Origin of the sequence: Sedimentibacter sp. zth1, from assembly GCF_017352195.1 — a bacterium.
GTDB lineage: Bacteria > Bacillota > Clostridia > Tissierellales > Sedimentibacteraceae > UBA1535.
In genome coordinates, this window is sequence record NZ_CP071445.1 from 1,557,127 (window position 1) to 2,479,872 (window position 922,746).

The following is a 922,746-nucleotide window of genomic DNA, read 5'->3' on the forward strand; positions in this document are numbered from 1 at the left end:
GAGCACTCCATATATATCTACAATCCAATGTAATATTGTGTAAAAGTCATCATATGAAAATCTAAGTGTATGAATATTATTTTTTCCATACATAACTTCTATGCTATCTTTATTAATAATGAAGGATTTGTGTGCTGATATATTTCTCCATTGATTTGTCGATACTGAGAATATTGGATCCTCAAGAAATAATTTTGTATCACTTTTTACTATTCCAGCAAAACTACTTATTAATTGACCAAAGTCTAATTTTGAGTTATCGGTAATAGATTGACGAAACTTAAAGTTAACAAATTTATCAAGTAATATTAATCGAGGTTTAAAACAACCTTCTAATATCTATCAATAACTTTAAAATAGTAACTTATTTTATCCCTATCTGAAAATTTTTTGTAATCAGGTTGTGTCAAAAAATTTATCATCCATTTCATATCTGTATTGGATATTTCATTAAATGAATCAGCCAATACTTTGATTATTTTTTGTTTATCTATATTCAAACAGTCTTTATAAAGATTAAATGTCCAATCAAACAGTTTTAAATATTCAGGTTTTGTGCAAAATTTTATGTAATTAATTATCTCGGTTCTCAATATTTCTTTGTTCTTTTCAAAAACCATCTCATTTGAAAAATATTTTTTAAGTTTTGTATTAATTAACTTATTCCAGTCATCAATCGAAATTTCATGATTAAAGGGTAAATTATCAAATATTCTTTTTTCCATTATTTCAACTCCTTTATTAATTTCGCCTAACGGTCTTGTGTTCACGACGTCGCTGAACCGGACATCATAGCTAGACCATCTTGGCGGTGCTCGCACCCGGTGAAGTGATGTGGTCTGACTAGACCACTGCTTGACTTTCTTCCTTGACTCTCATACTCGCTGACGTTCCCTCAAGACCCAAAGCGTAAACATGTTGTTATATGTTTAAGTTTCCATCAGCTCCAAAGACTTACCCTAACATCTGTTTATCTAAATAATCTAATATTTCTTGTATTATTTTATCTTGTACTTGATTACCTTCAATAACCAAATCACAAGTTGGTTTAACTGTTTTTAACATTTCTAGATAACATACTCTACCATAATTCAAATAACATCTTATATCATCCAATATATCTTTGTTCAAAGAGTTTTCATGATCTCTAAGTAATCTTCTAGACATTGCCACATCTAATGGCGTATCTAAAAATATTGAAACATCTATGTAATTACCAATATCATCTTTGACATAAGAAAACGGATAATCTAATAATATCCATTCAAGTGTTTTTTCAGAAGATATTATTTCTTTTATATCATCAATTAATGGAGTTAATATATATTCACTATAATCTGCCCCTCTTTGAACCCAATCAATTATTTCCTTTGGACAATCAAAGTCATATTCATCAAAATGTAATGAAATAGAATTAGGTAGTATTTCTTTCAATTTTTCTATTATTGTAGTTTTACCACCACCTGAAACTGCTGATATTGAAAGAACTATAGGTTTTTTCATATTCATTTTTTCCTCTTTTCTAGATATACTGTTAAATTAATGTAAGAATTTATCAATCCATATTATAATAAATAAACATAACCACATTAAAAGCGAAGACTCTGCTCTGATATGATGGAAACTGTTTCATATAACGTCTATGTGTTCACGACGTCGCTGAAACGGACCCACCTGACTTTCCGTCTTGGCGGTGCTCGCACCCGGTGAAGTGATGTGGTCTGACTTGCCCCTTGAACGTTCCCGCTAAGACCCGAAGCGTGAACATGTTGTTATAAGATGTGACGATTATTTTTCTCTATATCATTCGTGCAATATAACGGTTGTGAAGTATATACTTCTATAAAATACAATAAATTAAAATAATACTTCTACATTAAATGCATCCTATTATTTAATAATTTATTACTTGTCTCAAATAAATCCGAAGCAAGTCTAACAACTTTATCTACTTTATCTTCCCATGCCTTTTCATATTTCACATATTCACACTCGAATATTTTCTGTGACAATTCATTGACAATTCTATATGCTGCCATTGAATGGGTATTATCGGGATTACTATTATCTGCTTCTCTAAGTATATCCCTTATTTTTTCATTGTTAGGCCAATATATCAATTCCACTAGCTTGGCCCGATATTCCAAATCTACGCTTTCTATATCTGAGTATATTTTCTTATCAAAAGCATGTTGTGCCTCATGCTTTAAAAATGAAATATTGAATTCATTGCTTTCTACATCATATAAATTACTTACGCAACATAAAATCCCATCTTTGCCAGTCCAACCTCCAGTTCCAGTCATCCCAAAGGAAATAAAATCTAGCCAACTTCTCGATATGAACCCATCCATCATAATGATTGTGTATAATTCTATCCCACTTGGCAGTTCTACTTCATACGTTACTTTTGTAGAGCTTTTCCAAATATATGGCCCCCAAAAACCTTGTGTATCTCCACCTAGATATTCATAACCTTCTCTTTTCACTATCTTTTCTATTTCACATTCAATATATGAATCCTTAGGCAAATCTGATTTAGAGCCGCAGTACATCCATAATTCTTGAAAGAGCATTTTTTCAGCATCTTCTTTTAGAGTATTCAACCAAAATACATTTCTATAATAGTTTTGATAAATTCGGTCTAACTTACCTAGAATTTCATTATCTGTTCTTTTATAATATTCGCTCTTTTCAAAAATACTTATGTACTTCTCATATAAATCTTTCTTATCAGGAATTTGACTGAGATAATTCGTAGCTTCATGTAATTGCCCTTTCCATAAATAGGACACAAATTCATGCTTATTAAATATGTTCATGATATGATCCCTCCTAAATGTACTTACTTATCATTCTTCCAGTGATATAGATGCTGTATACTTAGTTCTCATTTTATGCTTTTATAAAACAAAACCCTATAGCACAACTCTGATATCGCCATGTCTTATAACGGTCTTGTGTTCACGACGTCACTGAACCGGACAACAATAGCTAGACCGTCTTGGCGGTGCTCGCACCCGGTGAAGGGATGTGGTCTGACTTGCCCTATCAACGTTCCTACTAAGACCCGAAGCTTGAACATGTTGTTATAGGATCGTAGTTACAATCCCCCTTGAATTTGCTTAATAAATTTATTCAAACCAGGTTTTACAGGAGGACTTATATTATCAGGGATATCATTAATATCAAACCATTTTAAATCTAATACTTCAGACTCTTGTAATTTAAGTTTCCCTTCAAATTCAGTGCTTATGTAAACAACATCAATTATATGTACAATATTACCATCAGGATAAACACGACGTAATTCTGGACCTGAAAACACGTCAAATAACTTCATTGATAATACTTTCAATCCAGTTTCCTCAAACAATTCTCTTTTGGCAGTATCTTCTACCTTTTCACCTAATTCCGTATGTCCGCCAGGATATCCCCAGCAACCATTATCTCTTCTTTGTTGTAAAAGTATTTTATTATCTTTATATACGATTACACTTGCTCCACAACTTTGAAATTCTTTACTCATATGTTCTATTCCTCTTTTATTTATCTTTGTTTTATATCTTTTTCAAACTCCATATTAAATAGCCACATTATAACTATGTCCTATAACTACTCCTTTCACGACCCAATGGTTCGCTAAAGTGGTTCATATTATGTTTATTACGTATGAAAGTTTCGTAATTTATATATTTTTATACTTATTTTTTATACTTATTTCTTTGCTATTCTATCTATCGGGCTTACTATTTTCTTTAGGTCTTTATTTGTTACATGAGTGTATATTTGAGTTGTTTTTGTACTAGAATGTCCTAATAATTCTTATATATATCGTATATCTGTGCCATATCCTAGTAAATGAGTTGCAAAAGCATGTCTTAATGAATGAATTCCTACATTTTTTAAAGGACACCAAAGAGTGACATATAAGTTTCCCAGAGACTAGCTGTAACAAGACTGAAAGTACTAGCTATAACAGCACCTACAAAGACTAACTCTAACAAAATAAAATCGACTTCCGCAAGCTGACTTAGAAGAAAAAAGAATAATCTTGCTTTCAAAGCATTGTGGAGCATTGCTAAGAATTGTACAAAGCAAAACGAGCGTTTTAAGCCAATTAGTCTTGCTTTAAAAACTCAACCCACGCATTTGGCTTATATGAGTGAAGCTGAAGTTACAATTCTTAATGCACAAACATAGCTAAAGAAAAAAAATTATTCTTTCCCTTTAAAGCACATCCAAAGAATGGCATAAAATTTTTAATGTATAATTACTGTACTATTTTCACCATCCCAAATAACTACGTTATTAAACGCTTCACTTATAAATCTTACAGGAACTAAAATTCTACCATTTAATACAGTAGCACACACATCCATTTTTTTCTCAACACCATTAATTAAAGCAATATCATTATTAGACACTACAGATACTATTGTTTCACCATCAGTAATTGTAGCAGTAGATGTTTCTTTATCATAATCTACATAGTAACCTAGTTATTCAAAAACTGCTCTTATCGGCACTAAGGTTCTTCCATCTACCACAACAGGAGCTTGTCCCGTACTTGTAAAATCTATATAGCTATCTCTTAGCTTGATATTTATACCATCAGTTGTCTTATTTCTAATTAGATTTGACTCATTTTCAGCAAACTCATTTAGATATTCATAATAATTTTTATAAGCCTTTGGATATGTATATAAACTACATGGAGTGTGGTTTCTTCTAAAAACTTTATCTGTAAGCATATAATAATCATATCTTATTCTACCTCTTACATCTGGTATAGGATCATCCCAAGTAACATCAAGATTAAACCAGTACCCTCCTAAATTTACCATATTCCATGAATGACTTGCAATTTTGTTACCAGTATCAGCCTTACCTACAACATATTTAACAGGCACATTAGCTAAACTTAACATCCTATAGGTCAATAAGGAATATGCTTGGCAAACCCCAGTACCTTCGTCTAACATTTCTTTTATGTAATAATTTTTGTATGATGTATCATATCTGTAATTTTTTACTATATAGTCATGTATTGCCTTTACCTTTTCATGTGCATACATATCATCAGTTATAATTTGTGATAAAATTTCATTTATCTTTACATTATCCTCCGCTTGATTCAAATACATTTCAGAGTAATTAAAAGACGACCTTACATAAATTACATATTCTCCACTAGCCATAGTTGCGTTAACAGACCAGCTTTTTCCTGTAATAATGTGATTAATGTATACGTCATTTAATTCCCTTCCTGCTGAAAAACTACTAATTACTTTATTAACCTCAAAAAAGTTTTTTGTTGTTAAAGGAATATTTATTATTACATTTAAATCTTCTTTAAATGACAATGCTTTATTTATTAAAAAGTTTTTATATTCTTCAATACTATTTACTACAGGATAGTTCATTTCGTTAATGTAAGAAAAATAATATTCTTCATAGGGACTAAATATAATTTCTATTACATCTTTATCTTCATAATTAGCCTTATAAAATGTAACATCAGACGTAGTTAAGGTAAATAGCGCTAATTTACTATCATCCTCTGCCAAAAAAACATCCTTCATGTCATCAATTAACTCTCTTGTTTTTTCAACATTTAAATCAGTTGGCTCAATCAAATACAAAACTTTAAAGTCATTTTTTCTTTCTCTATCCTGACTTATGATATACTGGATTAGCTCGTCCTCATTTTTTGCAATTTTGTAGCTACTATAATCCTGAGATGAAAAATAATAGCTATTATAATTATAGTCTAATGCAAATACATTTAAATTAGAGCATAGTAGCATAAATATAGCTATATAAATTACTACAATTTTAATTTTATCCTTCATAATTTGTCTCGCTTTCATAAAAATATTATTTATTTTGGTGTTTAAAAAATAATCAGTATTAATATTTTTTTATTATCCGAATCAATATTTACTAAAGGATAATCATAATAATGTCCATCTTTCACTTGTACTTTAGTATACTTTTTAGGTCTTCCTTCTCCAAAATCTTCCTATAATTTAGCTATTGCTTTTTCTTCTTGGATTCTTCATATATCTCTCAAATTTTGCAACTGCTAACATGGCAGTTAAAATTAACTTTTCAGTAGGCATACTATCTACATGCAAATATTATTAAAATGTATTTACCCATTATTTATATAATTATACCAAATATTATTATGTCATTCAACTTTAATACTATTTATCAATTTAATCAAGTCATTCTTTAACTACAAAATTTATTGGTTCCTTCAAGAACTCGCTATGCTTTTTTTGTTTTCGCCTCATAGTGTCGTGTATATAATGCTTAACATCAAGGTTTTTATATACTTAACTAATTCAGCCACATAAATTATATCCTATTTTTCTTCTTGCAGTTTATTAATTAAATCAACTGGACTTATAACCTTGTCCATTGTTAATTTTATTTCTTCATCATAATATTTATAATTACTTTCAATAATTTTACCTGTTTCATATGCCTTAGGGAAAAATTCCTCAAAAGTTATATCAGGCTTTACTTGACACGCTAAAGCATAAGCACCGGCAACATAAGGAACAGACCAACTAAATCCCCCGTTTATATATACTGCGTAATCCTCTTGTCCTGACGGTGCTGCTGTGCATCTAAAATCCATTGGTATATATAAATTTTTACAATTTAAAACTGTTTTTGCATTACTCATCCAAAATATACCCGGACAACAATCATTAAAATCATTACCATTTGTCATTGGTTTTCTACCCATACCAACCATTTTAACATTATTGTAATTCATTCGAGTAGTTAGTGTTGCTATACCATTTTCCTCAGCTAACTTAACAGCTTCCTGAAATTCATCATAACCTTTTTCAGTATTACTAAAGCCTAATGAAATTGATATAACTCTGATTTTCCTGTTTTTAGGTAAAGTTTTATTGATTTCTATTATCTTTTTTATATCATTTGCAGTATATGTATAATCATATATATAATTATTATTTTCGTCATAATCTCCAAAATGACCGCTAATATAATATAAGTCCGCTTCGGGAGCAACTCCAACACTTTTTCCTACAGCTATAGATGCTACCGCAGGACCGTGCATACTTGAAGTATGTTCTCCGTATTTCATATCTTTATATTCTTCATAATATTTCAATCTGTCCTTATATTCTATATGGTCTACCAATAAGCATTGGTCTATTATAGCTATACCTACACCCTTTCCTGTTATACCTTTTTTATGCAATTCTCTAACGTTTAATCCTGGGTCCTTATACAGTTCCATAATTTTATCAGGATCAAACCCTTCAGGTAGCTTATCAGGCCATACGGTTTTGGAATCAAATGAAGCATACAACAAATCATCTACTCTATCCATAAGATTATCCGAACTAAGATTACTGCTTCTCACGTCCAATGCCCACTGTCCATATTTATCATTATGAGGTAATGATGTAGTATCTTTAAAAAGTTTAGTATAATCCGCCACACCTGGTACTCTCTCAATAGATATTACAGGCACTTCTGATGCTTCATTTACTTTGCTATTATCACTGCATGCTGTCACATTAACAATTGAAAATGCTAAAATAAAAATACATACTATAAATTTCTTAAAACCTTTTTTCATATCGTCCCTCCAAAATATTTATAATGCTATTATACCACATTTTGGATAAATTGTTAACTGTTCGTTTTAAATATTGTATCATAATTCAATATTTAAAAATTAGTATTTACATTCCTATAAATTTAGAATATATATTGTCATTTTTTGTCTCATGCGTAATTTTGAAAATTATACAGTCTTTTTTATTTTTAATAATATCGCTTTCAATTTTTAAAACAGTTGATTTAGTTTTTTCATCTAAACCAGCTTCAATTTCATCTAAAATTATTACTGATGATAACTGATATTTTAATAACAATTTAATCAGTAACAACTTCTTACGCTGTCCACCTGAAAGTGAATGACCGTTTTCTTTTATCTCCATTATTTTACTGTCAAATCCAACTAATTTCTCCATCTCGTCTAATTGTAAATCTGTTATTTCTTGTCCTGAGATAGCTTCAATATAATTTTTAACGTTATCATTTAATATAATTTCATCTTGGTCAACATAGAGTATTTGATTATTTAAGCAACTTAATTTTATATTATTTAACAATACTCCATTCAGAAGAATTTCTCCACTTTTAGGTGATAATAAACCCGTAATTAACTTTACAAATGTTGATTTACCACCGCCATTAACACCTGTAACTCTAACTACGTCTCCTTTTTCAAAAAAATAATTTTTTTGGTTTATATTATTTTTATTATTACCTTCATAATAAAAACTAACATTACTAAATTCTATATTTTCTATAGGTCCTATTTTTTCCTCACCAAAACATTTTTCCATATTAAGTATATTGTCGACATTTTCAAAAGATGGAATCATTTTAATTAAAGCATATATTGATGATTCTAAATTCTGACTTGTATCTAAAACCATATTTGATACGAACATATAATAAATTATATCTCCAAATGTTGAATTTCCCATTGTCATAGATAATATAGCCGCTATTGTAACAGAAACAACCTGATGAAATTCTGAAATAAGGTTTTTAAGGAATATTTGAATTTTATCTGCTTTTAGTGAAGTATTAATAAAATTCCATAAACTATTGTTATTTTTTTTAATAAAATAATCATTTAATTCATTAGTTTTTGCTAATTCTATAGCATCTATATATTCATTAAGAGTTTTATTGTCTTCTTTCATTTTTTTGTTTACTTTCATTGATGCATTTGATATAGGCTTACGTGAAAACATTGATATAAAAAAGCCTATTATAGATGCAGCAAGTAATACTATTGTTAATTTTAGATTTAAGCACGACGATACAATTAGAAAAACTACAATTAATAAAATATTTGCAACTATATTAATACTGTGACAGGCAATACCGCTATACATATTAAGAGTATCCATATACAGAATATTTTTTAGCTTTTCTTTACCAATAAGCATTAGTTTTTCATAACTTGATTTTGTTATAGCATTACATACATCTTCTCTTAAATTTTGCAATATTTTACCACCTAAAATATCTAAGGACATATAACGCCCCATATCAACAAAATTATAAATGAGTAAAAACAACGCATAAATCAGTATACAATATATCAAAAATAAATAGGATTGTCTGGTTTCAACTTCTGTAATAATCCACCTCATAAAAAGTGGTAAAAACATTTGAATACAAATTAAGATAAAAATAAAACATATACTTATAAATAATTCTTTTTTATTTTTAGTCAAAAGATTTTTTGAAAAGTTTATAAATCTGCTAATTTGAATCATCCTCCCCAAAATATAATTATAAAATTAACACTATTAGTACTTTAACTTGCTATTTTTTAATGTTAACTTTAGCATTAGATTACTTCAATATTATAAGGCAATTTACTATTGTCAATAATTGTTTGAATCATCTTAGCAACATCAACATAACTAAACAAATCTTCATTATTATTCATTTTTCCATTTTTTGCTTTCTAAAAATATTGTAACATTTTGACACTAAATTATCAATTTTTACATAAATATATAAGTTGGAACTATATTAAATAATAATCGTCTAATATATATAAGAGGTGATAAGTTTGAAAATAAATAAAGTTTTTATTGCATTAACTGTATTTTGTTTAGTTTTAATAGTAGGATGTTCAAATAAACTTATTAATGAAGGAAATAAAATAATAGTAGAAAAAAGAGTCAGTGAAGCCAATGAATATGAACCATTTAATGAAATAAACGATAAAGAAAAAGTACAAAATGTTAAAGACATCCTTGATAAAATCAAGTGGAAGAATATAGATGTAGATATGGTTCGTCCTGCTGATTATATATTTTATTTTAAGGACTCCAATGAAATTTCTGAAGCAAAGGGGTTAACTTACAACCTATGGAAAAGTCCAAATAAAGATAAGATAGAAATTTCTATTGACTTTGAAAGTAAATATATTCAATTAGACAAAGAAAAATCAGAAGAATTGTTTCAAATTATTGTAGGTAAGAGTTTGTCAGAAATAAAATAAAATTTCAAAAATATACAATGGGAATCTCTTCTTGAGACTCCCATTCAAAATGTCTTCATATCAACACTATTCTATAACAGAACCTTTACTATAAGCTTATTAAACTCATCAACACTAATCCCTTTCATTTTCTAAATCTTCCACAATATCCACATTATTAATTCTTCTTTGTTGTATTTAAATAATTCTTCTATTTTTCTCAACTTATAATCATTTGTAGATTCAGCAATATTTTAACAACTCGGCTGTCATATAAAATACAGCTAATTCACAAACTTACTCTTCCTTAATGAGCTGAAGCAACTTTTCTGCTTTTTCAATGTCTATTTGCTCAATATTCATCGTCTGAGTGGAATTACTTGTATTTTGGTGAATTTGTGAATTTAACACATTACCGTTAAATATGTTAGTTGTATAATTTCTTTCATTTGCAGTTTTTGTATCTTCAAAGGATTCCAAGTTTTTGTCTCAAAATTTTTAATTTTTAGTTTTCTTGCAACATTGTATGCTTTTCTTATATCTACACCTTCAATCTTTACTCTGAAATGAATATAATAATTTCTTATAACGTTTGGTTTGCCGAAGTGCTCCAGCGTTACAGGTGGCTTGTTTGCTGATTAAGATAGCTCTTATCTTAATCAGACAAGCTAACGACTCGGTTAGCTGAGGCATGTGCTTTGGCTTTTAATTCAGCTTATATCTGTACATAATCCAAAATTATACTTATTTTGTTGGGTTCATTTTCTTTTTAAACAACACTATTTTAACAGAAGCATCCATATATTCCTTTACGATGGTATATCCAACTTTTTTATAAAAATAATGATTTCTCTTCTTATCCGCAGGGGTTTCTAAAGTCCAAACTGTTGCGTTAGGAAATTGACTTTCAATAAACTTAATAGCTTCTTGTCCAATTCCTTTATTCTCATAATCCGGTAGCACACAAATCCCCCCAAGAAAATAAGTACTATCATGATTATCTCTAACAATAATATTACCTACTATTTGATTATCACAAATTATTTTGTATGTTATCCTGTTCAAAACGATATTGGTCATGCTTTCTTTAGAATGATTATATCCAGGACATTCCCCATATTTGACATAATCAGCATAGAAACTTTGATTTTGTACATCAATCAATTTATCAACATCATCGACTGTTGCTCTTATAAATTCAATTTTCATCATACAACTTCCTTTCATCTAATGTTATTTTTTATCAATATTTAACAATTCCACACTTTACTTGATTACGAAACTAAAACTTTTATAAACATACTCTTTCAGCTAACGTTTGGCATTTGCGTGGAGCGACAGCGCAACCAGCAAGGTGTTGTTAGTGGAAGTGGCATATTTACACTACACTTTATTCGTTAACTATACCCATAAGAGCATTTATTTTTGTTCGTCATATATGAATATTGTATACTAATAACTGAATTATTAAAGAATTTAAATATTTGATTAACTATTTATTATTAGTCTAATCTTTAGCTATTGATATTAAACTCACTATCAGTTAATCCATAATAAAGTTCGTTCCAGTATTTTCCTTGATGATAAAAGACTTCTCTCCTCAAACCTTCCTTAACACATCCTAATTTCTTTAACATTGTCTCTGAAGCTACATTTCCCTCAACCAAAGCAGCATTAAACTTATGTAATCTACGTTCATTAAATGCATAGTCTAGCAATAACTTCATTGCTGCTGTTCCATATCCTTTACCACGGAAATCATAATTTATTCTCATACTAATACTAAACCTTCCATTTCGATCATTAATGTTATCTAAACCGATTCCACCAATAACCTCACCTGAAAGAGTTTCGATTACAAAACCAATATTTTTGGAATCATTTTGATGTGTACTGAACATTTCTTGGTCATGTGCTTCTGTTGTTGGCAACTCCATCTCACATTCAAGGAAAAATTGTGCTTCACTATCAAAGCGATCAAAATAGCACTCTTCCCAATCCTCTGACTTTCCAGCTCTTAAACGAACAAGATCGTTCTGCCAATAATACTTTGAGTAATTTGGTGTTTTCATATAATAATCCTCCTATTTAAAAAGCATTCTCAATTCATATTATAATATTGAGTTTTATAGCTCGTCCTTATTTGATTAACAATATCTTATAACGTGTATTAATTAACAAATTAGTGCGGAACAAAAACTTTTATCAATATGCCATTTCCACTAACGTTTTGTGTTCACAACATTTTATCATCGGACATCATAGCTTGTCTGTAAAGTAAGATGATGAAATGTGGTACAGACTTGCCCTATCAACGTTTTTCAAAACACCCTTGCGTGAACATGTTGTTATAGGAAGTAGTAATGTCTTTTACACCTATAATTCTTCGTTTATATACACATTACTTTACTATACTTTCTAAAAAATAATTTATAGAACTATAATATACATTTATAACATCTATATTTTTCTTTAACATCAAAACCTACATTTAACGCTAAATTTAGCTCATCAGTACAATCTTCATCAACAAAATATAAAATTTCCTTTATAGACCCAAATTCATTATATAGTTGTACAAACATTTCATTGATTAAAACATTTTCAATTCCTTTATTTTTATATTCTTTATCAATAAATAAACCAACAACTTCTGATAAGTCTTTGTCAGTTTTAGTAAAAATACTCGCATAAATTTTATCATCATTCCTAAAAGTAAGTATTAGGAATCTATCTATATCATTTTTCAAGTTTTTACTATCATAATACATTTCCGAAGGTATAGCATGTTTATCATGAAATATAGCATATTCCTCAAAATTATCTATACTAACTTTATATACGCAATCATGCTTATGTTTCGGATGTAATTTTAAATTATATAAACTAGTAACAATACTAGATTCAATACATTCTATATTCTTTTTCTTAAAACATTGGTTAGCATTTTTATTAGAAAATGGTACACCTATTAATAATTCATATCCAACTAACTGTTTTCTTATGTAATCAATCATTTCTTCAGCTATTTGATCATAATTCTCGCTTATTAGAAAATATGTTGTTTGTGCATATTTTTCATTACATTCCCAAAAATAAATACAAACTCCATATAATATATCTTGATGATAATAAGCTACTATATTCTCATTGTCTGCATCAATAGCTTTTTCAATATCCTTTTTAATCTCTTTCATTGAGTTTCTTCTTGGATAACTAGCATGCGAATTATTCTGACTTAATTCCCATACAAAATTAAATACTTCCTCGAATCTATGAATTGTTTTTATCATTATTAATCTCTCTTTATCATAAATTTTAAATTTCTATTTAATTTATTATTCTCTAATACATAATTTTATGAAATTATATATTACGAGTCTTCTAAAAATAATTCTCATAGAACAACCCATATATCACTATTTCCTATAACGACTCTGTGTTCACTCTAACCCACAAAGCCCTTCTCTATAGAGAGTGAATGTTGGCAATACTCTGTTATATGATGTTAAGCACAGAAACAACCACTACAATAAAAATTATTATAATATCATACAATGTTATTACAATGCTTTTTATTGTGCCTTAATCCATTCATCATAAAATTCACTTATTGACTTATATCTTTGATTTCTATCATTGTTTACTGCTTTCTTTGCTACATTGAACAATTTTTGTGAAGCACTCCAGTGCTCTATATTGCGGTTACTATTACTTCCTAATAATTCAAATGCAACTGCTCCCATAGTGTATACATTTGTTATTTCATCAATAATTGCACCCTTTTGAAATTCTTCTGGTGACATAAATCTTGATGAACCCCACATTCGCCCCATTGTATTAATTAAAGGAGTTTTTTTGTAAAAATCGATATCACAGATTGTTATATTGTTAGTTTTAAAATCATACATTAAACTGCCATCATAAAAATCTACTGCAACATATTTTCTTTTAGCTATCAATTTATGAAAATCATATATTTTTTCTAAACTATCAAGTTTATACTTTAAATCCAATAAGTTAAATTTATAATTTGGAGAACTGGGATGTATGTATTTGGGATATTTGTAAAAATCCCAATGAGCATGTAGACTTTCCCCTTCTGCCCATTCATATATTGATACATAACCTTTAGTTTTCTCATAGTGCTCAATTAACTTAACTAAATTAGGATGTTGAATATCTTCATATATAGATACTGATTTTTTCATCCTATCAATTGCATCTTCGTACTTACCATCATAATCTACAGTAGGTGCTCCAGCATATTTAATAAATAATTTTTTATTACCATCCTTAATTCCAAAACAAATATTTCCTGAGTCTTGTTGGTCAAAAGCACAGAAAACTTCTCCATATTCTCTTAACCACTCAAAGTCATAATCTTTCTTTAGTTCAATTTTAATGTTATCAATTTTTTTAATTATCTTGTCCAAATATACCCTCCAATTGTTTAGTCTTTCAAACTTAGTTAATAAAAATAGTGCTTAATTTCATATAACGTTCTGGATTTGCGACGTTTCGTTATCGGACAGTAATAGATTGTCCTAAGACAAGATAATGGAATGTGGTGCTGACTTTCCTCTTGACTTTACATCTAAGCACCATTGAGTGAGCATGTTGTATAAGATGTGGCGATTATTTCATACTAATTATTATTTATAGATAATTCAAAGTATTAACAACATCAAATAATCCACTTTCTTCTAAGAAATTTGATAGCATTCCAGTATGCCCAGCCCCAATCAATAAAAATATTCTTTCATTTTTATTTTCAACTAATTGAGCTAAACGAGCGAATATAATCAGATTTCTTTGATACCACCAAGTTAACCATCCCATTCCCACATAATCATTATTCAATCCAATTCTAGCCATATTTACATATTGTTCATGTGTGTTTTTTATAGATTCTTTATCGTTAAATGAACGTAATATCTCTGTGATTGTAATATCTTTACCATATGAACAATTATCCGAACTAAATAGTTTCAAATACTGTGGTTGCTCTTTTTTAGTAAAATCATATACATCACTAATAGAATTAATTGATGCTCCTCTTTCCATCCAATCTACAGCATATATCTTATCATGTTCTAAAGCTTTTGCTAATCTAAACGCAATCTGCTGAGTTTCCGACATTTTTAGTTCGGCTTTTCCATTAACATAATTGGAGTAACTCTCATTTATTTTATCACTATATTTATATTCAATCTCAACAGCAATTTTTGTAGGACTAAATTTTTTAATTTTATCAACAAGTTGTATTATCTCCTTTTGTCGCTTGTCGCTTGCTAAATCAACAACATTTGTGTTAAATAAATCTTTAAAACTTGCCATATGAAATGTACCTAATATCATTATTTTTGATTTACTCATTTTAGAAGTCTCCTATAATTTAGATTTTTCTTATTAAATATACTTATTATTAGTCAATTATTAGTTCTAAAAAAATTACCACGTTATGGCCATTTTCTTATAATGTCTCTGCGTTCACGCCATCACTAAACCGGACACCATAGATAGACCACTTGGAGGTGCTCGCACCCGGTGAAGGGATGTGGACTAACTTTCCACCTGATGTTACATCTAAAGCACCCTTGTGTGAACGCGTTGTTATATGCTGTTTACTACACACCTACAACGCATCTTGAAAATTCATCCTGTATACCCTACGTTTTTAACAAAAGCATAGTAACTACTAGTTTTAAAAAATTTACAAAATATTTTTTCAAAATAAGTAAATTAATTATTTTTTCTTTTTACGATATATGTTTTATCTTAATAAATATTTCTCCGGCAACCAATATTTCATTAATTCGTTTGAAATATGTAATGCTTCTTCTCTACAATATGCTGAAACCGAAATCATTAACCCATTTTTACCACACCAACCTCCACCCATAGGTTCAAATACTGTAATTGTAAAACTATCATAATTATTATTGAAAAAAATACGTCCATATACATAGCGTAGTATTTTATTTCCATTCGCTCTTCAAAATTCCGTATACAACATGATTAACAAAAACTCCATTTAGAAATTCTGCATCTCTTATAGTTCCTTCATTTGTAAAGCCCAATCTCTCTGGTATAGCTCTACTTTTCAAATTTTTCTCTGCACATCTAATTTCAATTCTATTTAAATCTAAATCTTCAAGTGCATAATCAACAAATTTCCTACATACCTTTGTCATAATACCTTTTCCTACATATTTTTCAGCGAGCCAATATCCTATACTTGTTGATTTACGTATCCAATCAATTTTATGGTATCCTATAGCACCAGCAAGTTTTTTTCTGTAAAATATTACAGCTTGAAAACCATCATTTGATGCAAATTGCTTCATGCTAGCTTCAACAAATGCCTTTGTATCTTCAAAACGGTTTGTATCAACCCACGAAAGCCATTTTCTTAAGTGACTTTTATTTGCACTTATTACATCAAATAATTCTTTTGCATACTTACTCTCAATTAATCTTACTTCTATATCACTATCAATTACACACTTAAACATCTTTTCTTCCTCCTTGTAATCACGTATCTTTTAATGAGCAATCCTCAAAAGCTAACCCCAATATTGAACTTTCGTCTAACGGCTTTGTGTTCACGACGTTCTATCATCGGACTATATAAGGTTGTACCTAAAATAAGATGATAAAATGTGGTGCTAACTTTCCCTATCGACATTCTCACTAATCACACTTGTGTGAACATTTTGTTAGAGGATGGTATTATATCACTCTTAATATCTTTCTTAAATTAAATTTACTATACCAATAACACCAAACATAGCCAATCCTAAACTTGCAGCACAAATAGAAGGAACTTCATAAAACCACTCTTTTTTAATGGCTCTTAAAATCCATCCAATAATTTGAAATATAACAGGATTAAGAAATACAAACCAAATTGGTACATTTAGAAACTTCATAATTATTGTATAACAAACGATTATTGTAGGAACAAGCATTAAAACTAAGTATAGTACAAAAAATGGTATTTTAACTACCTTAAATGCCTTTGAAATAGTTCTATCAGCAAGTTCAAAATTATTATTTTTCATTATTTCTTTATAAATTATAGGAATTACACAAATAAAAGTATGTATAAAAAAACCTCCCATTGCTCCTATAAATATTGATAATTTTAAGATATAACCTGTTATTTCATTATGTATACTAATTTGATTTCCCAACGATATAATTCCCATGCTATACATAGGTACAGCAAACATTGCAATAATACTTGATGATATAAAACGCCAATTCGGCATCTTCTCCCAGTTTGAATCTAAAATTTTATTTGATCCACACTTTTTATTATCTTTTCCTTTAATATCTAATAGCATATCAGCTATGGCACATAGTATACCACCGACTATTCCAATAACAGATAAAATTATATTCATATTATTTTCACTCCCTATCATATTATAAATAATCAATTGAAGCATTATTACTTATATTATAAAAATTTTACATTTAAATTACGCTATTATTGACCTCAAAGTTATTCTCTGTAATGATATAACTCTTTCATCTAACGTTTCTGCGTTCACGACATTCCCCAGCATTACAGGCAGTTCTCAAAGCTTAGATAGCTCTTATCTTAGCTTTGAGGGCTACCGTCTCGGTTAGCTGGGGAATGTATGACAGCTTGTCCCTAGAGTTCCTGACCATCCCCAAATGAACGTGAAATGTTGTTATATGATGAAGCAGTATCACACTCCAACACCTTTCTTAAACTAGTTTTTAGTAAAAAAACATTTTCTACATTCAATCTCTATTCATCTTCACATATTGTTAAATTGAGTTACAAATAATATTCTGTACATTTCATGTTATGCTTATAATAAGTAGTTACTGTTCCTTTTTTATAAAAACAAAATACGCAATGGTAATCACACCTATCAGGCATAAACATACTGATATCATGTTTGCAAATCCAATATTTATTATATAATTTTCTTCTAAAAAACTCCCTAAATGAAACATAAAGCATATTCTTGCTATTTTAGGAATAACTTGTGCTATTAGTGATGTAATGAGCAAAGAAAACAAGCCCAAAATCACCTCAATTGAACCAATAATAAAACCTGTTTTTTTCATACTATCCCTCCTATTATATTAATATCTTCATAACTTAGATAGCTCCTATCTTAGGTTGCAGAGCACCGACTCGGTTAACTGTGGAATGTGGTGCTGACTCACTTTCCGATGACTTTGCCTTTAAAACTAACATCAAACTGAGCTTTCTCTCTAGGCACCTTTGCTTGAACATATTGTTAGATGATGTATAAACCTAATATTCTCATAACATATGTAACTGCAATATTTCTTGAAATCGTTTGTTTGTGCTGTCCAATATCTATATCTTAAATAAATGACAAATATAACTTATATTACTATCAACCCAATATCCACTCCTACGAATTACCTAACTACATTTTATTATGTTAATAAATTAGATAAAACCACAAATATAAATAAGCTACCCCTTTTTTTGAGCTAGTATACCATACCAACTTATTCTATCGAAATCTTTATCAAAATTACCAGTTTTAGCTTCATTTTTATGAAAACTTGACCATAAATAGTCAACATCAAAACATTTCTTTATGATAAATCCATTCTCTTTTAACACCTTTTCATATACTTTATATTCTAAAGGATAATAAGTAGGTGAATTAACCAATACTACTCTTTCATTTTTCCCTAGTATATCTGTTGATGTAGCAAAAACAAAATCTACAGAATTATCATCATGCCAATTATATATTAAATATAAACTAGTATGTTCTTCTTTTGTCATAACTAACGGATCTCTAACACTAAAAATTGGCTTTTCAGATAAAAGTTTGTCCCAATTCCTAATATCAATATATAATAATCCATTACTATTAAGTTTACTATATATTGACTTAACAAAAGATTCAACATCAGTATTATTAATATGAGGCAATGAATTTCCTGTTGATATAATACAATCATATGTTCCATCTAAATTATTTTTAAGGTTTCTAAAATCTGATTCGAATAACTCCACGTCATAACCTTCATTACTAAAGTTATCTTTTGCCTTATCTAATAATATCTTACTTAAATCTGAACCCGATACCTTATATCCTAATTTTGCTAAAGGTAAAGTAGTACCACCTGCACCAATTGAACAATCATGTATCGTGGTAATATTATACTCATTAAATACTTCCTTATAAAATTTCAAAAACTTATCTTGCTGTTCTTTTGACATATTTTGATTAAATAATGCTGGTGTTTCATATAAATTCATAGTTACCCCCAATTATACTATTATTTAATAAACAACAGAATTAATCTGAAATTTATTCATTTATATCTAAAACTAAAACCAATCTTTCATTAAAGTAAATACATATACAAAACTCATTATCAGTAATAAATATTGCCTCACCATAACCAGAAAATTTCATATAACGTCTCTGGTATAATAAAGTCATAGCAAAAAACTATGCTAATTCATATCTAATTCATGTTCTGGCTGAATAAAGAAAATCATTCTTGTATACAATCATTCAACCATTGAGTCATGAATAAACTCATAAGTTATTGTATAGAAATTCAACTCTCGACTTTGTCTAAGTCATAAGGTATTATATTTATTGAATAGGATGGTAGATGTTAACGTCCTTGGGAGCCTTTTATAAGGCAATACCTGTAACTACAGACAATCAATCCATTCAATGAGGATTTATGATTTTAGCTGGTTGGGAGCTGATAAGCTATACCCGAATAACGTGCCAGGTTGTGTACTCATTGCTATTTATGGATACCTATTCGAAAGGAGCTTTCTATGTTTAATTTTAATAATCGTAACTATATCTCCGTTGGTATTGATGTTGGTTCAACTTTTAGTTTTATGTCTATTGTTGATAACAACGGAAACATTATTTTGAAACCTTTTAAAATACTACATAACAGTATAGATTCTCTTGAACGTGCTATTTCTGCAATAAAAAAAGCAGAAGAGTCACATTCCATGAAATCACACATTTTCCTGGAATCTACCGGAATCTATCACTTTCCGCTCTTCTGCTTCCTGAATGAATCAGGATTTGAGGCCCATATTATTAACCCTCTCATCACTCATTCTATCAAAAATTCAGGAATAAGGAAAGTAAAAAATGATAAATTAGATTCTATTGGCATCGCTAGACTTGGTTTATCTAACAATTTAAAAACCTCTGTTATGCCTGTTAAGCTTGTTTTAGAGCTTCGTAGCTTAGTTCGTAAACATTATGACATTATGGATCAACGCTCAGCTCATATTAATAAACTAAAAGCGGATTTACATACTGTTTTTCCTCAATACCTTAATATTTTCTCAGATGTTTGTGGTGTTACATCTCGCATGATTTTAAAGAATTATTGTACTCCTGATAAAATATTAAGAGCGCATAAATCATCTTTGATTGAAAAAATATCTAAATCTTCTAGAAAAGGTATTTCAAAAGCTACTCAATGCTACGAAAAACTTTCTAACGCAGCAAATGCAGCCAAAACCTTTGGTTGTAATATTGATAGTGTGTATTTCAATATTTCTTTAACTATTGACTTAATCGAATATTTAGATACTGTTATTGAATCTATTTTAAATCAAATAAATTTGCTTGTTGATAAGCATAAATCCGAAAAGTTTATTAATCAAATTCATTTGCTAGATTCAATTTCTGGTGTTGGTTTTTTATCTGCTGTTACCATAATGTGTGAAATTGGTGATTTTAGTGCTTTTAAGAACCCTAAACAGCTGTTTGCTTATTTTGGTATGGATCCTGAAGTTAACCAATCAGGCAAATTCAATGCTACTGAAATGCATATGTCTAAGCGTGGTTCACGTATCGCTAGACGTGTTGTTTTTGCTATTGCTTTGTCTAATATACATTCTACAAGTAATGGTAAAGCTATTAATCCCTATTTACAAGCTTATTACCGAAAGAAAACTGAATCTAAACCTAAAAAGGTTGCTATTGGTGCTGTTATGCACAAAATCTGTAATATCATTTTTGCAGTGCTACGTGATGAAAAATCTTTTGAACTTCGTTCTCCAGAAACTCATATTAGTAACTACAAACAATCATTACAGCTACTTGCTGCATAATTATTAAATCCTTACATAAAGTTTTAATTGTTTTTCAAGCAATTCATTGTTTGGGTTTATTAAGGTTACACTTTTTTAGCTAAACAATATTACTAAACTTTTTTATTTTTCTTGTTGACTTTTACTAGCTGGTCTGTCTTCACGACGTTCCTGAACCGGACCCCATAGATAGACCGTCCTGGCGATGGTCACACCCTGTGAAGTGGTGTGGTCTGACTTTCCTCTTGACGTGTCGAGTAGACGAACCCGACACCCTTTCTTTTTAAGGTTTTCTTAAAGTAAAAGGTTACTGTCTGTTCGCCCCTCTCGGAACCGTACGTGCCCTATTTAGGCATACGGCTCTTCATATAAAACTTTATAGTTCTACCATATGTTTACACAAATCTTTGGACTTGGAATATATGCTTCCCATATTTTTTCAAATATATCATAAGACATGCTTTTCTTTTGATGTCTTCTGTTTAATCTTTTGTAGCATTGGTATTTAACATATCCGTGGAATTTCTTTATTCCTTTGATATTTCCACTTATCCCATAGTAGTTATAGTGTCCCACCAGTTTTCTTTTCAAGCTTTTCATTATTGTATCAATAGGTTTGTGCATTACTTCTTTTAGCCAACTTTTCGCATTTTGCCTTTTTACTTTTAGCTTTTTCTTACTTGTGTTGATATGCACACGATATTTACCATTTTTTGTTTTTCCATTTACAAATGTAAATCCGAGAAAATCAAAATTTTCTTTTGTTCCTCTATGTTTTCCGAATGGTATTATCCTTGTCTTTTCTATTGCTACTTCTAATCCAAATGTTTTCAATCTCTCTATTAGCATCTTGTATACTTTTTCCGCTTCGCTTTCTGCTTGAAACTGTATTGCAAAGTCATCTGCATATCTCACCAGATACGCTTCTCCATGCAGTTTTGGTTTCACCGACTTTTCAAACCATATATCTAATACATAGTGTAGGTATACATTTGCCAATACTGGTGATATATTTCCACCCTGAATTGTTCCTTTGTCACTTTCTACGTATTTCATGTCTTCCCATATTCCTGCTTTTAGAAATCTTACTATATATCTAAGAAAATTCTTATCTTGTATATCGTGTTCTAAAAATTTCATTAGCCATCCTTGGTCTACATTGTCGAAAAAGCCTTTTATATCACAGTCTAGTATATAGTTTACGTTTTTGTGCATTATCGTATTGTTTATCATTTTTATTGCTTGATGGCAATTTCTGTTTGGTCTAAAACCATATGATATATCAAGAAATCTTGGTTCATATACTCCATTCAATATTTCTGCCATTATTGTTTGTACTAACTTATCTTCATATGACAGTATTCCTAATGATCGCATTTTTCCATCGCTTTTTGGTATCATTACTCTTCTTGTGGGTTTTGGTTTGTATCCGAACTTCTTCATTTTTTCTAGGAGAATTTTTATATTATCTTCTAGTTGTTCTGAATATTGTTCTTTTGTTACTCCATCTATTCCTACTGCTTTTTTCTTGTCCTGTTTTTCATGCACCTGTTTTAAATTTTCTTCATTTACATAGTGCATTAGTGTTTGCAGTTTTGCGTGTTTTATTGATAGTTCTTTTATTTCTTCTTGTATCTTTCCCATGTGTTTATTTAACCTCTAGTGTCTTTCATGTGTTACTTTCCGAATTGTCTTACATGCTAATCCCTTTGCTCCATAGACTTTCATCTACTTCTTCACTACTATGAATTAGTCCGACTTCTTGCAGCTCTTAAGACTTCTTTGGTTTTCTACACCTTATGCCATCCTTATCTGTTTTTGTTATTCAGAAAACTACAAGACCTCCCAGGTACGCTTAATATACCTTGTTTGCTCGCCATGCTCTCAGACCCCGGTGAAATTTCCATAACCTTGCCTTTATCGGTTATTTCTTTTTGTCTGCTGTCAGAGGAATGACATCGACTTTCACTTATCGGACTAACGAGGCTCTATCACTTCACGCTTTCGCATTACGGCTCTCAAACTTTCTTGCCTACGCTTAAACCTTACGTCACCGCTTCGGCTCCAAGGCTAGATACTGGCTGTTGGCTAAACTTTACCAGGCTAGGAGTTTCACCTAGCTATATATTAAACGCCGAACTGGCGCACTCCTCTAAGACCCTTGCGTGAACATGTTGTTAAGTGATTTTAAGATGCATACTTTTACTCATTATTTATCTCATTATTTCTTCTTCAACTCTATAAATCCATTCTGATACCAAATAATTAAACAAATCATTCTGTTCTATTTGTGCAGCATGTCCACATTTATCCATGCAAATATATGTCACTCTTGAATATTTATCTAATATTCTATAAGCATCTTTATAACCTACTGTGTCATCTTGTCTACCTGTAATGATTAGTGTCGGCTTATTATATGTACCTGTAAAATCATCCAAACTAACTTTAGTCAAATTATTTACTGCAAACAATTTATTTAAAAATTCATTATTTGTCTTAGCCATTGCACCATATAAGTCAGTTTGAATTAGAGCATCAATATTTTGTTGTATTGAAGAATCAACATTTTTTACTACTTCTATTTTTCTATCAACATCACATATTTCCATCTCTTTGATAATTAGTGGAGTTAGAAGTAATAATCCATCTACTTTGTCAAATCTATTATTTAATATATATCGAGATAAATATCCTCCAAAAGAATATCCACCTAAAACATACTTTTCTTCACCCATTAGCTCATCAACAAAGCCTAACATTGTTTTAAGTACATCATCAACACTTTGAATATCATCTCCAATTTCAGTATCTCCAACGCCAAGATGATCAACATAAATTCTCTTCCAATTATCTTTTTTCTCTAATATAGGCTCCATATATTTTATCATAGCAGTCATATCATTTGTGAATCCACTAAAGAATATTATTGGTCTACCTTTTCCCATTATTTCATAGTTTATTTTTGATTTTCCTACGTTTAATTTCATAATTCCCTCCACTTTTATTTTCATCATTTTTAAATTGAAAAATTTTTATATACTGATTTCACATAACGTTTTGCTTCTGCGACGTTCAGAATACATGCCTCTCAAATATACCGCTTTCTTTTGGTATGTGTTCTGAATGTGGTGAGTGCTCTTTTTGCGAACCCTTGCGAAGAAGCTTTGTTATGTGATGGAAAAAGACGGAAGCTTATAGTAGCCATATCTTTAGCCAATTTATCTAAAATATATACTATTTATAACATAAGAATAGATCATTCTCCATATTTATATAAAATAAAACGGCCATTCTTCGCTATAAATTAGGACTTATATCTTCCAAATCTTTTTTAGTTGTTTGGACCAATATTTACTTGGTAATATCATTACCGCTTTCGTTTGTGTCGGCAATACCAATACCGGAAACCAATTTAATTTTAGATATCTTGCAGGCAAATGTTTTCTGTGAACCATAATTGTAGTGTAAAATACTGCTATATTACTTGTAATTAATTTTGGCACCTGAACATTGTATAGAGCAGTCGTTTCATCAGTAATAGCATCTGTAAATATTTTTAATTTTTCATCTTCAATTTGTTTGTTTTTAAGTGCATATAAGCTATTTGCAACTTTTGATAATTGATTAACATGTTCATTAAAATAATAATCTTCACTAAAAACAATACCTGCAGGAGAATCAAAAATTCCAGGTTGAAAAAGAGAAGCATTAGCTTGTACAATACGCCCATAAACTATTTTACCTTTGTTAATTAATAGCTCCTGTTCATCATATATACATTCAAATCTACTATCATCATTCTTTTTAATCCAATTAGGTTTTTTTAATTTATTGTATCTTCTATCAAAATAATTGAATTTTAATTTTCGTTCTTCATAATTTTTTCTACATTCACTGATTATATTTTTCATCTAGCAACAAATCCTCCATAATATAAAAGTATTTATAATAGCTTCATCTTTAAAATATAACTTATATGATATTGTAAGCCTAGGTCCCAATTATATATCCGTGTTCCAAATATTTAAATATTAATTTAATTAATATTAATAAAAGAAAATATCCTATAATAGATATTATTTTGTAAAATACATTATCTTTATATGGTTTTATTTTATATTTTACTTTTACAATAGATTTTTCTATTAGTTGACAATAGCTAAGATTAAACTCCCAATAACTCTTGCATGATGGGCATCTATATAATATAAATTGTCCATAATTTAATACAGATATAAGTCTTAGTTTTTTTCTATCTGAGTATGCTGATCCTGTACAAATATCGCATCCTTTACCGGTATTCTTATATATTTTAATCACTTCCATCCTTTTAATTTATCATAATCTAACGTAATTAAATACTTATAGTATGACTATCTATTACATCATAAGTAAATTCTTTTAACCAAAGGGATTAGACTAAACAGTTATTCCCTCTAAAAAACAACCCAAGTTATGTATTCTGTCATTAGTCTTTTTCTTTCACATAACGTTCTTGTGTTTCCGATGTTCATCCAGCTCAGAAACTTCAACTTTCTGTTAATGTAAAGCTGGTGAATGTTGGAAACATATTGTTAGGCGATGGAATCAATGGAAGCTACCAATAGCCATATCAAAAGAGCGTTAATTAGATTTATGATGCATCATTTAACAATCTGCTTATCACCTATCTCCATACTGTCAACATTAAGAAGTTCTATTTTCATATATTGTATACCTTCAAGTGAATTATCTTCATCATTCACAATTTGCCAGTCATAGTATATACTATAATAACGACTTTCCATATCATGTGTCAAAGAGTCTCCGTCAAAATCGTATAAAACAGCAATATATGGTATGTCTGGCCAAACAGACCACTTTGTACGTTTACCAGAATCCCAACTCTCTTCTCCACCTGCACTTGTAGTACGTTCAGAGGTAATATAAACATCACATGTTAAAAACTCAAAAGCTTTATTAATCTCATCATCAAAACTAGGTTGATTGCGTATTTGTTCACAAAATAATACTTTCAATGCTTCTTTATCACGTTCTGTGAAACATCTTATAATTTCTTTTGACATTTGATCTATCTTTTCACTTTCTTCATTCATCAAATCTGTAAGCTGTGAACTTCTGACAGTTTCAAGTGCCGTTTGTTCAATTTTTTTTCCTCCCTCATTGATAAAATCTTTTACATTTGAACAAGACGTTAACAAAAAAACAATTACAAGTGGTAATACTATTGATAAACTTTTCATTCTAAAAGACATACTCTGAACTCCTTCATTTTAAATAGGTAAAGTAACTATTACATGACAAATTTTCTTCATTTATGATGTTCTACCATCCGTTCTATTATTTTTTTCTTGTGTAGATAAACTATTTTTTCTGTGTTCATATACTTTTTCTATAAGTTCCTCGAGTTCTATAAAAACATAATTGATTCTGTCGCCTAACGTTTTTGATTTCTTACGATGGTATTAACCTTACCATCGACCAACTACCGAGTGATAGATTTTGATTTCCGTTTTATCAAATGTACTAAAAAACCAATATAAATAACTGCGATAATAAACATAGCTGAAGAAATCATTAGAGATATTGAGTTTTCATCATTAGAATTTGTAATTGACGCTAAAACATTATTAATATAGTGATAGCAAATCGGCAATATAATATTGTTTGTTTTTATAACCAATATAGCTAATATCAGACCTATTACCAATGCATAAAGTACCTGAATAATAGTTGATTCTAAACTTTTTCCATTAAGAGTATTCATGATATGTGGAAGTGTGAATAAAATACAAGACCCAAATATAGCCTGATTCATACCTTTATGTAGAAAATTTCGTATTACAATTCCACGAAAAACAGTTTCCTCTACAAAAGCTACTAAAATCATATATACTATAAAATATACTATTTCAATTAACCCTATATTTCTATTAATACCTGCAAACAATGGTAATAAAGCAAGAATAAATAATGGTATAAAAATAATTATATTATCTTTATTTAACTTTGTTATGGAATTAAAGCCATAATAGGACCAAAGTTTTTTCTTAGTTATAACTACAATTAGTGTCAAGCTTACAACTAAAAATCCTGCAAAAAAAGTTATTTTACTATCTATCTCTGCAACAATCGAAACCATTCCTGCTATAAATAGCACAGTCAAAACACTAAAGGTTACCAATAAACTGCTTATATATGGATGTCTTTTAGAAAATGATTCTTTTTGTAACATAATATTCCCTCCAATTTTATTTATTTCTAATAACTTAGTTTTTACTTTATAGTAGTCCTTAATAAATCCGCACATAGACACGCGGTCTTTCGTCCGATTTCAGCTAACGTTTCGTATTTCCGACTTCTCTGAGCTGGGCCCTTCTCCACATGCGGTGCTCGCACCCAGTGAAGAGATGTGCGAAGCAAACGGAAATATATTGTTATCAGATGTTACCTCACTCATCTGCGAAGCTAATCCCTAACAAATTTTTGTCTGATGCGTAAATGTTGACTTGTTCGTATTATTTTTTGACAATGAAAAAGGAAACCTAATAAGATTACCTTTTAATAGTTATGATGTTATTCATCTTTTTCAATAGTTTTTGTTCCATCAGCAGTAATCCTTATAGTATAACTATAAAGCAACTCCTTATTATTATCTATTAAACCATAACTTAAGTCAACTTCCTTTAATCCACCAGAAATTAAAAAATGTTCATATGTTTTTCCTTTCTCCCAAGTATAATTTATACTTTCTTCATCAAAAACATGAAAAGTCCTAAAATTAGATTCTCCCATGAACATTAGCCCACTGATATGAAGATAAAATTTATAGCCTTCTGGTATGTTTTCTGGTATGGTAAAAGTTAACAAATCTTTGACTGGGTCATAATTTACTGATTCATAAAAATCATCCTTGATGTTTTCATTTTCAGAATATGTAGAAGCTAATATCATTCTAGTTATTATAGTTGCTATTATTGCAATCAATAAAATAGTTACTCCAATTTTCTTCTTTTTTGTATTGACAAGTGATAAAATTCTTTTTTCAAACTTCTCTTTCCTCCATAAACTAATTGTTAATACTATTTATATGATGAATTATTTATTAATAACACAGATGATTACTCTTATGTAATATTAAATGTAAGTATTTAGTTTAATCATGTAATACTTACATCAAATATCATGTGTATTAATATGAAAGAAATAAATATATTATTCTTCTAAGAAATCTTATCTTTTCCTTATTTAGTTTTAAATGTACAGGAGGTAATGTCGGCAACAACCTGTTATGCGAAGTATGATACGGAAGTACTCGTTATTAGCTTAAATCTTCTATGTCAATAAACACTTCAACAAATACTTGTATTGGTATTTCTTGACCACTATTATCTGCCACAACTATGTCGTAACAATAAACTTTTCTTAACTGGTCAAATGAGTTCTTATCTGGTGCTTCTGTAGTTCCGTAATCCTTTATAGTAAAATCATCAACACTAAGCTCATTTAGTATATCTAAGAATGATACTGACCCTTCTGTAACTAAACTATCTAGTTTTACTAAACTATCTTCATTAGTAAAATATTCTGTTGCTACATAAGTTACAACATTCCCATCACTATCTAATGCCTCAATTAAATTAACTATGTCTAATTGAGTAAAAGTAAAACCTTTATCAACTTTGCTTTTTAACTGAAAATCCTTAATTCTATCTACTTTCATAGCAGTTCCAACATATGTTTCTAATTCATCAATGTATATTTGTATACTTGAATCCCAATCCGAATAACCTGGTGTAGGATTTGGTCTACTTTCCTCATCAAAGGAATTATCAGTTAAATCTGGTGTTATTAGTCCAATACTAATTGCTATATCTTCATCTATTTGTCCTAAATCTACCAATTTTTCAACTAAGCTAATCTCGTCATCTTTTGTTTGCATCATTAATGCCAAATAACTTGTTTTTGCCAATTGATCTCTATAAAATGTACTAGTAACAAGTTCATTATAATCCTCATCATTTATAAGAGATTGGTTCATACAAAACTTTAAGGATTGCTCCCATTCAAAATCTCCTGCTGTATCACTGTAACCTAATGCTCTTAATATGAAGGTCATATATCCTCTGGCTGATATTATCTCATCAGAACTGTAAGTTGTCGTACTAGTACCATTGGTAAGTTTCTCATGATACAAATATCCAACATAATCATCTGCCCACTCAGGTACATCAATAAATGGATGTAAATATTTCTTATCTTGAGCCTCTTGTTCTGCACCAATTAATCGTACAAACATTATTGCAGCTTCAATTCTAGTTGGCTCTCTATCTAATTCAAAGCCCGAATCTGTTCCTTTAAAAACTCCAATTTCTTTTAATCTTTCTGCATAATCCTCATATAAACTTGAGGCTTGTACAATAGTTGAAGTGAAGAATAATGTGACTAAAATTAAACACACAATAACTAATAAACTAAAACTCTTAACTATACTTTTCATAAATACTTCTCCTTTAATTTTTTAATAACTAGTATTATATTTCGCATAACGTTCTTTTGTTCTCGACGTCACTGAACCAGGCCCCCAGAGATTCTCTTCCTAGGCGGTGCTTGCACCCGGTGAAGGGATGTACGTAGTAAACGGGAATATATTGTTAGAAGATGTAAATTACAGTCTTGACTTCTGCTTCCTAGCCTACTTAAAACTACGTTGAAAACTTGCAAACTCATCGTTCATTAACTCAGTCATTTGAGTAAAATCAATATGATAATTAGCTTTAAATCTTCTATCAAGAATAGTATCAATACTTGCTTTGTTTGATGCCATCACATATTCATACTTACGACTACTAGTCCAAATACGCTTTAATTCACTTCTATCACGTTCACTAATAAAATCTAGACACATACATTCGTCTAAACTTCTCCTTTGAATTTCTTTACACGATTCTTCAAATTCAACAAACTCTTCCCAAAATGTAGATTGAATAACATGATTTATAATTCTTGTTCCTCCAAAACATAGAGATAATTCTATAATTTTACCAATGACTGAAACCACAATAGATGGTTTCTTGTAATTGTCCCTATTTTGAGCTGCAACTGCTGAAGGTCCAATCTCAGTTAAAAATACTTTTTTGTAATTTGCTTCTATTAGTCCATCTATAAACAATCTTTTTCGTAGTCTGGAATTAAGATCATCTACAATATAAACAACCAGAGGGTTTGGTCTTAAGCTTTTACTCAAAAAGGAACGTTTGGTCGTTTTAACGATACTTTTAATTGCTGGCATAAAAACCTCTGGATCATCGAAAATATTTACTGGCTCTAATGGATATATTTTAGGAAGTTCACTTGAGAAATGATCTTCAAATTTATGAGTTTCCCAATTACGTCCTTCAATTTTTGTTAGTACATAATCTTTGGTTAGTATGTAATAATCTATTCTTTTCATTTCTATTCTCCTTCAAAGTTATTAGCTCACTCACATTAGTATCTAGTAATTTATTTCTTCTAACGGTCTTGTGTTCCCGACGTCCCTGAACTGGACATATTAGATAGACTTCTTGGTGGAACTCCGTTCCCGATGAAGGGATTTGGTGCTGACTTGCCCTATCAACGTTCCTCTAAGCCCTTGCGTGAACATGTTGTTAGGTGTTTGATTGATGTTCAGCTTCAACGGCTATACTTTTACATTTTATTTTCTCTTATTATATGTTCATAATAAAATACAGAATTGTAACTAAACAAAAAAGTAATATAAAAGTAAATTTTTCTTACGTTTAAGATAAAACTCCCTTATATTAAGTGAAATTCATTTTTATACTTTCATAACACAAAATGGATAGTAATAAACTTTCTTATCTATTTTTTATTATAAACCATTTTCTATTATTTTTATATAAATATTTACAATTAAATATAACTATTTCTACTTTTACAACTATTTATATTCGTTAAATATTATATAACTTTTCAAATAAGCAAACACACATGAATTTAACAGTTTTATAAAATAATAAATAAAGCATTTGATAAAATTCTATTTTTACGTAAAATTTATTATTTTATGAATAATAATAAATTGTTATGTCCAATAATGTAGTTTTTAATATGTTTACTTTATAAATTGAAACCTGTATAATTAAATATATATTAATATAATAAAGAGGTTTTACATTTGAATTTGGTGTTTCTCTATCGTCTGGAAATTTTAAAATAACAAACACGTCAACAACAATAAATGTTAGTTCTAGTTTAATAGGTGACGGAGGAAGCGATAGAACAGTATACAGTATCACCCTTTACAAAAAAATAGGATTATTTTGGTCTTCACAAGGAACCAATACTTTTAATGTAGGAGAAAGTGAAAGCGCAACATGGACAAATTTAACTGCAAATGGTACATACTACATATACATGTCAACACCAACTGTTTCATCAGCAGGAAAATACATAAAAGGAAGCGGAACAATTTCAAATTTTGAAGAATTATAAAATTTATAAAAATAAATTATTAAAAATGGAGAAAATATGTTAAGAAATAAAAAAGCAATAATTATTTTAGTAATATTAATAATTGTAATATCATTAATAAAATTAAATCCTTTCACCAAAAGTGCTCAAGCAAATAAAGACCATTTAATTAACAGAAGTGAAAGCATTAATTTGAAACCATTTTCAACTATTACAAATTATATTACAAATAGTGATAGATACAACAAAAGTACAATATTAAAGTTTTTTGTTATCAATTTGGTCTTTTACTTACCAATAGCATTCTTTTTAGGATTATCTAACTTTAACAAACCAACTAACTTCTTAATAATAATTCTTTTACCAATTGCTATAGATTTATTACAGGTTGGATTTAAAATAGGAAGATTTGATATAGATGCTATCTTGTTAAACATTCTAATTTCACTTATCATATTTTGCTTAGTTAAAAGAATTAAAATTTCTCAAACATAAATACCTTTTCTAATGATTTTAGTAAAATATTAAATATGTTTAGAGGTTTTACTTTTCTGCAACTGTCAAACTTAAATTCTTATTATAAATCGTTTTTCACTATTTTTATATCAAAATTTCCAGTCAAATATAACTACTATTACTTTTAAAAAAACAACTGATTTATATTCATTAAACATTATAAACCTTTCAAACAAGCAAACACATATTCCTCAATATAACATTCAGACAATGGTTCGGTACATTAAGCATCACGTTATAGTCTCAACGTTAATAAAAAGCTATGCTTATCAATAACTTTCTCTGCAATAACCTATAAACTCTAATTTATTCTTTAGATACTGCAATTGCTATATATAACCCAAAAACTTTTATGCTTACAATACTATCCATGTAATGAACATCAATCTTTCACATAACGTCTCTTTGTTCATGACGTTTCTCAAGCTCAGAAGGAGGTGCTCATGCCCTGTCAAGGGCTAATGCACCGACTGTCGCGACACGCTTAGGTTGAGGAATGTATGGAGGGCAATTCCCAAGAAGAATACCCTGTCCACAATGAATGTGAACACATTGTTAGATGATGGAGTGATATCACTCACCAACGCCTTACTTAAAAGGTTTCCTTAATTACTACTCACCTTTATATTCTATTAATCATTAAAATATATATTTGATGATTTAAAAATAACACACTGTATATTTCGTGTTATGCTCATAATCAGACTCTTATGAGCTTATGGTGATTATGTTTAACAGTTTAGCTTTAGGGAATAAATCGGTCAGCCATTGTTCTATTTTCCTTTAAGAACCTATCCTCCATAGTTTAGGCTTCATGGTACCATTGCTATATTTCTTGAAGAATAAGTAAAATTCATCTTCATCGAATTGTCCATTCTTTATTAAGATTTCCTGTTTTTTATTTGCCAGTTCGACTAAATATCCAGTCTCTATATATCCATTATTAGCATAAAATTTTTTGCGTCTTAATCTTTGTTTAATGTCTTTTGCATCCTTAACGCATCTTTCAATAGATATAATAATTTTATTATCAGTATGTAATGATTGTATTTTTTCTAAAATACGACTGCCATATCCCTTCGACCGAATGTTTTCATCAACTGCTAAAAACATTATAAACGTCAGGTTTTTAATTGTAGCCATATAAACAAAGCCGCATAGGGTTTGCTTATCATGAAAGGATATAAATTCAGTGTTCTTCATCTTTGCCATTATAAGCATCAGCCAAAAAGGCATACGATCTTCTTTAAGAAAAGAGGATGTATAAATTTCCTTTGTTTTTTGTTTCTCTTTGCTTTTTCCGGTGACGGTTTCAACTCTTAAATCCATATTTTTTACCCTCCTATTATAGTATTCGCTTGCTTTATTGCAAAACTCTGATTATATAAATAATCTTCACTAACTGGATATCAATCTATTTCTAATAGTGCTTTTAAAGTGTGTCTGTATTGACCTCAGAGTTGTTTATCTGAAATGATATCACTCTTTCATCTAACGGCTCTGTGTTCACAACATTTTATCATCGGACCACCAGTGACTTTCTCCCCTGGGCGATGATGAAATGTGGTGCTGACTTGCCCTATCAACGTTACTCTAAGCACCCTTGCGGGAACATGTTATTAGCTGTTGGAGCAATATCACTCTCCATGACTTGCACAAAACGCTTATCTATAAAAATCTTTCTATCATCTGATTTTATCCATATTCACATGTTATTAAATAATTATTAATTAATTAAAAATATATTTTATATACTTCGTATTATGCTCATAATCTCTATTTATTCTTTTTTTTCAATAACTATATATGCTTGGCCTGAATTTGAAGAATCTCCCATTTCACAGGCTGAAATCATTTTCACACTCCATCCCTGTTCTAAATAGGCATTAACTTCATCTAAACCATCATTGGGTTTCAGTCCTGACCAACTCTTTACCCATACTATTTTTTCCATCTCATATCCTCAAATTATATAAATAATCTTTCCATTTTGCATATCTATAATTATCACCTTGCTACATTGCTAAGATTAAAGTGCTCCAGTAGCTTGGAATTTTACTGCCTACTTTACAATTCAATTATTTCTTACAGATGATAAGAAACACACTAGACTCATCCACTTCTTGGACATGATAGGGATATCCCGACTGCTCACCAATTTTCTGAAAATCCTCGGGCGAATGGGTCATTGCCTTGAAACCATCTTGACAGACAATCACACCATTTTGGGTCTTGGTATAATCGATTTTTCCCAAAAGTCCCTTGAAAACCTGCTCCTCAAACCATTTGAGGCGAAAATTCCAAAATTTATCGCTGTAACTGCTAAAAAAAACCATTCCTCCAGGCGCTAATGTTTCAAGAATTTTGTTAATAACGGTGGAATCAGCACGCATGGCAGATAACCCGTTTTGCAGACACAAAATGACATTAAAGAGCTTAGAAAATTCCATCTGATGAATATCCATCACAACCATACTGGCGTTGGTGTGGTCTTTGAGATACTCCCTGCCCAACACAACGCTATCCTCCGATATGTCCATACCGACTATGGAGTTACAGTGGGGAGCCAATTTCCTAACAATACGACCGTATCCGGCGCCAAGCTCCAAAACGCTTTGTGTCTTTGACAGATTTTTCTTGACAAAATCTATCTCCGCTTGCAGATACTGTTTGACGCGAAGAATTTGAGTTTCATACACCTGAAACAATTTTTGAGCACCTAATTTTTCAGTATAGTAATTGTTCATATTTCTTATCCTCCTTGTAAATTAAAATCAAATGAATATTCTTATTTGCATTGAAACTGAATTACGGTTATTTTAAGTCTTAAACTATTGTGTTTTTATCCTACTACCGGTGAATTATGTTGAAGTAAAACTTTGTAAGACCTAACCAACAAAATAATTATAGCGGTTGGTACAGAATTGCAGAATCTGCATACCAGAAAGGTGGGTAATTGACAAATATATAAGTTGCCCATTAAAATAACTGCTAAAAAAAACAAGTGCAGTTATAGAAATATCTCGACATTCCCCAGCGTTACAGGCTGTTCTCAAAGCTTAGATAGCTCTTATCTTAGCTTTGAGGGCTGCCGACTCGGTTAGCTGGGGAATGTATGAGGGCTTGTCTCTTAAGTTTCCGACCCCACCCGAATGAACGCGAACATGTTGTTAGATGGTGTTTTACCATCAGCTACAACGTTAAACCCAATAAATATTTAAATCTTTTATAATAAAAAATTTGTTTTCTTTCACAATCAGCCTACTATATTGAATTATAATTTCTTATATAAATATAATAATAAGTCATCATCAACAAAAACATCTCTTCCTGGTTTTACCTCAACATTGTTATACATTAGTCCATTCCCATCAAGCATATATCCATTTTCCGTATATAGTCTTTGCGCACTTCCATAATCTTTATAAAGACCAACTCCAAGACCTATAAATTCATACTGATTAGCAGCATATTTCTCACATTCATCTATTAATTTTTTTCCAATACCTTTTCTTCTGTACTTTGATATAACAATTAAATCATTTATTTCTGGAATATTTTTTTCAAGAAAATAAGGATATAATGAACTAAATAATAAATTTACATATCCAGCTATCTCATTATTTATTAGTGCAATAAATGTTATTCGTTTTCCTTCTACATTCTCTTTATAGCATCGTTTAATATAATTCTCAAAATTCCCGTCACATCCAATTGGCTCATTATAAGCAGTCACAATTGAACTTATATCATTTTCTTCTATCTTTCTAATAAAAATCATACTCTTTCTCCCATAATATAATTTATACACTTCAATATCTGCTCTATAGTGTTAAAGATCCAAAAACCTGCCTTAGTAATCCTTTACGCAAAAACTGTGTTACAAGAAAGGACGGACGCAATTGACTTAAATCCGCAGCAACTTAGAGTTTATAAAGATTGCGAATAACCTAACCTTATACTAAGTTTTTATTAACTTCGGGTTTTATCTATACTTAACTACTATAAAGTTATTCTGACTCATAATTTCTAAGGATACTACAGCATCTGAAATAGTTTTTCTTTTTGCTCTATTCCATACTTTAGAATTTCCCACAAATCCTCTACGGCATCTGGTCCATAACTTTGCATGTACGCGATATGCATATAGATAGCTCCATTCCATATCATATCTATTTCATCTGCTGTTATTTTTTTTTCTCCATAATATCCATGCAAAAATGCTTTTGCCAAATCAAACTTATAATACATTTCATGAGTTTTCTTATTAAAATCAACAAACTGCATTATAAAAGGCCATCCTAAATCAATATACTTTGGTCCTATACCAGAATCATCTAAATCAATGAATATGACTTTTCCTTCTTTATTCAATAAGGCATTATGTGGACCAATATCAGTATGAATAAAGCACTGTTTATATTCTTTGAAATTAGGTAAACTATCTAAAATTGCGTCATACTCTTTTTTAAACCTACGCTCCGAAAACCATTCGTGAAATACTTTTTTCTGCATCTCACTATCAAATGAACAAAGATAATTAAAATCTGAAAATTCATGTAATTTAGCCACTGACTGTCCTAAAGCAAACTCATCTTCCTCAGTTTCTTGCAATTGTCTTCCTGAAACATATTCCATCACATAGAAATAATATTGCTCGTCTTTTATGTATGCATTTCCATCAGGTAGATATATAAGTTTTGGAGCAAGTCCTTTTAGGGTTCCAAGATACTCATGTGCTTTAGTATTTCCTATGACTACCTTTTCTTCTATATCATCACGGGGTATTCCTTTCAGTATAATCTCACCGTTTTCAGTAACAACTTTACAAACAATCCTTCTTCCATTGCCATTATAGCTATTTATTATTTTCGGTTTGTGAAAGCCCCATTTCTTTAGTATTCTATATATTGATTTCATTACTATACCTCCATTTTACCATTAGTTCATACATATAATCCTTGTTCCCATTATCAAATATATATACTCCGAAGCCTATCACTGACTTATATCGTAACATGATGGTACATAAACGCTTGGTCTTTCGTGTAACGTTCTTTGTGTTCACGACGTTTCTCAACCTTTAGAAGGAGTTGCTCATGCCCTGCCAAGGGCTAATGCAACGACTGACGCGACGACTGACTCGGTTAGCGAGAAGGTGTGGCGCTCATTGCCCTAGGCTTCTCATGCCCCAGAGCGCCCTTGTGCAAATACAGGGTTAGGTGATGCCCCAACAGCATTTTGAATTTTTATTAAGATTTCAAAAACAACTTAGAGAATCGTTTTGAAAAAAGTACTTATTTAATTAAATTATAATGATACCAGTTTATACTGATATGACCAATTGCAAAAATTATGCTGAATAAAATCAGCAAATAGTGTTGTTCTAATAATCCTGTAAATAAAAATAAACACACTGGAATGATTGCCATTGGAATCGGTATGATGACCGTATCGTACAAATAACAATATTTTTTACCCTTTACATAATATCGAATCCAGAGTAAATAATACAATGCAAGTAGTACAATTGTGCTAAAAATCCAAAAAACTCCTAATGTTACCGTTTTAAAACCAAAGGTATAACTTCCAACATCAAAACTTAAGAAAAACCAAGAACCCACTTGTCCTACTTTTTCTAAGGTATTTAATATCCTGCTTTCTTCTTTAATATCTTTTGGAGCATCCTTTGGCTGAAAAAATAGAAACAATATATTAGGAAAGAGTATTGCTAATGCAAGCATAATCCCCCAAAATGCAACAGTTATCATTCTGCTAACCTCCTACATAAATTATAAATATCTTTACTTTTCAATATATCTTTCATGCTTAACAAAAATATATCATATTTTAATTTCCCACAAATCACTACCCCGATATTGGGGTTTCACTTAACGTTTAGCACTCAAGACGCCCTTGAACCTTAGTCAGACCTTGTTTGGTGAAAGGATGTGCTTTGGCTTCTGCGAAGGCTTGACCATTTATAGCCAAAGCGAACTTGAGTGCATTGTTAGTTGAAGTCCGTCGCTACATCCTTTATATTACTACTTAATAAATTAAGCTAAACTTTGTCCTTAAATATATTTCATATTCTATAACTCAAATGTGTTTTCAATAACTCCTGGCAACAATTCGTAAATAGATTTCCCGATTTTCTGTTCAAAATAATTTTTTATCGCAAATGTAGACTTCCACCTTGGTATTGTATATTCGTTTATTCCACCTCTTATCGCAATGTCCACTAGCCTTTTTTCTATCAAGGTAAAACCACTGTGTAATGATGTATAATCGCATAGTTTAATTAATTTATCGTAGTCTGTTTCTTCTGTTTTTGATAAATAATCTACTATAAAATCATGTTCTTCTTCTGTACCATTCCACTTTCCAACTATAATTACTTGGCCTTCATGCATAAATGCCGTATGACTCAAACAAATTCTTCCAACCAAATCATATCCTTTTTCAACAGCATAATTGTATCCTTCAATGTTGTGTCTCATCCCATTTGCACCAAATCTTCTTCCTATATCATGCAACAACCCTAGAATATATGCTAACTCTGAATCCATGTTAGGAGTTTGTTCAGCTATTAATTTAGCTGCCTCCGCAACATATAATGAATGGTTAACCCACGGCGTAGGATTCAGCTTCTCAGCTTCCATTAGTATTAATTTTGCATCCTCTAAATTTGGAACCCCTTGTCCAATACAATTTTTCATTTAATAAATCTCCTCGTTATTTAATATATAATATTTTTAAACCCTTTTGGTCTAGAACTCTGTCTCATAGGATTTCAACTAACGGTCTTTGTTCACGACGTCGCTGAACCGGACAGCAAGAGCGAGGCCGTCTTTGCGGTGGTCACACCCGGTGAAGGGATGTGGTCTTACTTGCCTACTTGACGCTACTTCTAAGACCTTTACGTGAACATATTGTTATAAAATGGAGTATTATCACACTATAATACTTTCTTAAACAATTTTTAATTAAAAAATCATAACCTCTAATTTCTGCTATATTCATACGATGTTAAAAATTATATGTTAAATATTACATCTACAATCTTTGATGAACATTCTTTGGGTGTTAATTTAAAAGTATCCAGAGTTAAATCATAACCATCTTTTGGAAATAAATATTGATATGATGCTTCTGCTGAACCAATACATCTATTTCTTCGTTCATCTTCCCTTCTAATTAATTCTTTTAAAGGGCATGTTATATGTATTAAATAAACTTTATATGATTTTAAAGTTTCTATAAGTTGATTAAAAATTCTCTTGCTAGTAATTACATGGTCAATAATAACACCTTGATTTATAGCTAGCATTTCAATAGATTTATCACAAAGTTTTAATGATATTTCAAAAACATCATCTTCATCTATTGCTTCATCTATTGTCATTTTAAGAAAATCATCTATAGAAATTACACTATATTCTTCATGCTTTACATCTTTTATATATGCTTGTAAAGCCTTTGCTATAGTTGATTTTCCACTACTTGATGCTCCATTAAGCAATATTATTTTTTTATTCTCCATATAAAATATTCTCCTTAAACCCAAATTTATATATTACATTAACTATAAATAGCCAGTACACATTTTATTGACCTCAAATCTTCTCTCTGAAATGATAATACTCTTTCTTATAACGTCTCTTTGTTCACTGACGTCACTGAACCGAACACAAATAGCTAGACCATCTTGGCGGTGGTCATACCCGGTGAAGTGATGTGGTCTGACTTGCCCTATCAACGTTTCCACTAAGACCCTTGAGTAAACATATTGTTAGATGTAGGACTAATGTAAGCTACTTGACTATCATTCATATTTTTAATTATTTTATAATTTTATCAACTTTATATTATGTTCATAATGTGCGGCTTTTCATTTTTTGTAAATAAGTTATTATTCCTTCATCATCTTGATTGTTATACGTATAACCGAGACAATTCCCCACTTGATTTGCAAGTTTTCTAAACAAATCACAAGCATTAAAAACGCAATCCCAAATATTCTCGTAATCACCATTAGGATACACATTTGTATATTGCTCATACAAATCAGTCGAGAGGTATTTTTTAAAATACTTACCCATTTTACCTGTAGAAACGTTAAAACTGTTTTTTGTTCCTATATACCACGAAACCATATCGTTTAATTCAGCACTGATAATATAGTTATACATTCCCATAGCATATGGAAGTTCATCTCTCACAATACCTTTTGCCACGTTCTGCATACACCAAAAAAAATTATTACAACACGAGTAGTAAAATAGTTCATCTGGTGGTTTTACAATATAGTCATTGTCACTTGCTGGTGGAAAACTTGGAAGAATACCGTCCTTATCTAAAAGAACAACAGTTGCACTATCATTTTCAATAAGTTCTAACTTAACATTTGGTATAAGTGTTAAATCTATTCTATTTCCATCTGTAAACAGCATCTGCCAATTAAAATGACCGCTACCATCGGGATAGCGCATTGCCTCCGGCATTTGTAAAATTAATCTTTCTCCAAATATGTCTATCCAATTATTATTTGATGTGAAAGATTCAAAATCAGTTACGACAAAAACAATATCAAAATCCATATATTTATCTTTTGGAGCATTTGGATTAGCACGCGAACCGTTTAGATAAACAGCACGCACTCGTACATCTGTCTTTGCAAAATTAAGTATTAGATCAAACATTTCTTGCTCAGTTCTCATTGTAATACCTCCTCATTATATAAATACTCTTTGCTAACTTGATAGTTAAATACTCTAAACTTATTTAATTTATTCCTAAAAATACACTTTGAAATTACATTAGTCTTTCATCTAACGTTCTGGTGTTCACGACGTTTTATTAACTGACAGTCAAAGGTTGTCCTCAAAGTAGATGATAAAATGTGGTGCTGACTTACTCACTTGACGTTACCCCTAGGCACCCTTGCGTAAACATATTGTTATGTGATTAAATCATTAGCATACATTATACATTCTAATAATATATAATAACGCACTCATACACTATTTTATTTAATTGTTTATATGGTTTTTTTATAAGTCTTAAATATCCGTTTGGATATAATAGTATTTCATTTTCTGATCTATTGGCAACACTATTGACATAGACTCCTATAGTATCTTTACTAACATATATTTTTAATAAATTTTCATGTAAATTATATGGTTCTTCACTTTTAACTATATCTAATGTCATACTTGTACTAATAAATCCACGTTCTAAAGTTGGTATCCCTTTTTTATTATTTTCTATTAATTCTTCTATAAACTCATCACAAACCAATCTATATACAACTATATTATCTGGTATTCTTGGTGCCATGCATAGTACTGCAGCCAATACATGTGCAGTTATTTTATAAGATTCTAGTATATCATTTTCATCATTATTTCTAAGATAAATATTTATATCCTTATATAAATATCCACAATACCCCTCAAGACATATGTCTACAAATGTTGATTTTCCTATTTTTTTCATGTTGTGCATATTAGATTTATAGTTTTTTGACCATTCTCCATAATGAACAAACCCCCATTTTTTGCATTCTTTATTACTTTTGAATTCTAAATAATCATCGTAACTAATATTGCATGATATTTCACCATATTTTATTGAATCAAAAATTTCTATTATTTTATTCATAAACTTAGACCCTTCATAATATCTATCAACCTTTGGAGATTTTTTCACATAACGGCTCTGTATTCACGACGTCACTGAACCGGACACCATAGCTAGACCGTCTTGGCGGTGCTCGCACCCGGTGAAGGAATGTGGTCTGACTTGCCCCTTGAACGTTGTCGAGTAGACGAACTCGACACTTCACTCTTTTATGTTATTTCTCTATAAAAGGTTACTGTCTGTTCGCCCCTCTCGGAACCGTACGTGCCCTATTTAGGCATACGGCTCTTCATATAAAACTTTATAGTTCTACCATATGTTTACACAAATCTTTGGACTTGGAATATATGCTTCCCATATTTTTTCAAATATATCATAAGACATGCTTTTCTTTTGATGTCTTCTGTTTAATCTTTTGTAGCATTGGTATTTAACATATCCGTGGAATTTCTTTATTCCTTTGATATTTCCACTTATCCCATAGTAGTTATAGTGTCCCACCAGTTTTCTTTTCAAGCTTTTCATTATTGTATCAATAGGTTTGTGCATTACTTCTTTTAGCCAACTTTTCGCATTTTGCCTTTTTACTTTTAGCTTTTTCTTACTTGTGTTGATATGCACACGATATTTACCATTTTTTGTTTTTCCATTTACAAATGTAAATCCGAGAAAATCAAAATTTTCTTTTGTTCCTCTATGTTTTCCGAATGGTATTATCCTTGTCTTTTCTATTGCTACTTCTAATCCAAATGTTTTCAATCTCTCTATTAGCATCTTGTATACTTTTTCCGCTTCGCTTTCTGCTTGAAACTGTATTGCAAAGTCATCTGCATATCTCACCAGATACGCTTCTCCATGCAGTTTTGGTTTCACCGACTTTTCAAACCATATATCTAATACATAGTGTAGGTATACATTTGCCAATACTGGTGATATATTTCCACCCTGAATTGTTCCTTTGTCACTTTCTACGTATTTCATGTCTTCCCATATTCCTGCTTTTAGAAATCTTACTATATATCTAAGAAAATTCTTATCTTGTATATCGTGTTCTAAAAATTTCATTAGCCATCCTTGGTCTACATTGTCGAAAAAGCCTTTTATATCACAGTCTAGTATATAGTTTACGTTTTTGTGCATCATCGTATTGTTTATCATTTTTATTGCTTGATGGCAATTTCTGTTTGGTCTAAATCCATATGATATATCAAGAAATCTTGGTTCATATACTCCATTCAGTATTTCTGCCATTATTGTCTGTACTAGCTTATCTTCATATGACAGTATTCCCAATGGTCGCATTTTTCCATCGCTTTTGGGTATCATTACTCTTCTTGTGGGTTTTGGTTTGTAGCAGAACTTCTTCATTCTTTCTAGCAGATTTTTTATATTCTCTTCTAGTTGTTCTGAATATTGTTCTTTTGTTATCCCGTCCACTCCTACTGCTTTTTTCTTGTCCTGTTTTTCATGCACCTGTTTTAAATTTTCTTCATTTACATAGTGCATTAGTGTTTGCAATTTTGCGTGTTTTATTGATAGTTCTTTTATTTCTTCTTGTATCTTTTCCATGTGTTTATTTAACCTCTAGTGTCTTTCATGTGTTACTTTCCGAATTGTCTTACATGCTAATCCCTTTGCTCCATAGACTTTCATCTACTTCTTCACTACTATGAATTAGTCCGACTTCTTGCAGCTCTTAAGACTTCTTTGGTTTTCTACACCTTATGCCATCCTTATCTGTTTTTGTTATTCAGAAAACTACAAGACCTCCCAGGTACGCTTAATATACCTTGTTTGCTCGCCATGCTCTCAGACCCCGGTGAATTCTCCATAACCTTGCCTTTATCGGTTATTTATTTTTGTCTGCTGTCAGAGGGATGACATCGACTTTCACTTATCGGACTAACGAGGCTCTATCACTTCACGCTTTCGCATTACGGCTCTCAAACTTTCTTGCCTACGCTTAAACCTTACGTCACCGCTTCGGCTCCAAGGCTAGATACTGGCTGTTGGCTAAACTTTACCAGACTAGGAGTTTCACCTAGCTATATATTAAACGCCGAACTGGCGCACCCCTCTAAGACCCTTGCGTGAACATGTTGTTAGAAGATGTAGTTATTTGTCCCTATATCTATCCTTAATTTTTTCATATAAACCAGTTTCTTTCATTTCTTTTAAGTTTTTTGATTGTTGTTGTATAACTCTTCTAGTAGTATAATTTACTTCTTCCTCTATAGTTTTTTTGATTGATTTTTTAAAAATTATTTCTTTTAAAGTTTTATTTGGATTAATAATTAATAAATTTTTCGGTGTATAAACTGTACAAATTGCCATGCCTAAATACATTGTAATAATAATAAATTTATCATATTCTTTTGTAACAAAACTATAACCACATACATTTGAACTACATTGTTGTATTAGCTCCTGTGGTATGTTTAAGTCTTCAAAAAAGAAAACAAAATTCTTTATTTCCTTTGTTATAATTGGAACTTGATTATTTTTAAGATTGTTAAGATATGTATTTAATATTTTTTCATAACTGATAAATGTTTCTTTTATAGTATCATTCATTTTCTCTAGGGAATTTAAAACATATAAATCATCATAAAGTACTCTCCAATTTAATGAAAAAATATATTGATTTGTATCATAGTCAATCTTTTTTATTTTATTTTGTGAATCTAAAATTTTATTTGCATAAGTAGTCTCATAATTATTAAAGAATTTTTCACATTCTGCACATAACATTGGTTTCTTCTCGCCATCTTGATAAATATCTTTTATACTAAAAATATTTCTAAATCGTGTATTTGGATGAGATTTAATACGTTGATATACAAGTCGTGGCACGATATGACTATTTCTTAATTCTATATTCTTTTTTTTGCATAAAGCACATTTTCCAACAGTTTTCTTTTTACTCATTACTCTAAATCTCTCTTTCATAATAACTATTTCTTCTAACGTTACCGCAGTTCACGACGGGCACTCCTTTATAATAGTTTAGTTCATATACAACAAAAACCTTAATCAATACAAGTTCACTGTAACTAACGCCTGTCTGTAAAATGTCGTGTTAGACGATGTTATTACAACTTACATATCTTCACCAAATACATAAAATGCACCTAAATCAACAGCACCAACAGGATATCCGTATACATGAAAAGTTATTCCTTCTAATCTATCTTTCTTATCATCACTAACTATTGAACCATTATAGTATATATCAATATTGTCAGAAATAAAGTTATTAGTTATTACTTGTGGTACTATTAGATCAATTATATATGACTCATATTCAATATCAGGTTTCGTTATATCTTTCAAATTTTCATCTACCAATTCCAATATATTAATATTATCTTCAAACCTAACCGATTTTATATCTTCTTCAACTTTTTCCATAATCTTAAATACATCCCACTCTTTTCGATACATCAACGTATACTTTGTACTATTATGTTCTTCATAATACACTATATTAATTGAATATATATAGCCATTTATGTCAAAATATACATTAAAATCATCTATGTATAGTACCTTATCACGTACATTAACCTTTTCTGTTAATTCAACAAACGAAAACTCTAAATAAGGTGTTTCATTTATATATTCCCTAATTACATTAATATCATCATCATCTAATTTATCACTATTACAGCATGTTAATATACTTATTACTATCACTACTATCAAAAACAGTAAAACTTTTTTATATCTCAACATCCCTTTTCTCCTTATATATATTTATAATTTAATAGTTCTATAATAACTAAATGTCGTCTAACGTCTTGCGTTCACGACGTTCCCCAGCTTTACAGGCAGTTCTCAAAGCATAGATAGCTCTTATCTTAGCTTTGAGGGCTGCCGACTCGGTTAGCTGGGGAATGTGGTGCTGACTTTCCCTATTGACGTTCCTCCATGCACCCTTGCGTGAACATGTTGTTAGATGGTGTCTTCGCCGTAACCTTTGAATTCTTGTATATATAATTAATTTTTAATTCTTAACATTATTTATTTTCTGTATTTTGCCAACGCAATATAACTTCATCAATACCCAATTCGTCAATTCGATTCTCCGCTAAAAATTTCCACAAATAACGCAATTCAATATTTTCTTCTTTATATTCTTTATACAACTTTTCATTTTTACCATCTTTTATTACTGCATTATAAAACTTAACATTTTCATGATTACGCGACTTCAATGGATAAAAATAAGAATCTGCTATATTCAATAATTTTATGGCTATTTGTAATTCTTTTTCTATTTGACTTAACTGTTGTACTAATTCTTCATTTGATAGTTTATCCCATTCACCAACAACATTTGAACTAACATTAACTGCTTCATCAATTACTAAATCTGCTTGTGCAATAATTCCTATCTTTCTTAAGTCATCCTCTTTTTTATTTTCACTAATATTAATTATAAATCCAATATTGACTAATAACGATATTACTAAAAAAATACTTATTATTTTTTTCTTCATACTTTACTCCTAATAAATTAAAACAAAAGATTCACTTTCTTAAACAATACCTAACTTCTTTATCAAAAAAATAAACACTTGCTTGAAGAAGATGTCATCTAACGTCCCTTTGTTACTGACGTTTCTCAGCGTTACAGGTGTTCTGCAACCTTAGATAACTCCTATCTTAGGTTGCAGGGCACCGACTCGGTTAGCTGAGGAATGTGGTGCTGACTTCCCCTCTGCTGGCTCAACTACTTGGACTGACTTTCCAGCTGACGTTCCCCTAGCACCCGTAGCTGTAACATATTGTTATATGCTTTTTTTCAACCATCTTTCTAACTTAACCATGACGTATCCAATTAATGTTCTGCTTGTGATATATTCTTTTCTGTTATCCCTTAACTTTTTAAACTTTCCACTCTTCTGCTACTTTAAGTTTAATTTTAACAATATACTTAGATTCCCACTTATAAAATTTAAATGTTTGTATATATATTTATTTCACGTACTACTTGTGATATATCCTTTTCTGTTATCCCTTTACTCATTAAACCTTCCCACTCTTCTGTATCTTTAAGTTTCATTATAATTTCTTCATATCCCATTCCTAAGTCTTCACCATATTCTTTATCAAATACCTTTTTAAAAACTTCGGCTATTGCAAATGCTTTATTAATATCTAACTTTATCGTATAATTATATGTTATATGTGAAATTGCAATGTATGTATTCCAACCCTTTGTTGTTATACTCCATTTATCATTATCTTTTTTTACTATTTCCTCATTATGTAATTCTTTCAAAATGTCTTCTACCAAATCAATTTTTATATTTAATATTTCGCTTATGTCCCTCGTTGTTGTATTTAATAATTTTGTACTTAATATTTGTATAACTTCCAACTTATTTTTTTCTAATAATCCACCTAGATAATCAATTATACATTCAACATTACCCATTAAATCTGGTAATACCTGAGGTACTGTTGTCGTAGTATACCATCCTCTTTTTTCACTCCATGCCGCCATTATACCAATGTCTTCAGTACCTTTATCTTTACAGATTTGCTGTATTGAACTCAACACAACATCTTGTCCTCACACATTAGGTGCACAAAGTTGTGCCTCTTCTTCCTTCTCAATATTATCTTTTTCAAGTTCAAGCAATTTTAATTTTAATCTGTCAATTTCACTTCTAATTTCTAATGCTTCCTTACTCATATACTTAGATTCCCCCTTATAAAATTTAAATTTATATATATATTTATTTTAAGACAATAAATTTAATGCTCTGAAATGGTTGAACAAATTGCATATAACGTCTCTGGTATAATAAAGTCATAGCAAAAAACTATGCTAATTCATATCTAATTCATGTTCTGGCTGAATAAAGAAAATCATTCTTGTATACAATCATTCAACCATTGAGTCATGAATAAACTCATAAGTTATTGTATAGAAATTCAACTCTCGACTTTGTCTAAGTCATAAGGTATTATATTTATTGAATAGGATGGTAGATGTTAACGTCCTTGGGAGCCTTTTATAAGGCAATACCTGTAACTACAGACAATCAATCCATTCAATGAGGATTTATGATTTTAGCTGGTTGGGAGCTGATAAGCTATACCCGAATAACGTGCCAGGTTGTGTACTCATTGCTATTTATGGATACCTATTCGAAAGGAGCTTTCTATGTTTAATTTTAATAATCGTAACTATATCTCCGTTGGTATTGATGTTGGTTCAACTTTTAGTTTTATGTCTATTGTTGATAACAACGGAAACATTATTTTGAAACCTTTTAAAATACTACATAACAGTATAGATTCTCTTGAACGTGCTATTTCTGCAATAAAAAAAGCAGAAGAGTCACATTCCATGAAATCACACATTTTCCTGGAATCTACCGGAATCTATCACTTTCCGCTCTTCTGCTTCCTGAATGAATCAGGATTTGAGGCCCATATTATTAACCCTCTCATCACTCATTCTATCAAAAATTCAGGAATAAGGAAAGTAAAAAATGATAAATTAGATTCTATTGGCATCGCTAGACTTGGTTTATCTAACAATTTAAAAACCTCTGTTATGCCTGTTAAGCTTGTTTTAGAGCTTCGTAGCTTAGTTCGTAAACATTATGACATTATGGATCAACGCTCAGCTCATATTAATAAACTAAAAGCGGATTTACATACTGTTTTTCCTCAATACCTTAATATTTTCTCAGATGTTTGTGGTGTTACATCTCGCATGATTTTAAAGAATTATTGTACTCCTGATAAAATATTAAGAGCGCATAAATCATCTTTGATTGAAAAAATATCTAAATCTTCTAGAAAAGGTATTTCAAAAGCTACTCAATGCTACGAAAAACTTTCTAACGCAGCAAATGCAGCCAAAACCTTTGGTTGTAATATTGATAGTGTGTATTTCAATATTTCTTTAACTATTGACTTAATCGAATATTTAGATACTGTTATTGAATCTATTTTAAATCAAATAAATTTGCTTGTTGATAAGCATAAATCCGAAAAGTTTATTAATCAAATTCATTTGCTAGATTCAATTTCTGGTGTTGGTTTTTTATCTGCTGTTACCATAATGTGTGAAATTGGTGATTTTAGTGCTTTTAAGAACCCTAAACAGCTGTTTGCTTATTTTGGTATGGATCCTGAAGTTAACCAATCAGGCAAATTCAATGCTACTGAAATGCATATGTCTAAGCGTGGTTCACGTATCGCTAGACGTGTTGTTTTTGCTATTGCTTTGTCTAATATACATTCTACAAGTAATGGTAAAGCTATTAATCCCTATTTACAAGCTTATTACCGAAAGAAAACTGAATCTAAACCTAAAAAGGTTGCTATTGGTGCTGTTATGCACAAAATCTGTAATATCATTTTTGCAGTGCTACGTGATGAAAAATCTTTTGAACTCCGTTCTCCAGAAACTCATATTAGTAACTACAAACAATCATTACAGCTACTTGCTGCATAATTATTAAGTCCTTACATAAAGTTTTAATTGTTTTTCAAGCAATTCATTGTTTGGGTTTATTAAGGTTACACTTTTTTAGCTAAACAATATTACTAAACTTTTTTATTTTTCTTGTTGACTTTTACTAGCTGGTCTGTGTTCACGACGTTTCTCAACCTTTAGAGGGAGTTGCTCATGCCCTGCTAAGGACTAATGCAACGACTGTCGCGACGCGCTTAGGTTGAGGAATGTGGTGCTGACTTTCTTCGTGCTGGTTTTTCCTTCTTTTGACTTACTTTTCAGCTGACTTTCCCCCAGCACCCTTGTGAGAACACATTGTTAGACGATTTGTTTTATTTATCTTCTCGTCTAACTATAACATCTTCTTTTTAACCTATCTATTAGTTTTACACAAATCTTATTTTTTCCAAACGATAATGCCTTTCATCATCTAATTTCTTCATACCATTTAGATGTGTATATCCCATTTTAATATAAAATTCATATGATGTAATTGATGCAGGTACCTCTACCCTCTTAGCTCGTTTAAAAATTTCATCACTTTCTAATGTTTCAATTAATTTTCTTCCTATGCCTTTACCATGAAATTCTGGCTGTACAAAAATTGTTCGAAGCATACTTTCATCTTCTTTTCCCCAAAAGCTATGAATAGCACCGCAACCTACTATTTCTTCATTAATACAAGCAACATACATATGTGCCATGTTTGAAATACTATTAATTTTTTCCGGAGTATAAATATCTCTTAATCTTTCCATTTCTTCTTTTGTATAATCTTTTATATTCACTTCCATAAAATTTCGACATACAATTTTTGATACTTTCTCAAAATCTTCTTGCGATATTCTTCTGATATTAATTTCCATGAATAAACACCCCTCTTTAAAAGTATATATATAACCAAATAGAATCAATACAACTATTACCTTGTATTCTAATAAATCTACTCTGAAATAAATAAAGCAATTTCGTCTAACGGTCTTGTGTTCACGACGTCACTGAACCGGACAGCAAGAGCTAGACCGCCTTGGCGGTGGTCACACCCGGTGAAGTGATGTGGTCTGACTAGACCCCTTAACGCTACTTCTAAGACCCTTGCGTGAACATATTGTTAGCTGTTGTAATGATATAAACTTCTTGACTATCATTAATTTTTATAATTCCTAAAAATACTTAAATAACTATCAATTAAATATTAAACCCTTAATACTATGTCAATAATCTATAGCAAATGGCTTTACATTCTTATAATATTTTATATATCGAAACTTCCCAGTACAAAAGAAATATCACTCTTCAAGTTCTTTTTTAATTAGTTCGTAAGCTTTTTTCAATGCCTCTTCTGCTGGAACTTCATAATCAGGCATAACTGGATCTCCAGCTTTAGTCTGATCAATTCTATACCATCTTTTTAATGATACTCCCAACCCAATATGAGAATTTGGCAAATCAAAACATAATAAATCGCCAAAACTATCTGGTGAATTTCCAGAAGGTTCTCCAATCAAAGTACCAAGACGATTGTCCTTCACAAGCATAGCAAAATCCATCGCTGCACTGTAAGTCCATGTATCGGTCAGTACATAGAGTTCACCATCAAATAGTGGCTCCGATTTTTTATTCTTAATAACAATATCCCTATTTTCTAATGTATACCACCCTAATCTTATATCCGAATCCCAGCTATTGTATTGATTAATGCTCATATAGTTGAAAAATTCGTTTGCGACACTAGAATTGCCCCCACCGTTTCCACGAAGATCTACAATAACATTGGGGATACCCTTTTCCTTGACTTGTGTGAAAAAATCCTTCACCTGCAGCTTGTATTCTTCATTATAGTTACATTGTTTAAGCGTAAATATTCCAATGCCGTTTTCTACATCAATTTCATAATAAACCCACTTGTATTTTTCATTGGATTCTCCACTCATATATGGAATAAAGTTATAATCAAAATCTACTTCTTCACCGTTTATCTCAAATGTAAATGTGACCCCTTGGGATACATCAATATCCGCTAACATTAGGTTAATATCAACAATATACATACTTCTCAAAAATTTCTTTTCTATATAAAAATCGAATTCGTATGAGCTATGCTTCTTGAAATTATCAAGAACGGTTTCAAACAATACACCATTTATTTTCACAGGAGCTCCATACTGTTCAATCTGTGAAAAATCGTCAATCACACGAAAATCATTATTGTATACAACAAATGTATGTCCGTCGTGGAATAAGGAGAGCATCTCAGAACAAGCTTTGTAAAATTCTAATACACTCACTTCCTCCTTTATACCATTTCTTATTTCTATGTACTTTTCTTCTACATTGACAATGATATTATTGTCTTTCTCTGACCATAAAGGATGTCTATTTTGTAATTTCTCATATAAAAAATCCAGGTCTTCAAGTGCTTCTTTTTTCGATAATGTTTCTGTTATCGCCATCGTTTTCTCAAATGCTCTAACAGTTTGACGATATGGGTCTATGAACAACTTATAATATCCAAGTAGTATCCCTCCCATCAGTATTAGACCTGCTAGAATATAAGTAATTATTCTTATTGATTTTCTTTTAAACATTATCTTTCTCCTTTATACTCATTAAACTTAGAATTTTCTAAATAATCTTTACTAACTTAATTTCTATTTTGTTAAATCTATATTATATACTATTTGACCCTAAAACCATACTCTGGAATTATATCATTCTTTCAGCTAACGTCTCTGTGTTCACGACGTCGCTGAACCGGACATCATAGATAGACCGTCTTGGCGGTGCTCGCACCCGGTGAAGGGTTGTGGTCTGACTTTCTTACTTGACGTTACACCTAAGACCCTTGCGTGAACATGTTGTTAGCTGTTGGAACAACATAACCTTCTCACTTGACTTTCAAAAACTATTTATTTTTCTAAAAGCACTATTGTTTCTAAACATTTATCATTTTCACCAATAGGTAGCAAATCATTTGGATCAATCTTCCCAATAATTTCTTCTTTAATTTGACTACCTACAATATTAAACCCTATTGATTTACAATAATCTGTATACTGTTCAACTGAAGAATATACCGCATTTTCATTGACAAGATATTCATAAGTTAAACTATCTTTTTCAAAAAACAATTCGATAACTGCAAGCTTTCCACCAGGTTTTAAACATCTATATACCTCTGATAACAGTTCTCTGTAGTTATTTATATTATTTAATAGATTTCCGCAAAAGGCATCCACACTATTATCCTTAAATGGTAATGACTTGTCCAAATCAATATCAAAAACATAAAATCTATTATCGTTATTTGCTTCAACATGGGCGTTAATAATAGATTTACATGCATCTGTTGCTATGAAAATGCTATCATCTTTCAAAAAATCAAATACTGGTGAAAAATAACCTGATGGACCACTTGCTAAATCAACAATTACACCATTTGACTCAGTAATATGTTCAAAGAAATATTGAAAACCATTTGAATATGTTTTTTGTCTTTGATTGATGTAGCGCTTTTTCATATTTAAATCTATCTCTTCATCAACAATGTAATTATCAAGAATTACAGACCATTCAGGACGATCATTATTGTCTTTAATAAAGCAATATTTATTTTGTTCTTTTGTAAAAAATATATTGTCATTTAATATAGATTCTATTACTCTCATAAATCTTTCTCCTTTTATATTAAATGTTTACACTAAAAAACATCCACTTTCAAGTTCTATGAATATTCTATAGTTGATTAAAACAATTTAGATTTTCAATATAATTACTATAAAAACGAACTCTGAAATTATGTTGTTCTTTCAGCTAACGTCCCTTTGTTACTGACGTTTCTCAGCGTTACAGGTGTTCTGCGACCCTAGATAACTCCTATCTTGGGTTGCAGGACGCCGACTCGGTTAGCTGAGGAATGTGGTGCTGACTTTCTCACTGCTGGTTGTCCTACTTGACTTGCTGTTCCAGCTGACTTGCTCTCTAGCACCCGTAGCTGTAACATATTGTTAGGTGTCGTACTTCATATACCACAATGACTATCTTAATATTAACATTAATTCTTCTAAAATTTTAGCTCTATTAAATGCTTCCCTTAAAAATTCGTCTGCTGATATATGTATATACTCCCAGTTCATGACTTCTATACCAATTGAACCTTTATAATTTGTCACTTCAATATTTCTCATGATCTTATTCCAATCAAGAGTTCCATCAAACGGCAATCCATGTTGAGCATGTTCGCCATTATTATCATGTAAATGTAATGCCATCAAACGTGAACCATACTCAGCTAACATATCATAGTCTTCATAACGGCGAATGTGATGTCCACTGTCATAACAAAAACCTATACGTTCAGATTCTACTTTCTCTAGCACTTGTTTTATATTTGCAAGATTTCGTAAATTTTCAAAAGCAACATTAATTTTATGTTTTTCAGCTTTCTCTGCAATTTTATTTATTCTATCTAATCCCAATGCATTACATTTATAATCTTCGTTCGGCAAATGTATAACCACTGTTGGAATCTCAAATTCTTCACATTCCAATATACATTTTATATAACAATTTAATAAAGCTTCACCATCTATATTATCCAACCAAAGGTTATTCTGATTTTCTACTGGTGCATGAATATTTTCTACAAATAATCCATTTTCTCTAGCAATTTGTGGTCCTTTTCTGTAGTTATTCCATCCATGTATATCACGACCAAATCCATTACTCCACCATAGCATGACACCATCAAATCCCGCTTTCTTTATTAATCTATAACGCTCATCTATTGTTAAATCATAACCAAACCAATCATATATTGATATCATAAACCTTTTCCTTTCTAGTGTCTTCACTACTTATCATAATGTGTTTTAATTTACTTCACTGAATCTTCTTCAAGTGAAGTATGTCACCTAACGTCCCTATGTTCTCGATGTTTCCCAGCTCTACAGGTGGTCTGAGACCTTAGATAACTCCTATCTTAGGTTTCAGGGTACCGACTCGGTTAGCTGGGGAATGTGGTGCTGACTTTCCCCTTGACGTTACTTCTTTAGCACCCGAAGCGTGAACATGTTGTTAGGTGTTGGAATGATAACACTCACTATCTCTATTGCATACTCATTTATTTACTATTCTTTATACTTAATACCTTTTCAATATTCTTATATGCTATTTTTTCTGCTTCCTCTTCTGTAAAATCCATTTGATTTAATATATCACAATATCTCTCATATATATTTTCCGTTTTACAAAAACGTACTTGCGGGTAATCAGTTGCAAAGATCAATCTATCAACACCAAAATTACGTAACACTCTATTTGCTTGTTCTATTCCATATAAATTAACTAATTCAGGTAGAAATGTTGAAATATCTACATACTCACATCCTCCTAATGCATCAATCCATCTATGTCCTCCCATATGGGAAATTATAAATGTTGCATCTGGAAACATCTTAGTTATATTTTGTATACGAGCAGGCTCACATAAATCATATTGTTGATAACCCGAGGGATAAGAATGTATCATGATAGGAATATTTAAATCAGCAGCTTTTCTGATAACCGGAACCATATCCAATGAATCTATATAAATTCCTAAATTAGATGGATGTAATTTAATTCCTCTTAATCCATATTCCTTAACTGCTTTTTCTAACCACCATGGTCCCATATCATAAAAATATCCACCGGAACTAAGTACATCTGCAAAAGCTATGAATTTATTAGGATAATTTTTCATTAAGTTTCCCAACCATTCATTAGTTTTATTTGCATCCCAATAATATGTACCACCCTCATTGATTGGTACTACTATAGATTTTTCAACATTATATTCTTTCATAATATCTAAAAACTCTTCGACATCAGCATGTCCCCAAGTTTCAGGCTCATATTGTTTTTTTAATTTTAATGATTCAGGTGGTAATAAATGCATATGTCCATCTATCTTTTTAATTTTTTTCCAATCCATATTTACCTCTTTTACTATGTATAATATTTATTTATATCATTACATCTAAGTTTTTAATACGACCAATAAGTCTATTCTCTGAAATGTTATCATTCTTTCACCTAACGCCCCTATGTTCACGACGTCACTGAGCCGGACATCATAGCTAGACCGTATTGGCGGTGGTCACACCCGGTGAAGGGATGTGGTCTGACTTTTCCACTTGATGGCACTTCTAAGACCCTTGCGTGAACATGTTGTTAGATGATTGTACAATATCAAATCTTCATGAGTAACCTTATTATTAAAAATTAATTAATTCTATATCCAAATTTATAATTTCACAGTCTTCTAAAAACAACTTCAAATCTTCTGTTGTATCAATTTTAGTCAAATCATCATTTAAAATAAAACTTCCTGAAACTGCTACAATGTCATTGTCATACGGAATAAAATTCACTATAACACTATACTTATCATCGTATAAATATAAATAGGTTGTTTCCTCCTCTACTCCTTCTATAACAATACAATCGTTATATGTTAAAAAAGATGTGGCTATAAGATTATTAACTCCTCCTAAACCATTCAGTCGTGAAGATAATGCATTAGAAAACCTATGTCCCATTATATCCTGTAACTCTTTAGATATTTTTATATCTCCACATACTTCATTTAAAATTGCATCTTCTAAACCAACTATTTTAAAAATTGTATTAGGCAAACTATAGTCTAAGCTTGCAATATCTTTAGTAATAGATTGTATATCTACATTTGCAGAATTTATTAATAAATATTCCTCACTTTCTGCTAGATAGTCTAATTTATTTGCTACTGATAAACCTTCCTCTTTTAATACTAAAGTATTCTTATCACTATTAGAACAGGCTACTGCAAATAACAGCATTATTACAATACATAGACCACATAAACCCACAACTTTTTTCATAATATCCTCCAATATTGTAAACTACTAATTTTAATTAAATTTATTCTTACTATAATCTTAAATATATGCTATATATTGACCTATGAGTTAATCTCTGAAGTGATATTGCACTTTCATCTAACGCCCCTATGTTCCCGACGTTTCCCAGCGTTACAGGTAGTTCTGCGACCCTAGATAACTCCTATCTTGGGTTGCAGGACACCGACTCGGTTAGCTGAGGAATGTGGTGCTGACTTGCCCTCTGCTGGCTTGTCTGCTTTGACTAACTGTACCAGCTGACGTTCCCTCTAAGCACCCGTAGCTGTAACATATTGTTATCTGTAGGTCAATATAAATCTTTACTATTTATTCACGTACCTTAATTCTCTATCTTATTCATCATAATTTTATTTTATATAAGACATATCGCTCATCTTTCTTATTAACCTTTTTCCTGAATCATTTAATATTAAATACGAAACTCCACCTGCTAAACCAAATACTTCAGCTTTATTTAGCACTTCAATTTCCAATCCCAAAAACATCGTGTTAAATACACTTAATAAATCTCCATGCGATACAATGATTATTACTTCATCTTCACTTTGCATAATTTCTGTAAAGAAAGGTTCTAATCTGTTCCATTCATCTCTACGACTTTCTGCGTCTGAAAATAACCTATCATCAACAGTCTTTTCTTGTACTTCTACATTTTCTTTTAACCATTTTACAGATTTGCCACAACATTTCCCTAGGTTTCTCTCTCTTAATTCCTTTTTTAATATAGGAGTTACTTCTATGTGTTGTCCAACTATTTCAGCTGTTTGCTTTGCCCTAGTTAAGTCTGATGAATACATTTTAATTTTCTGATTTTTTAATTCTTCTTTTAAATTTTCACCTATTTTATGTGCTTGTTTTACTCCTAATTCTGATAATTCCCAATCTGTCCATGAACCAACCATACCGTTTGTATGATGTATTGATTGTGTGTGTTGCACCGTAATAATTTTTTTCATATGCATCTCCTCATATTAAATTTTCTACATAACATTTATTACTGTTTATGTAGCTGTTGTACTATCAAATTGCTATTAATATTAATTCTCTGAAATTATATTGTTCTTTCAGATAACGCCCCTGTGTTCACGACGTCGCTGAACCGGACATCTTTAGCTAGACCGTCTTTGCGGTGGTCACACCCGGTGAAGGGATGTGGTCTGGCTAGACCACTGCGTGACTTACTTTCCTGACGTTCCACTCGCTGACTTTCCCTCTTGACCCGAAGCGTGAACATGTTGTTATATGATTCAAACGCAAATATTTTTTATAGAATTAAAGTAACCTTTCCATATATAATAGAAAAACTCTAATTTCAATATATTCAAGCCATAATAATATCTAAAGTAATTTATTATCTAATTTAAATTTCAAATCTTCTATAATACTTATATTAGATGGACTTATATTTTTAGGTAAATTATTTACATCAAAAAACTTAATATCTTTTGTTTCTATTTCATGTGTTAATAATTTACCAGTAAAATTTCTAGTATAATATGCTATACATATAAAATAAACTTCATCCCCATTAGGATATATATAATGCTGATTACTTCCAGAATATATATTAAATAATTTAAGATCTTCTATAATAATACCTGTTTCTTCTTTAACTTCTCGTTTTGCGGTTTCTTCAACTGTCTCTCCAATTTCAACTGTTCCACCTGGCAATCCCCACATATCATTATCACTTCTATGCTGCAATAAAATTCTATCACTTTCATCAAGAACTATAGCTCCAGCCGTACTAAGAATTAATGGTATATGTCCTACTATTTTTCTTAAGTCTGCTATATAATCTGACATTTTCATCATTCCTTTCCTTTTTTAAATTCATAGATATATAAATAAATGACCCTCTTACTTAGCCAAAACTACCAAAAAGCGTTTGTTTCATATAACGGTTCTGTGTTCACGACGTTTCCCAGCGTTACAGGTGTTCTGCAACCTTAGATAGCTCTTATCTTAGGTTGCAGCGCGCCGACTCGGTTATCTGGGGAATGTGGTGCTGACTTTCCTTATTAACGTTTCCCTAAGCACCCTTGCGCGAACATGTTGTTATATGATGAATGTATGGTTCCCACATAGATTGGCTTATTTCTTTTTTTAGTTACATAATTTCCAAAATACCGTACCCTCTCCATACTCATCCGTTTCCGTGTCTCTTATCTTTATATCAATTTTAAAATACTTTGTTTTATCAAAGTTTTTGGGCATTTGAATCTGCATTAAATAACCACACATACTTTGATGATATCCTTCTTCTAGTCCAGTATACTCATTTACTTTATTAATTTCATATACTTCTACCTTCTCATTATCAATAAATACATCAATATCACTTTTTACTAATTTAGGACTAATATCATTTAGATTTCTTTGTTTTAGTTTATCATTTTCTTGTTTATTTTTTGCTCTATGTAAACTCATTGGTCTAAAGTATACTGTTAGTGCTGGAAAAGCACCTTGTATTCGAAAAACATTTATTGCATAAACTTCTAATCCATCAATACAAGCATTTATCTCTACATCTTCTAATAACGGTAAATTCCACACCCAATATTCTAGAAATTTAACTGAATAATCTTTTACAATTGCTAATAAATAATCTAATCCTTTTTCAACTATTATTGTATATTTCCCATATTGATCTGTTTTTGTTTTACATATATCTTCAAAATTAGAATTCATTAAAAAAACATCAGCATTTTCTAAAGGAACTTTATTTTTATCAGTAATAATGCCACTTAATTTTACATCTTCTTTATTCATATTTACTACCTCTTAATTCTCCTAAATTTATTCCATACATTTTTCATATAACGGTCTTGTGTTCACGACGTTTTAGCATCAGGCATACAGTGGTTGTCCCTTAAGTGATGATAAAATGTGGTGCTGACTGGCTTAATTGGTATTACATCTAGGCACCCTTGCGTGAACATGTTGTTATATGAAGGATGGTGCTAAACTTCATAGACTATACTATAATAATTTATATTTAATTAAATATCATAACCTTTCATACCACCTAATAATATCATTAAATAATTCAATGTCTCACTTTCGTCATAGTCATATCTAATACTACCATCTAAAATCAAAGATATTATTGGCAAAACTAAATTTATGTTTAATACAACCGAATTATTTTCTAATAAATCTATGTAATCGTTTGATAAAAAATCTAAATCTTCAATAATTCTTTGTTTTGTTTTTCTTTTTTTATCTTTATAACTAGACTTATTATATTTATTGTCATCAATAAAGAACCATTGTCTACTATAATCCTTTACCTTAATATAAGTTTCGCAAATGAAATTATTGTAATAAATATCTTCAATCATAATGATTTCATTTCCTTTAAAAATATATTGATATGATAAATAGTATAAAAGTGCTCTTTCAGTTGGGGTTAAATCAATTACTATATCTATAGCATTTTTTATTATTATATCTTCATTAGACATCTTATTTTTTATAGCTACATCCATTTGTAATGAACTAATCTTTAGAAAACCCATTACATATGAAGGTTCTATAACATGAATATTTTCTACCTTATTGAAAGCTGCTTCTATTTGTCTTAATTTATTCATATTTGACTTCTTTACATTATTACTAGTAAGATCACAGCATACTAAAATATAATAATCTAATAAATTACTACCATAGCTATTTTGTGTATCTAATGCCTGCGCTTTTATTTTAGGTAAATAGTTAGCATCTTTTAAATCATCGTTTGATTTTATTTGAAAACAGATGTATTTAGTATTATTTTTGTAACTTAGTCTAACAACAACATCAGTTCCTTCATCTTTAAAACCTTGAATATCATAAGTTATAGTTCTATATTTGTTATATTTACTTACAATATCATCTATTTTAACTTTAATTCTTGGACATAAGTCTGTATTGTGTTTTAAACTATAAAATTCTGTAGTTTCGTCTTCTCTCTTAAATTGCATAAAATAATATATTAACTTTTTCATATAGTAATGCATTTTACACCTCATTCAATAAGAATTTCTTTAAATAATAATTTATAAATGACCTACCTTGGATTACTATTTATAGCACCATCTTTCAGATAACGGTCTTGTGTTCACGACGTTTCCCAGCGTTACAGGTGTTCTGCGACCCTAGATAACTCCTATCTTGGGTTGCAGGGCGCCGACTCGGTTAGCTGGGGAATGTGGTGCTGACTTTCCCCTTGCTGGCTTGTCTACTTTGACTAGCTATCCAGCTGACGTTCCCTCTAGCACCCGAAGCGTGAACATATTGTTATATGTAGTTGAAAACTCACACTAAAAAACTTCAGCAACTTTTATCAAATCATTTTATATGTTCTTTACCATTCTATATTAATTTTACCTTTAGCGTTTTCCCCTTTTAAAACAATTTTCATCTGGTTATCACTACTTTTTAAGTTTAAGGTAGTTCCAAAAGTATATATTTGAGTATTCCCAGACTCTGGATTTTCTTTCTTTAGTTTTTCAAGTTCGCTTTTATATTCTTCTTCTGTTATTACTATTTCTTCTAGCTTATTGTTTTTAGAATCTCTAAATTCTAATGTTAATGTACCTTCTGTAATAATATATTCAATATCAAATTTATACGATTTATTCTTTTTAACTACAAAACTTCTTATATCTTCACCATCTAATAATTCAAATTCCATCTTTATGTTTCCATACTCTAAATCTTCTTTAATTTCTTTATGGTTAGCTATACTTTCTATCTTAATTTCTTTATCAATTACACTACAACCAGTAACTAATACACTTATCAATAAAATGTATAATACATATTTCATTATTTTCAATCTAAACATCTCCTTTCGTTTTGCGTACTACATTTTTATTCTATAAATTTAGTATATCCTCATAGAAATACTCTGGTATGAGTTTTCAATTGCATATAACGTTCTTGTGTTCACGACGTCGCTGAACCGGACAAAAAGCTAGACCGTCTTGGCGGTGGTTACACCCGGTGAAGTGATGTGGTCTGACTTTCTTCCTTGAACGCTCCCGCTAAGTCCCTTGTGTGAACATATTGTTATGTGTTTAGGTTATATCACTCTACAAAGGCTATCTATAACAAATCCAACCTTGTTCTGTAACTATGTGACCACGTTGGAATATATCCCGATTTTACTGCAACACGTTGAGAAATAACATTTCCACTATCTGTATTATAATATGGTATTTTTCCACGATTTAAAACTTCAATAGTTAACATATTTACCATTGTAGTTGCAATACTATTTCCTCTATATGAAGGTAAAACATCAACATTAATCTGCCATAAATCATCACATTCAGCTACAGCACTTGCAATACCAACTATTTCATTTTCATACTTTGCTATTACTGCTAAATGTTCTGTGTGAAAACTATTAAGATCATACTGTAATGCATAGTTGAATCCTTTATGTTGATAAAGTTTTGATATATCATCCTTTTCCACAAACTCAAATAGAAAACTATCACTCTTGTGAAGCAAATAAATACTATTTAAATTAGGAAGATAGTATGGATTAATACCATATACAAATGGCATATTTAATACTTCATATCTTGTTTTTCCTTGAAGTTTGTCACGTAATAAAGGTAAAATATTAGATGTAGCATTAATAACAACACCATTTCCAAATGTAATCATTTCTAATCGAGGATTTCTAAATGGAAATGGTCATCTACCTTTTAATTCTTTTGCTTCTGTAAATATTAAATCATCTTTTAAAAAATCTTCTGGTTCACAATTATAATCTACTGCTAGTTGGTTATATACCTTTTGCAGCATTTCTTTTCTATCCATATATACTCCTATATTACAAATAAATTTTTATTAATTCGTAACCTTTAAAGTCACATTAAATATTTACTCTAAATTCATTCTCTGAAATGATATAACCTTTTCACATAACGCCCCTTTGTTACTGACGTTTCTCAGCGTTACAGGTATTCTGCGACCTTAGATAACTCCTATCTTAGGTTGCAGGGCACCGACTCGGTTAGCTGAGGAATGTGGTGCTGACTCTCCCCTAGCTGGATTGACCATTTTAACTTTCTCATTAGCCAGCTGGCGCTCTTACGGGCACCCGTAGCTGTAACATATTGTTAGGTGCTGTTGGATTATTCAGCATTAAAACCTCACATAAGTATTATAACTTTACCAGATTAGCCTATACCAATATGTAATTTTCTAAAATACAGAGTTTTTATCATTCTAGAAAATCATATAATATACTCCTACCGAAATAACCTTCTAAGCAAACTTCCTGTTGTTATTGCTATTAGTATTACTCCTATGAACATTTGAGCAAAACTAACTAATTCTGAACCTATACCTACTGCTTCCATATTCCCATACCCAACTGTTGTAAAAGTCATCATAGAGAAATAGAGACAATCCCAAAAGTCAGAAATAAATACTCCCCAATCTGTTTCAAGTATCTGTCCAATACTTGTGGGTAGATGATACTCAATAGTATATATATCTGATACTTTTAGACCATCTAACATATAAACAATCGAACTCGAAACAATAAATATTAAGGAAGTTATTAAACCATTCCACCACTTCTCTCCGTACCCACAAGAAATACTAGCTAAGAAAGATGAAAACTTCTTGAATCCCTTTAAAATCTTATGTCTTAACTTTTTAGCAATAAAATAATGTTCACCATATTCTGATTCTAACCCATTCAATTTAAACTGATTAGCTATTGAGAAATATGTTTCAGCGTTACTCTTATAATCAGAAATCGTTTCTTCGTTAAGTAAATTTATAGCTATTTTAAGATCTCTTATCTTCTCTACTATGTACAACTCATTGAACCATCTTGGTGTTTTGTATCTTTCTTGTTCCCTCATAAAATCATTTAAAATTTTATCTCTTAGAAATTCTTTAATGTATTCTATATATTCTATTATATTGGATAAATTTTTAACCTTTTTGATTTGCTTTAAACTTGGAAAGACTGTAAATTCGTTTAAAACTGCAGACAAAGTTGTAAAATCCGAATTATCAAAACTAATGTCAAAATAATCATATGGCTTAATAAACTTTGCATTTGTTAAGCGAGTTTTATTCTTAAAACTTACCATTTGAAAAGACACCCTTTCAAACAAAGAGTCTCTTAAATTAATATTATTGAATTCAACTGCTAACATTTCTGAATCTATTATTTTAAGATTTTTTATATCACCACGCTTCTCAATCTCCGGTTTAATAATATTTGAATCTTCATCAAAATCATCTGAATCTAAACCTGAGAAGGGGTAATCATTAGTTACTTCTATTTCAAAAAAACTAGATGATAGAAATTCACAATTTAAAAGTACCGAATTAAAATCACATACATAAAAAATACAATTCTTGAAGCTTACATTCTTAAATATAACTTTATCAAAAGAACAATACTCAAATTTACAATCAATATATTTAACATGTTGAATGAACATATCCTTATAACTACATTTACTATATCGTATGTTATTAAAAGTATGTTTTAAAATCGGTTTAGAAAATGTTTTGTCTGAGTAAATTGTACTATATGGTTCCAATCTATCTCCAAAGATTTCTTCAATTGATTTATTTGATTCCATTTATGGTTATTCTCCTATTCTAAATGTTATTCTCTGTAAAGCATCCATAGTCATTCTAAAATGCAATATTTCTTACATTTTTAGTTTGGAACTTTCCTACATTCCTATTATACTATTTACAAAGACCAAAAGGAATACCCCGTAATGAATAATCCAATTGCACTTAACGCCTCTGTGTTCACGACGTCGCTGAACCGGACTTACTTGACTAGACCGTCCTGGCGGTGGTCACACCCGGTGAAGGGATGTGGTCTGACTTGCTCCCTTGAACGTTACTACTAAGACCCTTGCGTGAACATATTGTTAGGCGCAGTGCTTATGACCTTAGTACGTGCTCTAAATTATATTGGTAATGGTTGTTTTTTATAATTATTTTCCATCATATTATAGTGTTCGATATGACCAGTTTTATCAAATATCAATTTAAACATATTGATATAACTATTTATAGTATCTGTCTCATTACACAAAATAAAATCATCATAAACGTCATGTGAACTATCATTAATGCAAGACAATAAAGATTTGCAAATTATTTTTTCCTCGCCATCAAATTCATCAACTAATTTCTCATAATTTAAACATCCTATTATATTGAAGTAATATTCCAATATCCTTCTCATAGTATTAAAAACTGTAACTCTCCCATCTGAATAGCTATCAAACACATCTTTCCATAATAGCTCATATGTAGTCTTTATAGGATTTTCTTCAAATTGCTCGATATTTGACACTCCATCCTTTTTCTTTATTATCCAATAGGTTTCATCATTTGATTTATTTTCTCTACTACCTCTATAAGTAATCTCTTTGTAGAAATATACATTGTGTGTCAATATTAAAATTTGTTTTATTCCGTTTAAATTACCTAAACAATCCTTTATTATATTTTTAACTAAAGTACTAACTGTAAATAGAACATTACTTGTGTTTTGCAAGTAAAAAATACACAATGTAGCTTCTTTTTTTTGCATAGTGCACTTGCTACAAATTTATATATTATTTTTGATTAGTTAGTGCTTGTGCAAGCCTGTTGCTTTCACCTGGGAAAGAAACAATGCTCGCATGATGCACAAGTCTATCAATCAAGGCAGCAGTAAGTTTTGTATCTCCAAAAACCGATGACCATTGACCAAACTCAAGGTTTGTAGTTACAATTATACTTTGCTTTTCATAACATTCTGATATTACATTAAACAATAATTCTGATCCTATTTTATCAAATGGTACATACCCAACTTCATCTAAAATTAACAATTCATTTTTCTTCAATCTGTTTCTAAATTGACGTATGTTACCCTGATTATATTTATATACTAAAGTTTCAACGAGTTCAGAAACCCTAAAAAATTGTACATTTAGTCCTTTCCTGCAAGCCTCTATTGATAAGGCCGTAGCCATATGTGTTTTACCAGTTCCTACGTTACCCATTAAAACTATGTTTTCCTTATTTTTTATCCATTCTAATGATATTAATCTTTCTTTGTTACATGTTGATGGAAAGATTATTTCGTCAAATTTATATCCTTCAAATGTTTTAATTTGAGGAATATTTGATGTTTTTAATAATTTGCTAAGTTTAGCTCTTTTTCTGCCTTCTATTTCAGCATTTAAAACCTCATAAATATATTCTTTTTGCTTAGTTGTACTAGTTTCAATTAAATCATCTATATATGCTATTTTTAACTGTTTACATATATCCTTTATTGCTTCATTATTCAACACTTACACCTCCATGTGATAATTTATTATATTTGCATAAATTTATTGATGATTCTTTTATATCCTTTGGAGTGTAATTTTCATTTATATCACTTTTGTAAATTCCACTATGTTCAGAATTATCGTATAAAGCAGCGGTTATCGTTGAAATACTATTGTTATGATTATATTGTCCTATACATACTGATATGTCCTTGATATTGTATACATTTAACCAATTAATACAGGCTGATATTCTTTCTTTTCGAACATCTAAATTTTCTATGCTTATATATTCTTTTAGTTCTTTTGGTAACATCTTTGTAAATTGTGAATGTATTACACTTCTTGGCTTTTTACTATATCCTTTAAATACTTCTATCCATGGAACCTCATGGATTTTATCTGTATATGGTCTTGGTATTGATGTAATCATGTTATATTTTGTGTCTAATATATCTATTTTGTCCCATGTAACCTTTACAGGAAGGCTTGTACCTATATTGACTCCAAATATCTTTATATCTGTATTATCTACCTTGATTTCACCGTATTTATTAACAGTTTTACTTTCTAATCTATATATTTCATATTCTGTATCTGGTAACTTTTTTAAATTCTTTTTATCTTCTTCCCATAATTCATGTATCTTTTGATCTTTTGCGTAATGTACACGTTGCATATCTTTTTTAGTTCTCTTATCAAGTTCATTTTCCAATGTTTCAAAGCTTTTAAATATTGGTATTGGAACACAAAAATTTCGTCTTACATATCCACATTTATTCTCTACATTTCCTTTTTCATTTCCAGCTGCTGCATTGCAAAATATTGATTTAAAGCCATAATGACTTTTAAATCTTAAAAAGCTATCGGTTAATATTCTTTCATCACCTTTTTGTATTTTTACTACTGCTGCTGATAAATTATCAAACCATATTGACTGAGGCACACCACCTGATTTCTTAAATAGCTTTTTTAATCCTTCTAAAAAACACTCTTGGTTTTCTGATGGAACTGGTTGTACAAAAGCATTATTGCTATATGGATAGCTTAATACCAATACTTTTACATCGACAAAATTTGCTTCCTTACTAACTTGCATTGTGTAAAAATCAACCTGTGCTTCTCCTGGTTCATGTTCAAGCCTTTCATATGACGGTGAACTTTCAATTTTCATTAATGCTTTAGTTTTTTCTACATAGGCACATACTGTTCTATATCCACCTTTAAATCCATGTTCATTACATAATCTATTATATATTGCTTTCGCTGTATGCCTTTGCTTTTTAGGTACTAATTTATCTTCATTTAACCATGTATCAACTATTTCTTTGTATGGTTCCATTACTGGTGATTTTTTTGTTCTCTTTTTTATTGGCTCATTCCAATTATCTTTATCAGCATATTTTTTTGCTGTTCTCCAATTAATATTTAGCTTTTCTTTAATTTGGTTAATATTTAGGTCTTCAAATTCTCTTAAATATTTGATATAATCTTGTTGAGGCACTTTTAACATCCTTTCGTTCTCCTTCGTTAGTTCTTATCAAACATAACGATAACGGATTGTTTGGTTGTTAGCAAGTGTCTTTTTTTAACATTTTATACTATGCATTTTTAGGCGGCTATACTGTGTACTTTTATTATGCCATAAACACATTACTATCTAAACTACAAATTGGGTCGTCGATAACTACTACTTTTTCTCTAGTTTGCCCTGAAGACTCTGTACTACCTTTAATTAACTGATAATAATATAAAAACGTAATAAATCTATATTCTCCTTCACTAAGTGTCTCTTTAGCATTTGAACCATCTTCTCTAACAATTTGATAATATCCTATTTCTGATGATTCTCTTAGTTTAAAACTTGTAAAACCGTTAAGTAATAATATATTATTAATCTCATTAACAGTGTGAGTAACACTAGTTATTTCAGATTCTTTACTTTTTATTTCGCTTGAAATTTCTTTACTCTTTTCATCTAATTGTTTCTGCTTAGATTTTATCGATAATATTCCAGTTTTCTTTCCAGATATTTTTTTATTATAGCTTTCTATATCACTTTTCAATTCATTGTTTATAAACTTCCAAACCTGTGAGGTAAGTTTTAATTTCTCATTGTTTAAATTATTAAATAATTCATTATTTTTTACAATTTTTTCATTAATTTGTTTTACTATTAAGTTAAATTCTTTACAACCTTCTCCTAATGATTCTAATTCAATTAGAACACTTGGATTACTAATCTTTTCATCTATTTTATTTATATTATTTTTATATTTTTCTTCAATAATCTTTAAAATACTTTTAATTTCCTTATTATCATTTATTAAAATAAATTTCTTTATATACTCTATTATTTGGTTTACACAAGTTTGGTATGTTTCTTTAAAAGTAACTAATTGCTTACACTGAAGTTCATAAGTTTCATCAAAATACTGTTCAAAAAAACTATTTAATTCATTTGTGTCGACGCTATGTTGACAGAAAGGACACTTACTTTCACTATTCTTTAAATATGTAATACCTTTTCTAACCCAATCACTATTATTTAGTTTATTTATTAAATCTCCTATTTCTATATCTTGTTTACCTACAATCACTTGCTTTAATTTCTTATCATTTTCTAACTCAATAAGTTTTCTAAAATCAAGTTCCTCTTCCAATTTTTTTAATTCTAATTCTTTATTAAATAAATTGTCACTCATCTTATATAAATTTTCAAAAGTCAATAATTCTACACTATCATCTATTTTATCAAAACATTTATGAAAAAAATCTACTTTTCTTCCTATGAAACCTGTAAATGAATTTTTAAAGACATCCTCATATTTTTTCTTAATACCCCAACATTTTTTAATCATTTCATTTTCACATTCTTGTATTTCTTCTTCTAATTTTTTAATAGATTTTTTATAACTTTCTACTTCTTTATTAACATTTTTAAGTTCTAAAGTTTTATTCTCTATTAATTCTTTTGCATCTTTTGTGTTTTTCCCTAAAGTAAAAATACCTTTAATTTCTGAGCTTTGAGTAAAATTTTGAGAAACAAAATCCCTATTATAAACTAATGCTTCAACTTTATTTGGACTCCAATCAATATTACATCCTGTATAATAACTTTCATCTGCAATTACTTTTGATATTGTAGTTTTACCAGAGCCATTACTACCATATATATAATTTATCTTAACTGGATTAATTTCAGTTTCATTGGAGTAACATGCTGTTTTACTCAATTTAATTTTTTTAATCATATTAATTGTTCTCCTTTAATTTATCTCACATAGTTTGAACTAGATATTAAGCATTTCGCCTAACGGTCTTGTGTTCACGACGTTTCCCAACGTTACAGGTAGTTCTCAAACCTTAGATAACTCTTATCTTAGGTTTGAGGGCTGCCGACTCGGTTAGTTGGGGAATGTATGAGGGCTCGTCCCTAGAGTTCACGTTCCTACCCGAATGAACGTGAACATATTGTTATATGCTGGAATCAATGGCGGCCCTAATTACTCACTCAAACTACTTATTACTAAAAAATATTTCTTTTATGATTATTCTCTATCTAAATTTTACTATTAATCAAATAATAATAACTACTAAATAATTAGAATTTTATATACTTATTAGTTAATATATTTTTCAAATCCACTACCATATATACACCACATAATTATTCCCCATACCAAACCTGCCAAAGGCCATATAATAATTTGAGTTATAATTGCTATTGTACTTTCAAAAAAAGGTGATATTATAGCTATCATTGTATTTAAGCCCCAGAATAATATTCCATAAATAGATATAAAACTTTTCCTTATATTCTTAATATCACAAAATTTACGTTCATTTAATTTTTCTAAATATGACCATTCTAACCTTCCTATTACTATTCCTAATAAATAAGCTACTATTAATTTTATGATTGATTGAACAATAAATAATTTTATGTTCTCATTAATATATTTATTTATAAATTCTAAGACAACCAGTAAAAATAATTGAATTGGTATTATTTGTTTTAAAGGAAACCCCACAAACATATGCCACTTCATTGTTCTCTTTGATATTTTGTTCCATTTTGAATCTACTTTTCCCATTTTTATACCTCCAAATAACATCAATTCTTTAATTATAGTCTATAATTATATGCCATTTATTCTTGCATATAACGGTCTTGTGTTCACGACGTCACTGAACCGGACACCATAGCTAGACAATCTTGGCGGTGCTCGCACCCGGTGAAGGGATGTGGTCCGACTTTCCCACTTGAACGTTCCTACTAAGATCCTTGCGTGAACACGTTGTTATAGGGAGTTTCCGTTGACTGCATAACATCTACTTTAAATATTAATTATTTATACTTTTTTAAAATACTATGTAAATTTCTTACTACAATATGGTCTCTACATGTAAGTTTATGATATATATAATCCCTTAATTCTCTACATATAAGGTAAGTTTTAATTCCCAATTTTTTTGCTCCATCACAATTTGTAATGCTGTCATCAACAAAAATAGCTTCTTCTGGTAATATATTTAATTCATTTAATGCAGTTTCATACATTAATTGATTTGGTTTAGTTACTCCTATCAAAGATGATATAACAAAAGATGAAAAGTAGTCTCTGAACCCCGCTTTAATATAAACATTCTCTAATGATGGCCATGCATCCGATACTACTGCTAATCTATATTTATTATTTAAAATTGGTAAAACATCGTAAACATCATCAAAAAATTGATATTTGTCATAGTTATATACTAAATCCTTTGCTATATATTCTATATCTTCATTATTCAAATTAAGTTCTGGTAAATTTTCAAAGAAAATTTTATAATATTTAAGGAAATGATAATATTCATCTTCTTCTGTTTTTATTAGTAACTGCTTAGACATATAATCCCCAGCTTTTGAAAAAGCTTTATTTACTTTTTTTGTTAATTGATTAAATATTTTTTTATCTACCTTACTAAAAAAATTTGGTGTAATAAACCAATGACCAGTTCTTGGTCCATTTAACACTCTACCAGAATCAATCAAAATACCTTTAATACTCATTTTATTTTCCCCTTCATTATATCTATATTAAAAATATTCAAACAATTTCTTAAAAAGACCCCAAAAATAACACTACAATAATGGATATTTCCTATAACTACTCCTTTCACGACCCAATGGTTCGCTAAAGTGGTTCATATTATGTTTATTACGTATGAAAGTTTCGTAATTTATATATTTTTATACTTATTTTTTATACTTATTTTTTATCCTTATTTTTTATACTTATTTCTTTGCTATTCTGTCTATCGGACTTACTATTTTCTTTAGGTCCTTATTTGTTACGTGAGTGTATATTTGAGTTGTTTTTGTACTAGAATGTCCTAGTAATTCTTGTATGTATCGTATATCTGTACCATATTCTAGTAAATGAGTTGCAAAAGAATGTCTTAATGAATAAATTCCTACATTTTTATTTATATTAGCTTTTATACAAGCTTTTTTAAATATTTTTTGGACTGAGCGAACTGATAGATGCTCAGATTTATCTGCACCTGGAAAAAGCCAATCTTTAGGTCTGTATAACTTAAAATATCTTCTAAGTTCATTTAATGTTTCCTGTGCTAAAATTGTATATCTATCTTTATTACCTTTACTATCTTTTACAAATATAGTCATTCTGTTGCTATCTATATCTGAAACTTTAAGACTAACCACTTCGCTTACTCTTAAACCACTAGAATATACTACATATAATATAGTTCTATGTTTTTGATTTGTAACCGAATTTAATATTTTAGTTACATCTTCTTCACTTAATACTTTAGGTAATGGTTTTACAGTTTTAGGTCTTGGAAAGTTTTTAAATTCAATATTCTTATTAAGTATATAATTACAATACAGTTTTATTGCACTATATGCTTGAGTAGTATATGAGTTTGAATTGTCCTTAATATTCATTAAATAATACATGTAATTCTTAATATCTTCTACTGTTACTTCATTAAGATCTTTATTTAAGAACTCCTTAAATCTTTTTATGTGAGCTTTATACGCTTTTTTAGTTGAATTACTATATCCCTTTATTGACAGTAATTGATCAAAAGAGTCTACACATACCTCAAACTCATTATTAATTAAATTACGGTTAATAATATTATTAGGTACAGTCCACGTTCTATCATATGAATTATATTTTCTACCTTTGATATTCCTAACAACTTGTACTATTTTTTCATCATATTTAAACTTTAATTGTAGCCGATCACCCTCTTCTGTGCAAAATATCTTCATATCAACACTCCTCATATATTCTAAGTATATGGTATAATTAATTTAATATTATGTTTAACATATAATGAACAGCATTTTTTCAAAATACCTAAATTAAAAATGAGTATAATTTTACCATTAAAATACACAAAATATTTCAAATATCCTCACTACACACTTTTGTATATATTTGGGGTTATTGTAACATTTTAATACAAATTATGCAATAGTTTTTCGTTTTAAGCCAATTAGTCTTGCTAAAAAACTTATCCACGTATTTGGCTTATGCGAGTGGAGCTACAGTTACAATTCTCAATGCGTAACATAGCTGAAAAAAGGAAAATTATTCTTTCCTTTTTTAAAGGCCCCCAAAGAATGACCTATAATTTCTTTCAAAGACTAGCTATATCAAGACAAAAAAACTAGCTATAACAAAACTTACAAAAACTAACCCTACCAAAATAAAATCGACTTACGCAAGGCTGACTTAGAAGAAAAAAGAATAATCTTGCTTTCAAAGCATTGTGGAGCATTGCTAAGAATTGTACAAAGCAAAACGAGCGTTTTAAGCCAACTAGTCTTGCTTAAAAACTCATCCCACGTATTTGGCTTATGCGAGTAGCGCTGCAATTACAATTCTCAATGCGCAACATAGCTGAAGAAAGCAAATTATTCTTTCCTTTTTTTGAGGACACCAAAGGATGACATATAAGGTCTTACAAAGACTAGCTACATCAAGACAAAAAAGCTAGCTATAACAAAACTTACAAAGACTAACCCCACCAAAATAAAATCGACTTCCGCAAGGCTAACTTAGAAGAAAAAAGAATAATCTTGCTTTCAAAGCACTGTGGAGCATTGCAAAGAATTGTACAAAGCAAAACGAGCGTTTTAAGCCAATTAGTCTTGCTAAAAAACTTATCCACGTATTTGGCTTATGCGAGTGGAGCTACAGTTACAATTCTCAATACGCAACATAGCTGAAGAAAGCAAATTATTCTTTCCTTTTTTAAAGAACACCAAAGTATGACATATCAGTTCTTGCAAAGACTAGCTGTAGAAAGACCAAAGATACTAGCTGTAACAAGACCTTAGTAACTAGCTACAACAATACTATAGATATATCTATAACAAGCCCACAAAGACTATCTACAACAATACTATAAACCTATCCATAGAATAACCCCAACGCCTAGCCTTAACAAAAAAAGAAAGCTTCTTGCTAAAAAGCAAGAAACCTCCTTCGCCATAATTTTTATAATAAAAACCATGTCTTCACTAATCTATGAAAAGCTATTCATCTTCCCCCCAGAAATATAAACAAACTCTTTTTATTCTCCCCCATGAGTTTCTTTATACGCATGAATAACTTTTTCCGCCATATTCATTGGCATCTCATCATATCTTAAGAATTCCATCTCAAAACTTCCCCTCGCATGAGTCATACTTCTCAAATCAATTGCATATGTGTACATCTCAGCTTGCGGTGCCTCTGCATGAATTATTTGAGTACCGTAGTTTGTTGGATCCATACCTAATATTCTTCCACGACGTTTATTCATATCCCCCATAACATCGCCCATATATTCATCAGGTATTTCTATTTCAACCTTTGCAATTGGCTCTAAAAGCACTGGCTTAGCTTCCTTCATACCTTTTTTAAACGCTAATGAAGCAGCAATTTTAAACGCCATCTCGTTTGAGTCAACATCATGATATGATCCATCATACAATACAGCTTTAACATTAACAACTTTACATCCAGCTAAAACACCTTTGTCTAAACAATCTCTTAAACCTTTCTCAACAGCAGGAATATAGTTACGCGGTACACTACCACCAAATATTTCTTCTGCAAATTCAAATTCTTGATTTGAAGGTTCAAATCTAATATGAACATCACCATATTGACCAGCCCCACCAGATTGCTTTTTATGTTTCCCTTGAACATCTGATTTGCTTTTTATTGTTTCTCTGTATGCAACCTTTGGACTTGTCAATTCTATTTCAACTTTAAATAAATTCTTAAGTTTATTTTTAATTACTTCCAAATGCATATTGCCCTGACCACCTAATACTAATTCCTTAGTTTCAATGTTTCTTTCATGGCTAAATGATTGGTCTTCTTCAGCTAACCTATTAAGTCCTATTCCAACTTTTTCTTCCATATCTTTAGACTTAACAGATGCTGCCATAAACAATGATGGCTTAGGTAATTTAACAGAATCAAACACAATAGGGTTTGATTTTAATGATATAGTATCTCCGGTTTTAAAATGTTGCAACTTAGAGACAGCTCCTATATCTCCAGCAGTTATTTCGCTTGCTTCTATTTGTTCCCTACCTCTTAAAAAGAATACCGAACCAACTCTTTCAGACTGTCTTGTACTTGCATTATATATTTCCATATCTTTTTTTAGTGTTCCTGAATACACTTTAAACAAGTTAATTTTACCAACAAATGGATCAACTATAGTCTTGAAAACGTATGCAGAGAGTGGATCAGAAGAATCTACTTTTCTCTTTTCAGTAACCTCATCGTTATGTCCAGTTACTTCGCTTAAATCTTCAACACTTGGCAAATACTCTATAACCATTTTTATTAATTCTCTAACACCAATAGTTTTTTGTGCAGATGCTACAATTATTGGAACAATTTCTCCCGACAATATAGCTTTTCTTAAACCATCGTGAATTTCTTCATCACTAAAAGCTTCTCCTGCAAAATATTTTTCCATCATTTCTTCATCAGTTTCAGCCACTGACTCCATAAGCATATCTTTTAATTCTTGTGATTTTGCTACTGCATATTTAGGTACTTCACCCTTTACACACTCTTTACCATTGAATATATATCCTTCAGCTGAAATAACATCAACATATCCACAAAAACTTGTTTGTTCCCCTATTGGAACAGAAAATGGAACAACTTTTTTACCAAACTTTTCTCTTAATTGTTCTAGTATCTTATCATAACTAACGTCTTCTTTATCAAGCTTATCTAGTAATATTACCCTTGGGATCTTCCTGTCTTCTGCATATTTCCAAACCTTTTCAGTCCCCACTTGAACTCCTGAAGTCGCATCAACAATTAAAACAGCACCACTACATACTCTCAATGCACTGTATACTTCTCCTACAAAATCGAAATAACCAGGTGTGTCAAAGAAATTTATTTTAGTATCGTAATACTCTATTGGTATAACTGATGTTCCTATAGAAAATTGTCTGTCCTTTTCTTCTTTGTCATAATCAGAAACAGTATTTCCTTCTTCAACCTTACCCATTCTATTTGTAGCTTTAGTCATGTATAAAAGTGATTCCATTAAAGTTGTTTTACCACATCCTCCATGTCCAAGTAATGCCACATTTCTAATCTTGTCAGTACTGTAAGTTTTCATCAAAATGTTCCTCCTATTTTATTTATGCTTTTATTTATTTTATAATAACATTTCATAAACTTCAAGTATTTTTAGAAAACGTTATCATCAATATGTAAAAAAAAAGTTAAATGATTTTTATATTGTCGAATAATATCATTGTATAAACTTTTTTTAATACTTTATTTTGTTTTGCTTTCAATTTTACTATTTTTATTATGTTTAGACATTTTATCCTTAGTATCTTTTTTAATACATTTTCCAGTAAAAGTAGCTCCCTCTTCCATTGATAATGTGTTTACAATTATATCTCCATTAACAACACCAGTTTCTTTAATATGCATTTTTCCGTTACAATTTACATTTCCATCTATCTTACCAGAAATGATTATATTTTCACAATTGATATCACCTTTAATATACCCACTTTCGCCTAGATAAAGAGACTCCGAAATCACTTCGCCCATTACTTTGCAATCCAACCTTATACAATCAATAGAAGTGAATTTACCTTCTATTTCAATACCAGTTGAAACAATAGTATCTAATTTTTCCAAATTAAATGATTTGGTAGCAGAACTTAACTTCTTCATAATTATCCTCCTAAATCTATTTTAAGTATTCTTCTATTGTTAATGGATCAATAAATTGTCCATAATAATGTATTTCAAAGTGTAGATGCGAGCCATAGCTTAAACCTGTATTTCCCATAAGCGCTATAACATCTCCTTGTTTAATTTTCTCTCCAACCGTTACATATCTTCTTGATAAGTGTGCATATCTTGTTCTAAATCCATATTTATGTTGTATTGTAATATAGTATCCATAACTTGAATTATAAGTCGATTCTATTACCGTTCCATTACCTGCTGCATATATTTTTGAACCAATATTATTTGCTATATCAACACCCCTATGAAAACGACCCCATCGTGGTCCAAAGTAGGATGTTATTCTACCGTATGCTGGAAAATTAACGGGCATATCTTGATAATATTCTATTTTATCTTCTACATCTGTTTGAAGCTCAGCTATTTCTATTTTAAGTTTATTTATATCGTTTAGCAACTTTCCATTATTTTTTTCAATATTACTTTTTTCACTAGTAATATTACTTGTATATAAAGCAACACTATCGTAATCACTTTCTTTAGTAGGTATTGTTACACCTCTAATTGTTCCAGCCCTTGAGGAAGAACTTGGTGTTATATTCGCAGTTATATTTTTGTTATTATCTACTTTTGCATCATCTTTAATACCAACTTTTTCTTTTATATTATCAATTGATTTATGTAACTCAATTAATTCATCCTTTGATTTTAATATTTGATTTGTCTTCTTTTCCAATGACTTCTTAAGTGCAATATTTTCATTATCTGTTTCAACTTTTTGAGACTCAATTGCTAATAACTTTATAGTAATATTATTCAACTTGTCATTTAAGCAAACGTTTTTTTCATTTGAATTATAAAGCGCAAATAATAAAGTCACAAATGAAATTATAATAACTGGAATAATACCATACACTAAAATTTTTGGTACAGTTAATTTTATAGGCTTTTTAGTTGTTTGAAAAATTATGAAATGAAATTTTGTACCTTTATATTTTTTAGATTTCGAAATATTTTTCTTTAGCATAAAATCACCCTACTTAGTTTATATATAAAATTATATATTATTTGTATATATTTTACAATGATAAATTTGCATTTAAAAATACAAAAATACCCACACAAAAAAGACTATATTTTTATTATAGTCTTTATGTAAGATAATTTTTATTTTACAGTTGCTTTTTCTTTATATTCTTCTAATGCTTTAGCAAGTTGTGCTGGGCAAGAAGTTGATTTTTTACCGCATTTTACATTTTTAAACTTTTCTATAACTAAATCTATATCCATTCCATCTACTAAAATTGATATTCCTCTTAAGTTTCCTATACATCCACCTACAAAGCTAACATCAGTCAACTTATTGTCTTTTACATCAAATGATATTTCTCTTGAGCATACACCATGCGTCTTATATCTATACATTATTCAATCTCCTTTTAGTACTTAAACATGTTGAAATTATACACAAAAATTGTCGAAATTTCAAGAAAAATTATTGTTAATCACAAAACTAGCAAGCACTTTTTTTATTAAATTTCAAACTAATAGTTTTACTATTAGTTTATTCTTTAATTATCAAATTCTTCAATTTCTTTCGTTATTTCATCTTGAATAATTACTGCCTCACCATGTTTAGCCATTGAAATACAAATCAGAGCCAAAATAAAAGCTATAACCGAATAAACAAATAGATGTGAATAATTATTGGTAAAATCATGAATTAATCCAAATAATGGTGGACTTATAATAGCTGCTGAAGCTGAAAAGAAATAGTAATATCCTGTATATTTACCTATTCTAGAGCTTTTAGCTATTTCTAAAACCATAGGTAATGAGTTTATGTTTACACATGCCCAAAAAAACCCTGCCAATGCTAAAAGTACTCTTATGATATTTATATCATTAATCATTATTTGTACTGAAAATATGAGTATTATTCCTATAAGCCCAGTAATTATTGTTTTCTTCCTACCTAATTTAGTACCGATTATACCTGCAGGTATTGCGCCAATAACTAGTGCCAAAGAAAAAAAAGTTAATGTTATTGAAGCGATTCCCGGTGTAATATTCAATACATTTGTTGCATAAAGAGTAAAATATGTTTCTATTGCATTGTAACCTACAAACCAAAAGAAAATGGCAAGCAAAATACATAATAAGCTTTTATTTATGCTTTTTTTATCGGAAAGTTCTTCTATCTTTTCTTTTTGCTCTAACTTAATGCGTTCTTCCTTACACATAATAATTGGCTCATGTACAAAGAAGTATAACAAAAGCCACGCTACTATCATTACTATGCTACAAAACATAAATGGTGCTTTCATTCCACCAATATCAAGTAAAATTCCTCCTACTAGAAATGCCAATACTCCACCTACACCACCCATAAGATTTATAACTCCATTTGCTTTCGACCTAAGTGGTGATGGTGTAACATCGGGCATTAGTGCGATAACAGGTGATCTCCAAGTACTCATAATAAAGTTAAAAATGATTACCAATCCCATTAATGCATATAATGATTTAGTCCACGGTATAAAATTAAATAATATTGCACATATTGGTATTCCAACTAAAATATAAGGTAATCTTCTACCACGTTTTGTTACAGTTTTATCACTTAATGCACCAAACAATGGTTGAAATATTACAGCAAAAATATTATCTATTGCCATAATTATACCTAAAAGAAATGTTGATGAAACGTATTTGTCAAGTATTAACGGTACATTTGCATTGTATACCGACCATGCAAGACTTGATGCAAAAAAACCAAATCCAATTAAAAATGTGTTTTTGTAATCTAGCTTTAATTCACTTGCTTTTGTTTTAGTAGACATAAAATCCTCCTAAAAAGTATTATTTACAATATTATACTTTATATAGAAGGATTGGACAATGCATATATTATATATATTTGATATATGTTCACTAAATACTATGAAGCAAATTCGATTATTCTTTTTCTAATTATTTCTTTAAAATCTATCATTTTTTCGTTTCTACCATTTAAGTAAAAATCATAATTATACAGCATACTTGCAAGCTTTATAATGCAATCCATAGCGCTATTTTCAACCCCTAATTCTCGTGATAATATCGACAACGGAACTAAGCCAGTTTGTATGTCTTCATAAATATATCTATTATGAATAGTTGTAGGAGCCAATACTTCAGTGTATGCATGGTTATTTTGAAGTGCTTCATACAACGTATCACCTTCTGTTCTGTATATTTTATTTAACCATTTCACAGCTGAATCAGTTTGAATTCCAAGCAACCTTGCAACAGTAACCCTTTCTTCATCAATCTTTTCTAAAAATAATGCAACTGTTGGAGAAATACCTTGCTTATAATGAGAAAAAGTATTTTTTTCTTCTATTCTTGCAATATTTAATATTACTGGAACAGGATGAAATATAACTCCCAAATTTGTTAGTCCTGTTTCTAACACTGAACTTGCTGGAACAATGACATTAAAATATTTTTTTAATAATTTACAAACCTTATTTGTATCTTTTGGATTATGAGCAGCTACATGAAGTTCCTTCTTTAGTGAATAAACTCTGCACAAGCCATTCTTTATTAATCTGCACGTATAAACTAAAGTGTCTGCTTCTGCAAGTATTATATCTTCTTTTAAACCATTTTGCTTTAGTATACTCATAAAATAATGCGTACCTAATGTTCTACCAGGATTTAATACTACAATTTGCCCTTGCTTCAAAAAAGGTGCAATTTGTTCTGCAATATCTGTATGAGCATTAGCTGGTGTTGCTACCATTATCAATTCTGCATCTTTACATGCTTCTGCTATGTTTGATGTTAATAAATGTATCTTCTCCTTAAAATCATAAATTCCCATTAACTCAATTCCACCATATTTTTCAATTTCATATAAAACTTCTGGATTTCTGTTGTATAAAGCGACTTTACACCCTTTATGTGTAAAGTACGATGCGAATGTTTGACCACCATTTCCTGCACCAATAACAGCAACTTTCATTATATTCCTCCTTTATTAATCTAAATTTCCGTTCGATTTAAGTTCTTCTATTCTCTCTCTTTCACATATATTCCTACCCAATTTTTTTGAAAATGCAACACATTTGCCATCTTGAACACGTGTTTCTAGAATGCCTCTAATTTTTTTATTTTTTACTATATGAGGAGCATCTAATATACCTCTTTTTATACAATCTGATAATACAAAAGCATTTGCTAATGGGTCATCATAATCTTTATAGAAATTACATATAAATTCTTTTAAATAATTTGCTTCTTCTATAAGTTGTTTCTTTCTCTCAATTATTTCAGGATTTATAGTTAAATCCAAATGATCGTTTACTACATTTCTAAGTACACCTCTAACAATCTTGCAACTTTCTATAATGTTATCAGGTGTGGCAGCATGCTCTGCTTCATTAAAGCCAACAACGTGTACAATATGTGGTCTTATATTCATAGATAAAAACGTAGTTGCAGCCAATTGTCCTTTTGCTACATCTAAATCCGGTGAAAGGTAGTTAAGTCCAGCTCTTACTTGCCTAAATATATTGAAATTCTCATCTTTTAATGATTCAACCAGTTCAACCATAGCAAGCACTCTTGCTAAATCCATAGAAAAAGATAGTGTATTTGGTGTGTTAAACATATATTGTGCTATATAATTTTTAACACCAAATTTTTTAGCATTATATGACGATACATATGCCATGAAAACTGACATAACATCGTGGGCATCTCTTAGCGACCAGTGGTGTGGCTCATTTATTTCAACTGTTATATTTTTTTTACCATGATATGCTATAAGTCCTTGCGCTTCTTTTATAGATATTTCTACTTTTCTATTTCCTCTACCATCAAGTTCATTGTACCAACATAGGGGAATCGCACTCCACGCATTATCCAATGTTTCAATCAATAAATCTGCCATTTTAAAAACATCTGCTGTTCCGCTATAGCTTCTGATTAAAGGAAAATTTCCATGCATTGTTGCTTCTTTAAGCTTAATAAAGTCTTCCTTATTTCTTAGTGGCACTCCACCAGCTCCATCATTAACTCTATCCATATTTTCTTGGTTGAAATAGAACTGTTGTGTATTTTGATCTGGACCTAGTGATATTACATCTAATACTTTAGCTTCAGCAATTTTTTTGATTCCATCTAAAGTATCTTCATATGAAGGTAGTCCAAAGTGATGTCTTAAAACAGGATATGGATATTTTTCATTTATCCTATCTACAATATTATTTTTATAGTTAGATGAGTTATCATCTTTTTGAGTTCCTTTCAAAAAGCAAACACAATCATCTATATCATCAAATCCATCCGATATATAATCAAAAAAGTTGAATTTTCTTGCTACATCAGCAACCGGCTTAGTTCCTCCAAAGCACCATCTAATATCACTTAAGTCACTATTATTTCTAAATTTCTCTATTTCTGATAAAATTTCAAGTGCATTATTTGGTGTCAATCTATAACTAAGCGCAATAATATTTGGCTTGATTTCTAAAATTTTTTGATACAAATAGCTTATATCTGTGGCGGGGCCTAAAAAAATGGTTTCATAATCTTGCACCCTCGCAATACTTAAAAAATTTATTATTCCAGCTACGTGTACACAATTTCCAATTGATGCACCTAATATTACTTTTTTATTCATAAAATCCCCTTAAAATTTATTTTTTGGACAACAAACTTAACTATACTTTTATAGTTAGAGTTATATTTTATTAGTTTTTGTTTTTTTACGAAAAAATTTAGACTAGCTCTATATGTAATATTTTATCCAAAGATCAGTTATAATATAAGAAAATTAATTATAATTATATGATTTGTAAAATTAGTTAGTTTTTTAAATTTTATTATTTTTTAAAGAAATGTCAATATATATTTTTTAAAAAACGGAATTATACATATAATTCCGTTTATCTTTTAATTTTGGGTTTTATTCTCATAATATAATAATTTATAAATACAGAAAATGCATAATCATAAATCAAAAATCCTACTTCTCCAAGAACTATTACCCACCAAAACAATTTAATCATTACAAACTGTTTTAGTACAAAATATAATGTAATTGCTACAGCATTAAAGAAAATAAATTTTAACAACAACTCGACAAAAACATTTTTTCTGTTATTATACACTAATTTTTCAATAGCATATTTAACAATACTGTATAATCCAAATAGTGAAATATAAGTAATAATTTCAATTTTATCTGTTGTCAATAAAAATCCTAAAATACACGAGGCAATGTAAAATACAATACCACTTTTAACACCAAATTCAACTATTACTATTCCAACTATCAAAGCCGCAATTCCAAAAAGTAGCAATGTGTTTGTTTTAATAATTGAAGAAATTATTATAAACATTTGATTCAATGCAAGTAGCACACCTAGATATGCAATATTCTTGCTTTTTAGCAACATGAAATTAAATCTCCTCCCATACATTCACAACAACAATCTGCCAAAATAAGATTTGCACAACAATTACAATCCGAATGACCGCCTCTGTTATAATTATATGAATTAGTTTGATATGCTCTTTGCATATTCGATATTTGATTTAAATAGTTTGCATACTCTCCATTGCTTGGCTCCATCCTATTGGCAGTTTTAACAAATTGCAAACCTTGTACAGTTGAACCTAAATTCACATAGCAAACTCCCATCAAATAATTCCATTCCGCATTTCTTATTTTTGTACTATTTAATATATTTATTGCTTGCTTATAATTACCAACACTAGCATATTGTCTCGCAGCTTGGAATTCATTATTATTAGAATTTTCATAACTATTTGAGTTTGAGCTATATGAACTACTACTGTATGAATTATTATTACTTCCTGCGTTCGTAAGCTCATCATAAGCTTGTTGTACTTCTATAAATTTTTCCTGTGCAAGTTCCTTTAGAGGATTATTAACATGCATATCAGGATGATATTGCTTAGCTAGTTTCCTATATGCAGCTTTTATTTCATCCTTTGATGCTCCTCTTTTTATACCTAAAACCTCATATGGATCTTTCATTTGGTTTCTCCTCATTATTAGCTTTTTTCTTAAGTTTACTCATAATACCTGATAAAATAATATTATCTATAATACCTTTATCTTTTATTAAAGGAAGTTTGTCTATTTCTTGATGCAAAAAAGATAAATTCAACAACATTGCATCATTAGCAAAACTATCAATATTTTGTTCCTTATTAAATTTTATGTTTAAAAATGGGTTGTATGAATTATTTTTTTTGTCTGTTTCTACATCAAGATAAGCATCTAAAATATATATATACTTACCAAGGAAAAAACCCACATTTCTTAATATTTTCTCCCAGTTATCATTCTTATATACCATTAATTCGCCCATCAAGTAACCAAATTCATTGGATACATCATCTATATTATCACAGTTTTTCTTTTCTAATTCTTGCAAATTATCGAGCGACTTTTTAATAAATTTTTGCTTTTCTTCATATAGCTTAACTGTTTTATCAAAATTATGATTTATAAGCTTTGAAAATACTAATGATTTAAAGTCTTTTTCATCTATCCAATTATCCTTACAATTATAATAGGCAAGCATAATATTCATAGCTGCAGCATAGTCTGTTATTTCATTTTGAATAATTAGTTGCTTTTCAATTGGGTGAGTTATGCATCTTTTTTTCTCTGTCCTATCCTCAACTTCATACAATGAGCTAAGTATAAGTATAAGAAATGTCATATCATAATTCAATGTAAGTCTTGACAAATTAGAGTAGTTTTTTTTCATATTCATACAAAGACCACAATATAGACCTTTGTATCTATAATACTCTCTAAATTTTAATTCCATTTTATTAATATTTACATATCCAAACATATTTGCTAGTTTATTAATTCCTTTAATTTATTTAATGTAAAATCAATGTCATCTTTAGATACACCAATATTTGTTACAAACCTATATTCGCAATCCTCGATTCCATTTATTTTTATTCCATTTTTAAGAAATCCTTCAATAAGTTTTTTTTCTTTAATAATATTTTCACTCATTTCAAAGTATACCATGTTTATATCTAACCTATCATATTTAACATTTATACCATCAATCCTAGATAACTCATCAGCCAAATATCTTGCGTTTTCATGGTCAACACTAAGTCTATCTACCATGTCATTTAAAGCGATAATACCAGCAGCTGCAATTATACCGGCTTGTCTAAGTCCTCCGCCCATAAGCTTTCTATTTTTTCTTGCTTTATCTATAAATTCTTTGCTACCAGCTAACATTGAACCTATAGGCGCTGCTAGTCCTTTTGACAAACAAAACATTATTGAATCACAATTTTTAGTTATTTCTTTTACGTCAACATTAAGTGATGCAGCAGCGTTAAAAACTCTTGCTCCATCCATATGTATATTTATATTATGCCTATCTGCAACTTCTTTTATTTGCTTAAGATTTTCTATGCTAACCACACTACCACAGCCATGTGCTTCTTCTACACAAATTAATCCAGTAGAAGGCATATGAATATCATTAGGTCTAATATATCTTTCAACAGTTTTAGAATTCATAGTACCATTTTCACCTTCTATTGTTCTTAACTGAACACCAGCAATAACTGAAGATGCTCCTACTTCATGCATTACTATATGTGAAGATGCTTCTAATATAACCTCATCACCTCTATTGGTGTGAGTTAAAAGAGCTAATTGATTGCCAAATGTTCCACTAGGAACAAACAAGGATGCTTCTTTTCCAACCATTTCCGCTGCTAATTTTTCTAGCTTTGCTACGGTTGGATCATCACCATATACATCATCTCCAACAATTGCATTTGCCATAGCATTTCTCATTTCAATAGTTGGGTTTGTTACAGTATCACTTCTTAAGTCTATAATTTTCATAACATCCTCCAGAAAAACATTTCGTTTGTTTAAGTATATCACTTTTTAGTGTTTTATTGCAATATTATAATATAATTGTATTAATTTAATATTAAAAAATTATTAAAATTTATGAAAATATATATGTAAAGGGTACGAAAACTTCGTACCCTCTTTATCTTTATGAACCTGTTGATTTGTAATGTTTGAGTCCTATTTTCCAAAATATAAGACTTGGAATCAAAAATACTATTCCCATAATTGGTGTAAACATATTTATAATGTTATCTGTTTTATTTAATAAATACATTAGTGGATAATATTGGACACAAGCAAGTGGAATTACATAAGTATAAAATTTAAGCACTCCATCGCCGTAAATTGACATTGGATATTTCCCAAATTCTCTACTACCATCTGTAAATATGTTCATAAATTCCAATCCTTCAATAGTAAAAAAGCATATTGTAGCATAAATTATGTACAACCCAGCAAACATTGCTGTTCCACCAACAATCATAAACAGTATTATCAATATTTTGCTAATACTCCATACTATATCTATAGTTAATATAGCATATATTAGCATAATAATAGCTTGCAGCAATCTACCAATCCTTGTTATTTCAATTTTAGATGCCAAAACTTGAAAAATTAAGTTTTTAGGTCTAACTAACATCCTATCAAATTCACCATTTGATATAACAGAAGAAAATAAATCAAATGCCCTAAAAAAACACTCTGATAATGAAAATGCCATCAAAACAATTGAAAAGCACAATAATATTTCGCTAAAAGTAAAACCATTTACTGAATTAAACCTGTCAAACATAAAGTACACACCTAAGAACACTGTAAAGGTAGTTAAAAACTGACCTATAGTAGTCAAAAGAAATGAAACCTTATATTCCATCATACTTTTAATATATATACTTAAATATTTTATATATAGCCTCATAATCTAACCTCCTTGTACAACAACTTTTTTCAATGCTATGCTAAGAAGCATTTTTCCAAAAGCGGTCAATATAACTATCCAAATAAATTGCAATACAATAGAATTAATTGCTTCCATACCGGCTATATTACCTGAATAAATTCTGAATGGTATGTTTTGCATACAACCCCAAGGAGATAAAGATATAACATGCTGTACTTTTTCAGGGAAAAAAGGTATTGGAATAATTGCTCCTGATAAGAATTCAGTAATAGATATTGCAAGCATTCTAATTCCTTGAGCAGATATCATAAAAAAAGTTGCAATATATATAAGCATACAATATGACAATACTAATAAAAATGCAAATAACATTGAAATAAAAAACATTATTAAAGTACTCGCATTGCTTATTATTGTCAAACCATATGGTTTAGGTAGTATCATAGCAAATATCAGAATAGGAATACACCTAAGTATAACTTTTGCTAATCTTATGGCAGCATTTTTGGCAAACCACATGTTGTATAAATTCATTGGTCTGCATAATTCATATGCTACATTGCCACTTTTAATATCTGAAAATATAGTATTGTCCATCAAATACACAAAAAATAAAGCTATAGTTGATTGTTGTAACCATATGTATGAAGTAAGCTCATGAAATTTCATGGGAAAATTATCTGGATTTTCTTTATAAAATGCTGAGAAAATCAGCATCTGCATTATACCCCAAAAAAACTGTGTTGCAACTCCGGCATACGCAGCAGCTCTATATTGTAAGCTATACTTAAATCTCATTTTAAAGAACGTTAAATACTTTTTCATATTTTATATTCCTCATACAATTTAACTATCATCTCATCAAGTGAATTAGAAGTTTTGTACTGCTCTTTCATTTCTTCAAGAGTTCCGTCTAAAAGCATCTGCCCTTTACCAATTAAAAGTATTCTTTTTGCAAGTGCATCAATATCCTGCATATCGTGGGTTGTTAAAATTATTGTTGTATTTCTTTCTTTGTTGATAGTATTAATGAAATTTCTAACTGCAATTTTTGATACAGCATCAAGTCCAATAGTCGGTTCGTCTAGAAATAAAATTTTAGGATTGTGTAAAACTGAAGCAACTATTTCACATCTCATACGCTGACCGAGTGATAACTGTCTTGCAGGTGTTTTGATTATTTGTTCAATATTCAAAAGTGTAGAAAGGTTGTTTAGATTATCTTTATAAGTTTTTTGTGGTATTTTGTAAATGTCTTTTATAAGCTCAAATGAATCTATAACAGGCACATCCCACCAAAGCTGTGAACGTTGCCCGAAAACTACTCCAATTTCACTTACATGCTTTACTCTTTCTTTATATGGAACACGTCCATTGATTATACATGTTCCGCTATCAGGTGTAAGTATACCTGCCATAATTTTTATGGTACTACTTTTACCAGCACCATTTGGACCTATATAGCCTACAATTTCACCATCATCAATTTTAAAGCTAATATTACTTAATGCTTTAACAATTTCATAATCTCTTTTAAATAGTGATTTAGTAGCCTCCTTTAGTCCTGAATTTCTTCTGTGCACTTTAAATGTCTTTGTAATGTTTCTTAGTTCAATCATAAAATCTCTCCTAATAAATATTACAGCCGCTTAAATAATTTACCACTAAGCCTTAAATAAGTCAATATTATTTTATAGAATTTACTAATTTTCATATAAAAAAAGCTGCTTAGCAGCTCTCCTAATTTTTATTTTCCGAAAATTTGTATATGATGAAAAAGCCAACTAACAGCGATAAAATGCTTATTAAAAGTTCATTTCCCGTCGATGTCCCTGGATATATATATTTAAGCGAAGCTAATACAAATCCTATGATAACTAAGTATGTTTGCAATGGATATTTTTTTAATACAAATCTTATAATCTTGGCAGTTATAAATATTCCGATGATTATTCCAAGACACATTGGAAGTAAAAATTGAATTTGCAAAGTATGTATTGCCATAAGTGTTGGCTCGTATAATCCTAAAATAAGTAACATATATGAAAAACTAATACCTGGAAGAATGAGTGGTATTGCTAAAAAAATACTAACTAGAAATAATATAGCATAACCCAACAATCCTTCTGTTTCTACACTAAACATATCCTTTGGAATTTGCTCAACCAATATTACACACAGTAAGCCTATAATTGGATATACAAACATTTTTGGTTTGACTTTTTTTATACCTGCTGATTTAAATAAAAGAGGAACACTTCCTAGCACAGCTCCCATAAATAAATAAAGCATTGGTATTTTATATGTATTGTAAATAAGTAGAACTGGTTTTGAAAAAGCTAAAACGCCTATCACACCACCTATTGCCACAGAAGCCAATATTTTTATATTTTTTTTAGGGTCTTCCAAAAAAGTATCAACAGCAATTATTAGCTTATAATAAATACCAAAAATTATAGCAACAGTTCCACCACTGACACCGGGAATAAGCATTGATACCCCAATAATTAATCCTTTAATCATATCAGATAACATATATTCTCCACCTATGCCTTTTTTATAAATAATATGTTCACATAATATTATAAATTACTTTTAGTTTAATAAAGTATAACATGCAATAAATATCTATTGCAAGTATATTTAATTAATGTATTATTAAGATTTTATTTGAAATAATAATATTAAAATAATAAAGGAGATATATTATGATTTTATTAAAAGACAGTAAAACAAAAGATAATCTAATGCGAGCTTTTGCAGGTGAAAGTCAAGCAAGAAATAGATACACATTCGCAGCCTCACAAGCAAAAAAAGAAAATTTCGCTATGATTGAACATTTATTTACTTATACAGCTAATCAAGAAAAAGAACATGCTGAAATTTTTTATAATTTTTTAAAGGAACTTTCAGGTCAAACTATATTTGTTGATGGAGGATATCCTGTTGATATTTACCCAACAACACTTGAACTTTTAAAAACTTCTCAACATAACGAATATGAGGAATGGAAAGTGGTTTACAGCGATTTCTCTAAAATTGCAAAAGAAGAAGGATTTATTAAGATATCCGAGGTATTTGACAATATAGGTAAAATTGAAAAAATTCATGGAGATAGATTTGGAAAATTTGCAAATTATTTAGAAACAAGAAAAATATTCGAATCGTTTGCTGAACAAAGCTGGATTTGTTTAAATTGCGGAAATGTCCATGTTGGAAAAACTCCTCCAGAGATTTGCCCAGTATGTAATCATCCAAAAGGGTACTATATTAGAATTGAAGAATCACCATTTGAGTAGTTAAAGAAATGCTCCAAAAGCTTAATTTTATGTTTAAATTAGCTTTTGGAGCATTTTCACAATTAATAATTAACGTTACTTTTGCCTTTTCCTCTTTCAAGTATAGACGATTGTACATTGGATATATTATTTAAAACTTCTTTTTCGTCTAATGTTAATTTTCCTTTATACTTTATAAATTCTCCCTCAATCATTGTATATAACACATTTTCAGAATTAGAACTATAAAGTATTGAAATAACAGGATTATAAATTGGGAATGTATTTGGTCTATTCAAATCCCATATTATTATATCTGCATCTTTTCCTTCTTTTATTTCTCCGGTATTGAAAGCAAGTGCTTTATGTCCATCCATAAGGTGCTTCCAGATATCCTTGATTTTAAAACTTTCAGAGTCATTGTTTATAAATTTACCATTTAGTGCAAATAATCTTGCTTGTTCAAGTGGGTTAAGTGTATTTGAGCTTGCTCCACCATCAGTTCCAAAACTATAGTTTATCCTGTCATGATATTTATATATATTTCCCTCACCCATCGCAAGTTTCATATATGTTTTTGGACAGAATGCAAAATATGTCTTATCATTTAGATATTTTATATCATTTTCTTCTACCCATAACCCATGAGCTACTATTGTATTTATATCAAAACCACCGCTTTCATATAAAACTTCAAATGGTGTTTTTTTAGTCTGATCTAAACTTGTATCAACTTGTTCTTTAGTTTCTGAAACGTGTAAATGAATTCCTACATTTAATTCTTTTGCTGTATTAACTATCTCACTTAAAATTTCACCAGGACATGTATATGGTGCATGCGGTCCAAGTCTTAAATTTACTCTACTTGAAATATTTCTGTTTTTACTGATAAATTCTTTAGCATTTTGTAGCTGTTCTTTATAATTTGGGGCTAAGCCAAAAATAGTTGATGCTAAGTCTATTCTGATTTTTGAATCCATTGCTGCTTTTAAAACTGATTCCTGTCCGAAATAATGGTCTGCAAAAGCTGTAACACCATTATTAAGCATTTCAAGTATGGCTAATTTTACTCCATTGTATATATCCTCTGGTTGAAGTTTACTTTCATAAGGAAAAATTTCTTTGTTAAACCAATCATCGATAGTTACATCTTCAGCTATGCCTTTAAATATATTCATAGCAGCATGAGAATGCAAATTTACAAGTCCTGGTGAAACATAATAAGTAGAACAATCAATAATCTCACATGAATCATTATTATCAACATTCTCACAACATAAATTAAAATTATTAGTATCTATAATTTTAACTATTCTACTATTTTCTATATATATGTCTTTATTTTTATCTACTGTTGCATCATTGTTTATAATATTAGAATTTTTTAAAAGTATTTTTTTCATCTTTCCTCCATAATTAGTTATGTAATCAATTAATATATTATACCCATGTATTTTAATATAATAGTATTTATTATTAAAAAAATTATTTATTAGCTTGCTTTGACGTTTAAAAATATTCTAAATTTTATTTAGTTATAATTGATAATAAATGACTTGAGACTCCAAACATAGAGCTATCACACTCAATTTCTCTCATGATTTCAAGATAATTATCTAAATATTCTTTTGAGTTGATTTTTTCATCAAATCTATCAACTATTCTATTGATTCCTTCTACGTTTATTATTTTTTTACATTTAAGTCCTGTAGTCTCAACCTCATTCTTAAACTCATTTGCTGTATGAAAATAGCCGAAAGTAAAATGATTATTATATCTATTATTAAAGCAACCAGTTTTTAATGCTTCTAGAGCAGACTCTTTAAATTTTTTATCATCTACTTCTTTTACTTTTATAAAATCCATTATTGCTGAGTTTTTATGTATAAATACAGCAAATATCTTTCCGTCATCTTTTAAAACACGCTTTGCCTCAATTAATACCTTCCTTCTTTCTTCATAGCTTTGTATATGATATAACGGACCAAATAACAACACATAATCGAACGATTTATCATCAAATTCAATATTTGTTGCATCTCCAACATCTATAGAACCTAGTTTCACTCCAGTTTTTTGTTCTTCTTCTCTTGCTTGTTGAATATGAAGAGGTACAATATCCCTTAGATGAACGCTTAACCCCATTTTAGCTAGCCAAAATGAATAATAACCAGCACCTCCACCCATATCTAATACGCTTTTTTTATTAAAATCTATGTTTCTTACTAAAATATCCTTAGTTCTTTCAAATTCAAAGCTACACCTAGTGTATCTATCTTTTTCTCTTCCCAAATTGTAATAATCAAAAAAATCTTTATTTGGCATGATATCACCTCATTTATATAGAAAAAGTGCAATATATTTATACTATACTACACTTTTTACGTCTATTAGTTTACTTTTTCAAGTTTTATACCTGTTTCGATACCATTTAAGTTTTGAACCTCGAAACTTGTATCATCAGTTTTTGTTATTTCTATTGCCAATGTTTCAGATTTGATGAAATCTGTAAATATGTCTACTGCATTAGATATTTCTTCATTTCCATTGAAGAAAATTTTAATATTATCCATCATTTCATATCCATTAGTCTTTCTCATTTGCTGAATCTTAGATACAAACTCTCTCGCATATCCTTCATCTATAAGCTCTTTAGTTAAGTTAGTATCAATAATAACAAATAAATTGTTAGACATTTCAACATCATAACCCTCTTTTGCAGCAATTCTTATATCTAACATATCTTCTGTTATTTCAATTTCATTGCCACTAACTGCCATGTTATATACATTACCTGCTTGAACTGTAGAGATTATTTCCTTTGTATCTGCTTTTAATAGTTCTTGTGCAAATACTTTTACATCTTTACCTAATTTAGGTCCGCAAGTTTTGAAGTTTGGTTTTATAGTAAAGTTTATATATTGATTTAAGTTCTGTTCAAATAAAACTTCCTTCACATTCAATTCTTCCATAATAAGTGGTGTCATATCAGAAATTAATGCTTCATATCTACCATCTATATAGATTTTTTGAATTGGTTGTCTAACCTTGATTTTAGTAGTTTCTCTTGACGCTCTACCAAGCTTAACTAAATCTCTTACAAGGTCCATTCTCTTTTCAACATTCAAGTCTATTACTTCTTCATTAGCTATTGGATAATCAGCTAAGTGAACTGATTTTTCTCCAGTTAAATCTCTATATAATTCTTCAGCTATATATGGAGCAAATGGAGCTACAAGTTTTGATACTCCAACAAGAATTTCATAAGTTGTCACATATACTGATTTTTTATCTTCTGTTAATTCAGTTGCCCAAAATCTTCTTCTTGAACGTCTAATATACCAATTTGATAAATCTTCATTAATAAAGTCTTGAATTGCTCTTACTACTTTATTCAAGTCAAATACGTCCATGCACTCTTTAACATACTTAACTAAATTGTTGTATTTAGAAATTATCCATCTATCAAGCTCCGGTCTATCCTTTATTTCAACAAAGAATTCTCTTGGATCTACATTATCGGTATTTGCATATAGTGCAAAGAATGTATAAACATTTTTGATAGTTCCAAAGAATTTACTCAAAACTTCTTTTAATCCGTCTTCGTCAAATTTTGTTGGTGACCATGCTGGTGATACATGTAATAAGTACCATCTTAAAGCATCAGCTCCATATTTATCGAATAATTGAAATGGATCTACACCGTTTCCTTTTGATTTAGACATTTTCTTGCCAAATTTATCTAGTATCAAGTCATTTACTAAAACTCTTTTATATGGTGATACGCCTTTTACAAATGTTGATATTGCAAGTAATGAGTAGAACCATCCACGAGTTTGATCAATACCTTCACAGATAAAATCTGCTGGGAACATTTCATCAAAGTTTTCTTTGTTTTCGAATGGATAGTGCTGTTGAGCAAATGGCATTGAACCACTGTCAAACCAACAGTCAATTACATCTTTAACTCTTGTCATTGGTTTTCCACAATGAGGACAAGTTATATGAACATCATCAACAAACGGTCTGTGCAATTCTATATTTTCATCTATGTTTTCTATAGCTCTTTCAGCTAATTCTTTTCTTGAACCTATACTATCTACATGACCGCATTCGCATCTCCAAATTGGAAGTGGTGTTCCCCAGTATCTACTTCTTGATACAGCCCAATCATTTACATTTTCTAACCAGTTACCAAATCTTTTTTCTCCAACAAAATCAGGATACCATTCAACTGTTTTGTTGTTTTCAACAAGATTATCCTTTAATTTTGTCATTTGAATATACCAGCTTGGTTTTGCATAGTATAAAAGTGGAGTTTTACATCTCCAGCAGTGAGGATAATTGTGAAATACAGTTTCTTTTTTAAATAACTTGCCTTGCTCTTTTAACCAAATTAAGATATCTTTATCAGCATCCATAACAAACATACCTTTCCAAGGTGTTTGTGTAAACTTACCGGTATCATCAACTGGTTGTAAAACTGGTAAATTATATCTTTTTCCTGTGTTATAGTCATCTTCACCAAATGCAGGAGCTGTATGAACTATACCAGTACCATCTTCAGCTGTAACGTAATCTGCACATGTTACAAAAAAAGCTTTTTTATCAGCTTTTACAAAAGGCATAATTTGCTCATACTCAACAAACTCTAAGTCTTTACCTTTCATTTCTTCAAGTATTTCATAATCTACTTTTATAACTTTTTCAAGTAATGATTTGGCAAGATATAATACGTCGCCTTTTTTATCTTCTGTATCTGCTAATTTAATTTTAACATATTCCATATCAGCATGTACTGTAAGTGCAACGTTTGAAGCAAGTGTCCAAGGTGTTGTTGTCCATGCTAAGAAATATTCATTTTTTCCAACTAATTTAAACTTAACAAATGCTGTTGCAGTTTTTATTTCCTCATAGCCTTGTGCAACTTCATGAGATGCAAGACCTGTTCCACATCTAGGACAGTAAGGTAATATTTTATGTCCTTCATACATTAATCCCTCTTTAAAGAACTTATTCAATATCCACCAAACTGATTCTATATAGTTGTTGTCAAGTGTGATATATGGATTATCTAAGTCAATTAGATATGCCATACGCTCAGTCATTTGTCTCCATAATCCGCTATATGTGAATACTGACTCTCTACAATTTTCATTAAATTTATCTATGCCATAATTCTCTATATCTTGTTTGTTTTTAAGTCCTAATTTTTTTTCAACTTCGATTTCAACGGGAAGTCCATGAGTATCCCATCCGGCTTTTCTTTTTACCTGATAGCCCTCCATTGTTTTGAAACGGCATACAGAATCTTTTAAAGTTCTTGCTATAACATGGTGAATTCCCGGTCTACCATTGGCAGTTGGTGGTCCTTCATAAAAAACAAACTGCTGTTTATCTTTTCTTGTTTCAACTGCTTGATGTAGTAAATCTATATTTTCCCAGTAATTTGACATTTCTTTTTCATATTCGTTATATGGTAATTTTGATATGTCTTTAAATAATTTCATTTTTTCCTCCTATTATATATTATTATTATGCAATAAAAAAACTCCTTCATCCAAAGGGACGAAAGAGTTATATTTCCGTGGTACCACCCAAATTATACAAAACCTTAAATTTATAGATTTTGTATCACTCAACTTTATAACGATTTTCACGTAGTTTCTTACTACTATTTCAGAAACTAAGCTCATGGATGATTTTCATTATACTTAAAATTATAATCTCACACCAAAATGATTATTTCTCTTGAATTCGCTATATAATTACTATTCCAATCATAGCCTAAAATATTAATTTATATTCTAAAATAATACACCATTATTTACTAGCTGTCAAGATATTTTTTTGATTTTAGAATATAATTTTCGTAAATTTGGTTAATATATTATTGTTCTTTAGATGTAGATGAAAGGATTGATGACAATGGCAAGTAGAAATAAGTTAATTGTACCAGAATCAAAACAAGCTCTTGACATGTTAAAGATGGAAATAGCATCTGACATAGGATACACTCCTCCAAGTGATATGAAAGATAAAATGTATCCAGCACTAGTTAACGGTCTCGCAGTTAAAGAAATGGTAAGAATGGGCGAAAAAATGATAACCAACAATAAACCCTCACAATTTAAAGCACAAATAAACAAAGACTTTCATAATTTAAAGAGATAAACTGTTATTTGTTCAATAATTAGTTTATAAAAATGTTACGAGCATTGCTCGTAACATTTTTACATATGATAAAGGAGAATATTATGATTTATCAAAATAATTCGTTTTGGCATCAAACTACTTCATATAGAAATTTAAATACTAAAAATATTAGTGGCAAAAAATTTGATGTATTAATTATAGGTGCTGGTCTTTCAGGGTTAAATACTGCTTTTTTACTTATGAACAAAGGATTAAACATTGGAATCATTGACTCTACACATATAGGCTATGGGGTAAGTGGCTACTCAAATGCAAAAATAACTATACAGCATAATCTTATATATGATTATTTAATTCGCAACTTTGGTATAAGTACTGCTAAAAACTATTATAAAGCTAATTTAGATGGTTTAAATTTTTATAAAAATATAATTTACAATCTTAACATTCCATGTGATTTTCAAGAAGATTTTAGTGTTGTATACTCAAAATACAATGAAAAAGTATATGATTTAAAATCAGAAAAAGAGGCTTATGATGCAATTGGAATAAAATCTAATATAATTGATATTTATTCAATGAATTTTCCTATATCATGTGGATTAGAAGTACCAAATCAATATAAATTTAATCCGTTAAAATATTTATACTCTTTAGCTAATATTTTAAATAAAAACAATATAGACATTTATGAAAATACTAAAGCAATAGATGTTTGTTTAAATGAAAATCCTCATAAAATAATAACAAACAATGGTGACGTATTTGCAAACAAAGTAATCATTGCAACACATTTTCCACTAAAAAAATTATTAGGCTTATTCTTTATAAAACAATCTCAAGAAAAATCATATATTATTGCTTGTAAAACAAATACAAAACCATTTGATGGAATGTATATAAATATTGACAAGAACATAAGGTCTATTAGATTTCAAAAAAATATCAAAGACAGTATTTTACTTTTAGGAGGATGCAATCATCCAGTTGGAAAACCTAATAATGAAGAAAACGCATATAAAAAATTAGAGGATTTTTTGATTAAATATTTTTCTAAACATGACATACTTGCAAAATGGTCTACACAAGATTGCATGTCGCACGACCGAATTCCTTTTATAGGTCCAATAAGCAAACTGTATAAAGATATTTATGTAGCAACTGGCTTTAGCAAGTGGGGTATGACAAACTCTGCAGCGTCAGCTATCATAATAAGCAACATGATTTTAAATAATAACATCACATATTACGAAAACATTTTCAACCCTTATAGGCACTTGAATATCAATGCTACATCTGTTTTTAAGATTGGTAAAGCAAGCTATAATACACTAATAGGTTATTCAAAAAAATTGTTATTGCGTTCTAAAAAAGAAGTACTTGACTTAAAAAATGGTGATGGTACTATAATAAATTCTGGTATAACAAATATTGGCGTATTCCTTGATGACGAAGATAATTTTCATTGCATAAAACCTGTATGTACTCATCTTGGTTGCTCACTTGAATTCAACACTGAAGATAAGACTTGGGACTGCCAATGTCATGGCTCAAGGTTTGATATATTAGGTCATGTAATAGAAGGTCCAGCCACTAAGTCCCTAAAGTATGCTAAAATCAAAAGAAGTGATATATTATAATAAGAAGTTACTATGTAACTCTACTAGGGGATCAATGTCCTCCTTCGACATAAAAACACCTACTTCATTATTTTACTAAATTTAAAGATTTTGCAGTATCTCTACTAACAATATTATTTGAAATTAATTTTTCTATCAACAATTGTCCATCTTTTGTGTTTGTTTGTAAAAATTTTATAGTTATTTCAGCCATATCATTATTTGATAGTGTATTTTTATTATCTATATCTATACCCAAGCTTTGTACAAATGTCAATGTTTCATCATATTTAAAATCCACATCTTGCTTATATCCTAAATTTTCAAGCAATACTTTTACATACTGCTTATATGTCAAGTTACTAAGAGGCATAAAATTATTATTAGTGTCACCTATAAAGCCTACGCCTGGATTATCCTTTAAAAATGCCATAATATTTATTCCTTGTTTCCAACTATATCCTTTAGATTCATTAAAATTATTTTGACCAGAATAAGACAAAGCTTGTTCCTCTAACCCATTCATTCTAAGAACAATTATTGCACTTTGGATTCTAGTAGATGTTTTATTTGCATATTCTAATGTTATACCATTTCCATTTCCTTTGATCAAACCAAGCTTACCTAGAATTTTTAACTCATCACTTACAAATGGATATTTTCCTTCTTTATTTATTAATGTATAAAGATTATCTTTTTTAACAACTATCATATTGTTATTAAAAGATACTATTTCATCCCAATTATAATCTACTATAATATTTGAATTACAGTCAATAATTCCCCATTTAGAATCTTTTTTTACTGCAAAATACTTATCACCAAGCAATGCAATTTCATCATAAACATTATCAACAATTGTTTCCCCATAATTGTTGATAACTCCCCATTTATCATCTGTAAGTACAGCAATATATGGTGAATTTATATAACTTTTATAATTTGTGTACTCTATATTATTTAAAAAGTTACCATTCTTATCGATGATTTTATAACTACCTTCATTTTCTTTTACAACTGCTACATCTTTAATAAATAATGATGCATGTATATACTTGCAATCAATAATCAATTTCCCTGATTTATCTATAAATCCCCACAACTCATTTAACCTAACAGGTGCAAGATTCTCGTTAAATAATTTAGTATTTTCCCATATAGGCGAAGAAATCACATGACCAGTTTTGTCAATATATCCGTATAGCTGCTTATCACCAATTTTAGAAACTGTAAATATACTATTATTTATTTGACTAATGTAATCCCACTCTGCATCGATTATCTGATTATTTTCAGTGTTTATCACACCATATTTACCATTTAAAATAACTCTTGCTGTTCCGTCAACAAATTTTTCAACCCAGTCGTAATTTAAATCTATTACAACTTCACCGTTTTTATTTATATATCCCATTTTACCGTTTGAAGAAACTGAACATAATTCATTTGAAAATTGTCCTACACTATCCCAAACAGGTTGTATAACCACATTGCCTTGTTTATCAATAAATCCCTGCTTATTATCATTATTTGAAACCTTAGCTAATCCATCTACAAAAGGTTCAGCTTTAGTCCATAATGGTTTTATAATTATATCGCATTTTTTATCTATATATCCATACAATCCATACATATTAAATACAGCTAAATCTTCGTTAAATTCTAGTCCATAGCTAAACTGAGGATTAATAACCATTTCACCATCAATATCAACAAATCCATAAATATTTCCTTTTTTAACTAAAAACAATCCGTCAGACAGCTTTCCAATTTCAGAGTAAAGTGGATTGCAAATTAAATTGCCATCGTAATCCATAAGGCCCCACAGTCCATCCTTTTTTATTTTTATGGGTTCTTCCATGTTATCAGGCATATCAATTTCATCAAACCAATTGTATTCAACTCCATAAACACTTGTCACACATATAACGAGCATTAGACCTAATATTATAAAAAATCTATTTAATTTTTTCATAAAAGTCTCCTTTATTGATAGTTTGTTTAGCTCAATATAACATTTTGTCTGCTAAAATTCAACATTTTTCTTAATAATTAAATTAATTTATTTTTTTTGTTTAAACTTCCATTTATGTGGTATAAACTATATGACAACAAAATAGTTTTAGCAATTAAAATATAAAATGAGTTTTAACTTCCCCCCAGAATTAAAACTCATTTATTTTTTTATATTTAATTAAAAATGTTTACAACTTATATAAAATCTTTATGGTGATTTGCGACATATATTATCAATATCAAGTTTATTTAATTAAGCTTTTACAAGCTCTAACAACATGCTTTGCTAAAACTGATGTTGTAACAGAGCCAACTCCAGCTGGGACTGGTGTAACCATACTTGCAATTTCTAAGCATTCATCAGTTCTTACGTCTCCACATAGTTTTCCTTCATCATCAACATTAATTCCGACATCTATAACAACTGCATCTTCTTTAACAAATTCTTTTAAAACCAACTTAGCCTTACCTATTGCTGCTACTAACACATCAGCTTTACTAGCTACTTCAGATAAATTTTTGGTTTTTGAATGACAAATTGTTACTGTTGCATTTTTCTGTAACATTAACAATGCTTGAGGCTTTCCAACAACCATTGAACGACCTAGTACTACTACATTTTTACCTGTTAAATCAACATCATAATAATCTAAAATTTCCATAACTGCTGATGGAGTACATGGAGCAAATCCAGTTTTATCTCCTTCAGTTACCTTTGCTACATTTACAGGATTAAAGCAATCAATATCTTTATTAGGATCTACAATATATTTGATAATACTTTCGTCAAGTTGTTTAGGCAATGGTCTAAATATAAGTATCCCATGAACAGTTTCATCACTATTTGATAACTTTATTTGTTCAATAAAATCATCTTGGCTAATGTCTATAGGCAATGTTTTAACACCAGTTAAAATTCCGCATTTTGCCATTCTTTTTAAAGCTCCTCTTTCATAGGCAATATCATCTTCTCTTTCACCTACTCTAATAATTTGAAGCTTAGGTTGTATACCACTACTATTTAAATTTCGAACTTCTGATTTAACATCCTCAGTTATTTTATCTGCAACTGGTTTTCCTTTTATAAGTATGCCCATTTTTTCCTCCTCAATTGTTCAATACAAATTGTATCTTTAAAATTTAGTTAGATAAATAGAAAGTTGCAATGCAACCTTCAATATTATTAAAAAATTCAAATAAAATAAAGCACACTTCAAACTAGATTATGTCTAATTCTAAGTGTGCTTTATAAGCTTAATTAAAACTTGCTACTGCTTCTATTTCAACTAATACATTTTTAGGCAATGCACTTACTTGAACACAAGCTCTTGCTGGAAAATAATCTTTGAAGAATGTAGAATATACTTCATTAACGTCAGAAAATTTTGACATATCAGTAATAAATATGTTTGTTTTTACAACATTGTCAAAGTTCAATCCTACTTCTTCTAATATAGCTAAAATATTTTTCATGGATTGCTCAGTTTGACTTTTAAATGTATCTCCTGCAACTTCTCCTGTAGCTGGTACAACTGGAATTTGGCCAGATATGTATAATAAATCTCCAGTTCTTACAGAATGTGAGTAAGGCCCTATTGCTTTAGGAGCATTATTGCTATTTATCATTTTATTGCTCATTTTATAACACCTCTTTCTATTTTTTCAATTACAATTATATAGTATAGTCTAAAAAATAGCAAGATTGAAAACTTTATATTTTATAATATTTTCTATTATATAAATTTCTCGGGAAATATCACATATTTTGTAATTAATTGAATATACTTTTTAAGTCCTCTCTTATCCTGCACATCAAATCGTTCATTTATTGTAAAGAAAAAGAGCTATTGCTCTACTGAATATATCAATATGGCAATAGCTCTAAATTTTATTAAATTATTCTACCATTTCCGCATTTTTGAAAATCCAATTGTCCATTCTTGTTCTTTCAACGCCTTCGACCTTAGCTTCATCAATTACGAACTTGTTAGTATAGTAGTACATTGGCATTAATATATAATCATTCATCAAAACACTTTCAGCTTTTTTATAAGCAGCATCTTTTTCTTTTCCTGTTGTAATCATTGCTTCTGCTATAGCTTCATCAAACGCTTTATTTTCAGGATTAAGAATTTTATCATGAGGTGCAACTACTGGTTGTTCATTCCATCTCCATTGACAGTCATTATTTCCAGAATAAGAAGTATATAGATCAAGCATAGTCATTGGCTCTGGATAGTCACCTAACCATCCACCTCTTGCTATATCAAAATTACCATCTCTTCTAGTATCTTGGAATACTGCCCACTCTTCATTAGCTAATTCAACGTTAATGCCTAAATTATTTTTCCACATTTCCTGTAAAGTTTCAGCTATTTTTTGGTGGTCTTCATGTGTATTATAGATGTATGTTATTGTTGGGAAACCTTCTCCATTTGGGTAACCAGCATCAGCTAATAATTGTTGAGCCATTTCTATACTTGCTTTATTTGGATCAATATCAAATTCAGTAACACAATTTCCATTTTCATCCAATGTTCTACAAGAACTACCATCTGAGTAATAAAGGTTCGATGGTATAATTCCAGTTGCTGGTAATTCGCCACCTTTTGTTACTTGCTCACATATTTGCTTTCTATCTATTGCAAGTGTAAATGCTTTTCTAACTCTAATGTCATTCATAGGAGCTTTATCGCAGTTGAACATAGCATAATATGTAGCAACTTGTGCAGTAATATGGAAGTTAGGATCTTCAGCTTGTAATCTTGGAATTTCATCTGAAGGAATTAAATCATTAACTTGAATATCTCCAGCTTGATAAGCATTAAGTGCAGTTGTAGATTCTGTAATCATATCTCCCTTAATACCTGCTAAATTAACATTTTTGGCATCGTAGTAGTTTTCATTTTTCTTTAATTTTATGTGCGAACCAATTTGGTATTCTTCAAGAACAAAAGGTCCATTGCAAATATAGCTCTCAGGGTTTTTATCCCAACCTTCACCATATTGTTCAATTATATCTTGTCTAACTGGCATGTAAGTGTAGAAAGATACCAAACTTGGAAAGTATGAACATGCATTTTCTAAAGTAACTTCTAATGTTTTCTCATCTAAAGCTTTAACTCCAACTTCGTCAGCTGAACATTTTTTATTTAAATAGTTCATACCATTTTTTAAGTATGGTGCCATAATAAATGAATATTCTGATGAAGTTTCAGGAGCACAAACTCTCTTCCAAGCATACTCAAAATCTTGAGCTTTTACAGGTTGACCATCAGACCATTTTATATCATCTCTTAAGTGGAATGTATAAACTGTACCATCGTCTGAAACCTCATATTTCTTTGCTTGACCAGCTATCATACCTTCTCTAGTATCAATTAATAAACCTTCAAATGTATTTGCTATAACGTGTCCTCCATCAACAGCATTATTTAATGCAGGGTCAAAAGTTTTTGGTTCTGCGCCAATATTCCATTTTAAATAAGTTGTGCTCATTTCTTTTCCACAACCAACTGGCAATGCCAATAACATTGTGAATACAATTAAGATTGCTAATATTTTTTTCATTTTATTCCTCCCGTTTTTTTATATAATTATATAATAAGCATACGCTTACATATCTAAATGACATGCAACAAAGTGATTAGAACCTATATCTCTTAATGCAGGTGTTTCTTCAGCACACTTTTCCATTGCATATTTACATCTAGTTCTAAATTTACAACCAGATGGTGGATTGAGAGGACTTGGAACGTCACCCTCTAAAACTATTCTTTTAATTTGCTCTGATTTATCTGGATCTGGCACTGGAATAGATGACAACAATGCTTTTGTATATGGATGTTCAGGATTATTATATAATTCACTCTTATCTGCTAATTCAACTAAGCTTCCTAAATACATTACTCCTACTCTACTGGATATATGTTTAACCATTGATAAATCATGTGCAATAAACAAATATGTTAATCCAAATTCACTTTGCAAATCTTCTAACATATTAATAACCTGTGCTTGTATTGACACATCAAGTGCTGAAATCGGCTCATCACAAATAACAAACTCAGGATTTACCGCCAATGCTCTTGCTATACCTATACGTTGCCTTTGACCACCACTAAATTCATGTGGATATCTACTTGCGTGATCCTTGCCTAAACCAACCTTATGCAATAGTTCGAATATTCTCTCTTGCCTTTCCTTGCCTGAAGCAAGTTTATTTATATCAAGTGGCTCTCCAATGGTATCAGCTACTGTCATTCTTGGATCGAGTGATGCATACGGATCTTGAAAAATCATCTGCATTTTTTTTCTGTATTCCATCAGCTGTTGCTTACCCATTTTTGCGATATCAACACCCCTGTATAATATTTCTCCAGCTGTTGGTTCATAAAGTCTTATAATTGTTCTTCCAGTAGTTGACTTACCACAACCTGATTCTCCAACTAAACCTAATGTTTCCCCTTTATTTATAAAAAACGTAATATCATCTACCGCTTTAATATATTCAATTTTAGCCCCTAAAGCGCCAGCTCTTTTAACAAAATATTTTTTCAAATTATTAATTTCAATTAGTTTTTCAATATTAGCCATTTACTTTTACGCCTCCTTTTTGACCTTCGTACTCTTTATTAAAAGGTGCATCCTTATGTAACAACCAGCACATAGCTTGGTGATTAGGATTTTTTTCATCTACAAAATAAGGTGGTTGTTTTTGAGCGCAAATTTTCATGGCATAATCACATCTGCTAGCAAATGGGCATCCAATAGGCGGATTTAATAAATCCGGTGGTGTACCCTGTATTGGAAGTAATCTGATTTTTGTGTCAGTACTTACTCTAGGTATGGACTTTAATAATCCCATAGTATACGGATGCATAGGGGAATAAAAAATATCTCTTTTACTACCTTGTTCCATAATTAATCCACCATACATTACAACGATTCTCTCACATACGTCAGATACAACTCCTAAATCATGTGTTATTAATATAGTGGATGTATCAAACTGCTTATTCAATTGCTTCATAAGTTCCAAAATTTGTGCTTGAATAGTTACATCCAAAGCAGTTGTAGGCTCATCTGCAATAAGCAATTCCGGTTCACAAGAAAGTGCCATAGCAATCATAGCACGTTGTCTCATACCACCACTGTATTCGTGAGGATAATTTTTAATTCTTTTCTCCGGATCAGGTATTCCTACAAGTTTAAGCATTTCAATAGATTTTTCTTTCGCATCTTTTTTAGATAAATTTTGATGTTTCAATATAGATTCACTTATCTGATTTCCAATTGTAAAAAGCGGATTTAGCGCTGTCATTGGATCTTGGAAGATCATTGCTATATTGTTTCCTCTTATATCCATCATTTCTTTATTTGTTTTTTTGACAAGATCTTCACCTTTAAATAATATTTCTCCTCCAACTATTTTACCAGGATACAATAATAATTTCATAATAGATAAAGATGTAACACTTTTACCACTACCACTCTCTCCTACTATACCTATAGCTTCAGATTTGTTAACGTGAAAGTTAATTCCTCTTATTGCTTTTACTTCACCAAGATGAGTAAAAAAAGATGTCCTTAAATCTTTCACTTCTAATAATTTTTCAGTCATATTATCCACCTCTTTCTACTTTCTAAGTTTAGGGTCTAAAGCGTCTCTTAGACCATCGCCGAGTAAATTAAACGCTAATATTGTTATTGATATTGCAATTGCTGGGAAGAATAATTGGTATGGATAAGTTAAGAATGACGATAATGCATCATTACATAATTTACCCCATGAAGCCATTGGAGCTGAAACGCCAAGTCCTATAAAGCTTAGAAAAGCTTCAGTAAATATAGCTGCTGGAATTTGCATTGTTATAGATACCATAACTGGTCCCATAATATTTGGTACTAAATGTCTTAACAAAATCCTTTTAGTTGAAGCTCCTATAGTTTGTGCAGCTAGTATAAACTCCTGTTCTTTTAAGCTTAGCACTTCTCCTCTTACTAGCCTTGCCATACTTTCCCAATAAGTAAGTGACATAGCCAAAATTATTGTCCAAATTCCTGTATCATCCAATAAAACTGCTAAAAGAATAACATATAGTAACATAGGAATAGAACTAATAGTATCAACTATTCTCATCATTATATTATCTGTTCTTCCACCGAAATAACCAGATATTCCTCCATATAGTACTCCTATAAAGAAATTCATTATAGCTGCTGCAATACCAACTGTTAATGATATTCTAGCACCATATACTAATCTAATAAACATATCTCTACCAAGTGAATCAGTACCTAATTTATAAGTTTTATTCCATACAGTTTTTGCTACTGAAATCATTTGATCATTACAATATATATTACTCCTTGATATATTTTCAACTCTCTGTTCTTCTTTTATAACATCAATCGAAGAATCATGTCTTGCTTTTTTCTTGATTTGTATTAGTTCTTTCTTTGCTAAATAATATGGACTGTAATCAACAACTACTGTGTTGTCTCCAACCTTGAACTCATACATTCTATTTTCTTTATCGTCCAATATTACTTGCGCCATTTTTATAAGCTTTCCATCCTCTGTTATCTCTATAACTCTATTTTCATTGGTTACATATATAAAGTTACCATCACCTAAATCATAAATTTTAAGTCTCGGCGGTGTATTTGCAAATTCAAGAACTTGATCTGTGTATTTTATTGGCCATAAAAAAGGTACAATTATTGCTATCAAGAGTATAAGCACAATTATAGCTAAAGAGAAAACTGCTACTTTATTAAGCTTTAATCTTCTCCAAGCATCCTGCCAATATGTAAGGCTGGGTCTTTCAACTTTTTCTGCGTTTTTCTCGGATTTTTCTAATAATTCCCACATAATATATACTCCTATTCAAATTTTATACGAGGATCAATTATTACATATACAATATCTACTATTAAAACTGCTACAACTAAAAACATTGCAAAGAATACTGTAACGCCCATTATAACAGGATAATCTCTATTCGTTATACTTGTAGTAAACAATTGACCTATACCAGAAATACCAAAAACCTTTTCAGCAACAAATGATCCAGTTAATATACTTGCAATCATTGGTCCTACATAGGTAACTATCGGTATTAGAGCATTTCTAAGTGCATGTTTCCCTATTACTACTTTCTCTGATATTCCTTTTGCTCTAGCTGTTCTTATGTAATCTTGCTGTAAAACTTCTAAAACAGATGATCTAGTAAGCCTTGTTACATATGACAACGAAAACATTCCTATTGCTATAGCAGGTCCTATATATCCTTTCCAACTACTTACTCCGTAGGATGGCACTAGACCTAACTTTCTATTAAATATATATATAAAACCAGTAGCAATAACAAAGCTTGGAATTGTAGCCCCTAATGTAGCCAATACCATTGCAATTCTATCAAAAGCTTTATTCTGCTTCAATGCTGCAATAATCCCAAATAGAATTCCAAAAATAACAATTCCTATTATAGCCGCTCCACCTATCCTTGCTGAATATGGAAATCCCGCTTCTATAATTTTTATAGTTTCTACCCCACGCTTTTTAAATGAAATACCAAAATCACCGGTCACAAAATTTCCTAAATATTTTACATACTGTACAATGAATGGCTTATCGAACCCATACTGTTCATCAATGGATTGCCTTACTACTGGATCCATTGCACGTTCACCTGCAAAAGGATCCCCTGGAAGGTTGTGCATTAAAATAAATGTAATAGTCATTACAAACCAAATTGTAATTATTGCTGAAAATATTCTTTTTAAAATATACCTTGTCATTTAACTCTCCTTTCTGTACTCTTATGTTTATACGTTATCTATATATATTTATTAAACAAGCTTTATTATTATTACTTAATTTTTAATTGTATTATGTATAATAGCATATATGGAAAACGTTTCTATACTTATATTTTAACCATATTTTCAGAAATGTCAATTCAAAAATATGAATTTAAAATACAATTTTAGTAAATTTCCTGACTATTATATGTGATTTTTTGTTGATATATTCTTGTATTTTTATATAGTATAAATTAAATACCTTATTTTATACATTTTCCGACATTTTTCAACATTATTCAAACTTTAATTTAAATATGCAGTATGCTTTTGTCGATATTTGTATATTTATTAATAATTATTCTAAAAACATACTCCAAAATAGGAAAATAAAAAAAGTTCTAATTAACATTTAGATTTTTAAATCTCTATTAATTAGAACTTCTTATTTATTTAATAAATTTTTATTATTAATTTATTCAATGCTACTCAACCGTAACAGATTTTGCAAGATTTCTTGGCTTATCTATGTCACATCCCTTTTGCAATGCTGCATAGTACGATAAATATTGTGCAGGTATAATTGAAACTAATGGTGATAATATTTCATGCACATTATCAACTATAATTTGGTCAGTATCTGTACTAATTTTTTTCATTGAGATAATCAATGTTTTAGCACCTCTAGCTTTTACTTCTTTGATATTGCTTCTTGTATTTAGATTTATTGACTCATGAGTAATAATTGCAATAACCGGAGTGTTTTCTTCTATAAGTGCTATAGTACCATGTTTTAACTCGCCTGCAGCAAATCCTTCAGTTTGAATATATGATATTTCTTTTAACTTCAATGCCGCCTCTACACAAACAAAATAGTCCATATGTCTGCCAATATAAAAGCAACTTCTTTGACCAACTAAAAATTCTTTAGCTAAATCTTTATATATATCAGCGTTATCACACAAAGATTCCATAACATTAGCCGCAATACTTAACTCTCTAAATATATCAATACCTAAGCTATTATAAATTAGGGTAGATAATATAGACAAAACGGTAATTTGAGCTGTATATGCTTTTGTAGAAGCAACAGCTATTTCTGGTCCTGCATACAACAATAATGTATGATTTGCTTCTCTTGATAAAGTTGAACCTTTCACATTTGTTAAAGCTATTGTCTTATAACCCATTTTCTTAACTTTTACCAAAACAGCTCTACAATCAGCTGTCTCACCACTTTGTGAAATAAATAAGAATAATGGTTTCTTACTTAAAAGTGGCATATTGTAAATAAATTCGCTTGCTATTATAACCTCAGCAGGCTTTTGAGCTATTTTTTCTAATAACTGTTTTCCTACTAGACCTGCATGGTAACTAGTACCACATGCAATAATATATATTTTATCTGAATTCTTAACATCACTTAATATATCTTTGTCTACTATAGGTTTTCCATTATCATCACTATATTCGTTCATAATCCTTCTTACAACAAACGGTTGCTCTTCAATTTCTTTCATCATGTAATGAGGATATACACCTTTTTCTATATCTGCTGTATCTATATCTGCTTTATAAGATTTTTTATCAACTTTATTTCCATATATGGTGTAAATTTCTATTTTATCTTTTGTAATTTTAATAAATTCTTTATCATCTAATTCATAGAATTCATTGGTAAGTGATATCATTGCCATAGCATCACTACCTACCATATTAAATCCCTTTCCAATACCCACTAATAACGGGGACTTATTTTTCGCAGCATATATTATTTCAGGATTCTCATTATCCAATATAGCAAGTGCATATGACCCTTTGATTTCACTCATTGTATGTCTTATTGCTAAATCGACATTTTCACCATTATCTACAAATTTTTGTATAAGTTGTACTACCGTTTCAGTATCAGTATTACTTTCAAACTTAACATTTTTCAAATATTTACTTCTTAAGTATTCATCATTTTCTATAATGCCGTTGTGTACAAGTGTAAATCGCTTGCTACAACTTTGATGTGGATGAGAATTTATTTTATTAGGTACACCATGTGTAGCCCATCTTGTATGTCCAATACCAATATTTGATTTAGCATTATTATCTATTATTTTTCTCAAATTTGCTATTCTACCCTTATCTTTAAAAACTTTCACTCCATCTTCATTTATGACTGCTATACCAGCAGAATCATATCCTCTATATTCAAGTTTTTCCAGACCGGATAGTATTATTTCTTTTACATCTTCATATCCTACATATCCAACTATTCCGCACATTTTACTTCTCCTTAAATTAAATATTATAATACTAAAATATCTACATATTATCATTATATGTAGCTTTCTCACATTTTTGTAATTTTATTTAATCATACTTATAGGATATAATGCTCATGATTTTCATATTGTTCTTTTAGTTACCTAAAAGCTTTGGTGAAAATCTAACGACCAAGCATGCCGCAGAGTACCCGCCGAATTTTCGAATTTCTCTGTCCTCGTCAACTTAAATAAGTTCAGGCGCTTATATATTAACTAATTAAACCTCCTAATTTATCTTTATTTTACCTAACGTTATAATTAAAAAATTACTGTAGTCTATTGACTACAGTAATTTTAACATAAACATTGCTAATTGTACATAAGATAATTTGTAAACTATCTTAAAAAAAACAGAGAAACACCAATAATTAAAACTAATACAACAAGAAGTGCTGGCAACAACGCAACAAATCCAGCTATAATCAAAGCTAACATATCATTTTTTTCAAGTTCAATTTTCTCTGGTGCATTTTGCATATTAACTCTTGTTGCACTAAGTACCTTTTTAACTTTATTATTTCCAAACATTATTTTGTCCTCAAATGACAAGCTACAAAGTGACCCTCTTCATATTCTATGAACTCAGGAGTAACTTTTTTACAAATATCCATACACTTAGGACATCTCGTATGAAATTTGCATCCCTTTGGAGGTTTTATAGGGCTTGGAATATCACCTTCAAGTAATATAGCTTCTTCTAGTTTATTATCTGTTGTTGGTATAGCTGACATTAATGCTTCTGTATATGGGTGCAATGGGTTTGAGAATATTTGTTCAGTATCAGCCAATTCAACTATATTACCTAAATACATTACACCTATTCTATCGCTAATATATTTTACTACGCTTAAATCATGAGATATAAACAAATATGTCAATTCCTCTTTTTCTTTTAAATCAAGCAGCAAGTTAATTATTTGTGACTGAATCGAAACATCAAGTGCGCTAACAGCCTCATCACATACCACAAATTTAGGTTTTAACGCAAGTGCCCGTGCAATACCAATTCTTTGTCTTTGTCCCCCAGAAAATTGATGCGGATAACGATGTAGCATATATCCTGATAAACCACAATCTTCCATTACGTTCATAACATAATTCTGCATTTTATCATCATTCTTTTTAAAGAAACCATGTGCCATTAATCCTTCGCCAATGATTTGTCCTACTGTCATCTTAGGATTTAATGATGAATATGGGTCTTGAAAAATTATTTGTAAATCCTTTCTTAACACTCTAATTTCATTGTATTCAAGCTTAGCTAAATTAATTCCAATATCTAGGTTTTTCTCATATTCATCAAATTTTGGATTTTTATCAAATCTTCTTTTTTCTTCATTTATAAGTTTTCTGTTTAAATTAATAATTTCCTTTTGTTCATCTAGTTGTCTATTTAATTTTACTAATTCCTTCTGTTTTGCTGTATCAAGTGAATTTTTAAGCTTTACTATCTGAAGTTTAGCCCTATATTCTTCCAAAAAATATTTAGCTACCTTTTCTACGTCTTCATCAATTATAAATCCACCTATAATATTAGTTATATCTAGAAACAGTTCTTTACTTTTCTTTCTTTTCTCCTGCAAATTATATATAACATCATAATTATTAGGGCTTTTTTTAATATCATCTTCTAATTTTAGTCTTTCTTCTTCAAGCATATGATGCTTGTGTATTTCATGCTTAATATTTTTTAGTAATTCTTCTATATATTTAGGATGAAATTCCTCTATTGTTCTTCCATAGTACATTGTTCTACCTGATGTTTGAGGATACAATTGTAGTAAAACACGTCCAAACGTCGATTTCCCACATCCACTTTCACCAACAAGTCCTACTGTTTCACCTTCAAATATGTCAAGTGTTATTCCATCATTAGCTTTAACATTTAATCTTTCCTTTTGAAATAATTTCGTTTTCTTAACAGGAAAATATTTTTTCATTTCGCTTATGCCTACAAGAACTTTTCTATCTTCCATTTTTTCTATCCTCCTTATTAGGGTAGAAGCATCTTATGCTATGATTTTCCTCTACATTTAATAAAGCTGGTTCACTTGTTCTACACCTTTCTGTCGCATATTGGCAGCGAGGTGAAAATTTACATCCTTTTGGTAAATCAAGAGGATGTGGAACAGAGCCCTCTATTGCCTCAAGTCTTTCGTCTTTTTCTGTATTCAATCTTGGAATAGATTTCATCAACCCTTCTGTATAGGGATGTGAAAAATTATTTTTACCAAAAATAGTTCTAACTGGTGCCATTTCTACAACTTCACCACAATACATAACAGCTACATTATCAGCCATCTGATTTATTACTCCTAAATCATGAGTAATAAATAGTATTGATGTTCCTTTTTCTTTTTTCAAATCATTCATAAGTTTTAATATTTGAGCTTGAATAGTTACATCAAGCGCAGTTGTAGGTTCATCTGCAATTAGCAAATTCGGTTTGCATGCTAGGGCCATTGCAATCATTACCCTTTGTCTCATTCCACCTGATAATTGATGTGGATACTGTTTTGCAACACTTTCTGGATTTGGTATTTTTACATCGCTTAATATTTCAATGGCTTTTATATATGCTTCTTTTTTCTTCATATTTTGATGTATCATGAATGACTCACCAATTTGTCTCTCTACAGTAAAAATAGGATTCAAACTTGTCATAGGTTCTTGAAATATAACTGAAATATCATTACCACGAATTTTGTACATTTCATCAAGGCTTAGCTTGGTTAGCTCTGTATTCTTAAACTTTATACTTCCACTTTCTATATATCCATTACCATCAAGTAACTGTAATATGCTCATTGCAGCAACACTTTTTCCGCTTCCGCTTTCACCAACAACTCCTAAAGTTTTACCTGTTTCAACACTATATGATACTCCATTTACAGCTTTAACAATACCACGTTTAGTTTCAAAATATGTATGTAGATCTTTTATTTCTAACAGTGCCATTTTTTACCCTCCTATCTATCATTTGATTTTGGATCTATGGCATCCCTAAGTCCATCACCAATCATATTTATACTAATTGTACTTAACGCAAGCGCTATTGAAGGAAATACCCATCTCCACCATAAATTAGCAATAGTATTGGATGATTGTGATGCAAACAACATATTACCCCATGTTGGGTTAGGCTCTAAAATACCAAAACCTAGATATGATAATGAAGATTCAGTTAACAGTGAAGTTGCGTACGATAAGGTTGCATTTACGATAACAATTGTTATTACATTCGGTAATATATGTCTAAAAATAATAACACGCTCTTTTATTCCAGTAGCCTTGGCAGCTAATACAAACTCTTTTTCTCGTTCTGATAAAATTTGACCTCTTACCAGACGTGCCAATCCACTCCAACCTAGAAAACCGAGCAACATCATTATCAAATAAACTCTTTGCTGCTCTGTTAATCTATTACCAATAACTACTGATAAAGTCATAGCAAGTGGCAAAAATGGTATTGCACCTACAATTTCAGCAAATCTCATTAGAAGATTATCAACCTTTCCACCATAAAAGCCTGCAAATCCACCTACAATAACCCCTATAATAACTTGTATGCAAACTGCTACAAATCCTACAGTAAGTGTTAATTTACCACCAGCCATAATTCTTGTAAAAACATCTCTTCCATATTGATCACTTCCAAGTAAATAACCTTTCAAACCCCATGTAGTTACATTCCCATTTGCATCAATTCCATAACTTTGAAAGTAGCCTGTCTCTATATTTGCTAATTTAATTTCCCCTTTTTTTACTGAATTCGGGATATCAATCTGTCCATAGTTATTTCTTCCCCATCCATAAGCTTTGCCATTAGAAGCAATTGCAATGAAATGAGAACGTCCCCCTTGAACTGACACTATATCGGTTGACAAATCGGCAGGTACATCCATCAGGTTATACATTGGATTACCCCAAACAGTTATTTTGCCATTATAGTCCAAAGCACACGCAACATTATCAGTTGCCGCAATATCTTTTATATTTGTTAAATCGGGACAGTTTAAATTAGAAGGTGTTTCAGCACCTAAAACTCTAACAGTTTTGTCCTTTAGCAAAAGTATGACGTTGTCAGTACTAAGCTCAATTTTATCAATATTTCCTTGTATTTCAGGTGGTATAGTATATTGGCTTAACGAACCTAAAAAATTTATATTACCCCATATATACATAAATCCATCCTCATCCAATACAACAGAATATTGATAACCTGCAGATACTTGTTTGATATTTGTTGCTCCTTCAATTAAATCTGGTATTTTATTAAGTGAAAACCTATTTGCAGACCATGTCATAGCTTCACCATTCTCTGTTATTGCTAAAATATGATTTTGCCCTGCCGAGGCTGATCTAAATTTATATTGACTTGGATTATTTTTGTTCAAAGCTTCTTGTAGTCTTTTATCTACTTTACCCCAAGTATATAGCTCCCCATCGTTGTCAACTCCAACTCCAAATGTTGAACCACCGCTTATAGTTTTAACATTACCGTTAAGTTCTTTTGGAATTTTCATCATATTAAATCCAGGTGATATATCCTGTTGTGTTGTATCTTGAAAAGTAATATCAATTGGAAATACGACAGATAAAACAAAACAGCTTAGAAAAACTAATATAAATATTACTAATGCTACTACAGATAATTTTCTGTCAAAGAAATTACTTACAGCGGTTCTAAAAGGACTTTGCATTTTCTCTTCTTCAAATACAGACATTTCAACATGGTTATTTCCCAAAAACATTCCCTTAAATGTATTAGAAATTAATTTTAAAAATCCGCTTTTTTTATGCTTACTCTTATTATCCATTTATTTCCTCCTTATGATAATTTTACTCTTGGATCAACTAACAAATAGCTTAAATCCATGATTAAATTTCCTGCCAAAGCCAAGATTATATAAAACATATTCATAGTGAGACACAGAGCAAAATCTTGATTTCTTAAAGATTGAATCATAATTTGTCCCATTCCGTTATATAAGAATATTTGCTCAATAATTATTGAGCCACCAAATATACCTACAAACCACCATGTAAATATAGTTACAACAGGAATAAGCGCATTTCTAAATGCATGTGAGTATATAACTACCTTTTCTCTTAATCCCTTTGCTCTTGCTGTTCTAATAAAATCCATCCTTAAAACATCTATCATCGCACCACGTACATATCTAGTAATACTAGCTAGCGAAAATAATGTCATTACTAACAAAGGTAATAGCATGTGGTGAAGTTTATCCCAAAATAATCTTATACCATGAAAATCAGCTCCAGCAGTTGCCATACCACTTATAAAGAAAATAGGAGTCTTAATTGCAAAAAAATATATGCATACTAAAGCTATAATGAATGAAGGCAAACTTATACCAATAACAGTTAGAACTTGCACTGTATTGTCATATACTGAATACCTTTTGATAGCTGTCGTGATACCTAGAGGAATAGTTATTGCAAAAACCAAAATAAGATTTAGTATATTTAATTTTGCCGTATTCAATAAAGGAAGTTTAACAACTTCCGCAACATCCTTCCTATATATTGATGAGTATCCGAAATTGCCTGTTAACATTTTACCCATCCATTTACAATACTGCACATATACTGGTTTATCAAAGCCCAACGTTTTACGTGCGTTTTGGTAAGCTTGTTCAAATTTCGCTGGATCTTTTGCCGCTAATTCTTGATCAACCATCATTTTAGCCGGATCTCCTGGCACTAATTTATACATTCCAAATAATATAATGGAAAGTATAAAAAATACAAAAGCAACATAAATTAGTCTTTTTATTATATATTTTGACATATTTTCCTCCTTGTATTGTAAAAAAGGTGATAACTGGACACACATTGTGTTCTGCCCAACTACCACCCAATTTATACTCTATATAACTATGAGCGATTAGACTATTCTTCTACATTTGCATATAAAATTGCATATCTGAAAGTCCAGAAAGAATCTGCATCATAATTTTTAAGTTTCTTAGAGAAGAATGCATGATATTCATCTGAGTATAATGGAACATCTGGAAGAACTTCGTTCCATCTCTTTTGGAAATTATACCATTTTTCTGAATATCCTTCTTTGTCGCTTGGTTCTGTTTCTCTCATTTTTTTAGCACAACTCATTAACTCATCATCTCTAATATAATTACAGTTTGAAATACCCATATATCTGTCTTCAGTGTTGTATGAGTAGAAAGGATCGTAAACTGGACTGAATCCTGTAGCTAAGTTCATCATATTATATATTCTTTCTGGAACATCACCATATAAGTTGTCTAGTAACACTGGAAACTCAACTGCTGTTTGTTCATATGACATACCTATACTTTCCATATTTGCAGGTAACATTGTTGATAACAAATCAGAAACTGGATTGTTAGTAGTTGCTAAGTGTTTAATTAATAATGGCATCAACTCTCCATCTACCATTTTATGACGTATTGTATCAGTTCCTTTAACAAATTCATTACCTTTTTCATTTAATGTCCAACCATCTTCAATAAGAAGCTCTTCAGCTTTTGCTATATTGAGTGCGTATTTATTAAATTCTTTTCCTATCTTTGCTGCATTATCTTTATACATCCATTGTGCAACACCATAAGCACCATTAACTGTTGAAGCATATCCACCTGAATATTGTCTAGCAAACTCTGGAACGTCTAAACAGTGAGCTATAGCTTGACGTACTTTAATAAATTGGGTAGGTCCAATATCGCATATAAATGTAATCTTTCCATATCCACATCTTGGGAACGTTGCACATTGAATACTTCCATTATCAACAGCATCTAATCCAGGAAGAATACCATCCTTACCACCTACTTTTGATAATATATCAACATCACCTGCTACTAATTCATCAATTTGAGTTGCTGCATTTACCTTCTTAATTACTATTTGAGCTATCTGAGGTTTTTGTCCGTTATAGTCGCCCTTGTAATTAGGGTTAGCCTTTAATATAGCTATCTTAGTTGTCTGATCCATTTTGTCAAGCATATAAGGTCCACAAGTTACTTTTGGATTATAACGATATCCAGTATCAGTATCGCTTATAGTTTTTTCCAATATTTCTGTAGTAAATTCGCCTGTAATTTTAGCACCATCGCCTTCATCTTTAACATCAGCATTTGGAGCTAATACTTTTATTGGCGTTGGTGAAACACTTGCTAGTACTTCATCATAGAAATAAGGTAATTTTTCAGCCTTAACTACAACTGAGAATTTATAATCGCCTAATAATCTAACGCCTGTAAACACTTCGCTTACTTGACCTTCTTCACTATCTTCAGGTCTTTCGTTAAATTCGTCATAGCCAACAAAATCAATGTAATTTGATGTATCAGCTCCCATATCTGCAACTTCTGGATGAGACATAAATAAAATTGAGAATACATAATCTTTAGCTTTGATTTGAGTACCATCACAATAAGTTAAATCATTATTGATTTCAATTTCAAATGTTTTTGTTCCATCATTATTTTTAATTGCTTTTAAATCTTTTACTACTGTGGTGTCAACACCATATGCAGCTGTTTCTCTTTGAAATCCAATTGTTCCATAACCATGAATTAAGTCTTTTACTAAAGCATCTTGTGCATTATTTCCCCACATAGATGTGAAAAAATCTCCACTTAATTCAGTTGTACTACCTAGAGTAATGCTACCTGAAGGTCCTTTATTAACATCTTCGTCGTTGTCTTCATTGTTGCCTTCATTGTTGCCTTCATTTTCCCCTACTTTAGATTCACCAGAATTAACTGGTGGTGTTTCTTCATCTTTTTGACAAGCAGTGATGCTAAGCAATAATGTTAAAACTAAAATGCATGCTAAAATTTTTTTCATTAAATATAACCCCCTAAAAATTTTTTTAGTCTTATTAAGACTTTTAAAAGTTTTGTTATGTATATATATTACTAAGATGTTCTATTTATTACTATGAATATAATACTATATATTACTTATATATACAACAAAGTATTTATATATATATACTATTTTCTAGACGTTTACCCGTTTTTACGATATTTTTTGTATAATTATGTCAGTTATCGACATAATTATCTAAGTATTTACATTATTTTAATTTTGATTATTCATACATTTGTACAACAATTTAATGGCAATAAAAAAGTTGCTACGCAACTCCGCTAGGGGGACCTATGTCCCCCTTCGGCGTAAAAATGCCTACTTCATAAGCATTTTTACTGAGCCCCCCCCTTAAAGGCAAGGACGTCCCGTCCTTTGCAATCCTCGTTTTTTATATACTAGAAGTAAAACTTTCCTAGTATATAAAAAAACTACAGTTTCTTTTGAAAACTATAGTTTAATGTAAAAAAATCAAAAACAGACTTGAAAATATTACTATTACAAATAACAAAGCAGGAATTAATATAATAAATCCCGAGATTAAAAGAGCCAATAAATCATTTTTTTCTAATTCTATATTTTGTGTTATATTTTCTTGTTCTTTTTTTATATTTAAAATTCTATCCAGCTTATTTTTAAATATCATTCTTTTTACCTCTCATATGGCAAGCGACAAAATGATTCTTTTCATATTCTATAAACTCTGGAATAACATTTTCACATATTTCTTTGCAATGAGGACATCTTGTATGAAATTTGCAACCATTTGGTGGATTAATAGGGCTAGGCATGTCACCTTCGAGTAAAATCATATTATCATCTTTACCATCCGTTGTTGGAATAGAATCTATTAATGCTTTAGAATAAGGGTGAAATGGATTTTTAAACAATTCTTCTGAATCGCATAGTTCAATTAAATTTCCTAAATACATTACACCTATTTTGTCGCTAATATATTTTACTACATTTAGATTGTGTGATATAAATAAATATGTCAACCCTTCTTTTTCTTTTAGATCTAATAATAAATTGATAATTTGTGATTGTATAGAAACATCTAAAGCACTTACTACCTCATCACATACTACAAATTTAGGTTTAAGCGCCAATGTTCTTGCTATATTAACTCTTTGTCTTTGTCCTTCTGAAAATTGATGTGGATATCTATGTAGCATATATCCTGATAATCCACAGTCCTCCATAATCTTCATTATATATTCTTGCATTTTATCATCATTTTTTTTAAATATTCCATGTGCTAGCAATCCTTCACCAATTATTTGGCCTACTGTCATTCTTGGATCTAATGATGAGTGAGGATCCTGAAAAACTACTTGTAAGTCTCTTCTTAATAATCTCATTTCAGAAGATGTTAATTTTGCGAGATTAATTCCATTATCCAAATTATTTTCATATTTCTCAAACTCAAGATTCTGAGTATATTTTTCTTTTTCCTTATTTATTAGCTTTCTCATTTCCTTAGAAATTAATTGTTTTTTATTATATAAATCAATCGTTTTTTTTATGTTTTTTGTATTTTTGCTATTAATTATATCTTTTAATTTTACCGCATGTAATTTTGCTTTATATTCTTTTAAAAATAGTTGTGAAATATAGTCTATATTGTCTGCAACTATAAAGCCACCAATAATATTTGTTATATCTAATAATAACTCTTGCTCTTTTTTGTTAATTTCTCTTAATCTAATTATATGATTGTAACTAGCTGATAATTTATTTTGTTTCTCTAATTTATTTTTATTTTCCAGTAATTTATTATATCTATTTATCTCAGTTTTCAAATTTTTTAATAATATTTTAATATATTTAGGATGAAGTTCTTCTATTGTTTTACCATAATACATAGTTCTTCCTGATGTTTGTTTATATAATTGCAAAATAGTTCTTCCAAACGTAGATTTACCACACCCACTTTCTCCTACAATTCCTACTGTTTCGCCCACGGAAATATTTAGCGAAATATTATCTATTGCTTTAAAATTAATTTTTTCCTTATAAAGCATATGTAGTTTTTTTACAGGAAAAGTTTTAATCACATTATTTATGCTAATTAGTGTCTTATTATATTTCATCTTTTCTTTGCTCCTTGTCAGGATAAAAGCATCTAATTTTATGATTATTCGAAACAGTTACTAGTGGTGGCGCTTCTATTTCACATTTTCTTGTAGCATATTGACATCTAGCAGAAAATTTACAACCTTTTGGTAAATGCATAGGATGAGGAACAGAACCAGCGATTGAATCAAGTCTATGTTTTTTACTTGTATTCAATTTAGGTATTGATTTTATCAACGCTTCTGTATATGGATGACAATAATTTGTATTGCTAAAAACTGTTTTTGTTTCTGCCATCTCAATTACCTCGCCACAGTACATAACTGCAATGTCATCAGCCATTTGATTAATTACACCTAAATCATGTGTTATAAACAATATTGATGTACCTTTATCTTTTTTTAATTCATTCATAAGTTTAAGGATTTGCGCTTGTATGGTTACATCCAATGCCGTAGTAGGTTCATCTGCAATAAGAAGGTCTGGTTTACATGCCAAGGCTATTGCTATCATAACTCTCTGTCTCATTCCAACCGACAATTGATATGGATACTGTTTTATTACAACTTCAGCATTTGGTATTTTAACATCATGTAACATTTCTAAAGATTTTTTATTGGCCTCTTTTCTGCACATGTGTTGGTGTATGATAAATGATTCTGCAATTTGTTTTTTTATAGTAAAAATCGGGTTAAGACTCGTCATAGATTCTTGAAAAATAACTGAGATTTCATTTCCACGAATTTTACACATTTCATCTATAGATAACTTGGTTAATTCTCTGCCCTTAAACTTAATGGTTCCGCTATTTATATAACCATTATCATCTAGTAATTTTATTATACTCATTGCAGCAGCACTTTTACCACAACCAGATTCACCAACAATCCCAAGAGTTTTACCTTTTTCAATCGAATACGAAACTCCATCAACTGCTCTTACTGTACCTATATCAGTATCATAAAATGTATGCAAATCCTTAATTTCCAGTAATGACATTTAATATTAACGCTCCTATCTATTTTTTGTTTTTGGGTCTAATGACTCATTCAAAGCCTCTCCTACAACATTAATACAAATAGTACAAATTGATAAAGCCAATGCTGTAAATAGCCATCTCCACCAATATGTTACTATAATATTTGAGGAATTAACTCCAGTTAGCATATTTCCCCATGTTGGATTTGGATCAAGCACACCAAAACCTAAATAAGATAATGATGATTCCATCAATAGACAACTTGCATAGGATAGTGTTGCGTTAACAATAACCAAATTTAACACATTTGGCATAATATGTCTAAATATTATAACTCTATTCTTTATACCCGTTGCTTTTGCAGCTAATACAAACTCTTTTTCTTTCTCCACCAATATTTGTCCTCTTACTAGCCTAGCTAAGCCACTCCACCCTAATATTCCAAGTATAAACATTATCATTATAATCCTTTGTGTTTCTGAAAGTCTATTGCCAATTACTACTGTTAAGGTCATTGCAAGAGGAAGGAATGGTATAGAACCAACTATTTCTGCAATTCTCATCAAAATATTGTCAACGTGTCCACCATAATATCCTGCCAAGCCACCTATTAATATTCCTAATACAATTTGAATAATTACGCCAACTGCTCCTACAGTAAGTGTAACTTTACCACCCGAAACTAACCTAGAAAAAACATCTCTACCCAATGCATCTGTTCCCATCAAGTATCCTTTTAATCCCCATGTTGTAACATTTCCATTAATATCAACAGCATAATTTTGAAAATATCCCGAATAAACTACTTCTATTTTACTTTTCCTATTTTTTATGTTAGCTGGTACATGTGTTTGATTGTAGTTTTTTCTTCCCCACGAATATACTACACCTCTTGCGTCTATAGCATTAAAATGTGATCTGCCTCCTGATATTTTAACTATATCTGTAGCAATTTTTTTGGGTATATCTAATATTTCATACATTGGATTTCCCCAAACATATACTCTACCATTGTCTTTCAAAGCTGCAACAGCATTATCAGTAGCAGCTATATCAACAATCCTTGATAGTTTTGGCATATTACTATATGAAGGAGTTTCAGTACCTAAAACCCTAACTGTTCCGTCTTTCAATAAAACTATAATATTATCTGTATTGACTGCAACTTTTCTAACATGTCCTTGAACATCTTCAGGAATTGTATTTTGATTTAACAGTCCAAGAAAATTAGTGTTACCCCAAATATACAATTTACCTTCTTGAGTAACAGCAACAGAAAATTGATATCCAGCCTCAATTTGTCTTATATTTTTTTCATTTTTAAGTTCTAGTGGAATTATATTCAAATTAAATCTGTCTGGAGCCCAAGTTACAACTTCGCCTTCCGCAGTTACAGCTAAAATGTGATTCAATCCAGCAGAAACAATTTTATAACTAATATCACTTTTAGAGCTTTCTCGAAGTAATCTCGTTAGCTTTGAATCCAATTTACCCCAAGTATACATTTTTCCTTCATTATCTAATCCTACTCCAAATGTTGAGCCCACTCCAATCGACTTAACTTTTCCATTCAATTCTTTTGGTAAATTCATTATGTTGTATCCAGGTGATATATTTTGCTGAGTTGTATCTTGAAAACTAACATCTAATGGAAATATAGCAGACAATACAAAACAAGCTATGAAAATTGACATAAAAACTAATACAGAAATAATTGCCACTCTATTTTCAAGAAATTTTTTCAATGCTGTCATATATGTACTTTGCATTTGTTCTTCTTCCATTATAGACAGTTCAACTGTGTTATAGCCTAAAAACATACGTTTTAATGAGTTAATTATTAACGTAATAAGATTATTATTTTTATTTGCCTGTTTATTCACTATTCATCCTCCTATCACAATAATTTAACACGTGGATCAACTATCATGTAACCTATATCCATCACTATATTTCCTAGTAGTGAAAGAAGAATATAAAACATATTAATCACAAGTACCAAAGAATAATCCTGTTGCTTTAAAGAATCTATCAAAATTTTGCCTATGCCATTCCATAAAAATATATTTTCTATTACTATTGAACCGCCAAACATTCCTACAAACCACCAAGTAAAAACTGTCACTATAGGAATTAGCGCATTTTTAAAAGCATGTAAATAAATAATTATTTTCTCACTTAATCCTTTTGCTCTTGCTGTTCTTATAAAATCCTTTTTCAATACTTCTATCATGGCTGCCCTAACATATCTAGTAGTACTGGCTAGCGATGTAAAAAACATAACTATTAGTGGAAGAGCCATATGGTGTAAAGAATCAAGTCCAGCTTTAATACCTGTATATTGTTTTCCTATAGTCTTCATTCCATTGATAGGAAATATATGTAGCTTTACGCTAAATATATATATGGCAATTAATGCAATAATAAAAGACGGTATACTAACACCAATAACTGTTATTAGTTGAATAGTATTATCATATTTAGAATATCTTTTAACAGCAGTTGTTATACCAAGTGGTATTGATATTAAAAATACAAACACAAAACTAACTAAATTTAATTTTGCAGTATTAATTAGTGGTTGTTTAATAATTTGTTTTATCGGTTGTCTATATTGTATTGAATATCCAAAATCACCATGGAGCATTTTTACCATCCAGTTTGCATACTGACGATAAATAGGCTCATTTAATCCTAATTTCTCTCTTGCTTCTTGATAAGCCTCTTCATATTTTACTGGATCTTCATTCATTAAATCAATATCTATAATTGAACGAGCAGGATCACTTGGAATCATTTTAAAAACTCCAAATAAAATCACAGATAACATAAAAAAAACAAAGATTAAATACACTAATCTCTTTATAATATATCTAAACATCTATGCCTCCTTATTTTATGCTACTCATCTAAATATGCATAAAGTATAGCATATTGAAAAGTCCACATTGAATCAGCATCATAATTTTTAATTTTAGTACTATAAAACGCATGACATTGATCTGAGTATAATGGAATATCTGGCAATAACTCGTTCCATCTTCTTTCAAATTCTAACCACTTTTTAGAAAACTCTTCCCTATTATTAGAAGATGTTTCTCTTAAATTTTTAGCTAATCTAAACAATTCATAGTCATTTAAATAGTTATTATTATATAATCCTAAAAATTCTTTGTTAGGATTATATCTATTGTACGGATCAAACATTGGATTGAATTCAGTTCCTAAATTCATCATATTGTATTGTCTATTAGAAACCTTGCCATATAAATTGTCTAATAAAACAGAAAAATCCACAATAGTTCGCTCATATTTCATACCTACAGCCTCCATATTTGGAACCAGCATAGAAACTATTAATTTTGATACCATACTATCAGATACAGTCAAGTGTTTTATGGTTAAAGGCATAAGTTCTCCATCAAACATTTTAAAACGCAATTTATCTTTTCCTTTAACAAAACTATTTCCATTATTATTTAGAATCCAACCATCCTCTATCAGTAATTCTTCTGCCTTTTCCAAATTCAGCGTATATTTATTGAACTCTTTTTCTATAACTTCTGCATTATCTTGGTACATCCATTGAGCTAATCCATATGCAGAATAAATTGTTGATGCATAGCCACCAGAATATTGCCTTGTAAACTCTTGTGAATCTAAGCAATGTGCAATAGCTTGTCTGACCTTTACAAATTGAGTTGGTCCTAAATCGCACACAAATGTTAAATTCCCATATCCATTTCTAGGAGAAGTAGAATATGATATTAACCCTTCATCTACAGCATTCAAAGCAGGTTCAATATTTTCTATTCCACCAATATTAGGAAGAATATCAACTGTACCTGTAATCAACTCATCAATTTGGTTAGAACATGTAGTTGGCTTAAGTATTATTTGTCCGATTTGTGGCTTTTGACCATTGTAATCACCAATAAAAAATGGATTATTTTTTAGTATTGCTGTTCTAGTAGCAATATCGAAACTATCTAGTTGATATGGTCCACATGTTACTTTGGGCATATATCTATAACCTGTTTCGGTATTCAAGACTGTTTTATTAATTACATCTGTTGTAAATTGACCAGTTATTTTAGCTCCATTCCCATAATCAACAATGTCTACATTTGGTAAGAAAATATGCATTGGAGTTGGCTTAACAGCAACTAAAGTTACATCATAATAATATGGTAACTTTTCAGCCTTTATTGTTAATGAAAATGTATAATCATCAATTAATTTTACTCCTCTAAAAATGTCCGTATTGCCTTGTGAATAATCATCATATCCAATGAAATTAACTCCATATGTATTGTCTAGACCTAATTTTTTCACTCGTATGCTTGAACTAAATAATATAGTAAATACATAATCTTTAGCACTAATTTTTGTATTATCATTCCACATTAGATTATTGTTTATAGTAATTTTGTATGTTTTTGTCTTATCTTCATTTTCAGTAGATACTATTTCTTTAACTACTGTTTCATCAATTCCGTATTCACCTGTTTCTTTCTTGTATGTAACAATTCCATATCCGTGTATTAAATCCTTAACTATTGCATCTTGAGCGTTATTACCCCAATTAGATGACCAAAAATTACCTGTTAATTGTGTATTACTACCTAATGTGATGCTTCCACTTACCTCTGGTTTATCCTTCTCCATTTCGTAATTTATTGAAAAATCTGAGTTATTGATACTTGATGCATTATCTTTATTATTATTTATGCAACCGCCTAAAATAATTACTAAAACTAATGTAAGAATAAATACTAAAACTTTTTTCAATCAATATACCTCCAAAATTTGTGACAAACTCATAAAATCATTTTAAATACGTATTTATATATAAATATAAGCACGTATTTTTTACATAATATCACAATATTCTGCAATTTGCAACATTACCATTGCATAATATACATTTTTCGTCTTTTACATTCAATATAAAAAAACAACAAAATTTCAATAATACTAATACAACAATAAAATTTTTTCTATAATTTTAATTAAAATATTAAGATAAACACATCAGTATTTTTCAATACTTACAATTACTACTAATTTATAGATCTAATTTTACATATTTTTTTTAAACATCATATATTTTACACATATATATATATAAAATTTGGTTACTATAATAGTATATTATTATAGTAAATAAATTGTCGAATAAAATTTAATTATAAATTTTTTTATACTTTATTGAAAAATGGTTAATTAAAAAATTAAAAGAAGTTTTTTCTAATAAGACATTTATTTACATGATTAAAAAGTTTAATCTTACAAATAATAATATCATAACTTAAAGAAAGGAGATAAATATATGAATACAGGATCAAACAATATCGTAGTTCCAGAAGCTAAGCAAGCTCTTAACCAAATGAAAACAGAAATAGCTAACGAATTAGGTTTAGCTAATTATGAATCAATGGATAAAGGTAACTTAACAGCTAGACAAAATGGTTATGTTGGTGGATACATGACTAAAAAGTTAGTTGAAATGGCTCAAAATCAAATGAGCGGTAAAGGAACATATTAATTCATTATTTTACAAAAAAATCCGAGGCGTAAACGCCTCGGTTTTATATATTTATTTTACTTTTTTTAATTCTTCAATAAATTGAGGTATTACTTTATGAACATCTCCAACTATTGAAACATCTGCTACTTCAAATATTGGTGCATATTCATCTTTATTGATTGCAATTATGAAATCAGATTCTTCCATACCTGCTAAGTGCTGAATTGCTCCAGAAATACCACATGCTATATAAAGATTTGGTCTAACAGTTTTTCCTGTTTGTCCAACTTGTCTATCTTTATCAACCCAACCAGCATCAACTGCTGCTCTTGAAGCAGAGATAGTTCCACCTAATAAATTTGCTAATTCCTCTAACATTTTAAAGTTCTCTGGTTTTCCCATTCCTCTTCCACCAGATACTAGAACTTTTGCATCTTCAACATTCATTTTTTCTTGAATTAATTTTATTACTTCAAGAACTTGAACATTTATGTGTTCTTTTGGAATGTTTATTTCAATTTTTTCAACATTAACCTTGTTATCCTTATTATATTCTGCTTGTTTCATAACACCTGGTCTAACTGTTGCCATTTGTGGTCTATGTTCTGGACAAGCTATTGTCGCCATGATATTTCCACCAAATGCTGGTCTTGTCATCATTAGATTATTATTTTCTTCAACATTTACGTCAAGTCCTGTACAATCTGCTGTCAAACCAGTGTGTACTCTTGCTGAAACTCTTGGAGCTAAATCTCTACCAATAGCTGTTGCACCAAACAAAACAATTTCTGGTTTGTATTTTTTTATAACTTCAAACATTGAATATGCATATGGTTCAGTCATGTAAGTGTCTAAAACTTCATTTTCTACAAATATAACGTTATCTGCTCCATGATAATTTAGCTCTTTTGCCTGTTCATCCATTTTATATCCTAATAAAACAGCTGTAACAGTTGTATTTATAGCACTTGCTAATTCTTTTGCTTTGCCAATTAGCTCTAGTGATACTTTTTGTATTTCTTTATCTCTTTGTTCAACAAAAATAAAAATACCTTTGTAATCTGTTAAATTCATCTTTTTACCTCCACTAAAATTAAATTAATTAGATTAGTCATTATACTTATACTAAATGTTTTTCCTGTAAAGCATTGACCAAAATGCCAGCTGCTTCTTTAGCATCAACATTGTTGTAGACTTTTCCTGCTTGTTTTGCTTGTTTTGTAAATGATTTTTTAACTCTAGTAGGAGAGCCTTTTAAGCCAATATTTGTAGTATCAACTGTTATATCATTTAATGTAAACAATTTTACTTGTTTTTCTCTATATGCATCAAATATTCCTCTTGGTGTCATATATCTTGGTTGATTCATTTCAGCTAATGCAGTTATTAATACAGGCATTTTAGCCTTTAAAATATGGTGTCTATCTTCATATTGTCTTTTTACTGTAACATATTCGCCTTCTACCTTAATATCTTCTGCATAACTAATATTTGCTAATCCTAAATGTTCTGCTATTTGTGGTCCAACCTGAGCTGTATCACCATCAATAGCTTGTCTTCCTGTAATAATTAAATCATAATCTAAGTTTTTAATTGCTGCAGCAATTGTTGTAGAAGTAGCCCAAGTATCTGCACCACCAAATGCTCTGTCTGAAACCAATACAGCTTCATCAGCACCCATTGCCAATGCTTCTCTTAATGCAACATCTGCTTGTGGAGGTCCCATCGATATTGCTGTAACGTGAGCTCCTATTTCATCTTTTATTTTTAAAGCAGCCTCTAAGCCTGCTTTGTCATCTGGATTTATTATACTTGGCACGCCATCTCTAATAAGTGTATTAGTTTTTGGGTCAAGCTTAACTTCTGTTGTATCTGGTACTTGTTTTACACAAACTACTATATTCATAGTATTATCCTCCTTATTTTCCTTAATAACTTTTCCAATTATTTTAACATACTAGAACTAATAACCATTCTTTGTACTTCTGAAGTACCTTCGTAAATTTCAGTTATTTTTGCATCACGCATCATTCTTTCAACTGGATACTCTCTTGTATAACCATATCCACCAAATAATTGAACTGCCTTAGTTGTTACAAACATTGCAGTTTCAGCAGCAAATAATTTAGCTGTAGCAGCATCTACTGAATAAGGTTTCTTAGAATCCTTTGTTACAGCAGCTTTATAAACTAATAATCTTGCAGCATCTACTCTTGATTGCATATCTGCTAATTGGAATTGTGTATTTTGGAATTTTGATATTGATCTGCCAAATTGTTTTCTTTCTTTTACATATTTAACAGTTTCATCAATTGCGCCTTGAGCAATACCAAGTGCTTGAGCAGCTATACCAATTCTACCGCCATCTAATGTTTTCATTGCAATTTTGAAACCTTGGCCTTCTTTTCCAATTAAATTTTCTTTTGGAACTATACAATTTTCCATTATTAATTCACAAGTTGCTGAACCTCTAATTCCCATTTTGTGCTCTTCTTTTCCTACAGAGAATCCTGGGAAAGTTCTTTCAACTATAAACGCTGATATTCCTCTTGTACCTTTTGATTTATCTGTCATTGCCATTATTATGTATACATCTGCATAAGAAGCATTAGTAATGAATATTTTACTTCCATTTAATACATAATGGTCTCCTTCAAGTACTGCTTTTGTTTGTTGACCAGCAGCATCAGTACCTGCGCCTGCTTCTGTAAGTCCAAAAGCTCCTACATATTTACCATTAGATAATGGTACTAAATATTTTTGTTTTTGTTCTTCAGTACCAAATTCATTGATTGGTGCAGCACAAAGTGATGTATGTGCTGAAACGATAACTCCTGTAGTACCACAAACTTTAGACAATTCTTCAACTGCTAAAATATAAGTTAAGTAATCTGCACCTTGGCCACCATATTCTTTTGCAAATGGTATTCCTAAAAAGCCATATTTTTTCATTTTATCCACTGTTTCAACAGGAAATCTTTCTTGTTCATCGACCTCTTGTGCTAATGGTTTAACTTCATTTACAGAAAATGATCTAAATAATTCTTTTGCCATTGTCTGTTCTTTGCTTAATTGAAAATCCATAATCTCACTCCTTTAAATTTTTTACCTATATTTCTTTGCCCTCTAAACAAAACTACGACACTACAACATATCCTATTTTTAGTCGAATATTGCTTGTAAATGTCTATTTTTTAACAATACAATATTATTATAACCTATTTAAAAAATATTTCAAGTCAAATAAGAAATTTATATGTGTATTTTATTTAATTTAATTCACTTATTTACAATTCTACACTTTAAATCTTAAATTTGATATCTTTGTATAAATAAAAAAATATACTTCTCTTATTATAAAATTTAAAGTATATATTTCTATAATAATTGAAGTATATTAAAATGAAGAAGAATGATTTATATGCAATTATTTAATCTGCTCTTGTTTTAATGCTTTAACCATTGAAATGCATGCAAACACCATTATAAATATAAATGGAAACGCTGCAATAATTGATATAGTTTGCAATGGTTTTAATCCGCCCGCTATTAATAAACCTATTGCTAGAGATGATTGAACTACACCCCAAACTATTTTTTTGCTGTTTGGTGGATTTAAATTTCCATTAGACGATAACATTGATAATACAAATGTACCTGAATTAGCTGATGTAACGAAAAATGTACAAATCAACACTATTGATATAATTGATAATATCGAACCTAAAGGATATTGTTCCATAACAACAAACAATGCTGTTTCTGGTGCTGCAGTTATACTAGCTAATATTTCTGTTGATAATACACCTTTAATACCTAAGTCAATTCCAAGTGTACCAAATATTGCAAACCACACCATTGAACCTATAGCTGGGGCTATAACAACACCCAATATAAATTCTCTAATTGTTCTACCTTTTGATATTCTTGCTATAAATGCTCCTACAAAAGGTGCCCAAGCAATCCACCATGACCAGTAAAAAATTCTCCATTCGTTTACCCAGTCATTGTCGCCATAGGTGTTTGTATAAAAGCTATCGCCAAAAAAGTTTCCTATATATTGTCCAATTCCATTTGTAAAGCTATCTATCATAGCAAGTCTTGGACCTACAATTACTGCTACTACCATAAGTCCAAACGCTAAATATAAATTCATATCTGAAACCTTTTTAATACCCTTTTCAACTCCAGCTACTGCTGACCATATATAAATAACACTAAATATAACTATAATAATTATTTGAATAAGCAATGTTTCTGGTACACCAAACAAATAATTAATTCCACTATTTATTTGCTTAACTCCCAAACCAAGTGATGTAGTAACGCCTGCTACTGTAGCAAAAATAGCTAATATGTCTATACATTTACCTAGTGGACCATTTACACCTTTTTCACCTATCAATGGCTCAAATATACTACTTAATAATGCTGGTTTACCTTTTCTATATTGAAAATATGCAAGAGCTAAACCAATTACACTGTAAGTTGCCCAAGGGTGAATACCCCAATGCGTAAATGAAGTTCTTATAGCAAAATCTGCAGCTTCAGGAGTACCTCCCTCCATGCCGAGTGGTGCTACAAAGTGAGATAATGGTTCTGCTATACCCCAAAACACTAGTCCAACTCCCATACCTGCTCCGAATAACATTGCAAACCAAGAAACAGTTTTATATTCAGGAACAGAATCATCTGCACCAAGCTTTATTTTTCCGTACTTACTAAATGCTATAAAAATACTGAAGATAACAAAGCCTGTCACAGAAAGTAAATAACTCCATCCAAAATCAACAGTTAAAATCGAAAATATTTTATCTGAAACCACTGTGAAGCTATTTTTAAATAAAATGGACCAAATTGCTATTATTGCAGTTAAAATTAATGAAATAATAAACACATAATTTTTCTTTTTTTTATTGATATCGTTTTCACCCAATAAATAGTCCTCCTTTATATTAAGGATGATTGATATAAATATCAATCATCCTTATATTAATTTTAAATTCTAACTTTGAAAACAGTTTGTTCTGTTATATCTGTAGCAAGTGCATCCAATGCAACTTCTACTCTGTGATGTCTTAATTTAAATTGCTCTTCTTTTGTTGTACTTGGATCTCCAAGTGGATAAGGTATAGATATTGTTGGTACAATTCTATTTGAACCAACAGTTTTAGCTACAGGCAATAGATTACACATTATAACTATTGGGAATCCTGCTCTTTCAAATTCTTTTACCATAGTTGCTCCGCAACGTGTACAAGTACCTCATGTAGAAGTCATTATAATAGCATCTACATTATCTTCTTTTAACAACGGAATTATTTCTTTTGCCATTCTTTGTGCCTCGGCTTGTGTTGTACCAGTTCCAACTGTAGAATAGAAGTAATCATGTAATTTCCCAAATTTACCTTCTTTTTCGTATATCTTCATTGAATCAACAGGTACTATTACATCTGGATCAGCATCAGCTGCTGCTGGATCAAAGCCTGCATGTATTGTTTTAAACTCTCCTGAAACTAAATCATCCATTTTAGAAATATTATATCGTCCCCATCTAGTTGCAGATGCTGATTGTATTCTATCAGGGTTATCTATTGGTACAATACCACCAGTTGTGACTAAAGCAATTTTCGACTTTGATAAATCCTTAATTGCTGGAGCTATTGAAACTCTATCTAATTTAGGCATTGGCAATTCTGAAACAAAAGGTCTACCATTGATTTTATTCAAAAACATTTCAACTACTCTATCTGCTGCTATAACTTTAGTATCTAGCCATACTTGATGTCTAATACCTCTTTCGTAGTAACCTTCTTCGTTTGGTCCTAATACTTTTTCACTATTTAATAATTTGTTTGCAATTTTAGAAAGTGACTCGATATCTTTTCTCATTTTAGCGGCACTATTGCCACCTATCGTGATATACATATCCTTTTTAAACATTTCTACTCCAGGATTTTCGATGTGCATAGATGTTATAACTGGAACGTTAAACTCCTTCTTAACTGCCTTGCATATATGTCCACACGCAACACCGTATCTACCAGCTTGGAATGCTGGACCCGCCACAAATATATCAAAATCTACTTTTTTAAGAAAATTTATGATAGTACTTATAGCTTCTTCTGTATTTGAACCTATAAAGTTATCACCACAAATAATTGTGTGTGTAACTTCCGCATCCAATACTTTATTTAGTTGAGTCGCAGGTCCAACTAAGCCTTCAACTATTTGTGGTTTGTAATCCGCCTTGTCTTCTCCACCTATTTGTCCGAAAAATTGATTTAAATACATAACTGCTTTTTTCATTATAACACCTCCTTAAAATTCCTTCATTGTTTTTGTTGACCAACCTATTACTTGGTCACCACAGAACATAGCATTGTTTTCCATAACAATTGAACCGTCTGATCTAACTGATGGTCCTAGTAATTCATCGTTAGCCCATCCACCTGACAAACCATCTCTTGCTAGAGCTTCAAGTTCTCCTAATACTAGTGGCATAGGAGGTAATTCAATCAACTCTGAAACATTTCCACAAGAAACAATAGCTGTTAATTTTTCATCTAATGATACAAGAGGTTGTGACTGACCATCTCTACCTGTACATTCATTAGTTATACCAACTGTTTTTACTCCTGCATCCTCTAAAGCTACTATACAAGCAACAAAGTCAGCATCTGGATTACCATATCCCTCTTCCGAAACTATTGCTCCATCCGCACCTAAGCTTTTAGCTATTTGTGCTACATACATTGCAGACCTATTTTTTTGATCTAAGGCAACATTTAAGTTTGACATTATTACACCTAAGAAATTAAGTGTTTTTCCATGTTCTTGATATAATCTTTTTATAACTGGTGTGTTTTGAAAGTCATAAGTAGACCATTTTGAAGAACAAGGCATGAAACTACCTGAAACTAATGCACCATCTAAAACCTCGTTTGGATGCATAAATGTTGGCAACATATGATTAGCATCCCAACCATAAACTAAATCATTGTATCCCATATCTTCCATTTGTGACTGTGGTTGCATAACATATACTACTGATGGTAATTTGTTAGTTTTTTCATTTCTTTTTGTAACCGGTTCTAACTCATAAACCTCTTTATCCTCTGGCTCTAAGTCTTTTACACAATTTGCTATAAATTCAGCTAATTTATGTCCTGCTAATCTCAAAGCTTTATTCGTTTTTTGCTGTTCTCTTTTTTCAAAATCTTCATCTGTGTCAGCAACTAAGACTATATTTTTCAGTTGTGAAAAATATGTATATTTAGCGCCTTCACCACCCATATCTATTAGGCCATCTTGAAAACCTCCCCAGTGTTTACCTACAACTAAAACGCTGCACTCTTTAAGAGCATGTGCAACTCCATTTCCAGCTTGAGATAATTCTCCAGTATAACCTGGAAATAATGCTCTACCATCTAATTTAACTCTAGGCTCTATCGCCTCTTTTACTGGACAAAGTCTAACCATATCTCCTGGTTTTACTATAAACAAATCTGCATCAGTTATATGTTCATCTTCTCTAACAAAATCCAACGCTTCTTGTTTGTTGATTGTTAAAACACCATTTTGGAAAAATGTTTTTTGACCAAACATAATATCTTTTACATGAAAATTACCAATTTCTAATTTCATCACTTGTCTCCTCTCTATATTTTATAGATTTTATAATTAAATAAAATACAATATAATTTATTTATATTTAAATTATAGCATATGTTTATTTTTTGTCAATCATAATTATATTATAATCGTGATTATTTTTTATTTATAATTACCTTATAAACAATATATGACTATGTAAATAATTATTAAATTTACTTGATATTGATAAAAATATCAACATAAATTGAAGTACAGCATTCTACATAAAAATATTCCTCTTTCGTCTGTTTACAAATTTTTACGTTTGTATTTTTACCAAGGAAGAGTTTTTCTATACATATTTATACTTAGTTTCTTATAAGATTTACATATTGCTTTTATTTTCAGCACATGTTAATATTTTATAAAAGTAAATTTTTTAAGGAAGTAATTATGGAAAATTCGAATAAAAATATACAAAAGAAAAGGATGATGTCTTATTTTATTTCTGCAACCAATGGAATCATTGAAAAAGAAGGAATGGAGGCAGTTACTATAAGAAAAGTAGCTACAAAAGCTGGATATAATAGTGCAACACTATATAATTATTTTGATAATCTTAAGCACCTAATATTTTTTTCTTCTATTAGACATTTAAGTGATTATGCTAAAGAATTACCTTTATATCTGAAGCAAGCAAAGAACCCACTTGATGAGTGCTTAAAGATTTGGGAGTGTTTCTCAAAGCATTCATATGCAAACCCAACGGTTTATCAACTAATATTTTTTGGAGGCTTTTCATCTAAAACTGTAAATAATAGTATTGAAACATATTATGATATTTTTGCGGATGAAATAAGTGAAGAAATTATAGATTATATGCCCATGTTATTGGAAGACAACCTATATGAAAGAGATTATATTTCACTTAAGAAGGCATTATCTGAAACTAATATAACAGAAGAAGATATTAGAAGTATTAATGAAATGAATATACTGATTTATAGAGGAATAATGACCGATATGAAAACTAATATTACCAATATTTCGGTAGAAGATGCTGTTAAAAAAACACTTAAATATATAATTAGGACTTTAAAGGCTTACGATGTTGATATTTCTTGTTTGGATGTAGAAAAATACAATTAATATTTTTATATATTAAAATAGAGCAACTAAAATGTTATTTTTCTAATTTTAGTTGCTCCATTATTTTATTTTTCTCTATCAAGTAAATATTTGCAAAGTTCTACTAGCATTTTATTTCTTTCTCCAAAGCAACTTAGTGCATCTATTGCTTCGTTAGTTAACTTATGCTGCATTTGCTTTGATTTTTCTAATCCAATCATTGTTACATAAGTTTTTTTGTTGTTTTCATCATCACTACCAATAGGCTTACCTAGTTTAGCTTCGTCACCTTCAACATCTAGTATATCATCTTGTATTTGAAAAGCTAAACCAAGTTTATCTGCAAACATTTCAATTTTTTCTAATTCTTCTTTCGATGCTCCACCAAGTATGCCACCAACAACTGCACTTGATCTAATAATTGCACCGGTTTTATATCTTTGAAGATATTCTAGACCATTAACATCTTTGATACTATCTTCACAGAACATATCAACTACTTGGCCGCCTATCATTCCTTCTGTTCCAGCGGAGTTCGCTATTGTATAAATTGCTTTTAGTGCAATTTCTTTGTCTATATCACTATTTAAGCTATATCTCGACATTACTTCAAATGCCATATTTAGAAGGCCATCACCAGCAAGTATTGCTGTTGTTTCTCCGAATTTTTTATGGTTAGATAATCTTCCTCTTCTATAATCATCATTGTCCATAGCAGGTAAATCATCGTGAATTAACGAATAAGTGTGTATCATTTCCATCGCACACGCAAAAGGTAATACTTGTTCACTATCACCAGATAGCATTTCATTTACTCCAAGCATTATTATTGGTCTTAATCTTTTACCACCTGCAAATAGGCTATATCCCATTGCTTCATAAATGATTTTCTGTAAATTTTCATTGTTTGTACAATTTTCTTTCAATGCTTGTTCAACTGATTCTACCTTGTTGTTTAGCCATAAATTAAAATTCATTTCTTCACCTTCATAATATTATTATTTGTGTAGTATAGGAGATATTTTTTTGTATATTAACAATGTTATCGTAGAAACTATTATTCCTTTTAAAAGGTTAAATGGAACTACTGCATATAACACCAATGTTTTTAAATCTACTATATATTTATTTATAGCATGCCCCATATCAACAAATGATTGCAATGGTGCTCCATATACTCTCGAGTATACTGGCAATAACACTGCATAGTTTAGAATTGCTCCAACTATCGTTAATGTTAATATACCCGTTACAAGTCCAATTATAGCACCTTTAAAAGTTTTATGCTTTTTATAAATTATAGCTGCTGGCATAACTAAAGCACAACCTATAAAAAAGTTTGACACCTCTCCTACTCCAGCTGTCACTGTTCCGTTTAGTACAAAATTAAGTAGCATTTTTATCAATTCAATTATCATACCTGCTATTGGTCCTAATGCGAATGCGCCTACTAATACAGGTATTTCACTAAAATCGAATTTGTAAAACGTTGGTGCAAATGGAAATGGAAATTCAAGTAGCATAATAACCCCTGCTAAAGCTGCCAATACACCAATTTTTGCTAACGTTTTTATGTTAGCCTTTCTTATTTGCTCTGTTCCTTGTTTCATCTCTTCCTCCAATAATTTAGATTGTCAGAGGCAATTTAAAAAACCCCTGAAAATCCTCAGAGGCTTAAATTTGATAGATTAGAGTAATACTAAAACATATTATTTATAATCCTCTACCATCCAGACTGTACTGTCGGTATTGGAATTACACCAATTCAGCCGTTAGGCTCGCAGACTATAACTGCCGGTCGGGACTTTCACCCTGCCCTGAAGATATTATACTAATATTATAGCATTATATTATTTTTTGTAAAGAAAAATTTACAATTTTCTTTTTATAACAATTTATTTATTCTTAAATCGCTTAAAGATATACTTGGAACTCCAAGCACTCTTTCTTTTATATATGTTCCATGGCAGTCTGAACCACCTCAAATCATTAATCAGAAACGTTGGTATGAATATGCATATCAACTTTTATCATATTTACTCCTTAATCAATTAGTATGTCTTCATTTATTTTAGTATAAAATTTTTCTTTTACCTTATCATATTCTTTTGTTTCAGAAAGTATCCACATTAATTTTGTCACAGCAGCTTCTATAGTCATATCATATGCCTGTAAAACCTTATAGTTATTTAAAGCTTTCATTCCTACCTCGTAGACACTCATATCACTACCTTCTAAAGCAACTTGTGTTGCAATTACAACTATCTTACCTTTACTTGTTAATGTTCCAAGCTTGTCCAAAAAATTTCTTCTATCATTAAATGGTATCCCACCTACACCATAAGATTCGATAACTACACCTTCATATTTTTCACCTATATAATCTAGTACATCTGGATCCATACCAGGCACAAGTTTCAATAAAAATATGCTAGGATAAATATCATTGAAAAATTTAACTTCTTTATCAATTTCTTCATTTTTTGTAAATCTAACTATCTCATTATTGTTTATATAAGCAGCATATGGATAATTGATAGATTCAAAAGCACTATAACTTTTTGAGCGTGTCTTTCTTGCTCTTGTTCCAATTATTGCTTTACCATCAAACACCACATATATACCCCTACAATCACTTTCCACTACAAATCTAAAACTATCAACCAAATTTTTCTTTGCATCAGTACCTTCTGCTGTGATTGGTTTTTGAGAACCTGTTATAATAATAGGCTTGTCTAAATCTTGAATAAGATATGATAGTGCTGAAGATGTGTAAGCCATTGTGTCAGTTCCATGTGATATAACAAATCCATCATATTTAGCATAGTTTTCTTTTATTGCATTTACTATTATCAGCCAATATTCAGGCTGTAAATTTGTACTGTCTATATTTAATACCTGTATTGTATCTACTTTACATATTTCTTTTATTTCTGGTATATATGAAATTAGTTCCTCAGATGTTATAGCGGGAGCTAATCCTCCTCCACAATTCTTTGATGCTATTGTTCCACCAGTTGCTATCAATAAAATTTTTTTCATTTAAAAATATCCTCCAAGAATATACTTATTCATTTATAATTTTTTTAAAATCAGCTGGCAAATCTGCCTTTACTGTAATTCTTTCTTTTTTTATAGGATGAGTAAAGCTCATTTCACTACAATGCAATGCTTGCCTGTTTATTAATAGACTCTCTTTGTTATACAAGCTGTCTCCTACTATTGGATGTCTTATATGCTTTAAATGTACCCTTATTTGATGTGTTCTGCCTGTTTCAAGCTTGATTTTCAATAATGTCATATCTCTAAACCTATCTACTACTTCATAATGTGTTATACACTCTTTTCCAGAAGCATCTACAACTCTCATTATATCATCTTCTTGTAATCTAGCAATAGGTGCATTTATTGTCCCTTTATCTTGAAGTATAGTACCTTCACATATAGCATAGTAGTACTTATCAACTTCATTTTTCTTCATTTGCTTTGATATTTCATTGTGTATATATGAATTTTTTGCAATAATAACTATACCTGATGTATTCATATCAAGCCTATTTACAAGTCTTATTTTTGCTTTTATATTTTTGCTATCGAAATAATATCTTGCTCCATTTGCAAGTGTATCATCAAAATGAGATTTTGTAGGATGTACTACCATGAAGGGGGGTTTATCTACAATAAGTAAACTTTCATCTTCATACAAAATTTTTATAGGTATGTTTACAGCATTATATTCGTCAACGCTATCGTCTTCAAAAAAAATTGTTAATTCATCACCTATATATACTCTTTTTCTTAACTTTATAGGCTTACCATTTAGCAATATTTTATTGTTTGATTCAAGTCTAACTGTTAGTCTTCTAGAAAAATTTAAATTGTCTATTAATATTTCCTTTACACTTTTATCATTTTCTTGTATTGTATAGTTAAGACAATTATCGTTATCTATATTGTCATTCATAAAAAATTTGCTCCTTTAGAACTTTATTTAAACGTATATATTTTCTAATTTATAATATAATATAAAAATCACAACATGTAAAGAGGTTAGTATGGATAGAATAATAAATTGTTTACCAAACCTTGAAAAATATTCGAAGAAAATAACTAATGATTTGATCACTTCGCTTATAACGGAAGGCTTTCAGCCTTATAAGGGTTTTAATGAGAATGCTGAATTGAATATTACAATCGGTGGAGATGGTGCTTTTTTGCATGCAGTTAGAGAAAGTGGTTTCTCCCAAATACCATTCATTGGTATAAATACAGGTAATCTTGGATTTTTTCCTGAGATAACACCTGATAATGTGCATAATTTTATTGAACTTTACAAATGTGCTAGATATAAAATCAATGAAATTAGCATAATTGAATGTATTGTTTATACTGATAATACTGTTACAACTACCTACGCCGTAAATGATATTGCAATAAAAAGAAGAGATATGAAAACTGCACATCTAGATACTTATTTTAATAATAATTATTTACAAACGGTAAGCGGTGATGGAATAATTGTTTCTTCTCCACTTGGTAGTTCAGCGTATAATTATTCTGCTGGTGGTGCCTTAGTTTATCCATCACTTAGAACACTTCAAATAACACCACTATCTCCACTAAGTTCTAATGCATATAGGTGCTTAAACAGTAGTATCATAGTACCTCCAGAATTTGAGGTTAAAATAGTACCTGAAACCAGTAAAAACTACGTTACAACATTAGTTGCTGATGGTGTTACTTATGATTTTGAAGGAGTAAAATCCATTTTATTTTTTACATCCGCTAAAACCATAAAACAGCTTACTGTTGGCGAATATAATTATTGGAATGTTATTAAATCTAAGCTATTATAATTATATTTTTTACAATATGAAACCTCACTTTTTCAAAAAATGAGGTTTGTTTTATATATTTTTTTAATTGCTTATTTCTTATGATTATCTTCATGAAAATAATTATAAACAACTTTTGCAATTGCTATATTCATCGTTGGTGCTTTTACTAATTCATTTTCTGTTTTTTTACTTATTTCATTAACAGAACCAAAATACCTTAAAAGACTTATTTTCCTCTTTTCCCCAACACCCTTTATATTATCAAGCTCCGACTTGAATACTGTTTTATCCCTTAGGTTTCTGTGATAGTTTATAGCGAATCTGTGTGCTTCCTCTTGTATTTTCCAAACAAGCTTATAAACTTCACTTGTTCTTTTTAGCGGTATTTCCACACCTTTATATAAAAGTCCATTGGTTGTATGTTTATCATCTTTAACCATGCCGCACACAGGTATATTTAATCCAAAATTTTCAACTACTCTTTCTGCAATTCCAGTTTGTCCTTTTCCACCATCAATTAACATCAAATCCGGGATTTTATTAAAGCTTCTTTCACCATCTGTACTAAGCCCTCTATTTAATCTTCTTTCTAAAACTTCTTCCATACTTTTATAATCATCCGGTCCAATGACAGTTTTTATTTTAAACCTTCTATAATTACTCTTGCTAGCCATACCATTTTCAAACACAACCATTGAGCCTACTGATTCTACTCCCTGAATATTTGAAATATCAAATGCCTCAATTCTATATGGAGCTTCTTTTAATTCCAATAAATCTTTCAGTGCTTCAATGGCAATTTTACTATTTTCCATTTCTTTTTTTATTCTAGCACTACCCTTTTCAAGTACTTCAAGTGCATTTTTCTTGACCATTTTAACAAGCATATTTTTTTCACCTTTTATAGGTGTTTTAATTGTAACTTTGTTTCCTCTTTTTTCTGTTAGAAGATTTTCAAATAATTCTTTTTCGTCTACCTCACACTCTAACAGTATTTCTTTAGGTATATACACAGTACCTGTATAAAATTGAGTTATAAATGATGTAACAATTTCTTCTCTTGTTTCGTTTTCTATGTTTGTTAACAAGAAATGCTCTCTACCCATAATCTTGCCGTTTCTTATAAAGAATACTTGCACACATGCTTCCTCTATGCCTATTGCTGTTCCAATAACATCTTGGTCAACATTAGTTGTAGCCACATCAATTTTTTGCTTTTCGTGTATAATTTCAACTGACCTTATTTGGTCTCTGTATTTAGCCGCAAGTTCAAAGTCTAAGCTTTTTGATGCATTTATCATACTTTCTTTTAAAGTTGATATGATATTTTCTCCACCACCGTTTAAGAAACCTATAACTTTGTCTACTTCTCTTCTATATACATCCTTATCTACAATGCCCATACAAGGAGCAGCGCATTTATTAATATGATAATTTAGACATGGTCTTTTACACTTTTTTGTTCCATTCAATGACATATTACATTTTCTAAGCTTAAATAAATTTCCTACAATTTCAATTATTTCACTCACCGCATAATTGCTAATATATGGTCCATAATATTTGCAGCCATCTCTTTTTACTTGCCTTACCTTCATAATCCGAGGATACATCTCATTTGTTGTAATTTTTATATATGGATACTGTTTATCATCTCGTAATAAAGTATTATACTTAGGCATGTATTTTTTTATAAGATTCGCCTCAAGTATAAGCGCTTCTACCTCAGTATCAGTCATAATATATTCAAAATAATTTATATTTTTAATCATATTCTCAATCTTTGTAGAATGATTTCTTGATTGAAAATATTGTCTCACTCTCCGCTTTAAATTTTTAGCTTTCCCAACGTATATTACATCATTAAAACTGTTTTTCATAAGATATACGCCTGGGTTATCTGGTATTTTTTTTAGTTCTTCTGGTATATTAAAATTATCCAAATTTTTCACTCCTAAAAATAAACTATCGAATATATTATAACATAGCATTTACATATACAACAAATATAATCGCATAAATTTTAAGCTCATAGATAATTTCTATCCATGAGCTTAAATATATATTAAAAAAAATTGGGTTGACTAATTATTGTGAAATATTCATATTTACTACAAGCGCTCTTTGCCCACATAAAGGTTTATCTTTGCTAATCCCTATAAAATCCTCATTAAATGCTTTGTATATACTTGCACTTATATTAAATTCTGGTAGTTTACCAACTATTTGACCATTTTCTAGTAAAAATGACATTTGTACAGGTGAAGCAAAATTACCTTCGTTTGTACAATCTCCACCAGACATCAAAATTACTAGAACAGCTTTTTTGTTTTCTACCATCTCTTTTAATGTTTTATCAGATGGTATAACTGACATATTTACAGCACTTATAATTGGCACATCATCGTAATCTCCACCTGCAGCTGCAGTATTTTTTATATTATATTTTTTGCTATTTTTTTTGTCAGAAAAACCAGTCAATATTTTACCATTTTCAATTAGATTGAATTTATCTCCTGCTAAGACACTTCCTTCTTTATCAAAAAATGGTGTACATATATTATCATCTGTCCTATCTACAAAAAGTGTAAAATCATCACTGAATACTTTTTCACCTATTTTACTATTGAACATTGATGTTTTAGTACCAATTGATTCTCCATTTAATGCTTCATAAAACTTACCTGCAACTTGTTGAAATTGTACTATAACTGGCATCTTTTCTTCACTTGGCAAATCAACTTGCTTATTAAATGCTTTTAGTTGATTTCTTGAATCACTCAATATTTTATCCACATCAAGCTCTCTACCTTCATATAATATTCCACTATCGAATACGTTTACAGAATCAACATGTTTATAAATCAATTCTAAAGTAACGAAACTATCTTTGTTTATGTATTCTAATCCACAGTCATTTTTCAAAATACTTGTAACTTCATTAAATTTAATTTTATTGAAAAATATAAATTCTTTGAATTCTTCTCTTAAATTTTTCAAAATATACTCTGATTTTTCTATAAATTTAGCTTGGTCTAGATCGGTATTTCTCAAATCACGAGACCTTTTTTTATCTTTTTCTGGTTCGAATTCATATGGAATTTTTAAGCTTAAATTATTTATTGCTTCTTTCCATGTTTCTTCTGTTGGTTCTCCTAATGTACCTGCAACTCCAATAAAGCCATTGTCATACACACGACAACCAGATTTTTTTATATTTTTATTTCTAATTGAATCTACTTTTGACTGTGTTACATTTAATGCTGTTTCACAAGTTATAACTTGATATAATTCTTTTATCATCACTAGCCTCCTATTGAACATTTATATTATTAACACGTACATATGGTCCACCAAAACCTACATGCAATGGGTACTGTTCCATTTTACCGCAACCGCCTGTTACAAATGAAAGTATTTCATACTCTTTAGACAAGCCGTCTATTTCGTGCAATGTTTCCATAACGTTTCCTGTTATAACTGCAACTTTGACAGGCTCTGCTATTTTCCCATCTCTAACCATATATGCTTTTCTTGGCGCAATAGTAAATGTTGACATCCCTGAGCCATGCGAAATATCATCTATATATATTCCTTCTTTTACTCCCGAAATTAATTCTTCTTTAGTCATATCCCCGTTTTCTATATATGTGTTAGTCATTCTAACTATTGGCTCAAACTCAAAATTCATTGCTCTTGCATTGCCTGTTACTTTTTCCTCTAAATCCGAAGCAGTATAAGCACTATGTAAACGTCCGGATAGAACTCCATTTTTTATTATGTAATTTTTCTTAGCCTTACAGCCCTCATCATCAAATGGAACATATCCAGCACCTGTTATTGTTCCAGTATCTATGATATTTAAAATTGATGATCCTACCTTAGTACCAATAGCCCACTCTTTCTTCATTGTTTCATCACCTATCATAAAATCCGATTCACTCTTATGTCCAAAGCTTTCATGTGCAAACACACCTGTTGTAATTGGTGATAGAATACATGTATAAATACCTGGCTTTATTGGTTTTGCTTCTTTTGCATATTCTATATCACTCTCAATTCTTTTAACCAGCATTTCACTAACATCTTCTATATCATCAAAGCACTCCTTAGTAAAACTGTAATTTCCTCTAAAAGGTAATCCATTTTCTGTTATCGTATATCCAATTGCTACACCTATGTACTGACTATCAAAAGTAACATCTGTTCCTATACTTGAAATTATTTGTTTTTTAGTATAATTATCTGATAAATAAACAGAGTTTGTTTTGATATCATTATATTTTTCTAAAATTGGTAAATAGCTTTTTACAAGGTTTAATTTTTTCTTGTTTTCTACGTTAGAAATATTGTTGCTTTTATATTTTAAGCATATTTCATTGTTTATCTCCAAAGCCTTTACAACCTTATTATTTAAAATATTATGATTTTTTGTTGCCATTTGTGACAATGTATCTATCTGTTGTTGTATACTTTCTAAATCTGTAGTTGCACTATAATACCATTTGTTACCATCATATATACGTATCATAGCTCCCCTGTCTTTTTTTGTTTTGTTTTGTACTAAAACACTATTTTTTAAGTTGATTTCTGTTGTACATACCTCTTCAATACGCACATCTGTAAATAAGTCTTTTGGAAATTTATACATATTACCCTCCTAAGTTTTTATATTAAACTTGATAGTTTACAGCCTGTGAAGTAAATAGTTCGTAATACAAACTGTCTGTTTTCTTCATAAGATTTGCATGACTATCAAAGTCTTTAACTTCTCCACCATCAATTATTAAAATTTTATCACAGAATACACTACTTGACATCCTGTGTGATATATATATTGCTGTTTTATCACCTACTAAACTATTGAAATTTTCGTATATTTCTGCTTCAGCCAATGGGTCTAATGCACTTGTCGGCTCATCAAGTATAATAAGAGATGCATTTTTATAAAGTGCTCTTGCTATTGCAATTTTTTGAGATTGTCCTCCAGACATCTCAATACCCTTCTCATCATATGCTTTACCAAATTTAGTAGATAATCCTTCTTTTAGGCTCTTTATTTTATCTTCCAAGCCAACATCTTTGATAAGCTTCATAACTCCATCTACATCTGAATTTTCAATATTACATGTTATATTTTCATCTATACTGAAATTAAGTAATTTATAATCTTGAAATACTGTTGCTATATTGTCCATATAGCTATCATAATCATAATCAAAAATATTAATACCATTTACATAAACATTTCCACTACTAGGTTTATATAACCTACATAATATTTTTATAAGTGTAGTTTTACCTGCTCCATTTAATCCCACTATAGAGATTTTGTCACCTTTGTTAATTTCAAATGATATATTGCTTAATATAATTTTATCTGATTTTGGATAGCTAAATGTTATATTTTCAAATTTAATTGAGTTTATACTTCCCTCGAATTTCATCTTGCCTTCTTGTTCTGTTTCATTAGGTAAAGACATAAATTCCATAAAAGGATCTAAATAACTTAAATTCTGAAAAACTGTAGCTATATTTGTTCCTAATTCAATGATGCTTTTTGAAAAATTTATAGCACTAGAAACATACATGGTAAATGAACCTATACTAATTTTTGCTCCAAACTTATCTGTTATAACTCTTAAACCTACATATCCATAAGCAATAGCTGCCTGCAAATCATTAACTACTGCAAAAAGTCCCATCATCTGACCTAACTTTTTGTAGAATTTTGTAAACCAAGCATTTATTTCTTTGTTATAATATGTAACTTTATCAATAAGCATTTTGTTCATATTGTACAATCTTATATCCTTATGATACATATCATTAAATCCAGTTTCAAAATAAACCGAATATTTTCTATTTACTGGTATTATTGTTTGAAAAAATTTCACTTGATAGTTTGCAAATGACATATATATAAATACAGAAATTGCAACAGTTACTAATAAAATTAACACAAACACTACACTCAATGTCATCATAATTGCAGCTAAGCCTATTAGTGTAAATATGTTTTTAAACAAACTTGTTAAACTAAGTATCAAACTTTCCATTACACCTTGATTGTTTATTGAAAATACTGCTCTTTCCTTTAAATCAAGATAGTATGGATCTTCAAGATATGAATATTCTACATTCATTATTTTTTTACCCATCTCTTGATTTAATTTGTTTTTAATATAGATGCTCTTAACGTCTAATAATCTTTTCATTAGATTTTGTAAAAATGTTAAAAATAAATTTGATAATACAATCAGCCCGCCATACAAAATCAACTTATCTACTACACAATTTCCTATCAATTCATCTACCAAAAACTTAGGTAAAATAACATTTATAAATACCTGCGAACTGCTTATAAGCGTATTACACAGAAGAATAAATATATATGAATGAGACACTTTCCATGATAATGAGAAAAACGTTTTTAATTTTTTTATGTTATTCATTTGCAATAGCCTCCTTTTGATAATATTTACCTTGAACTGTGAACATTTCATAATACTTACCCTTTTTATTCATCAATTCTTCATGATTTCCATACTCAATTAAACACTTACTATCAAACATTGCTATTTTATCGCAGAACTTAGTGCTTGCAAGTCTATGTGATATGTACAAAGCTGTTTTCCCATGAATCAACTCACTAAAGTTTTCATATATTTCTGCCTCTGCCAATGCATCAAGTGCTGCAGTAGGTTCATCCATTATAACCATGTTTGCATTTTTATATAATGCTCTTGCAATAGAAAGTTTTTGCTTTTCTCCACCTGAAAGGTCAGTACCATCTTCATCAATGATTTTTGACAACATCTGGTCTAAACCTTTTTTATATGACAGTGTTTTTTCTTTTAGTCCAACCTTAGCTAGTGCGTTCAACACCTTATCTTCATCGATATTTTCAGAAGTACATGCAACATTTTCTTTTAATGTAAATGGTAAAATATTTACATCTTGAAATACTACGGAAAACATGGAGAATAAAGCTTTTTTACTGTATTTTTTAATGTTAATTCCATTTATTAAAATTTCACCATCAGTTACATCAAACAGCCCTGTCATAAGCTTTACAAGTGTTGTTTTTCCAGCACCGTTTATCCCTACTATTGCAAGCTTTTCACCTTTATGAATAGTAAAATTCAAGTTTTCAAATATATAAATATCTGTTTTAGGGTATTTAAATGAAACATTTCTAAATTCTATCTCAAGTGTCTCATTTACCATTGCCTTCACATCTCCACCCTTTTCACCAAGATCTCCATCCATAAACATATGGAAATCATTTGCATACTGTCCTTCATTGTATACAGCAGTAACATCCTCAACTAATACCTTAAGCATTGCCGAAAGTGACGTGATTGCTACCAAATACATTGTAAAGTCTTCTATAGGAAATCCTTTCGCTGTTTTATAAATAAGTATCCCATAAACAAGAGCATCACTAATCAGTAATGATATCAAACTTAAAAATCCTAAAAAGAACTCTCTATTTTTTATCATTTTATTAATTCGCACAAAACCGTTTATTTCTTCATCATAATTTTTTATAATTCTGTCTTTGAAATTGTAAACTCTTATGTCCTTTCCAAAAGCAAAGTCATGTGTAGTTTTATAATAATAATTCATTCTTCTTTGTGAATGAGCCAAATCGGCTTTTCTTTTATAGGTATATGACTGAATCTTTCTTCTGACAAATATTAGAACAAATACGTTCAAAAATAACCCTAGTAAAATAAACACGTTTAATCTTCCTATAAAAATTATCAGTGTTAGAATTGCAAGTATACTTGCCGGTGTTTCAAATAATTTGTGATAAACAAGCTCTAAACCATTTGTGTTCCCAGAGCAGGCACTCATTGCCCTGTCATTTTCCTCAAAAAATTTAGCATCTTCAATATATTTATAGTCCATACTTACTACTTTATCAAATAAATCCCTAAGTAAATTTATCCTAAGATAAGTTATTTTAGGATAAGAATAATCCTGCAATATTGTTTTCAAAAATCCAAATAAACCTGCTGCTATAAAGTAACCAGAAACAATATAAATAACATTTATTATATTCGTATCAATTCCTTGTAATAATTCCCTAATTAATACTTTTGGTAAAATTATGGCAAAGAAGGGATAAATAAATGCTATAAGTGTAAAAAATGCAAAATAAACATAAAGCATCTTATTTTCCTTAGAAACATATTTAAGCATCCTTTTAATGGTTTTAAAAACCGGGTAAGAACTTAATTTCTTCATATATCATACCTCTACAATTTTTTTTAATTCTTCTACAAGAGACAATATCTTTTTGTCATTTACTTCATAATAAATTCGCTTACTTTTATTTGTATCAACAATAACATTTACAAATTCAGAGTTTAACAAAGAATTTATGTGATGTGAAATTGTTGCTGGAGTTAACTCTAATTCCTTTGAAATCTCTTGCAAATATTTTGGTGTTCTTTTAAGACTTCTTAATATTTTAAACCTTGTTATATCCGAAAGCGCCTTTAAGTCTGTTACTATTTTTTCGTCACTGTATAAGTTCTTAGTTAATTTAGTTAACTCAAATAAATAAATTCCGCAAAACGAAACAATTTTTTCTTCATTTACTCCAAAATTTCTGATTGAAAGTTCATTAAATCTAAAAATTGAAATATAAACTTCTATTTCATTATAAACTAATTGTAATGGCAACAAATCCTTTATATATGTATTAAATATATTTTCTTCTTTAATTTCAGTATATATTTTTTCATAATCTTCTTTTATAAGGAAAAAATATTTTTCGCATACAGGTGCAAATTCAGTTATCATTTCTGTAAACATCCTTATAAATTTATACCTGTCAATTGATAAGCTTATTACATTCATTTTAATGTTGTCATCGTACCCAATTTTATTAAGAAATCTTATTACATCATCTGTTTTACTGAAATCATATGATACGCTTTTATCATCTTCATCTAATTCATTTATACCTTCATTGAAAACATTTATAAAAATCTCATCAATTAATTCATCAGTTATTTTCTTAGTACTTACATCTAAAAACCTTAAAATAAGCGAACGAACTATATCATCACTACTACTACTTTCATTATACATATCATTTTTTAAGAATTGTGTGAGTTGAACATATTTTTTATTAAATACAGGTGTAATTTCATCAAGGACAGCATTTTTATACATAACATACTTGTCAAAATAATCTGTCATTGCTACTTCATCCAAGCCAAATTTAGCTGAGTATTTTATAACTTTTTCTTCTGTATTTTGAAAATATTCAACTATAGCATTTAAAGCTTCATATTTCCAATTAGGTAAATCCTTTACTAATATTTTTTCATTCATAATTTTCCTCCTGTATATATATTATATCTACCGTGTTATATGTTGTCAATAAGTTTTTTATTGTTTTTATATATTTTTTATATTTATCTGTTATATTAGATGTTCGTCTAATATAATAAAAAGGCATAGTATGAAATTAACTTATACTATGCCTTACTAAATATTATATTAAGTCTTGAAATTTCAAGGTTATTCTTCAGAGTCATAAATTGTATGAACTTCTTTTGAAAAATTCCCATTTTCATTATAAACATATAATGGTGCATCAAACTTTAATTCTCTATTTGCGTTTTTTGAAGCCTGAATTATAACCATGTTTGGCTTATCATTAATATGCGGATGAATAAATCTGATTCTCTTTGGTTCTAATTTATATTGCCTAAGCAAACACATAATATCCACAAGTCTATCCGGTCTATGTACCAAATAAAACTTACCATACTGTTTTAAAAGTTTGCTGGCGTTTTTTATAACATCTTCAAGAGTACACAGTATTTCATGTCTTGATATTGCCTTTTGATCTGTGGGGTTTACTATGCCGCTATTTCCTAATTTATACGGTGGATTTGATGTAACTATATCAAACGAGTTTGGTTCTAAATATTTTGTAACTTCTTTTAAGTCTATGTTTAATATTTCTATTTTATCCTGTAAACCATTAATTTCAATACTTCTTTTTGCCATTTCTGCTACTTCTGTTTGTATTTCCACCCCATATACTTTGTCTACATGTTTTTTTGCATACAAAATCAAAGGTATAATACCTGTTCCTGTCCCCAAATCAACAGTTTTTGCTCCTCTTTTTTTGTCACAAAAATTAGCTAGTAGAACAGCATCCATGCCAAAACAAAACCACTTTTTATTTTGAATAATTTTAAGTCCTTTGCATTGTAAATCTTCTATTTTTTCATTTTCTTTTAATATGATTTTTGCCAATATTATAATTCCTATCTATATAAATTTTATATTATTATAACTTAATTATTTTCAAAAAACAATTATATCATTGTATCTCTTGTAAAAAAATATTAATTATTATATTGACATATTTATAAAATAGTTATATCATAATAATATCATAGTTATGAAAGGAGATACTATATGTTTGATGTTTATGATTTATGTGTAAAATTTATAGAGGAAAATAGGCAATTACCTTACTGCAAAACTGATGATATGGGAAACAGTTTGCTATTAAAATACTGTTCATGGTGTATATTAAAAAATGTACCTAATGATTGTTTTAACACAAGTATAGAAAATTTCTTCAAAGAAACCATCGAAGGTAAAGGTGATGCTTTAACTAAAATTCTTTCAGATAAAAATAGCGAAAATAAAAAAATTCAAATTGAATTTCTATACTCAAAGATTGATTACATAAATGAATTCAAAAAGTATGACATTAATACACCTGTTGATGAACAAAAAAGAAAAAAACAATTAGAACTTATAACTCAACCCTTAATACTTAATCGTATAATTAATGTTAGTATAGCTAAAACTACACCAATTAAGTATCATATAAGCTCAACTGATAAAAATATTAGAATGTTTTATTTTAAAAATTTTGGTGTATTTATTTCAGTTGGTATTGACTTTGATTTAGCAATAGATGAAAAGCATACATTTAAAGAATATATAGAAGTGTTTAAGGCATTGTCTGATGAGTCACGCCTGAAAATAGTTATGGAGTTGAGTAAAAAGTCCCTGACACCTGTTCAATTATCGGATAAGGTTAATATTACATTGTCAACTATAAACCATCATATAAAAAAGCTTTGCGAATGCAGAATAGTATCAATGAAATTAGGTGATAAAATTCAAAAGGGAATACAGTATAACTTGAACACAGAATATTTTATAAATTTTTTAAAGGAGGTAATAAATGAAATATCGTAACTTTTTTATATTTATGATAATATTAATATTGATTAGTGGATTAACATCATTGATAAGCCCTATCCTTTTAAATTATTGGATGTCTGATGCAGTGGGTTTTACTACTTCAAGAATAATAATATTATTAGGTGCACTATTGTTATCACTAGTATTACAGTTGGTTTTTATTTATTTCAGAGAAAAATTCGCTAAAAATTTTAATATTAAAAACTGTAAATCAATGCTTGAAAAATATTTTCAACTCTCCTACGATAAAATAAATGATGAAGGCCCTACAAACCTTGTAGAAAGAATTGCTCAGGCTGTAAATAATATTTATGCGTTTATGACTGGTGATTATATTAAAATATGGTCAAGTATATTGGTCATGTCTGTTATTTTAATTATAATTTCTTTTCAAAGTCTTTTGATAACTACTGTTATGCTACTTATTATTCCAATAAATTATTTTGGGTATAAAGCATTAAATAAGGAATTAAGTAAACGTTCTAAAAAATTACAAGAACAGTGTGCTAGTGGGTGGCAACAAGTATTTTCTTTTGTAGGTCAAACTGATTATTTAAAACAATGTGCAACATATGATGAGATTATATCACAGCTTAGCCCTTCTTTAAATAATATTTATGGTAGTATGAAGGATGTTAATGTATTTGCACAAAGTGCATCTAGTCTAATTTCTTCAATCAACGGTATTGTAAGAACAATGGTACTAGCATTAGTTGTTTATCAATTTGCAAGCTCTAATACATCTCCAATAACACTTGTATTATTTACTATTGTACTTCCAATGTATTTTAACAATGTAAGTATAATAACTAATGCAAATTTAAGCAAAAGGGATATGAAAATTTCTCTAGATTTACTAAAAGAATGGGACAATTGTCTTGAACCTGATGGAGAAAACACTATTAAATCAATAGATACTATCGATTTTGATATAAAAGAATTAGCTATCAAGGGTAAAAAACTTTCAAAAGATATAAAAGAACATTTTGAAAAAGGAAACGTTGTTTGGATTAAAGGAAAAAGTGGATCAGGTAAATCCACGTTATTAAAACTTTTACCAAAGTTTAGAGAAGCATCAACTATATACATAAATGGTGAAAATATAAATAGTATCACCAATGCTTCGTTGAGAAGCAAATTAGACTATCTATCACAAAATGTTCCAATTATTAAAGGAACACTGAGAGATAATTTATTTTTCAACAAAGAATACAGTAAAGAAATTGAAAACCAACTTATAAACGAGCCTATAATTGCTAGTATTTTGAAAGATAAAAGTTTAGATGATAAAATTTTAGAGGGTGGAAGCAATTTATCTGGTGGTGAAAAGCAAAAAATTGCTATTGCTCGAGCTTTGTATGATAATGTTGACGTTTTAATACTTGATGAAGTTACGAGCAATATAGACAAGAAAAGTTCTGATGAAATTTTTAAGCAAATAATGCTTGCTAAAAATGATAAAATTATATTTATTATATCACATGATGATTTACCAAAGTCTTATGCAACAAAATTCATTGAAATATAACAAAATAAATAAAAACAAGGTATAGTTATTATAGACTATACCTTATTTTTATATTTATTTTAAACCTTTAAAGAATTTGCAGATTTATTAAATACTATCATTAGAAAGCTATATAAAAAAATGTCGAAATTAATTGAAAAACGATTGCATACATGGTAAAATATTCAAAACATATAATTTATTGTTCAAAATAGAAAAAATTCGAGAACAGTAAGAAAGGAAGGCTACAATGAAAAGTTTAAAATCAAAATTAATTTTAAGTATTTTGCTGATAGTTATTGTTTCATCATTAGTAACCGTATCAATTGTATTATTTGAGAGTAATGAATTAACTCAGAGTACCATTCAGACACAGCTATTAACAGCTGGAAATAATATGATGAAGCAATATCTTGATGATCAATTTGGCTATTTGTGTCTTTCTCGTGAGGGCGAGATGGTGGATGAATTTTCTAAACCAATTGAGGGAAGATATGAATACTTAGATACTTTATCTCAGAAGATGGATTTAGTTGCAACTATTTTTTGCAAAACAGGGAAAGATTACACAAGAATTTTGACTACAATTAAAAATGATCAGGGTGAAAGAGCCGTTGGAACTATTTTAAATCCAACAGAAGTAGCATATGAAGAAGTTTCAAAGGAGAATACATACTTTGGGCAGGCAGATATACTTGGTGAAAAATACATAACAAAATATGAACCGATGTATGATAAGAACAACGAAATGATTGGTGTTTATTTTGTGGGTGTACCAATGACAACGGTACATTCCATTGTAGATCAAGGAATGAAATCTACAATAAAAATAATTATTATATCAATAATTGTGGTATTAATTATTGCTACTATTATCAGTTATTTTGTGGCTACGTCCATTGCAAAACCAATTGAAAAAGTAACTGTTGCTGCAAAGAAAATTGCCAATGGCAATTTTGATGTGGAGCTTTGCGTGAAGTCACAAAATGAAGTTGGACAGCTAGCAGAAGCTTTTCAACTTACTATTCAGCAATTAATCAATTATCAAGGATATATTGATGAAACATCAGATATTCTAAACGAAATTTCAAAAGGAAACCTACTAGTTAAACTAGAAAAAAATTATGTTGGTCAATTTAAAAAGCTTAAGGATAATATGGAAAAACTGCTTCAAAGTTTAAATTTTACGTTAATACAAATCAATCAATCAGCTGATCAAGTTGCATGCGGTTCTGAACAAGTATCCGTTGGTGCACAAGCACTTTCACAAGGAGCAACGGAGCAAGCAAGTTCAATTGAGGAATTGTCAGCCTCCATTACTGAAATTACAGCAGAGATTAAGGAAAACGCAGAAAATGCCAAGTCAGCAACCGACATGGCAGAAGTTGCAGGGAAAGAATTACATAGCAGTAATGAACAGATGAAAGATATGCTTCATGCTATGGAACAAATCACCTTTAAGTCAACTGAAATTTCAAAAATCATTAAAGTAATTGATGACATTGCATTTCAAACAAATATTCTTGCTTTAAATGCTGCGGTTGAAGCCGCTCGTGCAGGTTCTGCAGGTCAAGGGTTTGCCGTAGTTGCAGATGAAGTGAGAAACCTTGCTGGAAAATCAGCAGCAGCAGCAAAAAATACCACTGCACTGATTGAAGAAACCATTGTAGCTGTCGAAAACGGGTCCACAATTGCAGATAAAACTGCACACTCATTGGAAACAAGTGCACAAATAACAAGTGACTCAGTTACTCTAATTAATAAAATTGCGGAAGCCTCCGACCATCAAGCTATTTCAATTGCACAGATAAACCTTGGCGTGGAACAAATTTCATCAGTTGTCCAAACAAATGCAGCTACATCTGAAGAAAGTGCTGCAGCAAGCGAAGAATTATCGAGTCAATCTAATATTTTGAAAGAGCTAATTTCTAAATTCAAATTGAAAGAAACGGATGATTCTGAGGATATAGAAAAAAAGCACTAAATTTTGAAGAATAAAAGCTGAATTTAAGGTGAAATCATGTGTTATTCAGAAACATATATACAAATAGAAAAGTTATTTAATAAATATGGTTTGGAAAAATTGATTAAAGAACCAAAGCAAGTAACAGGTGGATTGATGCATAAAATGTATCAGATAATTACAAAACATAAAAAATATGCTGTTAAAGAATTAAATCCTTCTGTAATGCAAAGAAATGGAGTTAAAGAACATATAGTTAATTCCGAACGAATAGCAAAAGCTCTTGATAAAATTGTACCTGTAATAACTGCCATGCAATTTAATGATAATCCGTTATTAATGTTGGATGGACAGTATTATATGATATTTGAATGGGTAGATGGAATGTCAATATTTCCACCCCATATATCTTCAGAAAACTGCATAAAGATGGGAACCCTGCTAGGAAAGATGCATACAGCGAATATTATAATTCCTGGTATGCATAAGGAAAAGAATGAAACAGAAATATATGAATGGGATAAATATTTATTATTAGGACAAGAAATAAGTGCAGAATGGGTTCATGAATTATCTGAAATGATAGATAAATTAAAAAAGTGGAACAAGGAGTTTAATGAAGCTTGCAATTTGTTAAGTGGTTATTTAGTACTTAGTCATAGGGATTTAGATCCAAAAAATGTTATGTGGAAAGATAATAATCCATACATTATTGACTGGGAATCTGCCGGTTATGTTAATCCATATCAAGAGTTATTAGAAATGTTAAATTACTGGGCTAATAAGGGTAACGGTGAACTAGACAAAGATAAATTTGATGCACTATATAACGCATATATAACAATTGCCGGAAGTTGTCAAGTGAATTGGGAAATGGTACTTGCAAGCGGATTTGGTGGCATGCTTGGTTGGCTTAATTATAGCTTTAAACGATCATTGGGAATTGAGAGTACGTCTTTAGAAGAAAAGGAATTAGGAACAGAACAAGTATTTGGTACAATGAAGGCACTAAGGCAGTATGCACAGAATACAGTTTTAGTAAAAAATTGGTTAGATTGAAATATAACAAACTAAATAAAAACAAGGCATAGCTTTTATAGACTATACCTTGTTTTTATATTTATTAATCTCTAAATTGTGAATTATAAAGGTTAGTATATACACCATTTAATTTCATCAAATCTTCGTGAGTTCCTCTTTCTTTTATTCCTTCATCACCAAATACTATAATTTCATCTGCATTTTTTATAGTAGATAATCTATGTGCAACAACTACAGTCGTTCTCCCTTTGCACAATGCCTCTAGTGAGCTTTGAATCATTTGCTCTGTTGCATTATCTAGTGCTGATGTTGCTTCATCAAGTATAAGAATTGGAGGGTTTTTCAAAAACACTCTTGAAATACTTATCCTTTGTTTTTGACCACCACTAAGTTTAACTCCTCTTTCCCCTATGTATGTATTGTAGCCATACTCAAGAGTCATAATATAATCATGTATATTTGCTTTTTTCGCTGCTTCAACAACTTCTTCTTCTGTAGCGTTTACATTTCCATAAGATATATTATCAAATATTGTACCCGTAAATAAAAATACCTCTTGTTGTACAATACCAATGTTTTTTCTTAGGGATTCTCTTGTCATATCTGCAATGTCTATTCCGTCAATCATAATTATACCTTCGTCTATTTCATAAAACCTTGGAATTAAGTGGCATAGTGTAGTTTTTCCTCCACCAGAAGGTCCTACAAGAGCTACCGTTTTCCCGTTTTCTATATTTAAGGTTAAATCATTTAATATATTTTTATTGTTACCATACGCAAATGTAACATCATCAAATATAATTTGACCTTTCAAAATTCCTACTTCTTTAGCATTTTCGCTTTCTTCTTCAGGCTCTTCACTCATGATTTCCGTAAACCTTTTAAAACCTGTCATACCAGATTGATATTGCTCAATAAAGCTAATTAGTCTTTTTATTGGTGTAGAAAACATTCCTATGTACAATAAATAGGCTGTAAAATCTCCAAAATTAATTATTCCTTTAAAATAAAATATTCCACCACCAGTAAGCACAGCTAAAATCAAAAAATCCATTATGAACTTTGTTCCTGTAAAAAAATCTGCCATAACTTTGTAAGCTTTCTTTCTTGCTCTTCCGAAGGCATTATTGCCCTCTTGAAACTTATCTATTTCATAATCATAATTATTAAAAGCTTTTGAAACTCTTATACCAGAGATACTATTTTCCAAGTTAGCATTTACTTCACCTATTTTAACTCTTGTATTCATAAATGCTTCGCTCAGCTTAATTCTTTGCTTCATTGAAAACCATACAAGTAATGGTATAAATGCAAATATTATAAGTGTTAAAGGTATATTTATTCTGCAAAGCAATATAAAAGAACCAATAATCATAACACCAGATATAAATAAATCCTCAGGACCATGATGTGCAAGTTCAGAAATTTCCTTTAAATCATTTATTACTCTTGACATAATTGTGCCTGTTTTATTTTCATCAAAATAGTTAAATGGTAGTTTTTGAAGATGAGTAAAAATATCTTTTCTCATACTTATTTGCATTTTTACTCCCATAACATGTCCATAATAGGTTATGTAATAATTTAAGCCAGCTTTTAAAATATAAATAGCACCTAAAACTACCAACCAAGTAATTAAAAGACTAAAGTTTTGATTTGGTACATAATCATTAATAATATTTCTTGTAATAGTTGGGTACATCAAATCACATATTGACACTAAAAAAGCACATATCAAATCTATGATAAAAATAGATTTAACAGGCTTATAATACGATATAAATTTCTTAATCATTCTTTATAAGCTCCTTAAAATTTGTGATATATAAATAAAAATAAAAACTAAGACACTTTTATAATTACTACAAAAGTGCCTTGATTTTAAATAAATTAATCTATTTTTGTTCTTCTTCTTCGTCAGAATATTCTTCTTCCATCAATTCATCAAATACTTTTGCAACTTTTTCATATTCTTCATCAGATTCTATAGAAATTAAATCTATTTCACCGTCTTCAGTTTCATTTATCCCATATAAGTAAACTTCACCATCTTCTGAATCAATATCATTTACCGGAATTAAAGCAATGTATTCTTTTTCTTCTACTGGGAATATTCCTATAACTGCACACTCAATCTCAGAACCGTCTTCTAATGTTAATGTCATTATTTCAAAATCATCATCACAGCAATCGTCATCACCACAGTTGCTTCCACAGTTACAATTTTCTTTTTTATCGCTCATATCAATATCCTTTCTTAATTAGCCCTTGGCATTATTGTATATATTTATGTAATATTTAATTATTTATGAATTAAATAATTAATAATGCTAATCGTCAATTTCCTAGAAAAATCATATCAATAGCAAATAAATAATATACTAACAAAACTTTATCAAAGAACTAGTTAAAAAGCAAGGTAATTTTTCTTTTTAACTGAAATTATATTATTATAATACTACAAAAAATTGCAAAATATCTCATATATAAATATTTATAAAAACTTTTTAAATATCATATATTTTAGAATATTTATCTTTTAGGTAATTAACATAATACATAGCATTAAAATCCTCACCTGTTGCTATTTTTAAAATTTCTTTAGGATATTTTGTTGCACCATACTTATGTATTTTTTCCTTAAGCCACTCATTGATTTCTTTAGTAGTACCTGTTGACAATGCCTTTTCTATATCTATATCATTTTTCATTTTGTCGTATATTTGTGAAGCATATGCTGAACCTAAAGCATATGTTACAAAATATCCAAATGAACCATCTGACCAGTGCATATCTTGAAGAACACCAACTGCATCATTTGGAACATCAATTCCTAAATAATCCTTGTACATTTTGTTCCAAACTTTAGGTAAGTCACTAACTTCTATTTCATTATTAAATATCATTTTTTCTATATCATATCTTATCATTATATGAAGTGGATATGTTAACTCATCAGCTTCAGTTCTTATAAGAGAATTTTCAACTTTATTTATAGCCATAAAGAAATCCTCTAATGTTGTATCTTTAAACTGTTCTTTGAAAGTTTCTTTCAATTTATCAAAATGATTTATCCAAAATTCCTTACTTCTTCCAATGATATTTTCATAAAATCTCGATTGAGATTCATGCATTGCCATTGATGCTCCACCACCGCTAAATGTTTCATCATACTCTGGATTAACCTGTTGCTCATATGTTGCGTGTCCTAACTCATGTATAGCTGAAAAAACACTTGAAATAAGCAAATTTTCATAATAGTGGTTTGTAAATCTAACATCTCTTGAAGAAACTCCAGATGTAAATGGATGTTCACTTTCCTTCATCAACCCTCTATCAGTATCATAGCACATAACTTGTTGTATATAATCACAGAATTTCTTTTGATCTAACTTAGGATATACCTTTGATTCAAAATTATCATTATAAGCTAATTTTTTAGCTGTAACTTTTTTTACAAAAGGTACTAATTCTTTTTTTAGTAAATTGAAAAACTCATCATATTCTTTTGTAGTATATCCATGTTCATATTGGTCTAGTAAAACATCATATCCCTTAAGTTTATCTGTTTCAAGATATTTTGTATATTTTTTCATAAACATAACTATTTTTTCTAAGCAAGGTTTAAAAATACTAAAATCACTATTAGTTTTTGCTTCTACCCAAATATTTTGACTATTGGAAGTAAGTATTTGAAATTCAATATACTCGTTCATAGGTATTTTCTTAATTTTATCAATACCATCTTTTACTTCAATTATTTCATGTTTTAATACTTCGTCTAATTTATCTTTATTGTCAAATAATTCATTTACTACATTTGTATATTCTTCAGATGTTTCAAACTTATATGATTCTTCAGATAAAATACCTAAATATTTACCTCTCTCTTCGAAGCAACCTTTAGGAGCTTCTGTGGCAGAATCCCAACCAATCATCCACATTGCATAACCATATGCTTTAATCTTTTTTCTTAATTCTTCGTACTTTTTTAATAACTCTTTCATTTTTGCCTCCTTATAATTATCCTGGTAACTTTATACATATATATTACCATTAATAAAAAGATACTGCAACAATTATAATATTGCATATATTGTGTCATATATCGTGATAAATTGTCATTTATTGTAACACATATAGCAATGCAATATTATTTATTGTAACATATAAATTACTTGCATTTTAATATCTGTTATTGTATACTTTATTTGTAATTTAAAAAAAATAGAAATATAGGAGGAGTTTAATATGGCTCTTGTAACATCAACTGAAATGTTTAAAAAAGCATACGAAGGTGGATATGCTGTAGGTGCTTTTAATGTTAATAATATGGAAATAATACAAGGTATTGTAGATGCAGCAAAGATAGAAAAGGCACCAATAATTCTACAGGTATCTGCAGGAGCAAGAAAATATGCAAGTCCAATATATTTAAGAAAATTAGTAGAAGCTGCTGTTGAGGACACTGGTCTTGACATCGTTCTTCACCTCGACCATGGTGATAGCTTTGAAATATGCAAAGACTGTATAGATGGTGGTTTTACATCTGTTATGATAGATGGTTCTAAATTACCTCTTGAAGAAAATATTGCACTGACTAAAAAAGTTGTAGATTATGCACACGCAAAAGGAGTTGTTGTTGAAGCTGAACTTGGCAAGCTTGCAGGAGTAGAAGATGCTGTTAAAGTTAATACTAAAGATGCTACTTATACTGACCCACAAGAAGCAGTGAGATTTGTAAAAGAGACAGGAGTTGATTCTTTAGCTATTGCTATAGGAACTTCTCATGGAGCATATAAATTCAAAGGTGAACCAAGTCTTGATTTTGATAGATTAGAAACAATAACTAATCTTTTACCTAATTTTCCATTAGTTTTACATGGTTCTTCATCAGTACCGAGGGAATTTGTTGACTTTTGTAACCAATATGGAGGTAAAGTACCAGGAGCTCAAGGTGTACCTGAAGAAATGTTAAAAAGAGCATCTAAATTAGGTGTTTGCAAAATAAACATTGATACAGATTTAAGACTTGCAATGACAGGTTCTGTTAGAAAAGTATTATCAGAACATCCTGAAGAATTTGACCCTAGAAAATACTTAGGACCTGCAAGAGAAGCTATAAAAAATATGGTACAACATAAAATTAAAGATGTACTTGGTTGTAGCGATAAAAGATAAAAATAAGATATTATACAAAAGATTACACTTAGTTAAGTGTAATCTTTATTTTTTATTCCTCTTGAAAACTATCTTTGAGCTGTATAATTTGGTACCATGTAGCAGGGTCTACTGTACCTGTTATAGGTATTGCGAATCTATCCTGTATTTGACGTACTGCTTTATCAGTCTGATTATCATATACACCTGTAACTTTAACAGGTGAAACATAATCAGTATTTTCTGATATTAGTTTTAGGTATTGCTGTATTAAAGTAACTTTAGGGTTAGATAAACCTAAAAACAATACATATCCTGGATAGATATCAACATACTCACTCATTGTTTCAGGAGGTATGCTGCTGTATATATCATCATATACCTCTTCAAGTTTTCTGAAATTTTTAAGATCTACAATTCCATTAACTTCTAATCCATATTCCTTTTGAAACTGCTTTACCGCATTTTCTGTTTTTTCTCCAAATATCCCATCAATTGTAACAGGGTCTATATTATCATTATAAAAACTGATAAAATCTAAATAGTACTGTAATGTTTTAACTTCTATTCCATAAGAACCAAGCTGAAGCTTATCTGCAAATGGTCTATATAAATCTGTTACACTTATACCCTCTGATGTTAATTCGCCTAATTCTTTAACTGCTGTATATATATAGTTAATTTTGTACCATGTAGACTTACCAACAATACCATCTGGGTTAAGATTAAAAATCTTTTGAAATGTCTTAACTGCTTCTTCTGTTTTCGGTCCATATACTCCATCTTCTTCTACTTGCGGTATTGCAGGATAATTTTTACCAATCCTGTTAAGCTTAACCTCTATAGTTGCTACATCATTACCTATATCTCCAAGTCTTAATATTGTACCCGGATATGATTCAGTATCCTCTGATACAGGTGCATTCTCAACAATCTCTATGTCATCACCATAATAATTTTTTAATATATCCAATGCAGATTTTCCCTCTTCAGCTAAAGGCACTGTTCCCCATTGTGATAATCCATCACATTTTACTTTTACTCCATCACAAAACGAAGTAAAGTATGGCTCTATTGAACCCTCTTTTCTAATATAGTTATTAAATAATTCATCGGATTTTATACTAATATTTCTGAATACATCTCTGTCTTTCACAAATGCCTGATCAAATGCTGTGGAATTGGTTATATCAAAATCATATCCTTGGTTTCTATACCATTCTGTATAGATTCTATTAAGTGCATAATTAATAATTACATATAGATTTGCATCTATAGAACTATCTGGCCATGTAGGATATATTTCACTTGATGCTACATTTTTTACATACTCTGGAAATGGGACAGTAATGTTTTCTACGTTCGGGTCATCTGGATTTCCTAAATGTACAACTATATCCTTTGGTATAATAGGTTGTTCTGAAACAGTCACAATATTCACACCCTTCTATAATATATTGGCTGCATTATTATTGGTTGAATAGATGCTATACCCTCAAACACCTGTATTTCTTTGTCTGTAATTAATTTATATCCATCAGCTTCAATATCAGCTTTATATGTGTAAAATGGAGTTGCATTTCCCGGAGTTAATGATAAATCAGCTGTAGGAGCATCCACAAGTATAATTCCGGTTTTACCGTTTTCATCTGTTAAAACCTCTTTTACATAATATATATCATTATTTAATTGCCTGCTTATTACAATTCTAGCATTTTCAATAGGCAAATTTCCTCCTGCTGTTGTTACCTGAAAAATTATTCCACCCTTACCACTAAGCAATTCTTCTAACTCTAATTCATTCTGCATCATTTCTTCATCATTAAGCTTATTTATTAATAAATCACTATTTTTTTTCATTATACTTCCCCTCTGATTAATATGATATATTAATTAACTACAATACATATAACCTATTCAACATTAGGAGGTTCTGTTATTGTTCCTGTTTTAGCGTCTATAAAAGCTAGCCAGAAACCATAGTCTCCGTCGAGATTATTGTTTTTGTATGACCAGTTTTTAAAGCCTGTCACTCCCTTGTAAGGCTGTTCATCACGTGTAAATTTTCCCGGAATTCCATAAACGAATTTCGTTATATTATTATTTTCGCTATATATTCCAAAAAGATAATATCCATGCTTCTGCATTAGATACTGGCATGTTGTAACGTGATTTGCTAATGGATATGGATAATATGTAGAAATTATCTGATTAAAATATGGCAGGAATCCTTTATAAATGCTTCCTTCATCGTAAATAACCTTCCACCATTTTATGCTTTCTATATCATTTGCCAACGGATTAATATTATCAAAACCCTCTAGCAAATCAAATAATTTTTTTTCATATTCATTTCTATACATTCGTTCATTCACTGTTTTTCTATTTGGAATAGCTGTATTTTGTACTGTTTGATAATACGAACTTCCTTTAATCGCGTTTGATTCAACACATTCATCATTGTAGCTTTCTTCGCATTCGCATTCATTTTTTTTATTAGCACATTCATCATCAAATTTTATTTCATCACGCACTTCTGTGTTTTCATCAATAATATCTTCATCACTTTCAATATCAAGTAAAACATTTAGCTGTTTAACTTGAGCAGACATAAATACAGGTGTATATAGCACAACCTTACCCTTGCTTACTATGCCGCAAATATTAAAGTTTTCTATTGGCTCATCCTTGCCATTTAAAAGAATATTTTTTTGCAACTTTCCTCTTTTGTTATTTATAGGACCAATTTTTATCTTTTCTTCTTTGTTTTTAAATAAGAAAACCTCGCTTGATTCTTTTACATCCCCTAAATTTTCAACATTAACAGTTATTGTACCTCTGTTTCCTCTCATGTCTAATTTCACATAACCTTTGCCAGTACATGATTTATCTGAGGATTCAAAAAATTTCATTATTCTATAATTTTTATTTTTATTCAAAAGAAACCTCCCATATATTTAGTTGAAAATGTATCATTAATATATATGCGAGGTGAATTTATATTATTCTAAAATAGTATTATTCTATCTGTTAATAATAAATATGTACTTGGTTATAGCAAAAAAGATAGAAATAAGATATTATGCAAAAGATTACACTTAGTTAAGTGTAATCTTTTATTTTTTAATATTCTTGATAACTATCCTTGAGCTGGATAATCCGATACCATGTAACAGGACCTACCGTACCTGTTATAGGTATTCCAAATCTATCCTGGATTTGACGTACTGCTTTGTCAGTCTGAGTATCATATACACCTGTAACTTTAACAGGTGAAACATAATCAGTATTTTCAGATATTTGTTTTAAGTATTTCTGTATTAAAGAGACTTTTTCGTTAGATAAACCTAAATACAATACATATCCAGGATAGATGTCAACATACTCACTTAATGTTTCAGGAGGTATGCTGTTATATATCTCATCATATACCTGTTCAAGTTTTCTTTGATTTTTAATATCAACAATTCCGTTAACTTCTAGTCCATATTCCTTTTGAAACTGCTTTAATGATTTTTCTGTTTCTTCTCCAAATATTCCATCGATTTTAACAGGGTCTATATTATCATTGTAGAAACTGATAAAATCCAAATAATACTGTAATGCTATAACTTCTATTCCATAAGAACCAAGCTCAATTTTAGTTGCAAATGGTCTATATAAGTCTACTATACTTATACCCTCTGTTGTTAATTCACCTAATTGTTTAATTGCTGTATATATATAGTTGATTTTGTACCATGTAGCCTTATCAACAATACCATCCATTTCAAGATTAAAAATCTTTTGAAATGTCTTTACTGAATTTTCTGTTATTGGTCCAAAAACTCCATCTGGTTCTATTTGAGGTATTTCGGGATAATTTTTACTGATCCTGTTAAGCTTAACCTCTACAGTTGCAACATCATTACCTATATCTCCTAGTTTTAATGGTATGCCTGGATATGAACTGGTCTCTCCTGATATAGGTGCATTTTCAACAATTTCTATATCATCACCATAATAATACTTTAATATATCCAATGCAGATTTTCCCTCTTCAGCTAATTGTACTGTTTCCCACTGTGATAATCCATCGCATTTTTCCGTTGTGCCGTTACAATACGAAGTAAAATATGGCTCAACCGAACCCATTTTTCTAACATAATCATTAAACAATTCATCAGCTTTTATACTTATATTTCTATATATTTCTCCATCTTTCACAAATACCTGATCAAATTCTGTAGAGTTGGTTATATCAAAATCATATCCTTGGTTTCGATACCATTCTGTATAAACCCTGTTTAGTACATAATTAATAATCACATGTAAATTTGCCTCTATCGAACTATCCGGCCAAGTAGGATATATTTGATTTGATGCCACATTTTTTACATATTCCGGAAATGAAACAGTAACATTTTCTGCTTCCATATCATCTGGATTTCCTAAATGTACAACTAAATACTTTGGAATAATAGGTTGCTCTAAAGTCATAATATTCACACCCCTCTATAATATACTGGTTGCATTATTACTGGTTGAATAGATGCTATACCCTCAAACACCTTTATCTCTTTGTCTGTAATTAATTTATACCCATCAGCCTCAATATCAGCTTTATATGTGTAAAATGGAGTTGAATTTCCCGGAGTTAATGATAAATCAGCTGCAGGAGCATCAACAAGTATAATTCCAGTTTTACCATTTTCATCTGTGTAAACCTTTTTTACATAATATATATCATTATTTAATTGTCTGCTTATTACAATCATAGCATTTTCAATAGGCAAGTTTCCTCCTGCTGTTGTTACCTGAAAAATTATCCCACCCTTACCATTAAGCAATTCTTCTAACTCTAATTCATTCTGCAACATTTCTTCATCATTAATCTTATTTATTAATAAATCACTATTTTTTTTCATTATACTCCCTTCCGATTAATATAATATATTACTTAACTACAATATATATAATCTATTCAAACTTAGAAGGTTATTGATGACATACAATTTTGCCCGTAATTACATATATTTAGTTTAAAATGTATCACTAATATATATGCGAAGTATATTTACATTATTCTAAAATAGTGCTATTCTACCCGTTAATAATAAATATAATGAAATAAAAGCTAATGCTACTAATACTATTAATATTGCTATATCTCTATTATTGCTAAAATAAATTTCATTATGATCTTTTTTACCTTTAATATAAACTAAAGTACCAGGAAGATAAAATAATGCTGTAACTCCTAATCCTATTAACCCACTTGCATAAATAAGCCATATACCGTATATTGTACCGATAAGTCCAATTATTTTTGAAGAAAAAGTTGTTCCATAGTCTTTTTTTAACTTATTTCTATTTAGAGAAATTTTAAAGTAATACATTGCACTTAACAAGTAAGGTATTAAAATCATACTTGTTGATATTGAGTAAAAAACCTGATATGTTGAAGAGCTAAAATATGTTATTATCAAAAATATCTGTACTATACTATTAGTCAAAAATATTGAAAAAACAGGAGCACCATTTTTGTTTTCTTTTGTAAATATTTTGGGAAATGCACCTTTTTTCGAGGCTTCATATGGACATTCAGTTGCTATAATGGTATAACCTAAGGTTGCTCCTAACAAAGATATTATTACACCTATATTTACTAATGCGGCACCCCAACTACCCACTACACTTTTAAGTACCCCAGCCATTGGTGGATTAGATAATCCTGCTAATTGACTTCTATCTAATACACCCATACTTAGAACCGCAACTAAAATATAAATTGTTAATACGCCTAAAAAAGCTGTTATGGTTGCTTTACCAACATCTGAAGAATACTTAGCTCTTCCTGAAATAACAACCGCTCCTTCAATTCCTACAAATGACCATACTGTTGTTTGAGAGGTAGCTCTTAATTGATTTAAAAATGACATATTACCTGATTCACCCCAAAAATCTTTTATAAAAATATTCCAGTCAAACGCTTTTAGAAAAATCAATGTTACAATAAATACTAGTATGGGAACAATTTTACTTATAGTTATAACTACATTTATTGAAGTTGCTTTTTTAACACCCTTTAATACAAAGTAATTAACTATCCATATAAGAATTGAAGCACATACTATGGATATTAAATTATTACCTTTCCCAAATATAGATATAAAATATCCAATGCTTGCGAAAAGCAATGTAGCATAAGATACAATTGCAAGCAAAGTACTAAGCCAATAACCCCAAGCCGAGTTAAACCCTACATAGTCTCCCCATCCTTCCTTTGCATAACTATATATTCCTCCAGTAAGCTCTGGTCTTATTCTATTAAGATTAAAAAAACAAAGTATTAAAGCTTGCATTCCTATACCACATATTAACCATCCTATTAATACTGCACCAGTATTAGCTCCTTTACTTGCCATATCACCAGCAATACTAAAAACGCCTCCACCTATTGTAGCACCTATTGCAACCGCTGTAAGTTGTATATAATTAAGTCCCTTAGAATTTGTTGTTTTTTTATTTTTATTAGTCACGCATTAAAACCTCCAATGTTTTTCATTTTGTCAGAATCATGTTATTGACTTAGTATTCCATTTTTACGAAAAAAAATAACAATTTAGTATACTAAATTGTTATTTATATAATTCTTCAGCTATTTTTGCAAAATCATAAATCGTTAATTGCTCAGCTCTAATACCTGGATCTATATTTACATTTTCTAATGCGTTTTTAACTTTTTCTTTTTCTATTTTCAAATTACTACTCATAGAATTGTGAATTGTCTTTCTTCTCTGTCCAAATGCTGCTTTAATAACAGCAAAAAGTGCTATTTCATCCTTAACTTCAACTCTTGGTTTTTCCAATATATCTATTGTTATAACTGCTGAATCGACCTTAGGTCTTGGCATAAACACTGTGTTAGGTACAATCAAAGATATGTGTGCATCTGCTCTATATTGAACTGCTAAACTTATTGCTCCATAATCTTTATTGCCTGGTTTTGCACTAAGTCTTTGTGCAACTTCTTTTTGAACCATAACTGTGATACCTGATATATTTATTTTATCTTCTAGAACCTTCATAATTATTGGAGTAGTAATATAATAAGGTAAGTTCGCAACAAGTTTAACTTTCATACCTTTAAATTCCTCTTCAATTAATCTATTTACATCAACCTTCATAAAATCGTCGTAAATAATTTTAAGATTATCATAACACAAGGTTTCAAAATGAACATCTTTTAAACTTTTATCTATTTCAATTGCTATTACCTTTTTTGCTTTATTGCAAAGTCCTTGAGTTAATGTTCCAAAACCAGGTCCTATTTCTATTACTCCAGTATTATCGTCAATACCTGCTGCATCTACAATCTTATTGATTATGTTTCCATCTATTAAAAAATTTTGACCAAGACTTTTGCTAAATTCGAAGCCATGTCTATTAAGTATTTCCTTCATTATTCTTGGTGAATATAATTTCTTTTCATCCATTGACTATACTCCTATTTCCTCATCGTTGATCTCAGTTATAGCTGTCTCAAGCTCATCTCTTATTATACCATAATTATTTAATCTTTTTACAAATTGCTTTGCACTGCAATAACCTATGCCTATCATATCTCCAAGCTTTGCTCTTCTTTTTGAAGCATTGTCGTTACCAACAAGCTCATAATATATCATATCATCACTTTTAAACTCAGTTCTACCATCTGTTACTTCTGCTCTTGCATTAGCTAATGCTTCTCTAATAACATCAGGAGTAGCATTTTCAACACCTATATTACCGTTTTTATTTGCCTTATTCCTTGGTATAAATGCATGCTTGCAATTTTTAACCTGTGAAGATACAATATTTCTGATTTTTTTGCCAGGAAAATCTGGATCTGTAAGTATTATAACACCTCTATTTGCAGAAGCTGTTTTTATTAAATCAATCGTTTTTTGTGTCAATCCAAGACCGCTTGTTGCAATTATTTCTGCATCTACTGCTCTTTTAACAGCTGAAATATCGTCTTTTCCTTCTACAACTATTATTTCCTTTATCAAAATTATATCCTTTCCTAATTAATCTTAAACAATCTTTTAAAATTACTATTAGTTTTATTTACTACCTCATCGTAGCTAACACCTTTTATCTTTGCAATTTCCTCAGCCACGTATTTAACTAAGGCGGGCTGGTTTCTCTTTCCTCTAAATGGTTCGGGAGCTAAATATGGAGAATCTGTTTCTATCAAAAGATGCTCTAAAGGTATTTCAAAAGCAACTTTTTTTGATACTTTAGAATTTTTAAATGTTACAGGTCCACCTAATGAAATAAGAAATCCCATTTTTATAAACTCTTTAGCTAATTCAATATTTCCAGAATAGCAGTGCAAAATTCCTCTTGCACCACTATAATGTTCTTCTTTCATAATATTAAATACATCCTCATGTGCATCTCTATCATGTACAATATAAGGCATATCTAATTGTTTTGCTAATTTAACTTGTTCTCTAAACCATTTCCTTTGATACTCTCTTGGAGAATTATCATAGTAGTAATCAAGTCCAATCTCACCGATAGCAAGCACCTTTTTATTTAAAGCGTACTTTTTATATAATTCTAATGTTTCCTCATCCATTTTATCTGCGTCCTCTGGATGAGTACCTACAGCTGCATAAATCATATCGTATTTTTCTGATAATTGTATGGATCTTTCTGATGTTTTAACATCACAACCAGGATTCAAAACTAGTTCAACACCATTCTGTTTAAGCAAATTTATTAGTTCATCCCTATCTTCATCAAATTTCTCATCATCTAAATGTGCATGACTATCAATTAACATTTACTTTTTTACTTCCTTTCTTTGCTTCTTCTTGTTGCCTATTTTAACTTTTGAATATTTTTCTACTAATAGTAAAAAATCATCATATTCTTTGTTTCTTTTACACAATAATTCAATAACATTATGTTTAGTATATTTGCTTTTGTATGTCACCTTAATCTTAAATTTTTCTATTCTATTATCTGTTGGTAATTCGATTTTATCGATATCACTCCAGCTTATAACGGTCGAATTCCTATAAATACCTATATTTGATACTTTAGTTTTTGCAGAAAGAGGGATATATAGTACTATAAAGAAAAACAACGTAAGTGCTATTTTTAATGATTCTAAACTAAAAAATCGATTCTCTCTAAACAAAGAGCCTAACGCTAAACCACTTAATGTTAGCATTAAAAACAATAAAACACCACATATATTTCTCATACTACTGTTATCATTTGTCAATGAAACAACATCTATAGGATTTAATTTTTTGTATTTATGATTCTTGATAGCAACTGATATTAAATAGTAAGTAGCACCAGCCAATGCTAACATAAAAAACAACGACATAATTTTCTCCCCTCAACTTATTATATAATTTTTCTATTTAGCTTATTTTAGCTCCACTTGCTAAATCTTCTAATGTAGAAACTAAAGTTAATTTTTTGCCCTTTGTAGCTGCTAAAACCATACCTTGAGAATAAACTCCTCTTAATGTTACTGGTTTCAAATTATATACCATAACCACTTTTTTACCTATTAAGTCCTCAGGCTCATAGTATTTAGCTATACCTGAAACAACCTGTTTTGTTTCTTTTCCAACTTTTAATTGTAAAACTAACAATCTATCTGCATCTGGGTGTTTCTTAGCCTCTACTATTTCTGCTAATTTTAATTTCATTTTATCAAAGTCATCTATTGTTATCATTCCATCTTCAAGCTCTTCATTAACTTCTTGATTTGCATTTTTTACTTCTTTTTTGTTTTCTTCCACTTTCTTTACCTCATTTTTTTTATCTTCATTTATTCCTAATTTTTGATGTATTTCTTCTAATTTTTTAGCAGTATCTATTCTAGCAAATAATATTTCAGGTGTACCAACTTTTCCACCAACTACTGTTCCATCAAATGTTGAAATAGAATCCCAATCATTTTTATCAGAATTAATTTGCTTAAATATTTTATCTGATGTTTCCGGTAAATATGGTTTTAATAATGCTGCAGCAATTCTTATAGACTCAAGTAAATTATATAAAACAGTAGCAAGTCTATCCTTTTTAGATTCGTCTTTTCCAAGTATCCAAGGAGTAGTTTCATCTATATATTTATTGCTCCTTCTTAGCAGGTTGAAAATTTCATCAATTGCATCAGAAACCTTTAAATCATCCATTTTTTTCTCTACTCTTTTTGGAGTTTCTAATGCTAAATTAATTAATTCATCATCTATTGCCTCTTTTTGAGTCGGTGCTAAAATTTCACCATTAAAATATTTTTTGACCATTGTAACTGTTCTATTTACTAAGTTTCCTAAAATATTAGCTAAATCCGAATTAATTCTTTCTATCAATAATTCATAGCTTAATATACCATCATTTGCAAAAGGCATTTCATGCAATACATAATATCTAACTGCATCTACCCCAAACAATTCTACTAAATCATCTGCATAAATTACATTTCCTTTTGATTTACTCATTTTTCCTTCACCAACAAGTAACCATGGATGACCAAATATTTGTTTTGGAAGTTCTTCGCCAAGAGCCATCAACAGTATTGGCCAGTATATTGTATGAAATCTTAAAATGTCTTTACCTATCAAATGCACATCAGCAGGCCAGTTTTTCTTGTATAAATCACTGTGATTTCCATTAATATCATAACCCAAAAATGTAATATAATTACTAAGTGCATCAATCCATACGTAAACAACATGTTTGTCATCAAATGACACTGGTATACCCCAGTTAAATGAAGTTCTCGAAACGCATAAATCTTGTAATCCTGGCTTTAAGAAGTTATTCATCATTTCATTTTTTCTTGATTCTGGTTGTATAAATTTAGGATTACCCTCAATGTGTTTTATTAATCTATCAACATATTTACTTAGCTTGAAGAAATACGCTTCTTCCTTGGCTTTAGTTACTTCTGCGCCACAATCAGGGCATTTACCATCTTTCAATTGACTCTCAGTAAAAAATGATTCACAAGGTGTACAATACATTCCTTCATAATGTCCTTTGTAAATATCTCCTTGGTCATAAAGTCTTTTGAATATTTGTTGCACCTTTTCAACATGCATTTTATCTGTAGTTCTAATAAATTTGTCATAACTTGTATTCATAATATCCCAAATTCTTTTTATTTCACTTGTTACATTATCAACAAATTCTTGTGGTGTTATACCTGCTGCTTCAGCTTTATCTTGAATTTTTTGTCCATGTTCATCTGTGCCTGTTTGAAAATAAACATCGTAACCATTTAGTTTTTTAAATCTCGCTATACTATCAGCTAGAACTATTTCGTAAGTGTTTCCTATATGTGGCTTTCCTGATGTATATGCAATTGCTGTTGTGATATAATATTTACCTTTATTCATAATATACTCTCCTTATAAATATAAAAGTCTCTTAGCCTTTTGGCTAAGAGACGATGTTATCGTGTTACCACTCTTAATTTGTGTGCATCTCACAATACACACCTTTGTAAGTTTTAATAAACCCAGTAATATAACGGTTACAACCGTAATACCCTACTTATTTTCAGGCATTATGCTCCAAGTCCATCTTCTTTGTAAACTCATCCGCTGATTTTCACCAACACAGCTCTCTAAAGGACTTATTTACAAATACTCTTCTTTTCAAAGCATGCTATTATATTCTTATAAAGACTATACATAAAAATTCATATATTGTCAATACAAATTTTACATTTTATCTTCTTTATTGTAAAAAATATTTCCTATTTATTATAACTCTTTTTTAACACAATATTTTTTTGTTGCAATTTTGTAATATTTGTTTTATTGTACGTCTGCTTTATGATTGTTGCTTTTAAAAAATTTATATGATATATTATCTCTAGAAAGCTAGGTGATATGTTTGAAACTAACAAATATTCAAGACAATGTACAAAAAAATGCTGATGCAATTGCAAGTGTGTTAGGTGTTGATGTTACTGTTACTGACAATAATTTATTTCGTATTGCTGGAACTGGAAAATATAATAATCATATCGGTGAACAAGTAACCAATGATGGAGTTTTTGCACATTGTTTAGTTAATTGCGTTCCTTATGTAGTACGTAATCCTAAAGAGGATAAAGTATGCAAGTCTTGTAGTAAAAAAAATTGTGATGAATATGCGGAAATAGTTAGTCCAATTATTTATGATAAAAGAGTTTATGGCATTATTGGGCTAATAGCTTTTAACGAGGAGCAAAAAAGAGTTTTGTTAGGAAACGAAAAAAATATAATTGCTTTTCTTAACAAAATGGCTAATTTAATAGTTAGTCAAATTATAGACAAAGAAAAATCTAACGAAATAAAGTTGTTGATTTCTCAACTACAAACCGTAATTAATTTAATGGATAGCTCTGTAATAATCACTGATAGTAGAGGAAATATTAATTATTACAATAAAAAAGCAAATAATCTTTTTCATATTAGTTCATATAATCATAAGCATATAGATAAGATTCTTTTGAACGTTGATATTGATAGCGTTTTCAAATATAAAAAGAAATTTACAAATAAAGATTTCAGCTATAAAAACAATGATTTATATTTGAGAGGTATCATTAACTCAAAAATATATTACAGTGATGCTAATAAAAATATAGAATCCGTTGTATTTTTTATAGAAGAATTAAGTCAGTTTATATCATCTGCAAGAAATATTATTTCTACAAACATTGTCACAGAATTTGATAATATAAAATATGTGAGCGAGAAAATGCAAAATGTTGTTAATCATGCAAAAAAAGCTTCAAGAACTGACTCAACTGTACTAATAACCGGTGAAAGTGGTACAGGGAAAGAGGTTTTTGCAAGAGCTCTGCATTATGATAGCAATAGAAAAAAAGAGCCTTTTGTAGCAATAAATTGTAGTGCAATACCTGAAAATCTTTTTGAAAGTGAACTTTTTGGCTACGAAGAAGGTGCTTATACAGGTGCCCTAAAAGGAGGTCATCCTGGCAAATTTGAACTTGCACACAAAGGAACACTACTCCTTGACGAAATAGGTGATATGCCTCTTAACCTACAACCTAAGTTATTAAGAGTTCTTCAAGATAGTAAAGTAATGAGAATTGGTGGCAATAGATATATAGATGTAGATGTTAGAATAATTGCATCAACAAATTGTAATCTTGAAAAAAAGGTTCAGAACAAAGAGTTTAGAGAAGATTTATTTTATAGATTGAATGTTATCCCCATTTTATTACCACCACTAAGAGATAGACCGGAGGATATTACTTTACTTGCTAACTTTTTTACCAATAAATACTCTAGCAAACTAAATAAATCTGTTATGAGAATCAATGAGGATGCTTTAGATTTAATAAAGAAATATCCATGGTATGGCAATGTTAGGGAGTTAGAAAATGCTCTAGAATATGCTGTTAACATGTCTGATAAAACCTATATAGATATTGATAGCTTGCCTATAAAAATAAAAAATTTTAGTAGTTTCAGCTGTTGTTCAAACCATTTATATAGTGAAAATATATATACTATTGATGAATTAGAAAGAAACGAAATAAAAAAAGCTATAAAAATATATGGTTTTAGTACAAATAGTGTAAATATAATATGTAAAAAGCTTGGTATTAGTAGAGCTACCTTTTATAGAAAAGTAAAAAAATATAACATTATTTCTAATCAAATTTTAATAAATGATTAATCACAATTAAATTTATTTTTATTAATATAATACTATGATATTATATTATTTAATGGAGGTATAGTTTGGGTACTTTTTTTGGAATATTATTGTTTATACTTGTAATGGGAATTGCATTGAAAGTAGGAGTTTTTGCTGTTAAGGTTATTTTTACTATCATTGGTGCTATTGTTGGAATAGGAATTATTATTTCACTTTTACCTCTTGGTATAGGTATTGGAATATTTCTATTAATTCCAGCAATTATATTTGGAATTATATCATGCATCTTTAAATGTATTAAATTTATATTATAAAGTATAATATAGTTGCCGTTAATTGTATAATTAACGGCAACTACTCTTTATAGTGTTATATAGAAACTTTTAGATTAATAATTTAATTGCATAACAGATGCCATTATTCCTCTTTCTCCATGTTGACCTCTATGCGAATAAAATAAATCCATATTACATTTTGTACATAATTTCATATTTTCAATATTTGTTTTTTTAACACCACTCTTAACTAATAAATATTCATTTATAGCCCACAAATCAATATATTTTTTACTGCCTTTACCATACATAAAATCCTTATATTTTTCATCTACATTTATAAATAATTCTGCTACATCTATATCTACCTCAAAGCAATATTGACTTAGTGATGGACCAATTCCAACTATTATATCCTCAGGTTTAGAATTATAATTATGAACAAATACATCAATCATATTCTCGGCTATTTTATATAATGTTCCTTTCCAACCAGCATGTGCAACACCAATAATTTTAAGTTTTGGGTTGTAAAAAAACAAAGGTGTACAATCAGCATGAGTTGTTACTAAAGCAATATTTGATTCGTTTGTGATTAATCCATCTATATTTTCATAGTCTCTTTTTTTTGTTACCCCTTTGCCCTTGTCTTTATTTGTAACTATTCTAATATTGTTGGTATGAGTTTGAGCTGTTGTAACAAAATTATTTATATCTATATTCACTGCTTTCGATAATATTTCATAATTTTTAAATACATTATCGAATTTATCATCTGTTCCAAATCCTAAGTTTAGTGATGCATAGCATCCTTCACTTACACCACCTACTCTAGTTGTAAAGCATTGAAATAATTCGCTGTATGGCTCAAGTATAGGGAAAGTTAAATATTTAATATTATTTTTAAAATGCACAGTATATGACATATTGACCTCTTCATAATTTTTTGGGATAATATTTATTATATACTTTTTTTCTATTTTATGATATATTATATTCATTATTACTAGAATTTTTTACTATCAAATGCATCAAAAATATTATAAAGGAGTATCTATTTATGCGCGATTATGTTATTATAACAGATTCAACAACTGATTTAACACAAGAGATGATTGATGAGCTTGATATACATGTCATACCAATGGAATTTACTATAAATGATAATAACTATCTAAATTATGCAGATGGTCGAGATATCAGTTTTAGTGATTTTTATAACATGCTTAGAGATAAAAAAAGCTCAACTACTGCACTTATCAATACACAAAGATTTATAGATATATTCGAACCATATATCAAAGATAACAAAGATATTATATATATTTGTTTCTCATCTAGTCTAAGTGGTACATATAATTCTTCATGTATTGCAGTTCAAACATTGCTAGAAAAATATCCTGATAGGAAAATTTATAGTGTGGATTCTCTTTCAGCATCAATGGGAGAAGGTCTTTTAGTTTATCATGCAGCCCATAAAAAAATGGAAGGTTTTAGCATATATGAAGTAAGAGATTGGGTACTAGACAATAGACTTAACATTTGTCACTGGTTTACTGTTGATGATTTATTTCATCTAAAAAGAGGCGGAAGGGTCAGTTCTACTGCTGCAGTTGTAGGTTCTATGTTAAGTATTAAACCTGTTATGCATACTGACATTAACGGAAAACTTACAGTTGTTGACAAAGCAAGAGGAAGAAAGGCTTCTCTTAATGCATTATTAAAAATGATGCAAGAAACTTGTATAAATCCAGAAGAACAAACAATTTTTATAAGCCATGGAGATTGTTTAGAAGATGCAGAATTTCTTGCAAAAAACGTTAAAGAAAAACTTAATGTTAAAGATATAAAAATGAATTATATTGGACCAGTAATTGGTACACACGCTGGACCTGGTACAGTTGCATTATTTTTTTTAGGAACAGAACGATAGATTATAGCAATTATAAATTATTAATTAATACTAAAGGGTATATCATTTATTGATGATATACCCTTTAAATCTATATATTTAAATCCATTACTTTTTTAGATTTTTCTAGTGCTTCCTTAGTTTTAACTTCTATTAACATACTTAAATTATTATCGTATGCAAATTTAATTCTTTGCATTATATCAATATCACCCTCGAAAAGAACCAAATGATCACTTTTAATATTAGCATCATGTAAATGCATATGTTTTATTTTATCTTTGTTTTGAAGCAGAATTTTTTTATCTAAATAGCCACTTTTATAATCATGTCCAACATCCCACGTCAATTTAACATTATCATAAATTATAGATTTTTTTATTATTTCTTTCGCAAATGGCAACATAAAATTATTACTATTTTCAATACATACAGTAACACCACATTTCATTGCTTTTTCAGCTATAATCGATATACTGTATATAAAATTCTTAACATACTCATCGCAATATTTTTCATATATATAAACCTTCTTATCAGGTAACGTCATAAAGGGTCCTTTGTTGATATGCATATTAATTAAATGTATATTAGAATTTTTACACCATTCAATAGTATCTAAAAACAAATTCAAATATCCTTGCCTAACACATTCATAAAAAGAACCAATATCAGCATCATCTGGCATATGCATGGTAAAATAAATATTGTTGCTCTTTGCCAAATCTTTAATAAATTGACTATCTACACTATCTATCATATTGTAAGGGAAATTCATATTCAACTCTATAAAGTCAAAATTTAATTTATTGCATAATTCTATATTTTCTTCTATTGTACTAAATTCTACAAGAGAAGGCATACCTATTTTCATATACACACCTCTATAAATATTTTTTTAAGTCAAATTATCTGATAGTTGCTTACTATATTCACCAATAACTACTCCTACAATCATAGATAATATAAGCATTATTTGAGGAGTTAATGGTACTGAATCAACTAATCCATGTATCAATGTCATAGCTAATACCAATGATATTAACTTATTAAATTTATTATTTTTATCTATCTTGAATTTTTTATAAATGCTAACAACCAGTTTAAATATTGATACAACAAATATTAAAAATCCCAAAAGACCTGTTTCCATAAAAATTTGCAAATATATATTATGACAATGCTCAATATAATGTGTAATTGTTGCACTATAAGTCGATGTATACTTAAAAAACGTACCAAAACCAATACCAGAAAATAAGTTATCTTTTATTATATTAATGCTAGTTTTCCATAATTCAAACCTATATGCCATAGAACCATCACTAGATATCTTTGAGATATCCGCCCTGCCAGTTCCACTTATATTGTCAGCTATAAAAAGAAACACTGTAATAATAATAATATATTTAAAATATTTTTTATCTGTAAATATTCCCACTATTATCAATGAACCAATCAATGATACCCAGCTTGTCCTTGAAAATGTAAAAAATAAACATAATATTGACAAAGGTAAAGTAGCATTCTCCAACATTCTAATATCTTTAGGTCTATCATTGGTTGTCATATTTGTAACTATACACAATACAACTAAATTTATATAAAATCCATACACATTTGGATTAAAAAATGTTGAAAACATTCTTTTATCAATCTTATATTGCGATAAATCAACCCACTTAGCAGGCATAATTACATTTGGATTAACCATTTGAAATATACCAATTGCATATGTTATTAATGATACTATATAAAAAATCTTTAATAATTTATCTTTGTCTATTGTATTATAATTTTTTGAAACATATATAACGATTATTATACATATTGTTATTATAAGCAAAAAAAACGTTGAAATAAGCTTATATTGTGACAATATTGTAACTATTATATACCAAAAAAATATGACACTTAAAACTTTGTTTTGTTTTAAATTTTTGACTCCAAAAGCTTTATTATTAATAATATTTCTAATAAATAACACAATGACGAAAATATACGCTAAAGGTGCAAATAATACTGACATTATTAACAGCAGAAATATTGTGTTAATTTTTTTCATAATTTACCAAATCCTAATTAAATTTAACTATAAACGTACTACCTTCTCCGATTTTACTTTCAACATCAATTGAAGCTCTGTGAGAATTAACTATCCACTTAGCTATACTTAAGCCTAAACCCGTTCCACCAAATTTTCTATTTCTCGCTTTATCGCTCCTAAAGAATCTATCAAATATTCTTTTTTGATCATCATTTGATATTCCTAAACCTGAGTCCTGTATATACAATACTTTTTTATTTTTTTCAATACTCAACTTTACACTGACAAAACCTTCTTCAGTATATTTGATCGCATTGTCTACTAAAATTACTACTAATCTTCTTATTTTATCATAGTCGCCTTTTATTATAACATCGTCTTGTATATCTGTCACCATTTTCAAGTTTTTATTTTTAGCCATTATATCCATATTATCCGTTACATTTTCAACAATTTCAGTTAATGATAATTCCAACCATTCCATCTTAGTTTCATTTGCATCAACTTTTGCTAAAGTTAGCAATTGATCTATAAGGTTAGCCATAACTTGTGTTTCGGAATACGCATTATCTAACCACATTTCATTTTCTATAATTGTTCCTTCTTCATCAGACATCATAACATCAAGATTTGTTTGTATAACTGTTAATGGCGTTCTAAGTTCATGTGATGCATCAGCAATAAATTCTTTCTGTTTATGCCATGTTTCTTTCACTGGTTTAAGAGCTTTACCTGTGAAAATATAACTTATTGTTAAAAGTAAAACTAATGCTATAGCCCCAATCAACAATAATACTGTTTTTAAGAACATCCAAAAATAATTTTCACCCTCTGAATTTTCATATATCTGTATAACTCTTGGAGTGCTTAAACTAGCAATATATTTTGTATATATTCTATATGTTTTTCCATCAATATCCTTTCTGTTATAACTATCTTTTTTTTCTGCTAAAGATTCTATTGCAAAATCAATGATGTTTTTAACTATACCTTCATCCTCACCTTTAACATGCAGTATATTTAATGATTTATCATAAGAAATATAATTAGACCTTAAATCCTCTTTGCCAAAATATAAAATTCTAGACTGTAATGCTTTATATCTTGCATTAGTTATTAAATCTTCTATTTTTATAGGATCATTGTTGTAAATTTGCACCTTTATTGCTTCCTGCTCCATTATTTTACGTGTTTGATCCTCGTATACTATTTTTGTTATAAAATATATACCTGATATAACAAATATCATAAAGAATGTTAGAGCTATACCCATATATACAGTTAGCTTTATGTGAAGTTTTCTAAACATATATTAATACCTACTTTTCTTTTAACATATAACCTACACCACGGACTGTTTCAATTTTAGCTCCAGTATGATTTAGTCTTTTCCTAAGATGGTGCACATATATTTCAATATTGCTTTCTAAAATATCTGATTCAAGTCCCCATATTCTATCAATAATTTGCTCTCTAGTAAAAACTTGCTTAGGTTTTTTGATAAACATCTCCATAAGCATAGCTTCTTTTAATGGTATTTTGAACTCACAATTATCCACATATAAAAGATAGTTTTTCACATCATATTTAATACCTTCAAACTCATATATTTCACCTATAAATTCTGTGTTTTTTCTTCTAGAAAGTGCTTTCACACGAGCAATAAGTTCCTTTGTTGCAAATGGCTTAACCAAATAATCATCTGCACCCTGCTCAAGTCCAAATACTCTATCATCTATTGTATCTTTTGCCGTTAGCATTATAACCGGAGTTTTATTTCCAGCTCTTCGCATTGTTTTTAATATTTCTATACCATTTGTACCTGGCAACATTATATCTAAAACTATAACATCATATATATCTTTTTTAGCAAGTAGTAATCCTTCATCACCATCATTGGCTATATCTACATTTATCTTTTGTTTAGAAAACAAAAAATTCAACGCTTGAGTTATTTTCACTTCATCTTCTACTATCAACACTCTCATAAAGTTACTCCTTTTATCTAATTTATATTTATCCATTATAATAATTATATAACCTTTTACTTAATTATCTCTTAACACATGTTAAAGTATACATCAATTAGTACTTGAATACAACATATGTAAGTACACATCAGAGTATAAAATATTATATTAGTCAAACACCTTTGTTTAATGTTATAGGATAAAAATAAAACATAAGTGGAACTTTTAACAGTTTTTAACGTCTATATATTATATATATCAAATTATACAATTACTATTGTAATTAATAATGAAAGGAAAATATTATGAATAAAAAATTAACTAGAGGTATAGTATCTGGACTAATAATGCTAACAAGTATGTCAGTTGCTTTTGGAGCAGGTACAAAATTTGAAATTAAAGCTACTATGGATAGCGGAGTTACTATTAAGTACAAAGATGAAGTACAAAAACTTGTTGATGTAAACGGAGTTACAAAAGATCCAATTATGTACAATGGCACAACATATGTTCCAGTTAGAAGTATAGGTGATATTGTGGGCTTGGATGTTGATTGGGATAAAGAAACTAGAACTGTATTATTAGACGAGAAAATTACTGTTTCTTTAGAGAACGATTCACTTGAAGACATAATGAGTGCTGTGTATAGCGGTGTAAAAAGTGATTTACCAATGGTTGCAAATACTCCTGTTACAGATGAAAACGTAAAATACTTTTTAGGAATTGAATCATTAAATGGAGCTGAAGCATTAGCATCTGAAGCTATGATAGGTTCAATACCACACTCTGTTGTTCTATTAAGAGCACCTGAAGGCTCTGATATTGAAGCATTAAAGAAAGAAATAAAGGAAAAAGTAGACCCTAGAAAATGGATTTGTGTAGGTGTTGAAAGAGATGAAGTAATAGTTGATAATATAGATAATGTTGTAATAATGATAATCCAAAATAGAATTGCAAATGAAATTCATGAAAGTTTTTTAAATTTAAATAATGAAAATCAATAAAAAATTAGCAATAATTATAGGAACAGCAATTATCCTGCTTGTAGGGATGTCTTTTATTTTAAGCAGAAATAATAACTCATTAGAAACAGATGATATGGAAATGAATTCCGATGGAATATATGCAGTTGACGGCAACTACTTTAAATCAATATATCCACTTAATGAGAAGTCTGTATTAAGAGCTGCAACTTATATGAATAATTTGCAAGAAAAATATTTGTCATCAAATAATAAAGTGTATTATGCTATAATTCCAGACAAAACTTATTATGATACTTCATCATCGTATGATAAATTAGATTACGACAAAATGATAAGTACGCTTAATCAAAGCATTGATAACATGGAATATATTATATTAAAAGATTTACTTAGCCTAGACGATTATTATAAAACTGACAACCATTGGAAACAACAAAATACCATTGATGTAGCAAACAGGATTGGTGAAAAATTAGGTTTTGAAATTAGTGCAGATGATTTTACCATAAATTCATATACGGAATTTGGTGGAATGTACGCAAAATACATCACTAATTCTGAAAAGACAGAAGAACTACAATATTTGGTTAATGACCATATCAAAAATGCAACAGTTGAAAATTATCAGAAGAAAGATTTTACAAGTGTTTATGATGTAAATAGTTTAAAGGGTGATGTACCATACGATATTTATTTATCAGGTGCTACTCCTTTTTTAACAATAACAAATGCAACACAGCAAAACGGAAAAGAACTTGTGATTTTTAGAGATTCATTTACAAGTAGCTTAGCACCTTTACTTGTTAGCGAATATAGCAAAATTACTCTTATAGACACAAGATATATCATGAGCCCGTTACTTAAGGATTTCATTGAATTTAATGAACAGGACATTTTATTTCTATACAGCTCAGCTGTTATAAATAATAGTAGTATGCTAAAATAAATAATACAAAATAACTTCAACGATACCTCCATATTTATTAGGATTCCTATTTGCATAGTTGTCATTATTAATTTTATAGTATATAATTGGACTACCAGTAGGTCCGGAGCATATGTAAGACTAATGGGATTAATAAATATTATATCAACTTTGAATAATTCAATTTATATTAATACTATGGAGGTTTATATGGATAATTATTACCAAGAATTAATCTGCTTGAGAAGAAAATTGCATTCCATTGCAGAAATTGGTTGGTTAGAAATTGAAACAACTATTTTTTTATTAGAATATCTTGAAAAACTGGGATTTAATATCCAGTATGGCAGGGAAATACACAGTGAAAGAATAGAATTACCAAACAAAAAAATGTATAAGCAGGCTTATGAAAGCAATAAAAATCTATACAATGAAAAATACAAAGATATTTTTGATGGTTATACAGGTCTTATAGCATCTTTTAACACAAATACTCCGGGAAAAACAACCGCATTTCGCTTTGATATTGATGCACTTGAAATAACAGAATCTCAAGATTCGGAACATTTTCCTTATAAAGAGGGCTTTGCTTCAAAAAATACTAAATTCATGCATGCCTGTGGACATGACGGACATATGGCTATTGGATTAACATTGGCACATTGGATTGCAAATAATTCAAATGATTTGTCAGGCAACTTTATTTTTATTTTTCAACCAGCTGAAGAAGGAGTTAGAGGAGCTAAAAGTATACTAAACAAAGGTGTTTTACCTAAAATTGATTATTTATTTGGAATGCATATTGGATTAGGTATGAAAGAAAATTACGTAGGTGTTGGTACAATAGACTTTTTAGGTAACGAAAATATGCAAATAAAATTTAGCGGCAAATATTCACACGCTGGTAACAAACCAGAAGATGGATGCAATTCACTACTTGCAGCAGCTTCAGCATCTTTAATGATGCACTCCATTACACAATATAGTTCTGGTATAGCAAGGGTAAATGTTGGTACATTTACTGCCGGTAGACAAAGAAATTCAGTACCTGGTGAAGCCGTTTTAGGAGTTGAAATACGTGCAAATAAAAAAGAAATTTTGGATGACCTCATTATTAAAACAGAAAATATTGTAAAGGGTGCTGCTATTTCATTTCAAAATGACTACAATATATCCTACTTAGGTCATTCTGATTGTTATAATCACGTTAATAAAGATTTGGCATGCTTTATTGAAAATATATTATTAAAGAAAAACATTAATGTACAAAAATACCCGTCTTTTAATGCCTCTGAAGATATAACTTCAATAATGAATTTTGTTGAAAACAATGGTGGAAAATCTATACATATGTTATTCGGAGCAAAGTTAAGTGCAAGCCATCATAACAAAAAATTTGACTTTGATGAAAATGTGTTAAAACTAGCATTTGATAGTTTCACAGAAATTGTGAATAATTTTTCTTTAAAACAGAAGTAGGAATTTAAATAGGTGTTAAGGAAACGCGTTGATTTCAACGCGTTTTTGTTGTTGTGGCTTAAGCATAATGAAAAACGATACTTTTTATTAGAATCCTTAATAAAAAGTATCGTCTCTATTTGTATATAAAATATGTATAATTTGTTTCACTTAAAAACAATTTATAGTCTAGTTATAATTTATACATGTAATAAGCCTTTAAATTTTTCAGAAAAATCTACATTTGCATAATTGTTATTATACTCTTCTTTCTTCCATTCAGGCCAATCATTAATCACTTTCTCAACATAAGTAGTTAAATCTTTTATATTTATTTCCTTTTCTGTATTATTATTACTATTCAATAACATTGTAGTTGACATAATATACTCCTTTATTTTTATTATAATTTTATATTATCATTTAACAATTTTTGGAATGAATCAAATGCTAACATTTCAAACTCAATATAATTTAATACAGGCAATGGATTTCTTAAATTTGCTGTTTCACTTTCCCATTTAATTCTATTACCACTATTATCTTTTCTTTTTCTAGGATATGATAAAGCGGATGCCATAGAAAAAAGTTCAATATATTTTCGTGGACCCACTCCTCTAAAATGTAAAAACTGAACTTTATTCTTTTCATCTTTAGACATAGTTATCTCATTTTTATAAAATTCTAAAGCTTTACTTTTAGGATATGGTTCAATATATATAACTTTCTTAATACCTGCTGCAATTATATGTTTTGCACAATTATGACATGGAAATGTGGTTACATACATACTTGCACCTCTACAGCTAATATTATTTCTTGCACACATTAACAAGGCTTCCATTTCACTATGCACTACCCGTCCATATTCTGTAAGGTCTCCTATTCCAGACTGTTTTAATTTTTTAATATTATCATCATTAACATCTAAACCTAAGCTTCCTAATACCTTATTTATAATTTTCTCTTGTTCTTTTTTATTGGGATCATAACCTAACATATAATCTCTACCGTTTTCATCATCTATATACTTGCCATTTTCCATTTTATTCCAGTATAGTCCGCCTTCAAATTTAGGACAATCATTTACTCCCGAAGCTAGTATTTCTTTATCTTTTGTTACAACTGCCCCAATTTGTCTTGATAAATCTGCCGACCTTAATGATGTGGAATATGCCATAAACATCGCATACTCTTCAAACGTAGGAGTAATAAAAGGATTACCAAATAATAAATCTAAAAGTCTAAAAACAGTACTTTCGAGTTCATTACTAGAATCAGACACATGTATAAAATAATCAGAATCTTGAAATGCGTCTCTAGTCTTTTGCCCATATTCTATTCCCTCATTATCATCGCGATTAAGTAATCTTAATGCTTGGTCATCAGTCATTCCCTTACGATTTGTTAAATATGATTTTCTATTTTTATAATCATCAGTTACACCAATAAGATGAAACCCAGATGTATATATTTTCCTTAAAAAAGCAACTTCCTTTGGATGTTTGATTGAATTAATTATATAAGCAACTCTAGCTCTTGGGCTAGTATCTTTTGTACTATTATCACTATTTTTTACTCTATTTAAATATATTTGATAAACTGCCCCCTTCATTAAAATTGTTTCATCTTCTTCCCGTAGCTTATCTCCTATATTCATATATTTTGATATTCTTTCATATTCATTACTATCTGTGAGCGTTGGATTTTTATCAAATGTAGAAATAACATCTTTTGATACTTTAATTTCTTCAACACTATATTTAAACTGTTTTAATTTATCACTAAGTAAAGAAATAACTTTGCTAACATCTGTACCAACTGCACTTATTATACCTATTACTAATTCACTATTATTAGGTTTATCAAACATAATGTAACATACCTCACACTTATATATTACTATATTTATTTATAGTTTCAATAGATGAATTTTATCATTATTGTATATTTTTGTCAAATTTTTGGATTTGTTCAATATTACCTAGTATTAAGATTATATTATCAACGAATAATTCATTATAGATAAAATTAACTGTCTAATATTATTGCTTATTGTATATTGTACTTTATAACTCTATAATAATGTACAAAATGAAATTTCAAATATCGTCATACGAAACAGGAACCTGTTTTTATAACTAAAAATGGATATGGTGATTTAGTAGTTATGAGCATTGAAACTTATAAAGTTATGCTTGATAACCTGTCAATTGGCTTAACAATAGATTAAGCTGAAAATGAATACAAAATCAATAGCAAAGCAATTGACGCAAAAGAAGCACTATCTACTCCAAGGAGAAAGTACTTTGAATAAATATAATATATTTTTAAAAACGCTACCAAACCAAACTCTAGAAAAAATAATTTTCAAATGTTAAAAACGATTAACGTTCCATTTGGTACAAATGTTTAAAGTAAAAAAAGAGTTTTAAGTGCAATGTTTGAGCACAGCGAGTTTTGCACTTTTTCTTTTTTGACTTTAAATACAATTGTCAAAGGGTTTAGTTTGTTTTTAATATTGAAATTATTTTTAACAATAGATTATGCTAGCCAATATAAAAACTAACTAAAATTAGCTTTGAAAAACAGCTTTACTAAACTTTAAAATTAGCTCAAAAACTTATAGATTTGGTGATAACTATCCAAAAACTAGGTATTAAAAAAAGCACTGATAAAAATCAGTGCCTTTAGTATTTAATTTCTTTTTATTACATCATTCCTGGCATTATGTATTCGTATATCAAATGGTGTTTTATGTTAACTTATATGTTGTTATGTGCACGTAGTTTTGTATTATATGCATTATGTAGATTTAATTTATGTTATTTGCGTTAGCATTTTGTTAGCATTATATTAATATATATGTGTCGAGAATAACCGAGTTTCTATAAAAGAAAAAAAGATATAGAACTTCAATCTATATCTTAATTTATTTAAATTATTAATAATACCAGAGTTTGTGCTTCTTTCATCAAATTCCATCAAACATTCAATAAAAATTTTTTTAATAAATACACAGAAAGATCTCTCAGCACTTTACCAGTCTTCCTCATCATAAGGTAAAATTATAAAGTTTCCATTCTCTGTAACTCTATAATATTTATCCGTTTCTGTATCTACCATAAGTATAGGAATAACACCACTCTCAAGAACAGTACCGTCGATATAGTAGTGCGATTCACCGTCATAATATATATCATGAAACCTTGGGTCTTCTGAAATAACTTCGGTTCCAATATGGCCAGCTACGATTTTATAGTTATCATAAAATTTTCCTGTTTGGGCTGGATATTTTTCTGTAAAAGTGAAATCATCCGTTGCCCATTCCCACATATCTCCAGCTTCTTCCTCAACTCCAGCATGTACAAATATTATGTTACTCTCGTAAAAAAAATAATACCTTGGAAGAGTCATCATCCACTGGACATACCTATCTTCTTTTGCCTCATCGATATTGTCTTCACTATGCGAAAAACGATCGGCCGCAATAGGCCATCTACCACAACAAGCCATGTCTTCATGATTTCCCATTAGAGCCATACATTTATCCACTCCATATTTTCGCTGTAGTTCTATTATCTTGTCTAAAACTCCATAGCTATCCGGACCACCATGAATATAATCTCCAAGTAAAATGAGTTTCGTATTATTTTCTATAAGATGTGTTTCTATCAAAGATAATGCATAATCAAATTCTGAAATACATCCATGGATATCTGACAAACAATAAATTTTCATTAAATCCTTAACCCCCACTTTAAATAATAATAACGGTTTATATATATCATTTTTATATATTTTCGCATTAATTAATAATATCTATCAATATACCATATTCTCTCTTACATCAATAAATAAAATTTCTATTACTATATAATAAAACTGATAATTATTCATTAATAATTCTTGCTCTTGCCAACCTTTTTGCTCTATTATCGATTATTTCAATTGCATTACATAAAAAATTATGGATACTACCCATAGCAAGTATTTTTTCTGTATCAGTTAAATTTTTCAATTTCTTTTGAGTATATGGTAGCTTTACATTTTTTAATGGAGAAAGCTGAACAAAGTTTTTCCAACCAACTTCTCCAATGCCAAAAGAATCAAAATAAGCAGGATTATTTCCCATATTAAACTTTTCGTTAGTAGCACCTGAATTCAAAAAATAATTTCTTATAGCCTCAAAAAAAACATCTGGAAATTCATGATATGTATAATTTTTAACGTATTGTAAATATGGGTTTACTTTCATTCCTTCATAATCTTTCCTAGGTTTTATGATTGGCATAAAATTTGCGAAAGTGTGATATTTTTTGTAAAAGAGTTCAAATTCTTCATTGCTCACAATTTACACATCCCATTTTTAACCGTTATTTTTTAATAATATTTTTGCAATAAGCACTGCGTGATCTGGATATCCTTTTGCAATTTCCCAGTTTTTCTTGTTAGGGTTTTTTACAAAAAATTCCTTTCCTTTGTAAAATCTTAAAAAGTCCCATTTGTATTCTATATCTTTTGTAAAATAATTACTTAGCAAATGGTCATATTTGTTTATGAAATATTCATTTTTTTCAGGTTCCTCTGCTTCACATTCGGTGCACTTTGCTCCAATCGATGATAAATTTCCTGTAGCTGTATATAATGAAATTTTTTGTCCACTTTCTTTATATACAAAGTTCCTGATTTTTTGAAAATTATGCTCAATAGAATCCTTATCTTTATATATTTCTTCAATCGTTTTCTCGTTTTCAACTTCATTACCAAGAATTCGTGAATTGTTAAAATCGCCGACAACAATCACATTATCAATTGTTTTTATGTATCTAGTCAGTTGCTTATACTGCTCAAATCTTTGTGATTGTTCAAGCAATCTTTCCTGCCTATTTGACGAGTTCGATTTTTTACAATCGATTCTAATTCTTGTTCCAATTACCGAAATTTCTTCTGATTTTATTTTTATTTTTATTTCATAAAAATCTGGAAAATCTTTCCCTGTGTCAGGATTTTTGATTTCATTTTCCATTTTTACAAGTTCAATACCACATTCTTTTTTTACTCCGATGCATATACCATTTTGATGAGGATAATAAGAACTTTCAAACACAAAATATCTTTTCTCTAGTATATTCTTTAGATCACACCAACCAATTGATTTAACAAATTCTGTTAGTACAAAGATATGGGGATTTTTATCGAAAATCTCATTTGCAATTAAATTTACTGGAATTATATAATTATGTGAACCCGTTCTTGCATTTATATTCCATTCAAATATGGTTAATGAATCTTCCGTTGTAATTGTTTTACGTAAGTTATTAGCTACAAGCTCAAGAATTACATCAATAACTTGCGATATATACAATCTTTTGCCACAACTATCTTGTAGCATATTCTGTATATCGAGAATTTTATCATAGATTTCCTGCCTTAAACTAACTGATGTGGATTTTGCTTCAATACCCTTCTTATCAGAAAACAGTTTTTTAATTACATTATCCCATTCAACTTTTGAAATATTAGATGAATTTTCTACAGCTAATCCAACTATATAACCCGATGTAATCTTATCATTTTTATCGAAAAAGTGCTTTTTGATAACTCCAATATTCTTTTTCGCTTCTTCCTTCATTCTTACTTTGAGAATCATCTCATTGCCTCCGTAGTATTTTTAACTACACTTAGTATATGTTTGCTACGCTATTTTGTCAATAGTTAATTTGCAATCCATAAAAAAAGTGAGCGACAAAGACTTCTCCTTGCCGCTTCTTGTATTAATTATAGATTAAATTGGTACTCACGGCCTCCATAGCGACGTTGCGGATGGTGTTCATTTTACCTACACACGCCATTTGCCCGATTGTCATTAACTGATTATACTGTTTGATATATCGCAGGTGTCTCTGTAACCATACGCCCACTGGATTCTGTTTTTCATCAGGTAGTGTTATACAAGGCAGATAATATTCACCTTGTTTTTCGTACCAAAGACCGTTCTTTTCATCGTAAATGTACTTTTCTTTATAAGTTTCTCCAGATAGAGATTTTTTCCACAACAAACATCCTATGCAATCAATGCACTGTATACATTATTTATTGATTTCATATCAACTTTTGTTAGCATCTTAAAAATTCGCATTAAAAAACCGCTGAATTTCAGCGGTTTTAATCTTTTATTACATCATTCCTGGCATTATGTATTTGTATGTCAAGTGGTGTTTTATGTTAACTTATATGTTGTTATGTGTAGATAGTTTTGTATTGTTTGCATTATGTGAATTTAATTTATGTTATTTGCGTTAGCATTTTGTTAACATGCTTGTATATTAGTTTATTAAATATCCCTGTCTATAATTTTACATATTTTATAAAATTATTCTCAATACTATTTAATATATTCAAGCATACATTCTTTAACATTTGTGTTTTTTGGATATTTTATAAAATCTCCTTCATTATATTAACAAAGGTATTTTCAACAAAAAATTTGACTTCGTCAAAGTCAACTCCCCTACCCCTCAATCTTGAGGTGTAGTTTTTTTCGTTTGTATTTTTTCTTTTTCTTTAATTTATTGTATTATCTTACTTATGAGTAAATATTCTATTAAACAACTTTTCAATGATAACTGGATAGCATTTAAATCTTCATATCCCTAATATACGCAATGTTTTGTAAAGAAGTTGATAAAATGCTTTCTTGCGGTGATATTTATAAATATGGTAAAGTATACAAATGACAATTAGGTATTATTGCTACTTGCATATTTTAATGCTTCTTTTAGAGTTAAAGATATTTCCATATCTGTTGCCATGAAAGGATGTCTTATTTGAAAAAACATATTATTACTTGAAAGTGAATGGGACTGAATATATTCTTTTTTAAAATTAACAATATAATCAGAAACTATTTTACTAATAGGTTGTATATTATATGTCAAATAGTAATTTGTGTCTGGCATATCTTCAATACTATAAAATACAGGATATTGTATTTTATTTTCATCATCTTGCTTACAAGGCTTATCGCTAATAAAAGCTGATTTAATAGATCCCCATTTTTTATCACTTCTAATAAGCAAAATATGAACGCAATGATTTTTAGGAATTTTTAATGTAATTATAGACTCAGGTATTTCATCATTATTTTCCCTTAATTCTGTTTCCATGATCATAATACTTTCTAAACAACGATTGGAATTATAATTATAAAAATTTGGGATTGACTTTTGAAATACTATTTTTCCTTTATTCTTAATATGCATAACACCATCAATATTTTGTTGATTTGGGGTATGCAAAGAAAGATGGTGGTTATTATTTTTTTTATCATAATCTATATAACAAGCACCACTTGGTTGGATTTTTAATATTCTAACCAGTGAAATAAATCCTTGATCATTTTTAACGCAAAAAGATATAGTTTTATTCATAAAAACTCCTTTCTCATGGTTGTGTATTGTGATATAAGGTATCTATTGATAGCAAGCACAAAACCACCCAAAGATACACTCTGAACATTTAGCATAGTTGTATTATACTATATTCAACACAAAGCCTTCCATTAATTAATTCCATCACTAATTAACAATTTCTGCAATCTGCCAAACTCTATCCAAATAGTCTATAAAATCAAATAATCCAACCCCTCACCAATCGGTGTAAAATTCGGATTATTCCTCTTTGATGAACCTGAGAGGAATCGAACCCACGGTACATGCCATTGAGGTCATGTGTTTTATATGGTATCACCGTTTCTTTTTTTGTTATATTTTTCAAAGATGTCGTTTGTCACCTTATTTAACACGATATATTAAAAAACATTTAACAATTACAGGAAATAGTCAATAGTTATAAGTAACACAAATGTCACTAAACCTCCTAACGAAAAGTATAAACCTCTTTTGTAGGTTTTGAATTTTAAATCGCATATCTTAGCACATATATAAATTTGTGACAAAATATCATTGATGTAATCATCTTCACTTGTATTATTTATTTTTTCTAAATATTTGTCATAACTTGAATTAGTTGCTATAGAAGAAAAGCAAATGATAGATTCGGAACATATTTTCTGGCTATTATCCAATTCTTTCATATTAGTTTTAGGAATAAGAGTACGGACGAGGTTATATCCACCATAAAGCGAAGCACCTACCGATATAGCAATTAACAATAAAAACAAAATATTCCCGCAAGAAGGAGTATTAATTTTCTTTGCAAATCTCTATTCTATTATATTTAAAATAAGCTTAAAAATCAAATTTATTTTACAACTTACACAACTTACAATGTCCATTCAAAATGTGCCCTAATTCATGAAGTATAATAAAACGAGTAACAAATATTCCTAGTAATTTAGCTTTCGCATCATCTATTATTTTACTATCAAAAATTTCTATTTTTCCTTTTTTAAAAAAGGCTCTTTCATACGATATTTTTTTGAGTTCATCTTCTTCATTTTCGAAGTTAAATGCCTGAAGCATAGCATTCTTATCTTGCTCCATCACTTTTGTAAAATAGTCATAATATAATTCTATTACCCCACTAGTATATATAATCTTGTACCTTTAACTATTTAAGTTTATTTGATATAATATTTATCTGTTCAAACATTTGCATCTTAGATTTGTCTCCTCCATAATAATAGTATTTCTTTAAATAGTAATCAATTTCTAACCATTTATGTGTCATAATTACTTCAAAAGCCTTGTCTGCTTTTTTAACATTCATATTTTTCTTTATGTCTATGATTAATCCTGAAACCAAAATTCCAAAAGTATATGGAAGTAAGAGTAAGTAAACTAAATTTGATAAATTAGTTTTACTAAAATTTTTATAATAGTCGTAAATACTCATATCAATTGTATCATTAGGCATATTCTCTAATAACATTTTACCTTTTTCGTGTGCAAATTGCACTATAGAATCAGTAGCTATATTTATAACAAAAAACATTACAATACTACACAGTGTAAATATAATTATTGCAGTTTTAAATGCATATATTAACTTATTATACTGATAATATGGTGTACCAAAAATTAGTACAATATATAATATAATACTTATCGAAGCAGTAACGGAAGTTATTAGAGGCATTTTTTCAAATATGAATCCCCACATAACAATACTATCTATTTGAGATTTATCAAATAAATTAGGTATATTTACACAATTTCCATGAACAAAAACTGATAACATTATAACTACAAATATAATTAATCCTAAGAAAATAAGCAATCCTTGCATAGTTGACATTAGAACGCACAATACCTTCAAAGTAATTAAATTTTTTTGTATAGAGAAATAGACAGATACAAAATATATACTTGCATAACAAACAACTATCCAAATTAAGCTATTACCATAATATTTCATAAAAACTTCGTCCATAGATATACATAAAATTACATTTACTACTATAGCAACACAATCACTAAATTGATAACTTCTCATTTTTCTATCATTTGTTTGCTTTTCATCATCCAAAGAATAAAATTCTAGCATTTTAATTTTTTTGTGTCTATTAATTAGTCTATATCCAAAAATAATACATGACATAATAACTGATATAATATAGAAAATTTTACTTTTAATAAATACAAAAAAAATAGTTGATAGAAAAAATAAAATATAAAATAATTTAATGCTATTTGTATAAAATATTTTATCAATTACTTTTTTCATGATTGTTCCTCCTTAGGCTTATCTAATAGTAAGTATATTAGTGGTAATTAATGTCCATTACTTTAATCAATAAAGATATAACCAAATTAAAGTTATTTATATATCTTTTACCATATTTGGACAGCTGTTAATATAATTGCTCTTTTGAGAGTGGTATGTTGTCGCTCAATGCGTTTATTCATAAATCAAACGTTACTGTAGTTTACTGTTATGGAACAAGCAATCATAGAATCATTATTCCATACAGCTTTAATATCTTTTGTATGATAAAATTGATTGATAACGGTAAGCTTTTGTATGTTTATAATGTAAGAACAAAACTAATTATGCCTACATTCGATAAACAAAAAAATGTATAAAAGAATTATTAAGAGATATTGCTGTATTATCAAGAAACAGTTTCAAACTTAATTGTCTCTCTTTACTTGCCATCTACATTTTGTCAGAATTTATATGACACTTCAAACCTGTCCCAAAGTACTTTTAATAAGTATAATCAACAAAATATATTATTTGCTTTATATATAATGGTTTTTTTGTGTTAGCATTTTGTTACATACAAATAATTTATATTGAAATAGTTTTTTTACACTTCTGTTTGAACTTGTCCAAAAATATGTTCAATTTCATCTTTAATATTTGATATTTCATCTAAGTATAAAATGCTCAAGTTTTTGACAGCCCTAGTGGTTGCAACATAAAGTAAATTTCTTGCTTTTTCTATTTTACTTCCTTCACCTGACTCTGAAACCTCAAAATAACTTTTAAATAATTTGCTAAAATACTCATTGTCTCTATTAAATTGATTTTTCATTATTATAATAACATTATCAAATTCTAATCCTTTAGTTCCATGATATGTATGGTAAATAACCTTATCTTTTCTCTTTGATATAATATAATTATACCACAAGTCAAATTCATCAATATTCAAATTTAAAAATTCTTCAACTTTCTTCCTGTCTTTTTTAACACCATCATCATTATCTTCGTCTGTTTGAAACAACTTTGTAAATATTGTCTCTTCAATTTTTTTATACGAGTTATTCTCTTTGCCTATATAGTAATCTATACATATATCATAATTTTTATCTCCCTGATTATATAATTTAAATATATTATAGATATATTCTTTTAATGATTCTCCACTAATTTTTTTAAATTTATTAATCAACTCTCTTAGCAATTCAATATTTAAAACTTTGCATACATCTAAATAAATAATTTCATAAACCATTGTTCTATCATCATTTATTTTGTTTCTAAAGTCTATAATTTTAAAAATTAAATTCTGAACAACTCCTAATTTTTTAGTATCTGTACTTAAGAGTTCTTGACTTAAATTTTTATAATTTATTCCCGTTCTATAATAGTTAGATAATTCAAAAAAATTATAAATATTTTCAAAGCCACTTTCTTTGGCTACTACTTTATTAGTTAGAACAAAACAATGCAATTGATTTTCCTGTGTAATATTCCACTTTTCAATATGTTTATTTATAAACTCTTCTACTGTAATATTAGTATTTGCATAAAAATTGACACTTCCTCCAGTAAAATTATCATATATCGATTCTTGTATTAAACCATCATTTCGAACTTTATTAGCAACTTCTATTATTTCATTCATTGACCTTCGGTTATACTTCTTTTGTATTTCGCATAGATTTTTATTTATTACTGTAAATTTATCTCCAACTCCTGTATTATAAATATTTTGTTTTAAATCACCATAATATCCTATAAATACTCTATGATTAATTGTTTTAGAAAAATCATCTAATAAACTAAGTGTTGTCACAACTTTATAATCAGTGTCTTGATATTCGTCTACTAATATAAATGGGTATTTATCACAAATAATATGTTTTAACAAATTATTTTGATTTACAAGATTATATGTATATTCTAATAAAGTATCATGGCTTATACACATCTTATCCAATCTATCAAAGTTGTAACGTGCATCATATTTAATTTCATTTAATTTTTTATCATCAATTTTAGTTACAGTTTCTTTATACCTTTTAATTCTAAACAAACAATCAACTACTTTTTTGAAATGTTTTTTATTATCTAAAATACCGTCAAATTCTTGCATTATAGATTTAAAGTTCTCTTCTATAACATCTGCTAATTCATTTTTACATTTGTAATATAAATCTTTTTTGTCAACCATTACATCAAGAAACTTTAATCTCTTTTCTTCATTTAATTTTTTATATTTTTCAGCCCACTTCTCTGTTTGCAATGCATTTTTTTTAAAATTAATTTCCTGGTTAAGTTTTTCTTTATGAATTTGAACAAGCTGTTTTTGATATGGCTTAATGATATCCCAAACTATTACGTGTATCGTTGAAACATCTACTAAACTTGTATTTCCAAGTCTTCCTTTAATTTCATTAGTCGCTACATTTGTATATGTAATACATAAAATTTTTTGATTATGTGCCTCAAGCTCTTTGTTATTTTTTTCTATAATATATTTTAATGTTTTTATTAACGTGTATGTCTTGCCTGCACCTGCTCCTGCATCAAATACAATGCTTTGTCTTTTATCTACACAGTCAAAAATATCTATCACTATATTATCTTCTTTTTCTTTTTTATCTTGTGATATTGATAAATTATTATAATTCACCTATTTACCCCCTAACCTATTTTCAAGAAATTTAAACCCATCTACTATATATTTAGGTAATTTAGGAATATTTTCATTGCTTTCGCACGTTAAAATATTATATAGTAAGCTATTAGCAAACCTGCTTTTTGAATTAGATAGCTTTACTTGCAATTTATATGAATTATTAATTAGTCCACCATTTTTTATAATATTCTTATATATGTCAGGTTTAATATCTTTTAAAACATTATTTAATATTTTATTATCACTATTTGTTAAAATAAAAGCTTCCTCAAAACTGGTTGAATAATATCCCTTTATACGATTTTTTTGAAATATTATTTTTAAATTATTTAGTTCTATATACCCACTTTTAACAATATCACATAATTTTTCTTTATCATAAAAAAATTTTATAGTTTCATTAGTTGTTATCCTACTACATAATGTATTAATTTGTTTATAAACTTCTGGAAAACCTTCTTCACCTTTTTCTTTTTTACTACGCTTAATATCTATATCTGTAATAATTAGCGATGGTACATTTAATATATCAATTAATTTTGCATATACCTTTGCATGTGCACCATCTATCAAGAAAGCAGAAATATAATATTGATTTAATTTAGAATTTTCATCAATGTAATATTGTAATAATGTATATTCGGTTATTCCTTCTACAAAAATAACAGCATCTGAAAAAAATAGTTCTGATACCTTATATTTTATGTGCTTTTTCAAAAAGTTTAATTCATACTTTGTTATCTTTTCTTCATCTTCAGATTTAAAATCTATATCTATAATTTTATCATCATTTAGGCTTACTGACTTTGCTATACCATCAACTGTAGTAATGTAATTTATATTATTGAATGTATTTCCTGAGTGTATTTTACTGTTTAAAATATGTGATGAATGAGTAGTTATAATTATTTGACTATTTACATGTTTATTTTTGCTTTCTAATAGGGCTGATATCATATCATCAATGTATTTAATAAATTGTTCCTGCATTTGAGGATGCATAAACGTTTCTGGTTCTTCAATTGATATTAAATTTACCTTGCTATTAAAAGATGATTCTGGATATTTTTCCATATAAGTAATTATGTCAGCAACTATCATCATTAAATGTGTATAACCTAATCCAAATTGCTGTTCTGGAATATTATTGTTACCTTCTACATACTCATACTTTATAACACTTTGAATTAGCTTTTGAAATGTTAAATCCGACTTTAACAATACCTTGCATTTTTCACTTAAAATAACTTTACTTAAAGATTTGTTAATGTCATCACTATGATTCTTTTTTATATCCTTAGATAACTTATTGTTAATTTTTAAAATTTCATCATCTAATTTATCCACAATTTTTTCATCAATAATTATATTATATCTATATTCAATAATTTTTTGAAATGCTTTTGATAAGCAATTATTATTTTTAATATTAATAGCTTTTATGGGTGTTAATTCTATTAATTTATTTAAACTAAAGATATTTCTTTTTTCATTAGCTGAATTGTAGTATACGGTTTGAAATTCTGTCTTATTTATTAAATACAAAAATCTATCGAATTCCTGGCTTTTATAATCTTTGGCTAAAAATTTTTCTAAATCTTTTATATATATTTCACTATCTTTTACTTCATACTTTACAATAATTTCTACTTCTGATTTTTTTACATCTTCTAATGACATAAACGGAATAATGTTTGTTACTAAGTCTTCATTGTTGTTATCTATTCCAATTATTATTACAAATTTTAAATATGGACATGAAATAGCGTCAATCTCTTTAAAATCATGTTTTTTATATTTTTCTAACAAATTCTTGAGATAATTAAAATTAAAATCTTCTGCTTTAAATTTAGTTTCATTTATAAGTTTGTTTAAAGCTTCAGTAACAGTTGTTTTACCGCTATTATTCTTTCCAACTATAAGAGTAGTTTTTTGTGCGATATTAACTTTATTATTTACAGCTGTGCTTTTTTTATAGTCCTCTGCATCAATAAACTCAATAGTATTATCTTTATCTATTTCTCCAAATTTTCTAAAATTAATAATAGATAAGCTCTTTAAATACATAGTTTTCCTCCAAAATAACAATTCCAATAATTTTTTGATATTATATTACATATTATACCATTTATTTTCCATTTTACAAGGAATAAAGGTAAATAAATGTATTTTTAATTTAGTATAGCTTAATTAATAATTTAACGTTAGAAAAATTATATTTTAAAAACAATATACAAAAAAAACTCAGAACTAATCATTAAAGACATATTTCTGAGTTTTTGCTTTTAGGGTGTATAACAATCTATACTTGATTGTTATACCATATTATATAATTAATAATTTTAAAAACAGTGTTTTTATTATCCTCTACCTAATCTTCTTTTCTGAAGTTTTTTCCATATATTTCTACACGTCTTGCACAAATCAGAATCAAATTTCAAAAACTCTATAAGAACAACATTATCAACAAGATCTAATGCATCTTCTATATTTTCATTATTTCTTACAATATTATCAATTTTTTTAAGCAATTCTTTCTTTTTATCTTCAGGAAAATTTTCTACAATTGGTAACATGATATTTCCCATCTCACCAGGCAGAATTTCAAGCACACCACCACCATAACTCCTACCACATATTTCGGTAAATGCAAAAGAAATACTGTTATAATAAGAAAGAAGTAATGTTTCTGCATCCACCTCTTCATTTAACTTCATACGATGCATCGTATCCGTTGAAATTGCTTCACACTTATTTAATACAAACTTCGGATATAAGTTGTTACGTCTTAAGAAAAATGCATCTGGTATCCAGATGGAAGGTACTATATACCATCTATCTCTAATAGAGCATTTGTATCCTTTATCCGCATCATTATCTTCACCTAATTTAATATACTCTGTATGCCTTAAAGCATACTCTCTAAAAGGTTTTGAAGGAAATACTACTAATCTAGCTTTTTTACCATTATCATCATTTTTCTTCCAATCTGATTTAGTAAAATATATCCCGTGCGCATGAGAACTTCTTCCAATTAAAGGAAGTGTTACTTCATCAAGTTGATATATTTCACTTGTTTGTTTATCAACAGAAAAATAGTCATTGTTACCTGTTGTAACACCTACATTGATAGTACCAAAACTAGAAAATGATGCAAACCGCGCATCTTTTTTTATTTGCTGTATTGCCTTTATTTCATCAGATGTAGTAAAATATTTCGTCCATTTCTCCTTAACATGCTGCATTTTTTGATATCCATTAGAATGCAAGTCTAATGAGGCAAAATCATCTAAATCATTTATTTCTACTATTCTTATACCTTTTTCTTCACCACCCTTTTCTCCAACAAATACAATCACCTCTTGCTCTATTTCAGGAAATACAAGCTTCTCAAATGTAATTAGAGTAATTCTTGAATATTGATTCGATAAAAATAATCGTAAGTCCTCAGCATATGCTACTTGCAATATTTCTGCAGGTATTACAAATGCTATTCTTCCTGTTTCATTTAACATTTGTGTACAAGCTACCAAAAATCCAACCCATACATTTACAAGTTTATTTGACTTCATTCCATGAGATGTAAGAATACATGATAAACTTTCACGTTGTTCTTCTGAAAGATATTGATAACGAATGTAAGGAGGGTTTCCTAAAATTAAATCATATTTTAAAGATTTATAATTCTGATTATAAAAATCAAAAAAATCATTATTTATAATATCTACATTCATATATTTATTATATTTATTATATTTATTTTTTACCTTATGCGCTTCCTGTGTATCCAATTCTATAGCTGTAAATTTCTCAACTTTTTTCAAAAAATTCTTTTCCTTCATACTATCAAGAAACACACCATCTCCACAACTAGGCTCTAAAATCTTTGATATATTTTCGGCAGCAAAAAGATCTACCATAGCATTTGCTAATTGCAATGGCGTATAATATGCTCCTCTTAACTTTTGCTCTGTATTATCTTTTTTTAATTTCATTGTCTTTAATCATCCTTTAAGAATTCAAGCCTATATACTTTATTTATATTTATTTCAATTGATTTAATAAGTTTAATTTTTTTTCGTTCAAGTGTAGTAACAACACTTTTTTCAGGTTTTTTTATTAACTGCTCATTAATTTTATAAATCTCTCGTGTCTCTTTTACAACAATATCATATATTTCTTTTTGCTCTGGAATATTAAAATCTAGTTCAACAAACGGTAACATTTTCAAAACATCACCACCACGAGCAAAATAACCACCTTCAAAATCACTACCTATAATCTGTAATATGCGTTCCGTGTGTAAATTTGTAAGCCATGCTTGAATATACTCTAACTCATACGGACTATCTTCTTTAATAGTTATGGCACAATATCCTGCTGTACCTCCAACCGATATTAACATATTCTGAGTATCATATGCATACATAGGAGCTTTGCTCATAATTCCAACAATTAGCTTTATTCTATTAGCAAATGATGAAAGATGCTGATTCCTGCCATATTGATACCAAGTATCAGCTGTTGCATAAGGAACTTTTCTTTTCCCTTGTGGTGCTATTCCTCGTGGTACAAGATCATCATAATTATCAAGTAAATATTTGTATGTACCGCTATATTTAGTTTTTATTATATCTTGAGCAAATAAATGCCCATTAACATCATATGGAAATATAATCCATTTATCGGTTTGCAAGATACTATAAGTATTTAATCCCTTTTCGCTTTTTTTAACAGGTTTAAAATATGGTCTTAATATATCTTTTTCAATAGTATAAGTCTTATTGTTTTTAAAAATAGTAAATGTATTTTCATCTTCCTGCAGAACATTTTCTAATGAAAACCAATATGTTTTATTAGTTTCTGCGCTTGTTTGAATTCCTCCAAAAATATCAACATATTTTGTAATTGAAACAGCAACATTATCTAATTTCTTCAATAAATTCAAGAAATCAAAATCAGTAGTCAATCTCCAAGGATATTCATTAAGTATAGTGCTTTTTAATACAACAGAACAATTCTCTTCTCCCGACCATAATGCTGCGGAGGACTTTACCTTTGCATAATTAAATTGTTCACAAATCTGTTTTTGCATTAAAATAATTGAACTATAAATTGTTTTGTCAGCAAAAAGTTGTGCATCACCAAAATCATCTAATGAAACCAAAAACTGATTTGTCGATATAAGCTTTCTCAACTTTTGACCAGCTCCAATTTTAAAGAACTTATTAGGAATAATGTAACAAACATATCCTCCATCTATAACTTTTTGAATAGATCTTTCTACAAAAACAAAGTATTTATCAAACTGCTTATAAGCAGTTTGATAACTTTTTTTGTATAAATCAAATTCAAGTTGAGCTAGAAGATTATGCATACCTTCTGTATTTACGTATGGAGGATTTCCAATAATAGCATCAAAAGATTTACCACCATTAATTAAATTCCAATCAAATGGTGCAATTTCAATCAATTCTTCATTTGAAACATTCATCTTTGCTAACTCATTACTGCTAATTAATGAATTACCATAAACAATATTATCATCAATATTAGGTAATATTGGTGAACAAGATTCTACAGATGGATTTGATTCATCCTCTATAAGTTTAATTAATAATGAAAATTTCGCAACTTCAACAGCATGAATATCTATGTCTATACCAAAAATGCACGAAGATAATATTCTTTTTTTATCCTCTAGCGGTAATTTTTTGCGCCCTGAATCTAATTCAATCAAATAATCAGGCTGATTTATCTTGTACCACTCTATACAATACTGTATCAAATAATTATAGGCTTCCTCCAAGAATATTCCAGACCCACAAGCAATATCCGCAATTTTTAATTTTTCCACTTCTTTTGGTGCTTTTCCTGAACATAATCTACTTAAAGTTTTTTCGACCATATATTTGACAATTTCAGTTGGAGTAGTTACAACTGCTCTATTAACACAATCTTTCTTCTTTTTCAGGATAATTGTATCATTATCAGAAATAGATAGTTGTTCTGTTAAAAATGCCTCATATATTTTTCCAAGTAAGTTTGGCTCAATAATATTAAACATATATGGACTTTGAGGATAATAAAGGCTTATAATAATATCAATAATAATTTGGTTATTTAGATCAAAAATTATATTTTCACCTTCAAATATTCCAGAATTATATCTTCTATCTGCTAAACGGAAAAGTTCCTCTAATTTTATTTTTACCTGTTCACCATTAATTGTGTCCTTTAATTTATGATATAATGGTAAATTTCTGTCTTCACATATTCTCAAAAAAACAATTTGATTTATAAACTCCTGTACCACATCATTAAGCTTTCCTATTGAACGATATTTTTCAGATGTACTGTATAAATAATTACTTAATGATAATCTCCAGTTGTTAATTTGCTCTAAAAATAAATCGTCAACTTGTTTTTTATGTCTTTCTGAACAGATAAAATTATTTACACAAAAGTTATCAAAAACACCATTATAGATATTATCACGAGATAAAAGCTCTTCTATTTCATTAAATTTACTTGAGTATTCGCTATAGTGATATTTACGATATAACGCTACAGAGCAATTATCGTTTATTTCCGGAACATAAGTAGTATCATACACAATTAAATATTCAAAATTTGTTAGCACAACTATCTTATGATTTGCATTCCAGCCATACTTTCTTGCTTGAAATGCCGATTCAAATACTTTACTAATATCAACTGCCGGTTTCTTTGCTTCAACAAAAAACTTTGTAACTCCCTTCAATGTTAATGAGTAATCTGGTCGGTCTGTTTCAGTTGAATAATTCTCAACAATAACTTCCCTATATTGAGGAGGTAATGCTTTTTCGTTAGATACATCCCATCCCAACAGTTTAAGCAATGGATCAATATATTCAATCCTGCAAGAATGTTCATTATAATGCTTATTAGCGTCATGATAATATTCAAGATTTTCTTCAAACTTTCTAGTCAGACTTTCAATCTGTTCTATTTTGTTCATTTTTTATCTCCATTCTTACATTTTCTAGCATCGTTTGGCTTTTCTGCATCTTTTGGAAGTACCCATAAATTAGCCATTTTAGTTGCACCTTTTATTCTGCCTTCTGAGCAAAGAATCTGTACACGCCTACGTGTTATTCCCCATTTATTAGCAGCATCCTGTGCCGTCATATACTCCATTTTTGCACCTTCCTTAATATATACATTTATGAAAAATTATAATATAAATCATTATATTCTATATATCGAACAATTACAATAATTACTTTATGAATCATAAAATTATCAACACTTTTTTGATAATTAAACACATTTCACTTATATATTATAACCCTGAATACAAATGTGAGAGGTCTCTATTGCATAGAGAACCCCTCGCGAGGATCATAAAATTTGGAGGAAAATAAAATGTGTAAAAAAATAATTTGTGAAGTATGTGGAAACGAATTTGACAGTTCAGAAATTAATGAGTTTGATGGTGAAATATTATGTGACGATTGTTATGATGAGCTAACTGTAAATTGCTCTATTTGTGGTAAAACTATGCTTAGAGAAAGCGCCATGGAGCATAATGACAGGTTTTTCTGTAATACTTGTTTTAATAATAACTATAGGTATTGTACTGAATGTGATGAAGTAATTCCCTTATCTGAAATTTATTATTATGAGGATGAACCTTACTGTAGAAGTTGTTATAATAAAATTGATTATTACATAAAAGACTATAACTATAAACCAGAGCCCATATTTTTCGGTGATGGAAATAAATATTTAGGTGTAGAGCTTGAGATTGACGAAGGTGGAGAATCTGAATACAATGCTCAGCTTATTCAAGATATTGCGAATAATAAAGATAGCCATATATATATTAAGCATGATAGTTCATTAGATGAAGGCATGGAAATAGTTACTCATCCAATGACACTAGATTATCATAAAAATAATATGCCATGGAAAGAAGTGCTTGAAAAGGCAAAAGATCTTGATTATTCAAGTCATTATACAGAAACTGCCGGACTTCATGTACATGTTAATAAAAATTTCTTTGGTTCCTCCATTGAAGAACAGGATGAAAGGATTTCAAGGGTTCTATTCTTTGTTGAAAACAACTGGGACAAGATAGTATGTTTTAGCAGAAGAACGGAAGATAATATTAGGCGCTGGGCTTATAAATATGATATTAAAAGCAATCCAAAGGATGTATTAGACAAAGCTAAAAGAAACAGTTCAAGATATACATGTGTTAATATTACAAATATTAGCACCATTGAATTTAGAGTATTTAGAGGAACTCTAAAATATAATACACTCATAGCCACATTACAATTCGTTGATGAAATATGTAATGTGGCTTTTTCTATGTCTGATAAAGAAATTCATAATTTGACATGGAATAAATTTATTAATAGGTTAAACCCATATGCGGTTCCAGAATTAATTACCTATTTAGAAGAAAGAAAATTATATACAAGGAAAGTAGGTGTTAAATAATGTGTAGCTTATTTGGAATTTTAAATTATACGAAAAACTTGAATAAGGAGCAAAAGAATATTATTTTAAAGGTATTAGCAAATGAATGTGAAGTTAGAGGAACAGATGCTACAGGTATATCTTATAATTTTAATAACAGACTTACTGTATTTAAAAGACCTCTACCCTCTCATAAAATTAAGTTTAATGTACCTCAAGGTGCAAATACAATAATGGGACATACTAGATTAACTACACAAGGGTTAGAAAAGTACAACTATAATAATCATCCATTTGTGGGTAATTGTAATAATACTAAATATTCATTAGCACACAATGGCATTATCTATAATGATGAACAGCTAAGAAGACAATTCAAGCTGAAAAATACCCATATTCAAACTGATACATACATAGCGGTTCAATTAATAGACAACCATAAATCTCTTGATTTTAAGTCAATAGCTGATTCAGTTGAACAGCTAGAAGGATATTTTACATTTACTATTCTTGATAATGAAGGTAATCTATACATCATCAAGGGTGAAAGTCCATTAGCTCTATATCATTTCAAAGAGTATGGATTTTATATTTATGCTTCTACCGAAGAAATACTTACTAAAACCCTAAAAAGACTTGGCTTAAATAAACTTAAATACAATAAAATAGAGCTGTTTCAAGGTGATATTTTAAAAATAGATACTAAAGGCAAAAAAGAAATGTCTCAGTATACTCCTAATGAGACATTAAGTTTTCCTAGTTGTCCATATAAATATTATGATGATTATGACAATAACAACACTAGTGATAGTGATAGTATTGAGTGTAGTTATTACAAGCTAATAATTGAATATGCTAGAAGTTTAGGCTTTACAAAGAAAAATATTGATTTACTTATGGATACTGGTTTTGAGGTTGAGGATATAGAAGAATTACTAAACGATCCTAACGAGCTATCTATGTATATTGATTGTTATTACTGTAAGTAGGAGGTAGACATGCATAGTAGAATATTTGTATATAGCAAGAATAATAAGATTAAGAAATCTAATATAACTACAAGCAGCTTTAATGAGCATTGGTTTACTAATAATATAGCTGATTATGTAGTTAATAGCAGCCTACACGAGGATATTAAATGGTTAAAAGCTACACTTAATGATTTACCTATAGATGTCGATATTGATAGAAAATATATAATATCTCATGATGATTTTAAAACTATGTATTTTAAAGATAAATATAACAAATTCATTGAATTATTAGTAAAAAAGAAGGATGATATAACACTTGATAAATTTTCTAGTAGTAATATATACATATTTAATGACCTATGGCAATTAAACAATCTATATAATGATAAATACAGCTTCTACTTTTGTAATGAAGGTATTGAGTTGTTGACTATGGATGAATTTGTTAGAAAAATGGAGGATGATTGCAAGTATTATATAATAAAGACATTTGATTATCATTTTTAGCTATTGTTAAATTATAGAAAATATTGTAAAATAATTTTAACAATACTTTTAATAATCAATTTTATATTTATGGAGGATGAAATGTTTTTTAAAAAACAAAATTATGTAAAAGTTTATTCTTCGCCTAACTCAAATGAACAATTCGGTCTAATAGCAATTAATGGTAAAATCAAAGATGCATTACTAACAAAATTTAATGAAACATATCAATCTCAGGGAAGTTACTTTAATAATGGTGGAAAAGCATCCGATAAATGCATGCGTTCCATTTTAGCAACTGGAACAGGAGCATTAGGTTTATCGTCTGCAGCATCAGGCACACTTTTTATGGCTACTGTTAATCCTGCTACATTAATGACTTTAAGAAATGGTGTTGGTAGTGCTGTTATGGGTTCAGGTGGTATTGTAGCACAAGCCCCTTTTATTCCTATTTCGGGTGCTTTAATGCCTGTTGCAGCACCTTTACTTGCTTATCAAGCTGTTTCAACCATAACGATTATGCAACAATTTGAAACGATTAATGAAAAATTAGCTAATATAGAAAAAACACTAAACAGAATATTACATAGATCCGAAGCAACTTATATAGGAGAAATAATATCTTCTAGTGCTCGTTTAAATTCAATTGAAACAGAATACTCACTAACAAATTATTTTTCTCAAGATATGATAATAAGATTAACCTTTATTGAAAATACAATAAATACAGTTTTTGAAAGATATAAATTTTTATATGAATCACTAGGTATTAATTCTAATCTTTTATCTGAAGATATAGATATTATGCAAACAGATGCAATAATGGTAACTATATTATCTATATTAGATCTTAGAATAGATACTTTAAGAATTAAAATTTCTCTACAAGAAAATCCTGGTTTTATGAAAATATTAACTGAACAACTAATTGAAAAAATTGAACGTTATAAAATATTATGGAGCAATATTGAGCAAAGTCCTAAAAAAATACAAGAAATTACACAATCAATGTCTCAAACCATAAATAACTTAAATTGGTGGAAAAAACAGATGCCAGGATGGATTGGTGGCAATAGAAAACTTAGAAAAGAAAGTGAAAAAAATATTTTTGAAATTAATCAAAAGAATATGTACTCTAATACTGAAGAAATAATTAATGGTGCTAAAGAAGCTATAAATATTGGTAATAATTTATTAGACCAGGCACAACAAAAACAACAAATGCTTTTATATTGGGAAGATTTAAACGGAGTTCACTCTTACTATACAAATGAAATATCAATAAGTTAAATATATATCTAGTTTAATAAAGTTTTCCCAAAAAGGTATACCCATATGAAACACAAAATTTAAGTCTCAATAGAGTTGAATTACCAATTTTGGAACGTCCCAAAGGAAATTCATACCCAATTGGGACTTTTTTATTTAAAGTAAAGGAGATAATTTGAACAAATGAAAATCGGTTATGTAAGAGTTAGTACCTTAGAACAAAATACCATGCGACAAGAGATAGCAATGGAAAAGTTAGGTGTTACCGAATTATTTATAGATAAAATTAGCGGTAAAAATACTGATAGACCTGAACTTAAGAGGTTACTTAATTTTGTTAGAAAAGGTGATACGGTAATAGTCGAAAGTATTAGTAGGTTTGCTAGAAATACTAAAGACTTATTAGAGCTTATTGAAATATTAAAATCTAAAGACGTTGAGTTTGTATCTGAAAAAGAAAAAATAGATACCACTACTCCAACTGGCAAATTTATGCTTACTATATTTGGAGCTGTAGCTGAACTAGAAAGAGACTATATTTTACAACGTCAACGCGAAGGTATTGAAATAGCAAAAAATGAAGGTAAATACAAAGGTAGAAAAAGAATTGAAAAAAGCAATTTGAACACTCTACTCAATAAAGTTAGAAACGGTGAAATAACTGCTACTAAAGCAATAAACATATTAAAAATTAGTAAAAGTACATTCTATAGAAGATTAAATGAGCAATAACACTTTCTTTGAACGTATGGAGGAATTAAAATGATATATGAAAATAAAAATAATGAAACATGCAAAAATAACGAACACGGCAAGCGTATTAATTTAGTATCTGTTAAACTTGTTAAAGAAAAAAGTATTAGTTATCTTCCTAGGGTAATATCTTGTCCTAGTGATGTAGCTTCTTTATTTTCTAAATTTATCGCTGATAGTGATAGAGAACAATTTATGCTTTGCTGTCTAAATACAAAAAACCAACCAACAGACATATCAATTATTAGCACTGGATGTCTAGATAGCACAGTTGTTCACCCAAGAGAAGTTTTTAAAGTTGCAATACTTAGCAATTCTGCTTCAATAATTATCGCACATAATCATCCTTCCGGAGATACAGAACCATCAAAAGAGGATAAATGTATAACAAATAGAATAAATGAAGTCGCAAAAATACTTGGTATTCGACTAATAGACCACATTATAATTGGTGACTGTAGCTATCTTAGCTTTAAAGAACATGATATTTTATAAAATATATATTTAACATTACAGTAATATAAAACTTAAGAAAGGATGTTAAATATGTTTAATCAATATGATGATATACTAACTGTTGAAGAAATGTGCGAAATATTAAAAATAGGTAAAAACAATGCTTACAAGCTTTTGAATCAAGGAATTATTAAAGCATATAGGAACGGTAAGAATTGGAGAATACCGAGAAAATCAGTAACTGAATATGTAGAAAAATCAATATTGAAGGTATAGGGAAAATCCTATACCTTATTTTTATGAGATTTTATATTTTTAAAGTTAATCATAGCTTTTATTACCTTGAGGACTTCTTCGATAGATTCTTCATCCATTGAATTTAAAAGTATATGTATTGCATCCATACTTTTGCTTTTATTTTTAAGTTCTAAATTAATTTGAGGTGCATCAAAATCGAATAAATCAATTATTTTAATATCAAGTGCCTTAGCAATTTTATCTAATGTATCAATAGTAGGCTTCTTATTACCACGTTCTACTTGTCCAAAAAACGTTGGAGACAAATTAGCACATAAGGCAACATGCTCTTGGCTTAAATTTTTAGATTTCCTTATATTTCTAATATGCTCACCTAACAGTATAGCAATATTTTTATCATCCATGTTAACCACCTCAAATTAATTGTAATAATACTTTAAATTTAAAACAAATAACTATAGTTGCTATTATTTTTATTTACTATAGAGTTGACAAATTTATAATATTTTTCTATAATTATGATGTTATATTACAATATTTTCATAAGAAGGAGGTAAGATGGAAATATTTTTTTATATAATATGGATTATTTTAAGCATTTGGGTCTGTTATATATATCACAGCCTTTTCAACGTAATATATTTTAGTAGTAAAGGTTGCCTAACAGAGATAGTATTATGTGGTCTTGTGGGCTTTTTAATAACAAAGCTTGCATTTAGTAACCCTTATATCTTAATAGCAACAGTAATTGTATTATTAATTTTAACTTTTAAAAGAAAGGCAAAATAAGTTAAATTAATATATATAGCTTTACTTCTTTTTATAATTATTTGCTCCATATTACTAATGACTTAATATTTACATAAAAATAATCAACAATAGATTTAGGACATAAAGTCTTTTACTTTATCAAATTTTATCAAAAAAACGGAGGAAAAAATGAAAAAAATAACATTATTAAGCATATTAATGATTATGCTTTTTTTATTAACATCATGCTTTAGGGAAAAAATTACATTAAATACAACTTTGTCAGAAGAAGATCAAAAAGAATTAGATAAAATTTTAAGTGAAACAAAAAATAATACAGAAAAAAATGCTGATGAAACAAATACTGAAGACAACAAAGAAATATATGAATTGGGAGATACAATACAATATACTAATTTTGATATCTCCATAAATGAAATAATTCTGAATGAAAACATAATAACTATAACATTTGGATTTACGAATAAATCACAAAATCCTATTAGCTTTGATTTATATGGATATATTAGTGCTTATCAAGATGGAATATCACTTGACAGAATATCCATAGAAAACGGAAAGGAAGATTTCACATTTACTAAAATACAAACAGGCAAAACTGTGCCAATTTATGTTTCTTATGAACTAAGAAATTATACTAGTTCTGTCGAAATTGAATTTAGTGATGATACCACAAAAAATACTGTTATATTTGAAGATTTTCCAGAGCTTAATGATATTTTAGGTATATGTGATTTCTACGATGCCACTCTAGGAGACCTTGTTCAAGTATTTGGAGAAGATTATACGATATCAGACGAATATTATGATGGGGGAAAAATAGTATCATTCAAAGACATATCAGTTTTCTTCTTCATAGACGGATTTGTCGAAGATATTACAACTGCAAAAGTTACAGCTGCTTGCGGCAATGATGGTGTTAATATTTTAGGTGATGCTGTCGTAGGAATGAGTTCTGAAGAATTATCAAGTGCATTAGGATGTCAAATTGAGCCAATAGCTGAAAGCAATCCGGCTACTGGTCAAGATGAAGTATATTGTTATTTACCATTAGATGATAATATTACACTTATAATTTATTTTGATTCTAACAATACAAGTATTTCTGCACGTTGTCTATATAATTAGCTATATTGGCATGAATAAATAAAGAGTTGTTTCAATTTATTATGTATAAGAATGGAGATAAATCATGACTAATAATGAAAATGATAATAAAAGCATCGAAAACACAAAAATTGCATCTAACGAAAATATAAATGAAAATGTTAGCAGCAATGAAGCTGAAACTACTAAATCAATACAAGAAGAAATTAAAGAAACATGGAATGGTAATGATTTAGATGAAGAAGAAAGAACACCAAGGAATATATTACTATCAAGGATTCAACTAATTACATTTGCCATAACAATAGTTTATTTCATTAAAGATATATGGGCTTTATTTACAGGTAATTTTGATTTAATTAATTTAATTGTCTTAGTGATTAAATTAGAAGTTTGCGGCGTAATTGTTGAGTTTATACTTAAAACTATTGTGTTTGCTTATTTTAAAGTAACAGGAACAACTAAATATAATAGACCAAAGGGTGAAAAGATAAGCAAAAAAAGAATAGCCTTATACATTATATTAGTTCTTTTCATTGTAGGATACCTAAATATACCTCAAAACTACGAAGCTAATCTTACAGGTGTTTATTATACTGAGTATGGAAATGAACAGTATGTATGTGTACATATTCTATTTGAAAACACATCTTCTAAACCTATAAAATTTAATGATTGTATGGCTATTGAGCTTTATCAAAATGATGTACAACTAAATCATGTCAGAGAAATATCTCATGGCAACAAATTTTATGATTTACCTGTCTTAAATAGAAATACTGAAATCGGGAAAGAAGAAAGCATTGATGTATTTTTATTGTATGAAACTAGGAATGTGGATATGCCTATAGAAATGAGTATTGAAAAAATTTCTGATCTATTAGGTCTTGATACACACGAATTGACTATAAATTGGAATGACATTGAAGTTATTCAGTAGCAATTAAAATAAAAAGTAAAAAATGGAGAAATCTATTATAAAGGAAAACTACTTTATAAAGGTGAATTTAAGGACAGTCAATATCACGGCAAAGGAAAACTATATTTTAAGAATTCTACTCAGTTAATGTATGAAGATAATTTCAGTTACTAAAAATACAATGGAAAAGGTACGTTGTATAATAAAACTGGCAATATAGTTTACTCTAGCAAATGGAATATGGGTGATGTTGAATAAGATTTGCTTAAACAATATATTTTACTAACAGCTATTAAAAATTCAATATATAATTTAGAGCATAGTCATTTGACTATGCTCTGTTATTATATAAACAATAAATTTTTGGTATGCCAATTTACTATATTAACTATCTCTAATAATGTAAGGTAGTTGCATTCTTATTTTTTGTATATTTTTATGGTTGACAAGTTAGAATTCGAATGAAGTTCTCTTTATCTTTTACAGATTAAAATTCATTGAAATTTAAACATATTTATTTAACTTGTCAAACTTTTATCTTGTCTTTTGCATTATATACCCCAAACCCCGCACAGATAATGACAACAAATTTACTACAAATTATTTTTTATGTTCAAAGTGTAATAATCAGTTTTAATTTATTATAATTCACTTAACAATTAAATAGGTAAAAATGTCGGACAAAATTCGAACTTTACTTGCTACTGTTTTCTTTCCCTTATATATTAGTATACTTAAATTACCATTTATTCCAATATTACTGTACTCATTCATCATTATACTATATATAATATTATATTTATATACTATTATATTGTATTATAAAAAAACATACTATCATTAACTATAAAATAATTTTATTTACTAATATGTTAAAGCTTTACAAATTAAAAAGGAGGTTTTATAAATGAATAGAAATACTAATAATGATTCAAAGCTTTCTATAAGGCTAAACGATGAAGAAACACGTAAATTTATATATGCACTAGAAGCTAGTAATCTATCAAAGAGTAATTATGTTAAATCAAAACTATTTAGTGATAGCCCAACAAATAGTCTATCTTCACAGCTTATACTAGCTATTAATAATTTTATTAGTGAATATAATACTTTTAAAAAAAAAGATAAATCTAATAATAATTTCACTAATACTGATATTGCGCTTAAAGAAGTAATTCATATTCTTGCTCAAAAATAATTGGAGGTTATATACAAATGGCAAAAATAATAGTTAATTCTGGTGAATATAATAATGATGATGCTATAGAAAATGTTATCAATTATGATATTAATTCATCTTATACAAATCAAAACCTTGTTGGTAGTAACAATGTTCTAGATATTGACGTTGAATCTATGGTCGATACTATGAAAATGACTCAAATTTGCTTTAATAAGACAACGGGAAGACAAATACATCATATAGAACTTGGCTTTAAAGAAGAAAGCATATCCTCTTATGAGGCTTATTCATATACAAAAAAAATTAGTGAATTTATTGGACAAACACATCAAAATGTATTTGCAATACATAAACGTACTTATAATAAAAAAAATTATGTACATGCTCATATAGCAATCAATCCTATAGGCTTTAGAGATGGAGCTGTATTTGAAGGTAAAAGAAAAAATTATGCAGAGATTGCTGATATACTTAAAGATTTACTTGATGAAGAAGTTACAGTTATATTTAAAGGTAACAAGGATAACATCATATGAATGTTATCCTAAGTTTGTATAATTAAATTGACTGAATTAATAAAAATAGCCATCTAAAAAATCTTTTAAAATATTAGCATAATCGCTATAACTTTCACTATTTTTACATTTTAATTCTTGAGACTTAATGCATAATTGCCTAAAACCTGTTCCATAAAAGTCATTCATTAATTCATCAAATGTACAAATTTTATAATTAAAATTGCCATTCGTCATTTGAATTATATTTCTAAATAGTGAAAGATTTTTTTTGTCATCAAAATATGAATTTAAATATTTTTTTATATCCTTATTGCATTTATAATCGGTATAATTAATGCTAAAGATATTATTCATAATTGATTCATCTTCATATAATGCCGAATTCCAGCCCTCATTATTTATATAATATTCTTTGCTTCTATCATATATGTAATCTAAAGTAAAGCTTTCAGTCAAAACATTGTATATTTTTTCAACACGTTTTTTAGGATACATTGTATTTATAATACTTATATACAATGCATTGTATAATGGTATGTAAATTTTTTCATAAAAACTAAAGATTTTTCTTATTCTATCTAAATTAAGATTATGATTACTATAAAAATCAGCTTTTAAAAAATCTATTACTTTATAAACTAAGTATGAATTATCAAAAACGTTGGGCAAGTTTAATATAGATTTTATACTATAAGCAACATTATATTTGAAAATTTCACTTTCATCTTTAAATTTATCTTCAATATTAAAAAAAACTGAAAAATCATAAAAATAATTATATATTCTCTCAAAATAATACAAATCTGTAATTTTTTTAGTATTCCTTCTTAATAATAAATCCTGACAATCATTGGTTACATAATAAAGAAAATTAAATGGGAATTCTATTATATCGTTTATCCAATTAACTTTTTTAAATTTTGAAATAATAATTCTCTTATAGCTCATTTCTAATAAAGTATATATGTATATATTAGATGTAATATTATAAATAGTTTTTTTGCATTTAGTGTTCTCATCTTTAAAAAAATTCTCTATTTTTTTCTTTAATAATTTTTTTAAAAGTTGATATATTATTTTCAAGCATTTTTTTATTTAAATCAAAATCATCATTTTCTTCTTTATATTCTTTCCTATATTTTTTATATGAATCATGTAAAGTAATTTTATTTGTATAATCATTTTTTTTAAGGGTAAACATCAATTTTAAGTTATTATAAGAATATTTATTCATAATATCCATAAAATAATTAAATTCATATGGTGAATTTTTGTACAATGAATTAAATGCTAAACTACTACATATCATATCATTACACTCATTATTAATTTTATCACATAAATCTTTTTCACTATTCAAATTTGATTCTACTTTATATTTTTCCCTTACATCTATACCGAAATAATCCTTAATACAATCTAAATTATGCTGAAAATCACAATTTAGATCAAATAATCTATCTATAAATTTTTCATTTAATGGAGATATATAATTTTCCATGTTTATTTAACCTTTATTATAATATATTTTTATATACATTACTATACTTTATTTTTACTTATTTTACAAGCATTTTTTAGGATTTTAAAACTTATATATTACTATTATAATGTTCTTATATACTAAAAGAAAGGATAATATTTATGGAACTTACAAAAGAGGTAACACTTTTTTCATTTAATTTAAACGCTAAAAAAAAAGAAATAGGAGGTAAATACATTTGTGAAGAGTTAAAAACTGAAATCAAAAAATGGAATTCAAAAATTCCTGTATATATTTCAACTCAAACCGGTACTGGAAAAACTACTTTCATTTTGAATGATTTACTAAAGTTTTGCATAACTAACAACAAATCAATGCTACTATTAGTTAACAGGCAAGCACTAAAAACATCTATAATGAAAGATATAAAAAAAGCAAAAATACCAAATAAAAATAAGGTAATAAAATATTTGCCTGATAGTAAATTACATTTAATTAGCGATATATCACCAAATATAAAAATTTCGACCTATCAACAACAAATATGTGATTTGGTATGTAAAAAAGATTTATGTACACCCTATGATTTTATTGTTATGGATGAGGCGCATTTTTTCTATTCTGATTCTCTCTTCAATAGCAGAACAGAGTATTTGCTTAAAAAGCTTATTACTAACAATTATAATGCAGTAAGAATATATATTTCAGCTACACCAGAAATATCATTTGATTTAATACACTCGTATGAAACCATAAAAGCAGAAACAGAATTGTCATGTAAAAATATTAGACTTGACAAGATGAGTACTAACGCTATTACTTATAACAACATAGCTGAATTTTACAATAAAATCTTACTCGATATTTTCAATATTAATGACTATTGTAAAACTTGCTGCGAATATTTTAGTTATAAAGAACATTGCCATGAAAAAGAGACATGTGAAAAATGCAGATTTAATCCACACAATAGAGAATACTCCGACGTACCTTTTTTACCATATCTATTGTATACAAGACCTAGAAATTATGATTATTTAAATCCTTATAGTTTTGGTGATAAAAATGAACTAATTAAAATAGTTAAAACTGTAATAGAAAAAGGGAAGCGTTTTTTAATCTTTGTAGACAGTAAAGCTATTGGAAATGAGTTAAAAGATGCATTAGGGAGTAATGCTGTTTTTATCGATAGTCAATCAAAATTTGAAGGGAATGAAGGAAACTGTGAATATAAAGAAATCACAGAAAATAAAACATTTTCGTCTAAAGTACTTATAACTACAGCAGTAATGGATAATGGCATAAGTATTGATGATTACACAACGTCTGACATAGCTATTTTTTCAACCGATATAATAACAACAATACAATTTATAGGTAGAGTAAGAGTTACGGAGAAAAGTAAAGTAAATATATATATACATGACTACAGCAAGGACGAATTAAATAAAAAATTAAATTATTATTACGAATTATACAAACTAATAGATACACACAAAAAGAAAAAATGCGATATTGACTATTTATATGATTATGCAAATATTGAATTGCTACGTAATCTTTTTTACCATGATAACAATAAAAGTTATATCAATAATATAGCTGCAAAAAAAACTAGTATTGATATTACTTTTTTAAAAAATTTAGTACTCATAAAAAACAGCAGCGATGAGAATATATATGCACACTATCTTTTAGATGCTATGTGTATATCGGGAGATAAGTTACAGCAAATTGAAACAGAAGATCAAAAAATGATAAAAATAAATGAAATTTTAGCAAGAGAAGAGAGTGCAGAAATACCAAATGAAAATCTCAACAGTATTCTTGATTCATTTATTAAAATTTTGGGACCTATGAGTAAGAAACGTAAAGATAGACCAATCGCATACATAGAAAGTTATATCAATAAATATTCTGATAAGATCTCGTACAGTTATAAAAAGATTAAGGACGGACGAAAAGAAACAGGTATAAAATTTATTAAAAAAATTACTGATTAGAATATAAAAAACATTTGTTTCGCACTATTTTAATTATAAAACTACGGAGGAAATATACAATGAATGCATGTTCAACAGAAGAGTTACTCAAAAACAGAGAAATTTATAATTTTAAAACAAAAGAAAACAAAAAATCAGGTTACTATGTTATATATAACGGTTTTGATAAAAAGTTACAGAAGGTGGTTGACAATGGATAGCCTATTCATGGGTAGAATGCGCTTATTATACCCAAGGTGTAAAAGGTTCAATATATAAAAAATTTGCGTCTTACGAAGAAGCTTACAATACAATATGTAGTTGCAATAATATCACTATACTACACTAATTATCAAGAACGTAAAACTTAGCATTAATAGTTATATACTATAATATTGAAAGTATTAAACATAATAATGCTAACGAACTCATAAGATCAAAATATGAAGGAGGATGCATTTATGCATATTAATGATTTACCAGACATACTAACTGCTAAGGCTATAGCCAATTTTTTGCAAATAAGTCTTAGGAAAGCTTATAATTTGATGGATATACAACCAAAAGCAGGCGGATTACCTTGCAAAAGAATAGGTAAATGCAAGAGAGTCCTTAAATCAGATTTAATCAAATGGCTAAAAGCCAATTAATACATATGGCGAGCTTAAGTACAAGCTCGCCTTTAATTTTTAAGAAAGGATAAAGATTTATGAATGGTCATATATATAAAAGAGGCTCTACCTACACCTATGTCATTGATTTAGGAAGGGATCCTATAACAAACAAAAGAAATCAAAAATCTAAGGGTGGATTCAAAACTAAAAAAGAGGCTAACGCTGCACTATCTCATATATTAGCAAGCTACAATGAAGGTACTTATATAAATGAAACTGATATGACACTTGCTGAGTTTTCTGACAAATGGATAAAATTATACTCCAAGACAGGTAATGTCAAAATAAGTACTGTTAGAGTAAGACAACATGAGATTAACAACGTTAAAGCTTACTTTAAAGAAGCAAAAATGAAAGATATTACAAGCTTAATGTATCAAGATTTTCTGTTATATTTATTATCTAATTTTGCACATAATACTTTAACTGGTATACATAGAACTGCTAAAATGATATTTAAAAAAGCAATAGAAATGAGATTAATCTTAAATGATCCAACTCAATATGCTAAAGTTCCAAAGAAAGTAAAAACAGTAGAAGAACTTGAGCATGAAACTGAAATACCTAAATATTTTGAGAAAGAAGAACTTAATGAGTTTTTAGAGCTTTCTAAGCAAGATATTAGCCCTCAAACCTATGTAATATTTCTAACACTCGCATATACTGGAATACGTATCGGTGAACTATGTGCCTTAAAATGGAAGGACATTGACTTTACAAGCAAAGAGATAAGTATATATAAGACTTATTATAATCCTGTAAATAACACTATAAATTATACGCTATTACCACCTAAAACAAAAACATCTAAGCGCAAAATACAAGTTGATGATATAGTTATTGAAGCTCTAAGAAAGCATAAATTACGTCAAAACGAGCTCAGACTTCGTATCACATCATGGCATAAGGAGAATTTTGTATTTACTAAGTTTATCAATTATCCTGGATATCCAGAGACACCAAAGCAAATAGAAATTGTAATGGATAGAATTATTAAGAAAAACGGACTGAAGAAATTAACTCCACATGGATTAAGGCACACACATGTGTCACTCTTAGCTGAGGCTGGTGTTGGGTTAAAAGAAATAATGGAACGTTTAGGTCATAAGGATGACGAAACAACTACTTCTATATACATGCATGTAACTAAGGCAATGAAGACAGAAGCAAGTACTAAATTCAGTAAATTAATGAATTCAGTATAAAATGTTAGCAAGTTGTTAGCAATATAAAGGCTATAATTCATCAATTCATGAACACGTTTATTTTAACGTGTTCTTTATTTTTTCGAATTATACTTGAAAATATTTTTAAAGTCTTGAACATATTGAATTATCTATTGTACATTGATTTTTGTTAGCAAAATTATATCTATGCAACAAATATAAAACAATTAATTTAATACAATCAAAACAAATAAATAATTTTCAATACTCTCATCAACATTTAATGCTAACAATGCATTGTTAGCAAATCAATGCAAATAATATAAATTTTTATGAAATGTTAGCAAATTGTTAGCAAATGAAAATTTCCACAAAAAAAAGCGCTGAATTTCAGCGCTTTTTATCCTTTATTACATCATTCCTGGCATTCCGCCACCCATTGGAGGCATTGCAGGTTCATTTTCTTTTGGTTCTTCTACTACAGCTGCTTCTGTTGTCAATAACATTGATGCAACACTTGCTGCGTTTTGTAATGCTGAACGAGTTACTTTAGTTGGATCAACTATACCAGTTTCAATCATATCAACATATTTTTCAGCCAATGCATCAAATCCATAGCCTTTTTTACTTGCTTTAACTTTTTCAATTATAACTGAACCTTCTAATCCAGCATTGATAGCTATTTGTCTTACTGGCTCTTCCAATGCTCTTTTTATAATTTGAGCACCAGTTCTAGCATCTCCAGTTAATTCTTTAACTACTTTATCAACTGCAGGTATTACTGATACTAATGCTGTTCCACCACCAGCTACTAAGCCTTCTTCAACTGCTGCACGAGTTGCGTTCAAAGCATCTTCAATTCTTAATTTTTTCTCTTTCATTTCAGTTTCTGTTGCTGCTCCAACGTTAATAACTGCAACTCCACCTGTTAATTTAGCTAATCTTTCTTGTAATTTTTCTTTATCAAATTCTGAAGTTGATTCTTCGTATTGAACTCTAATTTGTCTAACTCTTTCGTCAAGTTGCTCTTTCTCTCCAGAACCACCAACTATTGTAGTGTTTTCTTTATCTATTTTAATTGTAGATGCAGTTCCTAACATTTCAAGAGTAGCATCTTTCAATTCATATCCTAATTCTTCAGATATAACTTCTCCGCCTGTTAAAATTGCTATATCTTTAAGCATTTCTTTTCTTCTGTCACCAAATCCAGGAGCTTTAACAGCTATACAGTTGAATGTTCCTCTTAATTTGTTTACTACTAATGTTGCTAATGCTTCCCCATCAACATCTTCTGCTATGATAAGTAATGATTTTCCGCCTTGAACTATTTGCTCAAGAACTGGTAAAATTTCTTGAATATTAGAGATTTTTTTATCTGTTATTAATATATATGGATTATCTAATATAGCTTCCATTTTTTCTGTATCAGTTACCATATATGATGATAAATATCCTCTATCAAATTGCATACCTTCAACTACAGATAAGTCTGTTCCCATAGTTTTAGATTCTTCAACAGTTATAACGCCATCTTTCCCAACTTTATCCATTGCTTGTGATATTAATTTACCTATAGTTTCATCTGATGCTGAAACTGATGCAACTTGTGCTATATCTTCAGATGTTTCTACTTGCTTTGATAATCCTTTTAATTCTTCAACTGCTACTTCTACAGCTTTATTGATACCTTTTTTTATAATCATTGGGTTAGCACCAGCTGCTACGTTTTTAAGTCCTTCTCTAATGATAGCTTGAGCCAATAATGTTGCTGTTGTAGTTCCATCACCTGCTATATCATTTGTTTTAGTTGCTACTTCTCTAACAAGTTGAGCACCCATATTTTCAAATGGATCTGATAATTCTATTTCTCTTGCTATTGTAACTCCATCATTAGTAATCATTGGAGAACCAAATGATTTTCCTAATACAACATTTCTTCCCTTAGGTCCTAATGTAACTTTTACTGTATCTGCTAATGTGTTAACGCCTTTTTCCATAGCACGACGTGCTGCTTCATCAAATTGAATTAATTTTGCCATTTAAATGCACCTCTTCTTATAATTTTTATTCTACTACTGCTAATATATCTGATAATTTTATTACAATTAATTCTTCACCATCAATTTTAACTTCTGTTCCAGCAAATTTAGAGAAAATTACTTTGTCTGCAACTTTAATTTCATTCTTTTTCTTATCATCTGAAGTAATTCCTGCCCCAACTGCTAAAACTTCTGCTATTTGTGGTTTTTCTTTTGCAGTACCTGTCAATACAATACCACTTTTAGTTTTTTCTTCAGCCTCAATCATTTTAATAACAACTCTTTCACCTAATGGTTTAACGTTCATTTAATTACCTCCTAATTTATAAAAATATAATATAATTTAAACAGTTTTATTGTTTTATTAGCACTCAATGTATACGAGTGCTAACACTATATATAATAACCATTTGCGCTTATGTAATCAATATCGATTATAAGCAGTTTAAAGCAATTTATCTCCGATTTTAATATTATATACATAATTTTCTCTGCAATACATTAATTTTCATTTAATTTCTTTGATTTGCTTTAATTTATATATTATATAAATATCTATTTTATATATTTTCCAAATATTAAATACTACTTACCTATATCATTCTCTCTTGCATAAAAAAATAGATATTGTTGTGCATAGCCTGATAAATCCTTAAATTTATTCTCAGCAAATTTTCTAATCTCTAAATCCTTTGCTGTATTTGGCACATAAAGTGTTTGCATAACTCTTCTTACCCATACATCAACAGGAAAGGTAGCAAATTGTTTCATTGAAAATAACAAAATACAATTTGCTACCTTATCTCCTATACCTTTATATGTTTTTAAATATTCTAATCCTTCATCATATGTTTTGCTTTTCAGATTGTATACAATATCTTTATCCTGAATTATTTTTTGTGAAGCTAAAATAATTCTTTCTGACCTGAATCCAGCTTTACATTCTGCCACCTTTTCAACATCTGCATTTGCTAATCTTTCTATACTCGGAAATGAGTAATATTTCTTGCTATTATATTCTTGAATGAAATCACCAAATTTTTTACTTAAATTCGATATTACCTTCTTTATCATAGGTATTCTATTGTTTGCTGAAATAATAAAAGATATAATCATTTCATACTCTTGTTGATTTAATATCCTTATACCTGTTCCAAATTCTATAGCTTTTTTCATTATATCATCATTATTTAATTTACTTTTAATTTGTGAATAATCTGTATCAATATCAAAATAATCTTTCCAAATTTCATTAAAATCTTCTTTATTAGAATTTTTTATTATTATTTCATCATTTAATTTTGAAACATTTATTACACGTTTATTCGCTACTATGGTGTAGCTATTGTCTAGCTCTTTTTCCCACCTAAACGCTTGACCACACTCAAATATGTGCTTCGGTTCGAAATCTGATTGTTCGCTAATAATTAATCTGTCACTTTTTTCTTGTACTTTCATCTATATCACCTGATTTATTGTAGTATTCTAATATTTTAAAGCACTTACTAATTCTTTATATAATTTGTTAGTAACTATTATTACCAACGACTAAAATAAATATATACTATATTTTAATATTTAGAATATATAATGTCAAATTTAATAAAGTTGTCTCAATTTTATATTCAATCTCAATTTGATACTGAATTTTGTTTCATTTTGAGACTAATATAATAAATATATGTAATTTACAATGTTTTATAATTGGCATATATTTTGCAATTATATATTTAATAAAACTTTGGAGGTTAACATGGATATTAAAGATAGTATATTATTCATATTAAATAATGAAATTAAACCAGCAATAGGTTGTACAGAACCCGTTGCAATTGCACTTTGCGCTGCAGCTGCTTCATCTTGTATAAAATCTAAAAAATTTGATGAAGTAGAAACTTATTTAAGCTCTAACATTTATAAAAATGGTATGAATGTTGGTATTCCAAACACTTCTGATATAGGGCTTGATGTTGCTACTGCTCTAGGTGTTGCTAAACAAGACTATTCAAAAGGATTGCAAATATTAGGCGAAATAGATGATAATTGTAGAGCAATTGCAAAAGAACTTGTTGATGACAAAAAAGTGTCTGTAAAAATTGCTGATATGAGTAAAAAAGTATATATAAAAGTTATCGTTAAATCAGAAGATAACATTGCTGAAGCTATTATTGAAGATAAACACGATAACATCACAAGTATTACTTTAAATGGCAAAGTAATATTAGAGAAAAAGCAAACACAATCATCATCAGCTACAACAGGAGTACCAGATAGTTTCTTTGACTCTTCAATTATGGATATAATAAATGCTATTGATGAATTGGAATTTGAAGATATTAAATTCTTACTTGATGGAATTGCAATGAATTTAAATGCTGCTGAAATGGGGATGAGTGAAAAACTAGGTATTGGAACTGGATATGCTATGAAAAAAAGCATGGACAAAGGTGTTATGTGCAATGACTTAGCTAACCAAGCAATGATGCTTACATCAGCTGCTTCTGATGCAAGAATGTCAGGTAAAGTTATTCCAGTTATGAGTTCTTCAGGAAGTGGAAACAACGGATTAACTGCTATATTACCTTTAGCTGCTTATAAAAAGACTAACCCAAAAACTAGCGATGAAAAAATGGCTAAATCATTAGCAATAAGTCATGTTATCACATCATATGTAAAACACTATATAGGAAGATTATCTCCTCTTTGTGGTTGTTCAATTGCTGCTGCAACAGGCTCAGCAAGTGCTATCACATGGTTAATGGGTGGAAACTCTACACAAATTCAAGGAACTATTAAAAACATATTAGCTAATCTATCAGGAGTTATATGTGACGGTGCTAAACCTGGCTGTTCGTTAAAATTAGGTACAGCTGCTGCTGCTGGAGTACAATCTTCATTATTTGCAATGCAAGGTTTCTATGCTTGTAAAAACAATGGTATAGTAACAGGTAGTGCTGAACAAAGTATTAAAAACTTAAAATCATTAAGCAATAATGGTATGGATAATGTAGATAAAACTATAATTGATATTATGCTTGCTGCAAACAATTAACTTTAGCTAAAAATATTTAAAATATTTTTATATAACACCTATTCTAAGGATTCCCCCATTCTTAGTAAATTAGGCAAACTGAAAGCTATTGATATTAATAAATGTCAATAGCTTTTTTATTTAGAATTCTTTTTTATTGCAAATACGTATTGATATCAACATTGATATAATCAATAACACCAATGCTACTATCGGCAATATATAAAGAAGACTGTCTATATTTATAGATTGTAAATTTTGAATATACGATGGCGTATCTTTAAATAATTTTGAAAGCATAACTATCATAAATGTAGGAATTAAAGCAATTACAATCATAATATATCTCCCTTTTTCTACACCATATTTAAAATTAAATGGTAGTACAATTGATAAAAACACAACTGACAAACTAAACAATGCAACTACTCCTATTATACTATCTTTATTAATTGCTATATCCATAAAACAATATCCTACTATATTTATTATTAGATTAACAACTAAAGCAATAATTGAAAATATCCCCCCTAAATAATATTTAGATATAACTAAATCATTTCTTGAAATTGGCATTGTAAGTCCATATCTATCAAAATTAGATCTTTCATCATAGGCAAGTGCTGTGCTAGGAAGCATGACAAACAATATAGAAATCACACCCATGAATATACTTAAATCCTTGTTTGAAAAACTTATTACGAAGTTCATCACTAATATAAGTATTAAAATTTTAGATTGTTTTTTTAAATTAATTAAATCCTTTATAATCAAACCCTTCATATTATTTAGACATCTCCTTTACATAAAATAACATAATATCTTCTATACTTGCTTTATCAATAACTCCATCACATTTTAGATTGTTTTTATATACTAAAGCTTCAACTCCAAAACTATTTTTTCTATATCCTATAACTAGAGATTTATCAATATTTTTAAATACTTCCTTTGAACATTTTAGCAAACCGTATTTATTTGTTAATTCATCCTTTTCTTCAGTAAACATGATTTTACCCTCATGTATTAATGTTATATAGTCGCACACTTTTTCTAAATCACTAATTATGTGAGAAGATATAAATATTGAATGATTTTCATCTTGTATAAATTGCAAGAATATTTCCAATATTTCATCCTTTACAATTGGGTCAAGTCCACTTGTAGCCTCATCTAATATTAATAATTTACTGTCATGGCTAAGTGCTACTGTTATGGACAGTTTCATTTTCATTCCCTTTGAAAAATCTTTTATACTTTTATCTAATGGAAGTGAAAAATCTTTTATGTATTTATAAAACTTCTTTTCATCCCATGTTGTATATATGTTTTTCATTATAATATTTACATTTTTTGCTGTTACATTTTCGGGAAAGAAACACTCATCTAAAACTACTCCAATATTTTCTTTGACAGCATCTAAATCCTTTTTATTATCTTTACCCAAAACATTTATGCTTCCAGCATCTCTATTAATCAAATCAAGTATTAACTTGATAGTTGTCGTCTTACCAGCACCATTTTCTCCTATAAATCCCATAATGCATCCTTTAGGAAGATGTATATTAATATTACTTAATTCAAAATTTTTATATTTTTTTGACACATTTTTTAATTCCAATGCATATCCCATAATCAATCTCCTTCATAAATTGTTTTAAACATTTCAATCAGCTCTTCAAAACTAATATTACACAAGTTTGATTTTTCAATAATTTTTGACATTTCTTCCTCTATGTATTTGAGAGCTTCTTCTTTTATTAAATTAATATTTTTAGCTGCAACAAAGCTTCCTTTTCCCGTCACAGAAACTATAAAGCCTTCTTTTTCAAGCTCTTCATAAGCGCGTTTTGTTGTTATTACGCTTATTCTCAATTCTTTTGCAAGTAACCTCATTGATGGTAAGGCATCATTATCCTTGAGTTCTCCAGAAATTATGCATGCTTTAATCTGAGAAACTATTTGTTCATATATTGGTTTATCACTCGAGTTACTAATTAGAATATTCATTATTTTTTTCACCTTTAATATATATTGTATATATACAGTATATACAATATTACACCATTGTCAATAGTTTATTTATATAATTTTAAATATTTTTTACACTCTATATCAAGTAAATATGTTTGAATTTACACAACTCAACTAACACTTGAGTGGATTTTTATGAAACTAAAGCATTGCTTGCTTTAATTTTTTTACACATTGTGGTAGTCTTTTACTATAAGTTAATGCTTTATCGATAGAGTAAATAATAACACGAGGAGATAATTTATGTTTCAAACAAAAACAGTAGGTAGAAAAATATTTGAACTAAGAAAGGAAAAAAATATAACACAAATGGAGCTTGCTGATTTACTAGGAGTAAGCTATCAGGCGGTAAGCAATTGGGAAAGAGGAAACTCAATGCCAGACATTTCAAAATTATCTGATTTATCTAGAATTTTAGGTATAAGTATAGATGATTTGTTAAATGATGAAAAATCATCTACCATTATTAAAAATGTAATTGGCGGAACAGAGGAAGAATACATAAAAGAAAATGAAGTTTCATTAGATGAAATCAATGATATTGCACCTATATTAAAGCCTAATCAAACTGAAAAAATAGTTGATAAAGTAATTGAAAGTAGCAATGAAAATTTTAAATTTGAAGACATAGTTGCAATAGCACCAAACTTGGATGAGGATTTTCTATATACTTTAATTAAAAATTGCATAGATACAGCTACATTAGAAGATGTACTATCCATAGCTCCATTTCTTGATGAAGATGATATTGACGAATTAGCTATTGGTCTTTTAGACGCCGACAATGTAAATACTAAAATTGTAGTGAGTTTAGCACCTTTCATGACTGAGGATGGATTAGATACTATTGTAAACAAATATAGTGATAAGATAAATATAGAAGCTATTGCATGCTTTTTAGATGAAGATACTGTAAGTGATTATGCAAAAAAGATGTATAATTTAAATGAATTTGATAAAATCATAAAAATTGCATGCTACATGGATAGTGATGATGTTGCTGAATTAGCTTTAAAAGCTGCTAAAGATGATAATATACATTTTGTAACTACAGTAGCACCATATATAGATGATGAGGATGAACTTCATGAAATTGCAAGCATATTGGTAAAAAAGCATGGAATTAGCGGTATTAAGGGTATCATGCCTTTTCTATAAAATTTTTAATATATGTTAAATTATTTTCACTCTAAAAAGCACAGGAATTAGCCATTCCTGTGCTTTTGTCGATTTAAAAACTATATTTGTTGGTTTATATTTAATACTAACAATAATGTTATAAACTATCTGCTAACCAAAAAAACTTTATCCAATGCTTTAGTTTTCTTAAGTGCTGTAACAAGCAAAGCACCTATAATTGTTCCGCCAAATGTGCTTATAAAAAATGGTATAACATATAAAAATAATGATGCTTCTTTTCCCATTATTAAAGTAGCTACAGGATATGCTAATATCCCACCAATAATAGATGTTCCAATAAGTTCACCCAGATATACCAAAGGTAAATTTTTAAAATATTTATACATCAATCCACACAAAAGTGCACCACACATACTACCAGGGAAAGCTAACAAAGAGCCTGTACCAAGGAGATTTCTGATAAGACTTGTTACAAATGCCACAATTACATTGTATACAGGGCCTAAAAAAACTCCCCCTATAATATTTACAAAATGCTGTACTGGAAAGCATTTAGATGCTCCAAAAGGAATAGAAAAAGGAGAGCATACAACAGCAACAGCACATAACACGCCTGCAAAGGCTAATTTCTTTGTACTAATTTTTTTCATTACATAATCCTTTCTAAGTAAATATTAAATTTTTCTCTAATTATCATTATGAATTCTGTTATTAAGCTAATGATAATTTTGAAATCATTTTATAATATTAAATTTATGTATAATGTTTTTATTATTTTCAGTTTTTAATCTCTACTTTTTCACCAGATAAGATTTTGTTTGTTGTTCTCATAGCACACATTTTTCCACACATAGTACATGTATGTTTTTCAGAAGGTTTTGCACTTTCATAGTATTCTTTTGCTTTTTCTTTATCAAGAGCACATTCGAACATATCATCCCAGTCTACTCTTCTTCTTGCATCACTCATTTTATAGTCTATTTCTTTTGCACCTGGTATTCCTTTTGCTATATCTGCCGCATGTGCCGCTATTTTTGAAGCAATTATACCTTCTTTAACATCATTTAAGTCAGGTAATCTCAAATGTTCAGCAGGTGTTACATAGCATAAGAAGTCTGCACCGTTTGCAGCTGCAATTGCTCCTCCAATAGCTGATGTTATATGGTCATAGCCCGGTGCAATATCAGTTACTATAGGTCCTAATACATAAAATGGTGCGTTATAGCAAAGCTTTTTCTCTAATTGCATGTTTGCAGCTATTTCATTCATTGCAACATGTCCCGGTCCCTCTACTAGAACCTGAACATCTTTTTCCCATGCACGTTTTGTTAAATTCCCTATTTCTATAAGTTCAGCTATTTGTCCAGCATCTGTACTGTCGTTTATACAGCCTGGTCTTAGAGCATCACCTATACTTATTGTCACATCATATTCTCTCAATATATCAAGAACTTCATCATAGAACTCATAGAAAGGATTCTCATTTCCTGTCATTTCCATCCATGCAAATAGCAATGATCCACCTCTTGATACTATATTTGTCAATCTTTTTTGTCTTTTAAAAGCTTCTATAGCTCTTTTATTAATACCTGCATGTATAGTTAAAAAGTCTACACCTTCCTTTGCATGTGCTTCTACAACTCTTAAAAAATCCTTTGCAGTAATATCAAGCAAATCCTTTTCAAGATATCCTACAGCATCATACATAGGAACTGTACCTATCACAGCTGGAGAAAATTCTATCAATTCTTTTCTAAATTTATTTGTCTTTCCGTAGTTACTCAAATCCATTATAGCAGCACAGCCATGCTCTACAGCTAGCTTAGCTTTTTTCATTTCTAGTTCATAATCCATTAAATCTCCTGAAATTCCAAGATTAACATTGATTTTTGTTCTTAATCCTTTTCCGATTCCTTCAGCAGACAATGATTTGTGATTAATATTTGCAGGTATACATATTTCACCACAAGCTACCTCTTTTAATATATACTGAACATCAACATTTTCTTTCTTTGCAACCAATTCCATTTCAGGTGTAATTATACCTTTTTTAGCCGCTTCCATTTGTGTTTTATAATTTCTCATTTTTTCACCTTCCTATTTGCAGACAAACTTTCTGACCTACCATTGCTTTTAACCTATCAACTATTTCTCTATGAGAAATGGGTTATGGCATAAAAAAATCCTCACTGTTTTACAGGAGGATTAACATCACAAAGCTATATGTTTTGGCTCCCTACGACAGTATTAACTGACAGGTTCTAAGGGTCAGGTTTTATCCTTCTCAACTAAATTAGTTCCCCTGCAAATCTTTATTTTATTTTTACAAGTTCATTGTATCTCATAAGTCAAACATTGTCAATTGATTACAGCATCTATTTTATTCAAGTAACTCTATTGAAAAATATATCATATCATCTTCCGTTATTTCATTGCCCTTGTTAATTTCAAGTTCTTCAGGCGTGAATTTGCCAAATGCGTACCTTTCAATTGCTTGTTTCATATCTTCATCGCCCTCTTTTATTAGAAATTCGGCACACACCTTTATCCATCTCCAATCCTTCGTAGCAACCAACGCTTTTGCTACTTGTTTAAATGAAGATTTTCTTTCTGGATAAATATTATCATCTATATCAATTAAATCAATATCATCTATATCTATCGCCCCATATTTATTACCAATCTTAAACAAAAATGTATTATAAATTAAATAACATCTAATATTTTCTGTATCTAATATAGTTTGAATGCTTTGTTTTTCAAACTCACCTCGAATTGTTCTACTTTCAAGTTGTTTTTCATTATTGGAATTCTTAAATGAAATAAATGTCGTAATTCTAGGAAAATTATGAATTGCATACTCAATCAAAAAGCTATCACCTAAGTCAGTTTGTATAATTTCTTTTCTTGTATTAATATCTTCATCAAACATATGCTCAATTGAATACTTTAGACAAAAATAGAATATTACAGCCAGAATAAACAAAACAATTAGTATTATTATTAAGATTTTTCCTATGATTTTTTTATTTAGCCTCAATATATATCACACCTTCCATCTATTTTTCATTCTCCAACATATTAAAGATAAAATTAATATAATTATTTCTTATAGTAATGCTTTGATTATATGTAAACTTTTCACCTTTTAACAAAGGCCATCCAATTCCATAATAACTATCATTTGTATATTTATTTACCTTTTCCCTAAAAGAATTTCTATTATCAGAACCAACTAGATTTGTTACAAAATTAGTAAATCTAAATCTTGAATTCGGTATTTGATTATAAAATTTTTTCATCAACAGAGCTATTGATGTTGATGGATTAATTTTTTGGTATATATTAACTGCATCAACATCTGCATATAAATCAGTCATAGAAAAACTAGAATTATCATTACCAATAAGTTTGTTAAATTCATTGCTTATTTCAATACTATTATTTGAATTTGATGTTTTAACTTTTATTTCAAGCATAAGTGTTTGTAAATCTCCTGCCCAGCCTGACAAATCATCTATATGATATTCGGGCATAAACTTAGAAGCTAATTTTGTTTTTGTGTTGTAACCATCATTCAAATTTGATTTATAAATTAATCCAGTTAATGTAGCAGCTAAATGTGTTATTTCTATTTTATTATAGTCAGCATCTGTTATAAACATACTATTGCCATCACTTGCATGTTTGAAGTATTCAGCAACTTTAGGATTTTGTGTTTCAACATAATTTATAAAATCATAATCTATTTTTCCTCCAGCTAGATCCCACTTATTTATGCAATAAGCAGAATTAAATTGCCTAATATACATACATAACAGCCAATTAGTATCAATATTTTTGTTAACACTGTAACACTGTGCTAATGTATTAAGTGAACCAATATTTTTAAACAAAGTACGATTGAGATTAGGATCTGAAATATTTGAGTTTAGTCTAACATTATTTATACTTTTCAGAAATTCCTCTTGCATAGAAATTTCTGTTCCATTAGTTGGTTTCTTTGTAATAAACGCAATATTTGATTGATTTAAGTCTTGTACAGCAGCACTACTTACATACTTGCTACTAGTTACAGATGCTATTTTTTCTCTCAACTCTTTTTTTGTTAATGATTTGTTTCTGTATATATTGCCACCCCTTGCATCTTCCGCCTTTTGATGTGCAGCCTCCATAGCCTCAGTATCTCCGCGTTTTTTTGCCTCTATATATTCATTAGTAGCTTCAACTATCTGTGCTTGTGCTTCATCTGACCTATCACTGTCGCCCTCTTCCCAATGTCCAGTAGGGTCAGTGTACATTATTGGTTCATTATGGCAATATGTGTATACATTCAAGCTAAGTGGGTCATTTGGATTTCCTGTGTATGTATCCTCTGTTATAAACCTTGCTATCTTACTATCATAGTATCTTGCATTTAGATAATATAGGTCTGTTTCCTTGTCATACTGATATCCTGCATAGGTTATGTTGTTATTTACATCCCCTGTTTGACTTATTATATTACCAAATGCATCATAGTCATATGTACCTTTAACTTCTCCGTTTGGTGATATAAGTGCTGTAACATCTCCGTGAGCATTGTACATATAGTAGTATTCTTCTGATGTACCATTTTCCTCTACTAATCGATATAGTAGAGTTGTACCATATACATTCTTTGCTAGTTGATTGCCTGTACTATCTGTTTCAAGTATAACCTTATCAGCCTCGTAAAGATAAAGTGTTGTATTGTTTTCAACTGTCTTTTCTACCCTATAATCCTCTGCATTGTAATTGTATGTGCTTGTTGTACTGCCTTCTTTTAACATTACAAGACGATTGAAATTGTCATAACTGTATAATGTAACATCGTTTGAGCCTGTTCCTTGGTCTGTGTTTTTGACAATTTCAAGTCCAAAACTTGGCATGTTTTGTATGTCAGTAGGTGTATTTGCATCTGTAATTTTCATGGTGCTTTTTATTTTACTTTTTAAGTTACCGTTATTGTCATATTTATATATTGTTTTTTCTGTCTTTTTATCTGATAGCTTTGTTTCTGCGGATATCAGCCTGTTTTGTTCATTGTATATATAGCTTGTGCCTGTTAGGTTTTCTCCTGCTGCCACTATTTCTGTTTTTCTATTACCTGCTTTATCAAAGCTATAGCTTGTTATCTTACCATTTGGCTCTGTTACTTTTTCAAGCCTGTTTAGGCTGTCGTATTCATATATTGTTGTTCCATCATTTGTTGTCTTTGATGTTTGGTTCTCTGCTGCATCATAGGTATATGTATAGCTTTGTAGAACTGTTCCATCTGATTTTAGGTTTCTAAGTTTTTTAACTTTATTATCCTTGTAATATGTATATGTTTCTTTTGTTCCTTCTGGATATATTATACTTTTTCTGTTCCCATTTGTATAGTAGGTATATTTTGTTATTTTATCTCCAGTTTTTACACTATATAAACGTCCTACTTCGTCGTATGTTTTTTCTGATATATTCCCCTTAGGGTCTGTTGTTTTTTCTACTATATATCCTGATATATTGCTAGGTATATCATACTGATATATTGTTTGTCCTATCACTGGTACTGTCTTAGCTGTTACTCTATTTTGCTCATCATATACTCTTGTAGTTGTACCTGTAGAATCTGTCATTGTAAGTAAATTCCCGTTATTGTCATAGGTATAGCTTTTTAACTCACCATCTGCATTTTCACTAAGTAATCTACCAAATATATCATAGGTATAGGTTGTTTTTTTATTTTTTCATTAACATTTATTATCCTGATATTAGCTAATTTAGCTTGTTATACAAATGAGGGTATTAAAAGCTATTAAAGCAATAGTTTTTAACACCCTCATTCTTTTTATTTAGTTAAGAATTTCTCTGTCCCAACTGAAACATAATTAACTTAATAAATAAATTTTTATTGAATTTTCATTTCTAAATAGCTAATCATATTTTGTATACTCATTTCAAGTTTTTCTTTAGATAAATAATCTGGCAACTTTCCATCTTCTTTGTAATCGTCTGAAACAATAATAGGCTTATTAGATATTTCTTTCAATACTTTTATCATCTCGTTTTGTATATCTATTTTCTTATATAAATTTAAACTTAGAGATTTTAACGTATCAAGAATAGCATTAATAATTCTTAAAATAGTATTTGTATCCAGAAACTTCTTTTTCTGAATTAATTGATCTATCATAAATTGTATAGCTTCATTTTCTTTCATACTAACAGAAATATCCCCGTATCTTTCTATATTTTCAGCAAGTAATTTATTATTTAATGCCTCGTTTATTTTTCTTGCTAAACTCAGTTGCATTTCCTTAAGCCATTCGTATTCCAATAATTTCGAAACATTTAAAGTTTTATAAAATTCATATTCTCCTTCACGAATCATATGAAAATGGCTACCACCATATTTAATAAAAATTTCTTTAGCTACTACAAAATCCTTATTATACAATTTAAATTTCTCCTTTTTATTTTATTGCTCTCCAAATTTGCCCATCTTTAATAAACTTAAATCCTTTATCTAATAAAAACTTAACTTCTTTTACATAATAACCAGTTGCATTATACGGACTATGTGATAAAATAAAGCTTTTTCCTTGCTCTAATTGTTGCAATAGGAATTTTTCATTAATTTTCCACATATTATTTTTCCCAACCACGTCAACTATATTGTCCCAGTTTTTAAGTTCAAAATATGTTGCACCCCTTTGCCTAGCTATTTTTACATAAGAAATTCCATCTTGGCAATATTTTCCTAAAACTACTTCTGTTGAATTTGGTATGTTAGTAGCTTGTTTGGCTAAGTCGCTATATACCCCGCTTCCAATAGCATTACTACCTATATCCATTAACAAAGAAGCTTGTAATCCTGCTATCAATCCAGGCTCCAAACTATTAAAAAATATATTTAATAATCGATGTTCATCTTCTACATAGTAGCTGTATTCATTATATAATGGCTCAAGTGTTTCATATATTGGTTTGTTCCAAGGCATTGCTTCCGTTGTTGTATGAGTGGTTCTATATTTCCCCTGAAGCCTCTTTACTTCTTCACTGATAATTTCATAATCAAGTATTGATGAAACAGGTATTACATTATTACTATACTTTAATCTTTTGTTAATATTATCATACAATTCATTGTCCCAATTAGCCCAACCTACTCCATTTTTTCTTAATTGATCAAGTGATTTAAATCCATTAGCACCAATAAACATACCTATTTTTTCTAATGTATTGTTTGAATGTTTACCTGGAACTTCTTTGTTATAATTTTCTAAAACTTTTAATTTTCTAATTCTTTCCCATTGATCTTTTTCAATGTATTCATAATCAGAAATATTATATTCTATATCTACAGCTTGGTAAAATCTTTTATTCATAGTTATAAGAGTTGACTTATTTGCATTTTTTTTATCCTCTTCTCTTATAGAATTAGCTGCAGCCTGAATTCGTTCTCGTTCCTCCTCTGTTGTAGCTTTAAAATATGCATCTGTTAATTCAATTATTTTTATTTGCGCTACATCTGATAATTCACTGTCCCCCTTTTCCCAATGTCCAGTAGGGTCAGTGTACATTATTGGTTCATTATGGCAATATGTATATACATTCAAGCTCAACGGATCATTTGCATTACCCCTATAACTATCCTCTGTTATAAACCTTGCTATCTTACTATCATAGTATCTTGCATTTACATAATATAGGTCAGTTTCCTTGTCATACTGATATCCTGCATAGGTTATGTTATTATTTACATCCCCTGTTTGACTTATAATATTACCAAATGCGTCATAATCATATGTTCCTTTAACTTCTCCGTTTGGTGATATAAGTGCTGTAACATCTCCATGAGCATTGTACATATAGTAGTATTCTTCTTCTGGTGATGTGCCATTTTCCTCTACTAATCGATATAATAGAGTTGTACCATATACATTCTTTGCTAGTTGATTGCCTGTACTATCTGTTTCAAGTATAACCTTATCAGCCTCGTAAAGATAAAGTGTTGTATTGTTTCCAACTGTCTTTTCTACTCTATAATCCTGTGCATTGTAATTGTATGTACTTGTTGTACTGCCTTCTTTTAACATTATCAGACGATTGAAATTGTCGTAGCTATATAGGGTTAAATCTTGTGATCCTGAACCTTTGTCTGTACTTCTGATAATCTCAAGTTCAAAGCTTGGCATGTTCTGTATGTCAGTAGGTGTATTTGCATCTGTAATTGTCATGATGCTTTTTGTTTTACTTTTTAAGTTACCGTTATTATCATACTCATATATTGTTTTTTCTGTCTTTTTATCTGATAGCTTTGTTTCTGAGGATATCAGCCTGTTTTGTTCATTGTATATATAGCTTGTGCCTGTTAGGTTTTCTCCTACTATCACTATCTCTGTTTTTCTGTTACCTGCTTTATCAAAGCTATAGCTTGTTATCTTGCCGTTTGGCTCTGTCACTTTTTCAAGCCTGTTTAGGCTGTCGTATTCATATATTGTTGTTCCATCACTTGTTGTCTTTGATGTTTGGTTCTCTGCTGCATCATAGGTATATGTGTAGCTTTGTAGAACTGTTCCATCTGATTTTATATTCTTAAGTATATGAACTTTGTTATCCTTGTAATATGTATATGTTTCTTTTGTTCCTTCTGGATATATTATACTTTTTCTGTTCCCATTTGTATAGTAGTCATATTTTGTTATTTTATCTCCAGTTTTTACACTATATAAACGTCCTACCTTGTCATATGTCTTTTCTGATATATTTCCCTTAGGGTCAGTTGTTTTTTCTACTATATATCCTGATATATTGCTAGGTATATCATATTGATATATTGTTTGTCCTATAACTGGTACTGTCTTAGTTGTTACTCTGTTTTGCTCATCATATGTTCTTGTTGTTGTACCCGTATTGTCTGTCATTGTGAGTAGATTCCCGTTATTGTCATAGGTATAGCTTTTTATCTCACCATCTGCATTTTCACAAAGTAATCTACCAAATATATCATAGGTATAGGTTGTTTTTTTTCTGTTTCTATCTACCTTGCTTTTGAGCAAACCATCTGCTCTATATTTATAGCTTTCTGTTTTGCTCGCATTATTTATTCCATTAGGATCTATTTTCTTTCTAAGCTTATTCATTGCGTTATATACATAGGTTGTTACGTTTCCGTTTCCGTCTGTCTGGGTAAGCATATTGCCATTATTGTCATATGTATATGTGGTTGTTTCACCTAATGGATTTATTACGCTTTTAAGTCTATTTTCTGCATCATATCTGTATGTTGTAATATTGTATCTTCCATCTGTCTTGGTTGCAACGTTACCTCTGTTATCATAACTTTGTCTTGTTATATGACCTTCTCCATCTTCTATATATGTCTGACGAAGGTTTTTATCATAGCCATATTCTGTTACATTATGTAATGCATCATATACTCGTATCTGTGCATTTGCATTGTTATATTCCATTTGTCCTATAACTGTTCCTGTTGCATCTATAGTCTCTACTAGTCTGTTTATTCCATCGTACACATATTGAGTTGTATTGCCTTGATAGTCGGTTTCACTTATCTTGTTACCGTTAGCATCATATGTATATGTTGTTGTCTTATTTTTCCCACTAACATTAATTGATGCTGATTTTAGCTGATTTAGCTCGTTATATGTGTAATTTATTGTATTACCATTTCCATCTGTTTCATATGTTTTGTTACCATTTGCATCATAACCATATGATACGGTTATTCTTTCACTTGATGCTTCATTGCGTGTAGTATTTGATGTTTGTCTATTTAGAAAATCATAGGTATATTCATTTATCTTTTCAAGGCTATCTATTGAATACATAAGGTTTCCTGATTCATCATATTGAAAAGCAGTTGTTTTTGATGGATGAGGATCTGATTTAGTGTTATAATCATCTGGAGTTTTAACATATGCTACTTTATCAAAAGCATTCCATTTTGTTATTGTAATATTACCCATACCATCTTTTGTTTCTGTAACTCTTCCTAGTAAATCATATTTTGCACTACCTTTTTGTTTTCCGTTAACATAACTACTCAATAGGTTTCCTGTGCCATTATATGTATATGATATTTCTGTTTCATCACTGTATGTCTCTTTTACTTTTTGTCCAAGTCCGTTGTATTCATATTTTACAAAGTATGGTAGGTTATTGTTCTTTGATTCAGCGTCTTTTGTAGTTTCTAGTTGTCCTGATAATGTATATGTATTTGTTGTTCCATAACCTGTATATATTTTTTCATCATCAGTAATACCTGTTCCAGCTGCAAATCCCATTGCATCAAGTTTTTTTGTTATATTGCCAAGTATATCATATTCATATGCTGCAATAACGACTCTTGTCAAGTCCTTTGTCCAGTTATATGTTATGTTATTCATATTCCACTTTTTAAATACGACAGCTTTTGTCTTGATTCTGCTCATTAAATCATATGTATACTCTGTTCTTTCCATTGAGTTTATGTCTGTACCAACTACATTTTTAGGTGAAACCTCTGCAACTTTTCTTCCTGCTAGGTCATATTTAACTAGTGATGTGTTATTTTTTGTATCGACAAGCTTTATGAGATTACAAAGTAAGGACGTATATATCATGCTTAATTGTTTATTTTGCATAATATATACGTCCTTAAATGTATCTCTCACATAAAAGGTACGTCCCTAAATGTGATACAGCCCCTTAGAGAAAATCCCAAGGCGACTGTGACTGTGTTACTGGAAAAGATGGGGATTACGCACTTTCGCCTTTTCAAAGTTGTGCACATAATAAAACCAGTTTCTCTTTGACAGTTGCTTCACTTCAATTAGTTGTTCTCCATCAGGTTTTTCGCCTATCCTGGAATATATTATGCCGCGACTTTCATCCATGATTGACCACATTGTAAAGTTAATAGAATCGCGACTACTTGCAATAACATCAACCCCACTTTTATACAAAATTTCTATGTGGCTAACCAATTCGTTGGGGATCGATATGGTCTCATAGACCATACCGATATTGACGGTCATGTTGTATTTATCTTCCTCATGAAGGGGATCCTTTTGAATGACTATAGCGTCATAATCTAGTTCAGAAAGAACGTCAGCAACATATGATAATTCAGCAATATTTGATTTTAAGAACTTATCCATTTTGTTGTAACTTGGAGCCAATAAGAAAAAACCTCCCTCATAAATAACCAACAGAACTATAATTGCTATAACTATTAGTACAACTATCGAAACAGAACTAATTACACTTTTTTTGATTATACTCATTTTATAACCCCCTCATTGTACCAGTTTATTCCTAATTCAAAAAGCAATTTATCAGCTTTTTCATTGTCCCAATTTTTAAAACCATGTTTTAAAAAATGGTTGACCGAAGAACCAAACTTCATCCATGATTGGCTCATGCCGGCTGCTGCCGCAAGGTAGCCATATGTTATATTTCCAACTTGTTCGACTGTCACTAACTTTCCATTAAGAACCATTTGCGTGCTATAGCCCCAGAATGGTATGCCAAGAGTCTGCTCCCAATGATTGACATCACCCTCACGATATTTTAGGTTCCAAACCCCTTCGTTGCCAACTTTAGACCTAAACCAAAAATTTTTCCCACTGTGTGATTCAAAATCTCCCACGTCTCTTAAGAGTGCATTTTCAACTGGCGTAGAAATGTCACGATACAGCTTTCCGCCTATTCTTGAAGCGCCAACACCTGCGTTCTGCTCATCCTTTGTCAGTAGGTAGTTTAAGATAAACTGATTCTGAATTAAGAGTAATGTCTTTGCTGAGGAATCTATCCATTGATTCGTGAGCATATAACTAGTGCCACCAGATATGTTTACAACAAACCCATCATTAGTACCATTGAGTTTTCCACCGCTGCCAACATAAATCCTGTTGATAATGCCAGTATTATTAACCTTTACAATACTATTTGAGCCAGTAAATATATTGCTGACAACGCCAGTATTATTAATGTTAGAAGTGCTTTTCCCTGTACTTATGTTACCAATGGTATTAATATTGGTAATTGTGCCAATACTGCCGTTGACGATATTACTTATGTTTGCAATCGTGCCAGTATTGTATATGTAACTGATACTACCACTATTATTGATTGTGCCAACAGTGCCGCTACTGATGTTACTTATGTAATTGATAGTGCCGCTGTTGTTTACCGTTCCAATCGTACCGCTGTTAGTTATTGCAGAGGTAGCGCCAGTCAATACGTTCACCGTAACGATTGTACCACTGTTGCTTACTGTTGTTGTATCGTTGACAATCACGGTTTTTGTGGTATTGCCGCTACTTACAATGATCGAATTGCCGTTACCGCCACCTGAGTAACCAGCAGAAGTTCGGATGGCATTGGCCGCTTCATTGGCAGCTTTCATAGCTGCTATATTTCCTGCTGCATTGGCGGCATTCCAGTCTTTTGTAAGTTGCTCTAACTGCTTAATTTGAGAAGCTGTCAGATTCGCCTGATCCGTTGGCGACACATAATACCCTGAAGGATCCCAATACCTAATAGGATTATTAACACAATATGTATACAAGTTAAGACTTAACGGATCATTTGGATTTCCTGTATAGGTATCCTCAGTAATAAACCTTGCTATCTTACTATCATAGTATCTTGCATTTACATAATATAGGTCAGTTTCCTTGTCATACTGATATCCTGCATAGGTTATGTTATTATTTACATCCCCTGTTTTGCTTATTATATTACCAAATGCGTCATAATCATATGTTCCTTTAACTTCTCCGTTTGGTGATATAAGTGCTGTAACATCTCCATGAGCATTGTACATATAGTAGTATTCTTCTTCTGGTGATGTGCCATTTTCCTCTACTAATCGATATAATAGAGTTGTACCATATACATTCTTTGCTAGTTGATTGCCTGTACTATCTGTTTCAAGTATAACCTTATCAGCCTCGTAAAGATAAAGTGTTGTATTGTTTCCAACTGTCTTTTCTACTCTATAATCCTGTGCATTGTAATTGTATGTACTTGTTGTACTGCCTTCTTTTAACATTATCAGACGATTGAAATTGTCGTAGCTATATAGGGTTAAATCTTGTGATCCTGAACCTTTGTCTGTACTTCTGATAATCTCAAGTTCAAAGCTTGGCATGTTCTGTATGTCAGTAGGTGTATTTGCATCTGTAATTGTCATGATGCTTTTTGTTTTACTTTTTAAGTTACCGTTATTATCATACTCATATATTGTTTTTTCTGTCTTTTTATCTGATAGCTTTGTTTCTGAGGATATCAGCCTGTTTTGTTCATTGTATATATAGCTTGTGCCTGTTAGGTTTTCTCCTACTATCACTATCTCTGTTTTTCTGTTACCTGCTTTATCAAAGCTATAGCTTGTTATCTTGCCGTTTGGCTCTGTCACTTTTTCAAGCCTGTTTAGGCTGTCGTATTCATATATTGTTGTTCCATCACTTGCTGTCTTTGATGTTTGGTTCTCTGCTACATCATAGGTATATGTATAGCTTTGTAGAACTGTTCCATCTGATTTTAGATTCTTAAGTATATGAACTTTGTTATCCTTGTAATATGTATACTCTTCTTTTGTTCCTTCTGGATATATTATACTTTTTCTGTTCCCATTTGTATAGTAGGTATATTTTGTTGTTTTATCTTCAGTTTTTACACTATATAGACGTCCTACTTCGTCGTATGTTTTTTCTGATATGTTTCCCTTAGGGTCTATTGTTTTTTCTACTATATATCCTTATATATTAGATGAAACCTCTGCAACTTTTCTTCCTGCTAGGTCATATTTTATTAGTGATATATTATTTTTTGCATCTATTGTTTTTACAAGGTTACCCATAATCTAGCATTCAATAAAAAATAAAGACGTAAATATTTTGCCAAAATTATTTATTCAGCATAAATTTACGTCCTCATTTAAGTACAAATTTATATATAATTTTTCTTTTATTAGGTATATAAGAAATTATTTACAGGACCATTATATAATGTTGGTTCACAGTCTACTATCCCAAGTATATACAGTAGTTATAAATTTATGTAGTTGTACAGTCCCACCATTTTCTTTGCATTTCATAATCTTACTAATTTGTATCTATTTAACCCATTCTGCAATTCTTTCTCCCTCTTTAAGATTTTCTCTTTTATAATGAAATACAGTACCAAATCTATATTCTATTTCTTCTGCGACAATAAAATGTTTTTTAGTTACATTACGCAAATGTATATCTTCTATTACACATATTACTAAATTACTTCTATCATAATCACATTTTGCACGAAGTTCTTCTTTTTCAGACTCAGTAGCAAATCTAAAAGAAACATCTGAAATAGAAAGAGGACAAGAAATATATTCTGTTTCTTTAAAGATAATTTCTACGCTGTGATGATATGATAAATCAAAGTCACCAATTATTGTAAGCACACCACCTTCATCAACACTTGATACTCTAAAATCAAAAATATTATTCAACTCTAAATTTTCGCACAAAAAATTTAACTTTTTTTCTTTAAATTCTTTGCTCTCTATATTCTTTATGCTCTCTAAGTTTTCTTTGTTATACATTTATAAAAAACTCTCCTATTTAATTATTATTAATATTTTTAGCATTTTTTCTTTTTATGGAAACACTGGCACTGTTGGTAAAAGCCATTGAAATGTTGGAATAGGTGGTATATTTGGCATTAGCATAAAATAAAACTGACTATCATAACTCTCATAATTTCCACCAGTATCTTTCATAAAATATCCTCCATAAGGTTTAATATAATAATTCACTTTATTATCACGTAGTATACCTACCCTACTATTACCATTACCTAAATTCTTCACATAAACAACTTCTCCTATTGGTCTTTGTAAAAATTGAATCAAAGATAATGTATCATCTAACGTTGTATCAAAAAAAGCCTCATTTGAACCGCCAATACCAGTACCATTTCCTCCAACATTGTTATTATCATTATCGTCATTATTATTTGTAGGATCTTGCATTGGTATATGTGTTTCATTCCAATCTCGGTCATTATAGAAAGGACTATTTTCCCTACCAACGTTTTCTTTAACCCAAGCACCATCTTGTTTAAGATACCACTTACCATTTCCAGACCTTCGCACCCTCACCCTATAAGTCCAACCTTTTGAAGAATTACTACCAGCCGGAGCTCTTTTAGATGGTTCATGACACCATATTTCCCAATTTCCTTGTTCATTTGTCCATTTAAATCTGTATCCTACACTGAAATTAGAATCTGATTTAAATATATTTTTACAACCAGCTGGTACTCTAGATAATATGTCTTCAATTGTTGGATTTGCAAGTCCTTCAAAGCATCCAATAGGACCATTTCCCGTTATTACTGTTCCAAATCCTGCGAAATAATACATATTAGAATTTAATCTTGCACTATTTATGCTAATAAAAACTTCATTTTGTGAATAAGCTTGAACTATATTAGTTGATTTTCTAGTTATATTCACCATTTTAGAGTAATTTAAATCTTGTTTAGCAGCATTACTAACATACTCACTATCCATAATATAATCTAATTTATTTTTTAACGCTTGCTTTGTCAACGAACTGTTGTTAAGTATGTTTCCTGCTCTTGCTTCTTCAGCTTTATTATGAGCATCTATCATCCCCTGTTCGTCTCCACGTTTTTTGGCAGCTATGTATTCTGCAGTAGCCTCTGCAATCTGTACCTGTGCTTCAGGAGATAACTCACTGTCCCCCTTTTCCCAATGTCCAGTAGGGTCAGTGTACATTATTGGTTCATTATGGCAATATGTATATACATTCAAGCTCAACGGATCATTTGCATTACCCCTATAACTATCCTCTGTTATAAACCTTGCTATCTTACTATCATAGTATCTTGCATTTAGATAATATAGGTCAGTTTCCTTGTCATACTGATAGCCCGCATAGGTTATATTGTTATTTACATCCCCTGTTTGACTTATTATATTACCAAATGCATCATAATCATATGTTCCTTTAACTTCTCCATTTGGTGATATAAGTGCTGTAACATCTCCATGAGCATTGTACATATAGTAGTATTTTTCTTCTGGTGATGTACCAATTTCCTCTACTAATCGATATAATAGATTTGTACCATATACATTCTTTGCTAATTGATTGCCTGTATTATCTGTTTCAAGTATAACCTTATCTGACTCATACAAGTAGAGTGTCGTTTCTCCGTTTATTGTTTTCTCTGTCCTGTAGTCCTCTGCGTTATAATTGTATATGCTTGTTGTACTGCCTTCTTTTAACATTATCAGACGATTGAAATTGTCGTAGCTATATAGGGTTAAATCTTGTGATCCTGAACCTTTGTCTGTACTTCTGATAATCTCAAGTTCAAAGCTTGGCATGTTCTGTATGTCAGTAGGTGTATTTGCATCTGTAATTGTCATGATGCTTTTTGTTTTACTTTTTAAGTTACCGTTATTATCATACTCATATATTGTTTTTTCTGTCTTTTTATCTGATAGCTTTGTTTCTGCGGATATCAGCCTGTTTTGCTCATTGTATATATAGCTTGTGCCTGTTAGGTTTTCTCCTACTATCACTATCTCTGTTTTTCTGTTACCTGCTTTATCAAAGCTATAGCTTGTTATCTTACCATTTGGCTCTGTTACTTTTTCAAGCCTGTTTAGGCTGTCGTATTCATATATTGTTGTTCCATCACTTGTTGTCTTTGATGTTTGGTTCTCTGCTGCATCATAGGTATATGTATAGCTTTGTAGAACTGTTCCATCTGATTTTAGGTTTTCAAGTGTTTTAACCTTATTATCCTTGTAATATGTATATGTTTCTTTTGTTCCTTCTGGATATATTATACTTTTTCTGTTCCCATTTGTATAGTAGGTATATTTTGTTGTTTTATCTCCAGTTTTTACACTGTATAAACGACCTACTTTGTCGTATGTTTTTTCTGATATATTCCCCTTAGGGTCTATTGTTTTTTCTACTATATATCCTGATATATTGCTAGGTACATCATACTGATATATTGTTTGTCCTATCACTGGTACTGTCTTAGCTGTTACTCTATTTTGCTCATCATATATTCTTGTTGTTGTACCTGTAGAATCTGTCATTGTAAGTAGATTTCCGTTATTGTCATAGGTATAGCTTTTTAACTCACCATCTGCATTTTCACTAAGTAATCTACCAAATATATCATAGGTATAGGTTGTTTTTTTTCTATTTCTATCTACCTTGCTTTTGAGCAAGCCGTCTGCTCTGTATTTATAGCTTTCTGTTTTGCTTGCATTGTTTATTCCATTAGGATCTATTTTTTTTCTAAGCTTATTCATTGCGTTATATACATAGGTTGTTACATTTCCATTACCGTCTGTCTGGGTAATCATATTTCCATTATTGTCGTAGGTATATGTGGTTGTTTCACCTAATGGATTTATTACGTTTTTAAGTCTATTTTCTGCATCATATCTGTATGTTGTAATATTGTATCTTCCATCTGTCTTGGCTGCAACGTTACCTCTGTTATCATAACTTTGTCTTGTTATATGTCCTTCTCCATCTTCTGCATATGTCTGACGAAGGTTTTTATCATAGCCATATTCTGTTACATTATGTAATGCATCATATACTCGTATCTGTGCATTTGCATTGTTATATTCCATTTGTCCTATAACTGTTCCTGTTGCATCTATAGTCTCTACTAGTCTGTTTATTCCATCGTACACATATTGAGTTGTATTGCCTTGATAGTCAGTTTCACTTATCTTGTTACCGTTAGCATCATATGTATATGTTGTTGTCTTATTTTTCCCACTAACATTTATTGATGCTGATTTTAGCTGATTTAACTCGTTATATGTGTAATTTATTGTATTACCATTCCCATCTGTTTCATATGTTTTGTTACCATTTGCATCATAACCATATGTTGTTGTTATTCTTTCACTTGATGCTTCATTGCGTGTAGTATTTGATGTTTGTCTATTTAGAAAATCATATGTATATTCATTTATCTTTCCAAGGCTATTTTTTGAATACATAAGGTTTCCTAAATCATCATATTGAAAAGCAGTTGTTTTTGATGGATGGGGATATGATTTAGTGTTATTATCATCTGGAGTTTTAACATATGCTACTTTATCAAAAGCATTCCATTTTGTTATTGTAATATTACCCATGCCATCTTTTGTTTGTATAACTCTTCCTAGTAAATCATATTTTGCACTACCTTTTTGTTTTCCATTTACATAACTACTTAATAGGTTTCCTGTGCCATTATATGTATATGATATTTCTGTTTCATCACTGTATGTCTCTTTAACTTTTTGTCCAAGTCCGTTGTATTCATATTTTACAAAGTATGGTAGGTTATTGTTCTTTGATTCAGCGTCTTTTGTAGTTTCTAGCTGTCCTGATAATGTATATGTATTTGTTGTTCCATAGCCTGTATATATTTTTTCATCATCAGTAGTACCTGTTCCAGCTGCAAATCCCATTGCATCAAGTTTTTTTGTTATATTTCCAAGTATATCATATTCATATGCTGCAATAACGACTCTTGTCAAGTCCTTTGACCAGTTATATGTTATGTTATTCATATTCCACTTTTTAAATACGACAGCTTTTGTTTTAACTCTGCTCATTGAATCGTATGTATACTCTGTTCTTTCCATTGAGTTTATGTCTGTACCAACTACATTTTTAGGTGAAACCTCTGCAACTTTTCTTCCTGCTAGGTCATATTTTATTAGTGATATATTATTTTTTGCATCTATTGTTTTTACAAGGTTACCCATTGTGTCATAGAAATATCTAGTAGTATTGTTGTTTGCATCTGTTGATGTTTCAACCTTACCATTCCATGTATAGGTTTTTGAAGCTGTAACAGTCATTGTTTGACCTGAGCTGTTTTTTCCTGTAGTGCTTGTAGATAAAAGTCTATCTAATATGTCATAATTATTCACAGTAACTGTTCCATCTGGTTGTGTAATGCTTTTTATATTACCATTTTTATCATAGCTATATTTGGTTGTAATGCTTTTTAGGTTATCGTCTTTATAACTTTCTCCAAAAATATCTCCACTTCGTACATAGTTTGTAACAACAGTAGGTTTTTTCATATAGTTATATTGATATTCTGTTTCTTTTGTCTCAATGATTAATATATATTTAGTTTCATTGTCTATAATTTCATCAACAATAGGCTTTTCTATATTAGTAGGATAAACTATTTGTTCTTTAATTTTAGAATTTATCACATATCTAATTTCTTTACTTATGTTGCCATTAACATCATATTCAAAGGAGCTTTTTTTACCATCAGAACCAGTTTGTTCAATGATACGGTCTTTATCATATTTTGATAACGTGTAGTATGTATCATTTGTTACTTCATTAAGTTCAACAAGCTGTTTTCCTATCTCTTGCTTGAGTATGTTTCCATTTTTATCATAACTAAAGTTTGTCCATGAATATTTGATATTTCCATCTTTTATCGAAACTGGTGTCCAAATATCACTTACATTACCCATACCATCATAGTTATATATTGTACTTGCACCATTTGCTGAAATTTCTTCCTTAACTGTTCCATCATAATTGTATATTGTTTTAGTCTTTGTAAAATCAGGATATTGCTGTTCTACAACTCTTCCTGCATAGTCGGTTATTGTAATGGTAGTTGACTTTGATTGTCCATCTTTATCATAGTATATTATGTCTGTTTTTTGACTATTACCATTAAGTAATATACTATAGCTAGTTTCTGATAATAGTATTTCAACAGGAGATTGCTTAGTCATATCTTTAAAATATACTTTTGTAGGTCTGTTTAATACATCATACTCGAATCTATAATATGCATTATTAGGCTTTAATTCACTAATTTTGTTGCCAAATTTATCATAGGTATATTTTGTTTTATTGCCTAAAGCATCTTCAGTGTATTCCAAATAACCGTTGTCATACCATTTATATTTTGTACCTATCAAACCAGTATATTGACTTGTCTGCAAATTGTCCTTATCTGCCTCATATTGCTCAGGTGTAACCTCCAAAATCTTATACCCAGCATTGTCGTATACTATTCTAGTTACTCCGCCATCTGGATGTTTTTCTCTTATTATATTTCCATTTTTATCGTAATCCCAACTGATTACTTCTAACTTTGGCGATGTCTCTTTTGTCTTCCACCCAATTTTATTATATTCATATGTTGTAATATCACCAGTCTTATTCTTATAGGTTTTAATATTACCGTAATTATCATATGTGTATGTTTCTGTATTTCCTATTGGATCTGTTGTACTTTTTAAAAGACCTCCGACATTACAGCTAAAAAGCTGATTTGCTTCTGACTTGGTATAATATTCATATGTTGTTATTGCAAACTTATTATTATATGTTGAATCAGAATTTTTATCATCATACTCATCTGTACCATTTAAAGGTTTTACCTTTTTTAGTAGAAGTTTTTTTGTTTCGCTATCATAAATATAGAAGGTTTTATGTCCTACTTCATTTATTTCCTTAATAAGATTATTTTTCTCATCATAAAAAAACTGTTTTTTACTCTTATTAGGGTCAGTAATTTGGTCAGGATTTGTTATACCTGTAATATTACCTTTATTGTCAACATCAAATAAGGTCGTATTTCCATTTCTGTCTATTTTTGATTTGATATCTCCATAATGATTAATATTAGAATTAAACCAATAGCTTGTTACCTCTGAACGTCCTTCAGGATCTTGAACTCTGATTGTATACATAGCAACATCAAATTCATATGTCCATTTTTTGTTTTCAGAATTTGATATTGTTGTTCTTCTATTTGTTACATCATATGTGTATACCCACGTTTCACCTGCTGCATCGATTGTCTTACAAATTTTATTTTGTGCATCACCCATATTGTGACTATATTTTAAGGTTTGGAACACATGAGCATTGCCATCTATTAGTTTTGTAAGATATTTTGATGAATCATACTCATATTGTAATGTTTGACTATTTGGGTCTATTACCTTAACTAGCAAATTTTTATAGTTATATTCGTATATAACCTGTCTTAACTCAGGGTCAGTGATACTTTTCAAGAGTCCATTTGTAGGATAGTATTCAAGTTTATATTGTCTTCCTACTGTATCAACTATATTATCTATTTTTCCATTTTGATAGTTTATAGAAATTCTGTTTCCATTTTTATCTTCCATAGATGTCATATAACCATATTCGTTAAATCCATATTTGTATTGGTCCTTCGTATATAATATACTTGAATTAGAAAATTTTACATATGAGGCTCTTGTTCCTTCTGGAACGTATTTATCTCCATTTCTATTAAATACATGTGTACTTCCATCTGGCAGACAAATATATACAGTGTTTTCGCCACCATAAGCTCTTCCTTCAAATCCAAAGGTCCACCCTCTACCTAACATAGTAGGTTTCTCGTCTCTTGAGTTATATGTTCTACTGAAATTCACTTGAAAACCTGGAGCAGGAATACTCATGTCTGTACATGTAACTGAATAATTTCCTGAAGCTGGATTTACTCCACCTTCTCCATAATGGAATCTTTCCGCATTTCTTGCTCTTTCATCCATTGTATACCATGTATCTTGACTTCCTTCTCCTGAACCCGCAAGAATATCATCTCCAGCACCAAGACCGTTATATGTATCTGGTAAAGTCTGGGGAATATTTGTCAAAGTAGCAAATGCATCAACTCTACCCTCAGAGCCAATAATGTATTTTAGTGCATCACATTTTACTACATTGTTTATAATTCTTTCTTTTATTTCGTCAATGCTACTTTGAGGGAGATAACTTTTTGCAAGAGCTGCAATTCCAGATACATAAGCAGCTGATACTGAAGTTCCACTATAATAGTCATAGCCTTGCTCTGGTATTGTGCTTAATACACTTGTACCTGGAGCGGCAACATCCACGTTAATTCCTCTGTTTGAAAATGTAGCCAAAATTCCCATACAGTCTACTGCACCTACTGAAATTACGTTTGGAATATCAAAACTTGCAGGGTAAACAGGAAAATATTTGGAATATCCTCCTCTATTTCCAGCTGCGCATACGAATAACATGCCACTATCAGCCATTGCTTCCTTAAGTGCAATATTATTATCTGTACCACCAAAGCTACAGTTAATAATATTTACACCCATATTTTTTGCATATTCTATTGCTTCAATTGCGTCACTGGTATATCCAGTGGTAGCATTAATGAACTTTAACGGTAATATTTTTACTTTTGGTGCTACACCCACTACTCCACTGTTATTTGCACTAGCAGCAATTATACCTGCAATATAAGTACCATGAACATCTTCTTCTGGTGAGGAATACACAGTATTCATATCATCACTAAAGTTCCATCCATTGATATCATCAATGTATCCATTGCCATCATCATCTATTCCGTTTCCAGGTATTTCTTTTTGATTTACATAAACATTATCCTTAAGGTCAGAATGTGTAATGTCTATTCCGCTGTCTAACACACCAATTACTACATTTTCACCTGTTGATAGATCCCATGCATTTAATGCATTAATGTCAACAGTACTTCTGCCAATCTTTCCTCTTACCTCTTGACCACTGTTTAACAAACCCCATTGAAGTAAAAATTTCTCATCAGTTGGTGTACTGGTTATTGTAAGCGGGTAGTTTGGCTGTGCGTATTCAACATTAGGATCTTTTTTTAGCTCTTCAATTACACTGCTAATGTCATCTGTTTTATCAATTTCTAATATACTAATACGCTTTGACTTAAAATTCTTTTTCTCAATAAACTTTTTAAGCTTTAATTTACTTTTTATATTATTGTGCATTTTAGAATTACTAGATTCACTTTTGTATTTAATAATTATATCTGTTTTTTCATTAGACCTTTGTGAATCAAGAGCAACTATTTTTTTAGTCATTTCATTTTTTTCATGACTAACATTTTCTGCAAATACATTTGGTGCACATGTTACTTGAGCTACTAAAATAGCAACGGTTAAAATTTTAGCTATTATTTTTTTGAATTTACACATATTATCCCCCTCTTATTGTTGTATGCTTACATTGTAATTTATTTGGCTAGTACATTTTTTCTTTCCAACAAACTTTATACTATTAATAATACCTGTCATTTCTCTTACACTTTTATTCTTAACAAAAATAGTAATATAACAAAGGTTATCTTTATTTTCAACAATTATCTGCATATTGTTGTCTTTAAAATAAGTTGTAGTAGTATCCAGCTCAGGTGTAAATTCACATACATCAACTAAGACCAACTCATCTGTATTAATAGCTATTGTCATTTTATATTGATTAATATCTTTTACATTAGATACAGGCATCATAATCGAAAATTCTTCCCCTTCATCAATAGTTACTTGTAGAGGAATATTTTGATTGTACATTAGTTGCTCAGTCCACTCACTAGTTTTAAATGTATTTAAAGCTCTTATCCTAAATGAATGAGTCAAATAACGACCTGCTTGTAATATATTTATACTTGATTCTTCGGTTGTAGCAACAATTACTCCATCCATTTCAATCTCATATTGTGATGCTCCTTTGGATGTATCCCATTTCAACTGTATTCCTCCATCTTCCGCATTTGATACTATAAGATTTTTTGGCGTCGAAATATCTGTAACACAATATACAGTACTGCCCCACGGTCCTTGTCCTACTGTAGTCAATGCTCTCACTTGGAATTGATATAAGGTACCATTTGTTAGTCCATCTATAGTAATTGTAGAATCTGTAGTTGTATAGCTATTACCACTGGAATCCTTTACTTCATAAGAAATAGCATCTTTAACATCATTCCAATCAATGCTAATTGCAGCACCGGTAGTAGTTAAACTATTTTTACATAATATATTTATAGGTGCACCAGGTAAAGCTTCGTTTGTTGAGGCAGATATTGATTCACTCCAAATACTTGACCCTGATTCGTTATATGAACGAATTCTGTAACTACGTGTTGTTTTCGGAGGAATATCAAAATCATGATATGCATTTGAGTAAACTTTTACAATTTTATTATTTTCAATTTCTACCTCATATCCTTGTGCATTAGCTACATTATTCCAATTTAATTCAATAGCAAATTCTGTTGCATTTATATTTTCTAGTATAGGAGCTTCAGGAATTGCCTGAGGTCCTGAAAAAGATATTTCGTGCGACCATTCTCCCAGTATATTTTGCTCATAATCAAGTACGGCAGCAACTCTAACTGCATAAAATGCTTGTGGAGTTGTAGCTATGCTAATCATAGGTACATCTACATTTTGAGATTGTCCACCATTTATTTTCACCATATATCCTTTAGCATCTTTTACTGAATCCCATGAAACTACTATTGAACCTTGGTTAATCTTTGAAGGTTTAATATTTTGCGGTATACTTGTTATTTCTCTTTTTGTTGTAATTGTTATAGATTCACTCCATTCACTATAGCCACTTTGATTGCCCGCTCTTACTGAATAGTTGTGAGTTGAATTATCCAATAATGACGAATGTATAAATGTAGTATTTGGTCCAGAATAAATTATTACGCCATCAGCAGATAATTCGTATATATTTGCCACATCACATTTACTCCATTGTATAGTAACAATATTTTGTCCAGAAGTTCCTAAAACTTGTGAAGGAGCAGTAGGAATGGCTTTTACTGTTACAGGATAACTCCAACCACCTTCTCTTTCATCAAAAAGTGCTCTTACTTTATACGTATGAGGTTGAGTCAAACTTGAAACAGAGTCAATATATGATGTAGTTATAGCCGATGTAGTAGTACAAGTTGCATTATCAATTTCTATTTTATAACTTGATGCATTTTCAATACTATTCCAGTTAATACATATTGCTGCGCCCTCTACATTACCAGTAATTTCAGGGGCATCTGCTACTCTAGGTAATAGTTTTATACTTTGTGGTGCTGCATAGCCACTATCCCCACCTTCGTTGACAGCCATAATTTTGACAACATGCTCTGATTCAGAGGCAACTGAAGGATCAAATGAATAAGTATATTCAGGTATACTTATTCCTCTTATTTCGTTTCCATCTATATTAACAACATATGAATCAGCATTATTCACTGAATTCCAAGAAATATTAATTTTTGTTTGTGTTGCAGTTAGTTCAATTCCATTAGGCATAATAGGAGCACTAGAAATTGTTTTTATAGTAACAGGTGTACTCCATTTACCATTATCAAATATATTTCTTGCTCTTATGCTATAAGTGTGAACACTTCCAGGGGTTAATCCATTATGCTCAAAATTAGTATTTAATTCTGTATTGTATATCTTACCATCACACTTTATATCATAGCCATTTGCACCATTTACTTCATTCCATGAAACTTGAGTATATGTATTAAATCTATTGAATTTAATTCCATCAGGAATGGTAGGAGCTTCACCTTTAGTTTTTTGAGTAATTTTTGCCACTAAGACTCCAGATTCATTTGAAGCAATAATTTCATAAGTATATGTTGTGTTTGGTGTAAGTCCAGTATCAAGAAATTTATTATCAGTTATTTTATCAGCTATAACAACGCCATCTCTCTTAATTATGTAAAATTTTGCTCTTGCACTTTGCTCCCAAGAAAGAGTGATTTGTTTATCCTTAGCAGAAGATCTTAATTGACTTGGAGCATCAGGAGGTGCAATTTTAGTACTGAATACTTTTTCTGCTATACCAGATGATTTGACTCCATTGCTATTAATAGAACAAACTTTTACAGTATATTGAGTTTGAGCATCCAATCCTGAAAAACTATAACTATTGGTATTAATTTCATTTGATTCATTTATTAGATTATCACCTTTGTATAAACTGCATTTATACAAAACTGAATTAGGGTTATTATTTTTATCCCATGTAAATTGAACGTTATCAAATGTTACATTATTAATAACAATATTTTTTGGTATATTTGACGATGTATAAATTATTGAAGGCTCACTCCACTCTCCTTCATTAGTCCATTTTGTTGTATCGTAAGGGTTATTGGTGTCGCATACATTAAAACATCTAACAGATAACAAATACTGTTTATTAGGTAAAGTAAACGGTATATTAATTTTGTTAGTTTGAGAATATTGTTTCTGTTGTTCATTTATTAAAATTTCATAGCCTACTGCTTCTGACTGAGCTGTCCAACTCAAATTTATATTGGAAGACTGTAAAGCAGCTTTCACTCCTAATACTTTTGATGGTCTATTAGGTGTGGTAATAACATCAAGAGCAGTTTCACTCCAATTCCCATATGTAGTTAAGTTTGATTTCCCTCGAATTTTATACCTATAAGTTTGATTAGTTAATAAACCTGTATCAGTATATGAGGTTACCATAATATTATCTATTTGTTTTGTTTCAGTTACAGAGCCATTAACTACGGTTTCTCTTAATAAATCATATACATAAGCTCCCTGCGAAGAATTCCATGTTAAGCTTATTGAATTATTTGTCTTATTTGTGCAAGTTAACCCTACCGGAGCTAATGGTGTTGTTTTAATGCTTGCTTCTTGACTTACAGCTTCAGTACCGTTTTCTCTGTCTCTTGCATATACGATAATTTTATACTCTGTGTTACCCGCTAAATTAGTCGCTGTGATAGTCTTTGACGGAAGTTGTATCCAAACAGCGTTTTCAGATAATGTCCCATTGCTGGATAAATATTTATTACCAACCTTTATTTTATATAATATATCAATAGGGTTCGCATCTGAAATATTTATTTTTATTGAGTTATTGTTGCCTGCTATAAGGCTTGTTGACGGAGCTTGAGTCTTTGTAGTAAATGTACTGTTAAATGGAGAAGATATATTGCCCTTTATATCTCTTGCCTCCACCTTATACGAATATTTAGTAAGTGGAGAAAGATTACCTATACTATAGGAACTATGGGAAGGTAACCACCCCGTTACATTAGAACCTACAGTATATCTATACTCTATTGGTGCTGATATATCATTTGCAAAAACAGAAATATTTGCACTATTATATGTAGTAGATACTGAGCATTTATTTATAACAGGTGCTTCAGTATCAACCCTAAATAATTTTTGTACAACGGCTGCATATCCTGAGTTAGGCAAGATTATTCCACTATCAGTATCATCAGTGATTCTAACCTTAACAGTAATTGTATTTATTCCTTGCTTTAGTTTTGTAGCGTCAATGCCTTTACTAAAAGTAACAGTTTTAGTTGATTTAGTATCATGTACAATTTCACTATTTTCATTTACATATATAGGTGGTTTTGGAATTATAAGATCGGGTATTTCAGTTATACTATTAATTGAATATAATGCTTCACTAAAAGCTAATTGGCCAATTGAATATAATGCTGAACCAGGTGGTGAAGGCTCATTTACAATGTATTCACATAAAAGTGTACTATTATCATTATCACTAACATCTATTTGTAGTTTAAAATCTGTATCCTCACTACCTAATGTAGTATTATAAGATAAGTTTCTTATAGTAACAGTAGGGGGATTGTAACAAGAAGCACAGTTTTGAAGTTTGACATAATATCCTTTATCAACTTTTTCACCACATATTGCACATACTTCATAAACTCTATGCCCCTTTTCTGTATGGGGACCATATTCACGTACGAATTTGTGATGTAACCCTTCTATAGGTGGTAAGGGTGTCACATAACTTACTTTTTGTACAGTTGTAGATGTTCCGATTGGGTTATAAGCATAAGCAGTTTCTGCAAATGCACCTTGTACAAAATTAATTTGAATAATAATACAAAGTAAAACTATAAGCAATTTTTTTATTCTTTTTTTCATATTAAACCTCCTTAAAAATATCTGGTAACTAAGAGGATATTGATCCTCTAATTTTTAAACTTTTATTTAATATATTTTTAATTATTACAAAATAGCCGAAAAAACAACAAAAATCAACAAACTAACAAAGTTAATTATATTGTATATTTTTTACTTTTTCAACATATATTGTTAGACGGTATTCGACTTTATTCGACACTATTATACTTATTTTACATGTTTTAACACCAAATATCATAATTCAATTCACACTAATCTTCTTACTACTACAAATTTTGAAATTGCAAGCATATTGGTAAAAAGGCACAGGAAATAGACATTCCTGTGCTTTTTATCGTTTTTTTTACATATTCATAATTTTTGTCATTGTTTATATAATTATTTCCATAAATGTTATTGTTTGTAGATGTGTTTTATGATATTATGTTATAAATTGTATATTTCTGTCATATGCTACAAAACAAAAATTTAAATTGTAGATATTTGTGGTGGTAAAAGCAGAGCACGGACAGAATAGAAATATTCTATTACATTGTGAAGGGGTTAAAAATGAAGAAAATTTTAATGAAAATTTATATTTTTATATTAGTTGTTATTAATAGCTTATCGACTGTTTTATTTGCTTTATCATTTATAGGTATTATTGATAATTTAACTAAAAATAATTTTATATTATTTAGAAAAAATTTAATATTTTTAATATGTATCGTAGTATTTCAAATTATAACAGGTTATATATATTCACGACAAAAAAACAAATATGTTGCGCATACTGTTATATCTCTAAAATCTAGACTAAGTGAAAAAATATTTGCATTATCAATTACAAGTTTTAATAAAAAAGAAATAGGCGAATATATATCATTTTTGTTTAATGACATAAACATGCTTGAAAAAAACTACATCATGCCAAAATTTGAGCTTTTAGAAAAAATTGTACTTGTTGTTTTATCTATTACAGGAATAATAATAATCAATCCTTTATATTTGATAGTTTTAGTTGTTATTTTAGCTCTTTCTGTACTAATTCCTTTTGCATTAATGAAAAAAGTAGAAATTAGAAGTAAACACGTCAGTAAAAATAATGAATTAGCTACAACAAAATATCTTGAAATATTGAATGGTTTTAAAATCATAAAACATTGGAATTTAGAAAATAAGTTTTTAAGCGAAAGTAATGACTATGTTAAAAAAATGGAATACTCTAAATTATCACTAAACAACTATTCAATTTTAGTTAATAGTAGCCTACAGTTTATGTTGAATTTTTTAATAGTTGCAGTTTTTGGATTAGGAGGAATACTCGTATCTAAAAATTTAATAACTGTCGGAATGATATTTGCTTTAACAAATTTAATAACAAATGTAACTAATCCATTTATGTCATTAATGATGCTATTTAACCAAATAAAATCCGTAAAATATATAAAAGATAAATGCAATAAGATTTTGTCTGAAGAATACGTAGAGGGTAAACATTTATTTAAAAGTGAAGAATTTAATTCTTTACAATTAAAAAATGTATCTTTTAGTTATCCTACTTCAGAAATTGAAACACTAAATGATATTAATTATACTTTTGAGAAAGGTAAGAAATATGCTATTGTTGGTAAAAACGGAAGTGGAAAAAGTACTATAGTCAAAATTTTAGCTAAAGTACTTGATAATTATACTGGCAATATATATTTTAATAACACTTTATTAAATGAAATTGATGAAAAAGATTATTTTAATAGAATCGGTTATATAGACCAAGATCTTTATCTTTTTAATAAATCCATTGAAGAAAACATATTTATTAAGGGAAAAGAAAATACAAGCGTAAATGAAGAAATTAAAGATAATCTATATGATGTATTTAATATAGATAAGATAAATTATGATTGCTCTAATTTAAGTGAAGAAAATAATAACTCGAAATCTTTATCTGGTGGTGAAAAGCAAAAAATAATAATTATTAGAGAGTTGTTAAAGAATATAGATATTTTATTAGCAGATGAACCAAACTCGGCTTTAGATAAAAAAACATCAAAAAATTTAATAGAGACCTTTGTAAATATTGAACCCCTAACAGTTATAATGATTACACATACAATAAATGAAGATTTAAAAAAATTTGATAAAATATTAGTTATAGAAGATGGAACTATAGAAGAATGTGGGACATATGAAGAACTTTTATTAAACAAGGAATATTTTCATGAACATGAACAAGTTAATGCTAATGAATTAAATAGTTAGTATATACAAGTTGAATTTCGACTCTTTAAGCACAGGAAATAGCCATTCCTGTGCTTAGTTTTAATCAAACATTATTTTTCCAGTACCTACAAAATCCATATGCATAACACATTTGTTTTGTCCACCGAATAATGTATTCATTCCAATACCCAAATGGAATGTGCCATACATTTTTTCATCTAAAACCTCATATCCAATTAATTCAGTAACATTTTTATTCATACCAATCCCTAATTCACCAATTATATTACCATTAGGAGGTAATTCTTTTAAAAATCCGTTAAATTCGTTTGAATCTGATGATATAATTTTTCCATTTTCAACGGTTAATATAACTTTTTCAACTGTAAAATCATCATCCAAATAAAGTTTATCAAAATATATTGTTCCGTTTGTTTTATCTTCTATAGGAGCTATGCTTATCTCTCCACACGGTAAATCACCATCCCCAGCATCAACAAACCATTTCCTATTATCAAGTGATAATTTCAATTCACAATTTTGGCTTGTTTTTATGCATACAGATGATTTATTTTTTATACTTTCTACTTTTTGCAGGCATTCTTTTTTTAGTTCATCATAATCAATGTTGTATGCATTTGTCATTTTTTCAATAAACAATTTGGGTTCTATATTTGATTCCTTTGCCAACTGTTCTGTGGGTATTCTAATCTGAACAAATTTTTTCATATCACTTAACACATCAAATGTTTTAGACATATACTCTCTATATAAATTAAACTTCTCTTTACTTAAGTTTTGTGAAGGAATCACAGGTTTATACATACAAATGTCAATTATAACATCAAATCCTTTAAATAAATTATAGTATTTTTCATTGTAACAAGTTTCTTTTGCAACATTAAATACATTACAATTGGTTTCTCTGGATTGTTGAAATTCAAAAGGTGTAGCTCCTAACTTGGATACCTTACAACTAAAGTTGTGTAAAACATCTCTGTCCTTATCATCTCCCCAGAAATGTAGCAGTACAAGTTCTCCTTCTTTGATTTCAATAGCTTTTACTAGTTTTTCAATTATTAAATTATTAAATTCTATCATTATTTTTACCTCAGCCTTTCGTAAATTCCATCTTCTCTTTTAAATATTTTTTCGGCAATCATTTCACGCCTGATTGTACAAAAATCATCATTATAATCTGCTATAATTATATTTACTTCTCTTTCTGCATATTTTTTTCCTATTTCAAATGCTAGGGCAATTTTTTCTAATACAATTAGCTTTTTCTTACGTTGCACCGGTATTACTTTAAGCTTGCCATACTCAAAGAAATTTTCTATAACTTTTTTTCTGTACTGCTCTTCCCTTTGATTTTGCAAATTCTCTTCTGATGCTTCTTCTTTAATTATATCTATAATTGAATGCTTCAAAACATCTTCATTTATTGAGTAAACAGTATAATATTGTTCTTTACGAGATTGAACTATATTTGCATCCTCAAGTTTCTTTAAGTGAAACGAAATAGTAGATGGAGTGAGCTGTAATCTTTTAGATAAAAGCTCAACATACATTGGTTCTTTTATTAGACATTTAAGTATCAACAGCCTTGATTTATCTGACAAACATTTAAATAATTTTATTGAATCAGCTTCTGTCATATTAATTTTCCTCCATTAATTTTTTAAATATATTTCTCAATTCATCTGCTACTGATAGTTTTACTTCTTCGATTACGCTTTCGATTACAGCATTATTCTTTTTTGCCTTTTCTAATTTAGCTCTCCATGAAGCAGGTATTTTGTCAAATATTTTTAGATATGAAATGCAAAAATCATTATATTTTTCTTCTTCTGATAAAATCTTTTTATTATTGATTTGTTTTTCTGTAGCAGTAACCATTGTAGTAAAAATATCATAGATATTAGCTTTTATTTTTTCTAAATCAGCCTCATCCTTTCTGTTATCCTTAATCAGGTTATCATGCTTTATAATACATTCTTCTTTTTTCTTAATTACAATTCCTGTATAGCTTTTTATTAAGTCTTCTAAATTTTTCAATTTAATACCTCCTCTATTTCCTATATTTTATATTATAATTATAAAATTAAAATATGTCAATCTATTTTTATGTTTATCTAATTAAATATTTTATAATATTAATTACTTATATTGTGATTTTTTAGAGCAATTAAGGATAAAATATACTAATAATAAATTATCAGGAGAAAATAAATGCCACAAAAATGTTACTTTAATGGAGATATAATAACTTTAGAAAATGAGATGTATGCAGACTATTTACTAATTGAAAATGATAAGATAGTTTGTGTTGGTGCTAAAAAAGAAATAGAAAAATATATATATAATGATGCAGAAATGATTGATTTACAGAAAAAAACACTAATGCCTGCTTTTATAGATACGCACAGTCTTTTTTTTGAGTACGTGTTTTCACTTTTATATGCTAATCTTTCAGATGCCGAAAGCTTTGATGATATTAAAAAATTACTAATTTCATATAAAGAAGATAATCATATAAAAGATGGAGAATGGATAATTGGAAGTAATTATGACGATGATTTTTTAAAGGAAAAGAAACCTCCAACTGCTAAAATATTGGACAGTATACTTCCAAATAACCCTGTAGTTCTTCAGCACCAATCTGGGTATTCTGGAGTGTTAAATTCAAAAGCATTAGAAATATTGAAAATAGATAAAATAAATGATGGTTTTTTAAAAGAGGAACAGTTCACTGCAAACCTTCAGAAAATTCCTATACCATCTATTAATGATTTTAAAAATGCTATATTAAAGGTACAAGAAAAATACGCGAGCTTTGGTATAACTACCATGCAGGAGGGAACGTTGGTTGACTCCATGGATAAGATATTAACTCTAATAATACAGGCTAAACTATTAAAGTTAGACCTTGTAGGATATATTGACATTAAAAACGGTAATAAAATTTTAGAAAAATTTGATGAAAGTATAAAAAAATATAATAACAGATTCAAAATTGGTGGATATAAAATATTTTTGGATGGATCTCCACATAATAAAACCGCCTGGATGCTTGAACAATATAAGGATACTGAAAATCATAACGGTAAGCCTTATTATAAGGACTTTTCATTGACTATAGATTTTAAAAAAGCAATATCTGACAATATGCAAGTATTAGCACACTGCAATGGTGATGCTGCAGCTAAACAATATATTGAATGTTATAAGAAAGCATTTAATTCTTCTAAACGCAAACATAACATTAGACCTGTCATAATTCATGCTCAACTACTAACAGAAGAACAATTAATAGAAGCAAAAAAATTAGATATTATACCATCATTTTTAGTTGCAAATATATTTTATTCGGGAGATATATTAATAAAAAATTTTGGGCTTGAAAGAGCGAGTCAAATTAATATAACAGGTTCAGCAGTCAGAAATAATGTGTTATTTACATTTCATCAAAATCCTCCTACAATTGAAATTAATATGTTAGAAACTATTTGTTATGCTGTAAACAGAATAACAAAAGAAGGAAGAATACTGGGCGTTAATCAAAGAATAACACCTTTAGATGCTTTAAAAGCAGTTACAATAAATGCGGCATATCAATATTTTGAAGAAAATATAAAGGGAAGCTTAAAGCACGGTAAGCTTGCAGACTTAGTCATTTTAGACAGTAATCCCCTAAAGGTTGAATACAATAAAATCAAAAATATAAAGGTTCTTGAAACTATCAAAGAAGGGAAAACTGTTTTCAAGCTTTAGTATAAAATAAAGGGAGATAAGTCATTACACCACTTTTCTCCCTTTTACTATTTATATATTATTTATAATTTAATTGATTCTTCCTCTAAGTTTAATTCATTAGTAACTACCTTTATAGCTTCTTTCATTGTTTCTTCTTCAAAAGGATTTTTCAAATTAGCAAGTTTTAGTAGTTCAAAATATCCCTTGCTTCCTCCAGCTTTGCATAATTCATAATAATCATTCCAAGCTTTTTCCTTGTCTTCCTTCATACGACCGTATAATTCATAAACACAAATTTGTGCAAGCGCATAATCAATGTAATAGAACGGATATAGAAAAATGTGTTGCTTTTGCATCCAAAATCCACCATTTTCTAAAAACTCATTTCCATCATAATCACGCCATGGCATATACTCTTTTTCTAATTCTCTCCATATTTCACGTCTTTTCAATGCACTCATATTTGGTATTTCATATATCTTATGTTGAAATTCATCAACGCAAGCTATATAAGGTATAACCATTATACTATCAACAAGATGTGAGTAATAATATTTGTCAACACTTTCACCAAAGAATTCTTTCATCCATGGATACGTGAAAAATTCCATTGCCATTGAGTGTATCTCGTTTATTTCACTCGTTGAGTAACAGTTATTAAATATTTTTTGTGTTCTCATTGCAGTAAATGCTTCAAATGCATGGCCTGCCTCGTGTGTTAGAACATCTATATCAGCACTCGTTCCATTGAAATTTGAAAATATAAATGGAGCTTTATATTTTGGTAAAGCAGTACAATATCCTCCAAGGTGTTTATTAGGCTTTGTCTCTAAGTCAAACAACTCATAATTTACCATAAAGTCAAAAAACTCTTTAGTTTCACTGGAAAGTTCCCTGTACATTTTTTGAGCCTTGGTAACTAATTCTTCTCTATCCCCTATAGGAATTGCATTTCCATCTGTAAATAATATTTTTTCATCATAATACTTTATTTCATCTATTCCTAATCTATCTTTTTGCTGTTCAATCAGTTTTTCGCAAACTGGAACAACATATTTTTTAATATTATCTCTAAACTTTTTAATATCTTCTGGCTTGTAATCAAATCTATTTCTTTGAAGATATGCAAGTGTTGTATAATCCTTGAATCCTAATTTTTTAGCCATTTTAGAACGATTACGCACTAGCTTATCATAAATTTCATCAAGACGAGGTGATACCTTTTGATATAAACCAGCCCATGCACAATATGCCTCTTTTCTTTCCTGTCTATCTATACTTTCCATATGTTTCAAAAGCCCATAAAAATTACATTCCTCTCCTTCAAATGTAGTTTTACATGCAGCGGCTTCTTTAGAATATTCTGTACAAAGGTTGTTTTCTTTGATTAAATTCACAATAACTCTATTTTTCATAGTGCTTAAGGATGCTTCAGTAATTCTAAACATTTGACTACCAAAATCTTCTTCAAGTTTTTCTCTATATTCAGAATTTATTAAAACCTTATTTAGCTTTTTAAGTAACATCATTGTTTTTGGTAATGTATTATTGAAAAATTTCATTTCATCTTCATAAAATTTATCCGTTGTATCAATATTATTACGTATGCTTGACAGCATATATGAAGTTATAAAATCTAACACACTTTCTTGTGAATCCAAATAAATTTGTTTAAATCTGTCATATGATTTTGCTTTTTTTAAATCTTTTATTAAGTAATTAAAATCTATTTTCAATTCTTTTATATTAGGTCTGATATAATTGATTTGATTAAATTTGTTCATTATACATACCTCCAAGATTTTTTCAGAAAATATATTTTATGTAAATATTATATTTTAATGTATTATTTTCTATTTATAATTTTATATGCTATACACATCAATGTCAATCTACATTTTTTTATATACTAATTTATCAAGGTCTCTTTTTAATTCGTTAACATTTTGATATCTTTCATCTGCATCGTATTTAACTGCCTTAATAATTATTTTTTTTAAGTCTTTACAAATATTAATATTAAAAATATCAAATACACAATCATTGCTTTTATTAAACTTAGGCATTTCACCAGTTAATAATTTATATAACGTAATCCCTAAGCTATAAATATCTGACCTATTATCTATTCTGGTACTCTTATCGTAATTTTTATATGTAACTCTGCCACAATTAAGCTGCTCGAAATCACTGCAAATTGTATTTACATTTTTAAATACTAGTGTTTTAGTCACCGTATTATTATTATCGCAAACATTAGTATCCTCTTGGTTTTCTTGATAATTGATACTTTCAAGCAATTCTGTATGCTCACTTTTATTATTATCAATATTTAGATTTCTTTTGATTTCTAATCTATTGCAAACATTAAACATTGAGCGTTGTTCTGGTGGAGAATATCCCATTGTATACCCTACAATATTTGCTGCATTGCTAAATAAAAGCGAAACGTTAAAATCTATCAAGCAAATATTATCGTCATTAGTTAACATAATATTTGCTGGTTTTATATCACTATGAATAATTGGAATTTGCATACTGTGTAAATAGTCCAATGCCTCACATAACTGTATTCCCCACTTTATTACTTTTTTTTGTGGAAATCTCTTCCTACATTTCAATTCTTCACAAAAGCTTTTTCCTTCTATAAAATCCATTACTGTGTAAAATTTATTTTTTTTTTTAATAAAATCGTAAACCTGTGGTAAGTACATATGCCTTAAGTTTTTAAGTATATCAACCTCTGCACGATCATTAAATTTATTATTTACATTATTCTTTATTTCTTTAATTACTACATATTTTTCTAATCTAGTATGATATGCTTTATATACCGTGCCACTTCCACCCGAACCAAGCAAGCTAATTATTTTATATGTGTCATTAAAATAGTTATCTTCAATTATCATTGTATCTCCTTATATGCAGCTTATAACACAAACTGTGATATTATCATTTTCTTTTCTTTTTTTCACTAAATTAATAGATTTCATTATTTGTTTTTGAATTTCGCTCTCATTTTTTAACCTTTTATAATTAAATACTTTATATAAATTGTAATCACTAAATTTGTGTATAAGTCCGTCAGTACATAATAAAAATACATCATGTAGTTTATTTTGTCCAACTAAAAACATCGGCTCAATTTCCTTAGTCTGTCCTAGACATTGTAAAAGTATATTGCTATATTTTTTTATATTTTTTGAATTATTGATGTTTGAGGCTGCTAAATTATGATCGACTGTAAGTTGTAGGATTTTATCCGAAATTTTATACACTCTGCTATCTCCAATATGAGATAAATAATATTTATTGTCTTTAATTAATATAGATGATAATGTTGTACCTAGTTTTACATTATTTTCTTGTCCATATGTATAAATGCATTTATTTATTCTGTTTATTAAACACCTTAATTCATTTATGATTTGGTTATCTGTAAAAGCGTTTTTTATAAAATCAAGATTGTCATCAAACCACTTAGAAAATATCTCAACAGCAATTTTGCTTGCTTTTTCTCCACATTCCAAGCCACCCATACCATCACAAATAACACATAACACTATGTGTTTGTCATCTATATTTATTTGTTTAATGCATAATGAATCCTCATTTGTGCTTTTCACAGTTCCTTTGTCTGAATTAAATGAAATTATAAAATCCATAGTAACTCCTCTAATTTCTAATTTAGTATAATTTAAATATAAATTCTTCATTGGACAATGTAAAAGTCATATTATGCTTTAGTTTAATTTTTTCTTCGTTTGTAACCTGCCTATTTCCCACGTAGGTATGATTTTTAGAATTATTATCCTGTATATAATAATCATTCTCAATTTTTATTATATCTGCGTGAGTTCTACTAATAGTACTATTATTCTTTATAACATAATCTACATAGTTTACCTCTTTACCTAGCTTAAATAAATCTTTGCTTATATATATTTTCTCATCGTTGGACATTCTAATAATGTATGGTGTACTGTTTATCCCACTATTTAACGAATCCAAAAATATTGTATCCTCTGAAAAAGATTCAAGTGAATTTTCATCAATTTTTTGAACTTCTATCTCTTTAACTTTTTTAAATGCTTTACTTTTCTGGCTTTTCAAAAGATTTATATTATTGTTAATCTTGTTCTTTATAACATTTATACTTAAAATATTAGGATATTTTTTTGCTTTTTTATCAACTTTATTTATTTTTTTATTACTTTTTTTATTGAACTCTGGTGCAGGTATTGCAAAACTAAGCTTTTTGTCTAAAGATTTTCTTGCTTTTATAATTTTACTCTTAGAATCTGTAACAATTACATCATGAATTATTTCGCTTTTATTTAAATTTTCATTTTCTAAGTTAATTACATTATTTTCCTCATTTATTTCATCATCTAATCCTTTAATAAATTTTGACAAATCCTTTAATATAAGCACACTTTCCGAGTTCAATAAATTTAAGATTTTAGATATATAAGTAGTATTCTCATTTAGCTCAAGCTTTGCATTAAATAACAATTCTTTTATAAAATATTTTAAATCGATTTTTTTATTTTCTCCCTCGATAGGTAAGCAAATAAATGATAAATCTAAACTTGAGACATCTATATAAATATAGTTCTTGTCCCATATCAAATGATTACTTGAAATTAAATAATCTTCTATTTCTACCAAAGTATTTATAAGGCTTTTCAGAATTTTAAGTGCCTTTTTTTTATTGATCTCGCTCTCTAAAAATCTTGATAGTGATATTTTTGAACTAACATTATATTTATAAAAGCTTTTTTCATCTATGCTTGAATATGTAACGTCAAGTAGTCCAAATATCTTATTTGACGTAAGCATCATGTGTTCGACATTATCAATTCTATCATCAGGCTGTATTTCATATGCTAAATTAATATAACTACTATTGCTTTCCAACGCAAAATTATATTTTTCCACTACGTTTCCCCCTATTTTTCAAAATATTTAAGTGTTATTGTTCTCCAACTAGATTTTAATACAGCACCAACACCATTTTTATTAAATGATTTTGCACCATTAAATTGTGGCTCTATAATAACACTTTCATTTTTATCTATATATCCCCAAAGCTTATCTATTTGTACTGGTGCAAGTCCACAAGAAAAAGAATGTGCATTTTGATATGTTGGATTTATAACTGTTTTGCCATTTTTATCAATAAATCCCCACAACCCATTTATTTTAACTGCTGCATATTCTAAACTATTAACAAAAAAATCTACATCATCGTATATAGGTTCCGTTATTTCTTTTCCATAACAGTCTACTAGCAGGTATTTGCCATTTTTATTTAAAAACAACAGTTCACACCTTGACGCATAATTTATATTGCTAACCTTAACTCCGTCATATGTATTATCTGTTACATCCTCAAATTTAGTGTTTATAATTTTATATTTATCATCCATTTTTACTACTGCAACTCCGTCATTGAATGAAGTTGCATAATCATAAAACTCGTGCATTTCATTGAATTTTCTATCAACAAACCCATATTTACCTTTTGCTTTAACTAAAGCGTATCCTTCTTTTGAAAAAGTACCTAAATATTCATATGTATTGTCAGGAGCAAGCCGTTTAAATCCATTTTTATCTACATAGTAATACTCACCTTCAAGTTTTACTGGTGCAAGCCTTAACTTTTTATCATTGTCAAAAATATTGATAAACTCAAATTTTGCCTTTAATACTACACAACCATTTATATTTAATATCCCATATTTTTCACCCTTCTTAAATACTGCGCATCCATTCTTAAAATCAGAAATATAAGTATAATAATCATAACCTAAATCATACTTCCCTCTAAGCGACTGCAATTTATTATGTATAACATCCTTGTCTACTGCATTGTTCAAATTTTCTTTATACCACTCAATTGCCCTATCATGCTTATTGCAGTCAACATAATAATCTCCAAGCATAACAATCAACTCATCGGTAGAATTTTCATTCATTAGCTGTTGACAATACTGTTCAAAAGAGTTATACATTGATGCACTTTTATACACATTTAATATATTTAATTTAATATTATAGTCATTAGGTGAAAGCTTTAATGCTTCTTTATAACAATTTAATGCTTCAATATATATTTCCTTTTCCATATAATTTTGTGCATTTTCAAGTAGCAAATTATATTTATCATGATTTTTTTCTCCACTTTCAATTACAAAACCCCATGAAAATATTATCATTAGTATAAAAATTATTAGCACAACCCTCTTCATAAAATCCCCCTATAAATTAAATATCAATGTTATATATGTTCCAACTGCAATAAATGGTGCAAATGGCACTGAATCTTTAGACTTGATTTTTTTCATAATAATCATAACTATTAATACAATGGATGATATTATTAGAGATAGCAACATACAACTAAATATTTTTCTAATCCCAACATAAAAACCAACTACACCAATAAGCTTTATATCACCCATTCCAACAGAACCTCTCATAAGTGCATATGCTAATAAAAAACAACCACTACCTACTAAAAGACCTAAAAAAGATAACAGTAAAATAGATTTATACACCTCTGTGTTTAGCAAGCATTCAATCACTAAAAATCCGCACCTAGCTACCAACATTATCAAAACGTATTTATTTGGGATAATTTTTGTTTTATAATCATGAAAAGCTGTTATTATCAGCATGTTTAGTAAAAACAAATATTTACAAATTGTGATGTATCCATAACCAACATGCTTCATAAGAAAAAAACTTAAAACATTAAATATTGTACATATAAAGTATTTCATCAATTATTCACCTCAACAATACCATCACTATAATAAAATTCTATATCAAGGCTATCAGCCTTTAATTCTTTTTTAATTTGTTCAACAATTTTTTGTATATCTTCTGATTTAACCAACGCTGACTTTTGTATTACTATAATAACCTTGCATTTAATATTTTTACTGCTTGATGGATATTTAATTCCATCTGTCATTACTACGGAATCTATCTTTTTTATATCTTCTAGCGCTTTGTTGCAATAATGTTTAGCCTTATTTTTTATCGTATTAAGCTTTAACTCACCATTTTCGCAATACGATTTCATTTCAGTATTCATTGAATGAACGTATGTATATATGCTTTTATTGTTATCATAAAAATCTAAACCTACTGGTATTCTAACTGTAGCTAGTGACCTTTCATTTTTAATTATATTTATAAATTCATTTGTAGTTCTTTCTCCACCATAATCCCAAATATTTATAAAGCTTTTACCAGAATCTTTATTATCATTTACAATTAATTCATTTTCACCAAGATTCGATTGCCATCCAAGAGTTGATGCATTAAGCTTATATACAAAATCTTTTTTAGGGAATAGTGGTATATCCAATTTCATGCTGTATATTACAGTTATATTTATTGTTTTACCATCGCAAAACAAAGTTGATAAATCAAAGTTAAGTCCATCTACTCCATTTATTACACCTAATTTTTTTAAGCGTTTATCAGCAGACAAAGATTCTGTTTCGATATATTTTTCAACCATTAGTTTACTCATCGGAGAAGCTATAAATTTTGATATAGCATAATCCGCTATCTCATTTTTTGCTACTAACAAAAAGCCTCTTAGCACAGCATTAGGATCTTTAAAATATTCCTCAGCCTGTCCTATCATTGATAATGCAGATGCATCAATATTTTCATAAGATTTTTTGATAGTTTTAGCTGCATCTTCATATTTTTCAAATACACCAATAGCATTATCAAATGAATCTAACTTTTCATCTTCATAGGACAAATCTATTTGACTAACATTTTTTTCTTCATCTTGAATTACAGTGATAAATTTTACTGCCTCACTAATTAATTCATCTGTGTTGTTTATAACTTGGTTTTTTTCAGTTACATCTCTATTGAAACCAAGCTTATTTGTTATATAGCTGTATTGCGACATTTCACGCGCTACTTGGTTTATAGAATGCTGTATAATAATTTGAGTCATAGCAAATTTGCATAAAGATAATACTGAAATAAATCCAAATATAAAAATAACCAATACAATAGAAGCTTCTACCGTTAATGAACCTTTATTTCGATTTTTAATCATTCATTTTCACCATACCTTAAATCCTTAATATCCAAAAATATCTTTACATTCTATATAATATTTGTTTTCTTTTAATGGATTATCAAATATTTTGCTATTCATCAAAGTTGTTCTTACACTAGTTTTAGTCTTTATTGTTATCATAGTATACGAATTTTTTAACCTAAAGCTTGGAGATAGTGCATTATTGGAACAAACTAAGTTTAGCTTTATCAAATCACACATTCTAGCAATATATGCTTCATCCTTACCTACTGATAGACCCGATATCAAGAATAACTTTACATACTCTTTATAACTCATAGTAATTGCATTGATACCCTTTGTATTATTAGTTTTAGATAAACCTGTACTATTTTCCGAACTTTTAGAACTAGAATAATTTATAGAAACTTTTTGAGTAAATTCATCAATTATTTTATTTGCCTCATTTTTTATATCACCTTTTATATTATAAAGTTTATTTTTTGCAGCTGTTTTCAAATCATTGTAACCATTCAATATAATTTGATTTTTAACTTTTGTACACAGGTCGGTTATATAATTTGAAATTATATCCTCAATTTCAAATTTAAATGTTGACATGTCATTATCTATTTTAGACATTGCACTATTTATTTTTTCTTTAATACTTTCTAATTCATACTTAACAAACTCATCTAATGCTATAAGTTTAATTTGTTTAATAAAGCTTTCCTCTTCACTTTCTATGCTATTTCTTAAATTTTTGTATATATTATCTAAATCAGCTAATATATCATTCGTTGGGTTTACAACATTTGTAGTAATAATTAGGTTGATTTTTGCTTGAATAGGAGCTAATAGCATATTTGTGACACTTTTTGATAAATCATTTGCCAAGCTATCTGCATACTCATCAATAGCCATATTTAGTTCTTTTATTTTATCGTCACAATAATTTTCAGATAACTCTATAACTTTATTGGAAATATCATCAAGGCATTTTTCAACCATTGATTTAGCAACCGTTACCGTTACTTCATTAACTATTCCACTTGGTTTTAAAATCCAAGTGGAAAATGATTTGTATATTACCACATTTTCTCCATTCATAAGCCTTGTTAAATCAATAGCTGTTTCGCCCATAGCTAAAGCAATCATTAATACATTTTGCACAATAGGTACACCAAAACCTGTCCAACCTGCTAGCGCCAATGCTGCTGTCAACGTCCAAGCTTTAATTTCAGCATCTGTATAAGCATAAATAGTATTTAGTACAAACCTCATGCCATATATAGTTGCTGATGTGTATGTTACATTTCTGTTTGTTTTTTCACCTATTTGCCCCCACAAAATGTATTCTAATTCATTTCTATACAGGTAATTATTATCTTCATTTATATTTATTCCACTTAAGGTTTTTTCCGATATATCATTGTTTCCTTTATTGGTAGTATAGCAACTAAACATTTCTCCCATATATTCTGAAATATATAAATTATCTCTTCCATCTTCTCCAAGCTGTGAAAAGAAATTGCCTATACCCTTTAAAGGAGATAATGATTCCTCTATGTTTTCATCTTGTTTCTCAACAAAGTTTTTGCTTTCACTATTTTTGCCTACATTTAAATTTTTATCTATGTTTTCAGTCATAACAATTTCATCGTCTTGTTGGCTTAATAACAATACCGTTGCCAAATCATTGTATATTTCGCCTTCGTTTGGTACCTTATGGTCTTTAATAGAATTATTTTCACTATCCTTTTTATATTGTTCGACTGATTTATTTACAGTAGATAAAAGTGTTTTCTTTTGTTTATTTACTTCTTTTTCTGTAGCTTTTGTACTTTCTGTTAAGCTATGGGTACAATTTTTTGATAAGAATTTATAAAATTCTTCGTTTTTTATAGATAAAATATTTTTATCATTGAAGCTTTGCAATGTTGGAATATAAAATACATCTTTTAGCACTTGATTAGATTTTTCATCTATTTGCTCTACATTAATAATATTGTTTATATTTATATATTGTTCAAATTTATCCATTGCATTAGCAATATTTTTGTACCCAATAGAGTATTTGCAATACTCTATTTTCTCTATAGTATCTGTATATAAAGCATAATATGAATAATTTTCATCTATTTTATCAATTAGGCTTTTTATTTGATTTTCCTTTAGACAACTGGTTAAATCGTTATATTGCATCATTAGATTTGTTTTTATATCTCCATCTGACAATTCATTCAAAGCATTTTTCCACTCAACAGCACTTTCTTTAAGACGAGGAATTTCTTCACTTATTAATTGTTCTAAATTATCATCTACAGTCTTTGCTTTATCTTTTATTTCAACTGCTTGATTATATTTTATTGATAAATATTCGATTAAATCGTTTATATTCTTATTAACTATTTCTTTACAATTACTCTTTTTATGCTTTAAATCATTTACAAATGAATTAATATCTTCTATAGCATCATTTAAATAATTTATTAAATCAGAGTAGTTCTTTCGTTCCTCCTCCAAAGCATAATTTGGAAGTGCTATGTAATCTATATTATCCTTAATTGCCTGCTCTTTTCTTTTTTCTTCTTCTACTCTATGTATTTCTATTAGCATATCTTCATATTCGTTAAATTTACTACCTAAAACACTGTTATAAACTAAAATTAAATTAATTATTTCAATATTATCAACAATAGAAAAATAGTAGTCAATTATTTCATTTACATTGGTTTTATCCTTTTTATTATTCAGTAAATCAACTATTGTATATGTATTATCCTCTAAATAATTTTTTATTTGTGAATAAGATAATAAAACATCATTTTTTGAGTAGTTGTTTTCATATTTTAAAGACTCATTTTTGTATACGCCAACTATCAACTTATTTATATCATTTATTCCTAAAATATTGTCTATACCACTGCTTGCCTCATTTACAAAATCATTAATGCTATAATTATTAAATTGATCTTCTAAAATATTATATTCTTCTATTGTATTAAATGTATCTTCACAAAGAGTTTGAATATCAGTAAGCGCAATATCATAGCCAGATTTTTTCGACAAAACATTCTGTTGACTTGGTACTTCTTTAAATATACTTATTTTATTTAATAAATTTTCTCCGACACTGATAGGGCCTCTATATTTCATATACTCTATTATTTGCCTTTCCATAACCTCTGTATTATATATTTCGCTACCAATAACGCCATTGGCATCAAAATCTATACACGTCATATCTATTAAATTATTAAATTCCAATTCATCCTCATTATTAATTAGATTTTTGATATCCTCAATTATGATTTTTGTATATGAATCATCATCACTTATCTCCAAATTCATAGAATTAATTGTATTTTCATAATATTTGATCAAATTATTTGAAAGTTCCTCATCATTTGCTGAAATTGCCAACAAACCATATACATCATAAAGCACTTTTTCATAAGCGGTTAAGGAGGTATTTAGTGTCAGGTTTGTGGCATCAGCTACCATCGCTTTAGCTCCATATATTCTAATAGCATCAACTGCAATTAGTGCAAATAGTAATGTTGGAATTAAAATCAGACTCAAAAAAACAGTTACCGAGCCATTATTTTTATAAAATATTTTCATTTTGACCCCCGAAATCAAAAAATTTAATCTGTTATATCCTTTATTTTTTGATAAAATACATTAACCTTATCCTTCAAATGCAACTTGACTAAAAGAAAATTAACAGCATCAAATGCTAAATCTGTATTTCTAATAAATTCTACTGAATCTGTGGCATATGTTGTTGATACAACCCTTCTGTTAACATTATTATTTATTCCTACAATTTTAACAAAGCTAGGTAGTAGAAAACTATAATCAATACTTACCATAACCTTTGTGGCTAACCCGTCTCTTTTGGCTTCAATATGTGGTTCTATTTGACCACCATTTAGTACTGCATATTTGCATACTAAATCTTTCAGAGTTTTTTCTAATTGTTCAAAATCATCTCTTTCTCTATTTATTAAGTATCTATACGGATTATGTTCACTATATATGTCATCCAGCGTGCTTTTTTCTATTTCTTCGCTTTCATCCAATATCAACTTCTCAAACCCAGGAAAATTTATTATTTTACATACACTCTGACCTATTATTTCAGCTTGAGAATACATTATACTTTGCTCAATTTGTAACAATGCCATATATATTAATATAAAAACAACTACTATAACTATTGGCATAACAAATGCTGCTTCAACAATTATTGCACCACTATTATTTTTTGTTTTTTTTACCTTCATATTTTATATATTATTACTCCTTTATTTAAAGAGATTAGAGGACTTTATAAGTCCTCAGGTTGAATTTAATGTGTTTAAAGTAATTCATCTGCATCTGTATTGATAACTCCAAATATTTTGTTTATTAATTTCATTAATTCATTTCTAAATATGATTATTACTGCAATTAAAATAATTATTATTAATAGTATTGCAATAACTTCTGCTGCTCCTTTTTCTTCATGAATTAATCTGTTTACTCCATTTTTAGCTTTTAGATATGTAGCTAATGCACAATTTTTTAATTTTTTTAACATTCTTTTTTCCCCTTATTTGATTAATTTTAAATACTTGAAAATATTGGTACTATTATAATCATAAGTATTGCTATAAGCATAATTCCTACTGGTAGCATCAACTTTTGACTTGCCAACTCACCTTTTATTTTTACATTTGATTTCTTCTGCTGCCAACTTTCATCTGCCATATTTTTAATAAGATTAACTGTTTCACTACTTCCCTTTTGCATATTTTGAATAAGCAAAGATGTAAATTTTCTTATTTCTTTGTTATTGCATCTATCTCCGAAGTTTCTATAAGCTTGTACCTCACTTATTCCATTGTCTATATCATCATTCACTCTCTTCATTTCTCTAAATAACAACCCTTCATCACCATTAGAGATCAAAGTCCATGAAGATCTAACCGTCATACCCGCATTCATTAAAAGCACTAATTTTGATAGTACGTTAGGAAAGTCACCAAACAACTCCTCTTTTTTCCTATTTACTTCACTTTCTATTTCATAATCTAAATAAATAACTATAAGTACTATAAACACTATTGCTAAAAATGCTAAACTAAACTCTTTAGAAACAGCTCCTATAAAAAAAGATATTGGCAATAAAGTTAAAACATATGTAATCTTTGCTCCTACTGTTACATAATAATAAAACTCCGCATATTTTTCACCCTTGATTCTGCATATTTTTTTTGTTTTTTTTACTGCTATACTTGATTCCAAATTGAATTTAACTATATCCATAACTCCAAATCCAATAAAAAAAATATTTGACATAAAATACTCATTTTTTTTCAATGCATCCAATGCCGCATTATATTTTTTATTATACTTTAAATAAATTATTATCCAAACTATTGATAGAACTGTACCTAAAACTAACATTGCATACTGAAAAATACTAACCTCTACAAATATTTTCAATCCCCCCCTAAACCTTTATATCCGTTATTTTTTTACCTAAAAAAAATGCTATAATTAAAATAACCAAAGCTATTAATCTAGTTACAATGTTTGATATATTCTGTGTTGAAAATGTGCTATCACCGAGCATTCGCAAAGACAGTACCATGACAAAGGGCATAATACACATAATATAAAATTCCGCTTTTTTTTGAGCAATGGAAGTTCTTATTTCCATTTCAATATCTATTTTGTCGTTTATAATTTCTCTGGTTTCTAATATTATTTTGCTTATATCTCCACCTGTTCTGTTACATGATTCAAAAATGCTTGCAAAGCTTTTAATATCATCTATATGACTTCTTTGAGCAAAATCTTCTAAAATATCTTCCATATTAATTCCATTAATTATGCTTTTTTTGATAATTTCTATTTCTCTTGTTATATCTGCATCATTGCCATATAGAATTTCCATATCATCATAAGTATCTATAAAAGCATCATGTGTATTTTTACCTGACAAATATGATGAAGATAACGATTCTAGAAAATCTTTAAATTGAAGCAACAATTTTTTCTTTCTTTTCTTAATCAAATAATTTTTATAGGGCTTAATCGAGAATAAGCCTGATGGTATGCTAATAAGCATGCTTAAAATTATACTCTCAAAAAATATCGTAAGAACTACAAAAGCCAATAAAAATCCTATGCAATAACCTATAATATAATCAATATATTTCATGTGATATAAATCATAATCTACCTTATAAACTTTAGATAACACCCTTTATACCTCCACTTATATCTTTAGATTGAAGCCAGCGACATTTAGCTTTGAATAATTTAAAAATTCATTTTTTGTTCTAGTTAATTTTCCAAATACTATATCTTCAGAGTTATTTTTATCTTCAACAAATTCATATATAGGATTTAGTACAATATTTCCGTCATTTATACCGCATACTTCACTAATTTCAACTGTTTTTCTTGTCTTGTCTCTCATCCTAGATAAATGTATTATGATATCTATACTAGATGCAATTTGTTGTCTAATCGCAGCTAATGGCAACCCATCCGCACCTGTCAATACCATGGTTTCTAAACGACTAAGCATGTCCTTTGAAGAGTTTGCATGCCCTGTAGATAAAGAACCATCATGTCCTGTATTCATTGCTTGAAGCATATCTAGTGCTTCACTTCCACGAACTTCGCCTACTACTATCCTTTCAGGTCTCATACGTAATGCCGATTTTATTAAATCTCTGATAGTAATTTGTCCTACTCCAGAAGTATTAGAATTTCTGGTCTCAAGTCTTATTAAATTATCAATATTTTTAATTTGCAGTTCTGCTGAATCTTCAATTGTAATTACTCTTTCTTCTTTTGGAATATAATTTGATAATGCATTTAGAAACGTGGTTTTTCCAGAACCTGTTCCACCACTTATGAATATGTTATATTTTGAAATAACTAAAAGTTTTAGAATTTGTGCAATTTCTTCTGTTATTGAATTATACTGTATTAATTTTTTAATTGTCATAGGATTTTTTGAAAACTTTCTTATTGTAATTGTAGCTCCATCTATAGCGATAGGTGGTAATACAACATTAACTCTTGAACCATCAGGTAATCTTGTATCTACTATTGGGTTTGCTTGATTTACTTCTCTACCAGCCTTTCCAACTATCCTTTGTATAATATCATTAAGTTTTTCTGCGCTTTCGAATTTTTCATTTATTTTAAATACTTTACCGTTTTTTTCTATAAATATTTTATCTGGACCATTTATCATTATTTCAGTAACATTTTCATCACTCAGAATATTGTCTAAAACACCAAATCCTCGAATTGAATTAAAAATATCATCTATTACTTTTATCCTTTCTGATATAGACATATAATTATTTTTAAGTTGTACACTATCTCTAACACTATTTTCAATTATTATTCGCAGTTCTTCATCACTTACTGAATTCAAGGTAATTTGCTTGTTTATTTCTTCTCTAATAAAATTTATAAAGCTATTTTTGTCTACCATTTTACATTCACCTCTATTTGCACAAGCTATCAAATATAGGATTATTTGATAATAGCTCTGCTAATTTTTTTGATGAAATATTTTTGTATTCTTCTAAATATCCTAAGATAGTTAATTCTTTCATATCCTTTGCATTAGCCATCTCATCTTTAAAAGTATTTTTATCATTAATTTTGTTATAAATAATGCAACACTTACTCATGTAATTTTTATCATTTATGTTTTGAATTAAGTTAATTGAATTTACTATACTACTGAATTTAGTGTTACACTGCTCTGTAGGAATTTTTGAAAAGATTATATTATCAGAAATGTCTAATAAATAATTGCATGTAGGATTTATTTGATAATCTATATCAATTACAATATAGTCATAATTTATATACTTCAATACATTGTTGATAAGTATTTCGATATTTTCTTTTGTAACTTCGTTTCGTTCTAAAGAATTTTTGCATGATGAAATAAAATATACATCTGATTTATCTCTTTTAACCGTACTTTCTATTCTCGTACTTATATCAACATTATTACTTTTTATAGCGTAAATAATATCGCTTAAATTAAATTTTCCTTCTGCCTCAAAAAAGCATTTAACGGTTGGGAAAGATTGCAAATCCAGATATAATACTTTGAAATTTTTACTTAGTTTAATTGAAAAGGAAGAAGCAAGGGTTGATGTTCCTGAACTACTATCGCATGACATGAATGTTATAACCCTAGTAGCAATGTTGTTAGTTAGATTAGTTTTAATAATTGTATATTTTTCAGAATAATAATTTAGAATTTCTTTATATATTAAGCTGATTTTTTGATATTTATAAATTTGATTTTGCCCTGCTTCTTTCTTACTCAAAGTATCAACCAAATTAATAAATACCACATCTTTATTAATGTCTTCTAAATTTTCTAGCATATGTTCCTGAAGTAATAACACTTCATATTCTTTGTTCTTTTCATTATTTTTAAATGATTCTTCATTAGAAAATATATGAATTTCAACCTTATCAGAAAAATTATTATTCATACACTCAAAAAATCTATTGGCATAGACTTTATCAGAATCAATCATAGCAATTCTAATTTTCATTAAATCCCCCCGAATTTTATTCCAAATTACTTATTTATTTCCCAGAAAATACTATATTTTTATTTATTGTAACAATTGTTAATAGCTTTTTCAACAATAATTAAACATTTTTATATAAAATGCTAATTATTGTTGAAATATCTTGTCTGTTTTTGTTATTTATTGTCGTAATAAAGAGTATTCCTCTTTTGTATAAAATTGATTTGATTTTAAGTATTTAGGAATATTTTGAGAAATTCCGTTTATTAAAATATCAGCATATCTGTTTGCAATTTCAATTGTATAAACATTTTCATCCACATTAAGTTTGCCAATACATCTAAGTCTAATTTTTAAACTATTATCCAAATTAGCTATATCAAATAATGTCAAGAATCTTCTACATCTACCTTTAAAAGCAATTTCAGGGTCAAGATTGTCTAAATCATTGTTAGTAAATTCAAAATCAATGTTTAGCCATCCATCCTCCATATATATGTATGACTGACAAAACTCTTCAACGTATTCTCTATTCTGACTTGCTCGAGATATTCTTGAGAATTCTTCTAATTCATCGATAAAAGTTAAGTATGATTGCTTGTCCAAAGTTTTTATTTTAAAAGTTTCACTTGTATGATTATATATACTTTTTAATATTTCATTTTTTGAATCTAATACTGCTAGGTTACATTTTATATTTTCAGTATTTGAATTATAATTAAAATCATCACTTTTAAATGCACTTAAATTCCTGGCTAATAAAAAAGCACTCATAATACCATGATTATATTCTTCAAAATTTTTGCTACACTTTAACACTCGTGGAATACACTTAACCATAATTAATTTTGTTTTTATACTTTTTCTTATTTCTTCAATCTCTACATCAGTAAAATTTTCAACCTTGAATTTTTCAATATTAAAATTAATATGTTTTGTACTATCTTCTTTACATTTAATATCAAAGTATTCGATAAGGGTTTCGTCAACATTAAACTCAATTTCAATTTTAGTTGCCAAAATATCAACGAAACTATTAATAAACTGTTGCTGAATATTATCAAATCTAAAATTGAACATACTATATGAATTTATACCATAGTAAGGTAATATTTTTTTCATACTATTATTAATTTTATTAATCTTTTTTATTGGATAACCTAAATCATGAGTGATAGCAGCTATACACCTAACTGAATCAGCTAATTTTTTTTGTGCTTCGACTGTATTACATATTCTAGTTATATCGGGAAAATAGTCTAAAATATTTAGATTTTGCAACATTTGCTTAACTCCATATATGTCTTTATTGTCATCTTGAGATTCCAATTTCAATTTAATAAATTCATCATTTGAATATATGTATTCACCCAAAAAATAAACCCATAAGCAATGAAGGGTATGATCTCTATAAAAAGAATCTGATGCAAATATAAGTTCTTCAAATTCAACAAATTCATCAAAATATTTAAACAAATCATCATAACCGTCTTTGTTACTATCTATAAAAGACATAGCACTTTCAAATAACTTTTTCCAAAGTTTTGATGCAACTTGTATTTTTTCATTCATATTTACACTATCAATTAGGTTTATTATTAACTTTGAAATAATATTTTTGTCTTCTGTTCTATTTTTTAAAAATTCAATATCATCACACTTTATTTTTTGTAAATAATACTCCATTACAATTTTTTCGTTTATTAGCTTTCTCATATATTTACTCTCCTTAGGTAAAAATATAAAATCCGACCTTATTATACAATATTTGTAATGTAATTACAATATAAGTATATATTGCTTTATTTATTGTCGATAATATTATTAGCCCATATTCCAGATTTTATGAGTATAAATCCAATTGTTGCCTTTATAATATCCGATGATAAAACTATTGCATAAAGCACTTTTATATTTAACGATGTAAAACGTGTTAACACATAAGCTAAAGGTAAATTTATAACACATATATACAAGCTATCAAAGCAAAACGTTAAAATTGTTTTTCCTCCAGAACGCATTGTAAAATATGCCCCATGATTAAATGCTTGCAAAGGTAATGATACTGCATATATCCTCAAAAAGCTTGTAGCTAAGTTTCTTACTACCCCTTCGGTTTTATATATATAAGGTATATAACTAGCTGCAATAAATAATATTGCACCTATAACTACATATAAAGAAACACTAAAAAATATAAGCTTTCTATCAGTATCCTTAGCTTTTTCAATTTCACCAGCTCCAAGTTGTTGTCCAACGAGTATTGATATTGCACTACCTAAAGAAAACAAGATAACTAAAAATAAATTAGAAACCGTACTTGATATATTAAATGCAGCCATAACATTAAGTCCTCTAACAGCATAGCTTTGAGTGATTCCGGCAGAACCTATTGAAAACATCATTTCATTAATAAGAAGTGGTGTTCCTGTAATCAGAATTTTCTTTACTATACTCCATGGAATATATAAGCTTTTATATACTTTATAAAAAAACACAAATTTGTCATCATTTTTATGAGATACTATAACTATATATAGCATTTCAATATATCTTGCTATAACTGTTGCAATAGCTGCGCCTTTAACTCCTAATGTAGGAAAACCTAAATATCCAAATATAAGAACGAAGTTTAAAACAAGGTTAACACCTATTGATATTGTACTTCCTATCATAGGAAGCATTGTTTCCCCAGCTTCCCTAAGTGTTGTTGAATAGCTTTGTGAAATCATAAAAGGAACAAGTCCCCAAATAAGTATCTTCAGATATTCCTTAGCATACGTCAATGTATGCAATGAATTTACAACACTATCACTACTTTCTGTTATATAAAGATTTATTAAATTTTCTCCAAAAATAATAAACACAAATGTTACTATAACACATGCTATTGCGCCAAGAATCATTTTAAATCTAAAAGTGTACTTAACTCCATCATAGTCTTTATTTCCGAAAAATTGTGCTCCAAAGATTGAAGCTCCAGATATACAACCGAAAATTGTTAAATTAAATACAAAAATAAGTTGATTTACTATTGCTACACCTGACATTGGTTCTGTACCAAGTCTTCCTACCATAACATTATCTATCAAGTTAACAAAATTAGTTATTCCCTGCTGAATCATAATTGGTATAACTAACGCAATCACCATTTTGTAAAAATCTTTATTGCCAATATATTTTTTCATATAATTATTTTTTCTCCTATTATTAACTTTTTACCTATCATTCAAGTTTCTTTGCCCATCCATTATTTTTATAAAATAGAAATGATACTATAGCTGATGTAGTCCATCCAATAGGCCATGACATCCAAATTCCATTTGTTCCAAAATAACCAGATAAAACAAACGCCAGTACAACCCTTAAAATTAAATCTAAAAATGTTGAAATCATAAACTGTTTCATAGAACCAGCTCCTCTTAAAACACCATCCGACATAATTTTGACTGCAATAACAATATAAAATGGTGATACAATCTTTAAAAATGAAACTCCGACATTTAATGCTTCTATGCTACTATCATCCATAAACATGCTTATCATTTGATTACTAAAAATAAAAAAAGCAATAAAAAATGGAACAACAACACATATCACAAGTAACATCGCTGATTTGAACCCTTCATAAACTCTTTCGACCTTTTTAGCCCCCATGTTTTGAGCCGTAAAATTAGATAATCCACTTGCAAGGGTAGTAATTGATGTTATTGAAAAAGTATTAAGCTTAATAGCTGAAGAATAACCTGCTATAACAGCTGAACCAAAACCATTTACTATAGATTGTATAAATATATTTCCAATCGAAATGAAACTTTGCTGTAAAATACTAGGAATAGCAACTATGCTAATTTTTCTTAGCATTGACAATGAAAATACTTTGTATTTTTCTTCACACTTTATACTTGTAACCCTTCTTCTTAATGTTATCATTGCTAAAATTGACGATATTCCTTGTGCAACAAGAGTTGCTATTGCAACACCTGCTACGCCCATTTTGAACTGAATAACAAAAATCAAATCTAATATGACATTTCCAACTGAAGAACCTATTAAAAGATATAGTGGTGTTTTTGAATCTCCCAATGCTGTAAAAATACCAGTACATACATTGTAAAAAAATAAAAATATTAATCCTGCTATGTAAATTTGTAAATATAATAGTGAACCGCCAAATATATTGTTTGGTGTATTTATTGCTTTCATCATAGGAACACAAAATACTAATCCTAATATTGTTAATATTGTACTCAATCCTAAACATGTAAAAAAAGTTGTTGAAACAGCTGTTTTCATATTTTTATAATCTTTTGCGCCAAACAAATTTGAAATTATAACTGAACACCCTATATTGCAACCTATTGCAATTGCCATAAAAATCATTGTTATAGGATATGAAGCTCCTACTGAAGCTAACGCATCCTCTCCAGCAAATTTACCTGCAATCATTCCATCAGCAATATTGTACATTTGTTGAAACATAACACTAATAAGCATTGGAATTGAAAACTTCCATAAAATCTTATTGGGTTTTCCTACTGTCATATCTGTAATCATTGTATCTCCTTTATACTGCGTTTAAAGTAATAAAGGCATTATATTTAATTTAATTAAATACAATGCTACTTATTTTATACCTTATATGTTTTTTTGATTTTCTATTTGTTCTTTTAAATCAGATAAATAAACCCATCTATCCATTTTAAAATCTAGTTGAACTTGTAATTTGTCTTTTTCATTCATTAAATCCTGTAATTTTACATAATCAGTTGAATTTTTGGACATTTGTTTACCTATATCTTCTATTTTTTCTTCAAGCATTGATATATCATCATCTATCGTTTCATACTCTCTTTGCTCTTTAAAAGTAAACTTTAGCTTTTTAGGCTTTTGCTGATATTCTTGCTTGCTTCTTTTTTCATCTTTTACATTTACATCAATTTGAGTAGTCTTTTGAATTAATTCTTTTTCCTCGTGGAAGTCAGAATACCCACCATTATAAAGCTTAATTATGCCATTGCCTTGAACCTCGAATATTGCATTTACTACTTTATCAAGAAAATATCTATCATGGGAAACCGTTATAACAGCCCCCTTAAACGTTTCTAAATAATCCTCTAATATGGTTAATGTTTGAATATCCAAGTCATTAGTTGGCTCATCTAACAATAAAACATTGGGTGCACTAACTAAAATACTAAGTAAAAATAATCTTCTTCTTTCTCCACCTGAAAGTCTACCAATTACATTATATTGTAAATCAGGTGTGAATAAAAATTTTTCTAGCATTTGTGAAGCAGATATTTTACCATCAATCGTTTCTATATATTCAGCTATATTCTTAATATAATCAATAACTTTTAGCTTCAAATCCATTTCCTTTGATTCTTGTGAAAAATACCCTAATTTTACCGTTTGACCTATTTCTACATTACCACTATCAGGTTTCAATCTTCCACTAATAAGATTTAAGAAAGTAGTTTTACCTGCACCATTTTGACCTACTATACCAATTCTTGCATCTTTTGTGATTGTAAATTCAAAGTTTTCTACAATATTTTTATCGCTAAAACTTTTACTAATATTATTTATTTCAATAATTTTTTTACCGAGCCTTGAAGAGACAGAACTTAAATCTACTTTATCATTAACTTGAATCAACGGTTTATCTCTTAATTCCTCAAATCTCTCTATTCTAGATTTGCTTTTAGTGCCTCTTGCACGAACACCTCTTTTTATCCATTCGAGTTCTTTTCTCAATACGCTTTGACGTTTTCTTTCACTAGCTTCATCAAAGTCTTCTCTCATAGCCTTTAACTCAATAAATTTATTATAATTTCCATCATATGTATATAAATTTCCTTTGTCAAGCTCAATAATCTTATTGGTTACTCTATCAAGAAAATATCTATCATGTGTAACCATAATTATTGCACCATTAAATTTTTTTAGATATCCCTCTAACCATACTACCATGTCATTATCTAAATGATTTGTTGGCTCATCTAATATTAGAAGTTCACATGAATTTACTAATGCACTTGCTATTGCAACTCTTTTTCTTTGACCACCTGATAATAGACTAACTCTTTTGTCAAAATCGGTCATTCCCAGTTTTGTAAGTATAGTTTTAGCTTCATACTCCTTTAAATTTTTTACTTCATTGGATGTATTAAAGAAAACTTGCTCTATAACTGTTAAGTTTTCATTGAAAACAGGATTTTGAGGAAGATAAATAACTCTATCTCCTTGTTTTTTTATAATCTCTCCAGAATCCGAATCTTCCACATCCGCTAATATCTTTAAAAGTGTTGATTTACCAGTACCATTGATACCAATGACACCGATTTTATCACCCTCATTTATATACAATGTTACATTTTCTAATAGCTTTTTATCACCATAATTTTTACTTACGTTATTTGCTGTTAATATCATTTTTAACCCTTCAATTTCTAACTTTTTTTATTAATCTATAATACCTAAAATATCCATCAAATATTCTGCATTTAAACTTGTAACTTTAGTATTATTTATCCAATGATTACAGCCACAATAATCAAGTAATACACATTGGGGAACAAACCCTATTCTTTTTGCTAACCATCCACCAGATAATAAATTTGCTATACATGAAACTCCTATTATTCCAATATTTTCGCAAGCAAAATCATTACTTTTGAACAAACTAGATGCATGATTAATAATGTAAACCTCTATATTTTGTCCATTTGCCATGTTACAAATCTTATTTATTTGACATCTACTACTACAGCCTTGGCACTTGAAGCCATACTTACTAGAAGTAGACTTGCAATCATTATTATATCTCATACAACCAGGAAGAAAAATCATTTTTTTATATGTTTTTATGAATTCACTTCTATATACTTCATTCATCAATTCAGCACCTACCATATTAAAATAGTATTGGAGCTTTGGTTTGCTACAAAATATAATATCCTCCATATTTTGATGTTCTTTTATTACATCATTTATGTATATATCTAAATTTGGTAAATATTCATCTAACACTGGAGAACAAATAATAACCATTTTTTCAACACAAATACATGATTTTTTTATGAAATTTTCTACTTCATCTTTATCTAGATTTAAAAAGTACATGTAAAAAGCTTCTAGCCTAATACATTCCTCAAAAAATTCATCGGATATAATTAAATAATCAATTAACTTTCTGAAATTTTCAATGTTATAATCTATTTTAATTCTAGATATATTAAACAAGTTATGAGTTAATACTTTTCCTTTTATATTATTTCTAGTTTTCTTATTTAATAATTTAAAATTGTATACTTTTTTTAATTTTTTTAAATAGTTTGCCTTCTTAGAATCAATACCTACAGCAAAATTAATATAATTATCCCACAAAACACCTATTAATAATACATCCAAACCATACTCTTCTATAGTCCTTGGCTTTTCAATAGAACTTATTTTTTGAAATGTTACATAATCATCAAGCTCATCTCTAAACATAATTAAAACCTCGTCTATTACATTTTTAGAAATAGCTTTTATTTTCTTATAATAACTACTGCTGTTTGATTTATCCACTAACAAATTATATATTTCTTTATCACACATTTTTACCACCAACAATATAATTAATCTACTACAAATAATATATTAATTAGACAATATTTGCAACTAGTGAATAACTTATATTTTTACACGTTTGTTAAATTTTTGCTAATGTGCTTTATGAATAATGCACTTCTAAATGCACACGATATAATATAATTTACTTTAATATCAAGCTTTTCTATTTTCATTATAAAAAAAGCTTGACATCTTTTTAACAATGAATTACAATTAGACTATAAAGATTGTTAATTTTATAACATTGTTTTGAAAATTAAATTTTAGGAGGATATATTATGTCAAGATTTACATTACCTAGAGATTTATATTACGGAAAAGGTAGCTTAGAAACATTAAAAACATTAAAGGGTAAAAAAGCTATAGTTGTAGTTGGTGGCGGTTCAATGAAACGCTTTGGATTTTTGGACACTATAGTTTCATATTTAAATGATGCTAATATAGAAGTTAAGTTATTTGAAAATGTTGAACCTGATCCATCTGTTGAAACAGTACTTAGAGGTGCTGAAGCAATGAAGGAATTTAACCCTGACTGGATAATTGCAGTGGGAGGCGGTTCACCAATAGATGCTGCAAAAGCAATGTGGACTTTTTATGAGTACCCTGAAACAACTTTTGAAGACTTAATTACTCCTTTTAATTTTCCTGAGTTAAGACAAAAAGCAAAATTTATTGCTATACCATCAACATCAGGAACAGCAACAGAAGTAACTGCTTTTTCAGTTATAACTGATTATGCTAAAGGAATAAAATATCCATTGGCAGACTTCAATATTACACCTGATATAGCTATAGTAGACCCTACACTTGCTGAAACAATGCCTCAAAAGCTTACTGCTCATACTGGTATGGATGCTTTAACACATGCTGTAGAAGCTTATGTTTCTACTCTTAATTCACCATTTACTGATCCATTAGCTTTAAAGGCTATTGAAATGGTATTTGATTATTTACCAGCATCTTATAATGGTGATATGAATGCTAGAGAGCAAATGCACTATGGTCAATGCTTAGCTGGAATGGCATTCTCAAATGCGCTTCTTGGTATAGTTCACTCTATGGCACACAAAACAGGTGCTGCATTCTCTACTGGACATATTCCACATGGATGTGCAAATGCAATATATTTACCATACGTTATTAAATTTAATGCAAAGTGTGCTGAGCAAAGATATGCTGACATAGCTAAGTTTGTAGGATTAACTGGAAATAATAATGCAGAACTTATTAATAACCTTTGTGACAAAATAGATAACTATAATGCTAAATTCAATATTCCTAAAACATTAAAAGAATTTGGAATAGTTGAAGAAGAATTCAAACAAAAAGTCAAAGAAATATCTGAACTTGCTATAAGTGATGCATGTACTGGTTCAAATCCTAGAGCTATAACAACAGAAGAAATGGAAAAATTATTTAACTGTATTTACTACGGAACAGAAGTTAATTTCTAAAATATAAATATAAATAATCAAAAAAACAAGGAGTATGTTATTATACTCCTTGTTTTTTATTAAGAATTTAATTCATTTGCTCTTTCTACACATTTTACACAGCCTTCATCTATTATACTGTATAAATTTTTCTCATCAAATACCTTTATTGATTCTATTGTTGTTCCTCCAGGAGAACAAACCTGTTTAATTAATTCTTCAGGTTCCTTGCCTGTTTTTAATACCATTTCCGCGGCACCTATAAATGTTTTTGCTACTAATTTTTTTGCAACGTCTTTATCTACTCCCATATTTTCAACTGACTTTGCTATACAATTAATAAAATAGTATACATAAGCTGGAGAACTTCCATTTGCAGCAATTATATTGTTCATTTGATTTTCCGGTATAACTGCAACTTCCCCCATATTTTTAAATATGTTCATAATATTTTCAAACTCATTGTCATTAACATTCTGTGTTTTTGAAAATGCACATGCACCACAACCAATAAGTAAAGGAGTATTAGGCATTATTCTAATAATTTTTGTTTCATCTCCTAAAAATTTTTGTATATATGATGTTGATATTCCAGCTGCTATTGTAATAATGATTTGATTTTGAGGTCTGTTTTTAGCTTCTTTTAATTTAGCTAATAGACTTTCATATACTTGTGGCTTTACAGCTAATAATACTATTTCGCAATTTTCAATAATGCTTTGTTCTGATGGTAACACAGTATAGCCTTTAGATTTACACAAATCAATCTTTTCAGGCATTATATCAAAAATTGCTACTTCTGTTTTGTCAAAGGCCTTGCAATTAACTGAACCATCTATTATTGCTAAGCCCATATTTCCAGCTCCTATTGAACCTATTTTATACATAATTCACCTCTTAATAATTTTTATCGATATTTACTTCCAATAAACTAAATTATATTACTTGTTTATTAAAAAATCAACAAATAAAGCCTATTGCTGATAAAATGTAACACTATAGTAATTTTGTTTTACTAAAAACATGATATAATGACTTTAATAAACAAAAACAAATGATTTTTAAAAATAAAGTAAATTGAAAGGAGTATATATGAACAAAAACAACAAAAATTTTTTAAACAACTTTAAAATTAAATGCATTTCAGGAGTATTAACAGTATGTATTGCTACTACAGTACTTATCTCATCTCCAGAACAAATTGCTTATGCTAATGACTCAAATAGTATAAACATATATATAAATGGTCAATTATTAAATTCAGATGAATCTGCTTTTATTTCAAATGGAAGAACATTTATTCCACTTAGAGATGTTATCGAAACATTAGGTGCAAATGTCAGTTGGGATGAGGTAAACAGAACTGTTACAGTAACAAAAGATACATCTAACATAAAATTATACATTGATAATAGACTATTTAGCTATGTTGAAAACGGTATCACTAAATATGATGTAAGTGATGTTGCTCCACTAATTAAGAATAATCACACTTACGTTCCACTAAGGTTAGTTGGAAATGCTTTAGGGTTAAATGTATCATGGAACGATACTACTAAAGAGGTAAGTGTAAAGGATAGCTCTAATCCTAGTATAACTAATTTTTTTGATATAAAAATAGCTGATATTGAAAATGGACAAGTACTTACCGATATAACAAGATTGTCTTTAATTGGTGCTGAAACATTGCCTAAAAATGCAACACAAATAAAATATTTGTTTATAAATCCGACTACAGGTGAAGGAAAAATAGTAGCTCGTTCAACAAGTATTAGTAAAGCTACTACATTTATACCAAACATAGATATTCAAGGCAATGGTATTTTAGCTGCAGTTGTATGTGATGCCAAAGGAAACTTTTTAGCTGGAACTTGTGTTAATACATCTGTAAAAGTTAATTCTAATGTTTCTATTTCAGGCTTAACTAGTGGACAATCTATTAATAAAACTGTTCCATTGTCTGCAAACTTAAATTTTAGACCAACTGCAATAAAATATGAATTTACATATCAAGATGGAAGTGTTTATACTACTGATGAATTAGATCCATATGGAACATATAACTATACTCCAAGTATCCGCAGAAACGGTACACTATCAGTTAGAGTATTGGCTATAGACAAAAATGAAAAAGTTTATACAAGTGATTACACAAATGCTACTATTGCTATGGTATCAGTACCTTCAAATCCATATGTAGCTTTAAAAAAGATTAAAACAAGCAATGTTGGAAAAATACCTGTTAATTTATCTATCTCTAGAAATTTTGATGTTGATACAACTCAGTACTACGCACAAAATGTTGATACAGGAAAAACAATTTTATTAAAAGAAGTTGGTTGGGGAGATTATCAATGGTTTCCAGGTCCAGATATGGCTGGTAACTGGGAGATTTATGTAAGAGTAGTTAATTCAAAAAATAAAAAAGCATACTATTCTAATTCTATTAAAGTTGCAGTACCAAATACGACAAGTATCATATTAAGTGGTATTGGTCCTGACCAAGTTATAACTGGAACAATGACTATGAATGCAATATGCAATGTTAATATAGAGGATGTTTCTTATGTCATAAGCAATCCATATAATTATACTGAGAAAGTTATGGGTACTGAAACAAGTGTTTCTACAAAGGTATCCTATACACCAAACTATATTAATGAAGGTAAAAGATATATTCAAGCAATAGCAAAAACTACTGATGGTAAGGTTATTAAATCTGAAAAAGTAGCTATTAATATTTATCTTGGAGAACTATACGGCTCCAAACCTATAACCGTAAAGACTAACTTTATAAATTATGTTACTCCAATGGCACTTAAAACTCAAAAAGAAAATGGTATGTCTGCTGCACTTCAAGTTGCTCAAGCAATTCTTGAAACAGGTTGGGGACAAAGCGTACCAGTTGACAAGTACACAGGACTTTTATCAAATAATCTATTTGGAGTTAAAGGAACTGGTAATGCTGGTTCTGTGCTTTGTAGTACATGGGAAGAATATTATGGGACAGTTTATCGAATAGATGACCACTTTAGAGCTTATAAAAGCACGCAAGATAGTTGGAATGACCATAACAACCTATTACTTAGAGCTTCAAGATATATACCTTATACTGAAGTAATGTTTGACAGTACATCAGGTGCATATGCCCTTAGACGATGTGGATACGCAACTGATAGTGGTTATCCTGGAAAGCTGATTTGGTTAATTGAAAGATACAATTTAGACAAGCTTGATAACCAAAAAATTTAAAAACTGTTATCGAAAAGCAAGTACAGAATTCGGTACTTGCTTTTTTACACATTATATCTAATAGATTCTTTTATATGTTTTTTATCTTTTTTTCTGTACAATATTTCACTATTTTATTTCATAACTCTTTTTATACAACGGAAAAAGTTTATTAAATATTTTATCAAATATTTCTGAAAATAATTTTTTATATATTGCATGTTCGTCCATGTCTGGTATAAATTCATCCTTTATATGCACCATCTCTTTTATTGCTTCATCTATATCTTTAAAAACTCCTTTAGAAACAAATGCAACCATTGAGCTACCTAAACCACTTGCCTCATAAGTTTGTATCCTTCTTACAGGCAATCCAAACATATTTGCAGTTATTTGACATATCTCATCACTTTGAGAACCTCCACCTGCAACATATAAATATTTAACTTTTATTTTGGCACGTCTTTGTAAAGTATATAATCCATCCATTAAGGCAAAATTTATACCTTCTATTATAGCTCTATAAATATGTTGTCTTGTATGTTCATCCGAAAAACCAATAATAGCACCACGAGCCTTTGGCATTACAACACCTGGTGTGAAATAAGGTTGAAAAACTAGCCCATTGCAACCTGGTTTTATTTCCTTTAACCTTTTATCAAGAAGTTTTTCAGCTTTAATTCCCCTTTGCATAGCTTCCTCAGCTTCTTTTGCAGCAAATTCTCTTTTAAACCAAGATATCAACCAGTAACCACGATATATTTGCACCTCTGGATTATATGAATTTTTTACAACAGACGGATAAGCTGGTATAAAAGGTAACGGTTCCATATAATAATTTGTTGTTAGCTGAATAGTTGCTGTTGTTCCAAAGCTTATTGCTGCTTTTTCTGGTTTTGAGCATGATAATCCTAGCGTTCCACATCCTTTATCTGAGCCTGTTGCAATAATAGGAAGACCTACCTTTATACCTGTTTGTTCACTTGCCTTTTCAGTTATTAGTCCAACTAAATCTCCTGGATCAACTAAATCACAAAGTTTACTATCATCAATATCAAATATACATCTTTTTATGTTTTTCTTTTTCATCCATTTTTTAGTTTTACAATCAAATGGTATATGTCCTATAAGACTTGCGGTTGAATCAATAAATTTACCTGATAAATGATACATAAAAAATCCAGATAAGAATAAAAATTTATATGTTTTTGCCCAGATTTCAGGTTCATTCACCTTAATCCAATTACAAGCAGATACCTTTCTTTGCAATTTAACGGCTTCAAGCATACCGATTGCAGTAAAAGACAATTTTTCTATAGCAGTTAAAGGTTTTAGACCTTCAGCTTCCCTTTTATCTAGCCATAAAATCACATCTCTCAATGCATTTCCATCTTTATCAACACAAACACATGTATCTCTAATACATGTACAAGTCACAGCAACAATGTCGTCCCAAAGCTCTGCACTTTTTTCTTTAAGCTTTAAACTAACTTCACAGAGATTTTTCCAATAAAAATCTGATTCTTGCTCAGCCCAGCCAGGATTTTTAGAAAAGTAAGGTTTTACATGCTCCTTTTTTGCTTTACACAAAATGTCGCCTTTACTGTTTATAAGCATTGCTCTTGTGCTCTGTGTTCCTATATCAAAAGTTAATACTAATTGCATTGAAATAACCTACCTCTCATATATCAAGATTGCATGTAGCTGTTATATTGCATTCCGAACATAAATGTTATTTAGTATTATCTCTATATTTCAGGTAGTCTATGCATTTCATAAAAAAAGTATTAATAAATATTTATATTAATACTTTTTTCTATTCTATTCAAATAATGATTTTTTTATCTGCTGTAAATTAGGTGGTAATTCTCCTATTATTGTTTTTCCGGTCATATACGATACTGGATCTACTGCATTTTTAAAATATAGCTTATAAGCATGTAAAAATTGAGTTGTAAGTTTAAATCTTTGCTCAACCTTTCTATTTACACTACTTCTACCATATTTTACATCACCTATAATTGGATATCCTGCATTTGCAAGATGAACTCTAATTTGGTGTGTTCTACCCGTAACTAACTCAACCTCTACTAAAGTATAGCCATCTTTATATTGCAACGGTCTAGCTATTGTTTCCATTATCTTTCCGTCTTCGTCATCCATAGGTACAACCTTAACTAAATTTCTATTTGTATCCTTTTCCATCTTATCTTTTAAAATAAGCTCTTTTTTTAGGTTTCCTGCAACTATTGTCAAATAATATTTGCTTACATATCCTTTTTCTCTTATCATTAAATTAAGTGATTGCAAAGAATTATTATTTTTTCCAAACAAAACAAGTCCAGTTGTATTTCTGTCAAGTCTATTGACTGGTGATGGTACAAAGGTACGCTCTAATCTAGGTACATAATCACCTTTTTGTATTAAATATGATATAACTTGATTTGCCAAATGATTCTTCTTTTCAGTAGAATCACCATGTGTTAGCAACCCAAATGGCTTTTCTGCGACCAATATATTTTCATCCTCATATGCTATGTTGAACTGCTTTTTCGCTCTTACTACTTTTTTGCTTTTAGTTAACTTATCCATCTCCTCTTCAGTTATATAAAGGCTTAATTCATCACCTTCAAAAAGCATTGTTTCAACTTTACCTCTTTTGCCATTAATTTTTACATCTTTTCTAATAAGCTTGTAAATATAGCTTAGAGAAGCATTTTTTAAATATTTTTTTAAAAATCTATCTAGTCTTTGATCTCTTTCATTGCTACTAATTACTAATTTTATCATGTTGATATTATATACTAAAAACCTACAAAAAAATAGTCGGTATTTGTATTTTTATATATTTTTGAAATTTTATGTTGATTAATTTACTAATAGTTTAGTATACTATTCATATATTACGTGATAAAAAGGTGAATAAAAATGAATATTGGCGATAAAATTAGAAACTTAAGAAAAGAACGTGGTTTAACTCAAGAAATGATAGCAGAACATTTTAATCTATCTGCTCAAGCGATTAGCAAGTGGGAAACGAATCTTGCATACCCTGATATAACTCTTGTACCATCTATTGCTTCATTTTTCAATATATCTGTTAATGAGCTTTTTGATTTTGATACAACAGAAATTGAAGCTGAGGTTATGAAAATTGTAGATAATAACTCGAAGTTTAGAGATAACGCTCCAGAAAAAGCAGAAGGAATTCTAAGAGAAGGTCTTAAAAAATACCCTAACAATGAAATTTTATTAAACAATCTTTTGTATGTTCTTCATGGTGATAAAACAAATGAAAAAATTGAGATAGCTAAAAAACTTATTCAATATACAAAGGATGATGAAATAAAATACGATGCTATTAGAATTCTTGCTGGAACATATTTTGATTTAGGAAACGACACTATGGGAGAATATTTTCTGGAGCAAATTCCTGAAATATATTTTTCTAAACTTGAATTGGATGCTTTATATTTAAAGGGTGATGACAAAAAACGTGCTACAAACTTACAATTATTTTTATCAATTGAGCAATCAATTGAAATGATAAGCTGTTTAATTGAAATAGCTAATAAAAGCAATGATAAAAAGCAAGCAGACATAGAATTTAATAGAGGATTAAAAATTATCGAAAGCTTTAATCCTGTTGATGAAAAATATAAAAATGCATATAATCATTTAAAAGAAAACTTTATAAAAAATAATTCTTTAAAAAGATTTTAAATTAAGTGCTCAAAAGGAGGTAATGTATACCCTCCTTTTTTTGTAATTTGTTCCCTATTAATTTTATCTTATCATTCCATATTTAAGCCTTATTCTGTCAAGCTTACGTATCATTGGGTTTGACAATACATATAAGAAAAACACAGTTGCTACTGCGTGTACCGTATCATATGGTACTCCTGATATATATACTGATATAAGGGATGCTTTAGTTATTCTATTTGATACCATTACAAGAGATGCAAAGTTCATTAGAAACCCATATACTAAATATGTAATTATAAATCCAAATATACATAGAGATATTTTGTTTTTTTTAAGTATTCCCTTTCGCTGAAGAACACCTGCAATAAACCCTATAATACCAAGACTAAACATTTGCCACGGCGTCCAAGGTCCTTGTCCAAAGAAAAAATTAGAAGTAAATGCTGATGTAGCTCCTACTAAAAATCCTGATTCTGCATCAAATGTTACCCCTGAGATAATTGTTATAGCTATCATTGGTTTAAAAGCTGGCAACATAAAAAATATTGACCTTCCTAGAACAGATATTGATGATAAGCAAGCTATAACTATTAGTTCTCTTGCTTGTGGCTGTCTATTTTCAAAAACCATAAAAAAGGGAACTAGAATATATACAATTATCAACAAACTAATATAGTAATATTTTCTATCATCTAAATATGTTATTCCAATCCACATTGTTAACGGTATAAGAATTGAAATTATTATAAGACATACTATAGTTCTTTTATCTAAAGTTTTTTTATCATACATGCCTTTGTTTAACTGAGGTTTTGTTTGCATAATTTTATAACATCCTCCACTGTAACTCCATTGTTAAATATATGTCTAGACATCCTATTAGCAAAAGTTGTATAAAAACTGTTACCAGAAAAAAATTTACCAGAAGTATTAGTTGCAACTATACTACCATTAAAGAACAATGAACACATATCTGCATATTCAGCACAAAATTCTATATCATGGGATACCATAAGTATTGTTGCTCCCTGTGCTCTAAGCTTTTTGAGTATATCTGCAAATTTTATTTTAAAGTGACTATCTAAAGCTTTAGTTGGTTCGTCAAGTAGTATTATCTTAGGCTTTAGAAGCATTACTTTCGCAAAAGCAACTTTTTGCTGTTCTCCACCACTTAAATCATATGGATGCATGTTCAATAATTCTTTAATTTCCATAAGATCTATTATCTCATTTATAATTTTATCATCAGAAACCATCTCATATAGTTCTTCTCTCACAGTCATTTCAACAAATATTGATTGTGGATTTTGAGGCAAAACACCTAGATTTTCATTAAATAGTTCTTTATCTGTATATTTTTTTATATTTTTTCCCTTAATTTTTACCGTACCTCTGTATGGTTTATTTATTCCAGAAATTATAGACAAAGCGGTACTTTTACCTGTACCATTTCCTCCAGCCATAGCATAAATCTGTCCTTTAGCGACTTTTAGTGACAAATCTTTTACTACATCAGGCTCATTTTTTTCATATCTAAACCATACATCTTTAAGATCTATTACTATTTCTTCACTATTAAAATCAACTTTTTTCGCTTCAATACTTCTTTTTTTTATTTCTTTATCTTTAAATAATTCATTAATCCATATTCTACTTTCTTTAACTGTTAGTGGATAATCTATAGTTTGCAAATTGTTTTGTACCTCTGCACATATTCTTATTGACGGTGGCATTGCACAAAACATATCATGGTTAAGTTCTTTTAGCTTTTTACCTGTGTTTTGAGGAGTACTATTTACAATTATTTTTCCCTTATCCATAACCACTATTCTATCACTTATTGGAAACACTTCTTCCAGTCTATGTTCAGATAATATTATTGTCGTTCCTAAATCACGATTTATTTTCTTTATAGTATTAAGAAAATCTCCTGCCGCTATTGGATCAAGTTGAGAAGTAGGTTCATCAAGAATTAGAACAGAAGGTTGCATAGTCATTATGGCGGCTAAATTTAAAAGTTGTTTCTGTCCTCCTGATAGTTCATTAACATTTTTCATAAACCATTCTTGTATTCCAAAGAAGCTAGCCATTTCTGCTACTCTAAGTCTTATTTTCTTATTATCATATCCAAGGTTCTCTAATCCAAATGCTAATTCGTGCCAAACCTTATCAGTTACTATTTGGTTATCTGGATTTTGAAGCACATAACCTATTGCTGATGTTTGTTCTCTTAAATCTACATTTCCCAAAATTCTATTTTTAAAATATATTAATCCATGTTTTTCGCCATATGGAGCAAGGCTTGGTTTTAAACTTTTTAGTAGAGTGCTTTTTCCACATCCACTTTTTCCACACAATGTTACAAATTCACCTGATTCGATTGTCAGATTTATTTCATTTAATGCCCATTTATCCTGTTCAGGATAAGCAAAGCTTAAATTCTCAATCTTAAACGCTTCCATCTAATTTCCTCCACTATGTCTATTACAACAGGTATTATGCAAAACAATGCGTAGCTAGTATATGTAAGCACGCTTTGTAAATTTTCAGATGATATTACTATGCTAGGATAGAATCTAATTTTTCCACATCCACTATATATCCCAATTAAAAATGTAACAACAAGACAAAGTGCTAAAGCAGTAAATTTTTTATCCCTTGAATCAAATCTAAAATTTGAAAAGTTTGTCCTACCTTTTAATCCATATCCTCTTGCCTTCATACTATCTGCAGTTTCTACTCCATTTTCCAATGCCCATGTAGTCATCACAGAAAGTATTTTCAACCCATATCTTGACCTTTGAATGATGTTCCCATTTGAAACATCTCGTCCAATTGATTTTTGAGATTTCGATATTATTTTTATTTGTGATTTATACTTAGGAACAAATCTTAATATCATAGACAAAATTAATGACATACCTGGTATTATCTTTCCAAAAATATATATAAATTTATCCGAAGTCATTATTTTATTGTAACAGCTAAACCACATTATGACCGATACAAGCATAACCGAAGTTGAAATACCATATACTATTGATTCTAAAGTTAAAGGATTACCGGAACTAAAATATGTTAAAATTGTAACTCCTTCATGTACAAACAATGGATTAGCTATAGCAGAAATTACAAGTATTGGAATTCCACATAATAAATTAAATTTAACAGCCTTTTTACCATTTAGCTTTATAGAATATATAAATGCTCCTATAAAAGATATTGTTAAAAAAACAGGATGCATGCAAAACATGCTTACAAGTATGACAAATGTGAAATACCCAAAATTTAATATTGGGTGATATGTACTAAATGCATCCTTCATTTATTTTCTCCTCATATTATTTATTTTGTTTATTAAATTACTCTTCAGATTTTTCAGACTTATCTGGTTTTATAAATTCAGCTCCTACATCCCTACCCAAGTCACAAGTATATACCCATTCAACTATATCTCCGTCTTTTAATACATATCTGCTACATCCATAGTTTGGAACCCATCCATTTACTTTATATATCCATCCACTTAATTCTCCACAGTCAAATTCATAAAGATTTGCTATTCCCTCTATATAATTTGAATTATATATTGGTGTCATTACAAACTCCATATGAATTTTGTTTCTTTTCATTTCTCTTAAAAGGATGTTGAAAACAGATTCTCCTTCGTAAAATACTACTTCAGTTGAAGGAAATATTATCCCATCGTCAGGAACAATATCTGTTTTATCAGGATTTAACTTATCTTTGTTATCAAGTATAGTTTCACACGATACAGATAAAGTACATTTCAATTTTTTATCTGCATTTATAACTGCATCTTGCCACTCAACAGGAGCGGGCTTACCTTCTGGAACAGGAGATGTGTTATATTCATCCATACCTGTTTTTTCATTAATAACAATTTTTCTTTCATTTTCCTGCTTGTTTTCTTTAATAACTTGAAACATACATGCTATACATATGATTAAAAAAGCACATATAATACCTATCCATATTTTTTTATTTTTCATTTATATTCTCACCTATTAATTTTCAATCATTCTAAATATCATTCCTGCTATTTCTTCTCTAGTAGCATTTCTTTCAGGATAAATCTCCATTTCATCATCAGGAATATATCCATATTTTACACACGCTGCAACAGACTCAATAGTCCAGTCAGCACATTTTATGTAGTCTGTAAATTGGCACATTATATTTATTATTTCATAGTTTTCCATAGACATATTTTTTCCTAAAATTTCTGCTGTTCTTGCAATCATAAGTGCAGCATCTTGTCTTGTAACATTATTATTAGGTTTAAATACTTTATCAGAATATCCGTTTATTATTCCCATCTGATGTGCTGCTCCAACGTATCCTGAAAACCAATCAGAATCTTTTACGTCTTCAAAGGTTTCAATTTCAATTTCTTCAAGACATAAAGCTTTAGCTAGCATTGTTGCTAATTGAGCTCTCGTAACATAACCCTTTGGATTAAATGTATTTTCATTAAAGCCATTAACTATTCCTTTAGCATTAAGCCCAATAATTGCTTCCTTCTCTGAACTACTATCTATATCTGTAAATTTATTTTTATATTCAATCTTTGGTTCTGTATTTTTTTTAGGTAATACTTTTTCTTCGTATTTTTTTTCGACATCACTCATATCATACAACGATGTCTGTCCTTTTAAAAAACGACTGTAGGCAACCATCGCATACATACCTTGATCTGTAGCCATGCCATCAATACCATATTCTTTTACATGCTTAAATCCTCCTGTTTCAGGTATATAAAAATCATCTATGATATTTGATACCACCCAACTTCCGTTTTTCTTTACAAATCTATCGTCAATTTTAGGATCTATATTAAGTTTACAAAGTGCTACCAAAACTTGATCTGCACTTTCAGAGTTTTTATTTCCCCAACTTTCAAATCCACCATCATTATTCATTTTGTTAGATAAAACAACTAAACCTCTATCTACAGCATCTTTTACTTTTTCTTGGTCAACATAATTCGCAAGAGATTGAAGAACCATAGCAGTAACATCGGTATCTGGATTGCTCTCTCCCATAGACCATCCTCCACCATTTATTTCCTTGCTTAGTATATGATCTACAAGTTTTTGCCTTGTAGTCACATTTTTTATATTGCCTGTATTTGTAACATCATAATTTCCACTATCTAACGCAATAAGTCCCCACACAGCTCCATTTATACCTTGCCATACAAGGTTATCAAATTCAGCCAATTTTTCAGTCAAATCGTATCCTCCAACATTTGTAGGATCTTTGCCAAGAGCAGTAAGAGTTAACACAGCTCTTGAATATTCTGTATACTTTCTTTTATGCAAGATACCATCATTTTCTTCAAGTTGTTTAACTAAGTTATTATAGTAATCATCATAATATTTCTCTGGAACTTCTATTCCAGCTCTAATTAATGATATTATTGTCCATTCTCCAAGTGTTTCATCATTTTTAAGTTTTTTAGCACAATCAAGCACATATTTAGCAGTATTCTCTATGACTTTATCTAATTCAACAGAAGGTTCCTTTATCTGCACTGCATATATAGGCAATAATGAGCTTATTACTATGCTTAACATCAGCATAATACTCAATATTTTTTTTATGATTTTCATCTTCATTCCTCCATTTTTTATTTTCTTTCTCTTTTATTTTTTATGTGATAGTTTACCTATCTTTTTTATATACGCGGAGTTACGTAGCAACTTTTTTATGATACAACTAAAACACAAATCTGTTTATTCACAAAAAAAACAGCTGTTTTCCATTTACTTATAAAAACAGCTGTTTAATACTCGCTATTATAATCTATTTTAGTCCATGGAAAATAGAGTATGTATCAAAATTATTAGGCTGTGTCTGACTTAGCTTTATTAATTTCTCCATCTTATTGCTTAGCAATAGAATTACAAAATTAATTTAGCATTACAGTGACCGGCTCGCAGAGGATTTTCACCTCTTTCCATTTAATTGAATACGTAATTTGTATTCAAACCTATATAATAGATATTTAATTGTTATATATTTACTTAAAATCCTACCATTACATTATATATGTACATATATTAATAGTCAAGTCATAGATTTGTAGAATTTTCTTAATACATAAAAAATAATGTCAAGATAATAAATATCCCAACATTACTTTTAAAAATCTATTTACTATTTAGTTGTAAGTCTTTGAAAAATTACAGCTACTTCTGCTCTTGTTGCTGTTGACTTAGGATCAAATTTATTTCCATCTTTTCCTTGTATTAATCCTAAGGATTGTATTAATTTAACACTATCTTCTGCCCAAGAACTTATTTCTTTTTCATCTGCAAAATCTTTTGGTTCCTGTGTTACATCTTTGCTAAGCATTTCAACATAGTTTGCTAATATAACAGACATTTCTTCTCTAGTTATATCTTTATTTGGTGCAAATGTATTACTACTCTTTCCACTAACCAACTTATTATCTAATGCCCATCTAATATATGGTGCATAGTATTCATTTTGTGATACATCGCTAAATCCTGTTGCTGTATAACTTGTATCAGCCTCTGCTAATCTTCCTAAAACTGTTACAAACATTCCTCTTGTCATTGACTGATTAGGACTAAATTCATCATCTGTTGATCCATTGAACAAACCTTTAGAATAAACATAGTTTATTGCTTCCTTCGCCCAATGATTTGCTATATCCTCAAATGGCTCATATCCAACAGCATAATATGATAAATGTTCTGTTTCAAATTTAACTGTTTTTGTTTTGCTATCATATTTACAATCTCTAATTGTTTGAATATTTCCATTATCATCTATATAGTGAATAACTATTTTTTCTGGATTTTCATTGGCTTTTAGAATATATGGAATTCCTAATTTTATCTCATAATCATCAAATCTTGATATTTTTTTATTTCCTGATGATATGTTAAAATCAAATACTGGTCTATCTCCTACTATAGTTTTTGCTACTTCTTTTAATGTTTCTTTTTCAACATTCGCTACACTAATTGATATCTCTGATGATTTCGACTGATTCAATATTGATTTTAATGTTTCTTTATTTAATGTTATTTCTGCTAATTGAGATGATATCTTTATTTCATCTACATTTTGCTTTTCTGCTTCTTTTAGTGCTTTTACTGGCAACTTAGCTTCTACTTCTTTAGCTTTCGAATCAGATTTAGCATCTATTGTTACTACTGTTTTTGTATTTTCACCTGCTTTTTTAGCTGCTTCTACAACACTAGTTATAGCTTCTGTTAATTCTTTTTCTGTTAATGTTGCTGTTGCTTTTCCATCATTGTCTACTTCTGCTTGTGTTGTTGCTGTAACGTTAGCTGTTTCTTCGATTACTGTTGCCTCTGTTATTGTAGTTGAACTACTGTCTTCAACCCAACTATCCATGCCTTCTTCTTGTGTATATTCACTTGTATAATGCCATACTATAGCATCACCATCTTTTAATATTTGTATTGAATATCCATCTATATTTTCATGTGTTCCATTTATCGAATACAACCATCCTGAATTCTTTCCATTATCAAATTCAGCAAGTCCATTTATTGATGATATGTATGTTCCATTATCTTTTGTTGTAAATGGTATATTTTCTTCAATCAATATTTTATCTGTCAAGTATTTTACTGTTGAATCTTTTGGAACTTTGTATGTCTTTTGTGGTATCCATATTTCTTTTGAGCATTGCTGTCCAGATTTATGCTTTTTATCACCTATTAATGTAAATGTAACTGTTATTTCTTCTGTCGGTGTTGGTTTTTCAGTATCATCTTTACTCAATACTACAAATACATTCTTAATGCTATGTGAAATGCTATCTTCTTCAATAATTTCAAAGCTTCCCAATGCATCCTTATAACCCTCTTTTGAGGCTACATAGTTGTATATTCCAGCTTTTAAATCAAATGTATTTTTTGTTATCTCATTTATTTTTTCTTCATTACTGTTTTTCAAAACTACTATTGCATCACTTGGATTAACAATAAAGTTTACAGGACTACCTTCTGCATCTTTTTTGTCAATTGCAAACATATAACCAGAGTCATTTTTGTAGTACATTGTTCCATTTGAATCTGAAATTATACTACTTATACAATAATTCTGTTTCTCTTTTTCTGGAATATATAATTCACTGATTATTGGAGTTTTATTACCTTCAAAATCTTCAAGAACTACTATGCCACCTGGAGTTTTATTATATGTAAAATAAACATATATTTTTTCATTATCTGCTTCATCATATGCTGTTGTCAAAAGCGCTGAAGATTGCACATTCGCTGGTAATTCAGCTTCATATATTGGCTCTAATGATGTTGCGTTTAATACACCTATAGCACCCGTATTGTCAGCATTTACTGCTCCTACATACACTCTGTCATTAAATACAACTGGTGTACTTGTGCTTTGTGTAGCATTTATTGATATTTTACTTGATTTTGCAGTGCTCTCATCAAATAATCCATCATTATTTATTTTTATTGAGTAAAGCTTTCCATTTTTAGTAGTAAAATAAAGTGTACCATTAGTAGTAGAAACGCATGAGCGTATAGCTCCATCTGCTTGATAGCTATCTATTGTCTCTCCTGTTAGAGCATTCACTGACAATAATAATCCATCATCATTTCCATATACAATAGCATCTGATACTGCTAGTGCGCCCGCCCAATAATATCCTTTGCCTTCACTTTGATTTTTCCACTTCAAGCTTCCATCCTCTGCTGATATACAGAAGTAATATCCATTTGTACATTCCCTATCTTCTGAAGTACCCGCGTATACATATCCTTCATTGTATAAAATAGGTGTTGCTACATCATGTCCATCTGCAACTGCTTTGCTTACCCATTTTGATTTCATAGAAACTGTATCTACTGCTTCTACTATACCATTTTCAAATGCAACAAATACTGTTCTATCGCCGTATGTAATATAAGTATTGTATGCTGCATTTGACGATAATGAAATTTTTTCTATTATATTACCGTCTTTATCAAACTTAACTAATTCATTTTTTATTACAACCCATATAAAATCTTCTGCAATAATAATGTTGCTAGAATTTTCAGTCCAATTACTTGTCAACTTACTTGACCATTCCAAATTTGCTTCACCTGAAACTCTTGGTGTATTGCAATTGACAATAGCCATATTGTTTAATGTTCCTCTAAATGACGGCCATTCAACTGTTACTTCCTCTTGTTTTACTTTAACAAACTTAATTGTATAGGTTTTTTCATTATCATTAACATTTGTTGTTATTTGTACTTGTTCATTATCTATAACTGATATAGTTTTTTCTTCTTTATTTTCTAAAACTTCACCGTTTAATTTCATTGTAGCTGTAGGATCTACAAGAATTGCACTCAAAGAAATTTCTTCTTTAGTATCTAATATTTCAGCCTCAACTATATCCTCATTACTTGGAACTTTTAATTCAACTCCATCAATATTAATACTATTCAATAAATTAGTATACGCCTTTATTGTTATTTCCATTGGGTATTCATATTTAATATATGGATATCCGTAATTATTACTTTCTAAAACTGCTGTAATATTTACTTTAACATTTTCACTACCAAAATCAGGGCGTTTTTTTAATGATAAATTTGAACTTAAATATTTTGATGATTCTCCATAATATAAACCATTAAAACTAATGTCAACTGGCATATTGAATCCATTTTCATTGAATAAAAAGCTACCATCTGATAAATATGCTACACTATCCGGTCTTTTCATATTTACCATAACAGCATCTAAAGATGTATTTTCACCTTTGATAAATTCGCCAATTTTTTCAGATGCTTTTTTTAACATTAAAAGCTCATTTTCTCTATCTGCTTCTGTTTCAGCTTTAATTGTACCACTGAATGTCTTTACAAGCACCTTTCCAGATTCAACATGTGATAATGTCAATGTAAATATAACTGGTATATCTTCTTCTCCCATTGATGGACGTTTTACAGTTGCTATTTTAAATGCAGTCCCGCCACTCACATTTATACCAGTGTCTACTTCCCAAGTACCTTTCACTTTTCTATCTTCTGGAAGATTAAGCTTTAATTTTTTATTTTTAATATTATTAATATCAAAACTTCCACCTGCTGCATCTATAATTGTGCATTGTTCAAGTGCTTTCTTGAAATCTGCATTTGTAAGTTCTGTTTCTTCTTTTGTTAATGCTATAACATTAAGCTTAAATAATTTTGATAAAACCATGCTACTTCCATCTTTAGATATTGATAAAGTAATAGTTACTTCCTTATTTCCATCTTCAAATGAAGGTCTTGATACTATACTTTCAGAATATTTATATAAAGATGGCTTTACAATTTCTTCATCTGTACTTGTAAACTTCCAATTATAACTTGTATCTTTTCCTTCTAATTTGAATGGCATTTTTACAGATTGTGCATCAAATACTGTTTCATCTTTATTTTCAAGATAACACGCATCTAAAGCTCCTTGAAGCTCTTTCTTTAGTGCATCACTAGAAGATTTATCTAAGGCTTTTATAGCAACCTCAAAATCTCTTGTCACAAAAATATCTGTATCATCATCAATAAGCTTGAGAGTTATAGCTATTTTTTTATCACCATCTTCAAATGAAGGTCTATTAACCTCAGCTCCTATATTATAAGTATTTACATCAAATGATACTAAACTACTTTTACTACTCCACTCAGTTGTATAATTACTACTATAACCTTCTTTTTTTAATTTAAAATCTTCAGTTATAGAATTTTTATCATTATCATCATAACTTAAAGTAATAAACTTATCATTTGTAACATAATTAGTATCAATATAACTATTTAATTTAACTTTTACTTCTTTTTCTTCTTTTTCCTTTAAAAACTTTTCTAATTTTTCATAAATCTCTACAATTTTATTTCCATTTACAATTTTACTTTTTCCGTTTTCACTTAAAGTACTGTAAATATTATTAAGACTTTCTATTTTTCCCTGTTCTAATAAAATATTCTCATCTGTTGTTGGAAGTAAAGCTATTTCATCTTCTAAATATTTTTTACTTACAACTACAATTTTATAAACGCTTTTAGCTTTTGGTGTAGAATAACTATATTTTTTTCCATCTTCAACTTCTATTTTAATTGTTCCACAGCCATTTGTTAAAGCTATATCTTTAGTACTTCCACTAGTTATTTTACTGCTATTAACACTAAGCTCTGCACCTGTATTTTCAAGTATAGGGGTTACTGTTACAGTATCAAGTGTTTTATCTGTTACACACTCATACTCTAATGTATTTTTATCAAATGTGATTTCAGCACTTGATAATTTAAGACTTGATAAGTATGCATTATATGCTTTAATCGTTAAATTTAATTCTACTTGAACTTCATCTACCTTATCAGGATAAACTAAACTTTTTACTTTTGCAGTTAAAGTCACAATTTTATCGTCTTCACCTTGATTAGGTCTCTTTGAAAGTTTAAATCCTGAATACCCATCAATACTAACAAATGATTTATCAGATGATGAAATCCATTGAATTTCTACATTATCATCAGACTTTTTAGAAGCATAGTTTCCTGTATTCCATCTTATTGTACCATCTGCATTCACCTTAGCATAGAGCGCTTTTTCAAGATTCTTTGTAACAGCATCCACTGATGTATTTTCGTTTTTAATACCATCAAACAAATTATCTTTTATAGTATTAAGATTATTTTTTTCTGCTAAAATATCTTCGTTTGATATTGGAATAACTGTAAATTCAAATGTCTTTTGAACTGTAGCACTTTTAATTTGTTTATGTGTTATATTAAGTGTTATAGTTATTATTTTAGGATCTTCTCCAACATTAGGTCTTTCTATAATTATTTTACCTTTACCGTTACTTGCTTCTGCTATTAAATTATCACTTGATGTCCAAGTATAATTATAATCATATTGTTTACTTGTATCAGTAGGTTTATTTTTAACTATCTTAATGTCTGATTTTACTGTGCTTGAGTTTTCTCCATCTGCATATTCAATATCAGTTTTAGTTAAAATCTCTTTAACTAAATCTATTGCTGCATTTTTTTCATCATCAGTAAATTTTTTTATTGTTAAAGTAAACTCTTTTGTTGCTGTAACTTCTTTATTTTCTTTATTAGTTAATGTAAGTGTTACTATAACTGTTTTATCAACACTTTCGTCTCTATTTACATAAGCATATCCGCTTGTATTCATAATATCTATAATTTTTTCATCACTTGAGGACCACTTATAGCTATATTTAGAACCATAGCTTTCTTTATTTAATTTTATTTTAGGTGCAATTATATTATCAAAATCTAAAAAAGTACCATTTTCATAATCTAAAATTGCTTTTTCATCTGTATAATTTAAAGATAAATAGTTATCAAGCTCTTTTTGCAAGATAAGATTTATATTAGCTTCAATTACTTCTTGCAATTTAGTATTAAATTCAATAAGTTTTGCACCATTTGAAATTTTTGCTTTATTTGTATCATCTAACTTGTTGTACTGTACTAAAAGTTTTTCAACATTATCTTTTTGCGCAAATATAACTTCATCTGTTTCTGTAATATCAGGAAGTTTAGCTATTTCATCTTCTAAAAATTTCTTGCTGACTATTACAATTTTATATGTTTTTGTCTGAGAAGAATCCTCTGATGAAATAGTAATATCTGTTGATCCATCTACTAAACTTACAATATGTTGTTCATTTGGATTAACTATTTCCTCATTAATTTTAATTGTAGCACCTACATTTTCAGGTGTAACAGTTATTTTAGCTTCATTTAAAACATTATCCGTTAGTATGTTATATGTTGTAGCTTTACTATCAAAAGTAAAATCAACACCTTCTATTGTAATACTTTTTAAATTTGGATTTATAGCCTTTAGTATTAAGTCTAAACTTACTTCATTTCTGCATAATTTTTTCAAATCTTCATTATTAGGATAAATTTCAGCGTATTTACCTAAAAGCTGACTTGTAAAGCAAGTTTTAAAGGAAATGTTTGTATCCTTATCAGGTCTTTTAGATAATTTCATAGTTACTTCACTAAAATATCCTGAAGGGTCAAATTTATAGCTATCCTCTGTATCATATGGATCACTTGGATTTGGAAACAAGTCATCAGGTTTAAATCCAGTTCCTGTTTGTGCCTTATAATCATAACCCCAAACTAATTTACCATCTTTTTCGTAAACACAATATATGTCATTTAGATTATTTGCTATGTTGTCTTTATCTATGTTATTTCCATCATTTATTCCTTCCCATATATTTGCCTTTACTTTTTCCATCAATGCAATTTCTTCATCAATTTCAACTTGTGTAAGAGGTGCTATTGTAAATGGTATTACTTTTTCAACTGAAACTCCTTTTTTTGTCATTGTTATTGTCACATTAGCTGTTTTTTTATTTTCACCAATATTTGGTCTTACAACTCTTGCAACATAATTAACAAATCCACTTTTAAAAACCTCAAAGCTAAATAAAGATGGATCAGAGCTTTCGTGTGTATAAGTAACATCCTTTGGTATTTGTCTTCTTATATCAGGAACTTTAAAATTATATCTTACATTGTTATTTTTATAATCTTCCTGTAAGCTTATTGAGCTATCTTCTATGGCTACATATTCACCGAATTTTTCTATAGTAAAATTTTCTTCTAAGATTTTACTCAATTCTGCTTTAATGATATCTGTTTCATTTCCTGAAACTGCCTTTATAGTAATTGGAACAATCTTTTCAACTGTAATTGGATCATCACTAAAACGATATTTAAATGTTGCAGTAAGACTGGCTTCAGTATCCTCTGTTGGAATTGTAACATTTCCTTTGTATCCGTCTAGCGAGTTGCCCTCAATTTTTATAAGGTCACTATTAGATTCCCAAGTAATCCATGATTTTTTACTGCCTATTTCACTAGGTAAAATAAGCTGTGTTTTAACATTTTGCAAATCTACATTCTCATTTTTTATAGCATCCTCAGTCAATAAGTTTACATCTTGTTCAGTCATAAACTTAATTATCTTATCATTATCTAATGGAATAACAGCTATAATAGCGGACTCTTGTTCAACTGTATTTAGATTAAATTTAAAATTTACATTTACTTGTGCCACTTTGTTGTTTGTATTAGATGTATTGTCATACCAATTATCTATGTTTCCATTTGCACCAATGTATATAACAAAGCTACTTTCTTCTGAACCAATATTGTTTGCTGAAACAAATTCTACTTTAACATCACTTCTACCTTTTTTAGCAAGTGTAGAATTTAATAAAGTTACAACATTTATATCAGTGCCATATACAGGATGAATAGCACTTAAACTTTTAATAACATTTTTTAAATCAGTTTCTGTTTCTTCTAAAGTATAAGGTTTTACCTGTAATTTAAATTCTTTATTTACAGAAGCAAAGCCTTTTTTTATTGTAGCAGTAAGCGTAACTTCCAAATTTTTATCAGAAGGATATGCTGGCCTATTTACTACTCCATTTGATGAAATTATACTTTCATCTGAGCTTGACCATTCTATGATAGTTTTTCTGCTTTCACCTCTATTAACAAGTTCAAGCTGATCTATTGCTACTATATTTTCATTTATATTTTTTATTGTTAATAATTCTTTATCAGCATTAACTACTGCTAAATCAGCATCTATTGCTCCACCGCTTGTAACTTTTACAACAGCATATGGACGTGATATTTGTTCCTTACCGTTTACCACATTTTTAGATGTAGCTGATAATATATATGTACCTGCTTTATCAAAAAAGATTTCTGCAATTCCTTCACTATTAGTAGAACTACTTGTTTCTATTGTTGCTTTATTAACATTCACAACAGATTTTATTATTTTCGCACCATTAACAGGACTAACATTACTTGATAAATCACCCATTGAAGCATCATCTTTTAACAATTTAACTTCAAATGGCGTATTTATTGCTGTTTCATACTCAACATGCTCAAAATACGAATATACTGTATTAACACTACCATAATAAATAGCATAAAATTCAATACTATCCCCTGGTTGCACTATATATTGGTTGGCATTAGCCCCTGTAGATGCATCAAGCATTGGAAGTTTCCCGTTAACTCTAAACATCCAATATACATCTTTGCTATTTTTGTCAGGGTAACCATTAATTTTAGATATCATATCTATGCCATCAACAGTTGCCACCTTTTTCAAAACATCATATGCTGTCTCTCCCTGAGTAAAATTAATTGTAGTAGATGATACATCTGTTTCACCAATTCTTTCTACTCTTATTGTTGCAGTTTGTGAACTATTTGCAACTTCCGATGCCATTGCCTCGTATGTACTACCTGGTAAAAAACCACTAAATACCATACCAAGCACAAGCATCATAACAATAATTCTTTGTATTGCCTGTTTTCTCAATTTCTGTCTCTCCTTCATAATTATTAATTTATTATTTATATAAAAAGGCTTAACCTTAAAATATCGCAGTCTCTCACATAAATTTGGTTCTCGTTCACCCTAAAAAACAGGGTGCAGATCTCTTGACCTACCAACCATTTTCTTTTGAAAATGGGGTTAGGGCATAAAAAAAAGGGCTGTAGCAAAATTGCTACAGTCCGTATTTACTGTATAAGTAATAATGAGTAGACGCACTCTACCCTAATAGCTACCAATTACCCGTTGGACTATGTTATATTCTATGCAGGTCTTCTGGCTAACGACTCATCATCTTTTTCACCTTCCCAAGGTTAACACCTCAGTGGTATATTTGCTTAAGCAAAATTTGAAAAAGACTCCTCGTATACAGCGGCGGGACCGCATCGGATTTTCACCGATTTCCCTCTTAGCCACCAATATATGGTGGAACATAAAATATTTATTAATTTGTCAAATCAATGCTACCATCTTTAGAAATGATTGTCAACCTTCATTTTTAATTATTTATTATAAACTAAATTCTTTTCCACATCATCATAATTTGTACACTGCGCTATAAACCAATCGTAAATTCTGCTAAAAGCATTGATTATTACAGTTATAAATGATATTATAGTATATACGTATATACTATTTAGTTTTATAATCATAATCCTTAAAAAAGAATTTAATAACAGTCTATAGACTTATACCCTACAATTATTTGTAAGGTTATTACATAACAACACCTATACAAATAGGTGATTACATAAATAAGACATTTTAATATACAAATTCGGAGGAGAATAATTATGAAAAAATCGCACAAATTTAACGTAAAAGATAAAAAACTTGCAACAAAATTATCCATATTTATTGGAACTTTAACAATTGTTATCTTTTTCATTATGAACTTCTTTTCACTCACGGTTAGCGGAAAACACTTAAGACAGTCAATTGACAGAGAATTTACCGGTATGTGTAATCAGAATGTATTGAAAATTCAAAACATTTTAGATGGCTGTTCTTCTATTGCTAATTCTACAAGTGACAGTTTACAAGTTATGTATCAATCGAATGATACAATAACTTTATCGGAAGGAGACACAAAAGCACAATATATCAGTAAGGTAAACAAACAACCTTTATCACAAAGCAGATATGATGCAGAAAATGTACTATTAAATGCAATCTGGTCAGCCGTTGAAGATAATGAAGGTATAGTAGGTGCAGGTGTATTCTTTGAACAAAACGCTTTTGCAAAAAATATAAAAGAATATGCTCCTTATGTTATGGAGGAAAACGTTACTAATAGAACAGTTGATCGTTATACATATAGTTATTTTAAAAATAAAGACTATTATGTAGATGCAAAAGCAAAAGAAACTATGAATTTTAGTGATGCGTATGTGGATTCAAACGGAATTGCAATGTTTTCTGTTTCATATCCTATTATTTATAATGGTCAATTTAAAGGTATAGTGCTTTTGGACTTAAAAAGCGATATTTTCAATATAATTGATATTAAAAACAATAACTATAAGTCAATGTATGTAAATTTATTGAATAATAATAATAATATTCTTTACAGTACTCATACAAGTGTTATCGGAAAAAATTTCAATGAAACTGTTGACCAAAACACTTTCAACAATATTACTGGTGAATTAAAAAACAAATCGCACTTTTCAATTGAAACAAGCAGTGGAAAAGATAAAAAAACAAGATTTTTTACCCCTATTAATGTGGGAACGGAAACTTGGTGGGTGCAATCTGCCCTTTTATCAAGTGAGTATAATTCATTTATGTCACTAATGACAATAGTGATGATTGTTATTTCAGTAACATCTTTTGTAGTATTGATTGTAGTTATGGTTATACTTCTTAAAAAAATGCTTAAACCTGTTGATGCAATAGTTGAAGCAGCTAAAAAGATTGAGCGTGGTGATTTGAATATTGAACTTGAAGTAAAATATCAAGATGAGATTGGTATTTTATCATCTACGTTTAATGAAATGGCTCAAAACCTTAAAACAATCATTAAAGACATTTCCTATATATTGAATGAAATGTCTAAAGGTAATTTACAAATAGAAAGCGAAAATATAAAATATTACGTAGGTGATTATAAAGCCATTATTAATGGAATAAACACAATTACTATGAATTTAAATTCTACTTTAAATGAAATTAATATAGTTTCAGACCAAGTAAATTCAGGAGCGGAGCAAGTATCATGTGCTGCGCAGGCTCTTTCACAAGGTGCAACCGAGCAGGCATCTTCTGTTGAAGAACTATCAGCAACAATGACAGAAATTACTGATAAAATTAAGCATAATGCAGAAAAGGCTGGAACAGCAAATACTCTTTCCCAAGAGGCAGGAAATGAAGTTGTTATTAGCAATCAAAAGATGAAAGAAATGTCATGTGCTATGTACGATATTAAAGAAAAGTCCACTGAAATCGGAAAGATTATCAAAACAATTGATGATATTGCATTTCAAACTAACATACTTGCCCTTAATGCAGCAGTTGAGGCAGCTCGTGCAGGTTCAGCAGGTCAAGGCTTTACCGTTGTTGCAGATGAGGTTCGTAACCTCGCACAAAAATCTGCAGAAGCCGCAAAAAATACTACTATTTTGATTGAAGATGCTGTTGAAGCAATTGAAAATGGTTCAACTCTTACAGAAGAGGCAGAAAAGGCTCTTATTATAGTAGCAGAAAAGACAGGTGAAGTGAAAGAATTGATAAATGAAATTTCTAATAATTCACAGGAACAAGCAAATGGTGTTGAACAAGTATCCTTAGGTATTGAACAAATTTCAGCTGTAGTTCAGACAAACTCTGCTACCTCTGAAGAAAGTGCAGCAGCTTCAGAAGAACTTTCTGGACAATCCAATATGCTTCAAGAACTTTTTAGACAGTTTAAACTTCGTTAATATTAATGCCACGTATTTAAACAATTAAAAATTTACGGACAAGCTATAAAACATACTTAGAGCTTGTCCGTTTCTACGCAAAAAAAAAGTAGCTTTTACAAGCTACCCTTCTCATTATTAAAAAATACTTTAAATATATTTAGAAAATCTTCATATTTTTCTGATAAACTCTCTGGGTGCCATTGAACACACAATATATTGCCATCCTCTGATTCAACTGCCTCAATAATTCCATCTTTTGATTTAGCTGAGATTTTTAAACCTCTGCCTACAATTTTGATAGCTTGATGGTGAAATGAATTCACTCTAACAATATCTTTTTTTAATATATTGTGAAGTAATGTATCCTCTAATATTTCTACATCATGATACAATAAATCATTGCTAATGTTTGACGGACTATGTCCATTAACATCCTTTAACTGTTTGTATATATCCTGATATAATGTTCCACCCATAATTGCATTAATAAATTGGCATCCTCTGCAAATACCTAACAATGGTATCTTGTTTTCAATTGCCTTTTTTATCAAAATAGACTCTGTTAAGTCTCTGTCTGGGCTTAATCTACCAAGTTCCTGTATTGGCTGTTCTTTGTAATATTCAGGATTTATATCCTCTCCACCACTTATAATTAACCCATCAACTAAATTTAAATACTTATCTAAAACCTTTTCATCACTTGTTATTGGAATAATAATAGGTATATAACCCATCCTTATAACTGCTTTAATGTAGTCATAGTCTAGACACATATATGGATTGTTATTTTTATTTTCAATAAATGATGTTACTCCTATTTTAAAATTCAATCTGCTCACCTCATTATGTAAATATTTCTATTATTTTAACACATATTGATGTGGCTGTAAATAACAGTATTAAACAAATTTCTACTCAAAAATCTGAATTAATTTCTACTGTATTGGTTAAAACAAATAAGGCAACATAACAATCAAGTGTATTGATTAGTTTACTGGTTGCTGTTCTATTTATTCTATAGCATTTTTTATAACATTTTTTGTTTTTTTGTATATATTTGAATTAAAGTTTTATAATAATATCAATATATATTAGTCCATACATGAAAGGATAAAGAATGACTTTACAAATGTGTAATATACCAAAGAAAGCTGAGGAAAATAGATGCATATTGCTATTATTGATAATGAAAAAACTTCTAGAGAAGAGTTAAAGCTTTTGTTGCAAGAATGTGTACCTTCTGCAACTTTATTTACTGGTTGTAATGGTGAGGACGCTCTATTATTGCTTGAGAAAGAATCTATCGATGTACTTTTTTTGGACATACAATTGAATGATATTAATGGAACGGTTTTAGTTTCTCTAATTCAACGCGGATATCCAAATATTTTAATTATATTTGCAACTGCCTATGAAGAATATGCTGCAAAAGCTTTTGACCTTAATATTACTGATTATATTACTAAACCTTTTAGCAAGAAAAGATTGGAACAAACTATCAAAAAAATAATAAAAGCAAAATTAAATAGAAAAGAATTACCATTGGAATTCTATAATAATCTTCACAATCATAAAATAAGTGTGCAAACAGATAGAAAGATTGTTATATTAGATATAAAAAATATAATTTTCATTGAAACATGTATGCGAAATTTAGTTATTCATACAACTAATGGTGATTACTTAGACACTACGTCATTAAATTATTATGAAAAAAGACTGGCACAACATTCTTTTTACAGAACACAGAAAAGCTTTTTAGTAAACCTAAATTATATAGAAGAAATTGTTCCATGGTTTAATGGTTATGGCGTTAAAATGAAAGGTATTAAGGATAAGATTTTACCAATCGGTAGAAGTCAGTTAAAAGTACTCCGAAAAATCTTTGCATTTTAGGCAAACGTTTTTACGTTTTACGCTTATATAATTACCTCTTAAACCAAAACAAGTCCTCTTTTTAATATTTTATATTATAATATAAAAAAAAAGGAGGACTCATTATATGATTAGTTTTTTTATTTGTTTATTCATTCTTATAGCAGGTTACTTTTTATATGGTAAATTTGTTGAAAAATCATTTAATCCCGATGCTCGTTTAACACCTGCAACAGTTAATGCAGACGGTACAGATTACGTTAAAATGCATCCTGCAAAAATTTTCTTAATTCAATTATTAAATATTGCAGGACTTGGGCCTATTTTCGGTGCAATAATGGGTGCATTATGGGGACCACAGGTTTTCTTATGGATTACATTTGGAACAATTTTCGCTGGTGCAGTTCATGATTACTTGACTGGTATGATTTCTATGAGACATAATGGAACTACTCTATCAGAATTAGCTGGTATTTATTTAGGAAACATCATGAAGCAAGTAATGAGAATATTCTCAGTTGCATTACTAGTACTTGTTGCAGTTGCTTTTTCAACTGGACCTGCTGGACTGTTATCAATGCTAACTCCATCTGTTCTTAGCCGTAACTTCTGGTTAGTAGTTGTTTTAATTTATTACTTTGTTGCTACTTTTGTTCCTATTGATAAAATAATAGGAAAATTGTACCCAATATTTGGAGTATGCCTAATTGTAATGGCTTTAGGTGTTGGTAGTGGAATCCTATTAAAGGGATATCATATACCAGAAATAAGCCTTACTAATCTTCATCCAAAAGGCACTGCTGTTTGGCCATTTATGTTTATAACAGTTGCATGTGGTGCTATTTCAGGTTTTCATGCTACTCAATCTCCACTAATGGCTCGTTGTATAGAAAACGAAAAATATGGACGTAAAATATTCTATGGAGCAATGGTTTGTGAAGGTATTATAGCTTTAATATGGGCAGCAGCCGGAGTTGCTTTCTATGAAAGTACTGGTGGATTGCTAGAAGCAATAACTAAATTCGGCGGTCAAGGTGGTGTTGTATATGAAATATGCAAAACATTACTTGGACCTATAGGTGCTGTAATTGCAATGATAGGTGTTATAGCATGTCCTATATCTTCTGCGGATACAGCTTATAGAAGTGCTCGTTTAACTATCGCTGATGCTTTTCATTTAGAGCAAAAGTCTATCAAAAACAGATTAATTATTACTGTTCCATTATTAGCTGTTGGTGCTTTCTTGACACAAATTGATGTTACTGTTATTTGGAGATATTTCTCTTGGTCAAACCAAACATTAGCAATGATAGCTCTTTGGATTGCAGCTGTTTATCTATGTGTTAACAAAAGTAAATACCTGATAGCAGCAATACCAGCAACTTTCATGTCTGCCGTAAGCTGTACTTATATACTTATGGCTCCAGAGGGATTCAAGTTATCAGCAGCAATTTCATATCCTATAGGTATAATTTTTGCAGCTGCTTGCTTCACAATATTCATGGTATATGGAAGAAAAAGAAAAGTAGATATAGTTCAGCCTATATTTAATAAATAGACAAGAACTGTTTAACAATAACTCTTTAAATTATTATAAACAAAAAAGTCATTCAAAGGATGGCATAATAGGGAAATTTTAAAAAAGCAAATAAATTCAAGACTGGCAAACAAATCGGTTGAAACTTTATTATCTGAAGCAAGCCCTATAACGAGTAAATCCCATAGTACCTTCAAAAAGTACTATGGGATTTTTCTACACATATAGAAATTATCTTGCTATTCTAAAAATTATACTAATCAGATTACTACGTGCAAATTGCTAATTTTAATTTAATGATTTTCGTATATTTTTTGCACATAGCTTAAATGCTAATGCACAAATTGCAAGAATGATTACTGCGTAGAGGGCAATTCCGCTCCAGCTCGATGTATGGTTGATGATTTCAGTCATTCCCTTATATGCCCAGTAAAACGGACTCCACATAACTGTCCAATGCCATTTCGCACTGCAAAGTTCATAAACCAAAACTGATGCAAGCATCGGTACCATTAAAATTTTAATACTTCCTGCCGCCTCAATAAAATCGGAACTTGCAAGACCTATTGCAAAAGCAACTATGATGGATAACAGTCCAGCGGATAGTATCATTATCATCATTTGCAACCAATTGATTTGAGCCATTCCCAGCACCAATAGAGAAATAACAGAACTAAAAATCAAAACCAAAAATCCGATAATACTTTTTGAAAGGATATAACTTGTTTGCTTCATCGGAGTAACATTTGCTGCCCTGATTGTTTTATCAGCCTTTTCGTCCACAAGTCCTAAAGCAATAACCATAGCAGAAATAATGGTAGTCATAAGCAATAGTGCCACAGACAAAGACAGCTTTAACGGAGATATTTTCTCATTAAAGGTAAGAAAGGATAATCTGCTGCCACCACCTGCGGTAACCAGACCATCAAGCTCATAAAGACTGTTAATAAGTTCTGCTGTTTTGAGCCCATTTTCCGATTCGTTTCCCTGAGAAATAAGCTCAATTCCGCTTTCAGCCTGAACCATTCCGATTACTTCATCACGTCTAAGCACCCGTTCTTCAACAGCCTTAATATCATCATAAACCTCTACTTTTGCGTAGTTCTCCAAGGTTCCAATATAGTCGCTGCCCACAGATGTATGCACTGCAAGCTGTAAGGTGCTATCATTTATACCCGGCGATACAAGCACAATGATAATCGCCAGCAAAATAGGTGCAAAACCAATCCACAAAGCCATCGGATCTTTGAGAACAATCTGTAAATCTCTCCTAAATACACTGAATACTTTTTTCACAAGTTGCACCCCCTATATTCCTAAAATCTTTTTGTATCGTTTATTAGCCAAAAGGAACAAAACTATCGCGCCTATGACCATGCCCACGTTTGATAATAAAACAAATGCTACATCTGTTGTAACAAGCAAGGTTTCCTTAATTGCTTCAATCATATAGTAGGTTGGTAGTATTTTCATCCATGTTGGAGAAAAACTTGGTAATAGAAAAGTCAGTGCAGGTAGCATTAGTACTATCATAACAAGCATTATGATTCCAAATGATGCCTTAATGTCCTTAAAATAGCTTGCTGTCAATAATCCTATGGTACATGATAAAATAGTTAAGCTGAGTGCTGTCAATATAAACAGCGGATAATTGGGATGTGTTCCCATTACGGGAATTGCAACAACAAGTGTGGACACTAAAGATGTGGTCAGTACCACCATGATTTTACTTATCAGATACTGACTTGTTTTTGTGGGTGATACCGCCGTTGCCTTGATAAGCCCCTCGGATTTATCAATAGAAATATAGGCAATCAACACCATCATTCCCATAAGACCATTCATCAGCACAACTGCCAGCGGAATCATATTTTGACGGTTGTTGAGTGTTCTGGGAGTTTCAAGAAAACGAACATTCTGATTTGACATTTTGTCAATGAGAAGTTCCATATTTACTTTTCCGTGTACCGAAGCAATAAGATTTTTGTAGCGGTCTGTTTCCGTGCCAAACAAAACAGTTTTATAATAATCAAGACCGTCATCACCGTACCACATAACACTACCGATATATTTTTTAGCATAAGTAACTCTTAACATATCATCAAAATTATCAACAAAATATTTCATTTTGGTATTTTTACCGGTTTCACTGTCAAAATAGCGATATGTTTCCAGTGTAATGGTCTTCTTGTCCGTATAGATTTTTTCTGTTTTTTCCCCTGTTATGTCGTCGTAATATACAATTGTTGCTGGTTTTAGTTTTATGGCAAGATCTTCTGTCCGTTCTAGACGACACTGGCCGATTTCCTTTTGTAATGTATTTTTGTATTGCGTTTCGGTCATATCCATAAAAATAACTTCTTTTACAGAAAACTTTGGTTCTATAGGCACAACCAGAAGCAATACAGCAAGCAGTATAATTGCAATTATAATTTCCATATAAAAATAGAAACCACGAGAGGCAATTTTCATTTCCTTGCAATAGTTACTCCACACTTTCATCTGATGTCAGCCCCTTTCCTGTAACCTTGATAAAGATTTCTTCAAGAGTCGCTTCCTTGGAATGCATTGTAATAATCTCACAGTTGTTTATTATCTCGTTCAGCCTTGCCTTTTCCTCTTTAACTGCCGGTGCAAGATTTTCTTTTTTTACGATACCGTTTCCTATATACTCAACCTCAATGGTCTTTTCGCCATACTGCAATTTAAGATTTTTAGGTGAGTCTATAAGCATAATTTTGCCATCGATGATAAACGCAACTCTATCGCAAAGCTCTTCGGCAATGTACATATTATGTGTTGTCAAAAATGCTGTTGTACCTTTGTCACATTCTTTGCGAATAATATCCTTTATACCTGCTGCAATTGCAGGATCAAGTCCTGTTGTTGGCTCGTCAAGAAACCACAATTCAGGTTTATTGATAAGAGAGCGTGCAAAAGTCAAGCGATGCTTCATACCCTTTGAAAATTCGCCTACCTTTTGTTTTTCCTTACCTTTCAAACCCACCATTGCAATCAATTCTTTAACGTCACGGGTAGGAACATCATACAGCTTTGCATAATAACGTAAATTTTCCTCTGCTGTAAGCTTTGAATAAAGGTTTGACTGCTCAAAGGATACCCCGATTTTGTTAAATCTCCTTTTATCCTCTTTAGAAATGTCATAACCGTCTACAATCACCTTGCCCTTTTGCAACGTCAACAATCCTGTCAGGATATTTTGTGTTGTGGATTTGCCGGCACCAGACGGACCAAGAAACCCAAAGATTTCGCCCTTTTTCACTTCAAAGCTTACATCGCTAACTGAGTAATGCTCATCATTGGAATAAGAGTGATAAAGATGCTCAACTTTAATCATAATAATTCTCCCTTTTTATTTAATTCCGTTTAGCAGGATGCCAACGGCTAATGCACTGAACTGGTCAAAATCTTTTTCACTAAATTCAAATTTATGGTTTTTATTTAACGATCCTATATACTCAATAATTGTAAGATTAATATTGACTATAAGCATAATAAAAAGCTCTGTCGTAATGCCTTTTCTTATTTCACCTTTTTTAATAGCTTCATCAATAAGAGGAATAATCCATGTATATATATTTGTCTGTGGCATTTGTTTCATTATTTCTGAAAATAACGGTGTATCTTTAATTTGAAGTATAGAATTAGCTATTTTGCAAGCATCCTCATTTTGCACCGCAAAGCGAATACCGCCTCGATAGAGTGATTTTAACAATTCCTCTAAGTTATTGTTGCTAACCTTTTCAAATTCTTGTTGTAAATATTGTAGCTTTTCATTGGCTATCTCTACTATGATATATATAAACAAGTCTTTTATACCCTCGAAATACTGATAAAAACTGCCTGTGGCAATACCTGCCGACTTGACAATACGATTTACGCTTGCATTTTGAATACCATACTGAGCAAACTCTGAAATAGCCGCTGCTTTAATTTTTTGTTTCTTTTCATCTTTCAAATTTAAAAATGTATTTTTAGGCATATATTATCCCGTCCTTTATGAATGTGAATTCTTATTCACATTATATTGCTTTTACCTTTATTTGTCAATACAATTTAACAGCATATAATTTACTTGACTTTGTGATAAAGTTGTTATACTATAAATAATATCGAAAAGAAAGGGCAAGGTTGAAAATTAAATATGTGTACTCGCTTACTTTTTAACAACAATAGAATTCGCTAAATAGTTATATTTATTTACAGTATATAACTCCACAAAATTCGGGGTTTATTTAGTGCGTCTTTATTGTTTGTTACGATATAAGATATGGTGTAACCATATATGTATGTAACTTTTGTTAGAAAGGTAGGCTATTTTTATGCCCAAAAATAAAATTTCACGATATAAAACTGCCATAAGTTTTTTATGGCAAACGATAAAACCTCATAAAAAGCTGTATTCTACAGCCTCAATTATTTCGCTTGCTTTGGTCGGCACAGGGCTTTTAAAGGCAAGAGTAACACAGCTACTCATCGATAACGCAAAAAGCAGCAGTCTGCAAATAATAATTGTTTCGCTTGCACTGTTTTTAGTTCTTATTGCTGCCAATATGACACTTTCATATTTCAGCGGAATATGCGTTTCACGTCTTGCTGCAAAATCAGGATATGATTTGAAGCACAGGATATCAGATATACTGCTTCATGCAGAATACGGCGAACTAATCAAACTTCAAGCGGGAGATACATTGAAAACGGTAAACTCAGACACAGCGACTGTATGCGAATTTATCGGCGGCGATTTAATCGGATTATTTTCGCAATTCACAATGGCTATTGGTGCGCTTATTTATGTTCTGTGTGCTAATCCACTGCTTGCACTTGTTACCTTTGCATATACCCCTATTGGAATGTTTTTCACTTTATCACTGAATAAAAAGATGAACGTGCTATATCCTATTCGTGCAGACAGTGAAGGTCTAGCATTGTCGGTAACCGAGCAGGTTCTATCTCAGATTCCTGTAATAAAATCCTTCATAGCAGAAAAACAGATTAGAGAAAAAGTTGCAAATGAATACGAAGCAGTTTACCAAACCGATATTAAAATATCAAAATGGAGTGCTCTCATGCAAACAGCATGTTCCTCCACCTCAATGATGCCTCGAATTATATATCTGATTTTTGCAGGATTAATGTCGGCAAACGGATATTTATCCGTAGGTGTATTACTTTCTGTGTTTGATTTGCTGGATTTCATAATCGGACCAACTGTCTACATGCCGTTTTTACTTAACGGTTTAAACCGTAGTATTGCTTCAATGAACCGAATATCAAAGTTAACAGAATTACCTCAAAAAAATCAAATTACACAAAATAATAGCAGTGATGTTCCAAGTATAAAGCTCTACAATATTTCTTTTTCATACAATGAAGGTTCACCAATAATATCCAACTTGTCTTTTGAGCATACAGGCACGGGAATAATTGTACTATGCGGCAAATCGGGTAGTGGAAAGACAACATTACTTGATTTAATTGCTGGGCTTTATGAACCCGACAGCGGTGTGATTGAAACAAACGGTAATATTTCTGTTGTTTCTCAAGATACATATCTATTTGATGATAGCATTATCGAAAATGTGCGTATTGCAAAACCAAGTGCAACAGATGATGAAGTAAAATATGCTCTGTCACTTGCTGGTGCAGATAACTTTGCTGATGTGAAAAATACTCCGAGCGACCTTTCTGGGGGGCAAAAGCAACGTATATCTCTTGCGAGAACAATACTAGCAGATACTGACATTTGGCTTCTTGACGAGCCGACAAGCGCACTTGATGCCCAAACTGAAGAAATTATTCTCAGGACAATTAAGGCTGTTTCGAATAAAAAGTTAATACTAATTTCAGCACATCGACAGTCGCTAATCAACATTGCTGAAAGGAAAATTAATATATGAAAAAATTATTTAAAAATTTCAATTTACCGATATTAACTCGATCAATAGCTCTTATGGGAAATAGAAAGAATATATTTGTTGCTTTCATTCTTGGTTTTTGTGCTGTTGAATTGTGCTGCACAGTTCTTTATACTATTGGAATAAAAGGAGTTATCAACGCCATAACAGAGATGAATCTGAAAGCATTTTGGGTACCAATGAGTTTCATCATAGCAAACCATCTGCTTTGGTGGACCTATGCGCCAATTTCGTCCTATGTAACTGGAAAGATATCTAAAGGTACAATGCGTAATTTCAAAAGCGATTTTTGCGAACATATTGTGCGACTTCCGATGCGTTATCATGACAACAAACCGACAAGCGAACTGTTGTCAGTGCTTTTAAACGATACTGCTTGCCTTTCAAAAGTATATGATTGGAGCCTTTTTCAGGTGCTTAGAAGTGCTACAGGAGGAATAGGAGGAATTGTTTTAATGGCAGCAATTGACTGGCGATTTGCAATTGTAGTTTTCTCACTTGGTACAATTTCCATGTTGATTTCCTCACACTTTTCTAAGAAGCTTGAAGCAATCGGCAAAGAGCAACAAGAGCGACTTGCTAAAACAAGCACAGATGCATATGAGCTTATACGTGCGGCAAAAACTATCCGTCTGTTTCATCTTGAAGCTAACAGACAAACAGAATTCGCCAATATTGATCATAATGAAGCTGCTATTAAAACAAAAGGTGGTAAAATCAACGCAAAAATGAATTCAGCAATATCTCTTTTCAATACGCTTTCTTATGTCACAGTATTATTTATCGGGGCGATTTTTGTACATTATGGTCTTTCTGACTGGGGAACAGTTATTGCGCTTCTCAAACTTAAAGGTACTTCTGATATGTTATTTGTTGAATGCGGTCAGTTTATGGCAGGTATGCAAACGAATGTTGCAGGGATCAAGCGTGTCTTCGAGATAGCAGATACGGAAGAAGAAAGCGAGATATATTCAAAATCTTGTGATATCCCTATACTTAAAATGAGTAATATTGATTTTGATTATGAAGATGGGTTTCATGTATTGCAAAAATTCAACCTCTGCCTTGAAAGAAATACATTTACTGTACTGGCAGGTGAATCAGGTTCTGGAAAAAGCACCGTAATGAAGCTAATACTAGGTCTGTACGCACCAAACAGCGGAACAATATTTACACAAAATGCTGATAATTTACGTAGTCTTACAGCATATGTTCCACAAGAACCTACACTTTTTCGTGGTACAGTTTATGATAACATTGCGTTCGGTAATTCCAATGCAAGTGAAGATGAAATCATTTCAGTAGCAAAAATGGCAGGAGCAGATGAATTCATTAGAAAACTTGGAAATGGATATCAAACTATTTTGTTTGATAACGGTGCAAATCTGTCAGGTGGTCAAAAACAAAGGATTGCTATCGCCCGTGCGCTTATTAAAGGTGCTTCAATATTATTACTTGATGAAATTACATCAGCACTTGATAAAGATATGGAGGTAGCCGTTATCAACACGATTAAGAATATAAGCAAATATAAAACTGTATTGTTTATTACCCACAATCCTGAAATCGTAAAAGATTCTGCTCATATTGTTACCATTAATCCATAAAGCAAGGACATTCTATGCTAAATTAAGAAAATTATAAATTTATCTAAAAAAGTAAAAAAATAAATTAATGTAAATACTCATCTAAATTTAGCTTATTAATATCAAAAATGTCTGTAAATATATGATTTTACAGACATTTTTTTATCTGCTAGCGTATCCCCTGATGGCTTGTCTTCAGTAACAAAATAAGCAAATGACTCTGCCATATATTCTTCTACATTATTTTCTTATTTTTATAAAACAATCATGTAAGCCTGTTGAAATGTCTTGAATTGTTCAAACTATTTTACTATTCTTACATACAAAGTTTCATTTTTGATATAACTATAATATCTAATATTTTTGCTTTCTAAAAATGGTAGTAATTTATCATTTATTACAGCTCTATCAAGCTTCCACGTAGTAATTATGTATATATCTCCATCGCTTTTTAAAACACGTATACATTCATTTACAATTTTTTCAATAACATCAGATAAATGACCAATTGCATTGTACATAACTATTGTGTCAAAACTAGCATTGTCAAATCTCATATCTGTTGCATCCATTTTTTTAAATACTATATTAGAATAACTATGTATTTCTTCTAGCAACCTATTTTCATCAATATCAATACAATTTACACACTTAGCGTATTTAGATGCTGTAATTGAAAACTCAGCACATCCACACGCTACTTCTAGTACTGATTTGTTATATAATGATTCATAAATACTCTTTGTAACTTTTTCTACAGTCTTCATGCTAATAACCCTCGTATACATTTTTAACAAATATCTATTATTCAAGATTATTTAAATTATCAAACAAATTGTTAAATGATTATTGTCTATTACATAACCGTATGACATTCTTTATTCTCACCAAATTCTAACAAATAACACTTTGTTAGTTCTTCACTATTTATCATAATATACCCTCACAATCTTAAATATGTTTAACTTTAAATTAAAATTCAGTATGTAATCTCCTGTTAAATAAATTATTGATGACTGTTTCTGCATTAATATTATTAAAAACAACATTATAAACACCTTCAATTATAGGTAAATCAATATTAAGTCTATCGTTCATGTTAATTATTGCTTTTGCTGTATATACTCCTTCAGCCAATTTATTACTCGTTTGGTTCTTCACGAGTTGTTCTCCATACATGCGATTTTGACTATAAGTTGAAAAAACAGTTGCTTCATAGTCTCCTAAATGTGAAAGTCCATAAGCAGTATCACTACTTCCTCCTAAAGCTTTTATAAGTCTTGATACTTCAACTACTCCTCGACTCATTAATGCTCCTTTTAAACTTGATAAATTTAACCCATCTAACATTCCTGCTGCTATACCAATGACATTTTTAACTGCTGCACCTATTTCAACTCCTATAATATCTGAGTTTTTGTAAAAACGTATTAAATCAGATCCGAAATTTTCTATAATTTCATCCATGCATTTATTATTTGCACTTGAAACAACCATGCAATTGGGAATATTATTAGTAAAATCTTGAACATGTCCAGGGCCAACCCAAACACAATAATTTAGCTCTTCACCCAATACATCTTCCATTACTGATGATAATCTCATTCCTGTTGATATTTCTATACCTTTCATATTCAAAATAAATAATTTATCTTTATAGTCAAATTTTAAAATTTTTTCAGCTAAGTTTCTAAGATTTTGGGCACTAATAGCAATTATAATTATTTCAGATTGTTTGATTGCATACTCCAAGTCAAATGTAAACTTAACATTAGTGAGTTCTACATATTCATTGTGGTTTTGTTCTATCAATTTTTTTAATTGCTTTGATCCACTTCTTCCCCACATTAATACATTATGACCAAGCTTCGAAGAATACCATGCCAAAAAGCTTGCCCATCTACCACATCCTAATATTGATACTTTCATAAAAAATATTTAGTATAAATTGTTTATACTATTCCTTTCTTAATCATTATATATTAAATTATACAAAACACAGAATTTTATATAAATAGTAAATATAGATTAATTTTACCACATATATACATAATACAGTATATGTTTTTTTATATCAAGCTTCTGTCATACTATATAATAAATAAAAATTTCTTTACCATTCTCTATAGAACATCCTTGTAATACATCAATAGCGGATGAAGCATACCTTGCTCATAAAGCTTGTCTATTTCGCTAACATTCATCCACTTTGCGTTAATCACTTCTTCTTTTTGTAGTATCAATTCAGGACAATCTTCACCAATATCAAACATCCAAACATCGTAAAAATCCTGGCTATCCTCACGCAAAATACTCTTGACAATTTTACCTGAATATTTGTACAAATCAACCCCCAATTCTTCTTTAACTTCTCTAATTGCTCCTTGTAAGCTAGTTTCACCCGCAAGAACAGAGCCGCCTGTACACTCCCAATATTCAGGATAGTTTTTTTCTGGATGACGCTGTGACATTAAATACTGACCCTTACTGTTACACACCCATATACTGACTACAAGATGATATAGCCCGTTTAGAATAGGCTGTCCACGCCTCAGTGTTAAGTTTGTTTTGTTTCTTTGTTTATCATATAAATCCCATAACTCACCTACGAATGGAAAAGGAGCATCCTTAAAATTCATAATGTACCCATCAGCAATTTGCTCTATTTCTTTACGGTGTATTTCAGAATATTTATCATAAATCCCGTAAACCTTCATACCTGCACTTTTTGAACTTTTAATTGCAGGTAATACATCTTCAAAAACAATACAATCCTTTGGATTAACGCACAGTTTTTCAGATGCAAGTAAAAATACATCGGGATACTCCTTACCACGAGAAACATCATTGGTTGAACACATGACATCAAACAACTCAAAAATACCGTTATTTTTTAATGCTGGTTCATATAATTCCTTTGGCAATCCTGTTGCAACTGCTAATTTTATCCCTGCGGATTTCAACTGTTCCAAATACTCTTTTGCATAATATGTCAGATTAATATTGTGACTGTATTCATATATTGCCATTGTATTCCACTCGTCAACAATATCATCTACTTTTTCTTGAAATCCAAACAACTTAATGGTATATTCGGCAGCTTCTTCAAAACTACGAGCGCATATCTCATTAATATAGCCTTCGGGTACACCATACCCTCTCTTTGCCAAGAATTCAATATCAATCTTTTCCCAAACATCCATTGAATTTAACAAAGTTCCATCCAAATCAAAAATAGCAGCTTTGAAATCTATCATATTAACCTTCCTTTCGTAAACAAGGCAGTGTCAAATAGACACTCCTACTTTTCTTTATCTTCCTCTATGAGATTTAACTACTTCGTTTTAATTATAACATATATTAATATATCTCAATAGAATCTTTAACAAAATGAAAATTCTCTAAAACTACAGTCTTAGAGAACACTTAACCTAGTAGAGAATCACTATCCACGCAATAAAAGAGTTTCTCATTATGCGTGAGATAACAATGGAAACATTAATTTATTATCTACAAAAATATTTTCCTTGCTTGAAAATACAAATAGTGTAGTATCATCCTCCTGTAAAAGAGTTGGTCGACAGTTTATAATTTCCTTAGGTGAAAATCCAAATACAACGTTTGTAATATCATCGCTTGCAGTAATAGCTAAAATATCATTTATATCACTTTCTCCATCGCAGAAAATATCAAAGCAAATTAAATTTTCATTATCTTGCATTGCGATTACAACAGCATCACAATCTTCAACATAGTAAACATATTCTTTCATAAACTGTAAACAGTAAAACATAAGTAAGCCTACATTATCAACCATTGGTAAAACAGAAAACGGATTGGAATTTTTGTACTTTTCAAATAACAATTCTCTGTCAATCGTACATGACATATCAAGTTTTCTAACAACTCCTTTTTTTGGAGTTATAGATATTTGGTATTGGTATTCATGTGCTTTTACAAAGCCAAATTTAGGATAAAAGTCAAGAACGGTGTCGTTTGCAAACAAATAAATTGCATCACACTTATCTTTCCATTCTTCCAGTACTTTTTCCATCAGCAGACGAGATAGCCCTTTGCCCCTATACTCACTATCTGTCATAATTGTTCCAAGTTGAATATATTGCTTTTTCTCATTTTTCCAAACAGTGTCTATAATGTTTACAGACACATTAGAAACAACACGCTCGCCATCTATAAGAACATAGGGAATATATTTCTCTGTCCAATAGTCATTTTGATACCAATTTTTAAAAGACAATCCAAAGGTTTTTTGAGCTAACTTATCAAAGCTCTGTCGTACCTTTCTGTTTTCTCTAATATTATCATCAAACATATATCCTGTTCCATTTATATAATATTGCATATTACCCTCCTCGTGTTATATCTAGTAATGTCCCGTAGGTTCTAATTATAAAAAAATATATTCAACGTATTTTCTAATTTTTCAAACTACCACTATGATATAAAAGGACTGCACATAAGTCTATAGCAGTCCTTTTGTTATTTTTATTTATTAATAATTTTAAACACTTGCATAATATAATTCATTAAAATATTCATTATTTTTTAACATGTCATCAAAATTACCCTGACCTATAATCTTTCCTTCCTTGAAAGCTATTATTTTCTCAAAGTTTTTGATAGAATTTAGGCGGTGAGCTATTACTATTACTGTTTTGTATGATAGTAAATGCATGACATTTTTCATTACATTTTCTTCAGTTATATTGTCTAAAGCCGAGGTTGCCTCATCAAGTATTACTATATTCGCTTCACTAAACCATAGTCTAGCTAATGCTAATCTTTGTCTTTCACCACCAGAAAGAACTGTTCCTCTTTCGCCTAATTCCGTATCTAAGCCATTTTCAAGTTTGCTATATAAATCAAATAGTTCTACTTGCTCTAAAACATTTTTTACATACTCAATATCTATGTCTTTATCAAATGCAAGATTTTCTCTTAGTGTTCCATCAAAGATTGGTGATTCTTGAGATATGTATGCTATGTTGTCATAATAACTATTTAAATTTACCTTAGATAAATTATAATTATCTACCTTTATATTACCACCGCTTGGTTTTAATAGTCCCACCAATAGTTTTATCAAAGTTGATTTTCCTGAGCCACTTTCTCCTACTAGTGCTACACTTTGACCACTTTTTATATTCAAATTAAAACCATCAAATATAACTCTATTTTCATATAAAAAATTTAGACTACTAAATGAAATATCACCTTTTAAGGTTTTAATATTTTCTCCTCGTACAAGTTGAATATCTTCTTTTTCATCCAAGAATTCAGTGTAACGCTCAAATGCTGTTTTGTCTAATTTGTATTGTACAAACAAAACATTAAATATAGCAATTGGAGTGTATGCATTGTCTACCAATGTTATTAGCGCAACAACTTTTCCTATACTTAATAAATTTGTTTTCCATCCATATACTATTATTGCTATCTTTATAAAAGTAACCAACAATGCAAAAATTGAAAAGAAAGCCTCATGAATAAGTGTCATCTTAACCTTTGAATTTACAATTTCTTTTTTTGCTGTTGTTGCTTTTTCAATCTCATATTTAAATCTTTTATTTATCCTAAACACAAGCATTTCCATGAAACCACGTACTAAATAGTGATTCATTTGTTCTTCATTAGATAAAATTCGATCCTTAATCTGGTACAATACCTTTAATAGTAAGTTTGTAACTATAAATACTATTACGTATCCTACCAATATTGTAAACATGATAGTTTTATTTATTTTGTATATAAATATCATACTAAACAATATTGATGGTATAAGCTCTCTAACTAGGCATAATGCAAAATCAAATAAAATGCCACTGCCAGCATAAGCACCATTTTCAATTTTTTGCACTAGCTTACCAGTTCCCATAGTTTGATAAATCTGATAATCAATTAAACTAATTTTATTTAATGCCTTTAACTTTAAATCTAAAAATATTCCATGCTCAAGTTTGCGTCCTGGATACTCATCTATATAATTCAATATATAAAATACAACTAGAACCGCTCCATAGACTGCGATAATTTTCACCGTCAATGAACCACTTTCAAAGCTGTCAATCAGATATTGAAAGTAATTTGCATTAAAATTATTTAAAAATGCCAATAAAATTCCTGACAATAAATAAACACATACTAATAACTTGTTTTTCTTTACTATTTCTATTAAATATTTCATAACTGTACTCCTTGTCTTCCTTTGATTAATTTTTTATATTTTAATTATCAAATTCAGCACAGTTGTGATGTTAGCAAGTTAATATTTTTAAACCTCAGTACAATCTGCTAACAGATTACATCAACTGCACTGAGTAGTTACCTCGTTTTATTCTCATATCACACTCACATCCTCATAATTATAAATTGCTTACATTATTATACATTGTTTTTTAATTAATTACCATGTTTTTGTTAATCTACTTTCAAGCACTCAATTATTGTTTGTTTTGATATTATCTTATATCCAATAACTGATACGCTTATTGACAATATAAGCATAATTGGTACTACAATTAAAATAGGTAAAATCGTAATTTTTAAAGTTAAAAACCACAACATATTACATGCAATTTTTACAATAAAATAAATAAGACCTAAACCAATTGTCATTGTCATCAAGCATGTAGATATAAAATAACAAACACCTTCGCCAATTAACATTTTACATACTTGTTTTTTTGTCATACCAATACATTGTAGCAATGCCAATTCATGTCTTCTTGAAATTAAAGAAGTAATTACTGTATTTACTAAATTAGCTAAACCTATCGTTGCTATTATAATAGTTAATATTGCTCCTACACCTAAAAAAGCATTTTTAACACTCATAACTTCTGCTTTAAATGTTTCTCTCGACTGATAGCTATAATTAGGATTTATGTTTTTGCAATAATTTTCTAAGTATCGCTCCATATCTTGTTTATATCCTTCTTCAACATTTAGCAAAAGGTATAAATAATTACTTTCATCAAATATATTATTAAAATGGTTTTGTGACATATAAACATTAATAGATAGTGAATTGCTATATCTGCTTGATATATTGCCATCTATATTTCCAATTGCCATTACTTCAAATTCTTTATTTTTTATAGTTATTTTATCTCCAATATTATAATAGTGCAGAGTACTATCAAATAAAAAAGGTTCTATAATAATATAATTTCCACTATTCCACTTGTCTAAATCTATACACCCATTAACTATATTGATTTTGGATAATTGAGAGTTTTCTATACCATAAACTTGTGTATTTATATTTTTATTGTATTCAATAATACTGGTCAAATCTTTTTCTAATGTTTCGTCAATTTTATCTGATTCAAAAAATTTATTAATATTATTTTTAAGTTCAATATCATATGGAGTTTCATAATCAACAAACCTTATACTACTGCTATCCTTTATACCCTCTTGAAGTAAAACAGCATCAATAGAATCTCGTGTTATTTTATCCTTGTTTTCGGTTTGAATATTAAAACTATTAGCATCATATATTAAGTAATCACAAACTAGATTTTCATTTACATATTTATCAATATCAAAACTATTAGTAATTACATATGTACAGTTTAATATAACTAAACTCAATGACAGCGAAACAATAACTAAAAATGCTCTACCTTTGTTTCTAAAAACATTTGAAATTGACAATCTATATAGTTTGTTTTTACCAGATTTTCTTGTAGGCTTTACTACATCGATATCAGCTAAAGTAAGTGCTTCCATGGGACTTGCTTGCGAAGCAATTTTCAATGGTTTTTTAACACTTATCATTACTGTAAAAAATGAAAACAACGCTGACACAATAAATATCAAAGGATTTATAGATATTTTACAAACAGAAACATCAAATGATTTCATAACTATAGGAGTAAGATACACCCCTACTATATATCCTAAAATCAATCCGATTGTTATACCTATAATACTTATTCTATACGCTTGTTTCCTAACTATTTTTTTTATTTGTTTTGATGTAGTCCCAATGGTTTTTAATAAGCCATAGTACTTGATATCATTGTATATTGATATATAAAATACATTAAAGATAATTAGATACCCGCAAAACGCTATACATGAACCAGCTAGTATTATCCCCAGTATAACTTCAAAAGTAATGTTACTATCATCATTTAGATAAGCATAATTTATTTTAGTTTTGATTTTAGAAAAATCTAGTTTTGATTGACTTTCAAGATTAAACAACTTTTTTTCAAAATTTCTAGTATTATTAAATTTAATATCTAAACAGTATCGTCCAACCAAATCATTTTCATCATTACGTTTATAATTAACTAATTTTTTATCTAAGTACTCTCTAGATACTAAAATCTGACCAGTTGGTGCTAATACATCCATATCCCAATAACCTGATAACACAAATTCATCCTTAACTAATTTATCACCTAAATAATAGCTTAGATTTATCTTTTGACCTATTTGGGGATTATTGAAACCTAAGCATTTTAATGCATTGGCATCTAATGCTATTTCATTAAACATATTTGGCATTTTACCTATACTAGGATATACATATCCAAATTCAGCATTTTTTTCGTCCATATATCTTATTTCACACTCATAAGTTTTTAATTCTTCGTTTGAAGCTAAAGCAAGAGGAATTGAATATCCATACTCTTTTATAATTTTTTGATTTTTGATTTGTTCAAACTGTTCCTCAGATATATTATCAATGCATATATGTGCACTTGTGCCAATTTGTCTTAAAGTAACATCCTGCATAGAACTTTTCATACTAGTTCCTAGTGTAATCAATGAAGTAAACAATATGGTTGTTAAAACAATTCCGATAATAGCAAAGATATTTCTTAACTTTTTAGATTTATAATATGAATTAGATACTTTGTCTAACATATTTTTATCTTTAGAAGTTTTCTTCATCTTTTACACCTTCTCCAACCATTAGCTTTCCATCTTCAATTCTAACTATACGGTCTGCCATTTTTGCAATTTCTTCATTGTGTGTAATCATGACAATTGTTTGATTGAATTTTTCACTTAATTTTTTCAATAAAATCATAACTTCGTAGGTTGTTTTTGAATCCAAATTACCAGTTGGTTCATCTGCTAAAATTATTGCTGGTTTAGTAGCTAGAGCACGTGCTATAGCAACACGCTGTTGTTGTCCACCTGATAAATTATTAGGCAGATTATTAGTTTTAGTTTCTAATCCTAAAGTTTTAATTATTTCATCAATAAACTTTTTATCGGGAACTTTACCATCTAATTCAATCGGTAATACTATGTTATCATATACGTTTAAAGTATTAATTAAATTATAATTTTGAAAAATAAATCCTATATTTCTACGTCTAAATACAGTAAGTTCATCACTTTTAAGGTTATATATATTCCTTTCATTTATTCTAACCGAGCCATCAGTTGGAATATCTAATCCTCCTAACATTTGTAAAAGTGTTGATTTTCCACTTCCTGATGTGCCAACTACTGCAACAAATTCACCTTCATCTACAGTAAAACGAACATTATCAAGAGCTTTAACTAAATTATCTCCTTGTCCGTAATATTTTTTTAAATTGTGTGTTTCTAAAACATACATTTTAAAACCCCCTTTTCTAGTATATATGGATGTTGAATATATTTTATTTTACCATATATTTACACATCGTACAATAAATTAAACTACAGAATATAAAAAACTGGTCAAAGCAACCACAATTGCCTCAACCAGTCATATATTTTTACTATTCTATTTCTAATTATCGTTTGGATTTATTACAATTTCCCCAGACTTTTCAAGAGCAATTTTTGCAACAACCGGTCCAATAATTGAATAAATAAATGTAGAGCATAATATAACAACACGAATTTGAGGTGCATATTCAGGAATAACATTACCTGCCGCTACAATTAATCCCAATGCAACTCCTGCCTGTGGCATAAGAGTAGGACCTAAATACTTACATATTTTATCCTCCTGTTTCGCAAGTTTACCTCCTGCCCAAGCACCAATACATTTTCCTATAACACGCATTACAACATATACTAATCCTATTACGCCAATTCCTTGTAAAGCAGAGATTTCAAAACCAGCTCCAGAAATAACAAAGAAAATCATAAAAATTGGTGGACTAAAAGAATCCGTTATCTTAACAATACTATCAATTTCTTTGAAAATATTTACTAACACACCACCAAGAGCCATACAAGCCAATAAAGGTGATCCGTGTAATACATTTGCTGACCAATAAGTGAATAAAATAAAAGCTATAATGATACACAATCTGTTTGATGACTTTCTAAACCATCTAAACATTAACTTCATTATAATACTTGCAACAAACCCTATTATAAATGATATAACTATTTCATAAATAGGGCTTAATATTGATAAAACAATATTTGTATCAAGATTAGAAGACATCATTTTAACTATTGTTGTTGCGCATCCAAATCCAATAAGTGCGGTAGCATCATCAATTGCAACAACACTCATAAGCATAGATGTTAATGAACCTTTTGCCTTATATTGATTAACAACCATTATTGTTTGAGCAGGTGCAGTAGCAGCTGCAATAGCTCCTAACATAATAGAAAGTTTCACATCGAAGCCCAAAACAATTAACGTTACTGATACAAGTACAATTGCTATAGAAGATTCCATAATAGCTATGATAATAGGTGCAATTCCAACCTTTTTAAAATAAGTTAAATTAAATTCGCTTCCAATTGAAAAAGCAATGAAACCCAATGCAATATCAGAAATGACGGAAAAGTTGTCTACCATATCAATTGGTATTATATTTAAAAATGATGGGCCTAATAAAAGTCCTGCTATTAAATATCCTGTTACATTTGGAAGCTTAATATATTTAACAAGCCTTCCAAAAACAATTCCGGAAAATAGTAATATTGCTACGTCTATAAGTATTTTATTTTCCAATTTAATTAATCCCCTTTGTAAAGTCGATCGGTAAGCTGAAAACAACACCATTATCCTTAGCAGAAAGGTCACCTACGACACTTTCAATAATATTTATTGCTTCTTCTAGTTGGTCATCATGTATGACAGCAAATATTAAATTTCCTTTTTCTCTTTCAGGACTTAAAAATTTTCTTAAAGAACCTAAAAAAGGAATTTCGTCTTCGCAATGATTATGACTTAATAAACGAGCCATACCCATGCTTTCTAAAACAGTAGCACCACCAATATTTCCACGTGCAAATGCAGCTAAAATATCATCTAGTTTTTCTGTTTTACTTAATACATAAAATAATAATCTCATTGTCTCCTCCTTATGTTATAAATCAAAGTATTTGTTATATTATCAAAAAAATAATTATACAATCTGTTTTATTAACATATAATGTTATATCACTTATTAAATGATATTGCAAGAAAATATTTATCTGTATTCTTTTGAATTTTCCTTTAAGACCCTGATGAGTTTGGAACCCAAGAGCCCTTTATATTTACTTAATTTTAATTTTAAATTCTTTCTTATCAAAACCAAGAACTTTTGCTAATTGAGCATTCAATTTTATATTTATATCTGTATTAGATTTTACATCTATAAAAAAATAGGACATGCCTTCTCCACCTGGACCACCTGCAGATGGCATTTCTTCATAACCACTATAATCAAGCACTTCAATCCAAGGTTCTTCTATTCTTGAAGTATAAGAACTATCCACCTTTAACATTAAAAGATTATATAATACATTGATTTGTCGTCCTACAACAATAGCGAAATTATTATAATCAAGTTGTATATCATTCAATTCACTTATTTTAATTTCATCACCTATTCTATTAAATTCTTTATCAATTTCGTATAATTTTAGAGAATAGTTACTACCCTCTAAATATATATCTTTTAATTCATTTTCATCAAATCTTGATAATAAACTACTAATAATATTTACATAAGTCTCATCAACTGTGCAATAACTACGTTCTTTTTCACTTAATTTGCTTAAACACTCTTGTAATCTACTATCAGTATTTTCGCATTCGACTTTTAAATTATTATGTTCAGTTTTAATAGTAGTAAAATCATTTTTCAAATTTCTAATTTTAAAACCTAGAAAAACTATTACAATTACTAATATTATTAAAATAATACCAATACAAATATTCTTTTTATTATTCACTTTACTTACCTCCATCAATAGCTTGGACATAAGTCCAGAAAGAAGATGATGTTTAATATTAATCTTCTTTCATTTTATACTTATTTTTAAAAAATTGTGATCCTGCTCTATAATCGAATACTCATTTAGCCTACTTGAGTTCATTCTCCAGAACATCTGCAAATCTCTGAATATGTATACCCAAAGATTTAAGCCATTCCTTAATTTTTTTATCATTCTTATATTTCATTGGCTCATTGCGAATGCATAGAACTTTTTCCATTACTTCTATTTCAGGGCATAATTCATTTTCAAGTGCCCATTCACCTGCTTTAGTCTTTGCAATTACATTCCCTGTTCGTATTGTATATATACCTCGTGCTATATCTAACATCCAACCGGCAGAATATAGGCTTTCATCTGTAGATACAGCATATTTTCTTATTGTCTCAAGGTGCCTTTTTACTTCATTTACCAATTCATCGTAAGTTGGTTTATTAAATCCATTTCTAATATCTTTCCCATAAATAAGCATCCCTGAATCCAACAATTCAAACATACTAAACACATCAAAATAATACTTTTCTGTAATTCTTTGCCCACTTGTTCCCCAATACACAACTTTTTCTTTTTGCTTATCAGTTTGAAATGTATTCACTGTTAAAATGCCACCTTCAAATAACCGATAATATTTATTATCCGGTTCTTTTTTCAATAAATTTTGACGTAAATTTACAAGTTTTTCAGCCTGTTCATCTGAAATTTGGTATTGAGTCAGACATAAAATATCAATATTACTCCATCCCAGTTTAAAATCATCAAAACACACAGACCCGAATAAATAAATACTTATCTCATTTGGACTCAATATATTAACTATACTATTCATTGTCATTTCAATAGCCGATTTCATAATGCACCTCCAATTTAAATATAAATAACCGCCACTACATATTCTGCAAAGGCTTATAAAAGAACTAGTGTTTTTTTAGCATATCACTCCATCTAGTTTTCCTTACCAATCCAGAAGGTAGCAATTGACCATATACTAATTAAAAAACTATTGGATATCTAATCGATTAGTTTCATGTTCTTTTTGTTTTCATACATTCTTTTATCCGCAAAAACTATCAAAGATTTTATATCTTTGATTTGATCTTCATTCATAACTGCAAGACCCATTGCAAAGCTTATTTGAATTTCATTTTGTTTGTTATTATGTATAATCTCCCGCTTGAGATTTGCTATTTGTTTTTCTATTTGTTCTAAACTCATTTCGGTGAAAAAAATAAAAAACTCATCACCTCCTGTTCTATAAATAATTTGCGAATCGTCAAATGAAAGTTTTAAGATATTAGAAAAAGTTTTGATTAATTCATCACCTTTATTATGTCCATAAATATCATTAGACTTTTTAAGATTATTCAAATCCATCGAGAGGCAAGCTATCATATCTTGATTCTCAATGTTTATGGATAAGATCTTCTTCCTTTCTTCAAAAGATGCACGGTTTTTTAAACCTGTTAAAGCATCCGTATACGCCATTTTATAATATATTTCCTTGAGCTCAAGCTGACTGTTTTGAAGAGCTAATTTCGTTTCAAGCAACTCTTTATCCCGCTGTTCATTATAAATCATGACTGATTTCATTACTGTCTGATATATAACTATATAAACAGTTATAACAATAATACTGAAAAGAATTGCAACAGGTATGTATTCTCTTCTTTCTATCATAGCAACGGGGTAAGCAATAAGTAAGTAGATCATTATATAAAACAATATCGAAACTAATGTAAAACTCCTCCATCCACTGTGAAGAGTTCTTTGTATTTTAATATACTGTTTCCTAAATTTCCATGATATAAATAATAGAAACGATAATCCCATATTAATTAACAATAGAATGATAACAGGGTTATCATTAAATAAGATAGCAACGGCTCTTGAGATAATAATAATAATAAATCCCATAATATCTACGGAACAAAATGTAAAAACAAATCTACTGTCTTTATTTTTTGAAAGAAAAAATAATAAAATCAGGGATGGAATTGTAAAAGTAATTGCTGAAGATATCCCTCTATTAAATCCCATAGATATAAATTTTATATATGCTAAAAAAGAAAAGATTATAAAAGTAAATATAGAAATAAAAACAACTTTTTTTGAATATTTCATTTCATTTAAGATCAAAAAAATAATTGCAAGATAAATACATGTTACAAAATCGCTTACGTCTACTAAGATAGAATTCATAAATTTACCTTCTTTGATAAAATATTTTTACTAATAAAAAGCCTATAATGTTCTCCCATATTAAGACAAAACGGCTCATTTCCTACTCGATTTTTCACTCGTTTTTCGTTCAAAGCCACAACATCTTGTGGCCTAAGTGCCCTTATTTATCATTTTTACCACAACATGTCATCATTATCACACATTCCACATGACTCAATGAAGAAACATGTCTACTGGTTGAATTTCTTCCACCTTTCTTATACTAGAAATTCATTAAATTTTTGCTTGCATAATTTTTAAAATCTTTATGAGAAATTTTATCATTTTGCACCCATATATACATTTCGTATATATTATCAATAACTTTCTTTTTATTTTTTATATAATCTTTATATTCTTTACTTTTATTTATAATTAACTTATTTTCTATAAAAGACGATATCATAAATAAATTTTCTATACTATAATTATTGTTTTTTCGCAGATTATATAATTTCACTTCTTTAATCAATTGTTCTATAATAGAATTACTCATACTAATTAAATCTCTATTAGCATCATTTAAACTATATGGGAATATAAATTTATTAACCAATAATGCTAATCCTACTCCCAAACCTACAAATAAAATCCTAAAAAATAATACTCCTCCAATACTTGAAGTTATTGATGCTACACCCAGCGCAGATATTGTAACACAGATAATTTTCCTATCGTATCTAGTATTATATCCATCTACATATCCAGCCCCCATAACAATTAGAGATCTTATAGTTGAATCATTAAATATGCTAAATAATATAATAAAAATTATTCCTCCTATCAATGTTCCTTTAACTCTTTGTTCAGATTTAATTTTACTATGTTCTGCATAAGGCTGTATAAGTGAAAAAACTGTATATGCCATCCACCTTCCTTCATAAACCTTAAAATAATCCATTATAAAAATTGAAATAGTAACACCCACTGCTAACTTAAAAGCATATGAAAATTTCAAAGTATTAATTGTAAAATTTCTTTTCATTATATTTATAAAATTAAATTCACTGGGAATAGGAATATTTTTATTAATACGATTATGTTCATCTAAATTATTTAATTTTACAAAACAATTACATAATATATCTATATTATTTACTATTCTGCTTACACAAATATTACTTTCTTCATTTTTAATCCTCTTCAATAAATCTATATCATTCTTATTTTGTGATATCTTGTAAAGTTTATTGTAAACATCATTTAAAATTTTTGTTATATCATCTTTATTAAATTCTTTGTACAAATCACTTATTATAGTATTTATACATTCTAATGTAGCTACTATATTAACCTTTATTCTTCCACCTTCAGTTAAATAAAAAAAATCCTTTCTTTTATTGTATATAAGCTTCTTTAACTCTCCTATGTCTTTTTTAATACACTTGTCTATATTAGTAACATCCTTTTCTTCTATTAGTAATAGTATTTTTTTAAATAAATTCTCAAAAGATTTTTCTATAATTTTGTTACCAGATTTAATCAATCTATTTTTATTGCAAATCACTTGCATAATTATAATAAATACGGCTCCAAAAACTAAAGAAAGTAATCTAACACCCAAATCTTTCCCATCCACTGGAACACTTAACATAAATAAATATTGAAGTCCAAAAGGAATATACATGTTACTTTTTAAATCATAACATAGTAAAAATCCTATGCCAAATATTGTTATGAAATTTCCAGGAATACCAATCCATAAATTTTCACTTGCTACAAAGGCAGCAATACCAAGAAATAAATTTATACCTATAATATATATTAAGTATTTAAAAGGAGATAAAGTAAAATCCCTTTCTAATAACATTAAGGCTGCAGTTATAACTGTTACTCCTATAAGAGTATTTTCAATTCCAAATATTTTTTGAAATGCTACTATAAACAAAATTATAAATACAAATAATACTGTTTTAGATACAAATAATTTTTTATTCATTTTATCACCTCATTGCTAGTTTTTAAATTCTTCAGAGAATATACTTAGTAAATAGCAATGAAAAGCGTATCACAATTTTCACTCGTATGCAAATTTTTATATCAATAATAAAAGGTAGATTTTTCGATACTGATTTAAATTTTAGTTTTTTGTTTGTTTTCATTTTTATTAATTTCTTTCTTCCTAATGGCCATTAATAAATCCAAACTACATTTTCACTTCTCTGTTAATATAATCTGATAAAAGGCTCCTTTGTGTCTGATTTTGTCTCTTAATTCATAAATTAAATTTCGCCTTTCTTTTTACCATAATTTTAATATTCTTTCTCATTTTTTAGTATCTACTATAATAACTACTCTATTTCCAATACTTTTTTCATTTTCTTAGACGTGTTCCCACATACCATATCATATAGCAATTCTTATTTCTATACTCCTTTTTTGGTCTTTTTCAATGTAATTTTCGCTATTTTTACTAAAAGAATAGAAATCACAGAACTGATTAAATACTAGTAAAATCAATGGTTTTGACGACATAGTCGTACTACTGTCTCCACATGCGTGCTATGCCCGAACATATCTACTGGTTGAATTTTTTTTAGAATATAGCCACTGTCTACTAGTAGTTTCACATCTCTTGCTAGTGTTGCTGGGTTGCATGATACATAAACTATTTTTTCTGGGTTTATATCTGAAATTGTTTTTAGTACTTCCTTTTCACAACCCTTTCTTGGTGGGTCTACTATAATTATATTTGGTCTTATATTCTTTTTATAAAGTTTAGGTAAAACTTCTTCTACCTTGCCTGTAAAGAATTCTGTATTACTTATATTGTTATTTATTGCATTTTTCTTAGCATCTTGTATTGACTGCTCTACTATTTCTACCCCTATTACCTTTTTTGCTTTTCTTGCTGCCATTAATGATATAGTACCTATACCACAATACAAGTCAAAACATACATCATCTTTTGAAATCTCAGCATAATCAATGGCTGTTTCATATAACTTTTCAGTTTGATTTGGATTGACTTGAAAAAATGTATGCGGTGATATAATAAATTTCAAGTCATCAATATAATCAACTAATGTACCAGCTCCATACAAAATTTTATTTTTATAACCTAATATTTTACTCGTGCTTTTAGAATTTATATTTTGAACTACTGTTTTTATCTGTGGTACAAGTTTTATAATTTCTTCAACTATTTTTTTGCTATTTTCCAATTCTTTATTATTTGTAACAATTATAAGCATTATTTCCTTATCTCTATTTTGTCGTATAACTATATGTCTTACATTACCTTTATTTAATACTTTGTCGTATGTATTTACATTGTATTTATTAAATATTTGCTTTGTAGCTAATACTACTTTATCACATATTTCATCTTGCAAAACACATGTATCAATATCTATTAAATTATGTGAATTCGATTCATACGTTCCTATTTGAACTTTACCTCTATTTTTACACACTGAAAAGGCTGTTTTATTTCTATATCTAAATGGTTTATCCATGCCCAATGTATTATTCACTTGAACATTTTCTAAATTTATTCGAGCCTTTTTAAAATCGTTAATTACTCTGTTGCATTTATATTTTAATTGCTCTTGATAATCAAATCCTAATATTTGACATCCACCACATTTAGGAAAATATTCACACTTTTTATCAACTCTGTATATTGATTTTTCTATTATTTTTTCAATTGAACAAATTGCAAAATTCTTTTTTAACTCTACAATTCTTGCAATTACTTTATCCCCTGTTACTGCTTCATTTACAAAATAAACAAAGTTATCAAGTTTAGCTACCCCTTGACCCTCATGATTTATATCAATTATACTTAATTCTACAAAATTCGTTATATTATTCATGTTTTTTCCTTCCAAATTACTTATATATACATTATATTATACAATATATACATAGATTTTAACAATATTTTTAATTTGTTATTTATTTTTTTGTGTTTTTAGTATATACTTAAATATATATATATATTAATTTTGTGGGGTTATTTTTATGAAAATTTTGTATCACATTTTACTTATTTTTTTAATAGGATTTTTCTCATCTACATTTTTATTTGTATTATCACCTATAGACTATGATGATTCTATTGTTATTGATGAGCCAGAAGAAAAGCCAGAACTAACTTTATCGTTAGAAGGTGAAAACAATTTAGAAAACCCAACAAATATTGTAATTAAGCATACAACAAATAAGCAAATGTCTTTGACTAATTTGCCATCTAATATATTTACAACAATAATTTACAAGGGTGAAGAAATTATATCATCAGACACATTTAATTTAAGTGAAACAACTATTACTATTAATGATAACGATATAATTATTGATATTGATAATGATTTAACAACTACATTGAATATTAGTCAGGAAAAGTTGAATTTAAAAGATGGAAGTTACAAAATTGTCTTAACATCTAATTTAATTAGCAATACTGAAAATAACTCAATAGATATAAATGTTAAATATGATTCAGGTTTTGTTTATTATGAAGCTACTAACGATAATAAATTAGGATTAATGGGCTTGACAATTTACTACCCTGATATTGAAAAGAAAGCTATAATACCTGTTACAAGATTTATCACTAAAGAATTATCACTTAATAAACAGGTTTTGAATGAACTACAACAAACGCCTAAGGATAGATCACTAATTAAAGTTGTTGATGATGTAAATTACTGCATATATAAAGATAGTTATGTTTATATTGACATTCCGGCATCCAATGAAAACTATAATTCAGCTACTGATGGTCCTCTTGTATTTAGTACAATAACCAAAGCATTTTATCAAATGGATAAATATTTATCATTGGATTATATAAGATATACTGTTGATAAAGCAAGGATTGATGAATATTTTGGTGGAATTAAAATTGGTTCTGATATAGAAAGAAAAGTAATACCTAAAATTTATTTAGGTTACAAGCTTGATGATAGAATGTATTTAACTGATATAGATTTAACTGATATAGATTTAAATACTGATATTCAGACTATATCTAATAAAATATTAGAATACTATACTACAAATGTTCCAAATAATTATTATAGTCCATTTGTACAAGGACTTGAAATTAAAAATACAACTCTTAATGGAGATAATTTAATTTTAAATTTCAATGATACTTTGTTAACTACCTTTGAAGATGACCAAAACAAAAAGAAATTTTTAGTTGACTCTTTGATTTATACATTTACAAGTCTCAATAATGTTAAGAGCATTAGTATTCAAGCTGACGGCAAACCTGTAGAAAACTTTATTGATGAAAAAGATATTACGGGTATTTTAACAGCACCTTGGTTTATAAACCCTGAAAATATTTAATTTAACAATCAGAAAAAACAAATCCGCTCACAAACTATGTAAGCGGATTTTTCATATTATTTTATTCATCTTCATCAATAGAAGCTAACAATTCTGATAATTCAACAATAGCTACATCTTCATCTAAACCCTTTGCAAGAATAGTAATTTCATCATCTTGGTGAGCTCCTAAAGCCATTATACCAATAATACTTTTACCGTTTGCTTCTTGCATTTCTTTTTTAAGTATTATATCACTTTCATATTCTCTTGATTTTTTTACAAATATTGCAGCTGGTCTAGCGTGTAACCCTACTTTATTTTTTATTTTTACAACTTGAGATCTCATTTTGTGTTTTATCCTCCTTTAATAAGTAATCCTCTGCTAGTTTTTCAATTTTTTTCAATCTATGGTTTACTCCAGACTTTCCTAATGGTGGTACTAGCATTTCTCCAAGTTCTTTTAGACTTGCATCTTCATTTTCTAAACGCAAGTAAGCTAATTCTTTTAGCCCATCAGGAAGTTTATTTATTACATTATGTTTCTGTAATACCATAATACTATTTTTCTGTCGTATTGATGTATCAACAATTTTACCAAGGTTTGCAGTTTCGCAATTAACAACTCTATTTACATTATTCCTTGTTTCTTTTATTGCACGAATATTTTCTATATATAATAGTGAATTATAAGCACCCATAACATTTAAAAGATCAACAATTTTTTCACTATCTTTAAGATAAGTTATGTATAAATCTTTTCTAACTATCCTTTTAGCACCTAGATCATAGACATTTATAAGTTTTTCTAAATCTGTACAGTGTATTTTCTTATTGCTAACAAATTCAACATGATATGATTTTTCAGGATCACTTATTGAACCACATCCTAAAAAAGTACCTCTTATATATGCTCTCTTGCAATAGTCATTATTTATCAAATTTTTAGGTATTCCAAAGTTAAACTCTAAAATATTTATATTGTCATTTTCAATTAATTTAGTGTCTTTTAAAATTTTTTTAACATCTTTATCATTAACTTTTACACTATAATTATTATGCTTTTTCAATCTGTTTGATCTCTTTACTATAATTTCACTATTAGAACCATAAAGATGTTTTATCATTTTAAAAATTCTTCTTGCTACAGCTGCATTTTCCATTACAAATTCAATATCGAATTTATTGTATCCTTTAATAGATATATAACCCGTTGTTCGAATTAAGGCAGCTAATTCAGATACCATACAACAACTATTTTCTAAATTTTTTCTTGATAATTCATCTTTACACTTTGAAGAAAAAGTCATATTACACCTCATCATATTTTGCTATATTACAAGTTCCTTTATTGATACATACTCTGTAATTTCCATAATACAACACTTTTATTATAGCACATAGACTGTAATTAAGCACATAATATTTACATTCTTGATAATTAATCATATGTTTTAACTGTATAATTTATTGTTCTGGTCTTTGACCATAATACTGATAATATTCAACTTTTACATCACCATTGTATAGTTTTCTTCTTCTATCAGCTTTTTTACCATAATCTTTTTCAAAATTCTCTATAGAAGTTATAATATAATTAGACCATGTAGGGTTACGACCAAAAACTTTTCCTATTGTTTTATGAATTTCACTAATTTCTTCTACACTACCAATTCTTTCACCATATGGTGGGTTAGTAATTAATATACCGTAATCAAATGGTGTTGTTTTAAATGTATTAATATCCTTAGCCTGAAATTCTATACAATCTTCAACTCCCGCTTCAATTGCATTTTGTTTTGCTATTGCTATTGCACGTTTACTAATATCATAGCCATATATTTTGATTGGTGTTTCTAAATCTATTTTTTTACGAGCTTCTATTTTTGTGTTTTTCCAATATTCAGATTTAACTTTTTCCCACTTTTCCGAAGCAAAAGTTCTATTTAATCCTGGTGCTATATTTCTACCTATTAGGGCTGCCTCTATAGGAATTGTACCTGATCCACACATTGGATCTATAAGTATTCTATCTTTATTCCAATAGCTTAGTTGAATAAGTGCTGCTGCCATTGTTTCCTTAAGTGGCGCTATTGTTGACTTTTCTCTATATCCTCTTTTAAATAAACCTTCTCTTGCACCAGTTGTATCTATTGATAATGTTGCAATGTCTTTGTGTATTGATACAAGAATTGTAAATTCGGCACCACTTTCTGAAAACCATTCTATATCATATTTCTCGCTTAATTTTTTTACTACTGCTTTTTTAACTATTGATTGACAGTCTGGAACACTAAATAATTTAGATTTAACAGACTTTCCTTTAACAGTAAATTTACCGTCAGCACTTATCCAGTCCTCCCATGGTAAATCATAAGCTTCATTAAATAATTCTTCAAAACTTAATGCTTTAAATTGCCCTAAAACAAGCATCACTCTTTCAGCACTTCTTAAGTTAATGTTTGTCTTTGCTATATCTTCTATATTAGCATCAAAATATACCCATCCGTTGTCTGTAGTTAAATTTTCATATCCCAAATTTTGTAATTCTCTTTTTACTACTGCCTCAAGTCCAAAAGTACAAACTGCAGCAAGTTTAATATTGTTCATATTTATCCTTTCAATTTATATTTATAAGTCTTCATCAAGTATTTTACCCATAGCCACAACTTTTGTATCACCTATAAGATATAATTTATTAATTATTTTATCCTCAGTTACATTTAAATCAATAGTTAATTCTCCACCATCAGTTATTAAACTTATATTAGAACTTATATTATCATTTTTCATAAACATTGTAACAGCGCAAGCACTTGCTGCTGTTCCGCAAGCTAAAGTAAAATTTTCTACTCCACGCTCATATGTTTTAATGGTTGCTTTATCAGTATCTATTATATCATAAAATGTGACATTTGCACCTTTATTAAATATTTTATTATACCTAATTTTTTTAGCAATACTATATAGCTCATCACTTTCTATTTGCTTATAGTTCTTCAAATAGATTAATGCATGCGGTACTCCAGGTTTTCCTAACTCAATATATGAATATTCATAATTTATTCCATCAATATCAAGATTTCCATATAGGTTAATTATCGATGGTTTCATGAATTCAATTTTATAAATTCTGTCGCTAATTCTTTGTGCTGAGAACTCTCCCGCTGGTGTTTCAATGTTCATTGTTTCCCATGCTATTTTATTGTCATATGCATATCTTGCAACACACCTTGCGCCGTTTCCACACATTTCGGCTTTGCTACCATCAGAATTAAAAAATATCATTTTGAAATCTGCATTACCATCTGCTCTTTCAACAACAATTAATCCATCTGCTCCTATGGATAGCTTTCTTCTGCACAATACTTTTGCTAAATGTGACAATTTTGAAACAGGCAATCCAACCCTTGTATTGTCAATTACGATAAAATCATTTCCCGCACCTTGAATTTTAGTAAATTCCAATTATAACTCCCCCCAAAGTTTAATTTTGTAACAAAGCCAATAAGCTTTTAACCTGCAACATTACTCCTGTCTTAATACATGTTTCATCTACATTAAATTTATCACTATGCAATGGTTTATTTATTTCAAGATTTTTGTTACCACAACCTAAATGATAAAACGCACTCTTGGCTTTATCACCGAAGTATGCAAAATCTTCACCGCACATTGTAGGACTTTGTTTTATATATATATTATCTTCCCCAATTGCATCAATAGCAACCTTTTTTATAATATCAACTACGTTGTTATCATTTATTAGCTGTTTATATCCACCTTTAAATTCAACTATACAGTTGCCTCCGTGTGCACTACATATATTATTTGCAATCTCAATTATTCTATTTTTCGTATAATTTCTTGTATCTTCATCTAATGTTCTTAAAATGCCTTCAATTTTAACTTCATTAGCTATAATATTACTTTTTGTTCCACCATTAATTTTTCCAATACTAATAACAACACTATTTAATGGTGATATATTTCTACTAACAATGTTTTGCAATGATGTTATTAGATTTGATGATAATATTATTGCATCAACAGATTTCTCAGGATATGCGCCATGTGATGATTTGCCATTTACAACGATTTGGAATTCATCTGTTGCAGCATAAAAATTATCATACTTTATTTCTATTTTTCCAGCAACAACGAATGGTTGAACATGCAATCCAATAATATATTTAACATCTGGGTTTTCTAAACATCCTTCTACAATCATTGGTCGTGCACCACCAACAGTTTCTTCAGACGGTTGAAATATTAGCTTTACATTGCCACATATTTCATCTTCAAATTTCTTTAATATCTTTGCTGTTCCCAATAGAATTGTTGTATGAACATCATGTCCACAAGCATGCATTACTCCTATGTTTTTTGAAATATATGGTGTATCATTTCTTTCAGTCAAAGGCAATGCATCCATATCTGCTCGAGCTGCAACTGTTATACCTTGCTTTTTACCCTTTATTATTCCTACTACACCATAGTTATTTTCTGAAGTTGTGTATTCTATACCCCATTTATCAAGCAAACAACATATTTTTTCTTTAGTTTTTATTTCCAATTCACTTAATTCTGGGTACATATGAAAATTCCGTCTAATAATTATAAGTTCATTATAAATTTTTTCGACTTCTTTTTCAATATTCAAGTTCAAAATCACTCCCTTTTTATAAATCAACTAATACATCATTTTCTATTAGACCATCATACGTTTGTCTTTTTACAATAATCTTACTTTTTCCATCGCTTACTAATATAACTGCAGGTATTGTATTTTTGTTATAATTGCTTGCCATAGAATATCCATATGCACCAGTTGAAAATACAGCAATGAAATCATGCTCTACAATCTTTGGTAGATATACATCTTTTATCAATATATCACCTGATTCGCAACATTTACCACATATAGTATATTTCTCTGTACTTGCTGTACTTGCTTTATTAGCTACTAAGCAATCATGTTTTGAATTGTACAAAGCTGGTCTAATATTATCTGTCATACCACCATCAACAGCTACATAAGTTCTAACTCCTTTTATTTCTTTAATATTTCCTACCTCATATAATGTCATTCCAGCCTCTCCAACAATGCTTCTTCCTGGTTCAATTACAACAGTTGGAATAGGTATAGTAATTTGATTAAAAAATTCAATTATTCTTTTCATTATGGGATCTAAGAAGTATGAATATGGTTTAACATTATCTTCATCTGTATATCTTATTCCAAAACCACCACCAATATTTATTTCTTCAACTACAAAATTGTATTTACTTTTTAAATCTTTTATTAATTTCAATGATGTTTCTAATGCAATAAGATATGGCTTGTTATCATGCAACTGAGAACCAATATGAAAGTGGAAACCTAAAAAATTTACAAATTTAGAATCAATTGCTTTTTTCACATAAGGAAATAAAATACCTTCTTCTATTGGTATACCAAATTTTGAATCTTTTTTGCCCGTTGCTACATATTCATGTGAATTTATATTAACTCCAGGTGTTATTCTAAAAAGAACTTTTACTTTTTTATTTTTATTTCTACAAATATTCTCAATAATTTCAACCTCTGTTAAGCTATCGACTATTATTCTACCTATGTCATTTTCTATGGCATATTCAAGTTCGAATTGTGTTTTGTTATTACCATTAAACTCTATTTTATCTGCTGGGAAGCCTGATTTTAATGCTATAAATAATTCTCCACCTGACACTACATCAAGACATAGCTGTTCTTCATTTATTATTTTACACATTGTAAGAGTTAAAAAAGCTTTAGCAGCATAGGCTACCCTAACATTTTGATATTTATTTATAAAACATTTTTTTAATTCACGACACTTTTTTATTATTTTATTTTTTGAGTAAACATAAATTGGTGTTCCATACTTTTGTGCTAATTCAACTGTATTACAACCATCAAAATAAAGTATATTATCTTTAACTTTTTTTATCATAACAAAACCTCATTTTTTAATACTTTTATAAATATGTTTATATTATTATCATTTTAACACTAATTATTATTATATGTATATATTAAAAAATAAGTATTGAGTATTATTATATTCAAATAATAAAAAATAGTTTGTTTATATTTAAATTTAAATTTATATTTATAAATTTAAAATATTATTATACATGTAAAAAAAGCTTCTATTATTAAAAAAATTCTTAATAATAAAAACTCCTAAATAAAAATAATCTGGCGATGTCTGCTTGCCCTAACCCCATTCGCACACTTAAGTACTATCTTTCATAGCAAATGGTTGGTAGGTCAGCCGCAATGAGTACCAAATCTATGCGAGCATGGTCTTTGCGAACAAATAGATTTGCTGTACGAAACTGCGCTTGCTCCTAACCCCATTTGTTGTCTTAGTATACTTTCTTTCATAGCAAATGGTTGGTAGGTCAGACAGCAATGAGTACCAAATCTATGTGAGCATGGTCTTCGCGAACAAATAGATTTGCTGTACGAAACTGCGCTTGCTCCTAACCCCATTTGTTGTCTTAGTATACTTTCTTTCATAGCAAATGGTTGGTAGGTCAGACAGCAATGAGTACCAAATCTATGTGAGCATGGTCTTCGCGAACAAATAGATTTGCTGTACGAAACTGCACACTTTCTCTATTCTTAAGAGCCAAATTACTTTTTTCTTGCATAAAAATAATCTGGCGATGTCTGCTTGCCCTAACCCCATTTGCACACTTAAGTACTATCTTTCTTAGCAAATGGTGGTAGGTCAGCCGCACTGAGTACCAAATCTATGCGAGCATGGTCTTCGCGAACAAATAGATTTGCTGTACGAAACTGCGCACTTTCCCTATTCTTAAGAGCCAGATTGTTTTTTTCTTGCATAAAAATAATCTGGCGATGTCTTACTTTCCCAGGCAGTCACCCACCAAGTATCATCAGCGCTAAAGAGCTTAACTTCCGTGTTCGGGATGGGAACGGGTGTGTCCTCTTTGCTATTATCACCAGATTATTTATAACTCGTAATTTAAAAATTACTTCGTTATATTGTATATTAAGTTATCATTAAATTGAAAGTTTGAACTTTCAAAATTGTACAGGAAAAACTTTTTGAGATTTGTCTGACTGCATCACAAATCTATTTACTCACTTACGTTCGTATAGATTTGGATTTCGCTGGATCTGACCTACCATCCATTTGAGAATCAAATGGGGTTAGGCTCATTATTGGTCAAGACCTCGACCTATTAGTATCACTCAGCTGAATACATTGCTGCACTTACACCTGTGACCTATCTACCTGTTAGTCTTTCAGGGGTCTTACTTACTTACGTAATGGGAAATCTTATCTTAAGGTTTGTTTCGCGCTTAGATGCCTTCAGCGCTTATCAATTCCAGACTTAGCTACTCAGCCGTGCTCCTGGCGGAACAACTGATTCACCATAGGTCTGTCCATCCCGGTCCTCTCGTACTAAGGACAGCTCCCTTCAAATTTCCTACGCCCACGACGGATAGGGACCGAACTGTCTCACGACGTTCTGAACCCAGCTCGCGTGCCTCTTTAATGGGCGAACAGCCCAACCCTTGGGACCTGCTTCAGCCCCAGGATGAGACGAGCCGACATCGAGGTGCCAAACCTCCCCGTCGATGTGGACTCTTGGGGGAGATAAGCCTGTTATCCCCAGGGTAGCTTTTATCCGTTAAGCGATGGCCCTTCCATTCGGCGCCACCGGATCACTAAGTCCAACTTTCGTTCCTGCTCGACATGTACGTCTTGCAGTCAAGCTTCCTTCTGCCTTTACACTCTTCGCACGATTTCCGACCGTGCTGAGGAAACCTTTGAGCGCCTCCGTTACTCTTTCGGAGGCGACCGCCCCAGTCAAACTGCCCAACTGACAGTGTCCATATACTGGATCACAGTATCATGTTAGAAATTCAGTATCAATAGAGTGGTATCCCAACAGCGACTCCACACATACTGGCGTACATGTTTCTTAGTCTCCCACCTATCCTGTACAATTAATACCGAATTCCAATGTCAGCCTGCAGTAAAGCTCCATGGGGTCTTTCCGTCCTGCCGCGGGTAACTCGCATCTTCACGAGTACTACAATTTCACCGGATCTATTGTTGAGACAGTGCTCAAATCGTTACACCTTTCGTGCGGGTCGGAACTTACCCGACAAGGAATTTCGCTACCTTAGGACCGTTATAGTTACGGCCGCCGTTTACTGGGGCTTAAGTTCACTGCTTCACTTACGCTTACAGCTCCCCTTAACCTTCCAGCACCGGGCAGGTGTCAGCCCCTATACTTCATCTTTCGATTTAGCAGAGACCTGTGTTTTTGGTAAACAGTCGCTTGAGCCTGTTTTCTGTGGCCCACTAAAGCTCCGGTCGTTCGACTTTCACTTCCATGGGCACCCCTTCTCCCGAAGTTACGGGGTTATTTTGCCTAGTTCCTTAACAATAGTTCTTCCGCTCATCTTTGGATTCTCTCCTTGACTACCTGTGTCGGTTTACGGTACGGGCACCTTGATCTCGATAGTGGATTTTCTTGACAGCGTAGACTCAGTTACTTCACTACTTGTTTTCGCTCCCATTCGTATCTCAGGATTATTGAAGAAACGGATTTGCCTATCTCTTCTCCCTACTTACTTAGACGTACTATTCCATCAGTACGCTAACTTATCTTTCTGTGTCCCCACTTCTCTTTTAACGATCTTCGGTGGTACTGGAATTTCCACCAGTTATCCATCGCCTACGCCTTTTGGCCTCGGCTTAGGTCCCGACTTACCCTGAGTGGACGAGCCTTCCTCAGGAATCCTTAGTCTTTCGATGGGTGAGATTCTCACTCACCTTTCGCTACTCATGCCAGCATTCTCTCTTCTGTACAATCCACAGCCTCTTTCGATGGCGCTTCGACTCGTACAGAATGCTCCTCTACCGATTGTATTAATACAATCCCACAGCTTCGGTGATAGATTTTAGCCCCGGTAATCTTCGGCGCAGGTCCACTCGACCAGTGAGCTATTACGCACTCTTTGAAAGTGTGGCTGCTTCTAAGCCAACTTCCTGGTTGTCTGTGTAGTCCTACATCCTTTTCCACTTAATCTATCTTTGGGACCTTAGCTGGTGATCTGGGCTCTTTCCCTTTTGACTATGAAACTTATCTCACATAGTCTGACTCCCAACGCTAATTTTATGGTATTCGGAGTTTGATAAGTTTCGGTAACGTATAACGTCCCTTGACTATTCAGTGCTCTACCCCCATTAATCTTACGTTAAGGCTAGCCCTAAAGCTATTTCGAGGAGAACCAGCTATCTCCAGGTTCGATTGGAATTTCACCGCTATCCACAAGTCATCCCATAGCTTTTAAACGCTAACGGGTTCGGTCCTCCACCAGATTTTACTCTAGCTTCAACCTGCTCATGGATAGGTCACCTGGTTTCGGGTCTACGACATGCAACTTTCGCCCTATTAAGACTCGCTTTCGCTTCGGCTCCTAACCTCTCAGTTATTAACCTTGCTGCATATCGTAACTCGCTGGCCCGTTCTACAAAAAGTACGCGGTCACACTCGTAGTGCTCCCACTGCTTATAAGCATAGGGTTTCAGGTTCTTTTTCACTCCCCTCCCGGGGTTCTTTTCACCTTTCCCTCACGGTACTATTTCTCTATCGGTCACTAAGTAGTATTTAGCCTTGGGAGATGGTCCTCCCTGCTTCCCACCGGATTTCTCGTGTCCTGTGGTACTCTGGATCATATCTTGCTCTTTGACTTTTTCGTCTACGTGTCTATCACACTCTTTGGAGCTTCTTTCCAGAAGTCTTTGACTATCGTCTCAGATACTTTGTTGATATGTCCGCAACCCCATGCCGAAACATGGTTTGGGCTCTACCGATTTCGCTCGCCGCTACTTTCGGTATCGTTTTTTACTTTCTCTTCCTAAGGGTACTTAGATGTTTCAGTTCCCCTCGTTCCCCACGTATGACTATTTATTCATCATACGTTACATACGGTTCTCCATATGTGAGTTTCCTCATTCGGATATCTACGGATCAATACTTGTTTGCAGTTTCCCGTAGCTTTTCGCAGCTTACCACGTCCTTCATCGGCTCTTAGTGCCAAGGCATTCGCCCTACGCTCTTTATATCTTGACCTCTTAAACTCGTTCTTTTTCATTTATGCTGTGTCTCTCGTCACTTCGAATGCTCACATACTATTCGTATGCTCCGCTTCTCCGCTTCTCTGCTTCTCTGCTTCTCTGCTTCTCTGCTTCTCTGCTTCTCGTTTCGTGCCTAAATAAAAAATCACTTCGTTTGTTACTCGGTCTTTTTCATTTATTCTTCGTTGGTCATCCTCAAGATTTCCAACTTTGCCTAAATAAAAAAAAGACTTAGTAATTTGCAATCATCAGTTCTTAATTGTGCGTCTTTACACAACTATTTTTTGGTTACTCTTGTAATTCTTATCCGCTTTCGCTTCAATTCTTTACTTAGTTATATTGTTTTTTTTGATGTTTTCTCTCGTTTCAAACTTGTTCTTTTCAATTTATACTTCGTTGATCGTCGTCTCCGGTGCTCACATATTATTCATATGCTTTGCTCCTCGACTCCTCTCGCCTTGTCTAAATCAAAAATTACTTCGTTTGTTTTTTCCTATACAATTTTCAAAGTTCAGCGATTTACTTTTATTGGTGGAGATGAGGAGAGTCGAACTCCTGACCCCCTGCTTGCAAGGCAGGTGCTCTCCCATCTGAGCTACACCCCCACATCAGCAAATCTTTTATCCACTACTCAAATTCTCACTTGAGTAGCAATGAAACAGCATAAGTTCCTTGTTTCGAACATGCTTTTCTGGCGTTCAAACCAGAAAAGCGACATTGAAACAAAATGTAAACTAATACATTTTGTTTTCTGTCTCCTTAGAAAGGAGGTGATCCAGCCGCACCTTCCGATACGGCTACCTTGTTACGACTTCACCCTAGTCATTAATCCTACCTTAGGCGCCTGCCTCCAAATGGTTAGCTCAGCGACTTTGGGTATTATCAACTTCCATGGTGTGACGGGCGGTGTGTACAAGACCCGGGAACGCATTCACCGCGACGTTCTGATTCGCGATTACTAGCAACTCCGACTTCATGTAGGCGAGTTGCAGCCTACAATCCGAACTGGGATCGGTTTATTAGGTTTGGCTCCAGCTCACGCTTTCGCTTCCCTTTGTTCCGACCATTGTAGCACGTGTGTAGCCCAAGACATAAGGGGCATGATGATTTGACGTCATCCCCACCTTCCTCCGGTTTGTCACCGGCAGTCTCACTAGAGTGCCCATCTTTCATGCTGGCAACTAATGATAAGGGTTGCGCTCGTTGCGGGACTTAACCCAACATCTCACGACACGAGCTGACGACAACCATGCACCACCTGTCTCCCTTGCTTCCGAAGAAGAGAGCACATTTCTGCACTTGTCAAGGGGATGTCAAGCCTTGGTAAGGTTCTTCGCGTTGCTTCGAATTAAACCACATGCTCCGCTGCTTGTGCGGGTCCCCGTCAATTCCTTTGAGTTTCAGTCTTGCGACCGTACTCCCCAGGCGGAGTGCTTATTGCGTTAGCTCCGGCACTGACCTCTCGGCCAACACCTAGCACTCATCGTTTACGGCGTGGACTACCAGGGTATCTAATCCTGTTCGCTCCCCACGCTTTCGTGTCTCAGCGTCAGTTACAGTCCAGTAAGTCGCCTTCGCCACTGGTGTTCCTCCTAATATCTACGCATTTCACCGCTACACTAGGAATTCCACTTACCTCTCCTGCACTCAAGTTACGCAGTTTCAAATGCTTACGAGGGTTTAGCCCTCGCCTTTCACATCTGACATACGTTACCGCCTACTCACCCTTTACGCCCAGTAAATCCGGACAACGCTCGCCCCCTACGTATTACCGCGGCTGCTGGCACGTAGTTAGCCGGGGCTTCCTCCTTTGGTACCGTCATTTTTTTCTTCCCAAAGGACAGAGCTTTACGATCCGAAAACCTTCTTCGCTCACGCGGCGTCGCTGCATCAGGCTTGCGCCCATTGTGCAATATTCCCCACTGCTGCCTCCCGTAGGAGTTTGGACCGTGTCTCAGTTCCAATGTGGCCGTTCACCCTCTCAGGCCGGCTATTGATCGTCGCCTTGGTAAGCCATTACCTTACCAACTAGCTAATCAAACGCGAGCTCATCTCGTACCGATAAATCTTTGACTTATTAATCATGTGATCAATAAGTGTTATATGGTATTAATCCCAGTTTCCCGAGGCTATCCCTTTGTACGAGGCAGATTGCTCACGCGTTACTCACCCGTCCGCCGCTAATACTCGTCCCGAAAGACTTTCTTCGCTCGACTTGCATGTGTTAGGCACGCCGCCAGCGTTCGTCCTGAGCCAGGATCAAACTCTCGTTTAATATCTGTTCTCAAGCTTACGCTTGGCACTAACTCGCTATTTTTGTTATCTGCTACGTCACTGCTCTTCATCACTCGCTTACGTACTTTAGCACGCGCGCTCGTTCTTCATCGCATTCCTTGCATATAGCAAAACTATCTTCGTTAGTTGTTGTTGTTTTTACTGTTTTTTGTTCTATTTCTATACTCTTGCGAGTACTGAAACTAAAGGTTGTTCTTATGCTGTTTTATTGTCTAAGGTTCGTTTTTTTTTGCTGTTTCAACGACAGCTTTATTAGTTTATCATAATTATTATAGCTTGTCAAGATTTTTTCAGAAAATTCTTTTTTTATATTTCAATATTCATCAATCAATTTTGACAACTTCACTATTATACTTTATTTGTACTAATTTGTCAAGAATTCTTATTAATTAAATTTTCATTTAATAATCTTATTCTTATTAACAATTAATAAATAAAACTTTCTTTTTGAAAGCTTTATTATAATAACATAGTAGTTAACTAATGTCAATATATTATTGCATTGTATATTTTACCAATAGCATTAATGCATACAAGCATATTCTATATATACTGTATTTTTACTAATCGTTGATTATTTAAAATAAAAAAATAGCATAGTGTATTTTATATTTAGATATACTATGCTATTTATATTAATTTCTATTGTTGATTCTATTACACAATTCTACACATTTATCTACATCTTGCTTAGACATATTTTCAGTAATGTTATATCTTGCTTTTATATATATTTTTCTCAATTCCTGTTCTGTATCATTGTTCATGTTTATTACTGATTTATATTTATTTGAAATTGATGCAGTTGTGTCACAAATTTCTAATTTAACATTTCTTTTTTTACAAAGTGACAAAAATTTATTATAATAATGCCTAATAGCATCTCTTGAATTTTTCAAACTTTTTTTATGCTTAGTTTTATTTTTGGTTACTTCTATCTTTTCTCTTGTCTGCTCAACGGCAATATAGTTTTTTTGCTTTAGATTTTTATTATGTAAAATATTGATAATTGCTATGAAAATTATCAAAACACATACTACAATTAAAACATACATTGCATATGTAAACCAATCCACATCAAAAACATTCGCCTCTTCTTCACTAGAAAGTGTTACTGCTTCGTTTGCAACATTTAACTTACTTATATTTTCAGCAATTGTTTCTTTATTAGTTTCATGTATATTTTTACAAAGAATTCTAACTTTATCGCCTAAGTCCAATAAATTAATATTATTAAATTTACTACTTATAAATACTAGGATATTACCTATACAAGATACTATAAAATTAATAATTAGCAATAATAAATGCAATAAAATTGTTGGTAGTTGTTTTACAGTTGAAAAAAAACATACTCCCATAAATAAAATAAAATCTCTTAATTGTTTTTTCTTATAAATCATATCATTAGTTTTGTATCTATTATCTCTTAATAACCTCAACAATAATACACCAACAACTAAAAATATTAAATAATATACTCCTGCATATGATAAATGTTTTAGGCAATAATTATGATCACTAAGAAGCGTTATTCCAAAAAATATGATACTAGCTAATACTAAAACTTTAAATGACTTTGCCAAATCTTTATGTTTTATATTATATAGTTCTCCATTTATAATGTTACCTAAATAAAACCATATTGCTACAAATTGTATCTTAAATGCCGTGTTTTCAATAAATAACATTAATAAAATAGGAAAGGTCAATGCTAGTGTTTTAACGTTTTTTTTATATTTTTCACTTTTTTTAGAATTAGTTGTTATAAAAGTAATTATACAGCTCAGTAATAATACAATAAAACCTAAATAGCTTGCTTTCTTATTGGAGAATAAACAAATTAAATATGTTGTTATAGCATAAATATAGCTGATATTGAATATTGTTTTATAAAAGTTAGCTAACATGAATAGTATCCTCCTCGCAGTAATTATTTGCATACAATGGATATACATTAATGTTTCTTTTATTCTTCAAATAATTTAGATGAATCAATGTTTTATCATCTTGTGAACACGATATATATATAATAGAATTATTAGAACCCGAATTTTTCATTGTACTATTATTCAAATAGTCAAAAAATATTTCTATTGTACATACAGGGAAATATGTACAACTACCAAGTAATTCTAAAATATTAATAAAGTTTTTGTTCCCCTGTCCTGAACTATTTATATTACTAATATTCTTATCTCTGTTAATAATACATGCGTTTGTTATTAAATTATATGCTACCTTTTTTTGTTCTAAAAACTGGCATACTGTCCTTGTCATAGCAAAACAAGTTTCTAAGTTTTCATGTGATTTTCCAAAATCATTTTTATAAGTTATATCAAGAACAACTGTTACAGACTGTTCTTGAGTATAATCATATTCTTTTACTATTGGTGAATTTCTTTTTGCTGTTTGATTCCAACTAATAGATTTAAGAGGTTCAAGTCCAGTGTAATCATGGTATCCTAATACCAAAATAGGATCTCGAATGAGCATTCTATTAACTAAAAAGTCTCCGTAGAAATTGCTTAAAGCTATTAATAATTTTTTATTTTCCAATAACTTTGGATATATTATAATATTTTTATTTTGTTCAATTTCTCTATTCGGCTTATAAAATCCTAAAAAATCAGAACTATATATTGTACACCCTTTAAAAGCATATACTCCCCTTTTATTTATAGAAACTTTCATTTTTCTTCTTATCAATTCTCTTCTTCTTATGAAAATTGCAGTGGTAAGCTCTACACTGTCTTTGTTCTTTAATATGCTTAGCTTATCACTATTGTTTATTGATATGTTTTCTGGTAATTTTTCAGTTATCTCTAAATTTGGTATAAAAATTAATCCATGATTTGATAATAGGCTATTAATTTCAAACATTTCCGATACTTCAGCGCTTCTGACTGAAGGTTTACAAGAGTATTGTATTTTATCAAGCTTTATAATAAGAGATATTTGTTCCACTACGAAAGCTAAAAATATTAATACAAAAATAAATTTACCCAAGCTTATTTCCTCCACTATTTAATAGTATCTTCTAAAGGTACTTTTATTTCATTAACCATATTATTAAATGTCCTGCTATTTTCTTCGTAATTTGACACTCCTCTAAATGTTAATCTGTGAATTAGTATTAACGGCGCAAGACTTTTTATATCTTCTGGAATAACAAACTTTCTTCCACTAATAGCTGCTTTAACTTGTGAAGCTTGATAAAGCGCTATAGCTCCTCTTGTGGATGAACCTAAAAGTATATTGTCATTTGTTCTTGTTTCCTCAATAATATCCATTAAATAGTTACATACATCCTCGCTCACTTCTACTTGATGGAAACTTTTCTTAAGATCGCTTATTTCTTCTAATGTAACTACACTATTTAAATTATTTAAAATATCTATTGAGCTTTCTCTTTTGATAACATCCATTTCTTCATTTCTTTTCATATACCCTAAAGATAATCTCATCATAAACCTGTCCATTTGTGCCTCTGGTAAAGGAAATGTACCGTATGATTCAATAGGATTTTGTGTTGCAGCAACCATAAATGGATCATCAAGTTCAAATGTTTTTCCGTCAATTGATATTTGTTTTTCTGCCATTGCCTCTAATAAACTTGACTGTGTACGTGGTGTTGCACGATTTATTTCATCTGCTAACACTAAGTTTGAAAATATAGGACCTTTTTTAAATTCAAAGTCTCCATTTTTAACATTATAAAAATTAATGCCTGTAACATCTGATGGCATAACATCAGGAGTGAACTGAATACGTTTGAATTTAGCACTTATACTTTTAGAAAATGCTCTAAATAACATTGTTTTTCCCGTTCCAGGAACATCCTCGAGTAAAATGTGTCCTGAACATAAAAAACAAATTACTATATTAGATATTTCCTCTTCTTTACCAACAACTACTTTTGAACAATTATTTACTATTTTTTTATTAAATTCAACAAATTTTTCTGTTTCCATTTTTAAACCTCTCGACATTTTTGACAATTATAACACAATTAGATTTTTTTTACAACTAATACCAATAAAAAATGACAAAAAAATAATCTGGCGATGGCTGCTTGACCTAACCCCATTTGTTGTCTTAGTATACTTTCTTTCATAGCAAATGGTTGGTAGGTCAGACAGCAATGAGTACCAAATCTATGCGAGCATGCTTTTTGCGAACAAATAGATTTGCTGTACGAAACTGCGCTTGCTCCTAACCCCATTTGCATACTTATATACTATCTTTCAGAGCAAATGGCTGGTAGGTCAGACAGCAATGAGTACCAAATCTATGCGAGCATGCTTTTTGCGAACAAATAGATTTGCTGTACGAAACTGCACACTTTCTCTATTCTTAAGAGCCAGATTACTTTTTCCTTGCATAAAAATAATCTGGCGATGTCTTACTTTCCCAGGCAGTCACCCACCAAGTATCATCAGCGCTAAAGAGCTTAACTTCCGTGTTCGGGATGGGAACGGGTGTGTCCTCTTTGCTATTATCACCAGATTATTTATAACTCGTTCTTTTTCATCAACTCTACGTCATTACTCATTCTTTCGTCAGTTGCGTACCTAATGTACGTGCCTTCCTCATTCATTCGCATTTCTTGATTTGATAAAAAATTACTTCGTTATGTTATATATTAAGTTATTATTATATTGAAAGTTTGAACTTTCAAAATTGTACAGGAAAAACTTTTTGAGATTTGTCCGACTGCATCACAAATCTATTTACTCACTTACGTTCGTATAGATTTGGATTTCGCTGGATCTGACCTACCATCCATTTGAGAATCAAATGGGGTTAGGATCATTATTGGTCAAGACCTCGACCTATTAGTATCACTCAGCTGAATACATTGCTGCACTTACACCTGTGACCTATCTACCTGTTAGTCTTTCAGGGGTCTTACTTACTTACGTAATGGGAAATCTTATCTTAAGGTTTGTTTCGCGCTTAGATGCCTTCAGCGCTTATCAATTCCAGACTTAGCTACTCAGCCGTGCTCCTGGCGGAACAACTGATTCACCATAGGTCTGTCCATCCCGGTCCTCTCGTACTAAGGACAGCTCCCTTCAAATTTCCTACGCCCACGACGGATAGGGACCGAACTGTCTCACGACGTTCTGAACCCAGCTCGCGTGCCTCTTTAATGGGCGAACAGCCCAACCCTTGGGACCTGCTTCAGCCCCAGGATGAGACGAGCCGACATCGAGGTGCCAAACCTCCCCGTCGATGTGGACTCTTGGGGGAGATAAGCCTGTTATCCCCAGGGTAGCTTTTATCCGTTAAGCGATGGCCCTTCCATTCGGCGCCACCGGATCACTAAGTCCAACTTTCGTTCCTGCTCGACATGTACGTCTTGCAGTCAAGCTTCCTTCTGCCTTTACACTCTTCGCACGATTTCCGACCGTGCTGAGGAAACCTTTGAGCGCCTCCGTTACTCTTTCGGAGGCGACCGCCCCAGTCAAACTGCCCAACTGACAGTGTCCATATACTGGATCACAGTATCATGTTAGAAATTCAGTATCAATAGAGTGGTATCCCAACAGCGACTCCACACATACTGGCGTACATGTTTCTTAGTCTCCCACCTATCCTGTACAATTAATACCGAATTCCAATGTCAGCCTGCAGTAAAGCTCCATGGGGTCTTTCCGTCCTGCCGCGGGTAACTCGCATCTTCACGAGTACTACAATTTCACCGGATCTATTGTTGAGACAGTGCTCAAATCGTTACACCTTTCGTGCGGGTCGGAACTTACCCGACAAGGAATTTCGCTACCTTAGGACCGTTATAGTTACGGCCGCCGTTTACTGGGGCTTAAGTTCACTGCTTCACTTACGCTTACAGCTCCCCTTAACCTTCCAGCACCGGGCAGGTGTCAGCCCCTATACTTCATCTTTCGATTTAGCAGAGACCTGTGTTTTTGGTAAACAGTCGCTTGAGCCTGTTTTCTGTGGCCCACTAAAGCTCCGGTCGTTCGACTTTCACTTCCATGGGCACCCCTTCTCCCGAAGTTACGGGGTTATTTTGCCTAGTTCCTTAACAATAGTTCTTCCGCTCATCTTTGGATTCTCTCCTTGACTACCTGTGTCGGTTTACGGTACGGGCACCTTGATCTCGATAGTGGATTTTCTTGACAGCGTAGACTCAGTTACTTCACTACTTGTTTTCGCTCCCATTCGTATCTCAGGATTATTGAAGAAACGGATTTGCCTATCTCTTCTCCCTACTTACTTAGACGTACTATTCCATCAGTACGCTAACTTATCTTTCTGTGTCCCCACTTCTCTTTTAACGATCTTCGGTGGTACTGGAATTTCCACCAGTTATCCATCGCCTACGCCTTTTGGCCTCGGCTTAGGTCCCGACTTACCCTGAGTGGACGAGCCTTCCTCAGGAATCCTTAGTCTTTCGATGGGTGAGATTCTCACTCACCTTTCGCTACTCATGCCAGCATTCTCTCTTCTGTACAATCCACAGCCTCTTTCGATGGCGCTTCGACTCGTACAGAATGCTCCTCTACCGATTGTATTAATACAATCCCACAGCTTCGGTGATAGATTTTAGCCCCGGTAATCTTCGGCGCAGGTCCACTCGACCAGTGAGCTATTACGCACTCTTTGAAAGTGTGGCTGCTTCTAAGCCAACTTCCTGGTTGTCTGTGTAGTCCTACATCCTTTTCCACTTAATCTATCTTTGGGACCTTAGCTGGTGATCTGGGCTCTTTCCCTTTTGACTATGAAACTTATCTCACATAGTCTGACTCCCAACGCTAATTTTATGGTATTCGGAGTTTGATAAGTTTCGGTAACGTATAACGTCCCTTGACTATTCAGTGCTCTACCCCCATTAATCTTACGTTAAGGCTAGCCCTAAAGCTATTTCGAGGAGAACCAGCTATCTCCAGGTTCGATTGGAATTTCACCGCTATCCACAAGTCATCCCATAGCTTTTAAACGCTAACGGGTTCGGTCCTCCACCAGATTTTACTCTAGCTTCAACCTGCTCATGGATAGGTCACCTGGTTTCGGGTCTACGACATGCAACTTTCGCCCTATTAAGACTCGCTTTCGCTTCGGCTCCTAACCTCTCAGTTATTAACCTTGCTGCATATCGTAACTCGCTGGCCCGTTCTACAAAAAGTACGCGGTCACACTCGTAGTGCTCCCACTGCTTATAAGCATAGGGTTTCAGGTTCTTTTTCACTCCCCTCCCGGGGTTCTTTTCACCTTTCCCTCACGGTACTATTTCTCTATCGGTCACTAAGTAGTATTTAGCCTTGGGAGATGGTCCTCCCTGCTTCCCACCGGATTTCTCGTGTCCTGTGGTACTCTGGATCATATCTTGCTCTTTGACTTTTTCGTCTACGTGTCTATCACACTCTTTGGAGCTTCTTTCCAGAAGTCTTTGACTATCGTCTCGGATACTTTGTTGATATGTCCGCAACCCCATGCCGAAACATGGTTTGGGCTCTACCGATTTCGCTCGCCGCTACTTTCGGTATCGTTTTTTACTTTCTCTTCCTAAGGGTACTTAGATGTTTCAGTTCCCCTCGTTCCCCACGTATGACTATTTATTCATCATACGTTACATACGGTTCTCCATATGTGAGTTTCCTCATTCGGATATCTACGGATCAATACTTGTTTGCAGTTTCCCGTAGCTTTTCGCAGCTTACCACGTCCTTCATCGGCTCTTAGTGCCAAGGCATTCGCCCTACGCTCTTTATATCTTGACCTCTTAAACTCGTTCTTTTTCATTTATGCTGTGTCTCTCGTCACTTCGAATGCTCACATACTATTCGTATGCTCCGCTTCTTAGCTCCTCGTTTCGTGCCTAAATAAAAAATCACTTCGTTTATTGTTAATCATCAGTTTAATTGTGCGTCTTCACACAACTATTTTTTGGTTACTCTTGTAATTAATATTTGCTTCCGCTTATATTTTTTACTTAGTTTTATTGTTTTTTTTGATGTTTTTCTCGTTTGTTTTTTCCTATACAATTTTCAAAGTTCAGCTTGCTTTGAACATTTTGTTGCCAAAATTTTCTCTGCATTAGTCTTAATACTCAAATTCTCACTTGAGTATCAATGAAACAGCATAAGTTCCTTGTTTCGAACATGCTTTTCTGGCGTTCAAACCAGAAAAGCGACATTGAAACAAAATGTATTACTTTACATTTTGTTTTCTGTCTCCTTAGAAAGGAGGTGATCCAGCCGCACCTTCCGATACGGCTACCTTGTTACGACTTCACCCTAGTCATTAATCCTACCTTAGGCGCCTGCCTCCAAATGGTTAGCTCAGCGACTTTGGGTATTATCAACTTCCATGGTGTGACGGGCGGTGTGTACAAGACCCGGGAACGCATTCACCGCGACGTTCTGATTCGCGATTACTAGCAACTCCGACTTCATGTAGGCGAGTTGCAGCCTACAATCCGAACTGGGATCGGTTTATTAGGTTTGGCTCCAGCTCACGCTTTCGCTTCCCTTTGTTCCGACCATTGTAGCACGTGTGTAGCCCAAGACATAAGGGGCATGATGATTTGACGTCATCCCCACCTTCCTCCGGTTTGTCACCGGCAGTCTCACTAGAGTGCCCATCTTTCATGCTGGCAACTAATGATAAGGGTTGCGCTCGTTGCGGGACTTAACCCAACATCTCACGACACGAGCTGACGACAACCATGCACCACCTGTCTCCCTTGCTTCCGAAGAAGAGAGCACATTTCTGCACTTGTCAAGGGGATGTCAAGCCTTGGTAAGGTTCTTCGCGTTGCTTCGAATTAAACCACATGCTCCGCTGCTTGTGCGGGTCCCCGTCAATTCCTTTGAGTTTCAGTCTTGCGACCGTACTCCCCAGGCGGAGTGCTTATTGCGTTAGCTCCGGCACTGACCTCTCGGCCAACACCTAGCACTCATCGTTTACGGCGTGGACTACCAGGGTATCTAATCCTGTTCGCTCCCCACGCTTTCGTGTCTCAGCGTCAGTTACAGTCCAGTAAGTCGCCTTCGCCACTGGTGTTCCTCCTAATATCTACGCATTTCACCGCTACACTAGGAATTCCACTTACCTCTCCTGCACTCAAGTTACGCAGTTTCAAATGCTTACGAGGGTTTAGCCCTCGCCTTTCACATCTGACATACGTTACCGCCTACTCACCCTTTACGCCCAGTAAATCCGGACAACGCTCGCCCCCTACGTATTACCGCGGCTGCTGGCACGTAGTTAGCCGGGGCTTCCTCCTTTGGTACCGTCATTTTTTTCTTCCCAAAGGACAGAGCTTTACGATCCGAAAACCTTCTTCGCTCACGCGGCGTCGCTGCATCAGGCTTGCGCCCATTGTGCAATATTCCCCACTGCTGCCTCCCGTAGGAGTTTGGACCGTGTCTCAGTTCCAATGTGGCCGTTCACCCTCTCAGGCCGGCTATTGATCGTCGCCTTGGTAAGCCATTACCTTACCAACTAGCTAATCAAACGCGAGCTCATCTCGTACCGATAAATCTTTGACTTATTAATCATGTGATCAATAAGTGTTATATGGTATTAATCCCAGTTTCCCGAGGCTATCCCTTTGTACGAGGCAGATTGCTCACGCGTTACTCACCCGTCCGCCGCTAATACTCGTCCCGAAAGACTTTCTTCGCTCGACTTGCATGTGTTAGGCACGCCGCCAGCGTTCGTCCTGAGCCAGGATCAAACTCTCGTTTAATATCTGTTCTCAAGCTTACGCTTGGCATTAACTCTCGTTAATTGTTGTTGTTGTTTTTACTGTTTTAGTTCTATTTCTATACTCTTGCGAGTACTGAAATCAAAGGTTGTTCTTATGCTGTTTTATTGTCTAAGGTGCGAACAAATTTCGTCAAAAATTTTAAGTCAATTTGCACTTCGCAACGGCGTTAGCCATGTTGCGGGTTCTTATAAATTATCTTTTTTAGCACTTTCTGTGTTTACTTTCATTTTCCAGTGCTCGTGTATTCTTATACACTGCGCGCTTCAAATTTCAGTCGCCTTGAAATTATCTAAAAAATATTAATTTATATTTTTTTGCTGTTTCAACGACAGCTTTATTAGTCTATCATATCTGTCGAGGTTTGTCAACAACTTTTTTTATTTATTTTTCTAAGTTGTTCTCTGTGATATTCAGCTTTGTTATAATACCACATACGTTTACTCGTGTCAATGCTTTTTATAACATTTTCAAAATTAAAATTTAAATATCTTATAAATATAAAACCTATGAGGTATTTTACATTTATAAATACCTCATAGGTTCTTTTATACTTTTATTAATTTCAATTTAAAATCCAAGTAGTCACTTGCTACACAATAAAAGTTTATACCATTTATTATACCCTCTTTAGCAAGTTTATGTCCCTCTGCACCATGTAGGTGTCCATATATACATGTGTCGATACTATATTTTTGCATTATATTAACAAAATCATTTGGTGATTTATCAATATTAAACGGTGGAAAATGTAACAATGCTATTTTTTTACACTCTACGTTTTTAGTCAACTGCAAAGACATTTCAAATCTTAAAAGTTCTCTTTTGAAAATTCTCTCGCTATCTTTGTTTGATTCTATGTCATAAGTATCCCATCCTCGACAACCACATATAGCTATTCCATTGTAAATAAAGCAATCATTGCTAATGAACTCTATAGTATCAAGTTTTAACCTATTTAGCTTATTCTTTGTTGTCCACCAATAATCATGATTTCCTCTAATACATACCTTTTTACCAGGCATATCATCAATCATTTTTAAATCTATATTTGCTTCTTCTAATTTTATAGCCCAAGAGATATCACCTGGTATTAGAACCATATCATCATCTAATACATTTTCTCTCCAGTTGTCAAATATCTTTTGCTCATGACCTATCCAGTTTTGACCAAATATATCCATTGGTTTTTTTCTCGTGCTATCTAGATGAAGATCTCCTATTGCAAAAACTCGCATATTTTTTTCCTTTACTTTATAATTGTTATAATATTACACTCAATTCCTAATTCTTTAACTATATTAATTTCCCTTTGTTGGCATGTAAATAATATAACCTGTCTCTTTCTACTTTCCTTACTTAACATCTCTAAAGATTTTTTTAATCTATTTTCATCATATTGTATAAAGCTATCATCTAGAATAAGTGGTATTTTTTTATTATCACTGATTAAATTACTTAATCCTAATCTTAATGAAATATATAATTGATCAAGTGTACCACCACTTAAAGAATTTAGATCATTAATGATTTCATTATCTTTATTTACCACTGATATATTCATATCTTCATCAATTAGAACTTCTTTATAATTACCTGATGTAACATACTTAAAATTATCACTTATAGCACTTTTAAGTAATGGTACAAAATCGCCTTTAATATAATCTGAAATAAGCATAATGTTTTGCATTGCAATATCAGCAATTTTAACTTTTTCAGTTCCTTCTTTTATTTTGTCCTCATAAAACTCAATCTCTTCTTCTATTGAAACTAGTCTTTTCTCAACCTCTTCAATTGATTCTATGTTACTATCAATACTATCAATTTCTTTTTTAATCAAAACTTTCATTTCTTCTTTGTTTTGTATTTCTTTAAATTTTTGCTCTTCATTAAATGATTGATTATTTATAGTAGATAGATTAATAGTATCATGCGTATCAAGTATATTAGTTATTTGTTCATAAGTATAATTATCAAGTATATTATCTATAATTCTCTCAAGTCCAACTATTTTATCTTTGAGCTGCGATATTTTATAGTTATTATTAACTATTGATTTAAATTCATCGATACATTTAATATTATTAGTAGTCAATATAATATTACATCTTTTTTGCTCATAATCTAATTCTTTTTCTATGTTTCTATAATTTTGTTGAAGTTTATCTAACAAAATAGATTTTTTGTTGATTTCTTGTCGAGTTCTATCTTTTTCTAATACTATATCCGAAACTTTTTTTACACTTTCATCAGTTACTTCAAATATGTTATATTTTACTAGTCTACTTAGCAAATCTTCTTCTATGATTTTTCTATTTTTTATTGCATTTTTTAAATTATCATTATCAAATTCAAGAAGTTTTTGCTTTTCTAAAGCAATTTCTTTTACAGAATTATTATAATCATATTTTTTCTTTAATTCAATTATAGTAGAGCATTTATTTTGTGTATATATTTTACTGTTTTCATCTATGCAAGCTTTTAATTTATCCGCTAACTCTTCTTGCTCACTTTTTATGGTCAAGAGTTCATAATTAAGACCTTTTAGCTTTGTATTAGCTTTAGACGCAATGATAAAAAGTATGATTGATATAATAGAAACACTTGCGCCATAATAATAAATTAAGTTCTCAAAATAGTACCCAGCAAAAGCAGCACCAGATGCAATTAATAAAAATAATATTCCAAAACAAATACTAAGTACTTTTTTAACTTTTGATCCCTTTATTATTTTTGTAACTAAATGTTCCGTTGAATCATTTTTTAGGTTGTTTATTCTAACAATTTCTAGTTCGTTATTATTTGCTTTATTGTATGTATCTTCAAACTTGTTTATTTCTTCTAAATCATTTTGTTCTAGTAATTTTGTTCCTTGATTTATTTTTTCTTGTAATTCATTAATGCTTTGGATTGCTTCATTATATGTTTTGTAATCAATATTCAATTTTGTTAAAAACGCTTCAGTTGACTCGTCATAATTTGATTCTTTCTCTAAAAGTACCATATCACGATTAATCTCAATCATTTCTTCTTCTATTCGTTTTTTTTCAGTTTTCATGGAATTTAATACTGTTATAAGCTTAAGCGCTTCTTCATAATCATCAATTCCAATATTGTTACCTTCTCCATACTGTAAAAGTTCGTTTTTAATTTGTGCTATTTCATTATATACTTCATCAGCCTTTGCTTTTTTAGAAGCAAGTAATGAAATTCTAAATGCCTCAAGTTCATTATTTATTGTTTTTATTTCTTCATCTAATATTTCTACCATGTTTTGCTTTTTCTTTTTTTCCATAGCAAGATGGAGTGTATATTTTTTTGACTCTAATGTTTTATTCTTTTGTTTTTTTAATTCTTCTACTCTAGAATTATATTGACTAACAAGACTTTTGGGATTATCTATGTATCCTGCTTCATCTTTTATTGCCTCTAAGATTTTTAGAATTTTATCTAATGAAATAGTTTCATCTTTTGATTGGCTTAGATTTACTATTTTTTCTTTTACTTCTGCAGCTAATTCTTCATTTGTAGAATTACTAAGTTGTTTTATGCTAAGGGTATTAACAAAAGTAGATTTATCAATTCCAAAAAGATATTCCCCTACTTCTTGTTTATCATCTATAGATATCAATTTTTCAGTATTTGAATTTTTGAGTTTTGAAAAAAGCTTATAATCCTTAGTATAAAAGTCTTTCTTGACTATGTAATCTTTATCCTTTTCTTCTATTGTTAATGCTCCAAGGTACTGATCTGAATTCCAAGGGCGATATTTATGGAATAACTTTTCATCATTTTCATCTTTTCCATTTTTAAACCCAAATAGCATTATTTCTATGAAATTATGCATCGTACTTTTACCAGCTTCATTGTTTCCGTAAATTATATTTAATCCATTTTTAAACATAAATTTTTTATATTTAAATTTACCAAAAAATTTAAGGTCTAGTTCTTTAATAAACATTTACTTCACGCCCCCCTCATTTTTTAATAATTGTAATCCTAACTCAAAAGCTTTTTCATAAAGCTTATCTTGATTATCTTCTTTCTCAAATTGCGTTATATAATTTTCTATTATATTTCCTCTCAATTTTCCTATTGACTCAGTTACACTTTTTTCGTAAGTATAGTTGTCCTCAAAATCAATATAATAAAAGAACTGCTTTGCAGCATCTTTAATTTCATTTATAGAAATATCGTTGCTTATAGTTCCAGCTAATTCAATCTTTACGTAATCTTTCATTATATTTATATTTTCTCCTACTTGTCTGATTGAATCCAATATTTTATTATAATCGTAATCATTTTTTATAACAATTTTCTTACTAATAAGTCTTCTATTGCATATAGGTACGAATTCTGTTTTCAAATCTTCTTTTGAAATCCAACCTTTAATAATGCCGTGTTCATAATTTACGTAGTCATAATCAAATGGTTCTGGGGTACCAGGAAAAATAACATTTCTCTCAATTACCGTATATTTATGAATATGTCCTAAAGCACAGTAGTCAAATTTATGTTTTATTATACTTTCATCTAATGTTAAAGGGCAATTATCTTCAGTATCAATAGAGCAATGTTCTAATAATATATTGATTTTATCACTGTCTACTTTTAAATTGTATATTTCATCTTCCATGTCTGCGGCATTATCTTCACCCCAACATAACGAATATATACATATATTATCTTCTTCAAATTCAAATTTACTTATATCTTCTGTGTTTTTAAATATAAATACGTTTTCAGGCCACTTAATATAATCATATAGGCATGTAATAGAGTAAGGGTCTTTGTTACCACAAGTTATTATTACTTTTGTATTATTTATTTTTTTAAATAATAATGATATTTTTTTCATATCCTTAAAATTACAATACTGTTGATCAATTAAATCTCCAGCAATTAATAAATATTTTATGTTTTCTTCGTTTGCAATTTTAATTATATTTTCAAATGTATCCCAAATATCTAGTCTTCTTTTCTCACATTCACTAAGACTAAATCCTCTATTTTTTAACTTTACACCTAAATGAATATCAGCAGTATGCAAAAATGTAGCTATCATATGCTTTTCTCCTTACAAAAGGTAATTTTTTATATATAGTAATATTAACATAGTTTTATTAAATTTAAAATACTATTATTATATTATTTTAGTATTAAATACTTTCGTCTTTATCATTATATTTGGCAAAATGATAGTGATCTTCCCAAACTCCATTTATTTTCAAGTAGTTTCTTGAAAAACCTTCTTTTTCGAAGTTTAACTTTTCTACTATTCTCAAAGACCTATAATTTCTTGGAATTATATTAACTTCAATTCTGTGCATCCCATACCTATTAAACATAATTTTTATACCTTTGCTTAAGGCTTCCGTTATATATCCTTTATTAATTTCATCTTTATCTAGTTTATATGCCAAAAAGCACGATTTAAAGTTACCCAAAATAATATTGCTAAAGCAAATATTACCGATAATTTTGTTGTTTTCTTTGTTTATTAGCCAAAATTTTATTGATTTTCCTCGTTTATAATCTAGGTACTCATCTCTTAATATACTTTTTTGACATTCTAATGTATAAAAATAAGGTTCTCTTACTGGATCCCACTCTTTTAAAAACTCTGCATTTCTCGTGTAATATTCTAAGACATTTTTAACATGATAAGGCTTTAATACCTTTAAATACAATCTACTAGTTTGATATGTTTTATCTATCATCTTGTACCTCTGTTTTTAGTTAGTTATATATTTTTAATGTATATTATTTATTTTATTAAACATACCTTTACAAGTCAATACTTTTACTATAAACTTAACATGCACTTGAAATACAGCAACATGGAGGTTGTAAAATTGAATAACAAAATTAACAAGATATACATATTTTTTACATTATTTTATGCGTATTTTGTACTTGCTCTTTTTGAATGTGCCCGAGGAAATTTCATTCCATTTTTTATTGATGAATTTGCAATTAGCAATACATCCATTAGTATGATTATTTCTATAAGTCAATTTGGCTGTGTAATAGGCTATTATTTTGCAGGCAACATTAGTCAAAAGTATGGACAAAAAATAACATTTATATTAGGAACATCTATATGCACAATTATAGCACTTTCTGCGAGATATTTAAACAATGTTACAGTATTGTGTGTATTTTATTTTATTTTTAATATTGGTCGTTCTTTTTTATGTATTTCTGTTGATTCAATTGTACCAATGGTTTCAATTGGATATGAGGTATTGTTTATAAATTTAACTCATTTCATGTATGGAATTGGTAGCTTTACAGGTCAAAAAATATATGGAAATTTATTGTTTAATAATATTTCATGGAGAAGCATTTACTTCGTTTTAGGATTAATATTTTTATTTTCAGTAGTATTTGTACTGTTTATCAAAATTCCTAAAAACAAATATTTGAAAACTACTATTAAGTATGATAAAAAAACTTTTTATAAGAACCCACTACTTCACATATTTATTTTATGTTTTGCTTTGAGTTCAGCAGGTGAAGGAATGATTACTACTTGGTTTATCAACTACATGACCTCTTCATATAACCTAACCGCTATAAATACAGCTAAATATTCATCATTATTTTTTATAACTTTTGCCTTAGGAAGATTATTTGGAGGCCTAATACTACAAAAAATTGGTACTATGAAAGGATTGAAAATATTTATGATTTCAGCAACCATATGCGTTTTATGTGGTATGATGCTGAAACAAAATGGATTATATATAATTTCTATATCTGGATTTTTTATTTCTGTTTTATATCCAACTTTGGTAGTTTTTTCTACAAAAGTGTTTAAGGAATGTCCATCACTTGCTATTGGAACAATAACTACATGCAATTCGCTAATTTATATATTAATTACTATAATTGTTGGATTTTTAAACGATAGCATAGGATCTTATTTAACTTTTTATCTTGCTGCCATATTTATGGGATTATCATTTTTATTGCTTAAAATTATTTCTAAAAAACACAAATTAAATTAATTAACAATAAAAAATCCACAGCTTATTCGCTAGCTGTGGATTTTAGTTTTTATTAATTAAAATGATCAAAGAATGCTAAATAAGCTTTATAAGAAGCATATACATCTATTTTACTTACTACTTCAACTGGAGCATGCATACTTAATACAGGTACTCCCATGTCTATTACGTTCATATTATAATTAGCAAGGATATAAGCGATTGTTCCACCGCCACCTTGGTCAACTTTACCAAGTTCAGATGTTTGCCAATGAATACCATTGTCATTGAATAATTTTCTTACTTTGCCTACAAATTCTGCATTAGCATCATTTGAGCCACCTTTTCCACGGCTACCAGTATATTTTACTAATGTTACACCTTTACCTAAAACAGCACAATTTTGTTTTTCTGACACTGAAGAATAAGTAGGATCTAAAGCTGCTGCAACATCTGCTGAAAGAACATTACTGTTTGCTAAAGCTCTTCTTAAAATTAATTCTGAAGATTGACCGTTTTGTATAGCTATTAACTCTGCTACTAGGTTGTTAAAGAATTGAGAATGCATTCCTGTATTACCAACACTTCCAATCTCTTCTTTGTCTACAAATAAAGCAACTGCTGTTTTTGCATTGTTTTTAGTCTCAAATATAGCATCTAATGATGCATACGCACATACTCTGTCATCATGTCCATGTGCTGCTATTAGACCTCTATCTAGACCAACATCTCTAGATTTTCCTGCTGGAACCATTTCAAGTTCTGCTGAAATAAAATCTTCTTCTTCTATTCCATACTTTTCATTCAATATTTCAAGGATATTTCTTTTAAATTTATCATCTTCATCTTTATCATCAAAAGGCAAACTTCCGATTATTACATTTAAATTTTCTCCTTCAATACCTTCACCTAAAGTTTTTTTATTTTGATCTTTTGCTAAGTGAGGTAATAAATCACTTATGTAAAATACAGGTTCATCTTCTTTATCACCTATAGATATATCAATTTGTTCTCCATTTTTCTTAATTACTGTTCCATATAAAGCTAACGGTAAAGTAACCCATTGATATTTTCTAATTCCACCATAATAGTGAGTTTTTAATAGAGCTAGTCCACCATCTTCATATAATGGATTTTGTTTTATATCAATTCTAGGTGCATCAACATGGCTACCAACTATGTTTAATCCATTTTCCAATGGTTCATTTCCCATTACTACCAATGCTGCCATTTTACCTTTGTTTACACTATAGAATTTAGTACCAGCTTTTAATTCTTTAACTTCTGAAAAAGGAACAAAACCTTCTTTTTCAGCTCTTTTTACAATTTGTTTTATTGATTCTCTTTCTGTTTTAGCAGAATCTAAGAAATCCATATAATCTTTATTGAAACTAAAAATAGCTTCTTTTTCTTGTTTGTCTACCTTTTCCCAAACAAATTCATTATTATAAAATAAATCGCTTTTTTTACTTGTCATACGTCCTCCTTATTCAACGACCTGTAACTTCGTCAGATATATATTTTTATTTTTTATCTCACATACAATATTATAGTCTTTAATAAGGTTACTTGCAATAGATATTTCTTCTCCTTCAAAAAATGACCATTCTATTTCAGCAATAATTTCAATTTTATCTTCCGTAACTTCTATTGATTCTATTTTATTAATAGAAACGCCTTCTACTTTTTCATACTCAGTTGGATTATTAAATATATGTGTCAAAATTTCTAAGTCTGATTTCAATAAATCATCTGTCTCAATTTTGGCAAGCTGTTTTCTTAAATCTAATAAGTTTTTTTCTGAATACAAAAAATTATTAATTATTTCTATTCTTTTACTTAAAAGCTCTTCTACTTCATTTGTTTCTATTGTATAATCATATTTTTGTAAACAACCGAAGCTAATTACAAAGGTTATAATTAATAAATATATTATTGAATTTTTCATAAAACCCTCCATACTTTTTGGTAAGTGTTTTTAAGTATAGAGAATCTTTTTTAATAAGTTTATCATTTATTGTCAATTGAAATTAATTATTTAAACCCTTTGTTTTACAATAATATATCTTTAACAACTATTTTTCTTTTATTTTTACACTTTCTCTTTTTTCTATAGTAAATGGCAACTCAATTTGTCCTGTTTGATGTTTTTCACCTTTTATAGTTTTAATAAGCATTCTCATACCTACTGCACCGTAATCATAGAATGGTTCACCAATTGATGTTAACTCAGGTCTAACATATTTTCCTTCTCTTAGACTGCCAAAACCCATAACAGAAATATCCTCAGGTATTTTTATACCATTATCTAATAGGTAATTCATAATACCTATTGCCAATTCATCATTGCTACACAATATTGCATCAATACTGTGTAAATCATCTAATATTTTATGACCAATTTCGTAAGAATGATGATATCTCCTACCATTAGCAACATATATATTTAAATTTTCTATATTTATGTCATTATTTTTTAAAGCTTTTTTATATCCACAGATTTTGTCGTTTTCCACAGTTACTCTGTTCTCAAAATCTGATATAAAAGCTATTTTTTTTCTACCTTGTTTAATCATATAGTTTGTAGCTTCATAAGAAGCAGAAAAATTATCTATAGAAATGTAATTCATACCTTCCTTTACATTTTTAGTAAAGTAAACACATGGTTTATTTAAACTTTTTGCAATCTGTACAATTTCATCATCAAAATTATATCCTACTAAAAATATTCCTTCAGCCTGTTTTCTATCCAGTAATTGCAAATATTTCTTCTGAGCTTCTACACTAAAATAGCTACTGCATAATAGAATATCATAATCATACATTTTCCCAATTTCCTCAATACCTCTTACTATATCGGCAACATAACTTTGCGCAAGATTATTTATAATTACGCCAATTAAGTACGATTTTCTAGTTACTAAACTTCTCGCTACATCATTTGGCTTATATCCTGTTTCTTTAATAATCTCTAAAACTTTTTTTCTAACTTCAGGACTAACAGGCTTAGAATCATTAATAACTCTAGACACAGTAGATATAGAAACGCCTGAAAGCCTTGCAACATCTTTAATTGTAATCATTATGCCCTCCATAACAACATTTTTATATATTATACATTTATTTTATAGTAAATTCAATCACTTTCCTTAAAATTTAACCTTTTATGAAAACAAAAAGCCCGCACTTGCCGCAAATTTTTAATTCATACCTGCTAATTGCAGGTGGATAATCTACTAATCACTTTTGACTTCCCGTCAAGCGGGCCTGTCATCCATGATTAAACACGATACTCCGTTTATACTTTGTAGGTTGAATTAATAATTCCCGAACAACGCAGGTTGCTTTTTGCTATTATATCATAATTATATTCATTTATCAACTATTGTGTGACTGACACACGGAGGTATTTATTGTCAAAATATCCTCTACTTCGACACCACTTACAGTTTCATTCTCTATAAGCATATCTGCTATTATTTTAATATATTCTTTATTATTTAAAATTATGTTTTTAACTTCTTGATATAATTCATTAATCAAGTCTTTTATCTGAGATTCTATATCAATTTTAATATTAAAATTTTGTGCAATAACATTATAATTAATTAGTCCAGAAGTTTCTGACATACCATACTTTGTTACATAATCTAATGCAATTGCAGTTGTCTTTTCTATATCGTTTTGTGCTCCAATAGTTATATTATTCTTACCAAAAAATATTTCCTCAACTCCTCTTCCAGCTAAAAAAACTTTAATTTGATTTCTTATTTTTTCTTTTGTAATTATTAATTCGTTATGAGGAGTAGTTAAAGTATATCCTCCGGCTCCTTTTGTAGTTGGTATAATTGATACCTTGACAATATTATTTTCAGGCATTAGCTTTTTTGATACAAATGCATGTCCAGCTTCATGATAAGCTGTAATCTTTTTTTGCTCTTCGTTTGCATTTATGTTTCTTTGCTCGGAACCCGCTACAACTGTTAAATATGCTCTTTCAAGATGATCTAATTGCAAATTTTCACTTTTTTCTTTTACTGCCATGATTTTTGCTTCATTCACTAAATTTTCAAGCATTGCCCCACTAAAATAAACTGTCATTTCAGCAATTTTATCTAATTCCACATTTTCTTTTGGATTGGCTTTGTCTACATATAGCTTTAATATTTCTTTTCTAGCTTGCTTGTCTGGTAACATTATTTCTATTTGTCTATCAAATCTTCCTGGTCTTAATAATGCACTGTCTAAAGTGTCTATTCTATTTGTTGCTGCTACCACTATTATGTTATTGTTTTCGAAACCAGACATTTCGGTTAATAAAGCATTTAATGTTCTGTCACTTTCATCGCTGCCTCTCATTGACCCGCTTGAACCGCCCATTCTTTTCTTTCCAATTGCGTCTATTTCATCTATAAAAATTACGCTCTTACCTGATTTGCTTGCTTTCTTAAATAAATTTCTAATTCTACTAGCACCAAGTCCAGCATAAACTTGTACAAAATCAGAACCTGATACAGCGTAGAAATCCACTCCCGCTTCTCCCGCTAAGGCTTGAGCTAACAATGTTTTACCGGTTCCTGGTGTTCCATACAATAAAACTCCCTTTGGTACTCTAATGTTGAATTTTTCATATTTTTCAGGATTTTTCATAAAATCAACTAAGTCATTCATATTTTCTTTAGCTTCATAGTTACCTGCTATGTCATCAAACTTGACATTAGATTGATTTTTGTAATTTATTTCGCTTAAATTATTCATTTCTTTTTGAGCTGCTTTTTTATTTCTAAAAAACAAAAAATATACAACTATTACTATAATTGCAATTGCTACATAAGAAAAAATATCCATATAATAACCCCTTTATATTTATACTTTAAGTGATTATAACATGAATATTAATAAATTTATACACATAAATATTTAGCCGAATTTCATCTTCTTTCCAAGATGCACACTGCCTGTGCAGATACTCCTAAGCCTTGTCCTTCAAATCCTAAGTGTTCTGTTGTTGTCGCTTTTATGTTTACATTTTCAGTATCTGTTTCCATTATATTTGCTAAAATTTTTCTCATTTTCTCTATATATGGAGACATTTTTGGACTCTGTGCTACTATAATGCTGTCTACATTGCCTATTTTATAATCCATAGACTTCATTAGTTCTACAACATTTCCGAGTAAGAGTTTACTATCAATATCTTTAAATTTCATATCAGTATCCGGAAAAATATTGCCTATATCTCTTTTTGAAAGTGCACCCAAAATACTATCCATGATAGCGTGTATCAAAACATCTGCATCTGAATGTCCTTCAAGACCCTTTTTGTATGGTATTTGAATACCACCTATTATAAGTTTCCTACCTTCTACTAATTTATGTACATCATAACCAATACCAATTTTCATATTATCACCTAAACCATTCTTGATATAAGCTCTGCTACTCTTAAATCAAACTGAGTAGTAATTTTTATATTTTTTTGTAAACCCTTAATAGCTTTTACTTCATACCCATAATGCTCTACTATTGATGAATCATCTGTTACTGACAATTCATCTAATAATGCATTTTTATAACACTCACTTATTATTTCATATTTAAAAGCTTGTGGTGTTTGAATAGCTTTATATTTGCTTCTATCTAAAGTTTTTTTAACTATATCCTCGTCATTAACCTTTTTTATTGTATCAACTATATCAATTGTTGGTACACATGCTCCGAATTCATAAGCATTTTCTATACAATTATTAATAAGTCCTTGTGAAGCAAATGGTCGGACACCGTCATGTATCAGCACAATACCGTTAATCATATCTTCTTTTATAGCATTTATACCATTATTAACAGAGTTAATTCTTTCGGAACCTCCAACTACTATTTTAGATATTTTTGGTTTGTCACAACTAATTTTTGTTTTTACAAATTCTATATCTTCATAATTAACTACCAATAATATATCATCTATTTTATTGTTCTTTTCAAATTGTTCTATAGTTTTTTCAACTATATATTTATCATCTACCATAAGATACTGTTTAGGTCTATTTTCTCCCATTCTAGTACCTTTTCCACCAGCTACTATTATTGCTACAACATATTTTTCTTTATACATATTTTCTCCTAATAACAGCTTCTATTTTACTAAATTACTAAGCGTACTATATTAATATCTAGGTATAAATCCCACTTTTTTGTACACTTTTCTTAAAGTTTTTCTAGCTGTATTCTCAGCTTTTTCTGCGCCTTTTTGAAATACTTCTTGTAAATAGTCTTTATTTTTAAGTAACTCTTCTCTTTTTAGTCTTAAAGGTCTTAATTCATTTACAACAACTTCTGCAACATCATCTTTAAATATTGAGTATCCTTTTCCTTCATATCTTTCAACAATACTTTCTATTGTTTCGCCAGTAATTTTAGAATAAATTCCTAGTAAATTTTTTATTCCTGGTTGGTCATTGCTTAATTTTACTATTCCTAGTGAATCTGTTACTGATCTTTTGAATTTTCTTCTGATTTCATCATCATCATCAGTTAATAATATATAACTTTTATCATTAGTATCAGATTTAGACATTTTTATCGTAGGGTCTTGTAAATTCATTATTTTTGCACCTATTTTTGCTATATACGGCTCTGGAACTACAAATGTTTTGCTATATTTGTTATTAAATCTTATTGCTATATCTCTAGCTAGTTCAAGATGCTGTCTTTGATCTTCTCCAACCGGAACCAAATCTGTTTGATATAACAGTATATCCGCTGCCATCAATGAGGGATAAGTAAATAATCCCGCAGTAATATTGCTATTTTGCTGTTTTTTAGATTTATCTTTAAATTGCGTCATTCTACCAAGTTCACCATAATAAGTTAGACAATTAAGTACCCAACCTAATTCAGCATGTGCTGATACATGTGATTGAATAAACAGAGTAACCTTATCAGGGTTCAACCCTGCAGCAATATAGTTTGCTAATACCTCAAGTGTATTTTTTCTTAAATCCTTTGGTTCTTTTGAAACTGTAATTGCATGCATATCTACAATGCAAAAATAACAATTATATTCGTCAGCAAGAGTAGTCCAATTCTTTATAGCTCCTAAATAGTTACCTAGTGTTAATGAACCAGACGGCTGAATACCACTAAATATAACTTTTTTATCATTTCCCAAGTTTAATTCACCTCTAATATAAACATATATTTTAAGGTATTATACTATATAGCAAATTCTAATGCAATAAATAAATATATTTACATTTATAATTATTGTGTAGAAAAAAATTATGTTATAAAATAAGTTTATGTATAATTATAGAAATTTTACTGTTTTTACATACGAAAGTTGTTGAATTATATATCATTATGTATTAGTATATACTATGTTAATGATAAATGTAAATGTAAGGAATGGGGATTAAATGGTTAATAATATTATAAATTGTTGCGTTGTTGATTACTCGTTTAGAAAATATAATGTAACAAATTTATACAACATTAATAAAATCTACTCAAAATTTAAAAGTTGTATGGAGAAGATTTTAGATGAAGGTAAAAGGATAAAATTCATATGTGGTATGAATGAAGGGTTTGAATTACTTATTGCAAATACAATTCTTGAATTAAAATATAAATATAAAAACTTATTATTTGAATGTGCCCTTCCTAATGAACTTCAAGCAGTTGGTTGGAGTGAATGTAATAGGGAAACTTATTATAATATTTTAGGGAAATGTGATATAGAAAACTTTATCAGTAAACAGCAACGTAAAGATAATATAAAAAGACGTAATCGTTATATGATATCATCTTCAAAATATATTTTTGTTTTAACAGATAATGAGAATTTTTTACTAAATAGTACATACATACAACATAATAAAAACATAATTGTCTTACCTACAAATTAAAAGCCGCTAATTTCTAGCGGCTTTTATTTGTGATAACTTTCATTTGCATTTATTTTAAATGCTCTGTATATTTGTTCAATTAGCAACACCTTGAACAATTGATGCGGAAATGTCATTTTAGAGAAGGATAATTTAAAGTTTGCCCTATCAATTACTTCTTTTGAAAGCCCATTGCTTCCTCCAATTATAAAAGTTATTTCAGATACCCCATTTACTGATAAATCCATAATTTTTTCGGCAAGTTCAACTGAAGCAATCTGCTTTCCTTCAATGCACATAGCCACAACGTATGTATTATCCTTTATTTTTTTGAGTATTTTTAGTCCTTCTTTCATTTTAACCTGTTCAATTTCTTTATTTGAAAAATTATCATCTGCCCTTTCATCCTGTATAACTTCTTCTACGAATGTGCAAAATCTAGACAATCTTTTTCTATATTCTCCTATTGCATCTGCAAAGAATTTTTCCTTGATTTTTCCCACAGATATAATTGTAATTTTCATGAATACTCCTTTTTTGAAAATATATATTTAAATGTATCATATATTATTTTACATAAATTTATTAATAGTTACAATAAAATTATTCTATCTTATAGTTTATTATGTTATAATTAGTTAATATACTAATAAGGATGATATTATGTTTGAAACTAAAAATTTAGTTATTGGTGCTTTATTAATGCTTCGCAAATTCACCATTTTTGATATAAAATTTTATGCAGATATTGATAATGATGACTATACCATAGGTATGTATTTCTTACCTATTATAGGTTTATTATTAGGTTTAGCATCTATTTTATTATCTATATTTAAAGTTCTTTATAACGATATGTTTGTTAGTTGCTTATTGTTATTATATTTTTGTACTATAACAAAATGCAACACATTAAATAGTACAATTAAATCCATCGATTTTTTTACAAAATCAAGTCAAGCTAATAACTACTCCACGTTAATAAGTATTAGTCTAATTTGTTTAATATATTTTACTATGTTTTATCTTTTGCCTATAAGAGTTATAGCTCTTATGCCTATGGTTGGATTTTCAACACTTTTAATATTAAGTAACTTTGTAAAAAGAAATAAAGATAATACTAGCGTTTTAAAGTATTGTAAAAATTCTCATACACTATTTGCATTTTTATTCTCATTCATAATTACCATATTGCTAAATTATAAGCTTACTATTGCATTATCTATTACATATTGTATCAGTATTTTTATTGTAAACATTGTAGACTCAAAAATAAAAATATTGCCCTCGTCTATAGAGGGCTTAATAATTGAATCTTCACAGATTATTTTTTTACTAACTACTTATTTATTATTTCTATACTAATTATTGCTACTTTTATTCTTTCTTTCGTCTAGAGCATTTTTTATATTCTGTAACTGTTCTTGAAATTTAACTGATTTCATTTTAGGGAATGCCCTAATTAACCTTCTTTGAAAGAATTTATTGGATTTAACAGTCTGATTAAATTCTTTTAATGGTCTTTCTATTTTTGCATATAGCTCTTTTCCCATTTCTAATTTCTCTAAATTATTTTTTAACATATCAACTCTATCGGATATTTTTTGTTCCATAAACAACTGTTTTTCATCAAATTTATCTTTTATTTCAAATGTTATTTCACGTAAACGATGCATTTTTTCATTCAAATCTATAACTGCTTGTACTGTTATAGTTAAATCAACTGAAAATATCATTATTATAATTATAGCAAAAGCTTGTATCCATGAATAAGGTATAGTATCAATTAAATTAACAACATAGTCGTCTAAAAATACTACAACAAAAACCGACAACACACCAAACATAATTGAGTTTATAAGACAAACTCTACCATTAATATTAAATTTTTTGTCTGAATAATCCCACCAAGAAGAATGAAATATTTTTTCCATTAAAAAACTAGTTATATACTCAAGTGTAGAAGTAAAAAGCATTCCTAATACAAATACTAAAAATACATTAAATTTGTACGGAGATAGTACTGTTACTACAATTAATGCTCCAAATCCATAAATTGGACATAAAGGTCCACTTAAAAAACCTCTATTTATAAATTTTCTAGCTAATGTAGAACAATAAGCAACCTCGCAACACCATCCAATAACACTATATATAATAAAATATATAAAATCCATATAAAAATTTGAAAACAATTTATTTCCTCTTTTCGTATTAATATAGTACATTAGCTAATTTCTAACAAATTACAATTTACAAATTGCATGTGTCACTATCAAGTCTTTTATAAAACATTATAAATGTAAACCGATAGTATTATTCCTATTACAAGCTGAGTTTACATTGCAATATTTAAGCTAGTTATCTTTTATTCCGTCTTTATTTTATAGACAAATTCATCTGATTTGCCTAAAATTTTCCAATCATCACTTTCTTGATTTATTGTAACTATATCTCCGTCTTCAAGTTCAATATCTTGCAATATAATGATATTTTTATCCTTATATTTTGCCTCTTTCTTTTTATTGTTAACATATACTTCACTCCAATAAGTAAAATTATGTCCTAAAACATATATATCATCTTCTATTTGACTAATATCTGAGATATAAATTTTATTAATACCCATTTGAAGGTTTGTTGGTTCATATGGATTTGCACCACCATATATAATCTTATCACCATATAACATATCATGTTCTAACATTTGTAATTTATCTAAATAATTATAATTATCTGAATTAACATTATGAAACCTTGTTAAAACACCATTATCAAAATTTAATTTACTCATGACATTTGATGTAAGCTGATAAGCATTTATATCTTTATCTTCCTGTTTCAACCCAATATTATCCCAAATTACGTATTCTGTTTGAAATATGCTGTTATTATCTAATTGTTCTTGTTTTATATCAAAGGCTGGTAAATGGTCACCAAACATAACCAATACTACTGGCTCATCAAAATTTTCCAAGGTTGAAATTAAACTTCCTATAAAATCATCCATTTCATTAATTTGATTAACAAAATATTCAAAACCTACTTTTACATCTTCATCAACACCTTCAACAGTTATACTTTGATTTTCATCAATAACTTCTGATGGATATCTTCCATGTCCTTGAACAGATATTGTATAAACTAAATCTCTTTGCTCTGTACTTTTTAATGATTTTATTATTTGGTTCGTTAAAATACAGTCTTTACACCATCCCAAAGGATTATATTCAACATTATTCATATACTCAATTGGAGTAAAAACATCAAAACCTAACTGTTTATACACTTCATTTCTACCATAAAACCCACCTTTGTGGTTATGTATTGCTTGAGTTTTATATCCTAGCTCTTTCAAGTTATAGTTTATAGTTTCACAAGTAGAAGATTTTAATATAGTTGTATAAGGGTATTCTCCTGGTCCAAAGAATTGCAAACTCATTCCAGTTATAATTTCAAATTCTGTATTTGCAGTACCAGCACCCACTGTTGGCACAGTTAAGAACCCAGAAGAATATGTGCCTTTTAGGTGACTAAACACAGGGACTGGGTCACTTGAGAATGTTACATCTTTCAAATGTTTAACATCAAAAAATGACTCTAATTGTAAAAAAAGAATGTTTGGATGCTCAGTATTTGCTTTGTATTCTGTATCTTCTTCTAATACTTTATTATTTGAATCCTTTTCTGATAACTTATTTTTATTAGCCTCTTCTTCGTCAATCTCAGATAAAATTACTTTCATAGCTTCTTTTGAATAGTCTTCTGGTTCGTCTATTCCCCTATCCACTAGTGTACATGTAAAACAATAAGCAAAACCATAATCCGAATAAGCATCAGCAATGTTTTTAAATGAATTTGGTACAATATTCATATTTTTATAAAACACAGATGATACAAGCGTAAATACTGTAATTATTAAACATGAAGGAATTAATTTATTGTATGCAGGTCTCCTTCTTGGTAGTTTTATAAATGCATAAACTATAAGAATAATTGTTGCAACTATTGACACTCCAATTAATATCATTTCAAAAATATTTAAATATACTGGCATAATATCGAGAGCTGATTTAACTATTTTGAAATCAATAGCTCCTAACGGAGTTGTCCTAAAACCTAAAACCACACAATTTGTTATACCTAATCCTAACCAAATTATTGTAACTAAAAGCATCGTGAAATATTTTCTTTTAAATAGACAAGTAATGTAATATGTGAACAAAACTATTGTCATATTGAATAAAAATAACATCGGATTAAAAATTAGATACTGTAATCCTAAAAAAATTGAGCGTCTACTAAGTATTTCAACAACTAAATAAACAGCAAAAGATAGCATAACGCTTTGAGCAAGGTGTCTATCCTTTATCCAATTAATAAATTTTTTCATAATCCCTCCTGAAAATCAAGAAGAACACTGGATATAATCTGTATTACATATTACTCCAGTATCCTTTTATTAAAACTTGTATATTTTATTATTAAACTATTTTACTACAATATTGTAAATCTTTCCTGGAACATAAATTTCTTTTACAATGGTTTTTTCTACCAATAATTTTTTGATGTTTTCATCTTGATTTACTTTTTCCTTTGCAGCCTGCAAATCAGAATCCTTAGAAACCAATATTTTTCCTCTAAGTTTACCGTTAATTTGTACCGGTATTTCAATTTCATCTTCTACTGTTTTTTCATCATCCCATTCTGGCCACTCAGTTTGATTTAGCATATTTTCAAAGCCTTGCATCTCCCATATTTCTTCAGTTATATGTGGAGCTATAGGATTAAGCAATATAATAAATGTTTTTAATTCTTCTTTTGTTATATATCCACTATCATAAAATTCGTTGATTGCACTCATCATTGCTGCAATGGCTGTATTATATTTCATATTTTCATAGTCTAGAGAAACTTTTTTAATTGTTCTATGCATCAATGAAATATGTTTTTTAGAATATCCCTTTTCATCTGTTACAATTTCTTGCAATCTCCAAACTCTATCCAAAAATCTTTTGCAACCCTTAACACTTGAATCTACCCATATAGCAGATTTTTCATAATCACCAATAAACATTACATAAGTTCTAAGCGTATCTGCACCATATTCATCAATAATTACATTTGGATTTATAACATTTCCTCTTGACTTAGACATTTTTTCTCCATCTGGTCCAAGAATCATTCCCTGTGCAGTTCTTTTTTTGTATGGTTCTTTAAATGGAACTGTTCCTATATCATATAAAAATCTATGCCAAAATCTTGAATAAATAAGGTGTCTTGTAACGTGTTCCATTCCTCCGTTATACCAATCTACCTGGCCCCAATAATTTAAATTATCTTTCGAAGCAATAGCCTCTTTATTGTGTGGATCCATATATCTTAAAAAATACCATGATGAGCCTGCCCATTGTGGCATTGTATCTGTTTCACGTTTTGCAGGTCCCCCACATTTAGGACAAGTAGTGTTCACCCACTCTTCAATATTTGCAAGTGGTGACTCTCCTGTATCTGTTGGTTTATAGTTTTCTACATTTGGAAGCCTTACTGGTAAATCTTTTTCAGGAACACCAACAATACCACATTTATCACAATGAATAATTGGGAATGGTTCTCCCCAATATCTTTGACGATTGAATGCCCAATCTTTCATTTTATAGTTTGTTTTAGATTTGCCAATACTATTTTCATCTATAAAACTTACGATTTTTTTCTTTGCTTCTTTTACCCTTAATCCATTAAGCATTCCAGAGTTAACAAGTATACCATCTGTTGTATCAGTAAAAGCTTCTTTTGTTATATCCCCACCTTCAATAACTTCAATTTTAGGGATGTTAAATTTTTCTGCAAACTCCCAGTCTCTTGTATCATGTCCTGGTACAGCCATAATCGCGCCTGTTCCATATCCCATCATTACATAGTCAGCTACCCAAATAGGTATTATTTCATTAGACACCGGATTTATAGCGTTTATTCCTTGTACTTGTACTCCTGTTTTATCCTTAGCAAGTTGAACTCTTTCAAATTCTGATTTCTTCTTTGCTGCATCTTGATAATTGTAAATTTCTTCAATATTAGTTATTAAGTGTTTGTATTTCTTAAGCATTGGATGTTCTGGTGCTATAACCATAAATGTAACTCCGTACAAAGTATCTGGTCTAGTAGTAAATACTGTTAGTTTTTCATCTACATTTTTAAGTTTAAAGTCAACCTCTGCACCATAAGAACGACCAATCCAATTTTTTTGCTCCATCTTAATTCTTTCAGGAAAATCTATGTTTTCATCATCAAGTCCTTCAAGTAATTTGTCTGCATACTCCCTAATTTTCAAGAACCAAACATCTTTTTGCATTTGAACTACTTCACTTCCGCATCTATCACATATTCCATTTTGTGATTCTTCGTTAGCAAGTACAACCTTACATTTATTGCAGAAATTTACATATGTTTTGTCCTTGAATGCTAAACCATTTTCAAACATTTTCAAGAATATCCATTGAGTCCATTTGTAATACTCAGGATCAGTTGTATCAATTGTTCTATCCCAATCAAATGAATAACCAACAGCTTTCATTTGCCCAGTAAATGTTTTTATATTTTTATCTGTAACTATTCTAGGATGCTGACCTGTTTGTATAGCGTAATTTTCTGTAGGAAGTCCAAATGCATCCCAACCTATTGGAAATAACACATTATATCCTTCTAATCTTCTTTTCCTAGACATAACTTCTAGTGATGTATATGCTCTAATGTGTCCAACATGAAGTCCAGCACCTGATGGATATGGAAATTCTACAAGTCCATAAAATTTTTTCTTATCAGAATTATCTTTAGACTTAAATGTTTGATTTTCTTCCCATATTTGTTGCCATTTTTTCTCTATATGCTCTGGGTTATAAGTTTTCATAATCATTCTCCTAATTTAAATTATTATAAATTTACAATTATTATTGTATATTAAAAAAGCCCATGTCAAACGACATGGGACGAATTACCGCGGTACCACCCAAATTAGATAGGAAACCTATCTCACTTATTGTTAATAACGGCTTCTACCGGTCAAAGCTACTTAGTTTCACTCTAACAGTTCCTTAGACGAGTTCAAATATATAATCTACTGTTTCACACCAAACAACAGCTCTCTGAAAGATTTTTTATTCTACTACTTCTATATCATAACTTTTAGTTTTAAATTATTTTTAATTATATACCACATAAAAATATTATGCAATACTTTTTTGTAAGTAGTTAAATAATTCATTTAATATAGTTGTGACATTTTGTATATAATACTATTGCCATTATAAAATAAATTTTTAATATCATGAAAAGCATCACATAGCATGGATTGCATTACAAACTAAACAAGGAAATCTTAAGGGAGGTGAATTATTAATGAAAAAATACGTTTGCGACACATGTGGATATAAATATGATGAAGAATTAGGTGAACCTAAAAGTAATATCGATACCAAAATATTATGGGAAGAATTACCATATGATTATACTTGTCCTATTTGTGGATCAGGAAAAAATACTTTTAGTTTAGAAAAATAATAAATATATTTTTTCTATGTACTCCTTATGATTTTATAAAATCATAAGGAGTGTTTATATTGTACTTCAAACTACTATCTTAAAATTAGATATTATATATTACCCAACTATATTTGATGTTTTTTTATAAAATTATTTAATATGAATACTCATATCCTGATGACCTGACAATTGTAATTTGAGATATAAAATTTAGCCTGTACCTACTTTTACCTGCATTTATAGTTACAATTACTATTGGTTTTGCTATTGTTTTATTGTAATACAATAGTTCATCTGTATATAAAAAAGGATAATTAAACATAAAGCTATCAGTTTTTATTCCATTGGTGTATACATTGCAAATTAAATCATCATCAAAAAAATATACTGTGTAATTTATTTTATCTTCCCAGTAACTTTTAAGTGTTGGTAATAATGAACTATCCGTTTTTAAATAAACTTGAATAACTCTCTCAATAGCAATTATTCCTTCTTTTTCATCAAATATTTTATATCCACTTGTAAAGTCATTGGCATTTTCTACACTTATATTATCAAAAAATAATGAAGCTGATGCTGAAGCTTCATCAGCGCAATATTTTAAATTTTGCGACTCTAATCTACAATTATAATTATCTGTTTGAAAAACTATCAAAAATAATAGCAAAATGCATAATGCTAATCCAACAATAAATGGTTTCATTTATTTTTCACTAACCTTTCAGAAGTAGTAATATTTTCTATGACCAAATACCTTTTTTCTTTTTCTAATCCATAGAATGCGTGTGCAGCAATAATATTATCAAACGGTATAGAAATTCTTAAATATATCTCTTCCCCTTCTTGGTATTTATTTTGTCTATACTTTGGTGAAGTTGTAGTTTTATTGTCTATAATTATTTTATCCTCATTTTCTATACTCATTGTTTTTGCAATATTTGATTTCAATTCATCTATTATGACGTCCGTATAATACCCTTCTTGCTTAGCTTTTTCTTTTGCATTATTTACATAAAACATAACAGCATTCTTTTTTTCATAATTAACCATTTCTAATGGTATCTGCAAAAATAATGCAATTAGTAAAATAAGAACTGCGCTTAAAACTATAAATTGTTTCATACCTAAAATTGAGAAAGGCTAAAGCCTTTCTCTCTCCTTGTTAATAATCTTCTTGATAATAATTAAGTTGGATTTGCATCAAATTTTTTTGTACGCTTTTGTAGCTAGTATCATCATCTCCCAAAAGCATTTCAAAGATAAAGCAACCTAATATTATACATCCTAATATAATTATTATTTTTTTCATAGTCTTACAACCTTATTACGGAGCAACTATTTTAATTAATTCAATTTGTTTATCACAGTCATCTATTATGTCTTTCGCTGAGCCTTTTAAGCCACTATCGTCTAAAATCAATTCATTTACTATTATAACCCCTAATATTATAGTCCCCAAAATTATAATTATTTTTTTCATAATTCTTATACAAGTATTTAATACTTGTCCTCCCTTTATTTAATTTTATTTTATTTTAATAATTTATGATAAACTACTTATTGCAATGGAACCAAATTCATAACTAATGTTAATATAATTTTTAAAAAATTCATTAAAATTAAAAAACATAAAGCTGTTGGTATTATGTATAAAATGTTAGAGTAAAACTCTTCTTTCTTATTTTTATTTGTAAGTGTCTCACTCCTAACTCTTTCTTCTAATACCTTAAGCTGTTTTACTACTTCTGATGGACTAATGTTATCTAGCTCAATTAGAACATAGGCCAAATCTCTGCCAAGAGTCGTGTCTATTTCTTCAATGAAGACTAGTTTAGCTTCATTTACATTGTTTTGGTCAATATAAGACACCATTTTTATAAACCCATTTTTAGTATATTTAGAAAATCTAATTATTCTTGTTAAAATATAAGACAAAGTAGTAGGTTCATCTTTCTGTGATATTGCTATATTTTGTATTTGTATAATGATACTTGCTAATTCAGTATCCTGTTTATTTTTTACTTCTAAATCTATTTGCTTTAGAATATGCCCAAATGGCGTCCAATGTTTTCCAATCTTCAATCGTGGTGTTGATAGCACATAAAGTAATATACCTATGATTAATAAGTTAAAATTAGTTTTATTTAGTATTAATTTAATAATTAGATATATAAAAAATATAAAAAATATTAAATATCTTGATTTTTGGTAAGATTTATACCACTTATTAAATGACATTTTCAACCCAGCATCATGCAATTCATGATTTATATCTTTATCATATAGCTTTTTTTGTAAACCTAAATTTATTTTTGCAATTAAAAATCTTCCGGATTTTACATATATATTCTGAAAAAAAATTAGCTTAATACCCTCGTACATCAATATAGTAAAAATCAAAATTGCAAATATAGAATATAGATACTTATATATCATATTTTTTCTCCTAAAAATCAAATTTTCTGCTCTTGTATAGATATTCTGCTATATAACATCCTATAAATAATATTAAAATAATAATGAAGAATTTAAGTCCTTGACCAGTAAATTGGCAATACAATATGTCTTGAATATTAAAACCCATCATCTTAACACTAATAACAAGCAAAGAAATATACAATACAGGTGCAAGATATTTGCCCATGGCAAATCCTTCATTATTTAATCTATTAGATATACTTTGAGTTTGATTTATAGTTCCAATCTGCTCAATCAATCCTCCTAAACTTAATGAAATATCTAAATTATTAAGTAATGAAAATAATATTGAATCTGAAAGCATTTTAATCCAATTCGTATTTACTGCAAAAACAAATTCGTCTAAGCAGTCATACAATTCTTTATCAGTACGATAATCTTTCAATTTCATGGAAAGTCTAATAAGATACCTCCTACATATTATACTTTTATCCAAATTTTTTATAGATGCATCTATGGCCTCAATTATATTATTATTGTAAATTTTATATTGATTGAATATTTCTGAAGTTATGATTAATGCTTCCTTGCTACTATTCTTTTGCAGTTCATAAAGTTTGATTCTTAATGAAAAAAAAGGTATAAGTGAAATAATGCATGTAGGAATTATAGAATTTAAAATTGAAGCTAAAATATTTTTCAACATGAAATTATATTTAAATATAACTAAAAATACTACAATAAAAATAAATATTGTTGAAAACATAAAAGTATATACCTTAGATTCTAATTCTTTTTCACTGTCAGTCTCATAAATAGATATAAATAACTTTTGTAGATATAAAAAGATCCACGATTTTTTTCTTTTTTTATATAGAAACCTTATATTTTTATTAAAACAATTAACAATGGAATTCTCAAAAATAAAATATATTCCAAGTAAGATTAAAAAGTATATAATTACATTTATTAAGTTTATTAATATAATCATATTGTCTCCTATCTGCTATAAAATGGCTTAACAGGCCTAGCATCAGTCTCATTCATTGGCTTGCTTTTTACTAATTTTTTTAATTCTTCGCACATTATTAAAAACGCATCATAATTTTGTTCTTTTCCAATGTTCTCCATATTATCTGTTACACAAAAATTATATGTCCAATCATCCATTAATATATTGTACTTACAAAGTGTATAAATGTATATTTCATATGTAAACGGATTAAAATCAAATATATAAATACCTTCTAATCTCTTTTGTGATCTGTTTTTAGGGTGATTAATGAAATGAAAATTTAATGTATATGCCTTTGCTACACTAATTGCTTCAAATTGCATATTTCCTCCAAATGTTCTTGTAATTTCTTTTGCAAATTCATATGGAAAATCGAATGGTTCGTTTACATGAGCAGTAAGTTTGCACCTTCTTGTACCAACATTAGCACTTTTCAATGCTATATCAAATGCATATGCATCTCTAGCTTCAGCCATAATGACATAATCAGCATCTGAACGCATAATTGAAGCTCTTATCTTCGATAGCTTTTCCTCTGTATCAACTACTAGAGGTATAATTGGAGCATTTGGCATTATATCTTTTAATGGAATCTCCGGTCTTGTTTCTACTATTAGTCCATCTGAGGTTGGATCTTCATAACTAAGCCATGTAGCTAAATGAGTTGTTTTTCCCGTTCTAACTGCACCCGTAAATGCCATATTATAGCCTATCTCAGCTATTGCTTTAAATAAATTTAAGCAATTCTTTGGATATGTTCCTAGCTCAACTTGTTTTTCGAAGGTATAATCCTTTACAGGGAATTTTCTAAATATAATTGTATCCATTCCTTTTCTAGTTACATCTTCTCCGAATATTTTTATTCTTTCGCCTGTAACCATTTCTATGTCAGGAACATCATTGTCTAATCTTACTCTAAAATCATTAGATAACAACGCCCTTCTCAATTGTTTTCTTCTATCATAGCTTATTGTTTGAGGCATCAGCTTTGTTTTGCCATCAATCATAAAATAAATTTTTTCTCCTATTATTTTAGCCGAAGATGAATTTTTTAGTTTTTCTGTTGTATTTTGATACCACTGCGCAATTCCTGCTAAGCCCCACAATTCCTGAAAAATTGCATCTGATAAATTTGAGTACCATTTTGGGAAGCTATAGCTTAGCAAATTATTTTCTTTTAGATACTCCTCTATTTTATCTTTATAATATGAAACTTCTTCTGTGTATCCTATTATAGCTTTTTTCTGTCTCTCCAAATCATCAACACCTATCTCTAAGTTGTTAAAATAATTTTTCACATCTTCACACAAATTATAAAATTTTTCGCTATCTGTTCTTATTGTTATAATTTTTTTTGTTTCTTTTAATTGTTTTTCTTCGTTTATTTTTTCATCTAATAATTCACCTATATAATATGGCCCTGATTTTTTACTCAATTTATCACCTTGCTTTTTTTAATTCTAAACATTCTTTTTTTTACTTTCTCAACATAAGGCAATTTGACTTTGCTTTCTATGTATTTAATTAATGACAATATCTCAGCTTTATATTTAGAGTCGAAACAAAATGTTGTTGAATCTTTTTCAATAACGGCTTGCTCATAAAATTCTACAAAAGGAATTGTACACAATATAGGCAACTTATATTTTTCAATAATCTCATTTTTTTTGTACAGTGTATTGCTTTTTAAATACTTATTAAGAACTATAAATTTAAAATTATCTATTTTTAAATTGGTCAATATCTGTTCTTTGCCCTTAGAATATAACTCGTACGATTTAGGTAATTGGTCAGTTACAAGTATTTTATTGTCTGAATTTATAAGTGCTGAATATGTCATTCTTAACTGTAAATTCATAGTATTACCCGCATCTATGAGCACAATATCAAAGATATTATTGCAAAATTGAATTAACTCATTTATTTCATTCTGATGATAGTATACATTGTCCTTAATATTAGTTTCACCCATTAACAAAAATAAATTTTCTCTTAATGTATAACAATTATCTTTAAAGTTTTTTTGTGTTAACAAATTGTTTTTTAGTATAAATTTAACATCTGCTAATGATTTATTGCCGTTTTCTTTTTTTACCCAATCAAAACCATCTTGCCCATCAAGAAATAGCAATAGAATATTTTTATTTTTATGTCTTTTGGATAGCTCTATAGCTGTATTTTGACAGATACTTGTTGCACCAACCTTGCTATCAGCTCCAAAAAATGAGAACACATTGTTTTCATTGCTTATATTATACATATTATCAATAATTAGTTTTATAATTTGCTCAACTGTCCTTTTGGGAGGTATTACTATAATATTTTTTACTTTAAGCATTGCCAAATCTATATTTTTAAACTCATCATCACAGTTAGACAAATAAAAGCATTTAATATTATCGTTTTTTATTGATAATACAGTATTTATATTTATTATTTGATTGCTTATAACCAATGCGTCACAATCAGAATTAATTATATCTTTTTCAGATATTTTTTTTACTTGAATTGTAGCTATATCATTCATTTTTTCAATCAATGTTAAGTCATAGCTAAGTATATTTAGCTTGTACATACTACTCCCCCTATTGATACATCAATGCAAACTCGTATCCTGCATTTATATATTTTTCTAATTCTCTAAAATTACTTTCTGTAATAATTATCTCTATTTCACTTACAACAGATGAACCAACAAGTCGTTCTGTATCTAAACTTTGGACTTCACGATTAGCATTGTCTTTTACATAGGCAACTACTGTTTTAAATACATACAATTTATCATCTTTAGAGTTTTTTATTATACTATTTTTATTTTCATCTACCTTTACAGCGTAAATATATATTTCATCTTTTCTTCTAATTGTCTCTGGGAATGAATGCAGCCAGTCACCTGGTATTTTCATTATTTTTTCTTCATCATTTAATACAAGTGCTGGTATATCAAAAAAATTAGAAACTAATTGCATATTTGCAGGAATAAAGTGTTTTGCTTCCAATCCAACTATATCACTTGCATTAATCACAGGCTTGGAAACTATATTTTCAATTTCTGTTTTTTGTATACTAAGCATATCTAGTGTTATTTGCGTACCTTTTAATACATCATCTTTTAAAACAACTACCTCTTGATATAAAAACTGTTTTCGACCTACGAATTCCCAAAATACAAAAAAAGCAATTGCAACTATAAGTATAACTATTCCTATCGCTTTTTTATGTCTACTATATAATTTACTCATTTTGATAATCTCCTAATTTTTTTCTTTTTTCTGTTATGTGATTTTAGCATTTTTAAAGATATAATATTTTCAATTATACTTGAAAATGGTCCGTTTAGTTCTGATTTTACAGAAGTATAATTATATGGTATTGTACCTTCATAAACAGCCTTATAAATATCCTTAGAATTAATATATGGGATATAACAGGTTGGAGTAATATCTAAAAAACCTAATAATTCTTTCTTATTAACACCTTTACTAAATTTATTTATAACGTATAATATCTTTGTCTTACTCGTTTTTTCGAGTTCTTTTATTTTTTCAAAATTAGTTATTGAATTCAATAAATTCGGTACCATTGGGTCAATAATTACAATTATCATACTAAACTGTTCTAAAATATCAGTTATACTGCTATTAAATAATTTATCTCCTAAATCGATAACATTTATAGATGATTCTTTTGGCAAATACAATAATCTCATCATTTCTTTGCTGTCCCAGTTTTCTATTCTATCTAATGTAGCATCTTGAATAATCCAAAAAATATTTTTATTTGTTTGATGTACATAATATTTTGGTGTAATTCTTTCTTCATTATTAATCATGTGTGGTAGTGAACAAAAATCGACATATCCATTTATACACAAAGTATTTAAGCCAAGATAATTATAGATATATGGTTTAAGAAGTGGATATTCAATTACTGAAACCTTTACTCTTTCTGATAATGCACAAGCAAGATTCATTGTAATAAACGTAGAGCCAGCTCCATTTGAAAGACTTACTACTCCAATATTTCTACAGTTGACAGGTATTAATTTTATTGTTTCATTGCTTTTTTTATCAAATATTGAATTTTTCTTATTGCTAGGTGGAAAAATATTATTTTTTATTTTTTCATATTGACAATAAAATTTAGGTATACATAATAGCTTGTTTATTTTATCATTTGAGAGTTCTGTTAATACAATCTTGATATCATAATCATTTAAATTCTTAGTTAAAATGCCTATTTCTTCAATCATAAGTTCTTCATCGTTATCATAATCAATAATAATATTATTAATTTCTTTTATTAAATTCTTATATATATTTTCACCTAATACATTTTGTAAATTATAATATCTTAATGCATCGTTTTCATTTCTTCCGTTTACTAAGAACTTAACAAAATCACTAATTGTATAATTTGACAAGTCATTTCCAAAAAAGCAATTATATAATTTTTTATTGTAAAGTTCTTTTGCATAACTATTTCTCTTATCTTCATCAAAAATACAGATTGTATTTAACTCTGTATATTTTTTGTATTTCTCTAAATATTCTATTGTTATTGGCTCTAATTCGTTGAAATATTCCTGAAAAATTATTGATTTATAATCACTAAGATTATTAATTTGAAGTAATTCTTTTTGATTTTTTATGTGGTCAATATGAAATGTATAGCCGCTATTGCAACTGTAATTTTTAAGAGTATTAATTACTTTTGCTACATCCGTAGAAAAGCAAAACAAGAATTTGTATATACTAATCACTTCCCCCGTATTAATAAAGAATTATAAAATATATTACCCCTAATATATTTTAGCATCTTTTTTTAATTACTATTATTATACATATGTTTACAATTTTTGGCAAGCTTTTTATAATTAAAAAAGTAGAGAATTGTAAAATTCACTACTTTTTTGTGCATAATTTCCTTATTTTTCATAAACAATAATTCCATCTTTTACTGTCATAATACAGCAAATATCTTTTATCTTTTCCTTTTCTATACTAAATATATCATCTGATAGAACAGCAAAATCTGCTACCTTATCAATCTCAATACTGCCCTTTATATTTTCTTCATATGAAGCATATGCACAGTTTATTGTATATGCTTTAACCGATTCATCAACTGTCAAGCTTTGCTCTAAATTAAAACCATTTTGGGGATTACCTTCTAATGATTTCCTTGTAACTGCACAATATATATTTTCGTATGGATTAGGTGTTTCTACAGGGCAATCTGTTCCAAATGTTATACTTACTCCACCATCGTTTAGTGTCTTCCAATTATAAGAATATTCTGCTCTTTCTCTTCCTACTGTCTTTTCAACAATTTTATAATCTGACGAAATAAATATAGGTTGAATATATGCTAATATATTATTTTGTATCATTTTATCTAATGCTTGCTTTGATGATATTTGACAATGAACTACACCGTGCCTTACATCAGAATGCTCAGGATGCTTTGTTTTGGCCTTTATGAAGCTTTCTATAGCCATATCTATAATCTTGTCACCTATTGCATGTATTACCACTGGTACGTCGTTTATATGGCATATTTCAACTATACTATCTAATTCTTGTTGTGTAAATAAAGCTATTCCTGTTTCTTCAGAATTTTCATACACCTCGTTCATAGCAGCTGTTTTGCCACCCAATGAACCATCTCCCAATAATTTTATAGCATTTATATTGAAGTTTGAAGTACCCTTATATCTATGAAATCCAAAATCAAAATATCTTTTTGCCTCTTCATAGCTTGTTATTCTACTTTGAACGTTAATTCTAACATTTAATTTCTTCTCTTTTTCAAGTTCTTTATAAACATCTAGCATCTCAAGTCCGCCATTGTCTTTTGCTAAATCATCTGTATGAACGCTTGTTATACCATAAGAATTTAATTTATTGATAGCCTTAATGACTAATTCCTTTTTATCTTGCCTAGAATATTCAGGTATTACTCCGTCTATAAGCTTTGCTGCATTTTCAAATAGTACTCCCGTAGTATCATTGTTTACAACTTCTACAATTCCTCCATCTATAACAGAACTTGGTGAAATGTGTGCAGCTAACAATGCCTTTGAGTTACAACTTGTAACATGTAGGCAAGCTCTTCTCAATACAATTGGAATATCAGTAGAAATTTTATCTAAATCGTATTTTGTAAGCATTCTTCTTTCAGAAAAATTTTCGTGGTTCCATCCATTTCCTATAAGCCATTGATTTTTACTTATTTTGTTATCTATCATAAATTTTTTGCAAGTGTTTACGATTTCTTCTATTGATCTACAATTTGATAAATTAACTTGATTTAGGCTTTTACCATAAGCTAAAAGATGCAAATGGCTATCTATAAAGCCTGGAACAACCGTTTTTTTATTTAAGTCTATAACCTCATCAGCAATATCCACATATTTTTCTATTTGTTCATTTGATCCAACATATTTAATTTTATTATTCTCAATAAGCATAGCCTGATATATATCATTATTTTTATTGAATGTATGTATTTTACCATTATAAAAAACTAATTTAGCCATTTTTTTCTCCATTATAATAATATTTGTTTAAATCCATCTTTTGTTAATGTTACAACATTTTTAATTTTCATTATTTTCACTAATTCATACATTTGTTTAAAACTACATGTTAAATTTTCAAAAGAATGTGCATCAGAATTTATTGTTATAGGAATTTCTCTATTATTTATTTCTTCTAATATCCAACTAGATGGATATTGCTCTTTTAAAAAACCTCTTGCAATTGCGCCCGTATTAATTTCAACAACTGATTTAGTAGTTTGAATTTTATCCAAGCAGCTGCAAACCGCCTCTTTATACCATACATCTTTTTCATTGAATATCATATTATTTCTATTAGTTTTCTTAACTAAGTCTAAATGTCCTACGACAGTTGGTTCATATTTTCGTACCATTTCACCTAAATAAAAATAATAATCATCAATTGCTTTTTTTGCATTACCATTGTATGAAAAATTTATACCATCCATGAATTTTTCATAGCTTGCATCTACTGTCCAAGGTGTCATATCTCCAAATCTACCAAGATAATGTATTGAACCAATCCAGTAATCTAATCTGTTTATTAATTCATTTGATACATGATTATATTCTAAATCTACAAAATAGTCCATTTCCATGCCTAAAAGGACCTCGATTTTTCCTTTGTATTTTATTTTTAGCATGTTTACTTCATTTATATAATCATCAATTTGGTCATCTGCCACAGCCCACTTAGCCTTAAACGGTAATGGTCCATGCGTAGAAATTCCTATTGTTTTCAAACCTAAGTTTATTGCCTCTAATACCATTTCCTCTGCACTATTTATTCCATCACAATAATTTGTATGAGTATGAATATTTGAATAATACATAGTTCCTCCATTAACATATATTTCATTTTAACTACTTTAGATTATAATATACAAGTAAAAAATTGTAAAGTATTCACTATTAGGATTTATTTACGTATATTGTAATAACAACATTTTGGAGGTGAATATGAATTATTTATTTAATTCGGATGATATATATGGTAGAGATTCTGATGTAGCTATTTTTGATTATAGTGCACAAACTTCAAATAGTATAATTACTAACAATAAATCCGAATGTGTTGACAAGATTTTTAAGCAAAGTAGTGGCACTAATTGCTTAAATTATAGTAGATGTCTTCAATACTTTAATACATTACCTTACGAACATTGCAATAATAATGTGCCAGATAAATACTTACTTATTGAAGAAGATAAATATTAATAATAAAAAACCGTCTTATAAGACGGTTTTCTTTTATCACTACACAAATAATCGTAATTATTCTTGTACTGGTGCTTCTACTGGACATACGCTTGCGCATGCTCCACATTCTATACAAGCAGCTGGATCAATTTGATATCTATCATCACCGGCACTAATTGCTCCTACTGGACACTCAGCTTCACAAGCTCCACAGCTAATGCATGCATCAGTTATTTTATAAGCCATTTAAATTCACCTCCCAAATTAACTAAATCTATTCTACCATTAATACTTGATTTTTAAAAGACTTTTTTTTATTTTATCAAATATATTTTGTCTATAATTTACATATTATAAGGCAATAAATATATTTAGTCTTCAAGTTCTTTAAGTGTTGCTAAATCAGTTCCTTCAGCGTTTATACCTTTTACTACAGCTTCTTCCGTGATAATTAATTCATCACCAGCTATATCCAAAATTTCTTCTGTTCCATCTTCTTTTTTCATCTTAACTCTAACAGTCTTAAGCAATGGATTTGTATCTAGTACCACACCAAACCCCTTTTCTTCCTTTTGTTCGACTTTGTCACCAGCTTGTGGTAATCCTTTTAGGTTTTCTTCATATACTTCATGCTCATAATTCAAACAACACATAAGTCTTGAACAAATACCAGAAATTTTACTAGGATTTAAAGAAAGCTTTTGTTCTTTAGCCATCTTAATTGAAACAGGATAAAATTCACCTAAAAAGGATGAACAACACATTGGTCTTCCACAAGGTCCAAGTCCACCAAGCATTTTAGCTTCATCTCTTACCCCAATTTGTCTAAGTTCTATTCTAGTTCTAAATACTGATGCTAAATCTTTAACTAATTCCCTAAAATCAACTCTTCCTTCCGCAGTAAAATAAAATATAACTTTATTATTATCAAAAGTGTATTCTATATCCACAAGTTTCATATTTAATTTATGGTCACCAATTTTTTTTAAGCATATATCAAATGATTCTTGTTCTTTTCTTTTATTATCCTCATTTTTTTGCTTATCATCATTTGTAGCTATCCTTAAAACTTTTTTCAATGGAGAAATTATTTCTTCTTCTTTTATTAGTTTTGGACCCGTTACTACTTGACCAAATTCAATTCCTCTAACAGTCTCAACAATAACGCTATCACCTTTTTTTATCCACTTTTTATCTGGATCAAAAAAATATATTTTACCTGCCGGTTTAAATCTTACTCCAACTACTTTTATCATAAATTTACCCCTTTCTGAAGTTTTAGAAGCATGTTATCTATAATTAATTTATAATTAATATTATTGTTTACATCTACTCTGGTACTCTGTAAATATAATACTATTTTCTCTATTTCACAAGTGTTTAATTTTGTCGTATATAAATTCAATAATTCCATACAATCACTATTAATTATTAATTCATCAAGTTGATATTTCTTAAAATAAATATCTCTTAATAGTATAATTAATATATCAACAATCTCATCTATATTATCTTTATTTTGTTCAAAGTAATCTTCATAGTTAAATAAAACATTTTTATCCAATGTAACTGTTTTGTCAAATATATTAAAGACTTCTAATCTTTTTTGTAAAATATCATCAGTTCCAGATGCAATATTTTCAGCCTTTTTCAATACTCCTTTAGAATAATAAGCTATAAGATTAGCCTTATTTTTATCAAGATTATATTTTTCTCTAATATATCTAGATAATTTTTCTTTTTCTATATATTTAAAGGTTATTATTTGACACCTAGAATAAATTGTAGGCAACAATAAATTTGAATTTTCTGTTAATAATATTATAACTCTATTGCCCACTGGCTCCTCTAAAGTTTTTAAAAATGTATTGGCAGCTTGCAATGTCATTCTATCACTGTTCTTAATAATATAAATCTTTTTATCACTTTCATAAGGTTTGATATTTATTGATTCTATAATTTCATCAACATCTTCACGTTTAATATTTTTTTCTAATGGTGTGAAAACATGTATATCTGGGTGATTAGAAGTATTAACTTTTATACAAGAACTACACTTATCACATGGCTCACCGTTAAAATTTTTGCATAATAATGATTTTGCAAAAAGCGTTGCCATATCAAATTTACCAATACCGTCTTTTCCTTCAAAAATATACCCATGAGATACATTATTGTGTTGAATAGATTTTATTAGGTATTTTTTTATCTCTTCTTGTCCTATAAATTCACTAAAAAGCATATAGCCCTCCAATTAATACTTATTAAGAACGCAGATTTAGTTTTTCTTTATAACTCCTAAATCTGCGCTGATTTAATTATCTTTAAGTTTAATTTTGTTAAATTTTTTCAAATTTATCCACACCTGTTACAAACACTACTGCTCCACCAACTGTAACTTCGATAGTATGAGGTAAATATCCTCCTACAGTACAACAAGTACTTGGAGGCATAGCTGCTGTAATTTTTTTCTTTGTCTTGCAAATTTTTTTAATTACTTCTAAAACATCATCCACTTTTTCTTCTTCAACACCTATTAGAAGTGTTGTATTTCCAGAACTTAAAAATCCACCTGTTGATGCAAGCTTAGTTGAAGAAAATCCGCTTTCTCTTAAAGATGCTATAAGTTTATTAACGTCATCATTTTGTACAATTGCAATAATCAGCTTCATAGTTATTTCCTCCTATTAATTTAAATTATCTATAATATTTTTAATTTCATTAAATAACTCGTTTGCTTTCTTATCTGCATTAATTGGTACTATCTCGTCATAATAATTTAATATTTCTTTATAACCTTCATATACTTCTCTATGAAATGATAACTTTTCGTTTTCTAGTCTATCTGCATTGTTACTAGATAATTTTCTATTCAAAGCTTTTTCAGGGTCAATATCAAAGAACAAGACTAAGTCCGGTTTTAAGTCATTAGTAGCAAAATCATTTATTAATTTAATTTTATCTATACCTAATTTTCTACCGATTCCTTGGTATACAATACTTGAATAAACATATCTTTCGCTTATAACAACCTTGCCTTGTTGTAATAAAGGTTTTATTTTTTCAGATACAAGTTGTGCTCTAGATGCTGCATACAGCAATGCTTCAGTATTATATGACATTTCACTGTTATCATTGTCTAAAATTACATTTCTAATTTTTTCACTGATTTTTGTTCCACCTGGCTCGCGAGTAAATATTATCTCTCTTCCTTTTTGCTTATAATATTCACCTATCATACTAGCCATTGTACTTTTACCAGATCCATCTGGCCCTTCAAGTACTATAAAAATTCCTCTCATTTTACAACTACCCTTAACAAATTATTTTCTATTCCGTTTACATTAATACCATTAGCCAATAGCGAAGTAGCATATTCAATAGTTTCTTCCTTGATTATTTCGCCAGGACAAATTAGTGGTATTCCTGGTGGATATGGAATTATGAAATCCGAAGATATTCTTCCTATAGATTTTTCAGTAGTAACAATTTCATTTTTAGAATAAAACGCGTTTTTCATTGACATTTCTTGTGTCAATCTTGGAAACTCTTCTATATAAACTTTACTACTTTTATTGCCCATTTTCTTTGCATCTATATATATTTCTTTTATTGCATCAAACAATTTAGCTATATCCGATGGATCATCAGCAGCTGTAATATATCCTACAATATACATCAAATCGGACATTTCCATTTGTATTTTATATTTTTCTCTTAAAATAATTTCTAATTCCTTACCTGTGATTCCAACATCGTTTAAACTAACGACTGCCCTAGTTTCATCAAACTCATAACAGCCCTCACTTATAAGAAAATCATCTGTTAAAACATTTACACCTAATTCTCTAAGTTCATTTGTTTTAATTCTAAACATTTCTATGTTTTTTTGAAGTTTCTCTTCACCATTTTTATTCATATATTCTATAGCATTTTGTACAGATGCCATTAAAATATATGATGGGCTAGTAGTTTGTAACATTCTTAACATTCTACTTAACTTAGATGTATCAATTCTATCACTACAAACATGTAACACTGAACTTTGTGTCAAAGACGGAAGTGTCTTATGTGTACTTTGTGTTACGATATCAGCTCCAGAAGATTCTGCTGACTGTGGTAACATTTCGCTAAAATTAAGATGGCTACCATGAGCCTCGTCAATCATTAGTATTTTCCCATACTTGTGTACAATTTCAGCTGCTTTTTTTATATCAAAGCATATTCCATAAAATGTAGGATATGTTAATACTACTAATTTAATTTTAGGATAATTTATAAGCATTTGCTCAAGTTTTTCTAAGCTAACGCTGAAATTCAATCCATGTTCTTTATTGAACTCGGGATATAAATATTCTACCTTCAATCCTCCTAATATTACTGCGTTATAAACTGATTTGTGACAATCTCTTTGTACTAAAATAAAATCGCCAGGATTTGTACAAGCCATTATTGAGGAAATAACCCCACATGATGTTCCATTAACAACTATATATGATTGTTTTGTTTTATATGAATCACTTATGAAGTCCAATGTATTTTTTATCATTCCTGTTGGGAAATGCAAATTATCTGTTCCAATTGTCTCTGTTATATCGTATTTGTATAAATTATTTCCTATTTCATCCAAAATATTGGGCTTGTTCTTGTGTCCAGGCATATGAAAACTAGTATCAACCTCTTCTCTATATTTCTTTATGCCTTCAATAACTCCAAAATTAGTTATGTCCATCGTTTTATCTTCCTGTTTTCCTTTCTAATATCCTTATTAATCTTTCACTAGGTTTAAAAACAAATCTATATATCTTATTATTTGTTTCATATTCACAATAATAACAATCCTCGTCTACAAAGCCATAAATAAAATAGTATGTTTTTTGCACGTTAGAATTAGTAATTATATTATCATATTTATCTATAAATTTAATATTTTTTAAGCTTACTGTCAACATATTTTTATTTTGCTTAAATATATGTTTTTGGAAATTAATACAATCCTCACCTAGATTATAAGAATATACAAATAACATTCTCTTGAAAACAAAATACATTACTAAACAATATATTATTAACAAAAAAACACAAATAGTATTTCGATAAATTTCAATATTATTAGTTAAAGTAATAAATATATTTAATATTATAACAGATAAAATACCAACCACTATCATTTCCGTCATGGCACTTTTTTTTCTTTTAAGTATTTCAGATATTATATATTCCATTCTTTTCCTTCTTACGCATATTGACTATTTTTCTTTTCTTATCTTCTTTTCTTTTCTTAGCTATACTTTTTGTTGTTTGCAGAGTTTCAATAAATAAAATTACCATTAGTGCTGTAATCAACAATAGTACAGTTATAATTATTGCTACTTGAATTATCATCTTATCACCATTTAATAATTTAATAAACCATCTAATTTTTTACTATATTTATCAATACTAATATTATATATATTATATAACAGCAGTATTGTATTGTCTATTAAAATTTAAGTGCTACTACGCTTTTGGATAATTAATATTCAATTATATTGTCAAAATAACAATATATAACGTTAAAAGGGTGTTTCTTAAAATACTAATTGCTTATAATATTACTTATCTATTTTCCACTCAATATTGTTAGATTCATTATAGAGTTTTCAACTTCTATCAATTGATTATTGATTTTATTATATTGCTCTAAACTCACTGATTCATTTAGATTATCATCAGCTAATACTATTGCATCATCAAATAAACATTGAAGCCTACCAAGCTTGTTTTGAAGTCTTCTTACCTTTTCAATATCTGCAACTTGCATTGATTTAGGCTCTGAATGTGCATATTTAATTTTTTGAATTACTGATAGCTTTTCCTGTTCTAATTTGTATTCAACACTTTTTTCAGGTATAATACACTCTATATTCAATGTTTTATTTAATTCCTCTGACAAGCTCTCTTTTGAGTCTTTTTCACCGTGAACTATAAATACTTTTTTTGGCTTTTTATCAAAGGCCTTTAACCAATTTATCAAACCATTTTTATCTGCATGACCTGAGAATCCTTCAATTTCATAGATTTCCGCTTCTACATTTATATCCTCGCCAAAAATTCTTACCTTTTTTTCGCCATCTTTTATTTTTCTTCCTAGTGTATTTTCTGCTTGATATCCTACAAATATAACACTCGATTCTTTTCTCCACAAATTATGTTTTAAATGGTGCTTTATTCTTCCAGCTTCACACATACCACTAGCTGAAATTATAATTTTTGGTGTGTTATCAAAATTCAATTCCTTTGATTCATCTGGTGACATTACAAAATGCAAATTTCTAAACTCTAAAGGATTATTTCCACTCACAAGAAATTGTCTGCTTTCATTATCAAATACTTGTGAATTTATTTTGAATATATTAGTCGTTTTTGTAGCTAAAGGGCTATCAATGTATACCGGAATATTTCTTAATTCTTGAGATTCAATAGAATCACCATCATAATACTTATTAAGTTCATATATTATCTCTTGTGTCCTTCCTACTGCAAATGATGGGATAACAATGTTTCCTCCTCTTCTGGCAGTTTTTAAAATTATATCAATAAGTGTAGTGATTTTATTTTCAACTTTTTCATGCAACCTATTACCATAAGTTGATTCCATTATTAAATAATCTGCTTTATCTATTATATTTGGATTTTTTAGTATTGGTTTATCTTCTGTACCTAAATCCCCTGAAAATACTAGTTTGATTGGTTCTGCAGTATTCTCTTCTTTTATCCATATTTCAATAATTGCAGAACCTAAAATATGCCCAGCGTCTGTAAATCTAACAGTTAAATCTTCATCAAGTTTAATCATTTGACCATACAAACAAGTTTTAAAATATTTTATACTATTGATAGCATCTTGTTGAGTATATAGAGGTTCAATATATTCTCTTCCAGCTCTTTTACCTTTTCTATTTAACCACTCTGCCTCTGATTCATGTATATGTGCACTATCTAGAAGCATAATTTCACATAAATCGCACGTTGGTTTAGTGCAAATGATATCTCCTTTAAAACCTCGTTTAACAAGTAACGGTATCCGCCCACAATGATCTATATGGCTATGACTTAATAATAAATAGTCGATTTCAGAGGGATTAAATTCAAATTCGTCAAAATTCATCTGTTCTTCATGTTTGCTTCCTTGAAACTGACCGCAATCAAGCAATATTTTTTTATTGTTAAATTGAAGCAAATGACACGAACCTGTAACTGACTCAACTGCACCGTAAAAATTTAAATTCATAATAACCTCCTGATTTACATATAGTTTTCTACTATTTTATATATTTATTAAAATAATTTTATATTAATTTTTTACATATCATATTTTGAAGTTATTTGTACTGGTGTTAATCTTAATATATTGCAAACTGGGATGATTCCTATTATAATATTCAAGAAATATAGAAACAATATAGTTGCTACTATCGCATACCATGGATATGTAAATGAAATTTCCAATGAAGGTATACTTTCTAAAAATTTTAAAACAGATGTTGTAGCAAGCACTCCTATAAGCGAAGTATAAGTTGATATTATAATATTTTCGAATATAAATAATAATGATATGCTTGATTTTGTTATTCCTAGCAATCTATATACAGCAATATTTTTTATATTCTTTAGAGCATTTGATTTCATTGTAAAATACAATATTACTAAGCACACAATAAATATTGTTAGGGTGATTATAAATCTAGCATTCAGTTTAATACTTCTAGCACTTTTGTATTTTGCTAATTCTTTAGCATAATTATCTGTAACTACAATTTGCAATTTCCCTTTCATTTCTTCTGAAATATAATTTTCAAAATATTTTTTAACTTCTTTTTTATTGTTAGTATAAACTTTAAATGTTCTGTTATAACTTACCAATTCTTTTAGAACATCATCATAGTGTTTATCATTGATAATATAAATAGCCGGAAAATCATTTGGAAGGAAATCTACAATATCAAGATATTTATAATAATTAGTTCTAAATGTTTTTTTTGAAACCTTATATTCATTCTTAACTATAGTTTCATTAGAACCTAGCAAAACATCATCATATGTACCTGGACTGAATGATTGCAAGCTTGATAAACTTGCAACTTGATTGCACCAACCTAACAAACCTAATCCTGCAACTTTATCAATGTATACACTTGATTCATTAGTATCACTTACTCCAACAACTACATATGGTATTACTTTTTTATTAGTTGTAAAATTTTTATTTAACAATGATTGAGGACTATTAAATAAAATTGATAGTAATTTATTATTTTTAATAAATCTATTTGCAATCTGCATATCAATGACAATTTCATTAGGTTTTTCAGGCATTCTACCATATAATATATCATCCTGTTTTAAATGTTCAAGGGGTACATATGTAAAACCAGTTACTATTACTTTTACGCCTTCTACTTGCTTAAATCCACTATAAATATACTCTAAATTTATAGTATTATCTACATAAATTTCCGAATATAAATTACTTTTCTTGAAATCATCATATATCATCTCAAACTCTCTATCTATTTCAGATGATCTAATAAAATCACCTTTTTTAACTTCAACAGTTAAATAGTGAGAGTCATTTGTTACTATAGAACCAATATCAATAGAAGATAATGTCAAAACATCTTGCACTGTTATAGTTAAAAGTATCGCCATAATAACCAAGGAAGCTACTAAAAAAATCTGCTTCTTTCCATACATTTTAATATTACTTATTGCTAATCTAAATAGCTCTCCTACACTTAGCTTAGGTGACTTTACTTGATCAATTTTAGACATACTATAATCTGTGTTTTCAATATCACTTAATTCTATTCTTGGCTTATAATCATCTATCATTTGTTTTTCAGTATCATTTGATAATAACACTACATCAATATTATCAGTACTATTTATAAAAAACTTACCATTTTCAAAAACTATATTAAGATTTAATTTTTTTGTTTTATCATAAGTATAATAATTATATTTCAAATAATCATCATCATTTGAATGCTTGCTTAATTCTTTTAAATAGATATTATTATCATCCACATATGAATAACATTTTTTATCTGTTGACATTAATTCATCACTAATAACCTTACCATCTGAAATTTCAATTATTCTATCAGCAAAAAAATTTGCTAATCTTTTTTCATGTGTTACAAGTACTATAAGACAATTCTCAGAAACTTTTTTAAGTATACTCATTATTTTCATAGTATTTACTTCATCTAAGTTACCTGTAGGCTCGTCCGCAAATATTACTCTAGGGCTTTTGACCAAGGCTCTTGCTATAGCAACTCTTTGTTGTTGACCTCCACTTAACTGAGAAACAAAACGTTTTTTATACTTTATCATACCAACTGCTTCTAAAGCCTTATTAATTCTATCTTTTTTGTCTTCTTCTGTAATTTCGTACATATTTAAAGCTATTTTAATATTTTCATAAACACTTTGCTCACCAAGCAAGTAATAATTTTGAAATATGTAACTATAATTTTTATTTCTAACTTTTTCATAAGTTTTTATGTTTGATTTATTTACAGTTGTGCCAAAAGCATTTATAGTACCTTTTTTAAAGTTATCCAATCCTCCAATTGCATTAACAAGTGTAGTTTTTCCTGAACCACTTTCTCCTAATATGCAAATCATTCCCGTGTCAGGTAATTCTATACTAACATTATTTATAACATGCAACTCATTTTGCTTACTTTTATTGAAATATTTATCTAAATTATTTACCTTTATCATTTCGCGCCTCCTTAATTATCACTAAGTGATGTTATACTGAAATTCTTTTTCAAATATTTATTATAAGAGTTTCCAAGTATCAACAAGACTAACACATTTAATACTACATATATAATATAATGTGACAATTTGTAATATTTAAAAATGTTAATAATATATGTAACATTATTAAGGCAAAGTATCCAAACAATAACCATAGAACATACAATTGCAAACAACTGATATACCAGTAATTCAAAATAGTTTATATAACTAACTATTTTATTATTCATACCTATTAGTTTAAATATAACAAAATCACCTTTTTTGTATTTTAGCAATGATTTAATTATTAAAACTTCTAAGAAAAATATTATGAGTAATGCTGAAAATGATATTAGCAATGTTACAAGTCTTGCTCTTACCTTTTCTTTACTGTAATTTATTGAACCCATCTTATAAGGAATTACAGCCTCATAACCTTTCTGTATTATTGTATCGTATACTTTATCAGCATAAGCATAATCTTCTATATATACGGTTACCTGTTCTGCTATATCCTTGTACATTTTATAAAATGTTTCAGAATTCACTTCTATAATAGTCGCTGAAGATTCATTGAATACATCATAATCTACATCTAAACTAGTTTCTGAAGTTCTTTTGAATGAGTCCAAGATATTTAAATCAATACATGATGTTTTAAAATATGGATCATTTTTCATTATGTTACTTTTAATAGCCATACTAGACCTATTTGTTGGAATATAACCTATTATATTGTACATTTTATATGAAAGTTTTGCATCAGTACCTTCTAATTCATCATTTATTGAATAATTAACAACACCCTCTGCTTTTCTACGATATTTATTTACATAACAGAAATATCTTTCCTTCTGATATGCAGTTGCCGCCATCATACCTGTTAACTTATCTGAAAAGTACACCTGACCAGAATTAGAATTTACCAACCCAACTACTTTCATATCTTTCTCAATATATTTATCTTTTGGCCATTCTTTCTGACATGATAAATAGAATTTTATAGTCGTTCCCAATAATTCTTTATTATTAGAGCTTATCACTACTTCATTAATATCTTTGGGTAACTCTCCACAAGATAAATTGTCTTTATTTAGTAAATTTGATGACATAATGTAGTTATTATAATTTAAGAAAACTATATATGAATCTGTTGGCTTTTCAGAATCATCATCAAAGAATTCTTTTGTATGATAAAATTTTTTGTAATCAATGTCTTTTCTATATGCATAGCACATATCACTTGCTAAATCGTATTTATCAACCCCTACAACTTTATCAACATTATTTAGCCATGCTATGTCCTCATCCGTCATTTCGTCACCATTAGGCTTTCTGACAGATATTCTTTTATTACTACCATTGTAAAAAGCTGAATAACTAAACGTCTTTGCTGTTGTATCATCTATATTACTTAACAATCCCCCTAAGAATATATATGAAGAAAATGCTGTAAACAATAAAAATACAAATAATAATATTACTTTCTTTGGCTGTGATTTTATGTTTAATAACGCAAACTCCCAAGCTGTTTTTTTGTTATTAATCTGTTTAATTGTACATTTCTTTTCATTTTTAGCGTCACATTCTTCCGGCTTAGTACCTATGTTTTTTAAATTTTTTTCTAATACTATATCTGACTGTACCTCACCATCATACATACGTATTTTTCTTGTTGCATAATCTTTCACCTCGTCGAAATTATGTGTAACCATAATAACAAGTTTTTCCTTAGATATTTCATATAGTAACTCTATTATTTGATTACCATTTTCCACATCAAGATTGCCTGTAGGCTCATCAGCTATTAAAACATCGGTTTCTTTTGCCAATGCTCTAGCTATTGATAATCTTTGTTTTTGACCACTCGATAACTGTGAAGCTCTGTTTTTTTCTTTATCTGTCAATCCTACTTTTGCAATAATTTTACGAGCTTTAATCTTAGCCTCTGACTTTTCATAACCTTTAATCAGAAGTGCCGCTAAAACGTTTTCCAGCACTGTATAACTATCTATAAGATTGTAATTTTGGAAAATGAATCCTATACTATTTTTTCTGTATTCTTCCCAATCACACTGGTCATAATGTGATGTTGGCTGTCCATTAAAATATATTTCTCCATCTTCATAGCTGTCGAGCCCACTTATTACATTTAATAGTGTTGATTTTCCACTGCCACTTTCACCTGTTATAGCAACAAAATCACCTTTATTAAATTCTAAGTTTATCTTTCTTAAGCCCAATACAACATTCGCACCACTATTGTAATATTTTGACACATTTGATAATTTTATCATTTTATTCATCCTTTCTGTATTATTTATATAATATTGTAACATATTTCCTTATTATATGAAACAATTATTTAACATAATTCGACAAAAAAAATCCAAACACACATACAGCTTTTATTTAACTGTACATTTGTTTGGATTATAAATTCTTAATAACTATTTTTAGTTTTCCATTTGTCTTGCTAAAAATATACTTGCATTCTTAGCTAATTTTTCTTCTACTTCACCCATTTTAGCGTTTTTATCTTTTGATAGCAGTATAACAGAACCTATTGAATCTCCTTGAACTACTATTGGCGCTATAACCTGTGCACCATAAGCATCAGGATTAAACTCATTAACCGTAATACGTACTGGTTTTGTGTTACCATTTGTAATGTACATTTCTCTTGATTCAATAATTTTTTCAAGCTCTGGGCTTAATCGTTTCTCTGCATAATCTTTCTTGCTGCTTCCTGAAACAGCTATAGCTGCATCTCTGTCTGTTATTATTGCAATATGTCTTGTTGTCTCAAATAAAGACTCTACATACTCATCAGAGAACTCTGATAATTCACCTATTGGAGAATATTTTTTTAATATTATTTCTCCTTCTCTATCAGTAAATATTTCTAATGGGTCCCCTTCTCTAATTCTTAGTGTCCTTCTTATCTCTTTTGGTATTACGACTCTTCCTAAATCATCTATTCTTCTTACAATACCTGTAGCTTTCATGTTTCCTCCTATTTTAAATACGTTTTTATAATAAATTCCTTTTATATCTAATATTATTTGTATAATCGGTAATATTATTCCTACATAATTTATTATTACCCACTTTTTTATTTCTCAATCTTTGATTTTTTGATATATTTATCCAAAAAGTCATTATATTCTTTGGCTTTGAATTGATAAACAAGCTGTTCTCTATCTACACTTTTAAATGTGTCCTTTTTATCTGTTAATTTAATTATATGATAACCATAATCTGATTTTACCGGATTACTAATTTCACCTAACTGCATTTTAAATGCAACCGCTGAAAATTCATATGCCATTTCATTAAAATAGAAATAATCTAAATCTCCACCTTTTTCAGCACTTGGACAAATTGAAACTTCTTTAGCTAATTCTTCAAAATTTTCGCCATCATCTAATCTTTTTTTTACTTGTTCAGCTTCTTCTTCTGTCTCAACAAGTATATGACTTGCCCTTATTTGAGTAAATGAGTCTTTGTTTTTATCAAATAACGCTAATAATTGTTCATCTGTAGGTTCTATATCATTAATATATGCAGATTTAATATTTAAAAACTTAGTTATTAATAATTCTCTTTTTATAGTTTCTACCAAAAAATCTTCAGTAATATCTTTATTTTTTAGAAAATCACTAAACTTTTCTTCATTACCAAATACATCTTTGTATGTTTTGAGTTCTTTATCTATTTCTTCTTGCGTTACTTCGATACCTTCTTTTTCAGCCTCTTCTACCAATATTACTTCAAGAATAAGAGTTTCTAAAACTGTATCTTCTAAATATTGTTGAAAAGTCTTACCTTCTTCCATTTCTTGTTCCCATATGTTTTCGCCATATTGCTCTTCATACATAGCTTTATAATCATTATAAGCCTTATCAAATTGTTCAACAGTTATGACAGTATCATTAACCTTAACTTTAACTTCACTTTCTGCTTCTTTTTTTGTGCAAGACGTAGTTACAAACAGCATACTTACTATTGTTAAGATCGTTATAGTTTTTTTAAATATCATAGTTTGTTCTCCTAAGACTCTTCTTTATTAATTTTAGCATCTAACATACTTTCAAAAACAACTTTTATTTCGTTGAGTATTTCTTCTTGCTCTATTGATTTAAGTTGATATTTTATAACAGGCTCTTTTGAAACATCGAATTTAATTTTATCAGAATGTTTGCTTATTAAATAGTTCATACATTTAATGTCTAAACTAGCATTTGATCTAAATTCTATCTTTAAGATTTTGCCAGATTGAGTTATAGATATTACTCCTAGTTTTATACATAATGTTTTAATATATGCAACCTTTATTAAATTATTTACTTCTTTTGGAATTGTACCAAATCTGTCGATAATCTCTTCAGTTATATCTAAAACATCTTCTTGATTTGATATTGCGGCGATTTTTTTATAAATATCAATTTTTTGCTCTTCAATTGAAATAAACGACGATGGAATATAGCCATCTACACTTAAATCTACTGAAATTTCTGTTTCATCTTCATTTATATTTTCGCCACTTAGTTTTTTAACTGCTCTTTCTAAAAATTTAACATATAAATCATATCCTATAGCTATCATATGACCATGTTGCTCAGATCCAAGTATATTACCGCATCCTCTTATTTCTAAATCTCTCATAGCTATTTTAAAACCAGAACCAAATTCGGTAAACTCTCTAATAGCTTTAAGTCTCTTTTCAGCAATTTCTGTTAAAACTTTGTTTTTTTCATATGTTAGATAGGCAAAAGATGTCTTATTAGATCTTCCTACTCTACCTCGTAATTGATATAATTGTGATAGTCCAAAATTATTAGCATTATCTATAATTAGAGTGTTCGCATTAGGTATATCCATACCAGTTTCAATAATAGTTGTACATACCAACACATCATACTCTTTATCTACGAAATTGAACATTACATTTTCTAATTCTCTTTCATGCATCTGTCCATGGCCTACTACAACTCGTGCAGTTGGTACTAACTCTCTAATTTTTCTGGCAACACTTTCTATATCAGTTACTCTATTGTGCACATAGTACACTTGACCATCTCTAGATAACTCTTTTTCAATTGCATCTTTTATCAATCCATCACTGTATTCGATTACATACGTTTGAATAGGTAACCTATCTCCTGGTGGTTCCTCAATCAAACTCATATCTCTGACGCCAATCATTGACATATGCAATGTTCTTGGTATAGGTGTCGCAGATAATGTTAACACATCTATATTAGCCTTTAATTGCTTAATTGCTTCTTTATGTCTTACTCCAAAACGTTGTTCTTCGTCTATTACCAGCAATCCTAAATCCTTGAATTTAATATCCTTTGACAATATCTTGTGTGTACCTACTACTATATCTATTAATCCTTTGTTCAGCGCTTCAATGATTTTTTTCTGTTGTGAAGAAGTTCTAAATCTACTAAGCATCTCAGCTTTTATAGGAAAACCTCTAAACCTATCAATAACACTAGAATAATGTTGTTGAGCTAATATAGTTGTTGGTACCAATATTGCAACTTGCTTACCATCCATTACAGCCTTAAACACCGCTCTTAGAGCAACTTCTGTTTTACCAAAACCTACGTCACCACATAACAATCTATCCATCGGCTGTTGCTTCTGCATGTCTTTTTTGATTTCTTTTATACACTTTAATTGGTCATCTGTTTCTTCAAAAGGAAATTTATATTCAAAATCTTTTTGCCATTCTGTATCCGGAGAAAAAGAATATCCTTTTAATAATTTTCTTTTTGCATATAATTCTAATAACTCTTGAGCCATATCTTCGATTGCTTTTTTAGTCCGTTCTTTGACTTTAACCCAATCTTGGCTACTCATTTTATTAATTTTTGGAGTTATTGAATCAGAACCAATATATTTTTGTATAATAGATAATTGGTCAACTGGTACATAAAGCTTATCCTGACCTCTGTATTTTACACATAGATAATCTTTCTTTATATTTTGTACATTTAGTTTTTCAATTCCTACATATTGTCCAATACCATGATACTCATGTACAACATAGTCTCCAACCTTCAAGTCGGAAAATGTTTCAATTTTGCTTTTTTTGGACTTTTTCTTTAATTTGTGTTTCTTTTTAGTTGTTCCAAATATTTCGTTTTCAGTTAATAATAATATTTTAACCTCAGGCAATTCAAAACCTTTTTTAATATCCCCTGTGGATATTAAAATTTGTCCCGACATCTGAGCATCATTTTCTACTGATAACATTGTGCTACAATTATGATCGTTCAAAATACTGTGAAGTTTTTTACATCCTTCATTATTACTAAGTACAATAACTGTTTTGTAGCCTTTATATTTGTATCTATTTAAGTCATTTGAAAGATCTTCCATCTTTCCATAATAGGATGTAGCACTTTTTGATATTATTTGACAAATATCATCAATTTCGAAATTCCTATTTTGCTTAATTAAAGCATTATGATACATCAAATTCTTACCTTTTAGTTTCTCTAATATATCAGTTTTACTAAAGTTAATACTACTTTGTTTGAAAAAGGCCTCACCTTTTTCAAACAGTTCAGTGTATTTCAAATTAAAGCTTTCCATTGCTACACCCAATTCTAAATACACTTTATCAGGTTCTATAAGAATAATTACGTCCTTTTCGTCAAAATAGTCAATAATACTTTCAAACTTATTTTGAGAAAATGGTAATATTAAATCTTTATTGCCAAATTGGAACTTTAAATTAAGATTAGAATCATAACTACCATATAATTCTGTTAGTGTATCTCTTATTTTTTTGCTTTCAGAAATACTTTCTAACTTTTTATATCTTTTGTCATAATCTTTTTTTAATTCTTTTTTTATTACTTCTACGTCTTTTTCATCAAAAAATACATCACTACATGGTAATACAACAAGTTTTTTTTCGTTTTTAATGGATCTTTGTGTTTTAACATCAACAAGTCTAATAGAGTCTATCTCATCATCAAAAAACTCAACCCTATATGGATTTTCGTTAGACAATGAAAATATATCAATTATGCCACCTCTAACACTGAATTGGCCTTGTCCTTCTATTGCATCAACTCTTTCATATCCTAATTTAATCAGATTTTGTATAATACTATCGAAGTCATAGTTCTTACCGTATTCCAATTTTAATATATTTTTCTTAAATTTACCTTTAGGAATAATTTTACTTACCAAAGAATTTACAGAAGCTGTAACTATTAATTTTTTATTATTAATTATTTTGTTAATAACATTTACTCTTTTATGAACATCTTCTTTACTAAGAGCATCTACATTATACATAATCAGCTCTCTTGAATTAAATAGCTCAGCATTTTTTGTATAAGCACTTATATATTTATTTATCTGTTTAGCTTTAAAATCATCACTGGTAATTATAAGAATTTTATTCAATGTACTTTCATTTAAATTGCAACACAAATATGCCAAACCTTCTTCATTTAATCCATAAATTAATTGTCGTTTTTGGCTATTAATGTTTTCTACTACTGTATTAAACTTATCAGTTTTTTGAAATTGTGCAAACAAAAATTTATCCATTTTCACTCCAAAACAAAGCATCAAAAACGTAATGATTACCTCTAATTACGTAAACATTACCGTTAAATCGTTTTATTAAATTTCTCCATTGCATGATTTAATCCATTATTAATTATGTCTTCTGATGCTAATGCTGCATTTTCTATAGTTTCATCTATTAGTTGTCTTTCTTCTTTATTAAATCTTTGTAGAACAAAATCAGCTAGGTCCATATTAGGATTTGTCTTTTTACCAATTCCAATTCTAATTCTTTTAAAATTATCCCTTTGCAATTGATAAATAATTGACTTCATACCATTATGTGTTCCACTACTACCATGAGGTCTTATTCTTAATGCACCTAATCCTATATCTATATCATCATACATTACTACAATATTTTCCATTGGAATTTTATAAAATCTCACTATTTCTGCAACAGCATTTCCACTTAAATTCATGTAAGTCAACGGTTTGAACAATATTATTTTTTCACCTTTAATTGCATATTCACCATAAACAGCATTAAATTTCAATTTATTAAGGCTTACATTATTTTTATCTGCCAAATATTCAATTGCATCAAATCCTACATTATGCCTTGTACCAACATATTCTTTGCCTGGGTTACCCAGTCCAACTATTAAATACATTTTATTCCTCTTTTGCTTATTATTCCACTTACTAAAATCTGCCTTTACCTTTACCTGGCTTATTTACTTGACGTGCTCTAGCTATAGCTAAGGTCTCTTCTTCAACATCGTCTGTAATTGTAGATCCACAAGCCACATAAGCTCTTTCTTCTAAAGTTACAGGAGCAATTAAATTAGAATTGCTTCCGACAAAAGCACCATTTTTAACTATTGTTTTATGTTTTTTTATACCATCATAATTTACAAAAACAACACCACATCCGATATTTACTTTACTTCCTACTTCTGCATCACCTATATATGACAAATGCGAAGCTTTTGTATTATCATCAATAGTAGAATTTTTAACTTCAACAAAATCACCTATTTTTACATTTTTTCCAAGTTTTGTTCCTGGCCTTAAATATGCAAAAGGTCCAACATTAGTATTATTATCTATAAAAGAATCTATAACTTTAGAATTATCTATACTAACACCATTTTTTATTTCAGAATTTATGATTCTCGTATTTGGGCCAATTATGCAACCTTCGCCTATTATGCTTTTTGTTTCAATTATTGTTCCCGGATATAAAATTGTATCTCTACCAATAACAACGTCAGCATCTACATAAGTTGCGCTTGGATCTATCATAGTTACACCATTTCTTAAGTGCAATTCATTAATTCGTTCCTGCATTAATTTATTTACTTCTGCTAACTGAACTCTATCATTAACTGCCTTTATTTCTCTTTCATCATTAAGAGTAAATGCACCTATTTTATATCCCATTGCTCCTAAAATTTTAACTGTATCAGTTATATAATACTCATTTTGAGAATTATTAGTATCTAATTTTAATAAAGCTTCTTTTAATAGTTTGCCATTGAAACAAAATATACCTGTATTTATTTCTTTTATCTTGATTTGCTCATCATCTGCATCTTTTTGTTCAACAATTTTATCAACTGTACCATCTAGATTTCTAACTATTCTTCCAAGACCTACAGGATTATCAAACATACATGTTAGTATAGATAAAGCATATTTACCATTTTCATGATACTCTAAAAGATTTTTTATTGTTGCAGCTTTTATCAATGGACCGTCACCACATAATAAAACTACAGTATCTTCATCATTTATGTACTCTTTTGCACACATTACTGCATAACCAGTACCATAAGGATGTCCATTACCTATTGGTTGCTCCGTTAAAACTACATTTTCATTTTGCAAACAATCTTTAACTTGTTCCTTGCTATGACCTAATACTACAACATTTTTATCAATACCAGCTTTTTCTGTTGCATCAATAACATATTTAACTATTTCTCTTCCACAAACTTTATGTAAAACTTTAGATACCGATGATTTCATTCTTGTACCCTCACCTGCAGCTAAAATAATAGACATATACATAATTAAAGCCTCCTAAAGCTTAATTTTTAGTTCTTGTATATAATACTTTAATTATATTACAATTTCAAGTGTTTTTTGTAATAAAATGATTTTTTTAAAATATTTATTGCATTATATAAAATTTTGCTACATTTTATACAATACATTGTAATATTTTGTACTTACAATAATTTTAATTGACGTTATATTTTATTTAATATATAACTTATTAATTACAAAAAAAGGAGGTCATTATGACCCCCTATTCCGACATAGTAATAATTATTATTATTCCTCGTCTTCAGTTCTTTTTTGTTCGTAAGCTTTAAACACTGCTTCTGAAACCATAGATCTTGTTTCAATATTTATTGGATGTGCAATGTCCTTAAACTCACCATCAGGCATCTTTCTACTTGGCATCGCAATAAACGGTCCGTTTTCACCTTCAATAATCTTGATATCATGTACTACGAAACAGTCATCAAAAGTTACGGAAACGATTGCCTTCATTTTGCCTTCAGTATTGATTTTTCTAACTCTAACATCTGTTATTTGCACGTATTTCACCACCTTCCCCCCAAATAATTATGTCTAATCTATTATATAATACTATACTTTCCAAAAAAATGCAAAAACATTTTTCCCTTAATTGGTAAAATATTATTAAATTATTGTAACAATTTTACATTTGGAGAGATTTTTATAGCTTTGTTCTGTTGATCTATACTATCTAAAATAAGTAAAGAAATGTAATTATCAACTAATTTTTCAGTCGGTTCCTTTGTTTCAATTACAACAGCAGTACCAATAACTTCTGCTTTAAACTCTTGCATCATATCATATATGCCCTTTGCAGTACCGCCGCCTTTCATAAAATCATCTACAATCAAAACTTTACTATTTTCACTTAATGACCTTTTTGATAAAGACATAGTTTGAATTGTTTTAGATGAACCTGAAATATAATTTATACTTACGGTTGCCCCTTCAGTAACCTTATTGTTTCTTCTTATAACTGCTACAGGAACATTTAATATTTTACCACACATAATTGCAAGTGGTATTCCCTTAGTTTCAACTGTTACAATATAATCTAATTCTTGATTAATAAATTGAGCAGATATAACATTGGCTATTTTATCAACTATACTTGGATTATTGAACAAATCTGTCATATATATAAATCCACCGGGTATAATTCTGTCAGGTTTAGCAAACATTACGCACAATTCATCAAGAATTGTTTTAGTATCTTCTAATGAGATTGATGGTATAAATACAGCTCCACCAGAAGCCCCTGTTATAGTCTCAATTTTACCATACTGTAATTCCTCTACAAGTTCTTTTACTATAACAATATCCTCACTTATAGTTGATTTAGCAGCATTAAATATTTCTGCAAAATAATTATATGAAAACACATGGTTTGGTCTTTCTGTAAAAATTTTCATAAGAGCACCAACTCTTTGAATTCTTTTATATTTTTTCACAATTTGCTCCTTAACGAATGTTTTTTATAATTATATAACAATTATTCGTGTTTTTCAAGTAGTTTTTATACTTTGCTATTTAGCATAAATCTAAATAACTTAATCCGCTCAAAATTATAAACAACTCAATATCTTTACCTTCACCAATTGAAAAAATTGAATAATAAGTATTCTTTTTTAGTTCTACTAATACAGTACTTGCAACAATTTCTTTTGTTTTCGTGTATTTGATACTAAATTTTTCTTGTGTAGGAATTAGTGCTACATTAGGCATTGATTCACTAAACGAAACGCCTTTGTATATAATAGTATTATCTGAAAGGCATAAATCAAATGCAGTATTTTCAGGTGATAAATTCGTATAGCATACTACTGCCTCATTTATTGGTTCTTTTTCTTCTTTATATTCTTTTATTAGATATAAGTCAAAACCATCTAAGTTGCCTGCCACAGCAGCTGTATATCCTGTATTTCTATATAGCTCAACCGTACCTTCAAGCAATGGATTTTCTTTTTGGTTACTTATATAGACTGATACTTGATAGTTACCTGGGTATGAGAGTACATATTGTGTGATTTGTCCGTATTCAAGCCCACTAGCAACAATTATTCCATCTACATAAATATCAACAGCAGGTGCTCCAACTACTGCATGTAAGAATCTAATGTATACTTTGTTACAAAAACACTCCTGATAATTACAAAGATTATTTAAATAATCATAAATTCTTTCCTCATTACCACTCGATAAACATTTAAAGTTAATCATCTCTTCACCTCTTTTTAATAATCAATATATGAGTATTAAAAATAAGTGTGTAAAATTAATATTAATCTATTTGATCAAGTATAGGCATTCCACCTTGAGCACCAAATTTTGTGACAGATATCGATGATGCTTTGTTAGCAAAATTTATAGCATCTTTAATACTAAAATTGTTTACAATGGCTCTAGCAAAAGCTCCATTAAATGTATCACCAGCTCCTGTTGTATCAATTGCTTTTACTTTATAAGCAGGTATTGTTACAACATTTTCACCGTCAAAATACATTACTCCTTTTTCTCCTAGTGTTATCAACAACTTGTTAGGAAATTGCTTGATTATTTCCACAATATCAACATCCTTATCTAATCCGAGTATTGTTTTACACTCATGCTCATTAGGTGTTAAAAATGTTGATTTAGCAATAGTCTCATTACTTAACTTAATTGCTGGGGCTGGATTTAGAACTGTTTTTATGTTATTTTCATCACATAAATTCAAAGTATATTCTACAACCTCTAACGGAATTTCTAGTTGGAGTAATACTATATCAGCACTAAGTATCACAGCCTTGTATTCATCTATCATTGATTTTGTTATTTTATAATTAGCTCCCGGCACAACAATAATACTATTGTCATTTTCTGCAACAACTATATTCGCAACTCCTGTATGCGAATCAACTCTTTTTATACATGATGTATTAACATTTACCTTTTTAAAGTTTTCTATAGAAAAATCTCCGTTTAAATCATTTCCTACACATCCAATCATTATAACTTGTGCATTAAGTTTACTTGCTGCAACAGCTTGATTAGCACCTTTCCCTCCGGGTATTGTTTTAAAATCATTTCCAAATATTGTTTCACCTGAATTAGGTCTTTTATTAGAGGTGAACACTAAATCGGTATTTATACTTCCTACAACTACTATTTTATTCATATTATTTAATTTCCTCATCTAATTTATATATTGATTCTAACAAATATTGTCTGAATTTTTCTGTGTCAACACCCATTAATACCTTAGGGTATGTTTCATCATACTTTATCCACTCCCTGTTATCACCAACAGTCATACCTCTATTGAAGCTTTCTGATAAGTCAACATTTACTGGCATGTACCTATAATTATAAAGTTCCTCGTGAATTAAGTACATTATTGCACTTGCATCATGTATTGGTGTAAAAGTATGCTCTTTTACATGGTCACCTCGAAAATAAAATTCAAGTATTTGACCACACATATTTGATACTTTTTTATCCGATTTCAATAATTCTTGAACATCATTCATATATAATCCTGTACTATGAGTTACATCTAATCCATTCATAACTATTTTTACACCTGATTTAAATACAATTTGTGCTGCTTCAGGATCTGCCCAAATATTAAATTCACCAGTTGATGTAATATTACCTCCATTTATAGCACCACCCATCAATACTATTTCATCAATATTTTCTTTAACTTCTGGGTATACCTTAAATAAAAGTGCTATATTTGTTAAAGGTCCTATAGGAACAAGTGTGATTTTATCTTTAGAATTTAATATCGTATTTTTTAAAAATTCTACTGCGTTTTCTTTTACTACAGTACTATTAGTTTCTGGTAATGCATAATTACCCATACCTGTTGTTCCATGTACACCTTCTGCAACATGCTTTTCTCTAATAAGCGGCATATCTACACCTTTTGCAACTTTAATATCTCTATTTAAAAATGAAACTAGTTTTAGTGCATTATTTGTAACTTTTTCAATACTTTGGTTTCCCGTAACTGTTGTTATACCGAGTATATTCAACTTATCTTCATTTGCAATTGCAAGTGTTATAGCAACTGCATCATCTATACCGGGATCACAGTCAATTATTATATTTTTTTTCATCATTTTTCCTCCAAGTTACGTAGTATTCTATATTAATATAGCACATAATATAACTAATTTATAGTATATTATGTGCTAATTTACTTTACAATTTATAATTTATTTACCACTTAATCTCTCATGCTTTTTCTTAAGTCTGTAACTGTAAAAGCCTAATCCGACTATTGTAACAAGATAAGGCAACATTTGAACAAGTTCAGATGGTAATGTTGACAACTGCATTGCATTAGCAAGTGCCTGAGCTGTACCGAATATAATAGAAACTAATAATCCACCTATCGGTGTGTTCCCACCCATTGAGCTAGCTGCAAGTGCAATATATCCTCTTCCTGCTGTCATATTTGTAGTAAATTTAGTCATGTATCCGCCTGAAAGGAAAAATCCTCCCGCAGCTGCTAAAACTCCACTTATTATCAAAGCAATAAATTGAACTTTTTGAGAACTAATACCAACTGATTCAGCAGCATCTTTATTTTCTCCAACCGCTCTAATTTTTAATCCAAGTGGTGTTTTATATATAAGGAAATGTAAAATCACAACACTTATCAAAGAAAAATATGTTAATATATTATGGTTTGATAATACCTCTCCTAAAAAAGGTATTTTTCCAAGACCTACAATATTTATTCTTGGTGTTTGGAAGCTTATAATAGATGCAGAGTTACCTCTGTCTCCAGAGAATGCCAACATAAGTAAAACTGTACCTCCTGCCGCTATAAGATTTATAGCTATTGCAGCTATAATCTCGTCTGTTTTTAACTTTAGTACAAAGAAAGCCAATATATATCCAATTAATCCACCTGCTATTAGTGTTAAAAGCAAACCTAGCCATGCACTACCTGTTAATGAGCTAAATATAACTCCAAACAATGCACAAAACAGCATAATGCCTTCCAATGCCATATTGATTATACCTGATTTTGCAGCAATTGTTGCTGCTAGTGTTGCAAACAAAATTGGAGTTGTTAATCTTAAAATTGAAGAAAAGAATTCTGGAGATAAAATCGCATCCAACATATTATTCAGCCTCCTTTATATTCAAATTCTTTTTAGCTTCTTTTTCTATCATTTTATTTTTATATTTACTTAAAAATTGATTTGCTACTATTAAAACAATTATAATGCCTTGTATTATTAAAACAATTTCAGCACTTACGTCTGTCGCTCTAGCCATAATAGATGCACCAGTTCTTAGGTACGCCAAGAAAAAAGCTGATACTGGTACATATAATGGATTTTTTTTAGCTAAAGTTAAAATAATTATGGCATCCCAACCGTATCCAAGTAATCCTGCCCAAGTAAATCTGTCATAAATGGGATTAAGGATTTCAACACCACCGCCTATACCACAAATAAATCCACCTACTAACTGAGAAATCAAAACAACCTTTACAACATTTATCCCCGAGTATTTTGCAAATTTTTCATTTTCTCCAGTTAACCTTATTTCATAACCTATCTTTGTCTTGTACAAGAATAAGTATCCAAGTAACGCAACTAATATTGCTAAAATCAATCCTGTATGAATTCTAGTACCACTAAATATAACACTTAAGCTTGCACTTTTTGGCAATAAATATGAACCTGCTCCTGTTACTGGATCTCTTATAACCTTTAACAGAATAAAATTACAAAAAAACAAAACCAAATAGTTAATCATAAGTGATGAAACCAATTCATCTGCATTTGTTTTTACTTTCATCAATGCAGGTATCAATGTAACTACAGAACCTGCTAACCCAGCTAACAATATACAAACTATTGGGTGTAATCCTAAAGGTAAAGTAACATAAATTGCTATAACTGATGCCACTAATCCACCTATATGAAAAGAACCTTCACCAGCAAGGTTTATTTGATTAGCAGTAAACATTATGCTTACTCCAACACCTGTAAATATAAGAGGTATCATTGCTTCTATAACATTGCCAAAATATCTTGATTTTTGAAGTGGACCAGTTATTAGTTTTAATATAGCTGTGACTGGCTCTTCACTTACCAACAGTATAATCCCAAAAGAAATAGCCAAAGCAATTATAATAGCAACAGCTGTTCTAAACACATTAAATTTTGTTGTATTACTCATAGATTGCTCCCTCCAAATTATCGTCTTTTTTTAGTCCAAGCATATATTTTCCAAGTTCCTCTTCAGTAACATTTTTCACATCTGTAAACATACCTGAAAATTTTCCTTTATACATAACCGCTAATCTATCGCTTAATTCAAATACTTCATTTAAATCTGCGGAAATAAGAATTATAGCACATCCTTCATCTCTAAACTTTACAATTCTATGTCTAATAAACTCTATAGCTCCTACGTCTATACCACGAGTTGGTTGGTTCGCTATTATAATTCTTGGATTTGTAGAAAGTTCTCTTGCAACAACAACTTTCTGTATATTACCTCCAGATAACATTGCTACACTTTGCTTATTTGAACTAGTTTTCACTAAGTATTCTTTGATTAAATCATTTGATTTTTCTTCAATTTTTTTTGATTTAAGCATTACTTTACCTGAAAACTCATCTGATTGATATTGATTTGAAAACATATTATCCGTTATACTCATATTTTTTGCACATCCAAGTGTCATTCTATCTTCAGGTATATGCGCAAGTTTCAAATCTCTAATCTGTTTTATATTTAACTTTTCCACATCATTTCCAAATATTTCTATTTTACCGTTATACAATTTATTCAATCCAGTTAAAACCTCTATCAAGTGTCCCTGTCCATTACCTTCTACACCAGCTATACCTAAAATTTCACCACATTTTATATCAAAAGATAAATTATCTACTCTAACCTTACCAGTAGAGCCTTTTATAGTTAGGTTTCTAACTTTCATAGCTAATTCACCTAATTTAGGTGGATTCTTGTCAAATTTAAGTACAACATCTCTACCTACCATTAATTTTGACATTTCATCAGTTGAAATATCCTTAACAGAATATGTTCCCTTGCTTCTGCCATTTCTCATTATAGTAGCCCTATCACATATAGATTTTATTTCATCTAACTTGTGCGATATAAATATCATCGTATGTCCTAATTCTTTTAATTTTTTTAGCTGAATAAACAATTCATCAGTTTCCTGTGGTGTAAGAACTGCTGTAGGCTCATCAAGTATTAATATTTTTGCTCCTCTGTATAATGCTTTCAATATTTCCACTCTCTGTTTAAACCCAACAGGTAATTCCTCAATTTTTGCTGTTACATCAATGTCAAAGTTGTATTTTTTTGCTATTTCTTCGGATAATTTTATTGCTTTATTCATATCCAAAAATATTCCAGCTTTTTTAGGCTCTACACCTAAAACTATATTCTCAGCAACTGTCAATGAAGGTACTAACATAAAATGTTGATGTACCATTCCAATTCCTTTACTAATTGCATCCTGTGAAGATTTTATTGTTACTTCTTCTCCATTAAGCAAAATACGACCCTGAGTAGGTGCTTCAATACCAAATATGACTTTCATAAGCGTACTTTTACCCGCGCCATTTTCTCCTAGCAAAGCATGTATCTCTCCCTCTTCAAGTTCAAAATTAACATCTTCATTTGCTACAACACCGTTAGGATAGATTTTCATTATGTTTTTCATTTGTAAAACTTTATTCAAACGAGTCACCTCTTTCTTAATTAACAACCAACAGTACCCAATATATTGTTTAATTGGATGTTCTTAGATATTAATTAAAGTTAAGCGAGATTTTACTCTCACTTAACTATTAATTTTTTATTGTAATTGATCAATTATATCTTTTATTTCTTCATCTGTTTTACCAGCTGCAGTTTCAACTACTATTTTACCTGAAATTATATCTTTTTCTAATTGTTCAACGTAATCTCTAATATTTTGTGGAACTACTGTCTCATAGTGTTCACCTTTAACCAATTCAACACCCTGATCAGATAATCCTAAAGTTTCAGCTACACCAAACTCAAGCTTTTCTTCCATATCTAACTTAATTGCTCTTTCAAGTGAATTACCTACATTTTTCAGAGCTGATGAAGGAATGTTAGCTGCCATATCTGGTAATAAAGCTGCTTGGTCCGAATCAACACCAAATGCATATTTATCAGCTTCTACTGCTGCTTCTATTTGTCCTAAGCCAGCTGAACCTGCAACGTTATAACCAACATCAACACCACCACTTTGGTACTGAGTTAATGCTAAGTCTTTTCCAGCAGCTGAATCAAAGAAGTTTCCAACATAAGCTGTTTGAACTTGTACTTCTGGATCTGCATATTTAGCACCTTGTATATATCCTATAAGGAAATCTTTTATAACTGCATTTTCCATTCCACCTAAGAATCCAATAACTTTATCGTTAGCATTTACTTTATCTAATGTAGCATCACTAGTCATTAAAGCTGCTGCAGCTCCAACTAAAAATGATACTTCATTTTGTTTGTAAAGTACATTATAAATATTTTTTGGAACTTCTTCTCCATCTTCAAATTTAGCTTTGAATGCATCAAAATCAAATGTTTCATCGAAGAATATAAATTTTTGTTCTGGATATTTTTTAGCAGCTTTAGCTAAAATTTCAGCCATTTGCCATGTTCCTACGATTATTACATCATATTTTCCATCTTCACAATAATCTTCCATTGTTGGTTGCCATTTTGATTCATCTTGAGATGTTGCACCCATTTGTTCAACTTTAAAACTGAACTTATCTTTGCCTAATTCGTCTTGTAATCTAGTTAATCCTTCGTTAGCTGAATCAAAGAACGATTTATCACCTAAGTTTCCGTTTAATAATAACGCTGCCTTGTAGTTGTCTGCTGCGTCTTTGTTATCTTTTGCATTGTCTCCAGCACCACATGCTGATAAAGAAAACACCATTGCCATTATCAATAATACCGATAATAATTTTTTCATTTTTTAAAGCCTCCTAATTAAATGTTTTCGAATTGTTTATTGTATATAAAGTATCATCAACTAATTCATCAAGTGTTATTCTCTCATAACCTCTCATATATGTTTCAAGAGTATAAAAAGCTTCATGAATTAATTTTTTTGGAATGATACACATTCCCTTTTGTATTCCTATAATTGGCATTATCATACCGGCATTACAATCAACATCTATGCCACACATTGTCACTATTTGCAATGTCTTTTCATAATCATTATCCCCATACATAAGTGCTATTATTTCGCAACATATATTAGGATAAGAATGTATCCAATTATATTTTTTATATTTTTCCTCACAAACACTAAGTGCATCATGCCAATCATCAAATTTTAAGCATTGCTTGTAAGCAAAATCAACAACACTAAAATATTCACTATCTACTGGTATTAAACCAATTGTAGTCTTTAATATTTCTTTAACGTCATCGCAAACATAAGCTAAAGAAACCATAATAGCATTAAATACTTCACCTAGTATTCCGTTATTTGCATGTGAAACCCTTCCATCTTTCCAAGCTAGTTCTGCTGCTAGTTCTGGATTACCAGGAGCAACCATTCCACATATCGCACCTCTCATTTGAGCACCAATCCACTCATTAAAAGGATTGTTATGAGTTCCACTTTGTGGCGGCATAATACCAGCACGAATATTTCTTATTGCAACTTCTTCTGCACTCCATCCACTAGGTATTAAACCTACCCATGCTAGTGCTATATCTTTTGATGTAATATTATATCCTTTTTCTTTAAACGCATCTAAAAAAGCGAGTTCAAATGTTATATCATCATTAAAAGTATTAGGTTCTCTTAGGTATTCTTTAACCTCTCCAAATGCTGCATAAAGATTTTTTGATGTATAACCTTCGACCATTGTCCCCATAGCAGCTCCAATAATTTGTGACAACCATGCAGCCTTTGTTTTATCTCTAAATGTTTCTGTAGTTGTGTCCACATTTACAGCTTTAGAAAAACTAACACTTTTTTTATATTGCTCAAAATCATCATATATTTTGTATTCCCAGTAGTCTGAGTTTTCATCTCTTTTTGCATTTAAAAAATTATTTCTCATTTCTGCCGAAATTTTATGAAGTTTTATAAAATCATTGGCTTGATGAGCTTTTAGACCTTCATCTAAAAGTTCGTAAGAATTTGTTAAGTCATATCCCCTATTTTCTAATGCTTGTATTGAAGCTACCATGATTTTTTCTGGAGCTCCTGAACCAGGTACGTTGCTTCCCCAGTCCAATGAAATATTATCATCATAAAACTTAGATACTTTTTTTATCGCTTTCCATGTTTGATCTTCTTCGTCAAGTATTCTAGGTTGTGCATTTGAAAATATATTGTAAGCAATCTCCCAAGCCTTCATATTATGCCAACCCCAATGCTACTTTCATCATATTTGTAAATCCTTTTTCTCTCTCTTCTGGAGTCGTTTCAGTTTGATTTACAATTGAATCTGAAACTGTTAATATAGTTAATGCATTTACGCCAGCTCTTGCTGCATTGCAGTATAAAGCATAACTCTCCATTTCAGCTGCTAAAACTCCCATTTTAGCCCACTTTTTCCACGAGTCTGGTTGATCTCCATAGAATACATCTGAAGTTAATATATTACCTACAACTGTATTAATATTATTCTCATCAGCAATATTTTTTGCTTTTGAAAGCAATTCATAAGAAGCTGTCGCTGAATAAGTTCCAGGCAAATCGTATTGTTGAGCAAAATTGCTATCTGTACTTGCTCCAATTCCTAATACAATGTCATAAAGATTTAAGTTTGGAGCAAAGGCTCCACATGAACCTATTCTAATTAAATTTTTCACTCCATAAAAATGTATTAATTCGTATGAATAGATTCCTATAGAAGGGCAACCCATTCCAGTTCCCATTACAGACACTCTTTTACCATTATATGTACCTGTATATCCATACATATTTCTTACATTATTAAATTGTGTTACATCTTCTAAAAAATTTTCAGCTATAAACTTAGCTCTTAGAGGATCACCAGGTAATAATACAGTTTCAGCAATGTCACCATTTTTTGCACTATTGTGAGCAGTTGTCATTTGTTTTCTCCTTATATACGTGATTTTTTTATCTATTTGTTTATCAAATATAAATTATATTTGTATTATTACATTTTGTCAATATAAAATACATAGTATAATTAAAATTTTTATTAATTTTTCAATACATTTATTATGTAAATAATACACTTTTACTAAATATTAAAGTATCCTATATTTGCACCAACTTTTTTAAGTTTTTCCACAATATTAGAATATCCTCTTTTTATGTGATATACATCTGATATTATAGTTTCACCTTCTGATACCAATCCAGCCAAAATTAGAGATGCACCCGCCCTTAAATCAGTTGCCTTAACATGTGCTCCACTAAGAGTTATAGGACCATCTATTATTGCACTATTAGCCTCAATTTTTATTTTAGCACCTAATCGTCTAAGTTCATTAACATGCATAAATCTATTTTCAAAAATAGTTTCATTTATTATACTTACCCCTTCAGACATAGACAATAACGTCATAAATTGCGCTTGCATGTCTGTAGGAAATCCAGGATAAGGTAAAGTTTTTATATCACACGCTTTTAATTGTCCTTTTGATGTTACTGTTATGCTATTTCCTTTTTCCGTAATGTCAGCCCCTACTTCTTTAAGTTTCGCTATTACAGATTGTACATGATTTACATTTAAATTTTCAATACTTAACTTTCCACCAGTAACAAGTGCTGCTATCATATATGTTCCAGCTTCAATTCTATCTGGTATAACAGTGTACTCTGTCGCATGAAGCTTCTTAACTCCTGTTATAATTATTGTTCCAGTTCCGGCTCCTTCTATTTTACCACCCATAGAGTTTATAAAATTAGCTAAATCAACTATTTCCGGTTCTTCTGCAGAATTTTCAAGTATAGTAATTCCGTCAGCTAAACAAGCCGCCATCATTATGTTTTCCGTTGCCCCTACGCTAGGAAAATCTAAATATATCGTATTTCCTTTTAATTCTTCTGTACTAGCTTCTATAAATCCATTATTTGATTTAATGTTTACATTTAAACTTGAGAATCCTTTTAAATGTAAATCAATAGGTCTAGACCCTATTGCACACCCACCTGGCATTGATATCATAGCATTTTTAGTTCTAGATAATAAAGAACCCATTACCAAAAATGAAGCTCTCATTTTTGTGATTAAATCATATGGTGCTGTACAACTAACTATTTTCTTCGTTTGTATTTTTACTGAATTTTCATCTATTTTTTCAATTTTAGCGCCAAAATTTTCTAGCAACTCATACATTACAAAAACATCTTCTAGCTGTGGTATTTCATGTATTATGCATTCATCTTCTGTTAAAAGTGTAGCCGCTAATATTGGTAGTATGGCATTTTTAGCTCCACTAACTCTAATACTCCCATGTAATGGCCCACTTTTCTTAATTTTTATTGTTTCCAAGATTATCTCCAATCTAAATCATCTTCATTAACTATATTTATTAAAACATAGAGCATTTAATAGTTTATCAAACTTCTTAATAATTTACAATTGATAATTTTTGTAATTTTAGCTAAAAAAAAAACACATATTACAACAATATAATATGTGTTTTTAGGTTTCAAAAAGGAAAAGCTAAAATTCTAAGATTAAAGAATGTTAATCTATAATGTAGCTATAAAGCTAAAAAGTTTACCTTAGGATGCGTCTAGGATAAACTCTTAAAGACAAAAGTTTATAAAGGGGGACGTTATATAAAAGTTTGTTCGCTTTTCCTCATAAAAATATTATTTGCGTTTTTTAAAATATTATACAAATTATTTTATGGAATTATTATATTTAGTCCTTTATTATCAGATGTTACATAAATAGGCATTTTACCAGCTAATTCTCCATCCGAATCAACAACTAAACTATCATCCTCAGATTCAATTATAATGTTTTTAGCTTGAAAATAGTGTACCTTATTATGTTTTATATGTTGTCCGTTAAATAATTTTGTAAATATTTGTATTAATTCTGCATGGGTTGCTTTTTCAAAAATTACTAAATCCAACAATCCATCATCTACTTTTGCATCAGGACACAAATATTTGAATCCTCCTGCTCCAAGCGTATTATTTATAATAAACAAGTGGCTATTCATTTCAAAAACTTTTTCATCTACTGTATATTTTATTTTATATGTTTTGTTTAATTGCTCAGGTAACTCGAAGAGTGCATGAAAATAATATGCATATCTTCCAAATAGTGTTTTCTCCTCTATTGTGACTGTATGAGGTATGTTAGTAAAACTTCCACCACAAACAACATTTACAAAATATTCATCATTTATTTTACCTATATCCACTTTTTTAGACTTTGCATTTTTAACCATAGCAGCAAATTTGTCATAAGTTCTAGGTATTTTTAATTGTTCAGCAAAATCATTAACAGTTCCTGAAGCCATAATCGCTAGCTTAGTTTTGTTTTCGCTTTGCATTATACCATTGACTACCTCATGTACAGTTCCATCTCCACCGCAAGAAATTATCATATCGTAACCTTCATTACATGCTTCTTTTGCTTTTGTCATTGCATCATTTTTGCATTTGGTAGCATAAAAAGTAAACTCAATATCTTCGCTTTCCATGATGACTCTAGACATTTGAAAGGCCTTTATGGCTGCCTCTTCTTTACCAGAAGTTGGATTATAAATAACCTTATATCTTTTCACAACTACACCTCAATTAATAAATCAATATATATTTTTAGTACCAAACCAATAATTTTTAATACTATCTTTTTTCATTATTATTTGCACTAGTTAACTCTTTCCAAATGTTATTAACATATTCTACACACTCAAAATATTTTTGTGTGATAATATTCATAGGAATATTAAGTTGCTCAGCGCATTCATTCATAACTTTCCATTCAGCCTTTTCATAAGCCAAAACTAGTTTATATAAAGTACCACATTTACCTTCATAGCTTAATAATGCACTTTTAATTAATTCAGATACATTAACTTCATCCAATGCATTTTCTAATGATACCTCCATCAGTATACCCAAAGTTGAAAACATACCAATTAAATATGCTTCAGATTTCGATATCTCTATACCATTTGCGAAGTTACATAACTCTGAGCAAAAATTTGCTCTTAAAAATGATATCCTAATAAGTTCACTAGGCATTGTTCCATCGTCTTGTTTAAAGCTCAATAAATAAATCCATTGCTTTAACTGTCCTACTCCTAAAACTATAAGTGCTTGCTTAACAGATTTAGCTTGATGCCTTAATGCAAAGTATGCTGAATTTACAAGTTTAAGCAATGAATATGTAAGTGTTACATCCCTTGATATAATTTCTTCAATTTCCTCTACATTAGGCTCTTCTTTTGTTATCGCAACCATTAACTGAAAAAAGTTACTTTGCATATGATTCATCTTATGTAATGCTGTAGGTAGTTTTTCAGCAACATATGAACCTTGCATATATGTACACCCGATTTTTTTAGCATAATTATACGCTTCATCATTGTTAACATTATAAGCTATAACTTTTTTATTGAAATTTTTTCCAATGTTAACAATGTTGGCTAAAGAATCGTTAACCTTTGAAAAATCAATTTTTATTATATCAACTACATCCAGTATTGAAAAATACCTTAATGCAAATTCAAAACCATTAATAGCAACACTGTACCCTTTTTTCCTATATTCATACACTACTTTTTGCGCAGCAGGATGAATAATTGTGTCATCATCAATTTGAATAACTAGTTTTTGAGGTGAAAATATTCTAGGAATGTTCTTTAATAACAAATTTGGTGTAAATGTAAGAAAAGCCATTTTACCATCTAAAAATTTATTACTATCAAACTCAACTAAAAAATTTTCAATAGCATTTGCAGCCGCAACATCTGATCTTTTTTCTTCGATGTTTTCACTCTCTTCACGATACAATATTTCATATCCTAATACTTCTTGATTCTCATCCAGTATTGGCTGACGCACAATATAAGTTCGCATTGGAAAACCTCTTTTCTTTTATATATAATATCACGTTTTTTAAAAATTTTATTATAAATAATTATATATCAAATATATTTAAGTGTCAATTTTTTAAACAATTTAATGAATTTGAATTTATTACGCTTGACATATGTTGTAGCTTTTTAGTATAATATTGTAAACTTATATATAATGTTTGGTTTACAAAGGAGAAACTATGAAATTATCAACTAAAAAAATCGTAATCTGTTCATTTTTTGCTGCATTAACTGCTGTACTAGCACAAATTTCTATTCCACTACCTTTCACACCTGTACCTATTAATATGGGACCTATGTCCGTTTTAATGTGTGGTATCATCTTAGGTAAAAACTATGGCGCATTAAGCCAAATAGTCTATGTATTACTAGGTTTAATCGGAATACCCGTATTTTCTGGTTTTACAGGTGGAGTAGGAAAAATTTTAGGTCCAACAGGTGGTTACATTATAGGTTATATTTTTACAGCATATGTTGTTGGATTGATAGCTACTAAAAAAACAAATAAAAAATTGTTTTATCCATTAGCTATGACTATAGGAATCATTGTGTGTTATATTTTGGGAACAGCTTGGTTTATGTACACTACTAAAAATCCCTTGATTGCTTCATTAACAATGTGCGTATTTCCTTTCCTAATTGGTGATGCACTAAAAATATTTGTTGGAACAATTTTATGCTTGAAAATAAAAAAAATAAAAGGAATTTAGATAATCTAAATTCCTTTTATTTTTGCTATTAATGCTGCTATCTCTGCCCTAGTTATATTATCCTTTGGTCTAAAAGAGCCATCAGGATAGCCTTGTAATATAGAAGTAGAAACACAAAATTCTATATATTTACTCGACCACATATCACTTGTTACATCGTTAAACTTACTCTGATACGCTGTTTCATTTCCTTTTAAAACTCTATATATAGTAGCGGCTACCTCTTCTCTTGTTATATATTTTTTTGGATAAAAATAATTCCTATTACCCTGCATTATTCCATATGAGTACAATGTATTTATATAATTATATGACCATCTATTTTCTTTTACATCCTTATATATACCGTTCACTATGATATCGCTATATCCTTGAATTCTATATATAACTGTTGCAAATTCTTCTCTTGTCATATAGTTATCTGGCTTAAAGCTATATATATCACTACCATTCAAATATCCACTTACTGTAACTTTTTTAATATATTCTTCTGCCCAAGAACCATTTGTATCATTATAATATCTTGCATTTAGCCAATTTTTATAATTGTTCCATATACTAGTATCTTCCTGTGACAATGCCCAGCTCGCACTACCTTTAAGATTGTATTTTTCAACTAATATCAACTTTTCTTTCAATGATTTATCATTTTCATAATACATTAAGTAACTACCTGCGGTAAATTTTTTCCCGCTTACATTATATGTTGCCTGTATTTTATTAACATTAAACTTTAAGTATGGTGTTCTATTGTATTCATCATAATATTTTTTTGCGTGAAAAGCATTTGCTACATTTTTAACTGAAGCATTGATTATTGCTGAGCCACCTACTTTTTCATCAATATTCCAATACCTTCCGTAAAATGGAACGCCTAATATAACTTTGTCTGGTGTACTATATTTTAATATTGTTTTTATGCTGTTCTCAACAAAATGATATCCTGCAACTGGTCCTGGTTTTGAACCATAGTAGCTTTGGTCATATGTCATTACAATAAAAGTGTCTACATATTTGTCTAATTCTTTATAGTCATATGAACCTACCCATCCAATTTTCGAATCACTTGGATTAGCTGCTATTGCAACTGACAATGTTTTCCCAGATGACAATGACTCTCTTAAATGTTTAGTAAATCTAACAAAATTATCTTTATCCTCAACAATTAGATTTTCAATGTCAATATTAACACCATCCAAGTTATAATCACTAACTATTTTTACTAACTCTTTAATGTATACCTCATAATTTAGCAAAGCTTTTCTAGCAAGCTCTCTGTCCCAATGATTGCTAATATAAGGAATAACCTTAATACCTTTTTTATGCATATCGTCAACAAATTGTTTATCTATTACATAGGTCAAATCAACAGTTCCGGTACTTGATATATTAAACAAATTTGGCAATATTACATTTACAGAATCTTTTGTTTTTTCTATATAAGTTTTATAATCGTTCATTGTTCCCTTATACAGATATGTCATATTTACTCTCTCTTCTGCACTGACAAAACTAACATTCGTTATTAATAAAGCAAATACAAATAAATAAAAATAAATTTTATATTTTTTTATCATATTTCCTCCCCATTATGTATTTTCCTATACATAACTTTATGATAAAATTTATCTATATTCAACACACGCTTTATGGTAACAATGTATTATATTTATTGTATATGCTAATTAATTAAAGAAGTGGAGATAATAGTCTAGATATTGATTCTTTAAATTTTATTGCTATACCTCGTTGTAAATATAATTCTCTAGTTAGTTTCAATGATACTTTTACATCATCATAAAATACTTTTTCTAATTTTTCTGCTGTTTCCGTATCATAAATTATAGCTATAACTTCAAAATTCAATTTGAAGCTTCTTACGTCAAAGTTAGCTGTTCCAACTGATGCTACTGTACCATCTATAACTACTGTCTTTGCATGTAAAAATCCATTTTCATATGTGTAAATTTTAACACCATATTTTAGTAGCTCTCCAGCATAATAATAAGTTGCCCAATGAACAAATAAATGATCAGGTTTGTTAGGTATCATTATATTTACATCTACTCCTGAAAGAGCTGCTATTCTAAGCGCTTCCATAACACTTTCATCGGGCGCAAAGTATGGTGTTTGGATCAATACGCTCTTCCTTGCTGAGCTTATTAACTTAACGTAATTTTGCTTTATTGTTTCATCTCGTTCATCTGGTCCACTTGAAACAATCTGAATTCCAGCTCCTGATTCTTCCTCTTTCACATTTAACTCAGGAAAATATTTAGGCTGATAACTTAAATCCTCTTTCGTTGCATTTCCCCAATCAAGGAAAAATCTTCTTTGCAAGTCAATTACAGCAGAACCTATTATTTTAACGTGTGTATCCCTCCAATAACCAAATCTCTTATTTAGTCCAAGATACTCGTTTCCTACATTGAATCCTCCAACAAAGCCTATTTTCCCATCTATAACTACTATTTTTCTGTGATTTCTATAGTTTATTTTGAAATTTATAAGTGGTATCAAACTTGAAAAAAATTTACCTACTTTTCCTCCAGCATTAAGCAATCCCTCTAAAGATTTTTTATTAAGAGATCTACCTCCTATTGAATCGTAAAGGAATCTAACTTCTACTCCCTCTTGTGCTTTTTTCTCAAGTAATGCTATCAGTTTTTTTCCTAAATCATCATTTTTAACAATATAATACATTACATGAATACTTTCTTTAGCACCCTCTATACACTTAAAAAACTCCTCAAACTTCTCTCTACCATCGGTAAATATTTGAACCTTGTTATCTTGAGTAAAAAACGATTGATTTCTAAACAAATTCATTTTTATTATATCTTTATGTATTTCATTGTTTTTATCTATAAAAATTAGTTTATTTGAATTAACACTATCTTGTTGCTTTTTTAAAAAATCCCCAAATGTTTTTCTAGCATTAATTTTCATAGTAAACAGTTTTTTTCTGCTGAAATTTTGTGATAATAACAAATATAATACAAAACCTACTCCAGGCAAAACAAGCAAAACTAAAACCCATGCAAGCGTTGCCGTTGGGTCTTTTCTCTCCAAAAAAACGATAAAAATCGCAAGTATTATATTTAATAAATAAGCAACTGAAATTGAACTAAATACACTAAACATATTAATCACCTTACAAAACATTATTTTTAAAAATATATTAATTATATTTTAATTTTATCTATACATTAGTATTATATCTATAATCTACTCTATGTAAACCATATTTGAATATTTTATCATTATTAATATATACCTATTATTAAGTAATTGTATTGTAATTAATATTTTTTGTCAAATAAATACTTTTTTGGTATCTTTCTATTTAAAACAGATAAAAATAAACACCCATAAAAATATAAGTTTTTATGGGCGCATAACTAGTCCTTGTAAAATAAAAATTATATTAAATTAATTATAAATAAAATAGATAATTATTAAGAAAATTAATAAACTAAATATTAAAACAAAATCATCCCTGTATTTTTTAAAATAATCTAACATAAATAAATCCTTTTGATTTATTATATCATTAGACTTTATTTTGTCAATAAAATATGATAATTTATATATGATTAATATTCCTTTTTTAAATTATATATACATTTTATAACATAAGTTCTATTTAACTAAAATAGCAACTTAAGCTTTGCTATAAAATTATCTACATCTTTTTTTAACTCATTATCAGATATATTTCCATTCATTAGTTTATTAGATTCTTCTTTCATAAAATAGTACAGTAGATTATTTGGTGAATTAAATGGAATATCATAAGCAAAAAGCTTAATATATTCTTCTGATAGATTACCATTTTTAACATTATTATTTATTATTTTCTCTATTCTTTCTATATCTTTGTTGTCGTTTCCTTCAAATTTAGTTTGCGTCATTTTAATAGACTCATATAACTTTTCTTGATTATCATTTTTAAACGTAAAATTGCTACCCATAAATCCATCTTCAATATTTCCAAATTCATTTTTATAAAAATCTGGTGATATCATGTAGTTAACTAAATCGTATATATTATCATTATCTACATTTTCTCCTATATATATAGCACTAGATATTTTAATAGGAGAATAAACAACTATAGTATCATTTATTGTTTCTGCCTCTTTTCCTACCCTAAACTCACCATTTTCACTATCATAAGGAATATACCAATTATATATATTACGGCTATCTGCGACTACTAAATATAAATTAGTTTTTTGGTCTATCAAACGTTTATACGAACTTTGATTTGCGCATTCATAATTAAATACTTTTTCTTGTGCCACTTCCTTTATTGCTTTTATTACATTTATTTTATATTCGTCATCTATATTTTTGCCTAGTTCCACAATATTTAAAGGTAACATATATTTTGCTGCCTTTTCTTCTATGTACATTCTATTTATAACATACTCGTTATTAAACTCTGCTCCCTTTTCTATCATCTCAAATACTATGCTTCTGTATTCAGGATATGATAACATATCTTTTTCAATTGTTATATCATAATAATTTAAAAGATTTATATCTAATAAATCAAGTTTTGCCTCATACGAGCATGGTATATATGGTAAACATTTGAAGCTGTCACCAATATTTTCGTAGTTATCAATTTTAGTATAATCAGCATGTTTTTGTGATACATTTTTCATTTCATTAGGCCCACCCCAAACAATACTATTTGCATTGTATAAGCTTGCATTTCTTTTCAATACATAGTCATCATATGTCATTTCGTCATCTGTATAGTAGTGTATCTCCAGTGGTATTTCATTTTTTGAGCAATAATTTCTGACTTTTGGCAATAAATCATGCATTGACGATGTATATTCTCCATCGTACATCCATATATGAACTGTATTATTGCTAGTATCGATGTTTTTGTCAGCTTTGCATGATGTTAGGGACAAAACTAGTAGACTAATTATTATAAACCATATATATTTTCTTTTCATCATAACCTCCAGTAAAATTGTACTATTAAAGTAACACTTATTTATATTAAATAGTATATTATTATTCTATTTTATAACGTGTTCTTTTATATGAATACCAACCACATTTGCAAATATAAATATCCTCATATTCAAGCCTTACATAATGATATGGCTCTTCCTCATATTTTCCTGTGACTGGATTAAATATAGTATCTACACCATCAAAGACTTTCTTACCAATATAGATTGATGTCTCTAATTTTGGTCTATGATGTCCATCTGGATAATAGTCACAAAGTTCAACAGCATAAACTGTTGCAGTCAATGCTATAACAAGCAATAATGTTAAACATAAAATTTTACTTCCTTTTTTCATTTTTTCCTCCAAAATTATTTATTTAATATTAATTTTTATATATAAATTAGATACTCTAATAGTACATACAATAATATAAATTGTAATAACAATTTTTCTCATTATCCCCCTCCTGCTTTCGTTAAAATTTTAATTTCAACTTATTTATCATATCATCTACATCATCTTCCAAATTTACATTATCTAAATTATTGTTTAATAACTTATTAACTTCATCGGTAATAAATATAGATAAACCAAAGTTAGGTGATAAAAAATAATCATAACTTAACATTTCAACATATTTTTGTTCTAAATTGCCACCTTTTATATTGTCATTTATTACTTTGTCTAGTTTTTTAATTACTTTTTCATTTTTCTCATAATATTTGTCATAACCTGTATATTTACCTTCCATATCATATAAATAATACTTTAAATCATTATTAAATGTATAATAATATTCAACCATACTCATATTTAACAATTTTATATATTCTGGCGATAATATATAATTTACAATATCATATACGTGTTCATTTGTTACCTTATCACTAATGTATATACCATTGTTTATTACTCCAGGCCTAAATACTACAACACCATCCTTTAAATTTTCTACCAGTTTTAAACTTTCACCGTTTGAATACATAGGAGAAAACCAATATTGAACAGGAAAATTTGTAAAAGATATCCACAATGGCAAGTTTGTATGTTGGTCTATCAATTGATTACTTAATGCATTTGTATAGCTATAATCATCATAAAAATTATCACTTGCAATTTTTTTTATAGCGTTTATTAAATTTAATTTATAATTATCATCTAAGTCCTTTTCCGTTGCTGTAGTACTTAACCTTAAACTATAATTATTAACTATATTATCTATATATAATTTTTTTAATAATTCTTCATTTGTAAACCTAGCACCTTTATCTATTAGCTCAAATACTAAATTTATATATTGACTGTAGGAAATCATATCTTCTTCAATATTTATATCATAATAATCAAGCAATTCTTCGTTTAATAGCAAGCAATAAGAATTATGAGAACACGCAATAAAAGGAAATTTTTTAAAATTATCGCCAACATTTTTGTAATTCTTAATTTTATTATAATCTGCATGTTGAGTAGGTAAACTTTGCATTTCTCTATATCTTCCCCAAACAATACTGTTGCTTTGAGCTAAGCTTACATTTCTTTTTAAAATGTAGTCTTCGTACGTCATTTCCTTACTTGTAAAATAGTGAACTTCTAAAGGTATATTATTCTCTAAGCAATACATACGAATACTTGGAAGTGCATTATAAAATGAACCTTCTATTTTATCCCCATACATCCATATATGAACTGTATCATTATTTTTGCCAGCTTTACAAGCTGTTAGTACTACTAAAATCAATAGAATAAAAATTAATAATTTATATTTTTTTTTCATTTTATACTCCCTTTGTTATGTCCTCTAATCTTGCTATGATTTTTAGAATTATAGAGTCTTGAAAATAAATGCTGTTTTATATTATATATATTATTATTTAACTAAAATCGCAACTTAAGCTTTGCTATAAAATTATCTACATCTTTTTTTAACTCATCATCAGATATATTTCCATTCATTAGTTTATTAGATTCATTACTTATAAACTCATATAGCGATGAATTTGGAGTATTAAATAACACATCAAATTGTAAAAGTTCAACATATTCTTGTGAAAGATTTCCGTTTTTTATATTACTATTTATTATTTTTTCTATTCTGTCTAAGTCTTCTTTATTGTTTTCTTTAAACTCTAACAAAGATTCACCATTCAAAATTACATATAATTCATCACTTACATCGTTTTTTAACGTGTATATTTGAACACTGTCTTCTGCCTCATAACACCTATTCTTTATACACTCAGTTGATAGTATATAATTTACTACATCATATACTTTTTCATTTTTTACATTTTCTGCTACAAACACAGAATTAGTTATATATAACGGCTTAAAAATCATAATTGTGTCAGATATTGAATCTACTGTTTTCATAATACCAGGCTCTCCATTATAAGGAACATTCCACAAGTCCATATCTATACTCTCAGCTACTGTCAAGTAAAGATTAGTCTTTAGGTCTATCAAACGTTTAGACGAACGTTGATTTACGCATTCATAATTAAATACTTTTTCTTGTGCCACTTCCTTTATTGCATTTATTAAATTCTCTTCATATTCATCATTTATATTTTTGCCTAGTTCCACAATATTTAAAGGTAACATATATTTTGCTGCCTTTTCTTCTATGTACATTTTATTTATAACATACTCGTTATTAAACTCTGCTCCCTTTTCTATCATCTCAAACACTATACTTCTGTATTCAGGATATGATAGCATATCTTTTTCAATTGTTATATCATAATAATTCAAAAGATTTATGTCTACTAAATCTATTTTACCAATATATGAGCATGGTATATACGACAAACATCTAAATCCTTCTCCAACATTTTTATAGTTATCAATTTTAATATAATTGGCATGTTCGCTTGGGAGACTGCACATTTCATTAGCACCACCCCAAACAATATTATTTGGATTATTTAAGCTTGCATTTCTTTTCAATACATAATCATCATCTGTCATTTCATCATCTGTATAGTAATGTATCTCTAGTGGTATTTCATTATCTGAGCAATAATTTTCGACTTTTGACAATGAATTATGCATTGATGATATATACTCTCCATCGTACATCCATATATGAACTGTATCATTATTTTTGTCAGCTTTACATGATGTTAATATAAAGATAAATAATACAAGCAATGCTATAAAAAATATATTTTTTCTCATTTTATTTCTCCTATTAAATTAATACTATTAGCAATAACTCACTATTTATTTAATTTAAATACGTTTTACTTGAATATATTTCATAAGTTCTCTCACTATAACCATACCACCCGCATTTACAACATGTTATATCTCTATAGTGGTAAATATAAAAATAGAAATCTTTTTCTTCGTAACACCCTTTCTCTATATTATAAATTGTATCTGTACCAGCTACTCTTTCTTTATCTAAAAAGTAACTATTTGTTTCGACTCTATGGTGTCCATCTGAATAATAGTCACAAGGCTCAACTGCAAAAACTGTTGCAGTCAACATCATAATAAACACTAAAGAAAAGCACATTATTTTATTACTTGTTTTTCTCATTTTATTCCTTCCAAATATTTTAATAGTATTAATTGTACACCCTTAATTATTTATAAATTAGCTTTTGCTAATAGTATTCATACTAATTCTTATTAATGCTAGCTTTAGTTACTTCTTGTATAGTTGTTTTATATTGGTTATTATGTTTACAAGTAAAATTGTAATTATAATCAAATATATAAATCCTATTTTTAACACAATTATTTCATAGCAATTAAATCCATACTTAAAATTATGCATTAAAAATTCTTTGATTAATAAATACAGAGTATCTAAATTTTTAATAGAAGTAATATTTATGCTAAAAGGTAATCTTGTAGTAAATAAATTTTTCATAGCATATACACATATTAAAAATACAAATATAATTACTACTGCTAAGCATATAATCGTTAGTAACGATAAAACGTTATTTTTTTGCTTTATGTACTGATAAGCTGTTATAATTCTATTTAGTTTGCAATATCTTTTTTTATACTCTTGAATTACTATTTTTAGTTTTTTTATTAGTAACAAAATTGTTAAAATACAAACCATCGCAATCAAAAAACACAATATAACTTTCAAAACACTATATAAATCATTATAGTCTTTTATACTGTTATAATTTATGTGTCGATATTCTAGAGCTGTCTGAATTATATCTTTATCAACATATTCGTATTTGCTACTTTTTTCTACGTATAGGGTTTGATTTACTATATTATTTTGTTCAAGTGAATCTAAATTTTTAAGAATTATATCATTGGTATCTAAAAGTATACCATTTATAAAATAGTTTTCGCCTTGGAACTTAAGTGTATTACTTATCGCATAGTCTTTAAATAACTTTTCTAAAAATTTTTCTCCAACTATAGCCTCATGTTTTTCTAAGGATATAGATTTGTTATCTAACCTATATTGATTTAAAATTATATTTATATTTCCTTCATATACCTTGATCGTCTTTCCATCAATTAGTACATCATATACATTTGCATAGTCATATGCATACATTTTATCTACAAGCTGCTGTACACTTTCAGGAATATAAAATGATTCAAATGTTATTTCTACTAAATTTGTGTCTATATGATTGTTAACATAACCCAACATAATTATTGTAACTAATATTAGTACGAGTAAACATATTATACTTTTCTTCATTTTACTCTAACCCTCATATTCATCTTTAACTTAGATGTTGGATATTTTACAACATTTTTAATATCATTAGGAGATACACGCCAATTATCAATTGATATACCCAATTCGTTTTTTCCTACAGTACTAATCTCACACGACTGTTCATATAACACATTCTGTTTACCCAATATAGTTTTTTCTTCAACTATAATATAAATTACACCACTTGCACCTTCTTTTATCCCCTCATATGATAAAAATGCTGTTTTAGGTACAATAGTATCACATTGTGTGTCTTTTACTATTTCTAATTCTACATTAGAATAAAGTTTCATTGTACTTTGACTTAATCCTTCTACATCAAAATACACTTGTCCATAATCTTGAAATTCATTATAATCTACCATCTTAAGCTGTAGTATGTTGTTATTTTTAAATTGAATTTTAGGTCGTTGATTTACTACCTTATTCAACACATCACTACTTACATTTGCTTCTACATACACATTGGTATCATAATAGCAATATCTACAAATTAGTTCTCCTTTTTTTAGTTGTACATTTTCTGAAATATAATCTATATAAACTTTATTGGAAACACTAAATTCTCCACTTTGATTTATTTGAATATTTTCAATATCATCTTTTATATTTTCATTATTATTTTCTGATTTTACCGTAATAGAGTTTTTATCAACGATGTTGTTAGCTGTTACTAGTTTAAAAAGTGATTTATCCTCAACTATTTGAGCGCTTTTTATATATACATTTTCTAAAGATAATTCATCATTTGCATAAATATCTATATAGTATTTAGGTCCTATTACACCTGTGAATTCATTGACTTCTTTTATAATGTCATTTGTTTTAACCCTTGATGCTTCAACAACATACAGCCTATTGTTATTTATTATCATAATAAAAACGCCTAGTGAAAAAATAATTAATATAAATATAGAAAATAATTTTATAACTTTTTTTAATATATTGCTCATATTTTTTTACCTCCACTTATAGAAATCAAAGATTTTAACTTGTCTATGTTATTAATAACAAGTGTTAATACTGGGAACATAAATATAATACTCGATGCATAAAACACTTCTTTATTTGCTTTATAGAGTGTGTTTAAAAATATAGATGCAGGCATTTTAGACATAGAATTTAAAAAAATTAACGGTTGCTCTATCATATTCCAATTCTCTACAAATATAAGAAGCGCCAATGCCATAATAGCATTTTTAGAATACGGGATAATAACCTTATATAAAATTTGAAAATTGCTTGCTCCATCTATTTTTGCTATATTTATAAGGTTTTGAGGAATATTTTGATAAAACTGTTTTAGAAAAAATACCCCTAATGTACTAAATATACCGGGTAGAATAATTGGCATATAGGTATCAAACATTTTTAAGCCCATGCTATTTTCTACAGAATTAAAGAAAATTACATTTGGTATCAATGTTATTTGCAGTGGCAAAAGCATAACAAATATATATATAATAAATATAATATTTGAAAGTTTATTTTTTCTAAAAGCAAAGTAGTATGCTGTCAAAGCTGATAAAACAATTTGTCCAACAATTATGAGAGCTACAATAAAAACTGAATTGATTAACATTTTAAACAACTCAGGCTGTTCAAATACTAATTTTATATATTGCTGAATATTAAAAGCAAACGGTATGAATGATTTACTTTTTGATACTTCTACTGAATCCATAAATGAGTGTGATATAGTATACAACACTGGTGTAAAAAATGTTATCACAATAATTATTGATAAAATAAATTTTATTATTCTTTTCATTTTTCCTCCACCTAACTATTTAACTAATTTTTTGTTTCTGTAGTTTCCCCAAGTGACAACAGCAAGCAACATAACTAAAATAATAATTAGAAATATGTCCGCCGAAACTACAAGTACATCTGGATGAAATTTTTTTAACTTTATGTATAAATAATTTTGTATGGTAAACATGCTAAGCTCAGGAATTTCACCGAATATAGCAAATGTATATTTAAATATTCTCAGAGAGTTGTAAATACTAAGTATTATGGATAAAACTAATGCATTTGAGTGAAGTGGTAGTATGATTTTGAACAATACCTGAAAATGATTTGCTCCATCAATCCTAGCTGCCTGCTCTATGGATTTGTCTCTGCTTTTTAGCGATATAAGCATAATGAGATACGAATAACCTGTGCTTGCCCACAAAAAAACTACTCCTAAAAAGCCTATGCTACCTAATTGCTCATGAAAGCCGTCATACATTATTTCTTTAAAAAAACCCGAAACTGATAATGCAGGCAATACAATTGGAAGTATGATAACCATTTGAATTACTACGGAAAAATCAAAATATTCAGTCAAATACGCAAGTATAAATCCAAGTATAACAACTATAGGTATATATATAATCATAAATAGAAGTGTGTTTTTTACTGCTATAATAAATGCTTCATCACCTAGAACACCTTGACTGCTTAACATGTCAAAATCAAAGTCAAACTGCAGCAATATAAAAGGAATAATAAATAAAACAAACACTCCAATTATACTTAGAAAGGAATATTTAACTAACCCTCTTGTATTCATAATACAATCTTCCTTTCAGTAGCTTTATCAAATATATGCATATCTGATTTACTAAAGCATATGTTATATTTTTGGGATTTAACTATGCTTGTACTTGCATCTACTTTAACAATAATATTAGTATCAGCATAGTTTAGGTATATTAGTTTTTCTGAACCCAACAATTCTATTGCTTCTATACTGCAATTTTTTAAAACTATATCATCTTTTTTTAATTCATCACTTGGTATTTGAATAATATGTAGGTGTTCTGGTCTTACACCAACTACAATATCTAAGTTTGTTTTAGGTATGTTGGTATTTTTTTGAGGGAAGTTTATTGCTAGTGATGTATCTATATTAAATTTTAATTGTAACTCACTATTGTTTTTGTATAGCTTTGCATCTATAAAGTTCATTTGTGGTGTTCCTATAAAACCTGCTGTGAATAAGTTGTTTGGATTATTGTAGAGATTTTCGGGAGTATCTATTTGCTGTATAATTCCATCTTTTATAACCACTATTCTATCTGCCATAGTCATTGCTTCTGTTTGGTCATGTGTGACATATATAAAAGTTGTTTCTAACTGCTTATGTAGTTTTATTAGCTCTATCCTTGTTTGCATTCTAAGTTTTGCATCTATATTTGACAATGGCTCATCAAATAAAAATACTTCTGGTTGTCTTATGATAGCTCGTCCAAGTGCTACTCTTTGTTTTTGTCCTCCTGACAATGTTGCAGGTTTTTTATCAAGGATGTCATCTATTTTTAAAGTTTTAGATATATTTATAACTTTATCATATATTTCTTTCTTTTTTAGTTTTTTTAGTTTTAGGGAAAACGCCATGTTGTCATATACAGTTAGGTGAGGATATAAGGCATAGTCTTGAAAAACCATCGATATGTTTCTTTCTTTTGGTGATACATTATTTACAACATCATCACCTATTCTAATTTCTCCTTTTGTAATGCCCTCTAATCCTGCTATAATTTTTAAAATTGTTGATTTTCCACATCCTGATGAACCAACAAGTACTAAAAATTCTTTATCTTTAACTTCCAAAGTCAAATCCTTTAAGGCTGTAAATCCATTTGGATATGTCTTTGTAATCTTTGACAATAATATACTGGACATTTAGCATCTCCTATTTTTATAAAATATGGTTATTTTATCTGAAATTATTTACATTATAGTATCTTTTACATATTTATACAATTATTAATTTTCGACATTTTTTTTATATATTTTAAATAAAATTTTTTTTAGTATATAAAAAAACCCTTTGTCTTAATGGTGCAAAGATTTTAATAAATCCTTACTTCAACTATCGACAAAGAGCCTAATTTTTTTGTTTTATTATGTTTATGCGTTTTTTATGTTAATTATTTACTTTTTTATCTACTGAAGCTTTTATAAATTCTCTAAATAATGGATGGCTTCTCGTTGGTCTTGATTTGAATTCTGGATGGAATTGGGCTCCAACAAACCATGGATGATCTTTCAGTTCTACTATTTCTACTAATCTGTTATCAGGAGATACACCCGTTATTTCTAATCCGTTTTTCTCCAAAACTTCTCTATAATCATTATTAAATTCATATCTATGTCTATGTCTTTCAAATATTATATCTTGGCTATCATAAGCAGCTTTTGCCTTTGAACCATCTTTTAATTTACAAGGATATTCACCAAGTCTCATTGTACCACCCTTGTTTTCAATATCTATTTGGTCTTCCATAATATCTATCACTGGATGTGTAGTGTTAGGATTCAGTTCTGAGCTATTTGCATCAGTATATCCAACAACATTTCTAGCAAATTCAGTAACTGCCATCTGCATACCTAAACAAATTCCAAGGAAAGGAACTTTGTTTTCTCTTGCATATTTTACTGCAAGTATTTTGCCTTCTATACCTCTATCTCCAAAACCACCTGGAACCAATACTCCATCACAATCCTTCAATAAATCAACATAATTATCTTCGTTAACATCTGTTGCGTGAATCCACTTTATTTCAACTTCCGCACTGTTTTCAATGCCACCATGATTCAAGCTTTCTGCAACTGACAAATATGCATCTTTTAATTCTACATACTTTCCTACTAACGCTATTTTTACATTTGTATTTGTATGCTTGGATTTATATAACATTTTTTTCCAATATTCTAATTTAGGTTCTTTGCAATCTAATTTTAATTGTTCACAAACTATTTTTGCAAGACCTTCTTCTTCTAATAATAATGGCACATCATATAAGCTATCTGCATCCATATTTTGAATAACATTTTGTTTATCTACATTACAGAATAAAGCAATTTTCTCTTTTTGTTCTTTGCTTAGTCCAACTTCTGTTCTGCAAACTAAAATGTCAGGTTGAATTCCTATACTTCTAAGCTCTTTTACACTATGCTGAGTTGGTTTAGTTTTTAATTCACAAGCCATTTTTAAATATGGAAGCAATGTAACATGAATATACATCACATTTTCTTTACCAACATCAAATTTAATTTGTCTTATTGCTTCAATAAATGGTAAACTTTCTATATCTCCTATTGTTCCGCCTATTTCTGTTATTACAACATCAACATCTTGCACCTCTTGCGCTCTATATACCATATCCTTTATTTCATTAGTGATATGTGGTATAACCTGTACAGTTCCGCCTAAATAATCGCCACGCCTTTCCTTGTTGAGTACAGACCAGTATATTTTACCTGTAGTAATACTACTATATTTAGTCAAATTTATATCAACGATTCTTTCATAATGTCCTAAATCTAAATCAGTTTCTGCACCGTCATCTGTAACAAAAACCTCCCCATGTTGATATGGGCTCATAGTTCCTGGATCAACATTTATATATGGATCAAATTTTTGTAATGATACTTTTAACCCTCTCGATTTTAATAATAATCCTAATGATGCTGCTGTAATTCCTTTGCCTAGTGATGACACAACTCCGCCTGTTATAAAAATATACTTCGGCATAATTTCCTCCTAAATTTTAGTTAATATATCATTTTTTATTGTTAGATTATCCATATCCCCTGAAAATAAAAAAGCAGAGACAAAAAAAGGGGTTTTTTTTTTAGTCTCTCCGCTAACTTCAAAATCTATAAAATTATTTACTAAATAATTTTATATTAATTCAATCAAAACGTCAATGGCTTTTTAAAATAATTCTATTTTTTTATTAAAACGTATAATTGTAATATTTTTTTTATATGTACATATATATTAACAAATAATATTATCTTGGACTTTATTTTAATGTCTAAAAGGGGGATTTAATTTGTTTAAACAAAACACCGATGTTTTTTTAGTAAATGATCTTATAGGAAACAATTTAACAGATTTAATTGTTGAGGGAGATGTGTACGTACCAGATAATACACTAGGTATCGAAAAAATAATAAATACAACTGGAAAGGTAAAAATAGCTAATGTTTCTGCTCTTACAAACAAAGTAGCTGTATATGGGGATTTAAATTATACAATTATTTATCGTGGAAACAACGAAAACTCAACTACATCTGCACTAAATGGAAAGATAGATTTCATGGAAGAAATTCCAATGCAGGGTGTAACTGAGGAGATGTCAGTTTCAATAACTCCTTCAATAGACTACATAGATTCAAAAATAGTTTCGGACTATAAAGGTTTGATAAAAGCAGTGGTTAATATTGAAACAGAAGTAATCAATAATCATAACGTAAACTATATATCCAACATAGAATCAGATGGCTCCTTCCAAGCTAAAACTGATAATTTTACCTACACAGATGTAAGTGAATGCATAAGTTCCGAATTACCACTAAACGTTACTATGACATTAGAAGATAACATGAATGAGATTGAAGAAATATTAAAATTTGATGTTATGCCAATTATTACAGAAACTGATATTATGAATGAAAGAATGCTAATTGAAGGAATTTGCAAAGTTGGAATACTGTATAGCGAAAATGATGAAATGAAATCTCTAAATTATTTGGCTAAAGACTTTCCTTTTACACATTATGTAGAATTGAAAAATGCAAATGAGTTGATGAAAAACAGCGTAGCAGTATCAGTTACTGATATGAATTGCGAAATTGCAAAAGATGACAATGACGAAAATAAAATAACTAACTGTGAAATAAATATGGAATTTACAATTTGTTTGTACGAACCTGTTTACAATAATATGATTTCAGATGCATATTCAACAACTAATGAAATAAGCATTGATAAATCAAACATTTCAGTTAATTCGCTAGTCGACTTTTGTTGTATAAAAGATGATTTCGAGAAAACTTTTGATGTTGATGATGTAAGTATTAAAGATATTTACTATTATGACGCAGTAGCAAAAATATCAGAAAAAACAATTTATGATGATAATATGGTTGTCGATGGCTTTATTGATGTAAATGTGATATTTTTAGATGGAGATATCAACAAGGTAGATAGCACATCCACTTCTATACCATTTTCATCAAATGTTGATTTATCTAGTTATACAGACGTATCAGATGCTGAAAGTAAAATTACACTAACAGATGTAGGAGTATATAGAAAAGGTAGAAACACAATTGTATTTGAAGCAAAGATTGTTAATGATGTTAAAGTTAAAAACAATAAAAATGTTAGTATTATAAGCAATATTGTTGAAGGAGATAAACTAAACAAAAAAAATACTCCAAGTATTGTTTTTAGAGTAGTTCAGCCAAACGAATGCTTATGGGATATAGCTAAAAACTATAATATTTCAATGAATTATTTATGTCAATCTAATAACTTAGATATAGATAGTGAATTAACCGTAGGGGAAAAAATAATAATAACTAAACAAATCTAATATAAATAAGCACACATTATGTGTGCTTATTTTTTAAAATTTTTGCTTCCTTATTTTCATATATTCTTTTATATTAATTGTTTTTCCATATAAAAGTACACCCATTTTGTATATTCTAGCTGATATAAGTCCTATCAATATTGTTGAACCAATTAATATAACAATTGATAGAATTACTCCATATACAGGTACATTACCCATCGTTATTCTTGCAAACATTGCCATAGGAGATGTAAATGGAATATATGAGCAAACTTTCATTACCATATTATCTACATTACCACTTACCATTGAATTCATAACCAATATAAACGCAACTACAAAAGTTAAAGTTATTGGCATAGTTGAAACATTTATATCTTCTGTTCTATTTGCTAAAGAGCCCAAAGCTCCAAATAGAAATGCGTAAATGAAAAATCCTAGTATAAAAAACAGTAATGAATACAGCAAATAATCTAAATTCATACTAAATATCATGTTAATAATTTCATTCTGTTGCCAGTATAAATAATTGATTTTGTAAAACACAAAGCTTGTTACAAATATAATTGCTAATTGTGATAAACCAGCAAACCCAGAACCAAATACTTTTCCAAAAATAAGATTTGTCGGTTTTGCAGATGTTATAAGCATTTCCATAGCCCTTGAACTTTTTTCAGTTGCTACACTTGTTGCAATCAAGTTACCATACATTATAATAGCAAAGTACAATATAAATATTATAATATAAGTATATAAAAAGCTTTGAGTTTGGTCCTTACCAACAGTTAAAACTTCACTACTAACATATGAAGAAAGTATACTCGATGCATCTTCCATTGATATTCCCTTTTGTTGCATAATATCAAGCTTTCTCTTCTGTTGAAGCGCACTATCTATCATCCCATAATTGGAATTACCCATCTTTTTGTCATTTACTATAAACGTATAGCTATTTACACCATCTATAATAATCGCACTTTTGTATATTTTATCTTTTACATCTTGTTTTATTTTCTCTACATCTTCTTTTATAGGAACTATATTATATCCCTGTAAATATTTCATAAGAAATATCACAGTAGTTTGTGGATCATCACTTATTGTATCCATTAAAGCAATTGTTTCCTTTTCAGCTTCACTATCTTCTATATTTTCTCCTACATTTTCCTCAATACTGCTATCATTATTATCAAACAATTCCATTATTCTAGGAAATGATAAAACAATAGCTATAAGCAAGGCTGCTACTATTGTAATACTAATAAAAATTTTATTTTTGTAAAAATTCATTAATTCAAATTTAAAAACAGTTGACAATTGTCTCATAGTCTATCCTCCGTATACTCAACAAATATATCATTTAGTGATGGCTCATAAACACTAAAGCTATCTATATCAAAGTTATTTTCGCCTAATACCGTCATTAGTTTATTTTTATCTACTGCATTTTTAAGCTCAATCCTAAGCATTTGTTTTTCAATTGTTGAATTAATAACTATTTCTCTCAACTTTTCGTCAGTAAATAATTTAATTTTATCAACTTGAGAACTAGAGATTAAAATTTTATTTCTATCATATGATTTTTTTATATTCTTAATTAATCCATCTCTAACAATTTTACCACCGTTTAATATTGCTATATTATCACAAAACTCTTCAACATAACTCATTTGATGACTTGAAAAAATTAAAACTTTTCCATCATTTATTAAATCCTTGACCATATCCTTTAGAAGCATCGCATTTACAGGATCTAAACCAGAAAACGGTTCATCCAATATTACTATATCAGGATTACAAGCAAGAGTTGCTACAAGCTGTATTTTTTGCTGATTACCTTTTGATAAAGTATCTAGCTTTTTATTAGCATATTCAGTCATTTGAAGCTTCTCTAACAATCTGGTAGCAGATTCTTTAGCTTCATTCTTACTTAACCCTCTTAATTGTGATAAATATAGTATTTGTTCCATAACTATTTTTTTGGGATATAATCCTCTTTCTTCAGGAAGATAACCAATTCTTACTTTTTGTCTATTTATCGGCTTACCATCTAAAAGAATTTTTCCACTATCAGAATTAAACACACCCATTATAATTCTTATAGTAGTTGTTTTACCTGCTCCATTTCTTCCTAACAATCCTATAGCTTTACCACTTTCTGCTTCGAATGTTATACCATCTAGCACTTTTTTATTAGTAAAACTTTTATAGATATTATCTATACGTACCCTCATATTTTCTCCTTATAATTTCTATGATTTGACACAATTAAAGGCATACACATATATGCCTTTTAACTACATACCACTTGGTACATCTGAAAACTTTGTAAATCTATCTATAAATACTAAATCTACAGTTCCGACTGGACCATTTCTATGTTTTGCGAGAATTACTTCGGCTATACCCTTCTTTTCAGATTCATCTTTATAATAATACTCATCTCTATAAAGCATCATAACTATATCCGCATCCTGCTCTATTGCACCTGACTCTCTCAAATCAGAAAGAAGTGGCCTATGATCAGGTCTTTGCTCTGGAGCTCTTGACAACTGTGAAAGCGCAACAACAGGACAATTAAGCTCTCTTGCCATTTGTTTTAATCCTCTAGAAATACTTGAAATTTCTTGTTGTCTACTTTCTGCTTTCCCTCCATAAGACATAAGTTGCAGGTAGTCTATGACAACCATATCAAGCCCTTTATCTATTTTAAGTCTCCTACACTTAGACATTAAGTCAAATAAAGTAATAGAAGCTGTATCATCAATATACATACTGACTTCTGCAATATCATTCATGACATTTGCAAGTTTCATCCAGTCTTCATCATCTAATGTACCTGATCTAAGCTTATTGCTTTCAACTAGAGATTCCATACTTATAAGTCTTTGAATATACTGCTCCTTAGACATCTCCAAACTAAATAACGCTACCGAAGAACCACTTTTAGCAGCATTCATTGCAATATTTAAAGCAAGTGATGTTTTTCCCATTGCTGGACGTGCTGCAAGTAGGATTAAGTCCGAGCGTTGAAATCCTGCAGTCATCCTGTTCAATTCCTTGAAACCTGTATCTACACCAGTCAAGCTATCTTTCATTTTTGCTTTTTCTTCTAATTGATTAAATACAGTAATTAAAACATCTCTAACCATACTAAAATCATTTGAACTTCGATTTTGAGATAAGGAAAATATCCTTGATTCTGCGAGGTCAATAAGATTTTGCACCTCATCACTTTCTTTATAACCCTTTTCAATAATTTCATTAGAAACACTTATCAATTTTCTTAATACAGATTTTTCTTTTATTATATTTATATAAGCTGTTACATTTTTTGATGTAATAATGTTTTCTGTTAAGCCTGCAAGATACTCTAAACCTCCAACTTGGTCAATTTTGCCACGTTTTTTCAGTTCATCACTAACGGTAATCATATCTATTGGTACTTCTAATTGATATATAGTTCGTATTGCATCATATATTTCACTATTAGCTTCATAATAAAAATCTTCTGATGCTAATAAATTTAAAGTTTTTTCTACGGCCTTACCGTCTATCATCAAAGCCCCTAAAACTGTCTGTTCAGCTTCTAGACTATGAGGCGGTACCTTGCCAAAGTTAAGAATATCAGACAACTTAGCACTTCCTTTTTATTTATCAGTTACTATAATGTTTATTTTTGCTGTTACTTTTGAATGCAATTTAGCACTTACAACATAATTTCCTAATGCTTTTATATTACCATTTAATTCTAATTTTCTTTTATCTATATCAACACCATGGTTTTCTTTTAATATCTCAGCAATTTCTTTTGTTGTAATAGAACCAAACAATTTGCCATTTTCACCACATTTAGTTTTAACAACTATTGTTATTGCAGTTAATTTTTCTTCTATTTTTTTTGCTTCATTTAATACTTCTAATTCTTTCTGTTCTTGTAATTTTTTTTGATTTTCTAACACTTTCATATTTCCAGCTGTAGCTTCAATTGCTAATTTTTTAGGGAATAAATAATTTCTTGCATAGCCTTCCTTAGCATTGATAACATCACCTTTTTTACCTAAAGTTTTTTCATCTTTTAATAATATTACTTTCATTCTTCTTTACCGTCCTCTTTATATTGTTTTATTGCTTCATATAATTTTTCTTTAGCTTCATTTATACTACTTGTTTTAACTTGTGCTCCAGCCATTGTAAGGTGTCCACCGCCACCTAGCAATTCAAGTATAAGCTGTACGCTTATCTGTCCCATAGACCTACCACTTATATGGATATAATCTACATGTTTAACCAAAACAAAGCTTGCCTTTACATTCCTTACTGTTAATAATTCATCAGCAGCTTTTGCAGCCATAACATTATTCTCTTCTTCTTCATCATCAATATATGATATTGCAACATCGCCAAATTTCATTTCTGCTCTATCAACTATCTCAGTCTTTTTCTTCATTACATCTAAGCTTTCACTAAATAAATCCTTAACCTCAATAGTATCCGCACCATTTCTACGTAAGAATGATGCTGCCTCAAAAGTTCTTACTCCAGTTTTAAAAATAAATGAATTTGTATCCACAACTATACCAGCAAGCAACGCATCTGCTTCAAATTTTGTTATCTTAATATGGTCATCCATATATTGTATCAACTCTGAAACTAATTCACAAGTTGAAGATGCATATGGCTCAATATAGTCTAATACTGCATTTTCTATATATTCTTCACTACGTCTATGATGATCTATTAGCACAACTTTATCAACTTCCTCAAGAACTTCAGGAGCTTCTGTAAAGCTACCCTTACTTGTATCTAAAACAACACAAACCGTTTCAGAATCAATAAGTTTAATTGCTTGCTCAGTAGTTACCAAAGCTTCTATATAGCTAGCATCTTCTTTTTCCATTCTTTCACAAAGATTTTTAAGCGCATAATTTACATTATTCAATACAATATAAGCTTTTTTACCTCTTGATTTTGCTATACTATATAAACCTATTGATGAACCTAAACTATCCATATCACCAATTTTATGTCCCATTATTATTACATTGGAACTTTGGTCTATTATTTGTCTCAAAGCAAATGATATAACTCTAGCCTTAACTTTTGTTCTTTTTTCAACTGCTTTGCTTTTACCACCATAAAATTTAACTGAATTAATTTTTTTGACTACAGCTTGATCTCCACCTCTACCTAAAGCAATGTCAAGTGCACCTTTTGAACATTCCAATAATTGTCCTATAGTTTTAGCATATGCACCAACACCTATACTCAGTGTATAATAAAACTCTCCAGAACTTTTTATTTCTTTTACTTCCTCTAACAAAGAAAATTTCTTGTTTTCTAATGACTCTAAAAATTGATTTTCTATAACCATCAAGAATCTGTATGCATTATATTTCAATACAAATCCATTCATCTCAGTAGCATACTTATTGAGAATTTTTTCTATTTCTGCAACCATAGATGCTCTAATTAATTTATCCATTTTTTCAGACATTTCATCAAAATTATCTATCTGAATTATCATGGCAATAGGTCTTTCGTCATTATACTTATTCTTTAAAGTTTTGAATGAAGTATTATCAACCCAGTATAGTATGTACTCAGCATTGTCAGAAAACTGACCTTCTGATAATTTGCTGTATAAAACATTATAGCATTTTTGATCACTGTTAATAATTATTTCAAGATTATTTAAAACACCTTGATTATTATCTTGCAAACTTTTTATTGAAAAACTAGGAGCTATATCTTCTAGCTTTTCAAAATTATCCATATCTAATATTACTTCTCTAAATTTTAAATTATACCAACATACCTTTCCTTCATCATCTATTATAAGAGCTGGCATCGGAAAATTAAAAATTGAACTTACAGATAGATTTTCTAAATTATTTGTAAAATCAATAACATAATTTTTTAAATTCTTTTGTCTTCTATTATGCTTTCCTAACGTTGCTACAAGAATTATTATTATAGTTATAATCGAAAGCAAAGCTATAGTATATAGCTTATTAAGTACAAAAATTACTGAAAAAATAAAAAGAATAACTAAAAAAAGATAATTGTCGTCCTTTAAAAATTCAGGCAATTTAAATTCCTTCATTATTTGACACCTCCGAATTTATCTTAACTTTCTAAAATTTCTTAAATCTATAGCCATATCTAGCACTCCTAGTAATATTACTGCACTTGCTATAACAGGGTTAAAAACCACAAACAAGAATATTAATACTCTGAAAACTGGTTTTGTTTTATATTTTATAAATAAAAATTTTATTACACCTAAACCTTGCACTAAAAAAGCAAAGCATCCAACCATAAAAATGTTAAGTAATATAACATCACCGTTCGAGAATCCAAGCTGCGTAAACATCAATGATAATAATATCATAACTACAAATCCTAAAATAAAACCCTTAGGCAATCTAAAAAATGCTAAGTCTTTTAAAGGTGTTAATTCAACTTTCAATTTTCTTCCTACTAGTTGTGCAATCATATAATTAGCAACAGCCATCAAAACTGATGTTAATATTAGCATAACCGGAACTAACCTTGTTAATAGATGAATGGCATTATCCATCATTGTATTAATATTTTGTAAATTTGAATTAAAAGCTTCACTCTTTCCAAATAAATCTTTGCTCAAGTCAAAAGATTCTCTTATTAATGATGTTATCTCATCAGTAAATTCTACTCCCATAAACATCTCTAGTCCCTGTACTATAAATATTAATGATATTAACATTACTATAGCTCCAACAATGATAACACTTGTTGGCTTTTTCTCTTTACATATCATATAACTCATTGCTATTGCTATAGGAGTATACATAAACAAATATATAAATCCCATTTGAATACCTATAAGCATAGATATAATTATTGATGCAGATATCAACGATAATGCTGAATATTTAAAACCTCTTCTTTTTGCTAGCAATATACCTGGTACTGGAAACAAAAAATCTATCAATGGAAATATATAAAATGAAATCATTGATAGTATAACTAAAAGTCCACTTACCATTGCCGCTTCTGTCAATCCAGAAGTGTTTACTTTTTTGCTCATTATTTTACCTCGCGTCTATATCAAATTTTACATTGATATTATATTTTACCCCATTTTTATACTAAAGTCAAAACAAAAACTTATAGTTCCAGTGGTAAAGAATAAATTTCATTAAACTAAACTATTTTCAAATAATAATTTTTTAGTCTATCCACAATTACTGTAATTTTATTAAAGTTATCCGCATCTATATGGCATAAAAAAACATCAACACTGGAATCTGAAACTAAAACAAATGTATACTTTACTCACCCGTATTTTTCCTTCAAAAAAAGGACTAATGAACGTCATAACAGACTGATACGTAGATTTCAAAAGGGAAACGAATGACCGATTACAGTACCCATGACATCGCTTTTATCAAGGAATGGATAAATACACTTCCTAGAAAAATACTTGGGTACAAAACACCAGAGGAGCTAAAGATTTTATAGATCAATGTCTGTTTTATCACTGGGTAAGCGATTGATCTTACAAAAATATTGATAAAATTTTTCTGCAACTTCCTTATTTTTTGATTTGCACATTGATTCCTTTATATCGAAAAGTATTCGTTGTATGATTTTATTAGAAAAGTATTTGAACACAATATTGCCCCAGCGCTGTGTTTGATTATCTTCCTTTATATAAGGCCAGAATAACAAACTTTCTTCATTGCTCAGTGCAATTCTATAATACTGATGGCTTTCAATTATTTAGTTTTTGCATAATTCACCAAAGAAATCATCTTTAACCATAAAAGCACCTATAATGCGTCGGTTTTTCTCCAACGTTTCTTTTGTGCATTCAGTAAGTAAACATAAAGAGTTTGGTTTTAATCGTTTGGGTAGGCGAGGTTTTCCTTTTGAATATCCACTGAAATAATGACCAATGGATAATTTCCAAGAAGAAAACACACTATTTTTTTGATCTGTTTCTATATTAAAGACTGCTTGTGAATTTGGTATAACTTTCAAATTATGTATTCGCTGTATACGTTCGCGTTCCTCTTTAATCACCCGTTTCTTAGCATCTTCAGTTTTCTTTTTTATAATTAGCATATTATGAATTTCACGTTGTATTGTACCATCTTTTAATGTCAAATAGTCTGAAAATGCATCTGGAAATAAAAATCTCTTTTCTCCTTGGGGAAAGCAGATTGTAATTATGTTAGTGGACATGTTTGTAACAATACCATTACCGAATGATTTATGTCGGATTGCTTTTCCAATCAATTGCATTTTGATGCTCCTTTCAAAATTAGTAAAGAGCTCATCAAGTCTTTACATACAAAAATACGACAATCTAAGCTCTTTAATCTAACAATATGAAATTTATTGTAATTCTTCTGTGGTTTCTGGGCTTTCCACGACAGCCTGTTTGGTTTCGCTAACTCTTAAAACTATGCTATCTGTATCTACTTGCAAATCTACATTTTCGTTTTTAAATTCAGGAATATCCCCTACTGTTATGATACTTCCAACCAATAAGCCGTCTAAATCTACAGATACAGTATCTATCATGTCATTTGGAAGAGCTGCATAAGGTATTTCTAATAACATTTTTTCCAAAATTCCTTTTACTTTATCTGTGTTTTTTAAAATAATATGAGTGATACTGTTAACTTTTTGATCGGCTTTTAGGGCTTGAAAGCTAATGTGTATAATTTCTTCACGTAATAAATCATCTGTTTTATCTTTGATTTGAACAGGAATTATCTGTTCATCAAGCTTGAGTTTAATTTTGCTTCCCTCTCGGTTATTACGGAAAAGTTTATTTGCCGTAATCTGATCCATTTGAATAGAAATCGCCTCTGGCAGTGATCCTCCATAGACACAACATGGTAAAATGCCAGAACGTCTTAGTTGTTTTGCTTTTGCTTTTTCATTTCGTTTTTCCACTGTAATAATATCCATTTTTATCCTCCAAGATTTTTATATTTATATTCTATAATGCAGACAATTGCTCAATATAGCTTAGTTATGTATTATGTAACTGTTGTTAGTATTTGATTGTTGACACAGAAAGTTGAATATGAATCAATAATAAAAAACAAGTTGAATATCAAACAATGTTTTAAAATATTGAAAAAATAAACTTTTAGTGTCTACTATATTGACATAAGCCCAAACTCAAACTTCGTAGAAAAAGATCTGCATATATTGTTATTGCATCGTATAACGTGTGTGATAACCATAACCAATTTCAAATATAATTTGTAAATTTTATTGTGCGAAATTTAAGTTATATAAAAAAAGTTATATAAAAAAAGAAGCGACTTTTCATGCTCTTACTTTGAAGTAAAATACCAAAAGCCCTTCTTTGCAGACGGTTCTTTTATATTAATTTTTATATAATGTTTTAAACTTGAAAATTGATTCTGCATTGTATAAAAATTTTAAAAACAGAATCTAATAATGTAATATTAATATTTTTTGACACACGTATATTTCATACGTTATTAAATATAATATCACAAAGGCAGGGATAAATCAAGTATAGTTTCCTTTTGGTAGCGGCAAAGAATAAATTTCACAAAATTAAACTATTTCCAAATAAAAATCTTTTTTATTTTGTCCACAATTACTGATTTTAAGAAAATTATCCACATCTGTATGACATGAAAACCCATCCGTTCAAATTTTGTGGATATTAATATTCATATATGATAAATATTTATTCTTTAAAGCTGTTATAGTTATACTTCATATTGAGTAAAAATATGTTTAATTATATTTTTATTTACATATTACCTTATATATCTTATACTTTACCTATATAATATAAAGGAAGGGAAATTTCAAATGAAAAATATTTTTAAAAATTTAACATGTCTAATATTGATATTTACAATTATTTTATGTCCAATTTCACATATATACGCTGATGAAGTAAACTATGATAATTTAGATACAAACATTGAGTTCTTTAAAGCTGTTTCCGAATTCGTTAATACATATTATCAATATGATATTCCACAAGAAGAAGTAATTCACGCTTTGTACCAAGGTTTTTTTGATTTATTATATGATAAATCTGATAAAGAAGCCAATTTAGATATTGATAACTTTAATTTACAAGTAGAAATTTTAAAAAGAACAATTAAAAACTCACTAGTAGACGCTAATATATCTATAAATGAAGAAGAAATTACAAAATGCTTATATAAAAGTTTATTTAATGTATTAGATAAATATAGTGAATATTTTACAAAAGATGAGTATGAACAGTTTTCAAGCACTATTGCTGGAGAATTTGGTGGAATAGGTGTTTCCATATCATATAAAAACAGTAATGTTGTAGTTAACTATGCTTTGCCAAATTCACCTTCATTAAAAGCTGGTATTTTACCAAACGATATTATAATTTCAGTTGATGAAAAAAATGTTGAAGGATTAGGTCTAAACGATGTAACAAATCTCATAAAAGGTAATATAGGTACCTCTGTCAATATAGGTATACTTAGAAATGGTCAAAAACTAAATTTTGATTTAACAAGAGAGCTCGTTGAAGTAAGCTCTGTTGAAGCAAAAATAGTAAACGATAATCTTGGTTACATACATATATTAGAATTTAATGAAAATACAACTGAGCAATTAAAAGCACAACTTGAAACTTTCGACAAAAGTGATATCAAAAAAATCATTTTAGATGTAAGGAATAACCCTGGTGGAAGCTTACAAACAGTCCTAGATATATTAAACTTATTTGTTGCCAAAGGACCATTATTGTATGTGGACTATTCAACAGAAGGGGAAATTTGCTATAGTAGTAACCTGGAAACACCTAAATATGAAGTATGTGTTTTAGTTAATCAAAATAGTGCTAGTGCTTCCGAAATATTTGCTGGTGCAATTCAAGATAGAAACGTTGGAAAAATAATAGGAACAACAACTTATGGAAAAGGTGTTGTTCAATCATTGTTTGCTCTTAAAAACGAAGCTGCTATTAAGCTTACAACCGCAGAATATTTTACGCCTAATAAAAACAAGGTACAGGGTATAGGCATAACACCTGATATATATGTAGAGCTAAAAAGTAATATAGATTTTTCAAACTATCCTAAACTAAAAAAAGAAAGAAAAGCTAAATTAGATGATATTGGGTTAGATGTATTAGGTTCAGAAATGATTTTAGAAACTTTAGGTTATAATGTTAATAAGCCTGATGGTGTTTTTGACAAAACAACCTTTGATGCCATAAAAGAATTTCAAAAAAATAATAATCTGTATGCCTATGGTGTTTTAGATTATTCAACTCAAGATTGTTTAACTAATTCACTTATAGCATTTTCTCAAAATAATGAAATAGATACTCAGCTTGCAAAAGCAATAGAAATAATGAAATAGGGTTTTTAACGAAGTAGTTTGCTGTATTTACAAGATATTGTTCGTATATATACGAACAATATCTTTTGTTTTTTAAATATTTATAATAAAAACTATTGACAATGTTTTTCTCTTTTGTTATGATAAAAGCATAAAATAAATGTTTAAATATAATCTCTTGTATATGGTGAGAGAGTTTCTACCGAGCACCTTAAATCGACTATTTAAACGAAATTATACTTAATTATTTTTGTTCCCATTATATAATAGTTGATTTCCCTCGGTAAACGAACATTTATCAAAAAATAATAGTTTTATGGAGGATTTTTTTATGTCTAAAATTGAAGAAACATCAACTCTTGACAGAATATTTAAGCTTAAAGAAAATAACACTACTGTTAAAACTGAGATTTTAGCTGGTATAACTACTTTTATGACAATGGCTTACATATTGGCAGTTAACCCAAATATTTTAGCAGCAGCACACATGGATAAAGGAGCTGTTTTGATAGCAACTGCTTTAGCTTCATTTATTGGTACAATATTAATGGCAGTTTTGTCAAACTACCCTTTTGCTTTAGCTCCAGGTATGGGACTTAATGCTTACTTTGCATTTACTGTTTGCGGTACTATGGGTTACTCTTGGCAAATAGCATTGCTTGCAGTATTTGTAGAAGGTATAATATTTATTATATTATCTCTAACAAATGTTCGCGAAGCTATATTTAATGCTATCCCACTTACTCTTAAATCAGCAGTTAGTGTTGGTATTGGTCTATTTATAGCATTTATAGGATTACAAAACGCAAAAATAGTTGTAAATCATAATGAAACATTAGTAACAATTCAAACATTTAGTGGCGAATTATTCAACTCAGTAGGCGTTGGTGCAATACTTGCATTGGTTGGAGTTATTATAACTGCAATTTTAATAATTAAAAATGTAAAGGGCGGAATTTTATTAGGAATTCTATCAACTTGGGTATTAGGTATTATTTGTGAATTATTAGGTTTTTATATACCAAATGTTGATGCTGGAATGTTCTCTGTTATACCTAGTAAAATAATTAGTTTCGACTTTTCTGCATTAGGCAATACATTTGGTCAATTTTTCAAAGCAGATTTTTCTGCAATTAAGGTTATAGATTTTATCGTTATAATGTTCGCATTCTTATTTGTTGACTTATTTGATACATTAGGTACACTTATAGGTGTTTCTTCAAAAGCAAATATGTTGGACAAAGATGGTAAATTACCTAGAATTAAAGGCGCATTACTTGCTGACTCAATAGCAACAAGTGCAGGTGCTATTCTTGGTACATCAACAACAACTACATATGTCGAGAGTGCTTCAGGTGTTACAGCTGGTGGTAGAACTGGCTTAACAGGTATTGTTACAGCAATATTATTCTTACTAGCAACAATATTTTCGCCATTATTCTTGACTATACCTTCATTTGCAACAGCTCCTGCATTGATAATCGTAGGATTCTATATGTTAGGTAATGTTTCTAAAATTGATTTCAATGATATGACTGATGCTATACCAGCATTCTTATGTATCATTGCAATGCCTTTAACATACAGTATTTCAGAAGGTATCTCAATTGGAGTTATCTCTTGGACATTAATTAACTTAATAACAGGAAAAGCAAAAGAGAAGAAAATAAGTATATTAATGTATGTTTTATCAATATTGTTCGTATTGAAATACATATTCTTATAAAATTAGGTGATAGTAAAAGTCTGAGAAATCAGACTTTTACTATTTTTAATATTTTCGAAAACTTTAAAAAAATAATTAAGCATAGAATTTAAAATTTTATTTTTAATTATTTTTTTAAAACTAAATAAGAAAGGATTAAAAAATGAGCTTAACTGTAAAAAGAGTTTTTGTAGAAAAGAAAATAGGCTTTGACGTAGAAGCAAAAAATTTACTAATTAATTTAACACAAAATCTAAACCTAAACAATATAGAAAATTTGAGGATCCTTAATAGATATGATGTTGCTGATATTTCAGAATATGATTTCAATAAATCAATAGTTTCAGTTTTATCTGAACCTAATCAAGATATTGTTTATATACAAGACGAAATTTGTTTGAACAAAGATGAAAAAATGTTTGCTGTAGAATTTTTGCCAGGTCAATATGATCAACGTGCTGACTCTGCTGCTGAATGTATAAAGATTTTAACTAGCAAAGAAACAATAGTTAAATGTGCTAAAGTTTTAATTTTTAAAGGCAATATGACACAAGCCGATTTAGACAGAATAAAAAAATATTATATAAACCCTGTGGATTCTAGAGAAGCAAGTACAATTAAACCAAACACATTAAATACTAATTACAATGATGCACAAGATGTTATGCGTGTAGATGGTTTTACTAATTTTTCAGATTTACAACTTGATGAATATATAAAATCACAAGGATTTGCAATGAGTTTAGAAGATATTAAACTTTGCAGAGAATATTTTAAAACCGATGAAAAGAGAAATCCAAGTATCACAGAACTTAAAGTTATAGATACATATTGGTCTGATCATTGTAGACACACTACTTTTTCTACAAAACTTGAAAATATTGAGTTTGAGAATAATAATATTACTAAAGAAATACAAAATACTTTTGAAATTTATAAATCTAGTAGAAAATTTGTTTATGAAAACAGAGATAAAGATATTTGTCTTATGGATTTAGCTACTATTGCTGCAAAGGAACTTAGAAAATCAGGACTTTTAAATGACTTAGAGGTTTCAGATGAAATAAACGCTTGTAGCATAATAGTAGATGCAAAGATTGATGGAAAATCAGAAGAATGGCTAGTAATGTTTAAAAATGAAACTCACAACCATCCTACTGAAATCGAACCATTTGGTGGAGCTGCAACATGTCTTGGTGGAGCAATTAGAGATCCATTATCAGGTAGGTCTTATGTTTACCAAGCTATGAGAATTACTGGATGTGCTGATCCTAGACAAAAATTTGAAGATACATTAAAAGGAAAACTTCCTCAAAGAAAAATTTCTACTGAAGCGGCAAATGGCTATAGTTCATATGGAAATCAAATAGGTCTTGCTACTGGAAAAGTTGTAGAAATATATGATAACGATTATGTAGCAAAAAGAATGGAGATTGGTGCTGTTATAGCAGCTACTCCACGTCATAACGTAAAAAGAGAAGAACCTATCACAGGAGATGTTATAATACTTCTTGGTGGAAGAACAGGCCGTGACGGCTGTGGTGGCGCAACTGGTTCATCAAAAGAACATACAGAAGAATCAATATTACTTTGTGGTTCTGAAGTACAAAAAGGAAATGCCCCTACTGAAAGAAAAATACAAAGATTATTTAGAAATGCAGAAGTAAGCAAGTTAATCAAAAGATGCAACGACTTTGGAGCTGGTGGTGTTTCTGTTGCTATTGGTGAGTTGGCAGATGGATTGGAAATAAATTTAGATAAAGTAACAAAAAAATATAATGGTCTTGATGGAACTGAACTTGCAATTTCAGAATCTCAGGAAAGAATGGCTGTTGTAATAGACAAAAATGACGCTGATAGATTTATAAATTATGCACACAAAGAAAATCTTGAAGCAAATATAGTTGCTGTTGTTACAGAAGACAGAAGACTAAAAATGTCTTGGAGAGACGATATAATACTTGATATTAGTAGAGATTTCTTAGACACAAATGGTGCTAAGCAAAAAACTAACGTATTAGTCAAAGCAGTAGATGTATCAAATTTCGAATCAAATAAAATTAAATCATTAAAGGCTGATAATTTAAGAGATGCATGGATTGAAAATCTACACGATTTAAATGTTTGTTGTCAAAAAGGTTTATCTGAAAAATTCGACTCTACTATTGGAGCAGCTACTATAATAATGCCTTTTGGAGGTAGAACTCAAATGTCGCCTGCAGAAGGTATGGTTGCTAAGCTACCAGTTTTGAGTGGAAATACAGATACTTGTACAATTATGACACATGGTTTTGATCCAAAATTATCAAAATTAAGCCCTTACCATGGTGCCTTATATGCTGTTTTACACTCTGTTGCAAAAATAGTTGCAATAGGTGGTGATTATACTAAGATACGATTAACTTTACAAGAATACTTTGAAAAATTACACAATGATGCTGAAAAATGGGGTAAACCATTTGCTGCACTTCTAGGAGCATTTAAAACACAGCATGAACTTCAAATACCTGCAATTGGTGGAAAAGATAGTATGTCAGGAACATTTAATGACAAAAATGTACCACCTACACTTGTAAGTTTTGCAGTTTGTACATCTACAATTGACCATATTGTTTCTTCAGAGTTTAAAAAAACAAACAGTAAAGTTATTTTAATAAAAATTAAAAAGGATGAAAACTACATACCTGATTTTGAGGATGTGAAAAATAAATATACAAAAATTCATGAATTAATAAAAGACAACAAAGTTTTAAGTTCTCATACTGTTGGATATGGCGGAGTAGCAGAAGCAATAAGTAAAATGTCCTTTGGTAACAAAATTGGATTTACTACGATTAAAAATACAATTTTTGATTCTAATTTATACTTTGCACCTAAATATGGGGATATAATTCTTGAAGTTGAAAACATAAATGATATTGATATACCTTTTATATTATTAGGTGAAACAATTTCTCAAAAGAAAATATCTATTAACAATTCTTATAACATTAGAATTGATGAAATGTTAAATGAATGGATAAAACCACTTAATAAAATTTATCCAGTGAAAATTGATGTTGAAGGAAAAATTAAAGATTATCAATATACCGCTGGAAACAAGGTTAAAAGCAATTTAAATATTACAAAACCTAGAGTATTTATACCTGTCTTTCCGGGAACAAACTGTGAATATGATACTAAAAAAGCATTTGAAAGAGCTGGAGCTATTGCAAATACATTTGTATTTAACAATTTAACTCCTAATGATGTTGAGTATTCTATAAAAGAAATGGCAAAATTAATAAATGAATCACAAATAGTTGCTTTCCCAGGTGGATTTAGCGCTGGTGATGAACCTGATGGTTCTGGTAAATTTATAGCTACAACATTTAGAAATCCATACCTTAGTGATGCCATAATGAATTTGCTTAAAAATAGAGATGGATTAATGATTGGTATTTGTAATGGTTTTCAAGCATTAATTAAGCTTGGCTTAGTGCCATATGGAGAAATAAAAGAAACTGAAGAAAATGATCCTACTCTTACTTATAATACAATTGGAAGACACGTTTCAACTTTTGCAATGACTAAAGTTGTTTCAAATTTATCTCCTTGGTTCAACGGCTGTAGTGTTTCAGATGTACACAACCTACCGCTATCACATGGAGAAGGTCGATTTGTAGCTAACAAAGAGTGGATTGAAAAGCTTAAAGCAAATGGTCAAATTGCTACACAATATGTTGATAAGGATTACAATCCAACATATGACGGTTTATTTAACCCAAATGGCTCTGTTGAAGCAGTAGAAGGAATTACAAGTCCAGAAGGCAGAGTTCTTGGAAAAATGGGTCACTCTGAAAGAAGAGATGTAGACACTTATATAAATATACCAGGTAACAAAGACCAAAAACTTTTTGAATCAGGTGTAAAATATTTTAAATAATGGAGGTATAATCAATGAAAGTTGCAATTGTTATGGGTAGTGATTCTGATTTTCCTGTTATAGAAAAAGGAATCGAAATACTTAAAAGATTTAATGTAGACTATGAAGTTAGAGTAATATCTGCTCACAGAACACCAGATATTGCAGTTGATTTTGCAAAAAAGGCAGCGAAAAATGGATTTGAAGTAATTATTGCAGTAGCAGGAAAAGCAGCACATTTAGGTGGAGTAATTGCAGGATGTAGTTGCTTACCAGTTATAGGAGTTCCTGTTAAAGCCTCGGCACTTGAAGGTATGGATGCTCTATTATCAATAGTTCAAATGCCTCCAGGAGTTCCGGTAGCTACTGTAGCTATAAATGCTGGAGACAATGCAGCAATACTTGCTATCCAAATACTAAGTGTTAAATATGAAGAATTAAGAAAACAATTTTATATATACAAAGAAGAAATGGCACAAAAAGTTATCACCGCAGATAAAAATTTACAAGAGAAATTAAAATAATTTATTGGAGGACTTTAAAATGCAAAAATTAGAACAATTATATGAAGGAAAAGCAAAAAAGGTATTTAAAACAGATAATGAAAAAGAATACATTGTAGAATATAAGGATGACGCTACTGCATTTAACGGTGTAAAAAAAGGAACTATTGTTGGAAAAGGTGTTGTAAATAACAAAATGACAGCAGCAATTTTTACTATGTTAGAAAAACAAGGTATACCAACACATCAAGTTAAGTTATTAAATGATAGAGAATGTTTAGTTAAGGCAGTTAAAATACTTCCTCTTGAAGTTATTGTAAGAAATATAGCTGCTGGTTCTTTAGCAACAAGACTTGGTCTTGAAGAAGGTGTTGTTTTAAAATCTACAGTATTAGAATTTTCATATAAAAACGATGATTTAGGCGATCCAATGGTAAATGATTATCATATAGCAGCAATGGAACTAGCTACACCTGAGCAATTAGATACTGTTAAAGAATATGCCTTAAAAATAAACACTATACTTCAAAAATTCTTTATTGAAAGAAATATTAAGCTTGTAGATTTCAAACTAGAGTTTGGTTTATATGATGGCAAAGTAATTTTAGCAGATGAAATTTCACCAGATACTTGTAGATTATGGGATAAAGATACTGACAAAAAATTAGATAAAGACAGATTTAGAAGAGATTTAGGTGGTGTAGAAGAAGTTTATAAAGAAGTATTAGAAAGAATAAATAAATAAATAGTGAGGGCTTAAATGTACGAATTATTAATGGACGACAAAATGCATGAAGAATGTGGTGTTATTGGTGTTTATACAAGCAAACCTGAGCTAACAACACAATTGGTTTATTATGGATTATTTGCTTTACAACATAGAGGTCAAGAAAGTGCTGGTATCGCAATTAGTACAGAGGAAAACCATATTGAACAGCATAAGGGAATGGGACTTGTATCTGAAATTTTTACCAATGATGTAGTTCACAGATTAAGTGGCAATGTAGCAATAGGCCATGTTAGATATTCAACAACTGGAACAAGCAAAATTGAAAATGCTCAACCACTTGTTGTAAATTATAAAAAAGGCTCATTTGCTCTTGCACACAATGGTAATTTAGTTAATGCAGATTCTTTAAAAGAAATACTGGAAGATGAAGGTGTTATATTCCAAACTACTACAGATACTGAAGTAGTAGCCAATATGATGGCTAGAAACTATAAAGGAAACATTGTTAAATCAATAAAAAATGTAATGGAAATTATTAAAGGCGCTTTTGCATTTACAATAATGGATGATAAATCTCTTATAGGTGTTAGAGACCATTTTGGTCTTAGACCTCTTTGTATAGGAAAAAGAGATGATGGCTATTTATTAGCATCTGAGAGTTGTGCAATTAGTGCAATGGGTGGCGAGTTTATCAGAGATGTAGAGCCTGGTGAAATTGTCGTTATAAATGAAAATGGTATTGAAAGCATAAAAAGCACTAAGTATGCTCAAAAAAAATCATGTATTTTTGAGTTTGTATACTTTGCAAGACCTGATAGTACAATTGATGGAATTAATGTATATCAAGCTCGTTTTAATGCTGGTAAACAACTTGCAAAAGAAGCCCCAGTAAAAGCAGATTTGGTTTTCTCTGTTCCTGATTCTGGTACTCCAGCAGCAATTGGATATGCTCAAGAATTAGGTATTCCATATGGTCTTGGACTTATAAAAAACAGATATGCTAAAAGAACCTTTATAGAGCCAAATCAGGAATTAAGAGAAGAAGGGGTTAAACTTAAACTCAGCGTGCTTAAAGAGTTAGTTAAAGATAAAGTTGTTGTAATAATTGATGATAGTATAGTTAGAGGTACTACAAGCAAGCAATTAGCTAAAATGGTCAGAGATGCGGGTGCCAAAGAAGTACATATGAGAATTGCATCTCCGCCTGTAACTCATTCATGCTTCTTTGGTATTAATACTCCTTTTAGAAATTATCTAATTGGAGCTACAAAATCATTAGAAGAAATGACTGAATTTATTCAAGCAGATAGTTTACAATTTTTAAGTATTGATGGATTAATCAAAGCAACTGGCAAGGAAAATGGTTTTTGCCTTGCATGCCTTAATGGTGATTATCCTATGGAAGTACCAAATTTCAAATAGCAGAGGTGCAAATAATGAACAATAAATTAACATATAAAGAAGCAGGTGTAGATGTACATAAAGGTTATAAAACAGTAAAACTTATAAAAGAAAGCGTTAAAAAAACTTTTACTAAAGGTGTATTATCAGATATAGGCGGATTTGGTGGAATGTTTGCAATTGATAAGGATTCATATGAAGAACCAATTCTTGTTTCAGGTACTGACGGAGTTGGAACAAAACTTATGATTGCATTTATGACTGATAAACATGATACTATTGGTGAAGATGCAGTAGCAATGTGTGTAAATGATGTTATATGCCAAGGTGCTAAGCCTTTATTCTTCTTAGACTATATAGCTACTGGTAAATTGGACCCTTCAAAAGCAGCAACAATTGTAAAAGGCATCTCAAATGGATGTATAAAATCCGGTTGTGCATTAATTGGTGGAGAAACTGCCGAAATGCCTGGACTTTATAGTGATGGTGAATATGATGTTGCTGGATTTTGTGTTGGTATAGTTGATAAGAAAAAAATTATAAACGGAAGCACTATAAAAGAAGGAGATATATTAATTGGTATCCCTTCAAGTGGTATTCATAGCAATGGTTATTCACTTGTTAGAAAAATATTCTTTGACCATAAGCATTATAATGTCAATGATTATGTTGAAGAACTTGGTTCAACTTTAGGTGAAGCACTTATAACACCTACAAGACTTTATCCTGAATTAATTATGGATCTTATAAGCAAATTTAAAATAAAAGGAATGAGCAATGTAACAGGTGGTGGATTCTATGAAAATATTCCAAGAATGTTTCCAGAAGGATTAACTGCTGATATAGAAACTAAAAATATCAATGTACTTCCAATATTTAAATTAATGCAAAAAGAAGGTAACATTGATATTGATGAAATGTATGGAACATTTAACATGGGAATTGGAATGGTTTTAGCAGTAGACAAAAATGATGCTGATAAAGTTGTAGAGTACCTTAAATCAAAGAATGAAAACCCTGTTAAAATTGGTGTCATGGTAAAAAGAGAAGGCGGTTTAGACATATGCCACAATTAAAAATTGGTGTATTGATTTCTGGTGGAGGCACCAACCTTCAATCCATTATTGATAATATTAATAATGGATTTATAGATGCTAAAATTGATGTTGTAATTTCTAACAAGAAATCTGCTTATGGCTTAGAACGTGCTAAGTCAAATGGTATAGACGCTATATATGTAAATCCTAATAATTACAAAGGCTCTGAAGAATATAATCAAATAATCATAAGTGAGCTTCAAGATAGAAATATTGATTTAATAGTATTAGCTGGATATTTAAAAATATTAAGTATGGATTTTGTTAGAACATTTGAAAATAAAATTATAAACATACATCCTTCACTTATTCCATCTTTTTGTGGTAGAGGCTACTATGGAATAAAAGTACATGAAGAGGTTATAAAATATGGTGTAAAGGTTACTGGTGCTACTGTTCACTTTGTAGATGATGGAGCAGATACGGGCCCAATAATCTTACAAGATATTGTATTTGTAGATAACAACGATACTCCTCTTTCTTTACAGCTGAAGGTACTTAATATTGAGCATAAAATATTACCACTTGCAATAAAGCTGTTTTGCGAAAACAAACTTGTACTAGAAGATAGACGAGTAATTATAAAAAATTAATTAATTCTGCCAAATTATATGAATTTTTATTGATAGCAAGTGTCATTTTGGCATAAACCCATATAAGGTGCAGTAATAATTTACTGCACCTATTAACATTAATATTAAGGAGATTATTATGAGAGTTTTAGTAGTTGGAAGCGGTGCTAGAGAACATGCTATATGTGTAAAAATATCTAAAAGTTCCTTACTTACAAAATTATACTGTGCGCCTGGTAATGCAGGAATTAGTAAATTAGCTGAATGTGTAAGTATTAAGGCTGAAGATATAGAAAAAATAACTGAGTTTAGTGTACAAAATAAAATCGAGTTTGTTATTGTTGGCCCTGAAGTACCGTTAGTAGCAGGTTTAGTAGATATTCTTGAAGATAAGGGAATAAAATGCTTTGGACCTAGAAAAAACGGAGCAAAATTTGAAGGTAGTAAATCATATTCAAAAGCGTTTATGGAAAAATATAATGTACCAACAGCTAAATACAAACTATTTAACAATTATGAAACTGCATTAAAGGAAATTACAAACTTCAACCTACCTGTTGTTCTAAAAGCTGATGGTTTGGCTGCAGGTAAAGGTGTTTTGATTTGCAACACACTTGATGAAGCAATTGAAGGTATAAATTCTATACTAAAAGATAAACAATTTGGAGATGCTGGGAATACATTATTAGTAGAAGAATTCTTGACTGGTACAGAAACTTCTTTATTGTGCTTTGTAAATGGGAAAGATATAATACCTATGGAAAGTGCAAGAGATTACAAACGTGCATATGACAACGACTTAGGATTAAATACTGGTGGTATGGGATGCTTCTCCCCTAACCCAATTTACACTGATAAACTTAAAAAATATATAAAAGATAATATATTAGATAACACAATTAGAGGATTTATAAAAGATAACATTGATTTTAGAGGAGTTTTGTTCATAGGATTGATGATTACTGGAAATACTGCTAAAGTATTAGAATATAATACTCGTTTTGGGGATCCTGAAACTGAGGTTATTCTACCACGTTTGAAATCTGATTTACTAGAAATTATGATTAAAACAAGAAACGGAACTCTAAAACAAAGCGACCTAGTATGGTCAAATAAAAAATGTGTAACTGTTATTCTTGCAAGCGGTGGATATCCACAAAACTATGAAAAGGGAAAAATAATAACTGGGATTGATACTGTAGATAATGATATAACTGTTTTTCATGCTGGTACCGCTATACAAAATAATGATATTTTAACTAATGGTGGAAGAATTTTAGCTGTTACATGTTTATCGGATTCTTTAGAAGAAGCAAGAAACCATATCTACAAAAACATTAAAAACATCAATTTTGACAAAATGGAATATAGAACAGATATAGCTTTGACTAAATAACAAAATATAAAACTTGTATTTTGAAAATTTTCTGATAAAATAGTACTGTTAATAAATAATGGAGGTAATTATGAGTTTATATACAGAATGGAATAATGATTTAGAAGGAATTCAAACTCAAGAAGACTATAAAGAATTTTGGGATAAATATATGGTAAAGGAAACTGAAATATATAAGCAAATTCTTAATAGTAAAACACAGATATTAAACGGAAGTGTTAAGGAATTAGCTGAAAAATACAATTCTACTTCAAAACAATTTGTAGGCTTTTTAGATGGAGCTAACACTAGCTTTAAAGAAAAAGTTGAAGTTGAAAACATAACTGAAGATACAGTTATAAATGCTGAATTTGATTTTGAAAAGTTACTTTGGAATATGCACGAAGCAAAAGCTGAATGGCTATTTGGATTAAAAGAATGGGATAATATCATCGATGAAGAACAAAGAAAAAAAATAAGGAAAGAATTCAACCGTTCAAAACAAGCTGTTAAAGAAGTGAAAGTTGGAAGAAACGATCCTTGCCCATGTGGTTCAGGTAAAAAATACAAAAAATGCTGTGGAAAAAATATTTAATAGTGCTTTAAGCACTATTTTTTTATAGAATTATATCTTATTGTATATATAATAAGATATATAATAGTATATACCCCGAGGAAAATAGTATGAATAATAATTGTGGAATAGAAATAGTTAAACAAAAATCCAACATATTATATCTAGATATGTTAAGGATATTTACAATATTTACAGTAATAATATTACATCTATCAGCACAAAATTGGCTGGGTGTATCAACAAAAAGCTTTTCATTTCAAGTATTTAATATTTATAATACTTTTGTACATTGCAATGTTCCCGTTTTTATAATGTTGAGTGGTGCTCTATTATTAGACCATTCTTATAATATAAATATAAAAAAACTATATACTAAAAATATATTAAGACTTCTAATAGCATATATATTTTGGTCATTTTTATATGCAATTATAACATATATTTATAATGGTCAATTCAATGGAGCATATGGCTTGCTGATTTCTATAATTAAAGGTACATTGAACAGTCACTATCATTTATGGTTTTTGCCGTTGATAATAGGTATATATATGCTACTACCCATTATAAAACCTTTAACTGAAAGCACACATTCAAAAAAGCTATGCTTGTATTTCTTAATTTTATTCTTTTTATTAGGAATATTAAGACCAAGTATATTTGTTTTTAGTTTTCCGTATAAAAAACAAATATCTACAATAATTAATAAGTTTTATTTTTCACCCGTAGTTAGCTGGCTTGGGTATTTAATACTTGGTCACTATATAAAAGCCTATGATTTAAAAAGAAAGCATAGAATATTAATATACGTTTTAGGGATTATTACATATTTATTTGCTCTAATTTATAATGCATATATTTCATATACAACCGGTATTCCAAATCAATTTTATTATTTTGCCTTCTCAGTGACTAGCTTTTTTTTGGCATCCACTTGGTTTGTATTTTTCAAATACCAAATACCCAAATTTAAATTTAGTAAAAAGACTGAAAGTATAATAAATAAAATATCAAAAAATGCATTTGGAGTTTATTTAGTACATGCAGCAATAATAAAGTTATTGTATACTTTAGGGCTAAATACACTATCATTTAATCCAATATTATCTATTCCATTGATTGCTCTACTTGTATACTTTATTTCCTATTTAATAGTATTAGGTATTAGAAAAATTCCTTTTATAAATAAATATATCATATAATAAAAACAGTGTATAATACACTGTTTTTAACAAATAATTATTGACATATGTCATTAAAGATGATACTATAAAAATATAAATGACATATGTCAATAACAAAGGAGATTTAAAATGGCTAGACCTAGGAAATGGCGAAAAGTCTGTAGTTTACCTGAAAACAATTTTTTTGGACCAATGAACTGTGAACAATTTGATGATATGATAATTATGACTGTTGATGAGTATGAAACAATTAGATTAATTGACTATCAAGATTTTACACAAGAGGAATGCAGTCAATACATGAAAATTGCCCGTACTACTGTTCAACAAATATATACCAATGCTAGGAAAAAAATAGCTCAAAGTATCGTTGATGGTAAGGTATTGAAAATATTTGGCGGTGATTACCAATTATGTGATGGTAACGAGGACTTTTGTGGATGCAGAGGTTGTCATAAACGTCAACGCTATAAGAATTTAGACACTAAATAACCACCTTTATTATTAACTACATATGCTATATTCGAGAGGAGATTAATTATGATTATTGCTATTCCAACTGACGAAAAAAATTTAGATTCTACAGTTTGTATTTCATTTGGACGTACACCTTATTTTGCATTTTATGATACTGAAACAAAAGAGGCAACTTACTTCGATAACAGTGCCATAAGCGCACAAGGTGGTGCAGGAATTAAAGCATCACAAGTTATTGTAGATAAAAAAAGTGCTGCTGTTTTAACTGTTAGATGTGGAGAAAACGCTGCTGCTGTGCTAAATGGTGCAAATGTAAAAATTTACAAAACCATCTATCCAACAGTAAAAGAAAACATTAATGCTTTTGAGCACAATGAATTACAAATACTTTCTAATATACATCCAGGATTTCATAACCATGAAAAATAAGCTTACAATTGCAGTGCTGAGTGGAAAAGGCGGTACTGGCAAAACATTTGTATCAGTTAACCTAGCAGCAAGTGCTAAAAATGCAACTTATTTAGATTGCGATGTAGAAGAACCTAATGGACATATATTTTTAAAACCAGTAAACATAAAAACAAAGGAAGTATTTAAAACATTACCTACATTCGATAAAGAAAAATGCATTGGTTGTAGAAAGTGTATTGATTTTTGTAGATTCAATGCTATCGCATTTATAAAAGAAACTCCACAAGTTTTTAATGAAATTTGTCACTCATGTGGTGGATGTAAATTTGTATGTCCAGTTGGTGCAATTGGTGAAACTACCAAATGCGTCGGAACTATACAATCAGGTACAACGAACGATATAAATGTTGTAACAGGAATGCTTAACCTCGGTGAAGCTTCAGGTGTTAAGGTTATAAGCGAGGTCTTAAAAAACTCAAGTGATAATAATATCAATATTATAGATTGTCCACCGGGAAGTGCATGTACTGTAATGGAAAGTGTACAAACAGCAGATTATTGTGTTTTAGTAGTTGAACCAACCATATTTGGTATTCATAATTTTAAAATGGTATACGAACTTGTCACACTTCTTGGTAAACCTTGTGGCGTTGTAATAAACAAATATACTGAGGAAGTAAATGAGCTAACTAGCTTTTGCAGTGAAAACAATATAGAGATTTTAACAAAAATTCCTTACAACAAAGAAATTGGTCAAATAAATGCTCAAGGAAGCTTGGCATATGAAAAAGACAAAAATACTAAAAATACTTTTGACAATTTACTTAATAAGGTTATAATGGAGATAAGCAAATGAAAAAATTGTTAATTTTAAGTGGAAAGGGCGGAACTGGTAAAACTACTACCGCTTCAGCATTTATAGAGTTTTCTAAAGCAACAGCATTTGCAGATTGTGATGTTGATGCTCCAAATTTGCATTTGATATCTAAAATTTCTTCTGATGCTCAATTTTCAGACTTTTATGGAAGTCAAAAAGCTATAATTGACAACGATAAATGTACAAAATGTGGTTTATGTAAAAGCAATTGTCAATTTGGTGCAATTGAATATGATAACTCGCAATACAAAATAAACGAATTTGCCTGTGAGGGTTGTGGCACTTGTGAATACAATTGTCCAAGCAAAGCTATAACTATGGTTGATGATGTTGCTGGTAAATTAGCTTTATATAAAGATGATAAAGTATTTTCAACTGCAACTTTAAAAATGGGTAGAGGTAATTCTGGATTGCTTGTTACTGACGTGAAATCAGCTTTGTACAACAATACTGATGAAAATGATGAACTTGCAATTATTGATGGCTCTCCAGGTATTGGATGTCCTGTTATAGCTTCTATAACTGGCGTTAATATGGTTTTAATTATAACTGAGCCCAGTTTATCTGGTATGAGCGATATGAAGCGTATACTTAAGACTATACAGATATTTAATATAAAAGCATGTGTATGTATCAACAAATGTGATATTTGTACTGAAATTTCAGATCAAATCGAAAGTTTTTGCAAAGAAAATGATATTTTTTTAGCTGGAAAAATTCCATATGATGAAAGTGTATCAAAAGCAATCAACAACGGTGATAGTATTGCTAAATACAATTGCCCTGCAAAAGATGCTTTACAAAACATATATAATAAAATAATAACTATTTTAGAGAAGGAGTAATATTATGACTAACAAATTAAAAATAGCCGTTGCTTGTATGGGAAATACAACAGCACAACACTTTGGACACTGTGAAAATTTTAATCTTTATGATGCAGAAGGTGGAAAAATTATATCAGAAAAAAGTGTACCAAACCCAGGACACAAACCAGGATTTTTACCTAACTACTTACATGATTTAGGAGTTGAGGTTATTATTGCTGGCGGCATGGGTGGTGGCGCTGTAGAAATATTTAACGAACACAATATTGAAGTTATAGTTGGAGCTAATGGCAATGCTAAGAGCTGTGTAGAATCATACTTAAGCGGCGACTTGAAATCAACAGGTTCAGTTTGTCATGAACATAACCAATAATTAATTTATTAAAACTATGAAGAACAATCGAGTAGGAGCTAAATAATTAATTTATTTAGCATCCTCTCACATTACTGCAAAACTAACAAAAAAAACACCGAAAATGCCTGCATTAATTAACATTCAAATCTACTATATATTTTCTGAAAATACTTCTAATAACGAAGGATAGTAGTTTTCAGTTGAAATTTAGCGCTTTTTTTCAGAGCATCTTATATACTCTGATAACTTACCAACCAAGACTAAATATGATTTTTAATTCTAAATAACTATTACTTAATACATTCCTGTTTGAGAATTGAATAAATAAGTTGGTCATACATATTTTCATTAATCCAATAATGTTCTCTTAATCTTCCATCTAACTTAAAACCATATTTCTCCAAAAGCCTAATTGAAAAATAATTATTTGAAGATGTAGTTGCATACATTTTATTCAAATTCAGTTCATCATCTTTGAAGGATGTTTGAATGAATTTTGATAACATAATACTACCCAACCCCTGACCTCTATTATTATTGGGTAAATAATAACCAAATTCAGCACTATGATTTCTTATATTTAAATCAAATAACGTTATTTTACCTAATGGTTTATTGCAATCTTCTTTTTTTACCAGTACATAGATTATAGATTTTTTTTCAGAAATAGACTTTAATGTTTTACTGGCATACTCTTTAAAAGATTTACACAATTTCAAGGGACGACAAGTATAGTATTCAAAGTGTTTTTCTTCAAGATTCCAATGAAATATTGTCTTAATATGTTGTTCATTTAATAAAAGCAATTGATAATTATCTTCAAACTGTTTCAGGTTATTTTCCACAATATGCCTCCATAAAATTTTATAGTTTTCATGATTATTATAATTGTTAATTACACAACAAGAATATATAGTATACCACAATAATATCAAAATATATGTACACTATGTTTGTTTATATTTTATTTCCTCTATAACATAGGTGGTAGCGTCAAGTAGGCACTATACTTTTATATATGTATCTTAGTTTACACTACTAACAATTTATCAAAACCTCTTAAATATAAAATATTTAAAATAGCACCGTTTGATTTCCACCAATTCTTAGTAATTGCCCATTCTTGAGGATAGTCTTCCCATTGCCAATTAATATTCCAAGAACCATCATCAAGCTGTGTACTCACTATAAACTCACATTCATATTTCGCAATTTCTTTATTATCAGTATAAAAAATACTATTTTTATTATTAAAAAATTGAGATGGTTTACATATATAGCTAGTTCTCCACTCATCCAAATTTCGGGTTATACTTCCTTTAACTTGTTTTAATAATTGTTTTTTCAAAAGCGAAACATCAAATAAATTGTTTATATTTGCTTCTTCACAATATTCCATTAAGCGAATATAGCATAAAGCTGTATGCATGCTTTCTAAAACTCCTTGAGATAAATAACTTTCAAATGCTCCTTTAGCAACAGTTGAAGCGACACTGTAAAGTTTACTACTTTCATCTGCATATTTAAGTGCAAATCCAGCTAAACACGCTGTTGGATTATAATTAGTCTTGTTACTAGTATCAGCAGAATCATAGTACCACCATGGAGCATGAGGAAACATATTATTTGTTGGAACAGTATTTATCCACTTACCATTTTCAAAATCTGCACCACTTCCTAAATAGCGTAATATACCCTGAATTATTGGATGAGATTTATCACTAAATCCTATTTCTTTCAATATTTCAGTTGCAACCCAAGTATCAATTGGAGAAGAATTAGGATTCCAAGCATCTGGTTCAATTGCATGACCAAAGCCACCATCTTTATTCTGATACACTGACAAAGCGGTTAATATTTCTTCTATACTTCCATTTTCAAAATGATATTTCCATCTTGCTATATCTAGTGGTCTTGCATTTTGATAAACAAAAAGTCTTGCTTTATTAAATACATTATTCATATATTCCTCCTATTAATGTTTAATTATAATTATATATTCAAGTTCTTTACTTTATACAAATTCTGCTATAAGCTAAACTTAAATTCATTTTCATTATACTACATCCATATGTTACCACAAAGTAAATTTTTATAAATATATTTTTTTCATTTATATTGTAATAATAAAAAAGCAAAGTCAAATAACCTTGCTTTTTCTAAGCTATTTAAATTCATTCTTAGTTATAATTCATTAAGCTTTCAACCATAACAAAAAATTTTCACTATGCACTCCTTACATAGCACTTTGTTCTAACATATATTTCTCCCAAAGATATGTAAAATACCCTTTATTGTTTATTAAATTATCAAGCTCTCCATGCTCTACAATATCACCATTATGAAACACATATATATAGTCAAACAATTTTAATAAATGCAATCTATGAAGAACACTTATAACACATCTATCACTTAAGCTTTCAAAAACTCTTGTGTAGACTTTTAGCTCTGTTGCGGCATCTAAACTACCTGTTGGTTCATCAAATAAAACTATACTACTATCTTTTACAGAAAAAAGACCTCTTGCTAATGCTAATCTCTGCTTTTCACCACCAGATAAATTTACTCCATTTTCATTAATTAATGAATTAACACCCTTAGGTAACTTTTCTATAACTTCATCAAAAGCTGATTGCCATAAAACCCTTTGTATATCAGCATCAGTTGATTTAATACCCATATTTATATTGTACAATACAGTATTATCAAATATCTCTGGTTCCTGTGGAATTAAAGTTGTTATATTTGTTAATGATTTTAATTCATATTTGTAATTATCATCAACTATAACATTACAATTTGGAACGTCATATATACCTCTTATAATTTTAAGCATTGTACTTTTACCAGAACCACTATCACCAACAAAAGCAATCTTTTTGCCCTTTTCTAAACATATTTGTAAATTATGCAAAACAATTTCACTGTTATCATATGAAAAATCAACCGTTCTTATGAGCAATTTATTCCATTTTAGTGGTATTTGTCTAGTTTCCATGTATGCAATATTATTACTAAGATCAATAATTGATAAAACAGAATCAAAATCATTTCTCCAATGTATAACCTTCTCATAATCTCCAACATAAAATCCAAATGCTTCCATCAACTGAGAAAGATATTGAAAAATTGCTGTAACTAAACCAAGCATAACAATATTACCATTTTTAGTTTTATCATAAATATAATAAAAAATTAAGCCCACATTTAAAAGCATAACTAGCAAAGAATAAACATGACATTTTATCTGTGTAAATTTATTCTCATTTACTAAATGAATAAAATTATCTTTAAATTTGGTTTCTAGGTCATATCCAATACATTTACCAAGTCTTAATAAAATAATAGTTGTTATATTGCCAATTCCATCCTGCAAAGTCGCTGAAATTTTATGAAAACCCTCATTAAGCATTCTATATTCTGGTACTGATAAGTTATATATTCGTTTTGTTGAAAAAACTAGTATTAATCCAACAAACACTGCTATAATAGCTACAACTGGTGAAATAAACCACAAAACAATAATAGAGCCAACAAAATTAACAATAGTCATAATATAATTATACATAGATTGTCCAAAACAATACAAAGCATCAGAAGCTTTGTTAACACGACTTACTATATTGCCGGAATGATGTTCATTGTGCCAGCCAAGAGGTAAAGATTGTAATAAATTATAAGTCTTTAATACATATCTTTTTTTTACATCATAAGCAACATATAATTCAATAAAACGTGCGCTACGATGAAAAATTTCAAAAACATAAAAACAAGCAACATAAATAAATAACCAAAATACAACTTTTTCCATCATATTATTATTTTGATATTGCAATGTATTTATAATCATAGCAAAAACCATAGGTTGTGCTACTGTAGCAACTATTGAAATAATGTGCATAATTGAATACACAAATATCTTCCATTTCTCTTTACCTGAATAGGCAATAAGTTTTTTTAACATATAAATAAAATCCATATTTTTCTCCTCCATATAATGTTATTGTATTTTTTTATTATATGAAGGATGGTGACGCTCGAATTCTATTTAAGTATCAATCACGTCATAATTTATTTAACATTTTCATTTAATTTTCTCCTTGTAGTTATTTTCAGTAATACACATTAAAACACATTTTTAGTTTCATTAATTTATAAACATTTAATTGGAAAGAACAAATATAACTGACCATTTTCCTCTGGACAGTTAAAATCAAATACAGCACCCGCTAAATTCAATTTGTTTTCATTCATATATTGCAAAACTCCATTAAATGTTTTATTATAATCCTCTTCAACTTTAGCATACAAATATTCAAAAGATGGAACAGTCCATTTTACCCAATTTTCAGGAGGTGTTGCGTTATTGTCAGTCTGTACTCCTGCTAAATACAATCCTTCACTAAAATTATTATCCCACGGTTTAAAAGTTCTTGAAAAATCGCTCATTAATCCCCATATTCCAACAATGTTTCCATTAGCATCTTTCTTTGCTAACGCTTTAACTTCATCGAAATGCGAGTTTGCATCAACCCACAAGTTTTCAACAAAATTGTTACCATCATTTGTTGAGCCTTCTTTTCCAATTACCGAAAATGATTGCATAATACATTTTTTTATTTCCATAATTATATCTCCTTAATACATTAATGTAATTCACACGCAAAATACTATTGGTACTATGCTTATAACACAAAATTTTTATTATTAATAACTGGAATAAATATTGTATCACATCAACGTTTCATAGCACTTGCATACCAATCTTCTAAACACGCTCTGTCATGCTGACAGCCAATATATAATAAAACACTTAAAGCGAAAAATGGTTCAATATATAAAATGTAAATTAACTTATATATCAAATATTAAATTATTAATATTTGATTTTTCTATGATGATATTTACTGTTTCTTTTAAATTAAATTTATTTGTATCAATTTTTTCACCGCTAATTTTGCTATCAAACGCTTGAAAACATCTATCGATTTGCTGTTCAGCCCAAGAATTTTCTTCTTCTCCTCTATTTAGTAACCGTTTTTTTATTATCTCTTTATCAGCATCTAAAATATAGTGATGAATATCTACACCATCATTGATAAGCTTACCTATTATTTGATTGTAACAGTCTATATTTACAATGGTCATTGGTATAATTATAACTCCATTATAATTGTCGTTCATGTGTTTGATTATTTGATAATTTATATTACGCCATATTTCAATGTTTTGAAAATCACCCTTGCGTTTCATTTTGCCAGGGAAATTATCCCATAAAAAATAACCAACTTGTTCAGGGTCATATATATGTGAAAACTCAATTTTTTGATGTAATAAATCAGCTATTGTACTTTTCCCACTACCAAAAGCACCATTTAACCATATAATCATTTTGTCACCTCATAAAGAATTAAGAATATTTATTTTATGCTTGGGTAAAATGCTTTTTCTGACGTTGTGAAAATATCTATTGAAAGCGGATATTTTATTTGAAAAATAGTTGGTTTATCTGCTCCAACTGGAACAAGCATAACCCTTGTACAAACTCTATTACCATTACTATCGCTTTTATAAAATCCAACATCAAAATAATAAAGATATTGATATACCCATTTATAATAAGCTTCATCTGTCATGTCACTGTAACTCTTACCTACTCTGATTAAATTTAGATTCTTATCTAAATTTCCTAGTGATAATGCAAACTCAACTCCATTTAATGGCAAATCACCTTTCATAGGTATAATGCCAAACTGTCCATCAATAAATACCCATTTATCATAATCTTTCAAATATGCTTCTACTACAATATGTCCAGCGCCATATTCACGAGTTTCAACATCAAAAGTTTTCAATCCAACATTTCTTGTAGGTATACCAAGTGCATTAAGGCAACCATAAACAACAACACTATATTCAACACATCTATATCGTTTACCTTTTTCAATTACTTGATCTAATATATAAATTGGATCAGATTTTTCTGGCTGATTATTACCATCATGTTCCCATAATTCTGAAACCCATTTTGTTATAGCCTGAACTTTTTCAAAATCTGTATTACAACCTAAAATAATAGAATCAAGTTTATATTTTGAACGTAACATTACAAGGTACTCATCTGAATACGGACACCATTGTACATTTTCCATAATGTTATATTCATCTTGAGTATATCTCATTTCTGTAGAACTTGTACCATTACTACACGAACAGCAAGTAAAACAAATAGTAATTATCAAAAATATACATAACTTTATAGTTCTTTGCTTATTATTCATACTCTTTCCCCTTCTAATCATTTTATTAACTCCTTATACACTTTTGCCCATGCTATTTGTGTGCTAATTTCTTTGTTAAGGGGTGGCTTTTTTTCAATATTATTCGCTTTAATAAATTTAGATACTTTGTCTATAAACTCTTTTGGCTCTTGAATTGCAATATTTTTCATTGATATAAAACCACAGTCATAATATAGACTTGCACGAATATCCTTTATACCCGGTAAACGTGAAATGTCAGACAAGCAAACTGCTCTCTCAATTACACATTCTGATACTTCAGTAGCATGTGCAACTAACTTACGCTTTTTAGAAGTATCGCACCTATATATTATATCTTTTGTTGATATAATACCATAATCCATTAATTTTGTTATATTATCTACCCCAATTGAAGTATATTCTTTGATTTTCCTAGTCTTATATTTATAGAAAGATAAAAATGATGCCAGTAAATCTACAATTGATTTGTCTAGCATTGTATTGCTTACAAGAAGTTCCGAATTGTTAGCATACTGTTCAAAAAAGTTTTCAGAAGTCAAAATATTAGCCATAATTAAGGCTCTTATTATTTTTTCTTTGTTTTCTATTAATTTAGAAAATCTACTTAACGTTGTATTTTTATTTAATACAATAGCCAAATTTTCAATATCAATATTATCTAGTTCCATATTCTCCTCTTTTCAAAAGTTAATCACATACTACTTTATTACACCTATAATCCATATTCATTCAAAAAATGCAAAATTGAATTTATTTCATTCGTTTGGTCATCTCTTAGTTCATAAAGTCTTGCTGCTGAAATAACAATCATCCATTCTTCTATATCTGATTCCGTTATTCTCATATGACTAAGATATTCGACAGATGCTTGTCTTTTTATTTGAAGTAATGCTTTTGCATCAGGAACTCCATCTGGTACGGGTGTTTTTTCTATCAAATAAACAGTTCTTGCTATATCATATAACCTATTGCCTTTACAAATATCCATAAAATCAATAACATAATTTTTATTATCACCGACAAGAATATTTCCATAGTGAAAATCACCATGACAAAATCCATCGTCATCTGGAAGTTTACTTAATATAGTAAGAAGCTTTGCTTTAATATCTGGTGAAATAAAACATGTATTTGTTATATTATAATGCAATACTGATTTCGCACTAACAGCATTTGGTAGTTTCTTTTTCAGTAGTTCCTTATGTATTTTAGCTAAAATAGCAGTATTCTTTTCAATATTTAATGTTTCTAACAAAATTTTATCTAATGGTATTCCAACTATTTTGTCATAAATAATGCCATATCTTTCATCAATGTCAACGAGCTCATAACTTTTAGGAGTGCAAATATCTAGTGTATTTATGAGTTTTGAATTGTTATATTCCTTAACAACAGAATCATAAAAATATCCCCTATTAAATAATTTAACTACTTTATTATCACCAATATCATACACTTCTGCAGTGTTCCCCGTTCCTATTAAACAATCAAGTGAATACATATGTACAGTCCTCCTATCTCTAAATAAAACTACTCTATTGCATATGTTTACTATTACTTTCATCAATTAAAATATATATCATGTAATTAAATACATGATATATATTTATATTCTTAATATTATCAGAATTGCTAATTTAATACAATGAATAATATATATATATTTTCCAAAAACGTCATGGCAAAAAACTAAAATATGTATTATAATGAATTTAAAGTTATATTTGTTAATTATGTTAACTTAAGGAGATTATTGTTGTGTCTTTAGAAGATGATATGTTAAGTGTAAAAAGTGGTAAAGCGATAAATCCACTACAAGTTGAGGTCCATTTGACGAGCGCTTGTAATCATGATTGTAAATGGTGTATCTACAAAGGCATTAGAAATACTAAAAATACATCTATGACATATGATAGTGCAATTACACTAATGGACAGTTTAAAGAAATCTAGTTGTGATACTGTATTGTTTAGTGGAGGTGGAGAACCTCTAATGCATAAAAACGCTGAACAAATAATATGCTATGCTCATAGTTTAAAAATGAATTGTGTGCTAATAACAAATGGTGCATTACTTAAAAATGTTAATTTAGCAAGGCTAACTAAAGCACTAACTGTCATAAGAATAAGTTTTGATTCATATGATGAGAATTCTTTTCATTTAGTTCATCGTCCTAAAAACAAAACAGATTCTTTTGAAGAATTGTGTACAAGTGTAAAAAAAATAGTAGAACTAAAAAGCGAAAATACACTGGTTATTTTATCTTATATATTGGATGAAGAAAGTATATCTGGTGTTAATAAATTTGTTGAACTGTCAATAAATTTAGGTGTTGATGAAGTTGATATAAAAACAGATCATAATCTCTCATATACTAAACGAAAAGTACTTTCGGATCAAGCTAGGGATGTTTTAAAATGCTTTCAAGATAATATAATAATTAGTTTTGATCCAGTTAAGCATAGAACAAATTACATTAAAAAGCCTTGGCTTAATTTATGCTATCAATGCATGATCGAATTTGATGGACTGATTTATCCATGTTGCCATAAAATAGAGAAAGAATTTATAATTGGAGATATTAATAAAGAAGATTTTGTAAATATATGGTATAGCGATAAACATCAGTACATGATCAATAAATATTACAGTGAAAAATTATCATGCCCAACATGTTCAGATTCAAGTATTACTAAAATGATTAGACGTATTATTAATAAAATGTAAGCCAATAATTTACCATGCAGTTAAATCTATATTATTTATGTGTTTTTAGGTTTTGCTCATGGCTTATTAATAAATTTAAGGAGGATAATTATGGGTAATCATTGTGTTGTAAAACAAAAAACTCTAGCTGAATTTGAAAAAAAATTAAATGAGTCTAAAAGAGCTACAAAAAAAGCAACTAAAATTATAGCTAAAAAAGAAAAATAGTAAAGACATCTATAATTACTATCAATTAAGCATAATTGCATAAACGATTATTATAACAAACAATAATCGTTTATGCTTAATGCTAATAAAAAATATCTTATTAAGAGGTATACAGTGTTTTTAGAATATAAAAAAAACAAGTCATTTGTATGTGATTTTCAATTAATTTATGATACGGATAATAAATTGCATTTAGATTTTTATGCATATGGTCTTTTAAAAGAACCATGTGTTTTAAATTTAAAAGCAAAGTATAAGTTATTAGATTATGGTTTAATTGAAATATCTAAGAAAAAATATAAGCTAATCAGTAAGAAAATGAATAAAATAACAAAAAATTTAAATTATATGAAAAATATCACTACAAAAATGAAAAATTCAATATATAGATTGATAGAGTCAAACATCGAGTTTGAAAGATTAATTGAAAGTGGTATTTATGATTACAATGTTTGCAAAAAATGCTTTGATTGTGTTACTGATGTCATGGCATATAGGCGAATAGCAGATTTATCGGGAGAATATTATTCAAAATCTGTTTGCAAAGAACGTTATTCTAAAATTGGAATACCATCATACTTAATTACGCTAAATGAAAACAAACAAAAAATAAATGATTTAAATGATATCAAAATCTTTATAAAAGAATATTCATATTTAAGTACATTCAATATAGACAATAAAAAGTATGAGGATATAAATAATTATACACTAAATGTCAATGCACAAGGAAACCTTAAACCAATCAATATACCATTTGATAAAAGTAAATGTAAAAATAATATTGAAGAAATAGTATATAGCTTGTCATGGTATAGTGAAATGAGACATATATATCAGCTTAGAACTTTGAGAAATTTCAAGTTATTTATGGAAGCTAAAAACATGGATATTTATAATACTGATATAAGGATGATTTTAAATTATGTTTAAATTTTTAAAAGATGTAGAATTTAATGATATAAAAGCAGTAGGAAAAAAGGCTTATAATTGTAGCATAATGATAAAAAACAATATAAATACACCTGATGGATTTGTTATTTATGGAAAACTAAATGTGAGTGACTTTAAGGTAGTTAAACGGTTTACGAATAATGATGTGTTATATGCCGTTAGATCATCTATGGGAAATGAAGACAATACTGATGTAAGCTGTGCTGGGAAATATTTATCATTTTTAGGATTAAAGAAAAACGAAATTAAGTATGCAGTAAAGGAAATATATAAACATGCTTATGATAGTAAAGATAAATGTGTATTGGTACAACCACTTATTTGTTCAGAAGTTTCAGGAGTTGTTTTCACTAAGAATCCTATAACCAATAATGGGTTCCTAATAAATTCAGTTTTAGGTATAGGAGAAAATGTTGTTTCAGGTTGTATTACGCCTGATGAATATGAAGTAATAGATAATAACATTAATTTAAAAAATACTCAAAAAAACGTGATATTTACATATGAACAAAAAGAAGAAATTGGTCGTACCAAACGCTTTAATGGCATAAGGGCACGGGTAGTTATAGAAAATAAGAATAAGCTTATTTTAAGTGTTAACTATCTTGACAGATATAAACCTACATTAAATGATATGCAAATAGAAAAATTAATAGAAGATTGTGAGAAAATTAAACGTATATTTAAATGTGAGCAGGATATAGAATTTGCAATAAAGGATAATACTATATATTATTTGCAAGCAAGACCTATAACTTCAATCTCAAAAAACATTACTAATGACACATTTAAGCAAAAGGGTATCCCATTAATTGGTCAAGGAGCTTCGATGGGTACATTTAAAGGCGAAGCCGTAAAAATTGATTACGGAGTACCAGTTAATAGAAACATTGATTTTAAAAATATGATTGTTGTGCTTGATGAGCTTTATCCAGAACTAATATATAGCTTAAACAATATTGGAGCATTAGTTACTGCTAAGGGTGGCATATTATCACATGCGGCAATAGTTGCAAGAGAAAGGAATATACCCTGTGTTACAGGATTGGATGACAAAATAGATAAAATAGAAAGTGGAATGCAACTTTACGTTGATGCTAATAATGGAGAGGTGTTTATTTGTGATGCTTAATAACTATATTAAAAATGTTGATAATAGTTATATAGATAGTCGTTTAATATATTTAAACAACCAGCAAGATATAAAAAAAATAATTTTAAATTGCGATTTAGAACCTGACTATGAAAGCTTAACCCTAACAGGCACAATGATATGTAGCGATACCTTTGTTTATCCTTTTGCGGCTGGGTTTGATTTAGGATGTGGACTAGGCTTGTTTCTAACTGATTTAAACAAGAATGACATAAAACAATTAAAGTTGGAAGAAACAAGCCCTTTTGGCATTAGAAAAAGCAAATATACAAATCATTCTAATTCTAATAATCAAACTGTCATAGGTAAATCAATTATGAATGAGTATTTAGGACAAGTAGAAACAGGAAACCACTTTGTAGAAATAAGGTTGCTTAATAATAAAATTTGTATTCTAGTACATAGCGGATTGCCTAAAAGAATAAAAAATTTGTTTGCTATGGAGCTTATAGATTTAGTAAAAAAATATAATCCGAATATTATGCAGTCTGAAAATTCTTATGAATTCAAATTAAATAAAAATAGCTTTGAAGCTATCAATTTAATTAAAGCAATTGAAGAGGCAAACAATTTTACTCGCATAAACAGACAATATATAGCTAAAAAAATCGTTAAAAGCATGAATGGAAAAATTATAGATTATATAGATGCTTCTCATGAATATATAAAATTTAACAACGAAAATATTATTCATTGCCACGGTACTCAAGAGTATGTAAAAAAGCTTAATAATTATATAGCTGTTGTGTTGAGTGGAAGTTCATCGCCTAATTATGTTGTAAAAAAGAATAATGATATTGAATATATAAATCATGGTACAATATTAAAATCTATTAATTGTAATGGTGAAAGAAATTATTCATCATTTGAAGAATTATCAGATGATAATGCTACAAATTTTAGGTCATTGTATAAGCTAATACCTCTATATTGCTGTAAAAGGAGAGCAAAAAAGTATGTATATGAAGTATATTGAAAATAAAAATTTAAATTTATTAAGTATAAACTTTATAATACCAGTTGGTAATAAAACCATTTTTAATAATAAAATAAACAAATTTGCACACTTAATCGAACATCTTATTTTTCATGGCAGTTCAAAATACACACAATATGAACTGCTATTTAAAATTGAAGAACTTGGAGGAATTTTTAATGCTCAAACTAATGATTATTATACAGAATTATATTTAAGAATTACAGAAGATAATGTTATAGAAGCAATTGAACTTATTTTAGATGCCCTTATACACTTTGATATTAGTGAAGATGATTATAATAGCGAAGTAGAAATAATAAAAATAGAAGACAAGCAAGCAAATTCAAATGTTGATTTTATTGTAGATACAATGTTAACAAAATGTCTTAATCATGTTAAAAATGATAATATTCCTTCATTTAATGATATCATAAAAATATATAAAAATATATATAACAATTGGTCATTAGTTATAATGGGAAAACTTGAAAAAACTAAAATAGAAAAGATTAGAAATCTCGTCAATGATGAAGGAGAACCAAAATACAGTTTTTCTGATAATTTGCTATATAAACATTTAGATTTTAAATACAAATTTATAAATAAAGCCTTAGACAAAAATGATAATCTATTTTTATATGTTTTTCGTTGCAGTGATAAAACAGATACACTGACAATGAAGCTAATTAAAAATATATATGTAAATGGTTTATCTTCTATATTATATGATAAACTTGTTTCGGATTTTAATTATTGCTACAACATAAATTTTAGAGATTATAGCGTACATAATAACTTTTTTATTATATATTTTACACATGATAATAATTCAAATTTATTATTGAGTGATGCAAAAAAATTATTTGTTGATGTATTTAACATCAAATACATAAACTCATTAAAAAGCACAGATATAAAAAGAGCTGTTAATATGGTTATAACAGAAGCTTATTTGAAATTCGAACGAAGCAGTGCCCAAATTAATGATACAATAGACAATTATTTATTTGAGAGGGATGTTACAATAACAAATAATTATTTAGATAAATTAAAAAGTATGAGTGAAGAAGATATAAAATTATTATTGGCATTAGCTATAGGGAGAGAGTAATCATGATAAAAATTGAAGGAGTAAGTAAGTCTTACGGTAAAAAGGAAAAAAAATACGTACTTAATAATATTAATTTATCTATCCCAGACAATGAAGTTGTAGCTTTACTTGGACACAATGGTTCAGGTAAATCTACACTAATTAAGTGCTTAACAGGTATTTTAAAACCTACTAATGGAAAAATTAGCATTGACAATTTCGATACTTTTAAGTATAGAAAAAAGCTAATAAGAAATATGGGAATAATTTTCAATCAAAAATCTTCATTTATTACAGATTTAAGTGTTTACGATAATTTGCTTTTTTTTAAAGCCATATACGAAATAAGCGATGAAAAATTTAAAAAAATGATAAATTTGATAGATAAGTATATTGAAATTAAAAAATTGTTTGAAAATCCTTATAGAAAATTAAGTTTTGGTGAGCGAGTAAAATGCGAAATAACATCTATTTTACTACATACACCTAAATATATAATATTGGATGAACCGACTATAGGGTTGGACTATAATGCTAAAAAAGGTCTTTACCAGCTTTTAGCTTATTTTAAAAACAATTTGAAATCTACAATTATCATAATAACTCATGAGATAGATTATATAGAAAACATTTGCGATAGAGCTATTATTTTAAATAAAGGTCAAGTGAAATATGATGGAAAATCAAATGTAATTTGTAGCTCTGCTACAGAAAAAATAAAAGTTATAGTAAAATATAAGTATATAATTGATGAAATTAAAGCAAAACATTTGTTAGATAATGCAACAGAAGTAAATGAAGTAAAACATTTAATTGTATTCGATTTAAAAGATAATACTCAAAAAGATAAATATGTCAAGAATATAACAAATGCTTTTAGCATAGAAGGCATTTCTACAGAAAAAGTATCTCTTAGGGAGGTATTTGAAGATGTACTTAGTGAAACTAAGAAGTGTTAATAAAATATTATTAAAACTAAGAATTGATAGATGCAAATTGTTTAAAACAGATACAATTTTGAGTGTTATAAGTAGCTTAACTTATCTGGTAGCAAATTTATTGTTTTGGTATTTGATAAATAATACAGGATTCTTAATAGACGGTTGGTCTTATAGCGATATATTAGTATTTATAGCATATTCCGAACTTTTTTTCGGGCTTGAATCTGCTATTTTTTCTGTAGCATCACGTTTTTGGTTTGTTGTCCATAGTGGTAGTTTGGATGTTAATCTATCAAGACCTCTAGATCCGAGATTTAGATTTATATTGTTAAATATGGATTATATTAAAATAATAACAACTTTTATAACATTTATAGTCATTATTTTAATTTCAAAGCAAAAAATCAATATCTTTATGCATGTTTTAGGTATATTAATTGTTATGGTTTCAAATTTTATTTTAATGCTTATAAGATTTACTATGAGCTATATGTCATTTTGGTTTGGAAAAATGGATGCCATATCAGAACTTGCAGATTGCCTAACTTGGTTTAATAAATATCCGCTGACAATTATGCCTAATATTATAAAAATAGTATTTAAAATACTGCTTCCTTTTTACTTCTTTAGTACATTTTCGACTGAAGCAGTGTTGAACAAGCTAACTATGCAAACTGCAATAATTGGGTGTTTAGGGTTAATAAGCAACATAATTATTTGGATTGTTATTAATAATTATGTTTGGAAGAAAGGCAGAGAAAAATATGAAAGTATCAATGGTTAAGTACATTTTTCTAATAAAAACATATATAAAGACATATAAGAAATATCCTTTAGGTTTATTTTTAAAACTAATATATTTGCCTGTTCAGATGCTAATGTATATATTTTTATGGATTAACATTGGAAAATCAAGTAATATAGATATACAATATCTTATATTATATTATTTATTAACAAATCTATTGTTATATGCATATCCATTTACTCATATCGCTACAGATATTCAAACTGATGTTATGGAGGGTGGAATAGCAAATTATTTAGTAAGACCATATAGCTATATTACACTATTTTTGGCAAAATATATATCATGGATGGCATTATATTCAGTTATATTCATACCCACAATAATAGTAATATATTTTTTGGCTAATTTGACGGTATTGCAAGTATTTATGTTTATAGTAACAATATTAATTGGAATGTTTGTAGAATTTATGTTTTGGTTTAATGTTGGATTGATTTCGTTGTACATAGAAAGAATTAAAGGTGTAATGACTACAGCTATGGCAATAAGAATGTTTGTATCTGGAAGTATAATACCTTTAACATATTTTCCAGAGATGTTTCAAAAGCTAACATATTTTTTCCCATTTAGATATTATATATATGTACCTGTTAGCTCAGTATTAACTCAAAATAGCTTTAACGAAATAATTCTAAATTTATCTGGGGGATTGATTTGGCTATTATTACTGAGCATTAGTTCTTTGCTATTATGGAATAGAGGAGTAAAAATATTAAATACAAACATGGGCTAGTTGTTTAGCTGTGTATTTTTATATATTTAAATCTTCTGTGTCATATATTTTATATTTTGTGATGATACCATATGTATTTTCGAAAGATTTTTTAAGCGAATTTTCTAATTTATATATAGTTACAGCTTTACACATATCAGATATATTTATAACTCTTGATATAACAGTGTCTATACCTTTTGATTCTATTTTTTTCTTTGAAGGCTTGAGATAGTGAGCTGGTTTTTCTAAATCGTAATTGTCTTTATGCATTATATATGTAAAACAGTATCTAGGCCTTTAAAAAATTATAATATTCATTATTTCCTTAAATTATGGTAATATAAAACAAGACAAAACTGAGCAAGGTAGACTAGGAAATTTGTTATAAATAGCCTTACAATATATTTAAGAGGTGATGAAAAGTGAATTACATTCAAAGTATGCAAAAAGCAATTGAGTATATGGAAGAACATATTTTAAATGATATCAATTATGAGGATGTAGCAAAACAGGTATACATGTCTAACTATCATTTTCATAGAACTTTTAGCATGTTAACAGGCATTACAGCCAATGAGTATATTAGAAATAGAAAACTATCTATGGCAGGTCAAGAACTTATAATGTCAAATGTTAAAATTATTGATATAGCATATAAGTATGGATATGATTCTCCCGAGAGCTTTACAAAAGCATTTACTAGGTTTCATGGAGTTACACCAAATGTAGCAAAACGTGCTGGAATGGAATTAAAGTCTTTTAATCGTCTCATAATAAAAATTCAATTGGAAGGTGGAACGATTATGGATTATAAAATCGTAGAAAGAAAAAGTTTTAAATTGTTAGCAAAGGTAAAAGCATTTAGAAATGAGATTGTTTCTGATGAAAGCAATACAGAGATTCCTGATTTCTGGAGTGAATGTATTAAAGCAGGAGTTATTGATAAATTAAAACAAAATACTAAAAGTCATAATATCTATGGAGCATGTGCACCTATATCAGAAAAGAGTAACTGTTTTGATTATGGTATAGGCATGGAGTATAATGGTGGTAAATTACCTAAAGGATATAGAATATGGGATGTTAAGCCAACATTGTGGGCAGTTTTTAAATGCATAGGCAATAATGGCGATTGTATTGGAGAAACATGGGATAGAATATTTAAAGAGTTTTTACCTAGTTCAGAATATAACATGTTAGACGATACAGACTTTGAGTTATATCCAGAGGATACAAACTCGGAAGTTTTTTGCGAAGTGTGGATACCTGTGGAAAAGAAATAGTAGAAAAACACAAAAAATCATTAAGTCGATAATATAGTAAATAACAATTTAATGACCTACCTGCATTTAAATTTTTTTCAAATGTTTGGTAGGTCATAGCTTTTCTATTTTACTGACACAAATACGTAGCAACACATCCATCTTAAGATCATATTTTCCCAAGGGAAAATATTTGTGTTAGGTGCCGGTATTTCACCATAAACTTTTATTTCTTCTTCATTTGTGTATCCAGAATCTTCACATATTTTACGCCAAATGTTTAAATCTATCATTTTATTGTCTTCTTCATCATAATTATCTTCTATACCATTATACAATTCTATCCATTTTTTTGTATTGGATGAATTTAAATCTTCTACTAAACTCATATCATAAATAGCATAGCCTTTTTCTTTTAATATTCGATGTGACTCTTTAAATCCTAGTAAAGTCTTGATTTGCATACTTTCAAAACCACCATTAGAAGTTATACAGTCAACTGCCTTATCCTTAATAGGTAAGTTTGAACAATCACTTGCTAGATAAATAACATTTACAAAGGGATTGTAAAGATTTTCTGTAATAAATTTTCTATTCCATGCCAAGATTCTATGAGACAAATCAGTCAATATAACTGTACAATTCCAATCAATACGTTCCAGAGCATATTTTATTCCTGTTCCAGTACCAGAAGCAATATCAAGAATAATACGAGGCTTTCTCTTTTTTATTTCTCTCCATTTTAGTTCCTCATCATATATTTCACCACGATTATAAACTGGCAATATTGGATATGTTGCTTCTTTTAAATAATGATTATAGTTTCTGTATGTAAGTGACCACTGTTCACCTGGAATTTCCCTAGTATTAAAATATAAAACGCCATCTTCTAAAAAATACTGATGCTTATTGTCACATTCAAAATACGTTTTGTTTTCAATATTATGCAGTGTTAATCTATGTTTACATTTTGGACAAATTAATATTTCACTTATCTTGTTAAGACCTATATCAGCTGTACCAACAATATTACTTACACTTTCTGCAATGGCTGAAGATAATTCAGACATCGTTTTTTCGCTTAGCGTAGTTATTGGTATATTTATTTGATTACTTGTGTCTTTGGATTTACTTTTAGCATTTATATTTACTTTTATATCTAAATCATTTTCAGATATATGATTAGAAATTCTTAATAATTCATTATCACTAAAGTACGGAGCAATTGATGAAATCAGTTTTAAATCTTCTTTAGAATTTAGTAAATTATTTAAACTTTCAGATAATTTAGGATAAGTCGTGCTACTAAAGTTAGAGTTTTCTTCGTCATTACACAAGAGTGTATTTATTGAAGTTTCAAATAACCAAGATAATTCAACCAAAATATCAATATCAGGTAAGGCTAATCCACATTCCCATTTGCTAACGGCTTGTGTACTTAAATTTAATTTTTCAGCAAGCTGAGCTTGTGACAGACCTAATTTTTTACGTAAACTATTTATTCTATTACCAAATTGTTTTTTATCTACCATATTTAATCTCCTAATCTATTATTCAATATTTATCATCTAGATGTAATATTATTTTATATTAAATTGGTAAATTATGAAACATATCTTTATTCTATATTATAAAAATATAATCAACTGTCAGTTGAATTAATTTGGTGTTATTTTGGATTAAAACAAAATCACATTTCAACCAAGTTGAAATGTGATTATATTTACAATTAATTATTCAGCTGTATATGGTAGTAAAGCTATTGATCTTGCTCTTTTTATAGCTCTAGTAACCATTCTTTGGTGCTTAGCACATGCTCCTGTAATTCTTCTTGGTAATATTTTACCTCTTTCAGTAACATATTTTTTAAGCTTACCAACTTCTTTGTAATCTATTGAAGTAGCTTTTTCTTGACAGAATTGGCATACTTTTTTTCTAGGTCTTCTTTTCATTCCGTTATTTCTTTTGTAACCTTCTCTTGAGCTCACTATATTTCCCTCCTTTAAAATGGAATATCTTCTTCATCTACTGGTTGGAAAATATCATTATCATCATCTGAAAAATCATCAAAAAAATTGCTATCCGGATTTTTAGGTTTTCCAGGTAAAGTTGATGCTGATTGCTTTGAACCAATAAATTCTACTCTATTTGCTATTACATCTGTAGTATATTTTTTTTCGCCTGATTGTGTAGTATAACTTCCAGTACTAATCCTTCCGTTTACAGCACACATGCTTCCTTTTGCAAGATAATTAGCACAGTTTTCCGCTTGTTTTCCAAAAACAGATATACTTATAAAATCTGCAGTTGGTTTGCCTTGATTAATAGCTTCTTGTTTCTTATCACCAAACAATTCTTTATCCACTGCTAATGTCATTCTTGTAAATGCCATTCCTGATGGAGTGAATTTTAAGTCGGGATCCCTAGTTAATCTTCCAATTAAAACAACACTGTTCATATTTATCCCCTTTATATTTATTTAGATTCGTTTACTGTTATCATATGTCTTAATACATTATCACTGATTTTGCAAATTCTGTCAATTTCGTTAACAGCATCTGCGTTTGATGTGAAGTTAATTATAACATAGTATCCATCTCTTTTTTTATCAATCTCATAAGCAAGTCTTCTTTGACCCCACTCATTAACTTTTTCAACTGTTCCATTTAGTGTAACTACTATGTTTTTAATTTTTTCAATCTCATTATTTCTTACTTCTTCTTCTAAGTTAGAAAGTAATATAAATACGCCTTCGTATTTTCTCATACGTTTCACCTCCCTTTGGTCTCTGGCCCTTAAAAAAACTTAAGAGCAAGGATAGCTAATATATTGTAACACCATTTCTTGAATTGTACAAGTATTTTTTATAGTTTTATTCAAAAATAACATATTCAGATTGATTGCTACAATATTTACATACTTTATCTGTACAAACTTCAATTTTTGGTGCAACTTCAAATTCATTTACATAATCGTCAATTACCATTTCTACATGCTCTTTACAAGCAAAAATTAATACTTTATCATCCATAATGTTTATACCTCTTCAAAATATTAAGGTTATTATACATCAACAATTATATTTGGTAAAGGATAATTATATTAAAAATAAAGTATTTGTATTGGTAAAAAAGCAATTAAAAACTTACTTTGTTTACTTATATATTTACTTTGAAAAAACAATGAAAATATGTTATCATTAATTGCAATTATAGTTTGGAGGAAAAAAATTTGAAGTTTTGTTCATTGTATAGCGGTAGCAGTGGAAACTGTCAATTCATAAAAACGGATTCAACTAAAATTTTAGTTGATGCTGGCTTAAGTGGAAAGAAAATTCAACAAGCATTAACAAATATAGGTGAAGAAGCAAGTGATATTCAAGGTATATTTATAACTCATGAGCATATTGATCATATTCAAGGTGCTGGAATATTGTCACGAAGATTTAATATCCCTGTTTTTGCCAACGAAGAAACTTGGAATGCTATGAAACCCTCCGTTGGGCAAATAAAACCGGAAAATATAAGAGTCATTGATGATAGTGTTGAAATTGGTGATTTATTTGTACAAGCCTTCGATATATCACATGATGCTGCAAAACCTGTTGGATATAAAATATTTAATGATAATAAAAAAATTTGTTTGCTAACAGATACAGGTTGTGTAACTCCCTCTATCAAGCAAAATGTCATGGGTTCAGATTTAATTTTAATTGAAACTAATCATGATGAGGATATGGTTTTAATAGGTTCTTATCCTTGGCCTTTAAAAAGAAGAGTCTTGGGGGAATTCGGGCATATGTCCAATGATTTAGCTGGTAACCTACTATGCGAAATATTAAAAAAAGGAACAGAAATTGTTTTGCTTGCTCACTTAAGCAAAGAAAATAATTTCCCTGAACTTGCTTTTAAAACTGTAGAAAACATATTGGGTGAAAATGGTATATCTACAAATGAAGGAATAACAATAAATATGACATATAGAGACAAATCTACAAAGGTATATGACCTATAAATATTAAAACTGCAATATGTTTTAATATTTTTTTTTTTTATACTAATAATATTATTAATCTTAACTGTAACTTAATTATTTAAACAGTACATATTTCAACTCATATATTTTTTTACTAAATTAAAGACTTATTTAAGGAATATACACTAATATAAGGTTATAGATAAACAAACACATTTTAGGAGGTATAAAAAATGAGTAATGATAATTTAGACAAAAATATTTTAAATGAAAGTGACTCTAATATAGAATCACAAAATCTAAATAGTAATAAAACTAATATAGAACAAACTAATAATGTAGATAGTATAAATTTTGTTACTATGGATGATAATAAAGAGGAAAAACGAGTTTTAGATAATGATGAAAGCATAAATTATACGCCTAACAACAACCGAATAGACAATATTTATGCAAGTGATAATAACAAAAACTTTGGAAATACAAACTCTTCTAAAGCTACAGATAGTACAGATAATTCTATAAACATAGACCAAAACCAAAAAGCAAAAAAAATTAAAGTTAAAAAACATAAAGAGCACAGAATTCTTTCAACTATAGCACTCACATTGGTAGTAGCACTTATTAGTGGAGCAACTGGTGGATTTATTGTAAATTATATGAATACAAATAGCAAAACTATACAATCACCTGCTAATCCTAATTATCAAAGTATTTCTATAGATCTAAACAATAATCCTTACTATGCTGCAGCTGTATATGAAAAAAATAAGGATACTGTTGTAGGTATATCTACTGTATTAGTACAAACATATCAATCATTCTTTGGTGGAAGACAACAACAAGAAATGCAAAGCATTGGTTCAGGTGTTATAATAAATTCTAATGGTTTAATATTGACAAACTCTCATGTTATAGGAGATGGTCAAGCAAAAAGCGTTGATGTAACACTTTTTGATGGAAGTATTGAGAAAGCTGAAGTGCTTTGGTATGACGCGGTTCTTGATTTAGCTGTTGTAAAAATATCTAAGACAAACTTACCTTATGCAACTATTGGCGATTCAGATAACGTACTTATCGGAGAACCTGTTGTAGCAATGGGTAATCCAATGTCATTAGAACTTTATGGCACAACAACTGATGGTATAATTAGTGGATTGAATAGATCAATAACTATAGAAGGTAACGTAATAAAACCTTTAATTCAAACTAGTGCATCTATAAACCCTGGTAACAGTGGTGGCCCATTATTCAATGCTAAGGGCGAGGTTATAGGAATTAATACAGCCAAACTTTCAAATGCTGAAGGAATTGGTTTCTCTATTCCAATAAATGTTGCAACACCTATCATTAATCAAATAACTAATAATGGAAAAGTAACCAATGTATATTTCGGTATAGTTGGAACAAGTGTTTATAATTATGAAAAACAACTTGGTATTAAATTATCAACAGATTATGGTTTTTACGTATCTGAGGTCTCTAAAAATTCTCCAATGAAAAAAGCTGGTATAAGAGCTGGAGATATAATTATAGCTGTTGATGATACCGAAATTAAAAATATAGATGATTTAAGACGTGTACTATATAATTACTCAGTTGGTGATAAAGCTACTATAACTTATACAAGAGATGGTGAAAAATCTACAACTGAAGTAACTTTTGAAAAAATGCCTGATAATAATTAATTTTATTTAACCTTCCAAAATAAGCTACATATATTGTGTAGCTTATTTTTTTATATACGCAGAGTTGCATAGCAACTTTTTTATAAAATCATATTCATTTGACAAAACAATACAATAAACGTAAAATATAAACTATAATTATATAGAAATTATCGACTCAACTAATATTAAGGAGAACAAAATGGATAAGGACTCAGTTTTTTATAAATCTATTGATTTGTTTAAAGTGTTTTTCAAGATTGGTATGTTCACATTTGGTGGTGGTTATGCAATGATTCCTTTTATACAAAAGGAAACGGTAGAAAAAAATGGTTGGATTTCAGATGAAGAAATTCTCGATATTTTTGCAATTGCTGAAGCTACACCTGGTGTAATCGCAGTAAATACTGCTACTTTTGTAGGATATAAAATAGCTAAATTTTGGGGTAGTATATTTGCAACTTTAGGAGTTATTTTACCTTCTTTTTTTATAATATTGATTATCTCATATTTTATAAAAGATTTTCTAAGTATAAAACTGGCAGCTTATGCTTTTAAGGGTATAAGGGCTGGTGTTGTTGTACTAATACTTGGTGTTATTAAAAAATTTTCACACAAAAACAAAGCCAACATGTTTAATATAATAATTACTATATTAGTGTTTGTTGCTGCTACATTCACAAGTATCAGTACAATTTATATATTATTTATAGCTCTGTTTATAGGTATTGCAAAAAATATGTTAACTAGAAAGAAGGAGTTATAATATGATGCTATATTTAGATCTACTATTTACATTTTTCAAAATTGGCTTGTTTACAATAGGTGGTGGCTATGCTATGATACCTTTATTGCAAAACGAATTGCTATCAAAAGGCTGGGCCACACTTGATGAAATAATAAACTTTATAGCTATTAGCGAATCTACTCCTGGACCTTTTGCAGTAAATATGGCAACATTCGTAGGCGTTAAAATGGGTGGAGTTTTAGGAGCTATATCTACAACTCTTGGAGTAATTTTACCTTCTTTAATAATTATCTTAATTATAGCTAAATATTTTGATAATTTTAAAGACAATTTCTATGCTAAGAGCGCATTATCAGGATTAAGACCAGCCGTTATTGGATTGTTATGTTCATCTGTTTTCACTATATTTGTAAACAATTTTATATTGGATTCACATTTGTTACTTTCTATAAATACATTTTTATCAGCAATCGACATACGAGGCTTGATAATTTTAATTGCAGCATATTTTACCTACAATAAATTTAAAATACATCCAATTAAACTAGTAGTTATTTGTTCTGTATTAGGAATGATTGCTTATAGTATTTAAAATTAAAACCACAAGCTAAATGAAAGTAAAAGCATCCCATAATAATATAATAATAAATTTAAAGTACCCATTAAGTGGTGCTTTTTTCTATAAAAAAGTAAAAACATCAAAACAAAATCAGAAGCAAAAAATAGTATTGAACCTAGTAAAATCAAAATGTTTTTCATAGAGTATCCACATACAATTGACAAAGTTATTCCTTTTGCCAATAATAATGCTACAAAAAACGAATACAAAATTGAGTATTTTTTAAGTTTTTGACTTATATCCATACAGTCTAAATTCAAAAGAACATATGTCAACAATACTGACACAATTGGTAAAATAAAATCATAAATACTTAGCTTTACATATCTGTTTAGTGCCATAGCAAAAACAAGATGTGCAATTAGGAATGATAATAAACCAAGTATAAAATAATTTTCAGTATTCTTTTTTGTGGCATTTATACCTAAAAAAACATCGCCTAATAGGCATAAAATAAAAGCTGGAAGCATGAAATATAGGTTAGTTGTATTGCCAAAATTTATTCCTCCATATAGCGCAACCGCAACAAAACATAAACTGTTTATGGCTTTAGCCAAAGTATAATATCTTTTTAAATTATTGTTGTAATATGTCGATATTAATAACGAAAATAATAAAGTATATATTACAAGAAATGCTATTTGCATAAATTCATCCTCCTATATAGCTATAAAAAAGTTGCTACGCAACTCCGCGTATATAAAAAAGGACTAATGAAAATTTCTAGTAATCTCATTAGCCCCATTTATTAATACTATGCAGTTAAATATAAATATATTAATTCAATTGTATTTTTAATTCCATCTAAATGCGTTCTTTCCATACCATGAGAAGCATGTACGCCAGGTCCTATAAGTGCACCTTTAATATCATTTCCACCTCTTAATGCTGCTGAGACATCTGAACCATACATTGGATAAACATCAGCTGCATAACTAATCCCATTTTCCTTTGATAAGTTAATAAGCTTTGTTGTCATATCAAAATCATATGGTCCTGAGCTATCTTTTACACAAATTGAAACTTGTTGTTCTGTACATGCTAAATCTAGGCCAACACATCCCATATCAATACCCACTAGCTCGTTTATATTAGAAGGTAAACTTGAGCAACCATGTCCTAATTCTTCGTATGTAGAAACTAATATTTTGACCATATGACGTGGTTTTGTATTCCTTCTTGAAAACATTTCTAATAAGCTTAATGCACAAGAAGTTCCCGCTTTATCATCAAGGTATCTTGATTTAACAAATCCACTTTCTGTAATTTCAAATTTAGGAGAAATTGAAATGAAATCTCCTGTTCCTATTTCAAGTTTTTGAACATCTTCTTTTGTATAAACTACTTCGTCTAATCTCACCATCATGTTATCTTCATTTCTTTCCTTGGTTTTGGCATCAGGAAAAACGTGAACTGCAGGTGATGTAGAAAGTATTGTACCTGTATATACTTTTCCTGCTCTTGTGTGAATTTTACAATACTCTCCATCTAAAGTAGAAAACATATTTCCACCCAATGAAGTGATTTTTAAAGTACCATTTGAATTTATAGACCTTACCATTGCTCCTAATGTATCAACATGAACTGGTATTCCAACACAATAACTATTATCTTCGCCTTCTATTGTTATAATACCATTGCCTTTTTGATTTTTTTCAAATTTATATCCCAACTCATTGGCAATAGATTCAATTTCATTAATAACATTTTTACAATACCCGGTAGGACTTGGTATACTTATAATTCTTTCCAAAATTGATGTAGTAAATTCTTTATTAAACATTTCAGCCTCCGCAATATAATTTATGCTTTTAATATATCACAATTCGCCATAATATTCAATATTAAGTAAGGTTATAAATAATAATGATTTGTTATGTTTTATAATTTGGTATATAATAATTTTAAGAATATTTTATATGGAGGTAGAAATGAAAAATTTAAAGTTAAAGGATTTTCTAAATTACAAATTTATTTCTCGTTTAGAATTATCACCAAACAACGACAATGCAGGATTTGTAGTGACTTTGTCTGATTATGACAATAATACTTATAATTCTAATATTTGGTTACTTAATAGAAAGTCAAAAAAATATAAAAAGCTAACTTGTTTAAATAAAGAAAATAGCTTTTTATGGCTAGATAATGATACAATTTTATTTCCTTCTCAAAGAGATGAGCACCTTAAGGCTAAAACAGAAGCCGGAGAAGCTTGGACTGTTTATTATGCTATAGATATCAATGGTGGAGAAGCTGATGAGTATATGCGTATTCCATTAAATGTATCTGAATTGCAAAAAGTAGATAATAATAATTTTATACTAACAGCTGAATTTGATAATAACTTAATAGATTTACATAATCTTAAAGGTGAAGAAAGAGAAAAAGCTGCAGCTAAAATAAAAGATGATAAAGACTATGAAGTACTTGACGAAATACCATTTTGGAGCAATGGTCAAGGCTTTACCAATAAAAAAAGAAATAGACTTTACTTATTCAATAAAGAAACAAATAAATTAACTCCTATTTCAGATGAACTTTCAGAAATCTACACATTCAAATACAAAAATGGTAAAATTGTCTACACTGCAAATAAATTTGAAGGCAAAATGGATTTATTTGACAGTCTAAATGTTTATGATATAAAACAAAACATAAACACAGTTTTAATACCTCAAAGCACTTATTCTATTGGATATGTAGACTTTATTGAAGATCTTATTGTATTAACATTGTCAGACATGAAAACTGGTGGATTAAATCAAAATCAAGATATATATAAATTTGAAAATGGAAAATTAGAATTGATAACTGTTCATAACACTGGCTTTGGAAGTTCTGTCGGTTCTGATTGTAGATATGGCGGTGGAAAACAAGTTAGAGTTATAAATGATAAAATCTACTTTGTATCTACATTGGGTAAATGTTCATTTATCAATGAATTATCTCTTAATGGTGATTTAAAAATTATCACCGAAGACACTGGTTCAGTTGATTGTTTTGATGTGTTTGATGATGAAATATTGTTTGTTGGTATGAGAAATTATAAACTTCAAGAAATTTATTCATTGACTAATGAAGAAAAACAAATTACTGACTTCAACGAACCTATAATTAATAATAAAACTATTTCAATCCCAGAATACATGAAATTCTTTAATAACGATGGCATTGAGCTAGAAGGTTTTGTAATCAAACCAGTTGATTATGATGAAAATAAAATTTATCCAGCAATATTTGATATTCACGGAGGGCCTAAGACTGTTTATGGAGAAGTATTCTACCATGAAATGCAAGTTTGGGCAAACATGGGTTACTTCGTATTTTTCTGTAATCCTCATGGAAGTGATGGTAGAGGTGACGAATTTGCTGATATTAGAGGAAAATACGGTACTATTGACTATGATGATTTAATGAAATTCACAGATTTAGTATTGCAAGCATATCCTCAAATTGACAAAAAAAGAGTTGGTGTTACAGGTGGTTCATATGGGGGCTATATGACTAACTGGATTATCGGTCATACTGATAGATTTAAATGTGCTGTTTCACAAAGAAGTATAGCTAACTGGATTTCTAAATTTGGTACAACAGATATTGGATACTATTTCAACGCAGACCAAAATGCCTCAACTCCTTGGGAAAATCATGACAAACTTTGGTGGCATTCTCCTCTTAAATATGCAGATAAAGCAGTTACACCAACGTTGTTTATACACTCACAACAAGACTACAGATGTTGGTTAGCTGAAGGATTACAAATGTTCACAGCATTAAAATACCATGGTGTTGAAGCAAGACTTTGTATGTTTAAGGGAGAAAACCACGAGCTATCAAGAGGTGGAAAACCAAAGCATAGAGTTAGAAGATTAGAAGAAATGACAAATTGGTTTGAAAAATATTTGAGATAAAGATTAAAACATAAAAGACTATATATGAACTATATAGTCTTTTTTTACTTTATGGGGGAAAGTAGTCTAATTAATATCATAAATTATTTATGACAACTATCATAATTTGCACAACTCTTGCAGCTACTACAACTTTTAAATCTACCTGTTTTTATCTTTAGTCTTATGAGATGAATAAGAACGCCTAAAAACGAACAAAGAACTATAGTTCCTATAATAAATGTTGCCATATTTATACCCCCTTAGCTAATCTAGATTTAGAAGATGGTTTTATAATCATATATATCATAAATACTAATACTACTATTGCTATGCCTGTAAATAAAGAAAACTGACCCTTTAGTAGCATTGATGTTTGGTATACTATAAGTGAAACTGCATAGGCAAATCCTGTTTGATAACCTATAGCCGCTAACGTCCACTTTGCACTACCCATCTCTTTCCTTATAGCACCTATTGCTGCAACGCATGGTGCACACAATAGATTAAATATTAAGAATGAAAATGCTGAGGCTTGAGTAAATATATTTTGAAGTATTGGCCATACCTCTACTCCGTTTTCAGCTACCTCCGCAAAGTTAAATAATATACCAAATGTTCCTACTACATTTTCTTTTGCTACTAAACCTGTTAGAGTAGCTACTGTTGACTGCCAATTTCCAAAACCTAACGGGCTAAATATTGGTGCAATCACCCTACCTATTGACGCAAGAATCGAATCCTTTGTATCAACCATCTGCATTGACCAATTAAATGTACTTAAAAACCATATAATTCCACATGCTAAAAATATTACAGTCCCTGCTTTTTTTACAAATGATTTTCCTCTATCCCAAGTATGCTTAAACACATCCTTTGCTCTAGGCACATGATACTGAGGTAACTCCATAACAAATGGTGTTTCTTCTCCAACGAATCCTGTAGTCTTTTTAAGTATCACTCCTGAAATTAAAACAGCAAATATGCCTACAAAATAAGCCACTGGTGCAACCCATGGTGCCCCTCTAAATAGTGCTCCCGCTATCAATGCTATGATAGGTAACTTTGCAGAACAAGGGATAAAGCTTGTTGTTATTATAGTAATTTTTCTATCACTTTCACTTTCAATAGTACGAGATGCCATTATACCTGGAACACTACAACCTGTTGCAATTAACATTGGTATAAATGATTTTCCAGATAATCCGAAGTTTCTAAACACTCTATCCATGATAAATGCTATACGAGACATATATCCGCAATCCTCTAAAATAGCCAAGAAAAAGAATAATACTAGCATTTGCGGTAAAAATCCTATAACTGCTCCCACTCCCCCAATTATACCATCAACTATCAAAGAATTAAGCCATTGGGCACTATCCACTGAAATTAAAAAGCTACTAACAGAAGGTGATATAATTTCTGCAAACAAAACGTCATTAACCCAATCTGTCATCATAGAGCCAACTGTTGAAATAGAAACATAATACACAAGAAACATTATAATTGCGAATATTGGTATTGCTGCATACTTATTTGTAATTATATTATCTATTTTATCAGTAACTGTTATTTTTGTTTTATTTTTTTTCTTAACAGCCTCTTTTACTAAAGTATCAATCACCATATATCTCTCTGACGTAATAATAGTTTCACTATCGTCATTCATTTGCATTTCATAATTTTTTGATATTTCATTTATTTTACTAAACGAAGTTTTAGACAAACCAATTTTATCTATTATCTTTTCATCATGTTCAAATAATTTGATTGCATACCATCTTTTATTATCAACTTCAACTTTACAATCTATTAATTCACCAATTTTTGATATTGTATTTTCAATACTGTCTGAAAATTTACAATGCTTAACTTTATGGTTTTTATTTTTAGCTACTTTTATTGCTGCATCTATAATATCATCACAGCCTTCGTTTCTTAAAGCAGATGTTTCTATAACCTCACAGCCAAAGAAATTTTTCAAAAGCCTTTTATCTATTTCATCACCTTTTTTTCTTAAAACATCAACCATATTCAATGCTATAACTACTGGAATTCCAACTTCCAACAATTGAGTAGTTAGATATAAATTTCTTTCAATATTTGTACTATCTACTATATTTATAATTGCATCTGGTTTTTCGTCAATCAAATAATTCCTTGAGACAACCTCTTCTAAGGTATACGGAGATAAAGAATATATTCCAGGTAAATCGACTATATCTATATCTTTATGACCTTCTAATTTTCCTACTTTTTTTTCAACTGTAACGCCTGGCCAGTTTCCAACATATTGAGAACTACCTGTCAAGGCATTGAACATGGTAGTTTTACCGCTGTTTGGATTTCCAACTAATGCTAATTTTATGTTCATATATTATTCCTATAGCTACCTAACAATTACAGGCGCTTTACCTTTCTACAATAATCATTTTTGCATCTGCTTTTCTTAAGGTTAATTCATAACCTCTTATATTAATTTGTATTGGATCTCCTAGTGGCGCAAATTTTCTAACAAAAACCTCTGCTCCATTGGTAAATCCCATATCCATAATTCTTCTTTTTATAGCACCTTCACCATTAAGCCTTTTTACTTTAACAGTTTCTCCTACCTTTATATCCTTTAATGTCATCATAAATTCCTCCACAAACATATACAATAATTTACTAAGCTTCCACTTGTTAGCGGAAGCTAACTCGAAATGTTTTTAAAAGTTAGTGTCAGCTAACTATATTATAGTTTAGCATGACTAACCCCCATTGTCAAGAAATTATTTATTATTATATTAATATTAAATAATTTTGTACATACAATTAATTATGATTTTGTACAAACAAAGGAGATAGTATGATAAAAGTTATAACTCTTTTTTTATTAGGTTTATTTCTCGTTATAAAAGGCGGCGACTGGTTTGTAGATTCTTCTATAAAAATAGCAAAATTGTCTGGTTTACCACAAATTTTTATTGGAGCAACTATCGTAAGTATTGCCACAACACTTCCAGAACTAATTGTTTCAATTACAGCAACTTTACAAAATCAAACAATTATGGCTGTCGGCAATGGAATCGGTTCAATAATTTGTAACACTGGTCTTATATTGTCCTTAAATTGTATTATTGGAAAGGTAATAATTGATGATAATGAATATACAATTAAGTATTTCTTTTTATTATGCAGCGTATCTGCATTGTTTGCATTTGGAATGGATAATAGGATATGTTTTACTGAAAGTATAATCTTGTTTTTCGGGTTTATATTTTATATATGCTACAATTTAAAGGTTATTTCAAAAATACATATTACCAAAAGCAAAGAAAAAATAAGAATATCTAAGAATTTATATAAAATTATTTTATTTTTTGTATTTGGTATAAGCTTTATAACATTAGGCTCTAATTTAATTATCAACAACGGTATAAAGCTTGCTGAAATTTTAAATGTTCCATCATCCATAATTAGCTTAACACTTATATCCTTGGGAACAAGCTTGCCCGAACTAGTTACATGTATTTCGTCACTCATCAAAAAAAATGCAGAAATTGGAATAGGTAACATCATAGGTGCCAACATTTTGAACTGTCTACTGGTAATTGGTACTTCAGGGCTACTAAAAGAGCTTTATATTGTTCCTCACAATATAACAGTTGATATTCCTATTGCTCTAATTTTGACTTTTATTTTATCAATTTCATTATTCACAAAAAAAATATGCAAAGCACAAGGATTATTTATGCTCTGCATTTATTTATCATATATTATTTTAAGTTGGAATAACGTTGTTAATCCTTAATTCTTTTAATATTCGCACCTAAATTCATAAATTTATTTTCTATGTTCTCATAACCTCTATCCATATGATGTATATCAGTAATCTCTGTTATACCTTTTGATACAAGCCCTGCTACTATAAGTGCTGCTCCTGCCCTCAAATCCATCGCTTTAACTGTGCTTCCACATAAATGCTCTTTACCTTTTATGTGTGCTATCCTTCCATTTACTTCTATATCAGCTCCCATTTTCTTTAGTTCTTGAATATACTTAAATCTATCCTCATATATACTTTCCTCTATGATACTATTTCCTTCTATTGAAGATAACAACACAGCCATAGGTTGCTGTAAATCAGTAGGAAATCCCGGATATGGCAATGTTTTTACATTAACTGGTACAAGTTTTTGCTTATAATATACTCTAAGAGAATCACCATACTCCTCTATACCCATACCCATTTCAATAAGCTTAGCTGTTATTGGTTCTAAATGTTTAGGTATAATACCATCAATAATTATATCACCTTGAGTTGCTGCTGCAGCAATCATATATGTTCCCGCCTCTATTTGATCGGGTATTACACCATATGTACACCCTTTTAATTCTGTTACTCCATTTATTCTTATGATGTCTGTTCCAGCACCTTTTATGTCTGCACCCATTGCATTTAAGAAGTTGGCTGTATCAACTATATGTGGTTCTTTAGCAGCATTTTCTATAGTCGTAATTCCTTCTGCGTAAACTGCACACATCATTATGTTAATTGTTGCGCCAACACTTGCAAAATCTAGATATATTTTAGCACCAATTAATCTATCTGCATCTAAAGTTATTTTATCATCACCAATTACAACTTTAGCACCCAAAGCCTCAAACCCTTTAATATGATAATCAAATGGTCTATCTCCTATTGCACATCCTCCCGGTAAAGGCATTGAAACATGTTTAAACCTACCTAGTCCAACTCCCCACATATAGTAAGAACCTCTGATTTTCCTAGGTAATTCATTTAAAATATTTATTTCACTAATATTTGATGTATCTACCATCATAGAGTTTTCATCAATCATCTCTATTTCAGCACCAATACTATACAATATTTCTTTATATACTTTTACATCTTCTATCATAGGTATATTTTCTATAATACATTTATCCTTACACAAAATTGTTGATGGAATAATTGCTAATGTAGCATTTTTAAATCCACTAATATTTACTTTTCCTTTTAGTTTTGCTCCACCCTCGATTATAAATTTTGACATATAAATTTCCCCTTAATATAATCTTTAGTATACTATACTATTTTTTTTATTATTTTGCAACAATTGATTATTTTTTACAATATAAAACAAAATTCGTTCTAAATTTCACTAATATTCACTACTTACTAGATAAATAATTTTATTATTATCTATTATTACTTTCCACACCAAGTCTACATTTATTGAGTTTATTACTTCAAAATCTTTGTTTTCTTTAGTATAGTAACATATTTCAATATCAGTAATTTTACAATCATGTATATCCTCATATACCATTAGTCTAAGAAGTGCTTCAGTAGCTGATACTACATTAACGGTTGCTCTTTCACTTATATTTGCAACAAATTGCTTTTCATATCCAATCACATCACCTTTGGAAATGTAAAATCTAATATAAGAGTTCTCAACCTTGTAACCTTTATATCTTTGTACAAATCTAACTATTTTGGTATTATCTTTGGTTTCTGTGAAATCTTTGATAAAATTGCTTAAATCTATGTTCTTTTCGACACAAAATTCATTTATTATATTATCCGCACTTTTTGTATTATTTATTTCAATATTAGATGGAGTTTCCTTACTATAAATTATTTTTTTTCCACCAACTATCTCAAGTTTTTCGTCATTTTTTTCATAAACATTTATATCATCACTTATCAAACCACTGTATTCACCCAAAAAATCTTCAATTAATTTTTTACTGGGATGAACTATTTTATATTCTATTTCCAAAAAAGGTCTTTTGTATATTTTTTGGGGTATATCACATTTTATTGTTATGTTTTTAGTTTCTAGTATTTCCTCCACGCTTTGTAAAAAGCTCTCGTTTTCAATTGTATCTTGTTTTTTATCAAGAAGATCATCATAATAAGTATAGCTAAATAAAAATATATTAACTATCAAAAAAGCAATTATTAGAATTGTATTTGACTTATTCCAATCCATGTTAACATCCTTTCTACAAAGTTTCTATTCTAATATTTTACCTGTTATGGCATTAAATATATAACTTTCATTGTTTATATCAATAACCCAAGCAACTATTAGATGTTGCTCACCAGGACTTTTGCCTCTATCATAATAAGCTAAATAAATATTATCTATTTCCTTTATCATTTCTTTGCTTATTGTTTTCAATTCACTGTTTTGATTTTCTGATTCATTATCTTGATTTTTTGATTCATTATCTTGATTTTCTGATTCATTATCTTGATTTTGTGCTTCATTATCTTGGTTTTTTAATTCAATATTTAATTTGACGCTGTTCATAATTACTAAGTCAGCTGATAAAATTTGATCCTTTTTCATATCATTTTCAGGATTAATGTCTATATTTCTTATCAATCTTTTATAAGAAATTACTTTATTACCTATAACTTCAACTTCTAGTGGTTGTGAGTCTCTAAGCTTGCTAAATATTATTGGATAATTTAGTATCCTATAATTAAATATAAATTTATAACCAAAATTACCATCATACTGCAAGGTTTCTACCTTACTTAAATACACATCATCAGGAAATTCCAAAAAATTGTTTGTAAAATTCAATGCTGTAACTAAATTTTCATACATATTTGTATCAGTTTCTCTACTTATATTTGCATCAAAAAAATCTAATAACCCTTCCGAGCTAATTTTTAAAACTTTTTCATTCTTATAAACAAATAACAGATTACCTTCTATTTCTTTTGATTTTCTAACATAATCAAAATCTTTCTTAAAATAATCTTTGGCTATACCTTCTATCAATAAATTATCGCTAATATCTAATTCTGATCGAACATATACAGGATTTAGTGCATATTCAATATTTGGTATTGAAACAGGCAATGACTCCCCCATAATTTGAGTATTTAAATTACACTCTATATAGTTATCTTTTATTAAATCTTTTGCAGAAGTTATAACTTTTTCATTATTTATTTTGCTGTTTTTAATAATAACAGTTGAATCTCCGTTATATATATATATGCTATTATTTTCCTTAATTCCAATAACCACTTTTTCTATATAGTTTAATTTAGTTCTTATATTCTTTTTTTCTATTCCAAAACGTTCAAGAAAAATTTCAATTGGTATACTATTATCAAACTCCATTATAATAGAATCCTCAGGATAGTATTCACCAACTACTAGGTTTGTTCTACTTTCTGAGAAATTTCTCAGTCCAATTTCTAAGTTTTGAACAGCTAATTCCCATATTTTATAATCCATTGGATTATTATACGTGTAATGAATACTAGAATCATTTATATAGTATTTGTTTGGCTTGACTATCTTCCATAAACTTATTTTTAAATCATTATTACCGTCTTCAACAATTTCATCACCCCAATTAAGGTAATTCGGTAATTGTAACCAAACCTTACTACTTAAAAAAACACATACTATTATCATCACAATTAATAAAATATTTTTTATAATTTTCATAATAACTACCTTTATTTTAAATACTTAGGTATTTTTACTTGTACTGTTGTACCCTTGTTAAACTCACTTTTAACTTCAATAATACTATCATGAGCTTTTGCTATTTGTTGAGCTATAGATAATCCCAATCCTGTCCCCCCAAGTTTTCTAGTTCTTGCTTTATCAACTCTATAAAATCTCTCAAACACACGTCCAGCATCTTCTTTTGGTATGCCTATTCCATTATCTTCTATTTTTACTACAACTTTACTTTTTTCAAGAGATACTGATACAATAACTTTACCTCTTTCAGGAGTATATTTTATTGCATTGCCTATGATATTTAATAATATTTGTTCTAATCCATCCTTATCAAATAAAACATTGCAATCTATATCTTCTAGCCTTAAAGGCATGTCTATCTTTTTACCTTTTGCTTGTAAAATAAGCTTCATATAAACTTCTTTAACAATTCTATTTATGTTAAGTTTTTCTTTTTTGAAGTTATCTTCCTCAAAATCCATTTTAGACAATTTTAATAAATCTCTAACTAGCCTTGTCATTCTATCACTTTCGCTGTTTATAACATTCAAGAAATCAGTTGCAACATTTTCTTCTTTTATTGCACCTTCTAAAAGGGTTTCTGTATAACTTTTTATTGTAGTTATAGGTGTTTTCAGTTCATGTGATACATTTGCAACAAATTCCTTTTGCAATTTATCCATTTTAACTTGCTCTGTAACATTTTTAAATACTAATATAACTCCACCCAACTCATCATTTCCATCTTTAAATGGAGCATAGTCTATTTTATATGTTTCATTTTTTGTTTTCAAGACATATGTACCACTCCAATTAGTTTCTTTAATATTGTCTAAATATAAATCTTGCGCATGTTTTGACATAATTTCATCATATATTGTATCTTTAGCTCTAACTGATAATATTTTCTTTGCAATTGGATTTATATGAATTATGTTTCCATTTTTATCTACTGTTAAAACTCCATCAGCCATATAGGTAAAAGTAGTCTCCATCTTGCTTTTTTCTTGATTAAGTTTTGACATAATACTAGTCAATTGGTCCGTTAAATAGTTAAATACTTCTCCTAGTTGTCCTATTTCATCATCCGACTTAATCTTTACCTTATGTGCAAAATCCCCTTGCGACATCTTTTTAGCATTAATTGTCAACTCTTTTATTGGACCTGTTATTGTTCTTGACAATATCAATCCAAGTATAACTGTTAATAGTAAGACCATTAAAGTGGCTTTAGTTAACATAGTTTTAGATTCATTGACAGTGTCATAAATATAACTGATATCACTTGTTAAATATATATAACCCTTAATTTGGTTCATTTCATTTCTTACAGGATATGTTATATGGCTTTCTACTCTATTGTCTTCGTCATCTTTTGTTATTGTTTCGGTAGTTACCCCTGATAAAGCTTCAACTAAGATTTTATTGCTTATTCTATCAACATCATATGCGCTAATATTTTCAACCTCATTTTTACTAGCTGCAATGATAGTTTTTTTATCATCATTTAATATAATATATAAATTTTCATTATATCCTATTTGTATACTATAATTAATATTGCTTTGAATCTTTTCAATTATTTCTTCTATTTCCCAATCATTTTGCTTCATAGCTGTAGATGATGCATATATTTGGGTAATACGTTGTTTTATACTATCTGAATTCATATCAAGCTGTATTTTTTCAAACTGAGTAATTATAAAAAATCCAACTATTGTCATAGCAAGATAGATTAACAAAAAATAGATTATTACAATTCTCCATCTTATACTTTTAAACATAATCTATACCTCAAACATATTAATTTCCATTGTTGAAATAATATCCAACGCCACGTTTTGTAACTATATACTTATCGTTATTTGTTTCTATTTTTTGTCTTAATCTAGTTATTGTAACATCAACTGTCCTTAAATCTCCATATTCATAATTCCAAACCTCTTTCAGCAGATGCTCTCTGTTAAATGTCTTATTTGGATTAAGTATAAAATATTTTAGCAAATCAAATTCTCTATTAGTTAAATCCACTTTTTCGCCGTATTTAAAAACTTCAAAATTGTTGAAATTAATTTCAATATTTCCTATTTTAGTTATCTTAGCCTTCATTTCTTCTTCGCTATTTGAAAGCTTTACTCTTCTTAGGTTTGCTTTTACCCTAGCAACTAGTTCTCTATTGCTGTATGGTTTAACAATATAATCATCCGCACCTAATTCAAGCCCTGTTACCCTATCTTGCTCCTCTTCTTTCGCTGTAAGCATTAAAACAGGCATAACACACTGCATTCGAATTTCACGTAAAACCTCGAAACCACTTTTTTTAGGTAGCATAACATCAAGTATAACTAAATCTGGTTTAATGCTATGCACAGCTTTTATAGCCTCTTCTCCATCGTATACAGTTTGAACATCAAATCCTTCTTTATTTAAGTTGTATTTTATTATTTCAGCTATAGGTCTCTCATCATCAACTACTAAAATTTTCTCGTCCACAATTCCCCTCCATAATTTATGCAAACTTACATTATTAATTTTTTATATACATACTATTAATTATACAATATTTTTTAAAATATTTACAGCATATTTTTTTATTTTACACACCAATATCGCTATCACGCATAAATTAATTGCAAGAAGGTGACTTATATGCTTGAAAATAATTATAATTCAAAGGTTTGTCCTTTTTTACAGTCAAAAATAGCATCAAATAAAGAAGAAAGTATTCCTGTAATTGTTAGCATGAAAAGCAAAGTATCATATATGAAAAGTGAAGTATGCATATTATGCAATAGGATAAAATATGAGCTACCTATCGTAAATGGCTATGCTTGCGACATGAATTTATCCAAAATAAAAAATTTTTATTCTAATCCAGATTTAGATTTTATATCATATGATTCTCCAATTCATACTAGTATGAATATTGCTAGCAAGTGTGTTAAATCGGATATAGTAAATGATTTAGGCTATACGGGCAAAGATATTACAATAGCAACAGTAGATACAGGAATTTCCCCACATAGAGATTTAATATATCCTACAAATAGAATAGTAGGTTTTAAGGATTTTATAAAGAATAATAACAAAACTTATGACGATAATGGTCATGGAACTCACATTGCTGGTATAATTGCTTCTAGTGGAATTTCATCTAGGGGTAAATATAAAGGAATTGCTCCAGAAGCTAATATTTTGGGAATTAAGGTTTTAGATAAGGATGGTAATGGAAAAGTTTCAGATATATTATCTGCTATACAATGGGTAATATATACCAAAGATGTATTTAAAACTAAAATACTTAATTTGTCTTTGGGAACTAATGCACAATATAGAGAACGAACAGACCCATTAGTTAAAGCTGCAAATAAAGCTATTGAAAAGGGTTTGATTGTAGTTGCGGCAGTAGGTAATAATGGTCCTAAACAAAGAACAATTCTTTCTCCAGCTACTGGAAGGTATGTCATATCAGTTGGTGCATGTGATGACAATAGAACAATTGATTTAACTAAAAATACCGTTGCTACCTTTTCCAGTAGAGGACCTACTAAAGATAGAATAAAAAAGCCTGACTTGTTGGCACCTGGTGTAAATATTACATCCCTATCTAATAAGGAGTATTCCGGATACACTACATTATCAGGCACTTCTATGGCCGCACCAATGGTATCAGGTGCAATAGCTTTATTATTACAAAAAACACCAACCCTAACGCATTTGGATATTAAAAAATTGCTAGAAAAAAACTGTTCGCGTTTGGGTATATCACAATTTGAGGAAGGTGCAGGAATATTAGATTTAAGTAAATTATTTAAAATATAATATAATAAAGGCACGCTAATACGCGTGCCTTTATTATAAACAATTCTTCTATTGTTTTTCTTTGATTATACTATAAGTTTATTACTTGCTTATCTATTTCTTTATATTTTAGGCGTGTGGCTTTTCCTCCTCTTATATGTCTTTCAGATTTATTTTTCAATAATACCTTCTTGACATCACTTGCTACAGGAGGATTTATTTTTGGCAATCTTTCGGTTACATCTTTATGGACTGTACTTTTGCTAACACCAAATTTTTTTGCAGTTTGTCTAACTGTAGATTGTGTATTTATAATATATTCCGCTATTTCCATTGCTCTTTTTTCTATGTAATCCTTCATAATTAACCCCCTTTAGTAAAGCAACCGTCTTATTTACATACATATGCTTATAAAGATCCTAATAGAACTTTTTTCAATAAAATATAAATTTATTTTGTATACAATGAAGTGGGATCATAAATCTCATCTTTAATAGATATTTCAAAATGCAAATGTGGTCCATCAGACATTTCAATATTTTCAACAATACCTAATGTCCCAATTTTATCACCCTGCTTAACATCGTCACCAACACTAACACTTGAACTTGATAAACAACAATATTTTGTCTTTACATCGTGTCCATGATTAATTATAATTTCAACGCCCATTAAGCTATTTTTATTTACAGCCTCTATCGTACCATCACAGGCTGCATTAACTACAAGATTTCCTTCAGGATTAATGTCTAGACCTTGATGAGTTCTCCACTCCTCAACAGTTTCGTAATAAACTAATTCATTAATATTAAATTCTCTTGATATGGTTCCTTCAATAGGTTTAGAAAAAGATTCAACAATATTTTTTTTCGCTAATTTTTCCTCTTTATCTTCAATTTCTAAAGCCTTCTCATAATCTTTTATAGTTTTATCTACATAATCCTTGTATGGATCCTCATTAGCTTTTACAATATCTGAATTTTGTTCACCTTGTTCTTCTGAAATATTTTCATTACTACTAGTATATTTCCATATTAGTGCTGTCGAAATCAAGCATATACACAAAACTATTATAAAAAAACTAGTATTTTTGTTTTTAAAGCCCTTGAAAAAGTTTTTCATGTGTTTTTTGAAATTGTTAATAAAATTATTTTGTTTCATATAAACCTCCTTATTTTGTTAGTATTATTTCCATAATTTTTTATTTAATACAAAGATGTTCTATTTATTTTAAAAAATAATATAATTATTTATATAAACTAATGGTAAGGAGTAGTTATGAAAAACAAATTAATTGTAATAATAATAATTTTATTATTGCTTTATATGATTCCCACATTGTCATTATCTTATTTTGAAAATACATTTAGTAGTAGTGAGGAAGGCCCTATAGATATTGCAGAGTCTATTGATTCTATAATAACTACAGATGAAAGTGAAATTCGATATATTGAGGTTTATCATATAAATAGCAATAAGGTTTTAAAACTTGAAATAGAAGAATATATAATGGGTGTTGTAGCAGCTGAAATGCCTGCACAGTTCGAGTTAGATGCTCTAAAAGCTCAGGCAATTACAGCTAGAACATACTTATTATACAAATTAAAGAAAACCAATACAAATCCTGAACAACATACTCAAGCTCCAATATGTTCTGGTACTCATTGTCAGGTATACCTTACTAAGGAAGAACTTATACAAAAATTTACACAAACATGGTATGATACATACTGGCCTAAAATTGAAAGTGCTGTTAATTCTACAAAAGGACAAATTTTAACATACGAAGGAAAGTTAATTGAGCCATTATTTCACTCAACTAGTGGTGGAAGAACTGAAAATTCGGAAGATGTCTTTACAAGTGCCGCCCCTTACCTAAGAAGTGTGGAAAGTCCTTACGAAGCGAATTCTCCTAAGCTAACTGCTACAATTACTATACCAATAATTGAATTTATCACAAAATTAAAGGGTTCATTGGGAGAAAATGATATAAATGCTACTAATTTAAAGGATAAAATTTCACTTATAGAAGTTAGTGAGGGCGGTAAAATTAAAACCATGCAAATTGGAGAAACCATTATAACTGGTAGAGATTTTAGGACGTTATACAACCTTAATTCATCTAATTTTAAATTGGTTCAAAATAATGAAAATATTGAAATAATAACTACAGGATATGGTCATGGAGTTGGAATGAGTCAATACGGAGCCAACGGGATGGCTATAGAAGGATTTAATTATAGAGATATCTTAAAACATTATTATACAGGAATAGAAATAATGCAATACAATTAGAGGCAAAGAATTTATACTTTGCCTCTGATTAATTTTTAGAAAAAGTTTGATATTACTGGAGCTATAATTTTAGATAGAGTTAATGAAAATACAGCTGTCATAATTACCAAGTATATCATGTAAATCCAAAATATATTGTCATCTAAACCGCAAAGTTCTTTTACACCTATGTAATTCAATATTAATAATGATAACAATCCTACAGTCATTAAAAATAATGCTACTTTCGGTAGTACAAAGCTTACTACAATACATAAAATCATTATTGCTGTAAAAGGTATTAGAATTGTTGATAACATATTAGCTGCACAATTAAATGATATCTGTTTTTTTGTAAATTTTGCAAATAACCATGTTAATAATGCAATAACTAAATAACTAAGTACTCCAGCAAACAAGCATTTGAAAAATGTACTAAAAAATCCCGCCCCAATTTCTGAAGCTTCCTTAACAAAGTCCATGTAACTAATATCACCAAAAAATCCAAATGACGTTTTATAAAATTTATAAAGCAACCTTCTTACACAAACTGTTATTGCCAACGATGAAATTAAAAACTCAACTACTGCAACAAAAACCCATAGTATACTATTATCCTTAGTTGAAGATTTAATTTCTTCTATAGTATTGTTTGGTAATGCTCCCTTGAATCTCAACAACATTTGTTTCATCATTTTCTTGAAGTCAAACTTATCACTCTGCACACTGACTACTACATTATCATTTGTGCAGTTTTGTTGGCAACTGCATATTTCGCCATCTTTTATTTCCTTCCCGCAGTTTTTACAAAATGGCATATAAACACCTACTTTCTATTTTCTATTTAGTCTATTATACCATATTTTTACAAAATGCAAGAACTATTTTAATATTTTATAAAATAAAAATAAAAGTGTAGCGTAAAACTAATTTCCGTTCTATTTGAATAAATTTAAATTATTAAGCTATATTTATTTTGTTATAATATTTAATTTGTGCTAAAATGTAAATACTACATAAATATTGAGGTGTCTTATGGAAAAAATTATATTAGCATCATCATCACCAAGAAGAAAAGAATTGTTAGAGCAAGTTGGAATTAACTTTGATATTTTGCCTAGTAATGAAGAAGAAATTATTACAAAAATTAATCCAAGTGAAATTGTGGAAGAGTTATCTCTACAAAAAGCTAATAGCGTATTAAAAATGGTTACTAATGATTCAATTATTATTGGTGCAGATACAATTGTTTCACTAAACAATAACATCATGGGTAAACCACATGATAAAAATGATGCATACAATATGTTAAAACAATTACAAAATAATACACATACTGTATATACAGGCGTTTGTGTTATTATAAAAAAAGGTATTGATTGTAAAGTTATAGTATTTCACGATTCAACAGATGTTACAATGTATCCTATGACAAATAAACAAATATATGATTACATTGATACAAATGAACCATTTGACAAAGCAGGTTCATATGGTATTCAAGGACAATCTGCTATTTATATTAAAAAAATCTGTGGCGACTATAACAATGTAGTTGGCTTACCCATTGCAAAACTTTATAATACCCTTTTAGACATAGGTATTGATCTTAAGAATTATTAAAAGGGGGTTTTTAATTTGAATAAGGCAAAGGGTTTTTCATGCGTAATTACTGCCGCTGTAATATTTGGTTTTATGCCAATTTTAAGCAAACTAACATATTTTGGTGGAAGTAATCCAATTATGCTTGTATTTTTAAGAAGTTTTCTTTGTATTCCAATACTATATAGCATTTTAAGAGTAAAAAAGATAACTATAAAAGTTCCAAAAAAAATATTGTTTAAATTCTTTATTTATAGTATAGTAACTACTACGCTAACCGCACTTTTACTTTATACATCTTATAATTATGTATCTGTTGGCATAGCTACAACAATTCACTATGTTTATCCTATTATAGTAGGATTAATATTAGTTATATTTTTCAAAGAAAAAATTAGTATCTTGAAAATTATATGCTTAGCAATTTCTTTTTCAGGTATTTTGTTATTTTTTGACGGTAATACTAGCAATGGTAGTTTAATAGGGTTATTTATTGCATTCCTATCAGGGGTTAGTTACTCTTTAAGTTTAATTTATATGGACAAGGGTGGAATAAAAGGTTATTATCCATTTTTGGTAACTTTTTATTCATGTTTATTTACTTCCATAACTATGTTCTTTGTATCAATTATAACAAAAAGTTTTACCTTGAGTATAACACCTAGTGGATGGCTATATTCATTTATACTTAGTATAATTGTTTCAGTTATAGCAGTAACCTTTATGCAAATCGGTGTGCAAAATATAGGGCCTACAACTACTGCTATACTTTGTATGTTTGAACCTATAACAAGTATTATTCTAGCTATTTTACTTTTTAATGAGCCATGCACATTTAGAAATATTTTAGGTTGCTCTTTAATAATATTTGCTGTTCTACTATTAACTATCTTCGATAATAAAAAAGAAAGCATAAGTAACAATTGTTAATTACAAATTGTTACTTATACTTTTAGTAGCAAGCATAGCTGTTGAAAAAGCAGCTTGAATGTTATACCCACCAGTTTCACCATCAATATCTAATACCTCACCAGTAAAATATAATCCCTTCACTAGCTTTGATTGCATTGTTTTTCTATTAACCTCATCTAAACTAACTCCGCCTGCTGTTGCCATAGCAATATGATATCCACCCAAACTTTCAACTTTAAATTCATAAGAAAATAGACTATTTATCAAGCTTTGCTTATCCTTCCTAGATAACTGACTACATATTGTATCATCTTTTATATTATTTATATAAAATATTTTATCAATAAATCTTTTTGATAAATTAGTATCCTTAAATATTGATTTAACAAGTTGCTTACCGTTTTGCTTTGTAACTTTTTTTATTAGCTCATTTATTCTATCATTTGTTAAGCCTATAAAATTGATTTTTATTATATCACCTACTTTAACATATTTTGAAAAGTTAAGTATAACAGGCCCTGAAAGATTTTTATGTGTAAGTAATAAATCTCCTTTCGTTTCTTTAATCTTTTTATTATTTCTCCATAAAGAAACCTGAATGTCTTTAAATGATACTCCTGAAAGCTCACTAAATTTATATTCTGCTACATTTATAGGTGTCAAGCAAGGTGATGTTTCAACTATACTATGTCCTAAACTTCTTGCAATACTATATCCATCACCTGTAGAACCCGTAATTGGATATGACTTGCCACCAGTCGATATTATTAAATTTTTAGATGTAAATTTTTCATTTCCTGTCTTAATAGTAAAAAACTCTAATTCACTATTATATTTAACTTCCGCTACACAACAATTATATTTAACTAATGCTTTATTTTTTTTTATTTTTTGCAGAAGTGCACTCAATATATCATTCGCTTTTAATGATTTAGGAAACACCTTGCCATCATCTCTTATAACACTTTCTACACCCAATTTCTCAAAATACTTTATTGAATCATTATTGTTAAAATTATATAAAGCCGGTTTCAAGAAGCTACTGTTTGCGCCATATTTTTTCAAAAAATCATCTAATTCTCCTGAATGTGTAAAATTACATTGTCCTGCTCCAGATATCAGCATTTTTTTACCTGCGCAGGTATTTTTCTCAATTAACAATGTTTTTACACCATTTAAATTGCAGGCTGCCAAAAGTCCAGATGCACCTGCGCCAATAATTATTGTATTAAAATCAGTTATCATATAACTCCCTATAATAATTTAATTTAAAATAGACATAGTCTTTAACCATGTCTATTCATTATCTACTATTTTTACCGTTCTATTTTATTATTATACTAACAGCGTTAAATGTTCCACCACTATATGAACCAACACTTATAATAGAATCACCAATTTTCAAATCCTTGATATATTTAACCTGTGCTGATAATGTCATTATTTTAGCATTTGAACCTAAGCTTACATATAAAATCTCTTCTTCACCAAATTCTTTTGTTATTTTTACCATAACTGTTTTCTTTTCAACATTAATATAAATAATCTTTCCATTTATCTGTTGTGATGCTTCCGTTTCTGTAGCTTCAATTGAAATTACATCCTGTCCTTCAAAGCTTAAACTTACATTGTAGCCAACCCTTAAATCATATATTGATGATGTACTATTTAAAATACTCATTTTAGCATTGTTGCTTACTCTATATTCGTGTACTGCACCATCTTTATCTTGTATCTTAATTTTATTTTGTGTTCCTATAATTATTTCTTTAATTACTCCTGCTGTATCTGACTCTGTTGCAACTGCTGTTGCATCTATTGCAGTTAATACATCATATTCTGTTCTAACTACTACTAAATCACCTACTCTTAGTTGATCAAATGTAGTATCTTTTGAATTCCTAGTTACATCTGGTTCACTAACATAAACAAACGTATTAATTTTACCTGTTGCATCTTCAATCATAAGCTTTATAGGAATATCGTATTCAATATTTTTTATTTTACCGCTATATGTTTGCAATCTTCCTATAGCATCTACTTGGGTTACCTTGTCATCCATAAGTTTTACAGTTACTTTATCATACTTAACTAAGTTTTTAAAATCAATAATTTTTCCATCAAGAGTAGTTACTACATTTTCCCCTATAGTGTATGTCTTTTCGTTATTTTTATTGTCAACAATGATTAACTTCATAGGAGAAACAAAATAAACTCTTTTAATTTTGCCCTCTACTAGTGTTATTGATGTATCAACTGTAACACTCTTTGCAATATTTGTCGATACAGCCACTTGACATTCTACAGACATACCCTTCTCTAATCTTTTGATACTTGATGTAGTTTTGTCAATTTTTATATTAGTTTGCTCTTCAACCATTCTAACAATACTTACTTCTTTTGTTGTATCTAGCTCAATCTCTAAATAAGACTCTATAGAATTCAATGTAACATTTGTTACAGTACCTTTTAAAGTCAAATAAGTTTCAAAATCAGGAAACTGTGGTTTTACCTTATTATCAGATATATAATCATATGCTATAGAAACCATCTTGGCAAATTGTTCCCTAGTTATTTCACTTTTTGGATTTATATTGCCATCTGTATCTCCACCTAATATTTTTTTATCGTGCATTATGTAAATATATGGTCTTGCTGATGTTGAAATCTTAGATGAATCAGAAAATGGTAAGGTATATATTTTAGAAGATAGTTTTTCCACTTCATCTTTTAAAAGCATTGCCTTTGTCATCAAAATAGCAACTTCTTCTTTTGTGCTTTTTTTACCTAAATATCCTTTATCATTCAAACTCTTTAATCCATCTGTTGAAATTATATTTAATGCTAATGCTGTAGAAAGCTCATTATATGCCCAACTATATTTACTATCTATATTTTCTTTTAAGAATGAATCATATTTAGTCTGTATCTGCTTTTGCAATTTTTCATCTATTGTATATAATCTTGAAAGCATAATTAAAGTTTCAAGTTGTGTTACTTTATCCTTAGGTCTAAACGTCCCATCTGTACTACCTTTAATTATTCCTAAATCGGCTGATTTAACTATGAATTCCTTTGCCCAGCTATTATCAATATCTGTAAATTTAACAGTTTCCGCACTTACAATTGATGTCATAACCATGCAAAATATCATAGCTAACACTATAATTTTATATACTTTCTTGTTTTTCATTAGTTCCTCCCACAATTTTTATTAATTTCTTAGTTAATTACAATTTGCTATTTTGTTGAATATTATAACATAAAATGCTGTTATTTGCAATTTAATTTACAACTGCTAATTGGAACTTTACTTTTTTTAAAATACTGATAAAATATAATTAATATTTAACAAAGGGGTACATATGAAAACAATAACAAGTATTGAATACCAAAAAAAAAATAATAAAAGAGTAAGTGTATTTTTAGACAATAAATTTGCTTTTGGATTAGATTTGGAAATATATTTAAAATATAATTTATCAAAAGGTGTGAAATTAGATGATGAATTTATTGAAAAGATACTTAAGGCTGAAGATTTTTCTAAAGCACTCAATTATTCAATAGCTCTTTTAACAAGAAAAGACAGAACAGAAAAAGAGATAATTACCAAATTACTCGAAAAGGATTATGAAAAAAATATAATTGACAATGTTATAACTAAATTAAAAGAGTATAATTATATAAATGACACAATTTACTGTGAAAAATATATTAACGACAAATTAAAATTCTCAAAAAATGGTATTAATAAGATTAAGAACGGATTATATCAAAAAGGTGTTGATAAAGGTATTATTTCCCAGAAAATATCTATGATTGATAAAGAACAGGAATATGAACGTGCTCTTGCTATAGCTGAGAAAAAAATTAAAACTTATAAAGAAATGGAAATGATTAAAATTAAATCAAAATTATTTAGATTTCTTGTAAGCAAAGGATATGATTTTGATGTTGCAAACAAAGTAATATCACAATTAATAAAGAGATAATCTTTTGCAAAATATCTCAAAATTTTGAAATGAACTAAAAGCTTTATGAACATAATTGTATAAGAAAAAGCAATATCATTATTACTGATATTGCTTTTATTATTTATTCAACTATCTTATAATAAGTTTTTGCTGTCATCCCATAGACTAGAATATAGAATAATCCAAATATTAAATAAGTTGCAACTGTACACATTACAAATAGTGATGTATTAGTTAAATTAAGTAATGCAAGTATTCTACTTATCATTGGAAATGCAAGCGTTGTGTGTATTCCTGAAACTATTAAAGGTAAGAAAAACACTGTTATTACCTGAGAGTGAATTGAACTTTTTACCTCTTTTTTACTCATTCCAACCTGCTGCATTATATTAAATCTAGCTTTATCATCAAAACCTTCTGAAATCTGTTTATAATACATAATGAGAACTGTTGCCATAATGAACAATATACCTAAGAATATTCCTAAAAAGAATATTCCACCATAAACCGAGCAGAATTCCTGTTCTTCATTTGCTCTGCACTCAACCCAGCTATTTGCATAGTCCATTCTCAGATTCTCTTTGACATCTTTAAATATTTCTATTTTTTTACCTTTTTCTGTATCTAAGTCAATTCCTATAAAATATTTTTTTAAAGTAGGATCATTATTATTCTCCTTACTTATTTTACTGACTTTATCATAATATTTATCAACTACACTTTCATCTTTAACTACCAAAATGTGACTGCTAATTATATTCATTGATGAATTTGGGTTAATCAATTTATCTTTCATTTTGCCTACTATTTTTATTTTTTCTCCTAAAAGCGTTATCTCATCATACTCTATTTCATTTCTATTGCTATAAATTAATGCTTCACCATCATTTAATTGTGTAGTAGCGTTAAATAATCTATTGTAATCTTCTAAAGTAATTAAATAAAAATCTTGTACATTTGCATTAAAACTATGTAAATCAAGCAAAACATCAAAATTTTCATTATTTTGTAATGTTGTAATACTAAAATATTTGTAATTCACTTTATCAATTTGTTTATTGTTATACTTAGCTAAAACATCATCTACAACTTTACTAAGACCATTAATATAATTATCATCTTTTATTAAATTTCCATTTTCATCATCGGATAGATTACTGGTAATAATAATGTCATTTGGATATCTTGTTACCAATATATCATCCATGCCAACAAATAAAGATACCGTTGAAGAAACAGTTACTAAGACCATTGTTGAAAGAATACATATATTTGATAATCCTACTGCATTTTGTTTCATTCTGTAAATCATACCTGATACACTTATAAAATGTTTTGTTTTATAATAGTAGTTTTTATTTCTCTTAAGAATTTTCAAAAACAATATGCTACCTGCTGTAAACAAACAATAGGTTCCTATAATTACAAGCACTACCGCTATAAAAAATAATGCCATCGCTGACACAGGATTTTTTGTAACTATAGCTATATAGTAACCAGCACCAAGTGATACTAATCCAACAAGAGACAAAACAATCTTAGTTTTAGGTTCTTTCTCACCTTGCTTTGCACCGCTCAACAACTCCACTGGATTAGATAAATGTATTTGTCTTAGATTATTTAAAAATGAAAGTCCGAAAATAAATACAAACAATATTGTAGTTGATATGATTGATTTAATCGATAAGCTAAATCCAAATTTAACATCAAAGTTTAAAATTTTAAGTAAAAGTAGTAATGCTAATTTTGAAAACAGTATACCTGCTATAATACCAATTATTAAACTAAATATTGTTATAATCAATGTTTCAAGTAACAATATTATTGAAATATGTTTTTTCTCCATACCAAGAATATTAAATAATCCAAATTCTTTTTTCCTATTCCTAATTAAAAAATTATTTGTATAAAATAGAAATATCGTAGCAAATATACCTATTATAATATTCCCTATAAACAAATACGAATGAATTGTTCGTCCACCATACATTGAGCTTAAACTCTCATCAACTGAAAGAGCATGCATCATATAGTACATCATAATTGTACAAATACATGTCAGTATATATGGTATATACGTCTTTTTATTATTTTTTATATTTGTAAAAGCAAGCTTTGTATAAAACATCCTATTCATCTCTTGCACCGCCTGTCGCAATAGTTGTTAGAGTATCAGATATTTTTTGATACATAGCTTCGTTTGACATTGCTGCTTTATATATTTGATGGAACACCTCACCATCCTTTATAAAAAGGACTCTTTTAGCGTGGCTTGCTGCTTTAACACTATGTGTAACCATAAGTATTGTTTGCCCAGTTGAATTTACTTTTGTGAAAATGTCCAAAAGCTCATCTGTTGAACGAGAATCTAAAGCTCCTGTCGGTTCATCGGCAAGAACTATTTTAGGCTCTGTAATTAGTGCCCTTGCAACTGCTGTACGTTGTTTTTGTCCACCTGAAGCCTCATATGGAAACTTGTTTAATAGTTCATATATACCAAGCTTCTTAGCTATTGGAATTATTTTTTTACTCATTTCATCGTAGCTTTTTTTAGCTAAAACAAGAGGCAAAAATATATTGTCTTTTATAGTAAAAGTGTCTAATAAATTAAAATCTTGAAATATAAATCCTAAGTTATCTCTTCTGAACGCTGATATTTCATGTTCATTTATATCTACAATATTTTTGCCATTTAAAAGAACTTCTCCACTTGTTGGCTTATCAAGCGAAGCTAATATGTTTAGCAGTGTTGTTTTTCCTGAACCTGATTCACCCATTATAGCTACATACTCGCCCTCTTCAATACTAAAATTTACATTTTTTAATGCTTCGACTTTATTTCCTCCAAAACGAGTTGTATATATTTTTTTTAAATTATTTACTTGTAATAATGACATAACATTTCCTCCAAATTTATTTTATACTATGATTATAAATAAAAAGAAAATGTATCACCATAACTTTAGCTTACATTTTCAAACTAATTCTTACAATTATGCAAGGTAGATATTATTCATGAAATATATTTAGCGTTTCTAAACCTAATCTAATCTTAGTACCAACAGAAACTTCCGACTCTATACTAATAGTGTGAGATAGCTTTTTCACTATATTCTTACATAGAAACAACCCTATACCAGTTGATTTCTTATCTTCTCTACCGTTATAACCTGTAAAACCTTTTTCAAACACGCGTGGCAAGTCCTCTTTTTCAATACCTATACCTGTATCCTCAATAACTAGTGTTTTGGATAACTTTTCATCCATATAAATTGATATTTTACCTTTATTGGTATACTTAAGTGAGTTAGATAAAATCTGCTCAATAACAAACTGAATCCATTTTTCATCTGTTAACACTGAACAATTTAAATCGCTATATTCAAGTGTAATCCTTTTTCTTATAAAAAGCTTAGCAAATTTTTTTATCGATTTTTTAACTATACTATCTAGTGAGTATGTTTTTATCAATAAATCATTGGACATATTGCTCATTCTCAAATATTGTAATGCCATTTCCACATATTGCTCAATTCTGAAAAGCTGCTCTGATATATCATAATTCAGACTTGTTTCTTCTGTTTGGAGAAGAAGATTTGTTGCGGATATTGGGGTTTTAATTTGATGAGCCCATATAGTATAATAATCTGTCATTTCTTCATAAACTGTATCTTTTTGTGTAATTGTTTGCTCCAACAATTTATTAAACTTTTTGACAAGCTTCTGATAGTCATCTTCTATTACGTTTGCTGACTTTACGAAATCTAAATCACTAATTACACAATTTTCTATTATGCTTTGTAATTTATTATGCTTATAATAAAATCTAATGAATCTATATAAACCAACTGATAAATTCAAGGCTAATGTTAGTAAAACAAAATAAATTGCTATTTCAAAGTTTACAGAATATAAAAAACATAATAAAAATATGATTATGTAGCTTAATAAAAAAAGTGTTATTAATAATATATTCTTTTTTAAAAATTCTTTAAACACACAAGAAAAATTATCCATATTAGCTTACCACATATCCCAATCCTTTTTTTGTTTTAATATAATCTACAATACCTATTTCCTCTAATTTTTTTCTTAATCTAGTCATATTTACCGTTAAGGTATTATCATCAATAAAGCTTTCACTTTCCCAAAGATTTTCCATTATTTTATCCCGAGAAATTATTTTTTGGCTATTTTCCATTAAAAGCTGTAGTATTTTGTATTCATTTTTAGTGAGCTCCGCTTTATTGTCCTTATAAGTTACAGTTGTGTCATTCAAATTCAAAACTACTCCGTTATACTCAATTATATTTGTTTTAGTTTGGAAAGCATAAGCACGTCTTATTAACGCTTGTACTTTAGCTGTCAAAACATTTGTATCGAAAGGTTTGCTGATAAAGTCATCTCCACCCATATTCATTGCCATGACTATGTTCATGTTGTCTGATGCAGATGATATAAATATTACTGGAATATTGGAAAATTTTCTAATTTCATTGCACCAGTGAAAACCATTGAAATAAGGTAACATAATATCCAGCAGAATTATATGAGGCTTTATATGCGCCACCTGCTTATCTATATTTTTAAAATCATCTATTTTTTCTACTTCGTAACCCCATTTTTCAAAATGCGACTTCAATAACGATGCTATTGTTTCATCATCTTCAACAATTAAAATTTTATACATTTTATCACCAACTTTATCTTAATTAAAATAACATTATCACATTTGTTAAATACTTTCAATAATTATATAATTGGACTTATAAAATTTACTTTAATATAAATATATTAATAATATAAAAAAGTTGCTACGCAACTCCGCTAGGGGGACCTATGTCCCCCTTCGGCGTAAAAATGCCTACTTCATAAACATTTTTATTGAGCACCCCCCTTAAAGGCAAGGACGTCCCGTCCTTTGCAATCCTCGTTTTTTATATACTAGAAGTAGAACTTTCCTAGTATATAAAAAGAGCTTTAAACCTATGAAGATTTAAAACTCTAATTCTTTTATTTTCTTGCTATATTAATTCTCTGAATAGCTTTTCTTAAAGCTAACTCTGCACGTACAACGTCTATTGTTGTAGAATTTTTTGAATCAAGACGTCTTTTAGCTCTTTCTTTTGCTTCTTCAGCTCTTTTTAAATCTATTTCATCAGCCCACTCTGCTGTATCTGTTAGTATTGTTACCTTAGTTTTTTCAACCTTGATAAATCCTTGAGAAAGTACTGCAAATCTATCTTTACCTTCATATACTACTTTTAATTGTCCTACATCAAGTGGTGCTACGTGTGGTTCGTGATTTTTTAAAATACAAATATCGCCAACTACAGTTCTAACAATAACTTTTTCAGCATTTCCTGAATAGAATACATGTTCAGGTGTAACTATTTCAAGCAAAAACTCTTTTTCTGCCATAATTACCACCCCTTCTTTAGTTTTCCTCTCTCATTTTGTTGGCTTTTTCTACTACTTGGTCTATAGTTCCAGCAAACATAAAAGCTTGTTCTGGAAGATCGTCATATTTTCCTTCAAGAATTTCTTTAAAACCTCTTATTGTTTCTTTTAATGGAACATATTGTCCTTTCATACCAGTAAACTGTTCAGCAACAGTAAATGGTTGAGATAAAAATCTTTGCATTCTTCTTGCTCTTGTTACAACTATTTTATCATCATCAGATAATTCGTCCATACCTAATATTGCAATTATATCAAGTAATTCGTTGTATTTTTGTAATACCTCTTGAACTCCACGAGCAATCTTATAGTGTTCTTCACCAATGATTTGTGGGTCTAGAATTCTTGAACTTGAATCCAATGGATCAACCGCTGGATATATACCCATTTCAGTTATTTTTCTTGATAGAACTGTTGTTGCATCAAGATGGGCAAATGTAGTAGCAGGAGCTGGGTCAGTTAAGTCATCTGCTGGCACGTATACTGCTTGAACTGATGTGATAGAACCTTTTTTAGTAGAAGTAATTCTTTCTTGTAATTGTCCCATCTCAGTAGCAAGTGTTGGCTGATAGCCAACGGCACTTGGCATACGTCCAAGTAATGCTGAAACCTCTGAACCCGCTTGTGTAAATCTAAATATATTGTCTATAAATAGTAGAACATCTTGACCTTCTTGATCTCTAAAGTATTCTGCCATTGTAAGTCCTGTTAAAGCAACTCTCATTCTGGCTCCTGGAGGTTCATTCATTTGACCGAAAACCATGGTAGTTTTGTTAATAACTCCTGATTCAATCATTTCATTATAAAGGTCATTACCTTCTCTTGTTCTTTCACCTACACCAGCAAATACTGATAATCCACCGTGTTCAGTAGCTATATTGTTAATAAGCTCTTGGATAAGTACTGTTTTACCAACTCCAGCACCTCCAAATAGACCTATCTTACCACCTTTAGAATAAGGGCACATAAGGTCAACAACCTTAATACCTGTTTCAAATATTTCTGTTGTTGTTTGTTGCTCTTCAAACGATGGAGCTGGTCTATGAATTGAAGCCTTTTGTATGTGATCTAAAGATCCTTTTTTATCTATTGTTTGACCTGTAACATTAAATAATCTACTTAATGTTTCTCTTCCTACTGGAACTTGTATAGGTGCACCTGTGTCTACAGCATCCATTCCTCTTACAAATCCGTCAGTAGTATCCATTGATATACATCTAACAGTGTCATCACCAACGTGTTGTGATACTTCACAAACTATTGTTTTACCATTAAGTGTGACTTCTATAGCATTTAACAGGTTTGGTAAATGTCCTTCATTAAATTCTATATCAACAACTGGTCCTATTACTTTTTTAATTTTTCCAATGTTTTTTCCTGACAAGAATATTCACATCCTTTCACTTTTCTATTTTGCATATTACGAAAGTGCTTCTGCACCACTAACTATTTCAGAAATTTCTTGTGTTATCGCCGCTTGTCTTGCTCTGTTTTTAACTAGCTTTAGTGTTGTTATCATCTCATCTGCATTGTCAGTCGCATTTTCCATAGCAATTCTTCTAGAACCACTTTCACTAGCAGAAGATTCAACCATAGCACCATATATTGTACTAATAATGTATTTAGGAATTAAATAATCCAACACGCTCTCTGGTGATGGCTCAAAATTTATCAATGGTGTAATAACATTTTTAGCCTTATCATGTTCTTTTGACTCAAACGTAGCCGGCAACAATTTAATAATCTCAGGAATATATGAAATAGTACTCTTAAATTGAGTATAGATTATTTTAATCTCGTCAACTTCTTTTGTTTTATAAAGTTCTATTGCTTTATCTCCAACAAGCTTTGCACTAAAAGCATCTGGTGTTTCAGATACTCCAGTAATACTTTCTATAACATCATATCCTCTTCTTCTAAAAAAATCTCTACCTTTTACTCCTATAGCAATAATCTTAGCCGTGTCTTTGCTTTTTATTTCATTTTGCAATAATTTACATACATTGGCATTGTAACCACCAGCAAGACCTTTGTCTGAAGTTATTAGTACATATAGTGTATTCTTAACTTCTCTTTTTTCTATAAAAGGATGTCTAACACCTTTTGTGTTAGCTAATACATCTTTAATACTTTCTAATGTTGATTCAAAGTAAGGCTTAGACTTTTCAAGTCTAACTCTAGCTCTTTTAAGCTTTGCAGTAGATACAAGCTCCATTGCCTTAGTTATTTGCATAGTGCTGTTAACACTTTTAATACGTCTTTTTATATCGTTCAATCCTTGAGGCAATTTGACACCCCCCTACGCGAAGCTTTTCTTGAAAGCTTCTATTGCTGCGTCTAATTTTTCTTTAGTTTCGTCAGATAATTGACCGCTTTGTTTTATAGTAACTCCAATTTCAGGATATTGTAAATCCATAAAATTATAGAAATCTTTTTCAAATTCACTAATTCTATCAACTGGTACATCTAACAAGTATCTTTTATTTGCTAAATATAGCATCATAACTTGATTTTCAACAGGAATTGGGCTATATTGTGGTTGTTTTAGCACCTGCATAAGTCTAGCACCATGTTCTAGAACATCTTTTGTTTCTTTATCAAGATCTGAACCAAATTGTGCAAATGATGCAAGCTCTCTATATTGTGCAAGTTCAAGTTTTAATGACCCAGCAACCTTCTTCATAGCTTTAATTTGTGCTGCACCACCAACACGCGATACTGAAAGTCCTGCATTTATAGCTGGTCTTTGACCTGATGAAAACAATTCAGTTTCCAAGAATATCTGTCCATCTGTGATAGATATTACGTTTGTTGGTATATATGCAGAAATATCTCCAGCAAGTGTTTCTATAATAGGTAATGCTGTTATTGAACCACCACCAAATTCATCTGATACTCTAGCCGCACGTTCTAATAATCTTGAGTGTAAGTAGAATACATCCCCTGGGTAAGCTTCACGTCCTGGTGGTCTACGAAGTAGTAAACTCATTGCACGATAAGCAACCGCATGTTTTGACAAATCATCATACACTATCAAAACATCTTTACCGTCATACATGAATTCTTCTGCTATTGAAACACCTGAATAAGGAGCTATATATTGCAATGGAGCTGTTTCACTAGCTGTAGCTGATACAATTATTGAATAGTCCATTGCTCCACCTTTTGCTAATACTTCAACTGTTTTAGCAACTGTTGATTTCTTTTGACCTATTGCTACATAAATACATATAACATCGTGACCTTTTTGATTTAATATAGTATCGATAGCTATTGCTGTTTTACCAGTTTGTCTATCACCTATTATTAACTCTCTTTGTCCTCTACCTATTGGTATCATAGAGTCTATCGCTTTAATACCTGTTTGTAGTGGAACACTAACTGACTTTCTCGCTATAACCCCTGAAGCTACTGCCTCAATTGGTCTAAACTTTGTAGCATTTATAGCACCCTTACCATCTATTGGTTGACCTAGTGCATCTACAACTCTACCAATCATTACATCACCAACAGGAACTTCAACTATCCTCTTAGTTCTTTTTACTGTGTCGCCTTCTTTAATACCTGCATCACTACCCAAAAGAACACAACCTACATTGTCTTCCTCTAAGTTAAGAGCCATGCCAAATATATCATTGCCAAAATCTAAAAGTTCTCCTGACATACAATCCTTTAAACCATATATTCTTGATATACCATCACCAACTTCGATAACAGTACCAATATCTACAGTATCAAGATTATTCTCGTAATTCTTTATTTGTTGTTTTATTACTTGACTTATCTCTTCTGGTCTGAGATTCATAGCTTCTCACCTCTAATCCTAAACAATTATTCTATTTAAGTAATTTTCTAATTCATTTAATCTGCCTTTTACTGTTCCATCAATAACCACATCATTAAATTTAATCTTTACGCCACCAAGCAAAGAACTATCAATAATATTTTCTATCTCAACATTCTTTCCCGTTTTGTTTTCAAGTTTTAGTTCAAGGTTCTTGATTTGATTACTAGTTAATTCAATAGACGAAAATGCTTTTGCCTTAACTATTCCTTTATAATCATAAACCCTTTTCTCGAATTCATTAGCTATTTCTATGATATGTTCAATTCTTCTTTTATCAACTAAAATATTAAGAAAGTTCATAACCTCTTTACAAAGTTTATCTTGAAAAACATTGCTTAATATTTTTTTCTTTTCATTAGTATTGATTTTTGGTGTTTTCAAAAGCTCAAAAAATTTCTTGTTTTCATTCAAAACACTTTTAACAAAATTCACTTCATCTAGATATTGATCAACTTTTTTTTCATCTACACTAACTTCAAATAAAGCCATAGCATATGTAGTGGAAACTAATTCTGCCATTTAACTTCCCCTACCTCTTCAATGAATTTATTAATCAACTCACTGTTCTTCTTTTCATCAACTTCCGATTCCAAAACTTTACTAGCAGCCATAATAGCTATAGATGATATTTCACTCTTAACATCGTTGTAAGCCTTTTTACGCTCTAATTCAATATCCTTATCCGCTTTTACTTTTAATGCTGAAGCCTCTGATTTAGCTTCTTTTAGTATATTATCTGCTTTTAAATTAGCATTGTAAACAGCCTTGTCAATTATTTCTTTTCTCTCAATTTGAGCATTATTAAGTTTATCTAAATAATTGTTTTTATATTTTTCAGCATCTTTTACTTTGTTTTCAGCATCTTTTATTGAGTCTTCAATTCCCTTACTTCTTTTATCCATAAAAGCAGTAACAGGTTTGAAAAGAAATTTTTTCAAGACAAAATATAATATACCAATATTTATTAGCATTATAAATAATGTAGCGTCTACATTAACAAGACCAAGTCTCTCAAGCATATTATTATTGCCTCCCTTTATTTTATTTTTTACTTTATTTTAATTTTCCTAATAGAGGGTTAGCAAACAATAATATTAAAGCAACTATTAATCCGTAAATACCTGTTGTTTCTGCAACAGCACATCCTATAAGCATTGTTCTTGTTATATCTCCTTGTGCTTCTGGCTGTCTTCCAACTCCTTCACATGCTTTACCTGCAGCAAAACCTTCACCAATACCAGGTCCTACTCCGGCAATCATTGCTAAACCCGCTCCAATTGCTGAACAAGCTAAAATTAAACCTTCATTTGTTATATTTGACATCATTTTATTTTCCTCCTAATTTAATTAAATTTATGTGTCGTTTTTTTCTAAAATATTTTAATCTGAAATTTGAATATTAATCCATAGCCATAGACACGTTAACCATTGTTAACATTGCAAATATAAATGACTGCAATAGTCCTGCAAAAATATCAAAATATCCGTGGAATGGTAATGGTAATAATAATTGAAATACTGGCAAAGCATTTGGTCCAAATAGGGATGTACTTAGGGTTGCTAATAAACCGTAAAATAAATTCATAATTATAAGACCTCCTACTATATTACCAAACAGACGAAATCCTAATGATATAGGATTTGTTATTTCACTAATAAGATTCATAGGTGTAAATAAAAATATAGGTTCTGTAAAACCTTTTAATCTTTTAACAACTCCCTTTGATTTAACAGCATTGTACTGAATAAGACAAAATGTTACTAAACCAAAAGCTAAAGTAGTATTAAGATCTGCTGTTGGAGGTCTTAATCCTATTATTCCTATAGTATTTGCTATAGCCATAAATATTAAAATAGTGCCCATATAAGGAGCAAATCGCACTTTATCTTCACCCATGGTCTGCTTCGTTAGATTGTTAATAGTATCTACCAATAATTCAACAAAATTCTGTACCTTTTTAGGAATTTTTTCAAAATTTCTTGTTACTAGAATACATGTTATTGTTATTACAATCATTATTAGCCATGTTGTTGTAACAGTATTTGTTATCGGTATAATAATATCCGTAAATGGTATTTTAAAATTCCATACCACCAAAGGTCCAAATCCACTCTCCATTATTTTTCCTCCTTTCTTTTTGTCATTCTTTTGAAACTGCTTTTGTTATTAAATATTTGTGAAAAATAAATTATATATTTTATTAATAAAAGCCCTATTATTACACTAATTGCATTTAAATAGTTAGCCTTTAAAGCTATAATTAAAACTACAGCCGTGATTGTTAATCTTACAAAATAATTTGCTGTAGCATATGTTTTTGCACCTCTAGGTGACATTGTAACAACTTTTTTTACTGTTTGACCTAATAACAAAAAATTTAAAATACCTATTAAACCTCCGAAAATGTACCCTTTAATCCAAGCTACTGAATCATTTGTAAAAAACAAGGCTAGTATTATTAATACTATTAGCACAATTACATCAATTAATATTATTTTATACTGTAATTTAGCTGTTTTGTTCACTATTGTACCTACCTATACTACTTTTTTACTGATTTCATAATCAGTTTATAAGCACTTGTAAAACCTGAGGCAATACCGAAAAGTATAAATATTATTTTAAATATATACTCTGTTTTTACCACTCTATCTATAATATTACCCAAAAATATTGAAACTAACAAAGAAGTTACAATAATTAGTCCTACCTGTGTAATTAAAGTTAAATTTTTTAAAGCATCATACTTTTTACTCAATATATCACATCACTTTTTATTATTATATAGATAATTAGAATTATAATTTATTTACTACCATTTTACAACAATTTTTAAAAATTTTAAATTCTATTATTTTCTCCTAATACCTATTTGTATAACTTAGTGCTTAAATTGCAAAAAGCTTCAATATCATATAATATTGAAACTTTTTGCAATTTGTATTTAGTTTGCTAAAGAAGCTTTTCTTTTATTATACTAACAATATTTTTTGCAGCTGTTCCATCTCCGTACGGATTTACTGCAAAAGCCATTTTTTCATATTCTTTTTCATCTCTAACTAGCTTGTTGATATTTTTAACAATATTATCTTTATCTACTCCAATTAGTCTTGCTGTACCTGCTTCAATTCCTTCAGGTCTTTCTGTTTCTTTTCTAACTACAAGTACAGGTTTACCTAAAGAAGGTGCCTCCTCTTGTATACCACCAGAATCTGTTACTATTAAATATGATTTTGCCATTAAGTGAGCAAAAGGTAAATAGTCTATAGGTTCAGTTAAATGTATTCTTTTATTATCTCCTAAAATTTTCGTTGCTATTTCCCTAACTTTAGGATTTTTATGCATAGGGTATATAATTTCAACATTGTCATTTGATTCCACAACTTCTTTTATCGCCCCAAAAATATTTTCCATATTTTCGCCTATATTTTCTCTTCTATGCGCTGTCATCAATATTACTTTCTTATTTTTAAAATCAATATTATTAACTGAATCATCATTAAATTTAAAGTCTTTATTTAGTACCATGTGAAGTGCATCTATAGCAGTGTTTCCTGTAACAAATATTTTCTCTTCATCATAATTTTCTTTAAATAAATTTTCTCTTGCTTGATTTGTAGGAGCAAAATGAAAGTTAGTTACAACTCCTGTTAACATTCTGTTTGCTTCTTCTGGAAAAGGCGAATACAAATCACCACTTCTAAGTCCTGCTTCCACATGACCTATTTTAACTCCATTGTAAAAAGCAGCTAAAGCTCCAGCAAAAACAGCTGTTGTATCTCCTTGTACCAACATTAAATCAGGTTCAAATTCCTTTATTACCTTTTCAACACCTACAAGTGATTTATGAGTAACCTCAGTTAAAGTTTGACCCGGTTTAAATATGTTCAAATCATAATCAGGAACTATATCAAATACATGCAATATTTGGTCTAGCATTTCTCTGTGCTGTCCTGTAACACATACCTTTGTAATAATTTCGTCTTGCTTTTTTAATTCTTTTATTAATGGCGCCATTTTAACAGCTTCCGGTCTAGTTCCAAACACTAACAATACTTTTAATTTATCCATTATTTCCTCCAAAATCTTATTTAATTTTTCTCATTAAATTTAATTTTTTTGCTAATAAAAAAATTACTAATGCTACTATTACACCTGCTAATATTCCTATTGGTGTGCTTACATTTGAAATAAAAACTGCTGTAAATCCAAGTACAGCACTAATAACATATAATATTAGTACAGTCTTTTTTTGTGATAAGCCTTTATTCATCAACTGATGATGTAGATGTTCCTTATCTGCTTCCATAATAGACTTTTTATTAATAAGTCTTCTTATTATAGCAAAGAAAGTATCTAATATTGGTATTCCAATAGCTAATATTGGTACAATCAAAGTTATTGCGGTTGCGCTTTTGACCATACCGAGAATACCAATTATAGACAGCAAATATCCTAGAAGCATAGCACCTGTATCACCCATAAATATTTTTGCTGGATTAAAATTATGTGGTAGGAATCCAAAACAAGCTCCAGAAACTATTGCACATTGTACAGTTATAAAATCATGCCCTTTAGTAATTGCTGTTACAAGCAAAGATAAAGAAGCTATTCCTGATACTCCTGCCGCTAATCCATCAAGTCCATCTATAAGATTTATAGTATTAGTTATACCAACTATCCATATTATGGTTATAGGTATAGAAAACTTATCTAACATGCTCATTCCAGTCATCGAAAGTGGATTAGTTATAAAGTGTATTCTTACCCCACCTACCACTGCTACTACTGCTGCAATAATTTGAATTAGCAACTTAACCTTTGCCGGCATATCATACATGTCATCAACTATACCTGCTAAAACCAAAATTGTAGCACCTATGATAACTGATATATTAACTGTATTATGAGGTAGAAAAACTATAGCACATGCAATTATGGCAATGTACATTGCAAGTCCACCAAAATAAGGCATTGGTTTTTTGTGTATTTTTCTTTCACACTTAGGAACATCTAATGCTCCAACTTTTATTGCTAGTTTTCTCGCTAATGGTGTCATTAAAAAGGCAATAACCAGTGAACTAAAAAAAGCAATTATATATAAATAATTATTCATTTCATCGCCTACTTTAAATGTTAGAATTTTCTATGTTCATCATTTTTTCTATCCTTCTTATATGTCTACCACCTTCAAATTCAGTAGAAAAAAATGTGTCCACAATTTCTAAAGCTAAGTTTTTACCCACAATTCCGGCTCCAAAAGCTAACATATTAGCATCATTATGCAATCTAGTCATTTTAGCCATATATGCATTTGTACATAAAGCACATCTTACACCTTTTACTTTATTTGCTGATATTGATATTCCTATACCAGTTGTACAAATAACTATACCTTTTTCACATTCTTTCTTAGAAACACATTCTGCTGCCTTTTGCCCATAATCAGGATAGTCAACAGAATCCAAGCTATAAGTTCCCGTATCAATAATTTCAAAACCCTTGTCTTCTAAATGTTTCTTAACAATTTCTTTTAATTCATATCCACCGTGGTCACAACCTAAAGATATTTTCATATTTATTTCCTCTCAAAATTATAAATGTATTTTACTTATAACATTATTTACACTTTCTTTAATTTCATCTCTACATTTTCTATATACATCCAAATCCTGTCCATATGGATCTAGAATATCAAGTGATACATCTGAATTGACATATTCTTTAAACGTATATATCTTATCACTTATTTCTTTATTAGTCCTTAATAAAATATGTTTATGTTTTTCAGTCATAGTAAGTATTAAATTAGCCTTTTCAAGCATTTTATCGTTTATAACTTTTGATTTATAATTTGATATATCAATATTAATTTCCTTTAATGCCTCTACAGCATATTTGCTTGCTGATTCGCCATCTATAGCACTAATACCAGCTGAGCATACATCAATTGGTAAATTTTTATTATATAAAACATTTTTTATTATACCCTCTGCTATACAACTTCTGCATGTATTTCCAGTACATATTAATAATAAATTAAAATTAGGCAATGTCTTAATTTCACTTGAAGCCTTACCAAGTCTATTCATTATAGCTTTTCCAATATTTTGTTCCTCAAATGATTCCGAAAGAATTACATCTACTCCAAGCTTATCAAAATTTCTAAGTTGTCTAAACAAATTTGAAGCAATTGTAATAGGATTATTCCTATCTCCTATACTAGACACTATTCCTTGTTGATAATTATTTTTGGTTTGATCAGTTGCCATAATTCCAACTTTACTACCGTTATCTAAATATAACTTACAGTCTTTTTGTATCTGTTCCACCATTTTATTAATACTACCCTTATATGTAATAACCTTAGCCTTTGGCGAATAGTGTCTATATTTTTGTCCCGGTGATCTAGGAATTATTTTCTCATCATTCTTAATAATAGCTGGATCATAATCACAGCTACCCAGAACGCTCTTGATATCTTCGCTAGTTACTCCACCTGGTCTTAAAATCATCGGTATATCCACTGTTACATCGACAACAGAAGATTCAAGTCCTATACTTGTACTTCCACCATCAATTATCATGTCAACCTTACCATACAAATCTTCTATAACATGTGAAGCCTCTGTTGGACTTGGTTTTCCTGATGTGTTAGCACTCGGTGCAGCGATAGGTGTTTTACTTAATCTAATCAATTCTAATGCAATCTTATTTTTCGGCATCCTTATGCCAACTGTATCTAATCCTGCAGTAACTATATCTTTAATAATTGGTTTTCTTTTAAACAACATAGTTAACGGACCTGGCCAAAAATTTTTAGCCAATATACGTGCGTTACTCGGTATCTCTTCAACAATAGTATTCAAATCGTTAATATCTATAATATGAACTATTAATGGATTGTCCTGTGGTCTACCTTTGGCTTCAAATACTTTGGCACATGCATCTTCATTTAAAGCATCCGCACCAAGCCCATAAACAGTTTCTGTCGGAAATACAACCAACCCACCATTATTTATTATTTCTGCTGCTTCTTGTAAAACATTCAAATCAATGTTATCAGGATCAACCTTTACAACCTTAGTCTTCAAATCATTCATTCTATAGTTCGCCCTTAATTAAATTATCTTTATTATTTTTTTCCTTAAAAACTTTTTTCAAAAGAATTGGTGTTAAAATTGTAGTTCCCATAGAAACAACAATTGCAGATGTAAATAATCCATTAGGAATTATTCCTAAATTTTTACCAAGATTAGCAACTATAAGTGCCACCTCTGCTCTTGGAATCATTCCAATGCCTACTTGCAATGCCTCTTTATTGCTAAATCCAGTAAGTTTTGCCGTAACTCCACAACCTATTATTTTACCAAATATCGCTACTACCAAAAATATAACTGGGAACACTATAGAGGTAATTCCATTTAAATCTACTCCTATTCCGATATTAGCAAAGAAAATCGGTGTAAATATAGTATACGCTATTACGCTAAAATCATTATCAACTTTACTTTTAAATTTTCGTATCTTAGAAAATATAATACCTGCTGTATATGCTCCAATAATAGTTGCTAATCCTAATTCGGAAGCAAAAAATGCTATTAAAAAACAACATATTAAAGCTACAGTCCCCGGAGTAACGATATGCGCAAATTTGTGCAAATATTTAGAAAACAATTTTACTAAAATTATACCAACTATAAGTGCTAATACAAAAAATACTATTATTTTAGCTATAATAATTAATGGATTACTACCATTTGTTGGACTAACTATTCCTACAACTACTGCAAGTATGACTATACCTATAACATCATCCATTATTGCAGCACCTAATATATTAACTCCTACTTTATCCTTAACCTTATTAAATTCTCTAAGCGATTGAACTGTAATACTAATACTAGTAGCAGTTAATATTACTCCTGCAAATATTGCTGCTTCAATTGTCGCATCCTTATAAAATAGAAGAACTGCTCCAACTCCAAGTATGTACGGAACAACTATACCACCCAGTGCAATAAACAAAGAACTTCCTGCTGATCTTTTTAATTCCTCTAAATCAGTTTCCAATCCAGCCATAAACATTAACAATATAACACCTATTTCAGATAAACATGATATTATTTCAGTTTCACCAATAATACCAAATACTGAAGGTCCAATAAGTAAACCTGCCAATATTTGACCAAGCACGCAAGGCTGTTTAAACTTTACGGCTATTATTCCACCTAAATTTGCCGCTAATAATATGACTCCTACATCAAATAAAAATTTTGAACTCTGCTCCATTTTATCTCCTAACTATTTTGTTAATTAATACTATTTTTTAAAATAATACTAAAAGTTTTTTGTAATTTAGTAAGAAATAAAATTATGTTAATTTTACTATTTTATTATTATAATATGAATAAATTCACTTAACACAAGTTTTATGCCATCTTTCTAAATTCATAATAATTATACCACTTTAATATTACCATATCAACAAATTAATACTAAATCAATTTTTACGCCATCTGGCAAAATTCATATACCCTCTATTATAAATTATTGTTACTCATTTTATAATTTTTATTTAATGTTTTAAGGAATTTAATATTTAGTATTTATACTTTAGAATTTAGAAAATGAAAAATGGAAAAGTTTCTTTAAATAAAGATAGGTAAAAAAATATAAAGCACTACAAATAAAGTGCTTTATTTAATAATAGTATAAATGATTGCAATATTTCCAGGTGGGCTTAAGCCCACCTGCCAAAGTTAATATTATTCGTTTACAGCTTCTTTTAGAGACTTACCAGCTTTAAATACTGGTGCTTTTGATGCAGGTATTGCAATTTCTTCTTTAGGATTTCTTGGATTTCTTCCTGTTCTTTCTTTTCTGTTTCTAACTTCAAAAGTTCCAAATCCAACTAATTGAACCTTTTCGCCTTTAACTAACTCATCTTTTATACTGTCCATCATAGCGTTAAGAGCTCTCTCAGCATCTTTCTTAGTAAATCCAGTTTTTTCTGCTATATTAGCAATTAATTCAGCTTTATTCACAAAAAAACCCTCCTTAAATTATTAATTTTATTTAAATTCCTATTGGAATCTTTGACTGATTGTTTATCATTTCTCTTTTTCTTTTTGTTTCTCTTTATTCCAAATTTTTAATGCTTCTTCTGTAGTTACAGCTTTATCATCACCGAAAACATGTGGATGTCTTCTTATCATTTTTTCACACACGTTATTTATTACGTCATTAATATTAAAATATCCTTCTTCTGATGCAATTTCACTATGAAAAACTACCTGGAATAAAACATCCCCTAATTCTTCACATAAATTTTCATAATCCTTATTGTCAATAGCATCTAATGCTTCGTTAACTTCATCGGTAAAACACTGCTTACAAGTATCATGTGTTTGCTTTCTATCCCACGGGCATCCTTCTGGTCCCCGTAAAATTTTAGTAACTCTAAATAAGTTGTTTATATTATACAACGGTTTTTTATAACTTTCAATAGGCAAAATGCAAAAATATGTTGAAAACTCATAATTTCTTTCTTGATCTAGCAAATATAAAGGTATTTTTTTTATATTTTTATTTAAAACATCAATTTTCAGAACCTCATGAGAGTCGGAATACGATTCCATAAGCATAATTTTAATATTTGAAGCAACATCTTGTCTATCTATCTGCGTGATAAAATTTACAGAATTAATATCAAAGCTAAATTCATCAATCTCTAAACAATCCAAAACTTTTATGCTTTTATAGTCTGCATAACCTGATAAAGTTAAACATTCCTCCAAAAAGCTTTTCGCATCATATATCTCGATTTTAATTTCATCATCACACAGTGCTAGTAATTTTTTCGTAACCACATCCCCTAAATATGGACTACCTGGAATGCAATAATTAATTTTACCATATTTTTTCACTTTTTCAACAACTTTTTCAACAATTTTTTCATAAATTTCATTAAAATCTACAAATTCAACAAAAAAATTGTCGAACGTCTCATATTTTATTCCATTTTTTAACATTTCTTTTGTAATTGAATGTCTTTCTGTTCTTAAGAATGTAGGTATGTTACTTTTAAGAGTATTATAAGCTTTAACTGATAAATCTTCCAACTCACCTGTTCCTAATCCAATAATATTAATTGTACACATAATTTCACCTTTATACATTTTAAAAGCTAATGAACAATCATTAGCGATAATTTTATTTTCTTACAAATTTTTTCAATTTATTACCCATAGGTATAAGTTCAAGATCTTTGGAATTTATTGTTCCTGTTGCAAACAATGCTACAGAGTAAACAATTCCACCTACCATTACTGATAAAAGCGTCAAAATTTTACCTGTAATTAAAAGTCCACCAACATAATATGTTAACCCAACAGCAACTGCCATAATTGCAGTTGACAATAATGGCAAAGCTGCTATCTTTATTATGCTATCCGTTTTTATTGTCGTATATCTCTTAATATCAATATAATTAAGTACAGCCACTACAAAATATGCCCCTCCTGTACTTAATGCAGCACCTTTAATATTAATTGTTGGTATTGATATTAATACAAAAGATAATATTACTTTTATAATTAGCCCTATAAACAAGTTCTTAACCGGTACCATTTGCTTGTTAACTGATTGAAGTATGGCTGTAAAGGCTTGAACAAGTATTAAGAATATAACACTTATAGATAAAATAGATAATAATAAACCTGTTGTTGCAAGCTCATCTCCTACAATCGAAAATAACAGTTGAACAAGTGGTGTTGCCAACATAAACATACCTACTCCACATGGTAATGCTAAAATTAAAGATATTTTAATTCCCGCACCAGAAATTTCATTTAATCTAGCTTTATCTTTTTTAGTAAACGCTTCTGTAATAACAGGCACTAAACTCATTGCTATAGCTGTTGAAAATGCTTGTGGAAAATTTATAATCGTATGTGCAGTACTTAAATGTCCATATAAAACAGCAATTTCTTTTTCTAAATAGCCTAAAGCATCTAATCTATTTGCCACTATTGCACCATCCAACACGCCGATAACTGGTGCAATTGAAGCGCCAATTGTTATAGGTATTGCTATAGCCAATATTGAATTAACTACGTTTTTATTTGTATCTAATTTATTATTAACTGCACTATCTATTTCATTTTGTGTCAATTTTTTTCTCATCATAAAGAATGTAAACATAACTATTAGTGCAATTATTCCACCAATTGAAGCTCCAAATGTTGCACCAGCAGCTGCTTTTTCAATTCCATAATCAACTAAAGAATATGCAAGTATTAGACCTACTACAACTCTAAATACTTGTTCTAGTATTTGAGATATTGCAATTGGAACCATGTTCTGTGTTCCTTGAAAAAATCCTCTATATGCTGATAATATAGGTATCACTAAGAGTGCTGGAACTAATGCAATCAATGAATAGTAAGACTTAGGATAACCCATTAAATTTACAATTGGTCTTGCAAGCAACAATGTAAGTACTGAGGTAACAACACCTACTACAAATAAAGTCCACAATGAAACACTATAAATCTGTTGGGCACCTAAGTGATTATTTAAAGCTCTTTTTTCTGAAACTAACCTTGCAATCGCTGTTGGAAATCCTACAAGTGACATTGCTAGTAAAAGATTATATACATTATAGGCTGGTTGAAAATAACCTATTCCTTCTTGCGTAATAAGATTTGTTAGAGGAATTTTATATATTGCTCCTAATATTTTGACAACAAGACCTGCAATACTTAAAATTGCAGCACCTTTTACGAAATTATCCTTTGACATAAACTCAAAGTCCTCCTACTTTATAACTATTGTAATAACTATTACTTACTTTATCACAAAAATATTTATAATAAAAGAAAAATATTTCTTAATTATGAAATTTAAATACATTTTAAAGGTTGATAACATTATAATATGTGTTTATAATATTATTAAATACTTTATTAATATTATTCTTATTTAATAATTAGTAAAATTAAAATAGCGAGGTTATAATGGAAGAACTTAAAGGAATAATATTTGATACTATATATAGAAATGAAGAAAATGGATATACAGTAGCGTTATTAGAAACTGATACAAATGTTGTTACTATAACTGGTAACTTTCCTTCTGATTTAACTAGTGAAACTGTTTTGATTTATGGTAAAACAATTAAGCATCAAAAATACGGAGAACAATTTCAAGTTGAAGCTTATAGCATTTTATTACCGACAGAGTTAAATCAAATTGAAAATTATTTAGCTTCAGGACTGATTAAAGGAATAGGAGAATCTATCGCTAAAAAAATAGTTGAAAAATTCGGAGAGGATACATTTAAAATAATACAAAAATACCCTGAAAGACTTACTGAAGTTGAAGGGATTGGAGATATCAAATCCAAAGCTATTAGTGATAGTTTTATCGATCAATTAGACATAAAAGAAATTATGATGTATCTTCAAAACCATAATATCAGTCCTACATATGCTGTTAAAATTTATAAATATTATGGCAATGATACCATAAAAATTATAAACGAAAATCCTTATCGACTTTCTGAGGATATTTTTGGTATTGGATTTAAGCTAGCAGATAAAATTGCCTCATCTATGGGTGTTGAAAAACAATCTGTTTTCAGAATTCATTCTGGTATTAAATATTTGTTAATCGAAAGTGCTGCAAAGGGACACTCATATGTGCCAAAAAAGATTTTAGTGAATTTAGCTATTAATCTACTTGGAACTACTAGTAACTTAATAGAATTACAAATTAGAGAAATGGCATTGCAAGATAAAATAAGAATTGAAAATTTTAATTCAAATGAATGTATATATTATATTCCTTATCATAATGCTGAAGTCAATGTTTGTAACAAATTGGTGGCATTATCAACGTATGAATTTGAAGTGTGTGATAAAGATATATCACTTATAGTAAATGATGTTCAAAGTAAAAATAATTTCGAGCTTAGTCCAACGCAAAATATAGCAGTCAAAGAAGCAATAAAAAATGGTGTAACAGTTATAACAGGTGGACCTGGTACGGGTAAAACAACAATAATAGAAACTATAATTAATGTTTTTGAAAACTTAAATAACAAGGTTTTACTATGTGCACCAACTGGACGTGCTGCTAAAAGAATGAGCGAGTCAACACAAAGAGAATCTAAAACAATACATAGAATGTTAGAGTATGCGTATGGAGAAAACGACAATAATTTATCCTTTAATAAAAATGAAGAATCTCCACTTAATGCTAATGTTATAATTGTAGATGAAGTTTCTATGATTGATATAATTTTAATGAACAATTTATTAAAAGCAATAACAACAGGTTCAAGACTAATTTTGGTTGGAGATATAGACCAATTGCCAAGTGTTGGTGCTGGTAATGTTTTAAAAGATATAATAGCTAGCAAAGCAATAACAACAATTAAGCTTGATAAAATCTTCAGACAAGCTGAGGGTAGTAGCATAATAGAAAATGCTCACAGGATTAATAATGGCGAAATGCCCATATGTAATGAAAAGGATTCAGATTTTTTCTTTATGAGAAAAACAAACAACAAAGAAATTGCTAACTTGATTGTTGATTTATATACCGAAAGGCTACCCGTAAAGTACAAAATTGATCCTATAAAAGATATTCAAGTTTTGTCCCCTATGAAAAAAGGTGATGTTGGAGTTATAGAAATAAATAATTTGTTACAGGAAGTTATAAATCCACCCTCCAAACTAAAATGTCAAAAATCTATGGGCAAGATTATCTTTAGAGTTGGTGACAAAGTAATGCAAGTTAAAAACAACTACCAGATACCATGGACTATTAAAGTTGATGATAGTGCTGATATTGAGGGTGAAGGAATATATAACGGTGACATTGGTTATATCATATTTATTGATGAAAATAATCAGGAATTGATTGTTGAATATGACGACAATAAAGAAGCTTTATATACATTTTCTCAACTTGACGAGCTAATACTTGCTTATGCAGCAACTGTTCACAAAAGTCAAGGTAGTGAATTTCCAATAGTTATTATTCCAATGACATGGGCACCAGAAGTATTATTGTCTAGAAACCTACTATATACAGCAATAACAAGAGCTAAAAACTTAGTTGTTTTAGTCGGTCAAGAAAAATATGTTGAAAAAATGGTAAATAATGATAAAATAGATTATAGATACTCTGCACTTGATATTAGACTAAGAAATATAAAGGAATTTTATAATTGGTAGCAAGATATGATAAGTTTTATTGAATCTTTTTTAGAGTTAATTTACCCAGAAAAGAACATATGTCAAATATGTAATATATATGATGAAAGTATCAATGATAATTACATTTGTAAGGATTGCTATGCTGAACTGCAAAAAATACTTTCACCTTTTTGTATTAAATGTAACAAAGGCATAGATTATAATTCTGAATATGGCTTATGTAAAGAATGTATTAGAAAATCAAGATATTTTGATGCTATTAGAAGTCCCTATTATTATAAAGGAAATGTAAAAAAGTTAATACATGATTATAAATACTGTAACAAACCATATTATTACAAACTTTTCGGAAAGCTATTAGTTGATTATATGATTGATATAGACTACACAAACTTTGATTTCATAATATCTGTTCCATTGCATAAAATTAAACAAAGAAAAAGAGGATACAATCAATCAGAATTAATCGCAAAATATATTTCCAAAAAATTTTCTATTCCTTACTTAGATATACTTAAAAGGGTAAATAATACTACAAAGCAAAGCAACTTATCTGCTAGCAGTAGACAGATAAATCTTAAAAATGCTTTTGCAATAAAAAGTAATCGTTTTTTAAATACTATAAAGGGTAAAAAAATACTCATTGTTGATGATATTTTTACCACTGGTACTACTATAAACGAATGCAGTAAAATATTATTGACAAATGGAACTTCCAATGTTTTTGGATTAACAATTTCCAGATAATAATTATAAAATATATTACGTTTTATGTTTAATTATATTTCCGAAGGGTATAATTAAAATAATATATAAGTTCAAAATAACTTGAAAGGAGTTGATTGAATGAATATTACAGTTTATGGAAAAAACATTCAACTAACTGATGCATTAAAAGAAGTTACAACTAAAAAAATAGGCAAATTGGATAAATTTTTTTACAAAAATATTCAAGCAAAGGTTGTACTTAGCGTAGAAAGAAAAAAGCAAAAGGTAGAAGTTACAATACCATTCAATGGCAGAATACTACGTGTTGAAGAGGTTTCTGATGATATGTATTCATCAGTAGATGATGCAGTTGAAGCATTAGAAAAACAAATTAGGAAACATAAAACTAAGCTTGAAGACAAAATGCATTCAAACGAATCAATAAAATTTGAGAACATTGAACCACTTATAGATGATGAATTAGAAGAAGATTTTAAAATAGTTAAAACAAAAAGATTTGCAATAAAACCAATGAACGTAGAAGAAGCAATTCTGCAAATGGATTTACTAAAACATGATTTCTTTGTTTTTATAAATGGCGACACAGATGAAGTAAATGTTGTTTACAAAAGGAAAGATGACAATTACGGCTTGATAGAGCCGGAATTTTAATATAAAAAGGATGTGGAATTTATTCACATCCTTTTTTATTTAATAATTTTTGTATAATTTTGTAATATTATTTTATTTTTTTTAAAAAAATGGTATACTATGTATATATAAATTTAAACAAAAAATTTTAGGAGGTCATAACATGACACATGTTTCTGAAAGATTTTTAAAATATGTATCATTTGATACTGAATCAAATCCTGAATCAAATACTATTCCAACAAGTGCTAAACAAAAAGAATTGGCTAAATATTTAGTTGATGAAATGAAAACTATAGGTATAAAAGATGCTTATATGGATGAGTTTGGCTACGTGTACGGAACTATAGAAAAAAATACAAGTAAACAAGTCCCTACCATTGGTTTTATATCTCATATGGATACATCCCCAGATTTATCTGGTAAGAATATTAAATATAGAATTGTTAAAAATTATGATGGAAAAAATATAGTGTTAAACCAAGAAAAAAACATTATAATGAAAACAAGTGAATTTGAAAGTCTTGAAAAATACGTTGGCCAAGATTTAATTGTTACAGATGGAACAACTTTACTCGGAGCAGATGATAAGGCTGGTATAGCTGAAATTCTTACTATGGCTGAAACATTTTATAATAATCCATCTATAGAACATGGAGAAATAAAAATTGGATTTACGCCTGATGAGGAAGTTGGAAGTGGTGCAGACCATTTCAATGTTAAGAATTTTGGCGCTGACTTTGCATACACTATTGATGGTGGAGAGTTAGGTGAAGTAGAATATGAAAACTTTAATGCTGCAAGTGCTAATATTATAATCAAAGGAACAAATATTCACCCAGGTAGCGCAAAGAGAAAAATGGTTAACTCAATGCTTATTTCAATTGAATTTAACAATATGCTTCCTGTTTTTGAAAACCCAGCATTTACTGAAGGTTATGAAGGATTTAATCATCTATGTGACATAAATGGTACTGTTGAAGAAACTAAAATGCAATATATTATACGTGACCATAACATGGATAGTTTCACAGCAAAAAAAGAAAGATTTTCAAAAATTACAAACTATTTAAACGAAAAATATGGAGATGGTACCGTTGAAGCTGTAATTAAGGATTCTTATTTCAACATGAAAGAAAAAATTCTTCCTCATATGCATATCATTGAAACAGCTAAAAAAGCTATGGAAGCATTGGACATAGTTCCAATTGATGTTCCAATAAGAGGTGGTACTGATGGAGCTAGATTATCTTTTATGGGTCTTCCTTGTCCAAACCTGTGTACCGGTGGACAGAACTTTCATGGTAGATATGAATATGTTTCTATCCAATCAATGGAAAAAATAGTTGATATACTATTGAAAATTAATGAATTATATTTAGGATAAATTAATTTTTCTGTTGATAATGTTTTAGAAATATTATATTATAAATTTAATAAATTATTGAATTAAGGGGAATTTATTATGATTATTGAAGCTATTATTATAGGTATACTTATAGGTTTTATTCGAAAAGGAAAGTTTTCTAGATTAGAATACTTAAAAATCCACCTATCACCATTGATTATTGTTGCTTTATTTTCATATATTGCAATTATAGTTATGAATTTAGGATTGTTAAATTTTAATTCGCGTTTGTATACTATTTTTTTAGTAACAACTTATGCTCTTATAATAATAGTATTGGTATTCAATTTGGACAAAAAGTTTATGTTTATACCACTCATAGGAGTTATGTTGAATTTTGTATGCATGTGTGTAAACAGCTTTAAAATTCCTATAAAAAGCACTATAATTCAAAGTGTCTATGGTAGTGAAATGAGTAATTTGTTACTAAATGGCAAAGTTAAATTTTTTATACAAGCAGAAGGTGCGTCACTAAAAGGTTTAGGAAAAATATTTTATTTAGGCAATTATTATTTTTATGATGTTATGCTTAGCATTGGAGATATATTTATTGCTTTTGGTATTATGTTTGTTGTTCAATCTCTTATGACTGATAAGTTTTTAAAGACTAGAGATTCAATAACGTTGTCTAAGTCACTATATAAATCTAAAAGAAGACATTAACAAAAAACTGCTCTTAAAACAGAGCAGTTTTTTTTATGTATCTATTTTTCAATATTACTATCTTTTATAGTTTCTGCAAACGTTGTTGCCAATCCAGCCATATTTTGTAAATTTGATGGGATTATTATTTTTGTTGCTTTTCCATCAGCTACTTTTAACATTGTTTCAAAACTCTTTAAAGTTAATACTTCTTTAGTCGGTTCTGATACATTCAATAATCTTATACCTTCTGCTTCAGCTTGACGAACCTTAATTATTGCTTCTGCCTCGCCTTCTGCTTCTCTAATAGCAGCTTCTTTTTTAGCTTCTGCTCTAAGTATTGCTGACGTTTTTTCTGCTTCTGCTTCTAATATAACAGATTGTTTTTTACCTTCTGATACCAATACAGCAGATTTCTTTTCACCCTCAGCTCTAAGAATTTGTTCTCTTCTTTCTCTTTCAGCCTTCATTTGTTTTTCCATTGCATCTTGTATTTCTGATGGAGGCATAATATTTTTAAGTTCAACCCTGTTGATTTTAATACCCCATGGATCAGTTGCTTCATCAAGAACACTTCTCATTTTTGTATTAATTATTTCTCTTGATGTAAGGGTTTCATCTAATTCCAAGTCACCAATAATATTTCTAAGACTTGTTGCAGTCAAATTTTCTATTGCTGACATTGGGTGGTCAACCCCATATGCAAATGATTTTGGATCAGAAATTTGGAAATAAACAACTGTATCAATTTGCATTGTAACATTATCCTTTGTTATAACTGGTTGTGGTGGAAAATCTATTACCTGCTCCTTCAAAGATACTCTTTTAGCAACTTTATCAATTAATGGCAACTTGAAACGTAATCCAACACTCCAAGTACTTTGATATGCGCCTAATCTTTCAACAACATATGCGTGTGCTTGTGGAACTACCTTTATATTGCTAATAACTAAAATAACTAAAACCGCTACAATTATTAATGGTAATAATGGTAATATTGGTTCCATAAATTCCTCCTATTTAAATATAATATTTTTAATTGCTGAGTTTTTCAACAATTAACTTGACTCCTTCAATTTTCTTTATACATACAATTTCATCTTTTTCAATTTCTATATTATCATACGATGACCTTGCTGTCCATTCTTGCCCTTTTATCACAGCTTTACCTTGATAATTCAAATTGTTAATTTTTGATGTAACTTTTGCTTTTTCTCCAATTAAACTTTCTACATTTGTTTTAGTCTTTCCAATTTTGAGATATTTCTTAGCTATAGGTCTTGTGAATATTAATAACACAATAGACACAATTAAGAATACAATAATTTGAACCATTAAACTTGCTCCAAAACTATATGTTATAAAAGCAGCTAATGCTCCAAAAGCAAACCACATAGTTACAAGTCCCATTGTTAATCCTTCAATTATTAATGATGCTACCATAACTACAACCCAAGCTATTCCCATATTTTCCATAAAAACACCTCCAATAAATTCATTATACACTAATATAATATAAATGTAAATAGTATTTACTATTTTATTTAAATAATCCTGTAATAGGTTGATATGGATTAACACACTCATTGTAAATACTAACACTAAAGTGTAAATGTGGGCCAGTTGAGAAACCTGTAGTGCCTAAAGTTCCAATTATATCTCCTTTGTTTACTATATTATTTTCTACTAAGTTTAATGAATCTAAATGATAATATGTTGTAAATAAACCCATACCATGGTCTATAACTACTGTATTGCCAGTTAGCGTTAAGTACCTCGAGACTTTAACTATACCTGTATTAGATGCTTTTACTTTAGTACCAGTAGGTGCTGCTAAATCAATTCCAGAATGTACTGTTGGTTCTTTTTCGTCGTTTATATACCTTATTTCTGCAAAATCAGTTGTTAAAACACCTTCTACTGGCATAATAAATTTATCCTGCCAAAGCATTTCATCAAAAGAACACTCTCTTGAAGATTTAACGATTTTTAAATACTCCTGATTAGCAATTTCAGTTCTGGTTTTGTCACTTATACTCTCGTCTATTTGTAAATATTGTGTTTTGAATTTTTTTTCATTTACTGTAAAGACTTTAGACAAACAGTATTCATTTTTTTTCCCTTTATTTACAATGCACCTAATTTCATATTGACCAGGAATTGCATTTACACTTATTGGCATTATATTAATTATACCACCATTATATGTGTAGTTTTTTGTTTCAAAATTAATAGCTGTACATAATAAATTTACTGTATCATCCTCATTTACATTTTTCACAAATACAGAAAGAATATCTCCCGGATAATTATTAGTTGATAATATTTCTAATTCTGCTGGATAATCTAAATTCGCTAAAAAATCAATCGTTTGAGTCCCATAGTTATCCCTTCCTAATTTTTTATACCACTCTGCTTCAACTTCAACTAAATAGTTACCATCTTTAGTTATATCCTCAAAAGCTTCTTTTATAGTTTTAGCTGTTTTAATAACTTTTCCATTTTTAAATACTTTAATTATATAATTATCAGGAATAATATCAAATTCTATTTTATAATTCTCTAAATCATTAATATTTAATACATTTTTATCCTCATTTATTTCTACTCTTTCCTCATAAAGACTATTATTTATCTTTTTATATGCCCAATTATACTGTTTTGATAACTCCAATTCTTTACTATTTTCTTTTAAAATCATTTTTGGTGCTGTTGCTTCTATATAAATATATGAAAAATCTTCACATATAAAAATATCTTCTGTTGCGTTTTTCTTGATTTCATAAATATTACCGTTTTTTATTAAATATATTTTTTTATTGTTATAATCAAATGATAAATAAGCTATTTCATTCTTTCCAACATAATGCTCTATCACAAGTTTATAATCATAATTTTCTGTATTTATTTCTTTATCAATTTTATTGCAATTTCTAGTAGCATGCTTAATGATATTTAGCGTATCATCATTAGAATATACCATTTTAATTTCGTTATTTTTTAAATTTGTAAGTTCGATTTTTTTTATACTTAGTAGCTTAACGCTACAAGCCAAAATGATAGCAATAAAAACTAAGAAAGCTATAACACTACTTTTCTTCATAAACTTCACCTCAAGTATTTTAATTATATTATTGGTTAAGTTTAAAAAAATATACAAATGTTAGATTTGAAATAGATTTTTTATGTTACATCAAGCAATCGTAATGATTAAAGGAACTACAGAAATAAAAGAACTTAAATCTCTCTATGATTTAAGTTCTTATTATTTAATATAATTCTTAGTTTAAATATTTCTTTAAATATTGTCCCGTATATGATTCTTTAACTTTCGTCACTTCTTCTGGTGTGCCTGTTGCTATTACCTGTCCTCCACCGTCTCCACCTTCAGGTCCTAAATCAATTATATAGTCTGCCACTTTTATAACATCTAAATTATGCTCTATAACTAAAACAGTATTGCCAGTTTCAACAAGCTTATTTATAACTTCTATTAGCTTATGTATATCTGCTACATGTAATCCCGTTGTTGGTTCATCAAGCATATAAAGTGTTTTGCCTGTAGCACGCTTACTAAGTTCGAATGCAAGCTTAATTCTCTGTGCTTCTCCACCTGATAGCTCAGTAGATGGCTGACCAAGCTTAATATATGAAAGTCCGACATCATACATTGTCTGAAGCTTGTTTTTTATCTTAGGTATATTTTCAAAAAAGCTTAATGCCTCTTCTACTGTCATATCAAGAACATCGGATATGCTTTTGCCCTTATATTTAACCTCCAATGTTTCTCTGCTATATCTTTTACCCTTACATACATCACAAGGAACATAAACATCAGGTAAAAAATGCATTGCAATTTTAACTATACCGTCACCTCTACAAGCTTCACATCTTCCACCTTTAACATTAAAGCTAAATCTTCCCTTCTTATATCCTCTTGTCTTTGCTTCATTAGTCATAGCAAATACATCCCTAATGTAGTCAAATGCCCCAGTATAAGTAGCAGGATTTGAGCGAGGAGTTCTTCCAATAGGAGATTGGTCTATACTTATAACCTTATCAATATTTTCTATACCTAAAATTTCGTCATATTTACCTGTTCTAACCTTAGTTTTACTTAACTTTTGATGTAATCCTTTTAATAGTATTTGATTTACAAGTGTACTCTTACCAGAACCTGAAACTCCTGTTATACAAACAAGTCCACCTAGTGGTATTTTTACATCTATATTTTTTAAGTTGTTTTCTTTAGCACCCTTAATTTCAACAAATCTATCTCCAAGTTCTCTTCTCACTTCTGGAACATCAATTTTTTTCTTACCACTTAAATATTGACCAGTGATGGATTTTTCACATTTTTTGATATCATCAAATGTTCCAAATGCTATTACTTCTCCACCGTTAATACCTGCTCCAGGTCCCATGTCAAGTATATAATCTGCACTCTCCATAGTTTCTTCATCGTGTTCAACAACAATTAATGTATTGCCTAAATTAGTAAGATTTCTAAGTGTTTTTATAAGCTTTGCATTATCTCTTTGATGAAGTCCTATACTTGGCTCATCTAATACATATAAAACACCTACTAAACTAGAACCTATTTGTGTTGCTAACCTTATACGCTGTGATTCTCCTCCTGAAAGAGTACTTGCATTTCTACTAAGAGTTAAATATTTAAGTCCTACATCTCTTAAGAAACTCGTACGCTCTTTTATTTCTTTTAATATTTGACGACCTATGAATTCCTGTTTAGGAGATAAAACTAAGTTGTCTAAAAATTCCAGTAACTTTATTATAGATAAATTAGTTACTTCATAAATATTTTTTCCTCCAACTTTAACTGATAAGCTAATGTTATTAAGTCTAGCCCCATGACAATGTGGGCATGGTGTATCATTCATAAAGCCTTCTATCCATGCTTGCATATCAGGTGACTTTGTTTCAATATATCTTCTCTCAAGATTGTTAACTACACCTTCAAAATCCCTAACGTGAGTTCTTTCACCTTGAAATTTACTCACAAATTTAATAGTTAATTCTCTACCATTTGTACCATACAATATTTCGTCTATAAATTCTTGTGGTGCCTCACTAAGGGGTTTACTTATATCAAATTTGTGATAATCTGCAATAGCTTTAAATATTTGAAAATAGTACCCTTCTTCATCTGCTCCAAATGGCACTATAGCTCTTTGTGCAATAGTTTTATTCCAATCTGGAATTATTAAATCTACATCTATTTCTTTCTTCACTCCAAGTCCTAAACATGGTTTACACATTCCAAAAGGATTATTAAAAGAAAACATTCTTGGTGTAATCTCCCCGAATCCGATACCACAATCAATACAAGCAAAGTTTGTACTCATAAGCATTTCTTCTTTATCAATTACATCTATTAGCACTAAACCTTCTGCTAACTTCAATGCTGTTTCAACTGAATCCGCAAGTCTTTTTTCTATTCCTTCTTTTATAATAATTCTATCAATAACAACTTCTATATTGTGTTTTTTAGTTTTAGATAAATTTATATTATCATCTAAATCATATAGCTCACCATCTATTCTTACCCTAACATACCCGTCTTTTTTTACGGTTTCTATAAGCTTTTTATGTGTTCCTTTTTCTCCTCTAACAACTGGAGCGAGTATTTGTAGCTTGGTTTTTTCAGGCAGCTCTATAATTTTATCTATAATTTGGTCTACTGTCTGAGATGTTATCTCCTTGCCACAGTTTGGACAATACGGAGTACCAATACGTGCATACAATAATCTCAAATAATCATATATTTCTGTTACAGTTCCAACGGTAGAGCGAGGGTTTCTATTAGTAGTTTTCTGATCTATCGATATAGCTGGAGATAACCCTTCTATATACTCCACGTTAGGCTTATCCATTTGACCTAAAAACTGTCTGGCATATGAAGATAAGCTTTCTACATACCTTCTCTGTCCTTCTGCATATATAGTATCAAAGGCAAGTGAAGTTTTTCCTGAACCACTTAATCCTGTAAACACTATAAATTTATCTCTTGGAAGTTCAATATCAACATTTTTTAAATTATGTTCTTTTGCTCCCTTAACTATAATTTTATCCATAGTAATTTTCTCCTCACAAAACCATATTATAGATTATACTGCTTTTCTAATTTTTTAATTTCATCTCTAATTTGAGCTGCTCGTTCGAATTCTAAATCTTCTGCAGCCTTATACATTTCTTTTTCAAGATCTATTAGAAGTTCTGAAACATTTATATCTTGTTTTTTATTAACTTTATAATCTTCTTTTTCTTCTGCAACCTTAGTTGCTTCAATAACATCACGAACTCCCTTTTTAATAGATTTAGGGATAATTCCATGCTCTATGTTATATTCATTTTGTATTTTTCTTCTTCTTTCCGTTTCTGTTATTGCTCTATTCATTGATCTAGTAACCTTATCAGCATACATTATAACTCTACCATTAACATTACGAGCAGCTCTACCAACTGTCTGAATCAACGATGTTTCAGAACGCAAAAATCCTTCTTTATCTGCATCAAGAATTGCTACGAGTGAAACCTCAGGTAAATCTAATCCCTCTCTCAATAGATTTATTCCTACCAATACATCAAATTTACCTATTCTTAAATCTCTAATAATTTCCATTCTTTCAATTGTATCTATATCCGAATGTAAGTACCGAACTTTTATACCAGCATTTTTAAAATAGAATGTTAAATCCTCTGCCATTTTTTTAGTTAGTGTTGTAACTAAAACTCTTTCACCTTTTTCAACAATAGCTCGTATTTCCTTCATTAAGTCATCAATTTGATTACTAACTGGTCTAACTGATATAGGTGGGTCAATTAATCCAGTTGGTCTAATAATCTGCTCAGCAACGTTTTGACCATGCTCTTTTTCGAATGGTCCAGGTGTTGCGCTAACAAATACAACTTGATGTATGATCTGTTCAAATTCATCAAATTTTAGAGGTCTATTATCAAGTGCTGAAGGCAATCTAAAACCATAGTTAACTAAAGTCTGCTTTCTCGCTCTATCACCATTAAACATTCCTCTAACTTGTGGAACACTAACATGGGATTCATCTATAAACATCAAAAAATCTTTTGGTAAATAATCTAGTAAAGTAAATGGTCTTGCCCCTTCTGGTAAATTGTTAATATGTCTTGTATAGTTCTCTATACCATTGCAATATCCCATTTCTTCTAGCATTTCCAAATCATAATTTGTCCTTTGCTCTATACGCTGTGCTTCTAGAAGCATATTTTCACTTTCAAAATATTTTAATCTATCCTTTAATTCTTCTTTAACGCTAACTACTGCACGTTTTATATTTTCTTCAGTAGTTGCATAGTGTGAAGCCGGAAATATAGAAATATGATTTCTTCTACCCAGCATTTCACCTGTAATAGTGTTAATTTCAGTTATTCTTTCTATTTCATCACCAAAAAACTCAACTCTTATAGCACTTTCAGAAGATGATGCAGGAAATATCTCTAAAACATCTCCCCTTACTCTAAAATTACCACGAGTAAAGCTAATATCGTTTCTTTTATATTGAATTTCTACGAGTTTTTTGATAACTTCATCTCTATCTTTTTGCATTCCTGGTCTAAGAGAAATGACTAAATTTTCATAATCAATTGGACTACCAAGCCCGTATATACAAGATACACTAGCTACTATTATAACGTCTTTCCTTTCGAAAAGAGAAGCTGTAGCAGAGTGTCTAAGCTTATCTATTTCATCATTTATAGCAGAATCTTTCTCTATAAAAGTATCACTACTTGGCACATATGCCTCTGGCTGATAGTAATCATAATAGCTTACAAAATACTCTACCGCATTTTCCGGAAAAAATTCTTTAAACTCCGAGCATAGTTGCGCTGCTAAAGTTTTATTATGTGCTAAAACAACAGTAGGCTTTTGCACTTTCTCGATGATATTTGCCATTGTAAATGTCTTTCCTGAGCCAGTAACACCCAATAACGTTTGAAATTTTAAATTGTTATTTATACCCTTTACTAAATCGTCTATAGCCTGTGGTTGGTCTCCTGTAGGCTTATATTCAGAATGAATTTTAAATTTACCCATTAGTCACCTCGAAACATTTGTTCGCTTTTATTATATATTAACAGTAATTTTGTGTCAACTTATTTGTGTAATGTTATTATACCACGGATTGGTGAATTCTAATTATTGTCTAATATATTTGCTGTTTATAATTGATTATAAATATTTATTTATTGTTTATCAATAATTTATTATTGACATTTGGAAATATAGCAGTATAATTATATTATAAATATTATTTTGGAGGTACATAATGTACGAAATCAAACCCATTACAAAATTCACAAAAATATTAGTAAACATTATTTTATTTTTAGGAATAGCCACAACTTTAGCTGTTCCATATATTGTTCCTAAGGCAATTAAACTTTACAGTTTAGATAAAAGTCTTACAATTCCAACTATTATAACTATATTTATCTCAGGAATACTTGCTGTATACATTTTAAACCAAATTAGAATTATGATTAATACAATTTTTAAGGGAAATCCTTTTATACTTGATAATGTCATTTCTTTTAAAAAAATGGGCATAGCTGCATTTATTATTGCTTTAATTTTTACTATTAAACTTCTTTTTTGGTTCACATATGCAACTGTTATTATAGTAGTAGTTTTTATAATTGCAGGTCTTCTAAGCTTAACTTTAAAGGATATATTTAAACAGGCAGTTAAATTTAAAGAAGACAACGACTTAACTATATAGGAGGTAGATATGAGAATTATAATAAATTTAGACGTAATGATGGCTAAAAGGAAAATTGGACTTTTAGACTTAGCTAAGAAAATAGAATTAACACCAGCAAACTTATCAATACTTAAAAATAATAAAGCAAAGGCAATAAGATTTTCAACTCTTGAAAAAATTTGTAAGGAGTTAAAATGCCAACCTGGAGATATAATTGAATATTCAGATGAAGGTGATAATGATGAATTCCCTAACTAAAACAAAGCTACTTATATACAGTATTATTTCAGCAATAAGTTTTCCTATATTTATTATGGTACAAAATTTAGGTATTGGAATTGCATTATTTTCAATATTACAATTTACTATGATATATTACTTAACAAAAAATGAACAAGTATTTAAAAATAAAAAAGGTTTACTGCTGTTCTTACCTATTTTTATGCTGTGTCTAAGCTTTTTTACCAGTGACATGTTTATTTTTAGATTTACTAATTTTATTGCTATATTTGTACTTTACAGCGCAATGGTTTTAATGTTGAGCAATGACTTGAATTTTAGAAACAAGGATTATTCTTTTCTAGCTAATATAATTAAAACCATATTTACGCCACTATGCTTTTTCAGTATTCCCTTTAAATGGCTTTCAGAAAAGTCCAAAAATAATCCAAATAGAAAGCTTGCTCTAAAAGTTTTGTTAGGTATAGTAATATCAATACCTTGTATAACATTTTTGATATTCATGCTTTCATCAGCGGATATTATATTTAGTGAAAAAACATCTCAAATTTTGAATAGTTTTAGTAATAAACTAAATCCTACTACTATAATAAAAATAATAATTGGATTTTTAGCAGGACTTTATTTGTTTGGATTGTTTTACAACCCGTTTGACAAACTTAATAGAAAAGAAGCTCCTAAAAAGCTTTGTGAGAACTTTACTTCTGAACAAAATAAAATTAATGAATTAAAAAATATTATGGGCATGAATGATGAAGTATCGTCTAAAGATATAAATAAAGGTGACTTTATAGTTATCAACATAGTTCTTACTTCTGTACTGATTGTATACACACTATTCACATTTGTGCAATTTAAATACTTATTTTCTGGTAAAGCTATACCTTATGGATTTACATATGCAGAATATGCAAGGCGTGGATTTTTCGAATTATTGTTTTTAAGTATTATAAATATTGGATTAATATATATAATAACTGTCATATCAAAGTTTAAAGATACACTTTCTCATAAAAATGGATTTATATTATCTAAAGGTTTTTTATTTTATTTATGCACAATAACTGTTGTTTTACTTATTTCATCTTATTATAGAATGCATTTATATAATAGTGCATATGGATTAACAAGACTTAGAATATTGGTTTTAATATTTTTAGTATTTGAAGCAGCAGCTTTGATTGTATTATTCTATTATATATATAAACCAAATTTTAATATAATATTTGTGTATACATTTATGTGTTTAATTTTTTACTTAACCGTTAATCTTGCTAATATTGACTATTTTATAGCGAAAAACAACATTGATATGTACTACGAAGGGAACCATGAAGCAAAAGACCTAGATACTGACTATTTGTTCAGTTTATCAGCAGATGCAGCTCCACAAATAGCAAGGTTTTTAGATGATACTAATAGTAAATACTATATAGAGGCTAAATATTATTTCGAAAGAAATTTTGAAGAATGTAATGAATTGTCGAACTGGCAAAGCTTCAATCTTTCAAGGAAAAGAGCAAATGATATACTTTTTAATAAAACAAATTAATTAAAAAATAAAAATGCTGAAGTTTATTTTCAGCATTTTATATTTTCAATTATTACCATTCAATTATTTCGTCAAAAACTTGACCGTTTTCTATAGTTACAATTCCATAACTATATGTTCCATATGTTGGCAAGCATGCGCTTCCAGGATTAAAATATAAAATATTATTAAAATACTGTGAAAATGATTTATGTGTATGTCCAAAAAATACTATATCGGCATTTTCACCCTCTGCATAATTTTTAAGTTCTTCTAAGTTTTTTTTAACTCCGAATATATGTCCATGAGTTATAATGATATTTTTACCATCCACAATTATTTTTTCACTATCATTTGCTTCATTATGGATATCACAATTTCCATTTACATTTATGTATTCATCTATATTTGTTTCTTTTAATATAGATTTTACATCTTTGCAACAATCCCCACAATGAACTAACATATCAAATTTTCCATGCTTTTTAATTTTATTTAAAAATGTATAGTCCATATTTCCATGCGTATCACTTAATACTAAAATTCTCAATTCAATAATTCTCCTAAAATATGTTTTAAATTTTTAAGAGCATTTGCCCTGTGACTAAGTGAATTTTTTTCTTTATCAGTCATTTCACCAAAGGATTTATCTAATCCTTCAACAATAAATAATGTATCATAACCAAATCCGTTATTTCCATTAGGTTCAAATGCTATTCTACCATTACATATACCCTCTGTCTTATACTTTGAACCATCTTCTAACACTAAAGCTATAACAGTTTTAAAATAAGCCGTTCTTTTCTCCATAGGAACGTTTTTTAATTTCTCTAAAAGTAACAACCTGTTTTTTTCATCATTTGAACCTTCCCCTGCATACCTAGCTGAGAACACTCCAGGCTCACCGTCAAGAGCATCTACAAACAACCCAGTATCATCTGCCAAAACAATACCATCTACAAGTTTTGAAAGTTCTTCAGCCTTCTTAAAAGCATTACCTTCCAAGGTATCTGCATCTTCTACTACATCAAAATCCTTTAATCCAATTTCATTTTTTGTAATAATCTCTATATTAAACTCTTCTAAAATTTTTTTGATTTCTTTAACCTTGTGTTCATTACCACTAGATAATATTATTTTCCTACTCATTTATTCACCTATTTTATCGCATATTTCTTTGCCTATTGCATCTCTTTGTATTGCATTAAGCTTTTTACAACCTTTACACGCTAAATCTAAAAGATCTGAAAATTGTTTATGCGTAAATGGAGATTCTTCTCCTGTACCTTGAATTTCAACAAATTCCTCTTTGTCTGTCATAACAACGTTCATATCTACTTGAGCATTGCTATCCTCTGTATAACATAAATCTAACATATTTTTTCCATTTACTACACCAACACTTATTGCTGATAAAAAAGAATTTACAGGAATAGTTTCTATTATTCCATTTTTATTAAGCTTGCTAAATGCAAGCACCATTGCTACAAAAGCACCTGTTATTGAAGCTGTTCTTGTTCCTCCATCTGCCTGTATTACATCGCAGTCAATCCACAATGTTCTTTCTCCAAGTGCCTCTAAATTAACAACACTTCTTAAGGCTCTTCCTATAAGTCTTTGTATTTCTTGTGACCTTCCATCAAGCTTTAATCTATTTATATCTCTAATTTTTCTTGTTATTGTTGAGCCAGGTAGCATTGAATATTCTGCTGATACCCAACCTTTGCCTGCACCCTTTAAAAACGGTGGTACTTTTTCCTCTACCATTGCAGTACATATAACCTTAGTATTACCCATTTCTATAAGTACTGAACCATCTGGGTGTTTTATATAATCTTTAGTTATTTTAACTTGTCTTATATCATCTAAATTTCTTTCTCTTACTATTACCATTTAATTTCCTTCTCGCTATATAAATTTTGTGACTTTTTTATTATTTACATAAATTCTACAATTTATACTATTATTTTTCAAGCTAATTTTTCTTAATTATAGCATAGCAAGTGCTTATTCGCAACTTTTGCTAAACTAATCTATCTCATTTATTTTAGTCTCAGCATACTCTAAATTTACATAAATTTAATGTTTTTTATTATTTATGGTTTTCTCATACCCATATTTATGAATTCTTTTTAACATTTTTTTAGAACCTCGTTTTATATCCTTTTCAACTTTTCTTTCCATATAGCTTGAGAAAAGTGTGTTCAAATCATAATCTTCTGGATACAGTTCTTTTCTAGCATATTGCAATTTTAGTTGCTTAACATTATATGTTTTAAATTCATTATTACAGAATACAACTACATTATTATACTCATCCTTTTCTTTATACACTATAGCACTATCATTTATTTCATTTATAAAAACTTTATCTCCAGTTTCATAATTATATTTAACCTCATCAATTACTTTTACTTTTTTTATTCTTTTTCTTCCATTATCAATAATTTTAAGGTTATATGTTTTATCTTTCATATATTTCTCTGCTTTTCTTAGCACGTCATCGTATATTCCCATTTTTTTAGATATCCATAAAGCATTACTGTCTCCCGATTTACCTATAATCATTCGATACATTGGTTCCAAAGTATCCTTGTTGAATCTCATAGCTGCATTTTCAAAATCGGGATGACTAGAAGAAAAGTTTTTAATCTCATTGTAATGTGTAGTTGCAACTGTTATAGCCCCTTTGCTATAAACTTCTTCGAGTATTGCTATGGCAAGTGCTGCACCCTCATTTGGCTCAGTTCCACTACCTATTTCATCAAATAACAAAAGTGTTGACTTATTGGTTTGTCTTAATATATACGATAAATTTTTTACATGCGCCGAGAAAGTACTTAGCGAATTTTCTAAGCTTTGGTCATCGCCTATATCAGCAAACACTCTATCAAAAACTGACATATCTGTATCATCGTCAACTGCTATATGAAAGCCCGATTGCATAGAAAGTGTTAGTAATCCTATAGTTTTAAGCACTATAGTCTTTCCACCTGCATTTGGTCCTGTAATTACAAGCGACCTATATTTATCACCTATAACTACATTTAGTGGTACTACATTGCCTTCTAAAAGTGGATGCCTTCCATTTACTATTTTTGTATATCCATAATTATTTAATTTTGGTGCTATTCCACCAATTGCTTTACTATACTTACCTTTAGCAAACACCATGTCATAGTGAGACATAACTTCAATATTTCTTTCAAACGTATACAAATTATCATATACATGTGAAGTCAAATTGGACAGTATTTTGTATTCTTCCTCTGATTCATCAATTTTTAATTGTGTATACTTTTGAGTATATTTGCTTACTGAATTCGGCTCAACAAATGCAGTCTTTCCACTGCTTTCAATCACTATGCCAGCTACCATGTTTTTATAAGATGATTTAATAGGAACAGTCAATCTTCCTTGTCTTCGTGTTACAAAAAAGTCCTGAATAAAATTACTATTATTTGGATTTTTCAAAAATTTATTAAGTTCCTCATCTATTTTACTTTCAAGCTGAGCTATGTGCCTCCTTATTTTTTTTAACTCTGTCGTTGCATCATCACTTAAACGATTGTTTTTTATACTTAATTCTATTTCTTCTTCTAAGTAATTAAGATCCTCTAAATTAAAACTATAGCTATACAAAGTCGGTGCATAAAATTCTTTATCCTTCATATATGTTTTAATCTTACCGCAACCTCTTAAAAATGCTGCTACATTTATTAATTGTTCAGGGTCTAAAATCATATCTTTTTTAACCTTAGTTATTATTTCTTTTATATTTACTATTCCGTTTAGTTGTACAGCACCTGAATAATCCAGTAAAGCTCTTGCTTCTGTCGTTTCATTCAGTCTATTTTGAACTGTTTTAATATTGCCTGTTGGTTCTAGTTTATCTATTAAATCCCTTCCCAAACTACTAACGCAACACTCTTTTACCTTATCTTTTAATTTGTTATATTCCAATTTTTCAAAAATATGCTCGTTCATCATAATCTCCTTATTTTTATAATTTTTTAACCTGTTTTTTCTATAAGGACAATAATTAAAACAAAAAAAGCGTGTACTTAAACACGCTTAATAATCATAATTTATTAGTAAAAATAAATTGTTGATACTCTTATATTGGCGGTTTTTGTATCCTTATAGAAACACAAACTGTACACTAAAAAAAAGATATTTAAATCCCTCGTTTTGTACATTGTTTGTTCAATTTTTTTCTATTTAGATACTACCTCGCTCATAAAGCACCTCAATTTTTTAAATATACTTTATTATATACAAATAAGTAAAATATGTCAAAATATTTTTATTTCTTTATTTACAACAAATACTGTTGTATAATTACTATGACAAAATTATATTTGAGAGGGAATAAAATGTCTATATTTTCATTAATATTTGTATGTATCGCAGGTTTTGTAGCAGCATTTGTAGATTCTATTGCTGGCGGTGGAGGACTAATAAGTGTTCCAGCATATCTTCTAATTGGATTGCCTCCAACAATGGTAAATGGAACAAATAAATTTTCAGCAACAAGTGCTTCTTTAACAAGCTCCATAAAATTTATAAAAAGCAAAAAAGCTGATTATCGAGTACTTAAATTTGCTTTACCTTTTACTGTTATCGGAGCAATTATTGGAGTTAACACAGCCCTTAGTATACCTGAAAGTTTTTTAAAAACGATTATTACTGTACTAATTATTTTTATTGGATTTTATACTTATTTTTCTAAAAGTTTAGGAATAAAAGAAAATTTCAAAGGATACACAGTACTTAATATTATATTTTCCTGTATTTTAGCTCTCTTTATTGGATTTTACGATGGATTTTTCGGACCAGGAACAGGAACATTTTTAACATTTGGACTTATAACTATATTCGGCTATGACTTTACAAGAGCTTCAGGAACAGCAAGAGTTATGAATTTTACAAGCAATATAGTTTCACTAATTCTTTATGCCGTAAATAGTAGAATTATGTATACTTATGGAATACCTGTTGCTATTTTTGCAATTATTGGTGCCAATTTAGGAACACGATTTGCTTTGAAAAATGGTTCTAAATTTATAAAGCCTATATTTATTATTATAGCTTTAGCCACTGCTATTAAAATGATTGTTGAAATATTTTAATAATAAAAAAACACTTTCAAATTTTCTTCTGAATTACTGTCCTATAAATTTAGCAATAAAAGTCAAGAAAATATAACTACTTTCATTTATACTATTAATATAAGGAAGTGAAGAAATGAGTGAGGTTGAAATAATTCTGGCAGTTCAATGCATGCAGGAGTTTATTGACAAGAATTTATATGAAAAAATTACTCTTAAAGGACTGTCTAGTGCAGCAGGATATTCGCCATGGCATGCTGCAAGGTTGTTCAAAAATATTACGGGAAAAACACCATTTGACTATATCAGAGCATTACGACTGACCAAAGCAGCTCTTACACTTAGAGATGGAAAGGAAAAAGTCATTGATGTCGCTCTGGATTTTGTGTTTGACTCACAAGAAGGATTTACAAGAGCGTTCTCAAAAGAATTTGGAGTAACACCTAAAAAATATAGCTTGAATACACCACCAATAAAATTATTTATACCTTACAAAGTTTTTGACACTTACCAAGCATTTCATAAAGGAGAGAATAGTATGAGTGATAGAAACACAAAATCAGTATTTGTACAAATTATAGAACGTCAGGCAAGAAAAGTATTATTAAAAAGAGGTATAAAAGCAAGACATTATTTTGAGTATTGTGAAGAAGTAGGCTGTGATGTATGGTCTGTTCTTACAAGTGTAAAAGAAGCATTATATGAACCGATAGGAATGTGGCTACCAAAACACCTTATACCTGAAGGAACATCTCAATATGTACAGGGAGTTGAAATTCCACTTGATTACTCTAATATAATTCCAGAAGGATTCGAATTAATAGAATTACCACCGTGCAAAATGATGGTATTCCAAGGTGAACCATATAATGATGATGACTTTATGAATGAAATTGACGAAGTATGGAAACACATTGACAAATTTGACCCTGTCATTTACGGTTACAAATGGGCACTGGAAGCTGCTCCAAAATTTCAACTTGCCCCTATGGGGTACAGAGGATATATTGAAGCAAGACCTGTAGAAAAAATATAATGAAACATTGTTAATGCAATATCTTTTGATAAAGATATTGCATTTTCATTGAATAACTTATACCGCTAAGAATTTATTGCATCTGTTAAGCAACTAATAAAGTCTTCAATTTCACTAGTTATTTGCTTACTCCTTATTTTTATCCATCCTAATCTCATATTTTGACTGTTGTTACTTATAGGAATAGTAATTATCCTATCATCACCAAAGCCTTTTGGTATTATTCCACTTCCTACAGAAAAAGCATCTGTATTTGCAATAATATTGTATGCAGTTGCCCTGTCATGTATATATATAGTTTTTTTTGAATTATTAAAGTCTATTATTGATATTTCTTCAGAAAAATCTAATGATAGCCCATTCTCTTGACCAAATTTTACATAAGGGTATTCATAAAGTTCATTTATATCTATTGTTTTTTTATTAGCAAAAGGATGCATCTTCCTAAGGAACACGTGCGGTTTAACAACTTTTATTTCATTAAATTCTATATATTTTGACTTTAACACTTTTCCAATATACTTTTCTGTCATATCAGATATAAAAATAATTCCAATATCACTTTTATTGTTGTATACATCATCTATAACTTTATACATATCTGTTTCTTTTATGTGTAAATCATATCTATCTACATTCTTTATTTTCAAAAACCTTATAAATGCATCTACCGTAAATGGATATCTTTGTGAAGAAACATTGAAACTTAAAAGTGGTTCTGCTACTTCGTTTGAATAAAAATTTTCAACTTTTTCTTTTTGTTCTAATATTGGTCTAATAAAGCTAATAAATTCTCTTCCTTTGTTTGTTAATTCTACACCTCTATTTGTTCTATTAAATATTTTTATACCTAAATCACTTTCTAATTCTTTAATAGAATTACTTATATTAGATTGAGATATAAACAAACTAGAAGCTGCTTTATTGATTGAACCGCATCTTACAATTTCAACTACAAATGCTAATTGTTGAAACGTCATTTTAACCACCTACCCTTAATTTTCATTATACTTATGCAGAAGGAAAACGTCAACAGTTATATGTTATTTGTATAACTAGATACAAAAAATAAGTATTATCACTTCTAGTCATAAAAATAGTATATTTATGTTATACAATAAAAGTAAAATTTGCTAAACATATTAAAATTTACTATATATAAATTATAAATAGGAGGATACAATTTATCATGGAAAACAAAAATTACGGATTTGGAACTAAAGCTATTCACGCTGGTAACAAAAAAGACAAAACATATCAAGCTTTGACAATGCCAATTTATCAAACTTCTACATTCTACTTCAACGATTGTGAAGAGGGTGGAAGAAAATTTGCGGGTGAAGAGGAAGGATATATCTATACAAGACTAGGAAACCCAACTACCTCTGTTTTAGAGCAAAAGGTTGCTGCTCTTGAAGGCGCTGAAGATTGTGTTGCTGTTGCTTCAGGTATTGGTGCTGTTTCATCAATATTTTGGACTATGTGCAAAGCAGGAGATCACGTTATAGCTGATGGAACATTGTACGGATGTACATTTGCTTATTTAAATCATGGTTTAACAAGATATGGTGTTGAAGTTTCATTTATAGATACTTCTAATCTAGATGAAATAAAAAAAGCACTTAAACCTAATACTGCTGCTGTTTATCTTGAAACACCTGCTAACCCTAACTTGAAAATTGCTAATATAACAGCAGTTTCTGAATTAGTACATAATTATAAAAAGGAAATCATGGTAGTTTGTGATAATACTTTTGCTACTCCATATTTACAAAACCCACTTAAACTAGGAGCTGATGCAGTTATTCACTCAGGTACTAAGTATCTTAACGGTCATGGAGATGTTATAGCAGGCTTTGTATTAGGAAAAAAAGATTTTATAAATCAAGTTAGATTATTTGGATTAAAAGACATGACTGGTGCAGTTATGGGACCATTTGAAGCTTTCTTGATTTTAAGAGGATTAAAAACATTTGAACTTAGAATGGATAGGCACTGCGACAATGCAATGAAAATTGCAAACTACCTTGAACAACATCCTATGGTTGATAAAGTATTTTATCCAGGACTTAAATCATTTGAAGGTTATGAAATAGCTCAAAAGCAAATGCGTAAATTTGGTGGAATAGTAGCTTTTGAAGTTAAAGGTGGAAGAGCCGAAGGAATTAAACTTCTTAACAGCTTAAAACTTTGTACTATAGCTGTTAGTTTAGGAGATGCAGAAACTTTGATTGAGCATCCAGCAAGTATGACTCACTCTCCTTATTCTTCTGAAGAATTGAAAGAGCAAGGTATTTCAGAAAGCTTAGTTAGAATATCAGTAGGTCTTGAAAATGTAGAAGACATTATAGCTGATTTAGAATATGGTTTTAGTTGTTTAAAATAATTAATTGAACAAAAATCATTGTAACCACAAGGCACATTGTACCTTGTGGTTATTTTTTAGCTATAATTATTAACAAAATGTAATAATTGCAACTCCCAATCTTTTAATTCTTTTATATTTTCACCCATATTTATTTTATCTGTTATTTGACTAACAAGTAAATTAATTTCTATGTCACCTAACATTTTATATACTTGTTCATATTCATCATCCCATATACAACTATCTAATATTTCAACTAAATCAGCTAAACTGTGTATTGATGTTTTTATAATAGCTAATTTATCTGATGTATATCTACACTCTTGCATTTCTGATATTAGTTTTCTTAGCTTTTTATTATTCATTGCTTGCCCATCTACATACTCATCTTTTTCTATATCTTTTCTATAATCACAAGTTACAAAAATTTCATTAATATTAAGACCTATACTATTTTTAATATACTTTGACAATTTTATTGCAGAACTTTTCATATATTTTTTTTGCTTTGCATCATTAATATCAAGCTGTTTAAAAATATTGTTTAAAGAATTCAAAACTTTTTCTTCTATTTGAAAAATGCTTAAATCTTTAAGCATAAAAAAGAGTTTGTTTTTCTCTTTGATATCAATACTAAGTAGCAATACGTTTTTTCGTAACATAGCGAGTCCAATTGAATTAAGCAAAACAATTTCATATATATTTAAAAGCATAATAGTATAATCAGAATTATAACCTTTAAGCAAAGCTTTTATATTGCTTGCATCAAATTTTTTACAAAACAAATCTTCAATTCTAAGTGTCTCTAAATAATTAACTATATACTCTATACCTGTTAATTCTTCAACAGGCAAAAACAACTGATAGTCTATACTCCCTGGAGTTTCATGGGCAGCATATTGAACGTCATACTTATTAAAAAACTCTGCCAATCCATCAAAAACAGTATCTTGATAAGACATATTGTCTGTCTTAAGAGCATTATGTTGAATATCTTTATATAAATTTTTTGCATATTCAAAGTTTGCTTTTTCAAACTTAAGTCCTTCATTAAATAATTTAAAAACATAATCAGCTTCAGTTGTAGTAACAACTACATTAGTATTAGTTTCTATTGAATTTAAGTACCCATTAATGCAATATAAAATTGAACTCATAAGCTGTTGAGCTTTTTCAATAGATATAGAACTACTATCATTTACAGTATATTTTTTAGCCCTTTGTTGCAGCAATAAAGCTAATTCATTCATATTTGCATTAGCATCAAAAGCATTGTTAATTCCATTCATTTTCTTCAACCATCTCTTTCACTTATTCTATATCACGATACAAATCAAGACTATAACGAGAATTTTTGCACATTTTTTCTAAATATGTAGACCTTAATTTTTCTAATGAACCTTGACACTCTCCATCAAAGTATTTTTTCATTCCATGTATCAATTCATCATCACTTATTTTGTCTAGTGACTCGTTCTTAAAATAAAAAAACATTTCTTGTAAATCCTCTAATACTTCTACATAATTATCCTGTGAAATATACTGCGAATCACAAAATTCAAACACTAGTTTGGGAATAATACTATTCCCGAACTCAATTCTACCCATATACTTAAGTGTTTCATGCTGACATTCTACTAAATCATTTACATCTTTAGTTGCCAAAGATAACCCGAATTGGCTTGTAAAATCATTACATTGCCTTATGACCTTAATTGCATTTTCTTTTTGCAAAGCTAATACTGGTAATAAAATATTTTCGTTCATGAGATCACCTCTTTTATATTATTTAGTAATTATAGTCCTTTTTATGTACCATTACAATTCTTGACTTTTTGCTATTTTTATGGTATATTTAGACTGTAATAAAGGTGAAAAGTTTTAAAATTTGAACGTAATCGTAAATAGTCAATACTTTTTCAAAACTTACTTGGTCATATACAATATCTTCTTGTATGTGATTTTTTTGTACCCTAAATTATATATTTTATTAGAAATAAAAATAGCCCTTTGCCTTGTCAAAGTAAGAATTTTTAATTCTCACCCTAACTATAACAAAGAGCCTAAATTTGAAAAATACATTAAGAGAACTTTAATACAATACAGTATTTCATAGAACTATTTTTTAAAACATAACCTATGATTTAAATAGATATAAGCAATAAGTAATATTATGTAAATTGCAGATATAAGTAAACTAAATTTTTTAAAAATACATTCAAAAACAATTACACTTATAAACGGAACAATAATTATATACCATTTTCTAATAAAGCACGCAAGCATACTACCAAAAACAATACTAAAAGGTAATATGCCTATTACAAAGTAACCTGTACCTCTACTATATTTATTATATTTAATTATAAGTAAACAAAGATATGCAATAAAAACTATTATGTTTGATATTTTTATCAATTTATTTGTTTTAAATAAATTAGAAAAATACTTCATTAGCATTACCACATCCTACACTAAAAATTGGCTAGTCGCTATTACAATAAGTTATTACTCGTTAATAATCTCTCCTGTATCAATGTTGAATTTTAAAATAACATTTTTTCTACCGTTAAGTTGAAGTACACTTGGTAGAGTAAATATATTTCCTTCTAAAGATGGACTGATATTATGGCTCATATATCCATTTTCGTTTATGCTACTTCCAAAATAATAAAATCCTTTATCAACTCCAAGTACATCAATTAGATTAAAGACTTTCACTTCTTCATCTAATTTTTTTACTATTAATTCACATTTCCCGAGTAAATTACTACTAGTATAACCTATATACATATCATCCTGTCTAAAATATCGAACGGGGCTTTTGTGAGGAGAATGATCAGCTATAATTTTGTCATCTATAACTGGAGCAGATGATGTACTATTGTTTATTACCAATCCATTTTCACTATCAAAACTGTAATTCCAACAAAATTCTTCGACAGCAAATCTCCAAGTTAGTGGAAAATATGTTATGCATCTAAAGTTTAATATTGGATATGTTTCTTGGCTGTTATCCAAGTATTCTTCATAATTAGTTGTATTTACAGCTATTGAGTACGTTGGTAATGTTGCAGAATAGTATTTTTTACTGTTTGCAACAGAAGTTTTATACATTTTGTAATCTTCTTTTCCTTCATTCGCACCAATAAACAATACCTTTTCTGTATTGTACCAATTAGCTTTTATCCCCATAAATCTAGAGTAGTTATAAGTCATAGGAAAATACGTTATGCCATTATAAACAATAAATGGGTATTTATTGTAAGTATTATCAATTTCAACTCCATTTATTGTAACAGGAAACTTTGGTATTGTTACATTTACAGTTGTGGCTTCAGCTGTTTGTGTGTTAATTAAAATTATAGATATACAGATTGCTAAACTAAATAATATCTTTCTCATTTTTTCTCCTAATAACCTAAATTTAAAACTAGTAGGTTTACTAATTTTTCATTAGGTTCTTCAAAATTTTTATACTTTATAGTGTGCTTTAAGTAGTGCTATCCTTTTACTTCCAATTATTTACATCTACATTGTACATATATTATTTATATTTGTAAAGTTTTTTCGTCCGTTTTTAATTTACAGTTTTCGACAAACAAAAAACACTTAAAGCTTTACTATTTGCTTTGTCAGAGTAAATTTTTTTTAATTTTCACTCTAACTATTTACAAAGAGCCTAAATTTGAAAAATACATTAAGAGAACTTTAATACAATACAGTATTTAATCTTGACTATTTATATAATTACTACTACAATATCCTACAATCCATAAAATTATGAATATTGTAAAAGTTATAATACTTAAAGAAATATATACTTTAAATGTACACTTTAATACATTTATGCATAAAATTGAAATTAAAACATTTAAAACAAAATATATTATTGATATAGTTATTAGTACTAAATTAGAAGCAATATTTTTTGATTTATGCTTGAATGTTACAATTACACAGCTAAAGAAAACACCCAATATTGAAACTATTAAAAATATATATGTTGTCCAAAACAAATTGTCTTTAGTATCATTTAATAAAAACATAATTGCTGATAATGCAATTATAATACCTACAAATGATATATATAACAAATTCTTGTTTTTCAAATTATTCACCTACCTTTTGTCCACATTCAAAGCAAAATTTAGCATTAGGTTGTAATTCAGCACCACATTTTGAGCAATTATTTGATAATTTATTGCCACAGTGTAAACAAAAATTTCCTTTTTTAGTTTCTTGACCACAATTTTTACATATAACCATTTCTTCTGATACTACTTTTTCTCCACATGATAAACAAAATTTTGCATCCTTAGGTAACTGAGCATTGCATTTTTTACACCTAATTTTTTCTTCATTTGTTGATAAAACTTTAGAATCTATATTAGTAAATGCACCACCCATAGCAGTCCCTAAAACGCTACCAAGATTTACACCCATTCCGAGCCCCATACCTGCTCCCATCATTTGTGAACCTGCGCCTTCATTAGAAGCAGCTTTATCTAAAACATCATATGTACGTTCTTGACCATAATTATAACCAACAACATTCATTTCAGCTTTTTTGGCTAAAGCTAATTTTAGTTGAACGTATGACGGGTCGTTTTCAGGTACTACAATAGCATTTACATTAAAATTAATAAGCTTTATTCCATATTCGATAAACTCTTCTGATAAATCCTCTTTAATTGCTTGTGATATACTATCTAAATGTGAATGAACTTCCAAAAATGTTATCTTGTCTTTTACAAACAGCTTAGCTATACAATCTTTAATTTTAGTCATTAGTATTCCACGGAATGCTGTAATTAAGCTCTGTTGATCAAATTTTTTTACCGTTCCAACCATTTTTACTAAAAACTTTTTACTATCTTCTATTTGTACTGCAAATTGTCCATTCGCACCAATAGGTAAAATGATTCCATAAACCGCATCTTGTATTGGAATTGGATTACTTGTACCCCAAAGTATATCCATAGAATGAGTTTTGTTTATAAAGTATACTTCACAGTGAAAAGGAGATTCACCGTCAAAGGGTAGATTAACAAATTTTCTTATTAAAGGTATGTTTTGAGTTTTTAATGTATGTCTGCCTGCTTCAAAAACATCTAGTGCCTCACCATTTTTAAAAAAAACAGCTTCCTGTGATTCATGAACTATGAGTTGTGATGCAGTGCTAAAATCTTCATTGGGATGTTTCCATACAAACACATCATTATTACCTTCATATTTAATAACACTCAAAATTTTCATATTGTATTATCTTCCTTCATCAAATTTTTACTTTACTTTTCTATAAGAGTTGATTTTTTATATTTTTTTAATTCTTTTATTTTTTTCTTTAATTCTTTACAATTTTCTTTATTTTGTTTTTTTTCAGCTATAAGTTCAGCTGGAAAAGAAGTTTTTTCTATCTTTTTCAATAGAACAATACGAACAATTAACAATATAATTCCAATCGGAGCAAAAATATATAAAACACACGCAATAAGTCCTAAAACTAGAAGTACCCAATATATTAATAAGAATTTTATACGTTCTTTAGGATACTCTTTCCAATGTTTTTTTATATTTAATTTATGGTTCTTTATTTTTTTTGTATAATCATCAATTTCACTTTGTATTTTAGTGATACCATTTTGATTTGATGAAAGATTATTATAACAATCAATAGCCTTTTCTTTTTTTGATATAATTTCTTTTTTTGCATCATTACTTATATAATATGAAGAAATTCTAGCGCTTCTTCCACCGTCTTTATTATAGTAAAATCCATTACTATAATTAAATCTCTCGCCATCAATAAAGCCGTCACATAATTCTATTAAATGAATTAATACTTTCTTTTTTAGTTCTTCAGTTTCTGTAGTTATTAATTCATTTATTTTATATAATATACAAATAGCATTGAATAATGATTCTACATAACAACTGCAACTGCTACTGTTTTTAAAACTATGTCCTTTCTTTGCAATATTTTGAGTTGGAAAAACCGATAATGCAAGAACTACTAATTCCTCCCTCATTTTTACTTTTTTTTCAACATCATTACCAATTATATTGAAAGCTTTTTTAAATCCATTTATAAGCTCATTTGTTCTTGGATTTTGCAAATTAGATAAATATCCAGCACACAATGCTTTTCTATAAATTGCATGATAATCTTCTGAATTCATCTCCAAAACTTTTGTATAATAATTATATGCTTCCACATAATTAACAGATAAGAAAGCTCGGTTTGCTAAATTCAAACAATTCTTAAGTTTATCAGAATTATCTAGCTTTATACTACCAGATACCTCAACTTTTTGTGTAGCATCTTCTACCATAACCTTTGCTCCACAAAACATGCAAAACCCTACTTCTTTTGCATCATCTAACTGTATCTCTCCACCGCAGTTAGGACACTTTGCTGAGACAATTGCCATACATTTCCCTCCAATTTTTTGCTATAATATAAAAAATAAAAACAAGTATAAAATTTTACATTTTATACTTGTTTTATATACAATTCTACAAATATTATATATCAATTTATCCAATGTTTCAATAATTTTATAATTGTTTTATTACATAATAATAAATAAATTACTACGCAAATCCGCTAGAGGGACCTATGTCCCCTTTTGGCGTAGAAATGCCTATTTCATAAGCGCTTTTACAGACCCCCCTTAAGCCATCTCGTCCTTTGCAATTATTGTATTTTATATACTAAAAGTAGAACTTTCCTAATATATAAAAAAAGAGGTACCAATTTTGATACCTCTTTCTTTAATAAATATTGCTATTTCCACACTACTACTTTTTAATTTCTCTTTATTTTACCAATGTATCTATTAAACACTCACCTGTGTCCTTATTTTCAAAGAATAAAGCATTATATGCCATATATGCCATAACTCTTCTTGTAAATCCTTCTTCTTTCTCTAATTCTTCAAGCAATTCTTCTATTGGTTCGTCATCCCCTGCATATACCCCTAATTCCTTTATAACTTGATATGCTTTATCCCAACTGAAATCACCATTTGCATCACTATATCCTAATGCTCTTAATACTAATGTTGCAAACTGTGTTTCTGTCATATCTTTGTCTGCACCATATTTACCTTCACCTATACCATTCACTAACTTTTGTTCGTATAAGTAATTTATTGTTGGTACTGCCCACTCTGGTACGTCTTTAAAAGGTGATTTATATTCAGGGTTTGCTTCAGCAAATGCAGCTATTTCATCTTCTAAACCTAATAATCTTGCATACATTACTGCTCCTTGTACTCTTGTCAATTCTTTATCTAATTCTAACCCTTTATTTGTTCCCTTTAATATACCTAATTCAGCTAATGCTTTACCCCTAAAATCTTTATCTTTCTTATCTAATTTATATTTACCTATAAAATCTTGTCTTGTCATTTTCTTATCATCTTCAACTTCGTCTTCTTTCTTATCTTCATTGTCTAAACCCTCTATTGAGACATCTTTTAATTCTATAAAAAATGTTTCTGTATTATTGTTCATACTCCTCTCAAGCATATCCCAAATATATACACCATCTTCTACTTTATCAGCATTATGAGCTACTACTTCACAATCTGTTTTTATTTTATATTGTATTGTACCACCATATAACTTAAAATTACGTAATGTCTCCATATCTGAAGTAGATTCTTCGTCTTTACCTTCTTCTAAATCCATATCCATTTCAAGTGGTATTTCTATTCTTACAATACCATCTTCTTTTATAATTAGTTCTGGAAAATTTTCTGCTGTATCGTCATCAGCTACTTCGTCAATTAATTTATATAAATTAGTTGCCCTTATTTCTACTTTTTCACCAATAAATTCTACACCTTCTGCGCCTTTATATGATAGTGGAGTTGTTTCTATTTTGACATCTTCTCTACCTTCTATTGCCTCTAAAGAAATGTCTTCAATTTCTGTTTGTGTCATCATTTCTTCTGTTGAACCAAATATCTCTTTTGATCCTGCTGTTGAGAAAGAAATTGCTCCTGAACCGTCTTTATTAAGTTCCGTACCCATTTCTATATTCATACATCCTGTCATTGCTAATACTATCCCTAAAACCATTACTAATAGCATTATTTTTTTTGTCTTTTTCATTAATACCCTCCAAATTTTAGATATAATTCTTTTTTTGCAGTATGGATATTGCATTATTTTTCTAAGTATGATGTTATTTTACATTATTTTTTTATTAAATTCAACCCTTTTTATTGAGTGGATTAGTAGTAGTAAAGGTTAGTAAGGCTGAGCAAGTTGGCTTATTACAAAGGGAAAGGCAAAACATATATTATTTCACAAAATTATTTCTTAAAACATAAATTATGATTTAAATATATATAAGCAATAAGTAATATTATGTAAATTCCAGATATAAGTAAACTAAATTTTCTAAAAACACATTCAAAAACAATTACACATATAAATGGAACAATAATTATTACAATTATATTGTATATATATTATTTATATTTTTTAAGTTTTATCGTTCGTTTTAAATTTACAATTTTTGACAAACAAAAATACTTAAAGCTTTACGCTTTGCCTTATCAGAGTAAGAATTTTTTAATTCTCACCCTAACTATTGACAAAGAGACAAAACCACTTAGCAAATTATACTAAGTGGTTTTATTATTTTCATTGATATTTATTTAAAATTATTGAATACTGCTTTAACTTCTGAGTCCTCTATATTTAATCCAGCTTCTTCAAATGTTATTCCTTCTATGCTATAATTCACTTCGCTTATTTCACCAAATTGTTGTAAACATAATACTACTATTTTATTTAATTCTTCATAATCTTCTTGTTTTAAATTTAGTGCACCCATGCTTAAATCTAAATCAGCAACACCTTGATTTAATGATACACTGTTAAGTGTAATTCCATATGGTATTTCATTTTGTACTACTAATTCTTCTGGAGGACCATTGAATAATTTATCCATTACAACTTTTACCGGATTATCAACAGTATCTGCTGTAAATGTAAAAGGCACATAGAATCCTGCAACTTCTGTTTCAGGAGTTTTATAATATACTGTATAGTTTGCACCATCTTCTGATCCAACTAAATTTATATTTTCTCTTTCAAATGCAACGTCCACTGGATATCCAAATGTTAAAACTTGCATTTCTTGACCATCAACAACAATTTCTACTCTATCTATTGTATCAAATTCTGTCAATGTATAAGCTAATGCTGTCATCATAAGTTTTTCTTCTTCCATTGAAGTTGTATTTAAAATGTTACTATTAAAGTCAACTATACACAATCCATCTTCTATTGACATGCCTAAAATTTCAGTTCCTTCAGGTAAAACACCTTTTAATCCAGAATGTGATAATTCTATCTCTATAGCATCCCCAATTACCATTTTTCTTAATGTTGCCTTTGCTATTCCTTCTTCCCAAGGTATCTCAGCCTTAACAGGAACTAGCAAGTTATTTGCATCTTTATAATAAGCTATTACATTTCTCATTTGCTGATCAGAATTTATAGTTATTGTATCTACTACTTCCTCATCAGAAATATCATCATCAATAAAAGCAAAATCATCATTATATATCTCTAATTGTTTGTTTTCGTCCTTTAATCCTACCATCATATCAAGAGTACTACATCCTGACATCACTAAAACTAACGATACTACTATTGCTATATGTATTAGTTTTTTAATACTCACTATTGGTTACCCCCTCTAAGTTATCTATATATATAATTATATTAAGTTCAACACAAATATATGAAAAAATCTTTTTAAATATATCACTTTTTAATATCATTTTAATATAACTGACTAATATAATATATTAAATATGTATAGTGAGGTATTTACATGACTAATTTTTTTAGTATTGCAGAAGATATCAATATTGCAATAAATAATATTGTTTGGGGACCTGTAATGCTTTTTTTACTTTTTGGAACAGGCTTCTATTTTACTTTAAAAACAAATTTTCTACAAATAAGAAAAATAAAATTTGTATTTAAAAAAACTTTTTTATCAATTTTTAAAAAAAATAATAATAACACAGTTAGTCCATTTCAAGCAATGACCACTGCTTTGGCAGGTACAGTTGGTACAGGCAACATAGTCGGCTCCGCTACAGCAATAGCTATTGGTGGACCAGGAGCTTTGTTCTGGATAATATTTAGTTCGTTTTTTGGTATGATGACAAAATATTCCGAAATCCTACTTGCCATTAAATTTAGAGAAAAAAAAGAAAACGGCGAAAAAGTCGGTGGACCAATGTACTATATCGAAAAAGGTCTTAATATGAAATGGTTATCTATTATTTTTTCTGTATTTGCATTTTCAGCTACATTTGGAATAGGCAATATAGCACAAATCAACTCTTTATCAAGTTCCCTATACAACGCTATGAACATAAAACCTATTATTTCTGGTATTGTAGTATCCATACTTGTAGCCTTTATTATAATTGGAGATTCAAAAAGAATTGCAAAAACCACAGCAAAAATAGTACCATTCATGGCACTTTTCTACATAATTTTATGTTTAATTGTACTCGTACACAACTCAAGCAATATACCAAACTCAGTATCTTTAATATTTAAACATGCTTTTAAACCAACTTCTGCTATTGGTGGGTTCGTTGGTTCTAATATAAGTTTAACGTTTAAGAAAGGAATGTCTAATGGTATTTTTTCAAATGAAGCTGGTCTTGGAAGTGCACCAATAGCTCATGCAATGGCTGATACAAAAAGTCCTGTAGAACAAGCAACATGGGGTATATTTGAAGTTTTTATAGATACTATGGTAGTTTGTGCATTAACAGGTCTTGTGATTATTTCTTCTGGAGAATGGACGAGTGGCTTAATTGGAGCTGATTTAACTATAAAAGCTTTCTCTACTACGCTTGGTAGTTTCGCACCACACGCCATAGCAGTTTCTATTTTATTTTTTTCCTTTTCTTCTATGCTTAGTTGGTCCTATTATGGTGAAAAATGCTTAGAATATTTTACAGGAACAACTAAATTCAATAATATTTATAAGCTCATTTTTATATGTACAATAGTATTAGGATCAAATGCAAATTTATTATTTGTTTGGAATATTTCTGACACATTAAATGGTCTTATGGCAATTCCAAATTTAATTGCTATTATAAGTTTATCTGGTGTTATATGTAAAACAACAAACGAGTATTTCAAATAAATAGGATTATGTATACGAAAATATTTAACATAACTTTAATGCAATTGTAATTTACTATTAAATCTATAAAAGTATAATAACTTAATAATTATATATAATAATATTTAATTACAAAATAATTCACTAACAATAAAGGGAGAATTTATGAACTTTAAATGCGTGCTTTTTGATTTTGACGGAACACTAGCTGATACAGAAGAAATTAATTTCGATATTTTTCAAATTCTTTCTAAAAAATATAAAATGCAAAATATAACCAAGGAAGAACTTAACAATATAAAGGATCTTAGTGCAATGCAATTGATAACGTACTTAAAAGTTAAAAAATATAAAATACCTTTTATTTTGAAAAGAGGAAAAAAGCTTTTAAGTGCAAAAATTAAGGAAGTAGATATTTGCAAACAAAATTTTAAGAGTGTACTTCAAACTTTAAAGGAAGCTAAAGTTAAAATTGCAATAATTACAACTAACTCTAAAACTAATGTAGAAGAATTTTTAAAAAAGCATAATATTGATTGCTTTGATTTTGTTATTAGCGCTTCATTGTTTGGTAAAGAATCTATAATTAAAAAAGTCATAAAAAACAATAACTTAGACCCAAAAGATGTATTGTACGTGGGTGATGAAATTAGAGATATAAATGCGGCAAAAAAATCCGGTATCAAAATTGCGTCTGTTTCTTGGGGTTACAACACTGTAGACAGTTTACTAAGCTATAATCCAGATTATTTAATAAAAGACCCATCTAATTTAATAGATATTTGTATATAATAAACGAATATTATTTATTATTTTATATAATTAGTTCGTTTTTTTACTCTTTTTTTATAAAAAAATATTGTATAGTTTTTCTATATGTGATATATTCGTAATAATTAATTCAATTTACAAGGAGGCAACACATGAAAAATAAAATTTACACTATTAAACAAGACTGCCATGATAAATGCAGCCTAACAAAAATGCTAAAGGATCATCCTGAAATACAGTTTGTCTCTTTTATGGGTATAGATATAGGTGGAAATGAAACAGATGAAAAAATTCCTGTTAAACTTTTTCTAGAAGATCTTGAGGACCTACTTAAATTTGGTATACAAACAGATGGCTCGAGCGTTGAACTGCAAGGTATTGCAATTTTAAGTAATGCAAGAGTAGATTTAAAACCTGATTTAGACTGCGTATGGTTTGTAGACTATAATCATGATTTTATATATGAAGGCAATGGACTACCTGTTGGAACACTAAAAATTCCAGCATTCTTGATACATAATCACAAGGAAGTTTGTTCTAGATCTATATTAAAAAGAGCTATAGATAATTTTAAAGATAGTATTAGAGACATATTGTACGATAATGATGATTTATGTAGAAAATATGGTTTTAAATATGATGAAATTGATAAAATAATTTTAACAAGCGCTACTGAACTTGAGATGTGGGTACAATCTCCAGAACAAAGTGCAGACTTAGAAGCCCTTAGCGCATCTCAAACATTAAAAGAACAATATTGGAAAAGAACACGTGGAACTGTTAGAACAGTTTTAGAAAAAAGTATTATAGAATTAGAAAATTATGGATTAGAACCTGAAATGGCTCATAAAGAGGTTGGCGGTATAACCAACTCAATAGATTCAAATGGTAAAGCTACTCATATTATGGAACAACTTGAAATTGACTGGAAGTATTCAAGTGCATTACAAGCTGCAGACAATGAGATAATAGTTAGAGATATATTAGAAGACATGTTTAGAAGTAACGGACTTATTGTATCATTCAAAGCTAAGCCTATGGAAGGTGTTGCCGGTAACGGAGAGCACGTACATTTAGGTGTTGCAATAAAATTAACTAATGGTAAAGTTATAAACATATTTGCACCAGTTGACATGAAACTTGATTATTTAAGTGAATTTGGTTATGGTGCGTTAATGGGATTACTTAAAAACTATGAAGTAATAAACCCATTTGTCACTGCTACAAATGATGCTTTTAACAGACTAAAACCTGGATTTGAAGCACCAGTTTGTATTGTTACTTCACTGGGTGGAAGCAAAGAAGAGCCATCAAGAAATAGGTCAGTACTTGTTGGTGTTATAAGAAACGTTGACAAACCACTTGCTACAAGATTTGAGTTGCGTTCACCAAATCCATATTCTAATACATATTTAGTTATGGCAGCATCATTTCAAGCTATGCTTGATGGTATTACTAATGTTATAAAATTAAAAATGACTACATCTAATCTTGAAAAAGAAATATCAAAAACTAGTGGTGAAGATGCACTATATTTGGAAAAAGACAGACAATACTTATGTGAAGAAAATGTTTTTGAGCATTATACAGCAAAGCAAAGAGAAGAACTATTTGGTGTAGCTCCTGAAACTGTATGGGAAAACTTAGATGCATTTAATAAATGTACTATAAAACAAAATGTTCTTAAATATGAAAATGTATTTTCTGATGATATAATAAATTCATTTATGCTTGTTGCACTTGATAAATGGGTAAATGAGTTAAAGGGAAGAATTATATCCAATAATGCTAATACACTTAGAAAATTTGTTAAATTACACACAGAAAATGATTGTGATTTAGACGTTGTTAATTGGGAAAATATATTGCACTTAAAAACAAAACTTATGAAAGACAATATGCATAAAAAAAGCATTTTTACACAACTAATAGAGTCACTTGACAATAAAAACTATAACAAAGCATCCGAACTACAAAAAACTATGAATATAAAAATGACAGAAATTAGACTTTTATACTCTCTATATAAAAGAAATATATTTTAATAAATAAACGCCTCATTTAAACAACTAAATGAGGCTATTTTTTTAAATCTATTCTTTTTTTCTTGGTTGCACTTCAGCAATTTGATTGACATATACACTAACGCCTGCGCACAAAATTCCCTGTGTTATTCCAATAAATATACTTTCTAATACCGATTTTGCGTCTATAACATTTGAATTCCCAATAATATATATTGTAGATAAAACAATTGATATAATCCCTAAAGCTAAGGGAATATGCTTGTCTGCTATTAATTTAGTGTTTTTTAATATTTTTCCTATAATATATAACACTGGAATTATAATTAATAGTTCTGGCTTAATGAATTCTTTGATAGCTTCCATAAAAAAACCTCCTTTTAATATATTATATGATATGCGCTTGTCCATTATATGTTCATAATTTATATAACTATAAAATATATAATACTTATTTTTTATATCATTTTTCGACATTTTGAATATACTTATAATATATACACTAAAAAGGTGATAAATCATGTTATACAAAGGAAATTATAAAATCTCCTCTCCTTATGGAATGAGAGATTTGTATGGAGATACCAGATTTCACAAAGGTGTTGACTTAGTAGGTGTAGATGATAAAACAATACTTTCTCCATTAGATGGAACTGTTATGTCATCAACAATAATTACCGATAAATCCAATCTAACATGGGAATGGGGCAACTATATTAGAATTGATTCTAATGATGGTTATAGACTTTACTTTTGTCATTTATCAAGAAGATTAATTGAAAAGGGCTGTAAAGTAAAAAAAGGTGATCCTATAGGAATAGAAGGCAACACGGGCTATACTTTTGGCAGTCATCTTCACTTCGAGGTTAGAACTACACTTAACACTGCCATAGACCCCGTTGCATATTTAAAAACTCATAATATCTATCTTGGTAAAGAGTTAACACTTGAAGAAGCAAAAATAATTGTTAAAGAAAAGGTAGGACTTGAAGATAACACTATGCAATATCTAGAATTTTACAGGTATGGAAACGATTTAATATTAAAATTAGCAAAAAAATTAATTTAGAATATAGTATGTGTACTTGATTTGTTAAGTACACATATTTTTTTAATATGATATAATAAACTAAATTCAATATTTTAGGTAATTTATATGTATTTACAAAAAAACTATTTTAATTTTTATATAATTAATGTACAATAATATTGTTAAATAATCATGTTATATATTTTAGAAAGGATATTGTCCAATGTAAAATTTAAATATATTATAATTTAGAATTAATACATTTTCAGAAAGGAAATTATAAATAAATGCAAAATCAAGATCAAATACAAAAACGCCGCATTTTCGGTATTATATCTCACCCAGATGCTGGTAAAACAACTCTTACAGAAAAGCTGTTGCTACACGGTGGTGCAATAAGAGAGGCTGGAACTGTAAAAGCAAGAAGAAATGATAAGTTTGCAAAATCAGACTGGATGGAAATCGAAAAAAAACGTGGTATTTCAGTAACATCATCTGTTATGCAATTTGAGTATGATGATAAAATTATATCAATAATGGATACACCAGGTCACAATGACTTTGGTGAAGACACATATCGTATATTAACATCAGTAGATAATGCAGTTATGGTTATAGATGCTGCAAAAGGTATAGAAACACAAACTAAAAAACTATTTTCTGTTTGTAGCATGAGACATATACCTGTATTCACATTTATAAATAAGCTTGACAGACAAGCGCGAGATCCTTTAGAGCTTATGGAAGAATTAGAAGAAGTTTTAGGCTTACCATCAGTTGCAATTACTTGGCCAATTGGAAATGGTATCACGTTTGAAGGTGTTTATGATAGGCTTGAAAACCAAGTACATCTATATAGACAAAAGAAAACTATTACGCTTGATGAAAAAGGTATTTATAGTGATATGCTTGAAGGTGTTTTAGATCCTATGAACCTTACTAATTTAAGAAATGAAATTGATTTATTAGATGGAGCAGGTAATGAATTTAATATTACGAAAATTTATAATGGTGAATTATCGCCAGTATTTTTTGGTTCTGCTTTAGTAGATTTTGGAGTTACTACATTTCTAAACCATTTTCTAAAAATGTCTAAATTTCCTGGTACTCGCAAAACTACTACAGGTGAAGTTAATCCTACTGATGATTTCTTTAGCGGATTCATATTTAAAATACAAGCTAACATGAACCCTGCTCATAGAGACAGACTTGCTTTTGTAAGGATATGCTCCGGTACATTTGAAAGAGGTATGAACGTTACTCTTTCAAGAACAGGCAAAACGCTTAAGCTTAGTCAGTCCACACAACTTATGGCTAATGAACGCGAAATTGTTGATACAGCAATAGCGGGTGACATAATAGGTTTATATGACTCAGGAACTTACCAAATTGGTGATACTATAACAAATTCTAAAGATAAATTATTCTTTGAACCATTGCCGACATTTCCTCCCGAGTTATTCAGAAGGGTTAGTCCAGTAAACTCCTTGAAGGGTAAAAACTTTCATAAAGGTGTTAAGCAGTTAGCACAAGAAGGAACTATACAAATTTACAGAAATGATTTCAATGATGTTATACTCGGTGCCGTTGGTGTATTACAATTTGAGGTTTTTGAGTATCGACTTAAAAATGAATATAACACAGATATAAGAATGGATAATTTAGATTACACAGTTGCTAGATGGATTAAAGCCAATGATTCTGTTGACCTTAAAAAACATGAAAATTCAAGATGTACGCTTGTATATGATAGATTTGATAGACCTGTGTACCTGTTCAGCAACATGTATGCACTAAATGCATTTGAAGATAGAGTTAAAGATTTAGAGCTTATAGAAGCTTTAAACGTAACAGATGAGGAAAATTAAATTTTATCTTGTAACTAATTTTCATATGTAATATAATATATATTATGCAATTAAATGAAAGGTAAATATCATGGTTTATATAGAAACAATTAAACTTATTAAAATGCTTAGCTCTGCACAAATTTATATGATGAAGTATTGTACAGAGCCTAATTTGAAAATAACAGTTTTCTAATTCTTCATCGATAAATGTTATACTTATTATCAGTGTATTGTAACAACATACGCTTATTTGAGTACATTATTTTATCGATGTAAATGATATTTAAAATTATTAGGTCATAGACAATCAATACTTTGTCTATGACCTTTTGTTTTTCAAGGCAGAAGGTCAGCATATTAAGATGCTTAACCTTCTGCCTTTTTTTGCAAACAAACAGATCTTATATTTGAGACTGTAAATTTATATAAAGAAAAGAGGATTTATTATGAGTTTATTAAAAATTACAAACCTATCGCATTGTTTTATAGATAAACCACTATACAAGAATGCATCACTTGAACTTTATAAGGGTGAACATATTGGAGTTGTTGGTCAAAATGGTGCTGGCAAAAGCACATTAATTAAAATATTGTTAGGCGAAGTTATCCCCGACACAGGAATAATCAAATGGCAATCAAGTATTAAAATAGGTAGTCTTGACCAATATGCAGACATTAAAGATAACATTACCATCTTAGAATATTTACACACATCTTTTACAGAATTATATACAATGGAAAAAGAAATGAACAAACTGTATCAAAATAGTGCAGTATCTGGAGATGAAAGTTTACTTGTCAAAGCATCAAACTACCAAGAATTTTTATATGCAAATGGGTTTTACTCTATTAACAGTGAAATCAATAAGGTTGTTGTAGGACTTGGACTAAATGCTATTGGTACTGATAAATTAGTTAATAAATTAAGTGGGGGACAAAAAGCAAAGGTCATTTTAGCAAAGTTACTACTAACTGCCCCAGATGTTTTACTATTAGATGAGCCGACAAATTTTCTAGATAAAGAACATGTTGAATGGTTAGCAAGCTACTTATCAACATTCAAAGGTACATTCATTGTTGTATCACATGATTTTGACTTCTTAGAAAAAATATCAACAGGTATTTGCAACATTGAATTTGGAACGATAAAGAAATATCATGGTAAATACTCTGAGTTTTTAAAACAAAAAACATTTTTAAGAGAAGATTATATTAGACAATATAATACACAACAAAGGGAAATCAAAAGAACAGAAGCATATATCAATAAAAACAAAGCAGGAGTAAATTGTAAAAATGCAATGGGTAGGCAAAAGCAATTAGACAGAGTAGAAAGATTAGCTCCGCCAACATTTGTAGAGAAACCGAAAATCAAATTTTCTAATAAGGTACTTGCTTCTTGCAAAGCATTAGAAGTAAAAGATCTTGAAGTTGGTTACTATTATCCTTTGCTACCAAAATTAAATTTTAATGTATCGGGTGGTGAAAAACTAGTAATCACAGGATTTAATGGTATAGGAAAATCTACTGTTTTAAAAACTCTTGTAGGTAAAATACCTTCTATATCTGGTGATTTCAAATTTACTGATAACGTAAAAATTGCTTATTATGAACAAGATTTATCTTGGAATAATAATACACTAACACCATTTGAAATAATTTCAAATAGTTATCCAATGCTAAATAAAAAAGAAATAAGAAAAAATTTATCAATGTATGGAGTTAAGGAAGAACATATTTCTAGGAGTATCTCAACATTAAGCGGTGGTGAACAATCAAAAGTTAAACTATGTAGATTGTTACTATCAGAATTTAATTTTCTTATACTGGATGAGCCAACCAATCATTTTGATAAAGAAACTAAAGAAGCTTTACTTAATGCAATTAATGATTTTAAAGGAAGTATAATTTTAGTTTCTCACGAAGAAAAATTTTATAAGGATTTTGCTGATAAAATCATAAATATCGAAGATTTGTTTGATTAATTTGTTAAGTACTATTCAATGAACCGATTTTTTTATTTCACCTCAAATAAAAAATCGGTTCATAAATAAATTGTTTTACTTTCATCAACTTTAGCATTAATTGTTCTATTATCTCTGTAATGTGACATCTCACTTTATAAATTTAAGATTCATAGTTATTTATTAACTATAGCATAGTTTGCTAAACTTTCAAATTTATCATTTTTGTATATATGGTCAATAAATTCACCTTCATACTTCATTCCTGCCTTTTGCATAACTCGTCCAGATGCTGGATTTGATACAAAATGACGTGCAATCACACGATGGTATTCTTGAACATCAAATGCAAATTCAATCATTGATTTTGTTGCTTCTGTTGCATAACCATTACCCCAATATTCCTCTCCAATCCAGTAACCTATTTCTCCATTTTTATGTACTTTATTATTTGAAAGTGAAATACATCCAAATAATTCACCAGTATTTTTATCAATTATAGCAAAAGTATATAATTTATCATCAACAAAATTTTCTTCATGTTTTTCAAACCATTCTAATGCACACTCTATTGAATAAGGATATGGTAAATTCAAGGTACTCTTTGTTACATTATAATTATTACATAATTTAGCTACAACCTCAGCATCTTCTGATCTAAACATTCTTAACAATAATCGTTCTGTTGTAATTGTTCTCAACTCATTATTAAATATTATCTTATTTTTATTTTCCATAATATTCTCCTATAATTTTTTATCTAACATTATATTTATCTATTTATGTATCAATTCTTGTCAGTTCGTTTATGGTTTTATTTCTGTAAATCAAATCCTCTCGAACGGTAAATCCTCTTTTTCCCCAAAAACTATTTCCTATAGTATTTTTTGCAAAAACCACTAATGCAACTTTATTTATGCCTTCAACTTTCAATGCATTCATAGCAGATTCCAACAGTACTGAGCCTATCCCATTTTCACGTTCTGTAATTGCAACTGCAATATGATATATATATCCTCTACGACCATCGTGTCCGCTAAGTATAACACCAATAATCACATTATCTTTTTCAGCAACAAAGCAAGTTTCTGGATTTCTCAACAAAAATTTTTTAATTCCTTCGTTTGAATCATCTAAGTTATTCAGTCCCATACCCGGAGTATTTATCCACAAATTATAAACTCCATCATAATCATTTATTATCATCTTTCTAATCTTCATAAGTACCCCCTAATCTTTTGTAATATATAAATTAACACTCATTTCAATATAACTTATATTTTGTTCTTTGAAAATTTTTTTGCAAATCTAATGATTTGTAATGAAAATTTTACCACAGCTTCATCTATTAAGCAATAAATATCTTTTCCTAAATTTTTAAAAATTTATTTGCTTTAATAACTATAAAATTAAAGGACTAATAAAGTTATTATACTTCATTAATCCTCTAAATTTTATGCTATTATATTTATTTTAGTGCTATGTAAATATCTATGTCTGCATTGTCAAAATCGGCATTTAAATATTCTTCAAAATCTCCTGTATAGCTTCTATTTAAATCCATCTTCCATATTTCTTCCCAAGCATTTGCCACAGCCTTTTCCATATGTCCATGCACTGAAAATTTTGCATACTTACCAGCTGGTATAATCTTTACACTTAAATCATCATTTTCAGCTTTTAATACTTCATTTCCTGCTGTTACGCAATAACTGTCACCTTCATAGTCAGAATATAAACCAATAGCATACTCATTTGCTTTATTTTTTATAACAGCATTTAACCCACCTTGATATAACTTCTCCCATAGACCTCCAATTAGCATACACATATTCGGGTCAGAATTTGATGTTTTTGCACTAACACCTACAACAATTTTTTCTTTTAATTCTACAATTTCATAATTCATAATATCATAACCTCCAATTTGTTATGTGATTATGATATATTACCTAAGTGACAACAGCATGTCATATTATAAAAAATTTTTAAATATATTTTATAACTATTAAATTTTAAATATGTTAATTTTAGATTTTACTTATCTATTTTGAATATCTTGTTAACATTAACTCTAATTTTTCTTTTACTTTTTCCCTTTCTTCTACTGGCTCTAAAAGCTCACAATGTTCACCAAATGAAGATATATAATAAAACAACCATTCTCCTTTTGGAAAAGCTATCTCGGCAATAAAACTTCCATCTTCAAGCTTAGTATATATTTCAAATTCATCATAAACACGAAATGCCATTTTTGAAGATAACTTAAGCTTTAAATTTATAAATTCTTCTTTAAACGTATTTTTATTATTAAATATATGCTTAGGTGGTTTACGATTGAAAGTTTCTTCTAATATGCATATGTTTTTCATCCTTCGCAGTTTAAAAAAACGATAATCACATTTTGAAGTACAATAGCCATATAAGTACCAACTACTACCCTTATAGCATAGCTTTAGTGGCTCAACTTTTCTTTGTGTATTTTCACCCTTGCCACTAGCATATGAAAAAGAAATAATTTGCATATGTAAAATAGCATTTTTAATATTATTAAATGATTCCTTCTCTTTTTCAGCATTTGACCATGTTGAAAAATCTATCTCTATCCAGTCCGAGTTTGATTCACCAAACAGACTACTTAATTTATTAATAGCTGTATCTGTTTCACCAAAATTAACCGATTTTACAGCTTTTAACGAGGATAGAATATCAGCTTTTTCGCTTTCAGTAAGTATTGTTTTATTAAGAACAAAATTAGGCAGAAGTGAAACACCTCCGCCTTTACCTTTAGTCATATAAACTGGAATACCCGAACTAGACAATGTTTCTATATCTCGATATATTGTTCTAGTTGATACCTCAAGATGGCTAGCAAGTTCTTTAGCAGTTACAGCCTTTTTATCAAGCAAAATATATACAATCTCAAATAATCTATTAATTTGCATTTTCATCACCTACATTTATTGAATCTCATTTTAATATATGCTTTCTATTTTTTGGTGGCATATCTCTCAAAATATTTAATAAAAATTAGCAAATATTGATGCCACAATTACTGTTAACAATCCCGATACAGCTATAGACAGGCTACTCATAGCACCTTCTATTTCACCTATTTCTAATGCCTTTGATGTACCTATTGCATGTGAAGCTGTTCCTATTGCAAGCCCAACTGCTACTGGTTCTTTTATTTTAAAAATTTTGCATACTAACATTGCAATTACATTACCAATTATACCTGTTACGACTATTGCAGCTACTGTTATTGTTACTATTCCTCCAAGCTCGTTTGATACGCCTATACCGATAGCTGTCGTTATAGATTTTGGTAGTAGGGTTACATACTGCTCGTGTGTAAATTTAAATAAATATGACAATAGTAGTATACTACCAAGACTCGAAATTACTCCAGAGGTTATACCAACAATAACTGCTTTAAAATTATTTTTTAATAATTCAAGCTGTCTATACAATGGTATAGCAAGGCAAACTGTTGCTGGTGTTAATAAATAGCTTAAATATTTAGCGCTTTCATTGTATGTATCATAATCAATTTTAAATATTGTTAAAACTCCTATAACAAATATAATGGAAATAAGCAATGGATTTAAGAAGTCAAATTTAAATTTATTTTTTATTAATACTCCTATCATATAGCCAACAATGCTTATAGCTACACCAAAATATACTGAATTACAAATTATTTCTTTCACTTTTTTTGTTCCTTTCCATTTTCATAACTAATTCTGTTGATTTTCCTGTAACAACCATAACAATAATTGTTGTAATAACTATAGTTATTAAAATAGGAAATAGAATTGCTCTCAAGCTATCCCAAACAGTAATTAATCCAACTGCCGCGGGTATAAACATTAAAGGCATAATTTGAACTAAAAAATCTCCAGCCTTCTCAATTTTATCAAGCTTTATAATATTAAACCTTAGGCATATGAGCATTAGAACTAATCCATAAATACTTGCTGGTATTGGTAATGGAATTATACTGTATAATGCTTCGCCTATAAAACAAATTATCAGTATTGTACAAAACTGAAATATAAGTGTCATAATAATCTCTCCCATGATGAAATAATTAATATATTATACCACCATTTATTAATTTTCCAAATCATATTTTTAAATATTTACTTTATTTATTTACATGAATTTACTTTTTCATTCAAGCTATAATAATAAAGTCACACAAAATTATATATTGTTTAAATACAATTTCATATGACTTTAATTATTAAACATACTTTAAAACACTCATTAATTCATTAATTAGGTTTAGTTTCTATGAAAATCTCAATTAAAAAAACAATTTTTTTATTTTTACCCCTTTTAAATCTAATAAATTATTGGTAGAACTAGATAACACTTATATCAAAACCCCTTTCTGTTTGATCTGGTTAACTAACATTATAGCAGTTTTGAATCACAAGTGCTTTTTTTGTAAATAAAAAACGCTGAAATGATGAAATTATTTTTCATGCACCCCAACATTTATTATAGATCCGAAATTTTTAACTTATTTTATCATATTATTTAATTCTTCTTCAGTAATAATTTTTATGCCTAATTTTTGTGCTTTAGTTAATTTACTTCCCGCATTTTCCCCAGCTAATAAATAACTTGTTTTTTTAGAAACACTCCCCGATACTTTTCCACCGTTTTTCTGTATTAATTCAGTGGCTTCGTTTCTACCAAGTGTAGGTAATGTACCTGTTACTACAAACGTTAAGCCCTCAAGCTTTGTACTCTCATTCTCATCCTGTTCTAAAGACATATTAACTTCAACGTCCTTTAAAATTTGAATTATACGTTGATTTTCTTCATCTTCAAAGAATTTCTTTATAGATACAGCACTTACTTCTCCTATATCATTTACATCTTTAAGTTCTTCTACTGAAGCATTCATAAGCTTATCAATAGTCTTAAAATGCTTCATTATAGCTTTTGCTGTTGATTTACCTACATTAGATATCCCAAAGCCTACTAATAATCTATTTGGTTCATTTTCTTTTGATTTATCAATTATACCTAAAAGTTTATCTGTATTTTTTTCTTTACCTATTATACCCTTTTCAACAAGCTCATCTCTATAATTTTTTAAAAAATATATATCGGATATATTTTTAATATACCCTTGATTAATTAACTCCTCAACGTATGCAGTCCCGAAGCCTTTAATATCCATTGCACCTCTGCTTACAAAGTTTATCAGATGTCTTGCAAGTTGAGCAGGACAATTTGTTCCAGTACATTTAATATCTGCCGTATCTTGTTCTCTTACAGCAAGTGCTCCGCAAACAGGACAAACAGTAGGAATTTTATACTTCTCCGTATTCTCAGGTCTTTTAGATAACACAACCTCTTTTATTTTAGGAATTATTTCCCCACTTTTATATACCAAGACTGTATCACCTATTCTTACATCCAAATTGTCAATAAAGTCCTGATTGTGCAATGTTGCTCTTTCTACATTTGTACCACAGAGCCTAACTGGTTCAAATATAGCTGTTGGAGTTATTCTTCCGGTTCTTCCAACAGATAATTCTATATCTCTTATTACTGTTTCCTTTTCTTCTGGTGGGTACTTATAAGCAGCCGACCACTTTGGCACCTTTGAAGTATTTCCAAGTAATTCTCTGTCAGAGAATTTATCTATTTTTATAACTGCTCCATCTATGTCATAACCAAAAGTACCTCTTTGCTCCCCAATTTCTAGAATAGCTTTCCAAACCTCATCTGCTGTTTTACACACACTGTAGTTTTCAATTACCTTAATTCCTTGTTTTTTAAGCCATTCGTAGCTCTCCACATGTGTCTGAAAAGAAATTCCCTTAACCTCTTGTACATTAAAAATAAATAAAGATAAATTTCTCTCTTTAGTTATGTTACTATCTAATTGTCTTAAAGTACCGGCTGAACAATTTCTAGGATTTGCAAAAGGTTTTTTGCCTAATAACTCTTGAGTTTCATTAACTTTTTCAAATGATGAATTTGTCATATATACCTCACCCCTAATTTCCAAATAAGGTATACTTTCCTTTAATTTTTTCTTTACATCTTTGATAACTTTGGCATTTTCGGTTACGTCTTCTCCGTAGTTAATTCCATCTCCTCTTGTAATAGCTGTTTTTATCTCTCCGTCTTCATATCTTAATGCCATTGATAATCCATCTATTTTTCTCTCAACAATAAACGTAGGATCAACCAATTCCCTCTTCATATCATTTACAAATTCATAAACTTCTTCTTTTGAGAATACGTCCTGTAAACTAAGCATTGGTACCCTGTGTGCCACTAATACCCCAGCTTCTCTTTTTGCTTTTCCACCTACTTTTTGAGTAGGAGAATCCAATGTAACAAGTTCAGGGTGTTCCTTTTCTATTTTCTTTAGTTTCTGCATTAGCATATCATACTCATAATCAGTTATTTCAGGATTATCTTGATTATAATATTTTTCGTTATGATATCTAATTTGTTCAACTAAACTTCTATATTCATCTATCATAATAACCTCATCTTAATTTTACTATTTTTATGTAGAATTATTTTATTAACTTCCCACATTTTAATACTAGTATTCCCAAATTTATATTTTCTCTATTGGAGCAAAACTCATCATAACTGTTTTCAATCCCTTTTCATCAAAGGCAATAGTAGCTTTTAAATCTTTTCCTTCACCAACCAAAGATACTATCGTTCCAATTCCCCATGCTTTATGTTTTATCTTATCACCTATCATCATTTTATCTGATTTGAGATTTGTAGTTTGTTTCACAGGTTGCTCCTGTAAATATTGATCTATACTAATTTCTTTTATTCCACTGTTAGAAATATCATCTAAATTACTTTTTAAATCTTCAGCTTTTAAATCATCATATACGTCCCTAACCTTTATATCTTCATTAATAAACGAATTACCCGTAAAAAGCGAATTTTTATGATTTTTCTTTTTACTTTTAGAAAAACTATTGAAACTCATTTCTCCGTCATTAAAGTAATCATCAAAATCTCCACTAGATTTTTTATATTTTGACTCTTTTGAATAGGGTTTTGATACAGGTCTATCTAAATATTTAGCTGGAATTTCTTCTATAAATCTTGAAGGTCCACGCATTTCGTGTCTACCATATACCATTCTCTCATTGCTATATGATAAATACAGCCTTTTCTTAGCACGTGTAGCTGCAACATAAAATAGTCTTCTTTCCTCTTCTAAATCCTCGTCTATACCACCATCTCTAATGATAGGAAATGTCATTTCTTCAAGTCCAGCTACCAATACTACGTCATATTCAAGACCTTTAGCACTATGAACAGTTAGTAATGTTACTCTTTCGTTTTCTGTTTCATCTGTTTTATCAGTATCTGATAAAAGAGCAACATGTGCTAAAAAATCCTCTAAAGCATTTTCTTCATATCTTTCTTCAAAGTCTTTAGCAGCGGATAAAAATTCCTGTATATTTTCAAGTCTTGACATGCCCTCAATACTTTGGTCTTCTTCAATCATTTTCTCATACTTAGTATCTTTATACACAGCTTCGATAAACTCATATAGTGATAGAACATCTTTCTTCACCATTAGCATTTCCATCACTTGTATAAAACTCTCTATACCCCTTATTCCAGCGGCTGGAATTTCAAGCTCTTTTGCATCATAACAAGCTTCAAATAAGGATATTTGTTGTTCTGTAGCATATTGAGATAATGACGCAATAGCCTTCGGACCAATTTTTCTTCTTGGTAAATTTATAATCCTCATGAAATTTATATCATCTCTTGAGTTTTGAATAAGCATTAGATATGCCATGATATCTTTTATTTCTTTTCTGCCGTAGAATTTAAGTCCTCCTACTATTTTGTATGGAATACCTAAAGTAATTAACCCTTCCTCAAGTGCACGAGATTGAGCATTTGCTCTATAAAGAATTGCAATTTCAGAGTATGGTATATCATTTTTATCATATTCCTTTTTAATATTAGAGGCAATCATAAAGGCTTCTTCTTTTTCGTTGTCAGTATTGATAAGTGTAATTAAGTCCCCATCATCATCATCAGTATAAAGTTCTTTACCTTTTCTGTTAAAATTATTTTTAATTACACTATTTGCCGCATTCAAAATAATGCTTGTAGAACGATAATTTCTTTCTAGTTTTACAACCTTTGCGTTTTCAAAATCCTTTTCAAAATCAAGTATATTGCTTATATCTGCCCCACGCCATCCGTATATAGATTGGTCATCATCACCAACTACAAATACGTTGTTTTGACCATTTGACTTTTTACCAAGAATTTTGACAAGATTGTATTGAACATTGTTTGTATCCTGATACTCATCAACAAGTATGTATTTAAATCTTTCTTGATAATACTCTTTTATATCCGAATTTGTTTGTAACAGTTTTAATGCTTTAAGTATTAAATCATCGAAATCAAGTGCATTACAAATTTTAAGTTTTTTCTCGTAAAGTGAAAACACCTCACCATAATTTCTTAAAACAAAATTCGCAAAATTTTCCGTCATATATTTTTCAGGTGTATTGCGAAGATTTTTCTCATTGCTTATAACACCCTTAATTGTATTGGCATTGTATTTTTTGGTATCTAAATTCAACTCTTTAATACATGTTTTTATTAAGTTTTTTTGATCATCTGTATCGTAAATTACAAAGTTTCTATCATATCCAAGTCTTTCTATATCTCTTCTTAGTATACGAACACAAATAGAGTGAAATGTTCCTATCCACATTCTATCAACATTATAGTCTATAAGCTGACTTATTCTTTCCTTCATTTCTTTTGCAGCTTTGTTGGTAAATGTTATTGATAATATTTCACCTGGTCGAGCTTTGCCTGTATTGATTAAATTTGATATTCTATGTGTAAGCACGCGAGTTTTACCAGTTCCAGCACCCGCAATTACTAATATTGGTCCTAAATCATGAGAAGCAGCTTCTCTTTGTTTTTCGTTTAAACCTCTTAGTAAATCCATTATTCCTCCCCTAACATTTGTTCTATAAAATATTATATCATAAATTTACATGATAAAAAATATTGAATGTTGTTTAGAAACATGTTTTTGTAAGAAATATAAAGAATTTTGACTTTCTGTAAATCAAGATAAAAAAAGATTTCAATTAAGAAATCTTTTTATTTTTATTCTTTTTCGTAAGCTATCAATATGAAATCTTTTCCTAATTCCATCTTTAGATTATCTTCTTTTTTCTTTAAAGCTAATTTAGCTTTATCATCTAAATTAGCTATTTTAAAGCAATTATTTTTTTTATTTTCGCAACTCATAATAATACCTCCTATTAACCATAAAGTATTATTATTATGCACAATGATTATTTTTTTATTAATAATTTAATATTGTCCCAATAAACCTTTTTTCTTTGCTTTGTTGCAGCAATATTTAAAAACAAACAAACCTATTGAAAAAAACAACACAGAATTAGCTATAAGTATTATGTAATTTTGTATAGAAAATGATAAAAGTGTTGATTCTCCTAAGCTTAATTTATATACCATATTAATTGCAGGTACAAATGGTATAAATATTGATGCTAGCTGAGTTGTATCTATCATTGTTAGACCAATTAAAAAGTACTGAACAAGATTTAATACTGCATTTATCCGCTTAAATATAATAGCTAATCCTCCAAATATAAGTCCTATACCAAACATGCTGAACATTCCAATAAAAAGTATTACTATTATCTGTAAAGCTTTAACATTAATCCACCTTCCTGATGTATACATAGCTAAAAACAATACTACAAAACACATTATAAAATTAATAATTGTTTCACATATTCCCCTAACTATTACAACAGAATGCAATCCTAAATTAGACATGGCTATTTGCTCTAATGTTCCTTTTGACGCATCATTTATTATTGCATATGCAATATTTGCATAAGCCATATACATAACTGTCCATAAAAAATATGCAATTATAAATGTATCTATAGAGCTTCCTATTTTAAGAGGAGAAGAAGATAAAGTATTGCCAAGTATTTTTAAACCAAGAAGCATAGCCATAAATAAAAAGTAAAAAGTTGCTATGTTAGTTAATGTATTAAATTTATACCTTATTAAATCCTGTACTGATTTAACAAATGAAACTTTAAAAAAATAAAACAGCTTTTTCATCAATTATTACCTCCCCTTGTAAGATTTAAGTATACTCTTTCAAAATTTATATAACATTGCTTTATTTCTTTAATTAAAATATTTTGTGATTTTAAAAGCTCTATAATATCATATATTTTTTCTAAATCTAAAATATCAACTTCTATTTTATCTATATTATCTAAATTGTTGTCAATGTAAAAATTATATTGTGTATTTTTAAGAAATTGCATTTTCTCATTTGTTAAGATACCGTTCAAAGATATTTCATATGTCATATTTTTAAACATATCCATTAAATTATTCATAGAATCGTTTGCTATGATTTTTCCGTTGTCTAAGATTATAACATTATCACAGGTCTCCTCAACAAAATTCATATCGTGCGTACTTAATAATACCGTTTTATGTAATTTAGTTGATATTTGTTTAAGGCTGTTCTTAATATCAATACAACTTTCAACATCAAGTCCAAGTGTTGGCTCGTCAAGAATTAATATGTCTGTATCACATACAAGTGTCATTGCTATGGCTACCTTTTGTTGCATTCCTCTTGATAATTTATTTACCAATGTGTTTTTCTTATCACTCAAATTAAAAAAATCCATAAGTTCATCAATTTTAGCATTTATTTTTTTGCCACCCAATCCCCTTAAACCTGCAAAGTATTTTAAATTTTCAACAGGTGTAAGTCTCCAATAAAGATTTCTTGTCCCTTCAAACAAAGCTGCTATCCTATTTATTGATTTTTTATTAGCCTTACCAAATATTTTAATTTGACCACTATCAGGAACAATTAAATTACATATACTTTTTATAGTTGTACTTTTACCAGAACCATTAGGTCCAAGTATGGCTGTAATTTTTCCTTCTTCTACAGAAAAACTGATATCATCAACTGCTTTTGTTTTATTATATTTTTTTATTAAGTTATTAACAGTAATACATTCCATTTTTTACCTCCTTTTTTTATAATATATAATACCATAAACATTTTGTCAAATAATGTCTTATAATGTAAATACTTAAGCCAAATTATAAAAAAGGCAAAAAAAAATTTGCTCATCGCAAATTAATAACTTTCATAATAATATGTTTTTAAAGCTGTGCACCCTTAGGTGGACATAATGCTCCAAGCGCTACTCATGGAGTTAGCTCAAGTTCAGCTACCCCACGTCACACAATGCCTTCCACTTACTGCTGCTTCCTTCCGGACCTGACAGGATTCATGGCGCTTTGTTGCGCAGGACCAAACTCTCAACACTACTTTCATAAGTCAGACCCCAGATTATTATGCCGCGCCAAGGGAATTCAACCTTGCTACAGCGGATTGCAAGTTCAGGGCACCGCTACCTCCCCATCTAGCACAGCTTTATCATATTATCATACATTCATTCAAATGTCAATGTAAACATTAATTTTATAATTAGTATTTTTTCCATTAAGTCATTTATTTTTGCTAATTAATACAAAATTCATCATACCATAAAACAATTTCATTTTTAGCTAATGTTTTCTTTATATCAATTATTCTTTGATTTGTCGAACCTCTGAATTTTAAATTGTTCTTAAAATATTGTTTTTCAAACTTTCCATCAACCAAAACATCACATTGCCTTAAAAGCCCATAAAAATCAGCGCATTCAACTATTTCTTCATACGTATGGCCACTATATAACCATATTGTTTTATTGGTATCTTTCTTTATTTTTTTTGCAAGCTTTGTCAAAGATTTTGCCTGCATCATTGGCTCTCCACCTATAAAAGTTATATTTGTAAAATCATAATTGATTTTTTCATAAGCTTCTTCTATAGTCATAGGTGTTCCTTTTTTCATATCCCACCAATCTTTGTTATGACAATCCTCACAATGAATATCACAACCACTAACATATAATGATGTTCTAAATCCTTCTCCGTCAACTATTGTATTGTCTACTATATTGGCTACATATATTATATTTTCTAACAATTGTGTGTCACCCTATCTCTAAGCTCCGCTTTTTTTGCATCATTCCAACTGTCAACACCACCTACGAGGTATCCTGTTATCCTTTGAATAGTATCAATATTTGTACTACCACACTCAGGACATTCTGTTAAACCTTCTGTTGAATCTTCATAACCACAATCTTTACATCTATTTCTAGTATGGTTTACAGAACCATATCCTATGTTATATTTATCAATCAAATCTACTGTTTGCATTATAACAGCAGGATTGTGTGTAGCATCTCCATCAAGTTCTACATAGAATATATGTCCACCACGCTCCAAGTCATGATAAGGAGCCTCTATCCTAGCCTTATGCTCTATTGAACACTTATACCAAACTGGTATATGTGAACTGTTTGTATAGTATTCCTTATCTGTTACGTCCTTTATTATACCAAATTCTGCTCTATCTTTTTTTACAAATCTTCCACTTAATCCTTCTGCTGGAGTTCCAAGCAAGCTATAATTCAAGTCATAAAATTCTGATTTTTCTTTTATCTTATTGTACATGAATTGAACAATTTGTAAACCTAACTCTTGTGATTCTTCACTTTCGCCGTGATGTTTTCCAGTTAATGCGATTAAAGCCTCTGCAAGACCAATAAATCCAATACCCAAAGTACCATGCTTCAAAATATTTTCAAGTGTATCATTAGGATTTAATTCCTTACTGCCCATCCACATTCCAGACATAAGAAGTGGAAATTGCTTTTTAAATGCAGTACATTGGAATTTATATCTGTCATATAACTGTTCAGAAGTGACATCAATGCACTTTTGAAGATTTTTAAAGAAAGTATTAATTCTTTCCTTTTTACTTTCTATATTCATGCATTCAATAGCTAATTTAACTATATTGATTGATGAAAAAGATAAATTTCCTCTACCTATAGATGTTTTTTTACCGTGCCTATCTTCAAATACTCTTGTTCTACATCCCATTGTTGCAACTTCTTTTTCAAATCTTCTTGGATCATTAGCATCCCACTCATCATTTTGATTAAATGTCGCATCAAGATTTAAAAAGTTAGGGAAAAATCTTTTTGCAGTAACTTTACACGCTAATTTATATAAATCATAATTCTTATCCTCTGACAAATAATTTGCTCCTCTTTTTTTCTTCCATATTTGAATTGGAAAAATAGGAGTCTCGCTATTGCCAACACCTTGATAAGTACTATTTAAAATTTCTCTTATAATACATCTTCCCTCAGCACTTGTATCTGTACCATAATTTATTGAGCTAAATACAACCTGATTTCCACCTCTTGAATGAATTGTATTCATATTGTGAATGAAAGCTTCCATCGCTTGGTGAACTCTTTTTACTGTATTGTTAATAGCTTGCTGCCCATATCGTGGCTTATCTTTTAGTTCACCAAGTGGCTTATCAATATAATCTTCAATATCAATATTATATAAATCTTCAAGACCTATATCTAATAGTTGTTCAATTTTTTTAACTTCTTCAATATAAGTAAGTCTTACATATGGTGCAAGATAAAAATCAAATGCTGGTATAGCCTGCCCACCGTGCATTTCATTTTGAATTTGCTCCATAGATATACATCCAATAATTGAAGCTGTTTCTATTCTTTTAGCAGGTCTGCTTGAACCATGGCCAGCCCTAAATCCATTTTCTAATATATAGTCAAGTGGATGATGTAAACAAGTCAATGATTTAGTAGGATAGTAATCCTTGTCATGTATATGTAGATAATTATTTTTTACATATTGGTATGACTGCTCTGATAATAAACAATCATCAACAAATGGCTTTGAACTTTCACTCGCGAATTTCATCATCATTCCTGCAGGTGTATCTGCATTCATGTTAGCATTTTCTCTTGTAACTTCATTAGGAACAGCATTTACAATATCCATATAAATATCATACTGCTTACGTCCCCTTGCAATATTTCTCTTATTTCTATATATTATGTACTCTCTAGCTACATCTTTTCTTTTACTAGACATAAGCTTATTCTCTACTAAATCTTGTATTTTCTCTACCGTTATAGTGTCTTTTACGCTATCTGCAATATCCTGAGATATTTTTTTAGCTAATTCTATATCCAACCCCTTAACTGTATGATTCATCGCTTTTAATATAGCATCTGTAATTTTAGATTTATTAAATTCTATTAATCTTCCATCTCTTTTAATAACATTCATTAATATTCTCCCTCCTAATTCCCGTAAAAAAGTTGTCCTCCAATTATAAATATTAAGGTCAACTATAAATTCTTATTTTATATAAGAAATTCCGCAAAACCGCATAACACTATATATTGTGTTGCAACAAATTTAATATACCATATATTGTGGACAATGTAAATGCTTTAATGAATAATTTCGATATGATATATGTTTATATATTGTATAACTTTGTTATATTGGTGGTCAAGCAATAATATATTACATTAATTTTAGAATTTTTGTATTGACTTAAATTAAAGCAAAAAAAATCCACAAAGAACATTACTTTGCGGATTTTTATTATTAAAACAAGTTATTATATTGATTTGGCACTAGTGTATTTCTCTTTATTCCTTCAATTTTTTCCAAATATTCTTCTACTTGTTTTATATCATATACTTTTTTATCAACTCTATTTAATTTTTTAAATAATTTTTTCAACTAAATTCCTCCCTTTATGTCATGTTTGTAAATTGACTTCATAAATTCTTACCTCATGAAGCCTATAACATATTTTTACTAATTCCTGTTTTCTTTCTATCGGAGCTTCAAAATTAAAGTCTCTTATTCCATATATGCATCCTATGGCATTTGTGTTAACATATTTTTTAATTATTTCATTATCTGGCATTCCTTTAATAAATGCATTTAAGTATGCTTCTTTAAATATCATTTTAATATCTCCAATCTACAATTTTATAAATTGTTTTTTTCAATGTATTATTTAAAGCTATTTTATCATTTTCTTCAAACCTTATTTTTTTATAAAAACATCCCAATTGATGATTCGGTTTCTTTTAAAAACTTGTATCCTAACTTGTTATATACAGATAAAGCTCTTTTGTTTGAACTCCACACTTCTAGTCTTGATTCGTTAACGTGTAGTTCCTTTAGCTTAGCAAACGTTAACTTCAATAAATTTTCACCGATGCCTTTTTTGCGAACAGCTTTTGAGACAAACAAATCATCAATCCAACCATACTTTATATTTTCCTCACCATTTTTTACTATAACAACAACATTTCCTACAATTTTACCTTTATGCTTAGCAGCTATGCTAACCCATTCAGTTTTATCTTTAATTTCCTTTAAGCCATCAATCGAATAACCACCATTGAACACCTTATTTTGCTCTTCAACTAATTGTTGCATATCAGTTTTATCTTCAAAATCAAGATTTACAAATTCAATATCATCAATTATTGAAATATTAAATTTTTCTTCATTTATTTCTTTTCTTATGATATACATACCTTCATCGTGCTTAAAGCCTTCTTTAGATGAGTAATATTCAATATTTTCTTTATTATCTGAAAAACAACAATGATAAAATTTAACGTCTAAATCTTCATTTTCTCTTTTTATATTTCTTGCGCGTTTTAGCAACTCGTCAAACATTAAATCCTTAATTACTTTTTTGTCCTTAATGTCTTTAACATCTATATCGATATAAATATTCAATCTTTGCTTATCATGTATATCAGATTCCATAAAAGGTGATATAATAGCCTCTCCAACTAGGGCATTATTTTCGTCATATGCTTCTATAAAATTTTTTCTTTCACTATTTTTAATTGTATACATAGTAAATTGCTCCTTAATTATTAATATATTTTTATTGCCTTAAACACCATAATTCTTGGATATTCTGTTTCTAATAATTCTTCTTCATTATTTATTACCTCATAATTTATTTTTAACTGGTGAAACTTTTCTACTAACATTCCGCAATCAGAAAGTTTATTTATGTAATCACCAATTGTTCTTCTATATGTTATAAATTCAAAACTATCATTATCTTCCCACTTCCAAATTACCTCACCTGTATAAAAATATGATTGCTGTTCCTTTTCTTCATTCCACAAGTATTTTGATGCAACACTAAAAAAAGTAGCATCGTCTAAACTAAATACTAATATTTCCTTATATTCTATATTATTCCACTAACATTTAAAAATTGCAACATTAAATGTCCGCATATGCATCCTATGGCATTTATGTTAACATATTTTTTAATTATTTCATTATCTGGCATTCCTTTAATAAATGCATTTAAGTATGCTTCTTTAAATATGAAACCTTGTTTTTTATACCATCTATTTGATGGTACATCATACTGAGTCCAAACTTCTATTCGCTTTATCCCTTTTTTTGAAAGTATAATTTTTGCCTTATCATACTTTTCTTTTTCTTTTTTTATATCATCAAAGTATGATGAATCTAAGAATGAAATTAGTCTACATCTAACCCATTGTATTTCGTATGTATTATATGGTTTATCTATTATATAACAAATTCTCTATTTAAAAATTCTTCTACATTGCCTTTTTATCTTCTTTATTATTTATTATAACTTAATACCATCAACTTTACCTTCTAATAGCCAATAGAATGGAAAAGAAAAATGTATACTGTTAAATACTAGCCTATCCTCTTTGTTTAAAATTACTGCAGTCATTCTTATCGGACAAGTATAATTATATCCCGATGAACATTCCTTAAGTACATATGCTATACTTCTTTGAATAGAAAACAATTTTTCTTTTGATGCTAAATTAGACTCAAATAGATTTCCTAATTCCTCCATACAACACTCAACAAGCTCCTCTTCAGTAAATTTCTGTTTTAAAATACCATTTGCCATTATCCAAGTTATTTTTCCCGATTTAGAAACTACAGTTTGTTCCATATTTATTGCAATATTATTTATATTACTTTCGTTAAAAAACTCTCTAATCATATCAGTACCATTATAAAATTGGTTATCTGGCCCTATAACATATGGCAAACTCTCTATTCCAAAATACTTACCCACTAAATCGTTTGAAATCTGTTTTTTACACATACATTCATTCTCAAAATCATTTAAAAACTTCTCCATATCTTTAGAAATAACATTCTCTCTACTAATACTAGCTTTTTGTTCATTGTATCTTTCTATACATTCATTTGAATTTTCAAATCGTTCGTCAGGAAAATTTGCCTTAGACATAGAAAAGTGAAGGTGTTTAATTTTCCAATTGTCTTCATACTTTACTAAAACTCCACTCAAACACAATGGCCATAAATATTCTCTCTTACTTTCATCACGTTTGTGGTAGGTTAATGCTAAAACCCAATTAATAAAGGTTAATTTTTGCTTACATGTAAGTTCTTGATTATTAAAGCTATTTTTTATAAACTCCAAATATCTGTTATCTCTTTCTTCTGAGTCTTCAAATACATGCTTAACATAACCACTAGTCGAAAACCATGCTACCTCCCCTTCAGTTGATATACGCATATTTTCACAATCTATATTTAAATCACCCCAGTATTTCCAATCACCTTCAATCAACTCCCTTACATCATATTTACCTAAAAATATTTCTCCTATAGCAGTACCTAGTACCGATATATCATCCATATCTAAAAAAAGTTCTTCAATAAAAGAATCTACATTTTCTAAATTTCTCTCTTTATATCCCTGTTGAAATTTTATTAATACATTTTTAATATCATCATACTTCCCTAATTTCATACAACAATTTCCCCTTTATTTTAAATCTACCTCTATTGTTCAATTAAGTTTTGTATTGCAAATTTATTTATTATTGTTCCTCACCTATATTTTGTATACTCTATATCTAAAGATTTATAACAAACTATAGATATAGAAACAGTAAATATTTTTATATATGTTAATAATGTCCTGTTATTGGTGTATTCTTAGTTTTGTGTTTGCGATTAAGATCATACTTTTGCCAATATACTCTTTTCTCATTATATCTACTTCTGCCTTCTTTTTGGTCAGCGGGATATCCTACATAAACTATGGCTAACGGAATAACATAATCAGGTATATCTAGTACTTTTTTACTCTGTTTTACATTACTCTCTAGTGGATAAACTCCAATCCATACGGGACCAAGCCCAATGGCTGAGCATTTGCCACTGTTGGTGCTGAAAATGCGGCATGTAACAATATATCAATTTGTTCTTCACCCACAGCTTCATCTGTAAATTGTCTTATACTTCTTCGATTATAAATTGCATCTAACGTATTCAAATAAACACTTCCTTAATCATCTATATCAAACATTGATGGGAATGTAATTACTCCTAAGTTGTTATCACTTGTCTTTGCTTCTTGTATATATTGTTCTAATAATTTGTTCTCATTATCTATTACTTTCATCATTAAATAATCACTTGTTCTAATTTTTTCTTCTACACAAATATTTTCATTATTATCAAAAATCATTAAAGTATTTTTTAAAGGTAGTGATAAAATAACTTCTCCATTTGTACGTTTAAACTTATTCTTCATTATATATGAAATTATTTTTTCAGCATTGTTATCTTCTGCTAAAATTTCTTTTACTTCTAATGGGTATGTATTTCTATATCTAATATAACCAAGTAGCTTTTTTCCTTCGTATATCATTGATGAACGATAAATCGGTGAATAATTAAACCACTGGCTAATAGTATCTCCCAGGTATGTAGCTAATCGGTCATCCTTATGAACACTTTCCCAATGTTTTTTTATCCAATCTAAATCGGTACTTTTGACAGGCTTTTCTAATATTTCATCTGTATCAATTTTTTCTACATTTAAAGTAATTTTTGTTCCTGATAATGCAAACATTTTGTTTTCATATCCAAATTTAGGATAATAGTCTTTATGTCCGCATACAAGTGCTATTGATACACCTTTTTTTTGAAGTATTTTGTGTGCCTCATTTAAAAGCATGCTTCCTATACCTTCTTTTTGTAAATTAGTCTCTACGCATAGTGGTGCTAAATATGCACCTAGTATTTTTTGTTTCATAATAACCATTGGAAATATTGAAAACAAAGCATGCCCTACTATTTGTCCATCTAATTCAGCCACAATTGACAAGTCTTTATCATAATATTGACTATGTCTAAGCAAAGATACCGTAAGTGGCTCAGATTTATAGTCATTAGGATGCCAATCACAAAAAGAATTGTAATTTAGATTTGCTATTTTATTATAATCCTCAGGTTTTTCACTTCTTATATTTATATTCATTTTTATCACTCCTTTAAATTTCTCTATGTCAAGGTATTGTGCCACTTGAAAAAGAATAATTCCAAAAAAACTATCTAATATACTTCTCAAGTATTAATAATGCCTTTTCGTAATTGTTATTTTCATACCCTCCAAGCCCGTGTTCTGAAGTAATATTAAATCCTGCTTTTTTATAAATGTTTATAGCCTTATAACTCCATGTTTGAGTATGTAAATATACATCTTTATCTCCATCAATTTCTTTTATATTCATCATTGCTTTAAATACAATTGCTTTGCCTAATCCAAGACTCTGATATTGTGGGTGAGTTGCCATCCAATGTACCCAAGGATCTTGCCTAAATCCAGTATAATTCCACCAATTTGTAATTGTTGCAACTTTTACGCCTTCTTTATTTTCAATAAATATACATCTTTGTGCAAGTTCATTTAAATACGGCAAGTAATTATCCTGAAAATACTTTAAAGCATAATTAACATCTTTAAATTCGCCAACAGAAGTTTCAATTTCTGCCCAACTTTTCTCGTCTCCTAATTTAAAAAAAGCAAATCTAAACCCATCTGGAAGATATGGACTAGGAATTAACGTACCCATTTTCCTTTTCATAATGACATCATAATATTGTATAGATTTATCAAGCATATAATTCCTCCAAACACCATTTTAAACAGCGCATAATTATTTCATCATACTTTATCTGTTGATAACTTTTTAAATATAATATCTCTTAATTCAATCATATTTTTCCCTAAAAATAATTTATATTTATTTACAACTATATGTATTTTCGCTATAGAATGCACTTACTTCAAACCCATTTTTTAGATATAATTTTTGAGCTTTTGTGTTAATAGCATATGTATATAAATATGTTTCCTCATATTTTTTATTTATAAAAATATCTTTTAAGCAATGATTAAGTATCACAGTTCCGTAGCCTTTACCCTTATATTTTGATAAAATTGCAATGTTGCTTATATATTCATTTTCCAGAACATAAAAACCAATTAAGCAATCTCCTTTCCATAAAGCGCCAAAACCATTTCTTTCATTTGCTTTTTTTAACCATAAAATTGTGCTTTCTCCTAATTTATATTCTTCGTTACAAGCTATATCTTGTTCTTTAAATGCGTCCTCTAAAAGTATCAAATAATCTTGTGCATAATTATCTTTAAATTTTTTAAATTCTAAATTATCATTAAGTTTAAAATTAGATAATTCTTTCAACTTTTCTGTTGTCTTACTCATACTATATTCAAAACCTAATGAGTCTTGAACAAAGCCATAATTTCTAAAATAATTTATAATTATAGTATTATAACCATTTATATTTAGATACAAATCTTTGGTACCTTTTAAAGATATAATATTTTTGAGTTTGTCATGTATTGTTTTTATTATATTAAAGCTATTAACATCTCTCTCAAAAGAAACTTGGCAAGAAAAATAATCATCACTCTCTATAATTGTCATGACACCTCTATTGTCTTTATCATCATATATCAAGCATTCTTTTAAAAACTGCTTTTCATATGCCTGCTCAAAAAGCTCTTTAGCTGAACGGTTAATTTTTCTTACTATATATGTAGCAAAGCTTTTTTCTTCCTTTGTTAAGTTTGATATATCACAGCTATACCAGTTTTTATTATTCATTCCTCTATCCTTCATTTTTACTAATTTAATTTTGCGAATACGCATAAGACATTAATTTATCCACTATATTGAATCCAACCTTAGTATATAGACTTATAGCATATTTGTTTTGTGTATTTACCCACAACTGCAATTCTGTTATTCCTTTTTCTCTAAGACACCTTAGTGCTTCATATATAAGCTGTTTTCCATAACCTTTACCTCTACAGCTTAAATCTACACCTATATACTCTATATCTCCTTCATTAAACTCCAAATCCATTGATATAAATATATATCCTACTAATTTGCTGTTTTCTTTAACGACAAACAACTCATGCTCATCATCAAGCATATTTATTATCTGTTTACCATTATAATTAGTATTTGGAAATGTTATGTCATGAAGACTTGAAAACACGTCATAATCACTTTTGATTATTGTTGATATGTTATCATGTATAGGTATATCTAAGTCTTTTAGACTTAAACTCATAGTTTTGCCTTGGCAAATAAATTTGAAACCTTTATCTAGTGCAAACTCTTTTGCAATTTCATTTTCTGAATTACAGTGAATATAATATTTGCATTTACTATCATTAATTGAGTTCATCATATTATCCCACAACATATCTAAAGCTTGTACGTTTTTGTCACGAAGAAATGGTCCCCAAATCTCCACATTGTTATCATACTTTTCATAACCCATAACCCCATTTAATTTGTCTTCGTCACAAGTCATAAAAAACTTATTGTTATCTTCTATTAACTCAATTACTGAACTTTTTATCTCGTCTTTATTTTTCCCGCAATAACCTATATGATGTTTTGAACAATTATTTTGCTCATACATAAATTGTACTATTTGTTCTATTTGATTATCATTTACTACTACTACATTCATTATTTTGCCTCTTTATTTCATAATACTTTAGTGCATCCTCATATACTTTATCTATATTTTTTTGTATTGCATACCCATATGTATTAATAATAATATGGATTATTAATAAGTTGTTTTGGAAACCAATCATTTAAGATTTCAGATATATCATTATCTATAATATTAATCCAATTTTTGAATTCAAGTTCCTCTACCGAATATATCCCATATAATAGTGATGTCAGACCTCTTATATCAATTCTTAATTGGGGTATAATATTATCAAGCTTAGTTATTTTTAGCTTATCCCCAACTGTTTTAAGCATATATCCACCATTATTCCATTTACAATACTCGTCATATAGTTCCAAAAAAACTTTTCCATCTGTTTTAACAGGTATATCTCTCAAGGCGTCAAGTACATCAATTATTCTAACCATCCACGGTCTATTATTAATCTTAACTTCAAAAGGTCTAGATGAATCAGATAACCACGTATAGAAATTAGTGCCAAATGGTATTCTCATTTCAATATGGGAAAATTGATCTGTATGTTTTGCAAAATATCTAAATATCATAAATCTACTCTCTATATCTTTCCAAAACATTTCTAACACCATTAGCTTGCCATTTTCGCCATATCCAATTTTTAAATATTTTGCTGTTGCTACAATTTCGTCATCTTTTTTAATAAATACTACAATTACATCCTCATGATCATCAACCCAGTATTCATTTGACATATTGTCTAAAAATACAAGTCCATGATAATTTGATAAGTCAAGACTATATTTAAATGTTTCATATTCTTCTTGGATATCAACTGCTCTTTCTCTTTCTTCCTTCCATATAGCATCTATATTTGGGACATGCTTCAAATAATGTGATAATGCATCAAAAGAAACTTTTACTAGTATATTATCATTTGCACCAACATACCCAAATTCACTATAAAAGCTCTTCTTAAAAGGGTGTAACATACTAACGGACTGTTTTTTATCCTTCATATCATTGAAAACTGATTTTGTAAGTTCTTTTACATACCCGCACATTCGATACTCTGGAAAAGTAGCTACATGAGAAACGCCTCCCATGTTTTTGATAACTCCTCTAACCAATTGTTTAAAAGTATAATTTCTAATCATAGAAACTAATTTGTCATCATCGAACATACCTAATATTTCATCAGGTGTATAAAATGCTAATGAATCTTTTGCAGGCACGCCATCTGTCCAATGGCGGCCTGTACAATATGTATGTAATTTATATACCTGTTCTAAATCTCTATCTTCTATTTTTCTTATATTCAAATTTTTCTCCTTGATTTATATAACCATCTTCATTACAATTTCATTTTTAATTGCATTCCTTCTTCATATACTAAATCTTCTTTAAATCCAACACTTTTATATAAATTTTGAGCAGCAATATTAAATCGATTTACACCAATTGTTAGTTCTTTAGCTCCTTGTTTTTTAAAATATTCCACTCCCCATTTTAACATGATTTTTCCAAATCCACGTCCCTGATATCGTTTATCAATTAGCACAATAGAGAAATAAAATTCCTGTTTTTTCTTATTTGCTTGCAAAAGCATCATTCCTACCGGTCTATTTCCTTCTACTTCAATAAAAAGCTTATGGTCATTTTTATATGCATAAGCAATCGCAATAGTTTCCTTGGCGTCACATACAAACTCATATTGTTCTTTTGCTATTTCAAGATTTAGTGCCTCATACCAATTTTTCTTGCTATAGGGAACTATACGGGTATTTTTAGGATATGTAAAAAAAGAATTTATTTCATCTCGCATTTCTTTACGAAAATATGTCCAAGTACCATTTATATTTTTTGAAATTAATTCTGAATTAGTCAAATGCATATAGCATAAATTAGTTTCCCTGTTAAAATATAAAGATGCACTATTTCCTAATAGCCCAAAACCTAAACAGCAAACTGTACCATTAACCAATTCAAATCCAAGTCCAATATTTTCTTCATTAAATGTTAATGCTTTTTTCCAAGCTTTACTTGATAAAAGTCTTCCTTCACATAATGCTAACAGTAATTTTTCCATATCTGCAAATGTTGTAGTAAATAAATCAGTTGATGTTTCATCTATTGGCACATACAGCAGCTCATTGTTTCTAAATTTACAATAATCTTTAGTATTAACATTTCTACCTTGCTTTGTTTGAAACATTTGAAGAGGTTCAAATATATACTTCATTTCAAAATCTAAAAGCTTCATTTCAGAAACACGTTCTATTATCTCCTTGCAAAATACAATGTTACTTGTAGAAAAATCAACCTTTTTCGTTCCTGGCTCATATTCAAGGTCTTCTTTACCTATAATTTCAAATACATCCTCAAAAGAATAACCATAAGTTGATTGCTTTTTCTCTTTTACTTCACGAGTACGCTCATCCAGTTGGTTATGTATCTCATCTTCTTTTAATTTAGGCATAATAACTCCATAGAAATAATCGCGCAACCCTGATTCTCCTAATATAAGATCCTTTATTTTTATTTTATGCGCATGAACATATTCAGGTATGTACTTTTCTATAGTATCGGTTAGCATTATTTTTTTCATATCTGTTAGTAACAATAATGAAAGTGTTAACAATATTTGTGATGTTCCACTAAACAAATATGTAGATTGTTCGCTTATTAATTCACCCGTCTCACGGTTTGCTAATCCAAAGCAATCCCTATATAAACATTTCCCTTCATGATATATAGAAACACAACCCGATGTATCCCACTTTTTTGATAAACTCTTTATATTAAAATTATTTTTTTCTATTTTCATTTTTATCACTCCAAATTTTATTTATTTTTTAGCACAAACTGTAAACCATTGTGGTAGTGCTGCTAATGGATTTTTAGTCCAATCGTAATATTCATCAATTTCTTCCCTAGTCATATTTACTCTTTCTTTCTTATAAAACCAAAAGTGACCTTTATCTTTTTCGTCATGCATTTCCTCCAGACGTTTAATTGATAAACCAGAATTAGATACTGCATTTAAGATATCCTGTAAACGCCAATGGAATTCAACACCATCATCAAATGGTCCTGTCATCTCATATGGTTTTTGTATAACAATGTTTTTATCTTTTGGTCTTCCATCTTCATATGCAAAAGGACGTGTAAAAGGATGAATTTCATAGTTTATATACACTCCGTCTTTTTTTAGAATACGATAAATGTTTTTATACATTGAATTCAAGTCATTTATCCAAACATGTACACCTTCAGAAGTATAAACAAAATCAAATTGGTTTGATTCAATTTCATCAAGTTTCATTGTGTCCTGTGCAATAAATTTAATATTTAAGTTATTTTTCTCTGCTATTTTTTTAGCATGCTCAAGCTGTTTTTCACAAATATCACCTGATGTTACATTGGCACCCATTGCTGCTAAAGCTAAAACAGCACGATTATCACCACTTGAAGGCACACAAATATTTATATCTTTTAAATTTGGTATTGCGTTTTTTATTACTTCCCACGTTTTATTATGAAATACAGATACTGGATTCGTTAAAATTTCTCTTATTACTTCATTAGTTCGATAACTCATATACCAATCCGAATCAGAAATATCGTTCCATTCATTTATTACTTTAACTATTCTTTTATCTTCCATGTCTATTAACCTTCTATTAAGTAAAATTCAAATTTCACATCTTGGAGAAGTTCAAATTCTACGAAAATCCTTCCATTATTATTTTTTTACTACTAAGACTATAATTTATTTTTACAAAATTTATCCCACTTCATTAACCAATCATATTGTCTATTTATAAAATTCTCGTCAACACAATCTAATCCTTGGCTTTCTATAATAGTTGCTTGAATATCAAAATGCCTAATTGCAATAAAATCAAATACAGATTTTATCTCTCTATCACTCAATGAATAAAAACGATTATATCCATTTAAAAAACGCTCTAGCATCCTATTCGTTTCATCAAATCCTATTTCAAAATTTCTATCATTCAAAGAAAAATAATCTGTCATATCACATACAGTTGCTATATCATATGTAGGATATGCCATTGCCGCAGCATCAAAATCAAATAAATTAATTATTTGCCTATCATCTATAAGCATATTACCGACATGTAGATCTCCATGACAAAATCCTAATGGTAAATTATTTACTCGCCGCCATAAATCTCTCCCATGCTGTTGAAAAGCTCCTCTATCTTTATAATTCATCTGATCTAATATCTTAATATATCTATTAATAAAAAATTCATTATCATGACGGAACAATATATTTTTATACTGTGACATAATAAACCGCATTTTGCCTGTCATTTCACCTATTTCTACAATAAGATCCCCTTTATTAGGTTCTATCCCGTCTATATATTTATATAAAACACCTACTCGATTTTCATTTTCCGAAATAAAATACTTATTTCCATCAAATGTATCTGTTATTTTCGCAACAGGAAACCCGTTTTGATATAGATAATGCATTATATCAACCGACTGTATCGCTTGATTAAAAAAATTTTTCCTAAATAATTTTAATATGTATCTTTGGTTATTTCTATCTACAAAATATACTTGCCCTATCATATCTCGAATCAATTTAATATTATCAAATAAACAATTATATTTTTGTTGTAACTCTTCTTTTATATCCATTTATTTTTCCTTGTATTATTTATCTAGCATTACTGTCCTATTTGCGATACTATGACCAAAATTTTCATCATGTTCTACAAAAACTAATGTAGGCTTATATATTAATATTGCTTTTTCTAATTGTTCTTTAAAATATGTATCCATATAATTGAGTGGCTCGTCCAATAATAGCAAATCATTGTCAGTCGCTAAAGATCTAGCAATATCAATTTTTCTTATTTCTCCACTACTATAAGCTTCAATAGGCTTTTCAAATTTCTGTAATTTAATATCTAAACACTTACATATATTTAAAAACCTATTTTTAAAGTGTAATGTGCTATGATTATTATCATCAATAAGCTTGTTAATAAGTCCTTTTTTCCACAATGGTTCTTGATAGCTTTGTGAAATTTTTATATCTTCTTGAAATCTAAGACAATCAGAATATATTTCACCTGTGATGAGTTTAAGTAGCGTACTTTTTCCAGTACCATTTTTACCACGAAGCCAAATTATATCGCCATGTCTAATTTGCAATGAAAATTTATTTAAAATCAATTTATTTGAATAACCAAAGGATAATTTTTCAATAGTCACTAAAACATCATCCTCTAATGCATTCTGACTTATAGATAAATCTGAAACTTCCTCATAGTTTTTAAGCAAATTTTTCTTTTCTTCGATATTTTTTTGAATTGTTCGTTCAGAAGATTTGGCTTGGCGCATAAGCTTTGCAACACCAGCATCATTTCCTCTACCACTATTACAACCATACGGTCTAAACAAATTTTTTTGTTTATTGGCAACATTTGCCCACTTTCTATTTGCAACTGCATTTTTTTCTAATGATTTTATTTCTCTTTCCAATCTTTCTTTTGTTTTAAACTCAAACAATTCTGATTTACTTTTATTTTCAATCCATGTGGAGTAGTTTCCTTTTTCAATTGTTATATCTGATTTATTGATTGAAATTATATGATCAACAACATCATCAACAAACTCACAATCATGTGATACCAAAATAAATCCTTTTTTATGATTAAGGTAGTTTTGTACCACTTGTTTTCCTTCAATATCTAGATGGTTTGTAGGTTCATCCAGCAAAACAAACGAATTTTTCCTTAAGAATAGTGATATAATTAACATTTTAGTTTTTTCTCCACCTGATAATGTATCAAAATCTTGTTCTAAAAGACTCTCTGATAAATTCATCAAGTGAAATTCTTTTTTTATTCTTATTTCAATGTTAAAACCATCAGCATAAGCATAATTGTCAAAAATCTTTTGGTACTCTCCAAACCTTTTTTCGTCATTAGATTTAATTATGTCATCCATCACGTCTTCCATGGTCTTAAGTAATCCAATATTCTCTTTTATAACATCAAGCGTCTTAATATATTTGGTGATTTGAGAATAAGGGAAATATTCGATATTTATATCCTTAGAGATATGACCTTTGTCAGGCTCTAGTTCTCCACTTATAAGCTTTAATAAAGTTGTTTTACCTCTTCCATTACGTCCAATTAAGCCTAATTTCCAATTAGTATCAATTGAAATATTTATATTATTAAAAATTGGTTGATAATATTCTTTAAAACTATAACTTAATTCATTTATTGCTATTTTCGACATAGATAGCCTCCTAATATTTATACCTAGCTATCTAGAAAAATGTCATTTCCATGCTAGGCTATTTACTTTTTATAACCTGCAAATACTCTTAATTTAATAAACATATGTACTTCCTCTCTCTTCTTTAATATTTTGTATAAACTTCTCTTTCCTCTTACAATGCAAGTTTCATCACAATTTCGCCATCTTCTATTTCACCTGTTGGAACAAACCCAAGACTTTCATATAGATGTTTTGCAACTACATTCTCTGGTACATAGTCTAAAAAGACATTATCAAATTTATTTGATGCTTTAATTAAATTAATTGCACATTCCATAGCTTTTCTTCCGTAGCCTTTACCTTGATGTTTTAATGCTATCATAAAACGCCAAACACCAGCCTCACGCTCTTTTTCGTCCCAATCAAGCATCATAAATCCAATTACTTCATCATCATTATATATAGCAAATGGTCTCGCTTCTTCATAAAAAACCCATGCTTGTGCTAATGAATAAACATTTGGAGCAACAAAATGTTGATCATCTGGCATTTTTATTTCTAATACTTTTCTATAATTATCTTCATTTACTTTTTTTAATGTTATCATTTTTATACCTCTCAATAAAAACTATTATTTGATATTTCAAACTGTAAACCATCATGGTAATACTGCCAATAACTTTTTAGTCCAATCATAATCATTCAGATATTTTTCTTAAATAGTTATTAGTCAATGCTCCATGTTAGCAAATTTCCAAGTGGTATTTCAAAACCTAAGCTTTTGTACATATTAACATCAGTATCCGCGCATCCAACCCATAAGGATTCTATTTTCTGAGCCTTGCAATCTAAAAAAACAAAATCAGTTAGCATTCTTGCAATACCTTTTTTTCTATACTCTGGCATAACATAAAAATCCTCAAATATACCACTTCTAGCAAAATTAAAGGTGGAATATGTTATACAAATAGAGCACATAGCAACTAGCCTGTCTTCTTCCCTTGCAGTATAGAAGCTAATTAGTTTATTTTTTATAGCGCTTTTAAGCTTTATAAATTCATCATCATTAGGACTACTCTCTCCAATAGATTTTTTATATTCACTTAATAATATTTTTAATTGTCTAAAATCTTTTATATCAAACTTCTGTATATTCACAAAATTCCTCCATTATTTACACTTTCTAGATGATGCTTCAGCCCAGAATGGGAAAAATCCTGAATTTATAGCTACGTTTTTTGAGTAGTTATGTGACTCTGATGTACCGTAAAATGGTACTATACCTCTACTTAATATTTCATCCTTTAGTAAAGAAACAAGGTTTGCTGCAATACCTCTACCTCTATATTCAGGTATAACATCAATGCCTATTTGCCACATTGTTTTACTATCAGCACTTGCACCAGCCATACCCATAATTTTATTTCCATCCATAGCAGCTACTGCCAAAACATCAGGATGAATTTCACTAAATTCAAATGCTTGACCAAATCTTTCATCGTCTTTAAATTGAAGAATCTCATCTTTTTCAAACCATTTAATATTTAGTTTACTACTTACTTTTGGAAAATTTGGATTTGGTATATAGTAATGACGTGTATTATGTATTTCTTGACCATACTCCATCAGCTTTTGATCAACTCTTTTTAAAGCATAATATGAAAAAATCCACTCACCATCATAATTATTGAATTTTTCTTTTATCCAAGGCATAATCAAACTATCTCCTGAAAATATAGCAAGATTATTTATAGCCAAAATCTTAAGAAAATCTTTGTTTTTACGATAAACTCTTCTTCCTTCAATAAGCTCATTTGATGTAAATATATTTTTTTTGCTTTTTAGTTCTTCTTCCCTAAAGTTGTAATCAAGTGCTAACTGTTTATTTACTATATTTTTTATATCTTTAATTTTCATTTTGTGCTATACTTCCTTCCTAAAAATTGAATATATAATGTTCTGTTTCATAATTAACTAAATTATTCATAACATTAATCTTTCCATTCTATGATTTTTGTATATATTTTATTTTTACGTATAGATTCTATTCTTTATATTCATTTTCACAATAAAATGAGGTAACCCTAAATCCATTTTTAAGATATAGCTTCTGAGCCTTATAATTTATTTTATATGTACAAAGATTACACTCATCGTAATTTTTATTAATAAACATATATTTAAGGCAATAATTTAATATAATATTCCCATACCCCTTGCCTTTATATTTTGACAGTACAGCTATATGATCTATGTAATTGCCATTCAACGTATATAATCCTATAAGATTATCACTCTTCCACAACGCACCAAACTCTCCTCTGATATCAAATTCTTTCAACCAAGGTATATGTTCATCACCTATTGTTGTTTTCTCATTGCACATCTCTGATTGTTCTCTAAATGCATCTTCAAGTAAATCTAAATAATTTCTGCCATACCTATCTTCAAATTTTCTAAACTCTAAACTTTCTTCCATCTTAAAATTCATTAAATCAGCTATTTTTTGTTCAGAGCTTTTTAAACTAAATTCAAAGCCATAACCATAATCACTTTGCACAAATCCGTAGTTTCTAAAGTAATTAATTATCACTGTATTATAACCATTTACGTTTAGATATAACTCCTTACTTTCTTTTGAATTTATTGCACTTTTTATAGCTTGATGAATATATTTTATCGCTTCAAAGTTGCAAACATCTTTTTCAAAAGAAATCTGTACAGAAATATAATCTTTGTCTTCTATAATTGTCATTACACCAACATTACTTTCTTTAGTAAATAAAAAACAACATTTTAATAATTTTTCATTCACTGCTTTTTTAAATAAGCTTGCAGCTGAACTGTTAATTTTCCTGACAAAAGTACATACAATTTCAGTTTGTTCTTCTGTCATATTATTAATATTTAATTTTTCAAGTTTTAAACAACTGTTCATTTGACACTGTTCCTCCAAGATTGAATATATGTTCGGTTATAATTTTGGGGACAAAAGAAATTTTTGCCCCACTTTATATTATATTGTTTATAAATATGAACCTTGTCTGTCTCTTTTTATTCCTTCTACTTTATCTAAATATTCTTCTATCTGTTTCATATCATATATTTTTTTATCTATTCTATTTGATTTTCTAAATAATTTTTTCAACTAAATTCCTCCTTTTATGTCATACTTATAATTTAACTTCATAAATTCCTACCTCATGAAGCCTATAACATATTTTTTTTATTTTAAAACCTCATTAGTTTTTTCTTCTTCAAACTGTTTAGTATATAAGTCATAATAATGACCTTTTGCGCGTATTAACTCTTTGTGATTTCCCTGCTCAATAATTTTTCCATCCTTTACAACTAATATTAAATCTGCTGTTTTAATGGTGGAAAGTCTATGTGCAATTATAAATGAAGTTCTTTCATTCAATATATTGTTGATAGCATCCTGAATTAACTGCTCAGTCTGAGTATCAATACTTGAAGTTGCTTCATCAAGTACAAATATTTTTGGATCAGCTATTATTGCTCTTGCAAATGAAACAAGCTGTTTTTCACCGGTTGAAAGATTATCACCGTTTTCCCCTACGTCGCTGTCATAACCTTTATCAAGCTTAGCAACTACTTTATCTGCTGATACTGACTTCGCAGCTCTTTCAATTTCTTCATCTGTCGCATCTAATTTACCATATCTAATGTTTTCTTTAACAGAACCTGAAAACAAGTGTGGTGTTTGAAGTACATATCCTATATTGCTGTGCAACCACAATTGACTTCTCTGTTTATAATCAACACCATCAATCAGTATTTGACCACTAGTTGGTTCAAAAAATCTACAAGCAAGATTAACGAGTGTACTTTTACCTGCTCCTGTCTCCCCAACTATTGCAATATTAGTTCCAGCAGGTATTTTTAAGCTAAAGTTCTTTAGTACTTCCTCATTTCCATCCGGATATTTAAAAGTAACATTCTTAAACTCAATTTCGCCCTTTATATCTTCCCAATTTTCTCTTTTTGGTTCAAAGTTATCTCCATATTTAGCTATAACTTCCTCTGTATCGGTTATAAGTGGTTTTTGTTCAATCAAATCTGATACTCTTTCGATGTTTGCCTGTAAAGAAATAAACTCTGCAAATATACTTGCTAACTGTCGAATTGGCTCGAAAATTCCTATAGAATATGCTAAAAATGCTGATAATTTTCCTATTTCAAACTTACCAACCAATGCTAAATTTCCACCCTTTTCCAAAACTATAGCACTTGCCAATGTACCAGCAAATATTATAATTGGAATAAATACAGCATTTAATCTTGCCATCTTAATACTACTATTATAAAGTTTATTTGTTGTTTGTTTAAATTCCAATAAGTTTTTATCTTCTATAACAAGTGTTTTACTTGTTTTAGCTCCAGTTATTCCTTCATTAAAATCACCAGTCATTATTGCATTAGTTTTTCTTATTGAACGATTTGCACCTAACAACTTGCCTTGAAAATAAACTGTTGCAATAGCCATAATAGGTATAATCAAAATAACTAATAAAGCTAATTTATAGTTTAGTATAAACATTACTACAAAAACACCTATAACATAAACAGCTGACCAAAACAAGTCTGTTATGCCCCAAGCAATCATATCTCCAATTTTTCCTGTATCACTTAGCACCCTACTTATTAAATGTCCAACAGGATTTTGATTATAATATGACAATGAAAGTGTTTGTAGTTTATTAAAAACAGCTTTTTTTAAATCATATGACATTTTCATTTCAACTCTCATTGACAGTTTTGTAAATCCAAATACTGAAATTACCTGTATTAATAAAGCGGTAAAGTAAAGTCCTGTAAAGACTCTTATACCATTAAGTGTACCCTTTTCTATCAAATTATCTACTACATAACTTTGAAATAACGGCAATATTATATCTACTAATGCCATAAGCATCATTAGTAATATAACTCCAATAATTTTATATTTATAAGGGGTCACAAATGATTTTAATTTTAACCATACCTTAATATCGAATGACTGTTTCTTTTCTTCTTGATCTTCGTAACTTGACATACTGTCACCTCCTATATTTCAACGTCTGATGTGTTCATTTGAACATTGTATATATTTTTATATATACCATCTCTGCTTATTAACTCTTCATGTGTTCCCATATCTACAATTTTACCCTTATCTAGCACCATAATTTTGTCTGCTTGCATAAGTGTTGTAATTCTATGTGATATAAGAATTGTAGTTGCATCTTTTCTGTTATTTTTTAGAGCGTGTCTAATCTTAGCATCTGTTTCTGAGTCTACTGCTGACAACGAATCATCAAATACCATTATTGGTGCATTTTGCATAAGCATTCTAGCTATAGCAACACGTTGTTTTTGACCACCAGATAATGTAACTCCTCTTTCACCTACAAGTGTATCATAACCATTTGAAAATCCTTCAATGGCATCGTGTACACATGCAACATTTGCAACTTTTTTTACTGAATTTATATCTAATTTCGTATCTTGTATAGAAATATTATCTTTAATTGACTTAGAATATAAAAATGGCTCTTGTAACACCATACCAATATTTTTTCTTAAATGGCTAAGCTTGATATCCTTAATATTAATATTACCTATTGTAATATTGCCATTTTCTTCTTCTACATCATAAAGTCTGCTTAACAAGTGCATAATTGTTGATTTTCCAGAACCTGTTCCTCCAAGTATTGCGAATGTTTTACCTGCTTCTATTTTAAAACTTATATCATTAATTATTGAATTGTTTTCACTATATTTAAATGTTACATTCTTAAACTCAATGTCTTTTCCTTTAAAATCAGGAGTTAATGCGTTTTCATCCTCAAACTCTTCTTCTTCATTTAAAATTTCAGATATTCTTTTAAGTGAAACCTTTGTTTTACTCATCTCTGATAATACTCTTCCAAATGCTCTTATTGGCCATACTAACATTGAATTGTAATAAACAAATGCCAAAAATTCTCCTAATGTTATATTGCCATGTACCGCTTCAACTGTACCACATACAATTATTGTTAAAACCTGTAATCCTGAGAACAAGTCACCAGATGCCCAGTAAAATGAAAGTCTGTGACCTAGCTTTATCCATAAGTCCGTAAATGCTCCGTTTTTTTCATCGAATTTATCAACTTCATATTTTTCTCTACCAAATGCTCTTACAACTCTAACACCCGTCAAATTTTCTTGTGCTACTGCATATAACTGTCCATCAGCCTCATCAGCATCTTTAAATCTCTTTGAAATTATTCCATAAAATACACCATTGTACAATGCTACTACCGGCACAAACACTAAAGCAATCAATGATAGTTTAACATTCATTGAAAACATTAATATGAGTGCTATTATAATTAGCATTGTTATTCTGAATAATTCAGCTAACTGTGACGCAATAAATCTTCTAACTAATTCAACATCCTGTGTAGCTCTTTGTATTGTATCACCTGTTTGGTTTTTAGAGTGCCAGCTAAACGGCAACTTTTGAATATGGTCATACAAATGGTTTCTAAGTTTTTTTATTAATCCCTCTGAACCTTTCGCTATTGAAACTTTGTTTGTGTAATCACATACACAAGTAATCAATGATAAACCAACAATAACTAGTGCTGGGATCCATAAATTTTGTCTTAATGTTTCTACACCACCAATATTGTTAATCATATTAACAAAAATTTGTGGTAAACTTATTGGTTCATTTTTTATAACTGAATCGACGGTAACTTTTATAACCTGCGGAGTTGTAAAATTTACAAATACTCTTATTATAATTGCAACAGCTGCAAATATAAAATATCTCTTTAATCCTTTAGTGTATGGCATAATTAAATTAAAACCACTATTTTTCTTTTTCATGTAATCACCTCTTCGTCCCATAATTATTATGATTTTATTGAAATATATATTTAAATGATTATTTTTGCGCAATAAAAAATCCAGACGTAATTTGCTATAAAGCTCATACAATCTGGATTACTTTTATAATTAAGTTTTAAAAACTTTTTAGAACATAGATTTACATTATTCTATATCCCTATATAAAAGGCAAAAAGACAAACTATTATAACTAAATTTCATAATATTAATTTTATTATTACAATTCAAATTTTCTTCATTTCTTAACTTATTGATTTTAACTATAGTGCTCATCTTTTCACCTCCTTAATTTTCTATTTTTTATTTTATATATCTCAACGTTCTTATAATACCACAATTTATTATATGCAAATATTACAATTATATTACATAATATGTTATAAATAAAAAATTATTGATAAATAAAGGCTTAAATTGTTTTTTGTAAATTTAATTTACTACTTAATTGACTTTAAATTATTCCAATGATATAATATTAATATAAGTAAAATTTATTTACTATGAGGTGTATATGATAAATAATAATTTAGGTAAAAGACTAAAACAGGCTCGACTTGAACTTAAAATGACACAAAAAGACTTAGCTGGTGACTTTATCACAAGAAATATGCTAAGCCAGATTGAAAACGGTGTTGCTAACCCTTCAATTAAAACAATTGAATATTTGTCAAAAACACTAAAAAAGCCAATTTCTTATTTTATAGAGCCTAATTATGTTGAAAACAACACTGATAACACTAATAAAGAATTGATTGACATCGCTTTTAAAATGTATAGAAACAAAAAATATGATAAGTGCAAAGAATCTTTAGATAAGTTTTTCAAATGCGGATATGATCAAACCAATACAACTTATGAATTATCTCTGTTGTATTGGTCTTGTAATATTAATTTAGGAATTATTAAGTTTAATGAAAATAAAATCTTAGAATCTAAATCTTTGATTTTAAATGCCTATAAATATGAGCCTAAAATTATGATTCTTGATAACGCATTAAAGGCAGAATCTCTAATGGTAATGTCGAAAATATATTTAGCATTAAATAACATCGAAAAAGCAAAAGAAATGTTTGATAGCTACACATCTATTATAAATAACCATATAAACAAAGATGATGAGTTTTTTATTAAGTGTGAGCTACTTTTAAAAAGTAACAATATGATTGAATGTAAAAAATATTTGGAATTAGAGTCATCTTTTAAAATTAAGGAAACACAAAAGTATAATTTTATTATGGGTGTAGTATATTATGAAAACAAAGAATATAACCTTGCGATAGAATATTTTACAAAATCAATTGACTTAAATAAAGGTTTATATACTAAAGATACGGATCTGATTTATAAGCATATAGCTGATTGCTATTCAAATTTACAGCAATATGACAAAGCATATGAATTTATGAATAAAATTTATCAAAATAAAACTCGAATGTAAAACACAGTATAGACATTGTCTCTACTGTGTTTTACAATTTATTAAAGATTTTTCAAATTTTTCTAAAAATAATTCTATTTCTTCAATTGTAATATTTAATGGAGGAAGTAATCTAATTATATTTTTTGATGTTACATTTAACAAAAGTTGATTTCTAAACGCATCTTCTTTGATTACATTTGCATATTCTCCTACATTTATACCAATCATTAAACCTTTTCCGCTTATACTTTTTATTATATATGAATATTTTGATTTTAAATTGTTTAATTTATTTATTATATATTTTGATTTGTAATTAATATTGTCGATAAAACCATCCTTTAGTAGCATTGACAGAACATTATTTCCGCATGTAGCACTTACCGGATTTGGAGCAAAGGTAGAGCCGTGTTCTCCCACTTTTAAAATATTCTCACACTTTTCTCCAATAAGTAAAGCACCTATTGGCAATCCTGCCCCCAAAGATTTTGCAATAGTTACAGCATCAGGTACTATATCATAATTTTCATAAGCAAATAGTTTACCAGTTCTTCCTAGTCCTGTTTGAATTTCATCTATTATTATTAAATAATTGTACTTTTTTTGATATTCTACAATACATTGTAAAAATTCACTTGTTATTTCTACTATTCCACCTTCACCTTGAATTAACTCAATAAATATGGCACATATATTTTCATTAACTATTTCTTTAAATAGATTAACATTATTAAACTCAAAATGTTTTACATTAGGCAATAAAGGTTCAAAATTATTTTGATATTTTTTTTGCCCCGTTAATGAAAGGCTACCCATAGTCCTTCCATGAAATGAATTAAACGCTGACAATATTATATTTTTATTTTCAGATATATTATGACCATATTTTAAACAAAGCTTTATTGCCGCTTCGTTGGACTCGGTTCCAGAGTTAGTAAAAAAAACTTTTTTTGCAAATGAATTTTGTACTAAAGTTTTAGCTAAATCTATTGCTGTTTCAGAATAAAAATAATTTGATAAATGCAAATAATTATTTACTTGAAACTGTATTGCATTTTTTATAACACTATTTTTTCCTCCAAAATTATTAACACCTATCCCACTAAACATATCTAGGTATTTATTATTATTATTGTCTATTAAAAAACTACCTTCAGAGTATTTTACATATAGATTCATTCTATCATAAGTATTTGAAATATATTTTTTATCATTATTTTTTAATTCTATAAAATCTGTCATTTAAATTCTCCTTAAATCGTCTACTATTGTTGTTTTTCCTTTTTCTATCCTATCCCGTTCTTTAATTTTTTTTGCAGGAATACCTGTTACAACAGAATTTTCAGCAACATCCTTTGTTACAACAGCTCCTGCACCTACCACAGCACCTTTGCAAACTTTTATTCCTTCTAAAATTACTGCATTAGCACCAATCAATACATTATCTTCTATAATTACTGGCGTTTTGCTTGGTGGTTCTAATACTCCTGCCACAACTGCACCTGCTCCAACATGAACATACTCTCCTATAATTGCCCTTGCGCCAATAACACAATTCATATCAAGCATTGTTCCCTTTCCTATAATTGCGCCAATATTAACAACTGCACCCATCATTACTATAACATCATCATTTATTGTTACACCTTGCCTAATGATTGCACCTGGTTCTATTCTAGCATTTAGGTTTTTAATATCTAACATAGGTATTGCTGAATTTCTTGAGCTATTTTCTATATAGTAATTATTGATATAATTCTTGTTTTTCTTAAGTATTTGATGTGCATCACTATTTTGACCAAACGCTATAGCAATATGTTTAGATTTAAATGACTCCATACCTAAAAAATCAATTTTTCTTATTTTACCCTCTACATACATCTTTACAACTGTAGATTTTTTTGAGTTTCTAATGTAATTAATAATTTCATTAGAATTTTCAAAATTTAAATTGTCCAAACCCTTCACCTCTTTAAATACTCCTATCTAATAAGTCATCTACAATAAAGTAACCATTATGTTTACCTTGTATTAGTCTTACAGCACTTATAGCACCTTCAGCAAATATTTTTTTTGATAAGGTTATATGCTCAACCTTAATTACATCTCCTTCTCCTGCAAATATAGCCAAATGATTTCCTAACATATTGCCTGCCCTAATACTGTGTATACCAATATCACTATTTTTTCTAGTAGCAATAACATTTCTGTTATAGATATAATTAGGGTTGTAATTAATATTATTTTCTATAACCTTCTTAATCATTTTTGCAGTTCCGCTCGGAGCATCTACTTTCTTATTACCGTGACTTTCTATAATTTCTATATCATAGTTACTTGATAGTAACTTCACAGCATATTCTAAAATATTTAGAGTTAAGCTTACACCAACAGATAGGTTTGAACTCCTAAACACAGGTATCTTTTTTGAAAACTCAAATATTTTTTCTTCCTCTTCCATGCTATATCCTGTTGTAGCAAGAACTAGACCTATTTTGTTTTTAATACCATAATTTAATATATCATCTATTAGACATCTGTTTGAAAAATCAATTATAACATTAGCTTTTTCCTTAATACTTAAAAAATTATCATATAAAGGAAAGCTACTATTACTATACTTACTTTTGTTTCTACATACTCCAGCTACAATATTAATATCAGATATAGTTTTAATATAATTCACCAGTTCTTGACCCATTGTTCCTGTGCATCCAGACAATATAACACTTATATTCACTACAGATAACCCAACCCTATTTTTTTCATTTCTTTCTTTAGTATCTCAATATTTTTTATACTCATATCGCACAACGGCAATCTAAGCTCACCAACATCTTTACCAAGTAGATTTAAACAGGTTTTAACAGGAATAGGATTAGTTTCAACAAATAAAACATTTATAAAATTTAAAAGTTCTAGTTGTATACGTTTAGATTCATTTATATTACCTTCTAAATATGTTTTTACAATATTATGTGTTTCAAAAGGAAATATATTAGATACTACAGAAATAACGCCTTTCCCCCCCAATGAAAGTACTGGAACAATCACGTCATCATTTCCTGAATAAATTAAAAAATCATCATCTACCTTACTTGCTATATCTGCAACGTATGATATATTTCCACTTGCCTCTTTTATTCCAGCTATGTTTTTGTGATGTGATAGTTCAACAACTGATTCTGCACTAATATGAAAACCAGTTCTTGAAGGAACATTATATATAATTATTGGTATATTAATCCTGTCCGCTATATATGTATAATGTTTTACAGCACCAACCTGTGTTGTTTTGTTGTAATATGGTGTAACAATTAATAATGCATCTGCATTATTTTCTTCAGCATACCTACTCATTTTTAAGCAATGATTAGTATTATTGCTACCTGTACCAACAATTACTGGTATTCTATTATTTATTCTTTTCACTGAGTGTTTTATTAAATCTTTATGTTCTTCTTCTGAAAGAGTAGATGCCTCTCCTGTAGTACCTGCTATAACCAATGCATCAATATGTTTCCTAATTTGCCACTCTATTAGGCCATCTAATTTATCATAGTTTATAGCCCCATTTTTAAAAGGTGTCACCAAAGCAGTTGCTGCTCCTGTAAATAAACTCATAAACTTACCCCCTTGAATAGTCTTATACTACATTGTATTCACAAATAAAAATAAAATTATATTTTGCCAAAAAAAAACAATATGTTTAAAATAATATTGCATATAAAGTTTAAATAATATATAATTTATTGTAGGTGCAATTAAATTTATAGGAGTGTAACTATGTTATTTATACCTACTGAACTATTAAAACCAAATATGATAATTGCAAGAGACATAAATTTGACTATTACTGATCAGTTCAGTTTGCCTCTTTTGAGAAAAGGACAAGTTCTTAATGATCTTTTTATTAAAAAGATTAAATTTCATAACATTGCAGGTGTTTATATAGATAATGATATTGCAAAGGATATTATTGTAAATGATATTATAAGCGAGAAGTTAAAAATCACCGTTTTGCGTGACATAAAGAAAAATTTTAATCTATTTAAAAAAAATAGAGGGGAAGTAAATACACATATAGTTGATAATATATCAAAAATTGCAAAGAGTTTAGTTCTTGATATTTTATCGAATGACGAAATATTAATTAATCTTATAGATTTAAAGAACTATGATGATTACACATACAGACACTCACTATGTGTTGCAATTTTAAGCATAACAACTGGTATTAGTTTGCAACTAAACGAACATATGTTAACAGAAATAGGCATATGTGCACTTTTACACGATATAGGTAAAATGACTATACCAATAGAAATTATTAATAAACCAGATTTATTATCTCCGCAAGAATATGATACTGTAAAACAACACCCAATTATTGCAGTAGAGAAATTAAAGAAACTCTCTTTTGTATCTCAAGCAGTACTAGATGGAATATTAACTCACCATGAAAAGTTTGATGGTACAGGCTATCCTTACGGATTAAAGGGTGATGAGATACCTTTATACGGCAAAATTCTTGCTATTGCAGACGTTTACGACGCATTAACATCCACTAGGTCATATCGAAGAGCTTGCTTCCCTAATGAAGCAATAGAGTATGTTATGGGCTGTGCAGATGTACATTTTGATTATAATATATTGAAGGCTTTCTTGAAAAATATTGCAGCTTACCCTGTTGGTACATTTGTATCCTTAAGCAATGGACAAATAGCTATAGTTGTTAAAAATCTTCAGGTAAATCCTCTTAGACCAATTATAAGAATTATATATGCTGATGGAACAACTAGCAAAAACATAAATTTATCATATGATCTAGATCATATGAATATTACTATAGTTAGCATGGGATATGAAAACCCTGGTTTTAGCTATTCACAATAAAAACTATTTGCTTTTTTATAAAACTTTGATATAATAACATAATTACTGGACAGGTACTCAAGTGGTTGAAGAGGCATGCTTGGAAAGCTTGTAGGATACAATTGTGTCGCGAAGGTTCGAATCCTTTCCTGTCCGCCAATTTTTTTAGCGCATAAGCGTTATTTTTTTTCTACTTTTTTATGAAGTTTTGTTAACAATAAACTTACCAATGCAATTGCTATTGCCATAGCACCAATATTGAATATTGTTCTTATTCCCAAATATATTGCCTGATCTATATCGTTTTGAACAAACTTAAGCATTGTCTCATACAAACCTATTCCAGGCACTATAGGAACAACTGCTGGAAAAATAAAAATTGTTGCAGGCATCTTAATTTTTCTAGCACAAATTTCTCCTAACAAAGATATTACAAGTGTTCCTAGAAAAAAACCAAATAACTCATAATTATTATTTACACATATAATGTATATTAAATAACCTATGTCTGCTATCAAAGCAGAAAAAACTAAGCTTTTTCTTGGTGCTTGCATAACTAATGCAAAAAACCAAGTCGCTATAAAACAATATATTAAATCTAAAAATAAGTCTAACATTTTTATATACCTCTTCTTATATTATATAATTCCAATTGAAAACGAAAGTGATAATACAATACCAGCTCCTGCACCTAATGCAGTTGCAACTAAAATAGCTTCTGTTCCTCTAACAACACCAGATAACAAATCACCACTCATAGTATCTCTAATTGCATTGGTCATCGCAAGTCCTGGCAACAATGGCATTATTCCACCTATTATAATAATATTATAATCTCCTTTGCCAATTATAGAAGTAGCTATAATTGCAAATACCGATATAATTGCTGAACCAAAGAATCCAACAAAAAATTTATGAGCATCAGTACTTCCAAGTTTCGTTGAAATAAACTGAACAATAAGCCCTGATAAAAATGCTAATATAAATTCTATTGGCCCGCCTTTGAATAACAATGTAAAAAATGCTGCTGCTATACCTTCATAAGTTCTGTAAAATTTACCTTTCCTTATATTTACCTCGCTTTTCAACTCCTTTAATTTTATCAATGCTTCATCTAAATTTATTTCCCTATTTGTTATCATTCTTGAAATAGTATTGACTTCATTTAATTTGTATAAATTGATAGATCTATTTTTTATTCTTCTAATAATTGTTCTTTCGCCATCATTTTCAGTAGCTATAGTTATATGTGCACCAGTTGGTGTAACACTAGAATCTATTTCAAATTCATTAAACGCTTTTCCTATTATATCAAGTGTATTTTCTACCCTATAAGCCTCCGCACCACTTTCCATCATAATTTGAGTCATTAATTTCAAAACTTTTAACAGTTTATCAATATTTACTGTTGACATAATTATTCACCTCTACAAACTTTTTTCCTATTTAACTTATATTTTATACTTATTAGGCAATATTAATATTGATTTATTATTTTAAAACATATATAATTTTTATAGGCATGTTTATGTCTAATTATAATTTAGGAGGATTTAAAATGGCAGTAACAAAAGATTCACTTATTGGTGAAGTTATACAAGAAAATCCAAATGCCGTGGAAATTTTAATGTCTTTTGGTCTTGGTTGCGTAGGTTGCCCAAGTGCACAAATGGAATCATTGGAAGAAGCAGCAATGGTTCATGGCGTTAATGTTGATAATATGATTGAAGCATTAAATAAATAATTATATAAAATAAAAAGAGCTTTTAATATATTGTTATAAGCTCTTTTATTTTAACATAACTTTAGCCTTATACATTTCTATGTCGGCTCTTTTTAATAATTCCTTAAATTCCATTCCATCATCTCTAAATGTTGCTATACCATAGCAAAACGAACAAGTTATACTGCAATTAGACATAGATATATACTCTTCTTTCATTTCACTTAATATGTTATCTAAACTATCTTTAATATTGTTTATTGACTTATCATAATAAACGCTTACAAATTCATCTCCGCCTATCCTAGCTACTACATCATTTTTATCTGAAATGCTAAAAAATTTGTCTGCCACATGCTTTAAAACATTATCTCCACAAAGGTGCCCATATTTGTCATTTATTATTTTTAAGTGATTAACATCAATTAAAACTAAATTCAACGTTTTATTATATAAAACTGCATTGCTTTTTAAAACATTAAATTGTTTTTCAAGAAACATTCTATTATACAATTTAGTTAAATAATCATGATTAGCATAAAAAATTTGATCACTGTATAATAAATAATTTGATATCGCAATTTCAATACTTGATTTTAAAAATTTCATCAATCTTACATCATCTTTATCAAAAGAATTGATTTTAACAGAATCTATACAAATCATACCATAAATATTATCCTTTATGATTATAGGTGAAATCAAGCTAGACTTGATATATTGTTTTCTACCATAGCATGTTTCTATAGGATAAAAATCGACTATCTTTGATAAATCACTAATATTTTTAACATCATTCATTTTACCATTTGTTGATCTGTACAAAAAAGTTTCTTCTTGTTTTATAGAAAATTTTTTTATTTTTTCTTCATAACCAATATGAGCAACAACTTCAAACTCACTATCTTTCTTTATCATAATTGTACCAATACAATTATTGTTAAATGTCTTTAATGCTGTTTCAAGCGTCAAATTATATATATCATTAATATCATTAAATTTAACTATGTTTTCCGTAATTTTAAGCATTAAATTTCTTACATTTGTCATTGATATTAGTTGGTTTTTAGTTATTACATTTTCTGTTACATCTGCAAATTGCATAAGCAAACAATTTTTATCATTAAAAATTACAGGCTTAATTAAAACATTAGCATATAACAATTTTCCCTTATTATTTCTTATAGAAACTTCATTTTTACTAAAGTTTTTATTTTTATCAAATAAATTTTTAATCTGCTCCATTAAAATTTCATCATTAAATAATTCATCAATATACAGTTCAGATATATTTTTAAAACAACTATATGTGCTAATAAAAATTTTATTTGCAAACAAAATTTTCTCTTTATTAAAAATTATAATTGGAGCAAGTATTAAATTATTAAAGGTTTTAAAATCTTCACCCGTTATAACTAAAGTTTTATTATTCATGCTTAACTCCTAATATTTACATTTGTATAATTTTAACATAATTATATAATTTACAATAATTTCAAATAATAATATTAATTTATAATAAAATTTATATTTTATAATTAAAAAGCTATTGCAAACAATCTAGTTTACAATAGCCCCCTAATTACCCTAATAAAGTTTCTAATTTATCTCTGTCAAAACCTTCTACTACTTCATCATCAACATATATAATAGGAACTCCCATAAACCCTAATGACATAAGTTCTTTTCTTGAATTCATATCAGTTGAAACATTTTTTTCTTCAAATTCAACTTCTTTTTCTGCCAAATAGTCCTTAGCAGTATGACAATGCGGTCAAGTATTACTTGTGTAAATTTTTACTTTCTTCATAATTTTCTCCTTGTTCTATTTTGATTATTTTTTCTTAATTTCTAATTATTATTTGTATAGTTTTTTTCTTAATATATATTTTTTTTCATATATTAACATTTATTATACTATATTACTATATTTTATTACTTTATTCAATGCTATTATTTTAATTCATGCACATATTGTTTTCATTAGAATATTATGCATATATATGTTTGTATTTTTATTTTAATGAAAGGACTTGATTTAATGAAAGATTGTACAGTAAAAATTACATTTCCAAAAAAAGTATTAAAAGGTGCAGGACTTAAAAAAACTTCATTTTTACCTTCATGGATATATAATATTAAAATATCAATAAAAAATAATAGTGAATATTTTAAAATATGCTCTTTTAACTCTACGTTTGCAAACGGAATTACATATCTAAATAATTTAAGTGTTAATGGACCAGATTATGATATAATTAATTTTTTAAAATTTGTTGAACCAAACTTAAAAGTAGGTAATGATAATCTTATTGTTTTTGCTAATAATTTCAAACTATCACCTCTTTCAGAAAATATAATAACATTTGATATAGCCATTAATAACAACTATACATCTAGCTCTATAGAAAATTCAGGCGCAAAAATATCTCACAAAACAACTTTAAATATTAACACTTATTTACTAAACGACGGAAATATTTATTCTGATAACATTAGCACTGAAGCAATGGATTATTTAATTGAAGTGAATTCTGATACTGATAAACTTAAAATAAATGAAAAGTCTAAAATATATATTAATTGCAAGGCAGGACAATATGACTCAATTAGGAAGGTATACTTGAAGTGTTCACTAGATAGTGGGTTTGATTATTTAACTGGTACCACAAATATAGAACCAAAAAACTTATATCTTTCAAACAACAGAACAATATTAAAGTGGTTCTTTGACATTGTTAATCAAGGTGAATGCAAAAAAATTGGTTTTAAAGTTATGTCTAAAAGCAAATACAAAGATGAAAGCACTGTAAAAATCGGAGATAACCTTATCAATAGCATAAATTCAAACGGAGTAAATAACTCTACATATACACAATGTCCTGATACATGTAGACAAGGTTTTTTTATTGTATAGAATACACTCCTTTATATTTTAAAAGCACTTTTTATAAGTGCTTTTTTTCTATGTATATTTTTTTTAATATTTGCAATATTTATTGTTATAATAATAATAATTGTTTGCTATATTTATATATATTAACTATAATTAAACTATATATTATAGCAATGAAAGGATGATTAAAATTAAAAAGAATTACTTAAAAATGGTACCTATATTTATATTGTTTGTTTTAATATTCAAGTTTATATATAACAATAACGGATTTAGTTCATTTATGAAAATATGCATTCCAATATTTACAGGTGTTTTTTTTGCTATTGTTTTAAATCCACTGCTGAATTTTACGCAAACAAAACTAAAAATAAAATCAAGAGGTATTGCGATTGCACTTACATATTTGATTTTTTTAGTAATTATATTATTATTAATTACTATGATTGTTCCTGGTATAACAAGTAGCATAGCAGACTTTTTATCAGACTTTCCGGATTTATTGAAGCAATTTAGTGAATATATCATTGATTTTGCGAACAATTCTTTTATTGATGGCAATACTGATATAAATAAATGGTTTGAACAAACAGTATTAACTGTATCGCAAAAGCTTTATAACTTTGCCTCATCAATGCTTAACACAGCAATAATAAGTGCTATATCAATTATATCTACAACATGGAATATATTATTATCATTATTTATATCTATATATATACTTTATGATAAAGAATATTTTGAAAATTTATTTTATAGAACGTGTCATAGCTTATTCGAGAAAAAAAATGCAGATGAAATTGTACATTTAGGCTATAATTTTTACAGTAACGTAACAAATTTTATTGCAGGCAAGCTTATAGATTCGCTTATAATAGGTGCAATTGCATATATTGTTTCTGCATACCTAATTAAAGCACATTACCCATTGCTTATAAGCGTAATGCTCGGTATAACAAATATGATACCTTACTTTGGTCCTTTCATTGGTGGTATACCAGCAGTCATAATAACATTATTATTTGATCCTATCAAAGGATTTTGGATGATTATTTTTATAATTATTCTACAGCAATTTGATGGTTGGTTCTTAGGACCTAAAATTTTAGGCATAAAACTTGAACTTAAACCAGTTTGGATTATTATATCTATAATTATTGGTGGAGGATTATTTGGACCTATAGGAATGTTTCTAGCAACCCCTATTGCAGCATTAGTAAAAACTATTTTAGAAGGATACATTACTCTAAAACTTAAGGACAAAGAAATAACATTGCCTCATCAAAAAAAATAGTGAAAAAACCGCATTTTGTGCACAATTGTTTATAACTTTGTTGATAACCCGTAAAAACATGGCATTTATTGTGGATAACGCAGAAAAAGTTATCCACAATTTATTTATAAGTAGGTGAACCGATGGATTGGAATTGTAAAAATTATCATACTTTAGATTTTGAATTAAAAAAATATTTTGGCGAAAAAGCTATAAAATTATCAATAAATGGGGGTTTTACTTGTCCTAATAGAGACGGTTCAATTAATACCTGTGGTTGTATTTTTTGCAGTGAAAAAGGCTCCGGTGATTTTGCAGGAAATGTTGATAACTCTATTAACAATCAAATCAACGAACAGATAAAGTTTCTAAGTAATAAATGGAAGTCGAACACGTATATAGCATACTTCCAAAGCTTTACCAATACATATGATAGTGTTATTAATCTAGAAAAAAAATATACTCAGGCACTAAATTGTCCTAATATAAAGGGGTTAGCCATAGCAACCAGACCTGATTGTATAAATGAAAACATTGCTAAGCTTTTATCAAGTTATAATGATAGAACTTATCTATGGGTTGAACTCGGTTTGCAAACTATCCACAAAAATTCCTCAGATTTTATCAGAAGGGGATATGACTTGGATGTATTTAACAATGCTATAAGTATGTTAAAGAAGTACAATATAAGAGTTGTTGTACATTTAATTTTAGGTTTACCCAATGAAAGTAATCATGATATTTTGGAAAGTGTACAATACGTATGTACCAAAGGTATATGGGGTATTAAGCTTCATCTACTGCACGTTTTAAAAAATACTGATTTAGCTAATTATTATTATGAAAATAACATGAAATTATATACACAAGAAGAATATATTAATCTTGTGTGTGACTGTATTGAAATAATGCCTCAAGATGTAGTTATACATAGGCTTACAGGCGATGGGAAACGAAGTGAATTAATAGCTCCTGAATGGAGTTTGCATAAATTAAAAGTCCTATCTGCAATAGACATTGAGCTTAGAAAAAGAAACAGTTACCAAGGATTGAAATTTAACCAAGAACAAAAATAATATAATTTGTAATTCTAATGTAACAATAAATCTTTATATCTATATTATAATTTACTTATAGATATATAAAATTATATAGATTTGGGTGAAATTATGAAAAAACTGGTTATCACTACATTACTTATTGTTTTATTACTATTAACATTTAGTAGTAAAGCATACTCAATAGATTTTAGTGATATTAATAATAAAGACTATTCTGAAATGTTAAACATACTATCTTCATATAAAATTTTAAATGGTTACACTGATGGTACATTTAGACCAGGTAATTGCATTACTCGTGCTGAAGCTGCTAAAATAGCAGTCATGTTAACTGGTTACGAAAATATCTCTTTTGGCATGACATCAAATTTCTCAGATATGCAAGGTCACTGGGCAGAAAGATATGTTGAAATAACAAATGTACTTGGTATTGTTAAAGGTTATGAAGATAATACTTTTAAACCAAATCAATATGTTACTTTTGAAGAAGCTGTAACTATAATTATAAGGGTACTAGGATACAATGACGAAGTTGTTGGAAATAATTATCCTGATAATTATCTTAATTTAGCAAAAAAATTAAATCTATTAGAAAATATTTCTAATCCAAGCAAATATATGACAAGAGAAAGTATGTCCTTTTTAGTATATAACTCTTTGAATTGCCATACTGTAAATATAAAAAATAGTAATATCATATATAATAGTAAGCTACTGTTAAATAATTTAGGTAGAAAAGAAACTAGACAAATAACTGATACTTACGTATTGGAACATTCAGAAATTTATTTAGCTAAATATTTGATGAATATATTTGATATATATTATGATAATAATGACAACATAGTTTTGATAAACAATCCAGTATACACAACTATCACAGGATATATCAAATCATCATTACCATCAAATTTAATTTTTTTAAGCGATAAATATGGAAATTCTAAACTTTATAATTTGAATGATGTTCCAATAGTTTATAATAATATTAAAAGCTATGTAAATAATGAGGATTTAAAAAATTCAAATGCACGATTTTTGATTTCTGATTCATCAGAAATAGTTGCAGCTGTTATAGAAAAACCTACTGATATCAAAATAATCAGTAACAACGAATTATACAAGAATAGTGAAGACATTTTTGCTGGAAAGTATCTTCCTAAAAAAGATAACAAAATTTTATTTGAAAATATAAGAGTTACTGGAGCAGCAGATAATTTATATGACATTAAAACTAACGATGTAGTTTACTTTTATGAAACTAAGGAATCTAACTATAATAAAAGCACAGTAAGTATGGAGGTTATTAGGAATAACATAACTAATATATTTAATGGTACTGAATATAAAGGGTACGATGAATATTACAATATTGGTGATATTAAATATAAATTAAACGCTAATGCCAATATAAAAGAACAGCCCTCTATTGGCGATTCAGTTAAAGCCATACTAGATAAAGATAATTCAATCTTGCAACTTGAAGTTATGAGGTATGTTCAAGAGCCTAAAAAATATGCATTGGTTTTGGGAGTCAATCAAGGTACAAATGCCTTGCCAACAGTAAATATATTAAAACATGATGGAACTACTAAAACCTATACACTTAAAGAAAATAGCGGTGTCGTAATAAAGGCAAGCAATAATAATTCATATATTTATAATACAAGTATTTCTAAAAATGATTTCATAAGATATGATTTACTTAATACATCAACTATTAAAGTTGTAAAAAAAGAATCTAGCGTTAATATTGTTGGTGAGTATAACCCAAAAGTAAATACAGTTTCAAGCGTAGGATATAAAATTAATTCTTTATCAACAATTATGATTTATGGTGAACCATTTAGACAAATCAATCTTGAAAATTTAGGTAACCATTTAGAAGGCAGAGCTGTATTAAAAAACAATGTAATTCAAATGCTTATACTAAATAAAAATGTTATAACTGAAGTTGACAAAGAAATTCCCGTTGAAAAACCAATCGTTACAACATATACAGGCCAAGTTTATGGTGCAATAGATAGTATAAGTAACAACAATTCAACATTAGGTCTTTATAATTACTCATTGTCTTTCAATATTCATAAAGACTTAAATGACAGTATAAACAGTTATAAGAACCAGTTTGTGAGATTTAAAGTTATAAACAGTGTAGTTACGGAAATTGAAGCATATAAACCTGAAATAACAAAAAGTAAAGTAACTGCTATTTACAAAAATCAGTTACAGATAGATGGAATTTCTTTAGTTGAATATTCTGATAATGTAATGGTATACATTTGTTCTCAAGATGCATTAGGAGAATATATATCTTTTAAAAACGCATCCTTAAGTGATGTTAAAATAAATTCAACAGTACAATTTTATGTAACCGATAACAAATATAATGGTGTTGTTAATGTAATAGTTATTTATAATTAATAAAACAACTTTAAAAAATGGCTGTTGCATTAGTGATCAGAAATCGCAGTGCAACAGCCCCTTTATTTTAAACTTCCAAATTTTCATAGAGTTGTGCTATTTGACCCCATGTAGCAGGTCCAATAAGCCCTGTATCTATTCCTAAATATTCTCTTTGTATAGCTCTAACAGCTTCTTCGGTTTGTTCATCAAATATACCTGTTACAGTTACTTTAGGTATAGAAGGATAGTATTGGGAAATTTTTTCTAAGTAAGTTTGCATTAACGTCACACTTTTATCTCCCATGCCTTTTGATAGTAAATATCCTGGATAAATAGTTTTGTTTTTAAAACACCCTTCTGGTATTTCAGAATAAATTTTTTTATAAGTTTTATCTAATGTTGCCAATGTCTGTATACCAACTACACCATCTACAATTATATTAAATTTTTTTTCAATTGCTTTTACAGCTTCTGTAGTTTCTGGTCCAAAGTAACTTGTCAATTCTATCAATGGAATATCACCGTAGTAACATGCTATTGCACGTACATAATATTGTATTAATCTTACCCAAATGCCAGAATCACCTTCTTGCCAAGAAATAGCGAAAGAACTTTCTATTTCTTCAGGCTCAATACCCTCCGATATAAGTTCACTTACTCCTTTCACGGCATTATATATATATTTTATTTTATACCATGTTGCACTTCCTATAATTCCATCCTGTGTTAAGTTAAATGCCTTTTGAAAAGCTTTTACTGCATCCTCTGTATCCTTTCTAAAAATTCCATCAGGATTTTCTATTTTGGGAATCGCTGGATAATTTTCTCTAATTCTGTTTAATTCCCGTTGCATAATGAAAACATCTCGCCCAAAGCTACCTAATCGCAATGGATATAATGGGTAAGATTCAAAATTGGCATTTATAGGAACGTCTGTAACAATATCAATATCTTCACCATAGTAATATTTTAAAATATCATATGGTGAGTAACCACTTTCTGCTAGAGTTACTGTCTCCCACTGTAATAAGCCGTCACAAGTTACATTCACTCCATCGCAATAAGAAGCAGCAATTGGTTCTATTTTACCCTGTCGTACAATATAACTATTAAAAATTTCATCAACAATTTTAGATATATTTTCAAAAATATCTCTTCCTGGCACAAAAGATTGGTCAAATTGTGTTGAATTTGTTATGTCAAAATCATATCCGCGAATACGATATTGTTCTGTAAAGATTCTGTTTAATGCAAAAGTTATTTGAGCATAAATATTTGCCCTAACTGCACTTTCAGGCCAGGTAGGATAAATTTCACTAGATGCAACATTTTTAATATACTCTGGAAAGGAAACAATCACATTTTCAGCAGGTTCATCGGGTTTTCCTAGGTGAACTGATATACTTTCTGGAATAAACGGAACGTCAGGTCGACTAATTATAACCATTTTATCACCACTCTTAACATAATATTTTTGGATCTTGTTTATGAATCGTATTAATATCATCTATTGTACTAAGTAATAAGTTGATTATCTACATAGATGTAATATTCTCAAACACACTTATATTAGATATATTTGGTCTTTCAACATGGTCATTATAACTTATGTCTATCAGTTTGCCTAAGTTATTATATGCATAATTTTGAAATGGAATGACTTAAATAATTAAAATAAATGCAAAGATTAATGAAATACATATAAAATAGAAGATAAAAAAAGACTGCTACACTAATTTCTAAATGAAACAGCAACTTAATTTTTACACTTCTAAATTTTCATATAGTTCTGCTATTTTACTCCATGTAGCAGGTCCAATAAGCCCTGTATCTATTCCTAAATATTCTCTTTGTATCGCTCTAGCCGCAGCTTCAGTTTGTTCATCAAATATACCTGTAACACTTACTTTAGGTATAAACGGATAGTATTGATAAATTTTTTCTAAATAAGTTTGCATCAACGTCACATTTTTATCCCCCATGCCTTTTGATAGTAAATATCCTGGGTAGATAGTTTTGTTCTTAAAACAACCTTCTGATATTTCTGAATAAATTTTTCTATAAATTTTGTCTAGTACTGCCCATGTTTGTATACCAACTACACCGTCTATAATTATATCAAATTTTGTTTGAAGTGCCTTGACGGCTTCTGTAGTTTCTGGTCCAAAGTAACTTGTCAATTCTATCATTGGGATATCTCCGTAATAACATGCAATCGCACGTACATAGTATTGTATTAATCTAACCCAAATGCCAGAATCACCTTCTTGCCAAGAAATAACGAAAGGACTTTCTATTTCTTCAGGCTCAATACCCTCTGAAATAAGTTCACCTAACCCTTTCACAGCATTATATATATATTTTATTTTATACCATGTTGCACTCCCAATAACTCCATCCTGCGTTAAGTCAAATGCTTTTTGAAAAGCTTTTACTGCATCCTCTGTGTCTTTTCTAAAAATTCCATCAGGATTTTCTATTTTAGGAATTGCTGGATAATTTTCTCTAATTCTGTTTAATTCTTGTTGTATGATGAAAACATCTCTCCCAAAACTACCTAATCGTAATGGATATAAAGGATAAGATTCAAAATTTGCATTAACAGGAACATCCGTAACAAGGTCTATATCTTCACCATAGTAATATTTTAAAATGTCATATGGAGAGTAACCATCTTCTGCTAGAGTTACTGTCTCCCACTGTAATAAGCCGTCACAATCAACATTCACTCCATCGCAATAAGAAGCAGCAATTGGTTCTATTTTACCTTGGCGTACAATATAACTATTAAAAATTTCATCAACAACTTCAGATATATTTTCAAAAATATCTCTTCCAGGCACAAAAGATTGATCAAATTGTGTTGAATTTGTAATGTCAAAATCATATCCGAGGTTTCTATAGCGTTCTGTAAAAATTCTGTTTAATGCGAAAGTTATTTGAGCATAAATATTTGCTCTAATTGCACTTTCAGGCCAAGTAGGATAAATTTCACTAGATGCAACATTTTTAATATAAGCTGGAAACGAAACAGTCACATTTTCAGCAGGTTCATCTGGCTTTCCTAGATGAACTGTTACATTTTCTGGAATAAACGGAACATCAGGGCGACTAATTATAACCATTTCTTCACCACATTCCACATAAGCTTTGTTGATCTCGTTTATTATTTGCATTTGTATTTTCCATCGTATTAGGTAATAAATTGATTGACTGCATAGATGTAATATTCTCAAATACACTTATATCAAACACATCTTTTGAAAAAAAATTTGGTGCTTCAATACAAGCATTGTATTCCGAATATATCTTGGGGTTTCCAGGTGTTGTTGAAAGTTTGCCACTAACTGTTGGTAAAGGTAAAGGATCTGTTTTTCCATCGATATCAGTCGTTAAAACTTTAGAAACATAATATTCATCCCCTATTAATTTACTAACAGTTACTTTTGCATTAGTAACTGGCTGTATGCCATAAATCGGTGAATCATGGTATACCTGAAATGTGATATATCCAGTTTTGGGATTTTCAGTTAAATATATTTCCAACATTTCTTGAAAGTTAGCATAACTCATTAAATTCCTCCTTATAAAGATAATAAAACTTAAAAAATCTAAGAACTTCAATCACAAAAATTAATTGGTACTATGATTTGATTTTTACATTTGATTTCATATAATATTTATATAAAATAAAATGTAGTATGTTTATTAGTTTACTTAAGTAATTATATGCATAATTTAGAAATGGAATGACTAAAATAATTAAAACAACCGCAATTAAACCCCTATTTTATAGTTTTTGTTAAAAAAACTTTTTTATACTTTTTAGACAATTCATTAGAAGCATTTATAGCATCATCACTACTATTATAAAATGCATAAACACTTGAACCGCTTCCAGTCATCAATGAAGAAACTGCTCCATATTTATTTAGTGCGTCTTTTATTGTAATAATTTCAGGAAACAACTTTATAGACACAAACTCTAAGGTGTTTGCAACAGAATTGCACGTATTTAAATAATCTTCTTTTTCAATATACTCTAAAATTTTATTATCACTATACATATTATAATTGTCACACCTTACATTTTTATATGCAAGTGGTGTTGATATGCTGAAATCAGGCTTTACAATAACTATATATTTCCATTTAAAAGGCGCTAGCTCTGTTATCTTTTCACCTATACCTTCGCATAAACATGTCCCTCCAACAATACAAAATGGAACATCAGCACCAATTTGTATTCCAATATCACACATATCTTGCAAACTCATGTTTAAGTTCCAGAGTTTGTTTAATCCTTTTATCACACAGGCTGCATTGCTACTTCCACCTGCAAGTCCAGCTTCAGTAGGAATAACTTTATTTATATCAATTCTAGCATGATTTTTTATATTATATTTTTTCTTTAATAGCATTACTGCTTTGTAACATGTATTTTTATCATTCAATGGTATATCATAATCATTACAATTTATTATAATATTATCATTGCAGCTTTCAATTTTAATTTCATCATGTAACTCTAATTCTTGCATTACCGTTTTTATATTGTGATATCCATTTTCCATTTTATTTACAATATCAAGAAATAAATTTATTTTTGCATAAGATTTTAAAATAACTTTCTCCAACTCGTCCTCCAACTACTATAAAGATTTAAATATCTCCAATTTTTATTAAAAATGCTTCAATATTTTCCATAAGCTTTTCAAAGCTTGTTTCGTTCTTTGCAATTTTTTCAACAGGACACATATCTGTTTTATCTCTATTTTTTATATAATCTATAACCTCTATTGCAGTAACTAAAATACCCTCATTCTCCAATATTAACTTAGCTTTTTTAGTTATTATGTCGCAATAAAGTTCCTTGATTTTAGCTTCTTGATAAATCCATGCTGCTGCCTTTCCAACCACTCTATCTGCACAATAACACCCATTCATTTTCTCTCCTAAAGTCCTGAACGCAAAAAACAGAGGCTTAATTCCTGAATCATCACTTTTGTATATTACACTATCATTTTTGACAATTACTATTTTCTTATTTTCAATATATAATGTTTCTCTTGCTAATTTATTATTATTCATACTTTTATCCTTTTACTAAAATAATTTATTTTTTAAAAATATTTAGATTAGTATCTCCTTATTTCAACAAAACTTGCATTTTTATATTATTCTATAATTTTCTATTTTGCAAGCATTTTTTGAAATTATGGCAATTCATTGATATTTAATATTTATATTTTGTTGTTTTCTTATTAGCTACTATTTGTTATAATTATATAAAGTAAAAAAATTCTATAAGGAATATAAATTGAAGAAATTATTTAAATTTTTAGTAACTGTTATATCTTTAGCTATACTTGTGTATACTTATTCAAGGTATATTGAACCAAAATTTATAAAAATTAATAAACAAATTGTATCTTCTACATATGTTAGTAATGCTTTACTTGGTAAAAAAGTGGTCCAGTTTTCAGATACTCATATATCTGAGTATTTTGGTATAGAAGAATTAAGGAATATTGTAAATAAAATTAATTTGTTAAATCCTGATATTATTTTGTTCACAGGTGATTTAATTGATAACTACAATAAATATAATATTGAACCAACTGAAATTTCTAATGTACTTAGTAAATTGAATGCAACTTATGGTAAATTTTGTGTATACGGAAATCACGATTATGGTGGAGGAGCTGTGTCTATATATAAAGAAATTATGAATGATGCTGGCTTTTATTTGCTCATAAACAATACTATCAAATTAGACGAACTTAATTTAACTATAACAGGTTTAGATGATGCTATTTTTGGTTATCCAAATCTTGATAGCTTACATAAATATATTGAAGAGAACAACTATAATATAATTATTTGTCATGAACCTGATATTATCGACAATATAGAAAATTATAACTATGACATAGCTATAGCTGGTCATAGCCATGGTGAGCAAATAAATATACCATTTTTAGATGATTATATTCTTCCTCCCCTTGCTAAAAACTATGTTAGAGGTATGTACAACTTGAATACACCTAGGAATGGCAAAATATATGTTAATAAAGGTATAGGTACAACAAAATATCCTTTGAGACTTTTTGCTAGACCTGAAATCACTATATTTGAATTTACAGAATAGTTTACATTAAACAAAAGGAGTTCAAATGAAAAAAAATAAGAAAGTTAGTCTAACAAGAAAACTTAGTAATCATATTAAAGAACACAAAAAACTTTTTGCTATATATGTAGTATTGCGTATACTTGTAGTAGAAACTATGATATTCCAATTTTTTAATGGTAATTATGAAAACGTATTTTTATGCCTACTAACATTGTTTTTATTTACAATACCAAGCTTTATAGAAGTAAACTTTCATATAGATGTTCCAGATACTTTGGAAGTTATAGTACTTTTGTTTATTTTTTCTGCCGAAATACTTGGTGAAATTAGGGAATACTATATAGCTTTTCCATTTTGGGATACTATGCTACATACTATTAATGGATTTTTAGCAGCAGCCATTGGATTTTCTTTGGTTGACTTATTAAACAGACATGATAAATTTTCTTTTAAGCTTTCACCTATATATTTGGCTATTTGTGCATTCTGTTTTTCTATGACTATAGGAGTCCTATGGGAATTTTTTGAATTTGGAATGGATTTTTTATTTAAAACAGATATGCAAAAAGACACTGTTCTAAATTGTATATCAACTGTTTCACTTCATCCTAATGGCAAAAATATTCCTATCATCATTGACAATATAAAAAGTGTAACTATAAATGGTAAAGACTTAGGTCTAAGTGGCTATTTGGATATAGGTCTTATAGACACTATGAAAGACCTGTTCGTAAACTTTATTGGTGCTATTGTATTCTCTTTTATAGGTTATTTTTATATTAAAAAACGTGGTGAAGGAAAAGTAGCAAAACGCTTTATACCAAAGTATATGGATATTGAAGAAGATGTAGATAGTGAAAATACATAAAAACAGAGCTATTGCTCTACTAAAATTACTGTTTTAGTATGGCAATAACTCCGACTATTTTATAGATTTATTCTAATTAATACCATGTATTTTTTTTGCTATATTACGCCCTGTAGAAGTTGCAGCAATACCGCCCATTGCTGTTTCTTTTAAGTTCGTATTCATCAAACGACCTACGCTTGACATAGCTTCAACTGTTTCGTCAAAATCTACTACGCTTTTTATACCTGAAAGAGCAAGTTCTGCTGAAGTCATTGCATTTACAGCACCTGACGAATTTCTCTTTGAACAAGGTGACTCTACTAATCCTGCTATTGGATCACAAATTAAACCCATAACATTTTTGAGAGCTATAGAAGCTGCTACAAAACACATTTGAGGAGTTCCACCTGCCATTTCAACAAGAGCTGCCGCTGCCATTGCAGCTGCAGAGCCACACTCTGCTTGACATCCTCCTTCGGCACCTGAAACGGTCGCATTTTGTATTATTATTTTACCTATACCAGAAGCTACTAACAGACCTTTTATCATCATATCATCATCACATCCAATCTGCTCTGCACCAGTTATAATAGTAGCAGGTATTATACCACTTGATCCAGCAGTTGGAGCTGCACATATTCTTCCCATAGAAGCATTATGCTCTGCACCCGCTAATGCTCTTACCATAGCTTTATTTATAGATTCACCACAAATTGTTTTTTTGCTATTCAAGTATGCGTCTAATTTTTTTGCTTCTCCACCTATTATTCCGCCCATTGTTTTTTGCTCTTCAAAATCACTAATAGATTTTTTCATAACATCAAGTACATTTTTCATATTTTTTAAAATACTTTCTTTACTTTCACCAGTACAATCTATTTCATCATTCAGAACAACTGCCGATATAGGAAGATTTTTTTTTGTACACTCATCTAATAATTCTTTTGCGTTATTATACATCGTCTTCACCACTTCTTTCCTTGTTTATAACTATAACAGATTTCATTGGATCTAATTCCTTTATCATATCGATCACACTATTATTTGGAATACTATCTACCTCTATAATCATAGAAGCATCTTTTGCACCAGAATTTCTTAACACATTCATATTTGCAATATTTATTCTATTATGTGCAAGTATACCTGAAACCTCGCTAATTATACCTCTCTTATCCAAGTGGTTAGTAATAATAGTGCTATATTCTCCTGTAAATTTAACCTCAAATCCATTGATATCAGTTATCATAACGGAACCTCCACCTATAGATGAACCTGTAACCTCTGTTATTTTTCCATTTATATCTTCTATCATAAATTTAACAGTATTAGGGTGTACTAAACCCAAATCAGTTAAAATAAACTCATATTTTAATCCCTGCTCACTTGCAATATTTATTGCATCTCTAAGCCTTTCATCGTCAGGCTCATATCCCAAAATACCTGCAATTAAAGCTCTATCTGTTCCGTGGCCTTTGTATGTTTTAGCAAACGAACCATGTAAATAAAATCTTACTTTTTTAATTTTTCCATTGCATATATCTCTTGCTAGCTTTCCAAGCCTTGCAGCACCCGCTGTATGAGAACTTGATGGTCCTATCATCACAGGACCTAATACTTCAAAAATACTGTTTACTTTTTTCATAATGTCATCCTTCTTTTATTAATTCTATTGCTATAATATTAAAGTTTAATCAAATTGTAAAGAAAAACTTATTATTTTATTTAAATATATTTATTATTAGTATATGTATTTATATAAACAATAAAAAAATCCCTGTTTTTATAAAACAGAGACTTTCTTATTATTTATTAATGAAATTTTTTAGTTAATTCTAATACTCTACCTTTAAGTATTTCTGGTTTTTCTTTTTTACAAATAGCTTTATCCATAATATCGGCTAATTCTATCATTTCTGCTTTTCTCATACCTTTTGTTGTTACAGCAGGAGTTCCTATTCTTAGTCCACTAGTAATAAATGGTGATTGTGGATCGAATGGAATTGTATTTTTATTAGTAGTTATATTTATTTCATCTAATAGTTTTTCTGCTTCTTTTCCAGTTATATCTTTGTTTCTTAAATCTAATAGAATTAAGTGATTATCTGTACCACCTGAAACTAATCTAAATCCTTTTTCTGTTAGAGCTTGTGCTAATACATTTGCATTTTCAACTATAACTTTTTGATATTCTTTAAATTCAGGTTGTAATGCTTCTTGGAAGCATACTGCCTTTGCTGCTATTATATGCTCTAATGGACCACCTTGTATTCCTGGGAATATAGCTTTATCTAATTTCTTAGCAAATTGCTCTTTGCAAAGTATAGCTCCACCTCTTGGTCCTCTTAATGTCTTATGTGTAGTAGTTGTTACAAAATCTGCATATTCTACTGGATTTGCATGTAAGCCTGCTGCAACCAATCCTGCAATATGAGCCATATCTACCATAAAATAAGCTCCAACTTCATCAGCAATTTCTCTAAATGCTTTGAAATCTATTGCTCTTGGATAAGCACTTGCTCCAGCAATTATTAACTTAGGTTGTTCTTTTTTAGCTATTTCTCTAACTTCATCATAGTCAATTCTTTCGGTGTCTTTATTTACTCCATATGATGCAATATTAAAGTATTTACCTGACATGTTTACTGGTGAACCATGTGTTAAGTGACCACCATGAGATAAATTCATACCTAATATTTTATCACCAGGCATTAAAACTGAAAAGTAAACTCCAAAGTTTGCATTTGATCCTGAATGAGGTTGTACATTTGCATGATCAGCATGAAATAATTCTTTCATTCTATCTCTTGCTAAATTTTCAACTTTATCTACAAACTGGCATCCTCCATAATATCTTTTTCCAGGATAACCTTCAGCATATTTGTTAGTCAAATGACTACCCATAGCTTCTAATACTCTTTCTGACACAAAGTTCTCTGATGCAATTAGTTCAATGTTATTTTGTTGTCTTTCTTTTTCTTCCATCATAGCACTATAAAGGGCGCCATCAAATTCTTTAATTAAATCAAAATTCATTGTTTTCTCCTTTGCTAAAAAAAATATTAATAATTTATACAAATATGTTAATTTTTTAATAAATTATTCATTAATATTATAAACTAAATATACTTTCTTGGCAACCTAATTGATAAAGTTGATTCTACTTCATATGAAATAGTATCTCTAATATTAGCTACGTCTTCAATAGTTAATGCTCCATCGCTACCGTTTCCGTAAATTATTACCTCATCACCAACTTGAGGATTATCAACATTTGTTAAATCTATCATAAACTGATCCATACAAATTCTTCCTATTAATAAACACTTCTTTCCTTTTACAATAACATAAAAGTTGTTGGATAAACTTCTAGAAAATCCATCTGCGTATCCAAGTGGAATAGTTCCTACTACTGTTTTATCTCTTGCCTTGAATGTATGTCCATAGCTAACACCACTATTTGGGGGAATAGATTTAACATTAGATAATAATGCTTTAAGTGTTATACATGGATCTATTTTTAATTTTGATTTATCAACATCATCTGAAGGATAAAAACCCGATAGTATTATACCTGGTCTAACCATATCAAAGTAATACTCTGGTAAATCAATAATTGTGGCACTGTTTCCAGCATGTTTTATAGGAATATCAACACCTTTTTCTTCTAACAGTTTAGCAAAACGTATAAATTCCTTTGCCTGCATATGTGTTGTTGATTTATCCTTTCCGTCAGCTATTACAAAGTGAGTAAACATACCTTGTATAAAAATATTAGGAAAATCATAAATTTTCTTTATAACTTCTGCATTTTCATTAGTAGGCATAAGGCCTAATCTATTCATTCCTGTTTCTACTTTAATGTGTATTTTTGCTTTTTTATTAAGTTTTCTAGCTATCTTATCTAATACTACAGCTTGCTCATATGAAAATATAGTAAGAGTAATATTATTATTTATTGCATCATCAAAATAACATTCTGGAGTATATCCTAAAATTAATATTTCAGTTTCTTTAATTCTTTCTCTTAGTTCCATAGCCTCAGATATTACGGCCACCGCTAACATGTCAACTCCACTAATAACATAATTTTTAGACAATTCAACTGATCCCATTCCATAACTGTTTGCTTTTACAACTGCACATATTTTTGTCACATTGTTACTTTTTCTAACTAGATTTTTAATCTGCTCAAAATTATTGACAGCTTTTTGAATATCAACCTCAACCCAAGCAGACCTAATTTTGTTATTCATATTATAACCTCCAAAGTTTAACAACTTCATATATGTTCAAAATATATGTTTTAGTTTAGAAATCATTAAAGTTTAATTTAAATTATATACAGATTATAGCAAATACATATTAAACATTCAATTTTTTTTTTACATATTTTGTAATATATTTTGTTTCTTTATTGTATTTGCAATTTTATATTATGATACTACAAATTTTAACTTAAAATATAGGAAACTTAATCAAGTACTTGCTATATATTTACAATAACCAATAGAATATAATTACATAACTGTTGACAATTTACATTACAGCGATATAATAAGTTTAAATCAAACATACAAATCGTTCATGCAATTTTTGAGTATAAGACAATTAATCTCCTAAATTTAATAAAAATGCACAACGAGTAATCTTATAAAAAGGTGGTTTTATTATGGAAGAAATCAAACTAAAATTGAGGGACGGCAAACACGTTTTTGTTCAATATTGGGATAGTAATTGTAAAAATACAATACTATTTCTACACGGTGGGCCAGGACAAGGATGTTGGGACTTTGAATATTCTGCTCAAAAATTATCACGTAATTTCAATATTATATCATTTGACCAAAGAGGCGTACTTCGTTCAGATGCAATTTCAGAAAATGACAATTTTTCATCTGAAGATTTAATAGATGATATTGAAGACATTCGTCAACACTTCAATTTAAAGAATATTATTCTTATTGGACATTCATACGGAGGTCAATTAATTTTGCGATATGCAGTAAAATATCCTAAAAATATTAGTAGAATAATTTATGTTTGCCCATCATTAAACATTAAATTTTCTTTTGAAAATGTATATTCAATAAGTTATAATTTGTTAATAAAACAAGGTAAACATGATATCGCAACATCATTGCAAAATATTATAAATAATAACAGTGCATCTGATTACATAGATCATTTTCTTGACATACCACAAGACATACGAGAAAAAGTATATTATGATTCAGAGTTACCACAAAAAGTGGAACAAGTAATATCTAAAAATGAAATTGAGAAAGGAAATTGGTCAAAAGGCAGCATTCAACAAGCTAAGATCCTTAAAGAACCAGAATTTAAGTATAATTATTTGCCGTTGTTGGATAAAATAAAGATACCTTCATTATTAGTTCTTGGTGAATACGACCCTATAAGTTGTAAAAAACATCAAAAAATATTTTTAGAAAAAGCATATAAAGCAGAAATTCTTGAAATTAAAAACTGCGGACACATGCCATATTCATACAATCCTGATGAATTTGTAGATGGTGTATGCAAATACCTACTATAAACAATAAAAAATTCAAGCTACGTTATAGCTTGAATTTTTTAAATTAACTTAAAATCTTTAAATAATATAAAATGTTCACCATATTTAATCATATAACCAAAACTAAACGTTATATCAATTACCAAAATTATTAAAATTAAGCTAGTAATTTTTTTTAAGCTTATATATGATATAGTATCAACTTTTTCTTTTAATTTAGGATACACAAATGTCATAAACAATGTAGCCATAAGACCCCAATAAATAGAAAATCTAGGTGTTACAAATCCAAACAAATTGTATTTCATATTAGTATAATCCCATAATCTTACACCACAATATTTTTCTATAATTAAACCAATAATTAACTCAATTAATGTTGTTAAAATTGTTGCACAAATAAAATATAATACATAAGTTATGATTTGTGATATATAATACTTAAATTTCGTTTTATTGCTATTTATTTTACAAGATAAGCTATTCCAATATGATGTTTCGGGTGTTTTTAAAATCAATTTAATAATCACAAAAGCCACGCCGTATATAGGGCAAATTGGCATAACCAACAATCCTCTATCTGTAAAACCAACATAGGTTACCCCATATAAAGTTTCAACAATCCATCCTAACATGGAAGTCGCAAAAAACAACAAAAACAGCTTGCAAATTCTAATACTCATTGATTCTTCTATACAACTATCATATATATGACTTTCCTTATCCTCAGATTTTACAAACATAAGTCTACATCCTCCATGTTAACAAAATAACATACATATAATAACATTTTTATATATTTTTTTCAAGTTTTGGACATAATATTTAATTTAAAATTAATGTTTCTGTAATAATTTTATCCATCTTTATATCATGTTCTTCTGCAGGGACTTCATTTAAAACTTGAAAATCATATGCTAATGCAATTGATTTAGCATCTTCCCTTTTATTAACTAATAATTTGTCATAATATCCCTTACCAAAGCCTACTCTGTTTCTATTTTTATCAAACACTACACCTGGAATTATGATTAAATCTATGCTTTTAACATCAAATGGATTTTTAATCATATCTATTTTAGGTTCTAAATAGCCATATTTACAATAAACTAAATCTTTCATATCAGAAATTTTTACAGGTATAATAACCACATCTTCCATATCTGTATATGGTATAATAACCTCTTTACCTTCCGAGAACATTTCTTCAATAAGGATTTTAGTATTTACTTCATTTTTAAAATCCATATAAACCATGATAGTTTTACTATTATTATATTCTGATGTTGTTTTTAGTTTACTAATTATTTTAGCACTTTTTTGTACTGCCTCTTCTACACTTAAATTCTTTCTAATATTTAATATTTCTTTACGTATTTCACTTTTAGTTTTCATATTTCACACCTTTAAATTATACAAATAAATTTACAATCATCAATACAATTTTCATTATAAATGAGTATAATCCACTCACAATTGGTCCTAATACAATACTTGTTAGATTAAGTATTATAGCTAACATTAAAAATAGTCTTAATTTATCAGCATGTGCATAATAAAAATTCCATACTTTTGGTCCACATATATTTCCCAATACATGGTGCCCATCTAGTGGTGGAATTGGTATTAAGTTAAATACCATAAGAACTAGGTTAATTGATACAGTTCCTTGTATCATTGTAATTATAATATCAAAAACTTGACTTGAAACAATAGTTCCTTTAAATATTAATAGTGAAATTATACCCAATATTAACGCAAAAACAAATGCAATAATTAAATTCATCAATGGACCGGCTAACGCAACAAGTGTATCATCTCTCCTTGGCTTTTTAAATGAGCGAGAATCAACTTGAACAGGCTTTGCCCAACCAAATCCAACAAACATCAATAAAATAAATCCTATAGGATCTATGTGCTTTAATGGATCAAGTGTTAATCTTCCTCTGAATTTTTGTGATTCATCTCCAAGCTTATATGCAACAAAGGCATGAGCAAACTCATGAAACGATAATGCTATCAATATACCTGGCAAAATCATTAATTTTTGTATGATAAAATCAGTCATTGAATCCTCCTAATTTATATTTACTATCATATTATACAAATATTCTTAATGTTTAATTAATAAATATTTTATTTAACAAAAATATATACTTTACCTTATTATTGTATAGTGATATTATATAAGTTGCAAGGAAAAACTAATATTATATAATCAAAGATTTCTAAAATAATCTTTGAATTACAGGAGATAAACATATGATTACAAAAAATTTAGAAACAATAGCTTCTATGCTAAATGTTTCTGTTTTAGATAATAAATTTATTGATGTTATGGTGTCTGGTATTTGTATAGATTCAAGAAAAGTTAAACAAGGAAATTTATTTATACCTATAGTTGGTGCTAATCAAAATGGACATAAATATGTAAATAACGCAATTGAGAACAAAGCAGTTGCTACACTTTGGAATAAGGATGAACCAAATCCTCCAACTAACATCGGAGTAATCTTAGTTGACGATACGCTGGTTGCAATGCAACAACTTGCCACTACATATAGAAGTCAGTTAAAAACAAGTATAATTGGAGTAGCTGGAAGCAACGGCAAGACATCTACAAAAGATATACTCGCCGGCATGCTTTCAACGAAATTTAAAACACAAAAAACAATGGGCAATCACAATAATGAATTGGGTGTTCCAATAACACTTTTAAACTTATATGATGATTGTGAAGTTGCAGTAGTTGAAATGGGTATGGAAAAGAAAGGTGAACTATTATTTTTAAAGGATATGGTAAAGCCTGATCATGCTATATTAACAAATGTAGGCTTAGCTCATTTGGAAAATTTTGATTCTTTAGAAGAGCTAGCTGAAGCGAAGGCTGAAATAGCTGATTGTATAAATGATAATGGATTATTTATTTATAATGGTGATGATAAACTCATAAATAATGCACTTGAAAACAAACAACTAAACAAAACGCTAAAAATTAAAACATTTGGTTTTAATGATAAAAATAATATTTACTATAAAAACATAAAACAAAGCGAAACAGGTATTACTTTTGAAACTGATGGAGAGGTAAAAGATAGTTTTGGTATTAATATGTTAGGTAAACATCAAGCTTTAAATGCAATAGCTGCAATGTTAGCAGCTAAGGAATATAAATTAACAACTACACAAATAAAAGACGGGCTTAATAATATTGAAAAAACAGGCTTAAGAAATGAATTATTAAAAGTAAATAAATGTACAATATTAAATGATACTTATAAATCTAATCCAAATAGCGTATTGGCAGCGTTAGATACCTTTGAAGAAATTAAATCACCAGTGAAAGTTGTTGTTTTAGGTGATATGCTTGGTTTAGGTAAAAAAGAAGAAGAACTACACTATGAAATAGGCTCTAAACTCTCTAATTATACTGTAGATGAATTAGTAACTTATGGTGAGTTAGGAAAGTTTATTGCAAACGGAGCAAAAAACATAGTAAAAAATATAAAATCTTTTGACGATAAAAACTTAATGACTAATTATCTAAGCAAATATTTAAATATTGACAGTTCAATGGTTATTAAAGCATCAAGGAGCTTAGAATTAGACGAAGTTGTAGATAAATTAAAATCTTTATAAAGGTGGCATTTTTATGAAAAAAACTAAATTAGCTGTGATTTTTGGTGGTAAATCAAGCGAATACTTGATATCATTACATTCAGCAGCATCAGCAATTAAAAACATTCCAAATGACAAGTTTGATGTAACATTAATAGGTATAACAAGTGAAGGCAAATGGCTATACTTCCCAGGAAGTATTGAAGAAATAGATAACAACACATGGTTTGAAAATCCTAACTGTTGTGAAATGATTTTAAGTCCTGATGCAGTATTAAAAGGATTTATAAAATTAAATAATGATAAAACATTTGATAAAGTTGAAATAGACTGTGTATTTCCTATTTTACACGGTAAACACGGAGAAGATGGAACAATACAAGGTTTATGTGAATTATATGGCATTCCCTTCGTAGGATGCGACATGCTTTCATCAGCTCTTTGTATGGATAAAGAATTTACTCATATAGTTTGTAATAGTAAAAATATAAAAATGGCACCTTACATGGCTGTCGTTAACGAAAAAAACTTAGACTTAAAAGATACATATAAAAAAGTTTTAGAAAACCTATCATTACCTATATTTATAAAACCTGCGAATGCTGGTTCTTCTTATGGAATAAGCAAAATAAGGAACTATGATGAATTTGAAAAAGGTATGAATTTTGCTTTTGATCATGATAGAAAGGTTATTTTAGAATCAACAATAGAAGGCTTCGAAATAGGCTGTGCTGTTCTTGGAAATGGAGAAATTTTAATTGGTGAAGTTGATGAAATTGAAATGTATAAAGATTTCTTTGACTATAATGAAAAATATCACTCAACTACATCAAAAATACATTGTCCTGCTCGTATAAGTGATGAGTTAAAGCTAGAAGCAAAAGAAACCGCAAAATGCATATATAAAGCTTTAGAATGTAGTGGAATGGCCAGAATTGATATGTTCTTAACTCCTACTAATGAAATCATTCTAAACGAAGTTAATACTATACCAGGACTTACTAGTGTAAGTAGATATCCATCTATGGTTAAGGTTGGATTAAATATGGGATATACAGAGTTAATAATAGAGCTTGTTAACTTAGCAATGAATAGATAATATTTTTTAAAGCGTTCTAATTATAATAATTAGAACGCTTTTTTTACTAAAAGCCACTTAATGTTTTATCTCTATTTATTGATTCATTTAATTTTTCAAATAATTCATCGTATTTTAAACAAGTTTTATCAAGCTTTATGCATCCTACTCTCATAGATAAAGGAGTTTGAAAATTTTTATATTCTATAAGTTTTTCATTTTGAGAAACTATACTTTTAGCTAATTCTTTAGCTTTTTCAATATTATCGTAACCTGTTACCAATGTGAATTCATCTCCACCTATTCTGAACAAAATCATTTGTTCTGTAGATTTTTCATCTATTCTTCTCAAGGCTTCAATAATAGCTTTATCTCCTAACTCTCTGCTTATGTTATTTATTAAGTCCATACCTTTGATATCAAATAATAAAATATATGTGCCCTTTTTTAATTTTAATTCTTCATACAACTGTGTAATATCAAATTTTTTACATGGCATATCAACCATACCTCCATTATAATTAAACTCTAACTTAGGAAAAAGACATGTGAATTTCCACTTTTCTCTATAAACTGAAGGAGTTTCTCTCCATACTTTAGAAAATGCCCTCGTAAAAACTTCCGGTGATTTGTATTGATACTTCAAAGAAATATTCAAAATACTCTCGTTTGTTTCAACAAGTTCTTTTGCAGCATATGTTAATCTTCTTTTGGTTATATACTCTTTTAAACTTATATTAAATACATATTTAAAAACCTTTTGTAAATTTGATAATGAACAAAAACATTTTTTGGCTATGTTTTTTTGTATTATTTCATTACAAAGATTATCTTCTATGTAGTTAATAGCATCTGTGAGAATATAAAAATTTTTCAATATTTACTCCTCCAATTATTTCAAATAACGTTATTATAATTATAATAACATCTATATATAAATACGTCTTGATTATTTGAGTAAAAAAACAATAAAAGATTTGACCTTTTAAATCAAATCTCTCTTTTTTATTTATTATGCTTTAATACAAATCCGGTAAATTCTTGTATGTTTAAAATAGTACCATCATTCATTATAATTTCGCCATTAAATGTTCCAAATACCATGTGTTTATTTAATAACCTATCTTCATCAAAACAATCAATGTTTGGTTTAAAAACTAAGTTTACTGTTTTTTCTTCATTATTTAATATCCAAGAATTATTCATATTACTTTTTATATGTTTCTTTTTTAAAATTAATTCTACTTTTGATAGCTTGTGTATATATCCATCATAAAAAATTGCATTTTCTATATCTTTATCATTATTCTTAATATCACAACCTATATTAAAACCAAATAACTTTCCATCTATATATCCTGATGCAGTAAAATTGTAATAATTATTATTTGAATAATTTACACCTCTGCTCCAATGCAAAGTAGCACAAGAATTATCTGGTTTAAGTATGTATTCTTTATTTTGAAATCTTACTATGCCATGGGCCTTCATACAATTAATATTGTTTTTTATCACAAAGAGTTTTTCATTATTTTTCACTGTTTCTGTTGTTACTACAAATTCACTTGGTTCTTCAATAACCGATATATCTGCATCTATTGGTTTATCATTATGAAAATCATCTAAGTGGCATAATATTCTTCTAGAATTTCCTGTGTTTTTTATAATTATTGTATAATTTTTTTCTTTGACGTTTATGTCACCTTCATTTGGAGATAATGGCATTTGAACTTCATTTTTAGAGTTTGTCCTTTTTAATTCAATCTTCCTTATCCATGGATTCGCTAAATCTATTAATGCAACTGAATCTATACCCGTTTTTGAAATATTAGAAACTGATATTATAAAGGCATAGAAGTGATTATATACCACATATAAATCTTCTTCCTTTAATTTAGACTTACTTATTTTACAGCTATCCTTGTTGTAGTCAAAATTAAAGTCTTTAAAAAAGCCAATTTTAGTTAATTCACCATTATTATTGATAAGTTTTTCCCTTTGCAATACGTCATCCTGCATAGCACTACCCCCATTTATAAACAATTTGTTAACTTATATAAAGTATAAAATAATTATATATATAAATCAAGTGATTAAAATATTTATTTATATTCTATAAACTTATAAGTTCTTATTCAAAACATAAGCCCGATTGTTCTAATGATTTTTAATTTTCATATATTATAATACCAGATATGTTCAACAAGTAAAGGAGAAACCTAAATGAAAAACAATATAATTACAGGTACTATAATTCTTACTATAGCAACAGTTTTTATTCGCCTTATGGGTTTTATTTTCCGAATATACCTAGCTAATACTATTGGTGCCGAAGGTATTGGTTTATATCAACTTATTTTGTCCTTCTATATACTTACTATTACTCTAGCAACTTCAGGAATAAGCATAGCTGTATCAAGAATAACTGCAGAAGAAATAGCTAAAAACAAATTGCAAAATGTTAGTAAAACATTAAAAGTGTCTATAATAATATGCCTAATAAGTAGTGGTATATCAACTTTAATACTATTATTTGGAGCGAAAACTGTCAGCATATATGTCATTAAGGATATAAGAGCTATCTATCCATTAATTTATCTTGCTCCCAGTTTACCATTTTTAGCATTTTCATCTTGTTTTAGAGGTTACTTTTTTGCTACAAAAAATGTTTCTAAACCTTCAAGTGCACAATTTTTAGAGCAAATTATTAGAATATTTGTAACCATTAGTTTGTTAAAAAATATTGATACTAGTGATATTGCTAAAGCTTGTAGTACTGCTACTATTGGTATGACTGTTGGAGAAATTATTTCATTTTTTTATATATATTTTTTATATTTATTCGACAAAAAATATAAAGCAAAGTCAAAGAATTGTGATAAGCTACTGGGTAGAATTTTAACCATTAGTATTCCTGTAGCAGGTACATCTTATCTAAATTCTGTTTTACGCCTATTAGAAAATGCCTTGATTCCAATTAAACTAATTCAGTACGGAATGACTTACTCTTCTGCAATTAGCATATATGGAATTTTAAAGGGAATGGTATTACCCGTTTTATTTTTTCCGACATCTTTTTTAACATCTCTTGCTACTATGCTATTACCGTCTATTTCAAGCGCAAATGCAAAGAAAAACAATGCTCATATAACTAAAACTGTCTCTAAGGTGCTCCACTTTACACTTACTATAGGCCTTTTTTTAGTAGGAATATTTGTTGTATTTTCTTTTCAAATTGGAAACATATTATATCATAATAATAAAGTTGGACTTTTACTAAAAACATTATCTTTTATATGCCCATTTATGTACACAAATATGATTTCTATTACTATATTAAATGCTTTAGGTCACCAACTTAGTTCATTTAAAATAAATATTCTAGAATCTATTATTAAAATTACTGTCATACTTTTGTTTATGCCTACTTATGGATTTAATGCTTATTTATTTGTATTATTATTTACAACAGTATTAAATACAATATTATATTTGTATAAGCTATTGAAAGTATCATATATTATATTTGATATTTCTAATTGGATTATAAAGCCAACTATGTCCGCATTAATTTCCGGGATCATAAGTAAAATAATATATACTTCTTTACTAAATTTTATTTTTTCACCTGTTGTAGCACTTTTATTGTCTATATTTTGTTTATTTATCACATATTTTGCATTTCTTATTGCATTTAAAAGTATTTCTATTCAAGATATAAATTTATTTTTATCCTCACTAAAAAGAAATAAACAAAATTAAGGCAAAATTAATATTTTGTGATATACTATATATTAATTAATTAATAATTTTTAACGTAAAAGGTAGGGACTTAAATGAATTGGTTTAGAAACTTTTTTATAGGCAGATACGGTATTGACCAACTAAATATTACATTACTTATTTTTTCTATTGTTTTAACTTTTTTATCAAGTGTAACTCATTTTAAATTATTACTTACAATTTCTTATATACCTTTAATTTATTGTATTTTTAGAATGTTTTCTAAAAACAGTAGTGCTAGGATTCGAGAAAATCAGGTATTTAACAAATATTTTAATCCTATATATTCATGGTGCAAAAATGAAATTAGAGTTATCTTTGGTACAAAAACACATAAATATTTTAGATGCCCCAACTGTAAACAAACAGTTAGAGTTCCAAAGGGAGTAGGCAAAGTGAATGTTATTTGCCCTAAGTGTAAAACTAAATTTACTAAAATTACGTAATAAAAAAATCCAACAGAATATAAAATATTTTGTTGGATTTTTTTATTATATATCTCTTTTTGTATTGTAGGTATTTTCGAGAACAGTCCAATTTTGTGGAAATGGATTCATTATATTCCAGTAAAATACTCCTCCCAAATCATACTTATCCACTAATTCAAGCTTTGAATTAATACTCCTTGCATCCTCGAACCAAACCTCATGTTGGTCTTCATTCTCATCGTAATATCTAAAATAAGGGGATTGTGCTTTTTCGTCAAATTCAATTTCAGCTCCATATTTTTTAGCTATTTCAATAGCCTCTGTATTAGATATAACCTTGGCACGAGTTTCTGGCTTAAACGGTATATTCCAATCATATCCGTAGTTTGGAATTCCTAAAATAATTTTTTCATTCTCAATTTGAGTAATTGCATAATCTAAAACTTTTTCAATTTTATCTATTGGAGCTACTGCCATTGGCTCTCCAGCAATATATCCCCACTCGTATGTCATAAGTAAAACATTATCCACAATATCCCCAACTGTAGCATAATCGTGTGCTTCATAAAGTATACCTTTTTGTTCACTGCTTTCCTTAGGAGCTAATGCTGCAGTCAGTATATATCCCTCTGAACGCAAAACTGTAGCTAATTTATTTAGAAAATTTTCATACTCTTCTTCGTCTTCAGGATATATGTATTCAAAATCTACATCTACGCCTCCATATCCTTTTTCCTTGACGACATTCAAAATATTTTGTATAACAATATCTTGAAGTTCTTCATTATTTAGTATATTACTTAATTTTTCACTATTGAATTCATCATTTTCATCAAGATTAGTAATTACCATAATTGGTACAGTATCAAAATTTACTGCACTTTTTATTAAATATTCATCATCTAAATTTGACAACGAACCATCAGAATTAATTGTATAACTAAAATTATATAAAGCTGTTAAATATGGCAATGCTGATGCTAATGCATTATCATTAATATTTGGATATGCATAACCAAAAACGTTTATTGATTCCTTATTTTCATTTTTTTCTTTATCAATTATTAAAACTTGGCCTATTATTAATTCATTTGGATTTATAAGCCCATTATCCTTTATAATTTCTAATGGTTTTACACAATATATTTTAGATAATTTGTAAACTGTGTCACCAGGTCTTACAACATGAAAAATCATAGCTATCCCTCCTACTAGTTAATTATATTAACTAGGGATAAAAAGATACCAATGTATTTATTTATTCCATAACTAGCTCCATAAAGAGCTGAAGAAATTGTACTTTTTTTAGTTATTTTATCAAATATCTTAAATAATTCTTTATATTTTTTTGAATCTATATTTAAGATTTCTGTTTGTATAAGTTTACTCACATCTATACTCTTAAATATTTCAGGTAAATCTTTTTCTAAATCTATTATCAACCCATCTACTATTTGAGCTACAAAATACTCTATAATATCTTTCGGAATACAATTAGCAATATTTTCTTTAAAATCATTATGTAAAATTTTAATATATAATTCATCTAAATAACTTTTGAATTTTTCGCTATTTATGTATTTATCATAAATAAGATTTGTGCTCTTTTTAAACTCTTTCATGTCTATGATTGTATCAATATAGTCTATATCTTCAAGATATTCGTAACAACAATTTAAAAAACTCTTTACTCCTAAGTATACTAAATCATTTTTATTTATAATATTTCTCATATTTTCATTAAATATATTTGAGCTTTCTGTAGGCAATTTTTTAAATAAATTATTTAATGTTAATGTATCTAAAATTTGATTTATAATAATATTCAATAACGGGCTACACTTACTTGCAATAACATGTTTATTTTCCATTACATTTAAATATATAAATTTATTTATATAATTTATTTCACTACTGTATTGCATAAACATATTGTTTACACTATCAAGACTAAATAATTTTAATACATCTCTTAAATTTATATTAATTGCACCTTGATTAAGCTCGTTAAAAAATATGAATGATTTGTTTTTTATAATACATTTGCTATCATTGTCAAACATCATTGCATTTAATTCATTTGAAATTATATTTTTATCTATAGAAATATCTAAATTGCTCAGTTCTACATCATATATATCATTTAAAAAATCTTTTGATATATCATAAAACTGTTCAAAATTATTTCTAATAAAATTCGGCATTTTTAAATTTATTATGTCTAGTAGGACATTATGAAATAACTTCTCTCCTTCCATAGAGTTAAATGTAGCTTTTTCTCTTATACTTAAACTACTCAATAATTTAGCCCTTACTTTAACTTCTATGTCATTTTCTACATTTTCTTTTAAATAATGCTCGAAGCTACTAATTATATCTCTAAAATATTTATACATCATACCATTTAATATAACTTTGGATTTTCTACCTAAAACACTTGATAGCAATGTACTTTTCATCATTTCACCGTTTAGAATACTGTGTATTTTTTCTGTACACCTTTCAACTCTATCTTTATCAAAAAATCCAGTATACACATTATTAAATATATCCATTTGAATTTTATCAAGCTCTTTAGTAGAAATGATATCTACAATTGGTCTATTTATATTCTCAATATAATTTTTTTCATACATTTTAGCAGCAGATTTTAATAATGATGTGTCTGTTAAAAAACTAAAAATACTAGAAAAACTATCGTTAAAATATTTATTTGCATCCTTTTTTATATTTTTCATAAATTCTTTTGGTATACAATTATATAATTTCAATTCTGATTTAAAATATTTTTCAATATAGTTAAGCAAAATTTTCAAAGTGTTTTCATTTTTAGTTAATTTTTCAGAAATATAATCCATAGTATCCCTATTTAATATATGTTTTATAGGTATATTAGAAGTATCTTTAACTAAGCTTTGAATAATTTGTTCCTTATCATTTGAAAGAAAACTAATTGTTTTATCAGTTGCTGTTTTAGATAAATATTTATCATTGCCTAAAATTAAATTGAAAATTCTATCATAATTATTATTAGTTATTGACTCATATATACTTTTTTTTATTTCTACACTTTCTCTTTTTACGGTATTGCCTATTTCTTTTTTATTAACTTTACTGTTTTTTATAATATCTAATATATATTCAGCAAAATTATGTTTTTTTTGCAATAAGTAATCTTCTGTTAAATTTCTAAATATAGGTATTTTTTTTAAAATACTGTTTTCTACATGTGCTTTTGGCAACAAACCATGAACAAGTCCATTTGTTGCAACACCTATTAATGAGCAAGTTATTATGCCTTGCCATGATACTGTATTAGAAATTAGTGACTGATTAAATATATTATAATTTATCAAAGATGTACCAGCGCCTAAAGTAGCCCCAAATATTGCGCTTGTATTTCTATTTGAGCTATTGTTTAATAAACTAACATCTTCCAAAAATCTAACAAAATTTTCATCTTCTAAATTATTAAGATAGCTTTTTATACTAATTGTAAAATACTTGACTATAATTGACGATATACTATTACCCACAATATCTTTTATAAATGAGCTTGTAGTTGACTGTACATCTGGTGCATTATTAATAAAATCAATAATTTCACTAATATTTTTGTTACCAATATTATCTATTGCATTTATATTATTTTTATTTAAATTTTGGTTAACTTTCTGTCCCTTATTAATGGATATTGAGTTTTTGGAATTACCAAAAATATCAACCAATGCATCTATATTTTTATTATTTATACTTTTTTTGAAATTATTAACTAATGCATACTTAATGTTATTTTTATGTTTTTTTATGTCATCAATTATAACTTGCATAAAGCTATCCATAAAATCTTGTATTGTACTTTTAGTAAATACTTGTCCTATAGTCTGGTTAAATTTATTGAATAGTTTTCCTGTACTATTAGATATAAGACTTTTTATAAAACTTTTAGAATAAAATGTATTGCTCTCAATAAAATCTATATACACATATTTAAAGCTATTTGATATTAAATTTTCTATATCAATACTTATAGTTTCTCCCATAGATTTATTTAACATAGTATCTACTATATTAAAAATAAAATCTTTTTCGTCTTTTATAAATTTTTTAGCAATATTATAAAACATATCTTTATTTATAATGTTCTTTTCTTCTAAAAGATCAATTATGTTATTAACACTAACTTTCTTTAAATAATCATCAATTTCTTCACAAATAAAATTAACTATTTTATCAACATTGTCATTGTTATCATTTACAAACTCTATAAACAACTTACTTATTGATTTTTGACCATATCTTACATCTTTAAAATATTTTTTTATAGATAATCCCATTTTTTTATTTATTTCATTATTGCCTGTTATATTTTCATTTACCGCTTCATCAATTAGAGCATTTATTTTTACATTGTTATTATAAAGCCACTTTGTACATGAATAACCAACATTATTTATTTTTTTATTTACATATTTTTTTATAGTAACTCCATAGCTTTTATTAACTAAATCGTATAAGTTTATATTTTTAATTTTAATGTATTGTATAATATCATAGTATAAATTTTCAAAAAACAAACAAGCCATATCTGTATCTAAATATTTTTGTAAATAGTTTATTGTTTTTTTGTGTATTTCTTCATCAGTTAAATTTAAATATTTTCTTAATGGCTTTTTAAATATATTTTGCTTTATTTTTTCAAAAATACCATTAGCATTGGATAAAGACAAAATATCTTTACAATATGTATCAATTTCATCAATTATATTATTTTTTAATGAATTAATGTACTCGTCTGTACCTTCTTCAGTATTTAACTTAATTCTATTTATTAATTCTTTTGGTATTACATCACAAATTTTATAATTACAAATAGCATCAGAGATATCTGATGCTATTTGTTCACAATAATTTGTATTATTCAATGTTAATATTATATTTTCAATTATTTTACTACATATTTCTTCAAGTTGATTGTCATTTATGACATCCGATATTTTTGTGTTTGATGAGATATAACTAACTAAATCATTCATATTATTTAGTATTATGTTATTTAAAATATCTTTATTATAAAAAAACAAATCATAAAACACAGGTAAATCCTTTAATCTTAAATCTTTAATTTCAGAAAATAAATATTTTTCTAAAAAATCTTTAGCAAATATTTTAAATTCACTTTCAAAATCATTATCTACCATATTCAAGGATATTTTTTCTGAATTAAATATGTTCTTTTCCATTAAACTAGATATATTTTTTATAAATTCAATTTTAGAGGTTTGAATTTCTCCCCCTATTTTAAATTTATTAAACAATGAATATTGCTTATACATTCTATTATTTAAATGTTTGTTTGTAAAATAACCAGTTGCTCCACATATAAAAGTATCTATTAAAATATCGTACATTTTACAATCCTCTGTTTTTTTATAATATATTATAACATTTTTGTAAAAAAATTTGTATTATTTTATTATATCATAACCAACTTCTATAATTGTATTTTCTAATATACTACTTTCTACATATTTATTAAGTGTAACTTTTGCTTCCTTTGTTTCTAAATTAACGCTAACTTTTTCAACTCCATCCACAGCACTCAATGCTTTTTCAACTCTTGATGAACAGTGTCCACAGCTCATTCCACCAACTAATATTATTTTTTCCATAGTCATTTCTCCTTGTGTATTTTTAACTTTATTATTTAATTTATTTGAATATTTGAACTTTGGTTTAAAAAATTTAAGTCTTAATGCATTTGAAACTACACAAACACTACTTAAACTCATTGCACCTCCCGCTAGCATTGGATTTAATTTTAATCCAAATGCTATATACAATACACCCGCAGCTATTGGAATTCCAATTATATTGTATATAAACGCCCAAAATAAATTTTCTTTAATGTTAATTATTACTGATTTACTAAGCTGTATAGCCTTTACTGCATCCATTAAATCACTTTTAACCAATATAATATCTGCTGATTCTATTGCTACATCAGTCCCAGCTCCTATTGCAATACCAACGTTTGCTCTAACTAAAGCAGGCGCATCATTTATACCATCACCAACCATTGCAACGCTTTTGCCTGAATCTTGTAACTTTCTTACTTGAAGTTCTTTTTCCTGTGGCAAAACGTCTGAAATAACTTCATTAACATCTATTTGTTTAGCAATAGCATTTGCAGTTAATTTATTATCCCCTGTTAGCATTACTACATTTATACCCATGTTTTTTAATTCTAATATTGCTTGTTTACTTGTAGGTTTTATAACATCTGCAACAGCTATGATACCTAAAATTTCCTTTTCGTCACAAACTGCCATTGGAGTTCTTCCCTCTTGAGATAGCCCTCTACTTATACTATCAAACTCACCTGTTTTTATACCTGTTTGCTCAACCAACTTCATATTTCCTATAAAAAATGTCTGATTGTTTATTTTTGCTTCTAACCCTAGTCCATGCAATGCTGTAAACTCTTGAATTTCTGTGAGTTCAATTTTGTTATCTTTTGCACAATTTACAATAGCATCCGCTAGTGGATGTTCAGACTTTTTCTCTATTGATGCTGCAAGCTGTAAAAGCTTATCTTTGTGTAATTTTGTAAATATATCTGTCACTACTGGTTTACCCATAGTTATTGTACCTGTTTTATCTAAAACTATTGTATCTATACTATGAGCTATTTCTAATGCCTCAGCTGATTTAATTAGTATTCCATTTTCTGCTCCTTTACCTGTACCAACCATTATAGCTGTTGGAGTTGCAAGTCCTAAAGCACAAGGACATGAAATTACAAGTACTGATATACCTATTGTCAACGCAAACTCAAATGAATAACCTAGTATTAACCAACTAATTGTTGCTATAAAAGCTATTGCTATAACTACCGGTACAAATACTCTGCTTATTTTATCAGCAAGCTTTGATATAGGAGCTTTAGAAGCACTTGCTTCTTCTACTAATTTTATTATTTGTGATAGTACAGTATCATTTCCAACTTTAGTTGCTTTAAATTTTATATAACCAGATTTATTTATACTCGCACCAATTACATTATCATTAATTGATTTTTCAACTGGTATGCTTTCTCCAGTAAGCATTGATTCATCAATTGATGTCTTTCCCTCAATTATAACGCCATCGGAAGGAACACTTTGACCTGGTTTTACTATTATTTCGTCACCAACAACCAAATCTTCAACAAGAATTTCTATTTCTTTACCATCTTTTATAACAGTAGCTTTTTTTGGTGATAAATTGATAAGTTTCTTTATAGCATCCGAAGTTTTTCCTTTTGCTCTTGCTTCAAAATATTTTCCTAGCGTTATTAATGTTAATACAACTGCCGCAGACTCAAAGTACAAATCCATAGCATAAGTCATAACTACATCTAAATCATTTCTTCCAAAAGCATATCCAATTTTATATATTGCATAGACTCCATAAAGCAAAGCAGCTGATGTTCCTATTGCAATTAAAGAATCCATATTAGGTGATTTTTTTATAAGTGTTTTAAATCCAACTCTATAATACTTATTGTTAATCATCACAACTGGTATACATAATATGAATTGTGTAAAAGCAAATATTAGAGCATTTTCAGTTCCCATAAATATAGCTGGTAGCGGCCAATTCATCATATGACCCATTGATAAATAAAATAAAGGAATAGAAAATATAAATGAAATAATTAATCTTTTCTTCATTTCTTTTAATTCATTTTTTGAAACATTACTTTCTTTTTTTTCTAAAGTGTTTTGCTTTATTGAATCTAGTGTGTATGCATCATATCCTGCATTTTCTACAGCATTTATAATATCTTCATTTTTAACTTTAGTTTCATCATATTTTACACTCATACTATTTGTTAATAGATTTACGTTAACATCCTCAACACCATTAATTTTTTTGACACCTCTATCAACAGCAGCTGAACAAGCTGAACAAGTCATACCTTTCAGATTAAATTTTTGTGATTTCATACTTCCTCTTTTCATATAATATAATATATTTTAGTATACAACACTGTAGATAGTTTAAAAAAACATATACTATACTATTTGGTTTTTATTGCTAATTAAAATTTTACATGATATAATCAATACTTACAGTAACTTTGTTACCAAAATTTTTTATCTTTTAGAAAGTGGGGTGTTTTGTATGTCTAATAAAACAAATAAATTATGGACTAAAAATTTTTCAATTATAACTATTGGTTCTATTATTTCAATGCTTGGCAACTCTGTTTCAGGATTTGCTATAGGATTAATGGTTTTAGATTACACAAATTCAACATTTTTATTTGCACTTTTTATGGTTATATATAATCTACCAAAAGTTGCAGCGCCTTTGTTTGCTGGTCCTTATGTAGACAGATTTTCCAGAAAAAAAGTTATATATACGTTAGATTTCATGTCAGCAGCACTTTATATAATATTATTTTTCTTTATTACTAGCGGAGCATTTAATTATATAATACTTTTGTTCTTAACTTTAATTGTTGGCACTATTGATGGAATTTATGCTGTTGCATATGAAAGTTTATACCCTAATTTAATTACAGAGGGAAATTATTCTAAAGCTTATTCTATTTCAAGCATGATATATCCACTTGCAGCTTTTATGGTTCCAATAGCATCAATAATTTATAACAAATTTGGTACACCAGCTCCTTTATTTTTATTTAATGCTTTCACATTTTTAATAGCAGCTTGCTTTGAAACAAAAATTGATTATTGTGAACAACATTTAGTAACTAATAAAATTGAAAAATTTAATTTTAAGCAATATAAATTAGATTTTAAGGAGTCTTTGAAATATATAGGTCAAGAAAAAGGGTTACTTACTATTACCGCATACTTCTGTTTGACTATGTTTGCTTCAAGTGGTTCTGGAACTTTGTTTTTACCATTCTTTAAGAATAATCCAGATCTTTTTTCAAATATACCAATAGACGTTGTAACATTATTTAGTATTATCACATGTTTTGGTGTGTTTGGTAGATTAGTTGGAGCATTAATTCATTATAAATTTAAATACCCAACTAATAAAAAATTTGCTATAGCAATTAGTGTATATACAATTATAGCAATATTAGAAGCTACACAATTATATTTTCCAATAGTTTTGATGGCAATAAGTTTCTTCTTAGTTGGTATACTAGGTGTTACTTCCTTTAATATCAGAATATCTGCCACTCAATCATACATACCTGATACTATTAGGGGAAGGTTTAATGGTGTATTTCAAATGCTATGTACTTTAGGTAGTATAGTCGGTCAATTATTAGCAGGTGCTCTAGGAGAATTTATAAACGAACGTATTGTTATAATTATTTTTATGTGCATAAATATGCTTGGTGTAATTTTTATAATGTACCGTGGAAAAGAACATGTAAAAAAAATATATAATAGAAATGTATAGTTAATTTAACATAATATTTAACTTTGAATATATTACTAAAATGGTGATTTTATTATTTCACCATTTTTTTGTTGTTTATTTATTTATAACATGTTATTATTATTACAAAAATTTTGAAAGGTTTTTGTATGCAATTAAATAACATTGTAGAAAAAAAAATTGGTAGAAATAACGCTTTACTTATATTATCTGTTTTTCCTGTATCAATATTGTTGTGTTGTATAATATTGTGGATTTTAGATAGTCAAATTAATTATAAAACAATTTTAACCGGTTTAGCTAACATAATTTTTACTCCAACAATATTAATTACAGACTTTTTAGAAGTTGGGGGAATAAGTTCAGCAATGATTAATGCCGCCCTTATAGGTTTTTTAAATCTTTTTTTTCTTAAAAAGTGTAAACTAAAAATAAACGGATTATTAATTGCTGCTTTCTTAACCGTTTTTGGATTTTCATTTTTTGGAATAAATATTTATAATATTATTCCCATTTATGTTGGTGGTTTTTTATATAGCAAATATCAGAATATCAAATTTAAAAGCATAATTTTATCAGTTATTTTAGGAACTGGTCTTTCTCCTGTTATAAGCCAAATAAGCTTTTCTGGAATTATGCCAATGTACTTTAGTATTCCACTTGGTATATTGTCAGGTATATTTATAGGATTTGTTATTGTACCTCTTGCAAGCCACATGCTAAGATTTCATGATGGATACAATATATATAATATTGGGTTCACAGCCGGTATTTTAGGAACAGTACTAACTAGTTTTTTAAGAAGTTTAAATATAGAAATTGTTAGTGTTAATATTTTATATAAGCAAAAAAACTATGTATTATTTTTAGTTCTCTTGTTGCAATTTATATTTCTAATAATTGTAGGATTCATTATCAATAAAAAATCTATTATTAACTATAAAAAAATATTAAAGTATAAAGGAAGAATAGTTACTGATTTTACTTTCTTGGTTGGTTATGGAACTACATTTTTAAATATGGGAATATTGGGAATTTTAAGCCTAACTTTTGTATATATTACTGGTGGAATTATTAATGGTCCTGTTATAGCAGCAATATTTTCTGTTGCTGGATTTGGTGCATTTGGTAAACATCTTGCAAACTGCTTACCAATATGTTTAGGTACACTTTTATGGGCCTATCTTCTAAAATTTGATATCAGCTCTACTAGTGTAATAATTACTGTTCTTTTTTCTACCACTATTGCTCCTGTTGCTGGTACTTTTGGTCCTTTGATAGGTATTTTAGCTGGTGTATTGCACTTTACAATAGCATCAAATATAGGTATAATACATGGTGGTTTGAATTTATATAATAATGGATTTGCAGGTGGACTTGTAGCTGGATTTTTGGTACCAATAATTGAAGCATTCAAAAGGGGTGAAAAATAATGCATAATGAAATTCAAAAAACAACAAAAATAATTGATGAATTTATGGCTTTATTTATAAAAAAAGGTTGCAATGAAATTGATATGAAGCTAAAAAAAGAAATAGAAACAACTAAAATATTTTTAGTTGTTCATGATACTAATCTATCAAATAATGAAATAAATAATCTAAACGAGTTGTTAAATATTCAACGCCAATATGAAGTAGAGGAATACTATTGGGAATTAATGGGTGAAACCAGTAATGAAGATGAATTATTCCTAATTGGTTCTATGATTGATAAAGCAGTTATAGAAAAAAAGAAGAACAATCTTTATATAGAAATTACAAGAAAAATAAAATAACAGTTTATCAAAACAATAAACTATTATTTTATTTTTAAAATTCTTAATTCTTTAAAGAATGTTTTAAGCATACTTTTGCATTCTTCTCCACACACTCCAATATCTACTTCTATTTGGTGATTCAGAGACTTATTGTTGGTTATATTCATAACAGTCCCACAGCTACCTGTTTTCTCATCTCTTGTACCAATGACAAGTCTTCCTACTCTTGCATTAACAAGTGCTCCAGCACACATCGGACAAGGCTCTAAAGTTACGTACATTGTACAACCTGGCAACCTCCATCCACCGAGTGTTGTGCATGCTTCTTTTATAGCTATAATTTCTGCATGCAAAGTTGCATCTTTTTGAGTTTCTTTTGTATTAAATCCCCTACCAATTACTTTATTATCTTTTACAATAACAGCTCCAATTGGTATTTCCATCAATTCTTTCGCCTTTAAAGCTTCTCGAATTGCCTCCTGCATAAAAAAAATATCGTTCACTTCTACCTCTTTTAAATTTCTTTTTTATCTAAGCTATTTATGTAATTAAGTGTATTAACCATTAAATTATTTATTTGTATTTGACGGTAAAATGATTTGTCTGTATTCTCAAATTCCATAAAATATTGTTCTCTTACTTTATTATTTTCATATTGTGTACTATCAAATACGAAATTACCATTATAGGATCTAAATACATTCCTATTAATAAAATAATTATCTACATTTTCTAAACATTTTATATAATCACTCATATAACATTTACTAAATTGTTCGTAATTAAAATTTAAAAGTTCATATTCTGCATTTTTAAAATACATTTTAACACTATTAAACTCAGCATTGTTTATTATATCTTTATCTACAAAAATTTTATATTTTTCAATGTAATATTCTTTAGTTCTTAATAAGCTAATAATAATTTCTTTTGATTTTTCATTTTTTAGTAAATAATCTAAATCTATTTCATAATATCTTTTTATGCTAGTTCCATTTTTTAAATAATAAATAAAATACAAATCCATATATCCTTCATTATTTTCATTAATTAAAAAATCATGAAAATTAATTATTTTTTGTATAGAATCACTTTGATCTAGCAAAATTACATCCTTATGTTTTTTAACTTTATCTAAAGTTTGATTATATATATCAACTGTTTTTCTATTTGTACTTTCAAATATATTATTTTCAACATGTAGACTGTTTCCTATATATACTGCCGCTATATCCTCTTTATTAGGTATAAACTCCGACTTTTGCTTAACTATACCACTAAAGGTACACATCAGTATAACAATTGTTAAAATAAAGGGCACAAAGACCTTAACAGCACCTTTGAAAAATTTAAAGCTTTTATTTAATATAGAAATGAAAACATAGTATGTTAGTGTTGATAATGTAATTAGTGTTATATTTAATGTTAAAAAACTTTGATCTGGAATAACTACACTAAATAGCATTGGTGTAATAAGTGAAACAAAAAGAGCTAAAAAATATTTATATCCTTTTAACACAATATTTTGTCCTGTGTACTCATTTTTTCTTCTTCTAACAGCTATATAAATAAAACTATAAGCAATTATACTAGTTATAGCAATTCTCATATAATAGGTAACTAAAAAAATACTTTCTGAACTTATATTTAAAAAATATATCTTGTCTAAATGCATTATTTTTTCTATAATTTCTTCAATAATAATAATAATGTTTATACCTTTAACTGAAGTATTAATTATATTAAATATAAATAACAGAACAAAACTAAAAATTAATGGAATAAAATAATTAAATACACTAGTTAAAACTGCAACTATAGTATTTCCAGTAATCACACTAGATAATGCAATGAAAAATATATAGATTAATGTCCAAGAAAATGGTTTTAAAACAACATCTAAAACTTTTTCACTAAAACTTAAAAAATCAAGCTTACCAATTAATGTGCAAGAAACTGAAGATATAACTAAAATTGAAACAAAAGAGATTATACAAAATGCTATATTTACTAAAATTTTAGTATTTACTATATTCATTAAACTTACAGGTTTGGATAAATAATATGCAACTTTATTTTTCCTGTGCAAAAACGAAAAATCTCCAAATGTACTTATAATAACAATTACTAATGAAATTAAAATAGATATAATTGCAAAGATATCATAATACATTTTAAACAAAAACGATAACATTATTGAAAATACAAAGCATATAACAATGTTTAGTAAATACCAAGTTTTCTTTTCTTTTAAATAATATAAAAACATACTCATTATTTACCCTCCTCAAAATCTGTGGTAATACTCTTATACACTTCGTTTCCATATCCATGTTCAGTTAATTCTGTCACAAATACTTCTTCCAAATTCATTTGTAATTCTTCAAAAAGTATAATTTTATAATTCTTTGATATAAAATCTTTTAATTCTTCAACATTTCCTTTAAGAGTATATATATTTATACTTCCTATTTTCATTTCCTTCATAATACCACACTTCTGTTTACATTCATCTGTTAAAATAAATTCTCTATCTACTGCAAATTGAACTCTTTTTACGCTTAGCTTTATATCCTCTAAAGATTTTTCCATAATTATTTTACCTTCATGCATTATACCAACTTTATTGCATATATTATCTAATTCTTTCAAGTCATGTGAAGACACTATTATAGTTGTTTTGTTTTCTAACACCTCACGTATTAAAACATCCCAAAACTTTCTTTTCACAACTGCATCTAACCCATCAACTATTTCATCAAGTAAAAGTACCTGCGGATTTGTAGATATTGCCAATATAAATGCTGCCTGCTTTTTTTGTCCCTTTGACATTTTATTCAAAGATTTGTTGGCATCAATATTAAAAAAATTTATTAAACTATTAAATTTTTCTTTTGATATGTTTGTATAAAACAATTTTTCATAATTATATAGCTTATTTAGACTAATATTGCTTGAAAAATATAGATTATCTTGTACATAGTAGAATTTTTCTAAATCAGTTTTATTTTTACCTAACAGGTGGTCATTAAAAAAAATTTCACCACTATCTGCTTTATATATATTTATTATATGTTTTAAAAGAGTAGTTTTTCCACAACCATTTGAACCTACTAAACCATAAATTTCACCACAATTAGCTGTTAGATTTATGCCATCCAATATCTTTTGATTATCAATTATTTTATGTAAATCTTTTATAGCTAACATATAACCTCCTTATAAAGTATCTAAAATTTCACTTACTAATTTTATAATTTGGGATTTTTCTATCGATAATTTATTTAAACTTTCCAATATAATTTTTAATTCTTCACTTTTCTTAGCCATATATGCACTAACAATTTCATCATTACCCTTAACAAAATTACCTTTCCCTTTAACAGTACATATATAATTACCACTTTCCAATGCTTTATACGCCTTTTGTATTGTATTAGGATTAACCTTTGTTAATGTAGCCAATTCTCTAACAGATGGCAACTTATCATTAGGTTTTAGCGCTTTATTAAGTATTAGTTTTATAAATTCATCATAAATTTGCTCGTAAATAGGTTTATTACTATTATAGTTAATATTAATCAATCATACAACCCCCTTGAAATTAAGTGTACTAATACACTTAGTACAGTCAATTATACTATAAATAAAATTAATAGTCAATTCTTAACAAAAAAAAGCGCAATGTTTAACATTGCACTTTGAAAAATACTTTTATTTAAACCATATTATTATAGGTTTCAAATAATAATTCAAATTTATTTATAAATTTAGTTTTAAATGTATCTAACAAATCATTTCTTTCAATTTCATCCATATCATTAAGATATAATATTTTTTTATCATTTACATTTTTAATTATACGTATTTTATTATTTTGTATATATCCTTTTAAATCTAAAGAGATATTAACGTCATCTACAAACATTGAAATATGTATATTATCAATATTAAGTCTATCTTTACCCTCTTTTTCTGCTTCTGTTTTTAAACTAACTTTAATATTTTCATTATATGTGTTCATAATTATATCTATATTATTTTCACATGTTTTATCTGACTTTATACAATCATTATTTAAAAACTTTATATTATCTCCAGTTTCTTTTATTAAACATTCTATCTCGAATGTTCTGTTTTTTTCTTTTTTTGTTTCTTCAAAAGATAATTTTGTACTAATAGTATTCAAAATATCTGTTCCAAACTTAAGAGACATTCTTATTTCTCTGTTGTTTTTTTCTTCCTCACAATCCAAATTTGCCTGAATTTTAACATTTTCATTTGTTTTAACATTAATTATGTTTAATTTTAATGTCGCATAACTAATTTTATTTTTGCTTGTTGAAACATTAACTATAATATCATCTATCTGTATTAACTCTTTTAAGTACTCAATTTCATCTGGTAATCTTAATTTTATACTATCTAATAAATCAATATAATATTGCTTTGAATATTGAGAATCTGATGCATACATGCAATCAATTATATAATTTTTTATCTCTTCATCGTTTAATATCTCTAATACAAAATTTTCAACTAATTCTATAATTTTATTTCCTTCAATTTTAGCTGTGTAACTATCCTTTTTTTCCTTTTCGAAATCTAACTCACTTAATAAATAATTTGCATATTTTTTACTAATTGAATTTATCTTTTCATTTATATTCTTTGCATCTTCAATGTTGTAAAAGTTGCTGTTAAAAAGTTTATCAATTTTATTTTCACTGTCTTTTATATCTTCATTATCTCTGTTAAAATTAATACCTACTAAATCATCTAATAATTTTGGTATTTCTGCTACAATTTTATCTTCATCAAAATAAAAATCACCGCTTATAAAATCACTACTGTTATTTTGTACAGATATACCATAATAACCATTAGTACATTTTTTATTTAACTGCGTTTTTATATTTACTTCTAAATCTTTAATTACATTTTTTATACTATTTGTTATTATTCCATTATCACCTAAGTTTAAATCCTTAAATTGCAATTCTAATTCTTTTTCCTTATCACCATCAAAATTATAAAACATATTTGTTATATTATTATCTTTGTTAAAGTTGTTATTTTCTTTTTCATAATATTTATATGTATTTAAAAAAGCTATTTTAACGGAATAATTTGGTGAAAACATTAAGAATATTTTAAAACCAACGAGCCCTATTAATAACAATCCTACTACGATGAGCGCTGGAATATATACTTTTTTATAATTTTTTTTGCTTTTGTTATCTAGTTTATTATTGTCAATAAATGTTTCATCTAATTTTTCTGAACTTTCAACAGCTATAGCATCACTATTATTGGAAGTTGTTTGTTTTACTTCAATTGGTTCATTAAATATATTTGAATCTACAGATTTATTTACTTCTAAAAATTCATTTTTTGTTCCACAGGTTGTACAAAATTTTTGATTTTCATTCAACAATTTCCCACATTTTGTGCATACATATTTTTTATCAGCCATTTTTATCTCCTTATTGATTTTTTATTCATACTCTATACACAACCATAGATATATATAACTTCCATCTGCTTTACCCATAATTTGTAACCAAATATCATTATTATCATCTACAAAATAATCTTCTACGTTATAATTATTGCCTATAATTGTATTGTATGTTGTAGGTGAAGAGTAATCTGCAGTATCATATAGCACTTCTTCATCATAAGCACTATATCCATTATAATAATAATTTTGTGCTTTTTCATTTACAAAGTCTTTTATAAAATTGTTAATTGTCTCTTCATACTCAGTAGATGTAACCATTTCTACATCATAATAATCATAATACATTTCAATTCCTTGATTATTACCTTCTATATAAAATGTACAAATCTCATCATTATCGCTGTCATAAAAAGTTATATAATCTTCTGTTGCTTCTACACTTTCAAAAAAATAATCATATGCTTCACTATAACTATTTATATATGTAATTTTATCATTTTGAATGTTAAATAATGTATTATCACCATTTATATCTTTATAATATCCAACAACATCTTTCAATTCTAAACTTTTCATATATACATACTGATTGTTGGCTAAAATATTAGAATATGTATAGCAATTGTTAAATACTGTTTTTACTCCATCTTTTTCATTATAACTAAAAAGCTTAGTATTACTACCAACAAAATATATAGTATCATTATAATTATTTGTAGCAAAATTAACTACATTGTTACCAATTTCTTCTTTGTAAACTTTGTCTGTTTTTTTAAATGTATTTAATTTATCACCTTCTAGATAAACCAACATATCATCTACAAAATAGAATTGATTATACACATCACTTATCTTTTCTGCTTTTTCATTATCTATTGATACATACAAACTATCATCAGAGTCGCATGCAACATATTTACCTGTTTTATCTACATCAAAACAGTATACATTTTCACATAATAGTTTTTTTTCAATTTTACTTAACTCTTCGTTTATATCTTCTTCTTTACTTTTTGATGTTATATCTGGTAATTTACAACTGTATAAATTATTCTCGCTATCTGTATAATATATTTTGTTATCTATAATTCTTATGTTGTAATATCCAAACGAATAACCTATATTATCATCTATTACTTTAGGTTCAGTAAATGGTGTAACATACATTAAGCTTGCTTTATCATTTTCACCATAAGCACTGAACAAACAAGATAAACCATTATCTAAAATTTCTAAATAATAAGGAACTTCATAGTTTTTTATGTATTGTGTCTTTATACATCCTCCCCATTTTATATAAAGTCTATCATTGTAAGTATTATATGCAAATGCGCTACCATCAGATGTTATATCAAAATCATAAACATTAGATACTAGCTTTTCAACTTTACCATTTTTAATTTTACATAGTGTGTCAAAATTTCCTCTGTAATAAAATATATTTTTATTATCTGTAAATTTTACTCCATAATTATAATCATTGTAGTTATTTTCTACTGAATCATACAAATTAATTATTTCACCATTAGGTTGAATGTACACATCCCTGTAATTTTCTATATCAGTTTTACTATCAATATAATACTGTCTAATATATATTTCATTGTTAACCGAAACATTCAGATTGTAAAAATCAACATCATCAAGTAGCTTAACAGTATCTTCTCCATATTTTTTGTAATACAAATTATTATCTTTATCGCAATATATTACATCGTTATTGTTTAATAACATGTAGTAATTTTTTTGAACTCCTTGCGCTACTGTTTCTTCAGCTTTATCAGCAATTTTTATGTACAAATCTCCTGTTAATTTATTGGTGCTACTTTCTTTAAACATTAAAACTGAATTACTTTTATATATTTCACTTTGGTCTATAATGCTAGCTTCCTTGTACTCTATTTTCTTATTTTTACTATCTAAACTATCAGTTTTAGAGCATGCAGAAAATAAAAAAACGAAAATAAAAGTAACTAATATGTAAAAAATTTTGTGCTTTTTCATTCTATTCTCCTTTGTTTTTATTATTTAATAATATACTAGATTATTACAATTGTCTATAAATTATTAAGTTTAGAACTTTTCTAGTGTATAAAAAACTACAAACAAAATTTAAAATTAAGTTTGTAGTTTATTTTTTGGTGCACCTGAGAGGAATCGAACCCCCGACACATGCCTTAGGAGGGCACTGCTCTATCCTACTGAGCTACAGATGCAATTTTATTAACATTATTGATTTTACAATAATATAATCAATTTGTCAATACATTGGTGGTGTTAAAATACCAATTCCTTCTACAAAATCGTCAGTTGCATTATACATCATATGAGATGTGTTTTTAGGTATGTATATAGTATCGTATTTTTTAACAGTATATACTTTACCATCTATATGATATTCAACCTCACCTTCTAATATATAATTACATTCATCAGCTTCATGAAGCATTAACTCATCGCTAACCCAACCCTTGGGATCAATTTTATAATAAAAAACTTCCATATTAGGTGAATTTTTAGATGAATTTTCTTTATCCTTAATAGAGGGTGTTAAAAATTCGAAATACATTCTTTTATCTCTAAATCTCACTTCAGTTCTTTCCTCAGATTTTATTAGAACAACTCCTGGAGCTGATTCTTCTGAAAACAACACAGATAATGGTGTTTGCAACTCTTTACAAAGCCTTTTCAAAACTGAAAGAGACGGATCTATTAAATCCCTTTCAATTTGTGAAATATAACCTGGTGTTACCTCAATAGCATCTGCTAATGCACTAATTGTTAGATTCATTTCTTTACGTATTGTTCTAATTTTTTCACCAATTAACATTTAAATTTACTCCTTACTTATTGAATAAGCCTTTAAAAAATCTGAATATTCTAACAAATATATTTGCTTTTTCAACATCATCTCTTACAACTATATCCATAGTTTTAATAACTTCATCATTTATAGAATATTTTATTTGACCTATTTTTGTCCCCTTTTCTATAGGAGCTTTTATTTCTTCATTATAAACAATTTCTGATTTTATTGTTTCACCATTTTTGATTAACTTATTATAATCCTCTATAGTATAAACATCAACATCTGTAATTTTAGCATTTTTTATATAAATCTTATCTACTGGTGTATCTTTTACTGATAACTTTTGATTAATAAAATTATTTCTTCCATAGTCCAATAGTGCTTGTGATTTTTCAATACGCTCTGGATGAGTTTGAGCACCCATAACTATAGATATAATTCTATAATCTTCTGTTCCTTCACCTTGTTTACCAACTGGTAATGTTGACACTAGACATATTCCTGCTTCATCCGTATACCCAGTTTTCAAACCATCAACTCCATCTACTATACCAAATAAAGGATTCGTTGATGACTTGCTAAAGTTTCTTTCTGGCAAATTTAATTCTGGTTTTTTAGTAGTTTCTAAAATTTCAGGATAAGTTTTCAATACATATTGTACAAAAGTATATAAATCTCTCACACTCATATAGTTTTGATCTGGTGTTACATTATCTTCAGGCAATCCATTAGGATTAATAAATATTGCTGATGTTAATCCTAGTTCTTTTGCTTTTTCATTCATTTGAAATACAAAACTTTCAACACTTCCAGATACATTTTCTGCAATTGCAGTAGCTACATCATTTCCAGAAACAATTAATAATGCTTCTATCATTTTAGATACTTTTATTTTTTCTCCCTCTACCATTCCAAAAACACTTCCTACAGTGTTTGCAGCATTGTGAGATATTGTCATTTCATCGTCTAATTTAAGTTTACCTTCTTTAATATTATCCATTAAAATAGTATAAGTCATAAGCTTAGTTATACTAGCTAAAGCTAAAGGCTTGTCTATATTATATTCATACAAAATTGTACCTGAATCTAAATCTCCAAGTAATGCTCCCTTAATTTTTTCACTAACATTTTCTACATCTGCATAAATGAAACAAGGTAGTATCATGCAAAAAACAATAGTTAGTATTAAAACTTTCTTTAATTTTGTTCTTAAATTCATATTTCCTCCATTTTATATTATATTAGTACTTATTTATATATTATATAACAAAAAAACAAAAAAATCACTAAGAAATAATTTTACTAATTCCTCTCATATATGGTATTAATACTTTTGGTATATCTACACTTCCATCAATATTTTGATAATTTTCAAGTATTGCTGCAAATGTTCTTCCTACAGCTAGTCCTGAACCATTTAATGTGTGTATATATTGATGCTTTTTATTACTGTCTTTATATTTTATATTTGCCCTTCTAGCTTGATAATCTTCAAAATTTGTACACGATGATATTTCAACATACCTATTGTAGCTTGGCATCCATACCTCTATATCGTAGGTTTTTGAAGCTGAAAATCCCAAGTCGCCAGTACATAGTTCAATAACTCTATATGGTAACTCTAATTTTTTTAGTATATTTTCTGCAAAACCTGTTAATTTTTCTAAATTCTCATATGAATTTTGTGGTTTTGAGTATATGACCATCTCCACCTTATCAAATTGATGGTTTCTTATTAATCCTCTTGTATCTCTACATGCTGAACCTGATTCAAGTCTAAAACAAGGAGTATATGCTGTCATACATAAAGGTAATTCTGTTTCTTTTAAAATTTCATTTCTGTATATATTTGTTACAGGAACTTCAGCAGTTGGTACTAAATAATATTCTTTATTTGATATTTCAAACATATCGTCTTTAAATTTAGGAAGCTGACCTGTTCCTAACATACTTTCTTTATTAACCATATAAGGTGTGGCAACCTCTAAAAATCCATGCTCGAATACATGTGTATCTAGCATAAACTGTGTTAACGCCCTTTCAAGCATTGCACCCTTTCCCTTATAGATAGAAAATCTTGGTCCTGTTATTTTACCTGCTCTTTCAAAATCTAATATATCTAAATTCACTCCTAAATCCCAATGTGGTTTAGTACAAAAATTAAATTCTGTAGGATTACCTATTTTTCTAATCTCTTTATTGTCTATATCTGATTTACCTACAATAACAGTTTCATTAGGAGTATTTGGCAATGACAAAAGTTCTTCTTTTATTTGTTTATCTAAATTATCTAATTCTTTATCTAAATTTTTTATATTATCCGACAGTTTTCTCATTTTATAGACTATAGTTGAAATATCTCTGCACTCTTTCTTTAGCTGAGGTATTTGCTTAGAAACTAAGTTATGTTCTGCTTTTTTTTGTTCAACTTCTAGTAAAATATTTCTTTTTTTAAAATCCAAATTTAATATCTTATCCAATGATATTTCGGGATTTTTTCTTTTTAATAGTTCTTCAATTTTTTTAGGATTTTTTCTTATCTGCCTTATTTCTAACAATTATTTCTCACCCTTTTAGTATTAATAAATAAACTCGCCTCATATAATTAGAGACGAGTTTATTTCTATCTTTTTTTATTATTTATTACTCGTTACCTTCTGAATCTGTATTATCTTCATTATTTATATTTTCTTGAATCTCTTCATTTGTCTTAGTTTCATCTACACCTATTATTTGATTTAACTTTTTCAAAGTGTTTTCTAATAAATTAATTTTTTCACCATATAATGCCCAATCTCCACTCTTAAGAGCATTATCAGCTTCTACAAATAAAGTATTCGATTGTTTAACTAATTGTTCTATTGTTTTATCTTCTGTTCCATTATCGACAATTGGTTCTTGTGGATTGAAATTTTCAGAATAAATGCTACCTAATATTTTATCAAGTGCTTTATCTAATGTTGATTCCATTACAATTTTATCGTTATATGCAACTATTACCATTTTCATTTCAGGAAAATTACTTTGAGTATCTGCCTGCATATAAATAGGTTCAACATATAACAATGAATTTTGTATTGGTATAACCAAAGTATTTCCTCTTAATACATTTGAACCTTTTTGGCTCCAGAGTGTTAATTGAGATGAAATTTCTGTATCTTGGTCAATCTTTGACTCAATTAAAGCTGTACCCTGTATAGTTTTGTTTTTAGGGAATTTATACAACAATAACTCACCATAATTTTCTCCATCATTTCTTGCTACTAGCATTGCAGACATATTGTCCTTAGCTTGTGGTGTATAAGGTATTGTCAATAAAAATTCTATTTCCTCTTCTCCTGGAAGTTTAAACATATAATAGTTTGGTATAACTTTTTCTTCACCAGCCATATATTTTTGCTTAGAAATATCCCAATTATCTTCTCTTCCAAAGAATACTGTTGGATTTTCCATATGGTAAGTTCTGTAAAGATCAGCTTGTATGTTAAACATTTCTTTAGAATATCTTATATGAGATTTAATTTCATCTGGCATTTCACTCATAGGCTTAAATAGCTCTTTAAATATTTCATTGTATGTCATTACAATAGGATCAGATTCATCTACTATATAAAAATCTGTATCTCCATTATATGCATCAACTACAACCTTTACTGAATTTCTTAAATAGTTTATTTTAGAATCAGAAATTGGTTGCGAATATGGATACCTATTAGTCATTGTAAATCCGTCAATTATCCAATATAATTTACCATCGTCTTTGTTTATAACTACATATGGATCATTCTCAAAAGATAAAAATGGTGCTATTTCTTGTACTCTTTTTATAATATTTCTATTAATAACAATTTTACTTTCTTTATTGATATTGTTTGATATCAATAATTTATAGCTACCTTGTCTAATAGAAAATAATAATTTATTCATAAATGTTAAATTAATACCAGCAGTACCTTCGTATTTTGTTTCAACATTATCAGAACCAGCTGGATAGTCAAATTCATTTTCGTCTGTATTTACAATAACATAATCATTTGTTTTCTCACCAAAATATATTTCTGGTCTAGTTATCTCTAAATCAGTGTTTGATACTGGTGGAATATCCTTAATCAATAATTCTGGCTGTCCTTGTGGCGTTACTTTGTTTACTTGAGATAATGCTATACCATAACCATGTGTATATTTTAAATATTGGTTTATCCAAGTTTTAGCTTGATCATTTAATAAACTTTGATCCAATTCCCTTGAAGATAAATATACCTGTTTATACTTGCCATCTATATAATATCTATCAATATCTACATCGTTAAAAACATAGTATGGTCTTATACCTTGTAGTTTATTGTACACTTGATTTAATGGTGCTTTATCATTAATTCTTATGTTCTCTATTACTTCTTTATTATTTTCTATTTGTTCTTTAGTAAGACTATCATCAACATCAAAATCAAGCTCCTCAACATTATCAAGACCATAAGCTAACTGTGTATATTTTATATTATTTAATAAATATTTTGATTCTTTTGATAATTGATCAGGTTCAACTACAAATTTTTCTACCACACCAGCAGCCATACTTCCAAAAATAGAAACAGCTATAACAACTACTGGAACAACTAAAGCAATTTTAAGATTTTTCTTTCTTGAACCGTAGAAAAATGTAAATGCTGAAATTATACACAATACAGCCATAATTCTATATACGTTTAATGTAACTGCTATATCTGTATAACCCGCACCAAATACTCTTCCTCTTGGTGAATATAATAAATCAAAAGTTGATAAAAATATCTTTGCTCCAAATAAAATTAATAGAAAAAATCCTAGAAAAGATACTTGGTTAATTATACGCTGGAAAGTACTTTTATTAGCAAACTTTGAAAAATCAATATTTGAAGCTCCACCAGTTCCTTGTCCAGTAAACTCTTGAGAAATATCTTTAAATTTTTTACCTGCTCCATTTATTAAATTAAATACTACTGATAATATAATCATTAAAAATAATACATTTATAATAATTCCTACAACAGTATTTATAAGTGGTAACTTAAATATATAAAAAGATAAATCGTTATTAAAAATTGGATCCAATACATTAAAACTTTGACTATTAAAAAATTGTAGAATTTCTAGCCATAATTTTGAAGTAACCCCCATTGTAAAAAAGAAGCTTATTGCTACTGACCCTAAAGCTATAAAAAGATTTGCTCTTTTTTTATTTTTAGTAATTTCAATCATTTTATCACTGTTCATATTTCTCTTCATAAGTTTCTTTATAAAAAAGAAAAATATTAAAAATAATATTGTAAATAGCGGCACTCCAATAACTAATTCAGCTTTTATTTTAGTTAAATATGCCTTTATATAACCAATTTCATTAAACCATAAATAATTAGTTATAAATTTTAAAATAGATCCAAATGAGGTTAAAAGTATAACAAGTAAAACACTAATACTAATAATTCCAAATTTGCTTTTGTTTTTCATAGTTTTCTCCTTCTTTATTTTAAAGTTATTTATTATCTTTTAAGTTAAAACGTATTGTATCATTTTTATATTTTTAAATCAACAAAAATATGTTGAAATGTTAAAAAAAGCAAAACTTACTTTAGTTTTGCTTTTTTTTACTATTTGTCAACTAATGCATTTAATTTTTGTAGTGCTTTTTTTTCTAGTCTTGATACTGTCATTTGTGAAATATTAAGATTTTTTGCTATTTCAATTTGAGTTTTACTATTAAAGAACCTCTCTATTATAATCTTTTTTTCTAGCTCATTTAGTAAATTTAATGAATTTTTTATAAAATCATTGTTTTCAAAAATTTCATAACTATCTTTATTATCTTTAATAGTGTCAACTAATTCTATTTCTTTACTATCGCTACCACTATCATAAGTCACATTTAAAGACTGAGTAGTAAACAACTTTCCAGCCTCCATTGCTTCCAAAACTTCTTCTTCAGAATATTTTAAATAATCTGCAATTTCTTTGACCGTTGGAACCCTATTAAGACTAAACGATAAAGTTTCATTTACAATATTTATTTTTTTAGATATTTCTTGAATACGCCTAGGCACTTTTATAGACCAACCCTTATCCCTAAAATACTTTTTAATTTCTCCAAGTATAGTTGGTGTAGCAAAACTCGTAAATTCAAAACCTCTTGATACATCATATCTTTCTATAGCGTATATTAATCCAATACTTGCTATTTGATATAGATCCTCGTACTCAACACCCTTATTTATATATTTTTTTGATATAATTTCTGCAAGGTATTGATACTTATTAAATATTTGGTTTCTTATTTTAACACTTTTTTCTTTGCTATAAGTATTAAAAATATCATAGTTTCTTATCTCATTTCTAGTATCATTCACAATATCAACGCCTACCTATTTAGAGTGTTTTAATTTAAATGTAATATTATTGTTTTCATAATTTATATTATAATAATCTGCTAAACTATCAATTATCAAAACAAACATTTCACTATCTTCTATAGCACTTTTTGACAACATTTCTTTGTTTTTATCTGTAACCGTAATTTCTATTTCATTATCATTCAAAAAATATTCTATTAAAAACGGTTCATTATTATCTTTAATACTATTAATAAAAAATGTACAAATTTCTGATATTATAACCTTAATATCATTAATTTTATCTATATCAAAATTATAATAATTAGAAATCGAAGAAGTTGTTAATCTTACACAACTAATAAATTCAGATTTCTTAGGTATTTCGAGTTTAATAGTATCCATATTTTCACACTTCTATATTAAAAACTTTATTTAAACCAGTAATATCAAATAACTTATATATATTTGGTTTTAAATTTTTAATTTTTATTTCTATATGATTTTCTTTTGTAGTTTTTAAAATACTCATTAATGCTCCTAAACCAGTACTATCTAAATACTCAAGCTTTTCGGCATTTATTATAATATTTTTGTTAGAATTATTAATAGTATTTAAAACATTTTCTTTAAATTTAGGAGACGTATAAATATCTACTTCACCTATTGGTAATACTTCAATATAATTTTCTTCACATTCTTTATTTTCTTCTAATATTAGTGACATATTACCCTCCATTTTAATTGTTTTATAGTTAATTATTCAACGTCCTCTTCTTCTTCATCATCAGTTAATAATTTTGCTAATGTTACAACTTTGTCACCATCATTTAATCTCATAACAGTAACCCCTTGAGTATCTCTTCCAGTTACTGATATATCAGATACATGCATTCTAATTATAGATCCAACTTGACTAATAATCATTATGTCATTATTAGTTTCTGTAATCATTGCTCCAATAACATCTCCAGTTTTGTCATTAATATTATGTGTTTTAACACCTTTACCTGCTCTTGCTTGTCTTCTATAAGCAGTTGTGCTTGTCATTTTTCCAAAACCATTTTCTGTTATTGTTAATAATTTTTCGTTGGTTTCAACAATACTTTCTTCACTTTCTTCAATTATATTATCTTCTAACTCAGAATAATTATTGGCATCTATTATTAACATAGCAACAAGGTTATCATCCTTAGATGTGGATATCGCTTTTACCCCCATAGAAATTCTTCCTGTTGCTCGAACATCCTGTTCGCTAAATCTAATAGCTTTACCTTTTTTAGTTATTACCAAGATATCCTTAGTTCCATCTGTTTTATTTACACTAATAAGTTCATCATCTTCTGCTATTTTTATAGCCATTAATCCTGATTTTCTTGATGTATCAAAATCAATAAGTTTAGTTTTCTTTATAATACCTTTTTTTGTTGATAATATTAAATATTCATTTTCATTTGTAAAATCTTTCATAGGTATTATAGCAGCAACTTTTTCTCCTGCATCTAAATTAATCAAGTTTACAACAGCTGTTCCTTTTGCTTGACGTCTAGCTTCTGGAATTTCGTAAGCCTTAATTCTATATACTTTTCCCTTATTTGTAAAGAACATTAAATAATCATGTGTACTTGTTATAAATAAATCTTTTACAAAGTCTTCTTCCCTAGTAGTTAAGCCTGTTATTCCCTTTCCACCACGTCTCTGTGCTTTATAAGTATCTTCAGGTAGTCTTTTTATATAACCAAAATGTGTTAATGTTATTGCTACATTTTCTACTTCTATTAAATCCTCATAATGTATTTCATCTTCATCATGAGTAATTTCAGTTCTTCTTTCATCATAATACTTATTTTTAATTTCTGTTAATTCTGTTTTAACTATTTCATCAATTAAATATGGACTAGCTAAAATTTCCTCATACTTGTTAATCAACTTAATTAATTCTCCATACTCGTCCTCAAGTTTTTCTCTTTCTAAACCTTGAAGACGTCTAAGTCTCATATCTACTATAGATTTTGCTTGAATATCAGATAAATTAAATCTATTCATTAAATTTTCTTCTGCATCATTGTAAGAAGATCTAATAATTTTTATTACCTCATCAATATTATCTATTGCGATTCTTAAACCCTCTAAAATATGAGCTCTTGCTTGAGCCTTCTTTAAATCGTACTCAGTTCTTCTTGTAACTATTACTCTTTGATGAGCAACATAGTGAAAAATCATATCTTTTAAATTTAATACTTTTGGTTCACCGTTTACGAGAGCAATCATAATTATACTAAAATTATCTTGTAATTGTGTATGTTTATATAAATTATTTAAAACTATATTTGCATTGTAATCTTTTTTAATTTCTACTACAATTCTCATACCAGTTCTATCACTTTCATCTCTTAAATCAGTTATACCTTCAATTTTCTTATCTTTTACAAGGTTAGCTATTTTTTCAATTAATCTAGCTTTATTAACTTGATAAGGGATTTCATGAACTACTATTCTACTTTTATTATTTTTCATTTCTTCTATTTCAAGTTTAGATTTTACTTTAACAAATCCTCTACCTGTCATATAAGCATTTTTTATGTTATCCTTTCCAACTATTATTGACCCTGTTGGAAAATCTGGTCCTTTTATATATTTCATTAATTCTGGAATAGTTATTTCTGGATTATCTATAAATGCTATTGTTCCGTTTATTACCTCACCTAAATTATGAGGTGGAATTGAACTTGCCATTCCTACTGCAATACCAGATGAACCATTTACTAATAAATTAGGAAATCTACTCGGTAAAACAACTGGTTCTTTCAATGTTTCATCAAAGTTCAGTCTATAATCTACAGTTTCTTTACCAATATCTCTTAACATTTCCAAAGCCATTTTTGACATTCTGGCTTCTGTATATCTCATTGCAGCTGCTCCATCTCCATCAACAGAACCAAAGTTTCCATGTCCATCTATCAATGTATATCTCATTGAAAAATCTTGTGCAAGTCTAACCATTGCATCATAAACTGCTGTATCACCGTGAGGGTGATACTTACCTAAAACATCCCCAACGATACGCGCACATTTTCTATGAGGCTTATCAGGAGAAAGCCCAAGTTCATTAGCAGCATATAAAATTCTTCTATGAACTGGTTTTAAACCATCTCTAACATCCGGCAAAGCTCTGCTTACAATAACTGTCATAGCATATGCAAGATATGAATTTTGCATTTCTTGCTCTATGTTTTTATGCAAAACTTTATCATTATTGTTTTCTAAATTACTCATTAAAAGTCCTCCACTATAAGATTTATTAAAAATCTAAATCTTTTACATATTTTGCGTTTTTTTCTATAAATTCACGTCTTGGTGCAACCTTATCTCCCATAAGCATTGTAAATACATCATCTGCTATCATAGCATCATCTACAGTCATTTTTAAAAGTATTCTATTTTCAGGATTCATTGTTGTTTCCCAAAGTTGTTCAGGATTCATTTCACCCAGTCCTTTGTATCTTTGTATATCATATTTTCCGTCTCTACCAAACTCATCAAGTGTATCACTTAACTCTTTATCAGTATAAACATATCTTTCTTTTTTTCCTTTTTTCACTTTATAAAGTGGTGGTTGTGCTGCATATATATGTCCTTCATCAACCAAAGGTCTCATATATCTGTAGAAAAACGTTAATAATAATGTTCTAATATGAGCACCATCAACGTCGGCATCAGTCATAATTATAATTTTTCCATATCTAAGCTTATTTAAATTAAATTCATCACCAACACTACAACCAAATGCTGTAATCATGTTTCTAATTTCTTCTGAACTTAAAATTTTATCAAGTCTAGATTTTTCTACATTTAATATTTTTCCTCTTAGTGGTAGTATCGCTTGTGTTTTTCTATCTCTTCCACCTTTAGCTGAACCACCCGCTGAATTACCTTCAACTATATAAATTTCACATAAATCAGGATCTCTTTCCTGGCAGTCAGCTAATTTACCTGGTAGTGCCATACTATCTAATACATTTTTTCTTCTAGCAAGTTCCCTAGCTTTTCTAGCTGCTAATCTAGCTCTTGCTGCTTTTAATGTTTTTTCTATAATTAATTTTGCAATTTTAGGATTTTCTTCACAATAATGATATATAGCCTCACCTGTTACATTATCAACAATACTTCTAACTTTAGTATTACCTAATTTAGTTTTTGTTTGTCCTTCAAATTGAGGATCAGGTATTTTAATTGAAAGTATAGCTGTTATACCCTCTCTTATATCTTCACCTGTAATAGATAAATCATTTTCTTTGACAAGTTTATATTTTTTAGCATAATCATTCATTGCCCTTGTTAATGCTGTTTTAAATCCAATTAAATGTGTTCCACCTTCTATTGTATTTATATTATTTACAAAAGAATATATATTTTCAGAATATGCATCCGTATACTGTATTGCGATTTCAACAATAACTTTATCCTTTTCACCTTCAGCATATATAATTTCGTCATGTAACTTTTGTTTTTTGCTATTTAAAAATTTTACAAATTCAATAATTCCACCTTCATAATGAAATTTGTCAATAACTCCGTTTCTTTTATCTTCTAGAGTTATTTTAATTCCCTTATTAAGAAAAGCTAATTCTCTTAACCTTGTCTTTAAAATATTATAATCAAATACGATTGATTCAAAAATTGTATCATCAGGTAAAAAAGAAATTATAGTTCCACTTTCTTCTGTATCACCTAAATTAACTAATTCAGTTTTTGGAATACCTTTTGAATATTCTTGTCTGTATAGCTTACCATCTTTTTTTACTTCTGCTATTAATTTTGATGATAAAGCATTAACAACACTACTACCAACACCATGTAATCCACCTGATACCTTATAAACCTCGTTATTAAATTTTCCACCAGCATGTAAAACAGTTAAAACAGTTTCAAGTGTAGATTTTCCTGTTTTTGCGTGTTTTTCAACTGGTATACCCCTACCATTATCAGTAACTTTAACTGAATTATCTTCATTTATAACTACACTTATTGTATCACAAAATCCAGCTAATGCTTCGTCTATACTATTATCTACTATTTCATATACCAAATGATGAAGACCACTTTCACCTGTTGAACCAATATACATACCAGGACGTTTCCTAACAGGATCTAATCCTTCTAGTACTTGTATCTGTTCAGCACCATAATGTGCATTATTTCTTTCTGACATATAAACACCTCTAATTTATAATATTTCCAATAATTCCTTCATTTATGTTAAATATCTTTTTTTTGTTATTTTTTATAATTCTTTTTAAATCATTATCATCTGTTGATGTAATAAAAGTTTGAATATTTTTTATATATCTAATTAAATAGTTTTTTCTTTTATTGTCAAGTTCAGATAATACATCATCCAATAAAAGAACTGGATATTCTCCTATTTCATTTTTTATTATTTCTATTTCAGCAAGCTTTAATGCCAAAATTGCACTTCTTTGCTGCCCTTGCGAACCAAAATATTTAAAATCTTTATTATTAATCTTAAACATTATATCATCTTTTTGCGGTCCGCATAAGGTTATTTTTCGAATTTTTTCATTTTCTGATATTTTTTCTAATTTTTCCCGAAATTTTGATTTTATTTCTTTTTTATTTAAATCTTTTACACTCCCAATATCACATTTATACAGTAAATCTAAATTTTCTTTTCTTTCTGAAATGTTACCATAGATATTTGATGCATATACTTTTAAATTTTTTATATACTCTCTTCTATAAATTATAATTTCGGTACCCATTTCAACCATATAATCATTCCAAATTGAAAGAATATTATTATCTACTTTATTACCACTTTTTAAAATTCTATTTCTTTGTATAATTACTTTATTATAATTTTTTAAAAGATATTTATATTTAGGTTTTATTTGTGAAATATCAATATTTACAAATTTTCTTCTTTCATTTGGACTTCCCTTAATAATTTTTAAATCATCAGGGGTAAAAATGACATTATTAAGAATACCTATAAGCTCACTATTTTTTTCTAACTTTACTCCATTTACCTTAATAATTTTTTTTTGATTTCTTGTATAACTAAAATTAATTCTTTTCGTTATACTTAAATTTGATTTTTCTAATAAAATTTCAACTTCAAGATTTTTTTCATTAAACTTTATTAAATCATTTTCACTATTAATTCTAAATGTTTTTCCTATTGAGCATAGGTATATTGACTCCAATAAATTTGTTTTTCCTTGACCATTATCACCAATAAAAATATTTAAAACATCATCTAACTTTACATCTAACTCTTTAAAATTTCTAAAATTTTTAAGTTTAATGTTTTTAACAATCACATTATTCCTCGTCTGAAACAATAATTTTTGAATTATCAAATTCAACTATATCATTATGTCTAATTTTTTTGCCTCTTTGCGTACAAATTTCTCCATTAACTTTAACTAGACCATCTATTATAACCATTTTAGCAATTCCACCACTTTCAACAATACTTGCAAATTTCAGTAATTGGTCTAATCTTATAAATTCTGTACTTATTTTTATTTTTTCCATTTATTCTTTCCTTTAGCTTATTCTAACAGGTAAAACCATGTATTTAAAATTAGTATTATCTGCTTCAGTTATAAAACATGGATTTATATTACCCATAAATTTCATTTCAACATCATCAGCATCTATAATTTTTAAAACTTCACTTATATATTTTGAGTTGAATCCTATTTTTAAATCATTTCCTTCTTTTTGTTGTAAAATTATAAATTCTTCAGCATTTCCATATTCAGATGTAGAATTGATTTGCATAGTATTTTCTTTAATATCTAAAATTATTAAATTATTTTTATCTTCTCTAGCAAGTAAGGATGCTCTCTCTATACTATTTTTAAATTCACTAGCATTAAGTTTTATAGTAGTTATAAAGTCATTTTTTAAAAGAGATTTATAATCTACAAATTTTCCTTCTAATATACTTGACATTATCGTTGTGTTTTCAATTATAAATGAAATATGACTTTCAGAAATAACTACATTTACTTCATAGTCATCTTCTTCTAATATTCTAGTAATTTCATTTAGAACTTTAGATGGTATAATTGTTGAAATTTCTTCAGTAGTATTTATACTCTCTGATTTTACAGACATTCTAAAAGTATCTAAACCTACAAAAGTACATATACCATTTTTTACCTCTAATAAACAACCTGTAAATATAGGTTTCATTGTATCTTGAGATACTGCAAATGAAGTATATTTTATAAGTTTTTTCAATACTTCAGATGTAATTTGAAAATTAACACCTTCATTTTCAAATGTGTTTTTGGGAAATTCTTTTGCTGCATTTCCTAATATACTAAAATCTGAATTTAGACATTTAATTTCTAAATTATTATTTTCTGTTGTTTTAATATTTACTGTTGAGTTTGAAGGTAATTTTCTAACAAAATCCCCTAATAGTTTAGAATGTACAACTATTTCTCCTTCTTCAATTATATCGCATTCAACATAAGTATTAATACCAAGCTCTAAATCAGTTGCTGTAAGATGCAATCTATTATTATAAGCTTCAATTAATATTCCAGACAAAATAGGTAATGATGTTCTAGAAGTAACAGCTTTTTGTACTATATTTATAGCTTTATTTAAATCTTTTTGACTAATAGATATTTTCATAATTTCTCCTTTTTTAATTTTTTATATTATTATATTTCTTATTTTAAATTATTTTATTGTATTATTTTAAAAGTTATTAACAGGAAATTTATTTTGAGATTTCTTAATAATAATATAAATATATAAACAGTAATAGTAATAGGGGCTGTTAATTTGTTTAAAACTAATGCATCAATTGTAAATAGAATACTTAATTCAATCGACTAACTGTGCATATGTTTTTAATTTTAATTAATAGATTTTTATGATTTTCTAATATTAAAAGTTATTAACATTTTGATAACAACTAAATGTTAATTGTTTAGCATTGAAATAATATCATCGATTTTCTTTTTTATTTCGGAGCTATTTTCTATTTCTTCAGTAATTTTATTACAAGCATGAAGTACCGTTGAATGATCTCTACCTCCAAAATCTTTACCTATTTTAGGAAGGCTACAATCTGTTAATTTTCTAGTAATATACATTGCTATTTGTCTTGGATAAGCAATATTTCTATTTTTTTTCTTTGATGTTAATTCATCTAAAGAAATATTATAATAATTTGCAACAACCTCTTGTATATCCTTTATAGTAACTTTTTTATTAGAGGATATAAGATGTTTTAGAGCTTCTTGTGCTAGTTCAAGAGTAACTTCTCTATTAGATAAAGAAGAATAAGCATAGATTCTAATTAATGCTCCTTCTAATTTTCTTATATTGGATTGTATATTTTGAGCAATATAATTTATAACTTCGTCAGGAACTTGATAATTTTCACTTTCAGCTTTTTTTCTTAATATAGCAATTCTTGTTTCAAAGTCGGGTGGTTGTATATCAGCTATAAGTCCCCATTCAAATCTTGATCTTAATCTGTCTTCTAGTGTAGGAATTTCACTAGGTGGATTATCACTAGAAATAATAATTTGCTTATTAGCTTCATATAGAGCATTAAAAGTATGGAAAAACTCTTCTTGTGTTCTTTCTTTTCCAACTATAAATTGTATATCATCTATTAAAAGTACATCAATATTTCTATATTTATTTCTAAAAGCATCATTTCTATTATCTTTTATAGAATTTATAAGGTCGTTTGTAAATTTTTCACTTGTTACATATACAACTTGAGATTTTGGGTTACAATCTAAAATATAATGACCAATTGCATGCATTAAGTGGGTTTTTCCTAAACCAACACCTCCATACAAAAAAAGGGGATTATAGGTAGTTGCAGGTGCTTCTGCAACCGCTAAAGATGCTGCATGGGCAAATCTGTTACTATTCCCTATAACAAAATTATCAAATTTGTATTTTGAATTTAGTTTTCTATTTGTAAACTCAGGATTATCTGAATTATCTATATTAACAGAATTTGGAGTTGCTTTATTAACATTATTATTATTAGCAAAAATATTCTCTCCTGGTACTGTAAAAATTAATTCTGTTTCTTGCTTTAACACAAAATTAAAAGCATTTTTTAAAAGAGTATAATGTCTTTGTTTTAGCATATTTCTAACAAATTCATTTTCTGCTTCTAAGAATACGGTGTTATTTTGATAAGCAATAATTTTTAGTGGTTCATACCAAGTTTTAAAGCTAACTTTATTAACGTCTTCTTTTATAATTTCTAGAACATTGCTCCAGATTTCATTTAGGTTCACTATTTTACCTCCTGTTATTAAAATTAATAAACAGTTTGTTAATAAGTTATAAAAATAAAGCAAATATTTATATGTATTAACATATGTTTATAGAATTTATTAAAAGTTTTTTTATTTTTTTTTAAACAAAAAAATATGTTTGTTAATAGTTATCAACAATGTTAGTATATATTAAAAAGTTATCAACAATTAATCGTATATTATATGGATAACCTGTTAATAAAATAGTAACTCAAATGTATATTATCATTTTTTATCAACAATTTCAAATTTTATTTAAATTTTTTTATAAATTTGTAAAAAACATTTGCATATATTATAAAAATGTAGTATATTACAAGAGTTACACATGTATATTTTTTTATTTAGTAATTATGTAATATATTTAGACTTGACACAAGTTAAATAAATTAATATAATATTTGCGAGTAATTTATTTTTTATTCGATTACGTATAGAAAATATATGATATTTGATATAGATATCTGATATTATTAAGGAGGTGTTTATAAGATGAAAAGAACTTATCAACCAAAAAGAAAACAAAGAAGTAGAGAACATGGATTCAGAAAAAGAATGAGCACAAAAAATGGAAGAAGAGTATTAAAAAGTAGAAGAGACAAGGGAAGAAAGAAATTGTCAGCATAAGGTCGCGAAAGTGACCTTTTTATTCCATTTGGAGAAAAAAAGCAAAATGAATAAAATTAAGAAAAATAGAGAATATAAAGCTGTATATAATTGTAATAATTCTGTTGCTGACTACAATCTAGTTCTTTTTTTTAATAAGAATAAAGATGATAATAGTAGATTTGGATTTACTTGTGCAAAAAAAATAAAAAAAGCCGTAGATAGAAATAGAATAAGGCGAATAATAAAAGAAATTGTCAGATTAAATGATGATAAAATTAAACAAAATTATGATATAATATTTATGGCAAGAGTTAATGCTGTAAATGCAAATTATAAAGCATTGGAAAAATCTTTTTATAAGGTTTTAAGTAGAGCTGATTTATTAAATAAATAGGGTGGTTAATATTATTACTAAGATTTTAATAAAAATAATTAGAATATATCAAAAATTATCTTTTAGCACAGGTATTAGACATTGTAGGTTTTATCCTACATGTTCGCAATACTTTGTTGAAGCATTACAAAAATATGGAATTATTAAAGGGTCATATTTAGGAATAAAAAGAATATTAAGATGTAATCCTTACTGTGAAGGAGGATATGATCCGCTTAAGTAAACATGGAGGATATATAATGAATTTAGATTTTATAGCTAAACCTATGGGTTGGATTATGAGATTATTTTATAATTTAGTTTCTTCACTAAATATAGAAGTACTTTCTGCTTATGCAATAGCAATTATATTATCAACTATTGCAATTAAACTATTAATATTACCGTTAACATTGAAACAAACTAAATCAATGAAAATAATGCAAGATCTATCTCCAAGACTGAAAGATATACAAGAAAAATATGGGAAAGATCCTCAAACATTACAAAGAAAACAAATGGAGTTGTATAAAGAAGTTAAATATAATCCTCTTTCGGGTTGTTTACCAATGCTTATACAATTACCTTTAATATTTGCATTTTTTTGGGTTATAAGAGATCCTGGATTTGCTTTTTCTGATATGGGTAGTTATTTTAATTTATCACAGTTAGCAAGTCAAATAAATTTAAACTTAGCAGATATAAATGCATCATTAAAGTTAGCAGATGAAAGCACAATAAAATCATTGCAAGGTTTATTTAATTATGCACAATTAAACAACATAGACTATTCGTCAATTAAAGATGCAATAATGTTAAGTGGAGATAAATTTTGGATTTGGACAACAGATATGAACAGAGCTTTTTTCTGGATTAAAGATTTAAGTTTTGCTTCAAATTCAATATTGCCAGGAACAACAATTGTAAATGGTTTAAATATTGGTGTTAAATTACCTTTCTTTGGTCAAGCATTGCCAATATTAGCGGTAATATCTGCATATACAACTTACTTAACTACTAAAATGATGTCAGGCACACAAATGTCTGCTATGAATGAACAGGCAAAAACAACAAATAATATGATGACTAAAATGATGCCAGTAATAATATTTATTACTGCAATTAATTTTTCATCAGGACTTGCTTTATATTGGGTAGTAACTAATATATTCCAGTTAGTTCAACAATATGTAGTTTTACATTCATCAAAAAAGGTTAGGGAGGAATAATTGTGAGTAGTATTATTATTGAAAAACCGACAGTAGATGAAGCCGTTAAAGTAGCATTAGAGGAATTAAAAGCAGAAATTAACGAAGTAGATATAGATATTTTAAAAGAACCATCAAAAGGTATACTGAGTTTTTTAGGAAGTAAAGTAGCAAAAGTAAAAGTTACAGTAATAAATGGACCTGAGGAAAAAGCTAAAAACTATATAGAAACTGTTTGTAAATACATGAACATTCAGATAGAATATGAAATTAAATTAGTTGTAAATGTACTTAAGGTTGATATTACAAAAGTTGATGAAAAAGATAAAGGAATTCTAATTGGTAAAAGAGGTAATACTCTAGATGAAATTCAATTTTTATTAAGTTTAGTGGTTAATAAAAACAGAGAATCTTATATAAGAACTTTAGTTAATGTAGAAGATTATAGAGAAAAAAGAGAAGAAACTCTTAAAAAATTAGCAAGGAAAACTGCTGATAAATGTAGGTATTACAATAAGAAAATAAGACTAGAACCTATGAATCCTTATGAAAGAAGAATTATTCATTCTACTTTACAAGAAGAAAAAGATATAATGACATATAGTGAAGGTGACGAACCTTATAGAAAAGTAGTAATAGATAAGAGATAAAACAATAGTAAATTAAATAACCACAAAGTACACAATAATATGAATTACTATTTCATATCGATAGTGACTATGTGGTTTTTATTTTATTTAAAAAATTATTTGATAAAACAAATAAAAATATATACACTAAGAATATAATATTGTAAAATATATGTATAAATATAAAGATAGGAAAAAAAATATGAATCAAGAAACAATAGCTGCAATAGCTACAGCACTAGGAAATGCTGGTATTAGTATAATAAGAATAAGCGGAGAAAATGCTTTAAACATTGCATTAGATATTTTTATTAATAAATCTCATAATAAAGTTAGTGAATTTAAAAGTAGATATTTAAACTACGGTTCAATAGTCGATAAAAATAATAAAGTATTAGATGAAGTTTTACTGACATATATGAAAGCACCATATACATTTACAAAAGAAGATGTAGTAGAAATACATTGCCATGGTGGTGTTATTTCTGCTAAAAAAATATTAGATTTAGTTTTAACATATGATTGTAGAATGGCTGATAATGGTGAATTCACCAAAAGAGCATTTTTAAATGGTAGAATAGATTTAACACAAGCTGAAGCAGTAATAGACATAATTAATTCAAAAACAGATAGAAATCAGGAAATTTCAGTTAATCAGTTAGAAGGTAGATTATCTAAGCAGATAAATAAATTAATTGAAATAATAATTGAATTACTTGCAAATATAGAGGTAAATATTGATTTCCCTGAGTATGATGAAGATAATATAACTATTGAAAGAGTAAAAGAAAAATCTAACTTAATGCTAAATGAAATTAATAAGTTAATTGAAACAGCTGATACAGGTAAAATATATAAAGAAGGTATAAAAACTTTAATTTTAGGAAAACCAAACGTTGGCAAATCGTCCTTAATGAATTTTTTATTAAACGAAAATAGAGCTATAGTTACAGAAGTTCCAGGAACAACTAGGGATACAATAGAAGAGTATGTTAATATTAAAGGTGTACCATTAAATATTATTGATACAGCTGGAATTAGAAAAACTGAAGATACTGTAGAAAAAATTGGTGTAGAGAAAGCATTAAGTAAAATTTATGAAGCAGATTTAATTATAATGGTTTTAGATGCATCAAAGGAATTAGAAATAGAAGATAAACAAATACTAGATTATGTAAAAAATAAAAAAGTAATTTATATAAAAAACAAGACAGACTTAGAACAAAAACTTAATTTAGATGATTATGAAAATATATCAAAAAATATAATAAATATTTCAGTATTAAATAATAAAGGCTTAGAGGATATAATAAAATCAATACATGATATGTTCTTTAAAGGTAAAATTAACATTGACAATAGTATTATAATAAATAATGCAAGGCATAAAAATTTATTGGTTAACGCTTCTAAAAATTTAAAAGAAGTATTAAAATCCATTGATAATAATATGCCAATAGACTTTATTGAAATTGATTTAAAAAGCTGTATGGAAAACCTCGGTTTAATTATTGGTAAAGCTGTTAGCGATGATTTAGTTGATAAAATATTTAGTGATTTTTGTATAGGTAAATAATTTTGATTAATAGTTACAAAAAACATTAGTAATTTACAGGAAGTGATAAAATGAAACAAAATAATAGTAATAAAATGGGTGAATTAAAGAAATTTTTAGCTAAAAAATATGATATAATTGTTGTAGGTGCAGGTCATGCTGGTTGTGAAGCTGCATTAGCTGGTGCTAGAATGGGAATGAAAACCCTAATGTTAACAATGAGTTTAGATTCAATTGCAATGTTAGCTTGTAATCCGTCAATAGGTGGAACTGGAAAGGGACATTTAGTTAGAGAAATAGATGCACTTGGCGGACAAATGGGAATTAATATTGATAAAACTATGATTCAATGCAAGATGCTAAATATATCTAAAGGCCCGGCAGTCCATTCGCTTAGAGCACAAGCAGATAAAAATTTATATCATACTGAAATGAAAAAAGTTATAGAAAATCAACAAAATCTTGATTTAGTTCAATCAGAAGTTACAGATATAAAAGTAAAAGATGATGGTGTATTTGAGGTATGTACTAAATATGGGGCCTATTACGAGGCGAAAGCTGTTATAATTACAACTGGAACATATTTAAAAGGTAGAGTATATATTGGAGAATTGAATTATTCATCTGGGCCTAATGAATTAGCTCCTGCTAATGAATTATCACAATCTTTAATAAATCTTGGGTTAGTATTAAGAAAATTTAAAACTGGAACTCCTGCAAGGGTGTTTTCGGATTCAATTAACTATGATAAAATGGAAATACAAAATGGGGATAATAAAATAGTTCCATTCTCTTTTATGACAGAAGAAATTGAAATTGAACAAGTACCATGTTATTTAACATATACAACAGAGGCAACACATGAAATCATTAGAAATAATTTAGATAGATCACCCTTATATACTGGATTAATTGAAAGTGTAGGTCCTAGATATTGTCCCTCAATAGAAGATAAAGTTGTTAAATTTGCAGACAAAAATAAACATCAAATGTTTATAGAACCAGAAGGTTTAAGTACAAAAGAAATGTATATACAAGGTATGTCATCGTCTTTACCATTTGAAGTTCAAATACAAATGTATAAAACTATGATAGGACTTGAAAATTCTGAAATTATGAGACCGGCTTATGCAATAGAGTATGATTGTATAGATCCAACACAATTGAAACCAACATTAGAATATAAAAATGTTAAAAATATGTTTTTCGCAGGTCAAGTAAATGGTAGTTCTGGATATGAAGAAGCTGCTGGACAGGGTATTATAGCTGGAATTAATGCAGTTTTATCAATAGAAAACAAAGAACAATTGATATTGGATAGATCAGAAGCTTATATAGGTGTATTAATAGATGATTTAGTAACAAAAGGAACTAATGAGCCATATCGTATGATGACATCTCGTGCAGAGTATAGATTAGTATTAAGACAAGATAATGCAGACGAAAGGTTAACTCAAAAGGGATATGATGCAGGTCTAGTAACTGAAGAAAGATATCAAAAATTTATTGATAAAAAAAATACAATATATAAAGAAATAGAGAGATTAAAAAATATTAAAATTACACCTAAAAATGAGATTAACGAATTTTTACAATCAAAAGAAACTTCTCCATTATCAAAACCTATAAATATATATGAATTGTTAAAAAGACCTGAAATATCATATAGGGATACAGAATTTTTAGATAATGAACGAGTTAGTTTATCTGGTAATATTATTGATTATATAGAGACATTAATTAAATACGAAGGATATATAATTAAACAGATAAAGCAAATAGAACAATTTAAAAAATTAGAAGAAAAGAAAATACAAAAAGATATTAATTATAATGAAATTAATGGTCTAAGGATAGAAGCAAAGCAAAAACTTTCAAAAATATTACCTAGCTCAATTGGTCAAGCTTCTAGAATATCTGGTGTTTCACCAGCAGATATTAATGTACTTCTAATATATTTAGAACAAATGAAAAGAAAAAATAAATAATAAGAGTGGTATAGTATGTTAATAAAAACGTTACAAACGGGTTTTAATAAATTAGGCCTAAGTTATACTGATGATATTGAAAATAAATTAATAAAATATAAAGAGTTATTGCTTGAGTGGAATCAAAAAATTAACATAACAAGGATACAAGACGAAGAAGAAATCTATATAAAGCATTACTTAGATAGTATAATTATTTTAAATAGTCAAAATGTTAATTCAACAAATAGAATAATAGATGTTGGTACAGGGGGAGGTTTCCCTGGCTTTCCTCTTAAGATTGTTAATAACAATATAGATTTAACTTTGCTTGACAGTTTAAGAAAAAGAACAGATTTTTTACAACTTGTTGCAAATACTTTAAAATTAGACAAGGTAAATGTAATACATGGAAGAGCTGAAGATTTTGGACATGATAAAAATTATAGAGAAAAATATGATATATGTGTTTCGAGAGCGGTTGCTCCATTAAATATATTGTGTGAGTTTTGTTTACCATTTGTAAAGGTTGGAGGTTTTTTTGCAGCTTATAAAAGTGAAAATATTGCCGAGGAAATCGAAGCATCAAAAAATGCTATAGAAAAACTATGTGGTAAAATTAAAGAAATTAAACAAATTAAAATACCAAACTCACAAATTGTTAGAAATATTATAATTATAGAAAAAATAAACAAATTACCTAATGTATATCCACGAAAAGCTGGAACACCAGCAAAAAAACCATTATAAAAATTTTAGGGGGATACAATGAGTGATAATAATGTAAAAAATATTAGTGTGAGTCAAATCATACCTAATAAAAACCAACCAAGAAAAAATTTCGATAAGAAAGCTTTAGAGGAGCTCAGCTTATCTATAAAGAATTATGGTTTAATTCAACCTATTGTGGTTAGAAAACTTGCGGATGAGTTATACGAGCTTATAGCTGGTGAAAGAAGATTTAAAGCATCTAAATTAATTAACTTAGAAGAAATTCCAGCTATAGTTATTTCAGTTGGAGAAGAAGAGTCTGCAGCAATGGCGTTAATAGAAAACTTACAAAGAGAGAATTTGAATTTTCTAGAGGAAGCTATAGCTTTTGAAAAAATTATCAATGATTTTAATATAACACAACAAGTATTGGCAGAAAAAATTGGTAAAACACAATCAACAGTAGCAAACAAAATGAGGTTATTAAAACTTCCAACAAAGGTAAAAGAAGTATTAATAGATAATAATTTAAGTGAAAGACATGCTAGAGCGTTATTAAAAATTAATGACGAAAATTTAATGATAGATGTTCTTGATAAAGTAATAAAAAAAGATTTAAATGTTAGTGAAACTGAGAAATTGATACAATCACTTGTTAATGATATTAATAAGGAAAAATTAAAGAATAAACTTTATATAAAAAATTTTATTAACTATAAAATTTATATAAATACAATAAAAAATGCATACAAAGAAATTGTTAAAACTGGAATAGATGCTAAATTTGAAGAAGTTGAGTCAGAAAATTTTATAGAACTTAAAGTTAAAATACCTAAAAAAAGTATATAATAAAGGTGGTTAAAATGGCTAAAATTATAAGTATTTTTAATCAAAAGGGTGGAGTTGGCAAAACTACTACAAACGTAAATTTATGTGCAGCTTTGGCTTTGCTAGGGAAAAAAGTACTGAGTATTGATATAGATCCTCAAGCTAATTCAACAAGTGGATTTGGTATTGAAAAGAATGCTTTAGAATTTACTATTTATGATGTATTAATGAACAATTATGATATTAATAAAATTGTAATTAAAACTGAAGTTGATAATTTATTTGTAGTACCTTCGAGAATAGAATTATCAGGAGCAGAAATTGAATTAGCTACATCTGTAAAAAGAGAAAAATCGTTAAAAGAAAGTTTAAAAAATTTGAAAGAAGAATTTGATTATATCATTATAGATTGCCCTCCATCATTAGGATTGCTATCATTAAATGCTTTAACAGCATCTAGCTCAGTAATAATTCCAATTCAATGTGAATACTATTCGCTAGAAGGTGTTGGTCAATTAATTGAAACAATTAGGTTAGTAAATAGGACATTAAATCCCAAATTGTATGTTGAAGGTGTATTATTAAATATGTTTGATGGAAGAACAAATTTGTCTTTACAAGTAGTAGAAGAAGTAAAAAAATATTTTAAGGATAGAGTATACCAAACTATTATTCCTAGAAATATTAGATTAGCAGAAGCACCAAGTTATGGACAACCTATAATGCTTTATGATGATAAATCAAAAGGCAGTGAAGCTTATAAAAAGTTAGCTATTGAAATAAATGAGATATGTCAAAAATCAAAGTAAAATAGTAAGGATGGTGTAAAAATGGCAAATGCAAGAAAAGCATTAGGAAGGGGATTGTCTGCGTTAATACCAGATAATTTAGAAGATGAAGATTTAAACAAAGTACGAGAAATAGATATTGATCTAATCGTTCCTAATCCAAATCAACCAAGAAAAAGTTTTGAACCAATAAAGCTTAAAGAACTTTCAGAGTCAATAAAAAAATATGGAATGATTCAACCGATTATTGTGAAGAAAGAAGATTCTGTATATACTATTATAGCTGGTGAAAGAAGATGGAGAGCTTCTAAAATTGCTAATTTAAAAACTATACCTTGTATTATTAGAGATATAGAAAATAAAAATGCATCTGAAATTGCTTTGATTGAAAATATTCAAAGAGAAGATTTAAATCCAATTGATGAAGCAACTGCTTATGAATATATAATGAATAGATACGCTATAACGCAGGAAGAACTAGCTGAAATAGTTGGAAAAAGTAGAGTATATGTAACAAATACACTTAGGTTATTAAATTTAGATAGTTATGCTAAAGAAAAAATTATTAGTAATGAAATAACTCAAGGTCATGCGCGTGCTATATTGTCATTAGAAAAAAGTGTACAAAAAAAGTTAGTAGATGATATTATAGAGAATGGTTTAAGTGTTAGAGACGTAGAAAAAATAGTAAGAAATATGAAAAGTAATAAAGTTAAAAAAATTGTTAAAAAAGATAAATACATACTCAATATAGAAGAGTCATTAACTAATAAATTTGCAGTAAAAGTTAAAGTTATAAATAATAAAAATAAGGGGAAAATACAACTGGAGTATAAAAATTTAAACGAATTGAATAGGCTGTTGGATATTTTCAACATAAACGAGTAACATCTAAAAAGCACGAAACATGTAGAAATTTGTCGAATGATGTAGAAAATTAATTATTTAATTATAATTATTCAAAATATCATTGACAAATTTTTTTTATATTTATATAATTTTAGTAGTTGAATTTATTTTATAAGGGGGCAGTAAAGTGCAAGATGATTTTAGTGTAGAAGAAAAGAAGAAAGAATTTTTAGAATTGAAAAATTTTATAGATTCTATTGACAACCATAGTGGCTCATTAATGCAAATTTTACATAAAGCACAAGAAATTTTTGGATATTTACCTTTCCAAGTTCAAAAGTTTATATCAGAAAAAACGAACATACCGATATCAGAAATTTATGGCGTAGCGACATTTTATACACAGTTTACTATCAATCCAAAAGGAAAGCATAAAATCGGAGTTTGCTTAGGAACAGCATGTTACGTAAGAAATTCCCAAGCTATTTTAGAAAAAATAATGGATGAATTAAAAATTAAAGTTGGTGAAACAACTAGTGATAATCTATTTACATTAGATGCAACTAGATGTTTAGGTTGCTGTGGATTAGCACCTGTAATGATGATTGATGATGAGGTGTATGGAAAGGTAGACCCATCAAAAGTACCAGAAATACTTAATTCATATAAATAATAATGAGGTGTATATATGAAATCTTTAGATGAATTAAAAAAAATCAGAGATAATTCGATTGCAAATTTGGAAATGAGAAATACAGACAAGGATATAAGAATTGTTGTCGGTATGGCTACATGTGGAATAGCCGCAGGTGCAAGAAAAGTGCTAAATACACTTGTAGAAGAAGTAGCAAAGAGAAACATTAAAAATGTTCAAGTAGTACAAACTGGTTGTATTGGTATGTGTACCTTTGAGCCTATTGTTGAGGTTTGCGAAAAGGGTAAAGAAAAAGTTACATATATTAATATAGACGAAGAAAAAGCTAAAAGAATCATAGCAGAGCATATAGTTAACAATCAGATTGTAAGTGAATATACAATTGGTATATAAAATAATGTTATAAGACATTTTTTGGAGGTATTATATGGCTATTTTTAGATCGCATGTTTTAGTATGTGGTGGAACCGGGTGTACTTCATCACATTCAGATTTAATTAGGAAAAGGTTTGTCGAACAAATAAAAGAAAATGATCTTGACAAGGAAGTACAAGTAGTTTCAACTGGTTGCTTTGGATTATGTGAGCAAGGACCAATTGTTGTTATATATCCGGAAGGTGCATTTTATTCAAAAATGTCAGTGGATAGAGTTGATGAAATTGTACAAGAGCATTTGATAAAAGGAAGAGTTGTAAAAAAATATTTATTTGAGGAAAGCGTTAGATCAGAAAAAATTAAATCTTTAAATGAAATTGAATTTTATAACAAACAGAAGAGAGTAGTACTTAGAAATTGTGGTGTTATTAATCCTGAAAATATTGATGAATATATTGCAAAAGAAGGATATATGGCATTAGGTAAAGTTTTAACTAAGATGGCTCCTGAAGAAGTTATTAAGGTAGTTAAAGATTCTGGTTTAAGAGGAAGAGGCGGCGGAGGATTCCCAACTGGTGTAAAATGGGGATTTGCAGCTCCAAATAAAGCTGATCAAAAGTACATAATATGTAACGCAGATGAAGGTGACCCAGGTGCATTTATGGATAGAAGTGTTCTAGAAGGTGACCCTCACTCAGTTATAGAAGCAATGGAAATAGCAGGATATGCTATTGGAGCAACAAAAGGATTTATATATGTAAGAGCAGAATATCCTATAGCAGTTCATAGATTGGAAATTGCAATAGAGCAAGCTAGAGAATATGGGTTATTGGGTAAAAACATATTCAATTCGAATTTTGATTTTGATGTAGAGATTAGGTTAGGCGCGGGCGCTTTTGTATGTGGTGAAGAAACTGCATTAATGGCTTCTATAGAAGGAAAAAGAGGAATGTCTAGAAACAAGCCACCATTTCCTGCAAATAAAGGATTATGGGGAAAACCTACTGTAATAAACAATGTTGAAACATTATCAAATATTCCTCAGATTATAAATAACGGTGCTGAGTGGTTTAGAAGTTTTGGAACAGAAAAATCTCCGGGAACAAAAGTTTTTGCATTGGGTGGAAAAATAAATAATACAGGTCTTGTTGAAGTACCAATGGGAACTACGTTAAGAGAAGTTATTTATGAAATTGGCGGAGGATGTCCTAACGGAAAAAAATTTAAAGCTGTTCAAACTGGAGGACCTTCAGGTGGATGTATAACAGCAGAAAATCTTGATTTACCAATAGATTTTGATAACTTAATTGCTATAGGATCAATGATGGGTTCTGGTGGGATGATAGTTATGGATGAAGATAACTGTATGGTTGATATAGCAAGATTTTTCTTAGAATTTACTGTTGATGAATCATGTGGTAAATGTACTCCGTGTCGTGAAGGTACAAAGAGAATGCTTGAGATATTAAATAGAATTACTGAAGGAAAAGGTACTATGGAGGACCTAGATAAATTAGAATCTTTGGGTAATGTTATCAAAGAAACTTCTTTATGTGGTTTAGGACAAACTGCTCCAAATCCAGTGCTTTCTACATTGAAACATTTCAGAAATGAGTATATATCACACGTTAAGGATAAGAAATGTCCAGCAGGTGTATGTAAAGCGTTGTCATGTTATATTATAACTGATGCATGTAAGGGATGTACAAAATGTGCTAGACAATGTCCTGTTGGTGCAATACAAGGAAAAGTTAAAGAAAAACATGTTATAGATCAAAACAAATGTATTAAATGTGGTGTTTGTATGAGCAATTGTCCATTTAATGCAATAATTAGAAAGTAGTAAAGGTGGGTGTAAATATGGATAAAGTAAAAGTAACTATTAATGGTATTGAAGTTGAAGTTCCTAGAGATTATACAGTTTTAATGGCTGCTAAAGAAGCAGGCATCAATATACCTACACTTTGCTATTTAAAAGATGTTAATGAAGTAGCTGCGTGTAGACTATGTGTTGTTGAAGTAGATGTAAAAGGTGTTCCAATGCGTAATTTACCAGCATCTTGCGTTTTACAAGTACAAGATGGAATGAATGTAAGAACAAATACTAAAAGAGTAAGAAATGCTGTTAAAACAAATTTAGAGTTAATTCTTGCTAATCATGAAAGAGATTGTTTATTATGCAACAGAAATGGGAACTGTGAATTACAAAAACTTTGTGATGAAATGGGTATTAAAGAAGTTCCTTTTAAAGGTGAAGTTAGGGAAAGAAAAATTGATAATTTTTCAAATTCAATAGTAAGAGATTCTGGAAAATGTATTTTATGCGGTAGATGTGTTAGTACATGCAAAAATGTTCAAAATATAGGTATTATAGATTTTGTTAACAGAGGATTTAATACACAAATAACACCTGCTTTTGACATGAGTTTAAATAAAATAGATTGTATTTATTGTGGTCAATGTATCAATGCATGTCCTGTTGGAGCCCTTAGAGAAAAAAGCAGTATAGATGATGCTTGGGATGCAATATATGATAAGGACAAATATGTGGTAGTTCAGACTGCACCAGCTGTAAGAGCAGCTTTAGGTGAAGAATTTGGTTTACCAATAGGAACTAGAGTTACTGGAAAAATGGTTGCTGCTCTTAAACGATTAGGGTTTGATAAAGTATTTGATACAGACTTTTCAGCAGACTTAACAATTATGGAAGAAGGAACAGAACTATTAAGTAGAGTACAAAATGGTGGTGTATTACCATTAATAACTTCTTGTTCTCCAGGATGGATAAGATATTGTGAATTAAATTATCCTGAATTTATTGACAATTTATCTACATGTAAATCTCCTCAACAAATGTTTGGAGCCATAGCAAAAACATATTATGCTGAGAAAATGGGTATAGATCCTAAAAAAATGGTTGTAGTGTCAATTATGCCTTGTACAGCTAAAAAAACCGAATTAGCACGTCCTGAAATGGAAAATAACAAACTTAGAGATGTAGATATATCTTTAACTACTAGAGAACTTGGGGATATGATAAAGCAAGCTAGGATTAAATTTACAGAACTAGAAGACGAAAACTATGATGAAATCATGGGTGAATATTCAGGCGCAGGTGTTATATTTGGAGCAACTGGTGGTGTTATGGAAGCAGCATTAAGAACAGTAGCAGATATATTAACAGGTAAGGATTTAGAAAAATTTGAATATAAAGAAGAAAGAGGATTAAAAGGAATTAAAGAATCTTCAGTAATGTTACCTATTAATGGAAAAGATACACAAATAAATGTAGCTGTTGCACATGGTACTGCAAATGCCAAAAAACTTCTTGAATCAATAAAGAGTGGTGAAAAGCAATATCATTTCGTAGAAATCATGGCATGTCCTGGTGGATGTGTAAATGGTGGAGGACAACCACATGTTGATGCTAAAACAAGGATGTCTGTTAATGTATTAGAAAAAAGAGCTAGTGCATTATATGAAGAAGATGAAATGAGACAAATTCGTAAATCTCATAAGAATCCTGAAATTCAAAAACTTTACAATGATTTCTTGACAAAACCAAACAGTCATTTAGCACATACACTATTGCATACACATTATGAAAAGAGAGAAAAATTTAATATAAAATAATATTTAACTAGAGGCGAGTATAATTTATTTTAAATAAATTATACTTGTTTTTTTTTTACACAAATTTTATATAAAAAAAATTCATAGACATCATATTAGGTATAAAAAACTGTTATATGTAAACCTTTGTATTTGCTTGTAACAAATATTTAAATGTATTATACTTAGTGAGTACGGAATTCTAATTAATGCATATAATATAATTAATAAAATATAAAGTAAAACTATGTTTAAAAGTAGGTGAAATAATGATTTATTTAGATAATGCCGCAACAACTTATCCAAAGCCTAAAACTGTTTATAAAAATATAATGGATTGTATGACGAATTATTGTGCAAACCCAGGTAGGAGCAGTCATACGATGGCAATTGAAGGAGCTAAAGTTATTTATGAGACTAGGGAATTAGTAGCTAAACTTTTTAATTTTGATGATCCATTGAGAGTGATTTTTACAAGTAATGCTACTGATAGTTTGAATTTAGCTATAAAAGGGTATTTAAAAACAGGAGACCATGTAATAACTACTTCTATGGAACATAATTCAGTTCTAAGACCTATACATCATTTGGAAGCAATAGGAGTAGAACATACAATTATTAATTGCAATGATGAGGGATTAATAAATCTTAATGATTTACAAAAGTCAATAAAAGCAAATACTAAACTTATTGTAACTACGCATGTATCTAATTTAACGGGAACAATATTTCCTATAAAAGAAATTGGAGCTATTTGTAGAAAAAACAATATTTGTTATTTAGTTGACGCTTCACAAAGCGCTGGAGTTTTAGATATAGATATGAAAGAATGTAATATTGATATGTTGGCAGCACCAGGACATAAAGGCCTTTTGGGACCACAAGGCGTTGGTATTCTTTTATTAGGAAATGGTATTGAATTACAAGAATTAAAAGAAGGTGGTACTGGAAGTGAATCTAGTAAACTAACACAACCAATTTTTTGTCCAGATAAATACGAAAGCGGTACGCCTAACCTTCCAGGTATAGCAGGACTGAATGCGGGAATAAAGTATATTATGTCCAAGGGCGTAAATTCGATTTATAACCACGAAAAAAAACTTTTAGACCTATTCATCAATGAAGCAAGTAAAAACGATAAAATCCAAATCTATGGCCCTAAAAGCGAAAAAGACAGATGCTCGGTAGTTTGTTTAAATATTATTGATAAAGATTCATCAGAAGTTGCATATAATTTAGATAGTATTTATGGTATAGCAGTTAGGCCGGGATTACATTGTGCTCCTCTTGCACATAAGACAATAGGCACCAAAAAAATAGGAGCAGTTAGATTTAGTTTTGGACCTTTTAATAAAAAGGAAGAAATAATGTATGCAATAAAAGCTTTGAATGAGATTTCTAACAAATAGATAAATTAGGTTGCGCATATGTCAAAATTATGCGCAATATTTTATTTTTAAAATACTATAAAGTATGGTATAATTTATGTAATATAATAATAATTGTTTCACGTGAAACATTATAAGGAGAATAAAAATGAATTATATAGATATTATAATATTAGTTTTTATTGGCTTGATTTTGTTAGAGGGATTTAAAAAAGGATTAATTAAAATGACATTTGAAACATTAGGTTTAATTATTGCCTTTTTTATAAGTAAACAATACAGTTACATAGTTGAGGAATTTCTATTAAATAGAACAAAGCTATATTTGATAGTACATGATTTTTTTCAGAACAAAGCACAATGGTTAACTCAAATGATTCAAGAAGGTACTACAGATGTAGTTGCAAAATTTAAAGAGATTATTAAATTACCTCAAGAGATGCAAATGATATTTATAGATTCTTTTAAAGATGGTGCAGTTAATAATTTTGATATGTTTGTAAATAATATTAGTGATTTCATTGTAAAATCGATTAGTTTTTTAGTTACATTTTTAATTGTATACTTATTGCTACTGATTATTTGCAATATAGCTGATACAATATTAAAATTACCATTATTGAATTTAACCAATAAAATTGGTGGATGTATAATAGGAATAGTAAAAGGTGTTTTAATACTATATTTAGTTTTTGCATTATCATCGCCTTTAATCGCTTTTATGCCAGAAAATAATATAGTAAAAAATATAACCGAATCAAAATCTCATGAATTCTTTTATGACAAAAATATAATTTTAAACTATCTATCATATAAAGGATTTTATGAATAAAAAACATATAATTAAACAGGAGCAAATATGAAAATAATAAATGCAGAAAAATTAAATTGTCCTCAGCCACTTATATTAACTAAGAATGCATTAGAGGAAGAAAATAATATACAAATAATTGTTGATAATGAAATAGCAAGTCAAAATATAATAAAGTTTTGCAAAAAAATGAATTTTAAATTCAATATAGAAGAAAAAGAAAATAAGTTTTATATCAACATTACTAAAGAAAATAACAATACTAAGTGTGATGTTGAAAATAAAACAAATTCAAAAATTGATATAAATAATAAGGTTTACTTCATTGAATCTGACAAACTTGGTAGTGGTTCTGATGAACTTGGAAAATTGTTGATGAAAGGTTTCATTTATACTATTACTCAAGTAAAACCTTATCCAGAACACATAATATTTTTAAATAGTGGAGTTAAAATAGCATGTGAAAATTCTGATTCAATTGATGACCTAAACAAGTTAATTCAATGTGGTACAAAGATTGTTTCATGTGGAACATGTTTGGATTATTACCAATTGACAAAGAAATTAAAGGTTGGAGAAATATCAAATATGTATGATATAGTAGAAATAATAAGTAGTTCAAATGATGTAATAACAATTGGATAATTCAAATAATATTGCTCGCAAGTTATTACACTTTGTGGGCAATAGTTTGTTATAAAGGAGTTATAAATAGAAATGGATTTAAAAGTAGGAGATAAAATAAAATTAAAAAAACAACATCCATGTGGTGGATATGAGTGGGAAATACTTAGAGTAGGTGCTGATTTTAGGATTAAATGTTTAACTTGTGGTAGACAAATATGGTTGCCAAGAAAAGAAGTAGAAAGAAGAATAACAAAAATAATAACAGAAGAATAACTGATTTTTAAATAATTATTTTAGGAGGTCATTATGACAAAAGTATGGGCTCATAGAGGTGCTAAGGGATATTATCCTGAAAACACACTAATTTCTTTTGAAGGAGCAATAAAACAAAAAGCTGATGGTATTGAGCTTGATGTGCAATTATCAAAAGATGGATATATCATGGTATGCCATGATGAAACTTTAAATAGGACGACCAATGGTAAAGGATTTATAAAAAATTATAATTTATATGAATTAAAACAATTAGATGCTGGTGCATGGTATGACAAGAAGTTCAAGGGTGAAAAGCTCCCACTCTTAGACGAGGTATTAGAACTAATAAAGGGTACAAATATGGATTTAAATATAGAAATAAAAGCAGGTTCAATATTTTATCCCGGAATAGAAGAAAAAGTTATAAAAATGGTAAATAAATTTGGAATAAAGGAGCAAGTCATTATTTCTTCATTTGATCACTATGCATTATTAAAAGCAAAGGAAATAGATAATACAATTAAAACAGGTCTATTGTATATGGAATCTTTATACAAACCATTAAAGTATGTAAAAACTATAAAAGTGAATGCTTTATATCCAAATTATATAACTTTAAACAAAGAACTAGTTGAAGAAGCAAATGAGTTAAATGTAGATATAAATACATATACAGTCAACCATGAAGATGATGCTAAACTTATAAAGCAATTAGATATTAATGCAATAATAACAGATTATCCTGATATTGTTAAAAATATATTGGAAAACAATTGATTATGTGTTATAGAATTAAAAATAATAATTAAAAATAGAATGTATAATAATATACTAGTTAAAAATATCGTTTAAATATAAATAAAAAAAGCTTTAAAATAGTAAAGTATTTTATAAGCTTTTTTTAATAATTTAAATTAAATTATTCAACCAATTTTTAGTTTTATACCTTTTTACAATAATAAATAATTTTATAATCTCTTCACTAAAAACAAGTGTAAGGACCCAGTGTAAAGGAAGCTTAAGTACTAAAACTCCAAAAAAAGCTAAAGGAACACCAATTAGCCAAATAGTTATAAGTTCAACAGTCATACAGTATTTAGTGTCTCCACCCGAACGTAAAATACCACAAATAAATACATATGTAAACATCTTTGGAGTTGTAAATAAAGCAAAAACAATTAATGATTTTTCAAGCATAATACTTGTATTGGAATCAAAATTATATATATCAACAATAATATTTCTAACTAAAATCAAAGCAATGGAAACAACAATATTCAATATAAAAGTTATTTTAATCAATTTTTTACTGTAATTTTCAGCTTTTTCTAAGTTGTTTTTACCAATTTCATTACCTAAAATAACTGATGCTGCATTACCTACTCCAAGGAACATTGATTGAAATAAATCATTTATAATATATGCAACCTGTACAACAGCAATTGCTGATGGCCCAATAATACCATATGCTATATAATAAACTGTAGTTCCAAGTGCCCAAGATGATTCTGAAACTATTACTGGAAAGGATGTTTTGATAACATTCTTTAGCATAGTAATATCCCAAGAAAGCATTTCCTTAAAAGTAGCAGCTAGAGGATGATTTTTTGATTTATAAATATATAAAAACATAAAAATAAATTCAATAATTCGCGCAATAAATGTTGCAATAGCTGCCCCTTTTACCCCAAATTCTGGAAAACCAAATTTTCCATAAATAAGCAAGTAATTAAGAAATGTATTTATCATAATTGCTATAGCACTTATCAATGTAGGAATTCTTAGTTTATGAATAGCTCTTGAATTAAAACTGGCTGCAAAGGACAATGCGGTAAATATGTATGAAAAGCAAATAATTCTTAAATAATCAACGCCTTGTTCAACTACAGAATTGTCACTACTAAATATTGATAAAATTTGTTTTGAAAAAATTAAAACTACTATAGTCGAAACAAGTGATAAAGCAGTACCCAAAAAAATATTAATACCGAATACCTTTTTTATGTTTTTAATATCTTTTACTCCCCAATATTGAGCAATAAATATCGAAGAACCACTAAATATACCAAAGCAGATCATGGAAAAAATAAAATATATTCTATTTGCTAAACCAACGGCTGCTAATGGGTTTACACCAAGTTTTCCAATCATTATAGAATCCACCATGTTTAATCCAATAGAAATAAGATTTTGAATTATGATAGGAATAGCTACAACAATTAGCAACTTATAAAATTCTTTGTCTAATTTTCTGTTTTTTTTCATTTTTATGCACCTTTTTAAATATGATATACTAAATTATAACATAACATTAACAATAATATAATTAAATTTTAAATAATGCACATAAAATATAGTAATTAAAAAATACTAGAAGTAGTAAAAATAATAAATTAATAAAATGCAAGAAAAATAGTTGACATATACGTAAAAATATATTATTATATATAAGATAAATAACCTTTAATTAAGCACAGAGAGGCTCAAAAGGAAAACATAGTATAAACAACGTATATAATACGTCTTCCTTGCATGTCTTGGAAGACTTTTTGTTTTTACAAACTATTTGAGGTGATAAAATGCTTTGTGATTATAAAGTTATAAGAAAAAATGATTTTAAAAAAGACGTTTGGTCTGGAGGAACAACTACACAATTAGCTATTTTTCCAGAAAATGAATTATACAAAGATAGAAAATTTTTGTGGAGATTAAGCTCTGCAACAGTAGAACAAGAGACATCAACTTTTACGCCATTACCATATTATAACAGAATATTGATGATTTTAGATGGAAAAATCGAGTTAAATCATAGTGATACTGAAATAATTAATTTAAATGCTTTTGATCAAAATGAGTTTGATGGAGCAAATCAAACAGTAAGCAAAGGTAAGGTTGTAGATTTCAACCTAATGATGCGAAAAGGAAAGTGTACAGGAAAAGTTAAAAATATAAATGTACCAAAAGGTAGTAAAATATTAACTAATGAAATAAATGGTTTTTATACGTATGATAATTATACATTAGCAATATATAACTATAAATCAGATGCAATAATAAATATTGGCAATAATATAATTCAAAAGCTTTATCAGGGAGATTTATTTTTAGTAACATACAAGGAGCAAATAAGTTCTTTGCGAATTGAATTTGAAAATACTTCTGAAGAAGACAGTGAAATTATTATAGCTCAAATATTTTATTAAATAAAATAAACTTTAAAATAGTCCAGTGAGGCTAAAAAGGAGGATATATGTTAAAAGGAAGACATTTAATAGATCCAATGGATTTATCATTACAAGAATTAGACTCAATATTTGACTTAGCAGATAAGATTATTGCTAATCCTGAAAAATATTCAGAGGTATGTAAGGGAAAAATACTTGCAACATTGTTTTATGAGCCAAGTACAAGAACAAGATTAAGTTTTGAAGCAGCAATGCTAAGACTAGGTGGAAGTATCATGGGATTTTCATCAGCAAATTCGAGTTCTGCTGCAAAAGGTGAGAGCGTAGCAGATACTATAAGAACAATAGCTTGTTATGCAGATATAGCAGCTATGAGACATCCAAAAGAGGGTGCACCAAAAGTTGCATCATTAAGTACAAATATGCCGGTTATCAATGCTGGAGATGGTGGACACCAACACCCAACACAAACATTAACAGATTTACTAACAATAAGATCGCTTAAAAAAAGACTAAACAATTTTACAATAGGATTTTGCGGGGACTTAAAATTTGGTAGAACTGTACATTCACTTATCAAAGCCTTATCAAGGTACGAAAATATTAAATTTGTTTTAATATCCCCACAAGAATTAAGAATCCCAGATTATATTAGACAAGAAGTACTTATAAAAAACAATATAGAATTTATTGAAGTAGAAAAATTAGAAGATAGCATAAATGATTTAGATGTAATGTACATGACAAGAGTGCAAAAAGAAAGATTTTTTAATGAAGCAGATTATATAAGATTAAAAGATAGTTATATACTAGATTTAAAGAAACTTGAAAATGCTAAAAAAGATTTAAATATATTACACCCACTTCCAAGAGTAAATGAAATATCAGTAGAAGTAGATAATGATGAAAGAGCATGTTATTTTAAACAAGCCAAATACGGAATGTTTGTTAGAATGGCATTAATAATTAAATTATTGGGGGTAGAATAATAATGTTAAAAATAGATAGCATAGAAAAAGGATTAGTAATAGACCATATTCAAGCTGGTAAAGGCATGGAGTTAGTGCAACACTTAAATTTAGACAAATTAGAAAGTAGTGTTGCTATTATTAAAAATGCTAAAAGTAACAAAATGGGTAGAAAAGATATAATTAAAATAGAAAATGTTATAGATTTAGATTTAAAAGTTTTGGGATTCATTGACCCTACCATAACAATAAACGTTATAGAAAATGATAAAATTGTAGATAAAATAAATTTATCATTACCAGAAAAGGTAGTAAATGTAGTTAAATGTAAAAACCCAAGATGTATTACATCAATAGAGCAAGAAATTCCAAATATTTTCAGATTAACAGATAAGGAAACTAAAACATATAGATGTGTTTATTGTGATATGGCTTATGATGGAAATAATTAAAATAAAAAATGTTAGAATAATAGATAAATATACGGATAAATTAGGTACTGTAACCATAGTAGATGGTAAGATATCAGAAAACTATATAGATGATGACTTGTGTAATATTATAGATGGAATTGGACTAGTAATAATGCCTGCATTTGCAGATTTACATTCTCATTTTAGAGATCCAGGCTATACATACAAAGAAGATATTCTAACAGCAAGTAAAGCTGCTGTTAGAGGTGGTTATACATCAGCTGTTGTGATGGCAAATACTAATCCTGTATGCGCCAATATGGAAGTTTATAATTATGTAAAATCTAAAGCGCAAGAAATAGGGCTAGTAGATGTTGAACCTGTTATAGCTATTTCAGAGGGGCTTAAAGGTGAAAGTATAGAACATCTTGAAAAACTAGATAAATGCGTTAAATTTCTTTCTGATGACGGAAAAGGTGTTATGTCTAGCAAGATGATGGAGGATGCTTTAACATTTGCTAAGAAAAATGATATGGTTGTTATGTCTCATGCAGAGGACACTAGTTTTTCTAAAGCAGATATGAGAAAAGCTGAAAATTATATGACACTTAGAGATTTATATGCATGTCATGAAACAGGTGGTAGACTTCATTTATGCCATGTGAGTACAAAGGAAGCTATAAGCATGCTAAAAGATGCAAAATCTAAAAATGTAAATGTGACCTGTGAAGTAACACCACATCATATATTTTTTAATAGTGAAATGTCTAATTATAGAGTAAATCCACCAATTAGACAAAAGAAAGACGTAGAAGCAATAATCAGTGCTATAAATGAAGATATAGTATTTGCTATAGCTACCGACCACGCTCCTCATAGCGAAGAAGATAAAAGAAATGGTTCACCAGGTATGTGTGGATTAGAAACAGCTTTTTCAGTATGCTATACAAAATTAGTAAAACAAAATAATATCAGTTTAAATAAATTATCAGAACTAATGTCTTATAATCCATGTAGTATGATGAGACTAAACAAGGGTTTAATAAAACATTCATATGATGCAGATTTAGTTTTGATAGATATTAATAAAAAAGTTAAAATCAATGTAAATGAATTTGCATCTAAAAGCAAAAACTCTCCATTCGATAGTTATGAACTTTATGGAGAAATAGTAACAACAATAAAAAATGGTAAAATTGTTTATAATAATTAACTTGGGCTGATGAGTATTCTCATCAGCCATATATTTAATAAGAAATAGCGAGGGTAAAAATGATAGTAGATAGGCTTTATAAAAATGTAGAAAAAAATGGACATGTATGCTTAGGACTTGACACAGATTATGAATATATACCTGAATGGTTTAGAAACAAATTCTCTTCAAAAGGAGAAGCAATATTTAACTTTAATAAAAATATAATAGACGAAACGCTAGATGTTGTTGCATGTTACAAAGTACAAATAGCTTATTATGAAGCATTAGGTTTTGAAGGATTAAAAGCCTACTCTGATACACTTAAATATATTAGACAAAAGGGTTCAATAGTTATAGCAGACATAAAGAGGGGAGATATATCAAAAACAGCTCAAATGTATGCAAAGGGACATTTTACAGGAGATTTTGAAGCCGATTTTGTAACATTAAATCCATATATGGGTGTTAATGATAGTATTGAGCCATTTTTAAATTATGTTAAAAATAATGAAAAAGGATTATTTATATTAGTTAGAACATCAAACAAAGGAGCAAGAGATTTCCAATATATAAAAGACGCACAAAATAAAGCTCTATATGAAACAGTAGGAGAAAAACTTAATGATTTAGCTAGTGAAAATTTAGGTCATTGTGGATTTAGCTCAATAGGTGCAGTAGTTGGTTGTACAAACAATGAAGAGGGAATAGCATTAAGGGAAAAAATAAATAAAATGTTTTTACTTATACCTGGCTATGGAGCTCAAGGTGGTACAAAAGATGATATAAAAAATTACTTGATAAAAGGTAATGGTGCAGTAGTTAATTCTTCTAGGGGTATTTTATTATCATATAAAAAAGTAGAAAATGGTGATAAAATATTTGCAAAATGTGCAAGAAATGAAGCTATAAAAATGAGAGATGATATAAGAAGCTGTTTATAGAATATATAGCACAAAAAATAAGGAGGAATAATGAAAGTTACAGTTAGTAAAATAATTTGCAATCAACAAGTTATAAATAACATATTTAAAATTGTAATACAATTCTCAGACGTAATAAAGGCTGGACAGTTTTTTATGCTAAAAACATTAAATGATGAATTTTTATTGCCTAGACCTATTAGTGTACACGATTGCAATAGTAACTCTGTTACATTTTTGTATAGAGTAGGAGGAAGAGGTACACAAGTTATAAGTAAACTACAAGCAAATGACGAAATTCAAGTATTTGGTCCATTAGGCAATGGATTTGATATTGATAAAATTAAAGGTAAAATTGCAATAGTTGGAGGGGGTATAGGAACAGCTCCACTTTTGTATTTAACAAAAAAATTAAATAAAGATGTAGATGTTTTTTTAGGATTTAAAGATGTTGTGTATAGTGTTGATGAATTCAGTAAACATTCTAATAACGTGTGGATAACTACTGAAGATGGAAGTGTAGGACAAAAGGGGTTTGTAACAAGTTTAATAGATTTCAAAAAATATGATACAGTTGTAACTTGTGGACCGGAAGTTATGATGAATGTAGTTATGAATAAATGTGAAGAAGAAAATATTAGATGTTTTGTTTCATTAGAAAAACGAATGGCTTGTGGGTTGGGAGCTTGTCTTGGTTGTGCAATAGAAACGAAGGACGGAATGAAGAGAGTTTGCAAAGATGGACCAGTATTTGAAATATCTGAGCTAGTGAGGTAATAAAGATGAGTATGATAGTTAAAACTTTAAATAAAGAATTTAAAAATCCAGTTTTAGTAGCTTCAGGTACTTTTGGCTTTGGAGAAGAATACAATGAAATTTATGATATTTCATGTTTAGGAGGAATATGCTCAAAAGGATTAACAATAAATCCGAAAAACGGAAACACTGGTATAAGAATTTGGGAAACACCAATGGGTATGATAAATAGTATAGGTTTACAAAACCCAGGTGTAGATAAATTTATAATAGAAGAATTACCTAAAATGAAAAAATATAACACAAATATTATAGCAAATTTAGGTGGGGGAACAATAGATGAATACTTAAAAGGTATAGAAAAATTAAACAACACTGATGTTGATATTATTGAGTTAAACATATCATGCCCAAATGTAAAAAGTGGTGGAATGGCATTTGGTATAAAAAGCTCAGTAGCTTATAAGGTTGTAAAAGAAGTAAAAACCATTTGCAAAAAACCTTTAATGGTTAAATTATCACCAAATGCAGAAAATATAGTAGATATGGCAATAACGTGCGAAAAGGCAGGAGCAGATGCTATTTCTTTGATTAATACAATTAAATCAATGGCAATAGATATTAATACAAAAAAAGCTGTATTTGATAATGTTTATGCAGGTCTTTCAGGTCCCTGTATTAAGCCAATAGCACTTAGAATGGTGCATGAGGTATGCAAAGCAGTTAGTGTTCCTGTTTGCGGATTAGGTGGAATTTCTAATGCAACAGATGCGATTGAATTTATTATGGCAGGAGCTACATTAGTGCAAGTTGGAACATGTAATTTTATCAAACCAAATATTGCAAAAGATATAATAAATGGAATTGATAAATATATGAAAAAAGAAGGTATAAACAGTTTAGAAGAAATAAGAGGAATTATTTAAAGGAGAGCAAAAGTATGACAAATGTAATAGAAATTTTAAAAGAATGTGAAGCATTATTAGAAGGACATTTCTTATTATCATCCGGAAGACATAGCAACAGATATTGCCAATGTGCAAAATTATTGCAATATCCAGACAAGGCTGAAGAAGTTATCTCTATTGTAAAGGAAAAAGTAAAAGATTTAGGAATTAACGTAGTAGTTGGACCAGCAATGGGTGGAATAACAGCAGCTTATGAATTAGGAAAACAACTAGGTGTAAAAGCTATATTTACTGAAAGAGAAAATAATATTATGACACTTAGAAGAGGATTTGAAATAAACTCTGGCGACAAAATACTTATTATGGAAGATGTTGTTACAACAGGTAAATCATCACTAGAAACTGCAAAAGTATTAGAATTACTTGGTGGAATAGTAATAGGTATTGGTTGCGTAGTAGATAGGAAATCAAGTCAAATAGACTTACCGATATATAGCAGTGTGCAATTAGAGTTTGAAACATATGAAGCAGAAAATTGTCCGTTATGCAAAAAAGGTTCTAAGCCAGTAAAACCAGGAAGTCGAAAATTTTAATTACCTGGGTAATAATGTAATATTATAAATATAATTAGTATTAACTCTAGATGGTTATAAGTATGTATAATACAAATAAACTATTTAGAGTTTTTTATATACTAGAAAGTTCTATTACTAGTATATAAAAAACAAGGATTGCAAAGAACAGTACGTCTCCCTAGCAAAGTTGCGTAGTAACTTTTTATTAGCTCCATAAAAACAATATGATGTATTCAATAGTTATAAACTAAATATAAAAGCATACTATTATATAGTTAGGGGGAATAGTTTTGAAGATTAAAAGACAGTTTACATATAAGAGCTTTGTAAATTTAGTTTTAATATTTGTAATTATAGCACTATATTTTAATTTTTCATTATATCAAACTGCTGAAGTTAGAACAAATTCAGCAATAAAGCTTCCTATTGTTATGTATCATCACTTTTTAAAAGATTCAAAAGCTTGGGGAAAATATGTTATTTCTCCAGACGAATTTGAAATGGATTTAGTATATATAAAAAAAAAGGGTTATACAACTGTTGATATGCAAGATTTAATAAATTATGTTTATAACGACATACCATTACCTGAAAAGCCAATAATGTTAACATTTGATGATGGATATTTAAGTCAAGTAGAATATATATTACCAATATTAAAAAAATATAATTGTAAAGCTATAATTTCAATTGTTGGAATATATACAGATACATTTACAGAAAGTAAGGACACTTGTTTGTCATATGCATATCTTAGTTGGGGAAGGATAAAAGATTTAGTAAAATCAGATTATATAGAAATACAAAATCACTCATACGATTTGCACAAGATAGGAAAAAGAAAAGGTGTTGGAAAAAAATTTGGGGAAACATATGAAAAATACAAACAGGCACTCAATAATGATATACTATACATGCAAAATTTAATAGAAAAAAATGTAGGATACAGACCAACAACATTTACATATCCATTTGGCGAAATGAGTGATGAATCAGAAACAATACTAAAAGATATAGGGTTTTTAGCAACATTGAGTTGTGCAGAGGGTGTAAATTATATAACAAAAAATAAAGAGGATTTATATAAACTAAAAAGGTGTAATAGACCATATAAAATCAATAGAGAAAAGTTTTTCGATAGGTTTGACTAAATAAAAAAGATTATTATTAATCAATCTTTCAAAGCAAAGATAAAGTCGGTGTTAAAACACTGGCTCTATCTTAAAATCATAAATTTATTTAGGTTTACTGAAATCACTTGTTCTTACATATTCATATTTGTATAAAACCAGCTTTTCTGTTGTTTATTTGATAATATGGTGTATTGAACATCAACAATATAAATTACTTAATTTTTTTCCAGTTAATTTTTGAAATAGACATTTCATATAAATTCCAATAACCTTCTGATGCCTTTCTTGCATTCTCTAAAAATTTTTCTTTTATAAATCCTACATTTTCATAACATTTAATTGCACCATGATTAAAATCAAATACTCCAAGTGTTATTTTTTTAAATTCTAAATCTTCAAATCCAATTCTTAATACTTCTTTTAATACCTGAGTTCCAATACCTTTGCCTCTACAATTATCTTCTCCAATTAAAAATCTACACACCTTACCTACTTTATTACTTTTATCTATTTCACGAAGTTCAATAGTTCCAATAAATCCATTTTTATCAACTAACTGTATTTTGAAAACATTTATATTGAAACCTTCTTTTTTAATAGTGTTAAAATAATAATCATTAACCTGTTCAAGTGTTAAAGGAGAAGTATAGATAGGTCCAGCCCATTGTAATAAATAATCATCAGATTTATTTTTGTTCCATTCTACAATTTTTTTCAAATCTTCTTTTTCTATATGTTCAAGTTTTATCATTTTAAAATATCTCCTAATAATGTATAATTCTTTTTCTATATCAATAGTAATCTTTAATTATTTGTAATTAATTTAATAAGTTATTGTAATAAAATATAGCTAATTGGGTTCTATCTCTTAGCGTTAATTTATCTAAAATAGTGCTAATATAATTTCTTACTGTGCCTTCACTTAAAAAAAGTTCTTTTGAGATTTCTTTATTAGACAATCCTTTTGCAACAAGGTTAATAATATCATTTTCTTTTTCACACAATCCAAATTCAGTATAACTTTTTTTATTACTTTTATCTAGCATATTTGGTAATTTAGAGACAATTTCATTTCCAAAAACATTTTGACCATTATAAATAGCAGAAAGAGAAGGAATAATACTCTCAAAATGTTGTTTAAGGATATAACCTTTAGCTCCTATTTTCAAAGCGTTAATTATATACTCATCATCTGAAAAGGTAGTAAGGAATAAGATTTTTGCATTACAATCAAAATTTATTATTTCAGCGGCTGCTTCAATACCGGTCATACCGTTCATTTGTATATCCATTAAAAGAATATCAGGTTTATATATTTTATATAATTTAATTGCTTCTAATCCGCTATTTCCAACACCAAGAACAGATATATTACTGTTAGATTCTATGATTGTTTTTAGTGATGTAGATACAAGTATATCATCATCGACAATTACTATTTTCATTTAAATCCTCCTTATTAAAAGAAATAAAAATTTTAAAACCGTTAGTAGTAGAAATATTTATAATTCCATTTAAAGATAAAACTCGTTGTTTGATACCTTCAATACCCATTCCTGTAGTATATGTTATATTTGTGTTGATAGATCCATTATCAAATATAATTACCTGTAAAATCTTAGGATGTTCATATAAATTTATTGTAACTTGTGTGGCATTGGAGTGTTTTATGACATTGTTTAATGCTTCTTTTACAATTGATATAATTGCATACTTAGCTTTTATACATATGATAGATCTAATCTCATAATTGAAATTAATACTACAGTAATTAAAGCTATCAACTATTTCTTTAAGTTGCATATATAAATTTATTGAAGTATCTCTTAAACCGTGGACACTATTTCTTATCGACGTCATGCCGGTATCAAGTGTGTTTTTCACGATTTCTAAATTATTTTTTGTTGATTCATCCTTAGTGGTTAACATAATAGCTCCAATCTGTAATATAGAGCTTGTTAGCAAGTGACCAACATTGTCATGTATTTCTCTTGCAATTCTATTTCTTTCATTTAGAGTTGCTAAATTAACCTCTTCATCTTGTCTATCTTTTAATTCATTTAATTTTGATTTTAAACTAATGTTAAGTTCAACAAGTGTATCACGTTGTGTTAAATATAAAGTTTTATTTCTAACATATTGATTAGATTTGTATTTCATTAATATTGTAATTGGTACAGTAATAAAAATAATAATTAATGTGTTAAATGTAAAGAGTTCATAGTGTATTATAATAGGGACTATGCCAAAGAAAGCTAAATAATAAAACTTTGTAAAAAGCACGTCATAAAGCATAAGTGGCAAAAAATATATAAAATTAGGAAACTTAATACATAGTGAAATATATGCAATTGTAACAATATTACTAAATTTATTATTATTATAGTATTCTTCTATTAGGCTTATTGCAATAGCTATATTTATATATAATATGGCAGCATCTGTTGCTTTATTATTTAAAACAAGTATAACTAATATAAACATAACTAATAATCTGTTAAAAAGATTTGTCAAATAAATTCCCCCCAGGACAAAATTATATATAGCTATATTTTATAATAAATATATATTATTAGCAAATACATTAGATAATAATATAGATAATAATATAAAATATTACATTTGTCATATATACAAATTACATTTAACACTTATCAAATTAAATAAAAAGCAATACAATATATTCATAGAGAATAAGGAGGATTCAAAAATGCCTATAGTAGAAATAGAAAATTTAGTTAAAAGATATAAAGAAGTAACAGCACTAGATCACTTAAGTTTAAATATAGATGAAGGCGAGATATTTGGATTACTTGGTCCAAATGGCTCAGGAAAAACAACAGTTATAAATTGTATACTTTCATTATTGCAATACGATAAAGGCAATATTAAGGTATTTGGCAAGGAAATGACGCCGTCTTCGTATGATATAAAAAAAGATATTGGAGTTGTAATGCAAAATGTTGCTGTATACAATGAACTAACAGTATATGAGAATATTGATTATTTTTGTAGTTTATATGTAAAAGATAAAAACAATAGAAAGCAGTTAGTAGAAGAAGCAATTGATTTTGTAGAGTTAGGAGAATTCAGAAAATTCGTTCCTAAAAAATTAAGTGGTGGATTGTTAAGAAGATTAAATATAGCATGTGGTATAGCACATAAACCTAAGCTAATTATTTTAGACGAGCCTACAGTCGCAGTAGATCCACAAAGTAGGAACAACATACTTGAGGGCATAAAAAGATTAAATAAAGATGGAGCAACAGTCATATACACTTCACATTATATGGAGGAAGTAGAGCAAATATGTTCAAAAATTGCTATACTAGATAATGGAAAGGTAATAGCTAGTGGAACAAAGGAAGATTTAAAGTCAATAATATCACTTGGTGAAAAAGTAATTGTTGAAGCTTATGATTTAAAACAAGAACAATTACAACAAATAAAATTATTACCATATATATTAAATATAGAATACGAGCATAATACTTTAACTGTTTGTACAAAAAGCGGAAAAAGTAATTTGTCAAATGTTATTGATATTATAAATCAAAATAATATTGCGTATGGTAAAATATATTCAGAATTACCTACATTAAATGATGTTTTCCTTGAAATAACAGGCAAACAGTTAAGGGATTAGAGGTGAAAAAATGTTTTTTAACATATTTAAATACAATTTTAAATGTTTGATTAAAGACAAAACAACTGTGTTTTGGCTTCTTATATACCCAATTTTATTGTTCACATTTTTTAATTTAGCATTTGCTAATTTATTAGATGGAGAAAGCTTTAATACTATAGATATAGCGGTAGTACAAGAGGAAAACAATGCCCAAACCACAAATAATTTTATTACTGCTTTAGATGATTCCAATATGTTTAGTTATTCAATAACTACAATGGATAAAGCTGAAGAATTACTTGACAATGGTAAAATCACAGCTATTGTTAATTGTAAAAATGATATTGAGTTAATAGTGAATCAATCTGGTATGAATGAAACAATAACAAAAACTTTTATGGATACATTTAAGCAAATGACACAAACATATAAAACAATAATAATAAGCAATCCAAGTGCATTGGAAAACAACTTATTTGACAAAGCAAATATTAGCAATTCTTATGTTAAAAATGTTCAAATAAATAAAAACACAAATGTTATGGTCATTTTTTTCTATGCTGCTTTGGCAATGACTTGTCTGCTTAGTAGTACTATAGGTAGTGATGCAGTTACAAGAGTTCAAGCTAATCAATCTATGGTTGCAGCAAGAATTAATATAGCTCCTACTCATAAGCTTAAATCATTTATGGCAATGATACTTTCTGCAATGACATTTCATTTAATAATAGTGTTTATCGCATTATTTTACGTTATACAAATACTAGGTGTTAATTTTGGAAGCAATATATATTTAGTACTTTTATTATGTGTGGTAAGTAGTTTCACAGGTATAACATTTGGTGCATTTATTAGTGCGGTTATAGTTAAAAAGGAAGGATTGAAATTAATTATTAACTTAGTTATGTGTATTTTTGGTGGATTTTTATCTGGTATGATGGATGTTAATATTAAATATATAATACAAACAAAAGCACCAATTGTAGCTTATATTAATCCAGCAAGTCTAATAACTGATGGGTTTTATGCTCTTTATTACTATGATACACTAGATAAATATTTTTTAAATATAGAAATATTGTTATTATTAGGAGCTGTTTTTAGCTTCCTGACATATTTAATTTTAAGGAGGCAAAAATATGCAAGTATTTAAAGCATACTTCAAAATATTATTTAAAGAGTTAATTATACCTATATCTATATATATTGTAATATTTGCAGCTATATCACTTATGGCTACACATTCAAATCAAGGTATAGAAGATGGCAATTTTAATTCAAAAAAATGTAAAGTTACAATAATAGACAATGATAATTCATATTTATCAAAACAACTAGCTGAATTTATATCTGATAATTCTATATTAGTAGAAATAGACAATTCAGATACTAGTAATATAAAAGATATGCTTTTTTATAGAAAAGTCGTATATGTTTGTACAATTCCAAAAAATTTCGAACAAAATTTATTGAACAATCAAAAATCAAATATAGAGACTATGAAATTGCCTGATTCAACTTCAGGGATACTTTTAGATACATTAGTAAATAAATATCTAAACAATGTTAATTTATATCTAAATAATACGGACCTTAATTTGGAAGAAGCTATAGAAAAAACAAAAAGTACAATGAAAATAAGTACAAATGTAAGTTTAAAGAATAAAGAAAAAAAAGATTTACCACAATATATATATTATTATAATTATTACGCATTTATTATTATAAGTTTATTGATATTAATCATTTCTCAATTATCAGTAGTATTTAATGATATTGAAATAAAAAGAAGAAATTATTGTTCTCCATTATCAATAACAAATTATACCTCACAATTGTTAATATCTCATGTAGTAATTACTATATGTGTATATATTGTATTTTTTATGTTTGCTGTATTCTTATATAAAGATAGTATATTTACTACAGCAGGTCAATTTGTTATATTAAATTCAATTATATTTACAGTAGTCAGTTTGTGTTTAAGTTTTATGATATCAAACTTTGCAACCAAAAACAGTGTATCAGCCATAAGCAATACTTTAGGTTTAGGATGTTCATTCTTAGGAGGAGTATTTGTGCCACAAAGTATGTTATCGGATACTGTTTTGAAAATAGCATCATTTAATCCAACGTATTGGTACGTTAAAGCAAATAATACATTAAGTAGTCTTTCAAATTTTAATGCTGAAACATTAAAACCAGTATATATGTCATTATTCATACAAATTTGCTTTGCAGTAGTATTTCTAGCAATATCTTTAGTAATTATCAAGCAAAAAAGAACATCTGAAAATTAAATAATAATCATAATTTTAAAAAAAGTACACATCCTCAAAAATGTGTGCTTCTTTATATACTAGGAGTATACATATTTATTAAAAGCTCATATCAATTAAAATAAAGCATATATAAATAATAATACAATAATTGGGGGAACAAAAATGATTAATTATATATGGTTTATACTTATTTTTTTAGGAATTTTAACTAGTATATTAACAGGTAATGTTGAGGCAGTTACTGATGCTACAATTGAAAGCGCAAAATTAGCAGTACATCTATCTATAGGACTAATTGGAGTAATGTGTTTATGGCTAGGTATAATGAAAATAGCAGAGAAATCAGGGTTAGTTGAAAAACTTAGCATATTGCTTATGCCATTGATGAAAAAGTTATTTCCAGACATACCAGAAAACCATCCAGCAATGGGAGCAATGGTTATGAATATTTCGGCAAATATATTAGGCATAGGTGATGCGGCTACTCCGCTTGGATTAAAGGCAATGCAAGATTTACAAACTTTAAATAAAACGAAGGATACAGCAACTGATTCTATGTGCACATTTCTTGCTATAAATACATCTTCTGTAACTCTAATACCAGCAACGGTTATAGCTTATCGTTCGGCTGCAGGGTCAATAAACCCGACACAAATTGTAGGCCCAACAATTATATCTACTATGATTGCGACGATTACTGCAATCATTGCTGTAAAAATGTTAAGTAAGCTTCCAATATATCATATTACAAAACCAGATATTATAAGGAGAAAACTATAATGTTTAATTTATTAAGTAATATTTCAAAATTTTCTATACCCATAGTAATTTTATTTATTACTTCTTATGGAATATTTAAAAAGGTTAAATTATATGAAGCTTTTACAGAAGGGGCTAAAGATGGAATAAAAACTGCTATTAGAGTAGTTCCACATTTAACAGGAATGTTGGTTGCTATAGGAATATTTAGAGCTTCAGGAGCAATGGATTATTTATGCATTATGATGTCGCCATTGACAAATCTAATCAACATGCCTGCAGAGGTTTTGCCCATGGCTCTTATGAGACCATTGTCCGGTGGTGGAGCAATGGGCATTATGAACAGCTTATTTCAAAAGTATGGACCAGACTCATTAATAGGCAATATTACTTCTATTATGGCGGGTTCAACAGATACAACATTTTATATATTAGCTGTTTATTTTGGTTCTATAAATATAAAAAATAGTAGGCATGCTCTTCCATCAGGTTTATTAGCTGATGCTGGGGGAATATTAGCTGCAACTTTTATAGCTAACTTACTATTTAGTTAATAAAATTTCTAAAAAAACGTTTTCACATAACCATTTTGACATATTTTATTACTAATGTTATAATAAACTTAGTATAGATAAAATTAATGAAAAGTGTAATAGGGGTATAGCATATGAATAGATATTCAATATATGCGCAGGATTTAAATAATTTAATAGAAAATCAAAATAACATATCATTCTTCTGTAACATAATAAAAGGCAATATTAGAAATAATGTTCAATATTGCAATGAAATTATTGATTATATAAGTAATTTTTGTATTGAAAATAATTTGGAAGATGCTAGAGGATATATGTTATATTATAGCACAAGTGTGTTTTTTCAAATAGCTGATTTTACTAAGGCATTAGAATTATGCAATGAAGCTAAGGTTATATTTGAAAAAAATGACAATAAGGAAGGCTTGGCACTTAGTTATAATGGATTGTCTATAATTTACAGTGTAAAGGGTTACGAGGAACTTTCAAATGAGTATAGTTTAAAAGGAATATCGATAGCAAAACAAATAGATAATAAAGAAATATTATATAAAATACTAATGAATGTTGCAAGTTATAATGTTAGAAAAAATGATATAGATAATGCAATTGAAATTTTGAATTATGTAGAATTAAATTTTGATAAAACAGAAAAATATTTAGATATAATTATGCAAAACATTACTTTTGCACAAATCAAAATAGAACAAGGCAAAATTGAAGAAGCAAAAAAATATTTAAATGAGGCTATAATTTTAGATACTAATAAAGGCATAAGTAGAATAACATCAGAACTATATAAATTATTAGCTATATGTAGTTATAAAAATAATAAAAAAGATGCTGAAAAATATTTTTTATATTCTTTAAATTTAGCAAATAAAAATGATGATATATATGAAAAATGTGAAATACTTCTTGAATTTGGTAAATATAAATTTAAACAATTAGACAACGAAGGTGCAATAAATGACTTAAAAAAGTCTTTGGATATTGCAATGAAATATGAATTTATAAAAATAGTTAAAAAAACTAGTAATATGTTATATAAATATTATAAAAAAATAGAGGATTATGAAAGTTCTTTAGAATATTTGGAAATTTATATAAAAGGAAACAAAAAACAAAGCATATTATCTTCAAATGAAATATCAAATAAGAGTAATCAATTTTTGTCAATAGATAAAAAAATATCTAACATTTTATATAGAAATGCAGAAATTTTATTTACAATAGGACAAGAAATTATATCTAAAAAGGAAATAAATAATATTATTTCAACATTGGATATGAATATTAGTCGTATTGTAGACAAGGACTATTTAGTAATTTCATTTTATGATGAAGAGTCTAATAAAATTAAAATTGCAAGTATAATATCAAATAACATAGTAGTAAAAGATGAAGTTATGATAGAAGATAAAAACTCATTTTCAGCTTATTGTATAAAAAATAAAAAATGTATACTTATAAATGATTTCCAAGCTGAGTATAAAAAATATGTTAAAAAAATTAGAATAATGAATACAAATCCAACAACAAAGGCTGAATCGAGTATTTATATACCACTAATAGTAAATTATAAGGCTATAGGTACAATGTCTGTACAAAGTGTGAAAAAACATCAATATAGTACAGATGATTTAGCCGTATTAAAAATCATTGCAAACTATGTTGCAATAGCATGTAAAAATGCAATAGAGTTTAAAAAAATGGAACAAATAGCTGTATATGATAGTTTAACAGGGTTTTTAACAAGAAGAGAAATTTTAAAAGAAGGAAATAATATAAAATACAATTATGACAAAACAAAAGATAGTTTTTGTATTTTAATGTTTGATATAGATAATTTTAAATCAGTTAATAATACATATGGGCATGTTGCAGGTGACCAGGTATTAAGGATGCTTACACAAACAATTAGTAGTTATATAAGAGAAAGTGATTATATAGGAAGATATGGCGGAGATGAGTTTTTGCTATTATGTCCTAATGCAACAAAAGAAAATATTATAATGACGGCTGAAAGAATAAGAAAAGTAGTAGAGAATACGGATTATTTGATAGACGATAGGAAAGTGGTAAAAATAACATTAAGTATTGGACTTTACGAATTTAACAAAGCTTCAGAAACATTCATAGACGGTGTAGAGCACGCGGATAAGGTTTTATATAGTATAAAAAACACTACAAAAAATGCAGTTGTTTGCTGTTAATTATGAAAAAAGTAATTTTAAATAATAAGAAAGTAAAAAAGTAGGTATATGTTATGTATGATTTTACAGAATATGATAAAGAGTTAGAATTACTATTAATAAACGAAAATAATATAGAAAAAATTAAAGAAATATTATTAAACTACAAATCAGATGATTTAGTTGGTTGTCGTAAAATTATAGATCATAGTATTGAATTCTGTAAAAAGAATAACCTAAACAATCAAATAGCTTGGTTTTATTATTGTCTGGGATGGAACTACCTTGATTTTCAGAACATACAAGAAGCATTAAATGTATTTTATGAAGCAAAGGAAATGTTTGAAAAATATGATAACTTAGAGGGTATGGCTTATGCCTATAATGGCTTATCATCTATGTATAGTCAGCTTGGTCAGTACGATGTATCAAGTGAAGTTAGAATTAGAGGTATAGTGCTTGCTGTACAAGGTAATTATGCTGATATTCTAAATAAACTTTTAATAAACTTTAGTATAGAATTAATTAGCAATAATGAATATTCTAAAGCAAAAGAAATTATAGAATACATAGATGCAGAATATAAATATTCCCAAAAAAATATATTGAACCAATTTTTTTATAAAAATACTTTAGCACAAATTGAAATAAATATTGGTAATGCAAATCTTGCATTAAAATATCTATTCGAACTAAATGATATTATAAATGTAAAAGAAGCACAAAGATACAAGTGCGAACTAAATCAATCATTTGGCATGGCATATTTTAAACTAAAAGATTATAAAAAAGCAGAACAATATTTTAAATTATCCTATGATCAAGCCTTAAGCAATAGTTCATATTTCGAAGCATGCAATATTTTAGTTGAATGGCTAAAATTAAACAAGACTCTAAATGACAATAAATCATATATTAAAAATATTATGTTAATCTTGAGCTATGCTAAAGATAATAAATTATATATTTTTTTGAAAATGTCATATAAAAAGTTATATGACTATTACAAAGAAATAGGTGATTATAAAAAATCTTTATACTACTTAGAAATGTATGATGAAATAGAGAGTATATTAAATACTCCAAGCTATAACAAATTATTGGCTAAATTAAATATAGTTTTTTCCGATAAACAAATGAGTCTTGATAAACTAATGAAAGATAAAACAGAGCTTATTTCAGATATAGGACAAAAAATTATTTCAGTACTTGATATAGACAAAATCTATATTATTTTAAATGATAATATAGATAAAATAATTAACAGAGATTATTTTAATATTGCAGTATATAATTCAGTAGATAACGAAATTTTGTATTTAAGATTAGAAAACAATAAAATTGAATACATTAGATATAAAAATACCAACGATAACAACTCATTAACAGAATATTGTTTAAATCATAGAAAAACAATTTTAATAAATGATTTGAAAAAAGAGTATAAGGTGTATACAAAAAATATAAATATAGATATAGATGAATTGGGATTAACAAAACCGCTATCTATTATTTATGTACCTTTGCTAGTCGATAATATAGCAATAGGTGTAATGACAGTTCAAAGCATGAAGAAAAATGCATATGCTAATCATGATGTGAACATATTAAAGGTTATTGGAAACTATGCAGCCATTGCATTTAAAAATGCTATTGAATATAAAAGTATACAAGAAGAAGCGGTTTATGACAGTCTAACAGGATTTTTGACAAAAAGAGAAATACTAAAAGAAGGACAAATATTAATTGATAGATTTAAAAAATTAAAAGAAAGCTTCTGTGTATTCATGGTTGATATAGATAATTTCAGTAATATAAACAATACTTTTGGACATGTATCGGGAGATAATATCATAAAGAAAATATCTAAAACAATAAATTCTATAATAAGATCAACTGATTTAATTGGTAGGTATGGTGGAGATGAATTTTTACTGTTTTGCCCGGGTTTAAAAAAAGAAAAGGGTATTATATTAGCAGAAAGACTAAAGAGTGAAATTTATAGTACTGAATTCAAGACATTGAGCAATGAGTTAGTACAAGTTTCAGTTAGTATTGGTGTTTATGAATATAGTGAAGATAATATAAAAATTATGGAAGCAATAAACAATGCAGATATATCATTGTATAGAGAAAAAGAAAGTTTAAAAATAAGGTAATGCGTTGTTAGAAATCATAAAAAACTGACAAATTTATTAATTGCCAGTTTTTTTATTTACAAAATTAATTAACATCAAATAAGCTTTGTATTTCTTCCTTAGTTAAAGAGTTAAATAAGATCTCTTTTTCAGTTATAACTGAATCAACTAAATTTTGCTTTCTATTTTGGAGTCTTTCAATTTTTTCCTCTATAGTATCTTTTGTGATAAGTTTAAAAACTTGAACTTTGTTTTTTTGACCAATCCTATGGGCTCTATCTGTTGCTTGATTTTGAGCGCTATTATTCCACCAAGGATCAAAGTGTATAACTATGTCAGCTCCAGTTAAATTAAGTCCTGTTCCACCAGCTTTTAAAGATATCAAGAAAATTGGAGTATTATTGATATTAAACTTATCAATAAGTTCCATTCTTGTTTTCGCTTTTGTGCTTCCTGTCAATAAAAAGTAAGGAATGTTTTTAAGTTTTAAATTTTCTGCAATAATATCAAGCATTGAAGTAAATTGAGAAAAAATAAGTATTTTATGATTACTTTGTATACTATCAGTAACAATTTGCATACACAAATTTAATTTTGCGCTTTCACCGTTATAATTATCAATATATAAAGAAGGATGACAACAAATTTGTCTAAGTCTAGTTAGCATTGATAGAATTTTTATTTGACTTTTTTCAAAACCTTGTGTATTTATTTCTAAATTATACTCTTTATTAATTTTAACAACCTCAGCCATATAAAGTTTTCGTTGTTTATCTTCCATTTTTGTATAGCTTGATATTTCCATTTTATCTGGTAAGTCCTTCAATACATCACGTTTTAATCTTCTCAATATAAATGGTTCAATTATGCTATGCAGTTTATCTAATGTGTTAATATCATTATTCTTAATAATAGGTGTTTCATATTTATTCTTGAAATTATTGTATGATAATAAAAAATTAGGCATAATAAAATCAAAAATAGACCATAAATCGGACAATGAGTTTTCAATAGGAGTACCGGTTAATGCAAATCGCACATTGCTTTTTATACATTTAACCGATTCAGCATTTAAAGTATATGAATTTTTGATATATTGAGCTTCATCAAGTATGCAGTAATTAAAATCAAAATCTTTATATATATTAATATCTCTTTTGAGTAAATCGTAAGATGTTATAATTAAATTTATGCCCTCAATATTTTTTAGTAATTCAACTCTTTGGGATTTTGCTCCGACAATTGCTATTGTAGAAATTTCAGGAGCAAATTTGTCAACCTCGTTAATCCAGTTGTATATCAAAGACGTAGGGCAAACAACAATTGATGGTAAATTATTATTCTTTTCTGATAGCAATAAAGCTATAATTTGCAATGTCTTACCAAGTCCCATATCATCTGCCAGTATTCCACCAAGCCCATAAAAAGCTAATGTTTTTAACCATTTAAAACCTGTTTTTTGGTAATTTCTTAATATATTTTCCAATGAATTAGGAATTTCAAAATCAAAATCTTTATGTGCACCTAAGTTCTTAACAATATTTACAAAATCAGAGTTTTTATGTGCATTAATTATTTCATTTTTACTTAGTAGGTCTTCTATGTTAATCGACCTGAATTTTGGAAGTAAAACTGTATTATCATCATGTTTTGAGTTTATTATATCTAAGTCGTCAGATAGAGATTGAATAGTATCAAAATAATCATCATCTAAATTTAAAAAAGAACCATCTTTTAATCTAAAATATTTTTTCTTAACCTTATATTGGCTAAGTATGTTTTTTAAATCCGAGAGGCTAAATTCTAAATTATTTAAATCCAATTCAATTAAATTATTAGCTAATTTAACACCCATTGAAATAGTTTTAGGAGTTTTGACTTTTATTTTTCCAAAGCTTTCGCTAACATTTACTTCACACATTTTAATTAATTTATTTACACCATCAGTAACAAAATTGTATATAGAATTTTCATTTGTTAAAATGTATTTTTTGTTTTTTTGAACGAAACCACAATTTTTAATAAAAGAAGTAATATTTAATTCGCCTTTTAAATCTCTAATAATTATTTCTTTAGTATTTTTTTTTATATTTTCAACAAAAGGATTAATATCAACATTGTCGTAGTTAAATACATAATCCAAAATTATTGCATTAGATGTATTAGTATCTAAATATATTTTTGCAACTAATGGATTAATTATTAGCATATCCGAAATGTCTTCAGGAATTCTAACACTTGTAAACTTATTTAATGTAGATAAAACGGTAGAATAAAATTTTGATAAATTATCTTGCAGTATTGGTATAGATAAATTATTAGTCGCCTTTATTTTTTCAATTGCAGGCAAAACATTATCTATAAATGTACTATCACATTTATAAAAAAATTCATCATGTATTATATAAGCTTTGTTCAAAAATTTATATATAAAAATTTTATTTTCAAAAAAGTTTTCAATGCAAAAATCATATTTATTAGTCTTAGAATTTTTTTCTAAGTAGAAATTAACAACTGGATTTTGATTTAAAAATTTTATTTTATTACTTTCATTGTTATGAATGAAAATAACACTTTTATTTTCCAGTAAATCAAATAACAAATCAAGTTGTGAATTTGGTATTTTTATATTTTTTTTCGATGGGATATTTTCTGTATTATATCCGTACATATCTAAATAATCATAACACAAATTAACTATAAATTTTGCAAGTGATTTTGACAGTTCATCAAAATTATCAATATTGTGGTTAATAACAAAACTTTTACCATAACGATAACTACTAGATGATTTTATATTCTCAGCCAAAGCAAAAACATCTTTTACAACATAAGCTTTGTCATCTTTTGATATATTAAATGATAACTCCAAAAATCCTTGCGAATTTGTATATATTTTTGGAATTAAAGATATAGTTGAATTATTATTATCAATGTAGCTTTTGTTACTTAGTTTTTCTTCATACAGCTTAACTAAATTTATATAATCAGATTCAATCAAATTATAAAGTGGTTTATTCCTAATATCTGCAGATTTATTATTGTTGTATAAAAACAAAAGTACAGCTATAATATGCTTGCAAAAAGTATATTTATGTTGCAAATGGTTTTGACAGCCACATCCGTATTTAATTATATCACCATGCATATCTATTTTAATTTCAACTATTTGATTATCTAAATCTTGATTTTTTACTTTTGCCTTTATTTTTATAATGTCTTCTAAGGATTCATCATCAAATATTTTAAATATTGACATATTTGAGACATGTGCGCTATCAAACAACTCAAGACCGCGCATAAATTCATTAGAATCAAACGCTCTAAGTTTAATAGAAGACAAGTTAAAATTTATTTTCATATTGAACAAAAAATTATTTTTTATTTTTTTTACCATAATAACCTCGTTGCTTATTAGTTTAACCTATTCTTATAGAATATTACAATTTTTTATATTTGTCAAACATAGCGAAACAAATTAAATTAATTTTTATACTATACAAATATATTATGTAGTATAATGAAATTATTACTATTTTAATTTATATAACATAACTTTTGGAGGAAGGCATGAATAAATTATTGAGAAGAATATACTCCGTATCTTTTATGCTAAAAAAGAAAAGCTCGATTGGTGAAATACCTAGTACAAATGATGTTTATAAAACAGCTATAGATATGGCTTGGCCATCTGCTATGGAAGCAGTATTAGTTAGTTTAGTAACATCTATAGATACTATGATGGTTGGTAAATTAGGAGCAGGTGCTATAGCAGCAGTAGGTATAACAAACCAACCTAAGTTTATTTTACTTGCTTTTATATTTTCATTGAATATTGGTGTTACAGCAGTTGTTGCTAGAAGAAAAGGAGAAAATAACAGGAAAGGTGCAAATAGATGCTTAAGGCAAGCAGTGTTTATTTCGCTAATGTTTTCCGCTGTACTTTCTATTATTGGATTTGTTTTCGCAAGACCTCTTTTACTATTTGTTGGCGCACAGGAAGATGTTATTGAAATGGCTGTAACATATTTTAGAATTATTGCAATTGGCAATTTCTTTACATCAGTTAGTCTAACAATTAATGCAGCACAACGTGGTTCAGGTAATACAAAAATATCAATGAGAACAAACATAGTGGCAAATATTATAAATTTAATATTTAATTATTTTCTTATAAATGGTTATTTGGGTTTTCCAAAATTGGGCATAGCTGGTGCGGGTATAGCAACTCTAATAGGCAATATAGTAGCATTTCTTATGTCAATTAAATCTATAAGAAATAAATCGGGATTTTTACATATATCAATTAAAGATAATTGGAAATTTGACAAGTTTACAGTAAAAAGCATATTAAATATAAGTAGCAGCTCTTTTGTTGAGCAGATTTGCATAAGAATAGGATTTCTAATGACAACAAAGCTTGTTGCTTCTATAGGAACAGTTGAATTTGCTACACATCTAATATGTATGAATATAGTAAATTTATCGTTTTCATTTGGAAATGGATTAGGGATAGGTGCCTCGGCATTAGTAGGACAAAACTTAGGAGCTAAGAGGCCAGATATGTCATATATATATAGCAAGACTATTCAAAGAATAGCATTAACAGTAGGAATAATATTATTTTGCGTATTTATTTTAGGTAGACATTTGCTGGTAGAATTATTCACAGATGAACAGTCAATAATTAGTATAGGTAGTAAAATTTTAATTATAATTGCATTTACATCTCCTATACAAACTCAAGCAGTTGTTATTGCTGGTACTTTAAGAGGTGCTGGTGATACAAAATTTGTTGCATTTACATCATTGATAAGCATAGGTTTAGTTAGGCCATTTACAACATGGTTATTTTGTTATCCACTTGGATTTGGTATATTAGGAGCTTGGTTTGCATTTTTTACAGATCAACTGCTTAGATTTTTAATAAATTCTATTAGATTTAAAACTGGTAAATGGGCAAAAATAAAAATATAAAAAACTCAATAAATACACCTTGATTTTGAAGTGTTTATTATTTGACATTGAAAATTCAATGCTATATAATAAAATGATTATAAACGATATTTAAATAGGAGATAGTTATGCTTTTTTCAACTTATAAATTTATTTTTACATTTTTACCAATAGTATTTTTGGGTTACTATATTATAAGTAATTTTTTACCCAATAAATATAGTAAAATATGGCTTATTTTAGCATCGTTTTACTTCTATTCTCAAGGAAGCGTAAAGTTCTTTCCTATATTTGTATTTACAGTGTTTTTTAACTACTTTGCTGGTTCTGTTATATGCAAATCAAAAGGTATATTAAGAAAGATTGCATTAGGTATAAGTTTAGCTGAAAACATATTATTATTAGGGTACTTTAAATACACAAATTTCTTTATAGAAAATTACAATTTTTTTACGGGTAGTAGCGTTTTACTTAAAAATATTATTTTACCAATAGGTATTTCATTCTTTACATTTCAATTAATTGCTTATTTGGTAGATTGCTACAGAGATAAAGTAGAAAATTATTCAATATTAGATTTTCTTGTTTTTATTACATTTTTCCCGCAACTTATTATAGGACCTATTGTTCATCATAAGGATATAGTTCCACAAGTTTCTGATAAAAGTAATAAAAAATTAAATTTAGATAATGTTATATTAGGTATATTTATATTTTCTGTAGGATGTGCTAAAAAGACATTCTTAGCAGATCCATTGACAGCTTATGCAAGTCAATTTTTTGCCAATGGTGGATATGGTAATATGTTAGATGGATGGTTATCATCAATATCATATACATTTTCATATTATTTTGACTTGTCAGGTTATGCCGATATGGCAATTGGATTAGGATATTTATTTAATATTAAGTTGCCACAGAATTTTAATTCTCCATACAAGCAAAGAAACTTTAGAGATTATTGGAGATGTTGGCATATGTCTTTGTCAAGATTTTTATCGGATTATGTATTTAGAAGTGTATATCACAAGGGTGATGGTAGTAAAAAATTCTATTTTTCAGTTATGGTAACCTTCTTTGTGTCTGGTTTTTGGCATGGTTCAGGTTGGACATTCGTACTTTGGGGTATAGTAAACGGTATACTTGTATGTGCTGCGCATTTCATGGCAAGAAAGAAATGGAAAATGCCGTTTTTTTTGGCGTGGTGCTTAACATTTTTAGGTGTAATACTAACAAGAGTAATGTTTGTATCACCCAATTTTACTACTATGATAAATGCTTTTAAGTCATTAGTAACAATTACAGGTGTTAGAAGTGGACTTGTAAACTTTGTATATAATAATTTATATACCATAATACTTTTAGCTACTTCTGCGTTTATATGTTTCTTTACGAAAAACACTTCACAAATAACGGAGAAATTTTCTCCAAGATTAAAGTATGCAGTATTTGCAGGATTTTTACTTGCACTATCATTATTCCATATGAATAGCGTAACAAAATTCTTGTATTTTCAGTTTTAGGATTTTATGGTGGTGAATATAATGAAAAAACAAATTAAATGGATAATAACCTTTGTATTAATAGCAATAATTTCGGCAGGTTTATTAACACTTGTAAATGTAATTGTTGATCCTTTTGGTGTTTTTGGTGATTACGTGTTAGATTTTTATGAATATAACATGACATCAAATCCACGACTAGCAAAAGTAAAATATTTAGATAAAAATCATGGTAACTATGATTCATATGTTATAGGTGGTTCTAAATCAAGTTCTTTAAATCCAGATAAATTGAAAGAGTACTTTAATGGCAACTCGTTTTACAATAATTTTGTATATGGTGGAACATTTAGAGATTATGAGATGGAAGTTAAATATATTCTAGACAACTATGAGGTTGAAAATATAATATTACATGAGAGCTTGCATGAAGTTGAGACTGACCCATTCGGTACCAAAACAGTAAATAATATGTATCATGCTAATATAACTGGTGAAAATAAATTAGATTTTTATAGAAAATTTTTATTTATGGACTTAAAACAGGCATATAATAAATTAGTTGCATATGTAAAAAGAAACAAAGATATAGTTGATCCGTCGGCAGTATTTTTAGCTGAAACGGGAGTATACAATAAAATCAAACGTGATAAGGAAAGCTATGAAAGCATTGGTGAGTTTTTAAACATTCATCCTGAGTTTGATAGACCTATGTATAATGGGAGAATACTTCAGACAGAGTATAATATAGAAGCATTGAAAAATATAAAAAAAATGTGTGAAGAAAAAGGTGTTAATTTTGTTTTTGTAGTAGCACCAACATATTTTAGAGAAATGAATATATACGAAACAAAGGGTATGATTGAGTATTACAAACAAATTTCAGAAATAACAGATTTTTGGAATTTCAGTGGTTACACATCTATTGCATATGATCCAAGAAACTTTTATGATTTAAGACACTATAGAAATTCAGTTGGAGAAATGATGATAGATAGAATGTTTTCGGACGATGAAAATATTTTAAAAGATATTCCAGATGATTTTGGCCAATTAGTAACAAAAGATAATTTTAAGGAAATGATGAAAATTGCTTTTCCAGAAGACATTCGTGCTGAGCATAGTGATACCTCTCTTGAAGAAGTTGATGTACCAATTCTTGTATATCACCATATTTCAAATGAGAAGGATGCTGCACTTACACCCGATAAACTAAGAAAAGACTTAACAGAAATAAAAAAATATGGATATAATACTATTTTTTATAAAGACTTAATTGACTATGTAGAAAATGGTACAAAATTACCTCAAAATCCAATAATCATTAGTTTTGATGATGGTTACCTAAGCAATTATCAGTACTTGTTTCCATTACTAAAAGAATTAGATATGAAAGCTGAAATTTCGATCATAGGTTGGTCGGTAGGAAGAGATACATATATTGATTCAGATAAAGCAATTATACCTCATTTTACATGGGGACATGCTTTAGAAATGTATAATTCAGGTCATGTTATGATACAGTCACATACATACGATATGCATAAATATGATCCTAATGGTGATGTTGAAAGAAAAGGAGTATTAAAAAATAATGATGAAAGCTATGGGGAGTATGAACGAGCTTTAAGTGATGACTTAAACAAATTAAGCGAACTAATACAAGATAAAATAGGGGAGAAAGAAGTTGCGTTTACTTATCCTAATGGATATAATGATATGCTTACGGAAAAGTTATTGAAGGATATGGATTATAAAATTACTGTTACAGTAAGCGAAGGAATTAACACAATTATGCAGGGAAATTCAAGTTCTCTATATAAATTAAAAAGAATAATTGGAGATTATTACAACGGAAATATTGTTGATAAAATAAAAATTTTTAACAAATAAAATAGGTAGCCATCTGGTTACCTATTTTATTTGTTAAAGTTTGTTAAGCTCACCTTCTAATCTTACTATTACTTCGCTTTTTTTCATTGGAGCAATATGTCCATGAACATATGTTTAAAAAGGTATTTTCTTAAGATATTGTATGAAATTGTTAAGCTTATCTCTATCGTATTTTCCTTGGTTATTATAAAAGTCTTCTCCATCGGCATCACCCCTTATGTAGCCGAGGGTAGGTCGGTCAGTTTATTTTTAGAATAACTGTACCTTATACAAAGTATATTGATAATAAATAGAATATTCGCTATAATTTAGTTATAACGGATGTCTGTAAGTATTATGTTACCAAAAATTTATTAGGAGGACTTAAAAATGATATCAAATTCAGCATTATTAGCACTTGTGTTAGACCTAATTATTTGTTTTGTTATTCCAATAGCTGTGTTTATTGTAATTCAGCTTAAGTGTAAAAAAGCCTTCAAAGCATTTAGTTTTGGAGCATTAGCATTTTTTATATCTCAAATTGTTTTGAGAATACCTATAATAACAAGTTTATTGCCTTGTTTTGAATGGTATACAATTTTTCAAGATAAATATCCCTACTTGTATTGGATATTTTTAGGTCTGACAGCTGGCATATTTGAAGAAGTTGCAAGATTTATATTTATAAAATATTTTATGAAAAAAAATCAAAGATATATAGATGGTATATCTTTTGGGTTAGGTCATGGAGCTATAGAAGCAATACTTATAACAGGCGTATCATTTGCAACAATTTTGGTATATTCAATAATGATAAATAATGGAACGTTTGTATCAAATACAGTTAGTATACCAAAAGCAACTGCTGATGCCATATATACGCAATGTATCAATTTGACATTTACAAATGCAATATTGGGTGGAGTTGAAAGAATATTTTCTATGTGTATTCATATAGGGCTTACTATGATTGTGTTTATAGGTGTTAGAAATAATAAATCATTTATATATCTGATAATTGCTATTTTAGTACATGGTACAATAGACTCTTCTATAGGACTCATGTCACAAATGCTTGGATTTTCAACAATAGCAATGGAGGCAGTTTTTGGTGCAATAGCTATTGTTTTGGTTATATACTCACTATGTATTAAAAAGCGAAACATATGGCAAGCTAATTGCGAAATATAAAAATAGAGTTAGTAGGGTTTTACCTAAAATAAAAAATGTGCTTAGTAAAAAAGGTGAAAATTAAAATAATTTTCACCTTTTTCAATAATTTTTAATAGAAAATTCAATTAATATTATATTGCCCAGTTACCTTTTTCAAAAATAACTGTTTTATTGCCGTTTTCTTCAATACCAGTAACCTTTAAATCCTTAGTGCCAACCATAAAGTCTACATGATTCATTGAATCATTGCCACCAATTTTTTTTAGGTCTTCCTTAGATAATAGTTCTCCGCCTTTTATTGTGTTTGGATAACATTTGCCAAAAGCAAAGTGACATGATGCATTTTCATCAAATAAAGTATTATAGAATAAAATACCCATATTTGAAATAGCAGAGTCATAAGGAACTAAAGCAACTTCACCAAGTCTTCTTGAGCCTTCGTCTGTATTTAGAAGTCTTTCCAAAGCTTCGTAACCTTCTTTAGCATCAAAATCAACAACTTTACCATCTTTAAATGTAACACTAAAGTTATTGATAAGTGTTCCTTGATAACTTAAAGGCATTGAGCTAACAACTTTACCATCAGCATATCTGCAATCTGGTGCTGTAAACACTTCTTCAGTTGGCATATTAGGAAAAAATCTAATACCTTTTGTATTAGATTCTCCACCACCTGCCCAAATGTGGTTTTTAGGCATTCCAACAACAAAGTCAGTTCCTAAAGAGTTTTCATAATGTAGTTTTGCAAATTGTTTCTCGTTTAATATATTACATTTAGAAACTAAATTTGCATCATGCTTTTTCCAAGCTTCAACAGGATTTTCTTTTCCTATATGAACGGTTTTAAAAATAGCTTCCCATAATTTTTCTATAGCTTCCTTTTCGTCTAAGTCAGGGAATATTTTTTTAGCCCATGCAACGTTTGGAACAGCAAATAAATTCCATTGAAGTTCACTTTTATCAAAACAATCTCTATAATCCTTAAGTGCTATTTCAGACGCTTTTACATTTGCTAGCAATTTTTCAGATGAAACTCCTTTAAATATTTCAGGGTCCTCTGCTAATACATTCATAAATGCTGCATTTTGTTTTGCGTAATCATTATAAAATGAAGCTTTCCAGTTAGGAACGTTTTCAAAAACTTCAAGTGGGGCATAGTCAAATTTTAATCGTCCTAATTTTTCATCCTTCCAACTAACAACAACTTCCTTTGCGCCTGCTTCATAAGCACATTTTGTTATCATTCTTGCAAATTCTGCATACTCAACTGGACATTGTAAAACAAGTATTTGATCTTTTTGAATATTAACACCAGTTTTAACTGCCAATTCAGCATATTCCATTAGTTTTTCATTTAAATTCATATTTTTATCCTCTCAAATTTATAATTTATACTAATATTATACAATATGTAAACATTATTTCCAATACAATATTTTAATAACAAAAAAACGCGTATATAGTCATACGCATTTAATATATCAAATTATAGTTTTGTAATAAAAAAATCATACTATTTTAGTTGTAAAATTTTCTAAATTCCATACATCTGTTACAAAGCTTTCATAAAAATAAGGTTCATGGCATACTAAAAGAACAGTACCTTTAAATTCTCTAATAGCCTTTTCCAATTCATCTTTTGCTTCAACATCAAGGTGATTAGTAGGTTCGTCAAGAACTAAAAAATTATGTTCTAAAAGCAGTATTTTGCAAAGTCTAACTTTTGCATTTTCTCCACCAGACAATACTTTCATCATGCTTGTTATATTATCATTAGTCAAACCACATCTTGCAAGTTCAAGTCTAACCTCATGGTTTGTAAGGGAAGGATATAAATTCCAAACTTCATCTAATGCAGTATTTGAATTGTCCTTAGAATCTTCTTGTTCAAAGTATCCTGTTTGAACATTATCTCCATGAAAAACTGAACCAGATATAGGTGGAATAATACCTAAAAGTGTTTTTAAAAGAGTTGATTTGCCAAGTCCATTAACACCACATATTGCAATCTTTTTGCCTCTTTCAACTTCTAAATTCATTGGTTTTGTTAGAGCAATATCGTATCCAATTACTAAGTCCTTAGCTTCAATCAAAAATCTACTTGGAGCTTTTGTTTCCTTAAATTTGAAAGTTGGTTTTGGTTTTTCACGAGGTTTTTCAATTACATCTATCTTTTCAAGTTTTTTAGCTCTACTTTGTGCCATACCTCTTGTAGCAACCCTAGCTTTATTACGGGCAATAAAATCTTCTAATTTTTCTATTTCTTTTTGTTGCTTTTGAATATCTCTTTCTAATTGTCGTTTTTTAAGATCATAAAGACGTTGAAACTCATCGTAATTTCCTACATACCTAGTTAATTCACAGTTTTCAACATGATAAATCAAATTACATACATTATTTATAAATGGAATATCATGTGAAATTAAAATAAATGCATTTTCATAATTTTGAAGGTACTTAGTTAACCATTCAATATGATTAGCATCTAAGTAGTTTGTGGGCTCGTCAAGTAAAAGTATAGTTGGATTTTGTAGTAAAAGTTTAGTAAGTAATACTTTTGTACGTTGTCCACCGCTTAACTCATTTACTTTTTTATCAAGGCCTATATCGCCAAGACCTAAACCATTTGCAACTTCTTCAATTTTAGAATCAATAGTATAAAACCCACTACTGTCAAGTATAGTTTGAATTTCAGCAGTATCATCCATCATTCTAGCTACTTCTTCATCAGTTGATTCTGCCATTTTGTCATAAATACTTAACATTTCTTGCTCAATTTTAAATAAATCACTAAAAGCAAGTCTAAGATTTTCTCTTATAGTTGTATCAGGTTCAAGAACAGAGTGTTGATCTAAATATCCAACAGTTACTCGATTTGACCATTCGACTTGACCTTCATCAGGCATTAATTTACCAGTAATAATATTTAAAAATGTTGATTTTCCTTCTCCATTTGCACCAATAAGAGCTACGTGTTCACCTTTTAATAGTCTAAAAGATACATTATCAAGTATAGCTCGTGCACCAAATCCGTGAGTTACGTTTTTTACGTTTAATACGCTCAAATTTTAAATTCCTCTCTCTAAAAAAATAAACTTACTTATATATAATAATAAAAAATAGTGTATTTGTAAATAACAAAAACAAGCTTAATATTATTAAGCTTGTCAAATATATACAAAAATTATTTTACACTGTATTTTTTTATCATCTCATTTTTGCAATCCCATAATTTTTGTGATAAATCCACAAAATATTGATGAGGGTTGTAAAATCTTTTTATTTCAAGCCAAAATAGACTCAATTGTTCTTTAGAATAATTTCTTATTTCTTCAAGTGTAGGCATATCATATACACATTTACCATCAATAAATATTGGCTTTTGCAATTTTTTTGCTGTAAAATCAGTAATTTTTTTCTTTTTCCAAGTATGAATTGGGTCAAAAATTGTATATGGTTTAGTATCATCTATAATTTCGTCCTGTAAAGTTATAACATCGGCTTTAGGTACTCCAGTTGATTTATCAACCAACCTCCAAACTTGTTTAAATCCAGGATTAGTAACTTTTTCAACGTTTTCAGAAATTTTGATTCTAGGAATGATTTTCCCATCAATTTCAATTGCAGCAAGCTTGTATACACCGCCAAAAACGGGCTCTGATTTTGCAGTTACAAGTCTTTCACCAACACCAAAGGTATCAATTTGTGCTCCTTGATTCAAAAGGTCTGAAATTAAGTATTCATCAAGGCTATTCGAAGCGATAATTTTACAATCCTGTAAGCCCTCAGCATCAAGTATTTTTCTGCATTTTTTAGATAAATAAGCTATATCACCGCTGTCTATTCTAACACCCTTTAATCTTTTTCCCATTGGTTCTAAAACTTCTTTTGAAAGTTTTATAGCATTAGGAAGCCCACTGTTCATTATATTATATGTATCTATTAAAACAATACAATTGTCTGGATATAGTCTTGCGTAATTTTCAAATGCAATATATTCATCTCCAAATAGTTGTATCCAAGAATGTGCCATAGTTCCTGCAGCAGGTACACCAAAAACTTCGTCAGCTATAGTTGTAGCAGTACCAGCTACCCCACCAATATATGCAGCTCTAGCGCCATATATTGCTCCATCGTAACCTTGACATCTTCTTGCACCAAATTCAAGTACAGCTCTTCCTTTTGCAGCTCTAACAATTCTATTTGCTTTCGTCGCAATTAAACTTTGGTGATTAATTGTAACCAAAACCATAGTTTCCAACAATTGAGCTTCTATAGCTTTAGCTTTAACTGTCAGTATTGGTTCATAAGGAAATACTGGAGTTCCTTCAGGTATAGCAAAAATACTACCCGTAAATTTAAAATTAAGAAGATAATCTAAAAATTCTTCACTAAAAATTCCTTTGCTTCTTAAAAAATCAATATTACTTTTTGTAAATCTTAAGTTAGTAATGTAATCTATGATTTGTTCAAGACCAGCTGCTATAGCAAAACCAGCGTTGTCAGGATTTTTCCTATAGAACACATCAAAATATACTATGCAATCTTTTAATCCTTTCTGAAAATATCCATTAGACATTGTAAGTTCATAAAAATCCATTAGCATAGAAAGGTTTCTATCATTTCTAACATCAATTGTACTCATAATAATCTCCATTATTGTTATATTTAATAATTGTTACAATACATGGATTATACATCAAAATAATATTGTTTTCAATAGCAAAATATGATTGATTTTTTTTGGATATAATATTAAAATTGTATATATAAGGATTAATGTATTTTTCATTATATGTAAAATGAGGGTGATGAGATGATTAATAACTGGCAAAAGTTTTTACTTCCGTATAGTCAGGCAGTAGATGAATTAAAAGTTAAATTTAAAAGTATGCGCAAATCATACAAAGGACTAGATGAGTTTTCTCCTATCGAGTTTGTAACAGGTAGGGTAAAAACTATTTCAAGTATAATTGAAAAATTAGGACGAAGGGGACTTTCTATTGATGATGCAGCTAAATTAGAAGATATTTCGGGCATAAGAATAATGTGTCAACTTGTCGATGATATTACTTCAGTTGTTGATTTGATAAAAGCTAGAGATGGTAAAGACCTTGAAATAGTTGAAGAAAGAGATTATACTAAGAATATTAAAGAAAGCGGTTATAGAAGCTATCATGTAATAGTTAATTATTGGGTATATACAGCGGCTGGACCAAAGGAAGTTTTAGCAGAAATACAAATAAGGACATTGGCAATGAATTTTTGGGCTACTATAGACCATTCTATAAACTATAAATTCGAAGGCAATATACCAGAACATGTAAAAATAAGATTAAAAAATGCAGCTGATGCAGCTTACATACTAGATATGGAAATGTCTGAAATTAAGGATGAAATTAAAGATTCACAAAAGCTTTTTTTGGCTGAATCTTCACTTACAGAAAAAATATTAAACAAAATACATATTTTATATGTTAATAACAATTATAGTAGTGTAGATTTATTGCGAAAAGAATTTTACTATGCTAAAAAAAGTGGAAGCTTAGATGAACTGAGAAAGTTGAATGATAAAATAGATTTGATATTTAAAGAAATTGAATAATGACTTTGTTTATACAATAATATTTAATACATAAATATAAAGGGGCAGAAAATGTCAGAAAATAAAAGGAAAAAATTAATAAGGATAATAATATGCGCATTATTACTATGTTTAATATTAGTATGCTCATTTAATTACAATAAAAATCACAAAAAAACAGACAAAGTAATAGACTATTTACAATCTTCTGAAAATTCGCTTGAAAAAGATGAAGAAAATGAAGAAAATATAGAAAATGAAGAAAATGTTAATGATAATAATCAACGATGTGATAACACTAATATTGTATTTAATGAAAACGATAAAGAGAATAAATATGATTACATAGATAATGATAACAATGGGGAGGTAGATATCTCTGAAGACGAGTCAAAATATGTTTTTGGTGAAAAGGTACCAGAAAGTGAAACTGTAACTGATGACTATTTTTCAGATGCAGTATTTATAGGTAATTCACAAATTGAAGGAATATTGCTATATAAGTCTATGAAGAATGCTACTATATATGGTGGTAAAGGCATAATGGTAAATACAATATTTACAAAACAAGTTATAAAAAATGATGACTCTGAAAGAATAACAATAATGGATGCTTTGTCAAAAAATAAATTTAAGAAAGTATATATTATGTTAGGTGCTAATGAGTTAGGCTGGGAATTTGATTATATATTTATTGAGCAATATGGGAAAGTAATAGATGAGGTAAAAAAACTTCAACCAGATGCATTGATATATGTAAATGCTATAATGCCAGTTTCAAAAGGGAAAGACACAAAAGACAAGATATATAATAATACAAATATTGAAAATTTCAATAAACTTATATTGCAAATGACCAAAGAAAAAGAAGCATACTATATAGATTCCAAAGAGGCGATGGCGGATGAAAATGGGTATTTGCCGGATGATGCTGGACATGATGGAGTTCATTTGAATGCTGAATATTACGAAAAATGGTTTAATTATTTAAAAACACATACAGTACAAGAAATATAATAAAAACAATAAAGGAAGAAGGTAAAATAAATGAAAACAAAAGGTATAAAAATAATTACATTATTACTATTATCAATTTTTATGGTAGGGTGTACAGCTAAAGAAGATGTATCAATTAATGTGGAAGCACTAATGAATGATGCTAAAGAAGCAGCTCAATTTGAAGATGATTTGGTAGAGTTAGATAAAGATATAGTTAACAACATTTATACTTCATTGGATTTAGCTGATGTAAAAGAATTTAAAATACTTACATCTTCAACAAGTGTAAAAGCTGAAGAAATAGCTATATTTGAAGCAAATGATGCAAATGCAGCACAAAGAATTTTAGATTCAGTTGAGGAAAGATTAAGCGATATGAAATTAGGATTTGAAGGATATATACCCGAAGAGTTAGCAATAGCAGAAAATGCTATAGTAAAAAAAGAAGGCAATTATGTATTATTTGCAGTTGGTAAAAACTATAAAGAAATTGATAGCATATTCAATAAATATATAGATAAATAAACCCAAAAAAAGTAATAACATTAAAATGGAGGTAAAATGTTTATTGAATTATCATTAGATGAAAAAGAGAAATTTATAAGAGATAAATATTGGGGAAAATGTAGATTGTCAGGAAAGAGTGCAGCTGTAATAAAAAAGATTAGTGCTGTTGCAAATAATACGAGATCAAATCCTGAAAAATTAGTAGCTGTGGAAGGAATATGGGCAGGAAATCAGCTATTAAAATATGATGTAAAAATACAAGCAGTGGTATTAGATTTAAATTCTATTAAAACTTTAGAAGCGTATAAAATTATGATTGAATTATCGGATAAGGCTGAAGAGGTACATATTGTATCAAATTCTACGTTTAATAAGCTTATAGAAATAGGTACATCAGCAGGGATATTTGTATTGGCAAAGTTTCCACAAACAAAGCTACAAAACCTTAATCCTAAAAAACATGAGGTTATAGTAGTGCTAGACGGATTAGAAATACCAGGTAACATAGGTACAATAATTAGATCGTGCGATGGGACAGAAACAGATGCAATAATAATATGCAATAGAAAAACCAGAATAACACATCCTAAAATTTTAAGAAGTAGCCAAGGGTCGTGTTTTAAAGTACCAATAGTTGAAGACGAGTCAGAGAAAGTTATAGAATGGCTTCAAAAGAATAAATATAGAATTTTATTAGCAGATACTGATGCTAATGATTATTATTACGATGATGAGTATAAAGGAAAAATTGCTATAATCATGGGTAGTGAAAGATATGGAATATCAAGAGAGTGGTATAATATAGAAACTCAGTCAATCAAAATACCGATGTATGGTGATTGCGATTCACTAAATGTTGGCATAGCCGCAACTTTAATTTTATACGAGGCTGCCATCAAAAGACATGGTGTTACAAATAAATTAAGAAAATTAATATAAAAATCAAGGAATATTCTAGTTACTAGAATATTCCTTGATTTATTTCGTATTAAAGCTATATTTATTAGATGTAATCTTTTTGAAATTACTACAGTATTCAAATATTGCAATATATTTATCTACAAAGCTTACTATCCAAGCTTCTTTCCCCTTAGGCAATCCAAATGGGAACATATGTCCTTTAATTATGTCTTCTTCTAATTCATTTAAATCAAAATATTTCTTTGAATTTTCAAGTGCTATCTTGGGATGATTAATAGCATGTTTTATAGAATCTGAAATAATGCCTATATGTTTTCTTTTATAAAACTTGTATAGAAAAAAATCATGTAACAAGGCACCCCTTATGCATGATTGCCAGTCAAGACCCTTCTTCTTAGCTATCTCATAGGAATAATATGCTACCTTTAGGCTATGATCATAAACACTTTCATCGTGATGTTTTATATTTTTTGTTTGCTGATATTCTGGATGAGTCAATATAGGTTCTGCAATACATAAAAAGTCATTATCATATATTTTCATTGAGATTGTTTCCTTTCATGGCACCAAAGTTTGATAAATATTTTAGCTTACTTAAATACTATAACATACAATGCATATATGTAAACACTAAAATATTTCATAAATTGAAATATTTTAGCACACAAAAGCACGTTGCTACTTGCAACGTGCTTTAAATTAGTATATTTAACGTATATAAATTACGTTTTAAATTCATAGTTAAATTTTAAATTATTTATATTGTTGACCTATCCAATTTGCTGGATTCATTGTTTTACCATATTTTCTAACTTCAAAGTGAACGTGTGGACCAGTACTATATCCTGTAGAACCTACCAAGCCAATAACTTGACCTTGATATACCTTATCTCCTTTGCTAACTAGAAGTTTGCTACAGTGTCCATATCTTGTTGTATATCCACCACCATGATCAATTTCTATCATATAGCCATAAGTACTATACCAACCTGAAAATATAACTTTGCCACCATCGGCAGCTTTTATATTGGTTCCTTGAGAAATAGCTAAGTCAAGACCACGATGAAATGAGTTACCCCTAGTTCCGTAACGCGAACTTACATAAGCTCCGGGAACTGGATTAATAAATACCCCAACACCTACTTTGGGTGGAGGCGTTTGAGTTCCTACAAGTACAATTTCTGTACGAGGGTTTGAAACAATATCTCTTGATACTTCTTCACGGTCAATTTCCACACCGTTTTGTTCAGTTACAATATACTTAATTTCAGCAGCACCTTTAATACCGGCTCGTTTTACTTGAGATTGATCAGAGTACATATAAGAAACGTATTGTGTTTCTGAATCATATTTAATTTTTTCTTCTGCTACAACAGTATGTTTAATATTAACATTGATAAAAGGCTTTGGAACAACTAAGCTTAAATCATCACCTGGCATTAACCTGTTCTCATCAGCATCAGGATTAGCTGACATAAGTTCCTCTACTGACATACCATGTTTTATTGCTATATCCCAATAGGTATCACCAGATTCTACAGTATATGCTATTTTTTCATCAGTTCCAACTATGATATACTCTAATAACTTATCTTTTTCCATAATTTCATCGAAGTTAACATTTACTTCTTCTATTTTTACATCCTCATCTAAAGATGTTTCAAGGATATCTTCTTTATTATATGATTTTGTAAAATATTCCTTAACATCATCTAAGAGTGTATTTGCCTCAACTTGTGTTGCAACAGCACCAATTCGTTTGCTATTAACAACAATAGCATATGCAACAGATTTAAAATCAACCTTAGATCTCATTCTAGCATATAGACTAGGTTCAGATGTTAATTCACTATCGTTTGCTCTAGATTCTACAACCTCAATATTTCCAACAATATTAATATTTGATTTGTATTTGTTTTCTAACTCTTCTTGAATTTCATTAATAGCGCTATCTAATGTTTCTTTATTTCTAATAATACCAACTTGTTCATTATTAAGATAAACAGTGTAACTTTTAGCACTATAAAAAGCACTAGTATTATTGTCAGAAAGCATTGATGTACATACTGAAAAGCCAGTTAAAATAACTAGTGAAGTTGCAGCAATACAGACTGTATTAGTTATTTGAGGTTTGAATTTTTGTATCCAGTTAGGTAGGTTTGAATTTTTAAATGATTTAAAAATTCCATTTTCTAAAGATTTTTTATGTTTGAATATAGAATTTTTAATTCTTGAAAAAGCATTATCTAATTTTTTTTCATTAATAAAAACATATTTTGCATTTTTTGTTGTTACAGTATTTTTAGTGCCTTTGGTGTTCTTATTAAAACTACCTCTTGGTACACGCTTTGATTTTTTAATATTCTTCATATTACACTTCCTAAATATCATTTATCGTACCCCATATGTAAAAAATTAATAAAAACATTTTTTATTAATTTAACTTTTGCAATTTGTCTGTTATAATTAGAGTAAATAGTAAAACACCATACTCATATGGCAACTATAATTATATTATAAAAATTTTGTGATGTCAATAAAATTAATTAAACGATTTCATAAAATGGAATTGACGATATTTTTTTCAAATATTGGTTATGATACACTTATCAAATAAATAGCCAAAATATATAGCCAAAATATATAGCCTTGAAAAAATTTGCTCATAATTTATTGTATATTATTTACATTAAGGAGGAAATTATGAATTTTATTTTGCAAGAACAAAAAATAGATTTACAGGATACACCAATTGAAAATATTTTTATAACTGACTATATGCCTTTAGCCGATGGCACTTACGTTAAGGTATATTTGATGGGTTATAAGTTTGCTACAGACAAAGAAAAGAAAAATAATTTCAACAATGAAACTATAGCTAAAAATTTGAAGATACCTTTGGCTGATGTTTTAAATGCTTGGACATTTTGGGAAACTCAAGGTATCATAATAAAGCATGAAACTGAGGATGAGTATAACTATAATGTTGAGTTTGTAAACTTAAAACAACTTTATATTGATAAAATATATAGACATTTACCTAATGCAACAAAAGAAGATGATAATATATCTTATGATACAAGTATTAAAAGTGTTTCAAATAAAGAATTATTAAATTCAAATAAAATGACAGATATGAAGAAAATGCATGAAGAAATTGACAAAATATTTGGGGAGCCACAAAATATTAACAATAAGAAGAAAATACTAAAGTGGCAAAAGCAATATGAACTGAGTCCTGAAATGATGGTTCAAGCTTTTTCATATTGCATAAACAATAAAAAAATCAGAAGATACTCGTACATTGAAAGTATAATATCAATGTGGCATAATGAAAATATTACAGATATGGACACTCTTTCTGAATTCTTAGAAAACAGGGAAGATAGATACTTTATATACTCTCGAATAAGTAAAGCATTAGGATTTAACAATAGAGTTTTGACAGAAGGAGAAAGAAAAACAATTGATAAATGGGTTGATGATTTTCAATTTTCAATAGATATGATTTTAAAAGGTCTAGACAATTCTACTAAAATATCTAATCCAAATATAAACTACTTTGATGCAATACTTGAAAATTGGCATAAGAAGGGATATAAAAAACCAGAAGATGTAGTAAATGACAAAAAAGTTGTGAAAAAAAAGGTAACATCTAAACAAGTAGTAACAACAGAGAAAAAGAACAAATTTCATAACTTTGAACAAAGAACTGATCAGTACACACCAGAAGAACTTAAAGAAATAGGCAAAAGAAACTTTGAGCGTAAATTAAAAGAGTTAGGTTTAAATATGCAATCGGAGGATAAAATATAATGAACGAATCTGTATTGAGTAAAATAAGAACAGAATATGAACATAAGCGATTAAAAGCGTTGAATGATTTAGATAGAAGAAAAGAAAAAGTTTATACGATGTTTCCAAGGGTTGAAGAAATCGATAAAGAAATTGCATTAACAAGTATAAAGCTATCTAAGATAATTTTGCTTAAACCTGAAAATGTTGAACAAGAGGTTACTAAATTAAAAGAAAAAATTGATAATTTAAGAAAAGAAAAATCACAAATATTTAAAGATAACAAAATACCAAAGAACTATTTTGAAATAAAATATAAATGTTCTATTTGCAGAGATACAGGGTTTTTAGACAATGGAAAAAGGTGCAAATGTTATAAACAAAGCATAATAGAAAGTCTTTACCATATGTCAAATATAAAACAAATGCTAGAAAAAGAAAATTTTAACGAATTTAATATAAACATATTTAGTAATCAAAAATTTGGGGATGAACCTATTACACCAAGACAAAATATGTATACAATATTTGCAACATGTGAAGATTTTTGCAATAATTTTGATAAAGTTAATAACAGTATGCTATTTTATGGTGGAACCGGACTGGGAAAAACATTCATGTGTAATTGTATTGCAAGTGAACTTATACAAAGAGGAAAAACTGTTATTTATCAAACAGCAGCTAACATAATAGATATAGTTGAAAATCATAGATTTAATAAAAATGATGAAACTCAAATTAACAAGGAAAATTATAAATTTTTATTCGACTGTGATTTACTGATAATAGATGATTTAGGTACTGAGTTCAATAACTCTTTTACAAATTCTGAACTGTTTAATATTATAAATTCTAGAATGACATCAGGCAAAAAAATGGTTGTTTCAACAAATCTTTCATTAGACCAGCTTGCATCTACATATTCTGATAGAATTATTTCAAGAGTTTTCAATGAGTTTGCAATATGCTATTTTTATGGCAAAGATTTAAGGTGGGAAAGCTAACAATAAAAGAGCAATAAATAATCGAAATGGTTATTTATTGCTCTTTTTAATTTGCTTATATATTTATTATAATTAGTTACTAAATTTTGCAGTTAACCATGGTAAAAACTTATTTAATAATAAGTTAACCAGTATTCCTACTACTGCTGCTAAGCTTAAACCACCGAATGGTATATCTTCAGTTATTTTTATTTCTAGATTAAATCCTAAATATTTTTGTAAATATGTTGCATATAATCCTATAAATAATATAACTAACATAGTGATTATATTTTTCCAGTTAAACTTTACTTTTTCTAGTTTTATAGTTTTAACACCTATAAGTGAAATCATACAGTATAACATAAGTGAAATTCCACCCATAACAGGTTCTGGTATACTACCTAAAAATCCACTAACTTTTCCTATGAAAGAAAGCAATATTGCAAATGCAGCAGCGATTTCTAGATTTCTTGGATTATAGTTTTTAGTCATTGCCAACACACCTGTGTTTTCTCCATATGTTGTATTAGCAGGACCACCTATTAAACTAGCAAATATTGTTGCAAGACCATCACCTAGTAATGTTCTATTAAGACCAGGATCTTTTATAAAATCTTTTCCGACAACTTGACCATTTGTTGTTATATCGCCAATGTGTTCCATGAAAACTGCTATAACTATTGGTGCAATCATCATAATTGCTCCAACATCGAATTTGGGCAATGTGAAACTTGGTATTGAAAACCATGCTGCTTCAGCAATGTCTTTTGTAACAATTAATGAATTGTCAATAAGTAATGTTAGTAAATATCCAATAAATATTGCAAGTATGATATTCAATTGTTTTATAAATCCTTTTGCAAATTTACTAATGCATAATGCACTACCTAAAGTTATAAAAGCAATCAAAAAATTTGTTTTGCAATGGTCAAATGCTACTGGAACTAAGTTTAATCCTATAACAATTATCATTGGTCCTACAACTTGACCAGGTAATAATTTTCTTATTCTTTTAACACCTATTTTATTGACAAGTAAAGAAAATATTACATAAATTAAGCCTGCTACCATTATACCACCTTGTGCATACTGTACTGAACCATACTTAGCTATAACAGCAACTATAGGTGGTATAAACGCAAATGATGAACCTAAAAATACTGGGACTTTAAATTTAGTGCAACAGTGAAAAATTAACGTACCAACTCCAGATGAAAATAAAGCAACAGATATATCAAGTCCAGTTAACATTGGGACTAATACTGTTGCTCCGAACATTGCAAGTAAATGTTGAATACCAAGAATAAAATTTTTAACGCCAATTTTCTCAGAATAATTTGTATTCATTTTATAAATCCTCCATAAAAATATTATTTTTTATGGTCTAAAATTGCATAATGTTATAAAAATAAGCCTTTCTCACAGAGAAAGGCTTGTATTTTACATAATAAATCCTAATTTATATACAATCTCAAACCTTTCTGATATCTCTGTATCAGATTAAAAGTTACTTTAAGTATAATATTACATATTTATATAAAAATCAAGATAATATTTTCAATTTTAAAATATTTTTCACAAAATTAAACTCTAATACTATTTAAATAAATAGATATTATTCTTTGTCCATATTGGAGAAGAGAATATCTGTTTTGATTTAAGCACCAATCATAAGTTAAACCACGCTCAATAATAGAAAAATCTTCAGCTAATTCTAAATATGAGAGATTACTCTTTAATTCACCCTTTTCAAGCCCTTCTTTTATAATAATTGATATAATTTGGTAGTACCTTCTGTTTCTGTTTAATATATGTCTAGTTCTATCAGTCATAACTTGCATGCCGTATAAGGTTGTTAAAAATGTTCTATAAGGAGATGTTTCTATATTATTTAGTACATATGCATCAAAAGATAGTAATTTATCAGCAGCGTGCATACTATTATCAACTGTCTTTTCCCAAGCTTCATAATTATTATCAAAAATATATGCAACAGAAAATAGAAGTTCTTCTTTGCCTTTAAAATGATGATAAAACGAGCCTCGTGATGTTTTAGATTGTTCAATTATTTGATTAATTGTTGTATTATCATATCCCTGTTTTACAAATAAATTCCATGCAGTATTCATAATTTTTTGTTTTGTAGTGATTTTCTTAATTTCCATTATTATACCTCTATAAACTAAAATATTCCTCCATAAACTAATAAAGTAATAATAACATAATTATTACTTAAAATCAATAAAAAGAATTCGAATAGTTCTTGACAATTCAATGCTAATTAATTATTATTAATATAAAAAAGAACGAAGTACGGAATTAGATACTAAACCTTTAATATTAATTTTTAAACTAAAAAGGTTTTAATATATTTATTAATTAAAAATGTTTAGAAGGAGATGGATATATGAGTTTAGATAATATTAAAAAAATATTGATTAGTAAAAGCATGACAAAAAATCAAATTAATATTGCTATAAATGCAGCATTATTTATGGGTTTTAATTCTATTTCTTCAAAATTTCCAATTGCATCTTTAACAGAAGGAATAAAAATTAATAAATCTGTTGAAGAGTTATTCGGTTTGTACAATATAGATTCAAAAGAACCTCCAAAAGAATTTATATCATCAACTAAAAGCGCTGTCAAAATTCCAGACTTTGATTGGAGACCAAAAAAAGGATTAGAAGCTTTATTTGGAGAGGGCATTTTTCTAAAAGATAATAATTTTGATTTGTTACCTGATTCATTAAATTTTAAAATTAAATTACCTGATAATAGTAATACATCTGTAGTTATAGCTGCTTGCAACTTTGCATTTCGTTTTGGTATGGAGACAACAGCTTATGAAGGTTCAATTATAGCAGAGGAAGATTATAATGGAAACTTGATTATTTTCGAAGATAACGGTAGTTGCAGAATTACTTTAGAAGATAATGAACAACAAAAAATAGTACATGTATTTGGTCAGAATAAAGAACTTGAAGAATTCTCATCGCTTGTTTGTGAAAAATTTCCTATTTTAAATAATTCATATGATTGGGTTAAAGTATTACAAGAAATGACTGAAAGCTTATCAATGAAAAATTTAGATGGTCAACTTTCTTATATAAAAAATTTAGCAGAAATAACAAATGAAAAAATACAAGCATTTGTTTCTCCAGAAATACAAAATAAAAATATTGATATACATAACGAATTTTCAAATGTAGAGTTTTATAATTATAAAGACACAAAAAAAATATATGAAAAAGAATATGATATTCCATGGGAAGTAGATGTTTTAGAAGATATATTAAACGAAGAAGTATATAAAAAAATTAAAAAGAATGATAAAGTAGAAATTTATGCAGCAATTAGCGAAGAAAAATCTATTAGAAATAAGGTAGTAGAAAAAATAAAAGAAAATCTTAAAAAACAAGATGTTAATTGTGAAAATATTCAGTTGCTTTGCTCTTATAAACAAGGAATTTCATGGATTGAAGAAGTTGTATTACCCCAACTAAAACATTTATCAAATGTGGATAAAATAAAAATTGCTTTTAAACCATTTTTACCTGAAGGTGTTACTGAGTGGATAGATGAAGGTGGAGCAACACCATCTTACAATAACATAGGAACTAGCGATCCTAATAAATGGTATGATTTACCTATTAGGTTTTTGCAAGAATTATATCCTGTTGATGAAATTATACAAGAACATATACATATTAGCAAAGATAACATTGAATTTTGCAAATATGAAGATAATAAAGACATTACTTACTTATTAGCAGCCATAGATAAACAAGGTAATGAAGTTTACAAGGATACTTATAAAGTAGCCTACACACAAAGACCATTTTTAGATGAATTTCCATTGATGGGGAAAGTACATCCGTCTACTGGTTATTTAAAAGTAATAGTAAACGGTAGCTGTATTGTTAATAAAAGAATTGCAAGTGATGTTGAAAACGTTTGGGATATCTATCAAAAAAACATACTAACTGATTGTAAAAACTATATAGAGAAAAAAATAAATGGTTCAATTAAAGCACAATATCAACCATTTTTCTCCCAATTAAAATTAGAGTTATGTGTGAGTGAACCTAACTACAGTTTGAATTCACGACAAGATTTGATATCAACTTTAGATGCTCTTCATGAAGATATGTACTTTGTGGGCACAGATTTCTTTAAAAACTATGGAAATAAAGTTGCTGGTGAAGCTTTTGATGCACCAGGATTAATCCTACCTGTTATAAAAAATAGGGAAGGCAAACCGAGCTTTAAAGTTACTTTGTATGATCAATTAACAGATGTGCCAACTATTTGCACATCAAATGAGCAGATTGAAGAATTAAAAAATAAAGAGCAAATATCAGCAGTAATAGATGAAATTACATTTGAAAACAACAAATTAAATATTCATGTACAAACTGATTTTGAAAACTATGGTATAGTAAAAAATTATGCGTTTTTAATGGACAAGCAGTTACTTGAAATTTGTGACAAATTTACTGGAATAAATAAAATTATATTTAAAACAAAAAACGGAACATATGAAGCTAGAATAAAAGAAAAAGAGCCTCAAATTAAAGATATTAGTATACAGGACATAGATATATTAGAAAACACACTAATAGGATATGACCAATATATAGAAATCATTGAGAAGCTAAAAAGAGTACCTCAATTATCAGTATATAAAATAGCAAACTCATATCTTGGAAGAGAAATATATGCTGTAGAACTTATTTCAAAAGAAGAAGGATATATATCAAGAACAAAGAGAATTACACATTATCCTTCAGAAATTATTAATTGTAGACATCATGCAAACGAAGTCTCAAGTACAAATGCTGCATTTATGATAATTAAAGAACTGCTTATAAATGAAAAATATAAGGATGTATCTAATAAAATAAATTTAGTTATTGTTCCTATGGAAAATGTTGACGGAGCAGCAATACATTATGAATTACAAAAGGATAATCCAAACTGGAAGTTTCATGTTGCTAGATTCAATGCAATTGGTAAAGAATTTTTCAGTGATCATTTCAAAACTAATACAATTCATAAAGAGGCAGAGGGACTTAGAAACATATATAGAGCTTTTTTACCAGACTTAATAGTGGACAACCACGGAGTACCTTCACATGAATGGGAACAACAATTTTCTGGATACACATCACCTTCATTTAAGGGATTTTGGTTACCTAGATCAATATTATATGGGTATTTTTGGACTGTTCCTAATGATGAATTTAAAAGTAATCTAATACTAAGCAAAAAAATAGAAGATGTTGTAGCAGTTGCTATTGGAAATAACGAAGAAATGAATTCATTAAATATAGAGTGGTCAGAAAGGTTTGAAAAATTTGCTCATAAGTGGATGCCAAACCTATTCCCTGCTAATTATTATAAAAACATGATTAATTATTGGATTCCAAGAGAATTTGATTTAACACAGCGCTATGCTTCACATAGATTTCCTTGGATTACTACAACATATTATACTAGTGAAGTTGCTGATGAAACAGCACAAGGTGATTACTTAAATCTATGTGCTAGAGCACATTTAACTCATAATTTAGCAATCATAGATTTGATGACTAAATGCAAATGTATTTTTGACTATAGTTTTAAAATTACTAATTCAAGCGTTTCAACAAGCTGCACAAGACAAAGACCAATAATTGTTTAGTGTGCTTTGAAAAATAAAAAATAAAGGAGAAATTTATGAACTATTTAGTATTATTAGGTGTATTGATTGTAGTTGTTGGTTTTGCATTAAAATTAGATTCAATACTTATTATTATGGCAGCAGCTATTGTAACTGCAATAACAGGCCATATGGGATTTACAGGATTATTAGAGACCTTTGGGGCAACATTTGTTGGATCGAGATATATGAATACATTCTTGATTGTATTGGTGCTTACAGGAACATTGGAAAGAAATGGTTTAAGACATGCCGCTGCTGATTTGATAGGTAAAGTTAAGGGTGCTACACCAGCTCATGTTATAGGTGCATATAGTGTTATTAGAGGAATATTAGGTGCATTCAATGTTGGTTTAGGTGGAGTTGCTGGATTTACAAGACCAGTTCTTATGCCAATGTGTGAAGGTTCTGTAGAATCAAAAGGAATCAAGCCAAATGAAGAGCATATGGAGCATGTAAAAGGAATGGCAGCTGGTGTTGAAAACATAGTTTGGTTCTTTACACAAGTGTTATTTATAGGTGGTTCAGGAGCTTTACTTGTAAAGGGAGCTATGGAAGGTATTGGATATGTTGTAGAGCTTCCAAAACTTGCAGCAGTTGAAATACCAGTAGCAATTTTCGCAGTAGTTTTCATAATAGTATATTATAATATTCTTGATAAAGGTTATATGAAAAAATACTATGGAAATAAATCTAAATCTAAAGCAGATAAATAGAAGGAGGTATATATAATATGTTTTTTATGAATGGAGACGTGAGCTTAGGCTCTAAATTATTAGAAATATTATACATGCTTTGTGGAATTGTATGTATATATGCAGGTGTTAAGAATGCCAAGGATAAAGAAAATCCTTCTAGATTGGGAACAGCAATATTTTGGATTGTATTAGGTGTAGTAATGACATTTGGAAGATATATTCCAGATTTAGTAAACGGAATATTGGTTTTCATAATGGTAATTCCAGCAGTTATTGGAAAGGTTAAACCAGGAAAATCTGATGCTGCAACACCAGAAAAGCAAACTGCAGATTATAAAAAAATTGGTATGAAAATTTTCATTCCAGCCTTATTGATAGGTATATTTGCTTTAATCTTTGCATTTATTGAAGGAATAAGTTCTCTAGTAGGTATGGGAGTTGGAGTTATAGTAGGTGCGATTATTCTTAAAATTTATAACCCTGAGAACAAAGTTAAGACATTCATGGATGATTCTGAGAGATTTTTATCAATCATAGGACCTGTATGTTTGTTACCTTGCTTATTAGGAGTTCTTGGTAAAATATTTACAGTTGCTGGTGTAGGTGATGTAATATCTACATTAGTAGGTAATATTATTCCAGAAGGAAATTTAGCAGTAGGAATAATTGTTTATGCTATAGGTATGATGTTATTTACAATGATTATGGGAAATGCATTTGCTGCAATCACTGTAATGACAGTAGGAATTGGTGCACCATTTGTATTTGCATTAGGAGCTGACCCAGTAATTTGTGGTATGTTAGCATTAACTTGTGGATATTGTGGTACTTTATTAACACCAATGGCTGCAAACTTCAATATTGTTCCAGTAGCAATTCTTGAGATGAATGATAAATGGGGAGTAATCAAGAAGCAGGTAGTTCCAGCTTTATGTTTAATTGCTTTCCAAATTGCATATATGTTGTTATTTGGAATGTAAATAAAACAAACTTAGGGACGCGTAATATTGCGTCCCTATAAAATTTATTTTGCGAGGTGAATATATTGAACAATTTAATTGCAAGAGGAGCAAATATTGTTATTAACAACTGGTTAATGCTAAAAGCAAAAGAAAATTTATTGATTGTGACAAACGATGACCATCTAGAGGAAGCTAATGTATTGAAAAAATATGCCAAAGAAGTCGGTTCAACAGTAGATATTATGCTAGTTGAAAGAACAGGGAAAAAAGTTGGTATATATTTCGATAGAAATGACAGAGTATTCGATCCATATGATGCAATTATTGGCGCAACAAAATATTCTCTAGTTACGACACTCGCTGCTAAACGAGCAATATCGTTTGGTAAAAAATATGTATCTTTACCCTTATCTACTAATAATGGTATATCCATGCTTGAATATGACTTTATGACTGAAGACACAGAAATTAGTAAGATTAAGGCAAATTTATTGATGAAAAATATAAAGGGCTCAAGTAAAATTGATATTACAACAGAATTAGGTACCGATATCAGCTTCAATATGAAAGGTAGAAAACCAGGTTTTTTTAATGGTAATGTTGAAGATGGTGGAGGATTTTCATCATCTAGTATAGAGGTTTATATTCCTATAGTAGAAACTGCAACAAATGGTGTTTTGATTCTAGATGGTTCTTATGGTTATATAGGAAGAGTCGAAAATCCGTTTAAGGTTATTTTCGAAGATGGAAAAATAATCAATATTGAAGATTGTAAAAGCGGAAAAATTCTCAGAGAGTATTTAGAATCATTTAATGATGCAAGAATGTACTATGCTGGGGAATTAGGAATTGGATTAAATTCAAAATCACGATGTGACGGTAATTGCTATATTGAAGATGAATCAGCATATGGAACATTTCATCTTGGCTTAGGAAGAAATCATGCTTTAGGCGGAAATCATGAAGCTAGTGGACATTTTGATTTAGTGACACATGACCCAAATATATATTTTGACAATAGACTTATTATGGATAAAGGTAAGGTTACAATACACAATATGGTATTTTAAGCTTATTAACATTATATCTTAACAATATAAATAAAGGAAAGGTGAGTAACATGAAAATATTAGTAACAGGTTTTGATCCATTCGGTGGAGAAAAAGTTAATCCCGCATATGAAGCTGTAAAGCTTTTACCTAAAGAAATTAAAGGCGCTCAGATAATAACAATTGAAATACCTACTGTTTTTGGCAGAGGTCCTGAGGCTGTAGAAAAAGCTATAATTGAACACAATCCAAATGCTGTAGTATGTGTAGGCCAAGCAGGTGGAAGATCTTGTATCTCAATAGAAAGAGTTGGTATTAACTTACAAGAAGCATCTATACCTGATAATGACGGAAATCAACCCGTAGACAAAAAATCAAAAGAGGATGGAGAAAATGCTTATTTTGCTACAATACCAGTAAAATCTATGGTTAATAACGTTAGAAAGCACGGTATTCCATCACATCTTTCATATACAGCTGGATCTTATGTATGTAATGATGTTATGTACTCATTGTTATATACGTTAGACAAGAAATTCCCAGGTGTTAAAGGTGGATTCATACATGTACCTTTTGCTACTGAACAAGTAACAAGCAAAGCAAACAATGTTGCTAGTATGCCAGTAGAAACTATTGCAAAAGGATTAGAATATTCAATAGAGGCAATTGTAGACAATGAATTAGATATAAATGAAGCAATGGGAACAACAATGTAATTAAAAATGTAATAAAAAAATTACGGGCGAAAGCCCGTAATTTTTTTTTCAAATCTTCTATTCAAATCTTCCGATTTTTTCAGGAATAATTAATTTTGCTTCTGTAGCTGCTTGTACTGATTCAACAGTAGCTTCAGGTCCTAATTCTCTAAGAACTAAACCTTCTTTAGTAACCTCTATAACAGCCATTTCTGTTATGATTAAGTCTACTTGTTCTCTAGCTGTTAAAGGAAGAGAACATTGTTTTAATATCTTCGGAGCACCTTTTTGTGTATGTTTCATAGCAATTATAACTTGGTTAGCACCTACAACTAAGTCCATAGCGCCACCCATTCCTGGAACCATTTTACCTGGTATTTTCCAGTTAGCAAGACTACCTTTTTCATCTACTTGTAAAGCACCTAATACAGTAGCATCAACATGTCCACCTCTAATAATACCAAAAGAAGTAGCACTATCAAAAAAGCATCCACCTTGTTTTATTGAAACTGATTGTCCGCCAGCGTTAACCAATTCTGGATCAGCAACCTCTGGAGCAGGTCCTAAACCTAAGAAACCGTTTTCTGATTGGAAAGTAACATCCATTCCTTCTGGTATATAGTTTGCAACTAATGTAGGAAGACCTATACCTAAGTTAATAACATCACCATCATGTAATTCTTTTGCAACTCTTTTTGCAATAATTTGTTTAGCATCAATAGCCATTATTTGTCACCTCCAACAATATGATTTACAAAAATACCTGAAGTCATAACTTCATCAGGACCTATTTCGCCAACTTCTACAATTTCTTGAGCTTCAACTATAACAGTTTTAGCTGCCATTGCCATAAGTGGGTTAAAGTTCTTTGTAGATTTGTTGTAAATTATGTTACCTTTTTTATCAACTTTGCTACCATATATTAAGGCAACATCAGCTTTTAGTGGTAACTCTAGTATGTATTCTTTTCCGTCAATAACTTTTTTTTCTTTACCACTTTCTATTTCAGTACCAATTCCTGTTGGTGTGTAGAATCCACCTAAACCGGTTCCACCACATCTTATTTTTTCAGCAAGAGAACCTTGAGGTACCAAGTCAACAATAGTTTCTCCTGAGTTCATTTGGTTAGCAGTTTCAGGGTTAGTACCAACGTGAGAAGCAATCATTTTTTTGAATTGCTTAGCAACAACCATTTTACCAACACCTCTATCTGGGTATCCAGTATCATTACAAATTAATGTTAAGTCTTTTACACCTTTTTCAACTAATGCGTCTATTAATCTTTCTGGTGTACCATTTGCTAAAAAGCCGCCTACCATTATTGTCATGCCATCTTGTATTTTATCAACAGCTTCTTTAATAGAAATAATTTTATTCATTATAACCACCCTTTCATAAATTGATTAATTGAACAAATAGAAAATAATAATAAATTTAATATTATTATTTTCTTATTTGTCTTTATTATATATCATATGTGTTAAAAATTCAAATGTATTGTTATAAATTTAACGAATGTTTCTAAAATAAATTAATATGTTCAATTAATTTATTAAACTAATAAAATTTTCGTTATACTTTAAATTATTATACTTTGAATTATTGTCTTTCAACAAGAACTGATGTTCCCATTCCGCCACCTATACAAAGTGTAGCAAGACCTTTTTTAGAATCTCTTTTTTTCATTTCATGTAAAAGTGTAGTTAATATTCTTGCTCCAGATGCACCAATTGGATGTCCTAATGCGATAGCTCCACCATTTACATTAACTTTTTCTACATCTAAGCCTAAATCTCTGGCTACAGCTATAGATTGTGATGCGAATGCTTCGTTTGCTTCAATTAAGTCCAAATCATCTATAGACCAGTTTGTTTTAGCTAAAGCTTTTTTTACTGCTGGAACTGGGCCATATCCCATTATGCTTGGGTCTACACCTGCTGTTCCATAACCAACTATTTCTGCCATATATTCAAGTCCTAATTCGTCAGCTTTTTCTTTTGACATAACTATTAAACAAGATGCACCATCATTGATACCAGAAGCATTAGCTGCTGTAACTGTACCGCCTTTTTTAAATGCAGGTGGAACTTTTGAAGTTTTTTCTATTGTTGCACCATGTCTTGGAAATTCATCGTCACTTACAACAATAGGATCTCCTTTTCTTTGAGGAATAACAATAGGAATTATTTCATCAGCAAATCTGCCAGATTTTTGAGCTGCTTCTGTTTTGTTTTGGCTTTTTACAGCAAACAAATCTTGTTCTTCTTTTGAGATATTCCATTGTTCAGCTATATTTTCAGCTGTCATTCCCATGTGGTACTTATTAAAGATATCAAATAAACCATCTTTAATCATTGTATCGATTAATTTTCCATCTCCCATTCTTAGTCCCCATCTTGCCTTTGGAATAGCATAAGGAGCATTAGACATACTTTCAGTTCCTCCGCAAAGGATACATTCAGCATCTCCTAAAGCTATGAATTGAGCCGCCATACTTACAGCTCTTAGTCCTGAACCACAAACTTTACCTAAAGTCAAGGCTGGAGTTTCAACTGGTAATCCAGCACCTATAGATACTTGTCTAGATACATTTTGACCAAGACCAGCTCCTAAAACGTTTCCTATAATTACTTCATCAATTAAATTCATGTCAATATCTGCGCGTTTTATTGCTTCTTTAGCTGCAATAACGCCCAAATCAATGGCTGATAATGAACTTAATGCACCACCAAATGTTCCTATTGGTGTTCTAGCTGCTGATACTATTACTACTTTTCTCATAAAATGCCTCCTAAATTTTATAGTACTAATATTTTAGATATAACAACATAGTTATATCATAATATAATATGCCAAAAGAACTGCGTGAACAGTTCATAAGTTTGGGTTAAACTTATTATAACGCAATAATGTCAAGAGTCAACAACTTTGTGAATATTTTAATTATTTAATTATATATTATGTATTTAACCATATTTTCTATATTTTAAATAGATTTTAGTAAAAATAATTCACTTATTAAACCGTTCTAAAAAAATAGTTAATAAACTAAAATGTTAACTATTACTCCTAATTCTTTGCATTGAAGATCAAGTTGATTTTATACGGCTATTATATAATAAATACTAAGCAAGAACTATGCCAATAATAATGAATTGAAAATCATTAGAATTTACAATAGTTTGCTTATATAACATATGCAAAAATGCATATATGCGCAAAAAAGCATTTGCAATAATGCATATCACATGATAAAATATATAAAATAAAAAATATATAGGTAAAATATATGGATAGAAAAGATATTAGAATAATTAATCAATTAGAGGAACAAATTAAGTATTTGACTAAACAACAATATATATACAATGAAATGTTAAACAAAGTTGAAGATGGTATATATATAACTGATAAAATAGGGACTACTTTGTTTGTTAACGATGCTTTTTTAGCACTTTCTGGTTTATCAAGAGATAAAATTATAGGCAAAACTGTTTATTCTTTAAAAAACAAAAGCATATTGCCTAATTCTTGCTGTGCAAAAGTTATTGAAACAAGAAGTACAGTTTTTACAATCAATAACTATGTTGAAGGTCAAAAATGCCTCGTTTCGGGTTCCCCAATATTTGATGATGACGGTAAGCTTGTAAGAACAATTGCTGTTATAAGAGATGTATCTGAGCTAAATAACTTGATGAAAAACCTAATTTTAAGAGAAGATTTAATTATTAACAGCTCAAAATATACTGTTAAGGAAAGCAAGGAAAGCAAAAAGGATGCGTATATTTCAAGTAATGACTATATGAAAGAAATATATAACAATGTCAATAAAGTTGCTAATTTTGATAGTACAATTTTAATACTTGGTGAAACTGGCGTAGGCAAAGATTTTTTAGCGGAATATATATATAATGTAAGCAATATAAAAAATAAAGGCAAATTTGTTAAGGTAAATTGTGGAGCTGTTCCTGAAAACCTTTTAGAGTCTGAATTTTTTGGATATGAGGAGGGAGCATTCTCAGGTGCACTAAAAGGCGGTAAAAAAGGTTTATTTGAAGAAGCAAATAACGGGGTTATATTTTTAGATGAAATCGGTGATATGCCATACTCGTTACAAGTTAAATTACTCACCGTTATAAATGATAAAGTGTTTTATAGAATAGGTGGAGTTAAACCGATTAATTTCAATGCAAAAATTGTAGCGGCAACAAATGCAAATTTGCTTAAACTTGTTGAACAAAAAAAATTCAGATTAGATTTATATTATAGGCTTAATGTAGTGAATTTTACGATACCCCCACTCAGAAACAGAAAAGAAGATATAATACCATTATCACAAGAATTTATAGAATATTATAATAATAAATATAGTAAAAATACATTTTTTTCTCCTGGTTGTTTGGAAAAATTTTTAGCATATGATTGGCCAGGAAACATAAGAGAAATGAAAAATATTATTGAGAGATTAGTGTTGATATCAGATACACCTTGTATTCACACCAAATTGTTTAAAGAGCAGTTAATTATAGGCGAAAATGAAACACCTGTTATATTTATAGAAAGACCAGAAGAATCAAGTGGAACGTTAAAGGAAAGAATGGAGCAATTTGAAAGAAAAGAAATAATTAAGGTTCTAAACTCATCAAGAACTCTCAAAATAGCCGCCGAAACACTAGATATTGACATTTCGACACTTGTTAGAAAGAAGCAAAAATATAAAATTAAATAAACGTGTATAAAAACACCTTCATTTGCAAATATTAGTAGTAACATTGCAAGGAAGGTGTTTTATGTTTTTTTTGAATGAATTAAAAATGATATTTAGTAATGGTATAATTTTTGTTTTTATTATAATAAGTTACTTCTTAACATTTAAAACAAGTAAAAAATTAAAAGAGAATGGAAAAACTAAAGATTATATGATAGTTAGAGGAACAGGCATTTTTTACGGAGTTTTAACAATAGTGGCATTAGTATTAATAAATATATATTAGTGGGGTTTATATGGCAATTAATAAAATTTTAAATGAGACAATACTATCATTAAAAGATAGCTTTAAAGATAATGATGACGTCATATATAGAGATATAGTTTGTAGAAACAAACAAACTACAAAAATGTGTATGGTCTATATAGATGGAATGACAAAAAAAGATGAAGTTAGCGAATTTGCAATTGAAGGATTAATAAAATATTTTGATTTAGACAATTTTGAAACACATTCACAACAAGAAATTGAGAAGATAATAACTAAAACAAGTATCACGATAGCAGAGATAAAAGTTATTGATGATATGAATGAAGCAATAGACAATATTCTTTGCGGTGAAACAATGCTATTTGTTGATGGCTGTAGCAAATCTATCATGGTTGGCTCAAGAGGATGGCCAATGCGTGGGATTGAAGAACCGGCTACTGAGTCATTAATTAGAGGTCCAAAGGATGGTTTCAATGAAACATTAAAAGTAAACATAGCATTAATTAGAAGAAGAATAAAAGATACGAGATTAAAAGTAAAATTTATGAAACTAGGAACACGTTCAAAAACGGATATAGCTTTAATGTATATGGGTGATAAAGTAAACAAAGAAGTTTTAAAAGAATTAAAAAAAAGATTAAATAACATAAAAATAGAAGCAATTTTAGAAAGCTCATATATTGAAGAATTAATAGAAGACGATACGTATTCACCATTCCCGCAGATAGAAAATACTCAAAGACCTGATGCAGCAGCATCTGCTATACTTGAAGGTCGTGTAGTTATAGGAATTGATAATTCACCTGAAGTATTAATAGTTCCGGCTATTATGACAGTGTTTTTGCAATCATCTGAAGATTATTACGAAAGATGGTCATCAACATTGTTGATGAGAATTGTTAGATATTTGGCATTACCCATAACGGTGCTTTTACCTGCATTGTATGTAGCAATAACAACCTTCCACCCTAATATGCTACCTACAGAGCTTGCATTATATGTTGCGGCATCAAGAGCGAAAGTACCGTTTCCTGCTTGGTTTGAAGCAACGCTTTTAGAACTAGTTATGGAGCTTATACGTGAAGCAGGCATGAGAATTATAGGCCCATTAGGTTCAACAATAGGTATAGTTGGTGGTCTGGTTATTGGGCAGGCATCTGTTGAGGCAGGACTTATTACACCACTGTTAGTTATAATAGTAGCTGCAACTACCATAGCATCATTTGCAATACCTAGCTATGATTTTGCTACATCATTAAGAATTATTAGGTTTGCTTTTATCATATTAGCAGCTTGCTTAGGTTTATTTGGTATAGCTTTAGGAGTATGCTTACTATTAACGCATTTATGTTCATTAAAGAGTATGAGCATACCATATATGATTCCTTTTTCAAGTTTTGTGACAAACAAGGATGATTTAGAAGATACAATAGTAAGACATAAAATTTCTAACCTAGTGCATAAACCAGAATACTTACAGAAAAAAAGAAAAGAGAGGTAAAAATGAGAAATCATAAAATAACAGCTTATCAAAATACATCAATGCTTATTTTATCATCTTTTATCTTTCAAATATTAGTGCTTCCAGTATTAATAACTAAAACAAATGGACCAACTGCATGGATAAGTATAGTTATAGCGATGTTTATAGGAATTTTATTTATTAAACCTATTTGTAAAATACAAGAAAAACGTCATGATAAAACTTTATTAGATATTTGCAATGACCTTATGCCAACATTAATAGTTAAAATAATAGGTACTTTCTATATAGTGTTTTTTATAGTAGCAAGTAGCATATTGTTAAAGGATTTTTCGGAGCAAGTAAAAATATTTATGCTTCCTAGAACACCGAATAATTTAGTTATACTTATAATTCTTTTAACATCTTCATATGCTGCACATAAAGGAATAGTTACAATTGCGCAAGTAGCACATTTAACCGTTATTATTACATTAATACCATTGTTGCTAGTCACAATATTTTCAACTTCGAACGCAACTTTATCAAATATATTTCCTATTTGGCCACTTGATTTTGTTGGTATATTAAAAGGTGTGCCGTTTGCTTTTGCTGGATTTTTTGGGTTTTATATATTACTATTTTCAAATCCATATGTTAGAAAATATAAAGTAAATAATAAACAAAACAAAACGTTTTTTATCTTAAGCAGTGCAATATATATTTTATGCTTTTTCCTAGTAATGTTTAAATTTGGATACGGAGAAGCTAGAAGACTAGTTTTTCCATTTAATCAAATATTAAAGTTTTTAAATATACCGGGTTCTTTTATTGAAAATTTAGAGGCTTTGGGCATGTCATTAAGTACAGTTTGTGCATTTGTTTGTCTATCTATTATATTGTATTTTACTAACTTAAGCTTACAAAAAACATTAAAGACCGAAGAAGATAGTTATTTTATTTTTATTCAAACTCCAATTATATACATATTAGCGTGTATATTACCAGGAATAAATATTGTTTTAAAATATATACACATTCCTATATATATTTTTTCTGCAATAAATATTCTTGTAATATTATCGCTTATAGTTCTAGATAAAAAAAGGAGTATGGCAAAATGAAGTATAAAATTTTAGCTTTAGTATTAATTATAATTTTCATGTTTTCTTTAGTAGGATGCGGAATAAAAGATGCTGTAGAAATTAATAAAAGAGAATACATTTTTGCAGTAGGTATAGACACAAATGATAATGCAACTAGTGAAGAAGATGAGTATACTTTTACAGCAGAAATACCCGTATTGAACACAGGTTCGCAAGATAAAAGATTTGTTATAACACAAAATTGCAATGACTTAACTAGTTTTTACTATAATAATATATTATCAACAGATAAAATAGCTTCTGATAGTATGATGCAAGTTATAATCATTGGCGAAGATGTATTAAAAGACAAAGATACAATAAAAAGGATGTTTGATGAAATAGAACGTTCACCTCAAATAAATCGTAAAGTAAAAATTGTTGTGGCAAAGGGAAAAGCGTCAGACATAGTGAATTTTGAAATAGCAGATAATCCATTGATTGGAAGATATATTAGTGAATTTTTAATTAAATTAAAAAAGCTTAGCTTTCAAACGACATATAGTTTCGATGAAGTTGTATTGTATTTGCAAAACTTAGGCAACGCATTAATACCTGCAGTTGAGATTAAAAATGATAGATTGTCAATAGATGGGGCAGCTGTTATAAAGAAATATGAGCTTATAGATTATATAAATCATGATGAAAATGGCATAATATCAATGTTGACAAAGGGTGCCGCTACCGGTATGAATGATATAAATATTAAAGTTGATGAAATACCAGTATCATTAACATATGAAAATGTTGTAGTTTCGCAGGATATAAATATTAAAGGTGAAAAATTAGATGCAAAGCTATATGTTACAGTTTATTTAAACATAAATTCATACGACTTAACAAAAACAAATAGCTCTGATATAGATTTTGAAAGAAAGCTTTGTAATGAAACTAATGCATTAATGTCAAAGTATACTAAGAAACTGCTACAAAAAATGCAAGAGGATTATAAAATGGACATTTTAGGTATACAAGATGATTTAATGAAATTTGATAAAACTGACTATGACAAAATAAAAGATAAATATGAAGAAGTATTTGAAAGTGCAAATATTAACGTTTATTACAATGTAAAAATAAATAATAGTGGTATGGTTAAGTAAGTATTTAAGACTTGGAGGAGTTATGAAATACAAATCAAAAATTTGCTTTATCTTGATACTTCTTGTGATGGCAGTTGTTGTAGCATATGCTTTTGAATCATATTTTGAAATATTACAGCTCGAAGATAAAGTTATTAGGCTACATATACTTGCAAATTCTGATACATTGCAAGATCAAGATTTAAAGTTAAAGGTAAGAAATAACATTATAGAAAATTTTAGTGGAAAGCTAAAAAGTGTTGTTTCAAAAAAAGACAGTGAAAAAATAATACATGAAAATTTAAACGAAATAAGAAATATAGCTCAGCAAACAGTATATAAAGAAGGCTATTATTATGATGTAAGGGTTTTTTATGATAACTATGAATTTCCTGTTAGGCAATACGAGGATTTTACTTTGCCAGAGGGTGATTATGACACGGTAAGAGTTGAAATTGGAGAAGCAAATGGAAAAAATTGGTGGTGTGTTATGTTTCCACCACTGTGTTTTATGAATGTTGGAAAAGCTTCAGATGCTGATAAGCTAGATGAAGAAGTAGAGAACAGATTAAAAGAAGTTCTAACAGAAGAAGAAATAGAGATTATAAGAACAAACAGAGGGTATTCAAAAATCAAATTAAAATCAAAGCTATATGAAATTATTAGAAAAATAATGCAGAAATAACTGCATTATTTCAGATTGTAGACAAACGCAACTTAGATTATTGCTAAGTTGCGTTTGTTGTAATTAAATTTATGTATTTCTATAAAATTGAAGATTTCTTTAAAAATACATGTTTTTAAAGGAACAATAAGCCCCATTCTTTTTTTGATTTTTGCTAATTTTTTTAGATTCATGCATGCAAAAGTAAGCCCAATTTTCTTTTTCATTTGAGCTATTCCAACTTCCGTAGTATATCTTAACCCATGATTTTCTTTTGCAGTTCCAAAAATTCTTTCGATAGTTTCTTTTCTTAAATCATAGATTTGCTTATTTCCTCTAGTATGTCTAATATCTTCGCATTTTTCAATATATTTCTGCCAAATATGTCTGGTAACTACCTTTACGTTGTTTTTACTTGCTGTACATTGTTTTAAGAATGGACATTTGCAGCATATTTTTGCATTACTTTTGTATTCACGATAACCATCTCTAGTTGTTGTACAATATTTTAAAATCTGATTATTAGGACATACATAACAATTATAGTATTCATCATATGCATATTCATATTTTTTGAAAAATTCTGGTTTGGTCATGGGTCTTTTATATGGAAGTAATGCCTGGATTCCTTCATCCATGATAAGTTTTGCAATTTGTGGTGTTTTATATCCTGCATCTGCTACAATCATCTTAGGATTTAATTCTATCAATTTATTAAAAAGTGCAGGGAAAGTTCTGCTGTCATGTAAATTACCAGGATGTACTGTATATCTTAAAATCCATCCGTTTTTATCACAAGCTGTTTCTGAACAGTATGCAAATACTTCTTTATGCTCACCTTTATGGAACAGTCCACTTTCTGGATCTGTTGTACTTTCAGTTATTGTTTTAGTATTTTTATCTTCTGATGCTGAATCATTCCGTTACTGTTATCATCATCATTTTTATCTTCAAACGGCTTTTTACCATGTATTTCTCTGTCCTTGTTTATTTCTTCTTTTAGTTGCTTTTCGTAAAACATAGTTTCTTTTTTTACATTCTTTTTTATGTTTTTCTTTTTATTTGCAGCTGCTTTAATATGAGTGGCATCAACGAATATCGTATCTGTGTCTACTAAATTTAATGTTATGATTTCCTCAAGTATCTTATTGAAAATTTGTTCGAATAAATCAGTATCTTTAAACCTTCTTGTATAATTTTTACCAAACGTTGTGAAATGAGGAACTGGATCAGTTAATCCTAATCCCAAAAACCAGCGATAGGCAACATTTACTTGTATTTCTTTTACTGTTTGTCTCATGCTTTTTATTCCAAACAAATACTGAATCATAGGTATTTTTATTAGCATCACAGGATCTAAACTCGGTCTTCCAGTATTTTGTGAATATCTTTCTTTTACCAAATCATAGATAAAACTAAAATCTATTGCATTTTCAATATCTCTAAGGATATGATCTTGCGGAACTAATTCATCAATTGTTGTCATAACTAGTTGATTTTTTTCATCATTTGTTTTTTTATGCAACATAACTTTTACCACCTTTATTTTCTACTTATATTATACCATAAAAATGCTAAAATGTCTTGATTTTTCAATATTTAAACGTGAAAAAAGTCGGTGATTTTCACCGACTTTGTCTTCACTCTGAAATAATGCAGAAATAACTGCATTATTTTTTTACAAATTGTCTAATTCAATAATTTTAGGGAATTTATTTCTAGCAGTATTTTCCATATCAACTGCAAACTGAGGGAAACCAGCATTTTTATAAAGATGTTTAGCACATCTATATTCAACCAGTGCTTCATTGTATCTTTCTAATCTATAAAGAGTTAAATATTTCATTTCAAATAATTCAGGTAGTAATCTAGTCATGTTATTTTTAAATGAAAAATCAATCCCTTTATTTATATAAGAAAAAGCGGTATTGTAGTCATTTTTATAATAATATAACTTGCCTAATTGAAACAATGTAGCTTGATATAATTTGTTTGTGTAAGTCATTGAATTATAACTTTGATAAGATTCAGAAAAATAGAATTTATCTATTGTATCTAAAATATATAATAATATGTTTATACATTTTATTTCTTCGTTAAGCTCTCTATAACAACAACTTATAAGATTTAACATTGAATAACCTAAATTTGAATATATATTTTGTTTTGTGTTTTGTATCTTAAAGGATGGAGTTTCTGCTTGTATACCTTGCTGGCATAATTCAATTACCATATCATAGCGTTTGTTTGTATGAAATTCATATGCAGCTTTTGCATAATATAGTAGTGCTAAATTTTGACCGCTTCTAAATAAAGAATGTTTTTCAACTATTTTTATTAGAGAATATAGTTTTTCGAAATTAAGTGCACCAATACAATTTATTATCTGGTCTGAATATTCTATTGCTTCAATAATATTATTGTTATATATTTTTTTATAATATTCATTTAAGTCTATGTTTAATTTAGAGGATAGTCTATGTAGTACATATATAGATGGTTCACTATCATTATGTTCAATTCTTATTAATTGCTTAACCGAACAAATTCCTTCAGATAATTCTTTCTGAGTTAAGTTATATTTTTTTCTTAATTGTTTTAAAATGCTTCCAAAATTTGATTCCATAATATTTCCCCCCAGATTTAGTTTTGTCAAGAGACATATGTGTCCCTTGAATTTAATATGACATTATTTTACAATTTATTTAGTTAATAGTCAATACAAAAATCAAGAGGGTGATAGAGACATGAAAAAAAGATTTAGATGTTATTTATTATTATTACTACTTGTAACTATAGTGTTAACATCTAATACATATGAAAACATTAATGGAGATGGTTCATCTGAAAGGGGAGAACTAATTGTAAGTAACTATGCTGAAAATATAATGTATGTATAGAATTTAATTTTTGAAATTTGTTTAGTTAAACAATAAAAATAAAGGGAGGTGAAAAAAATGATAGATAAAATTACTAAAATGATAAAAGGTGTAGTAACTACATATGATACATGAAATTGTGGATCACAAAGATGTGCGGAGTCACATGTAACTTATTAATGTAAAAATATTTGAAGCAAGATATTATAATATCTTGCTTCAAATAATATTTATAATTAAAAAAAATACTAAATACAGGAGATACATATTATGGAAAAGTACAAAGGAGCTTATGTAGTTGATAAGGAAGATTATTACTTTTTAATTAATCCCTATTTACAAACAACTTCCGAAATAAAAAAAATTGATAATGACTTTAGAAAAAGTATAGAACCTTATGAAAAAGATTTAATAGATTCATATATTTTATTTAATGATGATAATTATAATTATAATCGTATATCTAATTATTTTGTAAACAAAGAAAAATATAATTTTAATTCAGTTACATTTACAGAAGCAATGTCATTTGATTGTAATCTTAACTGTATTTATTGTATGCAACAAAACACATGTAAAAGTAGAAATAAAATTACTCCTGATGAAAGGGTTACTTTGTGGCAAAAAATTAAGAACCTTTTCAATGCAAATGATATAAAAATTTGTTTGTTTGGTGGAGAACCTTTTTATGATTTAAACTATGTAGAAGAGTTATTTAACATAGCTGAAAAGAGAAATATAAATATTTCATCAATAATTGCAGTAACAAATGGAACTATATGTAATGAACAAGTATGTAATATTATTAATAAATTTCATATTAGTACTCTACAAATTACATTAGATGGATTAAAAGAAGTTCAAGATTCAAGAAGAGTACTAACGAATGGGAGTTCATATGATTTAATTACTAATAATATTGATAGCTTTCTAAAATATACTAAAGCATCAATAATTATTAATACAGTCTTAGATAAGCAAAACAAAAATGATTACATACCAATGGTAAGAGAGATAATAAATAGATATAATGACTATGTATTCGGAGATAAACCTAGAGTAATATTTAACTTAGGTACAGAGTGCCATCCAGTAAATAGGTGTCAATATACTAATGAAAATGCTAGTTATAACGTACAGTTTATGGATACTTATTATGAAAATTTATTTAAACTTATAGACCTAGGTGTTGCTATTAATTCTATTTTCCCAGGACCTATATGTATAGGAAACAAAAGCAATGATATTGTTACAGGACCAGATGGTAATATATATTCTTGTATATCAGCAATTGGTTTAGATGATTTTAAAATTTGTGATTATGAAGATGTTTTAAATAATCCAGCTAAGTTTTTATTTCAGTCTATAAAATTTAGCGAAAGCAATAAAAGTGCAGAATGCTTTGAGTGTGAATACTCTCCATGGTGTAATGGAGGTTGTAGTTATAATAAATTTGTTGAAGGCAAAAAAAGTAGTTGTCAAAAACTTATTTTTAAAGAAGTAATAGAAAAAATAGTAAATATATCTTCTATGGTTCAAGAAATATATCCAAATATTTATAGGAAAAAATAATGAGAAATATAAAATTAAGATTAAAAGAAATAGTAAGTATACTAAATTTAGTTTGTAAAAATGCACCATTTCAATTTTTATTCAAGCTATTTGTAGTAATTATAATAGCAATTCTTAGACCACTAAATGTATACTTTTTTCAAAATGTAATAGATAATATTGTGCAGTCAGAAGCAGGTGCAACATTAAATAGTGAAGTATTATTATGGTTATGCTTATTTTGCATTTCCACTTTGATAGTTATAAATGTTAACTTTATAAATAATATACAAAACATTTCATTGAAAAAAAAATTTAATATTAAGTTTCTAAATTCTATGTTGTACAAATATAAAAAAATTGATTACTCGTGTTTTGAAAATACAGAAGTACATAATATTATTACTCGTATGGGGGATAATTTAGACAAAACAATCATTGAACTATTTTTAAGAATTATAGATATTACTTCTATAATGGTTTCAATTATAGGCTATATTATTATATTTTTACAAGTTTCTGTTTGGTTTGCAATAATATTTTTTGTGGTATTATTTATAGTTTTCATTTTAGAATTTAAAGCCATGAATAAAATGAATACTATGTTATATAATCAAACTGAAGATGAAAGAAAGTTAAATTATTTACAACATATACTATCTGATAAACATTCATTACTTGAGTTGAAAATATTTTGTTCAATATCATATATTCTAAACATGTGGAACAAAAAAGCTAAGGAAATTCTTAATGTTAGAGTAAAAACAACAATTAGTTCTCAAAAATATTTTGCATTGAATTGTTTATGCACAATTATTTGGATTAGTATAATGCTTATAGTATTAATTAACTATTATGAAAAAGACTATATAACACTAGGGTTATTTATTTCTCTTATAGGTAGTGCAAGTACATTATTAAGTATTATAGAATCGCTATCTTATTATATATCTGATTTATCGCAAAATTTATTATGTATAGATTATTATAATAAATTTATAAATTTACCTGAGGATCATAAATATAACGAAAAAGAATATGATTTTGAAAAACCAGAAATTGTTTTTAAAAATGTATCTTTTACATATCCTGGAACCACACAAAAAATTTTAGATAATATATCTTTTAGTATTAATTATAATGAAAAAGTTGCGCTTGTAGGCAAAAATGGTTCAGGAAAAACTACAATAATCAAGCTTCTTTGTAAACTATACAAACCTGATAGTGGGGAAATATTAGTAGGCGGTATTAATATTAATAATATAGATAGAAATTCTTTAGCTAAGATATATAGTGTTGTTTTTCAGGACTATGCTAACTATGCATTAACCCTTAGAGAAAATATTGCTGTTGGAGATATAAAAAAACTTAATAATGATGATTCAATAATAAAATCACTAACTTTTGGTTTAAAAAATATGAATATATCACTTGATCAAAATCTTGGCAAAATAGATGAAAATGGTATGGATTTATCAAAAGGTCAGTGGCAACAAGTTGCAATAGCAAGAGCGCGTATAGTAGAAAATAATTTTATAGTTCTTGATGAACCTACAGCCTCTCTAGATCCTATAGCTGAATGTGAACTATACAATTCATTTCTAGAAGTATTAAATGACAGAGGTTGTATAATAATATCACATAGATTAGCAAGTGCAAAATTATGCGATAAGATAATAGTAATACATGGTGGACAAATTGTAGAAGTAGGAACTCATACTGAGTTATTAAAACATAAAAATATATATTGTAATATGTTTAAAACACAAAGTGAATGGTATAGCAAAGGTGAAAAATATGAAAAAAATAAAAACTGTTAATACGTTTAAAATTATGTTGAAGGCAATTAAGCAAATTTTTAATATAGTGCCAATTGCTGCATCTTTAACATCTATCATTAATATTTGCATCTCTTTTTTTCCCGCAATTACTGCAAAATTATTAATTACTTTATTTGATAGTGCTGATAAGACTAATATTTCATATGATATAAATAAGTTGTTACAATGTGCATTTATATTTATCCTATGTTATGCTATTAAATATTTCATGGAATTTATTACTAGTATTACTGTTAATGCTTTTATTTTTGAAAAATGTGTAATGTACAGTAGAGTCAAATTAGCTGAAAAATCATCAAAATTGGAAGTTATTCAATATGAAGATGACAATATTCTAAATATGAAAAAAAGGGCACAAAATTGCATTGATAATGAACTTTTAAGCATGGTGTTTTTTAAAATAAGTAATATAATAAAAAATAGTATTAGTTTAATTTCAGTTGTCATAATATTGGTTAGTTATAGTAAGTTTTTTTTACTAGTTAGTTTATTAAGTGTATTACCATATTTTATATCTAAATTGATTAGAGGTAATTATTTTTATAAACTTAGAACTAAGCAAGCTAAAGATGAAAGAAAATTAAGTTATCTATATAAATTATTTTCAGATAAACAAACTGTTAAAGAAATGAGAGTTATGAATTTTGAAAATTATATTATTGAAAAATGGGAAAATTGTTTTAAGGATATATATGAGAGCCAATGGAAAGAAGAAAAGAAAGATGCTATATCATTACTAATCTGTGATGTGATTAGGTCATTGGGATATATTGCTTCAATAATAGTATCTATATTGTTAATGTTAAAAGGTGAAATATCTATAGGTGTACTTGGTGCATGTATATCAAGTTTTCTTTCGGTTCAAGATGCAACATGCAATTTTCTAATAAACATAGCCTCATTACCAAATTTAGCACTTTATGCAAATGACTATTACAAATATTTAGATTTACCAGAAGATATAGATGGTATTAAGGAAGTCGTTTCAATAAAAAATGGTATATCTATAAAAAATATAAAGTTTAAGTATAAAATGAATAATAATTTTAATATAAATAATATAAATTTAGAAATAAAAAAAGGTGAAAAAGTTATAGTGTTGGGTGAAAACGGAAGTGGCAAAACAACTTTAATTAAATTAATTCTTGGAATTTATAAAGTTGATGATGGAGAAATACTATATGATAATATAAATGTTAATAATTGTAAAAAAAGTTGTTTATACAATTTGATTTCAATAGTATCTCAAAATTTTATAAAATACAATTTGAAATTAAGAGAAAATATAGCAATTTCTGATACTTCTATGATTGATGACAACAATAAGATAATTAGTTCATTAAAAGCAGTAGACTTAAATAAATTAGATAATTGCGATGAAATGTTAGGTCGAGAGTTTAATGGAATTGAACTTTCCGGCGGAGAGTGGCAAAAAATAGCAATAGCAAGAGGCGTATTTAAAAAAAGCGAAATTATTTTCTTGGATGAACCTACAAGTGCTATAGATCCATTAGCTGAAAAGGAAATACTGTTTAAATTTTTAGATATTGTGAAAAACAAAACTTCTATTATTGTAGCTCATAGAGTTGGATTGTGTAAACATGCAGATAAAATAGTAGTAATGAAAAATGGAGCAATAGTAGAGGTTGGAACTCACAATGAATTAATCAATAAATGTGGAGAGTACACTAGACTTTATAATTCACAGGCAAAATGGTATGTAGAAAAGGAATCAAATAAAAGCATATAAAAAATATAAATTGTTTTTGGGCTAAAATTCTATATAAATTGCACTTGCGTCATCACATTTTTTGAATCTTGGAAATTTTGATGCATTAAAATCTTTGTTTTCTATTTTTCTAAGTTCATCATAGAAAAACATTAGTTTTTTAGCCTTCAATGTTTTTACTAAATCATTTATAGTAATATAATTATATTTATCAAATAAAGCAGAAAATCCATCACTAGTGATTAAAACTCTTAAATCATTATCAATAGTTAATTTACTATATATGGCATTGTCAACTGCCTTTTCATCAAAGCCTAGAATATAATATCCGTTAGTTTTATTTTTTTTATTTCTGTTGTCTATTATTTTATCCATTAGTTTTGTCTTTGCTTCATCTAATGTTAAGCCTTCTTCGCTTGTTAAAATCTTCATTTGTGAGAGTACATTATTATCAAGAGTAACTAAATTTTCATCCAGTATAGTTTGTATGCTATTAGAACGCGAAAAATTAATTGAACAATCTCCAAGGACAAAATATTCAAGCTCGGTTTTTTCATTATTCCATCTAATAAGAGAAAAGCTACTTGAAGGCATGTCAATCTCAGAAAGATTATTTACACTTCCATTTACGTATTCTTCATTTATTTTGTGAATACCATCTTTTATTATAGTATGTATAGAGCAATCTCTATTAACATTATCAGTTAAATAGTTATTCCACCATGTTACAAACCATCTTGCATCACTTATATCATCAGTTAAATTCCTATTATTTAAGCCTGTTGCTCCATCTAGTACCCAAGCAGCATTTCCAATAACATTAGCTTTATCTTCATTAACTAAAGCACTACCTTTTTCACAAATTATATCTAAATACATATGCTCTCCTCGACAATTAATGTTTTTTAAATACTAACACATTTAAATAAGAACAATCAATTAATTATATCCTTGCAAACGTTACTATAAAAAAGTGTAATGGTAATAATATAATATATAAAATATTTTTATTATACTTTAATATAATAATATGATAATATTCACTATAAAAATAATATTAATAGGACCACATGGAGGAAATTTAAAATGAAAAAGTTATTAGCACTTTTATTAATTCTACTTCTTAGCTTTAGCTTAGTAGGATGTTCAAACAATGACAGCACTGAAAATGATACAGCAAATCAATTAGAAGATAAATTAGTAATTTATTCTACACATACAGATGAAATGCTTGAATTAGTAGCAGAAGAATTTAAAGCAGAAACAGGTATAGAGGTAGAATATATAAATTTAAAGGGTGAATTAGCAGATAGAGTTAGAGCAGAAAAAGAAAATCCACAAGCAGACATTATGTTTGGTGGAGCTTCTTCATTATTTATGGAAATGACAGAAGAAGGAATATTTGAACCAGTTGAGACAACATGGGCAAAAGATTTACAAGATATATTTAAGGATAAAGATGGCAATTGGTATGGTACAATACAAACACCAGTTATGATATTTTATAACACAGAAATGTTAACAGAAGAAGAAGCACCAAAGGATTGGATAGACTTAACAGATGAAAAATACAAGGACCTAATAGTTTCAAGAGATACATTGTCATCATCTATGAGAGCTACACTTATGAGTTTAGTATACCAATATGACAAAGAGCAAAAGCTTGATGAAGCATGGAATTATTTAACTGCATTAGATGCTAATATGAAGAATTATTATTCAAGCGGAACATTGCAATTTCAAGCAGTTGGTAGAAAAGAAGCAGCAATAAGCTTCGCAGTTCAAAGCTCAATAGTTGACAATGTAGTTAAAAATAATGTGCCACTTAAAATTGTTGATGCCAAAAGTGGTTCACCTGTTATAACAGATGGAATAGCAGCAATAAAAAATGCACCACATCCGAATGCAGCAAAGGCATTTGTAGAATTTGCAGGAAGTTCAAAAATGCAAGCTAAAATTGCAAATGAATTTAACAGAATACCAACACTTAAAGAAGCAATACAAAACAGTCCAGAATGGATGAAGGACTCATACAAAGTAATGGATGTAGATTGGTCAGTAATATCTAAAAACCAAAATGAATGGTTGCAAAAATTTGATACAGAAATAAGAGATGCAAACAAGGATAAAGCTAAATAATCAAATAAAGAGAGAATATTATGGGTAAAGTTATACTAAAAAATATATCACATAGGTATGATAAAACAAACGTATTGAATGATATAAATATCGAAATAGAAGATGGCGATTTATTTACACTGTTAGGTCCATCGGGTTGTGGAAAAACGACACTACTTAGAATAATTGCAGGATTTATAAAACCAACCAGTGGAAAAGTATATTTATATAATCAAGATATAACAAATTTAAGCCCAGAGCAAAGAAATATAGGCATAGTTTTTCAAAACTATGCTCTTTTTTCACATATGAATGTTTTAGAAAATGTTACTTATGGATTAAAAATTAAAAAATATAATAAGCATAAAATAAAGGATATATCAGATTACTATTTAAATTTAGTTGGGATGTATGATTATAAAGATAGAAATATAAATGAACTATCAGGTGGTCAACAGCAAAGGGTAGCATTAGCAAGGTCATTAGCAATAGAACCAAAAGTTTTGTTATTAGATGAGCCATTGTCAAATTTAGATGCAGCTTTGCGAGACAAAATGAGAGAAGAAATTAGTAAGTTGCAAAAAAAGTTAAAAATAACTACTGTTTTTATAACACATGATCAAAAAGAAGCACTGGCAATATCTGATAAAATAGCTGTTTTTAATAATGGCAAATGTATGCAGGTAGATACTCCACAAAATATATATAACAACCCACAAAATGAATTTGTAGCTAATTTCGTTGGAGAAACAAATACTATTTATATAGAAGACAAAGAGCCTATTTTTATTAGGCCAGAAAATATAAAAATATTTAATGAAAAGAAAAATGACAATTTTGTTTCCGGAAAAATTCAAAACATAACTTTTAATGGGAGTACAATTGAGTATAAAATAAAAGTAGATACAAAAATTTATAAGGCTATAGAGCTTAATGATGGTAAATCTTACAGAAAAATAAACGATGAGGTATATATAGAAATTGATACAGTCAAATAATTATATAAAAAAAATACTAAACATAATATTTTTTGGTAGTATATTATGGGTTTTGGTGGGATTCATCATATTACCCATGCTTAATACGATTAAAACAAGTTTAGTAAATAACAATATAATTACACTTGAAAATTATAAAGCATACTTTGCAAATCCATCTAATTTGCTAGTAGTAAAAAATACCTTAAAATTAGGTTTTTCAACAGTTATATGCTGTGGAATAATAGGGACGTTTTTAGCTTTTTACGTAACACTAATAAAAACTAAATTCACTAAAATTTTAAGAATTATACTGTTAACTCCAATGATGGTGCCAGGAGTAATTATAGTTATAGCATTTATACAACTATATGGTGAAAGTGGTCTAATAACAAAATCGTTAGAAGTTTTATTTAAATTAAAATCAGCACCATTTAAATTTGAGGGATTTTCAGGCATTTTATTTGTACATTCATATACACAATATGTTTTTTTCTATTTAAATGTTTCGGTAGCATTGAGGTATTTAGATTTATCATCTATTGAAGCAGCCAAAAGTTTAGGTGCAAGTAAACTGAAAATATTTTTTACAGTTATATTACCATCAATATTACCTTCTTTATTTTCATCAACTATAGTTACATTTATATCAGGTATAAGCTCATTCTCAGCGCCTAATCTAATAGGTGGCAGATTTAAAGTGCTAAGCACTCAAATCTTAATGTCAAAAGCTAATAATCATATAAATATTGCATCTGTTCAGGTAACCATACTATTGATTATGGGAATATCAATGCTTTTAATTGTAAGACATTATGAAAAAAAACACTCTAATCCAAACTCAATAAAAGCGGTTAGATTAAACAAAATAGAACTAAATAACAAATATATTAAAACGATTTTAAATATTATAGTAACACTAATACTGTTGTTAATTATATTGCCGATATTGGCAATTATATTTTTATCATTCGTAAAACCTGGAAGTTGGATGATTGAAATATTTCCAAAAGAATTCAATTTTGATAATTATATTACTCTATTTACTAAAAAAAGAGTATTAAAGCCATTTATAAACAGTATATTTATGTCTATAATTGCTGTTATAGTTTCAATTTTTTTTGCAGTACCACTTGCTTTAACTATTGCAAAAAGAAAAAGCAAAATTAATTCAACACTAGAAGTTATTGCAATGCTTCCATGGGCTATGCCTTCAAGCACCATTGCTATAAACTTAATTAATACGTTTAATACAAAAAACATATTTGCTTTTAACAATGTATTGATAGGTAGATACTATATATTACCGATAGCATATATAATTACTGCAATACCTATAATACTAAGAACTAGCCTGATTGCAGTTTATAAATTCAACAAAGACTTAGAGGATGCATCCAAAAGCTTAGGAGCAAATAATATAATAACATTTTTTAAGATAACAGTACCTCAAATAAAACCAGCCATAGTATCAAGTGGTAGCTTAGTATTTATAAGGTGCTTGGGTGAATACACTATGTCAGCACTCTTATATGGAGTTTCAAATAAACCAATATCAATAGCAATGGTAAACGCAATGAATGAGTTTGACATTGGTTTATCAATGTCATATGGCGTTTTGACAATAATTATCTGTTTTGTAGCAATGATATTTACAGAAAGCTTCGATGATGCATTTTAGTCACATAAATACAAAAGACGCTCCATTTAATAGACAAGTATGGTGTATTGTCTATTAAATGGAGCGTCTTTATATATTAAGATATAGCTAGCTTTTTAATTTTATACTGAAGAGTTTGTCTAGGTATATTTAAAAGTTTTGCAGCTTTAGTCACATTCCAATCTACCTTTTGCAAAGCAGAAATAATAAGCTCCTTTTCATACTTTTCAAGAGATTGTTCCAAACCACAAGTATCATCAGAATCAATCATAAGATTAGTTGAATTATTGAGTAAATATTTAAATTGAAACGGTAGATGTTCTTCTCTAATTATTTCTCCATCATATAGAGAAATTGCACTTTCTATAGCATGTTCAAGTTCTCTAACATTGCCAGGCCAGTCATATTTCATAAAAATCTCTAATACTTCTTTTGAAACACCAGTAAAAAATTTCTGACATTTTTTATTATATTTATTTATAAAGTGCTTAATAAGCAAAGGTAAATCTTCTATTCTTTGCTTTAGTGAAGGTATTTCAAATGTAATAACATTAAGTCTATAAAATAAGTCCTGTCTTAGCTGACTAGTTTCTAAGATCTTTTGTACAGGAATATTGATAGCAGAAATAATTCTAACATCAATATCAATAGTAGAACTAGCACCAACCCTTCTTAAACGGCCATCTTGCAATACTCTAAGAAGTTTTGCTTGAAGTTCAAGTGGCATAGAATTAATCTCATCTAAAAAAAGAGTACCACCGTGAGCTAATTCAAACAATCCTGCTCTGTTTTCAGCACCTGTAAAACTGCCCTTAACACTGCCAAATAAAATGCTTTCAAGTAGATTCGTGGGTAAAGCAGCGCAATTTTGTGCAATAAAAGGTTTAGACCTTCTTTTGCTTGCATTATGTATGGATTGAACAATAAGCTCCTTACCAGTTCCAGTAGCACCAGAAACAAGAACAGGTGAATCAGATTCAGCAGCCTTAATACCAAGAGACTTTATTTTAAGCATTTCTTTGCATTGACCAACTATATCCAAAAAATTAAAAACAGCTGTGTTTTTAGTTTTAGTTACATTCGAAACATTTTTATACAATGCACTTTGTAAATTTACAATTTTCTCAGACAACTCTTTAACCCTTGTTATGTTTTTGGAAATCTCAACAGCTCCAATAATTCTATTATTATAAGTAATAGGTAAGGATGTGTTAACTGTAGATATCTTGTTGCCTTTGTAATTAACAAAATTTTGTTCAACTTTAAATAATGGCTTACAAGTTTTCATAACCTGTAAAAGAGTACTAGTTTCAAAATCAAGAGAAGGGTACACTTCAAGGATATGTCTACCCATTGCCTTATTAACATCGATTCCATCTAATTCCTTAGCAGCCTTATTGTAGTATATTATTTTACCAGATGAGTCAATAATATGAATACCATCATCAATTTGTTCAACTGCCTTTATTAATGCATCAAAAAATTTACTTTCCATATAACAATACCTCCTATGTGCCGAATAATAGGCAACACTAGCCCAATATTAGGCGAATGTTTTTATACTTAAAATATTAACATATGGAGCGTTATTACTAATGGAAATTCTGTATTTTAATAATATTTCACCATAGCCTTCATCATTAAGGTTATGAGCGTATTCTAATGTATATATTTCCATTTGTAAATCGCCATAAATCGTGCTATAAACAGAGTAGTACTTTTTATTTTTTTCAAATTCAAGAGTAGATGAAAGAGAGCTTATCTTTGTCATAACTAATCTGTCAGTAGATACTCTAAGCCTTGTTTTTATTGTATCTTCATCATTTTCACTAGCTTCTACATAATCAAAAACCATAAAATCATTTTCTTTTTTTACTACTGCATTAGTTACAAGTTCTAATTCATCTATAATATTATTATCATTATCAATTTGTTTGCCTATAATTTTTATTCGCATATTAATCCTTTCTCATGTTAACATTTAATAATCATATTAATTATAGCATAAGCTGTTTATAATATACAAGTTGATTTTGACTAGAATGCCGAAAAATCGGCACATAAAAAAATGAATATATAAATATTCGTTCAAAATCATTGATTTAACAGTAAGAGAAAAAAATACAGTTTTCAAAAAACAATTGGCACATATTTTGCAATATTGTATATTAATTAACAAAGCTACTAAACAATACAATACAATACAACAATACAAAACAATTCTTAGGAGGAATATTATGAAAAAAGGAAACCCATACGGAACACACAGAGTAATCAACCCAAAAGGAGTATTACCACAACCAGCACTTAAAATTGACAACACTATGGAAATATACGACAATGAAATACTTATAGACGTTCAAACATTAAACGTTGACTCTGCAAGCTTTACTCAAATAAGTGATCAAGCACATGGCGACGTTGAAGAAATCAAAAAAATCATGAAGGGTATTGTAGCAGAAAGAGGTAAACATCAAAACCCTGTAACAGGTTCAGGTGGAATGCTTATAGGAACAGTAAAAGAAATTGGACCTGCATTAGAAGGTAAAACAGACTTAAAAGTGGGAGATAAAATAGCTACATTAGTATCTTTATCATTAACACCATTAGTAATAGAAGAAATTAAAGACGTTAGAAAAGAAATAGACCAAGTTGATATTAAAGGTCAAGCTATATTATTTGAAAGTGGAATTTATGCAAAAATACCAACAGACATACCAGAAAACTTGGCATTATCAGTATTAGACGTAGCTGGAGCACCAGCACAAACTGCTAAATTAGTAAAACCAGGAGATACTGTATTAGTATTAGGTGGAGCAGGAAAATCAGGAATACTTTGCTTATATGAAGCTAAAAAAAGAGCAGGAGTTGCTGGTAAAGTAATTTGCTTTGCACACAAAGAAAGTTCACTTCAAAAGGTTAGAGATTTAGGATTAGCAGATTATTATATTTCAGGTGACGCAAGTAATGCTGTTGAAGTTTATGAAAAAATTATGGATGTTACAAACGGAGAACTTTGTGACATAGTAATAACTTGTGTAAGTAGAGAAAACTGTGAAATGGGCAGTATATTAGCTTGTAAAGATAACGGAACAGTTTACTTCTTCAGTATGGCTACAAGCTTTACAAAAGCTGCTTTAGGAGCAGAAGGCGTTGGTAAAGATGTTAACATGATAATAGGAAATGGATATACTAAAAATCATGCTGAAGTTTCTTTACAAATCATTAGAGAATGTGAACCATTAAGAAAATTATACTCAAAATTATATGCAGGAATGTAATAAATAAATTTTTATAGCAAGAAAAGGGTACATTAGTACCCTTTAAAATAAAATTAATTTAGGAGGAATTAAAATGGCATATTATAACAACATACCTCTTTGGAAAGATGTTACTGAAGAGCAATGGAACGATTGGCATTGGCAAGTAGGCAACAGAATAGACACAGTTGAAAAATTAAAACAAATAATTAATTTAACAGAACAAGAAGAAAAAGATATTCAAGAAGTTCTGAAAAAATTCAGAATGGGAATAACACCATACTATGCAGCACATATGGACAAAAATGATCATAGATGTCCAATTAGAATGCAAGCAGTTCCAACAATAGTAGAAACACACATAAGTGATGCTGATATGTTAGATCCATTACATGAAGATACAGATTCACCAACACCAGGATTAACACATAGATATCCAGATAGAGTATTAATGCTTATAACAGATCAATGCTCAATGTATTGCAGACATTGTACTAGAAGAAGATTTGCAGGACAACAAGACCATTCAGTTCCACTAGAAAAAATTGACAAATGTATTGAATACGTTAAAAATCATCCAGAGGTTAGAGACGTATTATTATCAGGTGGGGATTGTTTGTTAGTATCAGATGAAACACTTGAATACATAATCAAAAACTTAAGAGCAATACCACACGTAGAAATTATAAGACTTGGATCAAGAACACCAGTTGTTTGTCCACAAAGAATTACAGATGATTTAGTAAATATGCTTAAAAAGTATCATCCAATTTGGTTAAACACTCATTTCAATCATCCAAAAGAATTTACACCTGAATCAAAAGAGGCAGTAAGAAAGCTTGCTGACGCTGGTATTCCATTAGGAAACCAAAGTGTATTATTAAGAGGAGTAAATGATTGTCCACATATTATGATGGATTTAGTACATGAACTAGTTAAAATAAGAATTAGACCATACTATATATATCAATGTGACCTTTCTCTTGGAATTGAACACTTTAGAACACCAGTTAGCAAGGGATTGGAAATTATGGAAGCATTAAGAGGACATACTTCAGGATTCTGTATTCCAACATTTGTTATAGATGCACCAGGCGGAGGAGGCAAAACTCCTATTATGCCTAATTACATGATATCACAGTCACCTCATAAAGTTGTTTTAAGAAACTTTGAAGGTGTTATAACAACATACACTGAACCTGATTTACCAGAATTAGAATGTCAATGTGATGTTTGTAAAGGATTAAGAGAAGTTCATAAAACAGGTGTTTCAGGATTATTAGAAGGCGAAAGACTAGCACTTGAACCAACTGAATTAGATAGAAATAAAAGATATAAATAAAATTAATATTTTTTCATTGTAGAGGTGTTTTATCATGAGATTAATCGACGAAATTAATAATAAGTTTAAATCAATATCAATAATTGGACTTGCAAAAAATGCTGGTAAAACAGTAGCGCTTAATTATCTCATAGATAAAGCAAACCAGGAAAAAATAACTATAGGATTAACATCAACAGGAAGAGATGGAGAAAGTAGTGACCTTGTAACTAACACAGAAAAACCAACTATCTTTGTAGAAGAAGGAGTATTAGTAGCAACAGCTAGGCATGCCTTGTTACTTTCTGATGCAAAGGTAGAAATACTAGAAGTCACTAACTATAATACACCAATGGGTGAAGTTGTTATATCCAAAGTAAAGCATAGTGGAAACATACAAATAGCAGGACCTGCTAATACAAAAGAAATAAAAGAAGTTTCAGATATTCTCATTAAGTACGGAGCTCAAGTAGTTTTTGTAGATGGAGCAATCGATCGAAAAGCATCATCTTCCCCCATTATAACAGATGCTTGCATTATAGCTACTGGAGCAGTACTTAGTAGAGACATAAAAAAGGTTGTAGAAAAAACAGCATATACAATTGAATGCTATCAACTCAAAGAAGTTGATAAGCAAATAAAAGATAAAATAAACGAAATAGCATCTACATGCATAATAAGTAATACTGGTAAAATAATTAAATTAAACGTTAAAACAGGTATTACGGCAGGTAAAATGATAACGGAAAATATAGATAAAAATACTACCTGCGTATATGTAAAAGGGGCTATTACATCATTGTTAATAAAAGAATTGTGTCAAAGCGAATTTATAAAAGGCTTCAAACTTGTGATAGATGATGCGACAAAAATTTTTATAGACAATCATCATTGGAATGAAGCAAAAAAAAGAGGGCTTAAAGTTGAAACTATTAATGCCATTAAAGTAGTCGCACTAACGCTTAATCCCGTTTCTCCAGAAGGTTATTGCTTTGACAGTGCGGAATTTTCAGAAAAAATGAAGTACTATATAAAAAATACAAATATTATAGATGTGGTATCGGGTGGTGAGTAGCGTGGAAACATTTATTACAGAAGATTGTAAAAAAAATATAAATTTCGATTATATATTTGATGAGATTAAGCCTATTACTAAATATGGCGTTTTAGCAAAGAAAAATGCTAAACCATTTCTCCCTGGCCAAGAGGACGAATTACTGGTTGAGCTAAAAAAAGTCGAGGGATTTTTAAATACACCAAAACGTCGTCAAGTAATAGATATATTAAAAGAAGTTCGATACATACAAGAGACACTTCAAAGGGCAAAAAACAATATCACGTTAGACCTAATAGAATTATTTGAAATCAAAAAATATATAATCTATTTAGAAAAATTGGAAAAAAGCTTAAGAGGCACTTTATTATCCACATACGATGATTTGAAAATTAAACCCTTACCGCATCTATATAAATTATTAGACCCGGCAGGGCAAAAATTATTGACATTTTATATATATGACGAATACTCAGAAAATCTTAGAGAGATTAGGCACTCAATAAGGCAAACTGAGAAGAGCATAAAAGTCATACAGAAAGAAATCAAAGTAAATATAGAGGCGAAATACAATATAAAATTTAATTTACGTGACGAGGTTACGGTAAATAAAATACAATCAAATTTAATAGAATCATTAAATAATGAAGAAAATTTAAGAGCCGTAGGTGAAAATTACTTAAGTATAATTTACGGAATAAAAAACAACCTACAAATAGATAACTTTAAGCAACAGTTGCAAGGACTGAAAGAAGAAGAAGACAAAGAAGAATTAGAAATAAGGAAATATCTGACACAAAACATTAAAAAATCTTATGAAGATTTGACACGAAATTCTGAAAAAGTAGGTAGAATAGACTATCTTATAGCAAAAGCAAATTTTGCACAAAAAACAAATTCTGTAATGCCGCAGATAACAAAAGATTTAATAATTGATATAAAAGATGGCAGGAATTTAAAACTAGCAAATATGCTTAAGCAAAAGAAAAAAGACTATACACCAATATCAGTGTGTTTAAATAAAAATGTAGTTTGTATCACAGGAGCTAATATGGGTGGTAAAACTATTAGCTTGAGAATGGTAGGTCAGATTATTTCAGCCGTTGCTTACGGTATGTTTGTACCTTGTGAAAGTGCTAAAGTATGTTTATTCAAGCATATACACATATCAGTTGGTGATGATCAATCAATTGAAAAAGGGTTAAGCACATTTGGAGCAGAAATAGTAAATCTAAAAGTAGCTTTAGAAAACGCAGGTGAAAGAAGCTTGATATTAATTGATGAGCTTGCAGGAGGTACAAATCCTAAAGAGGGGTTTGCAATAACAAAAGCTGTAGTAGAATACCTAAAAAATTCAGATTCATTATCAATTTTCACAACACACTACGACAATATAGCTAATGATAAAGATGTACAAAATCTTCAGGTTGCGGGACTAAATTTACCAGAGGGTATAAACGAATTTACCAATATAGAAGATATTTCAAAGTATATGAATTATTCATTAGTAGAAGTAAAAGACCAAAGTAAAGCACCAAAAGATGCATTAAACATCGCAAAAATTGCCGGGATACCAGATGAAATTATAAATAGAGCTATGAGTTTAGTAGCAAATAGCAAATAGCAAATAGGAATAACAGGAGGTAAGAATGCAAAGTAAATTAAACCTAAATTCGCAGGTTATTGAAAGTGCAAGAAATGCAGCAGCAAACATTGCACAAAATGTTCAAGATTTTATTGACGTTCATACAACAGTAACAGTGGAAAGAACAGTAGTTAGATTATTGGGCGTAGATGGAACAGATGATATGGAGATTCCACTACCAAACGTTATAGTTGACAACATAGTTGAGGGTGGAGGATTAAGCAGAGGAGCAGCATTTTGGATTGGAAATGCTATGCTTCAAACTAAATTATCACCACAAGAAATAGCTAAAAAAATTAGCATAGGTGAAATAGACATAACAAAATTACCTATAGCAGATAACAAAGAAATATTTGATGTTATTTATCCTTTAGCTCAAAAAACAGTAGAAAAAATTAGAAACACCAGAATCAAAAGAGAAGAACTTGTTAAAACTTTGGGAGAAGGTAAAAAACCTTATCTATATGTTATAGTTGCAACAGGAAATATATATGAAGATATAATACAGGCAAAAGCAGCGGCAAAACAAGGTGCAGATGTTATAGCAGTTATCAGAACAACAGCACAAAGCTTACTTGATTATGTTCCATTCGGAGCAACAACAGAAGGCTTTGGAGGAACATTTGCAACACAAGAAAACTTTAGACTTATGAGAGCTGCTTTAGACGAAGTAGGTCAAGAAGTAGGAAGATATATCAGAGTGTGTAACTATTGCTCAGGACTTTGTATGCCCGAGATAGCTGCAATGGGAGCGGTTGAAAGACTTGATGTAATGTTAAATGATGCAATTTATGGTATATTGTTTAGAGATATAAATATGCAAAGAACATTTGTTGATCAATATTTCTCAAGAATAATCAATGGGTTTGCTGGAATTATAATCAATACAGGTGAAGATAATTATTTAACAACAGCTGATGCTTATGATGAAGCACACACAGTTTTGGCTTCACAACTATTAAATGAACAATTTGCATTAAAAGCAGGGCTAAAAGAAGAACAAATGGGATTAGGTCATGCATTTGAGATGGATCCAAAAATAGAAAATGGATTCTTATATGAATTATCTCAAGCTTTAATGGCAAGGGAAATATTCCCTGACGCACCTTTAAAATATATGCCACCAACTAAATTTATGACAGGTAATATATTTAGAGGACACTTACAAGATGCATTATTTAATATCATCTCAATTTGGAGCAAACAAGGAATTCAATTATTAGGAATGCCAACAGAGGCAATTCATACACCACACTTACAAGATAGATACCTTTCAATAGAAAATGCTGAATATATTTTCAATAACTGTAGAAATCTTGGTGATGAAATAGAATACAAAAAAGACGGTATAATTCAAAAAAGAGCACAAGAAGTATTGGCAAGTGCAGAAGAATTATTAAAAGATATAGAAAGAGAAGGAATATTCAGTACAATAGAGCAAGGTAAATTTGGTGGAGTTAAACGACCATTTACCGGAGGAAAGGGATTATCTGGAGTAACTGAAAAAGATGAAAAATATTTCAATCCATTTATTGAGTTAATGCTTGGAGGTGAAAGGTAATGAGTCAAGATCAAAATGTTGATTTAACAAAAATAAAACCATATGGTGATACTTTAAATGACGGAATGGTTCAAATGAGCTTTACATTGCCAGTTCCGTACGGTGATGAAGCAAGTGAAGCTGCAAAGCAATTAGCATCAAAAATGGGCTTTGAAAATCCAGCAGTAGTATATTCACAGGACTTAGGTATTGGATATACATACTTCGTAATGTATGGTAAATGTTCTCACACTGTTGACTATACTACAATAGAAGTTCCAAAGGTTGATATGGAATTTATGAGTATGGAAGAAGTAGAAGATTTTATAGCAGAAAACATAAAAAGAGATGTAGTAGTAGTAGGAGCATGTACAGGAACAGATGCTCACACAGTTGGTATAGATGCTATCATGAACATGAAAGGATTTGACCATCACTTTGGACTTGAAAGATACAAAGGAATGAAAGCATATAACTTAGGCAGTCAAGTTTCAAATGAAGAGTTAATAGCTAAAGCTGTAGAATTACATGCTGATGCAATACTTGTATCACAAGTAGTAACTCAAAAAGACGTTCATATACCAAACCTAACACAATTAGTTGAAATGCTAGAAGCAGAAGGTTTAAGAGAAAAACTAGTTCTAGTAGCAGGTGGACCAAGAATTTCACATGAGCTAGCACAAGAGTTAGGCTATGATGCAGGTTTTGGAACAGGAAGTTATGCAAACTATGTAGCAACATTCATAGTAAATCAAATAGTAGATAGAAAATTAATATAAATTAAAAAGTTAAATTAAAAAGTTAAATTAAAAAGTACCTTTGAAAAAGGTACTTTTTTTGCTTTTTAATATTTTTTTATTTTTATTCATTTCAATTTAACAAATTATTGGTGGAATTAGATAGTACTTATATTAATACTCTTTTGTATTGGTTAGAAAACTAAAGTTATAGCAGCCCTAAATCACAATTTACTTATTATGTAAATAAACAAAGTATAAAGATAAATAAGCAATAATTCATATAAATGTATAAATATTTTTTCTATGTAAAATATTGGTTTACAAATTATGTTTAGAGGGCTATAATATTTAATGTAAATAAAATTAGGAGGGGATTATGAATAAACATAATTTAAACAAAACATTATCTTTAATATTAGCTTTCATGCTAATTATTTCATCTTCAATATCTACAGTTTATGCGTTCGATTTTTGCGATGTTGAAGGGAATTGGGCTAATGATTTAATAAATAAGTGGGTAGACAAAGACCTAATTAAAGGATATAGTGATGGGACATTTAGACCAAATGATAAAATTAGCAGGGCAGAATTTGTAAAACTAATTAATAGTTCTTTAGATTTTACAGAAATTGAAAATATAAATTTTAATGATGTAAATGAAAATGATTGGTTCTATAAAGAAATACAAATAGCAAAAAAATCAGGATATATAAATGGTATTAGTGTTACCAAATTTGCACCTTTGAAACCAATAACTAGAGAACAGGCAATTTCTATCTTGGTAAGGATTAGTAAATTAGAAGAAAACAATAACGTTGATATATTTAGTGATAATAATCAAATAAGTAGTTGGGCTATTGGAGAAATAGGAGCAGCAGCTGAAGTTGGCTTTGTTGAAGGTTATAATGATAAAACATTGAGACCAAGAAATAATCTTTCAAGAGCTGAAGCATTGAAATTAATAGATAACGTTGTTTTTTCAAAAAATATTATAATAAATGGAGATAATCAAACTGTAAAAGATAATATAATAGAAGGAAATGTAATAGTAACACAGTCATTAAAAGAAGGAAACGCCTATTTAGAAAATATAGAAGTTAAAGGCAGTATTATTGTTAATGGCGGAGGAACTGATTCTATACATTTAAAAAACACATTAGCAAACAATATAATAGTAAATAAGCCTACAAAAGTTAGAGTTTCTTTAGAGGAAAATTCCAATGTAAAAAGTGTTAATATTAATGGAAATTGCAAACTAGAGGCAGATAAAGATTCGACAGTTGATAAAGTTATTGTAAATTCTGAAAACACAGTAGTTTTGTCAGGTAAAATAAGAAATATCTATGTTGAGAAAGGTAGCAAGCTAGAATTGATTGGTGCTCAAGTAGAAAGTATTACAGTAGATGACCAATTAGATATTTATTTAGATAGCGATTCTTTAGTTGATTTAGTGACAATAAATAAACCAACAAATATTTTAGGTGAAGGAAGCATTAAAGAATTAGAAGCTAATACCAATGGCATAGTTGCAGAAGTAGATGTTGAAAAAGTTATACTTGGTGAAGGTGTAACTGAAGAACCTGTAATACCAGCACCTTCAACAGGAGGTTCTGCAGGAGGTCCTTCAGGTGGAGAAGATATTCCAAAACCAACAGAAAAAATTCTTAAAGTAACATATAATATTCATGGTTCAGATAAAATCCGTAATTTTAGTTATGTAGGAGACGATACACTTATTTCAGTATATAAAGATTTTGTAGAACAATTAAACAATCAAGAGGAAATAAGTGAAAACTTAAAGAAATTAGAAGGACTAAAAATAAATGGACAAAATATTTGGTCACTAGAAATGTATGACAAAATATCGACAATATTATCTATTGATAAACGATCTGATTTATATAAAAATTGTAAGCCATCTGATTTTTCACAAATTTCAATAGACGATGTATTAAAAATACTAAACAATTTAGAATCAATAACAAAACATGTAAAAAGCAACGAATCACAAATACAAAACAATATAAACAATATAGATTATGATAATCTTACAATAACAAAAAATGATAGTTCTTTGAGTGATATAAACGTTAAATTTATAGCTAAGCTAGGAAATAATCAATTCGATGAAACAAAATTAAAAGAACTATTAAACTATATTTTAAATAATATAGACATGCTTACAGGTAAAATTGAAAATATTAGCTTTGATAAAGCAATTCTAAACATATCAGAACCACGTACTATAAGCATAACAATAGAAAAATAAGTTTAAATAAAGTTAAATAAGGTAGATAAGGGGCTATCAACAGTAGTCCCTTATTTATTCTAAAGGAGAGTATATGAAAAGCAGTATTGTTAAAATATTTTTATTAATATTATTGTTTAATGCACTATTTTTTACATTTGCATATGCTACTGAATTCTCTGATTTAAATATGGAAACAGAAGATGGATTAAAAGTACAAAAAATGGTTGATGAACAAATAATAAATGGTTACCCTGACGGTACATTTAGACCAGACAATTATATTAAAAGAAGTGAATGTATTAAAATTATTAATAAAACATTTAATTTTACAAAAAGATCTGAAACTGTAGAATTTCTTGATGTAGGTAAAAACGATTGGTTTTATGAAGACTTGCTGATTTCACTGAAAAATAACTACATAAGTGGTTTTACAGACAATACATTTAGACCTAATAAATACATTACAAGAGAGCAATTTTGCAAAATTCTAACAAATGTTTTAGAAATCAAAGAACTTCCTTTCGACAAAGATATTTCAGACAATGTATCAAAGTGGGCTGTACCATATGTTAATGCTGTAGTATCTTGTAGAATAATGCTATTAGAAGATAACAATGTATTTAGAGCTACAGAAAATATAACAAGAATTGAAGTTTGCAAAGTTTTGTCTAATTATATAGTTGAAGATCAAACGAATAATTCTGAAAATACTAATGATGATAATGCTGATAGTTTAGAAGTAGTTCTTAATAGGGTGAGTGAAAAGCTTGTAAATAATTGCATACCAGTATTGAATGATGAACTTCAAATAGAAATATGCGAAGATATTTATGATAATATACAAAAATATATTAGTGATAATAATTTTGATTATAAGACTGAAGCAGAAAAAGTATATAAAAAATTTTTGAAGTTATCTGATGAACAACAGGAAGAACTCAAAGAATCTATTTTAACGTACAATACATTAAATGATTTAATTGAGCTAAAAGAGTGGTTTTTTCCAAATATTGATTTATAAAATATGTTTATTATTGGGGAGGAAAATAGCATGATAGACATACATACACATTTATTGCATGATATAGATGATGGAGCATCAACCTGTGAAATAGCATTACAAATGATTAAAATGGAAAGAAATCAGGGAGTTACTACGGTGATTTGCACACCACATTTAAATAAAGGTGAATTGTCAGCTTCTATATATGATATAAATAAATCATATAATGTGTTAATGCAGAAAATCGAAGAAAACGGAATAAATATAAAAGTTTTACTAGGACATGAGATAAACTGCCAAGATAATATTTTTGAAATATTGAAATCATCAAATTTTTTAACTATGGCAGGTTCAAAATATATAATGCTGGAATTAGATAATAATTTACTAAATGATATTGAGAATATGTTATATGAGATAAAATTGATGGGGTATATACCAATATTAGCTCATATAGAAAGATATACTAAATTGTTTGAAAGAAAAAAAATGTTAGGAATCATTGTAGATGAGGGTGCACACTTGCAAATTAATGCTGATTCAATTTTATCAAAACATAACAACACTGAAGTTAAATTTTGCAAGTATTTATTAAAAAATAGACTTGTATCTTTTGTTGCGTCAGATTGCCATAATTTAAATGATAGAAAGCCAAATTTGAAAGTGTGTTATAAATATTTAAGTTCTAAATATGGTGTGAAATATGCTTATGAATTGCTTTATGACAACCCAGACAAAGTTATAAATAATGTACCAATACCATATAAAAACCCAGTAAAAAAAATTATATAGATTTTTGAAAACTAGAACGGAGAAGTAAAGATGATTGCAACAAATGAGGAAATAGATTTAAGCGAAATATTACATATAATAAAAAAAAATATGTTAATTATAATTATAGTATCTTTAATATTTGGTTTGTTGGGATATTGTGCATCAAATTATGCAATAGAACCTAAGTATGAATCCAAGACAACACTACTTATCAATAGTAGTAAATTGTCACAAGAAACTATAACTCAAACTGACGTATCATTGAGCAAGAGTTTAATTTATACGTACGCGGAAATTGCAAAATCAGAAACAATAATAAACCAAACTATTGCAAAACTTGGTATAGAAAAAAAGGATATATGCGAGCTAAATGTTATACCTTTGAGAGACACACAAATAATTCAAATAAAAGTTCAGGCGAAATCATCAATTTTAGCCAGTGATATAGCCAATACTATAGCTAATTATTTTATCAAAGAAGTAATTAGAATAGCAAAAGTTGATAGCGTTGAAATAATAGATGAAGCTATACCTATCGAAGAAAGTGTATCTCCAAATATAAAGTTAAACACACTTGTTTCTGTTATAATGGGATTTATAATTATAATATTAATTGTGTTTTTTAGAAGTTATTTAGATAGAAAAATAAGAACAGAATCAGATTTAGAAAAATTAACTGATAGACCGCTTTTAGGAACTATAATAAAATACAATATTGATCAAAAAAAAGGTAATAAAATAATAATGCAAAGAGATACAAATTCTCCTGTATCAGAGTCTTATAGAAGTATAAGAAGTAGTATATTATTTTCAAATATAGACAATAATATAAAAAAGATAATTATAACTAGTTCTAATAAATCCGAAGGGAAGTCAACAACTATATGTAATCTAGCCTATTCATTGGCAGAGTTAGGTTTAAAAGTGTTGCTTATAGATTGTGACTTTAGAAGACCGTCTATTCATAGAAAATTTAGAATATCAAATTTATCTGGATTAACAAATATATTATTAAAAAAAGATAACTATAAAAATTATACACACCAAATTGTTGAAAACTTAGATGTATTAACAAGCGGTAAAAAACCTAATAATCCTGCACAAATAATAGGTTCTGAGGCTATGCAAAATTTTATAAAAGAAATAGAGGATGATTATGACTATATACTTTTAGATAGTGCACCATTAATAGTATCTGATCCAATAGTCTTAACAAGAATATGTGATGGATTAATATATATTGTTCAATCTGGAGCAGTAGAAAAAGATATTGTTTATAAAAATATAGAAAAACTAAAAACAACTGGTATTAATATTCTCGGATGTATATTAAACAATGTGAATATTAAAGAACAAAAATATGGATATTATTATTATAATTCATATTATTCAGACGAAGGAAAGAATAAGAAATACAAAAACAAGTAAATTTTTAATTGTTAAATGAGGATATAATGAAAAAATTTTTTAAATGGTATTATATAGTTGCTTTTATAATTTTAATATTTCTAACCTATGTTTTTTGTACTCAATTTAATAATATTAAAGCACTATTACTAACAACTAAGTTCTCAAAACATGGTATAGAAGAAAAAATCGTTGAGAATGATAAAGTATTAGAAGAATACTTAGAAAAATACTCTCAAGAAAATGCAGAAAAAAATATATTAGATAACCGTGGTACTTCAAATGAAATAGCTATTATTCCAAATAGTAGTAGTAAAAAAATTGTTGAAGAAAAACCAGGTGTACCCATAGATAGTTCATCTAATAAGACAAATAAGAATCAAAAATCAAATGCTAATAAAATAGAGCAAAATACTAATATAACTAGCGATGACAAAAATAGCAGTAATACTAATTTAACAAATAGCAAAGAAAGTGTAGAGTCAGAAGTAGCATTAGAAAATGATGATAACAATAAAGCAGATGAAATCATCAACAATTATGTTGTACAAATGTACTTAGTAAAAAAACAGTTTGTTAATTCTTTAAGTGAATTAGAAGAGAAAATATATAAGGAATACATTGAGTTGCCAAAAGAAGATAGAGACTTCGAACATAAAAAAAGTATTGTTTTAAAAAACTACAATTATGTTTCAAAATTAGAAAAACAATGTGATAAAACAGTAAATGAAATAGTTAACAATTTAGAAGAGGAATTAGAAGAAATAAAAGCAGACACAGAAATAGTAGATGCCATTAAAAAAGTATATGAAAATGAAAAAGCATTAAAAAAAGCATATTATATTAGTTTATTAAAAGGCGAATAAATAAATTCGCCTTTTAAAAATTATATTTATATTATCTTTCTGACCATTTCCAATGCATGTAAAGAAGCTTGCTCTCTTACAGTATCACGAGCGCCAAAATATACTTTCTTAGTAACAAAATATTGATTATTATAATAAACACAAAGATACACAAGACCAACAGGCTTATCATCAGTACCGCCAGTAGGACCAGCAATACCTGTTGTAGCAATACCTATATCAGCATTAGAAATCTTAGTTACATTGAACGCCATTTCCTTTGCTACCTCTTCACTAACCTCTGTATACTTATCAATAGTTGATTTATTTACACCTAAAATATTTATTTTAGCTTCCCTAGAGTAGGTAACAAATCCCTCTTTGAAGACTTTTGATATACCAGGGTAGCTTACAAGTTTAGAAGCAATCATTCCACCAGTACAAGACTCAGCAGTTGAAATAGTAACATTTCTATTAACAATTTTCTTGCAAATATCATGTTCAACAGAATCTGACGAAAGAACAAAAGCATTATCTCCAAATCTATGTAAAAGTTCATTAACAACAGGATTAATCAAGCCTAAAGCTTCATCTTCACTTTTAGCCTTTGCAGTAACTCTAAAAACTACTCTTCCACTGCCAGCATAAGGAGCAATAGTAGGATTAGTTTGAGAATCAATCAAATCCATAATCATAGTTTCAGCCTTAGATTCACCTACGTTTATAACTGCAACTTTTTTACCAACAACTATATTTTCTGAAAATCTTTTTAGGTAAGGTATAACCTCTGTGTCCATAAGAGGTATCATTTCCTTTGGAGGTCCAGGCAAAAGAATACATATGTTTTTTTTGCCATTTGATTGAGCATTTACAATACAAGCATTAGCAGTACCATTTTTATTATCTAATATGATACTTCCCTTTGGAAAATATGCTTGCCTAACATTATTTTCAGTCATTTCTCTATTGAATTTTTTAAAAATATTTTTAACATGTTCAAGACTATCGTTGTCAAATTCCATAGGCAAATTAAAAAATTCAGCAGTAATTTCCTTTGTTATATCATCCTTTGTTGGTCCTAACCCCCCAGTGCAAATAACTAAATCAGCTCTTGAAAAAGCAAGTAAAAAAGCTTCCTTCATACGAGTTGGGTTGTCACCTACTACAGATTGATAATGTACGTCAATACCAATATGTGCAAGACTTTTAGAAATATAAGCAGCATTGCTGTTAACAATGTCACCATGTAAAAGTTCTGTACCAATACATAAAACTTCACAATTCATTATAATTGTCCTCCAACTTAAAATTTCTATATTGAAATTATTTCACAAACTTGTGATAATATCAAGCTAATTATTAAAATTAAATAATTATTTATTGATTATTGTAATACCATACTTTTTTGGGTATAATATACTAATAAATAACAATTATCTGGAGGTGTAATATGTTTTTTAAAGAATTTGATAATAACTTTAAACCCCAAACTCTAAAAATGATAGCATTAATAACAAGTATAATTGGTGTATTTTTTGTACTGTTTGCTAAGTATGTTGGGAATATTGCTATAAGAATTTCAATGATCGTAATATTTGCCGTAATGTTTTTAAATATTAAAATGACATATAGTTACTCAGGAAAAATAAAAAAATCATCAGATGTATTAACTATGTTAGCAACAGTAATTGTATTCATATGGCCAAATCTTTTGGTTTTTATATTAGGGTTATGTTTATTGTATTTTAGCTCATTGTCATTAGCAAAAATGATAAAATTAAAATCTTATAATGATAAATTAAAATTAATTATCTCAATAGTAGGTATAATATTATCCATTGTATGTATATTCAACTCAAAAACTATTTTAGCAACAGTTATAAAGCTTCTAGGTGCAATTTTGATAGCAGTAGGTTGCTTTTGTTTTTATCAATATATGAAATCCACTAGGAATGAAGAAAATGAATTAAGTAATGTAGACCAGTATAAATTCGACAATGCAGAGGAAATAAAGGAAGATAAATAGAGTTTTTAAAACTTTATAGGAGGAAAAATGAAAATAAGGTTAGACAAAATGCTTAGCAACCTTGGATACGGGACAAGAAGTCAGTTGAAAAAGGAATTAAAATCAGGCTGTGTTACAGTTAATGGTACTGTTATGAAAAATAGTGCTTTAATTGTGGACACCGATAATGACACAATAACATTTCATGATGAAGAAGTAGAATATGTTCAGTACATATACCTAATGATGAATAAACCACAAGGTGTCATATCAGCAACAGAAGATTATTATAAATCAAAGACAGTAATAGATTTGATAGATGATTATTATAAGCATTTTGAACCATTTCCAGTAGGAAGATTAGACAAGGATACAGAAGGTTTGCTTATACTCACAAACAATGGGAAAATGGCGCACAACCTGTTATCTCCAAAGAAACATGTAAAAAAAACGTATTTTGTAAAAGTAGAAGGAAAAGTAACAGACAAGGATAAAAAAGCATTTGCACAAGGAGTAAGATTTTTAGATGATGACTACAAAACTATGCCAGCCAAACTTGAAATAATAGTATCAGATGATATATCTGAGTGCAATATAACTATAAAAGAAGGCAAATTTCACCAAGTGAAAAGAATGTTTGAAGCAGTAAACAAGCGCGTCATTTACTTAAAAAGGATGAGCATGGGACCTATACAATTAGATGAAAGTGTTGAATTAGGTGATTATAGAGAACTTACAGAAAAAGAATTAGAGCTTTTAGCACAATACATTGATTAACAATTTACCCCCCCCCCTACCCTAAAAGGAAAGGGGTTGTTTTTTCTCAACTGTAATATTACTGTAATAATAAAGCAATCTTAATATGATATCATAATAATGTAAATATGTGGTGCACTAAGTACAATATATTACAGCTTTGTTACAATGCTCATTAGAGTGTTGACTTAACAAATCTATATTGATATAATTTGTACGTTAGCGTGCTAACAAAAAATTAAATTTAATATTTCTTAGGAGGAAACAATAATGAAAAAAGTATTATCATTAGTAGTGATAATCGCTATGGTTCTTTCAAGCATGAGTTTTGCATTTGCTTCTACATTTGAAGACGTAGATGCTGAAAATGAAAAATTAGTAGAAGCTACTAATTTATTAAACTCATTAGGAATCATAAAAGGTTATGAAGATGGTTCATTCAAACCAGAAAAAACAGTTAAAAGAGCTGAAATGGCAAAAATGCTAATCGTAGCATTAGGTTATGGGGAGATAGCAAGTGATACACCTATTTTCACAGATTGCCAAACTCACTGGGCTAAAGGATACATAGCTTTAGCTAATGATTTAGGAATAATCGAAGGTAAAGGAAACGGAATCTTTGATCCAGAAGCTCCTGTAACTTACGAACAAGCTGCAACAATGTTATTAAGAGCATTAGGTTATACAAATGAGTCAGTTAATGGCGGAAAATCTGATGTATATAACGGAGCAGCATATAGAACAAGAGCTTTAAACTTAAATTTATTCAAAGATTTTAGTTTAACAGGAATGAAAGACGGAGCAAATAGAGGCGATATCGCTTTAATGCTTAACAGAAACCTTTCAAATTCAAAAGTATATACTGGAGATAACGGTAGATTCGTTATTGAAAAAGATGAAAATAACAATCCAGTTAAGTTATTATCTGCAATAGCAGAAAAAGTACCAATGACAGTTACTGCTAAAAATGTTGCTGATAACAAAATAGTTGATTTATCATCATACTTATATCAAACTATTGTAGCATATGTTAAGGATGGATCTGTAGTATTTGTTGAAGATGTTACTTCTGCAACTAAAAGCGGTTATTTAACAAATGCTAATGTAGCTGATGTTAAATTATATGGTATAGATGATGTATATGCTATAGAAAAAGCTGAAGCTCCAGTATTTTATAACAATGCAGAAGCTGAATACAAAGATGTAAAATCAGTTTTAGCTGGCTCTGTAGTTAAATTAGTATTAAATGATGACGAAAAAGTTATAGGAATTATAGCTGACGAAGAAACATCAGCTGATTTCATTACTTCTGAGTATAGAACTAACTCTACATTATTAGGAACTAAAATTTATTTACCAACAAAATCAAATAAAGTTGATTTATCAAAAGTTACTGTAACAGGTGCTGTAAATGATATCAATGATATTGAAGTTGGTGACGTTGTTAAAGCTTATGCTTCATTAAACAACACACAAGTTGAATTATTAGTAGTAAGAGATAGCATCGAAGGTAAAGTTATAAAAACTAATACTGCAAAAGATGAAGTATACGTAGATACAATTGGTGAATACAGAGATGTTGTTATTGGAACTATAGAAATAGGTTCTGAAGGTACATTCTATTTTGACGAAGATGGAAACATATTCCAATTCGTTGGAAAAAATATAGCTGTAGCTCAAGAATATCAAGTAGTAACTGTAGCTACAGATGCTACATTATTAAATGGTGCAGGTAGTACTTTGGTATTATTTGATAAAGCTACTATAAAAGTTATGAATGCTGCTGGAGAAGTTGAAAAATATAAATTAGCTAAAGATGCTACATTAAACTATGTTGATGCTGATCACGCAGGAACTGAAGCATATGACGTAGCTACAGGTGTTAACAACATAGCTGTTGGAACAATAGTTACTGGTTTAACATTAAATGATGATGAAGAAGTTACAAATGTAACTACTGAAGCATTAGTAGCTGGAAACAAAACTATCAATGCTACTAAATCTACTTTCGTTGCAGCTTCTGACTTAGTAATATTTAATGAAATAAATACAGCTGATGGTAATGTTTATGTTGCAAACACATTAGAACAATTACAAGCAAAAGGTGATATTGCTCAAACAAACTTTAAATATATAACTAATGAAATAGGCGAATATTCTGTAATCTTTGTTACAGGAACTACAGTTGTGGACGCTAAATCAACATTTGGTTTAATTGCTTCTCAACAAGTAGTTCTTAATGGTGATTTAAAACCAGTTCAAGAGTTAGTTGTTTATATTAACGGTGAGGCAGTTACTTATGTAACATCTACAGATGTAGCTACTCAAACTGTTGGAAAAGATATCAAATCATTATCTATTTCAGATGGTGTTATAGTAGGTGTTGCTGATTCTGGATTATTTGTAACTCCAGTTAGCAATACAACAACTTCAACTGCAATATCTTCTGTAGTTGGAACAAGATTCCAAACTGAAGCTAATTCAGAATGGTACTTCATGGATGAAAATGCACCAGTTTATATAGTAGATAAAGATGGTGAATTCGTACGTGTTGCTTCTTTACAAGATATTACTGCATTAGATGTAGATGTACAAATATATCATGATGCAAGCAATATTGTAAGTGCAATAGTTATTTCTTTAAAATAGTTTAAAAATAAACATTAAAAATAACCAGTATAATTCATACTGGTTATTTTTTTATGCTCTTTGTCAATAGTTGGGTTGAGAATGGAATAAATTCTTATTCTGACAGGGCAAAGAGCTATTTTAATGTTTAATAAAATTTTACTAGCATTGAAATGTACTTGTATTAAAAATTCTTTTTATTACTTTGGTACTAAATATTGACAAAATAAGTTATAACTAGTATGATTGGTATATAACGATAATTGAAATAAAGGAGTGGATTTAGTGAAAAAGTTTAAATTTATTTCTCTCGTACTTTCAATAGCTTTAATTTTCTCATCATTTAGCTTCGCATTTGCTGTCGAATTTCCAAGAGATGAAGTAGAAGAGGTATCTAATACTAGTTATATGAACGAAAGTATAACGGTAATAGTAGAATTAGAGGAAAATCCTCTTTTGATGTACAAAGATGCAGTTACAAATGGTGCGAAAGAATTTCTAGAAACACAAGATGCAAAAGGAGTAAGAGATGACATAATTAGTGCTCAAGGAGTAGTTAAAAATGAAATACTTGAAAATGTTAACTCTAATGCTACCTTTAAGTACTCATATACAAATACCTTGAATGGTTTTGTAGCTAATATTCAAAGAAAAGATATAGCTAAAATTAAAAGTATACAAGGTGTTAAAAACTTGTATATAGATGTTACATACGATGTTCCAGAACCTCAAATGTCAACAGCAGGTGGCATGGTTTCAGCTCCTAGTACTTGGAAATTAGGATTAAAAGGTGAAGGTACTGTTGTTGCTGTTATTGATACAGGTATAGATTATGACCATGAATATATGGTTTTATCAGATGATACATCAGTTAAAATAACTAATACTAGTTATGCTGATGTTATATCTGGATTGAATGCAAGCAAATTAGTAGAAAATTTACAAGTTAGTGATGTTTACTATAACAGAAAATTTCCTTACGCATTTGACTATGCAGATGCAGATATAGATGCAACTGCCGAAGGTAGTGAACATGGTGTGCATGTTGCTGGTATAGTTGCTGCAAACGGAACTGTTGCAAGTGAAACAAATGACAATTTACACACTGATATTATATTTGATGGAGTTGCTCCAGAGGCACAAATTGTAGTAATGAAAGTATTTCCTAGCAAGGATTCTGGCGCAAAGACAAGTGATACATTAGCAGCAATAGAAGATGCTATAACACTTGGTGTTGATGCAATGAATCTAAGCTTAGGTAGTACTGCAGGATTCACATTCCTTGAAGGAGAAGACCTTGTACCTTATGAATATGAATATACCTTTGAAAGAGCAAGAAATGCAGGAATTCTACTTTCAGTATCAGCAGGAAATGAAAACAGAATTGGTCAAGAAAGTTATCTTGACTATGTAGGAGGATTGCAATATCCAACACCATTAAATGTTGATTCCGGTTTAGTAGGTTCACCAGGACTTAAATACCATACAACTTGTATAGCAAGTGTTGAAAACGTTACTAATACTTTACCTTATATTTATCAGCCAAACATAGATTTAAGATTAAAATATGCTGATATATCAGAAGGTACAGGAAATGGAATTGAATTTTTAGAAAATTTTGATGGACAAACGTTAGAATACGTTAATTGTGGTATAGGTTTAAGTAGTGATTTTGCTGGAATAGAATTGGACGGAAAATTAGCACTTATTCAAAGAGGAGAAATAAGCTTTGCTGAAAAGGTTGCTAATGCAACAAGCTATGGTGCAATAGGTGCTATAGTTTATAATAATAAAGATGAAGATAAATTATTTAATATGTCTGGAACAGAATTATTATCAATACCATCATGCTTTATATTTATGCAAGATGGATTGTCAATGGCAGATGCTGAAGTTAAAACAATTTCAGTGAGTAAAAGTTATGTGGGTCAATTTATAAGCCCTATGGGTTATAAAATGAGCTCATTTACATCATGGGGATGTACACCTGATTTAAAATTAAAACCAGAGTTAACAACTCCAGGTGGACAGATATTTAGTACATTACCAGAAAATAAATATGGCTCAATGAGCGGTACATCAATGGCTGCACCAAATGCTGCTGGTGGTATGGCATTAATGCAACAATATGTAAAAGAAGATAAAGATGAAAAATTTGCAAAATTCAACTCAGAACAAAGAGCTGATATCATAGAAAATTTATTGATGAGTACAGCATGGACTCTTAGAGATGAATATGGTGAAGAATATTCTCCAAGAAGACAAGGCGCTGGATTAATGAATGTTGAGGCTGCAGTTAAAAGTGATGTATATGCAGTTAATGAAGATAGTGGAAAAGCAAAAGTTGAATTATTTGATAAAATAGGTGATAATTTTAACATTGAGTTTGATTTAGTCAATTTATCAGATAAACCTTATTCATATGAATTGGCAGGATCTATCTTTTCAGAATATGCAGCAAATGCAGGACCATGTTATCTAACACTTTCTTCAATAAGTTATTTGGAAAATAGTATAATGGCTGTTGATGGACACAGAATTAACGCAGTTGGTGCAACTACAGCTTCTGCTATAACAGGTAGTGCTATAGTTACAGCTACTCCAAATTCAACTACTCATGTTACTGTAAATGTAAATTTGAGTGATAGTGACACAGAATATTTATATAGTCAATTTGAAAACGGATTTTTTGTAGAAGGATTTATTGAACTATTATCATTAGAAACTGCGCCTGATTTAAGTATACCTTATATGGGATTCTACGGCGACTGGACAGATGCACCAGTTATAGATGGTTCATATTATTATGATTCATCTCTACTTGATTTCTATTATACAAACTCATATGCATATAATTATGGCTACGATGAGGAAACAGGTGTACCTGTTGGATATTATAGACTAGGAAGTAATGGTTATGCAAGTAATAATGAAAATTATTCATGTGATTACAGTTGGATAGGTTTTTCACCAAATGGCGATGGATACTTAGACGAAATGGGATGGAGATTGAACCTATTAAGAAATGCAAAAGAATTAGATGTAAAAATAGTAAATAGTAAAAATAAGGATGTAAGAACTTTATTAAGGGATACCTATTATAATAAAGCATACTTCTATGCAAATGGTGGTTTTCTAACAACAGAAGATTTACCTTTGTGGGATGGTAAAGATGACAGGGGTGAATTATTACCAGATGGTCAATATTATTATGTAATTAGTGCAAAAATAGATTATGAGGGCGCTGATTATGACGTGAAAAAAATACCTGTAAAATTAGATACACAAGGCCCTTCAGTGTCAAATGTACATTTTGACTTAGAAACAATGACTGTTGAATTTGATGCAATAGACGAGGGATATGTATCTTATGCAGACGCTTATGATTTAAATGGTAAAGATTGTGATGAACAGATTGTATCAGCACCTGATAAAACAGTACACTTTGAATTTGACATTACTGATTTTGATAAAAATAATACAGTATTAGTTATTGGAGATTGTGCTGGAAATGAATCTAGAATATTAGCTGAAGAAGTAGACATTATAGTTATTCCACCAACACCAACACCAACACCAACACCAAACCCAACACCAACACCGACACCAACAGAGCCTGAAGAACCTACACCTTCATTAGATGAAGAAGTAGTAGTTGAAGCTCCAAGTAGCTCAATTAAAACTGAAGTTGTAGAAGAAATAGCAAACATTGGTATTAGTGAAGATGTTGCTGACTTGATAAAAGATGGAAAATCAGATACATTAGATATAAAAATTGACGCAGTTGAAGGTACTAAAGGAATTAAAATAAATATTCCTGCAGGAGTTGTTGATGAATTATCTTCAAATGGTATGTTAGTAAGATTATCATATGGGGAATTAGCAAGTTTTGAACTAGATGATTTAGGTACTGGTGCATTAGATATTGTTATGAATAATGTTGAAGCTATACAATCTGATAGTATTTATACACCAACTGAATTTAATTACGATATAGAAGTACTACAAGATGGAATAGTTATAGATAGTGCTAACAATAATATAAAAATAGAATTATCAGTAAAAGGTTTAGAAGATGCAAGTAAAGCAGGAGTATATACAGTAGATGAAGCAGGTAACATAGAATATGTTATGACATACTTAAATGGTGATATAATATCATTCTATCCACCACACTTCAGTCAATACTCAGTTATGGTTTACAACAAAACATTTGATGATATAAAAGGACATTGGGCTCAAACTTATATTGAAGACATGGCTTCAAAACATATTGTAAATGGAAAAACTGAAACTACATTTGCTCCACAAGATACAATAACAAGAGCTGAATTCGTTACAATGGTAGTAAGAGCATTAGCATTAGAAGGCGAAGGACAAAGTGAATTTGCGAACATGACAGGAAATGAATGGTATGCAAATAATATGTCACTTGCAAAAGATGCTGGTTTAATAGACGGCGAAAACTACAATGCAACTGGTATAATTTCTCGAGTTGAAATGGCAGAAATTATATCAAAAGCTCATGCTATATTAAACGGTGTCGAAGTTAAATTCGATGGAAAACTTAAATTTACAGACGTAGAAAGTGATTCCGAATATGCCAAATTCATAGGTTATGCTGTTGAAAATGGATTAATCAATGGTTTCCCTGGAGATCTATATAGACCAGTAGAAAACACAACAAGAGCACAAGCTATGACTGTAATACACAAATTATTAAATAAATAGTTTAAAAACAAAATATGTAAACAAAAAAACTGATTTCTAATTTCTAGAAATCAGTTTTTTATTTCAAAAATTACTTTTATTAAAACCAATATTTCTTGATTAATACAACCATAACACCAATCATTCCACCTATAACACCACCAATTACAGTATTCAAACTTGTACTTGGGCTTGTCTTATGAGAAGGGGCAATAGGTTCAGAAGGTAAATAAATATTTGTTTCAGTCACTTGGCAAAACTCCATTGACAAATCCTTTTCAGATAATTTATCCTGTATACTATTTAATTCATTTAAATAATTGCAATATTTAGTTATGTTTAAATGCATAGAGTTTATAGTTTGTTGATTAGCTATTATGTTAGCTTCAACCTTTGTATAATTTTCGTTTATTGCGTTTTCCAAAACAACATAATCTAGTGTAGTTGTATCAATATCTTTTATAGCTTCTTTTGAATTAATTGTTTTAGGAATAGTATTTAAAAGTTCAATATTTTTTTCTAAAAGAGATTCAGTTCTCTCCAAGCTCTCAATACCTTTATTTTTTGCTGTAGTAAATATAATTGAAAAATGTTCTGCACATTTGTTTTTTATTGTTAAGTCCATAAATTCTATGTAGTTATTGTATAAACACTGTGCTAGTTTTAAACTTTCTTCTTTGTTGTTTGCTGCAACCTTAATGTAAAATTGATTAGGTTTCTTATCATCTTTGTTTACGCTTATCCTTGACACAAGATTGTCAACAGAGACCTTGCTATCATCGTAACCCATATCCTTAATTGTTTTTATCAAGACATCATTACTTTTTATGAGCTCTATATATTGCTCGTTTGTTGTCATGAGTAGTTTATAATCGCCGTATTTAGTGGCTATAGTATCAGGCATGTTTATTAAAATACTTAGTTTAGTCTCATATACAGGGTCAACTATAAACATTGTTATAAGGCAGGTTAATATTGCTATAATTAATGCAAAAGCAATAATCACCTTTTTCCCTTTCCAAATAGTAACAAATAAATCTTTTAAATCTATTTCATCACTATGCTTATCAACTTGTAAATTTTCATCCATTGGCAAAGTTCCTCCATTACTTTTATCTATATAATTATATCAATATAATGATGTAAAATCAAACATAAATTAAGAGAAATGTATAAATGTAACACATATTGATTTTATTAGTTGTATTAATAAATATTCAAGTAAAACATTATAAGTTGATTGTAATATTTCAATTTGTAATAACTGGATATATTTAGAAAAATAATATTGACAAATACTTAGTGGAAGTGTTAAACTAATAAAAGTTCAGTAAATGAACTGTTTTATATTTATTGAAAGGAGGGCTCGTGATAGTACAATATAAAAGTTTGAATTCAAATTATGAATATTTTATCATGAATGAAATACTAGATAATGAGAATATAAGTCAGCGAGAACTCTCAAGAAAATTAGGAGTGTCTTTAGGAACTGCTAATGTATTAATTAACAAAATGATCACAGAAGGCATAATTAAAATGGAACATGTATCTCAAAAACAGGTAGCTTACATGTTAACGCCTGTTGGAATGATGGAAAAAACAAAAAAAACAATTAGTTATTTAAAGGGGCACTATCGTGTTATTTATGAAACTAAAGAAAAAGTAAAAGTTGTTTTGGATGAGTTGACTCTAAAATATGAAAATGTATTAATATTAAAAGTTAAAGATGAAATGGGCGAGATAATAAAACTTGCTGTTACAGAATATAAATCAAAAGATAAATCTAAAAAAATAAAAATGATTAGTGAAAATTATAACTTTGAATCAATTGATGGGCAGAAGATTAAAGATACAGTTTTACTATATGCGATCGAAAATCAAGAATTGGTGGATAAAAAATTAAAAACAAATAATATTACAATTGTTAATTTGTTGGAAAGATTATAGATTTAGTAGAAAGTTGGATTAATTACCAACCAACTAAAAGGAGGCTTGACTTTTATGGCTGAAAAGATATGGCTTGCTTCACCTCATATGAGCGATGAAGGATATGAAATGGAATATGTTAAACAAGCTTTTGATACAAATTGGATTGCACCACTAGGTCCTAATGTTAATGAGTTTGAGAAAGAATTAGCGGCTAAAGTAGGTATTGGACATGCTGCCGCATTGGCTTCAGGAAGTGCAGCTATTCATTTAGCACTTAGGGCTGCTGGGGTTGGACAAGATGATATCGTGTTTTGTCAAGATCTTACATTTTCGGCTACAGCTAACCCTATTATATATCAAAATGCAAAACCGGTATTTATAGATAGCGATTATAAAACTTGGAATATGGATCCTGAAGCATTAGAGAAAGCTTTTGAGAAGTATCCACAAGTTAAAGCAGTGTTAGTTGTTCATTTATATGGATTATCTGCTGATATGGATAAGATAGTTGAGATATGTAAAAAGCATAATGTAGCATTAATTGAAGATGCTGCTGAGTCTTTAGGAACTTACTATAAAGGAAAACATACTGGTACTTTTGGTGACTATGGAATCTTTTCTTTTAATGGTAACAAGATCATCACTACTTCTGGTGGTGGAATGTTAGTCTCTAATAATGAAGATAAGATTAGTAAAGCTAGGTTTTGGGCTACACAGTCTAGAGACAAAGCAAGGCATTATCAGCATTCAGAGTTAGGATTCAATTATAGAATGAGTAATATAGTTGCTGGTATTGGTAGAGGACAGCTTAAAGTATTGGATCAAAGAGTTGAGAAGAAGAAATACATATATGAGTTTTATAAAAGAGAATTAGGTGGGCTTGATGGTATTACAATGATGCCTGTGAATGATTGGGATGATCCAAATTATTGGTTATCATGTATTACTTTAAATGGTAAGATTAGACCTATAGATGTTATGGAAGCATTAGAGAAAGATAATATAGAATCGAGACCTATCTGGAAGCCGATGCATATGCAGCCTTTCTTTGCCGAATATGATTACGTAGGTGGAGATGTAGGCGAGAAGTTGTTTAAAAATGGTGTTTGCTTGCCATCTGATACGAAGATGACGGATGAGGATCTTGAGAGAATATGTGGGATTATAAAGGGATTGTGGGTACAAAAAACCTATAAAGAGGAAGTTGCTAGTACAAAGTAGGTGGTGATTGTAGATGAGAACTATTAATTTATTTATAAAAAGGATAATTGATTTTTTGGGAAGTCTAATCGGCATGATTATTATCTCACCGGTACTAATAATTATTGCAATATCAATTAAACTGACTTCAAAAGGTTCAGTGTTTTTTAGACAGAAACGACTTGGTGAAAATGGGAAAGTGTTTAAAATTCTTAAGTTTAGGACAATGGTTGTGAATGCTGAAAAGATCGGTGATGGATTATTTGTTAAAACCGAGAAAGACAACAGAATCACTAAAATTGGGAAACTTTTACGAGCAACAAGCTTAGATGAACTTCCGCAACTTTGGAATGTATTAATAGGAGAAATGAGTTTAGTTGGGCCACGTCCACCGGTACCTCATCATCCATATAAATATGAAGAATACAGTGAATATCAAAGTAAAAGATTTAATATGAAACCAGGTATGACAGGTTTGACACAAGTTACTGTTAGAAATTCAGTTCCTTGGGATGAACGAATACCAGTAGATGTGAAATATGTAGAGACATTTAATGTATGGCTTGATATTAAAATTCTTTTTAAAACAATACAGAAGATCTTTGTTCGAGAGAGTATATATACTCACAGTGAAAAGAATGCATCAGAGAAATCAACAACAATCTAAATGAATTGAGGGTAATGCATGGAAATAGCAATCAGGAAATTTCAAGAAAAAGATATTCCCTATAAAGTTAAGTGGATTAATGATGATGAGAATAATAAATATCTACATTATGATTTACCTCTAAGAGAAGATAAAACTTTGTTATGGTTTAAAGCCCTTCAAGGAAGGAAAGACAGAGTTGATTACACTATCACTTATGAGGGAGAATCTGCTGGATTAATTGGATTGCTAAATATTGATGATAAGAATAGAAAAGCAGAGTATTACATTTGTCTTGGAATAAATCAGTTTAGAGGAAAAGGAATTGCAAGAGTTGCTTCGGATTTACTTATTAAAGAAAGCTATGAAATATTTAATTTAAATAAGATTTATCTTTATACCGAGGTGGAAAATGTGCGAGCACAGCATCTGTTTGAGAAAATAGGCTTTATAAAAGAAGGATTACTGAAAAATGATTTGATTCATAATGGACGAAAAATTGATAGATATGTTTATGGATTATTTGTAGAAGAATACATTAACAAGGCATAAAGGGGAACAAACAATGAAACTAGGGAGATTACAGAAAACGCCAGTGCAGAAACTTAATGAAAAATTGAATAACAATACTTTCTATATTAAACGAGACGATCTTCTCCCAATTTCATTTGGAGGAAATAAAGCTAGAAAAGCAGTTCTGTTTTTTGAAGAACTAGACAAACTAGGTTGTAATTGTGTAGTTACATATGGAAGTAGTAGTTCTAATCACTGTAGAATTGTAGCAAATATTGCAGCATCAATGGGTTTGCCATGCTTCATTATTTCACCTAATGAAACAAGTAAAAAGACTTTCAACAGTCAAATGATGAGAATATTCAGGGCAGAGATAATTAACTGTTCTGTATCTGAAGTTAAGTATACTATTAAAAATAAACTGAAAGAATTAAAGGATACAGGCTATAAACCTTACTTCATTCAAGGTGGTGGCCACGGTGATATTGGAACGAAAGCTTATGTACAGGCTTACGAAGAAATCAAAGATTATGAGAATAAAACAAAAATTCATTTCGATTATATATTTCATACATCTGGAACAGGAACTACTCAAGCTGGGCTTATTTGTGGTCAGTTGATTCATAGAGATAATAGGAAAATAATTGGAATAAGTAATGCAAGGAAAAATCCAAATGGTGGTCAGGTTGTTTTCGATAGTGTTAATAGTTATTTGACAAGTATAGATAAAGAACATGTAACCGCCGATGTTATCAACTTCATAGATACCTATGTACTTGATGGGTACGGTGCTTACAATGATAAGATACTGCAGACGATTAAAGAAATGTTGATAAATGAAGGAATCCCAATGGACACCACATATACAGGTAAAGGATTCTGGGGGATGAAGGAATATATTAGAGAAAATCAAATTATAGGGTGCAACATTTTGTTTATTCATACTGGGGGAACGCCACTGTTCTTTGATGATTTGGAGGTATTAGTGAATGACTGATCCATTGAATATTTTGATATTAAGCTGTGGAACTAGAAATAAAATAGTTCAATACTTCAAAAAAAAATTAGGAGATAGAGGGCAGGTTATGGCAACTGATTGCAGTGAGCTAGCTCCTGCACTTTATGATGCGGACAAGCATTTCATCGTTCCTAGAATGAATGATGAGGGCTATCTGGATGTAATATTGAATATTTGTAAAGAGAATAACATCAAGGGGTTAATATCACTCATTGATCCTGAACTGACTTTATTAGCAGAAAATAGGGAGGCGTTTCTTGAGATAGGAACAACTCCGATTATTTCTGATTATGATTTGGTTGAGATGTGCTTTGACAAGTATCAATTCTATGAATTTCTAATTAAAAATGGATTTAAAACTATACGAAGCTATGTAGATAAAGAGCTGTTCTATAAAGATATTGAGGTCGGACTTATTGAATATCCGGTGTTTGTGAAGCCTGTAAGAGGCAGCGCAAGTATTAATATCAGTAAGGTGACTACTAAAGAAGAAATTGAACTTCTATTTAATAGACATGACAATTTGATGATCCAAGAGTTTATGGATGGTGTTGAGTATGGTTCTGATACTTTCATCGATATGATATCAGGTGAGCCGGTTGCAATATTTACAAAAGAGAAGATCAAGATGAGAGCTGGAGAGACTGACAAGTCAGTTTCTGTAAAGGACGAAAAGCTATTTAATTTGATAAAGAGATTCGTTAAGGTAGCAGGATTTAAAGGTATCGTTGATATAGACATCTTCAAAGTGGATGGTGAGTATTACATCTCTGAAGTGAATCCTCGTTTTGGTGGAGGTTACCCTCATGCTTATGAGTGTGGAGTTAATGTGCCTGAGATGATTATTAATAACCTTGATGGCGAAGAAAATCAGGATGAGAATGGGCAGTATGATGAAGGTGTTTATATGATGAAGTTTAATGAAGTTAAAATAATAAAACAGTAGCGGAGGATTATACATGAAGGAGAAAATATGGATAATGAATCATTACGCTACAAATATGTATTTCAATGAAGGTGGAAGACATTATTGGTTTGCCGAGAACTTAATCAAACAGGGATATGAACCAACGATATTTTGTGCGAATACGAGACATAATTCAAACGATGTTATTGAGCTAAATGGTGAATTATATTCAATTGATAATAAAGACAGTATTCCTTTTGTGTTTGTTAAAACCCCGGAATACAAAGGCAACGGTAGATCACGTATTCTCAACATGGTCTCATTTTACAAAAATCTCTTCCCTGTGGCTAAGAGATATGCAGAAGAATATGGGAAACCAGATGTAATATTAGCTTCGAGTGTTCATCCGCTTACTTTAGTAGCTGGAATTAAGATTGCAAAGATATTCGGAGTACCATGTATTTGCGAAGTTAGAGACTTGTGGCCAGAAAGTATTGTTGCCTATGGTTCATTGAGGAGAGAAAGTTTAATTGCAAAAATATTGTATCAAGGTGAGAAATGGATTTACAAGAAAGCAAATTCAGTTATCATGACTTGGGAAGGTGGAAGTCAATATATTGCAGACCAAGGATGGGATAAACAAATAGACTCGAATAAAGTAGAACACATAAGTAATGGAGTAATAATAGATTCCTTTGATAAACATTCCAAAGAAAATCAGATTGTCGATTTAGATTTGGATGATAAAAGTTATAAGAACTTGGTTTATGCTGGCTCTATTAGAAAAGTAAATAATTTAGGACTTTTATTAGATGCAGCAAAACTAATTCAACAGACTGATCAACAAATTAGGTTTCTTATCTACGGTTCGGGTGATGAAAAAGAAATGCTTGAGAATAGATGTGAAGAAGAGGGAATCAACAATGTAATTTTCAAAAGTAGAGTCGATAAGAAGATAGTTCCTTCAATTCTAAAAAGATCTTATGCAAATATCTTACATAACTCAAGTACTTCTCTTGATAAATACGGACAAAGCCAGAATAAGTTTTTTGAGTATTTAGCTGCTGGTAGATGTGTAATACAAACTTATACAACAGGATATAGCGTTTTAGAAAAATATAATTGTGGCGTTAGTGCTGTTAAGCAGAATCCTGAAGAAGTAGCAAAAACAATACTGAAAGCATGTAGAGATGATAAAGAAGTTGAGCTAATGGGAGAAAACGCAAGAATAGCGGCACAAGATTTTGACTTTGAAAATTTAACTAATAAACTCATCAGAATTATAGAAAATGTATAAATAAGGAGCGTATATTATCATGAAATTATATGATAAGATTGTAAACAAAGAAGAAAAAATTGCTGTAGTGGGACTTGGATATGTAGGAATGCCAATAGCAGTTGCTTTTGCTAAAAAAGTTGATGTTATTGGTTTTGATCTAAATGAAAAGAAGATTGACTTATATAAAGCTGGAATTGATCCAACGAAGGAAGTTGGGGATGAAGAAATTAAGAAGACAAATGTAGAATTCACTTCAGATGAAAACAGATTGAGAGAAGCTAAATTTCATATTGTAGCTGTTCCAACACCTATTAATTCAGATAAAACACCGGACCTATCGCCAGTAGAAGGTGCCAGTAGAATTGTGGGGCGAAATATAACCAAAGGTTCTATTGTAGTCTATGAGTCAACTGTTTACCCAGGTGTAACAGAGGACATTTGTATCCCAATATTGGAAAAAGAATCCGGATTAAAATGTGGTAAGGATTTTAAAATTGGTTATTCACCAGAAAGAATAAACCCAGGAGATAAGATCCATAGACTTGAGAATATCATTAAGATTGTTTCAGGGATGGACGAAGAAAGTCTTGATGAAATTGCAAAAATTTATGAATTAGTTATTGAAGTCGGTGTACATAGAGCAGGATCTATTAAAGTTGCTGAAGCAGCAAAAGTAGTTGAGAATAGTCAGCGTGACATTAATATTGCCTTCATGAACGAACTTGCTATGGTATTTGATCGAATGGAAATTGATACAAGTGAAGTTGTAGAAGCGATGAATACAAAATGGAATGCGCTGAGATTTTATCCTGGACTTGTTGGTGGTCACTGTATAGGAATAGATCCTTATTATTTTGTTTATGAAGCAGAAAAACTTGGTTATCATAGTCAAATTATTTTATCAGGTAGGAAGATTAATGACGGCATGGGGAAGTTTGTAGCGGATGCGATAATTAAAAAACTTATCTTAGCCAATAAAGTAGTTAGACAAGCCAAAGTTGTGATATTAGGAGTAACCTTTAAAGAAAATACGCCAGACACAAGAAATTCCAAAGTAGTAGATATTATCGAAAGTCTTAGGGAATATGGAATTAAACCAATTGTGGTCGATCCAGAGGCTGATGCTGACGAAGCTAAACATGAATATGGTATTGATTTAGTAGATATAAAAGAAGTCAAAGATGGTGACTGTTTGGTATTAGCAGTAGCACATGATACATTTAAACAAATGAGCTGGAATGAAGTGGATTCTTTATTTGGTGATTTTGATAATAAAAACAAAGTACTTATTGATGTAAAGAACATATTAGATAGAAGAGAAATCGAAGAAAAAGGTTACAGTTATTGGAGATTATAATATATAGAATGAGGTGTAAGGCATGAAGATTCTTCATATTAACTCATATTATAGTGGGAGTAAGTTCTATAAAAACTTATACGACCAACAAGAAAAAAATGGATTTGATATAAGTGTTTTCTTGCCAGCAGCATCTCCACAAGAAAATATTGAAGATTTCGGGGAATATACAACAATAAGTGTAAATCATTCAAAATACGACAGGTTCATTTTTCACTTAAAACATACTAAAATCTTAAAGGATATTATTAAAAAATATGACATTAAAAAATACTCTTTAATTCACGCGCACTCTTTGTTTTCTAATGGATATGTTGCCATGAAACTAAAAAAAAAGTATGGGATTCCATATATTGTGGCAGTACGGAATACTGATGTTAATACCTTCTTCAAGAGAATGATACACCTTAGAAGAATGGGAATTGAGATCTTAAAAAATGCAAATAGTATTATTTTTTTATCGAAATCTTATAGAGATGAGGTAATAGAAAAATATGTTCCGAATAATATTAAGGAATTAATAATTAATAAGACATCAATTATACCGAACGGTATAGATGATTTTTGGATAGACAACAGAATAAATAAAAGAATTAACCCAGATAAAAATGATTTAAAACTGCTGTATGTTGGTGTTGTAAATAAAAATAAAAATATAATTACAACTGTTAAGGCAATTGAGCATTTGAGAAAAAAAGATATTAAAGCGAGACTGACTGTTGTTGGACGAATTGAAGACCATTCAATATATGATCAGATTAAAAAATTAGACTATGTTGACTATGTAGAACCAAAACCAAGAAATGAGCTTTTAAAAATATATCGTCAAAATGATATTTTTGTAATGCCTTCAATCCATGAAAGCTTTGGCTTAGTTTATGCTGAAGCTATGAGTCAAGGTTTGCCTGTAGTTTATACAAAGGGGCAGGGTTTTGACGGTCAATTTGACGATGGTGATATTGGATATCGTGTAGACTGCTTTAATGTTGATGAGATTTCAAAGAAAATACTACAGATTATTAATAATTATAATGAGATTTCCAATAATTGTGGCAAAGGTACGGATAAGTTTAATTGGAAGAAAATAGTTTATGAATATTCTGATAAATATTCAAGTCTATAAATGTTTTGCGAATAAGAATGATGACATAAACTAGTAGTTGGTATTTATGAGATTAGTGTGAAAACAACTTAAATTAGCGATATGAGGAAGTAATTAGAATGGTAAAAAATTATAAAACAAATTTAACTCAACTTAAAAATTCAATATTCTTATACTTTTTAATTGGTATAATTCTGCTATTTCCTGAGTCAGCTAAAGGAATTATGATATATGTACCACAGCTAATTGTTGCAGGAATTGCTGCTTACTTAATGCTTAAAATATCAATTAATAAAATCACCAAGTTATTTCTGATGTTTGCTTTGTTTATGACAGTGATGAATGTATTTTTGTCAACTATAAATAGCGGAGAAAATATTAGTAATATTATAGTTTCATCATTAAGGCTTTATTATCCTTTTGTTGGTCTTATTATAGGCTCTTGGATCAAAAAAAATGTGAAGCAAGAGTCCTTACTAAAAGCATTAACTTTTTTTCTGATTCTACAGTTTATAGTTAGTTATTTGCAAATTAAGAACGAAGGGTTTAGAGTATGGTCATTTACATTATACAGAGCTTCAAATCTTGAAAATTATTTAATCGCGTTCTCTTGGGAAACCGGGAAAAGAGCTATAGGGACTATTGGAAATCCAAATATTTTAGGCTTGTTAGTAGTACTTTTTAATAGCACAATATTAGTACTATCTGAGTGTATCAAAAATCGATTCATTAAGAGAATAATTGTTGTTTTAAGTATTATTACATCTTTATATGTATCAATTTACACGCAGTCGCGAACCACAATATTATTGTGGGTATTAACAACAGTTCTAATTGCCTATATGAAGTATTCAAAGACAGCATTAACTAGCATTATCTATTCTTTTGCTTCGATAGTAGTGATAGTTTCACTGTTAATTGTAATTCAAGATGATATTAGTAGAGATATTAGTTTAGTAGCCTTGGATTCAAGATTTGATATTTGGCTTTTACGTATACGGCAAATGTTTGAAAAAACCAAATATATGAATGTTTTCGCAAGTATATTAGGAATCGGTTATACAACTGCTAGAGAACTTGGAACATTTGATAATATTTATGTGAAATATTTTGTGTCAGGAGGAATCATTGGCTTCACTATATTCTTAAAAACAATAATCGATACAGCTATGATTATCTTTCGGAAGTTGTCGAATAATGTATCGAGACGATTAGGAAAAGTAGTATTATTTTTATGGGTTCTAGGTAGTTTTGTAGCAGAATATCAAGAAATGTTCAAATTATCTATTATTACGTTTATGGTACTCGGATATGCATTATATTCAAACTCAAAAAAATAGACATTCAATATATGAGTATTCCGACCCTTTTGAGCCACTGCATGGCTCTCTAAAACAAGAATATTCAATATAATAAAATCGTTAAAGAATAAATAACTTATGGAGGAGATTCATGAATATATTACTAATTACTAATATGTATCCAGCATTTTCAAATCAGTCTAAAATTAAGGCGACATATGCGGTCCATTATTTTGCAAAAGAGTGGGCAAAAAATCATAATGTGAAGGTAATACGCTTATGGTCTACATACCCAAAGATATTCACAGTATTAAAAAGATGCAGAACTGTTAACAAATATGGTTTTCAAGATAACTATATTCTAGATGGTGTAGATATTACTAGAATGCCTATATTGAAAATTCCAAAAATTAATTATAGAGATAAAGATATTCGTACTGTTGCAAATAAAATTATCAAAATGATAGTTAATGAAACTAAGGATAATAATTTCCCAGACGTTGTAATATGCGATATATTAAACCCTTTCATATACATTGGTGCAATTGTTGCTGAGAAATTTAATAGCAAATTGGTAGCTAGCTTACATAATTCAGATATATCTTATTTATACAGGCCAAAGAATTATAAGCAGTTTATGACTACTGATTCAAACATAGATAAGATTGTATTTAGATCTGATAAAGTCGAAAAAATTTTTTTACAACTTTATAATGGAAATGAAAAAAAGAATAGATATTCAAAAATCTTATTTGGTATTCAAAAAACAGACATTATAGCTCAAAAGGTATTAAACGAAAAATTATCAAAACCAAATAAGGTAATCCTTATTGCCGCTAGCCTTAAGAAATTAAAAAAAGTAGATGTGTTAATTAAAGCTTTTTCAAAAATTAAGAATAATAATGGCTATATCCTTAAGATTGTAGGAGATGGGCCAGAACGAAAAACTCTTGAAGAGCTAGTTGTAAGTTTAGATTGCGGTAAGGATGTAATTTTTGAGGGGGAAAAGAACAGAGAAGAAGTGTTGAGTTTTATGGAAAAATCAGAAATTTTTGCTATGGTAAGTTCTCCCGAAACATTTGGTTTAGTATATATTGAAGCAATGGCTAAAGCATGTATTACTATTGGATCTAAGGGAGAAGGTATAGATGGTGTGATAATAAATGAAGAAAATGGGTTTCTTTGTATACCAAATTCTGTTGAAGATCTAAGAGTGAATTTAGAAAAAACTATGAATTTAAATAAAGAAGAGAAATCTGGAATTATCAATAATGCTTTAAATACAGTAGAAGATTTAACATACGAAAGGCTTGCATCTAAATTTTTAATTGAAATAGAAAAATAAATATATTTTGGGAGTGGACTTATGAAAAAAATTGCAATAGCAACGTTAAACGGATATTTCAATTACGGAAATAGGCTTCAAAATTATGCATTACAAGAAGTACTAAGTTCATTTGGATATGAAGTACAAACTTTAAGAATTAATAGGGATAAACATGCAGACAAATTTAATTCGTTTTTGAAAGAGATCAAGAGATGGATAAAGAACCCTTCTGCTTACTATAATCAGAAACATAGACAAAGTGTATTTCTTGAATTTTCTCATAGGTATATAATTGAAACTGAAATGGTTTTCAATATGGATGATGATTTAACCCACCTCAATCGGGAGTTTGATTATTTTGTTGTAGGAAGTGACCAAGTTTGGAATCCAAGTATGAATAGAGTATCATCTTTCTTTTTCTTAGATTTTGTAGAGGAGAATAAAAGAATAGCCTATGCCCCTAGTTTTGGTATATCAAAATTACCAGATGAGGTCAATTCAGATTATCAAAAATGGATAAAAGAAATTCCGTATTTATCAGTTAGAGAAGATGATGGAACTAAAATTATAAAAAATCTTACTGGACGTGAAGTGAGTGTTCTAGTGGATCCGACAGTACTTTTAACTAAAGAAAAATGGATTAATGTTTCAAGGGTAGCGAAGAATAAACCTGCTGAAGAATATTTGTTAACATATTTTCTCGGAGGAATTCCCAAAGAATACAAAAAACAGATCAACGAAATAGCCAATGTTAAAGGATTAAAAATAATGAACTTAGGAGATAAAAACGAAAAAGACACTTATCGAACTGGACCAAGTGAGTTCATAGATTATATTAAGGATTGTTCGGTATTTTGTACGGATTCTTTTCATGGGGCTGTATTTTCAATCTTAATGGAAAAGCCATTCATTGTGTATGAGAGAAAAGGAGCAGTATCAATGTATTCTAGAATTGATACTCTCTTGAACAAATTTGATTTAAGTGAAAGAAAATCCGACAATATAGAGATTAACGAAAAAGTCTTTGAAATAGATTTTTCACATACACTGTCAATATTAGAAAAAGAGAGAGAACTAGCTATTAATTTTTTAAAAAATGCTTTGAAGATTGAGGATGCGAATTAAATTATGAAAGTTAATCAATTAAAGGCCGGAGCTGCCTTATCATATATATCAATGGGACTAGGTTATCTAGTCTCCATAATTTATACTCCAATAATGTTGAGATTATTGGGTCAAAGTGAATATGGTCTTTATAATTTAGTAGCATCTGTTGTCGCCTATTTAGGTGTTTTAAACTTTGGATTTGGCAGTGCTTATATGCGATATTATTCAAGGTATAAGGCTCAGGAAGAGAGAGAAAAGATTGCTACTTTGAATGGTATGTTTCTAATTATTTTTTCTGTTATCGGTTTTGTAGCAGTAATTGCAGGTACAATATTAGCACTAAATACTGAATTGATTTTTGGCTCAGAATTAACAAGCTTCGAACTATCAAGAGCAAAGATATTGATGATGATTCTAGTAATAAATTTAGCAATATCATTTCCAAATATAGTTTTTACTTCTCATATTACAGCAAATGAGAAGTTTGTGTTTCAGAAAATAGTTCAAATGATAAAAGCGGTAATTAATCCGTTTGTAATATTACCAGTTTTGATTATGGGTTACGGTTCTGTAGGAATGGTAGTTGTGACTACTATTCTTAATATTTTTATCGAAATTATTAACTTAACTTATTGCATAAGGAAACTTAAAATGAGATTTTCTTTTAGGAACTTTGATTTTAAGTTGATGAGAGAAATGACTGTATTTTCTTCTTTTATTTTTATTAATTTATTAATTGATCAGATTAATTGGAATGTTGACAAGTTTATTTTAGGTAGATTTCATGGAACTGTTACAGTTGCAGTATATGGTTTAGCTGCGCAGTTGAATACCTATTATTTATCTATAGCCTCAACGATATCAAGTGTATTTATTCCAAGAGTACATAGATTAGTTGCAAGCTCTGATGATAATGATGATTTAACAAAATTGTTTACAAGAATTGGTAGAGTTCAATTTATTATACTTTCATTAATATCAACAGGGTTAGTATTTTTTGGAAGACCGTTTATTAATATGTGGGCTGGTAATAATTATGATGGTTCATATACGATAGTATTATTACTAATAATTCCGGTAACTATTCCACTAATTCAAAATATTGGAATAGAAATCCAACGGGCAAAAAATATGCATCAATTTAGATCATGGGTTTATTTTTTTATTGCACTTGCAAATTTAGGAATAACAATCCCATTGGCAAAGATGTATGGGGGAGTTGGAGCTGCGATTGGTACAGCTGCATCACTTATAATTGGGAATGGACTTATCATGAACTGGTATAATCATGTTAAAGTTGGGTTGGATATGAAATATTTCTGGAAACAAATACTTAGCTTTATTCCAGCTTTGATAGCGCCAATAATGTCGGGGATATTAATCAATAAAATATTTAATTTATATAGTTTATTCTACTTTTTAGGGTTTGGAATTATTTATGTTGTCATATTTTTTATTTCCATGTGGTTCTTTGGAATGAATCAATATGAAAAAGACTTGATAGGTAAACCTATAAAAAGAGTGGTTATAAGGATATGTAAGTAAATAAGTAGAACATGGGTGGTTGTGATATGATGGATAAAGAGTTAAAAAATAGGAAAGATTGTATGGGGTGCCATGCATGTGTAAATATATGTCCTAAAAATTGTATTTCTATGGAAGCAGATGAAGAAGGATTTTTATATCCTACTGTTGATTATAGTTTATGTATAAAATGTAACAAATGCATTAAAGTATGTCCAATAATAAATAGAATAGAAGTAGACAATAAGCCGATTGCTTATTCTTGTATTAATAATAATGAAACGATTAGGTTAGATAGCTCATCTGGTGGTATATTCACATTAGTAGCAGAAAAAGTTATCTCTGTAGGCGGAGTTGTTTTTGGAGCTGGTTTCAACGATAAGTTTGAATTAGAACATAGATTTGTTGAAACAAAAGAGAGACTTTGGCAACTCAGAGGGTCAAAATATGTACAGAGTAAGATGGGAAATTCATATGAGCAAGTAAAGAAGTTTTTGGATTTAAAAAGAAAAGTATTATTTACAGGTACGCCTTGCCAGATTGCAGGACTGCGATCCTATCTAGGTAAATCGTATACTAATCTTTTAACTATAGATATTATTTGTCATGGAGTACCTTCACCTGAGGTATGGCGTAAGTATGTTGAATTTCGTGAAAGTGAGGCGGGGTCACCAGCCCAGAGAATCGCTTTCAGGCGAAAGGATGAAGGCTGGAAGCGATACTCTGTATCATTCTTATTTAAGAACAATACAGAGTATCGACAAAATCTACGTAAAGATTTATATATGAGAGCTTTCTTGAAAGATGTTTGTTTAAGACCCTCATGCTATGATTGTAAGTTTAAGGGGATAAATCGTCAGAGTGATATTACACTTGCAGATTTCTTGGGCATTCAAAATATGTTGCCAGAGATGGATGATGATAAGGGAACATCTTTAATATTTGTAAATAGTCAGAACGGTCAGAGTGTATTTAATGAAATAAAAGACCGGATATCATATCAAGAAGTGGATATGCAAGAAGCTGTTAAGTACAACTCTGCAGCTATTAAATCCTCAAAATATAATCTAAAACGTGATGGGTTTATGGAAGAAAAGGATATTCTACTTTTTGACAAATTGGTTAAGAAATATTGTACAGACAAATTATCAATTAGAGTTAAGAGAAAAATAAAGGCTATTTTAATAAAAATAGGTCTGCTAGGTATTGTAAAACGAGCATTTGGAAAGAAAACACAAAATAGTGGATAGAAGAGCTGGAGATATAGCTTTTTCCTACGCCGATGCAAGTAAAGCTGAAAGGGAGCTTGATGATAGTCCCCATCAAAAACCAGACAAAAAAGCAAATAATTCATTATCAATTTTAACATAAAAGTGATGTCTTAAGAACGAATTATAAACTGTATTTGAAGCGATATAAGGTAAAAAATAAGTGATAATAAATACAAAAATATATATATTTTAAATTATATATATTTAATTAAATTTCATATTCAAAAATTAGACAAAAAAATAGAACTTATGTTATAATTTTTACCATGAAAAATAATAAAAATTACACACCAGAAATGAAAGCACAAGCTATTTTGGAAGTTTTAGAAGACAAAAAAATGATTAAAGAAATTGTTAATGAATATGAAATTATTTATTCAACTTTAAGAAGTTGGAAAAATGAAGTGGTTAATAGGATGTCTGAACTAGTTGGAAGGAAATTGGAGGCAGATATTTAACTAATGGATTCTAAGACATAAAATAAAAAATTAAAATACCAGCTTGAGAAAACACAACTTGAGCTGGATTTTTTAAAAAGAAAGAGATATTTGATAAAACTACTAAAAAAATAGGTAGAAACGATCCATGCTTATGCGGCAGCGGGAATAAATATAAGTAGTATTGTTTAGATAAGGATGAGAGTATAAATGAATAAAAAACAAGTAAAAATAATAATTTCCTGGACTACCGTCCTTATTTGGATGGTAGTCATATTTAATCTATCGTCACAACCAGCTCATCAGTCCAATAAACTTAGTACTGGAGTAACACAGGTTATTATAAAAACAGTAAAGAAAGTTGCTCCTAATACTAATTTTGATATAAAAAAGTTTAATCATTATGTAAGAAAAAATGCACATTTCTTTGCTTATTTAGTTCTAGGTGTATTGGTTATGAATGCATTAAGAAGAAGTGATGTATTTAGATATAAATTTTTTGCATTATTGATTTGTATTTTTTATGCCATATCAGATGAACTTCAACAAATCTTTGTACCAGGTAGAGGTCCACAAGTTAAGGATGTATTTATAGATAGTGCAGGAGCTGTTGTTGGAATTTTGGCATATTTGGTGATTATGAAAATAAAGAAAAAAATCATGACTGTAGGGATGTTATGTAACCGTTAAGCCAAGTCCAACTGTTAAGGGTCAATAAAAAATAAGATATCAATGCTAAAGTTTGTGAATTAGTTGTAGATGCTGGCATATATAGAGCAGAATCAATTAAAGTTGTTGAAGCGGCAGGTTATAGATATTGGAGATTATAAAATAATATGTTGCAAAGCATATTATATATGGTAAAATGTAGTTGGATTATTACTTATAGGGGGTCATGATGAAAACAGTAAAAAATAAATTTAGTAATAAAAAATTATCACCAATGTACTATATACCACTTCTATTGATAGCAGGGTTTGTACCACTTTTAGTACATGGTAAATATATTGATTTGCAAGGAACAGTTCAATCACTATACTGGACAGGCCAAAATCAGGTATTAGACTTTTTTAGTTATTGGAAATCTCGTTGGGTTATAGTACTTACATCACTCGCTTTATTTACTTACATATGCTTAGTTATATCTAAAAAACTTCCATTTAAAAAACAATATAAATATTACATACCAATGGGTATTTATGCATTATTTGTAATTATATCAACTATATTTGCAATAGATGCTTCTACGGCTTTAAATGGATTTGTAGATATGTATCAAGGTATGTGGGTATTATTGAGTTATGTTGCTATAACTTTTTTAATGATAAATTTTATAAACAATGAAAGAGATACAAAAATGTTTTTAAATGCATTTGTATTTTTGATAATTGTAGAAGGAATAATTGGGGTAGGGCAGTATTTTGGTTTGGATATATTTAACACAAAGTTCGGTAACCATTTAATAGTTCCTAGCGGAGTAACAGTAGATGGTGGATTAACATTTAACTTTGGAAAACATACAATCTATGGAACACTTTTCAATACAAATTATGTCGGCAGTTTTGCAACACTTATGATGCCTATGGCTGCGGTGTTTTTATTATCAGCTAGAACACTAAAAACTAAAATTATAGGCGTTGTAGCATTTGTACTTTGTACATTTACATGGATAGGCTGTAATTCAAGAGCAGGATATGTAGGAGTAGTATTTGCAACTATAGTAGCAATTATAATGTTTAGAAAATATGTAGTTAAGTACTGGAAAATTAGTGTAAATGTTTTACTTGTTGCAGTTATTTGTCTTGTTGGACTTAATGCTGTTTCTGGTGGTAGAATAATTAATAAAGTTAAAACATTGAATATTTTTAAAGAGATAGACAGAGTAAAAATAGAAGCTAATAAAGATGATAAATTTATAATAAACAGCATAGATATAGAAGGTAATATAGTAAAAGTAAAATCATCGCACCAAGATTTAAATATAAAGATAGAAGGCGATAGTTTATTGTTTATAGATGAAGAAGGAAACAAGTTACCTATGAAAACTACAAAAACTGGAAAATTAATTGTAGGTTTACCAAAACAACATTATATTCAGGTAGAAATGACTAAAAATTATCCTGGATTTACACTGTCAACGAAGTGGGGTTCAAAAGGCTCGATTAGTTTCTATATATCCGGAGAAACGATACAACCTATATCTAATACAGGCAGATTAGTTGAAATAAAAGATGTGGAATACTTTAAACAGCTTGAAGGATTAGAAAAGTTTGCATCAGGTAGAGGATACATTTGGTCAAGAACAATACCGTTGTTGAAAAAGCACGTATTTACCGGTGCCGGAGCAGATAATTTTGCAATTGCTTTCCCTCAAGATGACTATATAGCTAAAATGAATATGAGTATGGATGCAGCAATGGTTGTTGATAAACCACATAACATGTATTTACAGATGGCAATCAACACAGGAGTAGTTTCTTTGATAGCATTCTTAACAGTTTGTATCATATATATTGTTAGCAGCATAAAGGCATTATGGCGCGTAAACTATGATACATTAGAGAAGAAAATGTGTTTAGCATGCTTTTTAGGAGTTATTGGTTACCTATTTGCTGGAATATTTAATGACCAGATTGTTTCAGTAGCACCATTATTTTTTGTCATATTGGGGTTAGGAATCAGTATAAATATAAGATTAAATAGAAAAGGAAAAGAAAATGTCTAATATATATCATTCAGTTTATAATTTCTTAAATAAAAATAGAAAAGTTGTTTTAGTATTTATAGATAGTTTAATTGCGATTATAACATATTTGTCACCGTTTGTTATGAGTGGTATGTATACTGAAAATGCAGCAACTGTTAAGTTTGGATTTTTTGTGCAACACTTCTGGATATACACGATCATTTATATAGTCACATTTGTGATTATGGGGGTTTACAAAAACATTTGGAGATATGCAGGTATACAAGAAATATATTTATGTTTAAAAGCTTCAATAGTGGGCAATATAGCTTTTATAATTATTAGCTTTGTATTCGGACTTCATGTGCGTTATTATGTATATTTTGTTATATTCCCTGTTTCAACATTAGGAACGACAGCTATCAGAATTATTTACAGAGCTGCTTTAACCATAAAAAATAATGATAAATATAACCATTCTGATATTAAAAATATTCTTATCATTGGTGCAGGTGATGCAACAGTATCGATACTAAATGAAATAAAACATAATAATCCAAATAATTATAGAGTAAGTTGTATAGTTGATGATGATAAAACAAAAATAGGCAGATGTATTGATGGAATAAAAGTAGTCAATAATACTGGGCAGATACAAAATATGGTAACTAAATTCAATATAAAAGAAATCATACTTTCTATACCGTCAATAAATAAAGAAAATAAAAAAAGAATTTTAGATATATGTGCAACTACAAAATGTAAGCTTAAAATTGTACCGGATTTATCTACAGTACTCAATAATGATGTTAATACAGATATCATGAACAACATTAGAGATGTACAGGTAGAGGATTTACTTGGCAGAGATCCAATCACACTTGATGATGGAATTACAAAAGAGTATATAAAGGATAAGGTCGTACTTGTGACTGGTGGTGGAGGTTCTATCGGAAGTGAGCTTTGTAGACAGATAGCATCATATGAACCGACAAAACTAATAGTTTTGGATATATATGAAAACAATGCTTATGACATACAACAAGAATTAATTAGAAAATATGGAGCAGAGTTAAACTTAGATGTACAAATTGCTTCAGTTAGAGATATAAATAAATTAGAGCAGATATTTAGCAGTGAAAGCATAGATATAGTATTTCATGCTGCGGCTCACAAGCATGTTCCACTTATGGAAAACAATCCGGAAGAAGCAATCAAAAACAACGTTATAGGAACGTTCAACGTTGCAAGCGTAGCCAATAATCATAATGTTGATAAATTTGTTCTTATATCAACAGATAAAGCAGTAAATCCAACCAATGTCATGGGAGCAACTAAAAGAATTGCAGAGCTTATCATACAAACATTCGATAAAAGTAGTAGCACTGATTATGTAGCAGTTCGTTTTGGCAATGTTTTAGGTAGCAATGGCTCGGTTATTCCTCTGTTCATTAATCAGATAAAAGAGGGTGGACCGGTTACTATCACACATCCAGAAATTACAAGATTTTTCATGACCATACCAGAAGCTGTTCAGCTTGTACTTAGGGCAGGCTCAATGGCTAATGGAGGAGAAATTTTTGTGCTTGACATGGGACAACCTGTAAAAATTAAGGATTTGGCATACAATTTGATTAGTTTATCAGGATTAGAACCAAATGTGGATATTGAGGTTACATATACAGGACTTAGACCGGGTGAAAAGCTTTATGAGGAGCTTTTGATTGGGAAAGATAAAGGACAGACGAAAACTGATATAGATAAGATATATATAGAAAAACCAATGACTATAAACAATGTCAAATTGATTGAAAATTTAAATTTACTAAAAAAAGCATCATACAATATGGATTTAGAACAAGAAATAGAAATTATACAGATATTAGTACCAACATATGAATCAAAAATAAAAGTTCAATTAGCCAATGCATAGAACCCATAAGGAGATATAAACACATATGGGTGATGAACGCTTTAAAAAAATGGCTCTTTGTCAATAGTTGAGGTGGGTATATGATTAAAGTAAGTACAAATGCAATTAAAGGTTTGGTATTGGAAAAGGAATTAGATGATTTCAATAATCTTGCTTTTGAGTCACAGAAAAAGGTGTTTGCAAAGTCAGGTGAAGGCAATGAATTTCTTGGTTGGGTTGATTTATATAGTCGTTATGATAAAGAAGAATTTAGTAGGATAAAAGAAACAGCAGAGAGAATTAAGCATGATTCTAACGTTGTTATTGTTATAGGTATTGGTGGTTCATATTTGGGAGCAAAGGCCGCTATACATGCTATAAAAGGTGATTATTTTAATGATTTTAATGTTGACTGTCCCAAAATATATTTTTCAGGATGTAACTTGAGCGGGGAAAGTTATATATACTATACATCTTTGATACAAAATCATGATGTTTCACTAATTGTTATATCTAAGTCTGGAACAACATTAGAGCCAGCAATAGGCTTTAGAATTCTAAAGGATGCAATGTATGATAAATATGGTGAAACTGCATCAAAAAGAATTTATACTATAACAGATAAGTCTAAGGGTGCTTTGAAAAAATTGTCAGATGATAAGAACTTTGAATCGTTTGTAGTTCCCGATGATATTGGAGGAAGATATTCTGTATTTACACCGGTTGGACTATTGCCCATGGCAGTAGTAGGTATTGATATTGATAAGTTTTACATGGGGCTTCGTAGTGCTGGTGTTGAGTATTCTACGCCAGGATTAGAAAATCCATGTGTTCAATATGCTATAGCAAGATATTGTCTTTACCAAAAGGGTAAGGATATAGAAATACTTTTGAATTACAATCCGAGATTGAACTGTATATCAGAGTGGTGGAAACAGCTATTTGCTGAAAGCGAAGGAAAAGACGGTAAAGGCCTATTTCCGGCATCTATGTCGTTGACAACAGATTTGCACTCAATTGGGCAAATGATACAGGATGGAAATAAAATATTTTTTGAAACTACGGTATATGATGAAAGTAAACTACAAGATGTTGTTATACCTAATGATGATAAAAATCTTGATGGTCTAAATTATATTGCAGGTAAAACATTGCAATATATCAACGAAAATGCTTATATGGGTACATCTGCAGCACACACAAGTGGTGGTGTGCCAAACTTAGAAATTAGATTGCCATATATAGATGAGTACTATTTGGGTAAGCTTTTATATTTTTTCATGATGTCATGTGCTATAAGTGGATATATGTTAGGAGTTAATCCTTTTAATCAACCAGGTGTTGAGGAATATAAATTAAATATATATAGACTATTAGGAAGAAAATAAAAACAATAAAAATATAATTATTATTGAAAAGCTAAGAAATTTGGCTCTTTGTCAATAGTTGGAGTATGAATCTTTGATTAGAGTTACGGATGCAATTAAAGGTTTGGTTTATATAGTCATTATGATAAAGAAAAATTTAGTTAAATTGTGATTTAAGGGGTGATAGTGATTTGGGAATTTTGATTTTTTATTTCTTATTAGCATTTGGAGTGATTATGTTACCTAGATATATTAGGTATAGAGGTTCTGATTATAAAGAAGCTAGTGGAAATAGTTTCTTTAAAACAGTATTGGATAAAGGAAATTTTGGAGAGTTTATGACTTTCTCATATCTTGAGAAGTTAGATGGTCATCATAAGCTTATGACGAATCTGTATTTATTCAAGGATGATGGATCAACAACAGAGATTGATTTAATCATGCTTTCACAAACGGGAATTTATGTATTTGAATCAAAGAACTATAGTGGATGGATTTTTGGTGATGAAAAGAATAGGAACTGGACTCAGACACTCCAAAACAAACAGAAGAATAGATTTTTCAATCCAATATGGCAGAATAAAGGACATATATCTGCTTTAAAATCGGTTATAGATTTTAGGAATGATAATTTGTACAAGTCCTATATTATATTTAGTAAGCGTTGTACACTTAAGAAAATTAATGTTATTTCTCCTGATGTTAGAGTCATTAAGAGGAATGTACTCATTAACGCCATAAAGAAGGATATTGAAGGTTCTTCTAATATTTTGACAGTAGAAGAAGTGGATCAATTATATTCAAAATTAAAAAAATATACATGTGCTGACAAAGCTATTAAAAAAGCTCATGTTGAAAAGATCAAAGCAAAAAGATCATAACCAGCAATTAAGGGCTTCTTGTCAAAAGTTGGGACATAAATTTATTGTTTGTAAAGCATTAAGATTTGATAACAACAGCCTGCTTTAGACTAGTGGAGGTGTAGAAGTGAAAAAAAGAATTGCAATATTTCCGGCAGGAACTGAAATAGGATTAGAAATTAATAGAGCATTAAAATACTCAACTCATTTAGAGATTTATGGATTTACAAGCTTTAAAGATCATTCTGAATATGTTTATTCTAATTATGTTGAAGGATTACCATTCTATTCAGATGATTCGTTTATAAAAGAGTTAAATTATTATCTAGAGAAATACAAAATAGATTTTATCTTTCCAGCACACGATGATGTGCAGTTGTTTTTAACAGAGAATGCAGATAAAATTAAATCACTTATTATAACAACAGACTTAAAAACAGTTAGAGTTTGTCGTTCGAAAATAGAAACTTATAATTATTTTTGTAATGAGGATTTTGTTCCAAAAACCTATAATAATAAGCGAAATGTAGATTTGTTTCCGGTTTTTATAAAACCTGATATTGGACAAGGATCTCGTGGTGCTAAAGTTATTAACAACATGTTTGAACTTGAAAATGCTATTTATGAAAACCAACAAATAGTGATATGTGAATACTTACCTGGAGAAGAATATACTATAGATTGCTTCACTGATTTTAATAGAAATTTGAGAGCATGTAAATTTCGCAATAGGAAAAGGATAAAGACCGGAATAAGTGTTAACTCTGAAATATTACCTATGGATGAAGAAGTGTTTCAAATAGCCAATATTATTAATGAAAAATTAAAATTTAATGGTGCTTGGTTTTTTCAATTGAAAAGAGATAAGCATAATAAATATAAACTTTTAGAAATTGCGCCAAGAGTTTCAGGGACAATGGGATTGAGCCGTAATACAGGTATTAACTATTCATTATTAACTATATTTAATACAATGAAAATACCAGTGTCTATAATTGAAAACAAGTACAACATTGAGGTAGATAGAGCTTTCATCAGTCGATATAAAACTGACCTTGAGTATGATAATATATATTTGGATTTAGACGATACACTAATTGAGAATAAAAAAGTAAACAGTTTTCTAATGATGTTTTTATATCAAATTGTAAATGAGCATAAAAAAATTATATTACTTACAAAGCATAAGGAAGATACTAATGCTACTTTGGCTAAACATAAAATATGCCCGGACTTATTTAGTGAAATAATCCATATAAAAAATGATGATGAAAAATCAGAATATATAATTAGGAGTAAAGCAATTTTTATTGATGATTCATTTTCTGAAAGATATAAAGTAGCACAAAACACTGGAATTCCAGTGTTTGATTGCAGTGAAATTGAAGCATTAATAGACTGGAGGGTTTAACGTGAGAGAAAATCTGAGGATTGGTATAACAGGTCCTATTTCAGAAATAAACTTTGGTGATTATGCGATGTTTATAAATAATATATATGATATTGATATTAAGAATATAACCGTATTTTCATATAATAAAGGATTTTCTGAAATTATACTTAAAGACTATTGTGAAGGATATGATGTAAAGACAGTTGAGGTCAAATTATATGCTTCTAACAAAATTGATGATGAATTGTCTGAAGAAGAAAAAAATAAGCCTAAAGTTGGGTTTCAACCTTTTAATCGTCCAACGGATACACCTTTGGATATATTATATAGAGTTGAAAATTTAGAAGAAATTAGAGAATATGTTGATAATATTGATATGCTTGTGGTTAATGGCGGAGGATATTTTAACCATTTGTGGAATAATAGCTTATGGCGATCTGACATGTTGAAGAAAATTATAGTACCTATGCTAATTGCAAATCAAAAAAAGAAAAAGATATTTTTCACAGGTAATAGTTTTGGTCCATTTGATTTAAGTGAAGAGTATTTTAATTATATTTTTAATTATTTAAAAAATACAACTTATGCTGTGAGAGATAGGATGTATTCTACAGGCTATCTCTCAAGATTGAATATAGATAAAAATAATATTAATTTTATACCAGATGATTTATTTATAATAAATGATTCTTTGCTTAAGTTGCCGACTCATAATATGGTTGACTTCTCTCGTATAGGTAAATATATCGTTTTAGAAGTTTATTATTCTTTAGAAGAAATTAAAAATTATATTAAAGAACTAAAAAGTTTTAATGAAAGTATATATTTAAAATATGGCTTGTCAATTGTATTTATTCCATTTGACTTTAAAAGAGGCGGTATGTGGCAAGGTGAGTATCTGAGTAAAGAGTTAAGTAACTTTTATTTATGTGATCTTAATTTAACTGGATATCTACCAATACAAGATGCTTATCAAATAATTAAAAATGCGGAGTTGGTGATTTGTACTAGATATCATGCTATGGTTTTGTCAGTAGGGGCAGGAGTGCCTGTTATTAACACAATTAAAAAAGTATGCGACGATCATCGTTATTATTTTAATAAAAATTATGGGCTCTTAGAATATGTTTTTGAAGACTTGGAATTCAATGAGATGGATTTTATAAGAACTGATTTTCCTACTACATTAAAATATCTAGAAGAGAACTTATTAGATGTTATTAGAATTCAAAAAAGTTTGTATGAAACAGTTCAATATAATAGTAATAAAGATAACTTGAAGAAAACTAGATTTAATTATTTAAAAAAGATTGATGTTATGTAAATAAAGAATAAATTATTTCCAAGCAGCTAGAGGACTTTGCAATTTTAGAAATGGAATCCGGGTTAAAATGTGGCTTTGATTTTAAGGCTGCTGTGTTTTTACTATAAGCTAAAACATTAAAAACAATTAAATGATAAATATTATAAAAAAGCTAAGAAAGTTTACACTAATTTCTTAGCTTTTGTTTGCTAAATTGTGTGATAAAATATAAAACTGTAAATACATTAAGTTATACACAGAAATTGATGCCATACGCATAAATACTAGGTTATTCATGTTAGTATCTTTGATTTTTATATGTGGATAGAATTAGTTGGTAAAAAATGTATGCATATTGTATACGTATAAATTAGAAATAGGCGTCAATATATGTATATTTATAAGCATTAAAATATATGACATTTTGATATTGAAAGAATTAGTAAACATATTCTGACAAATATTTAATATATAAGATATAATATTACAAAAATAAAATATTTCTGTTTATGCCAAAAATATGTTCGATAAAATTACAAGTTATCCACATCTGTGGATAGAATTGTGCACAACTTAAAAATATTGTTAGTGTAACCATAGTTTTTGTCAATAGTTATTTTGAAATTTATAAAAAATATTATTTTATAGAATTTAGGGCTATTTTGGACATGTTTTTATCCACAAGTTATCCACTGCTGTGGATAGAATTGTTCTTATATTTATACATTTTATTGTTTTGAGTAAAAAAACAAAAAGATAATTGTATAATTTTGTAGTTTATAGTATCATTTAAATAGAAGATAATAAGTTAATTTCAATTTAACTATTTTCAATATATTATAATTGAGGGAGCATATATATGGATAATTTTAAACTAGTTTATGATTATATTATAATGTCTAATTATTTTGAGCCTTTTGCAACTTGTGAAATTAGATTTAATGAAAAGACAAATAAAAATGAAATATATGTAATATACGCAAACAAACATTTCCCTTGTATTACTGGAGTACCAAATGATGAAATACTAAATAAGAGATTAACAGAAATTTTTTTCCAAAAATCAACAACAATTTTTGATTGGACAAGGATTATTGCTGAGGCAGCAATGACCAATAGCTATAAAGTCATAGAAGACTATTTTGATTCTTGTAATAAATTTTTGAAAATGTTTGTTTTTGGATACAACATGGGAGTATTTCATGTTATAATAAAAGACGAAACTGAGAAGAAAGAAAATAAAAGAATTTTATTTGAAAAAAATAAGCAAATAGATTATCTCATAGAGGAGGTTAGAATTAAAAATAATAATGATAACCTAACTAAGCTTTATGACTATCAATTTGGGTTAGATAGTGTGGATTTAAGTATAAGTGACTACAATGAATTGGGTACAAACTTTACTGTGTTATTGCTGGATTTAATCGGACTTAGAACCATAAACCAAGATTATGGTTATGAGGTTGGAGATAAAACACTTATAGAGATTGCAGATATGTTATTATCAAATACTCGAAAGATAGACATCCCTTGTAGATATAGTGGAGGAAAGTTTTTTGTTATTTACAACAATGTAAATACTGATTTAGCACAAGTTCTGATAGAAAAGTTAAAAATAAGTATCAAAAAAAACATAAGAGTATTACATATTATAGAAATATTTATAAACGGTGCTGCGTTAGATTATTCAGGTCAAACAAAAACAGAGTTAATGACTGAATTAGAAAGTAAATTAGAAAAAGCAAAATGTTTGGGTGCAGATGTTATCTTATAAGGTGAGAGGTTAAAATGAAGAAGAATAAATTAATTATGTTAGCAATAGTGCTTTTGTTGATTATAACTGCATGTACAAAGCAAAATGCAGATAATATTAATGTTGTAGATGACAATAACAATAATACTAACGGCAATAGTAGTATTGCAGATGATAAAAAAGATGATGACAATCTTATAGATAATGAAAATGACAATGAAAATGACAATGACAATGACAATGACAATGACAATGACAAAGACCAAACTCAAATAGAAGATGATGAGCAAAAGGAACAAAAAAGTATTGAAGAATTAATAATTGCAGAAACATTTAAAAAATTCATTGATAATAAACAGGTGATTAATGAATATATTGATAAGGCTGCTTTAAATGAGCTAAAGTTCTTTAGTGCTGACGAGGCATTTAATATTTATGAAGCAAAAGAAATTAATGGTACAGAGGGGATACTATTAGTAGATATAATAGAAAATGAAAAACTTATAGATTCAAAATCTTATATAATAACTTCTGTAAGCAATAGCAGTATAGGTGTAACTAAAGAAGATTTACAAAGTGGAATATTATATATTGACGATGAGGGCAATTATGCTGTAAAATTTGAAAGCTTAAGTAAAAGAACTAATATGAAAAAAATAATTAGTATTACTGTAGAAAAGTAAGCTGTGCATAGATTGTTTTAATTGGAGAGGGAAATGGAAATAGTTGAAATTTGTAATAAAAGGAATTCGGTAAAATTAGAAGATTTGGGGAAAGTAACATTATTGGATTGGCTTATAGATGAAGAAAAAAGAGGTAGTATAAATTATCATAAAACTATTATAAAATTATTAGCTTTTTTTCAAGAATTTTATAAAGTAACAAAAGATAAATTTGGTAAACAATATATTATGGGTGATATAAATTTGCATAACTTTATTTTGAAAGATGATATGATTTATGGTATGAATTTTGAATCATGTAAGGAAGGCTGTATTGAAACTGACATTGGAAAATTCGTTGCATATTTGATAACCTATGAGCCGATAGCAACAGACTGGAAATTTAAATTTGCAAATGATTTTATTCATATATTTATGCTTAATTTTAGCTTGCATACTGTTTCTTTAATAAAAGAGATAGAGATTGAGTTAAACAAAATCGCAAAAAGAAGAAATACCGAATTTCAAACATATGATATACTGTGTAGAATTGCTGAGGAAATTATTTGATGTACTATACATATATAGTTGAATGTAATGATAATACCCTATATACAGGATATACTACGAATATAAAAAAAAGAATTTTAGTGCATAATTTAGGAAAAGGTGCAAAATATACTAGAGGAAGAACACCGGTCGTATTAAAATATTACGAAGAGTTTGACAGGAAAGAAGATGCCTTAAAAAGAGAATGTAGCATTAAGAAGTTAACAAAGAAAGAAAAACTAAAATTGATAGATACATTTGAGGATCTCAACGTTACACAAGAATAGGAGTATATAGAGTGAATAGTAAAATAATTGTAGATAGCTGTTTAGACTATGATGATAATATAGCATGGTTAAACGAAATAGAAAGAATACCTTTTAAATTGATAGTTGATGAGGAAGAAATAATTGATGATAACATAGACACAGATATGTTATTGGATAAAATGAAACAGAAAAAGACAGTAGTTAAGTCAGCTTGTCCGTCACCAAATGATTTTTACAATTCTTTTGAAGATAATGGAGAGTCATATGTTGTTACAATTTCATCAAAGTTGAGTGGTTCACATAATAGTGCAGAATTGGCAAAGAAAATGTTTTTAGAAAAATCACCTAATAGTAAAATACATATATTTGATAGCAAATCTGCAGCATCTGGTCAAGCACTTATTGCTTTGCAAATTAAAACTTTGATAGAAGAAAAATTAAATTTTGAACAAATTATCGAAAATATAGAAAAATATATTGAGAAACTAAATACACTATTTATTCTCAATACACTTGACAATCTTGCTAAAAACGGAAGAATAAGTATGGTAAAAGCAAAACTTGCATCAATACTTCATATTGTTCCTATATTATGTGGCAATGAAGTTGGAGAGATTGATTTAAAAGATCAAATTAGAGGGAACAAAAAAGCATTCATGAAGCTTGTTGAATTTATAGGAGAGTCATGTAATGATTATAAAGATAGGGTGCTTGGTATAACACATGTTAATGCATTAGAAAAAGCAAAGAAACTAAAAGATGATATACTTTCTAAGTATAATTTTAAAGATGTATTGATATTAGAAGCTGGTGGATTAAGCACATTATATGCAGATGATGGTGGAATAATAGTAACATTTTAAAAAAAGCAAGCATTAGAGAATTCTCTAGCTTGCTTTTTTGTATTAAATAATTAAAATTTTAATTTAAAAGTTTTGTTTACTGTTTCTAAGACTGTTGAAATTACAATAGCGTAAATTGGTATTAAAAAGAAATTAGAGAGTATTCTTGCTGGCAAAAATACTATAAATCCTTTACCCATAATAATTGATAAAAAGTAAGTGTTTAGTATAATAGAAGTTATAAATTGTGATACACTTACCATAAATAAAATTTTGTTCGTTTTGTATTTAGAATGAAATTTTTTAGTAACTATTATAGGGAATACTATATATGCTAAAGTTAATACTATGTATCCTATTATAAGAGCAATGTGAAGTGGCTCGCCATTATAATATAATGAGTTACCTTCAATTGTTAATAGTCCTTTAAATATAAACCCACCAACACAGCTTGCTGATAATATTGAAATAAAAATAGTATTGATAAGGTTATAATTTAATTTGTCACTCTTAAAATACTTAAAAAATAATCCTGGTATCAGTCCTGACAACCCCGCAGCTATAGTAAATCCTGGAAAATATGGACCTACTGGTTTAATTAGGCATGTAAGTATGTCCACTAAAGAACCAGATATAAATCCAACCATAGGACCGCAAATGATACCTGTGATCATTGTGATAGCTGTAGAAAATGTTATTTTAACAGCTTGAAATCCTGCGACTGGTATATAAAATAAAAATAATAAATTGAGCACTAAGCTCATGGCTATCAAAATACTAGCCGTTGTCAATTTGCGTGTTGTAATTTTTTTTGAAACTAAAAAAGTATTACCTTTCATTTGAACCTCCTTATAGGTACAAAGTAATACTTCCGCAATTAAGAAACATAATTATAGTCAAAAATACTATGTTTGTACAGCGGAAGCGACAAGATACCGCAGACTAAGTCTTTCGTTTAAGAGCGACCTCCCATCTCTTAACACTTAACGCATCTTATCCACTCTGTTTATTTTAACTATAAAGATAATAACAAAAATATAATAAAAAGTCACTATCTTTTTAGTAAATGGTTTTATTATACTATATAACATAATTTAACATAACAAAAGTAAAGAAATATTAAAAAAAACAAAATATAACAAATTATTGCAAAAAACAATATATTGTTATATTATAAAAACACACTTATTTTTTAACGGAGGAAAATATGATAAAAAAAACAAGCATTAAAATGTTAAGGACACTATTATTAACAGTATTAATCTCTTCAATGTTTATCATAACAGTATTTGCAGTAGATATAAGCATTGATGGACTAAAAGTTAATTTTACAAAACACTCAGGTTATCCATTTGTAGATGCCAACAACAGAACTATGGTTCCACTAAGGTTAACAATGGAAAGCATTGGAGCAAAGGTAGATTGGGATAGTGCAAATAAAACAGCAATAGTAACAAAAGGGGAAACAGAAGTAAAGGTTAAAATTGGGGAAAGCTACATTTATAAAAATAGAGAGAAATTAAAAAATGACACAGCAGCAATTATAAAAAATAAAAAAACATATCTCCCTATTAGAGCGGTTCTCGAATGTTTTGGAGCTACTATAAACTGGGATGGAAAAACAAAAACAGTTTTGGTTAACACTCAGGAAGATGTAAATTTTGTTACACTTATAGAAAATATGCCTATAATTGATAACTACTGGCCCATTATAGAAGAAGCAACATCTCTAAAAACTAATAAAAACTATTCAAATGCTATATTAAAATTTGAAAGCATAATTTCAGCTATAAAAAAAGAAGGCAACTTTACAAACGTTGCATTAATGTACAATAGAATGGGTGACTGTTACTCAAAACTAGCAAATTATGATAAGGCAAAGCAATGTTGGTTGGCAGAAGCTATATATTGGGATAAAGCAGGTAAAGTACAAGAAACAACAGCTGCAAATAGAAAAGCAGATTTGCTTGGTTCCGAGGTCAAACTTTACGCAGTAAGTACAAATGAAGAAAGGTCTCAAATTGATTATTTTGATGCTCCATTGGAACCTAAAAAAGGAATTTTATTAGGAGCATATGCAGAGGGTGATTCAAATGTTCATGATTCATCAAGCAATAAAAAATTCTATATGAATGACTTCCCTGATTTGGTTGGTAAAGACCATGCAGCATATCTTTTGTATTTTTCATACGGTATGGATTTATCAACATATAGTACACATATAAGAAAAGCTGTTCAGTTAGATAAAATTATAGAATTAGCATTACAACCACTTGATGGACTAGACATGGTAAATGATACAGACGGATACCTTGTTAAGCTAGCAAAGGATATGGAAAAAAGCGGTGCAAAATTCATGCTAAGGTTTGCAAATGAAATGAATGATCCAACAAATCCATGGTATACAACAGATTACAATAAATATATAGAAAAATTTAGAATAGTTTCAGGTATATTCAAAGAACATGCACCATCAGTAGCAATAGTGTGGGCACCAAACTTTTATCCTCCTGATAATATAACATATTATTACCCAGGAGATGAGTATGTTGATTATGTAGGTATTTCATCATACAAGAATAATAATCCACAGCTTGACCCTTTAAATCAAGGTATAGACAGAAGCAGATGGAGTAATCAGTTAGATTTAATTTACTCATTGTATGGCGATAAAAAGCCTATTATAGTATCAGAGGGTGGATGTTCGTTTAAACAGGCATCATCGGGCAAAGACTTAACAAATTATGCTGCTAGGCAATTAGATGATTTTTATGCATATATACCACTTAGATATCCAAATTTAAAAGCAGTATTTTATTTCAATCAGAAAAAGGATGTAACTAACTACTGCTTGTCACAAAATAAAACAGTACTAGATGCGTACAAGGATGCAATAAATGATGAGTATTATCTATCAAGTGCAACTGATAGTGATAGTATCAATGAATACTACTATCAGTTAGCAGGCAATACGGTTTCTTCAGAGGAGATAGCATTATGTTCATATGTCAAGTGTGCAACAGACAATGTAAAAAAAGTAGAATATATGATAAATGGAGTAACAATAGGCACAACCGAGAGTGTGCCTTACAGAGTAAACTGTGATTTTTCAAAATATAAAGGACAGCATATAAATATAACAGTAAATGCATTTGATTCAAATGGGAAACTATTAGTTTCTAAAACATTCAGCGTAAATGTGGAATAAATAACTAGTAAATATTATTGTTAATATCGAAAAAAGATAGCGTATAAAACTATGCTATCTTTTTTTGTAGGAAAAAAACAAATGTATTACTAAAGTCGAATAATGTAGAAAATTAAGTAAAATGGTAAAATAATATAAAAAATATAAATATAACAAAATTGTTATATCATGTTTTATTATAAAGGTATATAATGTAAGAATATGGGCACAAGTATAATTCAAAAACGGAGGATGGGATGAAAAATAAGAAAAGATATATTTTATTATTCTTAATATTTATACTAATTATTAGTATTACTACATCATGCAAAAAAGCAGATCCAAATACAGTTCATTTGTGGATGTACCAAAGAGACCAAAACGATCAAATAGCAATGTTAATACCTGACATAGAGAGATATTGTGAAAATAATGAAATACCGCTTCAAATACATTGCTATTATGAATCAGAGATGTCATATGATGATTATATATTGAAAAGAAATATAAATCTTGAAAAAAATAATACTATAGTCTGCGGTAACTATAACGAAATGAGAAATTTAAATAGTGAACACGCGAACTATGAAAATATAGAAAACTATAAAAATATAGTAAAATCATGCAAAAATCTACCATACATGCTAGTAGCATATACTTACAACATTAGATTAATTAACAAAAATTTATTAGATGTTTATGATATTAATTTTGATAAAGATATAATGTCACCTACAGACTATAGAAATATTATATTTAGACTATTAGAGAATGGGGCAGATTTAAGTAATGATAGCGCAATTAACAATGCATGTGTAACTAATTTAATGTATGAATACAATTTAAATTTAAATAATACTACCAAGGAAAGTGAAATAGATGAAGAATATAGAAATAATTTAGCTAATGCAATTAGAAAATTCGTTGAAAAAAGTAAAGATAGAACAAATATTGCCTTAGGGTGTAGCAAAACTATTATAGACAATAAAACTAACCTTACTCTGGACATAGGTTATGGTTCGGATTGTAGAGAAGATAATTGTTATTATACTGATTTTAACAAAAACACATTGCTTAAAAGTTTAAAGGATACAATAGTATTGTTTGAACCTGACATGATAAGATATGCAATATACATAAATGATAAAATCACAAATGAAAGTACATATAAGTTAGCTAATTATATGCTTGACAGTGAATTGTTAGGTGAAAATATAAGATTTTCATGTTTCACATTAAAAAATGATTGTGCTGATAATATGTATATGAACATAGTAAATAATAATGTGGAAATAGAAGAATATTACAAGGAAAATGAGACAGAGCTTAAGTGTATAAATGAAATAATAGAAAGAAATATATTAAACGGAAATATAAGTGAAGAGTTTATAAATGAATTATCATATAAAACGTTAGGTATGAATAGTTTAATGGAATGTTTTATTATGAATGCACAATTATTCAATATAAATAGAGGAGAAGAAAAAACAGAAGAATTTATAGACATAAATTTAGATAATTTTATAAAAAAAATCAAATTAAGTTTATAAGGGGGAAGTTGTGATGAAAAGAAAAATATTAATAGTTTTAATGCTAGTGATGCTAATATGTCAAAGTGCATGTAATAAAGCCGATAAAATAAATAATAAAGCAGAAAAGATTTATAATTTAACTGAAAGGCAAACGGAAATAGTTGAAAGCTATAATAAATTTAACACTCAGCAAAAACAAGTATTAAACTTTTTAGTTAACGATAACTATAGGTATTATGATTATTTATATTTACAAGTACCAATATCCTATGATGAACTAGATGTAATAAAACAATTAGGAGTAGAATTATTAAATACATCTAAATATACTTTAGCAACACAAGGTATGTGGTATAAAGGTAAAAAAACAGGTTATGCAGGTATTATAAAAGTACCTGAAGAGAATAAGGATGAAAAAAAATATTCAAATATAGAATGGGTACATTTTACTCAAGAACAAATAGACAAGAGAGAGAAATTGTATATAGATACATTAAATAAAATGTACAATGATATAGAAGGGTTTAATGAGCTTACAGATTATGAAAAACACTATTTTGCTAATCTATTTAATGAAGAGTATAAATTGAAATTAAATTATAAATTTTATTATGGTCAAGCAAAGTTGCAAGAATGTCGTAATGTACGAGAATTAGTTAAAAATATTTATGATTTGGATCTAGTAGGTATATTCATAGGTTCAACTGAACCTGCATACCAATTCTATGCAAAGTATGTTGAACAAAAGATAAGTGATGAAGGTTTTGAAAGAATATACAACCAATTTTTAGATGATTATAAAAAATTCTATAAATTTTTAGGTGAAAATATAAACTCAAAAACTGGAACGTATACATTTGAAGAACCAGTGTACTATAATTTTGCAGAATATATGGTAAGTTTGTTTTTTGATAGAGAAAAAACTTTTGAGCTATATAAATATAATTTTGATGAAAATGGCATGGTAACAAGTTTTACATGGACAAGTATAGAAGAAGTATTAAGTAAAAAATAAATATATTATATTAAAACCATTTTAAAAAGAACTACTGGATCAACACTTGGTCTTACCATATTTTAGCTGAATTAGATACAAGCTTTTTCTGATTTTTCAATGCTTTCAGTATAGCTATTTATAAAAGAAAACGGATTTAATTTTGTAACATTCATGTAGTGTAGCTGAAATTGTACGAAGTTAAACGTAATGTCCTTTGGTCAAGGTAGACTGACCCGTACCCTGTCCCACGCATTTGACCAATATGGAGTGTACTGAAGTTACAATTTCCTACACGCAATGTGATTACAAAATTAATGTAGTTTTCTTTTTGCTTCATAGGATAGCTTTATTTATTAAAATCGAAAAAGTCTGCTTTTTGAAGCAGACTTTTTCGATAAGCTGAGCATTTGATTAATTTAAATGCTGTTTTAATATGCTATTTTAAATTATTTTTCAAAGTTTCTAGTTCGTTTTGAAGTTCAGTAGGAATTCTTCCGTTGAACTTGTTGTAGAATTCTTCTATACCATTGGCATCTTCTAACCATAAATTTTTATCTATTGACAATAGGTTATTTAAAGTTTCTTTATCCATATCTAAACCTTCAAGGTTTAAATCATCAATATTTGGAACATAACCAATTTCAACTTCTTTAGCATCAACTTTATTTTCACATCTCTTAAGCATCCACTCAAGAACTCTAAAGTTTTCACCGTATCCTGGCCAAATAAAATCTCCGTTTTCGTTAGTTCTAAACCAGTTAACATGGAATATTTTTGGTAACTTATCAGTTTTTTGTCCCATTTCAATCCAGTGTCCAAAATAATCAGCCATATTATAACCACAGAATGGTAACATAGCCATTGGATCACGTCTTATAACACCAACTTGTCCATTTGCTGCTGCTGTTGTTTCACTTGCCATTGCTGAACCTATAAATATACCATGGTTCCAGTCTCTTGATTGATAAACAAGTGGAGCAGTTTTAGCACGTCTTCCACCAAATATAATTGCTGAAAGTGGAACACCGTTTGAACTTTCCCATTCACTTGAAATGCAAGGACAGTTTTTAGCAGGTGCTGTAAATCTTGAGTTTGGATTAGCTCCTTTTTCTGTAGAAGTTTTGTAGTTCCAAGGTCTTCCTATCCAATCTTCCATGTTTTCAGTTGGAGGAGTATTAGTTAATTTTTCCCACCAAACTGTCATATCATCTTTATTTATTGCAACATTAGTAAATATTGTATTTCTTGCTGTTGCGGCTAATGCATTTGGATTTGACTTAACGTTAGTTCCAGGTGCAACTCCAAAGAAACCTGCTTCTGGGTTAACAGCATAAAGTCTTCCATCATCGCCTATTCTTATCCAAGCAATATCATCACCAACAGTCCAAATTTTATATCCTTTGTTTCTGAATATTTCTGGTGGTATTAGCATTGCTAAATTTGTTTTGCCACATGCAGAAGGGAATGCAGCAGCTATGTATTTGATTTCTCCCTTTGGATTTTCAATTCCTAATATAAGCATATGTTCTGCCATCCAGCCTTCTTGCTTACCCATATAAGTAGCAATTCTAAGTGCAAAGCATTTTTTACCTAATAAAACATTTCCACCGTATGCTGAGTTTAGTGACCATATAGTGTTATCCTCAGGGAAGTGGAATATGTATCTTTTAGTTTCGTCCAAAGTACATTTACCATGTAGTCCACGAACAAAATCATTAGTAAATCCTAACATGTTTAAAGCTTGTTTACCTGTTCTTGTCATGATGTGCATATTTAGTACAACATATATAGAATCAGTTACTTCTATACCAATCTTTGAAAATGGTGAACCAATAGGTCCCATACAATATGGTATAACATACATTGTTCTACCAGTCATAGAGTTTTTAAAAATTTCTTTACCTAATTTATATGCTTCTTCTGGTGATTTCCAATTATTTGTTGGACCAGCATTGATTTCATCTTTTGAACAAATAAAAGTTCTGTCTTCCATTCTAGCAACATCATTAGGTTTAGTACGGTGATAGTAACAACCTGGCATTTTTTTCTGGTTAAGCTCTATCATTTCGCCTGTAGAGCAACCTTCTTTTCTTAATTGTTTTATTTGACTTTCGCCACCATCTATTAATATTACTTCTTTTGGATTTGTCAATGCAACAACTTCATCAATCCAATTTAGAACATACTTGTTTTTAGTGAATTTACTTGTGTTATTATTCATATTTAATATCCTCTCTAAGAACTATTATATTATTTATGTTACATTAATTATCAATATGTTATATTATATAACATTATTTTTCCTCTTTCAAGTAATATATAATTAAAAATTATATAAAAAATTATATTATATATAATTTAGTAAAACCTAATTAAATTTTAAAATAGTGCCTTTGAATTTTTTTTATATGGTTTTGATTTAAATTGTTCTCAGTAGACGTATAATATTAAAAGATGAATTGACTTTAAAGTATATTACAATTATAATTAAATTACAAATAATCAATTAATTTAGGAGGATTTAAGTTATGATTAAGAAGAAAGATATAAAATGGTCAGAGTTAGGATTTAGTTATGTTAAAACTGACAAAAGATATGTATCTTATTTTAAAGATGGAAAATGGGATGATGGACAACTTGTTGAAGATAATAGATTAACAATTAGTGAAGGTTCTACATCATTACATTACGGACAACAATGTTTTGAAGGTTTAAAAGCATATTCTAATAAAGATGGTGGAATTCAATTATTTAGACCTGATCAAAATGCATTGAGAATGCAAAGAAGTTGTGATAGACTTCTAATGCCAAAAGTACCCGTAGAAAAATTTGTTGATGCTTGTAAAAAAGTGGTTTTAGCTAATGAAGCATGGGTTCCTCCATACGGTTCAGGTGCTACTTTATACTTAAGACCTTTCCTTATTGGGGTTGGAGATAATGTTGGTGTAAGACCTGCTTCTGAATACATATTCTGCATATTCTGTACACCAGTTGGACCATACTTTAAAGGTGGAATGGCTCCAGTTAACTTTGTTACTACAGATTTTGATAGAGCTGCACCTATAGGTACAGGTAAAGACAAAGTTGGTGGAAACTATGCAGCAAGCTTATTAGCTCATAAACAAGCTGTAGATGCTGGTTTTGCAGATAGTATATATTTAGATCCAAAAACTCATACTAAAATAGATGAGGTTGGAGCTGCAAATTTCTTTGGTATTACTAAAGACAATAGATTTATAACACCTATTTCATCTTCTATTCTTCCAAGTATCACTAAATATTCTTTGTTGCATGTTGCTAAAGAATATCTAGGAATGGAAGCATCTGAAGAAGAAGTTAAAATAGATGAATTAGACAAATTTGCAGAAGCTGGAGCATGTGGTACAGCTGCTGTTATCAGTCCTATAGGTGGAATTCAACATAAGGGTAATATGCATACTTTCTATAGTCAAACTGAGGTTGGACCTATAACTAGAAAATTATATGATACTTTAATGGGGATTCAACTAGGAGATGTTAAGGCTCCAGAAGGATGGATAGTTAAAGTTAAATAATATTTGTGAAAGGAAGAATTATATTGGCACAGAAAAAAAAGACTAGTATCGGTGGTCAAGCGCTTATCGAGGGTATAATGATGAAAGGTCCTCATAAACTGGCTACTGCTGTTAGAAAACCAGATGGCGAAATTGAGTTAAAAACTTCCGAACTAAGCTCAGTATTTAAGAAAAAATTTTTTAAATTGCCTATTATTAGAGGGACATTTGCACTTATTGAAGCTATGATTTCAGGTGTTAGAGAGCTTATGTATTCCGCAAGTTTTTTTGAGGATTCTATTGAAGAAGATGCTGTAGATAAGTTTTTGAAAAAAGTTTTTAAAGATAAAGCAGAGAATGCTATAATCTATGTATCATTGATATTAGCTTTAATATTTAGTATTGGAGTATTTATTATTGCCCCTTCACTTCTAACAAACGTATTAAAGCATGTTACTGATAGTAGTTTAATATTAAATCTTGTAGAGGGTATAATAAGAGTAGCTTTATTTGTAATATACATTTTTCTTATTTCAAAACTTGATGATATTAAAAGGGTATTTAGGTATCATGGTGCTGAGCATAAAACGATTTATTGTTATGAAAATGGAGAGGAATTAATAGTTGAAAATGTTAGAAAATATTCAACATTACATCCTAGATGCGGAACAAGCTTTATAGTAAATGTGCTAATCATAAGTATTATAGTATTTTCATTTTTCGGATGGCCTAATCCATTTATGAGAGTTATAACAAGAATATTAATGTTACCAGTTATTGCGGGTCTCTCTTATGAGATAAACAGATATATAGGTGGTAAGGATAAACAAAATGTTTTAACAAAAATTTTAGCCTATCCTGGATTGATGATTCAAAAGATTACTACTAGTGAACCAGATGATTCAATGATGGAGGTTGCTATAGTAGCAATGGAAGCTGTTATACCTGAAAATGGAGCAGATGATTTATGGTAAAAAATTCAATTGAACATCTTTTAAAGGATGGAATGAATATATTAGAGAAAAGGGATTATAATAATCCCTTTCTTGATTTGCAACTTATTTTGATGAAGCTTTTAAATAAAGACAAAATATATCTATTAATTCATGGAGACGAAATAGTTGAGAATGAAATAGTAGACAAATTTTATAAAATGGTAAGAAGAAGAAACGAAGGCTACCCTCTTCAATACATGTTAAATTGCCAAGAGTTTATGGGGCTTGATTTTTATGTTGAGGATGGTGTTCTAATACCGAGACCAGATACTGAGATATTGGTAGAAAAGGTTATAGAGATTGTTAATAGTACAGATTTAAATGATAGAAGAATAAATATTTTGGATATAGGTACTGGAAGTGGTGCAATATCACTGAGTTTGGCGCATTATCTACAAAATGCATGTGTAACTGCAATTGATATTAGTGATATTGCTATAAAGGTTGCTAACATAAATATGAAAAATCTTAACATTCAAAACGCGGAGATTATTAAGGGCGATTTGTTTGGTAGTTTAAATATAAATAAAAAATTTGACATAATAGTGTCCAATCCTCCTTATATTGAAAAAGAAGAAATTGATAAATTGCAAGTTGAAGTTTCTAAGTATGAACCTCGATTAGCACTCGATGGAGGGCATAGCGGACTTATATACTATGAAAGAATAGCAGAGTTGTTAGAAGTTTATTTAGATAAAAAAGGTAAATTATTCTTTGAAATAGGCAACAATCAAGCAGAAACGGTAAGCAAAATATTAAAAGATAAAAATATTTTTAAAAATATTGACGTAATAAAGGATTTATACAAAAACGATAGGGTAATATTTGCACAATAATATTTATGGACATGTTGACATCATAAACTGTCGTTAATATAATATAATATAAATATATTAGCTTTGTTTATATTTTTAGGGGTATAAATTAGAGTAAAAAAATTTAAAATAATATATAGGGATAGGAGAAAATGATATGGAATTTTTTAAGGGCATTGGAAACAAAATATCTAAAACTAGCCAAGAAGCAGTTAAAAAAACAAAAGAATTGGCTGAGGTTTCAAGGTTGAATTCTGAAATTTCTGCAGAAGAAAGAAATATTATAACAATATACCAAAACATAGGGAAACTATACTTTGATAAGTATAAGAATGAAGAATGCAGTGAATTCGCTGAGTACATTAATAACGTAAAAGAAGGCTTAGAAAAAATAGAAACGGCAAAAGAAGAAGTGAAATTATTAAAAGGAAAGAGAACTTGTCCTAAATGTGGAGCTGAGCTAGAGGTAGAAACTGTATTCTGTAGCATGTGTGGACAAAAAATGCCTGAGATAGAAAAAGAAGAAGAATTAGTAGAAGAGCAAGTAGAAGATAAAACAAAAGAATTCTGTGCTAGCTGTGGTCAAGAGCTTGAGGATGGAGCAATGTTTTGTCCATCATGTGGAACAAAGGCTGAATAAAAGCATAATTAAAGATATATAATAAATGCTAGAAGCTAATGAGTATATTAGCTTCTTTTTTTGACGAATTATGGTACTTTAAATGACAATGTAGTAAATACAGGGTAAAATAATGTTTGCATACTAATGCATTTTCATGATATAATACTGTGTTAATACAAGTAGAGGTGATTACCAATGTTAGATAAATTAGATTTTATTGAAGAAAAATACAGAGATATAAGTGAAAAAATTGCTGATCCAGATATAATTGCTAACATGAATGAATGGAAAAAGCTAGTTAAAGAACATGCACAAATTGAACCAATTGTAAATAAATATAAAGAATATAAAGACACAAAAAATCAACTTGAGGAATCTAAAGAAATGATTTATGATAAATCATTAGATGAAGATTTTAGAGAAATGGCTAAGGAAGAAGTAAAAGGTTTAACAACAAATCTTGAAACAATTGAAGAGGATCTTAAAATTTTACTTTTGCCTACTGACCCTAATGATGATAAAGATGTTATAGTTGAAGTTAGAGCAGGTGTTGGTGGAGATGAGGCTGGATTGTTTGCAGGAAATTTATTTAGAATGTACACTAGATATGCTGAAAGGCAACGTTGGAAAACTGAAATAATTTCATTAAATGACCAAGGCGTAGGTATATACAAGGAAGCTATATTTGCTATAAAAGGTCAAGGCGCATATTCTAAGCTAAAATATGAAAGTGGAGTTCACAGAGTTCAAAGAGTTCCTGAAACAGAATCAAGTGGTAGAATTCATACATCTTCTGCTACAGTTGCTGTTTTGCCAGAGGTTGATGATGTAGAGGTAGAAATTAATCAAAATGATATAAAAATAGATGTTTTCAGATCGTCAGGTAATGGTGGACAGTGTGTAAATACAACTGACTCAGCTGTTAGATTAACACATATCCCTACTGGTATTGTTATATCATGTCAGGATGAAAAATCACAGCTTAAAAACAGAGATAAGGCTATGAAAGTTTTAAAAGCAAAGCTATATGATAGATATCAGCAAGAGCAGCATGATGAAATTGCTTCATCTAGAAAAAGTCAAGTTGGTTCTGGTGATAGAAGTGAAAGAATTAGAACATATAATTATCCACAAAGTAGAGTTACAGACCATAGAATAGGCTTGACTTTATACAAATTGGATAGCTTTATAGACGGTGATTTAGAAGAAATGATTCAGGGTTTGATAACATCTGACCAAGCAGAAAAACTAAAAAATTTAAATGATTAAATATTTAAATTTCTAATATAACACATTATTGTTTAAGTTATAAACTTTAAACGGAGGTAGTTATGAGAATAGATAAATTTTTGAAAATTGCAAGAGTTATAAAAAGAAGAACGGTTGCTAAAGATGCTTGTGACCAAGGCAGAGTACTTGTTAACGCAAAATTAGCAAAGCCAGGTACCGAGGTTGAGGTTGGGGACACAATAGAAATAGAATTTGGTACTAATCCAATGAAAATAAAAGTAGAAAAAATACTTGAGCACGCATTAAAAGATGATGCTAAGGATATGTTCACAATTTTAAGCTAAAAAAAAATGCTTCACTTAAACTAATAAGTGAAGCATTTTTTTATTTTTCTATTCTACTTCAAAGTTTGTTGCCTTTGATAAAACATCACCTATTGCACCATTGATTACAAGATCGGCTAATTTATCATAAGGGGTTGAACTTTTGTTTATTAAGACAAGGGTGTTGCCTCTAAAATAATTGATAAATGAAGCGGCTGGGTAAACTGCTAGTGATGTTCCACCAATAATAAGAGTATCGGCATTTTCTATATATTTTATTGCACTATCTATATTTTCAAAGTTTAGACTCTCCTCATACAAAACAACATCGGGTTTGATTATTCCACCACAATCATCGCAAGTTGGTATATTAGTAGTATTTTTGACGTGCGCTGCTTCGAAAAATTTACTGCATCTCCTACAATAATTTCTGTGAACAGAACCGTGAAGTTCAATAACATTTGTACTGCCAGCCAACTGATGTAGTCCATCAATATTTTGAGTTATTATAGCTTTCAAAATACCCATATGTTCAAGCTTTGCCAATGCTTCATGGGCTTTGTTAGGTAAGGCATCAAGATTAAGCATATTTTCTCTGTAATATTTGTAAAAAATATTTGTATGTTTTTCAAAAAATGTTCTGCTAAGTATTTCTTCTGGTGGAAATCCGTATTTTGAAACAGCATTGTAAAGACCATTTTTAGAACGAAAGTCTGGAATGTTGCTTTCTGTTGAAACACCAGCACCACCAAAAAATACAAGATTTTTTGAATTTTTTAGAATAGACTTTAAATTAAATATTAAATCATCCATAATATCCTCCAGATTAGAGATTTTTATTAATTAATTACTTTTATGTTTTTTCGCTTTTGAATTAGCTAAATTTTTTACACCATATACTCCAGATAAAATAAGGCCTGACAATGTATTTATGCCGAAAGTGGCGCCAAATAAACCATAGAACATAAGTGTTCTAAAATATTTTCCTGCAAAGGAGTTAAACATTTTATGAATCTTTTTAGGGCTCATATCATTTATTTGCTCTTTTACTATTTTGTCAAATTCAATATCTTTTAAAATTGTATCTAGATTGCTTTTAAGAGATAAAATGCTTGCGTCAGTTACAATTTCAAGTAAATAATCTCTTGATTTTGTATCTAAGATATTAAATTTATCTTTTTCTACCTCATCAAATAAACTTTGTATGCAATCTTTAATCAACGTTTTAGTATCATTTTTGCTAATTAATTTACTTAATATAGTTCTCAAACTAATTGATAAATCACTTATATCAGCAACACTCTCAAAATTTAATGAGTAATCATCTGTATCTATTGTTTCAAACAAATAGCTTAAACTATTGTTTATACATTTATCATTAAATATAAAATTGGATATGTTGTTACTGAAATAATTAATTTCTTTTTCAGATATACCTTCAAAAACTTTCCTTATATCATTTGATTGTATAGTATTTTCAAAAATGCTATTAATTATCTGTTTTGTAGATATAAGTAGGTCGTTTCTAGATAACTTGCAATTTTGTTTTATAATATTTATTTCTTTGCTTATATCAGTACCATAATTGTTGAAAATGCTGTCTATGCTATCTAAACCAAATGGTTTTAGTAAATCTTTGATTGTAAAGTCATTAGCTTTTTCTTTGACAAAATCAACTGAGCTGCTGATGAATTCTTCTATGTTAATATTACTTTTTTGACTGAAATCGTCAGATGAATTAAAATTCAAGTCACTATTTACAGTTATGCCTAAATCAACAACTTTTGATTTCAGAATTTTTTGATTCAATATATTTGATAAAGATTTATATAAATAATCGGTTTTTGTTTGCAAATATATTGGTAATTTTTTTACAATAGCTTTTTCTACTGTGGTATCTATTATGCTAGGACCACCAACCATTGCATAAACACCTTTTGTTAAAAAATTTAAATTTTTTGTAATCATATTCTGTATTGCTATCGATATTGGTGTCTTTGCTTTAACAAACAATTTGGCAGAGCTTTTTTCAATGTTGGTGCATATATCTAGAAGATATGAGTTAGCTATTTTAGACGCGTTACCTTCAAATAAGCTACCAATATTATTGTCACTTTGCAATGCTGTATTAATTTTATTTATTAATATTTTTCTTGTTTTATCTTTAATTTCGTTGTCTGATGATAAATTTTTTGCTTTGTCTTTTAGCAATAAACTAATAGACTCAGCATCAAAATTTGTTAATATATCAGTTAAATTTTTATCTAACATGTTTTTGTATTCAACATTTTTCTGACAAAATAAGTTGTGTATTTTTTCATAATCTATGACATCAAGTATTTTATCATAATTACTGTTTAAATAATCTGAGAACAAATTTTCTACATAATTTAAAGCTTTTGTGTTTATTACAGTAGATATTTTATCATTTTTGTATATATATTCTGATGCTTTGTTATCTATATAGTTTTTAAATTTGGTTTTATAATTTATAACAGCTTTAGTTACAGCTGTTTTATTTCTATATAATGCTTCTGAAACACTAATTTTATTAACACGATTAACAAATATATTTGTCATGTTGCTAGAGTTTGAAATTAAATAGTCATAACTTTTTTTGCTAAGATAATTAACTATATTATCACTATTATTTGAAATAATGTTGTTTATTTTTTCATAATTGTTTTCTGAAACATTAGCTTTTATATTATCTTTGATAGAGGTTTCATATATGTCAAATAACTCGTTTATACTGTCTTTTGATAATAGATATTTGTTTATACCATATGACATGCTATCAGCTAATATAGCTTTGTTTTTAGCAATATAGCCTAATGAAAAATGTCTAAAGAACGGTACTTTTTTTAGAAATTTAATTTCATTATAAGGCTTGAACAACATGTTTATTGCAATTGCATTTGTTGAAAATCCAACTAAAGAATATGTTAAAGCGTTAACTAATGATAAAGGTTCAACAATAGTTGCATTGGGATTAACAATGGCTATTATAATACCAGCTACAATACCAAGCATTCCACCAAAATACATTATTGGTTTTAGATTGTTTCCTATAAAGCTTTTTGCCATTTCACATAATTCTTCATCACTTAGTTTGTTTAAATTTGTTTCAGACAAACTTCGTATAAATTTTTGAAGAATAGGACTAAGATTTAATGTTATTTGATTTCTTAATTCTAAGGCAACATTGTCATGCAATTTATTGAATGAGTTTAGCTTTGTAAATAATTCATGCATAGTTAAATTTGAAGAATTTTTAATATAACTATTTAAAGCATTTTTTGTAGAATTAGATATTTCAGTGTTTATAAATTCAATATTATTAACATCAATAACTTGGCTTATGTTTTTATTGCAAATATAATTTGCAATGTTTGAGTTAAGTGTATTCAAGATGAATTCTTTTTTGTTTGTCAAAATTTCAATAAGTTTATCATTTATATTAACATTCGACGTATAAAAATTAGCAATTAATTCTTCTAGACTTTTATTTAAAGTTTCAGAAATTATATTGCTGAATTTATCCTTACAATTGCTTAGCATTTTGTTTGATAATAGTATTTTTTCTCTTATAAGTGTAGAAATTTTTTTAGTGATTATACTGTTTACAGTTTCATTGTTGATTAATGACTTAAAGCTGAATGAAGCTGTATTAGATAAATTTAATATAATACTTTTTATATATTTGGTTATGAATTCGCTGAATTTACTCTCATTCAATACATCGTGTTCAATTAATGCATTTATTAATTGTGAAACAGAGGTGCTCTTTAAACGCTCTGCTATTTTACTTATCAAAGTATCAAGCAAGGAGTCTAATTTAGCGTCATCACTTAAGATGTTCGATAAAAATTCCTTTAAGTTAAATTGGTTTATTTTATTTTGAATTGTACCTTTTGCCATACTAAGCATTGCTTTTTTACTTGTATCTTGCTCGTTTATTGTCTCGCTTATAGATTCGTTTATTATATTTAGTAAATCCTTGTCATTTTTATCAACAAATTCTAATATAAATGTTATTATCTCAGAAGAGTTATTTTTAATATAACTTTTAATGTTGTTTAATGTTTCAACATCGATTAATTCGTATAAGCATATATTTAAATTTTTACCATAATTAATTATACAATTGGCTAAATTATACAATAATTCATTGGATTTGTCTGATGTTAAAAAATTATTTATCAAATTATTAATTTGTAAATTTATATTATCTTTGTTCTTAATTAATATTCTGTTTATTAGTTCATTAATAGATTTATAGGAGTTTGTTTTTACTAATACATTGTTAATAAAGCTATCAATTTTATTATTAATAGTATTTGACAAATTTGTTTTATCAAATATAATGCTTTCTATATTGTTTGATATTACATTGCTTGATGTAGTACCAATTAAGTCGCAAATTGAAGTTTCTTTAGAATTATCATTGTAATTTGCGAACAAATTATCAACCAATAAAGAATTTTTCATAATAAAAAGCAAATTGTCATATAGATTTGAAGTAATGGTTGAAATTTGTTTAGCAGTAATTATATCTTCAATTTTTGTGTTTAAAGATATATACGAAATTGTTTTATCAACTAAAGGCGGTATTTCAGTTTTGATTAAACTTTGCAATGATTTATTAAATTCATCAAAACCAGGTATGTTACAAACTTGTATATTATCTGTAACGTCAAATATACCTTTATTAAAAAAATCTTCGACCAGTGTATTAAAATTATCAATAAAAGAACTGTCTCCAATGATTGATTGTATTTTATCTTTGTTGACTATATCTTCTTCTACTAATTTTGTTATATTTGCTATAAATTCATCTCTAGTTTTAGGTATAACACCGCCTATGTGCAAGGGTGTATATGATTTAAAAAGCATATTTATAGCATATTCATTTGTTATGTAGCCTGCAGCACCACCTAAGATAGGTTGTATAAGTAAATTTAATATTTGTTTGTACATTTCTTTCTCCAAATTTTACTTTATAATAATACTATTATAGCATATTTAACTAAAAATTAAACAAATGTTTAATACTGTTAAATTATTTGCAAAAACAGAAATCTTTATTTGCTTATTAGGCAATTATTTCTTTTATATTTACTAAAAAAATGTTATTATTATAATAAGAATGAAATGTTTTAATTTTAATATGATTATAATAAGAAATAAAGTTAAGGAAGGGTTTTTTTATGGGTTTATATGAAAATTATGAAGACTTTTATAAAGAGTTATCATTAATCATAGATAGTAAAATAATAAAAAATGAAGAATTAAAGAAGCATATTTTCTTTAAAGTCGGAGGTAATGCTGATTTTTTCATAGAACCTAAAAGTTATGAGGATTTAAGTAAGGTTTTAAAACTGGTTAAAAAATACGATGTAAATTATTATATAATTGGGAATGGTACTAATTTACTCGTTTCTGACAAAGGGTTTAGAGGTAGTATAATAAAAATAGGTGGTAGTTTTTGTGATTTTTCTATAGAGGATAATGTTGTTAAAGTTCAATCTGGTGCTTTGTTGTCAATGGTTGCTAAGAATACCGCTGCAGTTGGTTTAAAAGGATTGGAATTTGCATGTGGGATACCAGGATTTATAGGTGGCGGAGTAGCGATGAATGCAGGAGCCTATAATGGTGAAATAAAAGATGTTGTAACAAGTGTAGTTTGCATGGATACATATGGAGATATAAAAAGATTAAGCAAAGAGGAAATGAAATTTGGTTACAGAAATAGTGTTGCTTTGACAGATAATATGATAGTGCTGGAAGTTGAATTTACTTTAGAAAAAGGAAATAAAACAGAAATTTTGAATAGAATCAAGTTGCTTAATGAAAAAAGAACTAAGAGCCAGCCATTAAATTATCCAAGCGCTGGTAGTACGTTTAAAAGACCTGAAGGAGATTTTGCAGCTAGACTTATAGAAAAGGCAGGAATGAAAGGATTTTCTCATGGTGGAGCAATGGTATCTGATAAACACAGCGGTTTCGTTATAAATTATAATAATGCAAGTTGTGTAGAGATATTGGAGCTAATGGATATTATTGTTGAAAAGGTATACGAGGATTCGTCTATAAAATTAGAACCAGAAGTTAGGATAATAGGGGAGTTTTAATATGAGAGTTACTAAAGATTATCATGTCCACTCTAAATTTTCTCATGTGAGACATGCTAAAAATACAGTTGAGGAAATTGTTAATAAAGCTATAGAAGTAGGTTTAAAAGAAATAGCTATAACAAATCATGGACTTTCACATATTACTTACGGAATTAGAAAGAGACATTTGCTTAGCCTAAGAAAAGAAATCAATGAGTTGCAAATGAAATATCCAAATATTAAAATATTGTTAGGTGTGGAAGCAAATATACTGAGCTTAAATGGTGATATAGATGTTACCCAAGATATCATAGATAATTGTGATATTGTGCTTTGTGGATACCATACTTTTGTTGGATATAAAACATTTAAGGACTTTTGGAGCTTTATGGTTCTAAATAAATTAGCAAAAAAATTTGGATGGTTTGTGGAAAAGCAAAGAAAAAGTAATACACAAGCAATCGTAAAGGCGATGGAAAGCAAGAAAATAAATATTTTAACACATCCTGGTGAAAAGTTAATAGTAGATATTGAAAAAATAGCCAAAAGTGCCGAAAAAAATAGTATAATATTAGAAATAAACTCAAGTCATAAGCATTTAAGTACTGAAGAATTAAAAGTTTGTAAACTTTATGATATAAAGTATATTATAAATAGTGATTCTCACAGTATAGATACTATTGGAGACTATAAATCAGGTATTGATAGAGCAGTTGAATCTAATATTAACTTGAAGGAAGTAATCAATTTAGAAATTTAATTTGTGGGGTGAAAATATGGAGTTTGTTATAATAACAGGAATGTCTGGTGCTGGAAAAAGTCAGGCTATAAATGTATTAGAGGATATAAATTTTTATTGTATGGATAACTTGCCCCCGATGCTTCTGCCTAATTTTTTCGAATTATGCAAGGCATCAACAAAAAAAGTTGATAAAGTTGCAGTAGTTGTTGACATAAGGGGAGGAGTCTTCTTCAATGATTTATTTACTAGTTTGAATGTATTAAGTCAAAATGGTATAAAGTACAGTATATTATATTTAGAAGCTTCTGATGAAGAGCTTGTTAAAAGATATAAAGAACTAAGAAGACCGCATCCGTTGAGTCCTACTAGAAGAATTATTGATGGTATCAAAGAGGAAAGAAATTTTCTTAAAGAGGTAAAGCAGAAATCTAATTATATAATTGACACAACAGGTTTGAAACTAGCTAAATTAAAGGAAGAAATACAAGGTATATTTGTTAAGGGAAAAACTACACATAATATGACTATTACAGTAATGTCGTTTGGATATAAGTATGGCATACCTTATGATTCTGATTTAGTATTTGATGTAAGGTTTTTACCTAACCCATACTATATAGAAGAATTAAAACAACTTACTGGTAATGATAAAGAAGTACAAGATTATGTAATGAAGTATGAAATAAGTAAAAATTTTTTAGAAAAGCTAATAGACATGCTAGAATTTTTATTGCCTAATTATATTAGAGAAGGTAAATCAAATATTGTTATTGCTATTGGTTGTACTGGAGGAAGACATAGATCTATAACAATAGCCAATAGAATTGCTAAACACTTTGGAAACGAAAATTACAGAATATCATTAACACATAGGGATGAGAAAAATAACGTTTAAATGAGGTATATATGAAAATAATGGTGTTTGGCGGTGGAACAGGGTTATCTGTACTTTTGAGAGGTTTAAAAAAATATACCAAGGATATAACTGCAGTAGTTACAGTTGCTGATAATGGCGGAGGTTCAGGTATATTAAGGGAAGATTTAGGAATGCTGCCTCCTGGTGATATGAGAAACTGTATTACTGCTCTTGCAGATGTAGAACCGTCTATGCTAAAATTATTACAACATAGATTTAAAGATGGGTATTTACAGGGGCAAAGCTTTGGGAATCTATTGATTGCAGCTATGTACGAGATATTTGGCGACTACGAGCATGCTTTAAAAGAAATAGGAAGTATATTTAGACTTTCAGGTAAAGTTTTACCTATGACATTGACAGATACTCATTTAAAGGGTCAACTTGAAAATGGGGTTGTCATTTTTGGAGAAAAGGAAATACCTATATATTCAAAAAACTTGCAAAGCCAAATAGATAGAATTTATCTAGTTCCAAGCCATTGCGAACCGTTGGAAGAAACGATTAGTGATATAGAAAAAGCAGATATTGTAATACTTGGACCTGGTAGTCTTTACACAAGTGTTATACCAAACTTAATGATAAATAACATTTCTCAAAAAATATATAACTCTAAGTGTAAAACTTTTTATATTTGCAATTTGATGACTCAGCCAGGAGAGACGGATTCTTTTAATGTTGTTGACCATGTTAAGGCTATACAAAAACATACAGGAATAAATATCATAGATTTTGTAATTGCAAATGACCAAGTGCTATGTGAGAGTATTATGAAAAAGTATAATCAACAGGGTTCTGCACAAGTTTTAATAGACGGTAACCAAATAAAGAAACTAGAGGATAAAAATATAAAGGTTATTTCAAGTGATTTTGTTGATATAAAAAAGGACTATGTAAGACATAATTCATATAAAATTGGAGGATTAATTGAAAAGTATGTTTTAAAAAAAGGACATTTTAAGCTTTAAGATTAACTATGGAGGTGTAGCATGAAACAGTATTTAGATGATATAATTAATAATCATATATACATGCTTGATGAAATGATGGACTGGGTGCGAATAGTAGATAAGAGCGGAGACGTATTGTATGCTAACAAAAAGATGTGCAGTGATTTTAATCGAGATCTTAGGGGAGAAAAGTGCTATAATCTTTTAGATAGGAAGGCTAAGTGTGGTGAGTGTATTTCTAACTATACCATTAGAACTGGGGAGGCCAATGAAAAAGAAATAAAGTTAAGTGATAAAACTTATAATGTTACATCATCACCATTTACTGGTGATAATGGTGAAGTTTTAGCTGCTGTTGAAGTGTTTAGGGATATAACATATGCTAAGCGATTAACAGAGGAGTTAAATTATAAAAACAAAGTTATGACAAATGATATTAATTTTGCAAAGAATATGCAAAAGAGAATGTTGCCACCAAAGGAAATATATAATGGACTTAAGATAGACCATCTATACGAACCCTCAGATATGTTAAGTGGAGATATGTTTGATGCATTTAAAATCAACGATGAAAAAACTGGATTGTATATTTGTGATGTTGTTGGACATGGTGTTTCTGCCTCACTACTGACTATGTTTGTTAGACAGTCGGTTAGAACATTAATTAGAAATCAACATGATATTGTTAAAATGATGAAAGAACTTCATAAAATGTTCCTTTCTCTAAACTTAGATTCTGATAAGTACTTTTCTATATTTTTTGGGATATATGATAAAAATAAAAGAGAATTCAGCTATATCAATGCTGGACATAATACAAAACCAATATTATATTCAAATAGAGGCATTACTTTTTTAGAATCAAAGGGTTATCCTATTTGCAATTTATTTGAAGATGTTGAGTATGATGTATCAACTATAAAATTACAAATTAATGACAAATTACTATTCTATACTGATGGTATAATTGAAGCAAAAAATAATAACTCAGAAGAATTTGGAGAAGATAGAATAATAGATATAATTAAGGATAGTAAAAATATTCTAATAGATATATATTATTCTGTTAAAAAATTTAGTGTAGGAAGCCTAAAAGACGATTGTGCCTTGATGATAGTTGAGGTTGTAGATTAATAAGATTATTAGGTTAATATAAATAAGATAAACATTTAAAAGCGAGGAAAATAATGATTAAACTTGGAGAGATGCAAACACTTGTGGTTGCAAAAGAAGTAGACTTTGGAGTGTACTTAAGAGAAAATGCGGATGATAGAAAAGAAGATGATGTGTTATTGCCTATAAAGCAAGTCCCAGAAGGTACAAAGCAAGGCGATAAAATAGAAGTATTTGTTTACAGAGATTCAAATGATAGAATTATTGCAACTACAAGAAGGCCTAAACTTGTTATAGGAGAAATTGGATATTTGAAAGTAGTTGAAATATCTAAAATAGGAGCATTTTTAAACTGGGGATTGGAAAAAGATTTGTTCTTGCCATATAAGGAACAAATTAGCGAGTTAAGAACAAATGGAGAATATATGGTTGGCATTTACATAGATAAATCCAACAGATTATGTGCAACTATGAATTTATACAATGTTTTAAAAACAGATTCACCATACAAAGTAAATGATAAAGTAACTGGAACTGTTTTTAGTCTAAGAAGAGGTCTGGGAGCAATGATAGCCGTTGATGGCAAATACTTAGGTATGATACACGAAAAAGAATTGTTAAAACCATTGCATGCTGGCGAAGAAGTTGAAGTTAGAGTCAACCAAGTAAAAGAAGATGGTAAACTTGGCTTGAGTTTAAGAGATGCACCAAGACTTCAAATTGACAAAGATGGAGAAAAAATATATAGCAAGTTAATTAAAAACAAGGGTTCATTGGCATTTAATGACAATAGCAATCCGGAAGAAATTAGAAATACATTTAATATGAGTAAAAGTTCATTTAAAAAAGCTATTGGTAATTTGATGAAAAGAAAACTTATAGTTATAACTAGAAATGGTATTGAACTTGCTAATGAAAAAAATACTAAAAGTAATAATGATTTTAAAAAATCATCAGGAAGATATAATAAATCAAACAACAATTATAAGAAGTCAAACAACAGATATGATAAGCCAAAAGATGGTTATAAAAAAACAAATGATAGATACGATAAATCAAAAGATGGTTATAATGATTTTGGAAAAAATAAGAAGACTTATAGGAATCGAAAAAGCGGTAAATAAATAAGGCAAAACAAAAAGGAGTGTATAAAATATACCTCCTTTTATTGTTCTTTGAAATACCTTAATTAATATAGATTATTATATATTAAATTGGTAAAAAATTATTCAAAACTAAGCAAGAGTTACATTGCTAGCTTGAGGTCCTTTTTGACCATCAATGATATCAAAGTTTACTTTTTGTCCTTCTTCTAATGTTTTGAATCCGTCAGAAGTGATAGCTGAAAAATGTACGAATACGTCATTTCCATCATCACAAGAGATAAAACCAAAACCTTTTTTAGAATCAAACCATTTAACTGTACCTGTTTTCATTAAAAATCCTCCAAATATAAAAATATAAGTATATTATAATCCTAAGTTTCTAAAATAGCAATATGTTTTCTTAAAAAAAGGAAATGATTACGTTTTTATATTAAATATTTGGATAATATATATAGTAAAAATATTAAAAAACTATTCTAAAAATAAAAGAAAAATGTTATAATATAATTGTAACTTAATTACAAAGGTGATAATATGAGACGATTTTTTAAGGTTTATTTTTCGACTATGGTATTATACGTATGTATAGCTGTAATCTTTATAGTTGGATTTTTAATTGTTAATAGAGATATAATTGTATTTCCAACATTTAAGCAAGTAGTAGATAATTTTACAGAAGAGGATAATAACAATTTATCTGCTTTGGAAAAAGCTATGAAGAAAAGCTCTATAATGAATATTTTAGTAGTGGGAAAAGAAAATGTGCGTACAGATACTATAATGGTTGTTAGCTATGATAAGAAATTAAAAAAAGCTAATGTACTTTCTGTTCCTAGAGATACTTATTATGTGAGAGAAGGGTATGATAATAGGCAACAGAAAAAAATAAATGCTATATATCAAGATGAAGGAATAGTTGGGTTGAAAAGTGCAGTAGAAAGTATAACAAAATTGCCAATACAAAAATATGTTTCTGTAGATTATAATGCGGTTATAAAGGTAGTAGATATACTTGAAGGGATAGAAGTTGATGTTCCGTTTAATATGGTATATACTGATCCAATGGATACACCACCATTAGAAATTAATATTTCTCAAGGACTACAGGTTCTAGATGGTGAAAATGCTTTAAAATTTTTAAGATTCAGACAGAATACAGATGGCACAGGTTATCCTAATGGAGATATTGGAAGAATAAAAACTCAGCAGGAGTTTATAAAAACAGCGATTCGAAAAACGTTAAGTTTTAAATTGCCAGCAGTAATAAACGAATCATTTAAATACATAGACACAGATTTTACATTGACAGAAATTTTAACATTAGCTACGGGACTAGGCGGATTTAAAACGGATAGTTTACAAACAAATATTATAGATTATTATACTAAAACAATGGATGGTTTATCATATGTAGTTCCAAATGAAGATGGTATAAATAATTATCTTTATACATTGTATGGAGTTCAAGAAGAAGATAATACCGGTTTTATTCAAATAATTAATGATACAGATAGCAATAGTGATATTGAAGTAAATAATGGAAATGGTCAAAATAATTAATAAAATGTTTGAAAATGCTACTCGTTAATGATATAATCTAACGTGTTTTAAAAATGAAAGGTGGATATAATGAATAATGCGTTTTTTAAAAGTTTTTTTAACAACATTTCTTATATCGTGTGTAGTATTAGGAATAGGTTTATTTTCATATTTTAAATTTTTCAATCCTTTGGATAATATAATAGATAATGGACAAAATTCGAATATTAGTGATAAAGAGATTGACAACGATCCAAATCTTACACCTCTAGAAAAAGCAATACTTAAGAGTAAAAGGATAAATGTCTTGATAGTTGGCTTAGAGCATGTAAGGACAGACACTATAATGGTAGCTAGTTATGATAGAGAAAATAAGAAGGCAGATATTATTTCTGTACCTAGAGATACATTTTATGAAAGAGAAGGATATACAAATCCAGCAAGTAAAAAGATAAATGCAGTTTATCAAAGTGAAAATATTGATGGTTTAATTGATGCAGTTGAAAATTTATTGGGAATTCCAATACACAAATATGTTACAGTTGATTATCAAGCCGTAGTAAAAGGTGTAGATTCCTTAGGGGGAGTTGAAGTAAATGTACCATTCAAGATGGTTTATAGCGATCCTTATGATACACCTCCATTATATATTAATATACCGGCAGGTTTGCAATTGTTAGACGGAGAGAACTCTTTAAAGTTTCTTAGATATAGGCATGGTTATAAACAAGGTGATATAGGAAGAATAAAAGCTCAACAAGAATTTGTAAAACAAACAGTAAAAAAATTAATAAGTTTTAAATTGCCAACATTTATACGAGAAGTTTATCCTTATGTAAAAACTAATTTCTCAATTTCTGAATTAATTGCATTAGGTGGAGATGCTATTGGATTTACAATGGATGGATTAAATACTAATTTATTGCCAGGTGTAGGAAAGTATATAGGGAATGTTTCTTATTATATACCTAACTATGAAGAAGCATTAAATCTAACGTATAAATTGTATGGTTTGATTGATGATGAACCTGAAGTGGAAAATTTAAATAATGAAGATGACAATTAATGAAAGTACGGTTATAGTTATATAACCGTTTTTATTTATCTAATCAAAGAAAAAGAAAGGTGAAAAAACATATGATAGGGCATTTTTTTAAAGTTTTTTTTATTACATTTTTTATTGCATTGTTAACTCTTGGCGGCATTATTTATGGATATATTAAAATCTCTAATCCCATTGACGATGTAATTTCAAACACTAAAAATCCAATTAATTTGACGACAGATAGTAATGCTAAAATAGACGAAGAAAAGTTGACGCCGTTTAAAGAAGCTATAAAAAATAGTAAAAGGTTAAATGTTTTAGTAGTAGGTTTTGAACATAATCGAACAGATGCAATAATGGTTGTAAGCTTTGATAGGAAGACTGAGAAAGCTAATATTATAGCAGTTCCTAGAGATACATATTATAAAAGAGATGGATACAAAGATATAGGTTCGCAAAAAATTAATGCAATATACCAGTCAGAAAGTATAGATGGATTAATTGATGCAGTAGAAGAAATTATGTCAATACCAATACATAGATATGTTACAGTAGATTATGACGCTGTAAAAAAATGTGTGGATATTTTGGGCGGAGTAGAAGTAAATATACCATTTGAAATGAGTTACCATGATGAATATGACACATCTCCTTTATCAATAGAATTTCAACCGGGTAAACAGTTATTAAATGGACAAAAAGCATTAGAGTTCTTAAGATTCAGAAAAAATGATGATGGTAGCAGGTCTATAGGAGACATTGGGAGAATAAAATTACAACAAGAGTTTATCAAAAATGCTATTAAGAAAACTATTAGCTATAAGTTAGGTTCAATTTTAGAGGAGATGTATAAGCATATAGATACTAATTTTTCTTTTACAGAGTTAATAGATTTAACGGGTGACTTGGTACAGTTTTCAACAGATGATTTAAAGTGTGAATTATTGCCAGGTGAAGTTACATCAATTCAAAATCTATCGTTTGTTAAGCCAAATTATGAAAAAATTCTAAAAATGGTGTACGAGTTGTATGGCTTAACAGATAATTAATAAGTGATTTATTCAAAAAAATCAATTATTACAATGAGGTAATAACTTTATAAATATTCAAAACATTTGCATACAAAATATTTTAGAGAGAAAGTGAATTTAAAAGATATTTTCGTTGTGATAATAATTGTAAAACAAACGAATTTGAGGTGTAAAAGCGCAGGAAAATGTTTTCATAAAGTAGATAATTAATGAAAACATTCTGTATATTTATTAATGCATAATTATAATACATAAGTATAAATATTAATTACTATTGACTTAGCATTAATGAAATGTTAAACTTAAATAAATTATAAAAGGATATGGTGGTAATTATGAATAATGATGCTATTCAGATTTATTCTGAAATTGGAAAATTAAAAAAGGTTTTACTACATAGGCCTGGTTACGAACTGGAAAATTTAATGCCAGATTATCTAGAAAGATTATTGTTTGATGACATACCATACTTGAAGGTTGCACAGGAAGAGCATGATGCTTTTGCTGATATTCTTAGGAAGAATGGCTCGGAAGTAGTCTATTTGGAAGATTTAGTAACTGAAGCAATCACAGATAATGATGTAAAAAATAATTTTATAAGTGAATATATCATTGAAGCGGGCATAAAAGAAACTAGAAAAACAGAAGTATTGACAGATTTTTTCAAATCATATGAAAATAAGGATATGGTTATGAAAATGATAGCTGGAGTTAGAAAAAGTGAAATAAAAGGTTATGAAAAAAGAAATTTAGTAGATTTTTTAGATGACGATTATCCATTTCTAATTGATCCAATGCCAAACTTATATTTTACAAGAGATAATTTCTCTACTGTAGGTCGTGGCGTTTCTTTACATAAGATGCATACAGTGACTCGTGGAAGAGAGACATTGTTTGGAAAATATGTTTTCAAATATCATAAAGAGTACAATAAAACACCTCTATGGTATGATAGAACTGAAGATTTTTCAGTTGAAGGTGGAGATGTTCTTATTTTAAATGAAGATACTGTAGCAATAGGTATTTCTCAAAGAACTCAACCAAGTGCAATAGAAAAATATGCAAAGAATTTATTAGGAAATGACAGCTTTAATAAAATATTAGCAATAGATATACCAAAACATAGAGCTTTTATGCATTTAGACACAGTATTTACAATGGTTGATTATGATAAATTTACTATACATCCAAATATCAAAAAAAATATGAACTTATTTGCTATAACAAAGAAAGATAATGGCGAATTATCAATAGAAGAAGAGCATGGTTCAGTAGATGAAATACTAAAAAGACATTTGAATTTGGACAAGGTGTCACTTATAACTTGTGGTGGTGGAAATGTTATAGATGCAGCTAGAGAACAATGGAATGATGGTTCAAATACTCTTGCAATATCACCTGGAAATGTGGTAGTATATGCAAGAAATTATGTTTCAAATAAAGTATTAGAAGAAAGTGGAATAAAAGTACATGTTATGCCAAGCGCCGAATTATCAAGAGGACGTGGAGGTCCAAGATGTATGAGTATGCCACTAGTAAGAGAACCATTAAAAAAATAACAATATTATTAAAATTTTAGGAGGATATTTATAATGGCAGTTAATTTAAAAGGAAGAAGTTTTTTAACATTGATGGATTTTTCTCCATTAGAAATTAGATACATGTTAGATTTAGCACATGATTTAAAAGCTAAAAAAAGAGCAGGTATTAAAGGTAACGTGCTTGAAGGTAAAAATATTGTTTTATTATTTGAAAAAACTTCAACTAGAACAAGATGTGCTTTTGAGGTTGGAGCTATGGAAGAAGGAGCAAATGTTACTTTCTTAGATTCAGGAAGCTCACAAGTTGGTAAAAAAGAATCAATAGAAGATACAGCAAAAGTATTAGGAAGATTTTATGATGGTATTGAGTATAGAGGATACAGTCAAAAAGTTGTTGAAGATTTATCTAAATATTCAGGAGTACCAGTATTCAACGGTTTAACTGATGTTGATCACCCAACTCAAATTCTTGCTGATATGTTAACAATAGAAGAACACGTAGCAAAACCTTTAAATAAAGTTAAAGTTGTATTTGCAGGCGATATAAGAAACAACATGTCATATGCTTGGATGTATGGATGTGCAAAAATGGGAATGCACTTTGTAGCATTTGGACCGAAAGAATTGGAAGTTGATAAAGAAGTATTAAGAAGAGCTAATGAAGTAGCAAAAGAAACAGGTGCTATCATAGAAGTAGCACATGATATTGAAGCTGTTAAAGGCGCTGATGTTATTTACACAGACGTTTGGGCATCAATGGGAGAAGAAGCACAAATACCAGAAAGAGTAAAATTATTAACTCCTTATAAAGTAACTATGGATTTATTAAAAGCTACTGGTAACCCAGATATTAAATTTTTACACTGCTTACCATCATTCTACAATTTTGAAACTAAAATGGCAAAAGAATGGCATGAAAAAGGAATAGACATAAGAGAAGTAACTGACGAAGTATTTAGAAGCAGATATTCAGTAGTATTTGATGAAGCAGAAAATAGAATGCATACTATAAAAGCAGTAATGGTTGCAACTATATAACAAGTAAAATAAAAAAACAAAAAACTTGGGAATAGCTTGTAAAAGCTATTCCTTTTTTAAAGGAGAAAATATAATATGGCACAAAAAGTAGTAGTGGCTCTAGGCGGAAATGCGTTAGAAGATAAAAGTTTACCATCAACAGCAGAATCTCAATTAATTGTTGTTAAAAGAACTAGCGAAAAATTAGCTGAGATTAGCTTAAAAGGATATGAAATTGCAATTGTTCACGGAAATGGACCTCAAGTGGGAAGAATTTTGTTGTCGTCTGAAACAGCAAAAGATGTAACACCTTCAATGCCTTTTGATGTATGTGGTGCAATGAGCCAAGGATATATAGGATATCATATACAACAAGCTTTAAAGCAAACATTGAGACAGCAAGGTAGAGAAGTACCAGTTGTTTCAGTTGTTACTCAAGTAGTAGTAGATGAAAATGATAGGGCTTTCAAAAATCCTACAAAACCAATAGGACCATTTTATTCAGAACAAGAAGCAAAAATATTGCAAGGTGAAAAAGGATATACAGTTAAAGAAGATGCTGGAAGAGGTTGGAGAAGAGTAGTTCCATCACCAATGCCTATTAAAATAGTTGAACTTGATACAGTTAAAAAACTATGGGATTCTACAATCGTTGTAACTTGTGGTGGTGGTGGAATACCAGTAGTTGAAAGAGCAGACGGTTCGCTAGAAGGTGTTGCAGCAGTTATAGATAAAGACTTAGCATCTGAAAGATTAGCTGAAGATATGAATGCTGATGTATTGTTAATATTAACTGAAGTTGAACAAGTAGCTATAAACTTTAATAAGCCAAATCAGCAAAATTTATCATCACTTTCTATAGAAGAATCAAAAAAATATATTGAAGAAGGACATTTTGCGCCTGGAAGTATGTTACCAAAAATCCAAGCAGCTTTAAAATTTGCTGAATCAAAACCAGGAAGAAAAGCAATCATTACTTCATTGTATAAAGCAGTTGATGCACTAGAAGGAAAAAGCGGTACAGTAATTCAATAAGTAAATATAAAGGCCTCAAATGTAAATTTGAGGTTTTATTATAAATTGTTATAAAATATTTCTAAAAAAGTAAAATCATGAAACCGATAAAATTGACACAAAATGGTTAAACGTGATATAATTTCAATAAATATATTACTGGAGGTAGGATATGTCTGTTTTTTCAATTGGTGAAGTATTAAGGAAACATAGAGTTGAATTAGGGATAAGTCAAGAAGATTTATGTACTGGAATATGTTCTGTTCCTACGCTTTCTAGAATAGAAAATGGAGTTCGTGTTCCAAGTAAATCACACTTTGATGCATTGATGCAACGTATGGGACAAAGTGGTGAAATGTATGATGCTTATATTGGTACGCAGGATTTTGAAATACATGAAACAAAATTTAAAATAAGATCGGCAATAATTGCTTGTAATTATGAATTAGCCAGTGAATTGCTTATAAAGCTTAAAAAATTGAATAATGAAAATGATAATAATGATAATATATCAAAACAGTTTATCATGTATATAGAAGTAATATTGAAAGCAAAAGGTGTATATGATAAATATTCACTCAAAGTGTTGGAAGATGCAATTAGATTAACTATGCCGTCATATGGTAAAACCAAAATCTATGAACGTTTATTAACTTTTGATGAAATAACTATTTTAAATAATATAGGAAATGCATATGGATTAATTGGAAAAACAAAAAAAAGCATTAAAACTTTATATGAATTAAAAAAGTTTATGGATAAAAAATATATAAATTCAGAAGAAAAGGTAAGAACATATCCTATGGTTTTATATAACTTATCAAAATGGCTAGGGTTGGACAATAGATTCGAAGAATGTATAGAAATTTGTGATATTGGTATTGTAATAGCTGCAGAGAGTAGTAAAATGCAATTATTAAGCAAACTTCTCTATAACAAAGCATGGTGTATGATGAAAATGCAGGATTTAACCTTGCAGGAAGACTGTCGCAAATTGCTGTTGCAAGCTTATTATATTGCAACAGCAACTGGACAAAATAGTACTGCCTTAACAATTAAAAAATTTGGACTTGAAAATTGTTTATTTTTAAAAGAGGAGTACTTTTATTGATCAACTTCTTGAGGAGGTAAATTACAGTCTGGGCTGATAACAGGACTGCCAATAGATGCTATGCTCTGATCAACTTCTTGAGGAGGTAAATTACAAGCTTCCGCACAAACGAATGACAACATCAATAGTGTGAAAGTAATTAATAATACTTTGAATTTTTTCATTACATATCCTTCTTTCTTTTTTTTTTTGCGTTCTTTATTGTACATAAACAATAACACATTTTTAGTTATATGAACATGACGTTTTTGGAAAATTTTTTTTAAAATAATTTTTCCAAAAACGTCATGGCTTTTTTAGTAATTTTAAGTTATTTTATAATTATACGGGTTAGAAAAAAGGAGGTGTAAATTATGTTTTATAAAATATGTGACAATTATAATTTAATTGAAAAATTGAAAACTTTTTTTATAAACTCCAATAGTAAAAATAATATATTTCTTATTAGAGCAAATTTGTTGCAAAACAACATAATAAAACTGTTAGAAACTACTTGTCTGAATAATTATGTCTCTTTTTTAAATAATCAAGATATTAAAATAAATCAAGAAGTTATAAAATTAAATCTAAAAGATTTTTCAGAAAACAATAATATTTTTACTTTAGTTCATGTATATAAAAACATGGTAAATAGCAAAACATATAACATTCCCTTAGTGGATTTCGCCTTTATGTATAAGATTATGAAAATTGGGAAAACTGTGGGATACAAAATGCCATTTATAATAATTGTAATAGATTCCAATACTATTAAAGTAGAGGTTTATTATAAAAAAAGTATATATAAAGATATAGAAATAATAAAAAATACAGAAGTTGCAGAAAATATGGTTGCTGAAAACAATGAAAATACTTATATACTGAAGGATATAGATTTTTGATATAAAATGGAGTATATCCTATATTTTGTTTTTATAATCACTATTGACTTATATACTCATAATATATAATATATGTATTATATTAAAATAAGTGGGTAAATAATATGAGAATAATAATTGATGGTGATGCATGTCCCCAAAGTGTAAAAAAAATATGTGAAAAAAATGCAAAAAAATATGATTTGAATTTAAAAATAGTTGTAGATATGGAGCATGCAATAGAAAGTGAATACGAGGTAATAATTGTTGAAAAGGGCAGAGATGCTGTAGATTTTAGAATAGTTCAATTATTTCTAAAAAACGACATATTAGTAACTCAAGATTATGGTTTGGCTAGTATTGTATTACCTAAGGCAAAAGGCATTGCCCATACTGCAGGATTTGAAATAGATTCAAGTAATATAGATACATTACTTCAATCAAGATATATAGGACAAAGAATAAGAAAGACTGGTGGAAGGACAAAAGGTCCATCAAAAAGAACTAAAATTCAGGATGCAAAATTTGAAAAAGTATTGGTAAAAATTATAACTTCATAAAAGTTTTAAATAAAATTCTCAGTAATAGAGAATTTTATTTATTAGTTGCATTTGCATTTACACTGCACATCACGTCTTCAACAATTGTCTCAGATGATGCTTTATTGTAAATTTTTTTCATGTTATTTTGCATTGCTAATGCAACACTTTGATTTTCTACAATATATCTTGTATGTTCAAGCAATTCTTCTGTATTGTTAGCTATAAAAGCAGTACCCTTGCTTTCAAAGTATAATGCGTTTTCTTTTTCTTGACCTGGTACAGGCTTAAATAATATTAGAGGTAATTGAACTGCCAATGCTTCACTAAGTGTTATACCACCAGATTTTGTAATCATACATGTTGATATTTTATATAATTCGTGTATTTGTTCAGTAAAACCAAATACTTTTAAATTATCGTATTCCAGTATATCTAATTCATCCTTCAATTCTTTGTTATTACCACAAACAACAGCAATTTCTATATTTTTATTTGAACATAATTGTGTGCAAATTTTCGATATGTCTTTCAAGACACCAAAAGCACCAGCACTTATAAGTACAATTTTTTTTGTATGATCAAAACCATATTTATCATATATTAAGGTAGTATTTTCATACTCTTCAAATGATTCTCTAATTGGTATTCCTGTTACAACAGCTTTTTCAATAGGAATATTCATTTTTTCAAGCTCTTTTTTTACTTCCTCAGTTGCAATGTAAAATTTATCAATTTCTTCACTTATCCATAGTTTATGAACATAAAAATCTGTAACTATTGTAAATATGGGTATATCAATATTTAAGTTGCTTTTAATTTTATCTGTAGCTAAAATTGGGAAAGTATTAATTATTAAATTTGGCTTTATATTATTTACGATTTCCTTTAATTGTTTATAACCAAAAGATTTATAAACATCCATTATTTTTTTCCCAACAAGTTTTTCTACTCCATAAAACATAAACGAATAAGCATAACCATAGTTGTAACTTTTTAAGTAGGCTTTTTTAATTTTTTTAGTTATAAAAGGATGTGCTTCTGTAAATAAATCTATAATAAAGACATTTTGGTACCCTTTATTCATAAAAGCATTTTTCAATGCTGTTGCGACCATTTTGTGTCCATTGCCAAAAGGAGCTGTTGTTATTAATATATTTATATTTTTATCCAAAATATATACCTCCATAAATCGAATTAATAATTTCTATAATATTGGGTATTATATTTCTACAGGTAAGAATAATGTAATATAAATTTCGGATTTAAAATTATTCTTATACCTATAAAAATGAGCGCTCATAATATTAATTTAATTATAAAGTATATGTAACAAGCATATTATATTATTATGTACAATGTTTTTTCGAAAATTCAAAACTATTGTACAGTTGTACATATACTTTTTTTATGTGTATATTTATAAGCACACTATATTATAATACATGAAAGTGAAATAAGAAAGTAAGAAAATATTAAAATATTATTAAAATTAAGGAGAAGTAATGATACAAGATTTTATTAAAGCATTTATTCTAGTATTTATAGCTGAATTTGGTGATAAATCACAAATACTTGCAATGGCTTTTGCTACTAGGTATAAAGCAAAACAGGTAATCTTGGGTATTTTTATAGGTGTTTTTACAAATCATTGTCTTGCAGTCCTAATAGGAATATACATAGCAACTATTTTTCCAGTTAAGTATTTACAGCTAATATCGGGTGCTTTATTTTTATGTTTTGGGTTTATTACATTGAGAAAAGGGAAAAGTGTAAGTGGTAAAAAAAAGATTATAAATATAGGTGTTATATTTACAATATCACTTGCTTTTTTTATTGGGGAGTTGGGTGATAAAACTCAATTAACTGCAATGACACTTGCCATAGAAAGTGAATATCCAATAATTATTTTGACAGGAACTGTCAGTGCGATGATATTTGTAGCTTGTATAGGAATATTTATCGTAAAGAAACTAAAACTTAATATTTCGAATACATTTGTAAAGATTATATCAGGTTTTGTTTTCATTAGTTTTGGATTAAGCAAATTTTACTTATATTTGCGTAAATTCAGCGTAAATAGTCTAATAATAGCAAGTTTCTTGGTTGTTATTCTATTTATCTCTATGTATTTTACGAGTAAACTGATTGAAGAATAATAAGTTTATGATATAATGTATGTAAAAACGTGTGTGGAGTAAATATGAATAAAGCATTGATATTTAACATTCAAAAATTTTCATTACATGATGGTCAGGGTATTAGAACAACCATATTTTTTAAAGGATGTCCACTTAATTGTAAATGGTGTCATAATCCTGAGGGAATAAATATTGCTAAGGAAATAATGCATGATAATGCGAAATGTACACTTTGCAGGGTATGTATTGACAATTGTCCATCAAATGCAATTAGTATACAAAATAATAATATTTTAACAGATAATTTACTATGTAAATATTGTGGTAAGTGTGTATTTAATTGTGTATACAATGTAAGAGAAATTGTTGGCAAAGAATATACGGTTGAAGAGGTTTTAAAAGAAGTACTAAAGGATAAGGTGTTTTATGAAGAGTCTGGTGGTGGGGTCACGCTATCAGGTGGTGAACCTGTTATGCAGATTGATTTTGTTGAAGAGTTATTGAAAAAATTGAAAGAAAATAATATTCATACAGCAGTAGATACCAGTGGAGCAATGACATTTGATTGCTATGAACGAATATATAAATATACAGATGTTTTTCTGTATGATTTAAAGATTATGGATGATGAAAAGCATAAGATTTTTGTAGGAACTACAAACAAGGTTATACTAGAAAATTTAAAAAAATTATCTAAAATACATAAACATATTATTATTAGAATGCCAATAATAAATAATATAAACGCGAACTTTGAGCATATATCAACTACTATAAAATATTTAAAAGATTTAAATATTGAAGAAGTTAACCTATTGCCTTATCATGATATTTCAAGACATAAATACAGACAGCTTAACATTAACTATGATGAATGCAATATGTCGGTACCATCTGACAATACGATGGACAAGTTTAAAGAAATGTTTCAAAAGAGTGGATTGAACGTAAAAATAGGTGGATAATGAAAGGAGTACTTATGAGAGGTAGCACACAAAGAACAAGAAATCTAAGAGAAATTAGTTTATCAACACCACATACTCTTAGTATGGAGAGAGCTTTATTAGAAACTAAAGTTTATGAAGATTACTTTGGTAAGGTTGAAATACCAGTATTAAGAGCTTTGAACTTCAAATATTTAATGGAAAACAGAAAACTTTACATAGGTGAAGGTGAATTAATAGTAGGAGAGAAAACAGAAAGACCGCAGGCAGCACCAACATTTCCCGAACTTTGCTGTCACACAATGGACGATTTGCGTGTGCTTGACGAAAGAAAATACATAAATTTTAAAGTTTCAAATGAAGATAAAAAGATACATCAAGAAAGTATTATACCATACTGGAAGGGTAAAGCAACTAGAGATAAAATAATTGAGAGCATGTCACAGGAATGGAAAGATTGTTACAGTGCGGGTATGTTCACAGAATTTATGGAGCAAAGGGCACCTGGACACACAGTTGCAGATGACAAATTTTATAAAAAAGGGTTTATAGATTTAAAAAAAGAAATAGAAGAAGAAATAGATAAACTAGACTTTCTACATGATAAAGATGCATATAGTAAAAAAGCACAATTAGAAGGAATGGCAATTTCTTGCGATGCAATCATGATTTATGGAAAAAGATATGCAGAGTATGCAAGACAGCTTGCTAAAGAAGAAAAAAATTCAACAAGAAAAGAAGAGTTACTGTGGATTGCAGGTAACTGTGATGTAGTACCAGCGCACAAGCCTGAAACATTTGCGCAGGCAATACAAATGTATTGGTTTGTACATATTGGTGTAACAACCGAATTAAACACATGGGATGCTTTTTCTCCAGGTAGATTTGATCAATACTTATATCCATTCTATAAAAACGAAGTGGAAAAACGATTAATTACAAGAGAACAAGGTGTTGAGCTGTTAGAATGCTTATGGATTAAGTTTAACAATCAACCAGCTCCTCCTAAAGTTGGAATTACAATGAAGGAAAGTGCTACATATACTGATTTTTCAAATTTGAATACAGGTGGAATAAACCCTGAAACTGGAGAAAATGGTGTAAATGATGTATCATATATGATTTTAGATGTAATGGATGAAATGAAGCTTGTACAACCAAGCTCAAATGTTCAAATAAGCGAGAAATCTCCTAATGAATTTTTGAAAAGAGCATGTGCAATATCTCGTAAGGGTTGGGGGCAACCAGCTTTTTACAATACAGAGGAATTAATAAATGAGTTATTGAATGCAGGCAAAGATTTAGTAGATGCTAGATATGGTGGCTCAAGCGGATGTGTTGAAACAGGAGCGCATGGAAGAGAAGCATACATATTAACTGGATATTTTAATTTACCTAAAGTTTTGGAAATTACATTAAACAATGGTTTTGATAAATATACCAATAAACAAATAGGTTTAAAAACGGGTAATCCAAATGATTTTAAATCTTATAATGGTTTATGGAATGCTTTTATAAAACAAATGCAGTATTTTATAGATGTTAAGATGAAGGGTAATAACATTATTGAAAAAATATTTGCTACACATATGCCTTCAACTTTTATGTCTGTTTTGACAACAGGATGCAAAGAAAGTGGTAAGGACTATAATTCTGGTGGTTCTAAGTATAATACTAGATATATTCAAATAGTGGGAATTGGAACTATAACTGATAGTTTAGCTTCTATAAAGAAAAATATATATGATGATAAAATATTTAGCATGAAAGAGTTAATAAATGCTCTTAACAACAATTTTGAAACGCAAGAGTTTGTGAAAAATATTGTGATTAATAGAACACCTAAATATGGTAATGATGATGAATATGCTGATGAAATAATGGTACAGACATTTAATTCAGTCAATAAACATATCACAGGTAAACCTACTATGTGTGGAGGAACATATCACATTGATATGCTTCCAACTACTTGTCATATATATTTTGGTTCAATGACTGGTGCTTTGCCAAATGGTAGATTATCAGGCAAACCATTAACAGATGGTATTTCACCAGAAAAAGGTGCTGATATTAATGGTCCAACTGCAGTTATCAAATCTGCATCAAAAATGGATCATTCTAAAACTGGTGGAACATTGTTGAATCAAAAATTTACGCCTTCTTCTATTGTTGGAGAAATAGGATTAAATAATATGGCAGCACTTATAAGGTCATATTTTAAGTTGGGAGGACACCATATCCAATTTAATGTTATAGATAAAAAAACTCTTTTGGAAGCACAAAAAAATCCTGATGAATACAAGGATTTAATAGTTAGAGTAGCTGGTTATAGTGACCATTTCAATAATCTTGAAAAAGCATTACAGGATGAAATAATTGAGAGAACAGAACAATCATTTTAAAATTGTAGTTAACTTTAAAAATATTTTTAACAAATATGTAAAATCCCATCGAAAATTATTTTGATGGGATTTTTGATATAATAAAAGTAGTTATATCATTAACGGCATTTACGTCTTTTATATTACTATAATGGTTAATAAAAATAAATAATAAATCACTATTGTAAGGTAGAATTTCTGTTGAAATTAACTCTAATAACTGATTTTTGAGTGAGTTGATTTCATTTTCATTATTTTCTAAAATATATATATTTAGAAGATTATGAAAGCAATTTTTTATAATATTTATTTTATTGCATCTAATACTCTGAAAAAGTGATTTGTTAAGATAAAACTTACTTTTATCATATTCTTTTAGAAAATAGAATGCTTCTCCAATATCATTGTAAAATTCACAAATATATTTATTGCTATCTGTTTTTAAATAATTCTCTAAATATAATATTGCTATTTCTAAATTCTTTATTAGGCCTTTTGTATCATTTAATTTTTTGTAAATATCTAAAATATTTACAAGCGTAAGCAATTTGATTTCTATATTATCTTTTGCTAAAAATAAAGTTTGTTTATGAATTTGCAATGCCTTTTTATATGATTTGAGTTCACAATAGCAGTTTGCTTTTAAAATCATTACATTAGTTTTTCTAGTTATATTTGAATTTAAAATATCTATGAATTTATTTTCAATGCAATAAATATTTTCTAAACACTTATCGTAGTTTTTCAACTGCTTAAAAGCTATTACATCATTATAATAAATTTTGTAGTTTTGCTCTAATGGCATGGATGGCATGTATATTCTAGCTAGATTGCTAAATTCTAAACTTTCTTTCATCTTATTAATTTTTGCACTGCAATAATTAATACTAATAATTAAGTTTACTAGATTAATATTGTTAAGCATTTCAGTAAAATTTTCAAAAGACATTAAATAATAAGAGTATGCCATATAATAATCATTGCTTTTCTTGTAGTAATCTCCAAGCTTTTTATATATGGTTGATTTAAACTTTTTATAGTTGTATTTATTTAAAATACATATTACTTTAGATAAATAATTTTGAAAATTTTCTTCTGAAATTTTTTTTGGATTTGCATCTATTAAGGTTATAAAATTATTTGCGATTCTTTCAACTTGTGTATTGACACTTTCAAGTAAATAATCTAATGATACATCACATTCAATAGATTTTTCTTTACATACTTTTCTAATGTTTTTAATTATTTTTTTTGCTGTGCTTTCTATAAGATTAGCTTTATTGGTTTCAATCATTGATATCATATTTCTAGATATATCATTTCTGCTAATTTCATATTGTTTTATACCATATTTTTTTCTTATTTTTTTTAATTTGTCTCCAGAGGTCATTACTTCTATATTCATAAATTATCTCCCTTGAAATTCTATAAAATGACAAAATTTTACTTACTAAATAAATATTCGAAAAAAGGTAAATGAAAAGTATTGACATTTAATTTTATTTAATTTAACATATATAATATAACAAACTTACATATAAATGTAAATAAAAATATAAGGAGATGTAGTTTATGATAAAATTTAAAAAAGTTATTGTAATTTTAATGTGTATGGTAATATTGACTGCTAATAGCAAAATAGCAAATATACTAGATAATAATTCAAATGATTTAATACAGACAGAGAGTACTGATCCTGATGGTGAAGATGAATATATAAATAATTAAGTAAGTACAATCAGTTGACACTTAGTGTAGATTAAGCTACTATTTAGCAAACTAATTCTTAAAAATACAAGTAGGTGAAAATATGTATGATATATTAAACGTTTACTTGGAAAATGGATTAAGAGTAGTAATGCATAAAATTCCCTATTCTAAAACAGTTGCTTGTGGCGTTTGGGTCAAACAGGGCAGCAAGCACGAAGACGACCAGACAAATGGACTATCTCATCTAGTAGAACATTTGATAATAAATGTAAACAATCATAATAATCCAGAATTCCAAAAATTAATAAGAGAATTAAATGATGAAGGAGTAGTACATAATGCGGGTACTACTAAAGAAAATACTAATTTTTATTTTACAGGTTTAAATAAAAACCTAGAAAAATGTATTGCTACATTAGCTGAGATGGTAATGCATAATAAAAATTTTTCAGAAGAATTATTAGAAAATGAAAAGAAAGTTGTTGCACAAGAAACTATATCGTTTTACTCTTCGTTTAACCAGATAAGGGAAAGAACGAGTCAAGCACTTTATGGAAATATGGACGTAGGAAGAACTATAGTAGGAGTTATAGATAACATTAAACAGGCTAATAGTGATCAATTAAATTATATTATGAAAAATAGCTATACACCTGAAAATTCTACTATAGTTATAATTGGAGGAATTGAATATGATGCAGTCTTGCGTATAGTCGAAAAATATTTTTCTTCATGGGATGATGAATACACTCGTGACTATAGTGAAGTTGTTGATAGTGAGCCTGGTATATTTTTTAATGAAATAGCAGGTGGTCAAAGTTCAGTAATTTCAGTAGGATTTAGAACAGGTGCTTTTAACAGTAAAGATAGAAAAAAAATTGATATAATATCTAAAATTATAGGTGAGCCAGGTTTTGAATCTAGACTTGTAAAGGAAATTAGGACAAAAAGAGGTCTTGCATATAATTTGGGAGCATTTACAAACAGCTACGAACATAGAGGTGCATTAGGTTTTACAGTTGTATGTGCTCATGACTTAGTATATGAAGTTGTTTCAATAATATCTGATGAAATTATTAATATAAAGCAAAACGGTTTTAATGATGAAGAAATAGACAGAGCAAAAAAAATATTAGAGACTAGGACAATGCTGGATTTAGATAATATTCTTTCTCAATTAAAGTTTTTGGGTAGATGTACATCTTATAACCATTTATTTTCTTTAGAGCAAGAAGTTAGAAACATAAAAAAAATAAATAAAGAAGACCTAAATAATTTAGCAAATGAAATATTTCTAAATGAAAAAATGGGGTTTGCTGGTATAGGTAATTTTAGTATAGATAAATCAATTGAACTGTTAAAAATTTAGGTAAAGGAGGTTTAAAAATGCCTGATATTCCTTGTATATATAAAATGGATTTAGTGGATGAAAAAGATGTTTTAAAAGAAGATTTGTTAAAAGGAAAAGCCTTTGATATACTACTTTCTTTACTAGCTGGTTCTAAATCTATAAAAGATATTTCGAAAGAGCTTAATGTACCAAGTTTTTCTGTACAGTTATATATCAAAAGGTTAATTGATGCTAAATTAGTTAAAGTTAAGAATTCAAAAGTAGTTGAGGGGAAAATAGAAAAATGCTATGAACTTGTATCAACAGATATTCAAATAATAAATTATTTGAAAGAAAGCAATGCAATTATAGATGATAAAAAAGACATAGAACTTTTAGCTTTGCAATTCTCATCATTGACTAAAGATGTAATAAAGAATATAAATAAATTTCAAGATAAACCTCATAAGATAAAAGCTTACTTTATCAAGGCAGATGAGGAAAAAATAGCTGAATTTAAAAAAGAGTTGGATGCATTATTTGAAAAATATCAATCTTTAGAGGATTTGAGTGTTGATGACACATATGGATTTATTAGTGTCTTGGCACCATATAAAATAGAATAATATTAGGAAGGGGGGGATAATATTGAACGATAAAAATAAGAAAAATGAAAAGAGACTTGAAGAACAAGATAAAAGCCTAAAAATAGAGGTAACTGAAGAATCATTTAATGTAACTGATGAGGATGAGCGACCGGGAATAGGTTGGGAAATAACAGGTAATGGAAGTAGTGGTGGCTAATATATTTTCAAAATTATTTCTTATAAAATTCTACATATTTATTATGTGTGAATTATATTAATTTTTAGGAGGAGTTAGTTATGGGAAACGAAAAGAAATTGGTTGCATTAGAGAAAAAAATGTATTGCGTTGAAGATGGAAAGCTTGTTATTACATCTGATGAATTGGCAAAAGCAATACAGGAAGAGAATTTGGATTTATTTGTGGATGAAGAATTTGCAGCAAGTAATGGATCAGCATTGCAATGCTGTACTTCACAATTAGAACCAATAGGAGACAGCAGAACAAACTAATATCCAAGCAAATATCAGGAATGCATATTCCTGATATTTGTATTAGTAATACAATACTAAATATAAAATTATAGCACTAGTAATTATTATAAAAATTAAGGAGAAATTTACTATGAAAATATCTAATTATAATTTAAAAGTAAACTTTGATAATCATATTATAATTTTTAACAAGTTATCGAAAAAATATGTTATATATTCAAGTGATAAGGAAGAGCTAGTAACTAATATTATAACTAATATTAGTAGCAGTAACTTTGAAATTGAAAATGCAAATATTTTATTAAAGTTAGGAAAAGCTGGAATAATTATTGGTGATAAGGAAGATGAAACTAATAAGTTATCATACTTAATTAATAAAACTAAATATCAGGATCGAAAGTTGTTATTAGTTATTTCTCCAACTATGGATTGTAATTTTAGATGTCCATATTGTATAGAAGAACATAAAAATACATATATGAGTGAAGAAACTGAAGATAACATAATTAAATTCGTAGAAAAGATGAGTAAACTAATTGGTTGTGTACAAGTTTCATGGTTTGGTGGAGAGCCAACAATTGCTTTAAAAACAATTAATAAAATAAATAGAAAATTAAAAGAAATTTGTAATGCTAATGGCTGTGAATATACAATTACAATAACAACAAATGGATTTCTATTGTCCGATAATGTTTTAGATGAATTAAATAAATATAACATAAAAAGATTGCAAATTACCGTTGATGGTGATGAAGAGCACCACGATAAAAAAAGAATATTAGCAAATGGTTCTGGTACATACAAAACTATTTTAAGCAATATAATAAATGCACTAGATAAAAATATCAATATTGTATTGCGAATAAATATTGATGAGGACAATAAGGATTCTGTTTATGCATTACTGGATGCTATTCCATATGAAAAAAGAAAAAAAGTTATGGTTCATATATCTAACTTGTTTCAAACAGTAGAACCAATAAAGCTATTTGAAATGTATAAAATGGCAATAGATAAAGGTTACATATTTAAATATTTTCATAAACAATTACAATTTTGTGAAGCTGGTTTTATAAATTCGTTTACAATTCAGCCAAATGGTGAAATAGGACCGTGTCAGATTGGATATGATTCAAATATAAAGTTCGGTGAAATTACAAAAAATGGAAACATTAATGTAACCAATAAAAGTGATTACTATAATTTTCGACAATCAAGTCCTCTAGATGATGATGAATGTTTAGAATGTGATGATTTACCATTATGCTTGGGAGGATGTCCGGTATCCAGATTTAAGGGAAATAAGAAATGTGCTAAAAAAGATAAATTAGGTATAACAATTAGTGAGTTGCTTAAATTAGAAATATATTCAAATATGAAAAATAATTTAATTGATAAAGAGTGTATATTATAATTAAAAACCATATGATTTTTTACAGAGGAGTGCAAAATGAAAATTGTTTTATTAAAGGATAAAGATTTTCTGCTTTTAATGTTAGGAAAATTAGTTTCATTAATAGGAAGTGATATGCAAAGTTTTGCTTTGTCTCTATATGTACTCAAAATCACAGGTTCGGCAACTAAATTTGCTTCCGTCCTATCAATTACAATTATTCCTAAGCTAATATTAGGTCCAATAGCGGGAGTGTTTACAGATTGGCTAGATCGTAAGAAGATTATTGTATGCTTTGATTTTTTAAATGGAGTAATTATAGGTATATATGCGATATTATTTAATTTCACTGGAGAATTAACTATGACTAGTATATATTTTTTAGTATTTATATTATCGTTAACATCTGTAGTATTTCAACCTGCGATATCAACTGTTATTCCTAGTATAGTTAAAAAGGATCACTTGATAGATGCAAATGGTATTAATTCTATTGTAATGAGTATTGGATCTTTAGTTGCTCCAATGATAGCGGGAATTCTAATGGGTATGAATGGCATGTTAATTATTTTTTGGGTAAATTCAATTAGTTTTATGTTATCAGCAACAAGTGAAGTATTTATTCGCATTCCTAATTATAATAAAATGCCTAATAAAATAAGCTTTAAGGCTTTTAAAAGAGATTTTGTAGAGGGAATACGGTATATTAAAAATACTAAAATAATTGTGGTATTTATTTCAATTGTAATAATTGTTAATTTTGCATTTAATCCTTTGTTTAATATAGGAATAGTGTTTATATGCAAAGAGGTTCTAAAAATAAGTGACTTTCAATATGGAGTTATGCAGACAGTTCTTGTTGTTTCTATGTTTATAGCTCCAATATTGTGTGGCTATATTTCTAAGAAGATTTCTATTGGGAAAATAGTGTTCTATAATATATTTTTTATTTGCATTTTAAGTTTATTTATAGCCATTATTTCTACAGAAAGTTTTAGAAGTATGTTTTGTAGTAATATGGTTCCTTTTATATTGATTTTGTCAATATGCTTTGTAGTAGGTGTTATTCTTGGAATCATAAATATATCAGTAGGAGTGGTAGTACAGAAAAATGTTTCTTTAGATAAGCTTGGAAGAGTTAATACTGTTATGACTACGGGTACTATGAGTATAATTCCTATGGGTATGATGTTTTTTGGTTTTTTATATGATACTATACCGGTGTGGTTGTGTGTAACAATCTCAGCTATAATAATGTTTGCTGGTATAATAACGTTTAAAAATACATTATTTGAAACTGAAAAAGAGTATGTTAAATAAACAGTATTCTAAGTAAAGTATAAAATATTATACTAGTTTAGGGGGTAACAAATGAAATGTAAAAGTAAGAAAAATAATACTTCGAATTTTAAGTATTATTTTATGGAAGTGTGGAACAGTGATAGAAAACTAATATTATGTTTTATTATCTATACTGTTATTACCTCAATTTTACCTTTCTTAGGTATATTTACACCTAAGCTTTTGGTAAAAGAGTATTTAGGATTAAAAAGAACAGAAACTTTTATGTATATTCTTGGGGCGTTTATATTATTGTCTGCAACAGGTTATTATGTTTCATCATATCTTAATGCTATTAAAATAAATAAATTATTAAAGATAAAGCAGGGATTATGCGTAAAAATACAAGAAAAGTGCATGAAAATGGATTTTAAATTTACTGAAGATAGAGATGTATTAACTGAATATCACAATGCAGATTATGCTGTTGGAAGTTCAGAGAGAGGATTTACAGCTGTATATACTAAGGTCTTTAATTTGTTGGGACGTATTTTGGCATTTGGTGGATACATTGCTATAGTATTGACTTTAAGTCCTTGGGTATTATTATATTTATTGGCGAATGTACTTGTTGTGTACAAGCTTACAGTTTTGGCTAGGAAGTATGAGTATAGCAGGCTTGATGAAAAAACAGATAATCGTAGAAAACAGGAATATATTTACAAAGCTATGTCTGACTTTGCGTATGGAAAAGATATCAGAATATATAAAATTCAAAAATGGCTTGTAGAAAAATTTGTGCGTTTTACAAATAAAAATGTGATTATAAGTAAAGAAATTGCTAATAAGCATTTGAAAGTATCATTGGTTGATGCATTTTTGTTACTTATTAGAGAGGGAATTATTTATGCATATCTGATTTATAGAGTTATAGTCGTTAAAGATATGTCAATTGATAATTTTATTATGTATTTTACTACTATAGCAGGATTTGCTGTTTGGATGCAAAGTATAATGAATGATATAGCATTTATAAAAGAGCATAATATGTATGTTAGCAATTATTTGCATTTTATGAGTTTAGGTGATGATAGCAATGGTAAATCTTATGAAGAAGTTCCAATGCAGGGATCGTATGAAATTGAATTCAAAAATGTGGCTTTTAAATATCCTAATAGCGACAGGTATATATATAAGAATTTGTCCTTAAAAATAAGAGAAGGTCAAAGACTTGCAATTGTAGGTGTTAATGGAGCAGGAAAGACAACCTTTGTTAAATTGCTATGCAGACTTTATGAGCCAACAGAGGGTGAAATATTACTTAACGGAATAAACATACAAAAATTTAATAAGGAAGAGTATTATAAGTTGTTTTCACCTGTGTTTCAAGACATTAAAATGTTTGCTTTTTCTATAAGCGAGAATGTAGCCTTAACAAGTAAAGAAAAAATTGACAGAAAAAAGGTTGTAGAATCTATTGATAGAGCGGATGTTTTAGAGAAAGTTAATTCTTTAGAAAAAGGTATAGATACAAGTCTATTAAAATTTTTGGACAGTGAAGGTATTGAACTATCAGGGGGAGAAAATCAAAAGCTTGCTCTTGCAAGAGCCCTATACAAGAATGGTGGAATTGTTGTATTAGATGAACCAACTGCAGCATTAGATGCAATTTCTGAGTATAAGACTTATATGAGATTCAATGATTTTGTTGGAGATAAAACAGCTATATATGTATCTCATAGACTTGCAAGTACTAGATTTTGCGATGTAATTGCGTTCTTTGAAAATGGTGAGGTTAAAGAATATGGTACTCACGAGGAACTATTAGAAAAGAATGGACGTTATAGAGAAATGTTTGATATACAAGCACGATATTATAGAGAAGATGTTGCAAAGGAGGAAGCATAATGAAAAAAGATAGTTCAAAAAGCTTTAGAAAAGATCTCAAAATAATAATACATTTTTTAAAGCTAACACAAAAAATTAATAAGAGCTATGTTCCGACATTGATTACAGCAGCTTTATTTAAGGCACTTACTCCTCTTGTCAATATAATAATGCCTAAGTTTATTATAGATGAGTTATTGATGGATATGAGAATAGATTTTCTTGTTATGCTTGTTGCTATTACGGTGGTTAGTAATCTTATTTTAAATATTATAAATAGATGTTTTGCAAAGTTTATTGCTGTAAAGGATTTAGAGATATCTAATGGATTTGATTTGTTGATTGGTAAAAAGGTAATGAACTTAGATTTTGAGCAGATTGAAGATCCGGAAGTTTTGAACCTAAAAGAATTAGCAGTATTTCCTGTAAGAGATCAGGGTACTATTCAATTTATGGTTCAGGATATTATGAAACTTTTTACTCAGTGTATAAGTATTATTACGTTAGGTGCTGTTCTTATTACATTAAGTCCAATTTTAGTTATATTTATAATAGTTATGGTTTTATTTAATACATATATTTTTAACAGAATTCAGAAGACTCAATACAAAATGAATCAGGATATTATAATATTTAATAGAGAATATGTGTACCTTTATAACATAGGAGATGATTTTGCTTTAGGAAAAGATGTCAGACTATATAATATGAGCCCTTTAATAGTCAATAAATTATTAAAATATAATGATAAACTACTTAATGTATTTAATAAAGGCAATATAAAAATAGGTAAGTACGAAGGAATGAATAAAGTGAATTTTCAGTTACAGACATTTGGAACATATGGCTATTTGGTATACAGGCTATTAACAGGATTAGGAATAGGCAACTTTACAATGTATGCAAATACAACTTTAAATTTTAGTACAGCCATTGCTGATTGTTTAAGCTGTTATGTTGGTATATCTCAAAAGTGTAGATATCTGGAGCTATATTTAGAATTTGAAGGTTTGAAATCAAAAAAAAGCATAGGTGAAGAAGCAACAAAAAGTATAAGTGATTTTACTATAGAATTTAAAAATGTTGGTTTTAAATATCCAAGGAGTAAAAATTATACATTAAAAAACATCAATATTACAATAAAACCAGAAGAAAAACTTTCAGTTGTAGGTCTAAATGGAGCTGGTAAAACAACATTTATTAAGCTTCTATGCAGATTATATGAAGTAACTGAAGGAGAAATTTTACTAAATGGCGTAAATATACAAAAATATGATTACGATGAATACATGGACCTATTATCTGTTGTATTTCAAGATTTTAAGCTTTTTGCTTTTACATTGAAGGAAAATGTAGGATTATTAGGTTGGGATAACATAGATGATAAAGAAATAAAAGGCGTTATAGAAAAAGCTGGTTTGGGCAATGACTTAAATAAATTGAGCAAAGGTATATACACTACTGTTTATAAGATATTTGATAAGTCTGGAATAGAGCTCTCAGGCGGACAGTCACAGAAGCTTGCTATAGCAAGAGCAATATATAAAAATGCTCCAATTGTTGTACTGGATGAACCGACAGCAGCTTTAGATCCATTTGCAGAATTTGAGATATATAGCAAGTTTAATGAGCTAGTTGGTGGAAAGACAGCAATATATATTTCTCACAGATTATCTAGCTGTAAGTTTTGTGATAACATAGCAGTATTTAAGAACGGAGAAATAGTTGAATACGGCAATCATGATGAATTAGTTAATGAGCATGGACTTTATGAAGAAATGTATATGGCACAGGCACAGTATTATGTATAGTAAATATTTTTGAAATAGATATTCTAAAAAGCAAACTAACTTAACTACTTAGTTTGCTTTTTTGTATTTATCTTTTACTTGGTAAGTAGTTTTTTATAGCTCTTATCAATAGCTATTGCACCAAGTGGCGCTGTTATTAGAATAGAAATTACAGCCATAGTTAATACAATTTGCCCACAATCTAGTCCCATAGCTAGTGGAACAGCACCAATTGCAGCTTGCACTGTAGCTTTAGGTGTATATGCAATCATACAAAATACACGTTCTTTAAAAGTTAAATTAGTTTTAATTAGACATAAAGAAACTCCAACAATCCTAAATACAAGTGCAAATAATACGATGATTATTCCATAAAAGCTTGCTGACATAGCATATTTTACATTTACACATGCGCCTACAAGGACAAATAGAAGTATTTGACCAGCTATCCATAGGTTATTGTATTGTGAGCATAGTTTTTTTGAGAGTATTGGTTGCTTGTAATTAATTGTTATACCCATACTCATTATAGCTAATAGTCCTGAAACTGGAACAATACCATTTAATCTGTTTTCTAACTCTACAAGTAGAAATGAAACGCTTAGTACAATAAGCACTTTCACTATTTCGTTCATATTTATTTTTTTGAACAATGAATAAAGAATAAATCCTGCTACTATTCCTAATACTATGCCAAGTGCTATTGAGATAGGTATTTGAAAAAGGACACTAGCACTAACAGCTTTGCCTCCTACTATTGAAGAAAGAGCAGTAAATAAAACAATAACAAACACATCATCCATTGAAGAACTAGCAATGATTAGTTGAGGTATACTTTTATTTGTTCCCCAACGGGTGTCAATAAATTTTATCATCCTTGGAACAACAACTGCTGGAGAAACTGCAGCAACAACAGTACCTATCAGGGCTGCCTCTTTTAACTCTACGCCCAAGAGTATAGGGGCAATTATAATTATACCTAAAATTTCAAAAGAAGCAGGTAAAAAAGACATTAGAATTGCTGGCCTACCTACCTTTTTTAAATCTGAGATATTTAAGGTTAAACCTGCACGAGTAAGAATAATTATCAAAGCAAATTTTCTAAGTTGTGCAGATATAGAAAGTATAGAATTATCCAACAAGTTAAAGCCATAAGGACCAATCAGTATACCTACCAAAATCATTCCAAGCAAACTAGGAAGATTAATTTTCTTAAATAAAGCTGAAAAAATTAAACCGAGTAAAAAAATCAAAGCTAAACTGTAAAGCATTTAAATTCTCCTTTGTCTAATATAGTATATGTTTTATTGTGAAATTATATAAAAAAGTTGCTACGCAACTCCTAGTATATAAAAAAAGCTGATAATTTCTACAATAATAATTGCAGAAGTCATCAGCGGTTAAGCAGTTTTGGATATTCCAAGGGAGAACTTCATTCCCATCAAACACTCATTTAGAATAGCAAAAGTAAACAAATTAGTCAAGAGTAATTTAATATTAATATAAATTTAATAAAATTATAATATATTTATATTATTAATTATTGCATAATATAAATATGAATAAAATAAGAACAAAAATGTAATACTAAAGATAAAATAACAATATTTAGGAGGGCGTATGAAAAATTTTGCTTATTATTCAAAGTGGGCTTTAAGGATAGGAATTGGAATTGCTTTTATCTATAGCTTGATTATTAGAAATTGGATTGGCATAGCGGGTGGTCTTGCAATATTTTTATCTACATATATCATAGATTACATAAATAGAAATAGAAAAGTTATTAGTGATGACTTAGTTTCCCTATATAGCATTTTCTGTATATTTGCAGTGGTTATTGGAGTAATGTTTAATTTTTATGATGTTATTTCATGGTGGGATTTATTGATGCATGTATTTTCAGGAATTATACTTGCTATTGTAGGTAATTCATTATTAAACAGTCTCTTAAAAGGTAAAAAAACAAATCCTACTATTAGATTTTTCTTTTTACTTGGATTCGCATGTATTGGAGGGGTAGTTTGGGAGATATATGAATTTGCAGTAGACAATATACTTTCTATTGATACTCAACGTGTTGCTACGACATTAGTTAATGATACTATGAGTGACTTAATAACAGATGTAATGGGTGGACTTTTAGCATCTATATATTTTGCAGCTTTTGACAAAAGAGGTATCTAGCTTTCCACTAATGTTGACTTTGTATAAACAATATGCTAATATTTACCGTAAATATACAAGCTATAACTTTTAGGTTATAGCTTTTTTTATTTTAATAAAATAGGAGATAAGCAATGAAATTATATGTTGTAGGTTTTGGAGCGGGTGGTTATGAAAACATGACTATTCAGGCAAAAGATGCATTGGAAAATAGTGATATTATAGTTGGATATACTGTTTATACAGGTTTATTGAAACCATATTTTGGTCATAAACAATTTTATGAAACTCCAATGATGAAGGAAATAGATAGATGTAGGTGGGCTATAGAAAAGGCTGAAGAAAACAACATAGTTTCCATGGTATGTAGTGGTGATAGTGGTGTTTATGGTATGGCAAGCTTGATATATGAGCTTGTAGGAGAAAAGGGTGATATTGATATAGAAGTTATATCAGGAGTAACAGCTGCGCTAAGTGGAGGAGCTGTTTTGGGAGCACCTTTGACGCATGATTTTGCTGTAATTAGCCTGAGCGATTTACTTACTCCTAAACAACTAATATATAAAAGAATAGAATGTGCTTCAATTGCTGATTTTGTTATTTGTATTTATAATCCATCAAGCAAAAAAAGATCAAGCTACTTGCAAGAGGCATGTGATATTATGTTAAAATATAAATCGGAAGAAACAGTGTGTGGATTTGTTAAAAATATTGGTAGAGATGGAGAGAAAAGCACAATTGTATCATTGAAAGAGCTAAGAAATGTTAATGTAGATATGTTTACAACTGTTTTTGTAGGAAATAGTCAAACTAAAGTAATTAATGGTAAAATGGTTACTCCAAGGGGGTATAACTCAAACAAAAGATAGATATATTGACATAAAAATGTTTTTGTGGTATATTCATTCAGTAAATAAATAAAAAATAAAATATGGTTTTTTAAAGAACGACATCTTTAATATTTAAGGGAATTCGGTTAGATTCCGAAGCAGCTTCCACTACTGTAATTGACGAAAAAAGAGTAATAAGTCATTGGGTTAAAAACCTGAGAAGGCACTCTTTAGTGATACATTAGTATCTATATCATAAGTCAGGAGACCTACCATGTTTTGTCGGTTTTAAGTATTCCGGGAAGAGGGAAGAAAGGTCCGTTATTGTAAATATTAATATTTTTTAGTATGTACAAAATATAACAGATACATTTGAACTTCCATTTCTTTTGAAATAGAAGTTTTTTTATTTTTATCCTTACTCAATGGGAATTTAAACTGATAATATTAAACTATAATACATAAGGAGATTAAAATGAAGAAAAAAAGTTTAAAATTAGCAGTAGTATTTTTGTTAATAACACTACTATTGGTAGCATTTACAGGATGCACTAAAAATGAGGATGCAAATAACGATGCATCAAATAATGTAAGTAATGAAAACAATAATTCTAAAACTAATAATGATGGAAAAGAAGAAGATTATAATGGAAAATTAGTTTTTGATCATTCGATGGAACTAGTTTATGCTAAAAACTTTTCAGTAGATTACTATAAGGGTGGTTACAAGCTTATAAAGGTTTGTGATGGAAGACAGTTTTTAACTATACCAGAGGGTATGAATGTGCCAGCAGATATAGAAGAAGGTGTTGTAACATTACAAATGCCTTTAGATAATATGTTGATATCATCTACACCAACTATGTCACTTATAAATGGTCTTGATAAATTAGACAAAGTATCTTTAGTTACTACAAAAAGATCGTCTTGGTACATAGATGAAATTGGAAAAGCAATTGATGATGGCAAAATTGAATACATTGGTTCGTATAAAGCACCAGACTATGAAATGATAACAGCTAAACAACCTCCATTTGCAGTATTTTCAACAATGCTTTTAAGAGTGCCAGAGGTTGCAGAAAAATTAGATGAATTAAAAATACCATATTTACTAGACCAAGCTACATATGAAGAGCATCCAATGGCAAGAGTAGAATGGGTAAAATTATATGGTGCATTATTAGATTGCGAAGAAATAGCTGAAAAACATTTCAAAGAACAAGTTGCATATGTTGAAAATTTAGATTTAGAAACAGAAGATCCTGAAACAACAGCAGTTTTCTATATAACTTCAAAGGGAACTCTTTATGCTCGTAGGGGTGGAGATTATATGGCAAAAATGGTTGAGTTAGCAGGAGGTAAATATATATTTGCTGATATGGAACCAGATAAAACTGGAGCTCAAAAGATGGAATTTGAAGAATTTTATGCAACAGCAAAAGATGCAGACAATATTATATATATTTGGAGTTTAGGCGGAAAACCAGAAACAGTAGATGATTTTATAGCAAAAAATGAATTGTTTAGTGACTTTAAAGCTGTAAAAGAAGGAAACGTATGGTGTACAACACCAAATTACTTCCAAATTTCAAATGTGTTAGGTTATATGATTAAAGATATAAATGAAATGCTATCAATAGATGATAATTCTGTAAATGAATTAACATATTTATTTAGATTGCAATAGGTTGACAATATGAAATCAGTTGTACGTTATCAGATAGTATTTATACTTTTAGCTATATTATTTTTTGTTGCAATAGTTATGAATGTTAACACAGGAAGTGTAAATATATCACCATCAGAAATAGTTAAAATTATATTGTTTCGTGCTAATGAAGGTTCAATTGAAAGTAAAATAATATGGAGTATAAGACTCCCAAGACTGCTCGGAGCAGCAGTTCTTGGGGGTGCTTTATCTGTTTCAGGATTTATGCTACAAACATTTTTCAGAAATCCAATTGCAGGACCATTTGTGCTTGGAATTTCTTCGGGAGCAAAAATGTTTGTAGGTTTTGTTATGCTTATAATGCTTCAGTATGTAAATAGTATTTCTCTTACAATGACAGTAGTAGCATCATTTGCTGGTTCTATGCTGTCAATGCTTTTTGTACTACTTTTTTCTAAAAAGGTTCGGAACATGTCAATGCTTTTAGTTGTTGGAATAATGATTGGATATATTTGTTCTGCTGTAACTAATTTTTTTATAACGTTTGCAGTAGAATCAGATATAGCTAATTTAACTCATTGGGCTATGGGTAGCTTTTCGGGAATGAATTGGGACAATTTAAAAGTAGCATCTATAGTAGTAGCAATATCATTGATATTAGCAATGATATATTCAAAGCCAATTGGTGCGTTCCAATTAGGAGAGGGCTATGCTCAAAGCATAGGTATTAACATAAAAAGTTTAAGGGTTATACTAATTATATTATCAAGTATTATGTCAGCATGTGTTACAGCATTTGCCGGTCCTATATCATTTGTAGGAATAGCAGTTCCACATATAACCAAAATGATGTGTAAAACTACTAAGCCAATTGTTATCATACCAGCATCTTTTTTATGCGGTGCAGTATTTTGTATGTTTTGTGATTTAATAGCAAGAAGTGCATTTGCACCGGTGGATTTAGCAATAGGTACAGTTACAGCAGTTTTTGGAGCACCAGTAGTTATATGGCTAATGCTTAGTAGACAAAGGAGAGTGTAATATATGACTGAAAATTATTTTTTTAGGACAGAAGATTTATGTGTTGGTTATAATAATATACCTTTAATTAATAATATTAATATAAAAATAAAAAAAGGCGAGATATTAACACTTATAGGACCTAATGGTTCTGGAAAATCTACTATTTTAAAAAGTATAACAAAGCATTTGTCAACAATAAAAGGAATTGTATACATAGATAAAAATAGCTTAAATAATATGACTAATAAAGACTTAGCTACAAAAGTGGCTGTAGTTTTAACAGATAAAATAAGACCTGAAATGATGACATGTGAAGATATTGTTGCGTCAGGACGTTATCCGTATACGAATTATTTTGGTAAATTAACAAAACAAGATGATGAAATTGTATGTGATTCATTGAAAAAGGTGCATGCGCTTGATTTAAAAGATAGAGATTTTTTATCAATAAGTGATGGTCAGAGACAGCGTATTATGCTTGCTAGAGCAATATGTCAAGAACCTGAAATTATAGTTCTTGATGAACCTACATCATATTTGGATATAAAGCATAAAATAGATTTGCTAGATATATTAAGAAATATGTCGCGCGAAAAAAATATTACCATTATAATGTCATTGCATGAAATAGATTTAGCACCGAAAATATCGGATAAAGTAGCGTGTGTAAAAGGTGATAAAATATCTAGATTTGGTACACCCAAAGATATATTTAAAGAAGAAATAATAAATGAATTGTATGGATTAGATAATAGTTCATATAATATGTTGTTTGGAAGTGTTGAATTACCTAAAATAACAAGTGATAAAAACGTTTTTATTGTAGGTGGAGAGGGTAAGGGTATATTATATTATAGAGAATTACAAAAAAAACGTATATCGTTTAATACAGGTATACTTTACGAAAACGATGTGGATTTTCAAGTAGCAAAATCTTTAGCTAAAAAAATATATTCTTCAAAGGCATTTGAACCAGTATCAAAAGAATTGATAAATGAGGCGAAACAAGCTGTTGTTAAGAGCACAGTATTAGTAGACGTTGGGGCACATATTGGTCTATATAATCAATTTAATCAAGAGCTTATTGAAATTGCTAAACAAAATAGAATCCCAATATTTTATGATGTTGAAAAGGTGGTAGAATATCTTAATGAAAAATAATAATATACCAAGAATTATGATTGCCGGTACATCAAGTAATTGCGGTAAAACTACTGTAACTGTTGCATTATTGCAAGCACTTGTAAATCGAAAACTAAAGGTGTCATCTTTTAAATGTGGGCCTGATTATATAGACCCTATGTTTCATGGAGAAATAATTGGAGCAAAAAGTTCAAATCTGGACTCGTTCTTTTGTGATGAAAACTCAATAAAATATTTATTGGCAAAGAATAGCAATGATTCTGAAATAGCCGTGATAGAAGGGGTTATGGGTTTTTATGATGGAGCTGGGCTTAATACAACAAAATCATCTACATATGAGGTTTCAAACATAACCAATACTCCAGTTATATTGATTATTAATTGTAAAGGAATGGCAACATCTATAGCAGCAACGCTGAAGGGATTTGTTGAATACAAGAAAAATAACAATATTAAGGGAGTAATACTTAATAATATAACAAAAACAACATTTAGCGCCATAAAACAGCTTATAGAGGAAGAATTTGAAGGAAATATTACAGTGCTTGGTTATATTCCTAAGCTATCTAAAGATTTGATTTTTGGTAGCAGACATTTAGGATTAGTTACAAGTGAAGAAATTGAAGATATAAAAATTAAGTTAAATAAATTAGCTGAAGTAGTAGAAGATACAATTGATATTGATAATTTAATAAAGCTTGCTTCTTATGCAAAAGAAAATGTTTTTAAAAGCCCAGTTATTAAAAAATTTAATCATAGTATTAATATTGCAGTTGCAAAAGATAAAGCGTTTTGTTTTTATTATAGAGATAATTTAGAATTGTTACAAGAAATGGGAGCAAATTTATTATATTTTAGTCCTCTAAATGATGTTGAGTTACCAAAAAATATAGATGGCTTGTATATAGGTGGAGGATATCCAGAACTATACGTAAAAGAGTTATCACAAAACTTAACTATGCTAAAATCTATAAGAGATGCTCTTTCTGATAATATTCCATGTATAGCTGAATGTGGTGGATTTATGTATCTAGCAAATAGTATAGATACATACAAAATGGTATCATATCTTGAAGGGCAATCAGAAAACACTGGGAAACTTATGAGATTTGGATATGTTACACTTACAGCTAATAAAAATAATATGTTATGCAAAAAAGGTGAAAAAATTAAAGCACATGAATTTCATTATTATGATTTGACAGAATGTGGAGATAGTTTCACTGCTAAAAAAACCAACAAAAAAACATGGAAATGTGTAGTATCAAATGATTTTTTATACGCTGGATATCCACATCTTAACTTTTATTCAAATTTACATTTTGCAGAAAATTTTTATAAAAAATGCTTAGGAGAAAATTATGTATAGTATAAAACCAAATGAGATAGAAAAAAGAAGCTTTGAAATTATAACAGAAGAATTAGGAGATATAAATTTACTTGCTGAAAATGAACTTGTCATTAAACGTGTTATACATACGAGTGCTGATTTTGATTATGTAGATAACCTAGTGTTCTCTGATAATGCATGTAAACAAGCTTTAGAAGCACTGAAAAATGGTTGTGATATTGTAACAGATACTCAGATGGCTAAAGCAGGTATAAATAAAACAATTCTCTCTTCATTAGGAGGGGAAGCACACTGCTTTATGAGTGATGAAGATGTTGCAAAAGAGGCAAAAAAACGTGAAATTACAAGAGCTTCAGTATCTATGGAAAAAGCATGTAATCTAAAGAAACCGTGTATTATAGCAGTTGGCAATGCACCAACAGCACTTATTAAATTAAAAAAACTTATAGATGAAAATAAAATAAATCCAGTATTGATTATTGGTGTACCAGTTGGATTTGTAAACGTAGTTGAATCTAAAGAATTAATTATGACTACAAATGTACCATATATAGTTGCCAAAGGTAGAAAGGGTGGAAGCAATGTAGCTGCTGCTATATGCAATGCTTTAATTTATCAATTAAAAAGATAAAATGCTTAGAGAATATATAACCAAGGATGGAAAAAAGCTTAGGCTTGGTTACACAACTGGTTCTTGTGCAACTGCAGCATCAAAGGCAGCAGCTATAATGCTACTAACAAATGAAAAAGTTGAAAGAGTAAAATTACATACACCAAAGGGTATAGATATAGATGTTGAGATACATGAAGTTGAAATTTATGATAAATATGTAAGCTGTGCAGTTCGTAAAGATAGTGGTGATGACATAGATGCTACAAGAGATATGCTCATTTATGCAAAAGTATCAACCATACCTAAAAAAGCAATAGTTATTGATGGTGGGATTGGTATAGGTAGAGTAACAATGAGTGGATTAAACCAACCGGTAGGGCAAGCAGCAATTAATTCAGTTCCAAGAAGAATGATAGAGCAAGAGTTAAATACTATATGTGATGAATACAATTATGAAGGTGGATTTTCAGTTATCATCTCAGCGCCAGAAGGCGAAAATATTGCAAAAAGAACCTTTAATTCAAGATTGGGAATTGTTGGTGGAATATCTATACTTGGAACAAGTGGTATTGTTGAGCCGATGAGTGAAATTGCAATAATTGATACTATAAAAGCAGAATTGAATGTAAAAAAAGCACAAAATAGAAAATATGCAGTATTGACACCCGGAAATTATGGACAAGATTTTTTGAATGATAATTTTAGCCTTTTAAGTGATGAATCTGTAAAATGTAGCAACTATATAGGCGAAGCAATAGATTATGCGTATTCCTTGGGGTACAACGGAGTTTTATTGGTTGGTCATATTGGTAAAATAGTTAAACTTGCTGGAGGAATATTTAATACACATTCAAAATATGGTGATTGCAGAGCGGAGTTGATTGGTGCACATAGTGTTTTGTGTGGAGCGAATACAGATACAGTAAAGCAAATTTTGAGTTCAGTAACTACTGATGATATGTTGCAGATTTTAGATAGAGTAGGTTTAAAGAATAAAGTTATAGAAAGCTTGTTGGATAAAATATATTTTAATGTAAACAGACGTGTTTTTGAAGAATGTGATATTGCAGTTGTTACATTTTCTCAGAAACTCGGATATTTAGGTAGTACAAAAAATACAGATGAAATTATAAAACAAATTAAAGGAGAATTAGGCTAATGGTTCATTTTGTAGGAGCTGGTTCAGGAGCAGTAGATTTGATAACAGTTAGGGGTAAAAATTATCTCGAAAAAGCAGATGTAATAATTTATGCTGGTTCACTTGTTAATAGAGAATTACTGAATTATGCAAAAAATAATTGTGAAATACATAATAGTGCTTTAATGACACTTGAAGAAGTTTCAGATGTTATTATGAGAGCAGATAAAGAAGGAAAAATGATTGTACGCCTTCATACTGGAGATTCAAGCATATATGGAGCTATAAAAGAGCAAATGATAGAGCTTGATAAACTAAACATTGAGTATGATGTAGTACCGGGAGTTAGTGCATTTTGTGGAGCAGCATCTTCATTGAAAGCTGAATATACATTACCCGATGTATCACAGACAGTAATAATAACAAGAATGGCTGGAAGAACTCCAGTTCCTGAGAAAGAAAGAATAGCATCATTAGCTAAACATCAAGCTACAATGATATTGTTTTTAAGCACTGGATTGCTTGAAGAATTGCAGGCTGAATTGATAAAAGGTGGATATTCAGAAGAAACACCGGCGGCTATTGTATACAAAGCTACGTGGGATGACGAAAAAATATTTAGATGCACAGTAAGCACATTAGCGGAAACTGCAAGCAAAAATAACATAACTAAAACAGCTTTGATTACTGTAGGTGGATTTTTGGGAGATAATTTTGATCGTTCAAAACTTTATGATCCAACATTTACAACTGAATTTAGAGAGGCTAAAAAATAATGAAAACGTGTATTTTTGCATATTCAAATAAAGGATGTCAATTGGCAAAAAAGATTGCAAACTATTTTGATGATGTTGCATGTTATACTACAACTAAATTAGCGACTGATTATGAATTTATAGGTGAAAGATCAATTTGTACTAAGGTTGGAGAGGTGTTTGACGAGGCAGAAGCATTAATATTTATAGGCGCTTGTGGCATTGCAGTAAGGGCAATAGCTCCATTTTTAAAAAATAAATCTGTTGATCCAGCTGTTATTGTTATTGATGACTGTGGAATTAATGTTATATCGCTTTTATCGGGTCATATAGGCGGTGCAAATGACTTAACCTTGAAGATAGCAAAAGGAATAAATGCTACACCAATTATAACTACAGCAACGGATATAAATAATAAATTTTCAGTGGATGCATGGGCTGTAAAAAATAATTTGCAAATTGGTAGTATGAGAATAGCAAAGGACATTTCAGCTAGGATACTTGATGAAGATGTACCATTTAAAACAGATATAAAAATACAAGGAAATTTACCAAGTGGTTTAACTTATAAGGATAACGGAGAACTTGGAATATACGTATCATATAAAACTGATAAACTTTTTGATAGCACTCTACATATTATACCAAAGTCTTTGTGTGTAGGAATAGGGTGTAGAAGAAATATATCAGTTGAAAAAATAAATAGCTTGTTCCATACTACATTGCAGCAATACAATATAAATTTAAGGGCTATAAAGTCAATATCATCAATTGATTTAAAAAGTGATGAAAAAGGATTATTACAATTTGCAGATAAATATGATATTCCAATAAACTTTTACAATTCGGAAGAATTAAATTTATTAGATGGAGAATTTACACCATCTGATTTTGTAAAAAGTATCACAGGTGTTGACAATGTGTGTGAAAGGGCTGCGTTCAAATCATCTGGTTGTGGAAAATTTATTGTCAAAAAGATAGCGCATGATGGCGTTACGATAGCAATATGTATAGAAAATCAGGAGGTGAATTTTTAGTATGCTAAATATTTGTGTATTTGCAGGAACAACAGAGGGTAGAAAATTGGTAGAATACTTAAATACTAAAAATTTATCATTTATAGTATGTGTTGCAACGGAATATGGTGAGGAGTTAATGCTTCAAACTAAAAACATTCATGTTGGAAGACTTGACTATGAGCAGATGATAGATTTTTTTGTATTCAACAAATTTAGTCTAGTCATTGATGCAACTCATCCATATGCAAGTGTAGTAACTAACAATATAATTAATGCAGCTAAAACTACTAATTTACAGTATATTAGACTTAACAGAGAGTCGGATATAAATAAGGTTGATTCTAAATATATTAAGTGTTTTGATGCATTAGAAGAAATAGTTGAATATTTAAAATTAGTTGAAGGAAATATATTGTTAACTACGGGTAGTAAAGAACTCGATAAATTTACGGAAATTCCAAACTATAAAGAAAGAATCTATCCAAGAGTATTGCCGTTAGATGCTTCACTTGAGCTATGCAGAAAAAATGGATACGATTCAAGCCATATTATTGCAATGCAAGGTCCATTTACAAAAGATTTAAATAAAGCATTAATAAAATCATTTGATATAAAGATATTGGTGACTAAGGAATCTGGTAACAAAGGTGGCTTTTTAGAAAAAATTAATGCTTGTGATGATTTAGAAATTGAGTGCTTAATTGTAAAAAGACCTAAACAGCAAGAGGGTTACAATTATGAAGAGGTAATTAGTATTATTAACAGTAAACAACTAAATTGTGAACAAATTAGTAAAAAAAGAGAAGAGCCTGTTGATAGATTAGTAAATATCAATATAGTTGGAATTGGTGTAGGATGTAAAGAATTGATGACCAATGAAGCTTACAATGCAATAAAAAACGCTGATATTGTAATAGGTGCTAAAAGAATACTTGAAAGTTGTGTTGAACTAAATAAAAATATATATTGTGCGTTTTTGCCTAAAGATATACAAGAGTTTTTACAAGTAAATACGAAGTATAAAAATATTGTAATTGTAATGTCAGGTGATGTAGGATTTTATAGTGGCGCAAAAAAATTGTTAAAAACACTTGAAAATTATAGTGTTAAATTAATATGTGGTATCAGTTCACCAATATATATGTGCAGTAAATTAAAAATATCTTGGCAGGACATAAAGTTATGTAGTTTACATGGAAGATATAATAATATAGTACAGGCTGTTAAAACAAATTACAGAGTGTTTACACTTGTTGGCGGAGATATTGATGTAAAAAAATTGTGTGAAGAATTAATAAAATACAATTTAAGTGATGTTAAGCTATATGTAGGTGAAAGATTATCATACATAGACGAAAAAATATCAGTTGGTACTCCGAGTGAGTTGTTAAACCAAAACTTCGAGGTATTATCATCAGTTATAATAGAAAATCGAAACTACTCTACAAAATTAAATATAGGTATAAGTGATGAGAAATTCATACGTGAAAAAAAAGTACCAATGACCAAAAGCGAGGTAAGAGCTGTTTCAATAGCTAAGCTTAATTTATCTTCAGATTCGGTAGTTTATGATATAGGGGCAGGTTCAGGCTCAGTTTCTATAGAAGCGGCGCTTATATCAACAGAAGGTATGGTTTATGCCATTGAGAAAAAACATGAAGCTGTTGAACTTATAGAGAAGAACAAAATTAAATTCGGAACGCCGAATATTAAAGTGGTTGAAGGCTTTGCACCAGAAGCATTGGAAGGTTTGCCAACGCCAACGCATGCATTTATAGGTGGTTCTTCGGGAAACTTAGTAGAAATAATAAAGATACTTTTAGAGAAAAATAAGAATATAAGAATTGTTATAAACTCAATAACACTTGAAACCATAAGTGAAACTCTAAAATGTATAGAAAAGTTTGATTTTGAAACAAAGGAAATAATAAATCTAAGTATAGCAAAATCTAAAAATGTAGGAAACTATAATATGATGATGGGACAAAATCCTATATATATTGTAACAATTCAAAATTAATTTACAAATATAGTTAGGTGAGTTGAATATGTAGTAAATTTAGAAACCTATACAAAGTAACAAGCGTTTTGTATAGGTTCTTTTTAATTAAATATATAATAGCTATAAATTTTCAGCTTTTTTATTGTTTCTACATGCTAACAAAAATATTATTGAGCCTAAAAATCTAATTCCGCCACTTATATAAAGTGCTGCTTGAATTGATATGGCTTCCTTTACATATATTCCAACAAAAGGCATAAATGAGCTTGTTATTTGAGTTAGACATGTAAATAGTGATATGTACAATGTTCTGTTTTCATCTGGACAAACATATATAAGTTCATTAAATAATAAAGTTAGAACGGCAGACATACCACATCCTACTATCAATTGCATTGCAAGCAACATTGGCAAAGTTTTGCTAATTGCATAAACACAAGGTGATAAAGCCATTAAGAACATTCCTATTCCAAGAACAGGCTTACTACCGATTTTTTGACTTAGCTTAATCCATAGCCCGATTGTTATAATTTGTGATAGAGTAGAAGTAATTCCAAAATATCCTACCCAAGCTGCATTAGCATTTAAAACATTTAATTGATATAAGTTATATAGTGGCCAAGCCATTTGCCAACCAAGATAAAATATCATAACTGTTGCACAATATTTTATGTATTTTGGATGTTGAGGTAGTGTTTTGATTACGTGAAATAGTCTTTTAACATAGCTACCATTTTTTTCTACTGGTTTCGATTCAAAATCAAATTTTTTATACTGTAAAATTTCAATTATACCTATAAAGAAGGTAAAAACAAATAATATTTGAAAAAGCAATAAATTATCTATAGGAAATGTTTCATCAAGCGATAAAAATGTTCCAAGTAAAAATGTTGAACCTATGGTTAATATATTGTTGTATTTGTTCCTCTTACCAATAATTTCATTTAGTTTATCTATAGGAAAAACATCTGCCATAAGCGATTGATAACCAATGTTCCAAACTGCTTCGGGAGCATTTCTAAGTCCTAAAAGTATAACTAAAGAAATTGCTTGAAATTCTTTTGGTAGGAAAGGAACCAAAGCATATAATAAGAAAAATGATCTCGATAAAAAACATATCAATAATGTAATCTTCAATTTATGCTTTGTACTATCAATAATTATTGCACCTGGAATAAGAGTAAGTACCGCAAACATTGAAGGAAGTGCATTTAACATAGCAAAATGAAAATCTGTACCACCAACATCTCTAAGATATGCAGCTAAATAGCCACCACTTGACAAAACAAATGCTCCCAATAAACTGCCTATAATATTGTTTTTATAATTTTTCCTTAGATTATTCATTGAATATCCCCTTAGTTATATAATATTTCTAAAGTAAATAATAACAGTAATTATAGTATCAAAAACACAATAAAAAGTCACTATATTTGTTGAAAAAAATAATAATTTAGCAAATTGTATGTTATTTTGGTTTTATATTAGTGTTTAGTAAAAAATGACTGATTATATTTGATAAAAACTAACTAAAAAACTATTGACAATATTTTAGAAGTTGTATATCATATAAAGATAATAGATAAATAATTTATGTGATGAAAAAGAGGAGTAAATATTAAAACCTTTTAGAGAGCAAAATTTATAAGCTGAAAGATTTTGTAGGAAATTAATGTTGAATGTAGCTTTGGAGCATTTAATCTGAAATAGTAGTAGGATTAAACGGATAAAAACCGATAAAAAATTAAGAGCCGTAATTGGAATTTAGGTGGTACCGCGGGTTTTCTCGTCCTATACAGGAGAGAAAGCGCGCGTTTTTTTATGCTGGAGTCGCAATTTTTAAGGAGGTTATTTAGGTTGGAAATTGGATTAATAATAGTAATTGCTGGTGCAGTGGTTAATTTCAGCTCAGACAGATTTTTTAAAAAAGGAAAAATTAAAAATATAAAGGACCTCGTCAAGATTAAGTCATTAAGCTTGCTAGTTTCAGCAGTCGGGCTTGTTATAGCTATATATATGAATAATTAGAAATTAAAATATTTTTAGATAGATTAAAAAGTAGGAGATAAATTATGAATACAAAATATAATCCAAAAGATTTTGAAGAAAAAATTTATAACACATGGCTTGAAGAAGGTTGCTTCAAGGCGGATGTAAATGAAGAAAAAGAGCCATTTACAATAGTGCTTCCACCACCAAATATTACAGGTCAGCTTCACATGGGTCATGCTCTTGACCATACATTACAAGATGTTTTAATTAGATGGAAAAGAATGCAAGGTTTTGAAACTTTATGGTTACCAGGAACAGATCACGCAAGTATAGCAACAGAAGTAAAGGTAGTAGAAAAAATTAGAAAAGAAGAAGGCAAGTCAAAAGAAGATTTAGGAAGAGAAGAATTTTTAAAAAGAGCTTGGGATTGGAAAGAAGAGTTTGGCGGAAGAATTATTGAGCAGATGGAAAAACTTGGTGATTCATGCGATTGGTCAAAATTAAGATTTACAATGGACGAAGGTTGCAATAAAGCAGTAACAGAAGTATTTTGTAAATTATATGAAAAAGGACTTATATATAAAGGAAACAGAATGATAAATTGGTGTCCTGATTGTATGACTACATTGTCGGATGCAGAGGTTGAACATGAAGACAAACCAGGTAAATACTATTATGTTAAATATCCGTATGTAGACAATAAAGATGAATACTTTGTAGTTGCTACAACAAGACCTGAAACTATATTCGGAGATACTGCTATAGCATGTCATTATGATGATGAAAGATATAAACACCTAATTGGAAGAAAAGTTATAGTTCCGTTAGTAGGTAGAGAAATAGAAATTATAGGTGATGAGTATCCTGATATATCTAAAGGAACTGGAGCACTTAAAATTACACCATGTCATGACCCTAATGACTTTGAAATCGGTCAAAGACACAACCTTGAATCAATCTCTTGCATGAACGAAAACGGTACTATGAATAAAGTATCAGGCAAATACGAGAGTATGGATAGATATGAATGTAGAAAAGCATTTGTAAAGGAACTAGAAGAAAAAGGATTTATAGAAAAAATAGAAGATACATCACACAATGTAGGAACATGTTATAGATGTCACAATATAGTTGAACCAAGAGTTTCAGACCAATGGTTTGTTAAAATGGAAGAGCTTGCAAAACCAGCTTTAGAAGCAGCAGCAAAAAAAGAGGTAGAATTTATACCTGAGAGATTCACAAAAATCTATAATAACTGGTTAGAAGGAATTAGAGACTGGTGTATTTCAAGACAATTATGGTGGGGACACAGAATTCCTGCATATTACTGTCAGGATTGTGGAGAAATAATGGTTTCAAAACATCACCCTGATAAATGTACAAAATGTGGTAGTACAAATATTAAACAAGATGAAGATGTACTAGATACTTGGTTTAGTTCAGCTTTATGGCCTTTTTCAACTTTAGGATGGCCGAATAAAACTAAAGAATTGGATTATTTCTTCCCAACAGATGTTTTGATAACAGGCTATGACATAATATTCTTCTGGGTAGCTAGAATGATATTTTCAAGCATAGAGCAAATGGGAGAGGTTCCATTTAAATACGTATTTATGCATGGTTTAGTTAGAGATGCAGAAGGAAGAAAAATGTCTAAATCGTTAGGCAATGGGGTAGATCCAATTGAAGTGATAGATCAATATGGTGCTGATGCACTTAGATTTATGCTAATGACAGGTATTTCACCGGGAAATGATACAAGATACAAGGTAGAAAAACTTGAAGCATGCAGAAACTTTGCAAATAAGCTATGGAATGCATCAAGATTTGTACTAATGAATTTAGATGGTGAATTGGCAGATGAAAAAGCTGCTCAGGAAAATTTCAGACTTGAAGATAAATGGATTATTTCAAGAATTAACACAGTGGTAAAAGAAGTTACTCAAAACTTAGATAAATTTGAGTTGGGAGTTGCAGCTCAAAGCGTATATGATTTTATATGGAATGAGTACTGTGACTGGTATATTGAAATAGTTAAACCTAGACTTTATGGAGAAGATAAATTAACTAAAAATGTTGCTAAATATACACTTATAAAGGTATTGAAGGAGTGTTTAAAATTATTACATCCATTTATGCCATTTATAACAGAAGAAATTTGGACTAATTTACCTGAAACTTCATCAAGACTTATAAAAGCAGAGTGGCCTAAATATAACGAAGCTGAAAACTTTGAAATTGCTGAAAAACAAATGCAGTTTATAATGGAAGCAGTAACAAAAATCAGAAACATTAGAGCTGAAATGAATGTTGCTCCATCAAGAAAAGCAAGAGCTATATTTATTCCAACTAATGATACTGTAAAAGAATATTTAGTTGGTTCAGAAGTATACTTTGCAACATTGGCAAACATAACTGAAACATCTGTAGCTCATGACAAAGCTGATATAACAGAAGAAACAGCAACAGGAGTTATAGAAGGAACTCAGATAGCGTTACCTTTAGCAGATTTAATAGATTTTGAAAAAGAAATAGAAAGACTTGAAAAAGAAAAGGTAAAATTGCAATCAGAGCTTGATAGAGTTAATGGAAAGCTTTCAAATGAGAAATTTATGAGTAAAGCACCAGAAAATGTAGTAGCTCAGGAAAGAGCAAAGTTAACAAAATACCAAGAAATGATGAATGCTGTAACAGAAAGATTAGGGCATATGAAAAATAAATAGTTAAAATAAAATCCGATTGAAAAATCGGATTTTATTTTTAAAAAAAATATTGTAATTTTCTGTATATGTGCTATAATAACCTTGAATTTGTCTTGTATCTAATAATATGGAACGAGAACAGTAAATATGTCTGTAACACTTCTAATGTAAAATCAAGTTTACCAATATGGAAGCTATGAATATCATTTTGAATTTCTCGTACAATATGTACATAATCTTTTCTTAAATATTCGAAAGATTTCAGGATAAAATACAAGAGCAAATTAAAAATTTAACAAATGAAGAGGATAGTATAATGAAACTAGGAAGACTTAAGAAGTTACTATGCTGTTTAACAGCATGTGCATTTTTGTTTACTGGATGTTCAGCATCTGATGCAAACAAGCCAAATGATAATAATGCACAACAAGAAAAACAAGATAAGATTGTAGTTGGAATACCACAAGATTTTGACTCTCTTGATCCACATCTTTCTAACGCAACAGGTACACAAGAGGTTATGTTTAATGTATTTACTGGGCTTGTTTCACCTTCATCAAATGGCGAGATAATTTCGGAAATAGCAGAAAGCTATACAACAAATCAAGATATGACTACCTATACATTTAAATTAAGAAAAAATGTTAAATTTCATGATGGTAGTGATTTAACTGCTTCTGATGTAAAATATTCATTAGACAGAGTATGTGGAAAGACAGAGGATCAAAAGGAACCACTATCAAGCGCATATGCTAATGTTATTGACAATGTTATAGCAGAAGACGATTACACAGTAAAAATCAATTTAACTAGTACAGATGCATCGTTTTTATCTAAGATGACGCTTGCTATCATACCTGAAAACAGCGGAGCAACACAGGCTGAAAAACCTATCGGAGCAGGTCCGTATAAATTTATAAGCTATACACCAGGTATGAGTTTGACATTAGAAAAAAACGATGATTATTATATAGAAGGACAGCCAAAAATACAAAACGCAGAATTTAAGATTTATAGCGATATGAATGCAGCTGTTTTTGCACTTAGTAATGGAGAAATTAACTATATGAATATGACTGAAGATTATATTTCACAGATATCGACGGACAAATTCATAATAGAAACATATCCAATGAATACAGTTCAATTATTAGGATTAAACAATGATTTTGAACCATTTAAAGATATTAGAGTTAGACAGGCGCTAAACTATGCGATTGACAAAGACACTATAATTAATATGCTTTCAAAGGGAGCTAAAAAGCTTGGAACAAACTTTTCTCCAGTTATGCCATATTATTATCAAGATGGATTAGAGGATTATTACAAGTATGATATTGAAAAAGCTAGACAGCTTTTAAACGAAGCAGGATATTCTGATTTAAAATTTACTTGTAAAGTAGCAAGTGAATACAAATTAAACACAGAAGCTGCACAAATTATTCAACAACAATTATTAGAAGTTGGAGTTGATATGCAGATAGAAACAATTGATTGGGGTACATGGCTAGAGGATGTTTATACAAACAGAAATCACGAGGCTACAGTTATTGGCTTCACAGGCAAACTAGATCCGGATGGAATCTTGAAAAGATATGTTTCAGATTACAGGAAAAATTTTATAAACTTTAAAAATAATGATTATGATAATTTAATAAATAAAGCTGCAGTAGAGGTTAATAACGACAAAAGAGCTGAATACTATAAACAGGCGGAGACAATTTTAGCAGAAGAAGCATCATCAGTTTACATCATGGACCCATCATATCAGTTCGTTATAGACAACAGATTAGAAGGATATGTATTTTATCCGATAAACTTTATAGATTTAAGAACATTGCAATTCAAGTAAATAGGCAGGAAAATTTTAGCTGAAATTACTAATAAAATACCTAAAATAACTAAGGGGATGTTGTTATACACCACCCCCTTAGAATTTTAGTTTTTAAAGGAAAATATTATGTTAAAACGTATACTTTATTCATTGTTAACTTTACTTTTAGTATCATTAATAATATTTACAATTTTTCAATGTATACCTGGTGATCCAATACTTTCAAAGTTAGGTGAGGAGTATGATCCTACCTTGGAAGCTGTATTAAGAGAAGAATTTGGACTAGATAAGCCAGTTGTTGAAAGATATTTTTCTTGGATTAATGGCTTGTTGCACTTTGATATGGGTAAATCAATCAAATACAATTTGCCGGTAAACAAACTTATATTAGATAGACTACCAAATACACTTGGACTAACAATTATGTCGTTTGTATTTGTGATATTAATTGGTATACCTCTTGGAATATTCATAGCAAAGTATAATAAATCTAATAGCAATAGAGGAGTAGTATTTAACATATTAACTCAGTTAGGCATTGCAATACCATCATTTTTCTTTGCTATGATACTGATTATTATATTTTGTATAAAATTAAAAATATTTGAAGTATCAGCATTTAGACCTATATCACAGGGCTTTGGAGTCTTTATAAAAGGTTTAGTACTTCCGTCAATTGCAATTAGTGTATCTGCTATTTCAATAACTATTAGATATGTAAGAAACTCAGTTGTTGAACAATTAAGTTCTGATTATGTTTTATCAGCTAAAAATAAAGGGGTAAAAGAAAATCGCATATTATTTAAACATGTTTTGAGAAATTCTATGATACCTATAGTTACAATTCTTGGAATGCTTTTTGTGAATATTATTACTGGTAGTATAGTTGTAGAAGCTGTTTTTTCAATTCCTGGAATAGGTTCTCTTTTAACTGCGGCAATTAAATCTAAGGATTTACCATTGACACAGGGTATATGTGTTTATATATCATTTGTCGTAGTATTTGTGTTTTTGATATTGGACATACTATACCGAATCATTGACCCAAGAATTAGGGTGAAGGAGTAAAGAATGAAAAAGCTTAAACTTTTTAAAAATAAAAACTTTACAATTGGTTTCATATTGGTTATGCTACTTATTTTACTTACAGCTGTAAGCTTAATATATACTCCGTATTCACCTACCAAAATAGATGCAAATGCACAGACTGTCGCGCCATCCTTACAACATTTGTGCGGTACTGATAGACTTGGGAGAGATGTACTTTCAAGAACAATGGTGGCAGGGAAAACTGCTTTTAAGATAAGTTTGATTTCTGTAACGGCTTCATTGATTCTAGGAGTTGTTTTAGGTCTAGTAGCTGGATTTTATCAAGGAGTATTAGGCAATATAATAATGAGACTTACGGATGCATTTAAAGCTATACCAGGTCTCTTATTTGCCATGATGATAGCAGCTGTTTTTGGAAAAAGTTTTGTAGCTACTACTATTGCAATATCAATTATACTTATACCAACATTTGTTAGAATAACTCGTGCAAGCGTGTTGAAAATAAAGTCAAATGAGTATATTCAATGGACATCACTGATAGGACTTAAATCATTTAGAGTTATGATAGTACATATATTACCAAATATCATATCACCAATTATAATTACAGCTTCCATGGGATTTGCTGATGCAGTATTGATAGAAGCATCACTTAGTTATTTAGGCTTAGGCATACAGCCTCCAAATCCAAGCTGGGGACAAATGCTTAGCGAAGGTCAGGGATATTTTATGACTGCACCGTGGCTTGTAATATTTCCTGGCTTAATGATAACAATGCTTGTTTTGGGTTTTAATCTTTTAGGTGATGGTTTAAGTGACTTATTAGATGCTAGGTCTAATAACAGGGAGGTTTAAAATGCTAAATGTTAATAATTTAAATGTATGTATAGACATAAATGGCAACTCTTATGATGTATTAAACGATATATCATTTAGTGTAGATAAAAGGCATATTCTTGGACTTGTAGGTGAGTCGGGTTGTGGCAAGAGCATGACTGCAAATGCTATTATGGGATATTTGAGAAATAATATTAAAATTACGTCAGGCTCAATTATGCTTAATGATATTGACTTAGCTAAATATACAGAAAAAGACTATGAAAACATTCGTGGAACAAAAATATCGATGATATTTCAAGATTCTATTGCTTCACTTAATCCACTTATGAAGATAGGAAAGCAAATTGGGGAAGCATATAAAATACACTACAAGTTATCTAAACACGAATTAAAAGAAAAAGTAATTATGGCTTTAGAAAATGTAGGTTTTACAAATCCATTAGATACTATAAACAAGTACCCTCATAATTTAAGTGGAGGGCAAAGGCAAAGAGTAATGATTGCTATGGCAATAGCATGCGATCCGACATTTCTAATAGCTGATGAACCTACAACAGCTTTGGATGTTACGACACAAAACAAAATATTATCACTTATAAAAAATATTCAGAATAAAAATGATATGGGTGTAATTTTGATATCACATGACATAACTGTTATAAACCAAATGTGTACGCATGTTTGTGTTATGTATTCTGGTAAAATTGTTGAATATGGTTATGCAAATGAAATTGTTGAAAATCCAAAGCATCCATATACAAAAGCATTGATTGCATCTATACCCAACACTAAAAACAAGAATAAAGAATTAAATGTTATTAAAGGGTATGTGCCGGCACTTGATCAAAGAAATAACCAAGGTTGTATATTTTATGATAGGTGTAAATTTAGAAATGATAAATGTAAAGAGGATATCAAGACTATAGATTTAGAAAATAACCGAAAAGTAGCTTGTACGCTATATTATTGAGGATAACATGGAAGATTATATATTAGAAGTAGAAAACCTTATAAAAACATATACTAAAGATACAATAAATTTTAGCTTTAAAAGAGATAATAAGTTTATAGCTGTTAACGATGTTTCTTTTGGAGTTAAAAAGGGAGAAATAGTTGGACTTATAGGTGAATCAGGTTGCGGGAAAACAACAATAGGCAGAATTATAGCTAAATTATTAAATGCTGATAGTGGAAAGATATTATTTGACGGTAAAGACATAACTAATATGAAGCATAAGGAATTTAAGCAATATAGAAGTAAAATTCAAATGATATTTCAGGATCCAAGCACAGCACTTAACCCTCAACTTAAAATAGATAAAATACTTAGAGAAGCTTTATATAGTATTAACATAAAGGATAAGAGAGAACAAACTAATATTATAGAGTCATATATAGGCAAGGTTGGATTAACCGATGCATATTTAGATAGATATCCACATGAGCTAAGCGGTGGTCAAAAGCAAAGAATATGTATATTATTGGCCTTATTAACTAATCCTAATTTTGTAGTAGCAGATGAGGTTGTATCAGCACTTGATTTATCAGTTCAAGCGCAGATACTTAATTTATTGAAATCATTACAAAAAGAATTAAAATTATCTATGCTTTTTATATCTCATGATTTAAGCATAATACACTATATTTCTGATAGAATTATAGTTATGTATATGGGAGAAATAGTGGAAAGCGGTGATTGTGAAGAAGTATATGAAAATCCATCACATCCATATACAAAGCTATTACTTTCTTCAGTTTTAGAGCTTAATAAAAATATAGATAGTTTAGATACAAAGGAAATAACAAAAATAATAAATGAAAACAGCAATAGCTGTGTATTTGCTGATAGATGTCCCTATGTTCAGCCAATATGCAGAGATAAAAAACCTGAAAGCAGAAATATAAATGATTCGCATATGTCAAAATGCCATTTTAATATAAAGCAAAAATAGAAGTTTTAAATAAAGGTGGAATAGTTTATGCCAATAAGTAAAGCGATGCTAGCAGCACTAAAAACTTTATCTTATCCGGATATAGATATTAAAAAAACATATAAGATAAAAAGACAAATCGAGAATTTAAAAATTCGAAGTGTTTTAGATGGTGATAAATATCAAATATGGGATAGAACTGTTAAAAATAATGATTACGATGTACCTGTAAGAATTTTTTATCCAAAGGACAGTGAACAAGATAAACTTATAATATATTTTCATGGTGGAGGCTGGGTTATAGGTAATATAGACAGCTATACTAGAGTGTGTGCAAATTTAGCAAAAGAAACAAATCATATTGTTGTTTCTGTTGATTATAGATTAGCACCAGAGTATAAATTCCCAATTGGATTAGAGGATTGTTATGCTGTTGCAAAAGAAATTTATGTTAAGGGTATATTTGACGGAATAAAAGCTGAAAATATAACAATTATGGGTGATAGTGCTGGTGGGAATTTTACTGCGGCAATTTCATTGATGGCAAGAGATAGAAAAGAATTTAAAGTGTTTAATCAGATAATGATATATCCTGCGACAGGCAATAACTACACAGAAAGCTCTATATTTGATTCAGTTAGAACAAATGGTAAAGATTATTTGCTAACATCTAACAGAGTTTTGGGATATATGAATTTGTATATGAATAATGAGGATGATAGAAAAAATCCATATTTTTCACCTTTAATGGAAACCGATTTGTCAGACCAGCCAAGAACATTAATAATAACAGCAGAATTTTGTCCTCTTAGAGATGAGGGAGAATTTTATGGTCAGTTATTAAAGGAAAATGGAAATAATGTTGAAATACATCGTATGCCTGATGCATTGCATGGATATTTTTCATTATCACCTAAATTTAAAGCTGTAAAAAATACATACGTGCTTGTTAATGAGTTTTTAAGGAGGCGATAAGTTGGCAAATAGGATGAAACAAACTAGATGGAGAAAGCTTGACAATGCAGCTAAGATATTTCCACCAACAGCTACTAATAGAGATACTAAGGTGTTTAGATGTAGTTGTGAATTATATGAAGACATAGATGAAGAAACTTTACAGTGTTCTGTTAACCAAACAATTGAAAAGTTTCCTTTATATAAATCAGTTATGAAAAAAGGTTTGTTCTGGTACTATTTAGAAGAAACGTTGATAAATCCAGTAGTTAAACAAGAATATAAAATGGTATGTGCTCCTCTCTATAATAGTATAAAAAAAAATTTATTGTTTGAAGTAACATATTATAATAAAAGAATAAATCTTGAGGTATATCACGCATTGTCAGACGGGGCAGGAGCAATTCAGTTCTTTCAGACACTTATTTATTATTATTTAACAAATATACATGGCGATGAGTTGAAAAGCAAAAACATATTAATGAATTATGATGCCTCTGAGTTTCAAAAGATGGATGATAGTTTTTTTAAGTATTATAAAAAAACAAAGGTTCCTTCAAAACAAAAGAAAGAAAAAGCATTTCATCTTAAGGAGGAAAAACTTGAGGTAGGTACGCTTAGTGTTATAGAGGGAAAAGCTTCCGTAAAACACCTGTTATCATTAGCACATCAATATAATGTCACGATTACAACGTTTTTGACAGCAAATTTGATAGAAGCATTCGCAAAAAAGATGCCTAAAAGAGAATACAACAAGCCCATTGTAGTATCGGTGCCTGTAAATTTAAGAACTTTTTTTGAATCAAACTCGGCAAGAAACTTTTTCTGTGTTACAAGCATTTCATATAATGTTGAAGAATGGGGACTAGAGTTTAATACTATAATAAAAAAAGTTGAGGAACAGATAAAGAGTGAAATAACAGTTGAAAAGCTAAATCAGCGGATGATTAGGCTTGGTGCTTTGGAAAACAAAATAGCTACAAAAATAATACCGCTTGTTTTAAAAAATCCAATAATGAAAATAGCATATAAAGTAACAGAAAAGTATGTAACTACATCACTTTCAAATGTTGGTAAAATTAAAATGCCAGATGAATTTAAACCCTATATCAATATGTTTGATGTTTTCACATCTGCAAATAAAACTCAAATTGTAATGTGTTCTTATAACGATAATTGCGTTATAAGTTTTACTTCACCATATATTAATACAGATGTGCAAAGAAGTTTCTTCAGAAAATTAACATCACTTGGGGTAGATGTGGAAGTAACTTCAAACTTAGGAACGGAGGATTAATAAATGCTGTTTTGTAAAAAATGCAAAGTAAGCGTAAACTGTGAAACTAATGTGTGCCCACTGTGTCAAGGCGATTTGGTAGGTGAAAAAAGTCAAAATAGTGTATTTCCTATTGTATCAAAGCAAAAGCATTTAGTAAATTTGATATTAAAAATTGCTGCTCTAGTTACAATATCATTGACTGCAATATGTGTTTTGTTTAACTTGAAATTTGGCGGAGGTTCCTGGTCCTTGTATGTCGTAGCAGGTCTTATAACTGCTTGGAGTATAATAATAATTACAATGAAAATGCATGGTAATATTGCTAAAAATACCATATGGCTGACAGCTATAATTTCGATTGCATCTGTGTTATGGGATTTATGGACTGATTTTCACGGATGGTCAATAGATTATATAATTCCAATAATTTGTTGTTTTGCTATGATATTTATGGCAATAGTGGCAATTGTAAAAAATTTGAGAATTCAAGAGTATTTAGTATATTTAATTATAGATATTATTTTTGGTTTAATCCCGTTTATTTTATTGATAATTGATGCAGTAAAGGTTGTTTATCCATCAATGGTATGCGTAGCGGGCAGTATAATCTCATTGACATTTTTATCTTTGTTCGAAGGGAAAAC

At 28.9% G+C, this 922,746-nt stretch carries 789 protein-coding genes, 3 tRNA genes, 6 rRNA genes, 2 other RNA genes, 7 pseudogenes, 8 riboswitches and 4 other annotated features (2 of these 819 cut by a window edge); of the genes and pseudogenes, 297 read left to right on the top strand and 510 right to left on the bottom strand.

Annotation, left to right across the window (positions count from 1 at the left end; genetic code table 11):
• The 10 genes and pseudogenes from JYG23_RS14845 to JYG23_RS07905 form a co-directional block, all read right to left on the bottom strand.
• Positions 1 to 93, bottom strand: the beginning of a protein-coding gene (locus tag JYG23_RS14845; protein ID WP_242631658.1) for a hypothetical protein. 444 nt of this gene lie to the left of the window's left edge; 93 of the gene's 537 nt are visible here — the first part of the coding sequence; its start codon is at positions 91 to 93; its stop codon lies beyond the left edge, outside the window.
• A gap of 239 nt (positions 94 to 332) precedes the next feature.
• Complete coding sequence (locus JYG23_RS14850; RefSeq protein ID WP_242631659.1) at positions 333 to 725, bottom strand: hypothetical protein; 393 nt, start codon at positions 723 to 725, stop codon at positions 333 to 335.
• Between the two features lie 229 nt (positions 726 to 954).
• Complete coding sequence (locus JYG23_RS07875) at positions 955 to 1,509, bottom strand: hypothetical protein (RefSeq protein ID WP_207237888.1); 555 nt, start codon at positions 1,507 to 1,509, stop codon at positions 955 to 957.
• A gap of 362 nt (positions 1,510 to 1,871) precedes the next feature.
• A complete protein-coding gene (locus JYG23_RS07880) occupies positions 1,872 to 2,822 on the bottom strand; it encodes a hypothetical protein (protein WP_207237889.1) in 951 nt (316 codons plus the stop codon).
• A 281-nt stretch (positions 2,823 to 3,103) separates the two neighbouring features.
• On the bottom strand, positions 3,104 to 3,529 hold the full coding sequence (locus JYG23_RS07885) for an NUDIX hydrolase (RefSeq protein WP_207237890.1): 426 nt from the start codon (positions 3,527 to 3,529) through the stop codon (positions 3,104 to 3,106).
• 188 nt (positions 3,530 to 3,717) lie between these two features.
• Positions 3,718 to 3,906, bottom strand: a pseudogene (locus tag JYG23_RS14855) (tyrosine-type recombinase/integrase); the annotation flags it as partial.
• Positions 3,907 to 4,262: 356 nt separating this feature from the next.
• The gene (locus JYG23_RS07890) at positions 4,263 to 4,457 is read right to left on the bottom strand and encodes a copper amine oxidase N-terminal domain-containing protein (RefSeq protein WP_207237981.1); all 195 of its coding nucleotides are present in this window, start codon (positions 4,455 to 4,457) and stop codon (positions 4,263 to 4,265) included.
• Between the two features lie 45 nt (positions 4,458 to 4,502).
• Positions 4,503 to 5,855: a transglutaminase domain-containing protein gene (locus tag JYG23_RS07895; protein WP_207237891.1), complete on the bottom strand. Its 1,353-nt coding sequence runs from the start codon at positions 5,853 to 5,855 to the stop codon at positions 4,503 to 4,505.
• A 518-nt stretch (positions 5,856 to 6,373) separates the two neighbouring features.
• Positions 6,374 to 7,630 carry a S8 family serine peptidase gene (locus JYG23_RS07900; protein WP_207237892.1) on the bottom strand — a complete coding sequence of 419 codons (1,257 nt, stop codon included), beginning with the start codon at positions 7,628 to 7,630 and terminating at the stop codon, positions 6,374 to 6,376.
• A gap of 106 nt (positions 7,631 to 7,736) precedes the next feature.
• Entirely contained in the window at positions 7,737 to 9,353 is a 1,617-nt protein-coding gene (locus JYG23_RS07905) for an ABC transporter ATP-binding protein (RefSeq protein WP_207237893.1), read from the bottom strand.
• Positions 9,354 to 9,655: 302 nt separating this feature from the next.
• Here JYG23_RS07905 and JYG23_RS07910 point away from each other — a divergent pair, with 302 nt between their 5' ends.
• Positions 9,656 to 10,090 (top strand): hypothetical protein, encoded by a 435-nt coding sequence (locus tag JYG23_RS07910; RefSeq protein ID WP_207237894.1) that lies wholly within the window; start codon positions 9,656 to 9,658, stop codon positions 10,088 to 10,090.
• 276 nt (positions 10,091 to 10,366) lie between these two features.
• On the opposite strand, the gene JYG23_RS07915 is transcribed toward JYG23_RS07910, so the two are convergent.
• The 11 genes from JYG23_RS07915 to JYG23_RS07960 all read right to left on the bottom strand — a co-directional run bounded on the left by JYG23_RS07915 (position 10,367) and on the right by JYG23_RS07960 (position 19,364).
• Positions 10,367 to 10,549 (bottom strand): hypothetical protein, encoded by a 183-nt coding sequence (locus JYG23_RS07915; RefSeq protein ID WP_207235079.1) that lies wholly within the window; start codon positions 10,547 to 10,549, stop codon positions 10,367 to 10,369.
• Positions 10,550 to 10,813: 264 nt separating this feature from the next.
• Positions 10,814 to 11,278 carry a GNAT family N-acetyltransferase gene (locus JYG23_RS07920; protein WP_207237982.1) on the bottom strand — a complete coding sequence of 155 codons (465 nt, stop codon included), beginning with the start codon at positions 11,276 to 11,278 and terminating at the stop codon, positions 10,814 to 10,816.
• A gap of 305 nt (positions 11,279 to 11,583) precedes the next feature.
• The gene (locus JYG23_RS07925) at positions 11,584 to 12,141 is read right to left on the bottom strand and encodes a GNAT family N-acetyltransferase (protein WP_207235080.1); all 558 of its coding nucleotides are present in this window, start codon (positions 12,139 to 12,141) and stop codon (positions 11,584 to 11,586) included.
• A gap of 366 nt (positions 12,142 to 12,507) precedes the next feature.
• On the bottom strand, positions 12,508 to 13,362 hold the full coding sequence (locus tag JYG23_RS07930; RefSeq protein ID WP_207235081.1) for a hypothetical protein: 855 nt from the start codon (positions 13,360 to 13,362) through the stop codon (positions 12,508 to 12,510).
• A gap of 282 nt (positions 13,363 to 13,644) precedes the next feature.
• The gene (locus JYG23_RS07935) at positions 13,645 to 14,505 is read right to left on the bottom strand and encodes a serine/threonine protein kinase (RefSeq protein WP_371818594.1); all 861 of its coding nucleotides are present in this window, start codon (positions 14,503 to 14,505) and stop codon (positions 13,645 to 13,647) included.
• Positions 14,506 to 14,728: 223 nt separating this feature from the next.
• A complete protein-coding gene (locus JYG23_RS07940) occupies positions 14,729 to 15,448 on the bottom strand; it encodes a DUF5694 domain-containing protein (RefSeq protein ID WP_207235082.1) in 720 nt (239 codons plus the stop codon).
• Positions 15,449 to 15,845: 397 nt separating this feature from the next.
• Positions 15,846 to 15,974 carry a hypothetical protein gene (locus JYG23_RS15030; protein WP_256440229.1) on the bottom strand — a complete coding sequence of 43 codons (129 nt, stop codon included), beginning with the start codon at positions 15,972 to 15,974 and terminating at the stop codon, positions 15,846 to 15,848.
• Between the two features lie 76 nt (positions 15,975 to 16,050).
• Positions 16,051 to 16,587, bottom strand: coding sequence for a GNAT family N-acetyltransferase (locus JYG23_RS07945; protein WP_207235083.1), 537 nt, complete (start codon positions 16,585 to 16,587; stop codon positions 16,051 to 16,053).
• 240 nt (positions 16,588 to 16,827) lie between these two features.
• Positions 16,828 to 17,481 carry a DUF6796 family protein gene (locus JYG23_RS07950; protein ID WP_207235084.1) on the bottom strand — a complete coding sequence of 218 codons (654 nt, stop codon included), beginning with the start codon at positions 17,479 to 17,481 and terminating at the stop codon, positions 16,828 to 16,830.
• Positions 17,482 to 17,932: 451 nt separating this feature from the next.
• The gene (locus JYG23_RS07955; RefSeq protein WP_207235085.1) at positions 17,933 to 18,181 is read right to left on the bottom strand and encodes a hypothetical protein; all 249 of its coding nucleotides are present in this window, start codon (positions 18,179 to 18,181) and stop codon (positions 17,933 to 17,935) included.
• 382 nt (positions 18,182 to 18,563) lie between these two features.
• Positions 18,564 to 19,364: a class I SAM-dependent methyltransferase gene (locus JYG23_RS07960; RefSeq protein WP_207235086.1), complete on the bottom strand. Its 801-nt coding sequence runs from the start codon at positions 19,362 to 19,364 to the stop codon at positions 18,564 to 18,566.
• A gap of 540 nt (positions 19,365 to 19,904) precedes the next feature.
• Here JYG23_RS07960 and JYG23_RS07965 point away from each other — a divergent pair.
• Entirely contained in the window at positions 19,905 to 21,209 is a 1,305-nt protein-coding gene (locus tag JYG23_RS07965; protein WP_207235087.1) for an IS110 family transposase, read from the top strand.
• Between the two features lie 363 nt (positions 21,210 to 21,572).
• On the opposite strand, the gene ltrA (JYG23_RS07970) is transcribed toward JYG23_RS07965, so the two are convergent.
• The 9 genes from ltrA (JYG23_RS07970) to JYG23_RS08010 all read right to left on the bottom strand — a co-directional run bounded on the left by ltrA (JYG23_RS07970) (position 21,573) and on the right by JYG23_RS08010 (position 30,645).
• Positions 21,573 to 22,832: a group II intron reverse transcriptase/maturase gene (gene ltrA, locus JYG23_RS07970; protein WP_207235088.1), complete on the bottom strand. Its 1,260-nt coding sequence runs from the start codon at positions 22,830 to 22,832 to the stop codon at positions 21,573 to 21,575.
• Between the two features lie 569 nt (positions 22,833 to 23,401).
• On the bottom strand, positions 23,402 to 24,178 hold the full coding sequence (locus JYG23_RS07975; RefSeq protein ID WP_207235089.1) for an alpha/beta fold hydrolase: 777 nt from the start codon (positions 24,176 to 24,178) through the stop codon (positions 23,402 to 23,404).
• 324 nt (positions 24,179 to 24,502) lie between these two features.
• Positions 24,503 to 25,102 carry a hypothetical protein gene (locus tag JYG23_RS07980; protein WP_207235090.1) on the bottom strand — a complete coding sequence of 200 codons (600 nt, stop codon included), beginning with the start codon at positions 25,100 to 25,102 and terminating at the stop codon, positions 24,503 to 24,505.
• Positions 25,103 to 25,181: 79 nt separating this feature from the next.
• Positions 25,182 to 25,511: a hypothetical protein gene (locus tag JYG23_RS07985; RefSeq protein ID WP_207235091.1), complete on the bottom strand. Its 330-nt coding sequence runs from the start codon at positions 25,509 to 25,511 to the stop codon at positions 25,182 to 25,184.
• A gap of 323 nt (positions 25,512 to 25,834) precedes the next feature.
• Positions 25,835 to 26,446 (bottom strand): DUF5104 domain-containing protein, encoded by a 612-nt coding sequence (locus JYG23_RS07990; RefSeq protein ID WP_207235092.1) that lies wholly within the window; start codon positions 26,444 to 26,446, stop codon positions 25,835 to 25,837.
• Positions 26,447 to 26,676: 230 nt separating this feature from the next.
• Complete coding sequence (locus JYG23_RS07995; RefSeq protein WP_207235093.1) at positions 26,677 to 27,426, bottom strand: CPBP family intramembrane glutamic endopeptidase; 750 nt, start codon at positions 27,424 to 27,426, stop codon at positions 26,677 to 26,679.
• 341 nt (positions 27,427 to 27,767) lie between these two features.
• Complete coding sequence (locus tag JYG23_RS08000; protein ID WP_207235094.1) at positions 27,768 to 28,178, bottom strand: hypothetical protein; 411 nt, start codon at positions 28,176 to 28,178, stop codon at positions 27,768 to 27,770.
• 334 nt (positions 28,179 to 28,512) lie between these two features.
• Positions 28,513 to 29,691, bottom strand: coding sequence for a hypothetical protein (locus JYG23_RS08005; RefSeq protein WP_207235095.1), 1,179 nt, complete (start codon positions 29,689 to 29,691; stop codon positions 28,513 to 28,515).
• Between the two features lie 195 nt (positions 29,692 to 29,886).
• Positions 29,887 to 30,645: a hypothetical protein gene (locus tag JYG23_RS08010; protein WP_207235096.1), complete on the bottom strand. Its 759-nt coding sequence runs from the start codon at positions 30,643 to 30,645 to the stop codon at positions 29,887 to 29,889.
• 1,079 nt (positions 30,646 to 31,724) lie between these two features.
• Here JYG23_RS08010 and JYG23_RS08015 point away from each other — a divergent pair.
• Positions 31,725 to 32,162, top strand: coding sequence for a VanZ family protein (locus JYG23_RS08015; RefSeq protein ID WP_207235097.1), 438 nt, complete (start codon positions 31,725 to 31,727; stop codon positions 32,160 to 32,162).
• A gap of 804 nt (positions 32,163 to 32,966) precedes the next feature.
• Here the strand turns inward: JYG23_RS08015 and JYG23_RS08020 are convergent.
• From JYG23_RS08020 to JYG23_RS15035, 16 genes are all read right to left on the bottom strand, one after another.
• Positions 32,967 to 33,512 carry a GNAT family N-acetyltransferase gene (locus tag JYG23_RS08020; protein WP_207235098.1) on the bottom strand — a complete coding sequence of 182 codons (546 nt, stop codon included), beginning with the start codon at positions 33,510 to 33,512 and terminating at the stop codon, positions 32,967 to 32,969.
• A 451-nt stretch (positions 33,513 to 33,963) separates the two neighbouring features.
• Entirely contained in the window at positions 33,964 to 34,137 is a 174-nt protein-coding gene (locus JYG23_RS08025; protein WP_207235099.1) for a hypothetical protein, read from the bottom strand.
• A 124-nt stretch (positions 34,138 to 34,261) separates the two neighbouring features.
• Complete coding sequence (locus JYG23_RS08030) at positions 34,262 to 34,930, bottom strand: bifunctional 2-polyprenyl-6-hydroxyphenol methylase/3-demethylubiquinol 3-O-methyltransferase UbiG (protein WP_207235100.1); 669 nt, start codon at positions 34,928 to 34,930, stop codon at positions 34,262 to 34,264.
• A 527-nt stretch (positions 34,931 to 35,457) separates the two neighbouring features.
• Complete coding sequence (locus JYG23_RS08035) at positions 35,458 to 35,964, bottom strand: GNAT family N-acetyltransferase (protein WP_207235101.1); 507 nt, start codon at positions 35,962 to 35,964, stop codon at positions 35,458 to 35,460.
• A gap of 257 nt (positions 35,965 to 36,221) precedes the next feature.
• A complete protein-coding gene (locus JYG23_RS08040) occupies positions 36,222 to 37,103 on the bottom strand; it encodes an aminoglycoside phosphotransferase family protein (RefSeq protein ID WP_207235102.1) in 882 nt (293 codons plus the stop codon).
• A 377-nt stretch (positions 37,104 to 37,480) separates the two neighbouring features.
• Entirely contained in the window at positions 37,481 to 37,954 is a 474-nt protein-coding gene (locus JYG23_RS08045) for a hypothetical protein (RefSeq protein WP_207235103.1), read from the bottom strand.
• A 321-nt stretch (positions 37,955 to 38,275) separates the two neighbouring features.
• Positions 38,276 to 38,902: an HD domain-containing protein gene (locus tag JYG23_RS08050; protein WP_207235104.1), complete on the bottom strand. Its 627-nt coding sequence runs from the start codon at positions 38,900 to 38,902 to the stop codon at positions 38,276 to 38,278.
• Between the two features lie 317 nt (positions 38,903 to 39,219).
• Positions 39,220 to 39,726, bottom strand: a complete 507-nt coding sequence (locus tag JYG23_RS08055) for an AAA family ATPase (protein WP_207235105.1) — start codon at positions 39,724 to 39,726, stop codon at positions 39,220 to 39,222.
• Between the two features lie 331 nt (positions 39,727 to 40,057).
• Positions 40,058 to 40,903 (bottom strand): aminoglycoside 6-adenylyltransferase, encoded by an 846-nt coding sequence (locus JYG23_RS08060; protein ID WP_207235106.1) that lies wholly within the window; start codon positions 40,901 to 40,903, stop codon positions 40,058 to 40,060.
• 274 nt (positions 40,904 to 41,177) lie between these two features.
• Positions 41,178 to 41,849, bottom strand: coding sequence for an ADP-ribosyltransferase (locus tag JYG23_RS08065; RefSeq protein WP_207235107.1), 672 nt, complete (start codon positions 41,847 to 41,849; stop codon positions 41,178 to 41,180).
• 288 nt (positions 41,850 to 42,137) lie between these two features.
• Positions 42,138 to 43,397 (bottom strand): group II intron reverse transcriptase/maturase, encoded by a 1,260-nt coding sequence (gene ltrA / locus JYG23_RS08070; RefSeq protein ID WP_207235108.1) that lies wholly within the window; start codon positions 43,395 to 43,397, stop codon positions 42,138 to 42,140.
• A 546-nt stretch (positions 43,398 to 43,943) separates the two neighbouring features.
• The gene (locus tag JYG23_RS08075; protein WP_207235109.1) at positions 43,944 to 44,777 is read right to left on the bottom strand and encodes a hypothetical protein; all 834 of its coding nucleotides are present in this window, start codon (positions 44,775 to 44,777) and stop codon (positions 43,944 to 43,946) included.
• 150 nt (positions 44,778 to 44,927) lie between these two features.
• The gene (locus tag JYG23_RS08080; RefSeq protein WP_207235110.1) at positions 44,928 to 45,563 is read right to left on the bottom strand and encodes a hypothetical protein; all 636 of its coding nucleotides are present in this window, start codon (positions 45,561 to 45,563) and stop codon (positions 44,928 to 44,930) included.
• Between the two features lie 284 nt (positions 45,564 to 45,847).
• Positions 45,848 to 46,330, bottom strand: coding sequence for a hypothetical protein (locus JYG23_RS08085; RefSeq protein ID WP_207235111.1), 483 nt, complete (start codon positions 46,328 to 46,330; stop codon positions 45,848 to 45,850).
• 458 nt (positions 46,331 to 46,788) lie between these two features.
• Positions 46,789 to 47,397: a hypothetical protein gene (locus JYG23_RS08090; RefSeq protein ID WP_207235112.1), complete on the bottom strand. Its 609-nt coding sequence runs from the start codon at positions 47,395 to 47,397 to the stop codon at positions 46,789 to 46,791.
• Between the two features lie 12 nt (positions 47,398 to 47,409).
• A complete protein-coding gene (locus JYG23_RS15035; RefSeq protein ID WP_256440230.1) occupies positions 47,410 to 47,532 on the bottom strand; it encodes a hypothetical protein in 123 nt (40 codons plus the stop codon).
• A gap of 474 nt (positions 47,533 to 48,006) precedes the next feature.
• Here JYG23_RS15035 and JYG23_RS08095 point away from each other — a divergent pair, with 474 nt between their 5' ends.
• Positions 48,007 to 49,311: an IS110 family transposase gene (locus JYG23_RS08095; RefSeq protein ID WP_207235087.1), complete on the top strand. Its 1,305-nt coding sequence runs from the start codon at positions 48,007 to 48,009 to the stop codon at positions 49,309 to 49,311.
• A gap of 386 nt (positions 49,312 to 49,697) precedes the next feature.
• On the opposite strand, the gene JYG23_RS08100 is transcribed toward JYG23_RS08095, so the two are convergent.
• From JYG23_RS08100 to JYG23_RS08270, 36 genes are all read right to left on the bottom strand, one after another.
• A complete protein-coding gene (locus JYG23_RS08100) occupies positions 49,698 to 50,177 on the bottom strand; it encodes a GNAT family N-acetyltransferase (protein WP_207235113.1) in 480 nt (159 codons plus the stop codon).
• Positions 50,178 to 50,600: 423 nt separating this feature from the next.
• Positions 50,601 to 51,899, bottom strand: coding sequence for a S41 family peptidase (locus tag JYG23_RS08105; RefSeq protein WP_207235114.1), 1,299 nt, complete (start codon positions 51,897 to 51,899; stop codon positions 50,601 to 50,603).
• A 321-nt stretch (positions 51,900 to 52,220) separates the two neighbouring features.
• On the bottom strand, positions 52,221 to 52,979 hold the full coding sequence (locus JYG23_RS08110) for a class I SAM-dependent methyltransferase (protein ID WP_207235115.1): 759 nt from the start codon (positions 52,977 to 52,979) through the stop codon (positions 52,221 to 52,223).
• 369 nt (positions 52,980 to 53,348) lie between these two features.
• Entirely contained in the window at positions 53,349 to 54,137 is a 789-nt protein-coding gene (locus JYG23_RS08115; RefSeq protein WP_207235116.1) for a sugar phosphate isomerase/epimerase, read from the bottom strand.
• A gap of 296 nt (positions 54,138 to 54,433) precedes the next feature.
• A complete protein-coding gene (locus JYG23_RS08120) occupies positions 54,434 to 55,285 on the bottom strand; it encodes an amidohydrolase family protein (RefSeq protein WP_207235117.1) in 852 nt (283 codons plus the stop codon).
• A gap of 283 nt (positions 55,286 to 55,568) precedes the next feature.
• Positions 55,569 to 56,213, bottom strand: a complete 645-nt coding sequence (locus JYG23_RS08125) for a hypothetical protein (RefSeq protein ID WP_207235118.1) — start codon at positions 56,211 to 56,213, stop codon at positions 55,569 to 55,571.
• A gap of 386 nt (positions 56,214 to 56,599) precedes the next feature.
• Positions 56,600 to 57,208 (bottom strand): histidine phosphatase family protein, encoded by a 609-nt coding sequence (locus JYG23_RS08130; RefSeq protein ID WP_207235119.1) that lies wholly within the window; start codon positions 57,206 to 57,208, stop codon positions 56,600 to 56,602.
• Between the two features lie 382 nt (positions 57,209 to 57,590).
• Entirely contained in the window at positions 57,591 to 58,058 is a 468-nt protein-coding gene (locus JYG23_RS08135) for an NUDIX hydrolase (protein ID WP_207235120.1), read from the bottom strand.
• 300 nt (positions 58,059 to 58,358) lie between these two features.
• Positions 58,359 to 59,024, bottom strand: a complete 666-nt coding sequence (locus tag JYG23_RS08140; RefSeq protein WP_207235121.1) for a carboxypeptidase-like regulatory domain-containing protein — start codon at positions 59,022 to 59,024, stop codon at positions 58,359 to 58,361.
• 230 nt (positions 59,025 to 59,254) lie between these two features.
• A complete protein-coding gene (locus tag JYG23_RS08145) occupies positions 59,255 to 60,241 on the bottom strand; it encodes a hypothetical protein (RefSeq protein WP_207235122.1) in 987 nt (328 codons plus the stop codon).
• Between the two features lie 359 nt (positions 60,242 to 60,600).
• Positions 60,601 to 61,074: a hypothetical protein gene (locus tag JYG23_RS08150; protein ID WP_207235123.1), complete on the bottom strand. Its 474-nt coding sequence runs from the start codon at positions 61,072 to 61,074 to the stop codon at positions 60,601 to 60,603.
• A 269-nt stretch (positions 61,075 to 61,343) separates the two neighbouring features.
• Positions 61,344 to 61,913: a GNAT family N-acetyltransferase gene (locus JYG23_RS08155; RefSeq protein WP_207235124.1), complete on the bottom strand. Its 570-nt coding sequence runs from the start codon at positions 61,911 to 61,913 to the stop codon at positions 61,344 to 61,346.
• 30 nt (positions 61,914 to 61,943) lie between these two features.
• The gene (locus JYG23_RS15040; protein ID WP_256440231.1) at positions 61,944 to 62,069 is read right to left on the bottom strand and encodes a hypothetical protein; all 126 of its coding nucleotides are present in this window, start codon (positions 62,067 to 62,069) and stop codon (positions 61,944 to 61,946) included.
• Positions 62,070 to 62,503: 434 nt separating this feature from the next.
• The gene (locus tag JYG23_RS08160) at positions 62,504 to 63,862 is read right to left on the bottom strand and encodes a potassium channel family protein (protein WP_207235125.1); all 1,359 of its coding nucleotides are present in this window, start codon (positions 63,860 to 63,862) and stop codon (positions 62,504 to 62,506) included.
• A gap of 341 nt (positions 63,863 to 64,203) precedes the next feature.
• Complete coding sequence (locus JYG23_RS08165; RefSeq protein WP_207235126.1) at positions 64,204 to 64,836, bottom strand: AAA family ATPase; 633 nt, start codon at positions 64,834 to 64,836, stop codon at positions 64,204 to 64,206.
• A gap of 25 nt (positions 64,837 to 64,861) precedes the next feature.
• Entirely contained in the window at positions 64,862 to 65,587 is a 726-nt protein-coding gene (istB, locus tag JYG23_RS08170) for an IS21-like element helper ATPase IstB (protein ID WP_242631547.1), read from the bottom strand.
• The gene (gene istA, locus JYG23_RS08175; protein WP_207235127.1) at positions 65,577 to 67,079 is read right to left on the bottom strand and encodes an IS21 family transposase; all 1,503 of its coding nucleotides are present in this window, start codon (positions 67,077 to 67,079) and stop codon (positions 65,577 to 65,579) included. The genes istB and istA overlap by 11 nt, the downstream gene beginning before the upstream one ends.
• A gap of 124 nt (positions 67,080 to 67,203) precedes the next feature.
• Positions 67,204 to 68,820: an AAA family ATPase gene (locus tag JYG23_RS08180; RefSeq protein WP_207235128.1), complete on the bottom strand. Its 1,617-nt coding sequence runs from the start codon at positions 68,818 to 68,820 to the stop codon at positions 67,204 to 67,206.
• A 369-nt stretch (positions 68,821 to 69,189) separates the two neighbouring features.
• A complete protein-coding gene (locus JYG23_RS08185) occupies positions 69,190 to 69,663 on the bottom strand; it encodes a hypothetical protein (RefSeq protein WP_207235129.1) in 474 nt (157 codons plus the stop codon).
• 254 nt (positions 69,664 to 69,917) lie between these two features.
• Positions 69,918 to 70,625: an HAD-IA family hydrolase gene (locus tag JYG23_RS08190; RefSeq protein ID WP_207235130.1), complete on the bottom strand. Its 708-nt coding sequence runs from the start codon at positions 70,623 to 70,625 to the stop codon at positions 69,918 to 69,920.
• A 225-nt stretch (positions 70,626 to 70,850) separates the two neighbouring features.
• A complete protein-coding gene (gene xerA / locus JYG23_RS08195; RefSeq protein WP_207235131.1) occupies positions 70,851 to 71,858 on the bottom strand; it encodes a site-specific tyrosine recombinase/integron integrase in 1,008 nt (335 codons plus the stop codon).
• A 1,310-nt stretch (positions 71,859 to 73,168) separates the two neighbouring features.
• Entirely contained in the window at positions 73,169 to 75,238 is a 2,070-nt protein-coding gene (gene fusA / locus JYG23_RS08200) for an elongation factor G (RefSeq protein ID WP_207235132.1), read from the bottom strand.
• 161 nt (positions 75,239 to 75,399) lie between these two features.
• Positions 75,400 to 75,810 (bottom strand): polymer-forming cytoskeletal protein, encoded by a 411-nt coding sequence (locus JYG23_RS08205; RefSeq protein WP_207235133.1) that lies wholly within the window; start codon positions 75,808 to 75,810, stop codon positions 75,400 to 75,402.
• A gap of 16 nt (positions 75,811 to 75,826) precedes the next feature.
• Complete coding sequence (locus JYG23_RS08210; RefSeq protein ID WP_207235134.1) at positions 75,827 to 76,855, bottom strand: M23 family metallopeptidase; 1,029 nt, start codon at positions 76,853 to 76,855, stop codon at positions 75,827 to 75,829.
• Between the two features lie 140 nt (positions 76,856 to 76,995).
• Complete coding sequence (locus tag JYG23_RS08215; RefSeq protein ID WP_207235135.1) at positions 76,996 to 77,253, bottom strand: TIGR03905 family TSCPD domain-containing protein; 258 nt, start codon at positions 77,251 to 77,253, stop codon at positions 76,996 to 76,998.
• A gap of 146 nt (positions 77,254 to 77,399) precedes the next feature.
• The gene (locus tag JYG23_RS08220; RefSeq protein WP_207235136.1) at positions 77,400 to 78,671 is read right to left on the bottom strand and encodes an MFS transporter; all 1,272 of its coding nucleotides are present in this window, start codon (positions 78,669 to 78,671) and stop codon (positions 77,400 to 77,402) included.
• 98 nt (positions 78,672 to 78,769) lie between these two features.
• Complete coding sequence (locus JYG23_RS08225; protein ID WP_207235137.1) at positions 78,770 to 79,837, bottom strand: NAD/NADP-dependent octopine/nopaline dehydrogenase family protein; 1,068 nt, start codon at positions 79,835 to 79,837, stop codon at positions 78,770 to 78,772.
• A 15-nt stretch (positions 79,838 to 79,852) separates the two neighbouring features.
• Positions 79,853 to 81,499: a methionine synthase gene (locus tag JYG23_RS08230; RefSeq protein WP_207235138.1), complete on the bottom strand. Its 1,647-nt coding sequence runs from the start codon at positions 81,497 to 81,499 to the stop codon at positions 79,853 to 79,855.
• A gap of 265 nt (positions 81,500 to 81,764) precedes the next feature.
• A complete protein-coding gene (locus JYG23_RS08235) occupies positions 81,765 to 82,277 on the bottom strand; it encodes a hypothetical protein (protein ID WP_207235139.1) in 513 nt (170 codons plus the stop codon).
• Entirely contained in the window at positions 82,268 to 82,882 is a 615-nt protein-coding gene (locus JYG23_RS08240) for a DnaJ domain-containing protein (protein ID WP_207235140.1), read from the bottom strand. Before JYG23_RS08240 ends, JYG23_RS08235 begins: the two co-directional genes overlap by 10 nt.
• Positions 82,866 to 83,714 (bottom strand): DUF5685 family protein, encoded by an 849-nt coding sequence (locus JYG23_RS08245; RefSeq protein ID WP_256440232.1) that lies wholly within the window; start codon positions 83,712 to 83,714, stop codon positions 82,866 to 82,868. The genes JYG23_RS08240 and JYG23_RS08245 overlap by 17 nt, the downstream gene beginning before the upstream one ends.
• 5 nt (positions 83,715 to 83,719) lie before the next feature.
• Positions 83,720 to 84,745 (bottom strand): low-specificity L-threonine aldolase, encoded by a 1,026-nt coding sequence (gene ltaE / locus JYG23_RS08250; protein WP_207235142.1) that lies wholly within the window; start codon positions 84,743 to 84,745, stop codon positions 83,720 to 83,722.
• 160 nt (positions 84,746 to 84,905) lie between these two features.
• A complete protein-coding gene (locus JYG23_RS08255) occupies positions 84,906 to 85,682 on the bottom strand; it encodes an ABC transporter permease (RefSeq protein WP_207235143.1) in 777 nt (258 codons plus the stop codon).
• Positions 85,683 to 85,685: 3 nt separating this feature from the next.
• Positions 85,686 to 86,489, bottom strand: coding sequence for an ABC-2 family transporter protein (locus JYG23_RS08260; protein WP_207235144.1), 804 nt, complete (start codon positions 86,487 to 86,489; stop codon positions 85,686 to 85,688).
• On the bottom strand, positions 86,486 to 87,283 hold the full coding sequence (locus JYG23_RS08265; protein ID WP_207235145.1) for an ATP-binding cassette domain-containing protein: 798 nt from the start codon (positions 87,281 to 87,283) through the stop codon (positions 86,486 to 86,488). Before JYG23_RS08265 ends, JYG23_RS08260 begins: the two co-directional genes overlap by 4 nt.
• A 121-nt stretch (positions 87,284 to 87,404) precedes the next feature.
• Positions 87,405 to 88,199 (bottom strand): DUF368 domain-containing protein, encoded by a 795-nt coding sequence (locus tag JYG23_RS08270; RefSeq protein WP_207235146.1) that lies wholly within the window; start codon positions 88,197 to 88,199, stop codon positions 87,405 to 87,407.
• A gap of 173 nt (positions 88,200 to 88,372) precedes the next feature.
• Between JYG23_RS08270 and rbr the strand changes: the two genes are divergently transcribed.
• Positions 88,373 to 88,963, top strand: coding sequence for a rubrerythrin (gene rbr / locus JYG23_RS08275; RefSeq protein ID WP_207235147.1), 591 nt, complete (start codon positions 88,373 to 88,375; stop codon positions 88,961 to 88,963).
• Between the two features lie 62 nt (positions 88,964 to 89,025).
• Here the strand turns inward: rbr and JYG23_RS08280 are convergent, their stop codons facing one another.
• The 3 genes from JYG23_RS08280 to ileS all read right to left on the bottom strand — a co-directional run bounded on the left by JYG23_RS08280 (position 89,026) and on the right by ileS (position 94,452).
• Positions 89,026 to 90,345: an amidohydrolase family protein gene (locus JYG23_RS08280; protein WP_207235148.1), complete on the bottom strand. Its 1,320-nt coding sequence runs from the start codon at positions 90,343 to 90,345 to the stop codon at positions 89,026 to 89,028.
• A gap of 124 nt (positions 90,346 to 90,469) precedes the next feature.
• A complete protein-coding gene (locus tag JYG23_RS08285) occupies positions 90,470 to 91,267 on the bottom strand; it encodes a class I SAM-dependent methyltransferase (RefSeq protein ID WP_207235149.1) in 798 nt (265 codons plus the stop codon).
• A gap of 65 nt (positions 91,268 to 91,332) precedes the next feature.
• Positions 91,333 to 94,452, bottom strand: a complete 3,120-nt coding sequence (ileS, locus tag JYG23_RS08290) for an isoleucine--tRNA ligase (RefSeq protein WP_207235150.1) — start codon at positions 94,450 to 94,452, stop codon at positions 91,333 to 91,335.
• Between the two features lie 51 nt (positions 94,453 to 94,503).
• Positions 94,504 to 94,735: a binding site (T-box leader), on the bottom strand.
• A 135-nt stretch (positions 94,736 to 94,870) separates the two neighbouring features.
• On the opposite strand from ileS, the gene JYG23_RS08295 reads away from it, so the two are divergent.
• Together JYG23_RS08295 and JYG23_RS08300 are read left to right on the top strand one after the other, a co-directional pair.
• Positions 94,871 to 95,116: a small, acid-soluble spore protein, alpha/beta type gene (locus JYG23_RS08295; RefSeq protein WP_207235151.1), complete on the top strand. Its 246-nt coding sequence runs from the start codon at positions 94,871 to 94,873 to the stop codon at positions 95,114 to 95,116.
• Between the two features lie 83 nt (positions 95,117 to 95,199).
• On the top strand, positions 95,200 to 96,738 hold the full coding sequence (locus JYG23_RS08300; RefSeq protein ID WP_207235152.1) for an FAD-dependent oxidoreductase: 1,539 nt from the start codon (positions 95,200 to 95,202) through the stop codon (positions 96,736 to 96,738).
• 67 nt (positions 96,739 to 96,805) lie between these two features.
• Here the strand turns inward: JYG23_RS08300 and JYG23_RS08305 are convergent, their stop codons facing one another.
• From JYG23_RS08305 to JYG23_RS08405, 21 genes are all read right to left on the bottom strand, one after another.
• Positions 96,806 to 98,692 carry a WG repeat-containing protein gene (locus JYG23_RS08305; RefSeq protein ID WP_207235153.1) on the bottom strand — a complete coding sequence of 629 codons (1,887 nt, stop codon included), beginning with the start codon at positions 98,690 to 98,692 and terminating at the stop codon, positions 96,806 to 96,808.
• A 286-nt stretch (positions 98,693 to 98,978) separates the two neighbouring features.
• Positions 98,979 to 99,830, bottom strand: a complete 852-nt coding sequence (locus JYG23_RS08310) for a bifunctional 5,10-methylenetetrahydrofolate dehydrogenase/5,10-methenyltetrahydrofolate cyclohydrolase (protein ID WP_207235154.1) — start codon at positions 99,828 to 99,830, stop codon at positions 98,979 to 98,981.
• 157 nt (positions 99,831 to 99,987) lie between these two features.
• Positions 99,988 to 100,371 (bottom strand): RidA family protein, encoded by a 384-nt coding sequence (locus JYG23_RS08315; RefSeq protein WP_207235155.1) that lies wholly within the window; start codon positions 100,369 to 100,371, stop codon positions 99,988 to 99,990.
• Positions 100,372 to 100,629: 258 nt separating this feature from the next.
• Complete coding sequence (locus JYG23_RS08320; RefSeq protein ID WP_207235156.1) at positions 100,630 to 102,303, bottom strand: peptide ABC transporter substrate-binding protein; 1,674 nt, start codon at positions 102,301 to 102,303, stop codon at positions 100,630 to 100,632.
• A gap of 45 nt (positions 102,304 to 102,348) precedes the next feature.
• Positions 102,349 to 103,329, bottom strand: a complete 981-nt coding sequence (locus JYG23_RS08325; protein WP_207235157.1) for an ABC transporter ATP-binding protein — start codon at positions 103,327 to 103,329, stop codon at positions 102,349 to 102,351.
• Entirely contained in the window at positions 103,322 to 104,356 is a 1,035-nt protein-coding gene (locus tag JYG23_RS08330) for an ABC transporter ATP-binding protein (RefSeq protein ID WP_207235158.1), read from the bottom strand. Before JYG23_RS08330 ends, JYG23_RS08325 begins: the two co-directional genes overlap by 8 nt.
• 15 nt (positions 104,357 to 104,371) lie before the next feature.
• Positions 104,372 to 105,610 (bottom strand): ABC transporter permease, encoded by a 1,239-nt coding sequence (locus tag JYG23_RS08335; protein ID WP_207235159.1) that lies wholly within the window; start codon positions 105,608 to 105,610, stop codon positions 104,372 to 104,374.
• A gap of 11 nt (positions 105,611 to 105,621) precedes the next feature.
• The gene (locus JYG23_RS08340) at positions 105,622 to 106,539 is read right to left on the bottom strand and encodes an ABC transporter permease (protein ID WP_207235160.1); all 918 of its coding nucleotides are present in this window, start codon (positions 106,537 to 106,539) and stop codon (positions 105,622 to 105,624) included.
• Between the two features lie 488 nt (positions 106,540 to 107,027).
• On the bottom strand, positions 107,028 to 108,818 hold the full coding sequence (gene glmS, locus JYG23_RS08345) for a glutamine--fructose-6-phosphate transaminase (isomerizing) (RefSeq protein WP_207235161.1): 1,791 nt from the start codon (positions 108,816 to 108,818) through the stop codon (positions 107,028 to 107,030).
• Positions 108,819 to 109,196: 378 nt separating this feature from the next.
• Entirely contained in the window at positions 109,197 to 109,388 is a 192-nt protein-coding gene (locus JYG23_RS08350) for a hypothetical protein (protein ID WP_207238045.1), read from the bottom strand.
• The gene (locus JYG23_RS14860) at positions 109,388 to 110,836 is read right to left on the bottom strand and encodes an oligopeptide/dipeptide ABC transporter ATP-binding protein (protein WP_207235162.1); all 1,449 of its coding nucleotides are present in this window, start codon (positions 110,834 to 110,836) and stop codon (positions 109,388 to 109,390) included. Before JYG23_RS14860 ends, JYG23_RS08350 begins: the two co-directional genes overlap by 1 nt.
• Entirely contained in the window at positions 110,826 to 111,818 is a 993-nt protein-coding gene (locus JYG23_RS08360; protein ID WP_207235163.1) for an ABC transporter ATP-binding protein, read from the bottom strand. The genes JYG23_RS14860 and JYG23_RS08360 overlap by 11 nt, the downstream gene beginning before the upstream one ends.
• Before the next feature lie 11 nt (positions 111,819 to 111,829).
• Positions 111,830 to 113,680: an ABC transporter permease subunit gene (locus JYG23_RS08365; protein WP_207235164.1), complete on the bottom strand. Its 1,851-nt coding sequence runs from the start codon at positions 113,678 to 113,680 to the stop codon at positions 111,830 to 111,832.
• Positions 113,681 to 113,691: 11 nt separating this feature from the next.
• Entirely contained in the window at positions 113,692 to 114,675 is a 984-nt protein-coding gene (locus tag JYG23_RS08370; protein ID WP_207235165.1) for an ABC transporter permease, read from the bottom strand.
• A 101-nt stretch (positions 114,676 to 114,776) separates the two neighbouring features.
• On the bottom strand, positions 114,777 to 116,717 hold the full coding sequence (locus tag JYG23_RS08375; protein WP_207235166.1) for an ABC transporter substrate-binding protein: 1,941 nt from the start codon (positions 116,715 to 116,717) through the stop codon (positions 114,777 to 114,779).
• A gap of 481 nt (positions 116,718 to 117,198) precedes the next feature.
• Positions 117,199 to 117,387, bottom strand: coding sequence for a hypothetical protein (locus JYG23_RS08380; RefSeq protein ID WP_207235167.1), 189 nt, complete (start codon positions 117,385 to 117,387; stop codon positions 117,199 to 117,201).
• Positions 117,377 to 118,834, bottom strand: a complete 1,458-nt coding sequence (locus JYG23_RS08385; protein WP_207235168.1) for an ABC transporter ATP-binding protein — start codon at positions 118,832 to 118,834, stop codon at positions 117,377 to 117,379. Before JYG23_RS08385 ends, JYG23_RS08380 begins: the two co-directional genes overlap by 11 nt.
• Positions 118,824 to 119,816 carry an ABC transporter ATP-binding protein gene (locus JYG23_RS08390; RefSeq protein WP_207235169.1) on the bottom strand — a complete coding sequence of 331 codons (993 nt, stop codon included), beginning with the start codon at positions 119,814 to 119,816 and terminating at the stop codon, positions 118,824 to 118,826. The genes JYG23_RS08385 and JYG23_RS08390 overlap by 11 nt, the downstream gene beginning before the upstream one ends.
• A gap of 15 nt (positions 119,817 to 119,831) precedes the next feature.
• Positions 119,832 to 121,679 (bottom strand): ABC transporter permease subunit, encoded by a 1,848-nt coding sequence (locus JYG23_RS08395; RefSeq protein WP_207235170.1) that lies wholly within the window; start codon positions 121,677 to 121,679, stop codon positions 119,832 to 119,834.
• A gap of 14 nt (positions 121,680 to 121,693) precedes the next feature.
• Entirely contained in the window at positions 121,694 to 122,677 is a 984-nt protein-coding gene (locus JYG23_RS08400) for an ABC transporter permease (RefSeq protein ID WP_207235171.1), read from the bottom strand.
• Positions 122,678 to 122,697: 20 nt separating this feature from the next.
• Positions 122,698 to 124,587 (bottom strand): ABC transporter substrate-binding protein, encoded by a 1,890-nt coding sequence (locus JYG23_RS08405; protein ID WP_207235172.1) that lies wholly within the window; start codon positions 124,585 to 124,587, stop codon positions 122,698 to 122,700.
• Between the two features lie 541 nt (positions 124,588 to 125,128).
• On the opposite strand from JYG23_RS08405, the gene JYG23_RS08410 reads away from it, so the two are divergent.
• Positions 125,129 to 125,344, top strand: coding sequence for an alpha/beta-type small acid-soluble spore protein (locus tag JYG23_RS08410; RefSeq protein ID WP_207235173.1), 216 nt, complete (start codon positions 125,129 to 125,131; stop codon positions 125,342 to 125,344).
• Between the two features lie 51 nt (positions 125,345 to 125,395).
• Here JYG23_RS08410 and JYG23_RS08415 read toward each other — a convergent pair whose 3' ends face one another.
• The 6 genes from JYG23_RS08415 to JYG23_RS08440 form a co-directional block, all read right to left on the bottom strand.
• On the bottom strand, positions 125,396 to 126,400 hold the full coding sequence (locus JYG23_RS08415; protein WP_207235174.1) for an electron transfer flavoprotein subunit alpha/FixB family protein: 1,005 nt from the start codon (positions 126,398 to 126,400) through the stop codon (positions 125,396 to 125,398).
• Positions 126,401 to 126,446: 46 nt separating this feature from the next.
• Positions 126,447 to 127,232: an electron transfer flavoprotein subunit beta/FixA family protein gene (locus tag JYG23_RS08420; protein ID WP_207235175.1), complete on the bottom strand. Its 786-nt coding sequence runs from the start codon at positions 127,230 to 127,232 to the stop codon at positions 126,447 to 126,449.
• Positions 127,233 to 127,270: 38 nt separating this feature from the next.
• On the bottom strand, positions 127,271 to 128,410 hold the full coding sequence (locus JYG23_RS08425) for an acyl-CoA dehydrogenase (RefSeq protein ID WP_207235176.1): 1,140 nt from the start codon (positions 128,408 to 128,410) through the stop codon (positions 127,271 to 127,273).
• 343 nt (positions 128,411 to 128,753) lie between these two features.
• A complete protein-coding gene (locus JYG23_RS08430) occupies positions 128,754 to 130,247 on the bottom strand; it encodes a BCCT family transporter (RefSeq protein WP_207237984.1) in 1,494 nt (497 codons plus the stop codon).
• Positions 130,248 to 130,324: 77 nt separating this feature from the next.
• The gene (gene grdH, locus JYG23_RS08435) at positions 130,325 to 131,635 is read right to left on the bottom strand and encodes a betaine reductase selenoprotein B (protein WP_207235177.1); all 1,311 of its coding nucleotides are present in this window, start codon (positions 131,633 to 131,635) and stop codon (positions 130,325 to 130,327) included.
• A gap of 12 nt (positions 131,636 to 131,647) precedes the next feature.
• Positions 131,648 to 132,973: a glycine/sarcosine/betaine reductase component B subunit gene (locus tag JYG23_RS08440; protein ID WP_207235178.1), complete on the bottom strand. Its 1,326-nt coding sequence runs from the start codon at positions 132,971 to 132,973 to the stop codon at positions 131,648 to 131,650.
• A gap of 402 nt (positions 132,974 to 133,375) precedes the next feature.
• On the opposite strand from JYG23_RS08440, the gene JYG23_RS08445 reads away from it, so the two are divergent.
• Positions 133,376 to 134,071 (top strand): TetR/AcrR family transcriptional regulator, encoded by a 696-nt coding sequence (locus tag JYG23_RS08445; protein WP_207235179.1) that lies wholly within the window; start codon positions 133,376 to 133,378, stop codon positions 134,069 to 134,071.
• 65 nt (positions 134,072 to 134,136) lie between these two features.
• On the opposite strand, the gene JYG23_RS08450 is transcribed toward JYG23_RS08445, so the two are convergent.
• From JYG23_RS08450 to JYG23_RS08465, 4 genes are all read right to left on the bottom strand, one after another.
• Positions 134,137 to 135,027 carry a polyprenyl synthetase family protein gene (locus JYG23_RS08450; RefSeq protein ID WP_207235181.1) on the bottom strand — a complete coding sequence of 297 codons (891 nt, stop codon included), beginning with the start codon at positions 135,025 to 135,027 and terminating at the stop codon, positions 134,137 to 134,139.
• 21 nt (positions 135,028 to 135,048) lie between these two features.
• Positions 135,049 to 135,660, bottom strand: a complete 612-nt coding sequence (locus JYG23_RS08455) for an ECF transporter S component (protein ID WP_207235182.1) — start codon at positions 135,658 to 135,660, stop codon at positions 135,049 to 135,051.
• A gap of 104 nt (positions 135,661 to 135,764) precedes the next feature.
• Positions 135,765 to 135,879: riboswitch (FMN riboswitch) on the bottom strand.
• A 214-nt stretch (positions 135,880 to 136,093) separates the two neighbouring features.
• Entirely contained in the window at positions 136,094 to 137,092 is a 999-nt protein-coding gene (locus tag JYG23_RS08460) for an asparaginase (RefSeq protein WP_207235183.1), read from the bottom strand.
• Between the two features lie 25 nt (positions 137,093 to 137,117).
• Positions 137,118 to 138,014 (bottom strand): RluA family pseudouridine synthase, encoded by an 897-nt coding sequence (locus tag JYG23_RS08465; protein ID WP_207235184.1) that lies wholly within the window; start codon positions 138,012 to 138,014, stop codon positions 137,118 to 137,120.
• A gap of 91 nt (positions 138,015 to 138,105) precedes the next feature.
• On the opposite strand from JYG23_RS08465, the gene JYG23_RS08470 reads away from it, so the two are divergent.
• Positions 138,106 to 138,906: an NAD(+)/NADH kinase gene (locus tag JYG23_RS08470; RefSeq protein WP_207235186.1), complete on the top strand. Its 801-nt coding sequence runs from the start codon at positions 138,106 to 138,108 to the stop codon at positions 138,904 to 138,906.
• A gap of 71 nt (positions 138,907 to 138,977) precedes the next feature.
• Here the strand turns inward: JYG23_RS08470 and uvrC are convergent, their stop codons facing one another.
• The 7 genes from uvrC to JYG23_RS08505 all read right to left on the bottom strand — a co-directional run bounded on the left by uvrC (position 138,978) and on the right by JYG23_RS08505 (position 149,178).
• On the bottom strand, positions 138,978 to 140,831 hold the full coding sequence (gene uvrC / locus JYG23_RS08475) for an excinuclease ABC subunit UvrC (RefSeq protein WP_256440234.1): 1,854 nt from the start codon (positions 140,829 to 140,831) through the stop codon (positions 138,978 to 138,980).
• Positions 140,832 to 140,976: 145 nt separating this feature from the next.
• Positions 140,977 to 142,191, bottom strand: coding sequence for a metallopeptidase TldD-related protein (locus JYG23_RS08480; RefSeq protein ID WP_207235191.1), 1,215 nt, complete (start codon positions 142,189 to 142,191; stop codon positions 140,977 to 140,979).
• 10 nt (positions 142,192 to 142,201) lie between these two features.
• Positions 142,202 to 143,539 (bottom strand): TldD/PmbA family protein, encoded by a 1,338-nt coding sequence (locus JYG23_RS08485; RefSeq protein WP_207235193.1) that lies wholly within the window; start codon positions 143,537 to 143,539, stop codon positions 142,202 to 142,204.
• Between the two features lie 22 nt (positions 143,540 to 143,561).
• Positions 143,562 to 145,343, bottom strand: a complete 1,782-nt coding sequence (locus JYG23_RS08490; protein WP_207235194.1) for an ABC transporter ATP-binding protein — start codon at positions 145,341 to 145,343, stop codon at positions 143,562 to 143,564.
• The gene (locus tag JYG23_RS08495) at positions 145,336 to 147,144 is read right to left on the bottom strand and encodes an ABC transporter ATP-binding protein (protein WP_207235195.1); all 1,809 of its coding nucleotides are present in this window, start codon (positions 147,142 to 147,144) and stop codon (positions 145,336 to 145,338) included. Before JYG23_RS08495 ends, JYG23_RS08490 begins: the two co-directional genes overlap by 8 nt.
• Positions 147,145 to 147,147: 3 nt before the next feature.
• Positions 147,148 to 148,242, bottom strand: coding sequence for a helix-turn-helix transcriptional regulator (locus JYG23_RS08500; RefSeq protein ID WP_207235196.1), 1,095 nt, complete (start codon positions 148,240 to 148,242; stop codon positions 147,148 to 147,150).
• A 189-nt stretch (positions 148,243 to 148,431) separates the two neighbouring features.
• Entirely contained in the window at positions 148,432 to 149,178 is a 747-nt protein-coding gene (locus JYG23_RS08505) for a tRNA1(Val) (adenine(37)-N6)-methyltransferase (RefSeq protein WP_242631548.1), read from the bottom strand.
• A gap of 165 nt (positions 149,179 to 149,343) precedes the next feature.
• On the opposite strand from JYG23_RS08505, the gene JYG23_RS08510 reads away from it, so the two are divergent.
• The 4 genes from JYG23_RS08510 to JYG23_RS08525 all read left to right on the top strand — a co-directional run bounded on the left by JYG23_RS08510 (position 149,344) and on the right by JYG23_RS08525 (position 154,676).
• Positions 149,344 to 150,141, top strand: a complete 798-nt coding sequence (locus tag JYG23_RS08510) for a metalloregulator ArsR/SmtB family transcription factor (protein ID WP_207235198.1) — start codon at positions 149,344 to 149,346, stop codon at positions 150,139 to 150,141.
• Positions 150,128 to 151,675, top strand: coding sequence for an ABC transporter ATP-binding protein (locus JYG23_RS08515; RefSeq protein WP_207235199.1), 1,548 nt, complete (start codon positions 150,128 to 150,130; stop codon positions 151,673 to 151,675). Before JYG23_RS08510 ends, JYG23_RS08515 begins: the two co-directional genes overlap by 14 nt.
• 229 nt (positions 151,676 to 151,904) lie before the next feature.
• Positions 151,905 to 153,638: a methyl-accepting chemotaxis protein gene (locus tag JYG23_RS08520; protein ID WP_207235205.1), complete on the top strand. Its 1,734-nt coding sequence runs from the start codon at positions 151,905 to 151,907 to the stop codon at positions 153,636 to 153,638.
• Between the two features lie 36 nt (positions 153,639 to 153,674).
• A complete protein-coding gene (locus tag JYG23_RS08525; RefSeq protein ID WP_207235211.1) occupies positions 153,675 to 154,676 on the top strand; it encodes a phosphotransferase in 1,002 nt (333 codons plus the stop codon).
• A gap of 64 nt (positions 154,677 to 154,740) precedes the next feature.
• On the opposite strand, the gene JYG23_RS08530 is transcribed toward JYG23_RS08525, so the two are convergent.
• The 3 genes from JYG23_RS08530 to JYG23_RS08540 form a co-directional block, all read right to left on the bottom strand.
• Entirely contained in the window at positions 154,741 to 156,453 is a 1,713-nt protein-coding gene (locus JYG23_RS08530; RefSeq protein ID WP_207235212.1) for an ABC transporter ATP-binding protein, read from the bottom strand.
• 100 nt (positions 156,454 to 156,553) lie between these two features.
• Complete coding sequence (locus JYG23_RS08535; protein WP_207235214.1) at positions 156,554 to 156,901, bottom strand: DUF1292 domain-containing protein; 348 nt, start codon at positions 156,899 to 156,901, stop codon at positions 156,554 to 156,556.
• A 264-nt stretch (positions 156,902 to 157,165) separates the two neighbouring features.
• The gene (locus JYG23_RS08540; protein ID WP_207235215.1) at positions 157,166 to 158,665 is read right to left on the bottom strand and encodes a carboxypeptidase M32; all 1,500 of its coding nucleotides are present in this window, start codon (positions 158,663 to 158,665) and stop codon (positions 157,166 to 157,168) included.
• Positions 158,666 to 158,909: 244 nt separating this feature from the next.
• Here JYG23_RS08540 and fba point away from each other — a divergent pair, with 244 nt between their 5' ends.
• Complete coding sequence (gene fba, locus JYG23_RS08545) at positions 158,910 to 159,839, top strand: class II fructose-1,6-bisphosphate aldolase (RefSeq protein ID WP_207235216.1); 930 nt, start codon at positions 158,910 to 158,912, stop codon at positions 159,837 to 159,839.
• Between the two features lie 52 nt (positions 159,840 to 159,891).
• Here fba and JYG23_RS08550 read toward each other — a convergent pair whose 3' ends face one another.
• The 11 genes from JYG23_RS08550 to metG form a co-directional block, all read right to left on the bottom strand.
• A complete protein-coding gene (locus JYG23_RS08550) occupies positions 159,892 to 161,250 on the bottom strand; it encodes a peptidoglycan-binding protein (RefSeq protein ID WP_207235223.1) in 1,359 nt (452 codons plus the stop codon).
• 5 nt (positions 161,251 to 161,255) lie between these two features.
• Complete coding sequence (locus tag JYG23_RS08555) at positions 161,256 to 161,678, bottom strand: hypothetical protein (RefSeq protein WP_207235224.1); 423 nt, start codon at positions 161,676 to 161,678, stop codon at positions 161,256 to 161,258.
• A gap of 53 nt (positions 161,679 to 161,731) precedes the next feature.
• On the bottom strand, positions 161,732 to 162,757 hold the full coding sequence (locus tag JYG23_RS08560; RefSeq protein WP_207235226.1) for a hypothetical protein: 1,026 nt from the start codon (positions 162,755 to 162,757) through the stop codon (positions 161,732 to 161,734).
• Between the two features lie 184 nt (positions 162,758 to 162,941).
• Complete coding sequence (locus tag JYG23_RS08565; RefSeq protein ID WP_207235232.1) at positions 162,942 to 164,297, bottom strand: peptidoglycan-binding protein; 1,356 nt, start codon at positions 164,295 to 164,297, stop codon at positions 162,942 to 162,944.
• Between the two features lie 5 nt (positions 164,298 to 164,302).
• The gene (locus tag JYG23_RS08570; RefSeq protein ID WP_207235234.1) at positions 164,303 to 164,725 is read right to left on the bottom strand and encodes a hypothetical protein; all 423 of its coding nucleotides are present in this window, start codon (positions 164,723 to 164,725) and stop codon (positions 164,303 to 164,305) included.
• 159 nt (positions 164,726 to 164,884) lie between these two features.
• Positions 164,885 to 166,339, bottom strand: coding sequence for a basic amino acid/polyamine antiporter (locus tag JYG23_RS08575; protein ID WP_207235235.1), 1,455 nt, complete (start codon positions 166,337 to 166,339; stop codon positions 164,885 to 164,887).
• A gap of 99 nt (positions 166,340 to 166,438) precedes the next feature.
• Positions 166,439 to 167,296 carry a 16S rRNA (adenine(1518)-N(6)/adenine(1519)-N(6))-dimethyltransferase RsmA gene (gene rsmA, locus JYG23_RS08580; protein ID WP_207235237.1) on the bottom strand — a complete coding sequence of 286 codons (858 nt, stop codon included), beginning with the start codon at positions 167,294 to 167,296 and terminating at the stop codon, positions 166,439 to 166,441.
• Positions 167,297 to 167,299: 3 nt separating this feature from the next.
• Complete coding sequence (rnmV, locus tag JYG23_RS08585; protein ID WP_207235238.1) at positions 167,300 to 167,851, bottom strand: ribonuclease M5; 552 nt, start codon at positions 167,849 to 167,851, stop codon at positions 167,300 to 167,302.
• 14 nt (positions 167,852 to 167,865) lie between these two features.
• Positions 167,866 to 168,633: a TatD family hydrolase gene (locus tag JYG23_RS08590; RefSeq protein WP_207235239.1), complete on the bottom strand. Its 768-nt coding sequence runs from the start codon at positions 168,631 to 168,633 to the stop codon at positions 167,866 to 167,868.
• Complete coding sequence (locus tag JYG23_RS08595) at positions 168,634 to 169,188, bottom strand: hypothetical protein (protein ID WP_207235240.1); 555 nt, start codon at positions 169,186 to 169,188, stop codon at positions 168,634 to 168,636.
• Between the two features lie 37 nt (positions 169,189 to 169,225).
• The gene (gene metG, locus JYG23_RS08600; RefSeq protein ID WP_207235241.1) at positions 169,226 to 171,214 is read right to left on the bottom strand and encodes a methionine--tRNA ligase; all 1,989 of its coding nucleotides are present in this window, start codon (positions 171,212 to 171,214) and stop codon (positions 169,226 to 169,228) included.
• A gap of 43 nt (positions 171,215 to 171,257) precedes the next feature.
• Positions 171,258 to 171,488: a binding site (T-box leader), on the bottom strand.
• A gap of 228 nt (positions 171,489 to 171,716) precedes the next feature.
• Between metG and JYG23_RS08605 the strand changes: the two genes are divergently transcribed.
• Positions 171,717 to 173,516: a sigma 54-interacting transcriptional regulator gene (locus JYG23_RS08605; RefSeq protein WP_207235242.1), complete on the top strand. Its 1,800-nt coding sequence runs from the start codon at positions 171,717 to 171,719 to the stop codon at positions 173,514 to 173,516.
• A gap of 65 nt (positions 173,517 to 173,581) precedes the next feature.
• On the top strand, positions 173,582 to 173,812 hold the full coding sequence (locus JYG23_RS08610) for a hypothetical protein (protein ID WP_207235243.1): 231 nt from the start codon (positions 173,582 to 173,584) through the stop codon (positions 173,810 to 173,812).
• 74 nt (positions 173,813 to 173,886) lie between these two features.
• Here the strand turns inward: JYG23_RS08610 and pgeF are convergent, their stop codons facing one another.
• Entirely contained in the window at positions 173,887 to 174,699 is an 813-nt protein-coding gene (pgeF, locus tag JYG23_RS08615) for a peptidoglycan editing factor PgeF (RefSeq protein ID WP_207235244.1), read from the bottom strand.
• 134 nt (positions 174,700 to 174,833) lie between these two features.
• On the opposite strand from pgeF, the gene JYG23_RS08620 reads away from it, so the two are divergent.
• The gene (locus tag JYG23_RS08620) at positions 174,834 to 175,706 is read left to right on the top strand and encodes a DegV family protein (RefSeq protein WP_207235245.1); all 873 of its coding nucleotides are present in this window, start codon (positions 174,834 to 174,836) and stop codon (positions 175,704 to 175,706) included.
• 70 nt (positions 175,707 to 175,776) lie between these two features.
• Here JYG23_RS08620 and JYG23_RS08625 read toward each other — a convergent pair whose 3' ends face one another.
• From JYG23_RS08625 to JYG23_RS08640, 4 genes are read right to left on the bottom strand one after another with little or no spacing between them, the layout of a single operon-like run.
• Entirely contained in the window at positions 175,777 to 176,559 is a 783-nt protein-coding gene (locus tag JYG23_RS08625) for a sugar phosphate isomerase/epimerase (protein WP_207235246.1), read from the bottom strand.
• A gap of 24 nt (positions 176,560 to 176,583) precedes the next feature.
• Positions 176,584 to 177,750 carry an O-antigen ligase gene (locus JYG23_RS08630; protein ID WP_207235247.1) on the bottom strand — a complete coding sequence of 389 codons (1,167 nt, stop codon included), beginning with the start codon at positions 177,748 to 177,750 and terminating at the stop codon, positions 176,584 to 176,586.
• A gap of 13 nt (positions 177,751 to 177,763) precedes the next feature.
• A complete protein-coding gene (locus JYG23_RS08635) occupies positions 177,764 to 179,041 on the bottom strand; it encodes a cell wall metabolism sensor histidine kinase WalK (protein ID WP_207235248.1) in 1,278 nt (425 codons plus the stop codon).
• Between the two features lie 10 nt (positions 179,042 to 179,051).
• On the bottom strand, positions 179,052 to 179,720 hold the full coding sequence (locus JYG23_RS08640; RefSeq protein ID WP_207235249.1) for a response regulator transcription factor: 669 nt from the start codon (positions 179,718 to 179,720) through the stop codon (positions 179,052 to 179,054).
• 287 nt (positions 179,721 to 180,007) lie between these two features.
• Between JYG23_RS08640 and JYG23_RS08645 the strand changes: the two genes are divergently transcribed.
• The 3 genes from JYG23_RS08645 to JYG23_RS08655 all read left to right on the top strand — a co-directional run bounded on the left by JYG23_RS08645 (position 180,008) and on the right by JYG23_RS08655 (position 183,092).
• Entirely contained in the window at positions 180,008 to 180,706 is a 699-nt protein-coding gene (locus JYG23_RS08645; RefSeq protein WP_207235250.1) for a stalk domain-containing protein, read from the top strand.
• Positions 180,693 to 181,634 (top strand): hypothetical protein, encoded by a 942-nt coding sequence (locus tag JYG23_RS08650; RefSeq protein ID WP_207235251.1) that lies wholly within the window; start codon positions 180,693 to 180,695, stop codon positions 181,632 to 181,634. The genes JYG23_RS08645 and JYG23_RS08650 overlap by 14 nt, the downstream gene beginning before the upstream one ends.
• Positions 181,635 to 181,823: 189 nt before the next feature.
• On the top strand, positions 181,824 to 183,092 hold the full coding sequence (locus tag JYG23_RS08655; protein WP_207235252.1) for an amidohydrolase: 1,269 nt from the start codon (positions 181,824 to 181,826) through the stop codon (positions 183,090 to 183,092).
• A 179-nt stretch (positions 183,093 to 183,271) separates the two neighbouring features.
• Here the strand turns inward: JYG23_RS08655 and JYG23_RS08660 are convergent, their stop codons facing one another.
• Both JYG23_RS08660 and JYG23_RS08665 read right to left on the bottom strand, forming a co-directional pair.
• Entirely contained in the window at positions 183,272 to 183,454 is a 183-nt protein-coding gene (locus JYG23_RS08660; protein ID WP_207235253.1) for a hypothetical protein, read from the bottom strand.
• A gap of 20 nt (positions 183,455 to 183,474) precedes the next feature.
• The gene (locus JYG23_RS08665; protein ID WP_207235254.1) at positions 183,475 to 184,944 is read right to left on the bottom strand and encodes an anti-phage dCTP deaminase; all 1,470 of its coding nucleotides are present in this window, start codon (positions 184,942 to 184,944) and stop codon (positions 183,475 to 183,477) included.
• A 240-nt stretch (positions 184,945 to 185,184) separates the two neighbouring features.
• Here JYG23_RS08665 and JYG23_RS14870 point away from each other — a divergent pair.
• A pseudogene (locus JYG23_RS14870) lies at positions 185,185 to 185,388 on the top strand (type II toxin-antitoxin system prevent-host-death family antitoxin); the annotation flags it as partial.
• A 722-nt stretch (positions 185,389 to 186,110) separates the two neighbouring features.
• Here the strand turns inward: JYG23_RS14870 and JYG23_RS08675 are convergent.
• The 13 genes from JYG23_RS08675 to JYG23_RS08735 form a co-directional block, all read right to left on the bottom strand.
• On the bottom strand, positions 186,111 to 186,812 hold the full coding sequence (locus JYG23_RS08675) for a metallophosphoesterase (RefSeq protein WP_207235255.1): 702 nt from the start codon (positions 186,810 to 186,812) through the stop codon (positions 186,111 to 186,113).
• A 151-nt stretch (positions 186,813 to 186,963) separates the two neighbouring features.
• Positions 186,964 to 187,422: a hypothetical protein gene (locus tag JYG23_RS08680; RefSeq protein WP_207235256.1), complete on the bottom strand. Its 459-nt coding sequence runs from the start codon at positions 187,420 to 187,422 to the stop codon at positions 186,964 to 186,966.
• A gap of 18 nt (positions 187,423 to 187,440) precedes the next feature.
• On the bottom strand, positions 187,441 to 188,724 hold the full coding sequence (locus JYG23_RS08685; protein WP_207235257.1) for a hypothetical protein: 1,284 nt from the start codon (positions 188,722 to 188,724) through the stop codon (positions 187,441 to 187,443).
• 124 nt (positions 188,725 to 188,848) lie between these two features.
• A complete protein-coding gene (locus JYG23_RS08690) occupies positions 188,849 to 189,133 on the bottom strand; it encodes a TnpV protein (protein ID WP_371818595.1) in 285 nt (94 codons plus the stop codon).
• A gap of 681 nt (positions 189,134 to 189,814) precedes the next feature.
• Positions 189,815 to 190,504 (bottom strand): hypothetical protein, encoded by a 690-nt coding sequence (locus JYG23_RS08695; RefSeq protein WP_207235259.1) that lies wholly within the window; start codon positions 190,502 to 190,504, stop codon positions 189,815 to 189,817.
• 398 nt (positions 190,505 to 190,902) lie between these two features.
• Entirely contained in the window at positions 190,903 to 191,256 is a 354-nt protein-coding gene (locus tag JYG23_RS08700) for a hypothetical protein (protein WP_207235260.1), read from the bottom strand.
• 85 nt (positions 191,257 to 191,341) lie between these two features.
• Positions 191,342 to 191,578, bottom strand: a complete 237-nt coding sequence (locus JYG23_RS08705; protein WP_207235261.1) for a hypothetical protein — start codon at positions 191,576 to 191,578, stop codon at positions 191,342 to 191,344.
• A 67-nt stretch (positions 191,579 to 191,645) separates the two neighbouring features.
• Positions 191,646 to 192,761 carry a hypothetical protein gene (locus JYG23_RS08710; protein WP_207235262.1) on the bottom strand — a complete coding sequence of 372 codons (1,116 nt, stop codon included), beginning with the start codon at positions 192,759 to 192,761 and terminating at the stop codon, positions 191,646 to 191,648.
• A 586-nt stretch (positions 192,762 to 193,347) separates the two neighbouring features.
• A complete protein-coding gene (locus tag JYG23_RS08715; RefSeq protein ID WP_207235263.1) occupies positions 193,348 to 195,402 on the bottom strand; it encodes a UvrD-helicase domain-containing protein in 2,055 nt (684 codons plus the stop codon).
• Positions 195,403 to 197,475, bottom strand: a complete 2,073-nt coding sequence (locus JYG23_RS08720) for an ATP-dependent endonuclease (RefSeq protein ID WP_207235264.1) — start codon at positions 197,473 to 197,475, stop codon at positions 195,403 to 195,405.
• A gap of 293 nt (positions 197,476 to 197,768) precedes the next feature.
• The gene (locus JYG23_RS08725) at positions 197,769 to 199,403 is read right to left on the bottom strand and encodes a class I SAM-dependent methyltransferase (RefSeq protein ID WP_207235265.1); all 1,635 of its coding nucleotides are present in this window, start codon (positions 199,401 to 199,403) and stop codon (positions 197,769 to 197,771) included.
• A 5-nt stretch (positions 199,404 to 199,408) separates the two neighbouring features.
• Entirely contained in the window at positions 199,409 to 202,408 is a 3,000-nt protein-coding gene (locus JYG23_RS08730) for an Eco57I restriction-modification methylase domain-containing protein (RefSeq protein ID WP_207235266.1), read from the bottom strand.
• A complete protein-coding gene (locus JYG23_RS08735) occupies positions 202,405 to 202,587 on the bottom strand; it encodes a DNA-binding protein (protein WP_207235267.1) in 183 nt (60 codons plus the stop codon). Before JYG23_RS08735 ends, JYG23_RS08730 begins: the two co-directional genes overlap by 4 nt.
• 228 nt (positions 202,588 to 202,815) lie before the next feature.
• Between JYG23_RS08735 and JYG23_RS08740 the strand changes: the two genes are divergently transcribed.
• The 7 genes from JYG23_RS08740 (at position 202,816) to JYG23_RS08770 (ending at position 208,091) form a co-directional block, all read left to right on the top strand.
• Complete coding sequence (locus JYG23_RS08740; RefSeq protein WP_207235268.1) at positions 202,816 to 203,898, top strand: amidoligase family protein; 1,083 nt, start codon at positions 202,816 to 202,818, stop codon at positions 203,896 to 203,898.
• Positions 203,898 to 204,866, top strand: coding sequence for a hypothetical protein (locus JYG23_RS08745; RefSeq protein ID WP_207235269.1), 969 nt, complete (start codon positions 203,898 to 203,900; stop codon positions 204,864 to 204,866). Before JYG23_RS08740 ends, JYG23_RS08745 begins: the two co-directional genes overlap by 1 nt.
• A gap of 9 nt (positions 204,867 to 204,875) precedes the next feature.
• Complete coding sequence (locus tag JYG23_RS08750; protein WP_207235270.1) at positions 204,876 to 205,358, top strand: hypothetical protein; 483 nt, start codon at positions 204,876 to 204,878, stop codon at positions 205,356 to 205,358.
• 81 nt (positions 205,359 to 205,439) lie between these two features.
• Positions 205,440 to 206,627 (top strand): hypothetical protein, encoded by a 1,188-nt coding sequence (locus JYG23_RS08755; RefSeq protein ID WP_207235271.1) that lies wholly within the window; start codon positions 205,440 to 205,442, stop codon positions 206,625 to 206,627.
• 162 nt (positions 206,628 to 206,789) lie between these two features.
• Complete coding sequence (locus JYG23_RS08760) at positions 206,790 to 207,338, top strand: recombinase family protein (protein WP_207235272.1); 549 nt, start codon at positions 206,790 to 206,792, stop codon at positions 207,336 to 207,338.
• Positions 207,339 to 207,368: 30 nt separating this feature from the next.
• Entirely contained in the window at positions 207,369 to 207,854 is a 486-nt protein-coding gene (locus tag JYG23_RS08765) for a RadC family protein (RefSeq protein ID WP_207235273.1), read from the top strand.
• A 51-nt stretch (positions 207,855 to 207,905) separates the two neighbouring features.
• Complete coding sequence (locus JYG23_RS08770) at positions 207,906 to 208,091, top strand: helix-turn-helix domain-containing protein (protein WP_207235274.1); 186 nt, start codon at positions 207,906 to 207,908, stop codon at positions 208,089 to 208,091.
• Positions 208,092 to 208,099: 8 nt separating this feature from the next.
• Here the strand turns inward: JYG23_RS08770 and JYG23_RS08775 are convergent, their stop codons facing one another.
• Entirely contained in the window at positions 208,100 to 208,477 is a 378-nt protein-coding gene (locus JYG23_RS08775) for a helix-turn-helix domain-containing protein (protein ID WP_207235275.1), read from the bottom strand.
• Between the two features lie 535 nt (positions 208,478 to 209,012).
• Here JYG23_RS08775 and JYG23_RS08780 point away from each other — a divergent pair.
• The 5 genes from JYG23_RS08780 to JYG23_RS08800 all read left to right on the top strand — a co-directional run bounded on the left by JYG23_RS08780 (position 209,013) and on the right by JYG23_RS08800 (position 212,589).
• Positions 209,013 to 209,972 carry a DUF5067 domain-containing protein gene (locus JYG23_RS08780; RefSeq protein WP_207235276.1) on the top strand — a complete coding sequence of 320 codons (960 nt, stop codon included), beginning with the start codon at positions 209,013 to 209,015 and terminating at the stop codon, positions 209,970 to 209,972.
• 64 nt (positions 209,973 to 210,036) lie between these two features.
• Positions 210,037 to 210,891: a DUF5067 domain-containing protein gene (locus JYG23_RS08785; RefSeq protein WP_207235277.1), complete on the top strand. Its 855-nt coding sequence runs from the start codon at positions 210,037 to 210,039 to the stop codon at positions 210,889 to 210,891.
• A gap of 30 nt (positions 210,892 to 210,921) precedes the next feature.
• On the top strand, positions 210,922 to 211,044 hold the full coding sequence (locus JYG23_RS15145; RefSeq protein ID WP_207237987.1) for a hypothetical protein: 123 nt from the start codon (positions 210,922 to 210,924) through the stop codon (positions 211,042 to 211,044).
• 733 nt (positions 211,045 to 211,777) lie between these two features.
• Positions 211,778 to 212,068: a hypothetical protein gene (locus JYG23_RS08795; RefSeq protein WP_207235278.1), complete on the top strand. Its 291-nt coding sequence runs from the start codon at positions 211,778 to 211,780 to the stop codon at positions 212,066 to 212,068.
• A gap of 17 nt (positions 212,069 to 212,085) precedes the next feature.
• Entirely contained in the window at positions 212,086 to 212,589 is a 504-nt protein-coding gene (locus JYG23_RS08800) for a relaxase/mobilization nuclease domain-containing protein (RefSeq protein ID WP_207235279.1), read from the top strand.
• Between the two features lie 36 nt (positions 212,590 to 212,625).
• On the opposite strand, the gene JYG23_RS08805 is transcribed toward JYG23_RS08800, so the two are convergent.
• Together JYG23_RS08805 and JYG23_RS08810 are read right to left on the bottom strand one after the other, a co-directional pair.
• Entirely contained in the window at positions 212,626 to 213,519 is an 894-nt protein-coding gene (locus JYG23_RS08805; RefSeq protein WP_207235280.1) for a hypothetical protein, read from the bottom strand.
• A gap of 73 nt (positions 213,520 to 213,592) precedes the next feature.
• Positions 213,593 to 214,072 (bottom strand): hypothetical protein, encoded by a 480-nt coding sequence (locus tag JYG23_RS08810; protein ID WP_207235281.1) that lies wholly within the window; start codon positions 214,070 to 214,072, stop codon positions 213,593 to 213,595.
• A 143-nt stretch (positions 214,073 to 214,215) separates the two neighbouring features.
• Here JYG23_RS08810 and JYG23_RS08815 point away from each other — a divergent pair, with 143 nt between their 5' ends.
• The 5 genes from JYG23_RS08815 (at position 214,216) to JYG23_RS08835 (ending at position 217,915) form a co-directional block, all read left to right on the top strand.
• Complete coding sequence (locus tag JYG23_RS08815) at positions 214,216 to 216,057, top strand: DEAD/DEAH box helicase family protein (RefSeq protein ID WP_207235282.1); 1,842 nt, start codon at positions 214,216 to 214,218, stop codon at positions 216,055 to 216,057.
• A 59-nt stretch (positions 216,058 to 216,116) separates the two neighbouring features.
• Entirely contained in the window at positions 216,117 to 216,257 is a 141-nt protein-coding gene (locus JYG23_RS08820) for a hypothetical protein (protein WP_207235284.1), read from the top strand.
• Positions 216,254 to 216,385, top strand: coding sequence for a viroplasmin family protein (locus tag JYG23_RS15150; protein WP_207237988.1), 132 nt, complete (start codon positions 216,254 to 216,256; stop codon positions 216,383 to 216,385). The genes JYG23_RS08820 and JYG23_RS15150 overlap by 4 nt, the downstream gene beginning before the upstream one ends.
• 112 nt (positions 216,386 to 216,497) lie before the next feature.
• Positions 216,498 to 216,686 (top strand): helix-turn-helix domain-containing protein, encoded by a 189-nt coding sequence (locus JYG23_RS08830; RefSeq protein WP_207235285.1) that lies wholly within the window; start codon positions 216,498 to 216,500, stop codon positions 216,684 to 216,686.
• Positions 216,687 to 216,745: 59 nt separating this feature from the next.
• A complete protein-coding gene (locus tag JYG23_RS08835; protein WP_207235286.1) occupies positions 216,746 to 217,915 on the top strand; it encodes a site-specific integrase in 1,170 nt (389 codons plus the stop codon).
• Between the two features lie 371 nt (positions 217,916 to 218,286).
• Here JYG23_RS08835 and groL read toward each other — a convergent pair whose 3' ends face one another.
• The 3 genes from groL to JYG23_RS08850 form a co-directional block, all read right to left on the bottom strand.
• A complete protein-coding gene (gene groL / locus JYG23_RS08840) occupies positions 218,287 to 219,915 on the bottom strand; it encodes a chaperonin GroEL (protein WP_207235287.1) in 1,629 nt (542 codons plus the stop codon).
• Between the two features lie 25 nt (positions 219,916 to 219,940).
• Entirely contained in the window at positions 219,941 to 220,222 is a 282-nt protein-coding gene (gene groES / locus JYG23_RS08845) for a co-chaperone GroES (protein WP_207235289.1), read from the bottom strand.
• A 278-nt stretch (positions 220,223 to 220,500) separates the two neighbouring features.
• A complete protein-coding gene (locus tag JYG23_RS08850; protein WP_207235290.1) occupies positions 220,501 to 221,373 on the bottom strand; it encodes a DNA-3-methyladenine glycosylase in 873 nt (290 codons plus the stop codon).
• A 295-nt stretch (positions 221,374 to 221,668) separates the two neighbouring features.
• Here JYG23_RS08850 and JYG23_RS08855 point away from each other — a divergent pair, with 295 nt between their 5' ends.
• Positions 221,669 to 222,967, top strand: a complete 1,299-nt coding sequence (locus tag JYG23_RS08855; protein WP_207235291.1) for a serine dehydratase subunit alpha family protein — start codon at positions 221,669 to 221,671, stop codon at positions 222,965 to 222,967.
• Between the two features lie 120 nt (positions 222,968 to 223,087).
• Here JYG23_RS08855 and JYG23_RS08860 read toward each other — a convergent pair whose 3' ends face one another.
• The 3 genes from JYG23_RS08860 to JYG23_RS08870 are packed head-to-tail and all read right to left on the bottom strand — an operon-like array spanning position 223,088 to position 224,956.
• A complete protein-coding gene (locus JYG23_RS08860) occupies positions 223,088 to 223,729 on the bottom strand; it encodes an ABC-2 transporter permease (RefSeq protein WP_207235293.1) in 642 nt (213 codons plus the stop codon).
• A 1-nt stretch (position 223,730) separates the two neighbouring features.
• The gene (locus tag JYG23_RS08865) at positions 223,731 to 224,579 is read right to left on the bottom strand and encodes an ABC transporter ATP-binding protein (RefSeq protein WP_207235294.1); all 849 of its coding nucleotides are present in this window, start codon (positions 224,577 to 224,579) and stop codon (positions 223,731 to 223,733) included.
• Positions 224,580 to 224,581: 2 nt separating this feature from the next.
• Positions 224,582 to 224,956, bottom strand: a complete 375-nt coding sequence (locus JYG23_RS08870; RefSeq protein ID WP_207235295.1) for a GntR family transcriptional regulator — start codon at positions 224,954 to 224,956, stop codon at positions 224,582 to 224,584.
• Between the two features lie 267 nt (positions 224,957 to 225,223).
• On the opposite strand from JYG23_RS08870, the gene JYG23_RS08875 reads away from it, so the two are divergent.
• Positions 225,224 to 226,138: a helix-turn-helix domain-containing protein gene (locus JYG23_RS08875; RefSeq protein WP_207235296.1), complete on the top strand. Its 915-nt coding sequence runs from the start codon at positions 225,224 to 225,226 to the stop codon at positions 226,136 to 226,138.
• Between the two features lie 125 nt (positions 226,139 to 226,263).
• Here JYG23_RS08875 and thiW read toward each other — a convergent pair whose 3' ends face one another.
• From thiW to JYG23_RS08930, 13 genes and pseudogenes are all read right to left on the bottom strand, one after another.
• Positions 226,264 to 226,770, bottom strand: coding sequence for an energy coupling factor transporter S component ThiW (gene thiW, locus JYG23_RS08880; RefSeq protein ID WP_207235300.1), 507 nt, complete (start codon positions 226,768 to 226,770; stop codon positions 226,264 to 226,266).
• Between the two features lie 127 nt (positions 226,771 to 226,897).
• Complete coding sequence (thiC, locus tag JYG23_RS08885; RefSeq protein WP_207235302.1) at positions 226,898 to 228,205, bottom strand: phosphomethylpyrimidine synthase ThiC; 1,308 nt, start codon at positions 228,203 to 228,205, stop codon at positions 226,898 to 226,900.
• Positions 228,206 to 228,336: 131 nt separating this feature from the next.
• Positions 228,337 to 228,434: riboswitch (TPP riboswitch) on the bottom strand.
• A 66-nt stretch (positions 228,435 to 228,500) separates the two neighbouring features.
• Positions 228,501 to 229,160 carry a hypothetical protein gene (locus tag JYG23_RS08890; RefSeq protein WP_207235303.1) on the bottom strand — a complete coding sequence of 220 codons (660 nt, stop codon included), beginning with the start codon at positions 229,158 to 229,160 and terminating at the stop codon, positions 228,501 to 228,503.
• 19 nt (positions 229,161 to 229,179) lie between these two features.
• Entirely contained in the window at positions 229,180 to 231,759 is a 2,580-nt protein-coding gene (locus JYG23_RS08895; protein ID WP_242631549.1) for an RHS repeat-associated core domain-containing protein, read from the bottom strand.
• Positions 231,760 to 231,786: 27 nt separating this feature from the next.
• Positions 231,787 to 231,840, bottom strand: a pseudogene (locus tag JYG23_RS15155) (hypothetical protein); the annotation flags it as partial.
• A gap of 191 nt (positions 231,841 to 232,031) precedes the next feature.
• Positions 232,032 to 232,580, bottom strand: a complete 549-nt coding sequence (locus JYG23_RS08900) for a hypothetical protein (protein ID WP_207235304.1) — start codon at positions 232,578 to 232,580, stop codon at positions 232,032 to 232,034.
• A 16-nt stretch (positions 232,581 to 232,596) separates the two neighbouring features.
• On the bottom strand, positions 232,597 to 236,772 hold the full coding sequence (locus JYG23_RS08905) for an RHS repeat protein (protein ID WP_207235305.1): 4,176 nt from the start codon (positions 236,770 to 236,772) through the stop codon (positions 232,597 to 232,599).
• Between the two features lie 96 nt (positions 236,773 to 236,868).
• Positions 236,869 to 237,414: a hypothetical protein gene (locus tag JYG23_RS08910; RefSeq protein ID WP_207235307.1), complete on the bottom strand. Its 546-nt coding sequence runs from the start codon at positions 237,412 to 237,414 to the stop codon at positions 236,869 to 236,871.
• Positions 237,411 to 239,552, bottom strand: coding sequence for an RHS repeat-associated core domain-containing protein (locus JYG23_RS14875; protein WP_242631550.1), 2,142 nt, complete (start codon positions 239,550 to 239,552; stop codon positions 237,411 to 237,413). The genes JYG23_RS08910 and JYG23_RS14875 overlap by 4 nt, the downstream gene beginning before the upstream one ends.
• Before the next feature lie 222 nt (positions 239,553 to 239,774).
• Positions 239,775 to 239,888: pseudogene (locus JYG23_RS15160) on the bottom strand (hypothetical protein); the annotation flags it as partial.
• Between the two features lie 363 nt (positions 239,889 to 240,251).
• Entirely contained in the window at positions 240,252 to 240,722 is a 471-nt protein-coding gene (locus tag JYG23_RS08920) for a hypothetical protein (RefSeq protein WP_207238046.1), read from the bottom strand.
• 54 nt (positions 240,723 to 240,776) lie between these two features.
• Positions 240,777 to 249,206, bottom strand: a complete 8,430-nt coding sequence (locus JYG23_RS08925; RefSeq protein ID WP_207235308.1) for a S8 family serine peptidase — start codon at positions 249,204 to 249,206, stop codon at positions 240,777 to 240,779.
• A gap of 12 nt (positions 249,207 to 249,218) precedes the next feature.
• The gene (locus JYG23_RS08930) at positions 249,219 to 253,988 is read right to left on the bottom strand and encodes a fibronectin type III domain-containing protein (protein WP_207235309.1); all 4,770 of its coding nucleotides are present in this window, start codon (positions 253,986 to 253,988) and stop codon (positions 249,219 to 249,221) included.
• A 549-nt stretch (positions 253,989 to 254,537) separates the two neighbouring features.
• On the opposite strand from JYG23_RS08930, the gene JYG23_RS08935 reads away from it, so the two are divergent.
• Positions 254,538 to 256,229, top strand: coding sequence for an ABC transporter ATP-binding protein (locus tag JYG23_RS08935; RefSeq protein WP_207235311.1), 1,692 nt, complete (start codon positions 254,538 to 254,540; stop codon positions 256,227 to 256,229).
• 60 nt (positions 256,230 to 256,289) lie between these two features.
• Here JYG23_RS08935 and JYG23_RS08940 read toward each other — a convergent pair whose 3' ends face one another.
• From JYG23_RS08940 to JYG23_RS08950, 3 genes are read right to left on the bottom strand one after another with little or no spacing between them, the layout of a single operon-like run.
• Positions 256,290 to 257,291, bottom strand: a complete 1,002-nt coding sequence (locus JYG23_RS08940; RefSeq protein WP_207235313.1) for an aminopeptidase — start codon at positions 257,289 to 257,291, stop codon at positions 256,290 to 256,292.
• A 5-nt stretch (positions 257,292 to 257,296) separates the two neighbouring features.
• The gene (locus tag JYG23_RS08945; RefSeq protein ID WP_207235317.1) at positions 257,297 to 257,848 is read right to left on the bottom strand and encodes a metalloregulator ArsR/SmtB family transcription factor; all 552 of its coding nucleotides are present in this window, start codon (positions 257,846 to 257,848) and stop codon (positions 257,297 to 257,299) included.
• Position 257,849: 1 nt separating this feature from the next.
• Positions 257,850 to 258,248 (bottom strand): hypothetical protein, encoded by a 399-nt coding sequence (locus JYG23_RS08950; RefSeq protein ID WP_207235318.1) that lies wholly within the window; start codon positions 258,246 to 258,248, stop codon positions 257,850 to 257,852.
• Positions 258,249 to 258,422: 174 nt separating this feature from the next.
• On the opposite strand from JYG23_RS08950, the gene JYG23_RS08955 reads away from it, so the two are divergent.
• Positions 258,423 to 259,964 carry an amidohydrolase gene (locus tag JYG23_RS08955; protein ID WP_207235320.1) on the top strand — a complete coding sequence of 514 codons (1,542 nt, stop codon included), beginning with the start codon at positions 258,423 to 258,425 and terminating at the stop codon, positions 259,962 to 259,964.
• Positions 259,965 to 260,026: 62 nt separating this feature from the next.
• On the opposite strand, the gene JYG23_RS08960 is transcribed toward JYG23_RS08955, so the two are convergent.
• The 19 genes from JYG23_RS08960 to JYG23_RS09050 form a co-directional block, all read right to left on the bottom strand.
• The gene (locus JYG23_RS08960; protein WP_207235321.1) at positions 260,027 to 261,730 is read right to left on the bottom strand and encodes a M3 family oligoendopeptidase; all 1,704 of its coding nucleotides are present in this window, start codon (positions 261,728 to 261,730) and stop codon (positions 260,027 to 260,029) included.
• A 108-nt stretch (positions 261,731 to 261,838) separates the two neighbouring features.
• Positions 261,839 to 262,855 carry a serine/threonine-protein kinase gene (locus JYG23_RS08965; protein WP_207235323.1) on the bottom strand — a complete coding sequence of 339 codons (1,017 nt, stop codon included), beginning with the start codon at positions 262,853 to 262,855 and terminating at the stop codon, positions 261,839 to 261,841.
• A 9-nt stretch (positions 262,856 to 262,864) separates the two neighbouring features.
• Positions 262,865 to 263,662: a PP2C family serine/threonine-protein phosphatase gene (locus tag JYG23_RS08970; RefSeq protein ID WP_207235324.1), complete on the bottom strand. Its 798-nt coding sequence runs from the start codon at positions 263,660 to 263,662 to the stop codon at positions 262,865 to 262,867.
• Positions 263,634 to 264,887, bottom strand: a complete 1,254-nt coding sequence (locus JYG23_RS08975; protein ID WP_207235326.1) for a DUF6382 domain-containing protein — start codon at positions 264,885 to 264,887, stop codon at positions 263,634 to 263,636. Before JYG23_RS08975 ends, JYG23_RS08970 begins: the two co-directional genes overlap by 29 nt.
• An 11-nt stretch (positions 264,888 to 264,898) precedes the next feature.
• On the bottom strand, positions 264,899 to 266,200 hold the full coding sequence (locus tag JYG23_RS08980) for a WG repeat-containing protein (protein ID WP_207235327.1): 1,302 nt from the start codon (positions 266,198 to 266,200) through the stop codon (positions 264,899 to 264,901).
• Positions 266,201 to 266,209: 9 nt separating this feature from the next.
• Entirely contained in the window at positions 266,210 to 266,734 is a 525-nt protein-coding gene (locus tag JYG23_RS08985; RefSeq protein WP_207235328.1) for a prepilin peptidase, read from the bottom strand.
• A complete protein-coding gene (locus JYG23_RS08990) occupies positions 266,734 to 268,044 on the bottom strand; it encodes a TadE family protein (RefSeq protein ID WP_207235330.1) in 1,311 nt (436 codons plus the stop codon). The genes JYG23_RS08985 and JYG23_RS08990 overlap by 1 nt, the downstream gene beginning before the upstream one ends.
• Positions 268,045 to 268,068: 24 nt before the next feature.
• Complete coding sequence (locus JYG23_RS08995) at positions 268,069 to 271,635, bottom strand: DUF5702 domain-containing protein (protein ID WP_207235331.1); 3,567 nt, start codon at positions 271,633 to 271,635, stop codon at positions 268,069 to 268,071.
• A gap of 23 nt (positions 271,636 to 271,658) precedes the next feature.
• Positions 271,659 to 272,300 carry a hypothetical protein gene (locus JYG23_RS09000; protein WP_207235332.1) on the bottom strand — a complete coding sequence of 214 codons (642 nt, stop codon included), beginning with the start codon at positions 272,298 to 272,300 and terminating at the stop codon, positions 271,659 to 271,661.
• A 74-nt stretch (positions 272,301 to 272,374) separates the two neighbouring features.
• On the bottom strand, positions 272,375 to 272,596 hold the full coding sequence (locus tag JYG23_RS09005; RefSeq protein WP_207235333.1) for a Flp1 family type IVb pilin: 222 nt from the start codon (positions 272,594 to 272,596) through the stop codon (positions 272,375 to 272,377).
• A gap of 26 nt (positions 272,597 to 272,622) precedes the next feature.
• Positions 272,623 to 273,504, bottom strand: coding sequence for a type II secretion system F family protein (locus JYG23_RS09010; RefSeq protein WP_207235334.1), 882 nt, complete (start codon positions 273,502 to 273,504; stop codon positions 272,623 to 272,625).
• 7 nt (positions 273,505 to 273,511) lie between these two features.
• Positions 273,512 to 274,267, bottom strand: a complete 756-nt coding sequence (locus JYG23_RS09015) for a type II secretion system F family protein (protein ID WP_207235340.1) — start codon at positions 274,265 to 274,267, stop codon at positions 273,512 to 273,514.
• 15 nt (positions 274,268 to 274,282) lie between these two features.
• On the bottom strand, positions 274,283 to 275,521 hold the full coding sequence (locus JYG23_RS09020) for a CpaF family protein (RefSeq protein WP_207235341.1): 1,239 nt from the start codon (positions 275,519 to 275,521) through the stop codon (positions 274,283 to 274,285).
• 13 nt (positions 275,522 to 275,534) lie between these two features.
• Positions 275,535 to 276,611 carry an AAA family ATPase gene (locus JYG23_RS09025; RefSeq protein WP_207235343.1) on the bottom strand — a complete coding sequence of 359 codons (1,077 nt, stop codon included), beginning with the start codon at positions 276,609 to 276,611 and terminating at the stop codon, positions 275,535 to 275,537.
• A gap of 159 nt (positions 276,612 to 276,770) precedes the next feature.
• Positions 276,771 to 278,306, bottom strand: coding sequence for a hypothetical protein (locus tag JYG23_RS09030; protein WP_207235344.1), 1,536 nt, complete (start codon positions 278,304 to 278,306; stop codon positions 276,771 to 276,773).
• 86 nt (positions 278,307 to 278,392) lie between these two features.
• Entirely contained in the window at positions 278,393 to 279,778 is a 1,386-nt protein-coding gene (locus tag JYG23_RS09035; RefSeq protein WP_207235346.1) for an MATE family efflux transporter, read from the bottom strand.
• A 37-nt stretch (positions 279,779 to 279,815) separates the two neighbouring features.
• Positions 279,816 to 281,147: an MATE family efflux transporter gene (locus JYG23_RS09040; protein ID WP_207235347.1), complete on the bottom strand. Its 1,332-nt coding sequence runs from the start codon at positions 281,145 to 281,147 to the stop codon at positions 279,816 to 279,818.
• An 81-nt stretch (positions 281,148 to 281,228) separates the two neighbouring features.
• Positions 281,229 to 283,028, bottom strand: coding sequence for an ABC-F family ATP-binding cassette domain-containing protein (locus tag JYG23_RS09045; RefSeq protein ID WP_207235349.1), 1,800 nt, complete (start codon positions 283,026 to 283,028; stop codon positions 281,229 to 281,231).
• Positions 283,029 to 283,058: 30 nt separating this feature from the next.
• Positions 283,059 to 284,198 carry a DUF116 domain-containing protein gene (locus JYG23_RS09050; protein WP_207235351.1) on the bottom strand — a complete coding sequence of 380 codons (1,140 nt, stop codon included), beginning with the start codon at positions 284,196 to 284,198 and terminating at the stop codon, positions 283,059 to 283,061.
• Between the two features lie 293 nt (positions 284,199 to 284,491).
• Between JYG23_RS09050 and JYG23_RS09055 the strand changes: the two genes are divergently transcribed.
• On the top strand, positions 284,492 to 285,667 hold the full coding sequence (locus tag JYG23_RS09055; RefSeq protein WP_207235352.1) for an iron-containing alcohol dehydrogenase: 1,176 nt from the start codon (positions 284,492 to 284,494) through the stop codon (positions 285,665 to 285,667).
• A gap of 59 nt (positions 285,668 to 285,726) precedes the next feature.
• On the opposite strand, the gene proC is transcribed toward JYG23_RS09055, so the two are convergent.
• A complete protein-coding gene (proC, locus tag JYG23_RS09060) occupies positions 285,727 to 286,533 on the bottom strand; it encodes a pyrroline-5-carboxylate reductase (RefSeq protein ID WP_207235354.1) in 807 nt (268 codons plus the stop codon).
• A gap of 205 nt (positions 286,534 to 286,738) precedes the next feature.
• Between proC and JYG23_RS09065 the strand changes: the two genes are divergently transcribed.
• Entirely contained in the window at positions 286,739 to 288,898 is a 2,160-nt protein-coding gene (locus JYG23_RS09065; RefSeq protein WP_207235355.1) for a stalk domain-containing protein, read from the top strand.
• Between the two features lie 108 nt (positions 288,899 to 289,006).
• Here the strand turns inward: JYG23_RS09065 and JYG23_RS09070 are convergent, their stop codons facing one another.
• Together JYG23_RS09070 and JYG23_RS09075 are read right to left on the bottom strand one after the other, a co-directional pair.
• Positions 289,007 to 290,542 (bottom strand): FGGY-family carbohydrate kinase, encoded by a 1,536-nt coding sequence (locus JYG23_RS09070; RefSeq protein ID WP_207235357.1) that lies wholly within the window; start codon positions 290,540 to 290,542, stop codon positions 289,007 to 289,009.
• Between the two features lie 156 nt (positions 290,543 to 290,698).
• Complete coding sequence (locus JYG23_RS09075) at positions 290,699 to 291,667, bottom strand: RluA family pseudouridine synthase (RefSeq protein WP_207235358.1); 969 nt, start codon at positions 291,665 to 291,667, stop codon at positions 290,699 to 290,701.
• Between the two features lie 138 nt (positions 291,668 to 291,805).
• Between JYG23_RS09075 and JYG23_RS09080 the strand changes: the two genes are divergently transcribed.
• Entirely contained in the window at positions 291,806 to 292,600 is a 795-nt protein-coding gene (locus tag JYG23_RS09080) for a helix-turn-helix domain-containing protein (RefSeq protein WP_207235360.1), read from the top strand.
• 63 nt (positions 292,601 to 292,663) lie between these two features.
• Here the strand turns inward: JYG23_RS09080 and JYG23_RS09085 are convergent, their stop codons facing one another.
• From JYG23_RS09085 to JYG23_RS09115, 7 genes are all read right to left on the bottom strand, one after another.
• Positions 292,664 to 293,407, bottom strand: a complete 744-nt coding sequence (locus tag JYG23_RS09085) for an ECF transporter S component (protein ID WP_242631551.1) — start codon at positions 293,405 to 293,407, stop codon at positions 292,664 to 292,666.
• Positions 293,386 to 295,047 carry an ABC transporter ATP-binding protein gene (locus JYG23_RS09090; RefSeq protein ID WP_207235364.1) on the bottom strand — a complete coding sequence of 554 codons (1,662 nt, stop codon included), beginning with the start codon at positions 295,045 to 295,047 and terminating at the stop codon, positions 293,386 to 293,388. The genes JYG23_RS09085 and JYG23_RS09090 overlap by 22 nt, the downstream gene beginning before the upstream one ends.
• Positions 295,020 to 295,910, bottom strand: coding sequence for an energy-coupling factor transporter transmembrane component T (locus JYG23_RS09095; RefSeq protein ID WP_207235365.1), 891 nt, complete (start codon positions 295,908 to 295,910; stop codon positions 295,020 to 295,022). The genes JYG23_RS09090 and JYG23_RS09095 overlap by 28 nt, the downstream gene beginning before the upstream one ends.
• Before the next feature lie 37 nt (positions 295,911 to 295,947).
• Positions 295,948 to 296,598, bottom strand: a complete 651-nt coding sequence (locus JYG23_RS09100; protein ID WP_207235366.1) for a DUF4430 domain-containing protein — start codon at positions 296,596 to 296,598, stop codon at positions 295,948 to 295,950.
• A gap of 15 nt (positions 296,599 to 296,613) precedes the next feature.
• The gene (locus JYG23_RS09105; RefSeq protein ID WP_207235367.1) at positions 296,614 to 298,221 is read right to left on the bottom strand and encodes an S-layer homology domain-containing protein; all 1,608 of its coding nucleotides are present in this window, start codon (positions 298,219 to 298,221) and stop codon (positions 296,614 to 296,616) included.
• 218 nt (positions 298,222 to 298,439) lie between these two features.
• Positions 298,440 to 298,620, bottom strand: a riboswitch (cobalamin riboswitch).
• A gap of 148 nt (positions 298,621 to 298,768) precedes the next feature.
• A complete protein-coding gene (locus tag JYG23_RS09110) occupies positions 298,769 to 308,023 on the bottom strand; it encodes an immunoglobulin-like domain-containing protein (RefSeq protein ID WP_207235375.1) in 9,255 nt (3,084 codons plus the stop codon).
• 263 nt (positions 308,024 to 308,286) lie between these two features.
• A riboswitch (cobalamin riboswitch) is annotated at positions 308,287 to 308,490 on the bottom strand.
• Positions 308,491 to 308,541: 51 nt separating this feature from the next.
• Positions 308,542 to 308,691, bottom strand: a complete 150-nt coding sequence (locus JYG23_RS09115) for a hypothetical protein (protein WP_207235377.1) — start codon at positions 308,689 to 308,691, stop codon at positions 308,542 to 308,544.
• A gap of 141 nt (positions 308,692 to 308,832) precedes the next feature.
• Here JYG23_RS09115 and JYG23_RS09120 point away from each other — a divergent pair, with 141 nt between their 5' ends.
• Complete coding sequence (locus JYG23_RS09120; RefSeq protein WP_207235379.1) at positions 308,833 to 310,959, top strand: methyl-accepting chemotaxis protein; 2,127 nt, start codon at positions 308,833 to 308,835, stop codon at positions 310,957 to 310,959.
• Between the two features lie 95 nt (positions 310,960 to 311,054).
• Here JYG23_RS09120 and JYG23_RS09125 read toward each other — a convergent pair whose 3' ends face one another.
• A complete protein-coding gene (locus JYG23_RS09125; protein WP_207235380.1) occupies positions 311,055 to 311,771 on the bottom strand; it encodes a gamma-glutamyl-gamma-aminobutyrate hydrolase family protein in 717 nt (238 codons plus the stop codon).
• Positions 311,772 to 312,105: 334 nt separating this feature from the next.
• On the opposite strand from JYG23_RS09125, the gene JYG23_RS09130 reads away from it, so the two are divergent.
• Both JYG23_RS09130 and JYG23_RS09135 read left to right on the top strand, forming a co-directional pair.
• Positions 312,106 to 312,837: a LytTR family DNA-binding domain-containing protein gene (locus JYG23_RS09130; RefSeq protein ID WP_207235381.1), complete on the top strand. Its 732-nt coding sequence runs from the start codon at positions 312,106 to 312,108 to the stop codon at positions 312,835 to 312,837.
• 106 nt (positions 312,838 to 312,943) lie between these two features.
• Positions 312,944 to 314,374 (top strand): carbon starvation protein A, encoded by a 1,431-nt coding sequence (locus JYG23_RS09135; protein ID WP_207235382.1) that lies wholly within the window; start codon positions 312,944 to 312,946, stop codon positions 314,372 to 314,374.
• Positions 314,375 to 314,641: 267 nt separating this feature from the next.
• Here the strand turns inward: JYG23_RS09135 and JYG23_RS09140 are convergent, their stop codons facing one another.
• The 4 genes from JYG23_RS09140 to JYG23_RS09155 are packed head-to-tail and all read right to left on the bottom strand — an operon-like array spanning position 314,642 to position 318,356.
• Positions 314,642 to 315,649 (bottom strand): ABC transporter permease, encoded by a 1,008-nt coding sequence (locus JYG23_RS09140; protein ID WP_207235383.1) that lies wholly within the window; start codon positions 315,647 to 315,649, stop codon positions 314,642 to 314,644.
• Between the two features lie 12 nt (positions 315,650 to 315,661).
• Positions 315,662 to 316,792 (bottom strand): ABC transporter permease, encoded by a 1,131-nt coding sequence (locus JYG23_RS09145; protein ID WP_207235384.1) that lies wholly within the window; start codon positions 316,790 to 316,792, stop codon positions 315,662 to 315,664.
• Between the two features lie 46 nt (positions 316,793 to 316,838).
• Entirely contained in the window at positions 316,839 to 317,711 is an 873-nt protein-coding gene (locus tag JYG23_RS09150; protein WP_207235385.1) for an ABC transporter ATP-binding protein, read from the bottom strand.
• Between the two features lie 15 nt (positions 317,712 to 317,726).
• The gene (locus tag JYG23_RS09155) at positions 317,727 to 318,356 is read right to left on the bottom strand and encodes a TetR/AcrR family transcriptional regulator (protein WP_207235386.1); all 630 of its coding nucleotides are present in this window, start codon (positions 318,354 to 318,356) and stop codon (positions 317,727 to 317,729) included.
• A 340-nt stretch (positions 318,357 to 318,696) separates the two neighbouring features.
• On the opposite strand from JYG23_RS09155, the gene JYG23_RS09160 reads away from it, so the two are divergent.
• Entirely contained in the window at positions 318,697 to 320,274 is a 1,578-nt protein-coding gene (locus JYG23_RS09160) for an ABC transporter ATP-binding protein (RefSeq protein ID WP_207235387.1), read from the top strand.
• Positions 320,271 to 321,899: an ABC transporter ATP-binding protein gene (locus JYG23_RS09165; protein WP_207235388.1), complete on the top strand. Its 1,629-nt coding sequence runs from the start codon at positions 320,271 to 320,273 to the stop codon at positions 321,897 to 321,899. Before JYG23_RS09160 ends, JYG23_RS09165 begins: the two co-directional genes overlap by 4 nt.
• A gap of 281 nt (positions 321,900 to 322,180) precedes the next feature.
• Here the strand turns inward: JYG23_RS09165 and JYG23_RS09170 are convergent, their stop codons facing one another.
• The 12 genes from JYG23_RS09170 to JYG23_RS09230 form a co-directional block, all read right to left on the bottom strand.
• On the bottom strand, positions 322,181 to 322,645 hold the full coding sequence (locus JYG23_RS09170; RefSeq protein ID WP_207235389.1) for a class I SAM-dependent methyltransferase: 465 nt from the start codon (positions 322,643 to 322,645) through the stop codon (positions 322,181 to 322,183).
• Between the two features lie 205 nt (positions 322,646 to 322,850).
• Positions 322,851 to 323,807 carry an NAD(P)H-dependent glycerol-3-phosphate dehydrogenase gene (locus JYG23_RS09175; protein ID WP_207235390.1) on the bottom strand — a complete coding sequence of 319 codons (957 nt, stop codon included), beginning with the start codon at positions 323,805 to 323,807 and terminating at the stop codon, positions 322,851 to 322,853.
• A gap of 194 nt (positions 323,808 to 324,001) precedes the next feature.
• Positions 324,002 to 325,135, bottom strand: coding sequence for an HAD-IA family hydrolase (locus JYG23_RS14885; RefSeq protein ID WP_242631552.1), 1,134 nt, complete (start codon positions 325,133 to 325,135; stop codon positions 324,002 to 324,004).
• A gap of 215 nt (positions 325,136 to 325,350) precedes the next feature.
• Positions 325,351 to 326,241 (bottom strand): GNAT family N-acetyltransferase, encoded by an 891-nt coding sequence (locus JYG23_RS09190; protein ID WP_242631553.1) that lies wholly within the window; start codon positions 326,239 to 326,241, stop codon positions 325,351 to 325,353.
• A gap of 159 nt (positions 326,242 to 326,400) precedes the next feature.
• Positions 326,401 to 328,083, bottom strand: a complete 1,683-nt coding sequence (locus tag JYG23_RS09195; protein WP_207235391.1) for an ABC transporter ATP-binding protein — start codon at positions 328,081 to 328,083, stop codon at positions 326,401 to 326,403.
• A 233-nt stretch (positions 328,084 to 328,316) separates the two neighbouring features.
• Positions 328,317 to 330,809: an ABC transporter permease gene (locus tag JYG23_RS09200; protein ID WP_207235392.1), complete on the bottom strand. Its 2,493-nt coding sequence runs from the start codon at positions 330,807 to 330,809 to the stop codon at positions 328,317 to 328,319.
• The gene (locus JYG23_RS09205) at positions 330,793 to 331,488 is read right to left on the bottom strand and encodes an ABC transporter ATP-binding protein (RefSeq protein ID WP_207235393.1); all 696 of its coding nucleotides are present in this window, start codon (positions 331,486 to 331,488) and stop codon (positions 330,793 to 330,795) included. Before JYG23_RS09205 ends, JYG23_RS09200 begins: the two co-directional genes overlap by 17 nt.
• 156 nt (positions 331,489 to 331,644) lie before the next feature.
• Positions 331,645 to 332,832 carry a cation:proton antiporter gene (locus tag JYG23_RS09210; RefSeq protein ID WP_207235394.1) on the bottom strand — a complete coding sequence of 396 codons (1,188 nt, stop codon included), beginning with the start codon at positions 332,830 to 332,832 and terminating at the stop codon, positions 331,645 to 331,647.
• Between the two features lies 1 nt (position 332,833).
• Positions 332,834 to 333,175, bottom strand: coding sequence for a hypothetical protein (locus JYG23_RS09215; protein ID WP_207235395.1), 342 nt, complete (start codon positions 333,173 to 333,175; stop codon positions 332,834 to 332,836).
• Positions 333,176 to 333,362: 187 nt separating this feature from the next.
• The gene (locus JYG23_RS09220) at positions 333,363 to 334,043 is read right to left on the bottom strand and encodes a hypothetical protein (RefSeq protein WP_207235396.1); all 681 of its coding nucleotides are present in this window, start codon (positions 334,041 to 334,043) and stop codon (positions 333,363 to 333,365) included.
• A gap of 130 nt (positions 334,044 to 334,173) precedes the next feature.
• Complete coding sequence (locus JYG23_RS09225; protein ID WP_207235397.1) at positions 334,174 to 334,935, bottom strand: aminoglycoside adenylyltransferase domain-containing protein; 762 nt, start codon at positions 334,933 to 334,935, stop codon at positions 334,174 to 334,176.
• A 158-nt stretch (positions 334,936 to 335,093) separates the two neighbouring features.
• Positions 335,094 to 335,792, bottom strand: a complete 699-nt coding sequence (locus JYG23_RS09230; RefSeq protein ID WP_207235398.1) for a GGDEF domain-containing protein — start codon at positions 335,790 to 335,792, stop codon at positions 335,094 to 335,096.
• Between the two features lie 136 nt (positions 335,793 to 335,928).
• Between JYG23_RS09230 and JYG23_RS09235 the strand changes: the two genes are divergently transcribed.
• Positions 335,929 to 336,237: a hypothetical protein gene (locus JYG23_RS09235; RefSeq protein ID WP_207235399.1), complete on the top strand. Its 309-nt coding sequence runs from the start codon at positions 335,929 to 335,931 to the stop codon at positions 336,235 to 336,237.
• A 288-nt stretch (positions 336,238 to 336,525) separates the two neighbouring features.
• On the opposite strand, the gene JYG23_RS09240 is transcribed toward JYG23_RS09235, so the two are convergent.
• A complete protein-coding gene (locus tag JYG23_RS09240) occupies positions 336,526 to 338,241 on the bottom strand; it encodes an FUSC family protein (RefSeq protein WP_207235400.1) in 1,716 nt (571 codons plus the stop codon).
• A gap of 517 nt (positions 338,242 to 338,758) precedes the next feature.
• Positions 338,759 to 340,120: a 23S rRNA (uracil(1939)-C(5))-methyltransferase RlmD gene (gene rlmD, locus JYG23_RS09245; RefSeq protein ID WP_207235401.1), complete on the bottom strand. Its 1,362-nt coding sequence runs from the start codon at positions 340,118 to 340,120 to the stop codon at positions 338,759 to 338,761.
• A gap of 148 nt (positions 340,121 to 340,268) precedes the next feature.
• Here rlmD and JYG23_RS09250 point away from each other — a divergent pair, with 148 nt between their 5' ends.
• Positions 340,269 to 341,606, top strand: coding sequence for a GerMN domain-containing protein (locus JYG23_RS09250; RefSeq protein ID WP_207235402.1), 1,338 nt, complete (start codon positions 340,269 to 340,271; stop codon positions 341,604 to 341,606).
• A 61-nt stretch (positions 341,607 to 341,667) separates the two neighbouring features.
• On the opposite strand, the gene JYG23_RS09255 is transcribed toward JYG23_RS09250, so the two are convergent.
• From JYG23_RS09255 to JYG23_RS09350, 20 genes are all read right to left on the bottom strand, one after another.
• Positions 341,668 to 341,934 carry an HPr family phosphocarrier protein gene (locus JYG23_RS09255; RefSeq protein WP_207235403.1) on the bottom strand — a complete coding sequence of 89 codons (267 nt, stop codon included), beginning with the start codon at positions 341,932 to 341,934 and terminating at the stop codon, positions 341,668 to 341,670.
• Positions 341,903 to 342,895: a DNA-binding protein WhiA gene (whiA, locus tag JYG23_RS09260; protein WP_207235404.1), complete on the bottom strand. Its 993-nt coding sequence runs from the start codon at positions 342,893 to 342,895 to the stop codon at positions 341,903 to 341,905. Before whiA ends, JYG23_RS09255 begins: the two co-directional genes overlap by 32 nt.
• A gap of 157 nt (positions 342,896 to 343,052) precedes the next feature.
• Complete coding sequence (locus JYG23_RS09265; RefSeq protein ID WP_207235405.1) at positions 343,053 to 344,195, bottom strand: class I SAM-dependent RNA methyltransferase; 1,143 nt, start codon at positions 344,193 to 344,195, stop codon at positions 343,053 to 343,055.
• A gap of 21 nt (positions 344,196 to 344,216) precedes the next feature.
• On the bottom strand, positions 344,217 to 345,053 hold the full coding sequence (gene dapF, locus JYG23_RS09270) for a diaminopimelate epimerase (RefSeq protein WP_207235406.1): 837 nt from the start codon (positions 345,051 to 345,053) through the stop codon (positions 344,217 to 344,219).
• A 19-nt stretch (positions 345,054 to 345,072) separates the two neighbouring features.
• Positions 345,073 to 346,248, bottom strand: coding sequence for a M20 family metallopeptidase (locus JYG23_RS09275; RefSeq protein ID WP_207237993.1), 1,176 nt, complete (start codon positions 346,246 to 346,248; stop codon positions 345,073 to 345,075).
• Between the two features lie 19 nt (positions 346,249 to 346,267).
• A complete protein-coding gene (gene lysA / locus JYG23_RS09280) occupies positions 346,268 to 347,560 on the bottom strand; it encodes a diaminopimelate decarboxylase (RefSeq protein ID WP_207235407.1) in 1,293 nt (430 codons plus the stop codon).
• Positions 347,561 to 348,469: 909 nt separating this feature from the next.
• Positions 348,470 to 348,586 (bottom strand): 5S ribosomal RNA (gene rrf, locus JYG23_RS09285).
• Positions 348,587 to 348,804: 218 nt separating this feature from the next.
• Positions 348,805 to 351,734 (bottom strand): 23S ribosomal RNA (locus JYG23_RS09290).
• A gap of 534 nt (positions 351,735 to 352,268) precedes the next feature.
• Positions 352,269 to 352,344 (bottom strand) — tRNA-Ala (locus JYG23_RS09295).
• 158 nt (positions 352,345 to 352,502) lie between these two features.
• Positions 352,503 to 354,014 (bottom strand): 16S ribosomal RNA (locus tag JYG23_RS09300).
• The 16S, 23S and 5S rRNA genes sit together here with 1 tRNA gene alongside, the layout of an rRNA operon.
• Positions 354,015 to 354,669: 655 nt before the next feature.
• Positions 354,670 to 355,944: a hypothetical protein gene (locus JYG23_RS09305; RefSeq protein WP_207235408.1), complete on the bottom strand. Its 1,275-nt coding sequence runs from the start codon at positions 355,942 to 355,944 to the stop codon at positions 354,670 to 354,672.
• Positions 355,934 to 357,043 (bottom strand): DUF58 domain-containing protein, encoded by a 1,110-nt coding sequence (locus JYG23_RS09310; protein WP_207235409.1) that lies wholly within the window; start codon positions 357,041 to 357,043, stop codon positions 355,934 to 355,936. The genes JYG23_RS09305 and JYG23_RS09310 overlap by 11 nt, the downstream gene beginning before the upstream one ends.
• A gap of 14 nt (positions 357,044 to 357,057) precedes the next feature.
• Complete coding sequence (locus JYG23_RS09315; protein ID WP_207235410.1) at positions 357,058 to 358,008, bottom strand: MoxR family ATPase; 951 nt, start codon at positions 358,006 to 358,008, stop codon at positions 357,058 to 357,060.
• Positions 358,009 to 358,426: 418 nt separating this feature from the next.
• A 5S ribosomal RNA gene (gene rrf / locus JYG23_RS09320) occupies positions 358,427 to 358,543 on the bottom strand.
• A 309-nt stretch (positions 358,544 to 358,852) separates the two neighbouring features.
• Positions 358,853 to 361,782, bottom strand: a 23S ribosomal RNA gene (locus JYG23_RS09325).
• A gap of 461 nt (positions 361,783 to 362,243) precedes the next feature.
• Positions 362,244 to 363,755: ribosomal RNA gene (locus JYG23_RS09330) — 16S ribosomal RNA — on the bottom strand.
• Positions 363,756 to 364,321: 566 nt separating this feature from the next.
• Entirely contained in the window at positions 364,322 to 365,011 is a 690-nt protein-coding gene (locus JYG23_RS09335; RefSeq protein ID WP_207235411.1) for a metallophosphoesterase, read from the bottom strand.
• A gap of 11 nt (positions 365,012 to 365,022) precedes the next feature.
• Positions 365,023 to 367,737: an AAA family ATPase gene (locus JYG23_RS09340; RefSeq protein ID WP_207235412.1), complete on the bottom strand. Its 2,715-nt coding sequence runs from the start codon at positions 367,735 to 367,737 to the stop codon at positions 365,023 to 365,025.
• Complete coding sequence (locus JYG23_RS09345) at positions 367,738 to 368,841, bottom strand: DNA repair exonuclease (protein ID WP_207235413.1); 1,104 nt, start codon at positions 368,839 to 368,841, stop codon at positions 367,738 to 367,740.
• 94 nt (positions 368,842 to 368,935) lie between these two features.
• A complete protein-coding gene (locus tag JYG23_RS09350; protein WP_371818597.1) occupies positions 368,936 to 369,496 on the bottom strand; it encodes a GNAT family N-acetyltransferase in 561 nt (186 codons plus the stop codon).
• Between the two features lie 135 nt (positions 369,497 to 369,631).
• Between JYG23_RS09350 and JYG23_RS09355 the strand changes: the two genes are divergently transcribed.
• Entirely contained in the window at positions 369,632 to 370,789 is a 1,158-nt protein-coding gene (locus tag JYG23_RS09355) for a sugar MFS transporter (RefSeq protein ID WP_207235414.1), read from the top strand.
• Positions 370,790 to 370,841: 52 nt separating this feature from the next.
• Here JYG23_RS09355 and JYG23_RS09360 read toward each other — a convergent pair whose 3' ends face one another.
• The 8 genes from JYG23_RS09360 to trpS form a co-directional block, all read right to left on the bottom strand.
• Complete coding sequence (locus JYG23_RS09360) at positions 370,842 to 372,245, bottom strand: aminopeptidase (RefSeq protein ID WP_207235415.1); 1,404 nt, start codon at positions 372,243 to 372,245, stop codon at positions 370,842 to 370,844.
• A gap of 9 nt (positions 372,246 to 372,254) precedes the next feature.
• Positions 372,255 to 372,716, bottom strand: a complete 462-nt coding sequence (locus tag JYG23_RS09365) for a hypothetical protein (RefSeq protein ID WP_207235416.1) — start codon at positions 372,714 to 372,716, stop codon at positions 372,255 to 372,257.
• Positions 372,717 to 372,843: 127 nt separating this feature from the next.
• Entirely contained in the window at positions 372,844 to 373,851 is a 1,008-nt protein-coding gene (locus JYG23_RS09370; RefSeq protein ID WP_207235417.1) for a LacI family DNA-binding transcriptional regulator, read from the bottom strand.
• A 91-nt stretch (positions 373,852 to 373,942) separates the two neighbouring features.
• Positions 373,943 to 374,114, bottom strand: a non-coding RNA gene (gene ssrS / locus JYG23_RS09375) — 6S RNA.
• Between the two features lie 32 nt (positions 374,115 to 374,146).
• Entirely contained in the window at positions 374,147 to 375,616 is a 1,470-nt protein-coding gene (locus tag JYG23_RS09380) for an AAA family ATPase (RefSeq protein ID WP_207235418.1), read from the bottom strand.
• Between the two features lie 83 nt (positions 375,617 to 375,699).
• On the bottom strand, positions 375,700 to 376,173 hold the full coding sequence (gene ispF, locus JYG23_RS09385) for a 2-C-methyl-D-erythritol 2,4-cyclodiphosphate synthase (RefSeq protein ID WP_207235419.1): 474 nt from the start codon (positions 376,171 to 376,173) through the stop codon (positions 375,700 to 375,702).
• 8 nt (positions 376,174 to 376,181) lie between these two features.
• Positions 376,182 to 376,880, bottom strand: coding sequence for a 2-C-methyl-D-erythritol 4-phosphate cytidylyltransferase (gene ispD / locus JYG23_RS09390; protein WP_207235420.1), 699 nt, complete (start codon positions 376,878 to 376,880; stop codon positions 376,182 to 376,184).
• Positions 376,881 to 376,931: 51 nt separating this feature from the next.
• Entirely contained in the window at positions 376,932 to 377,936 is a 1,005-nt protein-coding gene (gene trpS, locus JYG23_RS09395) for a tryptophan--tRNA ligase (protein ID WP_207235421.1), read from the bottom strand.
• A 247-nt stretch (positions 377,937 to 378,183) separates the two neighbouring features.
• Here trpS and JYG23_RS09400 point away from each other — a divergent pair, with 247 nt between their 5' ends.
• Positions 378,184 to 378,672: an SLOG family protein gene (locus JYG23_RS09400; protein WP_207235422.1), complete on the top strand. Its 489-nt coding sequence runs from the start codon at positions 378,184 to 378,186 to the stop codon at positions 378,670 to 378,672.
• Positions 378,673 to 378,695: 23 nt separating this feature from the next.
• Here the strand turns inward: JYG23_RS09400 and rlmH are convergent, their stop codons facing one another.
• Positions 378,696 to 379,175 (bottom strand): 23S rRNA (pseudouridine(1915)-N(3))-methyltransferase RlmH, encoded by a 480-nt coding sequence (gene rlmH, locus JYG23_RS09405; protein WP_207235423.1) that lies wholly within the window; start codon positions 379,173 to 379,175, stop codon positions 378,696 to 378,698.
• A 139-nt stretch (positions 379,176 to 379,314) separates the two neighbouring features.
• On the opposite strand from rlmH, the gene JYG23_RS09410 reads away from it, so the two are divergent.
• Complete coding sequence (locus JYG23_RS09410) at positions 379,315 to 380,016, top strand: hypothetical protein (RefSeq protein ID WP_207235424.1); 702 nt, start codon at positions 379,315 to 379,317, stop codon at positions 380,014 to 380,016.
• Here the strand turns inward: JYG23_RS09410 and JYG23_RS09415 are convergent.
• The 3 genes from JYG23_RS09415 to leuS form a co-directional block, all read right to left on the bottom strand.
• Positions 380,013 to 380,828, bottom strand: coding sequence for a hypothetical protein (locus JYG23_RS09415; protein ID WP_207235425.1), 816 nt, complete (start codon positions 380,826 to 380,828; stop codon positions 380,013 to 380,015). The genes JYG23_RS09410 and JYG23_RS09415 overlap by 4 nt on opposite strands.
• 191 nt (positions 380,829 to 381,019) lie before the next feature.
• On the bottom strand, positions 381,020 to 383,044 hold the full coding sequence (locus JYG23_RS09420; RefSeq protein ID WP_207235426.1) for an LTA synthase family protein: 2,025 nt from the start codon (positions 383,042 to 383,044) through the stop codon (positions 381,020 to 381,022).
• Positions 383,045 to 383,140: 96 nt separating this feature from the next.
• Entirely contained in the window at positions 383,141 to 385,558 is a 2,418-nt protein-coding gene (gene leuS, locus JYG23_RS09425) for a leucine--tRNA ligase (protein ID WP_207235427.1), read from the bottom strand.
• 72 nt (positions 385,559 to 385,630) lie between these two features.
• Positions 385,631 to 385,837: a binding site (T-box leader), on the bottom strand.
• Positions 385,838 to 386,046: 209 nt separating this feature from the next.
• Here leuS and JYG23_RS09430 point away from each other — a divergent pair.
• Positions 386,047 to 386,208 carry a rubredoxin gene (locus JYG23_RS09430; RefSeq protein ID WP_207235428.1) on the top strand — a complete coding sequence of 54 codons (162 nt, stop codon included), beginning with the start codon at positions 386,047 to 386,049 and terminating at the stop codon, positions 386,206 to 386,208.
• 136 nt (positions 386,209 to 386,344) lie between these two features.
• On the opposite strand, the gene JYG23_RS09435 is transcribed toward JYG23_RS09430, so the two are convergent.
• The 12 genes from JYG23_RS09435 to JYG23_RS09490 form a co-directional block, all read right to left on the bottom strand.
• Positions 386,345 to 386,893, bottom strand: a complete 549-nt coding sequence (locus JYG23_RS09435; RefSeq protein WP_207235429.1) for a hypothetical protein — start codon at positions 386,891 to 386,893, stop codon at positions 386,345 to 386,347.
• Positions 386,890 to 387,312: a hypothetical protein gene (locus JYG23_RS09440; protein WP_207235430.1), complete on the bottom strand. Its 423-nt coding sequence runs from the start codon at positions 387,310 to 387,312 to the stop codon at positions 386,890 to 386,892. Before JYG23_RS09440 ends, JYG23_RS09435 begins: the two co-directional genes overlap by 4 nt.
• Before the next feature lie 40 nt (positions 387,313 to 387,352).
• Positions 387,353 to 387,499, bottom strand: coding sequence for a hypothetical protein (locus tag JYG23_RS09445; protein WP_207235431.1), 147 nt, complete (start codon positions 387,497 to 387,499; stop codon positions 387,353 to 387,355).
• 15 nt (positions 387,500 to 387,514) lie between these two features.
• Positions 387,515 to 387,670, bottom strand: coding sequence for a hypothetical protein (locus tag JYG23_RS09450; RefSeq protein ID WP_207235432.1), 156 nt, complete (start codon positions 387,668 to 387,670; stop codon positions 387,515 to 387,517).
• A 77-nt stretch (positions 387,671 to 387,747) separates the two neighbouring features.
• On the bottom strand, positions 387,748 to 388,626 hold the full coding sequence (locus JYG23_RS09455; protein WP_207235433.1) for a hypothetical protein: 879 nt from the start codon (positions 388,624 to 388,626) through the stop codon (positions 387,748 to 387,750).
• A 10-nt stretch (positions 388,627 to 388,636) separates the two neighbouring features.
• The gene (locus JYG23_RS09460; protein WP_207235434.1) at positions 388,637 to 389,599 is read right to left on the bottom strand and encodes a hypothetical protein; all 963 of its coding nucleotides are present in this window, start codon (positions 389,597 to 389,599) and stop codon (positions 388,637 to 388,639) included.
• Between the two features lie 8 nt (positions 389,600 to 389,607).
• The gene (locus tag JYG23_RS09465; protein ID WP_207235435.1) at positions 389,608 to 391,059 is read right to left on the bottom strand and encodes an ATPase, T2SS/T4P/T4SS family; all 1,452 of its coding nucleotides are present in this window, start codon (positions 391,057 to 391,059) and stop codon (positions 389,608 to 389,610) included.
• Positions 391,056 to 392,198 (bottom strand): hypothetical protein, encoded by a 1,143-nt coding sequence (locus JYG23_RS09470; protein ID WP_207235436.1) that lies wholly within the window; start codon positions 392,196 to 392,198, stop codon positions 391,056 to 391,058. Before JYG23_RS09470 ends, JYG23_RS09465 begins: the two co-directional genes overlap by 4 nt.
• Before the next feature lie 10 nt (positions 392,199 to 392,208).
• Positions 392,209 to 392,865 (bottom strand): hypothetical protein, encoded by a 657-nt coding sequence (locus JYG23_RS09475; RefSeq protein ID WP_207235437.1) that lies wholly within the window; start codon positions 392,863 to 392,865, stop codon positions 392,209 to 392,211.
• Positions 392,862 to 394,385 carry a hypothetical protein gene (locus tag JYG23_RS09480; RefSeq protein WP_207235438.1) on the bottom strand — a complete coding sequence of 508 codons (1,524 nt, stop codon included), beginning with the start codon at positions 394,383 to 394,385 and terminating at the stop codon, positions 392,862 to 392,864. The genes JYG23_RS09475 and JYG23_RS09480 overlap by 4 nt, the downstream gene beginning before the upstream one ends.
• A 165-nt stretch (positions 394,386 to 394,550) precedes the next feature.
• Complete coding sequence (locus tag JYG23_RS09485) at positions 394,551 to 396,164, bottom strand: amidohydrolase (RefSeq protein ID WP_207235439.1); 1,614 nt, start codon at positions 396,162 to 396,164, stop codon at positions 394,551 to 394,553.
• Between the two features lie 11 nt (positions 396,165 to 396,175).
• Positions 396,176 to 397,018: a histidinol-phosphatase gene (locus tag JYG23_RS09490; protein ID WP_207235440.1), complete on the bottom strand. Its 843-nt coding sequence runs from the start codon at positions 397,016 to 397,018 to the stop codon at positions 396,176 to 396,178.
• Positions 397,019 to 397,145: 127 nt separating this feature from the next.
• Between JYG23_RS09490 and JYG23_RS09495 the strand changes: the two genes are divergently transcribed.
• Entirely contained in the window at positions 397,146 to 397,403 is a 258-nt protein-coding gene (locus JYG23_RS09495; protein WP_207235441.1) for a hypothetical protein, read from the top strand.
• 57 nt (positions 397,404 to 397,460) lie between these two features.
• Here the strand turns inward: JYG23_RS09495 and JYG23_RS09500 are convergent, their stop codons facing one another.
• From JYG23_RS09500 to JYG23_RS09645, 30 genes are all read right to left on the bottom strand, one after another.
• Positions 397,461 to 397,631, bottom strand: coding sequence for a 4Fe-4S binding protein (locus JYG23_RS09500; protein ID WP_207235442.1), 171 nt, complete (start codon positions 397,629 to 397,631; stop codon positions 397,461 to 397,463).
• Between the two features lie 125 nt (positions 397,632 to 397,756).
• The gene (locus JYG23_RS09505; RefSeq protein ID WP_207235443.1) at positions 397,757 to 398,641 is read right to left on the bottom strand and encodes a stage 0 sporulation family protein; all 885 of its coding nucleotides are present in this window, start codon (positions 398,639 to 398,641) and stop codon (positions 397,757 to 397,759) included.
• Positions 398,638 to 399,627 carry a DNA polymerase III subunit delta' gene (gene holB / locus JYG23_RS09510; protein ID WP_207235444.1) on the bottom strand — a complete coding sequence of 330 codons (990 nt, stop codon included), beginning with the start codon at positions 399,625 to 399,627 and terminating at the stop codon, positions 398,638 to 398,640. Before holB ends, JYG23_RS09505 begins: the two co-directional genes overlap by 4 nt.
• Positions 399,628 to 399,724: 97 nt before the next feature.
• Entirely contained in the window at positions 399,725 to 400,057 is a 333-nt protein-coding gene (locus JYG23_RS09515) for a cyclic-di-AMP receptor (protein ID WP_207235445.1), read from the bottom strand.
• Positions 400,058 to 400,072: 15 nt separating this feature from the next.
• Entirely contained in the window at positions 400,073 to 400,687 is a 615-nt protein-coding gene (gene tmk / locus JYG23_RS09520; RefSeq protein ID WP_207235446.1) for a dTMP kinase, read from the bottom strand.
• Entirely contained in the window at positions 400,684 to 402,117 is a 1,434-nt protein-coding gene (locus JYG23_RS09525) for an aminotransferase class I/II-fold pyridoxal phosphate-dependent enzyme (protein WP_207235447.1), read from the bottom strand. Before JYG23_RS09525 ends, tmk begins: the two co-directional genes overlap by 4 nt.
• A gap of 4 nt (positions 402,118 to 402,121) precedes the next feature.
• Positions 402,122 to 402,610 carry a hypothetical protein gene (locus tag JYG23_RS09530; protein WP_207235448.1) on the bottom strand — a complete coding sequence of 163 codons (489 nt, stop codon included), beginning with the start codon at positions 402,608 to 402,610 and terminating at the stop codon, positions 402,122 to 402,124.
• The gene (locus JYG23_RS09535; protein ID WP_207235449.1) at positions 402,591 to 402,770 is read right to left on the bottom strand and encodes a hypothetical protein; all 180 of its coding nucleotides are present in this window, start codon (positions 402,768 to 402,770) and stop codon (positions 402,591 to 402,593) included. The genes JYG23_RS09530 and JYG23_RS09535 overlap by 20 nt, the downstream gene beginning before the upstream one ends.
• 220 nt (positions 402,771 to 402,990) lie before the next feature.
• Complete coding sequence (locus JYG23_RS09540) at positions 402,991 to 404,661, bottom strand: MBL fold metallo-hydrolase RNA specificity domain-containing protein (protein ID WP_207235450.1); 1,671 nt, start codon at positions 404,659 to 404,661, stop codon at positions 402,991 to 402,993.
• 71 nt (positions 404,662 to 404,732) lie between these two features.
• Positions 404,733 to 407,159, bottom strand: coding sequence for an ABC transporter ATP-binding protein/permease (locus JYG23_RS09545; protein ID WP_207235451.1), 2,427 nt, complete (start codon positions 407,157 to 407,159; stop codon positions 404,733 to 404,735).
• An 11-nt stretch (positions 407,160 to 407,170) separates the two neighbouring features.
• Positions 407,171 to 409,480: an ABC transporter ATP-binding protein gene (locus JYG23_RS09550; RefSeq protein ID WP_207235452.1), complete on the bottom strand. Its 2,310-nt coding sequence runs from the start codon at positions 409,478 to 409,480 to the stop codon at positions 407,171 to 407,173.
• Positions 409,481 to 409,639: 159 nt separating this feature from the next.
• Positions 409,640 to 410,191: a stage V sporulation protein T gene (gene spoVT, locus JYG23_RS09555; RefSeq protein WP_207235453.1), complete on the bottom strand. Its 552-nt coding sequence runs from the start codon at positions 410,189 to 410,191 to the stop codon at positions 409,640 to 409,642.
• Positions 410,192 to 410,298: 107 nt separating this feature from the next.
• Positions 410,299 to 411,225 carry a peptidylprolyl isomerase gene (locus JYG23_RS09560; RefSeq protein ID WP_207235454.1) on the bottom strand — a complete coding sequence of 309 codons (927 nt, stop codon included), beginning with the start codon at positions 411,223 to 411,225 and terminating at the stop codon, positions 410,299 to 410,301.
• An 11-nt stretch (positions 411,226 to 411,236) separates the two neighbouring features.
• On the bottom strand, positions 411,237 to 414,767 hold the full coding sequence (mfd, locus tag JYG23_RS09565) for a transcription-repair coupling factor (RefSeq protein ID WP_207235455.1): 3,531 nt from the start codon (positions 414,765 to 414,767) through the stop codon (positions 411,237 to 411,239).
• A 62-nt stretch (positions 414,768 to 414,829) separates the two neighbouring features.
• On the bottom strand, positions 414,830 to 415,399 hold the full coding sequence (pth, locus tag JYG23_RS09570; RefSeq protein ID WP_207235456.1) for an aminoacyl-tRNA hydrolase: 570 nt from the start codon (positions 415,397 to 415,399) through the stop codon (positions 414,830 to 414,832).
• Positions 415,400 to 415,430: 31 nt separating this feature from the next.
• Positions 415,431 to 416,804 (bottom strand): bifunctional UDP-N-acetylglucosamine diphosphorylase/glucosamine-1-phosphate N-acetyltransferase GlmU, encoded by a 1,374-nt coding sequence (gene glmU, locus JYG23_RS09575; RefSeq protein ID WP_207237995.1) that lies wholly within the window; start codon positions 416,802 to 416,804, stop codon positions 415,431 to 415,433.
• A 264-nt stretch (positions 416,805 to 417,068) separates the two neighbouring features.
• Positions 417,069 to 417,338 (bottom strand): septation regulator SpoVG, encoded by a 270-nt coding sequence (gene spoVG, locus JYG23_RS09580; RefSeq protein WP_207237996.1) that lies wholly within the window; start codon positions 417,336 to 417,338, stop codon positions 417,069 to 417,071.
• Positions 417,339 to 417,448: 110 nt separating this feature from the next.
• Complete coding sequence (purR, locus tag JYG23_RS09585) at positions 417,449 to 418,270, bottom strand: pur operon repressor (RefSeq protein ID WP_207235457.1); 822 nt, start codon at positions 418,268 to 418,270, stop codon at positions 417,449 to 417,451.
• Positions 418,271 to 418,349: 79 nt separating this feature from the next.
• Positions 418,350 to 419,039 carry a DUF4397 domain-containing protein gene (locus tag JYG23_RS09590; RefSeq protein ID WP_207235458.1) on the bottom strand — a complete coding sequence of 230 codons (690 nt, stop codon included), beginning with the start codon at positions 419,037 to 419,039 and terminating at the stop codon, positions 418,350 to 418,352.
• Between the two features lie 61 nt (positions 419,040 to 419,100).
• On the bottom strand, positions 419,101 to 419,976 hold the full coding sequence (gene rbsK, locus JYG23_RS09595; RefSeq protein ID WP_207235459.1) for a ribokinase: 876 nt from the start codon (positions 419,974 to 419,976) through the stop codon (positions 419,101 to 419,103).
• Between the two features lies 1 nt (position 419,977).
• The gene (locus JYG23_RS09600; RefSeq protein WP_207235460.1) at positions 419,978 to 420,922 is read right to left on the bottom strand and encodes a nucleoside hydrolase; all 945 of its coding nucleotides are present in this window, start codon (positions 420,920 to 420,922) and stop codon (positions 419,978 to 419,980) included.
• Positions 420,923 to 421,021: 99 nt separating this feature from the next.
• Positions 421,022 to 421,939 carry an ABC transporter permease gene (locus JYG23_RS09605; RefSeq protein WP_207235461.1) on the bottom strand — a complete coding sequence of 306 codons (918 nt, stop codon included), beginning with the start codon at positions 421,937 to 421,939 and terminating at the stop codon, positions 421,022 to 421,024.
• Position 421,940: 1 nt separating this feature from the next.
• A complete protein-coding gene (locus tag JYG23_RS09610) occupies positions 421,941 to 423,008 on the bottom strand; it encodes an ABC transporter permease (protein WP_207235462.1) in 1,068 nt (355 codons plus the stop codon).
• On the bottom strand, positions 423,001 to 424,557 hold the full coding sequence (locus JYG23_RS09615; protein WP_371818642.1) for an ABC transporter ATP-binding protein: 1,557 nt from the start codon (positions 424,555 to 424,557) through the stop codon (positions 423,001 to 423,003). The genes JYG23_RS09610 and JYG23_RS09615 overlap by 8 nt, the downstream gene beginning before the upstream one ends.
• A gap of 108 nt (positions 424,558 to 424,665) precedes the next feature.
• Entirely contained in the window at positions 424,666 to 425,817 is a 1,152-nt protein-coding gene (locus tag JYG23_RS09620; protein WP_207235463.1) for a BMP family ABC transporter substrate-binding protein, read from the bottom strand.
• Positions 425,818 to 425,830: 13 nt separating this feature from the next.
• Complete coding sequence (locus JYG23_RS09625) at positions 425,831 to 427,225, bottom strand: ADP-ribosylglycohydrolase family protein (protein WP_207235464.1); 1,395 nt, start codon at positions 427,223 to 427,225, stop codon at positions 425,831 to 425,833.
• A gap of 1 nt (position 427,226) precedes the next feature.
• Positions 427,227 to 427,928, bottom strand: a complete 702-nt coding sequence (gene deoD / locus JYG23_RS09630; protein ID WP_207235465.1) for a purine-nucleoside phosphorylase — start codon at positions 427,926 to 427,928, stop codon at positions 427,227 to 427,229.
• A gap of 155 nt (positions 427,929 to 428,083) precedes the next feature.
• Positions 428,084 to 429,340, bottom strand: a complete 1,257-nt coding sequence (murA, locus tag JYG23_RS09635) for a UDP-N-acetylglucosamine 1-carboxyvinyltransferase (protein ID WP_207235466.1) — start codon at positions 429,338 to 429,340, stop codon at positions 428,084 to 428,086.
• Positions 429,341 to 429,701: 361 nt separating this feature from the next.
• Positions 429,702 to 430,595: a diacylglycerol kinase family protein gene (locus JYG23_RS09640; protein ID WP_207235467.1), complete on the bottom strand. Its 894-nt coding sequence runs from the start codon at positions 430,593 to 430,595 to the stop codon at positions 429,702 to 429,704.
• Positions 430,596 to 430,656: 61 nt separating this feature from the next.
• Positions 430,657 to 431,895 carry an EAL and HDOD domain-containing protein gene (locus tag JYG23_RS09645; protein ID WP_207235468.1) on the bottom strand — a complete coding sequence of 413 codons (1,239 nt, stop codon included), beginning with the start codon at positions 431,893 to 431,895 and terminating at the stop codon, positions 430,657 to 430,659.
• 199 nt (positions 431,896 to 432,094) lie between these two features.
• Between JYG23_RS09645 and JYG23_RS09650 the strand changes: the two genes are divergently transcribed.
• Positions 432,095 to 432,625 carry a biotin transporter BioY gene (locus JYG23_RS09650; protein ID WP_207235469.1) on the top strand — a complete coding sequence of 177 codons (531 nt, stop codon included), beginning with the start codon at positions 432,095 to 432,097 and terminating at the stop codon, positions 432,623 to 432,625.
• 5 nt (positions 432,626 to 432,630) lie between these two features.
• On the opposite strand, the gene JYG23_RS09655 is transcribed toward JYG23_RS09650, so the two are convergent.
• The 13 genes from JYG23_RS09655 to JYG23_RS09715 form a co-directional block, all read right to left on the bottom strand.
• Positions 432,631 to 434,202: an S-layer homology domain-containing protein gene (locus tag JYG23_RS09655; protein WP_207235470.1), complete on the bottom strand. Its 1,572-nt coding sequence runs from the start codon at positions 434,200 to 434,202 to the stop codon at positions 432,631 to 432,633.
• Between the two features lie 112 nt (positions 434,203 to 434,314).
• Positions 434,315 to 435,769, bottom strand: coding sequence for a cardiolipin synthase (cls, locus tag JYG23_RS09660; protein ID WP_242631554.1), 1,455 nt, complete (start codon positions 435,767 to 435,769; stop codon positions 434,315 to 434,317).
• A gap of 506 nt (positions 435,770 to 436,275) precedes the next feature.
• Positions 436,276 to 437,601: a hypothetical protein gene (locus JYG23_RS09665; RefSeq protein WP_207235472.1), complete on the bottom strand. Its 1,326-nt coding sequence runs from the start codon at positions 437,599 to 437,601 to the stop codon at positions 436,276 to 436,278.
• Positions 437,602 to 437,662: 61 nt separating this feature from the next.
• Positions 437,663 to 437,959 carry a hypothetical protein gene (locus JYG23_RS09670; protein WP_207235473.1) on the bottom strand — a complete coding sequence of 99 codons (297 nt, stop codon included), beginning with the start codon at positions 437,957 to 437,959 and terminating at the stop codon, positions 437,663 to 437,665.
• A 121-nt stretch (positions 437,960 to 438,080) separates the two neighbouring features.
• Positions 438,081 to 439,379, bottom strand: a complete 1,299-nt coding sequence (locus tag JYG23_RS09675; RefSeq protein ID WP_207235474.1) for a hypothetical protein — start codon at positions 439,377 to 439,379, stop codon at positions 438,081 to 438,083.
• A gap of 101 nt (positions 439,380 to 439,480) precedes the next feature.
• Positions 439,481 to 440,782 carry a hypothetical protein gene (locus JYG23_RS09680; protein WP_207235475.1) on the bottom strand — a complete coding sequence of 434 codons (1,302 nt, stop codon included), beginning with the start codon at positions 440,780 to 440,782 and terminating at the stop codon, positions 439,481 to 439,483.
• A gap of 49 nt (positions 440,783 to 440,831) precedes the next feature.
• Positions 440,832 to 441,149, bottom strand: a complete 318-nt coding sequence (locus tag JYG23_RS09685; protein WP_207235476.1) for a hypothetical protein — start codon at positions 441,147 to 441,149, stop codon at positions 440,832 to 440,834.
• Positions 441,150 to 441,257: 108 nt separating this feature from the next.
• On the bottom strand, positions 441,258 to 442,295 hold the full coding sequence (locus tag JYG23_RS09690) for a hypothetical protein (protein WP_207235477.1): 1,038 nt from the start codon (positions 442,293 to 442,295) through the stop codon (positions 441,258 to 441,260).
• A complete protein-coding gene (locus tag JYG23_RS09695) occupies positions 442,292 to 443,269 on the bottom strand; it encodes a hypothetical protein (protein ID WP_207235478.1) in 978 nt (325 codons plus the stop codon). The genes JYG23_RS09690 and JYG23_RS09695 overlap by 4 nt, the downstream gene beginning before the upstream one ends.
• Positions 443,266 to 444,087, bottom strand: coding sequence for a carbohydrate ABC transporter permease (locus JYG23_RS09700; RefSeq protein WP_207235479.1), 822 nt, complete (start codon positions 444,085 to 444,087; stop codon positions 443,266 to 443,268). The genes JYG23_RS09695 and JYG23_RS09700 overlap by 4 nt, the downstream gene beginning before the upstream one ends.
• 15 nt (positions 444,088 to 444,102) lie before the next feature.
• Positions 444,103 to 444,876 (bottom strand): carbohydrate ABC transporter permease, encoded by a 774-nt coding sequence (locus JYG23_RS09705; RefSeq protein WP_207235480.1) that lies wholly within the window; start codon positions 444,874 to 444,876, stop codon positions 444,103 to 444,105.
• Positions 444,873 to 445,991 (bottom strand): ABC transporter ATP-binding protein, encoded by a 1,119-nt coding sequence (locus JYG23_RS09710; protein WP_207235481.1) that lies wholly within the window; start codon positions 445,989 to 445,991, stop codon positions 444,873 to 444,875. Before JYG23_RS09710 ends, JYG23_RS09705 begins: the two co-directional genes overlap by 4 nt.
• A gap of 244 nt (positions 445,992 to 446,235) precedes the next feature.
• Positions 446,236 to 447,849 carry a CTP synthase gene (locus JYG23_RS09715; protein WP_305848860.1) on the bottom strand — a complete coding sequence of 538 codons (1,614 nt, stop codon included), beginning with the start codon at positions 447,847 to 447,849 and terminating at the stop codon, positions 446,236 to 446,238.
• Between the two features lie 301 nt (positions 447,850 to 448,150).
• On the opposite strand from JYG23_RS09715, the gene JYG23_RS09720 reads away from it, so the two are divergent.
• A complete protein-coding gene (locus tag JYG23_RS09720) occupies positions 448,151 to 449,698 on the top strand; it encodes an SPOCS domain-containing protein (RefSeq protein ID WP_207235483.1) in 1,548 nt (515 codons plus the stop codon).
• A 33-nt stretch (positions 449,699 to 449,731) separates the two neighbouring features.
• Here JYG23_RS09720 and JYG23_RS09725 read toward each other — a convergent pair whose 3' ends face one another.
• The 6 genes from JYG23_RS09725 to JYG23_RS09750 all read right to left on the bottom strand — a co-directional run bounded on the left by JYG23_RS09725 (position 449,732) and on the right by JYG23_RS09750 (position 456,752).
• On the bottom strand, positions 449,732 to 451,006 hold the full coding sequence (locus JYG23_RS09725) for an ABC transporter permease (RefSeq protein WP_207235484.1): 1,275 nt from the start codon (positions 451,004 to 451,006) through the stop codon (positions 449,732 to 449,734).
• On the bottom strand, positions 451,003 to 451,914 hold the full coding sequence (locus JYG23_RS09730; protein WP_207235485.1) for an ABC transporter ATP-binding protein: 912 nt from the start codon (positions 451,912 to 451,914) through the stop codon (positions 451,003 to 451,005). The genes JYG23_RS09725 and JYG23_RS09730 overlap by 4 nt, the downstream gene beginning before the upstream one ends.
• Positions 451,915 to 451,977: 63 nt before the next feature.
• Positions 451,978 to 453,306: a replicative DNA helicase gene (dnaB, locus tag JYG23_RS09735; RefSeq protein WP_207237998.1), complete on the bottom strand. Its 1,329-nt coding sequence runs from the start codon at positions 453,304 to 453,306 to the stop codon at positions 451,978 to 451,980.
• A 24-nt stretch (positions 453,307 to 453,330) separates the two neighbouring features.
• Positions 453,331 to 453,777, bottom strand: coding sequence for a 50S ribosomal protein L9 (gene rplI, locus JYG23_RS09740; RefSeq protein WP_207235486.1), 447 nt, complete (start codon positions 453,775 to 453,777; stop codon positions 453,331 to 453,333).
• Positions 453,774 to 455,786 carry a DHH family phosphoesterase gene (locus JYG23_RS09745; protein ID WP_207235487.1) on the bottom strand — a complete coding sequence of 671 codons (2,013 nt, stop codon included), beginning with the start codon at positions 455,784 to 455,786 and terminating at the stop codon, positions 453,774 to 453,776. The genes rplI and JYG23_RS09745 overlap by 4 nt, the downstream gene beginning before the upstream one ends.
• An 18-nt stretch (positions 455,787 to 455,804) precedes the next feature.
• Positions 455,805 to 456,752: a YybS family protein gene (locus JYG23_RS09750; RefSeq protein ID WP_207235488.1), complete on the bottom strand. Its 948-nt coding sequence runs from the start codon at positions 456,750 to 456,752 to the stop codon at positions 455,805 to 455,807.
• Between the two features lie 237 nt (positions 456,753 to 456,989).
• Between JYG23_RS09750 and JYG23_RS09755 the strand changes: the two are divergent.
• Positions 456,990 to 457,186: pseudogene (locus tag JYG23_RS09755) on the top strand (IS30 family transposase); the annotation flags it as partial.
• Positions 457,187 to 457,447: 261 nt separating this feature from the next.
• On the opposite strand, the gene JYG23_RS09760 reads toward JYG23_RS09755, so the two are convergent.
• Positions 457,448 to 457,972: a hypothetical protein gene (locus JYG23_RS09760; RefSeq protein WP_207235489.1), complete on the bottom strand. Its 525-nt coding sequence runs from the start codon at positions 457,970 to 457,972 to the stop codon at positions 457,448 to 457,450.
• Positions 457,973 to 458,065: 93 nt separating this feature from the next.
• A complete protein-coding gene (locus JYG23_RS09765; RefSeq protein WP_207235490.1) occupies positions 458,066 to 458,647 on the bottom strand; it encodes a 50S ribosomal protein L25/general stress protein Ctc in 582 nt (193 codons plus the stop codon).
• A gap of 888 nt (positions 458,648 to 459,535) precedes the next feature.
• Here JYG23_RS09765 and JYG23_RS09770 point away from each other — a divergent pair.
• From JYG23_RS09770 to JYG23_RS09845, 16 genes are all read left to right on the top strand, one after another.
• The gene (locus JYG23_RS09770) at positions 459,536 to 461,080 is read left to right on the top strand and encodes a S41 family peptidase (protein ID WP_207235491.1); all 1,545 of its coding nucleotides are present in this window, start codon (positions 459,536 to 459,538) and stop codon (positions 461,078 to 461,080) included.
• A 125-nt stretch (positions 461,081 to 461,205) separates the two neighbouring features.
• Positions 461,206 to 461,302: riboswitch (purine riboswitch) on the top strand.
• 88 nt (positions 461,303 to 461,390) lie between these two features.
• Positions 461,391 to 462,785, top strand: a complete 1,395-nt coding sequence (locus JYG23_RS09775) for an NCS2 family permease (protein ID WP_207235492.1) — start codon at positions 461,391 to 461,393, stop codon at positions 462,783 to 462,785.
• Positions 462,786 to 462,927: 142 nt separating this feature from the next.
• Positions 462,928 to 466,689, top strand: coding sequence for a phosphoribosylformylglycinamidine synthase (locus JYG23_RS09780; protein ID WP_207235493.1), 3,762 nt, complete (start codon positions 462,928 to 462,930; stop codon positions 466,687 to 466,689).
• 14 nt (positions 466,690 to 466,703) lie between these two features.
• A complete protein-coding gene (purE, locus tag JYG23_RS09785) occupies positions 466,704 to 467,192 on the top strand; it encodes a 5-(carboxyamino)imidazole ribonucleotide mutase (RefSeq protein ID WP_207235494.1) in 489 nt (162 codons plus the stop codon).
• 19 nt (positions 467,193 to 467,211) lie between these two features.
• On the top strand, positions 467,212 to 467,916 hold the full coding sequence (gene purC / locus JYG23_RS09790; protein WP_207235495.1) for a phosphoribosylaminoimidazolesuccinocarboxamide synthase: 705 nt from the start codon (positions 467,212 to 467,214) through the stop codon (positions 467,914 to 467,916).
• Between the two features lie 15 nt (positions 467,917 to 467,931).
• Positions 467,932 to 469,323, top strand: coding sequence for an amidophosphoribosyltransferase (gene purF / locus JYG23_RS09795; protein ID WP_207235496.1), 1,392 nt, complete (start codon positions 467,932 to 467,934; stop codon positions 469,321 to 469,323).
• 14 nt (positions 469,324 to 469,337) lie between these two features.
• On the top strand, positions 469,338 to 470,378 hold the full coding sequence (purM, locus tag JYG23_RS09800; RefSeq protein WP_207235497.1) for a phosphoribosylformylglycinamidine cyclo-ligase: 1,041 nt from the start codon (positions 469,338 to 469,340) through the stop codon (positions 470,376 to 470,378).
• Entirely contained in the window at positions 470,366 to 470,992 is a 627-nt protein-coding gene (purN, locus tag JYG23_RS09805; RefSeq protein WP_207235498.1) for a phosphoribosylglycinamide formyltransferase, read from the top strand. The genes purM and purN overlap by 13 nt, the downstream gene beginning before the upstream one ends.
• A 118-nt stretch (positions 470,993 to 471,110) precedes the next feature.
• Positions 471,111 to 472,367 carry a phosphoribosylamine--glycine ligase gene (gene purD / locus JYG23_RS09810; protein ID WP_207235499.1) on the top strand — a complete coding sequence of 419 codons (1,257 nt, stop codon included), beginning with the start codon at positions 471,111 to 471,113 and terminating at the stop codon, positions 472,365 to 472,367.
• A gap of 70 nt (positions 472,368 to 472,437) precedes the next feature.
• Positions 472,438 to 472,941, top strand: a complete 504-nt coding sequence (locus JYG23_RS09815) for an SEC-C metal-binding domain-containing protein (RefSeq protein WP_207235500.1) — start codon at positions 472,438 to 472,440, stop codon at positions 472,939 to 472,941.
• Between the two features lie 89 nt (positions 472,942 to 473,030).
• On the top strand, positions 473,031 to 474,125 hold the full coding sequence (locus JYG23_RS09820) for an acyltransferase (protein WP_207235501.1): 1,095 nt from the start codon (positions 473,031 to 473,033) through the stop codon (positions 474,123 to 474,125).
• 111 nt (positions 474,126 to 474,236) lie between these two features.
• A complete protein-coding gene (locus JYG23_RS09825; protein WP_207235502.1) occupies positions 474,237 to 474,599 on the top strand; it encodes a DUF134 domain-containing protein in 363 nt (120 codons plus the stop codon).
• 48 nt (positions 474,600 to 474,647) lie between these two features.
• The gene (locus JYG23_RS09830) at positions 474,648 to 475,013 is read left to right on the top strand and encodes a NifB/NifX family molybdenum-iron cluster-binding protein (protein ID WP_207235503.1); all 366 of its coding nucleotides are present in this window, start codon (positions 474,648 to 474,650) and stop codon (positions 475,011 to 475,013) included.
• Positions 475,003 to 475,851: a 4Fe-4S binding protein gene (locus tag JYG23_RS09835; protein ID WP_207235504.1), complete on the top strand. Its 849-nt coding sequence runs from the start codon at positions 475,003 to 475,005 to the stop codon at positions 475,849 to 475,851. The genes JYG23_RS09830 and JYG23_RS09835 overlap by 11 nt, the downstream gene beginning before the upstream one ends.
• On the top strand, positions 475,848 to 476,717 hold the full coding sequence (locus JYG23_RS09840) for a 4Fe-4S binding protein (protein ID WP_207235505.1): 870 nt from the start codon (positions 475,848 to 475,850) through the stop codon (positions 476,715 to 476,717). The genes JYG23_RS09835 and JYG23_RS09840 overlap by 4 nt, the downstream gene beginning before the upstream one ends.
• Before the next feature lie 4 nt (positions 476,718 to 476,721).
• A complete protein-coding gene (locus JYG23_RS09845) occupies positions 476,722 to 477,072 on the top strand; it encodes a NifB/NifX family molybdenum-iron cluster-binding protein (protein ID WP_207235506.1) in 351 nt (116 codons plus the stop codon).
• A gap of 272 nt (positions 477,073 to 477,344) precedes the next feature.
• Here the strand turns inward: JYG23_RS09845 and JYG23_RS09850 are convergent, their stop codons facing one another.
• From JYG23_RS09850 to JYG23_RS09885, 8 genes are all read right to left on the bottom strand, one after another.
• Positions 477,345 to 477,899, bottom strand: a complete 555-nt coding sequence (locus JYG23_RS09850) for a GNAT family N-acetyltransferase (protein ID WP_242631555.1) — start codon at positions 477,897 to 477,899, stop codon at positions 477,345 to 477,347.
• Between the two features lie 185 nt (positions 477,900 to 478,084).
• Positions 478,085 to 479,017, bottom strand: coding sequence for a hypothetical protein (locus JYG23_RS09855; protein WP_207235507.1), 933 nt, complete (start codon positions 479,015 to 479,017; stop codon positions 478,085 to 478,087).
• Positions 479,018 to 479,290: 273 nt separating this feature from the next.
• Positions 479,291 to 481,036 carry an ABC transporter ATP-binding protein gene (locus JYG23_RS09860; RefSeq protein ID WP_207235508.1) on the bottom strand — a complete coding sequence of 582 codons (1,746 nt, stop codon included), beginning with the start codon at positions 481,034 to 481,036 and terminating at the stop codon, positions 479,291 to 479,293.
• A gap of 173 nt (positions 481,037 to 481,209) precedes the next feature.
• The gene (locus tag JYG23_RS09865) at positions 481,210 to 481,683 is read right to left on the bottom strand and encodes a GyrI-like domain-containing protein (protein ID WP_207235509.1); all 474 of its coding nucleotides are present in this window, start codon (positions 481,681 to 481,683) and stop codon (positions 481,210 to 481,212) included.
• A gap of 228 nt (positions 481,684 to 481,911) precedes the next feature.
• A complete protein-coding gene (locus JYG23_RS09870) occupies positions 481,912 to 482,448 on the bottom strand; it encodes an AAA family ATPase (protein ID WP_207235510.1) in 537 nt (178 codons plus the stop codon).
• 29 nt (positions 482,449 to 482,477) lie between these two features.
• A complete protein-coding gene (locus JYG23_RS09875) occupies positions 482,478 to 483,338 on the bottom strand; it encodes a transglutaminase-like domain-containing protein (protein ID WP_207235511.1) in 861 nt (286 codons plus the stop codon).
• A gap of 17 nt (positions 483,339 to 483,355) precedes the next feature.
• Positions 483,356 to 484,009, bottom strand: coding sequence for a DUF4332 domain-containing protein (locus JYG23_RS09880; RefSeq protein ID WP_207235512.1), 654 nt, complete (start codon positions 484,007 to 484,009; stop codon positions 483,356 to 483,358).
• Positions 484,010 to 484,053: 44 nt separating this feature from the next.
• Positions 484,054 to 484,842 (bottom strand): phosphotransferase, encoded by a 789-nt coding sequence (locus JYG23_RS09885; protein ID WP_207235513.1) that lies wholly within the window; start codon positions 484,840 to 484,842, stop codon positions 484,054 to 484,056.
• Positions 484,843 to 485,099: 257 nt separating this feature from the next.
• Between JYG23_RS09885 and JYG23_RS09890 the strand changes: the two genes are divergently transcribed.
• The 8 genes from JYG23_RS09890 (at position 485,100) to JYG23_RS09925 (ending at position 492,936) form a co-directional block, all read left to right on the top strand.
• Positions 485,100 to 486,068, top strand: coding sequence for a radical SAM/SPASM domain-containing protein (locus tag JYG23_RS09890; protein WP_207235514.1), 969 nt, complete (start codon positions 485,100 to 485,102; stop codon positions 486,066 to 486,068).
• 321 nt (positions 486,069 to 486,389) lie between these two features.
• Positions 486,390 to 487,208, top strand: a complete 819-nt coding sequence (locus JYG23_RS09895) for a hypothetical protein (RefSeq protein ID WP_207235515.1) — start codon at positions 486,390 to 486,392, stop codon at positions 487,206 to 487,208.
• Positions 487,201 to 488,361, top strand: coding sequence for a PEP/pyruvate-binding domain-containing protein (locus tag JYG23_RS09900; protein WP_207235516.1), 1,161 nt, complete (start codon positions 487,201 to 487,203; stop codon positions 488,359 to 488,361). Before JYG23_RS09895 ends, JYG23_RS09900 begins: the two co-directional genes overlap by 8 nt.
• On the top strand, positions 488,354 to 489,358 hold the full coding sequence (locus JYG23_RS09905) for an RtcB family protein (protein ID WP_207235517.1): 1,005 nt from the start codon (positions 488,354 to 488,356) through the stop codon (positions 489,356 to 489,358). The genes JYG23_RS09900 and JYG23_RS09905 overlap by 8 nt, the downstream gene beginning before the upstream one ends.
• Positions 489,345 to 490,472 (top strand): pitrilysin family protein, encoded by a 1,128-nt coding sequence (locus JYG23_RS09910; RefSeq protein ID WP_207235518.1) that lies wholly within the window; start codon positions 489,345 to 489,347, stop codon positions 490,470 to 490,472. The genes JYG23_RS09905 and JYG23_RS09910 overlap by 14 nt, the downstream gene beginning before the upstream one ends.
• Before the next feature lie 2 nt (positions 490,473 to 490,474).
• Entirely contained in the window at positions 490,475 to 491,410 is a 936-nt protein-coding gene (locus tag JYG23_RS09915; protein ID WP_207235519.1) for an ATP-binding cassette domain-containing protein, read from the top strand.
• Positions 491,382 to 492,176: an ABC-2 family transporter protein gene (locus JYG23_RS09920; RefSeq protein WP_207235520.1), complete on the top strand. Its 795-nt coding sequence runs from the start codon at positions 491,382 to 491,384 to the stop codon at positions 492,174 to 492,176. The genes JYG23_RS09915 and JYG23_RS09920 overlap by 29 nt, the downstream gene beginning before the upstream one ends.
• Positions 492,157 to 492,936 carry an ABC-2 family transporter protein gene (locus JYG23_RS09925; RefSeq protein WP_207235521.1) on the top strand — a complete coding sequence of 260 codons (780 nt, stop codon included), beginning with the start codon at positions 492,157 to 492,159 and terminating at the stop codon, positions 492,934 to 492,936. The genes JYG23_RS09920 and JYG23_RS09925 overlap by 20 nt, the downstream gene beginning before the upstream one ends.
• Positions 492,937 to 492,954: 18 nt before the next feature.
• On the opposite strand, the gene JYG23_RS09930 is transcribed toward JYG23_RS09925, so the two are convergent.
• Positions 492,955 to 493,188: a hypothetical protein gene (locus tag JYG23_RS09930; protein ID WP_207235522.1), complete on the bottom strand. Its 234-nt coding sequence runs from the start codon at positions 493,186 to 493,188 to the stop codon at positions 492,955 to 492,957.
• Between the two features lie 152 nt (positions 493,189 to 493,340).
• Here JYG23_RS09930 and JYG23_RS09935 point away from each other — a divergent pair, with 152 nt between their 5' ends.
• Positions 493,341 to 494,201 carry an AraC family transcriptional regulator gene (locus tag JYG23_RS09935; RefSeq protein WP_207235523.1) on the top strand — a complete coding sequence of 287 codons (861 nt, stop codon included), beginning with the start codon at positions 493,341 to 493,343 and terminating at the stop codon, positions 494,199 to 494,201.
• Positions 494,202 to 494,305: 104 nt separating this feature from the next.
• On the opposite strand, the gene JYG23_RS09940 is transcribed toward JYG23_RS09935, so the two are convergent.
• The 5 genes from JYG23_RS09940 to JYG23_RS09960 all read right to left on the bottom strand — a co-directional run bounded on the left by JYG23_RS09940 (position 494,306) and on the right by JYG23_RS09960 (position 497,211).
• Positions 494,306 to 495,712 (bottom strand): methyltransferase domain-containing protein, encoded by a 1,407-nt coding sequence (locus JYG23_RS09940; RefSeq protein ID WP_207235524.1) that lies wholly within the window; start codon positions 495,710 to 495,712, stop codon positions 494,306 to 494,308.
• Between the two features lie 201 nt (positions 495,713 to 495,913).
• A complete protein-coding gene (rpsR, locus tag JYG23_RS09945) occupies positions 495,914 to 496,132 on the bottom strand; it encodes a 30S ribosomal protein S18 (protein ID WP_207238000.1) in 219 nt (72 codons plus the stop codon).
• A 50-nt stretch (positions 496,133 to 496,182) separates the two neighbouring features.
• On the bottom strand, positions 496,183 to 496,638 hold the full coding sequence (locus tag JYG23_RS09950) for a single-stranded DNA-binding protein (protein WP_207235525.1): 456 nt from the start codon (positions 496,636 to 496,638) through the stop codon (positions 496,183 to 496,185).
• A gap of 17 nt (positions 496,639 to 496,655) precedes the next feature.
• Positions 496,656 to 496,946, bottom strand: coding sequence for a 30S ribosomal protein S6 (gene rpsF, locus JYG23_RS09955; RefSeq protein ID WP_207235526.1), 291 nt, complete (start codon positions 496,944 to 496,946; stop codon positions 496,656 to 496,658).
• Between the two features lie 106 nt (positions 496,947 to 497,052).
• Positions 497,053 to 497,211 (bottom strand): CxxH/CxxC protein, encoded by a 159-nt coding sequence (locus tag JYG23_RS09960; protein WP_207235527.1) that lies wholly within the window; start codon positions 497,209 to 497,211, stop codon positions 497,053 to 497,055.
• A gap of 200 nt (positions 497,212 to 497,411) precedes the next feature.
• Here JYG23_RS09960 and JYG23_RS09965 point away from each other — a divergent pair, with 200 nt between their 5' ends.
• The 4 genes from JYG23_RS09965 to JYG23_RS09980 all read left to right on the top strand — a co-directional run bounded on the left by JYG23_RS09965 (position 497,412) and on the right by JYG23_RS09980 (position 501,162).
• Complete coding sequence (locus tag JYG23_RS09965) at positions 497,412 to 498,194, top strand: MBL fold metallo-hydrolase (protein ID WP_207235528.1); 783 nt, start codon at positions 497,412 to 497,414, stop codon at positions 498,192 to 498,194.
• Between the two features lie 194 nt (positions 498,195 to 498,388).
• Entirely contained in the window at positions 498,389 to 499,843 is a 1,455-nt protein-coding gene (locus JYG23_RS09970) for a S1C family serine protease (RefSeq protein ID WP_207235529.1), read from the top strand.
• Between the two features lie 181 nt (positions 499,844 to 500,024).
• Positions 500,025 to 500,588, top strand: coding sequence for a chromate transporter (locus tag JYG23_RS09975; protein WP_207235530.1), 564 nt, complete (start codon positions 500,025 to 500,027; stop codon positions 500,586 to 500,588).
• Position 500,589: 1 nt separating this feature from the next.
• The gene (locus JYG23_RS09980; protein ID WP_242631557.1) at positions 500,590 to 501,162 is read left to right on the top strand and encodes a chromate transporter; all 573 of its coding nucleotides are present in this window, start codon (positions 500,590 to 500,592) and stop codon (positions 501,160 to 501,162) included.
• Between the two features lie 2 nt (positions 501,163 to 501,164).
• Here JYG23_RS09980 and JYG23_RS09985 read toward each other — a convergent pair whose 3' ends face one another.
• Positions 501,165 to 501,836, bottom strand: a complete 672-nt coding sequence (locus JYG23_RS09985) for a lysoplasmalogenase family protein (RefSeq protein ID WP_207235531.1) — start codon at positions 501,834 to 501,836, stop codon at positions 501,165 to 501,167.
• Between the two features lie 107 nt (positions 501,837 to 501,943).
• Positions 501,944 to 502,972, bottom strand: a complete 1,029-nt coding sequence (locus JYG23_RS09990; protein WP_207235532.1) for a M42 family metallopeptidase — start codon at positions 502,970 to 502,972, stop codon at positions 501,944 to 501,946.
• A 148-nt stretch (positions 502,973 to 503,120) separates the two neighbouring features.
• On the opposite strand from JYG23_RS09990, the gene JYG23_RS09995 reads away from it, so the two are divergent.
• Positions 503,121 to 505,100 carry a S9 family peptidase gene (locus tag JYG23_RS09995; protein ID WP_207235533.1) on the top strand — a complete coding sequence of 660 codons (1,980 nt, stop codon included), beginning with the start codon at positions 503,121 to 503,123 and terminating at the stop codon, positions 505,098 to 505,100.
• 83 nt (positions 505,101 to 505,183) lie between these two features.
• Here the strand turns inward: JYG23_RS09995 and JYG23_RS10000 are convergent, their stop codons facing one another.
• The 3 genes from JYG23_RS10000 to JYG23_RS10010 are packed head-to-tail and all read right to left on the bottom strand — an operon-like array spanning position 505,184 to position 507,715.
• The gene (locus tag JYG23_RS10000) at positions 505,184 to 505,330 is read right to left on the bottom strand and encodes a hypothetical protein (RefSeq protein ID WP_207235534.1); all 147 of its coding nucleotides are present in this window, start codon (positions 505,328 to 505,330) and stop codon (positions 505,184 to 505,186) included.
• A gap of 2 nt (positions 505,331 to 505,332) precedes the next feature.
• A complete protein-coding gene (gene feoB / locus JYG23_RS10005; RefSeq protein WP_207235535.1) occupies positions 505,333 to 507,453 on the bottom strand; it encodes a ferrous iron transport protein B in 2,121 nt (706 codons plus the stop codon).
• 37 nt (positions 507,454 to 507,490) lie between these two features.
• The gene (locus tag JYG23_RS10010; protein ID WP_207235536.1) at positions 507,491 to 507,715 is read right to left on the bottom strand and encodes a ferrous iron transport protein A; all 225 of its coding nucleotides are present in this window, start codon (positions 507,713 to 507,715) and stop codon (positions 507,491 to 507,493) included.
• 212 nt (positions 507,716 to 507,927) lie between these two features.
• Here JYG23_RS10010 and JYG23_RS10015 point away from each other — a divergent pair, with 212 nt between their 5' ends.
• Positions 507,928 to 508,872, top strand: coding sequence for a calcium/sodium antiporter (locus JYG23_RS10015; protein ID WP_207235537.1), 945 nt, complete (start codon positions 507,928 to 507,930; stop codon positions 508,870 to 508,872).
• Here JYG23_RS10015 and JYG23_RS10020 read toward each other — a convergent pair.
• From JYG23_RS10020 to JYG23_RS10040, 5 genes are all read right to left on the bottom strand, one after another.
• Complete coding sequence (locus JYG23_RS10020; RefSeq protein WP_207235538.1) at positions 508,862 to 510,118, bottom strand: UDP-N-acetylglucosamine 1-carboxyvinyltransferase; 1,257 nt, start codon at positions 510,116 to 510,118, stop codon at positions 508,862 to 508,864. The genes JYG23_RS10015 and JYG23_RS10020 overlap by 11 nt on opposite strands.
• 108 nt (positions 510,119 to 510,226) lie before the next feature.
• On the bottom strand, positions 510,227 to 511,063 hold the full coding sequence (yycI, locus tag JYG23_RS10025; protein ID WP_207235539.1) for a two-component system regulatory protein YycI: 837 nt from the start codon (positions 511,061 to 511,063) through the stop codon (positions 510,227 to 510,229).
• Positions 511,064 to 511,087: 24 nt separating this feature from the next.
• The gene (locus JYG23_RS10030) at positions 511,088 to 512,548 is read right to left on the bottom strand and encodes a hypothetical protein (protein WP_207235540.1); all 1,461 of its coding nucleotides are present in this window, start codon (positions 512,546 to 512,548) and stop codon (positions 511,088 to 511,090) included.
• 11 nt (positions 512,549 to 512,559) lie between these two features.
• The gene (locus JYG23_RS10035) at positions 512,560 to 514,353 is read right to left on the bottom strand and encodes an ATP-binding protein (RefSeq protein WP_207235541.1); all 1,794 of its coding nucleotides are present in this window, start codon (positions 514,351 to 514,353) and stop codon (positions 512,560 to 512,562) included.
• 19 nt (positions 514,354 to 514,372) lie between these two features.
• Complete coding sequence (locus tag JYG23_RS10040; RefSeq protein ID WP_305848861.1) at positions 514,373 to 515,065, bottom strand: response regulator; 693 nt, start codon at positions 515,063 to 515,065, stop codon at positions 514,373 to 514,375.
• A 153-nt stretch (positions 515,066 to 515,218) separates the two neighbouring features.
• On the opposite strand from JYG23_RS10040, the gene JYG23_RS10045 reads away from it, so the two are divergent.
• Positions 515,219 to 516,391 carry a S8 family peptidase gene (locus JYG23_RS10045; RefSeq protein WP_207235543.1) on the top strand — a complete coding sequence of 391 codons (1,173 nt, stop codon included), beginning with the start codon at positions 515,219 to 515,221 and terminating at the stop codon, positions 516,389 to 516,391.
• Between the two features lie 70 nt (positions 516,392 to 516,461).
• Here the strand turns inward: JYG23_RS10045 and spoIIID are convergent, their stop codons facing one another.
• Together spoIIID and JYG23_RS10055 are read right to left on the bottom strand one after the other, a co-directional pair.
• The gene (gene spoIIID, locus JYG23_RS10050; RefSeq protein WP_207235544.1) at positions 516,462 to 516,731 is read right to left on the bottom strand and encodes a sporulation transcriptional regulator SpoIIID; all 270 of its coding nucleotides are present in this window, start codon (positions 516,729 to 516,731) and stop codon (positions 516,462 to 516,464) included.
• A gap of 89 nt (positions 516,732 to 516,820) precedes the next feature.
• Positions 516,821 to 517,531, bottom strand: a complete 711-nt coding sequence (locus JYG23_RS10055; protein WP_207235545.1) for a M23 family metallopeptidase — start codon at positions 517,529 to 517,531, stop codon at positions 516,821 to 516,823.
• 117 nt (positions 517,532 to 517,648) lie between these two features.
• Here JYG23_RS10055 and spoIID point away from each other — a divergent pair, with 117 nt between their 5' ends.
• A complete protein-coding gene (spoIID, locus tag JYG23_RS10060; RefSeq protein ID WP_207235546.1) occupies positions 517,649 to 518,665 on the top strand; it encodes a stage II sporulation protein D in 1,017 nt (338 codons plus the stop codon).
• A 35-nt stretch (positions 518,666 to 518,700) separates the two neighbouring features.
• On the opposite strand, the gene JYG23_RS10065 is transcribed toward spoIID, so the two are convergent.
• Positions 518,701 to 519,462: a Yip1 family protein gene (locus tag JYG23_RS10065; RefSeq protein ID WP_207235547.1), complete on the bottom strand. Its 762-nt coding sequence runs from the start codon at positions 519,460 to 519,462 to the stop codon at positions 518,701 to 518,703.
• A gap of 217 nt (positions 519,463 to 519,679) precedes the next feature.
• Between JYG23_RS10065 and JYG23_RS10070 the strand changes: the two genes are divergently transcribed.
• The gene (locus tag JYG23_RS10070; protein WP_207235548.1) at positions 519,680 to 520,267 is read left to right on the top strand and encodes a nucleoside triphosphate pyrophosphatase; all 588 of its coding nucleotides are present in this window, start codon (positions 519,680 to 519,682) and stop codon (positions 520,265 to 520,267) included.
• Positions 520,268 to 520,282: 15 nt separating this feature from the next.
• Positions 520,283 to 521,176 carry a DMT family transporter gene (locus JYG23_RS10075; RefSeq protein WP_207235549.1) on the top strand — a complete coding sequence of 298 codons (894 nt, stop codon included), beginning with the start codon at positions 520,283 to 520,285 and terminating at the stop codon, positions 521,174 to 521,176.
• On the opposite strand, the gene JYG23_RS10080 is transcribed toward JYG23_RS10075, so the two are convergent.
• Together JYG23_RS10080 and JYG23_RS10085 are read right to left on the bottom strand one after the other, a co-directional pair.
• Positions 521,177 to 522,403: an NAD(P)/FAD-dependent oxidoreductase gene (locus tag JYG23_RS10080; RefSeq protein ID WP_207235550.1), complete on the bottom strand. Its 1,227-nt coding sequence runs from the start codon at positions 522,401 to 522,403 to the stop codon at positions 521,177 to 521,179.
• 79 nt (positions 522,404 to 522,482) lie between these two features.
• Positions 522,483 to 524,351, bottom strand: coding sequence for an S-layer homology domain-containing protein (locus tag JYG23_RS10085; RefSeq protein WP_207235551.1), 1,869 nt, complete (start codon positions 524,349 to 524,351; stop codon positions 522,483 to 522,485).
• 172 nt (positions 524,352 to 524,523) lie between these two features.
• Here JYG23_RS10085 and JYG23_RS10090 point away from each other — a divergent pair, with 172 nt between their 5' ends.
• On the top strand, positions 524,524 to 525,150 hold the full coding sequence (locus tag JYG23_RS10090; protein ID WP_207235552.1) for a RecX family transcriptional regulator: 627 nt from the start codon (positions 524,524 to 524,526) through the stop codon (positions 525,148 to 525,150).
• Positions 525,151 to 525,253: 103 nt separating this feature from the next.
• Here JYG23_RS10090 and JYG23_RS10095 read toward each other — a convergent pair whose 3' ends face one another.
• The 22 genes from JYG23_RS10095 to JYG23_RS10200 form a co-directional block, all read right to left on the bottom strand.
• Complete coding sequence (locus tag JYG23_RS10095) at positions 525,254 to 527,269, bottom strand: FtsX-like permease family protein (RefSeq protein ID WP_207235553.1); 2,016 nt, start codon at positions 527,267 to 527,269, stop codon at positions 525,254 to 525,256.
• Positions 527,262 to 528,029, bottom strand: a complete 768-nt coding sequence (locus tag JYG23_RS10100; RefSeq protein WP_207235554.1) for an ABC transporter ATP-binding protein — start codon at positions 528,027 to 528,029, stop codon at positions 527,262 to 527,264. The genes JYG23_RS10095 and JYG23_RS10100 overlap by 8 nt, the downstream gene beginning before the upstream one ends.
• Before the next feature lie 112 nt (positions 528,030 to 528,141).
• On the bottom strand, positions 528,142 to 529,149 hold the full coding sequence (locus JYG23_RS10105; RefSeq protein WP_207235555.1) for a sensor histidine kinase: 1,008 nt from the start codon (positions 529,147 to 529,149) through the stop codon (positions 528,142 to 528,144).
• 1 nt (position 529,150) lies between these two features.
• Positions 529,151 to 529,822, bottom strand: coding sequence for a response regulator transcription factor (locus tag JYG23_RS10110; protein ID WP_207235556.1), 672 nt, complete (start codon positions 529,820 to 529,822; stop codon positions 529,151 to 529,153).
• A 323-nt stretch (positions 529,823 to 530,145) separates the two neighbouring features.
• Entirely contained in the window at positions 530,146 to 530,553 is a 408-nt protein-coding gene (atpC, locus tag JYG23_RS10115; RefSeq protein WP_207235557.1) for an ATP synthase F1 subunit epsilon, read from the bottom strand.
• 16 nt (positions 530,554 to 530,569) lie between these two features.
• Positions 530,570 to 531,976, bottom strand: a complete 1,407-nt coding sequence (gene atpD, locus JYG23_RS10120) for a F0F1 ATP synthase subunit beta (RefSeq protein WP_207235558.1) — start codon at positions 531,974 to 531,976, stop codon at positions 530,570 to 530,572.
• Between the two features lie 36 nt (positions 531,977 to 532,012).
• The gene (atpG, locus tag JYG23_RS10125; RefSeq protein ID WP_207235559.1) at positions 532,013 to 532,879 is read right to left on the bottom strand and encodes an ATP synthase F1 subunit gamma; all 867 of its coding nucleotides are present in this window, start codon (positions 532,877 to 532,879) and stop codon (positions 532,013 to 532,015) included.
• A 12-nt stretch (positions 532,880 to 532,891) separates the two neighbouring features.
• Positions 532,892 to 534,397, bottom strand: coding sequence for a F0F1 ATP synthase subunit alpha (gene atpA, locus JYG23_RS10130; RefSeq protein WP_207235560.1), 1,506 nt, complete (start codon positions 534,395 to 534,397; stop codon positions 532,892 to 532,894).
• A gap of 18 nt (positions 534,398 to 534,415) precedes the next feature.
• Positions 534,416 to 534,958: a F0F1 ATP synthase subunit delta gene (locus tag JYG23_RS10135; protein WP_207235561.1), complete on the bottom strand. Its 543-nt coding sequence runs from the start codon at positions 534,956 to 534,958 to the stop codon at positions 534,416 to 534,418.
• Entirely contained in the window at positions 534,946 to 535,458 is a 513-nt protein-coding gene (atpF, locus tag JYG23_RS10140; RefSeq protein WP_207235562.1) for a F0F1 ATP synthase subunit B, read from the bottom strand. The genes JYG23_RS10135 and atpF overlap by 13 nt, the downstream gene beginning before the upstream one ends.
• 34 nt (positions 535,459 to 535,492) lie before the next feature.
• The gene (gene atpE / locus JYG23_RS10145; protein WP_207238002.1) at positions 535,493 to 535,762 is read right to left on the bottom strand and encodes an ATP synthase F0 subunit C; all 270 of its coding nucleotides are present in this window, start codon (positions 535,760 to 535,762) and stop codon (positions 535,493 to 535,495) included.
• 76 nt (positions 535,763 to 535,838) lie between these two features.
• The gene (gene atpB, locus JYG23_RS10150) at positions 535,839 to 536,558 is read right to left on the bottom strand and encodes a F0F1 ATP synthase subunit A (protein ID WP_207235563.1); all 720 of its coding nucleotides are present in this window, start codon (positions 536,556 to 536,558) and stop codon (positions 535,839 to 535,841) included.
• On the bottom strand, positions 536,558 to 536,965 hold the full coding sequence (locus tag JYG23_RS10155; RefSeq protein WP_207235564.1) for an ATP synthase subunit I: 408 nt from the start codon (positions 536,963 to 536,965) through the stop codon (positions 536,558 to 536,560). The genes atpB and JYG23_RS10155 overlap by 1 nt, the downstream gene beginning before the upstream one ends.
• Positions 536,966 to 536,982: 17 nt before the next feature.
• Positions 536,983 to 537,198 carry an AtpZ/AtpI family protein gene (locus tag JYG23_RS10160; protein WP_207235565.1) on the bottom strand — a complete coding sequence of 72 codons (216 nt, stop codon included), beginning with the start codon at positions 537,196 to 537,198 and terminating at the stop codon, positions 536,983 to 536,985.
• 194 nt (positions 537,199 to 537,392) lie between these two features.
• Positions 537,393 to 538,511 (bottom strand): non-hydrolyzing UDP-N-acetylglucosamine 2-epimerase, encoded by a 1,119-nt coding sequence (wecB, locus tag JYG23_RS10165; protein WP_207235566.1) that lies wholly within the window; start codon positions 538,509 to 538,511, stop codon positions 537,393 to 537,395.
• 16 nt (positions 538,512 to 538,527) lie between these two features.
• Positions 538,528 to 539,556, bottom strand: coding sequence for a glycosyltransferase family 4 protein (locus tag JYG23_RS10170; RefSeq protein WP_207235567.1), 1,029 nt, complete (start codon positions 539,554 to 539,556; stop codon positions 538,528 to 538,530).
• A 13-nt stretch (positions 539,557 to 539,569) separates the two neighbouring features.
• Positions 539,570 to 540,016: a ribose 5-phosphate isomerase B gene (gene rpiB / locus JYG23_RS10175; RefSeq protein WP_207235568.1), complete on the bottom strand. Its 447-nt coding sequence runs from the start codon at positions 540,014 to 540,016 to the stop codon at positions 539,570 to 539,572.
• A gap of 18 nt (positions 540,017 to 540,034) precedes the next feature.
• The gene (locus JYG23_RS10180) at positions 540,035 to 541,543 is read right to left on the bottom strand and encodes an L-threonylcarbamoyladenylate synthase (RefSeq protein ID WP_207235569.1); all 1,509 of its coding nucleotides are present in this window, start codon (positions 541,541 to 541,543) and stop codon (positions 540,035 to 540,037) included.
• A 1-nt stretch (position 541,544) separates the two neighbouring features.
• A complete protein-coding gene (locus tag JYG23_RS10185; RefSeq protein WP_207235570.1) occupies positions 541,545 to 542,732 on the bottom strand; it encodes a cation:proton antiporter in 1,188 nt (395 codons plus the stop codon).
• A gap of 476 nt (positions 542,733 to 543,208) precedes the next feature.
• Positions 543,209 to 543,487 (bottom strand): HU family DNA-binding protein, encoded by a 279-nt coding sequence (locus JYG23_RS10190; protein ID WP_207235571.1) that lies wholly within the window; start codon positions 543,485 to 543,487, stop codon positions 543,209 to 543,211.
• A gap of 66 nt (positions 543,488 to 543,553) precedes the next feature.
• On the bottom strand, positions 543,554 to 544,603 hold the full coding sequence (locus JYG23_RS10195) for a MazG nucleotide pyrophosphohydrolase domain-containing protein (protein WP_207235572.1): 1,050 nt from the start codon (positions 544,601 to 544,603) through the stop codon (positions 543,554 to 543,556).
• Positions 544,604 to 544,655: 52 nt separating this feature from the next.
• Positions 544,656 to 546,245 (bottom strand): polysaccharide biosynthesis protein, encoded by a 1,590-nt coding sequence (locus JYG23_RS10200; RefSeq protein WP_207235573.1) that lies wholly within the window; start codon positions 546,243 to 546,245, stop codon positions 544,656 to 544,658.
• A 215-nt stretch (positions 546,246 to 546,460) separates the two neighbouring features.
• On the opposite strand from JYG23_RS10200, the gene JYG23_RS10205 reads away from it, so the two are divergent.
• From JYG23_RS10205 to JYG23_RS10225, 5 genes are all read left to right on the top strand, one after another.
• Complete coding sequence (locus JYG23_RS10205) at positions 546,461 to 548,686, top strand: ATP-dependent RecD-like DNA helicase (RefSeq protein ID WP_207235574.1); 2,226 nt, start codon at positions 546,461 to 546,463, stop codon at positions 548,684 to 548,686.
• Positions 548,687 to 548,692: 6 nt separating this feature from the next.
• Positions 548,693 to 549,415 (top strand): ComF family protein, encoded by a 723-nt coding sequence (locus JYG23_RS10210; protein ID WP_207235575.1) that lies wholly within the window; start codon positions 548,693 to 548,695, stop codon positions 549,413 to 549,415.
• Between the two features lie 99 nt (positions 549,416 to 549,514).
• Positions 549,515 to 550,048, top strand: coding sequence for a ribosome hibernation-promoting factor, HPF/YfiA family (gene hpf / locus JYG23_RS10215; RefSeq protein ID WP_207235576.1), 534 nt, complete (start codon positions 549,515 to 549,517; stop codon positions 550,046 to 550,048).
• Between the two features lie 142 nt (positions 550,049 to 550,190).
• A complete protein-coding gene (gene pepT, locus JYG23_RS10220) occupies positions 550,191 to 551,414 on the top strand; it encodes a peptidase T (protein ID WP_207235577.1) in 1,224 nt (407 codons plus the stop codon).
• Positions 551,415 to 551,492: 78 nt separating this feature from the next.
• Positions 551,493 to 552,098, top strand: a complete 606-nt coding sequence (locus tag JYG23_RS10225) for a DUF5317 family protein (RefSeq protein WP_207235578.1) — start codon at positions 551,493 to 551,495, stop codon at positions 552,096 to 552,098.
• Positions 552,099 to 552,139: 41 nt separating this feature from the next.
• Here the strand turns inward: JYG23_RS10225 and JYG23_RS10230 are convergent, their stop codons facing one another.
• The 5 genes from JYG23_RS10230 to uvrB form a co-directional block, all read right to left on the bottom strand.
• Positions 552,140 to 553,084, bottom strand: coding sequence for an SPFH domain-containing protein (locus tag JYG23_RS10230; RefSeq protein WP_207235579.1), 945 nt, complete (start codon positions 553,082 to 553,084; stop codon positions 552,140 to 552,142).
• 28 nt (positions 553,085 to 553,112) lie between these two features.
• Entirely contained in the window at positions 553,113 to 553,553 is a 441-nt protein-coding gene (locus JYG23_RS10235) for an NfeD family protein (protein ID WP_207235580.1), read from the bottom strand.
• Between the two features lie 64 nt (positions 553,554 to 553,617).
• Entirely contained in the window at positions 553,618 to 555,180 is a 1,563-nt protein-coding gene (locus JYG23_RS10240; RefSeq protein ID WP_207235581.1) for a M23 family metallopeptidase, read from the bottom strand.
• Positions 555,181 to 555,358: 178 nt separating this feature from the next.
• A complete protein-coding gene (gene uvrA, locus JYG23_RS10245) occupies positions 555,359 to 558,172 on the bottom strand; it encodes an excinuclease ABC subunit UvrA (protein WP_207235582.1) in 2,814 nt (937 codons plus the stop codon).
• 26 nt (positions 558,173 to 558,198) lie between these two features.
• Positions 558,199 to 560,169 (bottom strand): excinuclease ABC subunit UvrB, encoded by a 1,971-nt coding sequence (gene uvrB / locus JYG23_RS10250; protein ID WP_207235583.1) that lies wholly within the window; start codon positions 560,167 to 560,169, stop codon positions 558,199 to 558,201.
• Positions 560,170 to 560,401: 232 nt separating this feature from the next.
• Here uvrB and JYG23_RS10255 point away from each other — a divergent pair, with 232 nt between their 5' ends.
• The 3 genes from JYG23_RS10255 to JYG23_RS10265 are packed head-to-tail and all read left to right on the top strand — an operon-like array spanning position 560,402 to position 562,628.
• The gene (locus JYG23_RS10255) at positions 560,402 to 560,854 is read left to right on the top strand and encodes a DUF2975 domain-containing protein (RefSeq protein WP_207235584.1); all 453 of its coding nucleotides are present in this window, start codon (positions 560,402 to 560,404) and stop codon (positions 560,852 to 560,854) included.
• A gap of 9 nt (positions 560,855 to 560,863) precedes the next feature.
• The gene (locus JYG23_RS10260; RefSeq protein WP_207235585.1) at positions 560,864 to 561,094 is read left to right on the top strand and encodes a helix-turn-helix transcriptional regulator; all 231 of its coding nucleotides are present in this window, start codon (positions 560,864 to 560,866) and stop codon (positions 561,092 to 561,094) included.
• Positions 561,075 to 562,628: a DUF4153 domain-containing protein gene (locus JYG23_RS10265; protein ID WP_207235586.1), complete on the top strand. Its 1,554-nt coding sequence runs from the start codon at positions 561,075 to 561,077 to the stop codon at positions 562,626 to 562,628. Before JYG23_RS10260 ends, JYG23_RS10265 begins: the two co-directional genes overlap by 20 nt.
• A gap of 52 nt (positions 562,629 to 562,680) precedes the next feature.
• On the opposite strand, the gene JYG23_RS10270 is transcribed toward JYG23_RS10265, so the two are convergent.
• From JYG23_RS10270 to JYG23_RS10285, 4 genes are all read right to left on the bottom strand, one after another.
• Positions 562,681 to 563,157, bottom strand: a complete 477-nt coding sequence (locus JYG23_RS10270) for a YfcE family phosphodiesterase (RefSeq protein WP_207235587.1) — start codon at positions 563,155 to 563,157, stop codon at positions 562,681 to 562,683.
• Positions 563,154 to 563,756: an RdgB/HAM1 family non-canonical purine NTP pyrophosphatase gene (rdgB, locus tag JYG23_RS10275; RefSeq protein WP_207235588.1), complete on the bottom strand. Its 603-nt coding sequence runs from the start codon at positions 563,754 to 563,756 to the stop codon at positions 563,154 to 563,156. Before rdgB ends, JYG23_RS10270 begins: the two co-directional genes overlap by 4 nt.
• Positions 563,757 to 564,500, bottom strand: coding sequence for a ribonuclease PH (gene rph / locus JYG23_RS10280; RefSeq protein WP_207235589.1), 744 nt, complete (start codon positions 564,498 to 564,500; stop codon positions 563,757 to 563,759).
• A 186-nt stretch (positions 564,501 to 564,686) separates the two neighbouring features.
• Positions 564,687 to 566,594, bottom strand: a complete 1,908-nt coding sequence (locus tag JYG23_RS10285) for an endonuclease MutS2 (RefSeq protein WP_207235590.1) — start codon at positions 566,592 to 566,594, stop codon at positions 564,687 to 564,689.
• A 389-nt stretch (positions 566,595 to 566,983) separates the two neighbouring features.
• Between JYG23_RS10285 and JYG23_RS10290 the strand changes: the two genes are divergently transcribed.
• Together JYG23_RS10290 and JYG23_RS10295 are read left to right on the top strand one after the other, a co-directional pair.
• The gene (locus JYG23_RS10290) at positions 566,984 to 567,739 is read left to right on the top strand and encodes a TSUP family transporter (RefSeq protein ID WP_207235591.1); all 756 of its coding nucleotides are present in this window, start codon (positions 566,984 to 566,986) and stop codon (positions 567,737 to 567,739) included.
• A gap of 115 nt (positions 567,740 to 567,854) precedes the next feature.
• Positions 567,855 to 568,754 (top strand): AraC family transcriptional regulator, encoded by a 900-nt coding sequence (locus JYG23_RS10295; protein ID WP_207235592.1) that lies wholly within the window; start codon positions 567,855 to 567,857, stop codon positions 568,752 to 568,754.
• 65 nt (positions 568,755 to 568,819) lie between these two features.
• On the opposite strand, the gene JYG23_RS10300 is transcribed toward JYG23_RS10295, so the two are convergent.
• Positions 568,820 to 569,734 carry a LysR family transcriptional regulator gene (locus JYG23_RS10300; RefSeq protein WP_207235593.1) on the bottom strand — a complete coding sequence of 305 codons (915 nt, stop codon included), beginning with the start codon at positions 569,732 to 569,734 and terminating at the stop codon, positions 568,820 to 568,822.
• Positions 569,735 to 569,943: 209 nt separating this feature from the next.
• On the opposite strand from JYG23_RS10300, the gene megL reads away from it, so the two are divergent.
• Complete coding sequence (gene megL / locus JYG23_RS10305) at positions 569,944 to 571,140, top strand: methionine gamma-lyase (protein ID WP_207235594.1); 1,197 nt, start codon at positions 569,944 to 569,946, stop codon at positions 571,138 to 571,140.
• 56 nt (positions 571,141 to 571,196) lie between these two features.
• Here megL and JYG23_RS10310 read toward each other — a convergent pair whose 3' ends face one another.
• From JYG23_RS10310 to JYG23_RS10350, 9 genes are all read right to left on the bottom strand, one after another.
• A complete protein-coding gene (locus tag JYG23_RS10310; protein WP_242631675.1) occupies positions 571,197 to 572,411 on the bottom strand; it encodes a DUF6179 domain-containing protein in 1,215 nt (404 codons plus the stop codon).
• A gap of 22 nt (positions 572,412 to 572,433) precedes the next feature.
• Positions 572,434 to 572,889 (bottom strand): DUF6323 family protein, encoded by a 456-nt coding sequence (locus tag JYG23_RS10315; protein WP_207235596.1) that lies wholly within the window; start codon positions 572,887 to 572,889, stop codon positions 572,434 to 572,436.
• Between the two features lie 351 nt (positions 572,890 to 573,240).
• Positions 573,241 to 573,576 (bottom strand): hypothetical protein, encoded by a 336-nt coding sequence (locus JYG23_RS10320; protein ID WP_207235597.1) that lies wholly within the window; start codon positions 573,574 to 573,576, stop codon positions 573,241 to 573,243.
• 54 nt (positions 573,577 to 573,630) lie between these two features.
• A complete protein-coding gene (locus JYG23_RS10325) occupies positions 573,631 to 574,527 on the bottom strand; it encodes a hypothetical protein (RefSeq protein WP_207235598.1) in 897 nt (298 codons plus the stop codon).
• Positions 574,528 to 574,850: 323 nt separating this feature from the next.
• Complete coding sequence (locus JYG23_RS10330; RefSeq protein WP_207235599.1) at positions 574,851 to 575,234, bottom strand: hypothetical protein; 384 nt, start codon at positions 575,232 to 575,234, stop codon at positions 574,851 to 574,853.
• Between the two features lies 1 nt (position 575,235).
• Complete coding sequence (locus JYG23_RS10335; RefSeq protein ID WP_207235600.1) at positions 575,236 to 576,381, bottom strand: SPFH domain-containing protein; 1,146 nt, start codon at positions 576,379 to 576,381, stop codon at positions 575,236 to 575,238.
• 32 nt (positions 576,382 to 576,413) lie between these two features.
• A complete protein-coding gene (locus JYG23_RS10340) occupies positions 576,414 to 577,556 on the bottom strand; it encodes a hypothetical protein (RefSeq protein WP_207235601.1) in 1,143 nt (380 codons plus the stop codon).
• A 388-nt stretch (positions 577,557 to 577,944) separates the two neighbouring features.
• Positions 577,945 to 579,246, bottom strand: coding sequence for an S-layer homology domain-containing protein (locus tag JYG23_RS10345; RefSeq protein ID WP_207235602.1), 1,302 nt, complete (start codon positions 579,244 to 579,246; stop codon positions 577,945 to 577,947).
• A 547-nt stretch (positions 579,247 to 579,793) separates the two neighbouring features.
• A complete protein-coding gene (locus JYG23_RS10350) occupies positions 579,794 to 580,831 on the bottom strand; it encodes a GerMN domain-containing protein (protein ID WP_207235603.1) in 1,038 nt (345 codons plus the stop codon).
• 153 nt (positions 580,832 to 580,984) lie between these two features.
• Between JYG23_RS10350 and JYG23_RS10355 the strand changes: the two genes are divergently transcribed.
• The 3 genes from JYG23_RS10355 to JYG23_RS10365 all read left to right on the top strand — a co-directional run bounded on the left by JYG23_RS10355 (position 580,985) and on the right by JYG23_RS10365 (position 585,123).
• Positions 580,985 to 582,328, top strand: coding sequence for a sodium:alanine symporter family protein (locus tag JYG23_RS10355; RefSeq protein ID WP_207235604.1), 1,344 nt, complete (start codon positions 580,985 to 580,987; stop codon positions 582,326 to 582,328).
• 144 nt (positions 582,329 to 582,472) lie between these two features.
• A complete protein-coding gene (locus tag JYG23_RS10360; RefSeq protein WP_207235605.1) occupies positions 582,473 to 583,099 on the top strand; it encodes an HAD-IA family hydrolase in 627 nt (208 codons plus the stop codon).
• A 131-nt stretch (positions 583,100 to 583,230) separates the two neighbouring features.
• On the top strand, positions 583,231 to 585,123 hold the full coding sequence (locus tag JYG23_RS10365; RefSeq protein ID WP_207235606.1) for a glutamine synthetase: 1,893 nt from the start codon (positions 583,231 to 583,233) through the stop codon (positions 585,121 to 585,123).
• A gap of 48 nt (positions 585,124 to 585,171) precedes the next feature.
• Here JYG23_RS10365 and JYG23_RS10370 read toward each other — a convergent pair whose 3' ends face one another.
• A complete protein-coding gene (locus tag JYG23_RS10370) occupies positions 585,172 to 585,468 on the bottom strand; it encodes a phage holin family protein (protein WP_207235607.1) in 297 nt (98 codons plus the stop codon).
• 154 nt (positions 585,469 to 585,622) lie between these two features.
• Here JYG23_RS10370 and JYG23_RS10375 point away from each other — a divergent pair, with 154 nt between their 5' ends.
• The 3 genes from JYG23_RS10375 to JYG23_RS10385 all read left to right on the top strand — a co-directional run bounded on the left by JYG23_RS10375 (position 585,623) and on the right by JYG23_RS10385 (position 589,967).
• A complete protein-coding gene (locus JYG23_RS10375) occupies positions 585,623 to 586,171 on the top strand; it encodes a M23 family metallopeptidase (protein WP_207235608.1) in 549 nt (182 codons plus the stop codon).
• 248 nt (positions 586,172 to 586,419) lie between these two features.
• Positions 586,420 to 588,000 (top strand): peptide chain release factor 3, encoded by a 1,581-nt coding sequence (locus JYG23_RS10380; RefSeq protein ID WP_207235609.1) that lies wholly within the window; start codon positions 586,420 to 586,422, stop codon positions 587,998 to 588,000.
• Positions 588,001 to 588,428: 428 nt separating this feature from the next.
• A complete protein-coding gene (locus JYG23_RS10385) occupies positions 588,429 to 589,967 on the top strand; it encodes an ABC-F family ATP-binding cassette domain-containing protein (RefSeq protein ID WP_207235610.1) in 1,539 nt (512 codons plus the stop codon).
• A gap of 155 nt (positions 589,968 to 590,122) precedes the next feature.
• Here JYG23_RS10385 and JYG23_RS10390 read toward each other — a convergent pair whose 3' ends face one another.
• The 37 genes from JYG23_RS10390 to JYG23_RS15050 form a co-directional block, all read right to left on the bottom strand.
• Complete coding sequence (locus JYG23_RS10390; protein WP_242631558.1) at positions 590,123 to 590,683, bottom strand: GNAT family N-acetyltransferase; 561 nt, start codon at positions 590,681 to 590,683, stop codon at positions 590,123 to 590,125.
• Between the two features lie 43 nt (positions 590,684 to 590,726).
• A complete protein-coding gene (locus JYG23_RS10395; RefSeq protein WP_207235611.1) occupies positions 590,727 to 591,167 on the bottom strand; it encodes a GNAT family N-acetyltransferase in 441 nt (146 codons plus the stop codon).
• A gap of 247 nt (positions 591,168 to 591,414) precedes the next feature.
• On the bottom strand, positions 591,415 to 591,855 hold the full coding sequence (locus tag JYG23_RS10400; protein ID WP_207235612.1) for a GyrI-like domain-containing protein: 441 nt from the start codon (positions 591,853 to 591,855) through the stop codon (positions 591,415 to 591,417).
• Positions 591,856 to 591,991: 136 nt separating this feature from the next.
• Positions 591,992 to 592,891, bottom strand: coding sequence for a YafY family protein (locus JYG23_RS10405; RefSeq protein ID WP_207235613.1), 900 nt, complete (start codon positions 592,889 to 592,891; stop codon positions 591,992 to 591,994).
• 75 nt (positions 592,892 to 592,966) lie between these two features.
• On the bottom strand, positions 592,967 to 593,659 hold the full coding sequence (locus tag JYG23_RS10410) for an LrgB family protein (protein WP_242631559.1): 693 nt from the start codon (positions 593,657 to 593,659) through the stop codon (positions 592,967 to 592,969).
• Positions 593,640 to 594,014: a CidA/LrgA family protein gene (locus tag JYG23_RS10415; RefSeq protein WP_207235614.1), complete on the bottom strand. Its 375-nt coding sequence runs from the start codon at positions 594,012 to 594,014 to the stop codon at positions 593,640 to 593,642. Before JYG23_RS10415 ends, JYG23_RS10410 begins: the two co-directional genes overlap by 20 nt.
• A 463-nt stretch (positions 594,015 to 594,477) precedes the next feature.
• The gene (gene ligA / locus JYG23_RS10420) at positions 594,478 to 596,466 is read right to left on the bottom strand and encodes an NAD-dependent DNA ligase LigA (protein WP_207235615.1); all 1,989 of its coding nucleotides are present in this window, start codon (positions 596,464 to 596,466) and stop codon (positions 594,478 to 594,480) included.
• Between the two features lie 81 nt (positions 596,467 to 596,547).
• On the bottom strand, positions 596,548 to 598,950 hold the full coding sequence (locus JYG23_RS10425; protein WP_207235616.1) for an ATP-dependent helicase: 2,403 nt from the start codon (positions 598,948 to 598,950) through the stop codon (positions 596,548 to 596,550).
• Positions 598,951 to 599,114: 164 nt separating this feature from the next.
• Positions 599,115 to 599,258, bottom strand: coding sequence for a hypothetical protein (locus JYG23_RS10430; RefSeq protein WP_207235617.1), 144 nt, complete (start codon positions 599,256 to 599,258; stop codon positions 599,115 to 599,117).
• Between the two features lie 66 nt (positions 599,259 to 599,324).
• Entirely contained in the window at positions 599,325 to 600,113 is a 789-nt protein-coding gene (locus JYG23_RS10435; protein ID WP_207235618.1) for a hypothetical protein, read from the bottom strand.
• A complete protein-coding gene (locus JYG23_RS10440; protein WP_207235619.1) occupies positions 600,113 to 601,045 on the bottom strand; it encodes an ABC transporter ATP-binding protein in 933 nt (310 codons plus the stop codon). Before JYG23_RS10440 ends, JYG23_RS10435 begins: the two co-directional genes overlap by 1 nt.
• A 151-nt stretch (positions 601,046 to 601,196) precedes the next feature.
• Positions 601,197 to 601,462, bottom strand: an RNA gene (gene ffs, locus JYG23_RS10445) — signal recognition particle sRNA large type.
• 89 nt (positions 601,463 to 601,551) lie between these two features.
• Positions 601,552 to 602,064 (bottom strand): anaerobic ribonucleoside-triphosphate reductase activating protein, encoded by a 513-nt coding sequence (gene nrdG, locus JYG23_RS10450; RefSeq protein WP_207235620.1) that lies wholly within the window; start codon positions 602,062 to 602,064, stop codon positions 601,552 to 601,554.
• Positions 602,058 to 604,268, bottom strand: coding sequence for an anaerobic ribonucleoside triphosphate reductase (locus JYG23_RS10455; protein ID WP_207238005.1), 2,211 nt, complete (start codon positions 604,266 to 604,268; stop codon positions 602,058 to 602,060). The genes nrdG and JYG23_RS10455 overlap by 7 nt, the downstream gene beginning before the upstream one ends.
• 321 nt (positions 604,269 to 604,589) lie before the next feature.
• Positions 604,590 to 604,727: a hypothetical protein gene (locus JYG23_RS10460; RefSeq protein WP_207235621.1), complete on the bottom strand. Its 138-nt coding sequence runs from the start codon at positions 604,725 to 604,727 to the stop codon at positions 604,590 to 604,592.
• Positions 604,728 to 604,746: 19 nt separating this feature from the next.
• Positions 604,747 to 604,959, bottom strand: a complete 213-nt coding sequence (locus JYG23_RS10465; protein WP_207235622.1) for a hypothetical protein — start codon at positions 604,957 to 604,959, stop codon at positions 604,747 to 604,749.
• An 89-nt stretch (positions 604,960 to 605,048) separates the two neighbouring features.
• On the bottom strand, positions 605,049 to 605,870 hold the full coding sequence (locus tag JYG23_RS10470; protein ID WP_207235623.1) for a GNAT family N-acetyltransferase: 822 nt from the start codon (positions 605,868 to 605,870) through the stop codon (positions 605,049 to 605,051).
• Between the two features lie 20 nt (positions 605,871 to 605,890).
• Positions 605,891 to 606,151: a hypothetical protein gene (locus tag JYG23_RS10475; protein WP_207235624.1), complete on the bottom strand. Its 261-nt coding sequence runs from the start codon at positions 606,149 to 606,151 to the stop codon at positions 605,891 to 605,893.
• Between the two features lie 482 nt (positions 606,152 to 606,633).
• Positions 606,634 to 607,806: a nuclear transport factor 2 family protein gene (locus JYG23_RS10480; protein WP_207235625.1), complete on the bottom strand. Its 1,173-nt coding sequence runs from the start codon at positions 607,804 to 607,806 to the stop codon at positions 606,634 to 606,636.
• Between the two features lie 357 nt (positions 607,807 to 608,163).
• A complete protein-coding gene (locus JYG23_RS14890) occupies positions 608,164 to 608,334 on the bottom strand; it encodes a nitroreductase family protein (protein ID WP_242631560.1) in 171 nt (56 codons plus the stop codon).
• Between the two features lie 12 nt (positions 608,335 to 608,346).
• On the bottom strand, positions 608,347 to 609,324 hold the full coding sequence (locus JYG23_RS10490) for a GNAT family N-acetyltransferase (protein ID WP_207235626.1): 978 nt from the start codon (positions 609,322 to 609,324) through the stop codon (positions 608,347 to 608,349).
• A gap of 70 nt (positions 609,325 to 609,394) precedes the next feature.
• Positions 609,395 to 609,967 (bottom strand): N-acetyltransferase, encoded by a 573-nt coding sequence (locus tag JYG23_RS10495; RefSeq protein WP_207235627.1) that lies wholly within the window; start codon positions 609,965 to 609,967, stop codon positions 609,395 to 609,397.
• Positions 609,968 to 610,090: 123 nt separating this feature from the next.
• On the bottom strand, positions 610,091 to 610,978 hold the full coding sequence (locus JYG23_RS10500; protein ID WP_207235628.1) for an N-acetyltransferase: 888 nt from the start codon (positions 610,976 to 610,978) through the stop codon (positions 610,091 to 610,093).
• Between the two features lie 25 nt (positions 610,979 to 611,003).
• The gene (locus JYG23_RS10505; RefSeq protein ID WP_207235629.1) at positions 611,004 to 611,861 is read right to left on the bottom strand and encodes an N-acetyltransferase; all 858 of its coding nucleotides are present in this window, start codon (positions 611,859 to 611,861) and stop codon (positions 611,004 to 611,006) included.
• Positions 611,862 to 611,944: 83 nt separating this feature from the next.
• A complete protein-coding gene (gene eis, locus JYG23_RS10510) occupies positions 611,945 to 613,150 on the bottom strand; it encodes an enhanced intracellular survival protein Eis (protein ID WP_207235630.1) in 1,206 nt (401 codons plus the stop codon).
• Positions 613,151 to 613,182: 32 nt separating this feature from the next.
• Complete coding sequence (locus JYG23_RS10515) at positions 613,183 to 614,655, bottom strand: GNAT family N-acetyltransferase (protein WP_207235631.1); 1,473 nt, start codon at positions 614,653 to 614,655, stop codon at positions 613,183 to 613,185.
• Between the two features lie 21 nt (positions 614,656 to 614,676).
• Positions 614,677 to 615,495 carry a class I SAM-dependent methyltransferase gene (locus JYG23_RS10520; RefSeq protein WP_207235632.1) on the bottom strand — a complete coding sequence of 273 codons (819 nt, stop codon included), beginning with the start codon at positions 615,493 to 615,495 and terminating at the stop codon, positions 614,677 to 614,679.
• A 98-nt stretch (positions 615,496 to 615,593) separates the two neighbouring features.
• The gene (locus JYG23_RS10525) at positions 615,594 to 616,508 is read right to left on the bottom strand and encodes a phosphotransferase enzyme family protein (RefSeq protein ID WP_207235633.1); all 915 of its coding nucleotides are present in this window, start codon (positions 616,506 to 616,508) and stop codon (positions 615,594 to 615,596) included.
• A gap of 15 nt (positions 616,509 to 616,523) precedes the next feature.
• On the bottom strand, positions 616,524 to 618,122 hold the full coding sequence (gene abc-f / locus JYG23_RS10530; RefSeq protein ID WP_207235634.1) for a ribosomal protection-like ABC-F family protein: 1,599 nt from the start codon (positions 618,120 to 618,122) through the stop codon (positions 616,524 to 616,526).
• A 154-nt stretch (positions 618,123 to 618,276) separates the two neighbouring features.
• Complete coding sequence (locus JYG23_RS10535) at positions 618,277 to 618,711, bottom strand: GNAT family N-acetyltransferase (protein ID WP_207235635.1); 435 nt, start codon at positions 618,709 to 618,711, stop codon at positions 618,277 to 618,279.
• 119 nt (positions 618,712 to 618,830) lie between these two features.
• On the bottom strand, positions 618,831 to 619,262 hold the full coding sequence (locus JYG23_RS10540) for a GNAT family N-acetyltransferase (RefSeq protein WP_207235636.1): 432 nt from the start codon (positions 619,260 to 619,262) through the stop codon (positions 618,831 to 618,833).
• 12 nt (positions 619,263 to 619,274) lie between these two features.
• Positions 619,275 to 620,021 carry a GNAT family N-acetyltransferase gene (locus JYG23_RS10545; protein WP_207235637.1) on the bottom strand — a complete coding sequence of 249 codons (747 nt, stop codon included), beginning with the start codon at positions 620,019 to 620,021 and terminating at the stop codon, positions 619,275 to 619,277.
• Between the two features lie 127 nt (positions 620,022 to 620,148).
• Positions 620,149 to 621,042 (bottom strand): N-acetyltransferase, encoded by an 894-nt coding sequence (locus JYG23_RS10550; RefSeq protein WP_207235638.1) that lies wholly within the window; start codon positions 621,040 to 621,042, stop codon positions 620,149 to 620,151.
• Positions 621,043 to 621,129: 87 nt separating this feature from the next.
• Positions 621,130 to 621,252 (bottom strand): hypothetical protein, encoded by a 123-nt coding sequence (locus JYG23_RS15045; protein WP_256440246.1) that lies wholly within the window; start codon positions 621,250 to 621,252, stop codon positions 621,130 to 621,132.
• Positions 621,253 to 621,330: 78 nt separating this feature from the next.
• The gene (locus JYG23_RS10555) at positions 621,331 to 623,160 is read right to left on the bottom strand and encodes an ABC transporter ATP-binding protein (protein ID WP_207235639.1); all 1,830 of its coding nucleotides are present in this window, start codon (positions 623,158 to 623,160) and stop codon (positions 621,331 to 621,333) included.
• Between the two features lie 11 nt (positions 623,161 to 623,171).
• The gene (locus JYG23_RS10560) at positions 623,172 to 624,983 is read right to left on the bottom strand and encodes an ABC transporter ATP-binding protein (RefSeq protein ID WP_207235640.1); all 1,812 of its coding nucleotides are present in this window, start codon (positions 624,981 to 624,983) and stop codon (positions 623,172 to 623,174) included.
• 165 nt (positions 624,984 to 625,148) lie between these two features.
• On the bottom strand, positions 625,149 to 625,277 hold the full coding sequence (locus tag JYG23_RS15050) for a hypothetical protein (RefSeq protein ID WP_256440247.1): 129 nt from the start codon (positions 625,275 to 625,277) through the stop codon (positions 625,149 to 625,151).
• Between the two features lie 238 nt (positions 625,278 to 625,515).
• Between JYG23_RS15050 and JYG23_RS10565 the strand changes: the two genes are divergently transcribed.
• Positions 625,516 to 626,442: a helix-turn-helix domain-containing protein gene (locus JYG23_RS10565; protein ID WP_207235641.1), complete on the top strand. Its 927-nt coding sequence runs from the start codon at positions 625,516 to 625,518 to the stop codon at positions 626,440 to 626,442.
• Between the two features lie 21 nt (positions 626,443 to 626,463).
• On the opposite strand, the gene JYG23_RS10570 is transcribed toward JYG23_RS10565, so the two are convergent.
• From JYG23_RS10570 to dapA, 4 genes are read right to left on the bottom strand one after another with little or no spacing between them, the layout of a single operon-like run.
• On the bottom strand, positions 626,464 to 627,666 hold the full coding sequence (locus JYG23_RS10570) for an aspartate aminotransferase family protein (protein WP_207235642.1): 1,203 nt from the start codon (positions 627,664 to 627,666) through the stop codon (positions 626,464 to 626,466).
• Positions 627,667 to 628,383 (bottom strand): 2,3,4,5-tetrahydropyridine-2,6-dicarboxylate N-acetyltransferase, encoded by a 717-nt coding sequence (gene dapD / locus JYG23_RS10575; RefSeq protein ID WP_207235643.1) that lies wholly within the window; start codon positions 628,381 to 628,383, stop codon positions 627,667 to 627,669.
• A 13-nt stretch (positions 628,384 to 628,396) separates the two neighbouring features.
• Entirely contained in the window at positions 628,397 to 629,164 is a 768-nt protein-coding gene (dapB, locus tag JYG23_RS10580) for a 4-hydroxy-tetrahydrodipicolinate reductase (RefSeq protein WP_207235644.1), read from the bottom strand.
• Positions 629,164 to 630,048: a 4-hydroxy-tetrahydrodipicolinate synthase gene (gene dapA, locus JYG23_RS10585; RefSeq protein WP_207235645.1), complete on the bottom strand. Its 885-nt coding sequence runs from the start codon at positions 630,046 to 630,048 to the stop codon at positions 629,164 to 629,166. The genes dapB and dapA overlap by 1 nt, the downstream gene beginning before the upstream one ends.
• Before the next feature lie 162 nt (positions 630,049 to 630,210).
• On the opposite strand from dapA, the gene JYG23_RS10590 reads away from it, so the two are divergent.
• Both JYG23_RS10590 and JYG23_RS10595 read left to right on the top strand, forming a co-directional pair.
• Complete coding sequence (locus JYG23_RS10590; protein ID WP_207235646.1) at positions 630,211 to 631,320, top strand: HD-GYP domain-containing protein; 1,110 nt, start codon at positions 630,211 to 630,213, stop codon at positions 631,318 to 631,320.
• A 47-nt stretch (positions 631,321 to 631,367) separates the two neighbouring features.
• Positions 631,368 to 631,458 (top strand) — tRNA-Ser (locus JYG23_RS10595).
• Positions 631,459 to 631,478: 20 nt separating this feature from the next.
• Here JYG23_RS10595 and JYG23_RS10600 read toward each other — a convergent pair.
• Together JYG23_RS10600 and JYG23_RS10605 are read right to left on the bottom strand one after the other, a co-directional pair.
• Positions 631,479 to 631,916, bottom strand: a complete 438-nt coding sequence (locus JYG23_RS10600) for a threonine/serine exporter family protein (protein ID WP_207235647.1) — start codon at positions 631,914 to 631,916, stop codon at positions 631,479 to 631,481.
• A 21-nt stretch (positions 631,917 to 631,937) separates the two neighbouring features.
• Positions 631,938 to 632,714, bottom strand: coding sequence for a threonine/serine exporter family protein (locus tag JYG23_RS10605; protein WP_207235648.1), 777 nt, complete (start codon positions 632,712 to 632,714; stop codon positions 631,938 to 631,940).
• A 143-nt stretch (positions 632,715 to 632,857) separates the two neighbouring features.
• Here JYG23_RS10605 and JYG23_RS10610 point away from each other — a divergent pair, with 143 nt between their 5' ends.
• Positions 632,858 to 633,043 (top strand): DUF1858 domain-containing protein, encoded by a 186-nt coding sequence (locus tag JYG23_RS10610; protein WP_207235649.1) that lies wholly within the window; start codon positions 632,858 to 632,860, stop codon positions 633,041 to 633,043.
• A gap of 45 nt (positions 633,044 to 633,088) precedes the next feature.
• Here JYG23_RS10610 and JYG23_RS10615 read toward each other — a convergent pair whose 3' ends face one another.
• Entirely contained in the window at positions 633,089 to 634,456 is a 1,368-nt protein-coding gene (locus JYG23_RS10615) for a sensor domain-containing diguanylate cyclase (RefSeq protein ID WP_207235650.1), read from the bottom strand.
• Positions 634,457 to 634,604: 148 nt separating this feature from the next.
• A complete protein-coding gene (locus tag JYG23_RS10620) occupies positions 634,605 to 634,832 on the bottom strand; it encodes a glutaredoxin domain-containing protein (protein WP_207235651.1) in 228 nt (75 codons plus the stop codon).
• Between the two features lie 213 nt (positions 634,833 to 635,045).
• Here JYG23_RS10620 and JYG23_RS10625 point away from each other — a divergent pair, with 213 nt between their 5' ends.
• The 4 genes from JYG23_RS10625 (at position 635,046) to JYG23_RS10640 (ending at position 640,676) form a co-directional block, all read left to right on the top strand.
• Positions 635,046 to 635,939 (top strand): hypothetical protein, encoded by an 894-nt coding sequence (locus JYG23_RS10625; RefSeq protein WP_207235652.1) that lies wholly within the window; start codon positions 635,046 to 635,048, stop codon positions 635,937 to 635,939.
• Between the two features lie 160 nt (positions 635,940 to 636,099).
• A complete protein-coding gene (locus tag JYG23_RS10630) occupies positions 636,100 to 637,212 on the top strand; it encodes an AI-2E family transporter (RefSeq protein ID WP_207235653.1) in 1,113 nt (370 codons plus the stop codon).
• A 122-nt stretch (positions 637,213 to 637,334) separates the two neighbouring features.
• Complete coding sequence (locus JYG23_RS10635) at positions 637,335 to 638,267, top strand: TIGR01212 family radical SAM protein (protein ID WP_207235654.1); 933 nt, start codon at positions 637,335 to 637,337, stop codon at positions 638,265 to 638,267.
• Positions 638,268 to 638,360: 93 nt separating this feature from the next.
• On the top strand, positions 638,361 to 640,676 hold the full coding sequence (locus tag JYG23_RS10640) for an S-layer homology domain-containing protein (protein WP_207235655.1): 2,316 nt from the start codon (positions 638,361 to 638,363) through the stop codon (positions 640,674 to 640,676).
• Positions 640,677 to 640,743: 67 nt separating this feature from the next.
• On the opposite strand, the gene JYG23_RS10645 is transcribed toward JYG23_RS10640, so the two are convergent.
• From JYG23_RS10645 to JYG23_RS10665, 5 genes are all read right to left on the bottom strand, one after another.
• A complete protein-coding gene (locus JYG23_RS10645; protein WP_242631561.1) occupies positions 640,744 to 642,165 on the bottom strand; it encodes a peptidoglycan-binding protein in 1,422 nt (473 codons plus the stop codon).
• A 256-nt stretch (positions 642,166 to 642,421) separates the two neighbouring features.
• Complete coding sequence (locus JYG23_RS10650) at positions 642,422 to 643,834, bottom strand: peptidoglycan-binding protein (RefSeq protein ID WP_242631562.1); 1,413 nt, start codon at positions 643,832 to 643,834, stop codon at positions 642,422 to 642,424.
• Positions 643,788 to 644,231 (bottom strand): hypothetical protein, encoded by a 444-nt coding sequence (locus tag JYG23_RS10655; protein WP_207235656.1) that lies wholly within the window; start codon positions 644,229 to 644,231, stop codon positions 643,788 to 643,790. Before JYG23_RS10655 ends, JYG23_RS10650 begins: the two co-directional genes overlap by 47 nt.
• A gap of 212 nt (positions 644,232 to 644,443) precedes the next feature.
• Positions 644,444 to 645,295 carry a 4-(cytidine 5'-diphospho)-2-C-methyl-D-erythritol kinase gene (gene ispE, locus JYG23_RS10660; RefSeq protein ID WP_207235657.1) on the bottom strand — a complete coding sequence of 284 codons (852 nt, stop codon included), beginning with the start codon at positions 645,293 to 645,295 and terminating at the stop codon, positions 644,444 to 644,446.
• Between the two features lie 25 nt (positions 645,296 to 645,320).
• On the bottom strand, positions 645,321 to 645,749 hold the full coding sequence (locus JYG23_RS10665) for a DUF1893 domain-containing protein (RefSeq protein WP_207235658.1): 429 nt from the start codon (positions 645,747 to 645,749) through the stop codon (positions 645,321 to 645,323).
• Positions 645,750 to 645,978: 229 nt separating this feature from the next.
• Between JYG23_RS10665 and JYG23_RS10670 the strand changes: the two genes are divergently transcribed.
• The gene (locus JYG23_RS10670) at positions 645,979 to 646,809 is read left to right on the top strand and encodes a metallophosphoesterase (protein WP_207235659.1); all 831 of its coding nucleotides are present in this window, start codon (positions 645,979 to 645,981) and stop codon (positions 646,807 to 646,809) included.
• 25 nt (positions 646,810 to 646,834) lie between these two features.
• Positions 646,835 to 647,659, top strand: coding sequence for a hypothetical protein (locus tag JYG23_RS10675; RefSeq protein WP_207235660.1), 825 nt, complete (start codon positions 646,835 to 646,837; stop codon positions 647,657 to 647,659).
• Positions 647,660 to 647,731: 72 nt separating this feature from the next.
• Here JYG23_RS10675 and sdaAA read toward each other — a convergent pair whose 3' ends face one another.
• From sdaAA to alr, 4 genes are all read right to left on the bottom strand, one after another.
• Entirely contained in the window at positions 647,732 to 648,601 is an 870-nt protein-coding gene (sdaAA, locus tag JYG23_RS10680; protein ID WP_207235661.1) for an L-serine ammonia-lyase, iron-sulfur-dependent, subunit alpha, read from the bottom strand.
• On the bottom strand, positions 648,594 to 649,286 hold the full coding sequence (gene sdaAB, locus JYG23_RS10685; RefSeq protein WP_207235662.1) for an L-serine ammonia-lyase, iron-sulfur-dependent subunit beta: 693 nt from the start codon (positions 649,284 to 649,286) through the stop codon (positions 648,594 to 648,596). Before sdaAB ends, sdaAA begins: the two co-directional genes overlap by 8 nt.
• Positions 649,287 to 649,453: 167 nt before the next feature.
• Positions 649,454 to 650,677, bottom strand: coding sequence for a serine hydroxymethyltransferase (glyA, locus tag JYG23_RS10690; RefSeq protein WP_207235663.1), 1,224 nt, complete (start codon positions 650,675 to 650,677; stop codon positions 649,454 to 649,456).
• A gap of 83 nt (positions 650,678 to 650,760) precedes the next feature.
• A complete protein-coding gene (gene alr, locus JYG23_RS10695; protein WP_207235664.1) occupies positions 650,761 to 651,897 on the bottom strand; it encodes an alanine racemase in 1,137 nt (378 codons plus the stop codon).
• A gap of 416 nt (positions 651,898 to 652,313) precedes the next feature.
• Between alr and JYG23_RS10700 the strand changes: the two genes are divergently transcribed.
• Entirely contained in the window at positions 652,314 to 653,198 is an 885-nt protein-coding gene (locus JYG23_RS10700) for an alpha/beta hydrolase (RefSeq protein WP_207235665.1), read from the top strand.
• Positions 653,199 to 653,236: 38 nt separating this feature from the next.
• Here the strand turns inward: JYG23_RS10700 and JYG23_RS10705 are convergent, their stop codons facing one another.
• The 3 genes from JYG23_RS10705 to JYG23_RS10715 all read right to left on the bottom strand — a co-directional run bounded on the left by JYG23_RS10705 (position 653,237) and on the right by JYG23_RS10715 (position 655,245).
• Positions 653,237 to 653,920 carry a putative ABC transporter permease gene (locus JYG23_RS10705; RefSeq protein WP_207235666.1) on the bottom strand — a complete coding sequence of 228 codons (684 nt, stop codon included), beginning with the start codon at positions 653,918 to 653,920 and terminating at the stop codon, positions 653,237 to 653,239.
• An 82-nt stretch (positions 653,921 to 654,002) separates the two neighbouring features.
• Positions 654,003 to 654,572, bottom strand: a complete 570-nt coding sequence (locus JYG23_RS10710; protein ID WP_207235667.1) for a 5-formyltetrahydrofolate cyclo-ligase — start codon at positions 654,570 to 654,572, stop codon at positions 654,003 to 654,005.
• Between the two features lie 16 nt (positions 654,573 to 654,588).
• The gene (locus JYG23_RS10715; protein ID WP_207235668.1) at positions 654,589 to 655,245 is read right to left on the bottom strand and encodes a site-2 protease family protein; all 657 of its coding nucleotides are present in this window, start codon (positions 655,243 to 655,245) and stop codon (positions 654,589 to 654,591) included.
• 194 nt (positions 655,246 to 655,439) lie between these two features.
• On the opposite strand from JYG23_RS10715, the gene murF reads away from it, so the two are divergent.
• Entirely contained in the window at positions 655,440 to 656,816 is a 1,377-nt protein-coding gene (gene murF / locus JYG23_RS10720; protein WP_207235669.1) for a UDP-N-acetylmuramoyl-tripeptide--D-alanyl-D-alanine ligase, read from the top strand.
• A gap of 13 nt (positions 656,817 to 656,829) precedes the next feature.
• The gene (locus JYG23_RS10725; RefSeq protein ID WP_207235670.1) at positions 656,830 to 657,894 is read left to right on the top strand and encodes a D-alanine--D-alanine ligase family protein; all 1,065 of its coding nucleotides are present in this window, start codon (positions 656,830 to 656,832) and stop codon (positions 657,892 to 657,894) included.
• A 46-nt stretch (positions 657,895 to 657,940) separates the two neighbouring features.
• On the opposite strand, the gene JYG23_RS10730 is transcribed toward JYG23_RS10725, so the two are convergent.
• The gene (locus JYG23_RS10730; protein ID WP_207235671.1) at positions 657,941 to 658,750 is read right to left on the bottom strand and encodes a helix-turn-helix domain-containing protein; all 810 of its coding nucleotides are present in this window, start codon (positions 658,748 to 658,750) and stop codon (positions 657,941 to 657,943) included.
• A gap of 128 nt (positions 658,751 to 658,878) precedes the next feature.
• Positions 658,879 to 659,892: a DUF2804 domain-containing protein gene (locus JYG23_RS10735; RefSeq protein ID WP_207235672.1), complete on the bottom strand. Its 1,014-nt coding sequence runs from the start codon at positions 659,890 to 659,892 to the stop codon at positions 658,879 to 658,881.
• A 204-nt stretch (positions 659,893 to 660,096) separates the two neighbouring features.
• On the opposite strand from JYG23_RS10735, the gene JYG23_RS10740 reads away from it, so the two are divergent.
• The gene (locus JYG23_RS10740; RefSeq protein ID WP_207235673.1) at positions 660,097 to 661,635 is read left to right on the top strand and encodes a polysaccharide biosynthesis protein; all 1,539 of its coding nucleotides are present in this window, start codon (positions 660,097 to 660,099) and stop codon (positions 661,633 to 661,635) included.
• Positions 661,636 to 661,709: 74 nt separating this feature from the next.
• Positions 661,710 to 662,102: a hypothetical protein gene (locus JYG23_RS10745; RefSeq protein ID WP_207235674.1), complete on the top strand. Its 393-nt coding sequence runs from the start codon at positions 661,710 to 661,712 to the stop codon at positions 662,100 to 662,102.
• 45 nt (positions 662,103 to 662,147) lie between these two features.
• Here the strand turns inward: JYG23_RS10745 and JYG23_RS10750 are convergent, their stop codons facing one another.
• Genes JYG23_RS10750 through JYG23_RS10760 form a run of 3 tightly spaced genes read right to left on the bottom strand, consistent with a single transcriptional unit; the run spans position 662,148 to position 670,075 of the window.
• On the bottom strand, positions 662,148 to 663,281 hold the full coding sequence (locus JYG23_RS10750) for a glycosyl hydrolase family 18 protein (RefSeq protein ID WP_207235675.1): 1,134 nt from the start codon (positions 663,279 to 663,281) through the stop codon (positions 662,148 to 662,150).
• A 14-nt stretch (positions 663,282 to 663,295) separates the two neighbouring features.
• Positions 663,296 to 667,495, bottom strand: a complete 4,200-nt coding sequence (locus JYG23_RS10755; RefSeq protein ID WP_207235676.1) for a hypothetical protein — start codon at positions 667,493 to 667,495, stop codon at positions 663,296 to 663,298.
• Between the two features lie 57 nt (positions 667,496 to 667,552).
• Positions 667,553 to 670,075, bottom strand: coding sequence for a heavy metal translocating P-type ATPase (locus JYG23_RS10760; protein WP_207235677.1), 2,523 nt, complete (start codon positions 670,073 to 670,075; stop codon positions 667,553 to 667,555).
• 178 nt (positions 670,076 to 670,253) lie between these two features.
• On the opposite strand from JYG23_RS10760, the gene JYG23_RS10765 reads away from it, so the two are divergent.
• The 3 genes from JYG23_RS10765 (at position 670,254) to JYG23_RS10775 (ending at position 673,272) form a co-directional block, all read left to right on the top strand.
• Positions 670,254 to 671,516 carry an MFS transporter gene (locus JYG23_RS10765; protein WP_207235678.1) on the top strand — a complete coding sequence of 421 codons (1,263 nt, stop codon included), beginning with the start codon at positions 670,254 to 670,256 and terminating at the stop codon, positions 671,514 to 671,516.
• Positions 671,517 to 671,644: 128 nt separating this feature from the next.
• Positions 671,645 to 672,928, top strand: a complete 1,284-nt coding sequence (locus tag JYG23_RS10770; RefSeq protein WP_207235679.1) for a DUF1576 domain-containing protein — start codon at positions 671,645 to 671,647, stop codon at positions 672,926 to 672,928.
• Positions 672,928 to 673,272: a hypothetical protein gene (locus tag JYG23_RS10775; RefSeq protein WP_207235680.1), complete on the top strand. Its 345-nt coding sequence runs from the start codon at positions 672,928 to 672,930 to the stop codon at positions 673,270 to 673,272. Before JYG23_RS10770 ends, JYG23_RS10775 begins: the two co-directional genes overlap by 1 nt.
• 23 nt (positions 673,273 to 673,295) lie before the next feature.
• On the opposite strand, the gene tadA is transcribed toward JYG23_RS10775, so the two are convergent.
• The 20 genes from tadA to dnaA all read right to left on the bottom strand — a co-directional run bounded on the left by tadA (position 673,296) and on the right by dnaA (position 697,209).
• Entirely contained in the window at positions 673,296 to 673,739 is a 444-nt protein-coding gene (tadA, locus tag JYG23_RS10780; RefSeq protein ID WP_242631677.1) for a tRNA adenosine(34) deaminase TadA, read from the bottom strand.
• Between the two features lie 29 nt (positions 673,740 to 673,768).
• Positions 673,769 to 675,529: a hypothetical protein gene (locus tag JYG23_RS10785; protein ID WP_207235682.1), complete on the bottom strand. Its 1,761-nt coding sequence runs from the start codon at positions 675,527 to 675,529 to the stop codon at positions 673,769 to 673,771.
• Complete coding sequence (locus JYG23_RS10790) at positions 675,529 to 676,464, bottom strand: ABC transporter ATP-binding protein (protein WP_207235683.1); 936 nt, start codon at positions 676,462 to 676,464, stop codon at positions 675,529 to 675,531. The genes JYG23_RS10785 and JYG23_RS10790 overlap by 1 nt, the downstream gene beginning before the upstream one ends.
• A gap of 9 nt (positions 676,465 to 676,473) precedes the next feature.
• Positions 676,474 to 676,839, bottom strand: coding sequence for a GntR family transcriptional regulator (locus tag JYG23_RS10795; RefSeq protein ID WP_207235684.1), 366 nt, complete (start codon positions 676,837 to 676,839; stop codon positions 676,474 to 676,476).
• A gap of 133 nt (positions 676,840 to 676,972) precedes the next feature.
• Positions 676,973 to 678,730, bottom strand: coding sequence for a zinc ribbon domain-containing protein (locus JYG23_RS10800; protein WP_207235685.1), 1,758 nt, complete (start codon positions 678,728 to 678,730; stop codon positions 676,973 to 676,975).
• 21 nt (positions 678,731 to 678,751) lie between these two features.
• The gene (locus JYG23_RS10805; protein WP_207235686.1) at positions 678,752 to 680,722 is read right to left on the bottom strand and encodes a hypothetical protein; all 1,971 of its coding nucleotides are present in this window, start codon (positions 680,720 to 680,722) and stop codon (positions 678,752 to 678,754) included.
• 135 nt (positions 680,723 to 680,857) lie between these two features.
• Positions 680,858 to 680,934: transfer RNA gene (locus JYG23_RS10810), tRNA-Arg, on the bottom strand.
• Between the two features lie 44 nt (positions 680,935 to 680,978).
• Positions 680,979 to 681,548 (bottom strand): XRE family transcriptional regulator, encoded by a 570-nt coding sequence (locus JYG23_RS10815; protein ID WP_207235687.1) that lies wholly within the window; start codon positions 681,546 to 681,548, stop codon positions 680,979 to 680,981.
• A gap of 13 nt (positions 681,549 to 681,561) precedes the next feature.
• Complete coding sequence (locus JYG23_RS10820; protein WP_207235688.1) at positions 681,562 to 682,746, bottom strand: D-alanyl-D-alanine carboxypeptidase family protein; 1,185 nt, start codon at positions 682,744 to 682,746, stop codon at positions 681,562 to 681,564.
• 67 nt (positions 682,747 to 682,813) lie between these two features.
• A complete protein-coding gene (serS, locus tag JYG23_RS10825) occupies positions 682,814 to 684,085 on the bottom strand; it encodes a serine--tRNA ligase (RefSeq protein ID WP_207235689.1) in 1,272 nt (423 codons plus the stop codon).
• An 85-nt stretch (positions 684,086 to 684,170) separates the two neighbouring features.
• Complete coding sequence (locus JYG23_RS10830) at positions 684,171 to 687,014, bottom strand: UPF0182 family protein (protein WP_207235690.1); 2,844 nt, start codon at positions 687,012 to 687,014, stop codon at positions 684,171 to 684,173.
• Between the two features lie 140 nt (positions 687,015 to 687,154).
• Complete coding sequence (locus JYG23_RS10835; protein WP_242631563.1) at positions 687,155 to 687,907, bottom strand: SigB/SigF/SigG family RNA polymerase sigma factor; 753 nt, start codon at positions 687,905 to 687,907, stop codon at positions 687,155 to 687,157.
• 15 nt (positions 687,908 to 687,922) lie between these two features.
• Complete coding sequence (locus tag JYG23_RS10840) at positions 687,923 to 688,294, bottom strand: histidine kinase (protein ID WP_207235691.1); 372 nt, start codon at positions 688,292 to 688,294, stop codon at positions 687,923 to 687,925.
• Between the two features lie 4 nt (positions 688,295 to 688,298).
• On the bottom strand, positions 688,299 to 688,616 hold the full coding sequence (locus JYG23_RS10845) for an STAS domain-containing protein (protein ID WP_207235692.1): 318 nt from the start codon (positions 688,614 to 688,616) through the stop codon (positions 688,299 to 688,301).
• A gap of 32 nt (positions 688,617 to 688,648) precedes the next feature.
• Complete coding sequence (gene gyrA / locus JYG23_RS10850; RefSeq protein ID WP_207235693.1) at positions 688,649 to 691,165, bottom strand: DNA gyrase subunit A; 2,517 nt, start codon at positions 691,163 to 691,165, stop codon at positions 688,649 to 688,651.
• A 25-nt stretch (positions 691,166 to 691,190) separates the two neighbouring features.
• Positions 691,191 to 693,101, bottom strand: a complete 1,911-nt coding sequence (gene gyrB / locus JYG23_RS10855) for a DNA topoisomerase (ATP-hydrolyzing) subunit B (RefSeq protein WP_207235694.1) — start codon at positions 693,099 to 693,101, stop codon at positions 691,191 to 691,193.
• A gap of 10 nt (positions 693,102 to 693,111) precedes the next feature.
• Entirely contained in the window at positions 693,112 to 694,233 is a 1,122-nt protein-coding gene (recF, locus tag JYG23_RS10860; RefSeq protein ID WP_207235695.1) for a DNA replication/repair protein RecF, read from the bottom strand.
• Between the two features lies 1 nt (position 694,234).
• A complete protein-coding gene (locus JYG23_RS10865) occupies positions 694,235 to 694,450 on the bottom strand; it encodes an RNA-binding S4 domain-containing protein (RefSeq protein ID WP_207235696.1) in 216 nt (71 codons plus the stop codon).
• A gap of 12 nt (positions 694,451 to 694,462) precedes the next feature.
• On the bottom strand, positions 694,463 to 695,566 hold the full coding sequence (gene dnaN, locus JYG23_RS10870; protein ID WP_207235697.1) for a DNA polymerase III subunit beta: 1,104 nt from the start codon (positions 695,564 to 695,566) through the stop codon (positions 694,463 to 694,465).
• A gap of 293 nt (positions 695,567 to 695,859) precedes the next feature.
• Positions 695,860 to 697,209 carry a chromosomal replication initiator protein DnaA gene (gene dnaA / locus JYG23_RS10875; protein ID WP_207238009.1) on the bottom strand — a complete coding sequence of 450 codons (1,350 nt, stop codon included), beginning with the start codon at positions 697,207 to 697,209 and terminating at the stop codon, positions 695,860 to 695,862.
• Positions 697,210 to 697,719: 510 nt separating this feature from the next.
• Here dnaA and rpmH point away from each other — a divergent pair.
• The 20 genes from rpmH (at position 697,720) to JYG23_RS10975 (ending at position 715,244) form a co-directional block, all read left to right on the top strand.
• Positions 697,720 to 697,854, top strand: a complete 135-nt coding sequence (gene rpmH, locus JYG23_RS10880; RefSeq protein ID WP_207235698.1) for a 50S ribosomal protein L34 — start codon at positions 697,720 to 697,722, stop codon at positions 697,852 to 697,854.
• A 46-nt stretch (positions 697,855 to 697,900) separates the two neighbouring features.
• Positions 697,901 to 698,230, top strand: coding sequence for a ribonuclease P protein component (rnpA, locus tag JYG23_RS10885; protein WP_207235699.1), 330 nt, complete (start codon positions 697,901 to 697,903; stop codon positions 698,228 to 698,230).
• Between the two features lie 13 nt (positions 698,231 to 698,243).
• Complete coding sequence (gene yidD / locus JYG23_RS10890) at positions 698,244 to 698,453, top strand: membrane protein insertion efficiency factor YidD (RefSeq protein ID WP_207238010.1); 210 nt, start codon at positions 698,244 to 698,246, stop codon at positions 698,451 to 698,453.
• A 16-nt stretch (positions 698,454 to 698,469) separates the two neighbouring features.
• Positions 698,470 to 699,438, top strand: a complete 969-nt coding sequence (locus JYG23_RS10895; protein WP_207235700.1) for a YidC/Oxa1 family membrane protein insertase — start codon at positions 698,470 to 698,472, stop codon at positions 699,436 to 699,438.
• Between the two features lie 2 nt (positions 699,439 to 699,440).
• Complete coding sequence (gene jag / locus JYG23_RS10900) at positions 699,441 to 700,067, top strand: RNA-binding cell elongation regulator Jag/EloR (protein WP_207235701.1); 627 nt, start codon at positions 699,441 to 699,443, stop codon at positions 700,065 to 700,067.
• Positions 700,068 to 700,248: 181 nt separating this feature from the next.
• The gene (gene mnmE / locus JYG23_RS10905) at positions 700,249 to 701,622 is read left to right on the top strand and encodes a tRNA uridine-5-carboxymethylaminomethyl(34) synthesis GTPase MnmE (protein ID WP_207235702.1); all 1,374 of its coding nucleotides are present in this window, start codon (positions 700,249 to 700,251) and stop codon (positions 701,620 to 701,622) included.
• A 50-nt stretch (positions 701,623 to 701,672) separates the two neighbouring features.
• Complete coding sequence (gene mnmG / locus JYG23_RS10910) at positions 701,673 to 703,589, top strand: tRNA uridine-5-carboxymethylaminomethyl(34) synthesis enzyme MnmG (RefSeq protein ID WP_305848852.1); 1,917 nt, start codon at positions 701,673 to 701,675, stop codon at positions 703,587 to 703,589.
• Between the two features lie 15 nt (positions 703,590 to 703,604).
• Positions 703,605 to 704,318 (top strand): 16S rRNA (guanine(527)-N(7))-methyltransferase RsmG, encoded by a 714-nt coding sequence (gene rsmG / locus JYG23_RS10915; RefSeq protein WP_207235703.1) that lies wholly within the window; start codon positions 703,605 to 703,607, stop codon positions 704,316 to 704,318.
• Positions 704,319 to 704,336: 18 nt separating this feature from the next.
• Positions 704,337 to 705,128 (top strand): nucleoid occlusion protein, encoded by a 792-nt coding sequence (gene noc / locus JYG23_RS10920; protein WP_207235704.1) that lies wholly within the window; start codon positions 704,337 to 704,339, stop codon positions 705,126 to 705,128.
• A gap of 14 nt (positions 705,129 to 705,142) precedes the next feature.
• The gene (locus JYG23_RS10925) at positions 705,143 to 705,916 is read left to right on the top strand and encodes a ParA family protein (protein ID WP_207235705.1); all 774 of its coding nucleotides are present in this window, start codon (positions 705,143 to 705,145) and stop codon (positions 705,914 to 705,916) included.
• Positions 705,917 to 705,937: 21 nt separating this feature from the next.
• Positions 705,938 to 706,783: a ParB/RepB/Spo0J family partition protein gene (locus tag JYG23_RS10930; protein WP_207235706.1), complete on the top strand. Its 846-nt coding sequence runs from the start codon at positions 705,938 to 705,940 to the stop codon at positions 706,781 to 706,783.
• A 148-nt stretch (positions 706,784 to 706,931) separates the two neighbouring features.
• Positions 706,932 to 707,417: an NADH-quinone oxidoreductase subunit NuoE gene (gene nuoE / locus JYG23_RS10935; RefSeq protein WP_207235707.1), complete on the top strand. Its 486-nt coding sequence runs from the start codon at positions 706,932 to 706,934 to the stop codon at positions 707,415 to 707,417.
• A gap of 15 nt (positions 707,418 to 707,432) precedes the next feature.
• Positions 707,433 to 707,792, top strand: a complete 360-nt coding sequence (locus tag JYG23_RS10940; protein WP_207235708.1) for a ferredoxin — start codon at positions 707,433 to 707,435, stop codon at positions 707,790 to 707,792.
• A gap of 34 nt (positions 707,793 to 707,826) precedes the next feature.
• Positions 707,827 to 709,617 (top strand): NADH-quinone oxidoreductase subunit NuoF, encoded by a 1,791-nt coding sequence (nuoF, locus tag JYG23_RS10945; RefSeq protein WP_207235709.1) that lies wholly within the window; start codon positions 707,827 to 707,829, stop codon positions 709,615 to 709,617.
• Between the two features lie 17 nt (positions 709,618 to 709,634).
• Positions 709,635 to 711,407 carry an NADH-dependent [FeFe] hydrogenase, group A6 gene (locus JYG23_RS10950; protein WP_207235710.1) on the top strand — a complete coding sequence of 591 codons (1,773 nt, stop codon included), beginning with the start codon at positions 709,635 to 709,637 and terminating at the stop codon, positions 711,405 to 711,407.
• A gap of 248 nt (positions 711,408 to 711,655) precedes the next feature.
• Positions 711,656 to 712,795, top strand: a complete 1,140-nt coding sequence (locus tag JYG23_RS10955) for an aminotransferase class V-fold PLP-dependent enzyme (protein WP_207235711.1) — start codon at positions 711,656 to 711,658, stop codon at positions 712,793 to 712,795.
• A 127-nt stretch (positions 712,796 to 712,922) separates the two neighbouring features.
• Positions 712,923 to 713,606, top strand: coding sequence for a CvpA family protein (locus JYG23_RS10960; RefSeq protein ID WP_207235712.1), 684 nt, complete (start codon positions 712,923 to 712,925; stop codon positions 713,604 to 713,606).
• A 27-nt stretch (positions 713,607 to 713,633) separates the two neighbouring features.
• The gene (yedF, locus tag JYG23_RS10965) at positions 713,634 to 714,230 is read left to right on the top strand and encodes a sulfurtransferase-like selenium metabolism protein YedF (protein ID WP_207235713.1); all 597 of its coding nucleotides are present in this window, start codon (positions 713,634 to 713,636) and stop codon (positions 714,228 to 714,230) included.
• Between the two features lie 72 nt (positions 714,231 to 714,302).
• Positions 714,303 to 714,485 carry a DUF951 domain-containing protein gene (locus JYG23_RS10970; protein WP_207235714.1) on the top strand — a complete coding sequence of 61 codons (183 nt, stop codon included), beginning with the start codon at positions 714,303 to 714,305 and terminating at the stop codon, positions 714,483 to 714,485.
• A gap of 33 nt (positions 714,486 to 714,518) precedes the next feature.
• Entirely contained in the window at positions 714,519 to 715,244 is a 726-nt protein-coding gene (locus tag JYG23_RS10975) for a glycerophosphodiester phosphodiesterase (protein WP_207235715.1), read from the top strand.
• Positions 715,245 to 715,376: 132 nt separating this feature from the next.
• On the opposite strand, the gene JYG23_RS10980 is transcribed toward JYG23_RS10975, so the two are convergent.
• Positions 715,377 to 716,732 (bottom strand): MATE family efflux transporter, encoded by a 1,356-nt coding sequence (locus tag JYG23_RS10980; protein WP_207235716.1) that lies wholly within the window; start codon positions 716,730 to 716,732, stop codon positions 715,377 to 715,379.
• 314 nt (positions 716,733 to 717,046) lie between these two features.
• Here JYG23_RS10980 and JYG23_RS10985 point away from each other — a divergent pair, with 314 nt between their 5' ends.
• The 9 genes from JYG23_RS10985 to JYG23_RS11025 all read left to right on the top strand — a co-directional run bounded on the left by JYG23_RS10985 (position 717,047) and on the right by JYG23_RS11025 (position 724,538).
• Entirely contained in the window at positions 717,047 to 717,670 is a 624-nt protein-coding gene (locus JYG23_RS10985) for a HutD family protein (RefSeq protein ID WP_207235717.1), read from the top strand.
• Between the two features lie 47 nt (positions 717,671 to 717,717).
• A complete protein-coding gene (gene pyrB, locus JYG23_RS10990; protein WP_207235718.1) occupies positions 717,718 to 718,641 on the top strand; it encodes an aspartate carbamoyltransferase in 924 nt (307 codons plus the stop codon).
• Positions 718,642 to 718,643: 2 nt separating this feature from the next.
• Complete coding sequence (locus JYG23_RS10995) at positions 718,644 to 719,072, top strand: aspartate carbamoyltransferase regulatory subunit (RefSeq protein WP_207235719.1); 429 nt, start codon at positions 718,644 to 718,646, stop codon at positions 719,070 to 719,072.
• On the top strand, positions 719,059 to 720,246 hold the full coding sequence (locus tag JYG23_RS11000) for a dihydroorotase (RefSeq protein ID WP_207238012.1): 1,188 nt from the start codon (positions 719,059 to 719,061) through the stop codon (positions 720,244 to 720,246). Before JYG23_RS10995 ends, JYG23_RS11000 begins: the two co-directional genes overlap by 14 nt.
• A gap of 59 nt (positions 720,247 to 720,305) precedes the next feature.
• Complete coding sequence (pyrF, locus tag JYG23_RS11005; protein WP_207235720.1) at positions 720,306 to 721,169, top strand: orotidine-5'-phosphate decarboxylase; 864 nt, start codon at positions 720,306 to 720,308, stop codon at positions 721,167 to 721,169.
• A 30-nt stretch (positions 721,170 to 721,199) separates the two neighbouring features.
• Complete coding sequence (locus tag JYG23_RS11010; RefSeq protein ID WP_207235721.1) at positions 721,200 to 721,925, top strand: dihydroorotate dehydrogenase electron transfer subunit; 726 nt, start codon at positions 721,200 to 721,202, stop codon at positions 721,923 to 721,925.
• A gap of 11 nt (positions 721,926 to 721,936) precedes the next feature.
• Complete coding sequence (locus JYG23_RS11015; protein WP_207238013.1) at positions 721,937 to 722,830, top strand: dihydroorotate dehydrogenase; 894 nt, start codon at positions 721,937 to 721,939, stop codon at positions 722,828 to 722,830.
• A 14-nt stretch (positions 722,831 to 722,844) separates the two neighbouring features.
• Positions 722,845 to 723,405 carry an orotate phosphoribosyltransferase gene (pyrE, locus tag JYG23_RS11020; RefSeq protein ID WP_207235722.1) on the top strand — a complete coding sequence of 187 codons (561 nt, stop codon included), beginning with the start codon at positions 722,845 to 722,847 and terminating at the stop codon, positions 723,403 to 723,405.
• Between the two features lie 272 nt (positions 723,406 to 723,677).
• Positions 723,678 to 724,538, top strand: coding sequence for a polysaccharide deacetylase family protein (locus JYG23_RS11025; RefSeq protein ID WP_207235723.1), 861 nt, complete (start codon positions 723,678 to 723,680; stop codon positions 724,536 to 724,538).
• Between the two features lie 193 nt (positions 724,539 to 724,731).
• Here JYG23_RS11025 and JYG23_RS11030 read toward each other — a convergent pair whose 3' ends face one another.
• The 3 genes from JYG23_RS11030 to JYG23_RS11040 all read right to left on the bottom strand — a co-directional run bounded on the left by JYG23_RS11030 (position 724,732) and on the right by JYG23_RS11040 (position 727,034).
• Positions 724,732 to 725,271 carry a GNAT family N-acetyltransferase gene (locus JYG23_RS11030; protein WP_207235724.1) on the bottom strand — a complete coding sequence of 180 codons (540 nt, stop codon included), beginning with the start codon at positions 725,269 to 725,271 and terminating at the stop codon, positions 724,732 to 724,734.
• Between the two features lie 67 nt (positions 725,272 to 725,338).
• Positions 725,339 to 725,965 carry a response regulator transcription factor gene (locus JYG23_RS11035; RefSeq protein WP_207235725.1) on the bottom strand — a complete coding sequence of 209 codons (627 nt, stop codon included), beginning with the start codon at positions 725,963 to 725,965 and terminating at the stop codon, positions 725,339 to 725,341.
• Positions 725,943 to 727,034, bottom strand: a complete 1,092-nt coding sequence (locus JYG23_RS11040) for a sensor histidine kinase (protein WP_242631564.1) — start codon at positions 727,032 to 727,034, stop codon at positions 725,943 to 725,945. The genes JYG23_RS11035 and JYG23_RS11040 overlap by 23 nt, the downstream gene beginning before the upstream one ends.
• A 196-nt stretch (positions 727,035 to 727,230) precedes the next feature.
• Here JYG23_RS11040 and JYG23_RS11045 point away from each other — a divergent pair, with 196 nt between their 5' ends.
• The 7 genes from JYG23_RS11045 to JYG23_RS11075 all read left to right on the top strand — a co-directional run bounded on the left by JYG23_RS11045 (position 727,231) and on the right by JYG23_RS11075 (position 736,079).
• Positions 727,231 to 728,166, top strand: a complete 936-nt coding sequence (locus JYG23_RS11045; protein ID WP_207235726.1) for an ABC transporter ATP-binding protein — start codon at positions 727,231 to 727,233, stop codon at positions 728,164 to 728,166.
• Positions 728,167 to 728,176: 10 nt separating this feature from the next.
• Entirely contained in the window at positions 728,177 to 729,301 is a 1,125-nt protein-coding gene (locus JYG23_RS11050; RefSeq protein ID WP_207235727.1) for an ABC transporter permease, read from the top strand.
• Positions 729,288 to 730,448 (top strand): ABC transporter permease, encoded by a 1,161-nt coding sequence (locus tag JYG23_RS11055; protein ID WP_207235728.1) that lies wholly within the window; start codon positions 729,288 to 729,290, stop codon positions 730,446 to 730,448. The genes JYG23_RS11050 and JYG23_RS11055 overlap by 14 nt, the downstream gene beginning before the upstream one ends.
• Before the next feature lie 144 nt (positions 730,449 to 730,592).
• Positions 730,593 to 731,210 carry a nucleoside recognition domain-containing protein gene (locus tag JYG23_RS11060; protein ID WP_207235729.1) on the top strand — a complete coding sequence of 206 codons (618 nt, stop codon included), beginning with the start codon at positions 730,593 to 730,595 and terminating at the stop codon, positions 731,208 to 731,210.
• Complete coding sequence (locus JYG23_RS11065; protein ID WP_207235730.1) at positions 731,210 to 731,743, top strand: spore maturation protein; 534 nt, start codon at positions 731,210 to 731,212, stop codon at positions 731,741 to 731,743. The genes JYG23_RS11060 and JYG23_RS11065 overlap by 1 nt, the downstream gene beginning before the upstream one ends.
• A 113-nt stretch (positions 731,744 to 731,856) precedes the next feature.
• Complete coding sequence (locus JYG23_RS11070) at positions 731,857 to 733,941, top strand: sensor domain-containing diguanylate cyclase (protein WP_207235731.1); 2,085 nt, start codon at positions 731,857 to 731,859, stop codon at positions 733,939 to 733,941.
• 53 nt (positions 733,942 to 733,994) lie between these two features.
• The gene (locus JYG23_RS11075; RefSeq protein WP_207235732.1) at positions 733,995 to 736,079 is read left to right on the top strand and encodes a sensor domain-containing diguanylate cyclase; all 2,085 of its coding nucleotides are present in this window, start codon (positions 733,995 to 733,997) and stop codon (positions 736,077 to 736,079) included.
• 64 nt (positions 736,080 to 736,143) lie between these two features.
• On the opposite strand, the gene JYG23_RS11080 is transcribed toward JYG23_RS11075, so the two are convergent.
• A complete protein-coding gene (locus JYG23_RS11080) occupies positions 736,144 to 739,455 on the bottom strand; it encodes a DEAD/DEAH box helicase (protein ID WP_207235733.1) in 3,312 nt (1,103 codons plus the stop codon).
• Positions 739,456 to 739,628: 173 nt separating this feature from the next.
• On the opposite strand from JYG23_RS11080, the gene JYG23_RS11085 reads away from it, so the two are divergent.
• The 4 genes from JYG23_RS11085 to JYG23_RS11100 all read left to right on the top strand — a co-directional run bounded on the left by JYG23_RS11085 (position 739,629) and on the right by JYG23_RS11100 (position 745,579).
• Positions 739,629 to 741,035, top strand: a complete 1,407-nt coding sequence (locus JYG23_RS11085; RefSeq protein WP_207235734.1) for an MATE family efflux transporter — start codon at positions 739,629 to 739,631, stop codon at positions 741,033 to 741,035.
• A gap of 107 nt (positions 741,036 to 741,142) precedes the next feature.
• Entirely contained in the window at positions 741,143 to 742,537 is a 1,395-nt protein-coding gene (locus JYG23_RS11090) for an MBOAT family protein (protein ID WP_207235735.1), read from the top strand.
• A 21-nt stretch (positions 742,538 to 742,558) separates the two neighbouring features.
• Positions 742,559 to 744,409 carry a polysaccharide deacetylase family protein gene (locus JYG23_RS11095; RefSeq protein ID WP_207235736.1) on the top strand — a complete coding sequence of 617 codons (1,851 nt, stop codon included), beginning with the start codon at positions 742,559 to 742,561 and terminating at the stop codon, positions 744,407 to 744,409.
• A 369-nt stretch (positions 744,410 to 744,778) separates the two neighbouring features.
• Positions 744,779 to 745,579 (top strand): YhfC family intramembrane metalloprotease, encoded by an 801-nt coding sequence (locus tag JYG23_RS11100; RefSeq protein ID WP_207235737.1) that lies wholly within the window; start codon positions 744,779 to 744,781, stop codon positions 745,577 to 745,579.
• Positions 745,580 to 745,692: 113 nt separating this feature from the next.
• On the opposite strand, the gene JYG23_RS11105 is transcribed toward JYG23_RS11100, so the two are convergent.
• The 3 genes from JYG23_RS11105 to JYG23_RS11115 form a co-directional block, all read right to left on the bottom strand.
• Positions 745,693 to 746,925 carry an aminopeptidase gene (locus JYG23_RS11105; protein WP_207235738.1) on the bottom strand — a complete coding sequence of 411 codons (1,233 nt, stop codon included), beginning with the start codon at positions 746,923 to 746,925 and terminating at the stop codon, positions 745,693 to 745,695.
• A 144-nt stretch (positions 746,926 to 747,069) separates the two neighbouring features.
• Positions 747,070 to 748,626: an ABC-F family ATP-binding cassette domain-containing protein gene (locus tag JYG23_RS11110; RefSeq protein ID WP_207235739.1), complete on the bottom strand. Its 1,557-nt coding sequence runs from the start codon at positions 748,624 to 748,626 to the stop codon at positions 747,070 to 747,072.
• A gap of 119 nt (positions 748,627 to 748,745) precedes the next feature.
• Positions 748,746 to 750,206 (bottom strand): nicotinate phosphoribosyltransferase, encoded by a 1,461-nt coding sequence (locus JYG23_RS11115; RefSeq protein ID WP_207235740.1) that lies wholly within the window; start codon positions 750,204 to 750,206, stop codon positions 748,746 to 748,748.
• A gap of 171 nt (positions 750,207 to 750,377) precedes the next feature.
• Here JYG23_RS11115 and JYG23_RS11120 point away from each other — a divergent pair, with 171 nt between their 5' ends.
• From JYG23_RS11120 to JYG23_RS11135, 4 genes are read left to right on the top strand one after another with little or no spacing between them, the layout of a single operon-like run.
• Positions 750,378 to 751,166, top strand: a complete 789-nt coding sequence (locus JYG23_RS11120) for a GTP pyrophosphokinase family protein (protein WP_207235741.1) — start codon at positions 750,378 to 750,380, stop codon at positions 751,164 to 751,166.
• 51 nt (positions 751,167 to 751,217) lie between these two features.
• Positions 751,218 to 752,162, top strand: coding sequence for a GDSL-type esterase/lipase family protein (locus JYG23_RS11125; RefSeq protein ID WP_207235742.1), 945 nt, complete (start codon positions 751,218 to 751,220; stop codon positions 752,160 to 752,162).
• Positions 752,163 to 752,192: 30 nt separating this feature from the next.
• Positions 752,193 to 752,669, top strand: coding sequence for a DUF4358 domain-containing protein (locus JYG23_RS11130; RefSeq protein ID WP_207235743.1), 477 nt, complete (start codon positions 752,193 to 752,195; stop codon positions 752,667 to 752,669).
• Positions 752,670 to 752,705: 36 nt separating this feature from the next.
• On the top strand, positions 752,706 to 753,590 hold the full coding sequence (locus JYG23_RS11135) for a TrmH family RNA methyltransferase (protein ID WP_207235744.1): 885 nt from the start codon (positions 752,706 to 752,708) through the stop codon (positions 753,588 to 753,590).
• Between the two features lie 39 nt (positions 753,591 to 753,629).
• On the opposite strand, the gene JYG23_RS11140 is transcribed toward JYG23_RS11135, so the two are convergent.
• Positions 753,630 to 754,115, bottom strand: a complete 486-nt coding sequence (locus JYG23_RS11140) for an HD domain-containing protein (RefSeq protein WP_207235745.1) — start codon at positions 754,113 to 754,115, stop codon at positions 753,630 to 753,632.
• Between the two features lie 210 nt (positions 754,116 to 754,325).
• Positions 754,326 to 755,942, bottom strand: a complete 1,617-nt coding sequence (locus tag JYG23_RS11145; protein ID WP_207235746.1) for a peptidoglycan DD-metalloendopeptidase family protein — start codon at positions 755,940 to 755,942, stop codon at positions 754,326 to 754,328.
• Between the two features lie 333 nt (positions 755,943 to 756,275).
• On the opposite strand from JYG23_RS11145, the gene JYG23_RS11150 reads away from it, so the two are divergent.
• Complete coding sequence (locus JYG23_RS11150) at positions 756,276 to 757,388, top strand: DnaD domain protein (protein WP_207235747.1); 1,113 nt, start codon at positions 756,276 to 756,278, stop codon at positions 757,386 to 757,388.
• A complete protein-coding gene (locus JYG23_RS11155) occupies positions 757,388 to 758,371 on the top strand; it encodes an ATP-binding protein (RefSeq protein WP_207235748.1) in 984 nt (327 codons plus the stop codon). The genes JYG23_RS11150 and JYG23_RS11155 overlap by 1 nt, the downstream gene beginning before the upstream one ends.
• Before the next feature lie 72 nt (positions 758,372 to 758,443).
• Here the strand turns inward: JYG23_RS11155 and JYG23_RS11160 are convergent, their stop codons facing one another.
• The gene (locus JYG23_RS11160; protein WP_207235749.1) at positions 758,444 to 759,700 is read right to left on the bottom strand and encodes a uracil-xanthine permease family protein; all 1,257 of its coding nucleotides are present in this window, start codon (positions 759,698 to 759,700) and stop codon (positions 758,444 to 758,446) included.
• A 236-nt stretch (positions 759,701 to 759,936) separates the two neighbouring features.
• Positions 759,937 to 760,518 carry a TetR/AcrR family transcriptional regulator gene (locus tag JYG23_RS11165; protein WP_207235750.1) on the bottom strand — a complete coding sequence of 194 codons (582 nt, stop codon included), beginning with the start codon at positions 760,516 to 760,518 and terminating at the stop codon, positions 759,937 to 759,939.
• A gap of 242 nt (positions 760,519 to 760,760) precedes the next feature.
• On the opposite strand from JYG23_RS11165, the gene JYG23_RS11170 reads away from it, so the two are divergent.
• From JYG23_RS11170 to pcp, 5 genes are all read left to right on the top strand, one after another.
• Complete coding sequence (locus JYG23_RS11170) at positions 760,761 to 764,039, top strand: M14 family metallopeptidase (protein WP_207235751.1); 3,279 nt, start codon at positions 760,761 to 760,763, stop codon at positions 764,037 to 764,039.
• A 35-nt stretch (positions 764,040 to 764,074) separates the two neighbouring features.
• A complete protein-coding gene (locus JYG23_RS11175; protein ID WP_207235752.1) occupies positions 764,075 to 764,773 on the top strand; it encodes a 5-oxoproline transporter, DUF969 family subunit in 699 nt (232 codons plus the stop codon).
• Positions 764,774 to 764,790: 17 nt separating this feature from the next.
• Positions 764,791 to 765,735 (top strand): DUF979 domain-containing protein, encoded by a 945-nt coding sequence (locus JYG23_RS11180; RefSeq protein WP_207235753.1) that lies wholly within the window; start codon positions 764,791 to 764,793, stop codon positions 765,733 to 765,735.
• Between the two features lie 65 nt (positions 765,736 to 765,800).
• Positions 765,801 to 766,787, top strand: coding sequence for an aminopeptidase (locus JYG23_RS11185; protein WP_242631565.1), 987 nt, complete (start codon positions 765,801 to 765,803; stop codon positions 766,785 to 766,787).
• A gap of 50 nt (positions 766,788 to 766,837) precedes the next feature.
• Positions 766,838 to 767,482, top strand: coding sequence for a pyroglutamyl-peptidase I (gene pcp / locus JYG23_RS11190; protein WP_207235754.1), 645 nt, complete (start codon positions 766,838 to 766,840; stop codon positions 767,480 to 767,482).
• A 57-nt stretch (positions 767,483 to 767,539) separates the two neighbouring features.
• Here pcp and JYG23_RS11195 read toward each other — a convergent pair whose 3' ends face one another.
• The 3 genes from JYG23_RS11195 to JYG23_RS11205 form a co-directional block, all read right to left on the bottom strand.
• On the bottom strand, positions 767,540 to 768,187 hold the full coding sequence (locus JYG23_RS11195; RefSeq protein ID WP_305848853.1) for a 3-oxoacid CoA-transferase subunit B: 648 nt from the start codon (positions 768,185 to 768,187) through the stop codon (positions 767,540 to 767,542).
• On the bottom strand, positions 768,187 to 768,840 hold the full coding sequence (locus JYG23_RS11200) for a CoA transferase subunit A (RefSeq protein ID WP_207235755.1): 654 nt from the start codon (positions 768,838 to 768,840) through the stop codon (positions 768,187 to 768,189). The genes JYG23_RS11195 and JYG23_RS11200 overlap by 1 nt, the downstream gene beginning before the upstream one ends.
• Positions 768,841 to 769,060: 220 nt before the next feature.
• Positions 769,061 to 770,242: an acetyl-CoA C-acetyltransferase gene (locus tag JYG23_RS11205; RefSeq protein WP_207235756.1), complete on the bottom strand. Its 1,182-nt coding sequence runs from the start codon at positions 770,240 to 770,242 to the stop codon at positions 769,061 to 769,063.
• A gap of 508 nt (positions 770,243 to 770,750) precedes the next feature.
• Here JYG23_RS11205 and JYG23_RS11210 point away from each other — a divergent pair.
• The 6 genes from JYG23_RS11210 to spoIIR all read left to right on the top strand — a co-directional run bounded on the left by JYG23_RS11210 (position 770,751) and on the right by spoIIR (position 776,814).
• Positions 770,751 to 772,190 carry a sigma-54-dependent Fis family transcriptional regulator gene (locus tag JYG23_RS11210; RefSeq protein WP_207235757.1) on the top strand — a complete coding sequence of 480 codons (1,440 nt, stop codon included), beginning with the start codon at positions 770,751 to 770,753 and terminating at the stop codon, positions 772,188 to 772,190.
• 61 nt (positions 772,191 to 772,251) lie between these two features.
• Positions 772,252 to 772,455, top strand: a complete 204-nt coding sequence (locus tag JYG23_RS11215; protein WP_207235758.1) for a CLC_0170 family protein — start codon at positions 772,252 to 772,254, stop codon at positions 772,453 to 772,455.
• 10 nt (positions 772,456 to 772,465) lie between these two features.
• Entirely contained in the window at positions 772,466 to 773,941 is a 1,476-nt protein-coding gene (locus JYG23_RS11220; RefSeq protein ID WP_207235759.1) for a spore germination protein, read from the top strand.
• Positions 773,942 to 773,943: 2 nt separating this feature from the next.
• On the top strand, positions 773,944 to 775,026 hold the full coding sequence (locus JYG23_RS11225) for a GerAB/ArcD/ProY family transporter (protein WP_207235760.1): 1,083 nt from the start codon (positions 773,944 to 773,946) through the stop codon (positions 775,024 to 775,026).
• Positions 775,023 to 776,150, top strand: coding sequence for a Ger(x)C family spore germination protein (locus tag JYG23_RS11230; RefSeq protein ID WP_207235761.1), 1,128 nt, complete (start codon positions 775,023 to 775,025; stop codon positions 776,148 to 776,150). The genes JYG23_RS11225 and JYG23_RS11230 overlap by 4 nt, the downstream gene beginning before the upstream one ends.
• A 22-nt stretch (positions 776,151 to 776,172) precedes the next feature.
• A complete protein-coding gene (gene spoIIR / locus JYG23_RS11235) occupies positions 776,173 to 776,814 on the top strand; it encodes a stage II sporulation protein R (protein ID WP_207235762.1) in 642 nt (213 codons plus the stop codon).
• Between the two features lie 32 nt (positions 776,815 to 776,846).
• Here the strand turns inward: spoIIR and JYG23_RS11240 are convergent.
• A pseudogene (locus JYG23_RS11240) lies at positions 776,847 to 778,321 on the bottom strand (IS1182 family transposase).
• 150 nt (positions 778,322 to 778,471) lie between these two features.
• Entirely contained in the window at positions 778,472 to 779,419 is a 948-nt protein-coding gene (locus tag JYG23_RS11245) for a helix-turn-helix domain-containing protein (protein WP_207235763.1), read from the bottom strand.
• Positions 779,420 to 779,540: 121 nt separating this feature from the next.
• Here JYG23_RS11245 and JYG23_RS11250 point away from each other — a divergent pair, with 121 nt between their 5' ends.
• The 4 genes from JYG23_RS11250 to JYG23_RS11265 all read left to right on the top strand — a co-directional run bounded on the left by JYG23_RS11250 (position 779,541) and on the right by JYG23_RS11265 (position 784,814).
• Positions 779,541 to 779,693, top strand: coding sequence for a hypothetical protein (locus tag JYG23_RS11250; protein ID WP_207235764.1), 153 nt, complete (start codon positions 779,541 to 779,543; stop codon positions 779,691 to 779,693).
• Between the two features lie 249 nt (positions 779,694 to 779,942).
• Complete coding sequence (locus JYG23_RS11255) at positions 779,943 to 781,244, top strand: radical SAM/SPASM domain-containing protein (protein ID WP_207235765.1); 1,302 nt, start codon at positions 779,943 to 779,945, stop codon at positions 781,242 to 781,244.
• Entirely contained in the window at positions 781,244 to 783,043 is a 1,800-nt protein-coding gene (locus JYG23_RS11260; RefSeq protein ID WP_207235766.1) for an ABC transporter ATP-binding protein, read from the top strand. Before JYG23_RS11255 ends, JYG23_RS11260 begins: the two co-directional genes overlap by 1 nt.
• Positions 783,021 to 784,814: an ABC transporter ATP-binding protein gene (locus tag JYG23_RS11265; RefSeq protein ID WP_207235767.1), complete on the top strand. Its 1,794-nt coding sequence runs from the start codon at positions 783,021 to 783,023 to the stop codon at positions 784,812 to 784,814. Before JYG23_RS11260 ends, JYG23_RS11265 begins: the two co-directional genes overlap by 23 nt.
• Before the next feature lie 21 nt (positions 784,815 to 784,835).
• On the opposite strand, the gene JYG23_RS11270 is transcribed toward JYG23_RS11265, so the two are convergent.
• Complete coding sequence (locus JYG23_RS11270) at positions 784,836 to 785,672, bottom strand: hypothetical protein (protein ID WP_207235768.1); 837 nt, start codon at positions 785,670 to 785,672, stop codon at positions 784,836 to 784,838.
• Between the two features lie 207 nt (positions 785,673 to 785,879).
• Here JYG23_RS11270 and JYG23_RS11275 point away from each other — a divergent pair, with 207 nt between their 5' ends.
• From JYG23_RS11275 to JYG23_RS11285, 3 genes are read left to right on the top strand one after another with little or no spacing between them, the layout of a single operon-like run.
• Positions 785,880 to 786,932, top strand: a complete 1,053-nt coding sequence (locus JYG23_RS11275) for an extracellular solute-binding protein (RefSeq protein ID WP_207235769.1) — start codon at positions 785,880 to 785,882, stop codon at positions 786,930 to 786,932.
• Positions 786,933 to 786,952: 20 nt separating this feature from the next.
• Positions 786,953 to 787,909, top strand: coding sequence for an ABC transporter ATP-binding protein (locus JYG23_RS11280; RefSeq protein ID WP_207235770.1), 957 nt, complete (start codon positions 786,953 to 786,955; stop codon positions 787,907 to 787,909).
• Positions 787,893 to 789,569, top strand: a complete 1,677-nt coding sequence (locus tag JYG23_RS11285) for an iron ABC transporter permease (RefSeq protein WP_242631566.1) — start codon at positions 787,893 to 787,895, stop codon at positions 789,567 to 789,569. Before JYG23_RS11280 ends, JYG23_RS11285 begins: the two co-directional genes overlap by 17 nt.
• Before the next feature lie 76 nt (positions 789,570 to 789,645).
• On the opposite strand, the gene JYG23_RS11290 is transcribed toward JYG23_RS11285, so the two are convergent.
• Both JYG23_RS11290 and JYG23_RS11295 read right to left on the bottom strand, forming a co-directional pair.
• Positions 789,646 to 791,043, bottom strand: coding sequence for a sigma-54-dependent Fis family transcriptional regulator (locus tag JYG23_RS11290; RefSeq protein ID WP_207235771.1), 1,398 nt, complete (start codon positions 791,041 to 791,043; stop codon positions 789,646 to 789,648).
• A 48-nt stretch (positions 791,044 to 791,091) separates the two neighbouring features.
• Positions 791,092 to 791,505 carry a DUF1934 domain-containing protein gene (locus JYG23_RS11295; RefSeq protein WP_207235772.1) on the bottom strand — a complete coding sequence of 138 codons (414 nt, stop codon included), beginning with the start codon at positions 791,503 to 791,505 and terminating at the stop codon, positions 791,092 to 791,094.
• A 280-nt stretch (positions 791,506 to 791,785) separates the two neighbouring features.
• Between JYG23_RS11295 and JYG23_RS11300 the strand changes: the two genes are divergently transcribed.
• The 11 genes from JYG23_RS11300 (at position 791,786) to JYG23_RS11350 (ending at position 805,409) form a co-directional block, all read left to right on the top strand.
• On the top strand, positions 791,786 to 792,829 hold the full coding sequence (locus JYG23_RS11300; protein ID WP_207235773.1) for a zinc-binding dehydrogenase: 1,044 nt from the start codon (positions 791,786 to 791,788) through the stop codon (positions 792,827 to 792,829).
• A gap of 73 nt (positions 792,830 to 792,902) precedes the next feature.
• Positions 792,903 to 794,150 carry a lysine 2,3-aminomutase gene (ablA, locus tag JYG23_RS11305; protein ID WP_207235774.1) on the top strand — a complete coding sequence of 416 codons (1,248 nt, stop codon included), beginning with the start codon at positions 792,903 to 792,905 and terminating at the stop codon, positions 794,148 to 794,150.
• Positions 794,151 to 794,184: 34 nt separating this feature from the next.
• Positions 794,185 to 795,204 (top strand): hypothetical protein, encoded by a 1,020-nt coding sequence (locus JYG23_RS11310; protein WP_207235775.1) that lies wholly within the window; start codon positions 794,185 to 794,187, stop codon positions 795,202 to 795,204.
• A 1-nt stretch (position 795,205) separates the two neighbouring features.
• A complete protein-coding gene (locus JYG23_RS11315; RefSeq protein WP_207235776.1) occupies positions 795,206 to 796,807 on the top strand; it encodes a DNA mismatch repair protein MutS in 1,602 nt (533 codons plus the stop codon).
• Positions 796,808 to 796,832: 25 nt separating this feature from the next.
• On the top strand, positions 796,833 to 798,389 hold the full coding sequence (locus JYG23_RS11320; RefSeq protein ID WP_207235777.1) for a lysine 5,6-aminomutase subunit alpha: 1,557 nt from the start codon (positions 796,833 to 796,835) through the stop codon (positions 798,387 to 798,389).
• Entirely contained in the window at positions 798,389 to 799,147 is a 759-nt protein-coding gene (locus JYG23_RS11325) for an OAM dimerization domain-containing protein (RefSeq protein ID WP_207235778.1), read from the top strand. The genes JYG23_RS11320 and JYG23_RS11325 overlap by 1 nt, the downstream gene beginning before the upstream one ends.
• Before the next feature lie 337 nt (positions 799,148 to 799,484).
• The gene (locus JYG23_RS11330; RefSeq protein ID WP_207235779.1) at positions 799,485 to 801,377 is read left to right on the top strand and encodes an S-layer homology domain-containing protein; all 1,893 of its coding nucleotides are present in this window, start codon (positions 799,485 to 799,487) and stop codon (positions 801,375 to 801,377) included.
• A gap of 73 nt (positions 801,378 to 801,450) precedes the next feature.
• Entirely contained in the window at positions 801,451 to 802,380 is a 930-nt protein-coding gene (locus JYG23_RS11335) for an S-layer homology domain-containing protein (protein WP_207235780.1), read from the top strand.
• 30 nt (positions 802,381 to 802,410) lie between these two features.
• A complete protein-coding gene (locus JYG23_RS11340; protein WP_207235781.1) occupies positions 802,411 to 803,154 on the top strand; it encodes a tyrosine-protein phosphatase in 744 nt (247 codons plus the stop codon).
• 30 nt (positions 803,155 to 803,184) lie between these two features.
• Entirely contained in the window at positions 803,185 to 804,564 is a 1,380-nt protein-coding gene (locus tag JYG23_RS11345) for a polysaccharide biosynthesis tyrosine autokinase (protein WP_207235782.1), read from the top strand.
• A gap of 26 nt (positions 804,565 to 804,590) precedes the next feature.
• A complete protein-coding gene (locus JYG23_RS11350) occupies positions 804,591 to 805,409 on the top strand; it encodes a hypothetical protein (RefSeq protein ID WP_207235783.1) in 819 nt (272 codons plus the stop codon).
• Between the two features lie 26 nt (positions 805,410 to 805,435).
• Here the strand turns inward: JYG23_RS11350 and JYG23_RS11355 are convergent, their stop codons facing one another.
• Entirely contained in the window at positions 805,436 to 806,674 is a 1,239-nt protein-coding gene (locus JYG23_RS11355) for a competence/damage-inducible protein A (RefSeq protein ID WP_207235784.1), read from the bottom strand.
• A gap of 164 nt (positions 806,675 to 806,838) precedes the next feature.
• Between JYG23_RS11355 and JYG23_RS11360 the strand changes: the two genes are divergently transcribed.
• From JYG23_RS11360 to JYG23_RS11375, 4 genes are all read left to right on the top strand, one after another.
• Positions 806,839 to 807,414 (top strand): DUF308 domain-containing protein, encoded by a 576-nt coding sequence (locus tag JYG23_RS11360; RefSeq protein ID WP_207235785.1) that lies wholly within the window; start codon positions 806,839 to 806,841, stop codon positions 807,412 to 807,414.
• Positions 807,415 to 807,441: 27 nt separating this feature from the next.
• A complete protein-coding gene (locus tag JYG23_RS11365) occupies positions 807,442 to 808,170 on the top strand; it encodes a pseudouridine synthase (RefSeq protein WP_207235786.1) in 729 nt (242 codons plus the stop codon).
• Positions 808,171 to 808,419: 249 nt separating this feature from the next.
• The gene (locus JYG23_RS11370; RefSeq protein WP_207235787.1) at positions 808,420 to 810,798 is read left to right on the top strand and encodes an S-layer homology domain-containing protein; all 2,379 of its coding nucleotides are present in this window, start codon (positions 808,420 to 808,422) and stop codon (positions 810,796 to 810,798) included.
• Positions 810,799 to 811,062: 264 nt separating this feature from the next.
• The gene (locus JYG23_RS11375) at positions 811,063 to 815,508 is read left to right on the top strand and encodes a S8 family serine peptidase (RefSeq protein WP_207235788.1); all 4,446 of its coding nucleotides are present in this window, start codon (positions 811,063 to 811,065) and stop codon (positions 815,506 to 815,508) included.
• Positions 815,509 to 815,587: 79 nt separating this feature from the next.
• Here JYG23_RS11375 and JYG23_RS11380 read toward each other — a convergent pair whose 3' ends face one another.
• Positions 815,588 to 816,577, bottom strand: coding sequence for a Wzz/FepE/Etk N-terminal domain-containing protein (locus JYG23_RS11380; RefSeq protein ID WP_207235789.1), 990 nt, complete (start codon positions 816,575 to 816,577; stop codon positions 815,588 to 815,590).
• Positions 816,578 to 816,855: 278 nt separating this feature from the next.
• Here JYG23_RS11380 and JYG23_RS11385 point away from each other — a divergent pair, with 278 nt between their 5' ends.
• From JYG23_RS11385 to JYG23_RS11525, 29 genes are all read left to right on the top strand, one after another.
• Positions 816,856 to 817,434 carry a winged helix-turn-helix transcriptional regulator gene (locus tag JYG23_RS11385; protein ID WP_207235790.1) on the top strand — a complete coding sequence of 193 codons (579 nt, stop codon included), beginning with the start codon at positions 816,856 to 816,858 and terminating at the stop codon, positions 817,432 to 817,434.
• A 54-nt stretch (positions 817,435 to 817,488) separates the two neighbouring features.
• Positions 817,489 to 818,637 carry a DegT/DnrJ/EryC1/StrS aminotransferase family protein gene (locus JYG23_RS11390; protein WP_207235791.1) on the top strand — a complete coding sequence of 383 codons (1,149 nt, stop codon included), beginning with the start codon at positions 817,489 to 817,491 and terminating at the stop codon, positions 818,635 to 818,637.
• A 13-nt stretch (positions 818,638 to 818,650) separates the two neighbouring features.
• Complete coding sequence (locus JYG23_RS11395) at positions 818,651 to 819,283, top strand: sugar transferase (RefSeq protein ID WP_207235792.1); 633 nt, start codon at positions 818,651 to 818,653, stop codon at positions 819,281 to 819,283.
• Between the two features lie 18 nt (positions 819,284 to 819,301).
• Positions 819,302 to 819,814: a GNAT family N-acetyltransferase gene (locus JYG23_RS11400; RefSeq protein ID WP_207235793.1), complete on the top strand. Its 513-nt coding sequence runs from the start codon at positions 819,302 to 819,304 to the stop codon at positions 819,812 to 819,814.
• 13 nt (positions 819,815 to 819,827) lie between these two features.
• Entirely contained in the window at positions 819,828 to 820,772 is a 945-nt protein-coding gene (locus JYG23_RS11405) for a 1-aminocyclopropane-1-carboxylate deaminase/D-cysteine desulfhydrase (protein WP_207235794.1), read from the top strand.
• Positions 820,765 to 821,739, top strand: coding sequence for an ATP-grasp domain-containing protein (locus JYG23_RS11410; protein WP_207235795.1), 975 nt, complete (start codon positions 820,765 to 820,767; stop codon positions 821,737 to 821,739). The genes JYG23_RS11405 and JYG23_RS11410 overlap by 8 nt, the downstream gene beginning before the upstream one ends.
• A gap of 13 nt (positions 821,740 to 821,752) precedes the next feature.
• A complete protein-coding gene (locus JYG23_RS11415) occupies positions 821,753 to 822,997 on the top strand; it encodes a glycosyltransferase family 4 protein (RefSeq protein ID WP_207235796.1) in 1,245 nt (414 codons plus the stop codon).
• 19 nt (positions 822,998 to 823,016) lie between these two features.
• Entirely contained in the window at positions 823,017 to 824,336 is a 1,320-nt protein-coding gene (locus JYG23_RS11420; protein WP_207235797.1) for a nucleotide sugar dehydrogenase, read from the top strand.
• A 22-nt stretch (positions 824,337 to 824,358) separates the two neighbouring features.
• A complete protein-coding gene (locus JYG23_RS11425) occupies positions 824,359 to 825,459 on the top strand; it encodes a glycosyltransferase family 4 protein (protein ID WP_207235798.1) in 1,101 nt (366 codons plus the stop codon).
• Between the two features lie 98 nt (positions 825,460 to 825,557).
• The gene (locus tag JYG23_RS11430) at positions 825,558 to 826,778 is read left to right on the top strand and encodes an O-antigen ligase (RefSeq protein WP_207235799.1); all 1,221 of its coding nucleotides are present in this window, start codon (positions 825,558 to 825,560) and stop codon (positions 826,776 to 826,778) included.
• Positions 826,779 to 826,890: 112 nt separating this feature from the next.
• A complete protein-coding gene (locus JYG23_RS11435) occupies positions 826,891 to 828,084 on the top strand; it encodes a glycosyltransferase family 4 protein (RefSeq protein WP_207235800.1) in 1,194 nt (397 codons plus the stop codon).
• A gap of 21 nt (positions 828,085 to 828,105) precedes the next feature.
• Complete coding sequence (locus tag JYG23_RS11440; protein ID WP_207235801.1) at positions 828,106 to 829,191, top strand: polysaccharide pyruvyl transferase family protein; 1,086 nt, start codon at positions 828,106 to 828,108, stop codon at positions 829,189 to 829,191.
• A gap of 3 nt (positions 829,192 to 829,194) precedes the next feature.
• Positions 829,195 to 830,718, top strand: coding sequence for an oligosaccharide flippase family protein (locus JYG23_RS11445; RefSeq protein ID WP_207235802.1), 1,524 nt, complete (start codon positions 829,195 to 829,197; stop codon positions 830,716 to 830,718).
• Between the two features lie 26 nt (positions 830,719 to 830,744).
• On the top strand, positions 830,745 to 831,947 hold the full coding sequence (locus JYG23_RS11450; RefSeq protein ID WP_207235803.1) for a Coenzyme F420 hydrogenase/dehydrogenase, beta subunit C-terminal domain: 1,203 nt from the start codon (positions 830,745 to 830,747) through the stop codon (positions 831,945 to 831,947).
• Complete coding sequence (locus JYG23_RS11455) at positions 831,919 to 832,068, top strand: hypothetical protein (RefSeq protein ID WP_242631688.1); 150 nt, start codon at positions 831,919 to 831,921, stop codon at positions 832,066 to 832,068. The genes JYG23_RS11450 and JYG23_RS11455 overlap by 29 nt, the downstream gene beginning before the upstream one ends.
• A 166-nt stretch (positions 832,069 to 832,234) precedes the next feature.
• On the top strand, positions 832,235 to 832,426 hold the full coding sequence (locus JYG23_RS11460) for a transposase (RefSeq protein WP_207235804.1): 192 nt from the start codon (positions 832,235 to 832,237) through the stop codon (positions 832,424 to 832,426).
• A 110-nt stretch (positions 832,427 to 832,536) separates the two neighbouring features.
• Positions 832,537 to 832,587 (top strand): SEC-C metal-binding domain-containing protein, encoded by a 51-nt coding sequence (locus tag JYG23_RS15165; protein WP_371818643.1) that lies wholly within the window; start codon positions 832,537 to 832,539, stop codon positions 832,585 to 832,587.
• Positions 832,588 to 832,615: 28 nt separating this feature from the next.
• Complete coding sequence (locus tag JYG23_RS11470; protein ID WP_207235805.1) at positions 832,616 to 833,095, top strand: VanZ family protein; 480 nt, start codon at positions 832,616 to 832,618, stop codon at positions 833,093 to 833,095.
• A gap of 208 nt (positions 833,096 to 833,303) precedes the next feature.
• On the top strand, positions 833,304 to 835,130 hold the full coding sequence (locus tag JYG23_RS11475) for an O-antigen ligase (protein WP_207235806.1): 1,827 nt from the start codon (positions 833,304 to 833,306) through the stop codon (positions 835,128 to 835,130).
• Positions 835,123 to 837,024, top strand: a complete 1,902-nt coding sequence (locus tag JYG23_RS11480; protein ID WP_207235807.1) for a nucleoside-diphosphate sugar epimerase/dehydratase — start codon at positions 835,123 to 835,125, stop codon at positions 837,022 to 837,024. The genes JYG23_RS11475 and JYG23_RS11480 overlap by 8 nt, the downstream gene beginning before the upstream one ends.
• A gap of 80 nt (positions 837,025 to 837,104) precedes the next feature.
• Positions 837,105 to 838,391 (top strand): glucose-6-phosphate isomerase, encoded by a 1,287-nt coding sequence (locus tag JYG23_RS11485; RefSeq protein ID WP_207235808.1) that lies wholly within the window; start codon positions 837,105 to 837,107, stop codon positions 838,389 to 838,391.
• 215 nt (positions 838,392 to 838,606) lie between these two features.
• A complete protein-coding gene (locus JYG23_RS11490; RefSeq protein ID WP_207235809.1) occupies positions 838,607 to 839,251 on the top strand; it encodes a nuclease-related domain-containing protein in 645 nt (214 codons plus the stop codon).
• 106 nt (positions 839,252 to 839,357) lie between these two features.
• The gene (locus JYG23_RS11495) at positions 839,358 to 840,641 is read left to right on the top strand and encodes an ATP-grasp domain-containing protein (RefSeq protein ID WP_207235810.1); all 1,284 of its coding nucleotides are present in this window, start codon (positions 839,358 to 839,360) and stop codon (positions 840,639 to 840,641) included.
• Between the two features lies 1 nt (position 840,642).
• A complete protein-coding gene (locus JYG23_RS11500) occupies positions 840,643 to 841,947 on the top strand; it encodes a polysaccharide pyruvyl transferase family protein (protein WP_207235811.1) in 1,305 nt (434 codons plus the stop codon).
• 838 nt (positions 841,948 to 842,785) lie between these two features.
• Entirely contained in the window at positions 842,786 to 843,700 is a 915-nt protein-coding gene (locus JYG23_RS11505) for a GGDEF domain-containing protein (protein WP_207235812.1), read from the top strand.
• A gap of 14 nt (positions 843,701 to 843,714) precedes the next feature.
• Positions 843,715 to 844,362: a hypothetical protein gene (locus JYG23_RS11510; RefSeq protein WP_207235813.1), complete on the top strand. Its 648-nt coding sequence runs from the start codon at positions 843,715 to 843,717 to the stop codon at positions 844,360 to 844,362.
• A gap of 33 nt (positions 844,363 to 844,395) precedes the next feature.
• The gene (locus JYG23_RS11515) at positions 844,396 to 844,911 is read left to right on the top strand and encodes a hypothetical protein (RefSeq protein ID WP_207235814.1); all 516 of its coding nucleotides are present in this window, start codon (positions 844,396 to 844,398) and stop codon (positions 844,909 to 844,911) included.
• Positions 844,911 to 845,177 (top strand): GIY-YIG nuclease family protein, encoded by a 267-nt coding sequence (locus tag JYG23_RS11520; RefSeq protein ID WP_207235815.1) that lies wholly within the window; start codon positions 844,911 to 844,913, stop codon positions 845,175 to 845,177. The genes JYG23_RS11515 and JYG23_RS11520 overlap by 1 nt, the downstream gene beginning before the upstream one ends.
• Positions 845,178 to 845,188: 11 nt before the next feature.
• On the top strand, positions 845,189 to 846,022 hold the full coding sequence (locus JYG23_RS11525) for a DegV family protein (protein ID WP_207235816.1): 834 nt from the start codon (positions 845,189 to 845,191) through the stop codon (positions 846,020 to 846,022).
• A gap of 50 nt (positions 846,023 to 846,072) precedes the next feature.
• On the opposite strand, the gene JYG23_RS11530 is transcribed toward JYG23_RS11525, so the two are convergent.
• Positions 846,073 to 846,840 carry a folate family ECF transporter S component gene (locus JYG23_RS11530; RefSeq protein ID WP_207235817.1) on the bottom strand — a complete coding sequence of 256 codons (768 nt, stop codon included), beginning with the start codon at positions 846,838 to 846,840 and terminating at the stop codon, positions 846,073 to 846,075.
• Positions 846,841 to 846,915: 75 nt separating this feature from the next.
• Positions 846,916 to 847,008: riboswitch (THF riboswitch) on the bottom strand.
• A gap of 200 nt (positions 847,009 to 847,208) precedes the next feature.
• On the opposite strand from JYG23_RS11530, the gene JYG23_RS11535 reads away from it, so the two are divergent.
• The 3 genes from JYG23_RS11535 (at position 847,209) to JYG23_RS11545 (ending at position 851,735) form a co-directional block, all read left to right on the top strand.
• Positions 847,209 to 849,209, top strand: a complete 2,001-nt coding sequence (locus JYG23_RS11535) for a stalk domain-containing protein (protein ID WP_207235818.1) — start codon at positions 847,209 to 847,211, stop codon at positions 849,207 to 849,209.
• A gap of 236 nt (positions 849,210 to 849,445) precedes the next feature.
• The gene (locus tag JYG23_RS11540; RefSeq protein WP_207235819.1) at positions 849,446 to 850,738 is read left to right on the top strand and encodes a hypothetical protein; all 1,293 of its coding nucleotides are present in this window, start codon (positions 849,446 to 849,448) and stop codon (positions 850,736 to 850,738) included.
• A gap of 13 nt (positions 850,739 to 850,751) precedes the next feature.
• A complete protein-coding gene (locus tag JYG23_RS11545; protein ID WP_207235820.1) occupies positions 850,752 to 851,735 on the top strand; it encodes a hypothetical protein in 984 nt (327 codons plus the stop codon).
• A 418-nt stretch (positions 851,736 to 852,153) separates the two neighbouring features.
• Here JYG23_RS11545 and JYG23_RS11550 read toward each other — a convergent pair whose 3' ends face one another.
• A complete protein-coding gene (locus tag JYG23_RS11550) occupies positions 852,154 to 853,938 on the bottom strand; it encodes a phosphoenolpyruvate carboxykinase (GTP) (protein WP_207235821.1) in 1,785 nt (594 codons plus the stop codon).
• A 307-nt stretch (positions 853,939 to 854,245) separates the two neighbouring features.
• Here JYG23_RS11550 and JYG23_RS11555 point away from each other — a divergent pair, with 307 nt between their 5' ends.
• The 6 genes from JYG23_RS11555 to JYG23_RS11580 all read left to right on the top strand — a co-directional run bounded on the left by JYG23_RS11555 (position 854,246) and on the right by JYG23_RS11580 (position 859,256).
• A complete protein-coding gene (locus JYG23_RS11555; protein WP_207235822.1) occupies positions 854,246 to 855,271 on the top strand; it encodes a branched-chain amino acid aminotransferase in 1,026 nt (341 codons plus the stop codon).
• A 77-nt stretch (positions 855,272 to 855,348) separates the two neighbouring features.
• On the top strand, positions 855,349 to 856,224 hold the full coding sequence (locus JYG23_RS11560) for a DUF1385 domain-containing protein (protein WP_207238019.1): 876 nt from the start codon (positions 855,349 to 855,351) through the stop codon (positions 856,222 to 856,224).
• Positions 856,218 to 857,081 carry a peptide chain release factor N(5)-glutamine methyltransferase gene (gene prmC / locus JYG23_RS11565; RefSeq protein ID WP_207235823.1) on the top strand — a complete coding sequence of 288 codons (864 nt, stop codon included), beginning with the start codon at positions 856,218 to 856,220 and terminating at the stop codon, positions 857,079 to 857,081. The genes JYG23_RS11560 and prmC overlap by 7 nt, the downstream gene beginning before the upstream one ends.
• Before the next feature lie 136 nt (positions 857,082 to 857,217).
• On the top strand, positions 857,218 to 857,700 hold the full coding sequence (locus tag JYG23_RS11570; protein WP_207235824.1) for a zinc ribbon domain-containing protein: 483 nt from the start codon (positions 857,218 to 857,220) through the stop codon (positions 857,698 to 857,700).
• 177 nt (positions 857,701 to 857,877) lie between these two features.
• On the top strand, positions 857,878 to 858,951 hold the full coding sequence (gene prfA / locus JYG23_RS11575; protein ID WP_207235825.1) for a peptide chain release factor 1: 1,074 nt from the start codon (positions 857,878 to 857,880) through the stop codon (positions 858,949 to 858,951).
• 62 nt (positions 858,952 to 859,013) lie between these two features.
• Positions 859,014 to 859,256, top strand: coding sequence for an RNA-binding S4 domain-containing protein (locus tag JYG23_RS11580; RefSeq protein WP_207235826.1), 243 nt, complete (start codon positions 859,014 to 859,016; stop codon positions 859,254 to 859,256).
• A gap of 48 nt (positions 859,257 to 859,304) precedes the next feature.
• On the opposite strand, the gene JYG23_RS11585 is transcribed toward JYG23_RS11580, so the two are convergent.
• Both JYG23_RS11585 and JYG23_RS11590 read right to left on the bottom strand, forming a co-directional pair.
• On the bottom strand, positions 859,305 to 860,048 hold the full coding sequence (locus tag JYG23_RS11585) for an NAD-dependent protein deacylase (protein ID WP_207235827.1): 744 nt from the start codon (positions 860,046 to 860,048) through the stop codon (positions 859,305 to 859,307).
• Positions 860,049 to 860,078: 30 nt separating this feature from the next.
• Complete coding sequence (locus JYG23_RS11590) at positions 860,079 to 864,215, bottom strand: DUF445 family protein (RefSeq protein ID WP_207235828.1); 4,137 nt, start codon at positions 864,213 to 864,215, stop codon at positions 860,079 to 860,081.
• A 230-nt stretch (positions 864,216 to 864,445) separates the two neighbouring features.
• On the opposite strand from JYG23_RS11590, the gene murB reads away from it, so the two are divergent.
• The 6 genes and pseudogenes from murB to JYG23_RS11620 form a co-directional block, all read left to right on the top strand.
• Entirely contained in the window at positions 864,446 to 865,369 is a 924-nt protein-coding gene (gene murB / locus JYG23_RS11595) for a UDP-N-acetylmuramate dehydrogenase (protein ID WP_207235829.1), read from the top strand.
• Between the two features lies 1 nt (position 865,370).
• Complete coding sequence (locus tag JYG23_RS11600; RefSeq protein ID WP_207235830.1) at positions 865,371 to 866,111, top strand: PHP domain-containing protein; 741 nt, start codon at positions 865,371 to 865,373, stop codon at positions 866,109 to 866,111.
• 16 nt (positions 866,112 to 866,127) lie between these two features.
• Positions 866,128 to 866,988, top strand: a complete 861-nt coding sequence (gene rapZ, locus JYG23_RS11605) for an RNase adapter RapZ (protein WP_207235831.1) — start codon at positions 866,128 to 866,130, stop codon at positions 866,986 to 866,988.
• Positions 866,989 to 866,999: 11 nt separating this feature from the next.
• A complete protein-coding gene (gene yvcK / locus JYG23_RS11610; RefSeq protein WP_207235832.1) occupies positions 867,000 to 867,977 on the top strand; it encodes a uridine diphosphate-N-acetylglucosamine-binding protein YvcK in 978 nt (325 codons plus the stop codon).
• Positions 867,978 to 867,998: 21 nt separating this feature from the next.
• Positions 867,999 to 869,093, top strand: a complete 1,095-nt coding sequence (locus JYG23_RS11615) for a SpoIIE family protein phosphatase (RefSeq protein WP_207235833.1) — start codon at positions 867,999 to 868,001, stop codon at positions 869,091 to 869,093.
• Positions 869,094 to 869,146: 53 nt separating this feature from the next.
• A pseudogene (locus JYG23_RS11620) lies at positions 869,147 to 869,980 on the top strand (S1 RNA-binding domain-containing protein); the annotation flags it as partial.
• Between the two features lie 327 nt (positions 869,981 to 870,307).
• Here JYG23_RS11620 and JYG23_RS11625 read toward each other — a convergent pair.
• On the bottom strand, positions 870,308 to 870,508 hold the full coding sequence (locus JYG23_RS11625; RefSeq protein WP_207235835.1) for a cold-shock protein: 201 nt from the start codon (positions 870,506 to 870,508) through the stop codon (positions 870,308 to 870,310).
• Between the two features lie 204 nt (positions 870,509 to 870,712).
• On the opposite strand from JYG23_RS11625, the gene JYG23_RS11630 reads away from it, so the two are divergent.
• The 7 genes from JYG23_RS11630 to JYG23_RS11660 all read left to right on the top strand — a co-directional run bounded on the left by JYG23_RS11630 (position 870,713) and on the right by JYG23_RS11660 (position 878,476).
• Entirely contained in the window at positions 870,713 to 871,738 is a 1,026-nt protein-coding gene (locus JYG23_RS11630) for an LCP family protein (protein ID WP_207235836.1), read from the top strand.
• 76 nt (positions 871,739 to 871,814) lie between these two features.
• Positions 871,815 to 872,783, top strand: a complete 969-nt coding sequence (locus tag JYG23_RS11635) for an LCP family protein (protein WP_207235837.1) — start codon at positions 871,815 to 871,817, stop codon at positions 872,781 to 872,783.
• Positions 872,784 to 872,854: 71 nt separating this feature from the next.
• Complete coding sequence (locus JYG23_RS11640; protein WP_207235838.1) at positions 872,855 to 873,811, top strand: LCP family protein; 957 nt, start codon at positions 872,855 to 872,857, stop codon at positions 873,809 to 873,811.
• A gap of 317 nt (positions 873,812 to 874,128) precedes the next feature.
• Positions 874,129 to 875,352, top strand: a complete 1,224-nt coding sequence (gene arcA, locus JYG23_RS11645; protein ID WP_207235839.1) for an arginine deiminase — start codon at positions 874,129 to 874,131, stop codon at positions 875,350 to 875,352.
• A 33-nt stretch (positions 875,353 to 875,385) separates the two neighbouring features.
• Entirely contained in the window at positions 875,386 to 876,372 is a 987-nt protein-coding gene (gene argF, locus JYG23_RS11650) for an ornithine carbamoyltransferase (RefSeq protein ID WP_207235840.1), read from the top strand.
• A gap of 75 nt (positions 876,373 to 876,447) precedes the next feature.
• Entirely contained in the window at positions 876,448 to 877,386 is a 939-nt protein-coding gene (gene arcC, locus JYG23_RS11655; RefSeq protein ID WP_207235841.1) for a carbamate kinase, read from the top strand.
• Positions 877,387 to 877,537: 151 nt separating this feature from the next.
• Positions 877,538 to 878,476: a helix-turn-helix domain-containing protein gene (locus tag JYG23_RS11660; RefSeq protein ID WP_207235842.1), complete on the top strand. Its 939-nt coding sequence runs from the start codon at positions 877,538 to 877,540 to the stop codon at positions 878,474 to 878,476.
• Here JYG23_RS11660 and JYG23_RS11665 read toward each other — a convergent pair.
• Positions 878,470 to 878,685, bottom strand: coding sequence for a hypothetical protein (locus tag JYG23_RS11665; RefSeq protein ID WP_207235843.1), 216 nt, complete (start codon positions 878,683 to 878,685; stop codon positions 878,470 to 878,472). The genes JYG23_RS11660 and JYG23_RS11665 overlap by 7 nt on opposite strands.
• 144 nt (positions 878,686 to 878,829) lie before the next feature.
• Between JYG23_RS11665 and JYG23_RS11670 the strand changes: the two genes are divergently transcribed.
• Together JYG23_RS11670 and JYG23_RS11675 are read left to right on the top strand one after the other, a co-directional pair.
• The gene (locus JYG23_RS11670; RefSeq protein WP_207235844.1) at positions 878,830 to 879,357 is read left to right on the top strand and encodes a hypothetical protein; all 528 of its coding nucleotides are present in this window, start codon (positions 878,830 to 878,832) and stop codon (positions 879,355 to 879,357) included.
• A 104-nt stretch (positions 879,358 to 879,461) separates the two neighbouring features.
• Positions 879,462 to 879,896 carry a DUF188 domain-containing protein gene (locus tag JYG23_RS11675; RefSeq protein ID WP_207235845.1) on the top strand — a complete coding sequence of 145 codons (435 nt, stop codon included), beginning with the start codon at positions 879,462 to 879,464 and terminating at the stop codon, positions 879,894 to 879,896.
• A gap of 34 nt (positions 879,897 to 879,930) precedes the next feature.
• On the opposite strand, the gene JYG23_RS11680 is transcribed toward JYG23_RS11675, so the two are convergent.
• On the bottom strand, positions 879,931 to 881,049 hold the full coding sequence (locus JYG23_RS11680) for a glycosyltransferase (protein WP_207235846.1): 1,119 nt from the start codon (positions 881,047 to 881,049) through the stop codon (positions 879,931 to 879,933).
• A 331-nt stretch (positions 881,050 to 881,380) separates the two neighbouring features.
• Here JYG23_RS11680 and JYG23_RS11685 point away from each other — a divergent pair, with 331 nt between their 5' ends.
• From JYG23_RS11685 to hypD, 3 genes are read left to right on the top strand one after another with little or no spacing between them, the layout of a single operon-like run.
• Complete coding sequence (locus JYG23_RS11685; RefSeq protein ID WP_207235847.1) at positions 881,381 to 882,034, top strand: TMEM165/GDT1 family protein; 654 nt, start codon at positions 881,381 to 881,383, stop codon at positions 882,032 to 882,034.
• Between the two features lie 44 nt (positions 882,035 to 882,078).
• Positions 882,079 to 882,981 carry a trans-4-hydroxy-L-proline dehydratase activase gene (locus tag JYG23_RS11690; protein WP_207235848.1) on the top strand — a complete coding sequence of 301 codons (903 nt, stop codon included), beginning with the start codon at positions 882,079 to 882,081 and terminating at the stop codon, positions 882,979 to 882,981.
• Positions 882,981 to 885,365 (top strand): trans-4-hydroxy-L-proline dehydratase, encoded by a 2,385-nt coding sequence (hypD, locus tag JYG23_RS11695; RefSeq protein WP_207235849.1) that lies wholly within the window; start codon positions 882,981 to 882,983, stop codon positions 885,363 to 885,365. Before JYG23_RS11690 ends, hypD begins: the two co-directional genes overlap by 1 nt.
• Positions 885,366 to 885,420: 55 nt before the next feature.
• Here hypD and JYG23_RS11700 read toward each other — a convergent pair whose 3' ends face one another.
• Positions 885,421 to 886,749, bottom strand: coding sequence for a helix-turn-helix transcriptional regulator (locus JYG23_RS11700; protein ID WP_207235850.1), 1,329 nt, complete (start codon positions 886,747 to 886,749; stop codon positions 885,421 to 885,423).
• Between the two features lie 167 nt (positions 886,750 to 886,916).
• On the opposite strand from JYG23_RS11700, the gene JYG23_RS11705 reads away from it, so the two are divergent.
• From JYG23_RS11705 to JYG23_RS11745, 9 genes are all read left to right on the top strand, one after another.
• Positions 886,917 to 887,072: a hypothetical protein gene (locus tag JYG23_RS11705; protein WP_207235851.1), complete on the top strand. Its 156-nt coding sequence runs from the start codon at positions 886,917 to 886,919 to the stop codon at positions 887,070 to 887,072.
• A gap of 82 nt (positions 887,073 to 887,154) precedes the next feature.
• Positions 887,155 to 888,423, top strand: coding sequence for a pitrilysin family protein (locus JYG23_RS11710; protein ID WP_207235852.1), 1,269 nt, complete (start codon positions 887,155 to 887,157; stop codon positions 888,421 to 888,423).
• A gap of 17 nt (positions 888,424 to 888,440) precedes the next feature.
• Positions 888,441 to 889,010: a hypothetical protein gene (locus JYG23_RS11715; RefSeq protein WP_207235853.1), complete on the top strand. Its 570-nt coding sequence runs from the start codon at positions 888,441 to 888,443 to the stop codon at positions 889,008 to 889,010.
• A 22-nt stretch (positions 889,011 to 889,032) separates the two neighbouring features.
• Positions 889,033 to 889,188 carry a hypothetical protein gene (locus JYG23_RS11720; RefSeq protein WP_207235854.1) on the top strand — a complete coding sequence of 52 codons (156 nt, stop codon included), beginning with the start codon at positions 889,033 to 889,035 and terminating at the stop codon, positions 889,186 to 889,188.
• 80 nt (positions 889,189 to 889,268) lie between these two features.
• Positions 889,269 to 889,481, top strand: a complete 213-nt coding sequence (locus tag JYG23_RS11725; RefSeq protein ID WP_207235855.1) for a hypothetical protein — start codon at positions 889,269 to 889,271, stop codon at positions 889,479 to 889,481.
• A 112-nt stretch (positions 889,482 to 889,593) separates the two neighbouring features.
• A complete protein-coding gene (locus JYG23_RS11730; RefSeq protein WP_207235856.1) occupies positions 889,594 to 890,877 on the top strand; it encodes a radical SAM/SPASM domain-containing protein in 1,284 nt (427 codons plus the stop codon).
• 36 nt (positions 890,878 to 890,913) lie between these two features.
• Positions 890,914 to 892,176 (top strand): MFS transporter, encoded by a 1,263-nt coding sequence (locus tag JYG23_RS11735; RefSeq protein WP_207235857.1) that lies wholly within the window; start codon positions 890,914 to 890,916, stop codon positions 892,174 to 892,176.
• A gap of 51 nt (positions 892,177 to 892,227) precedes the next feature.
• Positions 892,228 to 894,045 carry an ABC transporter ATP-binding protein gene (locus JYG23_RS11740; protein WP_242631567.1) on the top strand — a complete coding sequence of 606 codons (1,818 nt, stop codon included), beginning with the start codon at positions 892,228 to 892,230 and terminating at the stop codon, positions 894,043 to 894,045.
• Positions 894,045 to 895,835, top strand: a complete 1,791-nt coding sequence (locus JYG23_RS11745; protein WP_207235858.1) for an ABC transporter ATP-binding protein — start codon at positions 894,045 to 894,047, stop codon at positions 895,833 to 895,835. Before JYG23_RS11740 ends, JYG23_RS11745 begins: the two co-directional genes overlap by 1 nt.
• Before the next feature lie 74 nt (positions 895,836 to 895,909).
• Here the strand turns inward: JYG23_RS11745 and JYG23_RS11750 are convergent, their stop codons facing one another.
• Positions 895,910 to 897,085, bottom strand: coding sequence for a cation:proton antiporter (locus JYG23_RS11750; RefSeq protein WP_207235859.1), 1,176 nt, complete (start codon positions 897,083 to 897,085; stop codon positions 895,910 to 895,912).
• Positions 897,086 to 897,191: 106 nt separating this feature from the next.
• A riboswitch (Fluoride riboswitch) is annotated at positions 897,192 to 897,263 on the bottom strand.
• 171 nt (positions 897,264 to 897,434) lie between these two features.
• On the opposite strand from JYG23_RS11750, the gene JYG23_RS11755 reads away from it, so the two are divergent.
• From JYG23_RS11755 to cobK, 11 genes are all read left to right on the top strand, one after another.
• Positions 897,435 to 897,998 carry a hypothetical protein gene (locus tag JYG23_RS11755; RefSeq protein ID WP_207235860.1) on the top strand — a complete coding sequence of 188 codons (564 nt, stop codon included), beginning with the start codon at positions 897,435 to 897,437 and terminating at the stop codon, positions 897,996 to 897,998.
• 113 nt (positions 897,999 to 898,111) lie between these two features.
• A complete protein-coding gene (gene cobJ / locus JYG23_RS11760; RefSeq protein ID WP_207235861.1) occupies positions 898,112 to 898,846 on the top strand; it encodes a precorrin-3B C(17)-methyltransferase in 735 nt (244 codons plus the stop codon).
• A gap of 46 nt (positions 898,847 to 898,892) precedes the next feature.
• A riboswitch (cobalamin riboswitch) is annotated at positions 898,893 to 899,099 on the top strand.
• 183 nt (positions 899,100 to 899,282) lie between these two features.
• Positions 899,283 to 900,494 carry an ABC transporter substrate-binding protein gene (locus tag JYG23_RS11765; protein ID WP_207235862.1) on the top strand — a complete coding sequence of 404 codons (1,212 nt, stop codon included), beginning with the start codon at positions 899,283 to 899,285 and terminating at the stop codon, positions 900,492 to 900,494.
• Positions 900,495 to 900,503: 9 nt separating this feature from the next.
• Entirely contained in the window at positions 900,504 to 901,517 is a 1,014-nt protein-coding gene (locus tag JYG23_RS11770) for an iron ABC transporter permease (protein ID WP_207235863.1), read from the top strand.
• 3 nt (positions 901,518 to 901,520) lie between these two features.
• Positions 901,521 to 902,660, top strand: coding sequence for an ABC transporter ATP-binding protein (locus tag JYG23_RS11775; protein ID WP_207235864.1), 1,140 nt, complete (start codon positions 901,521 to 901,523; stop codon positions 902,658 to 902,660).
• Positions 902,650 to 904,011, top strand: a complete 1,362-nt coding sequence (locus JYG23_RS11780) for a cobyrinate a,c-diamide synthase (protein WP_207235865.1) — start codon at positions 902,650 to 902,652, stop codon at positions 904,009 to 904,011. The genes JYG23_RS11775 and JYG23_RS11780 overlap by 11 nt, the downstream gene beginning before the upstream one ends.
• Complete coding sequence (locus tag JYG23_RS11785) at positions 904,004 to 904,624, top strand: precorrin-8X methylmutase (protein WP_207235866.1); 621 nt, start codon at positions 904,004 to 904,006, stop codon at positions 904,622 to 904,624. The genes JYG23_RS11780 and JYG23_RS11785 overlap by 8 nt, the downstream gene beginning before the upstream one ends.
• Before the next feature lies 1 nt (position 904,625).
• Positions 904,626 to 905,765, top strand: a complete 1,140-nt coding sequence (cbiD, locus tag JYG23_RS11790; RefSeq protein ID WP_207235867.1) for a cobalt-precorrin-5B (C(1))-methyltransferase CbiD — start codon at positions 904,626 to 904,628, stop codon at positions 905,763 to 905,765.
• Positions 905,765 to 906,520, top strand: a complete 756-nt coding sequence (gene cobM, locus JYG23_RS11795) for a precorrin-4 C(11)-methyltransferase (RefSeq protein WP_207235868.1) — start codon at positions 905,765 to 905,767, stop codon at positions 906,518 to 906,520. Before cbiD ends, cobM begins: the two co-directional genes overlap by 1 nt.
• On the top strand, positions 906,520 to 907,536 hold the full coding sequence (locus JYG23_RS11800; protein ID WP_207235869.1) for a cobalt-precorrin 5A hydrolase: 1,017 nt from the start codon (positions 906,520 to 906,522) through the stop codon (positions 907,534 to 907,536). Before cobM ends, JYG23_RS11800 begins: the two co-directional genes overlap by 1 nt.
• Before the next feature lies 1 nt (position 907,537).
• Positions 907,538 to 909,538: a precorrin-6A reductase gene (gene cobK / locus JYG23_RS11805; RefSeq protein ID WP_207235870.1), complete on the top strand. Its 2,001-nt coding sequence runs from the start codon at positions 907,538 to 907,540 to the stop codon at positions 909,536 to 909,538.
• Between the two features lie 102 nt (positions 909,539 to 909,640).
• On the opposite strand, the gene JYG23_RS11810 is transcribed toward cobK, so the two are convergent.
• The gene (locus tag JYG23_RS11810; RefSeq protein WP_207235871.1) at positions 909,641 to 910,867 is read right to left on the bottom strand and encodes an MFS transporter; all 1,227 of its coding nucleotides are present in this window, start codon (positions 910,865 to 910,867) and stop codon (positions 909,641 to 909,643) included.
• Positions 910,868 to 911,109: 242 nt separating this feature from the next.
• Positions 911,110 to 911,317: a binding site (T-box leader), on the top strand.
• A 60-nt stretch (positions 911,318 to 911,377) separates the two neighbouring features.
• Between JYG23_RS11810 and JYG23_RS11815 the strand changes: the two genes are divergently transcribed.
• From JYG23_RS11815 to JYG23_RS11860, 10 genes are all read left to right on the top strand, one after another.
• The gene (locus tag JYG23_RS11815) at positions 911,378 to 911,548 is read left to right on the top strand and encodes a hypothetical protein (protein WP_207235872.1); all 171 of its coding nucleotides are present in this window, start codon (positions 911,378 to 911,380) and stop codon (positions 911,546 to 911,548) included.
• Between the two features lie 44 nt (positions 911,549 to 911,592).
• A complete protein-coding gene (locus JYG23_RS11820) occupies positions 911,593 to 914,235 on the top strand; it encodes a valine--tRNA ligase (protein WP_207235873.1) in 2,643 nt (880 codons plus the stop codon).
• Positions 914,236 to 914,530: 295 nt separating this feature from the next.
• A complete protein-coding gene (locus tag JYG23_RS11825; protein ID WP_207235874.1) occupies positions 914,531 to 916,066 on the top strand; it encodes an ABC transporter substrate-binding protein in 1,536 nt (511 codons plus the stop codon).
• A 108-nt stretch (positions 916,067 to 916,174) separates the two neighbouring features.
• The gene (locus JYG23_RS11830) at positions 916,175 to 917,116 is read left to right on the top strand and encodes an ABC transporter permease (protein WP_207235875.1); all 942 of its coding nucleotides are present in this window, start codon (positions 916,175 to 916,177) and stop codon (positions 917,114 to 917,116) included.
• Between the two features lie 3 nt (positions 917,117 to 917,119).
• The gene (locus JYG23_RS11835) at positions 917,120 to 917,953 is read left to right on the top strand and encodes an ABC transporter permease (RefSeq protein WP_207235876.1); all 834 of its coding nucleotides are present in this window, start codon (positions 917,120 to 917,122) and stop codon (positions 917,951 to 917,953) included.
• 1 nt (position 917,954) lies between these two features.
• A complete protein-coding gene (locus JYG23_RS11840; protein WP_207235877.1) occupies positions 917,955 to 918,908 on the top strand; it encodes an ABC transporter ATP-binding protein in 954 nt (317 codons plus the stop codon).
• Between the two features lie 7 nt (positions 918,909 to 918,915).
• On the top strand, positions 918,916 to 919,890 hold the full coding sequence (locus JYG23_RS11845; RefSeq protein WP_207235878.1) for an ABC transporter ATP-binding protein: 975 nt from the start codon (positions 918,916 to 918,918) through the stop codon (positions 919,888 to 919,890).
• Positions 919,891 to 919,917: 27 nt separating this feature from the next.
• Entirely contained in the window at positions 919,918 to 920,844 is a 927-nt protein-coding gene (locus JYG23_RS11850) for an alpha/beta hydrolase (RefSeq protein WP_207235879.1), read from the top strand.
• Between the two features lies 1 nt (position 920,845).
• Entirely contained in the window at positions 920,846 to 922,120 is a 1,275-nt protein-coding gene (locus JYG23_RS11855) for a hypothetical protein (protein ID WP_207235880.1), read from the top strand.
• A 3-nt stretch (positions 922,121 to 922,123) separates the two neighbouring features.
• A protein-coding gene (locus JYG23_RS11860; protein ID WP_207235881.1) for a DUF6320 domain-containing protein crosses the window boundary here: on the top strand, positions 922,124 to 922,746 show its 5' portion. Its footprint extends 37 nt past the window's final position; 623 of the gene's 660 nt are visible here — the first part of the coding sequence; it begins with the start codon at positions 922,124 to 922,126; its stop codon lies beyond the right edge, outside the window.

What these genes read in the sequence shown, in the direction of transcription:
- rsmA (WP_207235237.1), bottom strand. Translation starts at nt 167,296, where the DNA reads ATGGATGAAAAGAAATTATATTCACCAAGAATAATGAAGGAAATACTT.
- JYG23_RS10630 (WP_207235653.1), top strand. Translation starts at nt 636,100, where the DNA reads ATGATTAAAATTAAAAAGAATTACTTAAAAATGGTACCTATATTTATA.
- JYG23_RS11325 (WP_207235778.1), top strand. Translation starts at nt 798,389, where the DNA reads ATGAGTCAAGATCAAAATGTTGATTTAACAAAAATAAAACCATATGGT.
- JYG23_RS08695 (WP_207235259.1), bottom strand. Translation starts at nt 190,504, where the DNA reads ATGAATAAAACTATATCTTTTTGCGTTAAAAATGATCAAGGATTTATT.
- JYG23_RS09045 (WP_207235349.1), bottom strand. Translation starts at nt 283,028, where the DNA reads ATGATATTAACAGCAAATAACGTAAGTAAAAATTATGGTGATAAAAAG.
- JYG23_RS10095 (WP_207235553.1), bottom strand. Translation starts at nt 527,269, where the DNA reads ATGAATAGGATGTTTTATACAAAGCTTGCTTTTACAAATATAAAAAAT.
- JYG23_RS08340 (WP_207235160.1), bottom strand. Translation starts at nt 106,539, where the DNA reads ATGACAAGGTATATTTTAAAAAGAATATTTTCAGCAATAATTACAATT.
- JYG23_RS10520 (WP_207235632.1), bottom strand. Translation starts at nt 615,495, where the DNA reads ATGGAAGATAAAAGAATAGTTAAAGTAATAAATGAATGGAACGATATT.
- JYG23_RS09900 (WP_207235516.1), top strand. Translation starts at nt 487,201, where the DNA reads ATGTTTAAATTTTTAAAAGATGTAGAATTTAATGATATAAAAGCAGTA.
- JYG23_RS09505 (WP_207235443.1), bottom strand. Translation starts at nt 398,641, where the DNA reads ATGATAAAAGTAGTTGGAGTAAGATTTAAACCGGCAGGTAAAATATAT.
- purE (WP_207235494.1), top strand. Translation starts at nt 466,704, where the DNA reads ATGAAAGTTGCAATTGTTATGGGTAGTGATTCTGATTTTCCTGTTATA.
- arcA (WP_207235839.1), top strand. Translation starts at nt 874,129, where the DNA reads ATGAATAATGATGCTATTCAGATTTATTCTGAAATTGGAAAATTAAAA.
- JYG23_RS09215 (WP_207235395.1), bottom strand. Translation starts at nt 333,175, where the DNA reads ATGAGATTATTATTTTATGTATTAAGTAAAACAGAAAAACTAGATGAT.
- JYG23_RS11625 (WP_207235835.1), bottom strand. Translation starts at nt 870,508, where the DNA reads ATGAAAACAGGTACAGTTAAATGGTTTGATTCTAAAAAAGGTTTTGGT.
- JYG23_RS08280 (WP_207235148.1), bottom strand. Translation starts at nt 90,345, where the DNA reads ATGAAAAAAATACTTTTAAAAAATTCTAATATTATAAACAATGATGCA.
- JYG23_RS07885 (WP_207237890.1), bottom strand. Translation starts at nt 3,529, where the DNA reads ATGAGTAAAGAATTTCAAAGTTGTGGAGCAAGTGTAATCGTATATAAA.
- ligA (WP_207235615.1), bottom strand. Translation starts at nt 596,466, where the DNA reads ATGATAGATGAATATAGAAGTTTAGTTGAACAAATTAGATATCATAAC.
- JYG23_RS08540 (WP_207235215.1), bottom strand. Translation starts at nt 158,665, where the DNA reads ATGAAAGAGTTATTAAAAAAGTACGAAGAATTAAGAAAAAAGATTAAA.
- JYG23_RS08800 (WP_207235279.1), top strand. Translation starts at nt 212,086, where the DNA reads ATGGCAAAAATAATAGTTAATTCTGGTGAATATAATAATGATGATGCT.
- JYG23_RS09335 (WP_207235411.1), bottom strand. Translation starts at nt 365,011, where the DNA reads ATGCGAGTTTTTGCAATAGGAGATCTTCATCTAGATAGCACGAGAAAA.
- JYG23_RS08565 (WP_207235232.1), bottom strand. Translation starts at nt 164,297, where the DNA reads ATGACTTTAGAGCAACCTATTATTCCAAAGTATTTAGTTGTACATTTA.
- ablA (WP_207235774.1), top strand. Translation starts at nt 792,903, where the DNA reads ATGGCATATTATAACAACATACCTCTTTGGAAAGATGTTACTGAAGAG.
- JYG23_RS08820 (WP_207235284.1), top strand. Translation starts at nt 216,117, where the DNA reads ATGAATGCATGTTCAACAGAAGAGTTACTCAAAAACAGAGAAATTTAT.
- spoIID (WP_207235546.1), top strand. Translation starts at nt 517,649, where the DNA reads ATGAAAAACAAATTAATTGTAATAATAATAATTTTATTATTGCTTTAT.
- atpB (WP_207235563.1), bottom strand. Translation starts at nt 536,558, where the DNA reads ATGGAGAGTGGATTTGGACCTTTGGTGGTATGGAATTTTAAAATACCA.
- deoD (WP_207235465.1), bottom strand. Translation starts at nt 427,928, where the DNA reads ATGACAACTGCTCACAATAGTGCAAAAAATGGTGACATTGCTGAAACT.
- JYG23_RS09190 (WP_242631553.1), bottom strand. Translation starts at nt 326,241, where the DNA reads ATGCAATATTATATAAATGGAACAGGATATATGTTTGATGATAATATT.
- yvcK (WP_207235832.1), top strand. Translation starts at nt 867,000, where the DNA reads ATGAAAATAATGGTGTTTGGCGGTGGAACAGGGTTATCTGTACTTTTG.
- JYG23_RS11255 (WP_207235765.1), top strand. Translation starts at nt 779,943, where the DNA reads ATGGAAAAGTACAAAGGAGCTTATGTAGTTGATAAGGAAGATTATTAC.
- JYG23_RS09620 (WP_207235463.1), bottom strand. Translation starts at nt 425,817, where the DNA reads ATGAAAAAATTATTATCGGTATTATTGATAATGGCAATGGTGTTTTCT.
- JYG23_RS10505 (WP_207235629.1), bottom strand. Translation starts at nt 611,861, where the DNA reads ATGAATGTAGTAGTAGTAAATGATAATCAAATAGAACAAATAGTACAA.
- JYG23_RS08400 (WP_207235171.1), bottom strand. Translation starts at nt 122,677, where the DNA reads ATGTTTAGATATATTATAAAGAGATTAGTGTATTTAATCTTTGTTTTT.
- JYG23_RS09360 (WP_207235415.1), bottom strand. Translation starts at nt 372,245, where the DNA reads ATGACAAGTAAAAAAAGCGATTTATTTTATAATAATGAATTTGTTTGG.
- JYG23_RS08285 (WP_207235149.1), bottom strand. Translation starts at nt 91,267, where the DNA reads ATGCCAAATAAAGATTTTTTTGATTATTACAATTTGGGAAGAGAAAAA.
- atpF (WP_207235562.1), bottom strand. Translation starts at nt 535,458, where the DNA reads ATGCTTGAGAGACTTGGTCTTGTTAATGTAGACGCTACATTATTTATA.
- JYG23_RS09340 (WP_207235412.1), bottom strand. Translation starts at nt 367,737, where the DNA reads ATGTTTATTAAAGAACTAGACCTTAAATTTTTTGGTAAATTTAAATAT.
- JYG23_RS08765 (WP_207235273.1), top strand. Translation starts at nt 207,369, where the DNA reads ATGATATATGAAAATAAAAATAATGAAACATGCAAAAATAACGAACAC.
- JYG23_RS11275 (WP_207235769.1), top strand. Translation starts at nt 785,880, where the DNA reads ATGAAAAAGTTATTAGCACTTTTATTAATTCTACTTCTTAGCTTTAGC.
- JYG23_RS09880 (WP_207235512.1), bottom strand. Translation starts at nt 484,009, where the DNA reads ATGGAACTAGATAATATTGATATTGAAAATTTGGCTATTGTATTAAAT.
- JYG23_RS10380 (WP_207235609.1), top strand. Translation starts at nt 586,420, where the DNA reads ATGCAAAATCAAGATCAAATACAAAAACGCCGCATTTTCGGTATTATA.
- JYG23_RS08010 (WP_207235096.1), bottom strand. Translation starts at nt 30,645, where the DNA reads ATGAAAAGAATAGATTATTACATACTAACCAAAGATTATGTACTAACA.
- JYG23_RS11535 (WP_207235818.1), top strand. Translation starts at nt 847,209, where the DNA reads ATGATAAAAAAAACAAGCATTAAAATGTTAAGGACACTATTATTAACA.
- JYG23_RS08745 (WP_207235269.1), top strand. Translation starts at nt 203,898, where the DNA reads ATGTGTAGCTTATTTGGAATTTTAAATTATACGAAAAACTTGAATAAG.
- JYG23_RS08870 (WP_207235295.1), bottom strand. Translation starts at nt 224,956, where the DNA reads ATGAATATTCTAATTAGTAACTCGAGTGATAAACCAATATATGAACAA.
- JYG23_RS08625 (WP_207235246.1), bottom strand. Translation starts at nt 176,559, where the DNA reads ATGAAAATAGGTATGCCTTCTCTTGTAGAATTTAGTACAATAGAAGAA.
- JYG23_RS10765 (WP_207235678.1), top strand. Translation starts at nt 670,254, where the DNA reads ATGTCTAATAAAACAAATAAATTATGGACTAAAAATTTTTCAATTATA.
- JYG23_RS10940 (WP_207235708.1), top strand. Translation starts at nt 707,433, where the DNA reads ATGAAATCTTTAGATGAATTAAAAAAAATCAGAGATAATTCGATTGCA.
- JYG23_RS07905 (WP_207237893.1), bottom strand. Translation starts at nt 9,353, where the DNA reads ATGATTCAAATTAGCAGATTTATAAACTTTTCAAAAAATCTTTTGACT.
- JYG23_RS10605 (WP_207235648.1), bottom strand. Translation starts at nt 632,714, where the DNA reads ATGTCAACAGTAAATATTGATAAACTGTTAAAAGTTTTGAAATTAATG.
- JYG23_RS08805 (WP_207235280.1), bottom strand. Translation starts at nt 213,519, where the DNA reads ATGAGCTATAAGAGAATTATTATTTCAAAATTTAAAAAAGTTAATTGG.
- JYG23_RS07990 (WP_207235092.1), bottom strand. Translation starts at nt 26,446, where the DNA reads ATGTCTTTTAGAATGAAAAGTTTATCAATAGTATTACCACTTGTAATT.
- JYG23_RS08630 (WP_207235247.1), bottom strand. Translation starts at nt 177,750, where the DNA reads ATGAAAAAAATTAACACAATATTTCTGCTGTTAATAATGTCAGTATTA.
- JYG23_RS10930 (WP_207235706.1), top strand. Translation starts at nt 705,938, where the DNA reads ATGGCAAATGCAAGAAAAGCATTAGGAAGGGGATTGTCTGCGTTAATA.
- JYG23_RS09160 (WP_207235387.1), top strand. Translation starts at nt 318,697, where the DNA reads ATGCCCAAAAATAAAATTTCACGATATAAAACTGCCATAAGTTTTTTA.
- JYG23_RS08375 (WP_207235166.1), bottom strand. Translation starts at nt 116,717, where the DNA reads ATGAAAAAAATTTTAGCATGCATTTTAGTTTTAACATTATTGCTTAGC.
- JYG23_RS11070 (WP_207235731.1), top strand. Translation starts at nt 731,857, where the DNA reads ATGAATAGATATTCAATATATGCGCAGGATTTAAATAATTTAATAGAA.
- JYG23_RS10110 (WP_207235556.1), bottom strand. Translation starts at nt 529,822, where the DNA reads ATGTATAAAATTTTAATTGTTGAAGATGATGAAACAATAGCATCGTTA.
- alr (WP_207235664.1), bottom strand. Translation starts at nt 651,897, where the DNA reads ATGAATAACAAAATTAGGTCTGCTTGGGTTGAGGTTGATATTCAAAAA.
- JYG23_RS11590 (WP_207235828.1), bottom strand. Translation starts at nt 864,215, where the DNA reads ATGTACAAACAAATATTAAATTTACTTATACAACCTATCTTAGGTGGT.
- JYG23_RS08650 (WP_207235251.1), top strand. Translation starts at nt 180,693, where the DNA reads ATGAAAATCAATAAAAAATTAGCAATAATTATAGGAACAGCAATTATC.
- JYG23_RS10560 (WP_207235640.1), bottom strand. Translation starts at nt 624,983, where the DNA reads ATGAAAAAGAAAAATAGTGGTTTTAATTTAATTATGCCATACACTAAA.
- feoB (WP_207235535.1), bottom strand. Translation starts at nt 507,453, where the DNA reads ATGAACATAAAATTAGCATTAGTTGGAAATCCAAACAGCGGTAAAACT.
- JYG23_RS08555 (WP_207235224.1), bottom strand. Translation starts at nt 161,678, where the DNA reads ATGAAAAAAAATAGTGATTTATTAATAAATAAGCTTAATGATGAAGAA.
- JYG23_RS10550 (WP_207235638.1), bottom strand. Translation starts at nt 621,042, where the DNA reads ATGAACAGTTGTTTAAAACTTGAAAAATTAAATATTAATAATATGACA.
- arcC (WP_207235841.1), top strand. Translation starts at nt 876,448, where the DNA reads ATGGCACAAAAAGTAGTAGTGGCTCTAGGCGGAAATGCGTTAGAAGAT.
- JYG23_RS10555 (WP_207235639.1), bottom strand. Translation starts at nt 623,160, where the DNA reads ATGTCAAGTTACGAAGATCAAGAAGAAAAGAAACAGTCATTCGATATT.
- JYG23_RS10035 (WP_207235541.1), bottom strand. Translation starts at nt 514,353, where the DNA reads ATGTTTAAAAGTATAAGATGGAGAATTGTAATAATCTATTTTTTGTTA.
- JYG23_RS09050 (WP_207235351.1), bottom strand. Translation starts at nt 284,198, where the DNA reads ATGTGTGATAAAGAAATATATAATTTGTTAGTGGATAAATCAAACAGC.
- JYG23_RS11850 (WP_207235879.1), top strand. Translation starts at nt 919,918, where the DNA reads ATGCCAATAAGTAAAGCGATGCTAGCAGCACTAAAAACTTTATCTTAT.
- JYG23_RS09590 (WP_207235458.1), bottom strand. Translation starts at nt 419,039, where the DNA reads ATGATTAACTTTAAATGTTTATCGAGTGGTAATGAGGAAAGAATTTAT.
- JYG23_RS11505 (WP_207235812.1), top strand. Translation starts at nt 842,786, where the DNA reads ATGGATAATTTTAAACTAGTTTATGATTATATTATAATGTCTAATTAT.
- JYG23_RS07920 (WP_207237982.1), bottom strand. Translation starts at nt 11,278, where the DNA reads ATGAAAATTGAATTTATAAGAGCAACAGTCGATGATGTTGATAAATTG.
- JYG23_RS10615 (WP_207235650.1), bottom strand. Translation starts at nt 634,456, where the DNA reads ATGAATAATAAAACTTTAGTTATAACGGGTGAAGATTTTAAAACCTTT.
- JYG23_RS11410 (WP_207235795.1), top strand. Translation starts at nt 820,765, where the DNA reads ATGACTGATCCATTGAATATTTTGATATTAAGCTGTGGAACTAGAAAT.
- JYG23_RS07995 (WP_207235093.1), bottom strand. Translation starts at nt 27,426, where the DNA reads ATGTTACAAAAAGAATCATTTTCTAAAAGACATCCATATATAAGCAGT.
- JYG23_RS08320 (WP_207235156.1), bottom strand. Translation starts at nt 102,303, where the DNA reads ATGAAAAAAATATTAGCAATCTTAATTGTATTCACAATGTTATTGGCA.
- pcp (WP_207235754.1), top strand. Translation starts at nt 766,838, where the DNA reads ATGAAAATATTAGTAACAGGTTTTGATCCATTCGGTGGAGAAAAAGTT.
- JYG23_RS09910 (WP_207235518.1), top strand. Translation starts at nt 489,345, where the DNA reads ATGAAGTATATTGAAAATAAAAATTTAAATTTATTAAGTATAAACTTT.
- JYG23_RS11475 (WP_207235806.1), top strand. Translation starts at nt 833,304, where the DNA reads ATGAAAACAGTAAAAAATAAATTTAGTAATAAAAAATTATCACCAATG.
- JYG23_RS10320 (WP_207235597.1), bottom strand. Translation starts at nt 573,576, where the DNA reads ATGAAGTATTTTTCTAATTTATTTAAAACAAATAAATTGATAAAAATA.
- JYG23_RS08270 (WP_207235146.1), bottom strand. Translation starts at nt 88,199, where the DNA reads ATGTTATCTGATATGATTAAAGGATTAATTATTGGGGTATCAATGCTT.
- JYG23_RS11150 (WP_207235747.1), top strand. Translation starts at nt 756,276, where the DNA reads ATGAATTTTATTTTGCAAGAACAAAAAATAGATTTACAGGATACACCA.
- JYG23_RS09515 (WP_207235445.1), bottom strand. Translation starts at nt 400,057, where the DNA reads ATGAAGCTGATTATTGCAATTGTACAAAATGATGACGTTAATAAACTT.
- JYG23_RS10590 (WP_207235646.1), top strand. Translation starts at nt 630,211, where the DNA reads ATGTTATTTATACCTACTGAACTATTAAAACCAAATATGATAATTGCA.
- JYG23_RS07960 (WP_207235086.1), bottom strand. Translation starts at nt 19,364, where the DNA reads ATGAATTTATATGAAACACCAGCATTATTTAATCAAAATATGTCAAAA.
- JYG23_RS11300 (WP_207235773.1), top strand. Translation starts at nt 791,786, where the DNA reads ATGAAAAAAGGAAACCCATACGGAACACACAGAGTAATCAACCCAAAA.
- purN (WP_207235498.1), top strand. Translation starts at nt 470,366, where the DNA reads ATGCCACAATTAAAAATTGGTGTATTGATTTCTGGTGGAGGCACCAAC.
- JYG23_RS09730 (WP_207235485.1), bottom strand. Translation starts at nt 451,914, where the DNA reads ATGAGGGTACGTATAGATAATATCTATAAAAGTTTTACTAATAAAAAA.
- JYG23_RS10895 (WP_207235700.1), top strand. Translation starts at nt 698,470, where the DNA reads ATGAATTTAGATTTTATAGCTAAACCTATGGGTTGGATTATGAGATTA.
- JYG23_RS08210 (WP_207235134.1), bottom strand. Translation starts at nt 76,855, where the DNA reads ATGCTAAAGAAAAATATTTCGAAATCTAAAAAATATAAAGGTACAAAA.
- JYG23_RS11730 (WP_207235856.1), top strand. Translation starts at nt 889,594, where the DNA reads ATGAAAATATCTAATTATAATTTAAAAGTAAACTTTGATAATCATATT.
- JYG23_RS09525 (WP_207235447.1), bottom strand. Translation starts at nt 402,117, where the DNA reads ATGGACATAACTAATTTTGGAGTTATTGAAGGCATAAAGAAATATAGA.
- JYG23_RS11585 (WP_207235827.1), bottom strand. Translation starts at nt 860,048, where the DNA reads ATGGATGATTTAATATTTAATTTAAAGTCTATTCTAAAAAATTCAAAA.
- JYG23_RS11520 (WP_207235815.1), top strand. Translation starts at nt 844,911, where the DNA reads ATGTACTATACATATATAGTTGAATGTAATGATAATACCCTATATACA.
- JYG23_RS11050 (WP_207235727.1), top strand. Translation starts at nt 728,177, where the DNA reads ATGTTTTTTAACATATTTAAATACAATTTTAAATGTTTGATTAAAGAC.
- JYG23_RS11810 (WP_207235871.1), bottom strand. Translation starts at nt 910,867, where the DNA reads ATGAATAATCTAAGGAAAAATTATAAAAACAATATTATAGGCAGTTTA.
- JYG23_RS11450 (WP_207235803.1), top strand. Translation starts at nt 830,745, where the DNA reads ATGATGGATAAAGAGTTAAAAAATAGGAAAGATTGTATGGGGTGCCAT.
- JYG23_RS09835 (WP_207235504.1), top strand. Translation starts at nt 475,003, where the DNA reads ATGAAAAATAAGCTTACAATTGCAGTGCTGAGTGGAAAAGGCGGTACT.
- JYG23_RS09460 (WP_207235434.1), bottom strand. Translation starts at nt 389,599, where the DNA reads ATGATTATATTAATAAACTTAATAAATGTAATTATATACTTTTTAATC.
- JYG23_RS09530 (WP_207235448.1), bottom strand. Translation starts at nt 402,610, where the DNA reads ATGGAATATATAATATCTGAAATACTTAAAAGAAAAAAAAGTGCCATG.
- JYG23_RS11425 (WP_207235798.1), top strand. Translation starts at nt 824,359, where the DNA reads ATGAAGATTCTTCATATTAACTCATATTATAGTGGGAGTAAGTTCTAT.
- JYG23_RS09780 (WP_207235493.1), top strand. Translation starts at nt 462,928, where the DNA reads ATGAGCTTAACTGTAAAAAGAGTTTTTGTAGAAAAGAAAATAGGCTTT.
- JYG23_RS10760 (WP_207235677.1), bottom strand. Translation starts at nt 670,075, where the DNA reads ATGAAATCACAAAAATTTAATCTGAAAGGTATGACTTGTTCAGCTTGT.
- JYG23_RS10260 (WP_207235585.1), top strand. Translation starts at nt 560,864, where the DNA reads ATGAGAATTATAATAAATTTAGACGTAATGATGGCTAAAAGGAAAATT.
- JYG23_RS09030 (WP_207235344.1), bottom strand. Translation starts at nt 278,306, where the DNA reads ATGAGAAAGCTAATAAACGAAAAAATTGTAATGGAGTATTATTTACAA.
- JYG23_RS11840 (WP_207235877.1), top strand. Translation starts at nt 917,955, where the DNA reads ATGCTAAATGTTAATAATTTAAATGTATGTATAGACATAAATGGCAAC.
- JYG23_RS09445 (WP_207235431.1), bottom strand. Translation starts at nt 387,499, where the DNA reads ATGAAAAAAATAATAATTATATTAGGATGTATAATATTAGGTTGCTTT.
- JYG23_RS08510 (WP_207235198.1), top strand. Translation starts at nt 149,344, where the DNA reads ATGTTTGATGTTTATGATTTATGTGTAAAATTTATAGAGGAAAATAGG.
- JYG23_RS10770 (WP_207235679.1), top strand. Translation starts at nt 671,645, where the DNA reads ATGCAATTAAATAACATTGTAGAAAAAAAAATTGGTAGAAATAACGCT.
- JYG23_RS08520 (WP_207235205.1), top strand. Translation starts at nt 151,905, where the DNA reads ATGAAAAGTTTAAAATCAAAATTAATTTTAAGTATTTTGCTGATAGTT.
- JYG23_RS08945 (WP_207235317.1), bottom strand. Translation starts at nt 257,848, where the DNA reads ATGACAGAAGCTGATTCAATAAAATTATTTAAATGTTTGTCAGATAAA.
- rbr (WP_207235147.1), top strand. Translation starts at nt 88,373, where the DNA reads ATGATTTTATTAAAAGACAGTAAAACAAAAGATAATCTAATGCGAGCT.
- JYG23_RS09105 (WP_207235367.1), bottom strand. Translation starts at nt 298,221, where the DNA reads ATGAAAATCATAAAAAAAATATTGAGTATTATGCTGATGTTAAGCATA.
- JYG23_RS09770 (WP_207235491.1), top strand. Translation starts at nt 459,536, where the DNA reads ATGAAAAATATTTTTAAAAATTTAACATGTCTAATATTGATATTTACA.
- JYG23_RS11290 (WP_207235771.1), bottom strand. Translation starts at nt 791,043, where the DNA reads ATGGAAAGTAAATTTTTTGATGCATTAATAAAGGCAGTTGAACAAATT.
- JYG23_RS09870 (WP_207235510.1), bottom strand. Translation starts at nt 482,448, where the DNA reads ATGATTATATGGTTAAATGGTGCTTTTGGTAGTGGGAAAAGTACAATA.
- gyrB (WP_207235694.1), bottom strand. Translation starts at nt 693,101, where the DNA reads ATGTCAGAAAGAAATAATGCACATTATGGTGCTGAACAGATACAAGTA.
- JYG23_RS15035 (WP_256440230.1), bottom strand. Translation starts at nt 47,532, where the DNA reads ATGAGTAAGGAAGCATTAGAAATTAGAAGTGAAATTGACAGATTAAAA.
- JYG23_RS11220 (WP_207235759.1), top strand. Translation starts at nt 772,466, where the DNA reads ATGGCAATTAATAAAATTTTAAATGAGACAATACTATCATTAAAAGAT.
- JYG23_RS11345 (WP_207235782.1), top strand. Translation starts at nt 803,185, where the DNA reads ATGATTGCAACAAATGAGGAAATAGATTTAAGCGAAATATTACATATA.
- JYG23_RS10955 (WP_207235711.1), top strand. Translation starts at nt 711,656, where the DNA reads ATGATTTATTTAGATAATGCCGCAACAACTTATCCAAAGCCTAAAACT.
- pth (WP_207235456.1), bottom strand. Translation starts at nt 415,399, where the DNA reads ATGTATTTAATAGTTGGACTGGGTAACCCAGGCAAAGAATATGTTGGT.
- JYG23_RS11215 (WP_207235758.1), top strand. Translation starts at nt 772,252, where the DNA reads ATGTTTTTTTTGAATGAATTAAAAATGATATTTAGTAATGGTATAATT.
- JYG23_RS11340 (WP_207235781.1), top strand. Translation starts at nt 802,411, where the DNA reads ATGATAGACATACATACACATTTATTGCATGATATAGATGATGGAGCA.
- JYG23_RS10970 (WP_207235714.1), top strand. Translation starts at nt 714,303, where the DNA reads ATGGATTTAAAAGTAGGAGATAAAATAAAATTAAAAAAACAACATCCA.
- JYG23_RS09885 (WP_207235513.1), bottom strand. Translation starts at nt 484,842, where the DNA reads ATGTATTCACTTGATTGTTTAATAGGAACGGGGAACACTGCAGAAGTG.
- JYG23_RS11490 (WP_207235809.1), top strand. Translation starts at nt 838,607, where the DNA reads ATGTTACCTAGATATATTAGGTATAGAGGTTCTGATTATAAAGAAGCT.
- JYG23_RS08595 (WP_207235240.1), bottom strand. Translation starts at nt 169,188, where the DNA reads ATGTCGTTGTTTTTTATGTTAGCATTGGCTGGTGCTACTTACTATTTA.
- JYG23_RS08535 (WP_207235214.1), bottom strand. Translation starts at nt 156,901, where the DNA reads ATGAGCGATAAAAAAGAAAATTGTAACTGTGGAAGCAACTGTGGTGAT.
- JYG23_RS09600 (WP_207235460.1), bottom strand. Translation starts at nt 420,922, where the DNA reads ATGAAAAAAAATATAATAATTGACTGTGATCCCGGTATAGATGATGCA.
- JYG23_RS11165 (WP_207235750.1), bottom strand. Translation starts at nt 760,518, where the DNA reads ATGGAAATTAAGAAAATCACTACAAAACAAAAAATTATGAATACTGCA.
- JYG23_RS08140 (WP_207235121.1), bottom strand. Translation starts at nt 59,024, where the DNA reads ATGAATAAAGAAGATGTAAAATTAAGTGGCATTATTACTGATAAAAAT.
- JYG23_RS10355 (WP_207235604.1), top strand. Translation starts at nt 580,985, where the DNA reads ATGACTAATTTTTTTAGTATTGCAGAAGATATCAATATTGCAATAAAT.
- JYG23_RS09975 (WP_207235530.1), top strand. Translation starts at nt 500,025, where the DNA reads ATGGATAAGGACTCAGTTTTTTATAAATCTATTGATTTGTTTAAAGTG.
- JYG23_RS08060 (WP_207235106.1), bottom strand. Translation starts at nt 40,903, where the DNA reads ATGAGAACTGAGCAAGAAATGTTTGATCTAATACTTAATTTTGCAAAG.
- JYG23_RS08310 (WP_207235154.1), bottom strand. Translation starts at nt 99,830, where the DNA reads ATGGGCATACTTATAAAAGGAAAACCAGTTGCAGATAAAATAACTGAG.
- cobK (WP_207235870.1), top strand. Translation starts at nt 907,538, where the DNA reads ATGCTAAATATTTGTGTATTTGCAGGAACAACAGAGGGTAGAAAATTG.
- JYG23_RS09700 (WP_207235479.1), bottom strand. Translation starts at nt 444,087, where the DNA reads ATGAAAAGAATAATAAAATTTATTTTATCAATAATTATTGTGATAACA.
- JYG23_RS11765 (WP_207235862.1), top strand. Translation starts at nt 899,283, where the DNA reads ATGAAGAAAAAAAGTTTAAAATTAGCAGTAGTATTTTTGTTAATAACA.
- JYG23_RS07900 (WP_207237892.1), bottom strand. Translation starts at nt 7,630, where the DNA reads ATGAAAAAAGGTTTTAAGAAATTTATAGTATGTATTTTTATTTTAGCA.
- JYG23_RS14860 (WP_207235162.1), bottom strand. Translation starts at nt 110,836, where the DNA reads ATGGAAGATAGAAAAGTTCTTGTAGGCATAAGCGAAATGAAAAAATAT.
- JYG23_RS10745 (WP_207235674.1), top strand. Translation starts at nt 661,710, where the DNA reads ATGAATTGGTTTAGAAACTTTTTTATAGGCAGATACGGTATTGACCAA.
- JYG23_RS08045 (WP_207235103.1), bottom strand. Translation starts at nt 37,954, where the DNA reads ATGATAACTGTTGCATTTTGGGGGATTATGCTTGCATTAGCAATACTC.
- JYG23_RS08015 (WP_207235097.1), top strand. Translation starts at nt 31,725, where the DNA reads ATGTTAAGAAATAAAAAAGCAATAATTATTTTAGTAATATTAATAATT.
- hypD (WP_207235849.1), top strand. Translation starts at nt 882,981, where the DNA reads ATGAAAGGAGTACTTATGAGAGGTAGCACACAAAGAACAAGAAATCTA.
- JYG23_RS10950 (WP_207235710.1), top strand. Translation starts at nt 709,635, where the DNA reads ATGGATAAAGTAAAAGTAACTATTAATGGTATTGAAGTTGAAGTTCCT.
- JYG23_RS09500 (WP_207235442.1), bottom strand. Translation starts at nt 397,631, where the DNA reads ATGGCTTATAAAATAACTGATGCATGCATTAGCTGTGGAGCTTGTGAA.
- JYG23_RS11085 (WP_207235734.1), top strand. Translation starts at nt 739,629, where the DNA reads ATGAATAAATTATTGAGAAGAATATACTCCGTATCTTTTATGCTAAAA.
- JYG23_RS09865 (WP_207235509.1), bottom strand. Translation starts at nt 481,683, where the DNA reads ATGGAAATAAAAAAATGTATTATGCAATCATTTTCGGTAATTGGAAAA.
- JYG23_RS10255 (WP_207235584.1), top strand. Translation starts at nt 560,402, where the DNA reads ATGTACGAAATCAAACCCATTACAAAATTCACAAAAATATTAGTAAAC.
- JYG23_RS10300 (WP_207235593.1), bottom strand. Translation starts at nt 569,734, where the DNA reads ATGACGTTTCAACAATTAGCATTTGTAGTTGAAATTGTAAGATGCGGT.
- rpiB (WP_207235568.1), bottom strand. Translation starts at nt 540,016, where the DNA reads ATGAAAATATCTTTAGGTTGTGACCACGGTGGATATGAATTAAAAGAA.
- JYG23_RS11270 (WP_207235768.1), bottom strand. Translation starts at nt 785,672, where the DNA reads ATGTATTTAGATATAATTTGTGAAAAAGGTAGTGCTTTAGTTAATGAA.
- JYG23_RS08035 (WP_207235101.1), bottom strand. Translation starts at nt 35,964, where the DNA reads ATGATTTTTATTAGAAAGATAGAAGAAAATGATATAAGTTCAATTGTG.
- JYG23_RS09995 (WP_207235533.1), top strand. Translation starts at nt 503,121, where the DNA reads ATGAAAAATTTAAAGTTAAAGGATTTTCTAAATTACAAATTTATTTCT.
- JYG23_RS11845 (WP_207235878.1), top strand. Translation starts at nt 918,916, where the DNA reads ATGGAAGATTATATATTAGAAGTAGAAAACCTTATAAAAACATATACT.
- JYG23_RS11280 (WP_207235770.1), top strand. Translation starts at nt 786,953, where the DNA reads ATGGGTAAAGTTATACTAAAAAATATATCACATAGGTATGATAAAACA.
- JYG23_RS10755 (WP_207235676.1), bottom strand. Translation starts at nt 667,495, where the DNA reads ATGTACGATATTTTAATAGATACTTTTATATGTGGAGCAACTGGTTAT.
- JYG23_RS08530 (WP_207235212.1), bottom strand. Translation starts at nt 156,453, where the DNA reads ATGATTAAGAAATTTATATCGTATTATAAGCCTGTTAAATCTATTTTT.
- JYG23_RS10405 (WP_207235613.1), bottom strand. Translation starts at nt 592,891, where the DNA reads ATGCAAATTAATAGATTATTTGAGATTGTATATATTTTGCTTGATAAA.
- JYG23_RS11210 (WP_207235757.1), top strand. Translation starts at nt 770,751, where the DNA reads ATGGATAGAAAAGATATTAGAATAATTAATCAATTAGAGGAACAAATT.
- JYG23_RS10715 (WP_207235668.1), bottom strand. Translation starts at nt 655,245, where the DNA reads ATGACTGATTTTATCATACAAAAATTAATGATTTTGCCAGGTATATTG.
- JYG23_RS11200 (WP_207235755.1), bottom strand. Translation starts at nt 768,840, where the DNA reads ATGAATAAAATTATTTCTATTAAAGAAGCTGTTGATAAAATACAAGAT.
- JYG23_RS08925 (WP_207235308.1), bottom strand. Translation starts at nt 249,206, where the DNA reads ATGTGTAAATTCAAAAAAATAATAGCTAAAATTTTAACCGTTGCTATT.
- JYG23_RS08620 (WP_207235245.1), top strand. Translation starts at nt 174,834, where the DNA reads ATGCGCGATTATGTTATTATAACAGATTCAACAACTGATTTAACACAA.
- JYG23_RS11830 (WP_207235875.1), top strand. Translation starts at nt 916,175, where the DNA reads ATGTTAAAACGTATACTTTATTCATTGTTAACTTTACTTTTAGTATCA.
- JYG23_RS15030 (WP_256440229.1), bottom strand. Translation starts at nt 15,974, where the DNA reads ATGGGTGGAGGTTGGTGTGGTAAAAATGGGTTAATGATTTCGGTTTCA.
- JYG23_RS11580 (WP_207235826.1), top strand. Translation starts at nt 859,014, where the DNA reads ATGAGAATAGATAAATTTTTGAAAATTGCAAGAGTTATAAAAAGAAGA.
- cobJ (WP_207235861.1), top strand. Translation starts at nt 898,112, where the DNA reads ATGAAATTATATGTTGTAGGTTTTGGAGCGGGTGGTTATGAAAACATG.
- JYG23_RS10820 (WP_207235688.1), bottom strand. Translation starts at nt 682,746, where the DNA reads ATGAATTTAAGAACAAAATTAAAGAAAGTTTTAATACTAACTATTGTT.
- JYG23_RS10735 (WP_207235672.1), bottom strand. Translation starts at nt 659,892, where the DNA reads ATGCAGGATGACGTATTGCAAAGGGAAAAACTTATCAATAATAATGGT.
- fba (WP_207235216.1), top strand. Translation starts at nt 158,910, where the DNA reads ATGGCTCTTGTAACATCAACTGAAATGTTTAAAAAAGCATACGAAGGT.
- JYG23_RS10135 (WP_207235561.1), bottom strand. Translation starts at nt 534,958, where the DNA reads ATGGCAGAATTAGTTTCCACTACATATGCTATGGCTTTATTTGAAGTT.
- JYG23_RS10655 (WP_207235656.1), bottom strand. Translation starts at nt 644,231, where the DNA reads ATGAGTTATGCTAACTTTCAAGAAATGTTGGAAATATATTTAACTGAA.
- JYG23_RS08215 (WP_207235135.1), bottom strand. Translation starts at nt 77,253, where the DNA reads ATGTATAGATATAAGACGCATGGTGTATGCTCAAGAGAAATATCATTT.
- JYG23_RS09610 (WP_207235462.1), bottom strand. Translation starts at nt 423,008, where the DNA reads ATGAGTAATACAACAAAATTTAATGTGTTTAGAACAGCTGTTGCTATT.
- JYG23_RS10665 (WP_207235658.1), bottom strand. Translation starts at nt 645,749, where the DNA reads ATGAATAATAATAAATTAGCAAGAGAAACATTATATATTGAAAATAAG.
- rsmG (WP_207235703.1), top strand. Translation starts at nt 703,605, where the DNA reads ATGTTAATAAAAACGTTACAAACGGGTTTTAATAAATTAGGCCTAAGT.
- JYG23_RS08220 (WP_207235136.1), bottom strand. Translation starts at nt 78,671, where the DNA reads ATGTCTACTAAAACAAAAGCAAGTGAATTAAAGCTAGATTACAAAAAC.
- JYG23_RS09440 (WP_207235430.1), bottom strand. Translation starts at nt 387,312, where the DNA reads ATGAAACAATTTATAGTTTTAAGCGCAGTTCTTATTTTACTAATTGCA.
- yycI (WP_207235539.1), bottom strand. Translation starts at nt 511,063, where the DNA reads ATGGATTGGAATAAGTCAAATACAATTCTAATAATTGCTTTTTTGATA.
- JYG23_RS11140 (WP_207235745.1), bottom strand. Translation starts at nt 754,115, where the DNA reads ATGAAAATATATGATAATGACTTTTTATGTATTGCAGAACCTATATTG.
- JYG23_RS08230 (WP_207235138.1), bottom strand. Translation starts at nt 81,499, where the DNA reads ATGAATAAAAAAGTAATATTAGGTGCATCAATTGGAAATTGTGTACAC.
- fusA (WP_207235132.1), bottom strand. Translation starts at nt 75,238, where the DNA reads ATGAAAACTTACAGTACTGACAAGATTAGAAATGTGGCATTACTTGGA.
- JYG23_RS08190 (WP_207235130.1), bottom strand. Translation starts at nt 70,625, where the DNA reads ATGAGTATTAAAGGTATTTTGATTGATTCTGGTAGAGTGTTAAATGGA.
- JYG23_RS11380 (WP_207235789.1), bottom strand. Translation starts at nt 816,577, where the DNA reads ATGGATGAAAATTTACAAGTTGATAAGCATAGTGATGAAATAGATTTA.
- JYG23_RS09820 (WP_207235501.1), top strand. Translation starts at nt 473,031, where the DNA reads ATGAATAATAATTGTGGAATAGAAATAGTTAAACAAAAATCCAACATA.
- JYG23_RS10845 (WP_207235692.1), bottom strand. Translation starts at nt 688,616, where the DNA reads ATGTCACTAATATTAGAAGAAAATAAAGAATGTGAAGAAAATTATATT.
- JYG23_RS10400 (WP_207235612.1), bottom strand. Translation starts at nt 591,855, where the DNA reads ATGAATTATGAAATTGTAGAATTAAAAGAAAAAATTGTTGTAGGTGTT.
- JYG23_RS10470 (WP_207235623.1), bottom strand. Translation starts at nt 605,870, where the DNA reads ATGTATACAATTAAAAATAGTGAAAGAAAAAATTTTATAGAAGCATAT.
- JYG23_RS08240 (WP_207235140.1), bottom strand. Translation starts at nt 82,882, where the DNA reads ATGAAAGATCCATATGAGGTTTTAGGTATAAAAAGAGGAGCATCAAAG.
- JYG23_RS11630 (WP_207235836.1), top strand. Translation starts at nt 870,713, where the DNA reads ATGAGACGATTTTTTAAGGTTTATTTTTCGACTATGGTATTATACGTA.
- JYG23_RS11090 (WP_207235735.1), top strand. Translation starts at nt 741,143, where the DNA reads ATGCTTTTTTCAACTTATAAATTTATTTTTACATTTTTACCAATAGTA.
- JYG23_RS08720 (WP_207235264.1), bottom strand. Translation starts at nt 197,475, where the DNA reads ATGTATTTAAAGAGCTTATCTATTATTAATTTTAGAAAATTTGGAGAA.
- JYG23_RS08815 (WP_207235282.1), top strand. Translation starts at nt 214,216, where the DNA reads ATGGAACTTACAAAAGAGGTAACACTTTTTTCATTTAATTTAAACGCT.
- JYG23_RS07945 (WP_207235083.1), bottom strand. Translation starts at nt 16,587, where the DNA reads ATGTTTAAGTGTGTAATTGATAGTGATATAGAAGTAAGATTAATTGAG.
- rdgB (WP_207235588.1), bottom strand. Translation starts at nt 563,756, where the DNA reads ATGAGTAGGAAAATAATATTATCTAGTGGTAATGAACACAAGGTTAAA.
- JYG23_RS08410 (WP_207235173.1), top strand. Translation starts at nt 125,129, where the DNA reads ATGAATACAGGATCAAACAATATCGTAGTTCCAGAAGCTAAGCAAGCT.
- JYG23_RS11355 (WP_207235784.1), bottom strand. Translation starts at nt 806,674, where the DNA reads ATGAATTGTGAAGTTTTATGTATTGGTACAGAACTTTTACATGGTGAC.
- JYG23_RS09135 (WP_207235382.1), top strand. Translation starts at nt 312,944, where the DNA reads ATGATTAGTTTTTTTATTTGTTTATTCATTCTTATAGCAGGTTACTTT.
- JYG23_RS11395 (WP_207235792.1), top strand. Translation starts at nt 818,651, where the DNA reads ATGAGAACTATTAATTTATTTATAAAAAGGATAATTGATTTTTTGGGA.
- noc (WP_207235704.1), top strand. Translation starts at nt 704,337, where the DNA reads ATGAGTGATAATAATGTAAAAAATATTAGTGTGAGTCAAATCATACCT.
- JYG23_RS11770 (WP_207235863.1), top strand. Translation starts at nt 900,504, where the DNA reads ATGAAATCAGTTGTACGTTATCAGATAGTATTTATACTTTTAGCTATA.
- JYG23_RS08100 (WP_207235113.1), bottom strand. Translation starts at nt 50,177, where the DNA reads ATGGAAATTAATATCAGAAGAATATCGCAAGAAGATTTTGAGAAAGTA.
- JYG23_RS08095 (WP_207235087.1), top strand. Translation starts at nt 48,007, where the DNA reads ATGTTTAATTTTAATAATCGTAACTATATCTCCGTTGGTATTGATGTT.
- JYG23_RS08490 (WP_207235194.1), bottom strand. Translation starts at nt 145,343, where the DNA reads ATGAATAACATAAAAAAATTAAAAACGTTTTTCTCATTATCATGGAAA.
- JYG23_RS08180 (WP_207235128.1), bottom strand. Translation starts at nt 68,820, where the DNA reads ATGATTAAAAAAATTAAATTGAGTAAAACAGCATGTTACTCCAATGAA.
- megL (WP_207235594.1), top strand. Translation starts at nt 569,944, where the DNA reads ATGGAAAACAAAAATTACGGATTTGGAACTAAAGCTATTCACGCTGGT.
- JYG23_RS09705 (WP_207235480.1), bottom strand. Translation starts at nt 444,876, where the DNA reads ATGAATACAAGAGGGTTAGTTAAATATTCCTTTCTAAGTATAATTGGA.
- JYG23_RS08265 (WP_207235145.1), bottom strand. Translation starts at nt 87,283, where the DNA reads ATGATTGAACTAAGAAACATTACAAAGACATTTAAAGTGCACAGAAGA.
- JYG23_RS09195 (WP_207235391.1), bottom strand. Translation starts at nt 328,083, where the DNA reads ATGAAATATTTAATAGAAATAGTAAAGAAAAACAAGTTATTAGTATGT.
- JYG23_RS08455 (WP_207235182.1), bottom strand. Translation starts at nt 135,660, where the DNA reads ATGAAACAAGGAACAGAGCAAATAAGAAAGGCTAACATAAAAACGTTA.
- JYG23_RS09055 (WP_207235352.1), top strand. Translation starts at nt 284,492, where the DNA reads ATGTCAAGATTTACATTACCTAGAGATTTATATTACGGAAAAGGTAGC.
- JYG23_RS09150 (WP_207235385.1), bottom strand. Translation starts at nt 317,711, where the DNA reads ATGATTAAAGTTGAGCATCTTTATCACTCTTATTCCAATGATGAGCAT.
- JYG23_RS09430 (WP_207235428.1), top strand. Translation starts at nt 386,047, where the DNA reads ATGAAAAAATACGTTTGCGACACATGTGGATATAAATATGATGAAGAA.
- JYG23_RS11570 (WP_207235824.1), top strand. Translation starts at nt 857,218, where the DNA reads ATGGAATTTTTTAAGGGCATTGGAAACAAAATATCTAAAACTAGCCAA.
- rplI (WP_207235486.1), bottom strand. Translation starts at nt 453,777, where the DNA reads ATGAAAGTAATATTATTAAAAGATGAAAAAACTTTAGGTAAAAAAGGT.
- JYG23_RS09080 (WP_207235360.1), top strand. Translation starts at nt 291,806, where the DNA reads ATGAATATTGGCGATAAAATTAGAAACTTAAGAAAAGAACGTGGTTTA.
- JYG23_RS10525 (WP_207235633.1), bottom strand. Translation starts at nt 616,508, where the DNA reads ATGGATATAAAAGAAGAGTTACAACAAAAATATAATTGTTTATTTGAT.
- JYG23_RS11430 (WP_207235799.1), top strand. Translation starts at nt 825,558, where the DNA reads ATGGTAAAAAATTATAAAACAAATTTAACTCAACTTAAAAATTCAATA.
- JYG23_RS11665 (WP_207235843.1), bottom strand. Translation starts at nt 878,685, where the DNA reads ATGTACAATAAAGAACGCAAAAAAAAAAAGAAAGAAGGATATGTAATG.
- JYG23_RS10790 (WP_207235683.1), bottom strand. Translation starts at nt 676,464, where the DNA reads ATGTTAGCTATAAAAGATTTACATAAAATAATTGATAATCAAAAGATA.
- JYG23_RS08515 (WP_207235199.1), top strand. Translation starts at nt 150,128, where the DNA reads ATGAAATATCGTAACTTTTTTATATTTATGATAATATTAATATTGATT.
- JYG23_RS09675 (WP_207235474.1), bottom strand. Translation starts at nt 439,379, where the DNA reads ATGAAAAAAAAATATAAATTATTAATTTTTATTCTATTGATTTTAGTA.
- JYG23_RS10800 (WP_207235685.1), bottom strand. Translation starts at nt 678,730, where the DNA reads ATGGCTGATAAAAAATATGTATGCACAAAATGTGGGAAATTGTTGAAT.
- JYG23_RS09085 (WP_242631551.1), bottom strand. Translation starts at nt 293,407, where the DNA reads ATGCAAACAAAACCTCAGTTAAACAAAGGCATGTATGATAAAAAAACT.
- JYG23_RS09645 (WP_207235468.1), bottom strand. Translation starts at nt 431,895, where the DNA reads ATGCGAACTTATATTGTGCGTCAGCCAATACTGGATGAGAATCAAGAA.
- cls (WP_242631554.1), bottom strand. Translation starts at nt 435,769, where the DNA reads ATGTTTAGTGTATTTAGTTCAATTTCAGTTGCTTATTTATTAAATATA.
- JYG23_RS09930 (WP_207235522.1), bottom strand. Translation starts at nt 493,188, where the DNA reads ATGCATAAAGACAATTACGATTTAGAAAAACCAGCTCACTATCTCAAG.
- JYG23_RS11530 (WP_207235817.1), bottom strand. Translation starts at nt 846,840, where the DNA reads ATGAAAGGTAATACTTTTTTAGTTTCAAAAAAAATTACAACACGCAAA.
- tadA (WP_242631677.1), bottom strand. Translation starts at nt 673,739, where the DNA reads ATGCAGGAGGCAATTCGAGAAGCTTTAAAGGCGAAAGAATTGATGGAA.
- JYG23_RS11310 (WP_207235775.1), top strand. Translation starts at nt 794,185, where the DNA reads ATGAGATTAATCGACGAAATTAATAATAAGTTTAAATCAATATCAATA.
- rph (WP_207235589.1), bottom strand. Translation starts at nt 564,500, where the DNA reads ATGGTAATAGTAAGAGAAAGAAATTTAGATGATATAAGACAAGTTAAA.
- JYG23_RS08295 (WP_207235151.1), top strand. Translation starts at nt 94,871, where the DNA reads ATGGCAAGTAGAAATAAGTTAATTGTACCAGAATCAAAACAAGCTCTT.
- JYG23_RS10010 (WP_207235536.1), bottom strand. Translation starts at nt 507,715, where the DNA reads ATGATGACATTAAAGGATATAAAGGTAGGAGAAACTGTTAAAGTAAAA.
- JYG23_RS10030 (WP_207235540.1), bottom strand. Translation starts at nt 512,548, where the DNA reads ATGAAAATTATAAAAAATATTTTATTAATTGTGATGATAATAGTATGT.
- JYG23_RS10625 (WP_207235652.1), top strand. Translation starts at nt 635,046, where the DNA reads ATGAAAGGACTTGATTTAATGAAAGATTGTACAGTAAAAATTACATTT.
- JYG23_RS10325 (WP_207235598.1), bottom strand. Translation starts at nt 574,527, where the DNA reads ATGAGAAAGATATTATTTAGTTTAGCAATCTGTATATCTATAATTTTA.
- JYG23_RS10545 (WP_207235637.1), bottom strand. Translation starts at nt 620,021, where the DNA reads ATGAAAATTAAAGATATAAAAAATATAGTAAATAAACAGTTAGCACTT.
- JYG23_RS09765 (WP_207235490.1), bottom strand. Translation starts at nt 458,647, where the DNA reads ATGGATATTATTACAGTGGAAAAACGAAATGAAAAAGCAAAAGCAAAA.
- prmC (WP_207235823.1), top strand. Translation starts at nt 856,218, where the DNA reads ATGGTAAAAAATTCAATTGAACATCTTTTAAAGGATGGAATGAATATA.
- JYG23_RS09175 (WP_207235390.1), bottom strand. Translation starts at nt 323,807, where the DNA reads ATGAAAGTATCAATATTAGGATGTGGTAGATGGGCAAGCTTTTTGGCA.
- JYG23_RS10395 (WP_207235611.1), bottom strand. Translation starts at nt 591,167, where the DNA reads ATGAAGATTAGAAAGATGATAATAAATGATTATGATGGAGTTTATAAT.
- JYG23_RS11780 (WP_207235865.1), top strand. Translation starts at nt 902,650, where the DNA reads ATGAAAAATAATAATATACCAAGAATTATGATTGCCGGTACATCAAGT.
- JYG23_RS08350 (WP_207238045.1), bottom strand. Translation starts at nt 109,388, where the DNA reads ATGTTTGGAAATAATAAAGTTAAAAAGGTACTTAGTGCAACAAGAGTT.
- JYG23_RS14850 (WP_242631659.1), bottom strand. Translation starts at nt 725, where the DNA reads ATGGAAAAAAGAATATTTGATAATTTACCCTTTAATCATGAAATTTCG.
- JYG23_RS10785 (WP_207235682.1), bottom strand. Translation starts at nt 675,529, where the DNA reads ATGAGTATGTTTTTATATTATTTAAAAGAAAAGAAAACTTGGTATTTA.
- JYG23_RS10865 (WP_207235696.1), bottom strand. Translation starts at nt 694,450, where the DNA reads ATGGAAAAAATAAAAATAAGTACAGAATTTATAAGATTAGACCAATTA.
- JYG23_RS11075 (WP_207235732.1), top strand. Translation starts at nt 733,995, where the DNA reads ATGTATGATTTTACAGAATATGATAAAGAGTTAGAATTACTATTAATA.
- JYG23_RS08260 (WP_207235144.1), bottom strand. Translation starts at nt 86,489, where the DNA reads ATGAAAAAGTATTTAACGTTCTTTAAAATGAGATTTAAGTATAGCTTA.
- JYG23_RS09915 (WP_207235519.1), top strand. Translation starts at nt 490,475, where the DNA reads ATGATAAAAATTGAAGGAGTAAGTAAGTCTTACGGTAAAAAGGAAAAA.
- JYG23_RS10000 (WP_207235534.1), bottom strand. Translation starts at nt 505,330, where the DNA reads ATGGCAACATTTATTATAGGAACTATAGTTCTTTGTTCGTTTTTAGGC.
- JYG23_RS09830 (WP_207235503.1), top strand. Translation starts at nt 474,648, where the DNA reads ATGATTATTGCTATTCCAACTGACGAAAAAAATTTAGATTCTACAGTT.
- JYG23_RS08110 (WP_207235115.1), bottom strand. Translation starts at nt 52,979, where the DNA reads ATGAGAGTAATAGAATCTATATTAAATGACAATATATTTTTTACAAAA.
- hpf (WP_207235576.1), top strand. Translation starts at nt 549,515, where the DNA reads ATGAATATTACAGTTTATGGAAAAAACATTCAACTAACTGATGCATTA.
- JYG23_RS11065 (WP_207235730.1), top strand. Translation starts at nt 731,210, where the DNA reads ATGTTTAATTTATTAAGTAATATTTCAAAATTTTCTATACCCATAGTA.
- JYG23_RS08795 (WP_207235278.1), top strand. Translation starts at nt 211,778, where the DNA reads ATGAATAGAAATACTAATAATGATTCAAAGCTTTCTATAAGGCTAAAC.
- JYG23_RS08865 (WP_207235294.1), bottom strand. Translation starts at nt 224,579, where the DNA reads ATGGGATATGCATTGGAATTAAAAAATGTGTCAAAAAAATATAAAAAT.
- JYG23_RS10435 (WP_207235618.1), bottom strand. Translation starts at nt 600,113, where the DNA reads ATGAAAAAGCTGTTTTATTTTTTTAAAGTTTCATTTGTTAAATCAGTA.
- spoIIR (WP_207235762.1), top strand. Translation starts at nt 776,173, where the DNA reads ATGAAATACAAATCAAAAATTTGCTTTATCTTGATACTTCTTGTGATG.
- thiC (WP_207235302.1), bottom strand. Translation starts at nt 228,205, where the DNA reads ATGAGAAATTATAAAACACAAATGGAAGCGGCTAAAAAAGGTATAATT.
- JYG23_RS08735 (WP_207235267.1), bottom strand. Translation starts at nt 202,587, where the DNA reads ATGGAGTATATGACGGCACAGGATGCTGCTAATAAATGGGGAATAACA.
- JYG23_RS08085 (WP_207235111.1), bottom strand. Translation starts at nt 46,330, where the DNA reads ATGAAGAAAAAAATAATAAGTATTTTTTTAGTAATATCGTTATTAGTC.
- JYG23_RS08105 (WP_207235114.1), bottom strand. Translation starts at nt 51,899, where the DNA reads ATGTTTAAAAGAAAATCAATAAGAATAATTACTTATATTCTAGCAGGT.
- JYG23_RS10065 (WP_207235547.1), bottom strand. Translation starts at nt 519,462, where the DNA reads ATGCCATTTTGTAAAAACTGCGGGAAGGAAATAAAAGATGGCGAAATA.
- JYG23_RS11330 (WP_207235779.1), top strand. Translation starts at nt 799,485, where the DNA reads ATGAATAAACATAATTTAAACAAAACATTATCTTTAATATTAGCTTTC.
- JYG23_RS08465 (WP_207235184.1), bottom strand. Translation starts at nt 138,014, where the DNA reads ATGAATGACAATATAGATAACGATAATTGTCTTAACTATACAATACAA.
- JYG23_RS10100 (WP_207235554.1), bottom strand. Translation starts at nt 528,029, where the DNA reads ATGTCATTATTACAAGTAAATAATTTAAAAAAAATATATACAACTCGT.
- JYG23_RS09815 (WP_207235500.1), top strand. Translation starts at nt 472,438, where the DNA reads ATGAGTTTATATACAGAATGGAATAATGATTTAGAAGGAATTCAAACT.
- JYG23_RS09305 (WP_207235408.1), bottom strand. Translation starts at nt 355,944, where the DNA reads ATGTTAGCTAACTTTTATAAAACAATATTCAATATCAGCTATATTTAT.
- JYG23_RS09120 (WP_207235379.1), top strand. Translation starts at nt 308,833, where the DNA reads ATGAAAAAATCGCACAAATTTAACGTAAAAGATAAAAAACTTGCAACA.
- JYG23_RS09200 (WP_207235392.1), bottom strand. Translation starts at nt 330,809, where the DNA reads ATGAAGAAAACTTCTAAAGATAAAAATATGTTAGACAAAGTATCTAAT.
- JYG23_RS09920 (WP_207235520.1), top strand. Translation starts at nt 491,382, where the DNA reads ATGTACTTAGTGAAACTAAGAAGTGTTAATAAAATATTATTAAAACTA.
- JYG23_RS11700 (WP_207235850.1), bottom strand. Translation starts at nt 886,749, where the DNA reads ATGAATATAGAAGTAATGACCTCTGGAGACAAATTAAAAAAAATAAGA.
- JYG23_RS09950 (WP_207235525.1), bottom strand. Translation starts at nt 496,638, where the DNA reads ATGAACAGTGTTGTTTTAATTGGAAGATTAACTAGGGATCCCGACTTA.
- ispD (WP_207235420.1), bottom strand. Translation starts at nt 376,880, where the DNA reads ATGTATAAAGAAAAATATGTTGTAGCAATAATAGTAGCTGGTGGAAAA.
- ltrA (WP_207235088.1), bottom strand. Translation starts at nt 22,832, where the DNA reads ATGGGAAAGATACAAGAAGAAATAAAAGAACTATCAATAAAACACGCA.
- JYG23_RS09665 (WP_207235472.1), bottom strand. Translation starts at nt 437,601, where the DNA reads ATGAAAAGAAAATATATATGGTTTATAATAATTAGTCTACTAGTTTTG.
- JYG23_RS09960 (WP_207235527.1), bottom strand. Translation starts at nt 497,211, where the DNA reads ATGGATGATAAAGTATTAATTTTTGCTTGTAAAGAGCATGTAGAAATG.
- JYG23_RS10700 (WP_207235665.1), top strand. Translation starts at nt 652,314, where the DNA reads ATGGAAGAAATCAAACTAAAATTGAGGGACGGCAAACACGTTTTTGTT.
- pepT (WP_207235577.1), top strand. Translation starts at nt 550,191, where the DNA reads ATGACACATGTTTCTGAAAGATTTTTAAAATATGTATCATTTGATACT.
- JYG23_RS10265 (WP_207235586.1), top strand. Translation starts at nt 561,075, where the DNA reads ATGATGAATTCCCTAACTAAAACAAAGCTACTTATATACAGTATTATT.
- JYG23_RS09035 (WP_207235346.1), bottom strand. Translation starts at nt 279,778, where the DNA reads ATGAAAAAATATATTGGCAATAAAGATTTTTACAAAATGGTGATTGCG.
- mnmG (WP_305848852.1), top strand. Translation starts at nt 701,673, where the DNA reads ATGAAACAAAATAATAGTAATAAAATGGGTGAATTAAAGAAATTTTTA.
- JYG23_RS08895 (WP_242631549.1), bottom strand. Translation starts at nt 231,759, where the DNA reads ATGACAGATTCTACAGGTACAACTACAAGAGTATATGATGAGCAAAAT.
- JYG23_RS08850 (WP_207235290.1), bottom strand. Translation starts at nt 221,373, where the DNA reads ATGAAAGTACAAGAAAAAAGTGACAGATTAATTATTAGCGAACAATCA.
- JYG23_RS11755 (WP_207235860.1), top strand. Translation starts at nt 897,435, where the DNA reads ATGAAAAATTTTGCTTATTATTCAAAGTGGGCTTTAAGGATAGGAATT.
- rnpA (WP_207235699.1), top strand. Translation starts at nt 697,901, where the DNA reads ATGAATAAAATTAAGAAAAATAGAGAATATAAAGCTGTATATAATTGT.
- JYG23_RS11820 (WP_207235873.1), top strand. Translation starts at nt 911,593, where the DNA reads ATGAATACAAAATATAATCCAAAAGATTTTGAAGAAAAAATTTATAAC.
- JYG23_RS11825 (WP_207235874.1), top strand. Translation starts at nt 914,531, where the DNA reads ATGAAACTAGGAAGACTTAAGAAGTTACTATGCTGTTTAACAGCATGT.
- JYG23_RS09455 (WP_207235433.1), bottom strand. Translation starts at nt 388,626, where the DNA reads ATGATATATAAGTATCTATATTCTATATTTGCAATTTTGATTTTTACT.
- JYG23_RS08940 (WP_207235313.1), bottom strand. Translation starts at nt 257,291, where the DNA reads ATGATAGAATTTAATAATTTAATAATTGAAAAACTAGTAAAAGCTATT.
- JYG23_RS10740 (WP_207235673.1), top strand. Translation starts at nt 660,097, where the DNA reads ATGAAAAACAATATAATTACAGGTACTATAATTCTTACTATAGCAACA.
- JYG23_RS11295 (WP_207235772.1), bottom strand. Translation starts at nt 791,505, where the DNA reads ATGCGAATAAAAATTATAGGCAAACAAATTGATAATGATAATAATATT.
- JYG23_RS09760 (WP_207235489.1), bottom strand. Translation starts at nt 457,972, where the DNA reads ATGCAATTGATTGGAAAAGCAATCCGACATAAATCATTCGGTAATGGT.
- JYG23_RS11125 (WP_207235742.1), top strand. Translation starts at nt 751,218, where the DNA reads ATGTCAGAAAATAAAAGGAAAAAATTAATAAGGATAATAATATGCGCA.
- JYG23_RS08385 (WP_207235168.1), bottom strand. Translation starts at nt 118,834, where the DNA reads ATGAAATATAATAAGACACTAATTAGCATAAATAATGTGATTAAAACT.
- JYG23_RS10195 (WP_207235572.1), bottom strand. Translation starts at nt 544,603, where the DNA reads ATGTGTACAATTAATATTATTGGATTAGGAACAGGTGAGTTGGAAGAT.
- JYG23_RS11635 (WP_207235837.1), top strand. Translation starts at nt 871,815, where the DNA reads ATGCGTTTTTTAAAAGTTTTTTTAACAACATTTCTTATATCGTGTGTA.
- JYG23_RS10480 (WP_207235625.1), bottom strand. Translation starts at nt 607,806, where the DNA reads ATGAAATTAGGGAAGTATGATGATATTAAAAATGTATTAATAAAATTT.
- JYG23_RS11640 (WP_207235838.1), top strand. Translation starts at nt 872,855, where the DNA reads ATGATAGGGCATTTTTTTAAAGTTTTTTTTATTACATTTTTTATTGCA.
- glmS (WP_207235161.1), bottom strand. Translation starts at nt 108,818, where the DNA reads ATGTGCGGAATAGTTGGATATGTAGGATATGAAGATGTAAAAGAAATA.
- JYG23_RS11555 (WP_207235822.1), top strand. Translation starts at nt 854,246, where the DNA reads ATGATTAAGAAGAAAGATATAAAATGGTCAGAGTTAGGATTTAGTTAT.
- purM (WP_207235497.1), top strand. Translation starts at nt 469,338, where the DNA reads ATGAACAATAAATTAACATATAAAGAAGCAGGTGTAGATGTACATAAA.
- JYG23_RS09980 (WP_242631557.1), top strand. Translation starts at nt 500,590, where the DNA reads ATGATGCTATATTTAGATCTACTATTTACATTTTTCAAAATTGGCTTG.
- JYG23_RS09170 (WP_207235389.1), bottom strand. Translation starts at nt 322,645, where the DNA reads ATGAAGACTGTAGAAAAAGTTACAAAGAGTATTTATGAATCATTATAT.
- JYG23_RS09230 (WP_207235398.1), bottom strand. Translation starts at nt 335,792, where the DNA reads ATGATCTACTTACTTATTGCTTACCCCGTTGCTATGATAGAAAGAAGA.
- JYG23_RS07930 (WP_207235081.1), bottom strand. Translation starts at nt 13,362, where the DNA reads ATGATAAAAACAATTCATAGATTCGAGGAAGTATTTAATTTTGTATGG.
- JYG23_RS08020 (WP_207235098.1), bottom strand. Translation starts at nt 33,512, where the DNA reads ATGGATTTAAGAGTTGAAACCGTCACCGGAAAAAGCAAAGAGAAACAA.
- JYG23_RS11710 (WP_207235852.1), top strand. Translation starts at nt 887,155, where the DNA reads ATGTATGATATATTAAACGTTTACTTGGAAAATGGATTAAGAGTAGTA.
- JYG23_RS08440 (WP_207235178.1), bottom strand. Translation starts at nt 132,973, where the DNA reads ATGAAATTAGAAATTGGTAATTTTCATGTAAAAGATATTATGTTTGGT.
- xerA (WP_207235131.1), bottom strand. Translation starts at nt 71,858, where the DNA reads ATGAAGATATTTTGCACAGAAGAGGGTGATCGGCTACAATTAAAGTTT.
- JYG23_RS08075 (WP_207235109.1), bottom strand. Translation starts at nt 44,777, where the DNA reads ATGAAAGAGAGATTTAGAGTAATGAGTAAAAAGAAAACTGTTGGAAAA.
- JYG23_RS11615 (WP_207235833.1), top strand. Translation starts at nt 867,999, where the DNA reads ATGAAACAGTATTTAGATGATATAATTAATAATCATATATACATGCTT.
- JYG23_RS09550 (WP_207235452.1), bottom strand. Translation starts at nt 409,480, where the DNA reads ATGATAAAATTATCAAATGTGTCAAAATATTACAATAGTGGTGCGAAT.
- JYG23_RS09225 (WP_207235397.1), bottom strand. Translation starts at nt 334,935, where the DNA reads ATGAAATCGGCTATTGAAATGACAATGAATAGTATAGTTAATATATTG.
- JYG23_RS10070 (WP_207235548.1), top strand. Translation starts at nt 519,680, where the DNA reads ATGGAAAAAATTATATTAGCATCATCATCACCAAGAAGAAAAGAATTG.
- JYG23_RS11715 (WP_207235853.1), top strand. Translation starts at nt 888,441, where the DNA reads ATGCCTGATATTCCTTGTATATATAAAATGGATTTAGTGGATGAAAAA.
- JYG23_RS09650 (WP_207235469.1), top strand. Translation starts at nt 432,095, where the DNA reads ATGAAATTATCAACTAAAAAAATCGTAATCTGTTCATTTTTTGCTGCA.
- JYG23_RS11515 (WP_207235814.1), top strand. Translation starts at nt 844,396, where the DNA reads ATGGAAATAGTTGAAATTTGTAATAAAAGGAATTCGGTAAAATTAGAA.
- JYG23_RS09350 (WP_371818597.1), bottom strand. Translation starts at nt 369,496, where the DNA reads ATGATAGATAAAACATATCAAACTAGTAGATTGTATTTAAAGGTATTA.
- JYG23_RS08965 (WP_207235323.1), bottom strand. Translation starts at nt 262,855, where the DNA reads ATGATAATTGAAGATAACTATTTTAATGACACATATAAAATAATTAGC.
- JYG23_RS09410 (WP_207235424.1), top strand. Translation starts at nt 379,315, where the DNA reads ATGTTTGAAACTAAAAATTTAGTTATTGGTGCTTTATTAATGCTTCGC.
- JYG23_RS11725 (WP_207235855.1), top strand. Translation starts at nt 889,269, where the DNA reads ATGGGAAACGAAAAGAAATTGGTTGCATTAGAGAAAAAAATGTATTGC.
- JYG23_RS10840 (WP_207235691.1), bottom strand. Translation starts at nt 688,294, where the DNA reads ATGGATACTATTAAACTCGAAATACCTAAGAAATCTGAATTTATTAGT.
- JYG23_RS11060 (WP_207235729.1), top strand. Translation starts at nt 730,593, where the DNA reads ATGATTAATTATATATGGTTTATACTTATTTTTTTAGGAATTTTAACT.
- JYG23_RS09470 (WP_207235436.1), bottom strand. Translation starts at nt 392,198, where the DNA reads ATGTACAAGCTAAATATACTTAGCTATGACTTAACATTGATTGAAAAA.
- JYG23_RS07955 (WP_207235085.1), bottom strand. Translation starts at nt 18,181, where the DNA reads ATGAAAAAAACAGGTTTTATTATTGGTTCAATTGAGGTGATTTTGGGC.
- JYG23_RS08065 (WP_207235107.1), bottom strand. Translation starts at nt 41,849, where the DNA reads ATGAATAAAATAATAGAAATTTTTGATTCAATAAAATATGGTGAAATA.
- JYG23_RS10675 (WP_207235660.1), top strand. Translation starts at nt 646,835, where the DNA reads ATGAAAAAAAATAAGAAAGTTAGTCTAACAAGAAAACTTAGTAATCAT.
- JYG23_RS09905 (WP_207235517.1), top strand. Translation starts at nt 488,354, where the DNA reads ATGCTTAATAACTATATTAAAAATGTTGATAATAGTTATATAGATAGT.
- mnmE (WP_207235702.1), top strand. Translation starts at nt 700,249, where the DNA reads ATGAATCAAGAAACAATAGCTGCAATAGCTACAGCACTAGGAAATGCT.
- JYG23_RS10600 (WP_207235647.1), bottom strand. Translation starts at nt 631,916, where the DNA reads ATGTTAGACTTATTTTTAGATTTAATATATTGTTTTATAGCGACTTGG.
- JYG23_RS11130 (WP_207235743.1), top strand. Translation starts at nt 752,193, where the DNA reads ATGAAAACAAAAGGTATAAAAATAATTACATTATTACTATTATCAATT.
- spoVT (WP_207235453.1), bottom strand. Translation starts at nt 410,191, where the DNA reads ATGAAAGCTACAGGTATTGTAAGAAGAATAGATGATTTAGGAAGAGTC.
- ileS (WP_207235150.1), bottom strand. Translation starts at nt 94,452, where the DNA reads ATGAAATTATTTAAAGACATATCAAAATTACCATATAACGAATATGAA.
- JYG23_RS11145 (WP_207235746.1), bottom strand. Translation starts at nt 755,942, where the DNA reads ATGAAGAATATTAAAAAATCAAAGCGTGTACCAAGAGGTAGTTTTAAT.
- ispF (WP_207235419.1), bottom strand. Translation starts at nt 376,173, where the DNA reads ATGAAAATTGGTATTGGTTATGATGTACATAAATTAGTAGAAGGTAGG.
- JYG23_RS08005 (WP_207235095.1), bottom strand. Translation starts at nt 29,691, where the DNA reads ATGAAAAGTATAGTTAAGAGTTTTAGTTTATTAGTTATTGTGTGTTTA.
- JYG23_RS11180 (WP_207235753.1), top strand. Translation starts at nt 764,791, where the DNA reads ATGTTTTTTATGAATGGAGACGTGAGCTTAGGCTCTAAATTATTAGAA.
- glyA (WP_207235663.1), bottom strand. Translation starts at nt 650,677, where the DNA reads ATGAATTTTGATTTAATTAAAGAATTTGATGGCGCCCTTTATAGTGCT.
- JYG23_RS09315 (WP_207235410.1), bottom strand. Translation starts at nt 358,008, where the DNA reads ATGGAAACAGAAAAATTTGTTGAATTTAATAAAAAAATAGTAAATAAT.
- cbiD (WP_207235867.1), top strand. Translation starts at nt 904,626, where the DNA reads ATGCTTAGAGAATATATAACCAAGGATGGAAAAAAGCTTAGGCTTGGT.
- JYG23_RS10925 (WP_207235705.1), top strand. Translation starts at nt 705,143, where the DNA reads ATGGCTAAAATTATAAGTATTTTTAATCAAAAGGGTGGAGTTGGCAAA.
- JYG23_RS09845 (WP_207235506.1), top strand. Translation starts at nt 476,722, where the DNA reads ATGACTAACAAATTAAAAATAGCCGTTGCTTGTATGGGAAATACAACA.
- JYG23_RS09145 (WP_207235384.1), bottom strand. Translation starts at nt 316,792, where the DNA reads ATGGAAATTATAATTGCAATTATACTGCTTGCTGTATTGCTTCTGGTT.
- JYG23_RS10295 (WP_207235592.1), top strand. Translation starts at nt 567,855, where the DNA reads ATGAGTGAGGTTGAAATAATTCTGGCAGTTCAATGCATGCAGGAGTTT.
- JYG23_RS10440 (WP_207235619.1), bottom strand. Translation starts at nt 601,045, where the DNA reads ATGGAATGTATTACTGTTAATAACTTAATAAAAAAATATAATAAAACA.
- JYG23_RS11225 (WP_207235760.1), top strand. Translation starts at nt 773,944, where the DNA reads ATGAGAAATCATAAAATAACAGCTTATCAAAATACATCAATGCTTATT.
- JYG23_RS08980 (WP_207235327.1), bottom strand. Translation starts at nt 266,200, where the DNA reads ATGAAGAGGGTTGTGCTAATAATTTTTATACTAATGATAATATTTTCA.
- JYG23_RS09130 (WP_207235381.1), top strand. Translation starts at nt 312,106, where the DNA reads ATGCATATTGCTATTATTGATAATGAAAAAACTTCTAGAGAAGAGTTA.
- JYG23_RS11135 (WP_207235744.1), top strand. Translation starts at nt 752,706, where the DNA reads ATGTTTATTGAATTATCATTAGATGAAAAAGAGAAATTTATAAGAGAT.
- rlmH (WP_207235423.1), bottom strand. Translation starts at nt 379,175, where the DNA reads ATGAAAATTACAATTATATCTGTGGGAAAAATCAAGGAAAAATTCTTT.
- JYG23_RS10205 (WP_207235574.1), top strand. Translation starts at nt 546,461, where the DNA reads ATGGAAGAACTTAAAGGAATAATATTTGATACTATATATAGAAATGAA.
- JYG23_RS08445 (WP_207235179.1), top strand. Translation starts at nt 133,376, where the DNA reads ATGGAAAATTCGAATAAAAATATACAAAAGAAAAGGATGATGTCTTAT.
- JYG23_RS08415 (WP_207235174.1), bottom strand. Translation starts at nt 126,400, where the DNA reads ATGAATTTAACAGATTACAAAGGTATTTTTATTTTTGTTGAACAAAGA.
- JYG23_RS11600 (WP_207235830.1), top strand. Translation starts at nt 865,371, where the DNA reads ATGAGAGTTACTAAAGATTATCATGTCCACTCTAAATTTTCTCATGTG.
- JYG23_RS09680 (WP_207235475.1), bottom strand. Translation starts at nt 440,782, where the DNA reads ATGAGAAAAAATATATTTTTTATAGCATTGCTTGTATTATTTATCTTT.
- JYG23_RS10180 (WP_207235569.1), bottom strand. Translation starts at nt 541,543, where the DNA reads ATGAATGATTTGAAGACTAAGGTTGTAAAGGTTGATCCTGATAACATT.
- JYG23_RS09265 (WP_207235405.1), bottom strand. Translation starts at nt 344,195, where the DNA reads ATGAACAATATTAAACTTGCTGCAGTTTGTACTTTTGGACTTGAGGCA.
- JYG23_RS08665 (WP_207235254.1), bottom strand. Translation starts at nt 184,944, where the DNA reads ATGTTTGATAAACCTAATAATAGTGAATTAGTAATAGGTATAATAAGT.
- JYG23_RS10515 (WP_207235631.1), bottom strand. Translation starts at nt 614,655, where the DNA reads ATGAAAATAGAAAAAAATAATTTTAATATAAAGAGTTTATCAAAAAAG.
- uvrB (WP_207235583.1), bottom strand. Translation starts at nt 560,169, where the DNA reads ATGGGTAAATTTAAAATTCATTCTGAATATAAGCCTACAGGAGACCAA.
- JYG23_RS08930 (WP_207235309.1), bottom strand. Translation starts at nt 253,988, where the DNA reads ATGAAAAAAAGAATAAAAAAATTGCTTATAGTTTTACTTTGTATTATT.
- JYG23_RS10335 (WP_207235600.1), bottom strand. Translation starts at nt 576,381, where the DNA reads ATGAAAATTTTGAGTGTTATTAAATATGAAGGTAATAATGATGTGTTT.
- JYG23_RS08675 (WP_207235255.1), bottom strand. Translation starts at nt 186,812, where the DNA reads ATGAAAATTTATTGTTTGTCAGATATCCATGGATGTATTTCAGAATTT.
- JYG23_RS09065 (WP_207235355.1), top strand. Translation starts at nt 286,739, where the DNA reads ATGAACAAAAACAACAAAAATTTTTTAAACAACTTTAAAATTAAATGC.
- JYG23_RS11170 (WP_207235751.1), top strand. Translation starts at nt 760,761, where the DNA reads ATGAGTTTAGATAATATTAAAAAAATATTGATTAGTAAAAGCATGACA.
- JYG23_RS09040 (WP_207235347.1), bottom strand. Translation starts at nt 281,147, where the DNA reads ATGATTACAGATATGACAGTAGGAAAACCCAATAAGATTTTATGGAAG.
- JYG23_RS08420 (WP_207235175.1), bottom strand. Translation starts at nt 127,232, where the DNA reads ATGAATATAGTAGTTTGTGTAAAACAAGTACCAGATACAACAGAAGTT.
- JYG23_RS09825 (WP_207235502.1), top strand. Translation starts at nt 474,237, where the DNA reads ATGGCTAGACCTAGGAAATGGCGAAAAGTCTGTAGTTTACCTGAAAAC.
- JYG23_RS11705 (WP_207235851.1), top strand. Translation starts at nt 886,917, where the DNA reads ATGATAAAATTTAAAAAAGTTATTGTAATTTTAATGTGTATGGTAATA.
- JYG23_RS08910 (WP_207235307.1), bottom strand. Translation starts at nt 237,414, where the DNA reads ATGAGTATAATCAAAAAAAGTGTAATTAGTTCTGTTTCGATAGTTGTA.
- gyrA (WP_207235693.1), bottom strand. Translation starts at nt 691,165, where the DNA reads ATGAGTAATTTAGAAAACAATAATGATAAAGTTTTGCATAAAAACATA.
- JYG23_RS10775 (WP_207235680.1), top strand. Translation starts at nt 672,928, where the DNA reads ATGCATAATGAAATTCAAAAAACAACAAAAATAATTGATGAATTTATG.
- JYG23_RS11015 (WP_207238013.1), top strand. Translation starts at nt 721,937, where the DNA reads ATGATAGTTAAAACTTTAAATAAAGAATTTAAAAATCCAGTTTTAGTA.
- leuS (WP_207235427.1), bottom strand. Translation starts at nt 385,558, where the DNA reads ATGAAAACTTATAACCCAGAGCATATAGAGAAAAAATGGCAACAAATA.
- JYG23_RS08030 (WP_207235100.1), bottom strand. Translation starts at nt 34,930, where the DNA reads ATGAACAATTACTATACTGAAAAATTAGGTGCTCAAAAATTGTTTCAG.
- JYG23_RS10225 (WP_207235578.1), top strand. Translation starts at nt 551,493, where the DNA reads ATGATTATTGAAGCTATTATTATAGGTATACTTATAGGTTTTATTCGA.
- pyrE (WP_207235722.1), top strand. Translation starts at nt 722,845, where the DNA reads ATGACAAATGTAATAGAAATTTTAAAAGAATGTGAAGCATTATTAGAA.
- JYG23_RS09450 (WP_207235432.1), bottom strand. Translation starts at nt 387,670, where the DNA reads ATGAAAAAAATAATTATAATTTTGGGGACTATAATATTAGGGGTTATA.
- prfA (WP_207235825.1), top strand. Translation starts at nt 857,878, where the DNA reads ATGTTAGATAAATTAGATTTTATTGAAGAAAAATACAGAGATATAAGT.
- JYG23_RS11785 (WP_207235866.1), top strand. Translation starts at nt 904,004, where the DNA reads ATGTATAGTATAAAACCAAATGAGATAGAAAAAAGAAGCTTTGAAATT.
- JYG23_RS07875 (WP_207237888.1), bottom strand. Translation starts at nt 1,509, where the DNA reads ATGAATATGAAAAAACCTATAGTTCTTTCAATATCAGCAGTTTCAGGT.
- JYG23_RS11510 (WP_207235813.1), top strand. Translation starts at nt 843,715, where the DNA reads ATGAAGAAGAATAAATTAATTATGTTAGCAATAGTGCTTTTGTTGATT.
- JYG23_RS08755 (WP_207235271.1), top strand. Translation starts at nt 205,440, where the DNA reads ATGTTTTTTAAAAAACAAAATTATGTAAAAGTTTATTCTTCGCCTAAC.
- JYG23_RS09695 (WP_207235478.1), bottom strand. Translation starts at nt 443,269, where the DNA reads ATGAGCAATATATTAAAAAAAGTTATAAAATTATTTTCTATATTTATA.
- JYG23_RS11670 (WP_207235844.1), top strand. Translation starts at nt 878,830, where the DNA reads ATGTTTTATAAAATATGTGACAATTATAATTTAATTGAAAAATTGAAA.
- JYG23_RS11835 (WP_207235876.1), top strand. Translation starts at nt 917,120, where the DNA reads ATGAAAAAGCTTAAACTTTTTAAAAATAAAAACTTTACAATTGGTTTC.
- JYG23_RS09370 (WP_207235417.1), bottom strand. Translation starts at nt 373,851, where the DNA reads ATGATTACAATTAAAGATGTTGCAAGGCTTTCAGGCGTTTCTATATCT.
- JYG23_RS10750 (WP_207235675.1), bottom strand. Translation starts at nt 663,281, where the DNA reads ATGATTTTTCATGTTGTAAGACCTGGTGACACAGTTTACAAATTATCT.
- JYG23_RS10640 (WP_207235655.1), top strand. Translation starts at nt 638,361, where the DNA reads ATGAAAAAACTGGTTATCACTACATTACTTATTGTTTTATTACTATTA.
- JYG23_RS09100 (WP_207235366.1), bottom strand. Translation starts at nt 296,598, where the DNA reads ATGAAAAATAAAAAAATATGGATAGGTATTATATGTGCTTTTTTAATC.
- JYG23_RS11685 (WP_207235847.1), top strand. Translation starts at nt 881,381, where the DNA reads ATGATACAAGATTTTATTAAAGCATTTATTCTAGTATTTATAGCTGAA.
- JYG23_RS09840 (WP_207235505.1), top strand. Translation starts at nt 475,848, where the DNA reads ATGAAAAAATTGTTAATTTTAAGTGGAAAGGGCGGAACTGGTAAAACT.
- JYG23_RS09655 (WP_207235470.1), bottom strand. Translation starts at nt 434,202, where the DNA reads ATGATAAAAAAATATAAAATTTATTTTTATTTATTTGTATTTGCTTTA.
- JYG23_RS11445 (WP_207235802.1), top strand. Translation starts at nt 829,195, where the DNA reads ATGAAAGTTAATCAATTAAAGGCCGGAGCTGCCTTATCATATATATCA.
- pgeF (WP_207235244.1), bottom strand. Translation starts at nt 174,699, where the DNA reads ATGTCATATACTGTGCATTTTAAAAATAATATTAAATATTTAACTTTC.
- JYG23_RS10375 (WP_207235608.1), top strand. Translation starts at nt 585,623, where the DNA reads ATGTTATACAAAGGAAATTATAAAATCTCCTCTCCTTATGGAATGAGA.
- JYG23_RS08370 (WP_207235165.1), bottom strand. Translation starts at nt 114,675, where the DNA reads ATGTCAAAATATATAATAAAAAGACTAATTTATGTTGCTTTTGTATTT.
- JYG23_RS08750 (WP_207235270.1), top strand. Translation starts at nt 204,876, where the DNA reads ATGCATAGTAGAATATTTGTATATAGCAAGAATAATAAGATTAAGAAA.
- JYG23_RS10170 (WP_207235567.1), bottom strand. Translation starts at nt 539,556, where the DNA reads ATGAATAATTATTTATATATAATTGCTTTTTTTAGTTCACTGGTTATT.
- JYG23_RS08635 (WP_207235248.1), bottom strand. Translation starts at nt 179,041, where the DNA reads ATGTTTAGAAAACTTCACATAAAGCTAACTGTATATATGGGTATAGCT.
- JYG23_RS10705 (WP_207235666.1), bottom strand. Translation starts at nt 653,920, where the DNA reads ATGTTTGTAAAATCTGAGGATAAGGAAAGTCATATATATGATAGTTGT.
- JYG23_RS11245 (WP_207235763.1), bottom strand. Translation starts at nt 779,419, where the DNA reads ATGGAATCAAATTTTGGAAGCATTTTAAAACAATTAAGAAAAAAATAT.
- JYG23_RS09535 (WP_207235449.1), bottom strand. Translation starts at nt 402,770, where the DNA reads ATGATAATTCAAGTAGCAATAATTATAACTGTACTATTGTTGATTACA.
- JYG23_RS10610 (WP_207235649.1), top strand. Translation starts at nt 632,858, where the DNA reads ATGGCAGTAACAAAAGATTCACTTATTGGTGAAGTTATACAAGAAAAT.
- JYG23_RS08025 (WP_207235099.1), bottom strand. Translation starts at nt 34,137, where the DNA reads ATGGAAAAAATAGTATGGGTAAAGAGTTGGTCAGGACTGAAACCCAAT.
- JYG23_RS08835 (WP_207235286.1), top strand. Translation starts at nt 216,746, where the DNA reads ATGAATGGTCATATATATAAAAGAGGCTCTACCTACACCTATGTCATT.
- JYG23_RS09750 (WP_207235488.1), bottom strand. Translation starts at nt 456,752, where the DNA reads ATGAGCAAAAAAGTAAACACTTCTGGATTGACAGAAGCGGCAATGGTA.
- JYG23_RS09875 (WP_207235511.1), bottom strand. Translation starts at nt 483,338, where the DNA reads ATGAATAATAAGCAAAGAACTATAAAGTTATGTATATTTTTGATAATT.
- JYG23_RS08640 (WP_207235249.1), bottom strand. Translation starts at nt 179,720, where the DNA reads ATGAGAGTGTTGATAGTAGAAGATGAAGTGAAAATAACTCAAGCGTTG.
- JYG23_RS08245 (WP_256440232.1), bottom strand. Translation starts at nt 83,714, where the DNA reads ATGTTTGGATATGTAAATATTAATAAAATGGAATTAAAATTTAGAGAG.
- JYG23_RS08125 (WP_207235118.1), bottom strand. Translation starts at nt 56,213, where the DNA reads ATGAAAAAAGTTGTGGGTTTATGTGGTCTATGTATTGTAATAATGCTG.
- JYG23_RS09990 (WP_207235532.1), bottom strand. Translation starts at nt 502,972, where the DNA reads ATGTTTAATAAAGAATTTACTACATCAATTTTGGAAAGAATTATAAGT.
- JYG23_RS08040 (WP_207235102.1), bottom strand. Translation starts at nt 37,103, where the DNA reads ATGAAATCAATATATAGAATACTAAAGAAATGGGGCTTTCACAAACCG.
- JYG23_RS11740 (WP_242631567.1), top strand. Translation starts at nt 892,228, where the DNA reads ATGAAATGTAAAAGTAAGAAAAATAATACTTCGAATTTTAAGTATTAT.
- thiW (WP_207235300.1), bottom strand. Translation starts at nt 226,770, where the DNA reads ATGAAAAAAATTAGTACAAAGAAATTAGCCTTTGCAGGCGTGTTATGT.
- JYG23_RS11415 (WP_207235796.1), top strand. Translation starts at nt 821,753, where the DNA reads ATGAAGGAGAAAATATGGATAATGAATCATTACGCTACAAATATGTAT.
- sdaAA (WP_207235661.1), bottom strand. Translation starts at nt 648,601, where the DNA reads ATGTATAATAACGCAAAAGAATTATTAGATGAGTGTACAAAAAAAAAT.
- JYG23_RS08645 (WP_207235250.1), top strand. Translation starts at nt 180,008, where the DNA reads ATGAATAAAAAATTAACTAGAGGTATAGTATCTGGACTAATAATGCTA.
- JYG23_RS09020 (WP_207235341.1), bottom strand. Translation starts at nt 275,521, where the DNA reads ATGGTAGACAAAAATAGCTTTATAAATTTTATTAGAGAAGAAATAAAC.
- JYG23_RS07925 (WP_207235080.1), bottom strand. Translation starts at nt 12,141, where the DNA reads ATGAAAACACCAAATTACTCAAAGTATTATTGGCAGAACGATCTTGTT.
- lysA (WP_207235407.1), bottom strand. Translation starts at nt 347,560, where the DNA reads ATGATAAAAAAAGTTAAAGATAATATACTTTATTTTGATGGTTGTAAT.
- cobM (WP_207235868.1), top strand. Translation starts at nt 905,765, where the DNA reads ATGGTTCATTTTGTAGGAGCTGGTTCAGGAGCAGTAGATTTGATAACA.
- atpC (WP_207235557.1), bottom strand. Translation starts at nt 530,553, where the DNA reads ATGGCAGAAAAAGAGTTTTTGCTTGAAATAGTTACACCTGAACATGTA.
- JYG23_RS10430 (WP_207235617.1), bottom strand. Translation starts at nt 599,258, where the DNA reads ATGAGTTGCGAAAATAAAAAAAATAATTGCTTTAAAATAGCTAATTTA.
- JYG23_RS11370 (WP_207235787.1), top strand. Translation starts at nt 808,420, where the DNA reads ATGAAAAAAGTATTATCATTAGTAGTGATAATCGCTATGGTTCTTTCA.
- JYG23_RS10570 (WP_207235642.1), bottom strand. Translation starts at nt 627,666, where the DNA reads ATGACAGATTTTATAGAATTAAAAAATAATGATAAAAAATATATTTCA.
- dnaN (WP_207235697.1), bottom strand. Translation starts at nt 695,566, where the DNA reads ATGAAAATATCTATTAGTCAAAAAGATTTAAATAAAGCTATAAATATA.
- JYG23_RS08305 (WP_207235153.1), bottom strand. Translation starts at nt 98,692, where the DNA reads ATGAAAAAATTAAATAGATTTTTTATAATATTAGGTCTAATGCTCGTT.
- JYG23_RS10725 (WP_207235670.1), top strand. Translation starts at nt 656,830, where the DNA reads ATGAAAAAAACTAAATTAGCTGTGATTTTTGGTGGTAAATCAAGCGAA.
- murB (WP_207235829.1), top strand. Translation starts at nt 864,446, where the DNA reads ATGGGTTTATATGAAAATTATGAAGACTTTTATAAAGAGTTATCATTA.
- JYG23_RS10290 (WP_207235591.1), top strand. Translation starts at nt 566,984, where the DNA reads ATGTCTATATTTTCATTAATATTTGTATGTATCGCAGGTTTTGTAGCA.
- JYG23_RS11120 (WP_207235741.1), top strand. Translation starts at nt 750,378, where the DNA reads ATGATTAATAACTGGCAAAAGTTTTTACTTCCGTATAGTCAGGCAGTA.
- JYG23_RS08685 (WP_207235257.1), bottom strand. Translation starts at nt 188,724, where the DNA reads ATGATTCTCAAAGTAAGAATGAAGGAAGAAGCGAAAAAGAATATTGGA.
- JYG23_RS07965 (WP_207235087.1), top strand. Translation starts at nt 19,905, where the DNA reads ATGTTTAATTTTAATAATCGTAACTATATCTCCGTTGGTATTGATGTT.
- JYG23_RS08920 (WP_207238046.1), bottom strand. Translation starts at nt 240,722, where the DNA reads ATGTATAACAAAGAAAACTTAGAGAGCATAAAGAATATAGAGAGCAAA.
- JYG23_RS10365 (WP_207235606.1), top strand. Translation starts at nt 583,231, where the DNA reads ATGAAAAATAAAATTTACACTATTAAACAAGACTGCCATGATAAATGC.
- JYG23_RS10015 (WP_207235537.1), top strand. Translation starts at nt 507,928, where the DNA reads ATGATAAAAGTTATAACTCTTTTTTTATTAGGTTTATTTCTCGTTATA.
- JYG23_RS09545 (WP_207235451.1), bottom strand. Translation starts at nt 407,159, where the DNA reads ATGATAAAGGTAAATAATTTAGATAAATATTTCAATAAAAGTAAGCAA.
- tmk (WP_207235446.1), bottom strand. Translation starts at nt 400,687, where the DNA reads ATGAGAGGAATTTTTATAGTACTTGAAGGGCCAGATGGATCTGGTAAA.
- JYG23_RS08960 (WP_207235321.1), bottom strand. Translation starts at nt 261,730, where the DNA reads ATGAACAAATTTAATCAAATCAATTATATCAGACCTAATATAAAAGAA.
- JYG23_RS08495 (WP_207235195.1), bottom strand. Translation starts at nt 147,144, where the DNA reads ATGAAGAAATTAAGTTCTTACCCGGTTTTTAAAACCATTAAAAGGATG.
- JYG23_RS08120 (WP_207235117.1), bottom strand. Translation starts at nt 55,285, where the DNA reads ATGGATTGGAAAAAAATTAAAAAGATAGATGGACATATGCATTTATTA.
- JYG23_RS09775 (WP_207235492.1), top strand. Translation starts at nt 461,391, where the DNA reads ATGTCTAAAATTGAAGAAACATCAACTCTTGACAGAATATTTAAGCTT.
- JYG23_RS09495 (WP_207235441.1), top strand. Translation starts at nt 397,146, where the DNA reads ATGAATTATTTATTTAATTCGGATGATATATATGGTAGAGATTCTGAT.
- JYG23_RS08830 (WP_207235285.1), top strand. Translation starts at nt 216,498, where the DNA reads ATGCATATTAATGATTTACCAGACATACTAACTGCTAAGGCTATAGCC.
- groES (WP_207235289.1), bottom strand. Translation starts at nt 220,222, where the DNA reads ATGAACGTTAAACCATTAGGTGAAAGAGTTGTTATTAAAATGATTGAG.
- JYG23_RS09670 (WP_207235473.1), bottom strand. Translation starts at nt 437,959, where the DNA reads ATGAAAAAAGGAAGTAAAATTTTATGTTTAACATTATTGCTTGTTATA.
- JYG23_RS08760 (WP_207235272.1), top strand. Translation starts at nt 206,790, where the DNA reads ATGAAAATCGGTTATGTAAGAGTTAGTACCTTAGAACAAAATACCATG.
- JYG23_RS10345 (WP_207235602.1), bottom strand. Translation starts at nt 579,246, where the DNA reads ATGAAAAAGACAAAAAAAATAATGCTATTAGTAATGGTTTTAGGGATA.
- JYG23_RS11030 (WP_207235724.1), bottom strand. Translation starts at nt 725,271, where the DNA reads ATGATAAAACTTGAACATATAGAAAAAGAAGATTTGAAAAAAATTGTA.
- JYG23_RS15050 (WP_256440247.1), bottom strand. Translation starts at nt 625,277, where the DNA reads ATGAGCACTATAGTTAAAATCAATAAGTTAAGAAATGAAGAAAATTTG.
- JYG23_RS08775 (WP_207235275.1), bottom strand. Translation starts at nt 208,477, where the DNA reads ATGGATGATAAAAATATTGCTATACTGTTAGGTGAGCATATTAGAAAT.
- JYG23_RS10360 (WP_207235605.1), top strand. Translation starts at nt 582,473, where the DNA reads ATGAACTTTAAATGCGTGCTTTTTGATTTTGACGGAACACTAGCTGAT.
- JYG23_RS07940 (WP_207235082.1), bottom strand. Translation starts at nt 15,448, where the DNA reads ATGAGTAAATCAAAAATAATGATATTAGGTACATTTCATATGGCAAGT.
- JYG23_RS10240 (WP_207235581.1), bottom strand. Translation starts at nt 555,180, where the DNA reads ATGAAGAAAAGTAGTGTTATAGCTTTCTTAGTTTTTATTGCTATCATT.
- JYG23_RS11160 (WP_207235749.1), bottom strand. Translation starts at nt 759,700, where the DNA reads ATGAATACAAATTATTCTGAGAAAATTGGCGTTAAAAATTTTATTCTT.
- JYG23_RS09435 (WP_207235429.1), bottom strand. Translation starts at nt 386,893, where the DNA reads ATGAAACCATTTATTGTTGGATTAGCATTATGCATTTTGCTATTATTT.
- JYG23_RS11480 (WP_207235807.1), top strand. Translation starts at nt 835,123, where the DNA reads ATGTCTAATATATATCATTCAGTTTATAATTTCTTAAATAAAAATAGA.
- JYG23_RS10310 (WP_242631675.1), bottom strand. Translation starts at nt 572,411, where the DNA reads ATGAATGGAATTAACAATGCTTTTGATGCTAATGCAAATATGAATGAA.
- JYG23_RS08165 (WP_207235126.1), bottom strand. Translation starts at nt 64,836, where the DNA reads ATGCAAAAAAAAGAAGCTACATTGTGTATTTTTTACTTGCAAAACACA.
- JYG23_RS11400 (WP_207235793.1), top strand. Translation starts at nt 819,302, where the DNA reads ATGGAAATAGCAATCAGGAAATTTCAAGAAAAAGATATTCCCTATAAA.
- purC (WP_207235495.1), top strand. Translation starts at nt 467,212, where the DNA reads ATGCAAAAATTAGAACAATTATATGAAGGAAAAGCAAAAAAGGTATTT.
- JYG23_RS10370 (WP_207235607.1), bottom strand. Translation starts at nt 585,468, where the DNA reads ATGGAAGCTATCAAAGAATTCATTAAGCCAGAACTATTAATTATAATT.
- JYG23_RS08130 (WP_207235119.1), bottom strand. Translation starts at nt 57,208, where the DNA reads ATGAAAAAAATTATTACGGTGCAACACACACAATCAATACATCATACA.
- JYG23_RS10565 (WP_207235641.1), top strand. Translation starts at nt 625,516, where the DNA reads ATGATAAATAATAATTTAGGTAAAAGACTAAAACAGGCTCGACTTGAA.
- holB (WP_207235444.1), bottom strand. Translation starts at nt 399,627, where the DNA reads ATGCTTTTTAGTGAATTTATAGGACAAGAAGAGATAAAAAAATACCTA.
- JYG23_RS10340 (WP_207235601.1), bottom strand. Translation starts at nt 577,556, where the DNA reads ATGGCAATTGTCTCAGCAAAGTGTCCTAACTGCGGTGGAGAGATACAG.
- JYG23_RS10385 (WP_207235610.1), top strand. Translation starts at nt 588,429, where the DNA reads ATGAGTTTATTAAAAATTACAAACCTATCGCATTGTTTTATAGATAAA.
- groL (WP_207235287.1), bottom strand. Translation starts at nt 219,915, where the DNA reads ATGGCAAAATTAATTCAATTTGATGAAGCAGCACGTCGTGCTATGGAA.
- JYG23_RS11485 (WP_207235808.1), top strand. Translation starts at nt 837,105, where the DNA reads ATGATTAAAGTAAGTACAAATGCAATTAAAGGTTTGGTATTGGAAAAG.
- JYG23_RS08730 (WP_207235266.1), bottom strand. Translation starts at nt 202,408, where the DNA reads ATGAACAAAATAGAACAGATTGAAAGTCTGACTAGAAAGTTTGAAGAA.
- JYG23_RS09925 (WP_207235521.1), top strand. Translation starts at nt 492,157, where the DNA reads ATGAAAGTATCAATGGTTAAGTACATTTTTCTAATAAAAACATATATA.
- JYG23_RS09855 (WP_207235507.1), bottom strand. Translation starts at nt 479,017, where the DNA reads ATGAATAATGTATTTAATAAAGCAAGACTTTTTGTTTATCAAAATGCA.
- JYG23_RS09155 (WP_207235386.1), bottom strand. Translation starts at nt 318,356, where the DNA reads ATGCCTAAAAATACATTTTTAAATTTGAAAGATGAAAAGAAACAAAAA.
- JYG23_RS11205 (WP_207235756.1), bottom strand. Translation starts at nt 770,242, where the DNA reads ATGAGAAAAGTAGTAATAGTATCAGCAGCTAGAACACCAATAGGAACA.
- uvrA (WP_207235582.1), bottom strand. Translation starts at nt 558,172, where the DNA reads ATGGATAAAATTATAGTTAAGGGAGCAAAAGAACATAATTTAAAAAAT.
- JYG23_RS10980 (WP_207235716.1), bottom strand. Translation starts at nt 716,732, where the DNA reads ATGAAAAAAAACAGAAAATTAGACAAAGAATTTTATAAGTTGCTAATT.
- JYG23_RS09235 (WP_207235399.1), top strand. Translation starts at nt 335,929, where the DNA reads ATGATAACAGGGTTATCATTAAATAAGATAGCAACGGCTCTTGAGATA.
- JYG23_RS10105 (WP_207235555.1), bottom strand. Translation starts at nt 529,149, where the DNA reads ATGGATAATTTTTCTTGTGTGTTTAAAGAATTTTTAAAAAAGAATATA.
- JYG23_RS09725 (WP_207235484.1), bottom strand. Translation starts at nt 451,006, where the DNA reads ATGAGACAATTGTCAACTGTTTTTAAATTTGAATTAATGAATTTTTAC.
- JYG23_RS09005 (WP_207235333.1), bottom strand. Translation starts at nt 272,596, where the DNA reads ATGTTAAAAAAATTAAAAAATTGTGCATTAGCTACATATCTAAAAGCT.
- JYG23_RS11195 (WP_305848853.1), bottom strand. Translation starts at nt 768,187, where the DNA reads ATGGCTATTGATGCTAAACAAATTATTGCAAAAAGAGTTGCAAAAGAA.
- JYG23_RS08705 (WP_207235261.1), bottom strand. Translation starts at nt 191,578, where the DNA reads ATGGAGCAAGATAAGAATGCTATGCTTCAGGCATTTAACTTCGAAAAT.
- rpsF (WP_207235526.1), bottom strand. Translation starts at nt 496,946, where the DNA reads ATGAGAAAATACGAAGGCGTATTTATATTACTTTCTAACTTAGAAGAA.
- JYG23_RS09605 (WP_207235461.1), bottom strand. Translation starts at nt 421,939, where the DNA reads ATGTTGGATGCGATTTTATCTCCAGAATTCTTTTCTTCAATTTTAAGA.
- JYG23_RS08380 (WP_207235167.1), bottom strand. Translation starts at nt 117,387, where the DNA reads ATGATATTTAAAAATAAGCTGGATAGAATTTTAAATATAAAAAAAGAA.
- JYG23_RS09095 (WP_207235365.1), bottom strand. Translation starts at nt 295,910, where the DNA reads ATGAAGGATGCATTTAGTACATATCACCCAATATTAAATTTTGGGTAT.
- JYG23_RS08570 (WP_207235234.1), bottom strand. Translation starts at nt 164,725, where the DNA reads ATGAAAAAAAATAGTGATTTATTAATAAATAAGATTAATGATGAAGAA.
- JYG23_RS11440 (WP_207235801.1), top strand. Translation starts at nt 828,106, where the DNA reads ATGAAAAAAATTGCAATAGCAACGTTAAACGGATATTTCAATTACGGA.
- rbsK (WP_207235459.1), bottom strand. Translation starts at nt 419,976, where the DNA reads ATGAATAAAATAGTAGTTGTAGGAAGTATAAATACCGATTTAGTGTTC.
- JYG23_RS11250 (WP_207235764.1), top strand. Translation starts at nt 779,541, where the DNA reads ATGAAAAAAAGATTTAGATGTTATTTATTATTATTACTACTTGTAACT.
- JYG23_RS08780 (WP_207235276.1), top strand. Translation starts at nt 209,013, where the DNA reads ATGAAAAAAATAACATTATTAAGCATATTAATGATTATGCTTTTTTTA.
- JYG23_RS08115 (WP_207235116.1), bottom strand. Translation starts at nt 54,137, where the DNA reads ATGATATCAATATATGATTGGTTTGGTTATGATTTAACAATAGATGAG.
- JYG23_RS10185 (WP_207235570.1), bottom strand. Translation starts at nt 542,732, where the DNA reads ATGGAGCAGAGTTCAAAATTTTTATTTGATGTAGGAGTCATATTATTA.
- istA (WP_207235127.1), bottom strand. Translation starts at nt 67,079, where the DNA reads ATGTTAAAAGTGCCTCAACAAGATTATATCAAATATTTAAGAGAATTT.
- JYG23_RS09560 (WP_207235454.1), bottom strand. Translation starts at nt 411,225, where the DNA reads ATGATATTTAAAAAAACTATAACGATCTTAACAATAGTAAGTATGCTG.
- JYG23_RS10645 (WP_242631561.1), bottom strand. Translation starts at nt 642,165, where the DNA reads ATGATATTAATACGATTCATAAACAAGATCCAAAAATATTATGTTAAG.
- JYG23_RS08590 (WP_207235239.1), bottom strand. Translation starts at nt 168,633, where the DNA reads ATGTTAATTGATAGTCATGCACATTTAGATGATGAGAAATTTGATGAA.
- JYG23_RS10465 (WP_207235622.1), bottom strand. Translation starts at nt 604,959, where the DNA reads ATGATATTTAAAGAAGCATACTTAAATGCATTTATTAAAGGAATGCCA.
- yedF (WP_207235713.1), top strand. Translation starts at nt 713,634, where the DNA reads ATGAAAATAATAAATGCAGAAAAATTAAATTGTCCTCAGCCACTTATA.
- JYG23_RS11045 (WP_207235726.1), top strand. Translation starts at nt 727,231, where the DNA reads ATGCCTATAGTAGAAATAGAAAATTTAGTTAAAAGATATAAAGAAGTA.
- JYG23_RS11390 (WP_207235791.1), top strand. Translation starts at nt 817,489, where the DNA reads ATGGCTGAAAAGATATGGCTTGCTTCACCTCATATGAGCGATGAAGGA.
- JYG23_RS14885 (WP_242631552.1), bottom strand. Translation starts at nt 325,135, where the DNA reads ATGATAGATTTCAAAGCTGCTATTTTTGATTTGGATGGAACTTTGTTA.
- JYG23_RS10490 (WP_207235626.1), bottom strand. Translation starts at nt 609,324, where the DNA reads ATGAATATAAATATAAGAAGTGAAAAACCTGAGGATTATAATAAAATA.
- JYG23_RS11360 (WP_207235785.1), top strand. Translation starts at nt 806,839, where the DNA reads ATGTTTTTTAAAGAATTTGATAATAACTTTAAACCCCAAACTCTAAAA.
- JYG23_RS08785 (WP_207235277.1), top strand. Translation starts at nt 210,037, where the DNA reads ATGACTAATAATGAAAATGATAATAAAAGCATCGAAAACACAAAAATT.
- JYG23_RS08460 (WP_207235183.1), bottom strand. Translation starts at nt 137,092, where the DNA reads ATGAAAAAAATTTTATTGATAGCAACTGGTGGAACAATAGCATCAAAG.
- rpmH (WP_207235698.1), top strand. Translation starts at nt 697,720, where the DNA reads ATGAAAAGAACTTATCAACCAAAAAGAAAACAAAGAAGTAGAGAACAT.
- JYG23_RS08255 (WP_207235143.1), bottom strand. Translation starts at nt 85,682, where the DNA reads ATGAGGCTATATATAAAATATTTAAGTATATATATTAAAAGTATGATG.
- JYG23_RS10390 (WP_242631558.1), bottom strand. Translation starts at nt 590,683, where the DNA reads ATGGAAAATAAAAATAAGATAATATTTAATAATGAGTTGAGAACAATT.
- JYG23_RS08725 (WP_207235265.1), bottom strand. Translation starts at nt 199,403, where the DNA reads ATGAAATTAAAAAAAGATAATACAGAGCAAAAGTTAAGAGGAGCATAT.
- JYG23_RS08810 (WP_207235281.1), bottom strand. Translation starts at nt 214,072, where the DNA reads ATGGAAAATTATATATCTCCATTAAATGAAAAATTTATAGATAGATTA.
- JYG23_RS08080 (WP_207235110.1), bottom strand. Translation starts at nt 45,563, where the DNA reads ATGTTGAGATATAAAAAAGTTTTACTGTTTTTGATAGTAGTGATAGTA.
- JYG23_RS08050 (WP_207235104.1), bottom strand. Translation starts at nt 38,902, where the DNA reads ATGAAAAATTGTATTGGACAAGGGGTTCCAAATTTAGAGGATGCAAAA.
- JYG23_RS08710 (WP_207235262.1), bottom strand. Translation starts at nt 192,761, where the DNA reads ATGAAAAAAGTAATTGATAAAATATTTTATACAAATAGCATTAAATTA.
- JYG23_RS10960 (WP_207235712.1), top strand. Translation starts at nt 712,923, where the DNA reads ATGAATTATATAGATATTATAATATTAGTTTTTATTGGCTTGATTTTG.
- JYG23_RS10045 (WP_207235543.1), top strand. Translation starts at nt 515,219, where the DNA reads ATGCTTGAAAATAATTATAATTCAAAGGTTTGTCCTTTTTTACAGTCA.
- spoIIID (WP_207235544.1), bottom strand. Translation starts at nt 516,731, where the DNA reads ATGAAGGATTACATAGAAAAAAGAGCAATGGAAATAGCGGAATATATT.
- JYG23_RS09345 (WP_207235413.1), bottom strand. Translation starts at nt 368,841, where the DNA reads ATGATAGCTACATTTTTGCATACTGCTGATATTCATTTAGGTGTAAAG.
- dapA (WP_207235645.1), bottom strand. Translation starts at nt 630,048, where the DNA reads ATGAGTTTATTTACAGGAGCAGCAACTGCTTTGGTGACACCTTTTAAA.
- murF (WP_207235669.1), top strand. Translation starts at nt 655,440, where the DNA reads ATGATTACAAAAAATTTAGAAACAATAGCTTCTATGCTAAATGTTTCT.
- JYG23_RS10090 (WP_207235552.1), top strand. Translation starts at nt 524,524, where the DNA reads ATGAAAACAATAACAAGTATTGAATACCAAAAAAAAAATAATAAAAGA.
- wecB (WP_207235566.1), bottom strand. Translation starts at nt 538,511, where the DNA reads ATGGATAAATTAAAAGTATTGTTAGTGTTTGGAACTAGACCGGAAGCT.
- JYG23_RS08365 (WP_207235164.1), bottom strand. Translation starts at nt 113,680, where the DNA reads ATGGATAATAAGAGTAAGCATAAAAAAAGCGGATTTTTAAAATTAATT.
- JYG23_RS08135 (WP_207235120.1), bottom strand. Translation starts at nt 58,058, where the DNA reads ATGTCAGATTATATAGCAGACTTAAGAAAAATAGTAGGACATATACCA.
- JYG23_RS11105 (WP_207235738.1), bottom strand. Translation starts at nt 746,925, where the DNA reads ATGAATTTAAATGAAAAACTAATGGAATATGCTGAATTGGCAGTTAAA.
- JYG23_RS11745 (WP_207235858.1), top strand. Translation starts at nt 894,045, where the DNA reads ATGAAAAAAGATAGTTCAAAAAGCTTTAGAAAAGATCTCAAAATAATA.
- JYG23_RS11540 (WP_207235819.1), top strand. Translation starts at nt 849,446, where the DNA reads ATGAAAAATAAGAAAAGATATATTTTATTATTCTTAATATTTATACTA.
- JYG23_RS08390 (WP_207235169.1), bottom strand. Translation starts at nt 119,816, where the DNA reads ATGTCATTACTGGAAATTAAGGATTTGCATACATTTTATGATACTGAT.
- JYG23_RS09365 (WP_207235416.1), bottom strand. Translation starts at nt 372,716, where the DNA reads ATGAAAAATTCAATAATATATTTATTAATTATAACCTTTGTAATTAGC.
- JYG23_RS08235 (WP_207235139.1), bottom strand. Translation starts at nt 82,277, where the DNA reads ATGTTGCTAAAAAGCAAGAATATTGCATATCTAGGTGTGCTACTTGCA.
- JYG23_RS10975 (WP_207235715.1), top strand. Translation starts at nt 714,519, where the DNA reads ATGACAAAAGTATGGGCTCATAGAGGTGCTAAGGGATATTATCCTGAA.
- JYG23_RS09250 (WP_207235402.1), top strand. Translation starts at nt 340,269, where the DNA reads ATGAAAATTTTGTATCACATTTTACTTATTTTTTTAATAGGATTTTTC.
- JYG23_RS10425 (WP_207235616.1), bottom strand. Translation starts at nt 598,950, where the DNA reads ATGGATTTACTAAGAGGTTTAAACGAAAAACAAAGAGAAGCTGCTTCT.
- proC (WP_207235354.1), bottom strand. Translation starts at nt 286,533, where the DNA reads ATGTATAAAATAGGTTCAATAGGAGCTGGAAATATGGGCTTAGCAATA.
- JYG23_RS08360 (WP_207235163.1), bottom strand. Translation starts at nt 111,818, where the DNA reads ATGGCACTGTTAGAAATAAAAGATCTACATACATATTTTGAAACTAAA.
- JYG23_RS11690 (WP_207235848.1), top strand. Translation starts at nt 882,079, where the DNA reads ATGAATAAAGCATTGATATTTAACATTCAAAAATTTTCATTACATGAT.
- JYG23_RS11405 (WP_207235794.1), top strand. Translation starts at nt 819,828, where the DNA reads ATGAAACTAGGGAGATTACAGAAAACGCCAGTGCAGAAACTTAATGAA.
- purF (WP_207235496.1), top strand. Translation starts at nt 467,932, where the DNA reads ATGTACGAATTATTAATGGACGACAAAATGCATGAAGAATGTGGTGTT.
- JYG23_RS09475 (WP_207235437.1), bottom strand. Translation starts at nt 392,865, where the DNA reads ATGAGTAAATTATATAGTAGACATAAAAAAGCGATAGGAATAGTTATA.
- JYG23_RS10415 (WP_207235614.1), bottom strand. Translation starts at nt 594,014, where the DNA reads ATGACACTTATATTTCAGTTTTGTACAATACTGATAATTTGTTTTATA.
- JYG23_RS11460 (WP_207235804.1), top strand. Translation starts at nt 832,235, where the DNA reads ATGAAAAATAATAAAAATTACACACCAGAAATGAAAGCACAAGCTATT.
- JYG23_RS09685 (WP_207235476.1), bottom strand. Translation starts at nt 441,149, where the DNA reads ATGAGAAAAACAAGTAATAAAATAATGTGCTTTTCTTTAGTGTTTATT.
- JYG23_RS11350 (WP_207235783.1), top strand. Translation starts at nt 804,591, where the DNA reads ATGAAAAAATTTTTTAAATGGTATTATATAGTTGCTTTTATAATTTTA.
- pyrF (WP_207235720.1), top strand. Translation starts at nt 720,306, where the DNA reads ATGATAGTAGATAGGCTTTATAAAAATGTAGAAAAAAATGGACATGTA.
- argF (WP_207235840.1), top strand. Translation starts at nt 875,386, where the DNA reads ATGGCAGTTAATTTAAAAGGAAGAAGTTTTTTAACATTGATGGATTTT.
- JYG23_RS09400 (WP_207235422.1), top strand. Translation starts at nt 378,184, where the DNA reads ATGGTTAATAATATTATAAATTGTTGCGTTGTTGATTACTCGTTTAGA.
- JYG23_RS08145 (WP_207235122.1), bottom strand. Translation starts at nt 60,241, where the DNA reads ATGAAAAAGTTAATATATTATTTTATGCAATTTAAGAGAGAAGACGAA.
- atpE (WP_207238002.1), bottom strand. Translation starts at nt 535,762, where the DNA reads ATGTCAAATATAACAAATGAAGGTTTAATTTTAGCTTGTTCAGCAATT.
- JYG23_RS10020 (WP_207235538.1), bottom strand. Translation starts at nt 510,118, where the DNA reads ATGTCAAAATTTATAATCGAGGGTGGAGCAAAACTAAAAGGAAAAGTA.
- JYG23_RS11100 (WP_207235737.1), top strand. Translation starts at nt 744,779, where the DNA reads ATGATATCAAATTCAGCATTATTAGCACTTGTGTTAGACCTAATTATT.
- JYG23_RS08660 (WP_207235253.1), bottom strand. Translation starts at nt 183,454, where the DNA reads ATGTCAACTACAATGTTATTGAATAGTAATAATAATACAGAAAAGGAA.
- JYG23_RS08500 (WP_207235196.1), bottom strand. Translation starts at nt 148,242, where the DNA reads ATGAATGAAAAAATATTAGTAAAGGATTTACCTAATTGGAAATATGAA.
- pyrB (WP_207235718.1), top strand. Translation starts at nt 717,718, where the DNA reads ATGTTAAAAGGAAGACATTTAATAGATCCAATGGATTTATCATTACAA.
- JYG23_RS10710 (WP_207235667.1), bottom strand. Translation starts at nt 654,572, where the DNA reads ATGAAAACTAAAAGTGAAATACGTAAAGAAATATTAAATATTAGAAAG.
- JYG23_RS08300 (WP_207235152.1), top strand. Translation starts at nt 95,200, where the DNA reads ATGATTTATCAAAATAATTCGTTTTGGCATCAAACTACTTCATATAGA.
- JYG23_RS09625 (WP_207235464.1), bottom strand. Translation starts at nt 427,225, where the DNA reads ATGAAGGCTTGGGAGATTGCTTACAATATATTTTCAAATGCACAACCT.
- JYG23_RS08330 (WP_207235158.1), bottom strand. Translation starts at nt 104,356, where the DNA reads ATGACTGAAAAATTATTAGAAGTGAAAGATTTAAGGACATCTTTTTTT.
- JYG23_RS09000 (WP_207235332.1), bottom strand. Translation starts at nt 272,300, where the DNA reads ATGAAGGTAAAAAAAACAAAAAATAATAGTGGTGCAATAATTGTTGAA.
- JYG23_RS08955 (WP_207235320.1), top strand. Translation starts at nt 258,423, where the DNA reads ATGCCACAAAAATGTTACTTTAATGGAGATATAATAACTTTAGAAAAT.
- JYG23_RS11155 (WP_207235748.1), top strand. Translation starts at nt 757,388, where the DNA reads ATGAACGAATCTGTATTGAGTAAAATAAGAACAGAATATGAACATAAG.
- JYG23_RS10080 (WP_207235550.1), bottom strand. Translation starts at nt 522,403, where the DNA reads ATGATAACTGATTTTAATACAATAATTATTGGCGCAGGTGCATCTGGA.
- JYG23_RS09940 (WP_207235524.1), bottom strand. Translation starts at nt 495,712, where the DNA reads ATGGTAGATAAAAAACAATTTGGTAATAGAATAAATAGTTTACGTAAA.
- JYG23_RS09490 (WP_207235440.1), bottom strand. Translation starts at nt 397,018, where the DNA reads ATGTATTATTCAAATATTCATACTCATACAAATTATTGTGATGGAATA.
- JYG23_RS08990 (WP_207235330.1), bottom strand. Translation starts at nt 268,044, where the DNA reads ATGATTAAAAATCGAAATAAAGGTTCATTAACGGTAGAAGCTTCTATT.
- JYG23_RS07880 (WP_207237889.1), bottom strand. Translation starts at nt 2,822, where the DNA reads ATGAACATATTTAATAAGCATGAATTTGTGTCCTATTTATGGAAAGGG.
- JYG23_RS10235 (WP_207235580.1), bottom strand. Translation starts at nt 553,553, where the DNA reads ATGGAAAATATGGGAATAGCTTGGGTTGTAGTTATGGTAGCATCATTA.
- rlmD (WP_207235401.1), bottom strand. Translation starts at nt 340,120, where the DNA reads ATGAATAATATAACGAATTTTGTAGAATTAAGTATAATTGATATAAAT.
- JYG23_RS08860 (WP_207235293.1), bottom strand. Translation starts at nt 223,729, where the DNA reads ATGAAGGGTTTGATTATAAAGGATTTAATTAATTTAAAAAAACAATCT.
- JYG23_RS11320 (WP_207235777.1), top strand. Translation starts at nt 796,833, where the DNA reads ATGCAAAGTAAATTAAACCTAAATTCGCAGGTTATTGAAAGTGCAAGA.
- JYG23_RS09165 (WP_207235388.1), top strand. Translation starts at nt 320,271, where the DNA reads ATGAAAAAATTATTTAAAAATTTCAATTTACCGATATTAACTCGATCA.
- JYG23_RS11055 (WP_207235728.1), top strand. Translation starts at nt 729,288, where the DNA reads ATGCAAGTATTTAAAGCATACTTCAAAATATTATTTAAAGAGTTAATT.
- JYG23_RS08875 (WP_207235296.1), top strand. Translation starts at nt 225,224, where the DNA reads ATGTTTCAAACAAAAACAGTAGGTAGAAAAATATTTGAACTAAGAAAG.
- JYG23_RS08325 (WP_207235157.1), bottom strand. Translation starts at nt 103,329, where the DNA reads ATGGCTAATATTGAAAAACTAATTGAAATTAATAATTTGAAAAAATAT.
- JYG23_RS11175 (WP_207235752.1), top strand. Translation starts at nt 764,075, where the DNA reads ATGAACTATTTAGTATTATTAGGTGTATTGATTGTAGTTGTTGGTTTT.
- JYG23_RS15040 (WP_256440231.1), bottom strand. Translation starts at nt 62,069, where the DNA reads ATGGATAGAAAAGAAATGCTGCAAAAGGTATATAACCAACTAGCAGTA.
- JYG23_RS11420 (WP_207235797.1), top strand. Translation starts at nt 823,017, where the DNA reads ATGAAATTATATGATAAGATTGTAAACAAAGAAGAAAAAATTGCTGTA.
- JYG23_RS09025 (WP_207235343.1), bottom strand. Translation starts at nt 276,611, where the DNA reads ATGAAAATTAGAATTGCTATGATTGATTCTGATAAAGTCTATGCCAAT.
- JYG23_RS11560 (WP_207238019.1), top strand. Translation starts at nt 855,349, where the DNA reads ATGATGAAAGGTCCTCATAAACTGGCTACTGCTGTTAGAAAACCAGAT.
- JYG23_RS11660 (WP_207235842.1), top strand. Translation starts at nt 877,538, where the DNA reads ATGTCTGTTTTTTCAATTGGTGAAGTATTAAGGAAACATAGAGTTGAA.
- JYG23_RS08740 (WP_207235268.1), top strand. Translation starts at nt 202,816, where the DNA reads ATGTGTAAAAAAATAATTTGTGAAGTATGTGGAAACGAATTTGACAGT.
- whiA (WP_207235404.1), bottom strand. Translation starts at nt 342,895, where the DNA reads ATGACTTTTTCTTCAAAGTGTAAAGATGAATTATCAAGAAAAAATTTA.
- JYG23_RS09205 (WP_207235393.1), bottom strand. Translation starts at nt 331,488, where the DNA reads ATGTATGTTTTAGAAACACACAATTTAAAAAAATATTACGGACAAGGA.
- JYG23_RS10285 (WP_207235590.1), bottom strand. Translation starts at nt 566,594, where the DNA reads ATGAACGAGCATATTTTTGAAAAATTGGAATATAACAAATTAAAAGAT.
- JYG23_RS09240 (WP_207235400.1), bottom strand. Translation starts at nt 338,241, where the DNA reads ATGAATAAAAAATTATTTGTATCTAAAACAGTATTATTTGTATTTATA.
- JYG23_RS08470 (WP_207235186.1), top strand. Translation starts at nt 138,106, where the DNA reads ATGGATAGAATAATAAATTGTTTACCAAACCTTGAAAAATATTCGAAG.
- JYG23_RS08315 (WP_207235155.1), bottom strand. Translation starts at nt 100,371, where the DNA reads ATGAGCAATAAAATGATAAATAGCAATAATGCTCCTAAAGCAATAGGG.
- JYG23_RS07950 (WP_207235084.1), bottom strand. Translation starts at nt 17,481, where the DNA reads ATGAATATAATTTTATCTGTTATTGGAATAGTCGGTGGTATACTATGT.
- JYG23_RS10200 (WP_207235573.1), bottom strand. Translation starts at nt 546,245, where the DNA reads ATGTCAAAGGATAATTTCGTAAAAGGTGCTGCAATTTTAAGTATTGCA.
- JYG23_RS09115 (WP_207235377.1), bottom strand. Translation starts at nt 308,691, where the DNA reads ATGATTATAAAACTAAATAGTATATACGTATATACTATAATATCATTT.
- JYG23_RS11080 (WP_207235733.1), bottom strand. Translation starts at nt 739,455, where the DNA reads ATGGTAAAAAAAATAAAAAATAATTTTTTGTTCAATATGAAAATAAAT.
- JYG23_RS11750 (WP_207235859.1), bottom strand. Translation starts at nt 897,085, where the DNA reads ATGCTTTACAGTTTAGCTTTGATTTTTTTACTCGGTTTAATTTTTTCA.
- JYG23_RS10315 (WP_207235596.1), bottom strand. Translation starts at nt 572,889, where the DNA reads ATGAACGAAAATATTTTATTACCAGTATTAGCTTTGCAAAAAGAAAAT.
- JYG23_RS11470 (WP_207235805.1), top strand. Translation starts at nt 832,616, where the DNA reads ATGAATAAAAAACAAGTAAAAATAATAATTTCCTGGACTACCGTCCTT.
- JYG23_RS11095 (WP_207235736.1), top strand. Translation starts at nt 742,559, where the DNA reads ATGAAAAAACAAATTAAATGGATAATAACCTTTGTATTAATAGCAATA.
- JYG23_RS11265 (WP_207235767.1), top strand. Translation starts at nt 783,021, where the DNA reads ATGAAAAAAATAAAAACTGTTAATACGTTTAAAATTATGTTGAAGGCA.
- JYG23_RS11335 (WP_207235780.1), top strand. Translation starts at nt 801,451, where the DNA reads ATGAAAAGCAGTATTGTTAAAATATTTTTATTAATATTATTGTTTAAT.
- JYG23_RS08450 (WP_207235181.1), bottom strand. Translation starts at nt 135,027, where the DNA reads ATGAATTTTAATTTATGGCTAAACAACAAGGTAGAATCAGTTGAACAA.
- JYG23_RS10055 (WP_207235545.1), bottom strand. Translation starts at nt 517,531, where the DNA reads ATGAAACAAAATAATTTTATTAACAATTTCAAAAAACACATGAAAAAC.
- JYG23_RS08225 (WP_207235137.1), bottom strand. Translation starts at nt 79,837, where the DNA reads ATGAAAGTTGCTGTTATTGGTGCAGGAAATGGTGGTCAAACATTCGCA.
- JYG23_RS09380 (WP_207235418.1), bottom strand. Translation starts at nt 375,616, where the DNA reads ATGGATATTTTTTCTTATGTAGCAATTGCAATTATAGTAATAGTTGTA.
- JYG23_RS08770 (WP_207235274.1), top strand. Translation starts at nt 207,906, where the DNA reads ATGTTTAATCAATATGATGATATACTAACTGTTGAAGAAATGTGCGAA.
- JYG23_RS09485 (WP_207235439.1), bottom strand. Translation starts at nt 396,164, where the DNA reads ATGGCTAAATTAGTTTTTTATAATGGTAAAATACATACATTCAATAAA.
- JYG23_RS08525 (WP_207235211.1), top strand. Translation starts at nt 153,675, where the DNA reads ATGTGTTATTCAGAAACATATATACAAATAGAAAAGTTATTTAATAAA.
- JYG23_RS09985 (WP_207235531.1), bottom strand. Translation starts at nt 501,836, where the DNA reads ATGCAAATAGCATTTCTTGTAATATATACTTTATTATTTTCGTTATTA.
- JYG23_RS08970 (WP_207235324.1), bottom strand. Translation starts at nt 263,662, where the DNA reads ATGAAGAATTTATATTTAAATTATACTAAATTAGAAATTAGAGGAGTT.
- JYG23_RS11675 (WP_207235845.1), top strand. Translation starts at nt 879,462, where the DNA reads ATGAGAATAATAATTGATGGTGATGCATGTCCCCAAAGTGTAAAAAAA.
- JYG23_RS07895 (WP_207237891.1), bottom strand. Translation starts at nt 5,855, where the DNA reads ATGAAGGATAAAATTAAAATTGTAGTAATTTATATAGCTATATTTATG.
- JYG23_RS11260 (WP_207235766.1), top strand. Translation starts at nt 781,244, where the DNA reads ATGAGAAATATAAAATTAAGATTAAAAGAAATAGTAAGTATACTAAAT.
- JYG23_RS08335 (WP_207235159.1), bottom strand. Translation starts at nt 105,610, where the DNA reads ATGTGGGAATTATTAGAAAAATCCGAGAAAAACGCAGAAAAAGTTGAA.
- JYG23_RS09070 (WP_207235357.1), bottom strand. Translation starts at nt 290,542, where the DNA reads ATGCAATTAGTATTAACTTTTGATATAGGAACACAGAGCACAAGAGCA.
- metG (WP_207235241.1), bottom strand. Translation starts at nt 171,214, where the DNA reads ATGAATAAAGGTAAATATTATATCACAACAGCAATTGCATATACATCA.
- JYG23_RS09745 (WP_207235487.1), bottom strand. Translation starts at nt 455,786, where the DNA reads ATGAAGGAATTTAAATTGCCTGAATTTTTAAAGGACGACAATTATCTT.
- JYG23_RS10210 (WP_207235575.1), top strand. Translation starts at nt 548,693, where the DNA reads ATGATAAGTTTTATTGAATCTTTTTTAGAGTTAATTTACCCAGAAAAG.
- JYG23_RS08985 (WP_207235328.1), bottom strand. Translation starts at nt 266,734, where the DNA reads ATGAAATACTTTATATGTACAATATTTAATGTTTTAAGTTTTTTTCTT.
- nuoF (WP_207235709.1), top strand. Translation starts at nt 707,827, where the DNA reads ATGGCTATTTTTAGATCGCATGTTTTAGTATGTGGTGGAACCGGGTGT.
- JYG23_RS11435 (WP_207235800.1), top strand. Translation starts at nt 826,891, where the DNA reads ATGAATATATTACTAATTACTAATATGTATCCAGCATTTTCAAATCAG.
- JYG23_RS11230 (WP_207235761.1), top strand. Translation starts at nt 775,023, where the DNA reads ATGAAGTATAAAATTTTAGCTTTAGTATTAATTATAATTTTCATGTTT.
- abc-f (WP_207235634.1), bottom strand. Translation starts at nt 618,122, where the DNA reads ATGTCGAAAATAGCAATAAATGAATTAAGTTATAGTTTTAAAGAATAT.
- JYG23_RS11000 (WP_207238012.1), top strand. Translation starts at nt 719,059, where the DNA reads ATGGAAATAATTAAAATAAAAAATGTTAGAATAATAGATAAATATACG.
- JYG23_RS11775 (WP_207235864.1), top strand. Translation starts at nt 901,521, where the DNA reads ATGACTGAAAATTATTTTTTTAGGACAGAAGATTTATGTGTTGGTTAT.
- ltrA (WP_207235108.1), bottom strand. Translation starts at nt 43,397, where the DNA reads ATGGAAAAGATACAAGAAGAAATAAAAGAACTATCAATAAAACACGCA.
- JYG23_RS07980 (WP_207235090.1), bottom strand. Translation starts at nt 25,102, where the DNA reads ATGAAAAATATAATCAGTGAATGTAGAAAAAATTATGAAGAACGAAAA.
- JYG23_RS10230 (WP_207235579.1), bottom strand. Translation starts at nt 553,084, where the DNA reads ATGGAACCAATATTACCATTATTACCATTAATAATTGTAGCGGTTTTA.
- JYG23_RS09415 (WP_207235425.1), bottom strand. Translation starts at nt 380,828, where the DNA reads ATGGATTTTATATATTTTATTATATATAGTGTTATTGGATGGTGTTGC.
- JYG23_RS10805 (WP_207235686.1), bottom strand. Translation starts at nt 680,722, where the DNA reads ATGAAAAAGCACAAAATTTTTTACATATTAGTTACTTTTATTTTCGTT.
- JYG23_RS08935 (WP_207235311.1), top strand. Translation starts at nt 254,538, where the DNA reads ATGAAGAAAATTTTAATGAAAATTTATATTTTTATATTAGTTGTTATT.
- JYG23_RS08655 (WP_207235252.1), top strand. Translation starts at nt 181,824, where the DNA reads ATGGATAATTATTACCAAGAATTAATCTGCTTGAGAAGAAAATTGCAT.
- JYG23_RS10635 (WP_207235654.1), top strand. Translation starts at nt 637,335, where the DNA reads ATGGATTGGAATTGTAAAAATTATCATACTTTAGATTTTGAATTAAAA.
- JYG23_RS08160 (WP_207235125.1), bottom strand. Translation starts at nt 63,862, where the DNA reads ATGGAATCAAATAAATCAATTGAAGAAATCTTTGGAGATAGATTGGAA.
- JYG23_RS09970 (WP_207235529.1), top strand. Translation starts at nt 498,389, where the DNA reads ATGAGTAATGATAATTTAGACAAAAATATTTTAAATGAAAGTGACTCT.
- JYG23_RS08055 (WP_207235105.1), bottom strand. Translation starts at nt 39,726, where the DNA reads ATGGAGAATAAAAAAATAATATTGCTTAATGGAGCATCAAGTAGTGGA.
- JYG23_RS10500 (WP_207235628.1), bottom strand. Translation starts at nt 610,978, where the DNA reads ATGAATAATAAAAACTGGTATAGCTGTGATATATCAAACTTAACAAAG.
- JYG23_RS09860 (WP_207235508.1), bottom strand. Translation starts at nt 481,036, where the DNA reads ATGGATTTTATTTATATGTTAAAAAAACTTATTGCCTATTCAGGTAAA.
- JYG23_RS09710 (WP_207235481.1), bottom strand. Translation starts at nt 445,991, where the DNA reads ATGTCCAGTATATTATTGTCAAAGATTACAAAGACATATCCAAATGGA.
- atpA (WP_207235560.1), bottom strand. Translation starts at nt 534,397, where the DNA reads ATGAATCTCAGACCAGAAGAGATAAGTCAAGTAATAAAACAACAAATA.
- rapZ (WP_207235831.1), top strand. Translation starts at nt 866,128, where the DNA reads ATGGAGTTTGTTATAATAACAGGAATGTCTGGTGCTGGAAAAAGTCAG.
- JYG23_RS10650 (WP_242631562.1), bottom strand. Translation starts at nt 643,834, where the DNA reads ATGCAAATAATAAACGAGATCAACAAAGCTTATGTGGAATGTGGTGAA.
- JYG23_RS09075 (WP_207235358.1), bottom strand. Translation starts at nt 291,667, where the DNA reads ATGATAAAATTAGTAATTAGTAGCAATGAAAGAGATCAAAGACTAGAT.
- JYG23_RS09420 (WP_207235426.1), bottom strand. Translation starts at nt 383,044, where the DNA reads ATGAAAAAATTTATTAATTGGATAAAGGATAGACACCTTGCTCAAAGC.
- JYG23_RS11550 (WP_207235821.1), bottom strand. Translation starts at nt 853,938, where the DNA reads ATGAATAATAACACAAGTAAATTCACTAAAAACAAGTATGTTCTAAAT.
- JYG23_RS09690 (WP_207235477.1), bottom strand. Translation starts at nt 442,295, where the DNA reads ATGAAGAAAAGTATAATATGTTTACTCGTACTAATATTAGTTACAATA.
- ltaE (WP_207235142.1), bottom strand. Translation starts at nt 84,745, where the DNA reads ATGAAAATTATAGACTTAAGAAGTGATACTGTAACAAACCCAACTATT.
- mfd (WP_207235455.1), bottom strand. Translation starts at nt 414,767, where the DNA reads ATGGATAAATTTTTGTTTGCACAATTTCAAAAAACTGATAAGTTTAAT.
- JYG23_RS10815 (WP_207235687.1), bottom strand. Translation starts at nt 681,548, where the DNA reads ATGTTAATTGGTGAAAAAATTAGAACAATACGTAAAGAAATGAATCTA.
- rpsR (WP_207238000.1), bottom strand. Translation starts at nt 496,132, where the DNA reads ATGAAAAGAAGACCTAGAAAAAAAGTATGCCAATTCTGTCAAGAAAAA.
- JYG23_RS11800 (WP_207235869.1), top strand. Translation starts at nt 906,520, where the DNA reads ATGAAAACGTGTATTTTTGCATATTCAAATAAAGGATGTCAATTGGCA.
- JYG23_RS11735 (WP_207235857.1), top strand. Translation starts at nt 890,914, where the DNA reads ATGAAAATTGTTTTATTAAAGGATAAAGATTTTCTGCTTTTAATGTTA.
- sdaAB (WP_207235662.1), bottom strand. Translation starts at nt 649,286, where the DNA reads ATGAAAAAAGTAAACAGTATTTTTGAAGTATTAGGTCCTGTGATGATA.
- JYG23_RS08185 (WP_207235129.1), bottom strand. Translation starts at nt 69,663, where the DNA reads ATGGGAAAAGTAGATTCAAAATGGAACAAAATATCAAAGAGAACAATG.
- JYG23_RS10535 (WP_207235635.1), bottom strand. Translation starts at nt 618,711, where the DNA reads ATGATAACATTAAAAAAAGTAAATGAAGATAATTATAGAAAAGTATTA.
- JYG23_RS08485 (WP_207235193.1), bottom strand. Translation starts at nt 143,539, where the DNA reads ATGTATAAATTTCCAAAAGACTTATTTACAGATGTGCGTATTGAAGAG.
- JYG23_RS10995 (WP_207235719.1), top strand. Translation starts at nt 718,644, where the DNA reads ATGTTAAAAATAGATAGCATAGAAAAAGGATTAGTAATAGACCATATT.
- JYG23_RS08480 (WP_207235191.1), bottom strand. Translation starts at nt 142,191, where the DNA reads ATGATAAAAGAATTATATCAAGTTATAACTTGTGAAACAGCATTAAAT.
- JYG23_RS08425 (WP_207235176.1), bottom strand. Translation starts at nt 128,410, where the DNA reads ATGGATTTTCAATTAAGCAAAGAACAGACAATGGCAAAAGAATTATTT.
- JYG23_RS10985 (WP_207235717.1), top strand. Translation starts at nt 717,047, where the DNA reads ATGCTTTGTGATTATAAAGTTATAAGAAAAAATGATTTTAAAAAAGAC.
- JYG23_RS08905 (WP_207235305.1), bottom strand. Translation starts at nt 236,772, where the DNA reads ATGCAAAATAAACAATTAAGCATGATATATACGTCCTTACTTTGTAAT.
- JYG23_RS11545 (WP_207235820.1), top strand. Translation starts at nt 850,752, where the DNA reads ATGAAAAGAAAAATATTAATAGTTTTAATGCTAGTGATGCTAATATGT.
- purD (WP_207235499.1), top strand. Translation starts at nt 471,111, where the DNA reads ATGAGAGTTTTAGTAGTTGGAAGCGGTGCTAGAGAACATGCTATATGT.
- JYG23_RS10495 (WP_207235627.1), bottom strand. Translation starts at nt 609,967, where the DNA reads ATGCTTGATAAATCTATACAATATTATGATGTCATTATGAAAAGGAAA.
- JYG23_RS08205 (WP_207235133.1), bottom strand. Translation starts at nt 75,810, where the DNA reads ATGAAGAAGTTAAGTTCTGCTACCAAATCATTTAATTTGGAAAAATTA.
- JYG23_RS10830 (WP_207235690.1), bottom strand. Translation starts at nt 687,014, where the DNA reads ATGAAAAACAAAAGCAAATTTGGAATTATTAGTATTAGTGTTTTACTT.
- JYG23_RS10085 (WP_207235551.1), bottom strand. Translation starts at nt 524,351, where the DNA reads ATGAAAAACAAGAAAGTATATAAAATTATAGTGTTAGCTATGATATTT.
- JYG23_RS11010 (WP_207235721.1), top strand. Translation starts at nt 721,200, where the DNA reads ATGAAAGTTACAGTTAGTAAAATAATTTGCAATCAACAAGTTATAAAT.
- JYG23_RS07975 (WP_207235089.1), bottom strand. Translation starts at nt 24,178, where the DNA reads ATGAAATTAAACGTAGGAAAATCAAAAATAAACTATGAAATAATGGGA.
- JYG23_RS08855 (WP_207235291.1), top strand. Translation starts at nt 221,669, where the DNA reads ATGGATATTAAAGATAGTATATTATTCATATTAAATAATGAAATTAAA.
- JYG23_RS11035 (WP_207235725.1), bottom strand. Translation starts at nt 725,965, where the DNA reads ATGAAAATAGTAATTGTCGATGATGATATACTTGTATCTACATCACTA.
- JYG23_RS09255 (WP_207235403.1), bottom strand. Translation starts at nt 341,934, where the DNA reads ATGAGATCTCAAGTTGTAAAAATAAAAAATAAAGTAGGGTTACACGCT.
- JYG23_RS09540 (WP_207235450.1), bottom strand. Translation starts at nt 404,661, where the DNA reads ATGAATTTAAATTTTTACGGTGCAGTTGAGTCAGTTACAGGTTCGTGT.
- JYG23_RS09090 (WP_207235364.1), bottom strand. Translation starts at nt 295,047, where the DNA reads ATGGAAGCGTTTAAGATTGAGAATTTAAGCTTTGCTTATCCTGAACAG.
- JYG23_RS11115 (WP_207235740.1), bottom strand. Translation starts at nt 750,206, where the DNA reads ATGAGTACAATTGATGTTAGAAATGATAGAAACCTTTCTATGCTAATG.
- JYG23_RS11365 (WP_207235786.1), top strand. Translation starts at nt 807,442, where the DNA reads ATGAAAATAAGGTTAGACAAAATGCTTAGCAACCTTGGATACGGGACA.
- JYG23_RS08155 (WP_207235124.1), bottom strand. Translation starts at nt 61,913, where the DNA reads ATGATTACATTTGGAAATGGTGTTGTTATTAATGCTACATCTAATATT.
- JYG23_RS08995 (WP_207235331.1), bottom strand. Translation starts at nt 271,635, where the DNA reads ATGAAAATATTTTATAAAAATAATGGCTCGGTAACTGTTTTTTTGAGT.